Source organism: Plantibacter sp. RU18 (genome assembly GCF_050613355.1).
Classification (GTDB): domain Bacteria; phylum Actinomycetota; class Actinomycetes; order Actinomycetales; family Microbacteriaceae; genus Plantibacter.
Map to the genome: position 1 here is coordinate 3286124 of NZ_CP159618.1, position 922746 is coordinate 4208869.

Here is a 922746-nt window from a genome sequence, read left to right on the forward strand (position 1 = left end):
AGCAGGAAGACCGCGAGCAGGAGTACCGCCGGCAGGAGCGGGATCGAGCGGATGAGACTCCGCCTGGCCCCGCTGCGCCGCCGGTCCCTGCGATGCTGCTCCGGATCAGGAGTCCGACCCGGAGCAGCTGCGATGGCAGTGGCGGTCACGCTACTTCGCCTCGGTCGTGCCGTCTTCGCCCACGATGCCGATGACCGCCTTGTCGTAGGCCGCCGCGGCTTCCTTCGCCGTCTGCTGGCCGGTCATCACAGCCTCCATCGCGACGGTGATCTCGTTGGAGATCTTCGCGTAGTCGCTTGTCGCCGGACGGAAGTGGGTCACGTCGACGATCTCGGAGAAGAAGCCGAAGGTCGGGTTCGACGCCTGGTAGTCCGTGTCCTCGGAGACATCGCTCCGCACGGCGATCTGGCTGGCTGCGATGTCGTAGCTCTGCGAGTTGTCCTTGTTGAGCGCGAGTTCGATGAACTTCCACGCCGCGTCCTTGTTCTGGCTCTTCGAGCCCATGGCGAGCGTCCACCCGCCCGACATGCTCGTCGCTCCGGGCTCCTGGCCGTCCTGCGTCGGCATGGGCGTCTGGGCCATCACGTCGTTCCACTCGGGCCACGGTGCCGTTCCGGTCTCGAGCCATGTGCCGCTCAACCAGGAACCGTCGAGGCTGATGCCGAGTGTGCCCTGCGGCAGCCATTCGTTGGCGATCGAGGTGCCGACGTTCTTGTCGAGCGCCTGCTCGGGTGTCGGGCCGAGGCCGTCCTGGTAGATGTCGCCGATGAACTCGAGCGAGTCGACGAACCCCTGCGAGCCGACCACCCACTTCTGGCTGTCCGCGTCGTAGAGGGTGTCGTCGGTGCCGTAGAGGAACATCTCGAAGCCCTGCATCGTGGCGGCCTCGCCCTGCGCCTTGCCCGAGTAGATGTTCAGGGGGATGACGTCCGGGTCGGCGGCTTTCAGCGTCTCGGCCGCATCGCGAACGTCGGCCCAGGTCTTCGGCTCCCACGGCACCGGGAGGCCGGCGTCGGCGAAGAGGTCCTTGTTGTACCAGAGGGCCCGGGTGTCGGTCCCCATCGGAATGCCGTAGGTCTTCCCGTCGTCGCCGAGGCCTGCGGCTTTGGCGTTCTCGTAGAACTTGTCCCATTCGTCCCAGTCGCCGAGGTACTCGTCGAGCGGTGCGAGGTAGCCGGCGTCGGCGTCGGACTTCACCATGAAGGTGTCCTCGTACATGATGTCCGGCGCGGTCGAGGCTGACTTGTTCATGAGCGCGAGCTTTGTGAAGTAGTCGTTCTGCTGGGCTTCGATCGGGATGAGCTTGACCGTGACGCCTGGGTTCGCCTCCTCGTACGCCGCCTTGACCTGCTTCATATGGTCGTCCAGTTGGGTGAAGGTGCCGAACTTCTGGTACGCGACCTTGAGGGTGTTGGCGTCTCCCCCGCCTCCGGCACTACAACCAGCGAGGACCAGACCTGCCGTTGCAGCGATGGCGACGACTCCGAGTGTGCGCTTCATGGATGCTCCCTTGCTCCACGACCGTTCCTCCACGAGCGGCTCCGTCGCCGCTGTGCGTTGGTCAGGGATAACTCAATCGAATTGATTAAGTCCTGTCAAGAGGTTTCTCCATCGAAGTGAAGAACTCTGCCGCCACGTGCCCCAGGTGGCGGACAGCCGACGATCAGCGGGAGAGCAGCAGCGCCGACGGACGCGGAGAGAAGGTGTTGTCGAGGACGAGGCAAGCTGCCCCGACGGCCGTGACGTCGCTCTCGGCACCCGACTCGGCCAGGACGATCTCGTGACGTTGGACGAGCGCCGGGTGCGCCGCGAGGAGCTGCGGGACACGGCTCAGCAGCGCTTCACCGAGCGGCTGCCAGAACGGGCCACCGAAGACGATCCGGTCGACGTCGAGGAGGTTCACGACGGTCACGAGTGCATCGGCGATCCGCGACGCGGCCACATCGAGCAGCAGCACGGAGGCAGGCTCGCCACGTCGTCCCGCAGCGGCCAGCGCTTCGAGTCCGGCGAGCAGCTGCGCAGCGTCAGGCTCCCCGCCCACAGCCTCGATCGTCCCGGCGGACACGGCCTCGCGCACGAGCTGTGCCGGGGCGATGAGGACGCCGACGCACCCCGTCCGTCCGCACGGGCACAGCGCGCCACCCAGGCGCTCATCGACGATGATGTGACCGGCGTCACCCGCGTTGTGGCTCGACCCTCGCACCACCTCGTGACCGAGCACCAGTCCGATCCCGAAGCCGGTGCCGTAGTAGAAGAACGCGAAGTTGTCCCGCTGCTCCCCGCTCCGCAGCCAGAGCTCGGCGACCGCCGCTGCGGTCACGTCCTTCTCGAGGAGCACCGGTAGACCGGTCGCCTCCAGGAGCGCGTCGCGCAGTTCGACAAGCTCCCACCCGATGAGGAGCGGTGGGTCGATGAGGATCCCCCGCGCAGCGTCGATCGGCCCAGGGGCGGCGATTCCGACGCCGAGCACGTCTGCCCGCGCCACCCCGGTCTCGGTGATGAGCGCCTCGATGGACGCTGCGATCGTCGAGATCGCCACCGCAGGCGAGGTCGCGGAGGGTGTGAGGCTGCGCGAGTGGGCGATGACCCGCCCCTCCAGGTCGAGCATGACGTAGGTGATGACGCTGGGATCGAGGTGCACACCGATCGCCACGCGCGCTCTGGCCTCCAGCTGGAGGATCGTCCGCGGCTTGCCCTGGCCTCCACTCGACTTCCCCGTTTCGAGAACGACGCCGTCGGCGAGCAGACGCTTGGCGACGTTCGAGACGGTCTGCGCCGAGAGCCCGGTCTGACCGGCGAGTTCCACCCGGCTCAGTCCGGCCGGCGCCCGGCGGATCAGGTCGAGCACCACCGCCCGGTTGTACCCGCCGAGAGCCGGCAGATTGGTGCCTCGTTGCACGTGGCCTCCCTCGGACATCGGATGAATCGATCCATCACAGTATGCCCGTCACGAGCGTCGTCACCGCGCGACGCACCAATCGGCTACTTCACCGATCCTTCCGTGAGACCACCGCGCCAGAAGCGCTGGAGCACGATCATGGCGATCGCGAGCGGGATGATCGAGAGCAACGCGCCGCCGGTCGTCAGTTCGTAGAACTCGGGTAGTCGATCCACCTGGCTCCGCCAGTTGTTCAGGCCGAGCGTGATCGGATACAGCTCGCTGTCCGACAGCATCACCAACGGCAGGAAGTAGTTGTTCCAGATGCCCACGAGTTGGAACAGGAAGACGGTCACGAGCGCCGGAGTGAGGATCTTGAGACCCACGGTGTGGAAGATCCGCAGCTCGCTGGCCCCGTCGATCCGCGCTGCCTCGATGAGCGAGTCGTCGATCGTCGCGTCCGCGTAGATGCGGCAGAGGAACAACCCGAAGGGCGACACCAGCGACGGCAGCAGCACCGACCAGTAGGTGTTGGCGAGACCCATCTGGCTGAAGAGCAGGAACAGCGGCAGCGCGGTCGCCGTGCCGGGGACGAGCACACCGCCCAGGATCGCGCCGAACACGAGGTTCCGTCCGCGGAAGCGGTATTTGGCGAGCGCGTACCCTCCCGCAGCCGCGAGATAAGTGGCGACCAACGCGCCGACGCCTGCGTAGAGCACGGAGTTCCCGAACCACCGGACGAAGATGCCGCCGTCGTAGGTGAGCACCTCCTGCAGGTTCGACCAGAGAGAGAACTCGGAGCCGAGCAGGAATCCGTTGCTCCCGAAGAGGTCCTCGGTGCTCTTCGTGGCCGCGATGACCACCCAGTAGACCGGGACGAGGAAGTACACGGCGACGACCACGAGGATTCCGGTGACGAGGATGCGCATGCCGCGCGAGCCACCGGGTTTGCGCGGGTGATCCGTCAGCCGCCCGGCTCGCTTGGACGACGCGGCGGTCGTGATCGTGCGGGTCGCGGTCATGATGCCCTCCTCGAGGTCAGGCGCAGGAAGATGAACGACAGCGCGAACGCCACGAGAGCGATCAAGACCGCCTGCGCTGCCGCGACGTTGTAGTCGTTGTAGGCGAACGCCGTCGTGTACGCACTGAGGTTCGGCGTGTACTCGTTGTCGATCGCCGGTGAGACCGTCTGCAGCACTTGTGGTTCAGCGAAGAGCTGCAGCGTGCCGATGATCGAGAACACCGTCGTCAGGATGAGGGCCGGTCGGATGAGCGGGAGCTGGATGCTCAGCGCGACCCGCAACGGTCCTGCCCCGTCGACCTTCGCCGCTTCGTACACCTCGGTCGGGATCGCCTTCAGCTGGGCGACGATGATCATCATGTTGTAGCCCGTGTAGGTCCACGTCACGATGTTCGCGATCGACCACAGCACCGTCCCGGCTCCGAGGAAGTCGAGCTCGATGCCCATCGCTCCCGCGATGTCGATGATCGGGCTGAGGCCGGGCACGTAGAGGAACGACCACAGGATCGTCGCGATCACGCCGGGGATCCCGTACGGCAGGAAGTACACCGCGCGGAAGAAACCGGGCCACTTGACCGATGCCGATTCCAGGAGCAGCGCGAGCACGGTGCAGAGCGCGATCATGACGGTCACCTGCACGACGCCGAACAGCAGCATCCGCCCGATCGAGGCGATGAAGTTGCCGTTCTCGAGCGCCTGGGCGTAGTTCGCGAACCAGGCGAACTCCGTCGTGACACCCTCTTCGCCGAACACACCCTGCCTCGTGACCCTGACGAAGCTGCTGCCGATGGCCACGATGATCGGCAGGATGAAGGTGAGCAGGAACAGCGCGAGGAACGGACCGAGCAGGATCCAGGGCGCCGACGCTGAGGTGCGGCTCCGACGCTTCGGACCGACCCGCCGGGCATCGCCACCGGAGGCTTCCGAGCGACGCTCGGTCACCGCCGTCATGCTGCACCCTCGATCCGCAGGCCCTTGTTCCGGAAGGCTGCGATCACGTCACGCTGTCCCTGGACCACTGCATCGACGAGCGATCCGCCCGAGGCCTTCGTGCGGAATCCGTCGGCCAGGATGTTGAAGGTCTGTTGGGTCAACGGCCACCACTGCCACTCGTTGTTCTGCTCCTTCGCAGCGGGCACGAAGATCTCCTCGTTGTAGTTCTGGCCACCGAAGAACTCACTCGGCTCCTGCCGTGCGGCGCCGATGTAGGCGTCGTCCGGCGACCACCCGATCCCTGAGTTCTCGATCATCGCGTTGATCCCCGCCTCGCTCGTCGTCATCCAGACGGCGAATTCGAGCGCCTCGCGCGGATGCTTGCTGTTCGCGAGCACAGCGGCCGTCGAGCCGCCCTGGAACGTGGATCCGTACCCGGCGTCACCCCAGCGCGGCAACGGGGCGACGCGCCACTTGCCCTCAGCTCCCGAGACGCCCTGGAGGAGTGCGTCGCCCCAGCTCGCGCCTGCGAGCGAGACGATCTTGTCGTTCGCGGCAGCAGCGAACCACGCCGGAGAGAACTGGCCGTACGAGGTGGTCATCAGGCCCTCGTCGATGGCCCGGTCGAAGAACCGTGCGGTCTCCAGCGTGGCCTCGTCCGCCATGTTCACCGTCCAGCGGTCGCCGTCGATCTGGAACCAGGACGCTCCCGCCTGCGTCGCCATGGCAGCGAACCACGACGCGTCGTCGAGGGCGAAGCACTCGAGGTACATGTCGGCGTCCCGGACCGCGCCGGCCACCTGATACCACTCGTCCCACGTCGCCGGTGGTCTCGCGCCGACCTGGTCCAGCAGGTCCTGTCGGTAGTAGAGGGCCATCGGCCCGGAGTCCTGCGGGATGCCGTACACCCCATCGACGTAGGAGACCTGGTTCCAGAGGGTCTCGTTGTACCGGGGCGCGTACTCGTCGGCTCCGTATCGCCGGAGGTCGATGAGCCCGTTCACGAGGAGGAACTCGGGAAGCGTGCGCATCTCGACCTGGGCGAGGTCCGGACCACCGCCCGCCGCGAGAGCCGAGTACATCTTCTGATAGCCGCCGTCGTTGCCGCCGGGGATCCAGACGGCCTCGACCTGCACGTTCGGATGGTCGGCGTTCCAGATGTCCGCGACCTTCTGCAGGTCCTTCAGCCAGGCCCAGTAGGTGAGGGTGATCTTCTCCCCGCTCGCGGCCGGAGCGATCGTGGTGCCGGCGTTCGGTGAGACGGTGCCGGGGGTGGAACACCCTGCCAGCAGGGCCGTCGCTCCGCCCGCCGCAGCCCAGGAGAGCAGCTGTCTTCTCGTCATCGGTGACATTCCGTGGGTCCTCACTACGTCGTCGAGGTGGTGCAACGACGCTAACACGTCACCCGAACGGGTGCCGTGCAGTGCACGCGAAGCGGGGCCCGGGAGCTGTCGCTCCCGAGCCCCGCCCGGTTGGTGCTGGTGGTGACTACGCCAGGCGGGTCTTGAGGTTCGCCGAGATGGTCTCGAAGAACTCCTCGGTCGTCTGGTAGGCCTGTTCGGGCCCGACGAGGAGCGCGAGGTCCTTCGTCATGGCGCCGGACTCGACCGTCTTGATGACGACGTCCTCGAGGGTCGCAGCGAACTCGATGAGCTCCTGGTTGCCGTCGAGCACGCCACGGTGCTGCAGGCCACGGGTCCACGCGAAGATCGAGGCGATCGGGTTCGTGGATGTCGGCTTGCCCTGCTGGTGCTGGCGGTAGTGGCGCGTGACGGTGCCGTGGGCGGCCTCCGCCTCGACGATCTTGCCGTCCGGAGTAGCGAGCACGCTCGTCATGAGGCCGAGCGAACCGAAGCCCTGGGCGACGGTGTCGGACTGGACGTCGCCGTCGTAGTTCTTGCACGCCCAGACATAGCCGCCCTCCCACTTCATGGCCGAGGCGACCATGTCGTCGATGAGACGGTGCTCGTAGGTGATGCCTGCGGCTTCGAACTGCTCCTTGAACTCGGCGTCGAAGATCTCCTGGAAGATGTCCTTGAAGCGGCCGTCGTAGGCCTTCAGGATCGTGTTCTTCGTGGAGAGGTACACCGGGTAGTTGCGGTTGAGGCCGTAGTTGAGACTCGCCCGTGCGAAGTCACGGATCGACGAGTCCAGGTTGTACTGGACCTGTGCGATACCGTCGCCCGGCGACTGGAAGACCTCGAACTTCTGCGGTTCTGAGCCGTCATCCGGCGTGAACTCGACCGTGAGCTTGCCCTCGCCCTTGAACAGGAAGTCGGTGGCACGGTACTGGTCGCCGAAGGCGTGACGCCCGATGATGATCGGCTTGTTCCACCCGGGCACCAGGCGCGGGATGTTCGAGATGATGATCGGCTCGCGGAAGATGACGCCACCGAGGATGTTGCGGATGGTGCCGTTCGGGCTCCGCCACATCTTCTTCAGGCCGAACTCCTCGACACGCGCCTCGTCGGGCGTGATCGTGGCGCACTTGACGCCGACGCCGTGCTTCTGGATGGCATGCGCGGCGTCGATGGTGATCTGGTCATCGGTCTCGTCGCGCTTCTGGATGCCGAGGTCGTAGTACTCGAGGTTCACATCGAGGTAGGGGTGGATGAGCGAGTCCTTGATGAACTGCCAGATGATGCGAGTCATCTCATCGCCGTCGAGTTCGACGACGGTGCCTTCGACCTTGATCTTCGACACTGATTGTCCTTTCTGGTGCCGCCCTGAGCCGAGCGGCCTACGGAGGTGCGCACGCGGTGGAGTGCTCCGCATGGCATGGAGGAGACCGCATCCGAAAGGTGGGACGGCACGGCCGGGACCTAGCTTACAAGACCAGCCAGGTCTCTTGACATCGAGACAGTTCCTGAACGGCCGTCGGGCACGCGTCCCTCGTCGCCTGTGCGTCGGCCGTGGATGTCGGCGGGAGCCGCGTGTCGGCCGTTCGACGGGCTACCCGAGGTCGGCCGGACAGGTTAGCCTGAAGACATGGCTGAGCTGCGACTGGAAGAGCTGTCCGCGTCAACGATCGTGGCGGTCAACGCGCTCACCATGAAACCCGGTCAGGAGCAGTTCGTCGCGCCGGTGTCCTATGCGGTCGCGGCTGCGGTCGTGAACCCGGCCACCTCCTGGCAGCGCGTCGTGCTCGACGGCGACGAGGTCGTGGGGTTCGTGTCCGCGAACTTCGACCACGAGGCGATGCAGGACGAGTTCCGTTCCGCGCTCTGGCGCATCAACGTCGACGCCGACGACCAGGGCCGAGGCGTCGGTCGTTTCGCCGTCGCGTCCCTCATCGACGAAGCTCGCAAGCGCGGCTTCGACCACGTCAACGTCATCTACGAGCCCGGCGACCTCGGCCCTGAGGCGTTCTTCCTCCGCGTGGGCTTCAGCCCCGTCGGCGAGACCGCCTACGGCGAGACCATCGGCAGCATCAGCCTGTGAGCCTCTGAGAACCAGACGGCGCCCTCGTGACCCATGATCATGCCGCGATCGACACGGCGGACGGGTTCGCCGAAGCCGTCCTCGCCGTCGTCGCCGACATCCCGGAGGGCTGCGCCCTGAGCTACGGGCAGGTCGCGTCGATCATCGGTTCGAAGTCCGCTCGAGGAGTCGGCCGAGTGATGGCGCAGTACGGTCACTCCGTCCCCTGGTGGCGCGTCGTGCGTTCCGGAGGATTCCCTCCGAGCGGTCATGAGGACCGCGCGCTCGAGCACTACGAGGCCGAGGGCACGCCGGTCGTCGCACTGAACGGCGGGCGCTACCGGCTCGGCCGCGAAGCGCTGCTGCACTGACGCGACCGTCGCGGCATCACCGAGGACTCACGCCGGAAGCTCCATGGAGATCACGGTCCCCTGGCCGCTCTGGCTCTCGACCCGCATCGATCCGCCGACGGCGTCCACCCGGTCCGCGAGCCTGCGAAGTCCGCTTCCGGCTGCCGGGTCGGCGCCGCCGACACCGTTGTCGGCGACCATCACGAGCAGCGCGCCGTCGGCGTCTGCCGACACCACGACGTCGCACGCGGTCGCGAGGGAGTACTTCGTCACGTTCGCCAGGCACTCCGACACGAAGTAGTACACCGTCGACTCGATCAGTTGTTTCGGCCGCTCGCGCAGCTCCACGTTCACCCGCGTCACGACCGTGCAGCGACGCCCGAGCTCGGCGAGCGCCGGCCCGAGTCCTCCCTCGGCGAGGAGCGCGGGGTGCAGACCTCTCGCCAGCTCGCGCAACTCCTTGATCGCGCTGGCGAGCTGGTCGATCGTCGTCTCGAGGCCCTCCGCGAGGGCGAGCTGCCCATCGGCGCGCGCTTCGTCGCTCGCCATCCGCAGCCGCAGGGCGACGGAGAACAACTGCTGTTGGGACCCGTCGTGCAGGTCGCGTTCGGCACGACGGCGCGCCTCGTCAGCGGCCTGCACGATCCTGAGGCGCGAACGGTTGACCTCACGGAGCGTCTGCCTGAGCTCGGCAGTGAGGCGCTCGTTATCGATCATGATGCGGAGCGAAGCGGACACCGAACGGAGCAGCTGCGGGTTGTCGAGGAGCGCCGCATCGTGCTCGATGTAGACGAGCGGCGCGTCGGCGTCTCCGACGGTCGACATCGCCCGCCCGCGAGCGTCACGGTCCGTCGTGCGTTGGGACCCTGGCCAGACCAGTCGGGCCGTCCGATCGCCGAGCACCGTCTTCACCGAGCCGTCCCATCGGTCGTGACCCGTCTCCGTCGTCTCACCCGTCTGCACGAGATCGACCGCCCTCGCGCGGAGGGTGCGCATCCGGATCAGCCCCGTCGCGTAGGCGGCCGGGACGAACACGACCGAGAAGACGTTGAGGTCCTCGACCACGAGCCGGAGTTCCTGCGGCCAGTCGCTGAGCCTGGCGAGCGACCAGACGACGCCGATCACCAGCCAGATGACGAAGGCGACCGGCATGATGAAGGCCACCTGGCGGGCAGCTCCACTGCTCCGTGCCCATCGCAGGAGCACCACTCCAGCGACGACGACCGCGAACAGTCCCATCACGCCCGCGTGCACCTGTCCGAGCAGGCTCCCCAGTGCCGGGTTCGCGAGTCCCGCGTACACGCTCCGCTCATGCCCGGCGTCGAGCGGGTACTGGGGGTTCAGCAGCAGGGTCACCGTCGCGTAGCAGAGCAGATACGTGGATGCCATGATGACGAGGCGACGGTCGAACCCTCGCCGGAGTCGGCCTGCGGGGAACGCGAGAGCCAGCCAGACCAGCGCGACGCCTGGCAGGACCGAAATCCAGATGAGCAGCGGCCACGCCCAGCCGGCATCGACACCGAACGACCACATGTACGCGGACTCGGCCAGGGTGTATCCGATGACGACCCACCCCGGTGCGGCCGTCGGCGCGAGCCACCAGATGAGCCCGGCCGCGGCCAGTCCGGCCAGATGTCCGACCAGCCAGGGCAGTCCGTTGCCGTCGTCGGCCCCGGGCTGCCCGGTACCGACCGCTGCGGAGAGGAGGCAGACGAGGGCTGCAGCACCGAGGATGAGGAGGCGGAGCGGCCAGGGAAGACGCCCGGCGCCCGCTGGCGCAGGTCGAGGGAGTGAGGTGGCTCGTCCGGAGGAGCGGACGCTAGGCATCCGTGTGTTCCAGCCAGCGCACGACGGCGAGCACGCGGCGGTGATCCGCCGGGGAGTCCTCGAGTCCGAGCTTGGCCAGGATGCGGCTGATGTGGGCTTCGACGGTCTTGAGGCTCACGACGAGTGCCCTCGCGATGCCGGAGTTCGAGCGTCCCTCCGCCATGAGCGTGAGGACCTCGCGCTCGCGCTCGGTCAGGTGGTCGAGTCCGTCCGAGCGCGTGCGCTCGGCGACGAGCAGCGAAACGACCTCCGGATCCACGACGGACTCCCCCGCCGCGACACGTTCGACGGCGGCGACGAGTGTGCCGGAGTCGGAGACCCGATCCTTCAGGAGATAGCCGGTCCCGCTGCCGGAGCCGAGGGCGCGGACCGCATAGGCCGGCACGGCATAGGTGCTGAGGAGGAGGACGCCTGCGGTGAACCCGCCTGCCCGCAGCTGTTCGAGCGCGACGATCCCCTCGTCGGTGTGCGTCGGGGGCATCCGGATGTCCAGGACGACGGCATCGACCGCGAGGCCGCCCTCGATCTGCTCGACAAGTTCGGCTGCGGAACCGAGGGACGCGACGACCTGATGGCCGTTCGCCCTCAGGATCTGCACGACGCCTTCACGGAGGAGCACCGCGTCATCCGCGACGGCGACGCGCAGCACACGCGATTCGACACTGGCCATGCGCTCATTGTGGCAGGAATTTGGCCGACAGGTGTATCGCTCCCGGGCCCAGCCGCGCTGGCCGGACCCGGGAGCAGCCGATGACGGTCGACTCAGGCGATCGAGGACCGCCACGCGGCATGCATCGCCGCGAACCGCCCCTCGCCGCCGATCAGTTCGGCCGGTGCACCGTCCTCGATCACGCGACCGTACTCCATCACGAGCACGCGGTCCGCGATCGCGACGGTCGACAGACGGTGCGCGATGATGATGGCCGTACGATCCGCCAGCAGGGTCTGCAGGGCCTCCTGCACGAGCCGCTCACTCGGGATGTCGAGCGATGCCGTCGCCTCGTCGAGGATCAGCACCGCCGGATCCGCGAGGAAGGCGCGCGCGAACGACAGCAGCTGCCGCTGGCCCGCGGAGACGCGCCCACCTCGCTTGTTCACGTCGGTGTCGTAGCCGTTCGGCAACGCCTCGATGAAGGTGTCCGCACCGACGGCCTTCGCGGCCGCCTTGATCTCGTCGAGGCTCGCCTCCGGTTTGCCGAGCGCGATGTTGTCCGCGACGGAGCCGGAGAAGAGGTATGCCTCCTGGGTCACCATGACGATCGCGCGCCGAAGATCCTTCGGATGCAGATCGCGCAGGTCGACGCCGTCGAGGCGCACCGAACCCTCCGAGGGGTCGTAGAACCGGCTGATCAGCTTCGCGAGCGTCGACTTGCCGGCGCCCGTCGTCCCGACGAGCGCGATGGTCTGCCCGGCCGGGATCTCCAGATCGAAGCTCGGCAGGATCACACGGTCGGCGGCATACGCGAAGGTCACGTCGTCGAAGGTGATCCGGCCGCGCGAGGTCCAGAGGTCGACCGGCTTCACCGGGTCCGGCACGCTCGGCCGTTCCTCGAGGACACCCGAGATCTTCTCGAGGGCGGCAGCGGCCGACTGGTAGGAGTTGTAGAACATCGCCATCTCCTCCATCGGATCGAAGAACCGGCGGGTGTACAACAGGGCAGCGAGCAGCGCACCGATCGCGAGCTGTCCGTCGGCGACACGGAAGCCGCCGACGAGGAGCACGACCGCCACCGAGACGTTGCCGATGAAGACGAGCCCAGGATCGAACACGCCGAACAGCTGTATGACCTTCGCGTTGACGTCTCGGTAGTCCTCGACCAGCGAGCCGAACGCCCGCTCGTTGCGTCGCTCCTTGCGGAAAGCCTTCACCGCGCGGATGCCCGTCATCGCCTCGACGAAGAAGACGATGAGCTTCGCCGATGCCACGCGCGACTCGCGGAACAGCTTCTGCGACCGGATCTGGAACCAGCGGGTCAGCACGAACAGCGGGATCAGCGCACCGAGCAGCACAAGACCGCTGACCCAGTCGACGAGGACGAGTGCCACCGCCGTGAACCCCATGTAGAGCACGCCGGACACCAGCTGGTTGATCCCCGAGTCGAGCAGCTCGCGGATGGAGTCGAGGTCGCTCGTCTGGCGCGAGATGATCCGCCCCGAGGTGTAGCTCTCGTGGAAGTCGAGGCTGAGCTTCTGCGTCTGCAGGAACACGCGCTTGCGCAGGTCGATGAGGATGGCCTGGCTGATCCTCGCAGCCAACACGGTGTACCAGGAGATGAGCAGCGCGCCCACCGCCCCGGTCAGCACGTAGGCGCCGACGATGAGGAACGCCGGCATCCAGTCCGCGCGCTCCAGGATCGCCGGAAGCGCACGGTCGATGCCGAGCGCGATCAGCGCTGGCCCGGCCACTTGGGCCGCAGTCGACACCACGACGATGGTCATGGCGGCGATGACACGCAAGCGCAGCGGCTCGAGCAGCGAGCCGAGCAGCTTCAACGATCGGCGCCGGATGTGCGCCGACTCCTCCCGGGTGAGGTCGTTTCGCTCCTCACCCTCCACTCCCTGGACGGTTGTCGGCGGGGTCACAGGTTCACCTCCTGGCGTGCGTTCTCACGTTCATCGTCCTCGAGGCTCGAGATGACGTATCGGTAGTGCTCGTTCTCCTGCAGGAGGTCGGTGTGGCGGCCCACTGCAGTGATGCGGCCGTCCTCGAGGAGGGCGACGCGGTCGGCCAGCATGACCGTGCTCGGCCGGTGCGCGACGATCAACGCCGTCGTCGAGGCGAGGACCCGACGGAGCGCAGCCTCGACCAACGCTTCAGTGTCGACGTCGAGCGCGGACAGCGGGTCGTCGAGGACGAGTACCGCGGGGCGGGCCGCGACGGCCCTGGCCAGTGCGAGACGCTGACGCTGACCGCCGGACAGGCTGAGTCCTTCCTCACCGACCGTGGTGTCGACGCCGTCCGGCAATTCGTCCACGAAGCCCGCCTGGGCGATGTCGAGCGCTTCACGCAGCACTCGATCGGCTTCGGGCGAGTCGAGGTCGAGATCCTCGCGACCGAGCAGCACGTTCTCCTTCACGCTCGCCGAGAACAGCGTGGCGTCCTCGAACGCCATCGCGATGTGCCTCCGCAGCTCTTCGCGGCTGAGCGCCCGGATGTCGACCCCGTCGATCAGGATGCGTCCGCCGGTCACGTCATAGAGCCGTGTGGTGAGCGCCGTGATGGTCGACTTCCCAGAGCCGGTGAGCCCGACGAGGGCCATCGTCTCCCCTGGTTCGAGCCGCAACTGCACCCCGTTCACGAGGTCGGCGTAGCGCTCCGGCGAGTCCTGATACCGGAAGTGCACATCGTCGAAGACGAGCTCGCCTCTCGGCTGCGCGACGTGCTCGGGGTGCTCGGGATCGGTGATGGTGTTCACCGAGTCCATCACCTCGAAGTACCGGTCGGTCGCCGTACGGGTGTCGAAGGTCATCGCGAGCAGGAATCCGATCGACTCGATCGGGAACCGGAGCACGGTCGCCGTCGCGAAGAACGCGAACAGCTGCCCCACGGTCAGCTCGCCGATCGACGCCAACCAGACGCCCGCGAGCAGGCACAGCGCGAACGCGATGTCCGGGAGCAGCACGAGCCAGAACCAGATGCCCGCGATCGCCTTCGCCTTCTCGATCTCCGTTCCACGGAGGTCTTCGGCCTGCGTCGCGAAGTTCTTGAGCGCGTGCTTGCCGCGGCCGAACGCCTTCAGCACACGAATGCCGTGCACTGACTCCTCGACGGCCGTCGCGAGGTCACCGGCCTGGTCCTGGCTTCGCCTGGCGATCACCGAGTACTTGGCCTCGAAGGTGAATCCGAAGACCCACACCGGGATGGCCAGCGCGATGAAGATCAACCCGAGCAGCCAGTTCCAGGTGAACAGGATGACCGCGCCCACCCCGATCGTGACGCCGTTCACGATGAGGAGCACGAAGCCGAACGAGATCCACCTGCGGATGAGGCCGAGGTCGCTCACCGCACGGGACAGCAGCTGCCCGCTCTGCCAGCGGTCGTGGAAGTTGACCGGCAGGTCCTGCAGTTTGGCGAACAACGCGTTGCGCATGCGTGCCTCGACGTGGGTTCCGGGGGTGAGCACGAACCAGCGCCGTAGCGCGATCATGATCGCCTCGACGATGCCGAGCGCGAGCACGACGAACACCGCCGGCCAGATCTGCGAGGAGTCGCCGGAGGACAGCGGGCCGTCGACCAGCGACTGCAGCACGAGCGGGATGGCGAGCGCGACGAGGCCGGCGCCGAGCGCGGCGACCATGCCGAGCACGATGCGCGGCATCGCCGTCTTCGCATAGGGGTAGATCCGAAGCAGGGCACGGAACGTGCTCTGGCGCGGTTGGACAGGACGGCGGTCATCGCCGAGCGAGGTCATTGCAGGACATCCTTGCGAGAGAGTCGTCGACGACGTGCGCCGACGGAATGATGGTCGTGAAGCTGCCGGACGGCGAGGTCGCTGAGCGAGGTCGCAGCATCCGGTGACGGGTCCGGTCGATGGCCGGACGGATGGGGTGGTGGTGGTCGGCTAGTGCGGCGCGTCGGCGTCCGCGTTCGCGTCGGCCACGACGACACCGGGGGCGGAGGCGGAGCGTGCGCGCTTGACCGTCGGCGTGAGCACGGTGGGGTTCGAGAGCGTCATGACATCCTCCTCATCCTGTGGGGCGAGAGCCGCGGGACAGGGTGTACAGGTCGCACCCGATAGCGGACGGCAGCCGATCACGGTGAACGAGGCTCGGTGCAGCAGACCAGACTATGGCAGTTGTGCGATCGACTGCAAGCATTCCATGCAGCTGCACGGACCTCGGCGGGCGCGGAGGCTCAGCCGATCGGTTCGTCGACGATTCCGACGAAGGCTCCGATGCCGTCGACCTCACGACGTCGCTGCCCCACCGGAACAGCCGGGAGCTCGTCGGCACCGTGCCAGGAACAGCTCACCATCGAGAACTCCGGCCACCACTTCTTGGGTCGGAGCGTCTCACTCGTGCCGCAGATCGTGCAGCGCAGCTCCACCCACACCGGACGCTTGCCGGTGCGGTTGGCGCGTGACTGCACGTACCAGGCCGGCGGCTCGGCCAGGAAGGCGGCGAGCTGCTCCGCCGACCAGAACGGCGGGATCCCGTGGTGGCGCGCCATCTCGAGAGGGATGTCCAGTCGCTGCGCGATGGTCCTCCGGCTCAGATCCCGGCCCCCGCGTGATCCCGCTGTGTCGTTCACGGGCCGCTCAGCCGATTCGGACGGAGAGGCAGGTGACGCAGCCCTCGAGCTTCTCGAACTCACTGATGTCGACCTGCACGACCGCGTAGCCTCGGTCTTCGAGCAGCGCAGCGGTCTGCGGTGCAGCGGCGGAGATCAGCACGGTGTCGTCGGAGAGCGCGACGACCGCGACACCCTCGCGCTCGGGCACGACGAGGTGACGACCGAAGAACGATGCATCGTCGATGAGGTCGGGGTGCACGAGCACGGTGCCGTCGGGCAGCGCGGTGACCGTCGACTTCAGGTGCAGGGCCTTGGCGACCGGCACAGCCACGACATCGAAGCCGAGCGGCGCGAGGATGCCGCGCAGCTGGCGGACACCCTCAGCATTGGTCCGGCCGCTGCGGCCCACGTACACGGTGGTGCCGACCTGCAGGACGTCTCCGCCCTCGAGCGTGCCCTCGCCGTCGATGCGCTGGATGCTGAGGCCGAGGTCGCGAGCCGCGGTCTCGGCGGCGACGGTCTCCGCCCGGCGGCTGTCCGCGCCGGGACGCGTCACGACGGCGACATCGCCGAACACGACGACAGCGTCCTCGATGAACACCGAGTCGGCGAGCTGCTCGGCCCAGGTGACCTCAGTGGTCTCCCACCCGGCGGTGTCGAATGCGGCGACGTAGGCGTCCCACTGCTTGTCGGCGAGCTCGGAGTCGATCGGCGTGCGGTCGAGGTGGGTGACGATGCCCTCTGCGAGGTTCGAGGCCGGCATACGGACCAGCGCGATCCGACGGTCTTCGTCGAGCACGGTGGACTGCGTCCGGAGGACCAGGTGGTACACGAGGTAACCGATGAACGCGGTGGACAGCGCCATGATGACGACGAAGACGAGGTTGAGGCTGATCAGCGTGGCGAAGATGCTCCCGAGCACCGTGCTGTCGATCGGCTGGCCGCTCGTGGCCACCTGCACGATGAGGCCGAGGAGGGCTCCGATGATCGCGAGGGCGGCACCGCCGATCAGTGCCAGCAGACGATACCGGTAGAGACCGATGATGCCGAGGATCAGCACCAGGAAGAAGGTGATGATCGTGCTCTCGAAGAAGTACGGGCTCGCCTGGGCGAAGATCGTCCCTGCGAACTGATAGCCGATGAACGTGACGAACATGACCCCCAGGTAGCCGACGACGATCGTGGCGACGGCGGCAGCGGCGGATGCGATGAGCTTGCGGCTCCAGGTGGAAGTCATCCGACGAGCGTAGCGGAACCACGAAGCGGCGTCGGCCAGAAAGGGCCGACGCCGCTGGGAGATCACCACGAGCTTGCCCAGGACTCCCTCGGAGACCCGGGCGCACGCCCTAGTGGAAGAAGTGCCGCTCCCCCGTGAAGTACATCGTCACGCCTGCAGCCTGCGCCGCTGCGATGACCTCTTCGTCGCGGACGGAGCCGCCCGGCTGGACGACCGCGCGGACGCCGGCGTCGAGCAGGACCTGGAGGCCGTCGGCGAAGGGGAAGAAAGCGTCGGAGGCGGCAACGGAACCAGCGGCGCGGTCACCGGCGCGACTCACCGCGAGGTGACATGAGTCGACGCGGTTGACCTGCCCCATGCCGACCCCGACGCTCGCGCTGCCCTTGGCGAGCAGGATGCCGTTCGACTTCACGGATCGGCACGCCTTCCACGCGAAGATGAGGTCGAGGAGGGTGTCCGCGTCGGCCGGCTCACCCGTGACGAGGGTCCAATCCTTGGCGGTGTCCTGCGGGTCGTCGGCGAAGCGGTCGGAGTCCTGGTAGAGCAGGCCGCCGGAGATCTGACGGACCTCTCGATCCTCGCGGGCGAAGTTCTCGGGGAGCTGCAGCAGACGCAGGTTCTTCTTGGTCTTCAGCACTTCGAGTGCCGCCTCCTCGAAGCCTGGAGCGACGAGCACCTCGGTGAAGATCTCCTTCACCGTCTCGGCCATACCGAGGGTGACCACTCGGTTCGCGGCGATGACGCCGCCGAACGCCGAAACCGGGTCGCATTCATGGGCCCGACGGTGCGCCGAGGCGATGGCGTCGGGAGCCTTCGGGTTCGCGAATGCGATACCGCACGGGTTCGCGTGCTTGATGATCGCGACCGCGGGGTTGGCGAAGTCGTACGCGGCACGGACCGCGGCATCGGCGTCGACGTAGTTGTTGTAGGACATCTCCTTGCCGTGCAACTGCGTCGCCTGCGCGATGCCGGCACCACCCGGACGGACGTACAGCGCAGCCGCCTGGTGCGAGTTCTCGCCGTAGCGGAGCACGGATTCGCGACGGCCGGTGATGGTGAGCGTCGTCGGGAACGCGTCGGCCTCGTCCGTCGTCGTGCTCGCGAACCAGGCGGAGACTGCTGCGTCGTAGGAGGCGGTGTGCTCGAACGCCGCAGCCGCGAGCGCGCGACGCTGGGCGAGCGTGGTGCCGCCGGCAGCGACGGCCTCGACGATCGCGCCATAGCGCTCCGGCGAGACGACGATCGCGACGTTCGCGTGGTTCTTCGCCGAAGCACGCACCATCGCAGGGCCGCCGATGTCGATCTGCTCGACGACATCGTCGCCCGTCGCACCGCTCGCCACGGTCTCGACGAAGGGGTACAGGTTCACGACGACGAGCTGGAACGCCTCGATGCCGAGCTCGGCCAGCTGGGCTTCGTGCGACCCGAGGCGAAGGTCGGCGAGGAGACCGGCGTGCACCGAGGGGTGCAACGTCTTCACCCGGCCGTCGAGCGACTCAGGGAAGCCGGTGACGTCGGAGACGTCGGTGACCTCGTGCCCGGCGCTTCGGATGGTGGCTGCGGTGGAACCGGTGGAGACGATCTCGACGCCCGCGGAGGCGAGCGCGCCGGCGAGCTCGAGCAGACCGGTCTTGTCGCTGACGGAGATCAGTGCTCGTCGGACCGGGACGAGATCGCGCTCACGGTAGAGGCTGTGGTCGTGGCTGGGACCGCTCATGACTGTGGTGCTCCTTCTGCTGGCGGGCGGGACGCTGCGGAGAGCGCCTCCAGGTCGATGGTTCCGTTGGCGAGGTCGCGGACGGCCTGGACGAGCAGGCGACGTTCCACCGGCTTGATCCGTTCGTGCAGGCTGTACTCGGTGTCCTCCGGCAGCACGGGCACCCGCTCCTGCGCGATGATCGGTCCGGCGTCGACACCGTTGTCGACGACGATGATCGAGGCCCCGGTCTGCTCGGCGCCCGCGGCGAGTGCGTCCCGCACGCCATGGGCACCGGGGAACTCGGGGAGGTAGGCGGGGTGCGTGTTGATGATGCGAGGCGAGAGGGCGTCGACGATCACCGGGGGCAGCAGCCGCATGAGACCGCTGAGCACGAGGACGTCGGGATTCCAGACGCGGATCTGCTCGAGGAGGGCAGAGCCCCACTCGGCACGGGAGTCGAAGGAGGAGTAGGGCACCGTGAACGACGGGATCCCGAACTCCTCGGCATGAGCCAGACCGTCCGCCTCGCGATCAGCGCCGACAGCGATGACGCGAGCGGGGAAATCCGGGTCGCGTGAGGCTTCGAGGAGGGCGCGGAGATTGGATCCGCCACCGGAGATCAGCACGACGAGTGACAGCACCAGAGCATCCTATCGCTCGCGGGTGCTCCGGCCCGACGAGCGTTCGTGGAGGTCCGGCAGGCGGTCCTCCTCCGCGAGATGCACAGGACCGGCGGCCATGCCGAGGACGGCGGCGATCCCGACGACGACTGCCGTCCAGAGGGCGGTCGCCCACGCGTTCGGACCGACCTCGATGAGCCGACCGGGGCCGGCCGCACCCGCCGAGAGGGCGGCGAGCACGCCGAGCACCACACCAGCCGTGATCCCGATGCCGACGCCCGCCACCAGGAGCCTCGACAGCCCGCCCCGACCGTGGAGTTCGATCGCGAGACGTCGGCGGAGGACCACTGCCGAGGCGAATCCGATGACGACCGGGATGACGAGGACGGCGAATCCGAACGGGCTGTCGCCGGTGGGGAGCGCTCCGAGGACCGGCACGGCCGGGATCGGGCCGACGAGCGTCCCGATCGGCGAGATCGCGGTGCCGGTGCCGATCGCGAAGCCGCCGCCCGTGATCCAGCTCGCCGCCCAGATGACGAGGTTGGGCAGGTACAGCAGCTCGGCTCCCGTGACGACGGCTCCGCCGAGCGCGCCGAACTGCGCGCTCTCATGCAGCGAGATGATCGCACCGTACCCGGCGGCGATGACGATCGCCGTGGTGACCGCCGCGACCCCGAGGAGCGCGACAGCGGCGAGCATTCCACCCCGAAGGGCGGTGACGAGCACGGCCCACCAGTCGTCCGGGAACCGGTCGCGGAGCGCGCGCAGACCATCGAGGACGGGATCCGCGGCATCCTGCTCGCGGAACCGCACCCAGAGCGCTGCGACGACGGCACCGCCTGCGAATCGGAGGGTCGGCGCGAGCGTCCCCTGGACGATGGACGGTCTGACTGCCGGGTACAGCGCCGACAGCGCGACGAGCAGGGACAGCACCGCGAACACGCCCACGGACACGACCACGGCGCCCTGCCACCAGCTACTCCGCGCCGCACGTGACCCGGTGCGAACGCCGAACAGGACCGTGCCGACGGTGAAGGCGAGCGGAGCGAGCGAGACGAGGAACGGTTCCATCGACGACGGCAGGCCGAGCTGCGTGATCAGGGCGGTGTCGAGTGTCACGCGCATGCTCGAGCCGTTGCCGAGCGCCCAGATGTCGACAGCGCCCCGCCACAGTGCGGCCGGGTCGATGCCGAGTTGGAAGTGCAGGGCCCAGAGGGCGAGCAGGGGTACGAGGGCGACACCGATGCCGATGGCCACAGCGAGGGCGGCATCGAGAGCGGCGAGGAGGGCGACGGTCAGACGTTTCATGCGCCTCCGACCCTACCCGGAGGTTCCCGCCGAGCCGGACAGGCGCACGGCGCCCGGCACCGGAACGCGACGACGCGACGCCCGATGTGGGCGCCGCGTCGTGGCTGCTGCTGATGCTCTCCGGCGTTACAGTCCGGCGATGACCTCTCGCATGAGGTCGGCGGTCTCGCTCGGCGTCTTGCCGACCTTGACACCGGCGGCCTCGAGGGCCTCCTTCTTCGCCTGGGCGGTTCCGGCAGAACCCGAGACGATCGCGCCCGCGTGTCCCATGGTCTTGCCCTCAGGGGCCGTGAAGCCCGCGACATAGCCGACAACGGGCTTCGTCACGTTCGCCTTGATGAAGTCGGCAGCACGCTCCTCGGCGTCGCCACCGATCTCGCCGATCATGACGATCGCCTTGGTCTCGGGGTCGGCCTCGAACGCTGCGAGCGCATCGATGTGCGTCGTCCCGATGATCGGGTCGCCGCCGATGCCGATGGCGGTCGAGAAGCCGATCTCGCGGAGCTCGTACATCATCTGGTACGTCAGGGTGCCCGACTTCGACACCAGGCCGATCGGACCCTTGCCTGCGATGTTCGCGGGCGTGATGCCGACGAGCGACTCGCCGGGGGTGATGATGCCGGGGCAGTTCGGACCGATGATGCGCGTCTTGGAGCCCTTCGACTGCGCGTACGCCCAGAACTCTGCGGAGTCGCCGACGGGCACGCCCTCCGTGATGATGACGAGCAGCGGGATCTCGGCGTCGATGGCCTCGATCACGGCGTCCTTGGTGAACGCCGGCGGCACGAAGGCGATCGACACGTCGGCGCCGGTCTCCGAGATCGCCTCGGCGACCGTTCCGAACACGGGCAGCTCGACGCCGCCGTCGTGGGTGACGGTCGTGCCGGCCTTGCGGGCGTTGACGCCGCCGACGACCTGGGTGCCGGCCTTCAGCATGAGCGCCGTGTGCTTGGTGCCCTCACCGCCGGTGATGCCCTGGACGATGACCTTGGAGTCCTTGTTGAGGAAGATAGACATTCTTGTGGGATCCCTTTACTTCGAAGCCAGCTCGGCGGCCTTGTCGGCGCCTTCGTCCATGGTTGCGGCGAGCGTGATCAGGGGGTGGGCTGCTGCGCGGAGGATCTCGCGGCCCTCCTCGACCTTGTTGCCGTCGAGGCGCACCACGAGCGGCTTCGTCGCGGTGTCGCCGAGGATCTCGAGGGCCTTGACGATGCCGTTCGCGACCGCGTCGCAGGCGGTGATGCCACCGAAGACGTTCACGAACACGCTCTTGACCTGTGCGTCACCCAGGATGACGTCGAGGCCGTTCGCCATGACCTCGGCAGATGCGCCGCCGCCGATGTCGAGGAAGTTGGCAGGCTTGACGCCACCGTGGTTCTCGCCGGCGTATGCGACGACGTCGAGCGTCGACATGACGAGTCCTGCGCCGTTGCCGATGATGCCGACCTCGCCGTCGAGCTTCACGTAGTTGAGATCGTTCGCCTTGGCCTTGAGCTCCAGCGGGTCCTCGGCGGCCGTGTCCTCGAGCTCGGCGTGGTTCGGGTGACGGAACGAGGCGTTCTCGTCGAGCGAGACCTTGCCGTCGAGGGCGACGATGCGGCCCTCTTCGGTGAGGACGAGCGGGTTGACCTCGACGAGCGTCGCGTCCTCGCCCTTGTAGACGTCGTAGAGCTTCACGAAGACGTCCGAGACCTGGTCGATGAGGTCCTCGGGGAAGTTCGCAGCCTTCGCGATCTCGACCGCGGTCGCCTTGTCGACGCCGGTCAGCGGGTTCACCTCGATGCGCGCGAGCGCTTCGGGCTTCTCCACCGCGAGCTGCTCGATCTCCATGCCGCCCTCGACGCTCGTGAGCGACAGGTAGGAGCGGTTGGCGCGGTCGAGGAGCACGGAGAAGTAGAACTCCTGTGCGATCCGAGCGCCCGCTGCGACCATCACGCGCTTGACGACGTGGCCCTTGATGTCGAGGCCGAGGATGGACTCTGCAGCCGCATACGCCTCGTCGGGGGTCTTCGCGACCTTGACGCCGCCGGCCTTGCCTCGGCCACCGACCTTGACCTGCGCCTTGACGACGACGACGCCGCCGAGCTTCTCAGCCGCCGCACGCACCTCGTCGGGGGTGTCGGCGATGATGCCGGCGAGTACCGGCACCTCGTACTTCTCGAACAGGTCTCGTGCCTGATACTCGTAAAGATCCACGTGTCATTCCCATCCGCGCTTCGCGCGTTCTGCTGTGATTGTCGTGGCGATTTTCGGCCGCGCGTTATCTCGGCGGCGAGAGAAAAAGGGCCAGTGACGACTCTACCCCCAGCATCTGCCCGGAACCGGACGTTCGGGGTGGTCGACTAGGGTCGGACCATGGTCGGAATGGCGGATCTCGCACGCGAGGGCATCCTCGTCGCAGGCGCCGGACGCGCCATCCTGCTCCAGATCGCCGACCCCGCAGTGGCTGCCGGGGTGGCCCGGCACAGCGACTTCAGCGTCCGACCCCTCGACCGCCTCCACGCGACCCTGACCTTCGTGTACGCACTCGCGCTCGGCACCCCCGAGGAGCAGCAGCTGGCCGCCCGCAGAGTGGACCGGGCACATGTGCCGGTGCGCGCACACTCCGGTGAGGCGGCTCCGTCGTATTCGGCGTTCCACGCGGATGCGCAACTCTGGGTCGCGGCGACGCTCTACGACACCGCGGTGCAGGTCTACGAGCTCGTGTTCGGCCGACTCGACGAGACGTCGCGTGAGCGGTTGCACCGGGAGTACGCGATCGTCGGTACGAGCCTCCAGCTCCCACCCGATCGTTGGCCGGCCAGCCGCGCAGCCTTCGACGAGTACTTCTCTGCGCGTCTCGAGGAGCTCGATGTCACGGCGGAGGCGGTCGAGGTCTCGGTGCAGCTGCTCACCGCCCGCGCGGCACCGGCGCCCATCCGTGCCATGCTCCCGCTCGTCCGTCTCGTCACCGCCGGCCTGTTGCCGGAGCGGCTCCGCACCGCCTACGGCTTCCGATGGTCCGCCGCTCAGCAGCGGCGATTCGATCGTCGGGTCGCGATCGGGCGTGCGATCTGGCCGCGATTGCCGCGGTCCGTGCGCGCGGCGCCCTCAGCCTGGTACCTCCGAGCCATGCGCGCTCGGAACCGGGCCGAAGCGACGACCGTGGCGACCTGAGAGCCGCCTCTTGACCCTGCTCCACATGGGGACTCCACGACAGGGTTGTCCACATCGGGTCTCCAGCGCCCTCGGCAGGATGATCCGGCTTCCCACCATGGAGGCATGACACCTCGATCACTCCCCCTCCCCGGCTGCGCCCAGCGCGGCTTGTCCCTACAGCGCCTCGCCGCGGCCGTACCACTCGTACTCGCACTGTTGCTCGCGATCGTCCTCGGCGGCGCGGTCCCGGCATCTGCGCTGACCGCGACCGGAACGGCGTACGGCCACCGATCACCGCTCGACGGCCGGTGGCTCGGATCCTGGGCGTTCGACGACGGTTCCGTCGGCTTCTGCATCAACCTCGATCTGCCCATCCCACCCGGCCACCCGTACGAGCATGTCGACGGCGCCTCCCTCGGCTGGTTCACGCCGGAGGACGCCGCCAGACTCGCGTACCTGTCGAGGAAGTGGGGTGCGAGCACCGATGCCGACCAAGCCGCCGCCGGCCAACTCGCGACCTGGATGATCACCGGCCTGAACGGGCAGACCCCCGAACGCATCGCCGCCCGGGCAGGCGCGGCGGCCGACCGGGTCCTCGCCCTGGCACGGCAGATGCTCGCCGAAGCCGACGGTCCTGGCGGCGCCAGTCGTGGAGCCAGCGCGAGCGTCCACATCGTCCGCGGTGAGGACGGCTTCGACATCGTCCGCACCGAGCTCGCCGTCGATACGATCGCTTCCGGTCAGACGACACTGCCGCCGTCGGTCCATGACGCGACGGTCACCCTCGAGGGCGCGACCTTCGAAGACGGCGAGACGGTCAAGACCATCGGCAACGGCGAGGGCCATCGCATCCTCCCCGATTCCGACAGCGCGGTCGTGTCCTTCTCAGCGGCTGCCGTCTTCGGTGAGCTCCCCTACGGCGCAGGGCTCACGATCGCCACGAGCCCCGCCCACGTGCAGAGCGTGCTCGTCGCACGCCCGATCACGGTCGCGGCCGAGGCGGTCGCCGATCGGACCCGTCCCACTCCCCTCCCCTTCCAACCCGTCGTCGTCACGACCACCTCGCTCGCCACCGCGGAACCCGGTGCAGAGGTCGTCGACCACCTCGCGGTCGGCATCGCGACCGACGCCGGTCTCGCAACGGAATGGGGGGTCGTCGGTCCGGACGGCGGGCCGTACACCCCCATTCCCGTGACGGTCCGCAGCCAGCTCCTCGGTCCGTTCGCCGAAGCTCCGGTCGAAGCACCGGAGGTCCCCCTCGGAGCGCCCGTCGTGTGCGAGGTCGTGACGACGGTCGACACCGGACCCGGCGAGTACACGACTCCGTCCTGCATCCTCCCGGAGGCCGGCTACTTCGTCTGGGTCGAGCGCATCGAACCGGGCGACACTCCGCCGGAGGCCGGCGGATCGATGATCCGGCCGTGGCGTTCCGCCTTCGGAGTCGCTTCGGAGGTGACCCTCGTCGACGCTCCACCGGTCCCGGAAGTCTCAGAGGAACGGCTGGCCGAGACAGGCACGGACGATCGGGCTCTGTCGACTTCGGCCCTGATCGCCGGGCTCTCGCTCGCTGTCGGTGCCGCTGTGCTCGTGCAGAGCCGCGTCACCCCACCGCGAGCAGCGGGCCGAGCTGGGCGCGGTCGACGTCGAGCCACGGCGCTGCCGGGTTCACGATGATCCCGGTGATGCCCTCGTCGCTTCGCAGGGCAGCCGCGAGTTCCGCCGCAGTGACCGGGTATGCGTCGTCGCCGCGGCCGAGCGCGGCGATCTCGATCGGCGCGGTGAAGACCTCGAGCATGCGACGGTCGCCGAGGCGGGTCTCGGCGATCCCGATGCTCTTGCGGTTGCCGTCCTCGTCGACCTCGGCACGGCCGGCGACGAACCCTCCATGGGCGGCCAGTGCCTCCACGAGCCGTTGGAGCGCGTCCGCCTCCCGCGGCTGCGACAGCGCGTCCTTGGCGAGATCGTTGTTCCGTCCGTCGCCGAAGAGACGCGCGATCAGGGTCTTCGGGACGACGGCACTCGCGGTGCCGTCCGCGGGGTTCAGGACGATGCCCGCATAACCCTCGCCGCCGGCCTGACGGAGCGCCCACACCGCGGAGACCGAGACCCCGGTGACTGGGCCCTCGGCGGTCCGCGTCTTCTCGAGCTCCATGCGCGAGGTGAAGGCGAGGAGGTAGACGGCGCCCTCCGGGTCGCGGTGGACACCGAGCGGCACGCGTCCGGCCGCCTTGTCCTCCTCACTGACGCCGTCGAGACTGGTCGACAGCAGCAGCTTGCCCTGGATGCTCTGGCGCAGCACGTGGAGCATCGCCCGCTCGTCCGCACCCTCCGCCAAGGCCTTGAGCGCCTGCGCGAGATCCACGTTCGCGTCGGGCTCCGCCGGAAGGGCGGGCGCCTCAGCCGGGGCGGCCGGAGCCGCAGCGACCGATACCGGGGCGTCAGGGGTGCGGGCGGCGGAGCTCACCGTCGTCACCGAGATCGGCACGTGCGGAACCGCTTCGGCGGGTTCCGGGGTGGTCTCGGCGTCGGACACGGAGGGCGCTGCCTCCGCGGCTTCGGATCGGGCGTCGGGCGCGTTGCGCTTGGAGAACAGAGCCATGATTCCTCAGCCTAGAGGCTCACCGGCGCCTGCGGAACCCGAGCGGACGCGGCGCGATCAGGCCCTCAGGGTCAGTCGAGTTTCTCGATCGGGGCGATCTTGATGAGGAGCTTCTTCGCACCAGCACTGTCGAACTGCACATGGGCGATGCGCTTCGCGCCCTCCCCGGTGACTGCGTTGACCCGCCCGTGGCCGAAGTCTGCATGTGAGATACGGTCACCCGGGGCCAGCTCGAGGTCGCCGTTGTCCCGGACCTTCGCGGTGATGCGGTTCGCCCAGGCGGTCTCCGGCTTGTTCCCGCCGGAGAACCGCGTGTCGCCGGCCGAGGCACCCTCCGGCAGCGCCCTGACCGACCAGCGGTCGCTCGACGGAGCACGCCTGGCGTTGAGGGCGCGCGACTGCGTGCCTCCCCGGCCGTTCACGTTGCCCGGCGACTGCCGCCACTCGATGAGCTCGGCAGGGATCTCCTGCAGGTATCGGCTGGGCATCGCGACCGCTGTCTCGCCATACTGCGCGCGCGTCATCGCGAGTGACAGGTACAGCCGCTTGCGGGCGCGGGTGATACCCACGTAGAAGAGCCGGCGCTCCTCGGCCGGCCCTCCGGGCTCGTTCGCGGACATCCGGTGCGGGAGCAGGTCCTCCTCGATGCCGGTCAGGAACACGGCATCGTACTCGAGCCCCTTCGCCGTGTGCAGCGTCATGAGGGAGACGCTGCCGGTGGCGTCGTCGAGATCGTCTGCCGCAGCGACGAGAGAGACCTCCGTCAGGAAGTCGACGATGCCGCCGTCGGGGTTGTTCTTCGCGAACTCCTTGGTGACGGCGATGAGCTCGTCGACGTTCTCGGCGCGCGCTTCGTCCTGGGGGTCTCGGCTGGTACGGAGCGAGTCGAGGTAGCCGCTCTTCGTCATGAGGAGTGAGAGGACGTCACCGACGGCAGTGGCGGACGCAGTCGAGCGGTCGGCTGCCGCTGCTTCGTCGAGAGCCGCCTGCGCTTCGTCGAGCAACGCCGACAGCGTGAGGATCGCGCTCGTGACCTTCGGGCCCAGTCCGAGCGCGTCGGCGCGTCGCATGGCCTCGCGGTAGCTCACGCCGTTGTTCTCGGCGAAGCTCGCGAGCGCCGTCTCCGTCGCCGGGCCGATACCCCGCTTCGGTGTGTTCAGGATGCGTCGCAGCGCCATGATGTCGGCGGGGTTCGCGACCGACACGAGGTATGCGAGTGCGTCCTTGATCTCGGCCCGTTCATAGAACTTCGTGCCGCCCATGATGCGGTACGGCAACGCCGCACGGATGAAGATCTCCTCGAGCGCACGGGTCTGGGCGTTCGTGCGGTAGAAGACGGCGATGTCGCCGTAGGCGGTTCCGGCGCTTCGGAGCTTCTCGATCTCGTCGGCGATGAACTGCGCCTCGTCGTGGCCGGAGTACCCGGTGAAGCCGGTGATCTTCTCGCCGTCGCCGACGGCTGTCCAGAGCTTCTTGTCCTTGCGGTCGAAGTTGTTGGAGATGACGGCGTTCGCGGCCGACAGGATGTTCTGCGTCGAGCGGTAGTTCTGCTCGAGGAGCACGACCTTCGCTCCGGGGAAATCGCGCTCGAACTCGGTGATGTTCCGGATGTCGGCGCCCCGGAAGGCGTAGATCGACTGATCGGAGTCGCCGACGACCGTGAGCGACGCGCCCTCGGTCCGGGTCATGGACAGCTGATCGGTGCCGGTCTCGGGCGCACGGGTGAGTTCCCGGATGAGCGAGTACTGCGCGTGGTTGGTGTCCTGGTACTCGTCGACGAGGATGTGACGGAACCGCTGCTGATACTGCGCGGCGACATGCGGGAATGCCCGGAAGAGGAAGACCGTCTGGCTGATGAGGTCATCGAAGTCGAAGGCGTTGGCATCTGCCAGGGCCTTGGTGTACTTCCGGAAGATCTGCAGGAAGACGAGTTCCTGCGGGTCGTTCGTGTTGATGGTGCGGGAGTACGAGTCGACGTCGGAGAGCTCGTTCTTGAGCTTCGAGATCTTCGCCGAGGCGTTCGACGGCGTGAACCCGTAGGCGTCTGCCTCGAGCTCCTTGATGATCCGCTTCAGGAGGGCGCGCTGGTCGCCGCTGTCGTAGATCGTGAAGTTCTTCGTGAAGCCGAAGTGCTCGGCCTCGCGACGGAGGATACGGACGCACGCGGAGTGGAACGTGGAAATCCACATGCCCTTCGCCGCCTGGCCCACGAGCGCTTCGACACGCTCGCGCATCTCGGCGGCGGCCTTGTTCGTGAAGGTGATCGCGAGGATCTGGCTCGGCCATGCCTCGCGTTGCTCGAGCAGCAGCGCCACTCGACGGGTGAGGACGCTCGTCTTGCCGGAACCCGCACCCGCGACGATCAGGAGGGCTTGACCGCGGTACTCCACCGCGATCTTCTGCTGCGGGTTGAGACCCTCGAGCAGCCGGCTGCCGCCTGATTGCGCACCGGAGGCCCCGGGGACGGTCGCTGTGGGCCAGTCGACGATCACGGGCTGCGCGGCATCGGTGTTCGAAGGAGGAGTGGTCGCCATATCGCCTCCAAGTCTAGGCGCTGCCCCCGACATCAGCGGGCCCGCGAGCGCGCCTGGCCGGACGCGCCTCAGTCGTGTCGCCCGTGTTGCTCGCGGGCCGTCACTCCGAGATCGGGATGATCCACGAAGACCCCGTCGACCCCGGTCGACAGCACGAGCGAGAACTCCCCCGACCAGTCGCCGTGGGCCGCCGGATCGTCGCCGACTCGGAACGGCGGAGCGAGGAACCGGTTCTCCGGTCGGAGCGTCCAGGTGTAGACCTGCAATCCGGCGGCATGCGCGCGGCCCACGAGGTCAGGCGTCGTCACCCCTCGGCCGTCACCCAAGTCGAGGAGCATCGCCTTGTCGACACTGATTCCGTCGACCTCCTGGGCGAGCTGCGCGAGCCCCTCATCCGTCATGGCGTCGGCGTAGCCCGGCGCGGCGTCACCGAGGGCGGCGACGAGGTCGCTCGGCCTACCGGACCTCTCGATGAGGTAGACGTACTCCGCTTGGACGCCGCGCTCCTGCAGGCGCAGCAGTACCGACTTCTCGAACGCCTCGATGATGAGTGGCTCGGCAGCCGGATCGGCACCGAAGCCGGTGTCGGCGATCGCTGCTGCGAGGAGTCGGTCGAGCGGCAGGCCGATGGAGGCGAAGTACGTCGCGTGTTTGACCTCGGCGACGATGCCGAGCGGACGTCCGAGGTCAGCAGCGGAGGTCCGCACGAGCGACACCAGTTCGGAGAACCGCATGATGCCCGCGTGTCCGTCGAAGCTCGCGCTCGCCGGGCGGAGGGCCGCGATCCGTTCCCTCGCGGTGAGCGTCACGAGCTCCGCCCAGGTGAAATCCTCGGTGAACCATCCCGTCAGCTCATCGCCGTCGATCGTCTTCGTCGTCCGTCGGTCCGCGAACTCCGGGCGCGCCGCGACGTCCGTCGTGCCGGAGATCTCGTTCTCGTGGCGCACCACGAGGACACCGTCCTTCGAGGCGACGAGGTCGGGTTCGACCGCATCGGCCCCGAGCGCGAAGGCGAGCTCGTAGGAGGATGCCGTGTGCTCCGGACGGTACCCGGGTGCCCCTCGGTGACCGATGACGAGCGGATTGGGCAGTGAGTCGATGCGCACGCGATCAGCCTAGGGCTGCACCCCGGCGACCGACGGGGAATCCGGCAGTCAGCCTGCGGCGAACAGAGGATATCCCCGGCTGTTTCAAAGAGAACTCGGATACGCTTGGCACATCAGCGCCGCATGGCGCGACACAGCCTCCACGACTGAGAGTAGGAATCAGCCATGGCCCTCGACAATCCCGCGTTCTCGAAGAACCCGGCATTCGCGAAGCAGGGAGGCGGGACGCTGCAGGCAGCTCAGGCGGCGAACCCGTCGCTCACCGCCGGACAGCTCCACGCGATGTACAACCAGCCCACCGCACCGGCAGGCGTCGGCACCACCGGACGCATGACGATCGAGAACACCCTCGTCAAGACGCTCGGCTCGTTCGCCGTGCTCATCGTCTTCGCCGTCATCTCCTGGGTCTGGACGACGTCCCTGCTCCAGTCGGGCGGTGGCGGATACGCGCTCCCGATGATCATCGGCATGATCGGCGGGCTCGGCCTCGGGCTCGTCAACTCCTTCAAGAAGGAGCCCGTGCCGGCGCTCATCCTCGGATACGCGGTGTTCCAGGGTCTCTTCGTCGGTGGCATCTCCCGCGTGTTCGAAGCGAACGAGCAGTGGTCGGGCATCGTCGTCCAGGCGGTCCTCGCGACCCTCGCCGTCGTCGGTGTCACGCTCGCGCTCTTCGCGAGCGGCAAGGTCCGCGCCTCGAAGAAGACCACCAAGGTCTTCCTCATCGCGATCGTGGGCTACGGCGTCTTCCAGCTCCTCAACCTCGTCCTCATGTTCACGGGCGTCCTGCAGAACCCGTTCGGCCTGTACGGTGCGACGATCTTCGGAATCCCGCTCGGTATCGTCATCGGCATCTTCGCGGTGCTGATGGGCGCGTACTCGCTCGTGCTCGACTTCGACTTCATCCAGCGGGGCGTCCAGAACCGCGCACCCGAGAAGTACGGCTGGACCGGCGCCTTCGGCATCATGGTCACCGTCATCTGGATCTACGTCGAGATCCTGCGCATGCTCGCCATCTCACGCAACTAGTCCCACTCCCGACACCCTCGGGAACGACACCAGGCCCGTCCCGTTCGCGGGGCGGGCCTGTTGTCATCTCCCCGACACCGTTCCCTGAGCGGTACCCAGTTCCTTGAGCTTGGCGAAGGGCCCCTGCGCACGCTCAGGGAACGAGGCGGCTCAGCTCGACGACGAACGCCGGAAGGCCGCCCCGAGACGGGACGGCCTTCCAGTGCTCCCCGAGCTGGTCGGGGAGGGTGGTGGGATCACTCCCACTCGATGGTTCCCGGTGGCTTCGACGTGACGTCGAGTACGACGCGGTTCACGTCCTTCACCTCGTTCGTGATGCGGTTGCTGATCCGCGCCAGCACGTCGTACGGCAGGCGCGTCCAATCGGCCGTCATCGCGTCCTCGGAGGACACCGGACGCAGCACGATGGGGTGGCCGTAGGTTCGGCCGTCACCCTGGACACCGACCGAACGGACATCTGCGAGCAGCACCACCGGGCACTGCCAGATCTCCTGGTCGAGGCCGGCGGCGGTGAGTTCCTCGCGGACGATCGCGTCGGCGTCGCGCAGGAGGTCGAGACGCTCTGCCGTGACCTCTCCGACGATGCGGATACCGAGACCGGGGCCGGGGAACGGCTGACGACCCACGATGACCTCGGGCAGACCGAGCTCGCGACCGATGGCGCGAACCTCGTCCTTGAAGAGGGTGCGCAGCGGCTCGACGAGCTCGAACTGCAGATCTTCCGGGAGTCCACCGACGTTGTGGTGACTCTTGATGTTCGCCGTGCCGGAACCGCCACCAGACTCGACGACGTCGGGGTAGAGCGTGCCCTGGACGAGGAAGCGGATCGCTTCCCCTTCGTTCTGGGCTTCCTTCACGAGGTCGACCTCGGCCTGCTCGAAGGAACGGATGAACTCGCGACCGATGATCTTGCGCTTCTGCTCAGGGTCGCTGACGCCCGCGAGTGCCGACATGAACTGTTCGCGCGCATCGACCGTGACGAGACGGACACCGGTGGAGGCGACGAAGTCCTCCTCGACCTGACGGCGCTCGTCCTTCCGGAGGAGGCCGTGGTCGACGAAGATGCACACGAGCTGGTCGCCGACGGCTTTGTGCACCAGGGCTGCGGCGACCGCGGAGTCGACGCCACCGGAGAGTCCGCAGATGACCTTCGCGTCGCCGACCTGCGCACGGATACGGTCGACCTGTTCGGCGATGACGTTGCCGCTGTTCCAGTCGGCGGGGATGCCGGCGGCGCGGTGCAGGAAGTTCTCGAGTACCTGCTGGCCATAGGCCGAGTGCTTGACCTCGGGGTGCCACTGCACGCCGTACAGGCCGCGCTCCGCATTCGCGAACGCGGCGACCGGGGTGGAAGCAGTGGAGGCGAGGACGTCGAAGCCCTCGGGTGCCTTCGACACGGAGTCGCCGTGGCTCATCCAGACGTTCTGCTCGCTCGGGACACCGTGCAAGAGCGTCCCCGGAGCGTCGACGACGCTCGTCGCGTCGGTCGAGCCGTACTCGCGGAGACCCGTGTGGGCGACCTCGCCGCCGAGCTGCGTCGCCATGACCTGGAAGCCGTAGCAGATGCCGAGCGTCGGGACGCCGAGCTCGAGGATGCCCGAATCGAGTGAGGGCGCGCCAGGCTCGTAGACACTCGACGGGCCGCCGGAGAGCACGATACCGACGGGGTTCTTGGCAGCGACCTCGGCCGCGGTGACCGTGTGGGGCACGATCTCGGAGTACACGCCGGCCTCGCGGACACGACGGGCGATCAGTTGCGCATACTGTGCGCCGAAGTCGACGACCAGCACGGGCCGTGCCGCGGTCTGCTCCGCTTCGACGGGAGGGGTGGTTTCGCTCACTGCATGGACTCCACGGGTTCGGCGGCCGCCACTGCTTCGCGACCGGAGAGGTAGCCCTTCACTTCGCGCGGGATGCGGCTCTCGAAGAAGAAGGACAGGAAGGGGATGATGCCGCCGAGCGCGAGCCAGAGCAGGCGCAGGACGTTCCACCGCATGAGGCTCCAGAGTCGGAATGCGGCGAACAGGTACACGACGTAGAACCAGCCGTGGATGATGAGGATGCCGGTGCTCAGGTTCACCGCGGTGGCGGTCCCGGAGGGCACGAAGGCGAGGAACCCGTACGCACCGCCGAGTTCGAGCTCGAGACCGAACGCATACTTCATGAGCATCTCGGCGCAGAGCGACAACAGCAGCACACCGGTGATCGGGGCGGCCACCTGATAGAACTTCAGCGCGCCTCGGATCGCGGGAAACGTCGACGGTTTCGGCTGGAGGGGCATGGTTCCCATCTTACCCGCCGGTCACGGGCGGCCGGACATCACGCCGTCGCGCCCGAGCCCTCCGACTCGGCGTCCTCGATCTCTTCGATCTCGCGCTCCCATGCGTCCTTCGCGAGGCGGAACCAGAGGAACACCGCGAAGCCCGCGAAGACCACCCATTCGGCCGCGTAGAAGATGTTCAGCCAGTTGAGCTGGATCTCCTGGCTCGGCGCCGGCGATGAGATCACCTCGAGTCCGTCGACGGCCTCGTCGTCCACGAGGAACGCGGTGAAGACCCGCAGCCCGTCGGCATCGTTCCACCGGTTGAGCAGGGCGGCCACCGACATGTTGTTCAGGTCGCTCGGGGCAGCGTCGGACTCCGGCTCCTCCGGTCCCTCGGGCGGGTTCAACCGTCCCTCGAGCTCAGCGGGTGCACCGGGCTCCCGGGCGTTGAGCTCATCGGCCACGCGCTCGGCGACGTCCCGGTCCTCGGTCCAGCCGAGCGCGACGGCGAGGCCGGCGCCGTCTGGTCGGTCGGTCTGGAGATGACCGGTGACCCAGTAGCCAAGCACGCCGTCGTTCACGCGGTCGCCCACGACGATGTAGTCGTTCGCGATCCAGCTTCCGACGACGCTGACACGTTGTCCGGCATCCGCCTCACGGATGCCGGCGCTCGGCTCGAGGATGTCGGCGATCGGTCGCACCGATTCCGTGTCCGTCGTGACGACCTGTCCGGATTCGATCGCGCGTGCGAGCTGCCACTGGCTGAGCGCTGCGAACGCACCCGCGACAGCCAGGGCGAGCACGAGCATGCCGATCCAGCGGGGGCGGAGCATGACGGAGCGGAGCGTCGGGCGAGGTTGCCCGGGTGTCGGGGTGCCGGGCGTCGCCGGGGCGGTGCTAGTAATCGGGCTCTCGCTTTCGTGCTGGTGGTTCCGGATCGTTCATGGCCTGCTCGACCAGCCGGTCCACAGCCGACTGCTCGGACGCCGACGACGGCGCGTCCGGGTCGGCTCCCGTGCTCTCGACGAGTGCGATCTCCTCGGCGAGCATGGGGTCCGGCCGTGGAGCAGGCACGGCCCGCTTCTTCGGTCGTCGCAGGACGACGGCACCGATCTGCTCGGAACGTCCCGCGACGATCGGCCCCATGATCGCCATGATGAGCACGTAGAGGCCCGCGAACGGTTGGATGAGTGGATTCAACCCGGCACTGAGCGACAGGGTCGCCAGGATCAGCGCGAATTCCCCCCCGGTTCTGGAGGATCACCGCGGCGTTGATCCCGGCCTGTGGTCCCAGCCCGTTCAGCCATGCCACGAATTGGCCGGCACCGACGTTGAGCACCACGGTCATGAGCACTGCGAGCAGCACGGGGACGAGCACGCTGCCGAACTTGGAGGCATCGAGTGCGAGCCCGAAGTTCAGGAAGAAGAACGCGCCGAAGACGTCGCGGAGTGGGATCGCGATCTGTTCGATCTTGTTCCGGAAGCGGGTCGCACCGAGGACGAGCCCGATGAGGAAGGCGCCGATCGCGTCCGTGACACCGAGCAGTTCGCCGATGCCGCCGAACGCGACGGCCAGGCCGAAGAACAGGATCGTGAAGAGTTCGTCGTCCTTCGTCCGGAAGAGCCGCGAGACGAACCTGCCGCCGAACCGCGCGACGGCGAACATCACGAGGATGAAGGTGAAGGCGATCGCGAGTTTGCCGATCACCGGCCACACCGCGGTCTCGCCGCTGAGCACGACTCCGACGATCGCGAGGTAGATCGCGATGAAGATGTCCTCGACGACCGTGACGCCGAGGATCATCGGCGTCTCGTCGTTGGTCAGTCGCTTGAGCTCGATCAGCAGTTTCGTGACGATCGCGCTCGACGATGTCGCGGTGATACCGGCGATGATGAGCGCCTCACGGGTGCCCCAGCCGACGAGGAAGCCGAACACGAGCCCTGCGGCCATGTTGACGAGGATGTACGAACCGCCGGAGACGATGAATTTTCCGGCGTTGCCGAAGAACTCGTCCTGGTCGAACTCCAACCCGAGGTTGAACAACAGCAGGATGAGGCCGAACACGGCGATGAGTTCGATCTGGTCACTCGCGAAGTCGAGCGGGAACCAGCCCGTGTACGGGCTCGCGAGCAGGCCGACGAGCATGTAGACGGGGATCGACGGCAGGCCGATGAGCTTGCCGAGCCTGCCGAGGATGTAGGCGATGACGAACAGGACGCCGAGGATGATGAGATCCTGGCCGAGGTGGGAGCTTTCGGTCGCGGCGGCGTGCAGCATGCCTACCCTCCCGGCGGAGCGTCGACAGCGACCTTCTTGAGGGCGCCGGAACGGAAGTAGGCGAAGGCCTTCGCGACCTTCTCGGGGCTTCCGGCCACCACGAGGGTGTCACCGGGGAAGACGCGGAAGTCAGCTGCGGGGGCCGGGTTCGCGGACTCGCCGCGGACGACGGCGACGACCGTCAGGCCGACCATGCCCTTCTCGGCCGGGTTGCCGAGCGGCTGCCCGGCGATGTGGTCCTCGTAGTCGACGGTGAACCAGTCGATGCTGAGGCCGGGGATCTGGTCGAGTGCGCTGAGCGACTCGGTGATCTGCGTGCCGCCGAGGAGCTCGGCGAGCGTGTGCGCCTCATCCTCGTTGAGTCGGAGCGACACTTTGCCGGAGTCCGCACCGTCCTCGTGGTCGGCGAAGGTGATGAGGTCGCTGTGGCCGGAACGGTGCGCGATGACGCCGACCTTGCCCCCGTCGTCGGTGACGAAGGTGTGCAGCACCCCGACGCCGGGAAGTTTGACCCGCCGAACATCCACCATGGCTGTACTCCTCAGGCTTGTTGTGGCAGTCCTCCCAGTCTATCCGCCACTCCAGACGCTCTGACCCGTTTGGGCCCGGCCATGGCGGCCGGGCCCAAACGGCTATTGTTCCCGGCGGAGCCGACGTCCGATCGCCATGCCTACAGCGGACAGCAGCAGGAACGCGATGGTCCATCCCACGAAAGCCGGAACATACGCCGCGATCGCCCCCGCCCAGGTCCGCGCCCCGATTCCGATCTGGATGAGGAACGCTGTGGCGGTGCCGACCGCGGATAGGACATAGAGCAGAAGGAAGTACCGGAGCGTTCTGCGTGCATCACGGAGATCGAGACCACGGTTCGCCCTCGTCATGCTCGACACGCGATTGGATTCAGCACGACGAATCCCAATCGATTGCGGCATTCGCCGCGATTAGAGCGGCCGTGCATACGACACCACCGACGATCGTGCCAACCCCCAACATTGCGCACACCCCCGCCATGCCGATGTTCACAATGACGTTGCCCCAAGCAGACGAAGCACACATCGATCGGGTCCTTGCATCGGCCGGCGTGATGACGAGGTGCTGGCCCACTCTGACGATTTTCGCGGCAATAGCGGTATCGCCCTCTCCGAGCTCCGGCGCCGAGAGGGACAGAAGCACATCGCCCGCCGCGCTCACCACGGTAGCGCTCTGCCCATCTGCGCTGATAGCGATCGTGTCACTCGAAGCCGTGTCAAGTGTTCCGCTCATACCGGCAACGCCGGTCTCATTCAGGTCGTCCCTCGTGAACGATCGGATAACGCCGTCGGCGCCCGTCACGCTGACCATGCCCGGGCGCAAACTCGACGCCACGATCGGCGATGAGGTCGGAACCGCTTGCGCCGGCACGGCCGAGAGCATGGTCCCAAAGACAGCGGCGACCGCAGCAATCGTTGCGAGCATTCTGTGTTGCATTGGAAATTCCTTCGAGCCGCCTTGTGATCACCACAAGGTCCCCGATCTGGGGCGCGACTGAGACTACTGAGGTCGTCGATGTCGTGCGAAAGTTCTCCACAGGCCCAGCGGACCAGGGGGGAGATCAGGCCCCTGGCACGATATCCGGAGCCTCCAGACGCACACGGTCGGCGGCCTCGTCGTTCGGCTGCTCCTGCGAGGCGCGCTCGGCGGCGACCCTCGTCAGGTAGTAGCTGACCTCCTTCTCGATACGGGCCTCGTCCCATCCGAGGACGCCGCCCATGAGACGTGCGGCCACAGGGGCGGCGGACACACCACGGTCCCAGGCCTCGATCGAGATGCGGGTCCGGCGGGCCAGGACGTCGTCGAGGTGTAGGGCCCCCTCGTGCGATGCCGCGTAGACGACCTCGGCGCCGATGTAGTCGTCGGCTCCCGGCAGCGCGTCGGCGAGCGTCGGGTCGTCCTTGATGAGGTCGAGCAGCTCGTCCGTCAGCACCCCGTAGCGGTTCAGGAGGTGCTCGATGCGCGCCGTGTGCACGCCGAAGGCGCGGGCGATCTTCCCACGCTTGTTCCACGCGGCCTGGTAGCCCTCTGCTCCGACGAGCGCGATGTTCTCGGTCGCGCTCGCGGGGATCTTGCCGTCGAGGGCGTCGGCTGCGGCATCGATCGCATCCTTCGCCATGATCCGGTAGGTGGTCCACTTGCCGCCGGCGATCACGACCAGCCCCGGGACGGAGTGCGCGACGAGGTGTTCCCTCGACAGCTTCGAGGTCTGCTCCGACTCGCCGGCGAGCAGCGGGCGGAGACCGGCGTAGACGCCCTCGACGTCCTCGCGCGTCAGCGGCACGGCGAGGATCTTGTTGACGTGCTCGAGGAGGTAGTCGATGTCGGCTGCCGTCGCTGCCGGGTGCGCCTTGTCGAGATGCCAATCGGTGTCGGTCGTGCCGATCAACCAGTGTCGACCCCACGGGATGACGAACAGGACGCTCTTCTCGGTGCGGAGCAGGAGCCCCATGTTCGACTGGAAGCGGTCGCGCGGGACCACGAGGTGGATGCCCTTCGAGGCGCGTACCTTGAACTGACCGCGCTCCCCCACCATCGACTGGGTGTCGTCCGTCCACACACCTGTCGCGTTCACGACCTGCTTGGCACGGATCTCGAACCGTTCGTCGGTCTGGAGGTCGTGCGCCTTCACGCCGACGACACGCTGCCCGACCTTGATGAAGCCCTCGACGCGCACCCGGCTCGCGACATGCGCTCCGTACGACGATGCGGTCCGGGCGAGGGACGCGACGTACCGCGCGTCGTCGACCTGGGCGTCGTAATAGGTGAGGCCGCCGACGAAGGCGTCGGCCTTCAGACTCGGAATCGAGGTTAGGACCTGACGCTTCGACAGGTGACGGTGGTGCGGCACACCCGGAGGACGACCGCCCGTCCAACTGAAGAGGTCGTACAGCAGCATGCCGGCGCCGATGTACAGGCGCTCGATGACCGGCTTGTTCAGCGGGTAGAGGAACCGGACGGGCTTCACGAGGTGGGGCGCGATCCGCTGCAGCAGCAGGCCGCGCTCGATGAGGGCCTCTCGGACCAGACGGAAGTCGAGCTGCTCCAGGTACCGGATGCCACCGTGCACCAGCTTCGACGACCGGCTCGACGTGCCACTGGCCCAGTCGCGGGCTTCCACGAGTCCGGTGCTCAGTCCGCGCGTCACGGCGTCGAGAGCGCTGCCCGTCCCGACGATGCCGCCGCCCACCACGAGGATGTCGAGTTCTTTCGACTTGAGCGCCTCGATCGCGGCGTCACGTTCCTCCATCCCCAGCTTGGTGGATCGTGACACGTTGTTGGGTGTGGTGGCCATCGTCGCACTCCGCTCGCAGAAACCGCCCCCGCGACGTCCTGCACGTGGCAGGTGCTCGTCTGCGAGGCTCTGCCTCCGAGGCTAGTCCGCGGGCATCGAGGCGACAACCGCTTGCGGAACCGGTTCGATTCCGACAGTCGACGAAGCGCCCCGGTCATGATCGACCGAGGCGCTTCGTCATCGTGTCAGTTGCCCTGGTACGGAGCGACGACGACCTCGACCCGCTGGAACTCCTTGAGATCGGAGTACCCGGTCGTGGCCATCGAGCGGCGCAGCGCGCCGATGAGGTTCGCGGTGCCGTCCGACACCGGTGACGGGCCATAGAGGATCTCCTCGAGCGATGCGACGGTGCCGACCTCGACGCGACGACCGCGCGGCAGGTGCGGGTGGTGCGCCTCGGCGCCCCAGTGCCAGCCGCCGCCGGGAGCATCGCTCGCACGCGCGAGCGCGGTACCGAGCATGACCGCGTCAGCGCCCATCGCCACGGCCTTGACGATGTCGCCGGAGGTCCCGAGACCGCCGTCGGCGATGACGTGCACGTAGCGCCCGCCCGACTCGTCGAGGTAGTCGCGGCGAGCACCGGCGACATCCGCGACGGCCGTCGCCATCGGTGCGTGGATGCCGAGCGAGGCACGCGTCGTCGACGCAGCGCCGCCGCCGAAGCCGACGAGGACACCGGCTGCGCCGGTCCGCATGAGGTGCAGGGCCGCGGTATAGGTGGCCGCACCGCCGACGATCACCGGGACGTCGAGTTCGTAGATGAACTTCTTGAGGTTGAGCGGCTCCTGGTTCTTGGAGACGTGCTCGGCGGAGACGGTCGTGCCGCGGATGACGAAGAGGTCGACGCCGGCGGCGACCACGGTCTCGTAGAGCTCCTGTGTCCGCTGCGGCGACAGGGCACCGGCGACGGTGACTCCGGCCGCGCGGATCTCGGCGAGGCGCGCGGAGACGAGCTCAGGCTTGATCGGCTCGGAGTAGATCTCCTGCATGCGGGCGGTCGCTCGGCCGACGGGAAGCGAGCGGATCTCGGCGAGCAGCGGCTCAGGGTTCTCGTATCTCGTCCAGAGGCCTTCGAGGTCGAGCACGCCGACTCCGCCGAGCTGACCCATCATGATGGCCGTCGTCGGCGAGACCACGGAGTCCATGGGCGCCGCGAGGACGGGGATCTGGAACTGGTAGGCGTCGATCGCCCAGGAGACCGAGACGTCCTCGGGGTCGCGGGTCCTCCGCGACGGGACGACGGCGATGTCGTCGAACGCGAACGCACGCCTGGCGCGCTTTGACCGGCCGATCTCAATATCCATGCTCACCGGACCAGCCTACCGGTCACCTGATGCGAGGACGGTCCGGCAGGCCAAAGCCTGCCGGACCGTCCGGATGCTGTGATGCTTGCGGCTACTTGCGGTAGTTCGGCGCCTCGACGACGATCTGCACGTCGTGCGGGTGCGATTCCTTGAGGCCGGCGGCCGTGATCCGGACGAACTTTCCCTTGGACTTCAGCTCGCTGATGTTGCGGGCACCGACGTAGAACATCGACTGACGCAGACCACCGATGAGCTGGTAGGAGACGGCGGAGACGGGGCCGCGGTACGGGACCTGTCCCTCGATGCCCTCCGGGATGAGCTTGTCGTCGCTCGGGACGTCGGCCTGGAAGTAACGGTCCTTGGAGTAGGAGGTCTTCTCGCCGCGGGTCTGCATCGCGCCGAGCGAACCCATGCCACGGTACGCCTTGAACTGCTTGCCGCCGACGAAGACGAGGTCTCCGGGGCTCTCGTCGGTGCCGGCGAGGAGGGAACCGAGCATGACGGTGTCTGCTCCGGCGACGAGCGCCTTGGCGATGTCGCCCGAGTACTGCAGGCCACCGTCGGCGATGACCGGGATGTCGGCCTCGCGCGCGGCGAGGGAGGCCTCGTAGACCGCGGTGACCTGCGGCACGCCGACCCCGGCGACGACGCGCGTGGTGCAGATGGAGCCCGGTCCGACGCCGACCTTGATGGCGTCGGCTCCTGCGTCGACGAGTGCCTGTGCACCGGAACGGGTGGCCACGTTCCCGCCGATGACGTCGACACCGGCGAACGCCGGGTCGGCCTTGAGCTTGCGGATGATGTCGAGTACTCCCGCGCTCTCGCCGTTCGCGGTGTCGACGACGATGACGTCGACACCCGCCTCGAGGAGTTGACCGGCGCGCGACCAGGCGTCACCGAAGAAGCCGATGGCCGCGCCGACGCGCAGGCGTCCGCTCTCATCCTTGGTGGCGAGCGGATACTTCTCGCTCTTGTCGAAGTCCTTGACCGTGATGAGGCCCTTGAGCTTGCCTGCCTCGTCCACCAGGGGCAGCTTCTCGATGCGGTGCTGGGCGAGGAGCGCCATGACCGCGTTGCGGTCGGTGCCGACGGGTGCGGTGATGAGACCGGTGCTCGTCATGACCTCGCTGACGCGCGTGGTCGCCTTCTCGAACGGTGAGACGAAACGCATGTCGCGGTTCGTGATGATGCCGACGAGGATACCCTCGCCGTTGACGACCGGGAGGCCCGAGATCCGGAACTGGCCGCAGAGCGCGTCCACTTCGGCCACGGTGGCGTCCGCCGTCGTGGTGATCGGGTTCGTGATCATGCCGGATTCGCTGCGCTTCACGCGGTCGACCTGCTCGGCCTGATCCGAGATCGAGAGGTTGCGATGCAGGATGCCGATACCGCCCTCGCGCGCCATGGCGATGGCCATGCGAGCCTCGGTCACGGTGTCCATCGCGCTGGAGAGCAGCGGCGTGTTCAGCGTGATGCGCTTCGTCAGGCGGGAGGCCGTCTCGGCCTCGCTCGGGATGACGTCGGTGTGCCCGGGGAGCAGGAGCACATCGTCATACGTGAGTCCTACGAATCCGAACGGATCAGGCTGGTCCATGTGTCCCTCTCATTGTGCGAAAACCACCGCAGAAACGCAGGCCCTGCCGGTATCTCCATCGTAACGGAGCAGAGTGCACCCCTATTCCACGATCCCGACAAAACCGTGCGCAGAAATACGCACAGGCGAAACATGTAGGCAATAATCAGGTTCTATCGTCGAACAGCGTTGTCCGACGCAGGAGAACGGTTCACGGAAGTGGCCCGGCACTGGAGGTGCAGTGAAGTTCACTGGAACGACCCGAGACCCGAGACTGGCACGAAGATTCGTGCTCCTCATCGCCCTGCTGTTCGGGGCGATCACCCTCTCGTCTGTATTGAGCGCGGTCCCCGCGCACGCAGACGAAGTGGGCGAGGAGTACGACTTCTACTTCGCCGGCAACGTCAAGTACGACGACAAACCACTCCAGGGCGTCAACATCACGATCGACGGCAACGGCTACAAGGCCGACGTCGACACGGATGCGGACGGCAAGTGGAAGATCGGCGTCCCCGAGAAAGGCACCTACAAGGTCACCCTCGACGAGGAGACCCTCCCGAAGGGCGTCATCGTCGCCGAAGGCGGATCCACCATCGAGGCCGAGTTCGGCCTCACCCAATCGAAATCGGTCAACTTCTTCCTCGGCGAAGGCGTCCGCGTCACCGTCAGCTTCTGGGATCAGCTGGCCGAACGCCTCGTCAACGGCGTGAACTTCGGCTTGATGCTCGCTCTGGCGGCCATCGGAGCATCGCTCGTGTTCGGCACCACAGGACTCAGCAACTTCGCCCACGCGGAGATGGTCACCTTCGGCGCGATCATGGCGCTCGTGTTCGGGGTGTTCCTGCAATGGCCGATCTGGCTGTCCATCATCATCGCGCTCGGCTTGAGCGCCGCATTCGGCTTCGCGCTCGACGCCGGCATCTGGAGACCCTTGAGACGCAAGGGCGTCGGCATCGTGCAGGTCATGATCGTCTCGATCGGCCTGTCGCTGGCGCTCCGCTACGTCTTCCTCTACTTCATCGGCGGCGGCACGTTCCAGCTGCCCGGCGCGGGCGAGGAGAACATCAAGCTGTTCGGCTCGGTGTCGCTCAGCGTCACGGACATGATCAGCATGGCGGTCAGTGTCGTGGTGCTCCTCGGTGTCGCCTGGTGGCTCGTCAAGACGAAGACCGGCAAGGCGACGCGAGCGATCTCGGACAACCCGAGCCTCGCAGCGGCCAGCGGCATCGACGTCGACCGCGTGGTCCGCATCGTCTGGATCCTCGCGGCGACGCTCGCGGGACTCTCCGGCATCCTCTGGGCGTACTTCCGCCCCGGCATCAAATGGGACATGGGAGCGCAGCTACTGCTCCTCATCTTCGCGGCCATCACCCTCGGCGGTCTCGGTACCGCCTTCGGCGCCATGGTCGGTGCCCTCATCATCGGCATCCTCGTCGAGGTCTCGACGCTCTGGATCCCGTCTGACATCAAGTACGTCGGCGCCCTCGTGGTGCTCATCGCGGTCCTCCTCGTGAGACCGCAGGGCATCCTCGGTCGTCGCGAGAGAATCGGTTAGGGGCAAGCGCATGGACTGGGGAAGCATCCTCTCGAACACGCTCGCGTGGGTCATCAGCCCGGAGACGATCGCGTATGCGCTCGCAGCGCTCGGCCTCGCCGTGCACTTCGGTTACGGCGGCCTGCTGAACTTCGGCATGGCGGGCTTCATGGCCCTCGGCGCCTACGGGTACGCCATCTCGATCCTGAGCTTCAACCTCCCATGGTGGTTGGGCATCATCGTCGGCTGCCTGGCCTCGGTGGTGTTCGCCTTCATCCTCGGCATCCCGACACTCCGATTGCGAGCCGACTACCTGGCGATCGTGACCATCGCGGCCGCTGAGATCGTCCGACTCCTGTTCACGACGCAGGTGTTCGACGAGTTCACGAACTCGGCGGACGGCCTCGGCAACTACCACGAGGGGTTCCGCGCGGCCAACCCGATCCCGCCGGGCACCTACGGCTTCGGCCCGTGGGAGCTCAACGCGAACCAGTGGTGGGTCCGGATCTTCGGCATCCTCCTGCTGGCCGTCGCAGCCCTCCTCGTGTTCCTCCTCATGCGCAGCCCCTGGGGTCGGGTGCTGAAGGGCATCCGCGAGGACGAGGACGCGGTCCGTGCGCTCGGCAAGAACGTGTTCGCCTACAAGATGCAGGCGCTCGTCGTCGGCGGCATCTTCGGCGCCCTCGGCGGCGTCGTACTCGCGCTGCCCTCCGCGGTCGTGCCGAGTGTGTACGTCACGAGTCTCACCTTCTTCATCTGGACGATCCTGCTCCTCGGCGGGGCCGCGACAGTCTTCGGGCCGCTCCTCGGCTCGGTGATCTTCTGGGTGATCATGGCGTTCCTCTCGAACGTCCTCCCGGCGCTCGTGAAGGCGGACGTCCTGCCGTTCATGAGCTCGACGCAGGCCTCCACCCTCCGGTACGTCCTCGTGGGCGTCGCGCTCATGCTGATCGTCATCTTCAGGCCGCAAGGCATCCTCGGAAACAAGAAGGAGCTGACCTTTGTCAAGTAACAGCTCACCCACCTCGCGACCTGTCAAGACCACGGGTCTGCATGTCGGCGAGATCGTCCCAGGCGTCGCGAAGGTCGATCCGATCCTCATCGCCGACAAGGTCACACGCACCTTCGGTGGCCTGCAAGCCGTCAACGTCGAGCACCTCGAGGTCCCGAGGAACGCGATCACCGCGCTCATCGGGCCGAACGGCGCCGGCAAGACGACCCTGTTCAACCTCCTCACCGGTTTCGACAAGCCGAACACTGGGACCTGGAACTTCGACGGCAAGAGTCTCGGCGGTGTCCCGGCGTTCAAGGTGGCGCGCATGGGACAGGTCCGCACCTTCCAACTGACGAAGGCGCTCGGACTCCTCACGGTGCTCGAGAACATGAAGCTCGGTGCGACCGGTCAGACGGGCGAGGGGATCTTCTCGAGCCTCGTGAAGCCGCTCTGGCGCAAGCAGGAGGAGGACCTCGAGGTGAAGGCGATCGACCTGCTCCGGCGGTTCAAGCTCGACACGAAACGCGACGACTACGCGGCGAGCCTGTCCGGCGGACAGCGCAAGTTGCTCGAGATGGCACGGGCCCTCATGAGCGACCCGAAGCTCGTCATGCTCGACGAACCGATGGCCGGCGTCAACCCGGCGCTCACGCAGTCACTGCTCGACCACATCCTCGCGCTCAAGGACGAGGGCATGACCGTCCTCTTCGTGGAGCACGACATGCAGATGGTCCGTCACATCGCCGACTGGGTCGTCGTCATGGCCGAGGGCAGTGTCGTCGCTGAAGGGCCTCCTGACACCGTCATGGAGGATCCTGCGGTCATCGACGCCTACCTGGGCAGCCACCAGGACGTCGACCTCGGCGTCGTGACCGGTCGGATCGCCGGCGAGGACAGTGCCGAGGCCGAAGAACTGCTCGCCCAGATCCAGGAAGAGCGACTCGCGGCCGGAGCCGCACCCGAGGAGGACCAGAAATGAGCGATGCACAGAGTGCCCCGGTCGGCGGCACCGCGGTCAGCACGGCGGACATGGTCGTGGAGGTCACCGACCTCACGGCCGGTTACCTCCCGGGCGTCAACATCCTCAACAGCGCGAACCTGACGGCGCGCAAGGGTGAGCTCATCGGTATCATCGGCCCGAACGGTGCCGGCAAGTCGACGCTCCTCAAGGCGATCTTCGGACAGGTGAAGGTGCGCAGCGGCCAGGTGCTCTTGAACGGCGAGGACATCACCGGGTTGAAGGCGAACCGGCTCGTCGCACGAGGTGTCGGGTTCGTCCCGCAGACGAACAACGTGTTCCCGAGCCTCACGATCGAGGACAACCTGAAGATGGGACTCTTCCAGAAGCCGAAGCAGTACAACGAACGACTCGAGTTCGTGACGGGTATCTTCGGTGAGCTCGGCAAGCGCCTCAAGCAGCGGGCTGGCTCGCTGTCCGGTGGTGAGCGTCAGATGGTCGCGATGTCCCGTGCCCTCATGATGGATCCGCACGTGCTGCTGCTCGACGAGCCGTCAGCCGGACTCTCGCCGGTTCGACAGGACGACGCCTTCATCCGGGTCTCCGACATCAACAAGGCCGGTGTGACGACGATCATGGTCGAGCAGAACGCGCGGCGGTGTCTGCAGATCTGCGACCGCGGGTACGTCCTCGATCAGGGCCGGGACGCGTACACCGGAACAGGCCGCGAACTGCTGTCCGACGACAAGGTGATCGGCCTGTACCTCGGCACCCTCGGCCAGGACGAGGACTGATCAGGGCGAACGCCACTCGCCAAGGACCCGGGTGCTTCGGTACCCTCGAACAAGTCCGTCTCGGCAGTCCGCCGTGAGACGTTCCTGAGACCACCGGTTCCCGACCGGTCATCGAACCACAACTCCTCCCTCCCCCGAGGGGCACCGTCGCACCAAGACGGCCTCCTGAGACGGGGACGGAGGAGTTGTGCATCTCCTGCCCCCTGCCTGCTGCCAGCGCACCGCGCTGGACCAAGCGCGCCCCATTGGCGCGAGCGCACCCCTCCGGAGGTGTGTGATGTCTCAGGACTTCGTGGACACTTCTGTCTCAGGACTTCGTGGACACTTCTCTGTCTCAGGACTTCGTGGACACAACGCTGTTCTTGGTCGTTCGTGTTCGGCCGTGGGCGGGGCGGCCTTCGTTGCGTGATGGCATGGGTTGGGTGCGGATCATGGTGCCGTGGTGGTCGTAGAACGTGATCTGCTGAGCGTCCCAGATCGCGTGGACGGTGTGACCGATGAATGCTGTCCCGGGGCGGAACGTGCGACCGAGGAGGTAGGTTCTGCCGCCTGACGTGACAACACATTCAGCTTCGCCGGGTGGTAGGGCTGTGAGGGCGTTGCGGGCGGCGTGGATCTCGATCGCGGTGGGTTGCGGGGTCGGTGACGGGGCAGCCGGGGTGCGATCCCAGGCCTCTTTCGGGGTTTGCCGGTCGGTGAGCGATTGGTGTTCGCGGAGCGTGTTGTAGGACACGTCGAAGACGTTCACGAGGGTTTGCAGTTCCTCGATCGTCGCGGCTGGCGGTTTGGCGTTGAGGAAGCGGTGCAGTGTGCGGTGGAAGCGTTCGTTCTTGCCTTGCGTGGTGGGTTTGTAGGGCTTCCCCGTGATCGTCTCGACGCCGAGCGAGGCGAGGTAATCGATGAGCTGGTTGGAATGCCCCCGACGCGTGGGATTGAACGCGACACCATTGTCTGACAGGAACTTCTGTGGTGCTCCGTGATGGTTGATCGCCTGGGTCACGACACGCAATGCAGCCTCTCCGGTGGTCAAGCCCCGTGGAGTGGTGTAGCCGTGTGTCCTTCGATTCGTTGGGTTAGGCGCTGAGGGCGAGTTCTGGTTCGGGCACCTCGGTTCCGGTGTCGGGGACGATGGTGAGGCGGCTCTTGGCGAGGATGTCGAGTCCGAGGTAGCGGCGTCCCTCGGCCCATTCATCGGTCTGTTCGGCAAGGACGGCGCCGACGAGCCGGGTGATCGCGTCGCGATTGGGGAAGATGCCGACGGAGTCGGTGCGGCGACGGATTTCACGATTCAGGCGCTCGTTCGGGTTGTTCGACCAGATCTGCTGCCAGAGCCCCTCGGGGAACCCGGTGAACGCGAGGATGTCGGCGCGGGCAGCGTCGAGGTGTTCGTGAGCTGCGGGCAGTTTCCCGTCGACGTAGTCCAACAGCCGGTCGAACTGGGCGTGGACGGCGTCGGCGTCGGGCTGGTCGTAAACGGAGTGCAGCATAGCCTTGACCGCGGGCCAGAGACTCTTCGGGGTCACCGACATCAGGTTCGCGGCGTAGTGGGTGCGGCAGCGTTGCCAGGCCGCGCCGGGGAAGTTCGCGGCGATCGCCTCGACCAGACCGCGGTGCGCGTCGGAAGTGACCAGACGAACCCCGGTCAGACCGCGGGCGACGAGGTCGGCGAAGAACGTGTTCCACGCCGCCCCGGTCTCCGACGTGGCCACCCGCAGGCCCAGGACCTCGCGGCGCCCATCGGCGTTGACCCCGGTCGCGACGAGAACAACGGCGTTGATGACGCGTCCGCCTTCGCGGACTTTCATGGTGAGAGCGTCGGCGGCGACGAACGTGAATGGGCCGGCATCACCGAGCGGGCGGTGTCGGAATTGGTCAACGTGCTCGTCGAGGTCCGCAGCCATCCGGGACACTTGCGACTTCGACAACGAGTGAATCCCGAGGGTCTTCACGAGTTTGTCCATGCGGCGTGTGGAGACGCCGGCGAGGTAGCAGTCCGCGACGACGGTGATCAGGGCGGTCTCGGCGCGTTTGCGGCGCTCGAGGAGCCACTCCGGGAAGTAGGTGCCAGAGCGCAGCTTCGGGATCGCGACATCGATGGTCCCGGCGCGGGTATCGAGGTCGCGGTGCCGGTAGCCGTTGCGTTGGACGGTGCGACCCGGGGTGGGTTGGCCCCACTCGGCGCCGATCACCGCGTCAGCGTCGGCAGAGAGGAGCGCGTTGATCATGGTTTGCAGCAGCGACCGCATCAGATCGGGAGACGCGTCGGTCAGGGCTTCGCCAAGAAGGTGTGCAGGGTCGACAATATGTGGAGCGGTCATCGTGATGATGCCTTTCGAGTGGAGGTTAGAGACTTCTCGAAGGAGTCACACGGTGACCGCGCTCACGTCCAAGACCGAGCCGGCCACCGCAGGCTACACCACCTTATGGGGCACTACTTCTCCGGTCTCTGCCCGGGCGACCAACGACGCGAGCGCGAGACGGGAATGATCGTCGATGATCTGGAAGATCGTGCAGAGCGAACCGTCAGTAAGCGTCCACTCGGTTGCATCGATTTGCCACAAACAGTTCGGGGCTGGATAGACGAACCGACGAAACGCGCTCCGGGGCCGCTTCCGAGGCTCCGCCTCGACCACGCCCGCACGAACGAAGATCCGCGCCAAGGTGGCCCGTGAGGGCAACTCCTGGAAGCCCATCCGCCGCAACCTCGCGATCACACTCAACGGGCCGAAATCCCACCCCTCTGCACGCAATCGCGCCCGAACACTGATGGCGAGATCGACGATCTCGTCGCTCGTCCGAGCCGGACTCGACCGAGGCCTCGTGGATGTCGGAGCGACGACCTCGAACACACCATCTGCCGCAGCCCGGGCGCGGATCTTGTAGAACCAAGACCGCGAAACACCATGCTCCTCGCAGAACGCCGAGACCGCACCCCGGTTGCGTCCAATAGCGTGGTGTAACCCCGGCCCTGATGGGCGTGTTGCACCGATGTGAGGCGGCCACCGCGTGATTCTTGGAAAGACCGATCAAGTCTTTTCCGAAGGAGTACACGCGATGACCGCACCCCATTTTATTGACCCTGCCCGTTTCCTGTCCGAACAACTCGAGCAAGCCTCGCCGGACCTGATGCGGCAGATGCTGACCACGTTCATCAACGCGCTGATGAGCGCCGAGGCCGAAGCCGTCTGCGGGGCCGAATACGGCCAGATCTCCGCCGACCGGACCAACTCCCGCAACGGCTACCGGCACCGGGATTTCGACACCCGCACCGGCACTCTCGACGTCGCGATCCCGAAGCTGCGCACCGGAACGTACTTCCCGGACTGGCTCCTCGAGCGGCGCCGCCGTGCCGAGGCCGCCCTGACCAGCGTCGTGGCGACCTGCTACCTGCTCGGGGTCTCGACCAGGCGGATGGAGAAACTCGTCGAGTCCCTCGGCATCACTCGTCTGTCCAAGTCGCAGGTGTCGATCATGGCCACCGACCTCGACGAGCAGGTCGAGCAGTTCCGCACCCGGCCCCTCGACGCTGGCCCCTACACGTTCGTCGCCGCCGACGCCCTGGTGCTGAAGGTGCGCGAGGGCGGCCGTGTCGCTAACGTCCACGCGCTCCTCGCGACGGGCGTGAACAAGGACGGGCACCGTGAGATCCTGGGCTTGCAGGTCACCAGCGCCGAAGACGGCGCCGGCTGGCTGGGCTTTTTCCGCGACCTGACTGCCCGCGGCCTCACCGGGGTGAAGCTCGTCACCAGCGACGCTCACGCCGGCCTCGTCGCGGCGATCGGGGCGACGCTGCCCGGCGCGACCTGGCAGCGCTGTCGCACCCACTACGCCGCGAATCTGATGTCCGCGACCCCGAAGTCCAGCTGGCCGTGGGTGAAGACCCTGCTCCACTCGGTCTATGACCAGCCCGACAAGGACGCCGTCCACGCACAGTTCGACCGGGTCCTGAACGCCCTGGAAGAGAAGCTCCCCGCAGTCGCCACCCACCTCGAGACCGCCCGGGCGGACGTGCTCGCGTTCACCGGCTTCCCGAAGGAGATCTGGCGCCAGCTCTGGTCCAACAACCCGCAGGAGCGCCTCAATCGCGAGATCCGCCGCCGCACCGACGTCGTGGGTATCTTCCCCGACCGCGGCTCCCTGATCCGCCTCGTCGGAGCGGTCCTGGCCGAACAACACGACGAGTGGATCGAAGGCCGCCGCTATCTCGGCCTCGACGTCCTCAGCCGCTCACGCCTCACCCTCGTCCCGACCGACAAGGAGGAACAAACAACCGAACTCGGCGCCCTCAGCGCCTAGAAATCCAAGAATCACGCGGCAATCCCGTTACACCACGCGTTTGGACTTGACCCGCACCCCGGCCCGCATCATCAGGCCACGATGCCACGAGCAAACGAACCTTCGGAGATGGACGCTTCGGTATCGACATGCTCCACCGAACCGCGGAAGTGTCCACGAACTCCTGAGACACACTGTCCACGAAGTCCTGAGACAGAAGTGTCCACGATGTCCTGAGACTTCACAACCCTCCGGAGGCCCGCGTTCGCGCCAGCAGCCCGCGCCCGCGCCGATTGGGCGTCTCCGTCGCACAGCGGGGCGCGCTCGCGCCGATGACCAGCGCTCGGTCCAGCGCACCGCGCTGGCCGATCGAGCGTCCTCCACTGGAGTCGGGGAGGGCCACTTCTCCACATCCGGGCCAGAGTGCGGTAGCCGAGCGGCGCACTGCGCCCAGGCTGATGCCATGGAGACGTTCGACCTCGACCTGCTGATACGCCCGAACGGCCTGTTGCTCGTGCGAGATGCAAGGCGCATCGGCGCGGAGCGGCTTGTGAGCGCAGCCCACCGCGACGGTCACCTCGTGCGGCTGCGCAAGGGGATCTACATTCCTGAACCGGCATGGAGTGCACTCTCCCCGAACGGGCAGTACCGTGCTCGGATCGAGGCAGCTGGGATCGCGCTGCGCAAGGAGGCCGTCTTCAGCCACTATTCCGCTGCGTTGCTCTGGGGCATGCACATCGCCGGTTCGTGGCCACCCGAGGTGCACACCCTGACCGTCGGTGACCGGGGTGGGCGGTCGGCTCCCGGCATCATCCGCCACACCACGGAACGACCCGTCGGCACACGTCTGTGTCACGGCTTCCGCGTCACCGACCCTGCGCGCACGGTCATCGACATCGCGTCAGTCGCCCGCCTCGATGATGCCGTGGCAGTGGCGGACGCGGCGCTGCGGCTGCGACTCGCGGACCCCGCAGCGATGCAGGCCATCTCGCAGGGCGCCTCCCGGAGACGTGGTGCCGCGCAAGTACGGTTCACCGCGAACCTCGCCACCCCACTCGCGGCGAACGGCGGGGAGTCCAAGATGCGGGTCACCCTGATCCAGTTGGGCTTCCCTCCTCCGATCCTGCAGCACGCGTTCTTCGACGCCGACGGCCTCATCGGGAACGCAGATGCGGCCTGGCTCGATGAACGGATCATCCTCGAGTTCGATGGGCTCCAGAAGTACGTCCGAGAGGAGTTCACGGGCGGCCGGGCTGTCGCGGACATCGTCATCGCTGAGAAGGTCCGCGAAGACCGTCTGCGAGCACTCGGGTACACGGTTGTCCGGGCGACGTGGGACGACCTCCTCCACCCGGCGCGCCTCGCCGCGAAGCTCGAACGCGCGGGGCTGCGCCGCGCAGTGCGCTGAGCACAACCGAGCCGATTCCAACAGAGCCGAGCGCGACGTCCCCGCCGCCAGCGCGGTGCTGCCGACCGAGCGACGTCCGGACGCCGCCAGCGCGGTGCGCTGGACCGAGAGGGTCCGGTGCGCCTCGCGCGCTACCCATTGGCGCGAGCGCGGGTCTCCGGAGGGTAGCGCTCGCGCCAGTGGGTAGCGCTCGGTCCAGCGCACCGCGCTGGCACCAGGACGGCTGAGGAGGGGGATGTACGAAAAACAGGGGCCCCGGAGTGGATCCGGGGCCCCTGCAGTCGCCTGGACGACTAGTTGATACGTGCGTACTTGTTGTTCTCGTCGTACTGGTAGATGCCGATGGTGGCTTCGGTCGGGTCGCCGTTCTCATCGAACGTGATCGGACCGGAGTTGCCGTCGTAGTCGATCTTCTTGCCGTCGGCGATGGCCTTCGCAGCCTCTTCAAAGGTGGTCACCTTCTCGCCCTTGTCCTTGCCACCGGAGACGGACTGGAGTTCGGCCGCCATGTCGGCGCCCTCCGTCGAGCCAGCCTGGAGGGCAGCGAGCGCAAGCAGGATGACCGCATCGTAGGATTCAGCCGCGTAGCTGTAGTCCTTCAGCTCCTCGCCGCCCTCGTCCTTCACGAAGGCCTGGAGGCGGTCCGTGAAGTCACCGAGCTTCGCGGTGTCGAGACCCGGCAGCGTGCCCTTGGCTCCCGTGAGGGTGCCTGGAGCGAAGTCTGCGCTGTAGTCGGCGAGGTTTCCGTCGACGAAGTACATCTTGTCGGTCGGGAAGCCCGCGAGACCAGGAACGATCGTCTTCGTCTCCTCGAACGCGATCAACGCGATCGCGTCGGGGTTCTCGGCCTTGACCGCGCTGATCTGCGCATCGAACGAGGTGTCACCGGTGTTGTACGACTGCTCGGCGACCACTTCGCCGCCGGCGCTTTCGAACGCTTCCTTGGTGAACTTCGCGAGGCCGGTGCCGTACGAGTCGTTCAGGTAGATGATGCCGAGGGTGGCGTTGCCGTCCTCTGCGATCAGGTTGCCGAGCACCTCGCCCTGCAGCACGTCGGACGGCGCCGTCCGCCAGTACAGACCGTTGTCGTCCCACGTCGTGAAGTCGGCCGAGGTGTTGGCCGGCGAGAACTGGATGACGCCTGCGCCAGTGACCTCGTCGATGAACAGCTTCGACACACCGGACGATGCGGCACCGATGATGGCCGTGACACCTGCGGACAGCAGACGGGGCACCTCGGTCGCGTACGCCTTGTTGTCCGAGTCTCCGGAGTCGCCGAGCGTCAGGTCGATCTTGATCCCAAGGTCGGCATCGTTGACCTCCTTGACGGCCAGACCGACACCGGCCTCCTCGGGCGGGCCGAGGAACGCGAGGTTACCGGTCTGTGGCAACGCCGTGCCGAGCTTCAGTGTCAGGTCGCCCGCGGGCTTGCTGCTGCTGCCGCTGTCATCGCTACCGCCGGAGGCGCAACCGCTGAGGACCAGCGCGCTGGCCCCGAGCAGAGCGATGCCACCGAGAACGATGGCGCGAGGGCGTGATCGACCGGCCGTGGCCTTCGAAAAGACGCTCATGGTACTCCTTGCTTGTCAGAAGAGTGGCAGCTCCAGGGGCTGCCGTTGTGACAAGTTATCCGCTGCAGGTGCGCTGGACAATGACGTTGACGTTACAAGCGTGTAACACGACCAAATCGTTACCTCAGAAGCGAGTTTTTTGCACCTTTCCTGCTTTGGTCGCGCGATCAACGCTGGAATCACGCGTTCAGGCCGTCTGCGACCCGCTCTGGCGCGCAAGAGTGCTGCGTCGCGATCTCGCCCCTGCCACGAGCACGTCGACGGTGAGGATAGCGAGCGCAAGCCAGACGAGCCCGAAGCCCAACCACCGCTCCGGGGGCATCGCCTCGTGCAGGACGGCGACCCCGACGATGAACTGGATGATCGGGGCGAAGTATTGGATGAACCCCATCCAGGTGAGCGGCAGTCTGCGGGCCGCCGCCGCGAACAACAGGAGCGGTACGGCCGTGATGACGCCGGCGCCGACGAGCAACAGCGTGTGCCCCACCCCCTCGGTTCCGATCGTCAGGCCTCCGGTGACGCCGACGGCGATCAGTTGCGCCACCGCGACCGGAGCCAGCCACGCGGTCTCGAGCGTCAGGCCCGACACCGCGTCGACCGAAGCCCCCACCAACTTCTTGATGTACCCGTACAGGCCGAACGAGAACGCGAGGATCAGTGCGATGCACGGCACGCTTCCGTGTCCGACGGCGAGGACCAGCACGGCGATGACACTCACCGCGACCGCCACCCACTGCGCGGGCCGGAGGCGCTCCCGGAGGAAGAACACGCCGAGGAACACCGTGACGATCGGGTTGATGAAGTACCCGAGTGAGGCCTCGACCACCTGGCCGTTGAGCGCGCCGTAGACGTAGGTCTGCCAGTTCACATAGATGAGGGCCCCCGCGAGCCCCATCGTCAGGACGATGCGGCGCTGGCGCAGGATCCCCAGCAGTCGACGCCAGGACCGGGTGGCGATGATGAGGACGCCGCAGAAGACGAGTGAGAAGAGGATGCGCCAGGCGACGACCTCGAACGCTCCGGCGGGGGCGAGCGCGATGAAGTACAGGGGCAGGGCGCCCCACAGGCAGTAGGCGACGACGGCCGAGATGAGCCCAGACCGGCTGCCCTGACGCGGCACCGCGACCGCTGAGCGGATGTCATCAACACCAGCGACGGCTCCGGCGGACGGCTCGATGTCGACGGCGGCTGGATCACTGGGGTTCTGCACCCGTCCAGGCTAGACCCGCTGGAGATCGGGCATCCGCGTTAAACGGCCACAGCCCGAACGGCGAGTGCCATTCGGGCTGTGGGGCGGCGTGATGCCGCGGAATTCGTGCGCTGGTGACTAGCGGACGACGACGGCGAGGACGTCGCGCGCGGACAGGACCAGGAGGTCCTCACCGGCGTACTTGACCTCGGTGCCACCGTACTTGGAGTAGATCACCTTGTCGCCGACGGCGACGTCGAGAGGAACGCGGTTGCCGTTGTCGTCGATGCGACCCGGTCCGACCGCCACGACCTCGCCCTCCTGGGGCTTCTCCTTGGCGGTGTCGGGGATGACCAGACCTGATGCGGTGGTCTGCTCTGCCTCGACCTGCTTGATGACGATGCGATCCTCGAGCGGCTTGATGGAGACCGACACGGTTGACCTCTTTCCTGAAACGAAGACGTGGTTAGCACTCACACTGCGAGAGTGCTGATTCCAGTCTAGGCATGTTCTGGCACTCACGCAATGCGAGTGCCAATGAGCGGCTGCTACCGTTACCGGATGCACAGTGTTCCTGCAGAGACCCGCTGACCGTGGAACGTTCGGAACTCGTCGAGCTCCTCACCGCCGAGGGCCTTCGACTGCTCGACTCCCTCCCGCCGTACCCCACGAAGGACGAGGCGGTCCGCCTCGTCGGACGGCTGCGCAAGGAGGGCCACTCCCCCGAACTCGTCGCGGCGGTGCTCACGCAGTCGCGCCTCCGTCAGAAGGCGGTCGGCAAGTTCGGCCCCTTCGCCGGCCGGATGCTCTTCACCGAGGCCGGACTCGAGCAGGCGACGCGTCTCCCCGTCGCCGCGCTGCACGCCGGGCGCTTCGCGCGGGCAGGACTCCGACAGATCGCCGACCTCGGCAGCGGCATCGGCGCCGACTCGATGGCGATGGCGTCGCTCGACCTCGAGGTCACCGCAGTCGACGTCGACGAGGTGACCGCAGCGATCGCGAGCTACAACCTCGCCCCCTTCCCGACCGCCACCGTGCGCAACGAGGCCGCGGAGGACATCTCACTCGACGGCTTCGACGCCGCATGGTTCGATCCGGCGCGCCGCACTGTCGGGCACACCGACACCAGTCGTCTCGCGAGCGCGTCCGACTACACCCCGTCGCTCGACCTCGTGTTCGCAGCTGCCTCGCGGCTGCCGGTCGGCGTCAAACTGGGCCCGGGCTTCGATCGATCGCTCATCCCGCAGGACGCCGAGGCGCAGTGGGTCTCCGTCGACGGGCAGCTCGTCGAGATGACGCTGTGGTTCGGCCAGCTCGCCCGTCCCGGCATCCGGCGCTCCGCGCTCCTGGTCGCGGACGGTGCACACCACGAACTGCACGCCGACGAGGACGCCGACGACGCCCCGGTCAGAGAGCTGGGTGAGTACGTGCACGAGCCCGACGGCTCCGTCATCCGCGCGAGACTCATCGGCGATCTCGCCGTACAGCTCGAGGCCGGCATGCTCGGAGCAGGCATCGCCTATCTGACGTCCGACTCGGCCACGTCCTCGCCCTTCGCGACCACGTTCCGCGTGCTGGAACGACTCCCCATGGATGAGAAGGTGCTCCGACGCGCACTGCGCGAGCGCGGCATCGGCATCCTGGAGATCAAGAAGCGCGGAGTGGACGTCGATCCTGCCGCCTACCGCAAACGGCTCTCCCTGCGGGGTGAGCGGTCGGGCACGATCATCCTCACCCGCGTCGCCGGGAAACACGCAGCGCTGCTCATCGAACGGGTGCACCCGACCGACAGTGCCGCCGACGACTAGGTCGAGACGTATCCGATGATGACGACGATGCTGTAGGCGAACCAGCCCGCCGAGCAGAGCAGTCCGACGAACCCGGTCACGATTCCGGTGAGCGCACGCCCGCGTCCCAGCGGCTCGCGACGCCGTGCGACGAACCCCATGACGATCGCCGTGATCGACAGAGGGAACCCCCAGCCGACGAAGATCGAGATGACGAGACCGATGAGGCCGAGCACAAGCGACCAGGTGCTCCGGCCGGTGCCGGTGGCGGGCGCTGCGGCCTGCGCCTGCTGATAGCTCGGATACCCGCCTTGACTCGGTGCCTGATAGACGGCCGTCGGGACGGTCTGCAGATAGGTGGCGTGGTCACCCTGCCAGGCTGCAGGCGGAGCAGACGGCGATGTCCCGTACGGAGACTGCCTGGGCTGCGGCTGCGGCTGCGGCGAAGCGTGCTGTGGCGCGGGCTGCCACGCTGCTGGAGTCGGGAACGTCCCCTGCGTCTGCCCTGGCTGCGTCTGTCGGGCGGGCTCCGGCTGGACGTACGGCGTCTGCGGAGCCTGCTGCGGAGGACCCCGCAGCTCGGGAGGCACCGGGGGCTGCTGCGCTCGTCCGTCAGGCTGCTGCTGGTCCATCGCCGCTCCTCTGCTCATGGCCGGGTGTCGGCCCATCCTATGCGCTCCGGGTCGGAACGCTCGGGGCGCAGGCACGCCCGGTGGTGACCGATCGTGCTCAGTGCACCTGGATCTCGGTCACCGGCAGGGTGGAGTCGGCGCCGAAGTCGAGCGAGGACGGCTCACGCCCGGCCGAGATGAGTTGCGCGGCCAATGCTGCGATCATCGCGCCGTTGTCGGTGCACAGCTGGAGCGGCGGGATGCGCAGCTCGATGCCGGCCGCAGCCGTGCGCTCGAGCGCGACCTGACGCAGTCGGGCGTTCGCGATCACGCCGCCGCCGAGGAGCAGCCTCGGTACGCCGAGATCGGTGCATGCCTTGACCGCTTTCGTGACGAGCACGTCGACGACGGCCTCCCGGAAGCTCGCGGCCACGTCGGCGACGGGCACGTCCTCGCCCGCGTCCTGCTTGGCCTCGACCCAGCGCGCGACGGCGGTCTTGAGGCCGGAGAAGGAGAAATCGTACCGGTGGCGCTCCATGTCCTTCGGCAGGCTGAGACCTCGGGGGAAACGGATGGCCTTCGGGTCGCCGTCCGCGGCGACCCGATCGATCTGCGGACCTCCCGGGTACGGCAGGCCGAGCACGCGGGCCACTTTGTCGAACGCCTCCCCCGCAGCGTCGTCGATGGTCTCACCGAGGAGCTCGACGTCCGACACGAGGTCGCGCACGAGGAGTAGCGAGGTATGTCCGCCCGAGACGAGCAGGGCGATCGTCGGGTACTCGATCGTGCCGTCCTCCGAGTCGAGGACGTCGGCGCCGACGTGCCCGACGAGGTGATTCACGGCGTAGAGCGGTTTGCCGAGCGAGACGGCGAGCGCCTTCGCAGCACCGACGCCGACCATCAACGCCCCGGAGAGTCCGGGTCCGCTGGTGACCGCGACCGCGTCGAGGTCGGCGAGCTCGACACCGGCTTCGGCGAGCGCCGTCGTGATTGTCGGTTCGAGCGCCTCGAGGTGGGCGCGTGCGGCGACCTCCGGCACGACGCCGCCGTAGCGGGCATGCTCGTCCATGCTCGAGGCGATGGTGTTCGCGAGCAGCCGGTGCCCTCGGACGATGCCGACGCCCGTCTCGTCGCAGCTCGTCTCGATGCCGAGGACGAGCGGTTCGTCGCGGTTCATGCGGTGCTCCCGGTGGGCTGGTCGGTGTGATCCTCGTGCGGCCGTCCGTGGGCGAGCGACGGGGAGCTCGGTCGGACCGTGAGCCGCATCACGATGGCGTCGACGTCGTCGGGCTGGTAATACCCTGGCCGGACGCCCAACTCCTCGAACCCGAGGCTCCGGTACAGGGTGATGGCGACGGGGTTGTCCGCTCGGACCTCGAGGAACACCTGTGCGGTGTCCTGCTGCCGCGCCTGCTCGATGAGCGACTGCATGAGCAGGCGCCCCAGGCCTCGGCCCCTCGCACGCTCGGCGACCGCGATGGTCTGGATGTCGGCGTCGTCGGAGCGGGACGGGGCGAACAGGCCTGCGTAGCCGGCGAGCTCGGAGGGGTCGTCGATGCTGCCGTCGCTGTCGGCATCGGTGGCGACGAGGTAATAGCCGTGCGGCGATTCGAGCTCCGAACGCATCATGTCGGTCGACCACGCGTCGTTGACGAAGACGGTGCGCTCCATGGACATGATCGCGTCGACGTCGGCGGCACCGGCCCGACGGAGGAGCCAGGTCACGCGGTCACCCGCTTGCTCCCGGCGGAGAGGGTGACGTCGGGCGAGCGGAGGTAGAGCGGTTCGTCTCCTGCGAACCCACCACCGATGGCGAGCAGGAGGGCTGCCACTCGGCCGAGGGCGCCACCCGGGACGAGCGTGGCATCACGTCGGACGGCATCGTCTGTTGGAACGTCGTCAGGCTTCGCGAGTGCCGGGCCGTCGGTGCGGACGGGGAGACCGGCAGCGTCGAGCCCCGCGTATCGCGTCCAGTAACGCTCGCGACGGCGCGCGTCGGTGACGACGAGCAAGGCCGTGTCGGGTGGGACGGAGCCGTTGCTGTAGGCGTCGAGCGCGATCGCGTCGTGGCTCACGACGGGGTGCACGACGAGTCCCGCCCCGACCCCGAAGGTGCGTGCAGCCGCGATGCCGATGCGCAGGCCCGTGAACGGACCCGGCCCCATCCCTGCGACCACTCCGGTGAGGTCCGCGACCCGGACGCCTGCGTCTTCGAGACAGCCGACCATGAGGCTGCCGATGACCTCGGCGTGGCGCATCGGATCGTCGGAGGAGCGTTCGGCCAGGACCTCGCCGTTCGTGGTGACGACGGCGACGCTCGAACCCGCGGATGTATCGATCGCCAGCAGCACGTCGTCCAGCCTACCCGTGGTCGATGCCGGTGTGCCGCGTGAGCGTGAGCGTGCGGCGTTCGATCGGTTCCTCGCCCGTCTCGGGCGATACGGCAGGTCCGGTGGCGCCGGTCGGGCGCTCGATGATCAGCTCGAACCACTCGGGGACGACACCGTCCAGCATCCCGGCACCCCACTCCACGACGACGACGGAGCGGGCGAAGTCGATGTCGAGGTCGTCGAGTTCGAGGGCCGAACCGAGGCGGTAGGCGTCGACGTGGACGAGCGGCGGACCACCGACGAGGCTCGGGTGCGTCCTGGCGAGCACGAACGTGGGGCTCGTGACCGGTCCGCGGACGCCGAGTCCCTCGCCGATGCCACGAGTGAGCGTCGTCTTGCCCGCGCCGAGCGGCCCGGTCAGGACGAGCAGCTGCCCAGCGCGCAGCGCACCGCCGAGGCTGACGCCATACGCGTGCATCGCCTCAGGCGTCGCGGCTTCCGAGACCCCGTCCGTGAGCACGTCGTCCGTCATGCGCGCTCCTGAGGCGTGCGGACGACCCGATCGCCGATGCGGGTCACGAGCTCGTAGTTGATGGTGCCGGCCGCGTCCGCCCATTCCTCCACCCGGGGCGCTCCGGTCGACGGGTCGCCGAAGAGCACGACGTCGTCTCCGACGGCGATGGGGTCGTCACCGACGTCGACGACGAACTGGTCCATCGCGATGCGTCCGCACACGCGGTAGCGCCGACCGTTGATGAGCACCGGTCCGGTGTTCGAAGCGCTGCGCGGGATCCCGTCGGCGTAGCCGAGCGGCACGAGGGCGAGCGTCGTCGGCGCATCGGTGCGGTAGCTGTAGTCGTAGGAGACGCCCGCCCCCGGCTCGACGCGGCGGACCGCGGCGATCGAAGCTCTCAGGGTCATGACCGGGCGGAGGCCAAACGCCGCTGCGGTGCGGTCGGCCGACGCATCGGGCTCGAACGGTGAGAGGCCGTAGACCGCGAGCCCGAGCCGGACGGCGTCGTATCGGAGCGCTGGCTCGCCGAGCGCGGCGGCGGACGCCGCGAGGTGGATGGTGCGGGGGGCGAGTCCTGCCGCCTTCGCGAGCTCGACGCCCCGTTCGAAGCGGACGGCCGCTCGAGCGTCGTCCGCGGACGACGTGTTCGAGACGTGTGAGAACAGCCCGTCCACACGGACGAGCCCCGTGTGCTCCGCGGCGGCAGCGGCGGCGAAGAGCGCCGGCCAGTCCTCCTCGGCGGCGCCGTTGCGGCTGAGGCCGGTCTCCAGCTTGAACTGCACGACGGGCACGCCCGAATCCGTCACGGCGGCGGCAGCGAGCACCTGTTCGAGCTGCGCCTCGGACGAGAGCGCGAGTTCGAGCCCGGCGAGGAGGGCTGCCCCGAAGTCTGCGTCGGGCCCGTGCAACCAAGCCAGGACCGGCGCGGTGATCCCGGCTGCTCGGAGTGCGACGCCCTCCGAGATGTCGGCGACTCCCAGACGGTCTGCCCCGGCTTCGATCGCCGCACGAGCGACCGCCACGGCTCCGTGACCGTACGCGTTCGCCTTGACGACGACGATGAGTTCGGCGACGCCCGTCAGCTCGCGGAGTCGCCTGACGTTGTGGCGCAGGGCGTCGAGGTCGATGATGGCTTCGCGGGTGGGTCGGTTCCCGTCGGCCTGAGCGCGCATCATGCGTCGCGCTCCGCGACGACGAACGCCACTGCGACACCCGCGTCGTGCGTCATCGTCAGGTGCAAGCGTGTGATGCCGCGCTCGGCGACCACGCCGGCCGTGACGCCGGACAACGCGAAATCAGGCTTGCCCTCGGGGCCGTTCACGACCGCCATCTCCTGCCAGCGGATACCGTCGGACGAGCCGAGCGCCTTGATGAGCGCCTCCTTGGCGGCGAAGCGTCCGGCGAGCGACCGCAACGGCAGCTCGCGCTCGGACGGGACGAACAGTCGGGCGAGCAGGTTCGGGGTGCGGGCGATCGCCCGCTCGAACCTGGCGAGTTCCACGAGGTCCACGCCGATGCCGATGATCATCCCTCTACTCTACGGCCGAGGTGCGGCGCCCCGCCGACAGGCGAGCGGGCCACCTGACAGCTTGCGGACCGGCGACTATTCGACGGTCACGGACTTCGCGAGGTTGCGCGGCTGGTCGACGTCGAGCCCCTTCGCCGTCGCGAGTTCCATCGCGAAGATGTGCAGCGGGATGACGGCCAGGAGCGGCTCGAAGAGTGGTCCGGCGAGCGGGATCGGGATGACCTCGTCGGCCGACGGCAGCACGGCGGCGTCGCCCTGCTCGGCGATCGCGATGACCCGAGCACCTCGGGCGCGGATCTCCTCGATGGTCGAGATGACCTTCGGGTGGAGGACGGCTGAACCGCGCGGGCTCGGCACCACGACGAAGACCGGCTGACCGGGCTCGATGAGCGCGATCGGGCCGTGCTTGAGCTCGCCGCCGGCGAAGCCCTCCGCGTGGATGTACGCGAGTTCCTTGAGCTTCAGCGCGCCCTCCAGCGCGATCGGATACCCGACGTGGCGGCCGAGGAACAGGACCGCGCGGGAGTCGGCCATCCAGTGCGCGAGCTGCGCGATCTTCTCCGAGGCGCCGAGGATGCTGGCGATCTTGTCCGGGACGGCCTGGAGCTCCGCGACCTGCGAGGCGAGGAATGCCGGCGTCTGCGTCTTGCGCACCCGCGCGAGGTGGAGCCCGAAGAGGTACAGCGCGGTGATCTGCGCGGTGAACGCCTTGGTCGATGCGACTGCGACCTCGGGGCCGGCGTGCGTGTAGACGACGGCGTCGGACTCGCGCGCGATCGTCGCCCCCTGGGTGTTGCAGATGGAGAGTGTCTTCGCGCCGGCTTCGCTCGCGAACCTGACTGCCATGAGCGTGTCCATGGTCTCGCCGGACTGGCTGACCGAGATCACCAGCGTGCGCGCGTCGATCACCGGGTCGCGGTAGCGGAACTCGTGGCTGAGCTCGACGGTCACCGGGATGCCCGCCCAGCGTTCGATCGCGTAGGTGCCGACCGTGCCTGCGTACGCTGCCGTACCGCAGGCGATGATGACGATGCGGTTGATGTCGAGGAAGAGCTCGTCGAGTCCCTCGAGTTCGGGGATGACGACCTGGCCGCCGTCGACCCGGCCGCGGATGGTGTTCGCGACCGCGTCGGGCTCTTCACTGATCTCCTTCGCCATGAAGCTCGACCATCCACCCTTGTCGGCCGCTGACGCGTCCCACTGGATCTCGAACGGAGAGGTCTCGACGGGGCTGCCGAAGAAGTCGGTGACGGTCACGTCGTCGGGCGTGATGACGACCATCTGGTCCTGGCCGATCGCGACCGCGCGCTGCGTGTACTGCACGAACGCTGCGACGTCGGAGCCGAGGAAGTTCTCGCCCTCGCCGAGTCCGATCACGAGCGGCGAGTTGCGACGGGCGCCGATGACGACGCCGGGGAGGTCCTGGTGCATCGCGAGCAGGGTGAACGCGCCGTCGAGGCGACCGACGACGCGGCGGAAGGCCTCAGTCAGGTCGCCGGTCGAGCGGTACTCGCGACCGATCAGGACGGCGGCGATCTCGGTGTCCGTGTCGCTGTCGAACGTGAAGCCGTCGGCGAGGAGCTCGGCGCGCAGTTCGGCGAAGTTCTCGATGATGCCGTTGTGGATGAGCGCGAGCTTGCCGTCGTCGCCGAGGTGCGGGTGGGCGTTCCGGTCCGTCGGGCCGCCGTGCGTCGCCCAGCGGGTGTGGCCGATGCCGGTCGATCCAGGTGCGATCGGGTCAGCGGCGAGGTTCTCGGTGAGGACCGCGAGCTTGCCGGCGCGCTTGCGGGTGTTGAGGGAACCCGTCGCGTCGAGCACCGCGATGCCCGCGGAGTCGTACCCGCGGTACTCCAAACGCTTGAGTCCGCCCATCAGGACCTCGACCGTCTTGTCGTTGCCGACGTATCCCACGATTCCACACATGAGGATCAGCATAATCGGGCGATTTTGCGAGGATCGTGCACCAAACCATGCCAGCAGCGAACGGTCAGTGTTCGAGCGCTCGCAGCGCCAACCAGGCCGCCGCGCGATCGTCCGGATCCGCCATCGAGAGCCCGGTCAGCTCCTCGATCCGGCCCATCCGACTGCGCAAGGTCTGCCGATGGATGCCCAGTGCCTGGGCGGTGATCCCCCACGACCCGTCCTCCACGAGGTAGCGGCGGAGCGTCTCGGTCAGCTCTCCGTGGGCTCCGTCCTCCAACAGCGGGTCGAGCACTGATTGCAGCTCCGCGGTGGCCGCCTCATCGAGCCGGGCGAACACGAAACCCACCGTCGGCAGTGCGCGATAGTGCACGACGAACCGCCCGCCGCCGCTGGCCTGGTGCGCCTGCGCCGATTGCCGCGCCGAGCGCGCAAGCGTGTCGATCGATGCCGACTCGCCGACGCCCAGCCGCATCGGGACGGCAGCTGTGGCTGCGAACGCCTCGACGCGCTCGACGAGGTCCGGCACCCGATCCTCGCGGAGGAACCCGGTGAGCACGCCGTGCCGGACCGTCATGATCTGCGCGCAGCCGAGCTCGTCGAACCAGCGACTCGCGACACGCTCGACGTCGACCGTCTTGGAGCGCGAGGAGAGCGTGAAGGCGGCGAGCCGGACCTCACGGACCCCCCAGTGGGCGAGCAGCTCCGCGATCCGACCCGGGTCGCCACCCAACAACGTGTCGACCATGAGGTCACGGCCGAGGCGTTCCGCGACCGAGTGGTCGTGCGTGCGCAGGACGAGGTCGAGCAACGCCGCCGCCTGCGACGCGAGGGATCGCACTCGGCTGAGGCCACCCTCGCGTGAGGCGACGACGAGGTGCGCTGCCAGGTCCTCCCCGAGGCCGACGGGGTGCACCTGGAGGCCGGTATGCCGGATGCGCACGGGTCGGTTGAACGCCACGGCTGCGGCATCCTGGACATGCAGTGCGCCCGCGCCCGCGCTCGAGATCGTCTGGCCGTGGTCGTCGAGGAGGACGACCCAGCCGTCGATACGGCTCGCGAGTTCGGCGACGATCGCACCGACCCCGCCACGCCTGGCCACCTGTGTGAGCACGCGCGTGCCGGTCGCCACCAGACGGTCCTCCGCCGCCTGGTCGCCGGCGAGGATCGCATCGATCCGGAGCGCCGTGCGTTCGAGGTCGTCCTCGCACCACAGCACGGTCAGCCCGAGGCGTCCGAGCAGGGCCGTCTCCGACGGCGAGTGGGGCGCCGGCACGACGACCGCGGCAGCGCGCAGCGCTGCACGACGCTGGTCGTCGGCACCGAGCACTGCCTGGATCTCCGGAACCGTCGCTGTGACGATCGACGTGAACGCCGGATGCGAGCGCACCGCCAGATCAGCGATGGGGAGGAGCTGATCGATCGGTGCGGTACCAGCGATCGGCCCACCGAGGAGCGTCGCGCCGAGTGTGCGGACGATCGAGTCGAGGTCTCTGGCCATGAGGTGAGTGTACGAGATGTCGAATACTCATCGCCTGTCCACACTTCCGTACAGTGCACAGCCGCGCCCTGCTCCCTAGCATCGTCCCTGACCCACCACCGCCCAGGAGGCCCCCGATGAAAGCCGTCGTCTTCCGCTCCCCCGAGCAGCCGATCGAATACACGGATGTCGAGCTCGCGGCTCCGCGCGCCGGCGAGGTCCGCGTCCGCATCGCCGCCGCCGGCGTCTGCCACTCCGACCTGCACGTCAAGCGCGGCGAATGGGATGCCGCAGCACCACTCGTCATGGGGCATGAGGGCTCCGGCGTCGTCCTCGAACTCGGCGAAGGTGTCACCTCCCTGTCGGTCGGCGACCACGTCGTCCTGTCCTGGGTGCCTCCGTGCGGCGAATGCCGGTACTGCCGCTCCGGCCACGAGGCACGCTGTCAGAAGGTCGCGACGGTCGTCGCGCCGCTCGGCGTCCTCTTCGACGGCACCTCTCGCCTCTCGGCCGGCGAGGAGCCGCTGCACCACTACCTGGGCGTCTCCTCCTTCGCCGAGGAGGTCGTCGTGCCGGCCTCCGGAGCGATCAAGGTCCGCGACGACGCTCCGCTCGACGTCGTCGCACTGGTCGGCTGCGCTGTCGCCACCGGTGTCGGGGCGGTCCTCAACACGGCTGCCGTCGAGCCCGGCGCCACCGTCGTCGTCATCGGTTGCGGCGGGGTCGGTCTCAATGTCGTCCAGGGCGCGAAGCTCGCCGGTGCGGAGCGCATCATCGCGGTCGACGTCCGCGACGACAAGACCCTCCTCGCCGCCCAGTTCGGGGCCACCGACCGCATCAACGCCGCGGAGGTCGTCGCCGTGGACGCCCTCTTCGAACTCCTGCCCGACGGCGCCGACTACGCCTTCGACGCGATCGGGCGCACGACGACGACCGAGCAGGCCATCCGCATGCTCGGGCTCGGCGGTGCCGCCGTCATCGTCGGCCTCCCACCGACCGGGGCGAAGGCCTCGTTCGAGCCCCTCGTCCTCGCCGAGGCCGACCAACGAATCCTGGGTTCCAACTACGGCAGTGTCCGTCCGTCGATCGACATCCCCGCGCTCGTCGACCGGTACATGGACGGTCAGCTGATGCTCGATCCCCTCGTGTCGGCACGACGTCCGCTCTCCGAGGCCGCCGAGGCGTTCGACGACCTCGAATCGGGTGGCGCGCTCCGCACACTGCTCATCCCCTGAACCCGCCGCAGAGACCACCGGCACAGACCACCGGCACCGCCGGTCTCATACCGGCGGGGTCGACGCAGTCCCCCACAACGCGTCGGCTCCGCCGCTCCACCCCCACCCGCGAAACAGCACCGTCTCATTGGAGAGCCTGCCATGTCCTCTCGCACCGCCCCCTCGTCGCCGGACTCCCCCGCCGGCGCACCCGCCCGCCCGATCGACGCAGGCCTCCGCCGCGGCGTGATGAGCGGCCCGGAGCTCGCCGCCCAGGCGATCGCGAACATCGCACCGAGCGCCGTCATCGCCTTCACAGCGGCCGCCATCTACCTCGGCGCAGGCAACGGCACCGTGCTGTCGTTCGTCCTCGCGACGATCGTCATCCTGAGCGTCGGCTACTGCGTCGCCGTCTTCGCGAAGCGTCACGCCTCGGCAGGCTCGCTCTACACCTACGTGTCCAAGGGCCTCGGTCCGTTCGGCGCATACCTGGCCGGCATCACGCTCCTCATCGGGTGCTGGGGCATCGCCGCCGGCTCGCTCGGCGGCTCGATCTCCTACGTCGGCCAGTTCCTCGTGCTCATCGGGATCCCCTTCGAGGGACCGATCGCGTGGATCGCCCTGGCGATCATCCTCGGCGGCCTGGCGACGCTGTTCACGATCCGCGGCATCCGGCTCTCCGCCCGGGTCTCGCTCGTGCTCGAACTCGTGTCCATCTCGATCATCCTCGTGCTGCTCGTCCTCGCGCTCGTCTGGGCAGGTCCCCGCGCGTGGGATCCCGCACAGTTCTCCCTCGAGGGCGTGCCGTTCCAGGGCGTCGCCGCCGGAATGGTGCTCGGCATCCTCGGCTTCGTCGGCTTCTCCTCGGCCGACGCGCTCGGCCGTGAGGCACGCAACCCGTACGTCGCGATCCCCCGCGCGATCATGTGGAGCGCGGTGACCGTCGGCGTCCTGTACGTCTTCGCGGCATACACGCAGGTCATCATCCTCGGTGCAGGGCTCGGTGAGTCCGCGAACCCGCTCGAGGAGATCGCGACGACCATCGGCATGCCCGCCTGGTTCTCACCCGTCCTCACGCTCGGTGTCGGAGCGTCCTTCTTCGCCGTGGTCGTCGCGCCACTGAACGTCGTCGGCAGGATCGTCTACGTCATGGGCAAGGAGGGCGTCGTCCCCGAGCGGTTCGGGCGCACCCACGATCGTCATCTGACGCCGCATCGGGTCCTCCTGATCGCCGGCCCAGCAGCCATCCTCCTCGACATCGTGCTGCTCGCGACGGGCGTCGACCCCATGTCGATCGTCGTCTGGGTCGACACCTACGGCACCTACGGGTACATGGTCGCCTATGCTCTCGTCGCCATCGCCTGCGTCGTGTACACGAGGCGCGAGGGCATGCGGAACGGTCTCGTCTGGGTCTGCGCGGTCATCGCGGTGCTGAGCATGGTCTACGTCTTCTTCGCGAACGTCTACCCTGTGCCCGCGTTCCCGCTGAACGTCATCCCCTACCTGTTCCTCGCCACCCTCGCGGTGGCCATCGCCTGGTACGTCTTCCTCGCGAAGCGCCGTCCGGACGTCATCGGCAACATCGGGAACACCGAGACCGACCAGCTCGAAGGCGTCGGCTGAGCCGCGACGCGGGTCAGAGTTTGCGGAGCAGCACGGACGACACCGTGTGGTCGGAGTCTTTGCGGAGCACGAGCTTCGCACGCGACCTGGTGGGTCGGATGTTGTCGACCAGGTTCGGCTCGTTGATCGACCGCCAGAACCCCCGCGCCTGGTCGGCGGCCTCCTCGTCGGAGAGGTCGGCGAAGACGTTGAAGAAGGAGTTCGGGTTCGAGAACGCCCCGCGTTTCAGAGCCATGAAGCGGTCGACGTACCAGGACTCGATGTCTCGAGTACGGGCGTCCACGTAGATACTGAAGTCGAAGAGGTCGCTGATCGCGAGTCCGCTCGCGGTCGCTGCCGGCTGGAGCACGTTGAGGCCCTCGACGATGAGCACGTCCGGCCGTCGGACGACGACCTGCGCCGTCGGGATGATGTCGTAGCGCAGGTGCGAGTAGAAGGGTGCGCGGACCTCCGCGGCACCACTCTTGACCTCCGTGATGAAGCGCAGCAGCGATCGACGGTCGTAGGACTCCGGGAATCCTTTCCGGTCCATGATCCCGCGACGCTCGAGCTCCGCGTTCGGGTACAGGAAGCCGTCGGTCGTCACGAGCTCGACCCGCGGGGTGTCCGGCCAGCGCGACAGCAGTTCTCGCAACAACCGCGCGATCGTGGACTTGCCCACCGCCACCGAACCGGCGACGCCGATCACGAACGGTGTACGCACCGGCTGATCGCCGAGGAACTGGCTCGTCGCACGCCCGAGGTCCTGGGTGCCCTTCGCGTACAGGCTCAGCAGACGGCTGAGTGGCACGTACACCTCGGCCACCTCGCGCATGTCGAGGCGATCGCCGAGACCACGGATCTGCACGACCTCGGTCTCGCTCAACGGAGTGGCCGCGGGAGCGAGTCTGGCCCACTCCGCGCGGTCGATCTCCACGTAGGGTGTCGCCTGCCCTGAGGCGGCGCCCGTCGTCGTCGAAGTCATGCGATCACTCTTCCACAGGTGAGCGGTCTCGTCCGCCCCCTGGCGGCGTCTCAGATGGCGAGGCGTTCCCGCACGACGTCGGCGAGTCGATGCGCCAGGCGGTCTGCGGTCGGCTGGTCTGCAGCCTCCACCATGACACGCACGAGGGGCTCGGTTCCGGAGGGCCGCAGGAGCACCCGCCCGTCATCGCCCAACTCAGCCTCCGCAGCCCGCACTGCCTCGTCGACGACCTCGTCGCCGATGAGGCGCGTGCGGTCGACGCCGGTCACGTTCACGAGGATCTGCGGGTACACCTGCATGACCGAAGCGAGTTCGGCGAGGGTCTTTCCGGTGCGCGCCATCTCGCTGACGATGTGGAGCCCGGTGAGGATGCCGTCGCCGGTCGTCGCGTACGCCGCCATGATCACGTGGCCGGACTGTTCACCACCGAGCGAATAGCCGTGCTTGTTCATCGCTTCGAGGACGTAGCGGTCGCCGACGCCCGTCTGGATGACGGTGATGCCGTGCTCGCGCATCGCGACGTGCAGTCCGAGATTGCTCATGACCGTCGCGACGAGCGTGTCGTCCTTGAGTTTGCCGCGCTCCTGCATCGAGACGGCGAGGATGGCCATGATCTGGTCGCCGTCGACGATCTTGCCGTCGGCGTCGACCGCCAGGCAGCGGTCGGCGTCGCCGTCGTGCGCGATGCCGAGGTCCGCACCATGCTCGAGGACCGCCTTCGACAGCAGGTCGAGGTGGGTGGAACCGACACCGTCGTTGATGTTCATGCCGTCAGGGTCGTTGCCGATGATGGTGACCTGCGCTCCGGCGTCGCGGAAGGTCTCCGGAGAGACGCCCGCTGCTGCCCCATGGGCACAGTCGAGGACGACATGGATGCCGTCGAGACGGTGGGGGAGACTGCCGAGCAGGTGCACGACGTAGCGGTCCTCGGCGTCGGCGAAGCGGATGATGCGGCCGACATCGGCGCCCGTCGGGCTGAGTTTGGGACGATCGAGGTACTCCTCGATGCGCCGCTCCACGGCGTCGGGGAGCTTGGTGCCGCCGCGGGCGAAGATCTTGATGCCGTTGTCGGGAGCAGGGTTGTGCGAGGCGGAGATCATCACGCCGAAGTCGGCGTCGATGTCGGCGATGAGGAAGGCGGTCGCCGGGGTCGGCAGCACGCCGGCCTCGAGCACGTCGACGCCCGAGGACGCCAGGCCCGCCGCGACGGCGGCGGACAGGAACTCGCCGGAGATCCGTGGGTCGCGTGCGAGCACTGCGACCGGGCGCTTCCCGGCGGCACGGCGGGCCTCAGCACTACGGCCTTGCCCAAGCACCACTGCGGTGGCTTGGGCAAGGCCGAGAGCGAGGTCTGCCGTCAGGTCGGCGTTCGCGAGGCCGCGAACACCGTCGGTACCAAACAGCTGAGGCATGTAGCTTCGCTTGTTCCGGGCGCGATTAGCGCTTGGAGAACTGCGGAGCCTTACGGGCCTTCTTGAGTCCGGCCTTCTTGCGCTCCTTGACGCGAGCGTCGCGGGAGAGGAAGCCGGCCTTCTTCAGGGTGGCGCGGTTGTTCTCTTCGTCGATCTGGTTGAGCGAACGAGCGATGCCGAGGCGCAGCGCACCGGCCTGGCCCGAGGGGCCACCACCGGAGATGCGTGCGATGACGTCGTAGCCGCCGGCCAGGTCGAGGACCGTGAACGGGTCGTTGATCAGCTGCTGGTGCAGCTTGTTGGGGAAGTAGTCCTCGAGCGTACGGCCGTTGACCGTGATGGTGCCGCTGCCGGGGACGAGACGCACGCGGGCGATGGCCTGCTTGCGACGTCCGACTGCCGCGCCTGGGACGCTGAGCACTGCGCGGGGCGCGGTGACCGCTGCTTCAGCAGGCGACTCGGTGGAGTAGCTCTGCGGGGTCTCTTCGATGGAATCTGCGATGTTCGCCACTGTAAAATCCTTTTTTCTTGTCCGGTGCTTACTGGGCGACCTGGTCGAGCGTGAACGGCTTGGGCTGCTGAGCAGCGTGAGGGTGCTCGCTGCCCGTGTAGACCTTGAGCTTCTTCAGCTGGTCGCGACCGAGGGTGTTCTTCGGCAGCATGCCGCGGATCGCCTTCTCGACGGCGCGGATCGGGTTCTTCTCGAGGAGCTCGGCGTACGTGACGGCCGAGAGACCACCCGGGTAGCCGGAGTGGCGGTAAGCCTTCTTCTGCAGGAGCTTGGCGCCGGTGAGGGCGACCTTGTCCGCGTTGACGATGATGACGAAGTCGCCACCGTCGAGGTGGGGAGAGAACGTGGCCTTGTGCTTCCCGCGCAGGAGCGCGGCGGCGTGGCTGGCCAGGCGGCCGAGGACCACGTCGGTGGCGTCGATGACGACCCAGTCGTGCGTGATCTCACTGGCCTTCGGGGAATACGTGCGCGTCACAATAGTGCTGCTTTCTGGTCGGAGTTGGTTGTTCGTGAATCCCGCTCCTGTTGGGTGTTCCGATCGGAACACCCGAGGTGGAGGGCTCAACTTCGGGTACCGCACCGCAGAAGGCGCAGGCACCAACGAGAGAGTCTACGCGACGACTCTCCTCCGGTCAATTCAGTTCACGGACAGCTCAGTCGGCGGCTGCCGCGACATGTCCGTGGTGGCGACGCTGGCGGGTCTCGGTTGCACGGGCGTGGAGGAGGTCGATCTCGGGATAACCGATCTCCACGAGCGTGAGGCCGCGCGCGGGCATGACCCGGAAGTCGATCTGCCGCTTGCCGCCGTCGCGGAGCCGCACGACCTCGTCGAGGGACATGCGCCCCTCCCCCACTGCGACGCACGCGCCGACGAGCGCACGCACCATGCTGTGGCAGAACGCGTCCGCCGTGAGACGCGCCACGAGTACTCCGGCATCATCGCGCTCCCACGAGAACGCCTGCAATGCGCGGATCGTCGTGGCTCGAGGACGCGGCTTGCAGTATGCCTGGAAGTCGTGCAGACCGACGAGCGAGGACGCAGCCCGGTCGAGCAGCTCGACATCGAGGCCTGACGTCGTCCAGCTCGTCGTCCGTCGGAGCAGCGGGTCCTTTCGGACGCCGGCGTCCGCCAGCCGGTAGCGGTAGTGCCGCCAGACCGCGGAGAAGCGTGCATCGAAGCCGTGGGCCGCCGGCTCCGCGTGATGGATCACGACATCGCGGTCCATCCCGAGGACGCCGTTCAGGCGTCGTGCCAGGAGCGTACTGGGCGATTCCACGAGCCCGGACGGGTCGCCCGCCTCAGCGTGCCGTCCCTGCAATCGGGTGATCTTCGCGAGCTGCGGTTCCGTCAGATCGAGGTGCACGACCTGGCCCGTGGCGTGCACGCCCGCGTCGGTGCGGCCGGCGACGACGAATCGCGGCATCGGGGGGACGGACTTGCTGAGCACGAGGCGCAGCGCCGCCTCCAGCACGCCCTCGACGGTCCGCAGGCCCGGCTGCTTCGCCCAGCCCGCGAAATCCGTGCCGTCGTAGGCGATGTCCAGACGGAAACGCTGGGTCGGCAGCTCTCCGCCATCGTCGAGCACCTCCCCGCCTGCAACTGCCGCCGGCTCGTCGTCAGCGCTCACGGACGTAGGCCAGCTCACGCGTCGTCGCGACGAAACCCTGACGCTCGTACAGGCCGAGGGCACCGGTGGGGCTCGCGGTGTCCACCTCGAGCGTCGCGCGTTCCAGCCCGGCGGCGGCGATCCTGGTGAGAGCCGCCGCGAGGAGCGCCGGAGCGAGACGGCGTCCGCGCCAGTCACGGACGGTTCCGACGAGTGCGATGTAGGCGCTGGTGAAGCCCTGCGCGTCCCAGCTCGCCTCGTCGACTTCGGCGAGTGTGAAACCGACGACCCTTCCATCGGCTTCGACGCCGATCACCGACAGCTCGTCACGGAAGTGCGAGCCGCCGACGAACTGCTGCCACATGGGTGGGACCGTCTCGAGGCTGCCCCAGTGATCGCGGAACGAGTCGTTCCGAGCGACCCTGGTGCGATCCGCGTATTCCGGGCCGTACTGGACGAGCCGGACACCCTCCGGGACTGGGATCTCGTCGACGGGCAGCGACAGGTCGCGTTCCATGATGGTGAAGTACCGCGCGACCGAGAAACCGTGACGTTCGAACAGACGTGCCGCGGAAGGATTGTGCTCGTCGACGTAGGCGCGGGAGGACCTCGGGGCCGCATTCTCCACCGAGTCGAGCTGCTGCTCCGACCGCTCGAGCGACCAGGACAGCACGAGCCGCCCGATGCCACGGCCACGCCAGTCGGGGTGCACGCCGCCGAACACGTACGAGTACACGGAGACGTCTCGTGACGGCGCGAGGACGACCATCGCGAAGGCCACCACCTCGCCGTCCGGCGCGATCGCGAGCAGACTGTCGGTCTCCATGTCGATCCACTCGTGGTCGAACTCATCCGCGATCTCGTCACGGCTCGTCACCCGATGCGGGTTGTCGAACGGGTCCATCGCGCGGCTGAGCGCCACGAGCGCGTCGATGTCGGACTCCAGCGCGGGCCGCCACCGGGCGATCTCTGGGTGCTGCGGAAGCGCAGGCAGGCCGGCAGGAATATCAGGAGTGGTGCTCATGCCCTCAAGCCTAGAACACGCTCCAGTGCCGCCTGGAGACGACGGAACCCCGCCCTCCTGATTGGAGGACGGGGTTCCGTCGATACGGTGCTGAAGACTACTTCGCGTCCTCGGCCGGAGCCTCGGTCGCAGTGTCGCCGGCGTCGACCGACTCGCCGTGGGTCTCGGTCGCTTCGACCGCCTCAGCAGCCTCGACCTCTGCGGGCGCCTCGGGAGCCTCTTCGGCCGGAGCCGCAGCGTGCTTCGCAGCCTTGGTCGGCTTCGCCTTCGGCGTGACGGGCTCGAGGACGAGCTCGATCACTGCCATCGGGGCGTTGTCGCCCTTGCGGTAGCCGGTCTTGATGATGCGCGTGTAGCCACCCTGGCGGTCGGCGACGAGCGGCGCGATCTCCGTGAAGAGCTCGTGCACGACGCTCTTGTCGGTGATGGTCGCGAGGACACGACGACGAGCGTGCAGGTCGCCACGCTTCGCGAAGGTGATCAGGCGCTCAGCGAGCGGACGCAGGCGCTTCGCCTTGGTCTCGGTGGTCTGGATGCGCTTGTGGGTGAACAGCGCAGCAGCGAGGTTGGCGAGCAGCAGGCGCTCGTGTGCAGGGCCGCCTCCGAGGCGGGGTCCCTTGGTGGGAGTAGGCATTGTTGTCTCTCTTCAGGTTGGAAAGTCGTCAGGTGGGACGCGAGCTACTAGACGGTCTCGTCGTCGTAGCCGCTGTAGAAGTGGGCGCCGTCGAACCCGGGAACCGAGTCCTTCAACGAGAGGCCCATTTCGGTCAGCTTGTCGCGAACTTCATCCACCGACTTCTGTCCGAAGTTGCGGATGTTCATGAGCTGCGTCTCAGACAGCGCGACGAGCTCGCTGACGTTGTTGATGCCCTCACGCTTCAGGCAGTTGTACGAGCGCACGGAGAGGTCGAGGTCTTCGATCGGGATCGAGAGCTCGCCCGGCAGCACGGCGTCGACCGGCGCGGGGCCGATCTCGATGCCCTCTGCAGCGGTGTTGAGCTCGCGGGCCAGGCCGAACAGCTCGGTCAGCGTGCGACCGGCCGACGCGATGGCGTCGCGCGGCGTGATCGCCGGCTTCGACTCGACGTCGACGACCAGGCGGTCGAAGTCGGTGCGCTCACCGGCACGAGTCGCCTCGACGCGGTAGGTCACCTTGAGGACGGGCGAGTAGATCGAGTCGACGGGGATCTGGCCGGCTTCGCTGAACTCGTTGCGGTTCTGCGTGGCCGACACGTAGCCGCGGCCACGCTCGATCGTGAGCTCGAGCTCGAACTTCGCCTTGTCGTTCAGCGTGGCGATGACGAGATCCGGGTTGTGCACCTCGACACCGGCCGGAGCCGAGATGTCAGCCGCGGTGACCTGGCCTGCGCCGGTCTTGCGGAGGTACGCCGTGATCGGCTCGTCGTGCTCGCTGGAGACGACGAGGCCCTTGATGTTCAGGATGATCTCGGTGACATCTTCCTTGACACCGGGGATCGTGCTGAACTCGTGGAGGACGCCGTCGATGCGGATGCTGGTGACCGCTGCGCCCGGGATGGACGACAGCAGCGTGCGACGGAGCGAGTTCCCGAGCGTGTAACCGAAGCCTGGCTCGAGCGGCTCGATGATGAACCGGCTGCGGAACTCCGAGATCGATTCTTCGGTGAGCGTAGGGCGCTGTGCGATGAGCACTATGGATTCCTTTCGGCTAAGTGTCCGCTATATGACACTTGCGTTGGCGAGGTAGTGAATTGTGTTCGCTGGCCCTGATCACCAGGACCATGCCGTGATCCGTCCGCGATGATCTGACGATCGTCGCGGACGGATCACAGCCGGTGAACCGAAGGAATTAGACGCGGCGACGCTTCGGGGGGCGGCAACCGTTGTGTGCCTGAGGCGTGACGTCGTTGATCGAGCCGACCTCGAGGCCAGCGGCCTGCAGCGAACGGATCGCCGTCTCGCGACCGGAACCCGGTCCCTTGACGAAGACGTCGACCTTCTTCATGCCGTGCTCCTGCGCCTGACGCGCAGCGGACTCTGCGGCGAGCTGAGCGGCGAACGGGGTCGACTTACGCGATCCCTTGAAGCCGACGCCACCGGAGGATGCCCAGCTGATGACCGCGCCCGAGGGATCGGTGATCGAGACGATCGTGTTGTTGAACGTCGACTTGATGTGGGCCTGGCCCACGGCGATGTTCTTCTTTTCCTTCTTGCGCGGCTTCCGAACGGCCGACTTTGGTGCTGCCATGAATATCTCCTAAGTCCTATGACGAGGCGACTAGGCGAGGCCTAGCGGGCCTTCTTCTTGCCGGCGACGGTGCGCTTCGGGCCCTTGCGGGTGCGCGCGTTGGTCTTGGTGCGCTGTCCGCGGACCGGAAGGCCGCGACGGTGGCGGATGCCCTGGTAGGACCCGATCTCGACCTTGCGGCGGATGTCGGCTGCGACCTCACGGCGCAGGTCACCCTCGACCTTGTAGGTGCCCTCGATGTAATCGCGGAGGGCGACCAGCTGGTCGTCGGTGAGGTCCTTCACGCGGATGTCTCCGCTGATGCCGGTGTCGGCCAAGGTCTTGAGGGACCGAGTGCGGCCAACACCGTAGATGTACGTCAGTGCAACTTCCACGCGCTTGTCGCGTGGGATGTCTACGCCGGCGAGACGTGCCATGGTGGCTTCTCCTAGGAGTTGTGGAGGTGTGGAGCGGTTCCGGTGCCCGGGCCTCCGACCCGAGGTGTCACCCGGGGAGCGATGAACGCTCCCGCGGGATCTGGAACTGCCGTTAGAGGGGTGCTGCTGTGGCGCTCAGAGCTGCGTCGTGCAGGTCTTCCGTGATCAACCCTGGCGCTGCTTGTGACGCGGGTTCTCGCAGATGACCATGACGCGGCCGTTGCGACGGATGACCTTGCACTTGTCGCAGATCTTCTTGACGCTGGGCTTGACCTTCATGATTCTCTCTTTTCGCTGTCGTCGTGCCGGGGCCCGCCACCGGATGGTTGCGGCGCGTCCGGCCGTTACTTACAGCGCGACCTACTTGTAGCGGTAGACGATCCGACCACGGGTCAGGTCGTAGGGGGTCAGTTCCACGATCACGCGGTCCTCCGGGAGGATGCGGATGTAGTGCTGACGCATTTTGCCCGAAATGTGGGCAAGTACCTTGTGTCCGTTGGTCAGCTCAACGCGGAACATCGCGTTGGGCAGAGCCTCGACCACTTGGCCCTCGATCTCGATGACGCCGTCTTTTTTGGCCATAGCCTTACTGTCGCTCAGGTTGAGTCGCACTGGTCGTGCGGATGGATTCGTGGTGCGGATGTCGGCTCGCCGAAGGCATGCCGAAAGCACCAAAGATCAATCCTATGCTATGTTCTACGGTTTCGCCAACTCACGTGGCGAGGTCCTGGGGTCAATCGGTGCGAGCGAGGAGGGCGGCGTTGAACGACGTCGTCCGATCCGCGTCGACACCGACCGGCTGTCCGTCGATCGAACGCACCGGTGCGGCGAGCCGGACGCTCGAGAGCAGCCAGACGGCGTCGGCGCCGAGGAGTTCGGCCGGCGTCAACATCCGGTACTCGCCGGCCAACCCCTGCTCATCGAGATGCTCCCACAGCGCCAGCTGTGTCGTTCCAGCGAGGATTCCGCTCGATGCAGGAGGCGTCACGTAGGTGTCGCCGATCCGGGCGACGAGCGTGGAGGTCGGTCCCTCGAGCACGTAGCCGTCGCTGCTCACGAACAGCACGTCGTCGGCGCCGCGGCGATGAGCCTCACGCAGCGACGCCATGTTCACCGCGTACGACAGCGTCTTCGCACCTGCGAGCAACCAGGGCGAGCGCTCCTGCACATCGCTCGGGAGTCCTCGGTCGAGGAGGACGACTGAGATCCCCGTCTCCCGCTCGGGGAACCCGGATGTCGCGGGCGTCGCGGAGACCCACCCGGTCGGCGTCCCGGCCGCACTCCCCCGGGTCAGGACCAGCCGCACCGCGCTCTGGCGGGCCTCAGGGAGCGCCGCCACCGCTCGCCCGATCGCGAGCCGCCACTGCGGGAGGTTCGGAGCAGGCAGGTCGAGCGACGCGGCGGAGGCAGCGAGGCGTTCGAGGTGAGCCTCGACCGACTGCGGATGACGACCGACGACACCGATCGTCTCGAAGATGCCGTCACCCCGAGCAGGGCCGTGGTCGAAGACGCTCAACACGTGGCTGCCGTCACCGACGGGCTGGATCGTCCTGGCGATCGACTCGTCGTCGCACTCGGCCGTCGACGGCAGGACGTCCAGGAGGAAGACGATCGAGTCACTCATGCCGAGCACTCTACCGGCAGCACCGAGCAGTGCGGATCGATGAGCCGATCGGTCAGGCGGGACGGACAGGCGTGATGCCGTAGGCGGAGAGCGCTGCCGCCCCACCATCCTGTGCAGTGAGCACCCAGATCCCGTCGCGGTGCACCGCGACGCTGTGTTCCCAGTGCGCAGCTGCGCTCCCGTCGAGCGTCGCGACGGTCCACTCGTCGTCGCGGACGAAGGTGTCGGGGCTCCCGGCGACGACCATCGGTTCGATGGCGACGACCAGTCCGGGCTTGACCTCCGGCCCCCGCTGCCGCACCCGGTAGTTGAACACCGGGGGTGCCTCGTGCATCGTCCGACCGATGCCGTGTCCGACGTAGTCGGTGAGGATGCCGTACGGATGCCCGTCCGGCGAGTTGTCCTCGACGTACTCCTCGATCGCGGCACCGACCTGGTTGAGGTGACGTGCTGTCGCCAGCTCGGCGATCCCCGCCCAGAGCGAGCCCTCGGTCACCGCCGACAGCCGTTCGCGTTCGGTCACGAGTTCGGGTCGCGCGGCGTCCGGCAGCACGAGCGTCATCGCGGAGTCGCCGTTCCAACCGTCGATCTCAGCACCGCTGTCGATCGACACGATGTCGCCAGCCTCGAGGACACGGCTCCCGGGTATGCCGTGGACGACGTCTTCGTTCACCGAGGCGCAGACCGTGTGGCTGTACCCCGGGACGAGCTTGAAGTTCGAGTGGCCACCAGCGGCGATGATCGCCGCCTCGGCTGCCGCATCCAGCTGCAAGGTGGTCACGCCTGGAGCGACCAACGCCCGGACGGCGTCCAATGACGCGGCCGTGGCCAACCCGGGTGCGAGCATCGCGCGCAGCTGCTCAGGGGTCTTGTAGATCGACTTGCGGAACACCGTGGGACGCCCGGGGGTCAGACCGCGGGGACGACGATGCCGCGCTCTGCGAGCGCAGCGTCGATCCGTGCCGTGACGTCAGCGACATCACCGAGACCATCGACCGCGAGCACCAGTCCACGAGCGGTGAAGACCTCGATCAGCGGGGCGGTCTCCTGGGCGTACAGGTCGAGCCGATGACGGATGATCTCTTCGTTGTCGTCCGTTCGTCCCTGTTCCGCAGCGCGGTTCAGCAGGCGCGCAACGACCTCTTCGGTGTCGGCCTCCAGCTGCACGACAGCGTCCAGAGAGGAATCGCTTTCCGCGAGGAGTGCGTCGAGGGCCACCACCTGGTCCGGGGTCCGCGGGTATCCGTCGAGGAGGAAGCCGTCGAGAGCGTCCGGCTGGTGCAGACGGTCGCGGACGATCTCGTTCGTCAGCGAGTCCGGCACGTAGCCACCCTCGCTCACGATCGCCTGGACCTGCTTGCCGAGCTCCGTACCACCCTTGATGTTCGCCCGGAAGATGTCGCCGGTGGAGATGGCCGGAATGCCGAACCGTTCAGCGAGGAAGGCAGCCTGCGTGCCCTTGCCGGAACCCGGAGGACCGACGATGAGCAGACGGGGCTTGCGGCCCAGCGTGGTGCCGAGCTGACCGGCCGCGCTCAACGAAGGAGCCCCTCGTAGTGGCGCTGCTGGAGCTGCGAGTCGATCTGCTTCACCGTCTCGAGACCCACGCCGACGATGATCAGGATCGATGCTCCACCGAACGGGAAGTTCGCGTTCGCACCGACGAGCGCGAGCGCTATGAGCGGGAGCAGTGCGATCAGGCCGAGATAGATCGAGCCGGGCAGGGTCACGCGGGTGAGCACGTAGTCGAGGTATTCGGCAGTCGGACGCCCGGCACGGATACCGGGGATGAAGCCGCCGTACTTCTTCATGTTGTCGGCGACCTCTTCGGGGTTGAAGGTGATCGCGACGTAGAAGTAGGTGAACCCGACGATGAGCAGGAAGTACATCAGCATGTAGAGCGGGTGGTCGCCCTTGGTGAGGTACTGCTGGATCCAGAGGACCCACGGAGCCGGCGTCCCGGTCGTCGGCTGGTTGAACTGCGCGATGAGCGCGGGCAGGTACAGGATCGACGAGGCGAAGATCACAGGCACCACACCAGCCATGTTGACCTTGATGGGGATATAGGTGTTGTTGCCGCCGTACGTCCGGCGCCCGACCATGCGTTTCGCGTACTGCACGGGGATCCTGCGTTGCGACTGCTCGACGAACACGACGAGGCCGACGATCACGAGGCCGACCGCCAAGACGAGGATGAAGGTCTCAGGACCCTTCGCGGTCCAGATGGCGGCGAGCGAGCCGGGGAAGGTCGCGGCGATCGAGGTGAAGATGAGGAGGGACATGCCGTTGCCGACGCCACGCTCGGTGACGAGCTCGGCCATCCACATGACGAGGCCGGTGCCGGCGGTCATCGTGATGACCATCAGGAGCATGCCGTACCACGTGCCGCCCTGGGCGGTGATGAGGTCGGCGCAGACGCCGCCCTGGTTGCCGAAGAGCGCACCGCTCTTGGCCACGGTGATGAGGGTCGTCGACTGGAGGACGCCCAGGAAGATGGTGAGGTAACGCGTGTACTGCGTCAGCTTGCCCTGGCCGGACTGGCCTTCCTTGTGCAGCGTCTCGAAGTGCGGGATGACCACGCGGAGGAGCTGCACGATGATCGACGCCGTGATGTAGGGCATGATGCCCAGCGCGAAGATCGAGAGTTGGAGGAGCGCGCCACCGCTGAAGAGGTTGACGAGTTCATAGAGGCCGGAAGCGCCCTCAGCCTGCTGGTTCGCGAGGCACTGCTGCACGTTCGGGAAGTTCACGAACGGAGCTGGGATGAAGGACCCGAGCCGGTAGATGGCGATGATTCCGAGTGTGAACCCGATCTTCCGACGAAGATCCGGGGTCCGGAAGATCCGGCCGATGGCGCTGAACAAAAGGGGCCTCCTGTGAGATGTTGCGGGGTCGGCCCGGGTGACCGGCACAATGCCGGCCACCCGAGTGAGCTCCTGTGCGGAGCCGGCCGAGGGCTACTTGATGCTGCCCCCGGCTGCCACGATCTTCTGCTCTGCTGAGCTGGAGACCTTGTCAACCGCGACATTCAGCTTAACGGAGATGTCGCCGTTTCCGAGAACCTTGACCTTCTCGTTCTTCCGGACGGCACCCTTGGCGACGAGGTCGATCTTGGTGACGTCGCCACCCTTCGGGTACAGCTCGGCGAGCTTCTCCAGGTTCACGACCTGGTACTCGACGCGGAAGGGGTTCTTGAAGCCGCGGAGCTTCGGGGTGCGCATGTGCAGCGGCATCTGCCCACCCTCGAAGCCGACCTTGACCTGGTAACGAGCCTTCTGGCCCTTGGTACCACGACCGGCGGTCTTACCCTTGGACGCCTCACCGCGACCCACGCGCATCCGGGACTTCTTAGCACCGGCGGCGGGACGGAGGTGGTGCACCTTCAGGACCTGCTCGCGCTTGGGCGCGGGCTCTTCCTTGGCGACCTTCTTGGCTGCAGCAGCCTTGGGGGCCGCCTTCGCCTTGGGTTCGGCCTTGGCCGCAGCCGTCTTCGGAGCAGCCTTGGGGGCCTTCTCCTCAGTGGTTTCGTTCTTCTCAGCCATTAGTCGATCTCCTCAACCTTTACGAGGTGAGCAACAGTGTTCACGTAGCCGCGGTTCTGCGCGTCGTCCGGACGGACGACGACAGCACCGATGCGACGGAGGCCCAGGCTGCGAAGCGTGTCGCGCTGGTTCTGCTTCTCACTAATTCTGCCCTTGATCTGCGTGATCTTCAGCTGGCCCATCAGGCACCTACCTTTGCTGCAGCAGCGGCCTGGATGGCCTCTGCCTCGGCGCGGACGAGACGAGCCGGGGCGACCCGGTCGAACTCGAGGCCACGACGAGCTGCAACGGCGCGAGGTTCCTCGAGCTGCTTCAGCGCCGTGACGGTCGCGTGGACGATGTTGATCGTGTTCGAGGAACCGAGCGACTTGCTGAGCACGTCGTGGATACCGGCGCACTCGAGCACGGCGCGGACGGGACCACCGGCGATAACACCGGTACCAGCGGCGGCGGGGCGCAGGAGCACCACACCGGCAGCTGCCTCACCCTGGGTGGGGTGCGGGATCGTCGAGCCGACGCGCGGGACGCGGAAGAAGTTCTTCTTCGCCTCTTCGACGCCCTTGGAGATCGCGAGCGGAACCTCGCGAGCCTTGCCGTAGCCGACGCCGACCAGACCGTTGCCGTCGCCGACGACCACGAGAGCGGTGAAGCTGAAGCGACGACCACCCTTCACGACCTTCGAGACACGGTTGATGGTGACGACGCGCTCCAGGAACTGGCTCTTGTCGCTGTCACGGCTGCCGCGGTCACGGTTCGGGTTGCGCTCACGGCCACCACGACGCGCCTCGCGGGGCTCGCGGTCGCCGGTGGGCGCCGTCGATGCCGCGGTCTCGACCGGTGCCTCAGCCACGGTCGCGACAGCCTCTTGCTGCTTGTTGTCTTCGCTCACAGGTTCAATCCGCCCTCTCGAGCACCATCGGCAATTGCTGCCACGCGACCTGCGTAGCGGTTGCCTCCACGGTCAAATACGACATCCTCGATGCCGGCTGCCTTCGCGCGTTCGGCGATGAGTTCGCCGACCTTGCGCGACTTGGCGGTCTTGTCGCCGTCGAACGTCCGGAGGGTGTCCTCCATGGTCGAGGCGGAGACGAGGGTGTGACCCTTCGCGTCATCGACAACCTGCACGAACACGTGACGGGCTGAACGGTTGACGACGAGGCGCGGACGGACCGCGGTTCCCTCGACCTTCTTGCGCAGACGCAGGTGACGGCGGCCACGTGCGGCAGTCTTCGTTGGACGAGCCATGATTACTTACCAGCCTTTCCGGCCTTGCGACGCACGATCTCGCCGGCGTAGCGCACACCCTTGCCCTTGTACGGCTCGGGCTTGCGGATCTTACGGATGTTGGCAGCGACCTCGCCGACGGCCTGCTTGTCGATGCCGGCGACGGTGAGCTTGTTGTTGCCCTCGACGGTCAGCGTGATACCGACTGGCGGCTCGACGGTGACGGGGTGCGAGAAGCCGAGCGCGAACTCGACCGAGCTGCCCTTCTGTGCCACGCGGTAACCGGTACCGACGACCTCGAGGCCCTTGGAGTAGCCCTGGGTGACGCCGATGATCTGGTTCGCGATCAGCGTGCGGGTCAGGCCGTGGAGCGAGCGCGAGTTGCGCTCGTCGTCGGGACGCGTGACGAGCAGCTGTGCGTCCTCGAGCTTGACCTCGATGGGGCTGGCGACGGTGAGCGTGAGCTCACCCTTCGGGCCCTTGACGGAGACGATCTGGCCGGTGACGTCGATGGTCACGCCGGCCGGGATGTCGATGGGGAGTCTTCCAATACGAGACATGACTGGCTACCACACGTAGGCGAGGATCTCCCCACCCACGCCCTTCTTCTCGGCCTGGCGGTCCGTGAGGAGGCCGCTGGAGGTGGACAGGATGACGACACCGAGGCCGCCGAGGACCTTGGGGATCTCGTTCGACTTCGCGTAGACGCGGAGGCCGGGCTTCGAGACGCGCTTGATGCCGGCGATGGAACGCTCGCGGTTCGGGCCGAACTTGAGGCTCAGCGAGAGCGTCTGTCCGACGGTCGCATCCGCGACCTCCCAGCCGGAGATGTAGCCCTCGGACTTGAGGATCTCGGCGATGTTCACCTTGAGCTTGGAGTGCGGCATCGACACGGTGTCGTGGTGCGCCGAGTTCGCATTGCGCAGTCTGGTCAGCATGTCTGCGACCGGATCTGTCATGGTCATATCTGGTGTTTCCTTTGTTCACCAGGTTTCGACATCCTGTGCAAGGGTGCCGACCTGTGGTGGTTGAGCCGTTCTGGGCAGGGTTGCCCCGAACGGGCGGAAGCCCGGTCCTCGGTTTTGACACCGAGGACCGGGCGTTAGCTTACTTGGACTCCGCTGACTTGAACGGGAAGCCGAGCGCCTTGAGCAGCGCGCGACCCTCGTCGTCGGTCTTGGCCGTGGTCACGACAGTGATGTCGAAACCGCGGACGCGGTCGATCTTGTCCTGGTCGATCTCGTGGAACATCGACTGCTCCTGGAGACCGAACGTGTAGTTGCCGTTGCCGTCGAACTGCTTGTCCGAGAGGCCGCGGAAGTCGCGGATACGCGGAAGAGCAAGGCTCAGCAGGCGGTCGAGGAACTCCCAGGCGCGGTCGCCACGAAGCGTGACGTGAGCGCCGATGGGCTGACCCTCGCGCAGCTTGAACTGTGCGATGGACTTGCGAGCCTTGGTGACCTGCGGCTTCTGACCGGTGATCTTGGTGAGGTCCGAAACAGCGCCGTCGATAACCTTGCTGTCGCGGGCTGCCTCGCCCACACCGGTGTTGACGACGACCTTCACGAGTCCGGGCACCTGGTGCACGTTCGTGAAGCCGAAGTCCTTCTGCAGCTGCGGAAGGATCTCAGCGCGGTACTTCTGCTTGAGACGGGGCTGGATTTTGCCAGTCGCCACTTCAGTGTCAGTCATTACAGGTCCTTACCTGACTTCTTGGCGTAACGAACGCGGACCGTCTTGGTGACGCCGTCCTTCGTGACTTCCTCATTGCGGTGGCCGACCTTGGTCGGGCCCTTGGTCTCCGGGTCGACGAGTGCGACGTTGGAGATGTGGATCGAGGCCTCGACGGTCTCGACGCCGCCGGTCTTCGTTCCGCGCTGGGTCTGGCCGACGCGGGTGTGCTTCGTGACGTAGTTGACGCCCTCCACGATCACCCGGTTCTTGTCCGCCAGGACCTCGATGACGCGACCCTGCTTGCCGCGGTAACCACCACGGTCCTGCTTCGGGCCGGAGACGACCTGAACCAGGTCGCCCTTCTTGATCTTTGCCATGACTTAGATAACCTCCGGCGCCAACGAAACGATCTTCATGAACTTCTTGTCACGAAGCTCACGGCCGACCGGCCCGAAGATGCGGGTACCACGGGGGTCCCCATCAGCCTTCAGGATGACAGCGGCGTTCTCGTCGAACTTGATGTAGGAACCGTCGGGACGACGGGTCTGCTTGCGGGTACGGACGATGACCGCCTTGACGACGTCGCCCTTCTTGACGTTGCCACCGGGGATCGCGTCCTTGACGGTCGCGACGATGGTGTCGCCGAGGCCCGCGTAGCGGCGGCCGGAGCCACCGAGCACGCGAATGGTCAGGAGCTCCTTGGCGCCGGTGTTGTCGGCAACCTTGACTCGTGATTCTTGCTGAAGCATTGTTCGCTCTTCCTCTCAGTAAGCCGCGAGGCCTACTTGGCCTTCTCGAGAATCTCGACCAGGCGCCAGCGCTTGGTGGCGCTGGTCGGGCGGGTCTCGCTGATGAGGACGAGGTCGCCGATGCCGGCGGAGTTCGCCTCGTCGTGAGCCTTGACCTTGGAGGTGCGGCGGATGACCTTGCCGTAGAGCGGGTGCTTCACGCGGTCCTCGACCTCGACGACGATGGTCTTCTCCATCTTGTCGCTGGTCACCAGTCCACGGCGGGTCTTGCGGTAGCCGCGTGCAGCGGCGTCCTTGACGTCGTGCTCGGAGGACTCGTGACCCTCAGGGGCCTTGTCGGTAGCGGTAGCCATGTCTAGGCCTCCTTCGTGGTCTCGGCGTCGGCTGCAGCGGTGTCCTCGGACTTCGGTGCGGCCTTGGCCTTCTTGGTCTTCTTCTCAGCCTTGGCCTCGACGACCTCGACGGTCGGCGTGGCGCGAATGCCGAGCTCGCGCTCACGGACGACCGTGTAGATACGAGCGATGTCGCGCTTCACGGCGCGCAGGCGGCCGTGGTTCTCGAGCTGCCCCGTGGCCGACTGGAAGCGCAGGTTGAACAGCTCTTCCTTGGCCTTGCGGAGCTCCTCGACGAGGCGCTGGTCTTCAAAGGTGTCGAGCTCGACGGGGGTGAGCTCCTTGGATCCGATCGCCATTATGCGTCGCCCTCCTCGCGCTTGATGATGCGTGCCTTGAGGGGCAGCTTGTGGATTGCGCGGGTCAGCGCTTCGCGGGCCAGGGTCTCATCGACTCCGGCGACCTCGAACAGCACACGACCCGGCTTGACGTTCGCGACCCACCACTCGGGTGAACCCTTACCGGAACCCATGCGGGTTTCGGCGGGCTTCTTGGTCAGCGGACGGTCGGGGTAGATGTTGATCCACACCTTGCCGCCGCGCTTGATGTGACGCGTCATCGCGATACGAGCGGACTCGATCTGACGGTTGGTCACGTAAGCGGGCGTCAGGGCCTGGATGCCGTACTCACCGAACGACACCTTGGTGCCACCGGTGGCCTGGCCGGAACGACCGGGGTGGTGCTGCTTCCGGTGCTTGACTCTGCGTGGGATCAACATGGTTATGCCTCAACTCCTGCGGCGGCGGGCGCCTCGACAGCTGCCTTGGGGGCGCTGCTCGGACCAGCGTTACGACGGGGGCGGTCGCCACCATCGCGACGTTCCGGACGCGTCGACTTCTGGTTGGCCTGCTCGCGAGCAAGCTCCTTGTTGGTGATGTCGCCCTTGTAGATCCAGACCTTCACGCCGATGCGGCCGAACGTGGTCTTCGCCTCGTAGAAGCCGTAGTCGATGTTCGCGCGGAGCGTGTGCAGCGGCACACGGCCTTCGCGGTAGAACTCGGAACGGCTCATCTCGGCGCCGCCGAGGCGGCCGGACACCTGGATACGAACACCCTTGACGGTGGACGTGCGCTGAGCGCCCTGCAGGCCCTTACGCATCGCGCGGCGGAAGGCCACACGTGCGGAGAGCTGCTCGGCGATGCCCTGCGCGACGAGCTGAGCATCTGCCTCGGGGTTCTTGACCTCGAGGATGTTCAGCTGGATCTGCTTCTTCGTGAGCTTCTCGAGGTCGGCACGGATGCGCTCGGCCTCGGCGCCACGACGACCGATCACGATGCCCGGACGGGCGGTGTGGATGTCGACGCGGACGCGGTCACGGGTGCGCTCGATCTCGATGCGGCTGATGCCGGCACGGTCGAGCGAGGTCGCCAGCAGACGACGGATCTTGACGTCTTCCGCGACGAAGTCGCTGTAACGCTGACCCTTCTTCGTGCTGTCGGAGAACCAACGCGACACATGGTCGGTCGTGATTCCCAGACGGAAGCCGTATGGATTGACTTTCTGACCCATTACTTGCTCACCTTCTTGGCCTTGGCAGCGCCGACAGTCTCATCAGGCGTCGAGAGCTCGACGGTGATGTGGCTGGTGCGCTTGAGGATCTGGAACGCGCGGCCCTGAGCACGCGGACGGAAACGCTTGAGGGTTGCACCCTCATCGACGTATGCCTTCGCGATGTACAGGTCCTGCTCGTCCAGGAACACGTTCTCCTTGTCGGCCGTGACGCGAGCGTTCGCGATGGCCGAGGCAACGAGCTTGTAGATGGGCTCGCTGGCGCTCTGCGGCGCGAACTTCAGGATGGCCAAGGCCTCCTGAGCCTGCTTGCCACGGATGAGCGCGACGACACGACGGGCCTTCTGGGGGGTGACGCGGATGTGTCGCACGCGGGCGATCGACTCCACCATTTCTCTTCCTCCTTCACGTCACCGCGTTAGCGGCGACGGCCCTTCTTGTCGTCCTTCACGTGTCCACGGAAGGTGCGGGTGGGCGCGAACTCGCCGAGCTTGTGCCCGACCATCGTCTCGGTGACGAACACCGGGATGTGCTTGCGACCGTCGTGGACGGCGATGGTGTGACCCAGCATTGCCGGGATGATCATCGAGCGACGCGACCAGGTCTTGATCACGTTCTTGTTGTTGGCTTCGTTCGCCGTGACAACCTTGCGGAGCAGGTGGTCGTCGACGAAGGGGCCCTTCTTGAGACTGCGTGGCATCTTCTCTTACTCCTACTTACGCTTCTTGCTGGCGGTCCGACGACGAACGATGAGCTTGTCGCTTTCCTTGTTCGGGTGGCGCGTGCGGCCTTCCTTCTTGCCCCACGGGCTGACCGGGTGACGTCCACCGGAGGTCTTGCCCTCACCACCACCGTGCGGGTGGTCGACAGGGTTCATCGCAACACCACGGACGGTCGGGCGGACGCCCAGCCAGCGCTTACGGCCGGCCTTACCCCAGTTGATGTTGGACTGCTCGGCGTTGCCGACCTCGCCGATGGTTGCACGGCAGCGCAGGTCGACGTTGCGGATCTCGCCGGACGGCAGTCGGAGCTGCGCGTACGGGCCGTCCTTCGCGACGAGACGCACCGACGCACCCGCGGAGCGGGCCATCTTCGCGCCGCCGCCGGGACGGAGTTCGATCGCGTGGATGACCGTACCGGTGGGGATGTTCTTCAGCGGCAGGTTGTTCCCGGGCTTGATGTCAGCGCCGGCGCCGGACTCCACGATGTCGCCCTGGCTCAGCTTGTTCGGAGCCAGGATGTAACGCTTGGTCCCGTCCACGAAGTGCAGGAGCGCGATGCGAGCCGTGCGGTTGGGGTCGTACTCGATGTGAGCGACCTTGGCGTTGACGCCGTCCTTGTCGTTCCGACGGAAGTCGATCAGACGGTACTGGCGCTTGTGGCCACCACCGATGTGACGCGTCGTGATGCGACCCTGGTTGTTGCGACCACCGGTCTTCGACAGCGGACGAAGCAGCGACTTCTCCGGCGTGGTGCGCGTGATCTCCGCGAAGTCCGCGACAGACGAACCGCGACGACCAGGGGTCGTGGGCTTGTACTTACGAATAGCCATTTCTTATTCCTCTTCGTTCCCGGCCGTCTTAGCCAACAGCCGTGAAGATGTCGATGGAACCCGACTTGAGCGACACGATGGCGCGCTTGGTGTCCTTGCGCTTTCCCGTGCCGAACTTGGTGCGGCGGGTCTTGCCCTGACGGGTCAGGGTGTTGATCGAAGCGACCTCGACGCCGAAGATCTTCTCGATGGCGAGCTTGATCTCGGTCTTGTTCGAGCGCGGGTCGACGAGGAAGGTGTACTTACCCTCGTCGATCAGGCTGTAGCTCTTCTCGGAGACGACCGGCGCGAAGATGACGTCGCGGGGGTCCTTGTTGATCGCGGTCATGCCGAGACCTCCTCGGTTGCGGCCGTGGCGCCGGTCTTGCTGGCGACGAATGCCTCGAAGGCGGCCTTGGTGAAGACGATGTCGTCAGAGACGAGCACGTCGTATGCGTTCAGCTGGTCGTAGGACAGCACGTGCACGTTCTGCAGGTTGCGAACGCTGCGGAGGCTGAGCTCGTCGTCACGCTGGAGGACGATCAGGACGTGCTTCGAGGAAGCGACGTTCGTCAGGTACTCGGACACGACCTTCGTCGACGGCTTCTCGCCGAACGAGAGGGAGTCGACGACGTGGAGACGGCTGCCACGAGCGCGGTCGGAGATGGCACCGAGCAGGGCTGCGGCGATCATCTTCTTCGGGGTGCGCTGCGAGTAGTTGCGGGGCACGGGACCGTGGACGATGCCACCACCGGTCATCTGAGGAGCGCGGATGGAGCCCTGACGAGCGTTACCCGTGCCCTTCTGCTTGAACGGCTTGCGGCCTGCACCGGACACTTCGCCGCGGCGCTTGGTCTTGTGCGTCCCCTGGCGTGCGGCAGCGAGCTGCGCGACAACGACCTGGTGGATGAGCGGGATGTTGGTCTGAACGTCGAACACCTCGGCAGGAAGGTCGACGGTGCCGGCCTTCTTGAGCTTGGTGTCGAGCACGTCGAGAGTAGCGGTAGCCATGGAACTACGCTCCCTTCACTGCGGTGCGGACGAATACGATGCGGCCACGAGCGCCGGGAACGGCACCCTTGACGAGCAGCAGGCCCTTCTCGGCGTCGATCGCGTGAACCCGGAGGTTCAGCACGGTGACGCGCTCGCCACCCATACGACCGGCCATGCGCATGCCCTTGAAGACACGGCTCGGGGTCGAGGAGGCGCCGATGGAGCCCGGCTTGCGGTGGTTGCGGTGAGCACCGTGAGATGCGCCCGTTCCCTTGAAGTTGTGACGCTTCATGACACCGGCGAAACCCTTACCCTTCGAAGTGCCGACGACGTCGACCTTCTGGCCGGCCTCGAAGACACCGTCAACGGTGAGCTCCTGGCCGAGCGAGTATTCGGAGGCGTCGGCGGTGCGGACCTCGGTGAGGTGGCGGCGAGGCGTGACGCCGGCCTTGTCGAAGTGACCCGCGTCAGGCTTGCTGACCTTGCGGGGATCGATCTGGCCGTACGCGATCTGGACGGCGTCGTAGCCGTCGACCTCTGGGGTGCGAACCTGCGTGACCACGTTGGGCGTGATCTCGATGACGGTGACGGGAACGAGCTTGTTGTTCTCATCCCACACCTGGGTCATGCCGAGCTTGGTGCCGAGCAGACCCTTGCTGGTCTTCGTGTTAGACATGTCTTCCTTCCGTCTCTACCGAGCTCAGAGCTTGATCTCGATGTTGACGTCCGCCGGCAGGTCGAGACGCATGAGCGAGTCGACGGCCTTCGGGGTCGGGTCGATGATGTCGATCAGACGCTTGTGGGTGCGCATTTCGAAGTGCTCCCGGCTGTCCTTGTACTTGTGCGGCGAACGGATCACGCAGACCACGTTCTTCTCCGTCGGAAGCGGCACGGGGCCGACGACGGTTGCGCCTGCACGGGTGACCGTGTCGACGATCTTGCGAGCCGAAGTATCGATGACCTCGTGGTCATACGACTTCAGTCGGATGCGGATCTTCTGTCCCGCCATGTGTGACTCACTCTCTGTCTCGCGTCGTGCGGATCTCTCCGTATTGGACGCATATTGTGCGCTTTGCAACGTTCGGTTGCTCCACGCAATCTGGCATTGCTGGTGTCGCACCACTGTTCTGCTGTCAACGACCTCGGTGCCCTCTCGACCACCGTGGTCATCCACCGGTCTTCCGCCCCGGCTCGTGGCCGGCACTGGGCGCAGCGCTGCTGCGACCTGGATTGCGATGAAGTGATTGTGTCCTGCTACCCGCGGCCTAGGCCCGATCCCCTCCGCGTGAACGCTTCTGGGAGCTCCTATGCACTGCCTGGCAGTGATTCGCCGGAGCGCGCTCAAGGCACGCTCGTCCGAAATACTGAACTGGACTAGTTTGCCACGGATCGGCGGTACGTGCAACCCGGGCGTGTCGCGCCGCTGGGATGGTCAGGTGCCACTCAGTTTCAGCGGTATTCCGGGCGTCTCGCGCCGGTCATCGACAGGAGTCGACCGCATTCTGCACCGTCGTCGGGACGACCCCTGGCGTCCCCTCGAACGAGACCGTCCGCCCACCCATTCCGGGCACGAGAGCGTCCGCTTCCAGGCTTACCCGGGCTCCCGGGGCGACGGTGATCGTCGTGTACGCCACCGGCCTCCCGCTGTCACTGCCGACTGTGAAGGGCGTCTCCACGCCGTCGATCCGGAACGAACCGATCTGCGCCCCCTCAGGCAGGTAGACCATCGCGCGCAGGCGGATCTGGCCACGCGCGAGCCCCTCGCGCTCGTACAGCCCCGCGATGTAGTCGAACTCGCCGGTGTCGAGCGCTGGTTCGGCATCGATGGTGTTCGTGAACGCCGAGGCGATGGTCACCGTCCGACTGCCGTCAGCCGCGCAGGCACCCGCGGTGACGCTGACGTCCTGCCGCAGGTAGAACTCGAGCTTGGAGCCGACCGCGTCCGCCAGATAGAGACCGAACGGCACGTGCTCGCCGGTGGTCTCGGGCAGCACTCCCCCGACGCCGGCCAGGACGATCGCACGCTGCTCGACCCGGTCAGCGCTCCACGCGAGCAGGCGACGTTCGTCGACCGCTTGCACCCATGCACCGACCGCCTGCGGGAGGTCGAGCTCGCCACCCTGGAGGTCGGCCACGAGTGCCCGCACGACGGAGGTGAAGTAGGCGTCCTGCGCTCGGTTGGCCTCGTCGGAGAGAGCGCCGTCAACACGATAGACGCCGTTCAAGAGCTGCGGCACGACCGTGTCGGCGGTGAGGGTCGAACCGTCCTCGAGCGACACGGGACCGGTCGCTCGAAGCAGGTAGGACAGCGCGACAGGATCGACTGCGATCACGACGTCGGGTGCGATCCCATGGCTCTCCTGCCAGAGGGCGGACGCTGCTCGGGCGCCGTAGCTGAAGTCAGGCCGGGACGTCACCTCATGGATGGTCGTGCCGGCGAGTGCGAACCCGTCGCTCCGGTACAGCGCGTCCGCGTCGGACGGCAACGACACGACCGGTTCGCCGTGTGCGATGAAGTCGGCGGCGGCGAGGCTCCTCGTGACACTCAGGGCTCCGTCTTCGAGGTGGATCAGCACGGACGCTCCGGCGATGCCGCCGAGTGCACGACTCTCGGCGGAGTTCTGGAAGAGCACGACGACGTCGCGGGGTCCACCTTCTCCCAGGACCCCCGGAAGGGTGCGGAGCACGGGCGCCAGCGTCGTGCCGAGCGACGACGCCTCCTGCAGCGGCGCGGCAACCCGTTCGAGCGCCTCCGACACTTGCGGCAGCAGTGCGGAGCGGTTCAGGCGATCGAGTCTCGCGACCTGCTCCTGCAGCGTTTCGAGCGCATGGGCGGACGCCCGGGCCAGGGAACCGAGCTTCTCGGTGTCGAGGCGCCCTTCGGCCGTCAAGCCGTCGAGTGGGAGGGCGAGCACGGGCTCGAGGACGTCACGAACCACGACGTCTGCCGCCTCGGCCGCTGTGCGCACCGCTTCGAAGTTGGTCCCGATGACCGGGACGCGCTCTGCGATCCACCAGTCGAGTCGGTCGGTCGACCGCGCGGCCCGCCCCACCGAGTCTGCAGCACGTTCCAGTGCGGCAGCATCGACTCCGACCGGCGCGGCCGGATCGATCGACGAGCGCAGCGCGTCGATCTCCGGCACCGCGGCGACGAGCTCGTCTCGGACGACGAGCGCCTGGGCGGCGGCAGACGCCGTCGCGGCTGCACCACCCACCAGGAGCGCTCCCCCGATGAGGCAGGGAAGCAGGACGCTGATGCGGCGGCGCGACGGACGGTGGGCGGAAGCGGATCGGGACACGGGTACCTCGGGTGGAATCCAGCCTGCCCGAATGACAGGCATCTAACATATTAGACGCTGGTCCTGGGAATCTCCTGCCATTCCGGGTACGACGAAGGGCCCGGAGCAGAAGCTCCGGGCCCTTCGTGTGGAACCGAATCGGCCGCGAACGGCCGGTCAGGCACTCACATGGGTACTGAGACCTATGCGAGGACCTTCGTGACGGTGCCGGCGCCGACGGTGCGGCCACCCTCGCGGATGGCGTAGCCGAGGCCGACCTCCATGGCGATGGGCTGGATCAGCTCAACGGTCATGTCGGTGGTGTCGCCGGGCATGACCATCTCGGTGCCCTCGGGCAGCGTGATGACGCCGGTGACGTCGGTGGTGCGGAAGTAGAACTGCGGACGGTAGTTCGCGTAGAACGGGTTGTGACGCCCACCCTCATCCTTGGACAGGATGTACGCGGTGCCCTCGAAGTTCGTGTGCGGCGTGACCGAACCCGGCTTGACGACGACCTGACCGCGCTCGACATCCTCGCGCTTCGTGCCACGGAGCAGGAGACCACAGTTCTCGCCGGCCCATGCCTCGTCGAGCTGCTTGTGGAACATCTCGATACCCGTGACGATGGTCTTCTGCGTCGGGCGGATGCCGACGATCTCGACCTCGGAGTTGATCGCCAGCGTGCCACGCTCGGCGCGGCCCGTGACGACGGTTCCACGACCGGTGATCGTGAAGACGTCCTCGATCGGCATGAGGAAGGGCTTGTCCTTGTCGCGCACGGGGTCGGGGACGTTGGCGTCCACGGCGTCCATGAGGTCGAGGATGCTCTGCACCCACTTCTCGTCGCCCTCGAGAGCCTTGAGGCCCGAGACGCGAACGACCGGTGCGTCCTCAGCGAAGCCCTGCGAAGCGAGGAGCTCGGAGACCTCGAGCTCGACGAGCTCCAGGATCTCCTCGTCGTCGACCATGTCGGACTTGTTGAGGGCGACGAGCAGGTACGGAACGCCGACCTGCTTGGCGAGCAGCACGTGCTCACGCGTCTGTGCCATCGGGCCGTCAGTGGCGGCGACGACGAGGATCGCGCCGTCCATCTGCGCAGCACCGGTGATCATGTTCTTGATGTAGTCGGCGTGACCCGGTGCATCAACGTGCGCGTAGTGGCGCTTCGGGGTCTCGTACTCGACGTGCGAGATGTTGATCGTGATACCACGCTGACGCTCTTCCGGCGCAGAGTCGATCGACGCGAAGTCGCGCTGAACGTTGGTCGCCGACGGGAACTTGTCCGCCAGGACCTTCGAGATCGCTGCGGTGAGCGTGGTCTTGCCGTGGTCGACGTGACCGATCGTTCCGATGTTGACGTGCGGCTTGGTCCGCTCGAACTTGGCCTTGGCCACTGTGGGTCCTCCTCAGGACGTTGTGCAGAGCTCCAGGGCACCATTCGATGCCCGACGCACTGCAGGATGTGTATTCATGTTACGTGATCCGGCTGGGTGTTCGCACACCCGGCCGGATCACGGCAAAGACTGAGTGACTACTCGCCCTTGTTCTTCTGGATGATCTCGTCGGCAACAGCCTTCGGGACCTCCGCGTAGCTCTCGAACGTCATCGAGTACACGGCGCGGCCCGAGGTCTTGGACCGCAGGTCGCCGATGTAGCCGAACATCTCGGAGAGCGGCACGTTCGCTCGGATGACCTTGACGCCGGTGGCGTCGTCCATGGACTGGATCTGTCCACGGCGCGAGTTGAGGTCTCCGATGACGTCGCCCATGTACTCCTCGGGAGTACGCACCTCGACCGCCATGAGCGGCTCGAGGAGGACGGGGTTGGCGCGCGAGTAGGCCTCCTTGAGACCCATCGAGCCGGCGATCTTGAACGCCATCTCCGAGGAGTCGACGTCGTGCGCCGCACCATCGGTGATGATGGCCTTGACGCCCACCACGGGGTAGCCGGCGAGGCCACCCACCTGGAGTGCATCCTGGAAGCCGGCATCGATCGAGCCGATGTACTCGCGCGGGATGCGACCACCGGTCACGGCGTTCACGAACTCGTAGGTGGTCTCCGGAGTGACCTCCATCGGCTCCAGATCGAACTGGATCTTCGCGAACTGACCCGAACCACCGGTCTGCTTCTTGTGCGTGTAGCCGTACTTCTCGACCTTGCGCTTGATCGTCTCGCGGTACGCGACCTGGGGCTTGCCCACGTTGGCCTCGACGTTGAACTCGCGCTTCATGCGGTCGACCAGGATGTCGAGGTGGAGCTCACCCATGCCCTTGATGACCGTCTGGCCGGTCTCGGTGTTCTGCTCGGTGCGGAACGTCGGGTCCTCTTCGGCCAGCTTCTGGATCGCGGTGCCCAGCTTCTCCTGGTCGGCCTTGGTCTTCGGCTCGATCGCGACCTCGATGACGGGCTCCGGGAAGCTCATCGACTCGAGGACGACCTGGCTCTGCGGGTCGGACAGGGTGTCACCGGTGGTGGTGTCCTTCAGGCCGATGACCGCGTAGATGTGACCCGCGGTGACGAAGTCGACCGGGTTCTCCTTGTTGGCGTGCATCTGGAAGATCTTCCCGATGCGCTCCTTCTTGCCCTTGGTCGAGTTGATGATCTGCGCACCGGAGTCGAGACGACCCGAGTAGACGCGGACGTAGGTGAGACGACCGAAGAACGGGTGCACGGCGACCTTGAACGCGAGCGCGGTGAAAGGCTCGGTGGAGTCGGGGTGACGGACGACGATCTTCTCTTCGTCGCGAGCGTCGTGCGCCTCGATGGCGGGAACGTCGAGCGGCGAGGGGAGGTAGTCGATGACGGCGTCGAGCATGGGCTGCACGCCGCGGTTCTTGAACGCCGAGCCGCAGAGGACCGGGTAGATCTCGCTGCTGACGGTGAGCTTGCGGATCGCTGCCTTGATCTCGGCCACGGTCAGCTCTTCGCCGCCGAAGTACTTCTCCATGAGTGCGTCATCGGTCTCGGCGACGGCCTCGAGGAGTGCGGTGCGGTATTCCGCCGCCTTCTCCTTGAGGTCTTCCGGGATCTCCTCGATGGCGTACTTGGCGCCCATCTCGACGTCACCCTTGGCGTCTCCGCGCCAGGTGAGTGCGCGCATCTCGACCAGGTCGACGACACCCTCGAAGTTGGACTCGGCACCGATCGGGAGCTGGATGACCAGCGGCTTCGCACCGAGGCGGCTGATGATGGTGTCGACGGTGTAGTAGAAGTCGGCGCCCAGCTTGTCCATCTTGTTGACGAAGCAGATGCGCGGGACGTCGTACTTGTCGGCCTGGCGCCAGACGGTCTCGGACTGGGGCTCGACGCCCTCCTTGCCGTCGAACACCGCGACTGCGCCGTCGAGGACGCGGAGCGAACGCTCGACCTCGACCGTGAAGTCGACGTGGCCGGGGGTGTCGATGATGTTGATCTGGTTCTTGTCCCAGAAGCAGGTCGTCGCAGCAGAGGTGATCGTGATGCCACGCTCCTGCTCCTGTGCCATCCAGTCCATCGTCGAGGCGCCGTCGTGGGTCTCGCCGATCTTGTGGTTCACGCCCGTGTAGAACAGGATGCGCTCAGTGGTGGTGGTCTTGCCGGCATCGATGTGGGCCATGATGCCGATGTTGCGGACCTTGTTCAGGTCGGTGAGCACGTCTTGTGCCACGGGGTCCTCCGGGGATAGGTAAAGGTGAGCTTGTTCACTCGGTGGCACGAGGGCGGACGGATCGTCCGCCCTCGTTGCCCGGCGGCGACTACCAGCGGTAGTGCGCGAACGCCTTGTTCGACTCAGCCATCTTGTGCGTGTCTTCGCGACGCTTGACAGCTGCACCGAGACCGTTCGATGCGTCGAGGATCTCGTTCTGGAGACGCTCGGTCATCGTCTTCTCGCGACGACCCTTCGCGTAGCTCACGAGCCAGCGCAGGGCGAGGGTGTTGGCGCGGTGAGGCTTGACCTCGACCGGCACCTGGTAGGTGGAACCACCGACGCGGCGCGAACGCACCTCGAGGGTCGGACGGACGTTGTCGAGCGCCTTCTTCAGCGTGACGACGGCATCTGCCTGGTTCTTGGCGGTGACGCCTTCGAGTGCGTCGTAGACGATGCGCTCGGCGAGGCCCTTCTTGCCGTCCAGCAGGATCTTGTTGACGAGCTGGCTGACGATGGGGGCGCCGTATACGGGATCGGCGACAACGGGGCGCTTCGGAGCTGGACCCTTGCGAGGCATTACTTCTTCTCCATCTTCGCGCCGTAGCGGCTGCGAGCCTGCTTGCGGTTCTTGACGGCCTGCGTGTCCAGGGCGCCACGGACGATCTTGTAACGGACACCGGGGAGGTCCTTCACACGACCGCCACGGACCAGGACCAGCGAGTGCTCCTGGAGGTTGTGGCCCTCGCCGGGGATGTACGCGGTGACCTCGGTGCCGTTGCGCAGCTTCACGCGGGCGACCTTGCGCATTGCCGAGTTCGGCTTCTTGGGGGTGGTGGTGTACACGCGGGTGCACACGCCCGCCTGCTGCGGGTTGCTCTTCAGGGCGGGCGCCTTGGTCTTGGTGACCTTGGGGCTACGGCCCTTCCGAACCAACTGCTGAATGGTTGGCACTACTTGCTCCTTGATGATGACTGCACGGTGACAGTGGTACTGCAGCATTCGTGTACCGGTCTCCCGGACCACGAGGTCGTATGGACCCACCGACACCGCGCGAATGCGCGTCGTCTGAGTGGTGGGTATGCCGTGGGGGCGATCTGCTGCCGAGACAGGCTCGGCCGGGATCCACCCGATGGTGCTGGCGGTCGTTCGCTCCCCTGCGTCAGGATCCGGAGAACCTGGACAGCACGAGAGCACGCGACAGCGCGCACACCCAAACAAGAATAGCCGGTGGGCGCCCTGCGGTCAAACGTCGACGGCCCCTGGGAGCTGTGCTCCCAGGGGCCGTTCAGCTGGTGTGCTACGAGAGCGGGACGAAGGTCGCTCCGTCGTCCGTGAATCCGTCGATCGTGCCGCCGACGATGAAGTCCACGGGCGTGATGCTGTAGCCGGGGCCGGTCTGGCCGGTGGCGGGGTCGGTCAGCGTGCAGGTCATCGACATGCGACCGACGGTCTCCGAGTCGACGCTCCAACCGCTGCCCGAGAACTCGCCGATCGTGAAGGTCGGACGCGTGTCGAACTTCCACGCGACACCCGACGGCGTGTAGCCCGTGTCATTGCGGATCTCGAACGGGCAACCCTCTGGCGCGAGGTCGGTCGCGGCGCCGCAACCGTCGATGTAGGCGTTGACAGCCTCCTCGACGGCGGTCGTGCCGGCATCGGTGAGTGTGACCGCCAGGGTGGCCGCCTCCGCCGTCTGCCCGAAGCCCTGAGCCGTGGCCGTCGTCGCCTCCGCGGCGTACCAGTCGCTCTCGCTGAGGGCGACGTCGTAGGTGCCGGGGAGCGCGCGCAACTGGTACGAGCCCTCGGCGATGGGCTCGACATCGGTGAGCTCAACCCCGCCGACCGTCGCGACGGCATCGGACGGCGCGACCACATCCACCTGCACGGTGCTGAGCTCGGGTGCCTCCAGCTTCCACTTGTCGAAGAGTCGCTGACCGAGTACCGGAACGACGTCGTCCCTGCGACGAAGCCTTCGGCCGGGGTGAACTGCAGCGCCCGCCCGCCGTCGATGTACTCCAGGGTGCCCGACTCGGTGGCGACATCGCTGTGGTTCTGGATCGTGAGGACGTCTCCGTCGGGGTCGGAGTCGTTGTCGAGCAGCGGGAGCACGGTGGCGCGACCGGGTCGGACGCCGAAGGTGTCGTCGCGGGCGATCGGCGGACGGTTCTCCTCGGTGCGCTCGGCGAGCGTATCCTCGAACGACTGCTCGGAGGCCTTCTCGTCGCCCTCCTCGCCATCCTCCTCCTGCGGCGGGGTGACCTCGTCCCAGTTGTCCACGAGGCGCATGTTGGCCTGCACGAGCCAGGAGTTGCCGGTCTGGATGTTGTTGAGCGCGATGACCGACCGGTTCACCCGGAAGACGAGCTGCTGTCCGATCGTCTCGGGGTTGATGTCGGCGATGATGGGCTTCTTGTCGGCGCACTCGGCGGCGTACCGGCTCGAGGACGCCCAGGCGCCGTGCATGCAGCCGTCGAGGTAGACGGGCGCCGTGACCTCGGCCGCGCTGGTCGCCGCGGTGAGCACGTCGGCGTCCAGCACCACGGGATCCCCACCGCCGAGCGGGACGCGGACGAGCGAGTCTCCGGTCGCGATCACGGCCGAGTCGTCGGCGGCCGACGGTTCCTGGATCTTGAGCGGCTCCCCCGGGAGCTCGGTGGTGGAGCCGTCCTGCTTGACGAGTTCGCCGCGACTCAGGTCGAGGATGACGGCCTGCTCTCCGGCAGCGCTCAGCTGGTACTCGTCGAGCTTCGGGAGCTTCGACTCCGTCTTGGTGCCGTCGGGCATGATGCGGTAGAGGAGCTGCTTCGCCGGAGCGACGGCCAGGATGGTGCCGGTCGAGGTGACGACCGCTTGGCCGGCCTTCCCGATGGAGATGATCGGCTTCGTCTCGGTCGGATCGAAGCGCAGTTCACCCGCGGCGTCGACCGACCACAGCTTGCCGGTCTCACCTGCGACGACCGACAGCCGGTCACCGCCGTATCGCACCGTCGCGCCGGTCGGCAGCGAGACGCGCTGGATGAGGCTCGTGAAGGCGGGGTCGATGCGCTCGAGCGAGGACAGCGCCTTGTCCTGTAGGAAGACGTCGTCGCCGTTCTGCAGCACATCGGCGTTGTTAGAGGCCGTCGATACGGCCCCGTCCAGCTCGGAGATCTGGTCGTTCAGGCGTCCGGCCAGGAGGGACTCGCCGTTCGTCACCCAGACGTCGCGCGACTCGAGGTCCACCTCGGTGACCGGGAAACCCTGGTGGATGAGCGCAGCCGTCACCGGGACCGCCACGAGAACGGACAGTGCCGTGATCGACGCCGCGGTCTTGCGCTTGCGCAGCCAGCCGCTCCAGTTGCTCACGATCCCCCAAGACAGATTGTTCGGTCAGGCAGCGGTCCATGCTCCACGCTGCAAACGCGGAGTCACTCTAACAAACATGTGCGACAGAAAAACGTCATCCGAGGGGCAACCCTGACGTGGTTGCCCCCTGACGTCCGGCGGGCTGCAGCGGCGACTCAGGCCTGGGACGCCTGGCCGTCAACCGCCTGGTCGGCGTGGTCGAGCAGCGGGAGATCGCTCGTGTCGACGAGTCTGGTCGAGACGGCGTACTCGACGAGACGCGCGCGCCGTCCGGTCGCCAGCTTGCCGGGACCGCCCCTGAGTCCCTGCACACCGAACTTGTCGAGCTTGTCGCAGACGTTGTCGAGCTTGCGGTTGAAGGTCGTCTGGCTCCAGCCGAGCCGGGCTGCTGCCGCCGCGGACGCCGGGATCTCCCCCCGCCCGGGCGAGGCCTGCCGGAGCACGTCCTCGGCCAGCGCCACGATCAGCAGACGCTGGCTGCTCGTCAGATGGATCGGCCCCACGGTCGTCGTGCCGGCCGTCGTGGTCGACAACTGCGACGGGGTGAAGTACTCGAGGTCCGAGGTGATGGTGAAGTCGTAGGTGGTGGTGCCCGCACTGAACAGCACCTGCAGTTCGGGGAAGACGATCGGCAACCGCGCACCGGGTGCCAACCAGGCCTGTACGTTGCCGGTCGTGTCGGTGACCGTCGCGGACAGGGTGTTCCCGATGTTCGTCAGCCGCCACAGGCCGGCGTCGAACGTGATGCTCAGAAAGGTGCGGTGCAGGAACGGGTTCTCGTCAACGACGAGGTCTCCTTCGCGCCCGATGAGGAACGGAGTGCCCGCATCGACGGCGTACTCCTCGCCGCAGAACTCCACGCGGACCGCCGTCTTCGTCGCCGTCTCGTCGGTACTCATGGTGCTCTCCCCCTGCTGGTCGTGGTCGTGCTGTTCGTCGTCGACGGTTCGTGTGCGGTTCACAGCCCGGACGTCGCTGACGCGGCTATTGCTGCGAACACATCTCGAGTGGCTCCGGCGAGGTCACACCGCCGCGGACGATGACCACCTCGATGCAGAGCTGCGCCCCCGGCGAACTCGGCGCGAGGTCGACGGCGTACGTCGACGTCGGCACCTTGGGCGCGTTCTTCGAGCCGCTCGTGACCTGGTAGATGTACGAGTCGCCGTCCTGCGGATCCGGGTTGTCCCAGATGAACGTGACCATGCCACCGTCCTCGCTGATGTTCACGCCGAACGCCTTCGGCGAGGGGACGTCGCTCAGCTGGATCGGCGCCCCGGTCGCAGCGGTCGTCGGCTGCGGATCAGCGGAGGATCCCTGCCAGACGATTCCTGCTGCGATGCCACCCGCCGCCAGGACCACGACACCGCACACGACGAGCAGCCGGGTCCGACGGCGACGCCTGGCAGTCCGTACCTCGTCGGCCGCCTGGTCGTGGACCGGCGGCAGGTCCGTTCCCGTCGCCGAGGCCTCGAGCCGCTCGCGCCGGACCGTCTCGTCGGGGATCGTGAATCCAGCGCTCCCGGCGGGCTGCGCCGCCTGCCGGATCGGCTGGACGATCGGCCCGGCGCCGCGGACCACCGTCTCCTCGCCGATCCTGGGCTGCTCACCCGGACGCGGCTGGGCTTCCACCGTCGCCACCTGGCGGACACGGGTCTCCTCGGAGGAGCTCCCCTGCACGTCGTGACGCGTGCCCGGCGACTGCGGCTGCACGAGGTTGGGGATGTCGATCGGCGTCGGAGCGTATGCGAGCTCCATCTCGACGCGCTGCAGCGCCCGCGCGAAGTCGACGGCCGTCTCGAAGCGGTGCGCCCGGTCCTTCGCGAGGCCCTTTTGCAGCGTGGCCACGAGCGATGCGGGCGCGTCATCGCGACCGAGCGGGGTCACAGCACCGCGCTCGATGCGGCTGATCAGATCGGCTGCACCATTGGACTGCCCGGGAACCTCGAACGGTGTGCGGCCGGCGAGCAGGGTGTAGACCGTCGCAGCGAGGGAGAAGACATCGGAGCGGACATCGGGCCGCGGCTCGTCCTCGAACATCTCCGGAGGCGACCACGGGATCGAGAGCCCGACGGTCTGGGTGCCCGAAGCGCCGGTCGAACCGACGTCGTCGCCTCGTCCCTCGATCGCCGATGACGGCGTCTCGAGTTCGACCGCCTGCGAGATGCCGAAGTCGGTGAGCGCCGGCCACCCGTACGCGTTCGTGAGGACGTTGGCCGGCTTGATGTCGCGGTGCAGGATGCCTGCGGCGTGGGCCGTCGCCACCGCGCTCGCCAGACGGACACCGGTGCGGAGCGCATCCGCCACGGCGAACCGGCGCAGCTTCGCCTGCTCGGCGAGGCTCGGTCCGGCGCAGTACTCCATCGCGAGGTACGGGCGACCGTCCGGCGCGACGTCCGCCGTGTAGATGGTGACGATGTACGGGTGCGCCGACAGCTGCGCCATCAGGTTCGCCTCGGCGACGAAGGCCTCCCGCGTCTGCTCGCTCAGGTGTTCCGCGAGGAGCACCTTGACGGCGACCTGGCGCCTCGGCAGCTGCTGCTCGTAGAGGAAGACGTCGGAGAACCCACCGGCGCCGAGTTGGCGCTCGAAGCGCAACCCCGGGATCGCGGGTGGCTGGGAGGGGGAACGGCGCACGTCTAACCCTCTCGGACGCGGAGTGCCACGCCGCCACCGAGATCGATGACCGTCCCGACGATCACGGGCGTCGGCTCCCCCGGACGCAGTGACTGCGGTGCTTGACCGGGCAGGACCACCTGGGTGCCGTTGCGGGAATGCAGATCCGTGACGACGACGGTGCCGCCCTCGACGGCCACGCGGACGTGGCTGCGTGAGATGTCGTCGCCCGCGAGCGTCACGAGTGTCGGCACCACGGATGCCGGGACCTGCGAGACACTCGGCGCGCGACCGAGGATGACGGGCGAGGCGAGCGACTGCCGCGTTCCGCCGGGCAGCTCGATCCAGGTGAGCAGCGGGGCCTGCATCGCGACGGCAGGCGACGATTCCGCCTCGGCCGAGCGACGGGCGCGGAGTGCCGCGAGATCCTCCGCGAGGATCGTGTGGCCGTCATGGTCGCCGAGGTCGGAAGCCACAGGTTCGGGTGCGGCCGTCTCCGGCTGATCGGCGGCCGCGCGCTCGGCGTCGCCGGCCTCGTCGACCGCCGCGGCACCGACCGGCCGCAACACGGTCTGACCGAAGAGGAAGTCGTAGCCCTCGTCGACGGGCTCCTCGACAGCGGTCGGCGCCTCGACGACGTCGTCCTCGTCGTGGAAGAACTGCGTGTCGAGGACGGAGGGCACCGCCACCACGGGGGCGACGGGCGTCTCCGGCAGCTCGGGCCGGATGTCGGACCCTCCGGAGGCTAGCGCTGCCGGTGCGTCCGGCCGTGCGACAGGCGGGGCTGCGAGCTGCTCGGCGGCCGTCGGCTGGTTCGCCGGCGCCTCGACGATGTCCGGCGTGGTCGCGTCGGCGGATGCGAGCACCTCGTCGTCGAGCGCCGCCGTGATCGAGGTCGTCCACACGGCGCCGGAGCCGAGCGGCAGTCGCACTCCGGACGGGTTCGGCTGGTCACTGCGCAGGGTGACGCTGACCGCATCCGAGTGGTGTTCCTCCACCCAGGTCGTTGCGCGGCCACCGGCGACCGTCGTCGTGCCGGACGTGCCGGTGACGACAGCGGCGGCGAGTCCTCGCACGATGACCGTGACACCGGCATCGTCCCACACGGCGGCTGCGAAGGCCGGCGTGTTCGAGAGCCCGCCCGCCGCCAGGCGGTCGAGGACCACGGCGAGCGGTGCGTCTGCGGGCAGATCTGCGGCGAAAGATGCGGCCGCGGCGGCGTCCCCTTGGGCGTCGACGAGGACCAACCTGCCCGGTGCTGCGACCGCGAGCCAGCGTCGAACCTCGGCCGGTTCCATTTCGTACGAGTACACGGCCACCCCTCTAGCCTCGCGGCATCGTCTCTTCAAGATACCCGAGACCACCCGCGTCATCGTAGCCGGGACCTGCCGACATGAGCGAGGTCGACACGACATCCACGACGAGCGCCGTCACATTGTCGTGTCCGCCGGCCGCCAGCGCGAGCTCGACGAGTCGATCGGCGGCCCCTTCGAACCCCTGCGACAGGACCTCGGCGATGCCCTCGTCGGACAGCTCGCCGGTGAGCCCGTCCGAGCAGAGGAGGAACCGCTGGCGACCCACGACCGGCAGCAGCCAGACATCGGGGTCGATCCCCGCCTCGACGCCGATCGCCTTCGTCACGATGTTGCGATCAGGGTGTTCGCGGGCCTCGGCCTCCGTGATCGAGCCGGCGTCGACGAGTTCCTGCACGGCCGAGTGGTCGACCGTGATCCGTCGGAGGGCACCGTCGGCCCAGGTGTAGACGCGGGAGTCGCCCACGTTGAAGACCATCCAGTGGAGGTCGGTCTGCGGGGACAACGCGACGAGCGCGAGGCCCGCCACGGTCGTACCGATCACTCCACCGGGAGTCGGGATGCTGCGGATGACCGCATTGGCGGCGACGATGGTCGTCACGACCGCCTCGGTGGTGGTCGGGGTGCCGAGCGGGATACCCCGTTCGAGCGCAGCCGCCACTTCACGACTCGCGACCTCGCCGCGTTCGTGCCCACCCATGCCGTCCGCGACGACGAACGCCGGCGCACCCGCGTAGAACGCGTCCTCGTTCAGGCGGCGGACGCGGCCTGTGTCGGAACGTCCCTCGCTCCGGAGGGTGTGGGTCGAGCGGGCGGTCTCGATCGTCGTCAACTCAGCCGCCCATCCTCGACGAGGGGCCGGTGGTTCGGGTGTCGCCGTGCACTACTCACTCCTCGTCGTCTGCAGCAGGACCGGCCTGCCCGGTGCGCCCGGTACCGCCGCCGCACGATGATCGTGCGGTCGGGCGTCCGGGCGCGACCTGGGGAGGGGTGCTTACTGGCCGGCGCCGGCAGCGAGCGCTGCGTCGGTCTGCTCGAGCGTGGTGACCGCGTTGTTGAGGTAGCCCGACAGCTTGTCGAGGTGCTGGATGGTGACCGTCGCGCTCTGCGTGAAGGCCGTGTCGGTCTCGTTGAAGGTTCCGGACGCGGTGTCGGTCTGGAAACCCGAGGAGACGAGGTTGTTGATGAGCGTCTGCAGACGGTTCAGCGTGGTCTCGACCTCGCCCTTACCGGTCGTCAGGTTGACGGCTGCCTGCTTGATCTCGTTGTAGTTGACGTTGATGTTAGCCATGGGTCGTGCTCCTTCGTTGTCGTCACAGGCACCTTCGATGCCTTCATCATGTAACCACACGCCCGTGCAGGTGCCCATGGGGAGCACTCCCCATCTGCACCGGGCGCGATGCCCGATCGGTCAGTCGATGGGGAATTCGGGCGCGATGGGCAGCTGCACCCGAGCGAGGGCGCCGCGGTTCGCGTACATGCCACGCCCCGGCGGGAAGTCCTTGCGGGCCAGACGCGGGAAGGTCGTCCGCAACACGAGGTCGCCCTCCATCTGCTCCGGCTGCAGGAGGATGCCGCGATGAGCACTCTTGATCTCGCCCATGAGCGGCCAGGACGACGACCAGCCGGACACCTCGTTCTCGGCGATCACCAGGTGGTCGCTGCGTTTGATGGCCTTGATGAGTTCCACGAGCGGCGGGTCGGCAATGCCGTTGAGGTAGTCGGAAATGGTCTCGATGACGACCACCGTGCGGTTCGTGACCGTCTCGGCCGCGATGGCCGCCGACAACGCCTTGGCCTGCTCGGCGATCGTCTCCGGAGTGACCGCCGATTCGTCGAACCGGAGCTCGCGCAGCAGATCGGACCGCTTCGAGCCGAAGTACACGAACCTCGTCGCGGGGTCGAAGCGTCGCATCGCTCCGACAAGCGCCGCGACGGCGTTCGTCCGGCCGCTCCCGGGTGGGCCTCCGACGAGGAAGGCGCCGGTCGGGTCGAATCCGATCGGACCGAGGTCCGCGTCACCGATGCCGAGCGTCGGCCGGTCCCCCACGCGGTCGGGCAGCGACGCTGCCTCGATCTCCTTCGGCAGTGCACCGACAGGCGGTGCGACGATCGTCGCTCCGGCGCGTGACATCGCATCGGCGAGTCGAGTGGTCGCGAGCGACTGGTCGGACAGCACCGGCGACCCGCCGAGGATCGCGACCTGTACCTCGAGGCCGTCGACGATCGCTCGACCCGCGGGCGATTCCGGGCCGAGGATGTCCTTCGGCACCCCCAGGAGTTGGTAGCCCGTCTCGTCGGCGAGCCGCAGGACCACGCGTCGCTGCACCCCCGAACTGATGTTCGTCGGGACTGATCCCGGCCGATCGGCCGAGAAGGCGATGTTCACGCCGAGCTGCCGACCGTCGGTGATGAGCTGCTGGAAGAGCGTGTACCAGGATGACAACCCGAGCGTCGTCTCGTACTCCTGGCGGAACGCCTGGAAGCCGTCGACGAGCAGGAGGATCCGGCGTTCGTCGGTTGCGCCCGTCACCCGCCGGTAGTCCGTGATCGAGGACGCGTTCGCCTCGGCATAGCGCACGGAGCGCTCGTCGACGATGTCCTTGATCCGCCGGAGGAGGCGGATGACGCGCTCCTGGTCATCGCCCGGGATGATGGAACCGACGTGCGGCAGCGCCTCGAGCATGCGCAGGCTGCCCGCGCCGAAGTCGAGTCCGTACACCTCGACGGGGCCGCCCCGCGGGGTGATGCCCGCAGCCGTGGCGAGCGTCCGGAGGACAGTGCTCTTCCCTGAACCGCCGGTGCCGAAGACCGCGATGTGACCGTCGACATCGGGCCGGAAGTAGACCGGACGCTGCTCCTGGGAGTCCGGCAGGTCTGCCACGCCGATGAGGAGTTCCGCGTCGGAGCGCTGACGGAGCTTGCTCAGGTCGTAGACGGGCGCGAGTTCGTCGAGCCACGGTCGCCGAGGCGCGGGGATGGAAGCCCGGTCCGCTGCGGCGATGATGCTCGCGACGAGTCGTTGCTGATCCGTCGGACCGAGGTCGCGTTCCTCCTCCGCATCGGCTGGTCGCGGTTCCTCCCAACGGGTGTCCCCACCGAAGCGCAGCTCGCGGACCTCGATGTCGGACCGTTCCGGCTCGTCGCTCGTCCAGCCACCGGCGTAGCCCGACTGGAAGATGCTCAGCCGACCGGGCCCCGTCTTCGCGATGCCGCGGCCAGGCACGCCCGGGTCGAAGTGGGCGGCGTCCTTCACCCCGACGACGTCCTGACTGTCGGATTCGTCCGCCATGCGCAGCGCCACCCGGAGGTTCGTGTTCGCGCGCAGATTGTCCTTGATGACGCCAGCGGGCCGCTGCGTCGCCATGATCAGGTGGATGCCGAGCGAGCGACCGCGCTGGGCGATGTCGACGACGCCGTCCACGAACTCCGGCACCTCGCCGACGAGCGCCGCGAACTCGTCGATGACGAGGACCAGCGCCGGCGGGGAGTCCGGGTCGCCGCGCTTCTCGAGCTCCAGCAGGTCCTTCGCCTTCTTGCGGTTGAGCAGGTGCTCACGGAAGTGCAGCTCGGCGCGGAGGCTCGTAAGGGCGCGGCGCACGAGGTGCGGGCTCAGGTCGGTGACGAGACCGACGCAGTGCGGGAGCGTCACGCAGTCGGCGAAGGCCGAGCCGCCCTTGTAATCGACGAAGAGGAACGACACCCGGTCCGGGCTGTATTCGGCGGCCATACCGAGCACCCAGGCCTGGAGGAACTCGCTCTTGCCGGCGCCCGTCGTCCCACCGACGAGTGCATGCGGCCCCTGGGCGCGGAGGTCGAGGTGCATCGCATCGACACCTCCGGACCCGACGGTCGCGCGCAGCTGCCCGGCGCGGCGGGGTTTCGGAGGCCTGCCCGGCGTCCGGTCGTGGATCGAGGAGTTCTGACGCCAACGGTCGACCACGGCGTCACTGGACGTGGACAGCTCCGATCCCAACAGCGTGACCATCGAGACCGATCGAGGCAGATCGCTGGAGTCCTCGACGAGCGCACCGGCATCGATCACGGAGGCCATCCGGCGGGCGTAGTCGAGCGCGGTCACCGGGTCGACGAACTCGGGACGCGCGTCGTCGACGGCGTACCCGAGGCGCACCATGCCGACGGTCGCGGGCGCATCGACTCCGGAGCCGGACTCGGGCACCTGCAGGAAGGTGCGGCAGGCTGCCGGGAGCGACGCGACGTCGTCGCCGATCCAGATCGGGAACACCCCTGCGTCAGCGGCGATCTCAGCGAGCTGGACGAGCCGTGCCCGGTCCACGCTGACGTCGTCGGAGATGAGCAGCACGATCGCCGGGATCGGCGACTTGGTGCCGGTGTCGTTGGAGCTCTTCGTCCCGACGTCGGCTCCACGCTCCTGGGCCGCCTGCTTCTCCGAGATGGCACCGCGCCGAGCGTCGCCGGCACGAGCCGTCGCCAGTCGTGTCTGGACGAGCTCCTCGATCGCCGAGAGGAGGACGTTGCTGCTGGCGCCGCTGTCTGCGAGATGTCCGGCGTCGAGCGGGCTGTTCGGCGAGGACGCGTGCGGCAACCATTTCACCCACGAGAGCGCGTTCGACCAGGCTGGCGACACGATCGCGGCGACGACGAGCTCCGCAGGCGAGTGCAGGGCCGTCAACTGGACGAGGATGCCGTTGACCGCTCCGCCCGCGGTCTGCGGCGAGCCGGCGATGCCGAGCGCACCCGCGTCGTACAGGTTGTCGATGATGGGCACATCGGCGACCGTGGCGTACTGCTCCTGCAGCGCGTCGAGCCGCTCCTGGAACTCGGGCAGGAAGCCGTCGCGGGCCTTCGACGACACCTCATTGCGCGACGGCATGGTGCCGACCCCCAGACGCAGGTTGAGGAACGACCAGTGCTCAGGACGCCTCGTCCAGAGCAGGGGCCCTCTCGTCAGCGCCTGTTGGAGTGCCTCGGAGGTCGACGGCGCCTCGCGCATCCGGACGTCGTGTTCGGTCTCGCGTTCTGCGGCGAGCTGCTTGCCGAGCGACTCGAGCCGCTCGTCGAACAGCTTGATCTGCTTCTTGAGCTTGCGTTTGTTGCGGCCTCGCCCCGTGATGAAGTTGCCGATGAGCATCAGCGGCGTCATCGCGATGAAGAGCAGCGACATCGGGTTCCGCGTGATGAAGTACATCGCGCCACCGAGCATCACCGGCGTGAGCATCGCCAGCAGCGGGAACGGTTGGTCCTCGCGCTCCGACGGAGGCTCCGGCGCCGGGAAGGTCTCCCCCGCGTACCGCCGCTCGACGCGGGGTGAACGGTTGAAGTACACTGGTCCGGCCTTCGGGACGACGCCGGCCCGACCGACCGACCCCGCGAAACCGATCTCGACCTCGGTGTCGCCGATGAGGACCCGCTCGCGCTCGACCACCTTCACGCGCGGGACGATCCCGCCGTCGACGACGATGCCGTTCGCGGCCCCGAGGTCCACGAGCTCGATCTCGCCGCCGACCTCGAGTCTCGCGTGCCGTTTCGACACCAGGGGGTCGTCCAGGACGACGTCGCTGCCCGCCTCACGCCCGATGGTCCAGCTGCCGGCGGGAAGCGTGAACTCCCGGCCGGCCTCCGGGCCGGAGAGGACGCGCACCACCGCGACAGCCGGCGCCTGGCCCGTGCGGGCGGACGAGTAGTAGACGCCGGCGTCGGCGAGTTCGATGACCGCTCCGGAACCGACCCAGGCCTCGCCGATGGGCGCCTCCGGTGGCAGCGGCAGGGTCTCTGTCGAGCCCGGCAGGCGCGCATGCAGGGTGAAGTCGGCACTCGCCGAGTCCGGACCGAGCGGATCGACCCGGGCGATCGTCGACGCGACCTCGGCGATGCTCGCCGCGGCGTCCGTCGTCACGACGATGTCGGAGGACGCCCCGGACGGCCTCGTCAACGTCAGCTTGATGCGCATGCAGGATCCTTCATACGAGAGAGTCGAACGTCGTCCGGCCGGACCGGCTACGGTCCGCCCAGCCTAGCGACGACACCGGATCGAGGAGCGGCCCGGACCGGGCGTCAGCCCTTCGAGCTCTCGGGGCGGACGATCTCGGCCGGGTCCCCGACCTCGGACGGTTCGGGGGCCGGGACGAGGAGCGAGACGGGCAGCTCGACGCTGTCGCAGTCGAGGCTGTTGAGGGAGAGACTGTCGGTGAGCTGCGGGCCGTCGTCGCCTCGCTCGAGGCGGAACTCGACCCCGAGCGACTCGAGCTCGGCCGGCACCGCCCCATCAGGCGACGCCCAGTCACTCGCCAGGCACCCGCGCACCACGGCAGACTCCCCGTCGTCGGACGCCTCGACCTCGACCGCGCCGAACGGCGTCGGGCCGGGAAGGACGTCCGTGCGCTGCCCGTTGCCGATGCGATCCCGAGCAGCCTGGTACAGCCGGTCGCGGAGCACCGACCCGGTCGTCGCGGTCAGTGCCGGGAGCGAGAAGTCGTTGCGGTTGCGGGCGATCGCCTCCGCCTCCAGGGCTGCACGGGTCGCGACGACCCAAGGATCCCCATCGAGCTGCCCACTCGGCGTCGCACCGCTCCAACTCGCGGTCGGGAGCGGCTGCGGCGCGGTCGGCGAACACCCGGTGAGGACGGTCAGCACGACGGCGAGCCCTGCGAGGCCCGCCGCACCCTCAACCCTCAGCGGCATCACGGTACTGCCGGTAATACGCCTCATACTGTCCGCTCAACGCGCCGACGGTCTGGACGTTGCCGTTCGGCGAGTTCAACGCCGCGTCGAAGGCATCCTCGTTGTCCTCGACCCACGCAACGAGGTCCGCCGGATCGTTCGACGTCGGCGGCGGGACGTCGACGACGTCGAGGGCGACCAGCATCTGCGCAGCATGGACGCTCGCGGTCCAGGTCCTGGCGTCGTCGAAGTCCGCGAGGCCGGTCAGCAGATCCTCGTGACTCTGCCCCCAGGCCTCGGTCGCCGCCCCGGAGACAGCATCGGTGAGCTGTCCGCGGACATACCCGGCACCCTCGCTGACGATCTTCTCCGCGATGTCGTCGCCGATCGCACCGACGGGCTTGTCGAGCCCCGGGATCGGCAGGAAACCGACGCCGGTCTCGACGACGCCGATCGCCGAGGACACGGCCTCATCGTGCCGGTTCGCCGAACTGAGGTCGGCGCCGTCGGTGCTGCCGTCGAGCACGGCCTGCATCAGCGTCACACGGGTGATCGCGTCGGCAGGGTTGTACACGCCGAGCTCGGCCGCGCCGAGGACCGTCTCCTGGTAGCCCGAGATCACCCGTTGCAGGGTGTCCGCACCACCGTCGGTGCTGCCCGCGATCCCGAGGATGCGTGCAAGCGTCTCGGACGACAGGTTCGCATAGGTCCGCGGCGGGACCGGGTTGCCGTCGGCGTCGACCGTGATGCCGAACGCGTTGATCTGCGTGGTCGCCTGCGTCAGCGAAGTGGCATTCTCGCGCGGGTCGATGATCGGTTCCTCGACGAGCCCGGACAGTTGCGGCGCGAGCACCTGGGCGAGCTTCACGCTTCCGAGCTCACCGATGCTGTCCTCGGAGAAGAACCGGTTCCCTTCGACGTAGCCTTCGGCGTCGGTCGTGTCCCTCGGCTCCCCGACGAGCGCGTGGATGGCGTTGTGCGTGAGGGTCGCCGTGTCCAGCCAGGCCTGCTCGGAATACCGCTCGGGGTTCGGGTCCATGGGACCGCCGGGGACCGCCTCGGCGCCGGCGAGCATCGCGAGGACGCCTTCGAAGCCGTCGAGGCTCGAGTCCCGCCGACCGAACCAGTACTCGACACGGTTCGGACCGAGGTGCGACGAATCGTACGGTTCGTCCGGGTAGATCGGCGCATCGCGATACGCGATCGTCGCCCATGTCGGTGAGCCAGTCCATGGCGGCTTCGGGATACTCGCCCAGTGTGCTGAACACGCGCGAGGTCCAATCGCCCAGGCGGTTCACGTCGTACCCGGCCTGGTCCGCCTCAGCCATCGCGAGGAAGCCGTCAGGGCCGAGGATGCCCTGTCCGGGACCCGGATAGCCCTCGGTGGCGCCCGGCAGGCCGCGCTCATACTCGTCGGCGAGGTTCGCGAGGCCGACCGTCGTCGTGAGCCCGATCGTGTCGTCGCCCTCGTCGCCGAAGAGGAACGCGAGGCCGGTCCAACTCCCCGTCCCGTACTCCTTCGCGGCTCCGGCCCAGAGGTCGTCCGCGAAACCTTGGCCGACGGCGGAGGTCCAGCGCTGCGAACCGACCGAGAGTCCGCCACGCACCGACTGCGCGAGGAGGAGGGCTGCGCCGGGGGCCAACCACCCGTTCGCACCAGCGTCGTCGATCCGGCTGATGAGGGACATGAGGTCCTCGCCACCGAGCGCGAGGTTCATCTGCGCCATGACGGACGGGTCGTTGCCGTAGAGCGCATACAGCGACTGCAACTGCGTGGCGAGTTCGGGCTCGAAGGAGCCATGCCCGAGCTCGTGCGCCATGTCGGCCATACCCTGGGCGATGTTGGCCGGAGTGAGGTCCGCCGCCGAAGTGATCCCGATCGCAGCCAGCGCTGCCTGCTGAGCATCCCAGCTGTCGCCTCCCGGCGAGGACAGAGCGGAGACGAGGGCGGCGTCCGCTGTCTCCCGCTCCTCTGAGAGGGCTGCGAGCAGACGCTCGGCCGTCCCGCGTTCAGTGACGGCGGTCTGGTGCTCAAGATCGCGTCGTGCCTGCTCAGTCGGGTCCGGTCCGCCCATGGGGTCCATGAACTGTCGGAGCGCGACGAGGTTCGCCTGGACGATCTGTTCCGCGTAGGTGTTCGCTCGCGACTTGATGCCGTCGACGGTCGTCGTATAGGTCGCGATCGCATCGCGAACCGCCGCCATCTCAGGCACGACGGCGTCGATCTTGCCGATCGGCGTCGACAACGAGGAGACCCAGGCGACGGCTGCATCGCCGGTCCAGATGGCGTCCGAGACACCCGACTGCGCGGTCAGCGCCGCCGTACGTGCCTCCCCGAGGCTCGTCTCGGTCGTCTGGATGGTCGTCGCGGTCGTCCCGAGCGCGCCGGAGTCGATCCTGCCGGGGTCGTCCGCAGTCCAGTTCGCCATCAGCCCTGAGCTCCCATCTGCGCATCCGTGGCTTCCCAGGCGGTGACGATGTCACTCGCGGAGCGACCGGCTTCGACCATCGCGCTCCCGGCGAGCGACACGTGCACGGAGACCCACATCGCGAAGCTCTCCGCGGCGGCGGTCACCGAGCTGCTGCAGCTCCCCGAGAAGTCGAGGGTGATGTTCTGCGGCAGGCCGGACCCGCTCGGCGTCAGCGGTGCTGCGACGGCGAGGATCTGGTCCCCGTCGACCACGAGTGGTTGCTCGCTCATGATTCCCTTTCGTACCTCCGGCGCAGGACACCCGCACCATCGTGCCGCAGACGTCCGCGGCATGTTCGTCGCTCAGCGTATCCGAGCCGTCAGCGTCGGACGATGGGGAGCACTCCCCATGAGCCGGGCGACTGCGTGGTCAGACGGTGACGACGCGGATCGGGAACTCGCCGATCCCGATGATCGACCCCGGCTCGACGACATAGGCCTCGCCCGGCCGGCAGGCTGTGACCGAACCTCTGGCGTCCGTGATGGTCGTCCCGTTCGTCGAGTGCAGATCGGTCACGCGGATCGCTCGGCGCCCCGGGACCACGGCCGTGTGCGTCTTCGAGACCGACATGCGGGGATCCACGACGGCACGGAGTTCCGCGTCCGGATGCTCAGGACGCGCCCCAGGGTTCCGGCCGATGAGCATGGCGCGCCGGAGGGCGATCCGTTCGCCGTCCGGGAGTTCGAGCACGACGTCGCCGGCCAGGAGGGAGGCTGCAGCGACGGTCGCATCGAACTCGGCGGCCGACGTCGGCCCCTCCTGGCGAGGAGCATGATCCGACGCGCCTTCGGCAACAGATCGCACCGGATCCACGGGAGCACTTCCGATGAGGCCTGGGGGCACGGTGATCTGCAGTTCAGGCGCGACGGACGATGTCGACCCTGCCCGCGGGGGCTCAGGGGCGACGACCGTGGGTGCGGGTGGGCGGAACGGCGGCGGCGTAACGGGCGGCGACGAGACCTCCGGCGCGGGCAGCGCCGCCGGAACCTGCTGCGCCGCCGGCCTGCTCTCGAGTCCCGGGGGGACCGCCGGGGCGTCGGTCGTCGCGGGCCGGGAGACGGTCGCCTCCATCGGCTGCGGAGCCGCCTGCACGGTCGGTACCGGCGGTTCCGCTGCGAAACCCGGCGCAGGCACGAACCCGCCCGCCGGTGCAGGCGACGCCGAAGCATGGTTCGGCAGCGACGTCTGTGATGGAGACAGGACCGTCCGCGCTCCGTGCACGCGCAGCATGGTCGACGCGCCGTCGTCGGAGTCGGTGACGAGCGCCGCGAGTGAACGGAGGAACGACAGGAACGGTTCCTCGCCGTGCAGGGAACGCTGGCGCCGTCGCTTCTGGACGCTGTGCTGCATGATGAAGGTCGAGGCCGCCGTCCCTCGCGCAGACTTGGCCGTCGTGATCGCGAACGCGAGCAGCGGAGCCGGGTCGTCGACCGACACGACGCGCAAGCGGATGTCGGCACTCGTCCCGCCGTCGATCGTGACGTAGTGCCTGGTCGTCTGGGCTCCGTCGCCGGATGCGGCGACCGCCCGTTGGACCAGCGCGACGACATCGTCTGCGGTCCCCGCGACGTCGAAATCCAGACCGGTGTCGGTGAGTTCGGGCGATCTCATCGGTGGTTCCTCCCCCAGAGCCGTCGACCGAAGACGGCATCGCATCGATTATGGCGCACCGTCCAGATCCGCGAGCGTCGTTCGACCGCGACGCCCGAGGGCTGGCTGCGGACGATCGTCACAGTTCGTCCCGTTCCCACGGCCACCGCGGCGTCGACGGGCGCCCGGTGGACGAGGTGGCGACAGCGGAGGCGATCAGGACGATCACGACGGCGATGACCCCGACCGCGACCGAGAAGGGACCGACGAGCGTCGCGACGGCGAAGGTGACCGCTCCCGACGCGTCCCCGCTCGCGATCGCATCGAACACTCCGCCGCTCGCACCGTAGGCGAGCCAGGCGATGAGGCCGGTGACCACAGCGGTGCCGACCGAGACCCGCAACGGTGTCCTCCGTGTCTCCCCGATGATCGCCCACAGCACGACGACCGTCGCGACGAGCACCATCAGTGGCCCGGTCAGCGGGCCGGCATCCCGGTCGGTCACGACGTCGAGATCAGCGAGCAGGCTGATGAATCCGAACGCGCAGACGACGAGCGCGACGTAGGTGACCGCGGCGAACGGAGCGACCCACCAGGGGCCGCGAGCTCCGTCCGGCCGCTCGCTCACGGTCAGCGCGCGGTGGTCGGACCGGCTTCGAGCACGCGGTCGTACTCCTCCTGGGCCTCGATGTTCGCCGCTCGCACCTTGCGTCCGCGAGAGGCGATCCAGCCACCGAGCCACACCGGGATCTCCCGGGCGACGATGAAGGCGAGGACGGGACCGAAGGTGAACGCGACACCGGTCACCTCAGCGAGGATCTCGTCCACACTGAGCGTCCACGCGCGCTCCTGGATGAGGAAGCCGCCGACCCAGGCGAGGAACACGACGACACCGATGATGAAGCCACCGAGCACCCAGTGCACCCAACCGGATCGGTTCACGATCGCAGCCGTGACCGCCCAGGAGATGAAGAACGCTGCGACGGCCAGGAGGAAGGGCCAGCTCGTGGAGAGCTGGACGATGTTCTCGACGAAGGTGCCGTCGTCCTCGAACAGCAGCTGCAGGCCGGCGACGGCAGCAGCATACAGACCAGCGAAGATCACCGTGGCGAGCAGGCCGACGAGGATGCCGAAGCCACGGTTGCCGCGGATGTCCGGAGCGGACGGGGCCTGGATGTACAGCGGGAACGCCTGCGGCTGCTCCGTGGCAGGTGCGGCGTCAGTCGCGGTCGACAAGCCGACCGGGGCGTACGCAGCCGCGGGGTACGGGTGAGCGCCGGTGTCGGCCGGTTTGGCGGTCGTGGTCGCCGCAGTGTCGTCGTCGAGTTCGATGTTGGAGTATGCGCGTTGCGGAGCATGCGGCGCGTACGCGCGGGTCTCCTGTTCGGCGGATGCGGATTCGACGACCACGGGCTCGGACGCCCTGTGCTCGTGGACCACCGGGTCGGCACCGACACCGTCGGTGATCGTGTCCTGCTGCACCGTGTCCTCGGTGAGGATGTCCCGCTCGGGGGCGGTTCGTGCCGTGTCAGGGCCGGACTGGGCAGCAGCCGGGACACTCGGGTCGGTCGACGATCCGGGCTCGGGGTTCTGGGTGCTCATCGCGTACTCCTTCGGCGGGTGCCTGTTCAGGAGCGCCCTGCCGACACTCCGTTCGTCACGGTAGCAAGTCGCGAGCCATCTGCCGGTCAACCTCGCCGGGAACCGCCGACATGGATGCTCAGCGGGCGACTGTCGTGCCCCCTGCTCGCCGGCACGATTCTTATCCGATTCATAGACGAAGGAAACGGTCCCCTCAGCTCCGGACGATTGTCTAGGAGGTAATAACAGACACTTGTCGGATCACTGCCGATCCCGCGACGCCGACCCCCACGGCGGATCCCCCGGAAAGGCCCCATGCCAGAGCCCCTGCACGACCCGAGCCCGAACGACACCCCTCTCACACCGCGCACGCGAGCCCACCGCTCCGGCGCGCTCGGTGATGCCGCGCGCCGCTTCCGACGCCTGCCGCCCGCGCGCCGACGGCTGGTGGCCGGGGTCTCGGCCGGTGCCGCAGTCCTGCTCATCGCCGGTGTGGTCGCGCCGATCGTCGTGAGCGGCTCTGATGCGTCCGCCTCCGCGCCCACGGCCCAGTCGATGAGCGCCGCGGCAGAGGTGACCCCCACCTCGACCGTCAACGCCACGGCTGTGACGGCGATCTCCTCCGCGACTGGATCCGTCGCCGGTGGTACGACGCTCACCGTGAGCGGTGTCGACGTCGATGGCGTGACCCGCGTCGTGTTCGGCGACCAGGACGCGCAGATCCTCTCCGCCACGAGCACCGAGGTCACCGTCGCGGTCCCCGCCGCGACGAGCTTCTCCCCAACCGACGTCGGCGTCGCCGTCTACGCCGACGACCTCCGGGTCGACGGCGACGCGCTCAGCTACAGCTACGACATCGTGAGCCCGGTCGACGCACAGATGGCGTACGTGTTCCAGCACTGGGACGACTACAACCTCGCCGAGTACGGTTCCCTCGACGACACCGACTGCGCGAACTTCGCGAGCCAGAGCCTGCTCCAGCGGGGCTGGACGCAGACGTCCGACTGGTGGGCGGAGGGCACTGGCGACGACTTCGACTTCTCGAAGGCCTGGGTCAGCTCGACGTACTTCATGAACTACGCCGCCGACCACCCCGAACTCGCGACGGCGCTCGACGACGCCCAGCGCGACCAGGTGAAGGTCGGCGACATCGTCCAGTTCGACTGGGACAACAGCGGCGACCGCGACCACACGGGCATCGTGTCGAAGGTCGAGCAGACCGATGCCGGGGTCGTCATCTCCTACGCCGGTCACACCGACGACACCGACTACCGCACGGTCGACGAAGCCATCACCGTGATCCACCCCGGCGCTTCCGTCTACTACTGGAGCATCGCCTGACGACGTCGCTCCATTGACCTGTCTCAGGACGGTCTCGGCGTAGCGCGCCCGGGCAAGCCGCGCCCGGCGCGACACACCGACCCGATCCTGAGTTGGGGAAGAGGTTCTGATCAGGGGAAGGGGTCTGGACAGGCGGGAAGAGGGTCTGGTCAGGCAGGGAAGAGGGTCTGGACGATCGTCTGGGTCCAGCCGGTGATGGTGACGTTCGCCCAGCGGGTCGCGACCCAGGTGCCGTCACGCAGGAAGTGGCGCTCACCGGTTGTGTTCCCGGAGGGGTCGTCGTTCTCGGTGAAGCACATCGTCCCGCCCAACTCCTCCGAGCAGGTGAACCCGGCGTCGTTCATCCGCGTGATCGCCGCAGCCTGGGTGTCGGCCTCGACCCATGCAACGTTCGTCAGGATGAAGACCTCGCCGGCACCGCTGGCCTTGCTGAGGTCGCAGGTGAGCCGGTCCGTAGGCGTGAGCAGCGCGACGAGGGCATCGTCGTTCGAGCCGAACGACTCGTTCAGCGTCGGCTGCGCCCACGCCGGGTTGAGTTCGAGGAACCCATCCGCCGTGAGCGACTCGATGTAGCCGGCCGGGAAGAGCTGCGTGCACTCGGTCGGTCGCGCCGGCGCGGCAGGTGTCTCGGCGACGTCCGTCGGTGCCGTCGTCGGACTGACGGTGGACGACGAGCTCGGAGTGCTCGTCGAATCAGCGACGGGCGCTCCCATCGGGCCGACGGCCAGGAGACCGATGACCACGACGAGCGCGACCGCCAGGACACCGGCGAGCACGCTGAGCCAGATGACGACCGGGTTCCGCTTGCGTTTCGGAGCGGCAGCGCCGTACCTGACGTCGGCCTGCTCCGGAGTGCCGCCTGGTTGCAACGGCTGGAACTGGCCTGACGGCTGCTCGGGCTGATCACTCATCGCACCAGCATGTCGACTCGCGCCCCCGTCCACAACTCCGCAACCCCCGGTCTCATTCGCCCATTCTTGGGCGAGGGGGCTCCCGCTCGCCCAGAAATGGGTGACGGAAATGACGGAAGGCCCGTCCGGATCGCCATGCGATCCGGACGGGCCTTCCGGGTGAGACTCAGCCCTAGTTGTAGTTCCCAGGGGTGAAGTCGTCGGAGCTGAAGCTGTCGAAGTCGACGAAGCTCAGGTCTGACTCGTTGAACGCGCCGTCCTCGCCGAAGATACGGTTCGGGTAACGCTCCGCCTTCGCCTCCTCGGTCGCCTCGACAACGACATTGCGGTAGCGCGCCAGGCCGGTACCGGCCGGGATGAGCTTACCGATGATGACGTTCTCCTTCAGGCCGACCAGCGGGTCGCTCTTGCCTTCCATGGCGGCCTGCGTGAGCACACGCGTGGTCTCCTGGAACGAAGCGGCCGACAGCCAGGACTCGGTCGCAAGGGACGCCTTGGTGATACCCATGACCTCCTGGCGAGCCGATGCGGTCCGACGACCCTCCGACACGGCCGAGCGGTTGAGCTCGGCGTAGCGCAGGCGGTCGACGAGCTCACCAGGCAGCAGGTCGGTGTCGCCGTGGTCGACCACGGTCACCTTCCGCAGCATCTGGCGCACGATGACCTCGATGTGCTTGTCGTGGATCGGGACACCCTGCGAGCGGTACACGCCCTGGACGCCACCGACGAGGTGCTTCTGGACCTCACGGACACCCTGCACGCGCAGGACTTCCTTGGGGTCCACGGCACCGACGTGGATCTTCTGACCGAGCTCCACGTGCTGTCCGTCCTCGACGAGGAGGACCGCACGCTTCAGCACCGGGTAGATGACCGGCTCGTCGCCGTTGTCGGGCGTCAGGATGACCTTACGAGACTTGTCGTTCTCGTCGATCGTGATCCGACCGGCGGCCTCGGCGATCGGGGTCGCACCCTTGGGGGTACGAGCCTCGAACAGCTCCTGCACGCGGGGAAGACCCTGCGTGATGTCGTCTGCCGATGCCGAACCACCCGTGTGGAAGGTACGCATCGTCAGCTGGGTACCGGGCTCACCGATCGACTGGGCCGCGATGATGCCGACGGCCTCGCCGATGTCGACGAGCTTGCCCGTGGCGAGCGAACGGCCGTAGCAGGCAGCACACACACCGACGGCGGACTCGCAGGTCAGGACCGAGCGCACCTTGATGTTCTCGACGCCGGCGGAGACGAGCTTGTCGATGAGCACGTCACCGACGTCCTCACCGGCCTCGGCAACGACGGTGCCCTGCGGGTCGACCGCAGCAGCGGCGAGCGAACGGGCGAACACGGAGTTCTCCACGTTCGGGTCGCGGACGAGCGCGCCCGTGCTGTCGGCACTGGCGATCGCGAGCTCGAGACCCTTCGTCGTGCCGCAGTCGTCTTCGCGGATGATGACATCCTGCGAGACGTCGACGAGACGACGCGTGAGGTAACCCGAGTCGGCGGTACGAAGCGCCGTGTCCGCCAGACCCTTACGGGCACCGTGGGTCGCGATGAAGTACTCGGCGACCGACAGGCCCTCACGGTAGGAGGAGATGATCGGGCGAGGGATGATCTCACCCTTCGGGTTGTTCACCAGGCCTCGCATACCCGCGATGTTGCGGATCTGCAGCCAGTTACCACGAGCACCCGAGGACACCATGCGGTTGATGGTGTTGTCCGCCGGGAAGTTCGCACGCATGGCCTCTGCAACCTTCTCAGTGGCCTCCGTCCAGATCTTGATGAGCTCCTGGCGACGCTCGGCATCCGTGGTCAGACCCTTGTCGAACTGGCTCTGGACCTTGGCGGCCTGCTTCTCGTAGCCCTGGACGATCTCGCGCTTGTTCGGCGGGGTGAGGACGTCACTGAGTGCCACGGTCACACCGGAACGCGTCGCCCAGTGGAAACCGGCGTCCTTGATGTTGTCGAGCGTGGCAGCCACGACCGTCTTCGGGTACCGCTCCGCGAGGTCGTTGACGATCGAGGACAGCTTGCCCTTGTCCGCAACGTCTTCGACGTAGGGGTAGTCCGCCGGCAGCGCCTCGTTGAAGAGTGCGCGACCGAGCGTGGTCGAGACCAGCGCGACGCCGGAACCCTCGTAACCCTCGGGCCCCGTACCCTCGGCGAACGTCACGTCGTGGAGACGGATGCGCACCTTGGCGTTGAGGTCGAGCGAGCCCTGGTCCTTCGCGAGGATCGCCTCGGCGACCGACGAGAAGGCACGACCCTCACCCTCGACACCCTCCTTGAGGGTGGTGAGGTGGTGGAGGCCGATGATCATGTCCTGCGTGGGCAGGGTGACCGGGCGTCCATCGGACGGCTTCAGGATGTTGTTCGACGCGAGCATCAGGATGCGCGCCTCGGCCTGGGCCTCGACGGAGAGCGGGAGGTGGACAGCCATCTGGTCGCCGTCGAAGTCTGCGTTGAACGCAGCACACACGAGCGGGTGCAGCTGAATGGCCTTGCCCTCGACGAGCTGAGGCTCGAACGCCTGGATGCCGAGACGGTGCAGAGTTGGTGCACGGTTCAGCAGCACGGGGCGCTCGCGGATGATCTCCTCCAGCACGTCCCAGACCTCGGGACGGCTGCGCTCGACCATGCGCTTCGCGGCCTTGATGTTCTGAGCGTGGCTCAGGTCGATCAGGCGCTTGATGACGAACGGCTTGAAGAGCTCCAGAGCCATCTGCTTGGGCAGACCACACTGGTGCAGCTTCAGCTGCGGGCCGACGATGATGACCGAACGGCCAGAGTAGTCGACGCGCTTGCCGAGCAGGTTCTGGCGGAATCGACCCTGCTTCCCCTTCAGCATGTCGCTGAGGGACTTCAGGGCACGGTTGCCGGTACCGGTGACGGGGCGACCACGACGGCCGTTGTCGAACAGAGCGTCGACGGCCTCCTGCAGCATCCGCTTCTCGTTGTTGACGATGATCTCGGGAGCCCCGAGGTCGAGCAGACGACGCAGACGGTTGTTGCGGTTGATGACACGACGGTAGAGGTCGTTGAGGTCGGAGGTCGCGAAGCGGCCACCGTCGAGCTGCACCATCGGACGGAGCTCCGGCGGGATCACGGGGACCACGTCGAGCACCATCGCGGCCGGCGAGTTGCCGGTGATGAGGAACGAGTTGACCACGCGCAGACGCTTGATGGCACGGATCTTCTTCTGACCCTTGCCCTCCGCGATCTGGTGGTGGAGCAGCTCGGACTCGGCAGCGAGGTCGAAGGACAGCAGACGCTTCTTGACGGCTTCTGCACCCATGTAGGCCTCGAAGTACAGGCCGAAGCGGTCCTGCAGCTCGTGGAACACGGAGTCCTCGGGCTTGAGGTCGCCGACCTTGAGGTTGCGGAAGTCCTCCCAGACGCGCTCGAGGTGAGCGATCTGCTCGTCGTAGGACTTGCGGTTCTGGCTCATCTCCTTCTCGGCGGCGTCCTTGGTGCGGCGCTTCTGCTCGCTCTTGGCGCCTTCCTCCTCGAGAGCTGCGAGGTCGTCCTCGAGCTTCTTCAGGCGGTCGGCGATGCGCGAGTCGCGCTGGTCGCCGAGGGTCTTGATCTCGAGGCGGAGCTCGTTCTCAAGGCCCGGCATGTCCTGGTGGCGTGCGTCCTCGTCCACGTCGATGACCATGTAGGCCGCGAAGTAGATGACCTTCTCGAGGTCCTTGGGCGCCATGTCCAGCAGGTAACCGAGGCGCGAAGGCACGCCCTTGAAGTACCAGATGTGCGTGACCGGGGCGGCGAGTTCGATGTGGCCCATGCGCTCACGGCGCACCGACGACTTCGTGACCTCGACACCGCAGCGCTCGCACACGATGCCCTTGAAGCGGACCCGCTTGTACTTGCCGCAGGCGCACTCCCAGTCCCGCGAAGGACCGAAGATCTGTTCGCCGAACAGACCGTCCTTCTCGGGCTTGAGGGTGCGGTAGTTGATGGTCTCGGGCTTCTTGACCTCGCCGTGCGACCAGGCACGGATGTGATCGGCGGTGGCCAGACCAATGCGAAGCTCGTCAAAAGTTGTGACGTCGAGCAATGTATCTCCTATGAAAGGTGTCGTCAGTCTCTACAGTGGTCAGGCTTAGATCTCGTCGATCGACGAGGACTCGAACCTGGAGGAAATGTTGATGCCGAGCTCTTCGGCGGCGCGGAACGCGTCGTCGTCGGTGTCGCGCAGGCTCACCGCGGTGCCGTCGGCCGAGAGGACCTCGACGTTCAAGCACAGCGACTGCATTTCCTTGATGAGCACCTTGAAGCTCTCGGGGATACCGGGCTCCTGGATGTTCTCGCCCTTGACGATGGCCTCGTACACCTTGACGCGGCCGAGGATGTCGTCGGACTTGATCGTGAGGAGCTCCTGGAGGGCGTATGCCGCACCGTAGGCCTCGAGGGCCCACACCTCCATCTCACCGAAGCGCTGTCCACCGAACTGCGCCTTACCACCGAGTGGCTGCTGCGTGATCATCGAGTACGGACCCGTCGAACGCGCGTGGATCTTGTCGTCCACGAGGTGGTGCAGCTTGAGGATGTACATGTAGCCGACCGAGACGGGTGCCGGGAACGGCTCGCCGGAACGGCCGTCGAACAGACGGGCCTTTCCGGAGGAACCGATGAGGCGGTCGCCGTCGCGGGTGACGGTCGTCGAGTCGAGCAGACCGGCGATCTCCTCCTCGGAAGCGCCGTCGAACACCGGGGTCGCGACCTTGGTGTTCGGCTCCGCCGAGTGAGCAGCAGCCGGGAGCTTCTTGGCCCAGCTGGGCTTGCCCTCGACGTTCCAGCCCTGCTTGGCGATCCACCCGAGGTGGATTTCCAGGACCTGACCGAAGTTCATTCGACCGGGGATACCGAGCGGGTTGAGGATGACGTCGACCGGCGTGCCGTCCTCGAGGAACGGCATGTCCTCGACAGGCAGGATCTTCGCGATGACACCCTTGTTGCCGTGACGGCCGGCGAGCTTGTCGCCCTCGGTGATCTTGCGCTTCTGGGCGATGTAGACGACCACACGCTGGTTGACGCCCGAGCCGAGCTCGTCGTCGCCGTCCTGTGCGTCGAACACCTTGACGGCGATGATCGTGCCGGCTTCACCGTGGGGAACCTTCAGCGAGGTGTCGCGGACTTCGCGGCTCTTCTCGTTGAAGATCGCGCGGAGCAGGCGCTCCTCGGCGGAGAGCTCGGTCTCACCCTTCGGCGTGACCTTGCCGACGAGGATGTCGCCCGGGCGGACCTCGGCACCGATGCGGATGATGCCGCGCTCGTCGAGGTCCTTGAGCAGCTCCGGGCTGACGTTCGGGAGATCACGGGTGATCTCCTCCTTGCCGAGCTTGGTGTCGCGCGCGTCGACCTCGTACTCCTCGATGTGGATCGAGGAGAGGATGTCGTCCTTCACCAGGTTCTGGCTGAGGATGATCGCGTCCTCGAAGTTGTGACCCTCCCACGTCATGAAGGCGACGAGGAGGTTCTTGCCGAGCGCGAGCTCGCCGTTCTCCGTGGCGGGGCCGTCTGCGATGACCTCACCGGCCTCGAGGCGTGCACCCTCCGAGACGATGACACGGTTGTTGTAGCTCGTGCCCTGGTTGGAGCGGTCGAACTTGCGCAGGTAGTAGGTCTGCGTTCCGCCCTCGTCGAGCTGGATGGTGACGGACTCGGCCGACACCTCCTGCACGACACCGGACTTGTCGGCGGTGACGACATCGCCGGCGTCGATGGCTGCGTAGCCCTCCATACCGGTACCGACGAGCGGCGAGTCCGACATGAGGAGCGGGACGGCCTGACGCTGCATGTTGGCACCCATGAGTGCGCGGTTCGCGTCGTCGTGCTCGAGGAACGGGATGAGGGACGTTGCGACCGACACCATCTGGCGCGGGGAGACGTCCATGTAGCCGATCTCCTCGGACGGGATGAGGTCGACCTCGCCGCCCTTCTTCCGAGCGAGGACACGGTCCTCCTGGAAGTGACCGTCGCTCTTGAGCGGAGCGTTGGCCTGCGCGACGATGAAGTTGTCCTCTTCCATCGCGGTGAGGTAGTCGATGTCCTCGGTGACCCGGCCGTCGACGACGCGACGGTACGGGGTCTCGATGAAACCGAACGAGTTGATCCGCGCGAACGATGCGAGCGAACCGATCAGGCCGATGTTCGGGCCTTCCGGGGTCTCGATCGGGCACATGCGGCCGTAGTGCGACGGGTGGACGTCTCGCACCTCGACGCCTGCGCGCTCACGCGACAGACCGCCGGGGCCGAGCGCCGAGAGGCGACGCTTGTGGGTCAGACCCGCGAGCGGGTTGTTCTGGTCCATGAACTGCGACAGCTGCGAGGTTCCGAAGAACTCCTTGATCGCGGCGACGACGGGGCGCACGTTGATCAGGGTCTGCGGCGTGATCGCCTCGATGTCCTGCGTGGTCATGCGCTCGCGGACGACGCGCTCCATGCGGGACAGACCGGTGCGGACCTGGTTCTGGATGAGCTCGCCGACGGCGCGGATACGACGGTTGCCGAAGTTGTCGATGTCGTCCGTGTCGAGACGGAGGTCGACGGGCTTGCCGTTGCGGACGCCCGGGAGCGTCGCCGTGCCGCGGTGGAGTGCGACCAGGTACTTGATCGTGGCGACGATGTCGTCAGTGGTCAGGACGGAGTCGCTGAGCGGCTTGTCGAGACCGAGCTTGTTGTTGATCTTGTACCGGCCGACCTTCGCGAGGTCGTAGCGCTTCGAGTTGAAGTAGAAGTTGTCGAGGAGCGCACGCGCAGCCTCGGCAGCGACCTGCTCGCCCGGACGAAGCTTGCGGTAGATGTCGCGGAGCGCATCTTCCTTCGTGAGGATCGTGTCCTTCTCGAGGGTGAGCTCGATGGACTCGTAGCCCTTGAACTCCTCGAGGATCTCTTCGCTCGTCATGCCGAGCGCCTTGAGGAACACGGTGACGGACTGCTTGCGCTTGCGGTCGATGCGGACGCCGACCTGATCGCGCTTGTCGATCTCGAACTCGAGCCAGGCTCCACGGCTCGGGATGACACGAGCCGAGAAGATGTCCTTGTCGGAGGTCTTCTCCTGTGCCGACTCGAAGTACACGCCCGGGCTGCGGACGAGCTGCGAGACGACGACACGCTCGGTGCCGTTGATGATGAAGGTACCGCGCTCGGTCATGAGCGGGAAGTCGCCCATGAAGACCGTCTGCGTCTTGATCTCACCGGTGAGGTGGTTCATGAACTCGGCCTCGACGTAGAGCGGGGCCGCGTACGTCTTGCCGCGTTCCTTGCACTCGTCGATGGAGTACTTCTCGGGCTCGAGGTACGGGTTGGCGAAGGAGAGCTGCATCGTCTCGCCGAGGTCCTCGATCGGGGAGATCTCCTCGAAGATCTCGTCGAGGCCGCTCTTCGTGGGCAGGTCCTGTCGGCCGGCCTGGGTGGCTTCATCGACGCGTGCCTTCCACACGTCGTTGCCGACCAGCCAGTCGAAGCTTTCGGTCTGCAGAGCCAGCAGGTCTGGAACCGTCAGCGTGTCGGTGATCTTCGCGAACGAGAGGCGGGATGCTCCGCGGCCGTTCTTGGGTGAGTTGGTGGTTGCGTTGCGCGCAGCAGCCAAGGGGATAACCTCCGGAGGCCTGTTGGGGGCCGAGTTACTGGTCGTCAGTGGAGTTACTCACCAGAAAGGAACATGTGGCGGGATGGACCCGCGCACACCAGCCGACCGCAATATGAAGGCATAGAGATTCTGGGAGCGCAAAGAACAACTATAGGCCGGAAGTTCCGGCGTGTCCAGTCTTTCCTTGACGAGTTTTCAACTTTCCGGTATAACCGCCGGACGTGCCGCACTGTTCCCGTCACCCGTGACGGAATCGCAGGGTCTGGCCCGGCCGCAGCTGGGCGAGGTGGTCGCGGTCGGAGGATCGGACGACGGCGATGACCGGATAGCCGCCGGTGACGGGGTGGTCGGCGAGCAGGATCGTCGGGAGCCCGCTCGGCGGCACCTGCACCGCTCCAGCGACCAGCCCCTCGCTCGGCAGTTCGAGCCCTGCGTCGACCCGGCGCAGCGGCCTGCCGTCGAGCCGCATGCCGATGCGATCGGCGTCCCCGGTCACCGTCCAGGACTGCTCGAAGAACCGCCGCTGCGATTCGTCGTCGAACCAGTCGAGGCGAGGACCGGCGCCCGCGCTGATCAGTCGCGCATCCGCGCTCGGCGGCGTCCAGGGGAAGATGTCGAGCGCCGGGAGACGACGTCGCGGACTGGGCCGGACGGTGAGGCGCTCGCCGTCGCCGACGGCCTCCGGACCGAGACCTGCGAGGCTGTCGCTCGACCGGGATCCCAGCACATCGGGTGCATCGAGGCCGCCGCGGACGGCCAGGACATAGCGGAGCCCGTGGGTCGCCGGTCCGATCCGGAGCGTGGAACCCGCTGCGACCCGCGCCGCCCGGTGGCCGTCGATCGGGCGCCCGTCGACGCTGATCGGTCCCCAGGCTCCCGTGACCGCGACCCACAGGTCGACCTCGGGCACCGCGGAGAACCCGCCGAGGAGTATCTCGAGGCCGGCCCGTGTCTCCGGGTTGCCCACCAGACGGTTCGCGAGTCGGAGAGCGCCACGGTCGAGCGCACCGGAAGGGCTGACACCGAGCGCCCCATGGCCCGGGCGCCCGAGGTCCTGCACCGTCGTCGATGGTCCGGAGTGCTGCACGAGCAGCCGTCCGCCCATCATGCGCCCACCACCTCGAAGCGCACACGGTGCCCGGGGACGAGCAGCGCGGGGTGCGTGGCCCGGGAGTCCCAGAGCACCGCGTCCGTCGTTCCGATGATGCGCCAGCCGCCCGGCGAGGATCGCGGGTACACCCCGCTGAACGCATCGGCGAGTGCGACCGATCCGGCGGGGACGCTCGTCCGTGGCACGCTCAGGCGAGGGACGACGAGGCGGTCGTGATCGGTCACGAGGTACCCGAACCCTGGCGCGAAACCGCTGAACGCGACCGTCCAGTCGGAGCCGGTGTGGAGCGCGATCAGTCCGTCTGCGTCGAGGCCGAGGAGTGCCGCGGTGTCGTCGAGGTCGGGGCCGTCGTAGCGCACGGCGATCACGGTCTCCGGATCGCTCGGCGAGAGCTGCTGCGGCTCGTCGACGTCCGGCGACTGCAGGACGCGTGCGGCGGTCGCGAGTAGCCAGGAGCCCACCGCTGCCAGCGCCGGTCCACCGCGTCCGCTGACCGCGAGCACGGTGCGGGCGGCGGGCACGAGGTCGACGAGGCCGTCGGGACGGGATGCGGCGAGCGCCCGGTGCACGCGCAGCACGTCACCCAGGGAGGCCAGCTCAAGCAGCAGCGCATCCTCCCCCATCGGGCGGAGTGTCGGGCCGGCGGCGGGCCCGGTCACCATGGCGCGCGGAGCCGGACTCCGGCATCGAGGAGCGCGGTGCGGACGGCGAGCGCGAGCGCAACAGAGCCGGGCGTGTCGCCGTGGACGCAGAGCGATGCAGGCGCGAGGTCGATCACCGAGCCGTCGACGGCCGTGACCCGGCGGTCGACCACCATGTCGACGGCGCGCCGGACGGCGACGTCGTGGTCGGTCACCATGGCTCCGGCGGCAGCACGTGGGACGAGGGAGCCGTCGGCGCGGTACCCGCGGTCGACGAACGCCTCTGCGGCGAACGGGAGCCCTGCGGCCAGGGTTTCGCGCTCGATCACGGTGCCGGCGAGGCCGAGGATCGGCAGCGGACGGCCGAGCCACGCACCGAAGCGGACGACGGCCCGAACGACCGCTGCCGCCTGGTCCGCGTCGCGTGCGATCCGGTTGTACAGCGCGCCGTGTGGCTTGACGTAGGTGATGCCTGCCGCGGCGACTCCCGCGGTGGCATCGGTGCCGGCCGCGACGTCCACGGCAGCTTGGAGTCCATGCAGCTGCTCCAGGACGTCGGCCTCGAGCAGCGGTGCCGGCACGTCCGTGTCGCGACGCCCGAACCCCTCCTCATCACGGTACGACGGGTGGGCTCCGAGCGCGACGCCGTGCCGGGTCGCCCTCCGTACGGCTGCGAGCATCGACTCCTGGGTGCCCGCGTGGAAACCGCACGCGACGTTCGCGCTCGTGACGATCCGGAACATGGCCTCGTCGTCGGCCATCGGCGTCCCGCGCCAGAGCTCGCCGAGATCACTGTTGAGGTCGATCGGCATCACGGTCGAAGTCTAGGCTGGGGGCATGGACGAGGCACAGGTACGACTCGGCGTCAGCGGTTACCTGGCCAGGATCGAGGCGGACCGTTTCGTGCCGGGCACCTACCAGCTCGTGGTCGACGGCACCCCGCAGTCGCACGTGAACCTCGACCAGCCCGACGAGCTCTTCTTCGAGTACGTCCAGCGCATCGGGCACATCATCGACGAGATCGGCGATCCCGGACGCCCCATCACGGCCGTGCACCTCGGAGCCGGCGCCCTCACGCTCCCCCGCTACGTCGAGGCGACGCGGCCCGGTTCGCGTCAGCAGGTCGTCGAACTCGAACGGGAGCTCATCGACCTCGTGCGCGAACACCTCCCGTGGTCGAAACGCGCCCAGATCCGTGTCCGCTACGGCGACGCCCGCGAGATCGTCGCCAAGCTGCCGCCCGGACTGCGCGGCACGGTCGACCTCGTGGTCGTCGACATCTTCAGCGGCGCCAACACCCCGGCGCACGTGACGAGCACCGAGTTCTACTCCTCGGCTGTCGAGCTCCTGTCACCCACGGGCATCATCGTCGTGAACGTCGCCGACGGGCGGGGGCTCGCCTTCGCCCGCGGGCAGGCGGCCACGCTCGCCGACTCCGTCTCGCACGTCGCGGCGCTCGCGGAGACCCAGATCCTCAAGGGCCGTCGATTCGGCAACGTCGTGCTCGTCGGCTCGAACACCCCGCTGCCGCTCGACTTCCTGCCGCGGCTCCTCGCCGCAGGTCCGCACCCGGCGAAAGCCGTCGCCGGTCAGGAGCTCCGTGCCTTCATCGCCGGTGCGCAGGTCGTCACCGACGACACCGCGGTGCCGTCCCCGAACCCCGGCCAGGGCATCTTCCAGACGAAGGGCTGACCATGAGGACCACGCAGACTCCGCACCGACGGGGCCTGCGTGCGCGCGCCACAGCGGTCGTCCTCCTCACGGCCGGCGCGCTCCTGCTCGCGGCGTGCACCGACGCAGCACCCCGGACGCCCGGGACGGCTGCCCTCTCACCGTCGCCCACCCCGAGTCCATCGCCCACCCGCACTGCGGAGGCCGTCGGCCCCGTCGCGCCGACGGGGGCCTCGACCACGGTGGTCGGCGGGCTCGACGCCCCGTGGTCCATGGTGCGGCTCGCGTCCGGCAGCACGCTCGTGAGCCAACGCGACGCCGGCGACGTGCTCGAGATCGTCAGCGGCGGGGCCGTTCGTCAGATCGGTGTCGTCCCCGGAGTCGCTGCGGACGGGGAAGGAGGTCTCCTCGGACTCGCGGCGCTGATGCCGGACGAGGCCACGGTCTCAGAGGCCTGGCTGTACGCCTATCTGACGACCGCCTCCGACAACCGCATCGTGCGATTCCCCCTCACCGGAGGCGCCGGCTCCTACGGGCTGGGAGGCGGAGAGGAGATCCTCACCGGCATCCCGCGCGCCGGGAACCACAACGGCGGCCGCATCGCGTTCGGACCGGACGGGATGCTGTACGCGACGGCGGGTGACGCCGGCGACCGGAGCCTCGCTCAACGCGGCGACAGCCTCGGCGGGAAGATCCTGCGCGTGACGGCGGAGGGCGCGGTGCCGCCCGACAACCCGTTCCCCGGCTCCCCCGTGTACTCGCTCGGACACCGCAATCCGCAGGGCATCGCCTGGGACCGGGACGGCGGTCTCTGGGCGAGCGAGTTCGGCCAGAACACGTGGGACGAGCTCAACCGGATCGTGCCCGGCGGCAACTACGGCTGGCCGGTGACCGAAGGCGTCGCGGGCGCAGCGGGCATGATCGACCCGGTCGCGCAGTGGGCGACCGAAGACGCCAGTCCGAGCGGCCTCGCGATCGTCGACGACACGGTCTTCATGGCGGCACTCCGCGGCGAGCGCCTGTATGGGATCACCGACGGCGTGCACGTGCCAGCCGGGAGCAGCGCACTCGTCGGGGTCATCGACGCCGTCCCGTACCTGGTCGGTACCTTCGGCCGGATCCGCGACGTCATCGCCGGCCCGCCCGGCACCCTGTGGATCCTCACGAACAACACCGACGGCCGTGGTTCGCCAGGTGCCGACGACGACCGAATCGTCGAGTTGCCCCTCTCACCGCTCGCGCCGCGCTGACCGATGCGCCGATCAGTCGGCCGCGCGCAGGTGCCTACCGGGTGTTGTCGGCGGCCTGGAGTACCATCCATGCATGGCAGAACTCAGCCGGGTCACCGTGTGGGCACAGGCGCTCATCGCGCTGCACCTGGATCCGGCGGTGTGGAGCTTCGGCTTCGACAATGCCAAGCGGCGCGCCGGGCTCTGCAACTTCACGACGAAGCGCATCACGGTCTCGCGCTATCTCGCGGCCCGCTACGACGACGACGAGATCCACCAGATCCTCCTGCACGAGGTCGCGCACGCCCTCGCGGGGCCGCGTGCCGGGCACGGTCCGAAGTGGCGCCGCGTCGCCGAGGAGCTGGGATACGAGGGTTCGCGCCTGCACGACGGCCAGACGGCGGACGAACTGGCTCCGTGGGTCGGGACGTGCCCGTCCGGCCATGTGCTCTACCGCCATCGCCGGCCCAGCCGGGCGACGTCCTGCGGCAAGTGCTCGCGGTCCTACGATGAGCGCTTCCTCCTCAGCTGGCTGCACCGCGAGGTGACGCCGGCGATGCGTCGCCGCGCGGCAGCCTTCGACGGCAGCAGCCCGACGACCGGTCAGACCGACGACACCGCCCTCGGTGCATGACGGTCGCCGAGGCGGGCGAGGAACGCTGGGTCGCCCTGCTGCGCGGGGTGAACGTCGGCGGGGTCACCATCCGATCGGCGGACCTCGCCGAGACATTCCGGGGTGCGGGTTTCACCGAGGTGCAGACCGTGCTCGCGAGCGGGAACGTGTTGTTCACCTCCCCGACGGTCGCGCCGTCGAAGGCTTCTGCCGCGGCCCGTCGCGAGATCAAGGACACCATCGAAGCGGCACTCGGCACGGCCTTCGGGTACCAGGCGTGGATCGTGCTCACCACCCAGTCGTCACTCGCGGACACCGTCGACGCCTACCCGTGGCCCGAGACCACCGAGCTGCAGCCCTACGTGATGTTCTCCTCGGAGCAGTCCTCACTCGACGCGCTGCTGGCGTTCGCCGCCTCCACGGCTGATCAGCCGGACCAGGTCGCGGCAGGTGACGGCGTGCTCTACTGGGAGGTCCCGAAGGGTTCGAGCGTCGACACCGCGTTCGCGAAGGAGTCCTCGAAGGCCCGCTTCAAGCCCCACGTGACCACGCGCAACCTCCGAACGCTCCGGAAGCTCCTCCCCTGAGTCGTCTGGCGAGGTGTGACGCCGAGCGCAGCTCACTCGCCGGTTCGGCCGTCCAACTGCTCGCGGAGGATGTCGATGTGCCCGAGATGGCGGGCGGTCTCCTCCAGCATGTGGAGCTCGATCCAACGCAGGGTGAACCGCTGGCCGTTCTCGCGGCAGACGTCGTCGAGGTCGTAGCGGGCTGCGACCTCACGCGACTCCGCACACGCGGCCTCGTAGTCGTCGATGATCTCGTCGAGGCTGTCGGCCGCGGTGACCCGCCACTCTCCGTCGGGGTCCTCCTCGGTCCAGCGGGCGGGAACGCCCTGCTGACCGTCCATGTCCTCGCGGAACCAACTGCGTTCGACGTCGGCCAGATGCCGGACGAGCCCGGACACCGTCGTGAGGCTCGGCAGCAGGCGCTTCGCAGCGAGGTCGTCGCTCAGGCCACGGGCCTTCCACACGATGCTCGCGCGCTGGAAATCGAGGAAGCCTTCGATCGTCTCGCGTTCGCCGCCGCGTTCGGGCGGCTGCGGCCGATCACCCCAGTCCGCCATCACGCGACGACCTCGACCTGCTTCCAGAACGCGACGTACCCTGCGAAGTCCTTGCCGACGCGGTCGAACGCAGTCGGGTACGGGTTCGGGTAGGACCACGCCTGGTCGGGCAGGACCTCGTCGCCGTCCTTGATGCCGTAGTACTGGGCCTCGCCCTTCCACGGGCACGTGTACTGGGTGTCCGTCTCGACGAAGAGCTCCCGCTTCAGGCTGGACGGCGGGAAGTACCAGTTGCCCTCGATCTTGATCAGCTCTGATTCGGGGGCTTCGGCGAGGACGGTGGTTCCGAGGAGTGCGCGCATGGCCTGAGACTACGCGCGGAAGACGGCGCCGTCCAGGACGGGGACGACGGTTGACACATCGACCTCGCGTGCGGCCTGCACGTGCTCTGGACGACCATCCTGGGCGAGCTGCTGGGCCGTCGACGACGCCGACAGGAGATGCCCGACACCGTTGCGCAGCCCCTCGTACGCTGCCGCAGCGGCGGCGGCCTCCGGCGAGGTGAAGTCGATACCGCGGAGCCCCAGCGCCTCGATGACCGCGCCCGCTCCGAAGAGGTCCTCGACGGCGAACCGCGTCTCGGCGGCGTCGTCGAGTTCACCGACGGCGATGACGACGATGCTCGTGCGTCGGCCGAGCTCGGCCTGCTTCGCGATGATCCACTCGGCGACGGCTGAACGGTTCCGGAGGCAGCCGGCGATGACCTCGGCCCCCGTCCCGGCCAGAAGCTCGGCGATCTGCGCCGTCTCGCCGCGTTCGTCGAGGTCGGTGAGCGCGACCGTCTCTCCGACGCTGATGCGCTGCTCGAGCGAGGTCGTCGCGTGCAGCACGTCGACCACGACGGCGACGTCTGCGGCGTCGATCCGACCGGCTCCCGTGACGCCCCAGTCGAATCGGACCTGGTACTTCGTCTGGGCGAAGGGCGGGTGGACGGGCGGCTGCGCGGTGGAGGCGGTGGTCACCCGTTCATCGTATCGAGACGGCGTCGCCCGACCCGCTCGTGTTGCGTTGCGCGACAGGCGACGTGCAGGTCGGGACTGCTCGAGCGCGGTGCTGTGGCGCGAGCGCGGTGCTCCGGAGGGTTGTGAAGTCTCAGGACATCGTGGACACTTCTGTCTCAGGACTTCGTGGACAGTGTGTCTCAGGAGTTCGTGGACACTTCCGCGGTTCGGTGGAGCATGTCGATACCGAAGCGTCCATCTCCGAAGGTTCGTTTGCTCGTGGCATCGTGGCCTGATGATGCGGGCCGGGGTGCGGTCTCGGCGTTCTGCGAGGAGCATGGTGTTTCGCGGTCTTGGTTCTACAAGATCCGCGCCCGGGCTGCGGCAGATGGTGTGTTCGAGGTCGTCGCTCCGACATCCACGAGGCCTCGGTCGAGTCCGGCTCGGACGAGCGACGAGATCGTCGATCTCGCCATCAGTGTTCGGGCGCGATTGCGTGCAGAGGGGTGGGATTTCGGCCCGTTGAGTGTGATCGCGAGGTTGCGGCGGATGGGCTTCCAGGAGTTGCCCTCACGGGCCACCTTGGCGCGGATCTTCGTTCGTGCGGGCGTGGTCGAGGCGGAGCCTCGGAAGCGGCCCCGGAGCGCGTTTCGTCGGTTCGTCTATCCAGCCCCGAACTGTTTGTGGCAAATCGATGCAACCGAGTGGACGCTTACTGACGGTTCGCTCTGCACGATCTTCCAGATCATCGACGATCATTCCCGTCTCGCGCTCGCGTCGTTGGTCGCCCGGGCAGAGACCGGAGAGGCTGCATTGCGTGTCGTGACCCAGGCGATCAACCATCACGGAGCACCACAGAAGTTCCTGTCAGACAATGGTGTCGCGTTCAATCCCACGCGTCGGGGGCATTCCAACCAGCTCATCGATTACCTCGCCTCGCTCGGCGTCGAGACGATCACGGGGAAGCCCTACAAACCCACCACGCAAGGCAAGAACGAACGCTTCCACCGCACACTGCACCGCTTCCTCAACGCCAAACCGCCAGCCGCGACGATCGAGGAACTGCAAACCCTCGTGAACGTCTTCGACGTGTCCTACAACACGCTCCGCGAACACCAATCGCTCACCGACCGGCAAACCCCGAAAGAGGCCTGGGATCGCACCCCGGCTGCCCCGTCACCGACCCCGCAACCCACCGCGATCGAGATCCACGCCGCCCGCAACGCCCTCACAGCCCTACCACCCGGCGAAGCTGAATGTGTTGTCACGTCAGGCGGCAGAACCTACCTCCTCGGTCGCACGTTCCGCCCCGGGACAGCATTCATCGGTCACACCGTCCACGCGATCTGGGACGCTCAGCAGATCACGTTCTACGACCACCACGGCACCATGATCCGCACCCAACCCATGCCATCACGCAACGAAGGCCGCCCCGCCCACGGCCGAACACGAACGACCAAGAACAGCGTTGTGTCCACGAAGTCCTGAGACAGAGAAGTGTCCACGAAGTCCTGAGACAGAAGTGTCCACGAAGTCCTGAGACATCACAGTGCTCCGGAGGGGTGCATTCGCGCCAACGCACCGCGCTGGGTCCAGCGCACCGCGCTGGCAGTCGCTCAGCGGGAGGGGGTCGGGAAGCGGCGGTCGTCCGGGTGCCTGGGACGCATCTGCTCGCGGATCAGGTCGAAGTCGTGGCGACTCAGCTCGAGCAGCCCCCGACGGAGCTGTACACCCCAGTTGCGGGTGAAGCTCGTGAAGTCGAGCAGCGCGAGCATCGGACGGATCGGCGTCTCGACGGCGTCGGGGAACCAGTCGACACTCCGGCGCCAGGGACGCCAGTCAGCACCGTCCGGCCGGGGTACCGACGCCTGGTAGACCGTGTCGTCTGCGATGCGACCGATCGCGGTGAACGCCTTGAGTGGTTCACCGTCCGGCGTGCTCACCCGAGGTGAGTAGTACACGATGCCGTCGGACTCCCGCATGGTGTCGAGTCCGCCGCGCTGCCCGTGGTTCACCTGGACGAAGCCGTGCTGGACGCCCTGGAAGACGTGGTCGCGCTGGATCACCCCCAGCCAGTACCGAATCGCCATACGCACAGTCTGGTGCACCGGCGCGACCCCTGACCGGACCACGCCGTGCGTGCGACACTGAGGTCATGCGTGTGATGCTGAAACTCGTCCTGGACTGCGACGTCGATGTGGCCTGGCGGGCACTCCGCTCCCCAGCCGTCCTGCGGGAGCTCTACAGCCCCGTCATGGGCCTCGAGGCGCTCGACGCAGACGGCTTCCCCACCATCTGGGAGCCGGGAGCGCACCGCGTCCGGGTGAAGGCCGCCGGCGCGATCCCGGTCGGCGACCAGATCATCGACCTCGAGTTCATCGAGCGTCGCGACGGGACCCGCATCCTCCATGACCAGGGCGATCCCGTGAGCGGTCCGCTCAGCAAGCTCGCGGGCTGGGACCACCAGATGGCGGTGTCGCGGGACAAGCACGACCCGACGAAGACCCTGTACCGCGACCGACTCGTCATCAGCGGCGCTATCGCCCCGCTCTACTGGTATCCACTGTGGGCGACGTGGCAGTGGCGCGGTGCCCGCATCAAGGCACTCGCGCCGACGTGGGCGTACGACCTGCCCCTCCCCGGCGACGATGAGGATGACGCGGTCGAGAACACGATCTGACGCCTCGCCGGCCGGCGGTACGCCCGGCCGCGCGTCAGCGCTGAGCCGCCTCGCCCCAGTGCGTCGACTCGCCCGCCGGTGCGACCGTCCGCGGGACATCCGTGGTCGACGACCGCAGCACCTCCGGCAGGAACCGGTCCGGCATGTTCTGGAACGCGACCGGCCGCAGGAAGCGGGTGATCGCCGCCGTCCCCACCGAGGTGCTCGAGTCGTTCGTCGTCGCCGGCCACGGCCCTCCGTGCTGCATCGCGGGGGTCACGGCGACGCCGGTGGGCCAGCCGCCGAACAGCACCCGGCCCGCGTGCGCCGAGAGCAACCGGACGAGCTCCACGAGGTCGTCGCTCGTCTCCTCCGCCCCGGCGTGCAGGGTGGCTGTCAGGTTGCCCTCGCAGAACTCCGGCACGAGCGGTGCGAGCGCCGTGCCGACCGGGACCTCGACGATGATCGACAACGGACCGAACGCCTCGTCGAGCAGGGCGTCTCGACCGGCTCGGAGTGCGTCGAGTGAGACGGCGACGATCGTGGGGGTCGCCCAGCCGTCGCCGTCCTCGTCGACCCGCAGCGAACCCTCGGCGATGACCCGCACGCCGCCGGTGCCGAGGATCGTGTCCCGTCGGGCCTCGTACCCGGCCGTGATGCGGTCGTTCAGGAGTCGGTGCTCGGGGACGGCGGCAGCGGCCTCACGGATCGACTCGTCGAGCCCCGCACCGTCCGGCAGGTAGACGAAGCCGGGCTTCGTGCACAGCTGGCCGGCAGACCCGGCGACACTCGTGACGAACCCCGTCGCGATGGTGTCCGCGGACTCGTCGAGGGCCGTCTGCGTCACGAACACAGGGTTGACGCTGCCGAGCTCGCCGAAGAACGGGATCGGGACGGGTCGTGCTGCCGCGAGGTCGGCGAGGATCCGGCCGGCCCGGAGCGAGCCCGTGAAGGAGGCGGCCCGGACGCGCTCGTCCTGCAGGGCGTCAACGCCGGCCTCCTGGCCGATGATCGTCTGGAAGACGCCGTCAGGAGCCCCGGACGCCCGGAGCGCGGCTTCCACGACCGCCGCCGTCGCGAGCGAGAGCCGGGGATGGCCGTCGTGCACCTTGAGGATCACCGGGCATCCGGCCGCGAGGATCGACGCGGTGTCGCCACCGGCGACCGAGAAGGCGAACGGGAAGTTGCTCGCCGCGAAGTTCACGACCGGGCCGAGCGGCACGAGGACGCGGCGCAGATCCGGGCGCGAAGTCCGGGTCGGCCTCGTCGATCCGGACGTCGAGGTAGGAGCCGTCGACGACCGTCTCCGCGAAGAGCCGCAGCTGGACGGCCGTCCGAAGCAGCTCTCCACGGAGCCGGGCCTCGGCCAGACCCGTCTCGGGCAAGCCGATCGGGACGAGGTCGTCGGCGTTGGCGAGGAGCGCGTCGGCGACGGCCACGAGCGCTCGGGCCCGCGCACCGGCCGTCGCCGCGGCCCACGTGGGGCCGCCGCGGCGGCCCGCTGGAGCACCTGCTCGAGCTCGTCGGGGGTCGTCTCCGCGATGGTGGCGGCGGCGGGGGCTGGCGTGGTCGTCATGTGATCCTCCGGGATCGTGGTGTGGTTCAGAACTGGAAGCCGGTCGGGAACGGATCGGCGGGGTCGAGGAGATACGAGCCGATACCGGTGACCCAGGCTCGTCCCGAGATGGTCGGAATGACGGCCGGCCTGCCGGCGACCGTCGTCTCGGCGATCAGCCGGCCGGTGAAACGGCTGCCGATGAAGGACTCGTTGACGAAGTCCTGGTCGAGCGGCAGCTCACCGCGGGCCCAGAGCTCGGCCATACGTGCCGAGGTGCCGGTGCCACAGGGCGAGCGGTCGAACCAGCCCGGGAAGATGGCCATCGCGTGCCGGGACAGCGCGGCGTCCGACCCCGGCGCGATGAACTCGACGTGGTGGCAGTGGTCGAGGCCGGCGATCTCGGGGTGTACGGGCGGCGACTGCTCGTTGATCGCCGCCATGATGCGCAGACCCGCGTCGAGGATGTCCTGCTGGCGGTCGCGGTCGAAGGGTAGGCCGACGTCGTCGAGATCGACCATCGCGTAGAAGTTGCCGCCGAACGCGAGGCTGTAGGGCACAGCGCCAAGCCCGTGAACCTCGATCACGGCGTCCAGGCGGTCGACGTAGCTCGGGACGTTCTCGATCGTGACCCGGTCGGCATGGCCGTCGCTCACATCGACGCGAGCGATGACGAGCCCCGCCGGTGTGTCGAGTCGGATGGTCGTCACCGGCTCGACCACCTCCACCATCCCGGTCTCCACCAGCACCGTGGCGACACCGATGGTCCCGTGTCCGCACATGGGCAGGCAGCCCGACACCTCGATGTACACGACGCCCCAGTCGCAGTCGTCGCGGGTGGGCGGCTGCAGGATCGCTCCGCTCATCGCAGCGTGACCCCTCGGCTCGTTCATCAGGAACAGGCGCAGGTCGTCGAGGTGCGCCATGAAGTGCAGACGCTTCTCGTTCATGGTCGCGCCGGGGATCACGCCGACCCCGCCGGTGACGACGCGGGTCGGCATGCCCTCGGTGTGCGAGTCGACGGCGCTGATCATGCGGGACGACTTCATCGGATGCTCCTCGGTTTCAGTGACGTTCGATTCGGCCGTTCCGTCGACGGGTGGTTCAGCGGGCGGCGAGGTAGTCGAGTGCGCGGCGCGTCTGCGTCGTCACCTGCTCCGTCTGCAGCGGGTTGAGCGGACCGCGCGGCGGACGCGTCGGACCACCGTAGCTCTCGCCGGCGATGTCGATCGACAGCTTGATGGCCTGGACGAACTCCGTCTTCGAGTCCCACCCGAAGACGGGCACGAGCTCGCGGTAGAGGGTGCGGGCTTCGTCGACACGACCCGAGGTGACGAGCGTGTACAGCTCGACGGCCTCGCGCGGGAAGGCGTTCGGGTAGCCGGCGAACCAGCCGACCGCACCGGCGACGAGGGACTCGAACAGGAGGTCGTCCGCCCCCGCGATGACGTCGAGGTCGGTCTTGTCCTGGATCTCGAGCACCCGACGGATGTCGGTCGAGAACTCCTTCACGGCGACGACGTGCTCGAGCTTGGCGAGCTCGACGAGGAGGTCGGGCGTGAGGTCGACCTTGGTGTCGATCGGGTTGTTGTAGGCCATGATCGGCAGGCCGACCTCGTTCACGCGGCTGTAGTGCTCGATGACCTCGTCGTCGTTCGCCCGGTAGATGACGGGTGGCAGGAGCAGGACGCCGTCCGCGCCGTCCTCCTTCGCGTACTCGGCCCACCGCTGGGCCTGGTGCCAGCCGACGCCGTGCACCCCGGCGACGACGAGGCCACGGTCGCCGACGGTGTCGACCGCGACCTGGATGACCTTGCGACGCTCGGCGTCCGTCAGCGACGAGTACTCACCGAGCGAGCCGTTCGGGCCGACGCCACGGCAGCCGTTCTCGATGAGCCAGTTGCAGTGCTCGGCGAACCGGTCGTAGTCGACGGCGAGGCCTGCGGGCGCTGAGGCGTCCTCCTTGAACGCGAGGGTGGTCGCGACGATGACGCCGCCGAGGTCGAACTGCTTGGCCATGGGTGGTTCCTTTCCGAGGGAGTGATGCGGAGACCGGTCGGTCATCCTGGGTGTTCGGCCGTCGGGGTCGACGGCGGTTCTTGGGGCGGTGGTCCCTGCGCGTGAACGGCGAGTTCGCCGATGCGCAGCGGGGAGACGATGGGGCGGCGATCGCTCGAGACGCCGTCGATGAGGCCGTTGCCGCCGGACTCGGAGACGGTGCGGTGGAGGAGCTCCTCGACCGTGCGGCCGCACATCCGGCCCTGGCAGATCCCGAGCCCGGCGCGCGTGCTGAGCTTGAGCGAGCGCAGGCCGGTCGCGCAGGTGGCGGCCGCCGTCGCGCGCAGCGAGCCGTAGTCGACCTCCTCGCAGCGGCAGATCGTCGTGTCGTCGTCGAGCCAGTCGCTCCAGCCGGCCCGGATGCCGTGGGCGCGTTCGAGCCGGTCGGCGAAGGAGAGGAAGGTGTCGCGTCGGCTCACCGCTGAGCGGATCCCCGAAGCACCGGGGAGTCCACCCGCCGCAGCGTGCCCCGCGATCGCCCCCTCGGCGAGTGCGGCGTCGACACCCCCGATCCCGGTGATCTCCCCCGCCGCGAAGACGGTCGGGACGCTCGTGCGCTGCTCGGCGTCGACCTGGACGAACCGGGCGTCGGTGAGCGCGCAGCCGACCGCGACGGGCAGTTCGAGCCGGGGCGTGAACCCGTGGCTGACGCAGACCGCGTCCGCCTCGACGCTGCGCTCGGTCCCGGGGATCGGTGACCAGTCGGCGTCGACGGCGGCGATGGTCACGCGCTCGACCCGGTCGGTGCCGTGGGCGGCGACCACGGCGTGACCGACGCGGTACGGGATCCGGTGGCGGAGGTGGCCGCCGACGTATCCGAGCAGCTCACCGGCCTTCCCGGTGACGCCGAGCAGCTGCCAGGGCTTGGGGAGCCACCCCCTGGCGAGCCCGCCGGCGGTCGTGGCCTCGTAGACCCCGAGCACGCGTGATCCGGTCGCGGTCAGGGAGGCGGCCACGGGCAGCAGGAACGGTCCGGCGCCGGCAACGACGACCCGCCGACCGACGGCGACCCTCTCACCCTTCGCGAGCGCCTGCGCGGCACCGGCCGAGAAGACGCCCGGGAGGTCCCAGCCGGGGAACGGCAGGGTGCGGTCGTGTGCGCCGGTCGCGAGGACGAGCGCGTCGGGCCGGAGGGTGAGGGAGGCGCGATCGCTCCCGTCCGGCGGTCCGACGAGGACATGCAGACGCAGCCCGGTCGCCCCGGAGCCGACGTCTGACCCGTGGTCGGACGCGGTGTCGCGATCGACGTCGGCCGCCCACGCCTGCGCTTCGATGATCACCGTGCAGCCGTCATCGGCGTCGAGCGCCGCGCGCATGGAGACGAAGCGCTCGAACCCGTGGTGCAGCGAGGCCTCGGCCTCGGACGGCCTGCTGGCCGGCAGGTGCCGCCAGTACTGACCGCCGAGCTCGTCCGAGGCGTCGAGCAGCGTGACGGCCGCGCCGAGCGCCCGGGCGGCGAGCGCGGCCTGGAGCCCGGCGGGACCCGCACCGACGACGACGACCTCGCGCTGCCGGGCGCTCATGCCCGGTCCCTGTTGGGGTCGTGGTCCGCGGTCGGTTCGGGCAGGGCGTCGTGCTGCGTCTCGATGCGGTCACCGTCCGTGGCGCGACGCTGGCAGGCGCGGACGTCCCGCTGGCCGTTCACCGTGACGATGCAATCGAAGCAGACCCCGATGCCGCAGAAGACCCCGCGTGGGTTCCCGGACCCGCTGGTGCGGCGCCAGGCGAGCACACCGGACCCCAACAGGACACCAGCGATCGTCTGGCCGCGGAGTCCGTCGACGGGCGTCCCATCGAGGTCGATCCGCAGCGTGTCCTCCGCGCCTGGCACGATCCGGTCGCTCGTCGCCGGCAGTCGTCTCGAGACCATCAGGCCACCTCCGTCGGCCGGTCGGCGCGCAGGTGCGGGGCGAGCCCCGGGCGATCGAGTTGGAACGGGGTGTCGTCGAGGTCGGCCGATCCGCCGAGGAGGCGGGCGGCGATGAGCTCGGCCGTCGCGAGGGCCAGTCCGATGCCGGCGCCCTCGTGCCCCGTCGCATGCCACAGGCCGTCGACGCGGTGGTCGGGGCCGATGACCGGGAGGTGGTCGGGCATGTCGGAAGCCGCCGTAGCTTCGCATGACCGAGGCGTCGCGCAGGAACGGGAAGAGGCGCAACGACTTGGCCGCGACCTCGCGGAGCACGTCGACGTCGAGGCGCGCGTCGAACCCGATCTGCTGCCGGCTCGAACCGATGAGGACGGTGCCCGCAGCGGTCGACTCGACGACGCTGGAGGTCTGCAGCGAGGCGTCGCTCGACTGCGTGGCCCCGAAGTAGTCGCCGTCGTAGACCTTGTGGTGCACGCGATGCGGCATGCGGGTGGTGACGAGCACCATGCCGCGTCGGGGACGGACCGGGACGGGTGCCCCGAGCACCTCGCCGAGCTCGGCCGACCACGGTCCGGCGCAGACGAGGACCGCGTCACCCGACACGTCGCCCGCGGAGGTCCGGACACCCGTGAGGCGACCGGTCGTGCTCCGGACGCCGCCCGTCACGGCGACGCCGGTGCGCACGACCGCGCCAGCCAGCCGGGCCGAGGCGAGCAGGGCCTCGGTGGCGATGACGGGCTGGACCTGCGCGTCCTCGGGATAGTGGACGGCGGCCGTGGACGAGCGGGTGATCGACGGCTCCGCCGCCAGCAGCTCGTCCTCGGTCAGGGGTCGGGCGTCGACACCGGCGGCGCGCTGGGCGGCGGCGAAGCCGAGCAGGGGCTGTGCGCCGGCCTCGGTGGTGGCGACCACGATGCCTCCCTTGCGCTCGAACTCGATGCTCGGGAAGGTCGGTCCCAGTTCGGCCGCGAGTTCAGCGGTGACGACGGGCCACAGGCGTGAGGCGTACCGGGCGAGGTCGAGTTCGGGGCCGGGTCCCTTGTCCGAGACGAGGAGGTTCCCCTCCCCCGAGCCGCTCGTGCCACCGGCGGCCGCCGAACGGTCCAGCACGACGACCTCGGCACCGCGGCGCGCGAGGGTCAGCGCGCAGGCCGCACCGACGATACCGGCGCCGACGATGACGATGCGGGTCATGGGCGGTCCTCTCGGTCGGTGCGGGGAAGGGCTTTCAGTAATGTGTCACACATTCACTGAACAGGCAAGCGTGCACATTCGCGGATCCCGGTCGAGGTCCGCGCACGCACGCCCAGGGCTACTCGGCGTCGGATTCGGGCTTGCCGGCCCACCAGCCGGTGGTGTGCCCGATGTGTCGATGCATGAGCTCGCGAGCGGCGACACCTTCACCCCGCTCGAGGGCGTCGAGGAGCTCGTGATGCTCCACAGCCGAGCGGTCGAGCTGCCGCGAGTCGAGCATCGCGGCCAGCCCCACGAGCCGGGTGCGGCCGCGGAGGTCCGCGACCAGCTCGACGAGCAACGGGTTGCCGAGCTTCGCCGTGAGCGCGAGGTGGAACGCCTGATCGGCTTCGAGGTACCGGGTCAGGTCGCCGTCGCGGGCACCGGCCACGATGTCGTCCGCCTGCTGCCGCAGATCGGGGAGGGACTCGGTGTCGAAGACCTCGGCGAGCTCCTCCATCGCGGGCGGCTCGAGCAGCTGGCGGATCTGCGCCGTGTTGCGGAGCGAGGCCTCGCTGACGACCGTGACGCGGAACCCCTTGTTCCGGACCGCTTCCACGAAGTCGCGCTTCTCGAGGTCGAGCATGGCTTCGCGGACGGGGGTCGCGGAGACGTTGAACTGCACCGCGAGCGTCGGTACCGAGATCATCGTCCCCGGCGCGAGCTCACCCGAGATGATCGCCGCGGACACCGCCCGCTCCACCTGCGCCCGCAGGCTCAGGCGCTGCTCGGCCGGTCGGATCGCCGACATGCTCATCGCGACTCCCATCCTTCGTCTCCCACCACGGTCCGCTCAGGTTACTGGGCGCGCATCCAAGCTTCGATCCCCGACGCGTCGATGGGCAGCGCATCCGACAGCACCTCGGCGCCGCCGGCCGTCACGAGGAGGTCGTCCTCGAGCCGGACGCCGATGCCGCGGAGTTCCGGCGGCACCGTCTCGTCGAAGGCGTGGAAGTACAGTCCCGGCTCGACCGTGAGGACCATGCCGGGCGCCATCGACCCGCCCTGGTAGGCCTCGTAGGAGGACTTCGCGCAGTCATGCACGTCGAGGCCGAGGTGGTGACCGATGCCGCACACGAGATACCGACGGTGCTGTTGCCCGACCGGGCTGAGCGCCTCGTCGACGGACACCGGCAGGAGGCCCCAGTCGTGGAGTCCCTGCGCGATGACCTCCATGGCCGCGTGGTGGAAGTCGGTGAAGTCGCGGCCCGGGCGGACGGCGGCCATCCCGGCGCGGTGGGACGCCTCGACGAGGTCGTGGACGCGTCGCTGCTCCGGGCTGAAGGTGCCCGAGACGGGGAAGGTGCGGGTGACGTCCGCCGTGTAGAACGCACGCGTCTCCACGCCCATGTCGAGCAGGATCGCGTCTTCGGGACGGACCGGGCCGTCGCAGCGCACCCAGTGGAGCGTGGGCGCGTGCGCACCGCTGCCGACGATGGTCGAGTAGCCGGGGCCGTTTCCCGTGGTCCGCGCGTGCCGGTCGAAGGTCCCCTGCAGCCAGCGCTCACCTCCGCCGGCGACGGCCGTCGGCAGCTCCCGGATGACGGCGGAGAACCCGCCGACGGTCGCGTCGACCGCTCGCCGCAACTCCGCGATCTCCCACTCGTCCTTGATCATGCGCAGTTCCGAGAGCACGCGGCCGGCTTCCGGCACGACCTTCAGCGGAGCGAGCGCGTGATGCTGCGACGTCAGGCCCCCCGCAAGGAGCGGTCGTTCGACGCCGCGGACCGCGTCGGGCAGTGCGGCGAGCACCTCGACCCGGAGGCCGAGGGCCGCCGACCAGTCGGCCGGCCCCGGCGCGGAGCCGACCCAGAGCTCGCCGTGGTTCGCGTCGGCGAAGAACCCGGTCTCGCCCGGGTGCGCCGGCGCCGGGACGTACAGCGTCGCGTCGTGTCCGGCGCCGCTCGGACGCAGCACGAGGACCGCCTCCTCGGCGGAGCACCCGGTGAGCCAGAAGAAGTCGCTGTCGGGACGGAAGTCGTAGTTCGAGTCGTTGGCCCGGACGGGTGCGCGGCCGGAGGCGACGACGAGCGTCCGCCCGGCGAAGGCCTCGCTCAGCCGACGTCGGTGCGCGGCCGCGGCCTCGGCGATCCCGGGCTCGACCGGCGGCGTGCGGTCGGGGGTGCCCCAGCCGGTGCCGAGGAACTCGCGGAACGCCGGCACCTCGGCCAGGCGGGGCAGCTTCGGGTCCGGGTCCGCCGGTCGCGGCATGGAGGTCGCCGGCGCGTCCGCGGTGGCCGGGGCGAGCCCCACCGCCTGCTCGGTTGCGTGCTGCTGCGTGTCGGTCATGCCTGCTGCTCCTCATCCGCGCGACGGCCGCCGCGCTCGTCCACCATCGAGAACAGGCGGCGCACCACGGCGGCGTCCTGGATCCCGTCGTGCTCGTACTCGTTCGTGACCCAGGCGGTCGCCCCGCCGACGGCGTCGACCGTCTCCAACTGCAGCTGCGCGTCCACGTACATGTCGTCGAAGTACACGGCCGCTGCGAGCGGCACCGTGCTCGTCTGCAGGACCGCAGGGTCGTACAGCGGGTCCCAGTCGGTCTTGGCAGCCAGTCGATCCACAGCATCCCGGAAGGGTCGGAGGGCACGGATCTCGTCGAACATCCAGGGGTACACCATCTCGCCGGTGAACAACAGCGGCCTGCCCGTCTCGGCGAACACCGGCCGCGCATCGCGCTCGGCCTGCGCCGCCCACGCCGTAGCCCCCGTGCCGGCGGCACCGTAGATGGTCTCCTGCAGGGCGATGAAGAGGGGGTTGTCGACGTAGGCCGTCCTCCCCCAGACCTGCGCCAGGAAGGTGTCGCTCAGGTGGTCGCCGCTGTCGAACGCCTCGTCGAGCAGCCAGTGGAGCCGCTCGTAGCCCGGCTTCATCCCGAAGTCGATCCCGAGGTTCTGGAAGCGACGCACCGTGAGCCGGTCGCCGTCCGGCAAAAGCACCTCGTCGGCGGCGAGTCGGTCGGCGATCCGCGCGACGGTGCCGACGTCTTGCGGATACCGCTCGGCGAACGCCCGGTTCTTGCGCTCGGTGCGCGGATAGGTACGGCGGTAGACCTCCGCCGCCGACGGGCGGATGCCTGCCAGACCGCCCGTGACGTAGCAGGCAGCCAGTCCCTCCGGGGCTCGCGAGAGGTAGGTGAGGGTGAGGAACCCGCCGTAGCTCTGACCGAGCGTCGACCAGCGGCGGCCACCGAAGACGGTGCGGCGCAGGTACTCGGCGTCGTCGACGATCGAGTCGGCCCGGAAGCGTTCCAGATACTCGGCCTGTGCCGCAGCGTCACCGACCGCCGCGATGGACCGCCCGTCGATCCTGGTGCTCCGGCCGGTGCCGCGTTGGTCGAGCAGCACGACGCGGAAGGTGCGGAGGGCTTCGGCGATCCAGCCGTCCCGGGACACGGGACGCGGGCCCTTGCCACCCGGTCCCCCCTGGAGGAAGACGAGGACCGGGAGCTGTTCGTCGCGGCGCACGGGGTCGACGAGCTCGCGGGCGAACAGGCTGATCGTGCGACCGTCGTCGGACCGCCGCCAGTCGAGCGGGACGTCGACCGTGTGGTCGGTCACGTGGATCCCCGGGAGCAGGGAGGTGGTGGTGCGGTGGGTCATGACTCTGTCCTTCCGGCGGCCGGAGCGTCCGTCCGCTCCTGTTCGAGCATGGTGGCACGCGCGGCCTCCCAGCCCGGGTCGATCGTGGGCACGGCGGCGAGCAGGGTCTTCGTGTACTCGTCCTGCGGGTGGTCGAAGATCGCCTCGCGGTCACCCTGCTCGACCACCTTGCCCCGATGCATCACAGCGACGTCGTGGGCGATCTGCCGCACGACGGCGAGGTCGTGCGCGATGAACAGGTAGCTCAGTCCGCGCTCGGCCTGCAGGTCGCGCAGCAGGTCGATGATTCGCGCCTGCACCGACACGTCGAGCGCCGAGACCGCCTCGTCGCAGATCACGAGCTTCGGGGAGACGGCGAGCGCCCGGGCGATCCCGATGCGCTGGGCCTGGCCGCCGGAGAACTGCCGCGGGTAGCGCTGCAGGTGGTCGGGGTTCAGGCCCACGCGGTCGAGGAGGTCACGCACGAGGGCGCGCTTTCCCTGCTTCGGGGTGATGCCCTGGTAGTCGAGCGGTGCCGACACGATGCGCTCGACGGTGTGCCGCGGGTTCAAGGAGGAGAACGGGTCCTGGAAGACCACCTGCACCTTGGTCCGGAACGCGGCGAGCGCCGGTCCACGCGCGGCGGTGACGTCCTCCCCATCGAAGGTGATCGTGCCGGCGGTCGGTTCGATGAGCTTCGCGATCATCCGAGCGGTCGTCGACTTGCCGCTGCCGGACTCTCCGACGATGCCGAGCGTCTCGCCGGCGCGGACGACGAACCCGACGTCGTCGACGGCGCGGAACTGGGTGGTGCGCGCGCGGAACGCACCATCCCCCTTGGTCGTGAAGTCCTTCGTGAGCCCGGAGGCCTGCAGGAGCACTGGTGCGTCGTTCATGCCTGTCCCTCTCCGGTCGTGGCGGGTGCTGTCGGCCGCTCGGAGAACGGGTCGTCGATCCGCGGGAGGGCGTCGAGCAGTGAGCGGGTGTACGGCGCCTGCGGCCGGGAGAAGATCTGTTCGGCGGAGCCCATCTCGACGGGGTCGCCGCCGCGCATGACGAGCACGTCGTCGGCGACCTGGCTGACCACGGCGAGGTCGTGGGTGATGAAGATCATGCCGGTGCCGGTCTCCCGTTGCAGTTCGGAGAGGAGGTCGAGGATCTGGGCCTGGACGGTGACGTCGAGCGCCGTCGTCGGTTCGTCCGCGATGAGGAGGTCTGGTTCCAGGCAGAGCGCCATCGCGATCATGATGCGCTGCCGCATGCCTCCCGAGAACTGGTGCGGGTAGTGGTCGACGCGCCGGGAGGCGTCGGCGATGCGCACCCGTTCGAGGGCTTCGATCGTGACGGCTCTGGCGGTCTTCCGGGAACCGCCGCGATGGGCGCGGTAGGCCTCCTCGATCTGGAGCCCGACGGTGTAGTACGGGTTGAGCGAGGAGAGCGGGTCCTGGAAGACCATCGCGATCCGGTCGCCGCGCACGCGACGCATCTCGCGGTCGCTGCGACCGACGAGCTCGTGTCCGCTCAGTCGGACACTGCCGGTCGTGCGCCCACCGTTCGGGAGCAGGCCCATGATCGCGAGGGAGGTCATGGACTTGCCGGAGCCGGACTCGCCCACGATACCGAGCGTCTGGCCGTGCTGGACCGCGAACGACGCCTTCCGGACCACGTCGACGTCGCCGGCGGTGGTCGGGAAGGTGACCGTGAGGTCGTCGACCTCGAGCAGCGATGCACCGGGGACGGGCAGGGAGATGGTCCTGGTGACGGTGGGGCTCATGCGCTCTTCACTCTCACTCTCGGGTCGAGGAACGTGTACACGACGTCGACCACGACGTTGCCGATGACCACGAAGAACGCGGCCAGGAGGGTGACGCCCATGATGACGGGCTGGTCGTTCTTCGCGATCGAGTCGGCGGCGAGTTTGCCGACGCCGTTCAGTCCGAACACCGTCTCGGTGATGAGGGCACCACCGAGGAGTCCCGCGAAGTCCATGCCGAAGAGCGTGACGACGGGCGTGAGTGCCGGCCGCAGCGCGTGGCGGCGCAGGATGAGCGGCGCGGGCAGTCCCTTCGCCCGGGCGGTCCGCATGAAGTTCTCACCGAGGGTGTCGATGACGTTCGCCCGGACGAGCCTCGCGTACATGGACGCGTAGCCGAGCGCGAGCACGATCCACGGCATGAGGTAGTTCTGGAACCAGCGGACCGGGTCCTCGGCGAAGGGGACGGCCTGTGGGAACGGCAGGATCTGCAGCTGCACCACGAGGACGTACTGCAGCAGGAGCGCGAGGAAGTAGTTGGGCAGGCTGATGCCGGCGAGGGCGACCATCATCGCCCCGCGGTCCCAGCCGGTGCCCTGCTTGACGGCGCTGAGCAGGCCTCCGCTGACACCCACGAGCAGCCACAGCACCGCCGCACCGATCGCGACCGTCGCGGTCACGGGGAAGCGCGCGGTGATCATGTCCATCACGGACTCGTTGGTCTGGAAGCTGAAGCCGAGGCACGGCGCCGCGCAGGAGACCGCCGAGGCGCCCTCCCCGTAGCTCCGGCCCATGACGACCCCCCGGATGAACTCGAGGTACTGCTGCCAGAACGGCTGGTCGAGCCCGAGCTGCGCCCGGATCTGGTCGATGCGTTCGGGGGTGCAGGTCTTGCCGCAGATCTGCACCGCCGGGTCGGGCGACAGCAGGAAGAAGATGACGTAGGTGAAGAGGCTGATGAGCAGCAGGATGCCGATCGCCGACGCGATGCGGCGCAGGAGGTAGAGGGTCATGAGGCGGCGTCTCCCGAGTCGAGGGCCTTGCGCAGGCGGTCGCCGAGCACCGTGAAGGACAGCACCGTGAGGAACAGGAAGGTGCCGGGGATGAGGAAGTACATCGGGTCGACCGCGTACCAACCGACCGCGGTCGCGATCATCTGCCCCCAGCTCGGCGTGGGCGGGGTGACGCCGACGCCGAGGAAGGAGAGGCCCGCCTCCGTACCGATGTAGCCCGGCACGGCGAGGGTGGCCAGGACGATGATGGTGCCGCGGAGGTTCGGAAGGATCTCGCGGAAGACGATGCGGATGCCCCCGGCGCCCGAAGCGCGCGCCGACTCGACGAACTCGCTCGTCCGCAGCGACATCGCCTGACCGCGCACCACACGAGCGGTGTACGGCCAGCCGAAGAGGCTCAGCACGACGACGAGCAGGACCGGTCGGTTGCCGGCGGGCAGCGCGGACAGGAGCGCGATCATGAAGATGAGCGACGGGAACGCCATGAGGAAGTCCATGACGCGGGAGACGACCTGGTCGACCCACCCGCCGTAGAACCCGGCGAGCATGCCGAGGACGACCCCGAGCACGGTCGTGACGATCGTCGCCGAGACGGCGATCGACAGCGACACCTGCGCACCGAACGCGATGCGCGCGAAGATGTCGCGTCCGTTCCCGGGTTCGACCCCGAACCAGTGCTCGGCGGAGATCCCGCCGAGCGGACCGATCGGCACGCCGCCGAGGTCGGAGTCCACCGCCGACTTGTCGAAGGTGCACGGACCCCAGCCACTGATCGCGGTGATCAGCGGGGCGAGGATCGCGAGCAGCACGACGAGCACGATGAACGCGACGCTGAGCAGCACCGGCGGGCTGGAACGGAGGGTGGCGATCACCCGCCGCGCGGGGGTGGGCGCACCGACCGGCGCACCCGCCTCCTCGGCGACGGTGGTCAGCTCACTGGGAACGGACGACGACATCTGCGGCTACCAGCCTTCCGACTACTTGTCGGCCGAGGACAGGCCGACGGACACGTAGTCGATGCCACCGGAGTACCCGGCGTGCGAGTACGCTCCGGCGACGTTGGCTCCGACGACCATGACCGTCTTCTCGAACAGCAACGGCACCGTCGGCACGAGCTTCTGGATCTGCTCGTCGAGCGCTCCCCAGGCGGCGTTGGCCTCGTCGGCGTCGGTCATCGCGCGGATCTCGGCGATGCGCTCGTTGACGGCGGGGTCGTTCAGCTGGGCGATGTTCGAGTTGCCCTTGGGGAAGATCTGCGAGCCGTCGAAGAGCGGCGGCAGGAAGGTCGAGCCGGAGGCCCAGTCCGGGCACCAGCCGGTGATGGCGGCGTCGTTCTGCTGCGATGTCGTGCCGATGACCTCGTAGTACGTCGAGGTGTCGATGAGGTTGAAGTTCACCGTGATGCCGGCCTTCGCGAGCGCCTGCTGCACCGCCTCGGCCTGCGCCTGCATCTTGGGCTGGCTTCGGATGTCGAGCGTGAACGAGAAGCCGTCGGGAAGACCCGCCTCGGCGAGGAGTTCCTTGGCCTTCTCCGGGTCACCGGCGTTGTCCTTGCTCGGGTAGAGGTCGAAGTCGGTGTGACCGGCGACGGTGGGCGGCAGCATGGTGGTCGCGATGTCCGCGAGCTGCGATCCGCCCGAGGCGTCCTTCACCGACTCGCGGTCGATGGCGTACGCGATGGCCTGGCGGACCAACGGGTTGTCCATGTTGGGTTTCGTGGTGTTCAGCCCCAAGTAGGTGGTGCAGCCCTGGAGGCCCGCGACGGTCCGCGCCTTGAGCGCCGGCGTCTGGATCCGGGAGATGGAGGCCGCCTGGACGGACCCGGCGATCGCGTTCGCGTCGTCGCCCTGGCCGGCGATCATGCGCTCGTCGATGGTCGACGCGTCGAGGCCGAAGGTGAAGTCGAAGCCGTCAGGGTAGGCCTTGCGGACGTCGTCGGTCTTCGGGTCCCACGCGTCGTTGCGGACGAGCTCCAGCTGCGAACCGCGCTCGTAGCTGTCGACCTTGTAGGGGCCGGAGGCGATCGGCATCTTGTCGAGGCTCGTCGTCGTCACCCGCTCCGTGTCGGCGGGGAAGGGCGTGAAGCTGTTCTGTCCGACGACGCTCGCGAAGTCGGCGAACGGCTCCTTGAGGGTGAAGACGATGGTCTGGTCGTCCGGCGTCTGGATGGACGGCAGATCACCGGTGATGTACGGGCCCTGGTACCCGTCGGTACCGGCGATGGTGAGGCGGGCGTAGGGCGATCCGACGGCAATGGCCGGGTCGAAGGAGCGCTCGACGCCGAACTTGACGTCGGCGCTCGTGATCGGGCTGCCGTCTTCGAACTGCAGGTCGTCCTTGAGCGTGAACGTCCACTGGAGCCCGTCGTCGCTCACCGTACCGAGGTCGGTCGCGAGGTCGGGGACCATCTCAGTGCCCTTGGCGCCCTCGCCCGTGGACTGCGTCGTCAACGTGCGGTAGATGAGGCGGTAGAAGTTGTTCACGCCGCCGTCGAAGCCCTGGACCGGGTCGAGGTGCGAGAAGTCCGCGTTCAGGAGGACCTGGACGGTGCCGCCCTTCACGGGGGTGACGGACGGACCGTCACCTCCCGAGCCTGAGCCCGCGGAGGTACACCCCGCAAGGAGGAGGACGGCCGCCGCCGCGAGGGCGGGGATGGAGAATCGTTGCTTCATGACGCTCTGCTTTCGTGTCGATCGGGCGGGTCGCCCGAGGGTGGAGAGGGTGGAGCGGGGCGGTGACGGGAGGAGGTCAGCGGGCGCGGAACCAGACGCGCATGGCGCCCGGTTCGCGGTTGCCCCAGAGGGCGTAGGGGATGAGGGTCGCGGTGGTCGGTGTCGTCGTCCGTGTCGCGACGTCGGCGAGCGGTGTGGTGGTGGGCTCAGCCTCGGACCCACCGGAGAGGACCGGGTAGAGCACGGCTGGAGCGGGAGCGTCGACGGCCGCCGGGATGAGGAGCGCGACGGCGTCGACCGCCTCCGTGTCGAGGATCCGACGGTGCTCGGCGACCGCTCGGGCCGCGTCGGCCCCGGAGAACCGCAGGAGGTCGAGGTCCGCAGTCGTGTCCTGCTGTTCGGCGCAGGAGACGATCGGCCCTCGGGCGAAGGCGATCGAGCCGCGGAGGGCGTCGACGGAGGGGTGCGCGCCGTGCGCCCGGACGGGCATCGGGAGGTCGAGCTCCACGGTGTCGCCCGGCGCCCAGCGGCGGTTCAGCCGAACCCAGCCGTCGACCGGTCGGGCGTCGAGGGTCTCCCCCGCGATGCGGATCGTGGCGTTCCGGGCCCAGCCGGGGATCCGGAGGGCGAGCTCGAACATCGCGTCCTCAGCGTCGTCGACGGTGACGGTGACCGCACCGTCCCAGGGGTAGGCGGTGTCGACGGTGCAGGAGAGGCGGTCGGTGACGATGGTCGCCGCCGTGTACTGGGCGAGCTCGATCCCCGCCGGCGTGGCCACGGCGAGATGGTCCTGGAGTTCGGCGGTCCAACGCACGATGTTCGGTGGGCAACATGGGCAGCCGAACCAGCTGCGCCGGAGGAGTTCGCCGTCCGGCTCCGCCCCCGACCGCTGGAGGTGGTCGGGGCGGCGCTGCAGCGGGTTGTCGTAGAAGAAGGCGGTTCCGTCGGCCGAGAGACCGGCGGCATAGGCGTTGTAGAGGACGGTCTCGAAGGTGTCGAGGACGGTTGCCGACCCGGTCGCGAGGTACATGCGCCAGGCCCACTGCATCACGGCGATCGCGGCGCACGTCTCGCTGTAGGAGCGCTCGGACGGCAGCTCGTACCGGTCGCCGATCGCCTCGTCGGAGTGCCGACTGCCGAGGCCACCCGTGAGGTAGAGCTTCGTCTCGACCATGTCGTCCCAGAGACGCTGCAGCGACGCGAGGAGTCCCTCATCACCACGTTCGAGGGCGACGTCGGCGGCGCCCGCCGCCAGGTACGCCATGCGGACGGCGTGACCGGTCACCGAGTCGAGCTCCCGGAGGGGCGCCGAGTCCTGGAAGTACTCCGCCGGGAAGACCCGTAGGTCGACGCTGCCATGGCCACGGCGGTCGATGAACGCGGTCGCCAGCTCGAGGTAGGCGCGCTCCTCGGTCTCGCGGAAGAGTTCGACGAGCGCCATCTCCACCTCGGGGTGCCCGCAGACCTGCGCGTCGCCGTCGGGACCGAACCGGCGGACGGCGAGGTCGGCGAAGGCGCGGGCGACCTTCAGCAGCCGAGCGTCGCCGAGCCGACGGTTCGCCGCGACGGCCGCCTGGATGAGGTGCCCGAGGTTGTACAGCTCATGTCCCCAGGCGAGATCGTCCCAGGGCTGCTTGTCGATCTCGGGTGCCTGGAAGTATGAGTTGAGGTACCCGTCCTCGCGCTGCGCCGCCTGGATGACGCCGACGGCCTCCTCGTAGAAGGCGCGGACCTCGCCGGGTGCCGCCCCGACGACCTCGTCCTCGGCGAGCAGGTAGGCGAGGCCCTCGAGCGTCTTGAAGACGTCGGTGTCGAGGAACGGGTACCGCCCGCGGAAAGTGTCCGCACCGTGAGCGGGGTCGCCGATCCTCGCCAGATTGTCGAGGTTGCCGGCGAGACGGAGCTGCTCGATCGCGTGCGGGACGGTGGCGTCGCGGTTCCGACGCTGCCACGCACCGAGTTCGCCGTCTCCCAGCGCAACCTGTCCGGCGGCCAACGGGATACGGTGCCCGGCGATCGGGTGGACGGCGGCCGCCTGGCTCCCCGCGTGCACCGCGGTGCTCGCTGCTCGGGCGTCTTCGTCGAAGCTCATGGGCGACAGGCCTTTCTGTACCGTGTGACACAGTACACGGATCGGTGTTTGTGGTGGGTGACACATTACTCACCTGCTCCAGCGGACTGTCAAGCGCCCTCGACCGATTTCAAGAGATGGAAACACAGCCGTAACGCGCCACTCCCAGCAGACTCCTCGCCGGATGCGCTACGCTGGAGGAACTTGCGTGCGATCGCGCCATCCGGTGCGGTACTCGCTTGCGTCGTAGAACGCTCCCTCTCTCCCCTACGCGGCACCCAGCGGTGCATGCCAGGGTCGATGACACTTCATACGGCGAACGGATGCGCGACCAGCGCCTTCGCCACCTCCCACCAGCGACGACGCCGACGGAAGCACGCCGTACCATCCACGTGAATCATCACGTGCGTGGTCACCCCGGCAGTGCCCGCTACCGCACACGAGTGCGCCGGCAGCCGTCATCGAAGCTCGTGGCCGTGCCTGAAAGAGACACACACCCATGACCGAAGCAGCCCCCATCACGTTCGACGCCCTCGGCGTCCCTGCACCACTCGTCGCCTCCCTCGCGAAGGACGGCAAGACGAGCGCGTTCCCCATCCAGATCGACACGCTCCCCGACACCCTCGGCGGACGCGACGTCCTCGGCCGCGGCAAGACCGGCTCCGGCAAGACCCTGGCCTTCAGCATCCCGATGGTCGCGCGCCTCGGCGGCTCGCTCGCCGGCGGCAAGCGTCGCCCCGGCCGCCCGCTCGGCCTCGTCCTCGCCCCGACCCGCGAACTCGCCACGCAGATCGCCGCCGTCATACAGCCGCTCGCCGACGCATACTCGCTGAAGACCACCACGATCTTCGGCGGCGTCTCGCAGAAGCGTCAGGAAGAAGCCCTCCGCGCCGGCGTCGACATCGTCATCGCCTGCCCCGGCCGCCTCGAAGACCTCATGAAGCAGGGCTTCGTGAACCTCGACGCCGTGGAGATCACCGTCCTCGACGAGGCAGACCACATGGCCGACCTCGGCTTCCTCCCCGTCGTCACCCGCATCCTCGACAAGACCCCCCGTGGCGGACAGCGCCTGCTGTTCTCCGCGACGCTCGACAACGGCGTGGACAAGCTCGTCCGCAAGTTCCTGCAGAACGAAGTGCTCCACTCCGTCGACGAGGCGAACTCGCCCGTCGCCGCGATGACCCACCACGTCTTCACGACCGCCTCGGTCGAGTCGAAGAAGGACCTCATCCAGGCCCTCGCGTCCGGTTCCGGCCGTCGCATCCTGTTCATGCGGACCAAGCACCACGCGAAGAAGCTCGCAAAGCAGCTCACCGACTCCGGGATCCCCGCCGTCGACCTGCACGGCAACCTCTCGCAGGTGGCCCGCGACCGCAACCTCGCCGCGTTCAGCGCCGGTACCGCGAAGGTCCTCGTCGCCACCGACGTCGCCGCCCGCGGCGTGCACGTCGACGACGTCGAACTCGTCATCCACGTCGACCCGCCGACCGAGCACAAGGCCTACCTGCACCGCTCGGGCCGCACCGCTCGTGCAGGCAGCGCCGGTGACGTCGTCACCCTCGCGATCCCCGGCCAGATGGACGACCTCAAGAAGCTCCTCCGCAAGGCCGAGATCAACGTCACCCCGCAGGCGGTCACCGCGACCTCACCCGCGGTCCTCGAGCTCATCGGCGATGTCGCCGCCTACGTGAAGCCCGCGCCGCGTGCGGCCGTGCAGCAGCAGGGCGGTGGTGGCGGCGGTCGCTCGCAGGGCGCCAACGCCCAGCGCAAGCGCGCAGCCCGCGACGGCAACGGCCTCGGCAACGGTCACCGCGACCGCGACGGAGCCCGTGGCGGCAGCCGTGACGGCGCGCAGGGCGGACAGCGCGAAGGCGGACAGGCCGGCGGCGCTCGTCGTGGCGGCCGTCCAGCCGGCGCCGCCGGCGGCCAGGGCGGACAGCGCTCCGGAGCAGCTCGTTCCGGCGGCGGTCGCTCGGGTGGCGCAGGAGCGTCCACCGGCGGCAGCCGCACGCACTACAGCACGGGCTACGCAGCGAACTCCGGCGCTCCCGCCGAGTCCTCGCGCCCACGCACGAACCGTCGCGCGTCCAGCGGCAACTAGTCTGCGGCGAACACGGTGATCGAAGCGCCGTCCACCTCCGGGTGGGCGGCGCTTCGTCGTCCCATGAGCCACTCGATTTCGCGCGACGGGGTCCGGCGGGTTACGGTTCCAACATGAACGCCAACGCAGTTGTTCGCCCCATCCGCGACGTCGATGCCGAGTCCCTGGGGCGTGTCCACGCCACCTGCTGGCACGAGACGTACGACCACCTGATCAGCTCCGCAACCCTCGCGAAGCTCTCCCCGCGCCGCATGGCGGAACTGTGGACCCACTGGGCCGCCCAGGGCCCGGAGTACACGCACTTCGCCGCGCTGGTCGACGGTGAGATCGTCGGTTTCTCCGGCTCCGGCCCGGGCCGCGACGCGGACATGCCTCGCGAGCGCGAGCTGTACTTCGTCTATCTGCTCGACGCCTGGCACGGCACGGGTATCGGCCAGCAGCTGTTCGACGCCGCGATCAGCGACGGACAGCCCGCCTACCTCTGGGTTGCAGCGGACAATCCGCGCGCGCACCGCTTCTACGAGCGCAACGGCTTCCGCGCCGACGGCGAGGCTCGCACCGAGCCGTTCCTCGGTGAGACCATCGACGAGGTCCGCCTCACCCGCTGAGCTTCGCGGCCGAACGCCCCCGCGACGACTCGGCGGCCAGCGAGCGGCGAGCTGTACTGCTAGCGGAGACGGCCGACGGAGGCGAGGGCCGCGCGTAGCAGCGTGCCTCGGCCGCCCTCCATCTCGGCGGCGATGGCGTCGGAGGACGCTTCCTCCGGAGTCATCCAGGTGAGTTCCAGCGCGTCCTGGCGCGGCTCGCACGTCCCACTGACCGGCACGACGTACGCGAGCGCGACGGCGTGCTGGCGGTCGTCGGAGTACGGCGACAGCCCCGGCAGCGGGAAGTACTCGGCCACCTGGAACGGCACGGGAGACGCGGGAAGCAGGGGGAACGCCATCGGGCCGAGGTCCTTCTCGAGGTGACGGAAGAGCGCGTCGCGGATGGTCTCGCCGTACATGACACGACCGGAGACGAGGGTGCGGGTCATCTCTCCGAGGGCGGTGGCACGCAGCAGCACGCCGACCTCGGTCACGACACCGAACCCGTCGACGCGGACCGGCACGGCCTCCACGTAGAGCAGTGGGAGTCGGCGCCGGATCTCCTCGAGCTCCACGTCCGACAGCCAGCCCGGGTTGGAATTGCCGGGAAGATCGGGTTCCGGGTTGGGGTCAGGGGTGCGAACGCTCATAGGTCCTTCATACCGTATGGAACCGACCGGCGATTCAGGCGGAGAGGTGTGGCTGCTCCGTCACACCGCGAGGTACAGCTCGACGGTGACGACGTCGTCGATGTCGAGCTCCTCCGCCAGCTGCACCTGCTTCTTGACCGGCACGATGTAGCCGCCGTCCTTCGGCCAGAGCGATGTCGTCGTGGAGGTCGTACCGATCCGCGCCGTGACGGGGATCATGCCCCACCCGTAGCTGAGGATCCGGGCCATGGCGGCGATCTGCTCGCTCTCCTCGGGCGGCACCGTCACGAAGTGGAAGGGCGCCGGGCCACGCCAGTACCAGACCGCTCCGCTGAATCGCAGCTCCATGCGCCAACGGTAGCGGCGTGGCCCGACGATGTCAGCCCCTCCCTCGAGAGGGCCGCGGTGTCGGTGCCGTGCAGGATGATGGATCCCATGACCGAGGTGCTCGAGCGCTTCTCCCCCGCCACACGAGACTGGTTCACGGGGGCGTTCGCCGCGCCGACGCCCGCCCAGGCAGGCGCCTGGGATGCCATCTCACGAGGCGCCAACGCGCTCGTCGTCGCCCCCACTGGCTCGGGCAAGACCCTCTCCGCATTCCTGTGGTCGATCGACCGGCTGCTGTCCGAGGCCATCGCCGAGCACAGCGCTCATCCGCGCACCGGCGTTCCGCTCACCGGCCTCGAAGCCGACGAGGCAGAGGCCGCTGCAGCCCAACGGAAGCGCTCGCGTGGCACCCGGGTCCTGTACATCTCCCCCCTCAAGGCGCTCGGTGTCGACGTCGAGCGCAACCTCCGCACACCGCTCGTCGGCATCGCGCAGGCCGCCCGGCGCCTCGGCACGGAACCGCCAACGATCAGCGTCGGCGTGCGCTCCGGCGACACCCCGTCGGCCGACCGCCGCGCGCTCGTCAAGGAACCACCGGACATCCTCATCACGACACCGGAGTCGTTGTTCCTCATGTTGACGAGCGCCGCCCGCGAGACCCTGAGCACCGTCGACACCGTCATCATCGACGAGATCCACGCCGTCGCGTCGACGAAGCGCGGCGCGCACCTCGCCGTCTCGCTGGAACGCCTCGACGCGATGCTCGACAAGCCGGTGCAGCGCATCGGTCTCTCGGCGACGGTGCGCCCCGCCGAGGAGGTCGCGCGCTTCCTCGGCGGTCGCTCCCCCGTCGAGATCGTGTCGCCTCCCGCAGCGAAGACCTTCGACCTCCGGGTCGTCGTCCCCGTCGACGACATGACCGACCCTGACGCCGGTATGGCGAAGCCTGCCGATTCCGATGCCGACGGCAGTGGCGGCGGCTTCACCGGCTACACCCCGAACAGCGACGGCGGCGGCGAGGACCGCGTCGGCAGCATCTGGCCGCACGTCGAGGAGGCGATCGTCGATCGGGTGCTCGCCCACCGCTCCACGATCGTGTTCGCGAACTCGCGCCGGCTCGCCGAGCGCCTCACCGCGCGGCTCAACGAGATCAACGAGGCGCGCACGAGCGAGCAGGAGCTGGTGACCCCGGGCGCCGGACGCCCACCGGCGCAGCTGATGGCGCAGAGCGGGCAGACGCGGGGTTCGGCGAGCGCCGCAGCGGCGGGCTCCCGGGGCACGGCGTCCATATCCTCGGACGACGACGAGGTGCCGTTGCTCGCCCGCGCGCACCACGGGTCCGTCTCCAAAGAGCAGCGCGCCGGTATCGAGGAGGACCTGAAGTCCGGTCGGCTGCGATGCGTCGTCGCCACGTCGAGCCTCGAGCTCGGTATCGACATGGGCGAGGTCGACCTCGTCATCCAGGTGGAGTCACCACCGAGTGTCGCGAGCGGTCTGCAGCGCGTCGGTCGTGCCGGCCACCAGGTCGGCGAGGTGTCGCGGGGCGTGCTGTTCCCGAAGCACCGGGCAGACCTCGTGAGCACCACCGTCGCCACCGAGCGCATGGAGGCCGGGCTCATCGAAGCCATCGAGGTCCCGTCGAATCCGCTCGACATCCTGGCCCAGCAGACGGTCGCGGCGGTCGCACTCGACGAGCTCGGCGTCGAGGAGTGGTTCGAGACGGTCAAGCGCAGCGCCCCGTTCGCGTCCCTCCCCCGATCGGCGTTCGAAGCCACGCTCGACCTCCTGGCGGGCCGTTACCCGTCGGACGAGTTCGCCGAGCTTCGTCCTCGCATCGTGTGGGACCGCGACGCCGGCGTCCTCACCGGCCGTCCAGGAGCGCAACGCCTCGCCGTCACGAGCGGCGGCACCATCCCGGACCGCGGTTTGTTCGGTGTCTTCATGGTCGGCGAGTCCGGGGCGGGCGCCCGCGTCGGCGAGCTCGACGAGGAGATGGTCTACGAGTCCCGCGTCGGCGACGTGTTCGCGCTGGGCGCGACGAGTTGGCGCATCCAGGAGATCACTCACGACCGCGTGCTCGTGACACCCGCCTTCGGTCAGCCGGGCCGGCTGCCGTTCTGGAAGGGCGACGGCATCGGTCGTCCGGCGGAGCTCGGCCGGGCGATCGGTTCCTTCGTCCGCGAGCTCGACACGACCGGCACGACATCGACCGCCCGGTTGGAGGCGGCGGGCCTCGACGAGCGCGCGATCTCGAACCTGCTCGCCTACGTCCGCGAACAGCGGGAGGCGACGGGCATCGTCCCCAACGACACGACACTCGTGGTGGAACGGTCGCGCGATGAGCTCGGCGACTGGCGCGTCATCCTCCATTCCCCGCACGGCCTCCGGGTCCACGCGCCGTGGGCGCTGGCGGTCGGTGCACGCGTGCAGGAGCGCCTCGGCGTCGACGGGTCGGCGGTCGCGAGCGACGACGGCATCATCGTCCGTCTTCCCGACACCGAGTCCGAACCGCCGGGTGCCGAGCTGTTCGTGTTCGAACCGGAGGAACTGGACGCCCTCGTCACACAGGAGGTCGGTGGGTCCGCCCTGTTCGCATCGCGCTTCCGCGAGTGCGCCGCCCGTGCGCTCCTGCTCCCCAACTACTCCCCGCAGAAGCGTTCACCCCTGTGGCAGCAGCGGCAGCGGTCGGCACAGCTGCTGGACGTCGCGAAGCAGTACCCGACGTTCCCGATCATCCTCGAGACGCTGCGCGAGTGTCTCCAGGACGTCTACGACCTGCCCGCGCTCGATCAGCTCGCGCGCGAGCTCCAGTCGCGCAGCATCCGCATCGTCGAGACCACGACCGATCAGCCGTCGCCCTACGCGCGGTCGCTGCTCTTCGGGTACGTCGGGGCCTTCATGTACGAGGGCGACAGCCCGCTCGCAGAACGTCGCGCCGCAGCGCTCGCGGTCGACAGCACGATGCTCGGAGAACTCCTCGGACGAGTCGAACTGCGTGAGCTCCTCGACCCCGGCGTCATCGAGCAGACCGGTCTCGAGCTGCAGCGACTCGATCCCGAGCGTCGACTGAAGGGTGTCGAGGGCGTCGCCGACGCACTCCGCATGCTCGGTCCCCTCACCGTCACGGAGATCGCAGCGCGCTGCACCTTCGACGGCGTCACCGTGTCCGCGGTCGGTGAGGCCGGCCTCGACGACGACGCAGCATCCTGGGCACCGGACGCGGCGCGGGCGTCCGCCGCCGTCGCCGAACTCGAGCGCACCAAGCGGGTCATCCGTGTCCCGATCGCCGGCGAGGAGCGCTTCGCCGCCATCGAGGACGCCGGACGCCTGCGCGACGCCCTCGGCACCCCGCTGCCCATCGGCGTGCCGGTGGCCTTCACCGAGCCGGTCAGCGATCCGCTCGGCGACCTGCTCGCCCGCTATGCCCGCACCCACGGGCCCTTCACGACCGGGGAGGCAGCGAGGCGCTTCGGTCTCGGAGCCGCCGTCGTGCAGCACACCCTCGGGCGTCTCGCCGACGCCGGTCGGGTCGTCAAGGGCGAGTTCCTCCCCGCCGGACGCCAGCATGCCGGAGGTGCCTCTGCGGACGACACGGATCGCGGGCCCACGGATGCCACCGAGTGGTGCGACGCCGGTGTGCTCCGGAAGCTCCGCATCCGGTCGCTCGCCGCACTCCGCCACGAGGTCGAGCCCGTCGATCAGCAGGCGTTCGCCCGTTTCCTCCCCACCTGGCAGCACCTCGGCGGAACCCTCCGCGGCGTCGACGGCGTCGCCGCGGTCATCGACCAGCTCGCGGGTGCACCGATCCCGGCATCGGCCTGGGAATCACTCATCCTGCCGTCCCGCGTCGCCGACTACAGCCCGGCGATGCTGGACGAACTCACCGCGACCGGCGAGGTCGTCTGGTCAGGCAGCGGCTCCATCCCGGGAAACGACGGCTGGGTCGCACTCCATCTCGCCGACACGGCGCCGCTCACCCTGCCGCTCTCGCCGACGCCGCATACTCCGGACGCCCTCCAGACGGAACTCCTCACGACCCTCGGCAGCGGTGGCGCGTACTTCTTCCGACAGCTCGCCGAGTCGGTCGGCTCGACAGACGACACCCTCCTCGTCGCCGCGCTGTGGGAACTCGTCTGGGCGGGTCTCGTCACCAACGACACCTTCTCCCCGCTCCGCACCCTCGTCGGGACCGGCTCCGGTACCTCCGCGCATCGGGTGCAGCGCCAGACACCGCGGTCGAAGCTCTACCGGGGGCGCAACCTGCAACGCCCGCCGATGGCGACGCGGGCGAGCCAGACGCTCGGCGGTCGCTGGTCGATCCTCCCGCTGGCCGAACAGGACGCCACCGTCCGTGCCGTCGCGACCGGCGAGACGCTGCTCGAGCGGTACGGCGTCGTGACGCGCGGCTCGGTCGTCGCCGAAGGTGTCACCGGCGGATTCGCGCTCGCCTACCGTGTGCTCAAGCAGTTCGAGGAGAACGGTCGGTGCCGTCGCGGGTATTTCGTCGAGCGGCTCGGCGGAGCACAGTTCGCATCCTCGGGCACGGTCGACCGACTCCGCAGCTTCATCCAGACCGACGACGCACCAGCGCTCTCGGCCGTGACGCTTGCGGCGACGGACCCCGCGAACCCGTACGGGGCCGCACTCGGTTGGCCGAGCCAGGAGGTCACCGGGGTGAAGCACCGTCCTGGCCGGAAGGCAGGAGCACTCGTCGTCCTCGTCGACGGCGCTCCCGTCTGGTACCTCGAACGCGGCGGCAAGACGGCGCTCGTCTTCACCGAGGACGAGGAGCAGCTGCTCGCCGGCGCTCGTTCCCTGGCGGCGACGGTCACCGCAGGGCGCATCGAGAAGCTCGGCATCGAGCAGGTCAACGGCGCATTCGTGCTCGGCACGCCGACGGGACATGCACTGCGCGCGGCCGGCTTCGTGGAGACGCCGCGCGGTCTGCGGATGCGCCGTGGCTGAACCGGGCGACCGCGCAGCTGGCACACGAGGCGGGACGACCACCATGGGTTGCGCATCGCAGCACACGGGTGGCACCGTAGCGGCAAGGGACGGAGGAGTTCATGCCGGAAGGTGACACGGTGTTCCAGGCCGCGCATCGTCTGCGGCAGGCTCTCGCCGGCGAGATCGTGACGGGGTTCGACATGCGCGTCCCCGCCTTCGCGACCGTCGACCTCCGCGGAGACACGGTGCACGACGTCATCCCACGCGGCAAGCACCTCCTCCATCACATCGGCGACCACACGCTGCACACACACCTGAAGATGGAGGGGCTCTGGCACGTCTATCAGCCTGGTGAGCACTGGCGACGCCCCGCCTGGAAGGCGCGCGCCGTCGTGACCACGCAGCACTGGGTGACTGTGGGCTTCGACCTCGGTCTCGTCGAGGTGTTCCCGTCGAGCGAGGATGCGGAACGGTTCGGTTGGCTCGGCCCCGATCTGCTCGGTCCCGACTGGGATCCGGAACTCGCGGTCAGGAACCTCGAAGCCGACGGTCGGGCGATCCACGTCGCGCTCCTCGACCAGCGCAACCTCGCAGGCCTCGGCAACGAGTACGTGAACGAGCTGTGCTTCATCCGTGGTGTCCTCCCCACGACACCGACCGCCGAGGTGGACCTGCCCGCGGCGGTGCGGCTCGGCTCACGGCTCATCATCGCCAACCGCGACCGTCGCAACCGCGTCACCACCGGCGACACGAGGCCTGGTCGCACGAGCTGGGTCTTCTCACGCGACGGCCAGCGGTGTCTCCGGTGTGGCACACGCATCATGCGCGGCAAGCTCGGAGCAGATCCGACGGCCCTCCGCGACACCTACTGGTGCCCCAGCTGCCAGCACTGACGCGGGCCGCCTTCCGCCCGGTCACCGCGCCTGTCGAGGTGCGCGACGATGCGAGCGTCTCCACCCGACCAGCCAGGACAGCGGCAACGACAGGAGCAACAGCAACAGTGCCTTCGTCCCGAGACCTGGAACGACCGCAGCCAGCACGAACGCGAGCAGCATGAACGCGGTCGGCGCCCACATGAGCAGTCGCGAGCGCGGCCCCGACGCAGCCTGCTCGCTGAGGAGTCCGTCGCGGTCGATGACGAGCTGTTGCAGCCGGACGGCCACCATCGATACGAGCATCGTGCCGATGTAGAGCATCGCGGCGCCGCGATCCTCACCCGAGGCGTCGACGATGAGGACCGTCGGCAGCGGCAGGAACACGATGCCCGCGAGCCAGACGAAGTTGAGCGACACCAGTGCGCGGGAGTATCCCGTGGTGCGCTCGAAGAGGCGGTGGTGGTCGCGCCAGAAGCTGGCGATCACGACGAAGCTGAGCGCTGCGGCCGCGAGTCCGGTCGCGTTCGCGCCGAGAAACTCCGTGATGGGTTCACCGCCGTACTCCTGAGCGGTGTCGACCAGCGGGAGGATGATCAGCGTGATCGCGATGGCGACGACGGCATCGCTGAAGTTCACGAGCCGGTCGAGCCCGCGATCCGTGGTCGGTGCGACGTGTCGTGAGACGCGGTCGTCCCCGGTCTCGCGGTCGTCTGCACCGTCACGGTCGCTCGGCATGGTCAGCCGACGTCTGCGTCGTCGATGGCTTCGCCCCGGACCATCTCGACCCAACGCGCGAGGTAGGCTGCGCCGGCCTCGTCGTGGATGAGGGTCGAGTGGGTCAGCACCGGGTACGGCTTCTCCGGGACGCCGTCGGCCGGGCGGACGTCGACATGCTCGACCTCGTAGCCGTGCTCGAAGAGCCAGTCGGCCATGGCGTAGTCGCTCCGGGAATCGCCGACCGTGCGCCAGGCGATCGGCAGGGCACCTCCGTCCGCTTCCAGCAGCTCCAGCGCACGTTCGGCACCGAGGTCCTTTCCGAGCCGGACGGACTCGATGTCGGTGGAGATGATCGTCGGGTCGATCCGGTACTGCACGAGCCCGGCGTCGTCGGGGAACCGGTCCGGAGCGTGCTCCACGCCGAAGCCGCGACGCGCGAGTTCAGCACGGGCATCGGTGTCGAAGTGGCGTCGTACGACGGCGTAGTCGGCGGCAGGGACCTCGACATGCTGCTCGACCGACACCATCGCACGCTTCGTGTAGTCGAAGAACACGGTGTCGGCGTAGCGCTCGTTCACCAGTGCCTCGATCGTCCGACCGTAGCCGTCGGGCATGGCGACGTCCTCATCGAGGCTCAACTCGTCGACCCCGGCAGCAGAGAAGCCGAACCAGACGGCGCCCTTCTCGCAGATGCCGTACAGGCGGACGTCTGCGGCGAGCCCCGCCGCGAGCAGCGGCGGCACGACGACCTCGCGCAGGAACGCGTCGCTGCGTCCGGTGTTGAACGCGATCGGCACCCCCGCGTTCGCGAGCGCCACGAGGTCCTCCGCGATGCTCGGGATGTTGATCGTGCGGGTGATCGGGCTGGCGATGGGGCCGTCGACATCGAGGAGCAGGCCGAGGATGGGGCGGGATGCGTTCACGTGTCTCAGCCTAACGACCACCCGGCGTGGGTAGACTCGCTCCACCATCACCGGTGTTCGAAGGAGATCACTCGTGTTCACCAGCCCGCATCCCGATGTCGAGATCCCCGCCCTGAGCGTGTACGACTCCCTGTTCGGCAGTATCGCGCCGAGCGACCTGGATCGAATAGCGCTCCGCGACGGCACGACCGGTGCCGAGACGAGCTACCGGCAGCTCATCGGCCAGATCGACGCGCTCGCCGGGGCGCTGGCAGCCGCCGGCATCGGCATCGGCGACGTCGTGGCCCTGCACGCCCCGAACGTCCCTGCCTTCGCGACCGTGTTCCACGGCATCCTCCGCGCCGGCGCGACGGCCACGACGGTCAACGGCCTGTACACGGCCGAGGAGATCGAGGCGCAGTTGCGGGACTCCGGAGCGTCGATGCTCTTCACCGTCTCGCCACTGCTCCCGCAGGCGCTGACCGCGGCGAGTGCCTGTGACATCCCGACGGACCGCGTCGTGGTCCTCGACGGCGCCGAGGGGCACGCGTCACTCCGTGATCTGCTCGTCCGTCGGCTGCCGGCGCCGGACGTCTCGTTCGACCCTGCGACGCACATCGCCGTGCTGCCGTACTCGTCCGGTACCACGGGGCGGCCCAAGGGGGTGATGCTCTCGCATCGCAACCTCGTCGCGAACGTCCAGCAGTCGATCCCGCAGCTCGGCATGGTCGCCGACGACCGTATCCTCGCCGTCCTGCCGTTCTTCCACATCTACGGGATGACGGTCCTGCTGAACCTCGCGCTCTCGCGACGCGCGTCCCTCGTGACGATGCCTCGGTTCGACCTCGTCGAGTTCCTCCGGATCATCCAGGACTACCGCTGCAGCTACGTGTTCATCGCTCCGCCGATCGCCGTCGCGCTGGCGAAGCATCCGCTCGTCGACGACTACGACCTGTCGAGCGTGCACACCATCTTCTCCGGCGCTGCACCCCTGGATGCCACACTCGGCCACGCGGTCGAGGCCAGACTCGGCTGCCGGATGCGCCAGGGCTACGGCATGACCGAGCTGAGCCCGGTCAGCCACGCGATCGCGCTCGGAGCAGACGACGCTTCGCTCGACAGCGTCGGCACGACCCTGCCGAACATGCAGTGCAAGATCATCGATCCCGAGACGGGAGCGGAGGTCGAGTACCCGGCGGCCGGTAGCGATGGGGAGAGCGCCGCCGGTGAGCTGCTGTGCGCAGGCCCGAATGTCATGCTCGGCTACCTCAACAACGCGGAGGCGACGTCGGCGACCCTCGAGGCCGACGGTTTCCTGCATACCGGCGACATCGCGACCATCCGAGGCGATGGGACGGTACGGATCATCGAGCGGCTGAAGGAGCTCATCAAGTACCACGGCTACCAGGTGGCGCCCGCCGAGCTCGAAGCGCTCCTGCTCGGGCATCCCTCGATCGCCGATGCTGCCGTCATCGGCGTGCCCGACGACGAGGGTCAGGAGGTGCCCAAGGCGTTCATCGTGCTGCAGGCGGGAACCGAGCTCGCCGATGACGATCTGATGGCCTGGGTCGCCGAACGTGTCGCCCCGCACAAGAAGATCCGGCGCGTCGAGGTCGTGGACTCCATCCCGAAGTCGACCTCTGGCAAGATCCTCCGCAAGGACCTGCGCGCGGCCGAGGCGGCAGCGCGCGCCGACGCCTGAGCCCGCAGTGCCCCGCGCCGGTCACCGAGCCTGTTGCTCGGAGACCGGGACGAGGACGGCTCAACCGCGCCCGACAGCGGCGACCATACGGTCGAAGGCCGCGTCGAGGCCGGGGTCCGCAGGCTGCCAGTGCGGGTTCGCGTCGTGGAACTCGACCATCTCCGCCGCTCCGTCCCAGAACGGGATCCTCGGGTGGAACTCGGGGACGAGACTCCGGATGCGGGTGTTGTCGAAGACCATCGGGAACGCCTTGTCGCCGAGGAGCGTCGGTCCGAGCGGCGGGTGGATCTCGGCAATGAGGTCGGACGGCACATGCACGATGTCCGCTTCCACGCCGGCTGCATCCGCGATCCACCTGATGATGTCGTTCCAGGTGGGTGCGTGGTCGCCGGTGATGTGGAACGCCTCGCCGAGGACGTCGCGCCTCCCGAACAGCCCGACGAAGCCGACCGCGAAGTCATCGGAGTGGGTGATCGTCCAGACGGTCGTGCCGTCACCGTGCACGACGACAGGTTTTCCGGCGCGCATCCGTTCGAGGTCCGTGCGCTTGCCCATCGTCGGGAGGAGGGTGCGGTCGTAGGTGTGCGACGGGCGCACGATCGTCGCCGGGAAGCCGTGTTCACGGTAGGCGGCGACAAGCACGTCCTCGCAGGAGATCTTGTCGCGCGCGTATTCGGAGAACGGGTTGCGCAGTGGCGTCGACTCCACCACCGGCAGTCGGAGCGGTGGCTTCTGATACGCGGAGGCCGAGCTGATGAAGACGTACTGTCCGATGCGGCCGGCGAAGCGGTCGATGTCGGCCTGGACCTGTTGCGGTGTGAACGCCGTGAACTGCGCGACGACGTCGAACTCGCGCGAGCCGAGGGCCTCGGTCACGGCATCGGTGTCCCGCACGTCCGCACGGAGCAGCTCGACCTCCGCAGGGAGTGGCCGGACCTCGGAGAGACCGCGGTTGAGAACCGTCACATGGTGGCCGAGCGACACTGCGTGAGCGACGGACGCCGCTGAGATGATGCCGCTGCCGCCGATGAACAGGATGCGCTTCGTCGTCGTCATGGCTCCATCCTTCCGCACCACGCTCGGACTCACCCGAAAACGCGCGGGATCGGCGGGCGGATCGGACGATGGCAGATGGTCCGCGGCGTCAGCGCTCGCGCTTGACGTACGACATGACTGCGACGACGAGGGCGAGCAGTACACCGGAGACGAGCCCCCACACGACGGGGGCTTCAGGACCGAGCAGCAGGAGTGACACGGCCGCAGCGATGGCGAGGACACCGGCGATCGCGAGCGCGGTGTTCCACTCGTTCGCTCTCATCCCATCAGCCTAGGCCCGGAGTCCCGTGCGCGAGGGCGCGGTCTCCGCGAGGATGGAGCGGCTCCGGTTCGTTCAGCGGTGCTCGGCGAGGAGCTGCGAGGTACGGTCCCAGAGAGCGCTTGCAAGCGCCGGGTCGTTCGCTCGGCGGTTCGCCCGCGCCGGCTTCCGCTTCACGAAGTACCCACCGGACGTCCAGTCGAGACCCGGCTGGCTCTCTGCCAACCAGAAGAGGGTGTCCGCCCCTTCCTCAGGTGTGTTGAGGAGGCGGCGACCGAACCCTGTCCCGTAGAGCAGTCGCATGGCTGCTCCGGAGGCGTTCGAGAAGTTCGAGGCGATCACGCCGGGGTGGAAGGCGGCGGCCGAGAGACCTCGCGCTCCGTAGCGCCGCGCGAGTTCCTTCGTGAACAGGATCTGCGCGAGCTTCGCGTCGCCGTACGCTCGCGTCGGCGAGTACGACCGTGCGCCGTCGAGATCATCGAGCCCGGCGAGATCGAGCGTGCCGAACAACCGGTTCGCGACACTCGAGGTGTTGATGACCGTCGCCTCCGATTCGATGAGTCGGTCGAGCAGCAGCCGGGTCAGCAGCGCGGGCGCGAGGTAGTTGATCTGGAACGTCTGCTCGTGGCCGTCAGTGGTGATCTGGCGCTCCGCCCCGAAGATGCCGCCGGCGTTGTTCGCAAGCACGTCGATCCGGGGGTATCGCCCGAGCAGCTGCTCGGCCAGCAACCGCACCTGGGCGAGCTCGGCGAAGTCGCACACGAAGGCCGCAGCCCCGATCCGCTCAGCCACCGCGGCCGTCTTCTCCGGCGAGCGGCCCACGACGGCGACGTGTTCACCGGCGTCCGCGAACGATTTCGCTGCGGCCGCGCCGATACCGTCGCTCGCGCCGGTGAGGACGATCACCCGATCGCTCACGCGGAGGACTTCCGCGCGCGGGGCTCACTCGTGCGGACGGGCTTCGTCGGTGCCGCTTCGGGGACCTCGTGGCCGATGCGCAGATCGCCCGTCTTGTTCGCGTCCTGCATCATCGCCTCGAGCCAGGTGCGGTTGAGTTCCGGTCGGACCTCCTCCTCGAACTCGAACTGCAGCGAGATCGAGGGGTGCACCCAGATCGAGACCCGCCCGCCGCCTGTGTCGGGGTTCCGTTGCCAGGAGATGGTGAAGGATTCGTTGCGCCGCAGCTTCATGACGGCGATCGACTTCACGTGAGCGAGTGTCCGATCGTCGAGTTCGAGCTCACGTGACGAACTCCCGTAGATCAGTTTTCCCACCAGGACCACTCCCCTGTACAGCTCGTCTCACGTCGCCGCTGAACGGCGTCGCTCTGCACCCGGCACACCCGGGCGTTGCCCCCATCGTAGGCGACGGGATCGACGCCGCGGTGACGCGGGACCACCGTCGACACCGTGTCCCACGACGCTTCGCTGTTGCCCCCCACCGCCTCGCGAATAGATGGAGAATGGCGGAAAATCAAGGAGTTTCGGGCGTATTTCGTGAAGCTGGCAAGGACCTGGGCGACCTGGCATCCGTCCAAACCGATCTCGGAACGCCCCCGAACCGGCTGCATGACCGTGAAGCCCGAACCTTCCGTCGTGCAGTCGACCGAGTACCCCGTCCGTGAGCGATCCGCCGCGGTCGAGGCGCTCCGTCGGTCTGCCCGCCAGCCGCGACGAGTCCCGAAGCTCGTCTCGCAGCTCGCCGCCTTCGGCCTGGTCGGCGGCACCGCGTTCATCGTCGACGTCGGCGTCTACAACCTGCTCCGACTGACGCTGCTCGACGACAAGCCGATCGGCGCGAAGGTGATCTCCGTCGCCGTCGCGACGATCGTCGCCTGGCTCGGCAACCGTGCGCTGACTTTCCGCACGCAGCGCGGACGTGCCCTCTGGAAGGAGGGCGCCCTCTTCGCCCTCATGAACGTGGGAGGGCTCGGCATCGCCACAGCCTGCCTGTTCGTGTCGCACTACGTCCTCGGCTACACCTCGCCGCTCGCCGACAACATCGCGGGCAACGGCGTCGGCCTCGTGCTCGGCATGGTGTTCCGGTTCCTCGCCTACCGGTACCTCGTGTTCCGGGCTCCGGCGGACGAGACAGCACCGCAGCCGGAGACGCGGCCGCACACCGCGAGCACTGCTCCCGTCGCAGCTGCGCCAGCACCCGCCGCTTCGGCATCCAACGCACCAGCCCACGTTCTGTCCACCACCGGAGGCCTGTCCTGATGTCACCCGCACTCGCCCCACTCGCATCCAGCGCAGTCAGCGCGCTCGGCCGGCCGTTCGCCGCGGCGGACGAGCCGGCGCCGCTGCTCACCCCGCAGCCGTCGGCTCCCGTCGATCAGCTCCCGAACCGCGGGACGACGGTCGACCCGACCACTCTCGCCGACCCCGGCAGCTGGGGGTTCGGAGAATGGCTCGGCTACGGCACGATGCTGCTCTTCGCCGCCGCACTCACGATCATCGCCGTGACCACCCTCTACTGGATGCTCCACGCCTGGCGGTCCACCGGCCACCTGAAGAACACCGGGTTCGCCGCCGTACCGCTGCCCGCGAAGCACTCCTTCACCCTGCTCGTCCCCGGACGTCATGAGGAGGAGGTGATGGGTCAGACCCTCGACCGCCTCGCCCAGCAGGACCACCCCGACTTCGAGATCATCGCGATCGTCGGCCATGACGATCCCGGCACCGAGCGCGTCGTGCGAGAAGCCGCCGCGCGCCACCCGGACCTCATCAGGGTCGTCGTGGACGACAGCGTTCCGAAGAACAAGCCGAAGGCCCTCAACCGGGCGTTGCAGATCGCTCGCGGCGACGTCGTCGGGGTGTTCGACGCCGAGGACGAGGTGCATCCGCGCCTGCTGACGCTCGTGGACTCGCGCTTCACCGAGAGTGGCGCCGACGTCGTTCAGGGCGGCGTGCAGCTGATGAATTTCCAGACCAGCTGGTGGTCGCTCCGGAACGTGCTCGAATACTACTTCTGGTTCCGTTCGCGCCTCCACTTCCACGCGAACTCGCGTTTCATCCCCCTCGGCGGCAACACGGTGTTCGTGAAGAAGACCTGGCTCGACTGGTCGGAGGGCTGGGACGACGGCTGCCTCGCCGAAGACTGCGAGCTGGGTGTCCGGCTCTCGAGCGCCGGCGCGACCGTGGTCGTGGCTTACAGCCCGGAGGTGGTCACCCGAGAGGAGACCCCCGGCACGCTGAAGTCGCTCTACAAGCAGCGCACACGCTGGAACCAGGGTTTCCTGCAGGTGCTGAAGAAGGGCGAGTGGCGCAAGCTGCCGACTTTCCGACAGCGCATGTTCGCCCGGTACCTGCTGTCGATGCCGTTCCTGCAGGCGGCGACCGGACTCCTCATCCCCGTCTCCGTACTCCTCGTGCTCTTCGCGAAGGCGCCGGCGCCGATCGCCCTCCTCACCTTCATCCCACTCGCACCGACGATCGTGACACTCGCGGTCGAAGCATCGGGACTCGGCGAGTTCGGACGACTGTACGGCCAGAAGGTCCGCTTCCGCGACTACGCCCGCCTCATCCTCGGCACCTTCCCGTACCAGATCTTCCTCGGCCTGGCCGCTGTCCGCTCCGTCTTCCGCGAGTGGAAGGGCGACCACTCCTGGGAGAAGACCGAGCACACCGGCGCGCACCGGAGCGACGATGTCGCCGAGGCCACCGAGGCGCCGCCCGTCGCGGTCACCCTGCCCACCGCAACGCCCGAGCGGACGCCGGAGCTGCACCTCTCGACCGACCGTCTCGACTGGATCGCCTCCGGCCCGCCGCCGCAGCGCGGACCGGGAGCGTTCAGCCGCTGGATCGCGCGCCACGGCCGCACCCTCGCCTTCCTGCTCCCGGTCCTCGCCATCGCCGCGGTCGTGCAGGCGATGAACATGGGCGGCTCACCGCAGCGCATCGACGACGAGGGCACGTACACGGCCCAGGCCTGGAGCGTGCTGAAGCTCGGCGAACTCGCCCACTACACGTACTGGTACGACCACCCGCCGCTCGGCTGGCTGCAGATCGCGGCGTACACCGGTCTCACCGGCGCGTTCGACCGTTACGACATCGCCGTGATCGCCGCCCGTGAGGCGATGCTCGTGGCGACCCTGATCTCGGTCGTGCTCGTGTGGGTCCTCGCCCGACGCCTGCACCTCAGCCGGGCGATGGCGGCCGTCGCCGCCCTCGTGTTCGCGATCTCCCCGCTCGCCGTCCAGTTCCACCGCACGGTCTACCTCGACAACGTCGCCGTGCCGTGGCTCCTCGGCGCCTTCGTCCTCGCCACCTCGCGCAAGCACCAGCTCGTGGGGTTCGCCGGCTCCGCCGCGGCCTTCGCGATCGCCGTGCTCAGCAAGGAGACCTTCCTCCTCGCGCTGCCGTTCCTCGCGTGGACCATGTGGCGTGCCGCCCGGAAGGAGACCCGGCGCTACACGCTGCCGGTCGCCGCGACCATCGTCGTCGTCGTCGGGTTCGCCTACGTGCTGTTCGCAGCCATCAAGGGCGAGCTGGTCCCAGGCCCCGACCGGGTGAGTCTGCTCGGCGGCGTGTTCTTCCAGCTCGGTTCCCGGGTCACGAGTGGTTCGCTGTTCGACCCGGAGAGTCTGTCCGCGAAGACGCTCAGCATGTGGTGGCAGCTCGACGCCGTCGTACTCGTGGCCGGAGCGGTCGCAGCCGTCACAGCGCTCTTCATCAAGCGACTGCGCATCATCGCGGCGATGACCGTCTTCCTCGGCTTGTTCATGCTCCGTCCGGGCGGGTACCTGCCCGTCCCATACATCATCATGCTGCTGCCGTTCATGACGATCCTCATCGCCGGTGTGACGAGCGTCGCCGTGCGCCGCCTCCGCCGGAAGTCCGGCGCAGGTCGATCCGTCGGTGCCGGCCGGATGATCGGAGCCGCGTGGATCGCCGCAGCGCTTGCCGCCGTCGTCATCACGGTCCCGAACACGGCGACCCAGCTGCGCGGCTTCCTCCTCGCCGATCTCGACAAGCCCGTCCGGCAGGCCCAGCAGTGGGTCCAGGCGAACGTGCCGCAGGAGTCGCGGGTGATCGTCGACGACGCCATGTGGGTCGACCTCGTGGACAGCGGCTTCGATCGCGACAACATCATCTGGTACTACAAGATGGACACCGATTCCGCCGTGCAGGCCCAGTCTCCGAACGGCTGGCGCGACGCCGACTACATCGTCACGACCGACTCGATGCGGACCTTCCCGACGACCTTCCCGGAGGTGACCGGCGCGATCGACAACTCCGAGCTGGTCGCCACCTTCGGTTCCGGCACACAGGCCGTCGAGGTCCGACGCATCCAGGCGGCAGGGCTCGATGCGGCAGCCGAGCAGGAGGCTGGACGCGCGGCGAACCGTGCCGCGGTCGGCGCCCAGCTGCTCCTGAACCCCTCGCTGAGCGTGTCGGCGGAGGCCGCGCAGACCGTCACCGACGGCCAGTTGGACGCACGCGCACTGCTCGCACTCGGTCAGGTGCTCGCAACCACTCCGGTGCGGCTCGAGAGCACTCCCGTGCTGGACGGCGAGACCGGCGACGTCCGCCGCACCATGGTGCTCCGCACGGGAAGCGATGACGGCGACCGCAAGCTCGCCGAATCCGTCCGGTCGCTCCAGGGCGACTACGCCCCGGAGCGCGTCGAGCAGACGAGCGACGGCGTCCGCGTCGTCTACTCGGCCATCGAACCGGACGTCCTCCGCTGACCATCCCACCACCGACCGGCAGAACGACCACCCGTTCCATCGACCACCGGCCCGACCGGGTCATCCAGATCCACCCGACGAACAGGAGTTCCATCATGCGAACCACCACTACGAGGCGAATCGCCCTCACAGGGCTCGCCGCCGTCGCGACGGCAGCGCTCATCGGCTTCGGCACCACTGCGGCGAGCGCCGCCACCACAGAGGCGTCCGGCGCCGGCTGGATCCGCGTCGGCCACCTCTCCGCCGACACCAAGACCGTCGACGTGAAGCTCTCCGCCCTCGCCGGCGGCGCGACCGTCTTCGAACTCGACGACGTCGCCTACGGCCAGGTGTCCCCGTACACCGACCTCGCCGCAGGCACCTACGTGGTGTCGATGGTCCCCGCCGGCTCGCCCGAGAGCACGAAGCCCGTCATCAGCACCAACGTGACCATCACCGCCGGTGAGGCCGCGACCGTCGCAGCCTACGGCCCCAACAAGGACCTGCAGACGAAGGTGTTCGAGGACGACCTCACCGGGCCTGCCGAGGGTGCAGCGCGCATCCGACTCATCCAGGCGTCCACCGAGGTGAAGAGCGTCGACGTCAGCACCTCGACGGGCATGCCCATCGCGAAGGGCGCGACGACCGGCACCGCCACGGGTTACGCGAGTGTCCCCGCGGGTCCCTGGGACCTCGAGCTGACGGGTGGCAAGCAGGCGGCCGAGGCGTCCGTGAACCTCGCCCCCGGCACCGTCAGCACACTCTTCGTGCTCGACAACGCCTCCGGCGGCGTGACCCTCATGCCCGTCCTCGACAGTTCCGCTGCCGGTGACACCCCCGAGGGTCCCGTCGAGACCGGCGGCGGCGGACTCGCGAAGGAGGGGTCGTCCTTGCAGAGCACGTTCGACGGCCTCGACGCGAAGCTCGTCCAGCTCGTGCGCGAGATCGGGACGGCGGCTCGCTGATCATGACCGCCAAGAAGACGATCGGCATCGCCGCGACCGCGGTCGCCGCAGTCGCCGCGACCGCTGTGATCGCCTCGATGGCCACGGGGTTCCCCGCGAACCTCACCGCAGGCCCCGGCGACCCCTCGGTCGGATCCTCGGACACGGACGGCGCGACCCGCCCGTCCGCTGCCGAGCGCACCACCACCGAGGCCGCCGACGCCTTCCTCGCCGACTGGGTCGACGACGGCCGGGTCGTGCGCCGCGACCAGGGCGACGACACCGTAAGCGAGGGGCAGGCGTACGGCTTGCTCGTCGCGGCCGGTGTCGGCGACCAGCAGGCGTTCACCGAGATCTGGGACTGGACCGAAGAGAACCTGCAGCGCCCCGACGGTCTCCTCGCCTGGCGCTGGGCTGACGGCGAGGTCGTCGACGACGAACCCGCGAGCGACGGCGACCTCGATGCCGCCCGCGCGCTCGTCATCGCCGGCACCCGCTTCGACGAGCCACGCTTCACGGCGGCCGGCGTCACCTTGGCCGGTGTCATCGCAGACCGGATGACCGCCAAGACCGCTGTCGGCCGCATCCTGCTGCCAGGCGTCTGGGCCGCCGCGACCGAACCATACGCGTACAACCCGTCCTACGCCTCCCCCGTCGCGTTCTCGGTGCTCGGCGCCGCCACCGGCGATCCGCGATGGGCGGAACTGCAGGCCGGATCGGCTGCGGTCACCACGGCGTTGCTCGATGAGAGCCCGCTCCCGCCCGACTGGGCGCAGGTGCACGCCGACGGCAGTGTCGACGCGATGCCGGGGGCTGCCGGAACCGGCCAGAGCGTCCGCTACGGCTACGACGCCGCCCGACTGCCGCTCCGCTATGCCGAGTCCTGCGACGCCACGGACGTCGCTCTGGCAGCGCGCCTGGTCAGTACGCTGGCACGCTCGACCGAACTCCGCGCTGAGTCGGACCTCGGCGGCTCGCCGCTCACGTCCGACGAGCACCCGCTCGCGCTGCAGGCTCGAGCGGCCGCGCGCGCAGCGGTCGGCAACCTGCCGGAGTCGGCCGACGATCTCCGCGCAGCCGATGAACTCGCGCAGGAGGTGCCGACCTACTTCGGCGCTGCGTGGGCGGCTCTCGCGCCGCTGATGCTGACGACGAACGACCTCGACGGTTGCGCGCCCCTCGCCGAGGGAGCGACCTCGTGATCCGCGGCCGCCGCACACTCGGAACACTCGCCGCTGCCGGCGCCCTCATCGCCACACTCGCGCTCTCTGGATGCGCCACGGTGCACTCGGGGCAGACGCCGTCATCGCCGAACGCCGCCGACGGCCCCCTCTCGTCCGCGGAGGCGACGGACCGCGGGGCAGCCGGAGCGAAACAGGACCCTGCTGCTCAGGCTCCGGCCGCCGATGTCAGCGCCCTGAGCGTCAGCCGCGTCCAGATCCCGTCGATCGGGGTCGACGCGGCGGTCGAACCACTCGAACGGGACGACTCGGGTGTCCTGCTGCCTCCGGCCGAGTGGGAGGACGCCGGGTGGTACCGCGCCGGCGTCATGCCCGGGCAGGTCGGGCCGGCCGTCATCGCCGGTCATCTCGACACGACGCTCCGCGAAGCCGTGTTCGTGCACCTCAAGCAGCTCGTCGCGGGCGACCAGATCACGGTCACGCTGTCCGACGGGTCGAGCTCGACGTTCGCTGTCGACAACGCCATCGACGTCGAGAAGAAGACCTTCCCGACCCAGCAGGTGTACGGCCCCACACCGGACGCCCAACTCCGGTTGATCACCTGCAACGGCCCGTTCGACGACGCTGCGGACACCTATGCGAACAACTACATCGTCTTCGCGTCGCTCGTCAGCACGACCCCGTAACCACCGCCCCACTCCCGGAGCCCGCTCCGCTCCCCGAGCCCGCTCCGCTCCCCGAGCCTGTCGAGGGGCCGCTCCGCTCCGAACCACATCGACCGACCCGAAAGGTACCCTCGTGAACCGCTCACTCGTCGTCATCCCGACCTACAACGAACTCGACAACCTGCAAGCGATCGTGGACCGCACGCTGGCGAACCCCGGTGTCGACATCCTCATCGTCGACGACTCCTCCCCCGACGGTACCGGTGTCCTCGCCGACCGACTCGCCGATCGGCACCGCGAGGTCAACGTGTTCCACCGCGCCGTGAAGGACGGACTTGGTGGGGCCTACCTCGCCGGCTTCGCGTGGGCACTCGCTCGCCACTACGACGTCATCGTGGAGATGGATGCAGACGGGTCCCACCACCCGGAGGACCTGCCACGGCTCATCGGCCTGCTCGACGAGCACGACCTCGCCCTCGGGTCCCGCTGGGTTCCCGGTGGTGTCGTCGAGAACTGGCCGGCACACCGCCTCGCACTCAGCCGCGGCGGCAACCTGTACACGCGCGTCGCACTCGGCATCGCGGTCTCCAATGCGACCGGCGGTTTCCGCGCGTTCCGAGCGGACGCCCTGCGGCGCATCGACCTCGAGGACGTCGCCTCCCAGGGCTACTGCTTCCAGGTGGACCTGCTGTGGCGCGCACTGCAGCGGGGCCTCCGGGTCGTCGAGACGCCGATCGTCTTCACGGAGCGGGTGTCCGGTGAATCGAAGATGAGCGGCAACATCGTCTCCGAGTCGCTCAAGAAGGTCACCATGTGGGGCATCCGTCGCCGACTGCAGGAGGCCCGCGCGCTGCTGCACGGTCACCCGCTCCCCTCGGTCCGTGTGCTCTCCACTCGGTGACGATCGTGTCGGGGTGGGTGTGACCCGAACGCCTGCATGCCGTGCCGCCGAGGGGTTCGCGGCGAGACGGGGGTTCCCCTCCACTCAGGAGGCGTAGCGTGAGCACATGACGACTCCAACGCGCACCCCCCAGCATCCCATCGGTTCCGGCTTCGGCCACTCGAGTACCGCCGCGGAGGTGCTCGCGGGCATCGATCTGAACGGCAGACTCGCGGTCGTCACGGGCGGCTACTCCGGCATCGGCCGAGAGGCGGTCCGGGCGCTGAGCGATGCCGGAGCCACGGTCATCGTCCCGGCCCGCCGCCCCGAGACCGCCCGTGAGGAGTTGGGCGACATCGCGGGCGTCGAGGTCGACGAGCTCGATCTCGCGGACCTCGCGAGTGTCGAAGCGTTCGCCGACCGGTTCCTCGCCTCCGGCCGCCGGATCGACCTCATCATCACCAACGCCGGCGTCATGGCTGCACCGGAGACCCGCGTCGGGCCTGGTTGGGAGTTGCAGTTCGCGACGAACCACCTCGGGCACTTCGCCCTCGTGAACCGACTGTGGCCCGCGATCGTGAAGGGCGGCTCCTCCCGCGTGGTCGCCCTCTCCTCCAGTGGGCACAAGCGCTCCGGCATCCGCTTCGACGATGTGCAGTTCGAGCATGGCTATGACAAGTGGGAGGCCTACGGGCAAGCGAAGACTGCGAACGCCCTGTTCGCGGTTCAGCTCGACGCCCTCGGACGCGACCAGGGCGTCCGAGCGTTCTCCGTCCACCCCGGCGGCATCCTCACCCCGCTGCAGCGGCACCTTCCGCTCGAGGAGATGATGGCACTCGGCTGGGTCGACGCCGACGGCAAGCTGCTCGTCTCCGGGTTTAAGTCGACAGAGCAGGGCGCGGCGACCGAGGTCTGGGCGGCGACGTCTCCCGCGCTCGAGGGGCTCGGCGGGGTGTTCTGCGAGGACTGCGACATCGCCGGCCCCGCGTCCGAGGCCGTGTCACCTGCCTCGGGAGTCGCCGACCACGCGACCGATCCGGAGCAGGCCGCGCGCCTCTGGGCGCTCTCCGCAGAGCTCACCGGCGTCGATGCCTTCGCCTCGCGCGACTGAACCGCCCGGCAACACCACCCCTTGCATCGAGCGCTCCCCCGCACCTAGCGTGAGAGCGGATCAGCGCGACGATGCGCGAACGCAGAGGCCGCCCGCGGCGGTCCTCGGAAGGAGCACGACATGAGCGACCAGAACGCCGACATCAACAACCCTGGGCCGCACGACGAGCCGGCGGATGACGCCGGAGCGGAGGCCGTGGCCACGACGACGAACCCCGGACCGCACTCTGGCGGCGACGACCCGGCAGCGAGCGGCGAGGCCGACATCACCAACCCGGGTTCCGAGGCTGAGCGGGACGCCGCAGCCGAGCGCGAGGCCGAACGGATCGCGAACATCACCAACCCAGGCCCCCACGACTGATCCATTCTCCCCAACTCAGGAGACGGCCGGCGTGTCGCGCTCGTTGCTCGTGGGACAGCGGCGACACGCCGAGCCGCTCCTGAGAGAGGTCGAACGATCGATCGATCGAATGAACGGACGGACGAACGGGTTGGGGGTGACGCGTCAGTGCTCGGCCTTCGGCGGGCGCAGACGCGTCTCCTCGATGTCGAGCATCGTCTGCGCCTCGGCGAGGATCCGCGAGGGGTAGGCGCCCCTGGCACGGGCGTCGAGGAGGCGCTCACGCTCAGCCTGCACCACCGCGAGCCGCAGCTGCCGGTACAGCCGATGCGGGGTCTCCGCATGGGTCTCGCTCGGCGAGACCGACTCGCGCGACCGCTCCCAAGCGGCCTCCGCGCGAAGGTACGTCGACTGTCTGACCCGCTCGAGCAGGTCAGGGTCGATCTCCTCCTCGATGCCCACCGCCGACGCCGGGTCGTCGAGCACCACGATCCCGGCGTAGCTGATCTCGTCGAGCAGGGTGGCGAGCTGCCGCCGATCCTCGGACTCGTCGATCCCCTCGACCTTCAGCAGCCGGATGAGCCACGGCAAGGTACCGCCCTGCACGACCAGGGTGACGACGGCGACGGTGAATGCGATCAGCACGAGCTGCTCACGGTACGGGGTGGCCTGCGGCAGCGATTGCGCAGCGGCGAGCGTGACCACTCCACGCATACCCGACCAGCTCAGGATGACTCCGCCACGCCAGTCGATCTGCTCCTGCCGGAGCTGTTCGAGGTCCGTCCGTTGCCGCTCGTAGGCGCGTTCGGTGCGCCGCCGTCGCTTGTGCCACCAGCGACTCTCGCGGGGGAACCGTTCCGAGTACCCCATCGAGAGCCAGCGTTGGAGGGTCTGCCGCTCCGCCACCCGTTCGCGCGCGCGCAGACCGAGCACGAGCGGACCGACCCAGAGAAAGCGCAGCAGGATGAGCGCGACGGTTGCGACGAGGCCGATGCCGATCGACGCCTCGACCGAGAGGATCTCAGCGTCGACCGCACCGATGAGCGTCCGGATCTCGAGACCGATGAGCAGGAACACCGCATTCTCCAGCAGGAACTGGATGGTGCGCCAGTTGATGCGGTCGCTGATGCGTGCCTGAGCTGAGAAGGAGACCGAGCTCGCGTGGCCGGTGTAGAGGCCGGCGATGACGACCGCGAGCACTCCGGAGCCTCCGAGCGCCTCCGTGGGCATGAACGCCACGAACGGCACGGCGATGGAGATGGCGGTGTCGAGCACGGAGTCGTTCAGTTTCGATCGCAGCCACACCGTGACGTAGCCGGCGACGAAACCGATGACGATGGCGAGCACCACCGCATACAGGAAGTCGCCGATCGTCGCCCACGGGGTGAGGAGCCCACCGGCTGCCGCCGCGCTGGCCGATCGCAGGAGCACGAGCGCCGTCGCGTCGTTGACGAGCCCCTCGCCCTCGAGCACCGTCAGCAGCCGCGGGGGCAGCCCCAGGCGTCGGCCGATCGAGGTGGCGGCGACCGCGTCCGGCGGACTGATGATCGCGCCGAGGGCGATCGCCGCAGCGAGGTTGAGGTCGGGCAGCAGGGAGTAGAGGAGGAACCCGGCGCCGAACGCGGTGACGATGACGAGCACGACCGACAGGCTGGTGATCGTGGCGAGGTTCCGTCGGAAGTCCATGATGGGCACGCTGATCGCCGCCGCGTAGAGGATCGGCGGGAGCACCACGTCGAGCACGAGCTCCGGTTCGACCTCGATCTCCGGCACACCCGGCAGATACGAGAGTCCGACGCCGACGATGACGAGGATGATCGGCGCCGCGACGCCGAGCTTGCGGGAGAAGGCCGCGACAGCCACGATGACGGCAATGCCGACGACCGCATACACCCCGAGCTCCATACCCCCGAGGGTATCGGCTGGCCCTCGTTCAGCGCGCCCCGCTGCTGTCGGGATGACGCCGGAAGATCATTCGAGCAGGCCGCGGATGTCGTCGGCGGTGAGCGCCTGACTGAAGACGGCGTCGTCGTCGAGCACAGCGGCGAAGAGCTCCGACTTCTTCGCCTGCAACGCCATCACCTTCTCCTCGATGGTGTCTGCTGCCACGAGCCGGTAGACCATCACGTTCTGCGTCTGCCCGATCCGGTGTGTCCGGTCGATCGCCTGCGCTTCGGCCGCCGGGTTCCACCAGGGGTCGAGGAGGAAGACGTAGTCGGCCTCGGTGAGGTTCAGTCCGAAGCCACCGGCTTTCAGACTGATCAGGAACACGGGCGCGTCCCCGGTGCGGAAACTGTCGATGACCTCGCTGCGGCGTCTGGTCGAGCCGTCGAGGTACTCGTAGGCGATGCCCTCCTCCTCCAGGCGACGCGCGGCCGTGCCGAGGAAGCTCGTGAACTGGCTGAAGATGAGCGCGCGATGTCCTTCGGCCACGACGTCGTCGAGCTGCTCGAGGAGCGCGTCGAGCTTGCTGGACGGGATCCCGGCGTGCTCCTCTGCATCGATCAGGCTCGCGTCGAGACTCAGCATGCGCAGCAGCGTCAGCGACCGGAAGACGATGAACCGGTTGCGGTCGAGGTCGTCGACGAGGCCGAGTAGCTTCTGTCGTTCACGCTGCAGCACGAGGTCGTACAGCTTGCGGTGCGCCGGCGCGAGTTCGATGCGGAGGACCTGCTCCTGCTTCGGCGGCAGCTCCGGCGCGACCATCTCCTTGGTCCGCCGCATGAGGAGCGGCCGGATGCGCTTCCGGAGGGTCTGCAGTCTGCTCGAGTCGAGTCCCTTGCCGATCGGCTTCACGTAGTGCTCCGTGAAGCGGGGCGCGGAAGCGAACAAGCCGGGCGCCACGATCGACAACAGCGACCACAGTTCCATGAGGGTGTTCTCGATCGGGGTTCCGGTGATCGCGAGCTTGAACGGCGCCCGGAGGTCGACCGCGCACTCGTGCAGTTTCGCGCGGTGGTTCTTCACGAACTGCGCTTCGTCGAGGATGAGACCTGCCCACTCGGTCGACTGGTAAGCTGGCGCATCGAGGCGGAACAGGGCATAGCTCGTGACGACGACATCAGCGCCGGCGGCGAGCGCTGCGATGGAGGAGCTGCCCTTCGCCTCGGTCGTCGCGATACTGCGGACGACCAGCCCGGGGGTGAAGCGGGCGGCTTCCGCGACCCAGTTGGACACCACCGAGGTGGGCGCCACGACCAGGAACGGCGGCGCGCCGGGTCCCGTCGTCTGCCGCGCATGCGCGATGAGCGCGAGCGTCTGCAGTGTCTTGCCGAGACCCATGTCGTCGGCGAGGATACCGCCGAGACCCTGCTGCCAGAGGAACGCGAGCCAGCGGAAGCCCTCGAGCTGGTACGGCCGGAGTGCGGCGTCGAGACCATCGGGGAGGGGTGTGTCGGGGACCTCGTCGATCGCGTTCAGGCCGGCAGCGGCCGCACGCCAGGACACGGCCTGCTCGGTCTCGTCCGCGAGGTCCTCGAAGTCCTCCCACAGGCTCGCCTGGTAGCGGCTGATGCTCGGCTTCGTCTCCCACTCCTTCAGCGTTGCCGCCTCGGTGAGGAGCTCGCGCAGGCGGTCGAACGCCGGGTGGTCGAGCGACAGGTAGGTGTGGTCCACCATCAGCAGTTTCGTGCGGCCCTTCGAGAGCGCCTTGAACAGCGGTTCGAACGGGATGCTGTACTCACCGATGTGGATGACGATGCCGAGGTCGAACCAGTCGCGTTGCTCCGTCTCGACGGTGGTGACGGAGATGTGCGGGGTCCCGGTGAGCTCGCGGTACTCGGGGCGGTCTCCGTGGATCTCGACCAGGACGTCGTCGAGGCCTTCGAGGACCGGGATCGTCCGTTCGGTGATGAGCGCGGCGTCGAAACCGGCCAGCTGTTGCGGCCTCGGCGGCCAGATGCCCGGCGTCGTGAGCTCGTCGAGTGATCCCGCGGAGATCGCGCGGCGTTCCGGTTCGGCTGCTGCGGCGATCGCGGCGCCGACACGGTCGAGGATCGCGCGCTCGGTGCGTTCGTCGCGGAGGATGTCCGCCGTGGCGGCTCCGGCGAGCGCGGTGGGGGCGGGTGCGCCGTGCGGAACCGTTTGGGCGAGCGGTCTCCCGGCAGCGAGCGCGGGCGGCTCTCCGACGATGGGGACGCGCTGATCAGGGGCGTACTGCCACGCCCACGAGAGACGCAGGACCTGCTTGGGCTCGAACGACGCGGCGAGGACGAGGACGGGTGGCACGATCTCCGGGAGCGCGATCGCGCCGTCGTCGGAGCTGAGCGCGATGGTGCGGCGGAGGCGGGGCACGTAGTGCTGGAGGAACTCCGGCACCTCGGCCGCCGGCACGACGACCGGCTCCCCTGGTCCGAGGAGGCCCCGGGCTTCGTCCGAGAGCGGTTCGGCGAGCGGGGCGAGCATGATCGCCTGGTGGGGCTCGAGTGCATAGTGGTACAGACCGTGGTCGCCTATGGTGCCACTCGTGGTCGCGTCGACATCGCTTCCGGCTATCGAGACGACCGGCCGGAGCACGAGACCGTGGTCGTCGTGCGCCGCGTCGAGGCGGACGGCGCCCGCACCGCCGACGACGACAGTGCCCTTGCGGGTGCCCACGAGTTCGATCCCGAGGTGCGCCGCCTCCTCCAGCAGATGCCAGAGCACCGGACTGCCGAAGTCGTCGAGCACGAGCCAGTCGGTGTCGCCGACCCCTGCATACCCACCGGCCGGTGGGCGCGTCGCACGGAGGAGTGCTTGGAACTGTGTGAACCACTGCTGATGCGCGGGGTCGAGCGACAGGCGGTGGGCCTGGTGGGTGAAGGAGGTCCAGGAGATGGTCGACTTGACGAAGCCCCCGGTCGGCTTCCGGATGACGGGGCGGACGGCGATCCGGCGAGGGTGTGCGGACTCGGGCGGGCCGTCCGCCGTGCGTGACGTTGGTCCGCGCCAGCGCTCAGCCGTTCGGGGGATGCTCTCGCGGACCTCGAACTGCAGGCCCATCGCGGTCGGCGGGGTGTTGCGCCCACCGTCGCCGGCGAGCGAGTCGAGGCGTCTCCGCCAGCTCGGTGGTTCGGGTGGGGTGGGTGGACTCGGAGCCCAGCGAGCGGATCGACGCTCCGCCTCAGAACGCCACGCGGCCGGCAGCGCATCGAGCGCGGCTGGACTGCCGAACTCGTCGGACGCGTACATGGGCGGCTGCGTCCACGACTCGTCGAGCTCCGGATCGTCGCTCAGCGCGGACCAGCGCCCGGCCGGTGCGGGCGGAGCCGACTCGCGCGGCGCCGGCGCCACCCATCGCTCGGCGCGCCCCTCCGAGCGAAGGCGATCGGCGTTGCTCCGCAGCAAGGTGGCCGCGACGTGCTTGCAGTCCCCGCGGACGGGACAGGAGCAGGCGCTGCCCTCGATGCGGGCGAACCCGGTGGCATCGTCGCCGAGGTCGATGATGCATGCGTAGGGGACGTCCGTCGAACCCTCGACGATGCCGTGCACGCGTCGTTTGTCGTCGTGCCAGTCCGCCGCGGTGACCCTGCCGTCGCGCGCATAGTTGCGCCCGCGATCGAACGCGACCCGCCCGACGAGGCGGATGATGTCGGCCACGTCGACGAGCGGGGCGTGTTCGACGGTCATGGCCCAATCGTCTCACGCAGCTCGGACACGGTTCCCCGCCGTTTCCGTGCTGTGGAGCGCGCTCCCCGTCGCACACCCCGTGGAGGACGCTCAGCACCAGACGCCCGCGTACGGCTCGTAGAATGAAGCAATGACCTCCCTCCCCCACGACGAGCCGACGAACCACGCTCCCGGCGACGACGCGGGCATCGACCCCACCGACCTCGAGGTCACGCTCCGCGTCCTGCAGAGCATGGCCGTCATGGACGAGGAGCACCCCGACTACCTGCAGGTGCGGCGAGCGACCGCGAAGATGTTCAAGGCGGTCAAGAAGGAGCGTCGACTCGATCGTCGCGCCCGCATCGCCGATGCCGACCGCGCGGTCATCGCCGCCACCGCGACCGGCGCCCCCGACCGCATCGACGATGAGACCCGCGGGATCCCGCTCGCCACGACCACGTCGTCCCCCACCGCCGGCGAGCTCCTCGTCCCGCGCAACTGCTACATCTGCAAGCAGCCGTACACCACGGTCGACGCGTTCTACCACCAGCTGTGCCCGAACTGTGCAGCGATGAGTCATGCGAAGCGCGAAGCCCGCACCGACCTCACCGGAAAACGGGCACTGCTCACCGGAGGTCGCGCGAAGATCGGCATGTACATCGCGCTGCGTCTCCTACGCGACGGCGCCCACACCACGATCACGACGCGCTTCCCACGCGATGCCGTCCGTCGTTTCAGTGCCCTGCCGGACAGTGGCGACTGGCTGCACCGCCTGCGCGTCGTCGGAATCGACCTCCGCGACCCCGCCCAGGTCATCGCCCTGGCCGACTCCGTCGCCGAGCAGGGGCCACTCGACATCCTCATCAACAATGCGGCCCAGACGGTCCGCCGCACGAAGGGCGCGTACCAGCCGCTCGTCGACGCCGAGCTCGCTCCCCTACCGGACGGACCGCTGCCCGAACTCGTCACCTTCGGCCACACCAACGACGCCCACCCGCTGTCGCTCGCGGCATCGGTGTCGGCGCACCCGATCCTCGCTGCGGCCGCCGCGAAAGCCGACGCCCTCACCGAGGCCGCGATGACCGCAGGGTCGTCCTCGCTCGAACGACTCGCGGCGGGTACCGCGATCGACGCCGGCGGACTCGTCCCAGACGTCGATCACAGCAACAGCTGGGTGCAGAACGTCGACCAGGTCGAGCCCATCGAGATGCTGGAGGTGCAGCTCGCCAACGCGACCGCACCGTTCATCCTCATCAGCCGACTGCGCGCGTCGATGTCGGCGTCGGAGTTCGACCGCACCTACGTCGTCAACGTCTCCGCGATGGAGGGCGTCTTCGGTCGCGGCTACAAGGGACCAGGCCACCCGCACACGAACATGGCCAAGGCGGCTCTCAACATGTTGACCCGCACGAGTGCGCGCGAGATGTTCGAGACCGACGGCATCCTCATGACGAGCGTCGACACCGGCTGGATCACCGACGAGCGCCCGCACCCCACGAAGGTCCGACTGGCAGAGGAGGGCTTCCATGCCCCACTCGACCTCGTCGACGGCGCAGCCCGCGTCTACGACCCCATCGTGCGCGGCGAGGCGGGCGAGAACCTGTTCGGCGTCTTCCTGAAGGACTACCGCCCGAGCTCCTGGTGAGCAGATGATCGGCCCTCCCGCTGTCGCCTTCCTGCGCCAGGTCCCCGTCGGGGCCCGTGTGGTCGTCAGGTACGCGCTGCCCGCCGGCTCCGAAGCCGGCGCGAGCGATGCACTTGGCGAGCTCTCCGATCGTTCGGACGACTCCTGCACGATCTCCACGGAGCGCGGAGCGGTGACGGTCGCCTTCCGAGAGGTGATCGCCGCGAAGACGGTGCCTCCCGCCCCGGCGCCACGTCACCGTCGGCCGTCGCCCTAGGCTGGGCTGATGAGCAGCGAAGCCGCCCACCGAGTCGAGGTCACCCTCCGTCGCCCCTGGTACGGCGCCCTGCAGCGCCCGACGGTCGTGTTCGACGGCCGAGGGCAACCGGCGCAGTGGGGTACGGGCAGCTGGCAGGTGTCCGGCTCCCAGGTGGTGTTCGAAGTGTTCCTCTTCAACCGCGTGTGGCGCTTCGGGACGGCGCGGACGACGCTCACGGAGGGCGTCGAGACCTCGCTCGTCTACCGCGCGCCCTGGCTCCCGTTCCGGCCCGGTCGGATCACAACGGCCTGAGAGCGGGCTTCGAGAGGGGTCGGTGGCCGGCCGTAGGCTGAGCGAGCACCCCCGAGCACCGCATGACAGGAGCACCCCGCATGGCCAAGCGCGCCGGAACGACCGCCCCACGACTCGATGCAGTGCGTCTGCTGGGCCTGAGCGACGGTGAGGAGACGGCTCTTGAAGCGCACGAGGGTCTCGAGGGCCTGCGGTTCTCCGACCTCGACCTCTCGCACCGCGACCTGTCCGGCATCACCGTCTCGGAGTCGTCGTTCACGGAGATCACGGCCCACCAGACCGACTTCCGCGCGGCGTCCTTCCTCGACACCCGTCTCGAGCGGGTCAACGCGCCGATCTTCCTGGCGCCGCGCTCCCGCTTCCGCGACGTCGAGATCGATGGATCGCGCATCGGTTCCGCCGACTGCTACGACGCGAACTGGCAATCCGTGCACATCTCGAACTCGAAGCTCGGGTTCGTGAACCTGCGCGGCGCGGTGCTCCAGGACGTCCTGTTCACGAACTGCTCGATCGACGAATTGGACCTCGCCGACGCCAGCGCGACGCGGGTCTCGTTCGTCGATTGCACGCTCAACAGTCTCGACGTCACCCGCGCAAAGCTCATCGACGTCGATCTGCGCACCCTCGAGCTCCGTCGCATCGCGGGGCTCGAACACCTTCGTGGCGCCACGATGACGTCCTTCCAGGTCGCCGAACTCGCAGCGATGTTCGCCGAGCAGTTCGGCATCCGAGTCGAAGACTAGCCGTCCGACTGCCAGCGCGGTGCGCTGGTCCCACCGCACCCCACTGGCGCCAGCGCGCCCCTCCAGAGCCCTGTGAAGTCTCAGGACATCGTGGACACTTCTGTCTCAGGACTTCGTGGACAGTGTGTCTCAGGAGTTCGTGGACACTTCCGCGGTTCGGTGGAGCATGTCGATACCGAAGCGTCCATCTCCGAAGGTTCGTTTGCTCGTGGCATCGTGGCCTGATGATGCGGGCCGGGGTGCGGTCTCGGCGTTCTGCGAGGAGCATGGTGTTTCGCGGTCTTGGTTCTACAAGATCCGCGCCCGGGCTGCGGCAGATGGTGTGTTCGAGGTCGTCGCTCCGACATCCACGAGGCCTCGGTCGAGTCCGGCTCGGACGAGCGACGAGATCGTCGATCTCGCCATCAGTGTTCGGGCGCGATTGCGTGCAGAGGGGTGGGATTTCGGCCCGTTGAGTGTGATCGCGAGGTTGCGGCGGATGGGCTTCCAGGAGTTGCCCTCACGGGCCACCTTGGCGCGGATCTTCGTTCGTGCGGGCGTGGTCGAGGCGGAGCCTCGGAAGCGGCCCCGGAGCGCGTTTCGTCGGTTCGTCTATCCAGCCCCGAACTGTTTGTGGCAAATCGATGCAACCGAGTGGACGCTTACTGACGGTTCGCTCTGCACGATCTTCCAGATCATCGACGATCATTCCCGTCTCGCGCTCGCGTCGTTGGTCGCCCGGGCAGAGACCGGAGAGGCTGCATTGCGTGTCGTGACCCAGGCGATCAACCATCACGGAGCACCACAGAAGTTCCTGTCAGACAATGGTGTCGCGTTCAATCCCACGCGTCGGGGGCATTCCAACCAGCTCATCGATTACCTCGCCTCGCTCGGCGTCGAGACGATCACGGGGAAGCCCTACAAACCCACCACGCAAGGCAAGAACGAACGCTTCCACCGCACACTGCACCGCTTCCTCAACGCCAAACCGCCAGCCGCGACGATCGAGGAACTGCAAACCCTCGTGAACGTCTTCGACGTGTCCTACAACACGCTCCGCGAACACCAATCGCTCACCGACCGGCAAACCCCGAAAGAGGCCTGGGATCGCACCCCGGCTGCCCCGTCACCGACCCCGCAACCCACCGCGATCGAGATCCACGCCGCCCGCAACGCCCTCACAGCCCTACCACCCGGCGAAGCTGAATGTGTTGTCACGTCAGGCGGCAGAACCTACCTCCTCGGTCGCACGTTCCGCCCCGGGACAGCATTCATCGGTCACACCGTCCACGCGATCTGGGACGCTCAGCAGATCACGTTCTACGACCACCACGGCACCATGATCCGCACCCAACCCATGCCATCACGCAACGAAGGCCGCCCCGCCCACGGCCGAACACGAACGACCAAGAACAGCGTTGTGTCCACGAAGTCCTGAGACATCACACCCCTCCAGAGCCCCGCGCCCGCGCCAATACCCCGCGCTCGGTCCAGCGCACCGCGCTGGGACGGGGCGGACGATCAGCGCGGGAGACGGACTCCGATGCGCTCCAGGTGCGCGTTCGAGAAGGTGCCGGCCGGGTCGAGTTGCTCGAAGAGGTCGCGGGCGTCGGCGAGACGCGGGCTCACCTCGGCGATGCGCTCCGCGGTCAGCAGGTTGAGCTTGCCCCAGTGCGGACGGGCGTCGAACGGCGCGAGTACCTCCTCGATCGCCGGCAGGATGGCACGGACCTCCTCCGGCAGGTTCCGCCAGGTGAAGTGCACGGCGAGCATCTCGCGGTGATACGCCCCGCTGAGCCAGAGCTTGTCGGCGGCCGCCGTACGGAGTTCGGTCACGAGGAGCAACGGTGCGATGCGATCGCCGATCGCCCTGAGCGCTGCGATCGCCGCCGGCCCGTCCGCGCGGTCGATGAAGTACTCGGTCTGGATCTCGTCGCCGTTGCTGGGAGTCGACTCCAGCCGGAAGTGCGGGAGTCGCTCCCACCAGTCGCCCGGGACCCCGCCCTGCAGCGTGAGGTTGTTCGGGTCGGTCTCGACCAGGTTGCCGGCCGTCAGCGGGTCGCGTTCGGCGCCGAGCCACGAGGCCGGGACGAGGGGCAGGGCGTCGTCCCCGGGAGCAAGACGGGTCTTCCACCAGACCTGCTCGATCGTGTCGCCGAGCCAGTTGGTGAAGATGCTCACGCTGTAGGCGGCACCGGTCGACGCTTCGAAGTCGGCGAGCACCGCGTCCCACGGCACGTCGCGGTAGACGTCCTGGCGTACCCGGTAGGCGGGCTGGACGTCGAGCGTCACGCGCACGACGATGCCGTACGCACCGAGGCCCACGACGAGCCCGTCGAATCCGGGGTCGCCCCGGCGCACGCGCACCAGCTCCCCCTGCGCGTCGACGTACTCGAGGCCGCTCACCGCCGTCGACAACACACCGTTGCCGTTCCCGGACCCGTGCGTGCCCGTGGCGATCGCACCGCCGACGGAGATGTGCGGCAGCGATCCCATGTTGTGGAGCGCGAGCCCGCGCTCGGCGAGCCAGGCGGCTGCGATGCCGTAGCGGGTGCCTGCACCGATCGTCATGGTGCCTGCCGCCTCGTCGAGTACGGGGTCGGCCGGGATGTCGATCACCGTGACGAGGGTGCCGTCGGAGTCGGCGAGGTCGGTGAACGAATGCCTCGTCCCGAGCGCACGCACCCGGGTCCCGGCGCGGGCTGCGTCGCCCACGAGACGTCGGACCTCGTCGACCGACGTGGCGTTCACGATGCGTGGCGCGGCGAAGGTGTGCGTGCCGGCCCAGTTGCGTTCAAGCGTCATGTCGACAGCTTGCCAGAGCCGCGGACGCCGTCGTCGGAACCCGACCGAACCGGAAAACTTTCTCAGGCGCCGGTGGCGGTGTGCTTGTTCTGCAGCAGGATGCCGGTCGCCACCAACGCCACACCGGCCAGGAACTGCGCGACGATCCAGGGTATTCCGCTGAACGGCAGCGGCAGGACCGGGTTCCAGACGATGGCCACGAGGATGGTGGGGATCATCCACAGGGGCTGCTTCGCCTGCCACGCGAACACCGCCATGATGAGCGCCAGGATGCTGACGACGAAGCGCACGATCGTGAAGGCGTCGAGTTCGATCAGCGCGAGGCCGAGCATGAGCGCGACCGCACCGAGGATCCCGGGGATGAGCGCCGGACGGAGCGCGAAGGGTGCTGGTGCGGGGGTCGGACTGGGCATCCCACGAGTTTACGTGCCGCGGCCGGGGCGTCGCCGCGCCCCTCATGGGCGCTCGTGGGGCACAATCGGACCATGGGCGTACTCATCTACGGCACGAACAGTCACTACGACTTCGACGACCGCACGCTCGCGCACCTCAGAGCCGCAGTCGGCAACAAACTGCGCCGGCAGGAGTCGTTCTACCTGGAGTGGACGAAGGAGCCGGCGGATGGTGGCGGACGGGTGAGCCTCTGGATCGCGAGTTCCGTCCCGTTGCAGTTCCAGTTCGCCCAGGCGGAGCCGCGGATCAACCATGACTGGGTGAACGCGCTGCTCGACACCTCGTACACGCCTGGCGGCATGATCCTGGTGCCGGAGCCGGCCGCGTCGGGTACCGCTCAGGCTGAGCGGAAGTAGTCGGACGCCGCCTTCGTGTAGAGCAGTATCAGACCGATGACGGCGAGCAGTGCACTGATGATCTGCGTGGCCACGTTCCCGGTGGCGATCATCGCGTAGATCGCGCTGGCGATCGACAACACGAGGACGAGTGTGGTCAGCACCCGTGCGGTGCTGGAGCCACGGAGCAGGCCGACGCCGACGATGATCGTCACGATCCCGAGGACGAGTGAGATCAGCCCGATGAAGTTGAAGCCGGACATCGTGCCGTTCGGTGTGTTCGCGCCGACCATCAGGAGGAACCCGCCGAATGCGCTCAGGAACCCTTGGATCCACACGATCACTGCGACGAGTGTGACGCCTCCGGGTCGTTTCGCCATGGTGCCCGCCCTCTCCTCGGGCGTGCGATCCCACCGCTGCCGGATCGCGATGACCCGACTGTAGCGGTGCAGCGCATATCTGCGCCAGGTCCTTCGCGCGGCCGATTTCTTGTTGCGGCTCTCAGGCCGGTTCGACGAGTGCCGCGAGCTGCTCAGTGACGATGCCCCACCCGGCGTGGAAGCCCAGTTCGAGGTGCAGGTCCCGTTGTGCCAGGTCGCTGTGCAGCGCGGTCGCCCGGTACCGCGTCCCATCTGGATGATCGTCGAACTCGATGATCGCGGAGATGAACGGCTGCTCGGCCGGACGCCATCCCGCAACGAGCGCTGTGGTCCACACGAGCCGCTGCTCGGGGAGGACTTCGAGCACGCATCCGGTGATCTGAGGTCCGAACCCGCCGCCGTCCTCACTGAACTCGGTGCGGAACGAGCCACCGGGCCACAGCTCCAGTTCGAGGACGCGACACTCGGCGGGCGCTGGCACCCACCATCGTGCGAGCTGGACCGGGTCGGTCCACGCGGCCCACACGGCTGATCTCGGTGCTCGGATGATGCGCTCGACGAGCAGATCGCGGGCGTCGGTGGGGGTTGGCTGTTCGTCGATCGCAGACATGGCGCGGCTCTCTCAGTCGGTGATGCGAGTGAAGCGGGGGCCGTCGTAACCATCGCGGGAGACCGGCTCGACGAACATGGCGAGGGGGCGGACCCACGAGGTCGGCGGCGTGGTGGACGTCCGGTAGAAGACGTAGGGCTCTTCGGTCTCGCTGTGGCGGCCGACGCCGATCACCTCGTATCTGGCGCCCTTGAAGTGGCGATACCAGCCGGGTTCGACGCCGGACGTCCAGTCGTCGTCGGCGCCGGTCGTGTGCGGCTGCTCACTCATGTCGCGAGTCTAGCCAGTCCACGCGATCACCACTTGTGCAACTTCAAAGTTGCAGGTTACGATCTCTCATGCAACCGCAGGGTTGCCATTCATCGACGAGAGGAACATCATGGAGCACATGACGAGTAACCAGGAAGCCACCATCGACGAGGACGCGTTCACTGTCCGACGGACCATCCGTATCAGCGCACCCATCGAACGGGTCTGGGCCACCGTGACGGAGCCGGCGCTCATCTCGCAGTGGTTCGGCCAGGCCGAGTTGCGAGGCTCCGGCGTCGGCGCGGAAGGCACCCTGTCGTGGCCCGACCACGGATCGATCCCCTTCCGTATCGAGGCGATGGACGCCCCGCGCCTCGTCGCCTATCGCTGGTGCGGAGACGACGCACTCGATGTCGTCCCGGACACGGTCGATGACGCGCATTCGACGGTCTTCACCTTCACCCTCGAGTCCGTCGACGGCGGCACGCAGCTGCAGGTCGTCGAAACGGGCTTCGAGACGACGAGCGATCCGTCGGCGAACCTCACCAGCCATCAGGAGGGCTGGAACTCGGAGCTCGACGAGCTTGTACATCTGCTGGAGGGCAGCGCATGACCACTGCGACACTGATCCCCGTGTTCGCCGCCCTGGGTGACGAGACCCGCTGGAGCATCCTGGAGGCGCTCGGCGAGGGCGACGCCTCGGCATCCGCTCTCGCCGAGCGCCTCCCGGTCACCCGTCAGGCCATCGCGAAGCACCTCGCGGTCCTGCAGGCCGTCGGCCTCGTCGAGCCGTTGCGGGTAGGCCGCGAGGTCCGTTTCCGGGTCGTCGGCGCCCAGCTGAACGACACCGCCAAGCGCCTCGACGCGATCGGCGCCGGATGGGACCGTCGCCTGGCTGCGATCAAACACATCGCGGAGAGCCCGTAGAGGGCAACGGAGACACCGGAACGCGGGTGCACGCGCCGAGGACCACTCGACACGCACACCCGCGTCGGGTGCCGTCTGGCTCAGCTCACGATCGCCGTCCGCGGCGAACCGAACCGCGGTGCACCAGCAGCAGGAGGGATCCGACGCCGAGCAGGGCGGCCACGGCCAGCGTGCTCGCGAACACGTTGTCGGAACCGGTCCGCGCCAAGGTGCGGTCGAACGTGTTCGGAGCAGCCGCGCCCTGTCCGGGAGTGAGTGATCCGAGGTCGACGGAGCCGCCTGGTGTTCCCGTACCGCCACCTGCGCCCGGTTCTTGGCCGATGAACGCCGCGTTGCGGACGGTGTAGTCCCAGCGATCGCCGCCCGCGGGGAGGTCGGCACTGACATTCGGCATCTCGAAGTAGCGCGCGCCGTCGAACACGATGATCGAACCCTCCGTATGCACCATCGCAGGCGTCGCTTCAAGCCAGCCGCTGTGGTGTGCGGGGATCGGGATCACATAGGTGCTGACGGTGGACGTCGACTTCGCCGTCGACTTGCTCCAGCTCGCCTTGATGCTTCCGGTGACCTTGCCCCAGACGAACGTATCGTACTCGAACCCGAAGGCGTACTCCATACCGCCGGTGACGGTGATTGTTTCCGATGAACCGATCGCATAGGTGGAACTGGTCGCGACATCCGTCGCGTTGTTGTACCTCGCCGAGACCTCCCGGCCCTTGCCCCAGGTGTCTGTGACCGTTGCGAGGGCATAGCTGCAGTTCACGGCGTCTCCCGTGCAATGCGCGCTGAGCAGGGCCTTCTGCTGGAGCGGGTTGGTGACGATGGTCGTCTGGCGCCGCACGACTTCGAAGGTGAACTCGTGGTGGCCGTTCCAGTCGATGGTCCGGTCGGGGAAGCTCCGGCAATCGAACGCTGCTGCGGCCTCCGCCGTCTGCGCCGCGAGCGGGAGGCTCGAGGCGCGAGGATCACCGTCGTAGACCTTGCACGAGCTGTGTGGAGTGAATTTTCCTCCGCGGACGGTCTGGATGGAACCGGCGACGTAGAACTGCGACGGTGTACCGTTTTCCGCTATCCGGTAGATGAACACACCCGTCGCGGCGTTCTTCGTTCCCACAGGATCGTCACCTTGTCGGAGCACGACGTTGAACGACGTCGATGAGTTCGCGGGCACCTCGGCGGTACCGTCCTTGTGGTACGGCACCTCGGACTCGAAGGTTCCCGTCAGCAGCGAGACCTTGCCGACGGTCTTGACGATCCCGGTGGCCTCCGCGTCGCGGTTCATCGAGATGTTGAAGGTCACCTTCCCGTTCGGGAACGTCTGATGGTAGTCGGGCGTACACACGAACTGGGTGGCATACTCGCCCCCGGCATCCGGATCGCCGTTGGAGACGCCGCATTCCGCCCAGACGGAGCCGCGGGACTCGTACACGTGAGCGGAGACCCAGAACGTGGAGGCCTCGTCGAGCTGCTGGTCGATGCGGTAAGCCGTGGTGAGGTCGAGACCCTTCGATTCCGGTCCGTTGAACTGACCGGTCACGTTGTAGACGTCTGTCGCCGCGCCGGTGACAGTGCTGGGCACCGCGGAGGCCGTGCCCCTGGTCGTGTTGCGCACACGGCCATCGGCGAGCGAGAGTCGGTCGAGGTTGAAGCTCACGTAGATCCGCCCCTGACGCTCCTCCCCCGCCTCGACGTCAGAGGGATCGGGTTCGTCCGCTGCGGGTTCGTCCGCTGCCGGCTCCTCCTCCGCCGGCTCCTCGTCCGCAGCGCTCGGCACCGCAGCGGGGGACTCGGGTTCCTCCGCTACGGCGCTCGGCCCAGCGTCAGGCAGCACAGGGCCGGTCGCTCCGGCCGCCTCCGCCGGCTCGGCCGCGGGAGTCGTCGGCTCGGCAGGCACCGTGGCCTCGTCGCTCGGCGATTCGGTCGTCGCCGGATCGAGGCCTGCAGCCGTTGCCGCACCCCCACCACTCAGGATGAGCGTGCCAACCATCGCCGCCACCCCCACCGCCGTCACGAGCTTCTTCAACATGTCCTACCCCTGTTCGGTGCGACCACTCCCGGAGCCCCGCGTATCGGGGCTCGTTCGCGACTCGCGAAGACGAGGAGGTCGTCTCACTCATGCTCGGGGGTCCGTGGCGGCCGGACCATGGGCCTACGTCGCCTATCGGGGTGACGTACGTGCGTCGGGCACTGCGACCGAATCGTGGAGGCAATGGACCCAGGTCCATTGCCAAAACCGACATCCGCCGCCAAGGTGGAACCTGATCGCGTCCACCCGCTCGCCGTTCGAGAAGGACTCCCGTGTCCTCGCACCCCATCGCATCGCCACTCACCCATCCGACTCCCAGGCGCCTGCAGGGCGGTCGCGTCGGCTCGCTCGAACTCGCGCTGCTCTACATCGCCGTCCTCGCGCTGCTGATCGGCATCATCGACATCGGTCTGGGGGCCGGTCCGACCGGCAGACTTCCCGAGACGCTGCAGTTCGTCAGCCTGTTCTGGATCTGGGTCGCGGCAGGTGTCTGCGCATGGTGGAGACGGCCGACGAACGGGATCGGCGGGCTCCTCCTCATCGGCGCGCTCACGATGCTCCTCGCCAGCATCGGCTTCATCGGAGTCTCGTCTCTGGACGTGGTGTACGCGGTATTCGCGAGCACGCCCCTCGCCATCGCGGTGCACCTGCTGCTCGCGTTCCCCTCTGGTCGAGTTCGAGGTCGGTTCTCGATCATGACTGTCGTGCTCGGTTGGATCACCTGCATCGGGTTCGACTCCGTCCGCGCGTTGGCGAGTGGAACCGTGGCGTTCGAGGTCCTGTCCTTCGGTCAGAGTGCGCTCGGGCTGTCTGTCATGATCATGACGGCCATCGTGCTCGTGAGGCGACTCAGGGTTGCGGATGCCGAGCACCGACGAGTGCTGCTGCCGCTCTTCACCTACGGCATCGTCGCCGTGCTCGCACTGCCGATGATCCCGAACACGCTGCTGCCGATGGGAGTCGACCTGAGCGTGGTCATCTCACTGCAGGCGGTACTCCTGGCGGGTCTCCCTATCGCCTTCCTCCTCGGGGTGCTCCGCGGCGGGTTCACCCGGACGACCCCGCTGGAGGCGCTCAGCGAATGGTTGGCGATCCGAGGAGCCAGCCGCCCTGCCGTCGCCCAGGCGCTCGCGACGACCCTCGGCGACAGCACCCTCCGCGTCGTGTACTGGGACGCATCGCTGGATCGGTTCATCGACGAGGACGGCATCGAGGTTCAACGGGACCTCGAGGATACCGACCGAGGCTGGCTACAGGTGGTGGTGGACGACGAGCTCGTCGGCGCAGTCGAATACGACGTGAGGATGATCGCCGAGCCGTCGCCCGTGCGCCGCGCCGCCGGAGTGCTCGCCATCGCGCTCGACCGGGAGCGGCTGACGACGCAGCTGCTCACGAGCAATGAGGCGTTGCTGCTTTCGCGCATCCGGATCGTCGAAGCGGCGGACCGCGAGCGGTTCCGCATCGCGCGTGACCTGCACGACGGCCTGCAGATGCAGCTCGTGCTGCTCGGGATCGAAGCGCAGAGCATCGCGTACTCCACCGGCGGATCAGCCGTGACCGGTCCTCTCGAAGAGCTCCGACTGGGCATCGACCGGGCTGCAGCTGACCTCCGACGCCTCGTGCACGACGTGCTGCCTGCCGCCCTACTGGAGCAGGGCCTCGTCGCAGCGACGGAGGATCTCGTCGACCGCCTGGCCGTGTCCGCAACACTCCATGCCGACCTCGACGAGACGACGATCGCCACATCGACCGTGCACACGGCGTACTTCATCGTCGCCGAGGCGCTGTCGAACACCGTCAAGCACGCGCGCGCGACAAAGGTGCGCGTGACGATGACCCAGCGAGAGGACCTGCTGGTCCTCGAGGTCGAAGACGACGGCATCGGCGGGGCACGCATCGGCGCAGGGATCGGCCTCCGCGGCCTCGCCGATCGGGTGGACGCGCTCAAGGGGACCATCGCCATCCGGTCCGAGCACGGCCGCGGGACCACTGTGAGAGTCGAGCTGCCATGCGCGTCGTGATCGGAGAAGACGAAGTGTTGCTGCGCGAAGGAATCGCGCACATCCTCGCGATCGACGGCTTCGAGGTGGTCGCCAGTGTCAGCGATGCGGTGCAGCTCGAACGCGAAGTTGCGCGCCACTCGCCGGAGCTCGTCGTGACCGACATCCGGATGCCACCGAGCTACACCGACGAGGGGCTCGTGGCCGCACTGCGGATCCGTCGTACCCATCCCGGCATCGGCGTGGTCGTCGTGTCGCAACACGTACAGCGTCGCTACGCTCTCGAACTCCTCGAAGGAGAAGGGACTGGCGGATTCGGGTACCTGCTCAAGCAACGGATCACCGATGTGCGCACGTTCACCGCGGACATCCGCCGCGTCGCGGCCGACGGGACCGCGCTCAATCCCGAGGTGGTGTCGGTGCTGGTCGCTCGGGCGAGTCGCGGCACCTCGGCGGTCGGTCGCCTCACCCCGCGTCAGGTCGAAGTGCTCGGGCTGATGGCAGAGGGACGCAGCAATGCCGCGATCGCCGCGCGGCTGGTGCTCAGCGAGAAGGCGGTCGTCCAGCACGCCTCGAACATCTACGACGCACTCGAGCTGCCCGTGGACGCTGACGACCACCGTCGGGTGCTCGCCGTCGTCCGCCACCTGCAGGCAGCGGTTCCACCAGCGCGCTGAGCCTCACTCGGCGTACAGCATGTCGATCAGGAGCTTGGCGAGTCGTGCTGCTGGCGGGCTGCCGTCTGCGGCGGGCGCGAGGGTCGTCCACACGACCACCGTCACCTCGGTCTCGGGGTCGTAACCCATGAACGAGTTGTACCCCGGGAGTGAACCGATGTGCCCGAAGAAGGAGCCCATCCCCGCGATCCCCCACCCGTACGCGCCACCGTCCTCGGTCGCCTGCAGACTGGCGATCCGGTCCTCCTGCATGTCGTCGCTCAGCAGCCCTCCGCCGCCGAGGGCCTCGACCCAGGTCGCCAGATCTGCTGCGGTGGAGATGCCCATGCCCGCCGCCGACGTCCACGACGCGTTGTCGTTGGTGTGGTCGGTCGGGAGCAGTTCGCCCGAAGCCGCCGCCGCGAGGTCCTCCTCGGAGAGGGACGGCTCGGTCATCGTGTCCACGTTGTTCGAGAACATGTACCCGTGCGAGTAGGGCTCCGGGATCGACGTGTCCGTCAACGCGGGGTAGGACGTCTCGGTGAGGCCGAGTGGTTCGAACAGCCGCTCCTCGAAGATCTCGCCCAGCGGCTTGTCCTCGAGATCTTCGGCGATCAGGCCGAGCAGGACCGTGTTCGTGTTCGAATACATGTACCCCTCGCCTGGAGCGAAGTAGGGCGGCTCGGCGAGGCCGAGACGCACGAGCTCCTCCGGATCCCACACGCGCTCCGGCGTCACGTCCAGCGCGGTGTTCAGCTCGAGCGTCGTCGTGTAGTTGTGCAGTCCGCTCCGCATGGTCAGCAGCTGCTCGATCGTGATGTCGTCGCCGTTGGGTACGTCCGGACGATACGCCGACACCGGGTCGTCGAGGGCGATCACGCCGTCCTCGACGAGCTGCAGGATGACGGTGCCCGTCCAGGTCTTGGTGTTCGAACCGATCCGGATGTGGTCGCCCATCGTCACCGGTGTCGAACCGGCCCACTCGGTGACCCCGTACGCGAGCTCGACATCACCCTGAGGGGTGCGGATCAGCATCACCGCGCCCGGGACGAGCATGTCGGCGGCGGACTGCTCGAAAGCGGCCGTGAGCTGGCGCGCATCCAGGGTCACGGCCGGAGGCCTCTCCGCGGTGGCGCGGCCCGCCGCTGGTGTGGTGCCCGCGCAGCCAGCGAGCGTGAGCGTGGTGGCGACGACGAGAACCGCCGTGGTCGACAGACGTCGCGATGCGGCTCTCGCGGCTGCAGATGGGATGTTCGTCAAACCGACCATGTCAGCTCCTTCGTCGTCGCGGGCACCGGAATCCTGCTCAGCCGCGCGGGGTCCGTCCCAGTCTCACGACCGCTACGTCCCGCGACAATGGACGCAGGTCCCGTCTCGCATGCGACCACGCAGAATCACACCAGCTGCCTCCGCGCCTGGGCGGCAAAGGCCCCGTCATGCGACATCAGCTGGTCGAAGCTCCCCCACTCGACGATGCGCCCCCGCTCGAGGTAGTAGATGCAGTCGGCATCCATCACGGTACTCAGGCGGTGCGCGATCACGATCCTGGTCACGGAGAGCGCAGCCAGGCTCTCGGCCACGATCGCCTGTGTCACGTTGTCGAGGGCACTCGTGGCTTCGTCGAACAGCAGGATGCGGGGCTCACCAGCGAGTGCACGGGCGATGAGCAGTCGCTGGCGTTGTCCTCCCGACAGCGTCGACCCACCCTCGGTGATCGCGGTATGCATGCCCATCGGCATCGAGCGCACGTCGTCGGCGAACCCGGCCCGCTCCGCAGCTCGCCAGGCGGCATCGATCGTGAGGCCGACGGCATCTCCGAGGATGTTCGTCAGGATGGATCCAGGCAGCGGTTCGACCGTCTGCAGCACGACGCCGAACTGGCGCCGCACGGCACGAAGATCGAGCCCGGCGAGGTCTTGGTCGTCGAGATACACACCACCCTCCTCCGGCGTTTCGAACCCGAGCAGGAGACGCCCGAGAGTCGACTTGCCCGAACCGGAGGGTCCGACGAGCGCGACCGAGCTCCCGGCGGGATGTCGATCGACACGTCGTCGAGCACCGCCGGCCCGTCCTGCTCGTAGCGGAAGGTGACGCCGCTGAACTGCACTCCACCGTGAAGCTCACCCGGCTCGGCTTTGGAGGCGTCGTCTTCGGGGAGTTCGTCGAGCACCGGCAGTACACGCTTCATGCCTGGCGCAGCCTGCACCAGCTGCGTGACGATGGCTGTGATGGAGAGCACGGCACCGATCACCTGGCCGAACGCCGCGTTGATCGCCAGGAACTCGCCCGGTCCGGCGATCGGCGGATCGCTCAGTCCGACTGCGGCGAAGATCACGAGGGATGCCACGACGGGAAAGGTGGCGACGGTGACGGTCATGGCGTTCTGGGCACGGCGAACGTCGTTCTGTGCGGCGCGGCGCACACGGAAACGCTCGGCCCAGCGCTCGAACGCCTGCTCATGAGCCCCAGCCACGCGCAGCTTGCTGATGCCGGAGACGAACTCGACCACGAGTCCGCTCAGCTGCCCCGCCGTCTCCTCCACCGCCCTCGAACGCCGCAGCTGTGCCCTGCTCGAGATGACGACGACCACTGCGAGGACTGCGAGCAACACCGTCGCGATCGCTCCGAACGTCACGCTGTAGAACCAGATGAGCGCAAGGCTCAGCACGGTGGTCGCGACGCCGAGGAGTGCGACAACGGCACCACCGCCGACGAGCTGCACCATGGTCTCCACAGATTGCACCCGCACCGCGAGGTCACCGGAGGAGTATCGGCGGAAGAACGTCGTCGGAAGCGAGAGCAGCCGGTTCCACACCGCCGCCACCAGATACGTGCTGACCCGTCCCTGCACCCGCAGCACAGCGATCGCTGTCGCGAGCTGCAGTAAGGCCCCCGCCGCGGCGGCCACGACCAGCGCGAGCGCGAGCTGAGCGAGATCCGGCAGGTCGGCCTCCGGAATGACAGTGCCCACGATCCTGCCGGTCACGATCGGAACGGCGAGAGCAACCACGGCCGCCCCGAGGGCGAACACGACGAAGCGGGCGATGTCGCGACGCGAGTCGAGCAGGGCGTCCCGCAGCAGCGCCGAGACCGTCCGCGTCCCCTCGGGCAGTGAGCGATACACGACCACAGCATCCTCGGCGATGGTTGCTGCCACCGTCTCGTCGACGAGCACACGCGAGCGCGTCAGTGGATCGATCAGTTCGTACCGGGTCAGGCCGCGTGGCACCAGCGCGACGGGTGCGCCACCGTCGACCAGACTCGCGAGCAGAGGCCCGGTGGCGTGCATCCACCATCCGTCGCTCAGCCGCACGGTCCTGGTCCGCACCCGCGCGGCGCGCGCAAGCGTCGAGACCCGATCCGCGACGCCGACGTCCGACGGCAGTGGTGTGAACGTCACCCCGATGGAGCGCGCGAGCACGGTGAACGCCGCGTCGAGCGGGTCATCCGCCGTGGGCCCGACCCTGATGGGATCCGATCGACCGACGAGGGAGCGGAGCCCCTCGAGTCCATTCGCCATCGCCCTCGCCCGGCGCACCCGCTGCCCGCGCACGCGCGTCGAGCCGTCGACGGCGACTGCGTCCCAGCGGGCCCGGATCGACTCGTGCAGGCGGTCGAGGGCGCCACCCTCCATCCGCACTCGATCACCGAGTGCTTCGACGATCCCCTCGATCCACGCGTCGCGTTCGCCGGGTTCCGGTGCGCTCACCTCCCGCACGACGGTGCCTGCCGACCCGACAGCCAGCACGCGGATCCCGGGCGCATCCGGCCCCGAGACGCCGTGGACACGTTCGCCCGCACCGACAGTCGCGAGATGGATCCGAGGAAGGAACGTCTCGGGATCGGCGGTGGCGAACACCTCGAGCGCACCGCCCACGACTGTCCAGGACGTGTCAACGCCTGACAGCAGCAGCGGCCGGTTCGCCCTGACCGACGTCTCGTCCGCGGACTCGTCGCCGCTCACCGGACACCGCCGTCGGCTGCGAAGAGGCGAGTGTACGCACCACCGCTGCCGATCATCTCGTCGTGGGTCCCGCGCTCGACGATACGACCGCGGTCGAGGACGATGATCTCGTCGCAGTCGCGGATGGTGCTGACGGGCACGTCATACAGGCGGCCCGGTGCGAAACGGGACCAGAACGGCCGGAGCCCTGGCACCATCACCCGTGCGACCGGAAGACCGATGTCGGGTCGGGTCTGATCGAGGACGAGCATGGACAGCCCCGCGCGTTCGACCCGTTCTCGGCAGAGGCTCACGTCGTCGGCGAGGTCTGCGCCGACGAGACTCGGATGGTCCTCGAGCCGCCACGACGGTTCATCGAGGGCCGGCACGAAATGCGGCTGGTTCTCGATCGTGGCCGAACGCAACCACGCCACCAGCTCCTCATCGACATCCATGAACGCCGGATCAGCGAGGTGCTCGTCCGTCGTCGACATCTGCCCGATCTCGCCGAGCGCTCGCGCGATCGCGATCCGCGGGTCGAGGTGGGCCCCGAAACCCATGAGCAGCGACTCGGGCGACCCGACGGTGCGGCGTGCGAAGGCCGCGAACGTCGGGATGCCCAGATCGGTGGTGACGTCGATCGCCCACACCTCGCGCCCCTTCGAGGCGTACTCCTGCACCAGGTCGTCGATCCATGGGTCCGCGAAGCTCCCGAGGTCCACGGCGGGGCGGCGGACGCGGTTGTACCACCACATCGCGACACCGTCGCGTTCGACGAGTTCGAGGAACCCCTGCAGAACCGCTTCGGTGAGCGTGTTCCCCGCGGCGCATCCGTTGGAGTCCGACAAGGTCCCCGACTCCCTCGCCCCCGCCGAGCCGTAGTAGCAGAGGGCTGTGGGAAGCAGCACCTCGCGGTCTTCGGTGAGCGACCAGACCGCTGTCCAATCGAGGACCGCGTCTTCGTCGAAGCGGGCCGGCACACGGTTGAACCAGCCCGCTTGAGCATCATCGTCTCGTGCGTCGTCGAGTTGATCGTCGCTGAAGAGCATGAGGCGATTGGGATGCAGGGCGCGAGCGCCGAGCCCGCGCAGACTTCCGCGCACCACCGGCTCCTCACCGTGGCGCGCCGACGAGTACCGCTCGAGCGCTTCGGCGAGCGCACCGGTGCGCGCCTGCTCGCTCGTGGCGCCCTTCCCTGCCGACCTCGCCCGGACGCTGAGCTCGAGGTTGAGGAGGTCTTCGGGGTCGAGGCCGAGGTTCGCGCCCGACGACCAGACGTGAACGCCGTCATAGCCCGTCGGCCGCTCCTCGAGTTCGGCGACCGCACCGGAGATGGCGCTGACATGGTGCCGAAACCGGCGGTAGGTCTCCTCCGGCCGTGCCGTCCGCAGACCGCCCCTGTCGTCGGCGTAGGCGCGCTCAGGCCTCAACTGCACCCGTGCATTCCGCGTCGCCGTCGGGTCGCCGCACGCTGGGCACTGCGGTCGGCGCACGACGACGTGGTGGGAGACATCCCAGTCGGAGAGCGCCACGCGGAGGATGTGGGACGAACCAGGAGGGGCGTCCTCCGCCGGTGCGGGAATCAGGCCCCGCAGCACCTTCGCCACTTCGAGCGCCGCGATGCGCCCGATCAGCCCCGCCGACCGACCGGTGGAGAGCATCGGGACGGTGAGCGCGGAGCCATCGGTCTCGGCGAGCGCCAAATGGATCCGTCGTCGCGTGCGGCGCCGGTTCATCAAGCACTCCCAGCACGCCGTCACCCCCGGTCGAAAGAACGGGCCGACCCAGACGTCGCGCGCATCTGGACGCACGAGGAACCAGGCCACTCCCGCGTCCAGACTCGACCGGTTGATCTGTTCGAGCACGGGGTCGGTGTAGTCCGCGGCGACGACGAGCCGCAGATCGGCGCCGTCGGCGAGGAACGAGGAGAGTTCACGCGACACGTGCACGGAGTCGGCATCGTCCCGAAGACCGTCGGCGATGACGTCGAGGACGTCTCGGGGCACGCCAGCAGTTGCGAACACGGCGATCGTCCGATGCCTGACCGGTTGCGCGGCACTGCCGAGTTCCGCCCAGAACGCCTGCTCCAGGCTGGCGGCAGGGTCGGAGGATGGTGCGATCACCCCGCGCTTGTACAACTGGTGGATCGAGAAGAGCACACGTTCGGGCGCGTGTGCGCCGTCGAGCGTCTCGACGATCTCATCCGACGTCCGGGTGCCGTCGACCAGTTCGATGACCGATTTGAGCACCGCGCCTCGCAGGAGCGACGAGTCCTCACCCTGCAGCACGACGATGCCGGCCCCGTCGAGGACGCGCACCACGACCCGGGGGTCGATCGCCCAGGGTGATGCTTCGGTCGACGTGGCGGGCGCCGAGGATGCCGCGACGCGCATGGTCGTCATCCGATCTCCGTTCGAGCAGGCGATGGGACGGATCGATCGCCGTGCAGGACACGCTGAAGCGCATCACGACACGGCGATCGCGCCACCCGGGTGATACGGCTACTTACCGAGTGGCTTGTAGTCCTCGGGGCGGGACAACGTCGGGTACCAGAATCCACCGGCGACCGAATCGAGCGCCTCATCGGAGAGCTCGCTCGGACGAGCGGGCAGCGTGATGTTGATCAGGTCCGCGGTGTCTTCGTTGACCACGACGCGCTTGCCTGCCGGCAGCTCGACGCCCTCGCCTGCAAAGGCTGCTGTCGGGTCGGCGAGCAGCTGAGCGCGGAAGGCGTCGTCGCCCCACGCCTTCGCGATGATCTGGGCGTATGCGTTCTGTTCGGACATGAGAACCTCGTGTTCTGTCGAGTCGGTGTCCGAGTGAGGACGTCCCCCGCTCGGTGACCTCAACGATCCCGGTTCCGTGCGGTCACGACCATGGACCTAACTCCCCTGTCTCGTCGACCCCGAGCACTGCCGTGCGATGACCGTTCCGACAGGGTCGGCAGCCCTGTAACGGGGGACCTGTGTCCCTGGCGGGCAGTGCCGACACCCGCCGACCATTGAGCGAGAGTCCGCAGCACTCGCACGGCTCCTGACGAGAGGACCGAACGGTGCCCGACAAGAAAGACGAACCGGACGAACGGAGTGATGCCGCGCCGGACGGCCTCACCGACGCGCAGCTCGACGAGGTGGTCGGCGCAGGTGGTGACGAGGCCGAACAGACGCGCGATGCACGGTTGCCGAAGTCCTATCCGCCGTGGCCGGGGTCAGGCTGAGCCGCCGGACCCCCGACCTCCGCACAGGCCGATGGCCCCGGGATCCATCCCGAGGCCATCGTCACGCGTCGGTCCGGCTCACGCCACGCAGGACTTCAGCCCGTACACCGACGCGGCCGACCCGACGTAGGCGATCACGCCGGTGCCAGCGGTCTGGACGATGCCGTAAGCCGAGGCACCAGTGCCGACGATGGCCACGACGCAGTCCATGTCGATGGCGTTCGAGGGTACGCGCGCGTGCGCGGACCCGCGGGGAGCGCCTCCGACACCGCCGCACCAGGGCAGTGGAACGCCCCGGCGGCAGGCCCGAACATGCCGGTATATCTTCCTGTGGCGCGGATATCCTGCTGCGGCGGAAACAGAAAAGCCCCGCTCAGCGGGGCTTTTCATGGCGGTACCGGTGGGATTTGAACCCACGGTGCTCTTTCAAGCACACAACTTTTCGAGAGTTGCACCTTCGGCCGCTCGGACACGGTACCGGGATCGAGTGTAATCGGAATTCGAGTGCGACGCGAATTGGCCGATCCGGCTTCTCCACAGGCCGGACGCGAAGGCCTCGGGTGTCGGATGCCGCGCATAGGCTTGCCGCATGGCCAAGGCACCCTCCCCCGCTTTCCGCTGCACCGAGTGCGGCTGGACGACGGCGAAATGGGCCGGTCGGTGCGGCGAGTGCCAGCAGTGGGGGACGGTCGTCGAGGCCACGGCTCCCACGGGTGTCCTCGGCAAGCTGACCCCGATCCGCGCGTCCGACGACCGCGCAGCCCGGCCGATCACGCAGGCGCAGGCGAAGGAGACACCCCGCTGGTCGAGCGGTATCGCCGAGTTCGACCGTGTACTCGGCGGTGGCATCGTGCCGGGGGCGGCCATCCTCCTGTCCGGCGAGCCGGGCGTCGGCAAGTCCACGTTGCTGCTCGAGGTCGCGTCGCGCGCTGCGCAGACCGGCGCGCGCGTCCTCTACGTCAGCGCTGAGGAGTCCGTCGGCCAGGTGCGGCTCCGCGCAGAACGCACCGGTGCGCTCCACGACGACCTCTTCCTCGCCTCCGAGACGGACCTGGCGACGATCCTCGGCCACATCGACCAGGTCTCCCCACAGCTCCTCATCGTCGACTCCGTCCAGACGGTCTCCTCATCGCAGTCCGACGGTCTCGCGGGCCAGCCCGGTCAGGTCCGTGAGGTCTCGGCCGTCCTCACCCGCATCGCCAAGGAGCGCGACCTCCCCATCCTGCTCGTCGGGCACGTCACGAAGGACGGCTCCATCGCCGGCCCGCGGCTACTCGAGCACCTCGTCGACGTCGTGTGCCACTTCGAAGGCGACCGCTACACGGCGCTCAGGTTCCTGCGAGCCCTGAAGAACCGTTTCGGTGCGACCGACGAGGTCGGCTGCTTCGAGATGGCCGGCGACGGCATCGTCGAGGTTCCAGACCCGAGCGCCCTCTTCTTGAGCAAGAACGGCAGTGTCGCCGGTACTTGCGTCACCATCGTGATGGAGGGACGCAGGGCGCTTCCCGTCGAAGTCCAGGCGCTCATCGCCAAGAGTTCGACGCCGAACCCCCGCCGCGTCACCAATGGGGTCGACGCCGCCCGGGTCGCCATGATCCTCGCCGTACTCCACGGGCGCTACAAGTACGACCTCAGCGACTACGAGGTCTACGTCTCGACGGTCGGGGGCGTGAAGATCTCCGAACCGGCCGCAGACCTGGCGATCGCGCTCGCCATCGTCTCCGTCATCCGCGACCTCCCGATCCCCAACGATCTCGCCGCATACGGCGAGATCAGCCTGGGCGGCGAGGTGCGCCCCGTCAGTGTGTCGAAGCAACGGACGTCTGAGGCGACGCGCCTCGGGTACAAGACACTGCTGCATTCGGACGTGAGCTCCGAACTGAAGACCATGCTCGGCATCGCGAAGTCGGCAGCGGATGCCGCGCGACCGGCTCAGCGCGAGCGGGAACTCGACGCGGCGTTCTGAACCGCGTTCGACCGCGCGCTATTCCGCGGTGGGCGCCTCGGCCGCGGGCGCTTCGAGTTCCAGCACCCGCAGCAGTTCTTCCGGAGCGGCCTGCAGCGAGTTCGGCCCGGCGACGTCGAACAGCACGGTCTCGATGTCGTCGCCGTAGGTGCGCAGGAAGCTCGCGAGCCACGTGCCGTCGTGGAGACCGACGTACGGAGGCAACGCGGCAGGCTTGTTCTTCGCGTCGGAGAACAGCAGGAGGGCGAGGCGCGCGGTCTCCGGCTGGCGGAACATCCAGACCTCGCCCGTCTCAGTCGGTTTGTCCGGGTTGCCCGGCCTCATGAGCGGGACGACGAACCGCCCGTTCCGCAGCGCGTACGCCACGGCGACCATGTCGCCTGAGGCGAGGGCATCCGCCAGGGCCTGGGATCGGAACTCGGGACGCTTCTGCTTCGCCATGTCCCTATTCTCGCAGCAGCCTTCACCCCTCCGCGTGCGCACAACTCCTGCTCAGCGCGCACGCACCGAATCAGACGGTCCGCATTCAGCCGAATCGCCCCGGCAGACCCGGAGCCAGCAGGAGTTCCGCACAGGGACGAACGGCGAACGGATCAGTTGAGGAGGAACTGCGCGCTGTCGGCGGACGCGAAGCCACCGATCGAGGTGTTCAGGTGATACGAGGCGCCGCCCGCGGGAACCGGGTCGCGCGGCACGTCGCAGGTGTCCGTCGACGACCTCGTCCGGTCCCAGGTGATCGGCGGGTTCGATGAGACCGTCTTCCCCGGTTCGAGCAGCACCTGCTGGTCGCTCGGAGCGGTCTGGCAATCGGTGGACGTCCAGTAGGGCTCGTCGCCGCTCGAGACGGTGAACACCTGCTGGCTCGTCCCGGCGTTCATCGTGCAGGCGGCCGTCCCGGTGTTCGTGAGGCTCAATGACAGCTGCGGCAGCTGGTCGGCGGCGAAGCTCGTGGCGTTGACGACGGCGTCCACCTGGACCTGGTCCGCAGTGCACGCGGCGGCGCTGCCGGGGTCGGACGTCGCAGCATCGTCGATCGGTGCGGTGGTCCCCTGCGGTGTCTCCACCGGTGTCGAGGTCGCACTCGGCGACGGGGAGGACCCAGCGGCGGCCGGCTCGCCCCCTGATCTCGAGGTGATCGACACGATGAGGACGATGACGAGGATGATGACGGCGAGCAGGGCGCCGAACACGATCAACCGACGACGCCGGTAGACGGAGGCCGGCAGCGGTCCGCGGGGATTCGTGGGGCTCGACATGGTCACAGATTAAGCGCCGAACCGCGAAAACGCCCGATGCCCCGCCGTCGGTACGGACCGTGGTCCGATCGATGGCGGGGCATCGGATGCCACCGCGCAGTTGCGAGCGCGGCAGCTGTCGCGCTACAGCTCCTGCTGTGCCGAGCGACGGCGAGCGATCATGAGCGCCAGACCGCCGATCAGCAGGAGAGCGGCGAGGGAGGCGTTACCCCATGGCTCCGCACCCGTCTTGCTGAGGCTACCGTCCTGCGTCCCTCCGGCGGTGCCTGAACCGGCACCCGTTCCGCCACCCGCACCGGGCTGGGTGCCCGGGTCCGTGCCGGGGTCGACCGGCGCCGCCTGCACCACGATGTCCTGCCAGCCGATGACGTTGCCGTCGGCGTCCTGGACCACGAGGCGGTGGGCCCCGACCGGCGCATCCTCAGGGACCGTCACCTGGACGTTGCCGTCCGCGTCGACCTGGATGAGGCCGTCGCTGATGAGGATCGGCTCGGAGTGCAGCCAGACGCTCACCCACGTACCCGCGTACTCCTTACCGACGTGGATCGTGGCGAGCTTGCCGATGATGAAATCGGTGATCGCCTTGATGAGGTCCTTCAGCGCCTGGATGAGCGCGGATTCCGGAGCAGGCGTCGGCGGAGTGACCACCGGCGGCGTCGCGACCGTAAGCGGGACCGTGAGGTTGGTCCCTGATTCGAGCGCGGTGAGGCCGATCGTCGCCGCTCCGTCCGGCGTTCCCGCTGGAACGGTGAAGGAAACGGTGGCTGCACCGGCCGCGACGGGAACCGTGCCGACCGGGGAACCGTTCAGCTCGATCGCGAGCGTCGTGTTCACCGGGCTACCGGTCGAGGTCAGATCGAGCTTGGCGACGTCGAACGTGACCGTCTCCCCCGCCTTGACCGCTGCCGTCGGGACGCCCGAGACCTGCACGCTGCGACGCTCGAAGTTCGGCGAGACCGGGCTCGAGCTCGTCAGGTACGAGATCCACGCGTCGCGGTCGACCAGACCGGAATCGCGCGTGCCCGTGCCGTTCAGGAACTCACGGAAGTTGTCGCCGCCCTGCAGCAGGAAGCTGAAGGAGCCGATCCGGTAGCTTGCCGCAGGATCGATGGCGGCACCGTTGATGGTGATGCTCGTGATGCGGTCGCCCTCGGCCCTCGTCGGGTCGAAGGTGTACTGCACGTTCGAGGACAGACCGAGCTGCAGGTAGGGACGAGACGGGACGGCGCCAGCTGCATCGCGCTGCCACTGCTGTTCGAGCACCTTCTTGAACTGCGCCCCGGTGAGCGAGGTCGTCCACAGGTTGTTCAGGAAGGGCAGCACCGCGTTCGCCTCGGCGTAGGTGATGTCACCGGCCAGGATCTCCTCGCGCATGCCGCCCGGGTTGACGATGCCGATGTCGGCCCCGCCACGGTCGGCGCTGGACAGGGAGGCACGGAGCGAGTCGGCGACCAGGCCGCCGAGCGTCGACTCGGCGCCACGGTCGTCCTTCACGCCGTTGTTGAACGCACGCGTGATGTCGGCCGTCGCCGAACCGATCTTCTCGTTGCCGATCTCGGCTGCCTTCGCGAGTGCCGCATCGGTGATCGCCTTGACCGTCGCCACCGCGGGGAACTGCGTGACGAGGTCTGCTTCGGCGACGCTCGTGCGAGCGACGTTCTTCGCCGTGTAGGCCGTCACATCACCGGACGCCCGGTCGACCGTCAGCGTGATCTGGCCGATGAACTCGCCGTAGCTACCGGTCTGGAGCACCGGACGCGTCTTGCCGCTGACACCGGGGATCGGTGCGTCCCACGCATACTGCTTGTGCGTGTGACCGGTGAAGATCGCATCGACCTCCGCGCTCGTCGTGGTGACGATCTCGGTGAAGGCGCTCTCCCCGGCGAGTTCCTGTTCGAGGGTCGCGCCGTCCGGAGTACCGGCACCTGCACCCTCGTGGTATTCGGCGACGATGACGTCGGCCTCACCGTTGGAGTCGTCCCCGTCGGTGAGCTGCGCCGCGACGCGGTTGACGGCCTCGACCGGGTCTCCGAAGTCGAGGTCGACGATGCCGGCTGGTGACACGAGCGTCGGCGTCTCCTGCGTGATGGCACCGATGATGGCGACCTTCACCCCGTCGACCTCGATGATCGTGTACTCGTCGAGCGCCGGCGTCGTGGTGCCCTTCTGGTAGACGTTCGCGCCGAGGTATGGCCATGCCGCGTTGGCACCGTCCGCCATGACGCGGTTCACGAGGTCGTCGTAGCCCTGGTCGAACTCGTGGTTGCCGACGGCGGAAGCCGCGAGACCGAGCGCGTTCAGTACGTCGATCGTCGGCTGGTCCTGCTGCGACGCGGACGGGAACAGCGACGCACCGATGTTGTCGCCTGCGGAGATGAACGCCGTCTGGTCCGGGGCGAACATCGCCTTGAGCTGCTCGATGGTGCCGGCGAACTTCGTGGTGTTGGCATCGATCCGACCATGGAAGTCGTTGATGTTCAGCAGGTTGACGGTCGCGTTCTCAGCCGCGTCCGCGCTGATGCCGACGATCACGGGGTCGTGGTCGCTGGAGCGGAACATGTCGTCGACGTGGAAGTCGGTGACGTTCGCGTTGTAGCGCGAGTACTCCAGGGCGATCGACTCGACGGAGTTGATGTTCCACACGTCGGCGCCGGTGACGCTCTGGTCGGCATCGGCGGAGGCGAAGATGTGGTCGAGCGAGCCGACCGCACCACCGAACGCGTAGGTGTACTCGCCGGTCTTCGCGTCCTGGCTGAGGTAGCCGGCATCGCGGAGCACGTCCAGCGGGTCTTCGGCGTCGTAGGAGTTGAAGTCACCCACGAGGAAGACCTTCGTGGTGCCGATCTCCTTCGAGACCTTGTCCGCGAAAGCGACGAGGGCCGTCGCCTGACGCGTGCGGTCTCCTGTGAACGCTCCCTGGCCGGTGTCCGCGTTGTCGCCGGTGGCGGCCGATGACGTGCTCTTCGACTTGAAGTGGTTGGCGACGACGAGGAACGTCGCCGCGTCGTCCGCACCCTTGGGCTTGAAGCCTTGCGCGTCGGGCTCGCGAGCGTTGTCGAACGCCGGCGAGTCGAGCAGGATGTGCGACTCTCCGACGGTCTCGATCGCCGCGGGCTTGTAGATGAAGGCCGTCCGGATGACGTCCTCGTCGGCGGGCACCGCAGCGGGCGACGGCACGAACTTCCAGGTACCCTCACCGGCGGCGGCGTTGAGTGCCGCGGTCAGCGTCTCGAGGGCCACATCGCGGTCGAGACCGATCGACGCGGAGTTCTGGATCTCTTCGAGCGACACGACATCGGCATCGAGGGCGTTGATCGCGGAGACGATCTTCGCCTGCTGACGGGCGAGGCTCTCGGCCGTGGCGGCACCTCGCACGCCGCAACCGGACGCGTCGGAGTTGTTCACCGTGGTCTTGCCGCCCTGACGGTCGGTGTAGAAGGTGCACCCCGTGCGCGAGTCGCCCGTGGTGGCGAAGTAGTTGAGCACGTTGAAGGTCGCGAGCGACACATCGCCACCGACGTTGCGGGGCGAGGTCGTGCGCGTGTCCTCGAACGTCGCGGGCTGCACGCTCGACGCGTTGTCGCCGGTGAGCGGCTGGGTGGGCTGGAACTTCCAGTTGCTGTTGCGGAAGTCGAACACGACCGGGGCGGTGAAGTCGACGGCTGCCCCGATGCGGACCGGCGCGGTGGTGGAGAGGTACGGGAGCGCGATACCGGTGTTCTCGGCCTTCGAGAAGTCCGTGGTCGCACCGTCGTCGAGGACGACCTTCTCCGCCGCGACTCGCGCCTGGGCTGCGAGGAACTCAGCGGAACCCGGCTTGCCGAGGACCGTCGGAGTGACGAGCGGTGTCGCCGATGCCGTCAGGGCGATCTCGCCGTAACGGTTGGTGCTGTAGTTGTCCGTGACCGTGTAGTCGCCCGCAGGGGCGATGAGCATGCCCTCGAGGCGTTCGCGCTCCTCGTCATTGCTCGGGAACGCGACCGATGCGGCGGTCGGCGCTGCGATGCCGGCGGCGTCGAGCGCGGTGACTGCGGCGGCATCGGCGACCTTCAGCTGGGTGAGGCCGTAGTACTCGTCGACCACGCCGGTCACCTGGAGGTACTGGCCGACCGCCACGGAGCCGACCGTCGAGGGCGAGTAGACGAAGATGCCGTCCGACGCGAGGTGCGAGGCGGGATCGATCGCGCCGCCTGTGCCCTCGGTCTGCAGGTAGTAGCCGTTGAAGCCCCCGGTCGGGAAGCTCGCGGTGACGAAGCCCGTGGTCGTGACCGTCTGGCCGACCATCGTGCTCGCGGCGCCAGTGCCCTGGATCTCGGCGATCGTCGCGACACCGGGCTCGACCGGGTCCGTCGGTTCAGGGGTCGGTTCGGGGGTGGGCTCGGGATCGACCGGCGTCTCGCCCCCGCTGTTCTGCGGGGTGACCGAGTCACTCAGGGCGAAGTCGGCGGAGTTGACGTCGGTGTCGGTGAAGTTCGTCCGTGTGATCGATTTCGGCACGTTGTTGGCCGAGGGAGACGGCGCGACGGACGTCTCGAAGGTGTTGGAGGTGCCGTATCCCAGCAGGTCGACGACGGTGTTGTCGCCGACCGTCGAGCCGACGGGAAGGGTGACGGCTTCCGTGGACGCGACGAGCGCGAGCGTGCCGGTCGACCCCGACGGGTTGAAGGCGCCCGTCACATCGGGCGTGGGTAGCGGCTGCCCGTTGGAGCCGTTCGAGCTTCCGGAGACCAGGAGGTATCCGCCGGCCTCGATGGTGCCGGTCAGGGCGGTGACGCCTCCGAACGCTCCTGTGCTGGTGGCGGAGCGGTACTGGAGCGACCAGCCGCTGACGTCGACCGCGTCCGCGCCGGGGTTGTACAGCTCGACGAACTTGTTCAGGTAGGGCGCGTTCGCGCTCCCGCCCGAGAGGTAGGCCTCGTTGATGACGACGCCGGTGCCGTCGGTCGAGGCTGCTGCGGGCAGCGCCACCAACGGTGCGGCGACGAGCCCGGCAAGGGCGGCGAAGGCTGACAGCCTCCAGGTGCGTGTGAACGGCATGTGGCTCCGAATCCGGGGCTGTGCTCGCTACGGGCGCGCGGGAACGCACCCCCATTCGAGGCACAGGTGATGGGCAGTGCCTCACAAGCTAATGGAGATGCGTGACGGAAGACCACCGCGAATGTGAACGGGACGTAAATCCGCCCGTGCTCATATGAGCAAGCCGTCAGCGCCGATACTCAGCCGATTCCCTGGTCAGCGTGGCTTTGTGAACGGTCTCATCGTGGCTCGTCCGCGCGTCAACCTTCAAGCGGTGGTTCAGAGCAGCTTGAGCATGCGCGTGTTACCGAGCGTATTCGGCTTGACCCTGGCGAGGTCGAGGAACTCGGCGACACCCTCATCGGAGGAGCGCACGAGCTGTGCGTAGACCTCGGGTGGCACGATCTCCTCGCCGATCTCCTGGTAGCCGTGTCTGGTGAAGAAGCCGGTTTCGAAGGTCAGACAGAACAGGCGGCGGAGTCCGAGCTCGATCGCGTCACTCTCGAGACGCTCCACGAGGGCATGTCCGACACCCGTACCGAGGTGGTCTGCGGACACGGCAAGCGTGCGGACCTCGCCGAGGTCCTCCCAGATCACGTGGAGCGCGCCGCAGCCGATGAGTTCGCCGTCGGACGTCTCGGCGACACGGAACTCTTGGACGGCCTCGTAGAACACCACGTCGTCCTTGCCGAGGAGGATCCGCTGCTGCACGAGCGGTTCGACGAGGGCTTGGATGCGCTGGACGTCACTCGTGCGTGCACGACGGACGACGTAACCGCAGGAAGCCGCCGCCTCGATACCGTCCGGAGCGACTCCGTCACGTGCAGCACCCTCGACCATCGCGCCTCCCAGCATCACCAACTCCCGGAAGTCTACTGAGGCCAGCGCACCGCGCCGAACCGGGCGCTGGTTGACCGCCGCCGACGCGGTGCGCTGGCCCCAGCGCGGGTTGGGGGCCCGACGTGCGCCTCATTGACGCGAGCGCTACTCTCCGGGGACCCGCCCTCGCGCCAATGGGGTGCGCTCGGTCCAGCGCGGTGCGCTGGCAGCAGCACCGAGGCGGTACTGTGAGCGCATGCGCCTCGGAGTCCTCGACGTGGGATCGAACACCGTCCACCTCCTCATCGTCGACGCACACCCGGGCGCTCGCCCCATCCCGATGTCCTCGCACAAGTCCGTGCTGCGACTCATGCGGTACCTCACGCCCGACGGGTCGATCAGTGAGGAAGGCGTCGCGGTCATCCTCGACTCGATCGGTGCGGCGGCCGCGATCGCCCGCGACAGCGGCCTCGACGAGCTGCTGTCGATGGCGACCTCGGCGATCCGCGAGGCGACCAACGGCCCGGAGGTGCTGACGCTGATCGAGGAACACACGGGTATCGCCCTCCAGGTCCTGTCAGGCGACGACGAGGCGAAGCTCACCTTCCTCGCGGTCCGCCGCTGGTACGGCTGGTCGGCGGGCGAGATGCTCCTGCTCGACATCGGCGGCTCGCTGGAGATCGCGGCCGGCGGCGACGAATACCCCGACGTCGCGATCTCGCTCCCCCTCGGCGCCGGACGCTCCACCGTCGGGTTCCTCCACGACGACCCGCCGACGGCCGAACAGCAGGAGGCACTCCGTCTGCACGCCCGCCAGGTCCTGGCGGACGCTCTGCCGGCGTTCGCGGACGAGCCGGAAGCCCACCACATCGTCGGGTCGTCCAAGACGATCCGATCCCTCGCCCGCCTGGCCGGATCGGTCGCCGACGGCATCGGCGGCACGGAACGGTCGCTCCTTCGCCGCAGCCAACTCGACGACTGGATTCCGAGACTCGCGCGCATCCCCGCCGACGCGAGACCGGCGCTCCCCGGGATCACCGCGGATCGGACGTTCCAGATCGTCGCCGGCGGCATCGTGCTGTCCGAGGCGATGGCTGCGTTCCGCGTCCGTGAACTCGACGTCTCCCCGTGGGCGCTCCGCGAGGGCATCATCCTGCGCTACCTCGACCGCCTCGCCTGAGCCCCTCGACAAGCTCGGGGACCGGCGCCGCGCTCGGGGAGCGGCGACAAGCTCGGGGCAGGAGCACGCTCGGGGACCGGAGGGCACTCGGGCGACGCCCGGGCGCACGAAAGCCCTCCGACAAACCTGGGGAGCGAGGAGCGCTCCCTGAGCTTGTCGAAGGGCCGACGTGGTCTGACTAGTCTGCGGTGATCGCGAGGTCCGGCGTCGCGGAACCCGTACCGAGCGACGCCTGCGCGTTGACGCCCGCACCGACGGACTCGCCACGAGACGAGGTCGTGAACTTGAACGCACCGTCGAGGAAGTCGACGTGGACATGGTCGCCCGCGTTCAGCTCGCCGTGGAGGATCTGCTCGCTGAGCTGGTCTTCCACCTCGCGCTGCATCGCACGACGCAGCGGACGTGCACCGAGGGTCGGATCGAACCCGACCTCGATGAGACGCTCCTTCGCGGGCAGCGTGAGCTCGATCGTCATGTCGCGGTCGAGCAGACGCTCCGCGAGGCGCTTCGTGAACAGGTCCACGATCTGCAGGAGCTCCGGCTTCGACAGCTGCGGGAACACGATGATGTCGTCGACACGGTTCAGGAACTCGGGCTTGAAGTGCTTCTTCAGCTCCTCGTTCACCTTGCCGCGCATGATGTCGTACCCGGTCGAGGCGTTGCCCTCGATCTGGAAGCCGACCGGACCACCGGCGATGTCACGAGCACCCAGGTTGGTGGTCATGATGATGACGGTGTTCTTGAAGTCGACCACACGACCCTGGCCATCCGTCAGGCGTCCCTCCTCCAGGATCTGGAGGAGCGAGTTGAAGATGTCGGGGTGAGCCTTCTCGATCTCGTCGAAGAGGACGACGCTGAAGGGCTTGCGGCGGACCTTCTCGGTGAGCTGGCCACCCTCTTCGAAGCCGACGAACCCGGGAGGTGCACCGAACAGTCGCGAGACCGTGTGCTTCTCGCCGTATTCCGACATGTCGAGGGAGATCAGCGCGCCCTCGTCGTCGAAGAGGAACTCTGCGAGCGCCTTGGCCAGCTCGGTCTTTCCGACACCCGTGGGGCCGGCGAAGATGAACGAACCGGAAGGACGCTTCGGATCCTTCAAGCCGGCACGCGTGCGGCGGATGGTCTTGGAGAGTGCCGAGATGGCCTCCTCCTGACCGATGACCCGCTGGTGCAGTGCCTTCTCCATGAAGACGAGTCGCGAGGACTCTTCTTCGGTGAGCTTGAAGACGGGGATGCCGGTGGCCTGCGCGAGCACCTCGGCGATCAGGCCCTCGTCGACCTCAGCGGTGGTCTTGACGTCGCCACTCCTCCACTGCTTCTCCAGACGGAGACGCTCGCCGAGGAGGTTCTTCTCCTCATCGCGCAGGGAGGCTGCCTTCTCGAAGTCCTGCTCCTCGATCGCCGTCTCCTTGGCTTCACGGACGCCGGCGATCTTGTCGTCGAACTCGCGCAGCTCCGGAGGGCTGGAGAGGATCGACAGTCGCAGGCGGGCGCCGGCCTCATCGATCAGGTCGATGGCCTTGTCCGGGAGGAAGCGGTCGGAGATGTACCGGTCGGCGAGGTTCGCCGCCGAGACGAGCGCACCGTCGGTGATGGACACCTTGTGGTGCGCCTCGTAGCGGTCGCGCAGGCCCTTGAGGATGTTGATGGTGTGGGGCAGCGACGGCTCCATGACCTGGATCGGCTGGAAGCGGCGTTCGAGCGCTGCGTCCTTCTCGAAGTGCTTGCGGTACTCGTCGAGCGTGGTGGCACCGATGGTCTGGAGCTCACCGCGTGCGAGCAGCGGCTTGAGGATGGAGGCGGCGTCGATCGCGCCCTCTGCGGCACCGGCACCCACGAGGGTGTGGATCTCGTCGATGAAGACGATGATGTCGCCGCGGGTGCGGATCTCCTTCGTGACCTTCTTCAGGCGCTCCTCGAAGTCACCGCGGTAGCGGCTTCCGGCGATGAGCGAGCCGAGGTCGAGCGAGTAGAGCTGCTTGTCTTTCAGCGTCTCCGGGACATCGCCCTTGACGATCGCCTGGGCGAGGCCCTCGACGACGGCCGTCTTGCCGACGCCGGGCTCACCGATCAGGACCGGGTTGTTCTTCGAGCGGCGGGAGAGGATCTGCATGACCCGCTCCATCTCCTTGTCGCGACCGATGACCGGGTCGAGCTTGTTGTCGCGCGCGGCCTGCGTCAGGTTGCGACCGAACTGGTCGAGGATCTGGGATCCGCCCTGCGCCTGCTGCTCGCTCTGGTTGCCGCCCACCGGGGCGGCTTCCTTGCCCTGGTATCCGGACAGCAGCTGGATGACCTGCTGGCGCACCCGGTTGAGGTCGGCGCCGAGCTTCACGAGGACCTGGGCTGCGACGCCCTCGCCCTCGCGGATCAGGCCGAGCAGGATGTGCTCCGTGCCGATGTAGTTGTGGCCGAGCTGCAGCGCTTCGCGCAGGCTCAGTTCCAGCACCTTCTTGGCGCGCGGCGTGAACGGGATGTGTCCCGTCGGCTGCTGCTGGCCGGTGCCGATGATGTCGGTGACCTGCTCGCGCACGGCATCGAGGGAGATCCCGAGGGATTCGAGCGCCTTGGCGGCGACTCCTTCTCCCTCGTGGATGAGGCCGAGCAGGATGTGCTCGGTCCCGATGTAGTTGTGGTTGAGCATCTTGGCCTCTTCCTGGGCCAGGACGACGACACGACGCGCACGGTCGGTGAATCTCTCGAACATGATCACTCTCCTCCGGCACCGGGCAGGGTGGTGATGCCGTTACGTCGAGAATAACGACCGCTGAAGCACTCGTGGCCCCTGTTCGCCGTGGGCGTGATGCCGGAAGGCCGGGAACGCCGCAGCGCACGTGCCGTCGGCACGTGCGCTGCGGGTGGCGACGGATCGCCGTAAGGGTGCTCCGGCTCAGACGGGGAAGCGGACGGTCGCGGCGAGCGCGCCACCGCCCGGCACGTCTGCGGCTCGGACTGCGAGGATCCGGGCGTCGGACAGGAGCGCCCGGCGCAGGATCTCGTCGATGACGCCGTAGTTCGATGCGTCAGCATCATCGGAGAGGGTGACGACGCCGCTCTCCTCGTCCACGGTCCCCGGCACGTTCCGGTCGATGTCGACGAACAGGGTGTCGACCGCCTTCGCGGTGGCAGCTCTGGCGACGTCCCCGAGATCGGTGACCGCCCGCCCGTTCGACGCGCTCGTCCCGAACTCCTCGCAGAGCGCGCGCAGCTCAGCCGCGTACAGCTCGTCGAGGATGGGACGGGCTGCGGCTGCGAGCCGCTCGTCGGAGCGCTCCTGCTGGTTGCCCTCGATCTCCGGCTTCACGAGGTGCTTGTAGCTCGACACCGAACGGAAGATCCCCGTCATGGGCTCAGCACCAGCGAGGATGAGCGGCTCCTTCGATGCGGCGAGCACAGGGGCGAGTGCCTTGTTGATCGCCTGCGCATACTCCTGCATGCGCACCTTCTGTCCTTCAGAGCCCTGGATGCGCCCCTGCGGGCTCCGTCCGTCGGAGCCACGCCCGCGGATCGAGTCCACGCCTGCGGCTTCTGCGACGTCGGCCGGGACGCCCTCGAGTTCGATGCTCGTCGCTGGCAGGTCGCGGGAGACGGCGACGAGCCGGACCCCGCTCTGCGCGAGAGCGAGCACGTACGCCGACTGCGGGAAGGTGACTGCCCGCATGAGCGGCTTGATGTAGAAGCGGTCCGACACCTCCGTGCACGACTGCAGGAGGTTCGGCACCCGGAAGTAGCGGGTGAGGCTCGGACTGATGAAGATCGCAAGACTCGACGACAGGTATCGGAGGAAGTCCGGATCCTCCAGGAGCCCGTCCACCGCAGCGGTGAAGTCGGCGACGACGGTCCGGTCTGCTCCCGCGGCCGTCAGCTGCTCGACCGCCAGCTTCACCTGGTTCTTCAGATCGAGACGGATATGGCTCGTATCCGAGGGGTTCGTGCTGGTCGCGAGGGTGATCGACACACTCCAGGGTTCTCGAGCGGTGGCGAGCTCGACGATGTCGGAGCGGGTCGGAATATCGGTGTGGTGCACAGATGCCTCCTTCGATCGCGTCAGGCGAAGCATCGACCAGGAGCAGGCGACGCCGTCGTGGGCCTGACTTGCCCCCAGTATAGGGACGGCCCTCGGGTGCGTCTGTGGACGATTCTGGGGACATTCGGAGCGGCTGCCGGACGGCGGAGAGATACCCCCGCCGCCCGGCTCGGCTCACGACCCGATCAGCCGACGTGTCCGTCGAAGGGACACGGCGAGCAGACCGGCGAGGACGAGGAGCGCGCCGAGGAGCAGCGCACCGGTGACGAAGCCAGCACCGGTCACGGCCAGGGCTCCCGACCCGCCGTGGCCGGTCGAGGCCTCCGGCTCGCCCGGTGATCCAGGACCGGGGACCTCGTCAGGTTCGCTCGGAACCAGGCCACCGTTCCAGCGCAGGTCCTGTCCGTCGGCAGCTGTCGGGGACGGGTCCTCGATCACGATCCCCGACATCGCCATGCTCTCGGGGTCGATCGCGGAGTTCATCAGCGGGTCGTCGCCGACCCCCTGGACCGTCGGTTGTGCGCGCATACCGTCAGGCGGGCGGACGTCGATCTGGTAGTCACCAGAGATGAGGCGGGCGAACTCGTATCGGCCGTCGGCGTCGGTCGTCGTGCTGCGGGTCACCGCGGTGCCGTGCTTGTCCGTGCCGGAGAGCTCCAGCTCGACGCGCTCCACACCGGTACCCCGAGTGCCGTCGGGTCCGTCGTCGTCGAGGCCGTTCCCGTCGAGATCCCACCAGACACGCTCGCCGATCGCCGAACTCACGAGCTGCGCGGCGACGACTGGCGAGCGTGCGCCGAGGGCCTGCGTGGCCGAGTGGATGACCGCATCGTTCACGAAGCGGGCATCGGCTGCGGACTGATCCGTCACCAGCTCGTAGTCGATGGAGACCGGGCTGAAGGGTGGGAGTTCTCCGACCGTCGCCTCGATCGCGGTCACGTCTCCGAACGACTCCGGGCAGCCGACGCTCCCGAATGCGTCGGAGGCGCACCAGTCGAAGCCCTCGGGCAGCTGCCCGAAGTCGCTCGTCTCATCGGCACTCACATGCTCCGACACCTCGGAGCCTGGTGCAGCGGTGTAGCGGAGGACCGCCTCGCTCGCCGGTGCACCGGCGAGTGCACCCTGCGCGGTCGAGCCCCGAGCGTCACCCGGGAACGGCAGCACATCGATGAGACGGACGTCGTGTTGCAGCTGCTCGGCACTCATGTTCGCGAAGCTGACGTGGTACCCGACCGGATCGCCCGCTTCGACCACCGGACGATCGACCGTCTTGTCGAGCTGCAGGCCTGACGGGCTCGACACGAGGATGGTCTGATAGGCGTAGTGGGCGTTCTGGTGTTCCTGCTCCTCGGGGAAGGCCGTGAGCGAGGTCGGGTCGTCGGGGCTCGAGACAATCACGCGGTTGAGGAACTGCCCCACGGTGAACGGGCTCGCCGATGCGCGGTACGCGATGACCGGTTCGGCGCCGCGCCGGACCGTGCCGAGCTGCCACTCGATGAGCGTGCTGCCGTCGGCCTGCATCTCGACCGTCGCAGCCTCCGGCGTGGCCGACTCGGCGTCGAACGTGAAGCCGGCGGGGAGGAAATCGGTGACGACCACGCCCGCTGCAGCGTTCGCGGCGGCGTCCGGCGTGAGGATCTGCGGACGCAGCTCGAAGCCGATCTCCGACCCGGCGGCGATGGGCGTCGGGGCGCCCGGCTCGGTCGCCGGCGAGACGGCACGCTTCGCGACCGAGACAGCTGCCGTTGAGGCGATCAGCTGATCGCCGCGAGGGAAGGCGTTGTTGCCTGCAGCCGCCCGATAGACACCGTGCCACCAGCCGGACTCGACCCACTCGGTCGACGACGCACGATCCGGACCGTTGCCCGAGGACTTGATGCTGTAGGTCTGGGTGATGGGAGCGCCGACCTCGATGCCCTCCTTCGCCTGCAACTGTGCCCAGAGGCTGATCCCGGCGCGGGCCGGCAGCTGGTCGTTCACGGGGCGAACTCGCACCTTGGTGACGTTGTCGAGGCCGACGGTGGACGGTGGACGGGTCTTCGACCCAGGTGTCGTCACCGTCGTCGCACGTGGTCGCGTCCATCTGGCCGTACCGGGTCACGTCGTCCGCAGTGGGGTCGACGCTCGGCGTCGTGCCGTACTCGACGATGACCGCGCCGCCGGGGCTGTTGGTCTCGACGGGCGCTCCTCCCGACGGACGCTGCGCCATGCGCTGCATCTTGGGGTCGAACACCGCGCACATGATGGCACCGGTCAGAGGCACCGTGTTCGTGTTGCTCCAGGTGACGCTCTGCTCGAACAGCTGGCCGCCCGCCACCGGGCCGTCGCCTGAGCCGAGGGTGCTCTGCCCGGGAACGAGCTGGTTGTCGGTCCGACGGTCCAGATAGCGGGAGGTGTGCGAGCCGGCACCGGTGCGCTGCGCGAGCGTCGCGGTGGCGCGGTTGTCCGTGAGCGGCTCCGGGGCGTTGGCGAGCGGCGCCCCGTCGGCGTCCACTCCGACGACGTGGAGCGCCGTCAGGTCGAGCGACACCGGCAGCGAACCGTTCGCCGGCACCTCGGCGTCGGGTACGAAGACGCCGAACCGGCCGATCGCGAGGTACCCCTCCGTCGTGATGGACGACCCCGACACGGAGACGGTGGGAATGTGGTCTCCGCTCAGATCGGCACCGCGGACCCTCACGCTGACGATGCGCCCGTCGGCCGACGTCACGCAGCTCCAGGACCCCGAATCGGTCACACCGCCGGCACCCCCGCCGTTCGAACGCGGGAACGTTCCGGTGTCGAAGGCACCCACGAGGCAGCTCTGCGGGACGGGAGCGCTCTCGGGGTTGACAGTGGCCAGTCGGGCGCCCGCAGGGTACCCGCCGAGATCGATCTGGAAGGTGACGTCCTCGGCGACGTTCCCGGCTCCTCGCGTACCGCGACCCGCGTCGGTGCTGAAACCGGTGACCGAGAGGTACGCGTCGTGCGCGATGTACCAGCCGGGAGTGCCGTCCTGTTCCGTCACGCCCGTCACGATCGGCCCACGCTTGACGCCGACGTTGACCCGCGGCGTGCTACTCACGACGACGTTGGGCGCGGTGGTGTTCGCGACGATCTCGGAGCCGCCGGACGGGTCGGACGCCACCGCCGTGATCCCATCGCGCGGCGAGGTGATCACCGTGCCGTGCGGCGGCGCGGCGACGAGCAGCGCCGTGAGGTCCACGGCGCTCACCGAGTTCGGGAGGACGTTGGTGCGGACGCACTCGACCACCGAGCGGTCGTCACTCACGGTCGACCCGGCGGTGCAGTAGCCGGGGAGCTGGGCGACGGGGGGCCACTGCAGACCTTCCGGGAGCACCTGCCTGATGACGACCCGGCTGTCGGTGGCCGCACCGCTCAGCTGGAGCTCGACCGTATAGGTGACGGAATCATGGGAGCGGACGACCGAGTCGTCGGGAGAGGTGTCGAACCCGGGCCCTCCCGAGCTGTCGAAGGGAACGCTGCCGGTCACGGTCTTCTGGACCGAGGTCCTCATGCCGAGGGCGTCCGGGGTGAGGGCATCAGGGGCGGCCGCGGAAGCCGGTAATGCACCGCCGCCGAGGGCGGCTGCGAGCGACAAGACGAGGAACGTCTTGCCGGAGAGAACTGTGTTCACGAGACTCCGTCTGTCAGGAGGGGGAGGATTCGTGTTAAAACATACAAGCTCCTAGCATGTTGGGTGTACCACTTATATATTTATGACGAACCGAGTTCCCCGTCGGCACTCTGCCGTTCTCCGGTATCGTGCCGCCGGAGTTCAGGCGAGAGCGAAGCTCAACACGACCATGAGGACTCCACCGACGATCTTCAGCAGGCCGTCGATGGCCCAGAACACGCGCACGTCGGTGCTGCGCAGCCGAAGGCCGACGCCGGCGTTCGCCATGCACGCGACGGCGAGCAGGAAGCACACCGGACCGTGGCTCGGCCCGAGGATGAGGAAGTGTGCACCGACGATGAACAGGATCCAGAGCCAGAAGTCGCGGGAGTTCCAGTCGGGCACCTTGCGCAGCACCACGTTGACGAGCCCCATCTCGACGAGGAAGGCGGCACCGAGCACGATCCACTGCCATACGGCCGGTTGCGGCAACCCGGCGAAGATCGTCTTCGTCGCTCCACCGACCGCCATCATGACGACGCCGAGGGCTGCCCCGACGATCAGCCAGACGAGCCTGGTGCGGCGCTGCCGTGTGAGGGAACCACCGATGATGCCCAGGCCGATGAGCACGAGGAACGCACCACCGCCACGCATCAGGGGGAAGAGCTCGGGCATCCTCGCGAAGAGTTCCATGCCCCATGGTGGCAGTCGTCGTCGACGGCGTCGACCCCGCACCTCAGGGTGCTACTGCAGGGCGGAGGTGAGGCGCGCCAGGTTGTCCAGGACAGTGGACTTGAGTGGCTGCTTCAACCACTCGGCAAGGGTCAGCTCCTTGCTGATGTCGCGGTAGCCGTCTTCGACGGCCCGCATCTCCCTGACGAACTCGCGCCCACGCACCATGAGCGAGACCTCCAGGTTCAGGCCGAAGGAGCGCATGTCCATGTTGCTCGAACCGATCACGGCGACGTCGTCATCGATCGTGAAGTGCTTGGCGTGCAGGATGTACGGCGCCGGGTACTGGAAGATCCGCACTCCGGCGCGCAGGAGCGCCTCGTAGTACGAACGCTGCGCGTGCCAGACCATCGCCTGGTCACCGATCTCGGAGACGAAGAGATCGACCGGGACACCTCGCTGCACAGCGGTGGTCACGGCCGCGAGCAGTGACTCGTCCGGCACGAAGTACGGACTCGTGATGACGACGCGTCGCTGCGCGGAGTAGATGAGGGCCAGGAAGAGTTTGAGGTTGTTGTCGCCGTCGAAACCGGGCCCGCTCGGCACGACCTGGAGTTCGAGATCACCGACGGGGAGGGCCTCGAGCAGACCCACCTCCTGGCCGAGCACCTCGCCGGTCTCGCTGTACCAGTCGCTCAGGAAGATGGTGTTGATGCCCGCGACACCCGGCCCCTCCACCCGCGTCATGAGCTCCTGCCACTGCAGCCCGCGCTTGACGTTCGCCGGCTTGTTGTAGCTCCGGTCGATGACGTTCTGCGAGCCCATGTGCGCGACACTGCCGTCGACGATGAGCATCTTGCGGTGGTTCCGCAGGTCTGGTCGCTGGAACTTGCCCTTGAGCGGCTGCAACGGCAGCATCAGGGCCCAATGGGCCCCCATGTCGGTGAGGCGCTTCAGGGTGTGCTTGTAGTCGGGGGTCCGCCAGCTGGCGAAGTGGTCGAGCAGGACGCGGACGGTGACGCCGCGTTCGACGGCCCGCTCCAGCGCATCGAAGAACGGCTTCGTCGTCTGGTCGCAGGTGAGGATGTAGAACTCGACGTGCACGAAGGTCGTCGCCCGATCGATGTCGTCGGCCATCGCCGTGAGCGAACCCGTGTAGTCGCCGATCAGGTGGGCCGCGTTGCCGCCTTGTAACGGCATCGAGCCGAGGTTGCGGTTGAGCGTCACGACGGACCGGAACCAGGCCGGCGCGTTCGACGTCAGATTCGCTTTGACGAGGTCACGAGTGGTCTGGCGGATGTAGACGTTGATGTCGTACTGCTTCTTGCGGCGCTTCCGCGGCAGCTTCGGGTTGCCGATGAGCAGGAATGCCAACACACCCACGTACGGGATGAGGAAGATCGCGAGCAACCAGGCCATGCCGGCCGTGGGCCGACGGTTTCTCGGAACGACGATCACGGCGATGACACGGATGATGAAGTCGATGACGAGCGCCGTGATGCCCAGCCAGTTCCACGAGAACTCGATCGTCATGTCGCCCGTCCGCTCAGATGCCAGGTCCCCAGCCTAGTGACCCGGGGCGACGGCGCCGCGAACCTGGCCGTTCAGGCCTCGCGCGAGGAAGCGGACTCCACCGCGGCGGGAAGTCCGAGACGGGCTCGCTCCTCGGCCTCGATCTTCGCGTAGGTGGCACGCTCGTTGCGATCCGATCGGAGGATGGCGCGCATGACGATCCAGAAGATCGCGCCGACGACCACGGTGGGCAGCAGCGACCAGAGCGCATTGAGCCAGTAGTCCTCGATCATGAGGTCAATCGTACCCCGGGCACCCAGGTGGTGGGCACCTCGACAAGCTCGGCGACCGGGCGGCCACGCTCAGGACCCTGCGTGCAGTGCACCCCACAGCCCGCTGATCACGAAGTACAGCCCGACGGCGCTCACGACGATCCAGATCGTGATGCGGGTCGTCGACGGCCCCTTCTTCTGCGGGTCCTGGTGGTCGCCCGGGTCCATCATGCTCATCGTCGCGCCTGACTGTTCGTGGTCTTGTTGCCGGGATCGGCTACTTGACCAGGGGGAAGAGGATCGTCTCGCGGATGCCGAGACCGGTGAGGGCCATGAGCAGGCGGTCGATGCCCATGCCCATGCCGCCGGACGGTGGCATACCGAATTCGAGCGCTCGGAGGAACTCCTCGTCGAGGCGCATCGCCTCGACGTCGCCGTCGGCTGCGAGCTTCGCCTGCTCGACGAAGCGCTCGCGCTGGACGACCGGGTCCACGAGCTCGGAGTAGCCGGTCGCCAGCTCGAAACCACGGACGTAGAGGTCCCACTTCTCGACGGCACCCTCCATCGAGCGGTGCGCACGGACGAGCGGGCTCGTGTCGACCGGGAAGTCCATCACGAAGGTCGGGCGCACGAGGTCGCCCTTCACGAAGTGCTCCCACAACTCCTCGACGTACTTGCCGTGGATGGGGTGCGGGACCTCGACGCCCTCCTGGTCGGCGAGCGCCTTGAGGTCCTCGATCGGCGTCTGCGGCGTGATCTGCATGCCGGCGGCGGCGGACAGGCTCTCGAACATCGAGATGCGATCCCAATCGCCACCGAGATCGAACTCCGTGCCGTCGGCCCAGGTGACGACGTGGCTGCCGCTCGTGGCGAGCGCGGCGTTCTGGATCAGCGTCTGCGTGAGGTCGGCCATCGTGCCGTAGTCGCCATATGCCTCGTAGGCCTCGAGCATCGCGAACTCGGGGCTGTGCGTGGAGTCCGCGCCCTCGTTGCGGAAGTTGCGGTTGATCTCGTAGACGTGGTCGATGCCACCGACGACCGCACGCTTGAGGTACAGCTCCGGCGCGATACGCAGGTACAGCTCGGTGTCGAACGCATTGGAGTGGGTGACGAACGGACGGGCCGAGGCGCCGCCGTGCATGACCTGGAGCATCGGCGTCTCGACCTCGACGAAGTCGCGCTCGGTGAACGTCTGGCGCAGGCTCGCGACCGTCTTCGCGCGGTCGAGGACGTTCTTGCGTGCCTGGTCCCGCGCGATGAGGTCGAGGTAGCGGCTGCGGACGCGCGTCTCCTCGCTCAGCTCGTTGTGGAGGTTCGGCAGCGGCTGGATCGCCTTGGCTGCGATCGTCCACTCGGCCACCATGATCGACAGTTCGCCGCGACGGCTCGAGATGACCTCACCGGAGACGAACAGGTGGTCACCGAGGTCGACGAGCTCCTTCCACGCGACGAGCTGTTCCTCGCCGACGTTCGCGAGGCTCACCATCGCCTGGATGCGACTGCCGTCGCCGGACTGCAGGCTCGCGAAGCACAGCTTGCCGGTGTTGCGCAGGTGCACGACACGACCGGCGAGGCCGACCGTGACACCGGTGGCCTCGTCCGCCTGAAGCTCACCGAAGCGGGCACGGACGGCGGGGATGGTGTCGGTGATGGGGAGCGTGACGGGGTACGCACCGCCGGCGCCGCTCTGAGCTTCGTCGATGAGGCGCTGACGCTTGGCCAGACGGACGGCCTTCTGTTCAGAAAGTTCTGCCTGTTCTGCTGCGTCGTCGATCGGCTCTGGCGTCGTGTCAGTCATGCGGTGCGATTCTCCTCGTGCGGTCACTGGAGTTTACCGGGGACCGCGGCTGCCCGGGGACGGTGCGCCACCCCACCGGCGACGGAACATATGGGTGGGCTTTCAACCACCTGCAAAGGGCCTGGGAAGAACCATTCGGAGGACACCGCCGCACCAGGCGGGCGTGCTTGGCTCGAAGACCGGCAGCGCTCGATCGGGTGCACCGACGCCAGAAACGAACTCGAAAGGCTCGTCATGACGACACTCACCGACCACCAGCACACAGAGACCCGCGAGCCCGTGACGGTCCCACCGGCGCCGGTCTCCCCCGCCTCACCGATCCGCGCGGCCGGGCTGAACACGGGTCTCCTGCTGCTCCGCCTCGTCCTCGGAGTGATCCTCATCGCCCACGGCCTCCAGAAGGTCCTCGTCGACGGCATCCCGGGCGTCGCCGCCGGCTTCGGTGGGATGGGCATCCCGGCTCCCGAAGCCGCCGCGATCGTCGTCGTCGCGGTCGAACTCCTCGGGGGCGCGCTGCTCATCATCGGACTCGGAACGCGCGTCGTCGCAGTGCTCTCCGCGATCAACATGGTCGTCGCGCTGCTGCTCGTGCACCTCTCGGCGGGCTTCTTCGCCGCTGACGGCGGGTACGAGTTCGTGCTGCTCCTCGCGGTCGTCTCCCTCGCCCTGGCGCTCACCGGCCCCGGACGGATCTCCGTGGACACGCTCTTCCGCCGTCGCCGCTGAGGCACGATCCGACGACGACTCCTGCTGCTCGGGCCGGACGGCTGGCAGCAGGAGTCGTCGCCGTCGCGACGATTACAGGAGTTCGTCGATATCCGGCGTCGTGGCGCCTCGGAGCGCCTCGTCGACGGACGAGCGGACCAGCGAGGAGAGGAATCCGCCGGGGTTCTCCACGCCGATGTCCGAGAGCAGTGCCGTCGCCTGCTGCACCACCGCTCGTGAGAAGCTCGCAGCCGTCTCGACGGCTTCGGCGTAGGCTTCGCGGTCCCGCTCGGCGACGATGACGGGCTCAGCACCCATCTCCACGACGAGTGCCTGGCCGATCGGCTGCACGGGCGCCGGCGCGGTGACGGCGCAGTACGTCTCGTGCAGCCGGGAGAGGTCGAGGCTCGTCCCCGTGAACACCATGGCAGGGTGCAACGTGAGCGGGATGGCACCGGCGCGGGCCGCCGGAGCAAGCACGGACGCACCGAAACGTGCAGCCGTGTGCATGACCAGCTGGCCGGGCTGCCAGGCGCCGACGGCGGCGAGGCCCTCGACGAGCGACACGAGCTCGGCGTCCGGGACCGCGATCACCACGAGCTCGCTGCGTTCCACGACCTCGGTGGTCTCCAGGATCGGGACCCCCGGCAGCAGTGCGCCGGCACGGTCGAGGCTCTCCTCGGAGACTGCCGTGATGCCGACGATTGCGTGCCCGGCGCCGCCGAGGGCCGCACCGATGACCGGGCCGACGCGCCCACTGCCGATGATGCCGACGCCGAGACGGGCGCTGCGCATGTCCGCGCTCATCGGATGGTCCCCTCACCCTCTCGTGGTCCGGAACCCTGTTCAGCGGGCTCCCCGAGGTACGGCGCCGTTACCTGCGCCGACGAGGGCGAGTGCGCAGGGTCGAAACTCGCCCATCGATGACTGCGGTCGCTCGACTGAGCGACCACGATGGCCGCGGATGCCGCGTCGAACAATCGCACCGACTCGTCGCGTGCCATCGCCGGCAGCTTCGCGATCACCGGGCCCGGGACGGTGTGCGCCGTCGCCGATGCGAGGTCGAGGGCACGCAGGAGCGGACCCTGATCGATACGGATGCTCTGCAGCCGGGCGAGGGGCAGGATGTGGAGCTTCCGCCAGATCACGCCCTGCCGGAAGAGCAGCAACCCGTCCCGGAGCGCATACCCGGTGCGGCGCCAGGAGAACCAGTTGATCCACTTCGAGCGCCGCGGCGAGCCGACGAAGCCGATGCCGTCGCGCGTCGAGAGTGCCGATTGCAGCGGCGCCCACGCACTCCCGTCGATCCGCCCGGAGAGCATCAGCTCGACGACCTGGGCGGCGTCCACAAGCGAGCCGACGGGCAGGACGGTGTTGTTCGACGCACCTCGCGCGGCCTGTTCCAGCGAGAGACCAGCCTTGTTGATCCGGACCTTCCACCATCCGAACGGACGCCAGATGATCGGCTGGGACACCTCGATCGCGTGGATGCGGCCAGGCGGGATCGTGTCGTTCGTCGTCGAGAACAGCCCGAACCCGACCCGCACACCGGACGGCGTCGCGGCGATGCTGTACCGGAGGGACTTCGTGACGCTCGACCAGAGGAAGGCACCGAGGCTCAACACCATCGGGACGAGCCAGAACCACGCCCAGTCGATGCCGTTCGCGAGCAGGATGACTCCGGCGATCACGGACACGAGCACGATCCCGGTGAACGGACTGAGCACGGTCGAACCGATCAGGCGGCCGAGCGTCAGGCGCACCACGGACTCGGGCGGAGCGGCCTGCGGGTCGAGCTCGGGTGAGATGAAGTCGTCCACGCGGTCCGTGACGAATCTCGAGACATTGCTTCCCGCGTCGCGCCCGGCAGGCTCGACAGTCGACGAATCCCCCGGGTTCACAGCGGGAGCGGCCTGCTGACGCTCGGCCAGTTTGACGCCGCTGGCGAGCGTCAGGACGTCCTGGCGGAGACCGTCCGCGTCGACCGCGAAGAGGTATTCGAGCTTGACGTTCGCATCCTGCCCCGCGACACTCACGTTGATCCGTGAGGCGCCGATCAGCCGCGCCAGCAGCGGCTTCTCGATCGAGACGCCCTGGATACGGTCGAGCTTCGCCTTGCGGTTCGTCCGGAACAGGACACCGCTGCGCACCTCGACGGCCTCGTCGGTGACACGGAAGGTGTGCATCCGCCAGGACAGCCAGAAGATCGCGATGATCACGATGAGACCGCCGGCGATGGCGAGCAGCGCCCAGCCGACGAACCCGTGGTTGAGGATGTAGTCGATGGGGTCGCTCGGCGCCTCCATGCCCGGTGACGGGATGAAGAGCTCGATGAGACGTTCACGCAGGTTCGCGATCACGATGCCGAGGATCGCAACGAAGGCGATGCCGCCGCGGAGGAGCGGTGTCGCCGGGTGCAGACGGTGCCACTGGCCGTCGACGAGGCTCTGGCCGGCGACGCGCGGCACGATCGCCTCGGTCGGCGGTTGCGCCCGTGGACCGGCCGCCGGGATCTCGAACGCCGGCGGTACCGCACGCTGCGGCGCAACAGGCTCGGACGGGACGTGGGGCGGCTGAGCGCCGGGCGGCCCGGGCTGCTGATCGCTCACAGTCCGGTCCGTCGGCTCTCCGCGACCGCGACGAGGTGGTCCCGGAGACCCTCGGCCTCGGCTTCGGGAAGGCCGTTGATCACAACGCCGGTCGACGCGGACGCGGTCACGAACTTCAAGTCGGCGAGGCCGAACGCCCGCGAGAGCGGGCCACGGTTGATGTCCACGAGCTGCATCCGACCGTAGGGTACGGCGACGAAGCGCTGCCACATGATGCCGCGTCGGAACAGGAGGTCGTCGGCTCGCAGCTGGTACCCGATCGATCGGATCCGACGAGGGATGAACGCGGCCGAGATGATCGCGACGAGCGCGAAGGCGGCGAACGGCCACCAGATCCAGGTCCACTCCCAGACGAGCGCGGCGAACACCGCGGCTGCCGTGACGATGGCGATCATGGCGCCTTCGGAGATGAACTCGACGGCGATGAGCTTCCGGCTCACGCGGCGCCAATCGGCGTCAGGCAGGTCCAGCCGCTTCCTCGATCGTCCTGCTGGTTCGCCTTCCTGGGGCGGGAGTTGTGTCGTTGGAAGCTCCTGCAACGACGTCTCGATCAGCGGGTCAGGTGTGGGACGGGGCTCCCCCGGGTGCGGCGTCGTCATCTTCATCCTTCGGAACGGTGCAGAACCACTCGGCCACCAGAGCGGCGACGACGAGGGCGACGGATCCCACGATGGACGCGATCACCAGCCAGAACGAGCCTAGCGCGGGCACGATCGGTCGGGTCAGGAGGAAGAGCAGGATCCCGATGGCCGCGCCGGCCACGAGGGAGCCGGCATGGCTCGACGCCTTCGCGAGTGCTGCCACGCGCATCGCCCGGAACGGATCGATGCGACGCGTCGCCCGGCCGGTCGTGCTGCGGCGGATGGGCCAGGACAGTGCGACGAGGACGATGGCGATCGCGACGAGGAAGACGGCGAGTGTGACGGGCGGGATGATCGAGGCTCGGCCTGCGGACACCGTCGCGACCTCGAGCAGGTATCCGAAGACCACACCGACCGCTGCAAGGACGATGAGCGGCGTCGCCGAGGTTCGCTTCATGCCAGAGGTCCTTCGTCGGGCGCCGCCTGGTCGTCCGGCGTCACCGAGCCGTCCTGCGCGGCGGCGAGGCTGTCGAGCCGACCGATACCGGGCAGAGTCGCTTCGGGGTCGACCAGCAGCCAGGGCACGACGACGAAGGCGCGCTCAGCTGCACGCGGGTGGGGCACCGTCAGACGGTCGTCATGGATGACCGCGTCATCGTAGGCGATGAGGTCGAGGTCGAGGGTGCGATCGCCCCAGCGCTCCTCGCGGACGCGACCGTGGGCGAGTTCGATGCGCTGCAACTCGTCGAGCAGCGCGTGCGGGGCCAGCCGGGTCCGGAGGACGGCGATCCCGTTCAGGTAGGCGGGCGCCGCCTCGTCGACACCGCTGGGCTTCACGGCGGCACTCGTCACGAGCGGGGACCGCCGGAGTTCGAGGACGCCGTCGACCGCGGCGAGTTCCTCGCATGCCTCCGCGAGCGTCGCCCTGCGATCACCGAGGTTGCTGCCGAGTGCGACGACCGCCGTGACGGCGCGCGCCCGGGGCGGCCCGGGGCGCCGCGCTGGATCGTGGATCGGGGTACGGGAGACCATCAGCGGGAGCCTTCCACGACGGCCGCACGGTGCACGACGCGGTCGGCGGCCGTACGCTCGACGGTGACGGCGACATCGGCGAAGGGCACCGTGATCGGGGCGCTCGGCTTGTGGACGGTGACCCGCACGGCCTCGGCACGCTCGTTCTCGAGGACGACGGCCGCGATGCGTTCAGCGACCGTCTCGATGAGGTCGACCGGGTCGCGCTCGACGGCGGCGACGACCGCCTCGGCGAGTTCGCCGTAGTGCATCGTCGCGCCGAGCTCGTCACCATCGGCTGCGGGCCTCAGGTCGAGTGAGACCGTCACGTCGATGACGAACTCCTGTCCGTCGGCGCGCTCGAAGTCGAAGACGCCGTGGTGCGCGAACGCCCGAAGGCCGGTGAGGGTGATCGAATCAGTCATCGGCTCCACCTAACCATGCATCGAGGGTGTCGAGGGCGAGCTTCGTCGCGGCGACGTCGTGCACACGGACCCCCCACGCGCCGGCCTGCGCAGCGAGCACGCTGACGACGGCGGTCGGGGCGTCCCGCGACTCCATCGGCGCGGACTCGGGCAGGAGAGCGCCGATGAAGCGCTTGCGTGACGCACCGACGAGTACGGGATGGCCGAGCGCCAGCAGGAGGTCGAGCCTGGCCAGGATGCGCCAGTTGTGCTCGGCGTGCTTCGAGAACCCGAGGCCAGGATCGATGACGATCTGGCCGGGTTCGAGTCCCTGGGACAGCAGGGTCGACACGCGTTCGTCGAGTTCGCGAGCGACGTCGGTCGCGGCGTCGACGTAGGTGGCACGGCTGGCCATGTCGGCCGAATGACCGCGCCAGTGGCTGATGACCGACACGAGGCCGGATTCCGCCATGACCGCGGGCATCCGTTCGTCGGCGAGCCCGCCCGAGACGTCGTTGATGATCGACGCACCGGCCTCGGCCGCGGACAGTGCGGTCTCGGCACTCATCGTGTCGACACTCACCCGGACGCCTGCAGCGGCGAGCGCGGCCACCACGGGAGCGACCCGGTGTTGTTCCTCGCTCGTGTCGACCCGAGCAGCTCCGGGCCTCGTCGACTCGCCGCCGACGTCGATGATCGTCGCGCCGGCCGCGACGAGCTCGAGGCCGTGCGCGATCGCGTCGTCGACGTGGAGGTACCGCCCGCCGTCGCTGAAGGAGTCGGGGGTGACGTTCACCACGCCCATGATCTGGAACGGCTCCGCCTGGAGCGGCACGGCCAGGGACGATGCGGGCCGAGCGTGCGCTGACGGTGCGCCGGGTTCGGTGACCAAGCGCTTCACCGCTCCTGGTTGGTGGCGGCACCGATGAGCGCCATCAGCTCGGCGCGGGCGGCAGGATCCTCGAGCGCACCGCGACTCACGACCGTCACGGTGGTGCTCGTGAGCTGGCGCGGACCACGCATGGACACGCAGCCGTGAGCGGCGTCGAGGACGACGAGGACACCGCGCGGGGCGAGCCGGTCGACGATGGCATCCGCGATCTGCTCGGTCAGGCGTTCCTGCACCTGCGGACGCGCGGCCAGCGTCTCGACGAGTTTCGGCAGCGCACCCAGCCCGATGACGAGTTCGTTCGGCAGGTAGGCGATGTGCGCGGTGCCGAGGAACGGCAGCAGGTGGTGCTCGCACACGGACCTGAACGCGATGTCGCGGACCAGGACTGCGTCTCCCGTACCGTCGTCGCCGACGGGGATCGTGCGGGCGAGGTGCGAGCCTGCGTCCTGCCCGATGCCGCTGAAGAACTCGGCGTACGCGTCCGCCACGCGCTGCGGGGTGTCGATCAGGCCGTCGCGACGCGGGTCCTCTCCGATCGCCTCGAGGATCTCGAGTACGGCGTCCGCGATCCGCGCACGGTCGACGGACGGCCGCGAGGCCGGGTCCTCGGTGGACCCGGCCTGCACGATAGCGTCCGCTTCGTTCGCGGCGTGCTCGCCCCCGACCATGCCGGCTAGGCGGTAGCCGGACGCGGCTTCGTCGCGCGGGTGCGCTTCGGCTTCACCGGGGCCTCGGCCTCCGGTTCCGAGCTGACGCCACCGTCGGCTGCGCCGGCGTCGATCGGCGCGGTGAACGCGGCCGAGCCGACGGCGGAACCGGAGCCGACCGGGCGCTTCTTGCTGGACAACCAGACCGGGCGCGGCGGGAGCTTCTTGACGTCCTTGAAGATCTCGGCCAGCTGCAGGTGGTCGAGGGTCTCCTTCTCCATGAGCTCGGCTGCGAGGCGGTCGAGCACGGCGCGGTTGGCCGTGATGACCTGCCACGCTTCGTCGTGCGCCGCTTCGATGAGCTGTCGGACCTGGGCATCGACACGCTCCGCGATGCGCTCGGAGTAGTCGCGCTGGTGGCCCATGTCGCGACCGAGGAACATCTCACCCGAGGACTGGCCGAGTTTGACGGCGCCGACGTCCTCCGTCATGCCGTACTCCGTGACCATCTTGCGGGCGATACCGGTCGCCTTCTCGATGTCGTTCGACGCACCGGTGGTGGGGTCGTGGAACACGAGCTCCTCCGCGACGCGACCACCCATGGCGTATGCGAGCTGGTCGAGCAGTTCGTTGCGCGTGACCGAGTACTTGTCCTCGAGCGGAAGCACCATCGTGTAACCGAGAGCACGTCCGCGCGGAAGGATCGTCACCTTCGTGACGGGGTCGGTGTTGTTCATCGCCGCAGCCGCGAGTGCGTGACCGCCTTCGTGGTACGCGGTGATGAGCTTCTCCTGCTCCCGCATGACGCGGGTGCGTCGCTGCGGACCGGCGATGACGCGGTCGATCGCCTCGTCCAGGGCGCGGTTGTCGATGAGCTGCGCGTTCGAACGCGCGGTCAGCAGCGCGGCCTCGTTGAGGACGTTCGCGAGGTCTGCGCCCGTGAACCCGGGCGACTTGCGGGCGACGACCTCGAGGTCGACACTCGCGGCCAGCGGCTTGCCCTTCCCGTGCACTTCGAGGATCTTCTTGCGGCCGGCGAGGTCGGGTGCGTCGACACCGATCTGGCGGTCGAAGCGTCCGGGACGCAGCAGTGCCGGGTCGAGGATGTCGGGGCGGTTCGTCGCGGCGATCAGGATGACGTTCGTCTTGACGTCGAAGCCGTCCATCTCGACCAGGAGCTGGTTGAGGGTCTGCTCGCGCTCGTCGTGACCGCCACCCATGCCGGCGCCGCGGTGGCGGCCGACGGCATCGATCTCGTCGACGAAGATGATCGCCGGTGAGTTCTCCTTGGCCTGCTGGAACAGGTCGCGGACACGGCTCGCACCGACACCCACGAACATCTCGACGAAGTCGGAACCGGAGATGGAGTAGAAGGGCACACCGGCTTCACCCGCGACGGCGCGGGCGAGCAGCGTCTTGCCCGTCCCGGGAGGGCCGTACAGCAGCACGCCCTTCGGGATGCGGGCTCCGACGGCCTGGAACTTCGCGGGCTCCTTGAGGAAGTCCTTGATCTCCTCGAGTTCCTCGATCGCCTCATCCGCACCGGCGACGTCGTCGAAGGTGACCTTCGGCGACTCCTTCGAGACGAGTTTCGCCTTCGACTTACCGAACTGCATGACCTTGTTGCCGCCGCCCTGCATGCCCGAGAGCATCAGCCAGAAGAAGACACCGATGAGCAGCAGCGGGAGGAGCAGTCCGAGCATGGAGAGCAGCCAGTTCGGCTGCGGGACCTTGTCGTTGTATCCGCCGGACGGAGCCGCGGAGTCGACCGCTTCGATCACGTCTGCAGCACGAGCACCCACGTAGTAGAACTGCACCTGCTGCCCGAACTCGTCGTCGGCCTTGGTGAGCGTGAGGTCGACGCGCTGGTCGCCGTCCGTGATGACCGCTTCCTTCACCTGTCCCTTGCTCAGGAAGGCCAGGCCCTCCTGCGTGGAGACCTCGCGGAAGCCGTTCATGCTCATCAGGCTGATGCCGATCCAGAAGACCAGGGCGGCGATGATGAGGTACGGGATGGGACCCTTGAAGAGACGCTTGAAGTTCATAGTGAGAGGCCGGGACTGGCCCGTTCCCTTTCTGCAGGAGGGGTCGACGGGGCGATGCCGCGTCGGGGATCAGGCTACCCCCTCGCTGCTGGATGCCTCCCCCATGTTTGCCGTGGGCTTAACGAGTGTTCCAGGCGAGGCGTCCAGCGGTCGGGTGCGCTGCGGTGGGACGCGAATCAGGCGTAGACGTGCGGCGCGAGGACGCCGACGTCGCGCAGGTTGCGGTACTTCTCGTCGAAGTCGAGGCCATAGCCGACGACGAAGTCGTTGGGGATGTCGAAACCCACGTATTTGCACTCGACGTGCACCTTCGCGGCCTCGGGCTTCCGGAGCAGTGCGCAGACCTCGATCGACGCCGCGCCGCGCGAGGCGAAGTTCTCGAGCAACCAGGACAGGGTGAGGCCGGAATCGATGATGTCCTCGACGATCAGCACATGACGACCGGTGAGGTCGGCGTCGAGGTCTTTCCGGATCTGCACGACGCCGCTCGACTTCGTACCGGCACCATAGGAGCTGACCGCCATCCAGTCCATCGACAGCGGGATGCGCAGCTCACGGGCCAGATCGGCCATGACCATGACCGCGCCTTTCAGCACACCGACGAGGAGGACGTCCTTGCCTGCGTAGTCGACCTCGATCTGCCGGGCGAGTTCGGCGAGCTTGTCGCGGATCTCCTGCTCGGTGACGAGGATGGTCGTGAGGTCGTCCGCGATGTCGCTCTGCTCCATGTACCGAGTGTAACCGTCGGCGAAGGGGGTCCTGGGCGCCGGCCCTGGCAGGCGTCCGACGGTCAGTCTCGGGCGGTGAAGACGATCCGGCCGTCCCGACGGGTGGCGGAGCACGACGGCAACGAGACGGCGCCCTGTCCTGACCAGTCGGTCACGAGCCGCGCCACCTCGATCGTCTGCACCCTCGTGAGCGAGACGCCGAACTCGCTCTGAACGATGTACCGGATGATGCGTTGTCGGAGTGCTGCCGGGTTGGCCGCGAGCGCGGCCGCACTGACGGAGATCCCCGCCTCCGCGTGCTCGACGACCTCCTCGATGGTCTCCTCGATCATCTCCTCGAACGCCTCGGCATCCTCGCGAGCCGCATCGGCGGTCCGAGCGAGCGCCTCTGCGATACCCGGCCCGAGTTCGTCCTCCAGGACGGGCAGCACCCGCTCGCGCACACGCACGCGGGCGAAGGCGGGATCGGTGTTCTGCGGATCGGTCCATGGCTGCAGGCCCGCGGCCGCGCAGGCTTCCCGGGTGGTCGAACGACGGACGCCGAGCAGCGGGCGCACGAGCATGCCGGTGATGGGCGCCATCCCCTGCAGACTTCCTGCTCCGGATCCGCGAGCAAGGCCGAGGAGCACGGTCTCGGCCTGATCGTCGAGGGTGTGACCGAGCAGGATCGCGCGCGCGTCCACCCCCGCCCGCGCCAGGTCGAGGGCGATGTACCGGGCGTCGCGGGCTGCGGCCTCCGGCCCGCCGTCAGTGCCGACTTCGGCCGCGACGACGACCGGGGAGAGCCCAAGGTCCCTTGCCTGTTGCGCCGCACGCGCAGCGACCGCAGCCGAGTCGGGTTGTAGACCGTGGTCGACGATGACGGCGCAGGCGGCGAGGCCGAGCTTCGGCGCTTCGAAGGCGACGGCCGCGGCGAGCGCCAGCGAATCCGGCCCGCCGCTCAGGGCTACGACGACGTCGGCCCTGCCGTCGGGCCGATCGCTCGGCCCCGGTGCCCCGACCACGAGTGGGGCGAGCGCCGCTCGGACCGCCTTCCGGATCGCGGCGACGGCAGGGCTGAGCGGGGGGCGGACGTCGTTCACATCAGCAACGCTATTGCACCGGTGCGCATCCGGTGCAGCGCCGTCGCCGGACCTGACTGGTACGGAGACCGCCTGCACCGGGCTCCCGGGGGCCATCGGTTATGGTGAGTCGTCGGCGACCTCGCCGACTCCCACACGCATCCAACCTCCGAGGAGCAGGCTTATGGCCGAGTACGACGCCGTCATCGAGATCCCGCGGGGCAGCCGCAACAAGTACGAGATCGACCACGAGACCGGCCGGGTCTTCCTCGACCGCGTGCTGTTCACGAGCTTCGTCTACCCCGCCGACTACGGGTTCTTCGAGAACACGCTCGGCGAGGACGGCGACCCGGTGGACGTGCTGGCGCTGCTCGACTTCCCCACCTTCCCGGGAGTCGGCATCAAGGTCCGTCCGGTCGGCGTGCTCCACATGACCGACGACGGCGGCGGCGACGACAAGGTCATCGCGGTGCAGTACAAGGACCCGCGCTGGGCGCACATCCAGGACCTGACCGACATCCCGCAGGCCACACGCGACGAGATCGAGCACTTCTTCGTGCACTACAAGGACACCGAGCCGGACAAGTGGGCGCGTATCGACGGCTGGGGCGACGCAGCAGCAGCCGAGAAGATCATCATCGCGGGCTTCGAGAAGCTCAAGGCCGAGGGCCACTGACCTCTCGCGCACCGCACGACGAAGCGGCCGACACCCTCGGGTGTCGGCCGCTTCGTCGTGCGGTGTCGGGATCCTCGGATCAGCCGAGGGGCGCGCCGCGATCTGCCATGAACGGCTGGGCGTCGATCGCACTGCCGTTGATGCGGACCTCGAAGTGCAGGTGGCACCCGGTGGAGGCGCCCGTCGTTCCCGTGTAGGCGATGACCTGGCCGGCGGAGACGTTGTATCCGACGCCGACCTGGATGCCGCCGTTCACGATGTGCGCGTAGCCCGTCGAGACGCCCGAGCCGTGCTCGATGAGGATGAAGTTGCCGTAGGTGCCGTACCAGCCGGCATAGCTGACCGTCCCGGAGGTCGCAGCGTAGATCGGGATGCCGCAGCCGCCGGCGATGTCCGTGCCTCGGTGGAAGCTTCCTGAGTTGCCTCCACCGGTCGAGATCGGATCGCGGTAGCCGTACGTGCCGGAGATGCCACCGGAAGCGGGGATCGCCCAGCCCTGGCTGCTCAGCTGACCACCATCGGCGCTCTCACCGCGCGCGGCGGCAGCGGCGGCCTCGGCCGCCTTCCTGGCGGCTTCACCCGCTTCATACTCCGCGACGGTCTTCGCCGTCGAGTCCTGCAGCGCTTTCAGCTGAGCGCCGAGCGTGACGATGAGCTCCTGGTTGGTCTGCAGTTTGTCCGCGGCAGCGGTCGCCGCGGCCTGCGCGGCCTCCATCGCGACCTGCGCCGCCTGACGGAGGGACTCGCGCTCGTCGCGTGCGACGCCGGCCTGCTCGCCGAGGGCTGCAGCGGTGTTGCGCGCCGCGACGGCCTGTTCGTAGACGGTGTTGCTATGGTCGGCGACCTGGCTCATGTTGCCGAGCTTCGACAGCAGGTCGGACGCGCCCTTGCTCTCACCGTCGAGGAACAGGCTGAGACTGAGGTCGGCGCCGCCCGAGCGGTAGAGCTGCGAGGCGACACGACCAGCCTGCTTCGTCGCGGTGTCCGCCTCGGTGGTCTTCGCGTCGGCCTGGGACTGGATCGCTGTGGCGCGGGCGTCCGCCTCGAAGAAGGCTTCCTCTGCTACCTGGAACTCCGTGCCGCGTTTCTCCGCCTCGGCCTGGGCGGCCTCCAGCTCCGTCTTGAGCTGAGCGATGAAGTTCTGGATGTTCGTGACCTCGGCGGCCTTCGCCGCCTCGTTGCTCTTGGCGGCCTGCACGTCGTCCCAGGAGGGGTAGTCGGCGGCGACCGCTGGCCCCGCGATGCCGAAGGAGCCGATGATCGCGAGTGACATCACGATGGCGGCGGCGAGACGTCCGCGCCATCGGGCAGAGGGCACCGCCCCAGCGGTCGTCGCGCGGCTTCGGCGCGGGGCGCCGGGAAGTCTCTTGCTCATGAAGTACGGCCCATCTCGGTTCACTGCAGTCGCATCGGTCACATCGGGAACAGCCACCAGACTACCCCCGAACGGGGGCCATGGCGACAGGTGGAGAACCGCCAACGACGGGGCCGACCACGCTGCTCCACGCCCGAGGCTAACCCCGGCGACAGGCGCCGCCACGGTCATTCGAGGCCTGTCGTGAGATCCATCATCGTCTCTTCGGAGCGGCGCGCCCATCTCGATTTTGGTTTCTGGCGAATCATCCGTATGCTTGTCGCTCGGTAGTCATGAAGTCTTACAGCTTCACGGCCCTATCGTTTAGAGGCCTAGGACACCGCCCTTTCACGGCGGCAGCACGGGTTCGAATCCCGTTGGGGTCACCAATGACTACCGGTAAAACAGTCGCTCGGATTCAGGTATAGTAAATCTGCGCGACGGCGAAGTAGAGCAACAGCGTCACAGGAACACAGCATCATCGCAACACGAAAACTCAACAGTTTGGCCCTGTAGCGCAGTTGGTTAGCGTGCCGCCCTGTCACGGCGGAGGTCGCGGGTTCAAGTCCCGTCAGGGTCGCAAAAGGTCGGAAGCCCTCTCGCAAGGGAGGGCTTCTTCTTTTGAGACATCGTCGCCATCGTGCATCAGATGTACACGGCTCTGTAGCTCAGTTGGTAGAGCGCACGACTGAAAATCGTGAGGTCACGGGATCGACGCCCGTCGGAGCCACTTGCCCCACTCCCTAGCTTCTACATGGGAGTGGGGCATTTGTCATTATCCCCCGGTGAACCCGGAAAACACCAGGTGTACCCGCCGGTGGGTCCGAACCCGCGAAATGACACTATGCAGCTCCGACTGCAACTGCGCCGAGTTGCGTCCCAGACGCGAAGTCGCCCCTCACGATCCGTAGACCGTGAGGGGCTGTGTCGTTGATCGAGCTAGCAGGGTTACCCCTACACCTGCGGATGGGGGGTGTTAATTGGGTTCGGTGTTTAAATACGCTCCACCCATGACTTTCTGGAAATACGCTCTCGGTTCGATCCTGCTGATTGGTTCGACGGTCGGGGTGACGTTGGGTGTTGTTGAGGCGAACCGTGAACCTGCCGCTGTGGTGGAGACGGTGACGCCGGACATGCTCGAGGCTGAGTTCGATCGGGGCATGAAAGCTGGTGTGGAGTACCAGGAGTGGTTCTGCACGAACGAGGTAGTGCCGTTCGTGCCTGCGGTGTCGTAGGTTGCGCCTAGCTTTGCCCGCATGACCCGTCCTCGCCCGATCCGGTACGACGTCGACACGTGGTTCGTGATGCGCAACGATCCGGAGATCCCGAAGGCGATCATCGAACGCCGCCGTGATGCCGCGGGTGGGGACGTGTTCCTCGTCAGCCGGTGGTCCCTCGACGCGGCCGAGCGGGTGCTGATGAGCGTGCAACCGTCGCTCGAGAAGGCCGACCTGCTTGTCAGGTGTGTCTTGCCCTTGGTTTGATGGAGACTCTGATCGTCCTGAAAGGATGAGGAGTATGCCAGCTTTGAGGAAGTACCCGGCGGAATTGAGAGAGCGTGCAGTGCGCCTTGTGTTCGAGGCGCGTGATGCGGATGGGGGCCGCCGTGGTGTGTGTACCAGGATCGGCCGGCAGCTTGGTGTCCCGTCGGACACGTTGCGTGGCTGGGTCCAGCGCGCCGAGGTCGATGGGGGTCTGCGTTCGGGGACGTCCACTGATACTGCGGTTCGCCTGGTCGAGGTGGAGCGTGAGGTGAGGGAGTTGCGGCGGGCGAACGCGATTTTGCGGAGCGCGTCGGCTTTCTTCGCGGCGGAGCTCGACCGCCCACACAGCAGATGATCGCCTACATCGATGAACACAAGGAAGAGTTCGGGGTCGAGCCGATCTGCAGGGAACTGCCGATTGCCCCGCAGACGTACTATGCCGCGCGGTCTCGGCCGCCCTCGCAGCGGTCCGTCAGTGACGAGGACACCGTGGTGAAGGTCCGTGCCGTGCACCAAGCGAACTATGGCGTCTATGGCGTCCGGAAGGTCCATGCGCAGCTGCGTCGCGATGGCCACCGGGTGGCCAGGTGCACGATCGAGCGGCTCATGCGTCGGGAGGGTCTCCGCGGGATCTCGCGGGCCAAGGGGCCACGCACGACGATCCCTGGGCCATTCACGGATCGTCCGGGGGACCTCGTTGACCGACGGTTCACCGCACCGGCACCGGACTGCCTCTGGGTTGCGGACATCACCTACATTCGGACGTTCTCCGGCTGGGTGTATGCCGCGTTCGTATTGGACGTGTTCTCCCGCCGGATCGTGGGCTGGCAGCTCTCCACAACCATGCACACCGAGCTTGCCCTCGATGCTCTCGAGATGGGCATCTGGACGCGGCAGCGTGCCGGCCGGGACCTGTCACAACTTGTCCACCACTCGGATCGCGGAGTCCAATATCGTGCCGTGCGCTACACCGACCGCCTCGCTGAGGCAGAAGCAGTCGCCTCGGTTGGGTCCAAGGGCGACAGCTACGACAACGCGATGGCCGAGGCGCTGAACTCTCTATTCAAGGCCGAACTGATCCGCAACCTCGGCCCGTGGAAGGGGATCGACGAGCTCGAGATCGCGGTCGCGGAATACATCGACTGGTACAACCACCGCCGACTCCACGGCGAGATCGGACACATCCCACCCGTCGAAGCCGAGAACAACTTCTACACGCAACTACCCACCATCACCGTGATGGAACGGGTCTAACCGAGCCTCTACCAAACCCGGGGCTTGACAGTCCGTTCTAGCTCGGCGCTAACACCCCACGTCCATTCTGCGGGTTGACATCCACGGTTTGGTAACGGAGTTCTCACGCTCGGACAGAAGATTTCGTTCACTCATAACCGCTCATTTCATCAACCTCACCAAACACCGTGCGGGCGTCTGTGTCCAGGACGAAGCACCGGAGCGGTTCGACCCCAAGCCAGCCGATGGCGGACCTCGTGATGCTCAGCATGGGTCTGATGGCCGACGTTCAATGGACAACCGCAGGTGTCGGCGTTTCTCCCTCACGGATGTGCGGGCTTGGACGACCTTACGCAGCACCCCATCCGCCAGGTTCCGCGCTGACAGGTTCGCTTCCCTTCGATGACGACGCCCCTCCGATCAGTGCGGATCGATCGAGCTAGATCGTCGCCACAGAGCGAGGTGTGACGCTGCGCTCGGTGAAGGCTGGCCCAGTCGAAGCCCTCGAAGATGACAACACGTCAAGCTCATGTCCCTGCCCTGGGCGAGCCCAGCGTGCCGCTGCATATCGGTCAACGCCCGTACGCGAGATCTGCTGCGAACACGCGCGTGGAGTCCTGACTGCAGGGTCGACAATCTGCTGCAGTATGTGCGGGGCTCCTCCGGACAGCAGCCAGGCCGTGGGTGTCGCGGGGGAGGCTCCACCGAGGCGGGCATGGTGTTGCGGGGTGGTCATGTGCCTGAGAAGTGTTGCAGGGCGAATCTGTCCCGAACAATCCTGGTCTGGATATCGGCGAGCCCCTCTGCGGTGAACCCTCCCGACTCGATGAGAAGAATCGCGGTGCGGTCGCTTTCATGGCGGTGATGCCGCAGGGCTGGCCGATATTTGTCTCGACGTCGACGTTAGAGGGCGGGACGGAGAACAAACGCGAGAATCGTACCGCCGAGAGTGAGGATGGCGTTGTTCAGCGTGTGCATGAGGAGCACGTGCCACAGGTTCCGGGTCCACAGGTAGATGAGGTTGAAACAGAGTCCGGCCGCCATGTACGGAACGGTCCCGAGGAAGCTCCCAAAGTTGTGGAAGTGGATCGCCCCGAAGACGATGGCGTTCACTACCACCACGAGACAGGCCCGCGCGGGGTGGGACCAGACGGGAAGCTTCAGCAGCAAGGTGTGGCGAAAGACGGTGTCCTCGATGAACGCTGTCGCAATGGGGCCGAGGGTGAGGAACACGATCAACACCATCTGGGACGTGTTCGCGGTGAACGGGTCGATACCCGTCGATTCTGGAACGGCTTCTGCTGAGCTCCCGGGGATGAGCCGGCCGACGATGGAGATAACCGCTTGAGTACAGATCATGCCCACGATCACCAGGATCACCCCGCGAACTGGGGCCCTCCGAAACGCCGCCCAATGCCGTGACAGCAACGACCTGTAGGCGACTACGAGAACCAGCAGCAGTATGACGCGGACGCACGTGTCGGTGATCGCGGCCCGTCATCGGGTCAGCTCTGAGCAGAGTTACTCCCCACCCCGCGAGGAATATCACGGGGATGGTGGCGAACGCGAACGCATCTCGCTTGTTCCATTGCAGCGATGTGGGCAAGCTCTCCGCGCGCACCGAGGCCGTGAACGATGCCTTCGGTGGGTGTCCAGATGGCGCTCGCCTACTCATGCTGACAACGTACTCGCCGCCACCGTCTGGGCGGGCACCTCGATGATCACGTCTCCGAAGGTGCACTCCCGGATGCAGGCTTGTCACCGCGGTGGGACAGGGAGCGTCAACCCCCTGCCGCAGCCGCCACTTCCGGCCGGGCCGTTGTGAGGTCGAGGAACACATCCTACTCACCGTCCTGCGGAATCAGCCCGGCCGAAAGTGGCGGTCAGAGTGGGTGAACCTGTCACACCGCCGTGGCCGCCGAATGCGGGACCGGTCATTCACAAGCCGCCTGGGCAGCTAGGCGAGGTTCGGTTTTTGACGGTGGGGCAAATCTTTTCAGAGTGCGCCGCCTGTGGTCTCGTACCGTTGCAAGAGAGGGTGGCGGCCGCGACAGCGATCTCCTGGTTTCGTTCTGCTTCGACGTTCGTGATCCCTGTGCGAGCGTCGATCTCACCGATGCTCTTGGTGGCGCAGACGGTGTGCAGTCAGCCGTCTGCGGTCGCGGTGTTACTCCGGGCGCTCCGAGGGCGCCGTAGCGGACGGCGACCTCTCGTGTGTACGTGGTGCTGATCTCCCCAGAGGTGCTGCGGGAGATCCGTGTTGGTTCCGCGGGCGGCGAACCATCATTGAAGGGGCCCGTCTGCCTCGTCGCTTGGCGATGCACGGCTGTCACTTCGGAAACGGACTCGTCCATGTTCCCGGGCGATGGCCACCCTTGCGCACGTTCCAGGTCCGCGCCGGCGTTGCACCGCTGCCGAATCCGAGGCTCTTGTGTGCTGTTGCGAGAACAGAACAGGGTCCGCATGAGCGTCGACGACCCTGGCCACCCGCCCGAGTCCGGCATTCACCTGCGCGAGGAGAATCTGGTCGGTTCGTTTGAAGCGTTCGTAGCCGTGGTGGCATCGGTAGTGCCGAGTAGTCGAAATGCCAGGGGGCTGCAGCTTTGGTTGCATACAGGTGCCGCGCTAACGGTGCGAACGCAGCCGGCGCAGGCACCGAGAAAGCGCCGCGCGCAGGCGGCGACTGAACGTGAATCGCGCGTGAGTAAGGGCTTGAGCTGCGTTCATCTCCGTCGCCCACCGGGCGGTGAGCTTCACCGGGTCATGGTGGAGTGCGACAGATATGGCCGCACCCCGCAACTTCTCAATGCGGTCATCTTGATCACGTCTGTGATCGATGATCTGAGCGGCGAGGCCCGCGATGTCACCGCTATCGAGGAGATACCCGTTGCTGCCGTCGCGGATGAGGTCTGCTGGGCCGTAGAGGATGTCGTAGCTGATGGGGACGCACCCTGCGCCCATCGACTCCAGGAGCACGAGCGGGAGGCCCTCGCTCTGGGAGGTGAGTAGCGAGAAGTCAGCGGTGCGAAATGCCTCTGCTGCGTCTGGTTGCGCACCGCGTAGACACACTCGATCTGCGACGTCCAACTCGCTGATGAGCGCCTTGAGCCGTGGTCGTTCTGGGCCCTCTCCGTAGATGTCCAAGGTGACATCGTCGGTGCGCGAGGCGATGGCGATGGCGCGGATTGCGTGATCGACACGCTTGCGGGGTGTGAGTGATGCCAGCATTACCCCCTGCCCTCGCTGTCGTGGTTGATCGGATGAGGGGACCGGTTGAACGGCGTTCGGAATGACGGCGAGGTGCGACTGTTGTGCGGAGGGCAGCTCGCTGGCTTGTGCGCGTTGGCGTTCGGAGAGGAACACGATCCGATCGAATGCGTCGAGTTGTTGGAAGGTTTGCCTCCGGTCGGGGGTGAGCGCGCCCGTGGCGTCGAGGTGTGCGCCGTGGACGAGATGCAGAGTGGTGGCCCACGGCCGTCGGTACGCGGCGATGAAGCGAGCACTGGTCTTGGAGTCCACGACGTAGAAGGATGGCGCCTGCCGGCTCAACCGGTCCAACCAGTACCGATACAGTTCACCGCCGGTTCGGAACCAGAGATGCGGGGCTCCGTGGATGTCGTAGAGCAGGATCCCCTTGCGGTTTTCCGTGGCGGACTCCGGCGTGCGCCGCCGATCCGATGCCAGGAGGGTGCCGTTGCTGCGATAGCGGTCAGTCGCAACGATCCGGCCATCTTCTGCGAGGAGTTCTCGGATCATGAGCCGACCAGCATGATCGGTGTCGCGGATGCGGGGGCCTGTCTGCAACGGCACGTGTTGTTCTACTGTGTCGAGGCTGGACAGAACGGAATTCTCCCGGAACCAGTGCCACATATTCACCAGGCGGGCACCAGGGGCGAGCACGCCGGCCTGGATGAGACTCTCCTGTAATTGTGGGTAGTGCAGGTAGTCGTCGAAGGTGAGGATATCGACTGGTGTCCCCCAGCGTCTGACGAACATGCTCGAGCGGGCGAGGAGCGCAGCAGTCATACCTCCGTGAGTCTCTCGGACGGCCCAGGTCACCGCGTACTGCCGCCCTTTCGGTATCGGAGGATTCACGCTGCCCGCATCACCCGAAGCGTGATGCGCTCCGCTGCGCATCACATCCACCGGTGGACGCCGGCTGGTAATGGCGCGTCGCTGCGGTTCATATCGGTGCTCGCTCGTACAACGATTGGCTGGTCCGCCGACTGGGCTGCTCGCTCGTCGATGGCTAAGCCGATGGTTTGCGCTGCGATCCCGAGCACGGTCTGGACCTAGTCTTGGGGCGCCTTGTCTGCGGTCAGGGTGATGGTGGATCCGGGAGCCAGCAATTCACCTTCGCTGACTGACTGTTCTGTGACCATCAGGTCGGCATCTGCGATGGCTTCCTCGAAGACAGGATCGTTCACTTCGACGTCGAAGCCGAGGGCTTCGAGCTGGTCCTCGGCGAGGTCGACTTGCATCCCGACGACGTCAGGAACTGCGATCTGGGAACTCTCGGACACCAACGCGTCCTCGTCAGAGGTCAATGCTCCAGAACAACCAGCGAGAGCGAACATAGCGATGACGCCGGTGGCGATGAGGGTGATCTTGTGTGACATAGATCCGACGATAGAAGGCGCCGAGGCGGCCCCGACTTCCAATTAGGAGAACATCCCACAACGCATGACAAACCGCGGTGCGCAGTCTCGGCTTAGGAGGGGTCGGTGAACCCGCGGGCACTATGTGACATTCGCCCTCACCGTTCGACGGCTTCGCGAACCATGTATGCGGAAGCCGCGCGTCACTGCGCCAAGGAATATTCGAGACCACGCCGAGGCCGGAACATTGCGAGAGCAGTCGTCACGGCTGCGACGACTGCTCTCGGAGGTGTTGATGCAGGTGGCGGCTCCGGGTTCCCGTAGACCGCACCGAGGATGAGTACTGCACAGGCACGTGCCCCACCCCGATGAACCAGTTCGGGGTAGAACACGCGAACGTTGACGGAAATCCAGTTCCGTGATGCATCACGTTGTTCAATTTCACTGACCGCCAGCCTGTTCGCCAGTCCTGCGAGCAACGGTGTGTGGACGAATGCGTGAGCGCAGACGCCTCTGCTGCCCGCTCCCGGTTTGAGGTCTGCACACGATCGCCCTGGGACGCCCCTGGTGCTTGACGCTCCCCGGGTGAGGAGGGCCCGGAGCACACGCACTGGTCTGTTGTGCCAGTTGTGTAACGTCGACCGCATGAGTAGACCGCACGTTGATCCAGAGGTGCTTGCAGCGCTCGAGGGTGCATGGCTGAGCCGGTGGCCGTCGGCTCGCCCGATAGGTAGCGAATTGCGGACGGCGATTCCAGAGGCATGGGTGAGATTCCATAGTCTGCCGGACTCGAAGCGGTACCCCGAAACGGACGCTGAGCGGGCGGAAGTGCTCTCGCGTCATATGACCATATTGACGGAGTTGGGCGCAGCCGCTGATGCCGGGGTGGTGCTCGTGACGACGCTCGCGTGGTCGGATTCGCAGGAGCCCGTCGAGCGTGATGCGGCGCTCCAGTCCGCGTTCCCTGCAGCCCAATATTGGCAATCCGTGCTCTTTGACGCGAGCGAGGCTGACCAGCCGGTGTGGGCTCATCTGTACCTCGGATCCACCTATGTGGGCGCACCCGAACTGCGGGCGTTATTGCTCCTCGTGTCGGACGATCGGGCTCACGACTGTGTCATCTTCCCACCAAGCGTCGAGTGGCTGTACCACCCCTACGACGGCGGCGGGGATCTCATCGCTCCTGATCAGGTCACCCGCGAGAGCCTTCGACGGCGGCACCACACATGGCTGTCCGGCCACCCGGCAGGACTCTAGCGCGAGGAAGGCCGCGAACAGCCCCGGCGACAACAGTTGCCATGGCTCCCCGTATCTGCGTGCTGCGCTGGACCACGCCCGTGCGGCGCATCCCGGCGCGCCCTCCCCGACGTTTCCCGCGTGGTACGGGTCCCCGGCCGAAGCCGGTACACCCTCAAGACAGAACCATGACCCGCCCAGATGCAGGCTAGGGAGCGCGTCTGCCGCCCGTCTACACATTGGGGGGTCAAATATCTTCGGGCGCACGCCGCCCGTGACCCTTTCAGCAGGGTCATGTCGTCAGCGTAAAGCCGCCTGTCCTTTCTCGACGGCCCAGGCTGAGAACCCCTTGAAGGTTTGTTCGCCGGCCCCGTCGTGTTTCGCACGCCAGTGTTTGGTCGGTGAATCAGATGGTGAGTTCTTCGAACAAGTTCCCACGGGCCGAGGTGATGCTGTCGTGCCGCGCCTGTCGCCCTTGGGGTGCCCGGTGTCGGCCATGATTCGGCTAGAGGTCCGTCGACCGGGCGGGTTACCCGCGTCGGTGACGACGAATCGTCGACACGACAAGGAGCAACAGGCCGAAGAGACCGAGCACTCCGGCGACGATCCATAGCCAGGTCCCGTTGAACCCGGTCGATGTCAGCGCGCTGTCCTGCGACCCTGGACCGGGCGGAACGACGGGAACCGGGTCGAAGGTATTCACGACAGTGATCGTCGCCGTCTCACCCGACGCGACGGACACCACACCGATTGAGGCGTTGCCGTTGTTGGGCGTGATCGCCGTGGATGTTGCACCGCCGGCGTGGGTCTCGACGAGCTGACATTCGGCACGGACCGGTAGCTCGGCGTACTCCGCGGTGAGGCCGGTCGCGCGCCTCAGTGTGCGCTCGGCGCCGTCCGGCACGTCGACCTCGACGGATTCGCCGTCAACGTTGATCAGGCAGCTCAGCGCGACGGTGAAGGCCTTGTCGGCGTTCGCCTCCGCTTCTGCGCCCGCGAGCTGCTTCGTAACCGTGATCGCGCCGACCTCGAACACGTTCGTGACAGTGGCTCTGATCGCCGTGGCCGACTGAATAGTCATCTCGACGCCCTCGGTGCCACTTCCGGTCTCGGCGTCCGCACCGGAGCCGATCGTGATGGTGGACTGCGTCGCACCACCGACTGCCGACTCCACAAGTCGACAGTCTGCGCCGATGGGCAACTCGTTGTACGCCGCCGTGAGTCCGCCGCCGATGGAGACGTCGCGGGTTGCGCCTCCGGGGATCTCCACCGGCACGTTCTCTCCATCGACGTCATGGACGCAGCTGAGTTTCACTGTGAAGACGCCCTGGCCGTAGCGGTCGGCACCGGCACCCTCGAGCGTCTTCGTGACCTGCAGCGAGCCGATGAGGAACGTGTTCGTCACGGAGAACGGGACGGTCCCGTCAGCGACGATGGGGTCGGTCGCTGCGTTCAGCTCGACGAGGTCCGCTCCGCCGGTCTCCGTCTCCTCCATCGCGCACACGGCACCGGCGGCGAGGTGCCCGATCGTAGCGACGAGCGGCAGGTCGCCGCCCAGGACGATGTCGTCGTCCCACACCACGCGGATGCCAGACGGGTCGGTGAGCGTGCAGATCGCGCGGACTGTGAACGGCCCGGCTCCGTAGAGCGCCGCACCCGGCCCGGTGACGGTCTTCGTGACCTCGAGCGACCCGTCGGCGAACGCGTTGACGATGGCCGCGGAGTTCGTCGGCTCGTCGCCGTCGTCCGCGGTCAGCGTGACGGGCGCGGTCGTCGCGGCGACCGGGTCGGCCGAGCCGTCGGCCGTGACCACGGCGATGGTCGTACCGACCGCCCCCTTGGCGTCCGTCTCGGTCACGGTGCAGTCCGCACGTGCTGGCAGGCCGGTGAACGACGCGGAACCGTCCGCATCGAGGGTCGCGACCATCGGCGACGCCGCGGAGGAACCCTCGGCGTACACGTCCTTGCCGAGGTATGTGCAGGTGACGGCCACGTCGAACGGCCCGTACGACACCGCCGCACCGTCGTGGTCGACGGCGGCGGAGTCCACCGACTTCGTGACGACGAGGCCGGCAAGCTCGTACGTGTTTGTCGCGATGATCACGGGCACGGTCTGCCCGACCCGCATGATCGTCACCGTGTTGATTTCCTCGGAGGTTTGACCGTTGTCATCCTCAGCGATTGTGCAGTCAGCGCCCCACGGCAGGTCGGCGACGGAGACGGGTGTGCCGTCGGCTGCGAGTGTGATCGGCCGCGGCGGGACCGTCTCGCCTGCGGAGACACAGCTCACCGAACCGGTGAAGGTCGCTGGTGCGTACTCGGGGGCGCCGTCGCCGGCGAGCTTCTTGATCGCCGTGAGTGGTCCTGTCGCGAGCGCAACACCGACTTTGTTGCCCTCGGTTGCTGGTGTCGTGTCGATCGTCGGACCGCTGACGGTCCGTCCGGAGACCGCGATGGTGTTCCAGGCGATGGTGTCGGTTCCGGCAGTGGGTGAGTAACCGGGTGTCCGCGTCTGCACGTCGATCGAGACCGTGCCGGCCGGTGCGAGCGGCGTCGCGAAGTCCACGACGAATTTCAATGACGTGATCGTCGCCGGATCCACGCTCGCTGCTGCCACACTGTCCCAGATCGTCCATGAACCGGCCGCACAGCCGGGGCCGGTGGTGTTGAGGTCGGCGACGCACGGGTCCGCGGCGGTCGTGTAGTAGGTCGTCATTGACGCCGTGGGGCCAGCGAGTGCGAGCGAGGAGACGCCCGTCCACGTTGGACGCCATTGCGACCCGCGCGGGAGCGAACTGTTCGCCCCGGTGTCGCCGATCTCCGGGAGCCGGTCGATGGCTACCATGCGGTTCATCGGGAGGGTTCCGGTGTTGGTGAGGACGTTGCGCCACACCTCGGTGCCGCCGGGCTTGGTGACGGGCACGCAACCACCGCGGTAGAAGCCTGCCACATCCGGCTGGCAGGTCGTGGCACCGTTCACGGCGTTCACGCCGAGCTCGGTGTCCTCCGCGCGGACTGTTTTCACACCGCGGATGGCGCCCGCTAGTTGGACGGATACGCTCGTGTTCGTGCGACATTCGCCGGTGACCGGGTCGATCCCGCCGGAGGTGCCGCCGTTGCAGACATCCCATGAGCGGTCGCCCGCGACGCCCATCGTGTTTGTCACCACGGTGTCTGCGGTCAGGCCCGGTCGAAAGACGAGCTGGACCGTGATCCGGTACGTCTGCCCAACCTCAAGGACGCTGTCCTCGGGGAAGGTGAAGGTGATGACATCGGCGCCGGAGTTCACAGCAGTGGTGATGGCTGTGGGGTCGGTCGGGAGCGCTGGCCCGTTCGGGTCGGCGGGGGCGGCACCGGTGAGGGTGTAGCTGTAGGGCGAGGTGGTCGGATCTGCGGCGGGGTCGAAGATGAGCTGCACCCCGCCGGCGTCGCTCGGGAGGCGGTCGGTGATCACCGGGTTGACGATGGGCGTGTTGCCGGAGTTGGTGACCGTGAGGCCGTAGTTGATGACCCGTCCCGGGATGTGCACGCCGGTCGGTGTCTTGTGGACGGTCACGGCATTGTTCGAGCGCACGTAGGCGACGGTCGCGGCTGCGTCGTCGGTCGCAGTGAGCGCCGGGGACCCTGCGCCTCCGGTCAGCGCACCGGTGATGTCGGCGACAAGGATGTTGCTGAACACACCTGCAGCGGTTTCGCCGGGAGCGGGCTGGTTGCCGGCGAGGTCGGACGGGACCTCGCCACCTGAACGCAGTTCGACTCGGCGCTGGACCGCGACGGGCACCTGCTGGAGTGGTGTCGCCGGGTTCTCCCAGAAGCCGCCGTCGGCGCGGGTGAAGGTGTACCGGACACCCTCGACCTCGCCGGCGGCCACACCGGCGGGCAGGGGTGAGGCGTTGAACTGGGCTGCCGTCTGGGCGACACCGTCCACCCAGGTGCCGCCGGAGGCCTCGCAGTCGAGCGACACGTCGGCGAAGTCACGGTCGACGCAGACGTCAAGCTGCACACGGTTGATCGGCGCCGTGAGGGTGATCTGAGGTGCGAGTCCGACGTAGTCGAACGCGTTCCAGAAGGTGCCTGCGTCATCGGTAAGCACGAGCTCCACGGCGCGAACGCTGCCTCCTGGGCGCCCGGAGAGCGTCATGGTGATGGGTGCACGATCAGGTTCCTGTTGGGAGGTGATGTTGAAGGTCTTACCGGCCGTGACGGAGATGTTTGTGGCCTGCAACTCGATCGAGGCGTCGTCGGTCGCGGTGGGGTTGCTTCCTGGGCTGCCGCCGAGGTCGGTGACCTGCGCGATCGTGTCGTTGACGACACCCGAGTCGGCGGCCGTGACAGGAGCGTCCGTGCTGCGATGGGTGGCCCGGAGACGGGTCTCGAGGGAGAGCGTGGCTGTGGCGCCTGAGTTGATGCGCCCGGTGTGCAGCACCCGGACGGAGACGATGTCGGCGAGTTGGGCCTCGGTAAGGCCGAGCGCGGCGGTCCGCGTGATGGTCTGCACGTCGCCGTTCGCTGAGGTCAGCTCGACAATCGTCGCCGTTGTTCCAGCCGGTTGACTGATGCCGACGAATCCCTTCAGGTTGAACACGTCGAACGGGTCGGTCGGTGAGGCCGGGTCTGGCTCGGTGAGTGACAGGCTGTCGACTTTCGCGGCGGTGACGTTCGTCGCGGTGATGCTCGCCCGGCCGGAAGGGAAGGACGCCTGATCGGTGCCAACCGGCGGAATGCCCAATGGTCCACCGGTCCAGGTCTTGGTGACCTGGACGTTGAGCGGGACGTCGATGAGGGTCACGGTGTCGTCATCGGCGTCGGTGACGATGAGCTCACCGGCCGCGTCGAAACCCGAGGCGCGTGCGGTGTTGATGACCTCTCCGGGCCGTCCCGGTCCGGCGTTGTACTGACGTGAGCCGAGAGCCGGATCCGGGGAGGTGACCGGCACGCGCACAAGGTCGCGCACCCGGAAATTCAGGACGAACGAGCGGTCGTTGCCGCTCGAGCGGGAGACGCCGCTGCCGGGCTGCGGCGCGGTCGGGTCGTCGCCGATCGTCGCGGCGCGCGTCGGGCTCTCCGCGAAGACCAGTCGAACACCGGTCATGGACGCCTGTTCGGCGGTGGTGAGGTTGACGCCGGGGAAGGTGCCGTTACAGGCGCCGGGGCACGGGTCGTTCGATGCGGCGACCCAGCCGGTGCCGTTGAAAAGTTCGACGCGCAGGACTTGGTCGTATTGCAGCCATGGGTCCTGCTGTGTGGTGATCGCGGCGACGCCGGTCACGTCGAAAGCGTTGAAGACGGTGTTCTCGACAGGGGTTGTTGCGGCGTCTGCAGTGTCTGCGACGACGACGGTGTCGAGGTCCGCGTGGCCACCGGTTGACCAGTCGATGCGGGCCGGGATGCTATTGCTGGAGCGCGCGATCACGGTTTTGCCCGCACCCGGGGCGCTCTCGAGGAAGGTCTTCTCGATGAGGTCGCCCTCGCCGGGCAGGGTCGGGACGAGGGTGATCGTCGGGCATGGTGCCGGGGTGACGCCGGCGGCCGGGGTGATGCCCGCCGTCGAGGCGCCGGAGGATGCGCAGTTCTCGATGACGTCGTCACCGCCTGTAGCCGGGCCGGACGTGTCGCGCTTCTGGTCGCGCAGGGCGACGCCGAAGTTCGGTTGCAGCCGTGTCCCCGGGGCGAAGCCAATCTCGGAGTCGAACTGGAACCGAAGCCCCTGGATCTGATCGCGCAGGCTTGCCGGGATCGGTTGGGAGAGGATGCGCGGGCCGGCGACACCCACAGCGCCCGGGAGGTCGATGAACTGTGTGCCGTCCCAGTACTGGACGGTCAGGGTCGCGTTCGCCGGAATCGCCGTCTGTGTGATCGCGGTGGCGTCGAAGGAGTTCCACCATGGGTTCGGTGACGGGTCCGCGGGCAGCACCTGCGGATCCTGGACAACGATCTGCTCGGCGTCGATTGTGGACGCCGGGAACGGGAGGAGCTGGGCGGGTAGCAGCACGGTCGCGGGAGAGCCCGGCACCGAGAGGATGCTTGCGGGTGCGATGCGCTTCGCGACGTCGACCGCGAGGCGCTCGTCGTACACGGTGAGTTGGTCGGTGGCGGTCGTCGTGCCGACGGTGCCGTCGATCGCCGTCGCAGCGCCTTCGACCACGTTGTCCCAGACCAGCGGCGTCGGTTCGAGCGCCGGGTCCGTGGTCACCACGAATGGGACGGTGGCGGCGGCTCCCGCGACGATGGTGCCGGTGAACGAGACCGTGAAGCTCGCGACGTGCTCGCTTGCGTTGGGGGCGGGGAGGGTCCCTGGGCTGGTAGCGGTGATCATCTCGACTGTTCCGCTGCGGTAGGTCCAGGTGATCGACGCACCGGTCGCACCTGTGGGCCAGGCGATGCCGTCGGTGAAGGCGTCGAACTCGATGCCGTCCGGGATATCCGCGGCGCTCGGTTCAGTGATGGTCAGCGATGACACCGCTTCGGTGCTGTCGTTGGTGAGCGTTGTCGTGACGGTACTGGAGGCGCCGCGCACGATCGCGTCAGGGGCGAACGACTTGGTCGCCGCCACGTCAACGACGGTCGGGACGATGGCATAGACGCCCATCGCGTCGGCCGATACCGAGTCGGCGGCGAGTTCGACCGTCGCGGTAACCACGTTCTCGACAGAGGTCGGACCACCGATGCCTGCGACGTTCGCACGCTGCGCGAGGTTCAGGTCAATGACAGCGGTCGCGCCGAGTGGCAGCTGCATGCCCGCGCTGTTGTCGAAGGTGAAGCGCACCCCGCCGATGTTGGTTGTGTCGACACCTGCAGGCAGTACCGCGGTGGTGTCCGGCGTTCCGAGGACCCAGTCTGTGCCGTCCCAGACGTCGACCTGGACACGGTCCGCGCCCTCTGGCAGTGTGACCTGGCCAAGCCCGGTCACGCCAAGGTAGGTGAACGGGTTCGGCGCAGCCGTCGGGTCGATCGGGTCGGTGACGATGAGCCGGTCGATAGGACCGTTCGACGCGTTCCGCCCGGTCAACGTCGCGGTCGTCGCGGTGCCGGGGACGTTCGTGGCGGTGTCGGGCGAGAAGCTCTTTTCGGCGTCGGCGAGGAGCGTGTGCTCGACAGTCGGTGTGACGGTCGCGGTCGACAGCGCAGGCGCGATCGCGTTGCTCGCGTTGAGCGTGCCCGTGTTCGGAATCGGGATGCCGGACAGCTCGAACGGGAAGTCGCCAGGGACCCGCACCGTGACCGTGACAACACCGGTCGAGGAGGCTTCGAGGCCAACGGCACCGGCCGGGTCCTGCAGCGGGTCAGTGAATGTGACGGTGATGTTGTTACCGACGATCACTGGCGGTGCCGCCGACAGGCCGTTGCCCACATCGACCGAGATGATCTCGAGGCCTGCAGGGACCTGATCGGTGAGGACCGCGTTCGTGCAACCCGTACCCACCTCGATCGCCGAGCAACCGACAGTGAGGTCATAGGAGAAGGTCTCGCCAGGGGTGACGTCCGGCGTCGAAGCCTCCTTGAGCAGCGTCACCTCGCTCTGCCCCTCGGCAAACGCAGCGGTCGCGGGCAGGGACAGGAGCCCGGCCGCGACGACCATCGAGGTGAGCAGGGCGAGGGGGCGGGAACGACGTCGCATCGAGAACTCTCTAGCTGGGTCCGTCCGGGGATCGAGGCGACCCGTCAGGATTCTGGTGAATCAGGTGTGCGGGGTCATGCGCCCGGGCCGCGCCCGGGGGCCCGTTCCGGGTACGCCAGTGCGCTCCCCACCTGCATCCTAAGAGGATTCCCCGATTCACCACAGGTTCTACCCGACACCCGTTCGCTATCTCTGTCCGATCGGGCCGGCATCGAGCAGCCTCGCGCCACCAAGAACCAGATGACGGCACTGGCGGAGGCCATAGACGCCATCCGAGATCTCATCGGGGGTGCTACAGGGCTTGAAACCATTGTCATCCCCGCGCTGCTCGCGGCCCAGCGCAGCCTTCCGCAGCACCTACTCCCTCGCGATATGGATGCCATATTGGTGATGGCGGGACAGCAACTATTGGCTGGAGCCACGCCACTCGTTTCGCACCAGCCCGGAAAGCGCCTCTCGGGCGAGACCACATCTCGGGTCTGATCTCCGTCAGATGAATCGCGGACGGGCCGATCAATTCGAGTCTCACACCCATTTCAGTGGGCCGTTCTTCACGTCAGGGCGCCCCACGGTCAGGTGCGCCGGACACCAGTCACAACATCGCATCCACTCCGAGAGTGACAAGCGTGTCCCAGCTGCCCGCTGGGCTAGCCAGCTGTGGCCCGGGTTATGCCCCAACGCCCCCTCATCGCGGTCGCGCTGTCGGCGCTGAACGTACGCGCTCGGCGTCGATCATGGCTTGAGGGCCAACGATGTGACGGCGGAGCGCGGGCGCGACTGCAATCGCCGCGGCCGAGCGCTACTCCTCTGAGGCATTGGTGCACCGAGTAGGTTGCGGCGCACTGTCATCGCGTGATTGGCACGCACTGCCTGCCAAGGGCCACGCCGACGTTCGTTTAGGGCTGCCAGCGCGGGCTGCGTGGAGCGTCACGGAGAGCCAACCGGGCCATCGCAGATCCACTTATCGATTTGAAACAGTTTGTGCCAGATTGCTACAGTGTGTTCCATGATTGATGCACTGTCTGACTTCACCTCTTCGTTTGCGCCCGCGTGGCAGTGGCTTGCAGTGATGATCGTCGGAGCGATCCCTTTCGTGGAGTCCTATGGTGGATCAGCATTGGGCGTCATCGCTGGCGTTCAGCCGGTGATCGCAATCGCTGCGGCCATCGTCGGCAACATCATTTCTATGCTGGTGGTCGTGCTCGGCGCACACACGGCACGAGCGAAGATCGTCGGTGAGAAAGCTTCCGCCGAGCTGTCGCCTCGGCGGATGAGGCTGCGCGCTCGATTCGATAAGTATGGGGTTGCAGGGGTCAGCTTGTTGGGGCAAACGCTGCTCCCGAGCCAGATCACGTCTGCCGCAATGGTGTCATTCGGTGCTCCTAAGAACACCGTCATCGTGTGGCAAATCATCTCCATCATCCTGTGGGGCATTGCGTTCGGCGTGCTTGCAACCCTTGGGGTCTACCTGGTCAAGTGACAGCCCTTGGGGTCTACCTGGTCAAGTGACAGCCCTTGGGGTCTACCTGGTCAAGTGACAGCTCTGACGCGGCGACTACGCGCAACACCGGAAGTCTGCAGCGACTGCTTGACGCCAATCACCACGGCCCGCCTTCACGCTCAGGGGGCGTGGCCCCGCGCGCTCAACGCCGGGTCGACAGGCCACGCCGGGTTACCGGGCACCCCTGTAGTCAAGCACCGCAACGCGTTCCGGGGAGATAGGGGCGTTGCTTGCCGTTGCGCTCGTGTTGCGACACCGGTGGTCGATTCCCTAACCTTCAGGATCCAATCCGATCTCGCGATTCCGAATACGAGGTCGAACGTCAGGCACTGATGCCGCCTGCGGCAGGAAGCCTCGGTCTGATGGCGAGGCACCCCTGTGCATGCTCATCTCGACGCTTGCCCTTCAGCGTCAAGGCACGAGTGAGGCACTCCGGGTCAAGCCCCGTGGAGTGGTGTAGCCGTGTGTCCTTCGATTCGTTGGGTTAGGCGCTGAGGGCGAGTTCTGGTTCGGGCACCTCGGTTCCGGTGTCGGGGACGATGGTGAGGCGGCTCTTGGCGAGGATGTCGAGTCCGAGGTAGCGGCGTCCCTCGGCCCATTCATCGGTCTGTTCGGCAAGGACGGCGCCGACGAGCCGGGTGATCGCGTCGCGATTGGGGAAGATGCCGACGGAGTCGGTGCGGCGACGGATTTCACGATTCAGGCGCTCGTTCGGGTTGTTCGACCAGATCTGCTGCCAGAGCCCCTCGGGGAACCCGGTGAACGCGAGGATGTCGGCGCGGGCAGCGTCGAGGTGTTCGTGAGCTGCGGGCAGTTTCCCGTCGACGTAGTCCAACAGCCGGTCGAACTGGGCGTGGACGGCGTCGGCGTCGGGCTGGTCGTAAACGGAGTGCAGCATAGCCTTGACCGCGGGCCAGAGACTCTTCGGGGTCACCGACATCAGGTTCGCGGCGTAGTGGGTGCGGCAGCGTTGCCAGGCCGCGCCGGGGAAGTTCGCGGCGATCGCCTCGACCAGACCGCGGTGCGCGTCGGAAGTGACCAGACGAACCCCGGTCAGACCGCGGGCGACGAGGTCGGCGAAGAACGTGTTCCACGCCGCCCCGGTCTCCGACGTGGCCACCCGCAGGCCCAGGACCTCGCGGCGCCCATCGGCGTTGACCCCGGTCGCGACGAGAACAACGGCGTTGATGACGCGTCCGCCTTCGCGGACTTTCATGGTGAGAGCGTCGGCGGCGACGAACGTGAATGGGCCGGCATCACCGAGCGGGCGGTGTCGGAATTGGTCAACGTGCTCGTCGAGGTCCGCAGCCATCCGGGACACTTGCGACTTCGACAACGAGTGAATCCCGAGGGTCTTCACGAGTTTGTCCATGCGGCGTGTGGAGACGCCGGCGAGGTAGCAGTCCGCGACGACGGTGATCAGGGCGGTCTCGGCGCGTTTGCGGCGCTCGAGGAGCCACTCCGGGAAGTAGGTGCCAGAGCGCAGCTTCGGGATCGCGACATCGATGGTCCCGGCGCGGGTATCGAGGTCGCGGTGCCGGTAGCCGTTGCGTTGGACGGTGCGACCCGGGGTGGGTTGGCCCCACTCGGCGCCGATCACCGCGTCAGCGTCGGCAGAGAGGAGCGCGTTGATCATGGTTTGCAGCAGCGACCGCATCAGATCGGGAGACGCGTCGGTCAGGGCTTCGCCAAGAAGGTGTGCAGGGTCGACAATATGTGGAGCGGTCATCGTGATGATGCCTTTCGAGTGGAGGTTAGAGACTTCTCGAAGGAGTCACACGGTGACCGCGCTCACGTCCAAGACCGAGCCGGCCACCGCAGGCTACACCACCTTATGGGGCACTACTGCACTCCGCCCCGATGCGGGCTCCGTGGGAGTGTTGCGAGGTGGTAATCCGCGCCTTGGCAGCGTCTCACGGTGCCGGCTTCCTCTGGCAACGATCACGCCCAGTTATCGCAAACGATTGCCTGCGGATGGACCCACAAGTTCTCCATCGTCTGTGAGGAGTTCGGTGGAGAGAAAGCGACCTGCAAGAACTGCGATAGCTCCTGCGTCGCGAAGCCGCCAGCATGCGCGTGCGCACACGCACCCTCGAGGACGATGCAGTCTGGGTCCTAGGACCCGACTGGGGTCCCGCTCCTCAACAACGAGAATTGGATCTTCCAGGAACGGCGAACGAGCGCGAACGAATAGCACCTCGCACCGCCCGCCGCCCCGGCCGGCACCTCCGAGCGCTGAACTCGACGAACGCGGCCTCCCGGCAACGCTCATCAACGCACCATCTCGCACGCTCGCTTCATGCGCGAAGTCCGCCGAGCACCGGGCCGCCATCTGGGTTGGATTCTCGCGGAAATTCGCTGCCGTCGCGCCTCCTGCGGCGTCGCGGCGTCTGGACAATCGGGTGTGACCAGCCTTTTCCTGTAGACGCATACCCCCGTTCGTGTTACACATGACTCATCTGAGGCAGATGTGGACGGCACCGTGTTGATCCAACGCCCCTCCGTGTGAGGAGGCGACGTCATGTCACAGCTCCGCTCCCAATCCAACCGTCTGCTGCTCGTCGGCCTGACGCTCGGCTCCGTCTCAGTCGTGCTGCTCGGTGGCTCCGCGCAGGGGGCAACCACGATCGACGGCCCCATCGGGCTGGGGACCGCGGCGCCCTTCGGCGTGCTCGCCGGTAGCACGGTGACCAACACGAACCTCACCACGATCACAGGTGATGTGGGCCTCAGCCCGGGTTCGTCAGTGACCGGTTTCCCGCCGGGCATTATCGTCGGCACCACCTCCGTGAGCGACGGCGTCGCAGTGCAGGCAAAAAACGACCTCACCACCGCGTACACCACCGCAGCGAGCCTGACTCCCGGCACCACAGGACTCACCGAGCTCGCGGGACTCACCCTCACACCCGGCGTCTACTCAGGCGGTGCGCTGCTGCTCAGCGGCGACCTCACACTCGCAGGCACTGCGGAATCCGTGTGGGTGTTCCAAGCCGCCAGCACGCTAACCCTCGCTCCCGGCGCTCGGGTGTTGCTGGAAGACGGCGCCAGCGCCTGCAATATCTTCTGGCAGATCGGCACCTCAGCAACCCTTGACGCCGGTGCCGCTTTCTCCGGCACCATCATGGCCGACCAGTCGATCACCGCCGTCACCGGCGCGACCGTCGAAGGTCGCCTCCTCGCCAAGAATGCCGCGGTCACACTCGATAACAACACCATTACCACCCCAACTGGTTGCGACGCGGAAGGCGGAACTGTCACCACGAGCCCGACCATCACCTCCGAGGCGCCACCAGCCGCGACCGTCGGCGCCGCCTACAGCCACACCGTCACCGCGACCGGAACCCCGACCATCGGCTACATGGTCACCGCCGGCAGCTTGCCTCCGGGCCTTGTCCTCGACGAGACCACGGGCGCAATCTCCGGAACACCGACGATCGCGGGCACCTACACCTTCACCGTCACGGCCGATAACGGCACCGCGCCCACCGCTTCCGCTGACTACAGCCTCATCGTGAGTGTCCCCGTCTCGACCACCGCTGGCGGAGCCTCTGAAGCAACCGGGGCGCCCACGCTACCCGCGACGGGATTCGACCCGCCCGAGCTCGTCGGCTCAGCATTCTTGCTGCTACTCGCTGGCACCGCCCTTGTCGTCCGACGGAAGCACTCCGCCTAGTCATCACAGCGGAGGCTCAACCAGAGCTCAGACCGACGGGGTGCGCTTGCGTCGCCCCGTCCCGACGCAGCTACATCAGTTTTTACGAACATCGATCAGCTGGAATCCCGCCGACTGCATGGCGAAACCGTGCTGGACGACCGGCGATCATTGTCGGTGTATGGGGGTGGCATGCTCATCGATGTTCTCGAATACGGCGTGAACACGGGCGACCAGGTGAAGGGTTGCTAGGAAGCCGTCACCGCTCAGATGGCGCATCTGAAACACGGGCAGATCTAGCCTGGCATCGGAGGAAAGGTATCCGTGTCACGCGAGTGAGGTCGCATCAGTGACGATCATGGCTCGAGGTTCATCCTTCGACACCTGACAGGGGCAGCTATCGCCTCGGTCGTAACAGCGGGCGGGGTGCGCGTGCCGGGTAACTGCCGGGGAGCGCGAGCCTTATGGCCACTCAGCGGCTCGGAATGGACTCTAGCGATCAGGCCGCCACAAGCCTTGATTCAGGGGGCATCGGACAAACTGCCTACGATCACGTAAAGCCACCGAAGTCCCGGGCTGCCACAGGGTGCCGCGGCCAGCTTCGCGCACGAGTATAACGGACCGTAGGCAGCAGAGCTCGCAATGCGCGGGCGGTCGCGCCGCCCTGCGCGACAGTCGGACAGCTGCCCATCTGCGCGGCCGTGACAACGTATACAGGCACGATCCGGCGGCATAACAACCAGCAGCAGGATCGTGAATGCAGATCCAAGGGCGAGGAGGAGGGCGCTGCCCGCGACCCCGGGGAGAACATCGACACCGATGGTTGCCAAAGCGCCAGAATTGCTCCTGTCGGAACCCGTGGATGCAGCGTGGGTGGCCCCATCGGTGATGCGCAGCTCGTAGGCGGGACTTTCCGCAGTCAACCCTCCATCGCTTGTGGCGAGGACTGTGTAGGTGAAACTCACTTCTCGAGGGGATGACCCAGACCTCGTCCCTAGGGAAGGTCGACAACGATCCGTTCACCCCGGCGGCTTGAGACCGCAGACGGAAGAGCCGAAGGATATTGGTAGTCGGCTGATCCGTGCTGACGGAAGGATTACTCTTTCGGATCCCAGCTTGGGGTCACGCCTCCTCCTGTGGGCGGAGGTCGCGGTCCGTCTGCCGGGGGATGCGTGACAAGCCCGGAAGAGGCTGGGATAGTTGCATGATCAAGCGCCTCTCATCAATCGTCGCTGTAGCGGTCGCTGTCGCGCTCGGAGCGACCAGCTGCACGGCACCCCGTTCTGTTCCGAGCGCGTCAGCGAACCAGTTGGCCTCCGTCGTCGAGATCCCTGACTCGCCGTTGGGCGAGGTCACGACCTGGGCGCTGGCCATCATCCAGGGCGAGACTGACGTGACCGTCACCGACATCGAGGAGCGCTTCGCGCCCGAGGCGATCGCGCAGATCGGCACGCCGGCCGATCTCGTGGCGGCGTTCGAGTCACTGCAGACCCTGGCACCCTACAAGGTGCTCGAGTACCAGAAGAGGGGCGCCACCGCAGGCACGCGTGTCGAGGCAGGAGGCAACGCGTACATGCTCAGCGTGAGTCTCGACGATGCTGGCTTGCTCACGAGCTTCGCCGTGCAGGCGGCACCGGAAATCCCCGAGCCTGCCGCAAATTGGGATGAGCTCACGGAGCGCATCGAGGAGATCGGGGCACCCGTGGCAGTGTCGGTGTTCGACGTCACTAGCGGCGACGTCACTGACCCAACTTTCTCGGGTGGTGACCTCAAGGGAGCGCAACCGTCGGGCTCGATGTTCAAGCTCTTCGTGCTGCTCGCGGTCGTCGACGCCGTCGAGCAGGGCACGCTCACCTGGGACCACACGCTCATCCTGTCCGATGCCACGCGCAGCCTGCCAAGCGGGGTGCTGCAGAAGGAGCCAGATGGCACCGAGGTGACCGTCGAGGAGGCCGCGCTCGGCATGATCTCGATCAGTGACAACACCGCCGCCGATCTGCTGATCGAGGCGGTGGGCGCGGCTGCCGTCGACGCCCAGATCACCGAGCACGCGCCCGATGGCGCCGACCGCACGACGCCGCTGCTCTCGACGCGGGCCCTCTTCCAGATCGGATGGGGTGACGAGACCCTACGGGGGCAGTGGGCCGCCGCCGATGATGCGGGCCGCGAAGCACTACTGAAGCGGGTGGCGGCCGCGCCACTCACGACGTCGGTGACCGATGTGACCGTGCCTGTGTGGGAGGACGATCTCGACTGGTTCTTCTCGGCCGCCGATCTTGCCCGCGCGCATCTCGCGCTCGATCAGGCAGGAGACACTGAAGCCGGTGCTCCGCTCGCGAGAATCCTCACAGCGAACCCTGCACTCGAGACGGCCGACGACTGGGACTCCGTGGCGTTCAAGGGCGGTTCATCGATCGGTGTCATGGGTGGCAGCTGGCTGCTGAAGGATGCCGACGCAACGTACGTCGTGGTTGCACAGTCGGCAACCCACTCCGACGACGAATACCTCGCACAGTACAGCGTGCTGTACTTGGGCATGAATGCCGCGGTGCTGCTCGCGGACCACTGATACCGGACATTCCTGCCGGAACGGTGTCGTTCGCAGCACTCGCAGACGCTCATCATCACGTCGGTTCAGCCGACGCTCAAGGCCGAGCAGCCAGCCGAAGAGGAGCGGGCGTCGTTCGTCTACGGCCTAAAGCGCGAGGTTTACGACTACATGAAATTCTACCCTCTCGGCGCCGAACGCGGACACCCACAGGCGGGCTTACTTAGGCAGGATCGTGGGTGCGGCGCTGCCGCCGCTCGAACTCCCAAACGGTCGTAACTAAACGTTATCCGCGCATCGGCTGGCAATGGGCACAATCTGGTGTTGAAGGCTGATGGGTCCGTGATCGCTTGGGGTCAGAACGAGGGCAGGTGGGCCACTGTTCCGGCGGCTGCGATGAGTGATGTGACCGCGATCTCGGCCGGCACCTTTCATAATTTGGCCTTGAAGGCTGACGGGCCCGTAATCGCCTGGGGCTACGACGCGGTCGAGCTGACTGCTGTGCCGGCGGCCGCGATGAGTGATGTCACCGCCGTTGCTGCTGGCCTGCACAGTTTGGCGTTGAAGGCGGATGGGTCTGTGATCGCCTGGGGTGACAACTCGTACGGGCAAGCTACTGTTCCGGCGGCTGCGATGAGTGATGTGACCGCGATCTCAGCCGGCGGTGGACACAGTCTGGCCATAAGAAGCCAGCCTGCCCCCGCGCCGGTGTTCGGGGCGACTTCTCCACCAGCGTTGGCCACGGTCAGTGAGCCGTACTCGTACACGTTCACCGCATCCGAGAACCCCACGTTCACGGTTGGTTCCGGGACCCTCCCGGACGGTCTGACGCTGTCGCCTGAAGGCGTGCTCTCCGGGACTCCGACCCGCGAGGATGATTTCACGTTCACTGCTGTCGCGACTGGTTCCACGCGCACTACGGCAGAGACGGCACCGATCACGATCAAGGCCGATGAGGTGCCCGTGTTCGTGGAGGACAGCCCACCGGCGAGTACTTCCAAGGGTGTCGCCTACGCCTACACGTTCCAAGCCGTGGGCAACTCGGTGTCGTACTCGGTCACCGCTGGCACCCTTCCTGCAGGACTGAAGCGCCCTGAGTTTGTTGGAGACTCCTGACCTTGGAAACGAGGATGGAGTCATGGTGTCGAATCAGGGATCTGGGAAGCCGACGGCGCGTCGGTATTCACCGGAAGAAAAGGCCGCCGCGGTCCGGATGGTGCGGACGCTGCGGGCAGAGCTGGGGACCGAGCACGGGACGGTGCAGCGCGTCGCGACGCAGCTCGGTTACGGGATCGAGTCGGTGCGGACCTGGGTGAAGCAGGCCGACGTCGACGACGGGCACGTCGCGGGTGTGAGCACGGCGGAGGCGCGTCGGGTGCTGCGGGAGCTTGAGCAGGAGAACCGCGAGTTGCGGCGGGCGAACGAGATTCTGAAGCGGGCAGCGTCTTTCTTCGGGGCGGAGCTCGACCGCCAACACCGGAAGTAGTCGCGTTCATCGACGCGAACAAGAACGACGTCGTCGAAGGTCGCCCGCTCGGAGTCGAGCCCATCTGCGCACTCTTGCAGGTGGCTCCGAGCACGTATTACGCCGCGAAAGACCGCGCTCCGTCGGCGCGATCACTCAGCGATGCTGCCCTCACGCCCGAGCTTGTCACGCTCTGGGAAGACAACTATCGCGTTTATGGTGTCCGCAAGCTCTGGAAGAGCGCCCTCCGCGCGGGGCTCAGTATCGGGCGAGATCAGACGGGCCGGCTGATGCGTGCTGCGGGCATCGAGGGAGCGACGAGGTCGAAGCGAGTGAAGACGACCAGGACCGACCCGGCCTCGGCGAGGTATCCGGATTTGGTGAAACGAGAGTTCACCGCAACAGCCCCGAACCGGCTCTGGGTGACGGATCTGACGTTCGTGCCGACGTGGGCGGGCGTTGCCTACGTCTGTTTCATCATCGACGCGTTCAGCCGGATGGTCGTGGGGTGTTAGCGCCGAGCTAGAACGGACCCCTTTGCGCCGGTCTGGGGTGGACCCCTCTTCGTTGGTTGAGCTTAGTTCTTCTCTGTCTGCTTGATGAGGTCGCGGCGGCCGTGGGTGCGGTAGGAGTCGCCGGAGAGGGTAAGGACTTCGGAGTGGTGGACGAGGCGGTCGATCATCGCTGCCGCGACGACGTCGTCGCCGAACGTCTCACCCCAGCGGCTGAACGGGAGGTTCGAGGTGACCATGATCGAGCCTTGCTCGTAGCGAGATGCGACGAGTTGGAAGAACAGGTTCGCGGCGTCCTGGTCGAAGGGGATGTAGCCAATTTCGTCGATGATGATGAGTTTGTAGCGGCGGATCTTCTTCAGCTCGGCCTCGAGCTGCCCCTGGTGGTGGGTGGCCGCGAGTCTCGCGATCCAGTTGTTCGCGGTGTCGAAGAGGACGGAGTATCCGGCGTGGGTGGCTTTGACGCCGAGCCCGATCGCGAGGTGCGTCTTCCCGATCCCGGGCGGGCCGAGCAGGATCACGTTCTCTGCTTTCGCGACGAACGTCGACGTCGCGAGGTGCGCGAGGACGTCTTTACGCAGAGACGGGAGGTGATCGAGATTGAAGTCCTCGAGGGTCTTGACTGCGGGGAAGTGCGCGGTCCGGATCCGCATCGTCGTCCCGGCGGATTCACGGTCCGCGAGCTGGCGTTCAAGGACGGCTGCGAGATATTCCTCATGCGCCCAGTTCTCGACCCTGGCGCGGTCCGCGAGGTCTTCCCAGACCCGCCCGATCGTCGGGGTCTTGAGAGCTCTGGCGAGATAGGCGATCTTGGATGCAACCTGCTCGGTGGTCTTCGGAATAGGAGCGTCGATCGTGCTGCTCTTGGAGGTCATCGTGCTTCTTTCTCGTATTCGGTTTTGGTGGTGAAATCGACGCCGAATAAGGCGTCGTAGTCGGACAGCGCCCGAAGTTGGACCCGATGCCCGTCCGGGTGCTCACGAACCCCGGAGGGCTTGGGCCGTTGGTAGTGGGCGCGTAGCTTCGCCGCCGCGGTGACGTGCCCGGGATCGGTGATCGTCATCCCGTTGCGCAACGACCGGGCATGCCGTCCCGCGGCCTGTCCGGCGCAGGAGATCGTGACGTCATCAAGCGTCGCGCGAACATCGACGAATCGGCCGATGAACCGAGGATCGACGGAATAGTCGTTCCCATCGAGACGGACGTAATAATCCCGGGCCAGTCTGATCCGATGCGTGAGACCAGTGACAGGGGGCTTCGCCGGAAGTGGGAGCATCGCCGCCCGGTCAGGGACAGCGAGCTCGACGGGACGGGCAGCGATCGCACGGACCTTCCGCTGATTCGCTCTGGTCTCCAACCAGGTCGTCATCTGGGCGTTGAAGTCATCTCGGTCTTGGAAAATCCGGCCGGGCAGGAACGAGGTCTCCAGAAAGCGGTTCGCGCGCTCGACGATGCCCTTCGTCTCCGGGTCTCGTGGCGGGGCCAAACGCAGCCTGGTCGCCAGCGTCCCCACGAACGTCGCCGCGAGGACGGTGGGCTTGCCCAACCCGCCGATCGCAGCCTCTCGATCCCAGAGCAACGATTTCGGCACCCCGCCGAACCTCTGCAGCAGCGACCACATACCCGCAGTGAGATCACCGCCCTGCCGAGACGGCAGCATAATCGCCTCGATCCGCCTGGAGAAGCCGGACACCATCACCAACACCGGCAAGACACGATCCTGGCCCCCGCCGACGGGAACTCGCGCCTCAGGGAACCACAGATCACACTGGATCACCTCACCCGCCTGATACGAGAGCCGATCCGCGGGATCGATGCCTTGATACTCCGGCCGCAGCTCAGACACCCGCTCCCGAAACAACGACGGCGAGAACGTCCAACCGACACGCTCCGCGATCACCGTCGCCGGCATCTTCGGATACTCCATCAACAGCGCACGGATCTGCGGCACGAAGACATCGATCTTCGAACCCCGCGGACCCCGCGACCGATCCGGCGGATCCTCACCCCGCAACGCCCGACGGACCGTGTTCCGCCCGATCCCAAGATCCCTCGCGATCTGTTTGATCGGAACCTTCTCAGAACGATGCAACCGCCGAATCTCTGCCCACGTATCCACTGAAATCATCCTCCTAGCTTGAGCTAGGGGGTCCAATCCAACCTGGCGCTACAGGGTCCGTTCTACTTCGGCGTCAACACGACGTTAGCCGGATCGGAAAGGAGCTTCGTGAGTCGTCCAAAGACGCTGAGGTTCGCGCTCTCGCCGATGCCGTCGTCAAGCTCGCTGATAGCCTCCACAAGCACTCTCAGATGCGGTAGCAGCTCCTCCACCCGCTGCTGCGAATCCCTCGCAAGCAGCGCAACCTCACGGACGAAAACGGTCCGGGTCTTGTGCTCGAAACGCCAGAGCAGGTTGAGCTGTTCGCGGAGGTTGCCGAGTTCTCGTTCGAGATCGCTGATGAAGCGCCACAGCAGCTGGTCGGGGTCGTAGGGGAACTCGGGGTCGAAGTACTTCGCGGGCAAGGTGATGGATGTCACGGGCATCAGATATCTCCTAGGTGCAGTGTCGGTGTGTAGCTGGTGGGTGGAGGCGGGGCGGGTGTGGTGCGGGTGAAGCCGGGGGCGGGGTTCCGGATGGTTCGCCCTGCGGGGTTGATCACTCGTCCGTCATCTCGGTGCCCGCATCCGTGCACGCACCATCCGGAGTCGGCGTCGAACTCGTGCGGTGCATCGATGGGGCGGTAGAGGCGGCATCTGTCAGTGATCGTTCGCATTGGTTTCTGCCCTGCGGGATTGGTGAAGTTGAGAGGTGTGGCCCCCCCCCCGCGAGCGATTGGCGATCGCGAGAGAGGCCCCGTGTGTGCGTGATCGGAGCCAGCCGGTCGGATACAGGACTCAGCGCCGTTGAGCGCTGACAGTGTCGGTATGTGCGGTCGGAGGATTCATGAGAGAGTGCTGCCCGGACCTGCCTTTACCAGCGCCCCGACCACGCGGGAGCGCTTGTGGTGCGCGGGTTAGCTCCGCGGGTCTCGTCGATGACGTGGGGTGGCCCTGCTTCCGGCCTATCGAGTTATCTCGAAGGCCGGGCATGGTGGCGGGCGCGTCACGCATGTCGCAATTTTTGACATGCGCTTAGAGTTGCTGCACAAGTCGCAGACACGACGCATTGAATTCGGCGTGTCGCAATTTTTTACAGACGCGCGATACTATGAACCCATGACGATCATGAACGACGCCCCCACGTGGACGCTCGGGGATGCACTACGCAAAGCTCGCCTTGCCGCAGGCATGGATCAAATCGACATCGCGGTGAAGCTGAAGATCTCCCGCGTCACGGCAAGCAATTACGAGACGGGCCGGAGCGAACCACCGACCTCCGTCTTCGTCGCTTGGGCGCGTGCGACCGGCGTCTCGCTCGACTGGCTCGCAGAGGCCGTTAAGCCGAGAACGGCCCCGTCCGAAGACGGGGCCGTTGATGGGAGCCGCCCGAGGGAATCGAACCCTCGACCTTCTCATTACGAGTGAGATGCTCTGCCGACTGAGCTAGGGCGGCGTGTGCACAGGTTGCCCGGCGCACGAGTATCCATGTTAGCGCAGCTTTTGCACCGTCGTGTACAGCTCCGCGAAAGAACGGCGGATGCGCTCAGCGAGAGAGCCGGGTGCGGGTGATTCGGCCCAGCAGCGCCACGCGTGACGGAGGCCGGCGAAGCCCACCATCGTCACCATCCACGACCGGTCGAAGAGCGCTTCGGTGTCCGCCGCGAGCTCCGGCTGGTCGTTCAGGACTCGACGCTCGACCACTGCGAGCAGGCCTTCCTCGAAGCCGCGCATACTCGCGATCCGTGCGCCGAGCAGGTGGGGATGCTCACGCAACACGCTCTTGCGGAGGTGGTGGATCTCGATGTCGGACTCGGCATCACCGACGGTGACGGCGAGCAGCTCCCCCAGGTCGGACAGGATGTCGGACCCGGGTCCACCGGTCACGAAGTGCTCGAGCGCCTCGCCCTCCGGAATCAGCGGGATGTCGCCGATGAGCGCCTCCTCCTTCGTGCTGAAGTAGTTGAAGAAGGTGCGCGGGGAGACCTCCGCCAGCCGGCTCACCTCCTCGACCGTCACGTTCTCCAGACCCTGTTCGGCCGCGAGCGTGAGGACCGCATGCTGGATCGCCCGACGCGTCGCGAGCCGCTTGCGCTCCCTGAGTCCTGGTTCAGCGGGTACGGTCATCGTCATCGTCCGGCCGCGATCAGGTGCACATCGGATCGGTCGACGGCACCGTGCCATCGATCAGGTAGTCGTCGACCGCCTTGTTCACGCAGTCGCTGCCCTTGTTGTAACCGGTGTGACCCTCGCCCTTGTACGTGACCAGCTGACCCTCGTCGAGCTGCTCCGCGAGGTTCTGCGCCCACACGTACGGGGTGGCCGGGTCGTTCGTCGTACCCACCACGAGGATGGGTGCCGCGCCGGAGGCGTGGATCTCCGCGCGCTCGGTACGCGTCTGATACGGCCAGTTCGCGCAGAACGTGTCGCCGTACGCCATGTACTTGCCGATCACGGGTGCGGCCGCCTGCAGCTGCTTCGCCTCGTCGGCCATCTTCGTCTTGTCGTCGTCGTAGCTGTAGTCGAGGCAGTTGATCGCGTTGAACGCCTCGGTCTGGTTGTCCGCATACTTGCCGGCGTCGCTCCGACCGTTGTAGCCGTCTGCGAACTGGAAGGCGATGTCCGTTCCGCCCTGCATGACCTCGTCGAACATCTGGCTGAGGTACGGCCACGCATCCGCCTGGTAGAGGGGGTAGATGATCGCGGTGAGGAGGGTGTTCCCGCCGAGCTCACGCCCGTCATCGGCGGGGATCGGGTTCGCGTCGACCTCGTCGAGCAGCGTCTTGATCTCTGTCATCGCGTCGTCGACGGTGCCGGTGAACGGGCAGTCCTTGCCCGTCATGCAGTCCTCGAGATAGGCACGCAAGGCACTCTCGAAGCCCTTCGCCTGCTCCTCGACGACCTCGAAGTTCGTCGTGGACGGGTCGATCGCGCCGTCGAGCACGAGTCGCCCGACGTTCTTCGGGAACAGCTCCGCATAAACCGCACCGAGGAACGTGCCGTACGAGTACCCGAGGTAGTAGAGCTGCTTGTCACCGACGGCCGCACGCAGCATGTCGAGGTCTTTTGCCGCGCTCTGGGTGTCGACGAACTCGAGCATCTTGCCGCTCTCCTCCGAGCACGCATCGCCGAACGACTTTGCAGCGTCCTCGTTCGCTGAGATCCACTCGTCGGACCCGCGCTCGCCCGGCGTGATGTCGTACAGGTAGGAGTCCATCTCCGATGCCGTCAGGCACTTCACCGCGGTCGAGCGTCCGACACCACGCGGGTCGAATCCGACCACGTCGAAGTTCTCCTGCAACTTGTCGTCGACGGCGAAGTCGAGGCTGTCCGCGACGAGGCTGTACCCGGAGCCTCCGGGACCACCGGGGTTCATGAACAGGGAACCGATCGGCTTGCCGTTCGTGGCCTGGTGACGCACGAGCGCGAGCGAGAGGTCGCCGTCCTCTGGGTTGTCCCAGTCGATGGGCGCCTTCGCGGTGGCGCACTCGAAGTCCTCTGCGCAGCCGCTCGTCTTCCACGAGAGCTTCTGCTCGTAGTAGGGCTTCAGCGCGGCATCGACGTCGCTCTCCACCGGTGTCGACGACGACGATGGCTCGGCGGCCTTCGGCGGCAGGAACGCGGTGACGCATCCGCTCAGCGCGAGCGCGGCGACGGCGATGCCCGCGACGAGCGCGACCCGCCTCGCTCGGCGCGCGGCGGGTCCGCGACGACCGCGAGCACCTGCCGTTCCAATCGAGACCGACGGCTGCTGCCTGGGCGACGTCACAGAGGCTCCCTTACCGGACCGCCGACACGAGCATGGCCTCCAAGGCCAGTGCAGGAGCGACGTTCCCTTCGATTCGTATGCGGGCGATCGAGATCGCGTCCAAGGTTTCGATCGTAACCGTCGGCGTCGCTCGCCGAGCGGCTTCCTCGAGTTCCGGACGCAATTCACGGTTGATGATGGTGGCGTCGTGCCCGAGTTGGAGCAGGACGATGTCGCGGTACAACGACAACAGATCGACCATGATGCGGTCGAGTCCGTCGCGGAGACTGCGGGTCGCTCGACGCTTCTGGTCCTCCTCCATGGCCCGCACTTGCGAGCGGAGGGCCGGCGGGACGGACTGTCCGGGCTCGACACCGAGCGATCTGAGGGTGCTCTCGCGCTCCTCGTCGTCGCGCAGCGAGGTGTATGCCTTCGCGTCGTCTCCGGCGAGCTCCAGCAGTCGGCCGGCGGTGACGACGGCCTGCCCGGCGCTGCGGATGTCGAGGACCGCCCGCAGGGTGGACTCACGACGCTGACGGGCCCCTGGATCGGTTGCGAGACGGTGTGCCATGCCCACGTGGCTCTGCGCCTCGCGGGCTGCCCGTTCGGCGATGTCCTTCGCCACACCGTCGCGGCGTTGCAGGAGCTCAGCGACGTCCTCGATGGTGGGGACGCCGAGTCGGACCGAGCGGACGCGCGAACGGATCGTCGGCAGGAGATCTGCCTCGCTCGGCGCGCAGAGCACCCAGATGGTGCTGCTCGGCGGCTCCTCGAGTGACTTGAGCAGCAGGTTCGAGGTGCGCTCCGTCATGCGGTCCGCGTCTTCGACGACCATCACCCGGAATCGGCCGACGGACGGTGCACGGTAGGCATTGCGCACGAGATCGCGGACCTCGTCGATGGTGATGATGACCCGATCGGTGCTGAGCGCCGAGAGATCGGGGTGGGTCCGGGCCTGCACCTGGCGGCGGGTGACGTCGTCGCCACCGGGCTCGCGGCTGAGGAGCGCAGCGGCGAAGGCGTAGGCCAAGGTGGACCGGCCGGAACCGGGCGGACCGGTGATGAGCCAGGCGTGCGTGAGGCCCCTGGGCTCAGTCGGGTTCGACGCGGCTTGCAGGAGCTCGATCGCGTCGCGTTGACCCGTCAAGTCGGTCCAGGAAGCCATGTCTCTACGATACCTGGCAGCACCGACGCGGACCGCGAACGTCGGCTTCCGCGCCCGTTCGCCCATCTTTGGGCGAGCCAGCGTTCGTTTGCCCGAAGATGGGCGAACGAACCGGCGCGGAAGCTAGAGGAGCGGGCTGATGCGGGCACGGATGTCGGCGGCGAGGGCGTCCGGCGGGAGACCGGCGTCGACGACGAGGAAACGTTCGGGCTCTGCGGCTGCAAGCGCGAGGAACGACTCCCGGACCCTGATGTGGAAGTCCTGGGCCTCGGCTTCCAGCCGGTCGAAACGCTTGTTCGCGTTGTCGAGCCGACCCCGTGCGACGGCCACGTCGAGGTCGAGGAGCACGGTGACGTCCGGGAGGAGGTCTTCAGCCGCCCACAGTGAGATCCCGCGGATCTCGCCTGCGTCGAGCACTCGCCCGCTGCCCTGATAGGCGACGGAGGAATCGAGGTAGCGGTCCTGCAGGACGATCTCCCCGCGGGCGAGCGCAGGGCGCACGACGGTGGCGATGTGGTGTGCGCGGTCCGCTGCGTAAAGGAGCGCCTCAGCGCGGGGACTGATGTCTCCACGGTGATGCAACACGATCTCCCGGATCTCGACGCCGAGTTCGCTCCCGCCGGGTTCACGAGTGCGCAGGACCGTGCGACCCTGTTGCTCGAACCAGTCGCTCAGCAGGCTCACCTGGGTCGACTTGCCGACGCCATCGCCGCCCTCGAGCGTGATGAAGAGGCCTCGAGGGCCGCTCTCCTCGCTCACGTGGTGGCGTCCGCCTTCGCTGCGGCTGCTTTGTTGGCGGCTCTGGTCGCGGCAGCCTTCTTCGCCGCAGCGGAACGTGCTGCCGAAGCAGTGGTGCTGGCAGCGGAGGTCGCAGTCTTCGTGGTGGCCGTCTTCTTCGCTGGGGCCTTCTTAGCCGGAGCCTTCTTGGCCGGAGCCTTCTTGGCCTTCGGCTTCGCCGGGCCCTTCGCGCGCTTGTCGGCGAGGATCTGCACGGCGCGTTCGAAGTCGACGTCCTCGACCTGTTCGCCACGCGGGATGGTCGCGTTGGTGACGCCGTCGGTGACGTACGCGCCGAAGCGGCCGTCCTTGATCTTGATCGGCTTGCCGCTCTCGGGGTCCGCCTCGAACTCCTTGAGTGCACTCGACGCCTTGCGTGCACCGTACTTCGGCTGCGCGAACAGCTCGACGGCACCCGCGAGGTCGACGGAGAAGATGTCGTCCTCGGAAGTGAGCGAGCGGGTGTCCGTGCCCTTCTTGAGGTAGGGGCCGTACCGTCCGTTCTGCGCCAGGATCTCTTCGCCGGACTCCGGGTCGGCGCCGACGACCCGGGGCAGGTCGAGGAGCTTCAGCGCGGTGTCGAGGTCGATCGTCGCGAGGTCCATCGATTTGAAGATCGACGCTGTACGCGGCTTCTCCGCAGCAGCCTTCTTCTTCGCCGGCGCCTTCTTCGCAGGAGCCTTCTTCGAGCCGGCAGCCGGGTCGGTGACCTCGCCCGTCGCGGGGTCCGCGACGATGTCGGTCTCGGGCTCAGGGTCGACCTCGGTGATGTACGGGCCGAAGCGACCGTCCTTGGCGACGATCTCCTTGCCGGTCACGGGGTTCAACCCGATGACGCGATCACCGATGACGGGAGCGTCGATGAGTTCGTGCGCCTTCTCGGGCGTGAGCTCGTCCGGCGCGAGGTCTTCGGGCAGGTTCACACGACGAGGGGTCGGTGCTTCTTCGCCCTCTGCCGGCGGCGGACCGTCCGGGGTGACCTCGAGGTAGGGGCCGTACTTGCCGATCCGCAGCGTGATGCCGTCGTCGATGACGATGGAGTTGATCCGCCGGGCATCGATGTCGCCGAGGTTGTCGATGACCTGACGGAGCCCACGGCCGTTCTCGCCACCGAAGTAGAAGCCCTTCAGCCAGTCGACGCGGTCGACGGAACCTCCGGCGATGCGGTCGAGGTCGTTCTCCATCTCCGCGGTGAAGTCGTACTCGACGAGTTCTTCGAAGTACTCCTCGAGCAGACGGACCACGCTGAACGCGACCCAGCTGGGGATGAGTGCTTGACCGCGCTGCGTGACGTAGCCGCGATCGATGATGGTGGAGATGATCGACGCGAAGGTCGAGGGTCGGCCGATGCCGAGCTCCTCGAGCCGCTTGACGAGGCTCGCCTCCGTGTAACGCGGGGGTGGTGAGGTCTCGTGACCCTTGGCCTCAGGGTCCTCGATGCCGAGCTGCTGGCCTTCGGTCAGCGGAGGCAGCTTGGCCTCGGCCGCATCGTCCTGCGGCGAGTTGCGGTCCTCGTCCTGGCCCTCTTCATAGGCGGCGAGGAAGCCGCGGAAGGTGATGACTGTGCCGGACGCGGTGAACTCGGCGCGGCCGACCTCGGTCGCGGCTTCGAGCGTGATCGTCGCCGTCGAACCCTTGGCGTCCGCCATCTGACTGGCGACGGTGCGCTTCCAGATGAGGTCGTAGAGCTTGAAGTCGTTGCCGCGCAGCGTCGAGGACAGCGAGGACGGCGTGCGGAAGGTGTCGCCCGAGGGACGGATCGCTTCGTGTGCCTCTTGCGCGTTCTTGCTCTTGCCCGAGTACAGGCGGGGCTTGTCCGGGACGGTCTCCGCACCGTAGAGGTCTGCGGCCTGCTTGCGCGCCGCGTTGATCGCCTGCTGGCTGAGCGACGGCGAGTCGGTGCGCATATAGGTGATGTAGCCGTTCTCGTACAGCGACTGCGCGACGCTCATCGTCTGTCGTGCGGAGAAGCGCAGCTTACGGCCGGCCTCCTGCTGCAGCGTCGACGTGGTGAACGGCGCCGCCGGACGACGCGAGTAGGGCTTCGACTCGACCGAGAGGACGGTGGCCTTCGACTGCTCGAGGGCCGCGGCGAGTGCGGTGGCCCGCTGCTCATCGAGGGTGACGGCGCTGCCCTTGAGCTTGCCGAGGTCGTCGAAGTCGCGGCCGGTCGCGACGCGATCGCCGTCGAGTCGGACGAGACGAGCGGTGAAGGGCGATCCGGTGGCGTCGGCCCCCGGGAGGAAGCGCGCGATGACGTCCCAGTAGGAAGCTGCGCGGAAGGCGAGACGTTCGCGTTCGCGATCCACGACGAGGCGGGTCGCTGCGGACTGCACACGGCCGGCGCTGAGGCCGGGGCCGACCTTCCGCCAGAGGACTGGGGAGATCTCGTAGCCGTAGAGGCGGTCGAGGATGCGCCGGGTCTCCTGCGCGTCGACGAGGTCGGTGTCGAGGGGGCGAGTGTGGTCCTTCGCGGCCAGGATCGCGTCCTTCGTGATCTCGTGGAAGACCATTCGGCTGACGGGGACCTTGGGCTGCAGGACCTGCAGGAGGTGCCAGGCGATGGCCTCGCCTTCGCGGTCCTCATCAGTCGCGAGGAGGAGTTCATCGGCGTTCTTCAACGCACGCTTGAGGTCGGCGACCGTCTTCTTCTTCGCGTCGGAGACGACGTAGTAGGGCTCGAAGCCGTTGTCGACGTCGACGGAGAACTTGCCGAGCGAGCCCTTCTTGAGCTCGGGCGGAAGGTTCTTCGGCTCGATGAGGTCGCGGATGTGACCGACCGAGGACAGCACCTCATAGTCGTCACCGAGATATCCGGCGATCGACTTCATCTTGGTCGGTGACTCTACGATCACGAGTTTCTTGCCTGCCACGAGGCTCCTTCCATCAGCCACACCATACACACGTGCACAGCAGGGTTGTCCAATCGAGTGCTCGCTGGGAGGCGTGTCCATCCCCTTGCGTTCCGCGGGGTTCGGAGCAGAATGTCTGCCATGAGTACCCAGACGAGCAGTTACACCGTGAAGTTGACCGACGGTCCGCTGGAGGGCAAGACGATCGCCGCCCAGCTCACCGGCGAAGGATCTCCGACGCCCACCGTCGACGTCGCAAGTGGCACAGCGGGCAAGGTCTACCGCTACGCCCGCACCACCGGCCAGGAGTACGACGACTCGGGAGCACCGAGTGCTGTCGACTACCGTTTCCTGGAGGCCGTGTTCACCTCCAGCGACGCCAGCAGCTGAACCAGTCGGCGACTACCTCTTAATACGGAGCGGCTCCGGGCATGACAGACGTCCCGGCCGGCGTCGGCGTCGGGGGTCCTGCCCTCGCCGCGACCGTCACGGCTCCCCATGGGGTGTCGACCGATGCGTCGACGAGGACGGTGGAGCCGTCGAGTTCGCAGGTTCCGAGGGCCGCCTGATTGCGTTCGGCGACCCGTCGAGCAGTCTCGCAGGGGAATCCTGGGAGCCTGCCTGACGCGGTGTCCGCTGCGGCGAGCGCCGCAGCATCGGCAGCGTTGGCCGCCTGCTGATGCGCGGCGACGAGTGTGCCGATCGGCAGTGCCGCGAGCAGCAGCGCGACGAGTGCCCCGAGGATCCCGATGGCGAGCACCGAGCCCGCTCCGGTGTCGTCGTGCAGCCCGGGCAGCCTTCGCAGCCGCTCGCTCACCGACCGGCGTCCATCGCGCAGGAAGACGCCGACACCGGTATCCAGGCCGCGATCCCGGCCCCGGCGGTCGCCTCGACCTGCACGCAGACGAGGTCGCCGTCCGAACCGCTCGACATCGTCGCGCCGGGGAGCACGCGAGCCACTCTCGCTGCGGCCGTCCCGTGGCCGTCTCCCCTGCCGAGGCTTCGAGCGCCGTCTGCAGCGGCATCAGCGGCCCGCAGCTGGATGACGCCCACCTGCAGAGCCGAGAGCCCCATCGCGAGCACCAAGACGACGGCGGGCACCACCACCGCGAACTCCGCGGTGATCACGCCGTCCTCCGGACACGGCGACAATCGTCGGGGACGCACCGCTCAACCGTTCGCAGTGAGTGCACGACGGATGAGGTCGATGAGGATACCTCGCACCTCGTCTCCGCGGAGGATCGCGACGAGCAGGCCGGCGAATCCGACCGCCGCCATCGTCGCCACGGCGTACTCCGCCGTGGCCGAGCCCCGTTCGTCATGCATCAACTGACGGGCCTGCTGCCCGATGCCCTGCTGGATCCGTTCGCCGATCGTGTTCATGGTGGTCCTTCCTCGCACCGAAGTGCTGCGCTCGTGGCACGAACACCTCCATGGTCGACGCTCCGCCGCGCGGGAAGTCTGCGGAGAACGAGTCCGCGCGAACTGCAGCGCCGGATGCCACCTGTGGAGCGGGGTCGGAACTGGTGCGGAGCCGATCAGCTCGCGGCGTCGTGGCCGAACTCGCGCAGCTCTTGTGCGCACCGGCATCCCGCCGCGATCCTGGCGGCCCATTCCTCCGCTGCCGCCCGGTCCGGAAGCTCGAGCACCGTGAACCCACCGACGATCCTCGACCCGGGATAGATCTCGGTCGACACGGATCTGTCGGCAGCCACCAGGACCGGAGCGACCGATTCATCGATCCCGCCGCCGAACACCCACACACCTGCGGCCTTCGCCTCCTCGACGACGGCGTGGGAGGAGGCGACGACGTCCGCGAACTCATCGTCCGGAACCACCATCGCCTCGCTGGGGAACGAAATCAGGTACTTGGTCATGACTCCATCGTCGTCCGGTCGACCGGCGCCCGCAATCACCTGTTTCGGAGCGTTTCCGCGTTCAGAAGCCGAGGGCGGTGGAGGTGACGACGCTCAGGAGGAGCGGAGCGACGCCCACGAGCAGGAAGGCAGGCAGGATGCACACGCCGAGCGGGATCATGAGGCGCGTCGCGAGGACCGCAGCGGCCCGTTCTCCGTCGGAGCGCGCCTGATCACGACATTGATCGGCCTCGCTCCGGAGCAGCTCCCCAGCCGGGATTCCGGCGCTGGCGGAGAGCGCGAGTACGCGTCCGATCGACTGATCGTCGTGTGGGACGTCGAATCGTTCGCACGCCTCCTCGACGACCCGTCGCGCGACCGACGCCGCACCACCACCGGCCATCGCGACAGCGACGAGGTCGAGCGACAACCCGGGAGCCGGATCGCGGCGCGCGGCTCGCGCGGTCAACGCCGCGCTCCATCGTCCTCCTGCGACGAGGAACGCCGCACCGAGCACGAGGCAGCACAGCCCGGGGACCGTCGCAACGAGTGTCCGCACGGTGTCGAAGCCGAGGGCCATGCCGAGGACGACCGCGACGAGCGGCAGCCACAGCACGAGCCGGGCGGTCGCTGCAGGCCCCGCCAGCGCCGTGCCGACGTCTCGCCCGATGCGGTCCAACTCACGCAGGGAACCCGCCAGGTCACGGAGGCACACGCCGAGGGGTGCGCCGGTGAGCGAGGCGACCTGCCAGGCTGCGGCGAGCCCGGCCCACGCGGTCCTCACCCCGCGTCCGGACTCCTGGCGGGCGAGTTCGTCGATCGCCGCTGCGACATCGCCGCCGTGCACCGCGGCCGCCGCCACCTCCAGGAGCATCCCGACCTCTCGCTCGCCATCCACGTCCACTGCTCCGACCGGAACGGGAGCATCGCCCGCCAGAGCTCGGGTCCGGTCGGCGGAGGCCTCCTCAGCGAGATGCACCCAGGCGCTCGCTGGTGCGACCCCCGCACCCAGCAGCACCGCCAGGCGGCGCGTGGTCCGTGCGACACGCGCAGCGCCGTCGTCATCGCCCGGCGCGGCTCCCGGAAGCATCGCGCGAACTGCCGCCAGCGCCGCGCGGAGATTCACTGCAGCTCCTCCACGGCGAGGCGCTCACGCTCGTCGAGGACGAGCCTGCCGACCGCGACGACCTGCCGACCCGCGGTCTGGCGTTCGAGATGCACGATGAGCCCGATGGCGCTCGTGGCCTGGCGCGCGACGGCCTGCTGGCTCATCCCCGCGAGCGCGCCGAGCGCTTCGAGTCTCGCTGGCACATCGCCCAGGGAGTTCGCGTGCAGAGTGCCGGCCCCGCCGTCGTGCCCGGTGTTGAGCGCTGACAGGAGCTCGCGGACCTCCGGGCCTCGGCACTCCCCGAGCACCAGACGATCGGGGCGCATCCGGAGGGCCTCGCGGAGCAGCCTCTCGAGGTCGATGCCGCCCGCACCCTCGAGGTTCGCCTGCCTCGACTGCAATGCGACCACATGGGGGTGCAGGATGCGCAGCTCCGCCACGTCCTCGATCACGACCAGACGTTCCGACGGCGACGCCAGCCCGAGCAGCGCTCCGAGCAGGGTCGTCTTCCCGGATCCGCCCGCCCCCGTGATCAACACGTTGGTCCGCGCGGCCACGGCTTCACGCAGCAGCTCAGCGACGGCGGCCGGGAACATGCCGACGCGCTCCAGTGCGTCGAACCCGAGCGCTTCGTCCCGTGGCACACGGACGGACAGGAGCGTGCCCCGCGTGGATACCGGCGGCAGGACGACGTGCACACGCATGCCGTCCTGCAACCGGACGTCGACACAGGGTGTCGCCTCATCGACATGGCGCCCGCCGCGTGCCACGAGCCGGACGGCCAGCGCGCGGATCATCGCCTCATCGGACCGCCATCCGGCCTCGCGGACGAGTCCGGCACCGTGATCCAGCCACAGCCCCGATTCCCCGTTGACGAACAGGTCCGTGACGCCGGGATCAGCGAGGTAGGGAGCCAGCGCGCCGAAGTCGGCGAGGACCGCGCCCTCTCGCGCTCCGGCGCTCGACGGCATCCCTCCTCCGACGGATGCGTCCACCGGTGGATGCGCTGCAGGAGGGGATGGGACGGCGGCGACGAATCGATCTGGCATGGGGCGAGCGTAGGAGCGCGGGTGCGGCCGTCGGACCGCGATCGGTCGCGGTGGGGACAGCCGGGCGATGGAGTCTGCTTGTGGAGCGATCTCGATCCTGTCCGAGGCACATCGGTGGGCGGCACCTCGACAGGCTCGGTGACCGGGATCGCCCGGTGACCGGGGTCGCCCGACGAGCGGGGTCGCCCGACGAGCGAGTGTCAGCGACCGATCGTGGACGCCCGGACGATGAGGTCGGCGCCGATGACGGGCGCCGGCGGCACCTCACGGCCCTCGATCTGCGCCAGCAGCTGCGCAGCCCCTGCCCGGCCGAGCGCCTCGCCAGGCAGACGCACACTCGTGAGGGGCGGATCGCTGATGACCGACGACGCGAGGTCGTCGAATCCGGCGACAGCGAGTTCGCCCGGCACCGGCATCCCCATCATCCGCGCCGATTGCAGCACACCATAGGCATGGGTGTCGGTCGCGCACACGAGCGCCGTCACGCCGACGTCGCGCCATCGGGGCCAGCTGTCGACGAAGGCCGCGGCGGCCGCCTCGATGTCGATGAGGCTCTCCGCACGATCGTCCGAGTGGACCCGCATGCCGCGCACCGCTGCTTCCCGCTCGAGGAGCAGGCGGCGCAGGAGGAAGGTGTCCGTGGCCGTCCGTCCACCGAGGTAACCGATCTGGCGATGCCCGAGGACGTGCAGGTGGTCGAGCAGCTCGCGAACACCGCCGAGCAGGTCGAAGTCGACGGACACCGCGCGCCGCGGGGTTGCGGGTTCGTCGGATCGCGTCGTCGCGTCCGACATGCTGATCGGGAGGCGGGGCGCATCCAGGAGGACGAGTGCGGCATCGAGGCGAAGTTCTTCGAGGAACGCCTCGCTCGGCGCGTCGACGACGACTCCTGCCGGCCGGAGTGCGGCCAATCGGCTGAGCGCCGACACAGTCGGCACGTCGCCCTCCCCCGTGACCGAGACGAGCAGTTGGTAGGCGTCGCCGAGACCTGCCCGGAGGCCCCGGATCACCGCGCCGAAGTACGGGTTCGACGCATCGGGTGTGACGAAGACGACGAGGTTGCTGGAACCGCTCGCGAGCGCCCGCGCCGCGTGGTCGACTACGTAGCCGAGATCGGCGATCGCCTGCCGGACCCGCTCCGCGTTCTGCGCCGAGACGTGCCCTGCATCCTTGCCGTTCGCGACGAGGGAGACGGTCGCGAGCGAGGTCCCTGCGCGTTCGGCGACCATGGCGGCCGTCACGCGACGGCCACTGCGAGGACTGGACCCGTTCGACGCTTCTGGCACCCGTCGATCGTATCGGGACGGCCGCCGCGACCCGGCACGGAGCGTCGATTAGCGAACCTAAAGCGCTTGACGTATGCTGCTGCATGCGAACCTGAAGCGCTTTACGCGCGATGGCGAACGTCCCCCGCCACCCCAACGATGTGGAGAACCATGCCCCGCAAGATCATCCTCGACTGCGACCCAGGACACGACGACGCGATCGCCATCCTGCTCGCCCACGGCAATCCGGAGATCGAGCTGCTCGCCGTCACGACCGTGGTCGGCAACCAGACGCTCCCGAAGGTCACGAGGAACGCCCTCGCTGTCGCGCGCATCGCCGGAATCACCGACGTGCCCTTCGCCGCAGGCGCCGACCGCCCCCTGGTCCGCCCGCTGGAGAACGCCCCCGACATCCACGGCGAGTCCGGCATGGACGGCCCCGTCCTTCCCGAGCCCGCGATCGAGCTCGATGCGCGCCACGCCGTCGACCTGATCATCGACCTCGTCATGTCGCACGAGCCCGGCGAGATCACCCTCGTCCCCACCGGCGGTCTCACGAACATCGCCCTCGCGGCCCGCAAGGAGCCGCGCATCGTGGAGCGGGTCAAGGAGGTCGTCCTCATGGGCGGCGGCTACCACGTCGGCAACTGGTCGGCCGTGGCCGAGTTCAACATCAAGATCGATCCAGAGGCCGCGCACATCGTGTTCAACGAGAGCTGGCCCGTCGTGATGGTCGGCCTCGACCTCACGCACCAGGCGCTGGCGACCCCGGAGGTCGCTCAGCGCATCGCCGCGATCGGCACCGGTCCCGCACGCTTCGTCGGGGAGCTCCTCGAGTTCTTCGGCACCACCTACAAGGACGCCCAGGGCTTCGACAGCCCACCGGTCCACGACCCGTGCGCCGTCGCCTACGTCATCGACCCGACGATCGTGAAGACCGTCAAGGTCCCGATCGACATCGAGCTCACGGGCACCCTCACGCTCGGCATGACCGTCGCCGACTTCCGCAGCCCGGCCCCGGCCGACTGCACCACGTGGGCCGCGACCGAACTCGACCATGAAGGCTTCTGGAATCTCGTGACCGACGCGCTCGAGACCATCGGGGAGGTCGAACTGTGAGCGATCTCCTGAGCTCGACCAAGCCCGCCGTCCGCATCGGCGCCCTCATGACGGCGCTGCTCGCAGCGTGCGTCGCCTTCCAGCTGAACGCCAGCATGCTGAGCCCCGCGCTCGTCAGCATGGCCCGTGAACTGAACACCGACGACGCCACCATCGGCCTGTCGCAGACGATGTTCTTCACGACCGCAGCCCTGTTCTCAGTCTTCCTCCCGCGCCTCAGCGACATCATCGGGCGCAAACGCGTCCTCACCGGCATGCTCGTGATCATGCTCGTCGGCACCGTCGTCGCGGCCCTCGCCGTGAACGTCGAGATGCTGTTCGTCGGTCGCATCATCCAGGGCGTGTCCGGGCCGGTCGTCCCGATCACGCTGCTCATGCTGCGTGCCGAGGTCTCCGACCCGAAGCGGTACGGCGCGATGATGGGTCTGATCACCGCGGTCAACGGCGGTATCGCAGGCATCGACGCACTTGCGGGCGGCTGGCTCGTCACGAACCACGGCTTCCGCTCCGTGTTCTGGACCATGGCTGTCGTCGCAGCCGTCGCGATCGTGTTCGTCGTCCTGTGGGCTGCGAACTCGCAACCGTCCAAGGGCACGAAGATGGACTGGTGGGGGGTGCTCCCCCTCGTCGTCTCGATCGCGGCCCTTCTCACGGCCTTCAACGAGGCGGGCAAGCTCGCCGGCGCGAACTGGCTGCTCGTCGGCGGGTTCATCCTCGTGGCCCTCATCGCCTTCGGCATCTTCTGGAGCATCGAGAACCGCGTTGCGGAGCCCCTCGTCGCGACGAAGTACCTGCGTCAGCGCAGCACCTGGGCACTCCTCCTCACGACGCTGCTCACCATGACCGGGGTGTTCGCCGTCGTCAACGGTCTCGTGACCTCGATCGCGCAGAACGCGAACGCCGGGTTCAGCATGGAGGCGGACCTCGCGTCGCTCGCCTTCCTGACCCCGTACGCCCTCGTCGGCTGGCTCGTCGGTCCGTTCGCCGGGCGCCTGGCTCCGACGATCGGCTACCTCAACGTGCTGCGGATCGGCCTGATCGGATCCATCGTCTCGATCGTCGTCATGGCGCTCGTCGGCGTGCACTCGCTGCCGGTCCTCATCGCGACCACCGTGCTCATCGGCGCGACGTATGCAGGTATCGGCAACATCATGCTGAACGGCCTCGGCATCGTGCTGTCGCCGAAAGACAACCCCGGCTTCCTCCCGGGGCTGAACGCGGGTGCGTTCAACCTCGGCGCCGGTCTCAGCTTCGTGGTCCTTCCGGCAGTGCAGATCGCGGTCTCCCCCGCGGGTGGCACCTCAACGAACGGATACACGAGTGCCATGCTGGTGGGCGCGGGCATCACGGCCGTCGCGCTCGCGATCTCGTTCCTCATCCCGAAGCCCGCGAGCGCCGAGGTTCAGTCGGCCGACGCGGTCGCCGCAGCATAAGGAAGGTCGTCATGCAGAGCTCACGCATCGTCGTCGTCGGATCGTTGAACGCCGACCTCGTCGTCCGCACGGCGCGCTTCCCGCAACCGGGAGAGACCCTCACCGGGTCCGAGCTCGTCGTGATCCCCGGCGGCAAAGGGGCGAACCAGGCGGTCGCCGCCGGGCGTCTCGACGGCGACGTCACCATGGTCGGCGCGGTCGGCGACGATGCGAACGGCGGACTGCTGCTCGGGTCGCTGTCGGACGCAGGGGTCGACGTGACGCACGTCGCCACGCGCACCGACGTCGCGACCGGCACCGCGGTGATCACGGTCGATGACGCGGGCGAGAACACGATCATCGTCTCGCCCGGCGCCAACGGCACGCTCACCACGGAACGCATCGGCGACGCCTGGAACGCCCTCGATGACGCCGGTGTGCTCTGCCTCTGTCTGGAGGTGCCCATCGACACCGTGCTCGACGCGGCGCAGCGCGGGTCCGACGCCGGAGCACTCGTCCTCCTCAACCTCTCGCCGTATGGAGAGGTACCGGACGAACTGCTCAGGATGACCGGTGTGCTCCTCGTCAACGAGCACGAGGCCGCCGACCTCTCCGGCGTCGACCCCGAGCAGTCCGGCTGGGAGGCGACCGCATCGGCTCTTCGCGTTCGCGGCGTCGACCGCGCGGTCATCACGACCGGTGCCGCCGGCAGTGTCGTGCTCGACGGTGACGCACCGGTCGTCGCTGTACCGTCGCCGAAGGTCGACGCGGTCGACACCACCGGATGCGGCGACGCATTCATGGGCTCGCTCGCCCTGCGGCTCGCGGCGGGCGACGCCCTGGTGGACGCCGCACGCTTCGCCTCGACCGTGGGCAGCTACGCCGCGACGGGAGCCGGCGCGCAGGCGTCCTACCCGGACCGCGCGCAGCTCGAGGCCTTCCTCGAAGGACATCCGGTCAGCGCCGCCTAGCGGCAGAGCACTGCACGATCGAACGCCCGTGACCCCCGATGACAGGGGTTGCGGGCGTTCTGCACGCTCGCTTCCGGCGTGCCTGCGACGGCGTGTGCCGGAGACAGATGAAGGCGGCACCCATTGGGGGAATGGGTGCCGCCTCTGCGGTGCCGGATTGGGGGGAATCACTGGCACCGCACGCACGAATGTGTATTCGGCCGAATGCAAGTGTACGCCAGTCGACACCGATTGCAACATGAGAACTGCCCCCAGATCGAGTGGTTTCCCTACCATCCCCAGGGCGCTCCCAGCTTCACGCCGACCCAGTTTGTACGGAGGGGTGACAAACCTGCAACACAGAACGCGCTACGCTCGTGCTTGGCACGGACTCCGCCCGGTTTCGGGCGATCGGACCAGGACCGCGGATTCGCAAAGGAGCGAGAGACACACGATGAGCACTCAGATCGACAGCCTGCTGCACGAGGACCGACGTTTCCCACCGTCGGAGGAGTTCGCCGCGCAGGCGGTCGCGAACGCCGAGCTGTACGAGCAGGCAGCGGCCGACCGTGTCGGGTTCTGGGCCGAGCAGGCCCGCGACCTCCTGGACTGGAGCACGCCCTTCACGAAGACGCTCGACTGGACGAACCCGCCGTTCGCCACCTGGTTCGAGGACGGCGAGCTCAATGTCGCATACAACTGCCTCGACCGTCACGTCGAAGCCGGCAACGGCGACCGCGTCGCGCTGCACTGGGAGGGCGAGCCGGGCGATTCCCGTTCCGTCACCTACGCGGAGCTGACCGAAGAGGTCAAGCGGGCCGCGAACCTGTTCACAAGCCTCGGCGTCGAGGCCGGCGACCGGGTCGCCATCTACCTCCCGATGATCCCCGAGGCCATCGTCTCCATGCTCGCCGTGGCGCGCATCGGAGCCGTCCACTCGGTCGTGTTCGGTGGCTTCAGCGCCGACAGCCTGCGCTCCCGCATCGACGACGCCGAGGCGAAGCTCGTCATCACGGCGGACGGCGGCTACCGCAAGGGCAAGGTGTCCGCGCTGAAGCCTGCGGTGGACGCAGCCCTCGCCAGCCGCGGAGAGCTCGCCGCGCAGGCGACCGTCGACCACGTGCTCGTGGTGCGCCGCGGCGAGAACGAGATCGAGTGGAAAGAGGGCCGCGACCTCTGGTGGCACGAGGCCGTCGCGGCTGCGTCATCCGAGCACGAGGCGCAGCCCTTCCCAGCAGAGCACCCGCTCTTCATCCTGTACACCTCGGGCACGACCGGGAAGCCGAAGGGCATCCTGCACACCTCCGGCGGGTACCTGACGCAGACGGCGTTCACGCACAAGAACGTCTTCGACCTGCACCCCGAGACCGACGTCTACTGGTGCACGGCCGACATCGGCTGGATCACGGGCCACAGCTACGTCACCTACGGCCCGCTTGCGAACGGGGCGACCCAGGTGCTCTACGAGGGCACACCGGACGCTCCGCACCCCGGCCGCTGGTGGGAGATCATCGAGAAGTACGGCGTCAGCATCTTCTACACGGCGCCGACCGCGATCCGCTCCTTCATGAAGCTCGGCCGCAAGATCCCGAAGCAGTTCAACCTCTCCTCGCTCCGCCTGCTCGGCTCGGTCGGCGAACCCATCAACCCCGAGGCGTGGATGTGGTATCGGAAGATCATCGGGAACAAGCTCGCCCCGATCGTCGACACCTGGTGGCAGACGGAGACCGGCGCGATCATGGTCTCAGCGCTCCCCGGGGTCACATCGACGAAGCCCGGCAGCGCCCAGGTGCCGATCCCCGGCATCACGATCGACGTCGTCGACGATGCGGGTGAGGCCGTCGGCGCCGGCGGTGGCGGACTGCTCGTCGTGACCGAACCGTGGCCGTCGATGCTGCGCGGCATCTGGGGCGATCCTGAGCGCTTCAAGGAGACGTACTGGGAGAAGTTCTGGGACGTCCCGGGTGGCCCCTTCTACTTCGCCGGCGACGGCGCGCGACTCGACTCCGACCGCGACGTCTGGCTGCTCGGCCGCGTCGACGACGTCATGAACGTCTCGGGCCACCGCCTGTCGACCGCGGAGATCGAGTCGGCACTCGTCTCGAACGAGATGGTGGCGGAGTCGGCGGTCGTCGGCGCGGCCGATGAGACCACGGGTCAGGCCGTCGTGGCGTTCGTCATCATCAAGGAGTCGCACCTCGAGCAGGCTTCGGGCCTCGCGGACATCACCGGCGCGCTGCGGGCATGGGTCGGGGAGCAGATCGGCCCGATCGCACGCCCTCGCGAGGTCTACATCGTGAACGAGCTGCCCAAGACCCGGTCCGGCAAGATCATGCGTCGCCTCCTACGCGACGTGGCCGAGGGGCGCGAGGTCGGCGACACCACCACCCTCGCCGACACCACGGTCATGCAGATCATCACCGACAAGATGGTCAAGAACACGTAGCGCTGCGCGCCGCAGCAGGAGATCCGCCCCGCAGCAGGAGAAAGCGTGAGCTTGTGTCCTGCTGTGGGGCGGACCTCCTGTTCTCCCCATGGTGAATCAGTTTCCACAGATGAAACCTCACCCCCGCGCACGAGCTGGGCGAACCGACACGCTGGAGGGATGGACCTCACCGCGTGGATCGACGAACGGAACGGAATCGCGCATCGACTCTATGCGATCGATGCGATCGATGCCGGAGCAACCCGGAACAGCATCGAGCAGGCCGTCCGCGCACGCCAGCTCCGCGTGATCCGGAGGAACTGGCTGAGGACAGAGGCGTGTGATCCGCAGCTGCTGATGGCTGCGACCCGTGGTGGCAGACTGAGCTGCCTGACGGTGGCCGGCCGCCGCGGCTGGTGGAACATCTCCGACGGCTTCGTCCATCTCTCGGTCGCGCCGACGGCCTCCGCTGCGGCCGAATCCGGGGTGCGACTTCATTGGAGCGCGACGCCGTCGCCGGTCTCCACCAGGACGCTGGTCCAGCCGCCGGTGAACGCGTTGGTCCACATCGCGGAGTGCCAACCGTTCGAACGGGCACTGGCGGTGTTCGAGTCCGCGATCCGGATCGGTCATGCCGACCTCGCGCGCCTCCGGTTGATGCCCCTGCGGTCCCGCCGGTTCCGTCAGGTGGTGGATCGCGCGAGCGAACTCTCCGACTCGGGCATCGAATCGCTCCCGCGGGTACGCCTTGCTCGAATCGGCATTCACATGCAACAACAGGTGATCCTCGACGGACATCGAGTGGACGGGCTGATCGGCGAACGCCTCGTTCTCCAATTCGACGGGCACTCGCCACACCAAGATGCAGCACAGCGCAATCGCGACCTCGCCCAGGATCGCCGTCTGCTCTTGGCAGGTTGGACCGTGCTCCGGTTCAGCTATCGCCAGATCATGCACGACTGCGCTCGTCGAACGGGAGATCACCGATGCTGTCGCGCAAGGCCGCCACCGGTGAACGCAGGAGATCCGCGCCGGAGCAGGAGAAAACGTGACTTGGGTTCTAGGGATCAGTGCAACATCCTGATGTTTTGGAGTGTTGATGACGGTTCTGATGGCCCGTGTGGTGCAGCGAGTGTTCTGGTCGAGGATTCGTGACGGAGCGACGACTGTGGATGCGGCGAAGGCTGCTGGGATTTCGTCTCAGCAGGGTGACGTGTGGTTCCGGAATGCTGGCGGGATGGTGCCATTGTCGTTGTTTCCGCCGTCAGGTCGTTTCTTGAGTATCAGCGAGCGTGAGCAGATCCATGCCGGGATCAGTCAAGGGCGATCGATCCGCGCGATCGCGGCGTCGATCGGGCGCAGCCCGTCGACCGTGTTGCGAGAGCTCCGTCGCAATCTTGATCGTCAGCAGTACCGGTCCCGGTCCAAGCTCGGACGCCCGGTGACCGTCCCGTGGCGGTATTCGCCATCGCTTGCCCAGCGTCGAGCTGATCAGCGGTTGGCTCGTCCGAAGCCCTCGAAACTCGCTCTGAACGATCGGCTGCGTGATGCGGTCCAGGCGGGACTGTTGCGCAAGCTCAGTCCGGAACAGATCATGCGACGATTGCCGTTGGACTTCCCTGACGAGGCGGAGATGCGCGTGTCCCACGAGACGATCTACCAATCGTTGTATGTCCAGGGCCGCGGAGCGCTCAGACGCGAGCTCACGGACTGCTTGCGAACCGGTCGGGCGCTGCGCAAACCAGCCCGACGCGCGACGAGCCGTGGCAAACGCATCCCGGACATGGTCATGATCAGCGAGCGCCCCGCGGAGGTCGAGGACCGGGCAGTCCCGGGTCATTGGGAGGGTGATCTGATCGTCGGTAAGGACAACGGTTCCGCGATCGGGACCCTTGTCGAGCGGAGCACACGGTTCGTGATGCTGCTGCATCTGCCAGATCGACACGGCGCGATCGAGGTTCAGGGAGCGATGATCGAGCAGATGCGCAAACTCCCGCATTTCCTCCGCAAAACCCTCACCTGGGACCAAGGATCCGAGCTCGCCGGCCACCGGAACATCACCGCAGCGCTAGAGATGGGCGTCTATTTCTGCGACCCACACTCGCCTTGGCAGCGAGGGCGCAACGAGAACACGAACGGGCTCCTGCGGCAGTACTTCCCGAAAGGCACCGACCTCTCCGGCTACCACCGCGACTACCTCGACTTCGTCGCCAACGAACTCAACGAACGGCCGCGGAAAACCCTGCACTGGGCAACTCCAAAAGAAGCCCTCGACCAACTACTCTCGAACCCACCAGCCAATGGTGTTGCACTGACCGCCTGAATCCGCCTGAGCTTTCGTCCTGCTGCGGCGCGGATCTCCTGCTGTCGCGCTGGTGGGTTACGCGAATTCGACGATGAGCTCGACCTCGACGGGCGAGTCGAGCGGGAGCACTGCGACGCCGACGGCTGAACGGGCGTGCACGCCGAGGTCCCCGAAGATCTCGCCGAGGACCTCGGAGGCGCCGTTGATGACGCCCGGCTGGCCCGTGAAGGCCGGGTCGGAAGCGACGAAGCCGACGACCTTGACGATGCGGGTGACGCGGTCGAGCGAACCGATCTTGCTCTCCACCGCGGCGAGCGCGTTGAGCGCGCAGGTGCGGGCGTACCCCTTCGCGTCCTCGGCGGAGATGAGCCCGTCGCTGGCACCGACCTTGCCTGTCGCCGGCAGTTTGCCCTCCACCATGGGCAGCTGACCCGAGGTGTACACGTGGTCGCCGGAGACGACGGCCGGCACATAGGCCGCGACCGGCGGGACGACAGTGGGCAGGGTGATGCCGAGTTCAGCGAGACGAGCAGCGATCTGGGTCATGGGTTCCTCCGGGCTTGGTCTGGATCAGGAATCGGCGATGGGACGCTTGAGGTAGGCGACGAGCCCGCCCTCCGGCCCGGTGACGACCTGGACGAGTTCCCAGCCCTCCCCGCCCCAGTTGTTCAGGATTGCCGCCGTGTTGTGGATCATCAGCGGCGTGGTGAGGTACTCCCAGCGGGTCATGTCTCTCCTCGATCGGGCGCTCCGCACAGGGAGGCGGATGCGCAGGGGAAGTTCATGGTGAGCGCCAAGTGAAGCTCGCTCACAGTTTCCCCGCTTACCGTCGATCCTATGCCTGAACCTCGAACCTCCGCGAAGACGGTCGCCCAGGGCCTCCTCGGCTTCGTCGGCCTGAGCGTTGCCGCCGGTGTGCTCGCGACCGCCGCGGTGACGCCCGCCATCGCGATGACCGGTCTCGCGACCTCGACGAGCATCTCCGTCTTCGACGGCCTGCCCGACTACCTCCAGCTCGACTCGCTCGCCCAGAAGTCCAGCATCTACGCGAAGGACGGGGCGGGGAACCCCGTCCTGCTCGCGTCCTTCTACGACCAGAACCGCATCGAGGACAGCTGGGACCAGATCTCGCAGTTCGCGAAGGACGGGGCGGTCTCGGCCGAGGATCCGCGGTTCTTCGAGCACGGCGGCATCGATCTCGCCGGAACCGTCCGCGCTGTCGTGAACAATGCCGCCGGCGGCTCGACACAGGGTGGCTCGTCCATCACGCAGCAGTACGTCAAGAACGTGCTCGTGCAGAAGGCTGAGGCGATTCCCGACGCCAAGGAGAGCAAGGCCGCGTATGAGGAGGCGACCGCGACGACCCCCGAGCGCAAGCTCAAGGAGATGCGCCTCGCGATCGGCCTGGAGAAGACGTACGGCAAGGAGGACATCCTCCGCGGGTATCTGAACATCGCCGGCTTCGGCGGGCGGGTGTACGGCATCGAGGCCGCGTCAAACTACTACTTCAACACGACCGCTGCGAACCTGACCCTGGAGCAGGCCGCGACGCTCATCGCGATCGTGAACAACCCGGAGAACCTCCGCATCGACAAGCCCGACAGCGAGGACAACGGTGCCGCGAACGGCTACGCGCTCACGCAGACCCGGCGCGACTATGTGCTGAAGCAGATGCTCGCCGAGGAGAAGATCACCCAGGAGCAGTACGACGCTTCCGTGGCCATCCCGATCACGCCGACGATCGTCCCTCCCGTGACGGGGTGCACGGCCGCTGCCTCCGCCGCCTACTTCTGCGACTACGTCACGCAGGTGCTCCAGAACAACGAGATCTTCGGCTCCACGCAGGAGGAGCGCTGGACGAACTTCAAGCGCGGCGGCTACAGCGTGTTCACGACCCTCGACCTCGACCTCCAGGGAGCGTCGCAGGCCACGATCGACGAGTACGTCCCGAAAACGACCACCGAACTCGATCTGGGAGCGGTGTCGGTGAGCGTGCAGCCGGGTTCGGGCCGCATCCTCGCGATGGCACAGAACAAGGACTATTCGCAGGATCCTGACGTCATCGCGACCGGCGGGAACTACAGCGCCATCAACTACAACACCGATCAGGCGTACGGAGGATCAGGAGGGTTCCAGCCGGGCTCGACCTACAAGATCTTCACCCTCACCGACTGGCTGAAGTCCGGCAAGGGCGTCAACGAGTCGATCAACGCGAACCGCAGATCGAACTGGGGGACGTTCACCAACAGCTGCGTGGACGGCGGCACCGAGACGGCGGACGCGGGCTGGAACCCGCAGAACGACGAGGGCGAGTCCGGCTCTTACACCGTGCGACGCGCGACGCAACAGTCGATCAACACCGCGTTCGTGGCGATGGCACAGCAGCTCGACCTCTGCGACATCAGCAAGACCGCCGAGTCGATGGGTGTCCACCGTGCAGACGGCGATCCGCTCGCCAACTCCCCCGCGACCGTGCTCGGGACGAACGAGGTCGCGCCGCTCAGCATGGCGACGGCGTTCGCGACCCTCGCCTCGGGCGGCCTGACGTGCGATCCGATCGCGATCGACTCCATCACGAAGCCGGACGGCTCGGCCGCAGACGTCCCGTCCGCGAACTGCCGGCAGTCCGTCGACCCCAAGGTCGCCGCGGCGGTCGACGACGTGCTCCAGGGCGTCGTGTCGGGCGGCACGGCCTCCGCGTCAGGTGCTCGGACCGACGGCGTCGGTGAACTGATCGGCAAGACCGGCACCACGGACGATGCCGAGGCCACCTGGATGAGCGGCGCGAGCACCACCGTCGCGACGGTCGTCGGCACCTTCAACGTCTCCGGCCACGTGAACCTGCGGAACACCTACATCGACGGAACCCAGGTCGCGTCGATGCGCCACTACATCTGGCCGCAGATCATGACGGCAGCGCTCGCGAAGTACCCGGGCGGAGACTTCCCCGAGGCGGACCGGGCGACGCTCCAGGGCGACGGGAGCGGCGGAAGCGACGAGGACTCGTCGTCGACCCCCACACCGACGCCCGAGCCCACGCAGGTGCCGAGTGAGGCTCCGACGCAGACCCCCGGCGACGGTGGCGACACCGGCGACGGCACGGGCAACGATCCCGGAACCGGCGACAACGGCAACGGGACGGGCAACGGCAACGGCTCCGGCGGGAATTCCGGGAACGGGAACGGCGGGACGGGTTAGCCGGGTCCGTCGCCCGGATCGGCGTCGATCCGCGGGATATCCGGCTCCTGCCGACCCGCGGATCGACAACGATCGGATGTCAACGCGCTGCTGAGCGGGCCTTTTTCAGGAATGTCGCTTAGCATCGATCCATGCCTCAACAACATCGCACGGCCACAGGTGTGCTCGGTGGCTTTCTCGGCTTCCTCGGTTTGAGCGTCGCTGCCGGTGTGCTCGTCACTGCCACCGTCACGCCAGCGCTCGCCGTCACCGGCATCGCGACCAACAGCACGATCAACGTGTTCGACGATCTGCCCGACTACCTGGCCCTCGATGAGCTGGCTCAGAAGTCCAACATCTACGCGACCGACAGTGCCGGAACCCCGCAGCTGCTCGCGTCCTTCTACACGCAGAACCGCATCGAGGTCTCGTGGGATCAGATCAACCAGTTCGTGAAGGATGCGGCGGTCTCGGCTGAGGACCCGCGCTTCTATGAGCACGGCGGCGTCGACCTCACGGGTACCATCCGAGCCGTGGCGATCAGCGCGACCGGTCGCGATCTGCAGGGTGGCTCGTCGATCACGCAGCAGTACGTGAAGAACGTGCTCGTGCAGAAGGCCGAGGCCATCACCGACGAGGCCAAGATGCAGGCCGCGTATGAAGAGGCCACGAAGACCACTCCGGAGCGCAAGCTCAAGGAGATGCGCATGGCCATCGGCCTCGAGAAGCGCTACGGCAAGCAGGACATCCTCCGCGGCTATCTGAACATCGCCGGATTCGGCGGCCGTACGTACGGCATCGAGGCCGCCGCGAACTACTACTTCGCCACCTCGGCCGCGAACCTCAACCTGGAGCAGTCGGCCGCCCTCATGGCAATCGTCAACAACCCGGAGACGCTGCGCCTCGACCGCCCTGAGAGCGAGACGAACGGCGCCGCGAACGGCTACGCCCTGACCCTCGATCGCCGGAACTACGTCCTCGATCAGATGATCAAGGAGGGCAAGATCACGCAGGAGCAGTACGACGTTGCGATCGCCACCGCGATCACCCCGACGATCACCCCCTCGAGCACCGGCTGCCAGACGGCCGTCAACGTCAGCCCGGGGTCCGGCTTCTTCTGCGACTACGTGACGCGTGTCTTCCAGAACAACCCGATCTTCGGGGAGACCGAGGACGAGCGCTGGGCGGCCTTCAACCGAGGTGGATACAGCGTGTTCACCACGCTCGACCTCGATGTGCAGTACGCAGCACAGACCGCGCTCGACGACTACATCCCGCACTCGAGCGACCAGCTCGACATCGGGGCCGTCGCCGTGACCGTCGCGCCGAACACCGGGCGCATCCTCGCGATGGCGCAGAACAAGGACTACACGACGGACCCGGAGGTCGCCGCGACCGGCGCGAACTGGAGTGGCCTGAACTACAACACCGACTACGAGTACGGCGGTTCGAGCGGCTTCCAGCCTGGATCGACGTATAAGACCTTCACCCTGGCCGAATGGCTGAAGGAGGGGCACGGTCTGAACGAGGGCGTCGACGGACGGAAGCGTTCGCCATGGGGCACCTTCAAGGACTCCTGTGCCGACGGAGGTACCGTCTACGCCGGTTCCGACTGGAACCCGGGCAACGATGAAGGCGGCAACGGCGGGTTCTACACGGCGCTGCAGTCCACGAAAGCATCGATCAACACGGGCTTCATCGCCATGTCGAAGCAGCTCGACCTCTGCGGCATCCGCAAGACCGCTGAGTCCATGGGCGTGCACCGTGCAGACGGCGGTCCGCTCCTGCAGTCCCCCGCGACGGTCCTCGGCACCAACGAGGTCGCCCCGCTCAGCATGGCGACCGCCTTCGCGACGTTCGCCTCCGGCGGCATCACCTGCGACCCGATCGCGATCGACCGGGTCGTGAAGCCTGACGGCTCCGAGATCCCGGTTCCGTCCGCGAACTGCCGACAGGGCCTCGAGGCGAACGTCGCCTCAACGGCGAACGTCGCGCTGCAGGCGACCTTCAACGGCGGAACGACGAGCTCCTCCCGCGTCGGCGACGGCATCCCACTCATCGGGAAGACGGGCACCACCGATAACAACGAAGCCACCTGGATGAGCGGTTCGAGCACGCAGGCGGCGACCATTGTCGGCGTCTTCAACGCGACCGGCCACGTCAACCTCCGTCAGACCTACTTCGACGCCGGACAGGTGGCCACGATCCGCCACAAGATCTGGCCACGCATCATGGCGACCGCGAACGCCAAGTTCGGCGGTTCGGCCTTCGGCGACCCCGATCCCTCACTCATCAACGGCCAGTCCGTCCAGGTGCCCGACGTCGCCGGAAAGTCGATCGAGGAGGCCCAGAAGCTGATCGAGGACGCCGGCTTCGGCTTCGAGAACGGTGGAGCGGGCGACTCCGCGCTGCCCGCCGGGCAGGCCGCCAGCACGAACCCGTCCGGTACCGTCCCGAAGGGCTCGGTCGTCACCGTCTACACGAGCAACGGCCTGCTGGGCGTCGTCCCCGACGTGAGTGGGGCAGCCTCCTACGAGGATGCGAAGGCGGCCATCCAGGGTGCAGGATTCCCGAACGTCGGCCAGAAGTGCGTCGTCGATCCTGCGGCGACAGCTCCGAAGGTGACCGGCGTCGATCCCCCGGCGGGCACGCAGGCGAAGAAGGACGGCAAGATCACGGTGACGGTCTCGAAGACCAGCTGTTGACGTCCTGACGCCATCATGCGGGGCCCGGTCGTTCTCGACCGGGCCCCGCGTCGTTGCTCCCTACGGGGCCTTCCGAGGGTCTTCGGAGGACCCACCGGGTACGCTCGGGAGATGGCCGGAACCCGCTCGGCCACGGAGGAGGGCACTCGATGACGGCACGGATGAGCACTGGCGGCACGCTCGGTACTGCAGCAGCGGCGATCGCAGGGCTCGGGGCACTCACGTTCGCGTACGCCTCGCTCATCGAACGGAACGCCTTCACACTCCGCAGGGTGACGGCTCCCGTCCTCCCACCGGACGCGCAGCCCATCACCGTCCTGCACATCTCCGACCTCCACATGGCGCCATGGCAGCGTCGTAAGCAGGCATGGTTGCGCTCGCTCGCCGCTCTGCAGCCGGACGTCGTCATCAACACCGGCGACAACCTCGGTCACGAGGCCGGCATCGACGGCATCCGCGCCGGCCTCTCCGTCTTCGCAGGCATTCCTGGTGCATTCGTGCACGGCTCGAACGACTACTTCGGCCCGAGCTTCAAGAACCCGCTGAAGTACTTCATCCAGACCTCCTCGAAGCATGTGGCACCGACCACACTCGACACCGCAGGATTGGAACGCTTCTTCACGGACGAGCTCGGCTGGCTCGACCTCAACAACGCGGTGGGTGAGATCACCGTCCGCGGCACCCGCCTCGACCTGTTCGGAGTCGACGACCCGCACAAACACTTCGACCGCCTCGACACGCTCACCGCACTCATCGACGAGCGCCTGGACGCGGAGACGCTCGAGACCGACGACGCCTCACTGGCCCACACCGTCACGGTCGGCGTCATGCACGCACCCTACCGCCGTGTGCTGGACGCGTTCGTGACCCAGGGTGCCCAGTTCATCTTCGCCGGGCACACACACGGCGGCCAGGTGTGCGTACCGGGGTTCGGGGCTCTGGTCACCAACTGCGACATCCCCCGCAAGCAGGTGAAGGGGCTGAGCGTGTGGCGGCATGCGTTGCGCTCCGCGTATCTGAACGTCTCCGCCGGACTCGGCACGTCGATCTACGCCCCGGTGCGGTTCGCGTGCCGTCCGGAAGCCACCCTCGTGACGTTCCTGCCTCGTCGCTCCGCCGTCTGAGGTCCCGCGGCTCGGTTCGAGAACACTTCGACATGCTCAGTGAGCGGGACGGCGCCGCGTCCGGTCGTCGAGCGTGAGGCGCCGCGTCCGGTCCCTGAGCTTGTCGAAGGGCCCGAGAAACAGTGAAGCCCGGCCGGACAATCTCTTGTCTGACCGGGCTTTTCTGTCGGGGTAGCGGGATTTGAACCCACGACCTCTTCGTCCCGAACGAAGCGCGCTACCAAACTGCGCCACACCCCGATGGCCCGAAGGCCTTGTCTAGGATAGCCGATTTTTCAGCGACTGTTCGCCACTTCGATGAATCGGCCGATCCCTGACGTCTGTCGAGACCGGATCGGCCGGGCGGCGCCATTGCCGCCCGGCCGAGCGGTGGTCTCAGGCCTGCTGGCGGCGACGGGCCACGACGGTGCCGAGTGCTGCCGCACCGACGACGACGAGTCCGCCGGCGAGCCAGGGCAGCGTCGCGCCGGAGAAACCGGTGTCCGCGAGCGCCTTACCACCGGCGGCCGGGTCGGACGCCGAGGCTGCAGCAGCAGCGTCGGCCGGGTCCAGCACGGTGAAGTCTGACGAGTCGGAGACGGCTCCCTGGGTGGCCGTCAGCGTGTAGGTGCCTGCCGGGTCGGACTCGGTGTCGATCGAGACCTCGATGTCGCCGGCATCGTTCGCGACGGTCGAGAGCGTCCGTGTCGAGGCGTCAGCCGACTCGGATGCGATGGTGATGGAGACACGCTCACCTGCGGCCCAGAAGTCCGAGCACGAGTAGGTGACCGAGGCTCCACGGGCGACGCTCGCGGGCGTGATGGAGTTGCAGCTGCCCGGGCCGTAGGTCTCACTGCCCGCGGCGTTGGCGGCGGTCGGCAGTGCGACGACGGCGAGGAGGACGAGTGCGGCGGCGGAGAGAGTTCGTTTCATGGCAGACCCCTAAGAAGAATGGACAGAGGGCCCGGAGCCGAGCTCGGGTCGCTCGCAGCCTCCATGGCCGTGATCATGCTAGGGCAGAACACCAGTCTCCCCAGGGGTGAAAACCCCGGAATCATGCGGATGTGACCACCTTTGGGGGTACGCCGGCGGCACGAGGGATGAGGACAACGCCAAGTCCTTGTCCAGGAGGACTCAGCGCTGTCCCGCAGGGACGCGGTCACCGGCTGTCACCGGTGACCGCGAGTCGTGGTCGCGCTCAGGCAGCGTGACGGCGGCGGATGCCGACGGCCGCGAACGCGGCGATACCGGCGACGAGGAGTCCTCCACCGATCCAGGGCAGGGCTCCTCCGTCGAAGCCGGTCGAGGCGAACTCGCGCTCGGAGACCTGGAACGACGCGCTCTCGCTCTGCGCTCCCTGTGCGGCGGTCACCGTGCAGGTGCCGGACTCGGTCTTGCTCGTGTCGATGGTGACGGAGAAGGCACGGGCCGCGTCGGTGGTGAAGGTCGCGGAGGTGCGAGTAGCGCTCTGCTGGGCAGCCTGCGCGGTCTCACTCGCGGTCGTCGGTTCGGCGACCGGAATGCTGCAGCCGGGGCCTGCGACCGTGACGGTGACCGGGGTACCGGGGTCGAAGGTGCCATCGCAGCTGAAGACGGCGGATTCGCCCTGCGTGACGGCCACCGGCGTCATCGACGCGCAGCCGGCAGGGCCGTAGGTCTCGGAATCGGTCGCAGCATTGGCTGCTGTCGGGACGGCGAACACTGCGAGGAGGCACAGCGATGCCAGGGCTAGGGTGCGTTTCATGTTGTTTCCCCAAGGAACGATGAATACCCCTGCGATCGCCGATTTCGGGTGGGCGTCCGCCGAGGGCCTCGAGGGTCACGAATTCGGGTGCGTGGCTTCCTGAGGTGTTGTCATGCTACGTCAGGACCCGCACAGAGGGAAGGAAGAAATCGTCGTTTTCCCTATGATTCCGGGGGTTGTGACCAGCTTTGGGGGTACTTCGGTGGCTTTCGGTGCGAGGACGGTGAAGACGAGTTCGGAGGTCTGCCCCGGTTCGAGGGTCACGTCGGTCTGCGCGTAGAGACGACCCGTCGGATCGGTCACCGCCTTGACCGCGAGGTCCGAGCCGTCAGAGGCTCCGAGGAGCGCTGCGCCGAGCGGTCCGTGGACGACGACCCGAGTCGCGATGTTCCCAGGAGCGGTGCCGAAGCGACCACCGGCCGTCACGTAGTCGGGCAACGACGTGGCCGCATCCACCGGGGCTGTGGAGGTCAGCGTGACGACGACGACGTATTCGGCGCCGTCCTTCGTGCACCGTGCGTCCCGCAGCTCCACCTTCGTGTCCAGGTAGTAGTCCATCTTCGCGCGCGTGAGGTCTTCGAGGTAGACGCCCGTGTACACCGCCTCGTCGTCGGTGGCCGGTGGGATCCCGGCGAGGGTCGTCTGGGCGATGAGCTGCTGTTCGGACTCGTGCGCACTCCACACGTGGAGTCGGTTCTCCGCCCCCGATGCCGACAGGGCGTCGACGAGGGCGGCCGGCTTCGGTGCGCGCGTGGTCATCCCTTCGAAGACGGCTCCCGACACCGCTGCGAAGAACGGGTCCTGATCCTTGCGGTCGGGATAGCGGGCGTACACGTCGCTCAGCAGCGTCTGGACGGCGTTGTCGGCCGTCAGCTGGGTGCCGTCGGGGAGGTCGACCGGTCCTGTGGCCTGCAGCAGATGCGCGAGGACGTAGGGGTCGATCGCGACGACGGTGTCGATCGGGACACCGAAGACCTGGGTGCCCATCGCGGCGGCCAGTTCTCCCGTCCGCGCGAAGTCGACGGTCAGGTTCGTGTCCTGGATGTAGGTGCCGAGATTGTCGGTGTACACGTTCTGCTCAAACGGGGTCAACGGCAGCACCGGTACCGGGAAGCCGGTGAAGTCGTCGCTGCTGCGCGTGCCGCCGAAGCTGATGACGCCGTTCTCAGCATGGATGAGCGCCACAGCCCCAGCGATACCGCCGCTCGTCCGGACCTCGGCGTTGTTCTGGATCATCACCATCACATTGCGTGGCCCTGCACCACCCGCCATGTCCGGCAGGAGAGCCGTCGCCCTCGCGGCGGTGTCGAGCAGTTGGCTCGTCGAGGTCACCGTCCGCTTGAGCTTCTCGACCGCATCCGCGACGACCGGCAGCGCGCCGCCGGTCCCGATGGCGTCGACACGCTCGGCGATCGCTGTCGCGGCGACGGACGCGTCGGTGATGGTCGGGGCGGCTGCACGGAGGGGCTCTGTCGCGATCGATCCGTCACCGGGCAGGAGCGAGGAGAGATTGATCTGACCGGCGATCTCGACGACCTTCGGAACGACGTCGACGGCGACGTCGTTCGTCGCGGCGGCGGCCTCTCGCACGGCGGTGAGGTTGACTCCGAGAAACGGCACGAACTCGGCGGCACGCCAGACCGGGTCGCCGGTCAGCGACACGGCGCTCGCGGTGTGGGCGGCGAGGGAACGCTGCGTGGCATCGGTGTGGGTCGCGTCGCCGGCGAGCACCGCCGACTGCAGGACCTTCGCGTCCGCCTGCGCCGCTTCGAGCGCGTTCTTGGCGAGGTACGCCCGGATGCCGAGCCACGCGCCGATGGCGACGAGGATGACGACGACCGCGAGGACGACCCAGCGGAGTCGAGGTCTCCGACGACCGGTCGTGCGGATGCCGGCCGTCACCGGGCGTGGGTCAGCCAAGAGTGCTCCTTGTTCGGGTAGGCACATCCTAGCCGCCACATGACGGGCGCCGAGGGCCGATGCACGCCCCCTTTCGGGGGTGTGCGATGGGTCCGGGATCGGGGCTGAGCACCGCCGATGCCGTACGATGACGAGGCGCCGTCGGCGCTTGAACACCCCCGTGACGACCCTGGAGCCAACCCGCCGATGACCCGCGCATCCCGAATCATCATCGGGGTCATGCTGGCGGTCTGCCTCGCGGTCATGCTCGGTATCGCGTTCTGGCCGACACCCGTCGACGCGGGCGGACGGGTCGCCCTCCTGGCCGTCATCGATCGTCTGCAGGACGCAGGCGCCCCCAGGTGGTTCGACTACCGCTTCGTCGAATCCGCGGCCAACGTCGTCCTGTTCATCCCCCTCGGGGCGCTCCTCGCCCTCGAACTCCCCCTGCGGTCCTGGTGGATCGCCCCGCTCGCCACCACGGTCTTCTCGGTCGCGATCGAACTCGGACAGACGTTGCTTCCGGAACGCGTCGCGACGATCGCCGACGTCTACGCGAACGCCGCGGGCGGCCTATTCGGCGCGACCGTGGTGCTCGTCGTCAGGCTGCTCGTCCTGCGCTACGGACGCCCGAGCCCCACATAACGCCAGCCGGCACCCCGCCACGCGTCGACATCGAGGCAGTTGCGCCCATCGACCACGATGCGCCCGGCGACCAGCTCACCGATCGCGCCCGGGTCGAGGGCTCGGAACTCCTTCCACTCCGTCACCACCACGACGATGTCGGCGTCGGCGACGGCCTGCTGAACGGAGTCCGCGAACAGCAGCTGCGGGTGGAGGCGGCGTGCGTTGGCGACCGCTTCCGGATCGTAGGCGAGCACGTGCGCACCGAGACCGTTGAGTCCCACCGCGACGTCGAGGGCGGGAGAGTCACGGACATCGTCGCTGTCGGGCTTGAACGCGAGCCCGAGCACGGCGACGCGCTTCTGGTACGCGCTCCCGCCGAGTTCCTCGACGACGAGATCCACGACCCGCTGACGGCGACGCAGGTTGATGGCGTCGACCTCCTTGAGGAAGGCGACCGACTCGCCTCGTCCCAGTTCCTCGGCCCGAGCGGTGAACGCGCGGATGTCCTTCGGGAGGCAGCCACCGCCGAAGCCCACCCCGGCGTTCAGGAAGCGGCGTCCGATCCGGGCGTCGTACCCGATCGCGTCGGCAAGCTCGGTCACATCAGCGTCGGTGACCTCGGCGATCTCCGCCATCGCGTTGATGAACGAGATCTTCGTGGCGAGGAACGCGTTCGCGGCGACCTTCACGAGCTCGGCGGTGGCATAGCCGGTCGCGACGAGGGGCGTCCCGGTGGCGAGCGCTGCGGCATAGACCTCGTCGAACGCCGCGCGTGCGATCGCAGCGTCCTCAGGGGCCGGTGGCAAGCCGTAGACCAGACGGTCCGGGGCGATGGTGTCCTGGACGGCGAAGCCCTCGCGGAGGAACTCCGGGTTCCAGGCGAGCACCGCGCCCGTCGACGCGACGAGTTCCGCAAGGCGTGCCGCGGTCCCGACCGGGACGGTCGACTTCCCGACGACGACGTCGCCCTTCGACAGGTACGGCAGCAACGCTGTCACGGCCGCATCGACGAAGCGGAGATCGGCGGCGTTCGAGCCAGCCTTCTGCGGGGTGCCGACGGCGATGAAGTGCATCGTCGCGCCGGCAGCCTCGGCCATGTCCGCGCTGAAGCGCAGACGGCCGGACTCGACGCCCGCCAGCAGCAGGTCCGGCAGACCGGGCTCGAAGAACGGCGCGCGCCCGGCGGACAGCGACTCGATCTTGGCGGGGTCGACGTCGATGCCGATGACCTCGTGGCCGATCGACGCCATGGCGGCAGCGTGAACGGCCCCCAGGTAGCCGCAGCCGATGACGGAGAGTTTCATGCGGTTTCCTCGCTGTTGGGACGGATGTCTGGGATGGTGCTCGACAGGCGCCCGCCGGACTCCTGCAGGTAGCAGACGCCGCAGAGGGACTCGTAGGTGACCGTGGTGCCGTCGATCGCGACCTGGTCGCCGTCGAAGACGAAGACCCCGTCGAACAGCCGACCGTTGAAGATCGCTTTGCGCCCGCAACGGCAGATCGTCTTCAGCTCTTCGAGACTGTGCGCGACCTCCAGGAGGCGTCGGCTGCCGGGGAAGGCCGCCGTCTGGAAATCGGTGCGGATCCCGTAGGCCAGTACCGGGATGCCTTCCAACAGGGCGATGCGGAGCAGATCGTCCACCTGGGCGCCGTCGAGGAACTGCGCCTCATCGACGAGCAGGCAGCTGACGTCCTCGCCCGTCTCCTGTGCCACGCGTCGACGGTGCTCTGCGAACACGATCGCAGCGCTGTCGTCGGGTCCGAGCAGGAAGTCGGCGTCGCGCGTCACGCCGAGGCGACTGACGATCGCCGCGTCACCCTTCGTGTCGAGCGCGGGCTTCGCAAGGAGCACACGGTGACCGCGCTCCTCGTAGTTGAACGCCGCTTGGAGCAGCGCAGTGCTCTTACCGGAGTTCATCGCCCCGTATCGGAAGTACAGTTTCGCCACGAGGCAAGCTTAGGGTTCCTGCACCGCAGCTGTCGCATCGTGACTCGGGCGCATGCGTCCCGCTGTTCGCCCCCGTTCGGGGATAACCAGCGGTCGCTTACCGGAAACCGGGCGAGCGAATCGGGCTACTGCGAGATCTTCAGCGCCTCAGCCGTGTCCTCGAGGACCTCGGCTGCCTTCGACGGAGCGTCGTTCAGCGTCTTGCCGTAGGTCGGGATCATCTCGCGGAGCTTCGGCTCCCACTCGTCGATCTTCGTCGGGAAGCACCTCCGGAGGAGGCCGAGCATGATCGGCACAGCCGTCGAGGCACCCGGCGACGCGCCGAGGAGGCCGGCGATCGTGCCGTCAGCACCCGTGATGACCTCGGTGCCGAACTGCAGCACGCCACCCTTGTCCTTGTCCTTCTTCATGACCTGGGCACGCTGGCCGGCCTCGATGAGGTACCAGTCCTTGTCCTTCGCGGTCGGCAGGAACTCGCGCAGGCTGTCCATCTTCTGCTTGCGCGACTGCATGAGCTGACCGACGAGGTAGGTGATGAGGCTCGGGTTGTCCTTCGCGACGGCGAGCATCGGCACCAGGTTGCCGGGCCGGACCTGCGTGACGATGTCGAGCATGGAGCCGTGCTTCATGAACTTCGGCGAGAACGTCGCGTACGGACCGAACAGCAGGCTGGCCTTGCCGTCGACGACGCGGGTGTCGAGGTGCGGGACCGACATCGGCGGTGCACCGACAGATGCCTGGCTGTACACCTTGGCCTGATGCTTCGCGACGACGTCGGGGTTGTCGGTGCGGAGGAACTGACCGCCGATCGGGAAGACGCCGTACCCCTTGATCTCGGGGATGCCGGACTTCTGCAACAGCTTCAGCGCCCAGCCGCCTGCGCCCACGAAGACGAACCTCGCGTTGATCTCCATCGGAGAGCGTCCGAGGGTCTGGCGCCCGCGGATGCGCCACGTGCCGTCCTTCAGGCGCTTGAGCGAACGGACCTCGTGGTTCGTCCGCACGTGGGCCGACGGTGCGGCAGCGAACAGCTTGTGGGTGAGCGAACCGAAGTCGACGTCGGTGCCGCCGGTGATCCGCGTCGCGGCGATGCGCTCCCCCACTGCGCGGCGGTTGATGAGGAGCGGTGCCCACTCGGCGATGACCGCCGGGTCCTCGGAGAACTCGATACCCGCGAACAACGGCTGGTCCTTGAGCGCCTCGTAGCGCTTGCGGAGGTACTCGACGTCCTTGTCGCCACGGACGAAGGTCATGTGCGGCGTCGCGTTGATGAAGGTGTCGGGCTCGCCGATCAGACCCTCCTCGACAAGGTGCGACCAGAACTGACGGCTCAACTGGAACTGCTCGTTGATGCCGATGGCCTTCGCAGGGTCGACCTGACCGTTCGCATCCTGCGGCATGTAGTTCAGCTCGCAGAGCGCAGCGTGCCCCGTCCCGGCGTTGTTCCACGGGTTGGAGCTCTCGAGAGCGAGGTCACTCAGGCGCTCGTACACCTCCACCTTCCAGTCAGGCTGCACCTGGTGGATGAGGGCGGCGAGCGTGGCGCTCATGATGCCGCCACCGATGAGGGCTACGTCGATGGTTTCGGTCACCAGAGCAGTCTAGTCGCGCCTCGCGGCAAGCTCCCCATCCCCGGGCTTCCGCTGATCTGCGGGTGACCGATCGCTCGATGTCGAGACAGTTCGTCGCGGAAGCCGACCTGTCGGATCAGGAACGGGGCAACGTGGGTGAGAGCGCGTCGAGCTCCTCCAGCATGCGCTGCGCGAGGTGCGCGTAACCGGCGTCGCTGGGATGCAGGCCGTCCGCCGAGATCCACGCCGCCGGGTCCTCTTCCAGCCAGTGCGAGGCCCCCGAGATGTAGTCGGCGTCGATCGTGTCGGCTGCGTCGTGCACCCAGGCGATGATCTGGTCGACCGAGGCGGGGCGCTCAGCCGTGAACCACCAGGGCTCGACCACGATGATGCGCGTTCCGGGCAGCTCGTCGCGCAGGCGCTGGAACTCGGGCAGGATCGCGTCGTGGATCGCCTGCTCGTTGCCCGTCCACTCGAAGTTGTCGTTGATGCCGAGCGCCACGATGAGCACCTCGGGATGCTGGGCGATCACGTCTGCCGCGACGTCACCGACCTGGTCTCGCTTGCGGACGAAGCCGAGGCCCGGATAGCCGGCGTTGTACTCCGTCCAGCCCTCCGCCTTCGCGACGAGGGACGACCATCGGGCGGTCGGAGCTGAAGCGGCCGAACCCTTCGTGTACGAGTCGCCGTAGAACGCGACCAGCGGGCCGACGGCAACCTCGGTCCCGGCATCGGCCCGGGCCACCGTCGTCTGCTGCACGTCCGCACGCAGACCACTCACCGCGACGACGGCCGTGACCGCGACGGCTGCCGCGATGAACGCGGCGAACCACCGCTTGCGCAGACGCGGGCGTACCATGTCGCTCTCTGTCGTTACCCGGTCGGCCGCGTCAGACCGTGGCGGGCTGCGCGAGCAGCTCGGCGGCGACGAGTTCGGCGATCTGCACCGCGTTCAGGGCTGCACCCTTGCGGAGGTTGTCGTTCGAGATGAACAGCGCGAGACCCTTGCCGGCCGGTGCGCTCTGGTCGGGACGGATACGGCCGACGAACGACGGGTCTGCACCGGCCGCCTCGAGCGGCGTCGGTACGTCGGACAGCTGCACGCCGGGGGCGTCCCGCAGGAGTTCGATGGCGCGCTCCGGCGACAGGTCGCGCGAGAACTCGGCGTTGATCGCGAGCGAGTGGCCGGTGAAGACCGGGACGCGCACGCAGGTGCCGGAGACGAGCAGCTCGGGGAGCTCGAGGATCTTCCGGCTCTCGTTGCGGAGCTTCTTCTCCTCGTCGGTCTCGCCGAGGCCGTCCTCCACGATCGAGCCAGCGAGCGGGATGACGTCGAACGCGATGGGCGCGACGTACTTCTCGGGTGCCGGGAAGTCGATGGCCGAACCGTCGTGGACGAGACGCGTGAGGTCGCCCTGGGCGACGGCAGCCTCGATCTGACCGGCGAGCTCTGCAGCACCGGCGAGACCGGAACCGGAGACCGCCTGGTAGGTGTTCACGATGAGGCGCGACAGGCCGGCCTCGGCGTCCAGCACCTTGAGCACCGGCATCGCTGCCATCGTGGTGCAGTTCGGGTTCGCGACGATGCCCTTCACAGCGTCCTTGATGGCGTGGGGGTTCACCTCGCTGACCACGAGCGGGACCTCCGGGTCCATGCGCCAGGCGCTGGAGTTGTCGATGACGAGTGCGCCCGCCGCTGCGAAACGGGGAGCCTGCGCACGCGAGGGCGTCGCACCGGCCGAGAACAGGGCGATGTCGATGCCGCTCGGGTCGGCCGTCTCGACGTCCTCGACGACGATGTCCTGGCCGCGGAACGGCAGGGTCGTCCCGGCGGACCGTGCCGTCGCGAAGAAGCGGATCTCGCTGATCGGGAACTCGCGCTCCTCCAGCAGTCGACGCATGACCTTGCCGACCTGGCCGGTTGCTCCGACGACACCGACACGTACACCGTTGCTCATGGGGATTCCTCTGGATTCGGGGATGCTACGAACCATCTTGCATCAGGATTGCTGGGGTTGGGGCGGTGTCGCCGACGGACACCTCGATGCGCTCGATGACCGTCCGCTTTCTGAGCGTGTCGACGGGCACCGCACGCACGGTGACCCGGGCGGTCAGCGGCCAGTGCCGCCGTGGACGACAGCCTCGTCGTCGCCGTCGAGGCCGAACGCGGAGTGCACCACGTTGGCGGCCTTGTTCAGCGTGTCGGCGCGGGTGACGACGGAGATCCGGATCTCGCTCGTCGAGATCATCTCGATGTTGATCCCGGCCGCGCTCAGCGCCTCAAACAGCTTGGCCGAGACCCCGGTGTTGGTGCGCATGCCGGCGCCGACGAGCGCGAGCTTGCCGATCTGGTCGTCGTGCTGGATCGCGGAGAAACCGACACGCTCCTGCTCGGCTGCGAGCGCGCGGAGCACCTGCTGGGCCTCTGGCTTCGGCAGCGTGAACGAGATGTCGGTCACGCCTGAGACCGCCGTGGACACGTTCTGCACGATCATGTCGACGTTGCCGCCGGACTTCGCGACGATCGTGAAGATCCCGGCCGCCTTGCCTGGCAGGTCGGGGACGCCGACGACGGTGATCTTGGCTTCGCTGAGGTCGGTGGCGACTCCGGCGACGATGGGCTGCTCCATGGGTGCCTCACCCTCTCCTGGGTTGTTGAGGACCAGAGTGCCCTCGTTGTTGTTGAAGGACGAGCGCACGTGCAGGGTCACACCGTGGCGGCGTGCGTACTCGACGGCGCGGATGTAGAGCACCTTCGCGCCTGAGGCCGCGAGCTCCAGCATCTCCTCGCTGGAGATGCGGTCGATCTTCTTCGCCTTCGGTACGACGCGTGGGTCGGAGGTGAAGATGCCGTCGACGTCGGTGTAGATCTCGCAGACGTCGGCGTCGAGGGCTGCGGCGAGGGCGACGGCCGTGGTGTCGGAGCCGCCGCGGCCGAGCGTGGTGATGTCGCGGGTGTCGCGGTTGAAGCCCTGGAAACCGGCGACGATGACGATCGCGCCGTCGTCGAGTGCCTCGCGCAGTCGTACCGGCGTGACATCGACGATGCGGGCTGCGCCGTGCTGGGCGTCCGTGATCATGCCGGCCTGGCTGCCGGTGAAGGAGCGGGCCACGTAGCCCATGCTGCTGATGGCCATGGCGAGCAGCGCCATCGAGATGCGCTCGCCGCTGGAGAGCAGCATGTCGAGCTCGCGCGGGGCCGGAATGGGCGTCACCTCGTGGGCGAGGTCGAGCAGTTCGTCGGTCGTGTCGCCCATCGCAGAGACGGCGACGACGACCTCGTTGCCCGCCTTCCGGGTCTCGACGATACGTTTTGCGACGCGCTTGATGCTCTCCGCGTCGCTGACGGATGACCCGCCGAACTTCTGCACGATCAATGCCATCGGATCTCCTGGGGAAGTCGGTTCGGGCCTTACCGCCCCGGCCCATTCTAGCCAAGCCCGCATTCCGGTCCCGCCATGTGACGTGCGGCCCGGCCTGGCGGCAGGAGACCCGCTCCGCAGCAGGAGGTTCTGCCGGGCGGATTCAGGCGGTCAGTGCAACACCATTGGCTGGTGGGTTCGAGAGTAGTTGGTCGAGGGCTTCTTTTGGAGTTGCCCAGTGCAGGGTTTTCCGCGGCCGTTCGTTGAGTTCGTTGGCGACGAAGTCGAGGTAGTCGCGGTGGTAGCCGGAGAGGTCGGTGCCTTTCGGGAAGTACTGCCGCAGGAGCCCGTTCGTGTTCTCGTTGCTCCCTCGCTGCCAAGGCGAGTGTGGGTCGCAGAAATAGACGCCCATCTCTAGCGCTGCGGTGATGTTCCGGTGGCCGGCGAGCTCGGATCCTTGGTCCCAGGTGAGGGTTTTGCGGAGGAAATGCGGGAGTTTGCGCATCTGCTCGATCATCGCTCCCTGAACCTCGATCGCGCCGTGTCGATCTGGCAGATGCAGCAGCATCACGAACCGTGTGCTCCGCTCGACAAGGGTCCCGATCGCGGAATGTCTTGCCCTTGGTTTGATGGAGACTCTGATCGTCCTGAAAGGATGAGGAGTATGCCAGCTTTGAGGAAGTACCCGGCGGAATTGAGAGAGCGTGCAGTGCGCCTTGTGTTCGAGGCGCGTGATGCGGATGGGGGCCGCCGTGGTGTGTGTACCAGGATCGGCCGGCAGCTTGGTGTCCCGTCGGACACGTTGCGTGGCTGGGTCCAGCGCGCCGAGGTCGATGGGGGTCTGCGTTCGGGGACGTCCACTGATACTGCGGTTCGCCTGGTCGAGGTGGAGCGTGAGGTGAGGGAGTTGCGGCGGGCGAACGCGATTTTGCGGAGCGCGTCGGCTTTCTTCGCGGCGGAGCTCGACCGCCCACACAGCAGATGATCGCCTACATCGATGAACACAAGGAAGAGTTCGGGGTCGAGCCGATCTGCAGGGAACTGCCGATTGCCCCGCAGACGTACTATGCCGCGCGGTCTCGGCCGCCCTCGCAGCGGTCCGTCAGTGACGAGGACACCGTGGTGAAGGTCCGTGCCGTGCACCAAGCGAACTATGGCGTCTATGGCGTCCGGAAGGTCCATGCGCAGCTGCGTCGCGACGGCCACCGGGTGGCCAGGTGCACGATCGAGCGGCTCATGCGTCGGGAGGGTCTCCGCGGGATCTCGCGGGCCAAGGGGCCACGCACGACGATCCCTGGGCCATTCACGGATCGTCCGGGGGACCTCGTTGACCGACGGTTCACCGCACCGGCACCGGACTGCCTCTGGGTTGCGGACATCACCTACATTCGGACGTTCTCCGGCTGGGTGTATGCCGCGTTCGTATTGGACGTGTTCTCCCGCCGGATCGTGGGCTGGCAGCTCTCCACAACCATGCACACCGAGCTTGCCCTCGATGCTCTCGAGATGGGCATCTGGACGCGGCAGCGTGCCGGCCGGGACCTGTCACAACTTGTCCACCACTCGGATCGCGGAGTCCAATATCGTGCCGTGCGCTACACCGACCGCCTCGCTGAGGCAGAAGCAGTCGCCTCGGTTGGGTCCAAGGGCGACAGCTACGACAACGCGATGGCCGAGGCGCTGAACTCTCTATTCAAGGCCGAACTGATCCGCAACCTCGGCCCGTGGAAGGGGATCGACGAGCTCGAGATCGCGGTCGCGGAATACATCGACTGGTACAACCACCGCCGACTCCACGGCGAGATCGGACACATCCCACCCGTCGAAGCCGAGAACAACTTCTACACGCAACTACCCACCATCACCGTGATGGAACGGGTCTAACCGAGCCTCTACCAAACCCGGGGCTTGACAGAACCGTTGTCCTTACCGACGATCAGATCACCCTCCCAATGACCCGGGACTGCCCGGTCCTCGACCTCCGCGGGGCGCTCGCTGATCATGACCATGTCCGGGATGCGTTTGCCACGGCTCGTCGCGCGTCGGGCTGGTTTGCGCAGCGCCCGACCGGTTCGCAAGCAGTCCGTGAGCTCGCGTCTGAGCGCTCCGCGGCCCTGGACATACAACGATTGGTAGATCGTCTCGTGGGACACGCGCATCTCCGCCTCGTCAGGGAAGTCCAACGGCAATCGTCGCATGATCTGTTCCGGGCTGAGCTTGCGCAACAGTCCCGCCTGGACCGCATCACGCAGCCGATCGTTCAGAGCGAGTTTCGAGGGCTTCGGACGAGCCAACCGCTGATCAGCTCGACGCTGGGCAAGCGATGGCGAATACCGCCACGGGACGGTCACCGGGCGTCCGAGCTTGGACCGGGACCGGTACTGCTGACGATCAAGATTGCGACGGAGCTCTCGCAACACGGTCGACGGGCTGCGCCCGATCGACGCCGCGATCGCGCGGATCGATCGCCCTTGACTGATCCCGGCATGGATCTGCTCACGCTCGCTGATACTCAAGAAACGACCTGACGGCGGAAACAACGACAATGGCACCATCCCGCCAGCATTCCGGAACCACACGTCACCCTGCTGAGACGAAATCCCAGCAGCCTTCGCCGCATCCACAGACGTCGCTCCGTCACGAATCCTCGACCAGAACACTCGCTGCACCACACGGGCCATCAGAACCGTCATCAACACTCCAAAACATCAGGATGTTGCACTGATCCCTAGAACCCAAGCCGCGAATGCTCCTGCTGTGAGGCGGATCTCCTGCGATCTCCCTCGATAGGGTGAGCGTATGCAGCAAGCAGACGCGCGAGTGCTCGCGACGGTACGCCGTCTCTGGCAGGGCCTCGCCTCGCCGACGGCGCGGTTCGCGGCGGGACGCGTGGCCGTCGTCGTCAACGCCGGTTCGATGGCGTGCCCGCCCGGTTGGATCGGCGTCGTCGAGATCGACGGCAGCGCCCTCGCGATCGTGCCGGACGAGGACACCGCCCGGCGTCTCGCGATCGATGCGGAGCCTCCACGGACCGTCGGGACGCTCGACTTCCTGCGCTCGCGTATCCAGGTCGCCGAGGTCCTCGGTCCGGCCACCCTCGACTACCTGTTGCCGGGCCGGTTCACGCCCGCCGAGGAGATCGACGTCGTCGCGAGCAAGGCGAGCGACCCGGCGATCGAATCGCTGCTGTCCAAGGTGAGCGAGGACGAGGCGTCCGAGAGCGGGATTTTCGGGATCACCTCGCCGCTGTTCTCCGTCCGGCAGGGTGGGCGCGTGCTCGCCGTCGCAGGCTACCGTTCCTGGCCGCTGCACGTCGCGCACGTGACGGCGTTGACCGCTCCGGAGGCTCGGGGCACAGGACTCGCGACTCGGCTCGCCTCCACCGCGGTCGAGCACGCACTAGCCGCGGGGCTGCTCCCCCAGTGGCGTGCCGCGGACACGAACCCCGGTTCACGTGCGGTCGCCCGCAAACTCGGGTTCTCCGCCGTCGGCCGTCAGCTGTCGGCGCGGCCGTCCGCCGCCGAATGGCCGGCACCGTCCGCCGACGCCTGAGCGCTCTCCGCACCTCAGGCACGCAGCAGGCTGACCTGCCCGCCTCGCTTCTCCCCCCCACCGTCTCCGGCTCCGGCCTGCAGAACTCCTGCAGAACACCCCGAAACCCGTCCAATCTCCCCGAACAGCCGGCCACCCACCCGACGAGCAGGAGTTATGCCCGGGAAGCACGTGAGGGGGCACAGGGCACGGGGACCGGGGACCGGGGACCGTAGCGACTCAGTGGCCGAAGCGGGTCGGGACGGGCCCGGTACCTCAGTGCGCGACGACGGGCCAGCGGTGCGGCAGCGTGCCGCGTACCCCCGGCTCACAGCGGTACAGACGGCCGGCGGCCGGGTCTGCGTCCGCGGCATCGCTCGTGGCCGTGGTGATGTACAGCGTTGCGAGCGACTCTCCGCCGAAGGCGACACTGGTCACGAGCGGCGTCGGCAGCTCGATGGTCGTGATCAGCGTCCCGTCGAGCGCGAAACGTCGGACCGCGCCCCCGTTCCAGAACGCCGCCCACAACGTGCCATCGGCATCGAGCGTCAAGCCATCGGGGATGCCGTCGAACGCGGAGACGTCGATGGAGCCCGTCTCCTGCAGCAGCTCTCCGGTCGTGGGATCGACCGACCAGAGCGCGATGCGCCCGGTCAGCGAGTCGATGTACGCGAGCATCGACGGCGTCGGCCAGGCGAGTCCGTTCGGACATCCGAGACCCGTCAGCACCGGGACGGGCGGCCCATCACCGTCGATCCGGTAGAGCACGCCGTCGTGCGGCGGCTCTCCCGCGTCCCAGCGCATCGTCCCGGCCCACACCCGTCCTGCCGGGTCGACACCTGCATCGTTCATGCGCCGCTCGGGCGATCCGGCCTCGATCGGCGTGACGAACGTCGACGCGCCGGTCGCCGGGTCGAGGAGTTCGAGACCTGACGTCGTCGCGAGCAGCAGCCGCCCGTCGTCCGCGAGATTGACCGCGCCCGCATGCCGCTCGAGCGTTCGGCTCGTGGTCGACCCGTCAGGAGACAACCCATGCAGCACTGAACCGGTGATGTCGACCCACCAGAGGACTCCGCGGGCGGCGTCCCAGCGCGGAGATTCTCCGAGCTCGGACACGGTGCCGGACGCGAACTCGACCGGGACCGCCGGGATCATCTCCACGACAGCGCGGGTTCGCGAAAGCCGCCCGGCAGATCCTGGAACGTGACCGGCCGGAGGAAGCGATCCATCGCGTGGAGCCCGACCGACGTCGTCCCTGGCGCGCTCGTGGCAGGGTACGGTCCGCCGTGCGTCGTCGCCCTCCCGACGCGCACACCGGTCGGGAAGCCGCCGAAGAGCACCCGGCCGGCACGAAGCCGTAACCGGCGCAGCAGCGCGAGCGCGGTCTCCGGTTCGGTGTCGGACGCGTGGATGGTCGCGGTGAGACCGCCGGGAACGGTCGCCGTGAGATCGAGGAGGTCCTCGACACTCGAACACCGCACGACGACGAGAGCCGGACCGAAGAGCTCGTCGGCGATCGACGGATCTGCCCGGAGCGCGTCACTCGTCACCGTCGCGAGGAACGCCGGTACCGGAGCCTCCGGCACAGCGCGCTCGTCCGGACCGGCGAGCAGGACATCGACCGGGTTCTGCACTCGCAAGCGCTCCGCCCCGGAGACCAGCGCGTGCAGGATCCCCGGTGTCAGCAATGGTGGAGTCCTCACGGCGTCGAGCGCGGCGGACAGGCCGGCGATGACCGCCCGCCCAGCCGGATCGTCCACGAGCACGAGCAGACCCGGTTTGGTGCAGAACTGGCCACTGCCGCCCGTGACCGACTGCGACAGTCCGGAGACGAACGTCGAGCTCAGACCGTCGCCGTCGCAGGCGGCAGCGTCCTGAGCCGCCTCCGGAAGCAGGTAGAGCGCGTTGATGCCGCCAAGCTCCGCGAACACGGGGATCGGGACGGGGCGGGACGCGGCCGCCTCGACCAGCGCGAGCCCACCACGGGTCGAACCCGTGAATGCGACCGCCGCGATGCCCTCCGCGACGACGAGCGCACGCCCGATCGCGCTTCCACGGCCGTGCAGCAGGGAGAACCAACCGAGCGGCCACTGCAGATCGGCCAATACCTCGGTGACGATCTCGGCGAGCACCTGACTGGTCTCCGGGTGAGCCGGATGACCCTTCACCACCACCGGACAGCCTGCGGCGAGCGCCGCGGCCGTGTCCCCGCCGAGCACCCCGAAGGCGAACGGGAAGTTGCTGGCGCCGAACACGGCCACCGGCCCGAGCGGCACCCGGCCGAGGGCGAGCGACGGAGCTGTGGGGTCGCCCTGGTCCTCCTCCACGGCGACGCCGGACGCACCGGCCGCTGCCGCAGCGAGGAGCGCGAACTGCCCGGTCGTCCTGCTGAGCTCGGAGTGCAGGCGTTCAGGGCTGAGACCCGTCTCCGCTCCGGCGACCTCGACCAGGTGGTCCCGGTGCTCCTCGAGCGCGGCGATGACCGACCGGATGAGCGCGCCCGGGTCGAGGCGGCGCTCGCCGAGCTGTGCCAGGAGGAACGCCGATTCAGCGGCAGCGGCAGCGGACTCGGCTTCACTCGTGCTCGCGTCGGCGAAGGCTGCGGCGCGGTCCTCCCCGGTCGCGACGTCACGGCTGTGGAAGGTCGTTGCCGGCTCCGCGATGGCCGCGCGACCGGCCACGATCCCCGCGCTGACGGGCGCGTCGGCTGCGGCATCGGTCACGAGGTCACCGGGAGTGCCAGCGCAGAGCCGTCGACCGCAGCCGCTGCCCGGTCCAGCATGGCGAGACCGAGGGCTGCACGGCGCACGCGCTCCCGGGCTGTGGCGTCGAGCACGCCGGCGAGATGGCCGCCGCTCGGGTAGAGGCCGGGCGAGTTCCTCACGGCGAACTTCAAATGCACGGGAGCTGCGATCCGCACGATCTCGGGGATCTCGTAGTACCGCATCACGCCGCCGAAGTCGTCGGAGGACTCGATGTACAGGTCGAGTGGGATCGTGACCGCCGCACGGATGGCGGCGAGCGTCGGCAGGCTGAGGTCGACGGCGACGTTGAGGCTCGACGCGCCGAGCTCTTCGAGGAGCCGGGCGCCCGCGGGGTTCGAGACCGGCAACGACGCCGACACCTTGAGCACGAGGTCGGCGGGGAGGTCGCCGTTCGCCTTGAGCTTGCCGAGGACGGCGAGCTGGCCGAGGTCGGAGACGAGCACCGAGCGCAGGCCGAGCGCGCATCCGCGGACGACCTCCTCGACGCCGTACGCCAGCTGGTCGGCGCCACGAAGTGATCCGGAGACGACCGCGCCGCCCGGGCTACCGGCCTGTGCCCCGGTGTCCCATCCGGCCCGCGGTCCGACGAACAGGCACACCTCGATGTCGTGGATCCGTCCGAGCTCGACCATCCGGCTGATCTCGTCGTCGGTCAGCATCCAGATCCCGCTGCCCTGGCTGACACGGTGCACCGGTACGCCCAGCCGAGCGGCCTCGTCGATGACCGCCTCCATCGCGACCGGGCCCTCCACCGAGGGGATCTCGACGTGGAAGGCCGAGCCGTCTGCGAACCTCGTGCCGCTCGTCGGCAGGGAGTAGTCGTCTCCGCCCGGCAGGCCGAGGGATTCCAGGTAACGCTGTGCCTTCATCGGGATGACTCCTCGTCGGTTGTCGTGCGCACTGCTGGCACGGGTGTGTCTGTGTCGGATGGGTTGCTGTCGGACGGGGCCACCGTGGTACCGAGGCGATCCTCGAACGGACGCATGAACTGCATCCGTGGGACCTGATTGGCGAGCACGCCTCCGTCGACGACCAGGGACTGGCCGGTGACGTAGGACGCGGCATCCGACGCGAGGAACACGACGGGTCCGACGAGTTCCTCGGGGAGCGCGAAGCGGTTCTGGAGCGGGATGTGCTGCTGGTAGTAAGGGACGAACGCGTCCCAGTCGAGCGGGAAATCACCGGCCAGACCGGTGTCGACCATTCCCGGGCAGACCGTGTTGACGGTGATGCCGTGCACGCCGAGCTCCACCGACAGGCTGCGTGCGAGCAGCTCGAGGCCGCCCTTCGCCGCGTTGTAGGAGACGAGCCCTGGCTCTGCCTGGAGCCCGTTCTTCGAGGAGATCATGATGATCCGCCCGTGGATGCCATCGTGGACCATGTGCTCGGCGACACGCTGGCTGAGGAGGAACGGGGCGTCGAGATCGACCGCCATCGTCGCCCGCCAGGTGGCGTAGTCGATGCGGTTGAAGTGGTCCATCGTCGCAGAGCCCGCGTTGTTGACGAGGACGTCGATCGGACCGTCCGCTCGGATCTCATCGACGAAGTCTCCGAGCGACGCGGCGTCGGCCAGGTCGTGGAAGTACCAGCGCACCGCCCTCCCCGTCTCGGCGAGGGCGGTCTTGAGCTCGGCGGATGGGGTGACTCCGGGGCGTTCGGCGAGTGCCAGGTCGGCGCCGGCCCGCGCGAGGCCGAGTGCGAGCGCCCGACCGATGCCACCGGCGGCACCCGTGAGGAGCACCCGTCTGCCGAGCAGACCGAAGAGTGAGGCGGTCATCTCGGTGCTCCCATCCGGTGGGAGATCGCCTCGGCGGAGGTCATGACGAGCTCACCGACGCGCAGCACCCGTTCGAGCGGCAGGCTCATCTTGAGACCGGTGACGCTGATGCCCCCGGCACACGCACCCGTGTGGTCGATGAGCGGCGCTCCGATGCAGAGCACCCCCTCGGCATCCTCCTCGTCGTCGACCGAGAAGCCGCGGTCGCGCACCTTGGCGATGTCGCGGAGCAGTGCGTCGACCGACGTGATCGTGTACCCCGTCCGCTTCGGTAAGCCGGTCTGTTCGGCGAGATCGGTGATCTCCTCGTCCGAGTACTGACCGAGGATGGCCTTCCCGATACCCGTGCAGTGCAGTCGTTCACGACCGCCCATGTTCAGGTCGAAGCGTACGGAGTTCGGTCCGTCGACCTGGCCGAGCACGACGGCGATGCCCTGGGACATCGTCGCGACACGCGAGGACAGCCGGGTCGTCTTGGTCAGTCGCTCGAGGTGCGGCATGGCCGCGTCGAGCATCGACACGCTGCTGACCGCGCGGTGCCCGAGCCTCGCGAGACCGAGACCGAGCGTGTACCGGCGTTGGAACCCCTCGCCCGCGGATCCGACGAGGTTGCGTTCCTCGAGGGTCTGCAGGATGGCGAACGCCGTGCTCTTGGACGCTCCCAGCTCGCGGGCGACATCGCTCACCCCGAGCGGCGATTCAGCCGCTGCGAGGACCTCGAGTGCGTCGATGGCCCTCGAGATGCTGCGCAGGGTGTACTTGCCCGTGCTCGGCTCCCCCGCGGGATCCAGCAGTGCGGCCCCCGGAGCCGCTGCGTCGGTCGCGGTGATCTTCATGGTCGTCATGTCCCCCTACTTTCCCGTCCCTGCGGTGAGGCCGACCGCGATCTGCCGCTGGAAGATCAGGTACACGATGATGCAGGGGATCGCGCTGAGCAGTGATCCCGCCATCACCTGGCTGACATCGAACACACGAGTATCCTGCGCCCCGGCCATCACGACGCTGAGGGTACGCGCTCCCGGTGTCGGAAGGAACAGCAGTGCGATGAGCAGGTCGTTCCACACGCCGATGAAGGCGAGCACGCCGACCGTCACCATCGCCGGGCGGGCGAGCGGCAGGAAGATGCTCCAGAAGGCGCGAGGGTATGAGGCGCCGTCGATGATCGCCGCCTCGACGAGCTCGTCCGGGATTGCCCGGAAGAAGTTCGTGAGGATGAACGTCGCGAAGGGTATCTGGGTGGCACCGTAGAGGACTCCGACCGCCGGGATGTTCCCGATGAGACCGAGATTGCTGAAGTTGAAGTACTCGGTGATGATGAACGTCTGCCCCGGCACCAGCATGAGCACGATGATCAGCGCCATGATGGGCTGGGAACCGCGGAAGCTGAGCTTCGCGAAGCCGAAGGCCGCGAGTGTGCCGACCCCGAGGATCACGACGATCGCGATGACGCTCACCTGCAGCGAGATGAGCCCTGCCTGCGGCAACTTGCCGTTCAGCACCGCGGCCCACGCGTCAAAGGTCAGGGCGTTCGTGCCGTCCTGCTTCGTCAGGGACTTGAAGACCATGAAGCCGAGCGGAGCGATCGTCATGGCTGCGAGCGCCACGAGCACGATCCGCACGAGTCCCGTGGACAGCAGCGCCTTGAGCCGGTCGCCGACCCGTCGGGTGCCGACCTTCCGTGCTGCCGGCGAGGGTCCCGCCACGGGCGTCGGCCCGGTGGCGGTGATGGTGCTCTGGTGATCAGTCATCATCGGCTTTCACTCCGGCGCGCAAGCGCACTACTGCGAACACGAGGGACACGAGGAACAACAGGATGCCGAAGGCGGCGCCCTGGGAGAAGTGGCCGAGGCTGAACGATCGCGTGTACAGGGCGTACTCGAGCGTCGTCGTCGACACCCCCGGGCCACCGGAGGTCATCGTGTAGATGAGGGCGAAGATCTGTGTGATCGCCGCCGCCATCGTCACGATGAGGGACAACTCGATGTACCGGCGAACCTGCGGGATGACGATGTTGGTGAACATCTTCACGCCGTGGGCCCCATCCAGCCGCGCCGCCTCGGTGACCGACTGGTCGGCCGTCGTCATCCCGGTGAACAGGAGGACGACGTTGATGCCGAAGTAGGACCAGTTGAAGACGAGGATGATGCTGAGCAGCGCCGACGTCTCACCGCCCAGCCAGTCCTGACTGAGCAGCCCGAGCCCGACCACGTCGAGCAGCCCGTTGATCGGGCCGCGCCCGGACAGCAGGTAGGCGAAGGTGATGCCGATGACCACCCAGGAGAGCGCGATCGGCAGGAAGTAGATGCCGCGGAACCACGCGCGTCCCCAGGTGCTGTTGGCCAGGAGGTTCGCGACGACGACCGAGAGCGCCACTCCGAACGGAACTGAGATCACGACGCACAGGCTGTTGAACGTGATGCGCCCGAAGTCCGGCGACAGGAAGATGCCGTTGATGTAGTTGTCGAGACCGACCCAGGTGGCGCTGCGGCCGTTCCAGTCGGTGAAGCTGTAGTACAGGCCCTGGAGGCTCGGCAGGATAATGAGCAGCGCCACGAGCACGAGCGCCGGGAGGACGAAGATCCGTCCCCAGTACTGGCGTTGACGGATCACCGACTGGCGTCGATGGACACCGGGTGGGCGGCCTGCCCGCGACCGCCGCCGTGCCACGGTGGGCCCGGCCGTCGCACGGCGGAGGTCGAGAGACATGACCGGTGGCCTACTTTCCGGACAGGTTGTAGGTGACGCGGTCGCCGGCCGGCACCGCGGCCGTGGCCTCGTCGACCTTCTTGAGCGCCTCTTCGGCGGTGAGCTGGCCCGCCATGACCTGGTTGAGCGAGGAACGCAGTGCCGTGGTGACCGACGCGTCGAGGAAGTTGTCGATCATCGGGACGACGTCCCACTTGCCCGCGACCGAGTTCGCGAGGATCTCCTGGTTGACCGGGCTGTCCGACTCGATACCGGTGCGAGCGGGTACCCCGCCGGCGGCGGCGATGATCTTCTGACCGGCCTCCGAGATGGAGTACGCGGCGAAGGCTGCAGCGGTCGTCGCGTTCTTGGAGTCCTTGGAGACCGAGAGACCGGAGTCCTGCAGCCGGACGAGGAGGTCCATCGGGTCGTCGCTGAACGGGGTCGGAGCCGCGTGCACCGAGGTGCCGAGGCCGTCGGAGGCCCAGCTGGCATCCCAGCTACCCGTCATGTACATCGCCGTCTTCCCGGCGAGGAAGTCGGTCCGGACGTCACGCCAGGTGAGCACGTCCGGGTTGGTGAAGCCCTGCGTCTGCAACTCGCCCCACTTCGTGACCTGGCTGACGAGCGCCTTGCTGTCGTACTTCTTCGTTCCGTCGATCAGGCCGTCCCAACCGTCGAGACCGACCGCGGCACCCGACATGTAGCTGAAGTCCTGGTACGCGTCGAAACCACCGGCACCGGTGTCGCTGCCGTAGCCGATGCACAGGAAGCCGGCCGCCGTGATCTTCTTGCAGGCGTCGTCGACCTCGGCCCAGTCCGTCGGGAACTTCGTCACGCCGGCCTTGTCGAGGATGTCCTGGTTGTAGAGGGTGTAGTACATGTTGCTGACGAGCGGGACACCGTAGACCGGGTTGTCGAGGTTCGACTTCTCGGCGAAGAACTGACCCTGCACCGCTTCGAACTCGGAGCGTTCGATGTAGTCGCTCAGGTCGAGCGAGTAGTCGGAGAACTGGTGCTGGTAGCCGCCCGGGAACATCTGGAAGATGTCGGGGCCCTGACCGGACGTCAATGCGGCGCGGAGCAGGGCGAAGTACTGGTCGCCGGGCTCTTCGATCACGTTGACCTTCGTGCCTGCGTTCTCCTTCTCGAAGCCCTCGATGAGCTTCGTGATGCTGGGTTGGACCTTGCCGTAGCTCCAGAGCGTGACCTCCCCGGCCACTTTGCCGGAGTCTGCTGCTTGGGGTTCTGCGGAGGAGCAGCCTGCGAGGAGCAGGCCGGAAACGGCGACGACTGCGACTGCAGCCCCGAATCTGAACGTCATTGTGGTTCCTCTCGATGATGTGGCGCCCGTCGACAGGCTCAGGGACCTGGGTCCGGTCACGGAGCCTGTCGACGTGCGGGTGGTGGGGGAATGCGGGTGTTGTTCAAGCGGGTGGTGCGGTCAGGCGAATCTGGATTCCCGGGAGGGGTCGACCCCGATCCCCCCGGTGAAGAAGCGTGGGTTCGGTACGTGCACCCAGGCGCCGTTCTGTGCGATCGACAGCTCCGAGAGCATCCCGGGGAGGGTCATGTCGAGCGCCGCGTACACGTCGATCTCCGGAGTGCTCCCCGTCAGGATCGACTCGATGAAGTCGCGCACCGGCCAGGCGTCGGAACCCCAGTGGGTGTCCTTCGACCCCGGCTGGTTGTAGCGACTCGGCAGGTAGCGGTCCGCGAACTTCTCGAGCGGTTCCCAGACCCCGTTCGGCGAGCGACCGTTGAGGTACACGACTGCCTCCGAGTTCGGCGTCCTCGCCGCCTCGTAAGCCCCGTCGGTCCCTTGGAGGGCGTAGTACGCGTACAGTTCTGGGCGGTTGGAGAGCAGGTCGAAGCGGAGCCGCAGCAGTCGGCCCTTGAGCGTCCGCGCCAGGAGGATGGTGGTGTCCTGCAGTTCGTGCTCCGGATCGGTGTGTCGACCGGTGCCGACGCAGCTGACGGAGATCACACGATCGTCGAACCACTGGAGCAGCGGACCGAGGCTGTGCGTGGGGTAGGTGATGCCGTCGCGGCCCACCTGCCAGTAGTAGCGCCACGTCTTCTCCCCGGTGGGGGTCGTGTGCCAGGTCTTCATCTCGTGGAGGTACTCGCCCTCGCCGTAGTACAGATCGCCGAACGCACCTTCGCGCACCATCTCGCGGACGATGAGGTTCTCGCGGATGTAGCCGTAGTTCTCGGACATCATGTATTGCGCCTTCGAGCCACGGACCGCGGCGACGAGGGCGTTCGCCTGCTCCACGCTGACGGCCGCCGGCACCTCGCTGAGCACGTGGATGTCCCGCGCGAGCGCTGCAACAGCCTGCGGCGTGTGGTGCTGCTGCGGTGAGGCGAGGATCACGAGGTCGACACGGTCGAGCAGTTCGTCGAAGCTCTCGCAGATGTGCTCGACCTGGTTCGTCGCCGCGAACGCCTCACGCGCGGCGGGGATCGGGTCGTAGACGGCGACGAGCTCGGCGCGATGTGCTTCCTCGCGCAGGCCGGCGATGAACCCGCCTCCCCGGACGGCTCCGGCGATGCCGACTCTGAGTTTGGGCTGCTCTGACACGGAGGTGGTTCCTTTCGAGACGAGGTGGTCGGTCATCGCTTGGCGGCGAACAGGGTCGGCAGGAGCGCGGACCAGGCGCTGCGTTCGGTGTCCGAACGGTACGTCGGGACGAACCCGAGACGCAGGTACGTGATGACCGCGGGGATCCGGAAGTCATCGGTCTCGAGCACTGTCGTAGAGAGCCCGCGCTCGGCGAAGCCCTGCATGCAACGTGCGGTGAGGATCGCACCGATCCGCTTGCCGCGTGCCCGGTCGAGCACGCCCACGTAGTGCACGTAGCCCGCGTCCGGGTAGGTCTCCGGCATGATGCGCTCGGACGCGGTGCCGAAGATTCCCTGCTCGTCCTCGACGACCCACACGGCTGCGACGTCCTGCGCCTCGAAGAACTCCGATCGGACGCGCTGCGCGTCCCACGGTTCCTCGAAGCTCTCGCCGAGCACGACCGCGATGGCAGAGGCATCGGCGACAGTGGCGGCACGGAGCACCAGGCCGGTCGCCAGGGGCTCCGGCGTGACGGTGGCGGGCGGCCCCGGGTGGGTCATGAACAGCTGCGTCACTGGTGCCTCCTTCGGCGAGACCGATCGTGTGCGGTCGGTTGAGTGTATGAACGGATTCGGGAAAAGAAAACGCCGTTCTGCTGAGACGAACATCTCGCGGATCGTCGTCACGATCGTTCTGCACCCACGAACACATTTCGCCGTTTCGGAACCAGTGCTTAGTCTCTGACTGTGCCGACGACGCCTCCCCCCACCTCTGTCACTGCCACCTCGCCTCGCTATTCGCTCCCCGGATGGACAGGCTCGATCGGTGTTGCCCGCAGCGACATCACGGCGCCGATCGGCATCCGGATGCGGAACTGGGGCTACGGCGACGCCGATCTGAGCACCGGCGTGCACGGAGGGCTCACGCTCACTGCCCTCGCGTTGCGCGACTCGGAGTCCTCCGGCACATCCGACGCATCCCTCGTCATCACCGCCGACCTCGGCTGGTGGCGGACGATGGAGGACGAGGGACAGGTCCGCGGCGCCGTGCTCGATGCGACGGGGCTGGCGGCTGATCGGGTGCTCCTGCACCTGACGCATACGCACGCCGGCCCGTCGATCTGCCGCGAGGACGCCGATCTGCTGGGCGGCGAGCCCGTCCCCGGGTATCTCGACGCGCTCGCCGCCGCAGCGGCCGATGCCGCCGGGCGGGCGATCGCCGACCTCCAACGCGCCGACCTCGTCTGGAGCGCCGGCACACATGGCCTCGCTGCGGTGAGGGACCTCACGCACGACGGCCAGGCGCTCCTCGGCTTCGATCCGGAGCAGGATCCGGACCAGACGCTCATCGTCGGTCGCGCGAGCCGCTCGGACGGCACACTGCTCGCGACGATCGTCAACTACGCCTGCCACCCCACGACGCTCGGCTACGACAACAGTCACCTGTCTCCCGATTACGTCGGCCCGATGCGCGACGTGGTCGAATCCCACACCGGCGCACCATGCGTGTTCCTGCAGGGCGCCAGCGGTGAGCTCGGCCCGCGCCAGCAATACAGCGGCGAGCTCGAGCTCGCCGACCGACACGGAGCCTCGCTCGGGCACGCGGTCCTCGGCGTCCTCCTCGCGATGCCCGCCCCTGGAACCGACCTCGAACTCGACGACATCATCCAGTCCGGCGCTCCACTCGCCATCTGGGATCCGGTGCCCGCCTCCTGGGACGGGACCGCATCCCGGCTGCACCGAGAGGTCCCGGTCGAGGTCAAGGCCCTCCCGCCCATCGAGGACCTCGAACGGGACTGGGCGGACATCGATCCGCGCAGCCGCGCCGAGCGGTTGCGACGGGCGACCCGCCTGCGACGCACCTACGCGGACATGGGGAAGCCGGTCCATCCACTGTGGGTCTGGCGGTTCGGCGACGCCGTGTTCGTCGCCCACCCCGGCGAGGCGTACTCGGCGTTGCAGTCCACACTCCGGGCACGGTTCCCCGACACGACGATCGTCGTGATGAACCTGACCAACGGACCGGGCTGGGTCTACCTGCCACCGGAGCACGCCTACCACGAGGACCGCTACCAGGCCTGGCAGACAGTGCTGCAGGCGGGTTCACTCGAACGCCTCATCGCCGCGGCCGACGCGGCGATCGTCGAACTCGGCTTCACCGCGACGGCGGAGGTGGCCTCGTGAGCGACCTGCGATCACGCGCCTGGTTCGACGGCGACGACGAGGTCGCACTCGCCCACCGGGTCGCAGTGCGGATGGGCGGCGGCGAGATCGAGCGCGGCGAGCGCCGTCCCATCGTCGCGATCATCGACACCAGCAGCGACGCCAACCCGTGCAACCTCCCGCTGCGCGAGCTCGCCGAGCATGTGCGCCGGGGTGTGAGTGAGGCCGGGGGCACCGCGATGGTCATGCCGGCGATGTCGCTCGGCGAGGACCTCATGAAACCGAGCGCGATGCTGTACCGCAACCTGCTCTCGATCGAGGTCGAGGAGCTGCTGCGGGCCAACCCGATCGACGGCGTCGTCCTGCTCACCAACTGCGACAAGACCACACCCGGCGCACTCATGGGGGCGATCAGCTCCGATCTGCCGACCATCCAGATCGTCGGCGGCAACCGCCCGGCACCGATCTTCGACGGGCGGGAGCTCGGGACCGGCACCGACCTGTGGCGCGAGATGGACAGATACCGGAGCGGCGAGATCGACAGTGCAGAGTGGCGCAGGTTCGAAGCCTGCTACGCCTGCGGCACCGGCTCCTGCAACACCGCCGGGACCGCGTCGTCGATGGCGATGGTGGTCGAGGCCCTCGGGTTCACGCTCCCTGGTGCCGCGACCGTGCAGGCTGGGAAGGGCCCGAGTCGGGACCTCTCCCACGAGAGCGGCAAACGAATCGTCGGCATGATCGACGAGGGGCTGACGCCGTCGAAGATCCTCACGCCCGCATCGTTCCGGAACGCCGCGCGCGTCCTGCAATCGGTCGGCGGCTCGACCAACGCCGTCATCCATCTGGCAGCGATCGCCGGACGGGCGGGCATCACCTTCGGGCCGAGGGACGTCGCTGCAGCTGGCGACGGGATCCCGGTCATCGCCGACGTCCAGCCGTGCGGCAGCGGCCTCATGCGCGAGCTCGATCTGGCCGGCGGCGTGCCGTCGCTGGTGTTCGCGCTCGGCGACGCGATCGAGACCGAACCGCTCACCTGCACCGGGCTCCCGCTCGTCGCCGCTGCTCGACCGCCGCTCGCCGACAATGCACGCACACGAGCCATCCGCGAGCTCTCGGACCCCGTCGTCGCGGGACCGGCGATCCGTGCCGTCGCGGGCTCACTGGCGCCCGGGACCGCGGTGCTGAAGGCAGCGGCGTCCGACCCGGCGCTGTGGCGGCATCGCGGGCCGGCACTCGTCTTCCACGGCTACGAGGAGATGCGTGAGCGGACGCAGGACATCGACCTCGACGTCACCGCCGAGCACGTCCTCGTGCTGAGCGGGTGCGGGCCCGTCGGTGTCCCCGGGATGCCGGAGTGGGGCATGATCCCGATCCCCCGCCGGCTGCTGGAGGAGGGCGTGACCGACATGGTCCGCATCAGCGACGCACGCATGAGCGGCACGAGCTTCGGCACTGTGTTCCTCCACGCCTCTCCCGAAGGGGCTGTCGGCGGTCCGATCGCGCTCGTGCGCGACGGGGACATGATCAGTGTCGATGTGGAGGCAGGCACCCTGGAGCTGGAGGTGTCACCCGAGGAGCTGGACCGCCGACGCAGCGAGTGGCGACCACCGGTGTCCGAGCACGTGCGCGGCTGGCCGTTGCTCTATCAGCGACACGTCGAGCAGGCGGACGTCGGTGCAGATCTCGACTTCCTCACCGCGCCGACCGCCGCGCATCGCCGACGAGTGGACCCGGTCGTCGGTCGCTCCTGAGCGCCACGCCCCTCGACACGCTCGGGACCGGGACCAACCCGCTCGGGGACCGGAGGGATCTGGTCACTGAGCCTGTCGACGTGGTCAGCCGCTGACGACGGTCCGGCCCTCGAACGCGCGACCGAGGGTGACCTCGTCGGCGTACTCGAGGTCGCCGCCGACGGGGAGGCCGGAGGCGAGACGCGTGATGCGGATGCCCATGGGCACGAGGAGGCGGCTGAGGTAGGTCGCCGTCGCCTCGCCCTCCAGGTTCGGGTCGGTCGCGAGGATGACCTCGGTGACCGTGCCGTCCGCCAGGCGCTGCATGAGTCGGCGGATGTTGAGGTCGTCGGGGCCGATGCCGTCGATGGGGCTGATGGCGCCGCCGAGCACGTGGTAGAAGCCACGGAACTCGCGGGTGCGCTCGATCGCGACGACGTCCTTCGGCTCCTCGACGACGCAGATCGACGCCGGGTTGCGACGTGGGTCGCGGCACACGCTGCACAGGTTCTGCTCGGAGATGTTGCCGCAGATCTCGCAGAACTTCACCTTCTCGCGGACGACGGTGAGCAGCTCCGCCAGCTTCGAGACGTCGAAGGTCTCCGTCTGGAGGATGTGGAACGCGATGCGCTGCGCAGACTTCGGGCCGATGCCCGGCAAACGACCGAACTCGTCGATCAGGTCTTGGACGATTCCTTCGTACATGGCTTATCGCCCTCCGGAGCGCGGCTCGTGCGGCTGCTCCTCGATGAATGTCGCGCCGAGGAGCTCACGGACGACGCTCTCGCCGTACCGGTTGTCTCCTGCGGGGTGCGATGTCGGCACAGGCGGCGCCTGGCGCTGCTTCGTCGGCGGTTGCCGACGATCGGGGGCCGGACCCGCTGCGGGGGCTGCGCTCTGCGACGGTGAGGAAGCAGGCGCGGCTTGGCTCGGACGCCCTGCAGACGGAGCCGACTCGAACGGATCCGGGTAGGGCGGCTCGTCGTCCGGCGGCGGTGCGTCGTCGTCCGTGGGGATGCTGGCGACGTCCCACGTGACGGTGCGGGAGCCGAGGGCATCGCTGGCGGCCGGACCCCGCGCGGGCGCCTGCTGACGCGACGGCACGGACTGCGATCGGGATGGAACGGAGGGCGCGGCGGCGGGAGTCTGCGCCGGCGGCGCGGTGGGCCCGTCGACAGACTCGGGGACCGGGGCAGGCACCGGGGCCGACGCAGGCTCAGGGACCGGGGCAGGCTCGGGAGTCGGCGCTGGTGTGGAAGCCGCCGCGGGGGTGGCAGGCTCGGCGGTGGCAGGCTCGGGGACGGAAGCGGCTTCTGGCGTCGTCGGCGCCTGATGCGATGCCGGGGGCAGATCCTCGACCGGCGCGGAAACAGGTGCGCCTCTGGCCGGGGCGACGGTCGGCCATGACGCGCGACCGCCGGGGGCGGGCTGCTCCTCGACGGGCTCGAGGACTGCAGCAGCGGGCCCGGGAGCCGAAGACCCGGGAGCCGAGGACGCGGGAGCCGAGGACGACGGAGCCTGCGCGGGAGCCGGAACAGTCTGCGGCAGGCTCGGTGTCGACCACGCCGATGACTCGGCCGTCACCGACCCGACGGGAGGCGGCGCGCTGCGGCCCGAACCGTCGTCGGCTCCGGCCACCTTCGCGAGGTACTTCACGCGCACACCCAGGACGTCGAGGACCGCGGTGCGGAGCACCTCGGCGACACCGGTACCGGGTGCGTGCCTCGCCTTGAAATCGGCGAGGTCGCTGTTGTTCGCGAAGACGAGCGTGAGGACCTCGTCGTCGGAGTAGCCACCGACCTGCGTGTTCAGGACGATCATCCACGCCTTGCGGTCGGCCTTCTCCACGCGCGCCACGACCTCGGGCCAGGCGTCGCGCACGAGCTGCAACGTCACGGGGCCGACCCTCGGAGCCGGAGCGGGCAGTACCGCTGCTGCAGGAGCCGTAAGGGTCTGTGCCGCCTGGCCCGCGACAGGCTGTGGGGACGAGGAAGTGCGCCCCTCGACACGCTCGGGGACCGGATGCTCGGTGACCCGAGACGCAGGAGCCGATGACGCAGGAGCCGATGACGCGGGAGCCGATGAGGCAGGGGCCGACGACGACGGCACCGAAGGCGCAGCCGCTGACGCCCCGGCGGCAGATGGGCTCGCACCCTCGACCCCGATACGCCGTTCGAGTCGTTCGACGCGAGCGAGCGCTCCGCGCGCCGAGTCGTCGGCAGCCGGCACGAGGATGCGCGCCATCATGAGTTCGAGGTGCAGGCGGGGAGAGGTGGCGCCCGTCATCTGCGTGAGCGCCTCGTTCACGACGTCGGCCGTGCGGGAGAGCTCGGCGATCCCGAAGGCACGAGCCTGGGCCAGCATCTTGTCGAGTTCGTCCTGTGGGAGCCCGCGCAGCACCGCGGCGGCGTTCTCTCCGGTGGCCGCGACGACGATGAGGTCGCGCAGGCGTTCGAGCAGGTCGTCGACGAAGCGACGTGGGTCCTGGCCGGTCTGGATGACGCGGTCGACGGTGCTGAAGGCCGCTCCGGAATCACGAGCGGCGAGGGCTTCGACCACTTCGTCGAGGAGGGCCGTGTGGGTGTAGCCGAGCAGGGCGACGGCGCGCTCGTAGTCGACCGAGTCTCCCTCGGAACCTGCCATGAGCTGGTCGAGCAGGGAAAGGGTGTCGCGGGCGGAACCGCCGCCGGCACGGACGACGAGCGGCAGCACACCGGCCTCGACACCGACATGCTCGCTGTCGCACAGCTGCTGGACGTAGTCGAGCATCTGTGCCGGTGGGATGAGCCGGAACGGGTAGTGATGGGTACGCGAGCGGATCGTGCCGATCACCTTGTCGGGTTCGGTCGTCGCGAAGATGAACTTCACGTGCTCCGGTGGTTCCTCGACGATCTTCAGCAGGGCGTTGAAGCCCTGCGGTGTGACCATGTGCGCTTCGTCGAGGATGAAGATCTTGAAGCGGTCGCGGGCGGGGGCGAAGATGGCGCGCTCGCGGAGGTCGCGGGCGTCGTCGACGCCGTTGTGGCTCGCCGCGTCGATCTCGACGACGTCGAGCGAACCGGAGCCGTCCCGGGAGAGTTCGACACAGCTCGGGCACACACCGCACGGGGTGTCCGTCGGGCCCTCTGCGCAGTTGAGGCAACGTGCCAGGATGCGGGCAGACGTCGTCTTGCCGCAGCCGCGCGGACCGCTGAAGAGGTAGGCGTGATTGACCCGGTTGGTGCGCAAGGCCGTCATGAGGGGATCGGTCACCTGAGCCTGACCGATCAAGTCGGCGAACGTCTCGGGCCGATACCGGCGATACAGAGCAGTGACCACGGACCAATGGTAGCCGTCGCCCCTGACATCGGTGCCCTGCCCCTTCGCTCGCCCATTGTTGGGCGAACGAACGTTCCCTCGCCCGACAATGGGCGAGGGAACGATCGGCCCAGCGGGGCTGGTTCAGCGACGGACGATCATGATCCACGAGAGCTGCACGTCGGTGCCGCCACCCGAACCCACGGGGTCGAGCGTGATCGACAGCCGCCCGTCGGCATCCGGCGCGACACCGGCAAGCGTCGCGACGGTCGGTGTGCCGGTGATCGGTTGCGCGCCGAGCAACGTGGCGCCGTTCACGCCGATGTCCGCCCGACGGTTGTCCGCCCACTGCGACCAGGGGTCGTACAGCCCGACGTAGACGTCGTACTCCCCCGCTTCGAGCGAGTCGAACGCGTACTCCAGGGTGCGGTCGGCCGCCGTACTCGCCACGTAGCGCAGTGATTCGGCGAACGGGCCGTCGGTCGTGCCGGTCTCGGCACCGACGGCGCCCCAGCTCGCGCCGGTCGCGTCAGCACCGAGCGGCTGGTCGAACGTCGAGTTGAGCAGTGTGCCATCGGCTTCGGCGACCTCGCGGATCGCGTCGTACTGCGGCGAACCGGACCCACCGGCGTCCACGAGGTACACCAGGTCGTTCGGCACGACGACGACCTGACGCGTCACCGGGCGGGCCACACCGTCGATCGTGCCGGTGAGGGTGACCGGTCCCGGCACGGCGAGCGCGGAGGTGTCCCAGGTGATCGCCTTCGTCGTCGTCGCACCGCCCTGCGTGACCGAGGCCTCCGCCGGCAGGGTGCTCGCGTCGCCGAGACGCACGGTCTCGGGGACGTCGACGTCCACGGCGACCTTGCCCTTGCCGTCGAGGTCGGCGAGCGTCCACTCCTCGTACCATTTCAGGCTGAGGGAGCCGTCGTCACCGAACTCCAGCGGCAGCCACACCGCCGGGGCGTTCTTGAGGTCTGCTGGTGTCCACCGGTCGCCCATGTAGATGAACTTCCCGGCCGCCGCGTCGATCGTGATCACGGAGGTGCTCTGGCTGCCGTGGGTGGTCGACGCTCCGGAGCCGCTCACGGGGTTGCCGTGGTCCGTCCATTCGCCGAGCATCGAGTCCGCGGTGGCGTACTTCACCGGGTTGGGGTTCCATCCCGTGGCACCGGAGGTGATCAGGTAGTAGGAGCCGTCGTAGACGAAGACCGCCGGAGCCTCCCGCTGACCGCCGATGTAGGTGCGGGTGAAGTCCTCGCCCTTCACCGCGCGCTCCACCGGAGCCGACAGGAACATGAAGTCCTCCGACAGCTTCGAGATGAACAGGGTCAGGTTCTCCTCGCTCGCGTAGATGATGTAGCCCGTGCCGTCCACGTCCGTGAACAGGTTCATGTCGCGCGCCATTCCCGGGCTGTCCGGCTGGTAGTTCGGCTCCCCCTCCGGAGCGACGTTGAGGCGGTAGCTGTCCACGTAACGGAACGGGCCGGTCGGCGAGTCGGACACCGCGACCCCGGCGGTCGCCTTGGCGTACTGTGCGTTCGACGTCGCGCTCGGGCCGTCGGTGTGGATCCACATGACCCACTGGTCGGTGGCCGCGTTGTACATGACCTTCGGGCGCTCGAGGATCGCAGCGGGAACGTTCGGGTCGCTCTGGACGGTGACGAGGTCGCGGACGACGACGGCACGCTGCTGCGCCGTGTAGTCGGCGTAGAGTTCGGCGGCCGCCGGGTCGTTCGTGATCTGCTCTGCGGAGGCGAGCGCCTGGAGTGCGAGCCCTTCGTCCGTCCAGTTGTAGAGGTCGCGCGAGGAGTAGACGTGCACACCACGGCTGCCCGCGTACCCGTTCCAGCGGTCCTCGCCGTACCAGTAGTAGATCGGCTGACCGTCGGCGTCGGTCGAGGGCACCACCTGTCCGCCGTGCGCCTGGATGGGGTTGCCCTGGTCGTCGACCCACGCCTGCCCAGGGCGGAACGAGTCGTACTCGACGATCGGTCGGAGCGCCGTGTGCGCTGCGGAGAGCGCGTCGTAGGCCGCGGTGAGGGCTGCGGTGTCGGTCGAAGCCGCGTCCACCAGGGCCTGCGCATCCGCGATGGCGGCGTCGAGCACGGCGAGCGAGTCGGTGACGTACCCGGCGCGCTGACCCTCGTCGAGCGTGACCGCCCGGATCTTCGCCGCGAGTACCTCGGTCGTGGCCGTGTGCGGGGCGCGAACGACGATGTAGCTCACCGCCGGGTCGGTGTAGGTGTTGGTGCGACCGGCCGGGCTGTGGACCTCGAGGTCGAGCGTGCCGTCCTCGACGCGCACCGCGAGCTGCTGTTCGAGCAGCGCCCCGGACGGGGCGGTCACCTGCGCGAGCGTCTCCCCCTCTGCGCGCAGATCGAGCGGACGGGCCGCCCAACCACTCGGCAGGTTGAAGCCGAGCGTGATCTCGTAGTCACCGGCCGGGAGGTCGAAGGAGTAGTCGACGGAGCGGGTCGGGAGAGAGCTGCCGGCCGGCGGTGCGTCGTAGCGGAGCGAAGCGGTCTTCTCGGTTCCCGTGGAGGCGTTCGCGGTCGGCTTGGAGGTGTCGTCGGTCAGGTAGCCCCACGACGCACCGGTCGTCGCATCGACGCCGAACGGCTGATCGGTTCGTGCCTGATACAGCCCGATGTGGTCGCCCGGGGAGACGCTGTCGGTCACCGTGGCGCCCGCGTTGGCGAAGTAGAGGACGAAGTCGTTCGCGACGAGCTCGTCGACGGTCGGCGTCGGGTAGGCCGGCGCTGCCTGAGCCCGAGGCGCATCGGCACCGACGAGCGCTCCCGACAGCGCGAGCGCGAGCACGAGCACGACTCCGCCGGCGACGCCGGTGCGACCTGCACCGGTTCCGGTTCCGGTTCCGGTTCCGGTTCCGGTTCCGGTTCCGGTTCCGGTTCCGGTTCCGTCGACGGTCGAGTCTGCCTCGCCCCGCGCCGTTCCTGCTGCACGTCGGCGTCGGATGATGAGCAATGCGCCGGCGAGCAGGAGCACCGCCGCCACGATGACGCCACCAGCGATCGAGACGCCGGAGGTCGCGAGGGATCCGTCGGCCGCGGAACCGCCGGAACCGGCCTGTCCCGCTCCGCCACCCGTGCCCGGCGTGGTTCCGGGGTCGGTACCCGGATCCGTCCCCGGGTCCGTTCCGGGGAGCGAGTCGACCGTGTTGCCAGGCCCGCCGTTCGTCCCACCGGCGACCGGTACTGCTCCGGCAGCGGCGAGCGCACCGGACTCCCCGAGGGCGACACCGGAGGCGAGGAGACCGTCCGGAAGGGCTGCCCGTGCATCGGCCGCGCCCCACACGGTCACGGCTCCGTCGGCTGCGATCGCACCGGACAGGTACGGGCCAGCGAAGACCCGGACGACGTCGACGCCGTCGAGGGAGGTGGGCACGTCGGTCTGGCCGGAGCCGTCGGCCCCCCAGGCGACGACGGTCCCGTCGTCGGCGAGCGCGAGTGCGTGGTCAGTGCCGGCAGCGAGTTGCACGACGTCCTCGTCGGCGAGCGCCGCGGGGAGTTCGAGCTGTCCGGCATCGCTGCGACCCCAGGGGACGACGGTGCCGTCGTCCGTCAGCGCGACGGTGAAGCCCGAACCGACGACCACGTCGGTCACCTCGGCGCCGTCGAGCGCTGCCGGGAGTCGGTTCTGTCCGAACGCGTTGTCGCCCCAGACGACGAGCGAACCGTCGGCACGGAGCGCTGCCGAGTTCGGCCCGCCTGCGGCGATGCGGAGGACGCGGTCGAGGTCGGCGGGCGGAGCGGCCTGCCCGTCGGCATCGCGTCCCCAGCCGATGATGGTGCCGTCAGCGGTGAGTGCGAGCGAGTGGTTGGTGCCAGCCGCGACCTGCGTGACGCGGCCGTCGATGGACGGCACGGTCGCCTGGCCGAAGCCGTCTGCTCCCCAGGCGTGGACGGTGCCGTCGGTACCGAGGGCGAGCGCGTGGCCGAGGCCCGCCGCGACCCCCGACACCGGAGTGCCGACGAGCTCCGCCGGTGCGGCCGGGGCACCCCAGCTGAGGAGGGTGGCCGCCGGAGCATCGGTCGCCGCGTGGGCGCCGACTCCGGCGGTCAGCACGGTCGCACCCGTGATCGCGACAGCGAGCACCGCGGAGGCGATGCGGCCCCGCCGGACTCCCCCGGCGCCTCCGTCCGGCTCGTGTCGGTCGGTTCGTCTCGTCGCTCGTCGCATGATGCGGCGTCCTTTCACGTCATCGTGGGGTGCTGCGGTGGTGGTGCTGGTCGTCGTGGTGGTGGTGTGCCCCTCGACAGGCTCGGGGAGCAGGGGCAGGCGGGCCGGGGGCGGATGGCTCCCTGAGCCTGTCGAAGGGCGGACGAGGTGTTTCGGCTAGAACTCGACCGGGCCGAGGGACGGGCGGGCGAGGAACGACAGCTCCGGCACGGTGAGGGCGTGGAACTCGAGCACGGTGAAGCGGTTCGCCCCGGCGCGCAGCTGACCGCCCGGGACGTACAGCGTGTGCTGTGGCCCGCGCGACCAGTACCGGCCGAGGAGGAAGCCGTTCACCCAGACGAGCCCCTTCCCCCAGAACGTGGTGTCGAGGAAGAGATCGCTCGGTTCGTCGAGCTCGACGGTCGCCGTCAGGAAGACCGGGCCGGCGGCGCTGATGGCTCCGTCCGCTGCAACCCGATCAGCGACCGCCCCGTCGAGCACGTCGTCGAGACCGTCGAGCGACACGGGTGCGATGCCCCATGAGGTGAGCTCGACGCCGTCGAGCGTGACGGGCCCGATGATGCCCTTCGGCTCGCCGAGTCGCTTGCCGTAGTTCACCCGCCCCTGGTTCTCGAGCAGGAGGTCGAGAGTCTCCCCGGCCGGCAGCACGATCGCGCGATCACCGAACTCCCGAGCGAGCACCCCGACAGGCACACCGTCGACAGCGATGACGACCCGGTCGCGGACCTCCGTGAAGCGGAGCACGCCACCGCGGCCGCCGAGTGGTGCGCGGTATCGGGCGAGCCCGCTGAACGCACCGAGCGAGTCCATCGTCGGGATCTCCGAGAACTCGGCGAGCGGCGCGATCTCGTCTGCGACCTGAGCGAATCCCACCTCGTGCTCGAACGGCACGGCGAACGCCGGCGCATCGGTCGCGCCCGCCGGGATCTCCGTCGGGACGTCCGCGTACTTGGCGATGACGTCGCGGAAGGCGAAGAACTTCTCCGTCGGATGCCCGGCTTCGTCCAGCGGGGCGTCGTAGTCGTACGAGGTCACGTGGGAGCGGAACTGTCCCTTGTCGTTCGCGCCATTCGTGAAGCCGAAGTTCGTGCCGCCGTGGAACATGTAGATGTTCACGGAGGCCCCGGCGGCGAGCAGGGCGTCGAGGTCGGCCGCGGTCTCTGCGATCGGCGTCGTGTGGTGGTGCTCGCCCCAGTGGTCGAACCAGCCGTCCCAGAACTCGGAGCACATCAGCGGGCCGGTCGGCTGGTGTTCGCGGAGCGTCGCAAGGCGTTCGAGCGATCGGCTGCCGAAGGAACCCGTCTTGTGGAGCTCCGGGATGCTGCCGTCCTCGAGCATCTGCGCGGTGGGCTGGTCGACCGTCGTCAGCGGCACCGTGATGCCGAGTTCGCGCGTCCAGGCCGTCAGGGTTCGGAGGTAGTCGTGGTCGTTGCCGTATGCGCCGTACTCGTTCTCGACCTGCACGAGGATTACCGGTCCCCCGCGATCGATCTGCAGCGGCGCGACGATCGGGAGGAGTTGCTCGAAGTACTCACGGACGGCTGCGAGGTACCGGGGCTCGCTGCGGCGCAGGCCGAGCTCGGGGTCGTGGAGCAACCAGCCGGGCAGGCCACCGTTGTCCCACTCGGCGCAGATGTACGGGCCGGGGCGGACGATCGCGTAGAGACCGGCGTCCGCGACGAGACCGAGGAAGCGTTCGAGGTCGTTCACACCCGTGGTGTCGAACACACCGCGCTTCGGGCTGTGCTGGTTCCACGCGACGTACGTCTCGATGGTGTTGAGCCCCATGAGCTTCGCCTTGGCGATTCGGTCCGCCCACTGCTCGGGGTGCACCCGGAAGTAGTGGAGGGCTCCGGAGATGATCCGGAACGGCTGGCCGTCGACGAGGAAGTCGTCGGCGCCGATGGAGAACGTGGGCATGCTGGGGCTCCGTGATGAAGAGGTGCGGGTGGAGCGACCACGGCCGGCCGGAACGGGTCCGGAAGGACCCTCCGACCGGCCGCGGTCGATGGTGCTCAGGTGTGGTGGTACCGAGGAGTCCTCGGTGCCGACTACTTCTCGGTGACCGTGAAGCCCTGGGTGTTGCCGTACTCGACGAGCTGCTTCTGCCAGTCCGCGAGGCCGTCGTTCAAGTCGGCGTTGTTGGCATAGGACTGCCCGACGGTGTCACCGAAGATGCTGTTCGCGTAGACCTGGTACGGCAGGTACTGCCATCCGGTCGACACGTCCTTGGCACCCTGGACGAGCACTTCGTTGATCTTCTGTCCGCCGAAGTACTCAGGGGTGGCCGAGAGGAACGCGTCGGAGTTCAGGTCGGCGGTCGTCGCCGGGAACCCGCCCGCGTCGAGGAAGACCTTGACGCTGTCCTCGTCGTTGTTCAGCCACTTCAGGAAGCCGGCGGCGAGCGCCGGGTTCTTGCTCTGCTTCAGCACGACCTGGCCGCCGCCGCCGTTCTCAGCGTTCGCCGGGGTGCCGTCGTAGGTCGGGATCGGGGCGACGCGCCACTGGCCGGAGGCCTCGGCGACGGACGACTCGAGCACACCGGGCATCCAGGCACCGGTGATGAGCGTGGCGATGCTGCCGTTGCCGAGCGACTTGTACCACTCGTCGCTCCAGCCGGGGACGGTGGATAGCAGGTCACCCTCGACGAGCTGGTTCCACGAGTCGGCCCACTTCTTCGATCCCTCGTCGGCGAGGTTGATCGAGACGTCCGTGCCGGACGCTGAGAACGGACGACCGCCGGCCTGCCAGATCATGCTCGTCGCGAAGCCGGAGTCACCGGTGTCGTTGGTGATGTACTTCGACGGGTCTGCTGCGTGCAGCTTGGCCGCGGCGGCGATGTACTCGTCCCACGTGGTCGGCACGGCGATGCCGAACTGGTCGAAGACCGTCTTGTTGTAGAACATGGCCATGGGGCCGGAGTCCTGCGGGAGCGCGTAGAGGCCGTCGTTGACGTTGACGGAGCTCCACGGGCCCGGGCTGTAGTCGTCCTTGAGGTCGCCGAAACCGTAGTCGTCGAGGTTCACGAGCGAGTCGCTGAGAGCGAACTGCGGGATCGCGTAGTACTCGACCTGGGCGACGTCCGGGGCACCCTTGCCGGCTTTGATCGCGTTCTGGAGCTTCGTGTACTCGTCGGTGTTGGTGCCGGCGTTGACGAGGTTGACCTTCACCTTGGGGTAGGCCTTCTCGAACGCCGCGACCTGGGCCTCGGCGGACGGGGTCCAGGACCAGTAGGTGAGCTCGCCACCGGCTTCGAGTGCGGACTCGATGTCCTTGGCGTCGCCCGAGGCCGAGGAGCCGGTGCCGGACGAGCAGGCGACGAGCGAGGCTCCGATCATCGCGGTCGCGACGGCCGCCGTGGCCGTGCGGCGCAGAACCGTGCGAGACGGTGAGATGCGCTTCATGGTGTTTCCTTTCACTGCATTGGGAGGAGGAGGTGGTGCAGGTGGTGCGGTGTGATGCGGATGGTGCTGGTGGGAAAGGATCGGGGATCCGGGTTCAGCCCTTGACGCTGCCGGCGCTCAGGCCGGACTGCCAGAAGCGCTGCAGGAAGAGGAACGCGATGACGATCGGGACAATGGTCAGGAGCGCTCCGGTGATCACGAGGTTGAAGATCGGTTGGGCGGATACGCCGGTGGCTTGCGCGCTCCACTGACTGAGGCCGACGGTGAGCGGATACCAGGTCGGTTCGCTCAACATGATCAGCGGGAGGAAGTAGTTGTTCCAGGTGGCGACGATCGCGAAGAGGAGCACCGTGACGATGCCGGGACCGAGGAGACGGAGCGAGATCGTGAAGAAGGTGCGGAACTCGCCTGCACCGTCCATGCGGGCGGCCTCGAGCAGTTCCGTCGGGACAGCGTCGACCGCGTACGTCCAGATGAGGTACAGGCCGAACGGACTGACGAGCGTCGGCAGGATGACGGCCCAGGGCGTGTTCGTGAGGCCGAACTGACTGAACATGAGGAAGGTCGGGACGGCGAGGGCCGTTCCGGGCACCGCGATGGACCCGAGGATGATCGCGAACACCGCGCGCTTGCCCGGGAACCGGAACTTCGCGAGCCCGTAGCCGCCGATCGTCGCGAGGAGGGTCGCGCCACCGGCACCGACGATCACGTAGAGCAGCGTATTGCCGAACCAGCCGATGAACTGGCCGTCGCGGTAGGTGACGGTGTCGACGATGTTCTGCCAGAGGTTGATGCCGCCGTCGCCGAACCACAGGCCGAAGGAGGAGAAGAGGTCCGGCTGGGACTTCGTCGCGTTGATGACGAGCCAGAGGATCGGAACCACCGAGTAGATGAGGAAGATCGCCATGACGATGGTGAGGACGATCGAGCGGCGGCGGCGGGGGTCGCGGCCCTTGGAGGGACGATCGAAGGCACGCGCGTTGCGGGCGGTCCTCGTCGAGACCGTCTGCGGACGGACGGTCGGGTTCGAGACGGTGGCCATCAGCTGTTCTCCTGTCGGGAGCCGCGCACCTGCACGACGTAGGCGATGACGGCGGTGATGACGCCCATGACGATCGCGACCGTGGCCGCATAGTTGAACTGCTGCCCGGCGAACGACAGGTTGTACGCGTACATGTTCGGGGTGAAGTTGCTCGTGATGACGTTCGGGGCGAGGTTCTTCAGCAGGTTCGGCTCGTTGAACAGCTGGAAGGACCCGATGACCGAGAATATCGACGCGATCACGAGGGCTCCACGGAGCGCAGGGATCTTGATGTTGAAGATCGTGCGGAACTGGCCGGCTCCGTCCATCTCGGCGGCCTCGTAGATCTCGCCGGGGACGACGCGGAGGGCGGCGTAGAAGATGAGCATGTTGTAGCCCATGAACTCCCACGTGACGATGTTGCCGATCGAGGCGAGGATCGCCTGCGAACTGAACGGTTCGAGGATCTTGGCGCCGAGGAGGTCGTTGAAGCTGCCCGCGAGTCCGAACTGATCGCCGTAGATGAAGCCCCAGATGAGCGCCGCGACGACGCCGGGCACCGCATACGGGAGGAAGAGCGCGATGCGGAAGAATGCGGCGCCATGCAGGCGGGCGCTGTCGAGCGCGAGGGCCGCGGTGAGCGACAGCGCCAACATGATCGGCACCTGCACCACGAAGAACAGTGCGACGCGACCGAACGGCTCCCAGAACTTCGGGTCCTGGAAGACCCGGATGTAGTTGTCGAGACCGACGAAGGCGTTGCCGCCGATGAGCTTCTCCTGGAAGAGGCTGAGGTACATCGCGTACACGAGCGGAGCGATGATCATCAGCGCGAAGACGATCATGAAGGGGGCCAGGAACGCCCAACCCCTCCAATCCCGGCGGTCGCGACGGTGCACGCGGACCGCTGGTGGCCGGCCGGTTCGGGCGGTCGTGGTGGTCATGGGCAGCTTCCTTGCTGAGGTCGGGCGGCCGAGGTCCGGTGGGGACGTGCTCGGGGGGAATCGACGATGTTTACGTCAACATCTGCTCGGTACCATAGCATGTTCACGTCAACATGCAAGGATGGATGCGACGATAGGAAGACCATGACGGATACGACGCAGCAGGCCCCCGGGCGAGCCAGACGTGCGCCATCGATGGCCGACGTCGCCGCTCACGCCGGCGTCTCCTCCCAGACCGTGTCACGCGTCGCGAACGGCCTGACGAACGTCGACGACGGCACCCGCGACCGCGTCCTCGAGTCGATGACGGAGCTGGGTTACCGCCCGAACAAGGCCGCTCGCGCACTTCGCTCGGGCCGGACGCGCAGCATCGGCATCACGATGTTCACCCTCTCCTCGTACGGCAACATGCGCACGCTCGACGCCATCACCGTCCAGGCTGCTCGCGCCGGTTACTCGGTCACCGTGGTCCCGGTGGAGTACCCGACGCAGCGCGATGTCGCCGTCGCCCTCGACCGCCTGCGCGAACAGGACGTCGACGGACTCATCATCGTCATCGAGTCGCACATCGTCGACGGCGCCGACGTCGAGCTCCCGGTCGGCCTGCCGGTCGTCGTCATCGACTCCGCCACACGCACCGACTACCCGGTCGTCGACAACGACCAGGCCCAGGGTGCGGCGCTCGCCACGCAGCATCTGCTGGAGCTCGGACACTCGGGCGTCTGGCACATCGCCGGACCCCGCACCTCCTACTCCGCGGCGCGGCGTGAGCAGAGCTGGGGCGACACGCTCCGCGCTGCCGGCATCACGCCTCCGCCGGTGTTCCGCGGCGACTGGTCGACGGCGTCCGGCTACGAGATCGGCCTCCAGATCGCCGAGCGCCCCGAGATCACGGCGGTGTTCGCCTCGAACGACCAGATGGCACTCGGCCTGCTGCGCGCACTGCACGAACGCGGGCGCGCGGTCCCTGCGTCCATCAGCGTCGTCGGCTTCGACGACATGCCGGAATCGGACTCCTTCTGGCCGCCACTCACGACGGTGCACCAGGACTTCGACGAGATCGGCCATCGGGCCATCACCACACTCCTGCGCGAGATCGAGGAGGGCCCGTCGCTCTCGACGCAGCCGCTCACCCCGACGCGCCTCGTCGTCCGCGCGAGCACCGCGCCCCCACCCGCCCGCTGAGCGGAGACTCCGATCACTGAGCGTGTCGAAGTGCACCTCGACACGCTCAGCCGCGCCCGGACACTTGACACCCGGATGAGGGGGCCGACATACTCATCGGAATGTTGACGTGAACACCGTACGCGCATGTCGCGAAATGTTCACGTGAACATCGACCTGCAACACGGCCTCCAACGAAGGAACCACCGATGACACTGCCGTCACCAGTCCGCAGACGAACGATCGGAGCGACCGTCGCCGTCGCCCTCGGGATCGCGGCGATCGCACCAGCTCTCGCCACCGTGGAGGCCGCTCCGGCCGCAGCGGCGGAGAGCACTCCCCTCACGATCACTCCGAACCCGGCCTACCAGAACGAGGCGTTCGAGGGCTGGGGCACGAGCCTCGTCTGGTTCGCGAACGCGACCGGCGACTACCCGGAGGACGTCCGTCAGGACCTCTTCGACAAGGTCTTCGGTGAGGACGGCCTGAACCTCAACATCGCCAGGTACAACATCGGTGGTGGTAACGCGAGCAACGTGCCGTCCTACCTCCGCGCGGGTGGTGCCGTCGACGGTTGGTGGAACCCCGACCTCGGTGCGAGCGACGCCGACGGTGCGATCACCTCCGACTACGCCGACCGCGACCGCTATGACGCTGCCTGGGACGCCGAGGACCCCACCTCCTACGACTTCGATGCGGACGAGACCCAGCGCTGGTGGCTCTCCGCGCTGAAGGACAAGATCACCAAGTGGGAGGCGTTCAGCAACTCACCGCCCTACTTCATGACCGAGAGCGGCTACGTCTCGGGCAACTTCGACGCCGGCAGCGAGCAGCTGAAGCCCGAGAGCGTCGACGACTTCGTCACGTACCTCACGACGGTCGTCGACCACCTCGAGGCCGACACGGGCATCGACTTCGACACCATCGATCCCTTCAACGAGCCCAACACGAACTACTGGGGCACGACGATCGACCAGTCCACCGGCTGGCCATCGGGTGGCCGCCAGGAGGGCGCACACATCGGCCCGGCCATGCAGGACACGGTCATCAAGGCCCTCGCCGAGCGCCTCGCAGCGGAGGGCACCTCCACCGAGGCGGTCATCTCGGCGATGGACGAGACGAACCCCGGCATCTTCGCGACGAACTGGAACGGCTGGTCGCAGACCGCCAAGGACCTCGTCACGCAGCTCAACGTCCACAGCTACGGTCAGGGCGGCAGTGTCGTCGCGCGTGACATCGCGAAGACGGCCGACAAGCCATTGTGGATGAGCGAGGTCGAGGGCAACTGGGACTCCAGCGGCAAGCACAACCTCACGAACATCGACAACGGCATCGGCATGGCGACGCACCTCATCGACGACCTCCGCAACCTGGAGCCGACGGCGTGGGTGCTCTGGCAGCCCGTCGAGGACCTCTACAACATGGAGAAGGTCGAGAAGCTCAACTGGGGCAGCGTGCTCATCGACTTCGACTGCAACGCCGCGGGCGACTCCGAGCGACGGATCGCCGACGGTGACGCCGACCCGAGCTGCTCGGTGAAGACCAACGCGAAGTACAACACGCTCCGCAACTTCACGCACTATGTGCAGCCGGGCGACCACATCATCCCGTCCACCGACGCGCAGACCACCTCGGCGCTTCGTGCCGACGGCACCGGCGCGACCCTCGTGCACGCCAACCCGTCGACGACGGCCAGGACGATCACGATCGACCTGTCGAAGTTCGCCGACATCGCGGACGGCGCGACCGTCACGCCGATCGTCACGACCGAGTCCCCCGCGGACGACGTCACCGCGAACGCGCTCGTGCACGGGACGCCGGTCTCGATCGATCCCGTGACGAAGCAGGCCACGCTCACCGTCCCGGCGAAGTCGGTCACGACCTTCCTCGTCGACGGTGCGACCGGCGTCGCAGCCGATGCGGCACCGTTCCAGGACGGCCATGGCTACCAGGTCGTCGGCAAGCAGAGCGCGAAGGCGTTCACGGCGTCCGCGACCTCCGGAACCGTTCCGGCCGGCACGATCACGCCTCGCGCGTCCGATGCCACCACCGGCGCGGCACAGGTCTGGACGCCCGAGCTCCTCTCGGGTGGCGGTACCAGTGACGCCCGCTACGCCGTGCGCAGCAGCTCCGGTGCACTCCTGTCGGCAAACTCGGCGGGCACCTCGCTCGTGACCGCGAGCCGAGAGCAGGCCGGGATCGCCCCCTCGCTGCAGTGGATCCCGACGACGACCAACGGCGCCGACTGGAGCCTCGTGAACGTCGGCACCAGTCAGGCGCTCGAGGTCGGCGGGCAATCCACCACCACCGGCGCCGGCGTCGGCGTCTACCAGTCGAACAACGGCGCGAACCAGACCTGGAGCTTCGTCGACACGGCGTTGACCGGCGTCCAGCCGGTGCTCGTGCAGACCGTCGCAGGCGTGCCGGCCGCACTGCCGTCGACGGTCGTCCCGCTCTACGGCACGGTGCAGGGCGCAGCGGTCCCGGTCACCTGGGACACCGCGGCGGTCGACTGGAGCGCTCCGGGCACCATCGTCGTGAACGGCTCGGGTACCGACGGGTGGGGTGCACCGTTCACGGCGCAGGCCACCGTGGACATCGGAGGCTTCACCACCACCGAGCCCGTGTCGCTCACCGTCGCGGCTGGATCACCGGCGAGCGCCGTCATCGCGATCGCACCCGCCACGGTCCCGGCGCAGATCGGGGCGAGCACCAACCGCTTCGATGCTCCGGTCACGTGGGACTTCAGCTCGCTGAGCGACGCCGACCTCGCCGACCCCGGTGTGGTGCGGGTGAGTGGCGCAGCGGTCTCCAACGACGAGGCGGCGTCACCGATCGACGCGCTGCTGTCGATCATCGTGACGGCCCCGGGCGAACGCAACATCGCGCCGGACGCCACGACCATCGCGAGTGCGACGTCCACCGAGTCCGGCTACCCCGCCAGTAACACGAAGAACTCCGTGCGCACCGACAAGGGCTGGTCGAACTGGCGCTCGTCGAACAAGCCGGCGAGCGACACCCTGAGCTACGAACTCGGTGGTGAGCAGACCGTCGAACACGTCACGTTCTACGCCTACAAGGACGGTGGCACGAACAGCTGGCCGAGCGCGCTGACGCTGCAGTACCGTGACGCGCAGGGCACCTGGATCGACGCGCCCGGTGGCGCCGTCTCCGTTCCGGTTCCGGCCGACGGCACGGCTCCCATAGTCGACGTCGAACTCGGAGGAGTGACGACCACGGCCGTCCGCATCGTGATGACCGCGTATGCGAACACACACATGGTCGTGTCGGAGGTGGAGATCTACGCGCTCGCGCCGACGGTGTCGACCGAGACCAGCCTCGCCGCGTTGCGGGTGAACGGCACGCCGATCGACGGCTTCGATCCCGCCGTCCTGGCCTACGAGGCAGTGCTGTCGGGGTCCGGTGAACCGGTGATCGACGCGATCCCTGCCGACCGCGACGCGACGGTGACGATCGAACCGCTGACCGTGGCGTCCGCAGGGTCGGCCCGTGCTGCTGCCGACGCGAGCACCGGCGTCGTGGTGACGGTGACCGCCGCCGACGGCTCGACCACGCAGTCGACGACGATCACCTTCGCCCGCACGGCTGCGGCCACCGCGGTGCTGTCGGGCGTCGTTCGCGAGGGCGTAGCGACGACCGCGGGTGTGATCCTCGATCCTGAGGACGCGACGGTCGTCTACCGCTGGCTGCTCGACGACGAGGTGGTGGACGGTGCCGACGAGGCGGTGTTCACTCCCCCGACAGGGAGCGCCGGCGCAGCACTGACCGTGCGCGTGACGGTGTCCGCCGAGGGCTTCGCCGAAACCGAGGTCACGTCGGCTCCGGTGACGGTACTCGCGGCCGTCGTCGACCCCGGCACGGACCCGGGGACGGATCCTGGAACGGACCCGGGAACCGGCCCGGGCACGGGCGGCGGAGCGGTCGGCGGTGGTAACGGCACGAGTTCGCCCTCGGGCGGTTCCGCGTCCGGCACCGACTCGCTGTCCCGCACCGGTGTCGACGTCTCGACCGTCGGCGTCGTCGCCCTGCTGCTCGGTCTGGTCGGCTTCGCCTCGGTCCTCGTCGCGCGCCGTCGTCGCAGCAGCTAGTCCCTCCATCCGCCGATGATCGGGCGAACGAATGCCCGCTCGCCCGAACATGGGCGAGCGGGCATCGTCGTGTTGTGGACTACTCGGCGTCGTGGTCGGTCTCGAGGACGGCTGCGAGCTCAGCGAGCGCGGCGTCGGCACCGTCGCCCTCGGCACGCAGGGTGACGACGTCACCGTTCCCGGCACCGAGCGCCATGATCGTGAGGATACTCGAGGCGTCCATCGGCGCCGCGTCGCCGAGCGCGATCGTGACGGGCACGGACTGGCGCTTGACCGCCTCGATGAAGATCTTCGCTGGACGGGCGTGCAGTCCGACGCGGCTGGCGATGGTGGCTTGACGTTCGGCCATGATGTTGCTCCTTCTTCGGTTCGTTCCAGGGGATCAGCGAGACCAGTGGATCAGGTCAAGCTGTGACGCGGGGGTGGATCAGACGGTGACGGGCTCGGCCACGACAGCGGCGGCGGATGCCTCGCCACCGTCGGCGGCGTCAACGGGGCGGCGACGCGCGAAGCGCTTCAGCAGGACCACGGCGACGGCGGTGATGACGGTGCCGACGAGGATGGACAGCAGGAACATCCCGAAGTTGCCGATGGCGAAGAAGACGAACAGCCCGCCGTGCGGCGCCTGCGAGGTGACGCCCGTCGCCATGATGAGAGCACCGGTCGCCGCACCACCGAGGATCGAGGCCGGGATGACACGGAACAGGTCTGCGGCGGCGAACGGGATCGCCCCCTCGCTGATGAACGCGAGTCCGAGCAGCCAGGCCGCCTTGCCGTTCTCCCGCTCGACAGCGGTGAAGGAGCGACGGCTGAGGACGGTCGAGGCCAGTGCCATCGCGAGCGGCGGCACCATGCCGGCGGCCATGACCGCTGCCATGATCTGCCAGGGGGCCTGGTTGGCGAGTGTGCCCGCACCGAGACCGGCGACGGCGAACGAGTACGCGACCTTGTTGACGGGGCCACCGAGGTCGAATGCCATCATCGTGCCGAGGATCGCACCGAGCAGGATCGCGGAGACGCCGGTGAGGCCGGACAGCCATCCGTTGAGACCGTTCATGAGGGCTGCGATCGGTCCGCCGAGGACGAGGATCATGAGACCCGAGGCGACGATCGAACCGATGAGCGGGATGATCACCACGGGCATCAGACCTCGCAACCAGCGCGGAACGTTCAAGCGACCGAGGCCGTACGCGACACCACCGGCGAGCAGCCCGCCGACGAGGCCACCGAGGAAGCCGGCGCTCATGAGGAGGGCTACGGCACCGGCGACGAAGCCCGGTGCGATGCCCGGTCGGTCGGCGATGGCGAACGCGATGAAGCCAGCGAGTGCCGGCACGAGGAAGCCCATGGACGCGGCGCCGATCGAGAACGCGACCGCGCCGAGGTAGGCACCGAGGCCACCCGCCGGGAGGTTCACGAGGCTGTTCTCGACGATGATCTTGCCGGCGTTGTCGGTGATGTCGTAGCCGCCGAGCAGGAAGCCGAGCGCGATCAGCAGACCGCCGCCGGCGACGAACGGGATCATGTAGCTGACGCCGGTGAGGAGCCATCGCTTGATCGACTGGCCGACGTGGGCATCCTTCGTGGCCGTCGCACCCGTCGAGGATCCGCCGGCAGCTGCGACGCGTGGCGCGTTCGGGTTGGAGATCGCGGCGACGGCGTCGTTGATGAGCTGCTCGGGCGCGTCGATCCCGCGCTTGACCGGAGCCTTGATGACCGGCTTGCCCGCGAAGCGGCCGATGTCACGGACGTCGACGTCGACCGCGAAGATGACGGCCTGGGCTGCGGCCACCACGTCGGCTGCGAGCGGGGTCGCACCGGAGGCACCCTGTGTCTCGACGTGCAGCTCGACGCCGAGACGCTTGGCCGTGGCGGCGAGCGAGTCTGCCGCCATGTAGGTGTGGGCGATACCGGTGGCGCACGAGGTCACCGCGATGAGCACGGGCTTGGCAGCCGCACCGGCCTCGACCGGAGCGGTCGCTGCGCGTTCGCCGGCGGGGACCGCGACGGGTGCATCGCTGAGCGCGCCATCGACGAGAGCGACGACCGCAGGTGCGTCGGGCGCGGAACGGAGCGCCTCCACGAACTCGGGCTTGATGAGTGAACGGGCGAGCTTCGAGAGCAGCACGAGGTGCGCCTGGTCCGCGCCGTCCGGAGCCGCGATGAAGAAGATGAGGTCGGCCGGGCCGTCGTCGGAACCGAAGTCGACGAGCGGTGCGACGCGGGCCATCGCGAGCGTCGGCTCGGTCACGGCCGCAGAGCGGCAGTGCGGGATCGCGATGCCGCCGGGGATGCCGGTGTCGGTCTTGCTCTCGCGAGCCCAGGCGTCCGCGAAGAGTGCGTCGGTGCTCGTGGCACGACCTGCGACGACGACGAGCTCGGCGAGCGCGCGGATGACGCCCGCGCGGTCGGTGCCGAGATCGGCATCGAGGGCGACGAGCCCTGGGGTGATCAGTGGCGTGGACATCTGGGTTCTCCTTCGAAACGGATGCTGGTGCGGGTGAGTTGGGTGGTGTCGTGCGGGCGCTCGAGAGGCTCAGCGCCCGGTGGTCCTCAGTGGGCGGAGAGGATCCGCTTGTCGAGGTGCACGATCGGCAGGGAGACGACGTCGATGGTGTCGGCGTCGGTCTCGGCGAGTGGAGGCACATCGCTCCCGGGGAGTGCCGCGGCAGCGGCTCCGTGGGCGACGGCCTGCGCGAGGCGGGCGGCAGGTGCGAGGCCTGCGGTTCGGGCGATCAGGTAGCCTGCGAGCGAGGAGTCCCCCGCGCCGACGGTGCTGCGCGCGACGATCTTGGGAGCCTGGGCGAACCAGGCGTCGGGGCCTTCGACGATGACAGCTCCCCGGGCGCCGAGGGTGACGAGCACACCGAGGACCGGTCCGGGGACGTCGACGGTGCCGACGAGCTGGGCGGCGACCGATGCGGCGAGCGCGGGATCCGCCTCGATGTCGTCTCCCGTTGCGACTCCGGTGAGCTCGGCGAGTTCTGCACCGTTCGGCTTGATGAGGTCGATGCGCTCACCGCTGGCGGCGAAGGCTGCGAGGAGCGCGGCGAGCGGCTCCCCCGAGCTGTCGACCGCGACGAGCGGGCGGCCACCGCCGGCGACGGCACGAGCGGCTCGGACGACCCGGGCGTAGAAGTCGGGCGCGAGTCCCGGCGGCAAGGACCCCGCGATGACGAGCCACTCGGCGGCCGCGGCAGCTCGGGCGGTCGCCTCCACGAGACGCGAGGCGTCGTCGTCGGTCAGCAGCGGGCCGGGTTCGTTGATCTTGGTGGTGGTGCCGTCGGGCTCCGTCAGCGTGATGTTGCGTCGCACCTGCTGACCGGTCGCCACGGCGAGGACGTCGATCCCCTGCGCGCGGAGCGAGACGATCATCGGGTCCGACTCGTCGCCGGGCAGGACGGCGACGGTGCGAACGTCGGCCGCTGCAAGCGCCCGCGAGACGTTGACCCCCTTGCCGCCTGGCTGTTCGCGGCTCGCGATGGCGCGGAGGACCTCGCCGCGCCGGACGACGCCGGGGAGTTCCACCGTGTGGTCGAGGGACGGGTTGGCGGTCAGCGTGATGATCATGCGACGACCACCTCGACGCCCGCGTGCTCGAGGGCTGCGGCGAGTTCCGCCTCGGGCGCTTCATCGGTGATAACGGTGTCGATCGCGTCGAGCGCGGCGAACCGGATGAGCGCTTCCTCGCCGAGCTTGGCGGCGTCGGCCAGGACCACGGCTCGACGCGAGCCGCGGACGATCGCCGACTTGACCGCGCCCTCCAGCTCGTCGGGGGTACTCAGTCCGAAGTCTGCGCTGAGGCCGTTGGCACCGACGAAGGCGATGTCCGGCCGGAAGCGCCCCAACTCGTCGACGGTGGTGCTGCCGACCGCAGCGCTCGTGATGCCGCGGACACGACCACCGAGCAGGTGCAGTTCGATGTGCTCGCAGCGGTGCAGGGTGGCGGCGATCGGCACGGAGTTGGTGATGACGGTGAGCGTCTGGCCGGCGGATGCGGGCCGCCAGGTGACGAGGAGGTCGGCGAGGTGGGCCGTGGTGGTACCCGCGTCGATGACGATCGAACCGCTGAAGGTTTCGGGGATGAGCCGGAGGGCTGCTCGGGCGATGGTCGCCTTCGCGTCGCTGCGCTGGTCCTGACGTTCGGCGAGACTGGCCTCGGTGACGGATGCGCGAGCCGCCGAGACGGCGCCGCCGTGGACCCGGCGGAGGACGCCTGCGGTCTCGAGCTGGTCGAGGTCGCGGCGGATGGTCTCGGCCGTGACGCCCAGTTCCCGGGAGACGTCCGCGACGGACACCCGCCCGCTCGTCGTCACCCGGTTGGTGATGTGCTCGTGCCGCTCCGTCGCGTACATGCGTCGTCCTTGACCTTGGTTTCTGTGCTGCAGGTTCGCAGTGCGAAGAAACTATCACACAAACACAGATAAACACAGATGCACTTCGACAGGCTCAGTGACCGGACACGCCCCAACCGCTCCCCGAGCCTGTCGAGGGGCGCCCACCGACGAGCGCCGTGATGCCCTACGGCGCGAGGGACGGAACCGGGAGCCGGAAGGTGTTGCGGAGCGCGGACTGCGCTGCGAGGAACCCGGGCATGCCGTGCACGCCCATGCCGGGCGAGGCCGAGCCGGAGCACAGGTAGATGCCGTCCGCCGGTGTCCGCCACGGCTCGCGACTCACCACGGGGCGACGCAGCAGCTGTGCGAGCGACGGTTCACCTCCGGAGATGTCCCCACCGATGTCGTTCGGGTTCTCCTGCTCCACGACGTAGGTGTCTCGGCCGGCCTGCGCGATGATGGTGTCCCGGAAGCCGGGGGCGAATCGTTCGATCTGGTCGATGATCGCATCGGACATGTCCACACGCGAGCCGTTCGGCACGTGACAGTACGCCCACACCGTGTGCTTGCCCTCGGGCGCGCGCGAGGAGTCGAACAGCGACGGCTGGGCGAGCAGCACGTACGGCCGCTCAGCATGACGACCTGCCGCGACCTCGTTCTCGGCGGCGGCGATCTCCTGCGCGGTGCCACCGAGGTGCACGGTCGGCGCTTCGAGCAGCCCGCGGTTCTTCCACGGGATGGGCTCGGAAACGGCGAGGTCGATCTTGTAGACGGCGTTGCCGTACCGGAAACGTCCGAGCTTCCTCGCGTAGCCCACGGGCAAGCGGGAGCCGACCGCGGTGACGAGGTCGCGAGGGGAGGTGTCGAACAACACGGCCGCAGCGTCCGGGAGATCGGAGACGGCGGTGACACGATGCCCGGTGACCACCCGTCCGCCGTGGGCTTCGAGGTCGGCGACCATCGCGTCGGCGAGCGACTGCGCGCCGCCGATCGGGACCGGCCAGCCGCCGGCATGCGCGTTGGCTCCGAGCACGAGCCCGGCGCCTGCTGCAGAAAGCCCAGGCAGCCTGGTGATGGTGTGGGCCATGACGCCCGCGAGCATGCCGGGCGCGACCGTCCCCTCGAACCGGCTCAGCCACGCCGCGGACCCGGCATGGAGTGTGCGCAACCCGAACGGGATGACGTCGAACAGCCGTTTCGGGACGGGCAGCAGTGGGTTGAGCGTGAAGTCGGTGACGGCTTCCATGCGGTCGACGATCGGTTGGAACAGGTGCCGCCACTCCACTCCGTCGACGCCGAGTGTCCCGGCGGTGCGATCGAGGTCGCGATAGGCGATGCCGGCGCGCCCTCGGTCGAGCGGGTGGCCGTAGGAGGCGTCGGGGATCAGATAGTCGACGCGCTCCGTCGCCCGCCACGCACGGAAGAACGGCGAGGTGAGCACCATCGGATGGATCGCCGAGCAGATGTCGTGGAGGAAGCCCGGTTCGGTGAGTTCCTGTGTGCGCAGACCGCCCCCGACGGTGTCTGCAGCCTCGTGCACCTCGACCTCGAGGCCGGCTCGCGCCAGAGTCACTGCGGCCGCGAGCCCGTTGGGCCCGCTTCCGACCACCACTGCATCCACCATCGCTCCAGCCTAGGTCTCGGAGCCGGTACCCAGTTCACCCATTGCAGGGGTGGCGGCCTGTCCTGATGCGGAAAGGACGGCGGTCGGCGCAACCGTGGCGCCGACCGCCTGTTCGTCTCGCACCCGAACGTGCAAGACGTCTGTCGTCACGACGCAGGGCCTGCCGTCGTCGTGACTGGTCTCTCGGTCTCCGCCGGCGGCCCGGTCTCCGTGGTCCGCCCGGCTGGTGCGCGTTCGGGCAGCAGTTGTCTCAGCACTCCCCCCGCGTGCTTCGCCCACCGACCGACGGCCTCCCAGCTGCGGTCGCGGACGAACAGCAGGTCGAGTGCGATCATCGCGAGTGAGAACGGCCACAGGCCGAGGAACAGGCCGATGCCGAAGTGCATCATGATCGTGAACGCCAGCGCCAGGATGCGTGTCGGACGCCACAGGATCAGGACCGGGAACAGCAGCTGCACCCACACCGACAGGAACGTCGCGACCCACACGAACGCCCCGAACTGCCAGGTGAGGTCGTTGAGGGCTGGGAACGGACGGAACACGTCGAGCACCACGGAGTAGTAGAACGCCGTACCCTCGCGCCACTCGGGGCCCATGAGTTTGTAGATGCCCGAGTTCACGTACACGAGCATGATCTGGTACGCGCAGAGCATCACCGCAGTGTTGTTCGCTGCGTTCGCGAACCACCCCGGGATCGCGAGACGACCGCGCAGGATCGGGCGGAGCTCCCGACCGCGACGGCGGGTGAGCCACGCATCGACCGACCAGTGCTTCGACAGGTTCGCGAAGATCAGGAAGAACAGCGTGATGCGGAGGATCGTGTCGCCGCCGTTGGTCAGGACCGTGCTGTTCGTCGCGAGGCCCACCCAGAAGACGAGGAGCACCGGCGTGACGAAACGCGTCTGCCAGCCGACGAGGAACAGGAGCGCTAGGACGATCAGCACCCCGTAGGCGAGGTCGAAGGCGAACGCGCTGTCCTTCGTGAAGACCAGGTCGAACAGCGGGAACCAGGCACGGCGGTTCGCCTCCGGATCCACCCACTTCGACGCGACGCCCCAGAGGTAGTGCCGGTCGGCGAGGTTGGTGAAGAGGAAACTGACGATCGCGATGCCGTAGAGGATACGGAGCGCGGACAGGCTGCGGCCCGCGTGCATTGAGCCGGTCACCCACCCGGTGAAGCGGTCGAACTGCGTGCGGACGATGTTCATCGGGTGCCTCCGTACCGGCTGATGACGTCGCGGTAGACGGCGAGCGTCTCCGGGTCGATCACATCGTCCACCTGCCGCCAGCCGAACGTGACGGCGGTGTCGTCGAACTGCTGCTCACGGTCGAAACGGTGCTCGAAGTCGTTCGGCCTGGTGCGATCGATGCGCCATCTGACGCGCTCGACGTCCTCACCGAAGTAGGCGGTGGAGAACGCCGTCGCATACTCCTTCAGCATGTAGTCGTAGCGGAGGAAGCGGACGATGTCGCCCCGGCCGGATCCCGGCTGCGTCGCGACGGCGTCGAGGTCTGCGATGAGCGACGCAGCGGACTGAGCGGTGTACCCACCGCCGTCGGCTCGCTGGATGAAGGTGTCGCGGACGATCTCGCGCTGGGCGGCGTCGAGCGCGAGGTATCGGGCGTTGTACGCCAGCATCGCGTTCCACGACGACTTCTGGATGCGGGACGGCTCGGCACTGCCGGCGACCGCCTCCTGCTCGAGCGCGGTGACGTCGACCCAGTCCGACTTCACGAGGGCACCATCGGCGTCGCGCCACTGCGCCTGCACCGAGTAGGTGATGTTCGTCTTCATGATGCTCGGCGCGAAGACGTTCCACTTCTGCGTGAAGTACGGGCCGGCCGCGGCGACGACCGCGCCGCGGATCGGTGTCGTCGGCGAGACGATGATGAGGGTGCCGGCCACGTAGACGCCGACGAGGGCGATCGACACGGCGGCGGCGATGCGCGCAGCGCGTTTCGGCGGTGGCGACGACGACGCTGCGGGACTGCCGGGCCGTTTGCGTCCCGACCCGGTGTCACCCTGGGCGGTACCTGGTCCCTGAGCGGTGCCCGGTCCCTGAGCTTGTCGAAGGCCGTCCTCGACAGGTGTTGGTGTGATTGGAGTCACGGTTCCTCCTGGTGTCTGATGCGAGGTGGTGAGCCGCGACGGCGCCAGTTCGGTGGCGGTCATCGCGGAGAAGGAATGGGCCGTGCCGACCCGAATGCGGCACGGCCCAATCCGCCGGGGGCTTACTCCATACGCGCCCGTCGCGTAGCCACGAAGGCACCTCCGAGGAGGAGCATCATGGCGCCGAGTCCCCCGAGCCACAGCCCGTCGAATCCGGTGCTGGGCAACCTGGGCCGCGAGCCCGGGGCGGTGGCGGCCGCAGTGACCGTGAAGGCCGTGGCCTCACGATCCAGCGGCAGGTCGCCGGTCACAGATCCGGACAGCTCCACCCGGTGCGCACCCAGCTCGATCGAGGAGTTGATCGGGAAGGTGAAGGTGGCGTTGCCGGAGGCGTCTGCGACAGTGGGTGTCAGCGCGAACGGCGTCGAGAAGACGGTGGCCGTGATGGTCTCGCCGGGCTCGAAGCCGGTGGCGTAGACCTCCTGGGTCACTCCCGTGTCGCGGACGATCGTCGAGTACTTGACGGTCGCCTGACGGTCGTCGCCGGCGTCGGTGTCTCCATCGGCATCGGTCGCGGCGTCCGTGTCGGCGGCAGCGTCGGTGTCAGCAGCAGCATCCACATCGGCAGCGGCGTCCACGTCGGCAGCAGCGTCAACATCAGCAGCAGCGTCGGTGTCAGCAGCAGCATCCACATCGGCAGCAGCGTCAACATCAGCGGCGGCGTCTACGTCGGCAGCAGCGTCGGTGTCAGCAGCAGCATCCACATCAGCAGCAGCATCGGTGTCAGCAGCAGCATCCACATCAGCGGCAGCATCCACGTCAACATCAGCGGCAGCATCGACGTCAACAGCGGCGACGTCGGTGTCGGCGTCAACCGCGCCCTCCTCGACCGTCACCGTGGTGACAGCGGGGGTGGCGGAGACGGCACCGAGGGCCGTGATGACCACGGGGCCGACAGGGTAGTCAGCGGGAACCGGCAGGAGCACCGTGATCTCGCCGTCACCGTTGGCCGTCGTCGTCACCGACGGGGCATCCGGGATGGACACCTCGACGAGCTCGCCTGGGGCGAACCCGGTACCGGTGACCTCGGTGGAGGTCCCCGCATCCAGCGTCGACGGATCTGCAGCGATGGTCGGCGTGAAGACGACCGCTTCCACCGTGACCGTGTCGGTCGCGGGAGTGAGCGACACCTCGCCGGTCGCGGTGAGGACCACCGGACCGTCCGGGGCGTTCAGCGGGATGACGACCGGAGCCGTGAACTCGCCGGCGCCGTTGGTCGTCGTCGTCACATTCGATCCACCGGGAACGGTGATCGTGACCAGCTCGTTCGCCGCGAAGCCGGAGCCTGTGACGAGGGTCGAGCCACCGGGGACCACAGTGTCGGGGTCGGCGGTGATGGTCGTGACGTAGGCCAGGACGGTGACCGTCTCGGTCGCGGGGGTGTCGGAGACCTCACCGGTCGCGGTGATCACGAGCGGGCTGGCCGGGGTTCCAGGCGGGATCGGGAGGTCGACGGTGAAGCCGCCCTCATCGTCCGTCACCACGGTGACCGGGGTTCCGCCCGGGTACGAGACCGTGACCGTCTCGTTCGGTGCGTAACCGGTACCGGTCACCTCGACCGGGTTCCCGGGGAGCACCGACGTCGGGTCGACCGTGATGGCCGTTTCGTACGATGCGACCGTCAGGATCGCGTCGGCCGGGGTTGCGGAGACGTCTCCCGTAGCCGTGACCGTGAGGTCACCGGTGGGCGTTCCCGCCGGGACGGGGAGGTCGACGGTGAAAGCGCCGTCATCGTCCGTCGTCGTGGTGACTGGCGTGCCGCCCGGGTACGACACCGTGACGGTCTCGTTCGGCGCGAAGCCGGTACCGGTGACCTCCGTGGTGCCACCAGGGTTGACCGTGTCGGGGTCGAGGGTGATCGCCGTGTCGTATACGGTGGCCTCGACGTTCAGCGTGGTGGTCGCGGGCGTTGCGGAGACGACGCCGGTGGCCGTGATGGTCACCGCGCCGACGGCGTAGCCGGCGGGCACGTCGAGCGTGACGGTGATCTCACCGTCGTCGTTCGAGGTGGTCTCGATCGGCGTGACACCCGGGATGGAGACGGTGACGCTCTCGTTCGGGGCGAAGCCCGAGCCGGTCACCTCCGTGCTCTCACCGCCGGCGATAGTCGCCGGGTCGGCCACGATCGTCGTCGTGTACACCACGTCGACCGTGATGTTGGTGGTCGCCGGGGTCTCCGAGACGTCACCGACGGCCGTGACGACCGCGGGGCCTTCCGTGTAGTCGGCCGGGATCGGGAGCGCGACGTCGATGGTGCCCGTGCCACTCGCCGTGGTGGTCACCGCGGGAGCCCCGGGGACCGAGACCGTGACGGTCTCGTTCGGCGCGAAGCCGGTACCGCTGACCTGCGTCGACTCACCGGCGATGACCGTGGTCGGGTCGGCGGTGATCGCGGTCACGTATTCCAGCGCCTCGACGGTGACCGTCGTGGTGGCCGGCGTGTTCGACACCGCACCGGTCGCGGTGACCGTCGCGTCGCCCAGCGGGTAGTCCGCCGGGAACGGCAGGCTCACCGAGATCTCGCCGGCTCCGTTGGAGGTGGTGACGACCGGGTCGGCGCCGGGCACCGAGACGGTGACGCTCTCGTTGGGCGCGAAGCCGGTTCCGGAGATGACCGTCGAGCCGCCAGCGGCGACCGTCGTCGGGTCTGCGGTGATGGCCGTGTCGTAGACGATCGCCTCGACGACCAGCTCGGTCGTCGCGGGAGTCGCCGAGACGGCTCCAGTGGCGGTCACCGTGACGGTTGCGGGCGTGAACCCGACCGGAATGGTGACGACCTGACTGATGGTGCCCGTTGGGCTCGCCGTCGTGGTCACGGGGTCGATGCCCGGGATGGAGATGGTGACCGTCTCGTCCGGCGCGAAGCCGGTGCCGGAGATGGTGGTCGTGTCACCAGGGTTCACCGTGGACGGGTCCGCCGTGATGGCGGTCTCGAAGACGACCAGTGTGCCGCGCACCGTGGACGATGCGAGGTTCACCGTGGCGAGCGTCAACGCCGGCACAAGCGAGACCTGCACGGCACGAACCGTGGAGGATCCGGCGCCGAGGTCACCGGTCGCGGGCTGCACGTTCGCCGTGACGTCCGCGACGAGCGTCACGATGTCGAGCACCGGGCCGACGACGTTGGTCGCGAGGCCGCCGGTGACACCGTCGAGCGTCGTCTCCGTGGTCTCGAGGACGGTGAAGACACCGCCGACGACACCGAGCACCGAGTTGAGCAGGTTGGAGATGATCTCGTCGAGGCTCAGGCCGAGGACACCCAGGACCGTGTTCAACAGACCGCCGACGATGCCGGAGGCTTCGAAGGTGGCTGACCCGTCCTCGATGGCCGACAACGGAGCGTCGAGGGTGAGGGTCACGGCGTTCGCGCCGAGAACCTTCACCTGCACGACGGCGTTCACGTTGGTGGCTTCGACAGCGGTGCGGATGTTGCCGACGACCTCGGTGACCTGGTCGGTGATCGCCTGCGTGATGCCGTCGGCGATCGCGGCTCCGATCGGTCCGGAGAGCAGCGAGGTGTTCGGCGGCAGATCGTTGAGGTCGGGGAGGTCGGGATTTGCGGCCAGGAGGGCTTCGAGGTCGACCGTGACGGCACCGGTGGTGAGATCCACCGTGACGCCGCTCGTCGATCCGACGGGCCCGGTCGGCAACAGCGCGTTGAGGTTCGGCAGCGTGACGTTCACCGCGGTGGTCGAACTGACCACACCGAGGTTGATCTGCCCGCTGAGCGCGGAGTTCAGCGCCGCCTGCAGCCCGTTCAGCGATGTCTGGACGCCACCGACCGTGGTCTGCAGCTGCGTGTAGACGCCCTCGACGAGGGGGCTGGAGAGGTTCAGCGTCGCCCCGGCGATCTGGTAGTCGGAGACCGGCGTTCCGCCCCCCGTCTGCGAGATCGTCGTCGCGAGTGCACCGAGCGAGAGCGAGAGCTCGTCGAGGATTCCCGTGGTGGGGACACCGACGCGGGAGAGAAGGCCTGTGAGGTCGAGTTCAGCGTCAGCCGGCGGCGCACCGTCGCCACCGATGGAGATGCCGCCCTGGTCGGACACCGCGCCGGAGCCGGCGATCGCGTCACCGTTGTCGTTCGCCTGTGCGTACTGCGCAACGGCTCCGAGTTCGATGACCCCGTTGGAACCGAAGAGTTGGAGCGAGTCGCCGAGGTCGATGCCGAGGGCATTGAGCACGTCGGCGGCCAGCGGGTCCGAATCGGTCGGGTGGACGCCGCTCGGGTTCTCGGCGAAGGCTCCGTCGATCACTGCGATGGTGTCGAGGTTGATTCCGGCCGCTTGGCCGGAGAGGAAGCGCGCGAGCGCTTCCGAGTCATCTGACGGAGCCGCGTTCGCCGCGGTCGTCGATCCCATGGCGATGACGGTGCCGACCACGGCCATGGCCGCGACCTTCCACACTCGTCCTCGCCCGAGGATGCTGGGCTGTTGTTCCCGCACGGTGGAACCCTTTCGTCGGTGCGCGGGCGAACCCGCGGCTGGCGTCAATCCCGGCAAATCTAGAGCCGCGGAACGCTGTGCCCCACTCGGGGGAGGCAACACCCGTAGTGGAGCTCCGGAAATCGGTACTCGCGCCCGAGGGGCACCTCTCACTGTCTGAACGGCCGCATCGAAGCAGTGGAAGCTCGAGCGAAAGAGGCCGACCGCGAGACGTATGAAACGCCGCTGTAGCGAGACATCGATGACATGGCCGCGGCGGTACAGCGGAAACCCGTAGACCCCCTGTTCGAGGTACGTAGTTACTACTGAGAACGCACAGCGTAGTCACCTACAGCCCTCAGGAATTACCGATAATGGACACATCGCGTCCGCAGGGTCCAGCCGATTCATGGAGTGCGGTCGCGAAGGGCTGGCCGGAGGGGGCGTTGTCATGAACGGGCACACAGCAGCACCGCGGGAACGATTCACAGCACGAGCAGGCGGAGGATCCGGACCGGACACGGAGCCCCAGTGCAGCTCCGGCGGACGCGACGTTCAACCTGACAGGCCACGATCATGAGCGATGTCTCGCAGCCGCACCGGCGCTCGAGCGCAACCGAGGGATCCGTCGAGACCGATGAGCGACGGCAGGAACCCCCGCTTTCCGCCGACGCCCGGATCCGGCGGCGGACGGAACGCCTGAGCGGACGACAAGCCGCCATCGCACGCGCAGCCGAGCTGGTCGAACAGTCGATGAGTGCACTCCTCGTCGGCCCGAACGGTTCCGGGAAGTCGTACGCCGCCAGGCACATCGGCTCCAGACTCCGCGACGCCGGGCGCGCCGTTCAAAGCGTCAACGCCCGATCAAACGATTGCATCGACACGGTCAGTCGATGGCAGGACAGTCCGAGCGGTTCCGTCCTGATCATCGACGACGGCGCCGCACTCCCCGCAGAGGCGATGCCCGCCGTGATCGAACTGTCGCGCGCCTCGGAACACGCGGCACTCATCACACTCGAGCCAGGAGCACCCGCAGACGGAACCGCGGGCTACAACCGCGCGACCGCGCACCTACTCTCGGTCTGGCGTGACGGCTCCTTGAAACGCATCGACCTGCCTGGCCTCGACCGGGCGGAAGCCCGGGCTCTCGCGGAGATCACCGCCGACGACGGCGTGCTCGACGACATGGCGCGTGCCACCATCGTCCGGCTCAGCAACGGCTCGCCCTTGCTCGTCACCGAGCTCACGAAGGACGCCCTCGAGACTGGCGGCGGGTTCTACCGGCCGCGGAGCATCCTCTCCCTCGGGGACGCCGGCGTCTCGCCCCGCGTCCACGACCTGACCCTCCCCCTGCTCGAACGCCTGGACGACGAGGAGCGGTACTCCCTCGTCATGCTGGCGAAGCTCGGCCCCACGCCCTACGCTCGTGTGGCCAGACTCCTCGGGGAATCAGCCCTGCACGCGCTGCTGCGTCACGGTCTGGCCCGCAACGACGGTTCCTCACTGGACCGGGTGATGGCGGACGAGCTCCACGCCTGGTCGGCGCTGTCCGACTGGCGCCACTCCTGGCGGCTGCGCTCGCACGACCGCGTGCAGCGTCTCCTCATCACCGATCTGCAGCGTGGTTCCCGGTTGTCTCCGAACGAGAGCTTCATCGTCGGGCGGCACTGGGCCTACGCCACGGATCAGGACATCCTCGCGGACACGGGACGACAGACGGCGGCCGAGGTGCTGCTCACCGCCGCCCACGTCGCGAACGTCTCCGGGCTCCCAGGCGACGGACAGCTGCTCGCAGCCCGTGCAAACACCTTCGTCCCGTCGGTCGCGGCCGCATTGCAGCAGTCGCGGGCCCTCGCCATGCTCGGCGACGTGCGGGGAGCCGTCCGAACCCTTCACGTCGATGCCGCAGTCGAGGCGGAGACCGATGACGACGTTCGCAGCGAGCAGATCAGCTGGAGCAGTGTGCTCGCACGGTGGGACAGTCCGCAGGCCGAACTGGAGGCGGCGCAGCGGAGGACCGACGCGGCAGCGTCGTCGTGCCGTGCGCTCGCGCAACGGGCCGAGATGGTCGAGGTGTGGCGTGCTGCGACGAGCCCTGGCCCCTCGATCGCCGACGAGGTGTTCTCCCGGGTGCTCGGCGATCCGAATGCAGCGACGGCAACCCGCCTCTACGCCGGCGCCGGGCTCCTCACGCGCATCGCACCGTTCCGATCGATCGAGCAGGCTCGTCGGGTCCTCGATGCCTGCGACGCCGTGCACCGTTCAGTCCAGTACTCCTCGCTGCAGCCGATGACGCACTCACTCCGCGACGCGAACGCCCTGTACTTCCTCACGGCCGGCCTCGCCAGGTTGGAGGCCGGTTTCTCGTGGAGGATGGTCGAACAGTCGATCGACGACTTCGCCGCCCGGGCAGGTGTCGCGAGCGGCCAGTTGGCGACGGTCGACCAGTGCGTCGTCGGATTGCTCACCGGAACGCTCGCGCTCCTCGATCACGCCGCGGAGCGAGCTGTCGCCGACCTCGTCGTGGTCTCGGGCATCCTCGACAGCACCTTGCCTCCCGAGGTCCATGCTCAAGCCGACCTGACGCTTGCCCTCGGGCTGATCGCGATGGGCGATTTCGAGGGGGGCGCAGCGGCGTCGGGACGCTGTCGACAAGGACGTCCTCGCGGCATCCGGCCTGCTCATCGTGTTCGCAGACCTCGCCGATGCGGCACTTGTCGCCCATCGTGCCGATGTCGAGACGGCGACGCGCTTCTTCCGGGACCGGGTCACGGACCTGTCGCGGTCGCCGTCGGGACGGGTCATGCTCGCCCACTCCAGCCGGATCATCGGAACGAATGCGGCGACAGCCCTGGGCTGGGTCGACGACCTCCGCGGCTCGCTGCTGACACCGCTGCCGGCAGCGTTGCTGACCTTGATGGAAGCGGAGTCCACCGGCGACGCCACCGCCGCCGAGCGTGCCGGGCGGGCTCTCGAGCAGATCGGCGCCCGGCATCGCGCGGTCGCCGCCTACCGGCTCGCGGAGGATCTCCACCAGGCCGCGAACCGACCCAGCCACGCTCGATGGTGCGCGGAACGTGCCGCATCGCTGGTCACGGATGCGCCGCTCTCGGAGATCGACCGGATCGTCACGGGTCCGTCTGGGCCTGTCGTCCCGTCGATTCCGTCGCTTGCCGTCATGTCGCCGGATGCATCGCTGACGGCGACGGTCGAGCTCAGTGGCCTCACCAAGCGGGAGCTGGAGATCACACACCTCGTGGCCCAGGGGCTCAGCAACCAGGAGATCGCGATTCGGCTCTTCCTGAGCGTGCGCACCGTCGAATCGCACGTGCTCCAGGCCCGCACCAAGCTCGGTGCGGCCCGCCGTCGAGATCTCGGTCGCATGGTCGTCTCCCGCCCCGAGGAAGCGCGCCCCCCGATCGGGGGATACCAGTAGCCGGACGCGCATCTCAGTAGCGGACTACTGGTTACACGGCGTTTCCCTGCGCATAGCCTCCGATGACCGGCTGTCGCCGCTCGCGGGAACCCCTCGTGCGCCGTGCGCCGATCCACCGAGACGAGGGGCCTCACCATGACGATCGACGAGCGCACGACGCAACCCACCCAGCAGGCCAGCGCTCCGGAACGCGGGCTCAAGAGCAAGCGGGTCCGCGCGATCCTCGCCGGTGGACTCGTCCTCGGCGTCGGCGCGGCGATCACGCTCGCTGCCTGGAACGACTCGGAGTTCGCGACCGGCATCTTCGCCGGTGGTGCATTCAGCATCGAGGGAAGCACCGACGGTGCCGCCTTCACGGAGCACCCAACCGAAGCAGCAGCGGCCCCCCTCACCTTCGAGGTGGAAGCCGACAACCTCGCCCCCTCCGAACCGGTGTACGCAGGCTTCGCCGTGCAGCTCACCGCCGCATCGACCTATGCCGCGACAGTCGACATCACGGCGTCGAGTGCCGCCACCATCGCTGCGTCGCTCAGCTACTCGCTCGTCGAGACGGCGACGTTCGGCTGCGATGCGGCCGCATTCGCCGCCGGCACACCCCTCGTGACGGACGCCGCCACGACGACCAGCACGGCCGCCGACATCTTCACCCTCGACGCCGCGACAGCTCCCGTCTTCCTCTGCTTCGAGGTGACGCCCGCAGCAACGCTTCCGCCGGCATCGCCGACGGGCACCGTGGTCTGGGAGTTCGCGGCCGAGTCGACCACGCCGCTCCCGTAAGCAGCGGAACGGATCGGATCATGGGACGCCACACCCCCGCGGCGGCGAAGCACCACCGGCCCGAGGAGCGGCGCGCGGGCTGGTGGTACACCAGGGCCCGCGCGGCGCTCGCCGGCGCACTCGTGCTCGGCGTCGGCACGACCCTCACCCTCGCCGCGTGGAGCGACGACGAGTTCGGTACGGCGACGTTCGCGGCGAGCACCTTCGTCGTCGAGTCGCAGACCGCGTCGTCGACCTGGGCTGCGCACGAGGCGGGGAACCCTGCGACGCTCGCGTTCAACGCGACGGCGATGTCGCCGGGGACCTCGCAGTACGCCTACATCGACATCCGCACCACGACGGCGACGAACATCGGCGGCACGGCTGCGCTCTCGGCGGTCTCGGCGGCGACGGGCACGCTCCTCCCGCAGCTCGAGTACCGCGTGGTGACCACCACGGCCGGGACGACCTGTGCTGCCGCTGCGTTCACGTCGGCGACCGTGCCGGCGTACACGGCGTCGCTTGCCGTGGCGACCGCTCCCCCGACCGCGACCGGTGCGCTGTCGGCGGCCGGAGCGTCGACGGTGCGGTTCTGCTTCGACGTGCGGGTGAAGGCCGGCACCGCGACGACCTTCCAGGGTGGGACGGCGTCGGCGACGTGGCAGTTCACCAGCACCTCGAGTTCCTGATCGGAGCACCGTGACCCGAACCCACGTGGATGAGTTCGACGTCGCCGAGCGGCAGCGGCCCCGCCGCTCGGTGGCGTCGATCGTCGGGAGCACGCTGCTGAACATCGCGGCTGTCGGCGGCGTGATCTGCATCGTGCTCGTGATCCTCGCGTACTGCTTCAACATCACCCTGATCATGTTCAAGACGGGCTCGATGAGCCCCACCATCCCGACCGGGTCGCTTGCGCTCGTACGCGAGATCCCGGCGTCGGACATCGCGATCGGTGACGTGGTGACGGTGGATCGTGCCGGCAAGCTTCCGGTGACCCACCGGGTGACCTCGGTCTCTGCGTCCGCAGCTGGGGGGTCTGCCGAGCGGACCATCACGCTCAAGGGTGACGCGAACGTCGGCGAGGACCCCGAGCCCTACGTCGTGACGACGGTGCGGATCGTCCTCGCGTCCGTCCCAGGACTGGCCTACGTGGTGATCTGGTTCTCGAACCCCTGGGTCCTTGCCGGGCTCACGCTCAGTTGCTCCGTGCTCGTCATGTGGGCGTTCTGGCCGCGTTCAGGCAGGAACGGCCCGCCCGGCGGTTCGGGCGGCGATTCGGGCGGCGACACCGACGCTCGCTCCTCCCGTTCGCGTCCGGCCGCTGCCGAGGCGCGACCCGCTCGGCACGCGGCCCTGCACATGACTCCGGTCGCCCTGGTGCTCGGCGCCGGCCTTGCGCTCTCGGGTGCCGTCGCCCCGGCGTATGCGGCTCCCCAGGTGGACGTCGTGGCCGGTGACGCCCTGGTGCTCACCGCGATCGGCGACCCCTCGGCCATGCGTTCGCTCACGCCTGGCGCGTCAGCACCGTGGGAGGTGGGCATCACGACCAGGCCGGAAGCCGCGCCGGGCTCGATCGACGTCACCGTGACAGGCTCGGGGTCCGCCGCGCTCGGTCTGATCATGGTCGTGGACTCCTGCTCCGAGCGATGGACGGACGCCGGCTGCGGTGGCACGCTGACCCGCCTCATCGATGAGACGCCGGTGCCCGTCGACGGTGTGTCCCGCGCGCTCCTCTCGATGCCGAGCACCGAGGCACGCTGGGTGCGATTCGACGTGACGATGCCTGCCGACGCCGACGCCGTCGCCGCCTCGGTGGCGCTGACCGTCACCGCGAACGGCATCGGTGACGACGTCTCCGTCTCGCCCGGCCCCATCTCCTCGCTGCCGCGCACGGGCACACCGATCGAGTTCGCGATCTGGGCCGCCGCCTGCGCGATCGTGCTCGGACTCCTCGGCGCATGGCTCGGTTCGCTCCGTCAACGGGCACGGGCGGTCGGGAGCGGACGATGAGCAGCGCTGACGAAACCCGCGCCACCGGACATCGGACGAGTCGGCGACGACGCGTCGGTGCGGTGCTCGTCGTGCTCGCAGCCGTACTGGTCTTCGCCCGACCTGCGCCGATGCAGACGGAAGCCGTCTGGTCGGACACCGAGCAGGCCGCGGGAAGCTTCACCGCTCTGACCGTTCCATCCGTGGCGATCACCAGCTGTGTCTTCAACCCCAACATCGTCGGGCTGCTGTCCTCGTTCACGGTCGTGTACACGATTCCCGCGGGTTACACGATCAACTACGCCTACTCGCCGAACGCCTCGTTCACCCCGACCACCACCATCACACCGACGTCGACGAGCGGCACGACGACGGTGACGTCGACCTTCGGTCTGGGACTCCTCGGCGGCCTCCTGGGATCGAACGTCTATATCGGAGCACGCCTGACGCTGCCGTCGACGACGTGGTCGTCGCCTTACAGGCTGGTTCACGGTACGTCGAACGCTCTCGGCACCAACGGGACCTGCACGATCCTCTGACCGGCCGTCTCAGAGTCTGTCCGTCCAGGGAGCTGGTTCAGAGAGCCGAGGACTCCCGGACGACCAGCTCGAAACCGGCGCGGACCCGCCGCCCTGGCCCGTCGAGACCGGCGACCCGCTCCACGAGCATCTCGACGGCGTCCCTGGCGATCGCAGCCTTGTCCGGAGCGATCGTCGTGAGGGAGGTCTTCGCGTAGCGCCCGTCCTCGATGTCGTCGAAGCCGACGATCGCGAGGTCACCCGGGATGTCCACTCCTCGCGTCCAGGCGGCCCGCATCGCGCCGAGGGCCATGAGGTCGTTGAAGCAGAACACCCCGTCCGGAGGTTCGGTGGTGTCGAGCATCGAGCCCATCACTGCCGCACCACTCGCACGGTCGTATTCCCCTTCGGCCATATACCGGAACGCATCGAGGCCCGACTCCTCCATCGCGCGGACGAAACCCGCGGTGCGCTGCATCGCGGTGCCGATCGAGTGCTCCTGTCGACCGATCGCCGCGATCCGGGTGCACCCCCGCTCGATGAGGTGGCGAGTGGCCGCGTAGGCAGCCTCGGTGCCGTCGACCGCGACGTGATCGGCTCCGGTGCCGTAGTCGCGCTCGCCGAGGAGGACGATGGGTTGGGTCGCCGCAGCAGCCTCGACGTCGGCCGCTGTGAGGTTGAGCGCGTTGAGCAGGACACCGTCGAACGTCGAGGAGACGGCGCCGCCGGTGAGCACTGCCCGCTCGCGTTCCGGGTCTCCGTTCGTCTGGTCGACGACGAGTGTCAACGAGCGCTTCGAGAGTTCGGGGATGAGGCAGCGCGCCAAGTCGGAGAAGTACGGGACGTCGAGCTGCGGGACGACGAGCGCGATGAGTCCGCTCCGCCGATTGCGCAGGCTGCGGGCGTGCGGATTGGGCCGGTAGCCGAGCTCGTCGATGACCGCCTGGACACGGATCCGCGTCTCGGCTCCCACCCTGCCGGGAAGGTTCACGACGTCGGACACCGTGCGTTGGGAGACCCCGGCGGCCAGCGCCACATCCCGTGCTGTCACTGCCATCTGCGCCCCTCCGTCGTCTTCGTCATCCGCGGCCTGACGCAAGCGTAGCGACTCCGAGCTGTATGCCACACGTTGGCAACCGATTCCCAGAACGTTCTTGTGCTACGTAGCACAAGGGGCTAGCGTGTCTCCCTGTCAGCACCGTCGACGCACATCGAAGGAGATGCGCAGCATGCATGAGAATCCCCCACCGATCATCGAGACCGAGTCGTGAGCGCGCTCAACGAGCTCCGCGCGCTCCGAACGCCGAAGGGTGCGGTCAAACACCGCGACGCCTCGGAGTTCCGTGACAACAAGGCTGCGGCGCTGTTCCTCGCACCGTGGATCATCGGCTTCCTCGTCATCACGCTCGGGCCCGTCCTCGTCTCGCTCTACCTGTCGTTCACCGACTACAACCTGCTGCAGAACCCGAACTTCACCGGGCTGGAGAACGCACAGCGGATGATCGAGGACCCGCGCCTGCACCAGTCGCTCGGCGTCACGCTCACCTACGTGGTGGTGTCCGTGCCGTTGCAGCTGATCGTCGCCCTCGGCATCGCGGTCCTGCTCGACCGCGGGCTGCGCGGCCTCTCCTTCTACCGTTCCGTGTTGTACCTACCGTCGCTCCTCGGCGGCAGCGTGGCGATCGCGGTGCTGTGGCGGCTCGTCTTCGGGTCGAGCGGTCTGGTGAACGCCCTCCTCGCCGTCTTCGGCATCCAGGGACCCGGTTGGATCTCAGAACCGGACACGGCGCTGTCGACGCTGATCATCCTGCACGTGTGGACGTTCGGTGCCCCGATGGTCATCTTCCTCGCCGGGCTCCGGCAGATCCCGCGCCAGTACTACGAGGCCGCGTCCACCGACGGGGCCAGCCGGTGGCGGCAGTTCCGCTCGATCACGTTGCCGCTGCTCAGCCCGATCATCTTCTTCAACCTCGTGCTCGGCATCATCGGCGCGTTCCAGTCATTCACGCAGGCCTACGTCGTCTCGAACGGTTCAGGCGGCCCGTCCGACTCGACGCTGTTCATCACGCTGTACCTGTATCAGAAGGGGTTCGGCAGCTTCCAGATGGGGTACGCGTCGGCGATCGCGTGGCTCCTGCTCATCATCATCGCCGCCGCCACGGCCATCAACTTCTGGGCCTCGAAGTATTGGGTGTTCTACGATGACTGACCTTCAGACCCGTCCTGCGTCGAACGACGAGGACGGCCTCTCGCCCGACGCCGCAGCGCGTCGCGCCCGCGGTGATGCCGAGCGCGCCAAGCTCCTGCGCCGCCAACGGATCTCGAGTGTCGGCAAGCACGCGCTCCTCATCCTGCTCGGACTCCTGATGCTGTATCCGGTGCTGTGGATGGTGGTGTCGTCGCTCCGTCCCAACGGCTACATCTTCGACAACCCCGGGCTCGTTCTCGACACCTTCGAGGCGTCGAACTACACGAACGGGTGGAATGCACTGGCGCAGCCCTTCGGCACCTACCTCGCGAATTCGGCGATCATCGTCGTCGGCTCGATCGTCGGCAACCTGCTGACCTGCTCGCTCGCCGCGTATGCGTTCGCACGGCTGCGGTTCCGGTTCAAGCGGCTCGCGTTCGCGGCCATGCTCGTCACGATGATGCTGCCGATCCACGTGCTGATCATCCCGCAGTACGTGATCTTCGCCCAGCTCGACTGGATCAACACCTATCTGCCGCTCATCGTGCCGAAGTTCCTGGCGACCGACGCGTTCTTCATCTTCCTCATGGTGCAGTTCATCCGCGGTATCCCTCGGGAGCTCGACGAGGCCGCCCGGATCGACGGCGCAGGACACTTCCGGATCTTCGTGCAGATCATGCTGCCGCTCATGACGCCGGCCCTCGCGACGACGGCGATCTTCACCTTCATCTGGACCTGGAACGACTTCTTCGGCCAGCTGATCTTCGTGACCGATCCCGACAAGTACACGGCGTCCGTCGCGTTGCGCTCCTTCGTGGACACGCAATCGCAATCGGACTACGGGGCCCTCTTCGCGATGAGCGTCGTCACCCTGCTGCCGGTGTTCCTCGCCTTCCTCTTCGGCCAGCGGTTCCTCCTCCGAGGCATCGCCACCACCGGCGGCAAGTAGCGCCCCCGAGCCACCCCGGTCCCCGAGCCTGTCGAGGGGCACCAACCGAACACATCATTCGAAGGAGAATCATGCAACGCCACACACGATCCCGGTTCCGTTCCCGCGTCCTCGGGCTGGCCGCCGCCACTGCCGTCTCGGCGCTCGCGCTGAGCGGTTGCGCCGTCGGCGGAGGGTCGGGAGACGCCGCCCTCAGCGACGAGGACGTCACGATCTCGTTCAACTGGTGGGGCGCGGCCGCGCGAGACGAGCGGACGCGTGCCGCCATCGAGCTGTTCGAGAAGAAGTACCCGAACATCACCGTCAAAGCCCAGTCGACCGAGTGGGGTGGGTACTGGGACAAGCTCGCAACCACGGTCGCCGGCGGTGACGCACCCGACGTCATGCAGTTCGACCAGCTGTACCTTGCGTCCTACGCGCAGCGTGGTGCGCTCGCGAACCTCGGCGAGCTCGACGAGTTCCTCGACACCTCCGCGCTCAGTCCAGAGGTGCTCGACCAGGGCAAGGTGAAGGACGAGCTGTACGGCGTCCCGATCGGCGTCGGCACCGTCGGCCTCATGGTCAACCGGTCGATCTTCGAGCAGTACGGGATCGAACTGCCCGACGCGACCACGTGGACCTGGGATGAGCTGAACGAGGTCGCACTGCAGGTGACGGCGGCCTCCGGTGGAGCCGTGCACGGCCTCTCGCCGTTCGGTGGGGACATGCCGACGCTCACGCTGTGGGCGCGGCAGCATGGAAATGACGTCTATGACAAGGACGGCAAGGTCATCCTGAAGCCCGAGGTCGTGCAGAGTTACTGGGAGTTCGCGCTCGAACAGATCGAGAGCGGTGCCGCTCCGAGCGCGTCCCAGCTCGCCGAGGGCACGGGGGCCGCGATCGACCTGATGGACATGAGCACCGGCAAGGTCGCGATGACCTTCCAGCCGTCGTCCGTCCTCACCGCGTTCCAGGCGGCAGCGCCCGATCATGCGCTCGACCTGCTGCCCTTCCCGACGTCGGAGGACGCATCGGACGGCTTCCAGTACCTCAAGCCGTCCATGTACTGGTCGGTCTCGTCCAAGTCGGAGCACCCGGCTGAGGCGGCACTGCTTGTGAACTTCCTCACGACGGACACCGAGGTCGCGAAGCTGTTCAGCACCGAGCGCGGCATGCCGGCGAACCCGGCGTTCCAGGAGGCGATCGAGCCAGACCTCACCGCGGCAGACCGCATCGTGGCCGGTGTCGTAGACGCCGCCCGCGAGGAGTCCGGTCCTGCGCCCGCCATCACGCCCGTCGGCGGAGGCGACAGCGAGAAGATCCTCGGCCGCTACAACCAGGACATCCAGTTCGGGAAGACCACCCCGAAGGAAGCTGCCACGGCGTTCGTCGACGAGCTCACGAAGGCCGTGAACGACGCGCAGTAGCCTCCGCCCTCAACAGGCTCGGGGGCCGGTCGCCCGGTCCCCGAGCCCACGCCCCCGATCCCTGAGCCCCACACATCCGGTCCCTGAGCTTGTCGAAGGGCCACGACCCAACGGATTGACGATTCACATGACGCACCCTCTCCTCTTCCCCGCCCCGCTCCCGAACGGCAGGACCGAAGCGGCCCCACAGCCTCGCCCTGAGTACCCCAGACCGCAGCTCGTCCGCGATGGCTGGGTGAACCTCAACGGCCGGTGGGAGTTCGAGATCGACGCCGGCGACACGGGCCTCGAACGCGGGTTGCTGACGCGGGAACTCTCCGACAGCATCCTGGTGCCGTTCGCTCCGGAGTCGGAGGCGTCCGGCGTCCGGCACACCGACTTCATGGAAGCCGTCTGGTACCGCACGCGCTTCACCGTGCCGGAGGGCTGGGACGGCAAGCACGGCGTCCTGCATTTCGGTGCGGTGGACCACGACACGACGGTGTGGGTGGACGGCGTGGAGGCCATGCGTCACCGCGGCGGCTTCACGCCGATCCGTGTTCCGCTCGGTGCGGTCTCCCCCGGCCAGGTGCTCGAGCTCGTCGTTCGCGCGCGGGACACCCGCCATGAGCCTAAGGCCGGGGGCAAGCAGGCCACATGGTACGGCAACACGGACTGCTACTACACGCGCACGACCGGCATCTGGCAGACGGTGTGGGTGGAGGCCGTCGATGAACTGCACCTGCGTCGCTTCACGGTCGTGCCGGATGCGGAATCGAGCAGGTTCGACTGCACCCTCGTCCCCAGCAAGAACAGCGCCGGTGCGACCGCGACTGCGAGTCTGTTCGCTGGCGAGACGCTCGTCACGAGCGAGACCGCCCTCATCGGCTCGACGATGTCGCCCTCGGTGCGGCTCGAGGTCCCAGCGGAGCACGCACGGCTCTGGAGCCCGAGCGACCCGTTCCTCTACACCCTCGAGATCATCCTGCGAGACGGCGCCGGCGCCATCACCGACCGGGTCTCCAGCTATGCCGGCCTCCGCAGCATCGCGATCGACGGGACCGCCGTCCTCATCAACGGCGACCACGTCTTCCAACGACTCGTGCTGGACCAGGGCTACTGGCCGTCGTCGCTGATGACTGCCCCTGATGATGCCGCACTCGTGGCCGACATCACCCTCGGCATGGATGCAGGCTTCAACGGAGCGCGCCTCCACCAGAAGGTCTTCGAGGAGCGCTACCTCTACCACGCAGACCGCCTCGGCTATCTGGTGTGGGGCGAGTTCGGCGACTGGGGTGTGTCCGGTGCAGGTACGGTCGGCCACAACCAGGGACCGACGGCGTCGTTCATCACCCAGTGGGTCGAGGCGTTGGAGCGCGATGTGAACCATCCGTCGATCATCGGCTGGTGCCCGTTGAACGAGACGCACCAGACGTTGCACGACCGCGTGACGGTGCTCGACGATGTGACGCGGGGCATGTTCCTCGCGACGAAGCTCATCGATCCGAGCCGGCCCGTCATCGACGCGTCCGGGTACGCGCACCGGGTTCGCGAGACGGACGTGTGGGACGCACACTCCTACGAGCAGGATCCTGTGGTGTTCGCGATCGAGCAGGGCGGCATCGCCACGGGCGAGCCGTTCGCGAACCTCGAGGACGGTCGCGTCATCTCGCTGCCGTACGAGGGCCAGCCGTTCTTCGTCTCCGAGTTCGGCGGCATCTGGTGGAACGCCGAGCTCGCTGCTGCGGACGCCGGTGGTGACTCGTGGGGGTACGGTGCGCGCGTCGCGTCGGTGGAGGAGTTCCACGAGCGCTTCGCGGGTCTGGTGAAGGTGCTCACCGACGACGAGAACATGTTCGGCTACTGCTACACGCAGCTGACCGACACCTTCCAGGAGCAGAACGGCATCTACGACTTCGACCGCCAACCGAAGTTCGACCTCGCGCGGGTTCACGCGGTGCTCGCGGCCGACGCCGCCTACGAGCAGCGGGTCCGCGCAGGACGAGTGCTGGAGGGTGCTGCCGACGTGCGCTGAGGACTCGCTACGAGCACGAGGGCCGGACGGAATCGGGGATTCCGTCCGGCCCTCGTGTCTTCAGCGCGCGTCAGCACGCCACCCAGCTCCCTCACGCCACCCCGCTCCTGAGCCTGTCGAAGGGCACACGCCGATCACCTGCGCCTGCACTGTCAAGCCCTGAAACTCTCCAAGCCACTCCTCTTAACCTGTTGGGCATGACGAACGACACGGATCACACCGAGAACGACAGCGAGGGAACGCCGAAGCCGGGCGGCCTGGGCGAGAACCAGACCATCCCGAACACCGAGGACGGCATCGCCGTCGGCCACGACCCCGACGGGTCGAACTTCAACCAGGAAGAGGACACGGACCACCCGAGCGACGACGCGTAGGGCGTTCCAGGAACGACGAAACGGCGGCCGGTGCAGAAGCACCGACCGCCGTTTCGTGTGCGGCGTGAGCCGCGGAGAGACTAGGCCGAGAGCGAAGCGCGCTGGCGGCGAACCATCACGAGGACGGCGATGAGTGCCGCGCCGAGGGCGACTGCGCCGGCTGCACCCCAGACGACGAACGCCGGAGCGTCGAAGCCGGTGTCAGCGAGGTCGTTGTCGTTGCCGCCGCCGGAGCCCGAACCGGCTGCCGTGACCGTGAGGGTCGCGGTGCCGATGACCTGCGAGGTGAGGCCAGTGGCGGTGACGGTGTAGGAGCCGGTGGCGTTGCTCGGCAGCGTGACGTTGAGGTTCACAGCACCGGTGGACGATGCCGTCTTCTCGAGCGACTTGGAGTCGACCGCTGCGAGCGTGGCGCCGGAGGCGTTCTCACCGGTCAGGGTGAAGGACACGGTCTCGCCGGGCTGGAAGGCGCCGGCGCTGAATGCGACGGTGGCGGTTCCACCAGGGGTGACCGAGCCGCTCACCTCGATGGTGGCGTCGGGAACGTAGGAAGCGTTTGCTGCGACCGGCGCGATGAACAGGCCAGCGAGGGCCAGCGCGAAGACCGCGGTGATTTTCTTGATCATGTGTTGTCCCCTAGAAGGCTGTGCAAGTGGTGGTCGTGCAGATGACAGTGCTGTAGCCGACCGCTGCGTCGCTCTCGTCGCAATCGGAAGTAGATGGTGTCTCCGCCTTGACGCCCCCCGAAAACGGGTCAAGAGTGACAACAGTCATCACTGTAGAGCAAATTCACAGTTGACCGCCACTTGTTGTGTTTCGGGGAGGTGAATTTTGGGCGTGGCGATGATTTCAGGCCGTTTCACCACGTCATGAGCCGTCACACCGAGGTCGATCGTCGTGCTCTGACCTGGCGCGAGTTCGACGACGAACTGCGTCACCGGGAACTCGCCGTCGGAGGCGAGTTGCGAGGGGAGTGCGACGCCGTCGCGTTGTACCCCACCGGGCATGGACCCTGGGGGCGCGTACACGATGATGTTGAATCGGAAGTTGCCCGGCGTCACGCCGACCTGGGCGGCCCCGGTGACGTAGTCGCTGAGTGTGGTCGCAGCGTCTGCGGGCGCGGTGTTCGTGAGCGTCAGCTGCAGACCGAGCAGTGCACCGTCGGCTCCGCACTGGGCGATGCCGGTGGCGGTCTGCATGTCGAGGTAGTAGCCCATCTTGCTGCCGGTGCCGTCGTTGACGTAGACACCGAACGCGTCCGGCGCCTGCTCGGCCGTCGGCAGGAGATCGGTGAGCGATGTGCCGTCGAGCAGAGCCTGCTCGGCCTCCGCAGCGTTCCACAGCAGGACCCTGCGCTCAGAGCCCGCGTGTGCCAGGGCGCCGATGAGTTTCGTCGGACCGAAGGCGCCGGACGCGATGCGATCGAACACGGCACCTGATGCTGCCGCGAAGAACGCGTCCTGCTCGGGGCCGGCCGGATAGCGGTTGTAGACCTCGCTCAGCAGGAGGTCGGCAGCGTTGTCGGTGGTGAGCTGGTCTCCCGTCAGGAGGTCGATGGGACCGGTCGCCTCGAGGAGATATCCGAGCGCGACCGGGTCGATGCTGAGGACGCCGTCGACGCGGGTGCCGAAGCGCTGGAACCACATCTCGGACGCAAGCTCGGAGGACTGCTGGAACCGCGGCGTGAGCGTGACATCCTGCAGGAACCGTCCCGTGATGTTGCCGTAGATGCCGGCGGTTTCGACCGGCAGCGGGAGCACTGGCTCCGGGAATCTCGGGAAGTCAGCCGTGGAGGCCTGCTGCAGGAGCGTGATCCTGCCGCCGTCGGTCCCGATGAGTGCGAGGGCGCCTGGATTGCCACCGCTCGCCCGGGGCTCGGCCGGGTTCTGGAACATGACGAGGTAGGTGCGAGGACCGTCGGCGCCCAGCATGGCGGGCATCAGGTCGATAGCGCGTCTCGCAGCGTCCACGGTGTCGGCCGTCTCCGTGAGCACCGGTCGCAGCTGGTCGACCGCGGAACGCACCGGACCGATCAGCGGGTCGGCATCGATCGTGCGCACCCGGTGCGCGGCATCGTTCAGCGCGTCGTCGGCCTTGCGGACGTCTTCCTGCGCGTCGACGATCGGCTGGAGGGGAACCGCTCCATCGACCGGTTTGAAGAGCTCGGGGCGCAGCGATCCGGACAGGTTCACGAGGGGCGTGATGGCACCGACCGCCACGTCCTCGGTCGCGCCCGCCAGCTCGCGGACGGCGGCGAGGTTCGGTCCCGCCCACGGGATGACCTCCGCTGCGCGCCAGATCGGATCGCTCGTGAGTCCGGCGGCGGAGCGCGCATGCGTCGCCAGCTCGCGAGCGGTCTTGCCCGCTGCCGCCGGGTCGTCCGCCAGGACGTGCTCGCGCACGGACTGCGCGAGGGGCACGGCCGCTTCGAGTTCACCCTTCGCCAGGAAAGCACGGACGCCGATCCAAGCGACAGCGGCGACGACGACGAGGACGATCCCTCCGACGATGAGGAGCGTCGTCCGACGACGGACCCGCAGGCGCTCGTCGCGGGCGCCGTCACGCCGGCGAGCCCGTGATCGAGCACTGGACGCCCGTTGTGAACCGTGGGACCGGCCCGCACTCCCGGAGCGTCGAGCAGCTGGGCGATCGTCGGAGCGAGGGCGACGGTCGTCGGATTGGGACGGCATGCGCGCTATTCAATCATGACGCCGGTGCCGCCGGTCACCGCGGTGACGCCGAGCACCAGCAGCGAGGCGTTGAACACGACGTGGGTCACGATGGCCGGTCCGAGCCGACCGGTGAGCACCGCCGCGGTCCCTGTGCCGAGTCCGACGAGGAACGTTCCGACACCCGCGATGAGTGCTTCCGTGGGTCCGTTCGCGACCACCAGGTGGAGCGCGGCGAACAACGCCGCTGAGACGAGCACCGTCACCCAGGCGGCGCGGCCGGGAACGCTTCCCTGCACGGATCGAAGCAGGAGGCCGCGGAAGAAGAGCTCCTCGACGAGCGGCGCGAACAGGATCGCGGCGAGGACCGCGATCACGAACGACGCGACGATGACGACGCTGCCCGACGGCGCCGGCCCGTTCGCCATCGCGGGTGCGGAACCGGTGACGAGTACCTCCAGCACGCTCACGAGGATGCGCAGGATCAGACCTGCTGTCAGCCCCCACAGGAGGTCGATCGGGCGGAAGGCGAAGCCGAGGACCGTCGGTTCCCCGGGCGGCGGTCGAAGCGCGAAGCGCGCGACCACCACGGCCGCGAGCAGTGGAATCCAGACGAGCAGGTACCCGCCCAGCGCGTCGAACGGCTCCGGGACCCGCACCCCGGCGCGCATCGACGCGGCCAGCACGGCGGCAATGGCGAACCCTGCGAGCGCGACGATCAGCCGCTTCCGAGCGAGCTGTCCCCGGGTGCGCGAGGTGATGGTTGCATCGTCGGTCACGGCAGCAAAGCTACGCCACGCGTCGATCCTGTCGGCCTCGACGCTCGGGAACAGTTGACGGTTTATGGCACCATGGCTCACAACCCCCTCTTCGGGGTCCGCCTCGATCCGAGGCGCCATGCTCTCCCCCTCTGACCGATCGGATGCCACCGCGTGGAGCTTCGTGACTATCTCCGTGTCCTTCGCAAGTACTGGGTGCTGATCGTCGCGCTCGCCCTCCTGGGTGTGGCTGTCGCGGCCACGTACTCCCTCGTGAAGACGCCCGAATACAGCTCCTCTGCAAAGGTCTTCGTGTCGACGCAGTCGAGCGACAATGTGCAGGAACTCGCCCAAGGCAACACGTTCACGCAGCAGCGGGTGAAGACCTACGCGGACCTCGTCGGGACTCCGATCGTGCTCTTGCCCGTCATCGGCACCCTCGAGCTGAACATCACGGCGGGACAGCTCGCCCAGCAGGTGACCGCTTCTGCGCCGCTCGACACGACGCTCATCGAGATCACCGCGATGAGCGAGGACCCGGTGCTCGCCGCTGAGATCGCGAACACGACGGCTGAGAGCCTCACCGGCGTCGTCGCGAAGATCGAGACTCCGGAGAACGGCGAATCGAGCCCGGTCAAACTGACCCGCGTGCAGGAAGCCGATGTCCCGAACAAGCCGGTGAGCCCCAACGTGCCGCTCAACCTCGCACTCGGTCTCCTCGTCGGACTCGCGCTCGGGGTGGGCTTCGCCGTACTGCGGGAGACGCTCGACACCCGCATCCGCAACGAGCGTGATGTCGAGGGTGTCACCGACCTGCCGCTCATGGGCGGCATCGCGTTCGACCCCAAGGCGAAGCAGCGTCCGCTCATCGTCCAGGCCGATCCGAAGAGCCCGCGGGCGGAGTCGTTCCGAAGCCTGCGGACGAACCTGCAGTTCCTCGACGTGAGCGACCAGCCGCGCAGCTACGTGATCACCTCGTCGATCCAGAGCGAGGGCAAGAGCACCACTGCTGCGAACCTCGCGATCGCGCTGACCGATGCCGGCCACAAGGTCATCTTGATCGACGCCGACCTCCGCCGCCCGAAGCTCGCGAACTACTTCGACATCGAGGGTGCCGTCGGCCTGAGCGACGTGCTCATCCGCCGCGCGACCCTCGACGACACGATCCAACAGTGGGGTCGAGGTCTGCTGTCGATCCTTCCTGCCGGCGCCATTCCCCCGAACCCGAGCGAGCTGCTCGGGTCGACGGTCATGCAGCAGCTCATCACCGGTCTCGAGAAGCAGTTCGACTACGTGCTCATCGACGCACCACCGCTCCTGCCCGTGACCGACGGCGCCCTCCTCGCCCGCCACACGGGTGGCGCGCTCCTCGTGGTCGCGGCCGGCCGGACGCACAAGAACCAGCTGAAGGGCGCACTCGAGTCGCTGACCCACGTCAACGCTTCGGTCGCTGGCCTCGTCATGACCATGGTGCCGACGAAGGGCCCCGACGCGTACGGGTACGCCCGCTACGGGTACGGCGCCGGCTACGGCTACGCCGAGGACGTGAAGAAGTGACCGGTTCCTCGGCAACCACGGATCGACCGTTCACGGTGCTGTTCGTCTGCACGGGGAACATCTGCCGGTCCGCGCTCGGTGCGCAGATCCTGTCAGCGAGGCTTGCTGCCGCGGACGTCACCGGCGGTGGACACCCCATCGTGGTGTCCAGCGCCGGGACCGGCGTCGGTCAAGGTCTCACCATGCCGGACGAGGTCGTCGAACAGTCGATCCGCTTCGGCGGCTCACCCGAGGGCCACGTCCCGACGCCGCTCGACCGCGACCTCGTGGCCGGCGCCGACCTCATCCTCACGGCGACACGGGACCACCGCAGCGACGTCGCCCGGATGCTGCCGCGTGCGTCCCGCATCACGTTCACGATGCCGCAGTTCGCCCGCCTCGCGGCCGATGCACCCGCAGTGGACGACCCGTGGGAGCTCGTGAACGAGGTAGCCGCGCAGCGCGGTTCGGTGGCTCCTCCAGAGCAGGCCGAGGAGGACGACATCGAAGACCCCTACCGGCGCGGGACCGCCACCTACGCACGTGTCGGAGACCAGATCCACGAGCTCGTGAGCCTCATCGCGGATCGTCTGGCGCAGGCCGGCGACCGAGCATGACGACCAAGCGGGGTCGGTCGACGTATCGGCCGAGCAGTCAGCCGGTGAGCTGGCGGGAGCGCCTCGGTTCGCGTCGGCGCGTGTTCATCATCGTCGGTCTCGTGCTGTTCCTCGTCGCCGATGTGATCCTTGTGGGTCTGGCGCTGACGGCGAACGGCCGCAGCACCGGCAACGAGACGCAGCGGCCGTTGCCGACCTTCGGCACTTCGCCATCCGTGACGCCCACGCCCAGCGAGGAGCCCGTCGCGGCGGAAGCCGGTGACAGATTCCTCGTCGCCGGGAGCACCGATGTGCTCTGGCGCGCGACCGACGGAACCTGCGATGCGCCTGCCGTCGTGGAGCGGAGTTCCGATGCCGGAGCCACGTGGGCGGCACTGCCCACCGGGTCCGCCATCGATCTCCGCGTCGTGCACGCTCTGGCGGCCACCGGGCCGGAGGAGCTGCAGCTCGTCGGTGCAACTGGCGCGGACTGCGTCATCGGCGGTTTCACCTCGACGGACGCCGGCGAGACCTGGGAGTCGGCTCCCGAACTCTTGTCGACCGTCGCCTACGAGACGGCCGCGACACCCGAGGCGACTGCCGCAGTGACCCTGGGCGGAGCGGCTGTGGCCGCGCCGTGTCCGGCCGTCGACGTCCTGGCGTCGAACGGGGCCCGGACGGTCGTCGCATGCTCCGCGGTGCTCGCGGAATGGGATGCCGCCGTCGGCGCGTGGACGGCGTTGCCCTTCGCGGGCATCCATGCCGCCGATGTCCAGACGGATCAGATCCTCTTCGCCGCGCGAGGAGTGACCGGGTGCTCCGGGCTCGGCGTGCTGCGCATCTCCGGTGCTGCACTGTCGGCGACGTCGGGCGCCGAGACCATCGGCTGCGTGGCCGACGCCGACATCGCGGCGACGGCGTCGCTCTCGTCGATCGACGGCACGTCGTGGCTCTGGGTCGGCGACGCCATGCTGCGGTCGCTGGACGGCGGCGCGACCTGGAGCGCGGTCGCCTCCTGACCGAATCATCCGTCGTCGCTCGCCGCTTGACACACGAATCGTGCGTCGAATCGCAGAAAGTTCCGCTGGAACATAGGGCTATCCCTACAGTTGGCACCCATTCGGGTGACACCCGTCGAAAAGGGGACAGATGTTGCGTAGCCAGACCGCTAGTGTCAAAACCAACGCCGATACGCTCGCGTATCGAACCATCGACTTCACCTGTCGTCATCAGTAGTAATTACGTGTTTCACCACGGAGACCGCATGCTGCCGCAGCCTTCCGTGCCGCTGCCAACGATGCCTGCGAGCACTATCCCAGCCCCCAGTCCCGCCGTCGTGCGCGACTGGCGTCGGGTGTACGCCCGCCGACTGGCCTTCACCGACGCGTTGGTGCTCATCTGGGTGGTCTTCGGGACGCAGCTGATCTGGTTCGACTTCGATCAGGAGACCACGGCCGTCGACTTCGACATGGCGCGTGTGATCCTGAACTACACGACCATCTCTGTCGTCCTCATCGTCGCCTGGCTCATCGTGCTGCGGGTGTTCGGGACCCGCGAGGCTCGCCTGGTCGGCAACGGCAACACCGAGTACAAGCTCATCGCGGACGCGAGCATCCGACTCTTCGGACTCGTCGCCATCGTCGCATTCCTGTTCAAGCTCGACCTCGCTCGGGGATACTTCCTCGTCGCATTCCCTGCGGGTATCCTCGTCCTCCTGCTGTCGCGGTGGATGTGGCGGCAGTGGCTCTCCGTTCAGCGCGCGCGCGGTCGGTACTCGTCGCTCGTCCTACTGGTCGGTTCTGCGGACTCGGCCGAGCACATCGCATCGGAGCTCGGCAGGGCGACGGACTACGGTTTCCGTGTCGTCGGGGCCTGCGTTCCGACGGGCGAAGTCGGCGGAACGCTCGGCGCGACGTCGATCCCGGTGTCCGGCACCGTCGACACGGTTCTGCAAGCGCTTGAGACGACCGGTGCCGACACGGTCATCATCACGAGTTCGGACGAGCTCACCCCGGTCCGTGTCCGCCAGCTGAGCTGGAGCCTCGAGCCCGGCCGTCAGCACCTCATCGTCGCTCCGAGTCTCACGGACATCGGTGGTCCCCGCATCCACACGCGTCCGGTTGCCGGTCTGCCGCTCATCCATGTGGAGACGCCACGTTACGAGGGACGGAAACGCTTCTCGAAGCGCACGTTCGACATCCTCGGATCGGGCGCGATCCTGCTTGTCGCCTCGCCGATCCTGCTGGTCGTCGCTCTTCTGGTGAAGTTCACCAGCCCAGGCCCGGTGCTGTACCGGCAGGAGCGCGTCGGGCTCAACGGTGAGCCGTTCAACATGCTGAAGTTCCGCTCCATGCGGGTCAACGCGGATGCTGAACTCGCCGCACTCCTGGCCCAGCAGGGCACGCATGACCGTCCGCTGTTCAAGGTGCAGAACGACCCACGGCTCACCCGCGTCGGTGCGACGCTGCGGAAGTTCTCGCTGGACGAGTTCCCGCAGCTGATCAACGTCTTCCGCGGCGACATGAGCCTCGTCGGCCCACGTCCGCAGCGCGAGGGCGAGGTCGCGCTCTACGATTCCGCGGCCAAGCGTCGTCTCATCGTGCAGCCCGGCATGACCGGTCTCTGGCAGGTGAGCGGCCGTTCGGCGCTCAGCTGGGAGGACGCCATCCGGCTGGACCTCTACTACGTCGAGAACTGGTCGCTCATGGGCGACGTCGTCATCCTGTGGCGCACGATTCGGGCCGTTGTCGCGCCGGGTAAGGAAGCGCACTGATGGCCGGGTTGATCGTGCATGAGTGGATCGAACGTCACGGCGGATCCGAGAACGTCGTCGACGAGATGGCGGCGGCCTTTCCCGATGCCGACATCCACTGCCTGTGGAACAACGCTGAAGACCGCTACCCCGGGCGAACGGTGACCGAGTCCTGGTTGGCCAGGACTCCCCTGCGCAGGAGCAAAGCGGCGGCGCTTCCTTTCATGCCGGCGACCTGGGCGAACACGAAGGTGTCCCATGCGGATTTCGTCTTGATCAGCTCGCATGCGTTCGCGCACCACGCCGGTGGGCGGCAGCCGGCCGACGGACCGCAGCGGTTCGTCTACGTCCACACTCCGGCGCGGTACCTCTGGGCACCTGAGCTCGACGTGCGCGGCGGCAATCCCGTGGCTCGTGCGATCGCTCCTGTCCTCCGGCAGATCGACCGCAGGCGCGCGCAGGACGGCGCGACCTTCGCCGCGAACAGCGACTACATCCGACAACGGATGGAACGTGCCTGGGGTGTCGAGGCGACGGTGATCCACCCGCCGGTGCGCGTCGAGTACCTGCAGAGCGTCAGGTCCTGGGCTGACCAGCTCAACGACGCCGACGCATACCTCTTCTCTACGTTGCCGACGGAGTTCGTCCTCGGCGCTTCGCGCTTCGTCGATTACAAACGACTCGATGTCGCTATCCGCGCTGGCGAGTTGGCCGGCCTGCCGGTTGTCCTCGCGGGCGCCGGGCCACACTACGCCGAGCTCTCAGCGCTGGCCGACAAGGCATCCGTGCCGGTGATCTTCGTGACGCGCCCGAGCGACGAGCTGCTCTTCGCGCTCTACCAGGCCGCGTCGCTGCTCGTCTTCGCGGCGGTGGAGGACTTCGGCATCATGCCCGTGGAGGCGATGACACTCGGCACGCCTGTGCTTGTCGTCGCCGAAGGCGGCGCGTCGGAGAGCGTGAACGCCCTCGACGGCGGGGTCGTGCTCGAGTCGCTTGACGACGCGACGTTGCGCGAGGCGGTCGAGCTCGCACTGATGCTGGACATGACGCCTGCACAGGACCGAGTGAACGCACTGTTCGGCTCCGCAGCATTCGCCTTCAAACTCACCAACTGGGTCGGACATCCCGTCAACGCCAGTGGGACCGATCGGACCATCGCCTCATGATCCTTGCCGACACCAGGTGGAGCGGCGTCCACGGCATCGGTCGTTATGCGTCCGAAGTGCTCCCGCGGTTGAGCGTCGAGTGGTCGGCGCTCGATGTGAGCGGCAAACCGTCCGATCCACAGGATTTCCTTCGCCTGCGACGCACGCCGGCCGGTGAGACGATCTACTCCCCCGGCTACAACGGCTTCCTCGCACGCTCGCCACAGGTGGTCACGGTCCATGACCTGATCCACCTACACCCGACGACGAACCGCCGCGCCGTCTACCTCGCGCACTACTCGGCCGTCCTACGCCCGATCATCCGCCGAAACCGACTCGTGCTGACCGTGTCGGAGACGTCAAAGCGCGCGATCGAGGAGTGGGTCGACGACGACCGAGTCCGGGTCGTCAACGCCGGGAACGGGCTGTCGGAGGCGTTTTACCCGGGCGAGCCCTCGGCGGCTGAGGCCTCCGCTCCATATTTCCTCTATGTGGGCAACCTGCGCGCGCACAAGAACGTCGACGTGGTGTTCCGAGCCTTGGCTCGCGTTCCGGAAGCGAAGCTCGTCGTGGTCGTAAACGACCGCGAGGGCGCAGAGCGTCGTGCCGCCGAGCTCGGCGTAGTCGACCGCGTCGAGGTGCGGAGCGGGCTCTCCGACCCGGAGCTCGCCGACCTCTACCGGGGCGCGGTGGCCACCGTCTTCCCCTCGCTGGTCGAGGGCTTCGGGCTTCCGGCGGTCGAGAGCATCGCATGCGGTACCCCTGTGATCTTCTGGGAGGGTTGCGAGTCGATAGCCGAGATCTCGCGCGGGCAGGGGCTCCCGGTCGCCGATGCGCACGACGATCTGGCCTGGTCCGATGCCCTGCGCACAGCCCTCGCCGACCGACCCCGTGCCACGGCTCCGGCGGCGAGCTACAGCTGGGACCGGACGTCCGAGATCGTCTCGAACGTGCTGCGAGCGCGTTGATGTCTCACCCTGACGCGGCCTCCTCGGCGCAACCGTCGATTGCCGCGGTCGTCCTGAACTGGCGCGACGCCGAGAACACGAGCGCGTGCATCGCCTCGCTGGCACAGGACGGCGGTCTGGACCAGATCATCATCGTCGACAACGAGGCGGACGGCACGCTTCGGCAAGCGCTCGACACGTCCAACGCTCCGACTCACGTCCTGCTCGAACGGTCGGAGAACGGCGGCTTCTCGGCCGGAGTCAACGTTGGTCTGCGCTACGCCCTCGACGCTGGCGCAGACTTCGCGCTCGTCATCAACAATGACGCTCGACTGCACGAGGGAGCCTTGTCCGCGATGCTGGCGGCGTTCGAACGTGATGCGAGTGTGGGGATCGTCGGCCCGGCGGTCCTCAACGAGGACGGCTCCCTTCAGGCGCTCGGTCCGAGCATCGGTTTCCCCCTTCGGATCAACGAGACGGCGGGTTCGACGAGCCCAGACTTCGTGACCTGGGCGTGCGTCCTCGTCTCCCGACGGCTCCTGGAGGCAGCCGGTCTCCTGGACGAGACCTTCTTCATGTACTGGGAGGACGTAGAGTTCGGCTACCGAGCCCGGGCCGCGGGATTCGCGGTGACGATCACGCCCGACGCGACCGTCGCTCATGCGGTGTCGTCCTCGCACAGCATCGCCGGCGACCGAGTCCAGCTGTACTCGGCCTACGGCCTCGGTCGCATCGCCGCGCGTCAGCGCTCATTTCTCCTGGCGTCCGTCATCCGCGCGGTCTTGCGTGTGGGCAAGCGCGTCGCCGCACGGCGATTCCGCTTCGCTGGTGACATCTGGCTGGCTTATCGAGACGGCCTCCGCCAGACGGAACAGCCTGCATACGAACGTGTGACGAAGGACGCTTGGCCCCGATGACGCAGAAACCCATTGCCCGGTACTACCGCGGTGCGCGAACGACGCACCTTGAGCGGCTGCACGACTTCGCCCCGGGGGACTTCTTCTACCAGAAGCCGATGTACGACTTCGATGTGACCCGAGCTCCCGCAGGGGTTCGAGTCGAACAGACGTCCTTCGTGCACATCGCGGTGCTCATTCTCAAGGGCACCTACTCGAGGCTTGAAATCGTCGAACCGTACGCTCCGAGCGCACTGCCGCAGAACCTGATTCTCTCGGTGGCAGCGCGAATCAGCCGACTGTTCCATCGGCAGCCGACCCAGCTCGTGACCTACGCGATCGAGAACGCAGACCTGCCGCTGAAGGTCGCCGCGAGCACGCATCTGCCAGTTGCCGTCACCCGAGCGCTGCTGCGTCTGACGGTTGGATTCTGCTACCGATCGCTGACTCGCGTCGTCTTCGGCACCGCTGACGCGGAGACCAATTACGAAGCCCTACTCGGCGCCCGGATGAAGCGTCGTCCACCCCAGACGACCCTCATCTGGGGCCTGCCGACGGCCCACCCGTCCGCTCTCGCCGTCGACAGCGAGGAGCAAGCATCCAAGGTGCTGTTCGTCGGCGCGCTCGACGAGCGGAAGGGTATACGCCAGCTCATGGACAGCTGGTCGGAGGTGTTGGCTTCTTCGCCGAACGCCGAACTGCAGATCCTCGGTAAGGGGCCGCTCGAGACGGAGGTAGTCAGTTGGGCGCAGACAGCTCCGCGCACGACGGTCATCATCGACCCCACCCGTGACGTGATCTTTGAGGCGCAGCGTCATGCCGACGTGGCCGTCCTGCTGTCGCAGCCCTTCACGAACTGGAAAGAGCAGATCGGCCTTCCGATCGTCGAGGGCCTCAGCGTCGGCACCGAGATCGTAGCCAGCACGGAAACAGGCATTGCACAATGGCTCGAGAAGCACGGACATCGAGTGCTCTCCGCAAGTGCAGCGAAGGGCGAACTGGCCGATGCCATTATTGGAGCGCTCCGGACCCGACGTCCGCGGACTGGAGTCCTGCAAGCACTTCCAGCTGTCGATGGTCGAATGGCCGCTGATCGGTGGCTGTTCGCGTAAGGTCTAGCGGCGCGGGCCCGATATCACGGCCGTAACCCGGCTCGGGCTTGTCGCGATTGTGTCCTTAACAGGATTCAACTGACGGTCGCGACGTTCGGCGAATGCCATCCCGATCGTGAGCCAGAACAGCGTGGCGATCAGGTGCCACCAGACCGCGTCATACGAGAAGAAGAACACTCCGAAGACCGCGAGAACAGCGCGGGTAGGAGCTGACCCCGCGATGAAAGCCTTCGCGAAGAAGCCGATGAAGATGATGAAGCCCAGCAAGCCAGCACAGATGAACATCGTCAGGTAGGTGTTGTCGATCGCCCCGGTGACACCGTCCTGGAAGATCACGCCACCGAACAGAGACCCCTGTGAGTTGACGCCGGATCCGAACAACACATAGGCGACATCGCGGCCAAACAGCTGCTGGGCGGCCTGTATCACCCCGAACCGATGAGTGAACGAGGCGTCGTTCGACTCATCAGCTTGGGCCAGATAGTTTGCCAGCAGCCCGGCTCCCGCGAACGCTGCGACGGTAACGATGAAGACTGGAACCACTCGCTTACGCCTGCGAACGAGGATGGCCACGACCAGGCCGACCGCAACCGCGACCAACGCGGTGCGTGTCCCGGTAAGCAAGATCCCCAGCGTGAGCCAGAGAAGCAACACCCATCGCCAACGGCCTCGAATCGCATCTGAGACGGCTGTTAGGATCCAGGCAATCGACAAGAAGTGAGCCAACGGGATTGGGTATCCGAGAGTGCCCTGCGCGCGATTTGTCCAGTCCCCAAGAATTGTGTTTGCACGGACGATGTAAACATCGCTCGTCGTGCCGGCCACGCTTCCCCGGATCGCCTCCAATCCGACCAGCGTCTCGAGAACGGCAACACCCGTCTCAATCGTCGCCACGACAAGCAGGAATCTCACCAGGAAACGACGAACATTCGCGTCCATAGCCATGCCGCAGAGCAGGGCACTGCTCCACATCAGACCGATTCCGAGCGCTTTGACGGTGTCACCGGTTTCCTCGCGGGCACCGGTGGAGACAACCAGAATGATCATCAGCGCAAGCACCCCGAGCATGCTCAGGGGAATGCGGAGCCCACCCCCGAAGCTCAAGAGGGCGAGTATCAGAGCAACAGCGACGATCACCGGCGTGATGAATGCTATCGACTCAGGCATGAGCGATGAGCGCGCGATAATCAGAAAAAGGAGCGCCACTCCCAACAGCCAGACGAAAATGCGTGGCCGCTGTGGCTTCACTGTCACCGCGTGCACGAATCGGTCCCCATCCTGACGTCGGTCCAGGATACGTAACATCCAGGCGCGCAGACGTCGCGGAGTGTGAAATCTGCGTTACGCCGCCGATACAGGTGCCGCGCGATTGATACTATTTGATGACCCGCAAACGGAGCACAAGGAACGCTCGTGGCAATACCGCCAGTCCGATCGTTTGACCCCGTGCAGGAATGTGTTCTAGAGAGGCCTGGTCCATGCGTCGGCCTGACGACTTCGATCTCCGCAGCAGACGGGGGTCTTGCGGGTGAGAATCGCGATCTTCACCCCCGACATCACTTCGAACTCGCTTGGTCGCACGTACTGCCTCTGGCTGCTGATGCGCGCCAATGGCTGGGAGACGCAGGTGTTCGCACCACGCGGCGGCGAGATCTGGGGTCCGCTGCGCGGCGGGGACTTCGCCGCGAACTGCCGCACGGTCGACGAAGATGATACCGAGCTCCTCGCGGCTGTTGAGGCTGCCGATCTGGTCCTCGCAGTCAAGCCCGTCGAGACGTCATTCGGGCGCGCCAGACGGCTCGCGCAAACCGCACGACTGCCACTCCTCCTGGATGTCGACGATCCGGATCTCGAAGCCGCACTGTCCTGGCGGCGTCCGCTGCGCCGCTTTGCGAAGGGCATCCTGAAATTCAGCGCCGTGCGCAAGAACCAGGAGCTGAAACGGCTTGCTCTGCAGGCGGACACCATCGTGAGCAATCCGGTACTCCAAGCCATCTACGGCGGTCCCGTCGTTCCTCATGTCCGCGACGATCGGGGCTTCGGAGCACCGCACACCAGCTCCGAACCCTCCATCGCATTCGTCGGAACGAATCGGAAGCACAAGGGCGTCGACATCCTGCGGGAAGCGGTTTCAGCCCGTCAGGATCTCGGAATCACTCTCAAGCTCACGGACGAAGCGCCCGAGGACGCGCGACCCTGGGAGCAGTGGGTCGGAATGACCTCTTTCGATGAGGGCCTCGCGCTGGTCGAGAACGCGGACATCGTAGTGATCCCGAGCAAGGACGACGGATACGCACATGGTCAGCTCCCGGCGAAGTTGATGGACGCCATGCTCGCCGGGCGCGCGATCGTCGTCAGCGATATCGAACCCATGACCTGGGCAGTGGGATCCGGCGGCCTGGCTGTAAAACCTTCGTCGGTCTCCGCCCTCGCTTCGGCGCTCGGCGAGGTGGCGTCTCCGGCCACACGGACGTCGTTGGGAGAGCAGGCGCGCGAACGAGCCCTCGCACTGTTCACGGTCGAAGCACACCAAGACGCATTTCGGGCGATATGCGAGGGCGCCGTTCATCGGTTCTCGCAGGAGACGGGTACCAAGTGAACGCTGCTCTCAACCAGGTGCGGACCCTCGCGATGCGAGCAAAACGCAAGGCGAAACGAGACCGGGTCGAGCGGGGCTTCATCGAAGCATCCGCTCGGGTGCCGGGAGCCCACGCCTTCGCCGGCCTCAACCCGATGAGTCTCGCGATCGCATCGATCCGTCCGAGCGACCGCGTCGGGTCACGAGTGTCCTTGATCGTTCCCGAAATCAAGGCTGAAGCCATCTTCGCCGGGATCCGCACGGCAATGGAGGTCAGTGTCGGTGTGGCGAACTCGCTCGACCTGCCACTCCGCATCTTTGCCCTGTGGGATGAGCCCAACCCGCGGGCATCCGCAACCATCCGAGAGTTCCTCAGGGACGAGTTCGGCCTGTCACGTTGGGCCGAGGTTGAGGTCCTCCACGTGTCGGCGCTCACTGGTCTGGCCGTCAGCACGGACGAACTGTGGATCGGCACGCATTGGACCACGGTCCACCCACTTGACGTCGCTTCTCGGCTCAACGTGATCGGACCGGACCGCGTCATCTACCTCGCTCAAGACTATGAGCCTGGCTTCTATCCCTGGTCGACGGAATTCGCCATTGCTCGAGCCACCTACCACGCCGGGTTCCGCCTGCTTGTGAACTCAGCACCCCTCGCTGGTTACCTCCGAGACGCGGAGCAGCTCCATGTCGATCCTGCGCTCGTGTTCGCACCGAGTCTCGACCTCGGACGCCTCGAGGAATCGGCCGCGAATCGGCGGAAGTCCGCCCAGCCGTCCGTGATGTTCTACGGACGGCCGAACAAACCCCGCAACCTCTTCACGATCGGTATCTCCGCGCTAAGGCTCTCCGCCGCCTCGCCTGCAGGTAGCGGTGTTGCGTATTCGTCCGTCGGAGAATCGCACGCGACCATCGCGTTGTCGGATACCAAGGCCCTGGCGTCACGCGGGAAGCTCTCCTGGCAGGGGTACTTCGAGCTGCTCTCGACTACGGACGTGATGCTCTCATTGCAGCACAGCCCGCACCCGTCTCACCCACCGCTCGATTCAGTCGTTTCCGGTGGTATCACCGTGACGAACGAGCTGGCCGGCACCAGAGCTGCTCTGCACCCACGACTGCTCACTGCCGAGCCTGACCCGACACTTCTCGGACAGCGGCTGAACGACGCGATCGAGATGGCCCGGTCGAGCGAACCTGCCGCATTCGACTCCTCGTTCATCACGAAACTCGGCGCACCGCTGGCCGACGTCGTGAAGCACGCCAGCGCACTCGTCGCCTGATCAGGATGCGTGCCCACAGCTGATGAGAAGACTGCGCCAAGCTTCGAACCTCCTCCTGTACCTGCTCATCCCGGGCCTCGGAGCGGCCACTCCTCTGCTGGTCTACCCGGCGTTGACCGCGCAGTACGGGAGCACCGGCTTCGCCGCGGTCGCCGTCGCGCAGTCGCTCGGACTCGCTGGTGCGACCATCTGCGAGCTCGGGTGGAGCGTCCTCGGCCCACAGCGTGTTGCGCGAGCGCAGACAGCTGAGCGCGCATCGCTGTATCAATCGGCGTTGGCGACCAAGCTCCTTGCAACGCTGGTTGGAGCTCCTGTTGCAGCGGTCGCCGCCGCGGCCATCGCAACAGATTACAAGCCCGCCGCCGCTGTCCTGGCCGCGGCCTCCGTGGCAACTTGCCTCAGCCCGGGTTGGTTCCTCGTGGGGGCGAACCGGCCCCTCGCCATCCTCGCGTTCGAAGGCGTCCCCCGGTTGCTCATCATGGCTGGGGTGGCCGGGCTCCTACTCGCCGGTGCACCGTTGCTGGTCTACGGAATCGGCACCCTCGTCGCAGTCATCTTCACGCAGGTCGCGGTCGCGCTTCGGTTCGGTCAGCGGCTCCTGCCGCGGCTCTCAGCATTCACAAGCGGCGGAGCGATTATCAAGCAGCAGCTCCCACTCACCGGGGGCCGAGCCGTGAGCGTGGTCTACACCTCGCTGCCGATCGCGATCGTCGGTCTCGTCAATCCGTCTGCAGTGGCGGTGTTCGCTGCCGTCGACCGCCTCATGCGAATGGCCCTCTCGATCCTCGGCGGCGTTCCCAGCCGTCTGCAGAGTTGGGTCGGCAGCGCCCCCGAGGACGGACGCGTCAAACGAAGCCGACAGTCGCTCCTCATGAATGTCGCTCTCGGTGCCATCTCCGGCGTCGGGTTCGCGGTACTCGTCCCGTTCGTCGCGAGCCTCGTCTTCTCGGGAACTATCGACATCATCTGGCAGGTCGCCGTGCTCGGTGGCGCGATCCTGTTCGCGATCTGCGCGTCGCGAGGCTTCGGGCTATCGCTCGTAGCTGAGGGCCGGGCCAACTGGATCGCCCTTGCGAACGTACTCGCGGCCATCGCCGGTGTGGCGACCACGTTCGCGCTCACTGGCCCACTCGGCGCACCAGGCGCACAGCTCGGCGGTCTCTGCGCGGAGCTCGTCGGTATCGCGGTGCAGGCGTTCTGCCTCTTCCTCCTGAAACGACCGCCGCGGGACACACACCTCGGGTGAGTTCGGCACATTCATGGTCGTGAAACCCGACACGTTCAAAAGTCACGATGCGAGACGCCATCTCGGGTTGCGATGGGTGAACGTCGCAAGCCACGCCCCGGGACCGCAACCTGGCCGTACGCTAGTCAGCACGAGTAGCGGCCCTCAAATAGGTGAGCTGCAGATCGGGGGCTCGAGTGACACACGACGAGGAAGCACCTCCGGACCCTGAACTCGAGTCGGCGACCCCCAAACGCCCCGCATCCCGCCGCGACTTCTTCCGCGCAGCGGGCTTCGGCGTCGCGGGCCTCGCTGCCGGTGGTGCGGTCACCGGAGGCATCGCGGCCGTGAACGCCGCCAACACACAGGAGGAGTACGGCTTCACGCCGCTCCCGAAGCGCAGCGAACCGGGGTTCGACCACGTCGTCGTCGTGATGTTCGAGAACCGCTCATTCGACCACATGCTCGGCTGGCTGTACCGGGCCGGCGGTGAACCTGCGGGGCAGACGTTCGACGGCCTCGCCCAGGGCGACTACAGCAACCCTGGCGACTCCGGCGAAACAGTACCGGCGCACATCTACACGGGGCCCACCGACCAGATCATGGCGCAGCCCGACCCGGACCCCGGCGAGTTCTACCCCCACGTCAACACTCAGCTGTTCGGCACCATCGACCCAGAGAGCAACGGCGACCTCCGGAACCCGCTGCAGCCACCGTGGAACCTCCCAGCCGACAGCACCGCGCCCAAGAACGACGGCTTCGTGAAGGACTACATCGTCAACTCGACCCTCGCCCGCGGCCGCAAGCCGACGCCCGAGGAATACGCGGTCGTGATGGGTGGCTTCTCCCCCACGATGCTGCCCGTGCTGTCCACGCTCGCGAAGAACTTCGGCGTCTACGACCACTGGTACGCCGCAGTGCCATCGCAGACGTTCTGCAACCGTTCCTTCTTCCACGCCAGCACCTCACACGGCTACGTCACGAACGTCGAGGGCGGCGGCATCGGCAAGTGGTTGAGCGCACCGGCAGTCCCCACCGTGTTCACCAGGCTCGAGGACGCCGGCAAGACGTGGCGCGTCTACTACGACGCCCAGCAGGTCGTCTCACTCACGGGGCTCCTCAGCGCGCCCTCGATCGAGAAGTACTGGAAGACGAACTTCCGCAGCATGGAACAGTTCCACGACGACGCGAAGAACGGGAACCTGCCCGACTACGCCTTCATCGAACCGCGCATGGTGTTCGACCACAATGACATGCACCCGCCGGTGGTGCGACCGGTCGATCGCGCCGCCGATCCCGACACCCCGAACCTCGAGGAGACACCCGAGCGCGACTCCGCGTTCTCCGACATGCGCGCCGGCGAACAACTGCTGGGTGAGGTCTACACGGCGGTCAAGAACAGTGCGTCCGGCTCCGGGTCCAACGCGATGAACACGGTGCTCCTCGTCACCTTCGACGAACACGGCGGCATCTACGACCACGTCGCACCGCCCAAGGCGACCCCGCCCTCAGGGTCCGCGTCGTCGGGGAAGGCGGAGGCCGGGGAGATGGGTTTCACCTTCGACCGCCTCGGGCTGCGCGTTCCGTCGATCGTCATCTCCGCGTACACGAAGGCCGGCAGCGTGATCAACGAGGAGATGCACCACGGCTCCCTGATGAAGACCCTCGCCCAGCTGCACGGCCTCGACCCACTCACCGAACGCGACGACACGGCCACGAGCATCTTCAACGCCGTGAACCTGACGACGCCACGCCAACCAGCGCTCTGGCCGACGGTCACCCCCGCCTACGTGCCTCCGAATCCCGAGGCGAACCCACGGGCCGACACGGACAAGGACCGCACCCGACCACTCACACCCCCGGCCCTCGGCCTCATCGGGATCCTGCTCGCGAAGTACGAACCCGACGCGCCACTGCCGGACAACTACGCCGATGCCTACGCGGCGCTGATGAAGCACGGGGACGGGTTGTTCGGAACCACCGACTGACCCGGGCGGAGGCCTGCCCCTCGACAGGCTCGGGGATCGGGGGCGCTCGGGAGCGGGGTCCTCGGTGGGCGGAGTGCCTCGGAGAGCGGGGTGTGTGGCAAAGCGACCTTCGTCGCTCGCCGAGCCTGTCGAGGCGCACACGCGCAACCTCCTCAATGAAGCAACACATGTCGCGTAAAATCCCAGATCAGACCGCTTATCTACCCCAGCTCCAATGTCAGTGGCTCTTGAGATAGTTCCATGTCCAACACTCCTCCCACCGCAGGCCCGATCGCGAGCGATGCGCGCTCCGCGATCACCGCTGCGGTCGGAGAACTGCTGCAGGTGTGGTCCGGTGCACTCGATCCGATCCGCCCGGGCGACGACACCTTCCTCCAGTTGGAGGGCATGAACGACGCCGGCCTGCTTCGCGTGCTCGACGCCCTGGGCGGACTCCGGCATGTGGTCGACGGCGTCTCTGCACACGTCATGGGCTCCGTGACCCACCGCTCGACACCCGGCCCCGACAGCATCACCCGCCCCCACGGCCACGCCAACCCGATGACCCTGTTGGCCGACCGCTGGCGGATCTCACGTCCACAAGCGGCCTCCCTCGCGTCCGTCGGCGCCGCCATCACGCCGCAGCGGCGAATCCACGGCGACCTCGAACCCACGCCGTTTCCCGAAATCGCTGCCGCCATCGAACCGCGCGCGACGGAAGACGGCCGACACGCGCCGGCTGCCCTCAGCATCGAAGGCGCCTCGATCCTCCTCCGCGAGATGCGGATCGTCCCGAACACGGTGTGTCAAGCCCCGGGTTTGGTAGAGGCTCGGTTAGACCCGTTCCATCACGGTGATGGTGGGCAGTTGCGTGTAGAAGTTGTTCTCGGCTTCGACGGGTGGGATGTGTCCGATCTCGCCGTGGAGTCGGCGGTGGTTGTACCAGTCGATGTATTCCGCGACCGCGATCTCGAGCTCGTCGATCCCCTTCCACGGGCCGAGGTTGCGGATCAGTTCGGCCTTGAATAGAGAGTTCAGCGCCTCGGCCATCGCGTTGTCGTAGCTGTCGCCCTTGGACCCAACCGAGGCGACTGCTTCTGCCTCAGCGAGGCGGTCGGTGTAGCGCACGGCACGATATTGGACTCCGCGATCCGAGTGGTGGACAAGTTGTGACAGGTCCCGGTCGGCACGCTGCCGCGTCCAGATGCCCATCTCGAGAGCATCGAGGGCAAGCTCGGTGTGCATGGTTGTGGAGAGCTGCCAGCCCACGATCCGGCGGGAGAACACGTCCAATACGAACGCGGCATACACCCAGCCGGAGAACGTCCGAATGTAGGTGATGTCCGCAACCCAGAGGCAGTCCGGTGCCGGTGCGGTGAACCGTCGGTCAACGAGGTCCCCCGGACGATCCGTGAATGGCCCAGGGATCGTCGTGCGTGGCCCCTTGGCCCGCGAGATCCCGCGGAGACCCTCCCGACGCATGAGCCGCTCGATCGTGCACCTGGCCACCCGGTGGCCGTCGCGACGCAGCTGCGCATGGACCTTCCGGACGCCATAGACGCCATAGTTCGCTTGGTGCACGGCACGGACCTTCACCACGGTGTCCTCGTCACTGACGGACCGCTGCGAGGGCGGCCGAGACCGCGCGGCATAGTACGTCTGCGGGGCAATCGGCAGTTCCCTGCAGATCGGCTCGACCCCGAACTCTTCCTTGTGTTCATCGATGTAGGCGATCATCTGCTGTGTGGGCGGTCGAGCTCCGCCGCGAAGAAAGCCGACGCGCTCCGCAAAATCGCGTTCGCCCGCCGCAACTCCCTCACCTCACGCTCCACCTCGACCAGGCGAACCGCAGTATCAGTGGACGTCCCCGAACGCAGACCCCCATCGACCTCGGCGCGCTGGACCCAGCCACGCAATGTGTCCGACGGGACACCAAGCTGCCGGCCGATCCTGGTACACACACCACGGCGGCCCCCATCCGCATCACGCGCCTCGAACACAAGGCGCACTGCACGCTCTCTCAATTCCGCCGGGTACTTCCTCAAAGCTGGCATACTCCTCATCCTTTCAGGACGATCAGAGTCTCCATCAAACCAAGGGCAAGACAGTGCCGCTGGAGCAGCTGCACGCCGCGGTCGCCGCCGGCATCGAGCACGCCGCCCACGCACCGCTCGCCGAGGTCACGAGCATCGCGAAGCTGGTCCGCACCAGCCTCGACCAAGACGGCCGCATGCCCCGAGAAGATCGCATGCGTCACCAGCAGCGCTGCTCCCTCACCGAGCATCCGGACGGCATGACGGAACTGCGTGCGTTCCTCCAGCCCGAAGCCGCCGCCTCTGTCCGTGCCGGCATCGACGCGCTCGTGGGCAAGCAGCTCCGCCAGGTGCGTTTCGTCGACGCCTCGAACACCGGCGCGCCCGACGCCGGCGCACGTATGCCCTCGATCGACCCGTTCAACGACGACTACGTACCCCCGGCAGAACTCCCCGACACCCGCACCATGGAACAACGCCGGGCAGACGCCCTCGTCGACATCTTCCGCCACACCAGCGGCTGCGCAGGCGCCGCCCAGGAACTCGCCCCGGTGTCCATCGTCGTGCGCATGACCCTCGACGACCTCACCACTCCCGACAGCCTCACCAGCACCGGCTCGGCTACGATCGACGGCATCGACGAACCGATCACCGCCAGCGCCGCACGCCGCATGGCAGCCGACGCCCGCATCATCCCCGAAGTCCTCGGCGGGGCATCCCAAGTGCTCGACCTCGGCGTCGGCACCCGGCTCTTCACAAAAGCGCAGAAGCTCGCACTCGCGGAACGCGACGGAGGATGCGCCTGGACAGGCTGTAACCATCCACCGTCGTTCACCGAAGCGCATCATCTGCAGTGGTGGTCCCGCGGCGGGAGAACCGACCTCGGCAACGGCATCCTGCTCTGCAGCTTCCATCACCACCGGATACACAACGACCGCTGGGAGATCGAGGTGCGCGAGAACGTGCCCTGGTTCATTCCCCCTGCGAACATCGACCTCAGCCGCACACCCCGACGAGGCGGTCGGCCGCGCCTGGCCGCCTGATCGCCCTTCGACGAGCCCAAAGCACTTCGACAAGCCCAACGCACTTCGACAAGCCCAGTGACCGGATCACGCCCCCGGGTCGCCGAAGCTGTCGCGGCGCACACTCGACACTTCGGCGCGCGCCAGCCTCACCTGACCGCACGCCACGACCTTCCTCACAAACTGCTCCAATCCATTCGGTTCCATGCTCCGAACTCGAATTGCGCCACCTTGCGCATTCCAACGAAGGAGCACACAGAACAATGACGTCCATGCTCAAACGATCACTCGCAGCATTGGGCGTCGTCGCGCTCAGCGCGGCCGGAGTCGTCCTCACCGGCCTGCCCGCTCAGGCACTGCCATCGTCCGCCACCATCTCCGCACCCGACTGCACCGTTCCCGCAGCCGCCACTGTGAGCATCACCGTCACCAACGCAGCGGACGACGCCACCGACCTCACCTACAAGATCGTCCAGGACTACGGCACCGTCCTCTTCGACAACGTCACGCTCGCGCCCGGCGACAGCGACGACTACGTGCTCCCCGTCCTCGAGGACGCCTCCACCCCGCTCCAGGTGATCGACGTCACCGGCGGCGTCATCGCCGGAGCCGTCCAGACCGCGAACTGCACCCCGAACGCCAGCCCGGCCGCCGTCGCCACCATCGGTGAAGCCAGCTGCACGCTGCCGAGCGGCGGTATCGTCCCGCCGTCCCCCGGCTTCCTCTGGACCTTCGACAACACCGCGGGTATCGGGTCCGCCGACTACGAGTTCGTGAAGAACGACACCGTCGTCGAGAGCGGCACCCTCGCGGCCGGCGAGACGCGTACCTACGCCGCGTCGCTCACACCCAATGAGAGCGGCACCTCGGCCATCCGGTCCGTCGATGCCCTCGGCGACCCCGTCGTCCTGGCCACCGGCGCCTTCGACCTCGACTGCGAGCCCGGCCCCGCACCCACCGGCGCGGTCACCGATGCCTCCTGCGAGATCCCGACCGGCGGGGTCCTCGTGCCCACCATCCCGGGCGTCGAGTACACCTTCGACAACTCGCTCGGAACCTCTGACGCTCCCTACGCGTTCCTCGACGGCGACACCGTCATCGAGAACGGCACCGTCGCAGAGGGCGACACCCGCATCCGATCAGTCTCGCTCACGGAAGACGTCGAGACCGTGGTCCAGGTCGTCACTGAAGATGCAGACGGCAACCCCGTCGTCCTCGACAGCAAGACGGTCACGCTCGACTGCCTCGCCAACACCCCGACGGTGAGCGCTCCGGCAGACGGCGCCGTGGTCACCACGTCGACCACCACCATCAGCGGAACCGGTGATGCCGGTGAGACGATCACCATCGTCATCGCTCCGGCCACCGACGAGGCCGCTCCGGTCGAGGAAGCGCCGCTCGCAGCGGCGGCCGCCATCGAGGTCCCGGCAGCGCTGACGACCACCGTGCAGGAGGACGGCACGTTCGCACTCGACGTCGAACTCGCCGACGGCGACTACACCGTCACCGCGTCAGCCACCCGCGCAGCCAGCTCAAGCGGCATCACGCCGGAGAGCACGTCCGAGTTCTCCGACCCGGTCGACTTCTCCGTCGCCATCGCCGCGACACCGGTCACACCGGGTTCGGGTGGCGGTACCACGGTGACGCCAGCTGGCTCCGCCGGTAACGGCGGTTCGCTCGCGAACACCGGCGTCGAGACGGAGATGTTCATCGCATTGTCCGCGATGCTGCTGCTCATCGGTGCAGCCGCGACGATGTTCGCCCGCCGCCACAAGGCCTGATCCGCCAGCAAGCCTGATTCGCCAGCAAGCCTGATTCGCCAGAACGGCTTCGACACCGCATCGACAGAGACCCGCCCAGCGCACCGTGCGCTCGGCGGGTCTCTGCCGTTCGCACCGACGGCTTCACGGCGCGGTTTCGGCGCGGACGACGCCGACGTGAATCGGTGGGGCAACACCGACCAAACCGATTCGGCCGAGACTCCGAACCATCTGGTCCGGTCGTCGTGATCACCCGAAGGCACGACGACCGGACTTCATCACCCGGTGCGCCCGGATCGCGGTTGATGTCCCTTGGGGGGAGAGTGCAGCAATGGCGCTGTCACTTCTCCCGGGCATCGCACCTCGACAAGCTCGGCGACCGGTACGAGCCACAGCGAAGCCCCGCCCTCGACCGGAGTCGAGGACGGGGCTTCGTCAGGATTACCGCTACGCGGTGATCTGCGCGCCCTTGCGACGAGCAGCTGCGAACAGCATGCCCGCAGCGCCGAGGAGCAGCAGCGCGGCAGAGCCACCGACGAGCAGGCCAGCGTCGGAACCCGTGTCAGCGAGCGTCGGAACCGGAGCACCAGCAGCCACCGGGTCAGCGATCACGGCGATGGAGTCAGCAGCAGCGACACCTTCGCTGTCGGTCACGGTGAAGATGTACGTGCCGACCTGGATGCCTTCGCCCTCGAGCGTGAGGCCCTCAGCGGCGAAGCCACCGGTCTCATCTGCGACGACCGTGTTGCCACCTTCAGCAGCGCCGAAGATCTCGCCGTTGGGGTCGGTCACGGCGAACGACAGGGTGTCGCCCGGGGTGAAGCCCGTGACGGTCACCGCGAAGCCAGCGCCGCCGGGGCGGACGTCGGAGAAGAAGATCGTGTCGGGAGTGAGGACGACGGACGGGACGGAGGGAACGACGACCTCGGTGAAGAAGTTGTAGTTGTCACCGTTGAACGAGATCGTCTGGACGACGTCGTCGCCGTCTTCGATGACCAGCACGCCGAACGCGAGCAGATCGAAGTCGCCAACAGCGACGCTCAGGTCAGCGAGCGGGAGCGGGGTGTTGGCCGTGACACCGGGGATGTTGCTGCTGCTCGCTACCCAGTTGCCAGCGAGGCCGGCAGCACCAGGAACCTCTGGCCGCAGTGTCGCGAACTGACCGCCGGCGGCATCGCCGAAGACGGGGAGTTGGAAGTAAGTCGCGTCGTTCGTTGACGTGACAGCGATCGTGTCGACCAGCGACGCGAGGGTGACATCGACACCATCGACCGCGAGAGGCGCGTCGTAGCCGTTGATGATCTGCGAGGGACCGGTCAGCTCAAGACCGGCATCCGTGATCGCGGCCGGGGCGCCGACAGCATCAGCGGCGTACCCCTCGTGCCAGCCTGCGTAGGCACCAGGCTCGATGCTGCCCTGGAGTTCGGCCGGCGTGACCTGGAAGTCGTCGGCGGAAGCGGGTCCGGCGATGAGGAGAGTGGAACCGGCGACAACTGCGAGGCCGGTGGCGAGAGCCGCAGCGCGGCGTGACGTCTTCAAATTCACTGAGGTTGGCACTTTCGTCTAGGGGTCCGACACGTGACGTACATGACGGTTCCCTGAGACTAAGGGAATTCACAGAAAAAGTTAATAGGGGGAACCACTGATTCTTCTGTCCTCCAAGAAGGGGACAGCTCGCTGCGGGTCGGTTTTAGCCCCTTCGACAGGCTCAGGGAGCAGCGATTCGCATGATGGAGTGCCCTTCGACAGGCTCAGGGAGCGGGCCTACCTCTGGTCGCCGAGCTCGTCGCGGCCCACGCTTAGAGCGCAGCGACCGTCTGGCGCGCGATCTCGAGTTCTTCGTTCGTCGGAACGACGAGCACGGTGACCGGAGAGTCGTCCGTCGAGATGACCCGGATACCGGGCGCCCGGTGTGCATTTCGCTCCTCGTCCAGGATGATGCCGAGCCCCTCGAGCCCCTGCACCGCACCGGCGCGGATGAGCGGTGCGTTCTCGCCGACGCCGGCCGTGAAGACGACGACGTCGAGCCCGCCCAGCTCCACCAGGTACGCACCGAGGTAGTGCCGCAGACGGTGGATCGTCACGTCGAGCGCGAGCTGCGCCGCTTCGTCGCCATCGGCCACCGCATCGGTGACGTCGCGCATGTCGCCCGTGCCCGACAGCCCGAGCAGACCACTGCGACGGTTCAGCAGGGTGTCCAGCTCGTCGAACCCGAGCCCCGCCTTCCGGTGGAGGTGGAACAACACTGCGGGGTCGATGTCGCCCGAGCGGGTACCCATGACGAGCCCCTCCAGCGGCGTCATGCCCATGGAGGTGTCGATCGAGCGTCCACCGTCGATCGCGCACGCCGACGCACCGTTACCGAGGTGGAACACGATCTGCTTCAACTCACTGAGCGGGCGGTCGAGGAACGCCGCCGCAGCCTCCGACACGAACTTGTGGGACGTGCCATGGAACCCGTACCGCCGCACCCGGTGCTTCGCCGCAAGTTCGGCGTCGATCGCATAGGTGTACGCCGCGGCAGGGATGGTCTGGTGGAACGCGGTGTCGAAGACGGCCACATGCGGCACATCCGGGAACGCGGCCTGCGCGGCGGTGATGCCCTGCAGGTTCGCCGGATTGTGCAGCGGAGCCAGCTCGGAGATGTCCTCGATGTTGATCTTCACGAGGTCGGTGACGATCGTCGGTTCGAAGAATCGCTTCCCGCCGTGCACAACCCGATGCCCGACCGCGATCGGCGCATGCTCCTCGAGCGACGGCCCATGCTCGGCGAAGGCATCGAGCATGACGCGGAAGCCCGCCGTGTGATCGGCGATGGCTCGCTCGATCAGCCAGCGCTCCTCCATCGGCGGGTCGTCGGCCGCGGCTGTCGGGTCGATCGTGAACGCCCGGTGCTCAGCCGCGCCGATCGCATCACCGATGCGTTCGACGAGTCCGCTCGCGAGCGTCCGTTCCGTCTCGACATCGATGAGCTGGTACTTGAACGACGAGGAACCGGAGTTCACCACGAGGACGGTTGGCATGACGGCGGAGACCCTGTTCCTATTCCTGCTCTTGCGCCTGGATGGCGGTGATCGCGACGGTGTTGACGATGTCCTGCACGAGCGCGCCGCGCGACAGGTCGTTGATCGGTTTGTTGAGCCCCTGCAGCACCGGGCCGATGGCGACGGCGCCAGCCGAACGCTGCACGGCCTTGTAAGTGTTGTTGCCGGTGTTGAGGTCGGGGAAGATGAACACCGTCGCTCGTCCGGCGACCTGGGAGTTGGGCATCTTCGTCGCGGCGACGGCAGCGTCGGCGGCCGCGTCGTACTGGATCGGGCCCTCGACGAGGAGATCCGGTCGACGCTCGCGTACCTGTTGCGTCGCAGAGCGCACCTTCTCGACATCCGCGCCGGCACCGGAGTCACCCGTCGAGTACGACAGCATCGCGATGCGCTGTTCGATCCCGAACTGCTCGGCGGTCTCGGCCGAGGAGATCGCGATGTCGGCGAGTTGGGCGTCCGTCGGGTCAGGGTTGACCGCGCAGTCGCCGTAGACCAGCACCCGATCGGCGAGCGCCATGAGGAACACGCTCGACACGACCGAGACCCCCGGCTTCGTCTTGATGATCTCGAACGACGGCCTGATCGTGTGGGCGGTGGTGTGAGCGGCACCGGAGACCATGCCGTCGGCCAGGCCCAGGTGCACCATCATCGTGCCGAAGTACGAGACATCGGTCACGGCATCGCTCGCCATGTCGATGGTGACACCCTTGTGGGCTCGCAACCGTGCATATTCCTGCGCGAACTTCGTGCGCAGGACGGCGTCGAACGGGCTGACGATCGTGGCCTTGTTGAGGTCGATCCCGAGCTCGATGGCCCGCGACCGCACCTCGATCTCCTCGCCCAGGATGGTGAGGTCGGCGACCTCACGGGCCAGCAGCGTGCCGGCGGCGCGGAGGATACGGTCGTCGTCGCCCTCGGGCAGCACGATGTGCTTGCGGTTCGAGCGGGCGCGCTCCAGGAGGCCGTACTCGAACATGAGCGGCGTGACAACGTCTGCTCGCGCCACGTTCAGCAGCTCCAGCAGCAGCGGTGCATCGACGTTCTGCTCGAACAGGGCGAGCGCCGTGTCGTACTTGCGCTGCGAGTCGGCTGCGAGGCGACCACGTGTGTTCATGACGCGGACGGCAGTGTCGTAGGTGCCGAGGTCGGTGCTCACGATCGGCGGGATCTCACCGAGGCCCGAGATGAGTTGCTCGACGGGCTCGGGCAGCGGGAAGCCACCGTTCAGGACGATGCCCGCGATCGAGGGGAAGGTGTCGGAGGCGTTCGCCATGAGGGCCGCGAGCAGCACCTCCGTACGGTCGGCGGGGATCACGATGACGGAGCCCTCGGTGAGCCTCGGCAGCACGTTCACCATCGACATGCCGGCGACGACCACACCGAGCGCCTCGCGGGTGAGGAGTTCCTCGCTGCCCTTCACGAGCGTGCCGTCCACGGCTTCGAGGATGCTGTTCATCGTGGGGGCGATGAGGAAGGTGTCCTCGGGGATGGCCCACACGGGCACCATTGCGGCACCGGCGGCGTGGCCGGCCGGAACGACGACCGAGCCGTGCGCCGCGCCGTTCGGGTGGATCGCGTCGCTGATGGCCGCGGTGATGTCGAGCAGGTGGTCCGGGTCTGCGCGGTTCGCGATGACGGCGAGCAACTGCGCGTGGGCGTCGGCCAGCTCTCCGAGCGCGAGCTCCGCGATGTTCCGCATGTCGTCCGGGGTGCGGGCGACGGACTGGCCGAGCTGCTCGCCGGACCCCTGCCCGGCGCGACCGCCGAGGACGAGCAGCACCGGGGCGCCGAGGTTCGTGGCGATCCGCGCGTTGTACCCGAGCTCTGTCGGGCTGCCGACGTCGGTGTAGTCGGAACCGAGGATGACCACGGCGTCGCACTGCGCCTCGATGTACTTGTAACGCTGCACGATGCGCGACAGCGCAGCCTCGGGATCGGTGTGGACGTCGTCGTAACTGACCCCGATGCAGTCCTCGTAGGAGAGGTCGACACCGTCGTGCTCGAGCAGCAGCTGCAACACGTAGTCGGGTTTCGTGGTGGAACGCGCGATGGGCCGGAACACCCCGATCCGCTCGATCTGATGGCTCAGGGTGTCGAGGACCCCGAGGGCCACCGTCGACTTCCCGGAGTGTCCTTCGGCAGAGATGATGTAAATGCTTCGCGCCACGGCTTCCAGCCTACGGGGGTGGACTCCGCGCCCGCTGGGTAACCGCACAGTGTCGTGTCGCGCACCGGCCACCGCACACGCACCGCACACGGCACGCGCCGCACACAGAAAAGACTCCCCGCGCACCCGCCAGAGCCCGGTTACCCTTGCTGCGTTTCCGCCCTGGGGGAGTTGGCCTGGATGGCGCCACGCGGGGAGCCGTCAACCAGTGTACCTGAGCGCGGGCCGGGTTGCGCACGCCTGCGATCGGGCGTTGACTGGCGAACCTGGAACCCACTGGAACCAGGCAACCGAACGAACGCCGCACCCGCCATCCCGAGGCGCGGCGATGGAGAGGACACCTATGACGAACGTCGTTATCGCCGGAGGACACGGACAGATCGCCCTGCACCTGCAGCGACTCCTGGCCGAGGCGGGCCACTCCCCCGCCGGCATCATCCGCAACCCCGAGCAGGTCGGTGAACTGCAGGGCATCGGCTCCCGCGCCATCGTCCTCGACCTCGAGCACTCCTCGGCCAATGAACTCGCCGACGAGCTCGACGGCGTCGACGTGGTCGTGTTCGCGGTCGGCGACGGCGCAATCCTGCTCGCCGAGGCAGCACAGCTCGCGAAGGTCCCGCGCTACATCATGGTGTCCGCGATGGCCGCCGACGACTTCGACGCCGACTCGGACGACGTCTTCCAGGTCTACCTGCGGGCGAAGTCCGAAGCCGACGCCGACCTCCGCGGACGCGACCTCGACTGGACCATCGTGCGCCCGGGTGGACTCACCGACGATGCGGCGACCGGCCTCATCACCGCCGCGACGAGCACCGGCCGCGGCTCCATCCCGCGCGCGGACGTGGCCGGCGTGCTGTTCTCGCTGATCGAGTCCGGCGCTGCCTCACGCACCCAGTTCGAGGTCATCGAGGGAACGACCCCGATCCCCGAGGCTCTCGCCGCACTCTAAGGGCCCGCCGATCACGACCCTGTCGAAGCCCGCCCCCACCACCGCTCACCGAGCCTGTCGAGGTGTCCCCGCTGGGCACCTCGACACGCTCGGCGACCGGGTTGCGCGGTTGGCTGGCAGGCGCGTTCCGTCCTCGCCCCGCGTGCACCGCTCCCGTCCGCTCCCCATCCGCTTGCCGGGCAGGCTCCGAACTGGGAGTGTGTGCGGCTGATCAGCGGCACATATGAAGCTGCTGTGGCCGGACGTCCAGGGGTGTTACCAGTTCGTTATCAGCCATAGGATCAGCTGGAGGCACAGACCGCAGACCGCTCGACGAGGTGAGGCCGACGATGGACCAACGGTACGACCCCGCATTCCAACGCGGACACACCGCAGAGCGAGCCCGCCCCGTCGCCGTCGAAGGCGGCCACCGCAGTCACCTCGCGTCCCTCGAGGAGATCGCCCCGCAGCTCATCCAGGCGCCGACGGACGGCAACGCGGTCCGCCCACCCGTCGACGACCGCTTCGACGACGACGGACCCCGCACCCGCGTGCAGCCGTTCCAGCCCGGCGCTGGCGTACCTGGCGCAGCTCGGGAATCGAGCGTGCTCGGAACGTCTCCCTCCGCGGCCGCCCCGGGGCCGACTCCTGAAGAACTCCAGCGATGGGCGGATGAGGACGAGGAAGCCCGCGCCGCCCACCACACCCGGGCGAAGACCTGGGAGCGAGCGCTCTGGGCCATCGGCATCGTCCTCACCGTCGGCGGCTGCGTCGGGCTCTGGCAGTCGTTCACGATCCTGTACCGCGGCTTCGTCGGAGACAGCGGTCCGACCGACAACTACCTCTGGATGCAGTTCCTCGGAGCACTCGCACCGAGTCTGATCATCGTCGGTCTCGCCACCCTCGTCGCCCTGCTGTTCCGACGCATGCTCCACCACGACCGCAGGAGCCGACCATGACCGAGCAGTCCACCAGCGCCGCCCGCAGCAACCGCGACTCCGTCGCCGAACTGAAGCCGCCGCTCAGCGCACCCGAGTTCCAGCTCCTCGCCGAGCGCATCCTGAACAACGTGGAGCGTGTGCTCGACGGCAAGCCGTTCGCCGCACGCATGGCCCTCATCGTCATGCTCGCGGAGGGCCACCTCCTCATCGAGGACGTGCCGGGCGTCGGCAAGACCGTGCTCGCTAAAGCACTGGCCGCATCGGTCGGCAGCACTGTCCGGCGCATCCAGTTCACCCCCGACCTCCTCCCGTCCGACGTCACCGGGGTGTCGATCTTCAACCAGGTCGACCGTGAGTTCGAGTTCAAACCGGGCGCGGTGTTCGCGAACATCGTCATCGCGGACGAGATCAACCGTTCCTCACCGAAGACCCAGTCGGCCCTGCTCGAATCGATGGAGGAGCGTCAGGTGACCGTCGACGGCGAGACGCACGCGCTGCCGTCACCGTTCACCGTCGTCGCCACCCAGAACCCGCTCGAGATGGAGGGCACCTACGCGCTCCCCGAGGCTCAACGCGACCGCTTCATGGCCCGCATCTCGATGGGGTACCCGGACGCCGACGCCGAGCTCGCGATGCTTCGGCAGCGCGACACCGTGAACCCGCTCGAGACGATCGGCCCGGTGGCGTCCCGCAGTGACGTCGACCGCCTCATCGCCTGGGCGCGCAGTGTCTTCGTGTCGCCGATCGTCGAGCAGTACTGCGTCTCGCTCGTGCAGGCCACGCGCACGCACCCGGAACTCCGCCTCGGCGCCAGCCCGCGCGCAACCCTGCAGCTCGTGCGCGCCGCGAAGGTGCTCGCCGCACTGGACGGCCGCGAATTCGTCCTGCCGGATGACATCGACCAACTGCTCGCGCCGGTTCTCGCGCACCGACTGATCCCCACTCGTCGCGCGGTGAGCGCCCACGACCGCTCTGGCGTCCAAGCGGTCGCCGAGGTGCTCACGGAGCTGCTCGAGCGCACGCCCGTCCCGCACTCCGGCCGGACCGATCTGAGGTCCTGATCCCGATGACGCCCAGCAGCGATCACCGCACCCCGACAGCTCCGAGCCCATGAAACGCCGGGTGCCGCTCACCAGGCGCGCCGTCGGTGTGCTCGTCGCCGCCGCCGTCTGCCTGATCTTCGCCCGCGGGATCGGCTCGCCGGAGCTGTTGGCCGCCGCCGGCCTGTTGATCGCGCTCGTCGCCGCGAGCTTCGGCGCCGTGTACCTCGAACGCCCCTCCCTCCGGGTCGACCGGATCACCCGGCCCGACCTCGTGAGCGTCGGCGGACGAACCGAGGTCGAGGTGACGATCGCCGAGACGAGCGCGCTCCCCCACGTCCACACCGAATGGAAGGACCACATCCCGACGGCACTCCGCGGCAGTGCGTCCGGCACCCTCCCGAGCACCGGCGTGGCCGGCATCGGGTCACGCAGGCGCACCGCCAGATACACGGTGACCGCATTGCGGCGGGGCGAACACGACCTCGGCCCGTTGGCGCTCACCGTCAGCGACCCGTTCGGACTCGTCGTGCGGCGGCGCGACGTCGGCGGCACGCAGCCGGTGATCGTCCTGCCCGAGGTCCTGGCGCTGCCACCCATCCCGGCGCTGACCGCGAGCCGCGACGGATCGACCAGACCGTCGGCGCTGCACGTCGGCGTCGGCGAGGACGACATCATCACCCGCCCGTACCTGCCAGGAGACGCGGTCCGCCGCCTCCACTGGCGGGCGAGCGCGCACCGCGGAGAGCTCATGGTGCGTCAGGAGGAGCAACGCAACGACCCGGAGGCGACCGTCCTCCTCGACACGGCGGCGGCCCACTGGGCGTGGCCGGACGACGACCCCTCCTACCTACCGGCGTTCGAGGAGGCCGTCTCCCTCGCCGCATCGATCGCGAACCACCTCGTGGACGCCGACTACCGGGTCAACCTCTTCGGTGCAGGCGACGAGGAACTGGCGCGGGAGATCAGTGCCCGCTCATCCGCCGGCGGGCTGCGCTCGAGCCCGGTCGGCGGGATGGGCGACGCACTCGAGCGAGGCGGCCAGCACCTCGAGGAGGACGAACTCGACGCGGCCCTCCTCGACCTCGCCCTCCTGCGGCCCTCCTCGTCCCACAGCCGGTTCCTCGACCTCTCCCCGGTCATCGCGGCACGACGCGCCCAGCCCGTCATCGCGATCCTCGGCGACGTCGACGAGAGCGACCTCGGCGAACTCACGGCTGTCGCCCACCTGTCCCCGCTCCCCATCGCCATGCTCCCCGCCGGAGCACGCCGCCGCTCGATCGACCTCCTGGAGACGGCGGGATGGCGCTGCCACGTCGGCGAGCGCGGCGCTTCGCTGGCTGCCCTCTGGCTCGGGACGACAGGTCCGGCGACGACGACCAGCAGCTCGGCAGGCCGACAGTCACGTCGTCGGAGCGGTGCAGGAGGCGGTCGTGTCGGTCGCTGAAGGACGCCGCGCCGGGCCTGCGACCGCGACGGACAGGCCGGGCAGGACGAGCGGTCCGGGTCGCGGGAACGGCGGCGGGAGCAGCGGCGGATCATGGTCCGGCGGCTCGCCGACGACACTGCCACGTGACACCGCGAACGTCGGCGACCTCAGGCTCGCCCTCGCGGCCTACGCGCTCCTCATCACCGGCGGACTCGGGTTCGGCCGGGTGCTCGCGGGGCTCGACTGGTGGTTCGTCACGAACCTCGTCATCGCCATCGTGCTGGGCACCGCCGTGCTGCTCCGCCGCACACGCCTTCCGGCAGCGCTCGTCTGGCTCGGCACAGCGATCGCCTGGCTCCTCACGATCACGCTGTTCTTCGGCGGCGCGACGGCGCTCATCGGCATCATCCCGACGCCCGCGACGCTGAACGGCTTCACCCAGCTGCGGGACGCCGGGTTCCAGACGTTCCACGACGGCTCGGCGCCACTCGACACCGATGCCGGCGTCGTGTTCGTGATGGCCGCCGGCGGCGGGCTGGTCGCCCTGGCCATCGCGTGGCTCGTCCTCGGCAGACACTCCCCGGTGCTCGCAGGGGTGCTCGTCGTCGCCGTGTACGCCGGGCCGACGGTCGCGGTGGCGTTCCCCTTCGATCCCTGGGTGTTCGCGCTCGTCGCCGTCTCCTTCCTCTGGCTGCTGCGCGAGGACGTCCGTCGGAAGGAGCTGCTGCGTGCTGTCGCAGCAGCACAGGCAGCGGGAGGTGGCCGAGGGGCCTCGCCGTCCGCCGTCGCGGGCAGCGGACGGTTCGGCGGCGTCGGCCCGGCGATCATCGTCAGCACCGTCGCCGTCATCGTCGCCCTGCTCACCCCCGCGATCCTGCCGGACCTCGCCGAGCGCGACGCCTCCGCCGGTGCGCGTGGCAGCGGTCCGTTCGTCAACGGCATCAACCCGCTGATCTCGCTCGGACAGAGCCTGCGCCGTCCGGCGAACACGGTCGCGCTCGAATACACGACCACAGCCGATGCGCCGCCCTACCTCAAGGTGACCGATCTCAACGAGTTCACCGGAAGCGTATGGGGTCCGGACAACTCCGGTTATGACGACGACAACGGCGTCAATGCGTTCCCGGCGCCGCCCGGCCTCGGCGACACCATCCCGTTGGAGAGCTTCGAGACGACCGTCACGATCGACTCACTGTCCAGTCCCTGGCTCCCGCTGCCGTATCCGACGCAACAGGTGTCCGGTCTGCGCGGCGATTGGCGTTTCGAGGCGGCCGGACTCACGGCGATGGCACGGAACGGATCGACCCGAGGGCAGACGTACACGGCGACGAGCTCCGCGATCCTGCCGACGGCACAACAGATGCGCGACGTGCCACCCGTCGCCGACCCGGCCTCCGCCCAGCCCTACCTGGAACTGCCCGACGACCTGCCGGCCATCATCGGCGACACCGCACGCGAGGTCACAGCGACGGCGTCGACCGACTACGACCGGGCCATCGCCCTGCAACGGTTCTTCCGCAGCACCTTCGAGTACTCGGAGACGGCACCGGTCGAGGAGGGCTTCGACGGCAGCGGCACCGACGTCATCGCGACGTTCCTCGAGCGCAAGGCCGGCTACTGCATCCACTTCTCGTCGGCGATGGCCGTCATGGCCCGCATCCTCGACATCCCCTCGCGCATCGCCATCGGGTACCTGCCCGGCACGACGATCGACAACACCCCGTCGAACCGTGACAACTACATCGTCACCTCCGACCAGCTGCACGCGTGGCCGGAGCTGTACTTCGAGGGCGTGGGTTGGGTGCCGTTCGAACCGACCGCGAGCCGAGGCGTGGTCACCTCGTTCAGTGACGCGAGCACCGCGACGCCCGGGAGCGGCACGACGCTGCCGGACAGCCGGCCGGCCCCGGCCGCGGAGTCGACGCCGACACCGACGGCGGGCGCGCTCGGCGGCTCGTCGTCGACGCAGGCGAACAGCGCACTGTCGGCGGTGCTGGTCCCGCTCGTGATCGTCCTCGGCGTGCTGCTGCTGCTGGCGAGCCCGGCGATCGTTCGTGGGGTGACGCGGTCCGTGCGTCGCCGTCGCGCTCGGGCGGCAGGGAGACCAGCGGGCTGGGCGTGGGCCGAGTTCCTCGACACGGCACGTGACCTCGGGTTCGCCGTCACCGCGGCCGACTCACCCCGTGGTTTCGTGCGGAGGCTGCGCGGGCAGTTCCAGATCGACTCGTCGGCGATCGACCGGCTGCTCGCCGCAGTCGAGCGGGAGAGCTATGCGGAGGGTGGGGCTGGTTCGGCAGGTGGGGCTGGTGCGTCGCGCGTGTCCGGGGTGTCGTCGGCCGGGGTGTCGTCGGCTGGCGTGTCGTCGGCTGGGTTGTCGTCGGCTGGGGCCGCGTCGGCTGGCGCGTCGTCGGCTGGGGCCGCGTCGTCTGCGTCTACCGGCTCCGTGACGTCGATCGAGGTCGCGCTCACCGACGCGAAGGCGGCCCTGCGGGCCGCGAGCACGCGGTTGGAACGTTTCGTCGCGGCGGTCGCGCCTCGATCGCTCGTTCTCCGGGGCGACCAGCGCGTCGACTGGCGTCCGTCTGCCTCCGGCTGACGTCGACTGCTCCGGACGCACGAAAGCCCTGATCAGAAGACCAGGGCTTTCGTTCTTGGCGGTGACGGAGAGATTCGAACTCTCGAAGGCTTGCACCTTACACGCTTTCCAAGCGTGCCTCTTCGGCCGCTTGAGTACGTCACCAACGCCTACCAATGTTACACGACGAAGCCCCTCCCCCAGAACACCCACCCCTCCTGCCCCGCTGCCAGCGCGGTGCGCTGAACCGAGCGCGCCCCATTGGCGCGGGCGCGGGTCTCCGGAGGCGTGCGCCCGCGCCAACGGTTAGCGCTTGGGGTGGGTCACCCGCGGCCGGACCACCGCACCGCGCTGGCGGCCGGTAACCCGCGCTCGGACCAGCGCACCGCGCCGACCAACCGACACGCTTCGAAGGTTGACAGTTAGAAGGCTAAGAGTTAGAGTTCTGATCATGAACGACACGGCACCGACCTTCTCCAGCAGCCTCGAACTGGTCCGCTGGATCGGTTGGGCGCAACGCAAGGTCGGCGAAGACTGGATCCGCGCACGCGAACTCAGCCATGAGCAGGCCTTCGTCCTCGGCTACCTCGTCCAGAACCCCGGCGCCATCCAGCGCGACATCGCCGAGGTCAGCCGGACGAGCGCCGCGAGCGTCTCGAGCCTCCTGCAGGGGCTCGAACGACGCGGACTCATCGAACGCCGCGTGGAGGGCGACAACGCACGCAGCAAGCGCGTCGTCGCCACTCCGGCCGGCACCGAGCTCATCGCCGGCTTCGACACCGCGATGGCCGCCGCCGACGACGTCATCCTCGCCCCACTGGACCAGGACGAACGCGACACCCTGCACGCCCTGCTCACGAAGGTCACGGCCACGCTGCCGCAACCGACACGATGACAGCCGCCGCCCGAACCACTCGGGCGGCCTGACACCCGCGATCCCCACCGCCACCTCGGCGTTGTTCGTCGCGCCCGAATCCTGACCCGAGCCCCTGCGTGGGCTCCATCTCCTCATCTCCCGCCGCGCCGCCCCTCTTCGGCGCGCCTACGAACCTGCCCGGAAAGGAGCACGTTCATGAACTCCACGAACCCAGAGACCGTCCCAGAGCTTAACCCCACGAAAGCCAGCATCGGACCCAGCGTCGACACCACGCCTGGAACCAGCGCCGCCAACACCGATACCAAGAACACCAACAACAACAACAACAACAACGCCGTCGGCAGCAACCGCTGGTACCTCTCTTCGGCGCCGATCATCCGCGCACTGCTCCACCTGTGCGTCCCGATGGCCGCCGCAATGATCGTCGGTGCCGTCTACAACCTCATCAACGCGGGTGTCATCGGTTCACTGCACGACACCGCCCTGCTCGCAGCGATCACCCTCGGCGCGCCCGTCCTCGGACTCATCATGGCGATCGGCGACCTCTTCGGCGTCGGCGGCGGGGCGTTCATCTCCCGTCTGCTCGGCGCCGCGGAACACGACCCGGCACAGGCCGGCGACGTCAAGCGCGTCGCATCGTTCGCCGTCTGGGGCTCGCTCATCACCGGCGCCATCCTCGGCGGCATCGGACTGTTGTTCCTCGGACCGCTCGTATCGTTGCTCGGCGCGGATGCTGCGGCGGTCCCGGCGACCACTGCGTTCGTGGGAGTCATGCTCGCCTTCGTCCCGATCATGGCCGCGGCGTTCTGCCTCGAACAGCTCGTCCGGGCGGAGGGGGCCGCGCGTCAGGTGATGGTCGCTCTCATCGCCTCCACCGTCGTCAACCTCCTGCTCGACCTCCTCTTCATCCTCGGACTCGGCTGGGGCGTCGCAGGGGCAGCCCTCGCGGTCGGACTCGCGAACCTCGGTGTCGTCGTCTACTTCGTCACGTGGCTGCAGCGCAACAGCGAGCACATCAGTCTCGCGCCGCGCTGGTTCACCCTCGCCCCGGTGGTCGTGAAGCCCGTCCTCAGCGTCGGTGTCAGCACCATGCTGCAGTCCGCGTTCCTCATCGTCACCTCGCTCGTACTGAACAACCTCGCTGCGGCGTACGGGGACGGGCCGCTCGCGGCGATGGGCGTCGCGGTGCGGATCGCGCAGGTGCCGGAGTTCCTCCTCATGGGCGTGACGTTCGGGATCCTCCCCCTGCTCGCGTACTCCTTCGGCAAGGGCGACGGCGCCAGGCTCCGAGCAGCGCTCCGGGCTGCTGCAATGACCATCGGCGGCATCTCGATCCTGTTCGCGGGGATCGCGTTCATCTTCCGTGAGCAGCTCGTCTCCGCGTTCATCGCCGATCCGTCCGTGCTCGCGTTGGGCGTCACGATCCTCGTGGCGCAGCTCACCGCGATGATCGCGAACGGCTTCACCGGGCTGTTCACCTCCCTGTTCCAGGCGACCGGCCGCGCGCTCGCCGCGACCGTCATGGCGGTGACCCAGGGGGTACTGTTCATCCCGATCGTGCTGCTCGGCAACCTGTGGTTCGGGTTGGGCGGGATCATCTGGTCGCTCACCCTGACCGAGGTGATCGTCTTCCTCGTCGGCGGCGTCCTCTGGCTCGCCTCGCGCGGAGCGATCGACCGGGGTCTGGCCGAGGGCGACGAGCAGCGCGCAGAGGCCGCCCTCACCGAGGCCTGACTCCCGTGCCGCTGCCAGTGGGGTGCGCCCGCGGCCGACCACCCGCGACCGGACCACCGCACCGCGCTGGCGGCCGTCACAGCTCAGGCGGGCGCTGACGCAGCGGTGGTCACGGCCGGAATGTCGGCGAGGTCGACATACACGGGGATGCCACGCTCACGAGCGATCATCACATCCGTATCGGCCCCCGACGACTCGCCCGACAACCGGAGCACCGCGTCGCAGTGCTGCAGCAGGCGTCTCGCCGTCTCGTACATCACGTCACCGTCCGCCGCACCATCACTGCCGAGCGCAGCGTCGTCGGCGGCACCCCGCAGGATCGGGAGAGCGACCCATTCGCCGATCATCGGGACATGCCCCAAGCGGTAGATGGGCGCGGCGGCCGCTTCGAGTCGGGCCAGGTTGCGAGCGATCGCTGCTGGATCACCACCGGTCCCCGAGCGGTACGGTCCGGCGATCAGGATGAGGAGTGGAGTTGTCATGCAGAGCACTGTAGCGTTAACCACGCACGATCGTGTAACAACCGGAAGAAGTACGCATGCTGAGTTCACAACGTCGATCACATCTGCTCGAGATCCTCGCTCGGGAGGGCCGAATCGTCGCCAAGGAGGTGGCGCTCTCGCTCGACCTCTCCGAGGACTCGATCCGGCGAGACCTCCGAGAACTCGCCGAAGCGGGGCTCTGCGTCCGGGTGTACGGCGGCGCACTGCCCGTCCCCGCGGCCGATCGCCCGTTCGCCCAACGTGTCTCCCTCGGCACCGAGAGCAAGGATCGCGTTGCACGTGCCGCCGCCGAACGGATCCGCCCCGGCACCACGATCATCATCGATGCAGGCAGCACCGCCCTCGCGCTCGCCCGACACCTGCCGGACGACCCGACCCTCACCGTCATCACCCCGAGTCCCGCCGTGGCGATCGCCGTCGCCGAGCATTCCCCCGCGCGCGTGATCATGACCGGCGGAGAGCTCGGTCGACACTCGATGGTCGCGAACGGCGCACTCGCCGCCGAGGCGATCCGACGCCTGAACGCCGACGCCTGCTTCCTCGGCGTCACCGGCGTGCATCCCGAGCACGGGCTCACCACCGGCGAACTCGACGATGCCGCGACGAAGCGTGCGCTCGCCGAACGGAGTACCGATGTCTACGTCCTGGCGAGCGAGGAGAAGATCGGCGCCGTCTCCCGCTACCCCGTGCTCGATGTCGCGGAGGTCACCGAGATCATCGTCGACCCGCGCTCCACAGCGACCACGACCGTTCACCCTCCAGTGTCGGACTCCTGACCCCCGACGCGATGCGCTGGCCGGACCGCGTCGACAACCGTCTGCCGACAGGCGCACATCCGACGACCGTCCATCCGGTCGGCGCCCAGCCCACAGGCTCTCAGCCCGCAGGCTCTCAGCCGACCGGTTCGCGCCCGACGGCCGCGCATCCGAGGTGCGCGGTGACGGGATACTCCTTCGCGAGGAAGGCCGCGTAGCCCGCCGGCGTGCGCCCGTGTCGTCGACCAGACGTCGCGACCACTCCGTCGAGTGTGGGCACGACCAGCAGGCCGGCCGCTCGTGCCCGCTGGACGAGGTCGACGTCCTCATGCTCGGGGAGCGCGTTGAAGCCGCCGAGCTCCTGTAATCGATCGGCCCGGATGCCGAGGTTCGCCCCGTGGACGTTCCCGGGCAGCTGGCCCGCCGGGTGGGTCGTCAACCAATGCTGGACGTCGCGCTCCGAGAACTCGTCGAAGTCCGGCCGGACCGTCCCGAGCAGCACATCGCGCCCTGCATCCCAGGCGGCCGCATGGATCTCGAACCAGTCCGACGGGACCCGCGAGTCGGCATCGGTGCTTGCGATCCAGCGTTCATCGAGCCCGAAAGGGCTGCCAGCCAAGGCCGCCTCGACGCCGACCCTGCGCGCCGCACCGACACTCCGCTCCTCGATGGTCACGATGGACACGACGACGGCGTCCCGTCCTCCGCGGCCCCCTGCGCCGGTCCGCGTCTTCGCCGCTGCGATCCGCTCTGCGACGACCCGTTCTGACCCGTCTCGACAGTCGTCGAGCACGATCGTGATGCCCACGTCGAGCTCCGGCCGACTCCGTCGCACCGCGGCATGGGCGACGAGCAGCGCATCGATGCAGGCGCCGATCAGCTCCTCCTCGTCGTGCGCGGGCACCACCGCATCGATCCGTCGAAGCATCAGCCCGTCAGCCCCTCGCGTGCGGCGACACTCGGCTCATCACCCGCGACGAGGACGTCGAGCAGGAAGTCGTCCTCCACATGTTGCACGGCACGACGACCGGCCCATCGGTCGAGCAGCCGCCGGTGCACGTGTGCGGCCGACGTCGCAGCATGATCGTCCCGGTGGCGCCAGTGGCAGGCGACGATGCTGCCGCCTGGCGTGAGTGAACCGAGGATGCGCTCGATCACCCGCTCGAGATCAGCCTCGGACAGGTAGTAGCCGACCTCCGAGACGACCACGAGGTCGAACGCGCCGTCCGGCCACTCCTCGGGCACCGTCATCCGCTCGAACCGTGCCGACGGGACGTCGCGCCGGGCAGCTTCGAGCGGCGCTCCGGCGATGTCGATCCCGAGGACGTCGTCGCTCCGTTCGGTGAGGCGACCGGTGAGGACACCGGTCGCGCATCCGAGTTCGAGGATCGATGCATAACGCGCCCGGGGCAGCGCGGCGAGCAGCACCCGCCGCTTCCGCTCCTCATACCAGGACCCGAAGTCCCAGCCGTGCGGGTGATCGCGGTAGTGGTCGTCGAACGATGCCTGCGAACGCGAGTGGGAATGCTCGTCACCGTTCGTCGGAGATGCGTCGACGACGTCGGAGCTGCCCGGATCGGTCGAGGCGACCGGCGTTCCGAGCTGCAACGCCCGTTCATTGGGGAACAGCACCTCGAAGCGTCGCGCGTAGTGCTGTAGATGATGATGGTCGACGATCGCCTCGTCTCCAGGCGCATCCGACAGCGGCTCGGTCTGCGAGGGATAGGCGTCCATGGCGGCGATCTTCGCTCCGTGGGACGCGGCGTCCAAAGCGACCGCGCGAGCCTCGCCCCACGGCAGGGAGTCGTCGTCGGTGGTCGCCCAGTGCCAGAGCCAGATCGGGAACTCTGCGAGGGCGAGGTCGAGCTCGGTGGCCAATGCGGTGGCGAGCTCACCGGCGACGCGGTGGTCCCGATGCCCGTCACCACGCCACGGTGCGACGATCAACGGCTCGGCTCCCGCTCCGGCGACGGCGACGCGCAGGGCCGCGGCGATGCGCGGGCGCTCCGTGTCGAGTCCGCCGTCCGGGATGCGCAGCACCTGGTGACGCACCTCGGAGTGCAGTCGACCGAGCGCGTCGACGAACTCGGCCTCGCGGATCGGCGCGAGTGCTGCGGCGGTCGTCGTCGGTGAGTCGGGGTGCGAGCCCTCGCCGAGCGTCACCAGCAGCACGTGGACCGGGATGCCAGCGGCCGCGGCCGCGGCGATCAGCCCACCGACGCCGAGCGACTCGTCGTCGGGGTGCGGCGAGAGGACGACGATGCCGGTCGTGTGACGCCAGCCGTCCCACGCCTGCAGGTCGAGTTCGTGGAGGCGCGTCGCCCAGGCCGCGGCCGAGGTGCCGGGGTCGCGATGATCGAATGCGGGCATCAGTCGGCCTCCACCAGCATGCGGCCGTACCGCACGAGGTCGCGGTCGCCGTGATCCTGCTGCACATACAACTCGAGGTCGGAGAGTCGGCTCAGGTACGCGGGCTCGGTCGTGAGCGGAGCGGGTCCGAGCGCTGCAAGGACGCTGTTCCGGATCGCGTCGACGCGGAAGCGGACGGTCGAACGCACACGCTGCGCGAGCCGAGAGCCCGCCGCACCGTCGGCGTGTCCATGCTCGATCGCTCGGGCGGCCTCCGCGATGGCGTTCTCGGCGATGGCGAGATCGATCGCCGCGGTGCCCAGAGTCCGAAGGAGCAACTCTGCGTCCGGTCGCGTGCGGGCAGTGGCGAGCAGCCGGTCGACGAGCGGGATCACGCCGCCCCACCAGCAGGCGGCCACCCCGATGCCGCCCCACGCGAAACCGGGGCGACGCAGGTACCAACCGTCGTCGCCGACCGGTGTGGCTGGAACGGCGTCGAACGTGACGGGTGCACTGGGGACGAGCGGGAGACCCCGGGCAGCCCAGGCGTCGTCGTCGGTCGTGATGCCGTCGTCCGTCAGCCCGACGGCGAACAGGCGTCGCTCACCGGGCCCGGTGTGGGCGGTCACCAGCGCGTCGCTCAGTCGGGAGGCGAGCGAGCACCACGGCTTCGTGCCGGTGAGCTGCCAACCGTCGTCGGTCTGCACCGCATCGAGCCGGACGCCCGGGCCCTCGGCCGCGAAGACACCCCAGGTGGAGATGGTGGGTGGTTCGAGGCCGGCCTGCCCGAGGATCCCGATGGCGTCGAGGTGCGGTTCGACGACTCGCGCCAGCGTCACCTCGACTGCGGCGAGCGCGCCGAGGCCGGCGAAGCACAGGCCGGCAGTGTGCTGTTCGAGCGGACCGATGAGGCGGGCGGCGTGCGGCGCGAACGCGATCCGTGAGCCGATGTCGCGGAGCGCTCCCGCAGCGGCCTCGGTCAGCTGTGCCAGGTCGAGTTCGGCGGCGCTCGTCGGCCAAGCTGTCGACTGCAAACGCATCATGCGTGGAGCGGGATCAGTGTGGACTCCTGTGGTGCGCGCATACGGTCTCCTCGCGTCGTGGACTTCCAGCCTCCTCCCCCGCGGGCATTCCGGCTCGGGGGTGGACCGCACCCCACCCGCCTGGTAGGCCAGTGGCCAGCGCGGTGCGCCCGACCCAGCGCTACCCATTGGCGCGAGCGCGGGCCTCCAGAGGGTAGCGCTCGCGCCACAGGGGCGCGCAGTCGCGCGACACCCCGAACCCCCAGGCCGCGACGACGCGCAGCTCAGCCTCGGAAGAGTGCGCTGTACGCGTTGATCGCGGGCTGCCCGCCGAGGTGCGCGTAGAGCACGTTGCTCGACGCCGGGATGTCACCACTCGTGACGAGGTCGATGAGGCCGGCCATCGACTTCCCCTCGTAGACCGGGTCGATGATGACGCCCTCGAGACTGCCCGTCAGGCGGATCGCCTCCATCGTCGAATCCACGGGGATGCCGTACAGATCCCCGGCCCAGCCCTCGAGTACGGTGATCTCCTCGTCGCGAAGCTCACGGTCGAGGCCGATCAGCTGCGCCGTGTTGCGGGCGATCCGCGCCACCTGGTCACGGGTCTCCTGGATCTTCGCCGACGCATCGATCCCGATGACCCGACGCGGACGATCCTGTCCCGCGAAGCCTGCGATCATGCCGGCATGCGTGGATCCCGTCACGCTACAGACCACGATCGTGTCGAAGAACACCCCGAGCTCTCGCTCCTGCTGCTCGACCTCGGCCGCCCAGTTCGCGAAACCGAGATCGCCGAGGCGGTGGTCGGACGCGCCGGCCGGGATCGCGTACGGGGTGCCGCCACGCTCGCGGACGTCGTCGAGCGCGCGCTCCCAACTGGATTTGAACCCGATGCCGAACCCAGCCGGATCGAGCCGCACCTCTGCGCCCATGATGCGCGACAACATGATGTTGCCGACCCGGTCGTTGAGCGAGTCGGGCCAGTCCACCCAGTTCTCCTGCACGAGCACAGCCTGCATGCCGAGCTTCGCTGCGACAGCCGCGACCTGGCGCGTGTGGTTCGACTGGTAGCCGCCGATGGACACGAGTGTGTCCGCGCCCTGCGCGATGGCATCCGGGATGAGGTATTCGAGCTTGCGCGTCTTGTTGCCACCGTAGGCGAGGCCGCTGTTGACGTCTTCACGTTTCGCCCAGATCGTCGCACCGCCGAGGTGCGCGCTGAGACGGTTCAGCTCGTGGATCGGGCTCGGACCGAAGGTGAGCGGGTAGCGCGGGAAATCGCTGAGGGACACGGTGGCTCCAGAGTCTCGGTGGATGGGTGTTGGGTTGGTGGAGATCTTGTCCGGGTGCGAGTCGTGCGGGCGCAGTCCGGGGCGGCAGGGCAGGTGAGGCGCGCGTGCGGGTGGTGCGGCAGAGCAGGTGTGGTGCGGTAGAGCACATGTGGTGCCCGTCTGGGTGGTGCGGCAGAGCGCGCGTCGCCGCTCAGTCACCCGCCGGGTGCGCGAGCACGAGGTCTGCGAGCGTCGTCCAGTTGCCGCGCACGAGTGCTGCGGCTGCATCCGCGTCGCCGACGGCGCACCGGTCGATCACGGCGGCATGCTGGGCGATCGAGCCTCGCGCGGCGACCGAGGAGAAGCGCAGGCGTTCGACTCGCCGCAGCATCGGTGTGACGGCCTCGAGCGCATCGCGGATGAACGGGTTGCCGGCCACCTCGACGGCGACGCCATGGAATGCGTCGTCGGCGTCGAGGGCCGCATCGACGTCGTCCCGCCTGAGCGCCAGCCCGAACGCCTCGTTCGCGGCCCGCATCCGGTCGAGGTCGTCGTCCGTGAGATTCGGTACGGCCTCACGCACCGCCAGTTCGTGCATCGCGGCGGCGACCGTCTGCGCCTGCAGGGTGGCGCGCGTGTCGAGGGGCGCGACAACGGTGGACCTCCCGGGCTTCGCGACCACGAGGCCACTGCGGGCAAGGCGCAATACGGCCTCGCGGATGGGCGTGCGACTCACTCCGAGCCATCGTTCGAGTTCGGTGTCCGCGAGTTTCTCCCCCGGCGCGAAGGTGCCGTTGACGATCGCGTTCCGCAGGGATCGGTAGACGTCGTCGCGGAGCAGCGCACGAGCGTGCAGATTGGCTTCGGCGGGAGCAGGCATGCAATATATTGCACATCGCACCGCATGAAAGTCAAGCGAGTCGCCACAGCCACACGCGGCGGACGCGCCCAGGGACGGAGGTCGCGTCCTCCCGCCAAGTAGGTCGTACGTCCCACTTGTCCCCCACAGAGCGGATTGTCGGTCGCGGAGAAGCAGGCCACGATAGACGTCGGGGGTGGTCGGAAGTGATGCAGCGGGGCGACGTGCAGGTGACGGTGAGGCCGCACCGTCGAGTGTTCTGGAGCACCGTCATGAGTGCCGCGATCCTCATCCTCCCCGTCTGGGCCGTCTCGCTCTGGCTCGTCGGACCGACCCCGAGCGCCGAACGCACCTGGGTGATCGCCCTCGGAATCGTCGGCATGGTCGCCCTCCTCGGCCTCGCCGCACTGTCTCGCCGCCAGCGCATCGATGTTCGCACCGACGGCATCCTGGAGCAGCCGATCATCGGGCCGGCGACCTTCATCTCACGCGAGGAGATCGGCCGGAGCCTGCTGTTCGAGTTCACCGGACGCAGCCCCGAGCGGAGCACCCAACTGTTCATCTGCGACAGCGAGAGCCGTCCACTCCTCCGCATGCGCAGCAACCGTTGGAGCCGTGACAGCATCAACGCCGTCGTCGACGCCTACGACGGACCGGTCGAACGAGCGAAGCAGCCCGTCTCCCTCGATGACCTCCGTGAAGACCACCCGGCGCTGCTCACACCACTCGAACGCATCCGATGGGCGCGCGCCGAGGTGCTGTAGTGCGCTTCGAAGTCAGGCCAGTCGCGCCACCAACGCAAGCGCTCCGTTAGGACAAGCGCTCCATCAGAACAGTCGCTGCGTCAGCGCAGTCGCCCCGTTACAGCGCCTTCGCGTACCAGATCGCGCCATCCTCGCCCACACGGGTGAAGCCGGTCCGCTCGTAGAACCGGTGCGCTCCGGTGTTGCGGGCCCCGACACCGAGATGTACTCCGGGGACCCCGCGATCGGCCAGCAATCCGCAGAAGGCGTCGATCAATGTGCGCCCGACGCCCATCCCCTGGGTCACGGGCAGAAGGTCGATGTGCAGGTGCGCCGGGTACGCCGCCAGGAGCTCGGTGGGCAGGCCGCCACCCGCCACCGTCGCGGATCGCACGAACCTCGACTCCGCCTCCGACGCGGTACCTGCGGTTGCGGCTGCCGCGTATTTCCCCGCGACGGTCGGCCACCAGCTGTCGGTGAACCAGCGGTCGAACGCCGCGGTATCGGCCGTGCCGAGGATGTACCCGATCGCACCGGCACCGGCACCGGCATCGACCATCAGCGCCAGCTCCGGCTCCCGCTCCACATACGGCAGGGCGTAGATGTCGGGCAACAGATCGTCGGTGCTGAACTGTCCGGTCGCGTCGGCGCCCGAATCGCCCGTCCTCGTGCAGATCTCCGCGACAGCGTTTCGGTCGGACGGTCGGTACGCGCGGATCAGGGTCACCGCGCCAGCCTAACGGCCCGCCCTGCAGTGTCGGCGGGCTCCTGCGGCGGGCTGCCGCTGCGGACGGCTGCTGCGCGGAACTGCGTAGGCTTGCTGCCATGACGTGGCGAGCGGGATCGATCAGCGAGGCCGTCGAACACTGGTCCCTCGTGCCGGACGGGATCGTGTCGCAGACGCCCTCCAGCCGGCTGCTGCCCGTCCTGCACCGTGGCCGACCGGCGATGCTCAAGGTGCCCCTGGTCGAGGAGGAGGCGATCGGCGGTCGAGTGCTCGCGGCCTGGGACGGGATCGGCGCAGCGGCGGTCTTCGAGGTCGACGAACGGGCAATCGTCCTGGAGCGGGCGGTCGGTGGGCGCGACCTCGCCACGCTCACCCGCGACGGCGACGACCTCGGCGCCGTCGAGATCCTGTGCCGGGTCATGACCACCCTGCACACGGCCGTCGCCGAGCCGCGGGCGAACGACGATCCTCGGCGCACCCTGCCCGCAGGACTGCCCACGCTCGCGCGCTGGTTCCAGGATCTGACCCGGGGCGACCTGGCAACGTTCCGGCAGCTGGCCGATCCGGCGAGCGCCGCGTTCCTCACGCGTGCCGGCGAACTCGCGTCACGGCTGCTCGCCGCGACCACCATGTCCGACACTGTCGTCCTGCACGGCGACCTCCATCACCTGAACGTGCTCGAGTTCGTGCCGGGCGACTGGCGCGCGATCGATCCGAAGGGCATCGTCGGGCACCGGGCGTTCGATGCGTCGGCACTCTTCAGCAACCCGGATGCGACGACGGCGACGGATGCGGCATCGTTCCGGGATCGGGTCGACCTCGTCACTCGGCTCACCGGGCTCCGGCGGCCCCTGCTGCTCGACTGGCTCATCGCACGATCAGCACTGTCCGCGGTGTGGTCGCTCCAGGACGGTGACCACGCGAGCGCCGATCTCGTCATCACCGTGGGACGGCTCGCCGAGCAGGCGCGGCTCCGCGTGACCGGCCTCCCAAACCGACGGTAGCGGGCCGGCACGGTCGATGGCCCGTCCTGCCGCCGATCGAGCCCGTTCCTCGGCCAGTGTCGGGTCCGGGCGACACCACCGCCGGTCGAGTCGCCTGCGCTGACGACGCCAGGGCCGCGATCAGCGCCGACGACGCGTGCCGAAGATCCCCTCGACCACGCCCGTCAGGATGGATCGCGTCGCCTTGGAACCGAGCAGTTCCTCCAACGGACTCTTCGCCGAGGTGCTCGACGACTTCGTGGTGGAACGCCTCGTCGTCCCGGCGGTCTTGCGCAGCAGCCGCTCGTACTCGGCGTCGGCCTTCTTCTGCGCCGCTGCCTCCGCCTTGTCCGCTGCGGCCTGCTGCTTCGCGAGCTCCGCGGCGATACGCTGCCGTTCGAGTTCGGCCTCTGCTGCGACGGCGACCTGGTTCGCGGCCTCCAGCTTGGCGGTGAGGATCTCGCGTGCCGACTCGCGGTCGATGGGCGTTCCGTACGTCGCAAGCAACGGCGAGGCAGCGATCGTCGCATCGATGGCCGCGTCGGGCGACGGCGACATGAGCCCCTGCGGTGCGCGGAGCCTCGTCCAGGCGACGGGCGACGGCGCGCCCTTCTCGTTCATCACGGTCACGACGGCTTCCCCGGTACCGAGGGAGGTGAGCACCTCGCCGAGGTCGTAGCCGGACTTCGGATACGTCGACACGGTCGCCTTCAAGGCCTTCGCATCGTCCGGGGTGAACGCCCGGAGCGCGTGCTGAACGCGGGATCCGAGCTGGGCGAGGACCTCGCCGGGCACGTCCTTCGGGGTCTGGGTGACGAAGAAGATGCCGACACCCTTCGATCGGATCAGCCGCACGGTCTGCGTGATCTGGGACAGGAAGTCCTTCGAGGCGTCCTTGAAGAGCAGGTGCGCCTCGTCGAAGAAGAACACGAGCTTGGGTTTGTCGGGGTCTCCGACCTCCGGGAGCGTGTTGAACAGGTCGGCGAGCAGCCACATGAGGAAGGTGGAGTAGAGCGCCGGCTTGTCCTGGACGCCCGGGACCTCCAGCAGGCTCACGATCCCCCTGCCGCTCGGGTCGAGGCGGATGAACTCCGCCGTATCGATCTCCGGTTCGCCGAAGAACACGTCGGCGCCCTGATCGGCGAAGGTGATGAGTTCGCGCAGGATGACACCGACCGTCGCGCTCGACAGACCGCCGAGGTCCTTCAGCTCGTCCTTGCCTTCGTCGCTCGCGAGGTAGGTGAGCACCGCACGCAGGTCGCTGAGGTCGAGCAGCGGGAGTGCGGCCTTGTCCGCGTAGTGGAAGACGAGACCGAGGCTCGACTCCTGAGTGTCGTTGAGGCCGAGCACTTTGCTGAGCAGCAGCGGACCGAAGCCGGCGATCGTCGCGCGGATGGGCACGCCTTTGCCGAGACCCCCGAGCGCGAAGTACTCCGTGGGCGTTGCAGCGGGGGTCCAGTCCTGGCCGATGCCGCGCGTGCGGTCGAGGAGCTTCTCGTTGCCTTCTCCGGGGGTCGCGATGCCCGAGAGGTCGCCCTTGATGTCGGCGGCGAACACAGGGACGCCGTTGGCTGACAGCTGCTCGACGAGGCCCTGGAGCGTGCGGGTCTTGCCGGTGCCGGTCGCGCCCGCGACGAGGCCGTGACGGTTCATCATGCCCAGCGGGATGCGGACCTGCACACCGGGCAGCGGTTCGCCGTTGACGAGCGCACCCATCTCGAGCGCCGGGCCGGTCACGACGTAGCCGTCATGGATCTTCAGGACGTCGTCGAGGCCGAGAGGTCCGGGGCCGATCGTGTCGGCGGTGAGGGTGGCCGGCTCCGAAGTGGCGGCGGGTGCGGGTGCGGGTGCGTCAGCCTCGGGTGCGTCGGGAGTGGAGATGGGTGCAGTGCCCGTCGTGGCTCCCGTCGTCGCCGTGATGCCGGCTCCGGCGAGCGCCGATGCCGCCTCGGCAGCCTTCACCTTCGCTTCGGCGAGCGCGGCTTGGGCCTGAGCGGCCTCCAGTTCGGCTTGTGCCTGGGCGGCGGCAGCCTGGAGTGCGGCGATCTGCGGGTCGACTAGTGCATCACTCGGCGTCATGACCTGAGCCTAGCGACGCCCTCCCCCACAATCGAGGTTCCGCATCCTTTCGTGCCCGCCAGCGCGGTGCGCCCGACCGAGCGCACCCCATTGGCGCGAGCGCCACCCTCCGGAGACCCGCGCTCGCGCCACAAGCCGGCGCCCCCGGCGAGTGCGTCGGTCTCGGTCCAGCGCACCGCGCTGACCACCAACCGGACCAACGTCGTTCGCCGAGCCGACAGCTGCCGTCTCCTCGGCGACCATTGCCCAGCGCGCCACAGACTGGGAGACTGATCACGCCTGGGGGTCCGCTCGCCGTGCCGTCCGGCATGCGACGCCCGATCCGGTCGCCGCACTCGACACGAATCGGCCGGGCGGTCACGTCGCCTCGCCAGGACAGAGGAGCTCATGGGACTGTTCGATCGGGCGAAGAACGCACTCGGTGGCGGCAATGCAGCCGCCGGCGGAGCAGCTGGGACCGACTGGGCCGCGCAGGCCCAGGCCGCCCAGGAACTCGCGAACCAGCACCTCCGTGACGCCGGCTACACCGACGGAACCCCGGTCACGGCAGCCAACGTCGGCTCCCTCGGCACCGACCTGTACGCGGACCGCGAGGTGCTCACCGCCTACGGTCAGGAACTCAACCGCATCATCGCGGTCGGGACGCCGGGCACCTCGGTCATCCGCTCGGCCGTCGACACCGGTGAGCGCATCTCCGGGAACCCCTGGTACCAGCTCGAAGTCGACGTGACACTGCCAGGCGCAGCGAGCTACACGGTGAGCAAGCGTGAGATGGTCGCCCCGCAGTTCCTCGCGAACTATGCGATCGGCACCGAGCACGGCGTCGCCGTCGACCCGGCCGACCCGCAGAAGATCGCCTTCACGAGCTGATCATGGGTGTCTTCGGCGATGTGTTCCGGCTGATGAAGGCCGGAGCGAAGGAGACCGTGAACACGGACTATGCGGCGAACCTGAAGCAGTCGGCCGACCTCGCGGAGCAGTTCGGTGGCAGTGCACCGAACCAACCGCTCGGTACTCATGGGGCCGCAGCGGCGAACCCGTTCGCGAACATGACCGCCTCCGCGAACATGCTGCAGGGCTCCGGCACGGTCGTCTCGCTCGCTCCGACCGGCGGGGAGGTCACCGGGACACCGATCTATGCGGTCGAGCTCGACATGACCGTGCCCGGGCAGGAGACGTATCGCACGAGCTATCAGACGGTCATCGCCCAGGCCGCCCTCCCGAACTGGCAACCCGGCGCGATGTTCCCGTTCCGGGTCTCGCCCGACGATCCGCACGCCCTGATGCTCGGCTGACGTCCGCTCGCCAGCAACTGCTGGCCCTCCCCGCTGCACGCCGAACCTCCCCCTGCGGGCCCTCCACCTGCGAGACCAACCCGACGTGCAGCGACGGACGCTCCTCCCGAGCGCCTGCTACGCGCCGAGCGCCACCGCCGTCCAGGAGACGGGTGGCAGCGTGATCGTCAACGTCCCGTCCGACAGCTCTGCGCTTTCGTTCACCGTCAGTCCGACCCGCTCTCGGTCGTCGATCGTGTTCTTCGCGTACACATCCTCGTCGTGGATGCCGTTCGCCTCGGTGACGGTCGTGACGTCGAGCGCCGCGACATCCACGGTCACCGTGATCGCCTCGGACTGGCTGCGGTTCACGAGGAACACCGCAGCGGTTCCGGCCTCGGCGTCGTAGGTCGCGACGGAGTCGACGAGTGGCGCATCACCGTGCACCTTCGTCGAGTAACTCTCGACCTCGATGCGCGGCGCGATGACGACTCCAGCGGCGAGACGACTCGTCACTGAGAACGGGAAGAACGTCGTCTGACGCCAACTGCCACCACCCGGCTCGGTCATGATCGGGGCGATGACGTTGACGAGCTGCGCCAGGCTCGCCGAAGCGACACGGTCGCTGTGCTTCAGCAGGGTCAGCAGCAGGTTGCCGAAGACGACGGCGTCAGCGACCGAGTAGACGTCCTCGATGAGTCGCGGTGCGTACGCCCACTCGTCGATCGTGCCCTCGATCGCGTTCCACTCGTCCAGATACCAGACGTTCCACTCGTCGAACGACAGCTTGATCTGCTTGTCGGAGTGGAGGGTGTGCTGCACATGGTCGGCCGCCGCGACGACCGTGCGGATGAAGTACTCCATGTTGAGCGAGGATGCGAGGAAGGACCCGAGGTCTCCGTCACGCTCCTGGTAGTAGGCCAGGAGATGTAGTCGACCCATTGGAAGCTGTGCTCGAGGACAGTGCGCTCCCAGCTGCCGAAGGTCGGCATCGCCGAGCTCGAGGAACCGCACACGACGAGTTCCAGCTTCGGGTCCACCATCTTCATCGCCGAGGCCGTGCGGGCGGCGAGCTTGCCGTAGTCGTCGGCCGACATGGAGCCGATCTGCCAGGGACCGTCCATCTCGTTGCCGAGGCACCACATGCGGATGTCGTAGGGCTCGGTCGCACCGTTGGCGATGCGCTGATCGGCGAGCGCCGTACCGCCCGGGTGGTTGGTGTACTCCAGCAGATCGAGCGCTTCGAGCACGCCGCGCGTGCCGAGGTTGACGGCCATCATGAGCTCACTGTCGGTGAGCTTGCACCACTTCGCGAACTCGTCGACGCCCACCTGGTTGGTCTCGAGCGAGTGCCACGCGAGGTCGCGGCGCACCGGGCGGTCCTCCCGCGGACCGACACCGTCCTCCCAGCGGTAGCCGGAGACGAAGTTGCCGCCCGGGTAGCGGATCGTGCTGGTGCCGAGCTCTTTGACGAGGTCGACGACGTCCCCGCGGAAGCCGTCGGCATCGGCCGTGGGGTGGCCCGGTTCGTAGATGCCGTCGTAGACGCATCGGCCGAGGTGCTCGACGAACGAGCCGAAGATGCGGCGGTTGACGGGAGCGACCGCCTGGTTCGGGTCGATGGCAAGACGTGCGGTGACCATGGGGTGAGTCCTTCGTTTCTGGCCGGAAGGCCGTGGGTGGTGGATGTCGTGGAGGTGTGCGCGTGTCGGGCTTCGGGCGTCAGTCCGCCGGCCTCACTTGACGCTGCCGAGCGACAGGCCGCCTTGCCAGTAGCGCTGCAGCGAGAGGAAGGCGATGATGAGCGGCACGATGGATACGAAGGCTCCCGTGACGATCAGGTTCCAGACCTGCTCACCACCGGCACCGGCGTTCGACAGCGCGGTCCAGTTGTTCAGGCCGACGGTGACGGGCAGCAGGTTCGGGTCGCTCAAGACGGCCAGCGGGAGGAAGAAGTTGTTCCACGTCCCGACGATCGACAGCAGCAGCACCGTCACGATCGCTGGGCGCAGGAGCGGCAGCGCGACCTGGAAGAAGGTGCGCAATTCTCCTGCGCCGTCGACGCGTGCAGCGTCCAGGATCTCGTCCGGAATGGCGTCCTGCGTGTAGATCCGCATGAGGTAGACGCCGAACGGACTGAGGAGCGACGGCAGGATGACCGCCCAGATCGTGTTCACGAGGCCCACCTGGCTGAGGAGCACGAACGTCGGGATCACGAGCGCCGTCAGTGGCACCATGACTGCGCCGAGCAGCAGGTTGAAGAACAGCGAGCGACCCCGGAACCGGTACTTCGCGAAGCCGTAACCAGCGAGGACCGCGAGGATGGTCGCGCCGATGCCGCCCGCGAACGCGTACAGGAACGAGTTGGCGAGCCAGCGCCAGTAGATCCCACCCTGGTGGGTGGAGAGCTCGGCGAGGTTGTCGAAGAAGTTGAACTCGCTGTCGAACCACAGCGGTCCACCGGAACCGGTGAACAGGCCCGAGGTGTCCTTCGTGGCCGCGACGATCAACCACCACAGGGGCAGGATGAAGTAGATCACGAGAGCCAGCAGGAACAGGTGCGAGCCGACGCGGCGTCCGCCGGTTCGAGCCTCCGGACCGTGGCGTCGTCGTCCGGCCTTCGGATTGACGGCCGGGATGGCGGTGGTTGCGCTCATCATTTCAATCCGCTCTGCTTGCGCGTGAGGAAGAGGAACACGTACGAGCCGATGAACACGATGATCCCGAGCGCGAAGGAGATCGCGGAGGCGTAGTTGAACTGGCTGTACGAGAAGGCGAGGGAGTACGCGTACATATTGGGTGTGTACGAGATCGGTATCGCGCCCTGCGCGATGCCGCGGAGCACTTGTGGCTCGGTGAAGAACTGCAGCGTGCCGATCATCGCGAAGATGAGCACCATGACCATCGACGAGGAGATCATCGGCACTTTGATGCGCAGCGCCGTCTGGAACGAATTGGCTCCGTCGATGCGGGCGGCCTCGTAGATCGACGGGTCGATGCCGCGGAGCGCTGCGTAGATGATGATCATGTAGTACCCCGACCACTGCCAGGTGACGATGTTCACGAGGCTGCCGAAGATGCTGCTCTGGTCGAGGAACGACGGTGCCGTCGCGCCGAAGAGAGCGAAGAGGTCGGTCGCCGGTCCGAAGCGCGGGCTGTACAGGAACCCCCACATGAGTGCGCCGATGACCACCGGGATGGCGTACGGCACGAAGATCATGAGACGCGAGAACTTCGACAGCACGGTCGCGAGGTTGTCGAGCACGAGCGCCGCGACGAGGGCGACGAGCATCTGTGCCGGGATCATGACGAGCGCGAACATCGCGACGCGGCCGAGACCGCCGAGGAAGATCGGGTCAGTGAATGCCTTGACGTAGTTCGCGAGCCCGGTGAACTCGGTGCCCGCCGCGAGGGTCGACGTCTGCAGGCTCATCCAGAACGCGTAACAGAGTGGAAAGATGAGGAAGGCCGCGAAGACGACGGCGAACGGCGCGACGAAGAGCCAACCCCAGCGCTGCCGTTTGCGATCGATCGCGCCGATGCCGCCTCGCCGTGGACGGACGGTCCTGGCGGCCGACGCTGCCCGCGCGGCTCGCGTGGGTGGTTCGGTAGTGAGAGCCATGATGCTGCTTTCAAGTCGGAGGGTCGATCGGGGCGACTGCTTCGTCGCCCCGATCGATGGGACTGCTCGGGACTACTTGGAGGTGAAGCCCTGCTCCGCGGCGTACTTCGTGAGGCTCTCCTGGAGGTCGTCGAGCGCCTCATCGGCCGTCTTCTCGCCCTGCACCATCGCGTACTGCTGCTCGGTCAGCTGGTCGAACGCATAGTTCTGGAACGGACTGAAGGTGAAGCCGCTGTAGCCGGCTGCCGCGTCGAGGAAGACATCCTTGTTGATCTGCTGACCCCCGAAGAACGGGTACTCCAGGTTCGTGAAGTAGTCGGACTCGAGGATCGGCTTGTACGTCGGGAAGAGCGCGCCCTGTTCGATGCCGATCTTCCACGCCTCGTCGGTGCCGAAGATGTCCTTCGCCACCGTGGCGGCGAGCTGCTTGTCCTTCGCCTGCTCGGTCACGGCGAAGGTCGAACCGCCCCAGTGCACCTGGACGGGGTTCGCAGCGTCCCACTGTGGGAGTGGAGCCGCGCGCCAGACCGCAGTGTCATCGGCGTCCGACAGGCCCTGCAGGTAGCCGGGACCCCATGCGGCCGCGAGGTACACGGCGTAGGTGCCGTCGACGAGGCTCGTGTTGTAGTCGGCGGTGAAGGCGTCGTCGGTGGTGACGAGGTCGGCTTTCACGAGGCCGTCCCAGTAGTTCAGGACCTTCTTGGAGGCATCGTCGTTGACGTCGATCGAGACCTCGGTCGGCTTCGTCTTGTCGTACTCGAAGGGCACGGAGCCTGCCTGGGCGAAGAGCGCCTGGTTGAATGCGCGGCCGTTGGTCGGGAAGTTGGCGAGCACACCGCCGGTGCCGGCGTCCTTCAGCTGCTGCGCGGCGACCGCGAACTCGTCCCAGGTGGTGGGGACGGCGATGCCTGCTGCGTCGAAGAGGTCCTGGCGGTAGAGCATGCCCATGGGGCCGCTGTCGACCGGGATCGCGTAGACGGAGTCACCGCTCGTGACGTCGTTCCATGCACCTTCCGTGTACTTGTCTTTGACGTCGGCCGCGCCGAACTCGCCGATGTCGACGAGTGCCTGGCGGATGGTGAAGCTCGAGATGACTTCGGATTCCAACATGATGACGTCCGGGGCGCCGGACTTCGCCTCGATGGCGGTGGAGAACTTCGTGTACTCGTCGTTACCCTGGCCTGCGTTGGTCCAGCAGACCTGGACGTCGTCGTGCGTCTTGTTGAACAGGTCGACGACCTGCTCGAAGGCTGGGAACCATGCCCAGACGGTGACCTGTGGGACGTCGGTCTTCGTGATCTTGTTGGTGCAGGAGGCCTCGCCGCCCCCTGCGGCGCCGCCGCTGGAGCATGCGGTGAGGGCCATCGCTGCGACGGCGACTGTGCCGACTGCTGCGAGAACTCGTGACTTCATGATGGGTGCTGTCCTCTCGGAGATGGAACTTCATTGTCATCGTGCCGGGCTTTTACAACGTTGAAGGTAAACGTTGTAAAAGCATGATGCCGGGTGGCTCGGACGATGTCAAGACGCAAGAGGTGGGCGCGGTTCAGTCTGAGACGGATGCTGCGGGGGGCGCGGTCGACGCTCCAGTGGACTCACGTCGCACCAACTGGAAGTCGGCCAGGACCAGGCGTGGAGGGAACTCCTCACCGCGACGGTCGATCCGCTCGAGCAGCATGTCGACAGCGGTCTCGGCGATCTGGTCGCGGCCGGGGGCGATCGTCGTGAGCGACGGCAACGAGTACCGACCCTCGTCGATGTCGTCGAAGCCGATGATCGCGACCTCCTCAGGCATCCGGATGCCGCGTTCGCTCAGGACGCGCATGGCACCGAGCGCCAGTGCATCGTTGAATGCGACGATGCCGTCGAAGGGCTCTCCCTCGTCGAGCATCGCGCGCATGGCTACGGCTCCGTCGTAGCGATGCCAGACGCCGACAGCACGGACGAGCGCCTCGTCATACGGCAATCCGGCTGCCTCGAGCGCCTCCCGGTAGCCGACGAGGCGCAGCCCTGCGGAGCCGACCTGCTCCCCCGGGTGGGCACCGAACGCCACGATCCTGCGTCGACCGATCTCGATGAGGTGCTCCGTCGCGGCACGGGCCCCCGCCGTGTTCTGCATCGTGATGTGGTCGTTCGGTGCGTTGAAGATCCGCTCGCCGAGCAGCACCATGGGCGTCGTGACCTCCGCCAGGAGGTCGACGTCGTCCTCACCGAGCTCGAGCGCCGAGTACAGGAGGCCGTCGACGAGCTGCGTCCGCGGTCCCCGCACGAGGGCGGCCTCACGCTCACGGTCGCCGCCCGTCTGCTCGATCAGCACGTAGAGTCCGCGTTGGTCGGCGGCGTGCATGACGGCGTCGGCGAGTTCTGCGAAGTAGGAGTTGCGCAGATCGGGGATGATGAGGCTGATGACGCCGGATCGGCCGGAGCGCAGTCCCCGCGCGGAGAGGTTCGGGCGATAGCCCAGCTCAGCGATCGCCTGAAGCACTCGCTCCTTCGTCGACGCCTTGATGTGCGGGTAGTCGTTGACGACGTTCGAGACGGTCTTGGCGGACACACCCGCGAGCCTGGCGACATCGTGCAGCGTGGTCGCCATGGTCCTCCTCGGCGGCGGCTCCACGACCGCCCTGTACGCACTCTACAACGTTGAAGGGGCGCGCCCGATCGCTAGGCGACGCCTGCGGTCGTGACCGGAGCGACCTCCGGCGCAGCAGCCGACGCCGCGCCCGTCGACTCGCGCGGCACCACCCGGAAGCCGCTCACGATCTGGCGCGGGCCGGGCGCTGCGCCGGTTGCGGCGATCCGCTCGACGAGGAGTTCGACGGCACGCTCGGCGATCTCTTCCCGGCCGATGTCGACGGTGGACAGCGTCGGCAGTGCGTACCGGGTCTCGTCGAGATCGTCGAAGCCGATGATCGCGACATCATCCGGTATGCGGATGCCGGCGTCCTGCAGCACGCGCATCGCGCCGAGTGCCATCGCGTCGTTGAACGCGACGACACCGTCGAACGGGATGCCTGAGGCGATCACTTCCCGCATCGCGTTGGCGCCATCGCTACGATGCCAGCTGACCACTGTGCTGACGTAGGCCGGGTCGGCTTCGATGCCTGCGTCCGCCAGGGCCGCACGGTAGCCCTGGAGACGGAGCGCCGCCGGACCGAGCTCGTCGCGCGGATCGGTACCGAGGGCGACGATGCGGCGGCGGCCCTGGGCGAGGAGGTGCTCGGTCGCCGCACGCGCGCCCTCGACGTTCGCCATCGTGATGTGGTCTCGTGCGCCGTCGAACATGTGCTCGGCGAGGATCACCATGGGGCCGTCGGGCAGCAGGCCGGCGTCGTCCTGGTCGAGGCTGAGCGGGCTGTAGAGGATGCCGTCGACGAGCTGCATGCGCGGACCACGGAGGATCTCCAGCTCGACCTCGCGCCCTCCGGCCACCTGCTCGATGAGCACGGACAGCCCGCGCGCGCGGGCCTGACGCATGACGGCGTCTGCCAGTTCGGCGAAGTAGGCGTTCCGGAGGTCGGGGATGATGAGGCTGATCACGCCGGAGCGGCCGGAGCGCAAGCTGCGGGCGGAGAGGTTCGGACGGTAACCGAGCTCGGCGATCGCGGCCTCCACCCTCGCGCGCGTCTCGGCACTCACGTGGAGGTAGTCGTTGACGACGTTCGACACGGTCTTGATCGAGACGCCCGCTCGTGCCGCGACGTCATGCATCGTGATCGACACGTGTCTCCTCCCGAGCTGGCTCCCAGCTGTCAGCAGACTACCTGGCTCGCCCCGCCACGGGTGCTGACCCTCCTCGTGGTCGTGGTCGTGGTCGTGGTGGCCGCCAGCGCGGTGCGCTGGACCGAGCGCGCCCTATTGGCGCGACCGCGGGTCTCCGGAGGGGGCACTCGCGTCAGAGGGGCGCGGCAGGGGCGGCTCGTGCGGTGTCGGTCCAGCGCACCGCGCTGGCAGACGAGCGCCTCACCGAGCCGTTGCCCATCAGGCGTCGGCCAACGCGACCCGTCGTTTCGGCTCAGACGACATGCGCTGCAGCAACGGGACGGCGATGATCAGTGCGACACCCGCTCCGAGCAGGAGACCGCCGATCGTGTCGCTCACCCAGTGCGCCCCGAGATACGTCCGCGACAGCATCATGAGCAGTGTGTAAGCCGCACCGATCAGCCACACCCAGACGCGCGGGAAGATGATCCCGAACGCCACCGCGATCGTCGCCGCGTTCGCACTGTGCCCCGACGGGAACGACCCGAAATCCGCATGGACCAGGATGTCCTCCGGCCGAGACCGTCCGACGATGTTCTTGATGATCTGTACCGCACCGGCGCTCACCGCCGAGACGAGCGCGAAGTACAACGCGGCCCACGGCCTCCGGAGCAGCAGCAGGACCGCGATCCCGAGCAACGGCACGACGAGGATCGCGACGATGCCACCGCCCAACCAGTTCATGACCAGCGCCGCTTGGACGAGCCAGGGCGAGCGTTCCTCCAGCACCTCCTGCATCCACTCCTCGTCGAAGCCGAACGGCGCATCGGGCCCGCGCTGGAAGATCAGGACGCCGAGCAGCAGGACGAGGACGACGGCGATGGCACCACTGATGAGCGGCCAGCGACGCGAGACCTTGGCGGCGAGCTTCGGGTCCGGCCGGATCGAAGTGGGGTCCGGATCCATCGCGAGCACGCCGGCCTCGTCCAGAGCGGGAGGGACGGCATCGCTGCTCGCCGGGGTCGTTGCGGGGTCGTCGTGCTCGCCTGGTGCCGTCATCGTCCCATCATGCCGTGCCGCAGCCGCGGGGCACGGAGGCTTGCGCCGGGCGACGATACTGGAGGGATGACCGCCGCCGCCAACACAGCACCCCTCGCCGACGACGCCCGATGCCCCTGCCTGTCCGGCGAGAACTACGGCGCGTGCTGCGGGCGCCTGCACCGAGGCTCAGCGACGGCCCCGACTGCGGAGTCGCTCATGCGGTCGAGGTTCTCGGCCTTCGCCGTGGGTGATGCCCACTATCTGCTCCGCACCTGGCATCCGTCGACACGCCCGTCGGTGCTCGAGCTGGACGACTCACTGCGCTGGTACCGGCTCGACATCCTCGCGACCTCCGGCGGGGGCCTGTTCGACACGGAGGGCACGGTCGACTTCGTCGCCCATCACAAGGTGCCTGGCGTCCCCGGCTCGGCCGGACGTCAGCGCGAGCTCAGCCGATTCACGAAGGACACAGGCGCCTGGACCTACCTCGACGGCACTGAACTCGACGCCTGACTCCCCTGCTCCACGCTCGGCGCGGTGCGCTGGTCCGAGCGCAGGCCGTCGGCCGCCAGCGCGGTGCGCTGGTCCGGGCGACGCCGAACCGCCGCGCGCGACACCCTGCGGCGCGAGCGCTACCCGCCGGAGACCCGCGCTCGCGCCACAGGGGTGCGCTCGGTCCAGCGCACCGCACTGGCACCACCACTAGCCAGCGAGAGCCGGGACCTTCTTCGGCTGCACGATGAACCACAGCGCGAGGACCGACACGGCCGAGGTCGCCGCCATCACCGCCCCCATCGGGATCGCCGTGCCGATGCCGAAGACACCGACGATCGGCGAGATGATCCCGGCGAGACCGAAGTTGAGCGCGCCGAGCAACGATGCCGCTGTCCCCGCCTCGTGGCCGTGGTTCGCCAACGCGAGCACCTGGACGGCGGGGAACCCGAATCCGCACGCGAGGATGAAGAAGAACAGCGGCACGAGCACACCGAACAGCCCGACATCCGCCATGGTGAGGGCGACGATCGTGAGCGCGGAGATGAGCTGCACGATGGTGGTGCACGCGATGATCCACTGCGGCCCGTACCAGCGCATCAGGCGTGAGGAGATCTGCACACCAGCGACGATGCCCAGCGAGTTCACCGCGAACAGGAGCCCGTACTGCTGCGCGTCGAAGTCGTACACCTCCTGGAACAGGAACGACGAGCTCGACAGGTATGCGAACAGTCCGGAGAAGCTCATGCCGCCGATGAGGGCGACACCGACGAACACCCGGTCGCTGAAGACCGAGCGGTAGCGGTCGCGGACGGTGCTGTGGCCGGCGTCCTGACGCCTCGCCGGCGGCAGCGTCTCGACGATCCACAGCGACACCGCCAGCACGACGAATACGCCGTACGCGGCGAGCACCCAGAACAGCCCGCGCCAGTCGAAGACGAGGAGCAGCTGCGAACCGATGACCGGAGCAGCGATGGGTGCGAGGCCGTTCACGAGGGCGAGTCGCGACAGCATCCGCACGAGGGGCTTGCCGCCGAAGAGGTCGCGGACCATCGCCATCGCGACGACGCCACCAGCGGCCGCACCGGCGCCCTGCAGCACGCGGAACACCATGAGCCACGCGATGTCGGGAGCGAGGGCTGCACCGATCGAGGCCGCGATGTGGATGCTCGTCGCGAGGATGAGCGGGAGACGACGGCCGACCTTGTCACTCCAGGGCCCCATGAACAGCTGGCCGACGGCGAATCCCATCGTCGTTCCGGTGAGCGTCAATTGGATGAGGCTGACGGGGACGTCGAGGTCCTGTTCGAGGACGGGGAACGCCGGGAGGTAGAGGTCGATGGTGAACGGTCCGAGCGCGGTGAGCGCGCCGAGGACGAGGACGTAGACGAGCCGCTGGCGGCCGGAGAGGGAGTCGCCGGGATGGACGACGGTGATTCCTGCGGTGTGCACTGGTGAACGGTTTCCTAGCGAGATAGTGGGGCGTGTGCGGTTGGCCGCTCATCGAATCGATTCGAGAAGGACGGTCAAGGGTAGCAGCCGGGTGGTCCGCTTCGCGACGCCGGACGTCCGTCTTCCCGAGAGGCGAATCCGGCGACAGCGGGTCGACCGTCCTCCACAGCCCGTGCGAGCGGACGGTCCTCCGCACCGCGCGCGACACCGAATCCGTGTTTCCCCGCGCCCGATAGGCTGATCCGGCCGCAATCGATCCTCCATCCGCCCATCAACGTCGGCGGACCGTCGGAACCGGTGCGGTGCCAGTTTCACCTGCAGCACGCCGACGGAAGCGAGTACATGTCAGACCATCCCAGAGCCCCCTTGCCGTTCCAAGTGGACCTCCGCGGCGTGGTGGACCTGCTCAGTCGGCACATCTACTCCGGGCCCCGCGTCTACCTCCGTGAGTTGCTGCAGAACGGACGCGACGCGGTCGCTGCACGGCGAGCCGAACACGAGGACGCCCCGATCGGCCGTCTCGAGATCATCGCCCACTCGGCGAGCGCCGGGACGCCCTTCCGCTTCAGGGACAACGGCATCGGGCTGACGCACGACGAAGCCGCCGAACTCCTGGCGACGGTGGGGCGGAGCTCCAAACGCGGTGACCTCGACGAGCTGCAGCGTGGCGACTACCTGGGTCGCTTCGGCATCGGCCTGCTCAGCTGCTTCATGGTGGCGGACACCATCACCGTGCGGAGCCGTTCGGCTCGTGGCGGCCCGGCGATCGAGTGGGTGGGCACCACCGACGGCACGTTCACCATCCAGGAGCTCGACGCCCCCACGAGTGAGGCGACGCCGATCGGCTCCGAGGTCGTGCTGTCGCCACGAACCGGCGGGCCGCAACACGACGGCAGTCTCCTCGGCCATCGCTCGGTGTCGGCGTTGGCGGCGAGCTACGGTCGGTTCCTCGATCTCGACGTCGACGTCGTCGATCCGGAGCGCCCAGAGCTGCCGGCGCGCATCAACGTCGACCCGGTGTTCCGCACACCTGCTTCGACGCCGCACGATGAGCTGCTGGCGTTCGGTGAGGAACTCCTCGGCAGTCGGCCATTCGACGCCATCGAGATCGTCGTGCCAGGTACCGGTACCCGCGGCACCGCCTTCGTCCTGCCGACGCCGCCGCCGCCCGGAGCACGTCAGGCGAGCCGCGTGTATCTCGGTGGCATGCTGCTGAGCGAGCAGGTCGACGACCTCCTCCCCGACTGGGCGTTCTTCGTCCGCTGCATCGTCGACACCACCGGTCTCCGACCGACGGCGTCGCGCGAGCAGCTCGTCCAGGACGACACCCTCGAGTTCACCCGCGAAGCGATCGGTGCCTCGCTCCAGCGCTGGATCCTCGATCTCGCGAGGTCCCGTCCGCATCGCCTGCAGGAGTTCATCGGGATCCATCAGCTCGGCATCAAGGCGATCGCCGTCCACGACGACGACCTCGCTGGTGCAGTGATCCGCTGGCTGCCGATCGAGACCTCCGCCGGCACGACGACGATCGAGGAGCACCTGGCCACGACCCACACGGTCAGGTACACGGCGACCCGCGACGAGTTCCGTCAGATCGCCGCTGTCGTCGATCCAGCCGCACCGATCGTGAACGCCGGCTACCTCCACGACCAGGAGCTCCTCGAACGGCTCCCTGACCTCATCGACGGCGTCACCGTCGAACGGGTGACGGTCGCCGACGAACTCGACAACCTCGAGCCACCACACCTCGACGACCTCGCCACCACGGCCGCACTCGAAGACCGTGCGAGCCGGGTGCTCGACGAGGTCGAGTGCCGTGTGTCGGTGCGTCGATACCGCCCCGACGATCTGGCCGCCCTGTATGTCGCAGACCCGTCGGTCCTGCGCCGCATCGAACGCCACCGCGCCGCAGCCGTCGCCCCCGGGATCTGGTCGCAGGTGGTCGGTGCGGTCGACACCTTCCTCGCGGGCACGACCCCGGTCGAGGATGTCGGTGCGGGCGCCGCGAGACTCTGCCTCAACTGGAACGCTGCACTGGTGCGCCGTCTCGCCGCCCTCGACGACGACCTCGTCTTCGACCGCAGCATCCAACTGCTCTACGTGCAGGCCCTCCTCGCCGGCCACCGCCCGCTCCAGGCTCGCGATCGACGCATGCTCGACTCCGCCATGACAGATCTGATCGGCCTGAGTGTCGGTCTCGACGACAAGGAACTCCGATGACCGACACAGCGCCTGCCCGCGACGACATCGATCCAGACGCCAGCGTCCAGGATCTCCTCGACGAAGCGGACACGCTGCCGTGCGGCCCCGCCGAGCGCGCACTCCTCGACGAAGCCCTGCGTCGGGCGGAGAGCGCCGGCGACGAGGAGGCGGCGTACGCCACGCGGTTGCGCCTCACCCAGTCCGCACACATGACGGGCGACACCGACGCGATGTTCAGTTCGTTCGGCTGGTGCGTCGGCAAGCACGACGCAGACCCGCAGCGCTTCCCGACGACCGTCGACGGCTGCGATCTGCTCTTCCAGTACAAATGGATGGCTGGCCGCCTCTCGACGAACCCGACGTTCTCGCTCGAGCAGATCACCGCCATGCACGAGGACATGCAGGCGCGGTACCGCGCAGCCGGCGCGACGATGAGCGGTGTCGTGCAGTCGCAGTTCCACATCGCCTCGGTGACCGGCCGCCTCGACGAAGCCGCCGCGCTCCTCGAACGACGCGCGGCGATCGAGGACGACCGCTACAGCCACTGCGAGGCATGCGTCCGGAACGAGGACGCCTGGTTCCACCAACTGCGCGGCCAGGAGGACGAAGCGATCCGGATCTACGACGAGATGTTCGAGAACCGCATGAGCTGCGGTGAGGAGCCGGAGACGAGCGAGGCGCAGGCACTCCTCCCGTACCTGCGAGCCGGCCGACTCGACGACGCGAAGGCCGCGCACCAGCGCAGTTACCGTGCCGCGCGGAACAATGCAGACGGCTTCGGCATCATCGCCGATCACCTGGTGTTCTGCGCCGTCACCGGCAACGAGGCCCGCGGCCTCACGATGCTGGAGCGCCACCTCACGGCGCTCGTGAACGATCCGATCAACCTCTCCGGACACGCCGACGGGCTCACCGCGATCGGCGTCCTGCTCGACGCCGTCGCTCGGACTGGGCACGGCGGCCTGCCCGTGCGCGGTGCCGACGCCCCCGAACTCGCCCGGTACCTGGGCATCGATGCAGGTGCTGACGTCGCCGCGGATGCCAGCGGTTCCCCTGGTGTTCCGGCCTGGTCCGTGGAGGCCGTCGCCGCGCGAGCGTGGGCATCGGCAGAGCGCCTCGCGGCCGCCTTCGACGGACGCAACGGCAACTCGTTCCGCACCGAGCGCCTCGAACTCGCCCGGGCGCTCGCCGACGAGCACTGGGACCTCCCGCTGTCAGCTGAAGGCTTCGCCGCGCCGGTCGTCGAGCCGGCACCCGCCGCGACCCCCGCCGAATGGCGGGAACGCACGTCCGCGCTCCTGCAGAGCGCCGACACTCGCGGCGCGATCATCGCCGCCGAACACGGACTCGCGTTGCTCGCCGCACAGGCCGAGTCGGATCCGAAGCTCGCCGCAGCGTTCTTCGGCGTCATCGCGCAGGCGAGCGTCATCGACGGAGACGAGCCCCGGGCCGCAGCGGCCTGGGCGGACCGGGTCGCCGCCCTGCGCGACGCCGGACGCACAGCGGTCGCCGACCTCGAGGAGCAGCTCGGGCCGTCCGTGCTCGGTGCAGCGACAGCCGAGCGGCTCACCGCACTCCTCGCCTCCGTCGACGCGGCGCGGCTGGTGCCCGTCGACCCGGACCACCTCATCCACACGCTCGTCATCGCGGCCCGCCACGGGTTCGAGCTGGCCGGACAGCAGACCGAGCAGGAGCCGGCGGAGGAGTACCTGAACATCGCCGACCGGTTGGCGGGCGAAGCCGTGGTCGCCTCGGCCGTTGACGACCCGGGCGAGGCCGGCCCCTCAGCTCGACTCCTGCACGCCCACCTGTTCGCCGTCACCGGCCGCATCCAGGAGGCTGCGGAGCTGTTGGACCCGCTCGTCGCACCAGAGCACCGTGCCTCCGTCCGACTGCCGTCACTGACGCTCCGCGCCCGCATGCTCGGCGGATCGGGCGAGTTCGCCGAAGGCATCGCGCTCGCCGACGAACTCGTCGCGCTCCAGACCTCGCTCGGCAACCGCCTCGGCGTCATTCAGGCCTGCGCACTGTCGGCGGCGCTGCTGAGCGATGCCGACCGCGACCGCGAGGCCGCGTCCCGGATGCAGCTCGCGATCTCGCACGCGAACCGCGCGGAGTACCCGGAGCTCGATGCGCTCACCCTGCAGCTCGCGCGCTACCTCCAGTTCGCGGGCGACGCGGACGCAGCGCTCGAGCGCTACGACGAGGTCTATCAGGCGAAGCGAGAGCACGCAGCCCCCGGCGAACTGGCGGATCTGCTCGCCAACATGGGTGAGGCTGCACGCGCGATCGGCGAGCACGGCATGGCCTACGGCATCTGGCAGACGGCGCTGCAGGACGCAGCAGCCGTCGGCAACGACCAGGTGACCATCCGTACGGGCTTCGGTCTGAGCACGCTGCTCGTGCAGTTCGAGGACGAGGACGCGATCGAGGTCATCGACCAGGCGCTGGCCGCCGCCCGACGCCTCGGCGATCCCCAGCTGCTCATCCAGGCGCTGCAGCGGAAGGCGAGCGCGCAGGCCGGGTTCGGCGACGACACGGGGCTCCCGCTGTTCGCTGAGGCTCGGAACATCGCCGCGGCGCACGATGCCGAGTGGCTCGTCGCCGACATCACCGACTCTGAAGCTCGCGCGCTCGGTGCGTTGGGACGATCCGAGGAGGCGACCGCTGCGGCTCAGGTGGCCGTCGAGCGGTTCGTCGCGGTGGGTGATGAGAACGGTGCCGCGGTCGCCGAGGTGTTCGCTGCGCGCTCCCGCGCAGGAGCGGACGATCACGGTGCTGCGGTCGTGCTCTTCCGCTCTGCGCGGGCCCGCCTGCCGGAGGGCTCCCCCGATTGGACGACGGTCACCGCTGAGCTCGCCGACGCCCACGAGCGACTCGAACAGCACACCGACGCCGCCCTGCTCCGAGCACAGATCGAAGCCTGACCCGATCCCGCCGCTCAGCGACCCCGCCGCACGCCGAACGTCTCGTCGCACACGCTCCGACACGTGCGACGTTGACGGCGCAGTACGGCGCGGGGATCGAGCGACGGCTCGACTAGGGCAAGCGGGCGAAGGCGCGGACGGGGAACGTCGCGAAGTCCTCCACCAGCGGCGGCGTCGCCGTGAAGGTAGCCCCGCTCGCCGGCATCTGCTCGAGCCCGGTGAGGTGCTCCACGACCTGGATTCCGGCCTCGAGCAACAGCGAATGTGCGGGCCGTGCGCCCGCGGCTCCGGCTTCGGTGTCGTCGATGTTGATGGAATCGATCCCGACGAGCACGACGCCCTGCTCCACGAGGTACCGTGCACCGTCCTCGGCGAGGAACGGCGCATCCTTCGCGTATTCGGGCTTGGCGAAGTGACGGTCCCAACCGGTGTGGAGCAGGACTGCCGTGCCGCGGAGGTCCCGATCGAGCAGGGTGTTCGCACCGATCCCACGAGAGGTCGAGTCCTGCAGGTGGAACACCTCGGCAGGAAGGTCCACGAGCTGTTCGAGTGTCAGGCTCGCGAGGTCGCCGCCGCCGGCGTACCGGTGGAAGGGACTGTCGAGGTAGGTGCCCGTGTTGCCGATCATCTCGATGACGTCCATCGCGAACTCGGTACCCTCGGCGTACTTCGCCCGGGAGTCCTCGCGGGTGAGGAACGGACGGATGACCGGTTCCGGGAGTCCCGGGTAGGTGCGCAGCCCGGCACGGATCGGGTGGCTGAGCTCGACCAGCCGCCCCTCAGGTCTGGCACGCTGCACGACCTCGTCCGCAGGCAGTTCGGGCAGTTCGAGACCCGCGGCTGCAGCGGCGGCGAGGATCCCGCGGCTGCCCTTGTGCTGCTCGCGGATGATCTCGAGCTTCGTGATGCGGATCTCGCCGACCATCGCGAGACCGAGGTGGGTGACGAGCAGCCGCCCGACCTCGTGCTGCTGCGCCTTGCCCTTCGCTTCCGCGATGGCGGATGGCAGGTCGAGGCGGAAGTCCTCGACGGCGAGGCCGCCTCCATTGACGAAGCTGACGGTGGCATCGAGGACGGCGCGGAGTTCTGTCATGCTCTCATTCTGGCGCGCGCCGACCGTGGTGGTCACCGGATCCCCGCCAGAACGCACCAGGTTTCCGCCATCACCCACTCCTCAGGACGAGCTGCCCTGGGATCAGAGCGACCTAGAAGCCCTGGGCGAGGCGGTAGTACGCGTTGTTCCAGCGGACCTCGCGGGCGAAGTCACGCGTCGTCGTGCTCTCGTCGATCACGAGCAGCTCTGTCCGCGCGATCTCGGCGAAGTCTGCGAAGACCTCGACGCCGACAGCGGTCGACATGACCGTGTGATGCGCCGCACCCGCGGTGAGCCAGGCGGCAGCGGAGGTCGCGAAGTCGGGCGCGGGCTTCCAGACGGCACGACCGACGGGCAGCTTCGGCAGTGCCTCGATCGGCTGGACGACCTCGACGACGTTCGCCGTCAACCGGAAGCGGTCGCGCATGTCGCTCATCGCCACGACGACGGCGGGGCCCGAGTCAGCGGTGAAGACCAGACGCACCGGGTCCTCCTTGCCACCGATACCGAGCGGGTGCACCTCGAGGGTCGCACGCTCGGACGACAGCGTCGGGCTGACCTCGAGCATGTGCGCGCCGAGGATCAGTTCGTTGCCGGGCTCCATGTGGTAGGTGTAGTCCTCCATGAGCGAGGCGCCACCGGGCAGACCGGCTCCCATCACGGAAGCGGCGCGCACGAGCACCGCCGTCTTCCAATCGCCCTCTGCACCGAATCCGTAGCCGTCGGCCATGAGGCGCTGGACCGCGAGTCCCGGGAGCTGACGCAACTCGCCGAGGTCCTCGAAGCTCGTCGTGAACGCCGCGAAGTCGCCGGCTTCCAGGAAGGAGCGAAGACCGAGCTCGATCGCCGCGCCGTACCGGAGCGACTCGTGACGGTCGCCGCCCTTCCGCAGCTCAGGGACGACGTCGTACAACTCCTCGTACTCGGCGACCAGCGCATCGATGTCGGCATCGGTGGAGGCGTGCACGGCCTCCGCGAGCTCGTTGACGCTCCAGGTGTTCACCTGTACGCCGAACCGCAGCTCGGCCTCGGTCTTGTCGCCCTCGGTGACGGCGACGTAGCGCATGTTGTCACCGAAGCGGGCGAGTTTCAGCTCGTGGGTGGCCGCCCATCCGGCGGCGGCGCGCTGCCAGGTTCCGACTTCACGCTGCACGCGCGGGTCGGAGACGTGCCCGACGACCGTCTTGCGGGAGACGCCGAGACGGGTCTGGATGTAGCCGAACTCGCGGTCGCCGTGCGCTGCCTGGTTGAGGTTCATGAAGTCGAAGTCGATCTCCGACCACGGCAGCTCGACGTTCGCCTGCGTGTGCAGGTGCAGCAGCGGCTTCTGGAGCGCGTCGAGGCCCGCGATCCACATCTTCGCGGGACTGAAGGTGTGCATCCAGGTGACGAGTCCGATGACGCTGTCGTCGGCGTTCGCGTCGAGCATCGCGCGACGGATCGACTCGGAGTCCTTCAGGACGGGTTTCCATTCGATCTTCACCGGGACGTCGGCTGCAGCGCCGAGTTCGGCGGCGATCGCCTGCGACTGCTCGGCGACCTGGCGGAGGGTCTCCTCGCCGTACAGGTTCTGGCTGCCGGTGAGGAACCAGACGGTGTAGTGCTCGAGGGTGGTGGTGGGCTTCGGCATGATGATCGTTCTTTCTGGCCCTTCGACACGCTCAGGGACCGGGGTTCAGGTGGCCCTTCGACACGCTCAGGGACCGGGGTTCAGGTGGCCCTTCGACACGCTCAGGGACCGGGGTTCAGGTGGCCCTTCGACACGCTCAGGGACCGGGGTTCAGGTGGCCCTTCGAACAGCTCGGCGAACCGGGATCCGCTCGCCTGAGCGCGTCGAAGGGCGACAGAGGGACTGCTACAGCGCCCCCTGGGGAGCCTGGCCGTAGACGTTCTGATAGCGGTCGAAGAGTGCGTCGATCGCCTCTGTGGGAATCGGCTTGGGTTCTCCGAGCTGGCGGGAGATGTGGACGGTGCGAGCGACGTCCTCCACCATGACCGCGGCTTTCACGGCGTCGCGTGCGTCCTTGCCGATCGTGAACGGTCCGTGGTTCTGCATGAGCACCGCGCGTGAGCGATGACCGGTCAGCGTCTCGACGATCCCGCGGCCGATCGAGTCGTCGCCGATGATCGAGAACGGGCCGATGGGGATCTCGCCGCCGAACTCGTCCGCCATCGCGGTGATCACGCATGGGATGGGCTCGGCGCGGGCCGCCCACGCCACCGCATAGGTGGAGTGGGTGTGCACGACGCCGCCGACCTCGGGCATATGCCGATAGACGTATGCGTGTGCCGCGGTGTCGCTGGAGGGCGATCGGTCGGAGCCTGGCGTCTCGGGGATGACCTGGCCGTCGAGGTCACACAGGATCATGTTCTCCGGTGCCAGGTCGTCGTAGTCGACGCCCGATGGCTTGATGACGAAGAGGTCGGCGCCGGGCACCCGCCCGGAGACGTTTCCGCCGGTCCAGATGACGAGGCCAGAGCGGACGAGCTCCGAGTGGAGCTTCGCGACGTCGGCGCGGACGCGGGCGATCGCGACCTCGACCTCTGGTGAGTGGGTGTTCACGCGGTTGCTCCTTCGAGGGCGGTGGTCTCCGTGTCGGTCGGCGCACTGTCGGACGCCCCACCGAGCGCTTCCCGCCGGATGCGCTTCAGCCGCTTCATCACGTCGTTCGCACCGCGACCGAAGTAGTCGTGGAGGGCGTCGTACTCGGCGTAGAGCAGGTCGTAGGCGTCTGCAGCGGCCTCATCCGGCGTGTAGACGGCGCGGTTCACCTTGCCCATCGCGGCGCTCGCGGCCGGAACGTCCGCGTAGGCGCCGGCGGCCACGGCCGCATGGATGGCCGAACCGAGCGCAGGTCCCTGATTGCTCGCCGTGATGGAGATCGGCAGACGCAGGATGTCCGAGTAGGTCTGCATGAGGAACGGGTTCCGCTGCAGGCCCCCGGCGACGATGAACTCGGTGACGGGGACGCCCGAGGCGTTGAAGGTCTCGACGATCTTCCGGGTGCCGAACGCCGTCGCCTCGAACAGGGCACGGTAGACCTCCTCCGTGCGCGTCGTCAGCGTGAGACCGAGCACGGTACCGGACAGCTCGTGGTCGACGAGGACCGAACGGTTGCCGGAGTGCCAGTCGAGCGCGACGAGGCCGTGGGCGCCGACGGGCTGGTCCTTGATGAGCGACGTCAGGTACTCGTGGATGCTGAGGCCGCGCGCGGAAGCCTCCTCGGTGTACCGCGCGGGCACCTGGTTGTCGACGTACCAGGCGAAGATGTCGCCGACGCCCGACTGCCCGGCTTCGTAGCCGTAGAGCCCGGCGATGATGCCGCCGTCGACGACGCCGCACATGCCCGGGACCTCGCGCAGCACGTCACCGTTCATGACGTGGCAGATGGACGTGCCCATGATCGCGACCATCTGGCCGGGCGAGACGGCCTGGGCTGCGGGAGCTGAGACGTGGGCGTCGACGTTGCCGACTGCGACCGCGATGCCCTCGCGCAGTCCGGTCCAGCCGGCGGCCTCAGCGGACAGCGTGCCCGCCGCTGCACCGAGCTCACCGATCTGATGCTCGACCTTGTCTTCCGCGAAGCGCTCGAACGCCGGGTTGAGCGCTGCGAGGAACTCGTGGCTCGGGTAGGTGCCGTCCTGGTAGATCCCCTTGTACCCAGCCGTGCAGGCGTTGCGCACGTAGGTACCGGTCAGCTGCCAGATGATCCAGTCCGCGGCCTCGACCCAGTGGTCCATCCGCTCGTACAGCTCGGGGTCCTCCTCCAGCAGCTGCAGCCCTTTCGCGAACTCCCATTCGCTGGAGATGAGGCCACCGTAGCGCGGCAGCCATGACTCGCCCCGCGAGGCTGCGAGCGCGTTGATGCGGTCGGCCTGCGGCTGCGCGGAGTGGTGCTTCCACAGCTTCACGTACGCGTGCGGGCGGTCGGCGTACTCGGGAAGCTCGTTGAGCGGTGTTCCGGAGGCGGTGACCGGGACCATGGTGCAGGCCGTGAAGTCGGTGCCGATGCCGATGACCGCGGCAGGGTCGATCCCGGCGGCCTCGACGGCGCGCGGGATCGCGGACTGCAGGACGGCGACATAGTCGGCCGGAACCTGCAGCGCCCAGTCGGGCGGGAGGACGGCGCCCGTGGCCGCGAGTTCCCGATCCATCACGGCGTGCGGGTAGTCGAGGACGGCGGTGCCGAGCTCAGCACCGTCGGACACTCGGACGACGACGGCGCGTCCCGAGAGCGTGCCGAAGTCGACGCCGATCGTGTAGGTCTCATCCGCGTCGGTTCGCGCGGGAGAGGTTGATGCTGCCTGGTCGGTGTTCACCGGCTGGACTCCTTCGTCTGGTGGTGCTGGTTCGGGTTCATCAGATGTGGCGGATTCGGGGCGTCTGAAAGGGGCGGGATCGAGGGGCGGACTGGGGCGTCACGGACCGTCCGAGGACCAGTGTACAACGTTGTATATTGGCTTGACCAGCGCAGACATCAGGCGATCCCGCCCATGGTCTCCACGATCGCGAGCGCACTGATCGGTGGCCCTCCGCCACTGCGGTCCGCGCTCGTCTCCCCGACGATCCGGCCACCACGAACGGCGATCACCCGGTCGCAGACGGCCGCGAGCGCGCCCGGATCCTCGCTCGCGACCACGACCGACCGCCCGCCCTCGGCGAGCGAACCGATCACAGCGCGACGTCGGTCGCGAGCCCGGTCGTCGCCCTCGGACCCGAACGGTTCCGCGAGCAGCACGACCCGCGCGGTCGAGCCCACGAGCATGCTGAGCGACTCGCTGAACTGGTCCGCGCTCGGGCCCCGATGCGCTCCCGGGATGGCGGCGACCAACCCGGTGGGCACCGTCGTCGCCTGATAGTCGCGTCGAGCGTCGGCGACGCCCGTCGACACCATCCGCGTGAGCGACTCGGGCGAGACGCTCGACGGCAGCCCTCCGAGGAAGGACAGGTCGAATCGGATCGGGTGCTCTGTCGTGTAGAGGATGCCGGCTGCGCGGGCGAGATCCGTCGTCGAGACGTCGACGACCTCGCCGTCCACCCGGGCCGCCCCACTGATGTGCGCACCGTAGGAGCGACCGAAGACGCTGAGCAGCACCTCGCCTGCGCCCGAGTCCGGCGGGCCGAACAGACCGAGGACCTCGCCCGGTGCGCACGCGAAGCTCAGTCGATCGACGACGGTACGGGACGCGTCGGCGGGGTGGCTCGCGGTCCAGTCCTCGACCGCGAAGCCGGCGGAGGTTCCGAGGGCGAAGCCGGGGTCGGCGGGAAGCGGGTCCGTGGCGACACCTCCGTCACCGAACGACACCGCCAGCGCCCCGAGCACCGCGGCCTCATCTGCAGCGGACGCCAGCACGAGCATCCGGGTCGGCGGTGACGCCGCCGTCCCGGCGAGCACGGTCGCACGACTCGCCACGGACGCCAGCCCGGTCACGGTTCCGGTCACGAGGATCACAGCTGGAGCAGGTCCGTGAGGACGCGGCGTCGCGGCGACGGCCAGCAGCGCTCGGCGCCAGCGCGTCAGCTCAGTGCCGACCACTCCTGCACCCGTGTCGTCGACGACGACGACGGCCGCTTCCGCCGCCACGGCGCGCGCGAGCTCGAGCAGGCGTCTCTCCACGGTCGTCAGCGCCGACACCGGCTCGGCCTGGGCGCGCTCGAGGCCGACGATCCCGAGCGCACGGGAGGCACGCTCGGCGTCGTTCAGGTGGGTGCCGGGTTCCGGTCGACGACCGAACAGCCGGGCGAGCGCATCAAGGATCCCCGGAGCGCGCTCATTGCCGAGCAGCACGTTCTCACCGATGCTCTGCGGCCAGCTGATGGCATGGCCGCCACTCACGAGTGCGATCCCGGCAGCACTCGATGCGGCTCGCGACGACAACCGCGCAGCCTTCCCACCGACGAGCACCGTCTCGCCGGACCCCTCGCGCGCACCGCTCGTGCCGGACAGGCCGGCGATGAAGCGTCGTGTCGCGGCCGATGCGCCGAGCACCGCATGCACGTCACCGGCCGGCACCTCGAGCACCGGGTCGTCTCCGCGCAGGAGCTGCAGCGCGAACGACACGTCCCCACCGACGCCACCACCACGCACGGAGGCGAACGCCCCGGCCTGTTCGCCGGTGCGCTCGCCTCCGTGGTTCGCGGTCATCGCGTGCGGTGTCGTATCGATCTCAGAAGTCCGCGAGTGCGGGTCCGAGGATCAGCGTCCGCCGCTACGGCGCTTGTTGTAGACGTCGAATGCGACGGCCAGGAGCAGCACGAGGCCCTTGACGGCCTGCTGCCACTCGATGCCGAGGCCGATGATCGACATACCGTTGTTCAGCACACCGATGATGAGACCACCGATGATCGCGCCGCCGATGGTGCCGACACCACCCTGCACGGCTGCTCCACCGATGAAGGCCGCGGAGATCGCCTCGAGCTCGAACCCGTCACCGGCCTTCGGTCCCGCGAGGTTCAGTCGGGCCGTGAAGATCAGGCCGGCGAGCGCCGCGAGGAAGCCCATGTTGACGAACAGGAAGAAGTCGACCTTGCGGGTCTTGATACCGGACAGCTCAGCGGCGTGACGGTTTCCACCGATCGCGTAGATGTGACGGCCGAAGACCGAGCGGTTCATGACGATGCCGTAGACGAGGACGAGGACGGCGAGCACGATGAGCGTGACCGGGATGCCCTTGTACGCGGCGAGTGCGTAGACGAAGAAGCCGATGCCGGCGACGATGAGGACGAGTTTCGCGACGAACCACGGGAACGGCTCGGTGTCCTGCCCGTACTTCTGGCGGCCGAGGCGTGTGCGGACCTGCTGCACGATGAGGCCGACCACGGCGATGACGCCGATGCCGAGCGTCAACGGGTCGATCGGGAAGTCGCCGAACACGTCGTTGAGGAAGCCGTTGCCGAGCGCGCGGTACTCCGCCGGGAACGAACCGATGTTCGCGTTGCCGAGGACCACGAGCGCGAGGCCGCGGAAGATCAGCATGCCGGCCAGCGTCACGATGAAGGCCGGGATCCCGACGTACGCGATCCAGAAGCCCTGCCAGACGCCCACGAGCGCGCCGATCAGCAGCGACAGCACGATGGCGATCGGCCACGGCATCTGCATCTGCACGGCGAACACACCCGAGATCGCGCCGACGAAGGCCGCGACGGAACCGACCGAGAGGTCGATGTGGCCGGCGATGATGACCATCACCATGCCGATCGCCAGCACGAGGATGTACCCGTTCTGCACGATCAGGTTGGAGATGTTCTGCGGCCGCAGCAGGATGCCGTCGGTGATGACGGCGAAGAACACGACGACGAGCAGGAGGGCGATGAAGATGCCGTTCTTACCGAGGTCGCTGAGGATGTGCGTGAGCCAGCTCGTGAAGCGGTTCACGGTCGGGTTCACGAGGCCGCCTGCGGCCTCGCTGTCCCCGGCCGGGACGGTGGGTTTGGTGTCCAGATCGGACATTGCGGTTCTCCTTCGATCCGGTAGCTACCCGCCTAGCGGGGCTTCTCCATGGTCATGAGCTTGAGGAGCGCTTCAGGGTTCGCTTCCTCGATCGGCAGTTCGCCGGTGATGCGGCCCTCGCTGAGGGCGTAGATACGGTCGCAGATGCCGATGAGCTCGGGGAGCTCGGAGGAGATGACGATGACGCCCTTCCCCTCAGCGGCGAGGCGGTTGATGATCGTGTAGATCTCGTACTTCGCGCCGACGTCGATCCCGCGGGTGGGCTCATCGAGGATGAGGACGTCGGGGTCGGAGTAGATCCACTTCGACAGCACGACCTTCTGCTGGTTGCCGCCCGAGAGCTTCCCGGTCTTCGCCAGCACGTTCGGAGCCTTGATGTTCATGCTCCGCCGGTACTCCTCGGCGACCTTGTACTCCTCGTTGTCGTTCACGAGGCCACCACGGGACAGCTTCTTCAGCGACGCCATCGAGATGTTCCGCTTGATGTCCTCGATGAGGTTCAGCCCGTAGTACTTGCGGTCCTCGGTGGCGTACGCGAGACCGTTGTCGATCGCTTCGGACACCGTGCGGGTGCGGATCTCGCTGCCGTGTTTGAAGACCTTGCCGCTGATCCGGCTGCCGTAGGTCTGGCCGAACAGGCTCATCGCGAACTCGGTTCGTCCTGCACCCATGAGCCCGGCGATGCCGACGATCTCACCGGCGCGCACGTTCAGGTTGACGGCGTCCACCATCACCCGGGTCGGGTCCTGGGGGTGGTGGGCGGTCCAGTCCTCGACGCGCAGGATCTCCTCGCCGATGTTCGGCGTGTGATCCGGGTAGCGGTGCTCGAGGTCGCGACCGACCATGTCTTTGATGATGCGCTCTTCGGTGACGTCGTTCTTGACGATCGTCTCGATGGTCTTGCCGTCGCGGATGACCGTGACGGTGTCGGCGACCTTCTTGATCTCGTTGAGCTTGTGGCTGATGATGATCGACGTGATGCCCTGCTCCTTCAGGTGCAGGATCAGGTCGAGCAGGTGGTCGGAGTCCTCGTCGTTCAGCGCAGCGGTCGGCTCGTCCAGGATGAGGAGCTTCACGCGCTTCGACAGGGCCTTCGCGATCTCGACGAGCTGCTGCTTGCCGACACCGATCTCGAGGATCTTGGTCGTCGGGTTCTCGCGCAGGCCGACCCGGGCGAGCAGAGCTGCCGCCTCCTGATTGGTGCGGTTCCAGTCGATGAGGCCGAGCGGCCCCTTCAACTCGTTGTTGAGGAAGATGTTCTCCGCGATGGAGAGGTAGGGGCTGAGGGCCAGCTCCTGGTGGATGATGACGATGCCCTTGGACTCGGAGTCGCGGATGTCCTTGAACTCCACGACCTCGTCCTCGAACACGATGTCGCCCTCGTAGGTGCCGAACGGGTAGACGCCGGACAACACCTTCATGAGCGTCGACTTGCCGGCGCCGTTCTCACCGCAGATGGCGTGGACGGTGCCGCGCTGGACGTCGAGCGTGACGTTCGAGAGGGCTTTGACGCCGGGGAAGGTCTTGATGATGTTGCGCATCTCGAGGATGCTCGTGGTCTCGCCTGACACCGTGTCTCCTTACTGGTGGTCGTCGTTGAACCTGGGTGACCCCTCGACAGGCTCGGGAGCGGAGGAACCCGCTCACCGAGCCTGTCGAGGTGCCTGAGTGGAGCTGCTTAGCCCTTGATCTCGTCTTCGGTCCAGTACCCGGAGTCCACGAGGATCTCCTGGATGTTGTCCTTGACGACGATCTGCGACTCGAGGAGGAAGGACGGGACGACCTTCTTGCCGTTGTCGTAGTCCTCGGTGTTGTTCACCTCGGGCTCGTCGCCGTTGAGCACTGCGACAGCCATCTTGACGGCCTCGGCAGCGAGCTGACGGGTGTCCTTGAAGATGGTGGCGTACTGCTCGCCGGACTCGATGGCCTTGACCGAGTCGAGCTCGGCGTCCTGACCGGAGATGATCGGCCACTCAGCGCCGACCGAGTATCCTGCGTCGGTGAGAGCCGAGATGATGCCTCGCGAGATGCCGTCGTAGGGCGACAGGACCGCGTTCACCTTGGAACCGTCGGAGTAGGTCGACGTGAGGATGTTCTCCATGCGCTTCTGCGCGGTCTCACCATCCCAACGCAGCGTCGCCGCCTGCTCGAAGGACGTCTGGCCGCTCCCGACGACGAGCGTGCCCGCGTCGATGAAGGGCTTCAGGGTGTCCTGCGCGCCGTCCCAGAAGAAGGTTGCGTTGTTGTCGTCCGGTGAGCCGGCGAACATCTCGATGTTGAACGGACCAGCGGGGGCGCCCTCGGTGGGCTTGCCCTCGAGGTCGACGAGGCCGAGGCCGTTGAGGACCGAGTTGGCCTGCTGCACGCCGACCTTGTAGTTGTCGAACGACGCGTAGTAGTCGACGTTCTCGCTGTCGCGGATGAGGCGGTCGTAGGCGATGACGGGGATGTCGCCGTCAGCGGCCTCCTGCAGGACGCTCGTGAGCGTGGTGCCGTCGATCGACGCGATGATCAGGACGGAAGCGCCCTTGGTGATCATGTTCTCGATCTGCGAGACCTGGGTGGGGATGTCGTCCTCGGCGTACTGCAGGTCGACCTTGAAGCCCTCCTTCTCGAGCTGCTCCTTGACGGCGTTGCCGTCCTGGATCCACCGCTCGGAGCTCTTCGTGGGCATTGCGACGCCGACGAGCTTGCCGTCGCCTTCGCCTCCGGACGATCCGCTGCTTGCGCCGCCGGAGCAGCCGGCGAGCGACACGACCATCGTGCCTGCAGCCAGCGCGGCGAGGAGCATTCTCTTCTTCACTGTGGTTCCTTCCCTCAGGGGTTTGCTTGGACGTCGTTGTCGTGCGCAGGTCGAACAGCTCCGATGTGTCCAGCTCATCGGGGCCGCTCGCCGACTACGGGGCGTTCGCGGGTGCGGGTGCGGACGCCTCGTCGTGGTGCCGGCGAGGGTGCAGGGAGAAGCGGTCGGCTGGATGCCGGACCGTGAGGAGGTCGTGGTCGGATCGATCGGCGCGGCAGAAGAGGAGGAGGCTGATCGCCGACCTGCTCGCTTCGTTGCGCTTCGTTCCCACGTTGACTTCCTCGTCACTCCGAATGTGACCGTTCACATTGTGTGTCACACGATAGCCCCAGACAGCCCACCGATGTCAAGTCGGGATGTGTCTCAATTTCATAACCGGCGAAATACGGGAGATGGTCGCGCGGTCATGGAGGGCAGATCCCGCACATGCGTACGCGCGCCGCATGGGCAGCCGGGCGACGGGCCGCGAAGGACCGGAGTGGCTAGAACTCGGCGTCGATCGCGCGGATGACGTCCCAGGCGCCGTCCTCGGAGTTCGACAGCACGACGACGTCGACCGCGTCGGCTGCGGTCGGCCCGAAGTAGGTGCGGGCGATACCGCTCGCGCCCGGGTTCACGCCATCGAGGTACATCGAGCGCACTTGGCCGTCCTCGTCGATGTCGAACTCGAAGCCGAAGCCGTACGCGATCTCCTCGTCGACCTCGACCTGCGGAGAGGTGAACTCCTCGGTCAGCTCGGCGGTGAGGATCTTCGCGTCGCGGGCGGCACGCAGGAAGGTGACGAGGTCTGCCGCCGTCGACTGGGCGCCGGCATCCGGACCACCGAGCGGTGGGAACGCATCGACGTTCGAGTGCCACACACCGGCGTCGTCGACGTCGCCGCCCTCCGCGAGGCCCGACTGACCGGTTCGGCGGTCGACGAAGCCGGAGTCGGACATCCCGAGCAGCGCGAACACCTGCGTCTCGATGAGCTCCCGATACGGCAGACCCGTCACGCCCTCGAGTGCGAGGCCGAGCAGCACGTAGCCGGCGTTGACGTAGTTGGCCTCTTCGCCGGGAGCCGCGAGGCGAGGCTTCTGCCCGAACAGCGGCAGCAGATCGGCGGTCTGCTCGATCGACGACGCAGGGCGCTCTGCCCAGAGGTCCTCGTAGCTCTCACCCTCGGTCTCGTCGGCGTCGTCTGCGATACCGGAGGTGTGCGTGAGCAGATGCAGCAATTGCACACCGCGACCGATGGTGGTGCCGTCGAGGTCCACGTACTCGTGGATCGACTCGTCGAGATCGATGTGCCCCGCGTCGACCTGCTGCAGGACTGCGGCGGCGGTGAACAGCTTCGTGATGGACGCCGTGTCGAACCGGGTGGCCATCGTGATCGCCTCGTTCCGCTCCCGCGACGCGAGGCCACGAGCGGCCTGGAAGAGCGTCTCCTCACCACGGGTGACGAGCACGACGCCCGAGAAGTCGGTGTCTTCGATGACGCGGGTGATGCTGGCGGTGTCCATCCTCCAACGGTACCGCCGCGGCCATCTCCCGACCGCATCGACCGGCGACTTCGTCCGTCGCGCACCGGATCCGGCTGTTCCACCACCGACCGGACGCGTGTGCATAATGGGTGCAGCACGAAATGTGACCGTGCACATCGAGGTCCGAGGAATCCGTGAGCGACGACGCCGAACGGGGGCGTGCCCCCAATATCCGCGATGTCGCGCGCCTGGCCGGGGTCTCCCACCAGACCGTCTCCCGCGTGCTCAACAATCACCCGAGTATTCGCGATTCCACGCGTGACCGGGTACTCGCCGTCATGGACGAGGTCAACTACCGACCGAACCGGGCCGCCCGTGCCCTCGTCACGAGTCGTTCCCGCACCATCGGTGTGCTCGCCAGCCAGCGGTCCCAGTACGGCCCCGCGAGCATGATCCAGGCGATCGAGAACGCCAGCAAGGACGCCGGCTACCTCGTCAGCACCTCGAACCTGCCGGACACGAGCGAGGAGTCGATCGTCGCCGCCGTCGAGCATCTGCTCTCGCAGTCGGTCGACGGCATCGTCGTCATCGCGCCCCAGGTGCGTGTGTTCCGCGCCATCGAGGAGCTCGACGTGCGGGTGCCGTTCGTCACCGTGCAGTCGGGCGGCGACCTCGACGACCACTCCATCGGAGTCGACCAAGTGGCCGGCGGGCGACTTGCGACTCGGCACCTCATCGAACTCGGCCACCGGAACATCTACCACCTCGCGGGGCCGCAGGACTGGATCGAGGCCGAGGCGCGCATGCGTGGGTTCCTCGTCGAGATGAGCACCCAGGACGTACCGACGACCGCGCCGATCCTCGGCGACTGGACGGCCGACTTCGGCTATCGGGCGGGCATCGAGCTGATGCGGGTGCGTGATTTCACGGCGATCTTCTCGTCGAACGACCAGATGGCGCTCGGGCTGATCCACGCGATCCGTGATGAGGGCTACGACGTCCCGCGCGACGTGTCGATCGTCGGGTTCGACGACATCCCCGAGGCGCCGCACTTCTGGCCGCCGCTCACGACCGTCCGGCAGGACTTCGATGAGCTCGGCCGTCGCTGCGTCGCGCGTCTGCTCGGCAACCTCGAGGTCGACACCGTCGGCTACCGGGGCAGCATCGACCCCGAACTCATCATCCGGAAGTCCACCGGCCCGCCCGCCTTCTAGCCGCGGGTCGCTGCCAGCGCGGTGCGCTGGACCGAGCGCACCCCACTGGCGCGAGCGCGCCCCTCCGGAGACCCGCGCCCGCGCCAATACCTCGCGCCCACGGCTGTCCGTGCGGGTTCGGTCCAGCGCACCGCGCTGGACGAGAGGTCACCAGGCGGCGGGGTCGGCGATCAGGCGGTCGAAGGCGAGTTCGGCAGCACCGATGAGCAGCAGGTCCTGGCCGAGAGCTGCACGGACGATGGTGACGTCCTCGAACGGCGGGGCGAGTGCACGCTCACGGACTGCGTCATGCAGTTCGTCCGAGGCCAGTTCCAGGAGGATGCCCAGATGCCCACCCAGCACGACGAGCTGCGGATCGAGGATGTTCACCGTCCCGGCGAGCGCCCGCCCGAGCGTCCGTGCCTGGCGCACGACCTCATCGCCGACCGGGCCGACACCTGACGTCGCAGTCGAGTCGGGAGCCCCGACCATCGATCGCTCGGCAGCGATCCCCGCAGCGAGTGCCTGCTCCAGCGTGGCGTCGTCGCCGACAGTGAGGCCCGCCACCCGCAACAGCTCGCTCCGACGCACCGCATCCTCGAGCGCGTTGCCGGCGGCCGTCGCCGAGGTGTGTCCGAACTCGCCCGCATACCCACGTGCTCCCCCGATCGGACGCCCGCCCGCGACGATCCCGCCACCGATACCACTCGCGCCACCGTTCAGGTACACGAGGTCGTCGATGCCACGACCGGCGCCGAACGTCCGCTCCGCGCGGGCTCCGAGGCTCGCGTCGTTCGCCGCGAACACGGCTCGGCCGGTCGCTTCGCGCAGACGCTCGACGAGGGGTTCGTCGACCCAGCCGAGGTGCGGGGCGAGTCTGACGACACCGTCGACATCGCGGACGAGGCCCGGGATCGCGAGTCCGATCCCTCCCCCACCGTCGGCATCCACCGGGAGTTCGGCGGCCAGTCGGGCGACGAGCTCGGCGATGACGGCCGTCGCCTCTCCCGCTGTGGGCGTCGTCGTGACCTCGCGTCGTACGCGCCCGATCACCTCGCCGCCGAGGCGGACGGCGGCGACCGTGATCGCGTCGAGCTCGGGGTTCGCTGCGAACGCGACGGCGCGCGGACCCGCGGCGACCATCGGAGAGGGCCGGCCGACACCCTGAGGGCCGACCGGAACGGACTCGACGACGATGCCGGTCGAGGCGAGTTCGGTGACGAGCGCTGCGACGGTCGAGCGGTTGAGTCCGGTCGCCTTCGTGAGTGCCGAACGCGACTGCACGCCTCCCCGGTGCACGAGCTCGACGATCCTGCCGAGGTTGTGGCGGCGCACCGAATCCAGACCGCTCCCCATGCCAGCAGCTTCGCTCACGCGTCCACCCTCCACTCGATCCTCCTAGTGTTCCCTATGCGGCGGCGTTCCCTCCGCGCGGCGCGGGACCATGCGCCGGCGCCCCGGACAACCGCGGGGACGCCAGCGCGACGTGCTCCGAGAGCGCACATCACGAGTGGACCGTTCGCGACCGCCGAGATGGTTGACTGGTCGGATGTCCGCTGCCTGGTCCCTCCGCCCTGCCACTGCCGACGACGCGACCTGGATGGCCGAGTTGCGTGCCGTCGTCATGCGCCCCGACCTCGAACGCCTCGGCCGCTACGACGAGGCGCGCGTGCGCAGACGGTTCCTCGACGCCTATCAGCCCGAGCTGACGTCGGTGATCGAGATCGACGGCACGGCCGCCGGCCTCGTTGCGATCCGTCCGGAGACGGACGAGCGATGGCTCGAGCACTTCTACCTGTCGCCGGAGCACCAGGGGCAGGGACTCGGCACCAACATCCTCGCGGGACTCCTGCAGCGCGATGCCGACGCCCGCCCGTTCCGCCTCAACGTGCTGCAGGGCAGTCCGGCCCGTCGCTTGTACGAACGCCACGGTTTCACCCTCGAACGCGAGGACGACGTCGACGTCTGGATGGTGCGCACGGTCTGACCGCAGGAGACCCGCTCCGCTGCAGGACGTTCGGGCGCAGAACGTCCCGCCGTCGGGCGGATCTCGTGCGCTCACGTGGACGCAGCGGGCTGGAGCTACCGCGTGAGCTTGGCCACACCCGCAGTCGCCTCGACCGCCGCAGCCCCAGCGAGCCGAGCCGTGAACGCGATCCCGGTGGGCCCCGTCACGACAGCACCACTCGCCGAGCGTTCGACCGAGAACTCGATCGCCTCGCCCCCAGTCGGATCCGACACCCGCACCCGGGAAGAGCCTTCGGCGCCCGGGTACACCGTGACGAGCGGAGCGTCGGTGTAGTCGTAGTCCGGTCGGTCGTCGCGCGACCCGGTCACGAGCACGGCACCCTCCCGCACCCAGAGCGGGAGGGAGGCGAAGTCGTGCCGCTCGGTCCGCCAGACGGGCCCTGTCGCGACCTCGTCGGTCAGCAGGTCCGTCCAGGTACCCGAAGGGAGGAAGTACTGCACATCGCCGGCCTCGCTGAACACGGGCGCGACGAGCAGGTGCTCCCCCAGCAGGTACTGCCGGTCGAGGTGGTCGACGGCCGGATCACCGGGGAACTCGAGCTGCATCGGCCGCATGAACGGGATACCGCGCGACGCCGCTTCCAGACCGACCTCGTACAGGTACGGCATGAGCCGCAGCTTGAGGTTCGTGAAGCGCCGAGCGACGTCGACCGCGCTCTGGCCAGGCGCCTCGTCGCCCTCGTCGAACGCCCACGGCACTCGGTAGCTCGATGAGCCGTGCAGCCGGGAATGGCTCGACATGAGGCCGAACGCCAACCAACGTTTGAACACGGCCGGATCGGGGTTCCCCTCGAAGCCGCCGATGTCGTGACTCCAGTAGCCGAATCCGCTGGCAGCGAGCGAGAGCCCACCGCGCAGTGTCTCCGCCATCGACTCGTAACTGGAGGAGTTGTCGCCGCCCCAGTGCACGGGTTGCTGTTGGCCGCCGACCGTGGCCGAGCGTGCGAACAGCACGGCCTCGCCGATGCCCGACGACTCCTGTAGCGCCTCGAACACCGCCGCGTTGTAGAGCTGGGCGTACCAGTTGTGCATGACCTGCGGGTCGCTGCCGTCGTGCCAGACGACGTCCGTCGGGATCCGCTCACCGAAGTCGGTCTTGATGGCGTCGACACCCTGGCCGACGAGTGTGCGGATCTTGTCCTGGAACCAGGCGGTCGCATCGGGATTGGTGAAGTCGACGAGACCCATGCCCGCCTGCCACATGTCCCACTGCCACACGGCGCCGTCGGAACGGCGCACCAGGTACCCAGCGTCGGCCGCCTCGGCGAACAGTTTCGAGCGCTGTCCGATGTACGGGTTGATCCAGGCACTGACCTTGAGGTCTCGCTCGTGGAGCCGGGCCAGCATGCCCTCCGGGTCTGGGAAGACTCGGGCGTCCCATTCGAAGTCGGTCCAGTTGAACTCGCGCATCCAGAAGCAGTCGAAGTGGAACACGCTCAGCGGCAGCTGCCGTTCGGCCATGCCGTCGATGAAGCTGTTGATCGTCCCCTCGTCGTACTGGGTGGTGAACGAGGTCGAGAGCCACAGACCGTACGACCACGCCGGAACCTGCGCCGGACGACCGGTGAGAGCGGTGTAGCGCTCCAGCACGTCCTTCGGCGTCGGACCGGCGAACACCAGGTATTCGAGCGACTCCCCCGCGACCGAGAACTGCACCCGCTCCACGGCCTCGGTCCCGACCTCGAACGACACGTGCTCGGGGTGGTTGACGAGCACGCCGTAGCCACGGTTGGTGAGGTAGAACGGCACGTTCTTGTACGACTGCTCGCTCGAGGTACCGCCGTCGGCGTTCCAGATGTCGATCGTCTGGCCGTTCTTCACGAACGGTCCGAAGCGCTCGCCGAGGCCGTAGACGAGTTCGCCGACGCCGAGCGACAGCTGTGCGTGGACGTAGGAGCCGGGAGCTGCGAGCCCCGTGGTGGTGACGCCCGCGACACCGGCCGGCTCGGTCGTGACCGGCGCGCCGTCCTCCAGCTGCACGAGCGCGATGGACTTCGCCCCGCTCGTCGTGATCGGTTTGCCGTCCTCGAGGAACTCGAGCGACCACGGAGAACCCGCGGTGACCCGGGCGGTCAGCGGACCGCTCGTGAGCGTGCCTCCCGTCTCGTCGATCGAGACCTCGCCGACGCCTCCGTCGACCGCGCCGACGAGTTCGAAGCCCTGGCTGCGACGCGCGCCCGTGTGATGGTCGACGCGCACGGCGATGACCCCCTCCAGCGGCGACGACAGCGTGATCGTCAACAGGGTCCGGTTGAGGGTGTCGCCACGACTCGCGATGACCTTCGTGGGCGCACTGACCACGAGCGACCGTCCGTCTGGTGCGGCATCGAGGTCGTACGCCTCCTGTGCATAACGTGCGTCGACACGGGGGCGGGTGTGCCAGAATCCGTCGGTGAATTTCATCGTTACTTGACTGCTCCTGCGGTGATGCCCCTCGTGAGGGTGCGTTGGAAGATGAGGAAGAACACGAGCGTCGGGATGAGCCCGAGCAGTGCCGAGGCGCTCGTCGTCGTGACGTCCATGAGGCGGTCGCCCTGCAACACGCTGATTGCGACCGGGACTGTCTGGTTCGCGTTGCTCACCAGGAAGGTGAGCGGGATGAGGAACTCGTTCCAGGTCCAGATGAAGAAGAAGATCAGGAGCACGCTCAGCGTCGGGCGGGAGATCGGGAACACCACTCGCGTGAGGATCCGCCAGCGGCCGGCGCCGTCGAGCGACGCGGCCTCGAGGATCTCCTTCGGGAACGTGCCGTAGACACTCGACAGGAGGTACGTCCCGAAGGCGCACTGGATCACCGTGAAGATGATGATGACGCTCCACACGTTGTCGTACAGCCCCACCTGCTTGAACATGAAGTAGAGCGGGTAGAGGAGCACCTCCTGCGGCAGCATGTTCGCGAGCAGGATGAGCACGACGATCCACGTGCGGCCCTTCACCCGACCGATGCCGAGCGCGAAGGCGTTCAACATCGAGATGCCGACGGCGAGGATCGCCACGATGCCGGAGATGAAGACGCTGTTCCACAGCTTCTCCGGGAAGTTCACCCGGTTCCAGAAGTTCACGATGCCGTCCGTGTAGACCTGGGTCGGCAATGCGAGCGGACCGCTCGTCGAGTAGTCCGAGGGCGACTTGAACGAGTTGATGAGGATGAGCAGGAACGGCACGGCGATGAAGAGACCGATGAGGACGGCGATCGCGAGGATGAGCCAGTCTCCGGCGGTCTTCTTCTTGGCGCCCTTGCGACGCTTGGGCGGACGCTGCGGCGCACGACCCGACGGATTCTCGATCGGTTCGACCGTTCCTGGGGCGATGGTGGATGCCGACATGGTCAGTGCTCCTCTTCGCGTCGCTCGAGTCGCGTCTGCACGAGGATGAAGACGATCGACACGGCGGCGATGACGACGGTGAGCGCGGTCGCGATGGTCGCGCCGTAACCCACTTGCTGGGACTGGAAGAACTCGGTGTACGCGTAGTAGGCGGGGACGATCGTCGAGGTGCCCGGCCCACCGCCGGTGAGGGTGTAGACGGGGCCGAACACCTTGAGTGCCGCGATCGTGCAGGTGAGGGTCACGACGAAGATCTCGGGGCGGATGATGCCGACCGTGATCGCGCGGAACCGCTGGAACCAGCCGGCACCGTCGAGCTCGGCAGCTTCATACAGCTCGGGGTCGACGCGCTGGAGCGCCGCCATGAAGATGACGATCGGATAGCCGAGCTGCACCCAGACCATGATGACCATGATGCTCGGGAGAGCGGTGTCAGGGCTGCCGAGCCAGTTGTGCTGCAGCGCACCGAGGCCGACCGCATCGAGGATCTGGTTGAGCGCACCGTTCTGCGGCCGCAGGATCCAGCCGATGACGATGGCCGCGATGACGGCCGGGAGGATCTGCGGCAGGTAGTAGGTCGCACGCAGGAAGCTCGCGACCTTCCCGCCGAACTTCTTGCCGACGAGGTCGAAGAGCATGGCCGCGAGCACGAGACCGGCGAGGGTGGGGACGACGACCATCGCGACGATCATGGCGATGGAGTTGCCGAACGACACCCAGAAGGTCTCGTCGCCGGCGAGCTTCACCCAGTTGTCGAGGCCGATGAACTCCGGCGGTTTGATGCCCCGGTACTTCGTGAAGGTGAGGAAGATGTTCCAGCCGAGCGGCACGATGACGATGACCGTGATGAGCAGGAGGCCGGGGATGAGGTAGGGCCAGAACCGGTTCGGCTTGCTACCGGGGATGAGGCTCTGCGCCGGTCGCTTGCGCGCGGGCGGCGTGCCCGTGGTGACCACGGCTTTCGTGCTGGGGGCGGCGGGCATCGTGGTTCCTTTCTGCTGAGTGGTGCGGGTGGCGAGAGCCGACGCGGGCGCGTGCCGGGACCAGGACGCTGGTCCCGGCACGCGCCCGGAGTGCTAGCCGATGATGTCGTCGACGCCGGACTGGTACTGCTCGCCCAGCTGGTCCTGCACCTCGGCCGGCGTCTTCGTGCCGTTGATGAGCTCCTGCAGACCCGCGTTCAGCTGGTCGTAGAAGGTCGGCGTCGGCCAGTCAGGGTAGAAGGCGAGGCCGTCGTTGTCGTTGATCGTGTTGAAGTTCGCGATGAGCTCCTGGCTCTTCGGGTCGGTGATGTCGGCGGCGTCGGCGGCGACCGGGACACCACCGTTGTTCCCGATGAGGGCCTGGATCTCCGGGCGGAGCGTGATGTCGATGAACTGCTCGGCGAGGTCCTTGTTCTTCGCGTTCTCCGGGATGACCCACATGTTGCCGGCGGAGCCGGGGGTGAGCGTCGTGCCCGGGAAGAGGAAGGATCCCCAGTCGTAGCTCGTGATGTCGGTCGCGAAGCGGCCCTGCCACCAGCTGCCCGAGACGAAGATCGGGTAGGTGCCGTTGATGAACGCGGTTCCGGCGTCCTCGGCTTTGAATCCGCTGGCGTCCTGGTCGATGAAGCCCTTGTCGGTCCAGTCCTTCACCGTCTCGGTGCCGTAGGTGATCGCCTCGTCCTGCCAGTCGACCGGGTTCGTGTAGAGCTGGTAGTCGTCGACCCAGTCACGGTCGGCCTTGGTCAGCGCGAGCTGATACCACAGCTGGCCGAGCGGGTACTCCTGAGCGGACTGCGCGAGCGGCGTGATGCCCTTGTCGGCGAACGTCTGCAGAGCGGCTTCGAACTCGGGGAGCGTCGTCGGAACGGCGACTCCATTGGCCGCGAACATGTCCTTGTTGTAGTACACCTGGACGAATTCGCCGTAGTTCGGGACGCCGTACCAGTCGCCGGAGCCCATGATGCCGTCTTCGTCGTAGCGCGCCGTGGTCTGCAGCGACGGTGAGAGCTTGTCATCCCAGCCGTACTCCTTCACCGCGTCGTCGAGGCTCGACAGGAGGCCCTGGCTCGCGAGGAGGCCGGCGGTCGCGTTGCCCTTGTTGTACTCGAGGATGTCGGGCGCCTCGTTGGAGTTGAGCACCTGGCTCGCAGTGGAACGGATCTGCTCGAAGCTCTTCTCCTCGAACTCGACCTTCGCGCCGGTCTCCTCCTCGAAGACCTTGATGGCCTCGTCCCAGGCGATCCCCATCGCGCTGGTCTCGCTCTCGAAGTGCCAGAGCTTCAGGGTGTTGCCGTCTCCGGAGCTGTCGCCTCCGGCGGCGCAGCCGGAGAGCGTGAGAGCGCTCACACCGATGGCTGCGACGGCGGTCAGGATTCTGCTGGTTCGCATGGTCTACTTCCTCGTAGGGCGGCCTGGGGCCGCTGGTGACTGTGTGTTCGTGGTGCTGTGCCCGACCCGCTCACCGAGCTTGCCGAGGTACTGCTGGATGTCGAAACGTTTCGATGATGCACGTGCGGCCACCGAGGGCGACCTGGGCGGACAGGGTCAGTCGGCGGGCACTGCCGCGACGGAGCCGTACTCGACGAACCAGGGTTCGATGAGTTCGACGTGCGGCTGGACGAGTCCGTCCAGTTGCCGCATGGTGAGCGCGATCGCTCGCGCGCAGGACTGTTCGGCCGGGAGGGGGATCACATCGATCGCCGGCTCGAGGTGGGCGGTGTCGAAGCTCGAGCAGGCCGAGATGACCGAGAGGTCCTCGGGAATCCGGACGCCGCGGCGCGCGAGGAGGTCGAGCGCCATGGCCTGCACGGGTTCGTTGCTCTGGAACACGAGCGCCGTCGGCGCCGCTCCGAGCTGCGCCTCGATGTCATTGATCGCGCGCCCGACGCTCGTCGCATCCTCGTCGCACGGCCGGAAGACGGGGAGGACCCCGTTCGCTTCGCAAGCGGCGATGAAGGCGTCACGGAAACGCGGCGGGAAGTTCGAGCCTCGCTCGTAGATGGCCGGCGACTGCCCGAGGCAGGCGATGCGGCTGTGCCCGAGGGCGATGAGGCGCTCGACGGCGAGCCAGGCCGCTCGCTCGAAGTCGAGGTCGACGCAGGTGAGGCCGTCGGTATCGGCCGGGATGCCGACGAGCGTCGCCGGAACGCCGAGCTCGCGCACGAGATCGGCACGCTCGTCGACGGTCGACACGTCGAGGAGGACGATGCCGTCGACGAGGGATGACTGCGAGACGCGGCGGAGGCCGTCGGTCGCGTCGTCCTGCGTGAGGAGGACGACGTCGTAGTCGAATTCGCGGGCCGCGTTCACAACGGCGAGGACGAAGGTCATGTGGGCGGGAGCGTGGGTGCCGGCGTGCAGCGGAGCGCTCAGGGCGAGGAGGTTGGTACGGGCACCCTTGAGCATGCGGGCACCGGCGTTCGCTCGGTACCCGAGGGCGTTGGCCGCCTCCTCGACGCGCAACCGAGTACTCTCCGTGATCGATCGTTTGCCGGTGAGGGCGTACGAGACCGTGCTGATCGAGACACCTGCGGCCTGCGCCACATCGTGAATACTGACCATTCGGGACTCCATCGTCGATACGTTTCGATTGCTACGACCAGGAGCCTAAGCGACCTTCCCGCTCGATGCAAGTGTTTTGTGGTGAGCGCCAACAAATCAGGTCGGCCTGGCAGCAGGACATCCGCTCGAGGCAGGAGATTCGGCGGCGGAGTGTCCTCCGGCGAAGTGGATCTCCTGCTGCCGAGCGGCGGCCTGCCTCAGGCGGGTTCGCGGACCGTGGTGACGATGTCGACGATGTGCGGGTCGGCCGGAGCAGAACCGAAGCCGAAGCGCACCGGAGGGGCGAGCGGCGCGAGCGTGCCGAGGTCGGTGCCCGACCAACTCGCCGTCGCGGCGACGATGCGGCGAGCGCCCGTCACGCCGTAATACTCACGGCGACCGTGACCGGCCGAACCCGCTGTGCGGGCGCCGGGCTGCAACACCCTCGCGACAGGGTCGATGGCGCGCAGCCAGGCCGGATGCACGGCGAGCGGCTTCGGGACGACACGGAGGGCCCGGCCGAGCGGGGAACTACCACCGATGCGCAGGGTCGTGTCGAGTGGGCCGCCGACGAACCGGAGGCCCGCGGGCAACCGTGTCCAACCGACCGTCCCGACCTCGATGTCGTCGAAGGTGTACGTCGAGGAGATGAAGTCACCGATCTCCTGCGTCGGCGCGAGCAGGAGGCGCTTGCCGCGGGAGTCCTCGATCATCGCGTCGGCGAAGCTGCCGAACGGCGAATGCGACCACAGGCCGAGGACGATGCGAACGCCGCCCGTGGTGCCGTACCCGGCGATCCGTCCGGAGAAGCGGAGGTCGGTAGCGGGCATCCGCCCACTGTAGTCGCCCTGGCTGGAGGGTGGCCCTCGGTCACCGAATCGGTCACCGAGACGAGCCCCAGCACCGAGACGCCCCCGGCCACCGAGCCTGTCCCCGGTCACCGAGCCTGTCCCCGGTCACCGAGCCTGTCGAGGTGCCGCCCAGGGTCAGGGACAGGGTGACTCACGGACCGAGCACTCGAACGGTCGACGGGTTGACGGGTTGACGCGAGCGCGTCGATCCGCTTGCGTGGACGCATGCCCACTTCGCTGCTGCTCGTCTCCGACACCCACCTGCCGAAGCGGGCGAAGCTGCTGCCAGACGCGGTGTGGGCGGCGATCGACGCAGCCGACCTCGTCGTGCACGCCGGCGATTGGGTCGACGAGGCGACCCTCGATGCGTTCGAAGCGCGCGCCAGACGACTGGTCGGCGTGTTCGGTAACAACGACGGGCCAGAACTGCGCGAACGCCTCCCCGTCGTCGCCCGGTTCACCGTCGACGGGCTGCGCTTCGCGGTCGTCCATGAGACGGGCTCCGCGGCGGGACGGGAACAGCGCGCCGACACCGCCTACCCCGACACCGACGTCCTGATCTTCGGCCACAGCCACATCCCGTGGGACTCGGTCTCCCCCGGCGGAATGCGGCTCCTGAACCCCGGGTCGCCGACCGATCGGCGCCGGCAGCCGGAGTGCACGATCATGACGGCGCGGGTCGACGATGGCGTCCTCCGCGAAGTGCGCGTGGTGCCCGTCGCCCGGTGAGCAGCTGAGGGACACCCGTGCACAACTCCTGTGGCCCTTGGCCCCGGAGCGCCCACTCGTGCGGGACTCCGGGGGTCAGGACGCAGACGCAACCGTCGCAGCAGGAGTTGTGCACGATGGAGCGGCCATCCCCTGAGCAGGCTGCGAGGGGGCGGGCTCCGCAGGGTGGGCTCCCACGGGCGGGCTCCACAGGGTGGGCTCCGCAGTCGACCGTTCACAACTCCTGCATCCCGAACCTGAAATCAGGACCGGGGCCCGATCGAAGCGGCGGAACATCGAAACGAGCCGGGATCGCAGGAGTTGTGAACAGCCCGAGGGTGCTAGTTGCCGATGTGGACCGCCTGGGGCAGCGGCACGGGCGCGGGACGTTCGACGGTGCTCGTGAGCTCCACGACGCGGTGCTCACGGCCGGCGACGATGATCGACTCCATGATCTCCAGCACGTGGAACGCGAGGTCGCCCGAGGCACGATGCGGCCGCTCCTCCTCGATCGCCGACGCCAGGTCGGCCAGCCCGACACCGCGGCCGGCATCGACGAAGCCGGCTCCGTCGGGCACGGCACGCCAGGTGCGGTCGTCGGCAGTCGCGATCTCGACCGGGTCGGAGAAGCGGTTCGGATCAGGCACGGCGACCGTGCCGGCAGTCCCGTAGACCTCGAACAACGGCGTGCGGCTCGCCCACACCTCGAATGACACCGTGACGGTCGAGACGACCCCGTTCGCGTGCTCGAGGATCGCGGTCACGTGCGTGTCGACATCCTCGTGCACCGGGATCGGAGTGCCGGCGAGCAGCCCTGTCGCGACGGTCCGCTCTCGATCCGACCGCGCGACGGCGCCGGACACCCGCACCACCGGGCCGAAGAAGGACACGAGACTCGTCAGGTAGTACGGGCCCATGTCGAGCAGTGGGCCACCACCCGGCTGATAGTAGAAGGCGGGCGCCGGGTGCCACAGCTCATGGCCAGCTGCACTCCAGGCCACGGCTGCCGCGATGGGACGGCCGATGACACCGCTGTCCAGCACCGCGAGCGCCGTCTGGATCCCGGTCCCGAGCACGGTGTCCGGTGCGCTGCCGACGCGGAGACCCTTGGCGGCCGCGAGTTCCAGGATCGGCCGCGCTTCCTGTGTCGTCAGCGCGAGCGGTTTCTCGCCGTAGACATGCTTGCCCGCTTCGAGTGCGCGCAGCGCGATCGCCGCATGCGCCGCGGGGATCGTGAGGTTCAGCACCACGTCGACCTCGGGGTCGGCGAGCAGTTCATCGACGCTCGACGACCGCACCCCCTGTTCGGCAGCGACCTCCGCCGCGCGCGCGAGGTCGAGGTCCGCGACGACGACGAGCCGCAGATTCGGCAGTTTGGGGAACTCTGCGAAGTACTGCTTGGAGATGTTGCCGACGCCGATGATCCCGATGTTGAGCACGGTCCCGCTCTCCAGGGTCGACGGCCCGTTCAGCGTGCTGCCCACAGGAGGCCCCTCTCGATGATGGTGCGGACGTTCGGTTCCTCGACGATCTCGAGCCGGTGGCCGGGTGCCGAGACGAAGATGCGTCCCTCGCCCCACTGTCTGGTCCAGATCGCCGGAGCCGTGACCGGCCGGTTCCACGCGTCCCACGGCCGCACCTCCTGCGTCGTGGTCGCGAGGACGTCGTTGTACTCGTCACTCAGCACCCAGTACTGCTCGGTGACGAGGTCGAAGTCGTCGATCCCCTCCATGATCGGGTGCTGGCGACCGTACTCCGTGACGTGCACCGTGTACGGGATGTAGTTGTCGGACTGCTCTCCCGTACGCTCGACCGGGTCCTTGCCCGCGTGGTGCGCGAACTGTCCGCCGATCATGTGGAGGTAGTCGGCGTTGTTCCGGTACGAGTCAGCGATGCCGCCGTGCCAGCCGGCCATACCGGTGCCGTTCAGGACGGCGCGCTGGAGGCCCGCGAACTCCTCCGGCTCGATCGTGTTCATCGTGTTGATCTGCACGATGAGGTCGACGGTGTCGAGGTAGTCGGCGTCCGTGTAGATCGTGGTCCCGTCCTCCACGCGAACGGTGAACCCGTTCGCCTCGAGGAAGGGGATGAAGGCCGCGGTGGTCTCGACCGGCATGTGTCCGTCCCAGCCTCCGCGCACCACGAGGGCCCGCTTCTCGGTCGGCACTGTCTTGTCAGTCATGTATTCCTCTCAGGGGATATGTTGTCTCGGAGTGGGGCACGACGCGCCTACTTGCTGAAACCGGCGGTCATGCCGCTGATCAACTGACGTCGGCCGAACAGGTACAGGATGAAGATCGGAAGCGTGGACAGCACCACGGCGGCGAGGACGGCGGGGACGTTCACACTGAACGACCCTTGGAACGTCCACAGCGACAGCGGCAGCACCCGGTTGCTCGGCGACTGCGTGAGGACGAGTGGGAACAGGAACCCGTTCCACACATTGAGGGCGTTGTACAGGCCGACGGTGACGATCGCCGGACGGGCGAGCGGCAGGACGAGCGACACCAGCGTCCGCCAGCTCGACGCCCCGTCGACCGTCATCGACTCGAACAACTCCTTGGGGATGTCCCGGATGAAGTTCGACAGGATGAGCACCGTGACGGGAACCGCGAACCCGATCGACGGCAGGATGAGGGCCAGCAGTGTGTCGTAGAGGCCGGCCTTCGAGAGCATGTAGAACAGCGGGATGATCGTCGCCTGCAGCGGGATCGCGAGCCCGAGCAGGAAGAACGAGAACGCTCCACGCGTGAACCGCGAGTTCGTCCGGACGATCGCGTACGACGCCATGATGCAGACGAACACCGTGATGGCCACGCTCGCGATCGTGATGATCGCGCTGTTCGCGAGGTACAGGAAGAAGTCGCTCTGCAGGACGAGCGCGTAGCCGTCGAGCGTCGGATCGGTGGGTGGGATGAGCTGGTTGCTCGAGAAGAAGCCGGCCTGCGGACGGACACTCGTGATGAGGATGTAGTAGATCGGCAGCACGATGATGAGCAGCCAGATCCACGCCCCGAGTCCTCCGACGATGTTCGGCTTGCGGCGAGCGCCCCGTGGCCGCCTGCCCCGGGTCTGGTGGTCTGACGGTCGTCCGCGTTTGGAGCCGGCGGTCGAGACGCTGACGGTGTCGAGGCTCGCGGTGCCGAGGGCGCCGGGCTTCGTCAGTCTGTTGGTCGTGGACATCAGAGGCCTTCCTGCTGTGAGTCCATCTTCGCGAAGCCGCTCAGCTTGGTGAGCAGGAGCGCGATGACGAGCCCGATGGCGGCCAGGATGATCGCCATGACGCTCGCCTGACCGAACTGGCTGGCGGAGAAGCCCGTCACGTACATGAGGATCGGGAGGATGCGGGTGCCGGCGCTCGGCACACCGCCGGTGAGCACGAAGATCACGTCGAAGTAGGTGAGCGAACCGATGATCATGAGGGTCGACGACGTCACCAGCGTGTAGCGCAGCTGCGGCAGCGTGATGTTGAAGAACTGCTTGATCGTGCCGGCGCCGTCGATCTCCGCCGCCTCGTAGAGGGAGGCGGGGATCTGCCGCACCCCGCCTTGGAACAGGAGCGTGTGGAAGGGGACGAACTGCCACGCGATGATGAAGATCACCACGAAGAGCACGAGTTGCTGGTTGCCGAGCCAGTCCTGCTTGAGGAACGGGATGCCGAGCGACGCCGACAGCCCGAAGTTCGGGTCGAGGATCGCCTTGAACGCGATCGCGATCGCCGCGGAGGACAGCAGCAGTGGCAGGAAGAAGATCGCGCTGAGCACGGCCCGGTTCCGCTGCTTGCCTGCGGTCCAGGTACCGAGCAGCAGGCTGATCGGGGTCTGGACGATCCAGGAGATGACGATGACCTTGATGGTCAGGACGAGGGCGTCGATCGTGATCGGGTCGACGAGCACGGAGGCCCAGTTGTCGAGACCGACCCACGCCGGGTCGGTGATCGCGTCCCAGCGCGTGAAGCTCAGGTAGAGGGCGACGACGAGCGGGATGATCGCGAAGACGAGGAAGAAGCCCAGCGCCGGTGCGACCATCCAGCCGCTGGGGCCGGTGCGACGGTTCGTCGTCGCACCGGCCCTTCGGGCCCCGTTCAGTTGACGGGTTGCAGACATCTGGGAATCACTGACCGATCGTCTTGTTCATGTTGTCGGAGAACTCCTGCGGGGTGATCTGCAGGTTGAAGAGCTGGTCGAGGTTCGTGAGCAGCGCGGTCGCCTGTGCCGGCGGGAGCGCCTGGTCCCATGACATCTGGAAGTTCTTGGCGTTCTTCGACAAGTCGTAGACGGTCGTGCCGAAGTCGCCGCCGGCTTTCGCGATCTGGTCGTCGATGCCGGTGATCGGCGGCACCTGCCCGGCCTCGACCATGCGGTCGATGTACCCGTCGTCGAAGACGCCGTCGGTGAGGTACTTCACCGCGCTCGCCTGTTGCTCCTTGCTCGCCGCCGAGGAGATCGAGAAGTAGCCGGAGGGGTTTCCGACGATGTTCGACGGGTCGCCCTTGCCACCCTCGACCGCCGGGAAGGTCGTGTAGCCGAGGCCCTTCTCGGCGAACTCGGCCGCCTGCTGCTTGAACGTCGTCATGACCCAGGCACCCTGGAGCATCATCGCGGCCTTGCCCGTGTACAGGAGCGCGACATCGGCATTGCTGTCCGCTGTGACCGAGGCGAACCCGTCGACGAATGCGCCGGCCTTCACGAGGTCCTGGATCTTCGTGTTCGCCTCGATGATGCCGGGGTCGCTCCACGCGTCCGCTTCACCGGCCATCACCTTGTTGAAGGCCTCGGGCCCGGCGACGCGATCGACGAGGTACTCCTCCCACATGAGTGACGGCCACTTGGAGGCACCGGCGAGGGAGAACGGTGCGACACCCGCGGCCTTGAGCTTCGGGATGGCATCGACGATCTCGTCGAAGGTGGTGGGGACGTCGACGCCGGCAGCGTCGAGCACATCCTTGTTGTAGTAGAACATGATCGGTGTGGTGGCGTTCATCGGCACCGCGTACACCTTGTCGTCGACGACTCCCTGGTTCCAGACGGACTCGAGGAACTTACCCTTGGCGTCGGCCGTCTCGGCGGTGATGTCGGCGACCTTGCCGGCGTCGACATAGGAGTTCAGCGTGCCGCCCGCCCAGCTGTAGATGATGGTCGGGGCGCTGCCCGCGCCGACGGCGGTGCGGATCTTCGTCTTGTAGGCGTCGTTCTGGAAGTAGGTCGCGGCGACCTGCCCGTCGGCGTTGGCGCCGTTCCACTCCTTGAGCGACGGGCCGAGGACGGTGTCCTCGTCGGTGCCGATGAGGCCCCAGAGGGTGGCGCTGCCGGCGGCGGCGCCTCCGCCGCTCGAACATGCGGTGGCGCCCAGCATGAGGGCGGTGACGCCGAGCGCGACTGCTGCCAGTCTCGTGCGTCGGCGGGTAGAGGTACGAAGCGTCATTGCATTCTCTCCTTGGTGGGTGCTGCTGCTGGTGATGCGGGACATTCGTTCAGTGTGGGTGGCGCCGGACCGCTGGTTCGGCGGTCGGTCCCGGAGAGCTGCGCCGGGTGTCCGGGTGGCGCCTGTGGAGGACGGTCGGTCAGTCAGTGCGGGTCCAGGCGCTCCCGTGGGCGGCGCTCTGTTCGACGGCGCGCAGGACGCGCTGCACCTGGAGGCCCTCGGCGAAGGACGGCTCCGGGTCGCGCCCCGTGGTGATCGCCTCGACGAGGTCACGGACCTGGTGGGAGAACGGATGCTCATAACCGATCCCGTGACCCGTCGGCCACCACGCGGCCATGTACGGGTGCTCCGGCTCGGTCACGATGATGCGGGTGAAGCCCTGCTTACCGGCGGGTGCTGTCGCGTCGTACACCTCGAGCTCGTTCATCGATTCGAGGTCGAAGGCGATGGCCCCGCGCGAACCGCTCAGCTCGATCCGCAGCGCGTTCTTGCGGCCCGTCGCGTAGCGGGTGGCCTCGAAGGCGCCGATCGCCCCCTCCGCAGAGCCGCCGGTGAGCCTGGCCGTGAACCAGGCCGCGTCGTCGACCGTGACCTGGCCGCGCTCCTCGGACGCCGTGCCGCTCAGACCGACGGTCTCGCCGAGCAACGGACGCTCCGTCACGAAGGTCGCGAGTGTGCCGCTCACGGAATCGAGGTGCGAGCCGGTCAGGTGCTGCACGAGGTCGATGGCGTGCGCGCCGATGTCGCCGAGCGAACCGGAACCGGCCTGCTCCTTGTCGAGACGCCAGGTCATCGGCCCCTCGGAGTCGCTCAACCAATCCTGCAGGTAGAGCGCACGGACCTGGCGGACATCACCGAGCGCACCGTCGGCGATGAGCTGGCGGGCGTAGGCGATGGCCGGGACCCGTCGGTAGCTGAAGCCGACCATCGAGCGAACTCCCCTGCTCGTCGCCGCCTCCGCCGCGGCGACCATGAGCTCGGCCTCCTCGACGGTGTTCGCGAGCGGCTTCTCGCAGAGCACGTGCTTCCCGGCTTCGAGCGCGGCGATCGCGATCTCGACGTGGGAGGAGCCCGGCGTACAGATGTCGACGATGTCGATGGCCGGGTCGGCGATCACGGTGCGCCAGTCGGTGGAGGAGGCTGCCCAGCCGAACTTCACGCGGGCGGCTTCCAGCGCTTCGGGATTCCGGCCGACGATCGTCGCCATGACGGGTTCGGCGTCGAGCTCGAAGAAGCGCGGTGCCGTGCGCCACGCCTGCGAGTGCGCTGCGCCCATGAAGCCGTAGCCGATCATCGCGACCCGGAGTTCCGAACGCTGCCCTGCACTCATCTGCGATGCTCCTGAGGATGCTCGCGCAGTCGCGGTCCTCGGGGTTCCGAGTCGCTTCGCTGCGTGTGCCCCGAAGTTAGCCCCGCCTCGCTCGATCTCGCAAGTTCTCCCTCCCGCATTGGAAACTTTTCCACACTGACGTCGCCGATCACCGTCCCGCCGATGAGCCCGCCGCCGTCGATCCGATCGTGACGTCCGCGGACTCAGGCAGCGGGTCGGGCGGGTGGAGCGGTCGAGCCTCGGACGACGAGGGACGTGGCAAGGTCGAGGCGGACGTTGTCGACCGTCTCCGATCGGAGCTTCAGGACCAGGCGCGTCGCCTCCTCGGCCATCTCGATGAGCGGCTGCCGGATGGTCGTGAGGGCGGGCCCCACCCATCGGGCGGGCGGCACATCGTCGTATCCGACGACCGACAGCTGCTCCGGGATGGATATCCCGAGCGAACGAGCAGCCTCGTACACACCGAAGGCCTGCATGTCGTTCCCGGCGAAGATCGCCGTCGGCCGGTCCTCCAGCTGGAGCAGCTCGAGCGCGAGCACCCGTCCGGCCTCGGGGACGAACTCCCCGCGTCGCAGGATCGCCTCGTCGAGCGGTAGCCCGGCCTCCTCGAGCGCCGAGCGGTACCCGGACACCCTCGCCCGGGAGCACATGAGGTCCATCGGCCCCGCGATGACGCCGATCCGCCGATGCCCGAGCTCGATCAGGTGCCGCGTCGCCGCCATGCCGCCCGACCAGTTGGTGGAGCCGATCGCCGGCACCTCCGGCCCCGGATCCCCGGCTGGATCGACGACCACGACCGGGATGTTCCGGGTGTGCAGCTGCCGCCGGTACGCCGGGTCCAGATCGGAGAAGACGAGGATCACGCCGACCGGCTTCCGCGAGATGATGCTCTCGACCCAGCCTTCGCCGGTCGAGCCCCGCTTGCCCGTCTCGGTGAGGGTCACGCTCATGCCGTGCTGCCTGGCGACCTTCTCGACCCCGCGGATGATCTCGAGCGACCACGAACTGTCGATGTACTCGAAGACGAGCTCGATGAGAGAGCCCTGCGCGAGTTCGCCGCCGCGCCGACTGTAGCCGTGCCGGTCGAGGAGTTGCTCGACGATCTCGCGGGTGTCCGGGGAGACACCCGGCCGGCCGTTCAGCACCTTCGATGCAGTCGAGACGGAGACGGAGGCCTCGCGGGCGATACGGGAGAGGGTCGCGCGCCCGCCCGCGCCGGCCGCCTGCGCAGTCAGGTCGTCGCTTGTCGCCGTGTCGCCCATATCGACTCTCCGTTCGCCCGACACCACGGCCGGCAGCCGTCTCCGCGTCGAGAAGTTAAACACATCGTAGCGAAACATTTCGTGCCAGGAGGCCACGGCCGGACCCGTGACTGCGGCCGGGCTTTCTGCTACTCTCGACTATAAGTTGTGATTAACAACAAATCACTCACTCGCCAACGATGCTGAAGGACTGCACGCATGAGCCTCACCCCCACCAAAGCCGATCGGTTCTCCTTCGGCCTCTGGACCATCGGCTACAACGGAACCGACCCGTTCGGTGGGCCGACCCGCCCAGACCTCGACGTGGTCGAGGCCGTCACCCGCCTGAACGAGCTCGGCGCGTACGGCCTCACCTTCCACGACGACGACCTGTTCGCGTTCGGCTCCACGGACGCCGCCCGCCAGAAGCAGATCGACCGCCTCAAGCAGGCACTGGCCGACACCGGCATCATCGTGCCGATGGTCACCACCAACCTGTTCAGCGCTCCCGTCTTCAAGGACGGCGGCTTCACCTCGAACGACCGTGCCGTCCGTCGTTTCGCCCTCCGCAAGGTCCTGCGCAACCTCGATCTCGCCGCAGAACTCGGAGCCAAGACCTTCGTCATGTGGGGCGGCCGTGAGGGCGCCGAGTACGACTCCGCGAAGGACGTCCAGGCTGCGCTCGAGCGCTACCGCGAGGCCGTCAACTTCCTCGGCGACTATGTCACCGACAAGGGCTACGACATCCGCTTCGCGATCGAGCCGAAGCCCAACGAGCCGCGTGGCGACATCCTCCTGCCCACGCTCGGCCACGCGATGGCGTTCATCGAGACCCTGGAGCGTCCGGAACTCGTCGGCATCAACCCCGAGGTCGGGCACGAGCAGATGGCGGGCCTGAACTTCACCGCGGGTATCGCCCAGGCGCTGTACCAGGGCAAGCTGTTCCACATCGACCTCAACGGCCAGCGCGGTATCAAGTACGACCAGGACCTCGTCTTCGGGCACGGCGACCTGCAGAACGCGTTCTCCCTCGTCGACCTCCTCGAGCACGGTGGCGTGGGCGGTGGCCCCGCCTACGACGGCCCGCGTCACTTCGACTACAAGCCGAGCCGCACCGAGGACATCACGGGCGTGTGGGACTCCGCAGCCGCCAACATGCGCATGTACCTGCTGCTCAAGGAGCGCGCAGACGCGTTCCGCGCAGACCCCGAGGTACAGGAAGCCCTCGCAGCCGCCCGCGTGCCCGAGCTGCGAGCGCCGACGCTGCACCCGGGTGAGACGGTGGAGCAGCTACTCGCCGACCGCTCCTCCTACGAGGACTTCGACGCCGACGCCTACTTCGGCGGGAAGGGCTTCGGCTTCGTGCGTCTCCAGCAGCTCGCGGTCGACCACCTCATGGGCGCACGCTAGCCCTCACCCTCTGCAGAATTCAGGGAATATCGGCCAGGATGGCGTCCCGCGTCCGATTTCCGCGAGGATTCGGACCCGGGACGCCGTTCCGCGCGAACATTCCCTGAATTCTGCATCCGTACGTCAGCCAACATCACTCCGAAAGGGACAGCGATGACGCTCGTCGCCGGTATCGATTCGTCCACGCAGAGCTGCAAGGTCGTCATCCGTGACGCCGACACCGGCGCGCTCGTGCGAGAGGGGCGCGCATCGCACCCCGCGGGCACCGAGGTCGACCCCGCCGCCTGGTGGGAGGCGCTCCTCGAAGCGGCCGACGCCGCCGGTGGACTCGCCGACGTGGCTGCCGTCTCGGTCGCCGCGCAACAGCACGGCATGGTCGCGCTCGACGTCGACGGCCGCGTCATCCGGCCGGCTCTGCTGTGGAACGACACCCGCAGCGCCGGTGCTGCAGCGGACCTCATCGCCGAGTTCGGCGCTGCAGAGCTCGCAGCACGCACCGGCTGCGTCCCGGTCGCGTCCTTCACCATCACGAAGCTCCGCTGGCTGCGTGACGCCGAACCCGCGAACGCCGCCGAGGTCGCCGCCGTGGCGCTCCCCCACGACTGGTTGAGCTGGCGACTGCGCGGCTTCGGTCCTGCCGAAGACAGCCTGCACGGTGCCGACCTCGACGAGCTGACGACCGATCGCTCCGACGCCTCAGGCACGGGCTACTGGTCGCCCGCCGACGGCGACTACGACCGCGAACTGCTCGTCGCGGCTCTCGGCCACGACGCCATCCTCCCGAGAGTGCTCGGCCCCGGCGAGTCCGCCGGCTCCGGCGTCGTGGGCGGGCCCGTCGGCGCGGACACCATCATCGGACCAGGGGCCGGCGACAATGCGGGTGCGGCCCTCGGTCTGGGAGCGACCGCCGGCGACGTCGTCGTGTCGATCGGGACGAGCGGGACCGTGTTCGCCGTTACGCCGTCCCCGATCCGCGACGCCTCGGGCACGGTCGCCGGATTCGCCTCTGCAGACGGCGCGTTCCTCCCCCTCATCGCGACGCTCAACGCTGCCCGCATCCTCGACGCGGTGGCGGCTCTCCTGGGCGTCGACCACGCTGAGCTCGGCCGACTCGCGCTCTCGGCGCCGGCGGGCGCGCGCGGGCTGGTCCTGCAGCCGTACTTCGAGGGAGAGCGCACCCCGAACCTGCCCGACGCGACGGCGACCCTGTTCGGGATGACGCTCGAATCGACGACCCGTGTAGGTCTGGCCCGAGCTGCGATCGAAGGTCTGCTCTGCGGGCTCGCCGATGGTCTGGACGCAGTGCTGTCGCAGGGTGTGGTGGCCGAGCGGATCCTGCTCATCGGCGGAGCCGCACAGAACCCGGCCGTGCAGACCATCGCTCGCGACGTGTTCGCTGTACCCGTCGTCGTGCCGGCTCCCGGCGAGTACGTCGCCGACGGCGGTGCCGTGCAGGCTGCATGGGCGCTGACCGGGGAGCGCCCGAACTGGGCGGTCGAGGGCGTCGATGCCGCACCGTCCGCTGCCGCCGCGGCGACACCTCCCGGCATCGCTCGCGAGCAGTACGCCGCCCGCCACCGCTGACCGCACTTCAGAATTCAGGGAATCCTGGCCGGGTAGGCCCGGATCAGCCCGATTTCCGGCGGGAATCGGACATCTGAGGCTCACACGGCGCAGATTCCCTGAATTCTGATGAACACATCGGGTCAGTCTTGGAGGGATTCGGCGAGCACTGCGCCTGCGGTCTGCAGGTACACGAGCGGCTCCGCCATTGCTCTCTCGACGCCACCGGCCAGCTCGGTGAGTGAGGCAGCGGCGACGAAGGATTCATCGGTCGGCGCCTGGATCGCCCCGGCGACGAGCATCGCCCTGCCGGGCGCGAGCCCGGCGACGTAGGAGGCCACCTTGCCGTCGGCCGTCTGGTCGTCGTAGCGGCCCTCGCCGGTGATCACGATCGTCGCCGCCGCGGCAGCCCCCGGGAGGGAGATCGCATCGCCGACACCGCTCGCACCGGATGCCGTCGTCGCTCCCCACAGCAGGAGTCCGTAACCCGCGCCGCCGGCGGCACCCGAACCGCGCTCCGCCGCCGCGACAGCAGAACGGTCGACGGTGAGCGCCACACCCGCACGCTCGACGAGTCTCGCCAGGTTCGCATCGAGCATTGCGACGTCTGCACGTGATGCGCCCTTCTGCGGCCCGAACACGGCTGCAGCGCCGCGTCCGCCGAGCAACGGGTTGTTGACGTCGCTCAGGATGACGGCGCCGGCAGCAGGCAGCGGTCGAAGCCCGGAGAGGTCGATCGCGTCGAGCGCAGCCAGGCCGGCGTTGCCCGGTGCGATCTCCTGCCCGTCCGCGTCGAGCAGCCGGGCACCCAGCGCCGTCAGCAGCCCGGCGCCACCGTCCGTGCTCGAACTGCCGCCGATGGCGAGCAGCAGTCGATCGACACCGTGATCCAGCGCCGCGGCGATCGCCTGGCCGAATCCGGATGTCTGTGCCGCGAACGGCTGCAATGGATCGAGGAGCGTGAGGCCGCTGGTCTGGGCGAGCTCGACCACGGCCGTGCCATTCGGGAGTTCGAGCCAGGAGGCGTCGACCGGGTCGCCGACCGGACCCGTCACCGTCACCGAGTGGCGGACCGCCCCTGGGACGGCGACGGCGAACGCGTCGAGGGTCCCCTCGCCGCCGTCTGCCATGGGCAGCAGCCGCAGCTCGTCGTGGGGACGGACCGACCGCCAACCCTCGGCGATCGCTGCAGCCACCTCGGCGGCCTCGGCGGTTCCTTTGAACGAGTCTGGTGCGATGACGACGGTGTGCATCCGTTCAGCCTGCCACGGGAGCCTCGACATCCGCGGCCTTCGCCGCCGACGTCGTGAGGACCTCGAGCCCCGACGGCGTCACGAGCACGGTCTCCTCGACCTTGACGCCGGGTGCGGTGGGGTTCCAGGCGAACGCCTGCCAGAGCTGGACCTCATCCGTCGCACCCGGCGTGGCCCGCGGATCGCGGCCCGCATACCCGGCTGCTCCGCCCTGGTGGTGCTTCGTCCACTCGTCCGGTGCGAAGCCCTGCTCCGCGTACGCGGCACTACCGATCCGCAGGATACCGCCGAGCGACGCCCCCGGGACGGTGGCATCCAGGTAGGCGCGCTCCACGGCCCGGATCCTGCGCATGTCCGAGGCGAACGGCTCTGCCGGTGCCCCGCCGGCATCGAACCAGCGGGTCACGTTGACGATGAGCCCGTCGCGTCGCCCACAGACGACCACCATCGCACGGGCGCCGAGCTCCCCCTCGGTCGGAAGGGGGTGCCGGTGGGCGAGGCGCTCCGAACCCGCGACGAGGAGGACGAGGGGGTCGATCCCGGCAGCCACGAGTCCGGACGCCGCTTCTGCGGCGACCGCACGCTCGGTCCAGGACTCCTCGACACCCTCGACGAGCGCTTCGAGTGACGTCGTGGCCTCCCGTCCGAGCGATCGGAACCTGGCGATCTCCGCCGGCAACAGCGAAGCGCGCACCGCACGGATGCCCTCGGCGACCTCGGACTCCTCGAGCACCCCGTGTCCCGAGGGCAGCACGGAGCCGATCGGCGGGTGCCAGGGCACCGTCACGATGCGGATGTCCGGGAGCTCCTCCGTGCGGAGGCGATCGACCTCGTTCGACGTCGCGACGAGCCAGGCGTCGTCCAGGGAGACGACGACCGCGACGATCGGGTCTGCGGCGAGGCTGACGTGCACCCTCGAACCGTCGAGATACCAGCTGATGGCCGCGGCGGATCGCAGGATCAGCGAGTGAGCGCCACGAGACTCGAGGAGCGTGATGACCCGTTCGTGCTTGCGGCGTCGGTCGGCCTCATCAGGTGCCGGGCGTCCTCCGTGCTCGACGCGCGCGGTCGTGGTCACGGCCGCGCGCGCGGCTGGGGTCGAGGTCGAGGTCGAAGGCGTGGTCGAGGGTCTCATCTGCGGCTCCACGGGGTTCCGAGTTCGGCGAAGGTGCTCGCGGTCGACGCGGCGGCAGCCACGAACGCCTCGATGCCGGGGATCACGGGGCGTCGGTCGTCGCCGCTTCCCCGCCAGTCGACGAAGTGTTCGGCGATGACGGAGGGGGCCGGGGCCGACCGGACGGCGTCGAGGATGGCCGTGAATGCCGACGCATCCGCGAGGGAGCTCACGAGACGCGCCGCGTGCCCGGCCCGGAGGTCACGACGGGCACGCAGGAGGTCGTCCAGCAGACCGATCCGACCGGTGGCCGAACGACTCACCGTCTCGCCGTCCACCACCACCTCGACGAGGTCGCGGGTGTACAGGAACCTGATCGATCCGCGCTCTCCGCGGACCGTCACAACGGGATCGGTCGTCTCCTCGGCGCACAGGGTGAGCGCAGCCGTCATGATCGGACCGCTCCGTGGCGTGACACGGACGACCGAGGTGTCGTCGGCCTCGATGGTGTTCGCACGGTACTGGTCGAGCTCGATCGACGCGAGTGCCGCCCGATCCGTCGTCCCGCCGAGCCGGAGCATCGTCTGCACCGCGTGGGCGAGCGGATTCGTGACGACGCCGTCGACCACCGGGACGCCGTCGAGCAGGCGCCGACCGGACCAGGCCGCGCGGGTCCAGTACCCGACCGTCCTGACCCAGGTGCCGGTCGCTTCGATCGCCGTCACCGCTCCGATCTCGCCGGAGCCCACACGGGACTCGATCTCAGGGATCGCTCGGGAACCGAGGCTCTGGAAGCCGACCTGGACGAGCCCACCCGTGCGTTCGGCGACCGCGAGCAGCTGATCGAGTTCGTCGTTCGAGGTGACGGGAGGTTTCTCAAGGAGGAGGTCCGCGCCGTGTTCGAGAGCCGTCACGGCGAGCTCGAGGTGGGTGTGGATCGGTGTGGAGAGGATGACGACGTCGGCTTGGACAGCGGCGAGGCAGTCGTCGAGCGAGGTGAACAGCGGAGCATCACCCGCTGCGCGGTCGGCGTCGGTGAAGACACGGTCGACCAGCCCACCGAGGCTGATCGCGCCTGTGGCGACGAGCGCTCTCGCCGCTTCGACATGGGTGGCACCGTGTCCATGGATGCCGACCACCACGACGGCGGGGGCGGATTCGGCGGAGTGGGGGTTCATGCGGGGCTCCCTGCTGCGCTCGCCTCGGCCGCGAGCAGCGTCCGGTGGATCGTGTCGGCCTGTTCCGCGTCGAGCGGGCCGTCCACGACGACCGCGTCGAGTGCGGTGACGAGCGGAGAACCCGGCGAGACGATCGTGCGGGTGACGGACGCGAGTGACACCCCGACGCCCGGGTATTCCGCAGCGCGCACGAACCACGGGAACGTCGCCGCGGCGGGCTGGCGGAAGAGGACGCTGACCGGGTGAGCGCCGGCAGCGCCGGCGTCCAGGACGAAGACGAGCCATGCTGCGCGTGAGCCGTGAGCGGTCTCCTCCCCTGGTCCCGCTGCGCTGAAGACCCTCCGCGGCACCCCGGCAGGCATCCGCCAGAACCAGCCTCCGTAGCCGGCGCCCTCGCGACCGTTCGTGGCCGGTGAGCCGATGCTCACCGGGCCCGCGGAGCACTCCAGGGTGCTCGACACCGTGATCCGTACCGCGCGCGGGTCGCCATCCGCTGCCGCGGTGCTCGGCACGGCGATCTCCGACACCACGGTCGTGCGATCCTCCACGAGCTGGATGGCGCCGTCCGCCCCCACCCAGTCGAGTTCCTGGTGGAGGCTGTGCCCGTGGATGTCGGACTGACGGACGCGCTGGGTGCCGTGGTTGTCGAGCATCGTCGACCCCCGATCTGCCAGGTAGGTGCGGCCGCCCCAGTAGGAGGTGCCGTCGACGTCGGCGACGGCGACGGCGAACGAGAGTCCGAGGTGATGCGGGTGGTCGGCGGGAGCCCGCTCCGTGACGATCCGACCGGCGAGTGAGGTGATCGGGTGGGCGAAGGGACGTGGAGCGTCCTGCGGCGGGAGGTCGGTGCCGTCGTGCAGGGCCACGACGTCGTCGGCATCGATGCGAGCGAGCAGCGCGGGCCCGGCGGCACCGTCGGCAACGCCGGGTTCAGGCAGGACCGTCTCCCAACGCGTCCTGGCGGGAGCGACGGCGGCGGCGCTGTCCCGGGCCACGAACCGCGGGCGGAACACCAGCGGATGACCGCCCGTCGCTCCGCCGATCGTGTCGTGGAGCCTTGTCCACGCCTCGGCTCCGAGCTCCCGGCGGGGCACGGAGACCGTGCTGAGCGCTGGTACCGAGAACGCGGCGAACGGGATGTCGTCGAAGCCGACCACGCTGAGCTGCGCGGGGACGGCGACGCCCACGCGCCGCAGGGCGGAGACCAGCCCGAGGGCGACGAGGTCGTTGAACGCGACGACCGCGGTCGCCTGGCTCCGGCGGACCTCCTCGACCGAGGCGGCGCCATCGGCGAGAGCTGAGCCGGAACCGATGATCTCGACCTCGAGTCGGCCATGGGTTGCGCGAGCGCGGGTGATGCCGATGCGTCGGAGTCGGTCGCCCTGGCTCGCCGCCGGACCGGCGAGATACAGGACGCGGCGGTGGCCGAGCGTGTGGAGTTCGGTGAGCACGGCCTCCATGCCGCTCGCGTAGTCGATCGAGACGGAAGGGACCGGCGAACCGTCGAGTTCCCGGTTGACGAGGACCACGGGATGCAACTCCTCGACGAGCGCCCGGAGTTCGGCCTCGGCCAGCCGTGGCGAGCACAGGACGATGGCGTCGCACCGACGGCGCGCTTCCCTCGCCGCCGCTGCTTCGTCGGCGGCGTCCTCCTCGGTGTCGGTCACGAGCACGCGGTAGCCGTCCGCAGCGGCCGCACGTGTGACACCCCGCAGGATCTCCTGGAACATCGGGTTCTCGAGGTCGGGGACGACGACGCCGACCGTGTTCGTGCGGCCGAGCGAGAGACCGCGGGCGAGGGCACTCGGGCGGTAGCCGAGCTCGTCCACCGAGGCGATGACCCGGTCGGTGATGACGAGGTCGACCGTCGCCTTGCCGTTGAGCACGCGCGACACGGTGGCTTTGGACACGCCCGCGAGCGCCGCCACGTCGGAGATGGTCGGCGTGGCGCCATTTCTTGGTAACCGATTGCTCATGGGGCCTCGTTCATCTGCGCCGGGTGGTGCTGTGCCCTTTCATCCTATAGGGTCGATCACGAGAAACCGGTTTCCGGGGACACCGGAACCAGTCACCACTCTGGAGGATCGTGATGCGCATCATCGTCACCGGCGGGGCGGGGCGTCTCGGGCGGAGTGTCGCGACAGAACTCGCGTCGGCCGGCCATCACGTCGTCTCCGTCGACCGCACCGACCCAGGGCTCGCCGGCGTCGAGGGCCGCGTCGCCGACCTCCTCGACCACGACGCGACCCACGAACTGTTCGCGTCCCTGCGCCCGGAGGCGGTGGTGCACCTCGCCGCGATCGCCGTGCCGTTCAGCGCTCCGGAACCCGTCATCCTGTCGACCAACCAGTCGCTCGCTTTCACAGCCCTCACCGCCGGGATCGCCGCCGGGGCGAGCCGCCTGCTCGCCGCGAGCAGTCCGACGGTCATCGGCTACGGCGCACCGGGCGGTTGGACGCCCACCGCGCTCCCCATCACGGAGGAGCACCCGACGGCGCCGTGGAACGCGTATGCGTTGTCGAAGGTCGCGATCGAGTCGACGGTCTCGATGCTCGCCCGCGCTCACGGCGCCGACGTCGTCATCAGCGCCTTCCGCCCCTGCTTCGTGGTCTCGCCCGAGGAGTGGGAGGGCGCGCCGACGCAGCAGGGGCACACCATCGTCGACCGCCTCGCAGATCCGGCTCTCGCCGCCGTCTCGCTCTACAACTACCTCGACGCCCGGGACGCCGGCCGGTTCGTCACAGCCTGGCTCGACCACGCCGAGGCCCGCCACTCCGGCGAGGTCTACTTCGTCGGAGCCGACGACGCGCTGGCGCTCGCACCGCTGTCGGACCTCCTGCCGGCGCTCGTCCCGAGTACCGCCGGGTTCGCCGACGACCTCACCGACCACGAGGCCGCGTTCAGCAGCGCGAAGGCGAAGGACGCCTTCGGCTGGCAACCACTGCACCACTGGCCGTCGGCGCTCAGCCCGACGGAGTTCGCCCGACTCCGCGACGTGCTCGCCGCAAGCGACACCGCATCCATCTCCACTCCACGATGACGAGGACCACCACCATGCCAGCACCGCTCGCCTTCGACGGCGTCCTGTACTTCCCAATCACCCCGTTCGACAGTGCAGGCGAGGTCGAACTGGACCTCCTCACCACGCACCTCGAGACCCGCCTGGCGCATCGTCCGGGCGGCGTGTTCCCCGCCTGCGGCACGGGTGAGCTGCATGCCATGTCACCCGCCGAGGCAGCGCGGGTCGTGCGACGCACCGTCGAGGTCGTCGACGGCGCCGTGCCCGTCGTCGCAGGAGCGGGCGGCGGCATCGCGATCGCCAAGGAGCTCGCGGTCGCCGCCGAGGACGCCGGTGCCGACGCGATCCTGCTCATGCCGCCCTACCTCGTGACCGGCCCGGCGCACGGCTTGCAGGGCTACGTCGAGGAGGTGCTCTCGGCGACGTCCCTCCCGGCGATCGTCTACCACCGCAACAACGCGAAGTACACGACGGAGACGATGCGACGGCTCGCCCGGAATCCGCAGATCGTGGGATTCAAGGACGGCATCGGCGATGTCGCCGCCGCCCAGGACATCGTGCTCGCCGTGCGCGAGGAGGGTCGCGACGACTTCGCGTTCTTCAACGGCCTCCTGACGGCGGAACTGACGCAGGCCGCCTACCGGGGCATCGGCATCCCGCTCTACTCCTCGGCGGTGTTCGCCATGCTGCCCGAGCTCGCGACGCTCTTCTACCGCGCATACTCGGACGACGACGAGCCCCTCCGGGAGCGGCTGCTGCGGGAGTTCTACCGCCCGCTCGTCGCCCTGCGCGACGAGACGCCAGGCTTCGCCGTGTCGCTCATCAAGGCCGGCGTCCGGCTGGGTGGGCTACCGGTCGGCTCGGTGAGGTCGCCGTTCGTCGATCCGACTCACGAGCAGACCGAGCGACTGGAGGCGCTGCTCGCCCTCGGTTCGGACCTCGTGGCCGAGCACGCGGTCGTCGGCGCGGGAAGCCGCTGACGATGCCGCACATCACCTCGGTCCGCACCACGCTGTCGCAGTTCGTGATGCCCCGTCCGTGGGTTCCCGAGGCACCCTGGCTGCATCTCGTCCGGGTCGACGTGATCGACGACGAGGGTGCAGCGGGAGCCGGGTTCACCTGGACGCCGACGATCGGCGCGCACGCGGTGCAGGCGCTGCTCGACCACGACATCACCGAGGCCGCACTCGGCCGCACGACCGACGCCGAAGCCCTCTGGCCACAGCTCTGGGCACAGCTGCACGAGGCCGGAGGCGGCGGCATCACGACGATCGCCCTCGCAGGACTCGACACGGCCCTCTGGGATCTGCGTGGTCGTCGAGCCGGCCTCGGACTCGCCGACCTCATCGGCCGACGACGCTCGTCCGTCCGTGCGTACGGCAGTGGCGTCAACCTCCATCTGAGCGCCGACGAACTCGCAGCGCAGGTCGGTCGTTGGATCGCCGCCGGCTTCGATGCCGTCAAGGTCAAGGTCGGCAAACCCGACATCGCCGAGGATGTCGACCGCGTCACCATGGTGCGCGAGCTGCTCGGGCCGGACCGCCGACTCATGATCGACGCCAACCAGCGCTGGGATCTCATGCGCGCAGTCCCCGCGCTCGAACGTCTGAGTGTCGTCGCCCCCGCCTGGATCGAGGAGCTCTTGCGCTCAGACGACACAGCCGGCTACGAACGGCTCCGACAGCACACGTCCGTCCCGATCGCGATGGGCGAGAACGTGCACACCGTCCACCGCTTCCGCGACCTCATCGACCGCGGCGTGGCCGACGTGCTCCAGCCCAACGTCGTGCGGGTGGGTGGGATCACACCGTTCCTCGCCATCGCCGAACTCGTCGAGTCCGCCGGGCTCACGCTCGCACCTCACCTGCTCCCCGACCTCTCCGGGCAGCTCGCGCTCGCCCTGCCGCAGACGACGGAGATCGAGGATGTCGAAGACGCCGACTTCGTGTCGATCGGGGCGATCGACGCCCCCGGTCCGGTCACCATCTACAACGCCGAGCTCACCGTCGAGGAGCGTCCAGGCCTCGGCTTCGTCATCCGGGACGAAGCGACCGCCGCGAGGACTCCGGCAGACGGTGTAACCGAACCGACGCTCACCACCGCCCGGTGACCGAGCGCGCCACCACAGAACACGCCCAGCGTCACCGCCAGCCATCCGAGGAGTCAGCATGACCGGTACAGCCACCGAGACCAGCATCACGAGCACCGTGGACGAAGCCGCCGCAGCGGCCACGACCGCCGCACCGGTGCTCGCCCAAGCCTCGCCGACGACGCGCGCACGCTGGCTTGAGGCGGTGGCCGACGCCCTCGACTCCCGGGTCGCAGACCTCGTGCCGATCGCCGATGAGGAGTCCCACCTCGGCACGCCGCGACTCACCGGCGAGGTGGCGCGCACCACCGGTCAGCTCCGGCTGTTCGCGGCGGTGTTGCGCGAGGGCGCGTTCCTCGAGGCCGTCATCGACCACGCAGACCCGGCTGCCACCCCACCGAAGCCGGAGTTACGTCGTCTGCTGCGCCCGACGGGGCCGGTGGGCGTCTTCAGCGCCTCCAACTTCCCGTTCGCATTCTCGGTGGCGGGCGGCGACACCGCCTCTGCTCTCGCGGCCGGGTGCCCTGTCATCGTGAAGGCGCACTCCGCGCACCCGCGGCTCTCCCGCCTCACCGCGGCGATCGTCGTCGAGGCCCTGCGCGATGCCAGCGCCCCGGACGGTTCCTTCGCGCTCGTCGAGGGTCGCGAGCAGGGCACCGCTCTCGTGCAGCATCCCGCGATCACAGCGGTCGGCTTCACCGGTTCGCTCACCGGCGGGCGAGTGCTCTTCGACCTCGCATCGGGACGCCCGGCTCCCATCCCGTTCTACGGCGAGCTCGGGAGCACGAACCCGGTCGTCATCACCGCCGCGGCGCTCGAGGACGATGCAGCGAGCGGGCTCGCCAGTGGTCTCGCCGCATCCTTCACCCTCGGCGTCGGACAGTTCTGCACCAACCCGGGCATCGTCCTCGCGCCGCGTGGGAGTGGATTCGCCGAGCGCGTCGCGGCAGCGGCAGCAGATGCCGTGCCGGGTGTCATGCTGACGCCGGGGATCGCTGCGGCGTTCGCCGACGGCGCGGCGCGGGCAGCGGCACAGGACGGGGTGCGCACGCTCCTCGGCGGGGGCACGGCTCCCTCCGATTCCGGTGTGCCGACCGTCCTCGTGGCCCATGCTTCGACCGTGCTCGACGCCCCGGAGGTGCTGCTGGAGGAGGTCTTCGGACCAGCGACGCTGGTGATCGAGTACGACGACGACGCGCAGCTGCACGCTGTCCTGGCGGAGGTGGGCGGCGCGCTGACCGCGACCGTCCATGCGGCGCCCGGCGAGGACGTCACCGGGTTGGTCTCGCTGCTGGAGCCCATCGCCGGGCGTGTCCTGTTCGGCGGTTGGCCGACGGGTGTCGCAGTGGGCTGGGCGCAGCACCACGGCGGACCGTGGCCTGCGACGACCTCGCTGCACACCTCGGTCGGCGCGACGGCTGTCCGTCGTTTCCAGCGCCCGATCGTCTACCAGGACGCCCCGGAGCAGGTGCTGCCGGAGGCGCTGCACGAGTCGAACCCGTTGGACATCCCTCGGCGGGTCGACGGGGTGCTCCAGCTGCCCGCGCCAGAGCGCGCCTGACCGGTCCCGACGCGCACAACTCCTGCCATCCGTTCGTGAACACCGCCCAGGAGCCCGGCCTCACACGAGACGGTTCGTCGAGCAGGAGTTGTGTGCAGGGCAGGTGTCAGGGGGCCGTCGGTGTGAGTGCCGCAGCGAGCCACGCGGCGGCCTCGGCCTGCATCGGCACGGTGAATGCGTGCGGGGCATCGTGGAAGGCTCCGAGGTACGCCGACGCGAGCCCCGCGGCACGGTACCGGTGCGAGATGATCTCGTGAGCGGCCCGCATACCGTCCGGCGCGAACAGCTCGTCACGCTCCGCGTACTGCACGAGCAACGGCATCGACGGACGCAGGGCGGCGAGCTCCGGCCAGTCGCCCACCCGAGACAATCCGGGCGACAGGAACGACCACGAGTGCCGATCGGCGTGGCCGTCGAGGACCGCTGCGAAGGTCGACATCATCGCGATGACGACCGACGCCCTGACTCGATCCTCCATCGCGGCGAGCAGGACGGCTCGCGCTCCACCACCCGACAGTCCGAAGCATCCGATCGCATCGGCGGCCACGCCCGGCGATGCCGCCAGATGGTCGAGGGCGATGAGATCGTCGCGGAGGACGAGTCCAGCCAACGAGGTGCCGAGCACGCCGAGTTCCTTCGCGAGCTGCGGTTCGTTCGCTGCAGTGAGCAGCTCGGAGCGCTGCCCGGACGAGACGTCGACGCTCTCCGCGCCGCGGAGCTGGGCTTCCGCACGTCTGCCAGCGATCTGCAGGTCGACGCTGCGATGGAACCGCTCGGCGACAGCCGCATCCGGCGTGCGACGGGAACCCCACCCGAACGCGTCCGGCACGAGGACCGCGAACCCGGCTCGCGCGAGATCCGACGCGACGGCACGGCCGCCGTAGTAACGCCTGCGGAACGCCAGCAGCTCCGCACGGCTGACGTCCTCCGACGAGGGGACACCGTCCGGACCGTCGGCGAGCTTCTCTCGACCGAAGCGGGTGAAGCCGCCGTGGTCGTGCAGCGCGAGCACGCCGGGCAGCGTGCGCGGTTCATCTGCGGGCCGCAGCAGCCAGGCCACGGTCGGCGCGCCGTGGCCGGTCGACCAGCGCAGCTCCACGCCGTCGACACCGTCACGACTCCACGACGCGACGGGCTCGGCCACTTCGGCGAGCGCCGGGCGCGGCAGGAGTCCGAGGACGTCGGCCAGGCGGCCTCGTGTCGTGATGAGTGCCTCGCCGGGCGGGAGGGACGCCGAGGCGGCGGCGAGAGCGCGCAGCCCTGGATCGCGGCCGGGTGACGGCACCTCGACCAGCTCGGTGGGCGCGGCGGGCTCGATGAGTAGTGCCGGGCCGGCGAGCTGGGTCGGGCCGGTAGAGGGTGGGGTGGGCGAGGAGCCGCTGCTCATGGTGCGATCGTAGCCACCGGGCGTCCGGTGAGCAGCGATTCGTTGCCGGCGATGCCCACGGAGATTGCGCGGACCCCGTCGTCGTAGCCGGCCGGTCGCCCGAGCTCGTCCTCGGTCACGCGGTCGAACAGATGCTGGAGCAGGAAGGCGTCGCCGCCGCCGTGGCCTCCGACACCTGCCGGGATGGCGATCTCCGTCGCCTGCTCCCAGTGCCGCTGCAGGATCAGGCGTTCCCCGCGAGGGCGCACCACCGAAGCGGCATCGGCACCGTCCTCGGTGAGGCTCGGGTCCAGGACGACCCGCCCGTCACTGCCGACGAGCACGGCGGCACGCTCCACGACCTCGAGCTCGACCCGTCCCTCCGTGCCGTTGATCGACACGCGGTAGCCCTCCCACGGCGCGTGCGCGTTCAGTGAGTAGCTGAGGGTCGCACCCCCGTCGTAGTCGACGAGGACCGAGAGGTTGTCCTCGATGCTGATGCCAGGGGAGAACACGTCGCGGTCGCGCAGGTAGCCGTCGTGCTGCTCGGCCTTGAGGTAGAGCGATTCGAGGCGCGGATCGTCGCGGAGGTCGAGCGCGAACGGATCCGTGGAACGGCCGTGTTCGGCGGCCGTCGCGTCGTCCGGATCGGATCCACGTGCCGGCCGCGCGCCGAGGCCGCGCTCGGCCGCGTTCTCGTCACCGTAGAACCGCAGGCCGCCCGAGGCGTAGACGGACGCCGGCCGAGCATCGATCCACCAGTTCACGAGGTCGAAGTGGTGCGACGCCTTGTGGATCAGGAGGCCACCGGAATGTTCCTTCTCGCGGTGCCAGCGGCGGAAGTAGTCCGCGCCGTGCACGGTGTCGAGCACCCACTCGAAGTGGACGCTCGTCACCCGCCCGATCCGACCGTCCTGCACGATGCGCCGCACTTCGGAGTTGCGCGGGCTGTAGCGGTAGTTGAACGTCGTGATGACCCTGCGGCCGCTCCGTTCGACGGCGTCCGCGATCCGTTCGACACCCTCGCGATCGATGGTGAGCGGCTTCTCGACCACCACGTCGGCCCCGGCGAGGAGCGCCCGCGACACGATCTCGGCGTGGGTGAAGTCCGGCGTCGTGATGATGACGCGATCGACCCGCTGCTCCTCGATGAGCCGCTCGACATCGTCCGGTCCGTAGCGGGCCGGAAGTGGCAGGCCACGCTCGGTGAGCACTCCCTCGTAGTGGTCGAGGCGGCCTGGGTTGCTGTCGCTCCAGGCGACGAGCTCGGCCACGTCGGCGTGCGGCCCGGCGATGGCGTCGAGGTACATCTGCGACCGGTGTCCGGTGCCGATGAGGGCGTAGCGTTCACGGTTCGTGGTCATGGGACGGTGTCCTTCCTGGACGTCGTTGGCAGCTCGTCGTCGATCTCCCCGTGGTCCGGGTGCACGTCGTAGGCGCGGATGAGGCCGCACATGCCACGGCGGCGCTCGCCCGGGGCGGGGGCCGCGACCGCGACGGGGTGCGAGCCGATCCCCGAGGCGTCGCCGCGCTCGAGGAGGTCGAGCTGGGTCCGGGTGTCCTCGACGGTCGGGAGGACGGTGGCCTCCCAGTGGGCGCGCCAGTGTGCGATGCGTGGGCGCACGAGTGCCGCCGCTCGTGCTGCGAACCGGTCCCAGGCGACCGGCCCCTCGGTTGCGACGGCGGCGCGCAGTTCGAGGAAGCCGTGGACGGCGGCGTCACGTCGCTCGGTGATGCGGTCGGCGGCCTCTGCGTCATCGGCGTCGGCGGCGGGTGGCGAACCGACCTCGGCTTCGCGGGCAGGGTCGGCCAGGATCTCATCCGTGAACGTCATCACGGCGTCACCCGCCTCCGGTAGCCCCGAGTTCGACATCACGACGACGATCTCGAGTCCACCGTGGTTGATCGCCCGATGCACGGTTCCGGGCGGGAACCAGAGGACGGTGCCCACCTCGAGCGGTGTCTCGCGGAAACCGGCACGGTCGATCGTCTGGGCGACGCCCGAGCCCGCGGTGACGACGTATCCTTCCGTCGACACCGTGTGCAGGTGCGGAGTACCGCCGACGAGCCCGTCGACGGAGACGCCGTCCCATACGGCCAGTCGCGTGATGCCGGTGCCGCCTGGGAAACCTGGACGGGGTCGCTGCGGGCCCGCTGCGCTCATCGGACACCGACCGGCATCGGCACGGCGAGCGCCGCGCGTCCGAGTGCGGCGAGCTCCCCGGCGCGATCACCGCTCGCGGCGCCGTCCGCGACGACCACCGCGTAACGGAAGACGATCGTCTCACCGGCTGCGAACGGCAGTTCCTCGCTGAAGAACGGTGCCGGGCAGAGACCGGCGAACTGCTCGGTGCGTGCGAACCACTGCGGTGGGTGGTTCGGGTTCGAGTCGTCGTCGACGATCACGATGCTCGACGCATCGACGGTCTGATCGTGTAGACCGGTGAAGCCCATCCAGGCGTGGCGGGACCCGCGGAGCTCCTCGCCGCCGCTGCCGTCCGGCGAGTGCAGCGTACCGCCGGTGAACGATCGGGGGCCACGCCAGAAGAGTCCCCCGTAGCCGGCATTGTCACGTCCCTTCGTCGTCGGCGAGCCGATCGAGATGTCGGCGCCGGACACGTTGCGCATCCGCGTCTCGAAGGTGAGTGCCCAGTCCGCCCCGGCGCGCTGGGCGACGAGTGTGCGTTCCTCGGCGACGACGAGCCTGGCGTCCTGAGTGATCCAGTCGAGCGTGTGTGAGAAGCGCACGTGCGCGTCGTCGACCTCGATGGCGGTGACGGCCACGTGCTCGGCGCGCCCGTTGTTGGCGAGCTGCTCATAGTCGGTGCCCGTGAAGGTGGGTCCGCCCCAGAAGTTGTCGTCGCCGAGGTGCGGGAGGGACCAGGCGATGCCCTTGTGCCAGACGTGGTCGTGCGGGCGGAACAGGCTGACGAGCGCTCCGCCAGTCGTCCGGACCGGGTGCAGGTACGGCTTCGGCGACTCCAGCTGCACGGTGTCCGGGACATAGGTGTAGCGCACGAGCGCGACACCGTCGAGGTGCACCACGATCGCCGAACCGACCTCGTGGGTGAGCCCGAACCCTGGGCCGTCCGGGCGGGCGGTCGGCGCGCTCATCGTGTCACCGTCTCGAGCCACGGTGCACCGCTGCCGAGCATCGACGAGAAGAACGGGTCGGTCGGGGCGAGTTCACCACGGGTGATCCGACGCCCGGTGAAGGAGGACGCGTAGATCGCCGCGATGAGCTCCATCGTCGAACGGGCCTCGTCGAGGTCGACGGGCGGACGTTCGCCGCGGTCGAGGGCATCGAGGACGGCCGCGAACTGCGCGACATGACCGCTACGCACCTCCGGCTCGCCGTCGTCCCACGCGAGTTGGACCGACTGGTCGTCCGGGAGTCCGGTGACCCGCCAGTCGGCGTCCCCGTAGCCGTACAGATGGTCGAGTTCGACCGAGCCGTACTCGAAGTCGAAGCGCAGCGAACTGGTCTCGCGCGGGGACACGACCGAGTTGACGATCGTCGCGATGGTGCCGCTCTCGAAGGTGACGATGGCCGTCGAGACGTCCTCGGTCTCGGTGTCCCTCGACTGCCGCCCTGCCACGGCCACGAGTTCGCGCCACGGACCGAGCACCGACAGCAGCAGGTCGAACTGGTGGACGCCGTGCCCCATCGTCGGGCCGCCGCCCTCGGTGTCCCAGCGTCCGCGCCACGGGACGGCGAAGTAGTCGGCGTCGCGGTACCAGAGCGTGTGGCAGTGCGCGAGGAGCGGCCGGCCGAGGGTGCCCTCGGCGAGCAGGCGTCGCAGGCGCACTGCACCGGAACCGAAGCGCTGCTGGAAGACGGAGACGACCGGGACCCCGGTCGAACGTTCCAGTCGGGCGAGTTCCTCGAGTTCTTCGAGGGAGCGCACCGGCGGCTTCTCGACGATCGGGATGACGCCTGCGCCAAGCGCCGCGGCAGCGACGGCGAGGTGCGCGACCGGCGGTGTGCAGACGTGCACGAGGTCGAGCGACTCGGACGCGAGCGCCTCCTCGACGCTCGCGTAGACCGTGGGGATGCCCCAGCGTGACGCGAACGTCGCTGCACGATCCGGGTTGACATCGGCGCAGGCGACGACGGCGGCCCGACCACCCTGCGCGGCGATGGCCTCCGCGTGCGCGTCGGCGATGGCGCCGGTCCCGACGATCAGGGTCCGGTACTGACGGTGCTGCTCGGTGCTCACGGGTGTGTCCAATCGAGTGTGTCGGGTGTGCGCCCCTCGACAGGCTCGGGGCGGAACCCTGCTCGCCGAGCCTGTCGAGGTGCCTCAGTGCGGACCGGTCAGCCGGCGGCGACCGCTGCCTTCAGGTCCTTGATGAACCCGTCGGCGGCTTCGTCCGGCGTGTTCTTCGCGAAGAGCACCTGCTCCGTGTACTGCTTGACGAGCGCTTCGATCGCGCTCCCGCCCGGAGGGGTGACGGCGGGCGGGTCACCGATGTCGTCGGCGAGGCCGTCGAGGAACTCCACCACCGCCTGGTCCGTCTCCGCCAGCTTGGGCGTGATGTACTCGCGGATCTTCGTGTTCGCGGGGACGCCGCGCTCGGTGAGGAGCGAGTCGGCCGCGACCTCGCTGTTCGACAGGAAGTCGATGAACAGTGCGGCCTCGGCGGGGTGCGCGGTCCGAGCGGATGCCGACCAGTACATGGACGGCTTGTAGTACGCGGAGCCGTCCGCCCCGCCGTCCACGGTCGGGACGCGCAGCAGCTCGAGCGGAGAGCCGCTCGCCTCGGTGAGCGCCGTCAGCTGGCTGTTCCACCACGGTGCGAACGCTGCCGCGTTGGTGGCGGTGAACGACTCGGCCAGACCACCGGCCTGCTTCTCGATGATCGCGGAAGGCGACGGCGTCGCACCGTTGTTCACGAGTTCGAGGAGGTAGGTCCACCAGGACGCGAGCGTCTCGGGCTTGATGACCACCTCTCCCTTGTCGTTGTACAGCTGGTCGCCGTGCTGGCGGGCCCAGTTGTTGAGGCCGCCGTCCTCGAATCCGAACGGCTGGAAGCCGTAGACGGATCCGGCACCGGCCGCTGAGACCTGTTCGCTCAGCTCGGTGAAGTCGTCCCAGGTCCAGGTCTCGTCGTCCGGGATCTCGATGCCGGCCGCGGACAGGAGCTCGGGGTTCACGACGAACGAGTAGCTGGTGATGCCGGACGGCACACCGTAGAGGGAGTCGCCGACGGTGCCGGAGGCCAGCGTCTCCTTCGGGAAGTCGCCGAGGTCGAGCTGGTCGGTGACGGTGTTGAGGTCGAGCAGCGCGCCGCGGTCGCCGTAGGTGGCGATGTACTTCTCGTCCATCTGGATGATGTCGGGGGTGTCGTTCGCGGCCGTCTCGGTCGCGAGTTTGTCCCAATAGCCGGCCCAGTCCGTGAACTGCGGCTCGATGGTGATGTTCGGGTGTTCCTTCTCGAAGGCTGCGATGACCTCCTGCGTCGCTGCTGTGCGGGCGTCGTTGCCCCACCAGGTGAAGCGGAGTGTGACGGGTTCGTCGGACAGTTCCGTGGCGGCGTCTCCTCCGCCGCTGCAACCTGCGAGGAGGAGCGCTGCGACGGCCCCCATCGCGATGAAGCCGGCGCCTCTGCCGTGCTTGCTGATGCTCATGCTGTTCCCTTTCGAATCGATCGGTGTCGTGCTGATGCTGGTGGATCTGATGGTGCTGGAGCGGGGTGGGTCACTTGCCGCCGGTCGTCGCGATGCCCTTGAGGAGGAACCGTTGACCGAACAGGAAGACGAGGAAGATCGGGAGGAGCGAGACGACGCTCATCGCGAACATCGGCCCCCAGGAGGTGGACGATTGGGCATCCATGAAGGCTCGGAGCGCGAGCGGCACCGTGTACATCTCGGGTTTGGTGAGATACAGGAGCTGGCTGAAGAAGTCGTTCCAGGTCCAGATGAAGGTGAAGATCGCGGTGGTCGCGAGCGCCGGCACCATGAGCGGGAGGATGATGATGCCGAAGATGCGCGGGTGGCCGCAGCCGTCGATGCGAGCCGCCTCGTCGAGCTCCTTCGGGATGCCGCGGATGAACTGCACCATCAGGAAGACGAAGAACGCGTCGGTCGCGAGGATCTTCGGGAGGATGAGCGGCAGGTACGTGTTCACGAAGCCGAGCTGGGAGAACATGATGTACTGCGGCACGATGATGACGTGGATCGGCAGCATGAGCGTCATGAGCATCGCCGCGAACCACCACCGCTTCCCGCTGAACTTCAGCCGGGCGAAGGCGTAGGCCGCCATCGAGCAGGACACGAGGTTGCCGACGATGCAGCCGAGCACGATGAGCACCGAGTTGAGGAGGAACACCCCGAACGGCTCCGAGAGCGTGTTCCAGCCCTCGGTGTAGTTGCTCACCTCGAAGCTGTCGAGGATGAGCCCGGGGTTCCGGAAGATCTCCTCCGTGGGCCGGAGCGATGAGACGACCAGCCAGATCACCGGGTACAGCATGATGAAGCCGACGAGGATGAGGCCGATGTGCTTCAGCGCGGACTTCCATGGCGACCAGCCGCGAGCACGGCGGTACTGGCGCTCGGCCTGCTTGGCTTCGCGGCTGCGCGGGTTCGTGCCCTCGGTCGTGATGGACCGTGTGGTCAGCGTGTCAGTCATCGTAGTTCACCCAGTATTTCGAGGCCCAGAAGTTGATCGCGGTGAAGACTCCGATGATCAGGAGCAGGAACCAGGCCATCGCCGAGGCGTAGCCCATGTCGAAGTTCGAGAAACCGCGGTTGTAGAGGTACAGCGTGTAGAACAGCGTCGAGTCGGCCGGGCCGCCTGTTCCGCCGGACACGATGAAGGCCTGCGTGAAGGCCTGGAACGCGTGGATGATCTGCAGCACCAGGTTGAAGAAGATGATCGGCGTGAGCAGCGGCAGCGTGATCTTCGTGAAGCGCTGCCATTTCGTCGCCCCGTCCATCTGCGCGGCCTCCTGGTACATGACGGGGATCTGCCGGAGGCCGGCGAGGAAGATCACCATCGGCGCACCGAAGGTCCACACGTTGAGCGTGATGAGGGTGGACAGCGCGGTCGACGGGTCGGCGATCCAGCTGCGGCCCTCGATCCCGAAGATGGCGATGAACTGGTTCACGAGTCCCTCGCCACCGAACACCTGCTTCCACAGCACCGCGATGGCGACGGAGGAACCGAGGAGTGACGGCAGGTAGTACACGGACCGGTAGATGGCGAGCCCTCGGAGGCCCCGGTCGAGTAGCGCCGCGAGCGCCAGAGCGGCGGCCAGCTGCAACGGGACGGAGACGAACACGTAGACGAACGTCACGCCGAGCGAGGCGTGGAGCCGCTCGTCGCTCAACATGCGGATGAAGTTGTCGAATCCGATGAACGTGGGTGCCTGCAGGAGGTTGTACTTCGTGAAGGACAGGGCGAGCGAGGCGAGCATCGGGCCGACGGTGATGACGGCGAGGCCGATGAGCCATGGCAGGAGGAACAGGTAGGCCGCCTTGTTGTCGCGGCGGTTGTCCTTCTTGGTGAAGGCCTTCTCCGCCGCGGTCTGCGGGCGTTTGCCTGCGCTGAGCTTGCGGAGCTCTCCGAGGGCGCTCATCGAGTGCCTCTCGAGCGCTGCGTCCTGGGTACGGGTGGACCGGAATGGTACACGGCGGACCTCCTTGTCGATCTTCGTTGATGACGGTCCGGGAAAGCGTTTCCCGGATGAGCTGCATCAAGTTCTACCACGGTGCGGACAGACGATGCAACGATTCATTCGCGATTAATGCCCGATTCCTCTGGAGCCTCACCGGCGCCTCCGCGTGATGCTTGCCTTCGAGCAGAGGTCGGTCGTATGGTGATCGGGTAAACGCTTTCCTGGTCGCAACGCCGCGATCGGACAGAGAGAGCCAGCCGTCTCAGAGAAAGAGTCACCGTGCCAGAGCAGACCATCGGAATCATCGTCAACGGCGCCACCGGGCGCATGGGCTACCGCCAGCACCTCGTGCGCTCACTGCTCGCCATCCAGGAGCAGGGCGGGGTCCAGCTCTCCGACGGCACGCGACGCCAGATCGAGCTCATCCTGGTCGGCCGCAACCAGGTGACACTCGACGAGCTCGCGGCACGCCACGGCATCGAGCACACCTCGACCGACCTCGACGCCGTGCTGGCCGACCCCCGCTGGGAGATCTACGCGGACTTCCTCGTCACGAAGGCCCGCGCGGAGGCCCTGCGCAAAGCGATCGCCGCCGGCAAGACCATCTACACCGAGAAGCCCACTGCGGAATCCTTCGAGGAGGCGCTCGAACTCGCCCGTCTCGCCACCGACGCAGGCATCAAGAACGGCGTCGTCCACGACAAGCTCTACCTGCCTGGTCTCCGCAAGCTCAAGCGGCTCATCGACTCCGGATTCTTCGGCCGTATCCTCTCGGTGCGCGGCGAGTTCGGCTACTGGGTGTTCGAGGGCGACTGGCAGCCCGCGCAGCGACCCAGCTGGAACTACCGCTCCGAGGATGGCGGCGGCATCGTCGTCGACATGTTCCCGCACTGGAACTACGTCCTCGAGAACCTCTTCGGCAAAGTGGAGTCCGTGTACGCCAAGGCGACCACGCACATCCCCGAACGCTTCGACGAGCGCGGTGAGGCGTACGCCGCCACTGCCGACGACGCCGCCTACGCGGTCTTCGAACTGGAGGGCGGCATCGTCGCCCAGCTGAATTCGAGCTGGACGGTGCGCGTCGACCGCGACGAACTCGTACAGTTCCAGGTCGACGGCACGCACGGATCCGCCGTCGCCGGGCTCTTCGGCTGCAAGGTGCAGCCGCGCAACGTGACGCCGAAACCGGTCTGGAACCCCGACCTCGCAGACGACCACGACTACGAGGGCGACTGGCAGAGCGTTCCGACGAACGACGTGTTCGAGAACGGCTTCAAGACGCAGTGGGAGGAGTTCCTCCGCTACGTCGTCGAGGACGGACCGTACGAGTACGATCTCCTCGCCGGCGCTCGCGGCGTGCTGCTCGCGGAGCTCGGGCTCGAGAGCTCGCGCACCGGTCGCCGCCTCGACCTGCCCGAGGTGACGCTGGCCGGGACGAGCGAGGAGCTCGCGTCGCTCGAGGCCCAGGTGGCCCGATGAGCACCGTCCCCCTGCTCGCCGCCGATGGGTCCGTCTCGTCCATCGAGCTGCGCGAGCCTGTCGTCTCCGAGCGCCCGGCCGGCCCGCTCACCACTCGCACCGCCTACGCCGCTGCGCACGTGATCCCGAAGGCCTGGGCGGACAACGTGCCGGGCGCTCCCGCGGACCTCGACTGGGACGCGACGCTCGCATACCGCCACCACGTCTGGTCGTACGGGCTGGGTGTCGCAGACGCGATGGACACCGCTCAACGCAACATGGGACTCGACACGGTCGCCACGCGCGAACTCATCTCGCGGAGTGCTGCAGAAGCGGTGACCGTCGGCGGCGCACTCGTCGTCGGCGTCAACACCGACCACCTCACCGACGAGCAGGTGTCGATCGACGCCGTGACCTGTGCCTACCTGGAGCAGCTCGCCTTCGCCGAGGACGCTGGGGCCGGCACGGTGCTCATGGCCAGCCGGCATCTCGCCCGCGCAGCCACGGGTCCCGACGACTACCGACGGGTCTACGACCGCGTGCTCTCTGCCGCGCAGTCTCCGGTCGTCCTCCACTGGCTCGGTACCGCGTTCGACCCGAGCCTCGCAGGCTACTTCGGATCACCGCAGCTCGCCGACGCGTCCGACACGCTGCTGCGGATCATGGCCGACAACGTCGACCACGTCGCCGGCGTCAAGATGAGCCTGCTCGACGCGGACGCCGAGATCGCCGTCCGCCGCCGGCTGCCGGCCGGCACCACGATGTACACGGGGGACGACTTCAACTACGTCGACCTCATCGCTGGCGACGATCTCGGTCACTCGGACGCCCTGCTCGGAGCGTTCACGGCCATCGCACCGGCCGCTTCGGCGGCGATCCAGGCGCTCGATGCAGGCGACCGGGTCGGCTACGAGCGGATCCTCCGCCCGACGGAGGCACTCTCGCGTCAGATCTTCGCGGCTCCCACCTACTACTACAAGACCGGGATCGCTTTCCTCAGCTGGTTGAACGGCCACCAACCGGCGTTCTCGATGGTCGGCGGGCTACACGCGGCCCGCAGCCTCCCGCACCTGTCGGAGATCGTGCGGTTGGCCGACAACGCGGGCGCGCTCGAACGCCCTGACCTCGCGGCGGAGCGTTGGAGCGGTCTGCTCCGGAGTGCCGGCCTCGGGATCACGGCCGATCTCCGTTCCCCGAGCCTGTCCGGGAGCCACCGATGAACTCACCCACCTCCACCCGCATCCCGCACCCGGGCGCCGTCCCAACCCCGGTCCCGGTCGCCGAGCCGGTCGAGGGGCACCTGAGCGAACCCGACACCCGCCCCCACCAGCGTCTGTCGATCAACCAGGCGACCGTCAAGTACGCGACCCTGCCCGAGGCCGTGGACACCGTCGCCCGCGCCGGGATCACCTCGTTCGGCGCCTGGCGCGAGCCGGTCCAGGACTTCGGCGTCGCGGCATCGGCGAAGCTCATCGCCGAGGCCGGCCTGCGGGTCTCGAGCCTCTGCCGGGGTGGTTTCTTCACCATGCACGAGGGACCAGAGCGGCGGACCTCGATCGACGACAACCGAGCGGCGATCGACGAGGCCGCGGCGCTCGGCGCCCCCGCCCTCGTGCTCGTCGTCGGCGGTCTCCCGGACGGCTCCCGCGACCTCATCGGCGCCCGGGAACGCGTTCGCGACGCCATCGGCGAGCTCACCGACCATGCCCTCGAATCGGGTGTCCAGCTCGCGATCGAGCCGCTGCACCCGATGTACGCGTCCGATCGTGCCGTCGTCTCGACGCTCGGCCAAGCGCTCGACATCGCCGAGCAGTTCGCGCCAGAGGGCGTGGGTGTGGTCGTCGACACGTTCCACATCTGGTGGGATCCGCAGGTGCTCGAGCAGATCGCCCGCGCCGGCGCGACCGGACGCATCTCCAGCTACCAGGCCTGCGACTGGGCGACCCCGCTCGCAGCCGACGTCCTGCTCTCCCGCCACTACCCGGGCGACGGTGTCATCGACTTCGGCTCGCTCACCCACGCCGTCGAAGCCGCGGGCTACACCGGCGACATCGAGGTGGAACTGTTCAACCAGGACATCTGGGACGCCCCGTACGACACGGTCGTCGCACGCACCGTCAAGGCCTTCGCGTCATCCGTCGCCCCTCATCTGGACGACGACACCGCCACCTCGACCTCCTCCGCCTAGCCCACCACCGCAGCACCAGCCACCACTCATCACCGCGGCACTGCGTGGCATAGTCTGTCCCGCAGCAGCCGCACGTACGAAGGAGCTCCATGTCGGTCGACGAGCACCGCGCGACCCCGGTCCCTCCGACCCTGCACGATGTCGCGCGTGAAGCGGGCGTCTCGCTGGCCACCGCGTCGCGCGCGCTGAACGGCAGCACCCGGACGGTCAACGAGTCGTACCGTCGGCGTGTCCAGGACGCGGCCCTCCGCCTCAACTACACGCCGAACCTCTCGGCCCAGGCCGTCGCGCGCGGACTCTCGGCGACGATCTCGCTGCTCGTGAGCGACATCGCCGACCCGTACTTCTCGTCGATCGCCGCCGGAGCGATCCGGGCCGCGGACGAACAGCGCATCGCGACGACGATGGCCGTCACGCACCGCGACGCGGAACGTGAACTGGAACTCGTCCGGGTGCTGCGTGGGCAGCGTCCGCGTGCGATCATCCTCACCGGCAGTCGCTGGGACGGCGTCGTCTCGCAGCACCGCCTCGCCGAGGAACTCGCCGCCTACGAGTCGACCGGCGGACGCGTCGTGCTCGTCTCACAGCGCATGCTGCCGTTCGCGACGGTGCAGCTCGGGAACGCTGCGGGTGCGCGGGAGCTGGCACGGGCCCTCGTCGGAGCCGGGTACCGCGGCTTCGCCGTCATCGCGGGCGACGACCGCCTGCTCACCTCGCGCGAGCGCCTCAGCGGCTTCGCCGACGGACTCGCCGAACACGGCATCGCGATCCACCCGTCGAACATCGTGCGTGCAGAGTTCACGCGCGACGGCGGCCGCGACGGCGCCGAGCAGCTGCTGGCGCAGGGGCTGGACGGCATCGAGCTCGTCTTCGCGGTCAGCGACGTCATGGCCATCGGCGCCATGTCGGCCTTCCGTGCCGCGGGGCTCGCACTGCCGGAGGACATCGCCGTCGCCGGCTACGACGACATCGCGACCTCTCGCGATGTCACGCCGGCGCTCACGACCGTGGCCGTGCCGCTCGAGGCGGTCGGCGAACACGCGGTCCGCCTTGCGCTCGATCCGGCCACCGGCCCGGACACGACCGAGCACATCGGGGCGACCGTGCTGCTCCGCGAGAGCACCCCGCCCCGCAGCTGAGCCCGGTGCACCCCTGGCCGCCTTCCGCGCGTCCACAACTCCTGCTCGTCGGCCCGGTCCGTGCCGCTCCGCGACCCGGTCCTTGCCACTCCGCGACGGCTCGGCTTGCTGTGCGCCGTCCGGCAGGAGTTGTGCACGGCGGGACGATGGCACACACGATGACCACCGGACCCGCCACGGCCACGGTCAGCTCCCGGCCGCCCCCTTCGAGCGCCCTTCCGCACGTCCAGAACTCCTGCTCCGCGGCCGGAATCAGCCGGAGCCGGGCGCAGAGGCGGACGGGCAGCTGATCGAGCAGGAGTTGCGCGCAGCTCGACGACGGGTGTGCCTACTCGGCGAGGTCGGCCTGGAACCAGGGCGTGTACGCGGCGACCTTCGTGCGACGGCCGGACGCGGCGACAAGACGCTTGACGGTCTCGCGGACATTGACGGTGGCGACCCCGACCACGGTGATGCGGTCGAACGGCACGGCGTCCGCGACGAGCACCTCGGCACGACGCAGCGCCGACGGGTCCTCGTCGGTGGCGAACCGCTGCACCATGCGATCCGCGGTCATCGGATTGGCGCCGATGCTCGTGAGCACGTGGGAGGCATCGCCGTCGGCGACGACGACTCGGCCGCGGGACGGACGACCGGTGTCGGCATCGAACTCGCCGGGGTGCACGGAGGCGCCGTCGATCGTGGTGACGAGCACGACGTAGTCGTTCACCGCGGAACCCAGGGCGTCGGCGGACAGACGGACGTCGTCCTCGCCTGCGCGGATACCGGCCCAGAGGTCGGCGTCGGGGGTGAGGAAGAAGGGCACGAAGTCGGCGGGCGTCAGCTCGTCGGTGCCGGCGATGACGGCGGTGCGACGGGCTTCGCGATGGCTCGGGGCGGCGATGTCGACGGTCGGGCCGTCTGCCAACTCGGCGGAGGCCACCGGCAGGATGCTCCCGGTCTCGAGGATGCGTTCGAGGTTCCGGATGTGGGTCACGTGGTACAGCCGCTGGTCGCCGACGCGCACGACGGGCAGTGCGGCTGCAGCCTTCGCCGCGGTCTTCGTCGTGGCGGCCGTGCGGATCCGTGTCGGCGCCGGCTCGCGGAGCGATGGGGCGACCGTCGAACGGCGGACGCGTGGTGCCGGAGCCTCCTGAACCGGCACCTCACGTGGCGGCGGCGGGAAGCACGTCGCGCAGAGGCCGTTGTCGAAACCGTGTTTGCATTCGTCGCTCAAGAGTGTCCTTCTGCAGTCTCCAGGCTCCGAGACACGAGGTGCGGGTCACTGGGGGGACGAGCCGAGACGTACCCGTCAAGGGTACGCGGGTTCGGCGCCCCTCGCGCACACACCTGCCTCTCTCTTTCACCTTCCGCCCCGCCTCCTCCTCCTTCCCACTTCCCGGCCTCGCCTGAAGCAGCAGAGGGGGGTTCCGATCCTTCGATCGGTCCGCCCGGCACAGCAACGACTGACGCAATTTAACACTTGATGATCTGTAGTGAAACACTTGAATAAAACATCTTCTTGCGATTAGGTGGTGCCGGGCCGGATCTGGCTCAACACTCATCGTGGAGGTATCGGTATGAAAGCAAAGACCGTTTCGCTGGCGGTAGTTTTGGCAGTAGGGCTCGTTGCAAGCACAGGTGGCGCAGCCATGGCGGCGCCTTCGTCACATACGGCGATCGAGGCGTCGGCGCCGAGCGCCGTTGAGAGTGCCAGCACGGCTGATCTTGTCCGTGCCCTGTACTTCGGTCAGGGAGATACGGCCCGGGAACTCGAGTCCTTGCCGGGCTTCACCTACTTGTCCGATTTCACCTCTCAGACGCTCGATCAGGATCAGATCTCAGCTATCAACGACATCGTCGGACGCATGGAAGCAGTCGACCCTGGCCGTTTCCAGGCGGCGGCGGACAAGTTGCGCAGCGGCGACCCCGACGTTGTCGAGCAGCAGATTGCGGCGTTGAACGAGGTCTTCATGGCGGTCATGTCGGCAGCGGCGGACGACGACTCCGCACAGCGTGCCGACACCGGTGCGCGGAGCCCGGTCGTTGTCATCGCGGTCGTGTTCCATGCCGCGGTCGCTGTCACGGGCGTCGCCGTCGCAGCGATGGCAGTCGCGGTTGCTGGCGCGGTGCTCTGGCACGCAGAGGTGGCGGTCACCAATCGCGCAGATGTCCCAGGCGGCAAGGAACGATTCCTCGCCGACATGACTCGCGGCCTCTCTATCGAGCTGTGACGAAGGTACGTCGAACTGGCGGTCGCGATCATGTGGTGGAGTACATGCCGCCGGCGCTGATCGCGATCTGTCTGACCGCGCTGCTGGCCGTCGCTACATTCATCACCTGGACGGTCGTCACGACGCAACCGTCGGAATGGTTCGCCGTGCCAGGCATCTTCGTCGTGTGCGGCGGTGTTGGGGCGCTCATCCTCACGCCCCAACATCTCCGCATCTCCGAGGATGAGGCACTCCTGCGCGCGCTGTTCTTCGTGCGAGTTACCCTGGCCCGACGGGACCTGAACGTCGAAGTCCTCGACGACCGGTCGACACTCATGTACGGAGGGTGGGGCATTCGCTTCCTCCCCGGCGGCATGCTTGGGTTCGTCTCCGGACGAAAGCCCGCACTCCGCTTCACGACAGCAGATCATCGGCAGTACCTGTTCACAACCTCGCGAGCCATCGAGCTGCAAGATCGTCTGGGGAAGCGAAATGGATGAGCAGGCGTCGCCGAGCGATGGCCACGGCCAGAAATCTCGAGGCTCATGGAGCGTCGGCGCTGCTGTGGGCATCTACGGGTTGCTCGGAGTCCTGCTGTTGGGAACCTATTCCACACAACAAGTCGTTATTTGGCCCCCTCTCGCCGTGAGAGAAGCAGTCACAACTGTCCTACCGGAGGGCTGGAGCTTCTTCACGAAAAGCCCGACAGGCACCACTGCGATTCCCGTTTCCGAAGCCCACGAAGCCCCACGCGCGACATCTGATCCCGCAGCCCTCGCCAGTGTCTCAGGATCCGGACTCTCTCGCGAGCGGCGCAACACGCTCATTCAGTATGAACTGATCGAGCGTGCGCTCGCCGAGGCAAGCGACCGTGTCACGCCATGCGACCGCTCGGCGCAACGTTGCTCTCCGGACGAGCGGCTCGACAGAGTGCTCGTCGGGAACCCTCTCGGGGCGCCGACGATCTGCGGCGACCAGGATGTCGCTATCTATGAACCAACTCCTTGGCACTGGATCGGTCTGGTCGAGCATCGGTTCCAGCTGGTTGGCACCGCCAGAGTCAAGGTGGTGTGTAGTGAATCTGCCTCGTCTGAAACTCGGATCGGCATGGGCCGGTGCACGAGCAGCCATCGCCGCGGGCCAGCTGCTCACACTCCTGACGAACACGCCAGCGCAGATCCAATCCCTCGGTCTCGAACCACGGCAGTGCGACGCCTGGGGCAGTCTGCTACCTCATTGCATTCTGGACAACGGCGCGTATGAGTTGCCGACGCACATCATGCTCATCGCCGCCCTTCTCGTCGTCGCGAGTGGCGTGCTGCCAGCCGTAACCGGACCGCTCCACGTCTACGCCGCACTGACCATCCAAGCCGTTCTCCACACGAAGGACGGTGGCGACCAAGTGGCACTGGTGCTGAGCGTACTGATGCTGCCGATCTGCCTCGCTGACCGCAGAATCTGGAGCTGGCGTCATACCGCGACGATGCCGAGCTGGACCAACGTCTCTCTCCTTGCCGTGCGCATTCAAGTGGCCTACATATACGCCGAAGCCGCGATCTCGAAGATGAGTCAGCCGACATGGCAAGAAGGTACCGCGTACTACTACTGGGTCAACGGGTTTTACTTCTCCCCTGAACCGCTGATCCGGGAACCGGTGCTGTGGCTCGCAGCACTTCCTCCGGTCACCTTGGCGGGCTCGTACGGAGCGATCGCATTCGAGGCCATCCTGGCCTTGTCGATGTTCCTCAACGCCCGCCTGCAACGGCGCTTGTTCATACCCGCGGTGTTATTTCATGCGACGATCGGTGTCGTCTTCGGGATATGGAGCTTCTCCATCATCATGACGGGAGCGCTGTGCCTTCTTCTTCTCGCAGGGCACGAAGACCAGCACCCTGCTCGAGGTCCCCTTTCCCATCCTCAGCGCGTTCGGCTATGGCAGCGCACTCGCGGATCCGATGAGCCCGAACCAACCGTGCCCGTTCGCGTGTGAATCTCACGAGTCAGGCTCGCACGAAGGAAGCGGCCGATGAAGAAGAAGCCCCATGTCGCCGCAAATGAGCCCTCGTGAAAGAACCCGCCATAAATTGAGTCATGCGAAAGGTCACGGGAACAGACGACGGCCGCCTGGACACTGCAGCGATGCGCGGGCGACGCTAACCCCCACGCACCACAGCACTATCCAGGCGACCGGCTCGTCCGGCCTCAGCTCGACTCGGTCAGATCCGGCCCCGCGCCCACGGGCACCCCACTCCCCGACCGCGCGCTCACCCGCCTCGCGACGACCACGGCTGCGACACCGGCGACGAGCGCGACGGCGAAGCACCCCGCGAAGGCGATCCCGCCGGAGGCGACCCATCCGACCCCGGCCACCGCGCCCGACCCGTCGAGCGCTGCGAAGGCCAGTCCGGTGGCAGCGAGCGCGAGCGCACCGCCGATCGCGTCGCCGATCGACATGGCCGCACTGTTGAAGCCCTGCGACCGCTCGTCGGAGTACGCAAGCGTCATGACACTGAGCCGCGGGTACATGAGCCCCATGCCCCCACCGCTGATGACCCAGGCGATGATCGGCACAGCGGGTGGAAGGCCGGCGAGCGCCGAGAGCAGCGCGACGGCGACGGCGGCGGTCACGAGTGACGAACCGATCTGTACGGCGGTCGCATCGGGCAGCCGCTCTCCCAACCGTCCCTGCAACCAGGATGCGATGGACCACGCGATCGCACCGCCGGTGAGCGCGAGTCCGGCGAGCGCCGGGGTGAGACCGTGCTCCCGGGTGAGGAGGTACGGCACGTACACCTCGGCTCCGAAGAACGCGGCCGAGGCGAGGCCTCGCACGAGGATGACGGTCGGCAGTCCTCGCTTGGCCGTGAGGGTACCGCGCGGAACGAGTGGTCGGAGCGCGAGGATGGCGACGACCGCACCGATGACCGGCAGGAGCCAGGCTGTCCAGCCGGAGAACTCCGTCGACACGTTCACCGCCAGCACGGCCGCCGCGACGAGCGCCGCCCAGCCGAGTCGGCGAAGTTCCGCGGAGGTCCTCGTCGGCGACTGCTCGGGGTTCAGCGCCTCCCGGTCAGCGCGTTCGACGGCGACGGCGCGGAGCATCCGCAGGGCCGGCAGGAGCAACACGGTCGCGATGACGACGAGGCCGACCACGCCGAGGAACACCCAGTGCCAGGTGAACTGCTCGGCGACGACGCCGGCGAGGAACGGGCCGATCAGTGACGGGATCACCCAGGCCGCGGCGAACCCCGCGAAGATCCGCGGGTGCAGTGCCGGCGGGTAGATGCGCGCGACGAGCACGTACAGCGCCACCGTCATCGCGCCTGAACCGAGACTCTGCACGAGGCGCCCGGCGACGAGCGCCCACATCGTCGTGGCCGTCCCGGCGAGCAGGAGCCCGACGATGAACAGGGCGACCGAGGCGAGCAGCGGCTGGACCGGTCCCAGCCGGTCGGCGACGGAACCAGCCGCCACCATGCCGATGACGCTCACGGCGAGCGGCCCCGCGAACGCCAGGGCGTAGAGCTGCTGTCCGTCGAGTTCGAGGCTCACGAGCGGCATGATCGTCGTGACGGCGAGCGACTCGAACGCCCCGAGGAAGACGAGGGCGCAGGCCCCGATCGTGACGAGCACGAAGCGCGGACCGAAGATGCCGCGGTCGGTGACGGACCCCTGTCGGCTGGGTGAGGTCTGCTGCGTGGTCGAGGTCACAGGATCGAGCCTAGAACCTCAAGTATGGTTGAGGTCAAGCCGATGCTCGATCCCGTCTTCCGAGATCATCCGGGAGCGCGGCGGACCCGACCACGATCACGGAGGCGACGGATGGTGCAGCTGGACGGCGGGCGATCGCGGCTCCTGACGGTGGGTGAACTCTCGCAGCGCAGCGGGGTCGCGATCTCGGCGCTCCATTACTACGAACGTCAGCAGTTGCTCACGAGCGAGCGCACCGCAGGCAATCAGCGCCGCTACCGCAGGGAGGCGCTCCGCCGCATCGCGTTCATCCGGGTCTCGCAGCGCGTCGGGGTCCCGCTCGCGCGCATCGCCGAGGCACTCGCCACCCTGCCTGACGGCCGTCCGCCGACGAAGCGCGACTGGGCGAGGCTGTCGAACGTCTGGCGGGACGAGCTCGATGCACGGATCGCCGACCTGCAGCATCTCCGGAACGATCTCACGAGCTGCATCGGCTGCGGCTGTCTGAGTCTGCGCACCTGCAGCCTGCAGAATCCGGAGGACAGCCGTGGCGCCCGCGGCGACGGCCCGACCATCTGGACTGACCAGACGATCACTCCGCCTGACCCCGACCCGGGGAACTCCCTGATCGACGACCCTTCGCGACCGTGACACCGACCGCGACCACCGCGAAGGCGAAGGGGATCAGCAGGTGGATACCGGCGAGGAGGAGCAGTCCGATGACGAGCACTGCGGAGACCAGCGCCATCCACCAGCCGACGGACCACCGCTCGAGGATCCGGAGCGCCGCGACCACACCGAGCGCGTAGACGGCGACCATCGAGCTCGTGTGGATGAGCACGAACGGCTCGAGGTCGCCACCCGTGAGCCACACGGCCGACAGGTAGCTCAGCGCGAGGACCGCGACGAGCGCGAGGCTTCGGCGCGGGACTCCCCCGCTCTCCGCGCCCTTCGCGAACCAGCGCGGGAGATCACCGTCGCGGCCGAGCGAGGCACCCAACTTCGCGAAGGCTCCGGCATAGGCGTTGAGGACCCCGACGGCGACGATCACCGCGACGACCGCGACCGCTGTGCGTCCGGCTCCGGGCAGGGTCGCATCGACGAGGTCCAGGAGCGGCACGGTCGACGAGCTGGCACGTTCACCGAGCACCGTGACCGTCACGAACTGCAGCGACAGGTAGGCGAGGCCGACGACGGTGATCGCGATGGCCGTCGCCCACGGGATCGTGCGCTTCGGGTTCCGGAACTCGCCCGCGATGTGGGTCACCGCCTCCCAACCGGCGAACGCCCAGACGTACAGACTGATCGCGAGCCCCACGCCGGCCCACCCGTCCGGGAGGAACGGTTCGAGCCGTCGGACGTCGACGGCAGGAGCGGCGAAGCCCACGACGCCGACCACGAGGGCGACGAGCGCACCGGTGAGCGCGAGCTGCAGCGGTCCGGCGAGCCGGAGACCGAACGCGTTCGCGGTGAACGGCGGCGCGAGGATCACGAGCGCCAGGGGATACGCCGACCACGCCGGGCCGCCTGTGGCTGCGACGACGTACTGCGCGCCGAGCATCGCGACGACCGGGGACCCGACACAGACCCCGAAGAAGAACCAGTACCCGGTCATGCGGGCGGCGGTGGGGCCGAGGGCCATCCGCACGTATGTCGCGACGCCGCCTGCGTCGGGATGGCGGGACGCGAGCGCCGCGAAGGTCCCGGCGAGCGGGATCGACAGCAGCAGGACGGCTGCGACTGCGACGAGCGAAGCCGGACCCGCAGCCTGCACTGCGAGCGCAGGGAGCAGCAGGATCCCCGTCCCGAGCACCGCCGCCGTGTACAGGGCCGAACCGAGCAGGAGACCGATCGAGCCGTGACCGACGGGCGCGACGAGCTGCGGGTCCGCGACGGGGTGGGTGCGCTCGATGCTCATGACCTCATCCTGGCCGCAGCCGCCGACATCCGGCAGTGGCAGTCCAGTCGCTCACCGTCGATATCCCGCCACAGCGTCTCGCGCTCTCCAACCCGGTCTCGCCCGCCTGACCAGCACCGGATCTCCCCCTTACTCAGGAACGGTGCGGCGTGTCGGTCACCTGCAAGCCGGACATGAGGCGACACGCCGGGGCCGTCCTGAGCTGGGGAACCCGCCTGTGGCGTGCGGCGACTAGTGCTTGCGCTGCTTCTCGCGTTTCTCGGCCTGCTTCGCCGAGGCCTTCACGACCTTGGCGAGCGCCTGGTCGAGGTCGGCGATGAGATCGGCGACGTCTTCGATGCCGACCGACAGCCGGACGACGTTCTCGGGGACGGCGAGCTCGGTGCCCTTCACCGAGGCGTGCGTCATCTCGGCCGGCAAACCGATGAGCGACTCGACGCCGCCGAGCGACTCTGCGAGCGCGAACAGCTTCGTCTTCTCGACGAGGCGCTTCGCCGCCGCAGGGCCGCCGACGAGCGCGAGCGACAGCATGCCGCCGAAGCCTGACATCTGCTGCGCGGCGAGCTCGTGGCCGGGGTGGTTCGGCAGGCCGGGGTAGTAGACGCGCTCGATGGCGGGGTGAGCTTCGAGGTGCTCGGCGATGGACTGGGCGTTCGCACTGTGCTGACGCATGCGCACCGCGAGCGTCTTGATACCACGCGTGGTGAGCCACGCGTCGAGCGGAGCGGAGACCGCGCCGGCGGCGAACTGCACGAAGCCGAGCTGCTCGGCGAGCTCGTCGTCGTTGAGGATGACGGCACCACCGAGGACGTCGGAGTGCCCGCCGAGGTACTTCGTGGTGGAGTGCACGACGATGTCCGCACCGAGCGCGAGCGGCTGCTGCAGGGCCGGCGACGCGAAGGTGTTGTCGACGACCGAGAGCACGTTGTGGCGGTGGGCGAGCGCCGCGAGTGCCGCGATGTCGCTGATCTTCATGAGCGGGTTGCTCGGCGTCTCGACCCACAGGAGCTTCGTGCGGCCGGGGATGATCGCGGCCTCGACGGCAGCGAGGTCGCCGAGGTCGACGACGGTGTGCTCGATGCCCCAGGCGCCGTGCACACGGTTGATGAGCCGGTAGGTGCCTCCGTAGACGTCGTTGCCGATGACGATGTGATCGCCGGGCCGCAGTGCGGTGCGGATGAGCGCGTCCTCAGCCGCGAGGCCGGAGGCGAACGAGAAGCCGTGCTTCGCGCCCTCGAGTGCCGCGAGCTGGGTCTCGAGGGAGGTCCGCGTCGGGTTCGCGGAGCGGCTGTACTCGTATCCGCCGCGGAGTTCGCCGACGCCGTCCTGGACGAACGTGGACGTCTGGTAGATCGGCGGGATGATCGCGCCCGTGGTGGGGTCGGACTCCTGCCCGGCGTGGATGCTGCGGGTGGCGAAACCGTGGTCGTGCTTGCTCATGGTGTGCTGTTCTCGATTCGTGGGGACGTGCAGAATTCAGGGACGTTGCGGGGAGGTGGGCTCAGCCGAGCCGCGGACACGCGGAAATCGGACATCGGCCCCCGCGGACGGCCCGGATTCCCTGAATTCTGAACACCGCGCTCAGCTGGCCAGGTAGGTGAGCAGGTCGTGGCGGGTGATGACGCCGATCGGCTTGCCGCCGTCGGTGACGAGGAACGCCGGTGCCGAGCCGAGCGCCGCACGAGCCGCGGGGATCGACTCACCGAGGCCGATGAGGGGCAGTGGATCGCCGATGAACCCGCTCGCAGCGTCGTTCATCTTCGCAGCGCCACTGAACACGGCGTCCATGAGGCTCGCCTCGTCGATCGCGCCGACCACCTCGCCCATGACGACCGGGGGCTCTGCGCTGAGGACGGGCAGCTGCGAGACACCGTACTCGGTCATGACGTCGACGACCTCGCGGACGGTGTCGCTCGGGTGCACGTGCACGAGGTCGGGCATCGCTCCGCGCTTGCCGCGGAGGATGTCGCCGACGGTGCGGTCGTCCGCGACCTCGCTGAAGCCATAGGACTGCAGCCACGAGTCGTTGAAGATCTTGCCGAGGTAACCGCGCCCGCCGTCCGGCAGGAGCACGACGACGACTGCGGATGCCGGCAGCTCGCGGGCGGCGACGAGCGCAGCCTCCACGGCCATGCCGCTCGAACCACCGACGAGGAGACCCTCTTCCCGGGCGAGACGCCGCGTCATCGCGAACGACTCCGCATCGCTCACGGCGATGATCTCGTCCGGGATCGAGGGATCGTAGGCGGTCGGCCAGAAGTCCTCGCCGACGCCCTCCACGAGGTAGGGACGACCGGTGCCGCCCGAGTAGACCGAACCCTCGGGGTCTGCGCCGATGATGCGCACCCCGCCGCCGGACGCCTCCTTGAGGAATCGGCCAGTGCCGGTGATGGTGCCACCGGTGCCGACGCCCGCGACGAAGTGCGTGATCTCGCCCTCCGTGTCGCGCCAGATCTCGGGACCCGTGGTCTCGTAGTGACTGCGCGGCCCGTTCGGGTTCGCGTACTGGTTCGGCTTGAATGCTCCGGGGATCTCCGCGGCGAGACGGTCGGAGACGCTGTAGTAGGAGTCGGGGTCCTCGGGCGCGACGGACGTCGGGGTGACGACGATCTCGGCACCGTAGGCGGTCAGCACGTTGCGCTTGTCCTCGCCCACCTTGTCTGGCAGGACGAAGACGCAGCGGTAGCCGCGCTGCTGGGCGACGAGCGCAAGGCCCACACCGGTGTTCCCGGAGGTCGGTTCGACGATCGTGCCGCCGGGCCCGAGCTGCCCTGATGCCTCTGCGGCGTCGATGATGCGCGTCGCGATGCGGTCCTTCGACGATCCGCCCGGGTTCAAGTACTCGACTTTGACGAGCACCGTGGCCGCGATGCCCTCGGTCACCTTGTTGAGCTTGACGAGGGGCGTGTTCCCGATGAGATCGAGGATGGAGTCTGCGTAGTTCATGTCTGCAATCTGTTCCTGTGGTGCGTCACCGCACGACTCTCGCGTGCGTCACCGAATGGCTGGACCGGCTGAGGGGTGCCCGAGGGGCGGTTCAGCGGGGACAGCAGGAACACGACAGGCGGAGACGCATGACGTCCACCCTACCTGGCGCGATTGCGGACCGCAGCCCGATGAGGCAGACGCGGCGGAGGCGCTCAGCGGAGCGCGACGAGGTGCTGCCTGGAGCTCAGCGCTGAGACCGCGGTCGCGAGCAGGCGGGTGACGACCGCGAAGACGAACGCGACGCCGATCCCGACGAGCACGACGGCCGAGAGCAGGAGCACGACGATGATCGCGGGCAGGCGCCGCAGCCGGACTTCCGCAGCGCGGTGGCGCGACCCGGTGGACCGCTCAGCGGCATCGAGGTGTCCTTCGCCGGCCATGGCGGCAGCGACGAGCTCGAGCGTCGCGCGCGCACTGGATTCCAGTCGTGCGGTCGACGTGCTGAGCGCCTGAGGCATCGCGTCACCTTCGCGTCGGAGGGAGGACCGGATGATCCGCCTGATCGGAACCTCGACAGTAGCAGCCGGGTGCCCCGTTCGGGGGTGCTGCCGCCCATTCTGCCAGGGGGACCTGAACGGGCGGTGACAGGCGGATGACCGCGTGATGGAGGAGTGGTGCGCTCCGTAGACTGATGGGATGTCCGTCTCCGGCCTCTCCCCCGTCTCCCAGGACTATCTGAAGACCATCTGGACGACGTCCGAATGGGCCGACGAGTCAGCCACCGTCAAGCAGCTCGCGGAACGGATGGGCGTCCGACCGGCCACCGCCTCCGATGCGGTCAAACGGCTCGCCGCGCAGGATCTCGTCGTGCACGAGCCCTATGGCAGCATCGAGCTGACCGAGGCCGGCCGCGCGCACGCCGTCGCGATGGTCCGCAGGCACCGCCTCATCGAGACGTTCCTCGTCGAGATGCTCGGATACGGCTGGGACGAGGTGCACGACGAGGCGGAGATCCTCGAGCACGCTGCGAGCGACACGATGATCGAGCGCATCGACGCGGCGCTCGGGCACCCGATCCGCGACCCGCACGGTGACCCGATCCCCTCGGCCGACGGCACACCGCACCGGCCGGACGCGATGCAGCTGAGTCTTGCGCCCGCCGACACCGCACTCACGGTCTGCCGCATCTCGGATGCGGACCCCGAGACACTCCGCCACATGGGTTCCCTCGGCATCGTGCTCGACACCCGGCTCATGGTCGACGCCCACCGCGCCTTCGCCGGAGAGCTCGAACTGCTCCTCACCGACACCGGTTTGCGCCTCACGCTGGGACGCATCGCTGCCGACGCCGTCTGGGTCACCGTCACGGCCTGAGTCTGTGGCATTCGCTCTCGTCGGTCGGGTCGGTGCGATCGAGCAGATCGGACGGTTGTGCGGAGTGAGGGCTCTCAACCGGCGAGCGTCAGCACGATGAGTGCGACGTTCAAGGCGACGATCAGCGCGACGACGACCCACGCGAACACCCGGGTCACGGTCGCGTCGACATGGACGCCCATGATGCGACGGTCTCCCGTGTACTTCACGAGCGGGATGAGCGCGAATGGGATCCCGAGGCTCAGGAAGACCTGGCTGAGCACGAGCGCGGTCGTCGGATCGATCCCGGCCCCGAGGATCACCAGGGCGGGGATGAGCGTGACGACACGGCGCACGAGCAGCGGGATGCGCACCTTCAGCAACCCGCCCATGATCGATGCTCCGGCGTATGCCCCGACCGAGGTCGACGCGAGTCCCGACGCGAGCAGCCCGATCGCGAAGATCACGCCGATGACCGGCCCGAGCGCCACGGTGATCGCCGCATGAGCGCCCTCGATGGAGTCGGTGCCGTCGACGCCGCTGAGTGAGGCCGCGGCGAGCAGCAGCATCGCGATGTTGACCGCCCCTGCGAGCACGAGCGCCGCGGCGACATCCCAGCGCGTCGCGACGATGAGGCGCCGGATCGCACCGTCCGAGGTCTGCACGCCGTGCCGATCGCGGCTGAGTGACGAGTGCAGGTAGATCGCGTGCGGCATCACCGTCGCACCGAGCATGCTCGCGGCGAGCAGCACCGTCGCGGTCCCTTCGAATCGCGGGACGAGCCCACCGGCAGCAGCGCTCCAGTCGACCGGACTCACGAACAGTCCGGCGAGGAAGCCGACCGCGATGATGGCGAGCAACGCCAGGATCGCGAACTCGAAGTGTCGCTGGCCGTACCAGTTCTGGACGGCGAGCAGCACGATCGAGAAGACGCCGACGATGACGCCGCCGAGCACGAGCGGTATCCCGAAGAGCAGGTACAGCGCGACGGCGCCGCCGATCACCTCGGCGAGGTCGGTTGCGGCTGCGACGAGTTCCGCCTGGGCCCAGTAGAGGCGGCGCGGGCCGTTGCGGAGCCTCGTGCCGAGCAGTTCCGGCAGGCTCTGCCCGGTGACGAGGCCGAGCTTCGCGGAGAGGTACTGCACGAGCACGGCCATCGCATTCGCTGCGACGAGCACCCAGACGAGGAGGTAGCCGTACTGCGCACCGGCCGTGAGGTTCGCGGCGACATTCCCTGGGTCCACGTAGGCGATGGCGGCGACGAAGGCGGGTCCCAGCAGGAAGAGGAGGCGGGGGCCACGACGGGGCGCGATAGGTGGAGCGGCGGTCTCAGTGGTCACGTCCGCAACGTTAGCGCAAGCTATGCGCATTTGTTAGATGGCCCTAACACTTGCTTTTACCCGGTTCCTGCTTGGATGAGGCTGAGAATCCTCTGCACATCGCAGACGCCTGGAAAGCGCCCCGATTCCTCTCTGCTTCGATAGTTACGCATACAACTTTTCGAGAGGCCCAACGTGACCCCCGCATCAGACCGCCCGAAGGGCACCCCCGTCCCGCCGGCAGTGAAGCAGCAGAGCGTCAAGCAGGAGCGCGAAGCGCAGCGCCAGGCCAAGGTCGCCGCGTTCAAGCAGGCGCAGAAGCGGAAGAACCGCAACAAGCGGATCGGCGTCTGGGCAGCTGTCGTCGGCGGCGTCGCGGTCATCGCCGTCCTCGTGACGAGCGTCGTCCTCACGCTCCCGAAGAACGCCACCTACTCAGGCGGTGGCACCGGCACCGGCACCGACATCGCCGGTGTGGCGCTGTTCGAGAACACCTCCGAGCACGTCGAGGGCACCGTCGACTACCCGCAGAACCCGCCCGCCGGTGGACCGCACAACCAGTACTGGTTGAACTGCGGCATCTACACCGAGGAGCAGGTCGACGAGAACGCCGTGCACTCGCTCGAGCACGGCGCGATCTGGGTCACCTACGACCCGTCCATCTCCGACGCCGAACTGACGAAGCTCAAGGAGCTGCTGCCGAAGACGTACGTCGTCCTCTCCCCTCAGTCCGATCTGCCGTCGCCGATCGTCCTGAGCGGGTGGAACTCGCAGCTCCAGGTCAACAATGCGAGCGATGCGCGCATCGCGGACTTCTTCGAGGAGTTCTGGAAGAGCAACAACGTCCCGGAGCCCGGAGCAGCCTGCACCGGCGCGATCGACGGACCAGGCAAGGTCTGATCGATGACCGCCAACTCCTCGATCGGTGATGCCGGCGTCGATCCCGTCGACGACGACGTCACCGACGAGGAGTTGGCGGCCTTCGACGCCGAGCGTTCCTCGGACGGCTCCAGCCGCACCAGGGTCGTCATCGCGGCCATGGCCGTCGTGGCGATCGTCGTCGCTGCGGTCATCGGCTTCTCCGTCGGCCGATTGAGCACGCTCGACCATCCGACCCCGACGACCGAGAGCGCCGAAGCCGGCTTCTCACGCGACATGCAGGTGCACCACAACCAGGGTGTCGAACTCGCGATGCTCATCCGTGATCGCACCGACAGCGTCGACGTACGCACCCTCGCATACGACATCGCGACAACTCAGGCCCAGCAGTCCGGCCAACTCTACGACTGGCTCGTCCAATGGGGCCTGCCGCAGAACTCCCGCCAGCCCGACATGACCTGGATGACCCTGCCGACACTCGCCGGCGCCACCGGGCACGCACACGGCGGAGGCGACCCCGCGTCCACCGGCTCGCACACCCCCGGCGATCCGATGCCGGGCCTGGCGACGCCCGGCCAGATCGCCTGGCTCACGGCGGCGGACGGCCCCGAGGCGGAACGCGTCTTCCTCACCCTCATGATCGCGCACCATCAGGGTGCCATCGAGATGGCCGAAGCGTTGGAACCGCGCACCACGAACGCCGCAGCGCTGTCCTTCGCGAAGGCCGTCATCGCCAGCCAGGAGGCCGAGATCGACCTCATGACGGGCATGCTCGACGACCGCGGTGGCCCGGTCGCCCTCGCCGACTGATCGGTGCCGATCGCGCCAGGGTGCAATCGGACATTCGCCCAACTGGGTCTAGCGAGAACGGTCGCCGAGGCTCAAGAATGAGCCATATGCCCAAATGGGGCTGATGAAGAGGAGCAGGATATGGCACTCGAAGACATCACCAAGAAGGCTCAGGATTTCCTGAACGACAACAAGGTCAAGGACGCGCTCAAGAGCGAGCAGGCCGAGGACATCAGCGACAAGCTGCTCGGCGGTGTCGCCGACGCCGCCAAGAAGGTCACCGGGGGCAAGTTCGACGAGCAGATCGACGGCGCACGCGACGCCGCCGACAAGGCCGTCGGCACCGAGTAGTCCTGACCCACCGACGAGGGAACGGTCGGTCCAGCGTTCAGCGCTCGATCGGCCGTTCCTCGTGCGCCCTCAGCGGGTCGGACGGCTGACGCAAGGCCCGGACGTCGGAGGCACTGCCCGGATCAGGCTTCGTCGGCCGGTGATTCGCCGGTCGCGGTCCGGAAACGGTCGAGTGCGATCGCGACGAGTTCCGGCGCCGACAGATGGGTGTCGTTCATGAGGTCGGAGAGGACTTCCGACGCCCGGCCGCTGAGGGTGAGCTGCACGTTCGCGGAACGGTCCTCGTCGACACCGCTCAGGCTCCTCCGACGGTCGCCGAGGCTCAGGATCGCCGAGCGCAGGTAGGTTCGGCTGGCGACCGTGTCGATCTCCCACCGCCCCGCCTGACGCGTCGCCGTGACGTTCCCCCGTCGGATGTTCGTCATGAGGGAGGCTCGGCTCACATGCAGCCTGGCAGCGAGCTCAGCAGTACGCACCGGCTTCGGCAGATCATCGATGAAGTCCTGCACGAGTGCTTCGCGCAGGAGTTCCCATGCCACCTCCTGCGGGAGGGGCGCGTCGGATCCGGCACGGTCCGGGTACGGCCGCGCGTCCCCTGCGTTCGCGGGGGCGTCGGGTTCGGTCATCGTCATCGCCCCTCCAAGGATGTGGCGTTCGAACTCCCAGCTTGCTCGGTCGGCGAAGAAATCGCGTCCCCCAATGCGGGTTGCCCGCGTTCGCGGGGTGCGCAGCCTGCTGGGAACGCAGAACACCCCGCCTGCCTGAGCAGACGGGGTGTCGAGCAGCGACGGGTCAGCGGTTCGCGACCGGCCTCGCCGCGGCAGGCCTCGTACCGTCGAACAGCAGCTTGTAGCTGAAGCCGGCGATGAGGGCGCCGATGATCGGGAAAACGATGAAGACCCACACCTGCGCAAGCCAGTCGCCCCCGCCGAAGATCGCGGTCGCGATGGAGCGCGCCGGGTTGATCGAGGCGTTGTCGATCGGGATCGCGATGAGCAGCAGGAGCGTCAGCGTGCCACCGATGGCGATGGGTGCGAAGCCCGCAGCGGCGCGTGTGTGGGTGACCCCGAGGATGACGAACAGGAAGACGGCGGTGATGATGACCTCGACCACGATCGCCGAGACGAGACCGAACCCGCCTGGCGAGAGCTCACCGAAACCGTTGGAGACGAATCCACCGGCGACGGCCGCGTCGAGGAAGCCGTCCGGCCCACCAGCGGCCAGGCCGAAGACCGCGAGCGCCCCGAGGAATGCACCGACCAGCTGGGCGACGATGAACGTCCAGGTCGCGCGCCACGGGAATCGACCGGCAGCCGCGAGTCCGAGCGTCACAGCAGGGTTGAAGTGTCCACCGGAGATGGGGCCGAAGGCGTAGGCGCCGATCGTGACCGTGAGGCCGAGCGCGATCGCGACACCGAGGAAACCGACACCGAGCGGGTTGGACGTCTCGGCCCCGAAGAACGCGGAGAACGTCGCAGTGCCGACGAGCCCGAAGACCAACAGGAAGGTTCCGGCGACTTCGGCGAGGAGCTGCGCCGCAGTCGTCGGTTCGACGGAGGGTGGGACTTCGGGTGAAGACATCTGGACTCATCTCGTTCAGGCGGGAAACAGGGACGCGGTCGTCTGGTGACGACCGCGTCCCGGCCAGACTATTCCCGGGGAATGCGGTGTGAACAGAGCTTCGAGCAGCGTTTCGCCGTGTGTCCGGTCGATCGAGGCTATTCCAGCGGCGTCTGCAGGCGGAAGATGTGCTCGACAGCGAGCTCTGCTCCCACCGCGTCACCCGAGGCGATCGCCTCGCGCAGATGCGGGTACCCGACGCGCAGATCCTCCCAGGCGGTCGTCTCCACGTTCCGCGTGACAGACAGCCGGTACACGAGTGCGCCGATGACGTCCTTCGTCGCGCTCACGAGGATCGGGTTCTGGCAGTGCTTCAGGAGACGGTCGACGAGTCCCCAGACGCTCCGCCCGTGGCCATCGGCATCCTCGGCCTCGACCGTGGCCATCGTGTGCTCGACGAAGGCGATGAGCTCGGCGCGCTGTCCAGGACTGAGCGTCGGCACCGTGACCCTGACCACGCCGCCCACCAGGGCTCCGACGGTCTGCAGCACCGCGGTGCGGTCCTCCGGTCGCGGCTGCGCGACCCGCGTGTAGCGCTGTGGGACCATCTCGACGAGGCCGACGCGCTCGAGTTCGTGCAGCGCCTCGCGGACCGGCGCGCGGGAGACACCGAGCCAGTCCTGCAACTCCTGGTCGATCAACAGCTCACCGGACTGGAGCGTGCCGTCGTAGATCGCGGCCCGGATCCGATCGGCCGTCGTCTGCCGCAGGGGGACTCGAGGCGTCAGCGGCTCACCGTCGGGGATCGGCATGCGTCTCGCTCTCACTCACGTCGCCCGTCGGCGTCCGGGCTATCGGCTGATCGTACCGCGCACGATGCCGGCCTCCGCGAGGGCGGCCTGCGCCTGCTTGTGCTTGTTGTCGATCGACGCACCGATCTCCTGGGCGAGGCGTGGCCGGGTGCGGACGAGCTGATCGATCGTCGCGAGCGGCATCCGCATGACGAGGGTCGTGCCGTCCGCGATCGCAGCAGCCATGGCGACCTCCCGTGTGAGCGCGGTCTGGCCGATGAAGTCTCCCGCATCGAGACGTTGGAAGGTGATGAGTCCGTCCTTCGTCGGGACCGCGAGATGGACACCGCCCCGAATGAGGAACCTCATCTCGTCGGGGATGACGCCGGCCTGCTGCACCGTCTCCCCCGGGCCGTACCGCTCGAGCGTGCACGAGGCGGCGAGCGTGTCGTAGTCGGCCTCCTTCGCGTGCAACGTCGGCGCGATGGAGATGATCGCCTCGCGGAGTCGCTCCGGGGTGGAGATCGGATCGGAGTCGTCGCCGTCGAGCGCGAGTCCGCGTCGCCGGGCTGCGTACCAGAGCCAGGACCGGAAGAGCGCGACGGCCGCGTCGGAACTGGACGGACCGGACACGGGAAGCGTCACCGAATAGGCCGCAGCTCCGAGGTACGAGGCCGACGGCCGCTCTCCCTGTTCGAGCGTCGGCATGCTCTCCGCGACGTCGCGGAGCAGTCGGAGGACGTCGTCGGGCGGATCATCGGTGGAGAACTTCACCTCCACGTCGGCCGTGTAGGCACCGACCGGCTGACTGAGGTTGCGGAACGACGACGTCGCGAGCGCGGCGTTCGGCACGATCTGAATGCCGTTGCCGGTGTCGAGGTGCACGGCTCGCCAGTTCACCTCGACGACCCGGCCCCGCGCACTCCCGGTGTCGAGCCAGTCGCCGAGTTTGAACGGCTGCTCGAAGAGCAGGAGCAGCCCGGAGATCACGCCGCCGACCGCGTTCTGCAGCGCGAGGCCGATGACGATGGACGTGACGCCGAGGGCGGTGATGAGCCCGCCGATGTCGGCGCCCCACACCCAGGAGAACAGGATCGCGAGACCGACGAGGATGAGCGCGAGACGTGCGAGATCGACGAAGATCGACGGGATCCGACTGCGCCAGGTGCCCTCCTCGGCGTTGCTGAACAGGGCGACGTTGAACGCCGACAGGATCAGCAGGATGACGAGGAAGCCGAGCAGCGTCCCGATGATGCGCACCCACGTCGAGTCGTCGGAGCGGGCGGTCGCGAGCACGATGAGTCCGAAGATCGCACCGACGGGGACGACGTAGTTGCGCAGCAGCCTGACCGGCTTGGCGGCGGCGCTCCGGCGCCTGACGAGGGCGCCGAGCAGTTCGGTGAGCACGATGAGTAGGACCGGGATGCCGATCGCGAGCCCGAGCGCCCACGGGAACCACGGTTCCTGCCACACCTCGGTCATGCGTTCGTCCCCGAGGTGACCCGCCACACGGTCTGCTCGCCGTCGCGGGTCTCGATGGTGCCTGCGGATTCGAAGGTCACCGTGTCTTGCATGCGGTCCCGGACCCGCTGACTGACGAAGATGCCTGGCTGGCCCGACACCGTCTGCACCCGGTTGGCGAGGCTCACCGCGTCGCCCCACATGTCGTACGCCATGCTCGTCCGGCCGACGAGACCACTCGTCACGATACCGGCGTCGACTCCCACCCGCAGGGTCAGGCTCGCCTTGTGCTGCGCATTGAAGCGGTCGACGATCGCGCGCATCTCGAGCGCGAAGTCGAGTGTCCGGCGGACGTTGTCGACCCGCGGCACGATCAACCCGCAGCTCGCGAGGTAGCCCTCCCGAAGCGTCCTGACCTGTTCGATGCCGAGCCGCTCGGCGGCTTCGTCGAAGGACCGCACGAGCCCGTTCAGGAGGGACAGCTCGTGCTCGGAGTCGAGTCCTCTGGTGAGGTCGTCGAAGCCGACCAGGTCCGCGAAGATGACCGACACGTCCTGGTGGACCTCGGAGATGGTCTCCTCACCCTCCTTGTACCGCTTGGCGACCGAGGCCGGCATCAGGGTCAGGAGCAGCTTCTCGTTCTCCGCCCGCTGCTCGTCGATCAGCTCCTGCTTCAGCCGGAGGCTCCGGCTCATGTCGTTGAACGCCATACCCAGATCGCCGAACTCATCGCGCCTCGTGTTCGGCACCTCGGTCGAGTAGTCACCGGCCGCGACTCTCCGCACGGCGCCCACCAGTGCCCGCACCGGCCGCGCGAACACCTGCGCGAGCACGAGCGACAGCAGTGAGACGACCACGATGATCGCCAGCACCGAGATGATCAGGTTACGTGTGAAGTCGGTGACGGGGGCGAACGCCTCGGCCGAGTCGATCCGGGCGACGAGCACCCATTGGAGCCCGTCGATCTCGAGCGGCATGTACGCGGTGAGGTTCTCCCCACCCAGATAGCCCGGCCCGATCAAGGTGCCCGTCTCGCCGGCCAACGCTCGTTCCACGGAGGTCGTGCGCGTCGGCTGGATCTCGATCGTGCCGGCGACGTCGACGGCCCGCTGCGCGTCCTGCGGCGGGGTGCCAGCGGCGACCGACTGCTTCAGGTACGCCTCGGGGTCCTCGATCAGCAGCCTCGAGGTCGAGCGCATCAGCTCGTCGGGGCCTGCGAGGTACGTCTCGCCGGTGTCACCGAGGCCATCCGTCTTCCAGTCGCCGTCGCTCGTCATGATCGTGTTGATCTGTTCGATCGGCACCTGCAGCGCCATCACGCCGTCCACGCGGCCACCCTGACCGACTGGTGAGAAGATCCACTGCGTCGGCACGTTCAGCGACGGCTGGTACCGCTCGAAGTCGGTGATGCCGGTGTAGTCCACGGCATTCGAGCGGAGCGCCGCGTTGAACCCGTCTTCCAGCACACCGCCCTTGTATGGACCCGTCAGGACGTTGGTGCCGAGGTCGGGTCCCTTGTAGGCGCTGTAGACCACGTCGCCCTCGTCATCGATCAGCAGTGCGTCCTCGTAGCCGAAGCGGTTGATGATCTCACGGAAGTAGTCGTTGTAGGTCGCGTGCACGGCCGACCAGGTGCTGCCGTCACCGGCATCGTCGACCTGGATCGCCGCGTCGTAGTCGAAGTCTTGAGGGGTGTACACCGACTGCAGGTACGTCTGCGCCGGGGTCTTCGGGATGAAGGCTGCGGGTTCGATCGCGTCGCCGGTGCGCTCCGCGAGGGCGGGAGCGAAGGTGTCCGTGTAGAACGACTCGACCGTTGCCGCGCGTGCGGGATCGACCGGCTGTTCCTCGAGCTCGTGGAAGGCGTTGTGGAAGCCGTTCATCGCGTCGACGACGGTGGTGCCACGGGTGTAGACCACGAGTGAGTCCGCGGTCTGCTGGTAATAGTTCGTGATCTCCCGCGCCCGGGACTCGCGGAGCTCGGTGAGCCGCTCGAACGACGCCTGGCGCAACGATTCGCTCCCGGAGAGATAACCGACGATCCCGGTTACGACGGACGCACCGACGCTGACGAGCAGCAGCATGACCAACAGCTTCGACTGGATGCTGAAGCCGGGGCGACCGATTCGTCCGCGGCCGAGTCCTCGCGACGGGACAGTGGACGACGGTGCAGACGGGATGGGCGGAGCGGTCGGTTCTGCAGTCATCGGCGAATCCCCTATTCGGTGCAGCAACAACCGTCACCCCCGTCGGAGGGGCACGATGGCTGTCACTCTAGCCACACCGTTCACAAGCCCACAATGGTTGGACAATGCGAATTCATGAGACCGAAACCTTGCCTCGGGCTCGGCACGCTCGTCGGATCAGACGGTGACGGCCTGCTGCGCGTAGAGCGTCGCGTACACACCACCGCCCGCGAGCAGCTCCTGGTGGGTGCCGCGTTCGACGATCCGTCCGCCGTCGAGGACGAAGATGACGTCCGCGTGGACGACCGTCGAGAGTCGGTGGGCGATGGAGACGGTCGTCCGGCCGCGGGTCGCGTCGTCGAGCGCCACCTGCACGACCCGTTCCGAGATGGTGTCGAGCGCGCTCGTCGCTTCGTCGAGGATCAGCACCTCGGGGTCCTTCAGGAGAACCCGGGCGATGGCGATGCGCTGCTTCTCGCCACCCGACAATCGGTAGCCCCGCTCGCCGACGATCGTGTCGTACCCGTCTTCGAACCGCATCACGGAGTCGTGGATGTTGGCTGCGCGGCAGGCCGCCTCCAGTTCCTCGAGCGTCGCGTCGGGCTTCGCGTACCGGAGGTTCTCCGCGATCGTCGCGTGGAACAGGTAGGTCTCCTGACTGACGATGCCGATGCGGGAGACGAGCGAGGCCTGCGTGACGTCCCGGACGTCGGCTCCTGCAACCGTGACCCGGCCGCCCGACACCTCTTGGAATCGCGGGATGAGGTACGAGATCGTCGTCTTGCCGGCCCCTGACGGGCCGACGAACGCCGCGAACTGGCCCGGTTCGATGGTGAAGGAGACACCGTCCAGGGTCGGCGTCGAGTCGGCCGGGGCATCGGCGTAGCGGAACGTGACGTCGTCGAAGCGGATCTCGGGTGTGGCGGGCGGCAGCGGCATGGCGCCCGGCCGGTCGGCGATGGCGGGCTTCAGGTCGAGGTACTCGAAGATGCGGGCGAACAGTGCGCCGGAGGTCTGCAGGTCGAGTGCGACACGCATGACGCCCATGAGTGGGAAGAGGAGTCGGGCCTGAATGGTCGTGAACGCGACGATCGACCCGGCCGTCACGTCGACCGCACCGCCGGTGATCAGGTACCCGGCGACGAGGTAGACGATCGCTGGGATCGAGGACAGGAAGATGTTCACCATCGCGAAGAACCACTGACCGCTCATCGCCTGGCTGACCTGCAGGCGGATCTGGGTCCGGTTCTCGGCGCTGTAGCGCTCGACCTCGGTCTCCTGTCGGTTGAAGCTCTTGGCGAGCAGGACACCGGAGACGCTCAGCGCCTCCTGCGTGATCGCGGTCATCTCCGACAACGACTCCTGCGTCTTCGTCGCGATGCGTGCGCGGACCTGACCGACGCGGCGCTGGGCGATCACGAGGATCGGCATGAGGATGAGCGCGACGATCGTCAGCTGCCAGTTGAGGATGAGCATCGCGACGAGTGCGGAGATGACGGTGACGGTGTTGCCGAGCACGCTCGACACCGTGTTGGTCAGCACGTTGGCGACACCGCCGACGTCGTTCTGCAGCCGCGACTGGATGATGCCCGTCTTCGTCTTCGTGAAGAAGCTCAGTTCCATCGCCTGCAGCTGCGAGAACAGCTTGATGCGCAGTGCACCCATGACGCTGTTGCCGACGGTCGCCGTGAGGTAGGTCTGCCACACGCCGAGCAATGCAGCGATGACGAACAGTGCGACCATGGCGCCGACGATCTCGGCGAGTGCGAGGAGGTTCGGGGCTCCGCCGTCGGTCGGGAACAGCCCGACGTCGAACGCCTGCTTCACGAGCAGCGGCGGGATGACGGCGAGGGCCGCACCGGCGACGACGAGCACCATCGTGAGGATGATCTTCGCTTTGAACGGGACGAACAGCGCGACGATGCGTTTGCCGAGATCGGGGATCTTGGGGGCTTCAGCGTTGAGTGCCTTCTGCGCGTCGGCGTCGCCGCCGCTGACCCGTCCGCCACCTCGGGGTCCGCCCCCGCCGCCGGTTGCCCCGCCCCGCGGACCTGGATGCATGCTCATTCCGCCACCCTATCCCCGCCCACCGTCCTCCCCGTCCTCCGCCCCCGTCGTCCAACCCATTGACCTTTCTCAGGACGGGGTCGGCGCGTCCGTCCCATTGCAGGAGCCAGCGACTCGACACGCCGGGAGCATCCTGCAAGAGGTCGAATTGAGATGGGTCCTCCACAGCGACGAGGCGCGGTGGAGGTGTCCACAGGTCGGCGTCCGGCTCCGCGCCTCCGACCGAATGCGCCGAGGATCGGAGGATGACCGGTCACACGCTCGCGCTCCGCCCCGCACACGGCATCGCGACGGTCCACCAGTTGCGGATGCGGGGCTACTCCAAGCATGCGCTTCGACACGCCGTCGAAGTCGGCACGCTCATCCGCGTGAAGCGCGCCTGGTATGCCGAACCGACCGCACCACCACCCATCGTCGAAGCGGTGCGCGTCGGTGGCCGGCTGAGCTGTGTGTCGGCGGCGGCCTGGTTCGGATGGGCGACCCCGACGTCGTCCCGGCTGCATGTCGCCGTGCCGCCGAACGCCGGCCGGCTCCGTGCTCGCGACGACCGGCGCGACCACCCGCCAGCGCAGGACCGAGACGACACCATCCTGCATTGGGATGATGTGGTCGTCATTCCCGGACGCGGCGACCTCACGCCGCTCCTCATCGCGAGCCGGCAGGTGGTCGTCGCGCATGTCGTCGGGTGCCAGCCTCCCGAGGTCGTAGGTGCGGTGCTCGATTCATTCATGCGTCGGGAGCCGACGATGAGCGCAAGCCTCACCGATTGGCTGGCGTCCTTGCCGGTCGAACGGACACGCGCGCTGCCCCGATTGGAACCAGGGTGTGAGAGCTTCCTCGAGAGCATCGGCCGGATCAGATTGGAGCAGGCCGGTATCAGCGGCGTGCATCAGGTCGAGGTCCCGGGCGTCGGCAGAGTCGACGAGATCATCGACGATTGGCTGGTCGTCGAGTGGGACGGACGGGAGTTCCATGACACTGCGGACGCGCATGAACAGGATCGATGGCGTGACGCCATGCTGGCGATCCGTGGGTACCGGGTGCTGCGATTCACCTATCGGATGGTAATGAACGACTGGTACGCAGTCCTCGGCGCTGTCCGTGCCGCGCTGGAACTCGGTCCTCCGACCGTTCGCTAACCACCCGAGCCGACCTGCTCCTTCCCCGCCCTCCTGCGCTTCCACCCATTCCCTCCACCCATTGACCTGTCTCAGGACACCGGCGGCGTGTCGATCCGTTCTCAGGAGCCAGTGGCCCGACACACCGAGGCCATCCTGAGAAAGATCAACACAGAACCGGGGGGTTGCGCAGGCCCGGACGCAGGACTGCCCGGGAGCATGTGCTCCCGGGCAGTCCTGCACCGACGACGCTGTCGATCGACCGGCCGCGCGTCAGCCCTTCGTCGAACCGGCCAGCAGGCCGCGGACGAAGTAGCGCTGCAGGGCGAAGAACACCACGAGCGGCACGAGGATCGAGACGAACGCACCGGCGGTCAGCAGGTGCCACTCGTTGCCGCGGGTACCCGTGATCTCGGCCAGCAGCTTCGTGATCGGCGCGACCTCACCGTCCGCGAAGATGAGGGCGACCAGCAGGTCGTTCCACACCCACAGGAACTGGAAGATCGCGAACGACGCGATAGCCGGCATCGTCAGCGGAAGCACGATCCGGAAGAAGATCTGCCCGTGACCGGCACCGTCGACGCGGGCGGCCTCGATGACCTCCGCAGGGATCTCCGCGACGAAGTTGTGCAGCAGGAAGATCGCGAGCGGCAACGCGAACATCGTGTGGGCGATCCACACCTGCGCGAACGTCCCGCTCGCGTCCAGGCCCTCGCCGACCTGGAGTCCGAAGACGTTCAGCCCACGGGAGAACGTCGACAGCAACGGCACGAGCGCCATCTGGATCGGCACGACCTGCAGCGCGAACACCATGATGAACAGGAAGTTCTTGCCACGGAAGTCGATCCACGCGAAGGCGTACGCGGCGAGGCTCGCGACCACCAACGGGATCAGGGTCGCCGGGATGGCGATCGCGATCGAGTTGATCCACGAACCCGCGAGGTTCAGCGTCGAGTTACCCGCCTGCAGCACCTGCACGTAGTTGTCGATGGTGACCTGGAAGTCGGAGAAGAGCGTCCACCAACCGGTGGTCTTCACCTGCTGCTCGGGTCGGAACGACGAGACGAACAGCCCGAAGGTCGGCACTGTCCACAGCACCGCGATGATCACCGCGGCGATCGTCGCCCCGCGGCTGGTGAGCCGCTTCTTCGTGCGCTTGCTTGCGGCTTCGATGCCGCGTTCGCCCTTCTCCAGTTGCTGCTTGGTCGCATCGTCGAGCGGTAGCTCGATCGGGGTCACGGCACTCATCGTATCTCCCTCTGCTTCTTGATCTGCCGGGCGTTGTAGATGACGATCGGCAGCACGAGGATGAACAGGATCACGGCGAACGCCGCGCTCCGGCCGTTCTCGAAGTTCTTGAACTGGGTGTACATCTCGTTCGCGATGACCGAGGTGCCGTTGTTGCCGGCGGTCATGGTGCGGACGATGTCGAAGACCTTAAGCGAGGCGATCGAGATGGTGGTCACGACGACGACGAGCGAGGAACGGATCCCGGGGACGATGACGTTCGTGAACCGCTGCCACCCGTTGGTGCCGTCGAGCTCGGCGGCTTCGATCTGCTCGGTGGGCACACCCTTGATGGCCGCGGACAATACGACCATCGCGAAACCGGTCTGGACCCAGATGAGCACCACGATCAGGAACAGGGTGTTCCACGGCTCGTTCTGCAACCACTGCACCGGGGTGCCGCCGAACCACACGACGATCTGGTTGAGCAGACCGATCTGCGTGGCGCCCGCCTCACGGTAGGCGTAGATGAAGCGCCAGATGATGGACGCACCGACGAAGGAGATCGCCATCGGCATGAACACGAGGATCTTGAAGTACTTCTCGCCACGGGACTTGTCGATGAACACCGCGTAGGCGAGTCCGAATGCCGTCGACAGTGTCGGCACGAGGAGCACCCAGATGATGGTGTTGACGATGGTGCGGATGGCGCTCGGCTGGGTGAACAGCCACACGAAGTTGTTCAGACCGACGAAGTTCTTGCCCGACGCGGACATGAACGCGGCGATCGTCGTGTTGATCGTCGGCAGGATGAGGCCGATGAGCAGCAGCAGGAAGGCCGGCGCGAGGAAGCCGACGAGCTGCACGAGGTAGCCGACACCCTTCTTCGAGCGATAGTCGAGGAGGAAGAGGACGCCACCGAGGACGGCGGCGACGGCGGCGGCCCACAGGAACGAGCCGAAGAAGAGGACGACCACGACGGGCACCACGACGCAGAAGGCGAGGCGGATGACCGTGTAGACGGTGCCCTTGCGTGGAGCGATGTCCACGAAGAACAGCAGCAGTGCCACCACGAGCCCGAAGGCGATGACGACGATCGGAATCTGGGCGAGCGGCGGGAGTGCGCCCAACCAGTTGAGGAAACCAGACATAGCTAGCCTTTCGAGTACGACAGTGGACCCTGGGTGACGGGTGACCGGCGACACGACCGAGGCGGAAGCGCCGGGGTGGTTGTCCACTCCCGGCGCTCCCGCGCTCGGTTCAGTCGGTGCGGTTCACGATCACTCTTCGGACGGCCAACCGGCTTCGATGTCCTTGAGGACCTGGTCGGTCTCGTCGCCGTTGATCCAGTTGACCACGCCCTTCCAGAAGGTTCCGGCGCCGACGGCACCGGGCATCAGGTCGGAGGCGTCGAAGCGGAACGTGGTGTTCTTGTCCTGCAGGATCTCGATCGCCTGGCTGAGGATCGGCGTGGAGGCGTTCGCCGGGTCGAGGCCGTTGTTGGCGGAGATGACGCCGCCCAGCTTGACTCGGTTGTTCGCCCACTCGGGGCTCGACAGGTACTCCTGGACCTTGACGGTGCTCTCGTCGTCGCTGAACGCGCCGACGATCTCGCCACCGCCGGTGACCGCGGTGTCGCCCTCGGTGATGCCGGGGGTCACGAAGGCCCACACGTCACCATCGGGTGCGACGGTCGCGCCGGCGTCCTCGAGGAAGCCGGAGAAGAACGAGGCCTGGTGGTGCAGTGCGCAGGCACCCGAGGCGAGCGCCGGAGCGGCATCGCCGAACTCGGTCGAGTTGATCGAGGTCACGTCACCGAAGCTGGCGTTGACGTATTCCGGGTTCTTGAGGATCTCGCCGACCGAGTCGAACGCTTCAGCGATCTTCGGGTCGGTGAACTTCACCTTGTTGGCCACCCAGTCGTCGTAGACGTCAGGGCCCTGCTGGCGCAGGACGAGGTCTTCGACCCAGTCGGTGCCGGGCCAGCCGGACGCGTCGCCGGAGCCGAAGCCGGCGCACCAGGGAGCTGCGCCCGTCTTCTCCTGGATGGTCTTGGTCACGGCGAGCAGTTCGTCCCAGGTCTTGGGAACCTCGACACCCCACTCGGCGAACTTCTTCGGCTGGTACCAGACGAAGCCCTTGACGCTCGCCATGAGCGGTGCGCCGTAGACGGTGTCGTTGACGGTGCCGTAGGCCGCCCAGTCCTTGGACCAGTACTTCTCGATGTTCGCCTTGACGGCGTCCGGTGCCGGCTTCAGGTAGTCGCGCTTGGCGAGGTCGGCCAGGAGGCCGGGCTGCGGGAAGATCGCGAGGTCGGGCGGGTTGCCGCCCTGGGCGCGGATACCGATCTGCGACTCGAACTCCTTGGAGGACTCGTACTTGATCGTGATGCCGCTTTCCTTCTCGAAGTCGGCCCAGCTCTGCTCGAGCAGCTCCGCCTCGGTGTCGGCGATCGTGCCGTAGATGGTGACGGTTTTGTCGTCGTCGCCACCGCCACTGCCCGAACCGCCTGAACAGGCGGTGAGCGCGACGCCCGCGACGGCAAGGACGGCCAACGGCAGGGCCGTCCGGCGGGTCCGAATGAAACTCATCTGTGTCCTCCTCATTGAGTGCTGCAGGTGGACGCCCGTCAGGGTTGGGCGTTCCGTGATGCTCTGGTGCGGAACCGGACCATGATGCGGAACCGTTTCCATGCGTCAAAGTACTTCACCCGGGCGAAGGATGCAAGCCTGAGAACATAACGAAATAGACAGTGAGAGCGCTCCCACGAGATTTCCGCCAAGCGCGGCGGAATCGTGTTCCAGCCGTGACGTGTCTCTCACAGGTTTTGGTTCCAGGTCCGTTCCAGATTCGCTATGGTGGTGCTACCCAACGGAGGGAGACACCATGAGCGGCGCAATCAGCGATGTCGCAGCCCTCGCGGGCGTCTCCAAAGCGACCGCGTCACGCGCCCTGACGGGTCGGGGTTACGTGTCCGCCGAGACGCGCGAACGGGTGGTCCAGGTCGCGACCACGATCGGCTACGTGGCCTCCCCCATCGCGTCGAGCCTCTCGACGGGACGGACGCTCGCCATCGGGGTCATCACGTCGTTCCTCAACCGCTGGTACTTCGGCGAAGTGCTCGAGGGTGCCGAGAGCGCACTTCGCGCACGTGGCTACGACCTGACGCTCTACCATCTGCCGCCGGACTCCTCCGAGCGGAGCCGCATCTTCGACTCCTACCTCGCGAACAAGCGGTTCGACGGCATGATCTCGATCGGCATCGAGGCATCGCAGGACGAGATCGCCCGATTGGTCACGAGTCCGCGGCCGCTCGTCGCGATCGGTGGCAACATCCGCGGCGCACACGCGATCAACATCGACGACCAGGCACTCGGACGCGAGGCGACCGAGCACCTCATCACGCTCGGCCACACGCGGATCGCCCATATCACGGGGCATGACGCCGAGCTCCAGACCGACACCGTCCACGGCAGACGGCTCGCCGGCTATCTGGCCGCCATGGAGGAAGCCGGACTCACCTCGTCGCTGCATGTGCTGCCTGCCGTGCACTCGCTCCCCGGGGGCTATGAGGCGGCAGCGCAGTTGCTCCGCGACGCCCGGATCAGGCCGACCGCGGTCTTCGCATCGACGGACGAGGTCGCGATCGGCATCATCATCGCCGCGAGACGCCTCGGTATCACGGTGCCCGCCGAGCTGTCGGTGATCGGCATCGACGGCCATTCCTATGCGGAGATGTTCGCCCTCACGACCTTCGAGCAGCAGCCGCGTGCCCAGGGCGCCAGAGCCGTCGAGATCCTGCTCGAACAGCTCGAGGACACCCCTCGCAGCCACGGAACCCTGACCGACGACTCGCGACGCGAGCTCGCCGAGGTGCAGTGGCCGACGCGTCTCGTCATCCGTCAGACGACGACCCGCCCCGACCCCATCGAATGAGCGGTGCTGCCGGCGTGGTGCGCTGGACCGAGCGCGGGTCATTGGCGCGAGCGCACCCCTCTGGAGGTGTGTGATGTCTCAGGACTTCGTGGACACTTCTGTCTCAGGACTTCGTGGACACTTCTCTGTCTCAGGACTTCGTGGACACAACGCTGTTCTTGGTCGTTCGTGTTCGGCCGTGGGCGGGGCGGCCTTCGTTGCGTGATGGCATGGGTTGGGTGCGGATCATGGTGCCGTGGTGGTCGTAGAACGTGATCTGCTGAGCGTCCCAGATCGCGTGGACGGTGTGACCGATGAATGCTGTCCCGGGGCGGAACGTGCGACCGAGGAGGTAGGTTCTGCCGCCTGACGTGACAACACATTCAGCTTCGCCGGGTGGTAGGGCTGTGAGGGCGTTGCGGGCGGCGTGGATCTCGATCGCGGTGGGTTGCGGGGTCGGTGACGGGGCAGCCGGGGTGCGATCCCAGGCCTCTTTCGGGGTTTGCCGGTCGGTGAGCGATTGGTGTTCGCGGAGCGTGTTGTAGGACACGTCGAAGACGTTCACGAGGGTTTGCAGTTCCTCGATCGTCGCGGCTGGCGGTTTGGCGTTGAGGAAGCGGTGCAGTGTGCGGTGGAAGCGTTCGTTCTTGCCTTGCGTGGTGGGTTTGTAGGGCTTCCCCGTGATCGTCTCGACGCCGAGCGAGGCGAGGTAATCGATGAGCTGGTTGGAATGCCCCCGACGCGTGGGATTGAACGCGACACCATTGTCTGACAGGAACTTCTGTGGTGCTCCGTGATGGTTGATCGCCTGGGTCACGACACGCAATGCAGCCTCTCCGGTCTCTGCCCGGGCGACCAACGACGCGAGCGCGAGACGGGAATGATCGTCGATGATCTGGAAGATCGTGCAGAGCGAACCGTCAGTAAGCGTCCACTCGGTTGCATCGATTTGCCACAAACAGTTCGGGGCTGGATAGACGAACCGACGAAACGCGCTCCGGGGCCGCTTCCGAGGCTCCGCCTCGACCACGCCCGCACGAACGAAGATCCGCGCCAAGGTGGCCCGTGAGGGCAACTCCTGGAAGCCCATCCGCCGCAACCTCGCGATCACACTCAACGGGCCGAAATCCCACCCCTCTGCACGCAATCGCGCCCGAACACTGATGGCGAGATCGACGATCTCGTCGCTCGTCCGAGCCGGACTCGACCGAGGCCTCGTGGATGTCGGAGCGACGACCTCGAACACACCATCTGCCGCAGCCCGGGCGCGGATCTTGTAGAACCAAGACCGCGAAACACCATGCTCCTCGCAGAACGCCGAGACCGCACCCCGGCCCGCATCATCAGGCCACGATGCCACGAGCAAACGAACCTTCGGAGATGGACGCTTCGGTATCGACATGCTCCACCGAACCGCGGAAGTGTCCACGAACTCCTGAGACACACTGTCCACGAAGTCCTGAGACAGAAGTGTCCACGATGTCCTGAGACTTCACAACCCTCCGGAGGGCAGCGCTCGCGCCAATGGGGCGCGGCGATGGGGCGCCGGTCACTGGGAGAACGTCACCTCGAGCGAGAGCGCGCCGCGCTGGCGGCTACACGACCGCGGTCTGCCCGGACGTGATCAGGAGGCGTCGGCCGCAGTGATCGCGATCGCCTCGTCGAGATCGCTCTCGACCGGTCCGTCGACACGGGCGAGGTGCTTGCGACCGATGACGACGATGAGCAGCGCGATCACGATGGACCCCGCGGCGACGTAGTACGGGGCTGCCGGAGAGATGAGCTTCGCGATCTCGGCTGCGGCGGGCGGGGCGATGGCACCACCGAGGAACCGCACCGAGGAGTACGCCGACGACGCGACGTTGCTCGGCAGGTCGGTGGCCTCCATGACCGACTCGGTCAGCACGGTGTTCATCACGCCGAGCAGGAGTCCGCCGACGACGATGCAGACAATGAGCCCGACGGTCGACTGGACGACGAGTCCGGCGGCAACGAGGTCGAGAGCGAGCAGCGGCAGGACGAGCTTCAGCACCGTGGTGCGACGCATCCGTGCGGTCAGCAGCGGTGCGACGAACACACTGGTCACTGCGAGGGCGATTCCCCAGCCGAAGAAGGTGAATCCCAGACCCATCGCATCGAGCCCGAGCGGGAACGGCGAGTAGGCGAGCAGCGTGAAGAAACCGATGTTGTAGAACAGCGCGGCTGCAGCCAGGATGCCGAGGGACGGGATCGTCAGCGCCTTGAACGGTGCCGACAGCTTGAGCGGCGCGGGCTTCGGCCCCTCGGTCTTCAGGAGCGTGACGATCGCGATGAAGCCGACGGCCATGAGCGTGGCCGTGCCGAAGAACGGCCACTTCCAACCGATACCCCCGAGCAGGCCGCCGAGCAGTGGCCCGATGGCGATGCCCAGGCCGAGCGCCGCCTCGTAGAGGATGATCGCGTTGGCGCGCCCACCCGCTGCTGCTCCGACGATCGTCGCGAGCGCAGTGGAGATGAAGAGCGCGTTGCCGAGGCCCCAGCCGGCGCGGAAGCCGATGACGGCACCGACGGAGTCGGAGAGGCCAGCGAGGAGGGCGAACACGACCACGAGGGCGAGGCCGATCAGCAGGGTGCGCTTGGCACCGATGCGGCTCGACAGCCAGCTGGTGAAGAGCATGGCGACGCCCGTGACCAGGAGGTAGCTCGTGAAGAGCATCTCCGCCTGCGTCGGTGTCGCCTGGAGGTCGGCCGCGATGGCCGGAAGGATCGGGTCGACGAGGCCGATGCCCATGAAGGCGATGACGCTCGCGAACGCCACGGCCCAGACGGCCTTCGGCTGGTGCAGGATGCTGCCGAATCCGCCGCCGTGGCCATGACTGTTCGTTGCAGGTGCGGCAGCGGAGGCGGGCGTGGTCGGAGCTGCAGTGGCCGTCGAGCGGGTGTCAGCGCTCATGCGGACAGCTCCTCGGACACCTCGACGGCGACACGAGCCTGGATGATCTCGACCGTGCGGGAGAGCGCTGCGAGATCGGCCTCACCGAGGTCGGTGAACGCGGGCTCGAGGGCGTCGGTCAGTTCGTCGCGCCACGAGACGAGCGCTGCGGCGCCCTTCGGAGCGATGGCGATCAGCCAGGCGCGGTGGTCGGCCACGTCGGCGATGCGCTTGATCCAGTCCCGCTCGTCGAGACTCTGGACGAGTTTCGTCATCGTGGGCTGGGAGACGCGGCTCTGGCGGGCCAGTTCGCCGATGCGGACGGGGCCGAGCGTGGTGAGCACGGAGAGCGTGCGCCAGACGGCTGGGGATTCGGAGGATCCGGTGGCCTGGGCGGCGAGTCGCGTGAGCCGATGCGATGCCGTGATGAGGTCGCCGAGGATCGTGTGCAGGGAGGAGTGCGTGTTGTTCTCGGTCATGATGGAACCAGTATACATAGCCAAGCTATGCATATCGCCCGTACCGCTTCCCAACTCAGGAAGCCTCCGGCGCGTCGTCGTGCTCTCGCGATCACGGGAGCCGACACGCCGGCGCACTCCTGAGTTGGGGAGGTTTTGGGGCCGAGGGGTGGTGGCGGGTCAGCGCATCCAGGTGGACTGGCTGAACCGGATGTCCGGCGGGTGGGCGTCGGTCGCCCGCGTCGGCTCGGAGAGGATGGACGCGAGTTCGGCTCGGATCAAGCGGACGATCGCTCGCCAGCGACTCGTGGTGTTCGGACTGGTGTTCATGGTGATGGGGTCTCCCGATTCGGGCACCGCACCGACCATCGACACTCACGGGGAGCGCGACGAGGACGCGGATGCCTGCGTGGACCGTCGACGAACGTCGTCGACGGGTGCAGAGCATCCGCATCCGTCCAGGGCACGGCCTCGCGAGGCCAGCCCCTCCGCTTAACAGACGGAGGGCACCGCTCCCGAACGAATCGGGGGCGATGCCCTCCGATCACGGATGTCTCTGCCGAGTGCGCGAGGCACTCGTACTCAGGAAATCCGCGATCGTCAGCGATGATCGACCGGGGTCGAGCACCAGCTCAGTGGTTGTCCCCCGCAGGGGACCGACTACTTGAGCGTGACGGTGGCGCCGGCAGCCTCGAGGGCTTCCTTCGCCTTGTCAGCGGCTTCCTTGTTTGCGCCTTCGAGGACGGCAGCCGGAGCGCCGTCGACGAGAGCCTTGGCCTCGCCGAGGCCGAGCGAGGTGAGCTCGCGGACCGTCTTGATGACCTGGATCTTCTTGTCGCCAGCAGCCTCGAGGATGACGTCGAAGTCGGTCTTCTCTTCAACCTCTTCAGCAGCAGCGCCAGCAGCAGCCGGGCCGGCAACGGCGACGGGAGCAGCAGCGGTGACCTCGAAGGTCTCCTCGAACAGCTTGACGAACTCGCTGAGTTCGATGAGCGTGAGCTCCTTGAACGCGTTGATCAGTTCTTCGTTTGACAGCTTTGCCATGATTGTTCTCCTTGTTTCATGCCCTGCGGCAGCCGTTGGCGGCGCGCAGGTACGGGGTTGATTGTTCGCGGAACCGAATTACTCGGCCGCGGACTCCTGCTTCTCGCGCAGCGCCTCGACCGTGCGAACGGCCTTGGAGAGCGGTGCGTTGAAGAGGTAGGCAGCTCCGAACAGCGAGGCCTTGACGGCGCCGGCAAGCTTTGCCAGCAGCACTTCACGGGACTCGAGGTCGGCGAGCTTGCCGACTTCTTCAGCGGTCAGCGGGTTACCGTCGAAGTAACCGCCCTTGACCACGAGGAGAGGGTTTGCCTTGGCGAAGTCACGAAGAGCCTTCGCGACGGTGACCGGGTCACCGTGCACGAATGCGATTGCGGACGGACCGGCGAGCTCGTCGTCGAACGACGAGATGCCGGCGTTGTTCGCCGCAATCTTGGTCAGCGTGTTCTTCACCACGGCGTAGGTTGCGTCCGCACTGATGCTCTTGCGCAGGTTCTTGAGCTGAGCAACAGTGAGGCCGCGGTACTCGGTCAGCAGAACGGCGGTCGAGCTCTGGAACTTCTCCGTGAGTTCGGCAACCGAGGCTTCCTTGTTCGCCATGGCCACTCCTTTTCGAATCTTGAATGCACGCGGCGGAAGCCACATGCACCGACCACCGGGCTCGTGATGACGAAGGGCATGAAAAAAGCTCCGGCGCAAGCGCACGGAGCTGGGGAGAGGCGAGCCTCGATCAGTTCTTCATACACCTGCGCAGGACGTCTCATCATGAGAACCTTCGATCAGGGAGTGTTTGCACACACGCTGATAACCGGCGGTCTTTGGTTTCCCCAACCATAACACAAGCCGCGAGGGGTCCCAAATGGCCAACGCGGGTGTGCGCGCGCTGACCATATGGCATCCATCGCAGGCTGCGGCGGGTCTCAGGGGGCGGCGATCGAGCGACAGAGCCGATTGACTCGCGGATTGGCATGGCAGCCGATCCAGAGCATGGCGTTCGACCGGCCGTCGGGCTCGACCCGCACCCACTCGTCGAGCCAGGCCTCGATCGCCCGGACGAGCGCCTCCCCCTTCGAGGCACCGGCTCCGATGCGCTCGTCACTGCGGCGGGTGTCACGGCACAGCCAGGTGACGTTCATCCCGCTCGGGACATCGAGCCGTTCCAGCTGGATGGGACCGAAGATCTCGACGAACACCTGCCCGTAGGCGTCCGATGGAAGCTCGGCGAGGAGCGCACGGATGGCGGGGAGGTCTCCGGCGTCGCCTGCGATGAGCCGCGGGCCGTCCTGGCCGTCCCAGTGGACGTGCATGAAACGATCGTGCATGACTCCATGTTAGGTAAGGCTTGCCTGATCCGGCAAGCCCGTGCGACCAGATCACGGATGTCGCCGGTGCCGGGTACGATGGACGCATGCTGCAGACACTCGCCATCGCCGGCTACCGCTCCATCCGCGACCTCGTCGTGCCCCTGCACGGACTCGACATCGTCACCGGAGCGAACGGCAGCGGGAAGTCGAACCTGTACCGCGCACTGCGCCTGCTGGCGAGCGCCGGCGACGGCAGCATCATCGGATCCCTCGCCAGGGACGGCGGGCTCGCGTCGACACTCTGGGCAGGTCCGGAGAACATCAGCCGAGCCATGCGGAACGGCGACGTCCCCGTGCAAGGCACCCGGCGCAGCGGCCCGATCAGCCTGCGTCTCGGCTTCGCGACGGATTCACTCGGGTATCTGCTCGACCTCGGACGCTCCTTCGAGGGCGAGACGCTCTTCGGCAATGATCCCGGCATCAAGCTCGAGCAGATCTTCGCGGGAGGCTTCGCCAAGCCCAGCAGTCTGCTCGTGGACCGTCGCGGACCGTCCGTGCGGGTGCGTGACGGGGCGTGGCGCCCGATCGGGCGGGCGCTCGCGGAACATGAGAGCCTCCTGACGGAGTTCTCCGATGCCGACACGACGCCGGAGGTCCTCCGCATCCGCAGCCAGGTGCGCGGCTGGCGCTTCTACGACCACTTCCGCACCGACCCGACAGCTCCCGTCCGCTCGCCGCAGGTCGGAACGAGGACTCCGGTGCTCGATCACAGCGGCGTCGACCTCGCGGCCGCCCTCGAGACCATCATCGAGTCCGGCGGACGGGATCGGCTGGACACGGCCATCGACGACGCCTTCCCCGGCAGTACGCTCCGGGTCCGCGAGGACGCCGGCGTGTTCCGCATCGAGCTGACGCAGCCAGGCATGCTCCGCCCGCTCGGCGCCGGTGAACTCTCGGACGGTACGCTCCGCTACCTGCTCCTGGTCGCGGCCCTCCTGACGCCGCGTCCACCGGAACTCATGATCCTGAACGAGCCGGAGACGAGCCTCCACGCCGATCTCCTCCCGCGTCTCGCGCGGCTGATCCTCGCCGCCAACCAGGACACCCAGATCCTCGTGGTCTCACACGCGGGAGGCCTCATCGAAGCGCTGCACGAGCACGGTGAGGCGCACGAGCACGAACTGGTGAAAGACCTCGGTGAGACCTCGCTCGTCGGCCAGGGGCTCCTCTCGACGCCGGCCTGGTCCTGGCCGGCCCGCTGACGACGTGACGCGCGGCCCGGTGCTGGTGCTGCGTGCTGCTCAGTCTTGCGAGGCCTGCTTGCCCTGGTATCGGTCGGAACCGTAGCTCAGGATGAAGAACCCGATGAGCTGGAAGAGGATGAGCCCGAAGATCCTGAACACGGTGCTCTTGCCGTACTGCTTGCCGATGTTCCAACCGACGAACCAGCCGAAGACGATGTTCACAAGCGGGAGGCAGTAGAGGATCGTGGTGGCCCCGGGGAAGCCGGCGATCTTCACGACGACGTACCAGTTGTAGATCGGGATGAGCGACGTCCAGCCGGCGCGCCCGGACTTCACGAACATGCCCCAGACCGAAGCGGCGAACAGGAGGTAGGCGACGAAGCCGCCGAAGACGTTGCTCGGGGCGTTCATGAACTCGAGGCCCGAGTTCTGGTTGTCGTTCGCCGCGAGGAGGATGGTTTCGAACACGGTGATGGCACTCCTTGTCGTGGTCGCGGTCGATCGACCGCGTTACCGACGAATGTAGCGCGAACGGGACCCGTGCCCGAGGGGTTTCGGCCGCCGAGTCGGCTGCCGTGCCGCCTGCTCAGCGTGCACGGAGCCGATTCGAGCGAGGTGGCGGGTCAGGCGGCGCGCCGGTCAGACTGCTCGCGCAGCGGCGACGAACGCTCGGATGAGCTCCGGTGACTTCACGCCGCGGGAGGACTCGACACCGCTCGAGACGTCGACGCCCCACGGTGACAGCTCAGCGACGAGCCCCTGGACGTTCTGGGGCGTGAGCCCACCGGCGAGGATCCACTCACGCGTCGGCGGGTTCGCGACGAGCGCGATCGTGTCGAAGGTCTCGCCCGCACCCGGGTCCGGGGCGTCGAGGAGCAACAACTCCTCGTCGAAGGCGGCACGCTGCGCGACGTTCTCGGAGGCGTAGCGCACGGCCGACGTCGCGCGGAGCGTCCGCCAGCCCATCGCCTGCAGTTCGTGGAACATCTCGGCGGGCTCGTCACCGTGCAGCTGGACCGCCTGCACGCCTGCTTCGCCAGCCAGACGCGACACCTCCTCGACGGACTGCCGACGGAACACCCCGACGGTCAGCACAGAGTCGGGGACGTCGGCGACGAGTGATGCGACAAGTCGGGGGTCGACCGTGCGCGGCGAACCCGGTGCGAACACGAAGCCGATCGCGTCGACCCCGGCCTCCACCGCCGCGGCGACGCTCGACACCTCGGACAGTCCGCACACCTTGACCCACATGTCCTCCACGCTACCCGCCCAGGACGGGGTCGCTCGCCGGAAGCGGTGTCTGCACCGCAGCACTGTCCGGTACCGCAGGCAGTTCCACGCGGAACTCCGTCCGGCCGGGGACACTGTCGACCGTCACCACGCCGTGGTGCGCTGCGACGACGGCGTGCACGATCGCGAGGCCGAGGCCCGTACTCCCGGTGGCCCGAGAGCGGGAGTCATCGCCGCGCACGAACCGCTCGAAGAGGTTCGGCTGCAGCGCCCGATCGATGCCCGGGCCGTCGTCGACGACCGTCAGCACCGCGATCTCACCCGCAGGTCCGCTCTCCACGGCGAGTCCCGTCCGCACGATCGTGCCGGCCGGCGTGTGCGTCCGTGCGTTCGCCAGGAGGTTCACGATCACCTGTTGGAGTCTCGATGCATCGCCGGTGACCAGCACGGGCTCCTCCGGGAAATCGAGCTCGAACACGTGGTCGCGGCCCGCCACGTGAGCGTCGCCGACCGTGTGGATGACGAGCTCGGTGAGGTCGACGGGTCGTTTTGCGAGCTCTCGACCTTCGTCGAGTCGGGCGAGCAGGAGGAGGTCCTCGACGATCGTCGTCATGCGCCCGGCCTCCGAACGGATGCGGCCGAGCGAGTGCGTCACATCGTCAGGCAGGACGTCGGACTTCCGCGCTGCCAGCTCCGAGTACCCGGCGATCGACGCGAGCGGCGTCCGCAGCTCGTGACTCGCGTCGGAGACGAAGCGCCGCACCTTGTTCTCGCTCGCCTGGCGGGCGTTGAGCGCTGACGAGACGTGTCCGAGCATCCGGTTGATCGCGGCGCCGACACGCCCCACCTCGGTCCGTGGGTCCGTGTCCGACTCCGGGACGCGGACGGCGAGCGCCACCTCTCCGCGGTCGAGTGGGAGTTCCGCCACGATGGCGGCCGTCGCGACGACCCGATCGAGCGGTCGCAGCGAGTAGCGGACGATGGAGAACGCGGCGAGGCCGGCGAGGAGCAGGACGACGACACTGATGACGGCGATGAGGGTGACCAGTTGGGTGACCGTCGAGGTCACCTCGTCGAGCGGCAGACCGACCACGCGGGTCGCGCCCTTGTCGTCCGTGACGGCGACGACGCGGTACTCGCCGAGGCCCTCACCGAGATCGACGGTCGTGGGGTCCTGGTCGGCCGCGACCGTGAGGATGACGGCGTCCTGACTCGCGGTGCACGGGACGGTGCCTCCGTCTGGATCGAGGTACCCGGCGGCCACCACGGTGTCACCGACGACGATGGCGCCGAGCGATCCACGGCCGAGGCCGGGCAGGGCGATGAAGGACGGCGGCGTGCGGTCGGAGTCGTCGCCGTAGCCTCCCGAACCGCCCGTTCCGCCGGTCCCGCTGCTCGGCGACGAACCGGGGATCGGAAGTGGAGAATTGGGCCCGTAGTCGACAGCGCGTTCCGCTGCCTTCGTCAGTTGCCGATCGACGCCCTCGGTGAGGAGGCCCCCGACCGAGACGGCGCTCGCGAAACCGACGAAGAGACTGCCGAGCGCGAGCAGGCCGACGACGACGACCATGAGGCGTCGGCGCAGTGTCCAGGGCGCACGCGTGGAGCGAGCCGGGGCCGCCGGGCCGCTGGCGGGTCCCGGCGCAGAGGTACTCGTGGTCACGGACCGACCGTCGGGATCTTCAACATGTACCCGGCGCCGCGCACGGTGTGGATCATGGGCTCGCGACCGGCGTCGACCTTCTTCCGCAGGTAGGAGATGTAGATCTCGACGACGCTCGCGCGGCCCCCGAAGTCGTAGCTCCACACCCGGTCGAGGATCTGCGCCTTGCTCAGCACACGCCGCGGGTTGCGCATGAGGAAGCGCAGCAGCTCGAACTCGGTGGCGGTCAGTTCGATCGCCTCGCCGTCGCGCGACACCTCGTGGCTGTCTTCGTTGAGGACGAGGTCGCCGACGATGATGTCCGGGCCCGACTCGTCGGCGGCGAGCAGCGTCGAACGTCGGATGAGACCGCGCAGACGTGCGACGACCTCTTCAAGGCTGAACGGCTTCGTGACGTAGTCGTCGCCGCCGGCGGTGAGGCCGGAGATACGGTCGTCGAGCGAGTCCTTCGCCGTGAGGAAGAGGACAGGGACGTCGCTGCCGGAGGTGCGGAGGCGACTCAGTACCTGCAGTCCGTCGAGGTCGGGCAGCATGATGTCGAGCACGATGGCGTCCGGTCGGAAGTCGCGTGCGATCGTGAGCGCCTCATGGCCGTCCGCAGCGGTGCGGATCTCCCAGCCCTCGTAGCGCAGAGCCATCTGCAGGAGATCGGTGAGCGTCGCCTCGTCGTCGACGACGAGCACACGCACGGGGCTGCCGTCCGCTCGTTTGAGGGCACTTCGTGCGGCGCCGGCCGCCTGCATCTGGTTGTTCACGAGATCAGTATTCGCCTCGTCGCTATGAGCTGTCTATGAACAGTCTCGGCGACTCCTGAGCCTTCCGCGGCGGCATCACCCCTGGGCTGATTCATAGGATCACGAAGGCCTGACCATAGCGAGCCTGCCTACCGTCGCCTCCGTGCCACCCGCAACTGTGCGGGTCGCCGCACGGCGCACGAGCGGGCACATGAAGATGGAAGCGGCAGGAACACAGACATGTTCGGAACCTATCTCCGGCGGGAGCTCGTCGGTCGACGCAAGCAGACCGTCATCATCGCGATCGGCATGGCCCTCGCCATCGCCCTCGTCATCATCGTCAACTCGGTCGCCGCCGGTGTGAAGAGCGCGCAGGCGGAGGTGCTCGAGTCCGTCTACGGCGTCGGGACGGACATCACCGTCAGCGAAGCCGCGACCGCGCCCACGGACGGCGGCGGCCCCGGTCAGGATTTCGCGTTCGGGTCCGGTGACGGGACGACGACCGACGGCACGACGACGGTCAACCAGGCCACACTCGCAGCGGGCCGCGGCACCACCACCTTCGATGCCACGGCGCTCGACACGATCACGGGTGTCGACAACGTGGCTGCGGCCGCCGTCACCCTGTCACTGTCGAACACCACCTTCACCGGCGAGCTCCCCGACTTCTCGCAGAACCAGTCCTCGGGCGACGGCGCAGCGGCCGGTGGGACCGGTGGCGACGCGGCTTCAGGCGGCACTCCCCCGCAGGGTGGCCCGGACGGCGCCGGCGGCAGTTCGTTCGGCGTCGACTCGTTCACCGTCGTCGGTCTCGATCCCGCCGGCGACGCCGTCGGACCGCTCTCCGCAGTGACCCTCAGCGACGGACGCACGCTGACGGCCGACGACGCCGGGACGGACGTCGCGATCCTCGACAGCTCGTACGCGACCGAGGCCGGTATCGCCACGGGTGACACGATCGACATCGCCAGCACGACCTTCACCGTCGTCGGCACGGTCACGGCATCGGGATCCGAAGCGACCACCGCGTCGAACGTCTACATCCCGCTCGACGTCGCGCAGACCCTCTCCGGCCTCGACGGCAAGATCAGCAACGTGTACGTCCAAGCCGCATCGTCGACCGACATCACCCAGATCCAGTCGGACATCGAGACCGCACTGCCCGATGCGACGGTCAGCACCCAGGAGGACCTCGCGTCCACCGTCTCCGGTTCGCTCGCCTCGGCGTCGACCCTCGTATCGAACCTCGGTACCTGGCTGTCGATCATCGTGCTCGTCGCCGCATTCCTCATCGCGATCCTCTTCACGATCTCCGGCGTCACGCGGCGCACCCGTGAGTTCGGCACGCTGAAGGCGATCGGTTGGAGCAACAAGCGCATCGTCGGCCAGGTCGCCGGCGAGTCCGTCGTGCAGTCGCTCATCGGTGGTGTCGTCGGTGTTGCCGTCGGCCTCATCGGAGTCCTCGCGGTGAACCTCGTCGCTCCGACCCTCAGCGCTGCGTCGACGACGACCTCCGCAGGCGGCGGGTTCGGCGGCTCCGGCGGAGGCGGTGGCGCGGGAAGCACGACCGATGCGGCCGTCGGTGCGGCGAGCGGCGGCGCCCAGGCGATGGCCGGTGGCGGCTTCGGCGGTGGAGGACAGGCCGCTGCGACGACCGAGATCGTGCTCCAGGCCCCGATCACCGGGTGGATCATCGTCATCGCGGTCGGCATCGCGATCCTCGGCGGGCTGCTGGCCGGTGCGATCGGCGGGTGGCGGGCATCGCGCCTCCGCCCGGCCGAGGCGCTCCGCTCGGTCGCCTAGGCGACACTCAGACACCGCCGGGCGGCTGCGCTCCCCTCGCAGCCCCCGACGGTCCCCACCCAGCGCCGACACCACGCGACATACGACTTGTAGAAGGACACCCCATGTACACGATCACCGGCCTCTCGAAGCAGTACAAGCAGTCGAAGCGGACCATCGATGCGCTCGACGGCGTCGATCTCGTCATCCCCGACGGCCAGCTCGTCGCCATCCAGGGTCCGACGGGCGGCGGCAAGTCGACGTTGTTGCAGATGCTCGGCGCCCTCGACCGCCCGACGCACGGCACCATCTCCCTCGGTGACGACGACCTCTCGAAGCTCAGCGAGTCGAAGCTCGGCACGATCCGGGCCAAGGAGATCGGCTTCGTCTTCCAGGGCTTCAACCTCATCCCGACCCTCTCAGCGCAGGAGAACGTCGAGATGGCACTCGTCCCGCTCGGCACCCCGCAAGCGGAGCGCCAGACGAGGGCTCGTGCGGCTCTCGCCTCGGTGGGTCTGGCCGAGCGTGGCGCACACCTCCCGTCGGAATTGTCGGGCGGGCAGCAGCAGCGCGTCGCCATCGCCCGAGCGCTCGTCAAGGAGCCCGAGGTGCTGCTCGCGGACGAGCCGACCGGCAATCTCGACGAGGAGACACGCGACGAGATCATGGACGTCCTCGAGGGACTGTGGCGCGACCGCGGTCTCACGGTCGTCATCGTGACGCACGACACCGCGGTGGCGAGGCGCGCCGAGCGCCGACTGCACATCAAGAACGGCAAGCTCACGGACATCACGAACGGCCGATGAGGCGCCCGTCGGGGTGGACGGCCCCGCGATCGATTGGTTGACGCTTGTCAACTACTTGTCATATAATTAACGCATATCAACTATCTGAGACAACCACGATCGCGGAGCCCATGTCATCCCCCAACACCCCATCAGCCACCCCCGCCCGCGCGGAGAACGGCATGACACACCGCCAGGTGCTCGAAGCCCTCTCCGGCCTCCTCCTCGGCATGTTCGTGTCGATCCTCGCGGGCACCGTCGTGTCCACCTCGCTGCCCCGGATCATCTCCGACCTGAACGGTGACCAGACGGCGTTCACCTGGGTCGTCACGGCGACCCTCCTCGCGACGACGGTCTCCACGCCCATCTGGGGCAAGTTCGCAGACCTCTTCAACCGCAAACTGCTCATCCAGCTCGCCCTCGGCATCTTCGTCCTGGGTTCGGCGCTCGCCGGCTTCTCGCAGGACACCGGGACACTCATCGGCTTCCGGGTCCTCCAGGGCCTCGGTGCCGGTGGTCTCACCGCCCTCAGCCAGATCATCATGGCCGACATCATCAGCCCGCGTGAGCGCGGCCGCTACATGGGCCTCTTCGGCGCGGTGATGGCCGTCGGCACGGTCGGCGGACCGCTCTTCGGCGGTCTCCTCACCGACTCGCTCGGATGGCGCTGGAACTTCTTCGTCGGAGTCCCCTTCGCCATCGCCGCGATCTTCCTCCTGCAGCGCACGCTCCACCTCCCGAAGCGGAACGTCGGCAAGGTCAAAGTCGACTACCTCGGCGCGGCGCTCATCGCGGGTGGTGTCTCGCTGTTGCTCATCTGGGTCACCCTGGCCGGCAGCCAGTTCGAGTGGGCGAGCTTCACGACCCTCGTCATGGTCGGCATCGCCGTGCTGCTGCTCGTCGCGGCCATCATCGTCGAGATCAAGGTCGACGAGCCGATCATCCCGATGACGCTGTTCAAGAACCGCACCTTCACCCTCGCGGTCGTCGCCAGCATCTCGGTCGGTGTGGCCATGTTCGGCACCTCGGTGTTCCTCAGCCAGTACATGCAGTTGGCGCGCGGAGCGACCCCGACGGAGTCCGGCCTGCTCACCCTGCCGATGATCGGTGGCCTCCTGATCGCCTCGATCGTCGTCGGACAGTTCATCTCTCGGTTCGGACACTGGAAGCCGTACCTCATCGTCGGTTCGGTCCTCCTCACCGCGGGTCTGTTCCTCATGAGCACGATCCACTACGACACGAACTACGTCCTCGTCTCGGTCTTCATGTTCATCCTCGGTGCGGGCGTCGGCATGGTCATGCAGAACCTCGTGCTCGTCGTCCAGAACGACGTGCTCCCGCAGCAGCTCGGCACCGCGAGTGCCGGCGTCGCGTTCTTCCGGAGCCTCGGCGGCACCATCGGCGTCTCCGTGATGGGCTCCGTGCTCGCAACGAAGGTCGCCGACATGCTCGCTGACCGCCAGGCCGATCTGCAGGCAGCGATCATCGCCCTGGGCGCTCCCGGCGCGAAGATCGCCGAGCAGCTCCAGAGCGGCACCATCCCGAAGGTGAGCACCCTGCCGGAGTCCGTGCGGATCATCGTCGAGTCGGTGTACGGCGATGCTGTCGCGGACATCTTCCTCGTCGCCGCCCCGCTCGCGATTCTGACGATCCTCGCCGTCATCTTTTTGCCGAACAAGAAGCTCGGTTCGAAGAACGCCGTCGAGCGGATGGCCGAGCAACAGGCCGGAGAGCCGGTACTCGTCGGTGCGACCACCGGCTCGGTCGCCACGGCGTCGATCGCGACAGGAGCCTTCGATGTGGCCGAAGCGATGATCGGCGGCGAGGTCGATCCCCGGTTCGAAGCAGCAGCGGAGCCAGGTCGAGACGGCGAGGTCCAGCTCGATCCCGACGCCGAGGAACGTTTCCCCCGGCACGGCCGCTAGTCCGCCATACTGCAGATGATGTCCACTCATGCAGCCCGGTCCGCCGCCGACGCCGAGGTCACCCTCGGCGCGGCCGGCGGGACCTCCACCCCTTCAGAGCATGACGTGGCCATTGGTGCGGTCGAGGAGCAGTTCGGTCTGCTGATCAATCGCATCCGCAACGGGATCCGCGAGCGCGCCGAGCGGATCGCGCCCGGCCTGCAGCCGGCGGGTTACAAGCTGCTCAGCATGGTGACGCGGTGCGGTTCGATCCGTGCCGGCGCCCTCGCCGAGATGCTTGCGACGGACAAGAGTGCGGTGTCACGGCTCATCCATCAGCTCGAGGAGATGGGGCTGCTCGCTCGAACCCCCGACCCCGAGGACGGACGCGCGAGTCTCATCGTCGCGACCCCCGAGGGCGTGGCCCGGATGGAGTCGACGAGGGCGAGCGACCAGGCGATGCTCTACCAGCAGCTGTCCTCCTGGGACGAGCACGAGGTCCGGCGTCTTGCCGAGCTCCTCGCGAAGCTCAACGACACCCTCTGACCCACCCTCCCCAAACCCCAAACCCCTCTCCCTAACTCAGGAAGGTGTCGGCGTGTCGCCCCTGGCCCACGAGGAGCACCCGCGACACGCCGGGGCCTTCCTGAGTTAGGGAGGTTCAGCCCGAGTGAGGGAGGTTCAGTCCGAGTCGGGGAGGTTCAGCCCGAGTCGAGGAGGTCAGCGCCAGCTGTGCTGCGGGTCGAAGCCGAGGACGGTCCGCGCCTTGTCGATCGACAGCAGCGTCCCGTTGCCCGCGATGTCCCCGTTGACGGGCACGTCCGGGAACACCTCCGCGACGAGCTCCGCGTTGTCACGCGACATGACCGTGTCGGCCGCGGCGATGATGAACCGGTCGAACCCGGTCGCCTGGTGTTCGAGCGCCAGACGGACCGCTTCCGCTCCGTCCCGGCCGTCGATGTATCCCCAGAGGTTCCACTTACGAAGGAGCGCATCGGCGTCGAACGACGGGAAGACCTCGTAGTCGGCTTCGTCCATGACGTTCGAGAAGCGCAGCGCGATGATCTTCAATTCAGGGTGCCACCGGGTGAGCTCGATCGCGAGCTGCTCCTCGAGATGCTTCGACAGCGAGTAGGTCGACTCCGGCCGGGCCGCGTAGTCCTCGTCGACCGGGATGTACGGCGGCGGGGTGTCGAACGGCAGCCCGAGCACCGTCTCACTGGATGCCGTGACGATGTTCGTGATACCGGCCTTGATGGCGGCGTTGAACACGTTGTAGGTGCCGAGGATGTTGTTCTGGAACGTCGCGTTGTTGGTCGCGAGACCGGGCGCGGGGATGGCCCCGAGGTGCACGACTGCGTCGAAACCGTCGGGGGCCTGTTCGTCGATGCCGGTGAGCGCATCGAGCACCTGCCCGGCGTCGCGGAGGTCGATGCGCACGAATCCCGCACCTCGCTCCCCCGATTGATCGAGATTGATCACCAGATGACCGTGATCCCGGAGATGCCGGACCACCGTTCGTCCGAGTTTTCCCGAGCCACCCGTCACTGCGATTCTCATGCGCCTATCCTCGCCCATCGACCCGGCTTCGGACGACCGGTTGACTTCTCGCCTGCAGATGGGCGATCGGCAGGAATGTCGGATGGGCGCGCGACGTTGGGCTCAGGTGTGAAGCTGACTCTCTACACCTCCGCGTTCTGTGCCCCCTGCATGCAGGCGCGCGCCGTGCTCGCGGAGGTCCCGACACTGGTCGCGGGCGCAGTGGTCGAGGAACGCGACGTCGCCTTCCGGTCGGCTGAGGCGGAGGCGGACGGCATCCGTTCGACCCCGACGGTCATCATCACGAGCGACGACGGCACCGAAGTGTTCCGGGCGACCGGGGCTCCCACGCTCAACCAGGTCCTCGTCGCCGCAGCGAAAGCACTCTGAGGAGCACCTCGACAGGCTCGGCGACCGGAACAGGCTCGGCGATCTGAAGCCGCGCCCTGAGCCACGCCGGCGTCCCGCGAAACGTCCGCTCACCGAGCTTGTCGAGGCGCCTACTGCGTGGTGAACGCGGCGTCGAACGACTGCTCGGGCAATGTCCAGAGCAGATCGCGGATGTATCCGACCGCCTCCTCGGCGCCGTGCAGGCGGTCCATGCCGGCGTCCTCCCACTCGATCGAGATGGGGCCCGCGTAGCCGATACCCGACAGGGCTCGGAACGCGTCCTCCCACGGGACGTCTCCGTGGCCGGTGGACACGAAGTCCCAGCCGCGCCGAGGGTCGCCCCAGGGCAGGTGCGAGCCGACGATGCCGGCACGCCCGGAGGCGGGACGGACACGCGTGTCCTTGCAGTCCACGTGGTAGATGCGGTCGGCGAAGTCGACGATGAAGCCGATCGGGTCCACACCCTGCCACATCATGTGCGACGGGTCCCAGTTGAAGCCGAAGGCCGGACGACGGTCGATGGCCTCGAGCGTCCGGACGCTCGTCCAGTAGTCGTAGGCGATCTCCGACGGGTGCACCTCGTGCGCGAACCGCACGCCCTCGGCGTCGAACACGTCGAGGATCGGGTTCCACCGTGTCGCGAAGTCCTCGTACCCGGCGTCGATGACGGAGGCCGGGACGGGCGGGAACATCGCCGAGTACTGCCAGATCTTCGACCCGGTGAAACCCACGACCGTGTCGACGCCGAGCTTCCGTGCCACGCGCGCCGAACGCTTCATGTCCTCGGCGGCACGCTGTCGCACGCCCTCAGCCTCACCGTCGCCCCAGGTGTAGTCGCGGACGATCGCCTGGTGTCGGAAGTCGATCGGATCGTCGCACACGGCCTGGCCGGTGAGGTGGTTGGAGATCGCGAAGACCTCGAGACCATGCCGGTCGAGGGTGTCGAGCCGCGACTGCAGGTAGCTGTCGTCCTCGTCCGCGCGCCGCAGGTCGAGATGGTCCCCGGACGCCGCGATCTCGAGACCGTCGTACCCCCAGGACGCTGCGAGACGTGCCACCTCGTCGAACGGGAGGTCCGCCCATTGTCCGGTGAACAGCGTCACCGGCAGGCGACTGGCGTACTGCTTCGCGACCGGTTCGGTCATGCGGTAGTCCTGCTCTCTTCGGCGGGGGAAGGGATCCGCACCCAGGTGCCGTCGGCTGCGGCGTCGAGCACGGCTTCGGTAATGCGGACGGCACGGAGGCCGTCGGCGAACACGGGGAGCCCCTCGGGTGACTGCCCTGCCATGGCAGCGTAGCTGTCGGCGATGAAACCGTTGAATGCGTCCTGGTAGCCCATGGGGTGCCCGGACGGGACGATCGAGAGTCGTGCGGCGTCCGGATGCAGCTGATCGGCGTCGCGCGGGATGATCTGGCTGCCGGCGCGTTTGCCGAGCCACAGCGTCTCCGGTGCTTCCTGGTCGAAACCGATGCTGAGTTCGGTGCCGGCGACCTCGATGTGGAGCCGGTTCTTGCGACCGGGGGCGACCTGCGACACCAGCAGCGTCCCGATGGCGCCGCCCGCGAGACGGATGACCACCGCCGCGGCGTCCTCGGTCGTGACCGATGCGGTGTTGGCGCGCTCGGCGAAGACGGTGCGAAGTGTCGAACTGAGTTCCGTGATGCGGGCGCCGGTGACGAACTCGATGAGGTCGACGAGATGAGACCCGATGTCGGCGAACGCGCGTGAGCGGCCTCCGGAGGCGGCGTCGACGCGCCAGTTGTCGTCCGTCTGTGAGAGCAGCCAGTCCTGGAGGTAGGAGCCGCTGATCGTCACGAGCGTACCGAGGTCTCCGGCGGCGACACGCGCGCGCGCTTCTCGGACGAGCGGGTGGAAGCGATAGACGAAGGGCACCGTCGCGACGATGCCTGCCTCCTCCGCTGCCTCGACCAGACGGGCTGCGGTCTCCGCGTCGGTCGCGAGCGGCTTCTCGCAGACGACGTGCTTGCCGGCGGCGATGGCCGCGAGCGCCTGCTCCGCGTGGAGCGCGTTGGGTGTGCACACGTGCACGACGTCGACGGCCGGGTCCTGGAGCAGTTCGTCGAGCGAGGCGTAGCCGCGCTCGAAGCCGAGACTCGATGCGACTTCGGCCGAGCGCTCAGGGGTGGAGGCGACGACGCCGAGCAACCGTCCTCCGGCTGCTCGGGCCGCGCGGCTGTGGACGGCGGCCATGAAGCCACCGCCCACCACTGCGATGCCGGGTGAGGCTGGCGTCATACGCCGAACGACTTGTCGCTCGGGTCCCAGCCCTCGGGCAGGGCCGGAGCGAGCACGACCGTGCTCCGCACCTCGACGGGCGAGCCGCTCTCCGTGGACTCCGCGGTCGACACCATGATGTCCAGGACGTGGAACGCGAGCTCGCCCGAGGCACGCTCGGGACGACCCGCGCGGATCGCCTGCGCGAGCTCCACGACGCCGGTCCCGCGCCCCTCGGTCGGGCCGGTCGACGGGATGGTCTCCTCGCCGTCCTCGCCGCCGCGGTGCACGATGAGGTCACCCTCGAAGGTGTTCGGGTCCGGGACGACGAGCGTGCCGGTGGAGCCGGCGACCTCGAACTGTGTGCGGCCGAGCTTCGAGTCGAAGCTGAAGACGGCCTGCGCGGATCGCCCGCTCTCGAACTCGAGCAGCGCGCCGACGTGCGTCGGGACCGTCACGTCGAAGGACTCACCGGCACGCGGACCGGAGCCGATGGTGCGCTGCGGGAACGCCTTCGAGGCGAGCGCGGTCACCTTGCGGACCGGGCCGAAGAGCTGCACGAGCGCGGTGAGGTAGTAAGGGCCGATGTCGAACAACGGGCCGGCGCCCTCCTGGAACAGGAAGTCGGGGTTCGGGTGCCACGACTCCGGGCCGGGGCTCTGCATGAGGGTGAGGGCCGTGAGCGGCTCGCCGATCCCACCGGCCTCGACGAGGCGATGCGCGGACTGGATGCCGGCACCCAGGAAGGTGTCCGGAGCGGTCGCGACCCGGAGGCCGGCTGCGTTCGCCGCGTCGAGCAACTGCTGTCCGCTCTCGCGGTCGAGCGCGAACGGCTTCTCGCTCCAGACGTGCTTGCCCGCGGCGATGACCTGCAGGGCGACCTCGACGTGGACCTTCGGGATCGTGAGGTTCACGACGATCTCGATCTGGTCGTCCGCCAGCAGCTCCGCGACGGTGCCGTATGCCGGGACGCCGTACTTCTCGGCCTGCGCCTTGGCGCGGTCGAGGTCGAGGTCGGCGACGAATCGGACGTCGAGGTCGGGGAAGGTGACCATGTTGCCGAGGTACTGGTCGCTGATGACGCCCGCGCCGATGAGTCCGACGCCGATGGGCCCTGTGGTGTTGCTCATGCCTGAACTCCGTTCGTGGTGAGGTACGAGAAGCTCTGCTCGAGCCCCTGGAAGATGTCGCCGTCGAAGGCGTCGAACTCGATGACGCGCAGCGCCTGCGGTGCCGCAGCGAGGATGTCGAGCACGGGCACGACGCCTGCACCGGCCGGCAGCTGCTTGAGCGTGTCGCGTGAGGCGTCGCCGTCCTTGACATGGATGAACTGCACGCGCTCACCGATGGAGGCGAGCACGTCGACGGCGCGACGGCCGCCGACCTCGACCCAGTAGGTGTCGACCTCGAAGAGGACCGACGGGTCGGTGATGGATGCGAGGTGCTCCAGCGGGCTCGTACCGGCGACGTCGCCCTCGAGCTCCCACCAGTGGTTGTGGTACCCGAGCTGCACGCCATGGCCCGCGGCGATCCGGGCAGCTGCGTTGAGGTCGTCGGCGATGGAGGCGACGCTCTCAGCGGTCGCGAAGCGCTCCGCGGCGATCGCGGGGTCGATGAGCACCTGGACACCGGCCTCGGCGGCTGCACCGAAGTAGGCGGACACGTCGGTGCCCTCCTTGATGAAGTTGGCGTGCGCGCTGGGCGTGGCGAGGCCCGCGTCGTGGATGTCCTGGAGGCTCGTGCCCGGACCGAAGCCGAACGGCTCCGCCTGGCGGAATCCGATCTCGGTCAGTCGCTGCAGGGCTGCGGAGCGGTCCGCCGCGAGCGGCTCCCGCACCGAGTAGAGCTGGACTGAGAGTTGTGATGTCGACACGATGCTCCTCGCTGATGAATGGTGTCAGGCAGCCGCTGCTGCGTGAACCAGGCTAACGACACTTCTGTCGGTGGTCAAACAAAAGTCCCGTGTCGCTCGTCATTTGCCGAATACCGCCGGAGCGCTCCGGGTGCGGGACAATGGACGGGTGAACCCCGCCCTGCTGTCCCGGATCGTCGCCGATTCGAGCGACCGCATCTCCTGGCTGCGCGCTCGCTCCCGGGGGATCACGGCCACCGACGTCGCGACGCTGTCGACGCCCGCCTCCATTCAGCGGGCAGCGGACGCGAAGCTCGGCGGCACGGGGTTCTCCGGGAACGCGTTCACCGACCACGGACGCGCCCGCGAGCCGGAGATCGCCGCGTGGGTCGCCGCGACCCACGGCATCAATCCGTCGTCAGCGCTCTTCCGCGCCGAGGTCGAGCACCGCCACCTCGCCACACCCGATGGGATCGCCGTCACCGAGCGCGGTTCCGTCGTCCTCGCCGAGATCAAGACGACGACGAAGTCCTGGCGCTCCATCCCCCGCAACTACCTCCGCCAGGTGTGGTGGCAGCAATACGTCATCGGCGCAGAGCGCACACTCGTCGTCTGGGAGGAGCATAAGGACTTCGTCCCGATCGACGACGAGCCCCTCTGCCGATGGGTCGAGCGTGACGACCGCGAGATCGCGAAGCTCGTCGGCCTCGCGAACTCCCTCATCGACGAGCTCTATCACCGCACCAACCCTGCTGCGCGACGCCCAGCCCTGATCGCCGCCGACTTCTGACAACAAGTCGACAGAAGTCGCCCGAGATGATTGACTGTGCGCATGACCGAGCTGCCGCGCCCCTCCACCCCGGGAGCCCCCGGCGCCGGCGACCTCTTCCAGCTCTTCCGCGGCGGCATCGCACGGACCAAGTCCGAACTCTGCGCCCTCACCGGTCTTGCCCGTTCGACCGTCTCGCTCCGCGTCGATGCACTGCTCGCCGCCGGCCTCCTGCGCCCCGCCGGTGAAGCTGCCTCGTCCGGCGGCCGCCCACCCGCCCGCATCGCGTTCAACCCGCTCGCCCGGGTCGTCGTGGCCGTGGACCTCGGCGCGACGCACGGAACGGTCGCCATCACCGACCTCGGCGGACGGATTCTCGCCTCGACCGGAGCGCAGCTCGACATCGCCGACGGACCGGAGCGGGTGCTCCACTGGGTCGTCGAGACGGCGACCGCGCTCCTCGCGTCACCCGCGGACTGGTCGGCTCCGCAGCCGTCGTCCCCCGCGGTGGTCGGCATCGGTATCGGTCTTCCTGGCCCCGTCGAGCATTCGACCGGCCGACCGACGAACCCGCCCATCATGCCCGGCTGGGACCGTTTCGACGTCCCCGCCTACATCCGACGCACCATCGACGTGCCCGTCCTCGTGGACAACGACGTCAACGTGCTCGCCCTCGGGGAGCACGCGATCTCGTGGCCGGACACCGCCGATCTCGTCTACATCAAGGTCTCGACGGGTATCGGTGCCGGCATCATCGCCGGCGGCGAACTGCAGCGTGGGGCGCTCGGCGCCGCCGGCGACATCGGCCACGTCCAGGTACCCGCCGGTCGTGATTCGCCGCGTCCCGCGGACGACGAACGTGACCTCGAGGCGATCGCGAGCGGCCCGGCCATCGCTGCGGCGCTCCGCGAGCACGGACTCGACGCCTCCAGCAGTCGTGACGTCGCCCAGCTGATCCGCGGCGGTGACAAGGCCGCCATCGAGGCGACCAGACAGGCAGGTCGGGAGATCGGCGAAGTCCTCAGCGTCGTCGTCAACCTGCTCAACCCGTCGCTGATCGTGCTGGGTGGCACCATGGCCCGTGCCGGCGAACACCTGCTGACGGGCGTGCGTGAGATCGTCTACCGCCGCTCCATGCCCCTCGCGACCGGGCATCTCGGCATCGTGACCTCGACGGCAGGCGAGGAAGCGGGCGTGCTCGGCGCCGCCATCATGGTCCTCCGCGAGGCGCTCTCAGCAGCAGCGGTCGATGCGATGGCTCAGCCGAGGACGGCGCCGGACGCCGAATCGAGCTGACGCCGTCTGGCCTCAGTCGAGATCCGTGGCTCCGGTTCCGGCACGGCACCGATCGCGAGCACCTCGGCGAGCCCGTAACCGACCAGCCAGAGGAGCGCGATCGTCGTCGCCACGAACTCGAGCCAGCTGCCGACGCTCTGCCCGACCTCGGCGAGTGACAGCAGTCCGCCGGCCCCGGCGATCAGCGCGACAGCCGACCCCGCGAACCATGACATCCGTCGCACCGTCCTGACGCGTGATTCCAGGGCGGAACCGATCATCGCGAGACAGGCGAGGGCGAACCCGAGCACGGCGAACGAGATGTGCACGGCATCCTGGACGGTGAACCTCGGGCTCGCGGGGATCGGGCACTCATAGGTACAGGTGACCTGCGACGCGGCGAAGAAACACAGGCTCGACGCCGCGATCAGCAGCCACGGCACCAGGAGCAGCGACACGCGCGGACCGCGCTGCACCCCGGGGGTTCGGCGGCCGGCGCGACGCAGCGCGACGGCGATGCTCAGACCGCCGACGGCGACCATGAGGAGCGCTGCATTGAAGACGGGCGCCGTCACCTCTCCGGTCGCGCCGAGTCCGCTGACGTAGCTGTTCTTCGCGAGGCTGAGGCGCGATGCCCAGATCATGACCGTCGCGACAACGACGAGGGTGCCGCCGACACCGGCGAACACGAGTGCGATCGAGCGACGCCGGTGTGTTTCCGTCATCCTGGTCCGCCGGGTCTCGCGCGTCACCCGCGGAGGATCCGGGTCCGGCTGAGGGCGGTCACCGCACAGCCCATGAGACCGATGAATCCCGCGATCGCGATCATGTAGACGATGACCGCCCCGATGCCGCCCGGCTGGGCAGGGTTCAGGAACGGGTACGGGTACCAACCGACGGCCGCTCCCCGGATCATCGTGTACACCGTCCAGACCAGCGGGAATGCGATGATCGCCCAGACCTGGCGCCACTCCAGACGGGACTTACCAGGGGTCACGATCCACACGGCCACCATGTAGATCGGGGCGACGAGGTGCAGGACCTCGTTCGACCATGGCAGCGTATGCCCCTGGTCCAGAGTGATGCCACGGAGGAGCAGGTTGTAGACGACGCCCGTCGTCGCCATATACGTGACCGCGCAGGCGAGGACGAGGTTGTACCAGGCCGGATCGCGTCGGACACGGAAGCAGTACCAGGCACCGATCAGCAGCACGATGGCACTCAGCGCGTTCGACAGGATCGTGAAGTAGCTGAAGAAGTTCACGAGGAAGTCCGCGGGCGCATCCCCGAAGGAGAGCGTGTACATCAGCTGTCCGACGATCGCCGCGAGGATGACCCCGGCCGCGATGATCCTGATGATTCCGAACAGTGCACGCATGGCGCAACTGTATCGGACCAGCCGTGCCCCGGCCCGGCGAACGCCTCGCCTCGCGGATGGAGTACCACAGGATGCGGCCCCGGCACGAGCCGGTGTCCCCCAAAGTGCGGTAATCGTTATCACCCAATTGACACCGCCGTAACAGGCCCGACTCATTCGGGAGCTTTGATGAGACCAGAGCCGGACCACGTGCCGGAGCGAGACTCGTAGCCGAGCCGACCTCCGCCGGGTGGAGCTCCGGGGGTGAACGACGAAGGAGTACTCGATGCGTCAAGGAGTCGGACACTCCTGGTCTCTGGCGACAACCGCGGATGCGGTGGAGCCGGCACCGGAGAGCATGCGGGCCGCGGTCATCGACACGGTGGGGAGTCCTGAGGTGTTCCGCATGGAGACCGTCCCGACCCCGAAACCGGTGATGGCGGAGTTCCTCGTCAAGGTCGTCGCCGCCGGCGTGAACCCGATCGATGCCAAGACGCGTTCCGGGCGCGGTGTCTCCGCCGCGATCGGCTCGATGCCCGCCATCCTCGGTCACGACTTCAGCGGAATCGTCGTCGAATCGCCGTTCGCGGCAGCAGGCCTCCTCCCCGGCGACGAGGTCTACGGCATGACAGCGTTCCCACGGACGGGTGGCAGCTACGCCGAGTACGTCGCGGTGTCCTCGCTGAGCCTCACCCGGAAGCCGACGACGCTCTCCCACGTCGAAGCGGCAGGGGTCCCACTCGCCGCGCTCACCGCATGGGGCATGGTCGTCGATGTCGCGAAGGCCCACGAAGGGCAGCGCATCCTCATCCATGCCGGGAGCGGCGGTGTCGGTCACTTCGCCGTGCAGTTCGCCGCCTACTTCGGCGCGCAGGTGTACGCCACGGGTTCCAGCCGCAACCTCAGCTGGTTGCACGAGCTGGGCGCACACCGCGCGGTCGACCATGAGGCCGAGCGCTTCGAAGACGTCATCCCGCAGGTCGACGTCGTCATCGATCTCATCGGGAACACCGTCGATGACACGGGGACGCGTTCGTTCAGTGTGCTGAGACCCGGTGGACTCATCATCAACGCGCCCACCGGATCATGGCCGACGCTCGCCGAGGATGCGCGTGCGGCGGGCGTGCGTGCGACGACGTTCAAGGTGGCACCCGACGGATCGACGCTCGACACGATCAGCAGGCTCCTGGAGTCCGGGGACGTGAAGGTCTTCGTCGACCAGGTCGTCGAGCTGTGCGATGTCCATCAGGCTCACGGCCTGCTCGAGGGCGGCCATTCCCGCGGCAAGATCGTGCTCAAGGTCGCCAACGGCTGACGCCCACACGCGGTCGGTTCCCGGGCACCATGCGCCCTCAGCCGGTCGACGGGCATCGCTGGCCAGGTGACCGCCCGTCGACACGCTCAGGGCGCGATCTCGAAGCTCAGGGGGCGACTGTCGGGAACACCCGCTCCATGACGAAGTCGTCGTGGCGCTCCGTGCCGACGAAGAACGTCTTCGGGCCGACCACCCCGAATCCGCTCTTCTCGTAGAACCGGATCGCCTTGGCGTTCTGCTGGTTCACGCCGAGCCAGACGGCGGCGACGCCTCGGGAGCGTGCGTGTTCGAGCGTCGATGCCATCAGCGCCGACGCGACGCCACCTCCATGGCTGGCCGGCAGCACGTACACCTTGCTGAGCTCGACCGTCGGACGACGCGAGATCGCCGCCAGCACGTCGGCGTCTGTCGGTTCGCCGAACACGAGCATCGTGTATCCGGCGGCCGTGCCGTCGTCGTCGTGCATGACCAGGAGCGCCCTCGCCGGATCGCTCAGATAGCCCTCGAACCGCTGCAGCGTGAAGTGCTCGGCGATGAACGCATCGATGTGCTCCTGCGCAGTTCCAGGAGGGCAGGCGAGCGCGAACGTCGCGGCGGCGAGGGTCACGAGCGCGGGTGCGTCGTCGGGCGTGGCGATACGGATGGAGACCATCCCTGCATCGTACGACGCGGCAGGGTATCCCGCGAACGACGAAGGCCCGGTCGTCTCGGACGACCGGGCCTTCGTGCGGTGAACCTAGATGGAGTTGACGTCCAGCGGGATACCGGGGCCGAACGTGGTCGACACGGCGCCCTTCTGGATGTAACGGCCCTTCGAGGAGGACGGCTTGAGGCGGACGATCTCCTCGAGCGCGGTGTTGATGTTCTCCTCGAGCTGCGCGGCGTCGAACGAGGCCTTGCCGACGACGAAGTGCACGTTGGAGTGCTTGTCGACGCGGAACTCGATCTTTCCGCCCTTGATGTCGGAGACGGCCTTGGCCACGTCCGGCGTCACGGTGCCGGTCTTCGGGTTCGGCATGAGGCCACGGGGACCGAGGACCTTACCGAGACGACCGACCTTACCCATGAGCTCCGGGGTCGAGACCGCGGAGTCGAAGGACGTGTAGCCCTCTGCGACCTTGGCGATGAGCTCGTCGCCACCGACCTCGTCAGCGCCGGCCGCGAGAGCGGCCTCTGCTGCCGGGCCCGTCGCGAAGACGATGACGCGGGCGGTCTTGCCCGTGCCGTGCGGGAGGATGACCGTGCCGCGGACCATCTGGTCAGCCTTGCGCGGGTCGACACCGAGCTTGAGGGCGACCTCGACGGTGCTGTTGAACTTGGCGGAACCGGTCTCCTTGGCGAGGGCGACTGCCTCGTTGGGGGTGTAGAACTTGTCAGCCTCGATCTTCTCGACTGCGGCCCGGTAGGCCTTCGACTTCTGTGCCATGTGCGTTCTCCTATGAGAGATGTGGTCATCTGCGCCTGGCCGGCGCTGCCACGAAAGTGAAAAAGAGTGAAGGGGCGAACCCCGTACCGGAAGGGCTGCTTAGCCCTCGACGGTGATGCCCATGGAGCGGGCGGTGCCGGCGATGATCTTCGACGCGGCCTCGATGTCGTTCGAGTTCAGGTCGGGAGCCTTCTGCTCGGCGATCTGACGGACCTGCTCCTTGGTGAGCTTCGCAACCTTGACGGTGTGCGGGGTACCGGAGCCCTTGGCGACGCCGGCTGCCTTCTTGATGAGCTCCGCGGCGGGCGGGGTCTTCAGGATGAAGGTGAACGAACGGTCCTCGTAGACGGTGATCTCGACGGGGATGACGTTGCCGCGCTGCGACTCGGTGGCCGCGTTGTACGCCTTGCAGAACTCCATGATGTTGACGCCGTGCTGACCGAGGGCGGGGCCGATCGGAGGAGCGGGGTTTGCGGCGCCGGCCTGGATCTGCAGCTTGATGAGACCCGTGACCTTCTTCTTCGGTGCCATGTTTCTTCCTTCTTCTGGGGTTCGAACGCCATCGGATGATGTGCGCTCTCCCGCGCGCCCGTCGGGCGGCGGTGGACTGTGGGCGCTGTTAGAGCTTCGTGACCTGGTCGAAGCTGAGCTCGACGGGGGTCTCGCGCTCGAACAGGGAGACGAGGACCGTGAGCTTGCCGCTCTCCGGCTTGATCTCGCTGATCGATCCGGGCAAACCCGCGAACGAGCCTTCCTTGATCGTGATGGTCTCGCCGATCTCGAAGTCGACCTCGGCGGGGATGACACGCTGCTGCGTGGCGCTGCCCTTGACGCCGGAACCCTTGGCGGGCGCGGTCTCCTTGACCTCGACGAGCGACTTCAGCATGTTGAAGGACTCTTCGAAGCGGAGCGGGGTGGGGTTGTGCGCATTGCCGACGAAGCCCGTGACACCAGGGGTGTGGCGGACGACGGACCAGCTGTCCTCGTTCAGGTCCATGCGGACCAGGACGTAGCCGGGGATGCGGACGCGGGTGACCATCTTGCGCTGGCCGTTCTTGATCTCGACCACGTCTTCCATGGGGACCTCGACCTGGTAGATGTAGTCGGCGACCTCGAGCGTCGACTTGCGCTGCTCGATGTTGGCCTTCACCTTGCGCTCGAACCCGGCGTAGGAGTGGATGACGTACCACTTGCCCGGCAGGAATCGGAGTTCCTTGCGGAATGCGTCGTACGGGTCTTCCTCTGCTGCCTCAGCAGACTCCTCGTCGACCGGTTCGGCCTCTTCTTCGGAGATGGCCTCTGCGGCGGCTTCGACCTCGGACGCCTCATCGATCTCGAGGGCGTCGTCGACGACGGCGTCGGCTTCGGGGTCGACGGCCTCGGCCATCGCGTCGAGCATGGCGTCGAGGTCGACCTCGGTGTCGCCGGTCTCTTCGACGTGGACGGCGTTGTGCTCAGCGGGGTCGACGGAGTGCTCGTCGGCCGAGAGCACGTTGCCCTCCTGGGCCTCGTCGTCCTCCGAGGACTGCTCGGCAGCGGTTGCCCAGTCGACGTCGTTCGAGTTTCGCTCAGACACTGATTTCCATTCCGTTTCTGTTGTGCGGTTCGCGGGTGAACCCCGGCCGCGGCGCCAGACCATGGCGCGTGGCGACATGCGTCGCCGTCTTCGATTGTGGAGCCTGAGCGCCCGACCATGCTGCCGGAACGCTCGGAGGAACTAGCTCGCGGTGCCGAACACCAGCGTGACGACCCAGGCGAAGACCAGGTCGATGCCGTAGACGAGCGCCATCATGATGCAGACGAACACGAGCACGACAGCCGTGTAGCTGAGGAGTTCCTTGCGTGTCGGCGTGACGACCTTCTTGAGTTCGGCGACCACCTGCTTCAGGAACAGGATGATGCCCGCGAAGAAGCCGCGCCGTTCGGCACGGTCCGCCTTCGCCTTGACGACGACGTCCTCACCGGGCGTGTCGGTACTCTTCGGGGCCACTCGTTACACCTTTCGTGTGCCGGTGCATACGCACCGACTCGCAGGGCGGACAGGACTTGAACCTGCAACCTGCGGTTTTGGAGACCGCTGCTCTACCAATTGAGCCACCGCCCTTCAATGCCACACCCGGTCGGGCTTCGCATCGGAGGGGCCGAAATCGTCCGTGCTCTTCGGCATTCTATTCTCACCCGAAAGGCTGAAAACAGGCGCAGAAAAGCATGGCAGATTTCAACTACCTCCTTCAAGTGTACGGCACACTGGACCCGCTGTAAAACGCAGGCCGCTCCCCGACACCCGAGGGGTTCCCAACGGAGACCGCAGCTGGTTGGGTGGAGGGCCGAACGAGATGGGGAATCGTGAGCGAATCAGTACCAGGGCTGTCGACGACACCGCCCGTGACCGACGACCGGCCGCTGTACGGTGCGACCTTCCAGCAGGCGTTCGTCCGCTTCTGGCAGCGTTACGGCCTCTTCACCGGCCGCGCGAGCAGGAGTGAGTTCTGGTGGTGGGCGCTGGCGAACGCGATCGCCGTGGTCGTCCTGAACGTCGGCGGCAGACTCATCGACGCCGGCATCGACGGACCGGCGTGGACGGGTTTCTGGAGCGGCAATGTGACCGAGGGCGCGGCCTGGAGCGTCCAGAATGTGGCTGCCGGCGCCTGGGGGCTCGCCACGCTGATCCCGAGCTTCTCGATCGCGGCACGACGTCTCCACGACACCGATCACAGCGGCTGGTGGCAGCTCATCGTCCTGGTCCCGCTCTTCGGCTGGGCATTCTTCATCTTCCTGGCAGCACAGCCGTCGGATCGGGTCGGCGAGCGCTTCGACCAGTGGCGGACCGTCACCTGAGCCGTCGCTCGTCCGTCATGCCGCGTCGCGCTCAGCACGCCGCGTCGGGAGGAGCGTGTCCGCGAGAGCGGCGATGACGAGCACGAGCGTGCACAGGCAGCCGAGAGCGAGTTCACCGATGGCGGGCACGAGCGCCGCGACGACGACACACCCGGCGAGAGCGGTGAGACCGATGAGGTGGGCGGAGGACACACGCCGGTCGGCGACGAAACGGAAGAGCAGCAGTCCGAGCAGATACAGCGTCGGACCACCGATGATGACGATCGCACCCGACGGCTCGACGGAGGCGGCAGGCTTGTCCAGGATCTCCTTGTCCCCGACCGACACGAGCACGATGCCTGCGACGATGACGACGTGAGCGTAGCTGTACCCGTATCTCGCGAGTCGGCCGAGGCGACCGCCCTCGTCACTGGCAGCCTCGACCGCCCGACGCCCAGCGGCCTCCGTCCGGTGGAAGTACAACCACCAGAGCGCGGCCGCGGAGACGAAGGCGCTGAGGAGGGCGATGACGGCGTCCGGGGTCGCTTCGAGCTCGACGAAGGCGAACCCGGTCACGAGCAGCGACTCCCCGATCGCGATGATGATGAACAGCGCCGCCCGCTCTGAGAGGTGGACCCCCGAGACCTCCCAGCTCTCGACCCGGGAGCGCGGGACGCCCGGCAGCCGGAACCCGATCGCGCCCGCTCCGTACTCGACCACCACTGCACACACCCAGAATGCGAGCTGCCACGTCGGGTCGAGTGCGGCGCCGACGATCCAGAAGACACCGGCCACCACACCCCAGACGAGGACGCGCACGAAGCTCAGCGCCACGTCGCGGTCGTGGCGCCAGGTCGCCGCCACCATGAACACGGTCCGCAGCAGTTGGAGCACCACGTACGCGATCGCGAAAGCGAGCGCACGGTCACCGAAGGACTCGGCGACCGACACGGCCGCGACGAACGCCAGGAGCGCGAAACCGATGAGTGAGAGTCGTACCGCGAGACGTTCAGGGTCGAGCCAGTTGGTGACCCAGCTCGTCGACACCCAGACCCACCAGAGCGCCAGGACGAGGACGAGCGACTCGACAGCGCCGATCAGGGTCTGGTCGTCACCGATCAGGCGACTCAACTGCGTGAGGGCGAACACGAAGACGAGGTCGAAGAAGAGCTCGACGAAGGTGACCCGCTCGGCGCGCTCCCCGGACTCGGGGCGGCGGAGGTCTGACCGGAAGCCGAAGGGGAAGGACGCCATCTGGACATCGTGACATCCGGCAGGCGGAACGGTGGGTGGACACGATGAGGCCTGCCCGAGATCGGTGCCGACGCCTCCCCCTCGGAAGCGCCGGCACCACTCGGTGCCCACCGTGGCTGCGGGGACAAGGCCCGACGAGCACGCTCCGACTCTAGTCGATGAAGTGTCTGAACCACAAGTGACAGAAGCATTATGGAATACCGACGAGGCGAGGAGGGTTACCGTCGTGGTCCGCGTGCACCGGCGCCGACGACCGTCTTCCGAAAGGCCCACCACATGGATCTCTTCTCCCCCGTCCGACTCGGCGACCTCGAGCTCGCCAACCGCGTCGTCATGGCACCGCTCACCCGCATGCGGTCCGGAGGAGCAGGGATCCCCGGCGACCTCGTCGCCGAGCACTACAGCCAGCGCGCCGGCCTCGGCCTGATCATCACCGAGGGCACGTACCCGAGCGCGGAGTCGCGCTCCTACCCCGGGCAGCCGGGCATCGTCACGCCCGAGCAGGTCGAGGGCTGGCGGGCTGTCGCGACCGCAGTGCACGCCGCCGGCGGACGCATCGTCATGCAGCTCATGAACGGTGGGCGTGTCTCGCACACGGACATCACCGGCACCGACCGCATCGTGGCTCCCAGCGCCATCGCCATCGCCGGAGAGGTCCGCACCCCGGGCGGTGCGCGTCCGTACCCGGTCCCGCACGCGCTCAGCACCGATGAGCTCGACACCGTCCGCGAGGAATTCGTCCAGGCGGCACGCAACGCGATCGAAGCCGGTCTCGACGGCGTCGAGCTGCACGCGGCGAACGGCTACCTCCTCCACCAGTTCCTGTCGCCCGTCTCCAATGTGCGCGAGGACCGCGCCGGGGGCAGTCCGGAGACTCGTGCGGCGTACGTGGCCGAGGTCGTCACGGCCGTGGCCGAAGCCGTCGGCGCAGCACGCGTCGGTATCCGCATCTCGCCGATGAACGGCGCCGGGGACACCGCCGAGACCGACGAAGCCGACGTCCGCGCCACCTACGAGGCGCTGCTCGACGCACTCGCGCCGCTCGGTCTCGCCTACCTGAGCGTGCTCCACGAGGACCCGGCCGGCGCCCTGGTGCAGGACCTCCGCGACCACTTCGGCGGCAAGCTCATCGCCAACAGCGGCTTCGGCACCGTGACGACCCGCGAGGAGGCGATCAGGCTGGTCGACGCATCCCACGCAGACGCCGTCGCCGTCGGCCGCCTGGCCATCGCCAACCCCGACCTGATCGAGCGGTGGGCCGGAGAGCACGAGGAGAACACGCCGAACCCGGCGACCTTCTACGGCCCCGGAGCCGAGGGCTACACGGACTACCCGCGCCTCGCGGGCTGAGCAGGAGGCTGCTCGTCGTCCTCCGGGAGGGCGACGAGCAGCCGGCCCACCCCGGAACAGCCCGCCGGAATGGACCTGGTCACATGGCGGGTGCGTGCGCCTCGAGGAACTCGAAGACCTCGACCTGGTCGACCCCCGGGAACGATCCGGTCGGCAACGCGGCGAGCAGGCTCGTCGGCGTCCTCGCCGCCGGCCAGGCGCGTCCTTCCCAGCGTTCGGCGAGCGCCGGCGACGCACGACGGCAGCAGCGTTCGTCCGGGCAGTTCGAGGTGGCACGGTGCGGAGTGTCGCGGCCACGGAACCACTTCACGTGCGCGAACGGGACGCCGACGCTCACGGAGTACTCCCCCTCCTTCGCCTTCTCGATGCATGAAGTGCACCAGAAGGTGCCCGTCGCCATGTCCGTGTACTGATACCACGGGCTGAAACGGTCCTCCACGTCGAACACCGACCGCGCCGTCCAGTTGCGGCAGACCAGCGAACCCTCCACCGCACCGAGCGCATCAGACGGGAACTTCACGCCGTCGTTCTCGTACGCCTTGATGATCGTGCCGGACTCGTGCACCTTCATGAAGTGCACCGGGAGGCCGAGGTGTCTCGTCGCCAGGTTGGTGAAGCGGTGCGCGGCCGTCTCGTACGACACGGCGAACGCGTCGCGGAGATCCTCCATCGAGATCCGACGCGAGAGCTTCGCCTCGGTGAGCACGCGGACCGCGTCACGCTCCGGCAGGAGGATCGCTGCGGTCAGGTAGTTGGTCTCGACCCGCTGCCGCAGAAAATCCGCGTAGTTTCTCGGCTCCTCGTGACCGCAGAGATGACTGGCGAACGCCTGCAGGATCGGCGAGCGGGAGTCTCGGGAGGCCGATTGCTCGGTCGGCAGGTAGATCCGGCCGTTCCGTCGATCGGTGACCGAGCGGGTCGAGTGCGGCAGATCACCGACGTAGTGGAGCGAGAACCCGAGGTGCTGCGCCATCTCCCCGACGGTCTGCTGCGACACCGGCCCGCCCGCGTACCCCACGGCGTCGAGAAGCCCCTTCGCAACAGCCTCGAGCTCGGGGAAGAAGTTGTCCGCCGCGCGCATGTCCGCTCGGAGCACCGCGTTCGCCCGCCTCGCCTCCTCGGGCGTCGCGGCTCGTTCACGGTGCAGCCGGGCGACCTCGTCGTGGAGGGCGAGCACGGTGCGGAGCGTCTCGTCGGCGGTGCCCTTGGAGACGCGGATCGGGTCGATGCCGAGCGCACTGAACACCGGCCCGCGCTGCGCCCGCTCGACGGCGATCTCGAGCGCGGCGCGCTCGCTCGGCGCCTCATCGCGAAGCAGTTCGTCGACGGTGGTCCGAAGCGCCGCAGCGATCGTGCGGAGCATCGCGAGACTCGGCTCGCGGTGCCCGTTCTCGATCGCGGACGCCTGGGAGGACGCGCGGTCGATCGCGCGACCGAGCTCTTCGAGGGTGAGGCCGGCGGCGACGCGGGCGTCTCGGATTCGTCGGCCCAAGACGAGCGCATCGGCCTGCGCCACAGGCTCGTGGGCGGAAGGCGCGGTCAATGGTGAAGCAGCGGCGATGCTGGTCATACGGTTCATGCTCACACGGGCCGCTTGTTCTGGCAAACAGAAGAACCGAACTATTTCTGCAGACCGATCCGCGCCGCCGACCGCGCAACGAGCGCACCATCGTTCTCACAGCTGCACCGACCAGCAGCGATCGAGACCGACAGGAGCCATCGTGAGCAACGACGCCACCACCCCCGACACCCAGCAGGCCGACCACCGTGCCCCGCTCCGCGCGGGCGACCAGACGCAGACCGCCGCAGAGCTGCAGGAGGAGTGGGACGCCGACCCTCGCTGGGACGGTATCCGCCGCGACTACACCGCGGAGGACGTCATCCGACTGCGCGGCGGCATCCGCGAGGAGCCGACGCTCGCACGCCGCGGCGCGGAGAACCTCTGGAACCTGATCCACACGGAGGAGTGGGTGCCGGCGCTCGGCGCGCTCACCGGGAACCAGGCCGTCCAGCAGGTGCGCGCAGGGCTCAAGGCCATCTACCTCTCCGGCTGGCAGGTCGCCGCCGACGCGAACCTGTCCGGCCAGACCTACCCCGACCAGAGCCTCTACCCCGCCAACTCGGTTCCCGCGGTCGTCCGGCGCATCAACAACGCGCTGCTGCGCGCGGAGCAGATCGAGTTCGCCGAGGACGGCTCGGACACGGTCGACTGGCTTGCCCCCATCGTCGCCGACGCCGAGGCAGGCTTCGGCGGACCGCTCAACGCCTACGAGCTCATGTCCGGGATGATCCAGGCCGGAGCTGCAGGCGTGCACTGGGAGGACCAGCTCGCGAGCGAGAAGAAGTGCGGCCACATGGGCGGCAAGGTCCTCGTCCCGACGAGTCAGCACATCCGGACGCTCAACGCCGCCCGGCTCGCGGCCGACGTGGCCGGCGTGCCGACGATCGTGATCGCCAGAACCGACGCCCTCGCCGCGACGCTCCTCACGAGCGACATCGACGAGCGCGATCAGCCTTTCCTGAACGGCACGCGGACGCCCGAGGGATTCTACGAGGTCGAGAACGGCATCGGCCCGGTGCTCGCCCGCGGGCTCGCCTACGCGGAGTACGCGGACCTCCTCTGGGTCGAGTCCGCTGAGCCCGACCTCGAACTCGCCCGTCGCTTCGCCGAGGCGATCCACGAACGTTTCCCGGGGAAGAAGCTCGCCTACAACTGCTCTCCGTCGTTCAACTGGAAGTCGCACCTCGACGACGCCCAGATCGCCTCTTTCCAGCGAGAACTGGCTGCGATGGGGTACGCGTTCCAGTTCATCACCCTTGCGGGCTTCCACGCCCTCAACCACTCGATGTTCACCCTCGCCTCCGACTACAAGAAGCGGGCGATGAGCGCCTACGTCGAACTCCAGGAGGCTGAGTTCGCATCAGAAACCAGCGGCTACACCGCGACCAGGCACCAGAGGGAAGTCGGTACCGGCTACTTCGATCTGGTCGCCACCGCCCTCAACCCCGGCAGCGCCACCCTCGCCCTCGCCGGCTCGACCGAGGAACAGCAGTTCCACTGATCAGTCCCGAGCCCATCGATCGGTTCCTGAGCTTGTCAATCGGTCCCTGAGCTTGTCGAAGGGCACCTCGACAGGTTCGGCGACCGACAACCGCACACCACCGCTCTTCTCGAAACGGAGTCACACCATGAACACCCTGCTCGCCTCACCACCCAGTCCCGACACGACGCCGACGCGCAAGCCGACGCAGCTCAGCGGACCGGCGATCGAGGTCGTCGGGCGGCTCGCCGACCGCTACGACGAGATCCTCACGCCCGGGGCCCTCGCCTTCCTCACCGAGTTGCACCAGCGCTTCGCGGGTCTCCGCCACGACCGCCTCGCCGATCGCATGCGGCGTCGCTTCGAGATCGGCAACGGCCGGGACCCCCGGTTCCGTGACGACACCGCGGCGATCCGCGCGGACGACTCCTGGCGGGTCGCCGGCGCCGGCCCGGGCCTTGAGGACCGACGCGTGGAGATCACCGGACCCACCGATCCGAAGATGACGATCAACGCGCTGAACTCCGGAGCGAAGGTCTGGCTCGCCGACCAGGAGGACGCCACGAGCCCCACCTGGAAGAACGTCATCGAGGGTCAACTGGCGCTCCGTGACGCGATCCGGGGTGAGCTCACCCACACCAACGAGGCGGGCAAGGAGTACCACGTCACGGCGACGGAGACGCCCACCATCGTCATGCGGCCGCGCGGCTGGCACCTGGTGGAGAAGCACCTGCGTTTCATCGACCGTTCCGGTGCTGCGATGGCGGCCTCCGGCAGTCTCGTCGACTACGGGCTGTACGTCTTCCACAACGCGCAGTCGCTCATCGATGGCGGCCGTGGGCCCTACTTCTACCTCGCGAAGCTGGAGTCGAGCGAGGAGGCGAAGCTCTGGGACGACGTCTTCACCTTCACGGAGGCACAGCTCGGGCTGCCGCACGGCACCATCCGCGCGACGGTCCTCATCGAGACCCTGCCAGCGGCGTTCGAGATGGAGGAGATCCTCTACGTGCTCCGAGACCACTGTGCAGGGCTCAACGCCGGACGCTGGGACTACATCTTCTCCATCATCAAGAACTACCGCGGTCGCGGAGCGCGCTTCGTCCTCCCGGACCGTAGTGAGGTCACGATGACTGTGCCGTTCATGCGGGCGTACACCGAGCTGCTCGTGCAGACCTGCCACAAGCGGGGCGCACATGCCATCGGCGGCATGTCCGCGTTCATCCCGAACCGGCGTGACCCGGAGATGACCGCTCGCGCCATCGACAAGGTGTCGGCCGACAAGCGTCGGGAGGCGGGCGACGGCTTCGACGGCACCTGGGTCGCTCACCCCGACCTCATCGCCACCGCGCAGGCCGAGTTCGACGCAGTCCTCGGTGAGCGCCCCAACCAGCTCGACTGCCTGCGTGAGGATGTGTCGGTGACCCCGGCTCAGCTCCTCGACGTCCACATCGGCCGTGCGGTCACGGACACCGGACTCCGGGACAACGTGTCGATCGCGGTCCGATACCTCGATTCCTGGCTGCGCGGGATCGGCGCCGCCGCGATCGACGGCCTCATGGAGGATGCGGCGACGGCGGAGATCAGTCGCTCGCAGATCTGGCAGTGGATCCACCAGGATGTCGCCACCGACGACGGACAGCGGATCACCCGTGAGCGCGTCGAGGGCATCCTGGAGGATCTGCTCCACTCACTCCCCCGCACTCCGGAGGACCGCTTCGACGACGCAGCCGAGCTGTTCCGCGAGGTCGCCCTGCGCGACGAGTTCCCGACGTTCCTCACCGTCCCGGCCTACACCAGGTATCTCGTCGACCTCCCGTGAACTCGCTTGCCGCCCACAACTCCTGCTGGTCGCCCGATGGAGGGGCACCGACCCCGTTTTCCAGGCTCGGTAGCCATCCGTCGCTTACGGCCGCAGGAGTTGTGGGCTGCTGCGACGTTCACAGCAGCCCGAACGACGATGCGGCTCATCTCGCGCGGCGGGACGGCTCCCGCGTAGAGTCGGTCGTATGACCAACATCGCGCCGCAGGCCACATCCCCCGAGTCGATCGTCGTCTCAGGAGGCATCGCGGCGTCGGCAGGTGCACCGCGTTTCTGGAGTGCGTCAGGCCGATACGGGGCATCGCTGATCGCCGTCCTGCTCGGCGGGTATCTGCTCATGCGGACACAGCTTCCCATCGCCATGCTGCAACCCGCCGAAGCGACCGAGATCATCTTGTCGCTCGTCCTGCAATTCGTCACTGCGGCCGCCGTCCTCCTCGCCGGCGCACTGCTCGCACCTGCGACTCTCGCTCGGCGCCTCACCGCCATCATCGTGATCGTCGCGGCATTGGGCGCCCACATCATCGGTTCGGCCACGGTCAACATCGCGACGCCGACGCTGCTCGTCTACACGGCGCTCCCGATCACTACCGGGGCCTTCATCGCCACCGCCGTCTGGTTGATCGTTCGGGGGCGCTCCTGGCCGACACTCAGCCTGCTCGTCGCCTTCGCGGCAGTCCCCTTCCTGATCGAGCGGCTGAGCTACACCGGATGGACCGGTATCGTCCGAGACGAGGTGGTCCTCGCGACCACAGCAGTCATCGGGATCGGTCTGGCCTGGGGAGCCGCCGCGGTGGACGGCAGACGAGCGCGATAGGCAGCTGACCGTCGTCAACACATACTGTGCAGGCGATGCCGTGTTCGGTACGCTCGGAGTCGTGCCTGAATCGACTCCCACGCCCCGTCTGTCCACGAAGATCGCCGCGATCGCCGAGTCCGCCACCCTGAAGGTCGACGCGAAAGCGAAGGCGCTCCAGGCTCAGGGCCGACCGGTCATCTCCTATGCCGCCGGCGAACCCGACTTCCCCACCCCCGAGCACATCGTCGAGGCCGCGCTCGTCGCCGCCCGCGACCCGAAGGCGCACCGGTACACGCCGGCCGCGGGGCTCCCCGACCTCCGGGCCGCCATCGCCGAGAAGACGCTGCGGGACTCCGGGCTGGCCGTCGACCCGAGCCGCATCATCGTCACCAACGGTGGCAAGCAGTCGGTCTACGAAGCGTTCCAGGTGTTGCTCAACCCGGGCGACGAGGTCATCGTGCCGACGCCGTTCTGGACGACCTACCCCGAGGTGATCGCACTGGCAGACGGCGTCGCGGTCGACGTCTTCGCCGATGCCTCGCAGAACTACCAGGTCACCGTCGAGCAGCTCGAGGCCGCGCGCACGCCGCGCACGAAGGTCCTCCTGTTCGTCTCCCCGTCGAACCCCACCGGCTCCGTCTACTCGCCCGAACAGACGAAGGCCATCGGCGAGTGGGCCCTCGAACACGGCATCTGGGTCATCTCCGACGAGATCTACCAGAACCTCACGTACTCCGAGGGTGAATCCGGCGAGGCGGTCAAGGCGCTCTCCATCGTCGAGGCCGTGCCAGAACTCGCCGAGCAGACCCTGCTCGTCAACGGCGTCGCGAAGACCTACGCGATGACCGGTTGGCGTGTCGGTTGGACGGTGGGCCCGGCCGACGCGATCAAGGCGATCGGCAACCTGCAGTCCCACCTGTCCGGCAACGTCAACAACATCGCCCAGCGTGCGGCGATCGCGGCGCTCACCGGCCCGCAGGACGCCGCCGAGACGATGTGTGAGGCGTTCGACCGCCGCCGCAAGCTGATCGTCAGCGAGCTCAACAAGATCGACGGGCTCCAGACGCCCACACCGCAGGGTGCGTTCTACGTCTACCCCGACGTCTCCGCGCTCCTCGGGCGCACGTTCGGGGGCGTCACCCCGACCACCTCGCTCGAACTCGCGGACCTCATGCTCGACCAGGCCGAAGTCGCAGCCGTCCCGGGCGAGGCTTTCGGGCCGTCCGGCTACCTCCGCTTCAGCTACGCGCTCGGCGACGACCAGCTCCTCGAGGGCGTCCAGCGCCTGCAACGCCTCTTCGCGTCCTGACCCGCGCGTTCGTTCGCCCAGGTATGGGCGAACGAACGCCCGCTCGCACCGACATGGGCGAATGGAACGCGGCGTCGCGTCAGATGGCGACGCCGACGACCACCGGCTCCGGCTGCAGCAGGATCCCGAACTCGGCGTGCACCCGCGCCTGCACGAAACGCGCGAGCTCGGCGATCTCCGCAGCCGTCGCACCGCCACGGTTGGTGAGCGCGAGCGTGTGCTTCGCGGAGACGGCAGCCCGCGAGTGCGGGAGCGCGTACCCGCGACGGATTCCGGCTCGCTCGATCAGCCACGCGGCGGAGAGCTTCGCCAATCGGATCTGCGGAGCGGGACGTGGCGGGTTCACCACGTCGCCGAGCGCGAAGACGTACTCGGTGTCGTCGTCCGACGGTGGGTCGACCGGCCACCACGGCGGATTGCCTGGCAACGTGCGCGCAACGTGCTCGGAGACGATGGGGTTCGTGAAGAACGACCCCGCGCTCGCGGTGTCGGGGTCTGCTGCGTCCAGCACCATGCCCTTCGACGCGCGAAGAGCGAGGACGGTCGTCCGTACCTGAGCCAGAGCGACACGTTCGCCGAGCTCGACGCCGAGCGCGAAGGCGAGCTGTTGGTATGCGATCGGGGCGGCCAGCCCGTCGACGCCCACGTCGTCGAGGTCCAGCACGATCGCGACGACGACGCCGGTGCGTTCAGGCTCCCCACCGCCGTGGCGCTTCAGCACCGATGTGCGGTACCCGAGGCCGAGCTCCGAGGCCGACACTCGCACGAGCTCATGGGTCTCCTCGTCGAGAAGGTCGACGGCGACGAGGGAGGAGACGACCTCCTGGCCATACGCGCCGATGTTCTGGACGGGTGCGGCCCCCGACGACCCGGGGATTCCCGACAGCGCCTCGATCCCCGACCATCCGTGCTCGACCGTGTACGCGACGAGGTCGTCCCAGCCCTCGCCTGCCTGGACCCGGATCCGGACCCGGCCGGGCGCCGCACCGTCGAGCCGCTCGATGCCACGGTTCGCCACGTGGATGACGGTCACGTCGAGGTCTTCGTCGCCGATGAGGAGGTTCGACCCTCCGCCGAGCAGCAGCCACGGCTCTTCCGCGCGCCACACGTCGAGCACTGCTGCGACGAGTTCGTCCTCGCTCGTGCACTCGACGAAGGCTGCGGCAGCGCCACCGACCCCGAAGGTCGTGTGGTCGCTGAGACGGATGGCGTCGGTCATGGTCCTCCGGGCGTCAGGCGAAGCTGACGACGAGCTGCGCCTTGCCGAGCACTGTCTGCTCGGCGAACGTCACCGTGAGATCGATGCGAACGGTGCGGGCCTCATCGTCGACCTTGCCGGCCTTGGCGATGATCTGCAGCGCAGCGCCGTGCTCCGGGTCGACGGCGACCGGACGGGTGAAGCGCACCTGGTAGTCGAGGACACGCGCTGGGTCACCGATCCAGTCGATGACCGGTTGCGCTGCGATGCCCATCGTCAGCATGCCGTGTGCGAGGACGCCGGGGAGGCCGACGGACGCTGCGACGTCGTCGCGATAGTGGATCGGGTTGAAGTCGCCCGAGGCGCCTGCGTAACGCACCAGGGCGTCGCGGTTCAGCTGCACGGTGCGTTCGGCGACGACATCGCCGACGGCGGGCAGGGCGGGAACCGTGGTCGGCTGCAGTGTGCTCATTTTTCGTCCCCTCGCACCACGAGCGTCGACGTCGCTGTGACGACCGGCTCACCGGCGGCATCGGTCATGACCGAGTCGCAGGTGACCATCGAGTGACCGCCGAGCGACTTCACTGAGGTGACGGTGAGCTGCGCGGTGAGCTCGTCGCCCGCGACGATCGGGCGGTGGTGCACGAACCGTTGGTCGCCGTGCACGACCCTGCTGAAGTCGATGCCGGCATCGGGAGCTGCGAGCAGCTGCTCCAGCGTGCGCTCCTGCACGACCACGGCGAAGGTGGGTGGCGCGACCACGTCCGCGTGGCCGGCCGCACGAGCGGCTTCGGGATCGAGGTTGATGGGGTTCGTCGCGAAGACGGCCCGCGAGAACTCGCGGATCTTCTCGCGTCCGACCAGGTACGGGGCGACGGGCGGGAAGACCTGGCCCGCCAGTTCTGGGTTCACTGACACGCCCTCCAGCCTACCCGCCGCCGCCGGAGCCCGTCAGGGTCCGCACGCGTACCGCATCCGGCCCGGCTCTTCTCCAACGAGTTCCCTCCACTGACCTGTCTCAGGACGGCGTCGGCGAGTCTGGACGGGAGGCGCCGCGCAGGCGACAACACGCCGCAGCCATCCTGAGAAAGGTCGATGAAGAGGACGGAGAAGGTCAGCGCTTCCCGCCGCCGAGGAGTCCGCCGAGTCCGCCCAGCAGGTCCCCGAGTCCGCCACCACCGGAACCGGAGCCGCCTCCGCCGAGCAGTCCACCGAGCAGGTCCCCGATGCCTCCGCCACCCGTCGCCGCCTTCGAAGCGGACTCGGTCGCCTCGCCGGTGGTCTTCGGCGTGAACTGCTTCGCGAGGAAACTCAACACGATGGGTGCGAGGATCGGCAGGACCTTGCCGATGAGCTCGGGGCTGATGCCGCCGGCTGCAGCGGGCTTCGTTGAACCGAGCGCTGCGACGACCTCAGGCTTCTTCGCGCCGAAGACGTTGTCGACGATCTTCTCGCCGTCGTCCGTGTCCACGTCGTCGAGCGAGACGCCGCCTTCCACGAGCGAGGAGCCGTGCCGTTCGACGGCCTTCGTGATCGAGTCGGCACCGCCGTCCTTCGCGTTGGCTGCAAGGCCGCCGACGAGAGCGGGCAGCGCCTGCTTCACAGCTGCTTCCGCCGTCGCACTGTCGACGCCGAGCTTCTTCGCGATGTCGCCGATCGGCAACGTTCCCAGGATGTCGTCCAGGCTGGTCATGGCACTCCCCTCACGGGCCGCCCCGGTGGCGGACTCCCACGGCCCGAGGGTAGTGCCGGGCGTGCGTGGACCGCCAGGGGTGGCGCGCGTGACATCCGCGCGCAACGCGGGTCATGGTCGCTTGAGCGCCTGCAGGACCATGCGGATCGCGATGACGATGAGGAAGGCGGCGAAGAGCAGGTTGCCGACGGACGGCGGGACGATCGAGGCGACGATCGCGCCGAGCGCCGTGGTCGTGCACGCTGCGACGCCGATGATCGCCGCGGCCTTCAGATCGACATTGCCGCGACGGACGTTGCCGATCGTTCCGGAGATCGCTGTCGGCACCATCATGAGCAGCGACGTGCCCTTCGCGATGAGGTCGCTCGCGCCGAACAGCAGGATGAGCATCGGGACGACGACGACGCCACCTCCGATGCCGAGGAGGCCCGAGAGCACGCCGGTGAGGAAACCCAGGAGGATGAGACCGATGATCGTGCCGACGCTCAGGTCGATCTCCGCAGCGCGCGACGGGACGATGAGGAACAGCGACACCACGACGACGAGGATGAACCCGATGAATCCCCACTGCAGCGCGCGCTTCGGCAGTTTCGCCAGGAGGTAACTGCCGAGCTGGGCTCCTGCGATGGCGCCGATCGCCAGCAGGATCGCAGACACCCAGTCGACCGACCCGTTCACGGCATACGAGATGACACCGACGAGAGAGGTGGGGACGATCGCTGCGAGCGAGGTCCCAGCGGCGATGCGCTGCCCGAAGCCGAGCAGGAACACGACGGCCGGCACGATGAGGATGCCACCACCGACGCCGAACAGACCCGAGAGGAAGCCTGCGATCAGGCCGATGCCGATGAGCCAGGCGATACTGACCGCCGGGCGGAGGGACTTGCCGGTGAGGTCGTCGCCACTCACCGGGCGCTGGACCCGTTGAGCGCGGTCTCCAACGACGGCGTCGTGCGGGACAGGCCTGCCTCCACGAGCGACCAACCGTCGGCGGCGAGCGCGATGGTGGAGATCGAGCAGTTCTCGAGCGGAGCGATCGCCGATCCGGACAGGTGGCTCAGCGTGAGACGGATGAGTGTTCCATGGCTGACCACGAGGACGTTCTGGTCCGGGTAGTCGCGCGCGATCGCCTCGATGCCGCGGAGCCCACGCTCGATGACCGACTCCTCGGATTCGAGGTTCGGGTACTGGTTGTCCGGCCAGTTCTCGCGCACGATCTCCGCGGTCGCGCCCTCCGCGTCGCCGTAGTGGCGCTCGACGACATCCGGGTACACCGGGCCGAGCTCGAGGCCGAGCTCGTCGGCGATGATCTGAGCGTTCTCGCGGGCACGGCCGAGGGGCGAGGAGACGATGACGTCCCAGTCGCCGACGAGCCGCGGAGCGACCGTCGCCGCCTGCTCACGGCCGGTGTCGTTCAGGGGGATGTCCGTTGTTCCCTGCAGCCGTCGTTCGAAGTTCCAGGCGGTCTGTCCGTGACGGATGAGGGCGATGGTCATGCCTCAAGCCTAACTGCCATCCATGGCGGGGTTCCCGGCGCGAGAGGATACTGAGGGCGAACGGCCGGTGTCGGTCGGGCACGGGACGACGAAGGAGCACATCATGGTCGACGGAACCGGTACGAAGGAGTCGCCGTGGGAACTCATCACGGCGCCCGGCAGCTCTGCGTACACGATGTACCGCGATGACGAGGCGACTCCGCCCGCCTTCGTCTGCCAAGTCGGTTCAACCACGCTGAAGTACCATGCGAGCGCCGTCGACGACCTCCACGCCTGGCTGCTCGAACAGGGTGATTGGGTGCCGCTCGGAGCCGCCGACGAGAAGAAGTCGGCCGCCGATGGCACCGTGGAGGCCTGGGGCCGCGCGGAGGACAACCCGGTCGGCGGCTGGTACGGCCTTCGCAACGGCTACCGCGGACGCTTCGGCATGTATCTGCCCCCGCTGCTCGAGGCCCTCGGACTGGCTGAGCTCACCCACGACGCCCGGAACAACCGTGTCAAGGGCATCGCCGGCTGAGGCCGGTGTCCGCCCGAGCGGTGATCCTCCAGCGTTCAGTCCTCCAGCATTCAGTCCTCCCGCGTCCAGCGGATCCTGATCGGGCCTCGCACTACGAACGGATCGACGACCTCGCCGCCCTGCGTGATCTGTACTCGTCCGTCGCCGACGAGCCGACGTGCCACGCGACGGGTGTCCTTCATCAGGTCGCGCCAATCGTCGCCGCCGATCGCCCGAGCGACGTCGGAGGGGCAGATGGACGACGTGACGGCCCGTTCGCCGAGCAGTCGGAGCATCGTCGACTCGATGGCCGCGTCGTCAACGTCGGCGACCGGCGGAGTGCGCTGAGACGCTTGGTCGTCCATGCGTCCAGTATGCGCCGAGGCAGGCTCTGAGCACGCGCGAGGCCCACTGTTCGTGACCGGCCGACGCGAAAAAGAGATGTTCGGCCCCTCGACGAATCAGGCGAGCAATTCGTCCGTCAGTCGGAGCAGCGCAGGAACTCTGACGCTGGCCGCTGCCCAGACGACGCTGTCGTCGACCACGGCATACCGGTGTGCGAGGACGTTTCGAAGCCCGGCGATGCGCGGGAGTTCAGGAATCCCTGCCGCCGTCTCACCATCGGACTTCCGGAGGTTGTTCAACGCCTCGCCGATGATCTCCAGCTGCCGCTCGACCGCGGAGCGGCGAAGATCGTCACTGAGATAGGACGACTCGTCCGGCCCGCGGTGAATTCGATCACATGATGGCATGCGTTTCGCACGTCTCACAGGAGGGACGCTGACTCAGGCCGCATACGATTCCTCAGCACCCGCGACGGCCGAGGCTTCGAAATACGGATTCTGCACGGCAGAGGTCATCACCAAGTCGACTCTCCGTCCGAAGAGGGCCTCCAGCTCCTCGCGCCGGCCGAAGTACGCCTCGAAAGGATCGCTCATGCCTGAAACGAACTCGCACGACAGATCTCTCCGAGCGCTTTCACGTCGATGGGGATCCGGACCGTCAGAGGTGTTCGAGGAGGCGACGACGGACTACGCACTTCCTCTCCCGGCGGGTATCGCCTGGCCTGAAGCTCTCCCCGACGAGATGCTCGCGAAGAACGTCAAGATGGAGGAGGGCGTGCCCAAGACGACCGCCCTGTTCTATTGGCTCTGCGCGTGGGAGGACAACTACCTGACGGCCGAGAAGGGCGGCGACGAGGCGCAGCAGGCACAGGCGTTGAAGATGATTCAGCAGATTTCCCGACGCTCCCCGACTACATGACGTACGTCGAGGATCCGGAGAAGGGATGGATCAGCGACGTCGTCGAGCCGGCGCTGAAGGGTGACTCGAGCGGCATCGTGAATGATGCGAAGAACTGTGGGTATTTCTACGAACCAGTAGCCTCGAATGACATCCCTCGCCGTGCGGGCGGGTGGTTCACTACCCGCCCGCACGGCGAGGCCGCATCACAGCAGGGGGAAATCGTGAGCAACCCGCCCGTTCGGCGCCTCGCCGTCGTGTCCGCAGGAGTCGTCCTCGGCGTCAGCCTCGCCGGCTGTACCCCAGCGTCGTCGCCTGAGCAGACGACCACGCCAGGCGGATCCAGTTCGGCAGTCGCGACCGCCACGACCTGCGGCGCTGTATCCGTCATCTTTGCGAACCTCCAGAGCGCCGACTCGGACTTCAGGGCTGGCCGCATCACGGAGGCAGAGTGGGTTTCCATGACCAACCTAGCCAAGACAGATTTGGACGGCATTCACATGTTCCGCGACTGGGGCCTCCAAGACGAACTCAGTGGGCTGACTGACTACATGACGACTAGTGAGGCGCTGCCGTCTGGCGCACAGTTCGACTCGACAACCGATGAGTTCGGTGGGCTCCAGAACGACGTGCGAGACGCCTGCGAAGCTAACGGCTCGCCGGTCACAACCTTCGCGACGTCGGGCGGTTGAAGACTCTGACGCTGCCGACGATGTGATTCTGTTGGTAGCGGCGCCAACAGGAGCATGCCCATGAGAACGCGCATCTGGCTGTTGTCGTCGGTAGCCATGGCCCTCGCGCTAACGAGCTGCAGTACCCAACCATCCGCAGACGATGCGGCTCACCGCGACCTCGCCCGGGCCGCATCCGAACTGCGAGACGGAATGGCCGAGCTGTCGAAGTCATACGACACTGCCGAACTCGCCGTGGCAGCGGTGAAGGCCGGCGAGACCTCCTTCGGCTCGACACTCATCGGCCAGGAAGGTCAAACTCCCCGCGCCCAGCGAGGTGCCATCGTCTACGCAGTGAAGTTTCAATCGGACGAAATTGAGATCAAGGCGATCTTGCAGGGTATTGGGGTGACTTCAGACTGGACTGGCGAGGACCGCTCGCAGGTATACATCTGCGTTGTCGCGACTCAGGCGACAGGCGCTGATCAAGTCAAGGTCGAGGAGACCGATTGTCCTGACGACGTTGTCTCCGTTACGGCAGGAGGTGCAGCCTCGACCAAGGCGGCCTCCATCGACGACCTCGGCTTCGAGCGCCCCTGAACGAGTTGCTCTGAATCGCCTAGTTGACGGTCAACGACTCAGGTCGCGGTTCTAAGCCGCAGAAGGCTGGTTTCGGACGTGCGACCCGCCTCGACCCATCTCCGCCGAACTTCTGAGTCCGCGTGAAAGTTGTCCAGCCAGGCATGCGCCACAACACAAGTGCTCCCGAAAAGGTATGCGGTCTGTTCCTCGGCAATCTGATTGGGCAGGATGAACCGCTCGGCGTCCGGCCCAACGTACATTCCGAGAGCCGACATCACTGCGTGTGCTCGACCGGACAGCTGCGAGTAGATCTCAGGTGTTACGCCACTTTCATCGTGTGTCGCGGGGCGCAGGAGGTCTTGCACCATCGTCTGCACGGTCGGCATTTCCAGCCCCCCCCCCCCCGAGACCCTGTCCATCGCGAGAACGGAGGTACTCGCGGCGCTTGAGCAGCTCCTCTCATCTCAAGCGGAACAACTCAAGCGGCTGCGCAAGGAACTGAAGCAGCTCGACGCTCAGGAGGAACGTTTGGTCGATCTTGCCGTAGATGGTTCTATCGCAACTGGCAAGCTACGCGATCGTCTCAAAGACGTTCAGATCCGGAAGAACCGAATCCGCGACCAGCTCGGCTCCACCGACGAGGAACTTCGCACACGGACCGACACTGTACTGGCCTACCTCGATGTCCTTGAGCGCCCCGAGGCGCTGTACGTTGGCGCCTTGGACTCCATCAAGCGACAACTGCTCACCGCGTTCTTCAGGCGAATCTGGGTTGACGACGATGATCACCAAGCAGGGGTTGCTGTCGAGCTCCAACCGCTTCTCGCGGTCGTGCGCGATTCAGCCATCGCCACGGCGCAACAGAAAAGCACCGGAGAAATCTCCGGTGCTCATTCTGTTGAACAGCTGAACCGTTATCTTCAGGTCATTTGTTCGAGTAACGCAAATTTGGTAGACCCTACGGGCTCACATTCGAAACAATTCGTTCACCCTGGCACCAAGGCTGGATCGCCTGCAGTTCCTGCTGAAACAGCGAACTTCGAGCCTCTCAGTGCCTGGTCACGTCGTGCAGCCTACGCGTTTGAGTCGCCGTCTCTCCCCCGAGCTTGTGACTGAGATCGTGGACAATTACGAGGCAGGAATCACGACGACCGCGCTCTGCGCCGAGTACTCGCTCTCGAAGGGCGGCCTGCTGAAGATACTTGGAGAGAGAGGCGTCGAGATGCGCCGCCAGTCGCTCGATGCTGAACAACTGAACGAAGCGATTCGGCTCTACGAGACCGGGCTCTCGCTGCAAGCCGTGGCGACTCGGCTCGGCGTCAGTTACAACTGCGTTCGGCAGCGGTTCGTGAAGGAGTTGGTGCCTCGCCGGCCACGAGGTGGAAGCTATACGCGCTAGGGAGACTTGTTCCGTTTTTCGTCGAGCAGCGCCATCTGGTAGAGCGCGTCGGTCTCGGGTCGCCCTTCTTCCGCAGTGGCAGAGACGCTGGCATCGTCGCCAGCCGCGCATCGTTCGCGGCCACCTCGCTGAGTGGCCGTGCGTAAGCCTTGCCTGCTCAGTTGGCCGGCGACGGGTCCTCAGCGGTCACTTCGCGTCGATGGGCAAGAGCTTGCTCGTCGGTCAGAGGTTCAGCGAGACGGAAGAACCCGTGCAGCTCCCACTGCTCTGTCGCTCGTATCAGCGTGAGCTCGTACCCATCTCGCTCCCACAGTCCGACGAGGTAAGCCCGTTGCTTCAAGTACGTGGAATCGGTGAGTCGTAGCATGTGTGCGGTTGACTATGCACTCCTGAAAGATTGCGGTCGAGAGGATTGTGCTTGTGGAAAGATCGACACCGTAACCACGGTTCGAGTCCCTCGCGGTGATCCGTCACTGGCGCATTGTCTATACATCGACTGTCCGAGAGGCCACGATACCGAATGTGGAGTTTCTGCGATACCTTGATGTGACGGAAGCTCCGGTCATTATCAGGCGCGGAAAGCGAGGAGCACCGTCAATGGCAGCTTCAGAAACCAAGCAAATGCGATGGGAAACCCATGCCTCGAATTAGCGACGACGACGCTCTCGAGCAGCGTTACATGGCAAAACTTCGAGGCAACCTTGCCGAGAGAGGAGTGGCGGTTGAATATCCACTTGATCGGGCTGCGATTGACGTTGGCGTGCATCTCTGGGTAGACGTTGACGGTGCCAAGCAGGTCGTCGGCGCTCGTGTCTGGTTTCAGGTGAAGGGCTTCCACGATACGACCGTGGCAAGGGTCGACTACGACGAGGCTGATGCAATAACGACGCCATCGATGGAGATGGATCATGTTCGCTACTGGTACAACGCGCCCGAGCCGGTCTACCTTGTGCTCTACATCGAGTCCGCTGATGCGTTCTTAGCAGCTGACGTTCGTGACCTCGTGGACAGGCGCGGAGGCTTGGCCAAGGTTGCGACATCAGACCAGAAAACGACCACCTTCAAGATTCCCAAGACGAACACACTGGAGCATGCAATCGCCGGCATGCCGCGGCATCGATCCATGCGTATTGACGGACCGGCTTGGAGAGGGAGGCCGCTAGGTCATGGTATCGATCCACTCCGCAGTGCTCTTGCACCCATGCCGCGAGAACTTTTCATTGACATTGTGAACGGAATCCTCTCAGCACAGGACTTTCGTCTCACGCCACCGGTCGAAACGGTAAAGAGCCACCTGTCGGCGAACAGCCCGACCGTTCTTCGCGGGCGGATGTACCTCACGTATGAGTGGGTGCTGCCTATGACCACGGAGTTTGGCTTCGACGCGGGGACTGACTTTCGAATCGAGGGCGCGCCGCTTCATGCCCAGGGTGACGTGCTAGTAGTAGTCGATCCGGTAGGAGATGCAACACTGGAGTCAATTGACATCGACGCGTTCGCGAAGGCGGCTGCCACCGACCGCGTGATCGTGATGTCCAACACTCTGTTCACCCCTGCGCAATTCGGACAGTGGTTCGCAGGCCTTCGAGAGAAGGGTCTGCGGTGCGAGCCGCAAGATCTGAGTAGCTTGACATTCAACGTGCTGACCACAACGAACGTCTTCTTGGATTTCCACGACCGTCTCGCATTCGACCACGTAAATTATCTCTGATCCGATAGAGAAACGAGCCTTCTGGACGCCTAGGGCAATTCGCGATGCCTGGCTTTCTGCTCTCCAGTGGCATACGCCCTAGCGACCTCGCAGCATGGGAGCTGGCCGACCTGTGGATGAGTTTTCGCACCGGTACATCCGACAGAGGTAGGCCGTCTATCAGCTGAGAGGCAGCCGGGTCGTCAGCTGGAAGTCGCTCCGAATGGAGTTGGGCTGGCCTCGTCTGGATCGACTCTCGGCAGGGCTTAAACGGAAACCAACGCCCACCGTCACTGAGGCGGCGTGACGAGCACGAGCGTGTCAGGGTCGAGGTCATCCCGGGTACGCAGCTGGGGAAGATCCGAGCCATCCAGCGCGGCCGCGATCATCCGGACCTTAGCCTGTTCAATTGCCATCGACAACGACTGCGCGGATGCAATGGCCGAGTAGAACGCGGACGCGAAGACGATCGCGGACGTATCGTCGATGCTGTCCGACATTCCGATTACGGCGGGGACCGTCCGCAGTACGTCATCGGCGCCCGCCAGACTTTCGCAGGCGTTCATCACGAGCAGGCGGGGCGGGTCATCGGTCGCGCCGAGTACTCGGGCGAGCAGAGCAAACGCGACGTCAGCGCCGTCTTCGTCGCCGGCCTCGTTCTCCATCAGCAATCCGTCAGGACCTGCGTGGCCGGAGAAGTGAATGATGTGAGGTCGATGGTCGTTCAAGCCATCGAGCAGATCATTTATGGTCGCGGCGGGTGCGTGATCGACCTGCACGAGATCACGGTACTTGGATCTGCGCAAGGCCTGACGGACCTGGCGAACCTCCTGGTCAACCCGAAGCCAGGTGCCGTAGCGCTGTTCACTGCCATCCGGAGCGGCGATCGTCTGCTCGGTGGCTTCCGGGTTGGCAGTCAAGTAGAGAACCCGCAGAATCTCGGGCTGCGGTGGACGGACCTCTACGTACCGGACCTCCGCAACGGGCGAGCTGAGCCGTGAGATCTCTCGTGCATGGGCTCGCTCGTCTTGCCGCCGTCGTGAGTCTGTCTGCTTCTGCTTACTTTCGGCGCTCCGGCGCTCGCTATCCTCAGCTGAGCGCAATGAAGTCGTCTTCGTCGCGATCGACTTGTCGACCGCAGCCAGATCCTTGCGGGCTTTGGCAACCTTGCCTTCGGCGGCGACCACCTTCTTGTCTTCGCGTTCAGCACCTGAGAGCGCCGATCGGATGGTCGAGGCACTCTTCGAGCGTTGCGCCTGATCTCGCTTCTTTCGAGCTGCTTCTCGCGACGATGCCGCATCCTTTTCGGCTTTGGCAACGTCGGAGGTCAGTGTTGCCTTACGGGCCTGTGCCCGCGCGATTTCCGAACGCAGTGTGTCACTTCGCGCCATCGGGTGGACTCCTTACAACTGGTCGGATGCGTGGGTCCGCCACACTCACCTGAAGCGGACCCACACGAATCGCAGGCTACCAGCGGACCTTGTCGGGCTTGAGCTCGATCCGAGTGCCGTCGGAGATGAGCTGCGCCCATTCGCTGAGCTCGGGATCAGTGATCTTGCCGTCGTAGCGAGCGAACAGCCGCTGAAGCGCAGGCTTGATCTCCTCGACGGGGCGGCCCGTGTACTGCTGCCGGAGCCGGTCGAGATCCCTGGTTCGCTCGCGCGCCACCTTGTCGATGCCAGACTGCACGGCGGACTGCATCTGGCGTTTGAACGCGTGTTCATCGAAGTTGATGTTCATGATTTCGTAGGCTTCTTCCTCACCCGTCGGGTGGGCGATAGTCGCGAAGCAGAAGGTGACCGGAGCGTCGACGTCACGTCATGCACTGGCAAGGAGGGCCAGCCGATACGAGATCTGGCTGGCCCTCCCCTGAGCTTCAGCCCTTGCCGAGCGTGGAGCCCGCCTTCCCCTTCGCCGGCTTGCTCGAGGAGTTGGACGCGAGCGTCTTTCCCGCCTTGCTCAGCGTCGGTTTCGAGGGCTTACTCGATCGTGACGATTTCGCCATGATGTGCTTCCTTTCCGCGGACGATAGAAGCAGATCCCCTCCGGTCAGTCGAAGCGCCTGGCGTTTGATCGAGGCCATGTGGACCTCTAGAGTCGAGGGGTCTCCCCAGACACCTCAGCCCCGATCTGCTGCAAGCTCCGAGCTCCGCTCGCGTGGTCAGCGATCGGGGCTCTTCGTTGCCTCTCAACTGTAAGCACACCCGCCGACACCGACCTAATGGGCCTGTGGATAACTCTGTGGACGACGCCGGTGTGAATGTCGCTCAGACCGCCTGCTAGTCAAGATCGTTAGGGGCAGGAATACCGTCCTGTGCCTAGCGGCATTCTTCGAGGACCGCTCGTGCGAAAATCTGTCCGATCGTGGATCATTCCTCGTTTAGCCGACTCAAGAGGGAGTCGACGTGGCGGGTCGCGATCTCGGCAGCCATCGCACGCGAGAGCTGTCCAGGCTCTGCCAGAAGGGTGACAGTCAGGCCGTCGAGCAGCGACACCAGTTCCTGAGACATCTCCCGGCACTTGTCCAGAGAGGCAAGGGGCACCGCAGCGAGGAAGAGGATTGCAAATTCCTGTCGGGTTAACCCTCTGAGCTCGTGATACTTGGCACCGACGACTTCGTCTGCAGTTGAATGCGCCGCAAAAGCAAGCCAGACTCTATCGATCCTGCTGGAAGGGTCGGCAGGCAGAGTTTGATTCACCGCGTCGCGCAGCCGCTGGTCAGCTGGGGATCTCGCTACCACCTCGACATGAGTACCTGTCAGGTTTGGCCGAATCACGTCCATCGCGGCAAGCAGCATCGCCGTCTTGGATGGGTAGTAGTGCTGAACAGCACCGACTGCAACTCCCGCCGAAGAGGCAACCGCGCGCACGGTCAGCCCGCTCAACCCCCTGTCGGCGATCACGTCGACGATGTGATCCAGGATGAGCGCGCGCGACATCTTCCGAGCGTATCAACTCTCGCCCAACCGTCGGGGTCCACCGCTGGATGCAGTGCGCCGTTCTATTCACGCTTGACGTCGATGCAATGGACCGAAATCGATTATGAGTGTCGTCACACACCGGAGCTCTGCACATGGTCTCTGGAACCATTAGTCCTGCGGGGTGTTCGAGTCCGCCTCGTCTCGTTTAACCGTTGGAAGCTCAGTATGACGCCAATAGGTTCGAATGTACGGGATAAGAGGAGCCGCGATCAGCAGCCCGATAACCACCCCGGCTGCGATAAGCGTGTCCTCGTGCACGATTGCCGCCCCCATGAGTGAGCCCACCACGCCGGCTGCCGACGTCAGGGGTACGAAAATCGAGAAAAAACGTCCGATGGCGTGCGGATTCATCCTCAGCTGAATGTCCGAGAAGAAGGCGGTCGTCGCCAGAGACTCAAGGACACCACCGATTGCGAGGATAATACAGCCGATAATCAGGTGCGGAGCGAAGCCCATAGATATCCACACGACGCCCTCAAGGATGTTTGTGAGCAGATAGATCGGGCCTAGAACGCGAGGCGAGAACCCTGAGCCAATCAGCCCTCCCAGCACCGCGCCCACTGCCATACTCGCGAGGAACCAGCCGAGGACCTGGCTGTTTCCTTCGTAGCTGACGGCAGCCAGCGTTGCGAGGAACACCCGTCCAGCGTTCATCGCAGCCGTATAGAAGAGGCCGGTCACCAGGTAGCCCTGCGTTCGGGCGTCACCGCCGGCCATCGACCACAGAAGCTTCACATTGAAAATAGCGACGAGGCTGAACTTCTCGGAGCCCTGTTCCTCGTCGTCCGCGGGACGCGGGAACCCAAGGATCAGGACTCCCGCGATGAGAGTAGTAGCCGCCTCGGCGAAGAGGAGGAGGTTGACGTCCCACAGCACCAGGATGCCAGCCGAAGCGGCCGGACCAATGATCATCGGAAGACGTTCCGCCGATACGATCAGACCGTTGGCGCGAACAGCATTCTCGGGCGCAATGAGAGAAGCGCGAAGCTTCATCACTGCGGGCGTGGCGAACAGGCCCGTGAAGCCGCCGATAACCGATAGGACGTAAAGCTGCACCACATCGCCAGTCAGTGGAATTGCGGCGGTGGCGGCCGCTGTCGCGAGTGTCGACACGACAGCAACGACACGCGCGTCGATCCGATCCAGCGCCCAGGCCGCCATTCCACCGGCTAGCACGGCCGGGATAAGCCTTAAGCCTAGCGCAATGCCCAATTCGCTACCCACACCGTAGTTTTTGAGCACGAAGACAGGAAGCGCTACCGCCGTGACTGCTGCTCCCAGCTGGAGCAGAAACAGGCTCGAGAACAGGATTACAAGTCGAGAGGACTGTCCTTCTCGTTTCTCAGTGGAGTGTGCCATATCATTCGCCCTCGGGCTGGGCTCCTTCGAGTAGTACTTCGTTATCGTTTTGGTTTGAATAGCCGCCCATGTAGTAGCGAACGGTTGCATGTGGCGAGGTCGCGACGCAAACTGCGTCAGATATCAGCCGGCGGGACAGCAGCACATCTTCGGTGAATTGCAACCGACGCTCAGCACGGGAAGCTTGATGGGGGGCCGCATATTCCTCAAATAGGGCGCGGGATAGCAACCACTCGTTGCTATCCACTCGACCGGGCTTCCCTGCATAGCTCAGCGAATCCCGCACGATATTGCTACCCGTTTTCAGGACGCCGAGCGCGGAAAGCGCCCGGAATGAAATCTTGGAGAGACGCTGATCTGGCACCCACGGATCTTCATCCTGAATGAGCCAGGGGCGTCCATCGGCAGCCCACAAAGATCTCCAGCTGTGCGCCGCGTCGCTTCCCGCCTCATCCATGGAGTGCAATAGGCGCGAGAGGTGGTCGAACTCATATTCATTGTCGTCGTCGAGAACGGCGACGACATCTGCCGTTGCTTGTCGAGATGCGTTGAATCGCAAACGCGCCAGATGGGTTGGCAGATAATCGTCTACTCTGGCCGTGTTGCGACTGAATACCGCGTCAGGAAATTCTTCTTGTAGCGCACGCAGATTGAGGTCACTGCTCAGAAATTCACATCGATCGCCGATTACATACTGCGTCACGTTCTGGTGATTCTGTCGCTTGACAGAGGCAAGGTTGCGACGCAACGCATGGGGCCTGTTTCTGGTAAGCGTAACCACTGCGACCGATATTGGGCTGGTCACGTTAGTCCTCATTCCAGTCCGAAGCCCCGGGGATTGCATCCCGTCCCGCGATGTCAACTTCGATGAGCCGTGGCCCACTTGACCGGAGCAGCTGCTCCAGTGCAGGCAGAAGCGCTTCCACCGACGTGACTCGCTGTGCAACGAATCCCATACTTTGCGCGAAGCTAACAAGATCGCAGTCGCTCGTCAGCTTGGTCAGACCGTCATCCTCCTGTCTGGCGAGCGACGGCCAACCAAGGCGCTTGTTACGAAGGACCACGAGTGCGACGTTGGCGTGACGCTCCGATGCCGTCAGGAGCCAAGAAAGATTGGCCTCCACGGCGCCGTCTCCAGCGACAGCGAGCACTTCGGCACCGCTCGCCTCTGCGCCTAGCGCTGCACCTAGTCCGAAGCCCATCGCTGTCTGTTCGCCCGGGACAACTGTGCGAACCCAGTCCGGAATCGTGAACGTGTCAGCGAAGTAGCCCCACAAATCAGCCAGTCCATTCTCCTGGCACAACATGAAGGGGCGCGGAGAGGCACGTTCGAGTGCGTCCCGCAGAGCCATCCAGAATGCCGGAGCTGAGACCAAACCTGCTGCGAGCAGCGGACGTGGGGACCGAAGAGAGTCAAGCGGATCGCGACGGTTCCGGCGCTCCGGAATCAGCTGAAGGATTGCCTTCACGGTCGCGATTGCGTCGCCGACAACGGGCATGGTGGAGACGCTGCTCCGCTCGAACACCGCTGCGCTTCGATCGATGCGAACGACAGGTGCCTGTCGTTCCTCCGCCCACCCCCACCGAGCGGTCTCCTCGAGTGCCGAACCAACCACCACAACAAGATCTGCAGTACGTAGAAGGTCGCGGGCATGGCTCGACGCATAGAGTCCTGCCAAACCTCCGAAGCGAGGCGACGCTTCCGAGAACGCTCCACGTCCAGACGCAGTCACGAGGACGTGGGCGTCGGTAGCTTCGGCTAGATCCCGGTAGACCTCCGGAGCACCATGCGCCTTACTTCCGCCACCGAGCAACAAAACAACGCGCTCCGCATCGCGCATCTGTTCGGCCACCCGCGCGACGGTGTCCGGATCGGGAGACAATGCAGTCGGCCCAGGGAACTTCGGGCCGGGCTCGTACGGCAGCTCCGGTACTAGGTCGCCAGGAATCGAGAGCAATACGGGCCCTGGCTGCGAACCTTCCGCTGAAGCGATGGCACTTCGCAAGGCCCACCGGAGTTCGCTTGCCTCCGCGACTGCGTGCTGCCAAACGAACAGCTCAGAGCGCCGCACGGTCAGGTCATACTCTTGAAAGCCTCCTCGGCCGATGCCTTCCTTGGGATTGCTCGTTGCGACCACCACCAGCGGCTGATGCAACGACGCCCCCTCGAGCAAGCCGACCTGGGAATTTGCAAAGCCGGGCCCAGCCTGAAGAGCGAGCACACCGGCACGACCGGTCGTCATGCCCCACCCGACAGCAGCATAGGCAGCGAGACGCTGATCGCGCGTAGTGAGCGTCGGTGCGCCGGCCTTCTTGGCAACGTCCAGCAGCTCCGGGGTGTCGGCTGGTACGCCGGCGAAGAGCCTAGGTCCTTCCTCGAGCAACGCAGAGGCGACGAACTCCCACAGCGCCAGGTCTTGCGGCGCGTTCACGCTTGGGCCGATTGAGAAAGGAGAGAGAGCAAGCTGTTGACGTCGACGGCCTCAAAAACGTCGGCATCGTCAATGACAACCCCAAACGTCGATTCAAGTTCCATTGTCAACTCGACGGTCGCGAGCGAGTCGATGTCGAGATCATCTCGCAGCGTTGATGTGGGCAGCACCTCAACCTTGTCCTCGTCAACGCCGCGGTCGGCGGCGAGGTGAGTCTTCAAGAACTGAACGAGGTTCTCCAATGAAATTTCCATAATGTCGTCTTCCTGGATCGTTAGTTGATGTTGTCTTGCAGAAACAGAGAGTAGTTACTACCCCCGAAGCCGAACCCGTTGACAAGGAACGAGTCTCCAGGCTGGAGGTTTACAGTCTTGCCATGTCGGGGAAGCCTCACGGCGGGCGGTGCCTCTAAGGGATCTTCCAGCCCATATGAGCCATGCAGGTATCCGCGTTGGACTGCTTCGTTCGTCGAAACGATGGCAGCAAGCCCTGCTGCGTGGACGGTATGCCCAAGGCCGCCCTTCTGCGAGACGACCTCTACCGGTCCAGACCACACATTCTCGGCGAGTTCGCCAATTGCTCGGAGCTCCACCTCATCGCCCTGCACTGTGCCTGTTCCGTGAGCGATGATTACATCGGGTCCCTGGGGGGCGTCACTCGTCGCCGCCGCCATGACACTGACCTGGTCGCCCACCTTGGAAGCCGCCCCCGCGCCGGTGAGGCGAGATCCGTGTCCAGCAACACGCAGCGAACGCTTCAATGTCCGGCTGGGCTGTCGCGAGAGGAGGATTGCGCCGGCGAATGCGCCGAGACGCACCCCGGTCGTACGGGAATCGAAGGGCGCAGCTGGCCCCGACGCAAGCGCTCCGACACCCGAAAAGGAACTATGGTCGCCTCGGCTGGGGGCAGATGAGCCTACGACCAGGACTGTACTGACCTGGCCAGAATCAAGAATACGAGCGCCGAGAATCGCCGCTGCGACCCCGGAAGCGCACGCGCTCGAGAGCATGAGCGAGCGACCACGGAGACTGACAGCGGAGAGAGGGGCGGTACCGAAAACACGGGTCGATGGACCCCGGGTTTGGTTCACCTGGATTGTGACCGTGTCACCATCTAACTCTGCACCATTCTCTATCAAGGTGGCCATAGTCTCCTGCATCAGGGCGACCCGAAGATCGTCTGAATGCGCCTCGACGCGACGGACTCGTCGACCATAAGGGAGGCCCACCAGATCAGCGACGCTGTCGGTGAGCGTATGCGTTGCTGCGTACTCTGAAACGAAAACGCTCACGGTAGCTCCTTTATCCAGCGCCGACATGCAAGAGCTGCACGATCGACCTTTCCTAGTGTCGATACTGTGATGTCAGTATCGCTGACGGCGGCGAAACGATTTACTCGGAATGGAGTGCGGAGACCTCGCGCATTAGACCTGGCGCGCGCAACTGCCGTTTCGGCGAGCCCAGTGGGCGCAGTTACAAGAGCGATAAGGTCATCGCCGCGGCTCGTGGTCCCGACCGAGGTCACGTATACCGCGGCTCCCTCCGGCATGCCCTCTCGAAGAACAGATTCAACAGCTTCGGGAGCGATCTTCTCTCCGGCTTGCTGCAGCAAAAAGTCGAACCTACCCCTGATTGTCAGGACATTGTCAAGCTCCGCAGCATCGCCAGTTTTCAGCCAACCCTGCGAATCGACCTGCGGATTATTGCATACACGCCCATTTTGCCATAGCAACCGAGAGACCGACGGGCTTCTCACTAAGCAGCTCGCCTTCTACAACTCGCAGTTCGGTTCCTGGTAGTGGTCGTCCGACACTGCCACTTTCATACGACGCGCTGACATTGATCGCTACATTTGGCCCAGCCTCAGTCAGTCCGTACCCATCGTTCAAAGGGGCGTCCGCTTGCTCGAAAGCAAGGGCCAAGTTCGGCGCGAGCAGCTGACCGCCAACCCCCCTTAACAAGAGCCCGCGCAGCCCACGCATCACTGCTGGATCTCGTCTCGCGAGATCCAGGATGAACTTCCACATGCGCGGGATGGTGTCCAGTGTGTCGAGCTCGCCGGCAGCGAGGGACCGAGCGAGCTTCTTCGTGCTGGTCGGGCTGAACCAGTGCAATTCAGACCCGAAGGTCCTCGCCAGGTTGGCCACGCTGTATCCGTAGGCGTGATCGAGCGGCAGCGAGACTCCCCACCTGACAGACGAAAATCTAAGCAGGGACGCCGTTGCCTCAGCTTGGTAGGACAGAGCCTGGTACGTATGCAAGACAAGGCGGGGGTTGCCAGTAGTGCCACTCGTCCAGAACCCTGCCCCTATGCCAAACACGGGGTCCAGAAGAGGTCCCGGATCAGCAGGCATGGGGGCTTCGGCGCCCAATGCTAACTCGACGGCGACGGGCTCATCCGCGGTGCCACTTCCGACAAGAACCGCCCGACCGGCAGCCTCGGCAGCCGAGATCAATGGGACGTACTCGGGCGCAGACGGACCCACCCGTACCGCATAACCTACTGGAAGACGTTCCAAGCTATCTGCAAAGGTCGCAGCCAGCTCGCGCCCGCGGTCGCGTGGAAGGGATATGTCGCCGTTCACAAATATGTCGCAGCGATACGTGATCATCGATGCGACCTAACCGACACAGCCCAAGATGATTCCTCGGCCTGCACAGGGTCGCCTTCAACGGAGATACCAATCACTGTGGAGGACGTCGCGATGAGTGAGTGGCATATCCAGTGATGCACCTGCTCGTCGCAGTTGACTACGAATCCAGCACCGACCCAGCCAGCGCCAGTCAGGAACCGCGCCAAACGCGCCCCCTCGATGTTCAAGTATTCGGACGGCGCCAGAGGCGTTGTATCGTCGAGCCTGTCCCCGTATCTCGACGTGGCCCATTCGACAAGATCTCCGCAGCGAAAAACGATAGCTGTGTCGTTGTCGAAGTGCGGCTCCGCTAGACAGAGGTCGCGAACCATTTTGCCGAGTACAACGTCCCAGTTCTTCAATGAGACGCGAGCGGCGTGGTCTTCACTCGCGGCGGGCGCGTCCGCCTCAGGCGACACGGCTGGAGTCTCGCTGCTCAAGCCGCGAGTACCTGGCGGTCTCGCGTGACAGCAGTATTGGAGTTCCCCACGACTCACCCCGATGGCTAATCCAAGACGCGTTGATGCCGTAGCCGCCAAATGCAGCATTGCCGTCCTCGCTGTCCAGGGCGGACTGGTCTGCGCAATTGACAGCGTTCCCAATGACCGGGGCCGCAAGTGAGGGTTCACCGTAAACACTCAGGTAGAAGCCGTTCGCACTCTGCTCAGGTGCCTCCAGCCAATCTCTCACCTCGCTAGGCCTGTCGTATGCGACGAGATTGAAGATCGGCGAGAAGAACTCGCGGACATCCGCTGTGGCGATGGTCTCATTTCGAACCACGCTTGAAGGAACAAACAGCGGTTCATCGATGGATGAACTCTGCCACCGTAGTTTGCTCGACGATTCCGCCAGCCAGGCAGAAGCAGCATCGAAGGCATCTTGATAGACAAGTGGGCTATTGATCAACCCTGCAGTCGCGCGGGTGGCCGCCGGCACGCGCTCGAGCGTTGCCACGAGACGTTGTTCGAAGTCGTCCATTTTATCGCGCTGAACGAAGATGACATCGGAGCAGAGACAGTCCTGCCCCCCGTTATAGAGCCTCGCAACCACTGCATCATGGACCGCTTTTCCCACGGAAGCGTCCGGACCCACCACGGTCGGATTCGGACCGGATCCCATCCCTAGCAGGGTCTGCTCACTGCTGAGCGCCCGAGCGATTGACTGGCCATTCGTTGGAGACCCCGTGAAAACAACGATATCGCTGGAGCAGGCGGCGGACACGAAGTCCTTCTGCGTCTCATCAACGAGACGAACCGAAGGATCGACGTCAGCGCGAAAGATATCGCGGAGGTTGAAGTAGGTCTGTTTCACCCTGGACGACGGGCGCAGGCGGACGTTAGCTCCCCAGGTAGAGGGGACTAGCGCGTACAGCACATAGCTGTAGAGCAGATTGTTCGAAGGCAGAAATACCGAGAGGTCTACACCAGGCGCGATAGCCGAAGACCACACCGACTCAGTATCCAATCCCCCCCAGCACGTGCAACGCCGCATCAACTTCAGCTTCCGCCGACGCCTTCGTAGCCACTTCAGACAGCACTTCTAAAATGTCAGATTTATTTGCTTCTATAGTCTGCGACAACGCGCCAGCCAACACCATTACGGTCTACTCCCCCAGATCGTTTGACGCACGAATCGCGTCTCCCTTGACACTCCCTCGGGCCGCATCACAATGCGTCCGTTCGGGCAACTCGGCCCATGGTAGCGTAAACATCGATCGGTGCTGAAACCGCTCGATCGTGGTGACTTGTCCGGAGCATGGATGCTCCATAGGGGGGACGTAGTGGACGTTAGTGGTGCATCGACACGGGTAGAACCGGCCGGGGAGGGTCCAACCGAGGTACTGAAACTTCAATCTGCGTCCGGAACCCGTCTTTGGTTTCGTCGCACCGATTTCGAGTCCGTTCGGGGGACGTCAGCGCTCACTAAAGCTCTAGAACGTCGCGGAATTGCTCTCGATACGAGCGTTTACAGTTCGACAGATGACACTGACCTGTACGGAGAAGGTGTTTCAGGGATCGCGGCCGTTGCGTCGGTGAACCTGCCCATTCTTCGCATAACGCACATCGGAAGCTGCCTGACTCAGTTCGCCGAAGATGCCGTTCATGCAGAGGGCGTGACGCATGGATTTGACGCAATATCGTCCCATCAGTGGCTCAACTCAGCCGCCCTTACGGGCGGAAGTGACTCACATGCGGATTTCGTTGTGCTGCAGGCAGGAACGCAAGCACTCCTCGAACCGCTCTTCCACCAATCCACCGTAGCGGGGGCGGAGCGAGCGGCCACCAGAATCGGATCACTAATTGGCCGGATGGTCCGTGACGCATCCGACGGCCTGCCCGACCAAGCGAGGCTCATTGTCCACAACGTGGCTCGACCGTCGTTCTGGCCACCCATTGGATCGAGCCAGGATTGGCGACACATTTGGGAGAACCTCAACAGGCCCATCGAAGAGGCTGTGAGGGAGCATGGCGCACTACTCTTCGACGAGATTGAGTTGGCAGCCAGGCACGGTGCAAGCAACCTCTTCGACGATGTGCACTTTCCCTGGTCTCACCACGGCGGCGCCACGGATCTTCAAAATGATGCACCCAATCAACGGGCCGAGGTCCACATCGCATTGGCGCGTGAACTCTGGCAAGTCATCCTGAGCGTCAAAGCCCCAAGCGTAAAGGTGATCGTGGCGGATCTTGATGGGACGCTCTGGCCTGGTGTGTTGGCTGAACTCGGTCCAGGGGTGCTCGACGCCGACACCAATAGTGTCTGGGTTCACCAAGGTATTCAGGAGGCGTTGAAGACCTATGAGCGGCAAGGCATCGTACTTGCCTCTCTGAGTAAGGGAGACGAGGCAGTCACTCTCGACCTGTGGCAGGCGGCCGGTTCACGGTCACGTCTCAGGCCAGAGGACTTTGCCGCGCACTCGATAGATTGGACGCCCAAGCCCCAGCGGATGGCGAGTCTCCTGGACTCTTTACAAACCACCGAGGACAGGGTGATCTTCATCGATGATCACCCTGCGGAACGTGCCCTCATGCAACGCGCTTTCCCGCAGATGCTTGTACTGGGAGAGTCGATCGAGTCTGTTCGATCGATGCTTCTCGGGTCATTCCCGCTCCGGCGCGGAGCAAGCGGGGTGACTGGGTCTCGGACGTCTACCACGAGAGCGGCCTTGGACCGCGAGAAGGACCGCATGCTCGTGCCGGAGGACGACTTTGAGGAGTTCTTGCAGATACGCAGAACAGTACGATCCGCCACCACGGATGACTATCCGCGCATCATCGAGCTTCTCGATCGGACCACGCAATTCTCCCTGGCCAATCCCAACTCGACCCTGAGGTCCAACGAGGTCTTCGCAGACGGAGCATCCGTCATGGTTCTCGAAGTCGAAGACCGGTACACAGACTATGGACTGGTTGGTGTATCGATCATCGAGAACGGGGCGCTTCCGACGTTGCGCGCTTACTCGGTGAGCTGCCGCGTCCTGGGCCTCGACGTATCAGATTCGCTTCTCCGTGAACACATGGATGCGCTGGGCGCCTCGACACTCCGGGTGGCGCTGGTCGAGACCGACAGAAACCGAGTGATCCGACAGGCCCTGACCGCTTGGAACCTCGTCCGTGACCCAGCCGGACACTTCACTATTAATCGAAAGGACCAGATCGTTGAGATGGACAACGCTTCTTGACGCCCCCGCAGACCTGACGACATCGACCCAGGTGTTTGGGCACGGCGACTCGGTGATCGCATCGCGACCGACAGCGGACACGCTGTTCGAGACTTGGGAGAGGAATCACTGGAACCCGTACGAGATTACCTTCGAGCAAGACCACGACGAGTGGGCCGCTCTTCCGGGCTGGTTCCGAGAGAAGCTGACCGGGGTGCTCCAGACCTTCGTTATCGGTGAACACACCGGACTCGACCTACTGTCGCCGGTTCTGGCCGGCGCTACGAGCGAGGTGGGGCTCCGTTTCCTTGGTACGCAGGTTGCGGACGAAGCGCGTCACTCGGTGTTCATGTTCCTGTTAGCGCCGAGCTAGAACGGACCCCTTTGCGCCGGTCTGGGGTGGACCCCTCTTCGTTGGTTGAGCTTAGTTCTTCTCTGTCTGCTTGATGAGGTCGCGGCGGCCGTGGGTGCGGTAGGAGTCGCCGGAGAGGGTAAGGACTTCGGAGTGGTGGACGAGGCGGTCGATCATCGCTGCCGCGACGACGTCGTCGCCGAACGTCTCACCCCAGCGGCTGAACGGGAGGTTCGAGGTGACCATGATCGAGCCTTGCTCGTAGCGAGATGCGACGAGTTGGAAGAACAGGTTCGCGGCGTCCTGGTCGAAGGGGATGTAGCCAATTTCGTCGATGATGATGAGTTTGTAGCGGCGGATCTTCTTCAGCTCGGCCTCGAGCTGCCCCTGGTGGTGGGCGGCCGCGAGTCTCGCGATCCAGTTGTTCGCGGTGTCGAAGAGGACGGAGTATCCGGCGTGGGTGGCTTTGACGCCGAGCCCGATCGCGAGGTGCGTCTTCCCGATCCCGGGCGGGCCGAGCAGGATCACGTTCTCTGCTTTCGCGACGAACGTCGACGTCGCGAGGTGCGCGAGGACGTCTTTACGCAGAGACGGGAGGTGATCGAGATTGAAGTCCTCGAGGGTCTTGACTGCGGGGAAGTGCGCGGTCCGGATCCGCATCGTCGTCCCGGCGGATTCACGGTCCGCGAGCTGGCGTTCAAGGACGGCTGCGAGATATTCCTCATGCGCCCAGTTCTCGACCCTGGCGCGGTCCGCGAGGTCTTCCCAGACCCGCCCGATCGTCGGGGTCTTGAGAGCTCTGGCGAGATAGGCGATCTTGGATGCAACCTGCTCGGTGGTCTTCGGAATAGGAGCATCGATCGTGCTGCTCTTGGAGGTCATCGTGCTTCTTTCTCGTATTCGGTTTTGGTGGTGAAATCGACGCCGAATAAGGCGTCGTAGTCGGACAGCGCCCGAAGTTGGACCCGATGCCCGTCCGGGTGCTCACGAACCCCGGAGGGCTTGGGCCGTTGGTAGTGGGCGCGTAGCTTCGCCGCCGCGGTGACGTGCCCGGGATCGGTGATCGTCATCCCGTTGCGCAACGACCGGGCATGCCGTCCCGCGGCCTGTCCGGCGCAGGAGATCGTGACGTCATCAAGCGTCGCGCGAACATCGACGAATCGGCCGATGAACCGAGGATCGACGGAATAGTCGTTCCCATCGAGACGGACGTAATAATCCCGGGCCAGTCTGATCCGATGCGTGAGACCAGTGACAGGGGGCTTCGCCGGAAGTGGGAGCATCGCCGCCCGGTCAGGGACAGCGAGCTCGACGGGACGGGCAGCGATCGCACGGACCTTCCGCTGATTCGCTCTGGTCTCCAACCAGGTCGTCATCTGGGCGTTGAAGTCATCTCGGTCTTGGAAAATCCGGCCGGGCAGGAACGAGGTCTCCAGAAAGCGGTTCGCGCGCTCGACGATGCCCTTCGTCTCCGGGTCTCGTGGCGGGGCCAAACGCAGCCTGGTCGCCAGCGTCCCCACGAACGTCGCCGCGAGGACGGTGGGCTTGCCCAACCCGCCGATCGCAGCCTCTCGATCCCAGAGCAACGATTTCGGCACCCCGCCGAACCTCTGCAGCAGCGACCACATACCCGCAGTGAGATCACCGCCCTGCCGAGACGGCAGCATAATCGCCTCGATCCGCCTGGAGAAGCCGGACACCATCACCAACACCGGCAAGACACGATCCTGGCCCCCGCCGACGGGAACTCGCGCCTCAGGGAACCACAGATCACACTGGATCACCTCACCCGCCTGATACGAGAGCCGATCCGCGGGATCGATGCCTTGATACTCCGGCCGCAGCTCAGACACCCGCTCCCGAAACAACGACGGCGAGAACGTCCAACCGACACGCTCCGCGATCACCGTCGCCGGCATCTTCGGATACTCCATCAACAGCGCACGGATCTGCGGCACGAAGACATCGATCTTCGAACCCCGCGGACCCCGCGACCGATCCGGCGGATCCTCACCCCGCAACGCCCGACGGACCGTGTTCCGCCCGATCCCAAGATCCCTCGCGATCTGCTTGATCGGAACCTTCTCAGAACGATGCAACCGCCGAATCTCTGCCCACGTATCCACTGAAATCATCCTCCTAGCTTGAGCTAGGGGGTCCAATCCAACCTGGCGCTACAGGGTCCGTTCTACTTCGGCGTCAACATTGGGCTTGGACGCGCAGTCCTCGTTCGCCCCAAGAATGCCCGCTAGCCTCGCTAGCGGGCATTCTTGGGGCGGTCGAAGTGACCGCTGTATTTGAGTCGTGAGGCATCGACGTTCGTCACGCGCACGTGGTAGCGCTCACACTGCCATGGCCGCTCGCGTGGTTGCGCAGGGGGGAGAGCTTGAACGCTCCGCCCAGGGCGTCCACTCCAAACTTTTCGAGGTTCCAAGAATCAGGCTTGAAGCGGCGTAAAACACATGGAAGTAGTACTGCTGATCTACCGACGCCTTCGATGGGAGCGCTGGCAGGAGGCCGACGGCCTCGGCCTGGCGGGGTGCTGGGAGCACCGTGATGGGCTGCTTCGTAGGGCAGTCCACTGGTTCTGTCGCTCGAAGGAGTGCAACTGCCTTCGACTCGGTCTGGTGTCGGGTTGTCGAATGCAACCTGGATGCTCCACAAGTCGCAGCCGAATACCTCGTGCGCGAGTTGGTTGCGCATGGCAGATCGAAGGAGATGGGTATGTCCTGGAAGAAACAGGTAGCTGGTTTGGGTACCGCTGCAGTTCTGGCGGTTTCTGTTGTTCTCGGTGGAGGACTTTCAGCGACTGCTGCTGAAGCACCCGAGTTGTCGCTCGCAGGCACTGAGGCCACAGAGAATCGAATCATCGAACTCGTTGCTGCATACGATCGGTCTACGAAGCAGCTCGACCTCAGCGAAGTGTCGACCGAGACATTGGCTAGTGACGAGGGGAACGCATTCGTCGCCGCTGTCTCTCCAGCCCGATCGGACCCCGCTTCTGCCTCAGCTGCGGTCGAAGCAGGTTTCGTTGCGCTTCGCCAGGCCCTGATCGCGTCGGGTGAGCCGATGACGAGAGGCACGGATGACGACCCGTCTGCTCTTAGCTTTGCGTTGGCTTCCGGCGTTACGATCACCTACCCCAGCGCAACGGGGGCACGCGTTTCAGGTGGAGCGGACCCGTGGCCCTACGTCCAGCTGACTGGAGCAGAACAGCAGGCCATGGTCACCGGCGCATCCGCCACTCTTGTCGCGGCAATCTGCGCCCTTCTCGGCCCGGAAACGGCGGGAATCGGATGTGGCGTCGGTGCCGCCGTGATTGGGACGATCGTCGGCATCATCGTCGCAAACGGCGTCTGCCCAAATGACAAGGAGATGCGCATCTATCCCTTGGCCGGAACAACCGGCTTCAGCTGCCAGTAACATATCAAGGCACTCTCATGGCAAAGAAAAAGATTTATCCAGCACTCTTCGCAACGCTCGTAATGACCCCCGCCATCGTGCTGCAGTTCCTGCTCCCACTAGTGGGGATCGGGTCGATGTCCACCTCAGATATCGGTGGCGTCCTCGCCATCGATGTCATCTTCTGGCTCTTGATTTTCTTCATTTCGTACCTCATGGGCCGCAAGAGAGCCACCTAGGAGCTGCACGAGGACATGACGTTGGGCAGGGCAAGCACCCTGCCCAACGTCATCTCCGCAGTTTGCAGATCTGGATACTCTCGCGGGTACGGTTTGTGAAGGTGGAGAGAACAGCCCGCTTCGGCGTGTCTCCCATATGCGGGGTGAGGCGCACAGCACTCTGTGGCGAGGTCGTTGAGTTCGCGGCATCAGATGTTCGCTGATGAGCAGTGGGCGCGGATCGAGCCGCTGCCGCCTTCAAATACTGGCCTTCGGGGCCATCCAGGCGTCGCGTACTGGTTTCGCGCTGGGAATCCCCGCCGGGATATCTCCGGTGCGACGAGTTCGCCGCGGCAGACGGTCTGGAAGTCGCATTGCCGTTGCACCGGTGACGGCATCGCGAGCGTCATGCCAGCGAGGACGATACCGATGGCGCCGGCGGCTGTTCCCGCGGGCAGCTTGCCTTGCCTGCTCACACCAGATTCTCCGTTCTCGACGTAGCAAGCGGTGACGACGTGGAAGGTCGCTGCTGCAACTATTGGTTGACGCTTTGAAGTCAGAGCTGGTCGAGGCGAAGGTCGACGAAGGCTGCTCCGTGAGGGTGACCGGTATGGGGCGACTCACGATCGACCCTCGCAGGCCCCTGCCGCTCACAGCGCTGGCACCCGCGCAGTCGCAAACCAATTCATCGAACGTTACGATGACACCACTGCGCCAATCAGCGGCTCTTGCATATATGCGGCATTGAGCCGCCGCCGACGATGTCGCGCATCTCCAACCTGCCACTCGTTCTGCCTAATCAGACGGGTCGACTCGTGTCGCTTCATTCAGCGTTCGCTTCGCAGCGACCGCGCCTTCACCAATATGGCTGCGAGCAGTGCTGCGAGCAGGATCAGCGAGCCGCCGAGGTAACCCCAGATGGGTTGACCGGTCAGCGCGGTCGCGGTCATGGCGGCCACACCACCGACGAGGGCTACGCCGTAGAAGACCCCCGACGTTCGTTGCGTGACAACTGACCGCAAGCCGGTTCCCGAAGGCATGATGACTCGAGGGAACGTGGCGAGCGTGGCGACGATCAGGAGGAACAAGACCGACCCGGACCACCACTGAGTCACCTGCTGAATACTCGCGATAACGCTCACCACACCGATACCTGTGCAGCCGAGCAGCAGGCCCGCCCAGCTTGAAGGAAAGAAGGGGTGTTTGCTCACCAGGCGCCTCCGAATATCAGGATCGGCAAGTGTCGATGACCGGCCAGGCGAGCGGCGAGGGGTGTGCTTTCCGGACCCCAACACACATGCCCTTGTTGTTCGCTTGGTTCGCGGAGTCGAGGAAGATTCCAGCGCCGATCGCGCACGCCCACGCGGCCGGTCCACAGGCCACTGCAACCGCGGCAGCAGCTGCATTCATGCCTGACGCCGCAGTCCGCGTCTCCGCCTTACTCAACATCGCCGTGCAGAAGAGAGCGTCGCACACGAGCTGCGGATCCGCGACCACCGGATAGGCACTCCCGCCGTGGGAGACGTTCTGCGTGATAGTCGATCCACTGACGCTATAGCTCGTCGCGACTGGACTTCCATTTGCGTCAGTCGCCCAGGGTGCGGCGAAATGGTTCACCAGGCTACCGTCGGCATCGAGGACATCGACGCCTCCGTCACCCGCATTCAAAAGCCGAGCATCGCCGCCATCGACCTGAACGTGAAATTGGAAATCGGTGGGCGCCGCCTCATTCGCCACAACGACGTATCCGGCGTTAGCGATCGCATCGGCCCCAGTGAGAACGAACTGATAGCTCGCCGAGTCTGCGTACTGCAGAGCCCTGCCGTCGGCCTCAAGGGAAGGATCCACCGTCGATACGGGCGTCAACACGACGCGCGATCCGTTCAGACCGTCCACAACCAGACCGTTCTCGAGATCGAGCGATGAGGTGACAGTCCTTGCGTTCTGCGACTCGAGCAACCCAAGCGCGTCGAGCGCGTCGAGCGCGTCCGTAGGCATTGACGGCGGAGAAACGACCGTAGACAGTGGCAGCGCCATCGCACTCGTCGAACCCGCGACTGTTACGGCGGACAGGATGGCCGTAGCCGCGACCGCGGTACGTCGAATCCAGCGTTTCCTGAGCATCATTGCTCCTTTCGATCGTGACCGGGCTAGGGAAAGCCCGATCTGAGTTGCGCTCATACTCCGGGAGAACACAGCTCAGTCGTCGGCCTCTCGCCTGTTCGCCAACTTTCGAGTGATCGTCTCCCGCGCGGCTCATCGGGTGCATCAGCAGACCGGGCGGTTTCGTTGATGAAATCGCCACCTGCTCAATGTGCGACAGTTCCGGTCTGTGGATAGTGCTTCCCAAAGGTCGCGTTCACGCCGCGGCACCTTGCGCTCACGTTGGTTCATCGCAGGTCAAACGCGACATGCGACGAATATGACTTCGAGCACCAGTGGTGGTGTAGACGCTTGGATCAGCTGGGGCCTCTGGACTATGCGGATTGCTACATCCACGCTTGGCAGGACGCCAAGCCCCGCATCAACAGCGCCTTCGAGGCCAGGGAGGCTCCGCACGGAGACGAAACGGCCACCGCCCGGCCGAACGCATTGCAGAGCGATAGGGTTGCGCTAGCTGATATTCTGAATGTAAGGAACGCTCCACGCCAGTCCCGACGTCCACAGCGAAGGTTGAACGCCGTTCGCTCAGCAAGATCGCCACTGAATCTATTCGTTCCGCGATCCTCGACGGCACGCTCCAGCCCGGTGAGTGCCTGAACGATAAGGAGCTCCAAGACTGGCTCGGCTGCTCCCGCACCCCGATCCGCGAAGCTCTCAACGAACTCGCCCGCGTCGGCCTCGTCGAAATGGCAGCCCAGCGATACACGCGCGTAGCCGACCCCGCCGCGCTCGACCGCACCGAACTCATCCAGGCATGGACGGTACTCATCGGAGGTCTCGCCCGAGTCGCGCTGCCCTTATTCAGCAACGCGAAGCGCTCCGCTATGGCGGACACACTGCAGAGCAGCTCCTGGGCCGGTGTCGTACAGCTCGTCGACGACACGTGCGCGGCGTTCTCAAACAAGCAGTTGCGTGGGACCTGCGACCAGGCCACCGCGCTTACACACCTTCTCGTCACTGGCACCCCTGTCGCCCCTACCCAGCTCGCCGCTCTACACAGTGCGGTGGCCGAGGGCACCACCGCGGAGATCCTGGACGCACTGGACAAGCTCTTCACCACATGAGAGTCGCGTTAGCTGCATAGCATGGCGGCAGCGCTGCCCCAAAGCTGATCTCAAGATGCAGAAGACCAGCGGCGCAACCGACACCTGCAGCATCGTCTACGACGTCTCATCCAGGGCGCCACAGACACACCCACGAAAGGCCCCGTCCGATACCAGCGTTGCCTAGATTGGGAGCGCAACGCAGCCACTGAGTGGCCTGCTGTGGGTTCAGAAAACTGCTGCCGACCTATCCTGAGGCGCTGAGAAGGGCAGCCACGGGTGGCCGGGTGGGGATCATCCGCAGTTGGGGCCGGGGCAGAGCTTCGCCGGCATCGGCCGCGGCGGCACTCTCGTCCGGCCCGGACCCGTCACCCTCGACGGGGGTTTCGACAGGAGCGACGTGCTCCTCAGTGGACTCCGCATCGGCGGCGCCCCTCGCCGCTACAGCCAAGGTAGGGCCGACGGTGCCGCACACAGGCGATGGACGGAGCCATCTCCCTCTTTGTTGACGCTGTGAAATCCGAGCGTGGTCGAGCCGGAGATCGACGAAGGCTGCCCCGTGAAGGTGACTAACGTTGGCGCCCGACGATAGAGCCTCGCCGGTCTGAAAGGTGACAAACAACGCGCGACTCCTCCGACCGTCTCCCACCAACCGGATAGTGGTCCACGACCCATCCCTCATCTCCGATGGAACAGCCAAGGGAGATTTTCATGAAGTTCACGAACCGTACGACGCAGATGCGACCGGCGGCGTACTGGCTGCAGCGGGACTTGCTCCCGCGGCAACGCTTAGCGCGGCGATCGGCGGACTGGCCGAAATGAGCGCAGGCTTCCTGAAGGTCTGCCAGACGGCGAGCAATGGCGCACACGCAATCTACCTGAATGCGTATGTCACCGGTAACGTCGGTTGCTGGGGGCATTAACTCATGCGAGCCAGAGGCCTGCGGAGCAACATCAGTGATCCGAACACTCGGTGGCCAACCATCGCATGCCTCCTCGGCGCGATTGGTGCGCTGACGGCGACCGCGTTCATCATCCTTTCCTCGGCATGTGACGAAATTGCTGGCACCGCAGGAGTCTTCGCACTGCTCCTCCTGATCGCGAGTGGCTCTGTTGTCACTTTCGGTGCTGTGCTGTTGGGGAAGCGCGGCGACCGCTAGTTGCAGAGGTTGATACCCGAGCGTATTGGGCGAGAGGAGCTGGTCCTCTCGCCCATTCTCCAGTCCGGTCCCAGCCCCTCATCTGGGACTCGACGCTCGCCGAACTGAAATCTGCGCTCTTGAGAGCAGTCGGGTATTGGTGGTGATCATCTCGTACTTACCGCGGCGGTTCGGCAGTGGTATGGCGGGCTGCAGCGAGCCAACGTTCAGGTAGCGCCCACACCGTCCAAGCGGATTGCCGCACCCTACAGGACCCGCGTTGGTCCACGGATTCGGGGTGCGTTCGGGGTTTGCTTGTGGTGACAGTGCAGCAGTAGTGCCCCATAAGGTGGTGTAGCCTGCGGTGGCCGGCTCGGTCTTGGACGTGAGCGCGGTCACCGTGTGACTCCTTCGAGAAGTCTCTAACCTCCACTCGAAAGGCATCATCACGATGACCGCTCCACATATTGTCGACCCTGCACACCTTCTTGGCGAAGCCCTGACCGACGCGTCTCCCGATCTGATGCGGTCGCTGCTGCAAACCATGATCAACGCGCTCCTCTCTGCCGACGCTGACGCGGTGATCGGCGCCGAGTGGGGCCAACCCACCCCGGGTCGCACCGTCCAACGCAACGGCTACCGGCACCGCGACCTCGATACCCGCGCCGGGACCATCGATGTCGCGATCCCGAAGCTGCGCTCTGGCACCTACTTCCCGGAGTGGCTCCTCGAGCGCCGCAAACGCGCCGAGACCGCCCTGATCACCGTCGTCGCGGACTGCTACCTCGCCGGCGTCTCCACACGCCGCATGGACAAACTCGTGAAGACCCTCGGGATTCACTCGTTGTCGAAGTCGCAAGTGTCCCGGATGGCTGCGGACCTCGACGAGCACGTTGACCAATTCCGACACCGCCCGCTCGGTGATGCCGGCCCATTCACGTTCGTCGCCGCCGACGCTCTCACCATGAAAGTCCGCGAAGGCGGACGCGTCATCAACGCCGTTGTTCTCGTCGCGACCGGGGTCAACGCCGATGGGCGCCGCGAGGTCCTGGGCCTGCGGGTGGCCACGTCGGAGACCGGGGCGGCGTGGAACACGTTCTTCGCCGACCTCGTCGCCCGCGGTCTGACCGGGGTTCGTCTGGTCACTTCCGACGCGCACCGCGGTCTGGTCGAGGCGATCGCCGCGAACTTCCCCGGCGCGGCCTGGCAACGCTGCCGCACCCCCTACGCCGCGAACCTGATGTCGGTGACCCCGAAGAGTCTCTGGCCCGCGGTCAAGGCTATGCTGCACTCCGTTTACGACCAGCCCGACGCCGACGCCGTCCACGCCCAGTTCGACCGGCTGTTGGACTACGTCGACGGGAAACTGCCCGCAGCTCACGAACACCTCGACGCTGCCCGCGCCGACATCCTCGCGTTCACCGGGTTCCCCGAGGGGCTCTGGCAGCAGATCTGGTCGAACAACCCGAACGAGCGCCTGAATCGTGAAATCCGTCGCCGCACCGACTCCGTCGGCATCTTCCCCAATCGCGACGCGATCACCCGGCTCGTCGGCGCCGTCCTTGCCGAACAGACCGATGAATGGGCCGAGGGACGCCGCTACCTCGGACTCGACATCCTCGCCAAGAGCCGCCTCACCATCGTCCCCGACACCGGAACCGAGGTGCCCGAACCAGAACTCGCCCTCAGCGCCTAACCCAACGAATCGAAGGACACACGGCTACACCACTCCACGGGGCTTGACCAGTGCAGCCCGTCCATGATTACCTGCTGACGCGAGCGCCACTGGCCTACCCCCTGTTGTGGTGCACTCGAGGCGCGCTGTCGAGGTGTCCCGATCGAAAACGTCAGGATCGCCAGTACGGTCTTCACCAGGGGGCAGCTGCGTTCCAAGCCCGATGGAGGGCGTCGCCAGCTGATCACATGACCGATATTCATGATGGTTCCAGTCACGCGCGTCTGAGTGCGGAGGATCTGGTTCCCGATGAACCTCTTCGCGGCGCGGGAAAGAACCCTATTGCTGACAGTGACGACCTCCTTCATCACAGGGTCATCGCTCGGAAAGTCGCCGAACTCGCAACATCCGCAAACGGCAAGGTCAACATTGCTCTGTTTGGGCCGTGGGGCGCCGGGAAGAGCAGCTTCAATGAACTACTGAAAGAGGAACTGCAGGCCATCGACCCGAAGGTGCGCCACATCACCTTCGACGCGTGGAAGAACGCCGGAGAGGGCTTCCGCACCAACTTCCTCAGCGAACTCGCACGCCAGATCCCGAACGCTGACCGCAAGGTCTCCGACCAGCTGTTCCAGGCCACAACGAAAGTCACCCTCCCGTTCGTCAGCGCGTTCAGAACCGGCCACGGCGGCAAAGGACTCTTCGCGCTCATCGCGTCACTCCTGATCACACTGTTCATCCTGTTCCCACTCGGATGGACAGTCCTTGGAAACGTGTTCGACCCGGTCGACGACTTCATGGCGCAATGGTGGAAGAACATCACCGGTTGGGCCGGGATCGCGGTCAGCTCAACACTCCTGCTCGTCGTGAGCGCCGGGCTGGTGGAGCTGTCGAAGGTGACGGTCTCGAGATCCACACCGAGCCACGTCGCGCAGTTCGGCGTTCTGTTCAACAAGCTGCTCAACACGGATGCGAAGCGCCGGTACGTCATCTTCATTGACGAACTGGATCGGTGCGGGAAGAACGATGTGATGGCGACCCTTGAGGGTCTCCGAACGTTCCTCGGTCACGACCGGTGTGTGTTTGTCGTCGCTTTCCACCGTGACGCCATTGCGACGACCATTGCGGAGCAGATGCAGCACTCTGTCCCGAGTCAATCGGTTTCACCGTATTACCGGACAAGCGGTGAGTATCTCGACAAGATCTTTCAGTTCCAGCTGGCGCTGCCGCCTCAGCCGGCCCACACATTTCGCCGCTATGCGCTGTCGCTCGTGCGAGAACGCGGCGGGGTGTGGGCCCCGCTGGGAGCCCACCAGGATGGCCTTCTGGACCGGGTCGTCACTGTTCTTTCGCCCATGCATCTCGCCAGCCCTCGCCGAACCAAGGTGCTCCTCAACGACTTTGCAGTCAACGCGCGGGTCTTTGAGAGCCTCGATTTCGATTGGCTGAACAGGGCGGAAGAAATTGCCGTCCTCACGGTCATCCAGACCGAATTTCCGAACCTCATGGCCGACATCGAACGCGCCCCGTCCCTCATGCGACTGTTCTATCGCCAGGAGACGCCTGCACGTCCGGAGATCGTGGCACTGCTCAACCGGTATCGGATCCCGGATGCGGCAGCCGATGAGGGAGATGGCGACCAGGCGGAACTTGACCGGGTGGTGCGAACCGATGGAAGCGACAATGTCGCACGCGAGCTGCAGATCAACCTCGAACGCTATCTCCGTCGACTCCGTGAAATGGGCGCACCCGAGCCTCGGGCCGATCTCATCATGATGCATTCCGATGGGAATCTGCTTCACTTCGACGACCCAGGCGTGTATCACGATGTGTTGCTGGCTGCCGACACCCCGCGGCAGGATGTGGTCGAGGCCCTGTCCCTGGCTTCTCCCGGCGACCGTGCCCTCGCCATTGACCACATTCTGGAACAAGCGGAGCCCGAGTCCACCCAGATCGCGTTGAGCCTCCGGGTGCTGGCTGGCGAGCTTGCGGCAGCACTTCCGACGATGTCCCAGCTCACAGCATCCAACCTCCGCTCGGGGATGTTCGCCGGGCTGGCGGGCCATACCCAATTGAGCATGGAGGTGTCTTGCCCTTGGTTTGATGGAGACTCTGATCGTCCTGAAAGGATGAGGAGTATGCCAGCTTTGAGGAAGTACCCGGCGGAATTGAGAGAGCGTGCAGTGCGCCTTGTGTTCGAGGCGCGTGATGCGGATGGGGGCCGCCGTGGTGTGTGTACCAGGATCGGCCGGCAGCTTGGTGTCCCGTCGGACACGTTGCGTGGCTGGGTCCAGCGCGCCGAGGTCGATGGGGGTCTGCGTTCGGGGACGTCCACTGATACTGCGGTTCGCCTGGTCGAGGTGGAGCGTGAGGTGAGGGAGTTGCGGCGGGCGAACGCGATTTTGCGGAGCGCGTCGGTTTTCTTCGCGGCGGAGCTCGACCGCCCACACAGCAGATGATCGCCTACATCGATGAACACAAGGAAGAGTTCGGGGTCGAGCCGATCTGCAGGGAACTGCCGATTGCCCCGCAGACGTACTATGCCGCGCGGTCTCGGCCGCCCTCGCAGCGGTCCGTCAGTGACGAGGACACCGTGGTGAAGGTCCGTGCCGTGCACCAAGCGAACTATGGCGTCTATGGCGTCCGGAAGGTCCATGCGCAGCTGCGTCGCGATGGCCACCGGGTGGCCAGGTGCACGATCGAGCGGCTCATGCGTCGGGAGGGTCTCCGCGGGATCTCGCGGGCCAAGGGGCCACGCACGACGATCCCTGGGCCATTCACGGATCGTCCGGGGGACCTCGTTGACCGACGGTTCACCGCACCTGCACCGGACTGCCTCTGGGTTGCGGACATCACCTACATTCGGACGTTCTCCGGCTGGGTGTATGCCGCGTTCGTATTGGACGTGTTCTCCCGCCGGATCGTGGGCTGGCAGCTCTCCACAACCATGCACACCGAGCTTGCCCTCGATGCTCTCGAGATGGGCGTCTGGACGCGGCAGCGTGCCGGCCGGGACCTGTCACAACTTGTCCACCACTCGGATCGTGGAGTCCAATATCGTGCCGTGCGCTACACCGACCGCCTCGCTGAGGCAGAAGCAGTCGCCTCGGTTGGGTCCAAGGGCGACAGCTACGACAACGCGATGGCCGAGGCGCTGAACTCTCTATTCAAGGCCGAACTGATCCGCAACCTCGGCCCGTGGAAGGGGATCGACGAGCTCGAGATCGCGGTCGCGGAATACATCGACTGGTACAACCACCGCCGACTCCACGGCGAGATCGGACACATCCCACCCGTCGAAGCCGAGAACAACTTCTACACGCAACTACCCACCATCACCGTGATGGAACGGGTCTAACCGAGCCTCTACCAAACCCGGGGCTTGACAAGGGGTACGCGCGCGCCGTCGCCGTGTCGTACACGGAGGTCTCCTCCTCGCGGGTCCTGGAGGCGGCCGCCAAGCACTCCGATGCAGCCCTCGGTGTCGTGATTGGCCGGTTCGCTGATGAGCTCACACCCGCCGACTGGTTATCGGCGCGGCCAGGGATCTTGTCGAAGGTCCTGGACAACGCTGCTCAGCTGCCGGGCGCGACTGCCGCCGTGCTTCGACGTATGGGAGATGAACTCGATGCCGGACTGAACACGGACCAGATTGCGGTCCTCGCAGACAGCCTGTCCGCGGTGAAGCCAGAGGAGGTGGAGCCGGCTGCCACCACTGTTGCCGCACGGCAGGAAGCGGAAGAGCAGAACGCACAACTGCTGGCGGAGTTTGAGGAGGAACGCGACAGGGTTCGTGCGGCAGCGGAGATCATCGTCGAGATCTGGCCGCAGCTTCCCGCCGATGGAGGTGTCCGTCGCAGTGTTCTCCGGGTCTTGCGCGCAACCGATGACGACAGCACCTGGCATGTGGACCGGCACGACCAGCTCATCACCGACGATATCGACGCCGGCAACATCCACGCGGCGAACGCGCATCTGCTCACCGCAATTGCGGAGCAGCCGCACCTCGCTGCATCCCGATGGCGCAAGCTCCTCTCAAACGAAGCGCACGTTGACCCACAGCAGAAAGCGCGCGCGCTGGATGCGGTAGTGAATCGCGCAACCGAAGCGACGGACGTGGCCGTGCGCACGAACGGTGCGCACAACGCGTTCCGGATCGCCTCGCTCCCCTCCACGCCTGTCCCGGCGACAGAGCTCCTTGCCAAGGTCGCAGCGTCGATCGCAGCGGACTGGAATGAGTACACCGATGACCGCTTCGAGTACCAGTCGAAACTCCTCGACACCATCGACCTACTTGACGATGCGGACGCCAGCACCACCGCGTACCGCGCCCGTCTCCACGTGGGCGCGGTCACGTCTGCCCAGCTGGAGGACGCATCGGTCGACCAGATCGTCTCGTCCGTGAAGCGACTCTCCCCCGTCGAGGCAGGTTCAGTGGCGAACGGCCTGATGGGTGCGCGGCTCTGGGAAGACGATTATCCCGAGCACTCCACCCGGGTTCTCCTCGAAGCGCAAGAGGTAGCGATCTCCGGCGGACAACCCATCGACACGCTTCCCGCCAGCGCCATCACACAGGTGACGAGTCCGGCCACCAAGCAGCAGCTCGCGGATGCCTGGCTTCGAACTGCGCCGCCACTAGTGGAGGTGAAGCTGCTGCTCACAACAACCGCCTTCTCAGCCGCCGCCTGGCAGGCGTTCGGTGCGCGTGTGACGGCCGAGCAACGAGCGGAGGCATGGGAGATCCTGACCAGAGCGGGTACGGCAGTCGGTGCGCTCCGAGGCTTGAGCATGACGGGTCAACCACTCCATGTGTACGAAACCGCGGCCGTCACGGTGCGCGACGCCACGTCGAAGACGAAACGCGAAGCCGCGATCGATCGATTCCTTGCACTGCCACGCACCATCGACGCAGCGGGAATTGCGCAGGCGCTCGTGAAAACGATGTCGGACGAGGAAAAGCGCACCGAACTCCCCCTCGGGCTACGACTCATCAAGGCCTACGACCCGCACTGGTTCAAGGCCACCATCTCCGGCCTGAAACCACAGTTCACACGATGGGCAGAGGTGGGCGAGGCGTACGTTGCCAGGCGCGACCTCGACTGGCTGGCCGACGCTGGCTACATCGTCCGCAAGTCATCGATCTGGGACACGATCTTCGGCGGCCGTAACCGGTAGAACGATGCCCGTCCCCCACGAAAACCCGCGACAGCTTCGTCTGACACTCGAGAGCGCAGCCCACCGAAGCGACACACTCGTCAGCGTTGCCTGGCAAGGCTGGGATCGAATGCTCTGACATCTTGAGAGTCCGCGCCGATGGGTACACGCATGCGTGTTGGACCGTCCAATGGCCCTTCGGCCTGGTCTCCGTCAGATGCCTGCTGGTGGCCACAGGCCGATGATGATCGCCATGACCAGGACGGTGACGAGTTCGTGTGCGATGTTCAGGACAGTGAGCGTTGCTGGGCGGCTCTCGAATGCGTCATGGGTGATGAAGCGGGCAGCGGTGAACCCTGCCCACAGCAGGACGGCGACGATGAGCGCGGTGATGAAGAAGGGAGCGCCGGTAGACGTCCACGTGACGAACACTGCTCCGGCGAGGACCCAGGCGGTGATGAAGCTCACCGCGACCGTGATGCTGATCGCCCGCACCGCGCCACCAGTGTGGGACGGGTCGATTCGAGCAAGCGTCATCCAGCGTCTCCCGAATACCTTCGGGGCATACCAAACTGACCCCACCACCATGCTGGAGAGCATCGCGGCGAGCACCGACCAGTAGTTCACAAGTGGTAGCACCCGCACAGTATGCGTCAACCTGCACCAGAATGACGAATCGTGGCCGAAAATGCTCCAATCCCCACGAGTGGCGGAAGCCCGGCCGGCGTGCTCACCGGGCGAGGTTCCGCCGAGACGGGGATGCCGCCACCGCGTGACTCGGCGTCGGCTCCAAGGCTGGACGAGACGTTTGCCTGTTAGTTCAGTGCGCGGAGATGTCGGCCTCGCGCGGGTACGTCGGCCGCTGCGGGTTGCGAGCGGGCAGGGCTCCGCTCCCAGTGGATCGCTTCTCGCTCTCCCTGGGCGGGGTTCCAATCGGGGTCGTATACCCACACGGCGTCGTCTTCGTAGACGCGTCTGTGCACACGCATGCTGGCAGCTTTCGCGGCACGCCGTAGCAGCCGTCGCAGCTCCGCCAGGTCACGCTCATCCCCGCCGAACTCGTCATAGACGATGTAGAACTCATGCTCTGTTCGGAGGTAGTCAATCTGCTCGTCGATGTATTCCGGCGTGATCGTTGCCATGCCAAGACGATAGCGGCCCCGGGCGTCTGGGTTGGCCGTGACGTGTCTTCTTTCGGGTGGAAGAGAAGTTCCGTTTGGAGGCGCGGAGCGAGCGGACAGGGCTAACAATTCGTGCAGTCAGTGGCTGGCCGTGCGGAGTGTGCCGGTCGGTGCCACGCAAGGAGGTCAGGGGCGACGTGACAGTACAGCCCCACTGCTAGCTGGGTCGGAGGAATGAGACTCCGGCGATGACTGCGTCGTCCGCGATGGTGCCGAGTCGTCGGACGAACTCTCCGACGGCGAGGCTGAAGGCCTCGAGGCCAAAATGCACCATGTTGTGTCATTATTGGCCCTTGGTGTCGGGAGAGGGTCTGGGATGGTTGGGTTTAGTGCAGTTGTTGGGGTCCTTGCGCTGGTCGCGGTTGTGCCGCCCGTGGTGGCTCTTGTCCTGGGCCTCGTCTGGGCGCGAAGCAGGCAAGCGTCGAGGGAGGTGTCGCTCGTGTTCGCGGCGCTGGGCGCGGCGACGTTATCCGGGTATGTGGGAGTGGTGGGGAGTTTCGTCGTGCTCAGTGTTGCGCTGAACGGCATGGGCTAGTGTCGCGTAGCTGTAGCAAGTCCGTCTGCTCTGATGCGTGTGCTCGAGTGGTTCGTCGGGGTCGTGGGATGTGTGCGTTCGTGAGGTGGGGTGAGCGTGGCTGAGGATTTGGTCCGGTTTGGGGCAGCCGCCGCTGCCGCTCTGGAGCTGTATCTCGCGGGCACATTCGACGCGGAGACTGCGGTGGAGTACCTCATCGAGCAGGCGGAGAAGCAGCGAATCGACCTCAAAGGGCCAGTAGCGAGGCCGGAATTTTGCGCTTGGTCGAGCGAGAGGGCGTTAGCCGATGCCCGACGCGACGGTTGTTGACTGCGCGACTGCGGCGGCTTTTCTCCGTCTTCCAGTCTGCGATAGTAGATGACTCCGAGGATTGTCGGCCGCCCGGGATCAGGTAGCAGATCTGCTTCTACGACCCGCGCTCATCCGGGCAACGCGGCTCGAACGAGAACGCAAGCAAGTTCATCAGGCAGCGCTTGCCCGCAAGCTGACGTGTGTGTAGTCCTTCGGACACAGCTGACGGCCAGAGGATCCCTGGGCAGGACCTGCCATATAGGCTCATTTCAAATGACGAAGTGTGCACAGTCCCCCGTTACCCACGCCATGGGTGCGGCCATCAATTTGACTGCCCGCGTCAGCGTGGGCTTGATGTTCTTGTTGGGCGCGGTTGTGAAGGTCCAGGAACCGGCCCGGCTCATCGGAACTCTCTCCGATGCGGGGATCGTGTTCCCCGCCCAAGTCGCCGGGTTCGTCGGATGGATGGAGTTGCTCTGTGGGGTTGCACTCGTGGCCGGCCTCTTCACCCGAGTGTCAGCGACGCTGCTGGCTGGGACCATGACGGTAGCGCTCGTTACCGTTACCGGCCCGCCACTGGTGGCTTCCTCGACTTCAGTGTGGGAATTGCTCTCACACCTGTTCTATAGCCCCGAATGGCTGCTCCTGATTATCTTGATTGCAGTCGCAATCCACGGCCCGGTGAAGTTCAGCGTTGACCATTTGCTTGCGCCTGCGTATGCGCACCTCAGGGGCGCTATTCACCCGCTGTCCTCGACAGCGTTCCTGCGCATGCGGTCGTCTCCGACGCCAGACCAGCCTCTGCAGTAACACCACGCTTCTTGCCACGTGGCCTTCACTGACAGTGCCGCCTCGGATTCTGCCGTGGACATCGGCACCGTTCTGCACGTCCACCAAGTCAGAATCTCCACACCATCACCATCGGCAGGTTCCTGATCATCGCCGCGATCCTGCCGACCAATGACCGTCAGCGCCGTCGCAGACGCGACCGGCAGACTTGCACTGGGCGCTTCCCAGCCCCGACAGGGACCCGTCCCCCGCGCTAAGTGCACCTGGCGGAGCGTTGTTCGACGCTGACACTGATTCGGCCCTGTCGCCGAGAAATCCGCGAGAGCACTATCTGCTTCGGAGGTGTGTGTCCGCCCGGTAGAGGCGGATGACGATCTCAGCGCTTTCGCGCTCTGGAGGACAGCAATGAGCCAGCGCAACCTCGCGTGGTCTTCAGTACTCACCTTGGGTACCAGCGGAGTGGCGGGCTCCCGCATCTAGCTCTGCACTAGCGGCTACAGTGCTCAAACCTGACAGTCCCATGGCCACACCCGATGCACCTGTCATGTCGTGATGGCCGGTGAATTGTTGGAGCGCTAGCTGCATCCTTGCGCGTTCAGCCAGTCGATAGCTGCCTGGGGAGCTTGCTCGGGAGCGATCTCAACTCCTGGCTGGACGGGCTGCTCCTTTAGATTCGTTCCATCACGGTCGACGTACATGCTGCTCGTCAGCACGAGTACCGCACCATCATGGAGCCGGTGGAAAATGTTTGCAGAGGTATACCCTGCGCTGGCTGTCCCGAAGAACTCCACGCCGCTGAGCCCTCGGAACGCCGTAAGGATCGCCTCTCCGCTGGATGCGGTCCGCGCGTCCTGCAGCACAGCGATCGGCCGTTCAGCAACCTTCTGCATTTTGGGGATAGTAAGCAACGTACTGCCCTCGATCCCCGCGCCGTCGTCCTGGATAGTGACGACTGTTTTGGTCCCGGTGTTCGTCACGAACGACAATGCTTGACCGTTGGGCAGGAGCGGCGAGACGCCCGAGAGCATCGGAAACATGTTGCCGCCGATGTTGCCGCGTACATCAATAATCCAGCCGCAGGTTCTTGCGTCCGCGCTGCTGATTCCGCTTACTGCCGCCTCCGCGTACTCTGCTTGTTGGTCAGTCGAGACGTCACCGAGTTCGGGCACGGTGATCGTCGTGACGCCGGCCTCAGCGCTAACCGTCGGCGCTATGAACTTGGCGCTCCCGTTCTCTGCGAGTGCTTCTGCTTCGGTGGGAGTGAAAAAGAACGAATGCTTGCCGCCCGCAACTGATGCCGCCTGCGCCAGCGGCGCATGTAACTCTTGGTAATTCGTCGCCTGGATGGCGGCCTGCTTCACCTCAGCACGTGCCGCGTCCCACTCGGCCCCCTTGGCGTAGTAGCCCTCTTCCATCATCTCGAGGGCGATGTCGGCGTATCGTTCCGGCGAGGGCGGCACGATGTAGACGCCAAATTTCGGGCCGAAGGTGTGCACAGCATATGCACCCCCGGCCACGAGCAGAGCCAGCACGCCACCACCAATACCCAGCCTCCAGCGCCACCGGTTGTGAGCCGTCGAGGATGAATGCCTCATGCCGCGTCTCGGCAGACATGCCCCAGCGCCGTGGTGTTGCACGAGCATGTCCGAGCGGCCACTCGACTCAGTGCGCAACCAAGAGGCCCCCTCAGGCGCATCCCGGATCTACGCACGCTCATGCGTGCGCGCGAGGAACACAAACTACTGGACATGATATTCCGATCAGCACAAGTGAGGCGGTCGCGAGCGAGCTGGTGGGTTCGTGCCCGACGCGATGGATGGGGGTGCGCGTTCGGCCGGGGACCCGAACCGTTACCCCTGCCCCACACGGCAACCAGGACGACGAACCCGAACGCCATGTCGACCAAAGCAAAGTCACCGTTCAGCGATGTCCGACCCACCAGAATTGTAGAGAGCCAGAATATGGATCATCAAGTCTCAAAAAGATGAATTCGGTCCCACAATGACCGACAGGGCGTCGCCGTCAAGTCTCTGGACACCCAACGGGGCCCTGATGCTTTCGCAGACACGCGCGTACGCATTCTGGCGGCGTTCGCTGCACGCCGCAGGAGACATCACAGCTCACCAAAGTCGCATTTGTTCAGGCCGAACTCGTTACAGATGATGTGGAACTCATGCTCTGAGGTAGCTGATCTGATCGTCGATGCGTTCGGGCACGATCGCTGCCATACCAAGGCGAGGGCGACCCCCACCTGCCTGCGCTGCCAGCACGACGACTCTCGGATACCTTGAGCCAGGGCACGGCCGAGCGCTGCCGCCTGAAGGCAGTCAGCACCGTTCGAACCAGAACGGGCCGGTACCGTATCCCCCGATACGCTACCGACCCCACCATCGCGCTCCCGCGTCTGGCTCAAGCACGAGCGTCGTGCACGTCGGACAGAATCCGCCGCGCACGGGACCCCTCCAGCGTGCTCAATCAACGCTAACCACCCTCAGCGGCCGCCGGTATCCTCCAAAAAGAGGACAACGCGTCCTGAAATGGCGCACGCCCGCGCAAATCATGCTGACCCTTGAGTGCCGAGGATCGATCGTCCCCTTCGTGCGACACAGGCAGGACCTGGCCCGGCCGGGTCTTTTCGGGGACAGTCCGTCCCGATAACGATCGAGTGTCGTGGATCGCTGAACGTTGACTATGTCAAGGCTGGTTGGCCCCTCTGCGGCGATTGATTCTGGCCCCACCTGCCCCACCTGACTAGGTATTGCGAGTCAGTTGTGGGTGAGTTGCTGATTGGTGCGGGCGAGGCGGTAGGAGTCGGTGCCGGTCTCGATGAAGACGGACGCGGACACTGGGCCACCCCCGTCGATGGCCTCCTCGCCGCCGGCCTCCACCCAGGCAAGCCCCGCGACACCCCCGATGCACCAGATGCAGGGGGTGCAAGCACCAGAGGCATGCACCAGCCGTTACCTCGTTCATCAGCTTTGCCCGAGGTGTGTCGTTCACCGAGGCAACCCCTTGACACAGTTTGTCTCATAGAGGGATGCTGTGTCTCACAACACATCTATGTTGACGGCCTTGTGCGAGGCGTTTGACACCTCGTTGGAGCAAGGCTCATCCGATCTCATCACTGAGGGAAGGAAGTACCGAATGAAGCTCTACACACTCGTGACCGCCGTAGCAGTTACAACATTGCTCACTGCGGCGGTAGTTGCGCCGAGCAGCGCAGCGCATGCCACAACGGAGGTGTCGCCTGCAGCGTCAACCTCGGACGCGGGGTTCTCCGTTCAAGGGCCTGACGGAGCCATCCGATCGATTACTCCTGACGCAGTGAACACCACGTCCCTCAGCGGCCTCAGCGCCACCATTTCGATGAAATCCACGGATCAAATCGTGTTGAGCGCAGACGCACGCACCCTCCTGCTGCAAGACGAAAACGGGGGCGTGCTCCTGAACTCAGCAAATCCCACCCTCGAAAACGGGGGCGATATGGTGCCTGCCAAATTCGTTGTTGAAGGGGATCACCTGATTGTCACCCCAGTTGAGCACACACCCAACCTGGCACGCGCCGATTGCCCCTCCGCATTTTGGGGTGAACTCATTTTCAACATCGGAATGGCTGGAGTGTGCGCGATGCTCGGCATCGCGACTGCTGGGCCCGGTGGGGTTGCCTGCACGATGGCTGTAATCGGAGCGAACCTGGGCATCGATTGGGACGCACCCTGCTAGGTAAGGAGCCACAATGTCTTCATCATTTCTGACAACACGAATCGACTGGAAAAACCCACGACAGTTCGGCAAGTTCGTCGGCCTCCTGTGGGCACTGACCGTCTTCGGCACGCTGGTCGGCTTCCTCATCCAAGCCGCCGTAGGCGCTCGCGCTTGGTCAGGCGTCACTGGGGACATGCTCCCTGTCCTGCTCGGCGCATCTATTGGGTATGGGCTGCTCTGGGCCGCAAGCGCTCTATACGCCAAGCGCCACCCCACAGGTGACTGAATAGACTCACACGCTGTCCTCGAAGGGCGTCCGTGGAAAATCCACGGACGCCCTTCGTCTGTCTCCAGCCGGCGCTGTGCTACTCCGCGCTGGCCTCGGCACCGATCCACCTCGCCAGCTACCTCAGCACACCAGTCCTACACCGCTTTCACCCAGATCCACAGCCCAGCAAATCTCCCCAACTAGCAACCCCACTAGCTCACTCATCACCACACCCGCCTTCCCCCTGGTCCGGCCTCTCCCTCCTTACTTCCCAATCTTCCGCGCTCAAGACACGCAGGGTGCGGGAGATTGGGAAGTAAGGCCACGCGGGGTGACTATGTCAAGGCTGGTTGGCGTCACCGCGGCGGTTGATTCTGGCCTCACCTGATGAGGTATTGCGGTTCAGTTGTGGGTGAGTTGCTATTTGGTGTGGGCGAGGCGGTAGGAGTCGGTGCCGGTCTCGATGATGTTGCCGCCGAAGGTGAGACGGTCGACGATCGCGGCGCAGAGCCTGGGGTCGGTGAAGGTCTTGGTCCAGCCCGAAAACGACTCATTCGATGCGATCGCGACGGAGTTCTTCTCTTCGCGTTCGGTGAGAACTTGGAAGAGGAGCTCGGCGCCGCGCCGGTCGAGCTCCATGTAGCCGAGCTCGTCGATCACGGTGAGCGGCGCGGCGTAGCGAGCGATGGTGCGGGCGAGGACTTTCTCGTCAGCGGCCTCGACGAGCTCGTTCACGAGCCGGGTTGCGAGGGTGTATTTGACCCGGTATCCCTTCTCCGCGGCCGCGGCCGCGGTGCCGAGGCCGATGGGGAGGTGAGATTTCCCCGTGCCGGAGTCACCGATGAGGCAGAGCGGTTGGCCTTTGCGGATCCATTCGCCTGAGGCGAGCTGGTGGATCGTCGCCGGGTTAATGTTGGGGTTCGCGTCGTAGTCGAAGTCCCCGAGCCACTTCTCGCGCGGGAAGTTCGCGGCCGAGACCCTGCGAACGGACGAGCGCCGGTCCCGGTCATCACACTCGGCCAGGAGCAACTCGGCGAGGAACCCCTGATAGGTGAGCTGTTCCTTCTCGGCGATCTTCGTTGCCTCACCGACGACCGCGCGGATCGTGGGCAGGCGCAACCGCCGACAGGCTTGATCAACGGCCGCGTTCGCGGCTTGCTCGGTCATACCTCGTCTGCGTCTCAGGGCGGTGGTGATGCTGGTTGTAATGGGGCTCATGTGCCGGTCTCTTCCTTCTCGGTGGGTGCAGATGTAAACATCGGGCTTCGAGAGGTGAGGAGTTCGTCGTAGCCGGCAACCGATGGCAGCGGGCGCCGGTCCGCGGGCAGTCCCGCGATGACCGCGGCCGCATCGGTGAGACGGCGCTGCGTGAGACTGACAACCCGTCGCTCGGGCTCGGGCGCATGTGCGACACGATGACGGCTTGAACTGGACCCACCTGCAGTTGCTGCGGGCCGGCGGGCCTCGACCGAGACGACGTCCGCGGTCACCGCCCCAACGCTCAGCGCTGGAGCGATCCCGGCAACAACATCAGCAGAGTCCATTGAACTGTGCAGCAACAGCACGTCGATCAATGCCCGCGTTCCTCCAGCTTCATCGTCCGTTCGCCGAGCCGCAGCCCAGAACGCTTCGTGCTCGCTGGTGAACGTGCCGGCGGCCCGTGCCTGGGCCAGCGCGGCGGAGCCAGGCATCGCTCCAGGTTTGCCGTGCAGGACCTCCAGATAGTGGTCGAGGTCGACGCTCTGCCCATGCATCGCGACCACCCGTTGATGCCTGGCGACCACGGTCCGCCCATCAGAGACGATGACCTCTGACGCGCGTAACGACACCCGGATCTTGCGACCGATGAACCGGGCCGGGACGGAGTACTTCGCCATCCGAACCGTGATCAAGCTCGACCGGTCAACGCGTGGTGTCAGTGCCAGCCCCCGACTCGAACCGCTCAAACGGGAGCGGCGACAACAACGACTGCTCGAGCCCGAAGTCCTGCCCGACAGTGCGGATCCGTTCGCCGATGCGTCGACGGTTGTCCGCCTCGTGCCAAGCCTCGATGCGCGCGTTCAACTCGTCCAACGAATCGACGACCGGCATCGGCGAGAGCCGGTTGCGGAGGAACCGACCCACCTCGCCTTCGATCCCGTCCTTCTCGGGAGCGCCCCTGATCCAGCGTTGACAGTAGAACGCATCGAACCCGTAGTGGGAACGAAACAACACCCACCGCGGATTCTCGGTCCGGCGCCGGCCCGCGCCATTGATCACCGTCGTGACAGCCGCCGTGAGGTTGTCATAGCGGATGTGTCGGGACGGGATCCCGCCGATCGTTTCAAACGCTGCGATGTGTCCCTCGAGGAACGCTTCCTGCCCTTGAGTCGAGTAGATCCGATGGACGGCCTTGCCGGAGTGCGAGAGCCGGAACGCGAACATATGGCACTTCGTTTTCACCCCGGTCAGCACCACCCAGACCTCACCGAAATCAACCTCTGCCTCAGCACCAGGTGCGTGTTGCTGCGGGACGAACACCTCCAGGTAACGGCCTGCTTCCACGTCGATCTCGGGCCGGCGCCGACGAACGTAGTCACGGACCGTCGAGTACGACAGAACAACAGCACCGTGCTCCTCTGCCAGACGGGCAAGGATCCGCACCGCGGTGTGGCGCTGCTTGCGCGGACCAGTCACATCCTCGGTCAAGCCCCGTGGAGTGGTGTAGCCGTGTGTCCTTCGATTCGTTGGGTTAGGCGCTGAGGGCGAGTTCTGGTTCGGGCACCTCGGTTCCGGTGTCGGGGACGATGGTGAGGCGGCTCTTGGCGAGGATGTCGAGTCCGAGGTAGCGGCGTCCCTCGGCCCATTCATCGGTCTGTTCGGCAAGGACGGCGCCGACGAGCCGGGTGATCGCGTCGCGATTGGGGAAGATGCCGACGGAGTCGGTGCGGCGACGGATTTCACGATTCAGGCGCTCGTTCGGGTTGTTCGACCAGATCTGCTGCCAGAGCCCCTCGGGGAACCCGGTGAACGCGAGGATGTCGGCGCGGGCAGCGTCGAGGTGTTCGTGAGCTGCGGGCAGTTTCCCGTCGACGTAGTCCAACAGCCGGTCGAACTGGGCGTGGACGGCGTCGGCGTCGGGCTGGTCGTAAACGGAGTGCAGCATAGCCTTGACCGCGGGCCAGAGACTCTTCGGGGTCACCGACATCAGGTTCGCGGCGTAGTGGGTGCGGCAGCGTTGCCAGGCCGCGCCGGGGAAGTTCGCGGCGATCGCCTCGACCAGACCGCGGTGCGCGTCGGAAGTGACCAGACGAACCCCGGTCAGACCGCGGGCGACGAGGTCGGCGAAGAACGTGTTCCACGCCGCCCCGGTCTCCGACGTGGCCACCCGCAGGCCCAGGACCTCGCGGCGCCCATCGGCGTTGACCCCGGTCGCGACGAGAACAACGGCGTTGATGACGCGTCCGCCTTCGCGGACTTTCATGGTGAGAGCGTCGGCGGCGACGAACGTGAATGGGCCGGCATCACCGAGCGGGCGGTGTCGGAATTGGTCAACGTGCTCGTCGAGGTCCGCAGCCATCCGGGACACTTGCGACTTCGACAACGAGTGAATCCCGAGGGTCTTCACGAGTTTGTCCATGCGGCGTGTGGAGACGCCGGCGAGGTAGCAGTCCGCGACGACGGTGATCAGGGCGGTCTCGGCGCGTTTGCGGCGCTCGAGGAGCCACTCCGGGAAGTAGGTGCCAGAGCGCAGCTTCGGGATCGCGACATCGATGGTCCCGGCGCGGGTATCGAGGTCGCGGTGCCGGTAGCCGTTGCGTTGGACGGTGCGACCCGGGGTGGGTTGGCCCCACTCGGCGCCGATCACCGCGTCAGCGTCGGCAGAGAGGAGCGCGTTGATCATGGTTTGCAGCAGCGACCGCATCAGATCGGGAGACGCGTCGGTCAGGGCTTCGCCAAGAAGGTGTGCAGGGTCGACAATATGTGGAGCGGTCATCGTGATGATGCCTTTCGAGTGGAGGTTAGAGACTTCTCGAAGGAGTCACACGGTGACCGCGCTCACGTCCAAGACCGAGCCGGCCACCGCAGGCTACACCACCTTATGGGGCACTACTGAGCTGGGTCAGCAGACAGTGCCGCGTGGGAACGCGCTCGGCGCCCTAAGCCGTCTCGACTCGCATCTCACGCCGAGCTATTGACCCTGGTTCGTGATCGCCTGGAACTCGATTGGTCACCGACGCAGATTGCGCAATGGCTTAAGCGCACCCATCCAGACGACCAGATGCTGCGGCTATCGCACGAATCGATCTATCGCACGATCTACGTATCAAGCCGTGACGAACTCGGTCCCCGTGCCGGGAGGCACCTCCGGTCGGGGCGCTCCGTGAGGCACGCAAGGAAATCCAAACAGTCGCACGGGAGAGGCGTCCTCCGGAACATGACTCCCATACGGGACCGACCAGCCATAGTGAACGAGCGCGTAGAAGTCGGACACTGGGAGGGAGATCTCGTGATGGGGAAACGACCTTCGACGGTCGCGACGCTCGTCGAACGAGCCACACGCTACGTCCGAGTGGTGCCCCTGCACGACGGCTACAAAGCCGACGCGGTCCGCCTCGCAATCGCCAGAGACCTCCGCGAGCTACCCCCAGATCTGCGAAAGTCACTGACCTGGGATCGCGGGCGCGAGATGGCCGAACATCAACAACTCTCGACAGATCTCGAGCTAGACATCTATTTCTGCGACCCGCGATCGCCCTGGCAGCGCGGGTCGAACGAGAACACGAATCGACTCTTGCGCCAATACCTGGCCAAGGGCGCAGATCTGCGCGATTTCTCCAGGCGGGACCTTGACGAGATTGCCCTGCGAATCAACACCCGGCCGCGCCATGTCCTCAACTGGGCCACGTCAGCGGAGTTGTTCCAGCAACACATGCCGGGGCAAACGTCGCGTCGAGGCACGGTTGAAGAGACGTGACAGGCCGCTGACTCAGCTACGCTCGCGGGGTGATTACTGAAGATGAGACTGTCCTTCACGTGACACCGGACGCCGCGTGGCTTCCTCTCCATGGCCGGGCCGAAGTGATCCGCCGAAGCAGCTCGCCCACGCCCATGTGCGTCGTCAGGCTCCTGCTCCGACAGGCAGACCGGGTCTTCTGCGTGCCTCGGCCGGAAACCGGACGACTCGACCTACCAATGCGGCTAGTCGGGCCCAACGATCCGAGTGGAGTGTTCGGAATCGCCAGCCTCACCGAGCAGATAACCGGCTACGGAACTCAACTCAAGTTTGCGGGCGCTGTGCGAAATGTCGTCGAATCACCGCAAGATGACTATGCCTGGCCGACGCCCCACGCACACTTCGGGGTATGGACTTCGGAGAACGCCCCAATCGTTGAAGGCACCTGGGTGAGCATCCGCGATGACTCCCAACTGCGCGACCGACACTGGTTCCCGCTCGTGCTGTGATACCGAACTGCTGGATAAAATCATCAGACTGGGTGGTGCGTTGACCGGTTGAGACCGCCATCGATTTCGGCGGCTGAGGGATAATCAACCCAATGGCTATAGATCTACTCGTCACTGCACATCAGGACCTCTCGGGTGCGGACCTCGATCGTCTACGGGAGCTCTTCGACGACGAGTACCTGCACGATTTCGGGGACTGGAATCCGGAGCGCCCCTATGGGTACGCCCCAGCGGACTTCCATGTGACTGCGACCCGCGCCGGGAAGCTGCTCGGTCACGTGGGATTCCAGATGCGCACCATTGGTGTCGGCGACCGTGACGTGCGCGTGGCCGGAGTCGGCGGAGTCCTCGTGAGCGATGCAGCCAGAGGTTCGGGGCTCGGTAGCCATCTGATGCACCGAGCACAGAAGAGTATGCGAGGCGATGCGGCCGTCTCGTTCGGATACCTCGGCTGCCGCCCCGAAGTTGTACCGTTCTATGAGTCAGTGGGCTGGACGCTCGTTCACGCGCGCGAACGCCACACAGCCCGACTGAATCCGGCGGAGATCATCGAGTCCGACTCCGCGCCGATCCTCATCTGCTCTGCAGTTCAACCTGTCCACGCGTGGCCCGAGGGCGATGTCGATCTGCGCGGCGGCGCCTGGTAGGAGCCGAAAGCTCGTACCGGTGGCTCGCAACCTGCACCTGGGAACGTGAACGGCGGCGTCGGTGGAGTGAGAGCCACTGCACACCGCGCTGGCAAATGATCCGAGCTCGCGCCGGTCGAGCGAGGTGGGGCTCGGCTTTCCGAGCCCCACCATGCTCACGTTATCGGCCGAGGTCCTTCAGGAATCGGTTCGTGTACGCGAGCGCCGGGGTGCCACTCATCGAACTGCAGGTCGCAGAGACCGCAGTCTGTCCGGCCGGGCAAGGGGTGTCGCGGTCGAGCGACCAGTAGTGGAGCCCAGCGAGCTTGTTCGCAACGACGTACGAGGTGACGGTGTCGACGTCGGCCAGCGTGAAGACGTTGCTGACGACGTCGTTGACCCCGAGCATCGGGGTCAGCTCGATCTTGGTCAGCGGCGTTCCATAGCTGTGCTGCAGGTTCACGGCTGCCTGAATCGCAGACGCGCCCATGTCGCAGGCCCCGTTCACGACGACGCATGCGTTGGGAGCCGCGGTGCCGTAGTCCATCGTCATGAGGTTGATGGTGTAGTTCGAGAGCGTCGACGCGTGAATCGCCTTCATCACAGTGTCACCGGTGCCGTTCAGGCCTCCGTAGGAGCCATCCGACGCTGCCAGCGTGGCAAGCGTGAATGAGAACCGGAGCTTCGGGTACTGCGTCTGGGCAGCCGCCGCAGCATTCACCAGGCTGCTGATCTGTGCGGGCGACTGTCCCGTCTCGATGTCGAAGTCGATGCCGACAAGGTGAGGGGACGCGTAGCGGTTGATGAAACCGTTCAGTCCCGCCCCGGAGGAGCAGTTGAAGGCGCCTGCGGCGCCTCCTGTGGAGACGACGTAGTCGATACCGGCGGCGTCGAGGGCCGGCACGTTCGCCTGCGCGAAGGCGCTTCCGGAGACGCCTGCCCACGTCTCGCTCTCGCACGTGCCGGTCGCGAAGGCGAGCGAGATTCCGCCCAGCTTGGGTACGGCCGTGGAGACGAGACTGTTACTGCCGCCGACGACAGGAATGGTCGTTCCGGTGATGGCGGTCTGGATCACGTTCGTGTTCCAGTTCAGATTCACCGTGACGTCTTTGTACGGGCTGAACAGGATTCCTGTCGCGGCCCCGGTTCCACCACCGTTGTTGCCGCCGCCATTGCCGCCACCGCCGTCGGTGATGCAGCTCCCGGTGGACGTCCACGGCTGCCCCGTCCCAGTTCCGCCTGAATGAGCACTCGGTTCATCCCCTGCGGTCCACCAATTGGCGGTGTAGTTCACCTGGTTCACGCTGACGCTGGCGCCGCCGGTGTACGCGGTCGATGCGCTCCACGCCGCTGCGCAGGCCGGTGCAGCCGCCTCGGCGGAAGCCGATCCCATCACCGTGCTGCCGACCACCGTGCCAGCGGCGAGGAATGCGATCGCAACCGCGCGACCTGCCCTTCTGAATCCCGTGTTGACCCTCATCTGATACCTCCAGTTTCAGCCTGCTCGGACATCGCCCCTCACCATCCGGGCATCATTGCCCGAATTTGTAAAAGGAGCTAACTAACTTTGTGAGATGAGCATATGGCGCGAAGTCGGCGCCCTACAAGGGGCCTTTTGGCGGACATGCGACGGCGGCGAGCCAGCCAAGGGACGGGTGGCGGGGCACGGCCGTTCCGTGCACCGGTGCGCAACCTGTTGACACCCATAGCGCCGTGCGGGTGGCACCGATTCGCTCGTCAGCAGCCACGACCGAGTGCCCCGGACTACGGTCGTTCAGACGCTATGCGGAGCGCGCAGCCTAGGTGGACACGGCGACGAGGGCGCATACGAGGCTGAGAAATCCGGAGTGCAACGCGAATGAAGAGCCCTGCCTGCCGGCGGTTCTGCCGATTCGAGAAGTGCGCGGAGTGCTCCCCAACGGGCCGAGGTAGGCATCGCGTCCGTCGAACAGTTCGGTGAACCTGCCGCCGACCGCTGCGGTGAGCACGTCGGAAATCCCGCTGGCGGTGCCTCCGTCATATGAGCCGCTCCAGGATTTCGCCCTCCCCTGCACCGGGACGATCCGTCCCTTCCGCCGGTGAGCCGTTCGCAGTGGAAGAAAGCCCCTACCATCAACAGCGTGGCCTCATGAGGAGAAGGAACTGATGCGACGCACGAAGAATGCTGCCAGACAAGATAGCGAGAGCTTGGAAGATTGGTTGCGGCGTCGTGTCGCCGAGCCTGGGAACGGAATCCCCATCGATCCGCGCATGACCCTTGATCTCTACGATCGGCTCGCGGCACTCGAGTCGCGTGTGCGGGACCTCGAGTCGCGCGGAACCGCTGACACCGATAGACAGCGCTGATGTCGATGGCCTCGACGCGAGCAGTGCGGTCCGCGAGGTGCGTGCCGTCTTGAGTGCAACCCGTAGCGCCCACAGTGCATTCTTCGCTCAGGGTCGCTCAATGCCATCGAAGGTGTTCAGGACCTTCGCTGCGTGGGCGGTGGGGTCGTAGGGCGGGTTGCCGATGCCCATGGTGGTGGGCTCTGTCGTGACCGCCTCCCACAGGGCGTCGGTGTTGCCTTCGGCGAGGGTGAGGAGGCTGTCGCGGACGAAAGTGTCGCGCACGATTTGTTCCTCGCCGGCACCGGGCTTTGTCTGCCCGACGATGCCATACATCTCCGTGCCATGAACGGCGGGGTCGCCGTCGGCGGGGCCGACGCACAGCAGGTACGCGTTCCCGCCTGCTGCAGCGTGCGCGAGAGCACCGCGGGCTTGGGGCAGGGTGAAGGAGAAGTTCGTGAGCAACACCCCGCGGACCTGCACGGGGGTGCGACCGTCGACGTCGAACGCGGCGACGATCTCCCGGGCACGGGAGAGGGTGATCCGGTTCCGGTACGCGAATTCTCCAACGAGGCCGTCGATGCTGCCGGGATCGAAATCTTCGGTCCTGTTGAGGACCCACCAATCGGTCTCCCCGGTGGTGCTGCTGAAGAGGATGTCGATGTCTCGGTGCCGACCAGACTCGAGGACCCGCATGGGGTGATCGGTGAGGATGCCGTTGGGCTGGTTACGGTCGTCAACGACCGCGATCACCTCGTTGTCGACACCGTGTGCTGCCCCAGGGTCTGATGATTGGGTGTTGCTCATGGCTTCGGCGAGGACGTGCGCGTCAACGGTCAGGAGCTGCTCGGGATCGTCCTGCACACCGAGCGCGGTCAGGACCTTGAGGGCTCGTGCTTCGGCGCCCCAGGCCGGGACCTGACGTGCAGGCATACCCGAGAACGTGGCGAGGCGGTGGTAGAGCCCGTCGGCTGAGGGTGCGGCGAGCAGTTCGAGGGTATTGAACGCGCCGGCGCTGTGGCCGGTGACCGTGACGTTGTCAGGGTCACCGCCGAAGCGGGCGATGTTCTCCCGCACCCACCGCAGTGCGGTGATGACGTCCTGCAGGCCGAGGTTCGACGCCTCGGCGAGTGCGCCGCCGTACTGGGAGAGGGAGAGCCATCCGAACGCGCCGAGCCGGTAGTTGATGGAGACGCCGACGGCCCGTCCGGTCGCGGCGAGGCCGGATGCGTTCGAGGTGGTCTGCGTGTTCGAGCCGAGCATCCACCCGCCGCCGAAGATGTAGACGACCACGGGCAACGGCTTGCCGCTGGCGTCTTCGGGGGCCCAGACGTTGAGGTTCAGGCAGTCCTCGCTGAACCCGTTGTCGGCCTCCAGCCACGAAGTGTCCCCGGCCTGGAGCGGCGCGGGGCCTTTCCGGTCGTACGGCAGGTCAGGGTCGAACCGCAACGGCACGGGCTTGCGGAAGCGTTCCGCGGTGGCGTAGGGGATGCCAAGCCAAGAGCGGATGGGGTGCGATTCAGACATGGGGTGAGCCTTTCGAGCGGTGGTCAATTGTCTTCAGGTGTTGCCGCCGTGGACCCGGATTGGTTGTCGCGGAGCTGTGCCCAGTGACGGAGTCGTTCGCTGATGGCGCGTTCATAGCCACCGGTGGTGGGTTCGTAGAACGTCTCCCGGGGCAGCCCCTCGGGGAAGTAGTCAGCGCCGGAGAACCCGGTGTCGGTGTCTGGGTCGTACTGGTACCCCTCGCCGTAGCCGAGGTCCTTCATCAACCGGGTCGGGGCGTTGAGGATGTGAGGTGGCGGCATGAGGGAACCGGTGCGTTTCGCGGCTGCCCAGGCCTTGTTGAACCCGCGGTACACGCCGATCGATTTCGGCGCGGTCGCGAGGTAGAGCACGGCCTGTGCGATGGCGAGCTCGCCTTCGGGAGAGCCGAGGCGTTCGTAGACGTCCCACGCCGCAAGAGCTTGCTGCACGGCGTTCGGGTCGGCGAGGCCGATGTCTTCGGTTGCGAATCGGGTGATCCGCCGCGCGATGAACAATGGGTCTTCTCCCCCGTCGAGCATCCGCGCCAGCCAGTACAGGGCCGCATCCGGATCGGAACCCCGCATGGATTTATGCAGCGCCGAGATGAGGTTGTAGTGCCCCTCCTGCGACTTGTCGTAGAGCGGCGCCCGCTTCTGCACGGCAGCGGCCAGCGTGGCGGTGTCGACAGGGCTGGGAAGGTTCTGGACCTGTTCGATCATGTTCAAGAGGAAACGGCCGTCGCCGTCAGCCATGGCGATGAGTGATTGCCGGGCGTCCGCGTCGAGCGGGAGCAGTACGCCGGCGAGCGCTTCCGCTCGGCTGATGAGGGTGTCGAGCGCAGCCTCGTCGAGGCGTTTCAGGACGAACACCTGCGTACGAGACAGGAGTGCCCCGTTGAGCTCGAAGCTGGGGTTCTCTGTCGTCGCGCCGACGAGGATGATGGTGCCGTCTTCGACGTAGGGCAGGAACGAGTCCTGCTGGGCACGGTTGAACCGGTGGATCTCGTCCACGAACAACAACGTGCCTTGTCCGATCTCTCGCCGTTGCTTCGCCGCCTGGAAGATCTTCCGGAGGTCCGCGACGCCGGAGAACGTCGCCGAGAGTGGCTCGAACGCCAGATCGGTCTGCTCGGCGAGGAGCCGGGCGATGGTCGTCTTCCCACACCCGGGTGGCCCCCACAACACCATCGACACCAGGCGCTGCCCCGCAACCATCCGTCCGATCGGGGCGTCGGCGGCGAGGAGGTGGCCCTGGCCCACGACGTCCTGCAGGGTGCGAGGCCAGAGCCGGTCGGCCAAAGGACGAGAGGCGTCATCGACGTCGAAGAGAGATGTGGTGTCGTTCACGACCGCTCCGAGTGACGAGCGTCCGCAAGGTCGTAAGAGGTGTGGACGAGGTTCTCGATGACCTCAGCCGAGATTCCCGCACCCGGCCCGACCGAGATCCAATGCCGCTTGTCGAGATAGTGCCCGACGGTGATCGCCTCGTGGTCGCGGCGGAGCGCATCGCCGTGGTGCGGGTCGACCTTCACGGTGATGATCTGCAGCTCAGGGTCATCGTCGGTGACGATCAGGAACACCTTGTCTCCCACTTTCCACACGTCCAAGTGCGGGGTGAACGGATGCCCGTGGGACACATCAGGCAGAGACGCCGCCGTGTCGCGGGCGAGCCGCTGCAACCGCACCCCGGAGAGCGTCACCGCGCATCCTGACCGAACGTCGAAGGATCGACCGGTCGCTTCGCATGCGGGAGGTTCTCCACGACGAGCAGATACGACTCCGTGACCAGATCCTCGATCAGCTGCCTCTGCAGCCCACCTGAGGGGTGCAGGGTGATCCAGTGCTTCTTGTTCATGTGATACCCGGGAGTGATGTCGTCGTACTGTTCCTGCAGCGCCTTCCCCTCCCCCGGTTCTGCCTTCAGGATCACGATCGGCTCACCGGTGACATCCGTCATCAGCATGAAGACCTTGTCCCGCACTTTGAAGACGTCCCAGCCGGGTCCGAACGGGTGCTCCAGGTTCGCGCCGGGAAGTTCCTGCACTCGTGCCCGAGCATGTTGCTGCAATTCCTCGCCGTCCATGCGGTCTCCTCCGTCGTGAGCTAGATTGGAAGCTAATACGTACGAGTGTACGCACTCGCTCAGACAATGGAGAAGATGTGCGCCGAGGAAAACCCAACGACCCGGGACGCCGTGACCGGATCCTGCAGGCCACCCTCGAGGTGATCACCGCCGACGGTGTGGCCGGGGCGTCGTATCGGGGTATCGCCGCGCACGCCGGGGTGCCGCTAGGGTCGATGACCTACTACTTCCCGACCCTCGAGGGCCTCATCGTGAGCGCGTTCGACTCGACCCGCCGCCACCTCGAACCCCGCTACGAGGCGCCGCTGCGCGATGCCCGCACCCCGGCCGACCTCGTCGACATGCTCGTCGAGGCGACGATCGGTGCGACGAGTCCGACGCTCGACGACATCCGCCTGTACGCGGAGATACGCCACTACGGCGCCCGGAACCCCGAAGTGGCAGCAGTCCTGCAAGCAGTCGAGGACGACTCGCTCGTCATGCTCCACGGATTGGTTGCGAACAGCACCGCGCTCACCATCAATGCTCTCCTGTGGGGCTTGTGGAGCCACCGGCTGGCACACCCCGACACGGCGCTCGACGAGGGAGCCGTCCGCCGGGCCTTCGCAGCCCTCGTCACCGTCCCCGCCTCCGATCACCCGTTCCACACGAAGGAGCAGTCATGACCGACACCATGCGCGCGATCCGCCTCACCGGCCCCGCCGACATCGACAGCTTGACCGTCAGTCACGTGCCGATCCCCGAAGTACGCCCCGGCTGGGTGCGCATCCAGGTGAAAGCGTTCGGTGTCAACGAGTCCGAGGTCACGAGCCGCAAGGGAGAATCCGATTCCGCCTTCACCTTCCCCCGCATCCTCGGTATCGAAGCAGTCGGTGTCGTGGATGCCGTCGGTGAAGGTGTCACTCTTGCCGCTGGCCAGAAGGTCGCCACGATGATGGGCGGCCTCGGCCGAACCATCGACGGCAGCTACGCCGAGTACACCGTCGTCGACGCAGCGAACGCGATCCCCTTCGACACCGAGCTGGGATGGGATGTCGTCGGCGGCCTCCCCGAGATGCTGCAGACCGCGCACGGCGCACTCACCACGGGCCTCGCCCTACAGCCGGGACAGAGCGTCCTCATCCACGGTGCGACCTCCACCGTCGGACTCACCGCTGTTGCGATCGCGCACCAGACCGGCGCCACCGTCTTCGCCACCACCCGAAATCCCACGAGTGCCGACTTGCTCACCGAGGTCGGCGCCAACCATGTCCTCGTCGATGACGAGACGCTCATCGACGCGATCAGCACGCTCGCGCCTGATGGCCTCGACGCCGCCCTGGAACTCGTCAGCGCGGCAGCCCTTCCCGCGACCCTGTCCATGATCCGCCCCGGCGGCACCGTCTGCTTCGTCGGAGCACTCGACGGCACCTGGACCATCCCGGACTTCAACCCGTTCACCATCCCTACCGGCGTTCGCCTCACCAGCTACGCCGGCGGAGCAACCGACCTCCCCGCCGACGCGCTCCGACGCTACCTGACAGCCATCGAAGCAGGCACACTGCACACCGTCATCGCGGGCACATTTGCGGGGCTGGACAAGGTCGCCGACGCACACCGCAGCCTCGAGTCCCGCCCCCAGCCCGGCAAGTTCGTCGTGGTCATACCTGCCTCGTGATCATCAGCGCGGGTGCCGTGCTGCGTCTCAGAGATGCACCCCTCGCTGGGACACTCGGGTTGAACGTCCCCTGTTGTTCCGTCAAGCGGCATTTCGGGTCTCAAGCCGACCGGCTGCGTCACTGTCATCCGCTCCCTGGGAACGGACGAGCGGTCGACATCTCCAAGGTGCTGCTCGTTGGCACGCGCTGTACGCCCATTCCTGCGACGCATACCCTCCGGGGCCAAGCCCCGACTGCGACAGTGGTCGCATCACTGCGTGTGCAACACATGCGGCCGATGGAGGATCGCCGGCCCGCGGCGCGACACACCTGGACGAGGCGCTACGTGCGGACGCCGCCTGTCGGCCCGGTCTCCCCAGACTGCGCGTTGACGTGGGCGACGAATTTCTCGAGCTGTGCGCGGCGTTCGACGTCGTAGAAGAAGGCGTACTGTCCGCCGTGCTCCGGGCGGATGGTCAGCATCTTCTTACCGATCAGAATCACCGGTCTCATCGCGACGTGGAAGCGCTGGACGTCGGCGAAACCGAAGACCTCCAGGACTCGCCCGTCGAAGCTCAGCAGCGCAGAAGAACTCGCCCACACCTCAAGGCAACGTGTTGGTTCCACACGACCACCATAGACTCCGCAAGGAGCGCCTGACGGTCCGGATCTGCCCGCGGATGAGCCGACGGCCGGCCATCGGCGGGGCGAGAACGAGCACGCACAGGTTACGAACGGGCACCCGGACTCATCGGCGAGTCGGGGTGCCCGTCGTACTCGGCGGTGTGCCGCTCGGGAAACGACATGGCCCACTGCATGCCAGCCACGAGACCCGAAACGGGCCCGACACGAACCCCGCCCACTGGCCCATCCTGGCATCAGCAGGGTCCGGGCCGAGTGGTCCCGACCATACGCCGCATCACCGAGCACCGCCAGTACCGAACCCGGCACGCACAAACACACACGCAGCGTTCGTGGATTGCCGCTGCCGCTCGAGCAGTGGAGTCGGCGCCTTGCACGGGGTCTTCGGCATGCCTCCCAGGACGTCGAGCTCGTGCATCTCACCCGCCCGTCGCGCACTCTCCCCCTCACGGCGGACGTGGACGAGCGCACCGTTTGGAAGACTGGTCACGTGCGAGAGAGCACAGTGCTTCAGGAAGGGAAACGCCATGAGCGCGATATTGAACGGATGTCTACCAGACACGGATTACTTCGAGATCGCCGCCAAGTCAGGGCATCGTTACGGCGTCTGGGTGACCACACCTCCCGGCTATGCAGACTCGAATGACCCACTGCCACTGATCTACGTCGTGGATGGCAACTGGGCTGTCGGCCTCACCGCACCTCTCATCGTCACCCAGGCGGACCCCTTCCTCCAGATCGCCCCGTACATCCAGGTCAGCGTCGGCTATGCCGGTGACGAGGCGGCAGCCTGGGCACACCGACGCAACCGCGACCTCGTGCCGCCGGGTGAGCCCGTCAGCGACGAGATGGTAGCCACCGTCGCCTCTGCCCGTGAGACGGGCGCGATGACAACCGAACAGGCGGATGCCTACCTCGCGGAGCTCGCCGACACCCATGCAGACACCTTCCTCGACTTCCTGAGCGCCGAACTCCATCCCCACCTGCAATCGCGGTGGCGGGTCAGCGGTTCCGGACACGGTCTCTTCGGCTACTCCTACGGAGGGCTGTTCACTCTCTACGCATGGCTACGCGCGGCAGTCCCCTTCACCTCCTTCGGCGCGGGCACCCCGGGAGTTGCGAGCGCGGACAGCCAGATCTTCAAACTCATCGACGCCATGCCCGAGCACCGCACCGACGCCACCGCGCAACGGCTGCACGTCACCGTGAACGAACTGGAAGTCCTCGGCGACATGCCGATCTACCGCCGGATCGCGCAGAACGTCCTCACCGTCTTGGATGAGTTACACGCGACGGGACGATCAGCGGAGCTCTCAAGCTCCATCCTGCACGAGACACACGTCACAGGGCTGCAGGCGTCGTTCCTCAGCTACCTCAAGGCGTGCCATACCCGTTGAACGCTCGAGCTACGGGGGCTTCGTCACGTCGGCCCGATACGGGCTCAGCCGGGTCCGTCGCTCGCGGCTGCGAGCAGCGGCACGAGGATGTCGCTGATCGGCGTCGGGATACCGTGTGCGCTCCCCCGGCGCTGGATCACCGCGTTGCGGACATCCCACTCGAGCGGTTGCCGCCGTTCGCGGTCGCTGAGGATCGACGTCCCCCGGTCAGTGGGAGCAGCTCGAAACTGCTCGAGGACACGGACGGCTTCATCATCGTCGAGGTTCGCGCCCTCGGCCCGCGCGACGGCGGCGCATTCCTGCAGGTAGCCGAGAGCCAACCGACCGATGTCCTCGCGGCGATACATGCCCGATCGTCGCCCCGTCAACGCCATGAGGCCGGCGGCCGCGTTTTGGAGAAGCTTCCGCCAAGCCAGGGTCGTGAACTCGAGCGAGACGTCAACGACGCAGCGTGAACCGCGCATCGCGTTCACAATCACCTCTGATCCGGGCACATCCGGCAAGGACAGGCGCGGCAGACTCAGCAGGGTGACCGAACCGCCCGGCTGACGCGCCGCCGGGAACCAGACGACCGCCGGCACGACCGAACCACCCAGAACCAGGGGTTCGACTGCTTCACGTTGTTCCACTCCGTTCTGCAACACGCAGACGACAGTGCCCTGACCGCATAGCGTGGCGAGCCAGCTTGCGGCGGCGGCCGTCTGCGTGGCCTTCACCGCGAGGAAGACGAGGTCTGCGGTTCCCTGGAACTCGCCCGGATCCGTGTGGATCGGCCCCGGAACGACCACGGTCTCGTGCTCGTACTCAAGCCGGAGTTCCGGCCTGCTCGAGCGCCCAGCGATGAATGGCGTGCGTCCCTGTTCGTGAAGCGCCGCAGCGACCACTGTTCCGATCGCACCCGGCCCGATCACGGCGATGAACGGCGTGCGTCGCTGAGCAAGCATTGCGTCCGGCCGATCTTCGCGGGCTCCGCTTGGGAGGGAGCACTGGTTGATGGAGAGACGGTCGAGTCCGAGCACGTCATCGCCGGGGCTGATGGCTGACATGAGACGACGATAGCGGCGGGAACTGGATGCCACCGGCCGACAGCTGCCTCTGCGGTCGGCGCGCACGTGATCATCGCGGACACGATGGCTCTGTCACGCCCATGCTGCTGGAGCAGCGCCACCCCGGCGTGGTGCGAGGCTGCGACGTGAGCCGTCACGGTCTGCTCCGCCGGGACTGCGGCCAGGAGGAGTTGCGTCGGTGGTCGAGGAAGGGGATGTTGTGATCGGGGTGGGTGAGAACGATCTGTTCTCACCCACCCCGATCAGGTGGTGGTTGTTCGGCCGTTGCGACTAGCTCTGTCGACGCAGGCGTCGAGTGAGCAACGCGGCTCCGCCGAGCAGCATCAGCATGATCGCTCCCGTTGCCAACGGCAGCGCGTCAGCACCCGTCGACGCAAGCACCGGTCCGGGGGTTGCGACCTTCACGGTCGACGGGTCGGAGGTGAACGGGTCGCCTCCTGGCGTGGTGCCGGTGCCGAGCGCGGTGTTGCTGATCGATCCGGCGTTCAGATCGGCCTGCGTCACCTTGTAGGTGGCGGTGCAGATGATCTGCAGCCCGGGGGCGAGGGACGCGGCGCCGTTCGGGCAGACGATCGCGGAGAGCGTGCCCGTTCCGGTGAACGTGCCCTCGTTGACCATGACGTCCGTCAGCGTCACGTTGCCGGTGTTGGTCACCTGGAACGAGTACGTGATGACCTGACCGACCGTGGTGACCTTCTGAACGTCAGCCGTCTTGATGACCGACATGCCGGGGACCGGCGGTGACGGGACGGTCACCTCGGACGGCGGCGACTCCGGCGGGGTGCCACCGTTCGGCGGGGTGCCGGTAGCGGTCGCCGAGTTCGTGATCGTTCCGGCGTCGACATCAGCCTGGAGCACCGTGTACGTGGCGGTGCAGGTGATCTGCACGCCCGGCGCCAGAGCTGCCGGCTCGGCCGGGCAGACGACCTCGGAGAGCTCACCAGCGCCGGAGAACTCGCCCTCGTCCACAGCGACCTCGCTCAGCGAGACGTTGCCGGTGTTGGTGACGAGGAAGGAGTACGTGATGACCTGGCCCACGACGAAGTTGTCCTGAGCGTCGGCGTCAGCGGACTTCACGACCGTGATCGCCGGGGTCGGCGGGATCTCGACGATGGTCTCCGACGGCGGCGACTCAGACGGCGTGCCGCCATTGGGCGGGGTGCCCGTCGCGGTCGCCGTGTTCGCGATCGACCCGGCGTCAGCGTCCGCCTGGGTCACCGTGTAACTGGCGGTGCAGGTCACGGTCCCGGCAGGAGCGAGCGCACCAGCGGCGGGCGGGCAGACCACGTCGGAGAGTTCGCCGGTTCCGGAGAACTCACCCTCGATGATCGAGACGCCCGAGAGTGTGACGTTTCCGGTGTTGGTGACGAGGAACGAGTACGTCACCGTTTCACCTGCAGCCGCGATCGTCGCCGGGTTCGCGGACTTCTCGACCGTGATGGACGGGTCAGCGGGGATCTCGACGATGGTCTCGGACGGCGGCGACTCCGGCGGGGTGCCACCGTTCGGCGGGGTGCCTGTCGCGGTGGCCGAGTTCGTGAGCGAACCCGCGTCCACGTCGGCCTGCGTCACCGTGTAGTCGGCTTCACAGGTGACCGTCGCGGCAGGCACCAGCGAACCGGCTGCCGGAGGGCAGACGACATCGGAGAGTTCGCCGGTTCCGGAGAACTCACCCTCGATGATCGAGACGCCCGAGAGTGTGACGTTTCCGGTGTTGGTGACGAGGAACGAGTACGTCACCGTTTCACCTGCAGCCGCGATCGTCGCCGGGTTCGCGGACTTCACGACGGTGATGGCCGGAGCCGGGTCGTCGGCCGGGATCGTGACCTCGGACGGCGGTGACTCCGGTGCGGGGCCACGGGGCGGTGTGCCGGTCGCGGTGGCCGAGTTCGTGACCGAACCCGCATCCACGTCGGCCTGCGTCACCGTGTAGGTCGCGGTGCACGTGATCGAAGCCTGCTTCGCGAGGGAGGCGGCGCCTGCGGGGCAGGTGATCGCCGACAGGTCTCCCGAGCCCGAGAAGTCGACCTCGTCGACCTCGACGTCGGCGAGTGCAACGTTGCCGGTGTTGGTGACGAGGAAGGAGTAGGTGACCTCCTGGCCGACGGTGAAGGTGTCACCGGAGCCGAGCGATGCGGACTTCACGACCGAGATCGCAGGGGCCTGCTCGACGAACTCGACGGTCGTGTCCGCGGGCGGGTTCAGACCGACGCTCGTGATGTTGTCCGGGCCGTTCGTGAACGAGCCGGCGTCGGGCGAGGTGACGTTGACGGTGACCTCGCAGGAGGCGAGGCCAGCGGTCAGGTTACCGGTCACGTCGATCGACGTGCCACCGACGGGTGCGGTCACGACGCCTGCGGGGCAGTTCGTCGTCGCGGTGTCATCGGCGATGGTGAGCCCAGCGGGAAGTGCGTCGGTGAACGACCAACCGTTCTTCGCTGCCAACTCGTCGGTGTTCGTGATCGTGAGCGTCAGCGTGGACGTCTCACCGGCCACGACCGAGGCCGGACTGAACGACTTGTCGAGCTGCGGGGTCACGTCGAGGATGCGGATGTTGTCGAACGCAGCATCGTTACCGACACCGGAACCGTTCGCGTTCTGCATGCGGATACCGAGAGAGGAGCCGTTGAAGAGCACCGAGCCGTCGGAGGTGTACGTACCCACGTTGAGCGAGCGGGCAGGCAGCGCACCGACCGCAGGCACCGCAGCCGTAGCCGTGGACGTGCAGGCGTTGAGGAGACCACCGACGTTCGTTGCGGTGCCGGCCTCGTTCAGGAAAGCGAACTGGTACTCCGGTGCCGAAACCTGACAGTTGACCGCAGCGGTATCGACGCTGAACGTCAGGTAGCGTCCGCTCGAGGTCGCGAGGGGGATGTTGCCCACCGTCTGGAACTCGGTCGCGTTCGCGCCCGGGTTGTTCTCCGTGTATGCGGCGACGACATCGTTCGCGCTCGGGTTTGCAGCGCCGCTGTGCACGCCCAGTGCGTAGGCGAGCTGGCGGAGCTGTGACGAATCCCCTGGGCCGTTGCAGTTTCCGATATTCGTGTACGGGATGTTGAAGTTCACGATCGATCCATTGCACGCGATGAGCCAGGAAGGGTCCGCGGTGTACTTCTGGCCGCCAAGGCCGGTGTAGTCCGCCAGTCCCTGCGGCGCCGTGCCGGGGCCGTTTTCGAAGTCTTCAGCGAACACGACCGAGTTGGGCTGCGGCTCGTTGGGTGTGCCGGGCGCTGCTTGCGCGACCGAGCCCATGCCGACAATAGACAGGGCTGCCAGAGCGGTCACCCCGATGGCACCGAACAGAGTGCGGCTCGCGGATCGTTCTGCCGCCCAGGCGTGCCACCTCCTCCGGTGACGTTGCTGTGTGTGTACGGACATGAAGATGCCTCCCCTTAGGCCACAGACGCGCCCCTCATGGACGCGAACGAAGATCGCCACGTGGTCCAGCGGCTCGGCGCAGTCCAGCACGTGTCGATACTCAGTGAACTGCCAGAAAGCGCCAGAACCTACCCGAACGAGTAAGTGCACCCCCGAAATGCACCCCTCTGGGGGCGGGGTTAACCCGCTGCGATCTCGGGCGCGGACCCGGTCACACAACTGGCGGCTGCGACCGCCTCTGTCCGGTTCTGCACGCCGAGTTTTCGGTAGATGCGCCCGAGGTGGCTCTTCATCGTGTTCGGGGAGATGAACAACTCCTCCGCGATCTGTCTGACCGGTAGGCCCTCCGCGAGCAGGCCGACGATCTCGGTCTCGCGCCGGGTCAGGTCCACGTCCGGGCGAACAGCGCTCGCTGGGGACTCCAGAACGGCCGAGATCGCAGCGCGGACAGCGGAGTCAGCGTCGAACATCGCGTCGTAGGCCCCGGTGTGTTGGACTCGCTGCGCTGCCACGCGCAGTACCGTCTCCTGATCTCGAGCGGAGTCCGCAGCGATGATGTTCGCCCGGAGGACCTCCCATCGGGCGGGCGGGTGCGCGGAGAGCAACGGTGGTCTCGCAGCTGCGATCAGCAATCGCTCGGCAGCGTCCAGGTTTCCGCGGAGCATGAGCTGGCGCGTCATGGTGCTCACAGCAGGAAGACAGGGGCTGCCCTGGTCGAGCTGGTCGAGGAGGTGCTGGGCAGCATCGAAATCGAGGTCGGCTTGGTACAGGTCTGCGAGGTCGCAGCGGAGGACGATGCCTGCCAAAGACGACGGGCCGGTGAGTGACGGGTAGGCGTGGAGCTCTGCGCTGATCTCTCGGCTGACCTGGGATCGGTCGCCCCAGTACAACGCGATGCGGCTGCGCGCATGGACCGCGACCCACCACAGCTCACCGCGTTCGATGCCATGGTCGAGTTCTCGCGCTTTTCGCTGCGCAGCCTCGGCGTCTGCCGCGCCGATCGCGAGCAGTACGTCCGCGAGTTCGCCAGCGGCATGGAACGAGTACGCCATGGTGTTCGGCACCGCGGTCGGCATATCCATACTGCGGTCCCGCCACATCTGCGCATGGACATAGTCGCCAGCCAGAGCGTAAGCGAGTGCGCAGTGCGCCGCCGCGAACGGCGCGAACGGATGCGGATAGGTGGCCTGACTCCACCGCCATGACTCGGCGAACGAGCTGATTGCTCGACCCAGCGCACCGGAGAGCAATCGGACCATACCGAGCCGAATAAACACGCTCGGCAGTACATCTTCGAAACCCTCGTGGTCGGGGGCCTCGCGGAGCAACTCCTGGATCTCATCGGCGATCGCGGTGGCGCGCTCGATCCGACCAGACGCCATGTGTCGGCGCACCAAGGCGAGTCTTGCTCCCATGACATCCCGCGTGGCCGGCGACTCTTGACCATCGACCCACTCCGCGAAGGTCCGGTCGGCGGGCGCAGCGATCAGTTGGAACGGCTTCGTGCTCGCTTCGGTGACCGCCGCCGCCATGACGTATCGCGGGTGCGTCTGTAACCACTCATCCGGCAGGTGCTGCCACACCCGGTCGATGACATCCGGCGCAGAGATCGACAACGCGAAGAAGTAATCATCCAAGAGCGAGCCGACCGCATCCCATCGCTCATCGGCGAGAGCCGCATCAATCTCAACGACGAGGGCAGGGATTCTTCTATGCCAATCGTCCACTCCCGAGACCCTACCGAGGACAGAAGAGACAACCGGCGCAAGCGTGTTCTGAACACGCGCAGCCTGCACGATTTGGTCAATACCATGCAGAAAATGTCCTCAGTCTTTGGTCAACCGGTTACATGGCGGCGCTGTAGAGGCCGGTTAGCATGGCTCCTGGAGGCGGTTCGGATGACGATGGGCACGGAAGCGGCGGAGCGATGCGACGACTTCGGATGGCAGCCTCGGGGGGCCATCGACCCCCGACTGGTCGCGGAGACCACACAGCACCCGAGGTTCGGGATCGGACGGGCCTGGTCGAGCTCCGCCGGCTACCAGCTCTCCGCCGCGCCGAAGCTCACGTACCTGGTCTACACAGTCGAGGGAGGATTCGACTTCACGGTCGACGGCAGCAGCGTGCACGCGGACGCCGGGTCGATGATCCTGCTCGATGGCGAAGCACCCACAACGGCGCAGACGACCTCTGAGACCGCCCGATTCGTCTGGTACTTCGAGCCATCCTTGTTGCGTCCGGGCTCGTCGCGGTTCCGCTTCCACGAACCGATCCCGATGCGCAACGCCTCCCTCCGGGCACTCATCGCGATGACCCACTCCGTGCTCGACTCGCCCGCACCCCGAAGCGACTCGGCTCGTTGGCACCTCGGCATCTCCTTGGAACATCTCGTCTCCGGCGCGCTCGATGAGGCTGGCAGCGACGAAGTCGGCGCGGATTCGCGACACCAGGACGGTCTCTTCATGGCAGCTCAACTCGCAGTCGAGACGCACTTCCGAGATCCCGCGTTCAGCGTGACCAGGCTCGCAAGAGAACTCTCCGTCAGCGTCCGAACCATTCACGGCACCTTCAGTCGTCTCGGCACCACACCGCGGCGCGAGATCGAGCGGCGTCGGATCACCGAGGTCGGCCGCCTCTCGGCCGCCGGTACCGCACCCGCGGCCGAGATCGCTGACCGGGTGGGGTTCTCATCATCGAAGCAGCTGAAGCGGGCCCTTGCGAGGTCTCTGCATCAACCGGGGTCACCAGCTCAGAGCGGTTCGCCCTCACGGCGAGATGACGAGACCTGCGAACGATGAGCCCATCGTCTCAATGCATGTGACGACGTCCGATCCTCTGGCCCGCACTGTTCGTTGCGCCCCGACGACGGCTGATTTACGGTCGTTCGGAAACATGCCGCCGGCGGCATAGGCAGGACCGACGAAGAGCGGTTGACTCTCCTCCACGGGGAGAGTGGATGCTTGTCTCATGCTGAAAATCGGTGAATTCGCTGGCGTGACCGGATTGAGCGTGAAAGCGCTCAGACACTACGACGAGAGGGGAGTGCTCGCACCGGCGGAGATCGATGTGCACTCCGGCTACCGGAAATACAGTGAGGGACAGGTCCGCTCGGCCGTGGTCGCTCGAGCGCTCCGGGAAGCGGGCGTTCCACTGCCCCTGGTCGCAACGGCTGTGATGTCCGAATCTGGCCGCGAGGCGCTCGCCGCGCATCGCGCTCGGGTACTGGAAGCGCGGGCGCGGGAGGACCGCGCGTTCCACGACGCCGACGCCGAGCTCCGCGCACTGACCGCTCCTGTGACGGTGACGGAACGACGGCTGGATGCACAACCGTTCGTCGGCAGGGTCCTCGACATCGGCAACAGCGACGACGACTCATGGTCCGACGACGACGGGAACGTCTTGTTCGGAGAATTGTTCGCCCGACTACAACGCGATGGTGCAGGTCCGAGCGGCACCTTCTGGACGTCCATCCGCGCTGACGATCGTGGCACTGTCCAACTCGCCCTGTGTTGGCCCACAACCGTCGAGCTCAGCCCCGACTGGGGCGGCGATCACACCCTCGTCGACATCCTCCCCGCCCGCACAGAGCTCGTTGCGACCTGGTTGCCGCAGAACGGTGAGGCACTTCCCGAGGGAGCTGTCAGCCCGGCAGTCGTCGCGCTGTTCGACGCGCTGCACCAGCGAGGCCTCACGTTCGACAGCACAGAGGTCCGACAGGCAGCGCTCGGCACGAATGAAGGCGACCAAGGCGTGGAAGTCTGCATTTCCATCTGATTCGCTCGGAGCACGCAAGCGGATGAATGCCCGGCAGCGCAGATCGGAAGTCAGGCTCACAGGCGGAACGCGCCGGGGCGCCGGGGTCTTGCGGATAGGCCGCGATCCGGTGGCGCTCCGCCCGATCGCCCGAAGAACGGGAGTGCCGGTCGGACGAGACGTGTGGCTATACGGTCAGCGCGAGTCGACAGATGTGGTCGCAGAGTTCTTCATAGTCGATGCCGACTGCAGCTGCGGACTGCGGGAGCAGGCTGGTCGCGGTCAACCCGGGCAGGCTGTTCGTCTCGATGATCCAGAGCCGCCCGTCGTCGTCGAGCCGAAAGTCCGAACGGCTGTAACCGCTCAGGTGCAGCGCTTGATGGGCGCGGACGGCGGCGGCACGGGCCGTCTCCCCGACGGCCGTCGAGACATCGGCGGGGAACTGCTCTTGGACCACGTCAGGCTGGTATTTCTCCTCGTAGGAGAACGCGCTGTCCGGCGGCAGCATGATCTCGCCGACTGCGAGGGGCCGTCCGTCAAGGACACCGACCGTCAGCTCGCGCCCACGGACGAAGCGCTCGATCAGTACAGGACCGTACTGCGACGCGAGGTCGACAGCGCCCTGCAGCTCGTCTGGTGCTCGCACGACGGAGAGTCCTACGGTCGAGCCTTGAGCAGTCGGTTTGACGACCACCGGGAAGCCGAGCGCCTGAGCGACCGCGTCGGAGGTCTGCGGAGCCAGCAGCCAGTCCGGAGTGTCCACCCCCGCCGCTCGAAGCAGCGTTTTCGCGACACCCTTGTCCATGGCCAGTCCGCTGCCCAACGGGCCGGAACCGGTGTAGCGGAGGCCCGCAAGATCGAGCAGCGCCTGGATGCGCCCGTCCTCCCCGGAACCGCCATGCAGCGCGAGGAACACGAGCTCACTGTCGCCGATCGCGGCAGGGAGCTGTAATGATGAGGCCTTCGTGGTCGGGAGCGCGTCAAGCTCCGTCCCGGACGGCGGCGCGACGGCGACCGATGCAGTGAGCACGCGCTGCTCGTCCGCGGCAGAGAGGGCACCGAAGGCCGTGTCGACTGCCAGGACGTCGTGTCCGCGTGCCCGGAGCGCGACGATGACTTGAGCTGCGCTGGCGATCGAAACATCCCGTTCCTCGCTCGCACCCCCGAACAGGACTGAGATCCGCATGCCTCGATGCTATCGGCGGGCGATAGAATCGTCGCGATGACCGACGTAGCCGCCCAGACGCTCCGCCCGAAGTTCTCCCGTCAGCGAGTCATCGTGGGGGCCGCTGAATTCGCGGACGCCCATGGCGCAGACGCTCTGACGTTGGCTGCCCTCGCGCGCTCGCTCGGCACCTCGGCACCCGCACTCCTCAAGCATGTCCGGAGCACCGACGACCTCCGGGCGGCAGTCGCGGTGCTCGCACTCGCCCAGCTCAGCAGCGAACTGGACATCGCCACCACAGGTCTGCACGGCACACCTGCGCTCGCCGCAGCAGCAGTGAGCTATCAACGCTTCGCCCTCGCCCAACCGGGCCGCTACGCCCTCGGGTTCTCGACCGTGGACGCGCGGACCGCATCCGGCGAGCCGGCGGACCGCGAGCTGGTCATCCTCATCGAACGGGTGCTCGCCGGGCGCGGACTCGACAGTGTCGCGATGACCGATGCCGGGCGCATCGTGCGGGCCGCCCTGCACGGGTACGTCTCGCTCGAACTCACCGGAGGCTTCGCCCGCGGGGCTGAACCGAGCTCCACCTACGACGCCATGATCCACATGCTCGACCGCTCCCCCGCGCTCGGCTCACCCGATCCCCGGAGGACCGCATGACCGCCACCCCGTCCGTCATCCCCACCGTCCTCTTCGTCTGCGTCCACAACGCCGGGCGCTCGCAGATGGCCGCCGGATTCCTGCGTGCGCTCGCGGGCGATCGGGTCGAGGTCCTCTCGGCAGGCAGCGAGCCGAAGGATCGCATCAACCCGGTCGCGGTCCAGGCGATGGCCGAGCGCGGCATCGACATCACCGCCGCGATCCCGAGCATCCTCACGACGGAAGCCGTCCGCGCCTCGGATGTCGTCATCACGATGGGCTGCGGCGATGCCTGCCCGGTCTTCCCCGGCAAGCGCTATGAGGACTGGGAACTCGACGACCCGGCGGGCCAGGGCATCGAGGCCGTCCGCCTGATCCGGGACGACATCGAACAGCGGATCATCGCCCTCTCCAGCGGTCTGCTCCCGGACTAGCCCAGCCGCGCAGCACCACCGCAGCACCACCGATGCTCCGTCGAGCACAAGCCCCGCCCGCCGCTGGTCCAGCGCCGTATCGTGGAGGCATGAGCAAACATGCAGCGGACGACGCACCCATTCCCGAAGACCGCGAGACCACCGAGGACTCCATCGAGCAGGAGGTCGACGGCGTCGACGAGTTCCTCCCCGTCGCCGAACCCACCACGGGGCCTGCTCCCGCACCCTGACAGCTCCCGAAAGGTCCTCAACGACCGACGAGCGCTCGCAACTCCTCGCGGGATCCGCGGTACACGTTGACGTCGATGAACTCCTCTTTCCCGACATAGCCGTCGAGGCGCTCCCGGCTGGTGAACTGCCAGATGTCCCACGCGCGGCCGTCTGACAGCACCGGCGGTGTGATCACCGAACGGATCCAGATCGGGTTGGCCGCATACCCGCCCGTGAGGAAAGCGTCGTAGTAGCGCATGGTCGCGTAGATGATCGGCGGCTGCCCGTAGTGCTCCTCGAGCGCCGCGAGCAGCGGGTCGAGCACACTCGCGACCCGTTCAGCGCTCGGCGGCGTCCGGCAGTAGTCGGCGTAGCACTCCAGGTCGATCGTGATAGGCAGCGCACCGTCCGTGACCGGCACGGTGTCGAAGATGTTCTGCGCCTGCGTCTCGGCCGGGCTGTCGAAGCTCAGGAAGTGGTAAGCCCCGACGAGCAGACCCGTCTGCTCCGCGGTTCGCGTCGCGCCGGCCCAGTTCGCGGCGAACCGCTCATCCTGGTCTCCTGAACCTTCGGTCGCCTTGATGATCGCGAAGTCGACCCCCTCGCCCCCGAGGACGTCCCAGTCGATCTCCCCCTGGTATGACGAGACGTCGACACCCCGTACGGGGTAGCCGGCGGCCACGATCGTGTTCGGTCGGACGAGACCCATGGCGATGAGCGCTGCGCAGATCGCGGCAATCGCGAGCGTGCCACCGATGCCGACGAGCACAGGCCACGAGGTCATCCAGAATCGGCGCATCAGCTCACTCTGTCATGATTCCGCCGTCGTGATCGCCGGTCGAGGCCCTCGCGATGCCCGTCAGAGCGGATACAGGACTGCTGCCTGCGGATCGACGACGAAATCGACGACGTCCCCGGTCGACCACCCCGCGGCGGCGAGCTGCTGGACACTGACATCGGCCGCGAGCCGCGCAGACCGCACCCGGACGAGGTCGCCTCGTGGTTCCAGGTCGGTGATCGTCCCGCGGACAGCGTTGTACGCCGACCCCTCACCGGCCGCCCGGACGTCGACGCTCGCCGGACGGAAGGCGCATGCGACCTCGACATCGAGCGCCACCCCGGCGCCGTCGAGGAGGTGTCCGGACGAACCCGTCCCGATGTCGATCAGGGTGCCGTCGTCGAGGCGCAGTCCCGTCGGGGTGCGCACACCGGTCAACAGGTCGAGTCCGGCGAGGTCTGCGGTGAACGCGGTCCGGGGGCGCTCGAGCACCGATGCTGTCGGCCCGGACTCGACGACCCGGCCGCCTCGCAGCACGATCACCCGGTCGGCGAGCGTGTACGCGTCGAGGACCTCATGCGTCACGAGCAGCGTGGTCCTCCCCCGGAGCTGGTCTCGAAGCATGCGGCGCAGCTGCGGCGCGACCGTCACGTCGAGGGCCGCCATCGGCTCGTCGAGCAGGAGCAGCGACGGGTCCGGGGCGAGGGCTCGGGCAAGGGCCACCCGCTGCGCCTGGCCGCCCGAGAGTTCGGCCGGGCGACGATCGGCGAGCTCGGAGACCTCGACGTCGGCGAGGCGGCGGCGGGCGATCTCGTGCGCTTCGGCCCGCGACGCCCCCGCGCTCAACGGGCCGTAGGCGACGTTGTCGAGCACCGATCGATGCGGGAACAGGAGCGCCTCCTGCGCGAGCAGCGAGATCCCACGTCGATGGGGTGCGAGACAGCTACCACCACCTCGCTCGTCGATGCGGAACAGCTCGCGACCGGCGAGCGTGGCCTGTCCGCTGTCGGGGCGGAGCAGGCCGGAGAGCAGCGCGAGCAGCGTGGACTTCCCGGCACCGTTCGGTCCGAGCACCGCGACCGTCTCGCCGGCGGCGACCTCGAGCGCGACGTGCCAGTCACGGCCACGATGGCTCGCTGCGAACTCGAGCGCGGCCCCGCTCGTCACCCCGGCGGTCATCGAGCGCCGCCGGCCGGGACTGGCCGTCCTGTCGCGTCGGTCGTCGCCGTCCGCCTGGATCGGCGAGTCCGTCCGCTGCGCCGACCGGGCGTCCCCTGCGCGCCAGCGACGCCGACGACGAGCACGGCGACCACCACGAGCACGAGCGAGAGCGCGACAGCGGCGTCCGGGTCTGTCTCCCGCTGGAGATAGATCTCGAGCGGGAGCGTCCTGGTGACACCCTGGAGGCTCCCGGCGAAGGTGAGTGTCGCGCCGAACTCGCCGAGCGCGCGCGCGAACGACAGGATCGCACCCGACACGATCGCCGGAGCGAGCAACGGCAGAGTCATGGTGCGGAAGACGGTCGTCGGGCTCGCACCGAGCGTCGCCGCGACCGCCTCATAGCGGGATCCGCTCGTTCGGATGGCGCCCTCGAGACTCAGCACGATGAAGGGCAGCGCGACGAAGGTCTGCGCGAGCACGACCGCCGTGGTCGAGAAGGCGATGTTGATCCCAGCCCCGGTGAGCGACGGTCCGAGGAGGCCCAGCCTGCCGAAGGTGTAGAGCAAGGCGATGCCCCCGACGACCGGGGGCAGGACGAGCGGGAGCAGTACGAGCGACCGCAGCACGCGCTGGCCGGGGAAGTGCGTCCTCGCCAGGACGAGCGCGAGCGGTACGCCGAAGAGGATGCACAGGGCCGTCGCGATGAGGGAGGTCCGAAGGCTCAGCCCCAACGCCGCGAGCGACGACTCAGAGGTGACGAGGCCGCCGAAGTTGGACCAGTCGACGCGCAGCACCACCGCGACGAGCGGGAGCAGCACGAATGCCGCTCCCACCGCCGCGATGGCGATCACCCAGCGAGGGACGCCGGACACTGCGCTCGACATCGGCGGACTACGGTGCGCCGAAGCCGGCGTCGGCGAGCACCTGCTGGCCGGCCTTGCTCACGACGAACGCGGCGAACGCCGCCGCCACCTCAGGATTCGTGCTGGCAGCGAGCGGTGCGATCGGATAAGTGTTGACGGCCTCGGACGACTCGTCGAAGGCGATGCCCTTCACCGCATCGCCGGCAGCGATGACATCCGTCACGTAGACGAGACCGGCGTCGGCCTCACCCGAGCTCACCCTGCCGAGGACATCGGTCACCGAGGACTCCTCGCTCACCGGGGTGAGCGTCACGCCCGTCGCCGTCTCGATCGTCGCCGTGGCCGCTCCGCAGGGCACCTGAGGAGCACAGACGACCGTCTTCACGTCCGGCTTCGCGAGGTCGGCGAACGTCTTGACACCGGCCGGGTTGGACGACGGCACGGCGATCTGCAGGACGTTCGTCGCGAAGTCGACCGGGTCGCCCTCGATGAGATTCGCGTCCACGAGCTTCGTCATGTTCTTCTCGTCGGCGGAGGCGAAGACGTCGCCTGGGGCACCGTTCGTGAGCTGGGTGACGAGGTCGGAAGAACCTGCGAACGTCAGCTCGACGGCCGTGCCCGGGTGCTCCTCCTCGAAGGCGCTCGCGAGCTGGGTGAAGGTCGTCTTGAGCGACGCCGCCGCGTACACGGTGATCGAACCACTGAGGGTGTCGGCGGGGGCGGTCGTGCTCGGCTCCGTCGCCGGGGTGCCGGAGGAGCACGCCGCGGTACCGAGCAGCACGGCGACACCGAGCGCGAGGCCGGCGAGCAGTCGCCTGGAGGGTGAGCGGCGGTACGAGGTCATGTCGAGGCCTTCGGAGTTTCGATGAGCACCGTCGTGGCCTTCACGACGGCGATTGCAGTGGAGCCGAGTTCGAGACCGAGCTCGCGCACGGCCTCGCTGCTCATGAGCGACACGACCCGGTGCGGGCCGCACTGCAGCTCGACCTGGGCCATGACGGTGTCCATGGTGATGTCCGTGACGATGCCGACGAAACGGTTGCGGGCCGAGCGGCCGATCTCCGAGGGGTCGACGGGGAGGACGGCGTTCCGACGTGCGAGCTGCGCGAGGCTCAGACCGTCGACGACGCCTCTGCCGGAGTCGTCCTTCGAGCTCGCGAGGACGCCCTGTTCAATCCATCGGCGCACGGTGTCGTCGCTGACCCCGAGGAACAGGGCCGCGTCCTTGATTCGGATCTGCGGCATGAACACAGGCTAATCCACGAAGATGCGGAACCGCACCTCTTGTCGTAACGCGTTTACGAGATGGCACGCACGACATCCATCGCTCGACGGGCACATCGGAATCGATGACGGCTCCGAAGTTGATGCATGAGATCACGACTCCTCGCTGCCGCAGCGGTGCTCGCCCTGACCGCCGGATTGACCGCGTGCGGGTCGGCCGGCAGCGCATCCTCGGGCGCGATTCCCGGCGACGGCCCGCTCGTCGCCTTCTACGGCGACTCGTACACCCTCGGCACGGGGGCGAGTGATCCGACCGAACGCTGGTCCACCGTGATCAGCGAGGACCGTGGATGGCGCGAGTTCAACCCGAGCGTCAACGGACTCGGGTTCATCAACCACCGGGACCGGTTCGGTGAGGACAGCGGCGATCTCCCCTCGCTCATCATCGCGGAGCGGCCGGACATCGTGTTCGTCACGATGGGCTTGAACGACGCCTTCAGCTACGACCGTGAAGCCGAGCGGATCCGCACGCAGATCGACACGGACCTCCACCGGCTGAAGGATGCGCTGCCGGACGCACGCTTCATCGTCGTCGAGCCGTTCTGGTACACCGACGAACAGCCGCAGGCCATCGAGACGATCATCGACTGGGTGGCCGACGCCGCAGCAGATATCGGCGCGGACACGATTCCCGGTGCATCGCACTGGATCGAAGGACATCCTGAGTGGATGGCCTCGGACGGTCTGCACCCGAACGACGACGGCTACCGCGAGATGGCGAGGCGGATGGACACCGAACTGGAGCGCCTGGGCCTCTGACGGAGCCCGGTCGACTCAGCCGATCCAGACGCCGCGGTCCGCCATGAACGGCACGGCGTCGACGCGGGAACCGCCGATGCGCACCTCGAAGTGCACGTGGCAGCCCGTGGAGGCGCCGGTGGTCCCCACCAGGGAGATGTTCTCGCCTGCCGAGACGTTCTGGCCTTCGCCGACGAGGATCCGACTGTTGTGGGCGTAGCCGGTCTGCACCCCGTTGCCGTGGTCGATGAGCACCCAGTTGCCGTAGGTGCCGAGCCAGCCCGCGTAGACGACCCTGCCCGAGTTCGCAGCGTAGACGGCGCGACCGCAGCCGGCGCCGATGTCGGTCCCCGAGTGGAAGGGGTTGACGCCGGGCACGGGCCGTCCAGGGCGCGGCCCGTAGCTGTCGGTGATCGGCCCGGAGATCGGGAGCGCCCAGCCCTGACCGCCGACGGCTCCGGAACCGCCGCCGCCTCCACCGCCGCCGCCTGCCGCCGCCTCCGCGGCCGCGCGCTCTGCGGCTGCCGCAGCCGCCGCGGCCGCCGCAGCAGCAGCAGCTGCGGCCTTGACCTCTTCGCCCTTGCGGTAGTCGGCCTCGGTGGCCGCGCGGTTCTCCCGCAGGACCACGAGCTGCGCCTCGAGCGTCGCGAGGTATTGCTGTTGCTCTGCGACGGCCGCCTGCGCATCCGCGCGAGCCGACACCGCATCCGCGAGTGCCGTCTCCGCCGCGACCGCGAGTTCGCCGAGCGCGGCCTCGGCCAGGGTCGCCTGTTCGGTGAGCAATGAAGCGGTGTTCGCGTCGGTCCTGGCGCGATCGTAGGTGCCGTCAGTGGACTCGCTGAGCTTCGTGATCGTACTGAGTCGGCCGAGGAGCGTCTCCGGCTCCTTGCCGTCGAGGAATGCGGCCGTGCTGAGGTCGACGTTCCCCGTGCGGAGCCAGGCGGCGACGAGCGCACCGGCCTGGCGCTTGGAGGACTCCGCCGCTGTCGCGGCCGCGGCCGCCTGCTCGCGGAGCGAGATCGCGCGGTAACTGGCCTCGTCGACCGCGAGCTGGGCTGCTTCGTACTCCTCGGCGCGCTGCACGGCTGCGGCCTCAGCTTGCGCGGCGGCCGTCTGGAGCGACTGCACGAGTCCTTCGATCTGCCCGATCGTCGACTGCTTCGACGACTCGTTCGTCCGAGCCGCCTCGACGTCCTCCCAGCTCGGGTAGTCGGCGGCTGCCGCCGACTGCGTGACGCCCATGGTGAGGACGATGACCCCGACGAGGGCGGCTGCGATCGAGGCGCGACGGCGGGCAGGGCGAGGTCGGGGCATGTTGCCATGGTCGCAGTGTGGAGCCCCGTTCGGGGGGAGCCACGCCAGGACCGCCGTCGGATCGGCACGTCCCGTGGGTGCGGTCGAGGGCCAGGGAGGTGTCAGCGGCGCTCGACGACCACGTCGAGCAGCGCTTCGGCGATGGCCCGTTTCGAACCGGCGGCCTCGGCCAACACGACCCCGTCGCGGTCGATCACGACGACCTCGTTGTCGGCGGCGCCGAACCCGGATTCCCACCCGACGCGGTTGAGCACGAGCAGGTCCGCTCCCTTGCGAGCGGCCTTCGCCCGGCCGAGCTGCAACAGTTCCTCGCGGTCGGTCGCGGTCTCCGCGGCGAATCCGACGACGAGGCGTCCCGGAATCGGCTCCGCAGCCAGCCCCGCGAGGATGTCGGGGTTCCGGACGAGTCGCAGGGTCAGCTCATCGCCCGTGTCGTCCTTCTTGATCTTCCGTTCGGCCACCTCGGACGCACGGTAGTCGGCGACGGCAGCCGCCATGACGACGACGCTCGCGTCGGCCGCGTTGCGCCCGACCGCTGCCGCGAGCTCCGCGGCGGTGCCGACCGGGACGATCTCGAGTCCGGTGGTCGAGGCGGCTTCGGCGGCGACATCGGCGTCGAGATGCGCGGCGACGAGCACGACGCGCGCGCCGCGCGCGACGGCCGCCTGCGCGATCGCGAGCCCCTGTCGGCCACTCGACCGGTTGCCGAGGAAGCGCACGGGGTCGAGCGGTTCCCTGGTGCCGCCGGCCGAGACGACGACGCGCTCCTGCCGGAGGTCCTGGACCACCGCACCCGAGCCGGCGAGGAGTGCGAGGCCCGCGGCCACGATGTCGTCGGGCTCGCTCATCCGCCCCGGTCCGTCGTCGCCACCCGTCAGTGCACCGGAGGCCGGCCCGATGAACGCGACTCCGCGCGATCGCAGCACCGCGGTGTTCGTCGTGGTCGAGGCGTGCTGCCACATCTCCGTATGCATGGCCGGTGCGAGGAGGACGGGTGCGCGACTCGCGAGGATCGTCGTGCCGAGGAGATCGTCGGAGAGGCCTGCGGCGAGCTTCGCCAAGGTGTTCGCCGTGGTCGGCGCGACGACGATGAGATCGGCGCGCTGTCCGAGCGCGACATGTCGGACCTCGGCGACACCGTCGTACAGCGAGGTCGTGACGGGGTTGCGGCTGATCGCCTCCAGGGTCGGGAGTCCGACGAACCGCAGTGCGCTCTCCGTCGGGACCACGTGCACGTCGTGCCCGGCCTTCACGAAGGCGCGCACCACCGCGACGGCCTTGTAGGCGGCGATACCGCCCGTGATGCCCACGACGATCGTGCGACGTGTCTCGATGCTCGGTGGGCCGTCGGTCGTCATACTGCCTCCTCGTGCGACGGAACCCCTGGCTCCGCTCCTCGTCTAGTCTGTCCTAGTCGAGCCCGACGAGGAGGAACCACCGTGTGCACCGTCATCATCGACTTCCAGCCGGGGCGCGCCTGGCCGATCAACCTGCTCGGCCTGCGCGACGAGCAACCCGGCCGCGCCTGGGACCCGCCCGGGTCGTGGTGGCCGCAGCTCGGTGAGAGCGTGCACGGGATCCACGACCGCGAGGCCGGTGGTGCGTGGCTCGCATCGAACGACGCCGCAGACGGTGGACCGAGAGCGGCGGTGGTGCTCAATCGCCGCGAGGACCTCCCCGCACCGCGCGACGGCTGGACCTCACGAGGAGTGCTCCCGCTGCAGGCGGTGACGACCGGTGTCGACGAAGCAAGCGGCCGCAGCGCGCGCTCCTGGAACCTGGTCGAGTTGCGCGCCGATCGCGTGCGCGTCACGAGCTGGGACGGCGACACGATCCGCACCGTCGAGGTGCCACCGGGACTCCACCTGGTGACCCACGAGGGGCCGGACCACTTCGAGGTGCCGCGGGTGCATCGATGGCGACCGGACTTCGCCGCCGCCCCGGCACCGACCGGACCCCTCGCCGACGACACCGCCTCCTCCTGGGATCCCTGGCTGCAGGTCCTCCGCGCGACAACGAGCGTCCAGGCCTCCGCGGACGAGGCCATCGTCCGCGTCGACGAGCACGACGGCATCCGCCTCGCATCGCTCTCCGTGACAGCCCTGTCGCTCGGCGCGGAGCGCGCTGTGTTGCGGAATGCCAGGCTCGAGGAACCAGGGCGGCTCCCCGACGTCTTCCGCTGGGAGTAGGCGGGGGCCACGAGCCTCCGATCGGACTGCGACACCTGGCGGATCCGACTCGGCGCGCTCAGTACTGTTGGATCATGGCCCTGAACCCCGTTCGACTGCGACTGCTCGAGGCCTTCGACCGGCTCGGCACGATCCGCGCCGTCGGCCGCGAACTCGACCTCAGCCCCTCGACGGTCTCCCAACAGCTCTCCGTGCTCGAATCGGAGACCGGAGCGGCTCTCCTCGAACGCCGCGGTCGCACCCTCGCGCTCACCCCGACCGGTGCACTCCTCGTCGAACGGGCGAGGGCCCTGCTCGCGCAGATGGACGCCATCGAGGTGGAGCTCGCCGAAGTGGAGTCCGAACCGTCCGGGCGGCTCCGCATCGCCGGGTTCGCCAGTGTCATCGCACCGATCCTCATCCCTGCGGCGAGAGCGCTGTCCCTCGCCCATCCGCGGCTCGACGTGGAGCTCATCGAAGTCGAACCGCATGAGAGCACCACCGCCGTACAACGGGGCACCTGCGACGTCGTCGTGACCGTCGACCAGGAGGACGGTTTCCTGCTCGACCCCTCCGTGCACAGCGTGCCCCTCACGACCGACCCGCTCCTGCTGATCGCGCCGCTCGGCCACCGGATCGCCGAACTGGACGAGGTCGCCTTCAGCGAACTCCCCGAGGAGTCCTGGGCGCTCGACGCACCCGGCACCTACCTCGGCGAACTCATCCCGCTGCTCTGTCGCCGATCGGGTTTCGAACCCCGAGTGGTCGGCCGCTTCACGAGCTACGAGGTCGTCATCGACCACGTCGCCGCGGGATTGTCCGTCGCGGTGCTCCCGGAACTCGCGATCGCCTCCCGGACCGACGTCGTCAGACGACGTCTGACCGGCATGGGTGAACGGAAGATCGTGGCCACCGCTCGCAAGGGCTCGCTCGGCCGTTCAGCGGTGTCCGCTGCGCTCGCCGCCGTGCAGCGCGCGACGGACGAGGCCATCAGGAGCTGAGCACCGGAGGCGCGGCCTGAGCCTGTCGGAGGCGCCAGCCCTCGACATGCTCGACGACCTGACGGGTCAGCCGCGATAGCCGGACTTGCTCATGACGATGAGTCCACCGACCATGCCGATGCCACCGAAGATGCAGATGAGGGCGATCAAGCCGATGAGGATGTCGTTGACGGTCATGTCCACCATCGTACTGAACGTTCGAGCTCGCGCGACTAGGGTTGGTCCGTCCCCGACCCACCCCGGAGCCGCATCTTGATCACATCACTGAGCGAGTCGCAAGCGACAGCATTCCGTGAGGGCAGAACTGCCGCCACGGAGCACCTCGACGCCGACACCGTCGTCATCGCCGTCCCGACCGACGATCCGGCGAACCCCTCCACCCTCTGCTCCGTCCTCTTCGGGACCGACGGCCGGGCGATCGTCATCGACCCGGGAACCGACACCCCTCCCGGCCGCGACCATCTGCTGCAGGAGCTGCGCGGGATCGGCGTCACGACGCTCACGGGCGTGGTCGTGACGCACCTGCACCCCGACCACCTCGGGCTCGCGGGCGTCCTGCGGAACGAGCTCGCGGCCCCTGTCCTCATGCACCGGTTGGAGGACGAAGCCGCGGCGGCGACACCACCTGGCCCAGCAGATCTCGCCGAGGCACTCGACACGTGGGGCGTTCCCGCCGACGACACGAGCGTCCGCCCGTGGAGCGCCGGTGACCGCGCCCCGTCAGGGCATCTCGGCAGTACACGAGCCGACCGGACCATCGAGGACGGCGAACTCCTCGACCTCCCCGGCCGCACGATCCGCGTGCTGCACACGCCAGGCCACACGACAGGGCACATCACGCTCCGCGACGAGGAACGCGGGTTCCTGTTCACCGGTGATCACGTCCTGCCGACGATCTTCTCGGGCCTCGGACTCGGAGCGTCGACCGTTGAGAACCCCGTGACCGCCTACCTCGCGTCGCTCGACCGCGTCCGTGGATTCCACGACGACCAGGTCGTCCCGGGCCACGGCTTCCGCTTCACCGGGCTCGCCGAACGCTGCGACGAACTGGCCGCGCACCACCTGCGGCGTGCCGACGAGGTCGCGGCGATACTGGTCGACGACCCGGACGCGACTGTCTGGAGCGTCGCATCGCGCATCGGATGGTCCGCAGGATGGGACGGGCTGACGGGGCTCCTGCGCATCTCGGCGCTCACCCAGACCGCCTGGCATCGCGAGCGGATCCTGCAGCACGCCTGAGATCAGGAGGCCTCAGTGGCCGACGTCCATCCAGCCGACGCGACGCCGCGACAGCGCCCGTTCGAAGGCGTAGAGCCCGCCGCCCGCGGCACCACCGACGCCGATGACGGCGAAGGCGACCACGCCGATCGTCGAAGCGAATCCGATCGGTGCCGCGATCAAGCCAGCGACGATCAGGACGAGGAACGCGGCTCCGCCACCGGCGATCCACGCTCGGCGCCCTGAACCCCGCTCGCCCCAGTGGTCGAGCACGCTGAGGGCGATCAGCGCTCCGACGGCGCCGACCGCCGCGAGCATGCCGCCCACGAGGCCGCCGACGAGCACAGCGATCATTCCGGCGTCGAAGGGGTGCGTGCCCAGGCGGCCGACGGTTTCGAGGAATGCGAAGCCGGCGGCGACCACAGCCCCCACGAGCGCACCCCCGGTGACAGCCACACCGAAGAGGGAGACGACCCGCAGGAGTGACCAGCCCGGGTCAGATGCTTCATCGAAGGCGTCCATCGTCTCGCCCTGCTCTCTGTGCGCACGCGCCTCGTCGTCGAAGGCGTCCTGCGGCTCAGCCTTGCACGACGCGCGATCCACCCCCAGGCGTTGCGTGCGCGTGAACGGCAGGTGTATGGCGGGCCGTGCGAAACCAGGCGCGGGGTGGGATCACCAGCCGAAGGTGCCGGCGGCTCCCTTGAACGGGCCGATGATGCCGCGGGTGATCCACCCACCGTAGAAGTCGCCCTCCTGCGCTTGGACGCGCTCGCCGTCGACCTCGCAGGCGTCCATCCGTCCCGGATACACGGCGATCATGCCGAAGAGCGGAGCGAAGCCCGGTCGGGGGTCCGGGTACGTCCAGGCTGCGGCTTCGGCGACGTGGTCACCCACCCGGACGTCGAGATAGTGCGCCTCGCCCTTGAACTCGCACATGCTGGTGCCGTCGACGGGCACGAGCACCCCGGTCCTGAAGTCGGCTGCCGGGACGTAGTAGACCGGCGGATGACTCGTCTCGAGCACCCGCACCGCGGACGTCGACTCGGCGATGACCTCGTCGCCGAAGCGGATGACGATCCGCTCGTCGCGCGGTTCGACGCGGGGTGGGCGGGGATACTCCCACACCGACTCCTCGCCGGGTCCTGGTGGGATCGGGACGGGTCGACGGAATCGTGAGGAGCTGGGCATCGCCCCACTCTGCCCGGTCCACCTGGGCAGCGCCCGCGAACCACGGGAGGACGATCCGTCCGCTTCAGGACCCGTCGACCGGCACGGAGGCCGCTGCCGGGCGGAGCGCGCTCCAGAGCAACCAGGCGCCGGCGATCACGTAGGACACCATCAGCAGGATCGTCGTCGTCCAGCCGAGGTCGAACACCACCGGGATCACCGGGGATCCCCCGAGCCCGGCGTCGGTCGTGCTCCAGTTCGACGACAACAGCGCGAGCACGATGAAGACGACAGCGGTCGCCGCGATCGGGGCGAGGGTGGCGGTCCACTTCTGCCGGTTCGTCCACGCTCGGGAACGCCACAGCATGACCATGCCGGCGACCCAGCCGACGAAGGGCACGACGATGCCGCCGAGCATCACGAACAGTGCGGCGGTGACGGCGAAGCCACGTCGTTCGAGGATCTGGTCCGCGAACGGGCGGTCGTCCGCGGGTTGCTGCGGTTGCGCGTCATCGTCCGGCCCGGTCATCGGCTCCCCCACGTCGGTCGTGGTCGACCGGTCGCCCCAGCCTGGCATGCGATGCCTCGGACGGGAAGCGTCAACGGCCACCGGTCGTCTTCGCGCGCACATGCATCCGCTCGCCCTGCTTGCCGAACAGGCTGAGGAATTCGACGGGCGAGGCGTCTGCGCGCCCGAACCAGTGCGACACCCTCGTGTCGAACTCGGCGACTTCGCCCGGTGGCAGCACGATGTCCTGATCACCGAGCATGAGACGCAGCCGCCCGTTCAGGACGTACAGCCACTCGTACCCCTCATGGACCTTCTGCTCGCCTGGCGCCTGGGGCCCGTCGCCGCCGTGGATGACGTGCTTGTACGCCTGGAGGCCGCCGGCTCGGCGCGTCAACGGCAGCATGGTCTGCCCGTAGCGCTGGATCGGTTTGAGGTGCACTCGAGGGTCGCCGGCCTGCGGGGCACCGACGAGGTCGTCGAGCGGGACCTGGTGCGCTCGAGCGAGCGGAAGCAACAGTTCGAGGTTGGGACGGCGCTGACCGGACTCGAGTCGGGAGAGCGTCGAGACGGAGATGCCGGTGTCGACTGAGAGTGCTGCGAGGGTCGTGCCGCGATGCTGCCGGATCGCACGGAGTCGTGGGCCGACGGCGTCCAGGACGCCGTCGATGGTCGGCTCCACGTCGTGTCGATGCGTCATGGGACGATTCTCGCCGTTCGTTGCCGGTTCGGCAACTCTCCTTGCCGTTTCAGCACAATGCGGCGCACGCTGGATCCACACGTAGCGAACGACCGATGGGACGAACCATGACCAGCACCACACCCACTCCAGCACCCGCCGACGCCCTCGTCGATGCGATCATCGTCGGAGGCGGTGCAGCAGGGCTCAGCGCCGCGATCATGCTCGGCCGCTCGCGCCGGTCCGTCGTCGTCATCGACGGTGGGGATCCCCGCAACGCTCCAGCGGCCGGCGTCCACGGTTTCCTGACGCGCGACGGCATCCCGCCGAGAGAGCTGCTCCGGCTGGGACGTGCCGAGGTCGCCGGCTACGGCGTCCACGTCATCGACGGTCAGGTCACCGGCGCGACACGCGTCGACGGCGGCTTCGCTGTGACGATCACCGACGGCACCGTCGTCCGCAGCCGCCGTCTCCTCATCGCGACCGGCACCGGCGACGAACTGCCGGACATCCCCGGTCTCCACGAACGGTTCGGCCGCGACGCCCTGCATTGCCCGTACTGCCACGGCTGGGAGGTGCAGGATCAGGTGATCGGCATCCTCGGCACGAATGCGGAAGCCGCAGCCCATCAGGCGCAGCTCTTCCGCCAGTTGAGCGACCGCATCGTGATCCTGCGGAACACCGCCGGCGCCTTCACCGTCGAACAGGAGGAGGCGTTCGCCGCGCGGGGCATCGAGATCGTCGACGGCATCGTCGAGCGGCTCGACGTCACGGACGACCGACTCACCGGCGTCGTCCTGGCCGACGGCCGGACATTGGCGGTCGACGCGCTGGCCGTCGCTCCTGTCGCCCGCGTCCGCGTCGCACCGTTCGCCGGGCTCGGTCTGCTGCCCGCACCACATCCTCGGGGCGCTGAGTTCGGTGATGCGCTCCCCGTCGACGCGATGGGTGCGACCGCCGTCCCTGGTGTGTGGGCGGCCGGAGATGTGACGAACCTCCGACCCCAGGTCCTGCAGGCTGCTGCGGCCGGATCGATGGCCGGTGTCGCGATCAACGCCGACCTCGTCGAGGACGACGTCCGACGCGCCCTCGCAGATCGGTAGCACCACCCCTGTCGCCTGCCGGGTCGACGTGGGACGATGGCGTCACGGGTGCAGCTGCGCCCGACGCCATCGTTCCACCGGGGGTCCACCATGGCAGGCGCACCGACCACGATCGACGACTACCTGGCGACACAGCCGAGCGACGCGGCCGACGCCATCGAAGAGATCCGCCTCCGGGTGCACCGGGTCGTCCCCGAGATCACCGAGGCCATCCGCTACGGCATGCCGACGTTCATGCTCGACGACCGGTACCTCCTCTACCTCGGCGCGTGGAAGCACCACATCGCGCTGTATTCGATCCCGCCGTTCGACGAACCGCTGCAGAGCGCCGTCGCCGACTACCGAGCGGCGAAGGACACACTGCAGTTCCCGTTCAGTCGTCCGATCCCGTTCGACCTCGTCGAGCGCATCGTCTCCGAGTTGCTCGCGAGGCGCCGTGCCGCCGACGCCCGGCACGAGCACTGATCCCGGTCCGCACGGCGCTCGGACAGCCGGGACAGTGCGGTCACTGGGCGAGCCAGAGACCGACCGTCGATGCGGCGACCGTGAGCGGTGCGACCAGGAGTCCGAGCAGCATGAACCGGCCCCAGCCGAAGCGGACGTCGGCGGCGACCAGGCGGCTGTGCCAGAGCAGGGTGGCGAGTGAGGCCCACGGGGTGATGAGCGCACCGGCGTTCACCCCGATCAGCAGCGCGGCGAACCGCACCGGGTCGCCGGCGACCGGTTCGAGCGCGAGATAGGCGGGCAGGTTGTCGACGAGGTTCGCGCTCAGGAGGCCGACGCCGGCGAGCTGCAGCAACGCGGGCAGCGAGTCGCCCGCCCCGGCCACCGATGCGAGCAGCGTGCCCAGGCCGAGCGAGTGGGCGGCCTCGACGACGAGGAACAGGCCGGAGGCGAGCAGCACCAGCTGCCAGGGGATGAGCGCCACCCGAAGCGCATGTCGACGACGCACGAGGAAGCAGCCGGCGAGCACCAGTGCAGCGGCCGACGCCGGCATCCACACGGGGAGACCCGAGACGAGCAACGGCAGCAGCACGACGACGACCACTCCGGAGGTGACGAGCAGCACACGGTCGTGTTCCGCGGGCTCGAGTTCCACGATGTACGGCTCGGACAGCTGGCGCCGGTAGACGATCGCGAGGACGACGCACGGCACGACGACCGCGATGATCGCTGGCACCAGCATCAGGGCGGCGAACCCGCTAGGCCCGAGGGCATCGCCGCCCGCCGACGCGGACGCCTCGTCGATGGCGTGCTCTGCGAGCAGGTTAGTCAGGTTCGACACCGGCAGGAGGAGCGATGCGGTGCACGCGAGCCAGACGGTCGTGAGCGCGAACGGGATCGGAGAGAGTCCGGCGTGTCTGGCGAGGGTGATCACGACCGGGGTCAGCAGCACCGCGGTGGTGTCGAGTGAGAGGAACACCGTGCTGAGGGTGGCGAGCGCGACGACGAGCAGCCAGAGCAGCCAGGTGCTTCCCCGGCCCCATCGCACGAGCCGGGAGGCGACGACCGCGAAGAGTCCGGCCTCCGCCGCGAGTTCTGCGACGACCGTGATGGCGACGACGAACAGCAGGATCGGCCAGACGCGCTGCGCGATCCCGACGGCCTCCGGGCCGGGCAGGACGCCGGTGAGGATCGCGACGGAACCGAGGACGAGCAGGACGAGCCCGAGCAGGGCACTGCGCACGGCGACTCCTTCGATACCAGCCCGGCCGCGAGTGCACGCCCGCTCGGCAGTCGATCATACGACGGCGGCCGCATGACGCACGTCGATCACTCGTCGAGCGAGGTGTTGTCAGGCGCGCACCCACCGGCCGATCAGCGCGACGAGCGTCGGCTCGTGCTCCGCGGCCTCGTCGACGCTCGCGAAGGTCACGACGCCGCGGTCCGGTGCCGCCCAGACGACGAGCCCTGACGGATCATCGAAGACGAATGCCTCGGTGTCGTCACGCGAGCGAGCACCCCGGTGCAGGATGATGCGGATGCGGTTGGCCGGGTGCAGCGCGAACGTCACCCGGTCCTCGCCGTCGAAGACGAAGCTCGGCGCCTTCCACTTCAGGTGTTCCGTCAGGCCGTCGTCAGAGGCCATGATCGCGCTCCGCAATCGCACGACAGCCGGCTTCAGCTGATGCGTGAGCGCGTCGAGGTACGCGTCCACCTCCGGGGCCCCCATGGGATCAGCCCGTCGGACGACCGACGTATGCAGCCACGTCGCCGGAGCCCCAGATGATGCCGACACGGGTGCCGGCACGCTCGTTCGCGGCTTCGACGATCTGCCCGTTCCCGAGGTAGATGGCCACGTGGTAGTAGTCGTAACCGCTCGACCAGAAGATGAGGTCGCCGCGCTGCTTCTGACCGTATGGCACCAGCCGGCCCTGCGACTGCATCGTGTAGTACTGGTTGGTCGCGGAGTGCGTCCCGATGCCGCTGCCGTAGGCCGCGCGGGTCAGGCCGGAGCAGTCCCAGACGTTCGGGCCGGAGCCGCCGAGCTGGTATCCCTTGCCGACCTGGGCGAGCGCGAACGCGATCGCCGATTCGACACCTGCGGAGTTCGGAGGCGGCACGGCGCCGCCACCACCGCCGCCACCTGATGAACCGCCGCCGCCACTACTCGATCCTCCGCCGGACGAACCGCCACCGGAGGCGGGAGGCTGGTTGGCCGCTGCTGCCGCTGCCGCCTCGGCGGCCTGGCGAGCCGACTCACCGGTGGCGTAGCCGCGTTCGGTCTCAGCGGTCGTGTTCTTCAACGATGCGAGCTGCGCGTACAGCTCGTCGGCCTGCTGCTCCTGGATGGCCACCGCCGCAGACGCTGCTGCAGACGCCGCCTCCGCCTCGTCGTACTTGGTCTGCGCCTCGCCCTCGAGACGCTCGCGCTCGGTCGTGGCCAGCTCTGCCTGCTCGGTCAGGCCGCTCGCGGCGTTGCGGTCGGTGACCGCCTCCGCGTAGCTGGCCGCGTTGCGCTCGCCGAGCTTGTCCATGACCGACAGACGGGCGAGGAGATCATCGGACTTGCCCGCGCCGAGCATGAGGTCGAGGGAGACGTCGCTGCCGCCGCTGCCCCTGGTGAGTTGCGCGACGAGCGCGCCCGCACGCTGCTTCGAGGTCTTCGCGGCGGCAGCAGCGGTGTCTGCCTGCTCGCGCAGAGCGGCTTCACGAGCGGTCGCCTCGGTGACCGAGTCCTGCGCCTGACGATAGGCCTCCGCGGCGATCTGCGCGGTACGGAACGCGGCGTCGGAGGTCGCCTGCAACGAGGGCGATGAGCGAGGTGATGTTCGTGATCTCAGCGGCCTTCGCGCTCTCGCTCGACTTCGCTGCCTCGACGTCCGCCCAGCTCGGGTAGTCGTCGGCCTGAGCGGGAAGCGCCCCGAAGGTCAGAGATGCGGTGACGACGCCGAACGACACGGCCATCGCCAGCCAGGGGCGCCGGAAGCCGTGCTGCCCACCGGGCGTTCGTGCGGGGGTCATCATTCTCCAGTCCGGCGACACGATCTGAGTGTTCACGGCGGGTCGCTGCCGAGTTCAAGTCACAAGAGTCACAATAGAAACTTTGATCACACTAGTCACTCTTGCCTCTGAGCGCCAGCTCGGATACCCCCGAACGGGGCACGGAGTCGCTCGGCGCGGGCGCACTCGTCCCCGGACAGTGTCGACGGACGGCACCTCGACACACTCGGTGACCGGATCGACTCAGGCTGAGTCGACGTCTTCGGGAGACCAGCGCGCGGACTCACCGGAACGGATGATGGCGAGCAGTTGATCCCTGAGCGCCGACTCGTCCGGCAGCTCCGGGAAGACGTCTGCTTCCAGCCGATGAGCAGCGTTCCAGGCATCGTCCCCGGCAGGCGTTCGGCTGACGACATGGCGTCGACGATCGTCCACCGCCGCGATCCGTTCGATGTGGCCCGCTCGCTGCAGACGATCGAGCGTGCGGGACATCGTCTGGTTCTGCACCCGGGCCCGCCGTGCAAGTTCCTTCTGGCTGGCCGGTCCGCTGTCGAGCAGGTGCAGCACGATGAGGCCGGCGTGCGTGACGCCGATGCCGTCCAACGCCTGCTGCCAGGTGTGCTCGATGAGCCGCGACGCCGTCGAGAGGAGTCGACCGGTCGGCCAATCGGCCATCGGATCACGGGTCGCTTCGGCGGGCGCACCACCTGTCGCCCGCACTCCATCCATGGCACCAATGTACTCCCCGTACCAGGGCACGAGCCCCAGACGACGGTTCGCGGCCGCCACCCGCACGGTGGTGTCCCCCGTCAGCAGCGCCACATCCTGCGCGACGGACTCCGTCGCCGACAGCGCGGAACACAACGGAATCGTGTGTCTTGCACCCGCCACACCCCCAGAACTGGGGTCCGTAACCCCCCTGGAGTGGGGGAACCGTCGATGACCCCCGCTCCATACAGTGGAGGGATATCCAAGGGGGACGCTCATCTGGGTCGACATCGTCGATCGGTCGTGGGCAACACGAGTGACGTCGCGTTCTCCGCGAGTGACCCGAATCGCTCGTGCGCACCGCATACCCGAACCACACACCCGAATCTTCTCAAGTGGATAGCAGCCTCATGACGACGCACCCGAATCGCCGTCGGAATTTCCGATGGACCCCTCGAACCCTCTCCCCCTCGTTCAACGCAGCGCAGCTGGTCTGCGCATGACCGCCGAACTGAACGAGAACCCGTTCCCGATCGCAGCTCCCTTGTCGAGTCCGATCAGCTTGGGACGCAGACGTCGGGCGAGTCTCGCCACGGAGACATCCACCGCGACGGTCAAGTCGCTGTCGCAACGGGAGTGGTCCAGACGTTATCGCCACCGAGTCGTCCTGACGGACAGCGCCATCGCTGTGTTCGCCGTCGCTGCCGCGTTCGTCGCGCGCTTCGGTGATGAGCCCGCCGGTGCGGACGCACAACAGTTGTACGTTCCGATCTCCGCTGCGATCGCATTGGTCTGGATCGCATTCCTGGCATTCGTGCGCACCCGTGACAGTCGCATCATCGGCTCGGGGGTCACCGAGTACAAGCGCGTGGTCAACGCGAGCGCGTTCGCCTTCGGCCTTCTCGCGATCGTCTTCCTCGTCACCAAGATCGACATCGCCCGCGGGTACTTCATCCTGGCGTTCCCGATCGGCACGATAGCGCTTCTCGCCTCACGATGGCTCTGGCGCAAGTGGCTCATCAGCCGCCGTCAGGTGGGCGAGTACACCGCCCGCACAGTCGTGGTCGGGAAGCGCGACGACGTCGAGTACGTTCTCGGGCAGATCGCGAAGCAGCACAGCCTGAGCTACACCGTCGTCGGTGCCGCCGTCGTCGACGAGGACACCGCGGAGCCGTTCGAGAGCCACGGGCGCACGGTACCCGTCGTCTCGCACATCGAAGGCGTCGCCCAGGCGGCGTCGAACCTCACCGCCGACGCCGTCATCATCGCCGGTCCCGTCGACGGCGGCAGCGACTACGTCCGCCGACTCGGTTGGGATCTCGAGGGGACGGCCACCGAGCTCGTGCTCGCCGCGCGCCTCACCGACGTCGCCGGACCACGGATCCACTTCCGTCCCGTCGAGGAGCTGCCGCTCATCCACGTGGAGATCCCGCAGTTCGAAGGCGGACACCACATCATGAAGCGCGCGCTCGACGTCGGCCTCACGAGCGTCGGCCTGTTGCTGATCTCCCCGTTCCTTGCGCTGATCGCCCTCGCGATCAAGCTCGACGGGCCGGGCCCGGTGCTGTTCCGCCAGGAGCGCGTCGGCCGCAACGGCGAGCGGTTCACGATGTTCAAGTTCCGCTCGATGATCACCGATGCCGAGGCAGCACTGCCCGAACTGATGGCGCAGAGCGAAGGCAACGGCGTGCTCTTCAAGATGAAGAACGATCCTCGTGTCACCCGCGTCGGCCGCATCCTGCGGAAGTTCTCGCTCGACGAGTTCCCGCAGCTGTGGAACATCCTCACGGGCGACATGAGCCTCGTGGGTCCGCGCCCCCCGCTCGCCAGCGAGGTCGCGGAGTACGAGAAGGACGTCCACCGCCGCCTGCACATCAAGCCGGGCCTCACCGGCATGTGGCAGGTCTCCGGCCGCTCGGACCTCAGCTGGGACGAGAGTGTCCGCCTCGACCTCTACTACGTCGAGAACTGGTCCATCACCGGCGATCTGATGATCATGTGGCAGACGGTGAAAGTGGTGCTGAAGCCCGTCGGCGCATACTGATGCACGTCGCGCCCACCCCCTGTCGTCCTGCACATCGTGTGTTGCCCCCAAAGCGAGGGGTGTCCTGCAAAAAGAGGACAAATACCCTTCCAGAGGGGGCAACACTTCGATACAGTCGTCTTCACCACCGCGAACTGGTGACACCCTCGGCACCCGAAACACCCGAACCCGCCGGGGCGATCCACCTGGTCAATGACGTCACTCGCACGCATGAACCCGATCCTGCGACGAGACCCGCAACGCTTACCCGAGCCGACCGCGCCTCCACCCCGCCTTCACCCGACGGCGGTTGCAGCCGGCGCATGCTCGCGAGCGGGGCCATCGTCGTCGTGCACCGGAACACCACCGGACACCCGATACCCGAACACCGGCACCCGAAACGCCGGCAAGCAGCACCATCGCGCAGACCCGAAATCACTGCGATGGTCGCTCAACCATGAGAGACCCGAACTCAGCTATGTCCAGTACCCTGCAGTTCTTCCCGCGACCCGCATCGGCGAAGACCCGATGAGCGCCCGCTCCGGAGACGTCCGCCCACGCAAGAGCGTCGCGCACGGCCGACAGGCCGATGGCACCCTCCGCATCGCCATGGTCGGCACGCGCGGCGTCCCTGCCGCCTACGGCGGTTTCGAGACCGCAGTCGAGGAGATCGGTAGCAGGCTCGCCGCCCGCGGCCACGACGTCACCGTCTACTGCCGTCGCACCGCCACCGAGCAGCCCGCAGAGCACCTCGGCATGCGTCTCGTGCACCTGCCTGCGCTCCACATGAAGGTCGCGGAGACGCTCAGTCACACGGCGCTGTCCGTCCTCAACATGGCGTTCACCCGTCGCCACGACGCCGCGTTCGTGTTCAACGCGGCGAACGCCCCCTTCGTCCCCTTCATCCGCGCGAAAGGCGTTCCGACGGCCGTGCACGTCGACGGGCTCGAGTGGAAGCGTGCGAAGTGGAGCGGTTCCGGCAAGCGCTACTACCGTTGGGCCGAGGAGCGCTCCGTCCGCACCGCTGATGCGCTCATCGCCGACGCGGCGGGCATCGCCGACTACTACGAGCAGCAGTTCGGGGTTCCGACCGAGCTCCTCACGTACGGCGCGAAGATCCTCGAGCAGCCGCGAACCGATCTGCTGGCCACCGCCGGTGTCGAGGCAGATGCGTTCCACCTCGTCGTCGCCCGGTTCGAGCCGGAGAACCACGTCGACCTGGTCGTCGAGGGCTTCATCCGCAGCACTGCCACGCACCCGCTGGTCGTCGTCGGCTCCGCGCCCTACGGCGCCGAGCACAGCGACCGCATCGCGGCCCTCGCCGCGAGCGACCCCCGCGTGCACCTGCTCGGCGGCGTCTGGGACCAGGACCTCCTCGACCAGCTGTACGCCGGAGCACTCACCTACATCCACGGCCACTCGGTCGGCGGGACGAACCCCTCGCTCCTCCGCGCCATGGGTGCGGGCACCGCCGTCATCGGCTTCGACTCCGTGTTCAACCACGAGGTCGTGGGCGCCACCGGCACCTTCTTCTCCACCGCGGACGACGTCGCCACGCTCGTCGAGCAGGCGGAGCAGGACCCCGCGGCGACGGCGGCCCTCGGCGCAGCGCTCCAGACCCGTGCCGCAGCGAACTACCGCTGGGACGACATCGCCGACGGCTACGAGTCGCTCGCACTCCGTCTCGCGGACGGTGCGACCATCCGCGGCACGGGCCGCTTCCCCCGCCTCCCCATCGACTGGAACCCGAAACCGGTCGAGCACACCCACCCGACACGCATCATCGAGACCACCGGAGGCTTGGCATGACCCGAATCACTGCCGACACCCGTTCGACCACCAAACCGATCGACGAGTCCTACGCCGACATCGTCGCCCGCCTGGCAGGCGCGCAGAAGAAGCGCGCAGCAGGCGCCCCGGCGTACTCCATCTACGTGAACCGCAAAGCGGGCCGATACCTCGCCGCCGGCGCCTACAAGGCGGGGCTCACACCGAACATGGTCACCGGGATCTCCGCCGTGTTCACGTTCTCCGGCATCGCAATGCTCATCCTGCTGCCCATCGAGTGGTGGTCGGGCGTCGCCGTCTGGCTCGCGCTCGCCATCGGCTATGCGCTCGATTCCGCGGACGGCCAGGTCGCGCGGCTCCGCGGCGGCGGGTCCGCCAGTGGCGAATGGCTCGACCACGTCGTCGATTCCGCCAAGACGTCGACGCTCCACCTGGCGGTACTGATCACAGCGTTCCGCAGCTTCGATCTGCCGGATGTCTCCCTGCTCCTGATTCCGATCGGCTACTGCATCGTCGGGGCCGTCTCGTTTTTCGCGATGATCCTCAACGACCAGCTCAAGCAGGCTTACGGGTACCCGACGTCGACCGCGGAGGGGAAGAGCACGCCATTGCGTGCGCTTCTCGTCATCCCGACCGACTACGGCTTCCTCTGCCTCACCTTCCTCCTGCTCGGCGCCCCCTACGTGTTCTTCGCCGTGTACACGCTGATGTTCATCGCCAACGCGGGGCACCTGTTCCTCGCTTCCATCAAGTGGTTCCGCGACATGTCGAAGCTCGACGACGCTCGCGTCTCTGCCTGACCAGCCCCGAACGGGCGGCACCCGAAGGTGGACTCTCCGCCGACCCATCTCATCCCTAGGCTCGCAACAGGCTCATGGATGCGCCGAAGACGTCCACACGCACCCACGAGGGGAACTTCATCATGATTGAACGCAGCGGCCGCGTCGGCTACGCAGCCGGCGCCTTCGACCTCTTCCACGTCGGCCACCTGAACATCCTGCGGCACGCGAAGAGCGCGTGCGACTACCTGATCGCCGGCGTCGTCTCGGATGAGCTTCTCCGCACTCGCAAGCGCATCGAGCCCGTCGTGCCCCTCACCGAGCGCCTCGAGATCGTCCGGCACATCGGCTTCGTCGACGAGGCCGTGGAGGAAACCTGGGACGACAAGCTCCAGGCCTGGGAAGCGCTCCGTTTCGACATCTTCTTCAAGGGCGACGACTGGCGCGGCACCGCCGAGGGACTCCGCCTCGAGGAGGAGTTCGCCAAGGTCGGCGTCGAAGTCGTGTACTTCCCGTACACGATGAGCACGTCGAGCACCGCTCTGCGGCGCGCACTCGCCCAGCTCGAGGAGCAGCGAGAACTCGACTCCACGCTCGCCGTCCAGGCCTGATCCGCACGTCGCACCCGCGATCGATCACACCGCATCCCCATCGGCTCCACGGGGAGGTACTGTTGGACGGATCGACACACAGGGTGGTGCAGAACATGACGAAGGCTCGGCAAGCGCTGCTGGCACGCCTCACCGGTTCGCTGCCCGTCCACGGCTCGATCGTGGGTGTCGCGACCGACGAACGCGCGGTCGTCATCACCTACGGCGACGGCCCCAGCCCCGACGGCACCCCAGGCGTCCTCGACGCCCTCGCCGAGGCCGGAGCGACGGCGACCTTCTTCGTCCTGGTGGGGCGCGCGCGGCAGCACCCCGACCTCCTCGCCCGCATCGTCGCTGAAGGTCACGAGATCGCGTTGCACGGCGGCGACCACGTCCGTCTCACGGACTTCTCCGAAGAGGACGCCTACCGCCGGACGCTCGAGGCGAAGCGGGAGCTCGAGCAGTTGAGCGGCGAGCGGATCGAGTGGTTCCGGCCACCCTACGGCGCGCAGAGCATCGAGACCTGGATGGCCGTGAAACGTGCAGGCCTGCAGACCGTGCTTTGGACCGCCACCGCCTGGGACGTGAAGGACGTCGGCGAGCATGAGCGCGTCGCCCACGCCGTCCGCCACTGCCACCAGGGATCGATCCTGCTCGCACACGACGGCTTCGCCGGCCCCGCCGACGGCGTCGACGACGGCCCGGAACCCGAGGTCGATCGCGGAGCCCTCGCGGCGGAACTGCTCAGCGGCTTCGCCCGCGAGGGCCTGGTCGGGCGCTCCCTCCGGGACGCCCTGGCCGCCGGAAAAGCCGTCCGCAGGGCTCGCTTCTCCGAGTAGTACGTAGGTCATGGGGCTGCTCCCCCCGAGGCTGTCGAAGAGCCTCCACACCGGGACGTGCGCCCTTCGGCACGCTCACGGACCGGGACGGCCATCCAGGACGGGGCCGCGCCGCCTCAGCCTTTCGCGAACCGGTCCGTCGCGTCGATGAGCGCTGCGAGGATGCCCGGCTCGTCGAAGGCGTGCCCGGCGTCGGGGACGAGCGTGAAGTCGGCTTCCGGCCACGCCTGGTGGAGGTCCCACGCGGTGAACGCCGGGGTGCACATGTCGTAGCGGCCCTGCACGATCACGCCGGGGACGTCCGCGAGCTTTCCGGCGTCGCGGATGAGCTGGCCGGGCTCGAGCCAGCCCTTGTTCGTGAAGAAGTGGTTCTCGATGCGAGCGAACGCGACCGCGAAACGCGGGTCGGTGAACCGGGCGACGGTCTGCTCCTGCGGGAGGAGCGTGATGGTCGACGACTCCCAGCGCGCCCAGGCGACCGCGGCCGGTCCGTGGACCGCCGGATCCTCGTCGAACAGGCGTCGGTGGTACGCCTCGATGAGGTGGCGTCGTTCCTGCTCAGGGATCGGCTCCAGATATCCCTCCCACAGGTCGGGGAAGACCGCGGATGCGCCGCCCTCGTAGAACCAGTCGAGCTCGGCGTCGCGCAGGGTGAAGATGCCACGGAGGATCAGCTCCGAGACGCGCTTCGTGTGCTTCTGGGCGTACGCGAGGGCGAGCGTCGACCCCCAGGAGCCGCCGAACACCATCCAGCGCTTGATCTTCAAGGCCTTCCGCAGCACCTCGAGGTCGGCGACGAGGTGCCAGGTCGTATTGGTCGTGAGATCTGCCGCGGGGTCGCTTGCATGCGGGGTGCTCTTGCCGCAGCCGCGCTGGTCCACGAGGACGATCCGGTAGCGCTCCGGATCGAAGAGGCGCCGGTGGGTCGGGCTGGTCGCGCCACCCGGGCCGCCGTGCAGGAAGACGACGGGCTTACCGTCCGGGTTGCCGGAGGTCTCCCAGTACAGGGAATGGCCGTCGCCGACGTCGAGCATGCCGGTCTCGTACGGCTCGATCTCGGGATACATCTCACCCATGGTGTTCACGTCCTTCCGCGCGGCTCCCGGCATTGTCGGGGCAGTCGCTCCTCTAGCATGGCGTGGATCGGCACCGCCCGGCGCCACCACACCGATTCCGGTGTCGTCAGAGCTGCCCGGCGGGCACTGAGAACGTGTCGCAGGCACTGGGCCCGCTTTGATAGCCGGTCATGAACCAACGCTGCCGCTGCTCCGCTGAACCGTGGGTCCAGGCCTCGGGGTTCACCTGTCCGGTCGACGCCTCCTGGATGCGGTCGTCGCCGACCGCGGCCGCCGCGCTCAGCGCGTCGTCGATCTCCTGCTGGGTGACGGGCTTCAGGAATGCCACGCCCTTCGCGTCCTCGGTGTCGGACGCCGCAGCCACCCAGGCACCGGCGAAGCAGTCGGCCTGGATCTCGATCCGCACGGAGTCGGACGAAGGTCCGGTGCCACTGCGGTCTGCGCGGTCCATGATGCCGGTGAGTGACTGGATGTGGTGACCCCACTCGTGCGCGACGACGTACATCTCAGCGAGCGGGCCGCCAGACGCGCCGAAGCGGTCGCGGAGCTCGGCGTAGAAGCTGGTGTCGATGTAGATGGTCGCGTCCGGCGGGCAATAGAACGGTCCGGTCGCGCTGGACGCCGCCCCGCAGCCCGTGTTCGTCTGCTGGTCGAAGATGATGAAGTCGGCCGGGGACGTGTACTGGACCCCGAGCGCGGGCAGCTCTTCACTCCAATAGGCGTCGAGGGACGAGTAGGCACCGCCCATGCGACAGTCGACGTTGGCGTTCGCATCGGCGCCCGTCTGGCACTCCTCCGAGAGCAACGTCTCCTCACCGTTCTGACCGCCGGCCGTGCCACCACCGAGGATCCCCGTGAGATCGACGCCGAGGAACTGCGAGATCAACGCGATCGCGATGACGCCGATCGCGCCACCACCCACCGCGATGCCGGTCGTCCGACTACGTCGCTTGACCTTGTTCCCGCTGATGTCCGCGTTGTCGTTGAACGTCATGATCGCACCCTACCGCGCCGTCGAGCACAGGCAAGGAACAGCACTCCGAGGCGAACGATTCAGCACGGTGACGCCCCCCGCATGTTGTCCCCCCTGATCTGGGGCTACAGGGCGCTCGCGTCGCGCCATACGCTGGAACCTGTTCAACAGCCGCTGTTTCGCTCGCCCGACCCGAATCCGGTGGGCGAGACAGGGCCGAACCATCATCTCGCCGCTCAGACGGCCATCATTCCGGAGCGAACGGACGCAGTGGACACGAACACCTCACCGGTCGCCGTGACGTTCGTGACGGTCGTCTTCGAACCGGAACTCGAGCTTCTGCGACTGCAGGCGCGGTCGATCGCGCGGTACGTCGCTCCCGAGATCGTTGACTCGATCGTCGTCATCGACAACACCGTCGCCGGGCTCCGCCCTCGCGCCCGGCGCAGGCTGACGGAGGCATACGGCAGCCTCGCGCTCAAGCTCGACATCGTCCGCCCATCAGAACTCCTCGCAGACCCCGTCGCAGCGAGTGGCTGGCGAGTGCAACAGGCCTTGAAGCTGTTGATCGCCGACCGTATCGCCACCGACTGGTACCTCGTCCTCGATGCGAAGACCGTCTTCATCTCTCCCACGGCGATCCGGGAGCTTTTCACGGATGATGGTCGACCGCTCGGCGGAGTGCACTCCTACGAACACCACCCACTCCTGCCGCAACTGCGCACCGTCATCGCATACGCCGGACTCGACCCTGACCCGCTCGTCGGCGGATTCACGTCGACCGCGACGCCTTTCCTCTTGTCGACGGAAGCCGTGCGGTCCCTCGTCGGAACCGTGGGGTCACGTCATCCACAGGGCTTCTCCGCAGAGTTCGAGAGCGCCGGACTCACCGAGTTCTTCCTCTACACCGCCTCGCGCCTCGCCGACGGTGAAGCCCTCGGGGATGTCGTGTCCGGGGATCCGCTCGAAAGCCCGACGGTGTGGCCACGCCATCGTTCCGGCCGACAGGTCCAGGCGGTCCTCGACGACGCTCGCACCGGGTCCGCGACCACGATGGCCGTCCATCGCACTGCACTGGCACGGATGGACCGGGCCGGCGTGGCCGCCGTCTCGCAGTTCTGGGTCGAACGCGGACTCTTCCCATCGACGGCCGCGGCGAAACGCTTCATCGCCACCTATCGAGCGAGGTACTTCCCGGCGATGGCCGTGCGTCGGCTCCGCATCCGCTTCGGACGGAAGTCGTGATGCCTTCAGCGAGCGGCGAGCGACACGAGCCGTTCGATGTGTCCCACGAGCACGGCGGTGTATTCGTCGACGGCTTGGAGCACGTCGCCGTGTCGTGCCCCGCGATCGGTGTGGGCGTCGAGGATGGCCAGCCCGGCGGTCGCCCGGCGCGTCGAGCGACTCGCCTTCGGGCCTCCGTCCGACATGAGGCCGCGACGGCTGTTCAAGACTCCTGCGACGGCGGCGACACGATCGTCGGATGCGGCGATCGCGTCCAGTTCCGGCACCGACGGCTGCAGTTCGAGCAGACCGACTGCTTCGACGAGCGTGAAGGTCTTCGCTCTGGCGGATGGCGTGATCGCGCCGACACTGCCGCGAGCGGTCGCCGTCATCGTCAGGATCAACTGAGCCTTTGCGATCGCCTCCTCGTCGAGCTGCGACGCGACATGCTGTGCGGCGAAGGCAGCGCCGCCCGCAGGCATCAGCCGCCGGTACACCTCAGCGCAGATCTTCGCGCCGTCGACCGTCTCGGTGCCGGCGCTCGCGACGGACAGAGATTCCAGCCTGAAGGCGGCAGGCAGCTCGCCCTGCAGACGGAAACCGGCGAGCGGCGAACGGCAGACGTTCGCGCGGCAGACGGCGAGAACGCCGGGTGAAACATTCGTCACTCTGGCCTCCTGAGAACCGCCTAGAGTATACCAACGCAGCGGGACGGTCCCATCGACCCGACCGTTCATCCTTGACCACGGGGGACCCGAAATGACACTGCACGAGTATGTCCAGACCCTTCGCAAGTACTGGGTAGTCATCGCCGTCCTGGTCCTTGTCGGGTTCGCGTCGGGCTACGTCGTCGCGAAGACCCAGGTGCCGCTCTTCCGCTCCACGAGCAGCGTGCTGCTGTCGGCCGAGCGCGGTGAGAGCACCTCTGAACTCGCCCAGGGCTCGAACTACATCCAGAGCCTCGTCCAGACGTACGCGCTGCTCGCCGAGTCCAACCTCGTCCTTCAGCCGGTCGTCGACGAACTGGACCTCGACACCACGGTGGCGCGACTCAGCAAGTCCGTCTCCGCGGACTCCCCGCTGAACACGGCCATCATCGAGATCTCGGTCGTCGACTCCGAGCCGGAGCGCGCCCAGCAGATCAACGACGCGGTCGTCGCGTCGCTGTCGAGCGCCGTCGCCGGGGTGTCGCCTCAGGACGATCAGGACAACCCCACGGTGCGGCTGACGAGCATCAACTCAGCAGCCTTGCCCACCGTCCAGTTCTCACCGAGTTCGACGCTCTACGCCGCGGTCGGCGGGGCCATCGCCCTACTACTCGGAATCGTGTTCGCCTTCGTCCGGCGAGCCCTGTCCACACGCATCACCGACGCGTCCGACGTCGCACACGACACCACCGCCCCCATCCTCGGCGAGATCTCGGAGGCCCGGCGGGGCGCCCCGGTCCTCGTGTCGTTGCGCACCAACCCCCAGGGTCTCGTCGCCGAATCCTTCCGCACCCTTTCGGCGAACCTCAGATTCGCCAGCATCGACCGTCCGATCCGATCGGTCGTCGTGACCTCCGCGCAACCCGACGAGGGGAAGAGCTCCGTTGCCATCGGTCTGGCCCAGCAGCACGCCGAGGCCGGCCAACGGGTGCTGCTCATCGACGCCGACCTCCGCCACCCGACCGTCGCCTCATACACGCAGCTCGACGGCACCGTGGGCCTGACCTCGGTGCTTCTCGGCCAGTACGACCTCCAGGACGCCGTGCAGTCGTGGGGTTCCGAGACCCTCGACGTGCTCACGGCAGGGACGACTCCGCCCAATCCCAGCCAGCTGCTGAGCTCGTCCAGCATGCGCCTGCTCCTGGAGCAAGCCTCCTCCGGGTACGACCTGGTCGTCATCGACTCCGCACCGATCATCACCGTGACGGACTCGCTCTGGCTCGGGAACATGGCCGACGGCATGCTCATCGTCGTGCGCGAGCGGTTCACGCGGCACCGTCACCTCGCGAAAGCCGTCGCTGCGGTGGAAGGCGCACGTGCCGAGCTCGTCGGCGTCGTGCTCAACCGGGTGAAGCGCGGGGACCGGAACAGCAAGTACTACACCTCGGAGGTCGAATCAGCATCGAGCGTCCGCCGGGCCGTCGCCGAGCGCCTCGGCCGCTGATCGATGGTCATCATCCCAACGACGCTCCGGGGACGACCGCGCCCCGCGTGGGCGAGCCGCCCCGCGGCCGACCCGGATCGGGGTCGCAAGGCAGTTGAGTGGGCTGTGGCCGCCGCCCTGTGCGTCGCCATCGGAATGCGGTACCCCCGTTACGACGACATTCTGTTCGCTGCTGCGGCGAGTGCGATCATCGCTCCGCTCTGGCTGGGCAACGTCCGGCGTTACCAGGGCGCTGCCGCCGTCCTCATCCTCGGAGTGCTGGCCATCCTGTCCGGCCTACTCCTCACCGGTTTCGCTGCCGGGGGCCATGAGGTGTCGAGCTACCTCAGCACAATGAACTCTGCCCGGATCGCCGGCGTGCTCCTGTTCGTCGGGGCGTTACTCTGGGCGCGGACCATTCTCGGCACACCTTTGGTCGCCTCGTTCTACGGAGCGGGCATGATCTTCGCGCTCCCGTTCGGGGCGTCCTTCGCCACGAATCCGTGGAAGTTCGGACTGTCGGTGCCGATCGCCATCTTCGTCCTCGGTCTCGCATGGGCCTTCGGGCACCGTTGGGTGGACATCGCACTGCTCACGGCGCTCAGCCTGGTCAGCGCTGCGAACGACTCCAGATCTGCGGCAGCCATGTTCCTCATGGCCGCAGCGATCGTGACGATGCAGCGCATTCCGGTCGCCCGCGGTCGAGCGCACGCCTGGTGGGCGCTGGGCCGAATGGCGATCGTCGGCTACCTCGTGTTCCTCCTCGCGCAGGCGGCCATTCTGGAGGGCTACCTCGGGACGAGCACGGAGCAGCGCTCGGAGGCGCAGATCGAGGCGTCCGGCTCGCTCATCCTCGGAGGCCGTCCAGAGCTCGGTGCAACGGTGTCGCTCCTCCTCCATCAGCCCAGCGGATATGGCTCCGGGACCGCGCCGTCGATGACCGACGTGCTGGTCGCCAAGTCGGGTATGAGCTCGCTCGGGTACGACCCCAACAACGGATACGTCGAGCGCTACATGTTCTCCCCGGGCTTCGAGGTCCACTCGATCATCGGTGACGTCTGGATCCTGTTCGGTGTCGTCGGGCTCATCTGGCTGCTCATCACAGTCGGTTTCGCCTTGTTCGGCGTCTCGACACGGCTGACTGACCGTCGGATCAGCGGCTTGGAGCTGTTCCTTGGCATCCGCACGGTGTGGGACCTGTTCTTCAGCCCTCTCCCCAGCTCCCTGGTCACGATGACCCTGTTCATCGCGGTCATCCTGATCAGTCGAGTGCCGGCCGCCCGCCCGACGTCACCACCTGAGGACCTCGATCCATCGCGCCCTCCCCGACCTCACGCCATGCTTGGACCTGTTTCTTGAACACCTTCAAATCAGTCGGCGCCAAAGCCGTCACCATGCTCATCGCGCTCATCTGTGGGCTTACGACGACGCGCCTGATCATCGCCGATGCCGGCGTGCACGAATACGCGCTCTACACGCTCGTCGTCGCCCTTCCCGGACTCGTCGCCTTCGCCGACCTCGGCTCCGGCGCCGTCCTCGTGAACCGCATCGCCACGACCGATCATCCACGGAACGATCCAGGACTCACCGCGCAGGTGACGACCGTGGGCAGGATCATGCTCTCGTTCGCGGCCGTTCTGATGACGGTGAACACGGTCTTCCTCTTGGCTGGCGTGTGGCCGGCGTTCCTCGGCGACGCCGGCGACATCCCGGGTTCATCACTCGCGGCATTCCTCGCCATCGCCGTCTTCTGCTGCAGCATCCCGCTCGGCATCTGGACGCGGATCCTGCTCGGTCTGCAGCGGAACCACATCATCATCATGATCCAGGGCGTCCAGTCCCCGCTGACCCTCCTCCTGATCTGGCTGATGCTCACCATCGGTCCCGACACGCTGCATCCGTACCTTGCCGTGGGGTCGCTGCTCGCGGCCGCCGGCGTCGCGCTGACGGGCTTCCTCCTCGCTCGCCGATTCACCAGCCCGCTCCTCGGGACGGCAGCCCGACGGATCCCGTTCGTCCGCAGGTACCCTGGAGTCCGAGTGATGGACATGGGCTGGCCGATGTTGGCACAGCTCCTCGCGACGCCTCTTTCGATGCAGTCGCAGCGGTTCGTCCTCGCGCAGTTCGTCTCCGCAGCCTCCCTGGCTCAGTACGCGATGGCCGGACAATTCTTCTTCGCCCTGCAGGGGCTTGTCAGTGCTGCCGGACTCACGCTGTGGCCGCGGTACGCGAAAGCTCGAGCGAGCGGCCACCGGACCACAGGACCGTTCATCATGGCGGCGTGCTTCGCGGGCGGGGTACTCCTCTTCACCGCCGGCATGCTGATTGTCGGACCATGGGTGTTCGGCTTCATCTCTGGCGGCAAGATCGAGGTCCCCGTCGAGATCATCCTCGCGTTCGGCGCGATGGTCGCCGCGCAGGCGGCTCTCTATCCGCTGGGCATGTTCATGATGGACACGGCGGGCGTCCGATTCCAGGTGGCTCCGACGCTCCTCATGGCAGCGAACTCGGTGGCGCTCGCCTTCCTCCTGACGCCGACGCTCGGCGCCGTCGGTCCGATGCTCGGCAACGCGGCCGCCGTCACGGCCTGCCAGATCGTGCCCTACGCGCTCCGGATCAGGCGTCTCGGAACCGGGACGGCAACTGTTCGAGAGCCTCGGTGACACGCCTCCAGTAGGCGGCAGTGGTGTACTGCCGGTCGTGGAACGCGGCTGCGAGTCGCTCCGACCGCTCTCGGCGTTCGACGGGGTCGTCCAGCAGCGCGGAGATCGCGGTTGCGAGCGCCTCAGGATCGCTGGGCGAGACGAACACTACCTCGTCGTCGGTGAAATACTCGTCGAGTCCGCCGGCCCGGGTCGCTACCGCGGCGCCACCGGCTGCAGCGAGTTCGAGCAGGGTCGTGATCCCGCTCGCGTGGAGGTTCGGAGACACGCTCACCACGGTGACCTCGGCGGCGCGGTACAGGGCTACGAGTTCGGTCACCGTCGTGGTAGGGCGCGTCTCGACTGCAGCGTCGCCGGACATGACGTTCTTGTTGGACGCGATCCGCAGTGACGGCCCACCGAGGATCCGGTGTGCGGCTTCGAGCGTGCGCCAGTCCCGGGCCCGGTCGTTGCCGACCGAGAGCAACCGAGGCACCTGATCGAGTGTCTCCACCTCCGGCCCCGCAGCAAACACGGTGGACACACCGAACGGCACGTACCGATGCTGCCCGCGAGGCACGAGCGCGCGGCCGGCCTCCGCATTGGGTTTGGCGTTGGCGACGAACAGGTCCACCCTCCCCAACGCGAACCTCATGAGACGCTGCAACCAACGCGGATGCTTCGGCCACTCGGCGAACAACCAGATCGTCTGGCCGACCAGGATCGGTCGCGTGATGCGCAGGAGGCGAAAGACGAGGCCGGCGCCGAGGTACTCGACCTCACTGTGGCAGTACACGTACTCGGACCGCCTCAGGTCGCGAAGGTGGAGGAGCGTCTGCCCGACGTCGAACACGAGGACGCGCTTCGAGAGTCTCTAGATACGAGCCGCGAAGCCGTCAGGACGCCCTCCCCCGAGGACGCTGAAGTGCCAGCCCCCTGGAACGTGGTTGGCACCGTACGGTGCACGATCGGGCGCCGCTCCGGCTTCGTACCGAGATGCATATTCCTCGGTACGAAGCTCGGAGGCGACAAGGATGCTCAAGTGGGGGAGGGTCACCCTACCTATTCTCCCGTGACCTTGAACGAATCCACGGACAGGGTCGTCGCCCCGTTCGTGTTGGCGCCGCTGACGTACGTGATCACGCCGACAGCGCCTGGTGCCTGCATCGGCACCGTCGCGTCCGTCGCGCTCAGCTGCCACGTCGCCGGCTCCGCCTCGGCATCACGCCACACCTTGGTCTGCACCGTCGTCGGACCGACGCCCGACACGGACAGCGTGACGTGGATCTTCTGGCCGGCCACGTAGGCGCCTCCCGGCAGCACGAGGCTGTCGGCGAGGGGCGTTTCGTCACGGAGGATGTAGACCCGGATGAGTCCCGCAGCATCCAGACGCACACGCGCGGAGTAGACCGAATTGCCGATCTTCCGCCCGGCGATCGTCACCGTGTTCGCACCGCCCACCGGTGCCTTGTCGACGGAGAACGTCGTCTCCACGAGTGCGTCCTGGACAGAAACTCCGGCAAGCACCGCGCTGCGTGTCTCCGTTGCCCCAGCAGTGATCTTTCCGACTCCGTCAGCGACACTGTAGCTCGAAGCAGGACCCGTCGTCGTCCATGCCCCGCCTTCCTCGGCAGTGCCCCAGCCGTTGGTCGTCTGACGGTTGTCGAAGTCGTCGACCGCAACGGGCTCGTCGACCACTGGAGGCTCTACCGGAGGCTCCACGGGCGGGTCCACCGGCGGATCGACCGGCGGCAAGACGGGCGGCAGTGGTGCGGCCACAGTCGCTGTCTGCTGACTGGTGTGCGTCCCGCCGCTGTTGTCCGTGACGGTGAGCGTCACCGGGTAGGCGCCTGGTGCGGCGTAGGGGTGCGTCGTGATCGCCCCCGTCGCCGTCGCACCGTCGCCGAAGTTCCAGGCGTACGACGCGATCGTGCCATCGCTGTCCGTACTCGACGAACCGTCGAAGGTGACCGTCAGGTCCGCCGCCGACATCGTGAACGTAGAGATCGGGTTCACGTTGGCCGGAGGCGCCGGCGGCGTGACCGGAGTAACCGGCGCACCGGCCGATGCCACAGACGTGAACTGCTCGATCCGGAGCTTCGCAGTGGCCGAAGCCGACGAGTTCGACAGGTAGGAGATCAGACCGATCTGGCCGGTCGCCTGCATCAACGGGTCAGCGTCGGTCCCGCTCAACTGCCAAGCGATCGGCTCCGTCGTGCCAGTCTTCCAGACCTTCGCGCCCAGCGTCGTTGGACTCGTCCCGGAGGCCTTGATCGAGATCGTCAGACGATCTCCCGGTGCGTACACGATGTCGAGCAGCTTCGAGTCGACGATCTGCGTCTCGTTCTTGAGCAGGAACAGACGGACCTGCCCGTTCGCCTCCCATCGGACGCGAGCGGTGTACGCGTTAGAACCGACCTGGCGGCCGATCACCGCCACGTAGTAGCCCGGCCCGGTGCGGTCCACCGAGAAGGAGGCTGTCGTGATCGCGTCATCGAACTTAGCGCCGAGGCGAGCCGCACGAGTGTCGAGCTTCGCGAAGTTCACGATCCCTGAGCCGTCGCCGACGCTGTAGGTGGTCGCGGCACCCTGCAGGGACCAGGCGCCGCCCACCGGAGCAGAGCCCCAACCACTCGCTGCGGTGCGCTCGAAGTCGTCCTGTGCGAGCACGGTCGAGGTTGGTGCTGATGCGACTGTGATCGTGCGGGTGGTGGTCGCGGTCGCGCCGCGATTGTCGGTGACGGTCAGTACCACAGAGAACGTACCGGCAGCGGCATACGTGTGCTGCGCGGTGACTCCGGTTCCGGCGGTGCCGTCTCCGAACACCCACCCGTAGGACACGACCGTGCCATCGGGGTCGGTCGAGGCCGAACCGTCGAACGAGCCGACGAGCTGGTTCACCGAGGAGGTGAACGAGGCGGTCGGTGCAATGTTGGGCGCGGGAGCGACCGTGACCTGGCGCGAGACGATCGCGGTGCCACCGCGGTTGTCCGTCACCGTGAGGGTGATGGTGTACGTGCCGGCGGCGGTGTAGGTGTGCGATGCCGTCCGACCGGTGCCGGACGTGGAGTCTCCGAAGTCCCAGGCATACCCGGTGATCGAGCCGTCGGAGTCTGCCGATCCGGAGGCGTCGAGGGACACGACCAACTGGTTCACCGACTGCGTGAAGGCAGCTGTGGGGAGCTGGTTCGGCGGCAGAGCCGACGTCACCTGCTGCGACGTGGTCGACGACCCGCCGCGGTTGTCCGTGACCGTCAGCGTCACGTCGAACGTGCCGGCGGCGGCGTACATGTGCGTCGCCGTAGCGCCGATCCCGCTCGTGCCGTCACCGAAGTTCCACGCGTAGCTCGCGATCGTCCCGTCCGGGTCCGTCGACGATGATGCGTCGACGGAGAGCGTCAGGTTGGCGATGACGGCCGAGAAGATGGCGGTCGGCAACACATTGGGAGCCACGACCGTCAGCTGCTCGCTCCGGGTCGCGGTCGCGCCCAGGTCGTCGGTCACGGTGAGCTTCACCGTGTAGCTGCCCGCAGCCGAGTAGGTGTGGGTAGCCGTGGCGCCGGAGCCGGACGTGTTGTCTCCGAAGTCCCAGGCGTAGCTCGCGATCGTACCGTCGCTGTCGGACGACGTGGACGCGTCGAACGCAGCACTGAGGCCGTTCGGCGTCGCGGTGAACGCGGCCGTCGGCACGACGTTCACGCGGCCGATTGAGCCGAGGGAGAAGTGCTCGCTCACCTGCGCGGCGGTCAGCGTCCGCGGGTAGACGGCGACCTCGTCCATGGAGCCGCGGAACCAGTTGTCGCCGCCCCACGTGCTGTCGCCACCGATGCGCCAGTAGCCGGAGTAGTCCTGAGCGTTCGTCTCGGTACCGGAACCCACGAGGGCGCCGTCCACGTAGAGCTGCATGCCCGAGCTCGACTGTTCAGCCACGACGTGGTGCCAGGCGTTGTCGTTGTAGGCCGCTGAGGAGGACACGATGATGGTGTTCCCCGTGTACACGCCGAAGTTCAGCTTGCCGTCCGGCGTCATGTAGACGTGCCGGTCGTAGTTGTTGGACGTTCCATTGATCGACTGGTTTCCGAAACCGATGAGCTTTCCGCCGCTCGTCGTGTCCGTTTTGAACCAGGTCTCCAGGGCATAGGTCCGTGGGTTGCTGAAGGGCTGGTTGCTGCCGACTCCGGAGTTGCCGTTCTGTGAGAACGTCGCAGCCTTGTCGGTCACGCCGGAGAGCGCACCCGCCGTCTGCTTGGCGACATCGCCCCAGTAGGTTCCGTTGTTGCCGAAGGGACCGGAGTCGGCCGCCGCCTGTCCGTTCGACTCATTGAGTCGCCAGTAGATGTCGGGATCGAGGCCGAACACGGCCTGGCCGTAAGTGTCCGCGGGCGCAGTGGGAACGGTCGACGTGCGACCGGAGGCCACCCAGTGGCTGTTGATGGTGTCCCGGTTCAGCACGGTGGGGTACACCGCGACGTCCGAGATGCTGCCGTTGAGGTACGAGGATCCGACATTCGGCCAGCCGCCGAGGTTGTCGCCGCCGACACGCCAGTAGCCGCTGTAGTCCTGCCCTGATGTCGTGTCGGTGCGCGTCGCCACCTTCTTCCCGTCGAGCGAGAGGGTCATGCCGTCCGCGCCGAGCGAGGCGACCACATAGTGCCACTGCCCGTCGTTGAGACCAGCGGCAGACTGCACCGTCCGAACTCCGCCCGGGTGGACACCGAACACCACACGACCGGAGTTGTCGAGATAGACCTGACGGTCATAGCTGCCGGAGTTCCCCGTCTTCGAGTTACCGAAGCCGATGATCTTGCCGCCCTGCGAGCTAGTCGTCTTGAACCACGCTTCGACCGTGAAGGTGTTGGGAGCGGTCTGCGACGGGGACGTGGCTGCGAACGACGACGAGGTGCCTGCGAAGGAGGTCGCCGTGTTGGCCTGAGCCACGTTCGGGCCGACCACTGCGCGTGCGGACGGCGAGTTCACCGTGAGGTCGCTCCCGGAGGCCCAGTCGTATGCGCTGGTGCCCGAGGATTCGCCGAGGGGCCAATAGTTCGTCGGCGAAGCGTCGAGAACGCTGCCGTTGTACGAACTGAAGGTGTTGCCACCGGTCGCCGTCGCCGGAACCCAGGTACTCGTCTGCGTCGAGTTCCCCCACGGGTCGATCGCCTTGACCCGGTAATTGTACGTCTGTCCGGCAGTTACGTTCGTATCGGTGAACGTCATGGCCGGCTGCGTCCAGAAGTTGGACGTCTCGGTCGTCGTGTAGATCGGGACGGAGGTGCCCTTGTCCTGACGGAAGATCTGGTAGGTCAGCGTCGCATCGTCAGGATCGTAGTTGGCGGGCCAGCTGAGACGGACCTGGCCGGCCCGGAAGGACAGTGCGTTGAGCTTCCAGGTGTCCCCCCAGACCTCTGGAGCGCGCTTGTTCGGAGCCTTGTCGCGCGTTGCGAATCGGACGAGGCCCTGCTGCTTGGCGCCGGACACGCCGAGGAACTCTCCCGCGTACAGGACGTAGTCGCCTGCGCCGACCACGCTCCAGCCGGCCTGATACAGCTGCGTCTTCGTGCCTGTCTGCCACGTGGGGTACCACTGGAGCAGCGACGGCGAGGGGTTGCCCGCGAAGCTGCGGTATCCGTAGATGTCGGGGGTGATCGTGCCGGTCGCGTTCGGGCTGAAGGCCAGCGAGTGGTGGAACACCCACGGGTCCGGCTGCGGGAAAGCGCCGATGTTGCCGCAGTAGTGCGCGTGGCTCGCGGTGTAGACGATGTCCTTCACCACGTCGACCGAGTAGGTGTCGCCGTGGCAGTCCGCCAACCACTGCAGAGATCCGTCCGCCCAGGACGCCTTGAAGGTGCCCTCGAAGTCATCGAGCGTCTTGTCGCCGCCGAAGTCGTAGCCGGTGCCGTACACCGACGTGCCGTCGGACGCCAGCGAGTAGATAGCGGAGTTCTCGCCGCCGTTGTGCACCACGCTGTTGACACCGAACGGCAGAGTGGCTCCGGAGGAAGCATCGACCGCTGACAGGCCGCGGCCGGGGCTCGTCGAGCCGTTGGTGGACGTGAACGAACCGCCGATGACGACCTTGCCGCCGTCCGGGGACACGACGAGCGCGCGGACGCCCCAGCCACCCTGGAGGTCGACGGTGAAGGGCAGCAGCGCTCCCGTCCCTGCGCTGACTGCGGCGACCTTCGTGCGGGTCGCCCCGCCGACGCTCGTGAACTCACCGCCGATGTAGACCGTCGAGTTCGTCGCCTTGACGGACATCACCTTGCCGTTGACGACCGGAGCGAAGGTCGTGATCAACGCTCCGGTGGCCGTGTCGAACGCTGCGACACGGTTGCGGGTCACTCCGTTGATCGAGGTGAAGTTCCCGCCGACGTAGAGGCGTGAGCCGTCAGGAGACACGGCCATGCTGTTGACAGGCGCGTTCGCCGTGGGGTTCCACGACGTCATGACTCCGGTCGAGATCGTGTACGCCATGAGGTTCTTGCGGTCGACCGTGTTGACGCCGGCCGCGGCCCCGGCGGGACGGGCCTTCGCGAAGTCACCGCCGACGAAGACGGTGTTACCTGCGACGGCCTGGCCCCAGGCCACACCGTCCATCTGCGCGGTCGGAAGTGCGTCCGCAGCCACCGTGGTCGGGAGCGGGGTCGCAGCTGCGGCCGGCTCCGCTGCGACGGCGGCGGTCTGGAGCGAGACGAGTGTCCCTGCGATGACGGCGGCCGTCGCGAGCGCGGTCAGGACGACTCGACCGAGTCGCCGGAAGGCGGGAGCAGCAACGTCTTCGGACGCACCGCGGAAGGCAGGCAGGCTGGACAATGTGGTTCCTCGTAATCCGTAACAATGCACGACTCGTTAGCGGAAACACAACAACCCGAACTGCGTGTACCCAAGGTGGATACTATGGCTCGCTCGGGGGCCGGGCCAAGAGACAGTTCACCCCCAAAGAGGGTGCCACCGGAACAGGTGGCAACATCAGACGAGCACGGGTACAGGCCCCTGGAAGGCTACGAGGAGCTCAGAACGGTGTTGTCGCGTCGCCTTGGAACACGAACGCGGGCTGTCCGGCCTGGTAGTCCACCGTGATGGTCACATCGCCCCGGGCGTCTTCGGGGATGGTGAAGAGGAACACCGCGTCCTGGGATGCACCCGGGTCGATGCTGCCACTGAACGGCTTCCCTCCGGGTTTCGCCAGTGTGCCGGCGGGATTTCGTTCGGCGCCGGAGTAGCCGTTGACGACGGTCAGGGACGTGTCGAACGCTTCCTGGGTGCCGTTGGTCAGGCGCACGGTGACTCGGATGGCCGGGCCCCCGACATCACCCGCGCCGATCGCTTCACCCTCGACGCTCTCCAGCGAGACGATCGATGCGGTGAGGCCGTTAGGAGCCGCGGCCGGCTGGTCGAGCGCGGTCGCCGGGAACTCCGGGAGGACTGCTCCGGCACCCGCATCGGTGGGGCTCGAGGTCGGCGACGGGGCAATGGTCGGCGTGACCGTGGCGGTGGCGCTTCCGCCCGCGACAGGGGAACCTCCTGGACGGACGACGAACAGGACCACGACGACGATCGCGATGGCCGCGAGTGCGGCGATCACTCCGATGATCCATCTGCGGCGTACCACGGGGGTCATGCGTGCTCCTCTTCGGCCCTCGACGGGTCAGTCCCGGTGTTGTGCCCACCATACGGCTCTGGCGGCGCCGCTGCGTGCTTCACCAGCGCGCATCCGTCACGATGCCCTCGCCAGGCCGCTCCGAGCGGCGCGACGGGGTGGACGAACTGGCGACGACCGCCGCGTAGGAGGATCTGCCAGGAGGCGCGCGGCGAGGTGCGCACCCAGTGCCGGCGTCGAACGACATCGAGATGGATCGCTGCGAAGCGTAGGCGGTTGAGGATGTTGTAGTAGTAATAGGTCGGCGACTTCGCCCGGCTCCCGCCTGAGCCGTCGTCATGAGTGCCGCCCTCGTCGTGGACGGCGAGCGCGTCGGCCACGAAGACGATAGACCCGCCGGCGTCGAGTACCCGTTTGCTGAGGTCGACGTCCTCCCAGTACAGAAAGTACTGGTGGTCGAAACCGGCGACGCGCCGCCACAGCTCGGTGCTCAGCACCAGACAGGCACCGCTCAACCAGGGCATCCACGGACCGGCGTCATCGGCCGGCTCAGGGCTGGACAGGGAGCGCATCACTCCGGAGCCGAGCGAGAGCAGGTGACCGCTCGACCAGGGGCGTCCGTCCGGTCGCCGGATCATCGGCCCGACCAGCGCGGCATTGTCGTTGCGCACGCGCTCGACGAGGAGCGTGGTCGACGGTGCATCGATGGTCGCATCCGGGTTCAACAGCATGATCTCGGTGATCGCTGAGTCGGCGAGCACCTTCCCGACACCGAGGTTCACTCCCCCACCGAACCCCAGGTTGTGGTCGGGATGCACGAGGGTCCACCCGCGCTGCGCGCCCAGTTCATCGACGGCAAGGCGCTCAGCGGTGGTCGTGGGATTGTGGACGACGACGAACACCGCTTCAGGCAGCTCCACCTCGACGGCGACGAGGTTCTCTGCGAGCAACGCCGACGATCCGTAGTCGACCACAACGATCGCCAACCCCGCGCCGCGGTAGTTCCGGTTCACGCACACACCTCCGCGTCGGCGACTCGGGAGGACGGCCGACTGGCGGTAGTATATGGCGACCGACGGGAAGGCGAAGCTGTGAAAGTCCTTTTCGACGGCTACTGGTGGGTGGACGGTCCAGCTGCGAACCGAACCGTGCAGCGCGAGATGATCACGGCCTGGCGGGCGGTCCACCCCGAGGACGAACTCGTCGTGGCCATCCGGCGCAAGCACACCGACACGGCCCCTGCCGACCTTCCCGACGGCGTCTCGGTAGTGGAAACGCGCCTGTGGCCACAGGCGATCTCCAACGCGATCGAACTGCCGAGGCTCGCCCGGAGGATCGACGCCGACGTGACCGTCGCCCACAATTACGCGCCGTTGCGTCGCCGCAACCTAACGTTCATCCACGACGTGATGTTCCAAGAGCATCCCGAATGGTTCAGCCGCGCGGAACGCCTGTACTTCTCCCTCATGCCGGTGCTCGCTCGCCGCGCGACACAGCTCGCGACGTCGACCACCACGGAAGCCGACCGCATGCGGCGCCTGAACCCGCGGCTCGGAGATGCGGCAGCAGTCGGGCTGTCGGTCGGCAACGACCTGGATTCGCTCGAGCAGCATCGTCCGAGCGGCGCGGAAGGTCTCGATGCCTTCGCGGTGACCGTTGGGCGCCTGAACATCCGCAAGAACCTGACCGCCTCGATCGAAGGTGCGGCGTTCGCCGAGTCCATCACCCCCGAACGTCCGTTGCTCGTCGTGGGCGGCACGCTCCACTCCGGTGTCGAGACCGCGCTCACCGCGGCTGCGACCGCGGCCGTCGAACGCGGAGAGGCCCGCTTCCTGGGGCACGTCACGGACGCCGAGCTCGCCTGGTTGTACGCGCACGCGTCCCTCGTCACAAACCTCTCGCTCGACGAAGGCTTCGGGCTGCCCCCCATCGAGGCTGCGCGGTTCGGCGCGCCGTTGCTGGTGAGCGACATCCCGGTGTTCCGTGAGACGGTCGGCACGGTCGCCCATTTCGTCAACCCGCTCGCGACGCCAGCGGACCTCGGCATCGCCATCGACGATGCCTGGGAACGGCCGGGAGATCCCCATGCGTATCGTGATCTCGAGGATCGATACTCCTGGCCGAACGTCGCGCGGTCGCTCCGCAATCTACTGGCCTGACGACCCCCAGTTCAGGGCAAAAGCCCGGAACGATGGGTGTCATCACGCTAGGCTGGCGAGCAATCGCGCGCCACCCGAATGGCACTCCGATTTCAGCAGGCCGGCCCAGTCGGTCCCGACCCGTTTCCACCCGTAGGGAGACCCGTTGCCCAGCCGACTCCGCGTCATGCAGGCGTTTCGCGCGCCGCGGTCCACGAGCAATCCGTACATCGTGATGCTCGACCGTACGCTCGCCTCGACCCCGGGCATGGAGCACCTCCACTTCGACTGGCGCCGGTCCATCCTCGGTCGGTACGACGCGATCCACTTCCACTGGCCTGAGGCCAAGCTCGGCGGTTCGACGAGGCTGAAGGCCTTCGGGAAGCAGGCACTGTTCGCCGCGCTCCTCGTCCGGCTGCGTCTCTCGCGGATCGCCGTCGTTCGGACCGTCCACAACATCGAACTGCCGCAGGACATCAGCCGCATCGAACGCGCTCTCATCGAAGCGCTCGACCGGAGGACCACCCTCCGAATCGCGATCAACGAGACGACGCCACTCCCACCCGGAGCACCGTCCTCGACGATCCTCCACGGCCACTACCGCGACTGGTTCGAGGAGTATCCGAAAGCGGCGGCGACGCCAGGGCGGTTCGGTTACGTCGGCCTCATCCGGAGGTACAAGGGCGTCGAGCAGCTGGTCGCGGCCTACGCCGAGGCCGCGACTGCCGATCCCGACCTCAGCCTCACGGTCGGCGGGAAGCCGTCGAGCTCGGAGCTCGCATCCACCATCGTGGCACTCGCGACACAGACGCGGGGCGCCGAACTGAGGCTCCACTTCTTGAGCGATGCCGAACTCGTCACGATCGTCTCGGAAGCGGAACTGATCGTCCTGCCGTACCGGTTCATGCATAACTCGGGCGGTACGCTCGCCGCCCTGTCGCTCGACCGCCCAGTGCTCATCCCCCGAAACGATGCCAACGCAGCACTCGCCGCTGAGGTCGGCCCCGGCTGGGTGCACACCTACTCCGGTGAGCTTGACGCCGATGACCTGCGCCGCACCATCATCGCCGTACACGACGACGATCGTTCGGCACGACCCGATCTCTCGAAGCGCGATTGGACCGACGCCGGCATCCGACACCGTGACGCGTTCGCACGAGCCGTCGCGATCGAACGGCGACGACCGGTCCACCCTGACGCTGGCACCACGACCCATGCACTGGAGGACTGATGTTGCAGCGCGCAGCGTTCATCGCCAAGACCCGACTCGGCGCCAGGAGCAGCGTCTCTGCGCTCCGTGAGTACGTGCGGAACGACCGGCTCGACCCAGCCGAACTCGCTGCGCTGCAGGCGCGCCGGTCGATCGACCACGCACGTTTCGCGTTCGAGCACTCCCTTTTCTACCGCGAGCTGTACTCGTCGTCGGGCGTCACCAGAAAGGACCTCACCGATCCCGCCGCGTTCTCCTCGTTGCCCCTCGTCGATAAGGAGACCGTCCGCGAGCACTTCGACACGATCACCTCGGACGAGGCCACCCCTGCCAACAGCAAGGTCTCCACGACGGGCGGCAGCACCGGCCGTCCGCTGCGGATCCTTCGAGACCTCCGGTTCCCGGCCAGGGCGTTGGAATGGAGGCTCCTTCGCTGGTGGGGTGTCGCCCCGTGGGAGGACCGCGGCATCGTGACGCGGCACGTGCTGACGGGTGACGAGGCAGCGAAACACGATCGACAGTGGTGGCCGTCGCGACGGATCCAGTTGGACGCGTTCCGCATGGATTCCGACACGATGAACGGGTTCATCGCGGAGTGGAACCGGCTCCGACCACCATTCCTCCTCGGGTACGTCGGTGGTGCGCTCGAACTCAGTCGACACATCGAACGGACGGGCAAAGCCTTCGCCCCACCGACGGCGATCGCGCTGACGGCCGCTCCGCTCGGACCATCTGCACGTACCGAGATCGAGAGGACGCTCGGCGCTCCCGCCTTCGATCACTACCGGTCAGCAGAGGTGCCGTGGATCGCGGGTGAAGCGGCCTCCCAGGACGGCCTCTACGTCTTCGACGACGTCCGACGCGTCGAGATCCTGCGAGAGGACGGAACGCTCGCGGCAGACGACGAACTCGGCGAAATCGTCGCGACCGATCTCACGAACCGTGTCTTCCCGCTCATCCGCTACCGCCTCGGCGACACGTCCAAGCGCCTTTCGGGCCCTGGTCAGGACGGCCTCAGTCTCAGTCGCATCGCGACCGTCGCGGGTCGGACTTCGGATGCACTCCGGCTCCCGAGCGGCAGCGTCATCACAGGCGCCCTCGGCCACATCTTCGATGAAACCCCCTGGGCCATCCGCCAGTTCGAACTCGAGCAGTACGAGGACTACTCGGTCGTGCTTCGCTGCATCCCGAATGACCATCCTGACGCTCCAGCGGCAATCGAGCGGGCGACCGGGAAGCTCCGAGACGCCACGCGAGGCGAAGTCGACGTCCGGGTGGATGTTGTCCAGACGATCCCCCACGTCGGCGGCAAGATGCGGTTCATCCGCAGCAGCGCGCCACAACGGTGAGATGGAGACCTGATGGATGCGAGCCACGACACGAGCCAGACGAGAGGAACGCGATGACGATCGACGTGACCATCGCGATCCCGACGTTCCATCGTCCGATTGAGCTCGCACGACTCCTCGCCGCGCTCGAGCCCCAGGTCTCCGATCCCGCCTCGCTCCGCCGTCTCGACATCTCGTGTCGCATCCTCGTGATCGACAACGACCCCGCGGGCGGCGCCAGCGCGACCGTGCGCGCGAGCGCGAGCCCGTTCGTCGAATACGTCGCCGAGCCGTCGCCCGGACTCGCCGCGGTCCGCAACCGCGCGATCGATGAGTCCCGAGCAGATCGACTCCTGATCTTCCTCGACGACGACGAATCACCGGATGAGGAGTGGCTGGAGGCGATGATCGGGTTCTGGAATGCGCGGCGCCCGGCTGCGATCCTCGGACGCGTCGTCTCCGTCTTCGGAGTTGAGCGTGACCCGTGGCTCGTCGGCGCGCGCGCGTTCCTGCGGCCGTCCCATCGGACGGGCGACCGACTCCCTGCCGCTGCCACGAACAATCTCCTCCTCGACCTGGATGTCGTGCGCGCGCGCGGCCTGTATTTCGATCCGCGGATGGGCATGAGCGGCGGAGAGGACAGTCTGTTCACCCAACAACTCGTCCGCTCAGGGGGTTCCCTCCTCTGGTGCGACGAAGCGGTCGTGTTCGACCACATCCCCGACGAACGGCTCAGACGCGCGTGGGTGCTGAAGCGGGCGTACCGCGGAGGCACTGTGGCGGTCACCGTCGATCGATTCCTCGACCCCGGATTCGGCTCAGAGATCCTGACGCGAGGGCGACATGCCGTCGGCGGCTTCGGCAGAGTACTCCTGGGTGCGCTCCGTGTCGCGTGGGGAGCGATCCGAAACGACATGCGGCATCGTGCGCGCGGGGAACGCGGTCTCGCCCGCGGCGCGGGAATGCTCGCTGGGGCATTCGGCTACACATATCAGGAATACGCGAAACGCTCCAACCGGGCGTCCTCCTCGAGTCGCTGAGTTCGAGCCGAGCACGGCGCATCTCGCGAAGACCTGCGCCGTTCGGTGCGGACGGCCGCCGCCGGCTACGGGCGGATCGCCGACTCCCGGAGCCGCGACTCAAGCTGGTTGTCGAACATCGTGAGCGCCGAGGCGATCGCCATGTGCATGTCGAGGTACTTGTACGTGCCGAGGCGCCCGCCGAAGAAGACGTCGGTCTCGAGCGCCTGGGCCTCACGATACCTGCCCAGCTGCTCCCGGTCGTCGGGAGTGTTCACGGGGTAGTACGGCTCATCACCTTCCTCGGCCATCCGGGAGAACTCCCGCACGATGACGGTCTTGTCCGTCGGATAGGAGGTCCGCTCGGGGTGGAAGTGGCGGAACTCCAGGATCCGCGTGAATTCGTCCTCTGCGTCCGCATAGTTCATGACGGACGTGCCCTGGTAGTCGCCGACCGGGTGCACCTCCTGTTCGAAGTCGAGCGTGCGCCAACCCAGGCGTCCGTGCTCATAGTCGAAATACCGGTCGACCGGGCCGGTGTAGACGACCGGAACGCCTGCCGGGGTGTTGCCGCGGCTGATCGGCTGTGATTCGTCGAAGAAGTCCGTGTCGAGGCGGACCTCGATGTTCGGGTGATCCACCATCTTCGTCAGCCATGCCGTGTACCCGTCGGTCGGCAGCCCCTCATAGGTGTCGTTGAAGTACCGGTTGTCGTAGCTGTATCGGACGGGCAGGCGCGAGATGATCTCTGCGGGCAACTCCCGCGGATCCGTCTGCCACTGCTTCTGCGTGTAGCCGGCGATGAACGCCTCGTACAACGGGCGACCGATGAGCGAGACGCCGCGCTCCTCGAGGTTCGTCGCTTCCTCGCCAGCTTCTGCATCGGCCTGGCTGCGGATGAGCGCTTTCGCCTCCGTCGGCGAGTAGGCGGCCTGGAAGAACTGGTTGATCGTGCCAAGGTTGATGGGCATGGGGAAAACGACACCGTCGTGCTTCGTGAACACGCGATGCACGTACGGCGTGAATGACGTGAACCGGTTCACGTACTCCCACACCCGCTCGTTGGAGGTGTGGAAGAGGTGCGCCCCGTAGCGGTGCACCTCGATCCCTGTTTCGGGCTCGGTCTCGCTGTAGGCGTTGCCTCCGATGTGAGATCGCCGGTCAATGACCAGCACCTGCAGACCGAGTTCGTTCGCAGCTCGCTCAGCGATCGTCAGGCCGAACAGACCTGCCCCCACCACAATCAGATCAGCCGTCATCCCCATGCCTTCCCTCGGCGCACCATCGGGTCGGTGAGCGCTCCGCCCAGAGTATCGGAAGGGCCTGTCCCTGCTTCGGGGGTGATCAGCCTCAGCGGGACTTCTTGTTCAGGGTCTTCTCGGGGGTGGGGGCCTCACCTGAGGCACGAAGGGCAGCGAAGTAGTCGGCGGCCTCCTGCTGGCGCTGAGCCTCCTGGCCTGAGGCGATCGGTGCCCGCACATGCTCGGGAGCGAAACCGAAGGCCTCCACGAGGTCGAGGGCGTGCGGCCGCAACCGCGCGATGAGACGGTCGACGTAGGCGCTGACGGCCTGACCGCGCTGGGGGGACAGGCGACCGTTGATGAGGTACCAGGCGAGGTGCTTCTCGATGAGCGACAGTCCGAAGAGGTCGTGCACCCACGTCATCACCTGCTTCGTACCGGCGTCCTCGATCGCCTCGACGCCGTCGGTGAAGGCCTCCCACTGCAGCAGCTCGCCGTGCGCGCGAGCGGCTTCGATGAGCTCGTTCTGGTGGGCGTTGAAGAGGTCGGCAGCAGCCTGCTTCGACAGCTTGTTCGCGCCGCGCAGCTTGGTGGCCACATCGGCGATCATCGACTCCACACGCTCCGTCAACAGCTCGCGCTGGACGTTCGTGTCGCGCAGCTGGCTCACCGAGCGCGCGGTCGAACCGAAGTCCTTGACCGTCTGCGCCAGACTGCGAAGACCACTGCTGTGCACGGCGCGGTCGGTCGCCTGCTCGACGACGTACCGGGCGAGCGCGCCGGCGTCGACCTTCGCGAACTTACGGCTGTAGTCGGTGAGCAGACGCTTGGCGACGAGCTGCAGCAGCACGTTGTTGTCGCCCTCGAACGTCGCGTAGACGTCGAGGTCGGCGCGGAGTCCGGTGAGGCGGTTCTCCGCGAGGAAGCCGGCACCGCCGCAGGCCTCGCGGGCCTCCTGGAGGGTGTCGAGGGAGTGCCACGTGGAGAGCGGTTTGAGCGCTGCAGCGAGGGTCTCGAGGTCCTGACGGTCGTCGTCGGAATCGGCCTTGCCGCTGAACACCTCGTCGAACTTCACGAGCAACCGGTCGTGCGCGAAGATCTGCGCGTACGTCGTGGCCAGGCGCGGCAGCAGCCTGCGCTGGTGCCGCTGGTAGTCGAGGATGACCTCTTCCTCGGTGTCGCTCGCCGCGTTGAACTGGCGGCGCTGACTGCCGTAGGTGATCGCGATCTGCAACGCCAGGGCGGACGCGGAGGTTGCAGCACCGTCGAGCGAGACGCGTCCCTGCACCAGCGTGCCGAGCATCGTGAAGAAGCGACGCCCAGGGCTCGCGATCGGCGAGGAGTAGGTGCCGTCCTCGGCGACGTCGCCGTAGCGGTTCAACAGGTTGGTGCGCGGGATACGGACGTCCGTGAAGTGCAGACGACCGTTGTCGATCCCGTTGAGACCGCCCTTCAGGCCGTCGTCCTCGCCACCGATGCCGGGGAGGAACGCTCCCTCGTCGTCGCGGATCGGCACGTAGAAGCAGTGGACGCCATGGTTCACGCCGTTCGTGATGAGCTGCGCGAACAACGTGGCCGCCTTGCCGTGCACCGCCGCGTTGCCGAGGTAGTCCTTCCACGCCGCACGGAACGGGGTGTCGATGACGAACTCCTGCGTCTCGGTGTCGTAGGTCGCCGTCGTCGCGATGGAGGCGACGTCGGACCCGTGACCCGACTCGGTCATCGCGAAGGCACCCGGGATGTCGAGGTTCATCGCGCCGGGGAGGAACGCATCGTGGTGCGGAGCAGTGCCGAGGTGGAGGATCGCCGCACCGAACAGGCCCCACTGCACACCGGACTTGATCTGCAGCGACGGGTCGGCGAGCACGAGCTCCTCGAAGCCGGCGATGTTGCCGCCGTGGTCGTCGCCGCCACCGAGCCGCTTGGGGAACGCCTTCAGGACCTGACCGTTCTCGACGAGCAGCTTCAGCTGGTGGAAGACGCGATCGCGGTGGTCGTCCATCGACTGACCCTCGATGCGCTGCATCTCCGCTTTCGCCGCGAGCGCGCGGGATGCGAGACGGGCCTCCGGCCACGTTCCGAGCAGCTGGTGCGCGAGCGCCTGGACGTCGATCCGGGCGTCGGACGGCGCCACCTCGACCGTCGAAGCCTTCGTGCCCGCGCTGCTCGTCCTGATCGCCGTATCGACCATCCTTGTGCCCTGCCTTTCGCCCATGAAATCTCCCACAATGGTAGGACTGTCATAACGATGACGGAAAGCACCTGTGGGATGCGCACAACCGTCGCGTGCTCGTCGCCGATCGACTTGGTCCTCCCCCACAGCTGTCGCAGCAGGCTCTCAGCGACAACCGTCAGGCGTTGGCCGTGACGACCTCGACGAGCGCCAGACCGTAGGCGTCGAGCTTCTTCGCGCCGATGCCGCTGATGCCGTCGAGCTCCGCGAGCGAGGTGGGCTTCGTCGTCGCGACCTCACGCAGTGTCGCATCACCGAAGACGATGTACGCGGGCACGCCCTGCTCCTTGGCGACGCCGGCACGCCAGGTGCGCAGCACCTGGAACAGTTCCGCTGCAGCCGGCTCGAGTTCGGCATTCGCGGTCGACGATCGGGACGATGAACGCGAGGACGAACGGGCGGTGCGTTCCGGCTCACGCCTCATCGCGACAGGGCGTCCACCGGCGAGCACCTCGGCACTTGCTTCGGTCAGGCCGAGCGTGCCGTACTCGCCGACGGTGGCGAGGAGGTCTCGGGCGAGCAGCTGCCGCACGACGCCGCGCCACTCCTGATCGCTGAGGTCTTCGCCGATACCGAAGGTCGCGAGTTCGTCGTGTCGCTGCTGCGCGACTCGGTCGGTGCGCTTGCCGCGGAGGATGTCGATGATCTGACCGGCTCCGAACGACTGGTTGCGTTCCCGCTTGAGCCGGACGATCGTCGAGAGGAGCTTCTGCGCCGGGACGGTACCGTCCCAGGTGACGGGCGGCTCCAGGCAGGTGTCGCAGTTGCCGCAGGGCGTCGAAGGCTGACCGAAGTAGCGCAACAGGTTCATGCGGCGGCAGTCGACCGTCTCGCAGAGCGCGAGCATGGCGTCGAGGTGCGAGCTGAGGTTCCTCTGGTGCGCGATGTCCCCGGGGGATTCCGAGATCATGCGCCGCTGCTGCACGACGTCCTGGAGGCCGTACGCGAGCCAGGCGATGGAGGGCTCGCCGTCGCGGCCGGCTCGGCCCGTCTCCTGGTAGTAGCCCTCGACACTCTTCGGGAGGTCGACGTGCGCCACGAAGCGGACGTCGGGTTTGTCGATGCCCATGCCGAAGGCGATCGTCGCCACGACGACGACACCGTCCTCGCGGAGGAAGCGCGACTGCGCCGCCGCACGCACCGAGGCGTCGAGGCCGGCGTGATAGGCGACCGCGTCGATGCCGTTGTCGCGCAGCAGCTGCGCCGTCTGCTCGACCGTCTTCCGGCTGAGGCAGTAGACGATGCCTGCAGTGCCCGCCGGCTGCTCCTTCACGAAGGCGACGAGCTGCTTGCGGACCTCGTTCTTGCCGACGATCCGGTACTGGATGTTGGGGCGATCGAAGCTCGAGACGAAGTGCTTGGCCTCGCCGAGGTGCAGCCGCTCGGTGATCTCCTTGTGCGTCGCGTCGGTCGCGGTGGCGGTGAGCGCGATGCGAGGGACGTCGGGCCAGCGTTCTGCCAGCTCGCCGAGCATCAGGTAGTCGGGGCGGAAGTCGTGTCCCCACTGGGACACGCAGTGCGCTTCGTCGATCGCGAACAGGGCGATCGTCCCTTGAGCGAGGAACCGACGGGTCGCTTCGGAGCTCAGGCGCTCCGGTGCGACGTAGAGGAGGTCGAGCTCGCCCGCGAGGTAGGCGTCCTCGACGCGGGCACGCTCGGCGGCGTCCTGGGTGGAGTTGAGGAAGGCGGCCCGCACGCCGACGGCGAGGAGCGCATCGACCTGATCCTGCATGAGGGCGATGAGGGGCGAGACGACGACACCGGTACCCGGGCGGAGCAGCGCCGGGATCTGGTAGCAGAGGCTCTTGCCGCCACCGGTCGGCATGAGGACGACGGCGTCGCCACCACCGGCGAGCTGCTCGATGATCTGCTGCTGCTCGCCCCGGAAGTGGTCGTACCCGAAGACCGTGTGCAGGGCTTCCTGCGCAGTCGTGAACTTCTGGCCAGCGGCGCGCACCTGAGCCGGCGCCGCGCTGCGAGGCGCGACCGGGGGTGCGGCTGCGCGACTCCCCCACGCGATCCCGCCGCCGCCGTATGCTGCGTCGTCCGGGGGCGGCGCACCCGCTCCGTCGGGGAAGTACAGGTCGTCCGGGGCATCCGAGTCGTCCGGGATCCAGTCGGGTTCGGTGCTCCAGCTCATCCATGAATCGTAGCCGTCGCAGCCGACACCGCGTCGCCGTCGTCCACACCACCACGCTCGAGGAATCTCATCCCTCTTAAAGCACCGAGCGACGCGACACGGAATCGAAGCTTTTTCCAAACCACTGATGTGGGGGCTCCGAAGTGTCATCGAGGGCCGGTTCTGAGAGGCACTCGAACACCGGTCCAAACCTCATCTAAGGAGAATCACATGCGTACCATCAAGCGCCACCACATGGCAGCCCTCGCACTCGCCGCCGTCGCGACCTTCGGTCTCGCAGCATGTTCGAGCGGCACCTCGGACAGCGGTTCCTCCATGGAGCCGAGCTCAACCCCCTCCGAGTCCAGCATGGCTGCTGACCCGGCAGCGGACCTCGTCGGCTCGGGCTGCGCCGCCTACGCCGATGCTGTCCCGGATGGTGCAGGCTCCGTCGCCGGCATGTCGGCCGACCCGGTCGCCGTCGCCGCCTCGAACAACCCGCTCCTCACCACGCTCACCGCTGCGGTCTCCGGCCAGCTGAACCCCGACGTCAACCTCGTCGACACGCTGAACGGTTCCGAGTTCACCGTCTTCGCTCCGGTCGACGACGCCTTCAAGAAGATCGACGCTGCGACGATCGACCTCCTCAAGACGCCTGAAGGCGCTGCGACGCTGACCTCGGTCCTCACGTACCACGTGATCCCCGGCCAGATCGCGCCGTCGGACATCGATGGTGAGCAGACCACCGTCGAGGGCTCGACCGTCAAGGTCGAGGGCTCGGGAGACAACATCACCGTCAACGGTGCGAAGGTCATCTGCGGTGGCGTCAAGACCGCCAACGCGACCGTGTACCTCATCGACACGGTGCTGATGCCGCCGGCAAAGTAGCCGGACGCGGGTTCGCCCGCACCAGCAACACCTGAAACAGCAGCGGCCCCGCCATCCTCTCGAGGATGGCGGGGCTGCTGCGTTGCGGTGGTGCGGCTCCCTGAGCCGAACCCGGTCACCGAGCCTGTCGAGGTGCCCTTCGACACCCGGGACCGGACCGACTCAGGGAGTCTGGTCCTCGTCCTGCTGCTCGGGCTTCCGACGGGTGACGATGAGCACGCCGGCGCCCGCGAGGATGACGACGACGATCGCGCCGACCACCCACCACACGTCGCCACTCACACCGCCGGACGTCGGCGCCGCGTCGGCGTCGTCGTTCGCGGCCCCGGACGACGGCTCGACCGTGGAGGCGCCACCGGTCCCGCAGATCGGTGCAGTGCTCCCCGCCGCCAGCTCCTGGCCTTCGGCAGGAGCCCAGTCGAAGGTGTACGTGCCGGACAACGGGTGCCCGTCGGTTGAGACGAGCTGCCACACGACGGTGTACTCGCCGGCCTCGCCGAGCTGCAGAGGCATGACGAGTGCCGGGCCGTTGACCGCCGCGCACGCCGTGCCGTAGTAGAGCTGCTCGTCGCCCGGGCCGGTGACCTGGATCTGATTGGACTGGCCGGCCTCGCCGAGGTCGAGCAGATTGTCGTTCGTCGTGATGACGAGCTGCTCGGGCTGTTCCGTGATGGTCGAGCCCTCGGCGGGCGTCGTCGACACGATCGAGTTGTGCGCGGAGGCAGGGGTCGCGAGGGTGAGCACCGCCGCGACCGCGAGGAACGCGGTCGCGGCAGTGCCGACGAAGCGACGACGAGCGGTCGTCATCAGGCCTGGCGCTTCGCGTCGGCTGCCGCACGCCGGGCGGAAGCGGCGATCACGATCCCTGCAGCACCCACGACGAGACCGGCGATGCCGAGCACGCGTCCGAGGACGTCGGTGGTGCCGGCCGAGCTCGCAGCCGCCTCGGTGTGATCCGCGTCCTCGTCGGTCGCAGCCGCGCCGTGGTGGTCGCCCGCCTCGGCAGCCGTCACGACGACGACCGGAGCCGGGGCCTCGAGGTCGTCCTCGGTCTGACCATCCTTCGCGACATCGGTCCAGTCCGTCTGGCCGACCTCGCAGGTCTGCGTGACGGGGAAGACGAGGGTCTCACCCGCTGCGTCCGCCGGCAGCTGGACCTGGAACGAGACCGTGTCGCGGTACCCGTCCGCGAGCGGGGTCTTCGCCGTGTATACGACGCTGCCGACGCGTTCGGCGAGCTGCTCGCCGTGACTGTCGGTGATCGGGTCGGCGAGCGGGGTCATGGTCTTCGTGACGTCCCAGTTCGGGTTGATCGTCGGCGTGACCGCATTGATCGACTCGGGGATCTCGAATGAGAGGCTCGTGGTGGGCGAGCCGTCGCAGCCGTGACCGACCGCGAAGCTCAGCACCGTGTAGGAACCGGCGGCGGTCGAGGTGGGAGTGACGCTCACGTGGGCGCTCGCGGCGAGCGGCGCACCGATGGCGAGCAGCGCGCCTGCGCCGATGGCGACGGCGCCGAGCAGGGCCGGCTTGCGGAAGGCGGGGCGGGTGGTGGTTGCGTTCATGGGGTGTCCTGTCGACTGCTCCGCGACGCTGTGCGCGCGGAGACGGATGAGGCGACGCCTGTTGGCTGCGCCGATGGGTGCTGCTGCGACGGCCGGGCAGACCACGCGCTGCACCCATCCAGGTCGGAGGGCGACGCGTCGGTCAGGCGGCGGCGAACACCGGCGGCCCGCGGTGGCGCAGGTGGAGGAGGATGACCCCGAGATTCCGCGGACGGTGGTTGACGCGCACCCACTGGACACGACGAGGAGACGGAACGAGGTGCCGGACAGCGGCACGACGAGCGAGGATCCGGACGGTGAGCGCCGCGATGGCGGCCCGGGTGGCGCGTTCGGCGAAGAGGATCGCGGCGATCGTGGCGAACGCGGCGACGAGGTGCGCGGCCCACATGGCGGTGTCACCGTGGGCGTGCACGGCGGTCGTCGCGCCACCCGAAGCGAGTTCGACCGTGTCGTGGTGGTGCCAGCTGCCCGTCGCGGCGCTGCCGCGCGAAGCGACGGAAGCCGTCATCGTGCTGGGAGCCAGCGTGAAGAGCGCGTGGTAGCCGAGCTGGCTCACGAGCACCGACGCGATCACTCCGAGGGCGGTGACCCGGCGGCCGGCGAGCAGGACGCAGACGAGCACGGCGAACGTGCCACCCACGAGGAGCACGAACATCGAGGGGGCTGCTGCTCCACCGATCGTGTGCGAGAGCGCTGCGGCGAAGGTGGCGAACAGAGCGGCGGCGGTACCGCGGACGACGCGTGCCCACCGTTCCGTCATGCCGCGCCTCCGGGAGAGCGAGCCGACCGGGTGCCGACACTCGCCACCACAGACTACCGGAGCGGTCACGGCCCTTCGACAGGCGCAGGGAACGACGTCCTCAGGGAACGGGGTTCGGGATGAACAGCAGCACGATCGAGGCGACGGAGCACAGGACGCCGATACCGAACGTCACGCCGAACAGGAGCCGCAGCGCCCGCGTGTGATCGGCGGTTCGGCGGAAACGCGCCCGTGACGGTTCCCGGCGGGAGTAGAAGACGATCGGTTCGTCCGGGTTCCGCAGTGCGGCGAACTCGGCGTCGTCGACCGGCCGGGAGAACAACTCCGCCGACTCCGTCATCCACCGGACCTCACGGTCGGTCAGGCCGTCCGGGCCGTCGACGATCACCCCGTGCGTTTCGACCCAGCTGCCGTCGGCAGCCCGCGCGATGAGCATGACGAGCAGCACGACGACGGAGAATCCGAAGCCGATCCAGGTGAAGACCTCGAAGACGAGGCCGAGCAGGTCGTGGGTGTCCACGCTCACATGTTATCGGCGCGTACCGGTGCGCCGAGCGACCGACCGGTCGGCGCGCTCAGACGGCCTCGGGTCCTTTCCAAGGCGTCGGGTCCGTGGGACGCGCTCAGACGGTCTCCGGCCGTTTCTGACGCATCGGTTCCGCCGGCTGGTCCGGTCCGTTCCAGACGCTGATGATGCCCCAGGCGACTGCGGCGATCGGAACCGCGAGGACCGCGCCGACGATGCCGCCGAGGATCGTGCCCGCCGTCAGGGCCAGCAGGACGACGAGTGCGTGCAGCTTGAGCGATCGCGCCATGACGACCGGCTGGAGGAAGTTGCCCTCGAGCTGGTTGACCGCGATCACGACGATGATCACGATGAGCGCGGCGACCGGGCCGTTGGCCACGAGAGCCACGAGGGCTGCGAGGATGCCCGCGGCAGTCGCTCCCACGAGCGGGATGAAGGCGGTGAGGAAGACGATGACGCCGAGCGGGAGTGCGAGCGGAACACCGATGATCGCGAGCGCGACGCCGATGCCGACCGCGTCCACCGCGGCGACCGTCGCCGTGCCTCGAACGTACCCGCCGAGCGTGTCGACCGTCTTCGCACCGACGCGCTTCGCCCGATCGTATGCGGCGCCGGCGAACGGACGCAGCAGGAACTCCCAGATGCGCGAGCCGTCCTTGAGGAAGAAGAACAGGACGACGACCATGAGGAACAGCCCGGTGACGAAGCTCGCGGTGGCAGAGACCCCGGCGAGCGCCCCGCTGCCGAACTGGCTGGACGTGAGGAAGTCGACGGCCGTCTGCTTGGCGTCCTCGATCTGCTTGTGGTCGATGTCGAACGGCAGGGTGGCCACCCAGTCCTGCAGCTGCTGGAACCCCCGCGACGCCGAGTCGACCAGGTCGTCCCACTGGCTGCGCACGGCCCAGACGATGAGCCAGCCGATGCCGCCGAGGATGGCGATGATGGCGATGAGGGCGATCCAGGTGGCGATGATCGAGGGGAGGCCCTTCGAACGCATCCAGCGCGTGAGCGGGTGGATCGCGGAGGCGAGGATGAGGGCGATGACCACCGGGATCATCACGAGCGAGAGCTGCGTCATCGCGAAGACGATCAGCGCCGCGACCGCGACGATCGCGAGCGTCTGGACGCTCCGGGTCGCGAGCGTGCCGATGCGGTCGTGCCAGAGGCCGCGGGCGAGCGGCTCGGGGGCGGTGTCGTCGTGTCGGTCGAACAGACCCATCGGATTCCCAATCTGCAGGTGGTGCGGCGTCGATCGACCGCTGAGCTCCACCAGTCAACCACGGCACCTGTCCGACGCGGCAGGGCAGGCGGGAGTACCGTTGGCCGTGATAAGGAGGCGCTCATGACGAGGCTCGACGCCGACGCCCCACCCAGCCTGTGCCACGCGCCGGACGCTTCCGGGACGGTCCTGCTGCAGGCACGCGAGGTGCCGCTCGGCGGTGTCCGCGGGCTGAGCGTCCATCGCACCCTCCCCCAGCGCGAACTACCGATGATCGGCGCCTGGTGCTTCCTCGACCGATTCGACGAGGAGCACGCGATGATGCGGGTGCTGCCGCATCCGCATACCGGTCTGCAGACCGTGACCTGGCCGCTCGACGGCGACATCCGGCATCGCGACAGTGTCGGGAGCGACGTCGTCGTCAGGCCGGGCGAGCTCAACATCATGACGAGCGGTCGCGGGGTCTCGCACTCCGAGTTCTCACTCGGCGACGAGGCGTCGTCGATGCACGGTCTCCAGCTCTGGGTGGCGCTGCCAGGGTCGGCGATGTCGACCCCTGCGGCGTTCGAGCAGCACACGACCCTGCCGGTCCATACCGCGCCGGGGCTCCGTGCGACCGTCCTCGTCGGCAGCCTGGGTGACGCGGTGTCGACGGCGACGGTGCACTCACCGCTCCTCGGCGCCGACCTCGTGATCGACGCCGGGACGGATCTCGCGCTACCGGTCGACCCCTCCTTCGAGCACGGCGTCCTCGTGATCGCCGGCGAGGTCGAGGTCGACGGCGTCGCCCTCGCCTCAGGTCCGCTGCTGTACCTCTCGACGGGCCGATCGGCGTTGACGTTCCGCAGCAGTGCGGGTGCCCGTCTCGTCCTCCTCGGTGGAACGCCGTTCCCCGAGGAGCTCGTCATGTGGTGGAACTTCGTCGGCCGGAGTCACGAGGACATCGTCGAGGCGCGAGCGGACTGGGAGGCGGGCGCGCCGCGCTTCGGTTCGGTCGCCGGGCACGGCACCGATCGGATCCCCGCACCGCCGCTGCCGAACGTCCGCCTCACGCCGCGGCGCCGGACGTTCTGAGCGGCTCCGAGGCGTCGTCCGACCGGCTGTCAGCCCCACAACCGTCGGCGCCATCGCCTCAGGTGGAGAGGATAGGCTGTCCTCAGGAAACCGGCTGCTCGTGAAGGTGGGCCCATGCAACGTCTGAGTACGCGACTGCTGCTGACCTGCGCCGCGATCGGCGTCGGCGGCGGCCTCGTCTTCGTCGTCTCCGGCTACATCGGCGGGACCATCTCCGCGACCGCTCCCGTGCTCTACGGCCTCATCATCGGTGTGTACTTCCTGCCGGGTGTCGTCGCCCAGGCACTGCTCCGCCGCGGTGGGACAGCGCTCATGACCGGACTGACCGCTGGTCTCGTCTCAGCGGCGTTCAGCCCGCAGTGGTTCTTCCGGTACTTCGGCACCGGCCTCGCGATCGGGCTCCTGCAGGAACTCCCGTTCGCGCTGTCGCGGTATCGCGTGTGGAAGTCGTGGGTGTTCTTCCTTGCAGCGGGGGTCGCCGGTGTGCTCTTCGGCGCATCCGTGCTCGTCGCCCTGGGGCTCGAACATTTCGCACCGCTCGCGCAGATCGTGTACATCGCCCTGTTCGTCCTCAGCCCCGTCGCGTTCACTGCGATCGGACGCGGTGTCGCTGCGGCGCTCGCGCGAGCCGGCGTCGGGCGCTCCATCTCACTGCCGGTCGATCGCAGAAGCACCCGGGCCGACTCGAACGCCTGATCGCCGGATACCTGTGATCGACGACGCATCGTGCCCGACGGGCGCACCGGGCACGCCGGCCTCGACGGCCGCCACGATCGTCGACCAGGTACGCATCCAGCACGACGAACGCACCGAGTGGACCCCGGACGGCGTCTCCTTCGACGTCGGACGAGGTGAGGTCGTCCTGCTGCTCGGACCGAGCGGTTCGGGCAAGTCGACGCTCGCACTCGCGATCAACGGCCTCGTTCCCCAAGCCGTCCCGGCGCGTCTGGAAGGATCGGTCGTCACCGCCGGGCTGGACACGAGCACGTCGACCGTGGCAGCGCTGAGCGCCCACGTCTCGATGGTCTTCCAGGATCCGGATGCACAGATCGTCACGGGGTCCGTGCTGGACGAGGTCTGCTTCGGACCCGAGAACCTGCTGCTGGCGCCCGGAGAAGTTCTCGAACGCGCCGAGCGGGCACTTCGGCAGGTGGGGCTGTGGGGCCGTCGCGCCGAGAACCCGGACCGGCTCTCCGGCGGTGGTCGTCAGCGGCTGGCCATCGCCTGCGCGCTCGCGATGGGCAGTGAACTCCTCGTCCTCGACGAACCGACGGCGAACCTCGACCCCGCGGGGATCGAGGAGGTCTACAGCGCACTGCGCGACCTCGTCGGATCTGGCACGCACGCCGTGCTCCTCGTCGAGCACAACCTCGACGCCGCCATCGACCTCGTCGACCGCGTCGTCGTCATCGACGGACACGGTCGACTCGCCTTCGACGGGCCGACCCGCGAGATCCTCCTCGGGCACCTCGAGGAACTCATCGCGATGGGCGTCTGGCTGCCGGTCGCGACGCTCGCGGCACTGCGGCTCCGCGACGCCGGCATCGCCCTGCCGATCATCCCCCTGACACCGGCGGAGCTCGCGACGGCACTCGACCCGCTCGAGCTGCCCGAGCGACCCGCCGTCCACCCGCCGGATGCCATGGCACGCACCGTCGCCGTGACCGTGGACCGGCTGAGCGTCGCACGCGGGAGGGGCAAGCAACGGTCGACCATCCTGCACGAGGTGAGTCTCGAGATCGGTCGCGGCGACTTCCTCGCCGTCGTCGGTACCAACGGCGCGGGGAAGACGACGCTCGTGCAGGCCATCGCGGGCGTCGTCCCACCACCGCGCGGCCGCGTCGACATCGGTGGAGTCGACCCCGGCCGCAGCGACGTACGGACGCTCGCGGCGACCATCGGCTTCGTCTTCCAGAACCCCGAGCACCAGTTCATCACCCACACCGTCCACGATGAGCTGGCCCACGGGCTGCGGATCCGTGGCGCGGACGACGCGGAGACCGAGCGTCGCGTTTCGCACATGCTCGACCGGTTCGGCCTCGGGTCGATGCGCGAGGTGCACCCGTTCCTGCTGTCCGGCGGACAGAAACGCCGCCTGTCGGTCGGCACCGCCCTCATCGCCGGGGCGCCCGTCATCGTCCTCGACGAACCGACCTTCGGTCAGGACCGCGAGCGAGCGAACGAGCTCCTCGACCTCCTCTCGGCGCTGAACGCCCAGGGCACGACCGTGATCGTCGTCACGCACGACATGCAACTCGTCGCCGAGCACGCGAGCCACGTCGCCGTGATGGCCGCCGGACGACTCCTCGCTCACGACACCGCCGCGACGATCCTCGCCGACGATGCACTGATCGAACGCGCCGGGCTCAGGCAACCGCCGCTTGCCCGCGCCATGCGGGCACTCGAGCGTCACCCCGAGTGGCGGACGATCGCGCGCCTCGCCGACCTGCCGTCCGTGGCGGCACTCGATGACCCGCCTGCCCGGTCCACGGACACGGACTCGCGATGAGTGCCGCGAGGATCGACCCCTATGCGGCGAGCGCCGAGCACCCGGGCATCCGCTTCCTGTACCGCCTCAATCCGCTCGCGAAGCTCGGTGCGCCCCTGCCGGCGATGGTGCTCCTCATCTTCACCCGCGACCTCGCGATCCCGCTGTCGTTCATCGTGCTCGCCCTCCTGATCGTGCTCGTCGGCGCGCAGCTGACGCGTCCCATCGCGCTGTTGCTCCTCCTCGGCCTCCCGACCGTGGTTGCGGTCATGTCGTTCAGTTTCGGGCTGTGGAGCGACGCGAGCCGCGTCGACCACTCGGTCCTGCTGTTCCAGATCGGCGACTACCGTTTCTTCCTGGGCGCCTTGCTGCTCGGCTTCGCCACGGCGCTCCGACTCGCGAGTCTGCTCGTGCTCGCCCTCATCGGCGGCCTCACCTCGACCGGGCCCGAACTCGTGCGGGCGATGATCCAACAGCTGCACGTGCCCTATCGGATCGGCTACACGGCGCTCGCGGCGTATCGGTTCGTGCCGAGGTTCGGCCATGAGCTCGACGTGATCCGCTCGGCGCACCGTGTGCGCGGCATGGCCCAGGGACGCGGTCCCGTCGCGTCGGTCAGACGCAGCCTCGGCTACGTCGTCCCGCTGCTCGCGGGGGCGATCCGGCATGCGGAGCGCGTCGCCCTCGCCATGGACTCACGGGCGTTCGGCGCCCATCCGCAACGCACCGAGCGGACGATCATCCCGTTCCGCACCCGCGACTGGGTGTTCATGATCCTGTTCTGGCTCGTGAGCGCCAGCATCGTCTGGTGGGGGCTCACCGCCGGCCCCGGCCCGGTCGGCGGTGCGGCGATCGGCTGACCCCCACAGTTCCGCGGTCCGCCATGTTGACGGCGTACACAACGGGACTATGGTGGGGCGATGACGATGCTCCGAGTCCACAACTTCGCCGTCTCGCTCGACGGGTTCGCCACCGGTGAAGGCCTCACCGTCGATGCGCCGTTCGGACACGCGGGGCACCGGCTGATGCAGTGGTTCTTCCCGACGCACGCCTTCGCGAACATGAGCGGTCACGACGACGAGGCGGTCGGCACGGGCACGAGGGGTGTCGACGACAGCTTCGCCGCGGCGACCTCGGTCGGCATCGGCGCGGAGATCATGGGACGGGGCAAGTTCGGCCCGCAGACCGGCCCATGGACCGACGAGACGTGGCGCGGCTGGTGGGGCGAGGAGCCACCGTTCCACTCACCGGTCGTGGTGTTGACGCACCACCCGAGGCCGGACCTCGTCGTCGGCGAGACCACGTTCCTGTTCCGTGATCTGAGCCCTCGCGAAGCGCTCGACCTGGCCGTCGAGCAAGCCGGCGGTCTCGATGTCCGGCTCGGCGGAGGCCCGACGGTCGTCCGAGACTTCTTGGCGGCCGACCTCGTCGACCACCTGCACATCGTCGTCAGTCCGATCCTGCTGGGTCGCGGCGTCCGCCTGTGGGACGGTCTGGAGGGACTCGAGGATCGCTTCGACATAGAGACGACGGCGTCTCCATCGGGCGTCGTCCATTACGTCTTCGCCCGCACACCTCGCTGAAACCCGACGACGGGTCGTCCCGCAAAATGTTCGAACGTATGTTCTAATGGGTGCATGCGGTGGAGCGGTCAAGAACTCGGGGTCGAAGAGCCGTCAGCGCTGCCCGGCCTCGCGCGGCTGAACAACCTGGTCCGCAGTGTCCAGACCCCGGAGTTCGCCGGAATCACCTTCCACGAGGTGCTCGCGAAGTCGGCGCTCAACCGTGTGCCCGGTCAGTCCGCCATGCCGTTCGGGTGGACGATCAACCCGTATCGGGGCTGCTCCCATGCCTGCACGTACTGCTTCGCGCGGCCGACGCACACCTATCTGGACCTCGACGCCGGGAAGGACTTCGACTCGCAGCTCATCGTGAAGGTCAACGTCGCCGAGGTCCTGACGAAGGAGCTCGCAAAGCCCTCTTGGGGGAAGCACCCGGTCGCCCTCGGGACCAACACCGATCCGTATCAGCGGGCGGAGGGCAAGTACCGGCTCATGCCCGGCATCATCACCGCGCTGGCCGATGCGGGCACACCGTTCTCGATCCTCACGAAGGGCACGCTGCTCCGGCGCGACCTGCCGTTGCTCGCCGAGGTGGCCCAGCAGGTGCCCGTCGACCTCGCCATGTCCATCGCGATCTTCGACGACGAGCTGCAGCAGTCCGTCGAGCCCGGGACGCCGACGGCGGCGGCGCGCCTCGCCACCGTCCGTGCAGCGAGCGACCTCGGCTTCGACGTCGGGGTGTTCATGATGCCGCTCCTCCCCTATCTCACCGACACCGTCGAACACCTCGACCTCGCACTCACCCGCATCCGCGAATCCGGCGCGAGCACCGTGCTGTACTCGGCCCTGTACCTGAAGGCGGGCGTCAAACCCTGGTTCATGCAATGGCTCGCTCGCGAGCACCCTGAACTCGTCGAGAAGTACATCGCGATGTACGCGGACGGCGCCTACGCGCCCAAGGAGTACCGCCGCTGGCTCGCCGACCGCATCCGGCCGATGATCCGCGCCCACGGGCTCGAGCGCGGCACGGAGGACCCGGCCACCGGCGGGCTCCGTTCCTCGGCGCTCGGCATGATGCGCAACGACGAGGGCGCGCGTGTCCGGTTCCAGCGACTCGCCCCGGACCTCGCGACGACAGCCCTGCAGGCGCAACCGACGCTCTTCTGACACGTTCATCCGCCCACGTTTGGGCGAATCAGCGCCCATTCGCCCAAAGATGGGTAAACGAACGGAAGGGCGGTCAGGCGTCGGGGATGAGGCGTTTGCTCAGCAGCGCGACCTCGTCGGTGGCGTAGCCGAGGGCCTCGTAGAACCCGATCACCCGATCGTTGCCGGTGCGCACCATGAGGTTGATCTTCGGGCAGTCGAGCGCGATGAGCAGTCGCTCCGCCTCCGCCATGAGGTCTCGGCCGAGTCCCGTCCCCTGCAGCGACGAGGAGACCGCCAGGTAGTGCGCCCACCCCCGGTGCCCGTCGTACCCGACCATCGCCGTCCCGACGACGTCGTCGCCCTGCTCCGCCACCAGGAAGAGCTCCGGCTGCGTGGTCGACTTGCGCTCGATGTCCTTCGCCGGATCGTTCCACGGTCGGGTGAGCCCGACCTCGTGCCACAACGTGATGACTGCCTCAGTGTCGGACGAGTGGAAGGGACGGATCTGCATCGCCCCAGTCTCGCTCATGCACAGGACCCCTCACGAATCCACCGGGACTCAGGACCCTCGATCGGCCGACGTCGATACAGTGGTGGCACCCGAGCTGCAGAGGACGGCCCAGTATGAGCACCGAACCCGGACTGGACATGACCAGCGACGCCGCGACCCCCGGCGGCGCACCGACGCCCGTGACCGTCACCACGGGCAGTGGCCCGGTCACCGGTGTCAGCGAAGGCGGCGTCTCCCGCTTCCTCGGCATCCCGTACGCGGCGGCCCCGTTCGGCGACGATCGATTCCGCCTCCCGCAACCCGTGGAGCCGTGGGAGGAACCGCGGGACGCGACCACCCTCGGAGCGACAGCGCCGCAGGCCCCCTACGCCGGAGCCATCGGCGAGCTGCTCACCACGGTGACCGTCCCCGGCAACGAGATCCTCAACGTCAACATCTGGACGCCGGCCGACCGCTCGGGGGCAAAGCTCCCCGTCATGGTCTGGATCCACGGCGGCTCGTTCGTGCACGGGTCGAACGCGCTCGACGCCTACGACGGCACCGCCTTCGCGCGCGACGGTGTCGTCCTCGTCGCGGTCAACTACCGGCTCGGTTCGGAGGGCTTCTCCGTCCTTGCCGACACCCCGCTCAACCTCGGCATCGCCGATCAGTTGGCCGCGCTCACGTGGGTGCAGGACGAGATCGGGCACTTCGGCGGAGACGCACGGAATGTGACCGTGTTCGGCGAATCCGCCGGCGGGGCGGCCGTCGCGACCCTGCTGGCACACCCGGACGCGGCTGCGGTCATGGCGCGGGCGATCATCCAGAGCGGTCCGCTGGAATCACAGCCTCGCGAGCGCGCCGGTCGCATCTCGAAACTCATGGCGAAGGATCTCGGTGTGCCAGCGACGCGCGCGGGCTTCAAACGCATCCCACCCGAGGGACTCGTCGCGTCGCAGGAGCGGGTCATGTCCGGCGGCAACCCGATCAGTGGTGGCCCAGGGTTCACCGTCGCGACCGGGGCGCCGCTCGTACCGAAGAGTCCCTTCGACGCGCTCCTCACCGGGCAGGCGTCCGGTATCCCGCTCCTCATCGGCAGCACGACCGAGGAGTACCGCTTGTGGTTCGTGCCGACCGGGCTCATCCCGACCTTCAAACGGATCCACCTGTTCGGCGCGCGCGTGAAGCTCGGGATATCGGCGGCGACCGTGCGGACCTTCCGCCGGAACCGGCCGAAGGCACCGACCGGTGAGATCCTGGGCGCGATCGCGACCGATCTCCTGCTGCGGGTCCCGCTCAACCGAGTGGCAGACGCCCGCAGCACCGCCGGTGCCGCGACGTGGGCCTACGAGTTCGCGTGGCGGAGCCCCGTCGGTTCGGACGGTCTGGGGGCGCTCGGTGCGGCCCACGCCCTCGAACTGGGGTTCGTGTTCGACCACCTCGCCTCACCCGAAGCGGTCCGGATGGCCGGGACCGAGGCGCCTCAGTCGCTCGCGACGGCGATGCACGATGCCTGGGTCGCGTTCGCGACGACCGGGGACCCCGGATGGTCCCGCTGGGACACCACCCGCCCTGTCCGTACCTTCGACGGTGTCGACGACGCTGTCGTGCTGGCTCCTCGGGATGACGAGCGCGCAGCGCTCACCCCGTAGCTCCGGCCCACATCGTCTGCATGCGCAGCGTCCGCCGCCGCACGTGCAGCGAGCCGCCCGACCAGACGAACCGACCGCTCGGTGGACGCAGGAACGCCCGCCGAGCCAGAGCTCGACGGGCGTTCCTGTGCAACGGAGTGACTACGCGGTGGCAGCGATGTCCTCGATGAGCTGATCGCCGGGAGCAGCGTCATCGAATGCGGCATCGATCTCGGCGCGATCGAGCAGCTCGGTCATCCGACGGCGACGCGCCTTCGGGATGATCGTGACGACACGACCGACCTTGCCGGCGCGACCGGTACGACCGGCACGGTGCAGGTACGTCTTGTACTCGTCCGGGGCGTCGGCCTGCACGACGAGCGTGATGTCGTCGACGTGGATGCCGCGAGCGGCGACGTCGGTGGCGACGAGGACGTTGACACGACCCGAGGTGAGCTTCTCCAGGTTCCGCGTGCGGCGGCTCTGGTTCAGGTCACCGTGGAGTGACACGGCCGGGATGCCGGCCATGCCGAGCTGCTCCGCGAGGCGCTCGGCATACGCGCGGGTGCGTGCGAACACGAGGGTCTTCTCGCTGCGGTTGACCAGCTCCTCGATCAGGCGGTCCTTGCCCTTGTGCTCCACCACGAGCACGCGGTGGTCGATGGTCGAGGACGCCTGGTCCTCGCCTGCGACCTCGTGCACCGCGGGGTTCGGGAGGAACTCGTTGACGAGGGCTGCAACACCCTTGTCGAGGGTGGCGGAGAAGAGGAGCTTCTGGCCGTCGGGCGCGGTGCGACGCAGGATGCGCTGCACCGGCTCGAGGAAGCCGAGGTCGCACATGTGGTCTGCCTCGTCGAGGACGGTCACAGTGACCTGCGACAGGTCGAGACGACCCTGCTCGATGAGGTCCTCGATGCGGCCAGGCGTACCGACGATGATGTCGACGCCACGCTGCAGCGCACCGACCTGGCGCCCCTGCGGGACACCGCCGTAGATCTGCGTGGTGAAGAGGCCGACGGCGCGCGCGATGGGCTGCACGGTGCGGTCGATCTGGAGCGCGAGCTCACGCGTCGGCGCGAGGATCAGCGCACGGGGCTTGCGGCCCGGCTTGCGGTTCTTGCCGCCGCCGTTCTCCATGAGCTTCTCGACGAGCGGTGCGCCGAACGCGATGGTCTTGCCGGAGCCGGTGCGGCCGCGGCCGAGGACGTCCTTGCCGGCGATGACGTCGGGGATGGTCGCCGCCTGGATCGGGAACGGGCTGGCAGCTCCGAGCTCTTCGAGGGCACGCACGATGTTGCCACCGAGGCCGAGCTGGCCGAAGGTCATGCCGTCGACGTCTCCTGCCTGGATGGCGTCGGCCTCGAGGCGCTCGAGCACCACGTCGTCCTGCGGCGTGTAGGAGCCGGTGTCGCGCTTCGGGTAGAAGTCGCTGCCGCGGCTCGCGTCGGAGCCGCCGTCGAAGGAGCGCTTCGGGCGGTCATCGAAGGAACGCGCGGGGCGGTCCTCGAACGATCGCTTCGGGCGGTCCTCGAAGGAGCGTGCCGGACGGTCGGTACGGTTCGCCTGACGAGGGTCGCTCTGACGTGCCGGACGGTCGCCGTAGGAGGGACGCTCAGTCCGCTCGCCACGGTTGTACGACGGACGCTCGTTCCGGTCACCGTACGACGGACGCTCAGTCCGCTCGCCACGGTTGTACGACGGACGCTCGTTCCGGTCACCGTACGACGGACGCTCAGTCCGCTCGCCACGGTTGTACGACGGACGCTCGGTGCGGTCGCCACCGCGGTTGTTGTACGACGGACGCTCGTTCCGGTCACCGTACGACGGACGCTCAGTCCGCTCACCACGGTTGTACGACGGACGCTCGGTGCGGTCGCCACCGCGGTTGTATGCGGGACGGTCGCCGCCACGGGTGTTCGCGGGGCGGTCGCCCCGGTCGCCGTACGACGGACGCTCGGAACGCTCACCGCGGTTGTACGCGGGACGCTCGGTGCGGTCGCCACCACGGTTGTACGCGGGACGCTCGCCACGGTCGTTGCGGTCGCCGTACGAGGGGCGTTCGTTGCGGTCGCCACCACGGTTGTAGGCGGGACGGTCGTTGCGCTCGCCACGGTTGTAGGCCGGGCGCTCGTTGCGGTCATTCGAGCGGGGACCGCGGTCGCCGCGCTCAGCGGACTCGAACCGGGCCGCACGCTCGGCACGCTCGTCGGCGTTCCAGCGCGACTTCTGCGGTGCTGCGCCGTCGTCGGGACGGTAGCCTCGGTGGCCTTCGCTCTTGCTGCCGGACTTCGCGCCGGGGCGCGAGCCGAACGGCCGCTTGTTCTCACCGTACTTCGACTTCGGGTCGAAGCTCTTGGCCAGACGTCCGCCGGCCGGTTTGTTGTTCTTAGGCATAGAAAAATGCTTTCCGGGTTATAACTCGTTCGCATGAACAACCTGCATGACTCACACAGCGCCATCCGAGACCTCGGCTGCGCTGCGGCATGCTCATACCCGGGCTGACAATGGCCGGGACCGTTCACATCGTGTGTGTGTTCGTGGAGTTCTCTCCAACGAAACCGGCCCACCAGACTGACATAACCCTCCGCGGTACAAACGCGGTGTCTAGAGCCGACTTCGCTACATTACCTGATCCACCCTGAGAAGTCACGGTGCATCGTTCCAGAGCGTTTGCAGCGCCACGTGACAGCATGGGGGAATGCCCAGCCCCACCGAGCCAAGCGCCATCGAGGACTACGCCCTGATCGGCGATTGCCACACCGCCGCACTCGTGTCGATGGAGGGCAGCATCGACTGGCTGTGCCTGCCGCGCTTCGACTCACCGTCGATGTTCGGCGCGCTGCTCGGCACCCCGGATCACGGCTCCTGGTCCGTCCGACCGACCGACGAGCGCGCGAGCGCGACGAGGCGCTACCTGGACGACACCTTCGTCCTCGAGACCACGTGGACGACGGCTGACGGCACGGCCCGCGTCACCGACGTGATGCCGCACGGCGACCGGCGCGCAGACGTCCTGCGCCGGATCGAGGGCCTCAGCGGCACCGTCTCCGTCGAGGTCGAGCTGCGTATCCGGTTCGGCTACGCGGACGCCATCCCCTGGGTGCGACAGCTCGCGGACGGCACCGGCATCGTCGCCATCGCCGGCCCCGACGCCGTCGTCGTGCGGGGTGTGCACCTCACGGCCTCCGATCACGCCCACTCGGCCACCGTCGAGGTGTCGGCGGGCGAGACCGTCGACCTCACCCTCACCTGGTACCCGTCGCATCGCGACGTCCCTGAGGCCATCGAGGTCGGCCCGCGCATCGACCACACGGTGCAGTGGTGGCAGGACTGGGCGACGCGTTGCGACCCGCCCGTCGAGTACGAGGATGCGGTCGTCCGGTCGCTGCTCGTGCTGCGTGCGCTCACCCACGAGGACACCGGCGGCATCGTCGCCGCTGCGACGACGAGTCTGCCGGAGTCGTTCGGCGGCGTGCGCAACTGGGACTACCGCTACGTCTGGCTGCGCGACGCGTCATTGACGCTCGAAGCACTGATGCAACACGGCTTCACCGACGAGGCGCACGATTGGCGCGGCTGGTTGTTGCGCGCGATCGCCGGCGATCCCAACGACCTGCAGATCATGTACGGCCTCGCGGGCGAACGCCATCTCGTCGAGGAGGAACTCGACAGCCTGCCCGGCTACCGGGGCGCAGCGCCCGTGCGCATCGGCAACGGCGCGTACACGCAGTACCAGGGCGACGTCTTCGGTTCCGTGATGATCGCGCTCGACGAGGCCCGCGGGATCGGGCTCGCCGAGGACGACTTCTCGTGGAGTCTGCAGCGCGCACTCCTCGGCGTGCTCGAGGAGCACTGGAACCGGCCCGATCGCGGGATCTGGGAGGTTCGCGGCGACGAGCAGCATTTCACGCACTCACGTGCCATGATCTGGGCGGCGCTCGACCGCGGTGTCCGGGCGGTGCGCGAGCACGGTCTCGACGGTCCGGTGGAGCGTTGGGAGGCGTTGCGAGAGACGCTGCGCGAGACGATCGAGCGGGAGAATGTCGACCACGATCGCGGTTGCTACGTGCAGCACTCGGGGACGACCGAGGTGGACGCGTCATTGCTCGTGCTCGCGCAGATCGGCTACGTCGCGGCGGACGACCCGCGGATGCTCGCGACGGTCGCGGCCATCGAGGATGACCTCCTGCAGGACGGGTTGCTCCTGCGCTACCGCACCGAGAGCGGCGTCGACGGGCTCCCGGGTGAGGAGCACCCGTTCCTCGCGTGCTCGTTCTGGCTCGTCCAGCAGTATGCGGCGTCCGGCAGACTCGACGACGCCCGCGAGCTGATGGACCGGCTGCTGTCGTTCCGGAACGATGTCGGTCTGCTCTCGGAGGAGTACGACGTCCAGAACGCCCGCCAGGCCGGCAACACCCCGCAGGCCCTCTCCCACCTCGGCCTGGTCCGGGCCGCGGACGCCATCGCCGCTGCCTCCTCCCGAACATCCACATCACAGAATTCAGGGAATCCGAGCTGAGACGGGGCGAGATGTCCGATTCCCGCCAGTGGTCTGCCGCGTTTCGCCCGCGGCCTGCAGGATTCCCTGAATTCTGCAGATGATGTCGGGGTGGGTCAGCGGGTGAAGTGGGCCTCGGGAGCATCGGAGGCGGCCAGGGCGATCCGAGTTCGGAAGTTCTGAGAGACCTCCGGCGGGAGCGCGTCGAGACGGAACCAGCCCGCCTCCGAGTTCTCACCGTCGGCCGGATACGGCTCGCCCGACTCGTACCGGCAGCGGAACACGAGGTCGATGTACTGCGTGATGTCACCGTTGCCGTAGACGTTCTGCGGCAACACCTGCACCTGCGAGAGCCGTTCGGCGACCGCGACCACCGCAGCCTCCTCGAGCACCTCCCGCTCGGCCGCGACAGCGGGTTCCTCGCCCGGATCGATGATCCCCGTCACCGGCGTCCATGCCCCGTTGTCGGTCCGGCGCACCAATAGCACCTCGGAGTCAGGCGTTCCAGTCGCCCGCAACACCACCGCCGTCACCCCCGTCAACCACAGCGGCGCGTGGCCGATCTTCTCGCGGAGGGCCAGTACGAAGTCAGGGGTCGCCATGATCCGACTCTACGGGTGGAGCTTCCGGGCGCCCTGGGACACGCGATGGAAACACGAGTGCGCTCTACTTGGGGCATGGAACACGATCCCATCACCGTCTCGATCGAGCGACGCGTCAACCCGGCGTCGATCTCCGAGGCCACCATCTGGGTCCAGGCGGGCATCAACCTGGCCAACCGCTATCCCGGCTTCCTCGGCTCCGGCTGGGTTCGCGCCGGTGCCGAGAGCGACGTCTGGTACATGCTGTACCGCTTCGCCGACGAGCAGACCCTCACCGACTGGGAGGGCTCGAAGGAGCGCGCCTGGTGGTTGTCGAGTGGGCGGGAGTTCATGGAGCAGTCGCGGGTGGAGAAACGGAGTGGCATCGAAGGCTGGTTCGACGCACCCGACGGCATCCTCCGCATCGACGAGGCGATCGAGGACGGCGACCCGGATCCGATCCCGCCCGCGCCGCCGCGCTGGAAGCAGGCGGTCAGCATCTGGCTCGGGTTCTTCCCGCTCAACCTCCTGTTCACCTTCATCGTGACATTCTTCGTGCCCTGGTGGGAGCCGCTCGGCGTCTTCCTGCACGTGCTCGTCTCGACACTGGTGCTCACGCCGATCATGACCTACTGGCTGCTGCCGCTCGTCACGCGCTTGCTGCGGCCGTGGCTCACGAAGCCCCGGCGTGCCGGCCCGGGAACCGCCTGAAGCGCAGTGGGCCAGCCGGTCGGTCCGCGCCCTCCGACGGCGTCGGTCTCAGCTCGCGTCGCCGGCGCCGCGCTCCCGCACCTGGCTCGGGCTGAGCCCCGTGGCTGCGACGACAGCGCGGCGCAGGTGAGCCTGCGAGTGGTAGCCGCAGCGGGTGGCGACCTCGGCGATCGACAGCCCACGATGGTCCGGATCCGACAGCAGCGCGAGCGCGAGCTCCAAGCGCCGTTCCGCGATCTCGCCGGCAGCACTCGTCCCGGAGCCCTCGAACACCCGCTGCAACGAACGCGTCGACATGTTGAACCGCCGCGCGAGCGTCTCCGGTCGAAGCTCCCGTTCGGTGAAGGATGCGGCGATGTGCTCGATGATCCGCAGTCGCGTCGGTACCCGGCCGCCTTCGCCGTCTGCGCGGAACAGGTCGTTCTCGAGGTACAGGCTCGCGAGCATGGTGTCGATCACGCGGCACAGGCGCAGTTGGGCAGCACCGCCGATGGGTTCGAAACTCGAGATGACCTCGACGAGGAACGCCGCGCTGCCGCGCAGGAGCGGAGACGGCGCGAGCGGTCCGAGCGGTGTCGTTGGAGTGATCCCCATCCGACGGAGCGCACGGACCGGCACGAAGACGTACAGGTAGGTCGCGTGGTCCTCGATCGTCGTGCGGTACGACTCGGCGCCGATCGTGAGCGTCCCAGTGCCTGGAAGGAGGTCGAGCTGCTGCTGTCCGTGCGTGAGACTCGCCGCTCCGTCGAGCAGCACCACGATCGTCGCGACGGGCTCGTCGAGGCCGTAGGCATCGCCGACGACGTCGAACGTCCCTTGTCCGACCTCGTTCCGGTGCACGATGTAGTCGCCGAGCATCAGCGTGTCGACGGTCATGGTGAACCGATCCGGATCCACGTCGACGAAGCGGATCGCGGTCGATGCGTCGCGCATCCCGGCGGCGCCCTGGAACCGCAGGGTGGTCACCCGCCCGCGTGCGGGGAATCGGACGGGCTGACGGGCATCGTGTTGGGGCATCGGCTGACCCTTCGGAACAGGGTCTCCACCCTGTCACAGCGAATCCGGGAGGTCGAGGGGTTGCCAGGCGCATTCAAGCTTGTCCGCGATACTTGTCGGATGATCACCGCTGAACTCGCCCGAGCCCTCCGCACCGCCGGACTGCGCTGGACCCCCGAACCCGGCGACCGCTTCACCATCGACGGCGGTGAACTCGCCGGCGAGGTCTTCACGGTGAGCGAGATGACCGTCGAGGTCCACGAGCACCCGGGCGGCCGGAGCTTCGGCTTCAACGGCACCACCGAGTGGGCGCTCGACTCCGTCGATCAGGAGGAGACGCTCTGGCTACCGTCGGAGCACCAGCTGCGCGAGCTGCTCCGCGGCGCGTTCCGTTCGCTGGAGCGCAGCGTCGCGGCCCCGGCCGGGCCGGATGCCGCCGCCACGACGGACGGCGCCGCCGCGGCCGGCTCGGAGCAGACCCTCGACGACGAGCTGGACGTCCTCCTGTCCCTCGGGGACGCTGAGGCGTACACCGTCGTCGTCGAGCTCAGCGGGGAACCTCGTCGATACAGCGCCGCGACTGCCGCCGACGCCTACGCGACCGCGCTGCTCGAACTCATCCTGCGCTCCGTGGTCTGAGACGCTGGCTCTGCACCTGGATCTGCCGGCTCAGCGACCGCGGATCCGGCGTGACAGCTCCTTCGCAGCCGTCCCGATCTCCTGGGCGAGCGACGTCGGCTCGAGGTCCGAATCGGCGTCGAAGGTCACCGCGATCGCGGCGGCCGGCCAACCCGTGTGGTCACGCACGACGACGCCGACGCTGGCAAGGCCGAGGGTGACACCACCCTCCTCCAGGGCGTAGCCGTCCTGCTCGGCCTGCGCGAGCACCTGACGCAGCTCGCGATACCGCTTCGGTCCGCGCCCGGTGCGGTCGACAAACGCCGCCTGGTCGGGGAACAGCGCTCGAAGCTGCCCCGCCGGGAGCGCGGCGAGGATCGCGCACCCACTCGCCGTCAGATGGGCGGGGAGGCGCACACCGACGTCGGTGACGAGGTGTGCTCGTCGCGGTGCGCGCTCCTCCACGATGTACAGCACGTCCCGACCGTGGAGGACCGCGAGGTGCGCGCTCTCCCCCACCCGGTCGACGAGTTCCGCGAGCAGGGGGCGCCCGAGCATGCTGAGCGGTTCCTGCCTGGCGTACCCACCGGACAGCTCGAACGCGGCGACACCCAGCCCGTAGCGCCTGGCTTCGGGGAGGTGCACCACGAAGCCGTGCTCCTGCAGCACGGCGAGCAAGTGGTAGACCGTCGAGCGCGGGAGGTCGAGCGCCGATGCGATCGTCGCGGCCGGGAGCGGCCCGCGGGCGGCCGCGAGGTGGCTCAGCACCCGCAGGGTCGCATCTGCGGCTGGGACTTGACTCATGGGCGGCGCTCCTCGATCACGCTGGCGGTGCGTCTGGCATCCCAGACAAGGACAACTCTACGCGGCGACCACGGCGCACCGCCCGGGTGTTCCATCGGAACATGGACACGCACGCAGAACACCGGAGCCCGATCACCACAGCGTCTCACCCCCAGGAGGGGTCGTCGGCTGATCGACCGGTGGTGCATCTCGGTGCGGGCGCACTGTCCGTCGAGGACGTCGTCGCCATCGCACGTCACGATGGGACGATCGTGCTGGACCCGGCAGCGCTCGAAGCCGTGGCCACCTCCCGTCGCATCGTCGAGGCGCTCGCCTCCGACCCGGAACCCCACTACGGTGTCTCGACCGGCTTCGGTGCGTTGGCGACCACCTTCATCACGCCAGATCGACGAGCACAGCTGCAGGCGAGCCTCGTGCGGTCCCACGCCGCCGGGAGCGGCGCACCCGTCGAGCGGGAGGTCGCGCGAGCGCTGATGGCGTTGCGACTCTCGACCCTGATGACCGGCCGTACGGGCGTCCGACCGTCGACGGTCCAGGCCTACGCCGACGTGCTGAACGCCGGCATCACCCCGATCGTCCGCGAGTACGGTTCGCTCGGCTGCTCCGGCGACCTCGCGCCGCTCGCGCACTGCGCCCTCGCGGTCATGGGCGAAGGCGAGGTGTCGGACCACGACGGTGTCCTGCGGCCAGCCTCCGAGGCGCTCGCCGCAGCGGGGATCGCCCCGGTGCAGCTCGCTGAGAAGGAGGGGCTCGCCCTGATCAACGGCACCGACGGGATGCTGGGGATGCTCGCATTGGCTCTGCACGATCTTCGCCTGCTCCTGACCACCGCCGATGTCGCGGCGAGCATGAGCGTCGAGGGACTCCTCGGAACCGACGCGGTGTTCGCCGCCGACCTGCAGGCCCTGCGGCCGCAGGCGGGCCAGGCCGACAGCGCGGAGAACGTCCGGACGATGCTCGCCGGATCACCGGTCGTCGCGAGCCACCGCGGGCCGGACTGCACACGCGTGCAGGACGCGTACTCGCTGCGATGCGCGCCGCAGGTGCATGGTGCGGCTCGCGACACGGTCGCCCACTCGGCGATGGTCGCCGACCGTGAGCTCGCAAGCGCGGTCGACAACCCGGTGCTCACGTTGGACGGTCGCGTCGAGTCGAACGGCAACTTCCACGGCGCTCCGGTCGCGTACGTGCTGGACTTCCTCGCCATCGCCGTCGCTGACGTCGCATCGATGTCCGAACGGCGCACCGACCGTTTCCTGGACCGTTCTCGCAACAACGGGCTCCCGCCGTTCCTCGCTCATGAGGTGGGGGTGGACTCGGGGCTGATGATCGCCCAGTACACGGCGGCCGGGATCGTGAGCGAACTGAAGCGGCTCGCACACCCCGCATCCGTCGACTCGATCCCGTCGTCGGCCATGCAGGAGGATCACGTCTCGATGGGCTGGGCTGCTGCGCGCAAACTGCGCCGCGCGATCGACGGCCTCGGGCGCGTCCTCGCGATCGAGGTCATGACGGCTGCACGTGGCCTGGAGCTGCGTGCGCCACTGCAGCCCGGCGTCGGCACTGGCGCGGTGCAGCGGCTCGTCCATTCGCGTATCCCCGGCGCAGGTCCCGACCGGTTCCTCTCCCCCGAGATCGAGGCCGTGGCCGAGCTGGTGCAGTCGGGCGCTGTGGTCGAGGCCGCATCGGGAGCGGTCGGTCCGCTGCGCTGAACCAGCGCACGTGCAGTGACCTCAGCGACTGATCAGGGCCATTGCGCGCGACGACGCTTGGGTCGCGTCGAGTCATCTGACGGGGACGGTGCCGACGCAACATCACCGGTCGACGCCGACTCACCTGCAGATGCGGGCTCGTCGACAGCGGCCTCATCGACGGCAGCGGAGGACCCGGCGGGTTCGGCGACGGACCCACTGCCCGTCAGCGGCTCGTGGCTCGGTGCCGCGGGTTCGCGGCCCGGCTCCGCCTGCTCGCTCGGCGGTGCGTCCGCCCGCTCACTGATGGTGTCGATCGGCACGGTCGCCGTCGGGATCTGGACGGACGGCTCGGCATCGATGACCGACGCGGCTCCGGATTCGGTGTCCGCTGGCACCCCCGTGGCCTCCGCAGAGGCATCGGTCGCTCCAGCGACATGCTCGCCGTGATGCTCGGCAGCGACTGACTCACCCGCGGAGAGCGCCTCGGGCAAGGTGATCGCCTCGGTCCGCGGCTGGTCGGCCCCGGCCGCGACGTGAGCTCCGTGCACGTCGTGCGCCGGATCCGTGTCAGGTTCCGCGGCCGCGTCAGGCGTCGCGTCAACCGCAGGCGCCGCGTCAACCGCAGGCGCCGCGTCAACCGCAGGCGCCGCGTCAACCGCAGGCGCCGCGTCAACCGCAGGCGTCGCGTCAACCGCAGGCGTCGCGTCCAGCCCAATCGTTCCGCGGCCGTCGGGCGCAGCATCGCCAGACGGCGCGGCCTCCGCAGCGTCAGAACGCTGTGCATCGGCGTCGGCAACCGGAGGCGCCGCATCAGGCTCTGCGACGAGACCGCCGCCATCCACGATCGGCGCATCCGGGCCGACGATCGGGCTGCCTCCTGCCCCGTCGTCGTCTGCCCCGTCATCGCCGTCCGTGCCGTCCGCATCGCTGTCTGTGACGTCAGCATCGGCGTCCGCCTGGGAAAGCCCGGCGGCACCGAAGACACCGGCCGTCGTCCCGGCACCAGCACCCGATGCGGCACCGACGAGCGCAGGCTCCTCGGCCACGACCGTGGTCGCCCGCGGTCCTTCGATCGCCGCCACCTGCCGTGCCGCCGGCTTCGCCTTGGCTGCTCGGCGCGACTCACGACGTTCGCGGAAGCCCTCGACGAGGTTGTACAGCGTCGGCAGGACGACGAGCGTCAGGACGGTCGACGATACGAGACCGCCGATGACGACGATGGCGAGCGGTTGGGAGATGAACCCCCCGTGACCGGTCACGCCGAGCGCCATCGGGGTGAGGGCGAAGATCGTCGCGAGGGCCGTCATGAGGATCGGCCGGAGTCTGCGCGCAGCACCGTGCTCGACCGCCTGGATGACAGTCATGCCGCGGCGGCGGTACTGGTTGACGAGGTCGACGAGCACGATCGCGTTCGTCACGACGATGCCGATCAGCATCAACACACCGATGAGCGAGGGGACCCCGAGCGGCACACCGGTGATGATCTGCAGACCGATCGCTCCGGTGGCCGCGAACGGCACCGAGACCAGCAGGAGCAATGGCTGGCGCAGCGAGCGGAAGGTCGCGACCATCACCACGTACACGATGAGGATCGCCGCGAGGAGCGCGAGGCCGAGCTGACCGAACGCGTCGCTCTGCGAGGCCGTGACGCCGCCGAGGGTCGCCGTGGTGCCCGCCGGGAGCTTCACGTCGTCGATCGCGGTCTGGACCTCGGAACTCGCGGTTCCGAGGTTGTCGCTGCCCGGGGTCGCGCTGACGGTCGCGGAACGGAGTCCCTTGACCGTGGTGATCGTCGCCGGGCCGTCGACCTGCGACACCGTCGCGAGCGCATCGAGGCGCTGCGGGCCGGCGGCCGTCGGGATCTCGGCCGAGGCCAGTGCATCGAGTGTCGTCGGCGGGTCTTCGGCGTCGACGTAGATCGAGAGCGTCGTGTCGTCGATGACGATCGTGCCCACTGTCGTCGGCTGCATGAGCTGCGAGATGTAGGAGCCGAGCGCCACCTCGCTGAAGCCCGCGGCAGCAGCGGCGTCGCGGTCGACCGCCACCTGGATGAACGGGCGCGATTCGCTGAGGTTGCTCGTCACCTGGTCGATGCCGTCGAGGCCGGTGACGGCCTTCTGGATGGCATCCGCAGCATCGGCGAGGTCGCTCTGGCGTGCAGAGGTGATGTCGATCTCGATGTCGCTCGAGCCGCCGAAACCGGCCGAGGCGGCGACCTCGACCTCGCCGACGCCGTCGAGCGCGGCGAGATCGCTGCGGACCGTCTTCTGCAGCGCCGTCTGGTCGGCGTCCTCGTCCGTGGTGATGGAGTACGTGATGGAGCCGGACCCACCGCCGGAGAAGGCATCGCGCAGAGAGCTGCCGCTCGACCCGATGGACAGCTGCACCGTGTCGATGCCGTCGATGTCGCGGAGCTTCGTCTCGACCTGCTTGGCAGCAGCGTCCTGGGCGTCGAGGCTCGTGCCGACAGGCAACGTCTGGGTCACGGTGAGCGTGTTCTGCCCCGAATCACCGAGGAAGTTGGTCTTCATGAACGGGGTGAGTGCGAAGGTGCCGACGAGCACGAGCACAGCGAGCAGCAGGGTGGTGACGGAGTGCTTCAGCGTCCAGTGGATGATCGGCAGGTAGCCCTTCTGGAGCCTCGACGGCGACTCGAGGTCGTCTTCGTCTTGCACGCTGACCCGGCGCTCGCGCCGGCTGCGCGTGGCGCCGACGACAGCGTGGTCGGCTGGGTTCGACGCAGCAGCGGCCTCGGCCGCGAGCCGCTGGGCCTTCGGCGCACGCAGGAACCAGTAGGCGAGGACCGGGACGATCGTGAGCGCGACGAGCAGCGAGGCCAGCAGCGCGATCGTGACGGTGAGGGCGAACGGCCGGAACAGCTCACCGGTGACGTCGCCGACGAAGGCGATCGGGAGGAACACGGCGACCGTCGTGACGGTGGACGCGGTGATCGCGCCGGCCACCTCCTGGACCGCGCTGAGGATCGAGCCTGCACGTTGCAGGCCCGTCCGGTTGTCGCCGAAGGACAGGTGCCGCTTGATGTTCTCGATGACGACGATGGAGTCGTCGACCACGCGCCCGATCGCGATCGTGAGCGCGCCGAGGGTGAGGATGTTGAGCGAGTACTCGGCGACCTGGAGCCCGATGAAGGTGATGAGCACCGAGGTGGGGATCGAGATCGCCGTGACGATCGTGGCCCGGACGTCGAGCAGGAACACCAGGATGATCAGCACCGCGAAGGCCAGCCCGAGGAGTCCCTCGGTCGTCAGAGACTCGATCGACTGCTCGATGTACGGCGCCTGGTCGAACACGACCGTCAGCTTCGCGTCGGAGCCGATCGTGCGCTCGAGCTCCGGCAGGATGTCGCGAACGCCCTGCGACACCTCGACCGTGTTCGCGGCGGGGAGCTTTGTGACGGCGATCGTGAGCGCCGGTTGGCCGTCGACCCGCGAGATCGACGTGACCGGGTCGGAATCGAGTGCGACGGTTGCGAGGTCGCCGATGGTCAGTACGGAACCGTCCGGCGCGAACGCACCGGTGATGGGGAGCGCCGCGATGTCGTCGACCGAGGTGAGCTTCGTGCCCGTCTGGACGGAGAAGGTCTTGTCGTCCTCGGTGATGTCGCCCGCGGGCTGGAGGACGCCGTTCTGCTGCAGTGCGGTGCCGATGACACGACTCGTCTGGCCCGCGAGGGCGAGCTTCGTGTCGTCGGGGGTGATGGACACGCGCTTGCCGACCTCGCCGACGATGGCCGCGTCACGGACGCCTTCGACGTCCTTGATGTCGGGGACGACGGAGCTCGACAGCACCTCGGCGAGGCTGTCCTGGTCGGCATCGCCGGAGACCGCGATCTGGATGACGGGGAGGTCGTCGATGCTGCCGCTGACCACCTGTGGGTCGACGGCGTCCGGCAGGGTCGACTTGATGCGGTTGATCGCCTGGGTGATCTTCTGCTCGGCCGTCGCGAGGTCGGTTCCGTACGTGAAGGTCGCGCTGATCAGGCTCGTGTTCGTGCTCGACGTCGCCGAGGTGGACTCGATTCCCGGCACACCCTGGATCGCCGTCTCGATGGGCGTCGAGACGTCGTCGTTGACGACCTCGGGTGCCGCACCGGGATAGCTCGTGATGATCGCGAGCTGTGGGAACTGCACCGAGGGGATGAGCTCCTGCTTGAGACCGCCCACCGCGAGGGCACCGAACACGGCGACCACGATCGTGACGAGCGCGATCAACGCGCGGTTCTTCATGCTGAGGACGGAGAGCAGATGCACGGGGCCGCTTTCGGTTGGTGCGAGAGGTGCGGACGCTGCAATTATGTCACCGACCGCCTGCTCAGCAGCAGATTCCGACGGTCGTCGGGCGACGTCCACCGCGGGATCGCCTGTGGAGGAACGTCACCCGAGTTCAGGGTCGCTCAGACGACGTCCTCGAGGTAGTCGAGCGCGGGCACATGCCCGAACATCGCGGAGTTCCAGGTCTGGGTCAGCAGCTCGACGGCCCGCTCCGTCTCGGCCCACGGGTAGCTGATCGGGATGCGCAGGTAGCGCTCGAACGCCCCGTCGATGCCGAAACGCGGACCGGCGACGATCACGAGCCCGTTGCTGCGTGCGGCGAGCGAGAGCTGCGAGGAGGCCGCCTCCCCGAGGTTGACCCAGGTCGCGATGCCGCCGTCCACGCGCGGCACCGTCCAATCCGGAAGCCGCTCGGCGAGGAGGTCGACGAGACGGTCACGGGTCTCACCGAGCGCGACACCTCGACGCGCGACGATGCCGTCCATCGCGGGCATGAGCTGCTGCACCGTCAGTTGGTCGAGGATCGGGGTACCGAGGTCGCCGAGCGATCGCGCAGAGACGAGCTTGCGGATCGTGCCGCGCTCTGCCCGGATCCAGCCGATGCGGAGTCCGCCCCAGATGGTCTTGCCGACCGAGCCGATGGTGATGATCGAGCTCGGCGCACCGTCGAGCGCCGCGAACGGCGTGCCGTCGAGCCCGTCCCCGCTCGGCCGGTCGATGTCGAGCTCCGCCGTCGTCTCGTCGATGACGAGGACCGTCCCGTGACGCTCGGCGGCTGCGGCGACACGCGCGCGGGTCTCGAGCGGCATCGACGCCCCGGTCGGGTTGTGGAAGTCCGGCATGAGGTACGCGAGCGCCGGGCTCGTCCGCTCGAACCACTGCTCGAGCTCTCGGACGTCCCACCCGGTCTCGGAGGAGACCGTCGCAGCCCCCAAGCGGGCTCCGGCCGCGCGCAGCGCCTCGTAGGCGTGGGGGTAGCTCGGCATCTCGACGAGGACCCGGTCCCCCCGGCTGAGCATGGTGCGGGCGATGAGCGCGATCGCGTGCTGCGCGCCGACCGTCACCATGATCTCGTCGGGGTGGGTCGGCAGGCCGCGCGCGGTGTAGCGGTCGGCGATCGCCTGGCGGAGCTCCGGCATGCCGACGAGGTCGTAGTCGAAGTCGTGCATGTATCGCGGGAGTTCGGCGGCGGCGGTGGCGACGGCGTCGATGATCTCCGGGCACGGCGGGACGGCCGCCTTGCTGAAGTCAAGGAAGCCGCCCTGTGGCACGGGCGCGAGGGAGGTCGGCGCGGATGGCAGCAGCGTGACGCTGCCGGAGCCGCGGATGCTCCGCAGGTAGCCGGCATCGCGCAGCTCGCGGTATGCGGCGGTCACGGTCGTGCGGCTGAGGTCGAGGCGGTCGGCGAGTTCGCGCTCGGCGGGCAGGCGCGTGCCGACGGGGATGCGGCCGTCCAGTACGAGGAGACGGATACGGTCGGCGAGACCGCGGTACGCGGGTGCGCCGCTCTTCCATTGTCCGAGCAGGGCTGCGAGCGATCTGGCGCTCAGGGAGATCGAAGCCATGGAACCACGATACCCAGATTGGCCTCTGGCGCCAAAGCCAATCATGGAATTGGATTGTTCACTATGACCCGTCGCGTACTGCAACTCCTGATCGGCCTCTTCCTCTACGGCATCGCCATCGCGATGATCGTGCGCGGGGCCGTCGGCGTCGCCCCGTGGGACGTCCTCACGCAGGGCCTCAACCTCCGCACCGGCATCACCTTCGGGCTCATCACGATCGTCGTCGGCGCGATCGTGCTCCTCGCCTGGATCCCGCTCAAGCAGCGTCCCGGCGTCGGCACCATCCTGAACGTGCTCCTCGTCGGACCCTCGGCAGACATCGGACTCGCGTTCATCCCGGCCGATCTCGACCTGTGGGCGCGCATCCTGCTGTTCGCCGGCGGGCTGCTCCTGCTCGGCGTCGCCTCAGGGCTGTATATCGGCGCGAACTTCGGACCGGGCCCCCGCGACGGCCTCATGACCGGCATCCACCGCGTCACCGGTTGGCCCATCTGGGTGGGTCGAACGGGCGTCGAACTGGTCGTGCTCGGTATCGGCTGGCTGCTCGGCGGGAACGTCGGCGTCGGTACCGTGCTGTTCGCGGTGTTGATCGGCCCGATCTGCGGGGTCACGATCCCGCTGTTCCGGATCGCTCCGACCGCAGGCAAAGCCCAGGCACCCGAGGTCGAGGCCGCTCTTGAGGGCGACGTCCAGCCATCGCCGCCCGTCGTGGACTCACCCGCGAACTGAGGCTTCATCTCGACGCGATCGGCGACCAGGTCAGGCGACGGCAGCGCTCGGGTTCTACAACCAACCCGAGCAACTTCATCGACCGACCATTCCTCAGGTCCGGCGGATACAGACGCCGGGCGCAACCTGATTCCGAATGACCTTCTCGTCCAGTTGCGATACACGTCGATAACCTGAAATGAGAAGACAGGCCATACCCGATCGCCCCGCTGCTCTCGGTTCGGCGTACATGCCGACAGCGCCCGCCTTGTGCCCTTCACTGGAGCCTGATAGCGTCGAGCAGACATATTCGGTCCACCTTCGATAGGAGAACACATATGTCGATTTCAGCTCTGAACGATGCCCTCAAGCTTGCAAAGGATTCCTCGTCGCGAGTCATCGAACCGGCGGGAACCAAATCGCTTGACGAGGTACTCGTGAGCGATCTCTACGCCGAAGGGTTCGAGAGTTCAGCCACGACGTCGTTCATCACGATTATCGACGCACCCGGGGTGCCGTCGACTCTGGCCGGTAACACCTGCGTCGCGAATACGGTCTGCCTCTGTGCTTCGGCAGAGACTGAAGACCTCCTTCCTGCCCGGTTCGAGTGACCAGTCTCCCAGCATGGCCCGCGTCCTCACCCCCGACGCATATCTAAGAGCAGTACAAACAGGAGCGCTTGAGAATTGGCCAGCGCTCCCATTCTGGGAGGAAGTCTCCCAGCTGGATTCTCGGCTGTCTGCATTGATGGGCGACACCGATACCACTGCGGTGCGCAGTGCGTTCGTCTCCCAGTTCGTCGTCTCTGTCGCGAGAATTGCGCGCTCTTCAGTCACATCCGCGATGATCAGACGGGGTCATTCATGTGAATCCGCTGAAACCGCCTGGAGAACCGTCGACAATCCGCTTGTCACGAGCGAACTACGGCGTGAGCAATCCGTCATACAGTCTCGGATTCACCTTCTCGCGGAGATTTATTTCGAGGCAGCGGTACTCCTTGCGTCCAGGATCGCGGACTCTGTCGTCCTTGATCCGGAACGCGTTACTCACGTTCGCCTTCTCGGGGACATGCACATACGCGGCGCAGTAGCGTTGCTGTACATCGATGACCAACCTGCATGGGTGTACAAACCGCGTTCACTCGCCCTGGACAACCTGCTCTCGGAGATATTCGCGCTCCTTGGTCCGAGACTCGGAACCGTGGCCACGCCCCGGCACCCTCAATCAATCGAACAAGACGGCTATGGTCTGCAGGAGTATGTGCGGTATTCGTCTCCGACCCCCGGGCCGCAGCGTGCTGCTTTCTACGAACAGTTCGGAGTGCTGACAGCACTGTCGTATGCGCTCAGGTTCAACTGTTAGCGCCGAGCTAGAACGGACCCCTTTGCGCCGGTCTGGGGTGGACCCCTCTTCGTTGGTTGAGCTTAGTTCTTCTCTGTCTGCTTGATGAGGTCGCGGCGGCCGTGGGTGCGGTAGGAGTCGCCGGAGAGGGTAAGGACTTCGGAGTGGTGGACGAGGCGGTCGATCATCGCTGCCGCGACGACGTCGTCGCCGAACGTCTCACCCCAGCGGCTGAACGGGAGGTTCGAGGTGACCATGATCGAGCCTTGCTCGTAGCGAGATGCGACGAGTTGGAAGAACAGGTTCGCGGCGTCCTGGTCGAAGGGGATGTAGCCAATTTCGTCGATGATGATGAGTTTGTAGCGGCGGATCTTCTTCAGCTCGGCCTCGAGCTGCCCCTGGTGGTGGGCGGCCGCGAGTCTCGCGATCCAGTTGTTCGCGGTGTCGAAGAGGACGGAGTATCCGGCGTGGGTGGCTTTGACGCCGAGCCCGATCGCGAGGTGCGTCTTCCCGATCCCGGGCGGGCCGAGCAGGATCACGTTCTCTGCTTTCGCGACGAACGTCGACGTCGCGAGGTGCGCGAGGACGTCTTTACGCAGAGACGGGAGGTGATCGAGATTGAAGTCCTCGAGGGTCTTGACTGCGGGGAAGTGCGCGGTCCGGATCCGCATCGTCGTCCCGGCGGATTCACGGTCCGCGAGCTGGCGTTCAAGGACGGCTGCGAGATATTCCTCATGCGCCCAGTTCTCGACCCTGGCGCGGTCCGCGAGGTCTTCCCAGACCCGCCCGATCGTCGGGGTCTTGAGAGCTCTGGCGAGATAGGCGATCTTGGATGCAACCTGCTCGGTGGTCTTCGGAATAGGAGCGTCGATCGTGCTGCTCTTGGAGGTCATCGTGCTTCTTTCTCGTATTCGGTTTTGGTGGTGAAATCGACGCCGAATAAGGCGTCGTAGTCGGACAGCGCCCGAAGTTGGACCCGATGCCCGTCCGGGTGCTCACGAACCCCGGAGGGCTTGGGCCGTTGGTAGTGGGCGCGTAGCTTCGCCGCCGCGGTGACGTGCCCGGGATCGGTGATCGTCATCCCGTTGCGCAACGACCGGGCATGCCGTCCCGCGGCCTGTCCGGCGCAGGAGATCGTGACGTCATCAAGCGTCGCGCGAACATCGACGAATCGGCCGATGAACCGAGGATCGACGGAATAGTCGTTCCCATCGAGACGGACGTAATAATCCCGGGCCAGTCTGATCCGATGCGTGAGACCAGTGACAGGGGGCTTCGCCGGAAGTGGGAGCATCGCCGCCCGGTCAGGGACAGCGAGCTCGACGGGACGGGCAGCGATCGCACGGACCTTCCGCTGATTCGCTCTGGTCTCCAACCAGGTCGTCATCTGGGCGTTGAAGTCATCTCGGTCTTGGAAAATCCGGCCGGGCAGGAACGAGGTCTCCAGAAAGCGGTTCGCGCGCTCGACGATGCCCTTCGTCTCCGGGTCTCGTGGCGGGGCCAAACGCAGCCTGGTCGCCAGCGTCCCCACGAACGTCGCCGCGAGGACGGTGGGCTTGCCCAACCCGCCGATCGCAGCCTCTCGATCCCAGAGCAACGATTTCGGCACCCCGCCGAACCTCTGCAGCAGCGACCACATACCCGCAGTGAGATCACCGCCCTGCCGAGACGGCAGCATAATCGCCTCGATCCGCCTGGAGAAGCCGGACACCATCACCAACACCGGCAAGACACGATCCTGGCCCCCGCCGACGGGAACTCGCGCCTCAGGGAACCACAGATCACACTGGATCACCTCACCCGCCTGATACGAGAGCCGATCCGCGGGATCGATGCCTTGATACTCCGGCCGCAGCTCAGACACCCGCTCCCGAAACAACGACGGCGAGAACGTCCAACCGACACGCTCCGCGATCACCGTCGCCGGCATCTTCGGATACTCCATCAACAGCGCACGGATCTGCGGCACGAAGACATCGATCTTCGAACCCCGCGGACCCCGCGACCGATCCGGCGGATCCTCACCCCGCAACGCCCGACGGACCGTGTTCCGCCCGATCCCAAGATCCCTCGCGATCTGCTTGATCGGAACCTTCTCAGAACGATGCAACCGCCGAATCTCTGCCCACGTATCCACTGAAATCATCCTCCTAGCTTGAGCTAGGGGGTCCAATCCAACCTGGCGCTACAGGGTCCGTTCTACTTCGGCGTCAACACCGAGTGCAGCGTCGTTCCCACGGGCTCCCGCAGAGCGGCCGCGTTGCGCAGCGCCGCGACAGCGAGCTGCGCGGTCATCCGTGAGTCGAGTGAGTAGCCCACGATCCGGTTCGAGTGAACGTCTTTGATCGCGCAGAGATACAGCTTGCCTTCATCGGTCCAATGCTCGGTGATATCCGTCAACCACAACTGATCCGGCCGGGTCGCGGTGAACTCACGAAGCACGAGATCGTCATGCACGGGCGGCCCGGCTTTGCGGTTCAGGCCACGCTTCTTCGAGAACACGGACCAAAGCCGCTGCTCGGAACACAGCCGCCACACACGACGCTCCGAGGCGACGAGGCCACGCTCGGCTTCGATCTCGTCCGAGATAAACCGATACCCGAACGCTGGATCGTCGCGATGCAGATCGACGGCAGCGTTCGTGAGGTGAGCGTTGTCCCAGTCACGTTGCGACACCGGGTTCGCGCGCCATTTGAAGAACGCTTGCTTCGAAAGCCCAGCACCCGGCAGGTCACCGTGATCGGAATCCGATCAGCGGCAAGGTCAAGGACCAGCGGGAACATCATTTGGGGAGTGAAGCCTGCGACAGATACGCCGCCGCCCGCCGCAGGATCTCGTTCTCCTGCTCGAGCAACCGGATGCGTTTCCGCGCCTCGCGCAGCTCGGCCGCGTCAGCCTGCGTGACACCGGGCTTAACGCCGTCTTCGACGTCCGCGATCTTCAGCCATCGTTGCAGGCACGACTCGGACACACCGAAGTCTTTCGCGATTCGGCTGATCGGGGCTTCGCCCCGACGCGCGACCGCGACGACATCGTTCCGGAACTCTCTGGGAAATGCTTTCGGCACGTTGACCATCCTTCCGTGAGAACCGAAATCCTCACAGCGTTGGAGTCAACCAAACCGACAGCAGTCCCTATGGCTCAGATCCGGACGTGGGGTCGCTGCGGCGAATGGATCAGCGGAGGAAGGGCGGCACCTTCCGGCGCAGCAACGCGACAAGTTCGGGCGCCATGTAGTCATACTGGTCTGGGATACCCAGAACTGCCACGCGTGTGTGCGCAAGGGAGGGGCCGAAACGGCGCGTGAGTTCCTGCTTATGTGTGCGCTCCATCACAAGAATGAGATCAGCCCACTCAACGTCCTCGGACGTCAGGACTTCGTCAGCATCACGTTTGAGGCCTGCCGACGCTACTTCAATCCCGGGCACCTGCCGGAAGAGCACTTCAGCTGTCGGACTCCGTAAGCGATTCCGACTACACACAAACAACACACGCATCATCCTGCTCCCACCCTCAGGGCACCCTGCCACGCTCATCGTCCTGGACGACGGTAGACCCCAACCAGCCCTAGTGTCACCACTGCTGAGAGGCCGACTCTCCAGATCGTTACTTGGATGCGCGCTGATTGGTGACGTCCCGGACCCGGGCGAGAACGTTGGTGAGTTGCGGGAGAATCCGTTCGAGATGCGCGGCTGAGGCCTGGATCACGAGCAACGACTGTCCGCATGGGATCGTCAGGGCTCCCCCCGACGCGCGGACCAAGGCACCATGGCAGTTGCCGCACCGACGGCGGCGACCGCGAAGCAGATCTGGGACAGAGTGGGTGGTTTCTCAGGCGCCGCTAGCACTCGGGTACCGAGATGACCGTCTGGTGCCTTGGCTCGTAGCTACAGCCTGCCGGTATGGTGATGCGGATGAGCATCAGTAGTGGCGTACGGCCCGGGGATCATCAAGCGTGCAGGCTTGTCCGGCGGCCGCGTCGCAGCCAGGGCACGGGTGCTGCGAGAACGCAGCGGTGTAAATCGCTTGCACTGACTGGTGCTCGTCGGTGTTCAAGTGGCGGCTGCATCCCAGGCCGTTTGCGCCCCGCCCGGTCACGGCACAGCCGATCTGACGGAGCGAGCTCGGCCCATGCGGGGGCCGAACCGGACTGTGTGGCGCGCTTGATCTCGCCGGTTACGGTGCAACTGCCGACGGTGTTACCGCAGCGCTTTTCGCGCATGTCGCGCACCTTTGCTGCGCCAGCAGAACTCGTCTGGTAGTCGATCACGAACGAAGCGAAGCTGACGATGTCTCGGATCTCCGGCTTGCAGTTCACGTTCCATCCAGCAGAGGCAGAGCAGCCGGAGAGTCCCGATCGCTCAGCCTCGGCCGCAGTAGCTTCGGTAGGTTTCTGGAGATCAATCCACTGGCGGGAACCGTCGGCGTAGATCTTCGTCGTGCGCTCTGACCCGCCAGTGGATCGCCGAAGGTGATGGTGTCACGTTTCCGGCATGGTTGCGCAGGACTCGCACCTTCAGTCAGTGCTGCTGCAGGGCGAGCTTCAGGAAAGCCTCAGTGGCGGGAGCCCTTGGATCTCCCGTGCGGGTGAGGAGTCCAATCTGGCGGGTCACGGGAAAAGGGAAATCGCGGATAATTGCACCATGCATAGCGGCCCAAACGGCGAGACGTTCGGGAACAACAGTGACGCCGACGCCGGCCATTGCGAAACGGGTGAGCGCCTCGCGCTCGGTGATCACCACGAGGCGCGGGGGGGCGGACGCCGAGCTTGAGGTACGCACGATCCGTAAGCGATCGCACTGACGTCCCACGGGGAAGCGTGACCAGTGTATGTTTAGCCAGCTCAGCAGCCAAGGTCTCGGCACTCACAACACCGAGCTGGGCGGAAGACTCGACAGAAGGCGCTTCAAATGAGACGGCCGTCGAGGGCGGGAAGACCATCGTAAAAGGCTGCTCCTCGAGTACCCGGACGTCCACGCCTGCTCCGGCCTCAACTGTCTCTGTGATGCCAACGTCGACCCGACCAAGTTCGATCGCGTCCAGTAGTTCATGGGATCCATCTGCTCCGATCACTTCGATACGGACCTCTGGGTGGGCTTGGTGAAAGCGAGCGACAAGGTCGGGGACATGTGTCGTGAAGCGCCCTGGGTCTGATGGAGACTCGCGCTATTTGATTCCCGCCAGCTGGTCGACGGCGGTTTGGCCAGCATAGAAGGCCTGCTCGAACTCGGTGGGTGGGACGTCGCCGAGGTAGCCGTGCAGGCGCTGCGTGTTGTGCCAGTGCACCCATCCGAGCGTCGCGAGCTCGAGGTCCTCGACTGTTCGCCAGGGTCCGGGGCGTGCGGGCCCGCGGACGAGTTCCGTCTTGTAGTAGCCGTTCACCGTCTCGGCCAGGGCATTGTCGTAGCTGTCGCCGACGGTTCCGATCGATGGTGTTGCACCGATCTCGGCGAGACGTTCCCCGTAGCGAATCGACGTAAATTGAGACCCTGCGTCGCTGTGGCAGCGGAGATCGGCGTGGTGAGCGCCGCGCCCCCACCTCGCCATCTCGATCGCATCGAGGACCATCTCCGTACGCATGTGCGACGCGCACCGCCACCCCACGACCATCCGGCTGAACGCGTCGATGATGAAACAGACGTAGGCAACGCCCGCCCACGTCGGCACGAACGTCAGATCCGTCACCCAGAGCCGGTTCGGGGCTGTTGCGGTGAACTCTCGTTTCACCAAATCCGGATACCTCGCCGAGGCCGGGTCGGTCCTGGTCGTCTTCACTCGCTTCGACCTCGTCGCTCCCTCGATGCCCGCAGCACGCATCAGCCGGCCCGTCTGATCTCGCCCGATACTGAGCCCCGCGCGGAGGGCGCTCTTCCAGAGCTTGCGGACACCATAAACGCGATAGTTGTCTTCCCAGAGCGTGACAAGCTCGGGCGTGAGGGCAGCATCGCTGAGTGATCGCGCCGACGGAGCGCGGTCTTTCGCGGCGTAATACGTGCTCGGAGCCACCTGCAAGAGTGCGCAGATGGGCTCGACTCCGAGCGGGCGACCTTCGACGACGTCGTTCTTGTTCGCGTCGATGAACGCGACTACTTCCGGTGTTGGCGGTCGAGCTCCGCCCCGAAGAAAGACGCTGCCCGCTTCAGAATCTCGTTCGCCCGCCGCAACTCGCGGTTCTCCTGCTCAAGCTCCCGCAGCACCCGACGCGCCTCCGCCGTGCTCACACCCGCGACGTGCCCGTCGTCGACGTCGGCCTGCTTCACCCAGGTCCGCACCGACTCGATCCCGTAACCGAGCTGCGTCGCGACGCGCTGCACCGTCCCGTGCTCGGTCCCCAGCTCTGCCCGCAGCGTCCGCACCATCCGGACCGCGGCGGCCTTTTCTTCCGGTGAATACCGACGCGCCGTCGGCTTCCCAGATCCCTGATTCGACACCATGACTCCATCCTCGTTTCCAAGGTCAGGAGTCTCCAACAAACTCAGGGCGCTTCAGTCGCGACAAGAGACGGCAATGCGCCGATTCGTAGCGTGCCCGCTGTCAGGTTTTGCTGTGCGGCGGCTAAAGCACGGAGCTCATGAGCCTCGCGAAGCATTCGACGAGCAGGCCCAAGCATAGATCGACCTGCTTCGGTGACTCGCATAACGCGGCCTAACCTCATGAACAGAGCAACGCCAAGTTCCGCCTCGCACGCCTGTAGACGCCTAGTGATGGAGGGTTGAGAAATCCGCAACACATCGGCAGCCGCCGCGTAGGAACCATAGTCCACGACCGCTATGAGAGCCTCTACTTGGCCAAGATTCATGTGACACACGCTAATCGCTCGAGGCTGCACAACTACTCACGAGAAGGTGTCGAGGCGGTCCTCGTCCTGGCAGGTGTAGATGTTAGATAGCACGAGCTAGCGATGTTCACCGGAGGAGAGTTGGGGGGCTTTCGTGAAAGTGGAGCATCGGCCAACCGGTCTTGGACATCTTTGGTACCGCGTCCGGGAGAACGCCCTGGTGGCGAATTTGGTCCTTGTGAAGGAGGGCCGGGAGTCTGATATGTCCCAGTAACGACTTCTAAGCTAGAAGAGATATTCTAGGTAAGCGCCTTTAAGGCCAATGATTTTGAGCCCTTTTTGAACGTTGAATGTCCTCAATTTCTGCGCGGATGGCGGGGTCTTCTTGGTTCGGGTGATGACTTCGCACCTGTTACATGTAACAATTGGTGTATGGGTGTTCGAGATCGCGTGAGTGACTACCGGCAACGGATGCGTGAGCGTGGGTATCGTCCGGTCCAGGTGTGGGTGCCTGATGTGCGCACCGAGATGTTCGCGGCGGAGGCACACCGCCAGTCGGTTGCGGTGGCGCTTGCGGATCGACGTGGCGATGATCAGGCGTTCATCGAGGCTCTCTCGGCTCCGTGGGATGACGAGTGAATCGCGGTGATCTCTGGACAGTCGCGGGGGGTGTGTACGCGTCGAAGCCTCGGCCGGCGCTGATTATTCAAGACGATCGCTTTGACGCGACGGATTCGGTGACGGTACTGCCTCTGACGAGTACCACTGTCGATGCGCCGTTGTTGCGCATTTCGATCGCGGGTACTGAGCTGTCTGGTCTTCGTCAGGACAGCCACGTGATGATCGACAAGCTCACCACGGTGCGGCGCAGCAACGTTCAAGAGCGTGTCGGACGACTTACTGCGGGGCAACTGGTTGAAGTCGAACGAGCGATGCTGGCCTTCCTCGGCCTGGCTCAGTAGCCGGGACTATCTCAGTAACGGTGTTTCCGGCGGTTTTCATTTAGTAGGTCTCCGCGGCCGGCCAGCGGTCGGCGAAGGTGATGGCGACGGCGTTGAGAGCGGGCTTCCATCTCATCGTCCACTGGTGTTGCTCCTTCCGACCAACCGTCACACTGTCAGGTATTGGAGCACCTGGCTGGACGGCGGTTCAATGGTTATACGAGGGCGTCGGCTCGTCGGTAGAAGGTGGCTCTGGACATGCCGGAGTCCAGGTCACTTGAGAAAGCGGAGCCGACTACTTGACGCGAGACAAGGTCGGCGCCGAGGGATGTCTCGTCCAAGCTTCATCGTTGATGCCCGGGGGCTGTCCGGGATTCGGCGCCGACCAGCACAGCCTAGCCAGTAGTGCCCCATAAGGTGGTGTAGCCTGCGGTGGCCGGCTCGGTCTTGGACGTGAGCGCGGTCACCGTGTGACTCCTTCGAGAAGTCTCTAACCTCCACTCGAAAGGCATCATCACGATGACCGCTCCACATATTGTCGACCCTGCACACCTTCTTGGCGAAGCCCTGACCGACGCGTCTCCCGATCTGATGCGGTCGCTGCTGCAAACCATGATCAACGCGCTCCTCTCTGCCGACGCTGACGCGGTGATCGGCGCCGAGTGGGGCCAACCCACCCCGGGTCGCACCGTCCAACGCAACGGCTACCGGCACCGCGACCTCGATACCCGCGCCGGGACCATCGATGTCGCGATCCCGAAGCTGCGCTCTGGCACCTACTTCCCGGAGTGGCTCCTCGAGCGCCGCAAACGCGCCGAGACCGCCCTGATCACCGTCGTCGCGGACTGCTACCTCGCCGGCGTCTCCACACGCCGCATGGACAAACTCGTGAAGACCCTCGGGATTCACTCGTTGTCGAAGTCGCAAGTGTCCCGGATGGCTGCGGACCTCGACGAGCACGTTGACCAATTCCGACACCGCCCGCTCGGTGATGCCGGCCCATTCACGTTCGTCGCCGCCGACGCTCTCACCATGAAAGTCCGCGAAGGCGGACGCGTCATCAACGCCGTTGTTCTCGTCGCGACCGGGGTCAACGCCGATGGGCGCCGCGAGGTCCTGGGCCTGCGGGTGGCCACGTCGGAGACCGGGGCGGCGTGGAACACGTTCTTCGCCGACCTCGTCGCCCGCGGTCTGACCGGGGTTCGTCTGGTCACTTCCGACGCGCACCGCGGTCTGGTCGAGGCGATCGCCGCGAACTTCCCCGGCGCGGCCTGGCAACGCTGCCGCACCCACTACGCCGCGAACCTGATGTCGGTGACCCCGAAGAGTCTCTGGCCCGCGGTCAAGGCTATGCTGCACTCCGTTTACGACCAGCCCGACGCCGACGCCGTCCACGCCCAGTTCGACCGGCTGTTGGACTACGTCGACGGGAAACTGCCCGCAGCTCACGAACACCTCGACGCTGCCCGCGCCGACATCCTCGCGTTCACCGGGTTCCCCGAGGGGCTCTGGCAGCAGATCTGGTCGAACAACCCGAACGAGCGCCTGAATCGTGAAATCCGTCGCCGCACCGACTCCGTCGGCATCTTCCCCAATCGCGACGCGATCACCCGGCTCGTCGGCGCCGTCCTTGCCGAACAGACCGATGAATGGGCCGAGGGACGCCGCTACCTCGGACTCGACATCCTCGCCAAGAGCCGCCTCACCATCGTCCCCGACACCGGAACCGAGGTGCCCGAACCAGAACTCGCCCTCAGCGCCTAACCCAACGAATCGAAGGACACACGGCTACACCACTCCACGGGGCTTGACCCAGGGTTGCTCCGATGGCATGCGTCGGCCGGTGAACTCTTCCAATATGGGGCCGGGTGGTATCGGCAGCCAGGATGATGACGGATCACAGCAGAGGAAATCATGGAGTCGATGTCGCAGGTGCTCAAGTGTTGGGCGGGCCGGATTAGTAGGTTCAACGCGGGACCGATGGAGGTCCTCGTCATTCTTGGCGGTGCGGTCGGGCGCGGGTTCTCCATCCTGGCTGGCACGGCCGTGCTGTGGTTCTGCGCGCCATTCCTGCTCTGTGGGCTCAGCCCGCATGTCCGTACGCGCGAGGTTGTGTGAGGAGTTCAGTGCGGCAGAAGTGCTGGTTCTGGATGCAGGATGTGCGTGCCGCAGCGACGTGGGGTTTGTTCGTCGCGTTCGCTGGAACGACTTGGACCAATGTCGCCACGATCTGGGGTTATGCGGTTGTCGCGTTCGCTTCGACGGCTTACCTGATCGCGGTTGCTGCACGTCGTGGTGTGCGGGGGAGGCTCGGAGCGGTGCCTTGGGCGTTGCTCGCCTATATCGGCTTGGCGGTGGTGTCGTTGTTCTGGTCGGCGTACCGGGTAGGTACGGCGGTGACGCTCCTGGGGATGCTGCTCTGCACCACACTGGGAGTGATCGTGGCGTTGTGTTTGTCATGGGATGAAATCTTCGCAGCAGTGCGCCGCTCGGCGTTCGCGGTCATCATGTTGTCACTCGTGTTCGAGCTGGTGGTTGCGTTGTTCATTCGACAACCAGTGCTCCCCTTCTTCACAGCCTTTGGCACTGCGAAACCGCCGGTGCTGGCGTACTGGTCTCGGGGGTTGCTGTTTGACGGTGGGCGTATTCAGGGGATCGTTGGGAACGCGAATCTGCTGGCGTTCGTCGCAGCGGTAGCGCTCATTCTGTTTCTGGTTCGGCTCGTGGCTGCTCGTCGCAAGGTCGTGCCGCTTGCGGGTGTAATCGTCACGCTCACAACCCTGTGGGTGACCTTCTCTACAACTGTTCTGCTGGGTCTGCTCGCGGCTGCAGTCGTCGTTGCTGCAGTCGTGTCGGCGCGGATGATTCGGCCCCGCGGGCTACGCTACGGGTTTGCTGTGGTGGTCGTTGGTGTCGCGACGGTTGTCGCACTCGGTGCGTTGCGTTGGTCCGAGGAAGTCCTCGCTGTACTTGGGAAGAGCTCGGACCTGACCGGCCGAACCGAAATCTGGGGGGTTGTCTGGCAGCTGGTGCAAGAAAGTCCGGTCGTGGGGTGGGGATTCGCGAGCCCGTGGGCCGGCTGGGAGCCAGTCTTCTCTGACCTTGCCGTCCGCAATGGGGTACGCCAGCTGCAGGCGCACAACGCCTGGCTTGACGTTTGGCTCCAGCTCGGCGTCTTCGGCTTGATCGTCTTCGTCGCGCTCATCGGTGGAACACTTTACCGAGCAATACGACTGCTCCCGCACGCGTACGACCGCTCGGGCGTAGGAGCGATAGTGGTTGCGGCGGTACCGCTCACGCTCACGGTCTTTCTGATTTCACAAACCATCACCGAGAGTCGCATCCTCTTCGAATCCGGGTGGGTTCTCCTGACGATGCTTGCCACGAAGACGGCATTGGATCAGCCGGCTCGGAAGCCAATCAAGGGTGCCCGGCGCCCGGCCTCGGGCGCCCCCGCATCACATCAGCAGGCGGCGTAGCCGTTGGGCACGCGGCCGTTCGTGAACGTGTTCAAGATTGCCGAGCCCGGCTGGATGGTGCGGCAGTCCGTGCTACTCCCGCCTGTTGGAGACGCCATCTTGAACTTCCCCGCGATCGGGTAGCTGCAAGCGTTCCGCAGGATCTGCGTGAAGGTTGGGCCACGAATGACTCACCTGAACGCGCCGCTCGCGCCGGGAGGCCGCCATCGATGAGCAACCCCGAACAGGCGGGCTCGGGGCGAGGCGGGAGCAGCGCACGACCGCCCAGCACTCGAATAAGCGAGGGACGTCCGAGTGGAAAAATCCGCGCGCACGCCCCTCGAAGCCAGAGTGGAGAACCTATTCAGTTGCTTGAGGTCCCTTGGCTAACGCGTGAGCGCTTCTGTGATCCCGCCAAACGGCGCCTACAACCCCGGGTCGCGAGATCATGCATCGAATGCAACCCACGATCTTAATGCGCTGATAATCTAGATTATGACAGTCTGGGTGTTTCCTCTGTGGATAACTACGCCTTCGGAGCCCAGAACAGCGGCGGCAGCGCCGCGTCCACGACGCCACCCAAATAGGCCCGCTCGTCGGTGTCCGCACCCGGTCCAGAGACGTCGAACTTCGCGTAGTCGTAGACCTCGCGCACCAGGTCGTAGATGAACTGCGACCGCTCCGCCTCGTTCGGCTGCGCGTCCCTCAGTGCTGGTCGAACGGATTTGATGAGCGCTTCGAGTTGCGGATTCGGATGCGTCACGGTTCCCCCTACGGTGTGGACCGGCCCCCGGCCCGTCCTGGCACTCTACCGGCGACGCCTGTACGTGGTGGCTGGCGGTCTGCGTTGCGGAGCTAACCGAGCCGGATGATCCAGGTGCCGGCCACCTGTACGGCGGCGAAGATGTAGACGATGCGCAGCCACCAGTAGGGTTCACCGAATCGGTAGGAGGCGGCCCCGGTCAGCACAACGGCGAGGGCTGCGCTGACCAGCACGAGCCCAAGTGCTGAGTCAACGCCACTGAGGAGGCTGCAGGCGAGGACCAACGCGGCGCTCGCGAACGCGAGGCTGAGACGCATCCACGCGAGACGGTTTCGTCTGATCGCTTCGATGTAGTCGCGCTCCTGCCGCTCGGCCGCGTCGCGCTGCGTCGTGGTGGTGACCATGTGGTTCTCCTTGTGGTCGCTAGGAAAACGGAGCTTCGAGCACTCCCACCCCCACCTATCCACAACTTCACGAACACTGTCAGAGTTGGCCAAATACACCCTCACGCCCGTCTCAACAATCAACAGATTTCTGAGACATGGCCGTGGTGGCATTATCACGCGCGTTTCCACTGCAGGGCAATACTCGTGCGAGAGTTGCATGATGAGTATCAGAATGCTGCGGGACATCTTTGCGGTCATGGTCGTAGAGAAAGACGCAAGCGCCATCGAACGGTTCTACGATCCCGAATTCGCGATGTTCTCCAACGGGGTCACGCAGGGATATGAATCGTTCCGACTCGAACATGAGAAGGTCTACGACACCGAAATCCAATACGCGGTCGAAGTTGCCGAAGACGCATGGGTGGATGCTGGTGATCGTGTCGCTGCACGAGTTTGGATCACTACGAAACGACCGGACGAATCCGAAACTCGGATCGAGGTCATCCTGATCGCAACGTTCAGGGACGGGCGAATCTATCGCGTCTGGGAAACAACGTGGCCCAGCTGGACCGACCTGGAAGCGTTCAAGAACTATCGAACCTAGCGACACACCCGGCACGATGACGCTCGCCATGGCGAGCGTCGGAACGAACGACCCCACCATGACGACGACCGCACCACCCGACAACAATGCAGTGGACCCATACCGCGTCCGGGCGGGTGTCTCGGCGGCGAAGGGGTGCGGGTTCATCCGCAGCCCTGCACCAGCCATGCCAGACCAATCAGCACGAACACGATAGACGGCACAATCGCCGGGATAGAGCCGATCATCAGTACCTCCGTTTCGGTGTTTGAGGTGATTCTCGCAGGACGTTGGCTGCGCCGCCAGAGGACGGGACGCGTCTACTTGAGCGGCGGCAGTGCCGCGAGCTCCCTTTACCCAAACACCCCCAACGGGCTTAAGCTCGACCGTAAGCGACTTGTCCGGGACGCTCTGCTGACGCTCACGCGCCAGTCGGGCGTCCCGCTGCTGTTGCCGCTCGGGGCCGCGCTGCCGCGCCCCAAAGGCGACGTCCCTCGCCTTCTCCTGTGCAGGCGTGCCGGGCCGTGGTGCAGCCGGCTGCTTCGCGGCCGGGTCACGACGCAGCTCGTTGTGGTGCGCGATCGCGCGCTGCTCTGCCGCCCGCGCGGCACCCAGCTTCCCCCCTGCGCCGGCAGCGACCGCAGCGCGCGCCCACGCCTGCCGCTGCGCCTCGGACGGCCGCGGTGCCGGCGCCACCCGGTGCCGGTCCTCGAACGCACTGCGCGCCGCCTCGGCCTCCTTCTGCGCGGCCGCGCGCCGGAACACCGACGCGGACGCTGCGGCGCTCTCTGCCCGCTCTACAGCCGCGTAATCGGTCTTCCATTGCTGCTCACCGGCTGCGACGGCCTCGCTCGAGGCAGCCACTTCGAGCTGCGCACGGTGCTGCGTGGCGGCGTCCGCCTCGTGGCCGGCGGACTGCACCGCGGCGGCGTAGGCGTCCACGGGCGTCTCCGGGTGGCGGCTCTGCCACTGCTCGCGGGCGCTCTCCCACGTCGTAACCATGTGGTCCTCCTTGGTGAGCTACCGGCGGCGGCGAGAGCCGAGCGGGACAACCCGCCGTCCGGCTTCGGCGTAGCGGCGCAGCGTCTCGCGCAGCTCGGCCGCGTGCTCGTCGCTGAGGTCGATTTCATGGTGTCGGCCGTCAATGCCGAAGCGGATCGTCTCGCCAGATCCTCGCTCAAGTTCTGTGCCGTCGAGGTCGTCCACGAGCGTTGTCACGGTGCGCTTGGCCATACGGCTACTCTCCCAGTTCTGCGGCGGCGGCGATCATCCCCGTGCCATCCTGCGCACGAATCGGACGCGGCGTTCGACGCGGTCAATGGTGTGAATCCACGACAACCCGGGGAGCCGTTTCTCGAACTCGTGGAGCGCGATTTCGAGAAGCTGTTCGTCATCGAGTCGCTGGCCACGCCAGGTGACGGTCACCGTGGCGAGCTTGTCCTCGTCTCGGGTGAACTCCACCCGTGCACCGCGGCCGAAGAGGCGCACAGCGGCGGACCGAAGAGCGGCCTCTCGGGCGCGAGCGGCGTGACGTGCTGCTCGTTGTTCAGTGGTGCCAATGCCGATCATGGCCTCATGCCCCTTCCATCGTGTTCCGTCAGTCGTGCCGGTCACCGGCTGAGTAGTCGTGCCACTAGCTCGGCGTCGGGTTCGCTGTTTCGGTGGACAAATGTTGCGACGTGATCGATGTGTGGGTCGATCGCAAGCGACAGCCGGTGCACCGCTGCGGCGAGTGTCGCGAACGCCGGGTTCCATGCTTCAGGTCATCCATCTGATAAGCGGCGCGACGCTAAATCGGAACATGCGTCGATTATCTGAGATGATCGCGATGGTGGCGAGGATCAGGGTCCCTCCCAGCGGCAGGATCGCGAGCCATGTCGGCACACCGAAGTTCAGCAGCGGCACCACATGCATCGCGAGCAAGAGCAGCAAGCGGCCGCGCGAGAGTGCTCGCACGGCCGCTTCAAAAGCGCCCTCAGCTATCCGCTGCGTCTATTCGACTTCGTTTCCCGGGATTGGTGAGATCCAGCTTGGATGACGATCCATAGGATGACTGCGATGAACGCTACAGCTGTGACGATCGGAGAGACTGCTCCCACGATCGCCAATGGTGTCATCATGAGGCAGAGTGCCCCCAGGACAATCAGCCCACTTCTGTAGATTCGAACGCTCATGTTCTCTCCTTACGGGCAGTGGCTTGAGCCCTTGTTCTCGATGAACGGGTTCCACCCACCATATGGCGTGCCCGGGAAGCCGTATCCGACGCCCCCAACGCAGTTGTCGTTCGTCTTCGCGGCGAGTGCTACCGCGGCGATTGCTCCGCTCACAATGGCGCAGCCTGCACCAACTACAGGATTCAGAAGCGCGCAACCGGCGGTGAGCGCGCCTGCACCAGTGGGCCCGCCAGCCGCGATGGCATTGGTTTCAGCGTGGTCGAAGTACACCGAGCACCATCCGGTACCACACCCGGTGGTTGGGTCTGCGACGACCGGGAACACCGCTCCCGTCGTGTTCACGTGTTGCGTCACGATATTGTCCGCCACGGTGTAGTGCGTTGCCAGCTCGACACCGTTGGCATCACGCGCCCAAGGTGCCATGAGGTAGTTGACGGCTTGCCCACTGGCGTCGGTCACGATGGCGCTGCCGTCCTCGACAAGAGACAACGTGGTTCCGGGATCACCGATCTCGAAGTCGTACGAGGTGGGCGCGCTAGCATTCCTCAAGACCACGAAACTCGCGTTCGTGTTCTCACGCCCAGTACCCGTCACGATTCCGTACGATGCCTCGGTGATCACCGTCGCCTCAGCGTCTACCTCGTACACTCCTGCCGTCTTGGAGATTGGCGAGATTGCAACAGGGGCTGGAAGCGTTTCCTCTCCCCGAAGCTGATCTTGCACAGGCTTCTGCGGGCCCGACGCGTTGTCCTCTGAAGCGAGTAGTTCTCGATCCTGGACTATTGCGAGCGGGTCGAAATCATCATGTTCGGAAGCTTGGGCACCGCTCCCTGCGCCGAGCGCCAGAACTGCCGTCATCGCCGCTCCGAGCAACGATGCTCGACTGGTTCTAATCATAATAAATACTCACATTCATCAGTTTCGTATGTATGTTCACGCAGGACGCTTGATTTCCTCAAATGAGAACGCATCATTGCGTTTAGTGCGGAACTAATATGGGCAAGGCGAGCAGGATCTAGCGATCCTCAGGATCGTCCACTCCATGCGACACGCGCTTCAAGTGATCATCGATCGCGACGGAGCCGGCTCCCATGCTTCGAGGTCATCCACCTGACAAGCGGCGCGACGCTGAAGAGGAACGGGCGCCACCCGTGCCCCGGAGAGGCATCCAGGAGGGACGCGGAGCGCGGTTGACTCCCGTGGATCGCAGACCAAAGTGGAGTACTCAGATGGACGACCGGAACCGTCTAGACCCTCGGAGACAAGGTCTCCTTTGGTTGGCAATGGCCGCGGGATCGCGACGCAGGATGCAGGGTTCTCGTACCTTGGGAAGGTTCACCGAAGCCTGCCGGTATGATGATGCAGATGAGCATCTCGCCATTGAGGTCCCGCGTCGACGCGTCACCGAACCGGGTTCCTCTTCCGATGGGGCCAATTGATGTGACCTGGCGTCCACTGACCGTCGCCGATGCGTCCCAGGTGCATGCGCTGCGCGGCAGAGCGGGGATCATCGATCACCCGAGTGTGGTGATCTCGATCGACGAAACGAACAATGATCTGACCCGCGAAGAACTCGACATCGAACAAGACACGCTGGGCGCTGTCGCCCCACATGGAACACTCGTCGCATATGGGATCGTCGTTCGCCCCTCAACGGCGGAAACGGTCGTCCGAGTCGGACTCGATGGTCAGGTCGATCCGCGGTGGCGCAACATGGGTCTCGGGCGCCGACTCCTTGCGTGGCAACAAGCTCGTGGCGAACAGATCCTCGCCACACACGACGAACCCCTACCCGGATGGCTCACCTCCACCGCTAACGAGACCTCAACACAGACCATCCGACTTCTGCAGCACGGCGGGTTCAACGTTCGTCGCTGGTGGCTCGAGCTCCGTCGCGGCCTTCGTCATCCGATCAACGCCACCGTCCTGGACCCAGCCTTTCGAATCACTCCATACGCGAAAACGCACGCGGACCAAGTGAGAGATGCATCGAATGAAGCGTTTCGCGACCATTGGGGCAGCCAACCTGCGTCCCGAACAGACTGGAACACCTACGATAACCTCACGATCGCCAGACACGACCTCTCATTCATCGCCTGGGAGGCGAATGAAGTCGCAGCATTTCTCACCACCACGGTCAACCCTGAAGAGTTCGAACAGCTCGGATTCACCTTCGGATACATCGAACTGTTAGGCACGCGACCTCACTACCGCGGCCATGGAATCGCCCGAGCCCTACTCACACACGCCCTCACCGCCTATCGCGCAGCTGGCCTGACCCACGCAATGCTCGACGTCGACTCAGACAGCCCCACCGGCGCCGTCGCACTCTACGAATCCGTCGGGTTCCACACCCACAACCGTTCGCTCACCCTCGTCCGACAGTACTGACCACCTCACCGGCAGCTACACCTGCCCGCACACTCGCCATGGCGGATTGTTTGGACCGGACGGCCATGGCGTCCGCTTGCAACCATTCACGGCGGTTCAGGAGACCACACTCCTGTGTCGCTCTTCCGAGCAAGATCCGCCTCGCGTTGTGCATGTAGCATGCGGGAACCATGAGAGACCAAGTAGATGGGTGGACGTGTCAGTTAGACGTACCTGACCGGCTGACGCGATCTTCAGGTGGCTTTGACGGATCCTGGGACAAGGTCCATCCCGCAAACCTCCACGCATATCGCGGCATGGCGCAACTCATGGAGGAGGCAAGACCGAGCGGCGACCAACATGCCCCCGTGTGGGCCTGGGCCGGACCCGCCACACCCCTGGTGGTGGAGCAACGGCTCACATCCCTGCTCTCCTACGCCGAACAGGGCCTCGATCAATACATCGTCGAGTTCGCAGCACCGTCCGAGCATCTGTTCCGCACAGACTACGGCGAGTGGTGCGACTATTACTTCGAGGTTTTCGGCCAGGACGCTTCGGGGGAAATACCCGAGCCAGCGGTAAGTCGGCGTCCAACGGGAGACCAGATCACTTGCTGGCTGCTATCAACACAATGGATCACGAACATTGCCCGCTTAGACCGTTCGAATTGGACAGAGGCAGGGCCCGCCTCCGTTCCTCGCCAATGACTTCCGTCATACGCTCGCACAGGATCACGTCAATGCGGCCCCTCAGCCGCGCCTCTCGAAGCACCTTCGGGCACCCCAAACGACACGAAGCTGGTCTATCCCACCGCCTGAGCGATCGCAAGACTCGTTGCCATTATCCGATCAAGCTCAGCTTGACACCGGAATTGCCAAGGATCGGGGTCGTGGCATGAGCATCGTCACGGATGCGGCACTGAGCGGGCAGCGAGATCACCCGAACGAATGCTTAACGAGGTTGCTGGGAATATCAACATGATCGCGCTCCTAGCGTGCCTATGCGACCGCGCACCCATGTGGTCGCGAGAGGAGACAAAGATGTTGAGTTTCATGAAGCCGCTGGCAGTCGCTGCCGCGATCGGTGTGGTCTTTGCCGTCAGCACCCCATCGAGCGGACACGCTGTGACTCCCACGATCTCGCTCACGGCAGTTGCTGTCGAGACGCCGGCCCCAGACCAGGCAATGGACGGGCAGGAAATGCTCGACGGACTCAAAGCTGCCGGAGTCCCGCACACATCGACCGTCGTCGATGGCGACGAAAGAGTAACCTTCACTCTCGATGATGGGCTTACTCTGACGTTCGTCGAACCGGCTGAAGATGGGCGCATCGGAGGCGGAGAAGACGCTGGCGGGATCTACATCCTCTTCAACGCCTGGGAGCAAGGGGCGATCATCAACGGCGGTATGGCTGCCGGGGGCGCGGCGCTCTGTTTACTCCCCGGGGTGGGCGCGGCGCTCTGCGCTGCGTTCGAGGTGCTGATATTGGTTGCCGCTAACACTCTGGCAACGAACGGTGTGTGCCAGAACGGCCAAGAAATGAAACTCTACATCGGCGGCAACCAAGGAAAGTGCGTCACCGTATGAGGAACGACGCGTCGAAAATGCGAAGGCCGTTGAAGGTCCGTCAGGCAGTTATCGCAGGGTTCTGTACGATTCCGGTGTACTGCGTGATCTTCGCGACAACTGCTCAAGCTAGTTTCGGTGAGGTCCTGGGCATGGCTGCCTTTCTCGTCGCGCTCATGCTTCTCTTCTGGGGTGGCGTCGTGATGCTCAACCGTTGGTGGATGAGGGATCAGTGAGGCTTCATGATGAGCATTAGATCCACGCCCAATCAGATGCGCTGGACATTGACCTTGGTGTGCGCGGGTGCCGCGATTTACGTCCTCATCAAGGAACTCAATGGTGGAGCTGTCGCTTGGGGTATCGCCATGGCCGCGGCTCTTGTAGCTATGTCAGTCAGCGCTTTCTTGTCGACACCCGGTACGGCTGCTGAGTCCCGGGCATCCGACCTATCCGAGTAGGCAGGAGTTACTATGGATTCGTTCTTCTGGTGGCACGTGTGGGCCGTGGCCGCCGTAGCAGCGATAGTCGGTCTCGGTACCGTTGGGGCAAGCTGGGCTCGGCGGCGCAAGAGGTCGACAAGTAGTCAACGAGCGGGGACGAGCAAGCTCTAGACCTCGCGACACATGGCAGAGGGGCGTCCGATCAAGAGATCAGACGCCCCTCTGCATGTCACCGTTTGGCGTGTCGGCCTCGGTCGGTGGTGGTGTTGGCGGCTGCGATGCCGAGTCCGAGGATCGCGGTTGCGAGGCCGAGCCAGAGTCCTGCTTGTTCGTGGGTGAGGAGTCCGTATCCAGTCATGGTCAGCCCGTGAGGTCGTCGATGAGCGTGACGATCGCGCGCTGCGCCAAATGGTCATTCTCCCGGCTCGGTGACGTCGACGGCGGGGTCGAGTAGCCGAAGAAGCAGCCGCAGAAGGCGTGGGGTTTCGTGTAGGTGTCGGGGTCATCCCGGAGTCTGAGGTCAAGCCCCGTGGAGTGGTGTAGCCGTGTGTCCTTCGATTCGTTGGGTTAGGCGCTGAGGGCGAGTTCTGGTTCGGGCACCTCGGTTCCGGTGTCGGGGACGATGGTGAGGCGGCTCTTGGCGAGGATGTCGAGTCCGAGGTAGCGGCGTCCCTCGGCCCATTCATCGGTCTGTTCGGCAAGGACGGCGCCGACGAGCCGGGTGATCGCGTCGCGATTGGGGAAGATGCCGACGGAGTCGGTGCGGCGACGGATTTCACGATTCAGGCGCTCGTTCGGGTTGTTCGACCAGATCTGCTGCCAGAGCCCCTCGGGGAACCCGGTGAACGCGAGGATGTCGGCGCGGGCAGCGTCGAGGTGTTCGTGAGCTGCGGGCAGTTTCCCGTCGACGTAGTCCAACAGCCGGTCGAACTGGGCGTGGACGGCGTCGGCGTCGGGCTGGTCGTAAACGGAGTGCAGCATAGCCTTGACCGCGGGCCAGAGACTCTTCGGGGTCACCGACATCAGGTTCGCGGCGTAGTGGGTGCGGCAGCGTTGCCAGGCCGCGCCGGGGAAGTTCGCGGCGATCGCCTCGACCAGACCGCGGTGCGCGTCGGAAGTGACCAGACGAACCCCGGTCAGACCGCGGGCGACGAGGTCGGCGAAGAACGTGTTCCACGCCGCCCCGGTCTCCGACGTGGCCACCCGCAGGCCCAGGACCTCGCGGCGCCCATCGGCGTTGACCCCGGTCGCGACGAGAACAACGGCGTTGATGACGCGTCCGCCTTCGCGGACTTTCATGGTGAGAGCGTCGGCGGCGACGAACGTGAATGGGCCGGCATCACCGAGCGGGCGGTGTCGGAATTGGTCAACGTGCTCGTCGAGGTCCGCAGCCATCCGGGACACTTGCGACTTCGACAACGAGTGAATCCCGAGGGTCTTCACGAGTTTGTCCATGCGGCGTGTGGAGACGCCGGCGAGGTAGCAGTCCGCGACGACGGTGATCAGGGCGGTCTCGGCGCGTTTGCGGCGCTCGAGGAGCCACTCCGGGAAGTAGGTGCCAGAGCGCAGCTTCGGGATCGCGACATCGATGGTCCCGGCGCGGGTATCGAGGTCGCGGTGCCGGTAGCCGTTGCGTTGGACGGTGCGACCCGGGGTGGGTTGGCCCCACTCGGCGCCGATCACCGCGTCAGCGTCGGCAGAGAGGAGCGCGTTGATCATGGTTTGCAGCAGCGACCGCATCAGATCGGGAGACGCGTCGGTCAGGGCTTCGCCAAGAAGGTGTGCAGGGTCGACAATATGTGGAGCGGTCATCGTGATGATGCCTTTCGAGTGGAGGTTAGAGACTTCTCGAAGGAGTCACACGGTGACCGCGCTCACGTCCAAGACCGAGCCGGCCACCGCAGGCTACACCACCTTATGGGGCACTACTCAGCGATGATGACGAGCTCGTTGTCTCGGATCTCGGCGAGAAGACGATAGTCACCAACGCGATACCGCCAGTATCCGGAACGGTTCGCGGTGAGTCCTTTGCCGCGTTGACGTGGATCTTCGAGGGAGAGAATCGAAATCGACCAGGCCGCACGCGACGTTGCCGCCCTCTAGCTCGCGACTTCGAAACGCTTGTGCCTGGGATATTCATGTGTGGGTGGCCGAATCGGGGGGACCCGCCACCCACACCGCAGCGCATCTTCCTCAGGAGGACACATCTACGAACCGAGATCTCTCGGCCGAAACATTCTAGGTCTTTCTGAGATGAACTGTCCTCTTTTTAGAGGGTAGTGCCGGGTTAGCTGGGTGGCTAGGTTGAGGTGGGCACGGTGGGAGGTTCCGTGCGCGTGGAGCGTGCTCCGTGTGCACGATGGTCGTGTCCAAGGCCAGGCGCGAAAGCGTGACGGTCGGGGTCGGCAGCGTATCGGGGGATGGGCTGCCGGCCCATTGCTTAGCGCTCAGAAACGCGCGGCCAGATGAGTCGGAGCGATCGCAGTTCATCTTCGACCTCATGCGCGAGGTCCGCGCACAGTTCGACATCTTCTGAAACGTTCAAACTGGTGACATCACAACTCCTGAAGCTACTCAAGTGTTGCGACGAGTATTAGAAACCGCCCCGACCTAGTGGACTTGGTTCAGGTTGACATACTCAAACCTGCGAGTCATTCCGTCCGCTCGTAGCGTGTCCAATCGTGAGTCCAACCCGATTCGAGGGCTCAGCCTGTGCTTTCGATGAGGTGCCGGCCGTCGCCGGTGACCCCCCCCACGGGGTACCAGTCGAGGTCGTCCGCGATGGGCAGTGCCTTCCGGATGACTTCGTCGATGAGGAATTGGTCGCCGGGGATGGTGGGGTTGAGCCAGAAGTCCGCGGGGGAGTCGGACGGGGTTTCGGTCGTGGGGCAGCCCGTGCGGCGGCGAGATCTGGATCGCGCTCGCCTGGCTCGCCGGGATCCTCGCCGCGTACGTGGTGGAGCTCGCTATCTACCGCCGCAAGGCGAGCTGAGCGCAGGCCCGGCCGGCTCAGCGCGAGCTAGCCAGAAGGGCCTCGTCGTCGGTGCTCTTCGGTAGCAGCCATCCGCGGTCTGCCGCGATGCTCACCCGAACGCAGTCCATCGGGTGCAGGATGTCGGCGACAGACGGGTCGGAGACGCTCGCGACGATCGCGCCCGAGTCGGTCTCAATCTCGTATTCGACGCTGTCTCCGTGGAAGATCGTGTTGAGAACTCGACCGACATCGCCGTGCACCTCTTCGACGTCGACTCGCTCCGAGAGGCGTACCGATTCCGGCCTGATCATGAGCAGCACATCGCTGTCGATGGTAACGCCGTCTTTGCAGGCCGTCTCGAACTCCCGGCCCAGCGCAACCACGCGCGCCCGCCCGTCGACGGGCGGGGTGACGATCGTCGCATCCAGAAATGTGGCTCGACCGATGAAGTCGGCGACGAACACCGAGGACGGCTGACGGTAGACGGTGTCGGGCACGTCGACCTGCTCGATGCGGCCGCGGTTCATCACGACGATGCGATCGGAGAGTGTCATCGCCTCGTCCTGGTCGTGGGTGACGAAGATGCTCGTTATGCCGAGCCGGCGCTGCAGGCGTCGGATCTCGTTGCGCATCTGCACTCGCAGCTTGGCGTCGAGGTTCGACAGGGGCTCGTCGAACAGCAGCACCTTGGGGCGCATGACCAGCGCGCGGGCCAGGGCGACGCGCTGTTGCTGGCCGCCCGAGAGCTGGTGCGGCGCGCGATCGGCGTAGTTCGTAAGGTTCATGATCGTGAGAACGGTGTCGACCTCCTCGCGAAGGCGAGCGGGAGGAACCTTCTTGAGCTTGAGGCCGTAGGAGACGTTCTCGCGCACCGACAGGTGGGGGAAGAGGGCGTACGACTGGAACACCATTGACATGGGCCGCTGATTGGGCGCGACCCGGATGACGTCGCTGCCGTCGAGCTCGAGGGCACCGGAAGTCGGATCCTCGAACCCGGCGATCATGCGCAGGGTTGATGTCTTGCCGCAGCCGGACGGCCCGAGGAGCGTGATGAATTCGCCCGGCTCGATGTCGAGGGTGATCGAGTCGACGGCCAGGGGGCCGTCCGCGTTCTTGCCGTAGCGTTTGGTGAGCGCCGTGAGGGTGATCCGCCCCGACTCGATGGCGGGATCGAGGCCGACGGCTTCGGCGAGCGCGTCTGTGTCGTCAACGACGGTGTGTGCGACCACGGAAGATCACCTTTCGAACGAGGAGGTTGATAATGAGGATGAGTGTCAGCACGATCAGGATGAGGACCGTGCAGTAGGCGAACGCATTGCCGAACCGACCGGAGTCGACCTCGGCGAGAATCTGCGACGTCATGATCTTGATGCCGGGTGTCGTCAGGAAGACGATCGGCGAGAGGGTTGTCATCGACCGGGCGAACGCGAATGTCAGCCCCGAGATGAGCGCCGACTGGATGAGGGGCAGGGTGACCTTGCGGAACGTCGTTCCCGAGCCCGCCCCGAGCGAGGTGGATGCCTCTTCGATCGCCGGGTGAATCTGGTTAAGGGCCGCGACTCCCGCTCGTTGGCCCGACGGGAGCGATCGGGTGATGTATACCATCACGATCGCGATGCCGCCGGAGAACGCTGCCGTTCCGCCAGCCAGGGCCGGAAGGATCTGCACGCCGAAGATGATCGTCGGGTTGATGTAACTGAGCGCGTAGCCGATGCCGAGCACGGTTCCGGGTACCGCGAGCCCCAGCATCCCGACGAAATCGAGCAGGCCGGATGCCCGCCGCAGCTTTCGTACGACCAGCCACGCGATGAGCATTCCCAGCACTCCGGCGATCGGCGCGGCGATCAGGGCGAGCGTTGCAGTGTCTGTCATGGCCTTTGAACCGAGGCCCGTGAGCACGAACGTGAAGTGGTCGAGGGTGAATTCGTTGTTCACCCCGGGCACCTTCATGAATCCGCCGGTGAGGACGGTCAGGTAGATCGTGACGATCAGTGCGCTGATCGTACCCACGATGACCAGCACCGGGGTGCGGATGCTGCGGGCGGTGATCTGCTCGGAGTGACCGGTTGGCTTGCCGGTGATGGTCACGACGCTGCGCTTCGAGACCCAGTAGCGCTGCACCAGGAACACGAGCAGGGCGGGGAGCAGGATCGTGAGCGAATACGCGGCGCCGGCGCTGGTGTTGTAGTCGCCAGTGACCGCGAGGTAAGCCCGACTCGCGAGCACCGTGTAGTCGCCGCCCAGCACGAGCGGGTTGGCAAGGTCGGCGATCGCCTCGACGAACAGCAGCAGGAACGATCCGGCAAAGCCGGGCACGAGCATCGGGATGGTCACCGAGAAGAAGATGCGGAGCTTGCCCGCACCGAGGCCGGAGGCGGCCTCGTCGAGACTCGGGTCAAGGCTCTCGAGCATGCCTCGGAAGTTCATGTATGCCACGGGGAAGAACGAGAGCGAGAGAACGATTACGAGGCCGGTGAGCCCGTAAATGTCTCCCTTGATTCCGAAGATGCCGTTGCTGATCGATCCGTTGCGCCCGAAGAGGGTGATCATCGCGGTGGCGACGGCGAACGGCGGGGCCACGATCGGAACCATGGCGAGCAGGTGCAGCACGCGCTTGCCGCGGAACGCGATCCGCACCTGGGCGAAGGCGAAGAGGAAGCCCACGAGGGTTCCCACGACACCGACGATCAGGCCGAGCACAAGGGTGTTCAGCACGATCCGATGGTTGGCGGGTTCTGTGACGATGCGGCCGAGAACGGCCAGGCCGTCGGGAGCGAGTGCGGCGGAGAGCAGGCTCACGACCGGGTAGCCGATGAGCAGCAGAAGCACGATCGCCACGGCGACGCCGAGAACGATCACGCTGCGGTCGGTGCGTGCCCGCGAGCGATATCTACCGGATGAGGGCGGCGGTGTTGCGGGCGGCGCCTGGCCGCTCGCAGCTGCGACGAGTGTTGCGGTCATGTTCGTGTGTCGGCGACTACTCCTTCGGAGCGGGCGCCACCTCCGTGTCGAATCGGGTGGTGAGCTCGTTGCGGGCGGCTCCCGCGGCATCGATGTCGGCGTGCACCAAATTCAGGTCGTCGAAGTCGACCATGTCGTCGGTGATCTTCGCATTGGGGTTCGTCGGCACGCTGTAGCTGCCGACGGTTGCGGCCAGGTCCTGCGCTTCAGCGGTGAGGCTCCAGTCGATGAACGCCTTGGCTCCCTCGGGGTTGCGCGCGTTTTTGATCAGCGACACGGCTCCGACCTCGTATCCGGTGCCCTCTTCGGGGAACGTGGTGGTGAGGTTAGTGAAGCCCTCGTTGATGAACTTCTGGCAGTCCTGGGCAAAGATGATGCCGGTCGCGACCTCGCCGCGACCCGCCATCTGGCCCGGGGCGCTGCCACTCTTCGAGTACTGCAGGATGTTCGAGTGCAACTTGCCGAAGTAGGCGAGTGCCTCGTCCTGGTCGCCGTCGTCTATCTCGACCTGGGTCCAGAGCGCCTGGTAGGCGGTTCCGGATGTTCCGGGATGCGCCATGGCGATGTTGGATTTGTACTTCAAGTCGAGCAGATCATTCCAGGAGGTGGGCGCGTCGGCACCGATCTCGTCGAGCACGTCGGTGTTGGAGCAGAAGCTGAGGGCCCCGACGTAGACGCCGGTCCAGCGTCCGTCTGCATCCTTGTACTCATCGGCGATCACATCGGCGTTGGGCGAGACATAGGGCTCGACGTAGCCCCCCTCGTCTGCCGCGAGGTGCCCTTCGGCGCCTCCGCCGAACCAGGCGTCGAATTCGGGGGTCTCGCCTGTGGCGCTCAGACGGGCAACGGCCTCGCCGCCGCTCAGGCGAACGTAGTTGGCGGGGATCCCGGAGACCTTGGTGAACTCGGCAGCGATCAGCTGGCACCATTCCTCCTGCGGGCTGCAGATGAAGGTCACGGGCTCGGATGACGCACTGTCGGCGCCGAATCCGGTTCCTGCGGATGTCGAGCATCCGGCCAGCAAGGCCATGCCGGCCACCGCTGCAATCGTGAGGGGGAAGGTGGTGCGTCGCATGAGATGAACTCCTTCGTTCGGAATGATGCGTCGTGCGGTTGTGGGGCGCCGGCGGATGAGTCCGGGGCGTATGGCCGCGGTCGTCCTCGACGACTTCAACGTTAGGCGGGGGGTCAGATGCCGGCGGTGACAGCTGGGTGACGGACGGTGACAGCCCTGTCACCAAGTGGAGCGGCTATTCGGTGCGCAGAAGGTAGCCGGTGCCGCGCACGCTCTCGATCACGGTAGAGCTGCCGGGCGACGCTTTGTCGAGCTTGTGCCTCATGCGGTAGATCGCCGCCTTGATCATCTCGCGCTCGCCGATGCGATCGGATTCGCCCCAGCCGAGAAGAAGCAGCTGCGCGAAGTCGAGGGTCGTATTCGGTCGAGAGACCAGGGCCGACAGGATCTTGAACTCGTTGACGGTGAGTGGCACCCGTTCGGAGTTCACGATGACGTCATGGTTCGCTGGGTCGAGTTCGAGCCCGCCGGCGCTCGTGACGATGACCTTGCCCGTCTCGGCACGACGCATAAGGCGCTGCGCCCGCAAGGCGAGCTCGCGAGGGTGGAACGGTTTGGCGATGTAGTCGTCGGCCTCGGCCTCGAGCCCGGCGATGCGGTCGGACACGTCGCCCTTGGCGGTGACGAGGACCACCGGGATGTCCCACTTGGCCTTGATCTTCTGGCACAACGACATCCCCGACATCCCCGGGAGCATCACGTCGAGCACGATGAGGTCGGGTCGCGTGCGGCCGAGCGCGGTCCACGTGGTCTCGGCGGCGCGGAAGGACTCGGTCTCGAACCCCTGCGTCTCGAGTGCGAAGGTGATGATGTCAAGCATGGCAGGTTCGTCGTCGACGACGAAGGCGAGAGGCATCGCGTCAGTCATCGGCGCTGCTCCACCAACGGAAGCGTGAACATCATCGTGGTTCCTTTTCCGGTGATTGTGTCGACGTAGATTCTGCCATCGTGCAGCTCCACGAACTGCTGCGAGATGAAGAGTCCGATCCCTGTTCCGTTGCCGAGCGGGCGCCCGCTCGAGAAGCGCCGGAACAGGCGCTCCCGCTGCGCATCCGTCATGCCGGTGCCTCCGTCGCTCACCGAGATCATCACCTCGTCTTCACCGGGAACGATGCGCACCTCGACGCGGCCCGGGGCGGATTCGCTGCTCGCCGCGTTGTTAACAAGATTCGTCAGCACCTGGCGGATCATTTGAGCGTCGACCATCGCGCGGACGGGCGCACCCGGAGCATCTAGAACGATCGTGGCCGTGGAGATCTGTGACAGCTCTTCGACGACGTTGCGAAAAAGGATGCGGAGGTCGACGAGGGCGCGGTCGATCGAGAACAGGCCGGCCTCGAGCCTCGCGCGGGTCAGCAGCTGTTCGGAGAAGGTGTGCATATGCACCGCGTTGTCAACGATGCGGTTGACGAAGATCGACTGCTTCGCGGTGAGTGGCCCCGCACTCTGCTCGGCGAGAAGCTCGGCGGCACCCTGGATCACGGCGAGCGGAGTGCGGATCTCGTGACTCAGCACGGCGGCTTGGTCGGCCCTTCGGGTGTCGAGCTCATCGAGTTTCAGCAGACGCGCGCGGTCGGCGCGGTAGGTGCGCCAGAGCCGGTCGAGCGCAACGCCGGCGAGCATGAGTGCTGCCGCGCAGGCCAGATAGGCCCCTACGGGGAGGCCTATCGCGATCAGGGCGATCGACGCGGCCGCGGCCATTGCGTATGCAAAGAGCGCGACTGTGAAGAATCGTGCCCCGTCGCCCATACCGACCACCCTAACCGGGGACGTTCTGACGTGTCGACTCAGGGCGGAACGGTAACCGAGCTGCACACTTGGAATTGACACACTCTGTCGCGAAGACGAATGTGGGCGTGTGTGGACTGCGTTGATCGGAGTGCGCAAGGAGCCGCGGGTGGATCGAGTCAGCAGACCCTTCCTCACGGTCTGAATGTGGGGTCTTGGAAGTAACGGCGGGAAATTGCACGCTAAGCAGGAGAACGGTCGCCCGTTTGAGCTGACTGTTAGCGTGGGCGCATGCATGAATCTGAAGTGGTGCCCGCGCGGTTTGTTTCGGTCGTCGAAGCGCTGAAGGAGGCTCTGGGGTCAATCGATACACGTGCGGATCGCGCGGAGCTTATGTTCGCTCTGATGCGCTCGTTTGAGCTTTGGACCAAAGCCAATGTCGTAGAGGAGCCACGCACACAGGTGGGCACGATGGCCACGGAGCACGAGACGGCTGAGACGTTGGCTGAGGCGACGCGGAGCTATTGGTTGAAGTGCCTGGGTGTCGACGGCGCGCGTGAGCGCGGTGCGTTCGGGCAGCGTGTGGGTTAGCGATGGTCGTCTGCGTTGACTGAGGCGGTCGGTCGATTGAGATAGCCGTAGATCGTTGATCTGGGGACTTTTGCGCGTGGGCGGCTTGTTCCGGGGTGAGTCGAGGCCGTCGCGGGTGTTGGCGATGATGAGTTCGCGTTGAAACTCGGCCAGCACCGAGAGCATCCGAGACTGATGTCGATTCGGTTGACTCGTCTTGTTTGGGGTTGTCAGGCCGCGTGAGCGGCCTGTGGGTTATCTCGAACTCGATCGTGAGGCGACCGAGCCGGCGTTGTCGGCGTCTGCGGTGGTAGGTTCGCTCGATCCAGATCACGATCTCCAACCGGAGCTCTTGTCTGGACTGCCATCGCCTGGATGTTTCTGTAGATCCGCTGAGGCTGCCGCGTGTTTTATGTGGGCGTCGGTCCTCCGCGATCGGTCGGTCTTGGTAAGAAATTCTGTCGCGGAGCATGGCGTGGAGGACGTCGCAGCGTCGATGGGCGAGGGCGACGAGAAACCCCGTTCAGTTGCCCGCCGCGCAGGTGTTCTGCGCTGCGGTCTGGCCGGTGACGGAGGTCGGCAGGTCGATGACCGATCCAGGGCCCGTCGCCGGGTTGACCGGTGCCTCGAATGGGGTCGGCGTAGGCGCGGCTGGATCGGGGAGGGTCGGATCGGGAATGACCGGTTGGTTCGGATCAGTGACCACGTATTGGCCGGCGGCGTTCAGGTTGATCGGGAGGTCGTCCCGGATCGCCTGCCACACGAGTTCGGCCTCCGGGGTCGGATCGACGCCGCCGCCCGGAACGTTCTGTGACAGGGTGGGGAGCTGGACGAAGTTCACCCGGTCGAACGGGATGTCTTTCAATGCGGCGGCGATCGACACCAGACGGTCGGGCGTGGCGAGGGTGTCGGACAGCGTGACGTTGCTGAGGGCTGCCTTCGCCAGGGCGTAGAGCTTCGCCGGATTCGAGAGCGTCTCCGAGCTCTTCAACGTGCGGACGAGCGACGAGAGAAAGATCTGCTGGTTGCTGATCCGTGACCAGTCGCTGCCGTCGCCGACGCCGTAACGCGTGCGCAGGAAGGCGAGGGCATCGGTGCCCTGCAGGGTGTTGATGCCGGCCACCAGATGGGCTCCGCTGTTGTCGTCGTCGATGGGCTCGGTGATACAGACGGGGACGCCTCCGACCGCGTCCGACATGGCGATGACCCCGCCGAAGCCGATCTGCGCGGCGAAGGGGATCGAGACCCCGCTCATCTGCTCGACCGTCGCCACCACGCAGGCGAGGCCGCCGCCGTCACCGCCGGCCGCGAAGGCGGCGTTGATGCGGTTGTAGGAACCTCCGCCGGCGGCGCATTCCGGAATGTCGACGAAGGTGTCGCGCGGGATGCTGACGACCGTGGCGTTGGAGTGGTCGTCGGCGATATGCATCAGGATGTTCACGTCGTTCAACTTGCCGCCGTCGCGCTCATAGGCGGTGTTGCCGTCGCCGGAGTCCTCTCCGATGAGGAGGAGATTCACGCCGCCCTCGATCGCTCCGATGTCCGGCGGAAGCTGCGCCGAGGCCTCATTGCCGAGGTGGGCGGTCGGCTTCACATCGCGTTGCAGATCGTAAGCCGTTATGGCGACCAGGCTCGTCGCGGTCGCCGCGATGACCGCTACGGCGCCACCGGTGAACTTCAAGAGCGTGCGCCGCACGGTCGATCGCGGAAGCCTGGCATGTCGAAGGGGCTGATGTACACCGGGCATGGTCAATGGGCCTCGTCCATACCCGTAACGTGGACGGCGTGGCCGTGACACCCTGCCAGCCGCCAGTCGTATGGCTGATCGGACGGGTTCGTGCCCCACCTGGCCAGCCATGCATCCTCGGAGGATTCGGTCATGACGATGTCCGCCATCTGATCAGCGGCGTAGTCGTTGGCCCACGCGTACCAGAAGCCCTGATCGGCCATGCACCTCGCGATGATTTGCTGTTGCGCCGCCCAGATCCCATCGCTGAAGTTCGGGTCAGCGCTGGGCGCGATGTCCGCCGGATCGGTCGTCGCGTCGTACCACCCCTCGGGCGTCTGGGAGTAGTCGACGCCGGCCGCTGGCGATACGGGTGCATCAGCGTCAGTGGTCGCAGCGGGATCCGCCGGCACCACGGGTTCGACGGGTGGGAGCTCGTCCAGCGATGCGGCTGCATCTGCGACCGCTTCGAGGGATCGGGCGTCGTCAGCGGCCGCCTGCGCGTTCGCCACGCCGACGAAGACGCCGCCGGCGGCCACCGCGAGCACCCCGCTCATCGCGATACCGAGCCCGGCCCGTCGCCGGAGCGTTCCGTGGCTCCGGCGGACGGGTGCTACCTCCTGGACCACTCTGGGTTCCATTCCGATCTCGTTCCCGCTCATGCTTGCTCTCCGTGCATGGCCGCTACTGCGGCCTCTCCGATTGCTTGCGGGCCTCCGGGCCACCACCACACTGCCGCTCCGATGAATCCCAGTGCCGCACCCACCCCGATGGACACACTCACCACCCACCATGGTTCGAGCCCGGCGACGTGTGAGCTCAGGCGTGACACGATGAGCCCGCCGGTCGCGCTGACGTGGTACACGATGTCGCCGGCGAACACACCGATCAGGACCGACGCGGGGGCCAGAAGCGCCGCGCCGAGCCATCGGACGCGCCGTCGCAGCGACAGCACGAGCCCCGCGCCGCCGAAGATCGCGGCAATCACAACGCTGACCGCGCCCGCAGGCACCTCGAGGACGTCGCCGATGACGAGGGCGCGGAGGACCCGGATGAGCAGGAATAGCGCCGCTCCTGCGACCAAAACGCCGCCAGTCACCACGAGGGCTGCGAGGACATCGCCGGCCCGCCGCATGCCGAGTGGCATCGGATCGGCGCCGTGGCCCGCGCGCAACTGTCCAGAGCGCCACGAGAGGTCGTGCGGGATCCCGCGGATGGCACGCAGGATGATGTCGTACCGCAGCCGTTGCGGCGTGACGCCTGTCTTCTCGGCCCAGACGGCGTGCTCGTGCAGGTCGGATGCGATCTCGTCACGTCGCTCGCCGGCGACGTCGGGCGAGAGGTCGCGTGTGTACCACCCGCACCAGTTCAGCACCCGGTGGGAAGCCGCGCGGTACGCGGGCGTACGGATAGCGGTCATGCGATCACCCCCTGCGTCCACGCCGCACCCGCCGGCCTCGCCGAGGCGGCCTGCTCACCGGCGATCCTCGCATGCTCCCGACCCCGAGCCGTCGCGCCTTCACCCGTGATCCTGTACAACCGTCGACGGGGGCGCCCCTCCGCCTCCGCGACCTCCGGGTCCTCCCACGTCGCCTCGATCAGCCCGGCGTCCGACATCCGCGACAGGGCCTTGTAGAGCGTGCCGTGCGCGGTGAGAGCGGCGTCCCCGGCTTCGGCGAGCTGCTTGGCGAGGGCGAACCCGTAGAAGCTCCCCTCGGCCGCCTGCAACACGGTGCCGACGTCGAGGATGTCGAGCTCGAGCGGGAAGAGCGTGCCGGGTCGTCTGCGTGCCATGCGATCATTATAAGAAGATATATTCCGATGTGTCAATTCTGGACTTGCAGACGCGTCGATCGACGATGCTCAAGCGGAGCGGGCTTCTCGGATATCGATCGAACAGGTATCCATGGCCCCGTACTCCTGAACGTGTCATGGACCAACAAGTAGGCCTGGCGCTCTTGAGGATGGTCCGGCCCGGCAAGTAGGGAGGCGATCGAGTTCGGGTCAAAAAGCAGCAGACCAAGATCGAGCGGGGGCTGACGCCGATCCCGAGGACGTATGACGCCGAGCATGTGCGCGCATTCACTGGCAGCTCTTCGACTTCTTCCGCGACTGACCGATGCACTCGGTAGCGCACCATGGGTCCAACCTTTCGCCCGATATGAGTATTGGCGTGTAGTGAGCGCAGAGGGGCGGTACCGAGTGCCGGGCCAGTATCGGATCGGCAAGACCTATGTTGTGACCTGCGTTGGTTTCAGCTTCGCTGGATGAGGTCGCCGGGGGTGCAGTTGAGGGCCTCGCATATGGCTTCAAGGGTGGTGAATCGGATCGCTCGGGCTCGCCCATTTTTCAAAATGGAGAGATTTGCGACGCTGATACCAGTGCGGCGCGAGAGTTCGGCTAAGCGCATGCTGCGCTCGTCAAGCAAGTGCGCGAGTTGGATTGAGATCTGAGACATGTCACACCACGGCGTCGGCGTCGCGGGCGCTCCGACCAGCGACCCCGAAGAGGATAGCGGTTGACATGACAACGACCCCAATGACGGGCTGTGACAGATCGATCCCTACACCGACGCCGGGTTCAGTCCACGTGGGGAGATCGCTCTGTGCGAGTGCGCTGAAGCTCTCCGCCGCGGACTTGGCCAACACCTGGGAAGCGAACGAGCCAAGGGCGAAGGCTAGGCCCGCAACGAAGACGGTGGGTGCCATGAATTTCCATCTCAGCCGCCCAGTGAGGAGCGGCACCGCCGTTGCAATGCCGATCAGTGACGTCAGCAGATAGGTTCCTGCGGACACGACCACTGCTGCAGCCATCTCCCCGGCGATGTCGCCCGGAGCGTCCGTGACCCAGACAGGAACAACTGCGGTTCCCGCAAGGGTGGCATGCACATCCGCGGACCAACGATCAACGATGGGCGAGGTGATGCTCGGGTCCAAGGGGACAGAGAGGAAGCCTTCCCCGGGGCTTGTGGCGACCACAACGATCATCAGAATAGAGAAGGCCGCAGCTATGACAGAGCCCACCCCGACCACAATGGCGACGACAACCAGGATGGGCGTGCGGACAACGCGGACAGACTCGGCGGGTGGCAGGTTGATCATCATCACATCATGATAATCGATATGGTTATACAACACCAACCAGGGGGTCGAAGAACGGTGGCGAGGTCACGGAGAGTGAGCATCGCGGTTTTCTGAGGCATTTGCGGCGGTGACAGGGTGATCGTGATGACGGCGGGCCCCGTTGATCACCCGGTCGGCACTGCAGTACCCATGTTCTTCGGAACGCGAGGCCAGGTGCGTGAGGTCGCGGCTGAGCGGTGGCGGGCGGGTGTTTGTGGCCCGGTGAACGCGAGCCACGGTTTTACGATATGCGTGAAGTTCTGTAGTATCAGTGATGACGATCTGAACTCTCGTCGATCCGTGGGCTCGAACTGATCTTTGGGTCCGCTGGGTGGAGGGTGTGTGGCTGGTGATGGAATGCGCCGGGTGCGCACCCTCCATTTTGTTGATGTGGACGGAGGGTCTTTGCTCGGGGAGGGGCGCGATGAAGGTTGGAGCTGCTTGGTTGTTGCGTCTTGCGCGATGGGCCGCGGAGTATGACATCGGTTTCCATGCAGCCCATGGGTTTCAGTCGCGGTCTGGTGCGCGAGTGTTCGTCTTCGTGTTGCGGATCAGCACGATGCATGAAGTGTCGGTGCATGCCGCTGAGTGGTCTGTGCCGACGCGGGTTCGGCGCCAGCTCGCGGCGAGTTCAGTGTTCCGTTCAGCGTTGACGGCGGTGCGGTTGCTGCCTTGGGGTGAGACGTATACGTGTTCGATCGAGGTAGATGGGAAGTCTCATTTGGTGACGATGCAGAATGCTCGTACTGCTACCGATGACACGTTGGATGAGTTGGTCTATGTCCTGATCCAGCCGTGAAGAGGTTGATGCCGCGCCCGGGGGCGTTATGAATCACCAGGGCTGCTGCGCTCATGCGTTGCGGCTACCCGCCTGGTCGTCTGCTGTGATCGTGCCGTGTTAGTTACGATTGTGGTTACGGGTGACAGTGCGCGGTGAGGAGTGGTGTGATGCCGATACCGGTTGAGGCTGTTGATGCGGGCAGGAAATCGTTGCGGGCGGTCGCGGGGGAGCGGATTCGCGCTGCGATCTTCGACGGGACGTTGGAGCCTGGGGAGCATCTGAATGATGCTGATCTGCAGGGTTGGTTAGGGATTTCCCGGACGCCGATCCGTGAGGCGTTGAACGATCTCGCGAGGGTGGGATTGATCGAGATGGCTGCACAGAAGTACACGAGGGTTGCTGTCGCGTTGCCGGAAGCGCGGATTGAGATTCTGCAGACGATGAGTGCGTTGGTCGGGGGAGTGGTGCGCGTGACGGTCCCTACTCTCACTACGGAGCGCCAGCAGGCGTTGGTAGCGAGTCTCGAGGACCTTTTGGGGGCCACGGCTGCGCGACGCTGCCGCGAAGGGTTGGGCGGTGGTGGATATGTTCGTGGAGGCTTGTCCGAACCAGACGCTCGTGACACGATCGGCGCTCTCGCATACAAGCTGTCGACTACCCGCACTGACGAGACCACCGATTGGGGTGTTCTCGATGACGGGTATCCGCGGCTGTTGGCAGGAGTCCGGGACGGGGATGCGATCGCGGCCGAGCTCGCGATCGAGACCATCTTCCGTCTTTGAACCCGGCAAGCCTTGACCGGCGGTTCGTCAAGACGCCACGGGGTGCGGGCCGGTTCTGCCGACAGATCAAAAATGCCGGGGTGACGCGCTACCTGCGCTTCACCCCGGCTACGGTTCTTCGCTGGTGCCATGGCTCCCGAAGCGTAGGCAAGCAGCTCCCCGCGTGCTGTGACCACCCAACCTAGGCCTCACAAGCAGGCAGGGCAAGACCTATCGGTTCGCGTTGGCATCTATGGTGACACTTCGCGTTCACTCCAGGAGTGTGGGCGGCAAGTCCCCCTCGCCACCCACACCACGCCTACCAGCAACAAACCGGGGGGAATGTTTGCTGGTAGGCGGAGACGGCTGAACCGTCTTTGGCTAATACTACAGAACTCAAGGTGGTAGTGCGGGGAGTGGTTACCATGCGCCCATTTCGAGATGCCGTAGGGACCACTCCCGTGTGTGAATCGGCGAGGGGCCCTTGGTTGATTTGCTCGGGGCAGTGGGTTGCAAAACAGTTAGTTACTTGACGCTGCCGAGGACTCCGCCGAGCAAGTCACCTAACCAGCCACCGCTGCTGGATCCCGAGCTGCCGCCGAGACGTGCACCGAGCGGATTACCGATGCCGCTTCCTGTCGGTGGTAAAGGTTCCACCTCGGGGTGGAAAGGTGCTGCGGTAGCAAATCGAGCGATCGCCCGCAGGAGCGACCTAACGTTGACATAAGATAGATTATCAGCGTTTCTGTGCCTAGTGTTTTTGTCCCTCGCGCCACGGGCAGCTACGAGCCCGGCGTCTTGGAACCCTTGCCTTTACGAGACGCCTCGAGTGAAGGCGCGCGCAAACCGCCTGTACTACAAAGCTCATCTATTCTGTAGTACAACAGATACAGGGCAATCGAGTGGACGGATAGCGCGGAGAAGCATTACCCGATCGCGGACGCTCAGCATGCCTTGCGCAATCGTGTGGCGTTTCTTGCAGGGTTTGATGTTGCACCTGATGGTTCTGGAGAAATTGTTGATCTTGTGATCGGCCCGGCGCGCGATGGGGGCATGTTGGAGTTGTTCCTGCACCGTCGAGAGCCGAGAACGACGTACCTGTTCCACGTGCTGCATTTACGTCCGAAGACGTGGCGTCGTGTGCAGGACATCTTGATGACACGGAAGATGGAGGAAACGAAATGAGTAAGGACATCACTGCCGCCGAGCAGGCGCGGTACGCCGAACTCGCCGAGCGGATGGAGGCCGGAACATTCGGCCCGATCCCGATCGGGCCTGCTTCGCTGGGCGCGGAGGCTGAACTGGACGAGTTGCTGGACCAGATGGACGACGACCTGATCGATCACCGCGTACTGACGCCAGCGATGCCGGCCTCGTCCGAGACGGTCGACGCAGCAGAGGTGCGTGCTGTGCTCGGGCGGCCGAGTCTGCATGGAACTGGCGTGTCACCGAAGCGCCAGGTGCGGCTGCCTGCGGACTTGAATGCTCTGCTGGATGAACGTGCAGCGCTCGAGCACCGCAACGCCAGCGAGATCATGCGCGAGGCGTTGGCTGCGTACTTGCAGGCATCCTGATCGCTGATGAGGCCACGGTGTGGGCTGATCGTTGCCGGGTGGACGGTATTGTGCCCACCGGAACTCGTGCGTGGATGATTGACGCGCGTTTCGAACTCCAGGAGGATCATTTGCCACCTGTGGTGGCATGGACTGAGCGTGTGATGCCGGTGCTAGGCCGTGTTGCTGAACACCTTCGGGTGCCGCGTGGGCGAGTCTTGTCCTCGTGTCGCGTGATGTGATCTCTGATGAAGCGTGGGCGGTGATCGGCCCGCTGTTCCCGGCTGCGAAGTCGACGGGGCGGCCTCCGGTGGATCGGCGCACGGTGGTCGAGGCGACGGCGTGGCGGTTCCGGACCGGGGCGCCGTGGCGGGACGTGCCGGAGCGGTTCGGGAACTGGAACACGATCTACAAGAACTTCAACCGATGGTCCGAGCAGGGCGTGTGGGTGCGGGTGCTGGAGAAGACGCAGTCGCTTGCGCAGCAGTCCGGGGACCTGGATTGGGTTGCGTCGATCGACTCCACAATCGTTCGCGTGCACCAGCACGGCGCGATATTTCCGCGCACCACAGGGGGCTTCATCGAACTACAAGAAGTTCGGTGACGAGCCGCCCGATCATGCGATCGGCCGCTCCCGCGGCGGTTTGACGACGAAGAACCACCTGGTCTGCGACGGGAAGGGCAGGGCCCTCGCGTTCATCCTCACCCCCGGTCAAGCAGCGGACACCAGCATGCTGACCGCGACGCTGAACGAGATCCGCGTCCCGGGCGCGCGAGGCAGACCGAGGTCGAGGCCAGACCGGCTGCTGGCGGACAAGGGCTACCCGTCCAAGGCGAACCGTGCTTGGCTGCGCGAGCGCGGGATCGCCGCGACGATCCCAGAACGCGACGATCAGATAGCCCACCGACGCAAGCGCCGCGGACGCCCGATCGACTTCGGTGGCCAGCAGCAGGCCCGCTACCGCGGCCGCAACGTCGTCGAGCGGTGCTTCAACAAGCTCAAGCAATGGCGCGGGATCGCGATGCGCTCCGACAAGACCGCCCGCAACTACCACGCCGGACTCTGCCTCGCCGCGACCCTCCACTGGCTCACCAGCACGACCCGAGCTCAGAACTCTTGAAACGCGGACGTTTGAGCGCGTTGCGTGATCGTGGCCTGGGCATTCAAGCCCCCGCACCAGCTCGGATATACCCGGAACCCACGTTTGCCTGGCCGCCTTCCTGACGTGATGCCGAGCGCTGTGAGGTGCGCGCTGGTGAACCGAAACACCCCGCGCCGATCATGCTGCTCCATAAAAACAAGCAGCCCCGCAGCGGGATCGTCATCACTGAACGGCGCTGTGTTCCCCTTCGCATCCCGTTGCCAGAACGCAACGAGGGCCCCCGGCTTGGTCGGAGTGTTCCGCGCAGTCCGGATATGCCAAGCTTCTTCGCCTATCTGGACAATCCCGGACTCGTAGTCGCTGTTCTGGGTCTCGGGGATGACTTCAGCGGTCACGCCAACCCCCGCCGAGTAGACCGCGAACGCGTTGAACTGCATGCAGCCACGCTATCTTGCCGAGCTATCAGCTCAGGGCGAAGGCGCCAACCACCTTTAGCAACGCGGCCTAGTCGCCCACCGGAAGCACTCCGCCTAGTCATCGCAGTGGGCGCTCAGTCCAGAGCTTCGAACAGACGGGGCGCGCATCCCCCGCAAAGCAGCTACACGTAGTCGTCTACGCACATGGGACTGTCTGAATATCGGTGTGTGAGGTTCGGTCTGAGCCGAGTGGGTGCGATGATCAGGCGATCTTGCCGTGATGATGCGGCATAGCTGTCTTCTCTCAGTTTTTCCTATGATTTGAGACATAGCGTATTCTTATGGGACGGTCTGCTCGTGCGTCCTCGACGGGGTGCAGAGCCTGCTCGGGTCGTTGGGGAAGGGAAACGCCATGACGCATGTAGAGGTAGGACGCAGGAAGCGAGTGCTGTTTACCGTCGGAATTCTTGCTGCAACCGCGGGGCTAGCGGCCGCGGGTACGACCCTTGTGCTGGGGCCGGTGCGGGAAGCCACGTCGGCGCCGCCTGAAAGCTTCTCGGCCGCGGGTGTCGATGGCGACCACATCGAGGTCGTCGTTGATGTGCTTGACGTATCCCCAGTCAGTTCGACTCTTGATGCTCAGGTGTGGGTCATTCCGCACGGTAAGTACGCCGCAACCGATGAGAGTTTGGCTCGGGAGATCGATTTGCAGACGAACACTTCGAGCGCACAAGTATTGACCTTCGCTCCAGGTTTGCTGTATGAGACCAAGAATCAAACTATTGCGCTCGAGGGTGATGCCACCAAATATCCATTTGATGCGTACGAGTCCACGTTCTCGGCCTCCGCGGTCGCCGAGGGCAGCGACGTACCCATCGTCATGACCGTTCGAGATATGTCTCACAGCTGGTCGACCGTAGCCGTGCTGCAATCTGCGGCTACCTCGGCCGTGACTGTGGAATTCACCGCCACGCGTTCCCCTGCTGTCATCGCGTTCGCGCTGTTCCAACTCCTGATTATCATCGCGCTAGCTGCGATTGTGGCCATCGTCACACTGCTGCACGTCACCAGTCATCTCGCTCCAGAGTTCGGGCTTCTCGGTTGGTTCGCAGCCCTCATGTTTGCGCTGCCGGCCATTCGGAACACGCTCCCCGGGACTCCGAGCGTCGGAGTGGACGCCGACTTCTACGTCTACTTCTGGGCGCTCTTCATCGTCGCCGGATGCACCATCATCACCGCGGTCAGATGGACCAGCAGCAAGTTCGCCGCTGAGCGAACAGCAGAGAATGCGCAAGCAAAGACCTAGGTCATGTCTGACAATGGTTTGCGGTGGAACCTGGGAGGCTTGATGAGTGTCGAGGTTTGAGTTGTTGTCAGATGCCCAGTGGTCGTTGAGCGAGGGGCTGCTGCCTGCCCGGACGGGGAAGCAGGGGCGTCCGTTCTCGGACGCGCGGATCATGGTCGAGGGCATCATCTACCGGTATCGGTGCGGGATCGCGTGGCGTGACCTGCCGCCGGTATTCGGGCCGTGGCAGACGGTGTGGACGTGGCATCGCCGGCTTGCCGGGGATGGCACCTTGGATCGTGTTCTGGGCGTGTTGCTGAGTCAGGCCGACGCAGTGGGGCGCGTTGATTGGTCGGTGTCGGTGGATTCCACGATCGCTCGCGCACATCAGCACGCGACGAACATCACGCGCCTCACGGGGGGCTTCGTCGAATTACACGAATCCGGCCGTCGAGCCGCTTGATCATGCGGTCGGCCGTTCCAGGGGTGGCCTGACGACGAAAGTTCATCATCTCGTCGATGGTGGTGGGCGTCCGTTGGTCATCGCGCTGACGGCCGGGCAGGCGGGTGATTCGCCGATGCTGCTCCCGCTTTTGGGGCAGTTGCGGGTGGAACGGATCGGGCGAGGCCGGCCTAGGACCCGCCCAGACGCCGTCCGTGGTGATAAGGCGTATTCATCGCGTGCGATCCGGGCACACTTGCGTGGTCGGAGGATCCGCGCCGTGATCTCCGAGCCCGCCGACCAGGCCGGTCACCGGCAACGACGCGGATCACGTGGCGGACGCCCACCCGGCTTCGACGCTGTCGACTACCGCAATCGGAATGTCGTTGAGTGTTGACGCCGAAGTAGAACGGACCCTGTAGCGCCAGGTTGGATTGGACCCCCTAGCTCAAGCTAGGAGGATGATTTCAGTGGATACGTGGGCAGAGATTCGGCGGTTGCATCGTTCTGAGAAGGTTCCGATCAAGCAGATCGCGAGGGATCTTGGGATCGGGCGGAACACGGTCCGTCGGGCGTTGCGGGGTGAGGATCCGCCGGATCGGTCGCGGGGTCCGCGGGGTTCGAAGATCGATGTCTTCGTGCCGCAGATCCGTGCGCTGTTGATGGAGTATCCGAAGATGCCGGCGACGGTGATCGCGGAGCGTGTCGGTTGGACGTTCTCGCCGTCGTTGTTTCGGGAGCGGGTGTCTGAGCTGCGGCCGGAGTATCAAGGCATCGATCCCGCGGATCGGCTCTCGTATCAGGCGGGTGAGGTGATCCAGTGTGATCTGTGGTTCCCTGAGGCGCGAGTTCCCGTCGGCGGGGGCCAGGATCGTGTCTTGCCGGTGTTGGTGATGGTGTCCGGCTTCTCCAGGCGGATCGAGGCGATTATGCTGCCGTCTCGGCAGGGCGGTGATCTCACTGCGGGTATGTGGTCGCTGCTGCAGAGGTTCGGCGGGGTGCCGAAATCGTTGCTCTGGGATCGAGAGGCTGCGATCGGCGGGTTGGGCAAGCCCACCGTCCTCGCGGCGACGTTCGTGGGGACGCTGGCGACCAGGCTGCGTTTGGCCCCGCCACGAGACCCGGAGACGAAGGGCATCGTCGAGCGCGCGAACCGCTTTCTGGAGACCTCGTTCCTGCCCGGCCGGATTTTCCAAGACCGAGATGACTTCAACGCCCAGATGACGACCTGGTTGGAGACCAGAGCGAATCAGCGGAAGGTCCGTGCGATCGCTGCCCGTCCCGTCGAGCTCGCTGTCCCTGACCGGGCGGCGATGCTCCCACTTCCGGCGAAGCCCCCTGTCACTGGTCTCACGCATCGGATCAGACTGGCCCGGGATTATTACGTCCGTCTCGATGGGAACGACTATTCCGTCGATCCTCGGTTCATCGGCCGATTCGTCGATGTTCGCGCGACGCTTGATGACGTCACGATCTCCTGCGCCGGACAGGCCGCGGGACGGCATGCCCGGTCGTTGCGCAACGGGATGACGATCACCGATCCCGGGCACGTCACCGCGGCGGCGAAGCTACGCGCCCACTACCAACGGCCCAAGCCCTCCGGGGTTCGTGAGCACCCGGACGGGCATCGGGTCCAACTTCGGGCGCTGTCCGACTACGACGCCTTATTCGGCGTCGATTTCACCACCAAAACCGAATACGAGAAAGAAGCACGATGACCTCCAAGAGCAGCACGATCGACGCTCCTATTCCGAAGACCACCGAGCAGGTTGCATCCAAGATCGCCTATCTCGCCAGAGCTCTCAAGACCCCGACGATCGGGCGGGTCTGGGAAGACCTCGCGGACCGCGCCAGGGTCGAGAACTGGGCGCATGAGGAATATCTCGCAGCCGTCCTTGAACGCCAGCTCGCGGACCGTGAATCCGCCGGGACGACGATGCGGATCCGGACCGCGCACTTCCCCGCAGTCAAGACCCTCGAGGACTTCAATCTCGATCACCTCCCGTCTCTGCGTAAAGACGTCCTCGCGCACCTCGCGACGTCGACGTTCGTCGCGAAAGCAGAGAACGTGATCCTGCTCGGCCCGCCCGGGATCGGGAAGACGCACCTCGCGATCGGGCTCGGCGTCAAAGCCACCCACGCCGGATACTCCGTCCTCTTCGACACCGCGAACAACTGGATCGCGAGACTCGCGGCCGCCCACCACCAGGGGCAGCTCGAGGCCGAGCTGAAGAAGATCCGCCGCTACAAACTCATCATCATCGACGAAATTGGCTACATCCCCTTCGACCAGGACGCCGCGAACCTGTTCTTCCAACTCGTCGCATCTCGCTACGAGCAAGGCTCGATCATGGTCACCTCGAACCTCCCGTTCAGCCGCTGGGGTGAGACGTTCGGCGACGACGTCGTCGCGGCAGCGATGATCGACCGCCTCGTCCACCACTCCGAAGTCCTTACCCTCTCCGGCGACTCCTACCGCACCCACGGCCGCCGCGACCTCATCAAGCAGACAGAGAAGAACTAAGCTCAACCAACGAAGAGGGGTCCACCCCAGACCGGCGCAAAGGGGTCCGTTCTAGCTCGGCGCTAACACAACGCCTTGGCCTTGCCGCAACACTGATTGGAAGTCCACAGGTACTCATCCTCGATGAGCCGTCCAACGGCCTTGACCCCGAAGGAATGCGTTGGCTCAGAGCCTTCCTCCGACAGTTCGCGTCCGACGGAGGCACTGTCCTGGTCACCAGCCATCAACTCGCTGAAGTCGCGCGATACGCCGACGAAGCCGTGATCATTCACAACGGCACCGTCGCCGGGCACCACAACCTAGCCCAACGCGGCGCCGACGAGCTCGAAGCGCTCTACCTACGCGCAGTCCAGAAGCACCCATCCGAACAGAGCGACTCCCATGCTTCGGAGTGAACTCCTCCGTCTGCGCTTTTCACGCATCAACATCGTCCTCTTGACGGCAGTACTTCTTGAGGGCCTACTTGGGGGGCTCACGGCTGCGCACTTCCCACTTCTCATCGATGGACTCATCTCCTTGAATGAGGTTATTCCAAATGCGACAAATGCCGACCAGATGCCCAAGGGAATGCTGGATTCGTTCGCATTGCAGCAGCAGTCGATGCAATTTGTCGTGGCTGACCTCAGCGCAGGCACCGGCATGGGGGTATCGCTGGCCGCGCTCGGAGCAATCGTCTTCGGGGCGCTGAGCGCATCAACCGAGTACCGTCGTGGCTCCATGGCATTCAGTTCCCTGGCAGAGCCACGCCGCCTCACCCTGATCGCCACAAAGGTTGCTGCGGTCACGATCGCCGCGGCACTGACCGCAGTTCCGCTCGCGCTCTGCAAAGGACTGGCACTCGCGCTCGGACTTACCAGCCAAGGAATCAGTTCACTCATCGATCCAGTCGAGCTAGTGAGTCTGTGGGGACGAGGCGCGATCGCTCTGATCCTTCTCGCCCTCCTCGGTTTCGGTATCGGCCTCATCACACGGAGCCAGGTGGCCTGTTTCGCGATCGCCTTCGGTGGGCTTCTTGCCGAGTCCACCGCCCGCACACTCGGAGCGCTCATCTCCGGCGGCCAAACCTCCGCCGCATCCTTCCTGCCATTCGGACTCGTCGCCGACGCGGTCCGAGGAACCTCGTTCGGAGGCCTCAACCTTGCATCAATCGGCATGGCGGCAGGTCTACTGACCCTCGCGGCATGGGCGATCGCGCTGCTGAGCGGCGGGGTAGTCCGATTCATCCGCTCCGACGTCCCGACCTCCGGCTGAGCTCACGCATACCTCGGGACCGGCGTCTGTTGGGTCAGCGCTCATCTCCGCGGCGCATGCGTACGGACACCGCCACTGGAACCACTGTGCACACCACGACGGCGCAGACTCCGACGACGCCAATCTGCACGACCTCGGGCATCTTCAAGGCCGCCGACAGCAGCGCAACAACACCCACGACGGCGAGCCCAAGCCCAAGTGGCCGCAGAGCATCACGCACCGCGCCCTCGAGCGCAGACCCAAGCACCGCGAGAACGCCACCGAGTGTGAGGAAAATGACCCCGGTGACGAGGCTCGCCGGCATGGCATTGGGTTCGCGAACAAGGTGCCGGGCGACCAGGGTGACGTGCATGACCACACAGGCGCCGCAGATGGCGATCAGCACCCCATTCATCACGAACTCACCGGCTCCGCCCTGATGTGAGAGTGGGAATCCAAGCAGCCGGCGCACCACACGGTCGACTCGCGGGCTGCCCCAGAAGACCCCAACCACCCCGAGGAGTAGCGACGGCATCAGCACCGCACTCAGCAGTCTCGACACCACGAGCTCACCCCGTCGCCCCGCCGCACCGCGGACGGCCGCCTCTGGCAACATCTCAAACCAATGTGTTGCGCTCCAGCACACCATCCACCCCACAGCAAGAACCACAACCACGACCGCGACCGCCGTGAGGCGAGGAAGTGGCGGAGTACTCCTGGTCATGGGTGCATCCTCTCGCACCACACGTAACGTCCGTGTAAGCGCCCGATGGGCGGAGGGGTTCGACGAAGTTCACTGGACGCCAAGCGGCGACACCTGTTCATCTGCGTGGTGGATGGAACAGCCGGCGGCCAAGCAGCGGGCTACCACCGCGAGTCGAAGTGCCACACCTCGAGCAAGCGCAGCGTGCTCCTCGGGCATCCCGTTGCACTCGGCCGTGACGTCGGTGTCTGGTGGATCAGCCGCGGAGGAAGCGTTCGATGTCGGCTGCGATCCGCACGGATTGCGTGTGGTGGAGGTAGTGACCACCGTCGAGCGGCACGACCTCGCCTCGATCGACCCCGGCGGCCTGCTCCTCATGGAGTTGCTGCCAGTCGGCGAGTTCCGGGTCGTTCGCGACGACGAACAGGAGCAGTGGGAGGTCCACCGGGAACGATTGCGTCCGCGCGGCTGCGAAGTTGTCCGGTGTGCGGTCGATCTCGTCGAGGAGCGTCGGTGACATCGCGTTGCGGTTGCTGAGGATGGTGAGCTGCCGTTTGGTCGACTCGTCGAAAGGCAGTCCGTCGTTCGGGTCGGGCGCGAGCGAATTGAGGAGACGGAGGATCCCGAGATCCTTCAGTGCCGCCAGACCGTCGGTCGGTGTCGACTCGTCGCTTCCCGGCTGGGTCGGCACGCTGGTATCGATGCCGACGAAGGCGGTGACCTCGTCGCGGAAGCGGTTGACGTAGTCGAGGGCGTAGATCCCGGCGATCGAGTGCCCTGCGAGCACGTACTGGTCGATCTCGAGGTCCTGCAGGGCCTCGTGGACCTCCCCGGCGATGTTCTCCGAGGTGCGCGGCGAGTCGGCCTGGTCGCTCAGGCCGTACCCGAACGGTTCGACGACGACGACCCGGAAGTCGTCGCGGAGTTCGGCGATGAGCGGCTCGAAGTCGAGACCGGGCGCCGCCGTGCCGAGGCCGGGCAGGAGCACGATCGTCTCCGAGGCGTCCCCTGAGATGACGACGTTCATCTGCTTGCCGTCGACCTCCACCAGTTGGCTGTAGGACTGCAACTCGGCGGCTTCCGAGGAGTTCGCCACCGCATTCGTGATGCTCGTCGCACTCAACCCGATCACGACGATGCCGGCGAGCGCCGAGATCGAGATCAGTGGAACCTTCAGAAGCTTGCGCATTGTCACCCATCGCGTGGAGCTGGCGCCCGGGCGGACGCACCGGGCCGATCCCAGTCTTGCCGTGGGAGATCGTCGGCGCGTCCGCCCGAGGGCGAGCCTTCACGCGTGACGCCTACGCAGTTGTGCGCAGGCTCGACTACTGTGCGGGCGGCGGCGGTGCCTGCTGATCGGGAGCCGGGGTCGGCGCGGGAACGGTCGGCTGCGGCGGCTGCGGCTGCTGGGCATCCTGCTGGGAGGGCTGCGCGTACGGCTGCTGCGGGCGGGGCATACCCGGGCGGCACCGGCTGCTGCTGACCCGGTTGCCACTGCCACTGCTGCTGGGCACCGGGCTGAGCGGGGGCCTGCTGGCCGTAGGGCTGCTGCGGGTTCCCCTGCTGGCCGTAAGGCTGCTGGCCGTAGGGCGGTTGCTGACCGTACGGCTGCTGAACATGGTTCGGCTGCTGACCGTACGGCTGCTGCTGGCCATAGGGCGCCTGCTGACCGTAGGGCTGTTGGCCAGTCACCTGCTGGCCATACGGCACCTGCCCGTACACTGCCTGCTCCCGCTGCGGCTTCGGCTCGAACGCGCGGACGATCACCGGGATGCAGGCCGAGATCGCAGCCGCGAGCGTCGTCGCTGCGGCGATACGCCACCACCACTCGGCCCAGACCGCCTCGGGGAACGCCATCGGGAGCACCAGGACGATGACCGTTGCGGCGACGAGGACGATCGTCACGATCGCCATGGACCTGACGACGGGCGTCTTGCCTCGGGTCACGAAGTGGAGGAAGTACACCTGGACCAGGAAGAGGCCGAGCCGGACGAGGATGAGGATGCCGAGGAAGAGGCCGATCTGGCCGGTCCAGACGAAGGCGCTCGATGTGTTCGGTGGCTGCAACCATCCGTTCCAGAGCTTCAGGAGGCCCACGGCGACGAGGAAGATGTTGACGAGCGTCGAGACGGCCAAGTACCACTTGTTGGGACCGTGACCGATTGCGGCGTCGAGCGACACACCGCCGACGAAACCGGCGAGCAGGAAGAGCGTCAGCCAGACACGACCCGCGATGTCGGCCTGATCGCCGACGATGATGAAGTACCCGCCGATGACCGCCGCGGCGACGAGTGTCGCGATCGTCAGGGTCATGGCGACCACGGCAGACCGTGATCGGCGCGGATTGGTCTCGACCATTCGAAATCCCCTCGTCTCTGGCGAGTGCCGCCCTCATGGGCGTCGCCTTCGTGACTGCAACAGTACCGGGGCAGGACTCGGGGACCAGAGAGCGGTCCCTACGTCTGAGGACGAGCGAGCGTGGCGGGCCCTGTGGAGGACGCTCGCGGAGGACGGTCGCGGAGGACCGCCGGGATGGACGTGCGACATCGGCGCAGCCGACGTCGACGGGACGGTGCCTCGCGCGAGAGAGTGCCATTACTCTGGACAGCGTCCCTGCCGAGCGACGGCAGCACGACGCCCACCCAAGGAGACGCACATGTCGGTCGGCCTACTCGCCGTTGTCGATGACATCCTCACTGCAGCCCTGAAGGCGAGTGCGAAGACCGCCGGTGTCGTCATCGACGATGCCGCCGTGACCCCGCAGTACGTGCAGGGGCTCACTCCGGCCCGGGAACTACCCGTCGTCTGGCGGATCGCGCGGGGCAGCCTCTTCAACAAGTTCATCATCATCATCCCGATCGCGCTGTTGCTCACCGCGTTCGCACCCTGGGTGCTGCCCTTCTTCCTCATCATCGGCGGCACGTACCTCTGCTTCGAGGGCGCCGAGAAGGTCATGGAATGGTTCGGTCTGCACCACGAGTCGGCCGAGGAAGAGGTCCGAGACGAGAAGAAACTCGTGTCCGGTGCCGTCCGCACCGACCTCATCCTCAGCACCGAGATCATGCTCATCGCCCTCGCGAGTCTGGACGCAGGTCTCGGCATCTGGATGACCCTCGGCGCGCTCGCGATCATCGCCCTCGTCATGACGCTGATCGTCTACGGAGCCGTCGCCCTCCTCGTGAAGATCGACGACATCGGTCTACGACTCATGAAGAACCCGACGCGGCGTGTCCGACGCATCGGGGCGCGCATCGTGGCGTCGATGCCGGCGGTGTTCCGCGTCATCAGCGTCATCGGCACCGTCGCGATGCTCTGGGTCGGCGGCCACCTCGTCATCCAGAACCTCGCCGAGACCTTCTGGCACGGCCCGTTGGACGTCCTCCACCTCGTGACACATGCGATCGAGGCTGCCGGCCCGGTCGTCGTGTGGATCGCCGACACCGCGATGTCCGCCGTGTTCGGCTTGGTACTCGGTCTGATCGTCGTCGCTATCGTGCTGGGCGTCTCGCGTCTGCGTCACGGCAAGCAGCCGACGACGACCCACTGAACCGCCGGGCACCGCACCGGATCGCGCAGCAGGTGCCACGCCGATCCGACACATCGGCCCCGTGGGTTACAGCGCCTTGGAGTAGCAGAGCGACATCGGGATGACCTCGTAGGGCGAGTAGATCGGGATCTGCTCGTACCCGAGCCATTCGTAGAGGCGCACGGCGTCCGGTTGGCGGTCTCCCGTCTGCAGGATGAGCCGCGACGCGCCCGCCGTGCGAGCCGTCTCCTCGACGGCCGCGATGAGCGCTTTGGAGATGCCCTGACCGCGGTGCGTGGCGAGGGTGACGACCCGCTTCAGCTCCCAATCGCCACCCAGCCGACGGAGGGCGGCATGGCCGACGGGAACGCCGTCGACGATCGCCAGGAATGTCGCCGCGATGTCTGCAGGATCGACTGCGAACGCGAGTTGCGCGCGCTGAGCGGCCTGCGGGTCCCAGTGTTCCCAGGCGGAGGCGTACCGAGCGTTCATCTCCTCGTCCATGGCCGAGCGCAGTGCGACGGCGCGCGCGTCATCCCATGCGACGGTCTCGATGGTGAGGGTGCTGGGCACGGACATGCTGATCCTTCGGCTGACGCGCTGATGGTGGGAGGCGGCCGACGAGGCCGTCTCAATGCTACGGCTCGGAGAGACACCGACTCCCGTTTGCAGTGAGTGGATGTCCGGCCCCGGCTCATCGCAGCGGCGGCGCACCGACCGATCCTCGTTCGACGATCGACTGGGCGAGGATCAGCTCGCCCGGCACCCTCGGCGTTCCACCGATCTGGGCGATGAGCCTGCGAGCCGACTCGGCTCCGAGCTCGTAGATCGGCTGGGAGACCACCGTGATGGGCGGCGTGGTGAGCGTCGTCCAGTCGGCGTCGTCGAAGGCGACCAGCGACACGTCGTCCGGGATCCGGAGCCCCAGTTCCCGGATCGTCCTGAACACGGCCGACCCGACGAGGCTGTCCGATGCGATGATCGCGGTGACACGTCCGGGGCCGGTGAGCACGTCCCGGGCGACCTGCTCGATGCCGAGCACTCGGGCGTCGAGTCGGACGAAGGATGCCGGGTCCGCGATTCCGGCCTGACGGAGCGCCGTGGTGAAGCCGTCGATGCGGTCGCCGACGGACGACGAGACGACGTCGTCACCGAGCACGTACGGCGTCGCATGCGCGACGGTGGAGATGAACGCGATCCTCTCGTGACCGGTCTCGAGGAGTCGCCTCGTGGCGGCAGCGGCCCCCGCGGCGTTGTCCGCGGTCACCGTCTCCGCGTCGAGGCCCTCCGCACGTCGATCGAGCAGGACCATCGGGCGGCCCGCGGCGAGCACCGTTTGTAAACTTCTTGTTTCGATCGACGATGCCGGTGTCACGATGAACCCGTCCACCCGCTTGTCCAGCAGGAGCTCGATCGCCGCGGTCTCGGCCTCGAGCTCCTCGTCGGAATTCGCCAGGATGAGGTCGAATCCTGCGGCCCGTGCGACGTCGGAGATGCCCCGGGTGGCGCGAGCGAAGAAGGGGTTCTCGATGTCGCCGATGACGACGCCGATGGTGTTCGACTTCCCCGTGTTCATGCTCTTCGCGAGGGCGTTCGGTCGGTAGCCGAGCCGTTCGGCGGCAGCCTGCACGCGGTCCCGGACATCGTCGCTGACCGCCCCGTAGTCGCCGAGCGCTCGCGCGGCCGTCGCCTTCGAGACGCGGGCCGCCCGGGCGACGTCGGAGACGGTCGTCTCGCGTCTGTTCGAACCGTGCTCGGCTGTCATGTGCCCTCCGGCTGGGATCGATGAGTCGTTGACGTTGCTCAGGAACCAGGGTACTGTCCTGGACATCCCGTTGAGACCGGTCTCAACATACGACATTGAGACCGGTCTCACCAGATGTAGGACAGCAATGAGGCTGGCGGCGTCCACAAGACACGAGCCGACGGTTTCGACCAGCACCACGATCTCCTCCCCTCCCTGATTGGACTCGCAGTGACGAATCGTTTCACCCTCCGCCGGACGGCGCTCCTCGCAGCGGCCGCCGCAACCGCCCTCATCCTCTCCGCCTGCTCGGGCGGAGCCACCGTCGGCAGTAGCGCCGACGAGAACCCGTACGGCCTCATCACTCCCGGCCAGATCCGCGTCGCCAGCCTCGGAGACGCCAAGCCGTACACCTTCACCGATGCCGACGGGACGTTCACCGGCTTCGACGTCGAGCTCTTCACCGACGTGGCCAAGCGCATCGGCATCGATGACGTCGTCTTCACCGGCCAGGACTTCTCCGGACTGCTCGCAGCCGTCTCGAACGGTCAGTTCGACGTCGGCGTTGCGGCGATCGGTATCACGCAGGAACGCGAGCAGACCGTCGACTTCTCGGACGGCTACCTCGCCGGCTACCTGACGGTCATGGCGAGCAAGGATTCCGACATCACCGATGCCGACAGCCTCGCGGGCAAGCGCCTCGGCGTCGTGCAGGGGACGCTGCAGGAGGCGTACGCGGTGAAGCACTTCACCGACACGGAACTCGTGCGGTTCCCCGACAACAACTCCGCGATCTCGGCCGTCAACAGTGGGAGCATCGACGCCCACTTCCTCGACTACGAGGCCGCGAAAGAGTACGCCGCTCAGTACGGCCTCGTGAACGCGATCGACATCCCGTCGTTCGACGCTCCGGCGGGCTTCGCGATCGCGAAGGACAAGCCCGAGTTCAAGAAGGCCCTCGACGAGGCCCTCGCAGCTGCGATGGAGGACGGCACCTGGAAGACGCTCTACGAGAAGTGGTTCCCGGGCTCACCGATGCCGGAACAGTACCTGCCGAAGGCCGAGCAGACCTCCACCCCCGCTCCGACCGACTAGCCCGCCTGTGGTGCGGGTAGTGAAGCTGCCCGCACCACACGAACCCCCTCAGGAGCGAACAGCATGGACTGGCTCGACAGCATCATCAAGACCTTCTTCGACTTCGACGCGATGTGGCAGGTGTTCCCGCAGCTGCTCGGCGTCGGGCTCGTCAACACACTCGTCATCTCCTTCGCCGCGACCGTCATCGGCGTCGTCCTCGGCATGATCATCGCCATCATGGGCATCTCGCCGTCCCGCTGGTTGCGGATCCCGGCACGGATCTACACGGACATCTTCCGAGGCCTGCCCACGATCCTCACCATCCTCCTGATCGGCCAGGGCTTCGCCCGGCTCAGCCAGCAGATCTTCGGCCCGTCGCCGTACCCCCTCGGCATCCTCGCGCTCAGCCTGATCGCGTCCGCCTACATCGGCGAGATCTTCCGCGCAGGCATCCAGAGCGTCGACCGCGGACAACTCGAGGCCTGCCGGGCACTCGGCATGAGCTACGGCAAGGCGATGCGCCTGGTCGTCGTCCCGCAGGGCATCCGCCGAGTACTCCCAGCCCTCGTCAACCAGTTCATCGCGATCGTGAAGGACTCGAGCCTCGTCTACTTCCTCGGTCTCCTCGTCTCCGAGCGCGAGCTGTTCCGTGTCGGGCAGGACGCCGCCGTCCTCACCGGCAACCTCTCCCCGCTGGTCATGGCCGGACTCTTCTACCTCGTCATCACCGTCCCACTCACCCACCTCGTCAACTACTTCGACAATCGGTTCCGCCTCGGTCGACGCAAGCCGACCCCGCCGAAGAGCGGCCTCGACGAACTCGACGACGTCCAGCCGCCGATGCCCATCACCACCGGGAGCAACACATGACCTACACCTCGCCCCTGCCCGTCACGGACGGTCAGTTCTATCGCGGAGCGAGCCTCGAGCTGCGCGACGTGACCATGGCCTACGGCGACATCGACGTCATCCGCGGCGTCAGTCTGACCGTCGAGCCCGGCACCACGACGTGCATCATCGGCCCGTCGGGCTCCGGCAAGTCGACACTGTTGCGCGGGGTCAACCGGCTGCATGACCCCAAGGGCGGCGACGTCCTCCTCGCCGGCGAGAGCGCCCTGCGGATGAAGCCCGAACGGCTGCGCACCCGCGTCGGCCTCGTGTTCCAGCACTTCAACCTCTTCCCGGACCACACCGCGTTGGAGAACGTCGCGCTCGCCCTGCGCAACGTCAAGGGCATGTCGAAGCGGGAGTCGCTGAGCGTCGCGGCCGATCGCCTGGCGGACGTCGGTCTCGCGGAACGTTCCGACCACCGTCCGCGGGACCTCTCCGGAGGCCAGCAGCAGCGCGTCGCAATCGCCAGGGCACTGGCGATGGAACCGGAGGTGATGCTCTTCGACGAAGCGACGAGCGCTCTCGACCCGGAGCTCGTCAAGGGCGTCCTCAACCTGATGGCGGGCCTCGCGCAGCGCGGTATGACGATGCTCGTCGTCACCCACGAGATGGGCTTCGCCCGCAAGGTGGCGGATCAGGTCGTCTTCATGGATGAGGGACTCGTCGTCGAGGCGGGAACGCCCGAGCAGCTGTTCGACCACCCCGCCAGCCCCCGGCTCCAGCGTTTCCTGTCGGAGGTGCTGTGATGACGACGCCCGTCGACGGTGGGGCCCGCACGATCCGTACTGCGATCATCGGGTTCGGCACCTCGGGTGCGGTCTTCCATGCGCCGTTCATCCACGCCGACCCAGCGTATTCGCTCGACGTCATCGTGACGGCCGACGCAGGACGACGAGCGGCGGCGCTGCAGCGGTACCCGGGCGTGCGCGTGGTCGAGAGCGTCGACGAGTTGTTCGCGAATGCTGGCGACCTCGACCTCGTGATCATCGGCTCACCGTCCGGCACACACACGTCGCTCGCGTCGGCAGCACTCGACGCCGGTCTGCACGTGGTGGTCGACAAGCCGTTCGCCGTGACCGCAGCCGAGGGCCGGGCCGTCCTCGATCGGGCGAGAGCGGTCGGCCGCTCCGTCACCGTGTTCCAGAACCGTCGGTGGGATGGAGACTTCCTGACCGTGAAGGCCCTGATCGACTCAGGGGCGCTCGGCAGTATCCACCGCTTCGAGTCACGCTTCGAGTGGTGGAAGCCGAGCCCTCCGGAGTCGTGGAAGACCGCGGCCACAGCGGCACAGGGCGGCGGGATCCTGTACGACCTCGGGACGCATGTCATCGACCAGGCGATCCTGCTGTTCGGCGAGGTCGACGAGGTGTCGTCCGAGCTTGGGACCGTCCGCCCCGGCGCAACGGCCGACGATGACGCGTTCGTCGCCCTGCATCACCGGTCAGGCGTCCGATCACACCTCTGGATGGGGTCGATGGTGGCGCAGGCAGGCCCGAGGTTCCGAGTGCTCGGCGACACCGGCGCCTACACCTCCTGGGGCCTCGACGGGCAGGAGCCCGCGCTCAAGGGAGGTGCGGACCCTCGCGACGACGGTTTCGGTCGCACGCCCGAAGACCAGTGGGGATCGATCGGCGTCGACGGGCGCAGCGAGCGCCATCCGACGGCCGACGGGGACTACGCGGCCTTCGCACGGCTGCTGGCCCGATCCATCCGCGAGGGCGAACCGCTGCCCGTCGATCCAGCGGACGCCCTGCGGGTCCTGGAGATCATCGAGTCCATCCACGCCTCCTCATCACCGAATGCACCATCAGAGCAGAAAGAGCAGACAGCATGAGCAGCAGCAGCCCGAACCGTCAGCGCGTCATCGTCATCGGCGGCGGCATCCTCGGCACGTCGAGCGCGGTGGCGCTCGCCAGACGCGGGGCCGATGTCACCCTCGTGACCGAGCAGGCCCTCGCGAGCGGAGCCTCGGGTCGATCCCTCGCCTGGCTCAACTCCGCGGCGAAGCGGTCGAGCGAATACCACGCGATCCGCGTGCTCGGCATCGACCGGTGGCGGACCTTCGCCGCACGGATCCCGAGCAGCGACTTCCTCCGCTTCGACGGTGCTCTCATGTGGGCGCCGGAGGGCGAGTCGTTCCGTGACATCTACGCATACGAACGAGCCATCGGGTACGACGCACGCTGGCTCGCGGTGGACGAGATCGCCCAGGCGACGCCGGGCGTCGATCCGAGTGCCGTCGCCTCGGAAGGGGCCATCTTCAACCCGGGCGAGGGGTGGGTGGATCTCCCGGCGGTGATCGATGTCCTGTCGCACGAACTCGTCGCTCTCGGTGGCTCGATCGTGTCCGGCACACGTGCCGAAGTGGTCTCGGTCGGCGGGCGTGCGATCGGCGCGGTCCTCTCGAACGGCGAACGCCTGTCCGCGGACGTCGTCCTCCTCGCCACGGGACCGGACGTTCCAGCGCAGCTCTCCGCCCTCGGGATCCCTGTCGGGGACGGGAGCCCGGCCGCATTCGTCGCGTTCACCAAGCCGGTCGACACGGAGCTCGTCGCCGTCCTGAACACACCGGACGTCGCAGTGCGTCGGACGCGTGACGGCGGGTTCGCCCTCGACTCGGCATGGTCGGAAGAGGAGATCGTCGTGCGCGACGACGGGTCGCTCCACATCGAGGAGTCGACCGTCGAGCGGCTCCTCGCCGAGGGATCGCGCGTCTTGGCCGGGCACCCCGTGCTCGAACTCGACCACATCGGTGCCGGCTACAAGCCGATCCCAGGCGACGGGGAGCCCGTCTTCGGCGAGGTGTCCCAGCTGCCCGGCCTGTTCGTCGCGTTCAGCCACAGCGGCGCGACCCTCGGGCTGATCGCCGGCGAGCTGCTCGCCGACGAGATCGTCGACGGCGAGCGTTCCGCGCTCCTCGAGACGTTCCGTCCCGGGCGGTTCGAAGCGGTCTCCGTCTCGGCGTGACCCCGAGTCACCCGAGACCGCGCGGGATCCGACGCAGGACCCCGTGCGGTCTCGGGTGGCTCAGGAGATGGCATGGCCACGGACTCGTGCTCGTGCTCGTGCTCGTGCTCGTGCTCGTGCTCGACGAGTGTCGCTACGCGGTGCGGCGCTTGCGGACCTCGCGCAGCACCATCTGCTCGGGGCAGACGGTCGAGAGGAAGTCACCCACGGAGAGCGCGAGGCGCTCACCGACGAGTGAATAGAGGATGCGATTGGCATCGCGTCGCTCGGAGACGAGGCCGGCCTGGCGCAGAACGCTCAGGTGGCGCGAGATGGTCGGGCCAGTCGCGTCGAACCGCGCTGCGATCTCCCCGGCGGCGAGTTCACCGTCCTTGAGGTCCTGAAGGATCTGCCGCCTCGTCGGGTGCGCGAGTGCAGCGAAGATGTCCGACGCCGTATCTGCCATGGAAGCAATTTAGCACGATTGCAAACTAGCTCCTCAGCAATATAGAGTTTAGCTACATTGCTAACAAGCGAAGGAGCGATCATGCGAGTGGCCATCACCGGCGGTACCGGATTCGTGGGGCGGCATCTGGCCGAGCGACTCCAGGCGGCAGGTCACGAGACGGTCCTGGTCTCGCGTCGAACCGGTGCGCCGATCACCGACGTCGACGCACTCACCGAGGCCTTCTCGGGCTGCCACGCGATCGCGCACTGCGCCGGCATCAACCGCGAGATCGGCGACCAGACCTTCGGCCTCGTGCACATCGAGGGCACCCGCGCCGTGGTCGAGGCCGCCCGCCGGGCCGCAGTGGGCCGGCTCGTGATGGTGAGCTTCCTCCGTGCCCGTCCGGACTGCGGCTCCGGCTATCACGAGACCAAGTGGGCTGCGGAGGAGATCATCCGTGGGTCAGGCATCCCGCACACCGTCCTGAAGTTCGGCATGATGTACGGCGCAGGGGACCACATGGTGGATCACGTCACCAAGGCGGTACGCACCTTCCCGATCTTCGCCACGGTCGGCTACTCCGAACGCCTCGTGCGTCCGGTTCCCGTCGCGGATGCGGTCGACGCGCTCGTCGCGGCCATCGAGGGGCGGGTCGAGGAATCGACGGTCGCGGTGATGGGTGCGGAGACGCTTCCGCTCGCTGCCGCAGTCCGTCGCATCGCACACGTCGCCGACCGTCGACCGCTCTACGTGCCGGTGCCGGTATGGTCGATCCGCATCCTCGCGCAACTGACGGAGTGGCTGATGCGGACACCGCTCGTCGCGAAGGCGCAGGCGCAGATGCTCGCGGAGGGGGTCAGCGAGGCAGCGCCACCGACGCCCGAGCTCCCGGAAGAGCTCCGGCCGGCGCGGCAGTTCACCGAGGATCGCATCCGCGCGGCACTGCCGGAGGGCCGATTCACGCTCGCCGACCTGCGGTTCATCGGCGGCGCACCCCGCTGAGGACAGTGTGTGGGCTCCGCCGCCCGCTTCCGGGCGGTCTCGGGCGGCTCAGCGCCCCGGCGGAGCCGTCGACTCGCGCTCGACGAGGGTCGTGGCGAGTTCGAGGTGGTGGGAGAACGGCCGCTCGCCGGCGTGGATGCGCAAGAGTGTCTCGACCGCCGCCCGACCGATGTCGTGCATCGAGGTGTGCACGGTGGTCAGCCGGGGCACCGTCTGCATCGCCGAGTAGGTGTCGTCGTACCCCACGACGCTGACGTCCTCCGGTACACGGAGCCCGGCGTCGACGACGGCTCGGACGACCGCGAACGCGTCGGCGTCGTTCGTGGCGAACACGGCCGTGGGCCGGTCGGGGAGCGTGAGGAACCGCTGAACGGCCGCTCCCGCCGTCCCCATGCCCTCCTCGGACACGAGGGCGGGATCATCCGGGATGCCCGCCGCGAGCAGTGCATCGCGATACCCGCCGAAGCGGGCGCGCAAGCCAGGATTCGCCGGATCGCCGCCCACGAAGCCGATGCGCCGGTGCCCCAGCCCGATGAGGTGTTCGGCCGCCTGCCGCCCGCCGGTCGAGTGGTTGGACCCGATGCTGGCGACCGAGCGGTCGAGCGGGTTCGGCGAGTCGACGGCGACGATCGTGATGCCGGCGTCGAGGCTCGCGTCGACCACGTCGGCGTCGATCACGGTGGTCACGACGATCATCCCGACATGCCCTCGCTCGGCGACCTCCTCGACGAACGCCCGGTCGAGGACGGTCCCACCAGCGACGGCGTCGAGGTCGACTGCCGCACCGGAGCGTCCGCCCGGAGAGGCACCCGGCGACAGGACGCGCGTCGCGAGGTCGATGCCGGCGATCTGCGCGGCGGCGACCATCCCGTCGAGCACGCGCAACGAGTACACGCTGACGAGGGTGTCGAACACGGCGGTGAGGCTGCGCGGTCGCACGGGTGGACTACGCCTGGTCGGGACGTACCCGAGCTCGCGGATGACGCGCTCGACGCGCACCCTGGTGGCCGCAGACATCCCCGGGCGACCATTGACCACCTTCGAGACCGTCGCCTTGGACACGCCCGCCCGCTCCGCGACGGAGGTGATGGTCGGGCCGGCGCTCGGCGTGCGTGCCATGGTGACCTCCGGGTGCGTCGTCGTGTGATGCCCATGGTAGCGAAACAGTTTCGTATCCGAGCGTTTGACCGTCGGGAAAGCCAGGTTCTAACCTCGACTGATTCTCGCCTCCCAGAGAAACAGTTTCGCGTCATCGCCTGCATCGGAGCACCCATGACCATCTCCCCGTTCACCAGCGACTGGATCGTGCGCGCACCGCGTGGCCCGTTCGCCGCCGTCCAGGGCGGAGCAGACGACTCGCTCGCGGTCACGCTGCCGCACGACGCCCTCCGCGACGCCGAACGGTCCCCCGACGCCCCCGCGAAGGGTGGCGCCGCCTATTACCCCGCCGGCGCCTTCAGCTATGTGAAGACATTCCAGGTACCCCAGGAGTGGGCCGGTCGCGTCGTCCGACTCGAGGTCCAGGGCGCGTTCCGGCACGCGATGGTCTCCGTGAACGACGAGTTCGCCGGCAATCGGGCCGATGGTTTCGCGCGCTTCTTCATCGAGCTGACGCCCTTCCTGCGCTTCGGCGAGACGAACACCCTGCGTATCGAGGTCCGGTCGGGGCAGGACACGCGCTGGTACGCGGGCGCGGGCCTCCATCGGCCGGTCCTCCTGCACGTGGACGAGCCGACCCACATCGAGCCGGACGGGGTCCGCATCACCACCGTCCGGATCGAGGAGGACCAGGCCGTCCTCGAGGTCGCGACGAACATCGCCAACCGTGGGCTCACCACCTCATCCCTGATGCTCGCCACCGAGCTCACCGGCCCCGACGGTTCCGTGGTCGAGGGCGACAGCACGCCTGTCACCGTCGCGCCGGGCCGCACGGCGCTCATCCGACAGCGCTTGTACGTGCAGGACCCCGCGCTCTGGAGTGTCGATTCGCCGGCGTTGTACTCCGCCCGTTCGGCGCTCAGCAGTCGCGACGCGGGAACCGGCACGGGCGACGCCGTCCACACGGTCCACGGCATCCGCACCGTCACCGTCGACCCGCGGAAGGGCCTGCTCATCAACGGCGAGCCGGTGCTCCTGCGCGGCGCCTGCATCCACAGCGACAACGGCCCCCTCGGCGCAGCGTCCATTGCTCGCGCGGAGGAACGCCGAATCCACCTCCTCAAGGAGGCCGGTTTCAACGCCATCCGTGCCGCCCACAACCCCGCGTCGCCCGCCATGCTCGACGTCTGCGACCGACTCGGCATGCTCGTCATGGACGAGGCCTTCGACATGTGGGGCCGGGGCAAGACGACGTACGACTACTCCCTCGACTTCGCCCAGTGGTGGCGGGCCGACCTCGAGTCGATGGTCGCGAAGGACGCGAACCACCCGAGTGTGATCATGTACTCGATCGGCAACGAGATCGTCGAGGTCGGCACGCCGCACGGTGCGGTCCAGGCACGCGACCTCGCCGAGCACGTGCGGTCGCTCGACCCGACCCGGCCGGTGACGAACGGCGTGAACGCGACCCTGTCGGTCCTCGACGACCTCGAGGCGATCATCGCCTCGGAGAAGGGCCTCAACGAGCTGATGGGTGAGGCCGGCGCCGGGATGATGAGTCTCATCGGCTCCTCCGATGCCGTCACGGAGCGCACGGCCGAGTCGAGCGCGGCGCTCGACGTCCTCGGCCTCAACTACGCCGACGGTCGGTATGCGAGCGACGCCGAGCTGTTCCCGCACCGCGTGATCGTCGGCTCCGAGACGTTCCCGACGCAGATCGGCGAGCTCTGACCACTGGTCGAGGCGAACCCGAATATCATCGGCGACTTCACCTGGACGGGCTGGGACTATCTCGGCGAGGTCGGCATCGGCGCGACCTCGTACGAGGAGGACCCGGAGGCGAACGGTGCGCTCGAACGAGAGTTCCCGTATCTCACGGCGTGGTGCGGCGACCTCGACATCACCGGCTGGCGTCGCCCGGTCTCGTACTACCGCGAGATCGTCTTCGGTCTCCGTACCGAGCCCGCGATCGCCGTGGTGCGCCCCGAGCGCCACGGTCAGACGGTGACGATGCAGTCGCCCTGGGCCTGGAGCGACTCGGTCGGCTCGTGGACCTGGCCGGGCTTCGAGGGTGCGCCGGTCACCGTCGAGGTCGCGGCGGATGCGGACGAGGTGGTGCTCCTGCTCGACGGTGTCGAGCTCGCGCGCGGCCCGGTCGGCGAACGGCGGCCCAAGCTCGCGAGCCTCGAGACCGTGTACCAGCCCGGGAGCCTCGAGGCGGTCGCGTACCGCGCGGGTGCCGAGGTCGGGCGGACGTCGCTCGCCTCGGCGGCAGGGCCGACGACGCTCGTCGTCACCGCAGACCGCACCGGGCTGCGCGCCGACGACACCGACCTCTCATTCCTCACGATCGAGCTTCGTGACGCGGCAGGCGTACTGATGACAGGTGCCGACCGGGAGGTCTCGGTTGCCGTGGACGGCGCCGGAGTGCTTGCGGGATACGGCACCGGTGCACCGAAGACGAGCGAGCGCTTCGACGCGACGACCCGGACGACCTTCGACGGACGAGCACTCGCGATCGTCCGTCCGACCGGAGTCGGCGCCGTCACGGTGACGATCACCTCCCCCGGCCTGTCCGACGTGGTCGTCCCCCTCGAGGTCCTGCCCGCCTGAACCGACGGTCAGGAGCGCATCGGGCCTCGGGACATCCCGTCGAAACCTGCGGCTCCGGGAGAGCGGACGCCCGAGACACGCCAGACTGGGGTTCCCATGGCATCCTCTCCTTCGCCGCGCAGTGACACCACATCGCTCCCGCCGCTCGCACCCGGCCCGCACAACAGCCGTCTCGGCGTCATCTCGATCATCGCCTGCTTCGGCGGGCTGCTCTTCGGCTACGACACCGGCGTGATCAACGGCGCGCTCCGCCCGATGACCGCCGAACTCGGCCTCACACCGTTCACGGAAGGGATCGTGACCAGCTCGCTCGTGTTCGCCGCTGCATTCGGCGCACTCGTCGCGGGGCGGCTCTCCGACAGCCGCGGTCGTCGTCCGACGCTCGTCCTGCTCGCCGTCCTGTTCTTCGTCGGCACGCTCGTCGTGGTCTGCACGCCCGGCTTCGAGATGCTCGTGGTCGGTCGAGTGCTCCTCGGCCTCGCCGTCGGTGGAGCCTCGACGGTCGTACCCGTCTACCTGGCGGAGCTGGCACCGCACGAGGTCCGCGGATCGATCACGGGCCGGAACGAGGTCGCGATCGTCATCGGCCAGCTTGCAGCCTTCATCGTCAACGCCGTCATCGGCAACGTGTTCAGCGAGGTCGACGGTGTCTGGCGCATCATGTTCGCGGTCTGCGCGCTGCCTGCCATCGCACTGTTCGTCGGCATGCTCCGGATGCCGGAATCGCCGCGCTGGCTCGTCGAGGAGGGCCGGCGTGACGACGCCCTCGCGGTTCTCCTGACAGTCCGCACCGACGATCGCGCCCGCGCCGAGCTCGATGACATCGTCTCCGTCGCCGCGACCCGGAGCGATGAGCCTCGGCTCGGCATCCTGGCCGTCCTGCGCAACCCCTGGCTCGTCCGCATCCTGCTGATCGGCATCGGCGTCGGCATCGCACAGCAGCTCACCGGCATCAACTCGATCATGTACTACGGCCAGACCGTGCTCGTCGAGTCGGGCTTCGAGGCGAGCACGGCGCTCATCGCGAACATCGCGCCTGGAGTCATCGCTGTTGTCGGCGGATTCATCGCGCTCACATACATGGACCGGCTCGATCGGAGGAAGACGTTCATCATCGGCTTCTCGCTCACGACGGCCTGCCACCTGCTGATCGGCGTCTGCTCGATGGCGCTCGACGTCGACGATCCGCTCCGTCCGTGGGTGATCCTGCTCCTCGTCGTCGCATTCGTCGGCTCGATGCAGACGTTCCTCAACATCGCCGTCTGGGTGTACCTCTCCGAGATCTTCCCCCTCCACATGCGAGGCATCGGCATGGGCGTGTCGATCTTCATGCTCTGGACCGCGAACGGCTTCCTGTCGCTGTACTTCCCGTCGATGGTCGCCGGTCTCGGTATCACCGGAACGTTCTTCGCGTTCGCCGGGGTCGGCCTACTGGCGCTGGTCTTCGTCGCGACGCAGCTTCCGGAGACCCGCGGCCGGACGCTCGAGGCGCTCGGAGCGGATGTGTCCTCCGGGGCGGTCTTCACCCGCGGTCATGATGCCGCCGCCGGCGAAGCCGAAAGCGATCGGCGCCCACAATAGGGACCGACACGAGGTGCGGCGGAGTTGGCACGTGCGGGCCGAGACGGTCTCGATGCCGAGCTGCGCCTGGCCGGAGTCGCGCGAATCGTGATCGCCGGGGTCGCGACGAGCTTCGTCGTCGAGTCGACCGCGCGTCAGGCCTTCGAGCTCGCGTTCGAGATGAGGGGCAGATTATCCCGGAGCGCATGTTGCACTAAAATATGTACAACCAACCTTGTGAATTCCACTGACACTCGGTGGCGGTAACGCTAGCGTTACCTGGTACGAGGACAGGGAGCCGACCATGGATTCGTTCTTCTGGTGGAACCTGTTGTTCATCGTTATGGTTGCCGGAATCATCGGTGTGATCATCGCGGGGGCACGCTGGTGGCGGCGGCGCAACCGGCCGACGGGCCAGCAACCTGCAGCTCAGGACGAACTGTAAGACCACGATTGCCCTCGGCGATTGAGGCCAGATAGCTGTCTGCGACAATCTCGTCAGAGACGGGCATCGGGCATGGCAATCAATTGGCCGCCGCCGCGGTCTTCGTGAGCGCGCGCCAGGTGAGCAGCATGAAGACGAGAGCGATCGCTGTCAACGCCGAGGCGACCCAGACCGGCGCGAGCAACCCCGACCCGGTCGAGAGCCCGAGCGCACCAAGCACCGGCCCAGCGGCAGCTCCGATGTTCAGCGCCGCAGTCGCGTAGGAACCGCCCATCGTCGGCGCACCCGACGATGCATACAGCACACGCGTGATCAGTGTGCTGCCGACGCCGAACGACAGGAAGCCCTGAACGAGGACGAGGACGATGAGCGCGACGGGATGGGATGCGACCATTGCCAACACGATCCACCCGGTCAGCAAGAGCGGTCCGCCGACTGCGAGCACGAGACCAGGTCGTTGATCTGAAATTCGTCCTGCGACCGTGACGCCCAGGAACGATCCGATGCCGAACACCACCAACGCGATAGACACCCACCCATCGGCCAAGCCTGCGGTCGTGGTCACGACGGGTGCCAGGAAGGTGAATGCCGCGAAGGTCCCTCCGTTGATCAGCGCCCCGAGCGCCATGGCCAGGAAGAGCCGCGGCTTCGCCAACTGACTGAGCTCGGAACGGAGCCGTGGTGGCGTCCCGCTGGCCGCGCTCCGACCAACGCTGTTCGTGACTCCGCGAATGACCCCGAAGGCCGCTGGAATGCAGAGGATGGCGATTGCCCAGAACGTCGTCCGCCAACCCAGCGCCGTGCCGAGCAGCGCTCCAGCGGGGACGCCCACGACGGTTGCGATCGTCGTGCCGGAGAGCAGGACCGACAGTGCGCGTCCCCTCTGGTTCGCTGGTACCAGGGCAGTGGCCGTGCTGAGTGCGACGGCGAGGAACCCTGCGTTTGCGAGCGCACTGAGCACCCGGGTGATGAGCAGGAGCGAGAACACGGGTGTCATCGCTCCGACGACGTGGCTTCCCGCGAACACGAGCAGGCAGACCGTCAATGTGCGTCGCGCTGGCCAGCGGCGGGCGAATGCCGCCATCACTGGTGCGCCGATGACCATCCCGACCGCGAATGCGGAGGTCAGCAGGCCCGCCGTGCCGACAGAGACGTCGAGTTCGGTCGCGATCGCGGGGAGCAATCCGGCGAGCATGAATTCTGATGTGCCCATGACGAAGACCGCCAGGGCAAGCATGTAGAGAGCGAAAGGCATCGAAGTACTCCGAGGTGTGAGATCAAGAAACGGTTCTTGTTGTCACAACGGCCAGCGCCCGGGTACGCCGAATGTACGCCCACAGATCGTGGGTGGCGTACCTAGTGGTTCACGGGGCTGGCGGTGTGACCGACAACCCCTGACCGGTCTGATTCGGGACTCGACATGCCCAAGACCCTACATGCCCTCGAAGTCAGTGCACGCTCCGCCTCAGTGCACGCTCCGCCTCAGTGCATGCTCCGCCTCAGCGACCGCTGCGGCTCAGTGGGGGTCGAGCTGGTTCAGGCGCGCCACGGTCTGGGCGTACGCGCCGCGGACCTCTGCATACCGGAGGAACTTCACGTTCTCGACCTGGATCTCGGTGGCATCGGGCTCGGCTTCGATGAGACCCATGACCTCGTCGACGAAGTCGTCGAGCGGCATCGCGAACGCGCTCTCCTCTTGGCCCGGCATGAGCGTGGTGCGCACGGCCGGCGGCACGAGTTCCAAGACGCCGACGCTCGTCCCGGCGTACTGCAGGCGCAGCGACTCGCTCAGCATGTGGATCGCCGCCTTCGACGCGTTGTAGGTGGGCGTGACCTGCAACGGGGTGAAGGCGAGACCCGAGGAGACGGTGACGATCGTCGAGTCCGGCCGCCCACGGAGCTGCTCGATGAATGCTCCGATGAGACGGATCGGCCCGAGGATGTTCGTTGTGACGATCTGCTCGGCGGAGTCGAGGAAGCCGTCGGGGGTGCTCCAGTCCTCGGCGCGCATGATGCCCGCCATCGTGACGAGCACGTTGAGCTCGGGATACTCGGCGATGACCTCGCGGGCCGCCGCCTCGATGCTCGCCGGGTCCGCCGTGTCGATGCGCACGGTCCCGACACCGGGGTTGTCTGCGGCGATCCGTTCGAGGAGTTCCGTCCGGCGTCCGCCGACGATGACGGTGTTGCCCGCCGCGTGGAGTCGCTGAGCGAGAGCCAGCCCGATGCCGCTTGTCGCACCGGGGATGAAGATGGTGTTTCCGTTGATCTGCATGTCGCAAGTCTTCGTCCGATGCGGAGTCGGTACCAGGCCGCGCCAATCCATGGATCCGCGATCCCTGGTTCGGCTCGCCGATCAGGCGGATACTCGTGGGATGGACCGTCCAGCGCTCGCCGATTTCCTCCTCAAGCACCGCTCGGCGCTCCAACCCGCCGATGTCGGCCTCAGCACGGGCGCACGGCGACGGACAGCGGGGCTCCGACGCGAGGAGGTCGCGCAGCTCGCGGCGATGTCGACCGACTACTACGCGAGGCTGGAGCAGCAGCGCGGTCCTCAGCCGAGCACCCAGATGCTCGGCGCGCTCGCCCGCGCGTTACGGCTGACCGCGGAGGAACGCGACTACCTGTATCGGATCGCAGGGCAGAACGCACCGACGCGACTCGCAGCGACCGATTTCGTCGCCCCGCCCCTGTTGCGCGTGCTCGACCGGCTGACGGACTCCCCCGCCCTCATCCTGTCGGCGCTCGGCGAGACGCTCGTGCAGAACGACGCGGCCCGCGCACTGTTCGGCGAGGCCGACCACCTCACGGGCTTCGAACGAAGCGCGATCTATCGCTGGTTCGTGCTGCCGGAGCAGGAGCGGCGCATGTATCCGCCGGATGACCGCGAGCGGCACAGTCGCGCGCAGGTCGCCTCCTTGCGGGCGGCGTATGGCTCGATGGGGGCGGAATCGCAGGCGGGCGAGATGGTCGCCGAGCTGTCCCGGCGCAGCGAGGAGTTCGTCCAACTGTGGGCGTCACACGAGGTCGGACGACGCTTCGAAGCCCACAAGGTGCTGATCCACCCGGAGATCGGGCCGCTCGAGCTCGACTGCCAGGCGCTGTTCACCGAGGACCAGTCGCAGGCGTTGCTCGTCCTGACCGCGGCCCCTCACAGCGATGCCGAGGGGAAGCTGAAGCTCCTCACCGTGCTCGGGACGCAGGCGTTCTCAAGCCGAACGGCTCACTGAGGACAGCAACACGTAGGTCCCTTCCATCGACACCAGGACGATGGGCTCCGATGTGATCATGGACGCCAGGCACGACATCAGAGTCTTGTATTCTTGATGGAGATGCGCTTTGCTGTACGACGAAACCCACATCCAACAGGCGTCCACAACAGTTCACACCGCAATCGAGAGGTCGCCATGACCAGCGCCCGCGTCCTGCATTCAAACCCATGGTTCTCGGTCATCGCGACCCAGGTCGGAACACAGTCCTGGTATCGCGTGCATCGAGCCGACAGCGCCATGGTCGTGGGGACCACACCCGGCGGCGGACTTCTGATGCTCCGCGGACGACGGGACACCACAGGGGAGCACCCACTCCTCGAGTTCCCGTGCGGAGGCATCGAAGCCGACGAGTCGTCCGAGGACGCGGCAGCGCGGGAAACGCTCGAAGAATCCGGGTACCGGACGAAGCACCTGCGTCTGATCGGGTCATGCGTCGAGAGTCCCGGCATCAGTCCCGCCGTCTGCTACTTCTTTCAGGCCGACGTCGAACTCGAGCGCTCCGCGGCCCTCGAAGCTGGCGAAGAATGGATACCTGAGATCATCAGCCCCGGCAGCCTGCGAGACCGCATTCACAACGGAGAGATCCGCGACGGCGGCTCACTCGCCGCAGCCGCTCTCCTGCTGAGTCAGAATGGCTGATCCTCAAACGCGCTACTTGGACCCAGAGACCGGTCTCGGCATACCGATGCCGGACGGTATCCGAATACGTCTCTTCACATGGATGGGGACCTCTGCCCTCGGCCTATCGCCCACTGTTCGGTAGCGTCGACAGCATGAATCGCCGAACCAGAGCCTCGATCCTCGCCGTCCTCATCTCCGCGACAGCACTCCTCTCGGGGTGCTCCAGCACCCAGCCAGCCCCGGAAGATGCACTTGCGATCGGCACCGGCATCCCTGTCGAGGTCGGCGCTGGTGTCGAGATGTCGTTCGCGATCGACGACGTCCGCCAGGGCGAGGTGAGCGACCTCTCGGCGATGGGCGTGCAGACACCATCGTCCGTCGAGGGCAAGACACCGTACTTCGTCACGTACTCGATCACGCTCACCGACGGCGACATCGCGGACGCCGACCGCGACGCCCTGCCGGTGCCCGCGGCCGAGGATTGGACACTGCACGGTGATGGAGCGTACGAGCCGATGAAGGTCTACGGGCAGTTCGACTGCACGAAGGACGGCAGCGGGTCGAACGCCGTCTCGCCAGATGCGCCGCTCGTCGGCTGCCAGGTGTTCCTCGGCAAGGCCGATGCGCTGCCGACGGCGGTCGAGGTCAAGGATCGTGGCGTCTGGACGACGAAGGACTAGCCGCCCACCCCTGAGCTGGCCAAGAATGCACGTTTTCGCGTCGAAAGCGTGCATTTTCGGGTAACTCCGGGGTAGTGTCTGCTGTGCGATAAACGAACGGCATGTTCTTATATCGAATTCCGACAAAAAAGTGAGGAATCGATGCAGTTCCACCACCATGGCTACGTCTCCGGCGACCCGCGCGTCCTCCCGGCGGCCGGCGTCGGCATCGACCGCCCGGACGAGCTTCCCGACGAGGTCGACGTCCTCATCGTCGGCAGCGGCCCGGCCGGCATGATCGCCGCCGCCCAACTCTCACGGTTCCCGGGCATCACCACCCGCATCGTCGAGCGCCGTCCGGGTCGACTCGCGATCGGCCAGGCCGACGGCATCCAGGCCCGCAGCGTCGAGACCTTCGACGCCTTCGGGTTCGCCGAGCGCATCACGGCCGAGGCCTACCGGATCAGCGAGATGGCGTTCTGGAAGCCCGACGTCGAGGACCCCGGTCGTATCGTCCGGACCGGGCGACCGCTCGACGACACCACGGGCGTCAGCGAATACCCGCACCTCATCGTGAATCAGGCGCGCGTGCTCGACTACTTCGCGGAGTACATGGCCAACGCACCGACCCGGATGCGCCCCGACTACGGGTACGACTTCCGCGGGCTGGCGGTCGAACAGGACACCGAGTACCCGGTCGTCGTGACGCTCCGCCACACCGACGGCGAGCGCGCTGGCCAGGAGCGCACCGTCCGCGCGAAGTACGTCATCGGTGCAGACGGGGCGCGAAGCGCGGTCCGTCAGTCGATCGGTTGTACGCTCGCCGGCGACCAGGCGAACCACGCGTGGGGCGTGATGGACGCCCTCGCGGTCACCGACTTCCCCGACATCCGCACCAAGTGCGCGATCCAGTCCGGTTCTGGCGGCAGCATCCTGCTCATCCCGCGCGAGGGCGGTCACCTGTTCCGCATGTACGTCGACCTCGGTGAGGTGCCGGAGGGTGGAGGCGGGGCGGTCCGCGCGACCACGATCGAACAGATCATCGAGCACGCGAACGCGATCCTGAGCCCGTACACCCTCGATGTGAAGGATGTGGCGTGGCACAGCGTCTACGAGGTCGGCCATCGACTCACCGATCGCTTCGACGACATCCCACTGGACGAGATCGGCACGCGCACCCCTCGCGTGTTCATCACCGGCGACGCTTGCCACACGCACAGCGCGAAGGCGGGCCAGGGCATGAACGTCTCCATGCAGGATGGATTCAACCTCGCCTGGAAACTCGGTCACGTCCTGGAGGGACGCAGCCCGGAGAGCCTGCTCGCGACGTATTCGGCGGAGCGTCAGGTGGTCGCTCAGAACCTCATCGACTTCGACCGCGAATGGTCGGGGCTCATGGCGAAGCGACCAGAGGATTTCGCCGACCCGTCCGAGCTCGAGGACTTCTACGTGCGGACCGCCGAGTTCCCCGCTGGATTCATGACGGAGTACACACCCTCTGCGATCGTCGGTGACGGCCGCCACCAGGCGCTCGCGACCGGGTTCCCGATCGGGAAACGCTTCAAGTCGGCGCTGACGACGAGGGTCGCGGACGGCAACGTCACGCACCTTGGCCACCATGCGACGGCCGATGGCCGCTGGCGGATCTACGTCTTCGCCGATGAGGCCCTCCCGGGCGACGGGGAGGCAGCCGAGCTCGCTGCCTGGCTGCATGGATCGCCGGAGTCACCGCTGCAGGCGGTCCCGGCCGGCGTTCTCGCCGACGACTGGTTCGACGTGAAGGTCGTGCACCAGCAGCGGCACACCGAGATCGACCTCGGCACTGTGCCGCCGGTGTTCCTGCCCCATGTCGGCCCGTTCGAGCTGATCGACTACGAGAAGGTCTACGCGCGCCACCACGAGGTCGACATCTTCGCGGAGCGAGGCATCGACCGCGCTGGTGCCATCGTCGTCGTCCGGCCGGACCAGTACGTGGCGCACGTGCTGCCGCTCACGTCGACGGCCGAGCTCGCGGCGTTCTTCGACGGCGTGATGGGCCGGCAGGCGACAACGGCGACCGTCTGATCGTCAGCCGAGCTCGGCGTCGATGTCAGCGAGGTCCAACACGAAGCGGTACCGGACGTCGTTTCTGGCCAGCCGGTCAAGCGCGACGTCCACTTCGTCAGCACGGACGAGCTCGACGTCGGCCGTCACACCATGGGTGCCGCAGAAGTCGAGGAGGTCCTGCGTCCACCGGTGACCGCCGCTCCCAGCCGAAGTCAGTCGCTTCCGGCCCAGGAGCAGATCCAGGGTCTGGATATTGATCGGGCCGAGGTAACCGAGCGAGCAGAGCGTCCCGTCGAGGTCGAGGATGCGGAGGTACGGCGTGAGATCGTGCTCGACCGAGACCGTGTCGATGACGAGGTCGAGGCTGCCGGCCACCGCAGCCATGGCGTCGGCGTCGGTCGAAACGACCACACGTGATGCCCCGAGCCGCAGCGCATCGGTCGCCTTGCCCTCGGACGTCGTGAAGACGGTGACGTCCGCACCGAGCGCAGAGCCAAGCCGGACCGCCAGGTGACCGAGACCACCGAGGCCGACGACTCCGAGCCGCGTCCCCTCCCCGACATCGTTGGTGCGGAGCGGCTCCCACACGGTGATGCCCGCGCACATCAGGGGTGCGACGCCGGCCGGGTCCAGGGAGAGCGGGCGATGGTAGACGAAGGTGTCGCGCACAACGTAGCGTCCGGAGTAGCCACCGATCGTCATGCTGCCATCGACGCGGTCCTTGCCGCCGTAGGTGAGCGTGGGGAACTCCGCGCAGAAGTTCTCCTGGCCGCGCAGACACATCGGGCAGGTGCCGCACGAGTCGACGATGTTGCCGACGGCGACCGCATCGCCGGGAGCGAAGGTCGTCACGTCGGAGCCGACCGCGACGACCTCGCCGACGAACTCGTGGCCGGGGACGAGTCCGGCTTCCGGTCCCGCGGTGGCGAGCGCGTGCAGGTCGCTGTGGCAGACGCCGCAGTGTGTGGCCCGGACGTCGACATCGTTCGGTCGGAGATCGCGGCGCTCGATGACGGTCTGCTGGAGCGACCGGGGAGAGGCGGTGGACATGAGGGCGGTTGTGCGCATGGATCCGATACTACCTACTAGTTGGTAGTATCGATACACTCGATCAATGAACACCGCGGAACAGACTCGTCAGCGCATCCTCGACGCCGCGACCGAGGAGTTCGCCACCCATGGCATCGCCGGCGCGCGGGTGGACCGCATAGCCCAGCGGTCGGGTATGAGCAAACCGATGATCTATGCCTATTACGGCGCGAAGGAGCAGCTCTTCGACACCGTCTTCCACGCACATGTCATCGCCAACAGCGACCGTGTCCCGTTCACCGCGGCCGAGCTACCCGACTACGCGGCCCGACTCTACGACGACTACCTTGCCGACCCGGCGCTCGCCCGCCTCGTGATGTGGAAGCGGCTCGAGCGCGAGAGCACCGGCTACCTCTTCGCCGGCCTCGAGGACCACGACCTCCGCCACCTCAGAGACATCGAGACGGAGCAGCGAGCCGGAACGATCCGCGCCGACCTCGACCCGGCCGACATCTGGGCGCTGCTCATCTCGACGGCGGCGACCTGGGCGCAGGGGTCCATGACGGTTGTCGCCACGTCCGCAGATGCGACCGAGTTGCACCGACGACGGCGCACAGCGCTGGCCGAGATGATCCGCGCAGGCCTCTGCTCCCACTGATGCAGCGCCACCGCCATCTTGTAGACGGGACCACGCTGAGGTCTTCGACTGACCATCTCGAATGTCAGTGGTCCGTGATGGACTGGAGTCATGTCGAGCACTGCCCACGATCACCCCCGAGACACCGTCGCGGCGCGCTTCGCCGCGTTCTCAGAGCGCCTCGTCGGGATCGAGCGACGACAGGCGGCGCTCGACGCCGAGACAGCGCAGCTTCTGGCCGAGGCTGCTGCCTACGCAGACCTGACGGTCGAGTCCGTCGTCCCCGTCGGAACACCCCCGGCTGAGGCGCGCGCGTTGGCACGGCGGTCGATCTGCGCGATGCTCGCCATGGCCGTCCGCACACCCGAGCAGACGATGCAACGACGCATCACGGACGCCGAGGCGCTCATCGACCAGGCCCCCGCCGCGCTCGACTCGCTCATGAGCGGACGGATCTCCGCCGCGCACACGCGGGTCATCACCGATCAGCTGCGCGACCTTCCCGTCGAAGCCCGCGCGTCGCTGCTGGCACAGCTGCTCCCGGTCGCAGAGCGCACGACGGCTGCCCGGTTGAAGCAACGCGCCAGAACGCTCCGTGAGCGCGTGCATCCCACGTCGATCCAGGTCAGGGTGGCACGCGCGGAGACCGGCCGCCGGGTCGAGATGGAGCCCGCGACCGACGGCATGGCGTGGCTGCACCTGTTCACCACAGCGACCATCGCGCAGGGCGTCAGCGAACGGCTGGATGCCATCGCGACTGCGGCGCAGGTACTCGGCGACGACCGCACGCTCGCCCAGTTGCGCGCTGATGCACTCTCGGAGCTCGCCGTCAGCGGCACCACCGCGCCCGCCGCGTCGACGACGTCAGGCGCCGGCACGACCGAGTCGGGCACGCCGCTCGCAGCCGAACTGGTCGCACGCCACGTCGCCGTCGAGGCGAGCATGCACGCGACCGTGCAGGTCACGGTTCCCGCCCTCACCCTCCTGGGTGTCGAGGACGCACCCGGCAGCCTCGACGGCTACGGCCCGATCGACCCCGACACCGCGGCCCGCCTCGCAGTCAGTGCGCCGACGATGATCCGTGTGCTCACCCATCCGGAAACCGGCGCGGTGCTCTCGGTCGGCCGTGACCGCTATCGGGTTCCGGCCGATCTCCAACGAGTCGTGCGCCTGCGAGACGCCACCTGTCGGGCTCCGGGTTGCAACCGCCGCGCGCGAGCCTGCGACCTCGACCATTCGGTCGCCTGGGATGCGGGCGGCACAACGAGTGTCGGTAACCTTGCCTGCCTCTGCAGACATCACCACCGCATGAAGCATCTCACCGGCTGGGACCTCGACCACGAAGCAGGCGGCTCACTCACCTGGACGAGCCCCGACGGCCGGACGCATCACACCGAACCCGACCCGGGCTCATGGCCGCCTCCCGTCGGACCGATGACGAGGCAGTTCGCAGCGCCACGAGGATGAGCACGACGGCCGCCCCAGCAGTGAGCGCGGATGTCCCGACGACGAGCAGCAGCACCACCGCGAGCAGTGCGACGATCGTCGCGCCGACGATGCGGCGAGGTGACGCGGTGGCTGTCGGCATCGGCACCGCCTCGATCCGCGAGAACACCATGGCGACCGCCGCGGTCAGGCCGAGCGCGGCCACCACCCAGAGTGGTCGCCCGAGCCACCAGACCGCACTGTCGGGCGCCGGGAGCACGAACCCGGTCGCCAACGCGAACACCGCGGATGCCCCGGCCATCGCGAGCAGCACCGGCATGTGCCAGAGGTAGATGGTCATCGTGCGTCGCGTGACGAACGCGGTGAAGCTCGCAACGCGCGGACGCTCACTGACCCGAGCCAGGCGGGCCCGGAACAGCGACAGCGCGGCAGTGTGCGCGATGCCGACGAGGAACAGTGCGGTCGTCGGTGGGTTGATGTTCGCGACGAGATCGGCGGAGTACACGCCGGCGGCGCAGGCGACCGCGAGAACGACCACGGCACCGACCCCGACGAGCACCCGGGTTCTGCGGCTCGAGCCATCGATCGTTCCGTCGGCGAGGGAGAACCCGAGCTGCTGCAGCGCCGCCCAGACGAACAGCAGGTTGATGAAGCCGAATCCGTCGACCCCCGTCGCAGCGCGCAGTACGTCGACGAGCACCGCGGTCGTGGCCAGCGCACCGATCGTCATCAGTGGAGCCCGGTCGTGCGCTGCGGCGAGCGCCGGGAGCAGCGCCTGACAGCACAGGAACACTCCGAGGAACCACAGCGGCTGGCCGTACCGGAAGCCGGCCATGGTGACGAGGTCCGCCGGCACCCCGGCAGCCGCGAGGAGCACGAGTCCCGCGCCGACGACGCCGATCGTGACGACGGCCGGCAGCATGAGCCGATGGAGGCGCCCTGCGACGAACGCGATCGCGGACCAGCCCTGCGCCCGTTGGCGCCGGTAGGCGAGCAGGCCCGCGAATCCGCCGATCACGAAGAACAGGGGCATCACCTGCAGCACCCAGCTGACGGGCGCGATCCAGGCCGTCCTGTCACTCACGTTCTCGAACAGCGGGCGCCCGTCGACCACCGTGACGCCGACCATCATGGCGTGGAGGACGACGACGCCGATGACGCAGCACGCACGCACGAGGTCGATGCCGGTGTCGCGGCCGCTCTGACGCCGCTGATTCGGTTCGACGCGGGTGAGCGGCGCTGGTGCTGGCGCTGGTGCTAGTGCTGGTGCGGTGATGGCCATGACGGTCCTCCTCGGTGGTGTCCGAGGAGGTTATGGAGGCGGTGTGGCGCGGTACATCACCCGGTGGTGCCGCAGCGCCCCCTACGGCGGAGGGAGGGCGCCGTCGAGCAGGAGTGGTCCGGGCAGGAGTGGTCCGGGCAGGAGTGGTCCGGGCGGGGTGGTCAAGCCGGCTCGACGAGTCCGGTGTCGTAGGCGAAGATCACGGCCTGCACGCGGTCGCGCGCGCCGAGCTTCGCAAGCACCTTGCCGACGTGCGTCTTCACCGTCTGCTCGGCGATGAACAGCGTCGTGGCGATCTCGCTGTTGGACTGACCGGCACCGATAAGTACGAGCACCTCGCGTTCGCGCTCGGTGAGGTCTGCGAGGCGTGCGGACCCGCCCGCGGCCCGCGGCTTCTGTGCCGCGAACTGCGCGATCATGCGACGGGTGACGCTCGGCGCGAGGAGGGCGTCACCCGCCGCCACCACTCGGACCGCGTGGACGAGGTCCTCCGGGAGCGCATCCTTCAACAGGAAGCCGCTGGCGCCCGCCTGCAGTGCGTCGTAGACGTAGTCGTCGATGTCGAAGGTGGTCAGCATGATGATCCGCGGGAGCTTCGCCGCGGGGTACGAGGGGCCGAGGATGCGCTTCGTCGCCTCGATGCCGTCGAGCTCGGGCATGCGCACGTCCATGAGGATGACATCGGGGTCGAGTCTGGCGGACAGCGTCAACGCCTCCGCGCCGTTCGCCGCCTGCCCGGTCACCCGGATCCCCTCGTGGGCGTCGAGCAGGGCGGCGAACCCGGCGCGCACCATGGCCTGGTCGTCGGCGATGAGGACTTCGATGGTCACAGTCTGGACTCCGTCACTGCTTGGGTTCGGGCACAGGCACCACCGCGCACGGCAGCTCGGCGATGACGAGCCAGCCGCCGTCCGGGGTCGGTCCCGCTTGGAGAGACCCCCTCAGGAGTTCGGCCCGCTCGAGCATGCCACGCAACCCGTGGCCCGCGCCGTGCTCACCGGAGGCTGGAGCCTCGCCGTTGCCGATGCGCAGGTGGACGGCGACCGCGTCGACTCGGACGTGGACGGTGATCGGCGCCTCGGCCGCGTGCCGCACGGCATTGCTCATCGCCTCCTGCACGATTCGGAACGCGGCGATCTGCACGGTGGGCGGAACGGCCGAGTGGTCACCCGCGCTCAGCTCGAGCGTGATGTCCGCGCCCACCCGGCGGAGGCTCTCGACGAGTGCCGGGATGTCGTCGATGCCCTGCTGCGGCGCGAGCTCGGCCGCCTGGTCCTCGGTGCGCAGGACGCCGAGCAGCCGACGCATCTCGATGAGCGAGCCGCGCGCGGTCGCGGCGATGTCGTCGAACTCGGCCGCGGCGTCCTCGGCCAGACCGGGCACCCGGTACTTCGCGGTCGACGCCTGTACCTGGATGACCGACATGCTGTGGGCGACGACGTCATGCAGCTCGCGGGCGATCCGGGTGCGTTCTTCGATGAGGACGCGGCGGGACTGCTCAGCCGCAGAGACCTCCCGCTCGCGCGTGAGCTCCTCCCCCAGCCGCACCCGACCCGAGAGCAGCAGTGCGACGAGGTAGGCGACACCCACGATGGCCGCCGTGACGATGAGGTCGGCTGCGGCAGCGCCTGCGTCAGCGGCGTCGGGCATGAGCAGCGGGGCGACGAGCGACCCGGCCATGCCGACGATCAGCGGGATCAGGCCCAGCAGCCAGCCGTGCAGATACGTCGTGACACCGACGAACACCGCGAACACGATGAGCGCTGGCACCGCCCACGGCCAGGGCCAGAAGGGGTCGCGATCCGGCGAGACGACGAGCGGCAGTACGAACGAGGCGGCACAGAACAGTACGACGCCGACGCGCGGGAAGGAGATGCCCACGAGCGGAGCAGCGCAGAGGGCCGCGGCCAACAGGAACGCGACGGGCAGCGCCGTGCCGTACAAGCTGCTCTGGATCGGTACGAGGATGGCGAACAGGATGATGGAAACAGCGCCGAGCGACACGAGGACGATCGTGCGGCGCGGGATCCGCGCGGCTGCCGGCACACCCTCCCCAATCACGGTCCGCTCCATGATGGTCATTCTCCCACCAGTGTCATCGCCGGACGATGCTCGTCGGAGTCGTCGGCGGCATCGCCGTCCGATTCCGTGTCAGCATGCCGATGCGCACCGGCGCGGCGTCGCCGCAGTGCGGCGATCCGATCGATCACCACGCCGATCACGAGCGCGACGCCGATGCCGAGCACCGAGCTGAGGAACGGCTGGTCCTCCAGGAGCCGACCGGCGACGATCCCGATGATCGCGCTGTAGGCGGCCCAGGTCGTCCCGCCGATGATGCTGAGCGGCAGGAACCGCTTCCACGAGTACCCGAGCGCCCCGGCGGACATGTTCACGACGACGCGACCGACGGGGATGTACCTGGCGCCGAGGATGAGCGGCGCACCTCGATGGCCGAGTGTTCGACCGGCGCGGTCGAACGCGGCGGCGATGCGTGGACGCCGCATCCACGCGAAGCGCGTCGTCCCGACCCCGCGGCCGATCGCATAGGCGACGTTGTCGCCGATCGCCGCTCCGATCGCAGCGACCGCGCAGAGCAGCACGAGGTTCGATCCCCCGGTCGACACCGAGACCGCGGCAGCGGCCACGAGCACCGTCTCACTCGGGATCGGCGGGAAGAATCCGTCGATCACGGCCGTCAGGAACATCACCAGGTACAGCCATGGCGAGGTCACCGCTTGGAGGATGAGTTCGTTGATGACGTCCATGCCTCGACGCTACGAACCGCGCATCCCATCGGGCATCACCCTGCGGTCTCGACCACCCCCTACTGGAGAGGTGTTCTGCGTGGCACCCGCAGACCGTTCAGAAGCCACGCCCGGAGTGATGCGCTCAGGAGTTCGGTGTCTGTTGGTGGTTCGTCGAGCCCGAGGTGAAGACGCGCCCGCGCTGCGACTGACGCCCTCCCGCGTGCCGGGCATCCGGACCCCCGAACCGCTCCTGCCGCTGTCTGGCATGGCGGCGTCCGACCCGGTGGTTCACCAGCAGCACCACACCGGACGCGACCACGAGCACCACGCCGATGACGATCACCGCGATCCAGGAATCCATGCGCCCCATGCTACGTCGCCACCAGCCAGGTTCGCGGCGGCGGTTGTAAACCCCCTGACACGAACGCGCGGAGCCGCTTGACTAGGGCGACCTGGTCAACGCGCTCATCCGAGCGCGCCGACCGAGAAGGAGGAGAGCCCCATGGGTATCGGAAGCGGCATTGCACTGATCGTCATCGGAGCGGTTCTGGCGTTCGCGATCAACGTCGACCTCGGCGGCTACGTCGACCTGCACTTGATCGGCTACATCCTGATGGGCGCGGGCGTCGTCGTCTTCCTCATCAGCCTCATCCTGACCCTTCGTCGCCGACAGTCGGTCGCGACGACGCGCACCGCGGTCGACCCGGCGAGCGGCGAGCAGGTCACGCGGCGCACCCGCGACTCCGACGGCCCCGCGATCTGAGCACGCGGGAGGTCTGAGCACGCGGGAGATCTGAGCACGCGGGAGACCGGACACCACCTGCGCGCGTCCGGTCACCGCGGACGGGCTCAGGCGGGGACGATGACCGCGCGACCGCGGATCGTGCCCGCGTGGAGGTCCTCGTAGGCCTGCGGGGCGTCGTCGAGGGAGTACGGCTGGATCTCGACGTCGACCTTGCCGGCCTTGGCCAGTTCGAACACCTCGATGAGTTCGCTGCGCGAGCCCCAGTACGGCACGCGGACGGCTGCGTCGTAGGCGATCGACCCGAACCCGATCGTGGCCGAACCGCCGCCGATGCCGACGATGGTGACGTCGGAGTCGATGCCCGCGACGGAGGTGGCCGTCGCGATCGTCGGGTTCGCACCGACGAAGTCGAACACGGCGTCGGCACCGAGCCCACCGGTCAGTTCCATGATCTTGCCCGCGGCGGACTCATCACTGATGAGTGTGACGTCTGCACCGACATGCTTCGCCAGCTCGAGCTTCTCGTCGCTGACGTCGAGCACGATCACCGTCGCGCCCGAGAGGGCCTTCAGCATCTGGATGCCGACGTGACCGAGGCCACCGGAGCCGATCACGACCGCGAAGGTGCCGGCACCGAGCTTCGGGAGGCTGCGCTTGATCGCGTGGTACGGCGTGAGGCCGGCGTCCGTGAGGGAGACGTTCTTCACCGGGTCGAGATCGCCGATCGGCACCAGGTGGCGCACGTCGTCGACGATCATGTACTCGGCCATCGAACCCTGGCTGCCGAGACCGGGCGGACGGATGCCTTCCGCGACGGCGTTCGTGCAGTAGTTCTCCTTGCCCTGCGAGCAGTTGAGGCAGTGCCCGCACCCCCATGGACCGTAGACCGCCACGGACTCGCCGATCGACAGGCTCGTCTCGACACCGGGACCGAACTCCTCGATGATGCCGGCCCCCTCGTGGCCGAGCGTCAGCGGGAGCGGGTACTGCTGCGCGAGGTAGTCCTCCTCGGGCAGGCTCATGACGTAGTCGTCCGAGTGGCAGACACCGGCGGCGGTGACCTTCAGCAGGATCTCGCCGGGCCCGGGGGTCGGCTTCTCGATCTCGACGACCTCGGGAGCCGAACCGATCTTCGTGTACCGCAGTGCCTTCATGGCAGGTGTCCTCCTCGAGCGTCGAGCTGCACGCCGCTGCCGCTCACTAAGCGACGTGTGTCAGATAGATCCGACGAGTCCAGTATGGCCTCGCCGGATGGGAGCCGCCTCACAACGCGGACGCGACGGCAGGCAGGTCGCCTGGCAGCTCAGCAGCTCAGAACGAGAACAGCGTGGGCTCGACGGTCGCTGCAGGCTGGAGGCCCGTCAGCGTGACCCGGATGGTCGTGAGCGGCGGCGTGCGCCGCGCCGTCAACAGCTCCCGACCGACGGCGAGCCAGGCGTCGACGTCGGCCGTCGGGTCGGGGATGCGCCGCCTGAGGACGATCGGAGCCTCATCAGTCTCGGGCGTGAGCGAAACCGTGATGCCCGCGCCGACGAGCCCTGCGCGATCCGCCCGCTTGCAGAGACGGCGGATGCAGCTCTCGACGAGTTCCAGGGGTGTCCAGTCGAGCCGCGCCCAGCCGGCGATGGATCCTTCCGAGGCCAGCGTCGTCCGGACCTCGACCGGACGCACCTCGGCATCGTCTGTTCCCGCACGGATACCGAGCAGGCGCCTCGCCATCGTCGTGCCGCAGGCCGCCGACAACCGGTCCTCCGACAGTCGATCGATGTCGGCCAGGCGCTGCACGCCGAGGTCACGAAGACGCTGCACCGTCTTGCCGCCGACACCCCATACCTCGGTGATCGGCAGCGTCTCGCGCAATCGGGCCTCCTCGGACGCGCCGATCACGTGCAGTCCATCGGGCTTCGCCGCTCGTGAGGCGACCTTCGCCATGAGTTTCGTCCGTCCGATCCCGACACTCACCGGGATGCCGAGCTCGCGTGCCGCGCGTTCCCGCAGCGAGCGCGCGGCGGCCACCGCTCGACTCCGGTCGCCGGTTCCGACGTCGAGGAACGCCTCCTCGATCGACCCGGGTTCGACGGCGTCGGCGCACTCGTGGAACAGGTCGAACAGGGCGTCCCCCACTTCCTCGATCTCGGCGCGTGGCACCTCGACGAGCGCGAGGTGAGGGCAGATCCGCAGGGCGTCCTGCGTCGACATGCCCCCTCGGATGCCGAGCGCCCTGGCCGGATAGTTCGCGCTGGCGATGAAGACGTGGGCGACGGCGGCCATCGGCACCTCGCGCAACTCAGGCCGCGCTCGCAGCGCGACCGATGCGAAGAACGAGTCGGCGTCGGCGTGCAGCACCAGCCGAGCTGTCGCTCCGGGCATCGGACCCCGCCCTTCCTCGTCACCCTGACTCTCGCATCACCCTCCGACAGCCACTGGGATCAGAGCGACGCGATGAGGGATCGGAGGAGGCGACGGGTCTCGGACCGGTCCTCGGGAGTGAGTGCGGCGAGCATCTGGCGCTCCACCTCACGCACGGCCGCAGAGGCCAGCGCATGACGCTCGCGTCCGAGGTCGGTCAGCCGGGTCGGCAGCACCTTGCCGACCGGCGCCTCGGTCGGCCTCGTCACCTCGCCGGCGCGCTCCAACGACTGCAGCAGGACGTTCATCGACTGTCGGGACACGAAGGTGCCGCGCGCCAGCTCGGAGTTCGACAACCCCGGCCTCTGGGCGAGTAGTTCGAGGCAGGAGTAGTGGGTGACCGTCATCCCGAGCGGCCGCAGCGTCGCCTCCATCGCCGTCCGCAGCGCGCTCGACGCCTCCTTCAGCAGGTACCCCACGGAAGTCTCCAGATCAACGCCTTCTTGACTCATGTCAGTATTCTGACATAGAGTCACCCGTGTCAGCTAACTGACACAATCTCAAGGAGTGCACCATGGCCGCCATCGGACCCGACTTCATCTCGCTGCAGGCCAGCGACCTCGACGCGTCAGCCGCGTTCTACGAGCAGTACCTCGGACTCGTCCGAGCCGAGCAGGGCCCGCCGCACGCCGTCGTCTTCGACACGAAGCCCGTCGCGTTCGCCCTCCGCGACACACTCCCGGGTGTCGACCTCACCACGATCCCGCAACCCGGCGTGGGTGCTGCGCTCTGGTTCCACGCACCCGACGCCCAGGAGATCCACGACGCCCTCGCGGCCGACGGCAAGCAGATCGTCGCCGCACCGGTCGACGGCCCGTTCGGCCGCACCTTCACCTTCGCGGACCCCGACGGCTACCACATCACCGTCCACGACCGCGCCTGAGAGACCGAGCCGAGAGAGCGAGCCCGGGAGGCCGCGCATCACGCGTTCCCCCAGTGCGCGGGCAGCTCGAGGTCCGCCGGCACAGTAGTGTCGATGTCGCCAGTGGCCGCGTTGAGTTGCGGCTGCGTGACGTACAGCGCGCGGGACAGATCGGCCCCGTCCAGGCGGGCGTCTCGCAGGTCAGCACCCAAGAGGTCGGCCCCCGACAGATCGCTCCCCCGCAGATCTGCGGTGATCAGGTAGGCACCTCGGAGATCCGCCCCACACAGGCGACGCCCCCGCAGGGTCTTGCCCATCAGGTCGGCACCGGGGCACAACTCGGCATCGAGCTGATCATCACCGAGCGCACGGTAGCCGGCGCGCACCTCGTCGCTGACGTCGATCAACGTCTCACGCACCCGGGCGTGTAGATGCTGCAGATCCAGCGCCAGCACCTGGGCCGCCGTATCGCCGATGGCACGCTCGATCGCCAGCCGGAGCTGCCGTGCACGGTTCGAATTGTCGGGGTCGAACGTCCTGACCTGCGCCTCAGCCAGGTACCACAGCATCTCATGGAGTTGTCTCACCGCGGCGAAAGTGGAGAACATCTCGGCCTTCGTGCCGGGATCGTCAGCCCAGCTCGTTCCACCGAACAGGTTCTGGGAGACGTTCTGTCCAGCACCGAAGCAGTCGAAGACCGTGCAGCCACGGAAGCCCCTGGGGCGCAGTCGGTCGTGGATGGTGCACGAGAAATCGTCCGCCAGGTTCCGGCAGGGTGAGCCTGCAGGTTTGTCGATCGGGAAGTCCGCTGAACGGGAGAACCCGAAGGCGGTACAGCAGAGCGCGAAGCATGTGCCGCAGTCGGCCCGCAGCGACTGCCGCTCGTAGCGGGGCGAAGCAGGCTCGACGGAATGCGTTGAGGTCATGAGGGTGTGATCTTCCAGGGATGAGTTCGAGAGGTGGCCGGGATGCTGGGGATCTCCACACGGAGGTCCCTCCTCGGCCACACGAAATCACCGCTCCTCGACTCAGGAGCGAACGCATGTCGCTATGGGGTCTCTGGTTCACAGAGCAGGAAGAGTATTCACTGCAAGCAGCGTACAACGGCGTCCGTCGCTCGTCGAGGACACCTGACTCCGGCGAACCGGCACCCGCTCAACCGCGGTAGTGGGCCGCCAGGCGTTCGAGACCCTCGTCGATCGAGACGGCGGGCGTCCACTGGAGCGCAGCGTGGGTGTCACGCTGGTCGAACCAGTGGGCGGTCGACAGCTGCTCCGCGAGGAACTGCGTCATCGGCGGCTCGTCGGTTCCCGGGCGGACCGCCCAGATGCGCTCGACGACGGCACCGGCCGCACGCGCGACACCGGCCGGGACACTCAACGTCGGGGGCTTCACGCCCGCCGCGCGACAGATTCCGGCGAGGAGCTCTCCCACCGGACGCGGCTCACCGTTCGTGACGACGAACGGCCGGCCATGAGCGGTCTCCGCGTGCTCCAGCGCCGCCGCGATCGCCGACGCGGCGTTCGCGACATAGGTGCTGTCGATGAGCGCCGTGCCGTCGTCGAGGAGCGGCAGACGCCCGCGACGGGCACGGTCGACGATGCGCTCGACGAGCTGCGGATCGCCAGGACCCCAGACGAGGTGGGGCCGCACGACGACCACAGCGAAGCCCGGACGATCACGAGACAGGGCCAGCAGCTCGCCCTGCGCCTTCGTGCGCGCGTACTCGCCACGCGCGGCTGCGGGGTCCGCATCCTCGGCACTGACACCGATGAGCGCCGACCCGCCGTGCGCGACCGACGGCGAGGAGATGTGGACGAACCGCGTGACCCCTGCAGCCTCGGCGGCATCGAGCAGCACTCGCGTCCCGTCGACGTTCACCCGCTGGAATTCGGCCGGATCACCCGCCAGCGACACCTTGGCTGCCAGGTGGACGACCGCGTCGACGCCCTGCACCGCCGCTGCGACGACCTCGGGATCGGTGATGGACCCTCGGGTCTCGTCGACCCCGGTGAGCGCGGACGGACCACGCTGCAGCACCCGCACCTCGTGACCCGCACGGAGCAGCTCCAGCGCGACCTCGCGGCCGAGCATCCCGCTCGCGCCGGTGACGAGCACGGTCACGGCGTGCTCAGCCGTTCGCCCGCGAGCACGCGTTCGGCCCAAGCGGACAGTCGCGCACGGTCGATCTTCGAGTTGTGGCGGATGTCGGTCGGCAGGTCCGGGATCGCGAAGACCGCGACGAGCGGCTGGGACGACGCCGCACGGACAGCAGCGGCGAGTGCGGCATCCGCGAGACCGACCCGCTTGGACGCGGGATCCGTCTCCACGATCGCGACGCACTGACGCAGACCTGCTGGCCCGACACCGACCACGGCGGCACGACGAACGGCCCGCACCGTCTCGATGTCCTGCTCCGGGCCGACCGGCGCGAGGGGACCGTCCTGCGTCGTGATCACGTGCGGCAGGCGCCCCTCGATCCACAGCCGGCCGTCCTCGTCGAGGTGGCCGACATCGCCCGTCCGATGCCATCGACCACCCTCGGCGACGTCGCGGACGGCAGCCCGGTCGGTCAGCCAGAGGCGGTCGTACTGCGACTTCAGGTGGTCTGCCGAGATGATGACCTCACCGAGCACGTCGGCGTCCTCGGACGGAGCGCCGGTCGCGTCTCCCGCGGCGTCGAGGGCGCTGATCCGCACACTCACGCCACCGATCGGGGTGCCGACGCAGACGCCAGTGTGCGCACGGACGCCAGCGTGCGCACGGGTGCCCGCGGCACCGTCGGAGTCCGCTGCGGCGCTCGCATCGTCGGGCATCGTGTCGAGGGTGATGTCGGAGACGAGCAGGCACTCCGTCATGCCGTAGACGGCGTGTGCGGAGGCGTTCGGGAGGACCCCGATGAGCGCGGTCAGCAGCTGACGACTGACGGGAGCACCGGTCGACAGCACCGTCCGGACACCCTGGAGTGCCGCGTGGTCCGCCGCGTCGAGTGCATCGGCGGTCGCGACGACGTTGAGGATCGCGGCCGGTGACAGGAACACGATGTCTGCGGACGTCTCGGCCACGGCGGCGGCGACGGCTCGGGCGGTGAGCGTCCGGGGTGCGGAGATGTCCATCTCGGGTGTCGACGAGCGGGCGCCGAGGGCGGGGCCGAGGAGGGCGAACGGCGCGAAGCCCGTGACGAGTCCCGAGGCGGAGGTGATCCCGAAGTGCTCGGACAGCACGTCGCGCAGGGAGGACAGTTGCGCGTGCGTGTAGGCGACACCCTTCGCCGGGCCGGTCGAGCCCGAGGTGTACAGGATCGCCGCGGGGTCGCTGGGTCCCGGCTCCGCAGGGAGGACCGGTGCGACGCTGTCGTCGAGGAGCTCCTTGAGACTGTGCGAGACACCGAGCGCTGCCGCGGTGGCGCGGGGCAGTCGCGCAGCAGAGATCTTCACTCCGGGCCACCCGAGTGCGCGGGCCGCTGTGAGTCCGCGCGTCTCTCCGATGATGTAGCTCGGCCAGGCACCACGGACTGCTCGATGCAGACCGCTGACGCCCAGACCTGCGTCGGCGACGACCACGACGGCACCGATGCGCAAGCAGGCGTAGATCACGGCGGTGAGGGTCGCTCCGGGGGTGACGAGCAGGGACACGCGGTCGCCGCGGCGCACGCCGATGCGGTGGAGGCCGGCAGCCAGGCGCGTGACCCGGTCGTCGAGCTGACGCCAGCTGACACGACGGGCCGCGCCCGTGCCGCGTTGCTCGACGATCGCGTCGCCGTCGTCCGTGCTGCGATCGTCGAGCCGGCGCCACAGCGGTTCGAAGTCGGCGACGCGGTCGACGGGCGACGCAGGATCGGCAGTCGTCACATGCTCATCGAGCCACGACAGCAGGGATGCCGCGACGGGGGCGTCGTCGATCACGAGGTGACCGGCTTCGGAGAAACGATGCACCTGGGCGTGCGGCAGCCGCCAGGCGAGGTCGTCGAGATAGCGGTCGCTGAAGATCGGGTCGCGTGGACCCCACAGCATCACCGCGGGGACGCGCAGTGCTGCGACGTCCGCTGCGAGACGTTCGAGGCGTGGAAAGCTGCGGTGCCCGGGCGTCGCGGGGATGTCGGCGACGAAGGCACCGATCCCGCGGCGGCGGGTGTGCGAGGCGTACGGGCTGCGATAGGCGTCGCGCACCTCATGCGTCAGCTTCGGCGAGGCGAGCGAGAGCGTGGTGTCGAGGAACGCCGTCGTCCGGACGGATCCGGCGCTCAGCATGCCCCGTGCGCCCGCGAGGCGGAGCGGCGCGGGGATCGGGGTGCCCTCCGGATGGTGCACAGCCGTGTTCAGGAGCATGGACGCGACGAGGAGGTCCGGGTGCTCGGTCGCCCAGCCGAGGGAGATGACGCCGCCCCAGTCGTGGCCGAGGGTGACGACCGGGCCGTCGAGTCCGATGGCGTCGGTGAACGCTGCGAGGTCGGCGATGCGCTGTTCGAGCCCGCGCGTGAGGTCGGTGCGCTCCGACCAGCCCATCTCCAGCTGGTCGACGGCGACGATCCGCCAGGCGGTGCCGCCGCTGCGCGCCTGCTCGACCGACTGCGTGACGACCGACCGCCACAGGTACGACCAGGTCGGGTTGCCGTGGACGGCGAGGATGGTGCCGACAGGCGTCGCCCCCGCTTCGGCGAGCGCCGCCACCGTGTCGAGGTAGTGCCAGCTGCGCGAGGTGCCGGCGTCGGCCAGGACGCCTGCGACGTCGATGCGTCGCGAGTACTCCGCGGGCAGCTCAGGCAGCCCGGCGGTCGGGAAGTCGTCGTGCACGAATCCGGCCCCCACTACCACGCGAGTTCCATGAGGCCCGTGTTCAAGCCCGAACCGACGCCCATGAGCAGCACACGATCGCCCTTGACGAGGGTCTTCTGCTGGTCGGCGAGCGTGATCGGGATCGACGCGGGGCCGACGTTGCCGAGGTACGGGTAGGTGACGGGCACGCGGCTGCGGTCGAGTGATGCGGCCTTCACCATCGAGTCGGTGTGCACGGAGGAGACCTGGTGCGTGATGTACCGGTCCATCTTCGACCAGCGCCATTCGGCTCCAGCGGCTTCCTTCCACGCGGACACGACGAGTTCGAGGCCGCCCTTGAGCAGCGCTCGGGCGTCGGTGAACATGCCGTCGACGCTACCGACGCACAGGTGGTTGAACTCGGTGGCCGCACGGGTGACACCGCCGAGGATCCGGTGGCCTTCCGGGTGGCGGTCCGCTCGTCCGATGACGGCGGCAGCCGCTCCCGAGCCGAGGGTGAGGGAGGCGAACTCGCTCATGAAGTCGTCGCGGTCGATGCCACCACCGTTCAGACGCTCGATGGTGTTGGCGTGCACCTCGCTCGCGTCCTCGCCGTTCACGATCAGCGCGTATTCGATCTGGCCGGACTCGATCATGGCCGCGGCCATCGTCATGCCGGTCACGAAACCGAGGCACGCGTTCGCGATGTCGAAGTTGATGGCGGAGCTCGGCAGCCCGATGCCGTCGTGGATGCGGACCGCGACCGACGGTTCGAGGTGCTGGCGCGTGACGGAGGTGTTGATCATGAGGCCGATCTGCGACGGGTGTCCGCCGGCCTCCTGCAGTGCCCGGAGGCCAGCGGACACCGTGGCGTCGTCCGAGTTCTCACCGGGGCCCCAGTGCCGTCGCTCGATCACGCCGGCGACCCGCTTCAGGATGCCCTTCGGGAGCCTGGCGCGCTTCATCGCGGCCGCAAGGCCGTCTTCGATCTCGATCGAGGTCACCACCGTCGACGGCAGCGTGCTCGCCACCGACAGCATTGCCACATTGTCGAATCGGGTTGTTGCGTTTCCGGTCACGATTCCTCCGTGCCTCTGACCCGGTGGTCAAGACCACCAGCGATTGACGGTACTCCTCTTCCCTGAGGGTGGACGAATCGTGTCCTCAGTGTTGACAGACGGGAATTCCCTGACAAGTGCCCTCCAGCCCGTCTGCACGAGCCGCTGAAGATCGAATCCACGCCGCATCTGCCTGATCATGACGATCTTTGCCATCGGGCGGACACCCGAAGAGCCACGGACCCGCTGGCGGCACTGCCGCGCGCACACCGGGTCGCAGTACCCTGACAGGGTGAATCCGCGCCGCACCCTCGACCAGTCTTCGAAGCTGAAGAGCGTCCTCTACGAGATCCGCGGAAAGGCGCTCGTCGAAGCCGTCCGCCTCGAGGCCGACGGCCATCGCATCCTCAAGCTCAACACCGGCAACCCGGCCATCTTCGACTTCGAGGCTCCGCACCAGATCGTGCGCGACATGATCGCGGCGCTCCCCCACTCCCACGGATACAGCGACAGCCGGGGGATCCTCTCCGCGCGCCAAGCCGTCGCCTACCGGTACGAGGAGCTCGAGGGCTTCCCGCCCGTCGACCCCGAGCACGTGTTCCTCGGCAACGGCGTCTCCGAACTCATCACCATGACGATGCAGGCGCTCCTCGACGACGGCGACGAGGTCCTGATCCCGGCCCCCGACTACCCGTTGTGGACCGCGATGACGAGCCTCGCCGGCGGCACCGCCGTGCATTACCGCTGCGCGGAGGAGAGCGACTGGGCTCCCGACATTGAGGACATCCGCTCGAAGATCACACCGCGCACCAAGGCCATCGTCGTCATCAACCCCAACAATCCGACCGGCGCCGTCTACTCGCGCGAGGTCCTGGATCAGATCGCCGAGGTCGCACGCGAGCACGGGCTGCTGCTGCTCGCGGACGAGATCTACGACCGCATCCTCTACGAGGACGCTGTTCACATCCCCCTCGCGACGGTCGCCCCCGACCTCCTCGTCCTCACCTTCAACGGGCTGTCGAAGACGTACCGTGTCGCCGGCTACCGCTCGGGTTGGCTCGTCATCACCGGGCCTCGCGATCACGCGGCCGGGTTCCTCGAGGGCATCACGCTGCTCGCGTCCACGAGACTCTGTCCGAACGTCCCCGCGCAGCACGCCGTGCAGGCGGCGCTCTCCGGGGTGCAGTCGATCGATGCGCTCATCGCCCCGAACGGCCGGCTCCTCGAACAGCGCGACGCGACCTGGCAGGGCCTCAACTCGATCCCGGGCGTCTCCTGCACGAAGCCGATGGGTGCCCTGTATGCGTTCCCCCGGCTCGACCCTGAGGTGCATGAGATCCGCGACGACGAGAAGCTCGTCTACGACCTCCTGATGGCCGAGCACATCCTCCTCGTGCAGGGCACCGGCTTCAACTGGCCGGATCCCGACCACCTGCGCGTCGTCACCCTGCCGGAGGAGCGCGTCCTCACCGACGCCATCGAGCGACTCGGCAACTTCCTGTCCTCCTACCGACAGTAGGCGATCCCGGCGTCACCTGGGCCGATCGCTACGCCTCGATCTCGTCGACGGCCTCACGCATGCGGTCGAGGAACGAGACGATCCCTGCGGCGATCTCGGGCTCGATCCCGGCCGTCGCGCCGATCATCCGCGAGTGCATGTCGGTGAGCGTCTTGCGCACCTCTGCATCGGCGTACTCGGTCGTCTCGACGACGATGCGCCGTCGGTCCACCGGGCTCGGTCGGCGGACGACGTGTCCGGCATCCTCGAGACGATCGATCATCACCGTGACCGATGACGTCTTGATGCCGAGGTAGGCGCCGAGTTCGGTCGGGCTCACCACCCCGTGCTCCTGCTTCGCGCGGAGGAGGAACCGGAGCGCCAGCAGGTCGTTCTCGCCCATGTGCATCTGGTCGCGGGTGCGACGGCGCATCGCGGCCTCGGCCGCCCGGTAGAGGCGCATCGCCTCCAGGATGCGGCGCCCACGCTCCTGCTCGTCCTGGTCTTACCAGTAGTGCTGCGCATCCACGGCGTATGCGGTCATGGAGGACAACCCTAGTCACTCTGATAACAAGATCGTCTAGTAGATCGGCGAGCGCCCTGTCAACGTCACTGCTCCGCGCCGCTTCAGCCGCCGAAGCCCTGCTGGACCCATCCCGACACCGTCGGCAGCAGCTGCCCCACCGCCTCCGCCCCTGCGCCGATCACGGCGAACACCGGGTAGACCGAGATGATCGTCGCCGCGACGACGGCAGCGACAGCCAGGATCCAGGCGATCGGGCCGTTGCGGACCCGCAGGATGAGCGCCAGGAGGCCGGCGGTGAGCAGGCAACCCGCGATCGTCACGACGGTGATCGTCCCGATGCCGAGGTTCACGAACCAGGCTGCGCCCGCAGCGGTCCCGATGAGCGTCAGCAGTGGGACGAGCACGCCGGCCACGAGCAGCAGACACACCACGAGGCCGGTGCCGAGCGCGAACCAGACGCTGCGCGGGCGTGCGGGCCGCCGGCCGTACGACCGCTCGTGCGCGCCGAAGATCCTGTGGCTCATCGTGGACTCCTTGTGTGACCTCGTCTCCTCAATGAGACGGTCGAGAACACGCGTTCGTCACGCTTCCGGTCGATTCCGGTCCGGCTTCGGTCCGGCTTCGGGCGATCCAGCGGGTCGGAGCGTGCAAGGATTCAGCCATGAGGCAGTCGCGACGGACCACCGGCTCCCTCGTGCTCCTCAGCGTGACGATCATCGTCGCCGTGATGTACGAGCTGCTACCCGTCGGACTGCTCGGGTCGATCGCGTCCGAGTTCGAGGTGAGCGAGCAGCAGGCGGGACTCCTCGTCAGCGCGTTCAGCGTGATCGTCGTCATCGGTTCGATCCCGCTCAGCGCGATGACCGCCCGGTTCGACGCCCGGGTCACCCTCGCGGTCGTCCTCGGCATCTTCTGCCTGAGCGCGGCCGTCATGGCGGTGAGTCCGTCGCTCGACCTCGCCATCGTCGCTCGCGCACTCGGCGGTGCGGCGCACGCCGTCATCTTCACGCCCGTCTACCGGATCGCGCTGTCGCTCGTCCCGCACCGTCACTCGGTCGCGGCGACGACCGTGAGCGCCGGGAACGCACTCGCACTCGCACTCGGGGTCCCGTTCGCCACCGCCCTCGGCGTCGCCTGGGGGTGGCGGGTCCCGTTCCTCGTCATCGCGGTGACGTTCGCGGCCCTGATCGTCGCGGTGGTCCTCTTCGTCCCGTCGCACGCCGGTGCGACCGAGGAACGCTTCACGACACGGACCGTCCTCACGGCCGCGGTGGAGCCGGCACTCCTACGCGTCGCGTCGACGGTCGTCGTCATCCTGCTCGCCCAGTTCCTGACCTACACCTACGTCGAGCCGCTACTCCGCGGAGCGGGCGTCCTCGAGGAGCAGGTCGGGCCGGTGCTGCTCGGCTACGGCATCGCGAGTGTCGCGGGTCTGCTCATCGCATCGCGCACGGCGGCCAGCCGTCCTGCCGCCACCCTGCGGATCGCCGTCGGCTTCATCATCGCCGCGCTGCTGCTCGTGTCGACGATGCGCGATTCCGCGATCGGCGTGACGGTCGCCGTCATCCTCTGGGGTCTCGGTTTCGGCATGCTGCCCGTCCTCCTCCAGGTGCTCGCGCTCAAGGCATCGCACAGACTCCCCGCTGCGGCGGCTCCCGTCAGCAACACCGCGTTCAACATCGGCATCACCCTCGGTGCGATCATCGGTGGCCAGGTCATCGCCCTGCTCAGCTTCGGCGGCCTGGGCTTCGTGAGCGCGGGCATCCTCGTCGTCGTCCTCGGTGTGGCATCGGTCCCGGGTTGGCTCCCGCGCGATCGGCCGGCCCCGCTCCCGTGACCCGCATCAGTCAGTGGTGACCCGCATCAGTCGGTGGCCCTCACCAGTCGGTGGCCCGCGTCAGTCACTGGCCCTCCGCTCGCGTCACCAGTCGGAGGGTCCTGCGCTTCCAGCCTCGTACGATTCCAGGGGGTTCTCGCCGGCGGCCCACGCCGTGACGACGGGGGTCACGATGCGCCAGCACTGCTCAGCCACGTCGCCGCGGACGGAGAGCAGCGTGTTCTCCTGCAGCAGCCCCGCGAGCACCTGCGCGTAGGCATCGAGCGTCGCGGTGCCCGGGCTCGCCTCGAGGTCGATGCGGCGCAGGCCGTCGACGTCCTCGGCGCCGGTGACGATGAGGTCGAGGTTCACGTCGCCACCCTTGAGCGACATGCGCAGAACAGTGTCGGCACCGTCGGCGGGTGCGTCCAGCCCAGTCGGTGCGGTCGAACGACGGAAGTGCACCGCGACCTCGCGTCGTGGGTCACCGATGCCCTTCCCGGAGCGCAGCACGAACGGAACGCCCGCCCAGCGCGGGGTGTCGACCTGCAGGATCACCTGCGCGAGCGTCTCGGTGTCGCGCGACGCGTCCACATCCGGTTCGTCGACGTAGGACGGGAACAGGCGATCGCCGACGCGTCCCTCCGTGTAGCGGGCTCGGCGCGCCGTGGACGGATCGTCCTTCCAGAGCCGCACCGACCCGAGCACCTCGGCGATACGGTCGTGGACCTCGGCCGGTGTCACCGCGTCCGGACGTTCCATCGTCGTGAGGGCGAGCACCATCAGCAGATGGCTCTGCAGCATGTCGCGCAGCGCGCCCGTCTGGTCGTAGAACGCCGCCCGGCCCTCGATCCCGAGCTCCTCGTCGTACAGGATCTCGACCTTCTCGATCTGCTCGGCGTTCCAACCTGCCTCGAGCAGCCGGTTGCTGAACCGGAGGCCGAGCATGCCGAGGACGGTTGCGTTGCCGAGGAAGTGGTCGATGCGCCAGAGTCGGCTCTCCGGGACCACCTCGGCGAGCGCAGCGTTGAGCTCCTTCGCATCGGCGAGATCGTCTCCGAACGGCTTCTCGATGGCGATGAGCAGGTCATCCGGCAGGTCGAGCTGCGCGAGCGCCTCGGCCACCTTGCGTCCGGCCGAGGGCGGCAGGGCGATGTAGAGGATGGGCGAGCCGGTGCACGCGTCGAGCAGCGCACGGAGCTCCTCGGGATCCGAGGCATCCGTCGGGATGAACTCGGTCGTGGAGGTGAGGGCGTCGACCGTGGCGGCCGAGACACCCGCATCCTCGAGGCTGCTGCGCACCGTGGCCCGCCACTCCTCGCTCGGTTGCGGTGTGCGGGCGGCGCCGATGATCTGCAGCGTCACGTCCCTCGCGGCGTCGACCACCTGCCCGAGACCCGGGATCAGCAATCGCTTCGCCAGGTCGCCGTTCGCGCCGAGGATCGCGATGGTGCGCTTCGTCGGTTCGATCGATGCGGCATCCGGGATGCCGGGTTCGGTCGCGGCGTTCGTCTCGGTCGCGGAGTCGGGGTGGACGGTGGGATCGGACTGGTCGGTCATGCATCCATCCTCACCCCGACAGCGGGTCAGCGGGGCGGGGTTGCGCGGACGACACGGGCGCGGCAGGTGTTCACGCCGCTGCCTGCAGCACGCTCGCCGTCGTCCACATGTCCACCAGATCGCCACGACCCGCTGCGCGGAAGGCGAGCACCGCGGCCCCGATGCGACCGCCCGAGGTCCCGAGCATGGAGAGCCGGATCTCGGGAGCCGCACGCCAGACGAGCGAGTCCTGCAACGCTGCCACCACCGGTTCGACGAGCGTGGCCCCCGCACGGGAGACGCCGCCGGCGAGGACGACGACCTCGGGATCGATCAGCAGCGTGACGGACTTCAAGCCGAGCGCGAGGGCGTGCACGCCGTCCGCCCAGACACGATCCGCGATGTCGTCCTGGCCGAGTCGCGTCGAGATCGCCGCCGCGTCCATCGTGGGGTCGCCACCGAGCGCCGCGTACCTGCGCGCGAGCCCGGCGCCCGAGAGATACACCTCGAGACAGCCGCGTTGACCGCACGTGCAGTCCTCACCGTCGGGGATGGCCGGGATGTGGCCGAGTTCGCCAGCCGTGGTGACGGCTCCGACGACCGCATTGCCGCTGCTGATGATCGACGCGGCGACTCCGGTCCCGATCGCCACGAGCACCGAGTCGGCGACGCCGGCCGACGCGCCGAACAGGCTCTCGGCGAGACCGGCCGACCTGACGTCGTGGCCCACTTCGACGGGCACACCGAGCTCGGCGGAGAGGATGGGTCCGAGCGGCACGTCGGTCCAGTCCAACGTCGACGCGTACCGGACGATGCCCTGCGCCGCGTCCACCATGCCGGGCGTCACCACGCCGACACCGACGACCGTCTGCCCGGCGGACTCCGTCTGCCCGCGGAGGGTCTTCAGGAGTTCGATGATGCGCTGGATCGACTCCTCGCCCGTGCGCCCGACGCCGACGGAGCGCGAGGCGAGGGCACGACCCGTGCTGTCGATGATCGCACCCTTGAGGTTCGTTCCGCCGATGTCGACCGCGATGACGACGACATCGGACGCGAGGGACACGGGTGATGCGGCTGCGCGACCGGTCGCATCGTCGACCGCCGCACGCATCGCACGGACGATCGTCGGATCGGTGGCGAGCGTGCCGTCGCCGCGGGGCGCTGGCACCTGGGCGCGGAGGTGCACCTCCCGGGCGTCAGTTGCATCGAGGATCTGCCGGACGTTCGACGGACGCACGGAGCCCCCGACGAGGATCGACGGACGCGCGACCCCTGCCGGCGAGGGCTCAGACAACGAGGGCTCGGACAGCGAACGGCGGACGAGCTCGGCGAGCACCTCGACCCCGTCGAGCGCAGATCCAGGGCCACCCGCGGTGAGCACGCGTTCCACACCGAGCCCCGCGAGCGTGTCATAGGCGGCGAACAGGTCGGGCGTGGCGTCGAAGGCCTTGTGGAAGGTGACGGGGAGTCCGCCCGCTGCATCCGACAGCCGCCGCATCGCCGACACGTCGACTGAGCCGCCGGTGGTCAGCGCGCCGAGGACGACGCCGACGCGGAGCGTCGACCGGCGGGCGACGTCGGCGATGGCGGCGAGGTCGGCGCACATGACGTCGAGTTCGCCGTCGTCGTAGACGAAGTCACCGCCGCGCGGCCGGACGATGACCTGGACGTCCACGTCGCGGACGGCAGCCAGCACGGTACCGATCAGACCCAGACTCGGCGTGGTCCCGCCTTCGAGCAGGTCTGCGCACAGTTCGATGCGGTCGGCTCCCGCACGGTCGGCGGAGATCGCTCCCGCGAGGTCGTCGACGCAGACCTCGACGACTGTCCTCCGCTGCGGCACCGGCTCCGCGATCGGGTCGGCGACCCGAGGCGCTCCCGTGTCGTCGCTCATCGGATGTCGCCGCGCTCGCGCACCCACGATGCAGCGTCCGCACCGAGCACGATCTCACCGACGGGGACTCCGCCGCCGAGCACGGGCAGCTCGACGAGCGACCCGGCGTCGGTGATGTCGACGCCGAGCGCCGCGAGCACCTCGAGGGCGATGAGCGTCGTGGCGCGTGGGTTGCCGTCCACGATCTTCATCGCGACCGCTTCCCCGGTCGCCGCGGCCATGCCGATCACGCCCTCGGCACCACCTTTCGCGAGCACACCGGGGACGCGGGCCATCGTGTCGCTGTTCGCGTGGTGGTCGCCGCCGACGAAGAACGGGTGGGCGCGCATGGCGTCCGCGATCCGGCGTTCGGGCGTACCGTCCTGCGCGGTGACCAGCGCCCGGAAGGAGCGGGCGAGCCCCTCGACCGTCGTGCTGAACAGCGGAGCGCCGCAGCCGTCGGTCGCCGTGTGCACGACGGGGACACCGGTCGTGTGTGCGACCGTCTCCTGCACGAGCACCTGCAGCGGGTGGTCCGGCTCGAGGTACGTCGCGGTGTCCCAGCCGTTGGCGACGCAGGCCAGGAGCATCGCGGCGTGCTTGCCGGAACAGTTCATCCGGATCCGCGATCGGGTCTCCCCCGCACGGATCAGGCGTTCGCGGGTCGGTTCGTCCTCCGGCCAGTCGACGGGACAGCCGAGCGCCGACTCGTCGAGCCCGGCCCGCTCCAGGATCCGGCGCACCGCATCGACGTGCGCGTCCTCGCCGGTGTGACTTCCGGCCGCGATGGCGAGCTCCTCCCCCGACAACTCGGCTCCGGCGACGAGACAGGCGAGCGCCTGCAGCGGCTTCGTCGTCGAGCGAGGCAGCACCTGGCCGGCCCCGCTGCCCAACTCGGCGACGATGCGGCCGTCGGCGTCGAGGGCGACCAACCAGCCGAAGTGACGGCTCTCCGACACACCCGAGCGGCGGACGACGGCGAGTTCCGCGAGCGATTCGGCTGCAGAGAGCCGGTCGACGTGCGGATCGGCGACGGGGTTCTGGGGGTGCTGCAGTGCCACGGGGAGCTCCTTGTGGTGGTGGACGGTCAGTCGAGGACGGGGGTGGTGGGCACCGGTGCCGGAGCGGCCGGTCGCCGCAGGCTGCGCGCGGACGGCCGGGTGCGCAGTCGAGCGGCGACGGTCGACAGCGCACCGTTGAACACGAGGTAGACGAGCGTCACGACGAGGAAGGTCTGGATCAGCAGATGGTTGAACGACGACAGCACCTGCCCCCGGTACAGCAGTTCGGTGAACGCGACGATATAGCCGAGTGAGGTGTCCTTGACGAGGCTCACCAGCTGCGTCACGAGTGACGGTGTGACGAAGCGCAACGCCTGCGGGAGCACGATCAGCCGGCTCGTCTGGGCCTCGGACAGGCCGAGGCTGAGACCTGCCTCGCGCTGGCCACGCGGCAGACCGAGGATGCCCGCGCGGATGATCTCGGCGAAGGCCGCCGAGTTCGCGACGGTGAGCGGGATGACGAGCTTCCAGATGAGCGGGAAGTTCAATCCCAGCTGCGGCAGACCGAAGAGCATGAGGTAGATGAGGAGCAGGACGGGGATGGTCCGCGCGATCTCGATGTAGGCGGTGCACAGCCAACGGACCGGGCGCACCCTGCTGAGACGTCCGAGGGCCAGGAACAGGCCGAGGACGCCACCGAGGACGGCGACGAGTGCGGCGGCCTGGATCGTGCCCCACAGACCGACGAGGAGGTACTGCCACACCGGCCAGGACAGGAACGGAGTCCACTTGTCGGCGTCGAGTTGCCCCTTCGCACCGAACTGCACGAGGCCTGCGGTGATGAGACCGAGCAGGACGACGACCACGACGACCGACCAGATGCGGATGTTCCGCCGGGCGACGGGTCCGGGCTCGTCGTACAGCGAGACGGTCGGTCGGGCGGCGGTCCGCCTCGTCGTCAGGGAGGACTGTGCGGTTGTGGGTGAGGCGCTCATCGGACGATCGCCACCTTTCGCTCGATGCGTCCGGCACTCAGGCCGATGACGAGGGCCAGCAGCATGTAGACGAGACCGGCTGCGGTGAAGATCAGGATGGGCTGCGCCTCGACGAGGTTCAGTTTGTTGGCCGCCGAGGTGAGTTCGACGACGCCGACCGCTGCAGCGAGCGCCGTGTTCATCGTGAGTGCGATCATGACGTTGCCGATCGGTTGCACGGCGGCACGAAGCGACTGCGGGATGACCACGAGCCGGAGGGTCTGCCCGAGGGTGAACCCGAGCGCCCGACTCGCCTCGATCTGGCCGTTCCCGACGGTGTTCACCCCGCTGCGCACCGCCTCGGCGACGTATGCCGCCTCGTAGAGGGTCAGGACGACGACCGTCGTGGGCGCGAGCGGCATGATGATGCCGGCGTCCGGGAGCGCGAAGACCGCGAGGATGAGCAGCGCGAGGAGCGGGACGTTCACGAAGAACTGCACGTAGGCGAACGCCGCACCACGCAGGACGGGGAGCGGGCTGATGCGTGCGGCGGCGATGAGCGTGCCGAGGATCAGCGATCCGATGCCCGCGACGACCGCCATCGTGATCGTCGTGCCCAGTGCGGCGAGGAGCGGGCCGGCGCTGTCGATGAAGATGTCCATGTGGTCCTTCGGGCGGTCGTGGCTGGTGTCGGAGCGGGATGGCGGGTCCGGTCCCCGAGCGTGGACCGGTCCCCGAGCTTGTCGAGGGGCGGTGATGCTCCGGGGCCGACCGCCGATGCGACGGCCGACCCGGGAGCGGGTGCTCAGGAACCGGGGACGGAACCGATCTTCGGTGCGTCGGGAGTGTCCGACTCGACGGCTTCGCCGAGCGTCGCGTCCCAGACCTTGGCCCACGTGCCATCGGCCTGGATCTTCAGCAGCCAGTCGTTGATGAACTGCTTGAACTCGGTGTCGTCGTGCTTCAGACCGATGCCGTACGCCTCGGTGGTGAAGGGCTGACCGACGACCTTGATCGAGCTGTCGGAGGCGGCGTTCGACGCGAGCAGGGTGAAGTCCTGCACGTACGCGTCGCCGCGTCCTTGCTTGAGCGCCTGCATCGCCTGCGGGTCGCTCGCGAACGACACGACCGTCGCGGTCGGCTGCTCCTCGGGGACGGCCGTCACGGCTGGCGTGTTGGCGCCGACGATGACGGTCTTGCCGCCGAGGTCGTCGATGCCCGAGATGTCGTCGTTGTCGGCCTTCACCGCGACGGCGAGGCCGGACTCCAGGTACGGGCCGGCGAAGGAGACCTGCTCGGCGCGCTCCTCGGTGATCGTGTACGTGTTGAACACGACGTCGACGGTGCCGTTCTGCAGCAGTGCTTCGCGCGTCTCCGATGCGGGCGGGATGATCTCGACGTTCGGCTCGCCCAGGATGTAGATGGCGAGCAGCTTCGCGAGGTCGGCGTCGAAGCCCTCGACGGAATCGGGGTTGCTCGGGTCCTGCTGCGAGAGCAGGGGCGCGTCGAGTGCTTCGCCGACGATGAGCTTCCCACGCTCCTTGATCTTGGCCATGGTCGAGTCGGGCAGGATGTCTGCTGCTTCGGCGACGACGGCGTTCTTGTAGACGTCGGCGAGGCTCGAGCCTGCCGCACCGGTGGAGTCGGCGCCGGGGACCGCCTCGTCGCCGGAGGAGCAGGCCGAGAGGGCGAGGGTCGCGGTGAGCGCGACTGCTGCGAACGGGAGGACCCGACGGAAGGGTGACGTGGTGCTGCGCAAGGTGGTGCCTTTCTCGTGACTGGGTGACGGGTGATGCGGGTGGGTGGGGCGGATCGATTCGTGGGGCGGATCGATTCGTGGGGCGGATCTTCGACAGGAAGGCCCGAGCACGCTCGGATTCGGGGTGCGCGAAGAACGCTTCGGGTGAGTTCTGCTCGACGATGCGTCCGTCGTCCATGAAGACGACGCGATCGGCCGCACGCCGGGCGAAGCCCATCTCATGGGTGACCACGACCATCGTCATGCCGTCACGGGCGAGCGCGACCATGACGTCGAGCACCTCGGTGACCATCTCCGGATCGAGGGCGGAGGTCGGTTCGTCGAACAGCATCACCTTCGGGCGCATGGCGAGGGCTCGCGCGATGGCAGCACGCTGCTGCTGGCCTCCGGAGAGCTGAGCGGGCACGCTGTCCGCCTTGTCGGCGATGCCCACGCGGTCGAGCAGTTCGAGGCCGTGCTTCCTGGCCTCGCGCTTCGATTCCCCCCGGACGGTGATGGGTGCGAGCGTGACGTTCTCGAGGATGGTCCGGTGCGCGAAGAGGTTGAAGGACTGGAAGACCATGCCGACGTCGGCGCGCAGGTTCGCGAGTGCTCTGCCTTCCTCGGGGAGGACGGATCCGTCGATCCGGATCTCGCCGCTCGAAATGCTCTCGAGGCGGTTGATGCAGCGGCAGAGCGTCGACTTGCCGGAGCCTGACGGACCCACGACGACGACGACCTCGCCTTCGGCGATCGTGAGGTCGACGTCCTTCAGCACGTGGTGGTCGCCGAAGTACTTCTGCACGCCGGCCATGACGACCATGTCCCTGAGGGTCTCGACCGTCTGGGGGACGGCGGCGGGACCATGCGGGTGGTGCGGGATGTCGGAGGCCATCGGGTCGCCTTTCTGCTCTGCAGTACTGCTGCTCTGCAGTCCTGCTGCTCTGCAGTCCTGCTGCTCTGCTGCGACCCTGTCGGCCGCGTCGCCTTCATGGTTCGATCTGGCACCTTGATGATAGAATCAACCTAATATCCGATTGTTACACGTAAGTTTCGATGAAGTTTATGTAATAATGGAGGAAGTTGACCGCCGTGAAACACGCCGATGGGAGCACCCGATGAGTGTGCAGCAGCAGTCACACGCCCCGCAGAACATCGCGATCATCGGGCATCTGCGCTCCGGTCGAGCATCCTCCCGGGCCGCCCTCGCCAAGATCACAGGGCTGTCGGCATCGACGGTCGCGGCACGCGTCGACGACCTCCTGCAGCACGGGCACATCGTCGAGACCGGCCAGGGGATGTCGGCTGGTGGCCGCCGTCCGAGGAACCTCGAGATCCGCGGCGCTGCAGGCACGGTCGGCTGCGTCGATCTCGGCGTCGACCGCGCGTCCTTCGGCCTCGTCGATTTCGCAGGCGCCCTGGTCGCCGAGCGGCACGTCGAGCTCGACATCGCGGCGGGTCCGGAGGAGGTACTCGCGAGCGCCGTGGAGCAGCTCACCGACATGGCCCAGGCCGCCGGGCTCGGAGCGACACAGTTGCGCGGCATCTCCGTCGGCGTGCCAGGACCGGTGTCCACCACCACCTCGCGCGTGATCTCACCCTCCCGGATGCCCGGATGGAACGGCGTGTCCGTCGCCGACGTCCTCAGGCGTCACCTGCCTGTCCCCGTCATCGTCAACAACGACGCCAACCTCATGGCGGTCGGCGAACTCCTCACCGGCCACGATGCCCACGAGTTCGAGAACCAGATCTTCGTCAAGGTGGGCTCGGGGATCGGCTGCGGCATCGTGTCCGGCGGGCAACTGTATCGGGGCAGCAACGGCTGGGCCGGAGACATCAGCCATGTCTCCGTGCCCGGTGCAACCGCCGTGCCCTGCTCCTGCGGTCGCATCGGCTGCCTCGACGCGCTCGCTTCGGGCAACGCCCTCGTCGGCGAGATGCAGGCGGCAGGTCACGACGTACCGTCGACCGAGGCGATGATCTCGCTCGCTCGCGACTCCCACCCGCTCGCCACACGACTGCTGCGTTCGTCCGGCGTGATGACGGGCGGCGTCCTCGCGAGCATCGTCAACTTCTTCAACCCCGACCGCATCGTCCTCGGCGGCGTCCTCGCCGACTCCGACGTGTTCGTCGCGGGCGTCCGGTCGACGCTCTACGCGGACTGCCTGCCGATGGCGACGGAGCAGCTGACCGTCGAGGTCTGCAGGCACCAGGGCACGAGTGGCCTCCTCGGCGCCGGCCACATGATCCTCGACGAGATCTTCTCCGTCGACGGCCTCGCGCCGAGCCACTGAGCCGCTGAGCCGCTGAGCCGCTCGGTCAGTGCAGGCCTGGTCAGGCCGAGGCGCGGACCACGAGTTCCGTCGGCAGGGTGATCGCCGCCGGACGCTCGCCGTCGATCACCTGGAGGAGGAGCCGGACCATCTCCGCGCTGATGCGTTCAAACGGCTGACGCATAGTCGTCAGCGCGGGGTCGGTGCCGAGAGCGATGCTGGAGTCGTCGAAACCACCCACGGCGACGTCCTCGGGCACCCGACGACCCGCCGCCTTGAGCGCATCGATGGCACCTGCCGCCATGCGGTCGTTCGCGACGAACACCGCGTCGACCGTCGGCTCCGCCGCGAGCAACTCCCGCATCGCCGTCTCACCGCTCGCGCGGCCGTAGTCGCCGTGCCGCACCAGTCGCTCGTCGAACGCGTCGCCCAGCTCGAGCCGATACCCCTCGAGCCGGGTGACGCCACCCGGCGTGTCCAGCGGCCCTGCGATGGTCGCGACCCGGGTCCTGCCGAGTCCGCGGAGGTGCGCCACCATCTCGCGCGCTCCCTCGAGGTCGTCGGCCGCGACGTACCCGAGGCGTTTCTGGAACCCGAGTGGGATGCCGCAGGCGATCGCCGGCACCTTCGAGTCCACGATGTCGCTGATCAACCGCTGGCCGCTGTGCGCCGACACGAGCAGCACGCCGTCGACGTGACCGGCCTCGACGTACGCGAGCGCCCGCTCCTGTTCTGCGGCGCTGCCGGCCATGATGAGCACGAGCGACAGCTGCTTCTCGGCGAGCGCCTGCGCGGCGCCCGTCAGCAGCATCGAGAAGTTCGGGTCCTCGAAGAGCAGCTGGTGATCCTCGGTGAGCAGGAACGCGACCGAGCCGGTGCGGTTCGTCGCAAGGCTGCGCGCGTGCGGGTTGACCCGGTAACCGGTCTTCCGGATCGCCGCGTCGACCGCCGCCTTGGCGTCGGCACTGACCCAACGTCCGCCGTTCAACACCCGCGATACGGTGCCACGGGAGACCCCGGCCGCCTCCGCGACGTCGTCGATCGTCGGGCGCCGACGGGGCGGGACGGTGGTCATCCCGTCAGCCTAGTGCTCGCCTTGCGACCGAGACCGGGACCAGGACCGAGAGCGCTCACGCCTTCACAGCACCGGCCGCGAGGTCCACCCGCCAGAAGCGCTGCAGGATCAGGAAGATCAAGATCAGCGGGATGACGGCGAGCAACGCTCCGGTGATCACGAGCGTGTAGAGCGCCGGAGCCGAGGCACCCTGGTTGAGGAGACCGTTGAGGCCGACGGTGATCGGGAACAGTGAGTCGTCCCCGAGCATGATGTACGGCAGCATGAAGTTGTTCCAGATGGCGACGAACTGGAACAGGAAGATCGTCACGAGACCTGGAAGCATCATCGGCATCGCGATGCGGGCGAAGATCCGGAACTCGCCGGAGCCCTCGGTCCGGGCCGCCTCGATGACGTCGGTCGGTACGGCGGCCGCGGCATAGATGCGCGCCAGGTAGATGCCGTACGGGCTGATGATCTGCGGCAGCAGCACACCCCAGAAGGTGTTCGTCAGGCCGACGTTGGCCAGCAGGAAGTACTGCGGGATCGCAAGGATGACGCCCGGCACCAGCACCCCCATGAGGAGGATGCTGAAGACGGTTCGTTTCCCGGGGAAGTCGAACTTCGCGAGCACGTAGCCCGAGATCGCGGACACCCACGTCGACGCGATCGCACCGATGCCCGCGTACAGGGCCGTGTTGAGCATCCAACGCCAGAACAGGCCGTCGCGGTACTGCGTCAGCTCGACGATGTTGTCGAACAGGTGGGTGCTCGGCGCGAGGGTGAAGGTGGAGAACAGCTCGCCACCGCTCTTCGTCGCGGCCATCAGCACCCAGAAGACGGGGAACAGGCAGTAGATCGCGCCGATGATGAGGATGCCGGTGGAGATCGCGCTGGGTCGATCCGACCGCATGGTCGTGCTGCCGGCGCGCTCGCGGCGGCTGGGGCGGCGGCCCGCAGACGTGGTGGGTCGGGAGAGAAGTGTGGTCATGGTGTCAGTCCTCCTGACCGAAGGCTCGCTTCTGCACGACCCGGAGGAAGACGAAGGAGACGATGAAGGTTGCGACGGCGATGACGATCGAGGTGGCCGCCGCCGAGTAGATGTCGTCGCGGGTGAACGCGTCCCGGTAGACGAGCATGAGCGGCGACCAGCTCGTCGACAGGCTGTTGGTGAGCGGCCGGAGCGTCGTCGGCTCGGCGAAGACCTGCAGCGTCGCGACCATGGAGAACAGACCGGTCATGACGAGGGCAGGGGCGACGATCGGGATCTTGATGCGCAGCGCGATCTGCACCTCGCTCGCTCCGTCGATGCGGGCGGCCTCGTAGATCTCGCTCGGCACCGCCTTGAGCGAGGTGTAGATGACGATCATGTTGAAGCCGACGCCACCCCAGAGCGCGATGTTCGCGATGCCGAAGATGATGGTGCCGGAGGACAGGATCTCGGGGGCGTTCCAGCCGAGGGCGTCGAAGACCGCGTAGAACGGGCTCACCGCCGGCAGGTAGAGGAAGCCCCAGAGGACGGAGCTGATCACGGCGGGCACGGCGTACGGCAGGAAGATCGAGATGCGGGTGACGGACACGGCCCGCGTCCGGCGCGAGTCGAGGAGGAGCGCGAAGAGAAGCGCGAGTCCGAGCATGCACGGGATGAGGATGAGGCCGTAGAGCAGCACCCGCCCGACACTCGCCGCGAACTCCGGATCGCTGAAGGTGCCGAGGTAGTTCTCGAAACCGGCGAACGCGGTCGTCCGGCTGCCGGATCCGAGCCCGAGCCCCGAGACCTGCTTCTTCTGGAAGCTCAGGAACAGCGTGTAGACGATGGGCGCCGCCATGAACACGAGGAACAGGATGATGCCGGGGGCGAGCATCGCATACGGGATGAGCACCCGACTCTTCAGGTTCTTCCGGGACCTGGCCGGCGGTCGCTTCACTCGCGGTGCTTCTGGGGTGGGCCGGATCGTGTCCAGCGCGGATGGTGCAGCCATGCCGAGTCCTTGGGTCGATGTGCGGGAGCGGTGGGAGCCGGGCCGACTCGGGAAGCCGGCCCGGCGGGGATCACTTGACCGAGAAGCCGCTCTTCTTCAGGTCGTCGATCGTGATGGACTGCATGGCCGCGACGGCGTTGGTGAACGCCTGCGCCGTCTTCGACTCGGCCGCCTTCGCGAACTCGTCGTTGTACGCGCTGAACGCGACGTTGACGTTCGGGCCGTAGGTGAACGGCGCGACCGACTCGGAGGCCTTCGCGGCGACGTCGTAGAAGTCGCTCTGCTGGCTGAAGAAGTCCGGCGGGGTCTGCAGGGCATCGGCCGCGACCTTCGTCGCGGCCGGGTAGACGCAGGCGACGTCGGCCAGGGCGGCGACGGCCTTCGGGTCGGTGTTCAGCCAGGTCGCGAACTCGACCGCGGCGGCGGCGTGCTTCGACTGCGACGTGACCGCGGTGGACGAGCCGCCCCAGTTGCCGTTGGACGGCTTCGATGCGTCCCACTGCGGGAGCTCTGCCGCAGTCCACTTCCCTGCCGTGTCGGGTGCGTTGCCACCGAGGACACCGGGCGCCCAGACCGACGAGATCCAGCCGACTTGTGAGCCGTCGTTCAGACCGGCGTTCCACTCGGGCGTGTACATCGGCTTGTTGTCGATGGCGCCCTCCTCTACGAGTCCGCCCCAGTAGGCGGCGACCTTCTCGGTCGGGCCGGCGTCGATGTCGACACCCCAGCTGTCGCCTTCGATGGACCACCAGGACGCTTCGGCCTGCTGCGAGAGCCCGGCGAACCAGCCGGCGTCGTTCGCGGAGAATGTGCCCAGGTACTTCGTGGGGTCGGCCTGGTGCACGGCACGGGCGACGTCGGCGTACTCATCCCAGGTCGTCGGCACGCTGAGGCCGAGGCTCTGGAGGATGTCGGTGCGGTAGTAGGCCATCATCGGGCCGGAGTCCTGCGGGACCGCGTAGACCGCGTCGCCGCCGAGGGTGACGGAGTTCCAGACGCCGTCGGAGAAGTCGTCCTCGAGGCCTCCCGCGCCCTGCTCGGAGATGTCGGCGAGCGCATCGGACGCGACGAGCGTCGGGATCTTCTGGTACTCGGCCTGAATGAGGTCTGGTGCGCCGCTGCCGGCCTTGATCGCCGTGAGCAGCTTCGTGATGGCCGGGTCTCCGCCGTCCTGCTTCTGGACGACGACCTGGATGTCGGGGTGGTCCTCGTTCCACAGTTCGACGACCTGCTCGAGGTTGGGCGCCCAGGCCCAGTAGGTGAGTTTGACGGGGCCGGACTCCGTGCCGCCCGAGGATGCCGAGCATCCGGTGAGCAGTAGGGCCGTCGTGGCGACCGTGGCGATGCCGATGTGGCGAAGCGTGCTGCGCATTCGTCCTCCTTGTCGAAAGCTGGGGCGCTCTGATGCGGGACAGCGACGCTTCGACGGGGAAACGACGTTGTACCTGTGAGCGGTTACAGTTATTCACACACGTATCGTGTTGTCAACACCGAGATGCCTCCGAACGCTTGCGGCTGACTCTGTGATAGAACTGGGAGCGCACACAGTCTGGCGCTCATTCGGATCGCGCAAGGCCAACTGAGTCACAGGAGACGCAGCATGACGATCGAGCTCGACCCGCTCACCGCCCAGGCCACCTGGATCCCCGGAACGACAGGCCTCCGCTACGGGGGCGACTACAACCCCGAGCAGTGGCCTCGCGAGACCTGGCTCGAGGACATCGCCCTCATGACGAGCGCCGGCGTCGACCTCGTCAGCGTCGGTATCTTCTCGTGGGCAGTCCTCGAACCGCGAGAAGGCGAATACGACTTCACCTTCCTCGACGAGATCATCGAGCTGCTCCACGCCGCCGGCATCTCCGTCGACCTCGCGACGCCGACGACCGTCCCGCCGGCCTGGTTCTGGAAGCAGTACCCCGAGGCGCATCCCGTGACCCGAGACGGGATGCGCCTCGGTCACGGCTCCCGCGGCATCGCGAGCCCCAGCTCACCCGTCTACCGGCGTGCAGCAGCCGCGATCACCGAACAGCTCGCGGTCCGATACGGCTCACACCCCGCGGTCGTCCTCTGGCACGTGCACAACGAGTACGGCGCCCCGATCAGCGAGGACTACTCGGACGCCTCCGTGCACGCGTTCCGCGAGTGGCTCCAGCGCCGGTACGGCTCGGTCGACGCCCTGAACGCCGCTTGGGGCACCCGCTTCTGGGGCCAGGACTACGGCGAGTGGGACGAGATCGACGCACCGCGGGTCTCGGCGTCGGTCGTGAACCAGACGCAGCGACTCGACTTCGCCCGCTTCACCTCCGACGCGCTGCTCCAGTGCTACATCGCCGAGCGCGACATCATCAAGCGGTACGCCCCCGAGATCCCGGTGACCACGAACTTCATGGCCACCAACTGCCGCTCGATCGACTACTGGGCGTGGAGCCGCGAGGTGGACATCGTCGCGAACGACTACTACCTCGTCGCCGAGCGCGAGGACAACCACATTCTGCTCGCGCTCGACTCCGACCTGACCCGGTCGCTCGCCGGCGGCCGGCCATGGATCCTGATGGAGCACTCCACCTCGGCCGTGAACTGGCAGCCGCGGAACATCGCGAAGCGTGCCGGAGAGCTCGCGAGGAACAGCGCGAGCCACCTGGCGCGCGGAGCCGACGCGATCCTCTACTTCCAGTTCCGCGCCTCACGCTCCGGCGCGGAGAAGTTCCACTCGGCGATGCTCCCGCACGCCGGCACCGACAGCCGCATCTGGCGAGAGGTCGTGGCGTTCGGGCAGGATCTCGGTCGACTGGACGAACTGCTCGGATCACGCGTGCGCAGTGAGGTCGCGATCCTGTGGGACGTCGAGTCGTTCTGGGCTCAAGACCTCGAATGGCGTCCATCGGTCGAGCTCGACCACCGCGAACGCATCGAGGCCTACTACGCCGCCCTCTGGCGCGCGGGTGTCACGGTCGACTTCGTCCACCCGCACGACGACCTGAGCGGCTACCGCCTGGTCCTCGCGCCATCGCTGTACCTGGCCGATCGCGAGACCTCGGAGAACCTCACACGCTACGTCGCAGACGGCGGGAGCTTCGTCGTGTCGTACTTCTCAGGCGTCGTCGACGAACACGACGCCGTCTGGGAGGGTGGCGCACCCGGGGCGTTCCGGGAGGTGCTCGGCATCTCGGTGCCCGAGTTCCTGCCGCTCCACGAGCAGGAGAGGGTGCAGCTGGACGGCGGTCGGACGGGCAGCAGCTGGAGCGACGACATCGTCCTCGAAGGCGCCGAGACCGTCACCTCCTACCTCACGGGCCCAGCAGCAGGACAGCCGGCGGTGACCCGCAACCGCTTCGGGGCGGGCGCCGCCTGGTACGTGTCGACGAAGCTCGACGAGGCCGGGCTCTCGGAGCTGCTGTCCGGAGCGCTCGACCATGCCGGAGTCGAGCTGCAGCCGGTGCCGCCGGTCGGCCTCGAGGTCGTCACCCGCCGGGGCGACGGGGTCTCGTTCACGATCGCGATCAACCATGCGGACACCGATGCCGTGCTTGCCAGCCCGGGCACGGTCGAGCTCCTCACGGGCGAGTCGGTCGACGGTCTCGTCGTCGTCCCGGCCGGAGGCGTCCGGGTGATCCGCTCGTCCTGACCTCACGGAGGACCCCCTCGGCGAGCGTCGGCGCGTCATCCGGAAGCATGATGCCCCGGCGGGGTCCCCGGGACTATATTCGCTCCAGGCGACCATGTGAGTCGCGCTTCCGGGGGGTCGCATGTCTGCAGGATCGATACCGTTGTCGAGGCCGTATCGAGCGCCAGGGGAACTCGACAGCCTCGAGCAGGTGCTGCAGTCCGAGCACTCCCACGGCGACGGACGGTTCACGGCCGCGGCCAGCGAACGACTCCGGGAGATCACCGGCGCGGCAGATGTCCTGCTGACCACCTCGGGCACCCACGCGCTGGAGATGTCCACCCGGTTGATCGGCGCAGCCCCGGGCGACGAGATCATCATGCCGAGCTTCACCTTCCCGTCGGCGGCCAACGCCATCGTCCTCGCCGGCGCGACGCCGGTGTTCGTGGACATCGACGAGGCGACCGGCAACCTCGACCCCGGCCGGGTGCAGGAGGCGATCGGCCCGCGGACGAAGGCCATCTCGGTGATGCACTACGGCGGCGTTCCGGCAGACGTCACCGCCCTCGAGTGCATTGCGCGTGACGCCGGGATCCTGCTGCTCGAGGACAACGCCCACGGCCTCGGGGTCGAAGGGCCGGGCGTCAGGCTCGGATCCGTCGGCGTCACCGCCGCCCAGAGCTTCCACGACACGAAGAACATCCACTGCGGCGAGGGCGGCGCACTGCTCATCAACGACCCGACGATGGTGCTCTCCGCCGAGATCATGCGAGAGAAGGGCACCAACCGGTCACAGTTCCTCCGCGGGCAGGTCGACAAGTACAGCTGGGCGCAGATCGGGTCCAGCTATCTGTTGAGCGAGTTGAACGCGGCGGTCCTCGACTGCCAACTCGCCGAGTTCGACACCATCCAGCGCCTGCGTCACCGCATCTGGGACCGCTACGCCGCCGAGCTCGCCGACTGGGCGGATCGCGAGGGCGTCGCGCTCATGGACCCGCCCGGTGGACTCCATGCCGCACATCTGTTCTTCATGCTCCTGCCGTCGCACGAGGCGCAACGCGCGCTCCTCGACCACCTGCACCGCTCCGGAGTCGGCGCCGCCTTCCATTACGTCCCGCTGCACACCAGCGCGGCGGGCATGCTCTACGGCCGGGCGGCGGGCTCCCTCGACCGCAGCGAGCGGTTCTCGGAGCGGCTCGTCCGGCTGCCGCTCTGGCCGTCGATGAGCGACGACGACGTCGACCGGGTGATCTCAGCGGTCGACAGGTTCCACGTCCGCACCCTGGTCGGCACGACTTCGGCCACCCGCTGACGCCTGCCGGGCGGGAGGATGCGCTGAGCCCCGGGGCACAGGAGACGAGAACACGGAATATCGACCGTCAGTGACATTCCCCTGAAACATCAGATGTGATCATGGGGTTGCCGCAGCGGCGCACGGCGTGTAAGTTCATGGACGCAGCACCTTGTTAGGCGAGGTTCCTGCACGAATACAGGCCACTGATCTGACGACGTCGAGAGACGCCCAAGATCAGGACAGGTTTCCCCGGCTTAAGGGGTCACCCCAAGTGGCTTCCCGACGGACTGGCTCCCGAAGGATCACGTCGTGCAGAGTCGAAGCTCTTACGTGGAGGTGTCGCGATTCCAGTGTCGGTTGCACCGCCCGCTTCCAGCGGACTCTGCCGCTGTACCGGAATCGTGGCGAGCTGTGCGCGGCGTCCGCCGTGCGAATTCGGAATATGAGCCGAGGAGGTGACCTGCAATGGGAGACGGGCATTCACGATTGCCGCGTCGCCACGACAGCACCGGTTCCACTCCTCGTCCCGCCGTCTGAACCGCCATTGACAGAGCGCTCCTGAAGCGCTCCAGCAGGTGGAGTCGGCAGGTTTCGTAGCGTTGACCGGGCACGTCTGTGGCGCGCGGCCGCATCCAGCACTTGCAGCCGATCCGGCGTTCCGCGCACGGGCGAACCCTCCGTCATGACGACAGTCGTCAAGACCGACATCGAGACGGGGTCGTTCGCTGTGCCTCCGGCGCGCCCGAATCACAGTTTCGGAGACGACCATGAACACCATCCGCCACCTGACGGGCCCTGAGACGGACCTGTCCACGAACCAGATCGCGCCACCAGGCAAGATCCCTCGCCAGGGAAAGGGCCGTGGCTCGAAGCAGCGCGCCGACACCCGGAGGACCCTCCTCGACACGACGCAGCGGAGCGTCCTCCGCACCGCAGCGAGCTCTCCCGTCGCCGACACCGTCCGGCGCTTGGGCGTCGGACGGGACGGAACCGAGCTCATCGGGCTCAGCCGGGAGACCGTCGAGCGGCGGTTCGACGAGGTCGGTGCGAACATCGTCGATCACAGCAAGCCGGCACCCGCCATCGTGCAGCTGCTCGCGACGTTCGCGAACCCGTTCATCCTCATCCTGCTGTTCCTCGTGACGATCATCTCCATCACCGACATCGTCCTCGCGGACCCGGCCGAAGGACCGTCGTACGAGGGCGTCATCACGATCGGCACGATGGTGCTCGTGAGCGTGCTCCTGCGCTTCTGGCAGGAGTACAGCACGAGCCGTTCCGCGGAGGCGCTGCTCGCAATGGTCCGCACGACGACTGCCGTCACCCGCTCACACGGCGGTGTCCCTGTCACACGGGAGATCCCGATCGAGCAGGTCGTGCCCGGCGACGTCGTCCAGCTCGCAGCAGGCGACATGGTCCCGGCAGACGTCCTCATCGTCCGCGCGAAGGACCTGCAGATCAACCAGTCGATGCTCACAGGAGAGTCCCTGCCGTCGGAGAAGTGCGCCGAGCAGTCCACCGGTCTCGAGGACACCGCGCTCCTCGAAGCGTCCAACCTCGGCTTCATGGGCACATCGGTGATCAGCGGATCGGGCACGGCCATCGTGCTCGCAACCGGCCAGCGGACCTACTTCGGGTCGATGTCGTCGTCGATCGTCGGGAAGCGTCCGGAGACGAGCTTCGACAGCGGCATCCGCAAGGTGAGCATCGTGCTCATCCAGTTCATGGTCGTGATGGTCTCGATCGTGTTCATCGTGAACGGGCTGACGAAGGACTGGGGCTCGGCATTCCTCTTCGCCGTGTCTGTCGCCGTGGGTCTCACTCCGGAGATGCTGCCGCTCATCGTCACCGCGAACCTCGCGAAGGGCGCGCGGTTCATGGCGAAGCGGAAGGTCGTGGTGAAGCGGCTGAACTCCATCCAGAACTTCGGGGCGATGGACGTGCTCTGCACCGACAAGACGGGCACGCTCACTGAGGACCGCATCGTGTTGGCGCGGCACATGAATGTCTTCGGCCGATCGAGCGAGACCACGCTCGGCCTCGCCGCAGCGAACGCGCACTTCCAGACGGGGCTGCGGAACCTGCTCGACGGGGCGATCCTCGACGTCGCAGGCCCGAATGAACTGGACCGGATCAGGGCCGAGTACACGCTCGTCGACGAGATGCCGTTCGACTTCGCGCGCCGCCGGATGTCGGTCGTGCTCGATGACGGACTGTCCCACCTCATCGTGACGAAGGGCGCCGTCGAAGAGGTGCTCGCCCTCTGCACGACAGAGCAGGTGAAGCTCGGCGCCGCGGGACGCACCGCGTCTCTCACCCTGGAGCGGTTGGCGGAGATCGCCGATCTCGTCGCCGAGGAGAACCGGATGGGACTCCGCGTGCTCGCGGTCGCGACCAAGTCCATCGCCGCCGACATGCAGGAGGGCGGAGCGGACGGCGTCGACCCGAACGTCTACAGCACGGGCGATGAGACGGAGATGACGCTCGTCGGGTTCCTCTCCTTCCTCGACCCGCCCAAGGCGTCGGCGAAGGACGCGATCGCCTCCCTCGAACGCCGCGGCACGCAGGTGAAAGTCATCACTGGTGACAACGAACTCGTCGCGGCGACCGTCTGCAGGACTGTCGGCATCGACGTCGGCGAGATCGTCCTCGGATCTCAGATCGACGCCCTCGACCAGGACGAGCTCACCGAGCTCGCCGTGCGCAGCACCGTCTTCGCGAAGATGGATCCGCTGCAGAAAGCACGGATCGTGGAAGCGATGCGCGACGGGGGCCAGACCGTCGGCTTCCTCGGCGACGGGATCAACGACGCTGCGGCGCTTCGTGCGGCCGACGTCGGCATCTCCGTGGACACGGCGGTCGACATCGCCAAGGAATCCGCCGACATCATCCTGCTGGAGAAGGACCTCACCGTCCTCGAAGGCGGCGTCGTCGAAGGACGGCGCACCTTCGCCAACACGATGAAATACATCAAGATGACGGCGTCGTCGAACTTCGGCAACATGTTCTCCGTCCTCGTCGCGAGCGCGATGCTGCCGTTCCTCCCGATGATCCCGATCGTCCTGCTCGTGCAGAACCTGACGTACGACCTCTCCATGCTCACGCTCCCGTGGGACCGAGTCGACAAGGACTACCTGAAGAAGCCGCGCAGGTGGGAAGCGAAGTCGCTTGCCCGGTTCATGATCTTCATCGGACCGATCTCGTCCATCTTCGACATCTCCACCTACGCGCTCATGTGGTTCCTGTTCGCCGCGAACTCGCCAGAGCACGCGGCACTGTTCCAGTCGGGCTGGTTCGTGGAGTCGATCATCTCCCAGACGCTCATCGTGCACATGCTGCGAACCGAGAAGATCCCGTTCATCCAGTCGCGGGCGAGCCTGCCCGTGCTCCTGGCAACGGGCGCTGTATGCGTCTTCGGGCTCGTACTGCCGTTCACCGGTTTCGGGCAGGCGCTCGGCCTCGTGCCGCTGCCGTGGACGTACTTCCCGTTCCTGGTCGCCACGCTCGCCGCGTACTGCGTGCTGACGCAGCTCGTGAAGAACGCCTTCATCAAGAAGTTCGGCAGCTGGCTGTAGCAGCCCCACCGCACTCCACGGGTGGGGCGCCCTTGTCGTGGCTCCCCACCCGTGTTCCACCCCACCTCGATCCGATCCTGATGGATTGCAGATCTCGACCCAGGAAGGACATCATCATGGACGTCCTCGACATGATCCTCCGCATCGGCCTCGGCGTGCTCCTCGGAGCAGCGATCGGGTTCGAGCGACAGTGGCGGGCGCGCACCGCCGGCCTCCGCACGAACGCGCTCGTGAGCCTCGGTGCGACACTGTTCGTCCTCCTCGGCGCCTACAGCTTCGGCGGTGGCGATCCAACCCGCGTCGCCGCGCAGGTGGTGTCGGGCATCGGGTTCCTGGGCGCCGGTGTGATCATGAAGCGCGGTTCCTCGATCTCCGGGCTCAACACGGCCGCGACCCTGTGGGCATCCGCCGCCGTCGGCTGCCTTGCGGGCACCGGGTCCTACCTCATCGCCATCATCGGGACCACCGCAATCGTCCTCGCGAACACCTTCCTCCGACCCATGGGACGACTCCTGGATCGAGGATCATCGAACGTCGGCCGCGAGATACCGCCTGCCGCCTACGAGTTCACGGTGCGATGCCCGGAAGACGCCGAAGCGACCGTCCGTGCACTCGTGTTCGACGCCGTGCACCGAGACGAGTTCACCGTGCAGTCAGTGACATCCACCGACACCCCTGCTGGCGTCGTCATCGTGGCGACGCTCACCTCGTCGAGCCGCGATGACCGTGCGCTCGAACGCGCCATCGAACGGGTCGTGCACGAGCCGGCTGTGACGGCGGTGCAGTGGTCCGCGACGAACCTCGAGTTCGTCGACTGACGGTCCGTCGTCCCGCACCGCCGCCGCGCTCTTGCGCCGACAGACTGATGTTTGAGAATCTAGAACTCCTCTGTTCCATACTGACGAGCATTCGGAAGGCCCCTCATGCCCACGTTTCTCCCATCGCTCGCGGCCAGGTGGGCCGCAATCGGAACCGACGTCAGGGAGATCGACGATCCCAGCCGATCCCGCTGAAGCGCAGGAATCATGAATACTCCATCGAGGCCGGACGGGCCCGTCTCGCTGACCGCGCTTGCGTTCGCACGCGTTCAAGAAGCCATCGTCACCGGCGTCTTCCGGCCCGGGCAGATGCTCACCGAGTCGGACCTCCATGAACTCACCGGCGCGTCTCGCACTCCGCTGCGCGCTGCACTGCGTGGCCTCGCGAAAGTCGGACTCGTCGAAGTTCTGCCGCAGTACGGCACCCGAGTGCGCCAACGCGACACCCTCGCTTACCTCGAGCTCACAGACATGGCCTCGGCGCTCTACGCGAAACTCGCCGGCGACGCCGCCCAGCGCATGACCGAGCACGACCTCGCCAACCTCTCGGACTTGGTGACCCAGGCGGCGGCGTACCGGCCGGATCTCGCGCCATCGGCGCCGGATCCCCTCTCGTTCGTCACTGATCTGTTCCTCGATGTCGTCGACAATGCGGTTCTGCGGCGGATTCTCCACACCGTTCAGATCCATGTCCGATGGATGTACACCCTGCTTGAAATCGATGCTGGAGACCGGGACGCCCGCGTGGACGTCATCGCCGAGCTGCACGCCGCGTGCGCCGCTCGCGACCGGGGGAAGGCGGAGACGCTGGTCGTCGACTACTTCAACATGTACAGTCGACGAAACGTTCTGACCGAATCGCTGAGCAGCATGCCGCGCACTCAAGCGCCGCTCACCCGCCCGCCGCGCGGCCTGGCACACTCGACCTTCGAGCAGCTTCTCGCGGCAATCCTTGATGGTCGCCTGCGCCCCGGGCAGAGGCTTCACGACGATCAGCTCACCGCGGCCCTCGCTGTGTCACGAACACCAATACGTGAAGCGATCGAGGCCCTTGAGGATGTCGGGCTGATCGAAGTGAAACCGAAGTCGTACACGCGGGTCGCGCCCGTGAACCATCGCCGCGTCGACGAAACCCATGAGATCGTCGCGAATATCGTCCAACACCTGTTCCGCCAGTTGAGCGATCGGAGCGATGGGACGATCAAACGGGAACTCTCGACCGCGGCCCACCGACTGCACGACGACGTCGAGCACCTGGCCGAGCCCGACAGGGCACGCGTCGTCGATGACCTCGTTCTGCGGCTGGCCGAGGCCGCCGGCAACCGGCCCATCCTCGAGATACTGCCAGGAATGCTGCACCTCCTCACCTACGCCAGGGTGCTCGAACCTCAACCTGGCACAGTTCGAGAACGCACGGCACGCGCGCTGCTCGCAGCCGTCAACGCAGGCGACGCAGCCGCAGCCGCCTCCGCACTGACCACACTCCTGGCCGCCCACTCCGGCGCCTCCGGCGACGTCCGCTGGGGCCTGAATCCGCTCTACCCGACTCCAGGGACAGATTTCGAATACCGACACGCACGCTCCGGTGAAACGGTGGTGTTCCACGGGGACGAAGCGGGTTGGGAGCTGCACCCACCGCACACGCCCGGCCGACTCCACGTCGGCGTCGCTTACGGTGGTGGCATCCGCTGGGGCTACTCCACCCAGAGCGCCCCCGTGACCCCTGCCCCCGACCCGAGCGACTGGACGACCGCGGCAGAGGCGCTGCTCGCCGCTACCGCCCAGCCTGATCTGACAACGGATCCCAATCGCACGACATTGTGATCCCGATGCCATCGGGGACCGGGAGGTACCCGATCACCGACTCGTCGAACGCGCACCTCACACGAATGCGTCCCATCCCGTTCACACGCACGAGGCTCGCAGTAACTGCAAGCCAGCATCAACGGCCCTCCACACCCCGGACTGTCTCAGACCAGGTTGGTCCGATCCGACCGGTCATCGGGCAGCGTGAGCCCGGCAGCGGAGAAGGTCTCCGTGATCATCTGGCTGATCCGAGACCGGTCGATGGTGACGGGTTCGGCAGCAGCGAATCGAAACCGGAGCGGTACACCGTTGGCGATCCAGATCGAACGACGACCAGACCCCGACGAGTTCGGCACGGTCCAGGTCAGCATGAAGGGTTCATCGCGCCGAAGCTTGTGCGCAACGACGGCTTGGAGATGCGCGAGCGTTCGGTCGCCCATCGGCACTTGACCCGAGTCGTAGTGCAGAAACCCCACTCGCCCTCACCCTTCACCTCGACGTCTCCCACGTGCACCAGTACACGACGCCGGCTGGGCCGGATGACGAGACGTGCGGCAGCGGAAGACACTGTCGGGTCGCCATGCCTTGCGCCCCGTGGACCCAGTATCGAGCAGAACGCGGAACCGACGTCGACGTTCTCCACAGGCTTCAGCACACGTGGCCGTGGGACGGTCAGGACGACCCGGCGGCTCTCACAGGTCGAAGACGGTCTCAATCGCGAGTTCGGCCGCGACCGCATCCCCGCTCTTCACTGCTTCCAACAGCCGCGGATATCCGTCCTCGAGCCGATCCCAGTGCGTTGACCCCTCGGTTCTCGTCACCGACAGCTGGAATGCAAGCGCGTCGATCTGCCCCTGCGCTGCGCGCACCAGAAAAGGGTTCGGGCAGTCCTCGACGATCTGATCGACCATCGCCCACACCTTCGCACCATGATCGAACGTGTCTCGGGCCTCCACCGATGCGATCAGACCCTCGACCACCTGCACCGCACGGCTTCGCTGCTCATCGGTGAGTGTTGGCAGCGTCACGCGCACCACTCCCCCGACCAACGCACCGAGGGTCTGCAACACCTGCGTGCGATCCTCTGCAGTCGGCAACGCCACCCGCGTGTACTTCTGCGCCGCCATCTCGACCAACCCCACCTGGGCGAGATCGTTCAACGCTTCACGGATCGGCGTCCGAGAGATTCCGAGCCACGTCTGCAGCTCCTGATCGTTCAGGTGCTCCCCCGGCTCCAAGGTCCCGTCGAAGATCGCCGCTCGAATCTGCTCCATCGCGCTTTCACGCAACGACTTCCGCTCAACCTCAGGCAACTGCGTGGGCACCGGCATGCTCGACTCCTTCACTCTGACCAACACCTGGTCAGCAGATCTGATTGACAGCGTATCTACCCCCCGGCGCATTTCCCACACCAACCCAATGGGACACGGCCAGCGGCAGCGGAGCGGACGGGCGTCGTCAGCTCGCGAGGGACGTCCGCATCGCCCGCTCGAACTGCTCGACGAACTGGGTGCCGGGGTCGGACCAGTCCACCGCAGTGATCGACGCAGCGATCGCCCGCGAGTGCTCAACGGCATCCGCCCGCTCGACGATCTCGACGAGCCGCTGTGCGATCGCGGCAGGCGACAGCGGAACGTATTCGATGTGCTCGCTGTCGAGCACACCGGTCGTGTTCGGGCTGTCGTTGACCACCGGTACCACTCCGGCCGCCATGATCTCGAGCGGGAGCAGCGACATGTCCGTCAGCGACAGCACGAGACCGGCAGCGCATCGGTTGTACACGGCGTTCAGCTCCGAGATGTCCATCGCCGAGCGGTTGACGAACGGGAATCCGGTCTCGTAACCTGCCATGTTCCAGCCGACGAGGTTGATCGTGATGTCCGGACGAAGCCGGTGGAACTCCGTGAGGGCCAGCTCCCCGAGCTCCCAGCCACGTCTCGGTGTGGGCGGTCGGGCGTAGAACAGGATCTCGGTGCGCGGTGCGTCGTTGACATGGGAGTAGTGCTGTTTGTCCACCGAATAGTCGAAGTGGTCGCAGCTCATGCCGTAGTCGTCAGCGACCTTGCGGGCCAGCCACGGACCCGCTGAGAAGCCGTGGAACCCGAAGCGGTAGGTGTTCTCGGCGAGCACGTACTCGCTGCTGGCCGGGTAGAACCATGGCTCGAAGTCCTGCACGAACGAGAAACGTTTCGCCGGCCCGTCATACCGGAACGCCGGGTAGGCGGTCTGCCAGTCGGACGACACGATGACGTCGACGCCCGGCGCGATGCCCACAGCCGGGTCGTAGCGCACAATGTCCGCGTGGAGTCCGGGGTAGGCGCTGCTCGCGGCCATCATCGCGCGGATGCCGGCGATGTCGACGGCCGGCTGCGGAGACGCCTGGTAGAGGTAGATGGTGAGGCGGTGCCCCGCCTGCTCGAGGAACTCCATGAACCGGAACGCGTTCTGGTGTCCGCCGGAGGTTCTGCTGGGCGGCGAGATGAGCCAGGCGATCTCGTACGCCCGCTCAGGGAAGGCGACGGCGTTGAACTCGCGCTTGTTCGTCCAGTCCGCGGCGATCGCGTCGCTCGGGTACAGGTCCGTCGGCTTCCGCCGCATCGGATTGAACCGCCCGTCGGCGAAATGGGCCGCACGCCACAACGTCGATCGAATGCCCTCGCCGCGTACGGCCTGAATCCCCTGCCCGATGATCCCCACGGCTTGAGTATAGGGACGGGCGGCGATCACCCGGCAAGGACGCCTCGACAAGCTCGCTGACCGGGGCCCGATGTCCGAGCGGACCGAACCCGGTCACGGAGCGGACCAGACCCGGTCACCGAGCTTGTCGAGGTGCGTGCTACTTGTCGTTCGCGGCGAGCCAGGCATAGGACTCGGCGACGCCGGCGAAGATCTCGCCGCTGTAGCCGTCGAACTCCACGACGCGCGTCGCGTGCGGTGCTGCCGCGAGGATGGCCGGGATGTCGACCTGGCCCTTGCCGGCCGGCTGCTGGTTCGCGAAAGCCTGCGCGAGCGCGTCGGGTACGACGAGCGCGCTCTCGCTGCTCGGAAGCGCGGTGGCGATGTCACCGGAGATGATGCCGTCCTTGATGTGCAGGAACTGCACGCGGTCGCCGAGCGACGTGAGGAAGGCGGGCGTGTCAGCGCCGCCGACGGTCGACCAGAAGGTATCGATCTCGAGGACGACGTCGGCCGACAGCTGCTCGACGAAGAGCTCGAAGATCGGACGGCCGTCGACGTGGGTCGAGAACTCCCAGTTGTGGTTGTGGTAGCCGAACTTCAAGCCAGAGGCCGCAGCCTGGACGGCGAGCTCGTTGACGCGCTCGGCAAGACGGGCGGCGTCGTCGGCGGTCTGCCAGCGGTCGGTCGGGATGAACGGGTCGATGACCGTGCCGATGCCGAGACGCGATGCTACGTCGAAGGCGATGGCCGGGTCTGCCGCATCGATGACGGGTGCGTGGCCAGATGGAGCGGTGACACCTGCGGCGGCGAATGCGCTCTCGAACTCGGCTGCGCGCTCGACGAACGCGTAGGGCTCGACCTTCGTGAAGCCGATCTCGGCGATACGGGCGACGGCGCCCTGCAGGTCCTCGGCGATGGCGTCGCGGACGGTGTACAGCTGCACGGATGGTGCGCTCATGGGTACTCCTTCGTAGCTTCGGACGGGCACCGTCGGGCGGATCGTCAGGCTTGCGACACCGATCGAACCGCTTCTGTCGATGAATCGACAAAAGTGCCCGATGCGAGTGTATCGAGTCTCTCTGAGTGGCGCACCCGCCTCGTTCGCAGCCTCGGACGCACAGCATCTCGAAGCCACACTGCCGCACCCGGTCGACGTCCAGGAGCACATTCGCGCGACCGTCCAGGTCACGGTGCCGGTCCTGTCGCTCCTCGGCATCACGGAGACCCCGTCCACGCTCGACGGCTACGGGCCGATCGATGCCGACACCGCGGCTCGCCTCACGATCACGGCTCCGTCGATGACACGGCTGCTCACACACCCGGCTGCGGGCGGCGGGCCCGGGCATGTGATCTCGATCATTCGGTGGCCTGGGAACATTCCGGCACCACATCTGTCGGCAATCTCGCCTGCTTGTGCCGACACCACCACCGAATGAAGCATATGCCCGGATGAAAGCTCGACCACCGACCGGGTGGCGTTCTCGACTGGACGACACCTGACGGCAGACATCACCGCACGACGCCGGAGCCCGCGCCCTTCTGACGCACGCGGAGCGGTCCTTCCCAGGGCGCTACTTCTCGGAGCGCTTGAGGGACTTCTTCACGGCGCGCTCCGCGAGCACGGTCACGTAGTCCTGCACCGGGCGCTCGGCCAGCGCACTGACCTCTTCGCGCACAAGCGCACCGATGCGATCGGAATCGACCCCCGAGTACTTCACGCTCAACTTCTCGGTGAGCTGACGGATGATCTCTTCATGGTCGATCTCAGTTGCCATGAGCCCAGTATCGAGGCGTTCGCATATGCCCCGGCTGGGAATCCGGATGCGGCACCCGAAGTTCGCCTGCCGGACACCCGCCAGACACCCCTCCGCCAAGCCCACCGCTCAAGCGGATTCCTGGACCTTCGGCTTCGGGATGAACGCCGCGATCGCCGCACACGCGATCGCCGCGACGAGTCCGAAGACGAATGCCAGCTGGAACCCGTCGCCACTCGGGACGAACGTGTCTCCGAGAGGCACGGCCGAGTCGGCGAGGATCGCGGCGATCACGGCCGCCGCGACCGAGGTGCCGAGCGCACGCATGAGGGTGTTCAGGCCGTTCGCCGCGCCGGTCTCCGTGGCCGGGACCGCCTGCATGATGAGGGTCGGCATCGCCGCGTAACCGAGACCGATCCCGACGCCGATCAAGATGTTGAAGACGAGCACGTGCCAGACCTCGAGGTCGACGAGCACAGCGCCGACGTAACTGACCGCGATGATCGTCGCCCCGGCGACGAGCAGGGGCTTCGCGCCGAGCGTCCGCCCGAGACGGCCGGCGAGCGGCGACATCGCGAGCATCGCGAGGCCCGAGGGCATCAGGATGAAGCTCGCCTGCAGCAGCGTCAGCCCGAGCCCTCCGGTCTCGGTCGGCAGTTCGAGCAGCTGCGGGAAGACGATGCTCGACGAGAACAGCGCGAAGCCCATGGCGATCGACGACAGGTTCGTGAGGAGGACCGAGGGGCGGGCGCTCACTCGGAGGTCGACCAGCGGGTTCTTGACCCACAGCTCGTAGACGCCCCAGATGAGGAGGACGACGCCGCCGCCGATGAGGCAGAGGAGCGTCTGCGGTGCACCCCAGCCCCACTCGTTGCCCTTCGACACCCCGAGCAGGACACCGACGAGGCCGAGCGCAAGCCCGAATGCACCGACGAGATCGATCCGGCCACCCGTGCGGAGGGTGCTCGCGGGGACGACGGTCGCGAAGAGGACCAGGGAGACGGTGCTGATGGCGGCGGCGACCCAGAACAGCGCGTGCCAGTCGAAGTGCTCCGTCACGAAGGCACTGAGCGGGAGGCCGAGTGCGCCCCCGACGCCGAGGGTCGCGCTGACGAGCGCGATCGCGGAGCCGAGACGCTCCGGCGGCAGGACGTCGCGCAGGATCGCGATGCCCAATGGGATCACGCCCATGCCCGTGCCCTGGAGCCCGCGGCCGATGATGAGCGGGACGACCGTCGGCGACAGCGCTGCGATGACCGAACCCGCGACGAGGAGGGCGAGCAGGACGATCGCGACGCGGCGCTTGCCGAACATGTCGCCGAGCTTGCCCGAGATGGGGACGCAGATCGCCGAGACGAGCAGTGTGACGGTGATCACCCAGGCGGTGTCCTCGCGTGCCGCGCCGAGGAGTTCGGGGAGCTTCGCCTGGATCGGGATGAGGATCGTCTGCATGAACGACGCGCCCATGCCTGCGAAGGCGAGGACGGCGATGATGAGGCCGGGGCGCGGCTGCGCGGGCGTCGAGCGTGTGGGTACCGGGGCGGTGATGGTCATCGGGTTCTCCTGCGAAGGCCGGGCGGACGAGCCGCACGGCGGGCGGTGACGACACTGTCAGTTTGTGAGACTCAGTCTCACCAATGCATCACCATATCATCTCGTAGACTGTCCGTATGTCGACCAGCGTGCGCGAACGGTCCCGCGAGGTCTTCCGCGTCGAGTTGGCGCGCGAGGCCGTGCGCCTCTTCGTCGATCACGGCTTCGACGGCATCACGGTCGAGGAGCTCGCGAAGCAGTTGGGGATCTCGCGCGCGACGTTCTTCCGCTACTTCGGCTCCAAGGAGGACGTGGTCGTGGTCTCGACCGAGCGCTCCGGAGCGGACTATGCCGAAGCGCTGTCGCAGGCGGACGTTGCGGACGGCGCCTCCGCCTGGACCCTGCTCCGAGCTGCGTTCCAGCCGGCCGCCCACACGGCCGACAGCGACCCGGACCGCCTCCGTGCCCGCCTGCGGATGATCACCGCCAATCCTGTTCTCAAGGCGCGCATCGCCGAGAAGCGCGCCCTGCAGGTCGACGAGGTGGCTGCCGCGCTGGCTGCCCGGATCGGAGACGCGACCGCGGCACGTGTGTTCACGGTGGCCGCGTACGCGGTGGTCGACCTCACCTGGGAGCGCTGGGCCGCCGCCGGCACGGCATCGTTCACAGCAGCGCTCGATGAAGCGTTCGCGACCCTCGCCGCAGCACGCTGATCCACCCCATCGTCAAGCCGCTCGTGGGGCCGGAGTCGCGATCGACGCCGTGTCGACGGGCGGTTCGCCGTGCAGCCCGTGTGTCATCCGCGCGCACTCCAGGCGTGCGCTACTGCGTCAACGCCAGGTGGGCATCTCGGCCGGACGGTCGAAACGCTGCCCCTCGGGCTTCGACGGCAGCAGCATGAGGACGAGGATGATGATGCTGCCGACCGACGGTACAAGGGTCAGGAAGTAGAACGGGCCGGGGAAATTGGCGTCGTGCAGTCGTCGCCACGTGATCGAGAGACTCGGCACGAGGAGGCCCAGCCAGGCGACGAGCAACAGGACCACTCCGAGGATGAGGAGCACGCCGGCGCCGCTCTGGGCGAGGTCCGGCTGTGTGTAGCCGGCACCGCCGTCGGACAGGCCCGTCTCCTGCGCGGACGCGGTCGCTGCGGTGACGGCGACGACGATGGCGCCGGCCATGACCAGCGCCGTCGGGACGAACATGAGCACACTCGTCAGCAGCGCACTCCACCAGTACTCGCTGAGCGACGCCCGACCCGAGAAGTTCGCGTACTGCGCGAAGAACCGCTTGGTCGCCTGGGCGAGCGTCGCCCCGTACAGCGGCAGGGACAGGTCCTCCGGCGAGCTCGCGCCGCGGGGCGGTGGGGACTGGTACGCCGGCAGGCCGTACTGCTGCGATCCGTAGGGGGCCTGGGGGTTCGGAGGATAGCTCATGGCCACTTTCGGATCGGGTGTCGACGAGACACCAGTATGACGGCCACCCGGTGCACACCGGTGGCATGGTGGCCGCTACACCACCGATGTGCACCAACCCGCCGTCACACTCGCGCGGTCGGGATCCAGACACGCATGGTGGACGGACCACGCTCGGCCCATGAATGGTACGGCGCGATCGTCGTGGTGAACGTCTCGCCGTCGACAGCAGCATCGAAGACCTCACGGTAGGGCCACGTACCACCGGCCATGCTTCGAGCGCGGAGCTCGATCGACAGGCGTCCGTCCTCCGTTTCGACGGGCACCACGCCGGTGGCGATCTCGATGCGTCCAAGCGTCTCTGTGCCTCCCGGCAAATCCACCGATTCGACGCAGAAGACCTCCGGCCCTCGCTCGATCGCGACGCTGCCACGGATCGCGTCGATGCGCGGGTCAGGGCTCGTGATGCGCGGACGGACACCGAAGGAGAGCTCGACCACGTCACCTGCGGTGAAGGCCTGCACGACATCGGCGTAGCCCGGCTCGACCGCTCGCTCCTCCACCTGCTCGCCGGCGCTCGTGCGGACACCGAGCCGGGCGTCGTCAGCCCAGGACGGCACACGGATCGACAGGGTCGACGGCCCGGTCGGCGCACCGAGCACCCGGATCGTGACGAGGCCCGACCGCGGGTAGTCGGTGGTCATCTCAGCCAGGAACCGTCCGCCACCGTCGGCGGACGCACCACCCCCGACCGTCACGTCGATCGTTGCGGTCGCGAACTGGTGGATCTGCACACCGACGTCGTCCGTCGTGGCCACGAGAGAAGCCAGGCTCGCGAGTGTCCGCGCCACGTTCGGAGGGCAGCAGGCGACGTCGAACCACGGTGCACGCTCCGAGGAGGATGCACGCGGGGACACCTCGTCATCCGGGCTCGACTCCCCCGGCGTCCGCTGGTGGAGGGTGTTCGCGTAGAAGAACGCCTCACCGTCCGCGGACGGGGAGGTCGCGACGACGTTGTAGAGCACGCGTTCGATGTGGTCGGCGTACCGCACGTCGCGGTCCTCCAGCAGCAGGCGCCAGCTGAACATGATCGACGCGATCCCGGCACAGGTCTCGGAGTACGCGCGATCGGAGGGCAGCTCGAAGTCCTCGCCGAACGCCTCGTCCTGGTGATGTGAACCCTGCCCGCCGGTGATGTAGGTGCGGCGGGCGATCGTGCGGTCCCACTGACCGCGGAGGGCGTCGAGCAGCGTCGAGTCTCCATGCTCCACAGCGATGTCGACGGCGCCGGCCGCGAGGTAGTTGGCGCGCACGGCGTGCCCCCGGAGCGCCTCCGCGTCGCGGATCGGCACGTCGTCCTGGAAGTAGCCACGACCCCACTCGATGTCGGCGAGCACGCCCGTCCCACGCCGCTCGATGAAGAGCGAGGCGAGTTCGAGATAGCGAGACTCACCGGTGACCCGCGCGAGCTCCGCCAGACCGACTTCGACCTCCGCGTGCCCGCAGACCGACTGTATGCCGTCGACACCGAAGACCTCGCAGATGAGGTCGGCTGCTCGGGTCGCGACCGCGAGCAGACCGTCGCCGGCCCCAGGGTTCGTGCGCTCCCGGGCGACGGCTGCCTGGAACAGGTGTCCGAGGCAGTAGAGTTCGTGACCCCACTCGAGGTCTGACCACCGAGGCCCCTGCCCGGCCCGTCCGAACCGGGTGTTCAGGTAGCCGTCCGCCTCCTGCGCGGCTGCGACGCGTGCGACCACCGCACGGAACCGTGCGTCGAGTGCGTCATCGCCACCGAGTCGCCCGATCTCCCAGGCGAGGGCCTCGAGGTACTTGTAGACCTCTGAGTCGGAGAACTCGCGCCCGCGACGGCCCTCGGGAAGCGAGCCGGCGACGGCGAGGTCGAAGTTGCCGAGCCAACCCTCGCGTTCGAGCCAGTGCTCGACGTGTGGCAGCGTCGCCGCCCCGTTCACGCGTTGGCGCTCGGCCCAGAAGCCCTCCGTGATGTGGACCTCGTCGACACCGGACGGACGCAGGGCGCTCATCGTCGGGACGACCGGGGTCATGCTGATGCCCGTCTGGGCGGGCGTGATTCTCGTCGTGGTGGTCATGGTTACCCCTTGAAAGCGCCGGACATGAAGCCGCGCACGTAGTGACGTTGGAGGATGAGGAACAGGAGGATGCACGGCAGCGCGAGCACGACGACGCCCGCCTCGGTCGCGCCGTAGTCGACGACGCCCTGCACCTGCCCGCGAAGGTTGGAGACCGCGAGCGGCAGGGTCATCTTCGACGAGTCGTTGATGAGGATGAGCGGCGCCATGAAATCGTTCCAGGCAGCCAGGAAGGCGAACAGACCGACGGTGATGAGGCCGGGCTTCACCGCAGGGACGAGCACCTTCCAGAGCACGGTCCAGGCGTTGCATCCGTCGACCATCGCGGCCTCGTCCAGCTCCTTCGGAATCGACTCGAACGCGATGCGCATCATGAAGGTGGAGAACGGCAGCTGGAACATCGTCAGGACGAGCGCGACACCGACGAGCGAGTTCGAGAGGCCGACGAGGTTGAGCAGCACGTAGAGCGGGATGAGCAGCGTCGCATACGGGACCATGAGGATCGCGATCGTCGCCAGGAACAGCGCGTTCTTGCCGCGGAACTGGAAGCGCGCGAACGCGTATCCTCCGAAGAGCGAGATCACGAGCGTGAGCAGCACGGTCAGCAGCGAGACGAACAACGAGTTGCCGATGTACTGCAGGATGCCGTCCTGATACCCGGCGAGGGTGATGTAGTTGCCGAGACCCCACCCTTCCGTCTGGTTCGTGCCGGCGAGCGGTGACACCGATCGCACGGCCGTCCACACGAGCGGGTAGAGGAAAATCACGGCGAGCGCTGCAGTGAAGATCCAGAACGGCGTCCGGATGACGATGCCGAAGAAGTTCGTCGGCTTGGCCTCGCGCCCTCGTCCGTGTCCGCGGACATCGGGCATCGTCGAGGTGACGGTGGCCGGTTCGTTTCGGGTGATGGGCATGCTCAGTCCTCGGCCTTCTTGCTGAACGCGCGGATCTGCACGATGTTGATGACGATGAGCGCGGCGAGCACGATGACGGACAGCGCGCCGGCGACACCCAGGTTGTTCTGCCCTTGGAAGGCCACGTTGTAGATGAGCTGCACGACAGTGATGGTGCTGTTGTCGGGACCACCCTTGGTGAGGATGTAGAACTGCTCGAAGGCGAGCAGGGAGCCCGTGACACACATCACGGTCGTCAGCGCGAGTGTCGGTTTCAACAGCGGCACCGTGATGTCGCGGAAGATCTGCCAGCGTGAGGCGCCGTCGATCCGTGCCGCCTCGTACACGTCCTCAGGGATGCCCTGAAGCCCGACGAGCATGAGCAGCATGTAGAAGCCCGCGAAACGCCACACGATGAGGAACACCGTCGACCACAGTGCGGCGTCAGGGGTGCCGAGGAAGGTGAAGCCGAGCGCCTTCGTGAGGTCCGCGAACGGACCGGCGATCGGCGAGTACAGCACATAGAAGAGCAGCGACGCCGAGGCCAGACCGAGGGCACTCGGAATGAGGAACGCGGTCCGGAGGAAGCCCTTCCAGCGGCTCGACTCCTGCACGAGGAGTGCGAGTCCGAGCCCGAGTCCGATGAGGAGCACCGTCGCGATGGCCGTGTACTTCAGCGTGAAGACGACGGAGTCGAGGAAGAAGCGGTTGTCGATCGCCTTCGGGAAGTTGTCGGGGAAGTTCCAGCCCTGGTTGCCGCCGAGCAGCGGCCAGTCGGAGCCCGCCATCTGGAAGACGAGGACGAGCGGGACAAGGAACAGGAAGACGACGAAGACCGCGGTCGGGAGCGCGAACAGCCAACCGGTGCGGGCGTTGCCCGCTCTCCGCCTGCGGGCACCGACGGAGTCCGTCGTGTGCCGTCTCGCGAGGGTGGTACTCATGGGTGGGACCTTTCGAAACGGGAGGTGGGGTGCGCCGCCGAGACCGATGAGGACCGGACGGCGCACCCGTACTGCTGGCTACTGCGAGAGCACGTCCGTGATCGCGTCGTCGTCCGCGTCCACCGTGTCCGTCCCCTCGAGGACGGCGTTGCGCACGAGGGTCAGCCACGGGCTGGTCGGCGAGTTGAAGGCCTCCTGGAAGTTCAGCGAGAAGGGCGTGTCGCCCTTCGCTGCGACTTCGTTGATCGTCACGAGACGCGGGTCCTTGCTCGAGTACTCGTTCTCGGCGAAGTCCGCACGCGAGACGACGTCGCTGTTCTTCGCGAGCACGCCGACCTGGGCGTCCTCGGACATCAGCCAGCTGAGGAAGTTCCACGACTGAGCGGCCTTCTTGCTGTCCTTCGAGTCGCCGATGCCGTCGCCACCGACGAACGTCGAGTCGCCGCCCTTCGGTCCGGGGATGCCGGAGACGCCGACGTCGAACGGGGTGGAGGAGAGCAGCGTCGCGGGGTACGGCATGACGCCGACCTTGCCCTCGGTGAAGCCTGCCGTCCAGGTGGGACCGGCCTCATCCTTCGAGGACGGGAGCACGGCACCGGACTTCCAGAGGTCGGCCCAGGTGCTGTAGACCTCCTTCGCGCCGTCCTCGGCGAGGAGCGACTCGGTACCGTCCTCGTTCATGACCTGCTCGCCGTCGGCCCACACGCTCGGGAACCAGGTGAAGACGAGGCAGCCGCCGCAGTTGAGGCCGGTGGCGGTGCCATAGGTGTCCGGCTTGTTCAACGCCTGCACGGCCTTGGCGTCCTGAGCGAACTCGGCGAGCGTCGTCGGGCCGACCTCCGGGTCGAGGCCGGCCTCCTTGTACAGCTCCTTGTTCCAGAAGAGCATCGAGAGGTCGAGGACGAACGGGAGCACGTGCTCCTTGTTGTCGGAGGTACCCGCCGCGAGGTGGCCCGGGTTGATCTCGTCCTTGAACGACAGCTGGTCGATGTTGGCGGTGAGGTCCTGGAACAGGCCCTGCTCGACCCAGTTCGGGACGTAGACGATGTCGGCCGCGAAGAGGTCGGGGAGGCTGTCGGAACCGGCAGCAGCTCCCACCTTCGCGACGTAGTCGTCGTTCGGGACGACAGTGAGCTTCACCTGGTTCTCGTGCGAGGCGTTGTACGCCTCGACGAGGAGCTTCGCTTGCTTCTCCAGTGGGGCGCGGGTCCAGAGCGTGAGTTCGCTGCCCTCGTCCACACCTTCGGGGCCGGCACTCGCGAGCGGCGTGCTCGAGCCGCCACCGGAGGAACAGGCTGCCAGACCGACGAGCAGCGCGCTCGCCGCCAACACCCCTCCGATCCGCTGCATTCGTCTCGTGTGCGTGCTGCGCATGGTGAACTCCTCTGACTCGTCATTGAGCGGACCGGACCGGTCCGGTCGCGGCGGCGCATGGTAAGATTTCGAAAGCTTCGAAAACCCTTTCGGTAAAGCTAGCCTGCGATCGGGGTAGCGTCAAGATCGAAATCCGGTAACGTTTCCGAAACACGAGGGGGACCATGTCAGACGACGATGTCGCGGGTTCGACCGGAACGACGCCCGGCCGCGCTGCGACGCTGAGCGACGTCGCGCGCATCGCCGGCGTCTCCATCGCCACCGCGTCGAAAGCCGTGAACGGACGGAGCGAGGTCGCCCCGAAGACCCGCCAACGTGTGCTCGACGCCGCGAAGACCCTCTCGTTCACGCCGAACGAGCTCGCCCGCAGCCTGATCAACGGCCGCACCGGCACGGTCGGCCTCCTCACGAGCGACCTCGAGGGTCGCTTCGTCATCCCGATCCTCATGGGCGCCGAGGACGCGTTCGGCGCCGGCCAGGTGAACGTCTTCCTCTGCGATGCGCGCGGCGATGCGATCCGCGAACAGCACCACCTGAACGCGCTGCTCACCCGCCGAGTCGACGGCATCATCGTTGTCGGGCGCACCACCGATCCGAGGCCCTCGCTGGGTCACAAGCTGCCGGTGCCCGTCGTCTACGCCTACGCCCCTTCCGACGATCCCACCGACGTCTCGATCGCGCCCGACAACCGAGACGGTGGGCGGCTCGCCGTCGAACACCTGCTTGCATGCGGACGCAGCCGCATCGCGATGATCACCGGCGAACCGCAGTATGCAGCCGCTCAGGACCGCGCGGCCGGCGTGCAGACCGCGCTGGCGACAGCCGGACTGCAGCTCGTCGGCGCCCCGATGTTCTCGGAGTGGACCGAGCACTGGGGTCGTGACGCCTCCGCGATGCTGCTCGCCCAGTACCCGGAGGTCGACGGCATCATCGCCGGTTCCGATCAGATCGCCCGCGGGGTCCTCGACACCGTGCGCGACCTCGGGCGCGATGTACCGTCCGACGTCGCAGTCGTGAGTTTCGACAACTGGGAGATCCTCGCCACCAACTCCCGACCCGAGCTGTCGACGATCGACGCGAACCTCCAGCAGCTGGGTCGCCTCGCCGCCACCCGCATCTTCGAAGCGATCGAGGGCGTCGAGCCCAAGCGCGGGATCGAGTACCTCCCAGGTCGCCTCGTGATCCGGGGCTCCACCATCCCCCGTCGCTGAACCGCATCGGTCGAGTGACACGACAGCCGCCGACCATCGTCCGGTCGAGCCGTGGACAGCTCAGCAGAACCTTCGGACGACTCAGGGGCGACGCGACGGGGCGACCGGCGGGATGACGACACCGGTCACGACCGCCGCGGTCTTGATGCCGACGCAGAGGCTGATGAAGACCGTCAACGCTGCGGTCACGGCCGAGCCTTCCAACGTCGCGAGGGAGACGAGCCCGACCGTGCCCGGCACGAGCATGAGGAACGCCGGCTGGAAGGTGACATTGGACGGCACCGCAGCCGAGTACCGCTCGACGATCCGGGCGACGACGAAGACGACACCGGCCGTGAGCCCCGTCGCCACCGCGTTCCCGGCGAGCGGCGCGAGCATCACGATGCCCGCATAGGTCAGCGCCATCACGCAGATCGCCAGCAGCGTCAGGGACCGACCTGAGCCGAACGCCATCCCGATCCCGGCCGCGAGCATGACGACCCCGATCCAGGTGAACCAGAGCGGCGGGACCGCCTCCCACCCGACGAGATCCGTGCTGCCACGGACGACCTGACCGACGAGGGCCGTCGAATCCGGGTCGATCGACAAGCCGGTGAGCATCGCCCCGGCCGAGATACCTGCCGCCATGAACGCGAGCACGATGAGCCCGTACATCAGGCGTGCCGAGCCCGTCACGATGTCGGTCGCCGTCAACTCCAGCAGGGCGTTGGTGATGAGCGCGCCGGGCACGAGGATCGCGATCGGGGCGCAGACCGCGAACAGCGGCACCGGACCGAGGTCGATCGCCGACGCGAGCGTCCCCACGAGCGTCGTCGACACGAACGCCGTCACGAAGGGGGCGATGGCGATCGCTCCCCGCCAGCGCCCGAGCAGGGTGATGACGAGGCCGACGACGGCGCCGACGAGCATGGACGCGACGATCGCCCACCAGGGGCAGCGGAACAGCAACGCGAGCCCGCCCGCGAGCAGCAGGTTTCCGAACACCCAGTGCATCGACGCGTGCGGGCGCGGCGTCTCGCGGATCGACTGGACACGGGCCGGCAGGTCGCCGACCGGCCAGTGCCCGAGTTCGAGCTCGCGCATCAGCCGGTTCGCACGGGCCGCCCCGCGGAACGACAACTCGCCGTGCGTGTTACCGACCGCGAGCACCGCCCCCGCGTGCACGTCGTTCACGATGATGAGCTGCGGCAGCACCGAGAAGGCGAGGCCCTCGTCGCCCGATGCGACCGAGGCGCGCTCCAGGGAGTCGCGGACGTCGGTGACGGAGGTGCCGGCGTCGAGCAGCAGGCACCCGAGCGCACTGTACGCGTGCGCAGCGGTCCTGCGGTGCTCCTCGATCGCGGCGTCATCACTCACCCCGCCAACCGTACGCGGTCCGGCTCCCCCCTCCCCAATCACGGGTTCGGGCGCGCCTCTCGCCGGAAGATATCACCGGCGGCGCACCGAGCAGCCCGCTGGGCGTAGCGTTGGCGCATGACCGTCGTCATCGCCTTCCTGGCCAACATCATCGTCGCCATCGCGAAGTCCATCGTCGCCGCCCTCACCGGCTCGGCCTCGATGCTCGCCGAGGCTGCGCACTCCTGGGCCGACGCGGGCAACGAGGTCTTCCTGCTCATCGCCGACAAACGCGCGGACAAGAGCCGCGACACCGCGCACCCGCTCGGCTACGGCCGAGACGCGTACATCTTCTCGCTGTTCGCGGCGTTCGGGGTCTTCACCGTCGGCGCCGTCGTGTCGATCATGCACGGCATCCAGAGCCTGACCGCCCCGGAATCGATGGAGAACTACCCGCTCAGCTATCTGGTGCTCGCCGTCGCGTTCCTGCTCGAGGGGTTCTCCCTGGGCCAGTCGATCCGGGAGGGCAGGCGAACGGCCAAGAAGTACGGTCGCGGCTTCTTCGACTTCGTCCTCAACGGATCGAACACGACCCTCCGATCGGTGTTCTTCGAGGACTCGGCCGCGCTGCTCGGCCTCATCATCGCCGCCGTCGGCATCGGCCTGCACCAGGTGACAGGTGATCCGGCGTGGGACGCGATCGGTTCCATCGCCATCGGCGTCCTGCTCGCGGGCGTCGCGCTGCTGCTGATCAGTCGCAACCGGCGGTACCTGCTGGGCGAGGGGCCCAGGCCCGAGTACCGCGCGCAGACCATCAGGACCTTGCTCGGCCACCCGGAGATCGAGCGCGTCACGGCCCTGTACCTCGAGTTCAGCGGACCGGAGCAGCTCTTCCTCGTGGCATCGGTCGACCTCGTCGGTGACGACCACGAAGACGGCGTGGCCCGCCAACTCCGACGGCTCGAACAGGACCTGGAGCAGGACGAACTCATCGGCAAGGCCGTACTCACCCTGTCGGTGAGCGACGAACCGTCGCTGGCGAGCTGACCTCAGGACCGGAGCCGTGCCAGCGCAGACTCCGACAACGGCGTGCCGGTCTGCTTCGCCGCGTACAGTGCCGCTCCGACGGCCGGCCCGAACATCGGGCTCCGCAGCTCGTACCCGCACGGCCGCGCCAGGAGGGCGTCCTCGAAGCCGGACCGGATCGGGTCGGCCGTGAACATGCCGCCCGAGTACGACACCGGGACCCGGCCGTCGTCCGGGAAACCGAGTTCGATCCGCGTCGCGTCGACGATGCCGACCAGCTCGTCGCACGCGTCCCTCAGGATCTGCGCTGCGACGAGGTCGCCGGCGGCCGAAGCCTCGACCACGGTCTTCGAGAGGTCCGCGATCGCCCCCCGGCGACCCTGCCAGCCGTTCATGACGACATCGATCACGTCGAGGTCGCTCGTGACCCCCGTCCGTGTTCGGATGCTGTCGTAGAGCGGGCCGCGAGCGAGGCGACCGTCACTCATCCGGGTGAAGGCGTTCAGGCCTCTGGCGGCGATCCAGTATGCCGAGCCCTCATCGCCGAACAACTCGCTCCAACCGCCGACCCGGTGGCCACGACCGTCAAGCTCGCCATAGGTCATCGACCCGGTGCCGCTGATGACGTTGATCCCGTCCTCGGCCCCCAATGAACCGGCCCACCCGCACACCATGTCGTTGTCGCAGGAGTACCTCCCGTGGCCGTGCACCTCGCCCGGTACGGCGTCGAGGCGGCCCATGTCTGCACTCACCTCGCCGTACCCGGGCAGCCCGAAGAACGCCCGGTCGATGTCGCTCGGGCTGATGCCCGCTCGCGCGCCGACCTCGGCGACCCCCTGCGTCAGGATGCGCCCGACGAGTTCGATACCGGTCGTGAAGTAGTAGCAACTGGCGGTCTGCGCCTCCGCGATGATGCGGCCGGTGTCGTCGAGCAGGAGGAATGCGGTCTTGGATCCTCCGCCGTCCACCCCGAGGTAGAGACTCACCGCGAGCGCCCCGGACCGCCGACCGGCGGGGAGGCGACGGGGTGGATCCGGACGCCCTGCACCACACGGTTCACGGTGCCTCCGGGGAACGGGTTGTCGGGGGTAGCGCCGAGACCGAGCGAGAACGACAGCCCCAGGAGCTGCGCCACGACCACGTACGCCGCGGCGAGGAAGGCGTCGTCGACGCCCGCCAGTTCGGACAGGACCCAGGACTCGTCGGCGTCGGGCAGCGGCTCCGGGGAGATCACGACGACGCGCTCCGGCGGCAGGGTCGCCCGCAGTTCTGTGACGATGTCGAGGTCGTACAGCTTCGTGTAGGGGTCCGCGGAGACGTACACGACGACCAGGGTGCTGTCGTCGAGGGCAGCCTTCGGCCCGTGTCTGAACCCCAGCGCGGAGTCGTAATAGGTGACCACCGCGCCGGCGGTGAGTTCGAGGAGCTTGAGCGCGGATTCGCGGGCCAAGCCCGTGAGCGAGCCGCTCCCGATGTACACCACCCGTTCGCACCCGGCGCCGGCGAGCGCCCGGATCGAGTCCTGTCGCTCGTCGAGGATCCGTGAAGCAGCTGTGGCGACGGCTTCGACGGCGGTATCGTCCGGGCCGCCGAGGATCAGCAGCGCCGAGAGGAGCATGGACGTGAAGCTCGACGTCATCGCGAACCCCTCGTCGTTCGAGCGCGCCGGCATCAGGACGGTCCTGGACCCCGGACGACCGTGGTGCTGTGCGAACAGGGCACCGCTCGCGTCGCAGGTGAGGATGAGATGACCGACACTCGTGAGCGACTGGTCGGCCAGAGCGGTCGCGGCGGTGCTCTCGGGGCTGTTGCCGGACCGCGCGAACGACACGAGCAGGGTGGGGATGTCCTCGGCGAAGGCGTCCCGCGGGTTGGAGACGATGTCCGTCGTGGCGACGGCTTCGACCCGCCGACCGAGCAGCCGGGACAGGGCCGGGGCGGCGATCTCACCGATGAACGCCGAGGTTCCAGCGCCGGTCAGGACGATCCTCAGATCGTCGAGCGCGAGGAGGGGCTCGAGGAACGCGTCGATCGCAGCCTGCTCGGCCGCGATGTTGGACGCTGCCTCCCGCCAGACATCCGGCTGTTGGGAGATCTCGCGGACAGTGGCTTCCGAACCGACGAACGTGGCATCGGACAAGGTGACCTCCAGGGGTCGAGATCGGGATGGTGATGCGGTCGATGACCGTGGGACGAGTGGAGGGCCTGAGCGCTCCGTGTCGAGACGCGTCATCCCTCAGCCCTTCAGGCCGGAGAAGGACATCGTCGCGACGAACTGCTTCTGTGCGAACAGGAAGAACACGATGAGCGGGAGCGTGGCGACGACGTTGCCTGCCATGAGCAGCGCCCAGTCCGTGCGCCTGGCGCCCTGGAAGTTCGTGATGCCGAGCTGGAGCGTGAACACCTGGTCGTTGTTGATCGCGATGAGCGGCCAGACGAGGTCGTTCCAGGAGCCGAGCAGCGTGAAGATCGCGAGCGTCGCGAGCGCCGGTTTCGCCAGCGGGAGGATGACGCGGAAGAACACCTGCAGCCGGGTGCACCCGTCGATGAGCGCCGCCTCCTCGAGCTCCGCGGGCAGCGACAGGAAGAACTGCCGCATGAGGAAGATCCCGAACGCCGAGGCGAGCCAGGGCACGATAGCCGCACCCAGGCTGTCGATGAGACCGAGCCGGGAGAACAGGATGTAGGTCGGGATCATCAGGAGCTGCGTCGGGATCATGATCGTCGCGACGATCATGAGGAAGCCCATCGTCCTGCCGCGGAACTTCAGCCGGGCGAAGCCGTAGCCGGCGAGCGAACAGAGTACGAGGTGGGAGGCGATCGCGACGGTCGAGACGATGACCGTGTTGCCGAGCCACAACAGGATGTCCGATTCCGCGAACAGCTTGGCGAACCCGTCGAAGGTGATGTGGGTCGGCAGGATCCTCGGCGGGAAGGTGTTGATCTCCGATTCCGGCGTGACCGAGGTGACGAACATCTGCACGAACGGGATGACGAAGACGACCGCGATGGGTACGAGGACGAGATGCCACAGACTGAACCTGCGTCGCGGCCGACGACTGAGCGGCTGTCGCCGCGGGACGGCCGCGCCGGACAGCGGGGAGTCCGGTGCGTCCCGGTGGGCTGGGGTCTGGATCGTGGTCATCAGAATGCCTCCACATTGGAACGGCGGGAGTAGAGGACGACACCGATCGTGCAGAGCAGGGTCACGGCGAACAGGCCGTAGGCGACCGCTGAACCGTAACCGAACTGGAGTTGCTTGAACGCCGCGTCCCACAGGTAGTAGACGATGGTCTGCGTCGCCCCGAGCGGCCCGCCCCTGGTGGTCGTGTAGACGAGGTCGAACAGCTGGATCGCCTGGATGAACTGCCAGATCGCCACGAACACCGTCACCGGGGCCAGGTGGGGGAAGGTCACCTTCCAGAAGGACTGCCAGGCGTTCGCGCCGTCGATCCTGGCCGCTTCGAGGAGTTCGGACGGGATGTCCTGCAAGGCCGCGAGGTAGATCACCGTCGTGAAGGCCGCCTGTCCCCACAACGACATGATCGTGATGACGACCATCGCCTGCCCCTGATCCTCCAGCCACCCCTGAGCCGGGATGCCGAGGAACCGGAGGATGGTGTTGAGGAGACCGAACTGCGGGTTGAAGAGGTACGTCGTGAGGATGCCGGTGGCGGCCGCGGAGGCGACGAACGGGACGAAGATCGCGGTGCGATAGATCCCGATGAAACGGATGCGCCGGTTGAGAGCGACGGCGAGGAACAGTCCGAGACCGAGCGAGGCGGGCACGAAGAGCAGCGTGTAGACGACGGTGTGCATCACGGCGGCCTGCAACTCGTCGTTGCCGATCATGTCCGCGTAGTTCGCCAGCCCGACCTGCTCGGCTTCCCCGAATCCGTCCCACTTCTGCAGCGAGAGGAAGAACGCCCAGATGGCGGGGAAGATCGAGAGGCCGAGCACGACGACCATCGCCGGCGCGACGAAGCCCCAGCCGGTGATCGTGTCCCGCAGCCTCACCGGTCGGCGGCGCTCCTGGGACCCGTCGGTCCGGGGAGCGCGACGCGGGGCGACGGTGGTCATCAGTCGTCTGCCAATGCGGCGTCTGCCGCTTTCGCCGCATCTTCGAGCGCCTGCTTCGGATCGCCCTGCCCCTGCAACACCTCGGAGATCGCCTTGCCGATCGCCTCGGACAGCCCGACGTACCCGGGGAGCGTCGGCCTCGCCTGCTTGGCGTTGGCCCCGTTCTCCGCCATGACGTCGAGACCGGGCAGCTCGACCGCAACGGGAGGTTGCCGTAGGCGACGTTCCAGCGGAGGTCCTGCTCGGGTTCCGTCAGCCACTTCGTGAACTCGTACGCCCAGTACTCCCGGTTCTTGTCCTTGTGGTCGAACAAGGCCCACACGTCGGGTCCCGACACGGTCTGGTGGTCGCCATCGGTCCCCGGCAGCGTCGTGACCCCGTACTTCGTGCCCTTGGTCTTCAGATCCGACAGCTGCCACGGTCCGGAGGTGATCATGCCGATGCGGTCACTCGCGAAGAGGGCGCCGAACTTGGTGTCGGTCTGATCGAGGTAGACGCTCTTGTCCTCGACGGCGAGGTCGCGCAGGTACGTCAGCGCGTCGACGCCGGCGGAGGATGCGAACTCGGCCTTCGTGCCGTCATCCGAGATGATCGAGCCGCCGTTCTGCCAGAGGTGCGGCCAGAACTGCCAGGTGGTCTCCTCGCTCCCGGAGACCGAGTAGGCGTAGCCGTACGTGTTCGTCGCCGGGTCGGTCAGCTGCTTGGCCGCGGCACGGAAGTCGTCCCAGTCCCAGTCGGCCGTCGGGTACTCGACGCCGGCCGCGTCGAACACCGTCGTGTTGTACAGGAGGGAGATGTTGTCGACGACGGCCGGGAACCCGATCGTCTTCTTCCCTGAGGGCTGCACCGTCTCGCGCGCGGCCTCGGAGAACTCGTCCCACTTCACGTCCGGTTCGGCCACCTGATCGGTGATGTCGAGAGTGCGATCGGACCCTTCGAGCCGGCTGGCCCAGGAGCCGAACGCGTAGGAGATGTCGGGGTAGTTGCCGCCGGCGAAGCTCGCGGAGAGCTTCTGCAGCAGGTCCTCGGTGGACGGAGCCCCCGAGGACACGTCGATCGTCACGTTCGGGTGCAGCTCCTCGAACTCGTCGACGAGCCCCGTGAGGATCTTCTGGGCGGCATCGGCCTGGCCGGTCCAGAAGGTGAGTTTCACCGGCGCATCCTCATCGAGTGTCGTCGCGCCGCTCGGGCTTCCGGCGCAACCAGAGAGGACGAGGGCACCGGCGGCGATCACGGCGGCCGCCGCGGCGACACGGTTCCGTCGGGTCCGGCCGCTGCCGGCGTGGCGGACGGATGGGCTGATCGTGGAACTGGGCGAGAACATCGGTGGTCTTCTCCTGAAGTCGATCGGTCGTGGATGGTGGCTGGTGCAGGCGACGGCTCAGAGCTCGTCGACGGGGATGATGCGACGCAGTGGTTCCGGGAGCAGCTCGCCGTGGGCTTCGACGAGTTCGTTGCACAGCTGCCAGATCTCGGCCGGCGTCAGCGTCGATGAGGCGTTCGGATCCATCAGGACCGCCTGGCGGATGAGACGGGGGTCTCCCGTCCGCGCCGCCTCGACGGTGAGTTCCGCGACCGAGACGTACGGGCGGTTGAGCGCCGCGCACTGCACAGGGAGCGCGCCGACCGGGAGCGGGGTGATCCCGTCAGCGTCGACGCGGACCGGCACCTCGACCACCGCGCCCTGCGGGAGGTTGTCGATGAGGCCGCGGTTCACGACGTTGCCGTGGATGACACGGGATTGGCCGGTCACGAGGGAGTGGATGAGCTGCGGGGCATACTCGCTCGCCTCGTCTTCGAGGGCCAAGGGGGTCCCGGCAGCCAGGGCGGCCTTGGTCGCTGCGAACTCGGCGACGTTCGCCTCGCTGATGCCGAGGTATTCCAGGGGCTGCAGACGGAAGCGCTCCACCTGCTCGGGAGACCGGAGGAACCAGGAGAGGTACTCCGAGGAGTGCTCGCTCGTCTCGGTCGGGTAGAAGCCGATACGCCGGAACATCTCGACTCGGACGCGACGCGACAGTTCGGGGTCGTTCCGGATTCGCTCGCGCAGCAGGGGGTAGAGGTCCTGCCCGTTGTGGCTCCATTCGAGGAGCCACGACTGGTGGTTGACGCCGGCCGCCCGGTAGTGGGTCTCCTCGACCGGGACACCGAGCAGCGCGCACAGGTCGTTGACGGTCCAGTAGACGCTGTGGCACAGACCGATCGTGCTGATGTCCGGGGCGACGACGGACGCCCACCACACGTTCATCGCCATCGGGTTGGTGTAGTTGAGGAGGTGGGCGTTCGGGCAGATCTCGCGCATGTCGGCGGTGAGGGCTGTCAGCAGCGGGAAGGTGCGCAGCGCGCGGAACACGCCTCCGATGCCGGTCGTGTCGCCGATGGTCTGGAGGAGGCCGTGCCGTGCCGGGATCTCGAGGTCGTCGATGGTGGAGCGGATCCCGCCCACCTGCACCATGTTGATGACGAAGTCGGCGCCCTCGAGCGCGCGGCGGCGGTCACGCTGAGCGGAGACGACCGCTTGCGCTCCCAGGCGTTCGTTCACCTGGCGTGCGGTGCCCTCGGCGACATCGAGTCGTTCCTGTTCGATGTCGTGCAGCACGATCTCGAGCCCGCCCAGTTCGGGAAAGCGGAGCAGGTCGGCGATGAGTTGGCGGGTGAAGACGACGCTGCCTGCACCGATGAAAGTCACTCGTGTCATGCCGCAATACTCGACTACAGTGATCGAATCGACCAAGGAAACGATCAGTAATCGCTTCAGACGCGCAGTTCTTCTGAGCGTTTGAGGCGAGCAGTGTTCGGAGAGGATTGACGACATGCGCGGAACCGCATCGACCGAGCGGCCAGGACACGCGTCGTCCGGCAAGCGGAGCCAACGCATGCGCGGCATCCTCGCGCTCCTGTCCGCAGACGACGGCGTGGTGTCCATCGCCGAGTTCACCGATCGACTCGGGGTCTCGGCACCGACCGTGCGCCGCGACCTCGCGGACCTCGAGGACCTCGGACTCCTGCTGCGCACCCACGGCGGCGCCCGATCGAACGATCAACGGGCCGAGATCCCCGTGCGGTTCCGGGACATGCAGTTCCGTGAGGCGAAGCGGCGCATCGCGGTCAAGGTCGCCGAGATGATCCCGGCTGGCCCCTATGCGATCGCGCTGAGCGGCGGGACGACCACCGGGGCGGTGGCGAGGGAACTGGCCGGGCGGCCTCAGCTCACCATCGTGACGAACTCCCTGACGACCGCGACCGAGATCGCGTCCCGGCCGAACCTCCAGGTCATCATGACCGGAGGTCTCGTGCGCTCATCGTCGTTCGAGGCGGTCGGCGTGCTGGCGGAGAACACCTTCGGTGCCATCAACGTCGGTACGGCGGTCCTCGGCACCGACGGCATCAGTGCGCTCGGCGGTGCCACCACCCACGATGAGCGCGAAGCGCGGACCAACCTCGCGATGGTCTCGCATGCGCAGCGCGTCATCGTCGTCGCTGACGGCTCGAAGGTCGGTCGGGTCACGCTGGCCCGCATGGCCGAGCTCGGTCAGATCCACGACCTCGTGACCGACTCCTCAGCCGACCCGCTGGAGCTCGAACGACTGGCAGCAGCCGACATCGCAGTGCACGTCGTCGAACACGATCACCCCTGAACCAACCGGGATCGAGCCGGCCGGGATCGCCCGGCTTCGACGGAGGGTGCGACGGCGTTCACGCCATGCAGGGCGCCCATTCCTGATTCGACAGCTCGCGCTGCTCCTGCTCGGTCTCGACGAGCCAGCCCGTCTTCGTGGCACCGCGGTACTGACCGCTCACGAGGTCGGCGCACCAGGAGCGGCCGTCGAACGCCCAGCGGACGAAACTCGCTTCGCTTCCCTTGCGGAGGAGTGGGCGTTCGCGTTCTGCCTGAATCATGGATTCCGTCTCGACTCGTGCTGACATATCTTTCCACCGTACCGAGGAATGACACCGCTGGCCAGGGATCTTGTGATTCCCAGCCGTTTGCCCGACAATGCGCGGATTGTCCCGCCGCACCGACACCGAGCCCGTCAAGGTGCCCTCCAAGCCGCTGGGACGTCGCATGTGCAGAGTGCTGATTCCGGCGTTTGATTCCGACATCATGCACATTCTGCCGCCCGCGGCGGCTGAGTAGGGTTGCCGCAACCCGCACCTCTCCCGCCTCATCCCCCACCTCTGGAGACCACCATGGCTCGCATGGCACACGCAGACGACTTCGCCCTGTCCCGCGTCCGTCCCGACGCACAGAAACCCTGGTTCGGAATCGCCGTCCAGCGATTCGGTCAGGTGTCGGCACTGTCCCAGTTCCTCCTCGGCGCCACCCTCGGCTACAGCATGACCTTCGGCGAGGCCTTCCTCGCCCTCCTCCTCGGCTCGATCATCCTCGAGGTGATCATGTGCATCGTCGGCATCATCGGCCAGAAGGAAGGGCTCAACACCGCCCTCCTCGCCAGGTGGACCGGTTTCGGCGAGGTCGGCGCATCCCTCGTCGGCCTCGCGATCGGCATCAGCCTCATCGGCTGGTTCGGCATCCAGAGCGCGATCTCCGCAGAGTCGCTCGACGCCCTGCTGCCCGGGTTCATGCCGATCTGGGCGTGGAGCCTCATCTTCGGCCTGGCCGTCACGGCGATCGTCGCGTTCGGCTTCAAGGGCATGCAGTGGCTCGCGAACATCACCGTGCCCCTGTTCCTCATCCTCGTCGGCTGGTCGATCATCAGCGAACTCGGCAAACACGACTTCGTGGAGCTCGTCACCGGCCCGGCACCCGGCCCGACCATGAGCGTCTGGGCCGGCACCGGCATCGTCGCGGGTGGTCTGATCGTGGGGGCGATCATCACGGCCGACATGACCCGCTTCAACCGTTCGCGCGCAGACGTCATCAAGCAGACGGTCGTCGGTGTCTCCCTCGGGGAGTTCGTCATCGGGCTCTCGGGTGTGCTCCTCGCCCACGCCGCCGCGTCGGGCAACGTCGTCGCGATCGTCACCTCCTCGGTCGGCCTCATCGGGCTCATCATCGTCATCACCGGCACCCTGAAGATCAACGACTGGAACCTGTACTCCTCCTCGCTCGGCCTCGTGAACTTCATCTCCACCGCCTTCGGGAAGAACCTCAACCGGGTGACCACGACCATCGTCCTCGGCGTCGTCGGCTCGATCCTCGCCGCCGTCGGTATCCTCGGCCAGTTCTCCGCCTTCCTGATCATCCTCGGCGTCGCGTTCCCGCCCATCGCGGGCATCATGGTCGCCGAGTACTTCATCGTGCGGCGCTGGCGCGGTGAACTGGACGCGACTCGGGCCTCGGGGCGGCTCCCGGCGACGGCGCCCCGTATCGTCCCCGCGACCATCATCATCTGGGCCGTCTCCGCGATCACCGGCTACTTCGTCACCTGGGGCATCCCCGCCATCCTGTCGCTGGTCCTCTCGATGGTGCTGTACATCGCCGCCGGCAAGCTCGGCTGGGTGCGCGGTGTCGGAGTCGCCCACACGACGCAGGCGGCGGTCGACGAGCCGACCGAAGCCGCGACCCGCTCCTCGAACTGATCCACTGCTCCAACAGAAAGCGAACCCTCATATGCACATCGGTATCGATGTCGGCGGCACCAACACCGACGCCGTGCTCATGGACGGCACCAGCACACTGGCTGCCGTGAAGCACGCGACCACGCCTGACGTGACGGACGGGATCGTCCAGGCGATCGGTGAGCTGCGGGGCGGCCACCATTTCGACGGTGAACAGATCACCGCCGTCATGATCGGCACGACGCACTTCATCAACGCACTCGTCCAGGCGAAGCGACTCGCCCCGACCGCGGCACTGCGCCTCGGCCTCCCTGCGACGCGAGCCCTCCCCCCGCTCGTCGACTGGCCGGCAGAGCTCGTCGAGGCGATCAGTGCACGCAGCTACCTCGCGCACGGCGGCTACGAGTTCGACGGCCGCCCGATCTCCCCGCTCGATCCTGAGGAGCTGCGGGCACACGCCGAGGACATGCGGGCGAACGGGATCCGATCCGTCGCGATCTCCTCCGTCTTCAGCCCGGTGAACCACGACCTCGAGGTCGAAGCCGCGCGCATCGTCGGCGAGGTGCTCGGGCCGGACGTCGCGATCTCGCTGTCGCATGAGATCGGCCGGATCGGCCTGCTGGAGCGCGAGAACGCGACGATCATCAATGCGGCACTGCGTGAGCTCGCCTCGGAGATCGTCGACGGCCTCACTGCGGCGGTCAGGAAGCAGGGGATCGAGGCGCCCATCTTCCTCAGCCAGAACGACGGCACACTCATGGACGAGGACTACGTCCGCCTGTACCCCGTCGCGACCTTCGCCTCAGGACCGACGAACTCGATGCGCGGCGCCGCCCTCACGAGCGGCTTGGCCACCTGCGCCGTCATCGACATCGGCGGCACCACGGCGGACATCGGCCTCCTCATCAACGGCTTCCCGCGCGAGACGTCGAACGAGGTCAAGGTCGCCGGTATCCGCACGAACTTCCGGATGCCCGACGTGCTCTCGATCGGCATCGGCGGCGGCAGCATCGTCGACGACGAGACCGCAGAGGTCGGACCAGCGTCCGTGGGCTACCGCCTCATGACCGAGGCGCTCGTGTTCGGCGGCTCCACCCTCACCGCGACCGACATCGCTGTGGCGGCCGGGCGGGCGTCGATCGGCGACGCGTCGAAGGTCGCGCACCTGGACCCTGCGTTCGTCGCCCGCGTCCTCGCACGGATCAGCGAGCGCATCGCCGAAGCGGTCGACCGCATGCGCACCTCGCCGGAACCCATCCCTGTGGTCGCGGTCGGGGGTGGGTCGATCCTCCTCTCGGACGAACTCCCCATCTTCGGAGCGGTGCACCGACCGGACAACTACGCGGTCGCGAACGCGATCGGTGCGTCCATCGCCCAGGTCGGCGGCGAGATCGACAAGGTCTACGCGATCGAGCCCGGACGCCGTGAAGAGGCGATCGCCGCTGTACGGGCCGAGGCGGTCGACAAGGCCATCGCGGCGGGCGCATCACCGGCATCCGTCGCGATCGTCGACTTCGACGAGGTCCCCATCCCCTACCTGCCGGGGAATGCGACGCGCATCCGGGTGAAGGCCGTCGGCGACCTCGACATGGGAGGCCTCCGATGAGCTGGACGATCACCGCCGACCTCATCCCGGGGCTCGCCCGTGGCGCTGCCGTCCTCGGTACCGGTGGAGGCGGCGACCCCTACATCGGCGCGCTCCTCGCCACCCAGGCGCTCCGTGAGCACGGCGACGTCACCGTCGTCACGCTCGACGAGGTGCCGGACGATGCCCTCGTGCTCACCGTCGCGATGATGGGCGCCCCGACCGTCATGGTCGAGAAGCTCCCGAGCCTCACCGAGGTCGTCGCGCCGGTCCATGCGCTCAGTGCGTCACTCGGCCGCCCGGTCACGCACGTGGCCTGCGCGGAGGTCGGCGGCGTGAACTCGACCATCCCCATCGCCGCGGCCGCAGCGCTCGGGTTGCCGCTCATCGACGCCGACGGCATGGGACGCGCCTTCCCCGAGCTCCAGATGGTGCTGCCCACGCTCTACGGCATCGACGCGTCCCCGCTCGCGTTCAGCGACGAGAAGGGGAACACGGGCGTCCTCACGACCGTCGACAACAGCTGGACCGAGCGCATCGCCCGGGTCGCCTGTGTCGAGATGGGGTGCTCGGTGATGATCTCCGGCTTCCCGATGTCCGGCGCCCAGGCCCGAGAGGCGCTCGTCGCCGACTCGTTGTCGCTGTGCCGGGAGATCGGCGACGGCATCGTCACCGCCCGCGCGGAGAAGACCGACCCCGTCGAACGCACCGTCCGACTCCTCGGCGGTCGTGAGCTGTTCTCCGGCAAGGTCGTCGACGTCGAACGCGCGACCACGACCGGGTTCGCCCGTGGTCGTGCGCGCATCGACGGGACCGGCCGGACGCTTGAACTGTCGTTCCAGAACGAGCACCTCATCGCAGCCCTCGACGGAGCCACCCTCGTGACGACGCCCGACCTGATCATGGTCCTCGACCACGATTCCGGCGAGCCGATCACGACCGAGGGATTGCGGTACGGGCAGCGCGTCCGCGTCATCGCGGCTCCGAGCGACGAGCGCTGGCACAGTCCGGAAGCCCTCGCGATGGTCGGTCCCGGCTACTTCGGCTACGACGTGCCGTCGCACCGCTTCGACGGCACGGTGGACGCATGAGCTGGGAACTGACCGGCGCCGACCTCCCGGACCTCGCCCGCGGTGCGACCCTCCTCGGCACGGGCGGCGGCGGCGACCCATACATCGGCATGATGCTCGTGCAGCAGGTGCTCGGCGACCGTTCCATCACGATCCTCGACCCCGACGAGCTGGACGACGACCTCTTCGTCATCCCGACCGCCCAGATGGGCGCGCCGACCGTCATGATCGAGAAGATCCCGGCGGGATTCGAGCCGACGCTGGCCCTGCGAACCCTGGAGGAGCACCTCGGTCGCACCGCGGATGCGACCATGCCCATCGAGTGCGGCGGCATCAACTCGATGATCCCCCTGATCGTCGCTGCCGAGACCGGGCTGCCGGTGGTCGATGCGGACGGCATGGGGCGCGCGTTCCCCGAACTCTCGATGGAGACCTTCGCCGTCTACGGTGTGCACGGCTCGCCACTCGCCCTCGCCGGTGAACGCGGCGAGCGCGTGATCATCGACACCGGCGACGACGACCGGCAGATGGAATGGCTGGCTCGCGGCATCACGATCCGCCTCGGTGGCGTCGGGCACATCGCCGAGTACGCGATGAGCGGCGCCGATGTGAAGCGCACCGCCGTACCACGCACGATCTCGATGGCGCTCGCCCTCGGCCGCGCCATCCGGGTCGCCCGAGAGGAGCACCGCTCGCCGTTCGACGCCATCGCGCACACCCTGTCGACGACGCTCTACTCCCATGTCCGCGAGTTGTTCGTCGGGAAGGTGACCGACGTCGAACGCCGCACGACCGACGGCTTCGCGAAGGGGAACGCGGTGATCTCCGCGCTGGATCCGGCCAGCACCGATCGACTCGACATCGCTTTCCAGAACGAGAACCTCATCGCGCGGCGCAACGGCGAGGTCGTGGCGATCGTGCCGGACCTCGTCTGCGTCGTCGACCATGAGAGCGCCGAACCCATCACCACCGAGCGCCTCCGCTACGGCCAACGGGTGCGCGTGCTCGGCATCTCCACGCCGGCCATGATGCGCACGGCCGGCGCGCTTCGGGCATTCGGTCCGACAGCCTTCGGACTGACGGAGCCGTTCGTCCCGGTGGAGGGCGAGGCCGCAGCAGCCGCGGCAGCGGAGGCCTTCGCCGCGACGGCCGTCTAGAATATTAGGATGACGGGCGAGCTTGCGCCTGAGGAATACGTGGCGACGCTCGAGGACGTGAAACGGCATGTCGAGGCTTGGGGCACGAACGTACTGTCGCGGCTTGCAACGGATCTGCGCGCTGAGTTCCCTTCGATGAAGGGGTTCTCTCCGGCGAACATGCGCTACATGCGTCGCTTCTCTGAAGCATGGCCCGACCCGTCTGCGATTCGCCAACGACCCGTTGGCGAATTGCCCCGGGGCCACGTGATCGAACTCCTCGACAAGCTCGACGACCAGGTCTTGCGTGACTGGTATGCCGCAAAGGACGTCCAGCACGGTTGGAGCCGGTCTGTGTTGGCTCACCAGATCACCACACGCCTACACGAGCGGGAAGCCGCAGCACCGACAAACTTCTTGGGTACGCTTGCGCGGCCCGATTCCGACCACGCACAGGAGATCACGAAAGACCCGTATGCCCTGCAGTAATGAGCTCGCTCGCGACGCCAAGGCGGTGCGAGCCTAGGCTGGTGCCATGCCGACCACCCTCGAGCCAGCCTCGCTCCCCGCGCTCGCGACGGGGTTCTCGCTGCTGGGATCGGGTGGTGGTGGCGCGACCACGATGCTCGAGCTCGCCCTGCGCGACTCCCACGACTGGCCGTTCACGGTCCACGGCATCGACGAGCTCGACCCGACCTTGCCGTGTCTCGGTGCCGCGTTCGTCGGGTCGACCATGCTCCTCAGCGAGCGCTTGCCCGGCACCGACCCGTTCGCGCATCTGATCGCTGCCGCCGAACGCTGGCTCGGCCACCGGGTCCCCGTCGTGTGCTCACTGGAGGGCGGTGGACTCAACGGTCTCGCCCCGTTCACGCTCGCCCGCGATCGTTCCATCGTCGACGCGGACCTGACAGGACGGGCATTGCCGGCGCTCGACCAGATGTCCCTCTTCGTCGACCGGGTACCCGGCGTCATCGTCACCTGCGACACGGGTGCGGGGGGCGTGGTGCTCGTCGACACGGCGCGCGCCCGCGACGTCGAGCGCGTGGTCAGGGCGGCGACCGTGCAGGCCGGTGGCGTCGGTGGGATGGTCTTCGCGGGCTTCACCGTCGGCGACCTCCGCGAACATGCGATCGTCGACAACACCGCGAGGGCCCTCAGCCTCGGCGAAGCATTCCTCGCAGCAGCCTCCGGTCCACTCGACCGTCTCGCCGAAGCGCTCGGCGGCAGCCTCCTCGCCGAGGGCCGCATCAGCGCGGTGGAGAGCGACGCGCGCGACCCCCACGTCATGACCTTCGGCATCGACGGCGGCGGGGGCCAGGTGCACCGCCTCGTCGCGCGGTCGGAGACGCTCGCGTTCATGACCGACGGCCGGTTGGACGCCACCTCGCCCGACCTCATCGTGGTGGTCGACGCGATCACGCGGGACATCCTCGAGGTCCCGGCACTCTCCATGTCGCGGCACGTCGCGGTGATCCACCTCGACGGCCCCGAGTGGTGGTTCGGTTCGGAGGATCGACTCCGGCACGTCCGCCCCTCGGCGTACGGTGTCGACGAGCTCGACGGCGTCACCTCCGGCGAGGGTGCGGACGCATGAGCGACGTCCTGCAGTTGAGTGCGCTGCTCGCCCACCCCGAGAACGGAGGCGTCCGACTCGTCGCCGGACCGGAGACGGCCGACTGGTCCGGCGTCGTCGTGGAGACCGGCGAAGCAGCGCTGCCGGCAGACGGCGCCGGTCGTCTGGCGGTGCTCACGGCGCTGCCGCCGACCCGCCCGTGGCAGCAGGACGCGCTGGTGCGTCGCATCCGAGACCGAGGATTCCGGGCGCTCGCGATCCCGGACGCCGACGCCTTCGGCCAGGGCACACGCGCGCTCGCCGACCGCCTCGGTTTCTCCCTCCTCCATGTCGACCGGCCGATGCTGCTCGCGAAGGCGTGTTGGCAGCTCGTCGAGGCCCGCGACGCGCTGACGCTCGGCTACGTCCGCAAGGTCGCGCAGTCGATCGAGTACCACGCCGACGGGCTCCCCGACCTGCTGCGCCACCTGTCGTCGAGCGTCGGCCATGGGATCGCGCTCATCGACGCGGAGGGAGTCCTGCTCGAAGCCGGAGGACGGCTCGCGCCCGAGGTGCACGCCGCGATCGACTTCGCCCCCTGGATGGACCTCACGCGGGCAGGCGCCGGAACGGCCGCATCGGTCCGGGTCGACAGCCCGAGTCGTGAAGGACTGCGGCTCGCGTTCTTCGGCGACGGACTCGATGAACGTCAGATCAGCGCGCTCGCTGTCGCCGCGGAGGTCGCGATGCCGGCCGTCGCGGCGCGCATCCTGATCGACGAGGTCGCGGAGGTGAGCGACGCCTCGGTGTCGTCCGGGGTGCTGCGCGACTTCGTGGACCTCCGGGGCCGCGCGGATCCCGACGTCGAACGTCGCATGCTCGAACGAGGCTGGCGCACGACGGGCTTCCACCTGGCGTTCAGGATCGTCGGGCGCAGCCGCGTGGACGCCCTCCAACTGCTGCGCTTCGTCACGGGAGGGCTTGGACGGATCGCCGTCGATTCGCACGCGACGACGAGCGGGCGAGGGGTGAGCGGCTGGCTGACCTTCGCCGAACCCCCACCACCGTCCCAGGTGGAGCACTACGTCGGGGCACTGCGGGATCTGCACGTCGACGCACGACGTTCCTTCAACGTCGCGACCGCGGTCGGTTCGCTGGCGAGTGGATCCGCCGGTCTCACGACGTCGCTGAGCGAAGCGGCCGACGCAGCCCGGATCGCCGTCAACCGATCGACGACCTCCTGGTTCGTCCGTGTCGACGGACTCGGGCTCGAACAGCTCCTCCTCGCGTGGACCGGCAACGACACCTTCGTACCGGCGGCCCGGTCGTTGCTGGCACCGCTACAGACGGGCAACGGTGAGCTGCTGACGACGCTGTCCGCGTACCTCGACCACGAGTCCGCGGTGGCGCCGACGGCTGCCGCACTGGGTCTCCATCGGAACACCGTCGCGACCCGGATCGCCCGGGCGCAACAACTGCTCGGTGTCGACATGGCCGACCCCGAGGTGCGTCTCGCACTGCACCTCGCCTGCCGCGCCGTGCGCTGAGGCGCTGCCCTTCGACACGCTCAAGGAACGGAGCGACCCAGCTCGCTCACCGAGCCAGCCGAGGTACCTGCCGACGAGCCGGCTCAGACCGCCGTCGCCGTGAACTGCAAGCGCGGGTTCGCGTAGAACTCCTGCGCCTCGACGAGCTGCAGCTCGCGCTGGCCGGAGCGGTAGGTGAGCTCGATGAGGTCGAAGACACTCGATGCCGTCCGCTCGAGGGCCAGCTTCGCGTCACGCGTCGCGCCGTAGTGCGCGGCGAACAGTGCCGCCGTCACGTCGCCCGAGCCGTTCGCCTTGAACGGCAGCAGTGGCGTCTGGACGATCCAGCGACCCGCATCGTCGACGACGAGCATCTCCACGGTCTCGGGCTCGCGGTCAGGACGCTCGACGCTCGTGACCAGCACGACGGACGGCCCCATCGCACGCGCGAGGTCCACCGATTCCAGCGTGGACTCGAGCGATGCCGGCTCGGTACCGGTGAGGTAGCCGAGTTCGAACTGGTTCGGCGTGATGATGTCGGCGTTGGGGACCACGCGGTCGCGCAGCAGTTCGGGGATCTCGGGGGCGACGAAGCAGCCGGATTTCGCATTGCCCATCACCGGGTCGCACGCGTACAACGCCGCGGGGTTCGCTGCCTTGACGCGCTGGACGGCGTCGACGATGACATCGCCGATGCCCACGCCACCCTGGTACCCGGACAGGACGACGTCGACCTGCGGGAACGCACCGCGCTCCTCGACACCGGTGATGACCTCGGCGACCTGCTCAGGTGAGATGAGCGGCCCGCGCCAGGCGCCATAACCAGTGTGGTTCGAGAAGTTCACCGTGTTGACGGGGATCACCTCGACACCGATGCGCTGGAGCGGGAACACTGCCGCAGAGTTGCCGACGTGACCGTAGGCCACTGCTGACTGGATGGAGAGGATCTTCACGATGTCGCAATCACGATGGGGATGCCGCCGCGGACGGTGCGTTCGTGGCGGGCATGGACAGAGCCTGCAAGGTGTCAACGATACTCTTCCGGCTGCTGCAGAACCGACTCGTCACGTCAACCCACGCTGTGGATCGGCGCCGCGGCGTCATCCACTCCTAGGCTGATCGGATGACGACCTCCCACGCCCCGTCCGCGCAGGCACGAATCGCCGCAGTCATCTACAACCCCGTGAAGGTGGACGTCGACGTGCTCCGCGAAGCCGTCGAGCGTTCGGCCTCGGATGCGGGCTGGGGCGAGTCGCTCTGGTTCGAGACGACACCCGAGGACGTCGGCCAGGGTGTCACCGCAGAGGCGATCGCCGCCGGCGTCGATCTGGTGCTCGCGGCGGGCGGCGATGGTACCGTCCGGGCCGTGTCCGAAGCACTGCGCGGCAGCGGCGTCCCGCTCGCACTCCTCCCGTCCGGTACCGGCAACCTCCTGGCGCGCAACCTCGACCTCACGCTGAACGACCTGCCCGGCTCGGTCGTCACGGCGTTCACGGGCGAGGACAAGCTCATCGACCTCGGCGTCATCGACATCGAACGGGCCGACCGCACCCGTGACCGACACGTCTTCGTCGTCATGGCCGGCATGGGTATCGACGCGAAGATGATCAAGAACACCGACGACGACCTCAAGGCCAAAGCCGGCTGGGCCGCCTACGTGGACGCCATCGTGAAATCGCTGCGCGATCCCGACGAGCTGCACATGCGGTTCCGGATCGATGACGAGGAGGCGACGCGTGCCACCGTCCACACCGTCATCATCGGGAACTGCGGTTCACTCCCCGCCAACATCCTGCTGCTGCCGGATGCAGTCGTCGACGACGGCCTGTTCGACCTCATGTTCATGCGCCCGGGCGGACTGCTCGGCTGGATCCGCATCTGGGCGAAGGTCACCTGGGTCAACGGCGTCCTCCGCCGCACGAAGGCCGGCCAAGCGCTCGCCGGCCGGTCGAAGGACGACAAGGAGCTGCAGTACGGGACGGCGAAGCGCTTCGTCGCCCGCCTGTCGAAGCCCGAGGAGATCGAGCTCGACGGCGACGGCTTCGGCAAGGCGACCGCGATCAACGCCTGGATCGAGCCGGGAGCCCTCACCGTACGAGTGCCGGCTGCCGCGGAGTAGACCGCCGCCGGACGACTGGCCCCCGACGGCTGTCAGCCACGCTCGCGGAATGCGTTGGCGGCCTGCATCAACCGCTCGACCCGACGCGGGTCGACAGGCTTCCACCACCGTCCGTCCTCCTTGAGCCACTGTCCGACGATCGCACCGTCGGCGACCGCGAACAGGGCCGGGAGCTGCTCCGGGTCGAGACCAGACCCGACGATGACCGGTAGATTGGTTCCGGCCCGCACCTCGTCGACCTCGGCCGGCTGGGTCGGCGAGCCGGTGCGGGTCCCCGTCGCGATCAGGACGTCGGCGAGGTGCCACTCCGCGTCGGTCGCCTGCTCCGCGATGGAACGGTCCGCCGTGATCGCGTGCGCCCCGAACTTCACGTGGACGTCTGCGAGAATCCGGACGTCTCGAGCACCGATCGCGTTCCGGTATCGAAGCGCCTTCGCCGCCTCGCCGTTCAGGAAGCCCTCATTCGCGACATACGCGTTCGCCCACTGATTGACCCGAACCCAGCGCGCGCCGATCGCCTTCGCGACGGCGAGCCCCGGGATGGCCCCGTTGGCCACGCAGGTGACGCCGAGCGGCACATCGACCGCGTTGCGGATCTCGAGGCCGGCGGCGGTGAGCGCCGCGACGGTCTCGTGCCCGATGTCATCAGGCCTGAGGAACGGCTGGTCGGAAGCGTTCTCGATCATGACCGCGTCGATGCCGCCCTTCACAAGGGTGAGGGCGTCCCGGACACCGGCGGCGGCGATATCCCGCACGGATTCCCCGTCGTACGACGGGGCTCCGGGCAACGGTCGCAGGTGCACGACTCCGATGATCGGGTGGCTGACGTCGAATTCGTCGCGGAGGGCGCTGGCGCGCGGGGGCATGACAACTGGAGCACTCATGGGAGTTCGCTTTCTCTCGAGGTGATGGTCAACGGCTGACGAGCGCGAAGAGCTCGTCAGCGACGGTTCGGATGTCGATGGGGTTGGCGTCGAGCACCTGCTCGTACTTGTCCTGCGGCACCTTCACGAAGCCCGCGAAAGCGCCGGCGATGGAACCCGCCATGCAGGCGACCGTGTCCGTGTCGTCGCCGGCATTGGCTGCGCCGACGACGGTGAGCCACGGATCCCCTGCTGCTGCGACGAAGAACCCGATGGCGGCAGGCACTGCCTCCGAGGCCGGGAGTCCGGTGCCGATCTCGCTCGAGATCATGCGTGCCGCCTCATCGAGACTGCGTGCTCCGATCCCGATCTCGACCGCCCGGCGTCCGCGAGCACTGATCGAGGCACCGGGGACGTCCCGTCCGAGCTGGGCTCCGAGGCGATCGCCCTCCTCCGCGCTCCACAGGAAAGCCTGGACGACGTCGTTGATGGTCGCTCCATCGGTGAGCGCGGCCGCGACGGCTCCGGCGATGGCGGCAGCTCCCGAGACACCCTGTGAGGTGAAGTGGCTCGGCCGGCAGGTGATGAGCGCGTCGTCGACGGCTGCCCGGACATCACCGGGGTGGGCGAGGCCGACGACGCCGACACGCATCGCGCTGCCGTTGCTCGCACCCGTCGTCGCCTCATTGCCACCGGCTCCGACCTGTTCCGGATCGCCGCCGGCGCGCAGCAGCTCGATGGCTCGTCGTGTGGACGGTCCGGCGAAGTGCGGGAAGTAGTCGCCGTCCTCCGACCATTCGAGCAGCATGTCCGCCACGCCACGGGCGGTCAGGTGGTTGCCGCTGTCGATGATCACCCGAGCGAGCAACAGGAGTTGACTGCTGTCGTCCGTGATCTGAGCGGCCTTGCGCCCGCGCGAATAGGGTGAGTCGGCGAGCGGTGCGAAGAACTCCTCGACCCGTCCGCCGAAGAGCTCGCGAATCTGACGGATGCTTCGCGTCTCGGTCGGCGCTCCGAGGGCGTCTCCGATGACCGCGGTCGCGATCGATCCCAGGATCTTGTCCTGCAGACGCTCGTACGTCGCTCCGGAAGTGGTCGGCTGGTGCGGGGTGATGATGGTCATCAGTGTTCCTTCGTGTTCATGGTGGTCCAGTCCGGCAAGCCGCCTTGGCGTGCACCGAAATGGGAGATGGTGTGAGCGGCGCTCCGCGCGGCCACAGTGAGCGCCTCAGTCAGGCCGTCGCCGGCGAGCGCCCGCCCGACCCAGGCTCCGGCGAAGGAGTCGCCGGCGCCTGTGGTGTCGAGGACGCGCGCGACGGGTTCGGCCGCCTGCCTGATCGTCTGGAGCACGCCGTCGTCGGATCGCCAGGCGAAGAGGCTGCCCGCCGTCCCGAGCGTCAGCAGGATCGCGGAACGGTCCCCACGATCGATCAGTTCGGTGAGCGCGGCGAGGGGATCGTCCCGTCCGGCGAGGGAGAGGAGCGCCTCCTCATTCAGGACGCTCAGTCTGGCGGACCGTACGAGTTCGTCTGCGCGACCACGGTCGGTGCGCACGAAGCTCCCCTCGATGTCGACACTCGCGAGCACTCCGGCCTCCGCCGCGTGATGGAGGATGTCCTCGGAACCCGGCACGTCGCCGAGGACGTGCAGCCATCGCGCGTCGGCGAGCACGGTGGGGTCCAGCTGCCCGACGTCCGGCAGGCTCGCCGGGGTACGACCCCCGAGGAGCGACTTCTCTCCGTCAGCTGCGATCGCGACCGCGCACCACCACGTGAGCTCATCCGACATCGTCTCGACGAGCCTGGTGTCGATCCGCTGATGTTCGAGATCGAGCAGGCATGCCCGACCGAACGGGTCGCTGCCGACCCTGGATACGAGCGCGATGTGGATGTCGTCGGCCGCCCGCCTGGCGGAGACGGCGAAGTTCGCGCCCATCCCGCCCGCGAAGATGCCCAGGCTCGTGCCGATCGACTTGCTGTCGCGCTTCGGCAGCTCATCGACCTGCACGAGCATGTCGATCCCGGTGTCACCGAAGACGATCAGGTCGATCGGTCGGTCTTCGCTGCGAGCGAGATCCGGGAACACCTCGGTCAGTGTGCTCATCGCGTCCGCCTCCGTCCCACGATGTTGTTCAGGACGACGCTCCCGACGAGAACCGCCCCAAGAAGCCCGATCTGCCAGGTGTTGCCGACCCCGGCCAGCTGGAGGCCGGAATTGAGGACGATGACGACCGTGAGGCCGAGGAAGGTTCCGAGGACCGTCCCGACACCGCCGGTGATCACCACTCCGCCGAGCACCGCGATGGTGATGGCTTGCAGCTCCATCCCGGCACCGGCGGTCGGCTTGGCGTTCAGGAGCCAGGAGGCGTTGACGACCGCCGCGAGCCCTGCGAGCATCCCGGAGTACACGTAGAGGGACGTGCGCACACGTCTGACGTGCACGCCGGCCAGCGCCGCGGTGATCGACCCGTTGCCGACCTCGTAGATCTGACGGCCCTGCCTCGTGCGAACCATGTAGAGGGCGGCGAGGATGAAGACGGGCACCAGCACGAAGAGCACTTGGAACGGGATACCGGCGACCTTGCTCTGACCGAGATACGCGAATCCCGAGCGGTCGAACCCGTTGATGTCCACGCCGCCGGAGAGCACGAGTGCCAGAGAGGAATAGAGGTAGAGCGTGCCGAGCGTCGCGATGAGCGGCGGCAGCCTGAGCACGTTGATGAGGAACGCGTTCGCGGCGCCGAGCACGGCACCGGCTGCGATCGCGACGACCGCAGCAAGCCACGGGTCCAGGCCGAGGTTCACGGCGGTCAGCCCGAAGGCGACCGTGGACAGGCTCATCGTCGATCCGATCGAGAGGTCGATGCCTCCGCCGCCACCGAGGATGACGAAGGCCTGACCGAGCGCAAGCAGGCCGAGCACCGCCCCGTACTGCGTCATCGACAGGAGGTTCTCGGCACGCAGGAAGTACGGCGAGAGGAACGACATGACCACGCCGAGCAGCACGATGAGGACGACGAGGAACAGACGACGATCGGTGAGCGAGAGACGGTTCATGCGAGCCTCCTGAAGAGTTTGCGGCTGTCGCCCCGCTTGGCGAGGACGTCGACGCTGACGGCGAGCAGGATGGTGAGCCCGATGATGAGGCCGTTCCAGAGCGGCGGCACCCCGGCGAGCACGATGCCGTTCTGGAGCACCACGATGAAGGCGAGCCCGCCCAGCGTTCGGAGGACACTGCCCTCACCGCCGAGGATCGAGGTTCCGCCGACCACCACCACCGCGGCGATCGCGAGCAAGGTGAGCTCGTTCCCGGTCGATGCCTGTACGACACCCACACGACCGATGTAGATCGTTGCGGCCAGGCCGACGAGCAGCCCGAGGATCGCGTAGCAGGCGAAGACGACGAGACGGGACCGGATCCCCGAGAGTGACGCCGCCTCCGGGTTCGACCCGATCGCGTACACGTTGCGACCGAAGCGGCGCTTGCGCGACAACCACCACAGGAGCGCGTAGACCACGATCACGATCGCGAGCACCATCGGGACGCCGAGGAACCGTTGCCCGGACAGGAGCGGCGCCACCGGGGTCGCAAAGAGATCGTTGCTGTTCCAGAGGCCGAAGAGCACTGTCTGGAAGACCGCTGCCATGCCGAGTGTCGCGATGATCGGAGGCACTTTCGCGACGGTCGTCAACAGGCCGTTGATCGAGCCGAGTAGGGCACCCGCCACCAGCGAAACGAGGACGACGACGATCGCGGGTTGGCCGGCACTCATGAGCTTCGCGGCGATCCAGGCGACCACACCTACGGCATAACCGGTGGAGACGTCGATACCCCCGAGGATGATCACGAGCGTGAGCCCGGCCGCGATGAGGGCGAGGTCGGATGCGTTGATGACGATGTTCGCGAAGTTGTCCGCCGTGAGGAATCTGGGCGACAGGCTCGCGAAGACGATGATCTCCGCGATCAGGAGCGCGGGGAGGAGGAAGAGACGGGCGCGGCTGAGCGCGGACTCAGGCATCTGGGGCCGTCCCGTCGCCGATGCCGACCGCTGCGCGCAGCACGGCTTCCTCAGTCGCTTCGGAGGTGCTGAGTGATCTGATCATTCTTCCTTCTCGGAGGACGTGCACGCGGTCGGCAAGTCCAAGGAGTTCGGGCAGTTCGCTGCTGATGAGCAGGATCGCCGTCCCTCCGCGGGCGAGCGCACCGATGTCCGTGTGGATGTCGGTCTTCGTCGCGACGTCGATGCCGCGGGTCGGTTCGTCGAGGATGAGCAGGGTCGGTTCCGTTGCAACCGCTCTGGCCAGCAGCACCTTCTGTTGGTTGCCGCCGGACAACGAGGTGATGGCTGCACTCGCGCTCGCCGCCTTCACCGCGAGGGTCCGCATCCAGCGCGTGGTGACCTCGCGTTCCCGTCTGCGCGAGATGAAGCCCGACGAGGTGAGTTCGGGGAGTGTTGCGGCGACGAGGTTCTCGCGGATGGGCGGATTCAGGCGGTCAGTGCAACACCATTGGCTGGTGGGTTCGAGAGTAGTTGGTCGAGGGCTTCTTTTGGAGTTGCCCAGTGCAGGGTTTTCCGCGGCCGTTCGTTGAGTTCGTTGGCGACGAAGTCGAGGTAGTCGCGGTGGTAGCCGGAGAGGTCGGTGCCTTTCGGGAAGTACTGCCGCAGGAGCCCGTTCGTGTTCTCGTTGCTCCCTCGCTGCCAAGGCGAGTGTGGGTCGCAGAAATAGACGCCCATCTCTAGCGCTGCGGTGATGTTCCGGTGGCCGGCGAGCTCGGATCCTTGGTCCCAGGTGAGGGTTTTGCGGAGGAAATGCGGGAGTTTGCGCATCTGCTCGATCATCGCTCCCTGAACCTCGATCGCGCCGTGTCGATCTGGCAGATGCAGCAGCATCACGAACCGTGTGCTCCGCTCGACAAGGGTCCCGATCGCGGAACCGTTGTCCTTACCGACGATCAGATCACCCTCCCAATGACCCGGGACTGCCCGGTCCTCGACCTCCGCGGGGCGCTCGCTGATCATGACCATGTCCGGGATGCGTTTGCCACGGCTCGTCGCGCGTCGGGCTGGTTTGCGCAGCGCCCGACCGGTTCGCAAGCAGTCCGTGAGCTCGCGTCTGAGCGCTCCGCGGCCCTGGACATACAACGATTGGTAGATCGTCTCGTGGGACACGCGCATCTCCGCCTCGTCAGGGAAGTCCAACGGCAATCGTCGCATGATCTGTTCCGGGCTGAGCTTGCGCAACAGTCCCGCCTGGACCGCATCACGCAGCCGATCGTTCAGAGCGAGTTTCGAGGGCTTCGGACGAGCCAACCGCTGATCAGCTCGACGCTGGGCAAGCGATGGCGAATACCGCCACGGGACGGTCACCGGGCGTCCGAGCTTGGACCGGGACCGGTACTGCTGACGATCAAGATTGCGACGGAGCTCTCGCAACACGGTCGACGGGCTGCGCCCGATCGACGCCGCGATCGCGCGGATCGATCGCCCTTGACTGATCCCGGCATGGATCTGCTCACGCTCGCTGATACTCAAGAAACGACCTGACGGCGGAAACAACGACAATGGCACCATCCCGCCAGCATTCCGGAACCACACGTCACCCTGCTGAGACGAAATCCCAGCAGCCTTCGCCGCATCCACAGACGTCGCTCCGTCACGAATCCTCGACCAGAACACTCGCTGCACCACACGGGCCATCAGAACCGTCATCAACACTCCAAAACATCAGGATGTTGCACTGATCCCTAGAACCCAAGGCGCCGCATCTCCTGCTCCGGAGCTGGTCTCCTGCCCTCAGGCGCGCGTCCGCGCGGCTCCCGTCGCCCCTCTCGAGGATGACCCTGGGTCCGTCGCGCAGGTGATGACACGTGCGCGGCGGGCCGCGTAGCGTTGTCGGAATGAGCGGATGGACATGGCAGGCCTGGGTCGGACTCGTCGGTGGCACGCTGGTGTTCTTCGCCGTGCTCGGGCCGGTCCTCCTCGTGCAACTCCGCAGGTACGGCCAGATGTCCCTCCCCAGAGTCCTCGGTGCCGCGGCAGTCAGCATCTACGCGGTGGCACTCGTCGCCTACACCCTGCTGCCGCTGCCGGACGTGCGACAGAACTGCGGCTCGAACGGCGGTGCACTCGAACTCATCCCCGGGCATTCGATCGGCGACATCGCCCGCGAGACCGCCGGACTCTCGGTCGTCAGCACCCTCACGAGTCACGCGATGCTGCAAGTGGTCATGAACGTGATCCTGTTCATCCCGTTCGGCGCGATTGCGAGACGCTACTGGAACCGGAGCCTCGGCGTCTCCATCGCCCTCGGCGCCCTGGTGTCGCTCCTCGTCGAAACGACGCAGTGGACCGGCATCTGGGGTGTCTACGAGTGCGCGTACCGCGTGGCGGACGTCGACGACCTGATCGCCAACACGGCCGGAGCGGCGATCGGCGCACTGCTCGCCCCCATCGTCCTCGCCTGGATGCCGAGTGCGCGCGCACTGCGGGAGACCCGTGACGCAGCCCGTCCGGTGACGGTGTGGCGGCGATGGTTCGGCATGGTGCTGGATGCCGTGGCCGTGCAGATCGCGATCACGGTGCTGTCGATGCTGTTCCTCCTGCCCCGGTTGGTCGCGAACGGCGGCAGAGGGCCGGGGTTCGACCCGACCCTGGTCGAGGCGCTCGGCATCGGCGGGGGCACCGTCATCCTCGTCATCGTCCTGCCGGCGCTCCTCGGGAGCGGCGCGTCGATCGGGCAGCGACTCGTCTGGTTGACCCCGGCGTGGCCCGACCATCGGGGGTCGATCCCCCGACGCCTGTACCGCTCATCCGTCGTCACCCTGCCGTACATCGCCGCGACGACCGCCGGTCAGCTTCCGGACACCGGAGCCGGCGTCTCGCAGACCATTGCCGGCGTGGTCGCCCTCGTCAGCCTGCTCGTCGTGACCATCGCGGTGGTCTCCGTCCCCTTCTCGAGGAACCGGCGGGGACTCTCCTGCGCTGTGTCCGGAGCGGAACTGCGCGACGCGCGCTCGTAGCAGGCGGAATCTCCTGCTCCCGTGCGGATCGCCTACAGCTCGCGACCGAGAAGCCCCGTGAGGAACCGCTGCAGTTCCTCGGCCATGTCGACCGACTCCGGAGCGAGGAGCCACTGCACCTGCAGGCCGTCCATGAGTGCGATCGTCATGGACGCGGCACTCGTCGGCGAGAAGTCGGGGCCGACCTCGCCCGCCTCGTGCAACAGCCCGAAGGTGCGCTCGAGGCGTCCCCGGGTGGAGGCGTAACGCTGCACGAAGTAGTCGTGAGCCGGGTGGTCCGGCGATGTCCCCTCCGCCGACAGGGTGCAGTAGAGCGCGACCACGCCAGGGATCGAGGCGTTGTACCTGGCGAGCGCGACCAACCCCTGGAGGGTCGCGATCGGGTCGTCGCCGTCCATCGGCACGAGCTTGCCGGCGTGGTCGTCGCGATGACTGAGGACCGCGGCCAGCAACGCGCTCTTGTTCGGGAAGTGGTGCAACAGCCCGGCCTCACTCATGCCCACCTGTTCGGCGACCTCGCGCAGCGATCCGGCACGGTACCCGCCGTGCGCGAACACGGCGAGGGCAGCATCGAGGATGGCGAGCCGCTTCATGCCGGTCTTCGCATATGAGCCGCGAGGCTTCCCCTGCGCCTTGCTCGCGGTCTTGGCCGATGTCATCGGACGACCTCCCCCTTCGGACGGCTTCACGATAGCGCGTTCTTCATCGAACGCCGCGGCCTGGTCGTGATCCAACTGTGACAGACGGAAAAACAAAAAGCTAGTAGGCACTCGGGTTTCGTGCTAGCGTCCTCAATCACCAGCGATCCGATGAGGGATTGCTCACAGCGAATAGGACAATGATGTTCCGATGGAAGACGACAGCAGCCGTCGCGGTCACCGCAGCTGCACTCGTGCTCACCGGGTGCTCCGGGAGCGATTCAGGTTCTGAGGGCGGCTCCGGCGGCACCTTGATCCTCGGTGCGATCACCGCCCCGACCACCTTCGACCCGGCAGGTTCCGAGTGGGGCAACCGCTCCTCGTACTACCAGGCCGTCTTCGACACGCTGCTCGTCGCGACGAGCGACGGGAAGATCGAGCCGTCACTCGCGACCGAATGGTCGTACAACGACGACAACACCGTCCTCACGCTGAAGATCCGTGACGACGTCACCTTCACCGACACGTCCAAACTCACCGCCGACGTCGTCAAGCAGAACCTCGAACGCTTCAAGACCGGCACCTCCCCCGACGCCGGCTACTTCGCCGGTGTCGCCTCGGTCGAGGCCCCCGACGAGACCACCGTCGTCATCACGCTCTCGGCTCCCGACCCGGCCATGCTCAACTACCTGACGCGTGACCCGGGACTCATCGGCAGCGCCGAGAACTTCGACAGCCCGGACCTCGCGACCACGCCGGTCGGCTCCGGTCCGTACATCATCGACACGGCCGCGACGGTCACCGGCACGAGCTACTCCTTCACGAAGAACCCCGACTACTGGAACAAGGACTGGCAGCACTACGACAAGCTGACGATCAACGTCCTCGCCGACGCGACCGCAGGACTCAACGCCATCAAGGCCGGCGAGGCCAACGGCGTCAAGCTCGCCAGCAACGACAACCTCGCCGAGGTCGAAGGAGCCGGCTGGACCATCAACGCCAACGAGCTCGACTTCCAGGGCATGCTGCTCCTCGACCGCGCAGGAACCATGAACCCGGCCCTCGCCGATGTGAAGGTCCGCCAGGCGATCAACTACGCGTTCGACCGCCCCGCCCTCCTCAAGGCGCTGCAGAACGACAACGGCACCGTGACCGGGCAGGTCTTCCCGGAGAACTCGCCGGCGTACGACAAGGCGCTCGACGACCGCTACGGCTACGACCCCGAGAAGGCGAAGGAACTCCTCGCCGAGGCCGGCTACGCAGACGGTTTCACGCTCGCCATGCCGTCGTCCCCGGTGCTGGGCGCGACCACCTACACGCTCATCTCGCAGCAGCTCGCCGACATCGGCATCACCGCCGAGTACACCGACCCCGGCAACAACTTCATCGCCGACCTCCTTGCACCGAAGTACCCGGCCTCGTTCATGGCACTGGAGCAGAACCCCGACTGGCAGCTCATCCAGTTCATGATCGCGCCGAACGCCGTGTTCAACCCCTTCAAGTACGACGACCCGAAGGTGGACGAGCTCATCAAGCAGATCCAGTACGGCGATGAGGAGACGCAGGGCAAGGTCGCCAAGGAGCTCAACACGTACATCGTCGAGCAGGCCTGGTTCGCACCCTTCTACCGGGTGCAGGGCAGCTTCGCGACCGACGCCAACACGACGGTCAAGACGATGCCGACGAACGCGTTCCCGTCGCTCTACGACTTCCAGCCCAAGTAGCGCGCTGGTCCTGAGCATGTCGAGGGGCACTCCCTTCGACAAGCTCAGGGACCGGGACCGTCCGGCCCGGAACGTCGCACCACAAGCCCGGCCCGCCCGAGTACAGCACTGCACTCGGGCGGGCTGCCCCACCTCTCCTCGTTCACCCACTTCCTGGAGTGACCCATGCTCGGCTTCATCCTGAGGCGCCTGGTTTCCGGCGTCGTCCTCATCTTCGTGATCTCCGTGATCGCGTACACCCTCCTCTACCTCGGCGGCGGCGACATCGCCCGCCGCATCCTCGGCCAGAGCGCCACCACCGAGACCGTCGCGAAGAAGGCTGCGGAACTCGGTCTCGACCGCCCGCTCCCCGTGCAGTACCTCGACTGGCTGACCTCGGCCTTCCAGGGCGACCTCGGCCGCTCCTGGTTCACCGGCCAGCTCGTCTCCACCGGCGTCACCAGCCGTCTCGCCGTCACCCTCTCGATCGTGATCGGTGCGACGATCATCGCCGCGATCGTCTCGGTCATCCTCGGTGTCCTCGCCGCCCGCCGCGGTGGATGGATCGACAACGTCGTCCAGTTCATCTCCGTCATCGGCTTCGCGATCCCCAGCTTCCTGATCGCCCTCGTGCTCGTCATCACCTTCGCGATCAACCTCCGACTGTTCAAGGCGACCGGGTACATCCCGATCACGACCTCGTTCTCCGGATGGGTGGCGTCGGTGACGCTGCCGATCATCGCGTTGGCCATCGGCGCCATCGCGACGGTGGCACAGCAGGTGCGCGGCTCCGTCGTGGACGCCATGTCGAAGGACTACGTGCGGACGCTCCGCAGCCGCGGCCTCGGCACCAACCGGGTCATCTACAAGCACGTGCTGCGGAACGCCGGCGGCCCGGCCCTCGCGGTCCTCGCCGTGCAGTTCATCGGCCTCCTCGGTGGCGCCGTCATCATCGAGCAGATCTTCGCCCTCCCCGGCATCGGTCAGCTCGCCGTGCAGGCGACGACCTCGGGGGATATCCCGATCGTCATGGGCGTGGTCATCGCGACCGCGATCATCGTCGTCATCGTCAACCTGCTCATCGACCTCGCGCAGGCTGCGCTCAACCCGAAGGTGCGACTCTCATGACCGCCGTCGAAACCCCGATCACCGTCCCGACGCCGCAGGTCCGCATAGGCCTCCTCCGGCGTCTCCTGAAGCGCCCCATCGGCGCAGCGGCACTCGTCTTCCTCGCGATCGTCGCCGTGGTCGCTGCGATCGGGCCGCTCATCGCCCCGCAGAACCCGAACCTGGCATCGCTGCAGCTCGTGCTCGCTTCGCCGAGCGCCGACCACCTCCTCGGTGCCGACAGCGCCGGCCGGGACGTGTTCTCCCGGCTGCTCGCCGCGACCCAGATCAGCGTCGCCGCTGCGCTCGTCGCCCTCGTGGTCGCGATCCTCATCGGCGTCGTCGCCGGTCTGATCGCCGGCTACTACCAGGGCTGGTTCGACGCCGTGTCCTCCTGGTTCACGGGCCTCATCATGGCGCTGCCGGGCATCGTCGTCCTCCTCGCGGCCCGCGCCGTCCTCGGGCCGTCCGTGTGGATCTCGATGGCGATCTTCGGCATCCTGCTCTCCCCGGCGTACTTCCGCCTCGTGTACGCGGCCGTCACCGCCGTCCGCTCGGAGCTGTACGTCGATGCCGCACGCGTCTCGGGTCTCAGCGATCCGCGCATCATCGGCAAGCACATCCTCTCGGTCGTCCGAGCACCGATCATCATCCAGTCGGCGATCATCGCCGGTATCGCCATCGCGATCCAGTCGGGTCTCGAGTTCCTCGGGCTCGGCGACCTCTCGGTCCCGACCTGGGGTTCGATGCTGAACGACGGGTTCGTCAACATCTACAAGGCCCCGCTGCTCATGGTCTGGCCGTCGCTCGCGATCGCCCTCACCTGCATCGCGTTGACGCTCCTCGCCAACGCCATGCGCGACGAACTGGAGCGCACCGTCAGCGTCCGCCGGCGTCGCCGCAAGATCGTGACGACATCGAAGACGGGTTCCAACACGATCGTCACGCAGTCGATCAGTACCTCGGGTGTCTCCGAGGATGAGGTCGTCGGCGTCCCACCGATCCGACACGATGACGACGCCCGCGCAGCAGTCCGTGCAGACGACCTCGTGCTCAGCGTCCGCGACCTCCGTGTCGGCTACGACAAGGAGGGCGGCACGGTCACTGAGGTCGTCCACGGTGTCGACCTCGACATCCGTCGCGGCGAGGTCCACGGTCTCATCGGCGAATCCGGCTCGGGCAAGACCCAGACCGCCTGGGGTGTGCTCGGCCTGCTCCCCCGCGGTGGCAGGGTCGTCGACGGCACGATCCGGTACGAGGGCACACGCCTCGACACGCTCGGCGAACGCGAATACACGGCCATCCGGGGCCGTCGCATCGGCTACATCCCGCAGGAGCCCATGTCGAACCTCGACCCGGCGTTCACGATCGGCAGCCAGCTGGTCGAACCGCTCCGCGTCGCTCTCGGCCTCAGCAAGAAGGAGGCGACGGCGAAGGCCCTCGCCCTGCTCGACCGGGTCGGCATCCCCAACCCCAAGCGCACCTTCGACGCCTACCGGCACGAGGTCTCCGGCGGCATGGCCCAGCGCGTCCTCATCGCCGGTGCCGTGTCGACCGACCCGGACCTCATCATCGCCGACGAGCCCACCACCGCGCTCGATGTCACGGTGCAGGCGGAGGTCCTCGACCTCCTGCGCGACCTGCAGGCGGAACGCCACATGGCGATGCTGCTCGTGACGCACAACTTCGGTGTCGTCGCCGACCTCTGCGACCGCGTCTCCGTCATGCAGAACGGCCTCATCGTGGAGACCGGGCCGGTGCGCTCCATCTTCAATCACGCCGAGCACCCGTACACGAAGTCGCTGCTCGGCGCCATCCTCGACGAGGGACCGGCGCGTCCGGCTCTCGCCACCACGACCACGACGGGAGAGAACCGATGACGACGTCACTGCTCGAGGTCGACAACCTCGAAGTCGAGTACCCGGGTAAGGGATTCCGCGCCCAACCGTTCAAGGCGCTCAAGGGTGTCTCGATCGACATCAAGGCAGGCGAGACCGTCGGCCTCGTCGGCGAGTCGGGCTCCGGTAAGACCACACTCGGTCGTGCCGTGCTGGGCCTCGCCCCCGTCACGGGCGGCAGTATCCGCTACCGGGACCAGGAGATCGGCCACCTGAAGCGCAAGGAGCGCCGAGCCCTCAGCTCGGAGATCCAGGTCGTCTTCCAGGACCCCTACTCCTCGCTCAACCCGTCGCTCACGATCGAGCAGATCCTCACCGAACCGCTCACCGTCCGCGGCGTCTCCGGCGCCGACGCCCGGAAGCGGGTTGGCACGCTGCTCGACCAGGTGCAGCTCCCGACCGGTGCCGCCTCCCGTCTCCCGCGCGAGTTCTCCGGCGGCCAGCGTCAACGCATCGCCATCGCCCGGGCACTCGCGCTCGACCCGAAGCTCATCGTCTGCGACGAACCCGTCTCGGCACTCGACCTGTCGACCCAGGCGCGCGTGCTCGACCTGTTCATCGACATCCAGGAGCAGACGGGCGTCGCCTACCTCTTCATCTCTCACGACCTCGCGGTCGTCCGGCACATCAGCCACCGTGTGGCCGTGATGTACCGCGGCGAGATCGTGGAGTCCGGCGACGGCGACCAGGTCACCGCACGCCCGCAGCACCCGTACACGCAACGGTTGTTCATGGCGGCGCCCATCCCGGATCCGGACCGCCAGGAGGAGCGTCGCGTCGAGCGTCGACGGCTGATCGACGAGCAACGCGCCGCAGAGACCGCCGTCTGATCCGCCCGGATCCCCAACGACTGCCCGGCCGGGGCGGGCCAGGAACTTCCCCGGCCGGGCACACCACGACGGTCCTCGAGCCTCGAAAGGCACCTCGACAGGCTCGGTGACCGGACCTTCACGCACCCCCGCAGATCGGATCTCCCGCATGACCCTCACCACCCCGAAGCACGCCGCTCCAGCACAGGCCGTCGACGTCGACGCGATCAACGCGCTCGTCGCCCGCCTCGACCTCGAGGAGAAGGTCGCGCTCGTCTCGGGCGCCGACTTCTGGACGACGGTCCCGCTGGAGAAGATCGGCCTGCGGGCGATGGTCCTGTCCGACGGCCCCGCCGGCGTCCGCGGCCCGGTCTGGGACGAACGCTCGCCCTCGCTCAACCTGCCGTCCGCCACGGCGCTCGCCTCCTCCTGGGATCCGTCGTTCGCGTACCGCTACGGTGCGGCTGCAGCAGCCGAGGCCCGCCGTAAGGACGTCGACGTCGTCCTCGGCCCCACCATCAACCTGCACCGCTCCCCGCTCGGCGGCCGTCACTTCGAGGCCTTCAGCGAGGACCCCGAGCTCACCGGTTCGCTCGCGGCCGCGTACATCAGCGGCCTCCAGGACAACGGCGTCGCCGCGACACCGAAGCACTACGTCGCGAACGACTCCGAGACCGACCGCTTCACCGTGGACGTGCACGCGAGCCGACGAGCCCTCCGCGAGCTGTACCTCGCTCCCTTCGAACGCGCCGTCACCGAGGCGCACGCCTGGGCCATCATGAGCGCGTACAACTCCGTCGACGGCGTCACGATGAGCGAGAACGACCTCCTCGAGACGCCACTCAACTCCGAATGGGGCTTCGACGGCGTCGTCGTCAGCGACTGGACGGGTGTCCGCAGCCTCGGCTCGGCGACAGCCTCGCAGGACCTCGCGATGCCCGGCCCTGCACCGGCCTGGAGCGGACAACTCGTCGCCGCAGTGCGGGACGGCCGCGTCCCCGAGTCCGATGTCGACCGCAAGGTCGCGCGTCTGCTCACGCTCGCGGTCCGCGTCGGTGCCATCGGTGAGGAGGCCCTCCCACCGACACCGGTCGACGGCATCGCCTTCGCCCGCGAGGCCGAGACCGAGGGCATCGTGCTCCTCTCCAACGACGGCACCCTCCCGCTCGACGCCGCAGCCCTCAGCCGCGTCGCCGTCATCGGCCACAACGCCCGCGACTCGCGGACCCAGGGCGGCGGCAGCGCGACCGTGCTGCCCGAACACACCGTCAGCCCGCTGGAGGGACTGCGTGTCGCCCTGCCCGACTCGATCATCGACTACGCCGTCGGCGCGATCGTGCAGGAGGGTGTCGCCGAGCTGCCCCTCGACCGGCTCACCAATCCGCGCACGGGCGAGCCCGGCCTCGTGTCGACCTTCCTCGACGCCGACGGCACGGAACTCCTCACCGAGGACCGCCGCTCCACCGCGCTCGTCTGGTTCGGTGGCGACGCCCCGGTCGGCACCGCCTCGCAACTCGTGCTCACCACCTCGTACACACCGGACACGACGGAGCAGCTGCGGCTCGGTTTCGCCACCGGACTCCACGGGCGCCTGTTCGTCGACGGCATCCTCCTGGTGGACGAGCAGCCCGTCATCGTCGGATCCGATCTCGGCGCTGCGCTCCTCGCCCCACCGTCGGCGACCGGAACCTTCGCCGCCCAGGCCGAGGTCCCCGTCGAGATCCGTGCCGAGTTCGACCTGGTAGCCACTGAGAACGGCATCAACGCCATCAGCGTCACCGTCGGCCGCGCTCCGGACGATTCGGACCCCGACGCGCTCATCGCGCAGGCTGTCGAGGCAGCGCGGGCGGCGGATGTCGCCGTGGTCGTCGTCGGCACCAACTCGCAGGTCGAGTCGGAAGGCTGGGACCGGGGCGACCTCACGCTGCCGGGCCGCCAGGACGAGCTCGTCCGGGCCGTCGTCGCGGCGAACCCGCGCACGGTCGTCGTCGTCAACTCCGGCGCACCCGTCCTCCTGCCGTGGAGCGACGACGTCGCAGCCGTCCTGCTCGGCTGGTTCGGCGGCCAGGAGATGGGCAACGCGATCGCGGACGTCCTGCTCGGAGCCTCCGAACCAGGCGGGCGCCTCACCACGACTTGGGCGGCAGCGCTCGACGATGTCCCGGTGCTCGACGTGACGCCGGTGGACGGTGTCCTCGCGTACGAGGAGGGCATCCACATCGGATACCGCGCGTGGCTCCGTTCCGGCACACAGCCCGCCTTCTGGTTCGGGCACGGCCTCGGATACACGACGTGGGTCATCGACGGCGCGGCCCTCGACGGCGACGTCGCCGCAGGCACCGCCCGTCTCTCGGGGACTGCCACGAACACCGGCTCGCGCGTCGGCAAGCACGTCGTGCAGGTCTATGCCGAGCGCGGCGATTCCGCGGTGGACCGCCCGGTGCGTTGGCTCGTGGGTTCCGCCGTCGTCCACGCCGGCGCTGGCACGTCAAGCGACTGGGAGGTCGAGCTCCCGGCCCGTGTGTTCGCGCACTGGGCCGACACATGGGAGGTCGAGGCAGGCGACTTCACGCTCCGCGTCGGCAGCTCCGTCGTCGACCTGGAGCACGACATCGTCGTCACCATCGGCGCAGGGACGGCCCGATAGGGCTTGTCGCGACCGGCCTCACCAGCACCACCCGTTTCACGTGCAACACTCGCACCACCTCGCATCACGACCAGAGGAGTCCCATGTTCGACCGCAGCTCAGCCTTCGGTGAGGTCATCGAGAGCCCCGCGGGGCGCATCGTCCTCGAGACCTTCCTCCCCGGCATCGCCGCGTCGCCGATGGCCAAGCAGTTCCGCAGCATCCGCCTCGGTCAGCTCACCGCGATCGTGCCGGAACTCCAGGACGAACAGGCCCGCGAGCAACTCTGGGCGGCGCTCGCGGAGGTGGATGACGGGCCCGACGCACGTGCCGCCTACGGCGCGGCGATCGAACCCTCGTCGGACTACGAAGCCGACGACGTCGTCCGCGGTTCGGCAGGCGTCGTGGTCACGGCCACCGTCCCCCGGTATGGCGTGATCGAGGTTCGCCTCGACGGGCCGTCGCACGGCAACCCGTTCGTCGACGTGGAACTCGGTGCGACGTTCGTGTGCGGTCCGCGGGTACTCACGGTCGGCGGCTTCTACGACGGCGACGGCCGCTACATCGTGCGCCTCCTCGCCGAGGAGGAGGGCGAGTGGACGTTCACGACGACGTCAACCGCACGTTCGCTGGACGGCATCGCCGGGAGCATCACGGTCACCGCGGCTGCACCCGGAAACCACGGTCCCGTGCGGGTCGACGGCTTCCACTTCGCCCATGCCGACGGCACCCGCCATCGCCCACTCGGGACCACCGCCTACGCCTGGACGCACCAACCGGCCGAGCTGCAGGAGCAGACGCTGCGGACGCTCGAGACAGGGCCGTTCACGAAGATGCGCATGTGCGTGTTCCCGAAGTCGTACCTGTACAACGCGAACGAGCCCGAGGTCTTCCCCTTCCCAGGATCGCTCGCCGACGGCTTCGATCACGAGCGCTTCGATCCCGCGTACTGGGCGAACCTCGAACAGCGCATCGTGCAGCTCGGTGCACTCGGCATCGAAGCCGACCTCATCCTCTTCCACGCCTACGACCGCTGGGGCTTCGCCGACCTCGGTCCCGCCGTGGACGAGCGCTTCCTCCGCTACGCCGTCCGCCGCCTCGCCGCCTACGCGAACGTGTGGTGGTCGATGGCGAACGAGTACGACCTGTTGTGGGCCAAGACGAACGAGGACTGGGAGCGCCTCGCGGCCGTCGTCAGCTCCGAGGACCCGCACGACCACCTCAACTCGATCCACAACTGCCAGGGGTTCTACGACTACTCGAAGCCGTGGATCACCCACTGCAGCGTGCAGCGCGTCGACGTGTACAGGACCGCCGAGAACACCGACGCGTGGCGTGAGCAGTGGGGCAAGCCGATCGTCATCGACGAGTGCGCCTACGAGGGCGACATCGACCAGGGCTGGGGCAACATCACCGGCGACGAGATGGTCCGTCGCTTCTGGGAGGGCGCCATCCGCGGCGGCTACGTCGGCCACGGCGAGACGTACCTCAACGACATCGAGCAGCTCTGGTGGTCGAAGGGCGGCGAGCTCGTGGGGTCGAGCCCCGACCGCATCGCGTTCCTCGAGCGCATCTCCGCCGAATCGCCCACCGGTGTCCTCGACCCGCTTCCGGGCGACTGGGACGTGCCGTGGGGTGGAGTCGAGGGGCGCTACGTCATCGGCTACTTCGGGTTCAACCGGCCCCGGTTCCGCAACGTGTTCCTGCCCGAGGGCGAGTTCCACGTCGACGTCCTCGACACCTGGAACATGACCGTCGAGACGATGCCCGGGACGTACACCGGAACGGTCCGGGTCGACCTCCCCGGTCGGCAGTTCATGGCCGTTCGTCTGCGCCGCGTCGAGTAGCGCCCCACCGCACCTCGACACGCTCGGCGACCAGTCCTCGCGAGGTTCCTTCCCGCCGGCCCCCGAGCTTGTCGAGGGGCACCGCCTTGTCCTCGTTGACAGGGTTTGCACGGACGGCTTACTGTGGGTGCGCATTCATGCAACATGCGTTGCATGATGCGCAACCTCGCTGAACTGCATCCTCTGACTGGAGCGCGACCATGGACGACGGCACCCGCACCACCCTCCTGCGCGACATCCTGCGGGGGACCGCACTCACCGCCCTCCTGCCGTCCTGGGTGACCGGTGGGGGCGGCGATGCGGTCCTCGACCGCCTGCGCGACGACGCGGTCGTCGCGGAACTCGAACGTGCCTTCGCCGAGCCGCCTGCGGTCGAACGCATCGACTGGTCCTCCGTGCGGATCGCCCAGGTCTCGCACCCCGATCTCGCCGAACTCGTCGGTCGCAGCGTCGCAGAACTCGCCGCCGAAGCCGGCCAGTCGCCGGCCATGCTCATCTCCGACACGCTCATCGCCGATCGCCTCACCACCCTCGTCGAGTCCACCGGCCTGCACGCCTGACCCAGATCCCACACCATCGTCCTTTCTCAGGAACGTTCCGGCGTGTCGTCGCTGGCCCGGGGAAGCCGCCCGCGACACGCCGAGGCCCTCCTGAGTTGGGGAAAACCGTCGACAAGGAAGAGTGAGCTGATGCTCCCACTGCCCGCATCCATCCAGACCCACGACGGCGCCTTCACGCTCCGCAGCACGACCGGACTCGGCGGTGACCGCCGGTTCACCGCCGCGAGCCGATGGTTGCGCGGAGTCCTCCAGGCCTCGACGGGCTTCGACCTCGACGCCCGCATCGACCTGCGCACCGACAGCATCGCCTTCATCCAGGACGACGCCGTCCCAGCCGGCGGGTACCGCCTCTCGGTCGAAGACGACGGCGTCCGCATCACCGCCTCCGATGCCTCAGGCGCGTTCTCGGGGGCGGTCACGCTGACCCAGCTGCTCCCGGCCGCCGTGAACCGGCAGGGACTCGTCGACGGCATCGAGTGGAGGATCCCCGCCACGACGATCGACGACGCCCCGCGTTTCGGCTGGCGCGGCGTCATGCTCGACGTCGCCCGGCACTTCCTCCCGAAAGCCGACGTGTTGCGCTTCATCGACGTCGCTGCCCGCCACAAGCTGAACGTGCTGCACTTCCACCTCACCGACGACCAGGGCTGGCGCGTCCAGATCGATGCCTACCCGCGTCTCACCGAAGTCGGCGCCTGGCGGTCGGAGAGCGCTCACGGAGCCGCGCGCCAAGCACCCGGCGACGGTCGTCCACACGGCGGCTTCTACACGAAGGACGACCTGCGCGAGATCGTCGCGTACGCTGCGGCTCGCTGCGTCACCGTCGTCCCGGAGATCAATGCCCCGGGCCACGCCCGCGCCGTCATCGCCGCCTACCCCGAGCTCGGCGTGTCGGACGTCCCGCAGGAGCCGGACGAGCCGTCCGTCTGGACACGCTGGGGCATCAACGAGGCGATCCTCGACATGGGTCAGCACACGGTCGACTTCTTCCGCACGGTCTTCGACGAGGTCATGGAGATCTTCCCGTCCGAGTACATCGGCATCGGCGGAGACGAAGCCAAGAAGGGCCGGTGGGCAGCCAGCCCCAGCACGCAGTCCCTCATGGTGGAGCGCGGGATCGGGACGGTCGAGGAGCTGCAGGCCTGGTTCGTCTCGCAGCTCGATGCGCACCTCAGCGCCGCCGGACGTCGGGCGTTCGGATGGGACGAGATCCTCGAGGGCGGTCTGGCCTCGGGCGCGACCGTCGCTTCCTGGCGTGGCGAGTTCGGTGCTGTCGCCGCCGCGAGATCGGGTCACGACGTCGTCGCCTGCCCGGATGACCGCGTGTACCTCGACTACCGGGAGTCCGAGCTCCCGGGTGAGCCGATCCCGGTGGGCCCACCACTGACCGTGGCGGAGGTCTACGCGCTCGAACCGGTCCCGGCGGAACTCACGGAAGCCGAGGCCACGCATGTGATCGGCGTACAGGCGAACATCTGGACCGAGCACATCGACTCCGCCCGCGTCATCGACTACATGGCCTACCCGCGCCTCTGCGCCCTCGCCGAGGTCGCCTGGGTGGGCCGCGAGCGCCACTTCGCCGGGTTCGAGACTCGGCTCGAGGAGCACCTCGCCCGGCTCGACGCGCTCGGGGTCGAGTATCGTCGCGCGACCGGCCCGCTGCCGTGGCAGGAGCGTCCGGACGCCGAGGGCCGTCCGTCGACCCGCGAGCAGCGCGCCGCACTCGTCGCCGAACTCACGAAGGACATCCGGGCGTAGCGGCTCCCGCGCCCCCGGAAGGCGTCGCTCGGGCGCCCCGGTCCCTGGTCTCGTCGAAGGGCAACCCCCAGGGCGCACGGAGGGTCGGCTGGAAGACTGGCTGCATGACGACCATCACGCTGACCAAGGGCCTCGAGGCCTACCGGGCCGACCCGCCGCAGGGCGTGGAGCTGCGCGGCGGGCTCGTCCTCATCCACGAGATCTGGGGCCTCGTCCCGCACATCACCGACGTCGCCGACCGCTTCGCAGCTGAGGGCTACATCGTGATCGCACCGGACATCCTGAGCGGAGCAGGCGTCACCCCCGAGGTCGGCGAGGAGCTCCAGCAGCTCGTCTTCAACAGTGACGAGGCCACGAGGACCGCCGCGCAACCGAAGCTCCGCGAGAAGCTGTCGACCACCAAGTCGCCCGAGTTCGCGGAGGAGGCCGTCGCGTCGCTCACGAAGGCCGTCGACCGGCTGTTCGATGAGGACGGCATCGACGGCCGGATCGCGGTCGTGGGCTTCTGCTTCGGCGGCACGTACAGCTTCGCGCTGGCGGGTGCCGACCGCCGCATCCGTGCAGCCGTCCCGTTCTACGGCGCCCCGCCGGAACTCGAGTCCGCCGGCTCCATCGCGTGCCCGGTGCTCGCCTTCTACGGCGACCAGGACGAGGGCCTCATGAAGACGCTTCCCGAGGTGACGGCCGCACTGGAGGACGCCCGTGTCGAGTTCACGGCGACCGTGTATCCCGAAGCCGGCCACGCCTTCTTCAACGACACCAACACGATCACCTATCGCGAGGACGCAGCCCTCGACGCCTGGGCGAAGACGCTCACGTTCCTCGACACCTCGCTCGGCAACGCGTAGCCCGCGCCCGCGGTTCGCCCGCTCCCCGTCCACAACTCGTGCAGTAGCCGGGATCCAGCCCCGGAACCAGCCTGTTCAGCCGGTCTGTGGCCCGGAAGCAGGAGGTGTGGACCGGAGCCGGATCGAAACCCAGGAGCGGTACTCCGTCCACAACTCCTGCAGTAGCCGTGTGGAGTTGATCGCTATGTGGCGGCGTTCTGTGATCGCTTATTGGCGGTCAGCGTGCCCAGATGGCGATGTATGAGCGGGCATGAATGCCGTGTCGTATTTCCGCCAGCATTTTGCCTTCGGGTCGCTGATACTTTCTTTTAGCCCGCAATCGCGAGCTGGTCATAGAAAGCGTACTTTGTCGAACCACACCATCATCGATCCGGCCATTCTGTATTTCGGCACACCCGTAGCTCTACTCAGCAGCATCGACCACACAGGTAAATCCAACACAGCGCCCATGTCGTCCATTTTCTGGCTGGGACAAACAGCACTCCTTGGAATGGGAGCCCGATCTCTGACCGCACAGAATCTTCTCGACACGGGTGAGTGCGTCATCAATCTCCCCACAGTCGATCTGGTCACCGCCGTCGACACACTCGCCCTCACCACCGGTCGGTCGCCGGTCCCCCCCAAACAAGGAGCAAGTCGGTTATCGGCATGAATTCGACAAGATCGGCCTCGCGGGGCTCCACTCCCGTCCCAGTGACACCGTTCGAGCTGAACGCATCGACGAGTGCCCCGTCAACCTCGAAGCCCGCATCGTGCACTCACGTCCCCTCGTCAAGGACGACCCCAACGACGGCGACACATTCATATTCGAAGCCAAGATCACCAGAGTGCATGTTCACGAGACGATTCGACTAAAAGGAACGAAGAACCGGATCGACCCAGACCGGTGGCGGCCGCTCATCATGAATTTCCAACGCTTCTACGGGCTCGGCGCCGAAGTTCACCCCTCTCGACTCGCTCGCACCGACGAGGAGTGGTACCGCTAGATGTACTGCCAGGGTGCTATTTCTCGGGGTCGACCAGGTGAAGCGGGCGGAGTTGTCTCGAGCCGTTGAGTCTGTTGCGAGCCCACGAAAGCCGATGGGTTACCGGCGCATCTGAGCTGTCGAGTAGCCGGTGGCCGCGTACGTCCCGCCTTGCGGCGTGTCTGCGTCGACGTGTTCTGCGGGGTTTCCTGCGGTGGCATCGTCTTCGGGGACGAAGCCCACCGCGATTCCCGCGTCGAGATCCCACCACCGATCAGTGTTTGCGGACACGGCGTAGAACACGGCTGTGTCTGCCGACGTCGTCATTGCGGCGAGAAAGGCCCGCACTGCGTCGGCTGGGCTCAGCCACGTCCGCTGTTCACGTGGCGACTCCGCTTGCTGTTCGTAGCTGCCGATGCGGAGGGAGATGGTGCTGAGCCCGAACTTGTCCGCGTAGAGGCGGCACAGTGCCTCTCCCGCGACCTTGGACACGCCGTAGAACCCGTCGGGCCGGGGAGGCATGTCGGGCGAGACGTGCTCGCTGGCGGAGTACATACCCGTCAGCCGGTTGCTGCTGGCGTAGACCACCCGCGGCACCTTGGCCCGCCGTGCTGCCTCGAGGACGTGGTAGGTGCCGATGATGTTCACCTGAGCCAGGTCGTGGAAGTCCGCCTCGTCAGCAATCCCCCCGAGGTGGATCACACCATCCGCCCCCGCGAACAGTTCCACGAGCGACTCCAGCTCAGCAAGATCCGCGATGACGACAGTGTCCTGCAAGCCGATCGGAGGTGTCGAGCGGATATCCATCGAGACGAGGTCCACCTGCCGATCAGCTAGAGCAGAGCGTAGCTCTCGCCCGATGTTTCCGGCCGCACCCGTAATGACCCAACGACTCCCAGCAATCTTCGACATCCTCCTGATTGTACGGACCGGGGACAAAGTGCGGTTGTCCGATAGCGGGTCGACCACCGCTCCCCACCACCCCGATTTCCGGCTCCAGGAAAAGACTGGTCGGGGTTGTGGAGCGCCAGCTGTTCGATGAACGCGACCGTCTCGACCGAAGTTCGGCGGACACCTTTGTCTATGCGCGCATGAGGGTCGAGGGCTGCGATGCCGCCTGCGCGGTAGACATGGTTCCAACGCTGCAAAGTCCGAGCGGAGATCCCCGTCCCACGGGCGAGGACCGCGAGTGGGATCTGGTCTTCGACATGCAGCCGAAGAACACGCCACCGCCCCGCCGCATCCACGAGTCACCTACACGGTGGTGCTCTCGCGTGCCGCGAGGGCCTGCTGATGCCGATACAGGGTGGCCCGGCTCCATCCGACGAGCTTTGCCGCATCCTCTGCAGTGCGGCCCTTCGCGCGCGCTTCCGTGACGAGCTTGAGTTTGTCGGCGAGGACGACGGGATCCGACAGGGGCCGACCGAACCTGGTGCCACCCTTTCGAGCGGCTGTGATCCCCGCGTTTACCCGTTCTGTAATCAGTTCGCGTTCGTACTCGGCCAAGGTGGCGAGCATGTTCAGCATCAGCCGGCCCGAGGTCGTCGACGGGTCGATGCCATCCGAGATGCTCTTCACCTGTATGTCCTGCTCTCGGAGCAGCTTCACCGTGTTCAGCACATCGATGAGGGACCGGCCGAGTCGATCGACTCGCCAGACGACGACGGTGTCGCCGGGCTGGGCGTACTCGAGCCCCTTCTTCATGCCGGGGCGGGAGATCGCGGTTCGGCTGCCCGAGGTGACGTCAGCGAAAGTGTCTCGCTCTTGCAGGCCGGATTTGATCAGGGCGTCGACCTGCAACTTCGCGTCTTGGCTTCTGGTGCTGACCCGTGTGTATCCGAGATGTCTCACGGGTCCACTCTGCCTTGGAAACTGCTAGAAGCGTTGGAACAAAGACACTTTGCGGTATGACATGTTTTCAAGACAACCAGCGTCCCGGAAAGCCGCCACTTTTCCATGCCCCTCCAGAGAGACTTCGCGTGTCGTAAAGCTTTAGTTTTCCGAGGCGGGGCAGCAATGATTGACGTCTGGCTTTGCGGATGGAAAATCGTCTAACAGGCAGTCGCAGGGCGCGTTTTCTGCGGTGATGTCCCCGTCGTTCTAGATCCCGTTTTTGGGAAAGCCGTAACGGTTGGCAACTATTGTCACGATGAGGGCTGGGACGAGGAGTGCAAGTGCCGCCCAGGGTAGGCCGGTCGGGCCAATTGCGGTGAGCAGAAGGCCCCCAGCGACTGCGCCGCCCGCGATGCCAATGTTCCAGCACGTCACGACGAGCGATTGCGCTACGTCACCGGCGTCTCCCGCTGTCTCGGCAGACGCGGTCTGAAGCAGAGTCGCTGCACCGCCGAACGCGAGCCCCCAAATTCCAACGCTGACGAGCACCAACCACGGGACATCCGCGAATAGACCCAGAGTGAGTGCGGCGCCAGCAAACAAGGTGCAGCTTGCAATCATCAGTGGACGCAGGTGACGGTCGATGAGCACACCGGTGATCCAGATACTCAGTAGCGATGTGGTGCCAAAGACGAGCAAGACAATCTCGACATGGTCAGCGAGGCCGAATGGGGCAAGGTACGGCGCTATGTAGGTATACATAACGTTGTGCGCCAGCACGAAGGCAAGCGTGACATACAGCACGGCGGCTATCCCCGGGATGGCGAGGGTTCGGCGAAGTGGCAGACGGGCGCCTTTGGCTTGGCCCGGGAAGCTGGGAACGCTGGCCAGCACCCAACCGATCAGGATCAAAGCGAGCAGCGTCATAATCCCGAACGCGAATCGCCAGCCAATGAGGCCCGATAGGAGAGTACCCGCGGGAACGCCGACCGAGAGCGCGACCGGGGTGCCGGCCATCGCGATCGCCATCGCCTTGCCGCGCTGTTGGGGTGTGACCATGCGGCGTGCATATCCCGCAAGTAATGCCCACAGGAGCCCAGCAACCACCCCCGCCAGGAATCGCGAAGCCATCGTTAGGACGTAATTGTCAGATACGGCGGTAATCGTGTTTGCGACGGCGAATCCTGCGATGGCCATCAACAGGAGGCGCCGGCGGGGCCAGCCAATCGTCGCGGCGGTCAGCGGAATGGCGGCGAGGGCGGAGCCGATTGCATACACCGTCACGGTTTGCCCGGCCGCAGCTTCAGTGACGCCGAGGTCGCTACTCATCGCCGGCAATATTCCGGCCGGCAGCGCCTCGGTCATGATCGTGACAAACCCTGCGGTCCCTAACGCCACGAGGCCGGCCAGAGGTAGGCGATCAGGTCGGGCCACACCCGGCGAAGTCTGTTGTGGTTGCGTCATACCTATATCGTCGAAGATTGACGTTAGCGTTAAGGTCAAGCCGAGGACGCAAGAAGGATGAGAAGTACATGAAGATAGGCGAACTTGCCCGGCTTACGGGCGCGTCGACGCGAGCGCTGCGGTACTACGAAGACGAGCAACTGGTCGTACCCCGGCGGAGGCCGAACGGATACCGGGAGTACGACGATTACCTCGTGGACCGCGTTATTCAGATTCGCGGGCTGCTCGACACCGGTTTGCCGACCCGGATCATCCGGCAGATACTGCCGTGCCTCGACAAACCCCGCACGATCCACTTCACCGACGCCACTCCAGAGATGCTTGCCACACTCGAGCACGAGCGCGACCGGATGGACGAACGCATCGAGTTCCTTTCCCGAAACCGCGCCGCGATTACTGAATATCTCGATGAGGTCAGAGCACTCGCCTGAGCCTCCGTCCGCCGTCATTTGACATTGACGTTAGCGTGAACGTTCTACGGTGGCGGGATGAGTATCGACAGCATCTCGCACACCATCCACGGCGATGGATTGCCCATCGTCATGATTCACGGCTACACGGTTGATCACCGTGTCCTTCTGCCATTGGAGGTCAAGCCCCGTGGAGTGGTGTAGCCGTGTGTCCTTCGATTCGTTGGGTTAGGCGCTGAGGGCGAGTTCTGGTTCGGGCACCTCGGTTCCGGTGTCGGGGACGATGGTGAGGCGGCTCTTGGCGAGGATGTCGAGTCCGAGGTAGCGGCGTCCCTCGGCCCATTCATCGGTCTGTTCGGCAAGGACGGCGCCGACGAGCCGGGTGATCGCGTCGCGATTGGGGAAGATGCCGACGGAGTCGGTGCGGCGACGGATTTCACGATTCAGGCGCTCGTTCGGGTTGTTCGACCAGATCTGCTGCCAGAGCCCCTCGGGGAACCCGGTGAACGCGAGGATGTCGGCGCGGGCAGCGTCGAGGTGTTCGTGAGCTGCGGGCAGTTTCCCGTCGACGTAGTCCAACAGCCGGTCGAACTGGGCGTGGACGGCGTCGGCGTCGGGCTGGTCGTAAACGGAGTGCAGCATAGCCTTGACCGCGGGCCAGAGACTCTTCGGGGTCACCGACATCAGGTTCGCGGCGTAGTGGGTGCGGCAGCGTTGCCAGGCCGCGCCGGGGAAGTTCGCGGCGATCGCCTCGACCAGACCGCGGTGCGCGTCGGAAGTGACCAGACGAACCCCGGTCAGACCGCGGGCGACGAGGTCGGCGAAGAACGTGTTCCACGCCGCCCCGGTCTCCGACGTGGCCACCCGCAGGCCCAGGACCTCGCGGCGCCCATCGGCGTTGACCCCGGTCGCGACGAGAACAACGGCGTTGATGACGCGTCCGCCTTCGCGGACTTTCATGGTGAGAGCGTCGGCGGCGACGAACGTGAATGGGCCGGCATCACCGAGCGGGCGGTGTCGGAATTGGTCAACGTGCTCGTCGAGGTCCGCAGCCATCCGGGACACTTGCGACTTCGACAACGAGTGAATCCCGAGGGTCTTCACGAGTTTGTCCATGCGGCGTGTGGAGACGCCGGCGAGGTAGCAGTCCGCGACGACGGTGATCAGGGCGGTCTCGGCGCGTTTGCGGCGCTCGAGGAGCCACTCCGGGAAGTAGGTGCCAGAGCGCAGCTTCGGGATCGCGACATCGATGGTCCCGGCGCGGGTATCGAGGTCGCGGTGCCGGTAGCCGTTGCGTTGGACGGTGCGACCCGGGGTGGGTTGGCCCCACTCGGCGCCGATCACCGCGTCAGCGTCGGCAGAGAGGAGCGCGTTGATCATGGTTTGCAGCAGCGACCGCATCAGATCGGGAGACGCGTCGGTCAGGGCTTCGCCAAGAAGGTGTGCAGGGTCGACAATATGTGGAGCGGTCATCGTGATGATGCCTTTCGAGTGGAGGTTAGAGACTTCTCGAAGGAGTCACACGGTGACCGCGCTCACGTCCAAGACCGAGCCGGCCACCGCAGGCTACACCACCTTATGGGGCACTACTGCGCATCTTCATTCTTGTTCTCCGTTCCCATGGGTTTGTTAGGTGCATCAGAGGGCGGACGCACTGCGGCCCACCCTCAGTCTCTTCGGGCGGCGTCTCGAACCGGCACCCCGAACGACAAGACAATAGACCCCCCCGCTCCCCAACTAGCTCGAAAAACACATTGTCAACTTCAGAGGATTATCGGCATGGACGCCAGCAGCGATGCCTCGGTTCAGCGTTGCTCCTCGCGGCCGCTTGTTAGGTTGGCCACGAGGACTGGTAGGGAGTACTTACCCAGTTGAGTTCCCAGAACACGTCTAGCTACCGATCGCACCTTCAACACGACGCAGAGTGCGATCTTCGGGCTGAATGTGTCCGGCAACGAGACCGGGGGGCACTGATCAGGGCAAGTTAGACGGGCCCGGCTTCCTCACAGGCGCCGCCATGGGCGGCGAATGGTCTCTTGTGGTCCTCGCTCTGACCTTCGCCACCGGCGCTGCAATGACCCTCATCGCCATCCGGCGCGGCCGCATGACTCCCCGCGAGCAACCTCATACTTTGACGTAACGCTCACACAAAGGAGCGGCGTTCTGCTGTTCAGAAAGTCAGCGAAGGACCGTCGGGTCGTGGTGAGGTGCAGCGGGTCGGCTGACCCTGATGGTCGGTGCGCCGTGCCAGCTGCAAGCTTCAGCTGGACACGCCCCGTCCTCGTGGGTAATCACTGACGCGGAGGCGCAGGTGGCAACACAGCAGGAGACGCTGCCGCTCACCGAGCATTCATGGTGTGAGTTGAATGATCGCGCTTACGTTGACGTGAGAGCACCCCACCCAGCATCACGAGCGTGAGAGCGCCGACAAGATATACGGATGGGTCGAAGCCGGTCGAGGCGAGTTCGTTGGCTGAACCCTCCGGCTTGACTGTGGGAAGTGTTGATGGGCCAGGAGTTGCGGGGGCTGTGACGATCAGCTTGAGTGTGGCTGATGAGGTTCCGATGACGTTGGTTGCTTCAACTGAAACCTCGGATGTCATCTCCTGCTCGGCGTTCCCGGAAAGCACGCCAGTGGGGCTGAGTTCGAGGCCAGGAGGCAGCTCGCCATCAACGACCCGAAAGCGAGTGGACTGATGCAACACAGAATCTGTTAGTGCGACCGACCATGAAGCACCATAGGTTGGGTGGAGGACAGCATCACGTAACTCGATGGGGGCAACGTATTCGTACCGTTGCGGCATGAGGATTGGGTTCACTACGTGCGTATTGAACGTGTCGAGCACGAGGACAATATCAACGAATCCAGGCCCGTGTGGGGGCGGGGTCACCAAGGTCTGGCGGCTACTGAGTGGCTGGAGATTCGTCGCAGCGATTCCGTCGAACGAAACTTCGGCAACACGATACGGACTCTCCACGGACCGTGCAGCACTCACGATGGGTTCAGAGATACTGCCCGATTCGAGAGATTGGTTCGCACCCCACGTAAACGCGTTGCCTTGCTCGTCGAGGACGATATTATGTTGATATCCCGCGTCGATCTGAGTTATCAACTCATCAGTGGGAATGTGCACGGGCTGTGGGTTGTCCGCGGGTGATGTGGTGCCATCGCCGAGCACGCCGTGCTCGTTACCGCCCCATGCCCACACCTGCCCATCGCTATCAAGCGCAAGGACGTGGACCCCACCAGCACTCACTTGAGTCACGGCCCCAAGCGTCGGCACGGAGATCGCTTCTCCAAGGCCGGTCGACGGCGCCCCAAGGCCCGTCATGGGATAGATATTTCCACTCTTCCCGAGTGCGACGCCCCGAAACAAATTGGCACTAATCGCGGTGAGCGGTTCAGCGATGTCGACTCTCGTTGGCACCGGGAAAGCTTGGCCGAGTCCCCACATGTAGAGGTCGCCATCCGCAGTCAGCGCGGCGTTCGTATTGTCCGTCGAAGCGACTTCACGGAAGTCCACGTGGTCCGGCAACGGAATACGAGCTGGGAGGGAAGCCACGTCCCCAAAGCCCCCCAACCCAAGACTCCGACTTCCCCACGCGTAGAGATCCCCATCAGCGGAAACAGCAAAGGCTGACCGGGAACTCGCCTCAACATGGATGACCACGACCCCAGGAGGAAAGGGGACCTGTTGGAATGTCTCCGAAGGAGGACCGCCAGCGGGGTCGTTTCCTAGCCGAAACAACTCACCGCTTTCGGTGATAGCGAACGTCGTCCCCACATCTGAGGTGAGCCGGCGCACTGGAGAGGTCGTGGGAAGCGGAACCTGCCCTGGGTGCCCTTGCTCACCAAGAGGCACCCCCGTCTCAGCTCCCATGACACGCCCACTGCCCCACCCGAACACGCGCCCGGACAGATCGAGGGCGAACGACTGCCAGTGTCCAGCGACAACTTCGCCGTATAGCTCCTCAGGTGTATCGATAGTCAGTGTCGTGTCCCCGGCAGCGGATCCGATGAACTCCCCCATCGCTTCCGGTGCGTCGACGATGCCGCCTCCAGGAGTCCCCGCAGCCATCGAAGCGGCTGGCGGGAAAGCGGGAGTCGCAGCGACCGCAGCGCCACCGCCGAGAGAGGCCAGCACGATGCTCGCGCCAGCAACAAAGCCGCGGAAGCCTCTCCAGCTGCGCTGAGGCGAGAAAAGAATCGCGGGCATGAAATGGTCCTCACGGAAGGCGGGTTTGGTGTGTGCTTGTCAAGCCCCGGGTTTGGTAGAGGCTCGGTTAGACCCGTTCCATCACGGTGATGGTGGGCAGTTGCGTGTAGAAGTTGTTCTCGGCTTCGACGGGTGGGATGTGTCCGATCTCGCCGTGGAGTCGGCGGTGGTTGTACCAGTCGATGTATTCCGCGACCGCGATCTCGAGCTCGTCGATCCCCTTCCACGGGCCGAGGTTGCGGATCAGTTCGGCCTTGAATAGAGAGTTCAGCGCCTCGGCCATCGCGTTGTCGTAGCTGTCGCCCTTGGACCCAACCGAGGCGACTGCTTCTGCCTCAGCGAGGCGGTCGGTGTAGCGCACGGCACGATATTGGACTCCGCGATCCGAGTGGTGGACAAGTTGTGACAGGTCCCGGCCGGCACGCTGCCGCGTCCAGATGCCCATCTCGAGAGCATCGAGGGCAAGCTCGGTGTGCATGGTTGTGGAGAGCTGCCAGCCCACGATCCGGCGGGAGAACACGTCCAATACGAACGCGGCATACACCCAGCCGGAGAACGTCCGAATGTAGGTGATGTCCGCAACCCAGAGGCAGTCCGGTGCCGGTGCGGTGAACCGTCGGTCAACGAGGTCCCCCGGACGATCCGTGAATGGCCCAGGGATCGTCGTGCGTGGCCCCTTGGCCCGCGAGATCCCGCGGAGACCCTCCCGACGCATGAGCCGCTCGATCGTGCACCTGGCCACCCGGTGGCCGTCGCGACGCAGCTGCGCATGGACCTTCCGGACGCCATAGACGCCATAGTTCGCTTGGTGCACGGCACGGACCTTCACCACGGTGTCCTCGTCACTGACGGACCGCTGCGAGGGCGGCCGAGACCGCGCGGCATAGTACGTCTGCGGGGCAATCGGCAGTTCCCTGCAGATCGGCTCGACCCCGAACTCTTCCTTGTGTTCATCGATGTAGGCGATCATCTGCTGTGTGGGCGGTCGAGCTCCGCCGCGAAGAAAGCCGACGCGCTCCGCAAAATCGCGTTCGCCCGCCGCAACTCCCTCACCTCACGCTCCACCTCGACCAGGCGAACCGCAGTATCAGTGGACGTCCCCGAACGCAGACCCCCATCGACCTCGGCGCGCTGGACCCAGCCACGCAACGTGTCCGACGGGACACCAAGCTGCCGGCCGATCCTGGTACACACACCACGGCGGCCCCCATCCGCATCACGCGCCTCGAACACAAGGCGCACTGCACGCTCTCTCAATTCCGCCGGGTACTTCCTCAAAGCTGGCATACTCCTCATCCTTTCAGGACGATCAGAGTCTCCATCAAACCAAGGGCAAGACAGCTCGTATCAAGCCAAGCTCCTACCGGGACTGGCGAGCATGCACCCCAAAGGGCCTATGGTACCAGATCCTCCAATTTGAGTCAGGTTGTTTCAGCTCTGGAGATTGAGGGGCTTCGGCCAATCCAGAAGACGACAGAGCTACGCTGTACGGCCCCTCGACCCGGGAGCTTCGACCGGCGCGGCAGCCTGGAATGAGACAGCTGTCCACATGCGATCGTAGGCGCCACCCTGAGGGCGGACCGACTGGGGACGTCGGCACGTCGCTGACGGCTGGCTCGAACGAGGCCGATACACGTCACCCGCCGCACCGCTCCTCGTTGCGGCGGTTCGGCGGGCTGCTCGACGAGTCGGGTTGAGGGCCGGCGAGCTGCGGATGGGCAGCACATCCCCCGATATGCCGCCAACCCCTCCCCATCACGCGTACACGAATGGCCTCAGACACGAGCATCGTGCGCACTATCGCCAGTCCCCACACATGCACACCCAGCGATAGCTACTCCCCATCGGTCGACCCTGGGCCAGCTCCCGCTCCGAACGCGGGAACGGCCGGCTGCCCTTGCCCGTCCCGTCGAGAGGCGGCGCTCCCCACATCACGGCCCCTTTCGACAGCGGCGAGTGCCGGCGTGCCGCCTCCGTTCGACATGCCGATCAGAAATGCTTGGCCGACTCAATGCTTAGAAGTGTCGGCCGTGAGATTCTTCCTGCTTTGTATCATGTCGTCGATCAGCTGAACCATTTGAGGCAGCAGTTTGCGAAGTCGCGAAGTCGCGCTACGAAGGCCGTTGACCACATCGGGATTCATCATGGGGTCATAGGCGGGATCCAGAACCCGGTACGACGCGATGTGAGTATGCCGCGCGACGGCCCAAACGGTTCCCGTTTGGGTGGCCTGTTCGGATGTTCCGTGAAGTACAGCGCTGACGCGGCCGATCAAGGGCATACGTTCATCCAGCGTGGCCGTCGGGAATGCCTGTCCGATCGTCGGATCCAACACACGCCCCTGCCTCGGCAGATAGAGCACGGCGTGCCCACTCCATCGCGAAACCCCATCTGACCAGGACGGCGTGTCGGACCCGACCACGGCAAGCTCACGCTGAGATACCTTGTCGAGGACCGTCAACGACACGGGAACCATTCGGCTCTCCACGCCAACGGCTTCGAGGACCATTTGTAACTGGTAGCACGCGCTGACGCACTGATTGAGGCCGAGGCGGCCGGGGTCCCCAGACCCCACCCACCCGATAAGGGCTGCCGCAAGAGTTGCTTGGTCGTCGTCGCCTGCCGACAGAATGCGTTCACTCCACTGAAGGATCGCTTTGCCGAGCAAGGTACCCTCTCGGTGCGCTCGATGAGCGGGGTTCCCGCCTGATCGTTTTCTCTTCTTACTCATGTCCCAGTCCTCTTCAACACGCGACGCTCGCAGACCATCTGCCGACGCCGTTCAACGCACCCTGCATCCGGGTCCGCGTGTGCGCACACGCGTGTACCAAGATGACGCCGTTCGGGTATACGACCCGACGAAAACCCTGCTCCGGAGGAACAGGATTGTTTTACTAGGAGCGGCGAACGGCAGCGACCCAGCAACAACTATGCGCTGCCCGGCGAACCCCACGCGGCCGACATCTCCGAGCGCTGAACTAAACGACGACAGATCGCCGACAGCTTCGCCCTTCGTCATGACTGCAGCGCCTCGAGGCCGGAACGCACCCCGCTCCGCTTGGAGGTCGTGGCCGCGCCACACTTGCCGTTACCCGGCACACGATTGGCCGGCCCGGTGAACACCGAACCGACCAATCCCCTAGTACTGACGCCTGAAACTACTCCGAGCCGACCGCCTTGTCGGCCGCATCACGAGCGCCGTCGATCTGCTCGTCGAACTTTCCACCGGTGACTTTCTTGGCCGCATCGGCGACACCGCCAAGCAGCTTGTCACTGATGTCCTCGGCCTGCTCGCTCTTCAGCGCGTCCTTGACCTTATTGTCCTTCAGGAACTCCTGAGCCTTCTTCGTGACATCTTCGAGTGCCATGCGTTGATCCCCCTTCACCGACCCCATCTGGGCCCTCCGCCCATTCTCGGTCCGCCACCGCCACTCCGGCTAGCCCCAAACCCCAAACGTCTCACCAGGAATGGCCACAACAAAAATGAGCTCGCTCACAGCTGCGCAGCCAGTATCCGGGTGTTCTGATAATCAATCCCGCACCTGCCGCCGTCTGCCGCGACCGTGCGTACCGTGTCGGCAGGTGCGTACACAGTTGACCGGCCCTGCCCTCGAACGCACCTCCAGCCTGGATTGGAGCGATCGCCGCGGCACACGGTGTGATCGTCGTCGTGGCGGTAGCCCTGACTTATCTCCAAGTGCGGCTCACCTCACGGCAGATCCGCGAGAGAGCGCGGGGTGAAGCCCGGAACAGCAAAGACCAAACGCGGCCCTATATCGGTTTAGACGTCGTACCAAGCCCCGGTCCTGCGCCAGCCTTCGATCGGCTGATTTCAAGCTTCGGCAAGACCACTGCGCGGGACGTAGGGCTGCGGCTTGATGGTGAGGGATTCGGTCCACAGTCCGCGAACGATGAGACCGGACTCGCACTCGGTCGGCTTTTCGCCGAGCCCATGGACACCGGAACAACGCTGTATGTCGTAAACAACCTCGAACTCGATACAAAAATACAGGTCGGCGCCCTTCGACCTGACTGCCCGCATTGTCCAACGAAACCTGAATGTCGATCCGGACATGGACCACAACCTTGAGCTGATTCGTATGACTGTGACCGACTGGGACTCTCCCCGTGTCGAATAACCCGTCCAGCTCACCGTCGGCTGTGAGTCACTGCTCGTCGATGCCCGGAACCCGTTCGATGGAAAGACTCAGCTGATTCGAGGCCCCCGGCCGCACGACGAAGACGGGATGACCTGCCGGGTCATCCTCGCGAGCTGGCGCTAGAGCAACCAGCTCGGACCAGGTACGAGCAGACAATCCCAACGAAAAGAGCTCACCGTTCGGCAACGCAATCGTGAGTTCATCGACACGGTGGGTAGTCGTGCGGTCGCCAGAAGTAATCGCCACGACAAGCTTCGACTGTTCCCCCATACGCCCGAGCATAGCGACGTGCGGTACGCAAGACGTCGAAGAGAGCCGAGCGGCATCTCCCGCCGTCCGGCATCGGTGTAGGAAGTAGTGCCCCATAAGGTGGTGTAGCCTGCGGTGGCCGGCTCGGTCTTGGACGTGAGCGCGGTCACCGTGTGACTCCTTCGAGAAGTCTCTAACCTCCACTCGAAAGGCATCATCACGATGACCGCTCCACATATTGTCGACCCTGCACACCTTCTTGGCGAAGCCCTGACCGACGCGTCTCCCGATCTGATGCGGTCGCTGCTGCAAACCATGATCAACGCGCTCCTCTCTGCCGACGCTGACGCGGTGATCGGCGCCGAGTGGGGCCAACCCACCCCGGGTCGCACCGTCCAACGCAACGGCTACCGGCACCGCGACCTCGATACCCGCGCCGGGACCATCGATGTCGCGATCCCGAAGCTGCGCTCTGGCACCTACTTCCCGGAGTGGCTCCTCGAGCGCCGCAAACGCGCCGAGACCGCCCTGATCACCGTCGTCGCGGACTGCTACCTCGCCGGCGTCTCCACACGCCGCATGGACAAACTCGTGAAGACCCTCGGGATTCACTCGTTGTCGAAGTCGCAAGTGTCCCGGATGGCTGCGGACCTCGACGAGCACGTTGACCAATTCCGACACCGCCCGCTCGGTGATGCCGGCCCATTCACGTTCGTCGCCGCCGACGCTCTCACCATGAAAGTCCGCGAAGGCGGACGCGTCATCAACGCCGTTGTTCTCGTCGCGACCGGGGTCAACGCCGATGGGCGCCGCGAGGTCCTGGGCCTGCGGGTGGCCACGTCGGAGACCGGGGCGGCGTGGAACACGTTCTTCGCCGACCTCGTCGCCCGCGGTCTGACCGGGGTTCGTCTGGTCACTTCCGACGCGCACCGCGGTCTGGTCGAGGCGATCGCCGCGAACTTCCCCGGCGCGGCCTGGCAACGCTGCCGCACCCACTACGCCGCGAACCTGATGTCGGTGACCCCGAAGAGTCTCTGGCCCGCGGTCAAGGCTATGCTGCACTCCGTTTACGACCAGCCCGACGCCGACGCCGTCCACGCCCAGTTCGACCGGCTGTTGGACTACGTCGACGGGAAACTGCCCGCAGCTCACGAACACCTCGACGCTGCCCGCGCCGACATCCTCGCGTTCACCGGGTTCCCCGAGGGGCTCTGGCAGCAGATCTGGTCGAACAACCCGAACGAGCGCCTGAATCGTGAAATCCGTCGCCGCACCGACTCCGTCGGCATCTTCCCCAATCGCGACGCGATCACCCGGCTCGTCGGCGCCGTCCTTGCCGAACAGACCGATGAATGGGCCGAGGGACGCCGCTACCTCGGACTCGACATCCTCGCCAAGAGCCGCCTCACCATCGTCCCCGACACCGGAACCGAGGTGCCCGAACCAGAACTCGCCCTCAGCGCCTAACCCAACGAATCGAAGGACACACGGCTACACCACTCCACGGGGCTTGACCACACTTCGTTCCTTGGCGGTGGACCTGGTAGGAGTGGATGACGCGCACCAGGTGTAGACGGTGAGCTTGGGCGGTCGCTACCGCGCTGTCGAACTCGGCTATGCGTTGCCGCCGCCGAACCAATGGTCGGAACCGGTCCCACCTGCCTGGTCCGATCATCCACCACGCCACCACAGCTGAAATGACCCAGGACAGGGCGGTGACTGCGGTGAAGGCCGCTGCCAGGTTTCCGATCAGATGTAACACCGTGACGGCATTGGTGTCGCCGAAACTCCTGGCTGAACCTTCTGCGTGATGCGTTCACTGCGGATCTCATTCCAGTAGATCCCTCACTTTAGGAGGGCCCGCTGTCCGAGATCACCGTGGCAGCCCAGTGCGCAAGATCATGCTCGATCAGGGCCTGGTGGCGTGTCAGCCGCGTCCGTTCCGGGTCACCACAGACGCGGATGCCGAGGCTGCTGCGGGCATGCCTGATCTGGTGGAGCGGGACTTCACCGCCGACCGGCCAGGGGTGCGCTTCGTCGGCGATATCACCTACGTTCACACCTGGCAGGGATTCGTCTACCTCGCCACGGTGATCGACTGCTACTCGAAGAAGGTCGTCGGGTGGCAGATCGCCGATCACATGCGGACCGAGCTCGTCGAAGACGCCCTCCGGCATGCCGCAGCCACGGTCGTGATCGAGCAGGGCGCGATCTTTCACAGCGATCGCGGAAGCGTCTACACCTCGAGCGACTACCGGGCCCTGATCGGCCGCCTCGGCATGCGCTCCTCGATGGGCAGGACAGGGGTGTGTTGGGACAACTCAATGGCGGAAAGCTTCTTCTCCGCCTTGAAGAACGAGCGCGTGCACCGCACCGTCTACGCCACCAAGAGCCAGGCTCGCCGCGACCTGATCCGTTACATCGAAGGGTTCTACAACAGTCGCCGCCGCCACTCCGCGCTCGGCTACAAGTTCCCCAACGACGTCCACTACGCTTACCAACAGCCGGCCACGGCAGCGTAAGAATTCAATCGAATCCGCTGTCCGAAATCCGCGAAGCAGGTCAGAGAGCCCGGGCCATCCCGGCGATGACGGCCGCGCCCTCGGGCGGCCCGGAGGCCTCTATTGATCCAGGTCGTTTCCCAAAGCCGACATATGCGACCATCCTTGAATACTGTGATGAGGGCCACTTCGATCCGGGTTGCCGACTCACCCGGCCGTCTGGTGATGTCGGCGCTGAGCACATCGTCGACAGTCTTCCAAGAGGGTATGATCCCGGCATGGTTGCGCACGATGATGAATCAGAAGATGATCTCGACGAACTCGCAGCGGTTAAGGGCACTTGGTTCGCTCACGATGACACGGTAGCGACAACAAATTTCGGAACGATGGTGCTGCGGATCCCGCGTATCTTCTCTGCCGTCCTCCGCGATTGCTGGTCAGTCTCCCGCTGGGCGACAGCCGTCATGATCGTGCTCACGCTCGGCACTGAGCTGGCGGTCGCTGTTGGGCTGTTCGCGACGACCGATGTCCTCGCGAACCTGTTCGCTAGTGGTCCGACTCCGGAGCGAGTGACTCAAGCCCTGCCGTCCCTCGCGATCATCGTTGTCGCTCTGGTGGCTCGCGAGGCGATGCGTCAGGGCGCGTCACTCGCACGACAACGCCTCGGAGCGCGACTGAATCAGCAGGTTGAGGAGCGCATTCTCGAACTGGTGAGTCGGGTCGAGGTCATCGCGTTCGACGATTCTGCGTTTAACGATGCTGTACACCGGGTCAAGGAAAGTGCGCCTCGCCTTCCGGAGAGTCTTCTGTCTGCTCTTCTCGACATTGTGGGCAGCGTGATCCAGTTCGTCACGATCGCTGGTGTCCTTCTCGTGCTGAATCCACTCCTGGCTCCGCTGCTTCTGCTGGCCGTGATCCCCACCTGGCTCGCCTCAGTGCGCGCGTCTCGCTTGGCATATGGAACCTATTTCCACACCGGTGGGCCAGGGCGTCGCAAGGAGAAGATCATCGACCTCCTCACCTCGCGTCAGGCAGCGCCCGAAGTGCGAGCAAACACAATGCGTCCGTTCCTGATGGGACAATTTCGGGTCAGCGCCACATGGGTTCGCGACGCCCAGCTGCGTCTGGCGAACGACCAGGCCAAGACAAACAGTATTGGCGAAGCGGTCGGAGGAGCTGGCGCTGCCGTTGTCTATGTCGTACTCACCGTGCTGCTGATGACAGGGGTGATGAGCTTCGCAGTCGCCGGAACAGCGTTCTTTGCCATCCGTACCGCTCTGGGCTCTCTCCGCGGTATCGGCTGGCAAACCAACATGTTCTACGAACAGTCGCTGTTCTATGACGACTACATCGCACTGCTGGAGGATGCTCGTAGTCGCCTGGAACGCACCGGAGGAGTCCCGCCGTCCGCAGACGCCGACCACATTGAAGTGAAGGATGTATCGTTCAGCTATCCTGGCTCAGAGAAGCTAGCTCTACACGATGTCAGCGTGACAATTCGTCAAGGAGAAGCGATTGCCCTTGTCGGCGAGAACGGTTCAGGGAAGACAACACTGTCGAAACTCCTGGCCGGCCTCTACCAGCCAGCGACCGGCGAAGTCTCCTTCGGCGGGGTTCCGTCAACGAGCATCGACCTGGAAGAGCTGCGTCACACCATCTCGGTTATTAGTCAGGACTACTCACACTGGCCGTTCAGCGCGCGACGAAACATCACTCTCGGCAACGACAGGGAACCATCAGCAGCCGAACGATTCGAGGCTGCTGTGCAGGCGTCATCGGCTGACAGCGTACTCAATCAACTCCCCGATGGGGCGGAGACTCTGCTCGACGCCTCCTTCCTCGGCGGCGTCGACCTCTCCGGCGGCCAGTGGCAGCGGATCGCGATCGCGCGCGGGCTCTATCGTGACGCCCGCATCCTGATCTGCGACGAACCAACAGCCGCTCTCGACGCGAGAGCCGAACATGCCGTCTTTGAAGCGATTCGTCATTACGCCGAAAATCGCACCGTTGTGCTCATCACCCACCGGATGGCGAGTGTCCAGTTCGCCGACCGAATCTACGTACTCGACAACGGTCGTATCGCCGAACACGGAACCCACCGCGAGCTCTTCGCCGCTAGAGGCCTCTACCATGACCTCTATAGCCTGCAAGCTTCAGCATACGAAGCCGCGGAGAAACCCCCACCAGAGACCACGTTCACTCAGCCCTGATCACCGGATAACGAAACTTGTCCCAGAGAATCAGCGAATATTGATTTCGTCTTGAGGTGTTTGACACGGAGCACGGAAGATTCAACCGATCAATGCACCGGTGAGTCCCGTGTTGTGCCCCGACTGGCCGGTGACCAGGACAAGACGGACTATCCGCAACCTCGCCGGCCGAAGAACGGCCGCGTGGGGAGAATTCAGAACATGGTGTCGTTCCGTGAAAGCCCAGGCGAAGCGGACGGCCGGATGGTTCTCGGTCACCTTGAGGGCGATCTGATCATCGGCAAGAACAACCGCGGTGCGATCGGGGCGCTCGTTGACCGTGCCACTGGGAAGTGCTTCCTGTTCCGCGTTGCAGACGATCAACCACGCTGGATCGTTGTCCGTGATCAGCTGGGATCAGGGTGTCAAGCTCCACCGTCACCTGGAGATCGTCGCGGCCACGGAAACGCTGCCGCTGCGCCACCCCGAATGAGAGACTTGCAGAACTCACCGGTGCACCGACCGGTTAAACCTCCCTGCTTGGTCGAGTGACTGTTGAATAATGCCCGCCGCGTGCCACGCACCGATCTCGTCCAATGCACTGATCGCTCACAGATCTCGAGATCCAGCTCTGCCACCCGGATCTCTGCCTGATCTCGTTCGACAATCGCGTCAAGGTCTGACGTGGTTTGGAACTTTTCGGTGATCTCCGCAGCGAACCGCCGCTGCTCCGTGAGGTGCAGCAACGGGCGCAGCATCGCCGCGATTTCCGCATCTGTCAGTACCCGGACCCTGCCCGCTCTCCATTCCCGTCGATGCGAGAAAGCAGCTGCCGCATCGCACGCAGTTACGCCGTTGTGGCGCGTGCGAAGACGCTCCTTGAGCATGTCCGCACGCCCCACAACGCCGGCGCCGATTCTCCGCGCCCGAAGCTACGGATCGATCGGGCATCCTGCTGGTGATGCTCGCTATTCAGTGCCGACCGCTTTGTCCGCGGCATCACGCGCAGAACCGATTTGCTCCTCGGCTTTGTCTCCGGTGACCTTGTTCGCGACATCCGCGACACCATCGAGCACTTTGTCGCCGGTGTGTTCAGCTTGCTCGCTATTCAACGCGTCCTTGACGCGGTTGTCGCCGAGAAACTCCTTGGCTTTCGCGGTGACGTCTTCGATACCCATAACCAACTCCAACCTCTCACACACGCCAGAAATGACGCGATACGCCTCAGCATGACCCCCGAAGGGGGGCATGTCAATGAGCGCATCAACGATGCTGGGCCTTGACCCCGGATCGTGGACACGGGGACTGTCAAATTAACGGTGTATCTCGGTTGTTGTTTTACTGGTTGGCGCCGCTGAGGCGGCCGTTGAATCGGATGTCGAACGCGTTCAATGCTTGCTTCCATCGTTGGGTCCAGCGGGCTCGTCCTTTGCCCGTTGGGTCGAGGGCCATGACCGCGAGGTAGACACATTTCAACGCCGACTGCTCGTTCGGGAAGTGGCCCCTGGCCCTGACCGCTTTTCGGATCCTGGCATTGACGGACTCGATCGCGTTCGTCGTACAGACGATCCGGCGAATCTCTCGATCGAATCCAAGGAAGGGCACGAACTCCGCCCACGCGTTCTCCCACAACCGGATGATCGCGGGGTATTTCTTCCCCCAAGCCTCCCCGAACTCGAGGAAGCGCTCTTCCGCCTCCGCGACGGTCGACGCCTGGTAGACGGGCTTCAAAGCTTTCGCGATCTTGTCCCAGTCCTGCCGGGCGGAGTACTTGAAACTGTTCTGCATCAAATGCACGATGCAGGCCTGCACCAACGTCTCGGGCCAGACGGCGTTGACGGCGTCGGGCAGACCGGTGAGACCGTCGCAGACAAGCATCAACACGTCAAGGACACCGCGGTTCTTGATCTCGGTCAGCACATGCTGCCAGTACTTCGCCCCCTCCCCACCATCGCCGGCCCAGAGACCGAGAATGTCCCGATTCCCCTCTGCCGTGACCGCGAGGACCACATAGATGGGACGGTTAGCGACTTGCCCGTCACGGATCTTGACGTGAATCGCGTCGATGAACACCACCGGATATACCGTATCCAGCGGGCGCCCCTGCCACTCCGCCATCCCGTCGAGGACCTTGTCCGTGATGGTGGAAATCGTCGTCTTGGACACCTCGGTCCCATACACGTCGGCGAGGTGCGCGGCAATGTCCCCATGCGTCAGCCCCCGCGCCGAGAGCGACAAAACGATGTCCTCGATCGAGCCCAGGCGCCGCTGCCGCTTCTTCACGACCACGGGCTCGAACGTCCCTGCCCGATCTCGGGGAACGTCGATCTCCACCGGGCCAGCCTTTGTCAGCACCGTCTTCGCTCGTGTGCCGTTGCGGGCGTTCCCGGGCCCGTCGTCGCCGACGCGCTCATGTTTTTCGTAACCGAGATGCGCCGTCAGCTCACCCTCAAGAGCTGACTCGACAACCAGCCGGGTCAGCTGCGCGAGCAGCCCGCCCTCACCATCGATCGCGACGCCCTCTCGCTGGGCGTCACCGACCAGCCGTGCCACCACACCACCAGGGGCGGCTCCAGCGGGCCCTGCGCAGCCAGCGCCTCGACATACTCAGGGGCGGGCACCATCACTTCTTCGACCTGCGGTTCCATAGGGTTCCTCCTTCATCGGAGTTACACCGTTTAACGTACAGACCCGGTGAAGCTCGGGAACGCTCCGGGGATCCCGATCAGGACGCGCATGACCGCGATCGAAAAGCGCCTCGGGAACACGAACCTTCGGTGGGACATGGCCGAGCAGCGAGTGGCGAGCTGATGGGCAGGCAGCGGCAAGCGACGGGCAGTGCCGCCGGCCCGATCGCGCTGCTCGCGGCTATCGTGCTCGCCCTGGCGGTGCCCATCGTCGGGATCTACGGCGGTTCGCTGCTCAGCCGTGACGGCCAGCAGCTCCCGGCGAATCCGCTCTCGGCCCCGTTCCTGCTGATCGGGAACCGGGTCACCTGGTCGGTGACGTCCACGGTCGCTGCCGTGGCGTTCGTACTGCTGCTGGTGGGCGGTGTGGTGGCCGTGGTGCTGCTGCGCTCCCGCGGGCGCGGCTCCAAGTCGCGGGTGGACCACAAGGCCGCGCTGATGGGGCGCGGGGCGGACATTCAGCAGCTCAGCGAGCAAGCCGCCGGCAAGGCGGCTGCTCGTTTCGGCATCACGGGCAGCATCGGCGTGTTCCTGGGCGTCAGTGTGGCCGGCGGGCGACGGTTGATCGCTGACTTCGAATCCGTCGTGCTGCAGATCTGGGGACCACGACAGGGCAAGTCGTCCACTCAGGTCATCCCGGCGGTGCTCGACGCACCTGGTGCGGTGCTCAACACCTCGAACAAGCCCGACGTGATCGACGCGACGCGCGAGAGCCGGAGCAAGCTCGGCACGGTGTGGTCCTTCGACCCGCAGCAGATCTCCGGCGACGCACCCACCTGGTGGTGGAACCCGCTCAGCTACGTCACGGACGACGCCAAAGCGCGCACGCTCGCGAGCCTGTTCTCTGCGGCCGGCCGTGATCCGTCCGCGAAGCGCGACCCGTATTTCGATCCAGCTGGTGAGGATCTGATCGCGGATCTCATTCTCGCGGCCGCGATCGGCGGCAAAGAGATCGTGGACGTCTACGCCTGGCTGCAGCACGGCAAGCCGAGCGAACCGCTTGAGATCCTGCGCGCACACCACGGCGGGATCTTCTCGCTGAATGCCGGTTCGTTGGAGGAGAAGTTCAACATGGAGGCGGGGCAGAAATCCGGCGTGTTCGGTACGGCCACCAACATGATGCAGTCGTTGAAGCTGCAGAGCATCCGCCAGTGGGTGAACCCCGCCCCTGGCGAGCGCCGGCCACACTTCGACGTGCACGCTTTCGTGCGTAGCAGCGACACGCTCTATGTGCTCTCCAAGGAGGGTGAGGGGTCCGCGGCCGCGCTGACCACAGCGCTCACGGTAGCGGTGGCCGCAGCGGCGGAAGAGTACGCGATGCAGTGCAAGGGCCGGCGTCTGCCGGTGCCGCTGCTGATGCTGCTCGATGAGGTCGCGAACGTGTGCCCGTGGCCGGATCTGCCGAAGAAGTACTCGCACTACGGCTCCAAGGGCATCATCCCGGTGGCGTTCCTGCAGTCGTGGTCACAGGGCGTTGGCCTGTGGGGAACGGAGGGCATGGACATGATCTGGTCGGCCGCGACAGTCAAGGTCGTGGGGTCCGGTATCAGCGAGGAGGGATTCTTGCGGAAGGTCGCGAACCTCATCGGTGAGTACACCTTCGACACCGTTTCGGAGTCGCGCAGCAAGGGCGGCACGACGCGATCGTTCAACAAGGAGGGCGGGAAAGAGAACATCATGACGATCTCAGACCTGCAGGAACTGCCGATCGGCCGCGTCGTCGTGTTCCGTGCCGGCGCTCGCTCAACGCTCGCGCGCACAGTCCCGTGGCAGAACGGCCCACACAAGGACGAGATCCTCGCGTCGCTGGCGTTGCACGAGCCAGACGGCAGCGCACCCAGCGTTGCCGCTACGGCGCTCACAGCGCCGCTGGTGGCTGCTGAGCGGCCCCGGAGCCGGTGGCTGGATCTCGATACGACCACCAACAGGAGGGACGACGCATGAGCGACGAGACAGCAGGACCAGACAGCATCGATGCGGTACTCGAGCGAGCTGTAGCGTTCGAGCTCGACGGACTCGACCTGAGCCAGATCGTCGGAGCGGCAACGCGTGCCGTGGTCAAGAAGCAGGTCGCGGCGATCGCCAAAGAGACCGTCACCACGGCCATGACGCCGGAACGGCTCGGGGATCTCCGCGAACGAACCGCCGATGCCGTCCGCGAAGCGTTCGAGGCCGGACCGGCCGAGGAGGACGATGACGACGAGCCCGAGGCGGTACTTGTTTATGGGTCTACCGAGCAGTGGTTAAGCGAATGGCTGGTGCCGGCGTATCGGCGCTACCTGACCCCGAACGGCTCGCAAACGACCTGGTGCGCGTCCTGGTGGAAGCACGCCGAAGCCGTGATGCGGTTGGAAGCACTGTGGCGGGCGTGGGAGCACCTGCGTTTGGACGGGCAGACGGGCATGTCGGTGTGGTGGAAGGACCACGCCGATTACCATCTGGCCGTGATGCTCTCCGAGGAGGGGCCGTTCAGGGGCTGCACGACCACCGAGCACACGGAGCTGCTGCCGGCGTTCCCGCTGGTGGAAGCCCCCGAGGGCTTCTTCCCCGATGAACGGCCTGCAACTGAGGACACGACGAGCGACGACGACACGGACGGACAGGTGAGTGGCGATGAGTGATTCAGACGGCATGAACGAACTCTTCGACGACACGTTGCGTCAGGCGGTGATGATCGCGGCTCGGCTCGGTGAGCAGGCCGCGCGGCACCGTCAGGAGCAGCTGCGTCAGGCGAGGCTGATCAGCGAGCAGGCCGGCCGACAGGCGCAAGCCCGTTTCGACGCTGAACGACTCAGCGCCCGTGCGGGGCTCTCTGAGGTGACCGAACGCGACTGGTGGAAGGTGGCCTCACCGGAGCAGATCGGTGCCGCCTACCAAACGGCCACGGCCTGGGGTGAGCATGATCCGCAGATCGCGGCTGTGCGTTCGTATCTCGATGAGCGGTTGAGCAGTCGCGGGATCGACACGTCCGGTCAGCCGGAGACGATCACCGAGCTGATCCGGGCCAGGGAGTGGGCGGCGCAGTTTGAGCCACAGCTCAGCGACGCCTACAGCCGCGACATGATCAAGCACACAACCCCGGACGATCGCGAGCGGATGAACAACGTCCTCGTGGCGTCCTACCTCGCCCGGCCCGAATCGCAGTACGCCTCCGCGGCCGACGACGAGCGCGCTGCAGCTCGGGGCGACCGACGCGAGGCCGACCGGCAGCGGGCGGCTGGCGACGGGAACACTCGGACCGGTGCAGCGTTGGAAGCCACCGCCGAGCAGCACCAGGCCGATGCGAAGTTTCCAGTATGGGAGTTTCAGAACGAAGCTGACGTCACGATCGAGATCAGCAAAGAACGCGCCCTCGCGCGGCTCGCGAACCTCGACCCGGATGCGGCACCAGCGCCCGGAGCGCGTGGCGGCGTCAGCGACCTTCCTGGGTGGCTGGGTATCGACCCAGACGTGGATGCTGCGATCAAAGAGAAATTCCCCAACCTGGACGCGCGCGAGGAACGCAAGGCACGGGTGCGGTTCGTCGACGCCGGGGTCGAATACGACAGCGCAGGCCGTCGTACTGCCTTCGCTGATCGGCTCGACGGGACCGCGAATCAGAGCGACAAGCGAGCGCGGATGCTGGCCGATATCAGCCAGGGGACGCCGGCCGTCGCCGCGGTGAACGGTCCCCGTCCGAACGCTCCGAAGGCGCGGAAGAACACGGCCGCGCCGAACCGCCAGATGCGGAAGGGAAGCCGCTAACGCTGCCGGCCATTCTTCTCCTCCGGAGCCCTCGACCCTGTTGCGGTCGGGGGCTTCGTCGTGGGTGCCGGCTTGTTCTTGTTCACGCCGGCCGCAGCACCGTTTGCCGCTGCCCGGAGTCGCTGTAGCTCCACCAACTCGGGGTCCATCGGTGTGGACCTGTTGCCGGCGGGCTGCTTCGATGCTTCATTGGTTGACCCCGTTGTCGCTGACGCACGGGTGCTGCGTAATGGCCCACCGTGCTGCTCTCGAACGAGATCCTTCTCCCAGGAACCGGGTGCTCTCCTTGTTGCACTCGCTTCGTCAATTGTTCGATACACCCGGTAGCGCGCGACTGCCGGACAGTCGGCGGCAAGCTCCCTCGCAGCCGCTTCGGGCCTCGACATCCCTCCTGGACCGTCATAGACGTCGTGTGCATATTCGCTGGGTACCCAACGTCCACCAAGCTGGTCGCTGCCGTTGAGAGCAGCTTCATAGGACTGCTGCCACCGTTGGGTGATTCTGGCGGCGGAGATCTCGAACGGCACCTCGACGTCGATGACCTCGATGCGGTACCCGGCGGCATCCAGCTGTCGACCGAGCGCCTGCGCTGCGGCGCTGGACGACAGCACGGTGTCAATCACGACGTTGCTGCCTTCGCTGACCGCTTCGGTGCGGAGCCGGCCTGCCAGTATCGACGACTCCTCGTGGACCAGTGAGGCGAGTTCGAGCGGGAAGAAACGTTCCCCGACCACTTCGCGTGCGCGGATCTCGGGCGGCTTGATCATCGATTCGTAGCTGCCGTCACGCTGCGCCTCGCGCAGTAGCGACTGCTTGAACTCATCGGCATCGATCACGAGGTATTGATTTCGGCTGTCGCCCAAGATGTCGGCGAGAACGGTGCTTTTACCCGCGCCCGGCGGACCCGCAAGCACGATCGCCCGGCGGTCGTTCCGGACATCTGACGCGGAGTCTCGCTGTTCCGCGATGAGTCGATCGTGTAGCTGTGCCCGAGCATTCTTCGGTTCGAACCGGTCGGGTCCACGCTGTACAAACCATGCACGATTTCGTACCGTGGCGTGCGGCGCACCAGCCGCCAGTGCTTCACCCGGCTTCGACAGGGCAATGACTGAGCGACGATGTTGTTCGGTCAGGTCCTGATCTGCCACTACCGCGGCTCGTATGCGGTGGCTTCGAGGACGAGATCGTAGGCATCACCGTCGATCAAGCCCTCGTTCCGCGCTTGTCCGACATCGGAGAATGAACCCGGCGTCGAGAAACGGAGGTCATCGAAGAAGTCATGCTCGCGGGCTTCGGGAATGACGTAGTCCCAGCGGGTTAGCTCGTCGATGAGCTGATCCCGGGTCAGCTCGCCCACCGAGTAGCGGAGGCAGATCTCATACGGGTCGGCCCCGGAGAAGCCAGGCCGGGCCGGCGACACCTTCTCCGCTGTCTTGAGCGCTGTGGACAGGCTCGGTTGACTAATCCCCAGTTCCTTCGAGAGCTGCCGTTGAGGGATGCCCAGTGAGGCCAGTCGGGTCAGCTCGCGTCGGTAGTCGAGCTGGTCCAGATTCACTCGTCGCCGCAGCGTCCGGGCTCGGCCCGCTTCCATCGTGTAATCGATCGTGGTCATGTGAATCACCTCCTATAGGACACCCTATCATTGATGCGATAGGTGTACCTATAGGCCGCGGCGGCGGTCCTTCTTCTCTTCCCTAGCCTTAGCCCCTGTTGCGACGGGGGGCTTCGGCGTGCGTACCGGCTTGTTCTTGTTCACGCCCGCTGCAGCACCGTTCGCCGCTGCTCGGAGCCGCTGCAGCTCGCGCAGCTCCAACTGCTCGGCCGTGAGCGGAACGACCGGCGCGGGAGTGCTCGGCGGCGCGGGTGCTGGCGTCGTCGCGATCTTCGTCGCGGGGGCGGTTGCGACCGCTCCCCCTGCCTGAGCCCAACGGCCCGCGGGCGCGGTCGGGGCGACGGCCGCGAGGTGTGCGTGAACGCTCTGCAGCGCGCCTTCGTGGGTGCGGCGCAACCGTTCGGCCTGGTGCAGCAACCCGGACTCCTGCTGCATCCCGGACACCGCGGAGACAGTGTTCATCATCTGCCGGAGCAACAGTGCTTGGCCGGCCGCGGTGGACGGTCCAACGGCTGCTTGCATCAGCAGCATGCCGGCCCCCTTGGGCGACGGCATCGGTGCGTACTTGCCAACGGGAATGTGCTCGGACACCTGCGCCGAACGGCGCAGCGCCCGCGCAGCATCCGCCAACGGGCCAGGTATTGCCTCGGTGCGGATCGACCACGCCGACAACGCACCCGATGTCTCGCGGGCGACCTGAGCCCATGCAGCCTTGTCCGTGATCGGGAGCGTCCGCAGACGCTCATTGATGCTCACGACGTCGGCCGTCACCGCAGCCCACTGATCGATCCCCGGCGTGACGGTCTCGCGGCCGGGAGCGCTGATCCGCTTGTTCTTCGCCGCAGCGCTCCACTCCGCAGACGCGGCAAGTGCGCTCTCGGCGTTGTCCGGCCAGTCGGCGCGGAGCTTCGGCAACGTGAGATCGCGGGCGAGCCTGCCACCGCCGAACCACACGGGCCGCTCGCCCCGGTTCGTTGGCCGCACGGCGACGCTGAAACCCTCGATGACGTCGGTCGTTCCGGCTGCGAATCGCGGCCGCACGAGCACGCCCGTTCCGCGGAGCCGGCGCACGAACTCGGCCTCGTCGACGGAGGCCGAAGCAGCTGCGCGGACACGGCGCTGCAGCGTCTCCCGGGGCAGCTCTGCGAGCCCGCGCTTGTCCGCAATCTGCTTCTCGGCCTGGTGGTACCCGCGCTCAGCGTTGAGCGTGCCGAGCTGCCGATAACCGAACTTCTCCTCGATCTCGCGCGCAGCCTTCTGCACCCGCGGACGGTCGTTGTAGTCCGACCACTTCGTACCGTCCTCGCGCACGATCGACGCCACGATGTGCACGTGATCGTTGCCGGCCGACGAGAGCCCGTGCCGGACCGCAACCCACCGAAGCGGCGCCTTCCCGGAGGTCTCAGTGAAACCCATCTTGTCCGCGAACTCGGCCGCGATCTCGGCCCACCGTTCGTCAGTCTGAATGCCCTCCTCAGCGCTGAGACTCAGGGAGCAATGGAACACGTGCCCCTTGGGCACGGTGACGTTGAACACGTCGTGCGGGACGTCCATCTCACGGGCAACCCTGACGGCATCCTCCTGGCTGAGCGCGACGCCGGCAGGGTGCGCGAACACCAACGGCGACGACGCCACAATGTGAATGTCCTCGTGCTCGTTCTTCTTGCCCGGACCAGCGAGGTAGTTCATCAAACCGGCCATGCGGTCACCGCGCGACAGCTTTGGAATCATCGCCGCTACACCCGCCGGGCGATCTCGTCGATACGGCCGGACAAGTCGTCCACCGCACGCAGCGTGGCCGCAGTCGTTCCCGGCAACTCCCCCGTAGTGTTCGCGTGCTTCGCGATCTGATTCACGTTGTTGGAGACAGCCCGCAACAGCCCGCGAATCGCCAACAACTCAGCCGCGAGGTTGCGACGATCGGCGGGAGTCTCGCGCCCGTCCGACAACGCCGCCTCGACCAACAGCCGCGGCACGGTCACGTGCGCCGCAGCGGCTCGGGCAACCAACATGCCCTCTTCCTCGGGCGACACCTTCACCCGGTGCGAGTGCTGACGGCCACCCCGAACATTGTCACGGCGCTGCTTGCCGAGCCGACCGGACGTCTCAACGTTCGACACGGGATCACCGCCCTTCTCTTCTGCCAGCGCCGCGCCTCCGACACCTCGGAGCCACACGTCCAGTGTGCCAAATCCCGGCGGACAAGTCGAGGATTTCAAGCAGTTAGGGCACCTAACTGAATAACTGGCTCTGCAAGATGCTCTGAACGTGGTTTTTCGCAGTCTGAGCCCTTCCGTGCAGCAATGCGGCTGAGGACAGGGAGGGTTTGCCGAGAGGCGGCGCGTTTGCGACCTCGGAACGATCCTGGATGCTCGGGTGACGTTCCTCGCCCCGTAGCGCCCCCGGTTCGCGCGTGGATCTCGTCTCATCAGGTGGCTGGGTCAGGCCAGAGGGGCACCCAGCATCCGGCGTTTTGCATCGCCCCGGCGAGTCACCTCGTGCGCCGCGAGGGCTCCGAAATCGAGACCTGAGCGGTTAGCATTGCAGAATGGATATCGAACAGATTGCACAGGCCGCAGCGGCCGAACTCGACCGGGCACGTGACGCAAAGGTGCAGACGATCCGCGACCTCGCGTCCGCCGCTCAGGCGGTCGCTGACGCTCGCGCCGCGGTGAGCGAAGCAGAGCGCGAGCACGCGAAATCGTTCCAGGCCGCGGAGCGTGCCGGATGGGACGAAAAGACCGTGCGGAAGCTGAACATCGAGGTGCCAAGCCGTCGATCTGGCGGACGGCCGCGCAAGGCCCAGCCCTCGGCAGAGATGAAGGAAAACTCATGACGCCGCTGCTGGAAGCAGCTAGCTGGTCCGCATGGTGGGCGCAGCTCGTCGTGCTGCTGCTGGCTATCGGCGTTGTCGGCTCCCAGATCCCGTCCGTGCTGCAGCACGCGGATCGGCCGGTGCTGCGCGCGGCGCTTCGCTCGACCGCGCTGAGCCTCCCGGCCGCGCTCCTCGCGTTGATCATCCTGGCGGGTCCAACGGTGCTCTTCATGCTGTCCATGGGCGCGAGTCAGTCGGAGATCGGCGGCGCACTACTCGCGCGCGGCTGGTGGCTCCTTCCGGTCATGATCGCCGGAGCATTCGGGATCTACGCAGCAATGGCGTCCGCCGCGAAACTGCAACGCAGACTCCGGCCTGCAGCCTCGACCGCGTAGCACGCGAACCAACACGCAAGAGGGCCGCGCTCACCGAGCGCGGCCCTCTGTGTTGCGGTTGCTACTTCGCGAACGCGTTATCGACGTGAAGGTGGTTGCAGCTGTCCGGGAACTGCGACAGATTGGCGAGCGTCACCGACGTGCCGGCGTTGGTTCGGCAGTCTGACTGACCAACCCGAGAGCCCTTCGGCATCATCGGGTCGATCAGCCCAATGAGCCGGAGCGAGTCGGAATCCGCCCCGCTGATCGCGGCACCGTTGAGGGAGTAGAAATCAACTGCGTGCCCTCCCCCATCCACGTTGTGCGAGGACGTGGCACCGGCCCCGAGCGACTGCCCCGTGCACAGCCGGTTGATGTCCGAGACGCCGACCGATGAGAAGTTGTTCAGCGCCACCACCATCACCTGCAGAATGCCCACGTCAATGCCGCAGTCCGGCAAGCTCTGCCCGTTTGCAATGGCCTGGATCTCCGGCAGGTGGTCCGGCTGGTCGCTGCCGACCAAGGTGGTGAACCGGCCCTCGGCGTGCGCGGTCATGATCTGCTGCGCGAGCGTCATCGCATCGGCACTGACGCTGCATCCGCCACCGGGTGCCGCTCCCCCACTGAGCGCTGCGACGATCGCCGTAGCCGCGTCAAAATACTCCGTGTAGTGATCCGGGTCTGTATTGTTCTGCACGGCGTGCGCGGCCGCGCTCGGCGTCATCTGCTCCCAACCGGCGACGGCCTGCAAGCGGGTGAAGAACAGGATCGCGCTGGCTGTCGGGTCCATGCGCTGCGCGAGGGTCCCCCATGACGTGCGCTGCTGGAACAGGCCGCGGGAATCGGGGCCGGCCTCGTCGCCGTAGTCGAGCACGCGCAGACCCGACTCACCGAGCGCGGTCATCACGCCAACGGTTTGCGCCTGGGCGCTCATGCCGAGCGACGCTGCGGCATTCATGATCGCGGCCGCGTTCCCGACCTGCGCGGGCGTGTACCCCTCGACCGCCGGCAGCTGCGAGACGTCGACCACGCGCCGGCACCCGGCAGACATGACGCTGCCGCCGGCTTCGCTAGCAGCAGCGGCACCATCAGCAGCCCGCCGATTGCCAGCGCCGGCACCAGCAGGATCGCAAGGACCACCAACAGTCCTGATTTTTGTTCCACGTTCAGCCCCTCACCCCGAGCCCGACCAACCACCGAACCCCTCAAACATCTTAACTTGGATTGCAGTCAAGAATGCATTGTAACTGGGTGCCAGGCGGTTGATCTGGGGAGGTCAGCTCCCCCAACGGGTGAGCACGGCGGCTTCGATCACCTGGCGCAACGTAATGTCATGCTCTTTCGCTGCAGCTCGGGCGAGCGCTGCGACACTGGCCGCGACGCGCGTGTTCAGGGGCTCCGTGGCCTCCTTCGCCTGCGGGGTGACGGCGACAACCAGCGTGGCATCCGGCGCGGCCGGGGTCGGTGCGGGTGCCGGGGTAGCCGGCGCGAGGTCGATGGGGTCACGCAGGTTCGGTGCCGGCTGCGGCGCAGTGCGCGGTGGCAGTATGGCCGGCCGCTCGGGGCGCTCGTCGTTCATCGGATCACCTTTCCTGCGATCTCTGCGTATGCGGACATGACAGGCGCTCCCTTGCGGTAGTCGCCGTACCACTCGTGGCTGTAGCGCACCTCGTCGACGATGCTGCGATTGGGCACCAAGGGCTCGAGCAACAGGCCCGTCGCGCGGAACTGATCAATCGAGTGCGTCGCTGCGCGGCTCATCACGGTTTCCTTGACCGCGCCCACGACGATGCCAAGCTCCTCCGGGTAGGCGTCAGGCGCGCCGATCGCCCGCCTGGCGTCCTTGAACCGCTGGACGCTCTGCTGTGCCCCGAGGAACCCCGAAACGCCGTCAGAGGACGCTGCAGCCGCGTACACGACCGAATCGGAGGCCGTGAGGGCATTCAGGGTGAGCGGTCCGCCCTGCCGGTTGGGGCAATCGATGACAACCACGTCGGCGTCGAGGCCGTCGAGGGAGGCACGGAGGCGCAGCTCAGAGTGGTCAGCGCGGTCGGCTTCCTGCGAGCTGACACCGCGGCCGCTCGGGATGACGCGCAGCAGCTCATGGAACCCGCTCGGCACAGCCAGAGACTCAGCCCAACCGCGCGGATCTGCGTTACCAAGGATCGCACTGACGTCGAGGCCGGCCTCCTTGGGCTCGACGCCGAGCCACTGAGTCGTGGCAGCTCGGGGATCGAGATCCACGAGCACCACACGTTTGCCCATGAAGGCGGCGCAGTAGGCGACCGAGACGGCAGTGACGGTCTTGGTCACTCCCCCGCTCTCGGAATACACCATGAGAGTTTGCATGCTCTAAACCTAGCACAGCTGCTATCAAGAGTGCTAGCAATCAAGCAAGTGATGTGTAATGCAGACATACATGCAATCTGCTAGCAATAGCGCTTGCTGCCTACCTAGGGAAACTGTGTGTTGTTCTGCTGGCGGATTCGCAAGAGTTTTGAGGAGGAAAATTGCTAGCGAGGATCGCCGCGGTAGCTCTCGATAGTTTCGATGCGTTCGTGGATTTCGGCGTCATTGATGGGGCCTTCAGTATCGTTCCAGGGTGTGCCCGCGAGCCCGACCGTGAGGATTCGTTCGACGTCGAGTGTCTGCGGCGACTCGAACGAGATCGACGTAGCTTCCCAGGCCTCTTCGGGAACCGTTGAGAGTCGTGACGGGTTCCAGTTCCATTCGACGCAATCGCGGATCTCATCTCGGTTGAGGCTCCAGCCGCGGTCAGTGAGGTAGCGGTGGATTGAGAGCACACGATCGTGCAGCTCTCGCACGTCGGCGTCGAAGTCTTTGGGGCGTTTACCGGGACCAAGAAGGTTCTGAGTGATCGCCGCTGAATCGGTCTGCATGCGGTCATCCTTCCACCGGCTCAGCGTCTGGTGCTGGTACTCCTCGGCTTGTTCGGCGCGCATGGCTTCGGTGATGCGCTCGAACTCGGTGGGATCGTCGGCCGCGAGCCGTGCGCGCACGCGCTCGTTCTCCCGCTGGAACTGTTCGCGCTCGACAGCCCGTCTGCGAGCCTGCGCGCCCAGTTCGACGCGCACCGGCCGATCGCCAGGGGCGACCGTGCGCCCGAGCATCCAGGCGAAATAGCGCAAAGGCTCTTTCGCGCTGTGTAAGCGATCGTGGGCGCTTGGGAACTTGTTCTCGACCGCTGTTGCGAGATCCTGCACGGTCCACAGCTGCAGGTCAACACCGGCACGGCGGAGCACTCGTTCCAGATGACCAATGTGCTGGTCCTGGCCGAGTCGGTGCCCGAAGTGAAAATCAAGCTCAGCAAGGTAACGATGGATCGCAAGCGGTCGCACCTCAGGGGCAGACGGCTGAGCAGCTGCCGGAGGTCGCTGCCTCTGTCGTCGCCCGAGCTGCGCAGCAGCTTCCGTGTGCGCGCTTGCGCGCCTTTGTTGTTCTAAGGAGTCGTGAGAGGTTTCGTCAGCGGGGGGGTAAGTGGGTAGGTGGACATTTGTGTCACGTGAGGGAATGTCCTCCACAGGCGGCAGGGTCAGCGCGACGACGCTCGCGGCCCGGGTCTGGCGGTGTCCGTGCGTCTGGAAGGCCTCTGCCTTCTCGTCAGCGCTCAGGATCGACCGGCCGAACGTGAGTGTCGTTGCGAGGCCCAGCGCCTCCAGGATGCGTGTGGCACGCTGTACGGTCCTTGCGCAGATGCCGAGGGTCTTGGCGATGGTGCCGTGGGCGACGTGCACGTTGTGACCGGTGGCCCAGTCGGCATAGTTCCGGTACTCGTCCGCGATTCTCAGCAGCGTGGCGTCAGCCATTGAATACTGGTCTCGCAGCGCCTCGCGGGCGGGGGAGGCCACCAGGTCCATCACGGTGTCGAACCAGTGCGACGAGCCCCGCCAGATCCCGATGGTGTCGTAGATGCCTTCCGGCACGGGCAGCGACCAGCTCTTCGGGCCGTCCTCCGGCACCTCCCGCTCAGGCGCCCGCGCTGAACCGGAGCCCGCGGCTGGCGCACCCTGCGCGTGGGCTGGCGTCCAGGCGGTCAGCTCGGCCACAGTCGGCACTGCCAACCACGCCGACGGCTTTGACCGGCCGGGACCACTCGCGTTCGGCGTCCTCATAAAGGAGGACACGCCGACACGCTCTAGTGATGTGCTTATGCCTGTATCTGGGGTTGGGGTTTGACCAGTACTGGAACGGTGGTTGGCGCTAAGGGGTGAGGTGCCGGTAGATGGTTGCTCGTGAGATGCCGAGCGCTTTGGCGATTTGGGTGGGTGTTTCGCCTCGTTCTCGTCGTGCTTGCGCTGCGGTGAGGGTGTCGGGGTTCATGACCGTGGGGCGGCCTCCGACCCGGCCGTCAGCTCTCGCGGTCGCGAGTCCGGCGAGGGTCCGTTCCCGGATCATGTCGCGCTCGAGTTCGGCGAACGCGGCCATCATCGTGAAGAAGAACTTCCCCTCTCCTGTCGGCTGGTAGGTGCCGGAGAGGGTGCCCGTCAGGATCTGGAGCCCGATCTGCTCGTCGTGGAGGCTGTCGGCGATTGTCAGGACTTCTTTCACGGAGCGGCCGAGGCGATCCAATTTCCATACGACGAGGGTGTCGCCGGGGCGGGTGTGGTCGATCGCGTCTGCAAGTCCGGGGTCGAGGAGCATTGGTGCAGTAATTAGCGCTAACGGTTCTCGGAGGCTTGGGCGATACCGTCGGGACTTATGGGTTCAACTGCGTCTGCTGACGTTTTCTCGGGTGCGCACGGTCGGTTTGATGAGGTGCCGTCGCGGTCTGATTTGGAGCGTTTCTTCGTTCTGGATGAGACGGATCTGTCGTATGTATTGAACGGCGCGGTGGCCACAATCGTCTGGGATTCGCTGTGCAGCTGGCGACGGTCCGATATTTGGGCGCGTTCCTGGCGGACCCGCTTGCGGTGCCGCCGGCTGTTGTCGAGTATCTCGGTCGCCAGTTGGGTATGTCGGACTTCACGGGTCTGGGCCGGTATGTCGAGCGGCCGATGACTGCGTACGAGCACACGTGGGAGATTCGTGAGGCGTACGGTTTCCGCGCCTTCGAGGATTCCGCCGTGAGGGTGGAGTTCGACCGATTTCTCACGGGCCGGGCGTGGACGCACGCGGAGGGCCCGGCGGCGTTGGTGGATCAGGCGGTCGGATGGTTGCGCCGCCATCGGGTGCTGTTGCCGGGCGTGAGCGTGTTGACTCGTTTAGTGGCATCGACCCGGGAGCGCACGGCGGATCGGTTGCACGAGGTCCTCGCTGAGGCGGCCGCGGCAGTGGACCCAGCGCTGCCGGGACGGTTGTGTGGGGCGTTGAGTGTGCCGGAGGGGTCGCGGTTCTCGCGGCTGCAGGAGTGGCAGCGGTCACCGACCCGGGTCTCCGGGCCGGCGTTGGTTTCGGCGTTGGACCGCGCGGCGGATCTGGAAGGGCTGCGGGTGCGGGAGGTGGATTGCTCGGCGGTTCCTGCGAACCGGTTGGCGGCGTTGGCCCGCTACGGGATGGCGTTGAAAGCACCGACGCTGCATGCGCTGGCTGAGCCGCGGCGCACGGCGACGTTGGTGGCGTTGGTTCGGCATCTGGATGCGGTTGCTGTGGACGACGTGTTGGATCTGTTCGTGCTGCTGATGACGACGAAGTTGTTGAATCCGGCGCGGAGGGCGACGAGCGCGGATCGGTTAGCGTGGTTGCCACGGTTGGAGAAAGCGTCGCGGGTTTTGGCGTCAGTCAACGACGAGTTGTTGACCCTGCTCAGTGCTGCCGCGCGGGATGGTGGCAGCCTGGATGTCGCGGGGGTGCGGGCGCGGATCGAGCCGATCGCGTCGCGGGAGCTGATCGCTGGAGCAGTGGCGACAGTTGCGGAGCTGGTCCCAGACGATGACGCCAACCAGGAGGCGGCGTTCCGGGTGGCGTTGGCGGACCGGTACCGGACGGTGCGCCCGTTCGTGCTGCTGCTGTGCGAGTCGTCGTCGTTGGCCGCGTCACCGGCTGGCAGGCCGGTGCTGGCGGCGGTGCGGAGCCTGCCAGCTTTGGTGTCCCGGCGGGTGTCGATCAAACCGTTGCTCGCAGCGGAGATCGACGAGG

The 922746-nt window shown here is 67.3% G+C and carries 810 protein-coding genes, 8 tRNA genes, 1 other RNA gene, 23 pseudogenes, 1 riboswitch and 5 other annotated features (2 of these 848 only partly in view); of the genes and pseudogenes, 307 read left to right on the top strand and 535 right to left on the bottom strand.

Features of this window, described 5'->3' with window-relative positions; translation table 11 throughout:
• From ABMA10_RS15800 to ABMA10_RS15830, 7 genes are all read right to left on the bottom strand, one after another.
• Window positions 1-149: the start of a carbohydrate ABC transporter permease gene (locus ABMA10_RS15800; RefSeq protein WP_414693665.1), read on the bottom strand. Its footprint begins 799 nt before the window's first position; only the first 149 of its 948 coding nucleotides appear in the window; it begins with the start codon at window positions 147-149; its stop codon lies off the left edge, out of view.
• A gap of 1 nt (window position 150) precedes the next feature.
• Entirely contained in the window at window positions 151-1500 is a 1350-nt protein-coding gene (locus tag ABMA10_RS15805; protein WP_347868635.1) for an extracellular solute-binding protein, read from the bottom strand.
• A 163-nt stretch (window positions 1501-1663) separates the two neighbouring features.
• The gene (locus ABMA10_RS15810; RefSeq protein WP_347868636.1) at window positions 1664-2899 is read right to left on the bottom strand and encodes an ROK family transcriptional regulator; all 1236 of its coding nucleotides are present in this window, start codon (window positions 2897-2899) and stop codon (window positions 1664-1666) included.
• A gap of 83 nt (window positions 2900-2982) precedes the next feature.
• Window positions 2983-3900, bottom strand: a complete 918-nt coding sequence (locus tag ABMA10_RS15815; protein WP_414693666.1) for a carbohydrate ABC transporter permease — start codon at window positions 3898-3900, stop codon at window positions 2983-2985.
• A complete protein-coding gene (locus ABMA10_RS15820) occupies window positions 3897-4850 on the bottom strand; it encodes a carbohydrate ABC transporter permease (RefSeq protein WP_347868637.1) in 954 nt (317 codons plus the stop codon). Before ABMA10_RS15820 ends, ABMA10_RS15815 begins: the two co-directional genes overlap by 4 nt.
• Window positions 4847-6184: an extracellular solute-binding protein gene (locus tag ABMA10_RS15825; RefSeq protein ID WP_347868638.1), complete on the bottom strand. Its 1338-nt coding sequence runs from the start codon at window positions 6182-6184 to the stop codon at window positions 4847-4849. The genes ABMA10_RS15820 and ABMA10_RS15825 overlap by 4 nt, the downstream gene beginning before the upstream one ends.
• 136 nt (window positions 6185-6320) lie before the next feature.
• Entirely contained in the window at window positions 6321-7535 is a 1215-nt protein-coding gene (locus ABMA10_RS15830) for an NADP-dependent isocitrate dehydrogenase (protein WP_347868639.1), read from the bottom strand.
• A 285-nt stretch (window positions 7536-7820) separates the two neighbouring features.
• Here ABMA10_RS15830 and ABMA10_RS15835 point away from each other — a divergent pair, with 285 nt between their 5' ends.
• Together ABMA10_RS15835 and ABMA10_RS15840 are read left to right on the top strand one after the other, a co-directional pair.
• Window positions 7821-8273, top strand: a complete 453-nt coding sequence (locus tag ABMA10_RS15835) for a GNAT family N-acetyltransferase (protein ID WP_347868640.1) — start codon at window positions 7821-7823, stop codon at window positions 8271-8273.
• Between the two features lie 26 nt (window positions 8274-8299).
• Complete coding sequence (locus tag ABMA10_RS15840) at window positions 8300-8623, top strand: MGMT family protein (protein WP_347868641.1); 324 nt, start codon at window positions 8300-8302, stop codon at window positions 8621-8623.
• Window positions 8624-8650: 27 nt separating this feature from the next.
• Here ABMA10_RS15840 and ABMA10_RS15845 read toward each other — a convergent pair whose 3' ends face one another.
• The 11 genes from ABMA10_RS15845 to sucC form a co-directional block, all read right to left on the bottom strand.
• Window positions 8651-10429, bottom strand: coding sequence for a sensor histidine kinase (locus ABMA10_RS15845; RefSeq protein WP_347868642.1), 1779 nt, complete (start codon window positions 10427-10429; stop codon window positions 8651-8653).
• Window positions 10422-11099 carry a response regulator transcription factor gene (locus ABMA10_RS15850; protein WP_347868643.1) on the bottom strand — a complete coding sequence of 226 codons (678 nt, stop codon included), beginning with the start codon at window positions 11097-11099 and terminating at the stop codon, window positions 10422-10424. The genes ABMA10_RS15845 and ABMA10_RS15850 overlap by 8 nt, the downstream gene beginning before the upstream one ends.
• 92 nt (window positions 11100-11191) lie before the next feature.
• Entirely contained in the window at window positions 11192-13012 is a 1821-nt protein-coding gene (locus tag ABMA10_RS15855; RefSeq protein ID WP_347868644.1) for an ABC transporter ATP-binding protein, read from the bottom strand.
• A complete protein-coding gene (locus ABMA10_RS15860; RefSeq protein ID WP_347868645.1) occupies window positions 13009-14841 on the bottom strand; it encodes an ABC transporter ATP-binding protein in 1833 nt (610 codons plus the stop codon). The genes ABMA10_RS15855 and ABMA10_RS15860 overlap by 4 nt, the downstream gene beginning before the upstream one ends.
• A 443-nt stretch (window positions 14842-15284) precedes the next feature.
• Complete coding sequence (locus tag ABMA10_RS15865; RefSeq protein WP_347868646.1) at window positions 15285-15599, bottom strand: hypothetical protein; 315 nt, start codon at window positions 15597-15599, stop codon at window positions 15285-15287.
• 88 nt (window positions 15600-15687) lie between these two features.
• Window positions 15688-16899 (bottom strand): dimethylargininase, encoded by a 1212-nt coding sequence (gene ddaH / locus ABMA10_RS15870; RefSeq protein ID WP_431030678.1) that lies wholly within the window; start codon window positions 16897-16899, stop codon window positions 15688-15690.
• A 109-nt stretch (window positions 16900-17008) separates the two neighbouring features.
• On the bottom strand, window positions 17009-18616 hold the full coding sequence (gene purH / locus ABMA10_RS15875; protein ID WP_347868648.1) for a bifunctional phosphoribosylaminoimidazolecarboxamide formyltransferase/IMP cyclohydrolase: 1608 nt from the start codon (window positions 18614-18616) through the stop codon (window positions 17009-17011).
• Window positions 18613-19239: a phosphoribosylglycinamide formyltransferase gene (purN, locus tag ABMA10_RS15880; RefSeq protein WP_347868649.1), complete on the bottom strand. Its 627-nt coding sequence runs from the start codon at window positions 19237-19239 to the stop codon at window positions 18613-18615. Before purN ends, purH begins: the two co-directional genes overlap by 4 nt.
• Before the next feature lie 9 nt (window positions 19240-19248).
• Window positions 19249-20526: a cell division protein PerM gene (locus tag ABMA10_RS15885; RefSeq protein WP_431030679.1), complete on the bottom strand. Its 1278-nt coding sequence runs from the start codon at window positions 20524-20526 to the stop codon at window positions 19249-19251.
• 126 nt (window positions 20527-20652) lie between these two features.
• Window positions 20653-21543, bottom strand: coding sequence for a succinate--CoA ligase subunit alpha (sucD, locus tag ABMA10_RS15890; RefSeq protein ID WP_347868651.1), 891 nt, complete (start codon window positions 21541-21543; stop codon window positions 20653-20655).
• 15 nt (window positions 21544-21558) lie between these two features.
• Complete coding sequence (sucC, locus tag ABMA10_RS15895; RefSeq protein WP_347868652.1) at window positions 21559-22722, bottom strand: ADP-forming succinate--CoA ligase subunit beta; 1164 nt, start codon at window positions 22720-22722, stop codon at window positions 21559-21561.
• Between the two features lie 159 nt (window positions 22723-22881).
• Between sucC and ABMA10_RS15900 the strand changes: the two genes are divergently transcribed.
• Both ABMA10_RS15900 and ABMA10_RS15905 read left to right on the top strand, forming a co-directional pair.
• Window positions 22882-23682 (top strand): oxygenase MpaB family protein, encoded by an 801-nt coding sequence (locus ABMA10_RS15900; RefSeq protein ID WP_347868653.1) that lies wholly within the window; start codon window positions 22882-22884, stop codon window positions 23680-23682.
• Between the two features lie 105 nt (window positions 23683-23787).
• Window positions 23788-25338: a hypothetical protein gene (locus ABMA10_RS15905; RefSeq protein WP_347868654.1), complete on the top strand. Its 1551-nt coding sequence runs from the start codon at window positions 23788-23790 to the stop codon at window positions 25336-25338.
• On the opposite strand, the gene ABMA10_RS15910 is transcribed toward ABMA10_RS15905, so the two are convergent.
• From ABMA10_RS15910 to ABMA10_RS15920, 3 genes are all read right to left on the bottom strand, one after another.
• The gene (locus tag ABMA10_RS15910; protein WP_347868655.1) at window positions 25265-26263 is read right to left on the bottom strand and encodes an SseB family protein; all 999 of its coding nucleotides are present in this window, start codon (window positions 26261-26263) and stop codon (window positions 25265-25267) included. The genes ABMA10_RS15905 and ABMA10_RS15910 overlap by 74 nt on opposite strands.
• 71 nt (window positions 26264-26334) lie before the next feature.
• Window positions 26335-28797, bottom strand: coding sequence for an ATP-dependent helicase (locus tag ABMA10_RS15915; RefSeq protein WP_347868656.1), 2463 nt, complete (start codon window positions 28795-28797; stop codon window positions 26335-26337).
• Between the two features lie 68 nt (window positions 28798-28865).
• On the bottom strand, window positions 28866-29903 hold the full coding sequence (locus ABMA10_RS15920; RefSeq protein ID WP_414693667.1) for a glycerophosphodiester phosphodiesterase family protein: 1038 nt from the start codon (window positions 29901-29903) through the stop codon (window positions 28866-28868).
• A 165-nt stretch (window positions 29904-30068) separates the two neighbouring features.
• On the opposite strand from ABMA10_RS15920, the gene ABMA10_RS15925 reads away from it, so the two are divergent.
• Complete coding sequence (locus tag ABMA10_RS15925) at window positions 30069-30929, top strand: Bax inhibitor-1/YccA family protein (RefSeq protein WP_431030680.1); 861 nt, start codon at window positions 30069-30071, stop codon at window positions 30927-30929.
• 236 nt (window positions 30930-31165) lie between these two features.
• Here the strand turns inward: ABMA10_RS15925 and guaA are convergent, their stop codons facing one another.
• The 11 genes and pseudogenes from guaA to guaB form a co-directional block, all read right to left on the bottom strand.
• A complete protein-coding gene (guaA, locus tag ABMA10_RS15930) occupies window positions 31166-32770 on the bottom strand; it encodes a glutamine-hydrolyzing GMP synthase (RefSeq protein WP_347868658.1) in 1605 nt (534 codons plus the stop codon).
• Entirely contained in the window at window positions 32767-33210 is a 444-nt protein-coding gene (locus tag ABMA10_RS15935) for a DUF3817 domain-containing protein (RefSeq protein ID WP_347868659.1), read from the bottom strand. Before ABMA10_RS15935 ends, guaA begins: the two co-directional genes overlap by 4 nt.
• 38 nt (window positions 33211-33248) lie before the next feature.
• Entirely contained in the window at window positions 33249-34025 is a 777-nt protein-coding gene (locus ABMA10_RS15940) for an SURF1 family cytochrome oxidase biogenesis protein (protein WP_347868660.1), read from the bottom strand.
• 64 nt (window positions 34026-34089) lie between these two features.
• Entirely contained in the window at window positions 34090-34392 is a 303-nt protein-coding gene (locus tag ABMA10_RS15945) for a hypothetical protein (protein WP_431031542.1), read from the bottom strand.
• A 103-nt stretch (window positions 34393-34495) separates the two neighbouring features.
• Window positions 34496-35470 (bottom strand): annotated as a pseudogene (locus ABMA10_RS15950) (cation:proton antiporter); the annotation flags it as partial.
• Between the two features lie 2 nt (window positions 35471-35472).
• Window positions 35473-36000 (bottom strand): cation:proton antiporter regulatory subunit, encoded by a 528-nt coding sequence (locus tag ABMA10_RS15955; protein WP_347868662.1) that lies wholly within the window; start codon window positions 35998-36000, stop codon window positions 35473-35475.
• 102 nt (window positions 36001-36102) lie between these two features.
• Window positions 36103-36351, bottom strand: a complete 249-nt coding sequence (locus ABMA10_RS15960; RefSeq protein ID WP_347868663.1) for a hypothetical protein — start codon at window positions 36349-36351, stop codon at window positions 36103-36105.
• A gap of 19 nt (window positions 36352-36370) precedes the next feature.
• Window positions 36371-36937: a hypothetical protein gene (locus ABMA10_RS15965; RefSeq protein ID WP_347868664.1), complete on the bottom strand. Its 567-nt coding sequence runs from the start codon at window positions 36935-36937 to the stop codon at window positions 36371-36373.
• A 124-nt stretch (window positions 36938-37061) separates the two neighbouring features.
• Window positions 37062-38795 (bottom strand): glycerol-3-phosphate dehydrogenase/oxidase, encoded by a 1734-nt coding sequence (locus ABMA10_RS15970; RefSeq protein ID WP_347868665.1) that lies wholly within the window; start codon window positions 38793-38795, stop codon window positions 37062-37064.
• A 185-nt stretch (window positions 38796-38980) separates the two neighbouring features.
• Window positions 38981-40099, bottom strand: coding sequence for a GuaB3 family IMP dehydrogenase-related protein (locus tag ABMA10_RS15975; RefSeq protein ID WP_347868675.1), 1119 nt, complete (start codon window positions 40097-40099; stop codon window positions 38981-38983).
• A 91-nt stretch (window positions 40100-40190) separates the two neighbouring features.
• Window positions 40191-41693, bottom strand: coding sequence for an IMP dehydrogenase (guaB, locus tag ABMA10_RS15980; RefSeq protein WP_347868666.1), 1503 nt, complete (start codon window positions 41691-41693; stop codon window positions 40191-40193).
• A 220-nt stretch (window positions 41694-41913) separates the two neighbouring features.
• On the opposite strand from guaB, the gene ABMA10_RS15985 reads away from it, so the two are divergent.
• From ABMA10_RS15985 to ABMA10_RS16000, 4 genes are read left to right on the top strand one after another with little or no spacing between them, the layout of a single operon-like run.
• Window positions 41914-43227: an ABC transporter permease subunit gene (locus ABMA10_RS15985; protein ID WP_347868667.1), complete on the top strand. Its 1314-nt coding sequence runs from the start codon at window positions 41914-41916 to the stop codon at window positions 43225-43227.
• Between the two features lie 10 nt (window positions 43228-43237).
• Window positions 43238-44218 (top strand): branched-chain amino acid ABC transporter permease, encoded by a 981-nt coding sequence (locus tag ABMA10_RS15990; RefSeq protein WP_347868668.1) that lies wholly within the window; start codon window positions 43238-43240, stop codon window positions 44216-44218.
• Window positions 44208-45179 carry an ABC transporter ATP-binding protein gene (locus ABMA10_RS15995; protein ID WP_347868669.1) on the top strand — a complete coding sequence of 324 codons (972 nt, stop codon included), beginning with the start codon at window positions 44208-44210 and terminating at the stop codon, window positions 45177-45179. Before ABMA10_RS15990 ends, ABMA10_RS15995 begins: the two co-directional genes overlap by 11 nt.
• Window positions 45176-45952, top strand: a complete 777-nt coding sequence (locus ABMA10_RS16000; RefSeq protein ID WP_347868670.1) for an ABC transporter ATP-binding protein — start codon at window positions 45176-45178, stop codon at window positions 45950-45952. The genes ABMA10_RS15995 and ABMA10_RS16000 overlap by 4 nt, the downstream gene beginning before the upstream one ends.
• 334 nt (window positions 45953-46286) lie before the next feature.
• Here ABMA10_RS16000 and ABMA10_RS16005 read toward each other — a convergent pair whose 3' ends face one another.
• The 3 genes from ABMA10_RS16005 to ABMA10_RS16015 all read right to left on the bottom strand — a co-directional run bounded on the left by ABMA10_RS16005 (window position 46287) and on the right by ABMA10_RS16015 (window position 48801).
• Window positions 46287-46982, bottom strand: coding sequence for an integrase core domain-containing protein (locus tag ABMA10_RS16005; protein WP_431030681.1), 696 nt, complete (start codon window positions 46980-46982; stop codon window positions 46287-46289).
• 43 nt (window positions 46983-47025) lie between these two features.
• Window positions 47026-48270: an IS256 family transposase gene (locus tag ABMA10_RS16010; protein WP_431030682.1), complete on the bottom strand. Its 1245-nt coding sequence runs from the start codon at window positions 48268-48270 to the stop codon at window positions 47026-47028.
• A 93-nt stretch (window positions 48271-48363) separates the two neighbouring features.
• The gene (locus ABMA10_RS16015; protein ID WP_431030683.1) at window positions 48364-48801 is read right to left on the bottom strand and encodes a hypothetical protein; all 438 of its coding nucleotides are present in this window, start codon (window positions 48799-48801) and stop codon (window positions 48364-48366) included.
• Window positions 48802-49006: 205 nt separating this feature from the next.
• On the opposite strand from ABMA10_RS16015, the gene ABMA10_RS16020 reads away from it, so the two are divergent.
• The gene (locus tag ABMA10_RS16020; protein WP_431030684.1) at window positions 49007-50248 is read left to right on the top strand and encodes an IS256 family transposase; all 1242 of its coding nucleotides are present in this window, start codon (window positions 49007-49009) and stop codon (window positions 50246-50248) included.
• A 442-nt stretch (window positions 50249-50690) separates the two neighbouring features.
• Complete coding sequence (locus ABMA10_RS16025) at window positions 50691-51635, top strand: type IV toxin-antitoxin system AbiEi family antitoxin domain-containing protein (RefSeq protein ID WP_347867161.1); 945 nt, start codon at window positions 50691-50693, stop codon at window positions 51633-51635.
• A gap of 293 nt (window positions 51636-51928) precedes the next feature.
• Here the strand turns inward: ABMA10_RS16025 and ABMA10_RS16030 are convergent, their stop codons facing one another.
• The 3 genes from ABMA10_RS16030 to groES form a co-directional block, all read right to left on the bottom strand.
• Window positions 51929-53206: an ABC transporter substrate-binding protein gene (locus tag ABMA10_RS16030; protein ID WP_431030685.1), complete on the bottom strand. Its 1278-nt coding sequence runs from the start codon at window positions 53204-53206 to the stop codon at window positions 51929-51931.
• Between the two features lie 187 nt (window positions 53207-53393).
• A complete protein-coding gene (gene rarD / locus ABMA10_RS16035; protein ID WP_431031526.1) occupies window positions 53394-54344 on the bottom strand; it encodes an EamA family transporter RarD in 951 nt (316 codons plus the stop codon).
• A gap of 189 nt (window positions 54345-54533) precedes the next feature.
• Window positions 54534-54830 carry a co-chaperone GroES gene (groES, locus tag ABMA10_RS16040; RefSeq protein ID WP_259507004.1) on the bottom strand — a complete coding sequence of 99 codons (297 nt, stop codon included), beginning with the start codon at window positions 54828-54830 and terminating at the stop codon, window positions 54534-54536.
• 158 nt (window positions 54831-54988) lie between these two features.
• On the opposite strand from groES, the gene ABMA10_RS16045 reads away from it, so the two are divergent.
• On the top strand, window positions 54989-56203 hold the full coding sequence (locus ABMA10_RS16045) for a class I SAM-dependent methyltransferase (RefSeq protein WP_347867159.1): 1215 nt from the start codon (window positions 54989-54991) through the stop codon (window positions 56201-56203).
• Here the strand turns inward: ABMA10_RS16045 and ABMA10_RS16050 are convergent.
• The 9 genes from ABMA10_RS16050 to ABMA10_RS16090 all read right to left on the bottom strand — a co-directional run bounded on the left by ABMA10_RS16050 (window position 56200) and on the right by ABMA10_RS16090 (window position 64586).
• Window positions 56200-56814, bottom strand: coding sequence for a DUF4190 domain-containing protein (locus tag ABMA10_RS16050; protein WP_347867158.1), 615 nt, complete (start codon window positions 56812-56814; stop codon window positions 56200-56202). The genes ABMA10_RS16045 and ABMA10_RS16050 overlap by 4 nt on opposite strands.
• A 97-nt stretch (window positions 56815-56911) precedes the next feature.
• Complete coding sequence (gene tsaD, locus ABMA10_RS16055; RefSeq protein ID WP_347867157.1) at window positions 56912-57970, bottom strand: tRNA (adenosine(37)-N6)-threonylcarbamoyltransferase complex transferase subunit TsaD; 1059 nt, start codon at window positions 57968-57970, stop codon at window positions 56912-56914.
• Window positions 57967-58518, bottom strand: coding sequence for a ribosomal protein S18-alanine N-acetyltransferase (gene rimI / locus ABMA10_RS16060; protein WP_347867156.1), 552 nt, complete (start codon window positions 58516-58518; stop codon window positions 57967-57969). The genes tsaD and rimI overlap by 4 nt, the downstream gene beginning before the upstream one ends.
• Window positions 58515-59144 (bottom strand): tRNA (adenosine(37)-N6)-threonylcarbamoyltransferase complex dimerization subunit type 1 TsaB, encoded by a 630-nt coding sequence (gene tsaB, locus ABMA10_RS16065; RefSeq protein WP_347867155.1) that lies wholly within the window; start codon window positions 59142-59144, stop codon window positions 58515-58517. Before tsaB ends, rimI begins: the two co-directional genes overlap by 4 nt.
• Before the next feature lie 10 nt (window positions 59145-59154).
• Window positions 59155-59655, bottom strand: a complete 501-nt coding sequence (tsaE, locus tag ABMA10_RS16070) for a tRNA (adenosine(37)-N6)-threonylcarbamoyltransferase complex ATPase subunit type 1 TsaE (RefSeq protein ID WP_414693615.1) — start codon at window positions 59653-59655, stop codon at window positions 59155-59157.
• A complete protein-coding gene (alr, locus tag ABMA10_RS16075; protein WP_347867154.1) occupies window positions 59652-60812 on the bottom strand; it encodes an alanine racemase in 1161 nt (386 codons plus the stop codon). The genes tsaE and alr overlap by 4 nt, the downstream gene beginning before the upstream one ends.
• Window positions 60809-61165: a holo-ACP synthase gene (locus ABMA10_RS16080; protein ID WP_347867153.1), complete on the bottom strand. Its 357-nt coding sequence runs from the start codon at window positions 61163-61165 to the stop codon at window positions 60809-60811. The genes alr and ABMA10_RS16080 overlap by 4 nt, the downstream gene beginning before the upstream one ends.
• Before the next feature lie 75 nt (window positions 61166-61240).
• Entirely contained in the window at window positions 61241-63088 is a 1848-nt protein-coding gene (glmS, locus tag ABMA10_RS16085) for a glutamine--fructose-6-phosphate transaminase (isomerizing) (RefSeq protein ID WP_347867152.1), read from the bottom strand.
• 64 nt (window positions 63089-63152) lie between these two features.
• Entirely contained in the window at window positions 63153-64586 is a 1434-nt protein-coding gene (locus ABMA10_RS16090) for a PucR family transcriptional regulator (RefSeq protein WP_347867151.1), read from the bottom strand.
• A gap of 116 nt (window positions 64587-64702) precedes the next feature.
• Between ABMA10_RS16090 and ABMA10_RS16095 the strand changes: the two genes are divergently transcribed.
• Together ABMA10_RS16095 and ABMA10_RS16100 are read left to right on the top strand one after the other, a co-directional pair.
• Window positions 64703-65800, top strand: a complete 1098-nt coding sequence (locus tag ABMA10_RS16095) for a Zn-dependent alcohol dehydrogenase (protein WP_347867150.1) — start codon at window positions 64703-64705, stop codon at window positions 65798-65800.
• Window positions 65801-66028: 228 nt separating this feature from the next.
• The gene (locus ABMA10_RS16100) at window positions 66029-67402 is read left to right on the top strand and encodes an APC family permease (RefSeq protein ID WP_431031527.1); all 1374 of its coding nucleotides are present in this window, start codon (window positions 66029-66031) and stop codon (window positions 67400-67402) included.
• Between the two features lie 13 nt (window positions 67403-67415).
• Here the strand turns inward: ABMA10_RS16100 and coaA are convergent, their stop codons facing one another.
• From coaA to ABMA10_RS16375, 55 genes are all read right to left on the bottom strand, one after another.
• The gene (gene coaA, locus ABMA10_RS16105) at window positions 67416-68366 is read right to left on the bottom strand and encodes a type I pantothenate kinase (RefSeq protein ID WP_347867149.1); all 951 of its coding nucleotides are present in this window, start codon (window positions 68364-68366) and stop codon (window positions 67416-67418) included.
• Window positions 68367-68416: 50 nt separating this feature from the next.
• The gene (gene glmM / locus ABMA10_RS16110; RefSeq protein WP_347867148.1) at window positions 68417-69778 is read right to left on the bottom strand and encodes a phosphoglucosamine mutase; all 1362 of its coding nucleotides are present in this window, start codon (window positions 69776-69778) and stop codon (window positions 68417-68419) included.
• Between the two features lie 25 nt (window positions 69779-69803).
• Window positions 69804-70289, bottom strand: a complete 486-nt coding sequence (gene rpsI / locus ABMA10_RS16115; RefSeq protein ID WP_347867147.1) for a 30S ribosomal protein S9 — start codon at window positions 70287-70289, stop codon at window positions 69804-69806.
• 28 nt (window positions 70290-70317) lie between these two features.
• Window positions 70318-70764, bottom strand: coding sequence for a 50S ribosomal protein L13 (gene rplM, locus ABMA10_RS16120; RefSeq protein WP_347867146.1), 447 nt, complete (start codon window positions 70762-70764; stop codon window positions 70318-70320).
• Window positions 70765-70942: 178 nt separating this feature from the next.
• Window positions 70943-71875: a tRNA pseudouridine(38-40) synthase TruA gene (gene truA / locus ABMA10_RS16125; RefSeq protein ID WP_431031528.1), complete on the bottom strand. Its 933-nt coding sequence runs from the start codon at window positions 71873-71875 to the stop codon at window positions 70943-70945.
• Window positions 71876-71906: 31 nt separating this feature from the next.
• The gene (locus ABMA10_RS16130; RefSeq protein ID WP_347867145.1) at window positions 71907-72920 is read right to left on the bottom strand and encodes a GNAT family N-acetyltransferase; all 1014 of its coding nucleotides are present in this window, start codon (window positions 72918-72920) and stop codon (window positions 71907-71909) included.
• Between the two features lie 97 nt (window positions 72921-73017).
• A complete protein-coding gene (rplQ, locus tag ABMA10_RS16135; protein ID WP_431030686.1) occupies window positions 73018-73554 on the bottom strand; it encodes a 50S ribosomal protein L17 in 537 nt (178 codons plus the stop codon).
• Window positions 73555-73601: 47 nt separating this feature from the next.
• Window positions 73602-74591 (bottom strand): DNA-directed RNA polymerase subunit alpha, encoded by a 990-nt coding sequence (locus ABMA10_RS16140; RefSeq protein ID WP_347867143.1) that lies wholly within the window; start codon window positions 74589-74591, stop codon window positions 73602-73604.
• A gap of 157 nt (window positions 74592-74748) precedes the next feature.
• Window positions 74749-75147, bottom strand: a complete 399-nt coding sequence (rpsK, locus tag ABMA10_RS16145; RefSeq protein WP_056008094.1) for a 30S ribosomal protein S11 — start codon at window positions 75145-75147, stop codon at window positions 74749-74751.
• A 41-nt stretch (window positions 75148-75188) separates the two neighbouring features.
• Window positions 75189-75563 carry a 30S ribosomal protein S13 gene (gene rpsM / locus ABMA10_RS16150; protein WP_347867142.1) on the bottom strand — a complete coding sequence of 125 codons (375 nt, stop codon included), beginning with the start codon at window positions 75561-75563 and terminating at the stop codon, window positions 75189-75191.
• A gap of 165 nt (window positions 75564-75728) precedes the next feature.
• Window positions 75729-75842, bottom strand: a complete 114-nt coding sequence (gene rpmJ, locus ABMA10_RS16155; protein ID WP_021759549.1) for a 50S ribosomal protein L36 — start codon at window positions 75840-75842, stop codon at window positions 75729-75731.
• Between the two features lie 81 nt (window positions 75843-75923).
• Entirely contained in the window at window positions 75924-76145 is a 222-nt protein-coding gene (gene infA / locus ABMA10_RS16160; protein WP_017885304.1) for a translation initiation factor IF-1, read from the bottom strand.
• A 151-nt stretch (window positions 76146-76296) separates the two neighbouring features.
• A complete protein-coding gene (locus ABMA10_RS16165) occupies window positions 76297-77187 on the bottom strand; it encodes an aminodeoxychorismate lyase (RefSeq protein WP_347867141.1) in 891 nt (296 codons plus the stop codon).
• Window positions 77188-77239: 52 nt separating this feature from the next.
• Window positions 77240-78079: a type I methionyl aminopeptidase gene (gene map, locus ABMA10_RS16170; protein WP_347867140.1), complete on the bottom strand. Its 840-nt coding sequence runs from the start codon at window positions 78077-78079 to the stop codon at window positions 77240-77242.
• Window positions 78080-78096: 17 nt separating this feature from the next.
• On the bottom strand, window positions 78097-78726 hold the full coding sequence (locus ABMA10_RS16175) for an adenylate kinase (RefSeq protein WP_347867139.1): 630 nt from the start codon (window positions 78724-78726) through the stop codon (window positions 78097-78099).
• The gene (secY, locus tag ABMA10_RS16180; RefSeq protein ID WP_347867138.1) at window positions 78723-80051 is read right to left on the bottom strand and encodes a preprotein translocase subunit SecY; all 1329 of its coding nucleotides are present in this window, start codon (window positions 80049-80051) and stop codon (window positions 78723-78725) included. Before secY ends, ABMA10_RS16175 begins: the two co-directional genes overlap by 4 nt.
• A 93-nt stretch (window positions 80052-80144) precedes the next feature.
• Complete coding sequence (rplO, locus tag ABMA10_RS16185; RefSeq protein ID WP_347867137.1) at window positions 80145-80729, bottom strand: 50S ribosomal protein L15; 585 nt, start codon at window positions 80727-80729, stop codon at window positions 80145-80147.
• A complete protein-coding gene (gene rpmD / locus ABMA10_RS16190; RefSeq protein WP_347867136.1) occupies window positions 80729-80911 on the bottom strand; it encodes a 50S ribosomal protein L30 in 183 nt (60 codons plus the stop codon). The genes rplO and rpmD overlap by 1 nt, the downstream gene beginning before the upstream one ends.
• Window positions 80911-81618: a 30S ribosomal protein S5 gene (gene rpsE / locus ABMA10_RS16195; RefSeq protein ID WP_414693613.1), complete on the bottom strand. Its 708-nt coding sequence runs from the start codon at window positions 81616-81618 to the stop codon at window positions 80911-80913. The genes rpmD and rpsE overlap by 1 nt, the downstream gene beginning before the upstream one ends.
• Window positions 81615-81974 (bottom strand): 50S ribosomal protein L18, encoded by a 360-nt coding sequence (gene rplR, locus ABMA10_RS16200; protein WP_347867135.1) that lies wholly within the window; start codon window positions 81972-81974, stop codon window positions 81615-81617. Before rplR ends, rpsE begins: the two co-directional genes overlap by 4 nt.
• Window positions 81975-81976: 2 nt before the next feature.
• A complete protein-coding gene (gene rplF, locus ABMA10_RS16205) occupies window positions 81977-82513 on the bottom strand; it encodes a 50S ribosomal protein L6 (protein ID WP_347867134.1) in 537 nt (178 codons plus the stop codon).
• A 6-nt stretch (window positions 82514-82519) separates the two neighbouring features.
• Window positions 82520-82918 carry a 30S ribosomal protein S8 gene (gene rpsH, locus ABMA10_RS16210; RefSeq protein ID WP_347867133.1) on the bottom strand — a complete coding sequence of 133 codons (399 nt, stop codon included), beginning with the start codon at window positions 82916-82918 and terminating at the stop codon, window positions 82520-82522.
• Window positions 82919-83060: 142 nt separating this feature from the next.
• Window positions 83061-83645, bottom strand: a complete 585-nt coding sequence (gene rplE, locus ABMA10_RS16215) for a 50S ribosomal protein L5 (protein ID WP_347867132.1) — start codon at window positions 83643-83645, stop codon at window positions 83061-83063.
• Window positions 83645-84004, bottom strand: a complete 360-nt coding sequence (gene rplX / locus ABMA10_RS16220; RefSeq protein ID WP_347867131.1) for a 50S ribosomal protein L24 — start codon at window positions 84002-84004, stop codon at window positions 83645-83647. Before rplX ends, rplE begins: the two co-directional genes overlap by 1 nt.
• 3 nt (window positions 84005-84007) lie before the next feature.
• Window positions 84008-84376 carry a 50S ribosomal protein L14 gene (gene rplN, locus ABMA10_RS16225; protein WP_056008123.1) on the bottom strand — a complete coding sequence of 123 codons (369 nt, stop codon included), beginning with the start codon at window positions 84374-84376 and terminating at the stop codon, window positions 84008-84010.
• 32 nt (window positions 84377-84408) lie between these two features.
• A complete protein-coding gene (gene rpsQ, locus ABMA10_RS16230) occupies window positions 84409-84729 on the bottom strand; it encodes a 30S ribosomal protein S17 (RefSeq protein ID WP_347867130.1) in 321 nt (106 codons plus the stop codon).
• A gap of 2 nt (window positions 84730-84731) precedes the next feature.
• On the bottom strand, window positions 84732-85067 hold the full coding sequence (gene rpmC, locus ABMA10_RS16235) for a 50S ribosomal protein L29 (RefSeq protein WP_347867129.1): 336 nt from the start codon (window positions 85065-85067) through the stop codon (window positions 84732-84734).
• Window positions 85067-85486 carry a 50S ribosomal protein L16 gene (gene rplP / locus ABMA10_RS16240; RefSeq protein WP_347867128.1) on the bottom strand — a complete coding sequence of 140 codons (420 nt, stop codon included), beginning with the start codon at window positions 85484-85486 and terminating at the stop codon, window positions 85067-85069. Before rplP ends, rpmC begins: the two co-directional genes overlap by 1 nt.
• A 2-nt stretch (window positions 85487-85488) precedes the next feature.
• Window positions 85489-86277, bottom strand: coding sequence for a 30S ribosomal protein S3 (rpsC, locus tag ABMA10_RS16245; RefSeq protein WP_431030687.1), 789 nt, complete (start codon window positions 86275-86277; stop codon window positions 85489-85491).
• Window positions 86277-86669: a 50S ribosomal protein L22 gene (gene rplV, locus ABMA10_RS16250; protein ID WP_347867127.1), complete on the bottom strand. Its 393-nt coding sequence runs from the start codon at window positions 86667-86669 to the stop codon at window positions 86277-86279. Before rplV ends, rpsC begins: the two co-directional genes overlap by 1 nt.
• A gap of 26 nt (window positions 86670-86695) precedes the next feature.
• On the bottom strand, window positions 86696-86977 hold the full coding sequence (gene rpsS / locus ABMA10_RS16255) for a 30S ribosomal protein S19 (RefSeq protein WP_064296700.1): 282 nt from the start codon (window positions 86975-86977) through the stop codon (window positions 86696-86698).
• Between the two features lie 12 nt (window positions 86978-86989).
• Entirely contained in the window at window positions 86990-87829 is an 840-nt protein-coding gene (gene rplB / locus ABMA10_RS16260; protein ID WP_347867126.1) for a 50S ribosomal protein L2, read from the bottom strand.
• A gap of 28 nt (window positions 87830-87857) precedes the next feature.
• Window positions 87858-88157, bottom strand: a complete 300-nt coding sequence (rplW, locus tag ABMA10_RS16265; RefSeq protein ID WP_056008147.1) for a 50S ribosomal protein L23 — start codon at window positions 88155-88157, stop codon at window positions 87858-87860.
• Window positions 88154-88819 carry a 50S ribosomal protein L4 gene (gene rplD / locus ABMA10_RS16270; RefSeq protein WP_347867125.1) on the bottom strand — a complete coding sequence of 222 codons (666 nt, stop codon included), beginning with the start codon at window positions 88817-88819 and terminating at the stop codon, window positions 88154-88156. Before rplD ends, rplW begins: the two co-directional genes overlap by 4 nt.
• A gap of 4 nt (window positions 88820-88823) precedes the next feature.
• The gene (rplC, locus tag ABMA10_RS16275) at window positions 88824-89477 is read right to left on the bottom strand and encodes a 50S ribosomal protein L3 (RefSeq protein ID WP_056008154.1); all 654 of its coding nucleotides are present in this window, start codon (window positions 89475-89477) and stop codon (window positions 88824-88826) included.
• A gap of 24 nt (window positions 89478-89501) precedes the next feature.
• Window positions 89502-89810, bottom strand: coding sequence for a 30S ribosomal protein S10 (gene rpsJ / locus ABMA10_RS16280; RefSeq protein WP_005050520.1), 309 nt, complete (start codon window positions 89808-89810; stop codon window positions 89502-89504).
• A gap of 469 nt (window positions 89811-90279) precedes the next feature.
• Complete coding sequence (locus ABMA10_RS16285; protein ID WP_431030688.1) at window positions 90280-92142, bottom strand: DUF4012 domain-containing protein; 1863 nt, start codon at window positions 92140-92142, stop codon at window positions 90280-90282.
• 140 nt (window positions 92143-92282) lie between these two features.
• A complete protein-coding gene (gene tuf / locus ABMA10_RS16290; RefSeq protein WP_064296705.1) occupies window positions 92283-93473 on the bottom strand; it encodes an elongation factor Tu in 1191 nt (396 codons plus the stop codon).
• 137 nt (window positions 93474-93610) lie between these two features.
• Entirely contained in the window at window positions 93611-95725 is a 2115-nt protein-coding gene (gene fusA, locus ABMA10_RS16295) for an elongation factor G (protein WP_347867123.1), read from the bottom strand.
• Window positions 95726-95813: 88 nt separating this feature from the next.
• Entirely contained in the window at window positions 95814-96284 is a 471-nt protein-coding gene (rpsG, locus tag ABMA10_RS16300) for a 30S ribosomal protein S7 (protein WP_347867122.1), read from the bottom strand.
• Entirely contained in the window at window positions 96284-96658 is a 375-nt protein-coding gene (rpsL, locus tag ABMA10_RS16305; RefSeq protein WP_347867121.1) for a 30S ribosomal protein S12, read from the bottom strand. Before rpsL ends, rpsG begins: the two co-directional genes overlap by 1 nt.
• 346 nt (window positions 96659-97004) lie before the next feature.
• Window positions 97005-97145: a hypothetical protein gene (locus ABMA10_RS16310; protein WP_431030689.1), complete on the bottom strand. Its 141-nt coding sequence runs from the start codon at window positions 97143-97145 to the stop codon at window positions 97005-97007.
• The gene (locus ABMA10_RS16315) at window positions 97136-99052 is read right to left on the bottom strand and encodes an Ig-like domain-containing protein (protein WP_431030690.1); all 1917 of its coding nucleotides are present in this window, start codon (window positions 99050-99052) and stop codon (window positions 97136-97138) included. The genes ABMA10_RS16310 and ABMA10_RS16315 overlap by 10 nt, the downstream gene beginning before the upstream one ends.
• 155 nt (window positions 99053-99207) lie before the next feature.
• Entirely contained in the window at window positions 99208-100014 is an 807-nt protein-coding gene (locus tag ABMA10_RS16320) for a hypothetical protein (protein ID WP_414693611.1), read from the bottom strand.
• A gap of 22 nt (window positions 100015-100036) precedes the next feature.
• Window positions 100037-101686, bottom strand: coding sequence for a serine/threonine-protein kinase (locus ABMA10_RS16325; RefSeq protein WP_347867114.1), 1650 nt, complete (start codon window positions 101684-101686; stop codon window positions 100037-100039).
• A 2-nt stretch (window positions 101687-101688) separates the two neighbouring features.
• Window positions 101689-102978 carry an FHA domain-containing protein gene (locus ABMA10_RS16330; RefSeq protein ID WP_347867113.1) on the bottom strand — a complete coding sequence of 430 codons (1290 nt, stop codon included), beginning with the start codon at window positions 102976-102978 and terminating at the stop codon, window positions 101689-101691.
• A 10-nt stretch (window positions 102979-102988) separates the two neighbouring features.
• Window positions 102989-103810, bottom strand: a complete 822-nt coding sequence (locus tag ABMA10_RS16335) for a PP2C family protein-serine/threonine phosphatase (protein ID WP_347867112.1) — start codon at window positions 103808-103810, stop codon at window positions 102989-102991.
• Window positions 103811-103972: 162 nt separating this feature from the next.
• Window positions 103973-104269 (bottom strand): WXG100 family type VII secretion target, encoded by a 297-nt coding sequence (locus ABMA10_RS16340; protein ID WP_347867111.1) that lies wholly within the window; start codon window positions 104267-104269, stop codon window positions 103973-103975.
• A 120-nt stretch (window positions 104270-104389) separates the two neighbouring features.
• Window positions 104390-108910: an FtsK/SpoIIIE domain-containing protein gene (locus ABMA10_RS16345; RefSeq protein WP_431030691.1), complete on the bottom strand. Its 4521-nt coding sequence runs from the start codon at window positions 108908-108910 to the stop codon at window positions 104390-104392.
• 104 nt (window positions 108911-109014) lie between these two features.
• Complete coding sequence (locus ABMA10_RS16350; protein ID WP_347867109.1) at window positions 109015-109641, bottom strand: hypothetical protein; 627 nt, start codon at window positions 109639-109641, stop codon at window positions 109015-109017.
• A gap of 857 nt (window positions 109642-110498) precedes the next feature.
• Window positions 110499-112049, bottom strand: a complete 1551-nt coding sequence (locus ABMA10_RS16355) for a hypothetical protein (RefSeq protein WP_347867107.1) — start codon at window positions 112047-112049, stop codon at window positions 110499-110501.
• Complete coding sequence (locus ABMA10_RS16360; protein WP_347867106.1) at window positions 112049-112321, bottom strand: hypothetical protein; 273 nt, start codon at window positions 112319-112321, stop codon at window positions 112049-112051. The genes ABMA10_RS16355 and ABMA10_RS16360 overlap by 1 nt, the downstream gene beginning before the upstream one ends.
• 139 nt (window positions 112322-112460) lie before the next feature.
• The gene (locus tag ABMA10_RS16365; protein WP_347867105.1) at window positions 112461-113702 is read right to left on the bottom strand and encodes an FHA domain-containing protein; all 1242 of its coding nucleotides are present in this window, start codon (window positions 113700-113702) and stop codon (window positions 112461-112463) included.
• Between the two features lie 118 nt (window positions 113703-113820).
• Window positions 113821-114309, bottom strand: coding sequence for a DUF6121 family protein (locus tag ABMA10_RS16370; RefSeq protein ID WP_347867104.1), 489 nt, complete (start codon window positions 114307-114309; stop codon window positions 113821-113823).
• Window positions 114310-114311: 2 nt separating this feature from the next.
• A complete protein-coding gene (locus tag ABMA10_RS16375; RefSeq protein WP_347867103.1) occupies window positions 114312-115283 on the bottom strand; it encodes a hypothetical protein in 972 nt (323 codons plus the stop codon).
• A 294-nt stretch (window positions 115284-115577) separates the two neighbouring features.
• Between ABMA10_RS16375 and ABMA10_RS16380 the strand changes: the two genes are divergently transcribed.
• Complete coding sequence (locus ABMA10_RS16380; protein WP_347867102.1) at window positions 115578-116603, top strand: amidase domain-containing protein; 1026 nt, start codon at window positions 115578-115580, stop codon at window positions 116601-116603.
• Window positions 116604-116752: 149 nt separating this feature from the next.
• Here the strand turns inward: ABMA10_RS16380 and ABMA10_RS16385 are convergent, their stop codons facing one another.
• The 6 genes from ABMA10_RS16385 to ABMA10_RS16410 all read right to left on the bottom strand — a co-directional run bounded on the left by ABMA10_RS16385 (window position 116753) and on the right by ABMA10_RS16410 (window position 127669).
• Window positions 116753-117514, bottom strand: a complete 762-nt coding sequence (locus ABMA10_RS16385; RefSeq protein ID WP_347867101.1) for a hypothetical protein — start codon at window positions 117512-117514, stop codon at window positions 116753-116755.
• A 172-nt stretch (window positions 117515-117686) separates the two neighbouring features.
• On the bottom strand, window positions 117687-121568 hold the full coding sequence (locus ABMA10_RS16390; protein ID WP_347867100.1) for a DNA-directed RNA polymerase subunit beta': 3882 nt from the start codon (window positions 121566-121568) through the stop codon (window positions 117687-117689).
• Window positions 121569-121613: 45 nt separating this feature from the next.
• Complete coding sequence (gene rpoB / locus ABMA10_RS16395; protein ID WP_347867099.1) at window positions 121614-125105, bottom strand: DNA-directed RNA polymerase subunit beta; 3492 nt, start codon at window positions 125103-125105, stop codon at window positions 121614-121616.
• A gap of 238 nt (window positions 125106-125343) precedes the next feature.
• Window positions 125344-126213, bottom strand: a complete 870-nt coding sequence (locus ABMA10_RS16400) for a biotin-dependent carboxyltransferase family protein (protein WP_347867098.1) — start codon at window positions 126211-126213, stop codon at window positions 125344-125346.
• Window positions 126210-126878 (bottom strand): 5-oxoprolinase subunit B family protein, encoded by a 669-nt coding sequence (locus ABMA10_RS16405; protein ID WP_347867097.1) that lies wholly within the window; start codon window positions 126876-126878, stop codon window positions 126210-126212. Before ABMA10_RS16405 ends, ABMA10_RS16400 begins: the two co-directional genes overlap by 4 nt.
• Entirely contained in the window at window positions 126872-127669 is a 798-nt protein-coding gene (locus ABMA10_RS16410) for a LamB/YcsF family protein (RefSeq protein ID WP_347867163.1), read from the bottom strand. Before ABMA10_RS16410 ends, ABMA10_RS16405 begins: the two co-directional genes overlap by 7 nt.
• A 25-nt stretch (window positions 127670-127694) precedes the next feature.
• Between ABMA10_RS16410 and ABMA10_RS16415 the strand changes: the two genes are divergently transcribed.
• The 4 genes from ABMA10_RS16415 to ABMA10_RS16430 all read left to right on the top strand — a co-directional run bounded on the left by ABMA10_RS16415 (window position 127695) and on the right by ABMA10_RS16430 (window position 130957).
• Window positions 127695-128549 carry a spermidine synthase gene (locus ABMA10_RS16415; RefSeq protein ID WP_347867096.1) on the top strand — a complete coding sequence of 285 codons (855 nt, stop codon included), beginning with the start codon at window positions 127695-127697 and terminating at the stop codon, window positions 128547-128549.
• Window positions 128550-128551: 2 nt separating this feature from the next.
• Window positions 128552-129778 (top strand): PQQ-dependent sugar dehydrogenase, encoded by a 1227-nt coding sequence (locus ABMA10_RS16420; RefSeq protein ID WP_347867095.1) that lies wholly within the window; start codon window positions 128552-128554, stop codon window positions 129776-129778.
• Between the two features lie 73 nt (window positions 129779-129851).
• Complete coding sequence (locus ABMA10_RS16425; protein ID WP_347867094.1) at window positions 129852-130391, top strand: SprT-like domain-containing protein; 540 nt, start codon at window positions 129852-129854, stop codon at window positions 130389-130391.
• Window positions 130388-130957: a DUF1697 domain-containing protein gene (locus ABMA10_RS16430; protein WP_347867093.1), complete on the top strand. Its 570-nt coding sequence runs from the start codon at window positions 130388-130390 to the stop codon at window positions 130955-130957. The genes ABMA10_RS16425 and ABMA10_RS16430 overlap by 4 nt, the downstream gene beginning before the upstream one ends.
• Before the next feature lie 32 nt (window positions 130958-130989).
• Here ABMA10_RS16430 and ABMA10_RS16435 read toward each other — a convergent pair whose 3' ends face one another.
• Genes ABMA10_RS16435 through ABMA10_RS16445 form a run of 3 tightly spaced genes read right to left on the bottom strand, consistent with a single transcriptional unit; the run spans window position 130990 to window position 132455 of the window.
• A complete protein-coding gene (locus tag ABMA10_RS16435) occupies window positions 130990-131493 on the bottom strand; it encodes a DinB family protein (protein WP_347867162.1) in 504 nt (167 codons plus the stop codon).
• Window positions 131493-131795 (bottom strand): DUF427 domain-containing protein, encoded by a 303-nt coding sequence (locus tag ABMA10_RS16440; RefSeq protein WP_347867092.1) that lies wholly within the window; start codon window positions 131793-131795, stop codon window positions 131493-131495. Before ABMA10_RS16440 ends, ABMA10_RS16435 begins: the two co-directional genes overlap by 1 nt.
• Before the next feature lie 9 nt (window positions 131796-131804).
• Window positions 131805-132455 carry a 2-phosphosulfolactate phosphatase gene (locus ABMA10_RS16445; protein WP_347867091.1) on the bottom strand — a complete coding sequence of 217 codons (651 nt, stop codon included), beginning with the start codon at window positions 132453-132455 and terminating at the stop codon, window positions 131805-131807.
• 216 nt (window positions 132456-132671) lie between these two features.
• On the opposite strand from ABMA10_RS16445, the gene ABMA10_RS16450 reads away from it, so the two are divergent.
• A complete protein-coding gene (locus ABMA10_RS16450; protein ID WP_431030692.1) occupies window positions 132672-133922 on the top strand; it encodes a DDE-type integrase/transposase/recombinase in 1251 nt (416 codons plus the stop codon).
• Between the two features lie 128 nt (window positions 133923-134050).
• Here ABMA10_RS16450 and ABMA10_RS16455 read toward each other — a convergent pair whose 3' ends face one another.
• Complete coding sequence (locus ABMA10_RS16455; protein ID WP_347867918.1) at window positions 134051-134524, bottom strand: EVE domain-containing protein; 474 nt, start codon at window positions 134522-134524, stop codon at window positions 134051-134053.
• Between the two features lie 65 nt (window positions 134525-134589).
• Here ABMA10_RS16455 and ABMA10_RS16460 point away from each other — a divergent pair, with 65 nt between their 5' ends.
• The gene (locus ABMA10_RS16460; RefSeq protein ID WP_347867919.1) at window positions 134590-135114 is read left to right on the top strand and encodes a hypothetical protein; all 525 of its coding nucleotides are present in this window, start codon (window positions 134590-134592) and stop codon (window positions 135112-135114) included.
• A 34-nt stretch (window positions 135115-135148) separates the two neighbouring features.
• On the opposite strand, the gene ABMA10_RS16465 is transcribed toward ABMA10_RS16460, so the two are convergent.
• A complete protein-coding gene (locus tag ABMA10_RS16465) occupies window positions 135149-136315 on the bottom strand; it encodes an aldehyde dehydrogenase family protein (protein WP_431030693.1) in 1167 nt (388 codons plus the stop codon).
• On the opposite strand from ABMA10_RS16465, the gene ABMA10_RS16470 reads away from it, so the two are divergent.
• Window positions 136278-136673: a hypothetical protein gene (locus ABMA10_RS16470; RefSeq protein WP_431030694.1), complete on the top strand. Its 396-nt coding sequence runs from the start codon at window positions 136278-136280 to the stop codon at window positions 136671-136673. The genes ABMA10_RS16465 and ABMA10_RS16470 overlap by 38 nt on opposite strands.
• Window positions 136674-136695: 22 nt before the next feature.
• Here ABMA10_RS16470 and ABMA10_RS16475 read toward each other — a convergent pair whose 3' ends face one another.
• From ABMA10_RS16475 to ABMA10_RS16540, 14 genes and pseudogenes are all read right to left on the bottom strand, one after another.
• Window positions 136696-137697: a proline racemase family protein gene (locus ABMA10_RS16475; RefSeq protein ID WP_347867921.1), complete on the bottom strand. Its 1002-nt coding sequence runs from the start codon at window positions 137695-137697 to the stop codon at window positions 136696-136698.
• A 55-nt stretch (window positions 137698-137752) separates the two neighbouring features.
• On the bottom strand, window positions 137753-138667 hold the full coding sequence (locus ABMA10_RS16480) for a dihydrodipicolinate synthase family protein (protein ID WP_347867922.1): 915 nt from the start codon (window positions 138665-138667) through the stop codon (window positions 137753-137755).
• A 41-nt stretch (window positions 138668-138708) separates the two neighbouring features.
• Entirely contained in the window at window positions 138709-140229 is a 1521-nt protein-coding gene (locus tag ABMA10_RS16485; protein ID WP_347867923.1) for an FAD-dependent oxidoreductase, read from the bottom strand.
• The gene (locus ABMA10_RS16490; RefSeq protein ID WP_347867924.1) at window positions 140226-140576 is read right to left on the bottom strand and encodes a (2Fe-2S)-binding protein; all 351 of its coding nucleotides are present in this window, start codon (window positions 140574-140576) and stop codon (window positions 140226-140228) included. The genes ABMA10_RS16485 and ABMA10_RS16490 overlap by 4 nt, the downstream gene beginning before the upstream one ends.
• Window positions 140576-141767, bottom strand: a pseudogene (locus tag ABMA10_RS16495) (NAD(P)/FAD-dependent oxidoreductase). The gene ABMA10_RS16490 and the pseudogene ABMA10_RS16495 overlap by 1 nt, the downstream one beginning before the upstream one ends.
• Before the next feature lie 118 nt (window positions 141768-141885).
• Window positions 141886-142563, bottom strand: a complete 678-nt coding sequence (locus tag ABMA10_RS16500; protein WP_347867926.1) for a GntR family transcriptional regulator — start codon at window positions 142561-142563, stop codon at window positions 141886-141888.
• Window positions 142564-142604: 41 nt separating this feature from the next.
• The gene (locus ABMA10_RS16505) at window positions 142605-144095 is read right to left on the bottom strand and encodes an aminopeptidase P family protein (RefSeq protein WP_347867927.1); all 1491 of its coding nucleotides are present in this window, start codon (window positions 144093-144095) and stop codon (window positions 142605-142607) included.
• Window positions 144092-145408: an alpha/beta fold hydrolase gene (locus ABMA10_RS16510; protein ID WP_347867928.1), complete on the bottom strand. Its 1317-nt coding sequence runs from the start codon at window positions 145406-145408 to the stop codon at window positions 144092-144094. The genes ABMA10_RS16505 and ABMA10_RS16510 overlap by 4 nt, the downstream gene beginning before the upstream one ends.
• Window positions 145405-146283, bottom strand: a complete 879-nt coding sequence (locus tag ABMA10_RS16515) for an ABC transporter ATP-binding protein (RefSeq protein WP_347867929.1) — start codon at window positions 146281-146283, stop codon at window positions 145405-145407. Before ABMA10_RS16515 ends, ABMA10_RS16510 begins: the two co-directional genes overlap by 4 nt.
• Complete coding sequence (locus ABMA10_RS16520; RefSeq protein WP_347867930.1) at window positions 146280-147161, bottom strand: ABC transporter ATP-binding protein; 882 nt, start codon at window positions 147159-147161, stop codon at window positions 146280-146282. The genes ABMA10_RS16515 and ABMA10_RS16520 overlap by 4 nt, the downstream gene beginning before the upstream one ends.
• Entirely contained in the window at window positions 147158-148153 is a 996-nt protein-coding gene (locus ABMA10_RS16525; RefSeq protein ID WP_431030695.1) for an ABC transporter permease, read from the bottom strand. The genes ABMA10_RS16520 and ABMA10_RS16525 overlap by 4 nt, the downstream gene beginning before the upstream one ends.
• Entirely contained in the window at window positions 148150-149109 is a 960-nt protein-coding gene (locus tag ABMA10_RS16530; RefSeq protein ID WP_347867931.1) for an ABC transporter permease, read from the bottom strand. The genes ABMA10_RS16525 and ABMA10_RS16530 overlap by 4 nt, the downstream gene beginning before the upstream one ends.
• Before the next feature lie 21 nt (window positions 149110-149130).
• Window positions 149131-150825: an ABC transporter substrate-binding protein gene (locus ABMA10_RS16535; protein WP_347867932.1), complete on the bottom strand. Its 1695-nt coding sequence runs from the start codon at window positions 150823-150825 to the stop codon at window positions 149131-149133.
• Window positions 150826-150901: 76 nt separating this feature from the next.
• Window positions 150902-152917, bottom strand: a complete 2016-nt coding sequence (locus ABMA10_RS16540; protein ID WP_347867933.1) for a glycoside hydrolase family 127 protein — start codon at window positions 152915-152917, stop codon at window positions 150902-150904.
• 478 nt (window positions 152918-153395) lie between these two features.
• Here ABMA10_RS16540 and ABMA10_RS16545 point away from each other — a divergent pair, with 478 nt between their 5' ends.
• Together ABMA10_RS16545 and ABMA10_RS16550 are read left to right on the top strand one after the other, a co-directional pair.
• Window positions 153396-154997 carry a DEAD/DEAH box helicase gene (locus tag ABMA10_RS16545; RefSeq protein ID WP_431030696.1) on the top strand — a complete coding sequence of 534 codons (1602 nt, stop codon included), beginning with the start codon at window positions 153396-153398 and terminating at the stop codon, window positions 154995-154997.
• Between the two features lie 113 nt (window positions 154998-155110).
• Entirely contained in the window at window positions 155111-155605 is a 495-nt protein-coding gene (locus ABMA10_RS16550) for a GNAT family N-acetyltransferase (RefSeq protein WP_347867935.1), read from the top strand.
• A gap of 59 nt (window positions 155606-155664) precedes the next feature.
• On the opposite strand, the gene ABMA10_RS16555 is transcribed toward ABMA10_RS16550, so the two are convergent.
• Entirely contained in the window at window positions 155665-156234 is a 570-nt protein-coding gene (locus tag ABMA10_RS16555) for an NUDIX hydrolase family protein (RefSeq protein WP_347867936.1), read from the bottom strand.
• A gap of 60 nt (window positions 156235-156294) precedes the next feature.
• Window positions 156295-156582 (bottom strand): DUF1905 domain-containing protein, encoded by a 288-nt coding sequence (locus ABMA10_RS16560; protein WP_431030697.1) that lies wholly within the window; start codon window positions 156580-156582, stop codon window positions 156295-156297.
• 87 nt (window positions 156583-156669) lie between these two features.
• Between ABMA10_RS16560 and ABMA10_RS16565 the strand changes: the two genes are divergently transcribed.
• The gene (locus ABMA10_RS16565; RefSeq protein WP_347867938.1) at window positions 156670-161526 is read left to right on the top strand and encodes an ATP-dependent helicase; all 4857 of its coding nucleotides are present in this window, start codon (window positions 156670-156672) and stop codon (window positions 161524-161526) included.
• 101 nt (window positions 161527-161627) lie between these two features.
• A complete protein-coding gene (locus ABMA10_RS16570; RefSeq protein ID WP_347867939.1) occupies window positions 161628-162401 on the top strand; it encodes a DNA-formamidopyrimidine glycosylase family protein in 774 nt (257 codons plus the stop codon).
• A 21-nt stretch (window positions 162402-162422) separates the two neighbouring features.
• Here ABMA10_RS16570 and ABMA10_RS16575 read toward each other — a convergent pair whose 3' ends face one another.
• Both ABMA10_RS16575 and ABMA10_RS16580 read right to left on the bottom strand, forming a co-directional pair.
• The gene (locus ABMA10_RS16575) at window positions 162423-163118 is read right to left on the bottom strand and encodes a TMEM175 family protein (protein WP_347867940.1); all 696 of its coding nucleotides are present in this window, start codon (window positions 163116-163118) and stop codon (window positions 162423-162425) included.
• Between the two features lie 2 nt (window positions 163119-163120).
• Entirely contained in the window at window positions 163121-164023 is a 903-nt protein-coding gene (locus tag ABMA10_RS16580) for a hypothetical protein (RefSeq protein WP_347867941.1), read from the bottom strand.
• A 73-nt stretch (window positions 164024-164096) separates the two neighbouring features.
• On the opposite strand from ABMA10_RS16580, the gene ABMA10_RS16585 reads away from it, so the two are divergent.
• Window positions 164097-165704 (top strand): AMP-binding protein, encoded by a 1608-nt coding sequence (locus tag ABMA10_RS16585; RefSeq protein WP_431030698.1) that lies wholly within the window; start codon window positions 164097-164099, stop codon window positions 165702-165704.
• Between the two features lie 60 nt (window positions 165705-165764).
• Here ABMA10_RS16585 and ABMA10_RS16590 read toward each other — a convergent pair whose 3' ends face one another.
• The 4 genes from ABMA10_RS16590 to ABMA10_RS16605 form a co-directional block, all read right to left on the bottom strand.
• Complete coding sequence (locus tag ABMA10_RS16590) at window positions 165765-166760, bottom strand: SDR family oxidoreductase (RefSeq protein WP_347867943.1); 996 nt, start codon at window positions 166758-166760, stop codon at window positions 165765-165767.
• Between the two features lie 88 nt (window positions 166761-166848).
• The gene (locus tag ABMA10_RS16595; RefSeq protein WP_347867944.1) at window positions 166849-167022 is read right to left on the bottom strand and encodes a hypothetical protein; all 174 of its coding nucleotides are present in this window, start codon (window positions 167020-167022) and stop codon (window positions 166849-166851) included.
• Window positions 167023-167094: 72 nt separating this feature from the next.
• Entirely contained in the window at window positions 167095-167937 is an 843-nt protein-coding gene (locus ABMA10_RS16600) for an SDR family NAD(P)-dependent oxidoreductase (protein WP_347867945.1), read from the bottom strand.
• Entirely contained in the window at window positions 167934-168293 is a 360-nt protein-coding gene (locus ABMA10_RS16605; RefSeq protein WP_347867946.1) for a hypothetical protein, read from the bottom strand. Before ABMA10_RS16605 ends, ABMA10_RS16600 begins: the two co-directional genes overlap by 4 nt.
• A gap of 294 nt (window positions 168294-168587) precedes the next feature.
• Between ABMA10_RS16605 and ABMA10_RS16610 the strand changes: the two genes are divergently transcribed.
• The 8 genes from ABMA10_RS16610 to ABMA10_RS16645 all read left to right on the top strand — a co-directional run bounded on the left by ABMA10_RS16610 (window position 168588) and on the right by ABMA10_RS16645 (window position 177831).
• Window positions 168588-169238 carry a GtrA family protein gene (locus ABMA10_RS16610; RefSeq protein WP_347867947.1) on the top strand — a complete coding sequence of 217 codons (651 nt, stop codon included), beginning with the start codon at window positions 168588-168590 and terminating at the stop codon, window positions 169236-169238.
• Window positions 169238-172711: a glycosyltransferase gene (locus tag ABMA10_RS16615; RefSeq protein ID WP_431030699.1), complete on the top strand. Its 3474-nt coding sequence runs from the start codon at window positions 169238-169240 to the stop codon at window positions 172709-172711. The genes ABMA10_RS16610 and ABMA10_RS16615 overlap by 1 nt, the downstream gene beginning before the upstream one ends.
• A 95-nt stretch (window positions 172712-172806) precedes the next feature.
• Window positions 172807-173655 carry a DUF4397 domain-containing protein gene (locus tag ABMA10_RS16620; RefSeq protein ID WP_347867949.1) on the top strand — a complete coding sequence of 283 codons (849 nt, stop codon included), beginning with the start codon at window positions 172807-172809 and terminating at the stop codon, window positions 173653-173655.
• A 2-nt stretch (window positions 173656-173657) separates the two neighbouring features.
• Window positions 173658-174836: a glycosyl hydrolase family 8 gene (locus ABMA10_RS16625; protein WP_347867950.1), complete on the top strand. Its 1179-nt coding sequence runs from the start codon at window positions 173658-173660 to the stop codon at window positions 174834-174836.
• Window positions 174833-175501 carry a class F sortase gene (locus ABMA10_RS16630; RefSeq protein WP_347867951.1) on the top strand — a complete coding sequence of 223 codons (669 nt, stop codon included), beginning with the start codon at window positions 174833-174835 and terminating at the stop codon, window positions 175499-175501. Before ABMA10_RS16625 ends, ABMA10_RS16630 begins: the two co-directional genes overlap by 4 nt.
• Window positions 175502-175613: 112 nt before the next feature.
• Window positions 175614-176381: a polyprenol monophosphomannose synthase gene (locus tag ABMA10_RS16635; RefSeq protein WP_347867952.1), complete on the top strand. Its 768-nt coding sequence runs from the start codon at window positions 175614-175616 to the stop codon at window positions 176379-176381.
• Window positions 176382-176487: 106 nt separating this feature from the next.
• Window positions 176488-177471 (top strand): SDR family NAD(P)-dependent oxidoreductase, encoded by a 984-nt coding sequence (locus tag ABMA10_RS16640; protein WP_347867953.1) that lies wholly within the window; start codon window positions 176488-176490, stop codon window positions 177469-177471.
• Between the two features lie 120 nt (window positions 177472-177591).
• A complete protein-coding gene (locus tag ABMA10_RS16645) occupies window positions 177592-177831 on the top strand; it encodes a hypothetical protein (protein ID WP_347867954.1) in 240 nt (79 codons plus the stop codon).
• Window positions 177832-177975: 144 nt separating this feature from the next.
• Here the strand turns inward: ABMA10_RS16645 and ABMA10_RS16650 are convergent, their stop codons facing one another.
• Window positions 177976-179715 carry a cation:proton antiporter gene (locus ABMA10_RS16650; protein WP_431030700.1) on the bottom strand — a complete coding sequence of 580 codons (1740 nt, stop codon included), beginning with the start codon at window positions 179713-179715 and terminating at the stop codon, window positions 177976-177978.
• Between the two features lie 66 nt (window positions 179716-179781).
• Window positions 179782-183417 (bottom strand): DEAD/DEAH box helicase, encoded by a 3636-nt coding sequence (locus ABMA10_RS16655; protein ID WP_347867956.1) that lies wholly within the window; start codon window positions 183415-183417, stop codon window positions 179782-179784.
• A 130-nt stretch (window positions 183418-183547) separates the two neighbouring features.
• Here ABMA10_RS16655 and ABMA10_RS16660 point away from each other — a divergent pair, with 130 nt between their 5' ends.
• The 5 genes from ABMA10_RS16660 (at window position 183548) to ABMA10_RS16680 (ending at window position 187751) form a co-directional block, all read left to right on the top strand.
• A complete protein-coding gene (locus ABMA10_RS16660) occupies window positions 183548-185041 on the top strand; it encodes an SDR family NAD(P)-dependent oxidoreductase (protein ID WP_347867957.1) in 1494 nt (497 codons plus the stop codon).
• A 4-nt stretch (window positions 185042-185045) separates the two neighbouring features.
• Window positions 185046-185297: a hypothetical protein gene (locus tag ABMA10_RS16665; RefSeq protein WP_347867958.1), complete on the top strand. Its 252-nt coding sequence runs from the start codon at window positions 185046-185048 to the stop codon at window positions 185295-185297.
• Between the two features lie 9 nt (window positions 185298-185306).
• Window positions 185307-185591, top strand: coding sequence for a hypothetical protein (locus tag ABMA10_RS16670; RefSeq protein WP_347867959.1), 285 nt, complete (start codon window positions 185307-185309; stop codon window positions 185589-185591).
• 80 nt (window positions 185592-185671) lie between these two features.
• Window positions 185672-186334, top strand: a complete 663-nt coding sequence (locus tag ABMA10_RS16675) for a pentapeptide repeat-containing protein (RefSeq protein WP_347867960.1) — start codon at window positions 185672-185674, stop codon at window positions 186332-186334.
• Between the two features lie 166 nt (window positions 186335-186500).
• Window positions 186501-187751 carry a DDE-type integrase/transposase/recombinase gene (locus tag ABMA10_RS16680; RefSeq protein WP_431030692.1) on the top strand — a complete coding sequence of 417 codons (1251 nt, stop codon included), beginning with the start codon at window positions 186501-186503 and terminating at the stop codon, window positions 187749-187751.
• An 83-nt stretch (window positions 187752-187834) separates the two neighbouring features.
• Here the strand turns inward: ABMA10_RS16680 and ABMA10_RS16685 are convergent, their stop codons facing one another.
• Together ABMA10_RS16685 and ABMA10_RS16690 are read right to left on the bottom strand one after the other, a co-directional pair.
• Window positions 187835-189118 (bottom strand): FAD-binding protein, encoded by a 1284-nt coding sequence (locus tag ABMA10_RS16685; protein WP_347867961.1) that lies wholly within the window; start codon window positions 189116-189118, stop codon window positions 187835-187837.
• 62 nt (window positions 189119-189180) lie between these two features.
• A complete protein-coding gene (locus ABMA10_RS16690) occupies window positions 189181-189531 on the bottom strand; it encodes a DUF6804 family protein (protein WP_347867962.1) in 351 nt (116 codons plus the stop codon).
• Between the two features lie 72 nt (window positions 189532-189603).
• On the opposite strand from ABMA10_RS16690, the gene ABMA10_RS16695 reads away from it, so the two are divergent.
• A complete protein-coding gene (locus ABMA10_RS16695; protein ID WP_347867963.1) occupies window positions 189604-189927 on the top strand; it encodes a hypothetical protein in 324 nt (107 codons plus the stop codon).
• On the opposite strand, the gene ABMA10_RS16700 is transcribed toward ABMA10_RS16695, so the two are convergent.
• The 3 genes from ABMA10_RS16700 to ABMA10_RS16710 form a co-directional block, all read right to left on the bottom strand.
• Window positions 189909-190286 carry a DUF7144 family membrane protein gene (locus ABMA10_RS16700; RefSeq protein WP_347867964.1) on the bottom strand — a complete coding sequence of 126 codons (378 nt, stop codon included), beginning with the start codon at window positions 190284-190286 and terminating at the stop codon, window positions 189909-189911. The genes ABMA10_RS16695 and ABMA10_RS16700 overlap by 19 nt on opposite strands.
• 121 nt (window positions 190287-190407) lie before the next feature.
• A complete protein-coding gene (locus ABMA10_RS16705; protein ID WP_347867965.1) occupies window positions 190408-190896 on the bottom strand; it encodes an SRPBCC family protein in 489 nt (162 codons plus the stop codon).
• Window positions 190897-190908: 12 nt separating this feature from the next.
• Window positions 190909-191166, bottom strand: coding sequence for a DUF1653 domain-containing protein (locus ABMA10_RS16710; RefSeq protein WP_347867966.1), 258 nt, complete (start codon window positions 191164-191166; stop codon window positions 190909-190911).
• 118 nt (window positions 191167-191284) lie between these two features.
• Here ABMA10_RS16710 and ABMA10_RS16715 point away from each other — a divergent pair, with 118 nt between their 5' ends.
• Together ABMA10_RS16715 and ABMA10_RS16720 are read left to right on the top strand one after the other, a co-directional pair.
• Entirely contained in the window at window positions 191285-191758 is a 474-nt protein-coding gene (locus ABMA10_RS16715; RefSeq protein WP_347867967.1) for an SRPBCC domain-containing protein, read from the top strand.
• Window positions 191755-192072, top strand: coding sequence for an ArsR/SmtB family transcription factor (locus tag ABMA10_RS16720; RefSeq protein WP_347867968.1), 318 nt, complete (start codon window positions 191755-191757; stop codon window positions 192070-192072). Before ABMA10_RS16715 ends, ABMA10_RS16720 begins: the two co-directional genes overlap by 4 nt.
• 85 nt (window positions 192073-192157) lie before the next feature.
• Here the strand turns inward: ABMA10_RS16720 and ABMA10_RS16725 are convergent, their stop codons facing one another.
• Window positions 192158-194098 (bottom strand): hypothetical protein, encoded by a 1941-nt coding sequence (locus ABMA10_RS16725; RefSeq protein WP_347867969.1) that lies wholly within the window; start codon window positions 194096-194098, stop codon window positions 192158-192160.
• Between the two features lie 272 nt (window positions 194099-194370).
• Here ABMA10_RS16725 and ABMA10_RS16730 point away from each other — a divergent pair, with 272 nt between their 5' ends.
• Both ABMA10_RS16730 and ABMA10_RS16735 read left to right on the top strand, forming a co-directional pair.
• Window positions 194371-196119, top strand: coding sequence for a sensor histidine kinase (locus ABMA10_RS16730; RefSeq protein ID WP_431030701.1), 1749 nt, complete (start codon window positions 194371-194373; stop codon window positions 196117-196119).
• A complete protein-coding gene (locus tag ABMA10_RS16735) occupies window positions 196107-196775 on the top strand; it encodes a response regulator transcription factor (protein WP_431030702.1) in 669 nt (222 codons plus the stop codon). The genes ABMA10_RS16730 and ABMA10_RS16735 overlap by 13 nt, the downstream gene beginning before the upstream one ends.
• A 3-nt stretch (window positions 196776-196778) precedes the next feature.
• Here the strand turns inward: ABMA10_RS16735 and ABMA10_RS16740 are convergent, their stop codons facing one another.
• The 5 genes and pseudogenes from ABMA10_RS16740 to ABMA10_RS16760 form a co-directional block, all read right to left on the bottom strand.
• Window positions 196779-198023 carry a serine hydrolase domain-containing protein gene (locus ABMA10_RS16740; RefSeq protein ID WP_347867972.1) on the bottom strand — a complete coding sequence of 415 codons (1245 nt, stop codon included), beginning with the start codon at window positions 198021-198023 and terminating at the stop codon, window positions 196779-196781.
• Between the two features lie 125 nt (window positions 198024-198148).
• A pseudogene (locus ABMA10_RS16745) lies at window positions 198149-198724 on the bottom strand (ATP-binding cassette domain-containing protein); the annotation flags it as partial.
• A gap of 278 nt (window positions 198725-199002) precedes the next feature.
• Window positions 199003-200388 (bottom strand): annotated as a pseudogene (locus ABMA10_RS16750) (ABC transporter transmembrane domain-containing protein); the annotation flags it as partial.
• A gap of 326 nt (window positions 200389-200714) precedes the next feature.
• Window positions 200715-203099: a TOMM precursor leader peptide-binding protein gene (locus ABMA10_RS16755; protein ID WP_431030703.1), complete on the bottom strand. Its 2385-nt coding sequence runs from the start codon at window positions 203097-203099 to the stop codon at window positions 200715-200717.
• A gap of 99 nt (window positions 203100-203198) precedes the next feature.
• Entirely contained in the window at window positions 203199-203483 is a 285-nt protein-coding gene (locus ABMA10_RS16760; RefSeq protein WP_347867978.1) for an NHLP leader peptide family RiPP precursor, read from the bottom strand.
• Window positions 203484-203749: 266 nt separating this feature from the next.
• Here ABMA10_RS16760 and ABMA10_RS16765 point away from each other — a divergent pair, with 266 nt between their 5' ends.
• Window positions 203750-203914: a hypothetical protein gene (locus ABMA10_RS16765; RefSeq protein ID WP_347867979.1), complete on the top strand. Its 165-nt coding sequence runs from the start codon at window positions 203750-203752 to the stop codon at window positions 203912-203914.
• A 389-nt stretch (window positions 203915-204303) separates the two neighbouring features.
• On the opposite strand, the gene ABMA10_RS16770 is transcribed toward ABMA10_RS16765, so the two are convergent.
• Window positions 204304-204393: transfer RNA gene (locus tag ABMA10_RS16770), tRNA-Ser, on the bottom strand.
• A gap of 110 nt (window positions 204394-204503) precedes the next feature.
• On the opposite strand from ABMA10_RS16770, the gene radA reads away from it, so the two are divergent.
• Window positions 204504-205880: a DNA repair protein RadA gene (gene radA / locus ABMA10_RS16775; RefSeq protein WP_431030704.1), complete on the top strand. Its 1377-nt coding sequence runs from the start codon at window positions 204504-204506 to the stop codon at window positions 205878-205880.
• An 18-nt stretch (window positions 205881-205898) separates the two neighbouring features.
• Here radA and ABMA10_RS16780 read toward each other — a convergent pair whose 3' ends face one another.
• From ABMA10_RS16780 to ABMA10_RS16795, 4 genes are all read right to left on the bottom strand, one after another.
• On the bottom strand, window positions 205899-206321 hold the full coding sequence (locus ABMA10_RS16780) for an SseB family protein (protein ID WP_347867982.1): 423 nt from the start codon (window positions 206319-206321) through the stop codon (window positions 205899-205901).
• A 152-nt stretch (window positions 206322-206473) separates the two neighbouring features.
• Complete coding sequence (locus ABMA10_RS16785) at window positions 206474-207136, bottom strand: hypothetical protein (RefSeq protein WP_347867983.1); 663 nt, start codon at window positions 207134-207136, stop codon at window positions 206474-206476.
• Window positions 207137-207259: 123 nt separating this feature from the next.
• Window positions 207260-212173, bottom strand: coding sequence for an ExeM/NucH family extracellular endonuclease (locus ABMA10_RS16790; RefSeq protein ID WP_431030705.1), 4914 nt, complete (start codon window positions 212171-212173; stop codon window positions 207260-207262).
• Window positions 212174-212431: 258 nt separating this feature from the next.
• On the bottom strand, window positions 212432-213007 hold the full coding sequence (locus ABMA10_RS16795) for an amino-acid N-acetyltransferase (RefSeq protein ID WP_347868037.1): 576 nt from the start codon (window positions 213005-213007) through the stop codon (window positions 212432-212434).
• Window positions 213008-213227: 220 nt separating this feature from the next.
• On the opposite strand from ABMA10_RS16795, the gene ABMA10_RS16800 reads away from it, so the two are divergent.
• Entirely contained in the window at window positions 213228-214151 is a 924-nt protein-coding gene (locus tag ABMA10_RS16800) for a Ppx/GppA family phosphatase (RefSeq protein WP_347867985.1), read from the top strand.
• Window positions 214152-214329: 178 nt separating this feature from the next.
• On the opposite strand, the gene ABMA10_RS16805 is transcribed toward ABMA10_RS16800, so the two are convergent.
• The 3 genes from ABMA10_RS16805 to ABMA10_RS16815 all read right to left on the bottom strand — a co-directional run bounded on the left by ABMA10_RS16805 (window position 214330) and on the right by ABMA10_RS16815 (window position 220236).
• Window positions 214330-216858 carry an ATP-dependent Clp protease ATP-binding subunit gene (locus ABMA10_RS16805; RefSeq protein ID WP_347867986.1) on the bottom strand — a complete coding sequence of 843 codons (2529 nt, stop codon included), beginning with the start codon at window positions 216856-216858 and terminating at the stop codon, window positions 214330-214332.
• Between the two features lie 183 nt (window positions 216859-217041).
• Window positions 217042-218178 carry a hypothetical protein gene (locus ABMA10_RS16810; RefSeq protein ID WP_431030706.1) on the bottom strand — a complete coding sequence of 379 codons (1137 nt, stop codon included), beginning with the start codon at window positions 218176-218178 and terminating at the stop codon, window positions 217042-217044.
• Window positions 218179-218352: 174 nt separating this feature from the next.
• Window positions 218353-220236, bottom strand: a complete 1884-nt coding sequence (locus tag ABMA10_RS16815; RefSeq protein WP_431030707.1) for an SdrD B-like domain-containing protein — start codon at window positions 220234-220236, stop codon at window positions 218353-218355.
• Between the two features lie 389 nt (window positions 220237-220625).
• Here ABMA10_RS16815 and ABMA10_RS16820 point away from each other — a divergent pair, with 389 nt between their 5' ends.
• The gene (locus ABMA10_RS16820; RefSeq protein WP_347867989.1) at window positions 220626-221471 is read left to right on the top strand and encodes a hypothetical protein; all 846 of its coding nucleotides are present in this window, start codon (window positions 220626-220628) and stop codon (window positions 221469-221471) included.
• A gap of 485 nt (window positions 221472-221956) precedes the next feature.
• Here the strand turns inward: ABMA10_RS16820 and ABMA10_RS16825 are convergent, their stop codons facing one another.
• The 5 genes from ABMA10_RS16825 to lysS all read right to left on the bottom strand — a co-directional run bounded on the left by ABMA10_RS16825 (window position 221957) and on the right by lysS (window position 226048).
• A complete protein-coding gene (locus ABMA10_RS16825; RefSeq protein ID WP_347867990.1) occupies window positions 221957-222487 on the bottom strand; it encodes a DUF6609 family protein in 531 nt (176 codons plus the stop codon).
• A gap of 51 nt (window positions 222488-222538) precedes the next feature.
• Window positions 222539-223999 (bottom strand): cardiolipin synthase, encoded by a 1461-nt coding sequence (cls, locus tag ABMA10_RS16830; protein WP_347867991.1) that lies wholly within the window; start codon window positions 223997-223999, stop codon window positions 222539-222541.
• Window positions 224000-224070: 71 nt separating this feature from the next.
• Window positions 224071-224271: a hypothetical protein gene (locus ABMA10_RS16835; protein ID WP_347867992.1), complete on the bottom strand. Its 201-nt coding sequence runs from the start codon at window positions 224269-224271 to the stop codon at window positions 224071-224073.
• Between the two features lie 69 nt (window positions 224272-224340).
• The gene (locus ABMA10_RS16840; RefSeq protein ID WP_347867993.1) at window positions 224341-224487 is read right to left on the bottom strand and encodes a hypothetical protein; all 147 of its coding nucleotides are present in this window, start codon (window positions 224485-224487) and stop codon (window positions 224341-224343) included.
• A 40-nt stretch (window positions 224488-224527) separates the two neighbouring features.
• The gene (lysS, locus tag ABMA10_RS16845; RefSeq protein WP_347867994.1) at window positions 224528-226048 is read right to left on the bottom strand and encodes a lysine--tRNA ligase; all 1521 of its coding nucleotides are present in this window, start codon (window positions 226046-226048) and stop codon (window positions 224528-224530) included.
• A gap of 234 nt (window positions 226049-226282) precedes the next feature.
• On the opposite strand from lysS, the gene ABMA10_RS16850 reads away from it, so the two are divergent.
• On the top strand, window positions 226283-226774 hold the full coding sequence (locus ABMA10_RS16850) for a DoxX family protein (RefSeq protein ID WP_347867995.1): 492 nt from the start codon (window positions 226283-226285) through the stop codon (window positions 226772-226774).
• Window positions 226775-226846: 72 nt separating this feature from the next.
• Here ABMA10_RS16850 and ABMA10_RS16855 read toward each other — a convergent pair whose 3' ends face one another.
• The 11 genes from ABMA10_RS16855 to tilS all read right to left on the bottom strand — a co-directional run bounded on the left by ABMA10_RS16855 (window position 226847) and on the right by tilS (window position 236752).
• A complete protein-coding gene (locus tag ABMA10_RS16855) occupies window positions 226847-227560 on the bottom strand; it encodes a Rossmann-like and DUF2520 domain-containing protein (protein WP_347867996.1) in 714 nt (237 codons plus the stop codon).
• On the bottom strand, window positions 227557-229362 hold the full coding sequence (locus ABMA10_RS16860) for a PH domain-containing protein (protein ID WP_347867997.1): 1806 nt from the start codon (window positions 229360-229362) through the stop codon (window positions 227557-227559). Before ABMA10_RS16860 ends, ABMA10_RS16855 begins: the two co-directional genes overlap by 4 nt.
• Window positions 229359-229802: a PH domain-containing protein gene (locus ABMA10_RS16865; protein ID WP_347867998.1), complete on the bottom strand. Its 444-nt coding sequence runs from the start codon at window positions 229800-229802 to the stop codon at window positions 229359-229361. Before ABMA10_RS16865 ends, ABMA10_RS16860 begins: the two co-directional genes overlap by 4 nt.
• 118 nt (window positions 229803-229920) lie before the next feature.
• Window positions 229921-230400, bottom strand: a complete 480-nt coding sequence (locus ABMA10_RS16870) for a DUF3180 domain-containing protein (protein ID WP_347867999.1) — start codon at window positions 230398-230400, stop codon at window positions 229921-229923.
• On the bottom strand, window positions 230397-230975 hold the full coding sequence (folK, locus tag ABMA10_RS16875; protein WP_347868000.1) for a 2-amino-4-hydroxy-6-hydroxymethyldihydropteridine diphosphokinase: 579 nt from the start codon (window positions 230973-230975) through the stop codon (window positions 230397-230399). The genes ABMA10_RS16870 and folK overlap by 4 nt, the downstream gene beginning before the upstream one ends.
• Window positions 230975-231379 (bottom strand): dihydroneopterin aldolase, encoded by a 405-nt coding sequence (folB, locus tag ABMA10_RS16880; protein ID WP_347868001.1) that lies wholly within the window; start codon window positions 231377-231379, stop codon window positions 230975-230977. Before folB ends, folK begins: the two co-directional genes overlap by 1 nt.
• Complete coding sequence (gene folP, locus ABMA10_RS16885) at window positions 231372-232163, bottom strand: dihydropteroate synthase (RefSeq protein ID WP_347868038.1); 792 nt, start codon at window positions 232161-232163, stop codon at window positions 231372-231374. The genes folB and folP overlap by 8 nt, the downstream gene beginning before the upstream one ends.
• Window positions 232164-232255: 92 nt before the next feature.
• Window positions 232256-232918, bottom strand: coding sequence for a GTP cyclohydrolase I FolE (folE, locus tag ABMA10_RS16890; protein ID WP_347868002.1), 663 nt, complete (start codon window positions 232916-232918; stop codon window positions 232256-232258).
• Window positions 232919-232923: 5 nt separating this feature from the next.
• A complete protein-coding gene (gene ftsH, locus ABMA10_RS16895; RefSeq protein ID WP_347868003.1) occupies window positions 232924-234942 on the bottom strand; it encodes an ATP-dependent zinc metalloprotease FtsH in 2019 nt (672 codons plus the stop codon).
• 176 nt (window positions 234943-235118) lie between these two features.
• Complete coding sequence (gene hpt, locus ABMA10_RS16900) at window positions 235119-235670, bottom strand: hypoxanthine phosphoribosyltransferase (RefSeq protein ID WP_347868004.1); 552 nt, start codon at window positions 235668-235670, stop codon at window positions 235119-235121.
• Between the two features lie 62 nt (window positions 235671-235732).
• On the bottom strand, window positions 235733-236752 hold the full coding sequence (gene tilS, locus ABMA10_RS16905; protein WP_347868005.1) for a tRNA lysidine(34) synthetase TilS: 1020 nt from the start codon (window positions 236750-236752) through the stop codon (window positions 235733-235735).
• A 163-nt stretch (window positions 236753-236915) separates the two neighbouring features.
• Between tilS and ABMA10_RS16910 the strand changes: the two genes are divergently transcribed.
• On the top strand, window positions 236916-237407 hold the full coding sequence (locus ABMA10_RS16910) for an inorganic diphosphatase (protein WP_431030708.1): 492 nt from the start codon (window positions 236916-236918) through the stop codon (window positions 237405-237407).
• Window positions 237408-237486: 79 nt separating this feature from the next.
• On the opposite strand, the gene ABMA10_RS16915 is transcribed toward ABMA10_RS16910, so the two are convergent.
• The gene (locus ABMA10_RS16915) at window positions 237487-238725 is read right to left on the bottom strand and encodes a M23 family metallopeptidase (protein ID WP_347868007.1); all 1239 of its coding nucleotides are present in this window, start codon (window positions 238723-238725) and stop codon (window positions 237487-237489) included.
• A gap of 349 nt (window positions 238726-239074) precedes the next feature.
• On the opposite strand from ABMA10_RS16915, the gene ABMA10_RS16920 reads away from it, so the two are divergent.
• From ABMA10_RS16920 to ABMA10_RS16945, 6 genes are all read left to right on the top strand, one after another.
• Window positions 239075-239150, top strand: a tRNA-Glu gene (locus ABMA10_RS16920).
• A 117-nt stretch (window positions 239151-239267) separates the two neighbouring features.
• Window positions 239268-239341: transfer RNA gene (locus tag ABMA10_RS16925), tRNA-Asp, on the top strand.
• A gap of 77 nt (window positions 239342-239418) precedes the next feature.
• Window positions 239419-239491: transfer RNA gene (locus ABMA10_RS16930), tRNA-Phe, on the top strand.
• Window positions 239492-239771: 280 nt separating this feature from the next.
• On the top strand, window positions 239772-239996 hold the full coding sequence (locus ABMA10_RS16935; protein WP_347868008.1) for a hypothetical protein: 225 nt from the start codon (window positions 239772-239774) through the stop codon (window positions 239994-239996).
• Window positions 239997-240017: 21 nt separating this feature from the next.
• Complete coding sequence (locus ABMA10_RS16940) at window positions 240018-240245, top strand: hypothetical protein (RefSeq protein WP_431030709.1); 228 nt, start codon at window positions 240018-240020, stop codon at window positions 240243-240245.
• A gap of 34 nt (window positions 240246-240279) precedes the next feature.
• Window positions 240280-241499, top strand: a protein-coding gene (locus tag ABMA10_RS16945) for an IS3 family transposase (protein WP_431030710.1) whose coding sequence is annotated in 2 segments (ribosomal slippage) — window positions 240280-240559 and window positions 240559-241499 — 1221 coding nt in all. Because the reading frame shifts where the segments join, the coding sequence is not laid out codon by codon here.
• Window positions 240558-240671: a sequence feature (AL1L pseudoknot), on the top strand. Its footprint overlaps the gene before it by 114 nt.
• 882 nt (window positions 241500-242381) lie before the next feature.
• Here ABMA10_RS16945 and ABMA10_RS16950 read toward each other — a convergent pair.
• The 3 genes from ABMA10_RS16950 to ABMA10_RS16960 form a co-directional block, all read right to left on the bottom strand.
• A complete protein-coding gene (locus ABMA10_RS16950) occupies window positions 242382-242858 on the bottom strand; it encodes a lysostaphin resistance A-like protein (protein ID WP_431030711.1) in 477 nt (158 codons plus the stop codon).
• Between the two features lie 1245 nt (window positions 242859-244103).
• Window positions 244104-245504 (bottom strand): glycosyltransferase, encoded by a 1401-nt coding sequence (locus ABMA10_RS16955; protein ID WP_431030712.1) that lies wholly within the window; start codon window positions 245502-245504, stop codon window positions 244104-244106.
• Window positions 245505-245770: 266 nt separating this feature from the next.
• Window positions 245771-246097, bottom strand: a complete 327-nt coding sequence (locus tag ABMA10_RS16960; protein WP_431030713.1) for a PASTA domain-containing protein — start codon at window positions 246095-246097, stop codon at window positions 245771-245773.
• A gap of 624 nt (window positions 246098-246721) precedes the next feature.
• Between ABMA10_RS16960 and ABMA10_RS16965 the strand changes: the two genes are divergently transcribed.
• Entirely contained in the window at window positions 246722-247333 is a 612-nt protein-coding gene (locus ABMA10_RS16965; RefSeq protein WP_431030714.1) for a DUF3885 domain-containing protein, read from the top strand.
• A 508-nt stretch (window positions 247334-247841) separates the two neighbouring features.
• Here the strand turns inward: ABMA10_RS16965 and ABMA10_RS16970 are convergent.
• The gene (locus tag ABMA10_RS16970) at window positions 247842-254930 is read right to left on the bottom strand and encodes a DUF5979 domain-containing protein (protein ID WP_431030715.1); all 7089 of its coding nucleotides are present in this window, start codon (window positions 254928-254930) and stop codon (window positions 247842-247844) included.
• A 1006-nt stretch (window positions 254931-255936) separates the two neighbouring features.
• On the opposite strand from ABMA10_RS16970, the gene ABMA10_RS16975 reads away from it, so the two are divergent.
• Window positions 255937-256410, top strand: coding sequence for a hypothetical protein (locus ABMA10_RS16975; RefSeq protein WP_431030716.1), 474 nt, complete (start codon window positions 255937-255939; stop codon window positions 256408-256410).
• Between the two features lie 505 nt (window positions 256411-256915).
• On the opposite strand, the gene ABMA10_RS16980 is transcribed toward ABMA10_RS16975, so the two are convergent.
• Window positions 256916-258160 carry an IS256 family transposase gene (locus tag ABMA10_RS16980; protein ID WP_431030682.1) on the bottom strand — a complete coding sequence of 415 codons (1245 nt, stop codon included), beginning with the start codon at window positions 258158-258160 and terminating at the stop codon, window positions 256916-256918.
• A gap of 792 nt (window positions 258161-258952) precedes the next feature.
• Between ABMA10_RS16980 and ABMA10_RS16985 the strand changes: the two genes are divergently transcribed.
• From ABMA10_RS16985 to ABMA10_RS17005, 5 genes and pseudogenes are all read left to right on the top strand, one after another.
• Entirely contained in the window at window positions 258953-260104 is a 1152-nt protein-coding gene (locus ABMA10_RS16985) for an ice-binding family protein (protein WP_431030717.1), read from the top strand.
• Between the two features lie 1183 nt (window positions 260105-261287).
• Entirely contained in the window at window positions 261288-262652 is a 1365-nt protein-coding gene (locus ABMA10_RS16990) for a serine hydrolase (RefSeq protein WP_431030718.1), read from the top strand.
• A 267-nt stretch (window positions 262653-262919) separates the two neighbouring features.
• Window positions 262920-262988 (top strand): annotated as a pseudogene (locus ABMA10_RS16995) (hypothetical protein); the annotation flags it as partial.
• A gap of 39 nt (window positions 262989-263027) precedes the next feature.
• Window positions 263028-263747, top strand: coding sequence for a putative Ig domain-containing protein (locus tag ABMA10_RS17000; protein WP_431030719.1), 720 nt, complete (start codon window positions 263028-263030; stop codon window positions 263745-263747).
• A 22-nt stretch (window positions 263748-263769) separates the two neighbouring features.
• Window positions 263770-264605: pseudogene (locus tag ABMA10_RS17005) on the top strand (IS3 family transposase); the annotation flags it as partial.
• 68 nt (window positions 264606-264673) lie between these two features.
• Here the strand turns inward: ABMA10_RS17005 and istB (ABMA10_RS17010) are convergent.
• From istB (ABMA10_RS17010) to ABMA10_RS17020, 3 genes are read right to left on the bottom strand one after another with little or no spacing between them, the layout of a single operon-like run.
• On the bottom strand, window positions 264674-265483 hold the full coding sequence (gene istB / locus ABMA10_RS17010) for an IS21-like element helper ATPase IstB (protein WP_431030720.1): 810 nt from the start codon (window positions 265481-265483) through the stop codon (window positions 264674-264676).
• The gene (gene istA / locus ABMA10_RS17015) at window positions 265480-266736 is read right to left on the bottom strand and encodes an IS21 family transposase (protein WP_347868913.1); all 1257 of its coding nucleotides are present in this window, start codon (window positions 266734-266736) and stop codon (window positions 265480-265482) included. Before istA (ABMA10_RS17015) ends, istB (ABMA10_RS17010) begins: the two co-directional genes overlap by 4 nt.
• A 53-nt stretch (window positions 266737-266789) precedes the next feature.
• A complete protein-coding gene (locus ABMA10_RS17020; RefSeq protein ID WP_347867356.1) occupies window positions 266790-267152 on the bottom strand; it encodes a hypothetical protein in 363 nt (120 codons plus the stop codon).
• Between the two features lie 681 nt (window positions 267153-267833).
• Between ABMA10_RS17020 and ABMA10_RS17025 the strand changes: the two genes are divergently transcribed.
• Window positions 267834-268133 (top strand): helix-turn-helix domain-containing protein, encoded by a 300-nt coding sequence (locus tag ABMA10_RS17025; protein ID WP_431031529.1) that lies wholly within the window; start codon window positions 267834-267836, stop codon window positions 268131-268133.
• Here ABMA10_RS17025 and ABMA10_RS17030 read toward each other — a convergent pair.
• The 6 genes from ABMA10_RS17030 to topA form a co-directional block, all read right to left on the bottom strand.
• A tRNA-Thr gene (locus ABMA10_RS17030) sits at window positions 268089-268161 on the bottom strand. The genes ABMA10_RS17025 and ABMA10_RS17030 overlap by 45 nt on opposite strands.
• Before the next feature lie 35 nt (window positions 268162-268196).
• Window positions 268197-268832, bottom strand: a complete 636-nt coding sequence (locus ABMA10_RS17035; RefSeq protein WP_347867355.1) for a TetR/AcrR family transcriptional regulator — start codon at window positions 268830-268832, stop codon at window positions 268197-268199.
• Window positions 268833-268851: 19 nt separating this feature from the next.
• Window positions 268852-270474, bottom strand: coding sequence for an alpha/beta hydrolase (locus tag ABMA10_RS17040; RefSeq protein ID WP_347867354.1), 1623 nt, complete (start codon window positions 270472-270474; stop codon window positions 268852-268854).
• A gap of 10 nt (window positions 270475-270484) precedes the next feature.
• Window positions 270485-271618: a DNA polymerase III subunit delta' gene (locus tag ABMA10_RS17045; protein ID WP_347867353.1), complete on the bottom strand. Its 1134-nt coding sequence runs from the start codon at window positions 271616-271618 to the stop codon at window positions 270485-270487.
• Window positions 271619-271741: 123 nt separating this feature from the next.
• The gene (tmk, locus tag ABMA10_RS17050) at window positions 271742-272377 is read right to left on the bottom strand and encodes a dTMP kinase (protein ID WP_347867352.1); all 636 of its coding nucleotides are present in this window, start codon (window positions 272375-272377) and stop codon (window positions 271742-271744) included.
• Window positions 272374-275226, bottom strand: a complete 2853-nt coding sequence (topA, locus tag ABMA10_RS17055; protein ID WP_414693627.1) for a type I DNA topoisomerase — start codon at window positions 275224-275226, stop codon at window positions 272374-272376. The genes tmk and topA overlap by 4 nt, the downstream gene beginning before the upstream one ends.
• 162 nt (window positions 275227-275388) lie before the next feature.
• On the opposite strand from topA, the gene ABMA10_RS17060 reads away from it, so the two are divergent.
• Entirely contained in the window at window positions 275389-275637 is a 249-nt protein-coding gene (locus tag ABMA10_RS17060; protein WP_347867350.1) for a hypothetical protein, read from the top strand.
• Window positions 275638-275656: 19 nt separating this feature from the next.
• On the opposite strand, the gene ABMA10_RS17065 is transcribed toward ABMA10_RS17060, so the two are convergent.
• From ABMA10_RS17065 to ABMA10_RS17095, 7 genes are all read right to left on the bottom strand, one after another.
• Window positions 275657-276064, bottom strand: coding sequence for an Rv3654c family TadE-like protein (locus tag ABMA10_RS17065; protein ID WP_347867349.1), 408 nt, complete (start codon window positions 276062-276064; stop codon window positions 275657-275659).
• A complete protein-coding gene (locus tag ABMA10_RS17070) occupies window positions 276061-276375 on the bottom strand; it encodes a TadE family type IV pilus minor pilin (protein ID WP_347867348.1) in 315 nt (104 codons plus the stop codon). Before ABMA10_RS17070 ends, ABMA10_RS17065 begins: the two co-directional genes overlap by 4 nt.
• A 42-nt stretch (window positions 276376-276417) precedes the next feature.
• The gene (locus tag ABMA10_RS17075; protein WP_347867347.1) at window positions 276418-276630 is read right to left on the bottom strand and encodes a DUF4244 domain-containing protein; all 213 of its coding nucleotides are present in this window, start codon (window positions 276628-276630) and stop codon (window positions 276418-276420) included.
• A gap of 155 nt (window positions 276631-276785) precedes the next feature.
• Window positions 276786-277124, bottom strand: coding sequence for a transcription initiation protein (locus ABMA10_RS17080; RefSeq protein WP_347867346.1), 339 nt, complete (start codon window positions 277122-277124; stop codon window positions 276786-276788).
• A gap of 61 nt (window positions 277125-277185) precedes the next feature.
• Window positions 277186-278229, bottom strand: a complete 1044-nt coding sequence (locus ABMA10_RS17085; RefSeq protein WP_347867345.1) for a type II secretion system F family protein — start codon at window positions 278227-278229, stop codon at window positions 277186-277188.
• Entirely contained in the window at window positions 278226-279260 is a 1035-nt protein-coding gene (locus ABMA10_RS17090) for a TadA family conjugal transfer-associated ATPase (protein WP_347867344.1), read from the bottom strand. The genes ABMA10_RS17085 and ABMA10_RS17090 overlap by 4 nt, the downstream gene beginning before the upstream one ends.
• A gap of 200 nt (window positions 279261-279460) precedes the next feature.
• The gene (locus ABMA10_RS17095; RefSeq protein WP_347867343.1) at window positions 279461-280546 is read right to left on the bottom strand and encodes a LacI family DNA-binding transcriptional regulator; all 1086 of its coding nucleotides are present in this window, start codon (window positions 280544-280546) and stop codon (window positions 279461-279463) included.
• Between the two features lie 150 nt (window positions 280547-280696).
• Here ABMA10_RS17095 and ABMA10_RS17100 point away from each other — a divergent pair, with 150 nt between their 5' ends.
• The 6 genes from ABMA10_RS17100 (at window position 280697) to ABMA10_RS17125 (ending at window position 288754) form a co-directional block, all read left to right on the top strand.
• On the top strand, window positions 280697-281644 hold the full coding sequence (locus tag ABMA10_RS17100; protein ID WP_347867342.1) for a nucleoside hydrolase: 948 nt from the start codon (window positions 280697-280699) through the stop codon (window positions 281642-281644).
• A complete protein-coding gene (locus ABMA10_RS17105) occupies window positions 281641-283077 on the top strand; it encodes an MFS transporter (RefSeq protein WP_414693626.1) in 1437 nt (478 codons plus the stop codon). The genes ABMA10_RS17100 and ABMA10_RS17105 overlap by 4 nt, the downstream gene beginning before the upstream one ends.
• 11 nt (window positions 283078-283088) lie before the next feature.
• Window positions 283089-284027, top strand: coding sequence for a ribokinase (locus ABMA10_RS17110; RefSeq protein ID WP_347867341.1), 939 nt, complete (start codon window positions 283089-283091; stop codon window positions 284025-284027).
• Window positions 284028-284460: 433 nt separating this feature from the next.
• On the top strand, window positions 284461-286452 hold the full coding sequence (gene acs / locus ABMA10_RS17115) for an acetate--CoA ligase (RefSeq protein WP_347867340.1): 1992 nt from the start codon (window positions 284461-284463) through the stop codon (window positions 286450-286452).
• Window positions 286453-286788: 336 nt separating this feature from the next.
• Window positions 286789-287586: an endonuclease domain-containing protein gene (locus ABMA10_RS17120; protein WP_431030721.1), complete on the top strand. Its 798-nt coding sequence runs from the start codon at window positions 286789-286791 to the stop codon at window positions 287584-287586.
• The gene (locus ABMA10_RS17125; RefSeq protein ID WP_431030722.1) at window positions 287531-288754 is read left to right on the top strand and encodes an IS30 family transposase; all 1224 of its coding nucleotides are present in this window, start codon (window positions 287531-287533) and stop codon (window positions 288752-288754) included. Before ABMA10_RS17120 ends, ABMA10_RS17125 begins: the two co-directional genes overlap by 56 nt.
• A gap of 57 nt (window positions 288755-288811) precedes the next feature.
• Here ABMA10_RS17125 and ABMA10_RS17130 read toward each other — a convergent pair whose 3' ends face one another.
• On the bottom strand, window positions 288812-289282 hold the full coding sequence (locus ABMA10_RS17130; RefSeq protein WP_347868112.1) for a RidA family protein: 471 nt from the start codon (window positions 289280-289282) through the stop codon (window positions 288812-288814).
• A 24-nt stretch (window positions 289283-289306) separates the two neighbouring features.
• Window positions 289307-289465, bottom strand: a complete 159-nt coding sequence (locus ABMA10_RS17135; RefSeq protein ID WP_347868113.1) for a hypothetical protein — start codon at window positions 289463-289465, stop codon at window positions 289307-289309.
• A 108-nt stretch (window positions 289466-289573) separates the two neighbouring features.
• Between ABMA10_RS17135 and ABMA10_RS17140 the strand changes: the two genes are divergently transcribed.
• From ABMA10_RS17140 to ABMA10_RS17150, 3 genes are all read left to right on the top strand, one after another.
• Window positions 289574-291934 carry a transglycosylase domain-containing protein gene (locus ABMA10_RS17140; RefSeq protein WP_347868114.1) on the top strand — a complete coding sequence of 787 codons (2361 nt, stop codon included), beginning with the start codon at window positions 289574-289576 and terminating at the stop codon, window positions 291932-291934.
• A 131-nt stretch (window positions 291935-292065) separates the two neighbouring features.
• On the top strand, window positions 292066-294618 hold the full coding sequence (locus ABMA10_RS17145; RefSeq protein ID WP_431030723.1) for a transglycosylase domain-containing protein: 2553 nt from the start codon (window positions 292066-292068) through the stop codon (window positions 294616-294618).
• A gap of 149 nt (window positions 294619-294767) precedes the next feature.
• Entirely contained in the window at window positions 294768-295742 is a 975-nt protein-coding gene (locus ABMA10_RS17150; RefSeq protein WP_347868116.1) for a metallophosphoesterase, read from the top strand.
• A 166-nt stretch (window positions 295743-295908) separates the two neighbouring features.
• Here ABMA10_RS17150 and ABMA10_RS17155 read toward each other — a convergent pair.
• The 4 genes from ABMA10_RS17155 to ABMA10_RS17170 all read right to left on the bottom strand — a co-directional run bounded on the left by ABMA10_RS17155 (window position 295909) and on the right by ABMA10_RS17170 (window position 299385).
• Window positions 295909-295982 (bottom strand) — tRNA-Pro (locus ABMA10_RS17155).
• A 135-nt stretch (window positions 295983-296117) separates the two neighbouring features.
• Window positions 296118-296654, bottom strand: a complete 537-nt coding sequence (locus ABMA10_RS17160) for a hypothetical protein (protein WP_347868117.1) — start codon at window positions 296652-296654, stop codon at window positions 296118-296120.
• Between the two features lie 265 nt (window positions 296655-296919).
• A complete protein-coding gene (locus ABMA10_RS17165) occupies window positions 296920-297465 on the bottom strand; it encodes a hypothetical protein (RefSeq protein WP_347868118.1) in 546 nt (181 codons plus the stop codon).
• Window positions 297466-297585: 120 nt separating this feature from the next.
• On the bottom strand, window positions 297586-299385 hold the full coding sequence (locus ABMA10_RS17170) for a DUF4012 domain-containing protein (protein WP_431030724.1): 1800 nt from the start codon (window positions 299383-299385) through the stop codon (window positions 297586-297588).
• Window positions 299386-299502: 117 nt separating this feature from the next.
• Here ABMA10_RS17170 and ABMA10_RS17175 point away from each other — a divergent pair, with 117 nt between their 5' ends.
• On the top strand, window positions 299503-300009 hold the full coding sequence (locus ABMA10_RS17175; RefSeq protein WP_431030725.1) for a VanZ family protein: 507 nt from the start codon (window positions 299503-299505) through the stop codon (window positions 300007-300009).
• Here the strand turns inward: ABMA10_RS17175 and ABMA10_RS17180 are convergent.
• The 7 genes and pseudogenes from ABMA10_RS17180 to ABMA10_RS17210 form a co-directional block, all read right to left on the bottom strand.
• Window positions 299985-301295 (bottom strand): UDP-glucose dehydrogenase family protein, encoded by a 1311-nt coding sequence (locus ABMA10_RS17180; protein WP_347868121.1) that lies wholly within the window; start codon window positions 301293-301295, stop codon window positions 299985-299987. The genes ABMA10_RS17175 and ABMA10_RS17180 overlap by 25 nt on opposite strands.
• On the bottom strand, window positions 301292-301939 hold the full coding sequence (locus ABMA10_RS17185) for a thymidine kinase (RefSeq protein ID WP_347868122.1): 648 nt from the start codon (window positions 301937-301939) through the stop codon (window positions 301292-301294). The genes ABMA10_RS17180 and ABMA10_RS17185 overlap by 4 nt, the downstream gene beginning before the upstream one ends.
• A 125-nt stretch (window positions 301940-302064) precedes the next feature.
• Window positions 302065-303489, bottom strand: a complete 1425-nt coding sequence (gene mqo / locus ABMA10_RS17190; RefSeq protein ID WP_414693653.1) for a malate dehydrogenase (quinone) — start codon at window positions 303487-303489, stop codon at window positions 302065-302067.
• 157 nt (window positions 303490-303646) lie between these two features.
• Window positions 303647-304369 (bottom strand): SGNH/GDSL hydrolase family protein, encoded by a 723-nt coding sequence (locus ABMA10_RS17195; protein WP_347868124.1) that lies wholly within the window; start codon window positions 304367-304369, stop codon window positions 303647-303649.
• A 31-nt stretch (window positions 304370-304400) separates the two neighbouring features.
• A complete protein-coding gene (locus ABMA10_RS17200; RefSeq protein WP_347868125.1) occupies window positions 304401-305468 on the bottom strand; it encodes an aspartate-semialdehyde dehydrogenase in 1068 nt (355 codons plus the stop codon).
• A gap of 153 nt (window positions 305469-305621) precedes the next feature.
• Complete coding sequence (locus tag ABMA10_RS17205) at window positions 305622-306893, bottom strand: aspartate kinase (protein WP_347868126.1); 1272 nt, start codon at window positions 306891-306893, stop codon at window positions 305622-305624.
• Window positions 306894-307035: 142 nt separating this feature from the next.
• Window positions 307036-307482 (bottom strand): annotated as a pseudogene (locus tag ABMA10_RS17210) (IS30 family transposase); the annotation flags it as partial.
• Between the two features lie 54 nt (window positions 307483-307536).
• Between ABMA10_RS17210 and ABMA10_RS17215 the strand changes: the two are divergent.
• Window positions 307537-308756, top strand: a protein-coding gene (locus ABMA10_RS17215) for an IS3 family transposase (RefSeq protein WP_431030710.1) whose coding sequence is annotated in 2 segments (ribosomal slippage) — window positions 307537-307816 and window positions 307816-308756 — 1221 coding nt in all. Because the reading frame shifts where the segments join, the coding sequence is not laid out codon by codon here.
• Window positions 307815-307928, top strand: a sequence feature (AL1L pseudoknot). Its footprint overlaps the gene before it by 114 nt.
• A 29-nt stretch (window positions 308757-308785) precedes the next feature.
• Here the strand turns inward: ABMA10_RS17215 and ABMA10_RS17220 are convergent.
• Window positions 308786-309397: pseudogene (locus tag ABMA10_RS17220) on the bottom strand (IS30 family transposase); the annotation flags it as partial.
• Window positions 309398-309671: 274 nt separating this feature from the next.
• On the opposite strand from ABMA10_RS17220, the gene ABMA10_RS17225 reads away from it, so the two are divergent.
• On the top strand, window positions 309672-310424 hold the full coding sequence (locus ABMA10_RS17225; protein WP_347869378.1) for a GNAT family N-acetyltransferase: 753 nt from the start codon (window positions 309672-309674) through the stop codon (window positions 310422-310424).
• A 255-nt stretch (window positions 310425-310679) separates the two neighbouring features.
• On the opposite strand, the gene ABMA10_RS17230 is transcribed toward ABMA10_RS17225, so the two are convergent.
• From ABMA10_RS17230 to ABMA10_RS17275, 10 genes are all read right to left on the bottom strand, one after another.
• Window positions 310680-311558 (bottom strand): SMP-30/gluconolactonase/LRE family protein, encoded by an 879-nt coding sequence (locus ABMA10_RS17230; protein WP_347869384.1) that lies wholly within the window; start codon window positions 311556-311558, stop codon window positions 310680-310682.
• Window positions 311555-313126 (bottom strand): aldehyde dehydrogenase family protein, encoded by a 1572-nt coding sequence (locus tag ABMA10_RS17235; protein WP_347869377.1) that lies wholly within the window; start codon window positions 313124-313126, stop codon window positions 311555-311557. Before ABMA10_RS17235 ends, ABMA10_RS17230 begins: the two co-directional genes overlap by 4 nt.
• Window positions 313123-314037 (bottom strand): hypothetical protein, encoded by a 915-nt coding sequence (locus tag ABMA10_RS17240; protein ID WP_347869376.1) that lies wholly within the window; start codon window positions 314035-314037, stop codon window positions 313123-313125. Before ABMA10_RS17240 ends, ABMA10_RS17235 begins: the two co-directional genes overlap by 4 nt.
• The gene (locus ABMA10_RS17245; RefSeq protein ID WP_347869375.1) at window positions 314034-314945 is read right to left on the bottom strand and encodes an SDR family NAD(P)-dependent oxidoreductase; all 912 of its coding nucleotides are present in this window, start codon (window positions 314943-314945) and stop codon (window positions 314034-314036) included. Before ABMA10_RS17245 ends, ABMA10_RS17240 begins: the two co-directional genes overlap by 4 nt.
• Window positions 314942-315790, bottom strand: a complete 849-nt coding sequence (locus ABMA10_RS17250) for an IclR family transcriptional regulator (RefSeq protein ID WP_347869374.1) — start codon at window positions 315788-315790, stop codon at window positions 314942-314944. Before ABMA10_RS17250 ends, ABMA10_RS17245 begins: the two co-directional genes overlap by 4 nt.
• A gap of 6 nt (window positions 315791-315796) precedes the next feature.
• Window positions 315797-316696 (bottom strand): carbohydrate ABC transporter permease, encoded by a 900-nt coding sequence (locus ABMA10_RS17255; RefSeq protein ID WP_347869373.1) that lies wholly within the window; start codon window positions 316694-316696, stop codon window positions 315797-315799.
• Window positions 316686-317651, bottom strand: coding sequence for a carbohydrate ABC transporter permease (locus ABMA10_RS17260; RefSeq protein WP_347869372.1), 966 nt, complete (start codon window positions 317649-317651; stop codon window positions 316686-316688). The genes ABMA10_RS17255 and ABMA10_RS17260 overlap by 11 nt, the downstream gene beginning before the upstream one ends.
• A gap of 10 nt (window positions 317652-317661) precedes the next feature.
• Window positions 317662-318954: an ABC transporter substrate-binding protein gene (locus ABMA10_RS17265; RefSeq protein ID WP_347869371.1), complete on the bottom strand. Its 1293-nt coding sequence runs from the start codon at window positions 318952-318954 to the stop codon at window positions 317662-317664.
• A gap of 120 nt (window positions 318955-319074) precedes the next feature.
• Complete coding sequence (locus ABMA10_RS17270) at window positions 319075-320214, bottom strand: Gfo/Idh/MocA family protein (RefSeq protein WP_347869370.1); 1140 nt, start codon at window positions 320212-320214, stop codon at window positions 319075-319077.
• Window positions 320215-320246: 32 nt separating this feature from the next.
• A complete protein-coding gene (locus tag ABMA10_RS17275) occupies window positions 320247-320771 on the bottom strand; it encodes a GNAT family N-acetyltransferase (RefSeq protein WP_347869369.1) in 525 nt (174 codons plus the stop codon).
• Window positions 320772-320942: 171 nt separating this feature from the next.
• On the opposite strand from ABMA10_RS17275, the gene ABMA10_RS17280 reads away from it, so the two are divergent.
• Window positions 320943-322379, top strand: a complete 1437-nt coding sequence (locus ABMA10_RS17280; RefSeq protein ID WP_347869368.1) for a hypothetical protein — start codon at window positions 320943-320945, stop codon at window positions 322377-322379.
• On the top strand, window positions 322376-324109 hold the full coding sequence (locus ABMA10_RS17285) for a dihydroxy-acid dehydratase (RefSeq protein ID WP_347869367.1): 1734 nt from the start codon (window positions 322376-322378) through the stop codon (window positions 324107-324109). The genes ABMA10_RS17280 and ABMA10_RS17285 overlap by 4 nt, the downstream gene beginning before the upstream one ends.
• A gap of 84 nt (window positions 324110-324193) precedes the next feature.
• On the opposite strand, the gene recR is transcribed toward ABMA10_RS17285, so the two are convergent.
• From recR to ABMA10_RS17320, 7 genes are all read right to left on the bottom strand, one after another.
• Entirely contained in the window at window positions 324194-324793 is a 600-nt protein-coding gene (recR, locus tag ABMA10_RS17290) for a recombination mediator RecR (protein ID WP_347869366.1), read from the bottom strand.
• Window positions 324794-324796: 3 nt separating this feature from the next.
• Window positions 324797-327406, bottom strand: coding sequence for a DNA polymerase III subunit gamma and tau (locus tag ABMA10_RS17295; RefSeq protein ID WP_347869365.1), 2610 nt, complete (start codon window positions 327404-327406; stop codon window positions 324797-324799).
• Window positions 327407-327529: 123 nt separating this feature from the next.
• Entirely contained in the window at window positions 327530-331588 is a 4059-nt protein-coding gene (locus ABMA10_RS17300; protein WP_431030726.1) for a family 43 glycosylhydrolase, read from the bottom strand.
• Window positions 331589-331744: 156 nt separating this feature from the next.
• Window positions 331745-333508, bottom strand: a complete 1764-nt coding sequence (locus ABMA10_RS17305) for a glycoside hydrolase family 35 protein (RefSeq protein WP_347869363.1) — start codon at window positions 333506-333508, stop codon at window positions 331745-331747.
• A 131-nt stretch (window positions 333509-333639) separates the two neighbouring features.
• Entirely contained in the window at window positions 333640-334992 is a 1353-nt protein-coding gene (locus tag ABMA10_RS17310) for an ABC transporter substrate-binding protein (protein WP_347869362.1), read from the bottom strand.
• 94 nt (window positions 334993-335086) lie between these two features.
• Window positions 335087-336034, bottom strand: coding sequence for a carbohydrate ABC transporter permease (locus ABMA10_RS17315; protein ID WP_347869361.1), 948 nt, complete (start codon window positions 336032-336034; stop codon window positions 335087-335089).
• The gene (locus ABMA10_RS17320) at window positions 336034-336957 is read right to left on the bottom strand and encodes a carbohydrate ABC transporter permease (RefSeq protein WP_347869360.1); all 924 of its coding nucleotides are present in this window, start codon (window positions 336955-336957) and stop codon (window positions 336034-336036) included. The genes ABMA10_RS17315 and ABMA10_RS17320 overlap by 1 nt, the downstream gene beginning before the upstream one ends.
• Before the next feature lie 144 nt (window positions 336958-337101).
• Here ABMA10_RS17320 and ABMA10_RS17325 point away from each other — a divergent pair, with 144 nt between their 5' ends.
• Together ABMA10_RS17325 and ABMA10_RS17330 are read left to right on the top strand one after the other, a co-directional pair.
• Entirely contained in the window at window positions 337102-338142 is a 1041-nt protein-coding gene (locus ABMA10_RS17325; protein WP_431030727.1) for a LacI family DNA-binding transcriptional regulator, read from the top strand.
• Between the two features lie 188 nt (window positions 338143-338330).
• Entirely contained in the window at window positions 338331-342230 is a 3900-nt protein-coding gene (locus ABMA10_RS17330; protein WP_347869358.1) for a glycoside hydrolase, read from the top strand.
• Window positions 342231-342309: 79 nt separating this feature from the next.
• On the opposite strand, the gene ABMA10_RS17335 is transcribed toward ABMA10_RS17330, so the two are convergent.
• The 11 genes from ABMA10_RS17335 to ABMA10_RS17385 form a co-directional block, all read right to left on the bottom strand.
• A complete protein-coding gene (locus ABMA10_RS17335) occupies window positions 342310-342579 on the bottom strand; it encodes an HPr family phosphocarrier protein (protein ID WP_347869357.1) in 270 nt (89 codons plus the stop codon).
• A gap of 78 nt (window positions 342580-342657) precedes the next feature.
• Window positions 342658-344697: a PTS fructose transporter subunit IIABC gene (locus tag ABMA10_RS17340; RefSeq protein ID WP_431030728.1), complete on the bottom strand. Its 2040-nt coding sequence runs from the start codon at window positions 344695-344697 to the stop codon at window positions 342658-342660.
• An 86-nt stretch (window positions 344698-344783) separates the two neighbouring features.
• Window positions 344784-345800: a 1-phosphofructokinase family hexose kinase gene (locus ABMA10_RS17345; RefSeq protein ID WP_347869355.1), complete on the bottom strand. Its 1017-nt coding sequence runs from the start codon at window positions 345798-345800 to the stop codon at window positions 344784-344786.
• Window positions 345797-346585, bottom strand: a complete 789-nt coding sequence (locus ABMA10_RS17350) for a DeoR/GlpR family DNA-binding transcription regulator (protein ID WP_347869354.1) — start codon at window positions 346583-346585, stop codon at window positions 345797-345799. Before ABMA10_RS17350 ends, ABMA10_RS17345 begins: the two co-directional genes overlap by 4 nt.
• 166 nt (window positions 346586-346751) lie before the next feature.
• Complete coding sequence (locus ABMA10_RS17355; protein WP_347869353.1) at window positions 346752-348191, bottom strand: phytoene desaturase family protein; 1440 nt, start codon at window positions 348189-348191, stop codon at window positions 346752-346754.
• A gap of 146 nt (window positions 348192-348337) precedes the next feature.
• Window positions 348338-349399, bottom strand: coding sequence for an HTTM domain-containing protein (locus tag ABMA10_RS17360; RefSeq protein ID WP_347869352.1), 1062 nt, complete (start codon window positions 349397-349399; stop codon window positions 348338-348340).
• Window positions 349396-350301, bottom strand: a complete 906-nt coding sequence (locus tag ABMA10_RS17365; RefSeq protein ID WP_431030729.1) for a DUF5819 family protein — start codon at window positions 350299-350301, stop codon at window positions 349396-349398. The genes ABMA10_RS17360 and ABMA10_RS17365 overlap by 4 nt, the downstream gene beginning before the upstream one ends.
• 122 nt (window positions 350302-350423) lie before the next feature.
• Window positions 350424-354803, bottom strand: a complete 4380-nt coding sequence (locus tag ABMA10_RS17370) for a choice-of-anchor G family protein (protein ID WP_431030730.1) — start codon at window positions 354801-354803, stop codon at window positions 350424-350426.
• 1050 nt (window positions 354804-355853) lie between these two features.
• Complete coding sequence (locus ABMA10_RS17375; protein WP_347869349.1) at window positions 355854-356117, bottom strand: hypothetical protein; 264 nt, start codon at window positions 356115-356117, stop codon at window positions 355854-355856.
• A 165-nt stretch (window positions 356118-356282) separates the two neighbouring features.
• Entirely contained in the window at window positions 356283-357041 is a 759-nt protein-coding gene (locus ABMA10_RS17380; protein ID WP_347869348.1) for a hypothetical protein, read from the bottom strand.
• A 39-nt stretch (window positions 357042-357080) separates the two neighbouring features.
• On the bottom strand, window positions 357081-357275 hold the full coding sequence (locus tag ABMA10_RS17385; protein WP_347869347.1) for a hypothetical protein: 195 nt from the start codon (window positions 357273-357275) through the stop codon (window positions 357081-357083).
• Between the two features lie 193 nt (window positions 357276-357468).
• Between ABMA10_RS17385 and ABMA10_RS17390 the strand changes: the two genes are divergently transcribed.
• The 5 genes from ABMA10_RS17390 (at window position 357469) to ABMA10_RS17410 (ending at window position 361502) form a co-directional block, all read left to right on the top strand.
• On the top strand, window positions 357469-358218 hold the full coding sequence (locus tag ABMA10_RS17390) for a helix-turn-helix transcriptional regulator (protein ID WP_431030731.1): 750 nt from the start codon (window positions 357469-357471) through the stop codon (window positions 358216-358218).
• 135 nt (window positions 358219-358353) lie between these two features.
• Window positions 358354-358995: a SipW-dependent-type signal peptide-containing protein gene (locus ABMA10_RS17395; RefSeq protein WP_347869345.1), complete on the top strand. Its 642-nt coding sequence runs from the start codon at window positions 358354-358356 to the stop codon at window positions 358993-358995.
• A gap of 20 nt (window positions 358996-359015) precedes the next feature.
• On the top strand, window positions 359016-359663 hold the full coding sequence (locus ABMA10_RS17400) for a hypothetical protein (RefSeq protein ID WP_347869344.1): 648 nt from the start codon (window positions 359016-359018) through the stop codon (window positions 359661-359663).
• Between the two features lie 10 nt (window positions 359664-359673).
• Window positions 359674-360984, top strand: a complete 1311-nt coding sequence (locus ABMA10_RS17405; protein WP_347869343.1) for a signal peptidase I — start codon at window positions 359674-359676, stop codon at window positions 360982-360984.
• Window positions 360981-361502 (top strand): hypothetical protein, encoded by a 522-nt coding sequence (locus ABMA10_RS17410; protein WP_347869342.1) that lies wholly within the window; start codon window positions 360981-360983, stop codon window positions 361500-361502. Before ABMA10_RS17405 ends, ABMA10_RS17410 begins: the two co-directional genes overlap by 4 nt.
• A gap of 37 nt (window positions 361503-361539) precedes the next feature.
• Here ABMA10_RS17410 and ABMA10_RS17415 read toward each other — a convergent pair whose 3' ends face one another.
• Window positions 361540-362538, bottom strand: a complete 999-nt coding sequence (locus tag ABMA10_RS17415) for a LacI family DNA-binding transcriptional regulator (protein WP_347869341.1) — start codon at window positions 362536-362538, stop codon at window positions 361540-361542.
• A 210-nt stretch (window positions 362539-362748) separates the two neighbouring features.
• Between ABMA10_RS17415 and ABMA10_RS17420 the strand changes: the two genes are divergently transcribed.
• The 5 genes from ABMA10_RS17420 to ABMA10_RS17440 all read left to right on the top strand — a co-directional run bounded on the left by ABMA10_RS17420 (window position 362749) and on the right by ABMA10_RS17440 (window position 368412).
• A complete protein-coding gene (locus ABMA10_RS17420; protein WP_347869340.1) occupies window positions 362749-363690 on the top strand; it encodes a carbohydrate ABC transporter permease in 942 nt (313 codons plus the stop codon).
• On the top strand, window positions 363683-364618 hold the full coding sequence (locus ABMA10_RS17425) for a carbohydrate ABC transporter permease (RefSeq protein WP_347869339.1): 936 nt from the start codon (window positions 363683-363685) through the stop codon (window positions 364616-364618). Before ABMA10_RS17420 ends, ABMA10_RS17425 begins: the two co-directional genes overlap by 8 nt.
• 71 nt (window positions 364619-364689) lie before the next feature.
• Window positions 364690-366024, top strand: coding sequence for an ABC transporter substrate-binding protein (locus ABMA10_RS17430; RefSeq protein WP_347869338.1), 1335 nt, complete (start codon window positions 364690-364692; stop codon window positions 366022-366024).
• 127 nt (window positions 366025-366151) lie between these two features.
• Window positions 366152-368038, top strand: coding sequence for a glycoside hydrolase family 2 protein (locus ABMA10_RS17435; RefSeq protein ID WP_431030732.1), 1887 nt, complete (start codon window positions 366152-366154; stop codon window positions 368036-368038).
• A 197-nt stretch (window positions 368039-368235) separates the two neighbouring features.
• Entirely contained in the window at window positions 368236-368412 is a 177-nt protein-coding gene (locus ABMA10_RS17440) for a hypothetical protein (protein ID WP_347869336.1), read from the top strand.
• Between the two features lie 80 nt (window positions 368413-368492).
• On the opposite strand, the gene ABMA10_RS17445 is transcribed toward ABMA10_RS17440, so the two are convergent.
• From ABMA10_RS17445 to ABMA10_RS17455, 3 genes are all read right to left on the bottom strand, one after another.
• The gene (locus ABMA10_RS17445; RefSeq protein WP_347869335.1) at window positions 368493-369038 is read right to left on the bottom strand and encodes a hypothetical protein; all 546 of its coding nucleotides are present in this window, start codon (window positions 369036-369038) and stop codon (window positions 368493-368495) included.
• Window positions 369039-369185: 147 nt separating this feature from the next.
• Window positions 369186-371102, bottom strand: coding sequence for a DUF4012 domain-containing protein (locus ABMA10_RS17450; RefSeq protein ID WP_347869334.1), 1917 nt, complete (start codon window positions 371100-371102; stop codon window positions 369186-369188).
• Between the two features lie 5 nt (window positions 371103-371107).
• Complete coding sequence (locus ABMA10_RS17455) at window positions 371108-371860, bottom strand: lysostaphin resistance A-like protein (RefSeq protein ID WP_431030733.1); 753 nt, start codon at window positions 371858-371860, stop codon at window positions 371108-371110.
• Between the two features lie 153 nt (window positions 371861-372013).
• On the opposite strand from ABMA10_RS17455, the gene ABMA10_RS17460 reads away from it, so the two are divergent.
• From ABMA10_RS17460 to ABMA10_RS17495, 8 genes are all read left to right on the top strand, one after another.
• Window positions 372014-373396, top strand: a complete 1383-nt coding sequence (locus ABMA10_RS17460) for a polysaccharide biosynthesis tyrosine autokinase (protein WP_431030734.1) — start codon at window positions 372014-372016, stop codon at window positions 373394-373396.
• On the top strand, window positions 373393-373992 hold the full coding sequence (locus ABMA10_RS17465; RefSeq protein WP_431030735.1) for a low molecular weight phosphatase family protein: 600 nt from the start codon (window positions 373393-373395) through the stop codon (window positions 373990-373992). Before ABMA10_RS17460 ends, ABMA10_RS17465 begins: the two co-directional genes overlap by 4 nt.
• Entirely contained in the window at window positions 373989-374990 is a 1002-nt protein-coding gene (locus ABMA10_RS17470; protein ID WP_431030736.1) for a hypothetical protein, read from the top strand. Before ABMA10_RS17465 ends, ABMA10_RS17470 begins: the two co-directional genes overlap by 4 nt.
• A 278-nt stretch (window positions 374991-375268) precedes the next feature.
• Entirely contained in the window at window positions 375269-376744 is a 1476-nt protein-coding gene (locus ABMA10_RS17475) for a sugar transferase (RefSeq protein WP_431030737.1), read from the top strand.
• A complete protein-coding gene (locus ABMA10_RS17480) occupies window positions 376744-377889 on the top strand; it encodes a glycosyltransferase (RefSeq protein ID WP_431030738.1) in 1146 nt (381 codons plus the stop codon). Before ABMA10_RS17475 ends, ABMA10_RS17480 begins: the two co-directional genes overlap by 1 nt.
• Window positions 377886-378836, top strand: coding sequence for a glycosyltransferase family 4 protein (locus ABMA10_RS17485; protein ID WP_431030739.1), 951 nt, complete (start codon window positions 377886-377888; stop codon window positions 378834-378836). Before ABMA10_RS17480 ends, ABMA10_RS17485 begins: the two co-directional genes overlap by 4 nt.
• On the top strand, window positions 378836-379732 hold the full coding sequence (locus ABMA10_RS17490) for a glycosyltransferase family 2 protein (protein WP_431030740.1): 897 nt from the start codon (window positions 378836-378838) through the stop codon (window positions 379730-379732). The genes ABMA10_RS17485 and ABMA10_RS17490 overlap by 1 nt, the downstream gene beginning before the upstream one ends.
• Window positions 379729-380823, top strand: coding sequence for a glycosyltransferase (locus ABMA10_RS17495; protein ID WP_431030741.1), 1095 nt, complete (start codon window positions 379729-379731; stop codon window positions 380821-380823). The genes ABMA10_RS17490 and ABMA10_RS17495 overlap by 4 nt, the downstream gene beginning before the upstream one ends.
• A 3-nt stretch (window positions 380824-380826) precedes the next feature.
• On the opposite strand, the gene ABMA10_RS17500 is transcribed toward ABMA10_RS17495, so the two are convergent.
• Complete coding sequence (locus tag ABMA10_RS17500; RefSeq protein ID WP_431030742.1) at window positions 380827-382086, bottom strand: O-antigen ligase family protein; 1260 nt, start codon at window positions 382084-382086, stop codon at window positions 380827-380829.
• A 265-nt stretch (window positions 382087-382351) separates the two neighbouring features.
• Here ABMA10_RS17500 and ABMA10_RS17505 point away from each other — a divergent pair, with 265 nt between their 5' ends.
• The 4 genes from ABMA10_RS17505 (at window position 382352) to ABMA10_RS17520 (ending at window position 387894) form a co-directional block, all read left to right on the top strand.
• A complete protein-coding gene (locus ABMA10_RS17505) occupies window positions 382352-383422 on the top strand; it encodes a glycosyltransferase family 4 protein (RefSeq protein ID WP_431030743.1) in 1071 nt (356 codons plus the stop codon).
• The gene (locus ABMA10_RS17510) at window positions 383419-384681 is read left to right on the top strand and encodes a hypothetical protein (protein WP_431030744.1); all 1263 of its coding nucleotides are present in this window, start codon (window positions 383419-383421) and stop codon (window positions 384679-384681) included. The genes ABMA10_RS17505 and ABMA10_RS17510 overlap by 4 nt, the downstream gene beginning before the upstream one ends.
• A 22-nt stretch (window positions 384682-384703) precedes the next feature.
• Window positions 384704-385927 (top strand): lipopolysaccharide biosynthesis protein, encoded by a 1224-nt coding sequence (locus tag ABMA10_RS17515; protein WP_431030745.1) that lies wholly within the window; start codon window positions 384704-384706, stop codon window positions 385925-385927.
• 176 nt (window positions 385928-386103) lie between these two features.
• Window positions 386104-387894: an alkaline phosphatase family protein gene (locus ABMA10_RS17520; protein WP_431030746.1), complete on the top strand. Its 1791-nt coding sequence runs from the start codon at window positions 386104-386106 to the stop codon at window positions 387892-387894.
• 813 nt (window positions 387895-388707) lie between these two features.
• Here ABMA10_RS17520 and ABMA10_RS17525 read toward each other — a convergent pair.
• Window positions 388708-389927, bottom strand: a protein-coding gene (locus tag ABMA10_RS17525; protein ID WP_431030747.1) for an IS3 family transposase whose coding sequence is annotated in 2 segments (ribosomal slippage) — window positions 388708-389648 and window positions 389648-389927 — 1221 coding nt in all. Because the reading frame shifts where the segments join, the coding sequence is not laid out codon by codon here.
• Window positions 389536-389649 (bottom strand) — a sequence feature (AL1L pseudoknot). It overlaps the preceding gene by 114 nt.
• Window positions 389928-389980: 53 nt before the next feature.
• Here ABMA10_RS17525 and ABMA10_RS17530 point away from each other — a divergent pair.
• Both ABMA10_RS17530 and ABMA10_RS17535 read left to right on the top strand, forming a co-directional pair.
• Entirely contained in the window at window positions 389981-390949 is a 969-nt protein-coding gene (locus ABMA10_RS17530; RefSeq protein ID WP_431030748.1) for a DUF222 domain-containing protein, read from the top strand.
• 251 nt (window positions 390950-391200) lie between these two features.
• Window positions 391201-392709: an LPXTG cell wall anchor domain-containing protein gene (locus tag ABMA10_RS17535; RefSeq protein WP_431030749.1), complete on the top strand. Its 1509-nt coding sequence runs from the start codon at window positions 391201-391203 to the stop codon at window positions 392707-392709.
• 426 nt (window positions 392710-393135) lie between these two features.
• On the opposite strand, the gene ABMA10_RS17540 is transcribed toward ABMA10_RS17535, so the two are convergent.
• The 4 genes from ABMA10_RS17540 to ffs form a co-directional block, all read right to left on the bottom strand.
• Entirely contained in the window at window positions 393136-394227 is a 1092-nt protein-coding gene (locus ABMA10_RS17540; protein ID WP_431030750.1) for a hypothetical protein, read from the bottom strand.
• Between the two features lie 260 nt (window positions 394228-394487).
• Window positions 394488-395711 carry an acetate/propionate family kinase gene (locus tag ABMA10_RS17545; RefSeq protein WP_431030751.1) on the bottom strand — a complete coding sequence of 408 codons (1224 nt, stop codon included), beginning with the start codon at window positions 395709-395711 and terminating at the stop codon, window positions 394488-394490.
• A 19-nt stretch (window positions 395712-395730) separates the two neighbouring features.
• A complete protein-coding gene (gene pta / locus ABMA10_RS17550) occupies window positions 395731-397899 on the bottom strand; it encodes a phosphate acetyltransferase (protein ID WP_347869333.1) in 2169 nt (722 codons plus the stop codon).
• A gap of 106 nt (window positions 397900-398005) precedes the next feature.
• Window positions 398006-398102: signal recognition particle sRNA small type (ffs, locus tag ABMA10_RS17555), an RNA gene on the bottom strand.
• A gap of 140 nt (window positions 398103-398242) precedes the next feature.
• On the opposite strand from ffs, the gene ABMA10_RS17560 reads away from it, so the two are divergent.
• The 5 genes from ABMA10_RS17560 to ABMA10_RS17580 all read left to right on the top strand — a co-directional run bounded on the left by ABMA10_RS17560 (window position 398243) and on the right by ABMA10_RS17580 (window position 404833).
• Window positions 398243-398848, top strand: coding sequence for an NAD(P)-binding oxidoreductase (locus tag ABMA10_RS17560; RefSeq protein ID WP_431030752.1), 606 nt, complete (start codon window positions 398243-398245; stop codon window positions 398846-398848).
• Between the two features lie 329 nt (window positions 398849-399177).
• Window positions 399178-399786, top strand: a complete 609-nt coding sequence (locus tag ABMA10_RS17565; RefSeq protein ID WP_347869331.1) for a hypothetical protein — start codon at window positions 399178-399180, stop codon at window positions 399784-399786.
• Window positions 399783-400829 carry an AAA family ATPase gene (locus tag ABMA10_RS17570; RefSeq protein ID WP_347869330.1) on the top strand — a complete coding sequence of 349 codons (1047 nt, stop codon included), beginning with the start codon at window positions 399783-399785 and terminating at the stop codon, window positions 400827-400829. Before ABMA10_RS17565 ends, ABMA10_RS17570 begins: the two co-directional genes overlap by 4 nt.
• 61 nt (window positions 400830-400890) lie before the next feature.
• Entirely contained in the window at window positions 400891-402255 is a 1365-nt protein-coding gene (locus ABMA10_RS17575) for a DUF58 domain-containing protein (protein WP_431030753.1), read from the top strand.
• Window positions 402242-404833 (top strand): transglutaminaseTgpA domain-containing protein, encoded by a 2592-nt coding sequence (locus ABMA10_RS17580; protein ID WP_431030754.1) that lies wholly within the window; start codon window positions 402242-402244, stop codon window positions 404831-404833. The genes ABMA10_RS17575 and ABMA10_RS17580 overlap by 14 nt, the downstream gene beginning before the upstream one ends.
• 56 nt (window positions 404834-404889) lie before the next feature.
• Here the strand turns inward: ABMA10_RS17580 and ABMA10_RS17585 are convergent.
• A tRNA-Ser gene (locus ABMA10_RS17585) sits at window positions 404890-404977 on the bottom strand.
• A 286-nt stretch (window positions 404978-405263) separates the two neighbouring features.
• Here ABMA10_RS17585 and ABMA10_RS17590 point away from each other — a divergent pair.
• Window positions 405264-405707: a MarR family winged helix-turn-helix transcriptional regulator gene (locus ABMA10_RS17590; RefSeq protein ID WP_347869327.1), complete on the top strand. Its 444-nt coding sequence runs from the start codon at window positions 405264-405266 to the stop codon at window positions 405705-405707.
• A gap of 177 nt (window positions 405708-405884) precedes the next feature.
• Window positions 405885-407423, top strand: coding sequence for an MATE family efflux transporter (locus ABMA10_RS17595; protein WP_431030755.1), 1539 nt, complete (start codon window positions 405885-405887; stop codon window positions 407421-407423).
• A gap of 83 nt (window positions 407424-407506) precedes the next feature.
• Here the strand turns inward: ABMA10_RS17595 and ABMA10_RS17600 are convergent, their stop codons facing one another.
• The gene (locus ABMA10_RS17600; RefSeq protein WP_347869325.1) at window positions 407507-407905 is read right to left on the bottom strand and encodes a DUF4406 domain-containing protein; all 399 of its coding nucleotides are present in this window, start codon (window positions 407903-407905) and stop codon (window positions 407507-407509) included.
• Between the two features lie 56 nt (window positions 407906-407961).
• Between ABMA10_RS17600 and ABMA10_RS17605 the strand changes: the two genes are divergently transcribed.
• The gene (locus ABMA10_RS17605) at window positions 407962-408702 is read left to right on the top strand and encodes a DeoR/GlpR family DNA-binding transcription regulator (protein WP_347869324.1); all 741 of its coding nucleotides are present in this window, start codon (window positions 407962-407964) and stop codon (window positions 408700-408702) included.
• 115 nt (window positions 408703-408817) lie between these two features.
• Here ABMA10_RS17605 and ABMA10_RS17610 read toward each other — a convergent pair whose 3' ends face one another.
• The 5 genes from ABMA10_RS17610 to ABMA10_RS17630 form a co-directional block, all read right to left on the bottom strand.
• Window positions 408818-409609: a glycosyltransferase gene (locus ABMA10_RS17610; RefSeq protein ID WP_347869323.1), complete on the bottom strand. Its 792-nt coding sequence runs from the start codon at window positions 409607-409609 to the stop codon at window positions 408818-408820.
• Window positions 409609-411051: a bifunctional PIG-L family deacetylase/class I SAM-dependent methyltransferase gene (locus tag ABMA10_RS17615; RefSeq protein WP_347869322.1), complete on the bottom strand. Its 1443-nt coding sequence runs from the start codon at window positions 411049-411051 to the stop codon at window positions 409609-409611. Before ABMA10_RS17615 ends, ABMA10_RS17610 begins: the two co-directional genes overlap by 1 nt.
• Window positions 411051-412073, bottom strand: coding sequence for an acyl-CoA dehydrogenase (locus ABMA10_RS17620; RefSeq protein WP_347869321.1), 1023 nt, complete (start codon window positions 412071-412073; stop codon window positions 411051-411053). Before ABMA10_RS17620 ends, ABMA10_RS17615 begins: the two co-directional genes overlap by 1 nt.
• 263 nt (window positions 412074-412336) lie before the next feature.
• A complete protein-coding gene (locus ABMA10_RS17625) occupies window positions 412337-413347 on the bottom strand; it encodes a 1-aminocyclopropane-1-carboxylate deaminase (RefSeq protein WP_347869320.1) in 1011 nt (336 codons plus the stop codon).
• Window positions 413348-413537: 190 nt separating this feature from the next.
• Complete coding sequence (locus tag ABMA10_RS17630) at window positions 413538-414206, bottom strand: GntR family transcriptional regulator (RefSeq protein WP_347869319.1); 669 nt, start codon at window positions 414204-414206, stop codon at window positions 413538-413540.
• A 251-nt stretch (window positions 414207-414457) separates the two neighbouring features.
• Here ABMA10_RS17630 and ABMA10_RS17635 point away from each other — a divergent pair, with 251 nt between their 5' ends.
• Window positions 414458-414949 carry a hypothetical protein gene (locus ABMA10_RS17635; RefSeq protein WP_347869318.1) on the top strand — a complete coding sequence of 164 codons (492 nt, stop codon included), beginning with the start codon at window positions 414458-414460 and terminating at the stop codon, window positions 414947-414949.
• Window positions 414950-415046: 97 nt separating this feature from the next.
• Here ABMA10_RS17635 and ABMA10_RS17640 read toward each other — a convergent pair whose 3' ends face one another.
• Complete coding sequence (locus ABMA10_RS17640; RefSeq protein ID WP_431030756.1) at window positions 415047-415655, bottom strand: GNAT family N-acetyltransferase; 609 nt, start codon at window positions 415653-415655, stop codon at window positions 415047-415049.
• Window positions 415656-415753: 98 nt separating this feature from the next.
• Here ABMA10_RS17640 and ABMA10_RS17645 point away from each other — a divergent pair, with 98 nt between their 5' ends.
• Window positions 415754-416659: an aminoglycoside phosphotransferase family protein gene (locus tag ABMA10_RS17645; protein WP_347869316.1), complete on the top strand. Its 906-nt coding sequence runs from the start codon at window positions 415754-415756 to the stop codon at window positions 416657-416659.
• A 120-nt stretch (window positions 416660-416779) separates the two neighbouring features.
• On the opposite strand, the gene ABMA10_RS17650 is transcribed toward ABMA10_RS17645, so the two are convergent.
• Window positions 416780-418717, bottom strand: coding sequence for a helicase HerA-like domain-containing protein (locus tag ABMA10_RS17650; RefSeq protein WP_431030757.1), 1938 nt, complete (start codon window positions 418715-418717; stop codon window positions 416780-416782).
• A gap of 387 nt (window positions 418718-419104) precedes the next feature.
• On the opposite strand from ABMA10_RS17650, the gene ABMA10_RS17655 reads away from it, so the two are divergent.
• A complete protein-coding gene (locus ABMA10_RS17655) occupies window positions 419105-419587 on the top strand; it encodes a hypothetical protein (RefSeq protein ID WP_347869314.1) in 483 nt (160 codons plus the stop codon).
• Window positions 419588-419589: 2 nt separating this feature from the next.
• Entirely contained in the window at window positions 419590-420012 is a 423-nt protein-coding gene (locus tag ABMA10_RS17660; protein ID WP_347869313.1) for a hypothetical protein, read from the top strand.
• Window positions 420013-420129: 117 nt separating this feature from the next.
• On the opposite strand, the pseudogene ABMA10_RS17665 reads toward ABMA10_RS17660, so the two are convergent.
• The 7 genes and pseudogenes from ABMA10_RS17665 to ABMA10_RS17695 all read right to left on the bottom strand — a co-directional run bounded on the left by ABMA10_RS17665 (window position 420130) and on the right by ABMA10_RS17695 (window position 428374).
• A pseudogene (locus ABMA10_RS17665) lies at window positions 420130-421634 on the bottom strand (alpha-N-arabinofuranosidase).
• A gap of 93 nt (window positions 421635-421727) precedes the next feature.
• Entirely contained in the window at window positions 421728-422648 is a 921-nt protein-coding gene (locus tag ABMA10_RS17670; RefSeq protein WP_347869312.1) for a carbohydrate ABC transporter permease, read from the bottom strand.
• Window positions 422648-423613, bottom strand: a complete 966-nt coding sequence (locus tag ABMA10_RS17675) for a carbohydrate ABC transporter permease (RefSeq protein ID WP_347869311.1) — start codon at window positions 423611-423613, stop codon at window positions 422648-422650. Before ABMA10_RS17675 ends, ABMA10_RS17670 begins: the two co-directional genes overlap by 1 nt.
• A gap of 72 nt (window positions 423614-423685) precedes the next feature.
• Window positions 423686-425026, bottom strand: a complete 1341-nt coding sequence (locus ABMA10_RS17680; RefSeq protein WP_347869310.1) for an extracellular solute-binding protein — start codon at window positions 425024-425026, stop codon at window positions 423686-423688.
• Window positions 425027-425159: 133 nt separating this feature from the next.
• Window positions 425160-426206, bottom strand: coding sequence for a LacI family DNA-binding transcriptional regulator (locus tag ABMA10_RS17685; RefSeq protein WP_347869309.1), 1047 nt, complete (start codon window positions 426204-426206; stop codon window positions 425160-425162).
• A gap of 71 nt (window positions 426207-426277) precedes the next feature.
• Window positions 426278-427336 carry a LacI family DNA-binding transcriptional regulator gene (locus ABMA10_RS17690; RefSeq protein WP_347869308.1) on the bottom strand — a complete coding sequence of 353 codons (1059 nt, stop codon included), beginning with the start codon at window positions 427334-427336 and terminating at the stop codon, window positions 426278-426280.
• A gap of 258 nt (window positions 427337-427594) precedes the next feature.
• On the bottom strand, window positions 427595-428374 hold the full coding sequence (locus tag ABMA10_RS17695) for a phosphatase PAP2 family protein (protein ID WP_347869307.1): 780 nt from the start codon (window positions 428372-428374) through the stop codon (window positions 427595-427597).
• A gap of 66 nt (window positions 428375-428440) precedes the next feature.
• On the opposite strand from ABMA10_RS17695, the gene ABMA10_RS17700 reads away from it, so the two are divergent.
• Entirely contained in the window at window positions 428441-428869 is a 429-nt protein-coding gene (locus ABMA10_RS17700; RefSeq protein WP_347869306.1) for a YchJ family protein, read from the top strand.
• 189 nt (window positions 428870-429058) lie between these two features.
• On the opposite strand, the gene ABMA10_RS17705 is transcribed toward ABMA10_RS17700, so the two are convergent.
• A complete protein-coding gene (locus tag ABMA10_RS17705; protein WP_347869305.1) occupies window positions 429059-430300 on the bottom strand; it encodes a multidrug effflux MFS transporter in 1242 nt (413 codons plus the stop codon).
• Window positions 430301-430642: 342 nt separating this feature from the next.
• Here ABMA10_RS17705 and ABMA10_RS17710 point away from each other — a divergent pair, with 342 nt between their 5' ends.
• Both ABMA10_RS17710 and ABMA10_RS17715 read left to right on the top strand, forming a co-directional pair.
• Window positions 430643-432520, top strand: a complete 1878-nt coding sequence (locus ABMA10_RS17710; RefSeq protein WP_347869304.1) for an HSP90 family protein — start codon at window positions 430643-430645, stop codon at window positions 432518-432520.
• Entirely contained in the window at window positions 432517-435429 is a 2913-nt protein-coding gene (locus ABMA10_RS17715; protein WP_347869303.1) for a hypothetical protein, read from the top strand. The genes ABMA10_RS17710 and ABMA10_RS17715 overlap by 4 nt, the downstream gene beginning before the upstream one ends.
• A 112-nt stretch (window positions 435430-435541) precedes the next feature.
• Here the strand turns inward: ABMA10_RS17715 and ABMA10_RS17720 are convergent, their stop codons facing one another.
• The 10 genes from ABMA10_RS17720 to ABMA10_RS17765 form a co-directional block, all read right to left on the bottom strand.
• A complete protein-coding gene (locus tag ABMA10_RS17720) occupies window positions 435542-436522 on the bottom strand; it encodes a cyclase family protein (RefSeq protein WP_347869302.1) in 981 nt (326 codons plus the stop codon).
• Window positions 436523-436634: 112 nt separating this feature from the next.
• Complete coding sequence (araA, locus tag ABMA10_RS17725) at window positions 436635-438152, bottom strand: L-arabinose isomerase (protein ID WP_347869301.1); 1518 nt, start codon at window positions 438150-438152, stop codon at window positions 436635-436637.
• A 225-nt stretch (window positions 438153-438377) separates the two neighbouring features.
• Entirely contained in the window at window positions 438378-439085 is a 708-nt protein-coding gene (locus tag ABMA10_RS17730; protein ID WP_347869300.1) for an L-ribulose-5-phosphate 4-epimerase, read from the bottom strand.
• Window positions 439082-440842 carry a ribulokinase gene (araB, locus tag ABMA10_RS17735; RefSeq protein ID WP_431030758.1) on the bottom strand — a complete coding sequence of 587 codons (1761 nt, stop codon included), beginning with the start codon at window positions 440840-440842 and terminating at the stop codon, window positions 439082-439084. Before araB ends, ABMA10_RS17730 begins: the two co-directional genes overlap by 4 nt.
• A gap of 158 nt (window positions 440843-441000) precedes the next feature.
• Window positions 441001-442668 (bottom strand): hypothetical protein, encoded by a 1668-nt coding sequence (locus ABMA10_RS17740; protein ID WP_431030759.1) that lies wholly within the window; start codon window positions 442666-442668, stop codon window positions 441001-441003.
• A gap of 51 nt (window positions 442669-442719) precedes the next feature.
• On the bottom strand, window positions 442720-443898 hold the full coding sequence (gene mmsB / locus ABMA10_RS17745; RefSeq protein ID WP_414693684.1) for a multiple monosaccharide ABC transporter permease: 1179 nt from the start codon (window positions 443896-443898) through the stop codon (window positions 442720-442722).
• Between the two features lie 107 nt (window positions 443899-444005).
• Entirely contained in the window at window positions 444006-445514 is a 1509-nt protein-coding gene (gene mmsA, locus ABMA10_RS17750; RefSeq protein ID WP_347869382.1) for a multiple monosaccharide ABC transporter ATP-binding protein, read from the bottom strand.
• A gap of 137 nt (window positions 445515-445651) precedes the next feature.
• Window positions 445652-446776, bottom strand: a complete 1125-nt coding sequence (gene chvE, locus ABMA10_RS17755; RefSeq protein WP_431030760.1) for a multiple monosaccharide ABC transporter substrate-binding protein — start codon at window positions 446774-446776, stop codon at window positions 445652-445654.
• Window positions 446777-446870: 94 nt separating this feature from the next.
• Entirely contained in the window at window positions 446871-447047 is a 177-nt protein-coding gene (locus tag ABMA10_RS17760) for a hypothetical protein (protein WP_347869295.1), read from the bottom strand.
• 211 nt (window positions 447048-447258) lie between these two features.
• Window positions 447259-448278: a serine hydrolase domain-containing protein gene (locus tag ABMA10_RS17765; protein ID WP_347869294.1), complete on the bottom strand. Its 1020-nt coding sequence runs from the start codon at window positions 448276-448278 to the stop codon at window positions 447259-447261.
• Between the two features lie 155 nt (window positions 448279-448433).
• Here ABMA10_RS17765 and ABMA10_RS17770 point away from each other — a divergent pair, with 155 nt between their 5' ends.
• Complete coding sequence (locus ABMA10_RS17770; protein ID WP_347869293.1) at window positions 448434-449453, top strand: LacI family DNA-binding transcriptional regulator; 1020 nt, start codon at window positions 448434-448436, stop codon at window positions 449451-449453.
• Window positions 449454-449600: 147 nt separating this feature from the next.
• Here ABMA10_RS17770 and ABMA10_RS17775 read toward each other — a convergent pair whose 3' ends face one another.
• Complete coding sequence (locus tag ABMA10_RS17775) at window positions 449601-450806, bottom strand: ROK family protein (protein WP_347869292.1); 1206 nt, start codon at window positions 450804-450806, stop codon at window positions 449601-449603.
• 175 nt (window positions 450807-450981) lie between these two features.
• On the opposite strand from ABMA10_RS17775, the gene ABMA10_RS17780 reads away from it, so the two are divergent.
• The gene (locus tag ABMA10_RS17780; RefSeq protein WP_347869291.1) at window positions 450982-451419 is read left to right on the top strand and encodes a GNAT family N-acetyltransferase; all 438 of its coding nucleotides are present in this window, start codon (window positions 450982-450984) and stop codon (window positions 451417-451419) included.
• A gap of 95 nt (window positions 451420-451514) precedes the next feature.
• Here ABMA10_RS17780 and yicI read toward each other — a convergent pair whose 3' ends face one another.
• The 6 genes from yicI to ABMA10_RS17810 form a co-directional block, all read right to left on the bottom strand.
• Window positions 451515-453863, bottom strand: a complete 2349-nt coding sequence (yicI, locus tag ABMA10_RS17785) for an alpha-xylosidase (RefSeq protein WP_431030761.1) — start codon at window positions 453861-453863, stop codon at window positions 451515-451517.
• Window positions 453864-453865: 2 nt separating this feature from the next.
• Window positions 453866-454786, bottom strand: a complete 921-nt coding sequence (locus ABMA10_RS17790; protein WP_347869289.1) for a carbohydrate ABC transporter permease — start codon at window positions 454784-454786, stop codon at window positions 453866-453868.
• Window positions 454787-454788: 2 nt separating this feature from the next.
• The gene (locus ABMA10_RS17795) at window positions 454789-455769 is read right to left on the bottom strand and encodes a carbohydrate ABC transporter permease (RefSeq protein WP_347869288.1); all 981 of its coding nucleotides are present in this window, start codon (window positions 455767-455769) and stop codon (window positions 454789-454791) included.
• Window positions 455770-455862: 93 nt separating this feature from the next.
• Window positions 455863-457158 (bottom strand): ABC transporter substrate-binding protein, encoded by a 1296-nt coding sequence (locus ABMA10_RS17800; RefSeq protein ID WP_347869287.1) that lies wholly within the window; start codon window positions 457156-457158, stop codon window positions 455863-455865.
• Window positions 457159-457314: 156 nt separating this feature from the next.
• Window positions 457315-458331, bottom strand: a complete 1017-nt coding sequence (locus ABMA10_RS17805; protein WP_347869286.1) for a LacI family DNA-binding transcriptional regulator — start codon at window positions 458329-458331, stop codon at window positions 457315-457317.
• 197 nt (window positions 458332-458528) lie between these two features.
• Window positions 458529-459140 (bottom strand): hypothetical protein, encoded by a 612-nt coding sequence (locus ABMA10_RS17810; protein WP_347869285.1) that lies wholly within the window; start codon window positions 459138-459140, stop codon window positions 458529-458531.
• Window positions 459141-459386: 246 nt separating this feature from the next.
• Here ABMA10_RS17810 and ABMA10_RS17815 point away from each other — a divergent pair, with 246 nt between their 5' ends.
• Window positions 459387-459890, top strand: coding sequence for a metallophosphoesterase family protein (locus ABMA10_RS17815; protein ID WP_347869284.1), 504 nt, complete (start codon window positions 459387-459389; stop codon window positions 459888-459890).
• 320 nt (window positions 459891-460210) lie between these two features.
• Here the strand turns inward: ABMA10_RS17815 and ABMA10_RS17820 are convergent, their stop codons facing one another.
• The 7 genes from ABMA10_RS17820 to ABMA10_RS17850 form a co-directional block, all read right to left on the bottom strand.
• Window positions 460211-461353 carry a Gfo/Idh/MocA family protein gene (locus ABMA10_RS17820; RefSeq protein ID WP_347869283.1) on the bottom strand — a complete coding sequence of 381 codons (1143 nt, stop codon included), beginning with the start codon at window positions 461351-461353 and terminating at the stop codon, window positions 460211-460213.
• Window positions 461338-462051 (bottom strand): ThuA domain-containing protein, encoded by a 714-nt coding sequence (locus ABMA10_RS17825; protein ID WP_347869282.1) that lies wholly within the window; start codon window positions 462049-462051, stop codon window positions 461338-461340. Before ABMA10_RS17825 ends, ABMA10_RS17820 begins: the two co-directional genes overlap by 16 nt.
• A gap of 47 nt (window positions 462052-462098) precedes the next feature.
• Complete coding sequence (locus tag ABMA10_RS17830) at window positions 462099-463052, bottom strand: carbohydrate ABC transporter permease (RefSeq protein ID WP_347869281.1); 954 nt, start codon at window positions 463050-463052, stop codon at window positions 462099-462101.
• Window positions 463052-463975, bottom strand: a complete 924-nt coding sequence (locus tag ABMA10_RS17835; RefSeq protein ID WP_347869280.1) for a carbohydrate ABC transporter permease — start codon at window positions 463973-463975, stop codon at window positions 463052-463054. Before ABMA10_RS17835 ends, ABMA10_RS17830 begins: the two co-directional genes overlap by 1 nt.
• A gap of 7 nt (window positions 463976-463982) precedes the next feature.
• Window positions 463983-465293 carry an extracellular solute-binding protein gene (locus ABMA10_RS17840; protein ID WP_431030762.1) on the bottom strand — a complete coding sequence of 437 codons (1311 nt, stop codon included), beginning with the start codon at window positions 465291-465293 and terminating at the stop codon, window positions 463983-463985.
• Window positions 465294-465432: 139 nt separating this feature from the next.
• Window positions 465433-466623, bottom strand: a complete 1191-nt coding sequence (locus tag ABMA10_RS17845; protein WP_347869278.1) for a Gfo/Idh/MocA family protein — start codon at window positions 466621-466623, stop codon at window positions 465433-465435.
• Window positions 466624-466826: 203 nt separating this feature from the next.
• Window positions 466827-467885, bottom strand: a complete 1059-nt coding sequence (locus tag ABMA10_RS17850; protein ID WP_431030763.1) for a LacI family DNA-binding transcriptional regulator — start codon at window positions 467883-467885, stop codon at window positions 466827-466829.
• A gap of 198 nt (window positions 467886-468083) precedes the next feature.
• On the opposite strand from ABMA10_RS17850, the gene xylA reads away from it, so the two are divergent.
• Both xylA and ABMA10_RS17860 read left to right on the top strand, forming a co-directional pair.
• Window positions 468084-469274 carry a xylose isomerase gene (gene xylA / locus ABMA10_RS17855; RefSeq protein WP_347869276.1) on the top strand — a complete coding sequence of 397 codons (1191 nt, stop codon included), beginning with the start codon at window positions 468084-468086 and terminating at the stop codon, window positions 469272-469274.
• A 153-nt stretch (window positions 469275-469427) separates the two neighbouring features.
• On the top strand, window positions 469428-470858 hold the full coding sequence (locus ABMA10_RS17860; protein WP_347869275.1) for an FGGY family carbohydrate kinase: 1431 nt from the start codon (window positions 469428-469430) through the stop codon (window positions 470856-470858).
• Between the two features lie 122 nt (window positions 470859-470980).
• On the opposite strand, the gene ABMA10_RS17865 is transcribed toward ABMA10_RS17860, so the two are convergent.
• Genes ABMA10_RS17865 through ABMA10_RS17880 form a run of 4 tightly spaced genes read right to left on the bottom strand, consistent with a single transcriptional unit; the run spans window position 470981 to window position 476358 of the window.
• Window positions 470981-472090 carry a glycerate kinase gene (locus ABMA10_RS17865; protein WP_347869274.1) on the bottom strand — a complete coding sequence of 370 codons (1110 nt, stop codon included), beginning with the start codon at window positions 472088-472090 and terminating at the stop codon, window positions 470981-470983.
• A 4-nt stretch (window positions 472091-472094) separates the two neighbouring features.
• Complete coding sequence (locus ABMA10_RS17870; protein ID WP_431030764.1) at window positions 472095-473225, bottom strand: M24 family metallopeptidase; 1131 nt, start codon at window positions 473223-473225, stop codon at window positions 472095-472097.
• Complete coding sequence (locus tag ABMA10_RS17875) at window positions 473222-474382, bottom strand: Gfo/Idh/MocA family protein (protein ID WP_431030765.1); 1161 nt, start codon at window positions 474380-474382, stop codon at window positions 473222-473224. Before ABMA10_RS17875 ends, ABMA10_RS17870 begins: the two co-directional genes overlap by 4 nt.
• Window positions 474379-476358 (bottom strand): DUF6807 family protein, encoded by a 1980-nt coding sequence (locus ABMA10_RS17880; protein ID WP_431030766.1) that lies wholly within the window; start codon window positions 476356-476358, stop codon window positions 474379-474381. Before ABMA10_RS17880 ends, ABMA10_RS17875 begins: the two co-directional genes overlap by 4 nt.
• 113 nt (window positions 476359-476471) lie before the next feature.
• Between ABMA10_RS17880 and ABMA10_RS17885 the strand changes: the two genes are divergently transcribed.
• From ABMA10_RS17885 to ABMA10_RS17900, 4 genes are read left to right on the top strand one after another with little or no spacing between them, the layout of a single operon-like run.
• Window positions 476472-477422 (top strand): NAD-dependent epimerase/dehydratase family protein, encoded by a 951-nt coding sequence (locus ABMA10_RS17885; protein ID WP_347869270.1) that lies wholly within the window; start codon window positions 476472-476474, stop codon window positions 477420-477422.
• A 14-nt stretch (window positions 477423-477436) separates the two neighbouring features.
• A complete protein-coding gene (locus ABMA10_RS17890; RefSeq protein WP_347869269.1) occupies window positions 477437-478381 on the top strand; it encodes a 5-dehydro-4-deoxyglucarate dehydratase in 945 nt (314 codons plus the stop codon).
• Between the two features lie 2 nt (window positions 478382-478383).
• Window positions 478384-479511 carry a mandelate racemase/muconate lactonizing enzyme family protein gene (locus ABMA10_RS17895; protein ID WP_347869268.1) on the top strand — a complete coding sequence of 376 codons (1128 nt, stop codon included), beginning with the start codon at window positions 478384-478386 and terminating at the stop codon, window positions 479509-479511.
• Window positions 479512-479569: 58 nt separating this feature from the next.
• Window positions 479570-481051: an aldehyde dehydrogenase (NADP(+)) gene (locus ABMA10_RS17900; RefSeq protein ID WP_347869267.1), complete on the top strand. Its 1482-nt coding sequence runs from the start codon at window positions 479570-479572 to the stop codon at window positions 481049-481051.
• A gap of 106 nt (window positions 481052-481157) precedes the next feature.
• Here ABMA10_RS17900 and ABMA10_RS17905 read toward each other — a convergent pair whose 3' ends face one another.
• The 8 genes from ABMA10_RS17905 to ABMA10_RS17940 form a co-directional block, all read right to left on the bottom strand.
• Window positions 481158-482438, bottom strand: a complete 1281-nt coding sequence (locus ABMA10_RS17905) for a dienelactone hydrolase family protein (RefSeq protein WP_347869266.1) — start codon at window positions 482436-482438, stop codon at window positions 481158-481160.
• Entirely contained in the window at window positions 482435-483781 is a 1347-nt protein-coding gene (locus tag ABMA10_RS17910) for a Gfo/Idh/MocA family protein (protein WP_347869265.1), read from the bottom strand. The genes ABMA10_RS17905 and ABMA10_RS17910 overlap by 4 nt, the downstream gene beginning before the upstream one ends.
• Entirely contained in the window at window positions 483778-484581 is an 804-nt protein-coding gene (locus ABMA10_RS17915; RefSeq protein WP_347869264.1) for a cupin domain-containing protein, read from the bottom strand. The genes ABMA10_RS17910 and ABMA10_RS17915 overlap by 4 nt, the downstream gene beginning before the upstream one ends.
• Complete coding sequence (locus tag ABMA10_RS17920; RefSeq protein ID WP_347869263.1) at window positions 484578-485531, bottom strand: PmoA family protein; 954 nt, start codon at window positions 485529-485531, stop codon at window positions 484578-484580. The genes ABMA10_RS17915 and ABMA10_RS17920 overlap by 4 nt, the downstream gene beginning before the upstream one ends.
• Window positions 485528-486637: a Gfo/Idh/MocA family protein gene (locus tag ABMA10_RS17925; RefSeq protein ID WP_347869262.1), complete on the bottom strand. Its 1110-nt coding sequence runs from the start codon at window positions 486635-486637 to the stop codon at window positions 485528-485530. The genes ABMA10_RS17920 and ABMA10_RS17925 overlap by 4 nt, the downstream gene beginning before the upstream one ends.
• 98 nt (window positions 486638-486735) lie before the next feature.
• Entirely contained in the window at window positions 486736-488049 is a 1314-nt protein-coding gene (locus ABMA10_RS17930; protein WP_347869261.1) for an ABC transporter substrate-binding protein, read from the bottom strand.
• Between the two features lie 70 nt (window positions 488050-488119).
• Window positions 488120-489049: a carbohydrate ABC transporter permease gene (locus tag ABMA10_RS17935; RefSeq protein WP_347869260.1), complete on the bottom strand. Its 930-nt coding sequence runs from the start codon at window positions 489047-489049 to the stop codon at window positions 488120-488122.
• Entirely contained in the window at window positions 489042-489998 is a 957-nt protein-coding gene (locus ABMA10_RS17940; protein WP_347869259.1) for a carbohydrate ABC transporter permease, read from the bottom strand. The genes ABMA10_RS17935 and ABMA10_RS17940 overlap by 8 nt, the downstream gene beginning before the upstream one ends.
• A gap of 366 nt (window positions 489999-490364) precedes the next feature.
• Here ABMA10_RS17940 and ABMA10_RS17945 point away from each other — a divergent pair, with 366 nt between their 5' ends.
• The 4 genes from ABMA10_RS17945 (at window position 490365) to ABMA10_RS17960 (ending at window position 494822) form a co-directional block, all read left to right on the top strand.
• Window positions 490365-491516 (top strand): Gfo/Idh/MocA family protein, encoded by a 1152-nt coding sequence (locus ABMA10_RS17945; protein WP_347869381.1) that lies wholly within the window; start codon window positions 490365-490367, stop codon window positions 491514-491516.
• Complete coding sequence (locus tag ABMA10_RS17950) at window positions 491513-492715, top strand: dihydrodipicolinate synthase family protein (protein WP_347869258.1); 1203 nt, start codon at window positions 491513-491515, stop codon at window positions 492713-492715. The genes ABMA10_RS17945 and ABMA10_RS17950 overlap by 4 nt, the downstream gene beginning before the upstream one ends.
• Entirely contained in the window at window positions 492712-493683 is a 972-nt protein-coding gene (locus ABMA10_RS17955) for a sugar phosphate isomerase/epimerase family protein (RefSeq protein WP_347869257.1), read from the top strand. Before ABMA10_RS17950 ends, ABMA10_RS17955 begins: the two co-directional genes overlap by 4 nt.
• Window positions 493684-493772: 89 nt before the next feature.
• Entirely contained in the window at window positions 493773-494822 is a 1050-nt protein-coding gene (locus ABMA10_RS17960; RefSeq protein ID WP_347869256.1) for a LacI family DNA-binding transcriptional regulator, read from the top strand.
• A gap of 328 nt (window positions 494823-495150) precedes the next feature.
• Here the strand turns inward: ABMA10_RS17960 and ABMA10_RS17965 are convergent, their stop codons facing one another.
• Entirely contained in the window at window positions 495151-496038 is an 888-nt protein-coding gene (locus tag ABMA10_RS17965; RefSeq protein WP_347869255.1) for a DarT ssDNA thymidine ADP-ribosyltransferase family protein, read from the bottom strand.
• A 343-nt stretch (window positions 496039-496381) separates the two neighbouring features.
• Between ABMA10_RS17965 and ABMA10_RS17970 the strand changes: the two genes are divergently transcribed.
• The 4 genes and pseudogenes from ABMA10_RS17970 (at window position 496382) to ABMA10_RS17985 (ending at window position 499004) form a co-directional block, all read left to right on the top strand.
• Entirely contained in the window at window positions 496382-497035 is a 654-nt protein-coding gene (locus ABMA10_RS17970) for a hypothetical protein (protein ID WP_347869254.1), read from the top strand.
• Window positions 497036-497079: 44 nt separating this feature from the next.
• Entirely contained in the window at window positions 497080-497514 is a 435-nt protein-coding gene (locus ABMA10_RS17975; protein WP_431030767.1) for a hypothetical protein, read from the top strand.
• Window positions 497507-498049: pseudogene (locus tag ABMA10_RS17980) on the top strand (hypothetical protein); the annotation flags it as partial. The gene ABMA10_RS17975 and the pseudogene ABMA10_RS17980, both read left to right, overlap by 8 nt.
• Before the next feature lie 40 nt (window positions 498050-498089).
• On the top strand, window positions 498090-499004 hold the full coding sequence (locus tag ABMA10_RS17985) for a hypothetical protein (RefSeq protein WP_347869252.1): 915 nt from the start codon (window positions 498090-498092) through the stop codon (window positions 499002-499004).
• Between the two features lie 212 nt (window positions 499005-499216).
• On the opposite strand, the gene ABMA10_RS17990 is transcribed toward ABMA10_RS17985, so the two are convergent.
• On the bottom strand, window positions 499217-500725 hold the full coding sequence (locus tag ABMA10_RS17990) for an MFS transporter (RefSeq protein WP_414693683.1): 1509 nt from the start codon (window positions 500723-500725) through the stop codon (window positions 499217-499219).
• Window positions 500726-500836: 111 nt separating this feature from the next.
• Between ABMA10_RS17990 and soxR the strand changes: the two genes are divergently transcribed.
• Window positions 500837-501355 (top strand): redox-sensitive transcriptional activator SoxR, encoded by a 519-nt coding sequence (soxR, locus tag ABMA10_RS17995; protein ID WP_431030768.1) that lies wholly within the window; start codon window positions 500837-500839, stop codon window positions 501353-501355.
• Here soxR and ABMA10_RS18000 read toward each other — a convergent pair.
• The 4 genes from ABMA10_RS18000 to ABMA10_RS18015 all read right to left on the bottom strand — a co-directional run bounded on the left by ABMA10_RS18000 (window position 501297) and on the right by ABMA10_RS18015 (window position 506068).
• Window positions 501297-502622: an APC family permease gene (locus tag ABMA10_RS18000; protein WP_347869250.1), complete on the bottom strand. Its 1326-nt coding sequence runs from the start codon at window positions 502620-502622 to the stop codon at window positions 501297-501299. The two genes, soxR and ABMA10_RS18000, sit on opposite strands and share 59 nt — an antisense overlap.
• Before the next feature lie 231 nt (window positions 502623-502853).
• Window positions 502854-504062 carry a cystathionine gamma-synthase gene (locus ABMA10_RS18005; protein WP_347869249.1) on the bottom strand — a complete coding sequence of 403 codons (1209 nt, stop codon included), beginning with the start codon at window positions 504060-504062 and terminating at the stop codon, window positions 502854-502856.
• A 141-nt stretch (window positions 504063-504203) separates the two neighbouring features.
• Window positions 504204-505568 carry a cystathionine beta-synthase gene (locus ABMA10_RS18010; protein WP_347869248.1) on the bottom strand — a complete coding sequence of 455 codons (1365 nt, stop codon included), beginning with the start codon at window positions 505566-505568 and terminating at the stop codon, window positions 504204-504206.
• A gap of 194 nt (window positions 505569-505762) precedes the next feature.
• Window positions 505763-506068: a hypothetical protein gene (locus ABMA10_RS18015; RefSeq protein WP_347869247.1), complete on the bottom strand. Its 306-nt coding sequence runs from the start codon at window positions 506066-506068 to the stop codon at window positions 505763-505765.
• Window positions 506069-506246: 178 nt separating this feature from the next.
• On the opposite strand from ABMA10_RS18015, the gene ABMA10_RS18020 reads away from it, so the two are divergent.
• Window positions 506247-506924 carry a metal-dependent transcriptional regulator gene (locus ABMA10_RS18020; RefSeq protein ID WP_347869246.1) on the top strand — a complete coding sequence of 226 codons (678 nt, stop codon included), beginning with the start codon at window positions 506247-506249 and terminating at the stop codon, window positions 506922-506924.
• A gap of 74 nt (window positions 506925-506998) precedes the next feature.
• Here ABMA10_RS18020 and ABMA10_RS18025 read toward each other — a convergent pair whose 3' ends face one another.
• On the bottom strand, window positions 506999-508273 hold the full coding sequence (locus tag ABMA10_RS18025; protein ID WP_431030769.1) for an Nramp family divalent metal transporter: 1275 nt from the start codon (window positions 508271-508273) through the stop codon (window positions 506999-507001).
• Between the two features lie 144 nt (window positions 508274-508417).
• On the opposite strand from ABMA10_RS18025, the gene ABMA10_RS18030 reads away from it, so the two are divergent.
• The 3 genes from ABMA10_RS18030 to ABMA10_RS18040 all read left to right on the top strand — a co-directional run bounded on the left by ABMA10_RS18030 (window position 508418) and on the right by ABMA10_RS18040 (window position 510241).
• A complete protein-coding gene (locus ABMA10_RS18030; protein WP_347869244.1) occupies window positions 508418-509122 on the top strand; it encodes a DUF3105 domain-containing protein in 705 nt (234 codons plus the stop codon).
• Between the two features lie 3 nt (window positions 509123-509125).
• Window positions 509126-509911, top strand: coding sequence for a DUF305 domain-containing protein (locus ABMA10_RS18035; protein WP_431030770.1), 786 nt, complete (start codon window positions 509126-509128; stop codon window positions 509909-509911).
• A 120-nt stretch (window positions 509912-510031) separates the two neighbouring features.
• Window positions 510032-510241 carry an antitoxin gene (locus tag ABMA10_RS18040; protein ID WP_347869242.1) on the top strand — a complete coding sequence of 70 codons (210 nt, stop codon included), beginning with the start codon at window positions 510032-510034 and terminating at the stop codon, window positions 510239-510241.
• Between the two features lie 122 nt (window positions 510242-510363).
• Here ABMA10_RS18040 and ABMA10_RS18045 read toward each other — a convergent pair whose 3' ends face one another.
• The 6 genes from ABMA10_RS18045 to ABMA10_RS18070 all read right to left on the bottom strand — a co-directional run bounded on the left by ABMA10_RS18045 (window position 510364) and on the right by ABMA10_RS18070 (window position 518300).
• Complete coding sequence (locus ABMA10_RS18045; RefSeq protein WP_347869241.1) at window positions 510364-510873, bottom strand: hypothetical protein; 510 nt, start codon at window positions 510871-510873, stop codon at window positions 510364-510366.
• A gap of 160 nt (window positions 510874-511033) precedes the next feature.
• A complete protein-coding gene (locus tag ABMA10_RS18050; protein ID WP_347869240.1) occupies window positions 511034-511822 on the bottom strand; it encodes an aquaporin in 789 nt (262 codons plus the stop codon).
• 137 nt (window positions 511823-511959) lie between these two features.
• The gene (locus tag ABMA10_RS18055; RefSeq protein ID WP_347869239.1) at window positions 511960-512613 is read right to left on the bottom strand and encodes a GntR family transcriptional regulator; all 654 of its coding nucleotides are present in this window, start codon (window positions 512611-512613) and stop codon (window positions 511960-511962) included.
• Window positions 512614-512652: 39 nt separating this feature from the next.
• Complete coding sequence (locus tag ABMA10_RS18060) at window positions 512653-514074, bottom strand: mechanosensitive ion channel domain-containing protein (protein ID WP_347869238.1); 1422 nt, start codon at window positions 514072-514074, stop codon at window positions 512653-512655.
• The gene (locus ABMA10_RS18065) at window positions 514071-516260 is read right to left on the bottom strand and encodes an adenylate/guanylate cyclase domain-containing protein (RefSeq protein ID WP_347869237.1); all 2190 of its coding nucleotides are present in this window, start codon (window positions 516258-516260) and stop codon (window positions 514071-514073) included. The genes ABMA10_RS18060 and ABMA10_RS18065 overlap by 4 nt, the downstream gene beginning before the upstream one ends.
• A 156-nt stretch (window positions 516261-516416) precedes the next feature.
• Window positions 516417-518300, bottom strand: a complete 1884-nt coding sequence (locus ABMA10_RS18070; RefSeq protein WP_347869379.1) for an ABC transporter ATP-binding protein — start codon at window positions 518298-518300, stop codon at window positions 516417-516419.
• Window positions 518301-518551: 251 nt separating this feature from the next.
• Between ABMA10_RS18070 and ABMA10_RS18075 the strand changes: the two genes are divergently transcribed.
• Complete coding sequence (locus ABMA10_RS18075; protein ID WP_347869236.1) at window positions 518552-519445, top strand: DUF559 domain-containing protein; 894 nt, start codon at window positions 518552-518554, stop codon at window positions 519443-519445.
• A 252-nt stretch (window positions 519446-519697) separates the two neighbouring features.
• Here the strand turns inward: ABMA10_RS18075 and ABMA10_RS18080 are convergent, their stop codons facing one another.
• From ABMA10_RS18080 to ABMA10_RS18090, 3 genes are all read right to left on the bottom strand, one after another.
• The gene (locus tag ABMA10_RS18080) at window positions 519698-520672 is read right to left on the bottom strand and encodes a carbohydrate ABC transporter permease (protein ID WP_347869235.1); all 975 of its coding nucleotides are present in this window, start codon (window positions 520670-520672) and stop codon (window positions 519698-519700) included.
• Entirely contained in the window at window positions 520669-521802 is a 1134-nt protein-coding gene (locus ABMA10_RS18085; RefSeq protein ID WP_347869234.1) for a carbohydrate ABC transporter permease, read from the bottom strand. Before ABMA10_RS18085 ends, ABMA10_RS18080 begins: the two co-directional genes overlap by 4 nt.
• A gap of 129 nt (window positions 521803-521931) precedes the next feature.
• Window positions 521932-523242, bottom strand: coding sequence for an ABC transporter substrate-binding protein (locus ABMA10_RS18090; RefSeq protein WP_347869233.1), 1311 nt, complete (start codon window positions 523240-523242; stop codon window positions 521932-521934).
• A gap of 295 nt (window positions 523243-523537) precedes the next feature.
• Here ABMA10_RS18090 and ABMA10_RS18095 point away from each other — a divergent pair, with 295 nt between their 5' ends.
• On the top strand, window positions 523538-524587 hold the full coding sequence (locus ABMA10_RS18095) for a LacI family DNA-binding transcriptional regulator (protein WP_431030771.1): 1050 nt from the start codon (window positions 523538-523540) through the stop codon (window positions 524585-524587).
• Window positions 524588-524717: 130 nt separating this feature from the next.
• Here the strand turns inward: ABMA10_RS18095 and ABMA10_RS18100 are convergent, their stop codons facing one another.
• The 7 genes from ABMA10_RS18100 to ABMA10_RS18130 form a co-directional block, all read right to left on the bottom strand.
• Window positions 524718-525968 (bottom strand): DDE-type integrase/transposase/recombinase, encoded by a 1251-nt coding sequence (locus ABMA10_RS18100; RefSeq protein ID WP_431030692.1) that lies wholly within the window; start codon window positions 525966-525968, stop codon window positions 524718-524720.
• 222 nt (window positions 525969-526190) lie between these two features.
• Window positions 526191-527498 carry an MFS transporter gene (locus ABMA10_RS18105; RefSeq protein WP_347870587.1) on the bottom strand — a complete coding sequence of 436 codons (1308 nt, stop codon included), beginning with the start codon at window positions 527496-527498 and terminating at the stop codon, window positions 526191-526193.
• On the bottom strand, window positions 527495-527956 hold the full coding sequence (locus tag ABMA10_RS18110) for a MarR family winged helix-turn-helix transcriptional regulator (RefSeq protein WP_347870588.1): 462 nt from the start codon (window positions 527954-527956) through the stop codon (window positions 527495-527497). The genes ABMA10_RS18105 and ABMA10_RS18110 overlap by 4 nt, the downstream gene beginning before the upstream one ends.
• 159 nt (window positions 527957-528115) lie before the next feature.
• Window positions 528116-528265, bottom strand: coding sequence for a hypothetical protein (locus ABMA10_RS18115; RefSeq protein WP_347870589.1), 150 nt, complete (start codon window positions 528263-528265; stop codon window positions 528116-528118).
• Window positions 528266-528595: 330 nt separating this feature from the next.
• Entirely contained in the window at window positions 528596-528979 is a 384-nt protein-coding gene (gene rplL, locus ABMA10_RS18120; protein WP_347870590.1) for a 50S ribosomal protein L7/L12, read from the bottom strand.
• A gap of 78 nt (window positions 528980-529057) precedes the next feature.
• Window positions 529058-529576: a 50S ribosomal protein L10 gene (rplJ, locus tag ABMA10_RS18125; protein ID WP_079706724.1), complete on the bottom strand. Its 519-nt coding sequence runs from the start codon at window positions 529574-529576 to the stop codon at window positions 529058-529060.
• A 320-nt stretch (window positions 529577-529896) separates the two neighbouring features.
• The gene (locus ABMA10_RS18130; protein ID WP_347870591.1) at window positions 529897-530298 is read right to left on the bottom strand and encodes an SIP domain-containing protein; all 402 of its coding nucleotides are present in this window, start codon (window positions 530296-530298) and stop codon (window positions 529897-529899) included.
• A gap of 86 nt (window positions 530299-530384) precedes the next feature.
• Here ABMA10_RS18130 and ABMA10_RS18135 point away from each other — a divergent pair, with 86 nt between their 5' ends.
• The gene (locus tag ABMA10_RS18135; protein WP_347870592.1) at window positions 530385-531542 is read left to right on the top strand and encodes an AAA family ATPase; all 1158 of its coding nucleotides are present in this window, start codon (window positions 530385-530387) and stop codon (window positions 531540-531542) included.
• A gap of 39 nt (window positions 531543-531581) precedes the next feature.
• Here the strand turns inward: ABMA10_RS18135 and ABMA10_RS18140 are convergent, their stop codons facing one another.
• The 4 genes from ABMA10_RS18140 to ABMA10_RS18155 all read right to left on the bottom strand — a co-directional run bounded on the left by ABMA10_RS18140 (window position 531582) and on the right by ABMA10_RS18155 (window position 535160).
• Window positions 531582-531992, bottom strand: coding sequence for a DUF5684 domain-containing protein (locus tag ABMA10_RS18140; RefSeq protein ID WP_431030772.1), 411 nt, complete (start codon window positions 531990-531992; stop codon window positions 531582-531584).
• Between the two features lie 171 nt (window positions 531993-532163).
• Complete coding sequence (locus ABMA10_RS18145) at window positions 532164-532775, bottom strand: phosphoribosylanthranilate isomerase (RefSeq protein WP_347870594.1); 612 nt, start codon at window positions 532773-532775, stop codon at window positions 532164-532166.
• Between the two features lie 10 nt (window positions 532776-532785).
• A complete protein-coding gene (locus tag ABMA10_RS18150) occupies window positions 532786-534417 on the bottom strand; it encodes a sensor histidine kinase (protein ID WP_347870595.1) in 1632 nt (543 codons plus the stop codon).
• The gene (locus ABMA10_RS18155; protein ID WP_347870645.1) at window positions 534414-535160 is read right to left on the bottom strand and encodes a response regulator transcription factor; all 747 of its coding nucleotides are present in this window, start codon (window positions 535158-535160) and stop codon (window positions 534414-534416) included. The genes ABMA10_RS18150 and ABMA10_RS18155 overlap by 4 nt, the downstream gene beginning before the upstream one ends.
• A 231-nt stretch (window positions 535161-535391) precedes the next feature.
• Here ABMA10_RS18155 and ABMA10_RS18160 point away from each other — a divergent pair, with 231 nt between their 5' ends.
• The 4 genes from ABMA10_RS18160 (at window position 535392) to ABMA10_RS18175 (ending at window position 540168) form a co-directional block, all read left to right on the top strand.
• Window positions 535392-536954 (top strand): ABC transporter permease, encoded by a 1563-nt coding sequence (locus ABMA10_RS18160; protein ID WP_347870596.1) that lies wholly within the window; start codon window positions 535392-535394, stop codon window positions 536952-536954.
• Between the two features lie 104 nt (window positions 536955-537058).
• A complete protein-coding gene (locus tag ABMA10_RS18165; protein WP_347870597.1) occupies window positions 537059-537739 on the top strand; it encodes an ABC transporter ATP-binding protein in 681 nt (226 codons plus the stop codon).
• A 161-nt stretch (window positions 537740-537900) separates the two neighbouring features.
• The gene (locus ABMA10_RS18170; protein WP_347870598.1) at window positions 537901-539643 is read left to right on the top strand and encodes an MDR family MFS transporter; all 1743 of its coding nucleotides are present in this window, start codon (window positions 537901-537903) and stop codon (window positions 539641-539643) included.
• 15 nt (window positions 539644-539658) lie between these two features.
• Window positions 539659-540168, top strand: a complete 510-nt coding sequence (locus ABMA10_RS18175; RefSeq protein WP_431030773.1) for a MarR family winged helix-turn-helix transcriptional regulator — start codon at window positions 539659-539661, stop codon at window positions 540166-540168.
• 174 nt (window positions 540169-540342) lie between these two features.
• Here the strand turns inward: ABMA10_RS18175 and ABMA10_RS18180 are convergent, their stop codons facing one another.
• Entirely contained in the window at window positions 540343-541182 is an 840-nt protein-coding gene (locus tag ABMA10_RS18180) for an NAD-dependent epimerase/dehydratase family protein (RefSeq protein ID WP_347870600.1), read from the bottom strand.
• Between the two features lie 108 nt (window positions 541183-541290).
• On the opposite strand from ABMA10_RS18180, the gene ABMA10_RS18185 reads away from it, so the two are divergent.
• Window positions 541291-541551, top strand: a complete 261-nt coding sequence (locus tag ABMA10_RS18185; RefSeq protein ID WP_347870601.1) for a thioredoxin — start codon at window positions 541291-541293, stop codon at window positions 541549-541551.
• 110 nt (window positions 541552-541661) lie between these two features.
• Here the strand turns inward: ABMA10_RS18185 and ABMA10_RS18190 are convergent, their stop codons facing one another.
• The 4 genes from ABMA10_RS18190 to ABMA10_RS18205 are packed head-to-tail and all read right to left on the bottom strand — an operon-like array spanning window position 541662 to window position 545660.
• The gene (locus tag ABMA10_RS18190) at window positions 541662-542696 is read right to left on the bottom strand and encodes a sugar phosphate isomerase/epimerase family protein (RefSeq protein ID WP_347870602.1); all 1035 of its coding nucleotides are present in this window, start codon (window positions 542694-542696) and stop codon (window positions 541662-541664) included.
• On the bottom strand, window positions 542693-543808 hold the full coding sequence (locus tag ABMA10_RS18195) for a Gfo/Idh/MocA family protein (RefSeq protein WP_347870603.1): 1116 nt from the start codon (window positions 543806-543808) through the stop codon (window positions 542693-542695). The genes ABMA10_RS18190 and ABMA10_RS18195 overlap by 4 nt, the downstream gene beginning before the upstream one ends.
• Window positions 543805-544917, bottom strand: coding sequence for a Gfo/Idh/MocA family protein (locus tag ABMA10_RS18200; RefSeq protein ID WP_431030774.1), 1113 nt, complete (start codon window positions 544915-544917; stop codon window positions 543805-543807). The genes ABMA10_RS18195 and ABMA10_RS18200 overlap by 4 nt, the downstream gene beginning before the upstream one ends.
• Entirely contained in the window at window positions 544914-545660 is a 747-nt protein-coding gene (locus ABMA10_RS18205) for a sugar phosphate isomerase/epimerase family protein (RefSeq protein ID WP_347870605.1), read from the bottom strand. Before ABMA10_RS18205 ends, ABMA10_RS18200 begins: the two co-directional genes overlap by 4 nt.
• A gap of 148 nt (window positions 545661-545808) precedes the next feature.
• On the opposite strand from ABMA10_RS18205, the gene ABMA10_RS18210 reads away from it, so the two are divergent.
• Window positions 545809-546429 carry a YqaJ viral recombinase family protein gene (locus ABMA10_RS18210; protein ID WP_347870606.1) on the top strand — a complete coding sequence of 207 codons (621 nt, stop codon included), beginning with the start codon at window positions 545809-545811 and terminating at the stop codon, window positions 546427-546429.
• 42 nt (window positions 546430-546471) lie between these two features.
• A complete protein-coding gene (locus tag ABMA10_RS18215) occupies window positions 546472-547704 on the top strand; it encodes an ROK family protein (protein WP_347870607.1) in 1233 nt (410 codons plus the stop codon).
• On the opposite strand, the gene ABMA10_RS18220 is transcribed toward ABMA10_RS18215, so the two are convergent.
• A complete protein-coding gene (locus ABMA10_RS18220) occupies window positions 547668-548408 on the bottom strand; it encodes a DUF998 domain-containing protein (RefSeq protein ID WP_431030775.1) in 741 nt (246 codons plus the stop codon). The two genes, ABMA10_RS18215 and ABMA10_RS18220, sit on opposite strands and share 37 nt — an antisense overlap.
• A gap of 23 nt (window positions 548409-548431) precedes the next feature.
• Window positions 548432-549061 (bottom strand): Pr6Pr family membrane protein, encoded by a 630-nt coding sequence (locus ABMA10_RS18225; protein ID WP_347870609.1) that lies wholly within the window; start codon window positions 549059-549061, stop codon window positions 548432-548434.
• A 337-nt stretch (window positions 549062-549398) separates the two neighbouring features.
• Here ABMA10_RS18225 and ABMA10_RS18230 point away from each other — a divergent pair, with 337 nt between their 5' ends.
• Window positions 549399-550355 (top strand): NADP-dependent oxidoreductase, encoded by a 957-nt coding sequence (locus tag ABMA10_RS18230; protein ID WP_347870646.1) that lies wholly within the window; start codon window positions 549399-549401, stop codon window positions 550353-550355.
• 106 nt (window positions 550356-550461) lie between these two features.
• On the opposite strand, the gene ABMA10_RS18235 is transcribed toward ABMA10_RS18230, so the two are convergent.
• The 6 genes from ABMA10_RS18235 to ABMA10_RS18260 form a co-directional block, all read right to left on the bottom strand.
• Window positions 550462-551007, bottom strand: a complete 546-nt coding sequence (locus ABMA10_RS18235; protein WP_347870610.1) for a GNAT family N-acetyltransferase — start codon at window positions 551005-551007, stop codon at window positions 550462-550464.
• Window positions 551008-551091: 84 nt separating this feature from the next.
• Window positions 551092-551781 carry a 50S ribosomal protein L1 gene (gene rplA / locus ABMA10_RS18240; RefSeq protein ID WP_347870611.1) on the bottom strand — a complete coding sequence of 230 codons (690 nt, stop codon included), beginning with the start codon at window positions 551779-551781 and terminating at the stop codon, window positions 551092-551094.
• A gap of 99 nt (window positions 551782-551880) precedes the next feature.
• On the bottom strand, window positions 551881-552312 hold the full coding sequence (gene rplK, locus ABMA10_RS18245; RefSeq protein ID WP_347870612.1) for a 50S ribosomal protein L11: 432 nt from the start codon (window positions 552310-552312) through the stop codon (window positions 551881-551883).
• A gap of 88 nt (window positions 552313-552400) precedes the next feature.
• On the bottom strand, window positions 552401-553357 hold the full coding sequence (nusG, locus tag ABMA10_RS18250) for a transcription termination/antitermination protein NusG (protein WP_347870613.1): 957 nt from the start codon (window positions 553355-553357) through the stop codon (window positions 552401-552403).
• A gap of 141 nt (window positions 553358-553498) precedes the next feature.
• Window positions 553499-553771 carry a preprotein translocase subunit SecE gene (secE, locus tag ABMA10_RS18255; RefSeq protein ID WP_347870614.1) on the bottom strand — a complete coding sequence of 91 codons (273 nt, stop codon included), beginning with the start codon at window positions 553769-553771 and terminating at the stop codon, window positions 553499-553501.
• Between the two features lie 41 nt (window positions 553772-553812).
• A tRNA-Trp gene (locus tag ABMA10_RS18260) sits at window positions 553813-553885 on the bottom strand.
• Between the two features lie 242 nt (window positions 553886-554127).
• On the opposite strand from ABMA10_RS18260, the gene ABMA10_RS18265 reads away from it, so the two are divergent.
• Complete coding sequence (locus ABMA10_RS18265; RefSeq protein ID WP_347870615.1) at window positions 554128-554619, top strand: DUF805 domain-containing protein; 492 nt, start codon at window positions 554128-554130, stop codon at window positions 554617-554619.
• A 15-nt stretch (window positions 554620-554634) separates the two neighbouring features.
• On the opposite strand, the gene ABMA10_RS18270 is transcribed toward ABMA10_RS18265, so the two are convergent.
• Window positions 554635-555852, bottom strand: a complete 1218-nt coding sequence (locus tag ABMA10_RS18270) for a low temperature requirement protein A (protein WP_347870616.1) — start codon at window positions 555850-555852, stop codon at window positions 554635-554637.
• 276 nt (window positions 555853-556128) lie between these two features.
• Here ABMA10_RS18270 and ABMA10_RS18275 point away from each other — a divergent pair, with 276 nt between their 5' ends.
• Window positions 556129-557202 (top strand): alkene reductase, encoded by a 1074-nt coding sequence (locus tag ABMA10_RS18275; RefSeq protein WP_431030776.1) that lies wholly within the window; start codon window positions 556129-556131, stop codon window positions 557200-557202.
• Between the two features lie 79 nt (window positions 557203-557281).
• Here the strand turns inward: ABMA10_RS18275 and ABMA10_RS18280 are convergent, their stop codons facing one another.
• The gene (locus tag ABMA10_RS18280; RefSeq protein WP_347870618.1) at window positions 557282-558772 is read right to left on the bottom strand and encodes a helix-turn-helix domain-containing protein; all 1491 of its coding nucleotides are present in this window, start codon (window positions 558770-558772) and stop codon (window positions 557282-557284) included.
• A 151-nt stretch (window positions 558773-558923) separates the two neighbouring features.
• Between ABMA10_RS18280 and aceA the strand changes: the two genes are divergently transcribed.
• The 4 genes from aceA to ABMA10_RS18300 all read left to right on the top strand — a co-directional run bounded on the left by aceA (window position 558924) and on the right by ABMA10_RS18300 (window position 564170).
• Window positions 558924-560264 carry an isocitrate lyase gene (gene aceA / locus ABMA10_RS18285; RefSeq protein ID WP_347870619.1) on the top strand — a complete coding sequence of 447 codons (1341 nt, stop codon included), beginning with the start codon at window positions 558924-558926 and terminating at the stop codon, window positions 560262-560264.
• A gap of 127 nt (window positions 560265-560391) precedes the next feature.
• Window positions 560392-562062: a malate synthase A gene (gene aceB / locus ABMA10_RS18290; protein ID WP_347870620.1), complete on the top strand. Its 1671-nt coding sequence runs from the start codon at window positions 560392-560394 to the stop codon at window positions 562060-562062.
• Between the two features lie 187 nt (window positions 562063-562249).
• The gene (locus ABMA10_RS18295; protein WP_347870621.1) at window positions 562250-562879 is read left to right on the top strand and encodes a hypothetical protein; all 630 of its coding nucleotides are present in this window, start codon (window positions 562250-562252) and stop codon (window positions 562877-562879) included.
• A 61-nt stretch (window positions 562880-562940) separates the two neighbouring features.
• On the top strand, window positions 562941-564170 hold the full coding sequence (locus ABMA10_RS18300; RefSeq protein WP_431030777.1) for a pyridoxal phosphate-dependent aminotransferase: 1230 nt from the start codon (window positions 562941-562943) through the stop codon (window positions 564168-564170).
• Between the two features lie 79 nt (window positions 564171-564249).
• On the opposite strand, the gene ABMA10_RS18305 is transcribed toward ABMA10_RS18300, so the two are convergent.
• The 6 genes from ABMA10_RS18305 to ABMA10_RS18330 all read right to left on the bottom strand — a co-directional run bounded on the left by ABMA10_RS18305 (window position 564250) and on the right by ABMA10_RS18330 (window position 568557).
• The gene (locus tag ABMA10_RS18305; protein ID WP_347870623.1) at window positions 564250-565389 is read right to left on the bottom strand and encodes a UDP-N-acetylmuramate dehydrogenase; all 1140 of its coding nucleotides are present in this window, start codon (window positions 565387-565389) and stop codon (window positions 564250-564252) included.
• Window positions 565390-565402: 13 nt separating this feature from the next.
• Window positions 565403-565840 carry a MaoC family dehydratase gene (locus ABMA10_RS18310; protein WP_431030778.1) on the bottom strand — a complete coding sequence of 146 codons (438 nt, stop codon included), beginning with the start codon at window positions 565838-565840 and terminating at the stop codon, window positions 565403-565405.
• Window positions 565837-566286 (bottom strand): MaoC family dehydratase N-terminal domain-containing protein, encoded by a 450-nt coding sequence (locus ABMA10_RS18315; protein WP_347870625.1) that lies wholly within the window; start codon window positions 566284-566286, stop codon window positions 565837-565839. Before ABMA10_RS18315 ends, ABMA10_RS18310 begins: the two co-directional genes overlap by 4 nt.
• A gap of 196 nt (window positions 566287-566482) precedes the next feature.
• Entirely contained in the window at window positions 566483-567061 is a 579-nt protein-coding gene (locus ABMA10_RS18320; protein WP_347870626.1) for a DUF937 domain-containing protein, read from the bottom strand.
• Window positions 567062-567172: 111 nt separating this feature from the next.
• Window positions 567173-567970: a sulfite exporter TauE/SafE family protein gene (locus ABMA10_RS18325; RefSeq protein ID WP_347870627.1), complete on the bottom strand. Its 798-nt coding sequence runs from the start codon at window positions 567968-567970 to the stop codon at window positions 567173-567175.
• Window positions 567967-568557, bottom strand: a complete 591-nt coding sequence (locus ABMA10_RS18330) for a histidine phosphatase family protein (RefSeq protein WP_347870628.1) — start codon at window positions 568555-568557, stop codon at window positions 567967-567969. The genes ABMA10_RS18325 and ABMA10_RS18330 overlap by 4 nt, the downstream gene beginning before the upstream one ends.
• A gap of 103 nt (window positions 568558-568660) precedes the next feature.
• Between ABMA10_RS18330 and ABMA10_RS18335 the strand changes: the two genes are divergently transcribed.
• On the top strand, window positions 568661-569074 hold the full coding sequence (locus tag ABMA10_RS18335; protein ID WP_347870629.1) for a DUF6855 family protein: 414 nt from the start codon (window positions 568661-568663) through the stop codon (window positions 569072-569074).
• A gap of 50 nt (window positions 569075-569124) precedes the next feature.
• Here ABMA10_RS18335 and ABMA10_RS18340 read toward each other — a convergent pair whose 3' ends face one another.
• From ABMA10_RS18340 to ABMA10_RS18350, 3 genes are all read right to left on the bottom strand, one after another.
• Window positions 569125-569418: a DUF3253 domain-containing protein gene (locus ABMA10_RS18340; protein ID WP_347870630.1), complete on the bottom strand. Its 294-nt coding sequence runs from the start codon at window positions 569416-569418 to the stop codon at window positions 569125-569127.
• A gap of 96 nt (window positions 569419-569514) precedes the next feature.
• Window positions 569515-569805, bottom strand: a complete 291-nt coding sequence (locus tag ABMA10_RS18345; RefSeq protein ID WP_347870631.1) for a HepT-like ribonuclease domain-containing protein — start codon at window positions 569803-569805, stop codon at window positions 569515-569517.
• 33 nt (window positions 569806-569838) lie between these two features.
• Window positions 569839-569991 (bottom strand): hypothetical protein, encoded by a 153-nt coding sequence (locus ABMA10_RS18350; protein WP_347870632.1) that lies wholly within the window; start codon window positions 569989-569991, stop codon window positions 569839-569841.
• Between ABMA10_RS18350 and ABMA10_RS18355 the strand changes: the two genes are divergently transcribed.
• The 6 genes from ABMA10_RS18355 (at window position 569990) to ABMA10_RS18380 (ending at window position 574658) form a co-directional block, all read left to right on the top strand.
• The gene (locus ABMA10_RS18355) at window positions 569990-570316 is read left to right on the top strand and encodes a hypothetical protein (protein ID WP_347870633.1); all 327 of its coding nucleotides are present in this window, start codon (window positions 569990-569992) and stop codon (window positions 570314-570316) included. The genes ABMA10_RS18350 and ABMA10_RS18355 overlap by 2 nt on opposite strands.
• Complete coding sequence (locus tag ABMA10_RS18360) at window positions 570313-570987, top strand: hypothetical protein (RefSeq protein WP_347870634.1); 675 nt, start codon at window positions 570313-570315, stop codon at window positions 570985-570987. The genes ABMA10_RS18355 and ABMA10_RS18360 overlap by 4 nt, the downstream gene beginning before the upstream one ends.
• A gap of 60 nt (window positions 570988-571047) precedes the next feature.
• The gene (locus ABMA10_RS18365) at window positions 571048-571566 is read left to right on the top strand and encodes a hypothetical protein (RefSeq protein ID WP_347870635.1); all 519 of its coding nucleotides are present in this window, start codon (window positions 571048-571050) and stop codon (window positions 571564-571566) included.
• Window positions 571567-572076: 510 nt separating this feature from the next.
• Complete coding sequence (locus ABMA10_RS18370) at window positions 572077-572664, top strand: hypothetical protein (RefSeq protein ID WP_431030779.1); 588 nt, start codon at window positions 572077-572079, stop codon at window positions 572662-572664.
• Between the two features lie 4 nt (window positions 572665-572668).
• Window positions 572669-572947: a helix-turn-helix domain-containing protein gene (locus ABMA10_RS18375; RefSeq protein WP_431030780.1), complete on the top strand. Its 279-nt coding sequence runs from the start codon at window positions 572669-572671 to the stop codon at window positions 572945-572947.
• A gap of 679 nt (window positions 572948-573626) precedes the next feature.
• On the top strand, window positions 573627-574658 hold the full coding sequence (locus ABMA10_RS18380; protein ID WP_347870637.1) for a DUF4365 domain-containing protein: 1032 nt from the start codon (window positions 573627-573629) through the stop codon (window positions 574656-574658).
• A gap of 269 nt (window positions 574659-574927) precedes the next feature.
• Here the strand turns inward: ABMA10_RS18380 and ABMA10_RS18385 are convergent, their stop codons facing one another.
• From ABMA10_RS18385 to ABMA10_RS18435, 11 genes are all read right to left on the bottom strand, one after another.
• Entirely contained in the window at window positions 574928-576028 is a 1101-nt protein-coding gene (locus ABMA10_RS18385) for a CHAT domain-containing protein (protein WP_347870638.1), read from the bottom strand.
• 76 nt (window positions 576029-576104) lie between these two features.
• A complete protein-coding gene (locus ABMA10_RS18390) occupies window positions 576105-576377 on the bottom strand; it encodes a hypothetical protein (RefSeq protein ID WP_347870639.1) in 273 nt (90 codons plus the stop codon).
• Between the two features lie 136 nt (window positions 576378-576513).
• Window positions 576514-576642: a hypothetical protein gene (locus ABMA10_RS18395; RefSeq protein ID WP_347870640.1), complete on the bottom strand. Its 129-nt coding sequence runs from the start codon at window positions 576640-576642 to the stop codon at window positions 576514-576516.
• A 364-nt stretch (window positions 576643-577006) separates the two neighbouring features.
• Window positions 577007-577576: a TetR/AcrR family transcriptional regulator gene (locus ABMA10_RS18400; protein ID WP_347870641.1), complete on the bottom strand. Its 570-nt coding sequence runs from the start codon at window positions 577574-577576 to the stop codon at window positions 577007-577009.
• A gap of 150 nt (window positions 577577-577726) precedes the next feature.
• Entirely contained in the window at window positions 577727-578977 is a 1251-nt protein-coding gene (locus ABMA10_RS18405; RefSeq protein ID WP_431030781.1) for an MFS transporter, read from the bottom strand.
• Window position 578978: 1 nt separating this feature from the next.
• Window positions 578979-579821 carry a glycosyltransferase gene (locus tag ABMA10_RS18410; protein WP_347870643.1) on the bottom strand — a complete coding sequence of 281 codons (843 nt, stop codon included), beginning with the start codon at window positions 579819-579821 and terminating at the stop codon, window positions 578979-578981.
• Window positions 579784-581409, bottom strand: a complete 1626-nt coding sequence (locus ABMA10_RS18415) for a thiamine pyrophosphate-binding protein (protein ID WP_431030782.1) — start codon at window positions 581407-581409, stop codon at window positions 579784-579786. The genes ABMA10_RS18410 and ABMA10_RS18415 overlap by 38 nt, the downstream gene beginning before the upstream one ends.
• Window positions 581406-581651 (bottom strand): acyl carrier protein, encoded by a 246-nt coding sequence (locus tag ABMA10_RS18420; protein ID WP_431030783.1) that lies wholly within the window; start codon window positions 581649-581651, stop codon window positions 581406-581408. The genes ABMA10_RS18415 and ABMA10_RS18420 overlap by 4 nt, the downstream gene beginning before the upstream one ends.
• Window positions 581652-581683: 32 nt before the next feature.
• Entirely contained in the window at window positions 581684-582727 is a 1044-nt protein-coding gene (locus tag ABMA10_RS18425) for a beta-ketoacyl synthase N-terminal-like domain-containing protein (protein WP_431030784.1), read from the bottom strand.
• A gap of 381 nt (window positions 582728-583108) precedes the next feature.
• Window positions 583109-584020: an AMP-binding protein gene (locus ABMA10_RS18430; RefSeq protein ID WP_431030785.1), complete on the bottom strand. Its 912-nt coding sequence runs from the start codon at window positions 584018-584020 to the stop codon at window positions 583109-583111.
• Between the two features lie 429 nt (window positions 584021-584449).
• Window positions 584450-585532, bottom strand: coding sequence for an aldehyde dehydrogenase family protein (locus ABMA10_RS18435; protein ID WP_431030786.1), 1083 nt, complete (start codon window positions 585530-585532; stop codon window positions 584450-584452).
• An 817-nt stretch (window positions 585533-586349) separates the two neighbouring features.
• Between ABMA10_RS18435 and ABMA10_RS18440 the strand changes: the two genes are divergently transcribed.
• Together ABMA10_RS18440 and ABMA10_RS18445 are read left to right on the top strand one after the other, a co-directional pair.
• Window positions 586350-587723, top strand: coding sequence for an HAD-IIIC family phosphatase (locus ABMA10_RS18440; protein WP_431030787.1), 1374 nt, complete (start codon window positions 586350-586352; stop codon window positions 587721-587723).
• Window positions 587724-587775: 52 nt separating this feature from the next.
• The gene (locus tag ABMA10_RS18445; protein ID WP_431030788.1) at window positions 587776-588075 is read left to right on the top strand and encodes a hypothetical protein; all 300 of its coding nucleotides are present in this window, start codon (window positions 587776-587778) and stop codon (window positions 588073-588075) included.
• 51 nt (window positions 588076-588126) lie between these two features.
• On the opposite strand, the gene istB (ABMA10_RS18450) is transcribed toward ABMA10_RS18445, so the two are convergent.
• On the bottom strand, window positions 588127-588936 hold the full coding sequence (gene istB / locus ABMA10_RS18450; RefSeq protein ID WP_347868871.1) for an IS21-like element helper ATPase IstB: 810 nt from the start codon (window positions 588934-588936) through the stop codon (window positions 588127-588129).
• A complete protein-coding gene (gene istA / locus ABMA10_RS18455) occupies window positions 588933-590189 on the bottom strand; it encodes an IS21 family transposase (RefSeq protein WP_347868913.1) in 1257 nt (418 codons plus the stop codon). Before istA (ABMA10_RS18455) ends, istB (ABMA10_RS18450) begins: the two co-directional genes overlap by 4 nt.
• A gap of 589 nt (window positions 590190-590778) precedes the next feature.
• Between istA (ABMA10_RS18455) and ABMA10_RS18460 the strand changes: the two genes are divergently transcribed.
• A complete protein-coding gene (locus ABMA10_RS18460) occupies window positions 590779-591477 on the top strand; it encodes a hypothetical protein (protein ID WP_431030789.1) in 699 nt (232 codons plus the stop codon).
• A 17-nt stretch (window positions 591478-591494) separates the two neighbouring features.
• Window positions 591495-591695 carry a hypothetical protein gene (locus tag ABMA10_RS18465; protein WP_431030790.1) on the top strand — a complete coding sequence of 67 codons (201 nt, stop codon included), beginning with the start codon at window positions 591495-591497 and terminating at the stop codon, window positions 591693-591695.
• Window positions 591696-592501: 806 nt separating this feature from the next.
• Here ABMA10_RS18465 and ABMA10_RS18470 read toward each other — a convergent pair.
• Complete coding sequence (locus tag ABMA10_RS18470) at window positions 592502-592885, bottom strand: hypothetical protein (RefSeq protein WP_431030791.1); 384 nt, start codon at window positions 592883-592885, stop codon at window positions 592502-592504.
• 16 nt (window positions 592886-592901) lie between these two features.
• The gene (locus ABMA10_RS18475; RefSeq protein WP_431030792.1) at window positions 592902-593801 is read right to left on the bottom strand and encodes a hypothetical protein; all 900 of its coding nucleotides are present in this window, start codon (window positions 593799-593801) and stop codon (window positions 592902-592904) included.
• Between the two features lie 584 nt (window positions 593802-594385).
• Here ABMA10_RS18475 and ABMA10_RS18480 point away from each other — a divergent pair.
• The 6 genes and pseudogenes from ABMA10_RS18480 to ABMA10_RS18505 all read left to right on the top strand — a co-directional run bounded on the left by ABMA10_RS18480 (window position 594386) and on the right by ABMA10_RS18505 (window position 602869).
• Window positions 594386-594901: a GntR family transcriptional regulator gene (locus ABMA10_RS18480; protein ID WP_431031530.1), complete on the top strand. Its 516-nt coding sequence runs from the start codon at window positions 594386-594388 to the stop codon at window positions 594899-594901.
• A gap of 638 nt (window positions 594902-595539) precedes the next feature.
• Window positions 595540-595803 (top strand): hypothetical protein, encoded by a 264-nt coding sequence (locus ABMA10_RS18485; protein WP_431030793.1) that lies wholly within the window; start codon window positions 595540-595542, stop codon window positions 595801-595803.
• Between the two features lie 667 nt (window positions 595804-596470).
• On the top strand, window positions 596471-597715 hold the full coding sequence (locus ABMA10_RS18490; protein ID WP_431030794.1) for an IS256 family transposase: 1245 nt from the start codon (window positions 596471-596473) through the stop codon (window positions 597713-597715).
• A 227-nt stretch (window positions 597716-597942) separates the two neighbouring features.
• Window positions 597943-599100, top strand: a pseudogene (locus tag ABMA10_RS18495) (KAP family P-loop NTPase fold protein); the annotation flags it as partial.
• Window positions 599101-599832: 732 nt separating this feature from the next.
• A protein-coding gene (locus tag ABMA10_RS18500) for an IS3 family transposase (RefSeq protein WP_431031001.1) occupies window positions 599833-601052 on the top strand; the annotation gives its coding sequence in 2 pieces (ribosomal slippage) (window positions 599833-600112 and window positions 600112-601052; 1221 coding nt in all).
• Window positions 600111-600224 (top strand) — a sequence feature (AL1L pseudoknot). It overlaps the preceding gene by 114 nt.
• Window positions 601053-601105: 53 nt before the next feature.
• Window positions 601106-602869: a hypothetical protein gene (locus ABMA10_RS18505; protein ID WP_431030795.1), complete on the top strand. Its 1764-nt coding sequence runs from the start codon at window positions 601106-601108 to the stop codon at window positions 602867-602869.
• Window positions 602870-603061: 192 nt separating this feature from the next.
• Here the strand turns inward: ABMA10_RS18505 and ABMA10_RS18510 are convergent, their stop codons facing one another.
• Together ABMA10_RS18510 and ABMA10_RS18515 are read right to left on the bottom strand one after the other, a co-directional pair.
• The gene (locus ABMA10_RS18510; RefSeq protein ID WP_431030796.1) at window positions 603062-603487 is read right to left on the bottom strand and encodes a DUF1761 domain-containing protein; all 426 of its coding nucleotides are present in this window, start codon (window positions 603485-603487) and stop codon (window positions 603062-603064) included.
• A gap of 176 nt (window positions 603488-603663) precedes the next feature.
• A complete protein-coding gene (locus ABMA10_RS18515) occupies window positions 603664-603990 on the bottom strand; it encodes a hypothetical protein (RefSeq protein ID WP_431030797.1) in 327 nt (108 codons plus the stop codon).
• A 1174-nt stretch (window positions 603991-605164) separates the two neighbouring features.
• On the opposite strand from ABMA10_RS18515, the gene ABMA10_RS18520 reads away from it, so the two are divergent.
• Window positions 605165-605665, top strand: coding sequence for a DoxX family protein (locus ABMA10_RS18520; protein WP_431030798.1), 501 nt, complete (start codon window positions 605165-605167; stop codon window positions 605663-605665).
• Window positions 605666-606219: 554 nt separating this feature from the next.
• Here the strand turns inward: ABMA10_RS18520 and ABMA10_RS18525 are convergent.
• Both ABMA10_RS18525 and ABMA10_RS18530 read right to left on the bottom strand, forming a co-directional pair.
• Complete coding sequence (locus ABMA10_RS18525) at window positions 606220-607176, bottom strand: S41 family peptidase (RefSeq protein ID WP_431030799.1); 957 nt, start codon at window positions 607174-607176, stop codon at window positions 606220-606222.
• A gap of 1233 nt (window positions 607177-608409) precedes the next feature.
• Window positions 608410-608532 (bottom strand): hypothetical protein, encoded by a 123-nt coding sequence (locus ABMA10_RS18530; RefSeq protein ID WP_431030800.1) that lies wholly within the window; start codon window positions 608530-608532, stop codon window positions 608410-608412.
• A gap of 256 nt (window positions 608533-608788) precedes the next feature.
• On the opposite strand from ABMA10_RS18530, the gene ABMA10_RS18535 reads away from it, so the two are divergent.
• Complete coding sequence (locus ABMA10_RS18535) at window positions 608789-609367, top strand: hypothetical protein (RefSeq protein ID WP_431030801.1); 579 nt, start codon at window positions 608789-608791, stop codon at window positions 609365-609367.
• A 13-nt stretch (window positions 609368-609380) separates the two neighbouring features.
• Entirely contained in the window at window positions 609381-609635 is a 255-nt protein-coding gene (locus ABMA10_RS18540) for a hypothetical protein (RefSeq protein ID WP_431030802.1), read from the top strand.
• 402 nt (window positions 609636-610037) lie between these two features.
• Here ABMA10_RS18540 and istB (ABMA10_RS18545) read toward each other — a convergent pair whose 3' ends face one another.
• The 3 genes and pseudogenes from istB (ABMA10_RS18545) to ABMA10_RS18555 all read right to left on the bottom strand — a co-directional run bounded on the left by istB (ABMA10_RS18545) (window position 610038) and on the right by ABMA10_RS18555 (window position 613593).
• Window positions 610038-610835, bottom strand: coding sequence for an IS21-like element helper ATPase IstB (istB, locus tag ABMA10_RS18545; RefSeq protein WP_431030803.1), 798 nt, complete (start codon window positions 610833-610835; stop codon window positions 610038-610040).
• Window positions 610832-612467 (bottom strand): annotated as a pseudogene (gene istA, locus ABMA10_RS18550) (IS21 family transposase). Before istA (ABMA10_RS18550) ends, istB (ABMA10_RS18545) begins: the two are co-directional and overlap by 4 nt.
• On the bottom strand, window positions 612349-613593 hold the full coding sequence (locus ABMA10_RS18555) for an IS256 family transposase (protein WP_431030682.1): 1245 nt from the start codon (window positions 613591-613593) through the stop codon (window positions 612349-612351). Before ABMA10_RS18555 ends, istA (ABMA10_RS18550) begins: the two are co-directional and overlap by 119 nt.
• 120 nt (window positions 613594-613713) lie before the next feature.
• On the opposite strand from ABMA10_RS18555, the pseudogene ABMA10_RS18560 reads away from it, so the two are divergent.
• The 3 genes and pseudogenes from ABMA10_RS18560 to ABMA10_RS18570 all read left to right on the top strand — a co-directional run.
• Window positions 613714-614574: pseudogene (locus tag ABMA10_RS18560) on the top strand (IS30 family transposase); the annotation flags it as partial.
• 251 nt (window positions 614575-614825) lie between these two features.
• Entirely contained in the window at window positions 614826-615062 is a 237-nt protein-coding gene (locus ABMA10_RS18565; protein WP_431030804.1) for a hypothetical protein, read from the top strand.
• Window positions 615063-615154: 92 nt separating this feature from the next.
• A complete protein-coding gene (locus tag ABMA10_RS18570) occupies window positions 615155-615709 on the top strand; it encodes a GNAT family N-acetyltransferase (RefSeq protein ID WP_431030805.1) in 555 nt (184 codons plus the stop codon).
• Between the two features lie 160 nt (window positions 615710-615869).
• On the opposite strand, the gene ABMA10_RS18575 is transcribed toward ABMA10_RS18570, so the two are convergent.
• The 5 genes from ABMA10_RS18575 to ABMA10_RS18595 all read right to left on the bottom strand — a co-directional run bounded on the left by ABMA10_RS18575 (window position 615870) and on the right by ABMA10_RS18595 (window position 621622).
• Window positions 615870-617168 carry a carbohydrate-binding protein gene (locus ABMA10_RS18575; RefSeq protein WP_431030806.1) on the bottom strand — a complete coding sequence of 433 codons (1299 nt, stop codon included), beginning with the start codon at window positions 617166-617168 and terminating at the stop codon, window positions 615870-615872.
• Window positions 617169-618121: 953 nt separating this feature from the next.
• Window positions 618122-619540: a carboxylesterase family protein gene (locus tag ABMA10_RS18580; protein WP_431030807.1), complete on the bottom strand. Its 1419-nt coding sequence runs from the start codon at window positions 619538-619540 to the stop codon at window positions 618122-618124.
• A gap of 23 nt (window positions 619541-619563) precedes the next feature.
• On the bottom strand, window positions 619564-620886 hold the full coding sequence (locus ABMA10_RS18585; protein ID WP_431030808.1) for a replication-associated recombination protein A: 1323 nt from the start codon (window positions 620884-620886) through the stop codon (window positions 619564-619566).
• Window positions 620883-621239: an MmcQ/YjbR family DNA-binding protein gene (locus tag ABMA10_RS18590; protein WP_431030809.1), complete on the bottom strand. Its 357-nt coding sequence runs from the start codon at window positions 621237-621239 to the stop codon at window positions 620883-620885. Before ABMA10_RS18590 ends, ABMA10_RS18585 begins: the two co-directional genes overlap by 4 nt.
• Entirely contained in the window at window positions 621236-621622 is a 387-nt protein-coding gene (locus ABMA10_RS18595) for an MmcQ/YjbR family DNA-binding protein (RefSeq protein ID WP_431030810.1), read from the bottom strand. Before ABMA10_RS18595 ends, ABMA10_RS18590 begins: the two co-directional genes overlap by 4 nt.
• Window positions 621623-621699: 77 nt before the next feature.
• On the opposite strand from ABMA10_RS18595, the gene ABMA10_RS18600 reads away from it, so the two are divergent.
• Window positions 621700-622287 (top strand): TetR/AcrR family transcriptional regulator, encoded by a 588-nt coding sequence (locus ABMA10_RS18600; RefSeq protein ID WP_431030811.1) that lies wholly within the window; start codon window positions 621700-621702, stop codon window positions 622285-622287.
• On the top strand, window positions 622284-623279 hold the full coding sequence (locus tag ABMA10_RS18605; protein WP_431030812.1) for a zinc-binding dehydrogenase: 996 nt from the start codon (window positions 622284-622286) through the stop codon (window positions 623277-623279). The genes ABMA10_RS18600 and ABMA10_RS18605 overlap by 4 nt, the downstream gene beginning before the upstream one ends.
• Window positions 623280-623601: 322 nt before the next feature.
• Here the strand turns inward: ABMA10_RS18605 and ABMA10_RS18610 are convergent, their stop codons facing one another.
• Window positions 623602-623886: a hypothetical protein gene (locus ABMA10_RS18610; RefSeq protein ID WP_431030813.1), complete on the bottom strand. Its 285-nt coding sequence runs from the start codon at window positions 623884-623886 to the stop codon at window positions 623602-623604.
• Between the two features lie 542 nt (window positions 623887-624428).
• Between ABMA10_RS18610 and ABMA10_RS18615 the strand changes: the two genes are divergently transcribed.
• Complete coding sequence (locus tag ABMA10_RS18615) at window positions 624429-625298, top strand: alpha/beta hydrolase (protein ID WP_431030814.1); 870 nt, start codon at window positions 624429-624431, stop codon at window positions 625296-625298.
• Window positions 625299-625342: 44 nt separating this feature from the next.
• On the opposite strand, the gene ABMA10_RS18620 is transcribed toward ABMA10_RS18615, so the two are convergent.
• The 3 genes from ABMA10_RS18620 to ABMA10_RS18630 form a co-directional block, all read right to left on the bottom strand.
• Window positions 625343-626344, bottom strand: a complete 1002-nt coding sequence (locus tag ABMA10_RS18620; protein ID WP_431030815.1) for an oxidoreductase — start codon at window positions 626342-626344, stop codon at window positions 625343-625345.
• 291 nt (window positions 626345-626635) lie between these two features.
• On the bottom strand, window positions 626636-629650 hold the full coding sequence (locus tag ABMA10_RS18625) for a DUF7507 domain-containing protein (RefSeq protein WP_431030816.1): 3015 nt from the start codon (window positions 629648-629650) through the stop codon (window positions 626636-626638).
• Window positions 629651-629922: 272 nt separating this feature from the next.
• A complete protein-coding gene (locus tag ABMA10_RS18630; protein ID WP_431030817.1) occupies window positions 629923-631539 on the bottom strand; it encodes a helix-turn-helix transcriptional regulator in 1617 nt (538 codons plus the stop codon).
• A gap of 102 nt (window positions 631540-631641) precedes the next feature.
• On the opposite strand from ABMA10_RS18630, the gene ABMA10_RS18635 reads away from it, so the two are divergent.
• Window positions 631642-632541 (top strand): helix-turn-helix domain-containing protein, encoded by a 900-nt coding sequence (locus tag ABMA10_RS18635; RefSeq protein ID WP_431030818.1) that lies wholly within the window; start codon window positions 631642-631644, stop codon window positions 632539-632541.
• A 169-nt stretch (window positions 632542-632710) separates the two neighbouring features.
• Window positions 632711-633517, top strand: coding sequence for a MerR family transcriptional regulator (locus tag ABMA10_RS18640; protein ID WP_431030819.1), 807 nt, complete (start codon window positions 632711-632713; stop codon window positions 633515-633517).
• Between the two features lie 166 nt (window positions 633518-633683).
• Here the strand turns inward: ABMA10_RS18640 and ABMA10_RS18645 are convergent, their stop codons facing one another.
• Window positions 633684-634682, bottom strand: a complete 999-nt coding sequence (locus ABMA10_RS18645; protein ID WP_431030820.1) for a D-alanine--D-alanine ligase family protein — start codon at window positions 634680-634682, stop codon at window positions 633684-633686.
• 36 nt (window positions 634683-634718) lie between these two features.
• Between ABMA10_RS18645 and ABMA10_RS18650 the strand changes: the two genes are divergently transcribed.
• The 3 genes from ABMA10_RS18650 (at window position 634719) to ABMA10_RS18660 (ending at window position 635967) form a co-directional block, all read left to right on the top strand.
• Window positions 634719-635324: a WHG domain-containing protein gene (locus tag ABMA10_RS18650; RefSeq protein WP_431030821.1), complete on the top strand. Its 606-nt coding sequence runs from the start codon at window positions 634719-634721 to the stop codon at window positions 635322-635324.
• Entirely contained in the window at window positions 635321-635737 is a 417-nt protein-coding gene (locus ABMA10_RS18655) for an arsenate reductase ArsC (protein WP_431030822.1), read from the top strand. The genes ABMA10_RS18650 and ABMA10_RS18655 overlap by 4 nt, the downstream gene beginning before the upstream one ends.
• A gap of 89 nt (window positions 635738-635826) precedes the next feature.
• A complete protein-coding gene (locus ABMA10_RS18660) occupies window positions 635827-635967 on the top strand; it encodes a hypothetical protein (protein WP_431030823.1) in 141 nt (46 codons plus the stop codon).
• Between the two features lie 17 nt (window positions 635968-635984).
• Here ABMA10_RS18660 and ABMA10_RS18665 read toward each other — a convergent pair whose 3' ends face one another.
• The 5 genes from ABMA10_RS18665 to ABMA10_RS18685 all read right to left on the bottom strand — a co-directional run bounded on the left by ABMA10_RS18665 (window position 635985) and on the right by ABMA10_RS18685 (window position 639994).
• Entirely contained in the window at window positions 635985-636731 is a 747-nt protein-coding gene (locus ABMA10_RS18665; protein WP_431030824.1) for a GH25 family lysozyme, read from the bottom strand.
• Window positions 636732-636806: 75 nt separating this feature from the next.
• Complete coding sequence (locus ABMA10_RS18670; RefSeq protein WP_347869600.1) at window positions 636807-637904, bottom strand: sulfate/molybdate ABC transporter ATP-binding protein; 1098 nt, start codon at window positions 637902-637904, stop codon at window positions 636807-636809.
• Window positions 637901-638770 carry an ABC transporter permease gene (locus tag ABMA10_RS18675; RefSeq protein WP_347869599.1) on the bottom strand — a complete coding sequence of 290 codons (870 nt, stop codon included), beginning with the start codon at window positions 638768-638770 and terminating at the stop codon, window positions 637901-637903. Before ABMA10_RS18675 ends, ABMA10_RS18670 begins: the two co-directional genes overlap by 4 nt.
• 7 nt (window positions 638771-638777) lie before the next feature.
• Window positions 638778-639593: a molybdate ABC transporter substrate-binding protein gene (gene modA, locus ABMA10_RS18680; protein ID WP_347869598.1), complete on the bottom strand. Its 816-nt coding sequence runs from the start codon at window positions 639591-639593 to the stop codon at window positions 638778-638780.
• A complete protein-coding gene (locus ABMA10_RS18685) occupies window positions 639590-639994 on the bottom strand; it encodes a TOBE domain-containing protein (RefSeq protein ID WP_347869597.1) in 405 nt (134 codons plus the stop codon). The genes modA and ABMA10_RS18685 overlap by 4 nt, the downstream gene beginning before the upstream one ends.
• Window positions 639995-640120: 126 nt before the next feature.
• Here ABMA10_RS18685 and ABMA10_RS18690 point away from each other — a divergent pair, with 126 nt between their 5' ends.
• A complete protein-coding gene (locus ABMA10_RS18690; RefSeq protein ID WP_347869596.1) occupies window positions 640121-640792 on the top strand; it encodes an SGNH/GDSL hydrolase family protein in 672 nt (223 codons plus the stop codon).
• Between the two features lie 15 nt (window positions 640793-640807).
• Here ABMA10_RS18690 and ABMA10_RS18695 read toward each other — a convergent pair whose 3' ends face one another.
• The gene (locus ABMA10_RS18695) at window positions 640808-642085 is read right to left on the bottom strand and encodes a M23 family metallopeptidase (RefSeq protein WP_347869595.1); all 1278 of its coding nucleotides are present in this window, start codon (window positions 642083-642085) and stop codon (window positions 640808-640810) included.
• Between the two features lie 101 nt (window positions 642086-642186).
• Window positions 642187-643443, bottom strand: a complete 1257-nt coding sequence (gene coaBC / locus ABMA10_RS18700) for a bifunctional phosphopantothenoylcysteine decarboxylase/phosphopantothenate--cysteine ligase CoaBC (RefSeq protein WP_347869594.1) — start codon at window positions 643441-643443, stop codon at window positions 642187-642189.
• Between the two features lie 81 nt (window positions 643444-643524).
• Between coaBC and ABMA10_RS18705 the strand changes: the two genes are divergently transcribed.
• The 3 genes from ABMA10_RS18705 (at window position 643525) to ABMA10_RS18715 (ending at window position 646493) form a co-directional block, all read left to right on the top strand.
• Window positions 643525-644274 (top strand): NRDE family protein, encoded by a 750-nt coding sequence (locus ABMA10_RS18705; protein WP_347869593.1) that lies wholly within the window; start codon window positions 643525-643527, stop codon window positions 644272-644274.
• 74 nt (window positions 644275-644348) lie between these two features.
• Complete coding sequence (locus tag ABMA10_RS18710; RefSeq protein ID WP_347869592.1) at window positions 644349-645254, top strand: LysR family transcriptional regulator; 906 nt, start codon at window positions 644349-644351, stop codon at window positions 645252-645254.
• A 252-nt stretch (window positions 645255-645506) separates the two neighbouring features.
• Window positions 645507-646493, top strand: coding sequence for an MBL fold metallo-hydrolase (locus ABMA10_RS18715; protein WP_347869591.1), 987 nt, complete (start codon window positions 645507-645509; stop codon window positions 646491-646493).
• Window positions 646494-646505: 12 nt separating this feature from the next.
• On the opposite strand, the gene ABMA10_RS18720 is transcribed toward ABMA10_RS18715, so the two are convergent.
• The 4 genes from ABMA10_RS18720 to ABMA10_RS18735 all read right to left on the bottom strand — a co-directional run bounded on the left by ABMA10_RS18720 (window position 646506) and on the right by ABMA10_RS18735 (window position 648847).
• On the bottom strand, window positions 646506-647075 hold the full coding sequence (locus tag ABMA10_RS18720) for a hypothetical protein (RefSeq protein WP_347869590.1): 570 nt from the start codon (window positions 647073-647075) through the stop codon (window positions 646506-646508).
• Window positions 647076-647144: 69 nt separating this feature from the next.
• A complete protein-coding gene (locus tag ABMA10_RS18725) occupies window positions 647145-647660 on the bottom strand; it encodes a DUF427 domain-containing protein (protein WP_347869589.1) in 516 nt (171 codons plus the stop codon).
• A 64-nt stretch (window positions 647661-647724) separates the two neighbouring features.
• On the bottom strand, window positions 647725-648216 hold the full coding sequence (locus ABMA10_RS18730) for a hypothetical protein (RefSeq protein ID WP_347869588.1): 492 nt from the start codon (window positions 648214-648216) through the stop codon (window positions 647725-647727).
• A gap of 22 nt (window positions 648217-648238) precedes the next feature.
• Window positions 648239-648847, bottom strand: coding sequence for a helix-turn-helix domain-containing protein (locus tag ABMA10_RS18735; RefSeq protein ID WP_347869587.1), 609 nt, complete (start codon window positions 648845-648847; stop codon window positions 648239-648241).
• A gap of 107 nt (window positions 648848-648954) precedes the next feature.
• Here ABMA10_RS18735 and ABMA10_RS18740 point away from each other — a divergent pair, with 107 nt between their 5' ends.
• Both ABMA10_RS18740 and ABMA10_RS18745 read left to right on the top strand, forming a co-directional pair.
• Entirely contained in the window at window positions 648955-649929 is a 975-nt protein-coding gene (locus ABMA10_RS18740; RefSeq protein WP_347869586.1) for an NAD(P)/FAD-dependent oxidoreductase, read from the top strand.
• A 90-nt stretch (window positions 649930-650019) separates the two neighbouring features.
• Complete coding sequence (locus ABMA10_RS18745; protein WP_347869585.1) at window positions 650020-650394, top strand: iron chaperone; 375 nt, start codon at window positions 650020-650022, stop codon at window positions 650392-650394.
• 40 nt (window positions 650395-650434) lie between these two features.
• Here ABMA10_RS18745 and ABMA10_RS18750 read toward each other — a convergent pair whose 3' ends face one another.
• From ABMA10_RS18750 to ABMA10_RS18770, 5 genes are all read right to left on the bottom strand, one after another.
• Window positions 650435-651616 (bottom strand): SLC13 family permease, encoded by a 1182-nt coding sequence (locus tag ABMA10_RS18750; protein WP_347869584.1) that lies wholly within the window; start codon window positions 651614-651616, stop codon window positions 650435-650437.
• A 108-nt stretch (window positions 651617-651724) separates the two neighbouring features.
• Complete coding sequence (locus ABMA10_RS18755; RefSeq protein WP_347869583.1) at window positions 651725-652102, bottom strand: DUF1801 domain-containing protein; 378 nt, start codon at window positions 652100-652102, stop codon at window positions 651725-651727.
• Between the two features lie 4 nt (window positions 652103-652106).
• Window positions 652107-653177, bottom strand: coding sequence for a C40 family peptidase (locus tag ABMA10_RS18760; protein ID WP_431030825.1), 1071 nt, complete (start codon window positions 653175-653177; stop codon window positions 652107-652109).
• Entirely contained in the window at window positions 653080-653430 is a 351-nt protein-coding gene (locus ABMA10_RS18765) for a hypothetical protein (RefSeq protein ID WP_431030826.1), read from the bottom strand. Before ABMA10_RS18765 ends, ABMA10_RS18760 begins: the two co-directional genes overlap by 98 nt.
• A 186-nt stretch (window positions 653431-653616) precedes the next feature.
• Window positions 653617-654237, bottom strand: coding sequence for a MarR family winged helix-turn-helix transcriptional regulator (locus tag ABMA10_RS18770; RefSeq protein ID WP_347869581.1), 621 nt, complete (start codon window positions 654235-654237; stop codon window positions 653617-653619).
• Window positions 654238-654580: 343 nt separating this feature from the next.
• Between ABMA10_RS18770 and ABMA10_RS18775 the strand changes: the two genes are divergently transcribed.
• The 5 genes from ABMA10_RS18775 (at window position 654581) to ABMA10_RS18795 (ending at window position 660100) form a co-directional block, all read left to right on the top strand.
• Window positions 654581-656125 carry a sugar transferase gene (locus ABMA10_RS18775; RefSeq protein WP_347869580.1) on the top strand — a complete coding sequence of 515 codons (1545 nt, stop codon included), beginning with the start codon at window positions 654581-654583 and terminating at the stop codon, window positions 656123-656125.
• A 507-nt stretch (window positions 656126-656632) separates the two neighbouring features.
• The gene (locus ABMA10_RS18780; protein ID WP_431030827.1) at window positions 656633-657913 is read left to right on the top strand and encodes a DUF1972 domain-containing protein; all 1281 of its coding nucleotides are present in this window, start codon (window positions 656633-656635) and stop codon (window positions 657911-657913) included.
• A complete protein-coding gene (locus tag ABMA10_RS18785) occupies window positions 657910-658692 on the top strand; it encodes a CDP-alcohol phosphatidyltransferase family protein (RefSeq protein WP_347869579.1) in 783 nt (260 codons plus the stop codon). The genes ABMA10_RS18780 and ABMA10_RS18785 overlap by 4 nt, the downstream gene beginning before the upstream one ends.
• 122 nt (window positions 658693-658814) lie before the next feature.
• Window positions 658815-659282 (top strand): adenylyltransferase/cytidyltransferase family protein, encoded by a 468-nt coding sequence (locus ABMA10_RS18790; protein ID WP_347869578.1) that lies wholly within the window; start codon window positions 658815-658817, stop codon window positions 659280-659282.
• A 95-nt stretch (window positions 659283-659377) separates the two neighbouring features.
• A complete protein-coding gene (locus ABMA10_RS18795) occupies window positions 659378-660100 on the top strand; it encodes a polysaccharide deacetylase family protein (RefSeq protein WP_347869577.1) in 723 nt (240 codons plus the stop codon).
• Between the two features lie 116 nt (window positions 660101-660216).
• Here ABMA10_RS18795 and pip read toward each other — a convergent pair whose 3' ends face one another.
• Both pip and ypfJ read right to left on the bottom strand, forming a co-directional pair.
• A complete protein-coding gene (pip, locus tag ABMA10_RS18800) occupies window positions 660217-661176 on the bottom strand; it encodes a prolyl aminopeptidase (protein ID WP_347869576.1) in 960 nt (319 codons plus the stop codon).
• A 106-nt stretch (window positions 661177-661282) separates the two neighbouring features.
• Complete coding sequence (gene ypfJ / locus ABMA10_RS18805) at window positions 661283-662170, bottom strand: KPN_02809 family neutral zinc metallopeptidase (protein ID WP_431030828.1); 888 nt, start codon at window positions 662168-662170, stop codon at window positions 661283-661285.
• Window positions 662171-662419: 249 nt separating this feature from the next.
• Between ypfJ and ABMA10_RS18810 the strand changes: the two genes are divergently transcribed.
• Window positions 662420-663394, top strand: coding sequence for a DUF6492 family protein (locus ABMA10_RS18810; protein ID WP_347869574.1), 975 nt, complete (start codon window positions 662420-662422; stop codon window positions 663392-663394).
• Window positions 663395-663399: 5 nt separating this feature from the next.
• On the opposite strand, the gene ABMA10_RS18815 is transcribed toward ABMA10_RS18810, so the two are convergent.
• Entirely contained in the window at window positions 663400-664041 is a 642-nt protein-coding gene (locus ABMA10_RS18815) for a hypothetical protein (RefSeq protein WP_347869573.1), read from the bottom strand.
• 91 nt (window positions 664042-664132) lie between these two features.
• Here ABMA10_RS18815 and ABMA10_RS18820 point away from each other — a divergent pair, with 91 nt between their 5' ends.
• The 3 genes from ABMA10_RS18820 to ABMA10_RS18830 all read left to right on the top strand — a co-directional run bounded on the left by ABMA10_RS18820 (window position 664133) and on the right by ABMA10_RS18830 (window position 668166).
• On the top strand, window positions 664133-665524 hold the full coding sequence (locus ABMA10_RS18820; RefSeq protein WP_347869572.1) for a polysaccharide biosynthesis tyrosine autokinase: 1392 nt from the start codon (window positions 664133-664135) through the stop codon (window positions 665522-665524).
• A 105-nt stretch (window positions 665525-665629) separates the two neighbouring features.
• Window positions 665630-666862 carry a hypothetical protein gene (locus ABMA10_RS18825; protein ID WP_347869571.1) on the top strand — a complete coding sequence of 411 codons (1233 nt, stop codon included), beginning with the start codon at window positions 665630-665632 and terminating at the stop codon, window positions 666860-666862.
• Complete coding sequence (locus ABMA10_RS18830) at window positions 666859-668166, top strand: lipopolysaccharide biosynthesis protein (RefSeq protein WP_347869570.1); 1308 nt, start codon at window positions 666859-666861, stop codon at window positions 668164-668166. Before ABMA10_RS18825 ends, ABMA10_RS18830 begins: the two co-directional genes overlap by 4 nt.
• Here ABMA10_RS18830 and ABMA10_RS18835 read toward each other — a convergent pair.
• The 4 genes from ABMA10_RS18835 to ABMA10_RS18850 form a co-directional block, all read right to left on the bottom strand.
• The gene (locus ABMA10_RS18835; RefSeq protein ID WP_431030829.1) at window positions 668120-668998 is read right to left on the bottom strand and encodes a glycosyltransferase family protein; all 879 of its coding nucleotides are present in this window, start codon (window positions 668996-668998) and stop codon (window positions 668120-668122) included. The two genes, ABMA10_RS18830 and ABMA10_RS18835, sit on opposite strands and share 47 nt — an antisense overlap.
• A 209-nt stretch (window positions 668999-669207) precedes the next feature.
• Entirely contained in the window at window positions 669208-674958 is a 5751-nt protein-coding gene (locus ABMA10_RS18840) for a PKD domain-containing protein (RefSeq protein ID WP_431030830.1), read from the bottom strand.
• Between the two features lie 199 nt (window positions 674959-675157).
• A complete protein-coding gene (locus ABMA10_RS18845) occupies window positions 675158-675766 on the bottom strand; it encodes a hypothetical protein (RefSeq protein ID WP_431030831.1) in 609 nt (202 codons plus the stop codon).
• Window positions 675763-676695 carry a glycosyltransferase family 2 protein gene (locus ABMA10_RS18850; RefSeq protein WP_431030832.1) on the bottom strand — a complete coding sequence of 311 codons (933 nt, stop codon included), beginning with the start codon at window positions 676693-676695 and terminating at the stop codon, window positions 675763-675765. The genes ABMA10_RS18845 and ABMA10_RS18850 overlap by 4 nt, the downstream gene beginning before the upstream one ends.
• On the opposite strand from ABMA10_RS18850, the gene ABMA10_RS18855 reads away from it, so the two are divergent.
• The 4 genes from ABMA10_RS18855 (at window position 676630) to ABMA10_RS18870 (ending at window position 681461) form a co-directional block, all read left to right on the top strand.
• Window positions 676630-677904, top strand: a complete 1275-nt coding sequence (locus ABMA10_RS18855) for a glycosyltransferase (protein ID WP_431030833.1) — start codon at window positions 676630-676632, stop codon at window positions 677902-677904. The two genes, ABMA10_RS18850 and ABMA10_RS18855, sit on opposite strands and share 66 nt — an antisense overlap.
• Before the next feature lie 166 nt (window positions 677905-678070).
• Entirely contained in the window at window positions 678071-679114 is a 1044-nt protein-coding gene (locus ABMA10_RS18860; RefSeq protein ID WP_431030834.1) for a glycosyl transferase, read from the top strand.
• Window positions 679114-680442, top strand: a complete 1329-nt coding sequence (locus tag ABMA10_RS18865) for a phenylacetate--CoA ligase family protein (RefSeq protein ID WP_347869563.1) — start codon at window positions 679114-679116, stop codon at window positions 680440-680442. The genes ABMA10_RS18860 and ABMA10_RS18865 overlap by 1 nt, the downstream gene beginning before the upstream one ends.
• Window positions 680443-680495: 53 nt before the next feature.
• Window positions 680496-681461, top strand: coding sequence for a glycosyltransferase family 2 protein (locus ABMA10_RS18870; RefSeq protein ID WP_347869562.1), 966 nt, complete (start codon window positions 680496-680498; stop codon window positions 681459-681461).
• A gap of 65 nt (window positions 681462-681526) precedes the next feature.
• Here ABMA10_RS18870 and glf read toward each other — a convergent pair whose 3' ends face one another.
• From glf to recQ, 3 genes are all read right to left on the bottom strand, one after another.
• Window positions 681527-682699 carry a UDP-galactopyranose mutase gene (glf, locus tag ABMA10_RS18875; RefSeq protein WP_347869561.1) on the bottom strand — a complete coding sequence of 391 codons (1173 nt, stop codon included), beginning with the start codon at window positions 682697-682699 and terminating at the stop codon, window positions 681527-681529.
• Between the two features lie 91 nt (window positions 682700-682790).
• Entirely contained in the window at window positions 682791-684872 is a 2082-nt protein-coding gene (locus ABMA10_RS18880) for an acyl-CoA dehydrogenase (RefSeq protein WP_347869603.1), read from the bottom strand.
• Between the two features lie 160 nt (window positions 684873-685032).
• Window positions 685033-687054: a DNA helicase RecQ gene (recQ, locus tag ABMA10_RS18885; protein WP_347869560.1), complete on the bottom strand. Its 2022-nt coding sequence runs from the start codon at window positions 687052-687054 to the stop codon at window positions 685033-685035.
• A 210-nt stretch (window positions 687055-687264) separates the two neighbouring features.
• Between recQ and ABMA10_RS18890 the strand changes: the two genes are divergently transcribed.
• Window positions 687265-687921 (top strand): fasciclin domain-containing protein, encoded by a 657-nt coding sequence (locus ABMA10_RS18890; RefSeq protein ID WP_347869559.1) that lies wholly within the window; start codon window positions 687265-687267, stop codon window positions 687919-687921.
• Window positions 687922-688083: 162 nt separating this feature from the next.
• Here the strand turns inward: ABMA10_RS18890 and ABMA10_RS18895 are convergent, their stop codons facing one another.
• From ABMA10_RS18895 to ABMA10_RS18915, 5 genes are all read right to left on the bottom strand, one after another.
• Window positions 688084-688728 carry a copper resistance CopC family protein gene (locus tag ABMA10_RS18895; protein WP_347869558.1) on the bottom strand — a complete coding sequence of 215 codons (645 nt, stop codon included), beginning with the start codon at window positions 688726-688728 and terminating at the stop codon, window positions 688084-688086.
• Entirely contained in the window at window positions 688728-689486 is a 759-nt protein-coding gene (locus ABMA10_RS18900; RefSeq protein ID WP_347869557.1) for a YcnI family copper-binding membrane protein, read from the bottom strand. The genes ABMA10_RS18895 and ABMA10_RS18900 overlap by 1 nt, the downstream gene beginning before the upstream one ends.
• A 142-nt stretch (window positions 689487-689628) precedes the next feature.
• Complete coding sequence (locus tag ABMA10_RS18905; RefSeq protein WP_347869556.1) at window positions 689629-690246, bottom strand: hypothetical protein; 618 nt, start codon at window positions 690244-690246, stop codon at window positions 689629-689631.
• Between the two features lie 100 nt (window positions 690247-690346).
• The gene (locus ABMA10_RS18910; RefSeq protein ID WP_347869555.1) at window positions 690347-690766 is read right to left on the bottom strand and encodes a hypothetical protein; all 420 of its coding nucleotides are present in this window, start codon (window positions 690764-690766) and stop codon (window positions 690347-690349) included.
• Between the two features lie 103 nt (window positions 690767-690869).
• Window positions 690870-691991 carry an AI-2E family transporter gene (locus tag ABMA10_RS18915; protein ID WP_347869554.1) on the bottom strand — a complete coding sequence of 374 codons (1122 nt, stop codon included), beginning with the start codon at window positions 691989-691991 and terminating at the stop codon, window positions 690870-690872.
• 123 nt (window positions 691992-692114) lie between these two features.
• On the opposite strand from ABMA10_RS18915, the gene ABMA10_RS18920 reads away from it, so the two are divergent.
• The 6 genes from ABMA10_RS18920 (at window position 692115) to ABMA10_RS18945 (ending at window position 698282) form a co-directional block, all read left to right on the top strand.
• Window positions 692115-693065: a pirin family protein gene (locus ABMA10_RS18920; protein WP_347869553.1), complete on the top strand. Its 951-nt coding sequence runs from the start codon at window positions 692115-692117 to the stop codon at window positions 693063-693065.
• A 114-nt stretch (window positions 693066-693179) separates the two neighbouring features.
• Complete coding sequence (locus ABMA10_RS18925; RefSeq protein ID WP_347869552.1) at window positions 693180-693761, top strand: ECF transporter S component; 582 nt, start codon at window positions 693180-693182, stop codon at window positions 693759-693761.
• 13 nt (window positions 693762-693774) lie between these two features.
• Complete coding sequence (locus tag ABMA10_RS18930; RefSeq protein ID WP_414693690.1) at window positions 693775-695574, top strand: ABC transporter ATP-binding protein; 1800 nt, start codon at window positions 693775-693777, stop codon at window positions 695572-695574.
• Window positions 695571-696413 (top strand): energy-coupling factor transporter transmembrane component T, encoded by an 843-nt coding sequence (locus ABMA10_RS18935; RefSeq protein ID WP_347869551.1) that lies wholly within the window; start codon window positions 695571-695573, stop codon window positions 696411-696413. Before ABMA10_RS18930 ends, ABMA10_RS18935 begins: the two co-directional genes overlap by 4 nt.
• A gap of 60 nt (window positions 696414-696473) precedes the next feature.
• Window positions 696474-697136, top strand: a complete 663-nt coding sequence (locus ABMA10_RS18940) for a dihydrofolate reductase family protein (RefSeq protein WP_347869550.1) — start codon at window positions 696474-696476, stop codon at window positions 697134-697136.
• Between the two features lie 54 nt (window positions 697137-697190).
• The gene (locus ABMA10_RS18945) at window positions 697191-698282 is read left to right on the top strand and encodes an Rv2578c family radical SAM protein (protein WP_347869549.1); all 1092 of its coding nucleotides are present in this window, start codon (window positions 697191-697193) and stop codon (window positions 698280-698282) included.
• Between the two features lie 73 nt (window positions 698283-698355).
• On the opposite strand, the gene ABMA10_RS18950 is transcribed toward ABMA10_RS18945, so the two are convergent.
• Window positions 698356-698793, bottom strand: coding sequence for a GNAT family acetyltransferase (locus tag ABMA10_RS18950; protein ID WP_347869548.1), 438 nt, complete (start codon window positions 698791-698793; stop codon window positions 698356-698358).
• A 95-nt stretch (window positions 698794-698888) separates the two neighbouring features.
• On the opposite strand from ABMA10_RS18950, the gene ABMA10_RS18955 reads away from it, so the two are divergent.
• Window positions 698889-700406, top strand: a complete 1518-nt coding sequence (locus ABMA10_RS18955) for a carboxylesterase/lipase family protein (protein ID WP_347869547.1) — start codon at window positions 698889-698891, stop codon at window positions 700404-700406.
• Between the two features lie 141 nt (window positions 700407-700547).
• On the opposite strand, the gene ABMA10_RS18960 is transcribed toward ABMA10_RS18955, so the two are convergent.
• Window positions 700548-702779 (bottom strand): DEAD/DEAH box helicase, encoded by a 2232-nt coding sequence (locus tag ABMA10_RS18960; protein WP_431030835.1) that lies wholly within the window; start codon window positions 702777-702779, stop codon window positions 700548-700550.
• Window positions 702780-703083: 304 nt separating this feature from the next.
• Between ABMA10_RS18960 and ABMA10_RS18965 the strand changes: the two genes are divergently transcribed.
• Entirely contained in the window at window positions 703084-704904 is a 1821-nt protein-coding gene (locus ABMA10_RS18965) for a glycoside hydrolase family 15 protein (RefSeq protein WP_347869545.1), read from the top strand.
• Between the two features lie 95 nt (window positions 704905-704999).
• On the opposite strand, the gene ABMA10_RS18970 is transcribed toward ABMA10_RS18965, so the two are convergent.
• Window positions 705000-705485: an NUDIX hydrolase gene (locus ABMA10_RS18970; RefSeq protein WP_347869544.1), complete on the bottom strand. Its 486-nt coding sequence runs from the start codon at window positions 705483-705485 to the stop codon at window positions 705000-705002.
• A 75-nt stretch (window positions 705486-705560) separates the two neighbouring features.
• Between ABMA10_RS18970 and ABMA10_RS18975 the strand changes: the two genes are divergently transcribed.
• Window positions 705561-706175, top strand: a complete 615-nt coding sequence (locus ABMA10_RS18975; protein ID WP_347869543.1) for an antibiotic biosynthesis monooxygenase — start codon at window positions 705561-705563, stop codon at window positions 706173-706175.
• Window positions 706176-706223: 48 nt separating this feature from the next.
• Here the strand turns inward: ABMA10_RS18975 and ABMA10_RS18980 are convergent, their stop codons facing one another.
• The gene (locus ABMA10_RS18980) at window positions 706224-707192 is read right to left on the bottom strand and encodes an AraC family transcriptional regulator (protein ID WP_347869542.1); all 969 of its coding nucleotides are present in this window, start codon (window positions 707190-707192) and stop codon (window positions 706224-706226) included.
• Between the two features lie 99 nt (window positions 707193-707291).
• On the opposite strand from ABMA10_RS18980, the gene ABMA10_RS18985 reads away from it, so the two are divergent.
• The gene (locus ABMA10_RS18985; RefSeq protein ID WP_347869541.1) at window positions 707292-707810 is read left to right on the top strand and encodes a pilus assembly protein CpaE; all 519 of its coding nucleotides are present in this window, start codon (window positions 707292-707294) and stop codon (window positions 707808-707810) included.
• Between the two features lie 30 nt (window positions 707811-707840).
• Here the strand turns inward: ABMA10_RS18985 and ABMA10_RS18990 are convergent, their stop codons facing one another.
• Window positions 707841-708593, bottom strand: a complete 753-nt coding sequence (locus ABMA10_RS18990; RefSeq protein WP_347869540.1) for an IclR family transcriptional regulator — start codon at window positions 708591-708593, stop codon at window positions 707841-707843.
• Window positions 708594-708694: 101 nt separating this feature from the next.
• On the opposite strand from ABMA10_RS18990, the gene hutH reads away from it, so the two are divergent.
• A complete protein-coding gene (gene hutH / locus ABMA10_RS18995; protein WP_347869539.1) occupies window positions 708695-710305 on the top strand; it encodes a histidine ammonia-lyase in 1611 nt (536 codons plus the stop codon).
• A gap of 32 nt (window positions 710306-710337) precedes the next feature.
• Here the strand turns inward: hutH and ABMA10_RS19000 are convergent, their stop codons facing one another.
• Window positions 710338-714558 (bottom strand): efflux RND transporter permease subunit, encoded by a 4221-nt coding sequence (locus ABMA10_RS19000; RefSeq protein WP_431030836.1) that lies wholly within the window; start codon window positions 714556-714558, stop codon window positions 710338-710340.
• A gap of 143 nt (window positions 714559-714701) precedes the next feature.
• Window positions 714702-716144, bottom strand: a complete 1443-nt coding sequence (locus ABMA10_RS19005; RefSeq protein WP_347869538.1) for a PLP-dependent aminotransferase family protein — start codon at window positions 716142-716144, stop codon at window positions 714702-714704.
• A 63-nt stretch (window positions 716145-716207) separates the two neighbouring features.
• On the opposite strand from ABMA10_RS19005, the gene ABMA10_RS19010 reads away from it, so the two are divergent.
• From ABMA10_RS19010 to ABMA10_RS19020, 3 genes are all read left to right on the top strand, one after another.
• Complete coding sequence (locus ABMA10_RS19010) at window positions 716208-716873, top strand: YczE/YyaS/YitT family protein (RefSeq protein ID WP_431030837.1); 666 nt, start codon at window positions 716208-716210, stop codon at window positions 716871-716873.
• 317 nt (window positions 716874-717190) lie between these two features.
• Complete coding sequence (locus ABMA10_RS19015) at window positions 717191-717463, top strand: hypothetical protein (protein ID WP_347869536.1); 273 nt, start codon at window positions 717191-717193, stop codon at window positions 717461-717463.
• Between the two features lie 13 nt (window positions 717464-717476).
• Complete coding sequence (locus tag ABMA10_RS19020) at window positions 717477-718214, top strand: DUF4135 domain-containing protein (protein WP_347869535.1); 738 nt, start codon at window positions 717477-717479, stop codon at window positions 718212-718214.
• 62 nt (window positions 718215-718276) lie between these two features.
• Here the strand turns inward: ABMA10_RS19020 and istB (ABMA10_RS19025) are convergent, their stop codons facing one another.
• From istB (ABMA10_RS19025) to ABMA10_RS19055, 7 genes and pseudogenes are all read right to left on the bottom strand, one after another.
• Window positions 718277-719086, bottom strand: coding sequence for an IS21-like element helper ATPase IstB (gene istB / locus ABMA10_RS19025; protein ID WP_347868871.1), 810 nt, complete (start codon window positions 719084-719086; stop codon window positions 718277-718279).
• Window positions 719083-720339: an IS21 family transposase gene (gene istA / locus ABMA10_RS19030; protein ID WP_347868913.1), complete on the bottom strand. Its 1257-nt coding sequence runs from the start codon at window positions 720337-720339 to the stop codon at window positions 719083-719085. Before istA (ABMA10_RS19030) ends, istB (ABMA10_RS19025) begins: the two co-directional genes overlap by 4 nt.
• A 71-nt stretch (window positions 720340-720410) precedes the next feature.
• A pseudogene (locus ABMA10_RS19035) lies at window positions 720411-721260 on the bottom strand (IS3 family transposase); the annotation flags it as partial.
• 1453 nt (window positions 721261-722713) lie between these two features.
• Entirely contained in the window at window positions 722714-722935 is a 222-nt protein-coding gene (locus tag ABMA10_RS19040; protein WP_431030838.1) for a LysR substrate-binding domain-containing protein, read from the bottom strand.
• Window positions 722936-722954: 19 nt separating this feature from the next.
• Window positions 722955-723314 (bottom strand): annotated as a pseudogene (locus ABMA10_RS19045) (LysR family transcriptional regulator substrate-binding protein); the annotation flags it as partial.
• A 45-nt stretch (window positions 723315-723359) separates the two neighbouring features.
• Window positions 723360-724627, bottom strand: a protein-coding gene (locus ABMA10_RS19050; protein WP_431030839.1) for an IS3 family transposase whose coding sequence is annotated in 2 segments (ribosomal slippage) — window positions 723360-724321 and window positions 724321-724627 — 1269 coding nt in all. Because the reading frame shifts where the segments join, the coding sequence is not laid out codon by codon here.
• A gap of 41 nt (window positions 724628-724668) precedes the next feature.
• Complete coding sequence (locus tag ABMA10_RS19055; protein WP_431030840.1) at window positions 724669-724992, bottom strand: LysR family transcriptional regulator; 324 nt, start codon at window positions 724990-724992, stop codon at window positions 724669-724671.
• Window positions 724993-725403: 411 nt separating this feature from the next.
• On the opposite strand from ABMA10_RS19055, the gene ABMA10_RS19060 reads away from it, so the two are divergent.
• The 4 genes from ABMA10_RS19060 (at window position 725404) to ABMA10_RS19075 (ending at window position 729391) form a co-directional block, all read left to right on the top strand.
• Window positions 725404-725610 carry an antitoxin MazE family protein gene (locus ABMA10_RS19060; RefSeq protein ID WP_431030841.1) on the top strand — a complete coding sequence of 69 codons (207 nt, stop codon included), beginning with the start codon at window positions 725404-725406 and terminating at the stop codon, window positions 725608-725610.
• Entirely contained in the window at window positions 725607-725933 is a 327-nt protein-coding gene (locus tag ABMA10_RS19065; RefSeq protein WP_431030842.1) for a type II toxin-antitoxin system PemK/MazF family toxin, read from the top strand. The genes ABMA10_RS19060 and ABMA10_RS19065 overlap by 4 nt, the downstream gene beginning before the upstream one ends.
• A 498-nt stretch (window positions 725934-726431) precedes the next feature.
• Window positions 726432-727676 (top strand): IS256 family transposase, encoded by a 1245-nt coding sequence (locus tag ABMA10_RS19070; RefSeq protein WP_431030682.1) that lies wholly within the window; start codon window positions 726432-726434, stop codon window positions 727674-727676.
• Between the two features lie 362 nt (window positions 727677-728038).
• A complete protein-coding gene (locus ABMA10_RS19075) occupies window positions 728039-729391 on the top strand; it encodes an O-antigen ligase family protein (protein ID WP_431030843.1) in 1353 nt (450 codons plus the stop codon).
• A gap of 505 nt (window positions 729392-729896) precedes the next feature.
• On the opposite strand, the gene ABMA10_RS19080 is transcribed toward ABMA10_RS19075, so the two are convergent.
• Entirely contained in the window at window positions 729897-730133 is a 237-nt protein-coding gene (locus ABMA10_RS19080) for a hypothetical protein (RefSeq protein ID WP_431030844.1), read from the bottom strand.
• A gap of 92 nt (window positions 730134-730225) precedes the next feature.
• Entirely contained in the window at window positions 730226-730537 is a 312-nt protein-coding gene (locus tag ABMA10_RS19085) for a DUF202 domain-containing protein (RefSeq protein ID WP_431030845.1), read from the bottom strand.
• 238 nt (window positions 730538-730775) lie between these two features.
• Between ABMA10_RS19085 and ABMA10_RS19090 the strand changes: the two genes are divergently transcribed.
• Window positions 730776-731123 carry a nuclear transport factor 2 family protein gene (locus ABMA10_RS19090; protein ID WP_431031531.1) on the top strand — a complete coding sequence of 116 codons (348 nt, stop codon included), beginning with the start codon at window positions 730776-730778 and terminating at the stop codon, window positions 731121-731123.
• Between the two features lie 999 nt (window positions 731124-732122).
• Here the strand turns inward: ABMA10_RS19090 and ABMA10_RS19095 are convergent.
• The 4 genes from ABMA10_RS19095 to ABMA10_RS19110 form a co-directional block, all read right to left on the bottom strand.
• On the bottom strand, window positions 732123-732335 hold the full coding sequence (locus ABMA10_RS19095; RefSeq protein WP_431030846.1) for a histone-like nucleoid-structuring protein Lsr2: 213 nt from the start codon (window positions 732333-732335) through the stop codon (window positions 732123-732125).
• A 33-nt stretch (window positions 732336-732368) separates the two neighbouring features.
• A complete protein-coding gene (locus ABMA10_RS19100; protein ID WP_431030847.1) occupies window positions 732369-732716 on the bottom strand; it encodes a hypothetical protein in 348 nt (115 codons plus the stop codon).
• A 144-nt stretch (window positions 732717-732860) separates the two neighbouring features.
• Window positions 732861-733058 carry a hypothetical protein gene (locus ABMA10_RS19105; RefSeq protein ID WP_431030848.1) on the bottom strand — a complete coding sequence of 66 codons (198 nt, stop codon included), beginning with the start codon at window positions 733056-733058 and terminating at the stop codon, window positions 732861-732863.
• Between the two features lie 227 nt (window positions 733059-733285).
• Window positions 733286-734134, bottom strand: coding sequence for a hypothetical protein (locus tag ABMA10_RS19110; RefSeq protein ID WP_431030849.1), 849 nt, complete (start codon window positions 734132-734134; stop codon window positions 733286-733288).
• Between the two features lie 495 nt (window positions 734135-734629).
• Here ABMA10_RS19110 and ABMA10_RS19115 point away from each other — a divergent pair, with 495 nt between their 5' ends.
• Both ABMA10_RS19115 and ABMA10_RS19120 read left to right on the top strand, forming a co-directional pair.
• A complete protein-coding gene (locus ABMA10_RS19115; protein ID WP_431030850.1) occupies window positions 734630-735667 on the top strand; it encodes a GNAT family N-acetyltransferase in 1038 nt (345 codons plus the stop codon).
• A 1019-nt stretch (window positions 735668-736686) separates the two neighbouring features.
• A complete protein-coding gene (locus ABMA10_RS19120) occupies window positions 736687-737232 on the top strand; it encodes a hypothetical protein (protein WP_431030851.1) in 546 nt (181 codons plus the stop codon).
• Window positions 737233-737880: 648 nt separating this feature from the next.
• On the opposite strand, the gene ABMA10_RS19125 is transcribed toward ABMA10_RS19120, so the two are convergent.
• From ABMA10_RS19125 to ABMA10_RS19160, 8 genes are all read right to left on the bottom strand, one after another.
• Complete coding sequence (locus tag ABMA10_RS19125; protein ID WP_431030852.1) at window positions 737881-738009, bottom strand: hypothetical protein; 129 nt, start codon at window positions 738007-738009, stop codon at window positions 737881-737883.
• Between the two features lie 209 nt (window positions 738010-738218).
• Window positions 738219-739463, bottom strand: a complete 1245-nt coding sequence (locus ABMA10_RS19130) for an IS256 family transposase (protein WP_431030682.1) — start codon at window positions 739461-739463, stop codon at window positions 738219-738221.
• A 113-nt stretch (window positions 739464-739576) separates the two neighbouring features.
• Window positions 739577-739720 carry a type II toxin-antitoxin system RelE family toxin gene (locus tag ABMA10_RS19135; protein WP_431031532.1) on the bottom strand — a complete coding sequence of 48 codons (144 nt, stop codon included), beginning with the start codon at window positions 739718-739720 and terminating at the stop codon, window positions 739577-739579.
• A gap of 940 nt (window positions 739721-740660) precedes the next feature.
• Entirely contained in the window at window positions 740661-741854 is a 1194-nt protein-coding gene (locus ABMA10_RS19140; protein ID WP_431030853.1) for an ABC transporter ATP-binding protein, read from the bottom strand.
• Complete coding sequence (locus ABMA10_RS19145; RefSeq protein ID WP_431030854.1) at window positions 741832-743586, bottom strand: ABC transporter permease; 1755 nt, start codon at window positions 743584-743586, stop codon at window positions 741832-741834. Before ABMA10_RS19145 ends, ABMA10_RS19140 begins: the two co-directional genes overlap by 23 nt.
• A 16-nt stretch (window positions 743587-743602) precedes the next feature.
• Entirely contained in the window at window positions 743603-744661 is a 1059-nt protein-coding gene (locus tag ABMA10_RS19150; RefSeq protein ID WP_431030855.1) for an ABC transporter substrate-binding protein, read from the bottom strand.
• Window positions 744662-744836: 175 nt separating this feature from the next.
• Window positions 744837-745529 (bottom strand): response regulator transcription factor, encoded by a 693-nt coding sequence (locus tag ABMA10_RS19155; protein ID WP_431030856.1) that lies wholly within the window; start codon window positions 745527-745529, stop codon window positions 744837-744839.
• Complete coding sequence (locus ABMA10_RS19160) at window positions 745526-746410, bottom strand: sensor histidine kinase (protein WP_431030857.1); 885 nt, start codon at window positions 746408-746410, stop codon at window positions 745526-745528. Before ABMA10_RS19160 ends, ABMA10_RS19155 begins: the two co-directional genes overlap by 4 nt.
• Window positions 746411-746680: 270 nt before the next feature.
• Between ABMA10_RS19160 and ABMA10_RS19165 the strand changes: the two genes are divergently transcribed.
• Window positions 746681-746980 (top strand): hypothetical protein, encoded by a 300-nt coding sequence (locus ABMA10_RS19165; RefSeq protein ID WP_431031543.1) that lies wholly within the window; start codon window positions 746681-746683, stop codon window positions 746978-746980.
• Window positions 746981-747206: 226 nt separating this feature from the next.
• On the opposite strand, the pseudogene ABMA10_RS19170 reads toward ABMA10_RS19165, so the two are convergent.
• From ABMA10_RS19170 to ABMA10_RS19200, 7 genes and pseudogenes are all read right to left on the bottom strand, one after another.
• A pseudogene (locus tag ABMA10_RS19170) lies at window positions 747207-747332 on the bottom strand (IS3 family transposase); the annotation flags it as partial.
• Between the two features lie 150 nt (window positions 747333-747482).
• The gene (locus ABMA10_RS19175) at window positions 747483-748655 is read right to left on the bottom strand and encodes an LCP family protein (RefSeq protein WP_431030858.1); all 1173 of its coding nucleotides are present in this window, start codon (window positions 748653-748655) and stop codon (window positions 747483-747485) included.
• 53 nt (window positions 748656-748708) lie between these two features.
• Window positions 748709-749347 carry a hypothetical protein gene (locus tag ABMA10_RS19180; protein ID WP_431030859.1) on the bottom strand — a complete coding sequence of 213 codons (639 nt, stop codon included), beginning with the start codon at window positions 749345-749347 and terminating at the stop codon, window positions 748709-748711.
• Entirely contained in the window at window positions 749344-750105 is a 762-nt protein-coding gene (locus ABMA10_RS19185) for a hypothetical protein (RefSeq protein WP_431030860.1), read from the bottom strand. The genes ABMA10_RS19180 and ABMA10_RS19185 overlap by 4 nt, the downstream gene beginning before the upstream one ends.
• Window positions 750102-750479 (bottom strand): PadR family transcriptional regulator, encoded by a 378-nt coding sequence (locus ABMA10_RS19190; protein ID WP_431030861.1) that lies wholly within the window; start codon window positions 750477-750479, stop codon window positions 750102-750104. Before ABMA10_RS19190 ends, ABMA10_RS19185 begins: the two co-directional genes overlap by 4 nt.
• 460 nt (window positions 750480-750939) lie before the next feature.
• A complete protein-coding gene (locus tag ABMA10_RS19195; RefSeq protein WP_431030862.1) occupies window positions 750940-751143 on the bottom strand; it encodes a helix-turn-helix domain-containing protein in 204 nt (67 codons plus the stop codon).
• A gap of 1 nt (window position 751144) precedes the next feature.
• A complete protein-coding gene (locus ABMA10_RS19200) occupies window positions 751145-751789 on the bottom strand; it encodes a hypothetical protein (RefSeq protein WP_431030863.1) in 645 nt (214 codons plus the stop codon).
• A 547-nt stretch (window positions 751790-752336) separates the two neighbouring features.
• On the opposite strand from ABMA10_RS19200, the gene ABMA10_RS19205 reads away from it, so the two are divergent.
• The 4 genes and pseudogenes from ABMA10_RS19205 (at window position 752337) to ABMA10_RS19220 (ending at window position 756023) form a co-directional block, all read left to right on the top strand.
• Window positions 752337-752606, top strand: a complete 270-nt coding sequence (locus ABMA10_RS19205) for a hypothetical protein (protein ID WP_431030864.1) — start codon at window positions 752337-752339, stop codon at window positions 752604-752606.
• 149 nt (window positions 752607-752755) lie between these two features.
• On the top strand, window positions 752756-753370 hold the full coding sequence (locus ABMA10_RS19210; protein ID WP_431030865.1) for a GntR family transcriptional regulator: 615 nt from the start codon (window positions 752756-752758) through the stop codon (window positions 753368-753370).
• Between the two features lie 1160 nt (window positions 753371-754530).
• Window positions 754531-754923, top strand: a complete 393-nt coding sequence (locus ABMA10_RS19215; protein ID WP_431030866.1) for a ribbon-helix-helix protein, CopG family — start codon at window positions 754531-754533, stop codon at window positions 754921-754923.
• A gap of 205 nt (window positions 754924-755128) precedes the next feature.
• Window positions 755129-756023, top strand: a pseudogene (locus ABMA10_RS19220) (IS5 family transposase).
• On the opposite strand, the gene ABMA10_RS19225 reads toward ABMA10_RS19220, so the two are convergent.
• Window positions 756011-756442 (bottom strand): MepB family protein, encoded by a 432-nt coding sequence (locus ABMA10_RS19225; protein ID WP_431030867.1) that lies wholly within the window; start codon window positions 756440-756442, stop codon window positions 756011-756013. The pseudogene ABMA10_RS19220 and the gene ABMA10_RS19225 sit on opposite strands and share 13 nt — an antisense overlap.
• A 391-nt stretch (window positions 756443-756833) precedes the next feature.
• Between ABMA10_RS19225 and ABMA10_RS19230 the strand changes: the two genes are divergently transcribed.
• The 6 genes and pseudogenes from ABMA10_RS19230 to ABMA10_RS19255 all read left to right on the top strand — a co-directional run bounded on the left by ABMA10_RS19230 (window position 756834) and on the right by ABMA10_RS19255 (window position 761923).
• Window positions 756834-757727, top strand: coding sequence for a DUF4436 family protein (locus tag ABMA10_RS19230; protein ID WP_431030868.1), 894 nt, complete (start codon window positions 756834-756836; stop codon window positions 757725-757727).
• A gap of 46 nt (window positions 757728-757773) precedes the next feature.
• Window positions 757774-758539 (top strand): annotated as a pseudogene (locus ABMA10_RS19235) (IS5 family transposase); the annotation flags it as partial.
• 70 nt (window positions 758540-758609) lie between these two features.
• A complete protein-coding gene (gene istA / locus ABMA10_RS19240) occupies window positions 758610-759866 on the top strand; it encodes an IS21 family transposase (RefSeq protein ID WP_347868913.1) in 1257 nt (418 codons plus the stop codon).
• Complete coding sequence (gene istB, locus ABMA10_RS19245) at window positions 759863-760672, top strand: IS21-like element helper ATPase IstB (protein ID WP_347868871.1); 810 nt, start codon at window positions 759863-759865, stop codon at window positions 760670-760672. Before istA (ABMA10_RS19240) ends, istB (ABMA10_RS19245) begins: the two co-directional genes overlap by 4 nt.
• Before the next feature lie 116 nt (window positions 760673-760788).
• Complete coding sequence (locus ABMA10_RS19250; protein WP_347867761.1) at window positions 760789-761067, top strand: hypothetical protein; 279 nt, start codon at window positions 760789-760791, stop codon at window positions 761065-761067.
• A gap of 217 nt (window positions 761068-761284) precedes the next feature.
• On the top strand, window positions 761285-761923 hold the full coding sequence (locus ABMA10_RS19255; RefSeq protein WP_431030869.1) for a hypothetical protein: 639 nt from the start codon (window positions 761285-761287) through the stop codon (window positions 761921-761923).
• A gap of 34 nt (window positions 761924-761957) precedes the next feature.
• On the opposite strand, the gene ABMA10_RS19260 is transcribed toward ABMA10_RS19255, so the two are convergent.
• The 3 genes from ABMA10_RS19260 to ABMA10_RS19270 form a co-directional block, all read right to left on the bottom strand.
• On the bottom strand, window positions 761958-762626 hold the full coding sequence (locus ABMA10_RS19260) for a hypothetical protein (RefSeq protein WP_347867667.1): 669 nt from the start codon (window positions 762624-762626) through the stop codon (window positions 761958-761960).
• Between the two features lie 235 nt (window positions 762627-762861).
• Window positions 762862-763794, bottom strand: coding sequence for an alpha/beta fold hydrolase (locus tag ABMA10_RS19265; RefSeq protein WP_431030870.1), 933 nt, complete (start codon window positions 763792-763794; stop codon window positions 762862-762864).
• 2 nt (window positions 763795-763796) lie between these two features.
• Window positions 763797-764918: a hypothetical protein gene (locus tag ABMA10_RS19270; protein ID WP_431030871.1), complete on the bottom strand. Its 1122-nt coding sequence runs from the start codon at window positions 764916-764918 to the stop codon at window positions 763797-763799.
• Window positions 764919-765261: 343 nt separating this feature from the next.
• On the opposite strand from ABMA10_RS19270, the gene ABMA10_RS19275 reads away from it, so the two are divergent.
• On the top strand, window positions 765262-766152 hold the full coding sequence (locus ABMA10_RS19275; RefSeq protein ID WP_347867670.1) for a DUF808 domain-containing protein: 891 nt from the start codon (window positions 765262-765264) through the stop codon (window positions 766150-766152).
• Window positions 766153-766218: 66 nt separating this feature from the next.
• On the opposite strand, the gene ABMA10_RS19280 is transcribed toward ABMA10_RS19275, so the two are convergent.
• Complete coding sequence (locus tag ABMA10_RS19280) at window positions 766219-766710, bottom strand: GNAT family N-acetyltransferase (RefSeq protein ID WP_347867671.1); 492 nt, start codon at window positions 766708-766710, stop codon at window positions 766219-766221.
• A gap of 115 nt (window positions 766711-766825) precedes the next feature.
• Entirely contained in the window at window positions 766826-767896 is a 1071-nt protein-coding gene (locus ABMA10_RS19285; RefSeq protein WP_347867672.1) for a LacI family DNA-binding transcriptional regulator, read from the bottom strand.
• A 210-nt stretch (window positions 767897-768106) separates the two neighbouring features.
• Here ABMA10_RS19285 and ABMA10_RS19290 point away from each other — a divergent pair, with 210 nt between their 5' ends.
• The 5 genes from ABMA10_RS19290 to ABMA10_RS19310 all read left to right on the top strand — a co-directional run bounded on the left by ABMA10_RS19290 (window position 768107) and on the right by ABMA10_RS19310 (window position 772810).
• Complete coding sequence (locus ABMA10_RS19290; RefSeq protein WP_347867673.1) at window positions 768107-768970, top strand: ABC transporter substrate-binding protein; 864 nt, start codon at window positions 768107-768109, stop codon at window positions 768968-768970.
• 63 nt (window positions 768971-769033) lie between these two features.
• Window positions 769034-769822, top strand: coding sequence for an amino acid ABC transporter permease (locus ABMA10_RS19295; protein ID WP_431030872.1), 789 nt, complete (start codon window positions 769034-769036; stop codon window positions 769820-769822).
• On the top strand, window positions 769819-770589 hold the full coding sequence (locus ABMA10_RS19300) for an amino acid ABC transporter ATP-binding protein (protein WP_347867675.1): 771 nt from the start codon (window positions 769819-769821) through the stop codon (window positions 770587-770589). Before ABMA10_RS19295 ends, ABMA10_RS19300 begins: the two co-directional genes overlap by 4 nt.
• A complete protein-coding gene (locus tag ABMA10_RS19305) occupies window positions 770589-771677 on the top strand; it encodes a Gfo/Idh/MocA family protein (protein WP_347867676.1) in 1089 nt (362 codons plus the stop codon). The genes ABMA10_RS19300 and ABMA10_RS19305 overlap by 1 nt, the downstream gene beginning before the upstream one ends.
• A complete protein-coding gene (locus ABMA10_RS19310; RefSeq protein ID WP_347867677.1) occupies window positions 771674-772810 on the top strand; it encodes an NAD(P)/FAD-dependent oxidoreductase in 1137 nt (378 codons plus the stop codon). The genes ABMA10_RS19305 and ABMA10_RS19310 overlap by 4 nt, the downstream gene beginning before the upstream one ends.
• Before the next feature lie 133 nt (window positions 772811-772943).
• Here the strand turns inward: ABMA10_RS19310 and ABMA10_RS19315 are convergent, their stop codons facing one another.
• Entirely contained in the window at window positions 772944-773255 is a 312-nt protein-coding gene (locus ABMA10_RS19315; RefSeq protein WP_064295846.1) for a metalloregulator ArsR/SmtB family transcription factor, read from the bottom strand.
• Between the two features lie 81 nt (window positions 773256-773336).
• Here ABMA10_RS19315 and ABMA10_RS19320 point away from each other — a divergent pair, with 81 nt between their 5' ends.
• Window positions 773337-774239 (top strand): NAD-dependent epimerase/dehydratase family protein, encoded by a 903-nt coding sequence (locus ABMA10_RS19320; protein ID WP_347867678.1) that lies wholly within the window; start codon window positions 773337-773339, stop codon window positions 774237-774239.
• Between the two features lie 48 nt (window positions 774240-774287).
• Here ABMA10_RS19320 and ABMA10_RS19325 read toward each other — a convergent pair whose 3' ends face one another.
• Window positions 774288-775358: a LacI family DNA-binding transcriptional regulator gene (locus ABMA10_RS19325; protein ID WP_347867679.1), complete on the bottom strand. Its 1071-nt coding sequence runs from the start codon at window positions 775356-775358 to the stop codon at window positions 774288-774290.
• A 153-nt stretch (window positions 775359-775511) separates the two neighbouring features.
• On the opposite strand from ABMA10_RS19325, the gene ABMA10_RS19330 reads away from it, so the two are divergent.
• From ABMA10_RS19330 to ABMA10_RS19350, 5 genes are all read left to right on the top strand, one after another.
• Entirely contained in the window at window positions 775512-777068 is a 1557-nt protein-coding gene (locus ABMA10_RS19330; protein WP_347867680.1) for a glycoside hydrolase family 2 protein, read from the top strand.
• Window positions 777069-777347: 279 nt separating this feature from the next.
• Window positions 777348-777950: a DUF4982 domain-containing protein gene (locus ABMA10_RS19335; protein WP_347867762.1), complete on the top strand. Its 603-nt coding sequence runs from the start codon at window positions 777348-777350 to the stop codon at window positions 777948-777950.
• A gap of 96 nt (window positions 777951-778046) precedes the next feature.
• Window positions 778047-779531 carry a sugar porter family MFS transporter gene (locus ABMA10_RS19340; RefSeq protein WP_347867681.1) on the top strand — a complete coding sequence of 495 codons (1485 nt, stop codon included), beginning with the start codon at window positions 778047-778049 and terminating at the stop codon, window positions 779529-779531.
• 24 nt (window positions 779532-779555) lie between these two features.
• Window positions 779556-779777 carry an isochorismatase family protein gene (locus tag ABMA10_RS19345; protein ID WP_414693643.1) on the top strand — a complete coding sequence of 74 codons (222 nt, stop codon included), beginning with the start codon at window positions 779556-779558 and terminating at the stop codon, window positions 779775-779777.
• A 37-nt stretch (window positions 779778-779814) separates the two neighbouring features.
• A complete protein-coding gene (locus tag ABMA10_RS19350) occupies window positions 779815-779955 on the top strand; it encodes a hypothetical protein (RefSeq protein ID WP_347867682.1) in 141 nt (46 codons plus the stop codon).
• Between the two features lie 79 nt (window positions 779956-780034).
• Here the strand turns inward: ABMA10_RS19350 and ABMA10_RS19355 are convergent, their stop codons facing one another.
• Both ABMA10_RS19355 and ABMA10_RS19360 read right to left on the bottom strand, forming a co-directional pair.
• Window positions 780035-781210, bottom strand: a complete 1176-nt coding sequence (locus tag ABMA10_RS19355; protein WP_347867683.1) for a Cmx/CmrA family chloramphenicol efflux MFS transporter — start codon at window positions 781208-781210, stop codon at window positions 780035-780037.
• 261 nt (window positions 781211-781471) lie between these two features.
• Window positions 781472-782230, bottom strand: coding sequence for an SDR family oxidoreductase (locus ABMA10_RS19360; protein WP_347867684.1), 759 nt, complete (start codon window positions 782228-782230; stop codon window positions 781472-781474).
• Window positions 782231-782330: 100 nt separating this feature from the next.
• Between ABMA10_RS19360 and ABMA10_RS19365 the strand changes: the two genes are divergently transcribed.
• From ABMA10_RS19365 to ABMA10_RS19380, 4 genes are all read left to right on the top strand, one after another.
• Entirely contained in the window at window positions 782331-783185 is an 855-nt protein-coding gene (locus tag ABMA10_RS19365) for a helix-turn-helix transcriptional regulator (RefSeq protein ID WP_431030873.1), read from the top strand.
• Window positions 783186-783362: 177 nt separating this feature from the next.
• Window positions 783363-783866 carry an NUDIX hydrolase gene (locus tag ABMA10_RS19370; protein ID WP_347867686.1) on the top strand — a complete coding sequence of 168 codons (504 nt, stop codon included), beginning with the start codon at window positions 783363-783365 and terminating at the stop codon, window positions 783864-783866.
• Between the two features lie 134 nt (window positions 783867-784000).
• Window positions 784001-784528, top strand: coding sequence for a hypothetical protein (locus ABMA10_RS19375; RefSeq protein WP_347867687.1), 528 nt, complete (start codon window positions 784001-784003; stop codon window positions 784526-784528).
• A gap of 141 nt (window positions 784529-784669) precedes the next feature.
• Window positions 784670-786571, top strand: coding sequence for an FAD-binding monooxygenase (locus tag ABMA10_RS19380; RefSeq protein WP_347867688.1), 1902 nt, complete (start codon window positions 784670-784672; stop codon window positions 786569-786571).
• Window positions 786572-786574: 3 nt separating this feature from the next.
• Here ABMA10_RS19380 and ABMA10_RS19385 read toward each other — a convergent pair whose 3' ends face one another.
• The gene (locus ABMA10_RS19385) at window positions 786575-787621 is read right to left on the bottom strand and encodes an NAD(P)-dependent alcohol dehydrogenase (RefSeq protein ID WP_347867689.1); all 1047 of its coding nucleotides are present in this window, start codon (window positions 787619-787621) and stop codon (window positions 786575-786577) included.
• A gap of 46 nt (window positions 787622-787667) precedes the next feature.
• Here ABMA10_RS19385 and ABMA10_RS19390 point away from each other — a divergent pair, with 46 nt between their 5' ends.
• Together ABMA10_RS19390 and ABMA10_RS19395 are read left to right on the top strand one after the other, a co-directional pair.
• Entirely contained in the window at window positions 787668-788240 is a 573-nt protein-coding gene (locus ABMA10_RS19390; protein WP_347867690.1) for a TetR family transcriptional regulator, read from the top strand.
• Window positions 788241-788330: 90 nt separating this feature from the next.
• Entirely contained in the window at window positions 788331-789686 is a 1356-nt protein-coding gene (locus ABMA10_RS19395; protein WP_347867691.1) for an HNH endonuclease signature motif containing protein, read from the top strand.
• Here the strand turns inward: ABMA10_RS19395 and ABMA10_RS19400 are convergent.
• From ABMA10_RS19400 to ABMA10_RS19420, 5 genes are all read right to left on the bottom strand, one after another.
• Entirely contained in the window at window positions 789577-790947 is a 1371-nt protein-coding gene (locus ABMA10_RS19400; protein WP_431030874.1) for an acyltransferase family protein, read from the bottom strand. The two genes, ABMA10_RS19395 and ABMA10_RS19400, sit on opposite strands and share 110 nt — an antisense overlap.
• A gap of 161 nt (window positions 790948-791108) precedes the next feature.
• Complete coding sequence (locus tag ABMA10_RS19405; protein WP_347867693.1) at window positions 791109-791777, bottom strand: response regulator transcription factor; 669 nt, start codon at window positions 791775-791777, stop codon at window positions 791109-791111.
• Between the two features lie 13 nt (window positions 791778-791790).
• Window positions 791791-793020, bottom strand: coding sequence for a sensor histidine kinase (locus ABMA10_RS19410; protein ID WP_347867694.1), 1230 nt, complete (start codon window positions 793018-793020; stop codon window positions 791791-791793).
• Window positions 793021-793025: 5 nt separating this feature from the next.
• Window positions 793026-793712, bottom strand: coding sequence for a DedA family protein (locus ABMA10_RS19415; protein WP_347867695.1), 687 nt, complete (start codon window positions 793710-793712; stop codon window positions 793026-793028).
• A gap of 124 nt (window positions 793713-793836) precedes the next feature.
• Window positions 793837-794055 carry a hypothetical protein gene (locus ABMA10_RS19420; protein WP_347867696.1) on the bottom strand — a complete coding sequence of 73 codons (219 nt, stop codon included), beginning with the start codon at window positions 794053-794055 and terminating at the stop codon, window positions 793837-793839.
• 141 nt (window positions 794056-794196) lie between these two features.
• On the opposite strand from ABMA10_RS19420, the gene ABMA10_RS19425 reads away from it, so the two are divergent.
• Window positions 794197-794457 (top strand): DUF6458 family protein, encoded by a 261-nt coding sequence (locus ABMA10_RS19425; RefSeq protein ID WP_347867697.1) that lies wholly within the window; start codon window positions 794197-794199, stop codon window positions 794455-794457.
• Window positions 794458-794543: 86 nt separating this feature from the next.
• On the opposite strand, the gene ABMA10_RS19430 is transcribed toward ABMA10_RS19425, so the two are convergent.
• The 3 genes from ABMA10_RS19430 to ABMA10_RS19440 form a co-directional block, all read right to left on the bottom strand.
• A complete protein-coding gene (locus ABMA10_RS19430; RefSeq protein WP_347867698.1) occupies window positions 794544-795593 on the bottom strand; it encodes an NAD(P)-dependent alcohol dehydrogenase in 1050 nt (349 codons plus the stop codon).
• 157 nt (window positions 795594-795750) lie between these two features.
• Window positions 795751-796809 (bottom strand): Y-family DNA polymerase, encoded by a 1059-nt coding sequence (locus tag ABMA10_RS19435; RefSeq protein WP_347867699.1) that lies wholly within the window; start codon window positions 796807-796809, stop codon window positions 795751-795753.
• 59 nt (window positions 796810-796868) lie between these two features.
• Window positions 796869-797300, bottom strand: a complete 432-nt coding sequence (locus ABMA10_RS19440; RefSeq protein WP_347867700.1) for a MarR family winged helix-turn-helix transcriptional regulator — start codon at window positions 797298-797300, stop codon at window positions 796869-796871.
• Between the two features lie 62 nt (window positions 797301-797362).
• Between ABMA10_RS19440 and ABMA10_RS19445 the strand changes: the two genes are divergently transcribed.
• Window positions 797363-797731, top strand: a complete 369-nt coding sequence (locus tag ABMA10_RS19445) for a VOC family protein (RefSeq protein WP_347867701.1) — start codon at window positions 797363-797365, stop codon at window positions 797729-797731.
• 38 nt (window positions 797732-797769) lie between these two features.
• On the opposite strand, the gene ABMA10_RS19450 is transcribed toward ABMA10_RS19445, so the two are convergent.
• The 4 genes from ABMA10_RS19450 to ABMA10_RS19465 all read right to left on the bottom strand — a co-directional run bounded on the left by ABMA10_RS19450 (window position 797770) and on the right by ABMA10_RS19465 (window position 803543).
• Window positions 797770-798318: a pentapeptide repeat-containing protein gene (locus ABMA10_RS19450; RefSeq protein WP_431030875.1), complete on the bottom strand. Its 549-nt coding sequence runs from the start codon at window positions 798316-798318 to the stop codon at window positions 797770-797772.
• A 547-nt stretch (window positions 798319-798865) separates the two neighbouring features.
• Entirely contained in the window at window positions 798866-799834 is a 969-nt protein-coding gene (locus ABMA10_RS19455) for an NAD-dependent epimerase/dehydratase family protein (protein WP_347867703.1), read from the bottom strand.
• On the bottom strand, window positions 799831-802524 hold the full coding sequence (locus ABMA10_RS19460) for an alpha/beta fold hydrolase (protein ID WP_347867704.1): 2694 nt from the start codon (window positions 802522-802524) through the stop codon (window positions 799831-799833). The genes ABMA10_RS19455 and ABMA10_RS19460 overlap by 4 nt, the downstream gene beginning before the upstream one ends.
• On the bottom strand, window positions 802518-803543 hold the full coding sequence (locus ABMA10_RS19465; RefSeq protein WP_347867705.1) for a 3-oxoacyl-ACP synthase III: 1026 nt from the start codon (window positions 803541-803543) through the stop codon (window positions 802518-802520). The genes ABMA10_RS19460 and ABMA10_RS19465 overlap by 7 nt, the downstream gene beginning before the upstream one ends.
• A gap of 271 nt (window positions 803544-803814) precedes the next feature.
• Between ABMA10_RS19465 and ABMA10_RS19470 the strand changes: the two genes are divergently transcribed.
• Window positions 803815-805041, top strand: coding sequence for a pyridoxal phosphate-dependent aminotransferase (locus tag ABMA10_RS19470; RefSeq protein ID WP_347867706.1), 1227 nt, complete (start codon window positions 803815-803817; stop codon window positions 805039-805041).
• Between the two features lie 28 nt (window positions 805042-805069).
• On the opposite strand, the gene ABMA10_RS19475 is transcribed toward ABMA10_RS19470, so the two are convergent.
• Window positions 805070-805483, bottom strand: a complete 414-nt coding sequence (locus ABMA10_RS19475; RefSeq protein WP_431030876.1) for a MarR family winged helix-turn-helix transcriptional regulator — start codon at window positions 805481-805483, stop codon at window positions 805070-805072.
• A gap of 164 nt (window positions 805484-805647) precedes the next feature.
• Complete coding sequence (locus ABMA10_RS19480) at window positions 805648-806070, bottom strand: hypothetical protein (RefSeq protein WP_347867708.1); 423 nt, start codon at window positions 806068-806070, stop codon at window positions 805648-805650.
• Window positions 806071-806207: 137 nt separating this feature from the next.
• Here ABMA10_RS19480 and ABMA10_RS19485 point away from each other — a divergent pair, with 137 nt between their 5' ends.
• Entirely contained in the window at window positions 806208-807383 is a 1176-nt protein-coding gene (locus ABMA10_RS19485) for an MFS transporter (RefSeq protein ID WP_347867709.1), read from the top strand.
• Window positions 807384-807467: 84 nt separating this feature from the next.
• Here the strand turns inward: ABMA10_RS19485 and ABMA10_RS19490 are convergent, their stop codons facing one another.
• The 7 genes and pseudogenes from ABMA10_RS19490 to ABMA10_RS19520 form a co-directional block, all read right to left on the bottom strand.
• Window positions 807468-808922, bottom strand: a complete 1455-nt coding sequence (locus ABMA10_RS19490) for a glucose-6-phosphate dehydrogenase (RefSeq protein ID WP_347867710.1) — start codon at window positions 808920-808922, stop codon at window positions 807468-807470.
• A gap of 70 nt (window positions 808923-808992) precedes the next feature.
• Entirely contained in the window at window positions 808993-810795 is a 1803-nt protein-coding gene (locus ABMA10_RS19495; RefSeq protein ID WP_431030877.1) for a copper homeostasis protein CutC, read from the bottom strand.
• Window positions 810792-811835 (bottom strand): asparaginase, encoded by a 1044-nt coding sequence (locus ABMA10_RS19500; protein ID WP_347867712.1) that lies wholly within the window; start codon window positions 811833-811835, stop codon window positions 810792-810794. The genes ABMA10_RS19495 and ABMA10_RS19500 overlap by 4 nt, the downstream gene beginning before the upstream one ends.
• A 26-nt stretch (window positions 811836-811861) precedes the next feature.
• Complete coding sequence (locus tag ABMA10_RS19505) at window positions 811862-812770, bottom strand: amino acid ABC transporter permease (RefSeq protein WP_347867713.1); 909 nt, start codon at window positions 812768-812770, stop codon at window positions 811862-811864.
• Entirely contained in the window at window positions 812767-813411 is a 645-nt protein-coding gene (locus tag ABMA10_RS19510; protein ID WP_347867714.1) for an amino acid ABC transporter permease, read from the bottom strand. Before ABMA10_RS19510 ends, ABMA10_RS19505 begins: the two co-directional genes overlap by 4 nt.
• A gap of 143 nt (window positions 813412-813554) precedes the next feature.
• Window positions 813555-814508 carry a glutamate ABC transporter substrate-binding protein gene (locus ABMA10_RS19515; protein WP_347867715.1) on the bottom strand — a complete coding sequence of 318 codons (954 nt, stop codon included), beginning with the start codon at window positions 814506-814508 and terminating at the stop codon, window positions 813555-813557.
• Window positions 814509-814593: 85 nt separating this feature from the next.
• Window positions 814594-815310: pseudogene (locus ABMA10_RS19520) on the bottom strand (amino acid ABC transporter ATP-binding protein); the annotation flags it as partial.
• A gap of 295 nt (window positions 815311-815605) precedes the next feature.
• On the opposite strand from ABMA10_RS19520, the gene ABMA10_RS19525 reads away from it, so the two are divergent.
• Window positions 815606-816781 carry an ROK family transcriptional regulator gene (locus tag ABMA10_RS19525; RefSeq protein WP_347867716.1) on the top strand — a complete coding sequence of 392 codons (1176 nt, stop codon included), beginning with the start codon at window positions 815606-815608 and terminating at the stop codon, window positions 816779-816781.
• A 40-nt stretch (window positions 816782-816821) separates the two neighbouring features.
• On the opposite strand, the gene ABMA10_RS19530 is transcribed toward ABMA10_RS19525, so the two are convergent.
• From ABMA10_RS19530 to ABMA10_RS19545, 4 genes are all read right to left on the bottom strand, one after another.
• Window positions 816822-817835 (bottom strand): LacI family DNA-binding transcriptional regulator, encoded by a 1014-nt coding sequence (locus ABMA10_RS19530; protein ID WP_347867717.1) that lies wholly within the window; start codon window positions 817833-817835, stop codon window positions 816822-816824.
• Between the two features lie 55 nt (window positions 817836-817890).
• On the bottom strand, window positions 817891-818805 hold the full coding sequence (locus ABMA10_RS19535; RefSeq protein WP_414693644.1) for a carbohydrate ABC transporter permease: 915 nt from the start codon (window positions 818803-818805) through the stop codon (window positions 817891-817893).
• Between the two features lie 4 nt (window positions 818806-818809).
• On the bottom strand, window positions 818810-819796 hold the full coding sequence (locus ABMA10_RS19540) for a carbohydrate ABC transporter permease (protein WP_414693645.1): 987 nt from the start codon (window positions 819794-819796) through the stop codon (window positions 818810-818812).
• A 70-nt stretch (window positions 819797-819866) separates the two neighbouring features.
• A complete protein-coding gene (locus tag ABMA10_RS19545; RefSeq protein WP_347867718.1) occupies window positions 819867-821168 on the bottom strand; it encodes an ABC transporter substrate-binding protein in 1302 nt (433 codons plus the stop codon).
• Between the two features lie 228 nt (window positions 821169-821396).
• Between ABMA10_RS19545 and ABMA10_RS19550 the strand changes: the two genes are divergently transcribed.
• The 6 genes and pseudogenes from ABMA10_RS19550 to ABMA10_RS19575 all read left to right on the top strand — a co-directional run bounded on the left by ABMA10_RS19550 (window position 821397) and on the right by ABMA10_RS19575 (window position 830911).
• Complete coding sequence (locus ABMA10_RS19550; protein WP_347867719.1) at window positions 821397-823421, top strand: beta-galactosidase; 2025 nt, start codon at window positions 821397-821399, stop codon at window positions 823419-823421.
• 142 nt (window positions 823422-823563) lie between these two features.
• On the top strand, window positions 823564-824712 hold the full coding sequence (gene rffA, locus ABMA10_RS19555; RefSeq protein ID WP_431030878.1) for a dTDP-4-amino-4,6-dideoxygalactose transaminase: 1149 nt from the start codon (window positions 823564-823566) through the stop codon (window positions 824710-824712).
• A 143-nt stretch (window positions 824713-824855) separates the two neighbouring features.
• Window positions 824856-825037: riboswitch (M-box (ykoK) riboswitch) on the top strand.
• 424 nt (window positions 825038-825461) lie between these two features.
• Entirely contained in the window at window positions 825462-828269 is a 2808-nt protein-coding gene (mgtA, locus tag ABMA10_RS19560; protein ID WP_347867721.1) for a magnesium-translocating P-type ATPase, read from the top strand.
• Between the two features lie 116 nt (window positions 828270-828385).
• A complete protein-coding gene (locus ABMA10_RS19565; protein ID WP_347867722.1) occupies window positions 828386-829087 on the top strand; it encodes an MgtC/SapB family protein in 702 nt (233 codons plus the stop codon).
• 207 nt (window positions 829088-829294) lie between these two features.
• Window positions 829295-829507: pseudogene (locus ABMA10_RS19570) on the top strand (GntR family transcriptional regulator); the annotation flags it as partial.
• A gap of 51 nt (window positions 829508-829558) precedes the next feature.
• Window positions 829559-830911 (top strand): GntR family transcriptional regulator, encoded by a 1353-nt coding sequence (locus ABMA10_RS19575; protein WP_431031533.1) that lies wholly within the window; start codon window positions 829559-829561, stop codon window positions 830909-830911.
• Between the two features lie 146 nt (window positions 830912-831057).
• Here the strand turns inward: ABMA10_RS19575 and ABMA10_RS19580 are convergent, their stop codons facing one another.
• From ABMA10_RS19580 to ABMA10_RS19595, 4 genes are all read right to left on the bottom strand, one after another.
• A complete protein-coding gene (locus ABMA10_RS19580; RefSeq protein ID WP_347867724.1) occupies window positions 831058-831264 on the bottom strand; it encodes a hypothetical protein in 207 nt (68 codons plus the stop codon).
• 321 nt (window positions 831265-831585) lie between these two features.
• Entirely contained in the window at window positions 831586-832296 is a 711-nt protein-coding gene (locus tag ABMA10_RS19585; RefSeq protein WP_431031534.1) for a GntR family transcriptional regulator, read from the bottom strand.
• Window positions 832297-832351: 55 nt separating this feature from the next.
• The gene (locus ABMA10_RS19590) at window positions 832352-833590 is read right to left on the bottom strand and encodes a glycosyltransferase family 1 protein (protein WP_347867726.1); all 1239 of its coding nucleotides are present in this window, start codon (window positions 833588-833590) and stop codon (window positions 832352-832354) included.
• A 139-nt stretch (window positions 833591-833729) separates the two neighbouring features.
• Window positions 833730-834530, bottom strand: a complete 801-nt coding sequence (locus ABMA10_RS19595; RefSeq protein WP_431030879.1) for a sugar phosphate isomerase/epimerase family protein — start codon at window positions 834528-834530, stop codon at window positions 833730-833732.
• A gap of 100 nt (window positions 834531-834630) precedes the next feature.
• On the opposite strand from ABMA10_RS19595, the gene ABMA10_RS19600 reads away from it, so the two are divergent.
• Window positions 834631-835008, top strand: coding sequence for a hypothetical protein (locus ABMA10_RS19600; protein WP_347867728.1), 378 nt, complete (start codon window positions 834631-834633; stop codon window positions 835006-835008).
• Window positions 835009-835143: 135 nt separating this feature from the next.
• Here ABMA10_RS19600 and ABMA10_RS19605 read toward each other — a convergent pair whose 3' ends face one another.
• Together ABMA10_RS19605 and ABMA10_RS19610 are read right to left on the bottom strand one after the other, a co-directional pair.
• Window positions 835144-835347 (bottom strand): three-helix bundle dimerization domain-containing protein, encoded by a 204-nt coding sequence (locus tag ABMA10_RS19605; protein WP_347867729.1) that lies wholly within the window; start codon window positions 835345-835347, stop codon window positions 835144-835146.
• Between the two features lie 108 nt (window positions 835348-835455).
• Entirely contained in the window at window positions 835456-836880 is a 1425-nt protein-coding gene (locus tag ABMA10_RS19610; RefSeq protein ID WP_347867730.1) for an MFS transporter, read from the bottom strand.
• A 116-nt stretch (window positions 836881-836996) separates the two neighbouring features.
• On the opposite strand from ABMA10_RS19610, the gene ABMA10_RS19615 reads away from it, so the two are divergent.
• A complete protein-coding gene (locus ABMA10_RS19615; RefSeq protein ID WP_347867731.1) occupies window positions 836997-837572 on the top strand; it encodes a TetR family transcriptional regulator in 576 nt (191 codons plus the stop codon).
• 117 nt (window positions 837573-837689) lie between these two features.
• Here the strand turns inward: ABMA10_RS19615 and ABMA10_RS19620 are convergent, their stop codons facing one another.
• The 5 genes from ABMA10_RS19620 to ABMA10_RS19640 form a co-directional block, all read right to left on the bottom strand.
• Window positions 837690-838295, bottom strand: a complete 606-nt coding sequence (locus tag ABMA10_RS19620; RefSeq protein ID WP_347867732.1) for a DUF805 domain-containing protein — start codon at window positions 838293-838295, stop codon at window positions 837690-837692.
• A 104-nt stretch (window positions 838296-838399) separates the two neighbouring features.
• Complete coding sequence (locus ABMA10_RS19625; RefSeq protein WP_431030880.1) at window positions 838400-840382, bottom strand: glycoside hydrolase family 127 protein; 1983 nt, start codon at window positions 840380-840382, stop codon at window positions 838400-838402.
• Between the two features lie 2 nt (window positions 840383-840384).
• The gene (locus ABMA10_RS19630; protein ID WP_347867734.1) at window positions 840385-841296 is read right to left on the bottom strand and encodes a carbohydrate ABC transporter permease; all 912 of its coding nucleotides are present in this window, start codon (window positions 841294-841296) and stop codon (window positions 840385-840387) included.
• A gap of 2 nt (window positions 841297-841298) precedes the next feature.
• Entirely contained in the window at window positions 841299-842216 is a 918-nt protein-coding gene (locus ABMA10_RS19635) for a carbohydrate ABC transporter permease (protein WP_347867735.1), read from the bottom strand.
• Window positions 842217-842294: 78 nt separating this feature from the next.
• A complete protein-coding gene (locus ABMA10_RS19640) occupies window positions 842295-843590 on the bottom strand; it encodes an ABC transporter substrate-binding protein (RefSeq protein WP_431030881.1) in 1296 nt (431 codons plus the stop codon).
• Window positions 843591-843754: 164 nt separating this feature from the next.
• Here ABMA10_RS19640 and ABMA10_RS19645 point away from each other — a divergent pair, with 164 nt between their 5' ends.
• The gene (locus ABMA10_RS19645) at window positions 843755-844801 is read left to right on the top strand and encodes a LacI family DNA-binding transcriptional regulator (protein WP_347867737.1); all 1047 of its coding nucleotides are present in this window, start codon (window positions 843755-843757) and stop codon (window positions 844799-844801) included.
• Window positions 844802-844882: 81 nt separating this feature from the next.
• Here the strand turns inward: ABMA10_RS19645 and ABMA10_RS19650 are convergent, their stop codons facing one another.
• The gene (locus ABMA10_RS19650; protein ID WP_347867738.1) at window positions 844883-846157 is read right to left on the bottom strand and encodes a threonine/serine ThrE exporter family protein; all 1275 of its coding nucleotides are present in this window, start codon (window positions 846155-846157) and stop codon (window positions 844883-844885) included.
• 117 nt (window positions 846158-846274) lie between these two features.
• Between ABMA10_RS19650 and ABMA10_RS19655 the strand changes: the two genes are divergently transcribed.
• Window positions 846275-847183 carry a cation diffusion facilitator family transporter gene (locus ABMA10_RS19655; RefSeq protein WP_347867739.1) on the top strand — a complete coding sequence of 303 codons (909 nt, stop codon included), beginning with the start codon at window positions 846275-846277 and terminating at the stop codon, window positions 847181-847183.
• A gap of 2 nt (window positions 847184-847185) precedes the next feature.
• On the opposite strand, the gene ABMA10_RS19660 is transcribed toward ABMA10_RS19655, so the two are convergent.
• From ABMA10_RS19660 to ABMA10_RS19690, 7 genes and pseudogenes are all read right to left on the bottom strand, one after another.
• A complete protein-coding gene (locus ABMA10_RS19660; protein WP_347867740.1) occupies window positions 847186-848148 on the bottom strand; it encodes an N-acetylglucosamine kinase in 963 nt (320 codons plus the stop codon).
• Entirely contained in the window at window positions 848145-849302 is a 1158-nt protein-coding gene (locus tag ABMA10_RS19665; protein WP_431030882.1) for an SIS domain-containing protein, read from the bottom strand. The genes ABMA10_RS19660 and ABMA10_RS19665 overlap by 4 nt, the downstream gene beginning before the upstream one ends.
• Before the next feature lie 96 nt (window positions 849303-849398).
• Window positions 849399-850307, bottom strand: a complete 909-nt coding sequence (locus ABMA10_RS19670; RefSeq protein ID WP_347867766.1) for a carbohydrate ABC transporter permease — start codon at window positions 850305-850307, stop codon at window positions 849399-849401.
• Complete coding sequence (locus ABMA10_RS19675; RefSeq protein WP_347867742.1) at window positions 850307-851242, bottom strand: carbohydrate ABC transporter permease; 936 nt, start codon at window positions 851240-851242, stop codon at window positions 850307-850309. Before ABMA10_RS19675 ends, ABMA10_RS19670 begins: the two co-directional genes overlap by 1 nt.
• Complete coding sequence (locus ABMA10_RS19680) at window positions 851242-851502, bottom strand: hypothetical protein (RefSeq protein ID WP_347867743.1); 261 nt, start codon at window positions 851500-851502, stop codon at window positions 851242-851244. The genes ABMA10_RS19675 and ABMA10_RS19680 overlap by 1 nt, the downstream gene beginning before the upstream one ends.
• Window positions 851481-852566: pseudogene (locus tag ABMA10_RS19685) on the bottom strand (extracellular solute-binding protein); the annotation flags it as partial. The pseudogene ABMA10_RS19685 and the gene ABMA10_RS19680, both read right to left, overlap by 22 nt.
• Before the next feature lie 57 nt (window positions 852567-852623).
• Window positions 852624-853940, bottom strand: a complete 1317-nt coding sequence (locus tag ABMA10_RS19690) for an alpha-glucosidase/alpha-galactosidase (RefSeq protein ID WP_347867744.1) — start codon at window positions 853938-853940, stop codon at window positions 852624-852626.
• A gap of 115 nt (window positions 853941-854055) precedes the next feature.
• On the opposite strand from ABMA10_RS19690, the gene ABMA10_RS19695 reads away from it, so the two are divergent.
• Window positions 854056-854880: a DeoR/GlpR family DNA-binding transcription regulator gene (locus tag ABMA10_RS19695; RefSeq protein WP_431030883.1), complete on the top strand. Its 825-nt coding sequence runs from the start codon at window positions 854056-854058 to the stop codon at window positions 854878-854880.
• A gap of 58 nt (window positions 854881-854938) precedes the next feature.
• Here the strand turns inward: ABMA10_RS19695 and ABMA10_RS19700 are convergent, their stop codons facing one another.
• The gene (locus tag ABMA10_RS19700; protein WP_431030884.1) at window positions 854939-855169 is read right to left on the bottom strand and encodes a hypothetical protein; all 231 of its coding nucleotides are present in this window, start codon (window positions 855167-855169) and stop codon (window positions 854939-854941) included.
• A gap of 264 nt (window positions 855170-855433) precedes the next feature.
• Here ABMA10_RS19700 and ABMA10_RS19705 point away from each other — a divergent pair, with 264 nt between their 5' ends.
• Genes ABMA10_RS19705 through ABMA10_RS19735 form a run of 7 tightly spaced genes read left to right on the top strand, consistent with a single transcriptional unit; the run spans window position 855434 to window position 863655 of the window.
• On the top strand, window positions 855434-856786 hold the full coding sequence (locus ABMA10_RS19705; protein WP_347867747.1) for a purine-cytosine permease family protein: 1353 nt from the start codon (window positions 855434-855436) through the stop codon (window positions 856784-856786).
• A gap of 31 nt (window positions 856787-856817) precedes the next feature.
• Window positions 856818-858371: a hydantoinase/oxoprolinase family protein gene (locus ABMA10_RS19710; protein ID WP_347867748.1), complete on the top strand. Its 1554-nt coding sequence runs from the start codon at window positions 856818-856820 to the stop codon at window positions 858369-858371.
• A complete protein-coding gene (locus ABMA10_RS19715) occupies window positions 858368-859441 on the top strand; it encodes a DUF917 domain-containing protein (RefSeq protein ID WP_347867749.1) in 1074 nt (357 codons plus the stop codon). The genes ABMA10_RS19710 and ABMA10_RS19715 overlap by 4 nt, the downstream gene beginning before the upstream one ends.
• Window positions 859438-860577 carry a DUF917 domain-containing protein gene (locus ABMA10_RS19720; RefSeq protein WP_347867750.1) on the top strand — a complete coding sequence of 380 codons (1140 nt, stop codon included), beginning with the start codon at window positions 859438-859440 and terminating at the stop codon, window positions 860575-860577. The genes ABMA10_RS19715 and ABMA10_RS19720 overlap by 4 nt, the downstream gene beginning before the upstream one ends.
• 9 nt (window positions 860578-860586) lie before the next feature.
• A complete protein-coding gene (locus ABMA10_RS19725; RefSeq protein ID WP_347867751.1) occupies window positions 860587-861045 on the top strand; it encodes a DUF1016 N-terminal domain-containing protein in 459 nt (152 codons plus the stop codon).
• A gap of 46 nt (window positions 861046-861091) precedes the next feature.
• Window positions 861092-862150, top strand: coding sequence for a DUF917 domain-containing protein (locus ABMA10_RS19730; protein ID WP_347867752.1), 1059 nt, complete (start codon window positions 861092-861094; stop codon window positions 862148-862150).
• Entirely contained in the window at window positions 862147-863655 is a 1509-nt protein-coding gene (locus tag ABMA10_RS19735) for a PucR family transcriptional regulator (protein ID WP_347867753.1), read from the top strand. Before ABMA10_RS19730 ends, ABMA10_RS19735 begins: the two co-directional genes overlap by 4 nt.
• Before the next feature lie 83 nt (window positions 863656-863738).
• On the opposite strand, the gene pdxY is transcribed toward ABMA10_RS19735, so the two are convergent.
• Complete coding sequence (gene pdxY / locus ABMA10_RS19740) at window positions 863739-864587, bottom strand: pyridoxal kinase PdxY (RefSeq protein WP_347867754.1); 849 nt, start codon at window positions 864585-864587, stop codon at window positions 863739-863741.
• Between the two features lie 170 nt (window positions 864588-864757).
• Between pdxY and ABMA10_RS19745 the strand changes: the two genes are divergently transcribed.
• A complete protein-coding gene (locus ABMA10_RS19745) occupies window positions 864758-865753 on the top strand; it encodes a diacylglycerol/lipid kinase family protein (RefSeq protein ID WP_347867755.1) in 996 nt (331 codons plus the stop codon).
• Window positions 865754-865785: 32 nt separating this feature from the next.
• Here ABMA10_RS19745 and ABMA10_RS19750 read toward each other — a convergent pair whose 3' ends face one another.
• From ABMA10_RS19750 to ABMA10_RS19780, 7 genes are read right to left on the bottom strand one after another with little or no spacing between them, the layout of a single operon-like run.
• Window positions 865786-866637, bottom strand: coding sequence for a BtpA/SgcQ family protein (locus ABMA10_RS19750; protein WP_347867756.1), 852 nt, complete (start codon window positions 866635-866637; stop codon window positions 865786-865788).
• 28 nt (window positions 866638-866665) lie between these two features.
• Window positions 866666-867739: an ADP-ribosylglycohydrolase family protein gene (locus ABMA10_RS19755; protein WP_347867757.1), complete on the bottom strand. Its 1074-nt coding sequence runs from the start codon at window positions 867737-867739 to the stop codon at window positions 866666-866668.
• Entirely contained in the window at window positions 867739-868719 is a 981-nt protein-coding gene (locus tag ABMA10_RS19760; RefSeq protein ID WP_431030885.1) for a carbohydrate kinase family protein, read from the bottom strand. The genes ABMA10_RS19755 and ABMA10_RS19760 overlap by 1 nt, the downstream gene beginning before the upstream one ends.
• Window positions 868716-869672 carry an ABC transporter permease gene (locus ABMA10_RS19765; protein ID WP_347867759.1) on the bottom strand — a complete coding sequence of 319 codons (957 nt, stop codon included), beginning with the start codon at window positions 869670-869672 and terminating at the stop codon, window positions 868716-868718. The genes ABMA10_RS19760 and ABMA10_RS19765 overlap by 4 nt, the downstream gene beginning before the upstream one ends.
• A complete protein-coding gene (locus ABMA10_RS19770) occupies window positions 869669-870634 on the bottom strand; it encodes an ABC transporter permease (protein WP_431030886.1) in 966 nt (321 codons plus the stop codon). Before ABMA10_RS19770 ends, ABMA10_RS19765 begins: the two co-directional genes overlap by 4 nt.
• Entirely contained in the window at window positions 870627-871178 is a 552-nt protein-coding gene (locus tag ABMA10_RS19775; RefSeq protein WP_414693646.1) for an ATP-binding cassette domain-containing protein, read from the bottom strand. Before ABMA10_RS19775 ends, ABMA10_RS19770 begins: the two co-directional genes overlap by 8 nt.
• The gene (locus ABMA10_RS19780) at window positions 871103-872326 is read right to left on the bottom strand and encodes an IS30 family transposase (protein ID WP_431030660.1); all 1224 of its coding nucleotides are present in this window, start codon (window positions 872324-872326) and stop codon (window positions 871103-871105) included. Before ABMA10_RS19780 ends, ABMA10_RS19775 begins: the two co-directional genes overlap by 76 nt.
• Window positions 872327-872514: 188 nt before the next feature.
• On the opposite strand from ABMA10_RS19780, the gene ABMA10_RS19785 reads away from it, so the two are divergent.
• Window positions 872515-873636: a VanZ family protein gene (locus ABMA10_RS19785; RefSeq protein WP_347870167.1), complete on the top strand. Its 1122-nt coding sequence runs from the start codon at window positions 872515-872517 to the stop codon at window positions 873634-873636.
• Window positions 873637-873668: 32 nt separating this feature from the next.
• On the opposite strand, the gene ABMA10_RS19790 is transcribed toward ABMA10_RS19785, so the two are convergent.
• Window positions 873669-874295, bottom strand: a complete 627-nt coding sequence (locus tag ABMA10_RS19790) for a TetR/AcrR family transcriptional regulator (RefSeq protein WP_347870166.1) — start codon at window positions 874293-874295, stop codon at window positions 873669-873671.
• Between the two features lie 179 nt (window positions 874296-874474).
• Here ABMA10_RS19790 and ABMA10_RS19795 point away from each other — a divergent pair, with 179 nt between their 5' ends.
• The 10 genes from ABMA10_RS19795 (at window position 874475) to ABMA10_RS19840 (ending at window position 888082) form a co-directional block, all read left to right on the top strand.
• Entirely contained in the window at window positions 874475-875998 is a 1524-nt protein-coding gene (locus ABMA10_RS19795; RefSeq protein WP_347870165.1) for an ABC transporter substrate-binding protein, read from the top strand.
• Between the two features lie 165 nt (window positions 875999-876163).
• Window positions 876164-877105, top strand: coding sequence for an ABC transporter permease (locus ABMA10_RS19800; protein WP_347870164.1), 942 nt, complete (start codon window positions 876164-876166; stop codon window positions 877103-877105).
• On the top strand, window positions 877102-878964 hold the full coding sequence (locus ABMA10_RS19805) for a dipeptide/oligopeptide/nickel ABC transporter permease/ATP-binding protein (protein WP_347870163.1): 1863 nt from the start codon (window positions 877102-877104) through the stop codon (window positions 878962-878964). The genes ABMA10_RS19800 and ABMA10_RS19805 overlap by 4 nt, the downstream gene beginning before the upstream one ends.
• Window positions 878961-879812, top strand: a complete 852-nt coding sequence (locus tag ABMA10_RS19810; RefSeq protein WP_347870162.1) for an ATP-binding cassette domain-containing protein — start codon at window positions 878961-878963, stop codon at window positions 879810-879812. The genes ABMA10_RS19805 and ABMA10_RS19810 overlap by 4 nt, the downstream gene beginning before the upstream one ends.
• Before the next feature lie 148 nt (window positions 879813-879960).
• The gene (locus ABMA10_RS19815; protein WP_347870161.1) at window positions 879961-882438 is read left to right on the top strand and encodes a beta-glucosidase family protein; all 2478 of its coding nucleotides are present in this window, start codon (window positions 879961-879963) and stop codon (window positions 882436-882438) included.
• A gap of 83 nt (window positions 882439-882521) precedes the next feature.
• Window positions 882522-884264 (top strand): DUF5605 domain-containing protein, encoded by a 1743-nt coding sequence (locus tag ABMA10_RS19820; protein WP_347870160.1) that lies wholly within the window; start codon window positions 882522-882524, stop codon window positions 884262-884264.
• A 200-nt stretch (window positions 884265-884464) separates the two neighbouring features.
• Window positions 884465-884824, top strand: coding sequence for a hypothetical protein (locus ABMA10_RS19825; protein WP_347870159.1), 360 nt, complete (start codon window positions 884465-884467; stop codon window positions 884822-884824).
• Between the two features lie 129 nt (window positions 884825-884953).
• Complete coding sequence (locus ABMA10_RS19830; RefSeq protein WP_431030887.1) at window positions 884954-886582, top strand: beta-N-acetylhexosaminidase; 1629 nt, start codon at window positions 884954-884956, stop codon at window positions 886580-886582.
• 104 nt (window positions 886583-886686) lie between these two features.
• Entirely contained in the window at window positions 886687-887430 is a 744-nt protein-coding gene (locus ABMA10_RS19835; RefSeq protein ID WP_347870157.1) for a dienelactone hydrolase family protein, read from the top strand.
• Window positions 887431-887680: 250 nt separating this feature from the next.
• Window positions 887681-888082, top strand: coding sequence for a flavin reductase (locus tag ABMA10_RS19840; RefSeq protein ID WP_431030888.1), 402 nt, complete (start codon window positions 887681-887683; stop codon window positions 888080-888082).
• A gap of 433 nt (window positions 888083-888515) precedes the next feature.
• On the opposite strand, the gene ABMA10_RS19845 is transcribed toward ABMA10_RS19840, so the two are convergent.
• The 4 genes from ABMA10_RS19845 to ABMA10_RS19860 all read right to left on the bottom strand — a co-directional run bounded on the left by ABMA10_RS19845 (window position 888516) and on the right by ABMA10_RS19860 (window position 891692).
• Complete coding sequence (locus ABMA10_RS19845; protein ID WP_431030889.1) at window positions 888516-889307, bottom strand: NAD-dependent epimerase/dehydratase family protein; 792 nt, start codon at window positions 889305-889307, stop codon at window positions 888516-888518.
• Window positions 889229-889642: a helix-turn-helix domain-containing protein gene (locus ABMA10_RS19850; RefSeq protein ID WP_431030890.1), complete on the bottom strand. Its 414-nt coding sequence runs from the start codon at window positions 889640-889642 to the stop codon at window positions 889229-889231. The genes ABMA10_RS19845 and ABMA10_RS19850 overlap by 79 nt, the downstream gene beginning before the upstream one ends.
• Window positions 889643-889649: 7 nt before the next feature.
• Window positions 889650-890246 (bottom strand): recombinase family protein, encoded by a 597-nt coding sequence (locus ABMA10_RS19855; protein WP_431030891.1) that lies wholly within the window; start codon window positions 890244-890246, stop codon window positions 889650-889652.
• A gap of 249 nt (window positions 890247-890495) precedes the next feature.
• Window positions 890496-891692 (bottom strand): MFS transporter, encoded by a 1197-nt coding sequence (locus tag ABMA10_RS19860; protein ID WP_431030892.1) that lies wholly within the window; start codon window positions 891690-891692, stop codon window positions 890496-890498.
• A gap of 68 nt (window positions 891693-891760) precedes the next feature.
• Here ABMA10_RS19860 and ABMA10_RS19865 point away from each other — a divergent pair, with 68 nt between their 5' ends.
• Window positions 891761-892123: a MerR family transcriptional regulator gene (locus ABMA10_RS19865; protein WP_431030893.1), complete on the top strand. Its 363-nt coding sequence runs from the start codon at window positions 891761-891763 to the stop codon at window positions 892121-892123.
• A 57-nt stretch (window positions 892124-892180) separates the two neighbouring features.
• Window positions 892181-892306 carry a hypothetical protein gene (locus ABMA10_RS19870; RefSeq protein ID WP_431030894.1) on the top strand — a complete coding sequence of 42 codons (126 nt, stop codon included), beginning with the start codon at window positions 892181-892183 and terminating at the stop codon, window positions 892304-892306.
• A 24-nt stretch (window positions 892307-892330) separates the two neighbouring features.
• Here the strand turns inward: ABMA10_RS19870 and ABMA10_RS19875 are convergent, their stop codons facing one another.
• From ABMA10_RS19875 to ABMA10_RS19900, 6 genes are all read right to left on the bottom strand, one after another.
• Window positions 892331-893575, bottom strand: coding sequence for an IS256 family transposase (locus ABMA10_RS19875; RefSeq protein WP_431030682.1), 1245 nt, complete (start codon window positions 893573-893575; stop codon window positions 892331-892333).
• Window positions 893576-894441: 866 nt separating this feature from the next.
• Window positions 894442-896319 (bottom strand): RCC1 domain-containing protein, encoded by a 1878-nt coding sequence (locus ABMA10_RS19880; RefSeq protein ID WP_431030895.1) that lies wholly within the window; start codon window positions 896317-896319, stop codon window positions 894442-894444.
• Between the two features lie 67 nt (window positions 896320-896386).
• Window positions 896387-897606 (bottom strand): IS3 family transposase gene (locus ABMA10_RS19885; RefSeq protein WP_431030710.1). Its coding sequence is split into 2 segments (ribosomal slippage): window positions 896387-897327 and window positions 897327-897606, totalling 1221 coding nucleotides; the frame shifts between segments, so codons are not numbered across the junction.
• Window positions 897215-897328: a sequence feature (AL1L pseudoknot), on the bottom strand. (Overlaps the previous gene by 114 nt.)
• A gap of 721 nt (window positions 897607-898327) precedes the next feature.
• Entirely contained in the window at window positions 898328-899050 is a 723-nt protein-coding gene (locus ABMA10_RS19890; protein ID WP_431030896.1) for a hypothetical protein, read from the bottom strand.
• Between the two features lie 427 nt (window positions 899051-899477).
• Window positions 899478-899687, bottom strand: a complete 210-nt coding sequence (locus ABMA10_RS19895; RefSeq protein ID WP_431030897.1) for an antitoxin — start codon at window positions 899685-899687, stop codon at window positions 899478-899480.
• Between the two features lie 798 nt (window positions 899688-900485).
• Window positions 900486-900749 carry a hypothetical protein gene (locus ABMA10_RS19900; protein ID WP_431030898.1) on the bottom strand — a complete coding sequence of 88 codons (264 nt, stop codon included), beginning with the start codon at window positions 900747-900749 and terminating at the stop codon, window positions 900486-900488.
• 201 nt (window positions 900750-900950) lie between these two features.
• Between ABMA10_RS19900 and ABMA10_RS19905 the strand changes: the two genes are divergently transcribed.
• From ABMA10_RS19905 to ABMA10_RS19915, 3 genes and pseudogenes are all read left to right on the top strand, one after another.
• The gene (locus tag ABMA10_RS19905) at window positions 900951-902195 is read left to right on the top strand and encodes an IS256 family transposase (protein WP_431030682.1); all 1245 of its coding nucleotides are present in this window, start codon (window positions 900951-900953) and stop codon (window positions 902193-902195) included.
• A 422-nt stretch (window positions 902196-902617) separates the two neighbouring features.
• Window positions 902618-903250, top strand: a pseudogene (locus ABMA10_RS19910) (IS3 family transposase); the annotation flags it as partial.
• Between the two features lie 257 nt (window positions 903251-903507).
• Complete coding sequence (locus ABMA10_RS19915; RefSeq protein WP_431030899.1) at window positions 903508-905439, top strand: ABC transporter ATP-binding protein; 1932 nt, start codon at window positions 903508-903510, stop codon at window positions 905437-905439.
• 81 nt (window positions 905440-905520) lie between these two features.
• Here ABMA10_RS19915 and ABMA10_RS19920 read toward each other — a convergent pair whose 3' ends face one another.
• The 3 genes from ABMA10_RS19920 to ABMA10_RS19930 form a co-directional block, all read right to left on the bottom strand.
• A complete protein-coding gene (locus ABMA10_RS19920; RefSeq protein WP_431030900.1) occupies window positions 905521-905802 on the bottom strand; it encodes a hypothetical protein in 282 nt (93 codons plus the stop codon).
• Window positions 905803-906386: 584 nt separating this feature from the next.
• Window positions 906387-906596, bottom strand: coding sequence for an antitoxin (locus ABMA10_RS19925; RefSeq protein WP_431030901.1), 210 nt, complete (start codon window positions 906594-906596; stop codon window positions 906387-906389).
• A gap of 160 nt (window positions 906597-906756) precedes the next feature.
• Entirely contained in the window at window positions 906757-907974 is a 1218-nt protein-coding gene (locus ABMA10_RS19930; protein ID WP_431030902.1) for an IS256 family transposase, read from the bottom strand.
• Between ABMA10_RS19930 and ABMA10_RS19935 the strand changes: the two genes are divergently transcribed.
• Genes ABMA10_RS19935 through ABMA10_RS19945 form a run of 3 tightly spaced genes read left to right on the top strand, consistent with a single transcriptional unit; the run spans window position 907965 to window position 911849 of the window.
• Complete coding sequence (locus ABMA10_RS19935; protein WP_431030903.1) at window positions 907965-910049, top strand: type IV secretory system conjugative DNA transfer family protein; 2085 nt, start codon at window positions 907965-907967, stop codon at window positions 910047-910049. The genes ABMA10_RS19930 and ABMA10_RS19935 overlap by 10 nt on opposite strands.
• On the top strand, window positions 910046-910726 hold the full coding sequence (locus tag ABMA10_RS19940; RefSeq protein ID WP_431030904.1) for a DUF4913 domain-containing protein: 681 nt from the start codon (window positions 910046-910048) through the stop codon (window positions 910724-910726). Before ABMA10_RS19935 ends, ABMA10_RS19940 begins: the two co-directional genes overlap by 4 nt.
• Entirely contained in the window at window positions 910719-911849 is a 1131-nt protein-coding gene (locus tag ABMA10_RS19945) for a hypothetical protein (protein WP_431030905.1), read from the top strand. The genes ABMA10_RS19940 and ABMA10_RS19945 overlap by 8 nt, the downstream gene beginning before the upstream one ends.
• Here ABMA10_RS19945 and ABMA10_RS19950 read toward each other — a convergent pair.
• From ABMA10_RS19950 to ABMA10_RS19965, 4 genes are read right to left on the bottom strand one after another with little or no spacing between them, the layout of a single operon-like run.
• Window positions 911846-912997, bottom strand: coding sequence for a zeta toxin family protein (locus ABMA10_RS19950; protein ID WP_431030906.1), 1152 nt, complete (start codon window positions 912995-912997; stop codon window positions 911846-911848). The genes ABMA10_RS19945 and ABMA10_RS19950 overlap by 4 nt on opposite strands.
• Window positions 912997-913461, bottom strand: a complete 465-nt coding sequence (locus ABMA10_RS19955; RefSeq protein ID WP_431030907.1) for a hypothetical protein — start codon at window positions 913459-913461, stop codon at window positions 912997-912999. The genes ABMA10_RS19950 and ABMA10_RS19955 overlap by 1 nt, the downstream gene beginning before the upstream one ends.
• Before the next feature lie 48 nt (window positions 913462-913509).
• The gene (locus ABMA10_RS19960) at window positions 913510-915162 is read right to left on the bottom strand and encodes a relaxase/mobilization nuclease domain-containing protein (RefSeq protein WP_431030908.1); all 1653 of its coding nucleotides are present in this window, start codon (window positions 915160-915162) and stop codon (window positions 913510-913512) included.
• A 35-nt stretch (window positions 915163-915197) separates the two neighbouring features.
• Complete coding sequence (locus ABMA10_RS19965; protein WP_431030909.1) at window positions 915198-915581, bottom strand: plasmid mobilization protein; 384 nt, start codon at window positions 915579-915581, stop codon at window positions 915198-915200.
• 428 nt (window positions 915582-916009) lie between these two features.
• Between ABMA10_RS19965 and ABMA10_RS19970 the strand changes: the two genes are divergently transcribed.
• Complete coding sequence (locus ABMA10_RS19970; RefSeq protein ID WP_431030910.1) at window positions 916010-916297, top strand: hypothetical protein; 288 nt, start codon at window positions 916010-916012, stop codon at window positions 916295-916297.
• On the top strand, window positions 916294-916671 hold the full coding sequence (locus ABMA10_RS19975) for a hypothetical protein (protein ID WP_431030911.1): 378 nt from the start codon (window positions 916294-916296) through the stop codon (window positions 916669-916671). Before ABMA10_RS19970 ends, ABMA10_RS19975 begins: the two co-directional genes overlap by 4 nt.
• A 61-nt stretch (window positions 916672-916732) precedes the next feature.
• Here ABMA10_RS19975 and ABMA10_RS19980 read toward each other — a convergent pair whose 3' ends face one another.
• The 5 genes from ABMA10_RS19980 to ABMA10_RS20000 form a co-directional block, all read right to left on the bottom strand.
• Complete coding sequence (locus ABMA10_RS19980; RefSeq protein ID WP_431030912.1) at window positions 916733-917608, bottom strand: hypothetical protein; 876 nt, start codon at window positions 917606-917608, stop codon at window positions 916733-916735.
• Window positions 917609-917926: 318 nt separating this feature from the next.
• Window positions 917927-918229, bottom strand: a complete 303-nt coding sequence (locus ABMA10_RS19985; RefSeq protein ID WP_431030913.1) for a hypothetical protein — start codon at window positions 918227-918229, stop codon at window positions 917927-917929.
• Window positions 918226-918999, bottom strand: a complete 774-nt coding sequence (locus ABMA10_RS19990; RefSeq protein WP_431030914.1) for a ParA family protein — start codon at window positions 918997-918999, stop codon at window positions 918226-918228. Before ABMA10_RS19990 ends, ABMA10_RS19985 begins: the two co-directional genes overlap by 4 nt.
• A 164-nt stretch (window positions 919000-919163) precedes the next feature.
• Entirely contained in the window at window positions 919164-920717 is a 1554-nt protein-coding gene (locus tag ABMA10_RS19995) for a hypothetical protein (RefSeq protein WP_431030915.1), read from the bottom strand.
• A 154-nt stretch (window positions 920718-920871) separates the two neighbouring features.
• A complete protein-coding gene (locus ABMA10_RS20000) occupies window positions 920872-921312 on the bottom strand; it encodes a recombinase family protein (RefSeq protein WP_431030916.1) in 441 nt (146 codons plus the stop codon).
• A gap of 215 nt (window positions 921313-921527) precedes the next feature.
• Between ABMA10_RS20000 and ABMA10_RS20005 the strand changes: the two are divergent.
• Window positions 921528-922746, top strand: a pseudogene (locus tag ABMA10_RS20005) (Tn3 family transposase) (its annotated part continues 1574 nt past the right edge of the window); the annotation flags it as partial.

Excerpts from the sequence above, each read along its gene's own strand:
- ABMA10_RS17060 (WP_347867350.1), top strand. The coding sequence starts at position 275,389 with ATGAGTACCCAGACGAGCAGTTACACCGTGAAGTTGACCGACGGTCCG.
- ABMA10_RS18535 (WP_431030801.1), top strand. The coding sequence starts at position 608,789 with ATGAAGCTCTACACACTCGTGACCGCCGTAGCAGTTACAACATTGCTC.
- ABMA10_RS16360 (WP_347867106.1), bottom strand. The coding sequence starts at position 112,321 with ATGAGCGAGCAACCACTCGTGGTCGACGGGGACCAGATCCTCGCCGTC.
- ABMA10_RS16990 (WP_431030718.1), top strand. The coding sequence starts at position 261,288 with ATGATCAAGCGCCTCTCATCAATCGTCGCTGTAGCGGTCGCTGTCGCG.
- ABMA10_RS17880 (WP_431030766.1), bottom strand. The coding sequence starts at position 476,358 with ATGAGCAATCGGTTACCAAGAAATGGCGCCACGCCGACCATCTCCGAC.
- ABMA10_RS18275 (WP_431030776.1), top strand. The coding sequence starts at position 556,129 with ATGGATCTCTTCTCCCCCGTCCGACTCGGCGACCTCGAGCTCGCCAAC.
- ypfJ (WP_431030828.1), bottom strand. The coding sequence starts at position 662,170 with ATGACGTTCAACGACAACGCGGACATCAGCGGGAACAAGGTCAAGCGA.
- ABMA10_RS16440 (WP_347867092.1), bottom strand. The coding sequence starts at position 131,795 with ATGCGCGCACTCCTCGGAACCACCGTCCTCGCCGAAGCCCCCGAATCA.
- coaA (WP_347867149.1), bottom strand. The coding sequence starts at position 68,366 with ATGACTTCGACGACGACGGGCGCCGCCTCAGGGCAGGCGACACCCTAC.
- ABMA10_RS16025 (WP_347867161.1), top strand. The coding sequence starts at position 50,691 with ATGGAGACGTTCGACCTCGACCTGCTGATACGCCCGAACGGCCTGTTG.
- glmM (WP_347867148.1), bottom strand. The coding sequence starts at position 69,778 with ATGCCTCAGCTGTTTGGTACCGACGGTGTTCGCGGCCTCGCGAACGCC.
- ABMA10_RS16090 (WP_347867151.1), bottom strand. The coding sequence starts at position 64,586 with ATGGCCAGAGACCTCGACTCGATCGTCCGCACACTCGGCGCGACGCTC.
- ABMA10_RS18615 (WP_431030814.1), top strand. The coding sequence starts at position 624,429 with ATGAGCGCGATATTGAACGGATGTCTACCAGACACGGATTACTTCGAG.
- ABMA10_RS19185 (WP_431030860.1), bottom strand. The coding sequence starts at position 750,105 with ATGACCGCTATCCGTACGCCCGCGTACCGCGCGGCTTCCCACCGGGTG.
- ABMA10_RS19605 (WP_347867729.1), bottom strand. The coding sequence starts at position 835,347 with ATGGCAACTGAGATCGACCATGAAGAGATCATCCGTCAGCTCACCGAG.
- ABMA10_RS19715 (WP_347867749.1), top strand. The coding sequence starts at position 858,368 with ATGAGCTGGACGATCACCGCCGACCTCATCCCGGGGCTCGCCCGTGGC.
- ABMA10_RS18730 (WP_347869588.1), bottom strand. The coding sequence starts at position 648,216 with ATGCCAGGCTGGGGCGACCGGTCGACCACGACCGACGTGGGGGAGCCG.
- ABMA10_RS17195 (WP_347868124.1), bottom strand. The coding sequence starts at position 304,369 with ATGGTACGCCCGCGTCTGCGCAAGCGGTGGTTCGCCGCGTTCATCGCG.
- ABMA10_RS16940 (WP_431030709.1), top strand. The coding sequence starts at position 240,018 with ATGACCCGTCCTCGCCCGATCCGGTACGACGTCGACACGTGGTTCGTG.
- ABMA10_RS18135 (WP_347870592.1), top strand. The coding sequence starts at position 530,385 with ATGCTGCAGACACTCGCCATCGCCGGCTACCGCTCCATCCGCGACCTC.
- ABMA10_RS17800 (WP_347869287.1), bottom strand. The coding sequence starts at position 457,158 with ATGCGAACCAGCAGAATCCTGACCGCCGTCGCAGCCATCGGTGTGAGC.
- ABMA10_RS16980 (WP_431030682.1), bottom strand. The coding sequence starts at position 258,160 with ATGACCGCTCCACATATTGTCGACCCTGCACACCTTCTTGGCGAAGCC.
- rpsJ (WP_005050520.1), bottom strand. The coding sequence starts at position 89,810 with ATGGCGGGACAGAAGATCCGCATCCGACTGAAGTCGTATGACCACGAG.
- ABMA10_RS18985 (WP_347869541.1), top strand. The coding sequence starts at position 707,292 with ATGATCACCGCTGAACTCGCCCGAGCCCTCCGCACCGCCGGACTGCGC.
- ABMA10_RS17175 (WP_431030725.1), top strand. The coding sequence starts at position 299,503 with ATGCCGTACGATGACGAGGCGCCGTCGGCGCTTGAACACCCCCGTGAC.
- ABMA10_RS18200 (WP_431030774.1), bottom strand. The coding sequence starts at position 544,917 with ATGAGCAACACCACAGGGCCCATCGGCGTCGGACTCATCGGCGCGGGC.
- ABMA10_RS17545 (WP_431030751.1), bottom strand. The coding sequence starts at position 395,711 with ATGCCAACCGTCCTCGTGGTGAACTCCGGTTCCTCGTCGTTCAAGTAC.
- ABMA10_RS16795 (WP_347868037.1), bottom strand. The coding sequence starts at position 213,007 with ATGCTGGGAGGCGCGATGGTCGAGGGTGCTGCACGTGACGGAGTCGCT.
- ABMA10_RS16840 (WP_347867993.1), bottom strand. The coding sequence starts at position 224,487 with ATGAGCATGATGGACCCGGGCGACCACCAGGACCCGCAGAAGAAGGGG.
- ABMA10_RS17120 (WP_431030721.1), top strand. The coding sequence starts at position 286,789 with ATGGCTGCGACCCGTGGTGGCAGACTGAGCTGCCTGACGGTGGCCGGC.
- ABMA10_RS16870 (WP_347867999.1), bottom strand. The coding sequence starts at position 230,400 with ATGAAGCGAACCTCGGCGACGCCGCTCATCGTCCTTGCAGCGGTCGGT.
- ABMA10_RS19620 (WP_347867732.1), bottom strand. The coding sequence starts at position 838,295 with ATGAGCTATCCTCCGAACCCCCAGGCCCCCTACGGATCGCAGCAGTAC.
- ABMA10_RS16975 (WP_431030716.1), top strand. The coding sequence starts at position 255,937 with ATGATTGATGCACTGTCTGACTTCACCTCTTCGTTTGCGCCCGCGTGG.
- ABMA10_RS16560 (WP_431030697.1), bottom strand. The coding sequence starts at position 156,582 with ATGGAGCTGCGATTCAGCGGAGCGGTCTGGTACTGGCGTGGCCCGGCG.
- ABMA10_RS19265 (WP_431030870.1), bottom strand. The coding sequence starts at position 763,794 with ATGCGCAAGCTTCTGAAGGTTCCACTGATCTCGATCTCGGCGCTCGCC.
- ABMA10_RS19700 (WP_431030884.1), bottom strand. The coding sequence starts at position 855,169 with ATGTCAGCACGAGTCGAGACGGAATCCATGATTCAGGCAGAACGCGAA.
- ABMA10_RS16405 (WP_347867097.1), bottom strand. The coding sequence starts at position 126,878 with ATGGTGACCGGGCCCGCCGCCGGCCCGACACTCCGCCCGATGGGGGAG.
- ABMA10_RS16505 (WP_347867927.1), bottom strand. The coding sequence starts at position 144,095 with ATGACCGACACGCAGCAGCACGCAACCGAGCAGGCGGTGGGGCTCGCC.
- ABMA10_RS19215 (WP_431030866.1), top strand. The coding sequence starts at position 754,531 with ATGAGTAAGGACATCACTGCCGCCGAGCAGGCGCGGTACGCCGAACTC.
- ABMA10_RS19915 (WP_431030899.1), top strand. The coding sequence starts at position 903,508 with ATGGTTGCGCACGATGATGAATCAGAAGATGATCTCGACGAACTCGCA.
- ABMA10_RS16780 (WP_347867982.1), bottom strand. The coding sequence starts at position 206,321 with ATGGCGAAGCAGAAGCGTCCCGAGTTCCGATCCCAGGCCCTGGCGGAT.
- ABMA10_RS17475 (WP_431030737.1), top strand. The coding sequence starts at position 375,269 with ATGCCTGCGAGCACTATCCCAGCCCCCAGTCCCGCCGTCGTGCGCGAC.
- ABMA10_RS19675 (WP_347867742.1), bottom strand. The coding sequence starts at position 851,242 with ATGACCACCGTCGCCCCGCGTCGCGCTCCCCGGACCGACGGGTCCCAG.
- ABMA10_RS18105 (WP_347870587.1), bottom strand. The coding sequence starts at position 527,498 with ATGAGCGCTGACACCCGCTCGACGGCCACTGCAGCTCCGACCACGCCC.
- ABMA10_RS19750 (WP_347867756.1), bottom strand. The coding sequence starts at position 866,637 with ATGAGTGCTCCAGTTGTCATGCCCCCGCGCGCCAGCGCCCTCCGCGAC.
- ABMA10_RS18220 (WP_431030775.1), bottom strand. The coding sequence starts at position 548,408 with ATGACGGAAACACACCGGCGTCGCTCGATCGCACTCGTGTTCGCCGGT.
- ABMA10_RS17715 (WP_347869303.1), top strand. The coding sequence starts at position 432,517 with ATGACCGACACAGCGCCTGCCCGCGACGACATCGATCCAGACGCCAGC.
- ABMA10_RS19970 (WP_431030910.1), top strand. The coding sequence starts at position 916,010 with ATGGATATCGAACAGATTGCACAGGCCGCAGCGGCCGAACTCGACCGG.
- ABMA10_RS17135 (WP_347868113.1), bottom strand. The coding sequence starts at position 289,465 with ATGACCCGCTGGGAGTACCTCACCACGCCGCTGATGATCCACAACACG.
- ABMA10_RS17410 (WP_347869342.1), top strand. The coding sequence starts at position 360,981 with ATGAGCAGCGCTGACGAAACCCGCGCCACCGGACATCGGACGAGTCGG.
- ABMA10_RS18905 (WP_347869556.1), bottom strand. The coding sequence starts at position 690,246 with ATGACGGAACGGTGGGCACGCGTCGTCCGCGGTACCGCCGCCGCTCTG.
- ABMA10_RS16645 (WP_347867954.1), top strand. The coding sequence starts at position 177,592 with ATGAGCGACCAGAACGCCGACATCAACAACCCTGGGCCGCACGACGAG.
- ABMA10_RS19835 (WP_347870157.1), top strand. The coding sequence starts at position 886,687 with ATGACGACCATCACGCTGACCAAGGGCCTCGAGGCCTACCGGGCCGAC.
- ABMA10_RS17630 (WP_347869319.1), bottom strand. The coding sequence starts at position 414,206 with ATGCCTGCTCCCGCCGAAGCCAATCTGCACGCTCGTGCGCTGCTCCGC.
- ddaH (WP_431030678.1), bottom strand. The coding sequence starts at position 16,899 with ATGACTTCCACCTGGAGCCGCAAGCTCATCGCATCCGCCGCTGCCGCC.
- ABMA10_RS16800 (WP_347867985.1), top strand. The coding sequence starts at position 213,228 with ATGCGCCTCGGAGTCCTCGACGTGGGATCGAACACCGTCCACCTCCTC.
- ABMA10_RS18055 (WP_347869239.1), bottom strand. The coding sequence starts at position 512,613 with ATGCCGATCCCCGACGGTGAGCCGCTGACGCCTCGAGTCCCCCTGCGG.
- ABMA10_RS18645 (WP_431030820.1), bottom strand. The coding sequence starts at position 634,682 with ATGCGGATCTCAGTCCTGTTCGGGGGTGCGAGCGAGGAACGGGATGTT.
- soxR (WP_431030768.1), top strand. The coding sequence starts at position 500,837 with ATGGTGCAGCTGGACGGCGGGCGATCGCGGCTCCTGACGGTGGGTGAA.
- ABMA10_RS18960 (WP_431030835.1), bottom strand. The coding sequence starts at position 702,779 with ATGCCTAAGAACAACAAACCGGCCGGCGGACGTCTGGCCAAGAGCTTC.
- ABMA10_RS15865 (WP_347868646.1), bottom strand. The coding sequence starts at position 15,599 with ATGGCGCGCCACCACGGGATCCCGCCGTTCTGGTCGGCGGAGCAGCTC.
- ABMA10_RS18155 (WP_347870645.1), bottom strand. The coding sequence starts at position 535,160 with ATGCAGGCGGCCGGCGCCGCACGAAGTGCCCTCAAACGAGCGGACGGC.
- ABMA10_RS19645 (WP_347867737.1), top strand. The coding sequence starts at position 843,755 with ATGTCAGACGACGATGTCGCGGGTTCGACCGGAACGACGCCCGGCCGC.
- ABMA10_RS18080 (WP_347869235.1), bottom strand. The coding sequence starts at position 520,672 with ATGAGTGCCGTGACCCCGATCGAGCTACCGCTCGACGATGCGACCAAG.
- ABMA10_RS18975 (WP_347869543.1), top strand. The coding sequence starts at position 705,561 with ATGGAACACGATCCCATCACCGTCTCGATCGAGCGACGCGTCAACCCG.
- ABMA10_RS16700 (WP_347867964.1), bottom strand. The coding sequence starts at position 190,286 with ATGGCGAAACGACCCGGAGGCGTCACACTCGTCGCAGTGATCGTGTGG.
- ABMA10_RS19525 (WP_347867716.1), top strand. The coding sequence starts at position 815,606 with ATGAGTGTGCAGCAGCAGTCACACGCCCCGCAGAACATCGCGATCATC.
- ABMA10_RS17890 (WP_347869269.1), top strand. The coding sequence starts at position 477,437 with ATGCCAGCACCGCTCGCCTTCGACGGCGTCCTGTACTTCCCAATCACC.
- ABMA10_RS18100 (WP_431030692.1), bottom strand. The coding sequence starts at position 525,968 with ATGTCGATACCGAAGCGTCCATCTCCGAAGGTTCGTTTGCTCGTGGCA.
- ABMA10_RS19640 (WP_431030881.1), bottom strand. The coding sequence starts at position 843,590 with ATGCGCAGCACGCACACGAGACGAATGCAGCGGATCGGAGGGGTGTTG.
- ABMA10_RS18130 (WP_347870591.1), bottom strand. The coding sequence starts at position 530,298 with ATGCACGATCGTTTCATGCACGTCCACTGGGACGGCCAGGACGGCCCG.
- ABMA10_RS18890 (WP_347869559.1), top strand. The coding sequence starts at position 687,265 with ATGCGTACCATCAAGCGCCACCACATGGCAGCCCTCGCACTCGCCGCC.
- ABMA10_RS19725 (WP_347867751.1), top strand. The coding sequence starts at position 860,587 with ATGACGGGCGAGCTTGCGCCTGAGGAATACGTGGCGACGCTCGAGGAC.
- ABMA10_RS18040 (WP_347869242.1), top strand. The coding sequence starts at position 510,032 with ATGGCACTCGAAGACATCACCAAGAAGGCTCAGGATTTCCTGAACGAC.
- ABMA10_RS17960 (WP_347869256.1), top strand. The coding sequence starts at position 493,773 with ATGTCGGTCGACGAGCACCGCGCGACCCCGGTCCCTCCGACCCTGCAC.
- ABMA10_RS17955 (WP_347869257.1), top strand. The coding sequence starts at position 492,712 with ATGAACTCACCCACCTCCACCCGCATCCCGCACCCGGGCGCCGTCCCA.
- rplJ (WP_079706724.1), bottom strand. The coding sequence starts at position 529,576 with ATGGCGAACAAGGAAGCCTCGGTTGCCGAACTCACGGAGAAGTTCCAG.
- ABMA10_RS18235 (WP_347870610.1), bottom strand. The coding sequence starts at position 551,007 with ATGGTCTCCATCCGTATCGCCACGCCCGACGACGCACCCGCGCTCGTG.
- ABMA10_RS17590 (WP_347869327.1), top strand. The coding sequence starts at position 405,264 with ATGAACGACACGGCACCGACCTTCTCCAGCAGCCTCGAACTGGTCCGC.
- ABMA10_RS19190 (WP_431030861.1), bottom strand. The coding sequence starts at position 750,479 with ATGGCACGCAGACGACCCGGCACGCTCTTCCCGCTCGAGCTCGACATC.
- ABMA10_RS17020 (WP_347867356.1), bottom strand. The coding sequence starts at position 267,152 with ATGCCCGTGACATCCATCACCTTGCCCGCGAAGTACTTCGACCCCGAG.
- ABMA10_RS17260 (WP_347869372.1), bottom strand. The coding sequence starts at position 317,651 with ATGTCTCTCGACCTCCGCCGTGCGACGGCCGGGCCCACCGTGGCACGG.
- ABMA10_RS16755 (WP_431030703.1), bottom strand. The coding sequence starts at position 203,099 with ATGACGACCATGCGCGTCGCGGCATCCTCGGCGCCCGCCACGTCGACC.
- ABMA10_RS16475 (WP_347867921.1), bottom strand. The coding sequence starts at position 137,697 with ATGAAGTCGTCCCGCATGATCAGCGCCGTCGACTCGCACACCGAGGGC.
- ABMA10_RS17350 (WP_347869354.1), bottom strand. The coding sequence starts at position 346,585 with ATGTACGCGACGGAGCGGCACGAGCACATCACCAACCGGGTGACGACG.
- ABMA10_RS17535 (WP_431030749.1), top strand. The coding sequence starts at position 391,201 with ATGCTCAAACGATCACTCGCAGCATTGGGCGTCGTCGCGCTCAGCGCG.
- ABMA10_RS16095 (WP_347867150.1), top strand. The coding sequence starts at position 64,703 with ATGAAAGCCGTCGTCTTCCGCTCCCCCGAGCAGCCGATCGAATACACG.
- ABMA10_RS17930 (WP_347869261.1), bottom strand. The coding sequence starts at position 488,049 with ATGAGCATCAGCAAGCACGGCAGAGGCGCCGGCTTCATCGCGATGGGG.
- rpsG (WP_347867122.1), bottom strand. The coding sequence starts at position 96,284 with ATGCCTCGCAAGGGTCCAGCTCCGAAGCGCCCCGTTGTCGCCGATCCC.
- ABMA10_RS17895 (WP_347869268.1), top strand. The coding sequence starts at position 478,384 with ATGCCGCACATCACCTCGGTCCGCACCACGCTGTCGCAGTTCGTGATG.
- ABMA10_RS18280 (WP_347870618.1), bottom strand. The coding sequence starts at position 558,772 with ATGACCAGCATCGCCGCTGCTTCACCATTGACCGCGCCTTCCGCCCAC.
- ABMA10_RS17315 (WP_347869361.1), bottom strand. The coding sequence starts at position 336,034 with ATGGCCACCGTCTCGAACCCGACCGTCCGTCCGCAGACGGTCTCGACG.
- araA (WP_347869301.1), bottom strand. The coding sequence starts at position 438,152 with ATGCCGAAGCCCACCACCACCCTCGAGCACTACACCGTCTGGTTCCTC.
- ABMA10_RS19815 (WP_347870161.1), top strand. The coding sequence starts at position 879,961 with ATGACCCTCACCACCCCGAAGCACGCCGCTCCAGCACAGGCCGTCGAC.
- ABMA10_RS18620 (WP_431030815.1), bottom strand. The coding sequence starts at position 626,344 with ATGTCAGCCATCAGCCCCGGCGATGACGTGCTCGGACTCGACCGTCTC.
- ABMA10_RS18775 (WP_347869580.1), top strand. The coding sequence starts at position 654,581 with ATGACCGCCGAACTGAACGAGAACCCGTTCCCGATCGCAGCTCCCTTG.
- ABMA10_RS18980 (WP_347869542.1), bottom strand. The coding sequence starts at position 707,192 with ATGCCCCAACACGATGCCCGTCAGCCCGTCCGATTCCCCGCACGCGGG.
- ABMA10_RS16100 (WP_431031527.1), top strand. The coding sequence starts at position 66,029 with ATGAGCGGCCCGGAGCTCGCCGCCCAGGCGATCGCGAACATCGCACCG.
- ABMA10_RS18990 (WP_347869540.1), bottom strand. The coding sequence starts at position 708,593 with ATGAGTCAAGTCCCAGCCGCAGATGCGACCCTGCGGGTGCTGAGCCAC.
- aceB (WP_347870620.1), top strand. The coding sequence starts at position 560,392 with ATGAACACCCTGCTCGCCTCACCACCCAGTCCCGACACGACGCCGACG.
- ABMA10_RS19810 (WP_347870162.1), top strand. The coding sequence starts at position 878,961 with ATGACGACGTCACTGCTCGAGGTCGACAACCTCGAAGTCGAGTACCCG.
- ABMA10_RS19545 (WP_347867718.1), bottom strand. The coding sequence starts at position 821,168 with ATGCGCAGCACGCTTCGCCACATCGGCATCGCCACGGTCGCCACGACG.
- ABMA10_RS18225 (WP_347870609.1), bottom strand. The coding sequence starts at position 549,061 with ATGCGTGCACTGTTCGGAATCATCAGGATCATCGCGGCCGGGGTCATC.
- ABMA10_RS19350 (WP_347867682.1), top strand. The coding sequence starts at position 779,815 with ATGGATTCGTTCTTCTGGTGGAACCTGTTGTTCATCGTTATGGTTGCC.
- ABMA10_RS19010 (WP_431030837.1), top strand. The coding sequence starts at position 716,208 with ATGACCCGTCGCGTACTGCAACTCCTGATCGGCCTCTTCCTCTACGGC.
- ABMA10_RS19540 (WP_414693645.1), bottom strand. The coding sequence starts at position 819,796 with ATGGCTGCACCATCCGCGCTGGACACGATCCGGCCCACCCCAGAAGCA.
- ABMA10_RS17915 (WP_347869264.1), bottom strand. The coding sequence starts at position 484,581 with ATGAGCGCAGCGGGCCCGCAGCGACCCCGTCCAGGTTTCCCAGGCGGC.
- ABMA10_RS17780 (WP_347869291.1), top strand. The coding sequence starts at position 450,982 with ATGTCCGCTGCCTGGTCCCTCCGCCCTGCCACTGCCGACGACGCGACC.
- ABMA10_RS18580 (WP_431030807.1), bottom strand. The coding sequence starts at position 619,540 with ATGTCTGAATCGCACCCCATCCGCTCTTGGCTTGGCATCCCCTACGCC.
- ABMA10_RS17695 (WP_347869307.1), bottom strand. The coding sequence starts at position 428,374 with ATGACGGCACCAGGCGAGCACGACGACCCCGCAACGACCCCGGCGAGC.
- ABMA10_RS17045 (WP_347867353.1), bottom strand. The coding sequence starts at position 271,618 with ATGGCTTCCTGGACCGACTTGACGGGTCAACGCGACGCGATCGAGCTC.
- ABMA10_RS18320 (WP_347870626.1), bottom strand. The coding sequence starts at position 567,061 with ATGACCAGCCTGGACGACATCCTGGGAACGTTGCCGATCGGCGACATC.
- ABMA10_RS16460 (WP_347867919.1), top strand. The coding sequence starts at position 134,590 with ATGCGTGTGATGCTGAAACTCGTCCTGGACTGCGACGTCGATGTGGCC.
- ABMA10_RS19435 (WP_347867699.1), bottom strand. The coding sequence starts at position 796,809 with ATGCCCGGAGCGACAGCTCGGCTGGTGCTGCACGCCGACGCCGACTCG.
- ABMA10_RS18020 (WP_347869246.1), top strand. The coding sequence starts at position 506,247 with ATGTCCGTCTCCGGCCTCTCCCCCGTCTCCCAGGACTATCTGAAGACC.
- ABMA10_RS17670 (WP_347869312.1), bottom strand. The coding sequence starts at position 422,648 with ATGAGCGCAACCACCGCCATCCCGGCCGTCAATCCGAAGGCCGGACGA.
- ABMA10_RS19320 (WP_347867678.1), top strand. The coding sequence starts at position 773,337 with ATGCGAGTGGCCATCACCGGCGGTACCGGATTCGTGGGGCGGCATCTG.
- ABMA10_RS16130 (WP_347867145.1), bottom strand. The coding sequence starts at position 72,920 with ATGAGCACCACTCCTGATATTCCTGCCGGCCTGCCTGCGCTTCCGCAG.
- ABMA10_RS19945 (WP_431030905.1), top strand. The coding sequence starts at position 910,719 with ATGAGTGATTCAGACGGCATGAACGAACTCTTCGACGACACGTTGCGT.
- rpmJ (WP_021759549.1), bottom strand. The coding sequence starts at position 75,842 with ATGAAGGTCAAGCCCAGCGTCAAGAAGATCTGCGACAAGTGCAAGGTC.
- ABMA10_RS17160 (WP_347868117.1), bottom strand. The coding sequence starts at position 296,654 with ATGAAACGAACTCTCTCCGCCGCCGCACTCGTCCTCCTCGCCGTCGTC.
- rplP (WP_347867128.1), bottom strand. The coding sequence starts at position 85,486 with ATGTTGATCCCACGCAGAGTCAAGCACCGGAAGCAGCACCACCCCGGT.
- ABMA10_RS16400 (WP_347867098.1), bottom strand. The coding sequence starts at position 126,213 with ATGATGGGCGGACGGCTGCTCGTGCAGCACTCCGGACCATCGACGACG.
- ABMA10_RS16550 (WP_347867935.1), top strand. The coding sequence starts at position 155,111 with ATGAACGCCAACGCAGTTGTTCGCCCCATCCGCGACGTCGATGCCGAG.
- ABMA10_RS18520 (WP_431030798.1), top strand. The coding sequence starts at position 605,165 with ATGGGTGCGGCCATCAATTTGACTGCCCGCGTCAGCGTGGGCTTGATG.
- ABMA10_RS18950 (WP_347869548.1), bottom strand. The coding sequence starts at position 698,793 with ATGAGCGAGACTGGGGCGATGCAGATCCGTCCCTTCCACTCGTCCGAC.
- ABMA10_RS15975 (WP_347868675.1), bottom strand. The coding sequence starts at position 40,099 with ATGGATATTGAGATCGGCCGGTCAAAGCGCGCCAGGCGTGCGTTCGCG.
- ABMA10_RS16735 (WP_431030702.1), top strand. The coding sequence starts at position 196,107 with ATGCGCGTCGTGATCGGAGAAGACGAAGTGTTGCTGCGCGAAGGAATC.
- guaB (WP_347868666.1), bottom strand. The coding sequence starts at position 41,693 with ATGGACCAGCCTGATCCGTTCGGATTCGTAGGACTCACGTATGACGAT.
- ABMA10_RS18940 (WP_347869550.1), top strand. The coding sequence starts at position 696,474 with ATGACGATGCTCCGAGTCCACAACTTCGCCGTCTCGCTCGACGGGTTC.
- ABMA10_RS18400 (WP_347870641.1), bottom strand. The coding sequence starts at position 577,576 with ATGTCGCGCGCGCTCATCCTGGATCACATCGTCGACGTGATCGCCGAC.
- istB (WP_347868871.1), bottom strand. The coding sequence starts at position 719,086 with ATGACCTCCAAGAGCAGCACGATCGACGCTCCTATTCCGAAGACCACC.
- ABMA10_RS18065 (WP_347869237.1), bottom strand. The coding sequence starts at position 516,260 with ATGACTGCAGAACCGACCGCTCCGCCCATCCCGTCTGCACCGTCGTCC.
- ABMA10_RS17435 (WP_431030732.1), top strand. The coding sequence starts at position 366,152 with ATGACGCACCCTCTCCTCTTCCCCGCCCCGCTCCCGAACGGCAGGACC.
- ABMA10_RS17595 (WP_431030755.1), top strand. The coding sequence starts at position 405,885 with ATGAACTCCACGAACCCAGAGACCGTCCCAGAGCTTAACCCCACGAAA.
- ABMA10_RS18365 (WP_347870635.1), top strand. The coding sequence starts at position 571,048 with ATGAGAACGCGCATCTGGCTGTTGTCGTCGGTAGCCATGGCCCTCGCG.
- rpmC (WP_347867129.1), bottom strand. The coding sequence starts at position 85,067 with ATGGCGATCGGATCCAAGGAGCTCACCCCCGTCGAGCTCGACACCTTT.
- ABMA10_RS15910 (WP_347868655.1), bottom strand. The coding sequence starts at position 26,263 with ATGGCTCTGTTCTCCAAGCGCAACGCGCCCGACGCCCGATCCGAAGCC.
- ABMA10_RS17300 (WP_431030726.1), bottom strand. The coding sequence starts at position 331,588 with ATGCGACGAGCGACGAGACGAACCGACCGACACGAGCCGGACGGAGGC.
- ABMA10_RS18405 (WP_431030781.1), bottom strand. The coding sequence starts at position 578,977 with ATGGCACACTCCACTGAGAAACGAGAAGGACAGTCCTCTCGACTTGTA.
- istB (WP_347868871.1), bottom strand. The coding sequence starts at position 588,936 with ATGACCTCCAAGAGCAGCACGATCGATGCTCCTATTCCGAAGACCACC.
- ABMA10_RS17830 (WP_347869281.1), bottom strand. The coding sequence starts at position 463,052 with ATGTCCACGACCAACAGACTGACGAAGCCCGGCGCCCTCGGCACCGCG.
- ABMA10_RS19095 (WP_431030846.1), bottom strand. The coding sequence starts at position 732,335 with ATGGCCAAGCGCACCGTGACAACGCTCGTGGACGACCTCGACGGCACA.
- ABMA10_RS15905 (WP_347868654.1), top strand. The coding sequence starts at position 23,788 with ATGACACCTCGATCACTCCCCCTCCCCGGCTGCGCCCAGCGCGGCTTG.
- ABMA10_RS17720 (WP_347869302.1), bottom strand. The coding sequence starts at position 436,522 with ATGACAGAACTCCGCGCCGTCCTCGATGCCACCGTCAGCTTCGTCAAT.
- mmsA (WP_347869382.1), bottom strand. The coding sequence starts at position 445,514 with ATGCGCAACATCATCAAGACCTTCCCCGGCGTCAAAGCCCTCTCGAAC.
- ABMA10_RS16715 (WP_347867967.1), top strand. The coding sequence starts at position 191,285 with ATGACGAGTAACCAGGAAGCCACCATCGACGAGGACGCGTTCACTGTC.
- ABMA10_RS18895 (WP_347869558.1), bottom strand. The coding sequence starts at position 688,728 with ATGACGACCGCTCGTCGTCGCTTCGTCGGCACTGCCGCGACCGCGTTC.
- ABMA10_RS17805 (WP_347869286.1), bottom strand. The coding sequence starts at position 458,331 with ATGGTCAGTATTCACGATGTGGCGCAGGCCGCAGGTGTCTCGATCAGC.
- ABMA10_RS18795 (WP_347869577.1), top strand. The coding sequence starts at position 659,378 with ATGACGAAGGCTCGGCAAGCGCTGCTGGCACGCCTCACCGGTTCGCTG.
- rplB (WP_347867126.1), bottom strand. The coding sequence starts at position 87,829 with ATGGCTATTCGTAAGTACAAGCCCACGACCCCTGGTCGTCGCGGTTCG.
- ABMA10_RS17910 (WP_347869265.1), bottom strand. The coding sequence starts at position 483,781 with ATGACCACGAACCGTGAACGCTACGCCCTCATCGGCACCGGACACCGG.
- istA (WP_347868913.1), bottom strand. The coding sequence starts at position 266,736 with ATGATTTCAGTGGATACGTGGGCAGAGATTCGGCGGTTGCATCGTTCT.
- ABMA10_RS19845 (WP_431030889.1), bottom strand. The coding sequence starts at position 889,307 with ATGTCGAAGATTGCTGGGAGTCGTTGGGTCATTACGGGTGCGGCCGGA.
- ABMA10_RS18360 (WP_347870634.1), top strand. The coding sequence starts at position 570,313 with ATGACGTACGTCGAGGATCCGGAGAAGGGATGGATCAGCGACGTCGTC.
- ABMA10_RS19410 (WP_347867694.1), bottom strand. The coding sequence starts at position 793,020 with ATGGAGCGGACCGTGATTGGGGAGGGTGTGCCGGCAGCCGCGCGGATC.
- ABMA10_RS16680 (WP_431030692.1), top strand. The coding sequence starts at position 186,501 with ATGTCGATACCGAAGCGTCCATCTCCGAAGGTTCGTTTGCTCGTGGCA.
- ABMA10_RS18330 (WP_347870628.1), bottom strand. The coding sequence starts at position 568,557 with ATGACCATCGCCCTCATCCGTCACGGACAGACCGCCTGGAACTTCGAA.
- ABMA10_RS18665 (WP_431030824.1), bottom strand. The coding sequence starts at position 636,731 with ATGACCTCGTGGCCTGTGCTCGTCGGCATCGGTGGCACGCTCGCGATT.
- ABMA10_RS18095 (WP_431030771.1), top strand. The coding sequence starts at position 523,538 with ATGAGCGGCGCAATCAGCGATGTCGCAGCCCTCGCGGGCGTCTCCAAA.
- rpsQ (WP_347867130.1), bottom strand. The coding sequence starts at position 84,729 with ATGGCTACCGCTACCGACAAGGCCCCTGAGGGTCACGAGTCCTCCGAG.
- recQ (WP_347869560.1), bottom strand. The coding sequence starts at position 687,054 with ATGAGCTGGAGCACCGAACCCGACTGGATCCCGGACGACTCGGATGCC.
- ABMA10_RS18230 (WP_347870646.1), top strand. The coding sequence starts at position 549,399 with ATGCGGGCCGCGGTCATCGACACGGTGGGGAGTCCTGAGGTGTTCCGC.
- ABMA10_RS16545 (WP_431030696.1), top strand. The coding sequence starts at position 153,396 with ATGACCGAAGCAGCCCCCATCACGTTCGACGCCCTCGGCGTCCCTGCA.
- purH (WP_347868648.1), bottom strand. The coding sequence starts at position 18,616 with ATGAGCGGTCCCAGCCACGACCACAGCCTCTACCGTGAGCGCGATCTC.
- ABMA10_RS19795 (WP_347870165.1), top strand. The coding sequence starts at position 874,475 with ATGATGTTCCGATGGAAGACGACAGCAGCCGTCGCGGTCACCGCAGCT.
- ABMA10_RS19295 (WP_431030872.1), top strand. The coding sequence starts at position 769,034 with ATGGACTGGCTCGACAGCATCATCAAGACCTTCTTCGACTTCGACGCG.
- hpt (WP_347868004.1), bottom strand. The coding sequence starts at position 235,670 with ATGGAGCAGAGCGACATCGCGGACGACCTCACGACCATCCTCGTCACC.
- ABMA10_RS18060 (WP_347869238.1), bottom strand. The coding sequence starts at position 514,074 with ATGACCGAGGTGTGGCAGGAACCGTGGTTCCCGTGGGCGCTCGGGCTC.
- ABMA10_RS18460 (WP_431030789.1), top strand. The coding sequence starts at position 590,779 with ATGTCCTGGAAGAAACAGGTAGCTGGTTTGGGTACCGCTGCAGTTCTG.
- ABMA10_RS19905 (WP_431030682.1), top strand. The coding sequence starts at position 900,951 with ATGACCGCTCCACATATTGTCGACCCTGCACACCTTCTTGGCGAAGCC.
- ABMA10_RS17655 (WP_347869314.1), top strand. The coding sequence starts at position 419,105 with ATGGGACTGTTCGATCGGGCGAAGAACGCACTCGGTGGCGGCAATGCA.
- ABMA10_RS18880 (WP_347869603.1), bottom strand. The coding sequence starts at position 684,872 with ATGGTCGATACGGCGATCAGGACGAGCAGCGCGGGCACGAAGGCTTCG.
- ABMA10_RS19090 (WP_431031531.1), top strand. The coding sequence starts at position 730,776 with ATGGTCGTAGAGAAAGACGCAAGCGCCATCGAACGGTTCTACGATCCC.
- ABMA10_RS19900 (WP_431030898.1), bottom strand. The coding sequence starts at position 900,749 with ATGGGGGAACAGTCGAAGCTTGTCGTGGCGATTACTTCTGGCGACCGC.
- ABMA10_RS16565 (WP_347867938.1), top strand. The coding sequence starts at position 156,670 with ATGACCGAGGTGCTCGAGCGCTTCTCCCCCGCCACACGAGACTGGTTC.
- istB (WP_431030720.1), bottom strand. The coding sequence starts at position 265,483 with ATGACCTCCAAGAGCAGCACGATCGACGCTCCTATTCCGAAGACCACC.
- ABMA10_RS16285 (WP_431030688.1), bottom strand. The coding sequence starts at position 92,142 with ATGCCTGTCATTCGGGCAGGCTGGATTCCACCCGAGGTACCCGTGTCC.
- ABMA10_RS18425 (WP_431030784.1), bottom strand. The coding sequence starts at position 582,727 with ATGTCGGCGCTGGATAAAGGAGCTACCGTGAGCGTTTTCGTTTCAGAG.
- ABMA10_RS19765 (WP_347867759.1), bottom strand. The coding sequence starts at position 869,672 with ATGAACCGTCTCTCGCTCACCGATCGTCGTCTGTTCCTCGTCGTCCTC.
- ABMA10_RS15835 (WP_347868640.1), top strand. The coding sequence starts at position 7,821 with ATGGCTGAGCTGCGACTGGAAGAGCTGTCCGCGTCAACGATCGTGGCG.
- ABMA10_RS15970 (WP_347868665.1), bottom strand. The coding sequence starts at position 38,795 with ATGGCCACCACACCCAACAACGTGTCACGATCCACCAAGCTGGGGATG.
- xylA (WP_347869276.1), top strand. The coding sequence starts at position 468,084 with ATGAGCCTCACCCCCACCAAAGCCGATCGGTTCTCCTTCGGCCTCTGG.
- ABMA10_RS16910 (WP_431030708.1), top strand. The coding sequence starts at position 236,916 with ATGGCCGAGTACGACGCCGTCATCGAGATCCCGCGGGGCAGCCGCAAC.
- ABMA10_RS19445 (WP_347867701.1), top strand. The coding sequence starts at position 797,363 with ATGGCCGCCATCGGACCCGACTTCATCTCGCTGCAGGCCAGCGACCTC.
- ABMA10_RS15955 (WP_347868662.1), bottom strand. The coding sequence starts at position 36,000 with ATGGTGGATGTTCGGCGGGTCAAACTTCCCGGCGTCGGGGTGCTGCAC.
- coaBC (WP_347869594.1), bottom strand. The coding sequence starts at position 643,443 with ATGACGACCGACGGCCCACCGAGCATCGAGACACGTCGCACGATCGTC.
- ABMA10_RS19610 (WP_347867730.1), bottom strand. The coding sequence starts at position 836,880 with ATGACCATCACCGCCCCGGTACCCACACGCTCGACGCCCGCGCAGCCG.
- rplQ (WP_431030686.1), bottom strand. The coding sequence starts at position 73,554 with ATGCCTACTCCCACCAAGGGACCCCGCCTCGGAGGCGGCCCTGCACAC.
- ABMA10_RS18015 (WP_347869247.1), bottom strand. The coding sequence starts at position 506,068 with ATGCCTCAGGCGCTCAGCACGTCGACCGCACGACTGGAATCCAGTGCG.
- ABMA10_RS16420 (WP_347867095.1), top strand. The coding sequence starts at position 128,552 with ATGAGGACCACGCAGACTCCGCACCGACGGGGCCTGCGTGCGCGCGCC.
- ABMA10_RS19755 (WP_347867757.1), bottom strand. The coding sequence starts at position 867,739 with ATGACCATCATCACCCCGCACCAGCCGACCACTTCCGGAGCGACGTAC.
- tsaD (WP_347867157.1), bottom strand. The coding sequence starts at position 57,970 with ATGAACCGCGACGAACCGCTCGTCCTCGGCATCGAGACGAGCTGCGAC.
- ABMA10_RS19585 (WP_431031534.1), bottom strand. The coding sequence starts at position 832,296 with ATGCGCCGGGGGGTAGATACGCTGTCAATCAGATCTGCTGACCAGGTG.
- recR (WP_347869366.1), bottom strand. The coding sequence starts at position 324,793 with ATGTACGAAGGAATCGTCCAAGACCTGATCGACGAGTTCGGTCGTTTG.
- ABMA10_RS19530 (WP_347867717.1), bottom strand. The coding sequence starts at position 817,835 with ATGACCACCGTCCCGCCCCGTCGGCGCCCGACGATCGACGACGTCGCG.
- ABMA10_RS19395 (WP_347867691.1), top strand. The coding sequence starts at position 788,331 with ATGTCGAGCACTGCCCACGATCACCCCCGAGACACCGTCGCGGCGCGC.
- ABMA10_RS18035 (WP_431030770.1), top strand. The coding sequence starts at position 509,126 with ATGACCGCCAACTCCTCGATCGGTGATGCCGGCGTCGATCCCGTCGAC.
- ABMA10_RS17000 (WP_431030719.1), top strand. The coding sequence starts at position 263,028 with ATGAGTGATGTGACCGCGATCTCGGCCGGCACCTTTCATAATTTGGCC.
- ABMA10_RS16675 (WP_347867960.1), top strand. The coding sequence starts at position 185,672 with ATGGCCAAGCGCGCCGGAACGACCGCCCCACGACTCGATGCAGTGCGT.
- ABMA10_RS17815 (WP_347869284.1), top strand. The coding sequence starts at position 459,387 with ATGCCCACTTCGCTGCTGCTCGTCTCCGACACCCACCTGCCGAAGCGG.
- ABMA10_RS16575 (WP_347867940.1), bottom strand. The coding sequence starts at position 163,118 with ATGCCGAGCGACCGTGACGGTGCAGACGACCGCGAGACCGGGGACGAC.
- ABMA10_RS16540 (WP_347867933.1), bottom strand. The coding sequence starts at position 152,917 with ATGAGCTTCGACGAAGACGCCCGAGCAGCGAGCACCGCGGTGCACGCG.
- ABMA10_RS16650 (WP_431030700.1), bottom strand. The coding sequence starts at position 179,715 with ATGGAGCTCGGGGTGTATGCGGTCGTCGGCATTGCCGTCATCGTGGCT.
- ABMA10_RS16935 (WP_347868008.1), top strand. The coding sequence starts at position 239,772 with ATGACTTTCTGGAAATACGCTCTCGGTTCGATCCTGCTGATTGGTTCG.
- ABMA10_RS17360 (WP_347869352.1), bottom strand. The coding sequence starts at position 349,399 with ATGAACATCGTCCGCACGCAGTTCGACCGCTTCACCGGGTGGGTGACC.
- ABMA10_RS18870 (WP_347869562.1), top strand. The coding sequence starts at position 680,496 with ATGACGATCGACGTGACCATCGCGATCCCGACGTTCCATCGTCCGATT.
- ABMA10_RS17740 (WP_431030759.1), bottom strand. The coding sequence starts at position 442,668 with ATGACCGCGAACCACGGAGGCGAGCGCACCGGCGAACAGGCCGGGGCG.
- rpsS (WP_064296700.1), bottom strand. The coding sequence starts at position 86,977 with ATGCCACGCAGTCTCAAGAAGGGCCCCTTCGTCGACGACCACCTGCTC.
- ABMA10_RS17330 (WP_347869358.1), top strand. The coding sequence starts at position 338,331 with ATGACACTGCCGTCACCAGTCCGCAGACGAACGATCGGAGCGACCGTC.
- ABMA10_RS17165 (WP_347868118.1), bottom strand. The coding sequence starts at position 297,465 with ATGAAACGCACCCTAGCCCTGGCATCGCTGTGCCTCCTCGCAGTGTTC.
- ABMA10_RS18655 (WP_431030822.1), top strand. The coding sequence starts at position 635,321 with ATGACCGCCACCCCGTCCGTCATCCCCACCGTCCTCTTCGTCTGCGTC.
- ABMA10_RS19990 (WP_431030914.1), bottom strand. The coding sequence starts at position 918,999 with ATGCAAACTCTCATGGTGTATTCCGAGAGCGGGGGAGTGACCAAGACC.
- ABMA10_RS19440 (WP_347867700.1), bottom strand. The coding sequence starts at position 797,300 with ATGAGTCAAGAAGGCGTTGATCTGGAGACTTCCGTGGGGTACCTGCTG.
- ABMA10_RS16965 (WP_431030714.1), top strand. The coding sequence starts at position 246,722 with ATGAGTAGACCGCACGTTGATCCAGAGGTGCTTGCAGCGCTCGAGGGT.
- rpsM (WP_347867142.1), bottom strand. The coding sequence starts at position 75,563 with ATGGCACGTCTCGCCGGCGTAGACATCCCACGCGACAAGCGCGTGGAA.
- ABMA10_RS17225 (WP_347869378.1), top strand. The coding sequence starts at position 309,672 with ATGCAGCAAGCAGACGCGCGAGTGCTCGCGACGGTACGCCGTCTCTGG.
- ABMA10_RS16030 (WP_431030685.1), bottom strand. The coding sequence starts at position 53,206 with ATGAGCGTCTTTTCGAAGGCCACGGCCGGTCGATCACGCCCTCGCGCC.
- ABMA10_RS19365 (WP_431030873.1), top strand. The coding sequence starts at position 782,331 with ATGGACCGTCCAGCGCTCGCCGATTTCCTCCTCAAGCACCGCTCGGCG.
- ABMA10_RS16790 (WP_431030705.1), bottom strand. The coding sequence starts at position 212,173 with ATGCCGTTCACACGCACCTGGAGGCTGTCAGCCTTCGCCGCCCTTGCC.
- hutH (WP_347869539.1), top strand. The coding sequence starts at position 708,695 with ATGGACACGCACGCAGAACACCGGAGCCCGATCACCACAGCGTCTCAC.
- ABMA10_RS16785 (WP_347867983.1), bottom strand. The coding sequence starts at position 207,136 with ATGTCGAGCCCCACGAATCCCCGCGGACCGCTGCCGGCCTCCGTCTAC.
- ABMA10_RS17265 (WP_347869371.1), bottom strand. The coding sequence starts at position 318,954 with ATGACGTTCAGATTCGGGGCTGCAGTCGCAGTCGTCGCCGTTTCCGGC.
- ABMA10_RS18310 (WP_431030778.1), bottom strand. The coding sequence starts at position 565,840 with ATGAGCACACTGCAGCCGACCACGGTTCCCGCCCTGCCCGCCGTCGGC.
- ABMA10_RS17860 (WP_347869275.1), top strand. The coding sequence starts at position 469,428 with ATGACGCTCGTCGCCGGTATCGATTCGTCCACGCAGAGCTGCAAGGTC.
- ABMA10_RS19805 (WP_347870163.1), top strand. The coding sequence starts at position 877,102 with ATGACCGCCGTCGAAACCCCGATCACCGTCCCGACGCCGCAGGTCCGC.
- ABMA10_RS15825 (WP_347868638.1), bottom strand. The coding sequence starts at position 6,184 with ATGTCACCGATGACGAGAAGACAGCTGCTCTCCTGGGCTGCGGCGGGC.
- ABMA10_RS17205 (WP_347868126.1), bottom strand. The coding sequence starts at position 306,893 with ATGGCATTGATCGTGCAGAAGTTCGGCGGGTCATCCGTCAGCGACGCG.
- ABMA10_RS19860 (WP_431030892.1), bottom strand. The coding sequence starts at position 891,692 with ATGACGCAACCACAACAGACTTCGCCGGGTGTGGCCCGACCTGATCGC.
- ABMA10_RS16740 (WP_347867972.1), bottom strand. The coding sequence starts at position 198,023 with ATGGTCGGTTTGACGAACATCCCATCTGCAGCCGCGAGAGCCGCATCG.
- ABMA10_RS17490 (WP_431030740.1), top strand. The coding sequence starts at position 378,836 with ATGTCTCACCCTGACGCGGCCTCCTCGGCGCAACCGTCGATTGCCGCG.
- ABMA10_RS16855 (WP_347867996.1), bottom strand. The coding sequence starts at position 227,560 with ATGAGCGCGGACATGCGCAGCGCCCGTCTCGGCGTCGGCATCATCGGC.
- ABMA10_RS18395 (WP_347870640.1), bottom strand. The coding sequence starts at position 576,642 with ATGGCGAAATCGTCACGATCGAGTAAGCCCTCGAAACCGACGCTGAGC.
- ABMA10_RS15845 (WP_347868642.1), bottom strand. The coding sequence starts at position 10,429 with ATGCCTAGCGTCCGCTCCTCCGGACGAGCCACCTCACTCCCTCGACCT.
- ABMA10_RS17445 (WP_347869335.1), bottom strand. The coding sequence starts at position 369,038 with ATGATCAAGAAAATCACCGCGGTCTTCGCGCTGGCCCTCGCTGGCCTG.
- ABMA10_RS17035 (WP_347867355.1), bottom strand. The coding sequence starts at position 268,832 with ATGACCGTACCCGCTGAACCAGGACTCAGGGAGCGCAAGCGGCTCGCG.
- ABMA10_RS16690 (WP_347867962.1), bottom strand. The coding sequence starts at position 189,531 with ATGCCCAGTCCGACCCCCGCACCAGCACCCTTCGCGCTCCGTCCGGCG.
- ABMA10_RS16660 (WP_347867957.1), top strand. The coding sequence starts at position 183,548 with ATGACCTCCCTCCCCCACGACGAGCCGACGAACCACGCTCCCGGCGAC.
- ABMA10_RS16350 (WP_347867109.1), bottom strand. The coding sequence starts at position 109,641 with ATGCCGCTGAGGGTTGAGGGTGCGGCGGGCCTCGCAGGGCTCGCCGTC.
- ABMA10_RS16720 (WP_347867968.1), top strand. The coding sequence starts at position 191,755 with ATGACCACTGCGACACTGATCCCCGTGTTCGCCGCCCTGGGTGACGAG.
- ABMA10_RS16970 (WP_431030715.1), bottom strand. The coding sequence starts at position 254,930 with ATGCGACGTCGTTCCCGCCCCCTCGCCCTGCTCACCTCGATGGTCGTC.
- ABMA10_RS18605 (WP_431030812.1), top strand. The coding sequence starts at position 622,284 with ATGACCGACACCATGCGCGCGATCCGCCTCACCGGCCCCGCCGACATC.
- ABMA10_RS19415 (WP_347867695.1), bottom strand. The coding sequence starts at position 793,712 with ATGGACGTCATCAACGAACTCATCCTCCAAGCGGTGACCTCGCCATGG.
- ABMA10_RS17325 (WP_431030727.1), top strand. The coding sequence starts at position 337,102 with ATGACGGATACGACGCAGCAGGCCCCCGGGCGAGCCAGACGTGCGCCA.
- ABMA10_RS16615 (WP_431030699.1), top strand. The coding sequence starts at position 169,238 with ATGTCACCCGCACTCGCCCCACTCGCATCCAGCGCAGTCAGCGCGCTC.
- ABMA10_RS17110 (WP_347867341.1), top strand. The coding sequence starts at position 283,089 with ATGCAGAGCTCACGCATCGTCGTCGTCGGATCGTTGAACGCCGACCTC.
- ABMA10_RS19375 (WP_347867687.1), top strand. The coding sequence starts at position 784,001 with ATGAATCGCCGAACCAGAGCCTCGATCCTCGCCGTCCTCATCTCCGCG.
- ABMA10_RS17200 (WP_347868125.1), bottom strand. The coding sequence starts at position 305,468 with ATGAGCAACGGTGTACGTGTCGGTGTCGTCGGAGCAACCGGCCAGGTC.
- ABMA10_RS19110 (WP_431030849.1), bottom strand. The coding sequence starts at position 734,134 with ATGACGGCAGTTCTGGCGCTCGGCGCAGGGAGCGGTGCCCAAGCTTCC.
- ABMA10_RS15990 (WP_347868668.1), top strand. The coding sequence starts at position 43,238 with ATGGACTGGGGAAGCATCCTCTCGAACACGCTCGCGTGGGTCATCAGC.
- ABMA10_RS19595 (WP_431030879.1), bottom strand. The coding sequence starts at position 834,530 with ATGAGCGCACCATCCGTGCAGCTGTACACCGTCCGCGACGCCATCGCC.
- ABMA10_RS17970 (WP_347869254.1), top strand. The coding sequence starts at position 496,382 with ATGAAAGCAAAGACCGTTTCGCTGGCGGTAGTTTTGGCAGTAGGGCTC.
- ABMA10_RS15805 (WP_347868635.1), bottom strand. The coding sequence starts at position 1,500 with ATGAAGCGCACACTCGGAGTCGTCGCCATCGCTGCAACGGCAGGTCTG.
- ABMA10_RS19925 (WP_431030901.1), bottom strand. The coding sequence starts at position 906,596 with ATGGGTATCGAAGACGTCACCGCGAAAGCCAAGGAGTTTCTCGGCGAC.
- ABMA10_RS19055 (WP_431030840.1), bottom strand. The coding sequence starts at position 724,992 with ATGAATCTTGGCCAAGTAGAGGCTCTCATAGCGGTCGTGGACTATGGT.
- ABMA10_RS16515 (WP_347867929.1), bottom strand. The coding sequence starts at position 146,283 with ATGAACGACGCACCAGTGCTCCTGCAGGCCTCCGGGCTCACGAAGGAC.
- ABMA10_RS19705 (WP_347867747.1), top strand. The coding sequence starts at position 855,434 with ATGGCTCGCATGGCACACGCAGACGACTTCGCCCTGTCCCGCGTCCGT.
- rplD (WP_347867125.1), bottom strand. The coding sequence starts at position 88,819 with ATGGCTACCGCTACTCTCGACGTGCTCGACACCAAGCTCAAGAAGGCC.
- ABMA10_RS18675 (WP_347869599.1), bottom strand. The coding sequence starts at position 638,770 with ATGTCGAGCGCAGTGTCCGGCGTCCCTCGCTGGGTGATCGCCATCGCG.
- ABMA10_RS17570 (WP_347869330.1), top strand. The coding sequence starts at position 399,783 with ATGACCGAGCAGTCCACCAGCGCCGCCCGCAGCAACCGCGACTCCGTC.
- ABMA10_RS15850 (WP_347868643.1), bottom strand. The coding sequence starts at position 11,099 with ATGGCCAGTGTCGAATCGCGTGTGCTGCGCGTCGCCGTCGCGGATGAC.
- ABMA10_RS16050 (WP_347867158.1), bottom strand. The coding sequence starts at position 56,814 with ATGGACCAGCAGCAGCCTGACGGACGAGCGCAGCAGCCCCCGGTGCCT.
- ABMA10_RS18640 (WP_431030819.1), top strand. The coding sequence starts at position 632,711 with ATGCTGAAAATCGGTGAATTCGCTGGCGTGACCGGATTGAGCGTGAAA.
- ABMA10_RS17645 (WP_347869316.1), top strand. The coding sequence starts at position 415,754 with ATGACGTGGCGAGCGGGATCGATCAGCGAGGCCGTCGAACACTGGTCC.
- ABMA10_RS18710 (WP_347869592.1), top strand. The coding sequence starts at position 644,349 with ATGGCCCTGAACCCCGTTCGACTGCGACTGCTCGAGGCCTTCGACCGG.
- ABMA10_RS15965 (WP_347868664.1), bottom strand. The coding sequence starts at position 36,937 with ATGCAACACAGAATGCTCGCAACGATTGCTGCGGTCGCCGCTGTCTTT.
- ABMA10_RS15900 (WP_347868653.1), top strand. The coding sequence starts at position 22,882 with ATGGTCGGAATGGCGGATCTCGCACGCGAGGGCATCCTCGTCGCAGGC.
- ABMA10_RS16385 (WP_347867101.1), bottom strand. The coding sequence starts at position 117,514 with ATGAGTGATCAGCCCGAGCAGCCGTCAGGCCAGTTCCAGCCGTTGCAA.
- ABMA10_RS19690 (WP_347867744.1), bottom strand. The coding sequence starts at position 853,940 with ATGACACGAGTGACTTTCATCGGTGCAGGCAGCGTCGTCTTCACCCGC.
- ABMA10_RS19060 (WP_431030841.1), top strand. The coding sequence starts at position 725,404 with ATGGGTGTTCGAGATCGCGTGAGTGACTACCGGCAACGGATGCGTGAG.
- rplA (WP_347870611.1), bottom strand. The coding sequence starts at position 551,781 with ATGGCACAGAAGTCGAAGGCCTACCGGGCCGCAGTCGAGAAGATCGAG.
- ABMA10_RS17495 (WP_431030741.1), top strand. The coding sequence starts at position 379,729 with ATGACGCAGAAACCCATTGCCCGGTACTACCGCGGTGCGCGAACGACG.
- ABMA10_RS15925 (WP_431030680.1), top strand. The coding sequence starts at position 30,069 with ATGGCCCTCGACAATCCCGCGTTCTCGAAGAACCCGGCATTCGCGAAG.
- ABMA10_RS18740 (WP_347869586.1), top strand. The coding sequence starts at position 648,955 with ATGACCAGCACCACACCCACTCCAGCACCCGCCGACGCCCTCGTCGAT.
- ABMA10_RS18390 (WP_347870639.1), bottom strand. The coding sequence starts at position 576,377 with ATGAACATCAACTTCGATGAACACGCGTTCAAACGCCAGATGCAGTCC.
- ABMA10_RS17180 (WP_347868121.1), bottom strand. The coding sequence starts at position 301,295 with ATGAAACTCTCCGTCATCGGCTGCGGCTACCTGGGGGCCGTTCACGCT.
- ABMA10_RS18435 (WP_431030786.1), bottom strand. The coding sequence starts at position 585,532 with ATGCGGCGTTGCACGTGCTGGGGGGGATTGGATACTGAGTCGGTGTGG.
- ABMA10_RS19600 (WP_347867728.1), top strand. The coding sequence starts at position 834,631 with ATGCGAGTGTATCGAGTCTCTCTGAGTGGCGCACCCGCCTCGTTCGCA.
- ABMA10_RS16985 (WP_431030717.1), top strand. The coding sequence starts at position 258,953 with ATGTCACAGCTCCGCTCCCAATCCAACCGTCTGCTGCTCGTCGGCCTG.
- ABMA10_RS17255 (WP_347869373.1), bottom strand. The coding sequence starts at position 316,696 with ATGATGACTGATCACCAGAGCACCATCACCGCCACCGGGCCGACGCCC.
- ABMA10_RS17835 (WP_347869280.1), bottom strand. The coding sequence starts at position 463,975 with ATGTCTGCAACCCGTCAACTGAACGGGGCCCGAAGGGCCGGTGCGACG.
- ABMA10_RS19420 (WP_347867696.1), bottom strand. The coding sequence starts at position 794,055 with ATGGATTCCTGGATCGCGGTGATCGTCATCGGCGTGGTGCTCGTGGTC.
- ABMA10_RS16710 (WP_347867966.1), bottom strand. The coding sequence starts at position 191,166 with ATGAGTGAGCAGCCGCACACGACCGGCGCCGACGACGACTGGACGTCC.
- ABMA10_RS17150 (WP_347868116.1), top strand. The coding sequence starts at position 294,768 with ATGACGGCACGGATGAGCACTGGCGGCACGCTCGGTACTGCAGCAGCG.
- ABMA10_RS18490 (WP_431030794.1), top strand. The coding sequence starts at position 596,471 with ATGACCGCTCCACATATTGTCGACCCTGCACACCTTCTTGGCGAAGCC.
- ABMA10_RS18780 (WP_431030827.1), top strand. The coding sequence starts at position 656,633 with ATGAGCGCCCGCTCCGGAGACGTCCGCCCACGCAAGAGCGTCGCGCAC.
- radA (WP_431030704.1), top strand. The coding sequence starts at position 204,504 with ATGGCCAAGGCACCCTCCCCCGCTTTCCGCTGCACCGAGTGCGGCTGG.
- ABMA10_RS18345 (WP_347870631.1), bottom strand. The coding sequence starts at position 569,805 with ATGCCATCATGTGATCGAATTCACCGCGGGCCGGACGAGTCGTCCTAT.
- ABMA10_RS18025 (WP_431030769.1), bottom strand. The coding sequence starts at position 508,273 with ATGCGCATAGCTTGCGCTAACGTTGCGGACGTGACCACTGAGACCGCC.
- ABMA10_RS18175 (WP_431030773.1), top strand. The coding sequence starts at position 539,659 with ATGATGTCCACTCATGCAGCCCGGTCCGCCGCCGACGCCGAGGTCACC.
- ABMA10_RS18440 (WP_431030787.1), top strand. The coding sequence starts at position 586,350 with ATGGTCCGTGACGCATCCGACGGCCTGCCCGACCAAGCGAGGCTCATT.
- ABMA10_RS19325 (WP_347867679.1), bottom strand. The coding sequence starts at position 775,358 with ATGGCACGCACGCCGAGCGCCGGCCCGACCATCACCTCCGTCGCGGAG.
- ABMA10_RS17245 (WP_347869375.1), bottom strand. The coding sequence starts at position 314,945 with ATGACCGCCTCACTCTTCGGTCTGCTCGGCAGACGGGTGCTCCTCACG.
- ABMA10_RS16000 (WP_347868670.1), top strand. The coding sequence starts at position 45,176 with ATGAGCGATGCACAGAGTGCCCCGGTCGGCGGCACCGCGGTCAGCACG.
- ABMA10_RS18430 (WP_431030785.1), bottom strand. The coding sequence starts at position 584,020 with ATGATCACGTATCGCTGCGACATATTTGTGAACGGCGACATATCCCTT.
- ABMA10_RS19710 (WP_347867748.1), top strand. The coding sequence starts at position 856,818 with ATGCACATCGGTATCGATGTCGGCGGCACCAACACCGACGCCGTGCTC.
- ABMA10_RS18005 (WP_347869249.1), bottom strand. The coding sequence starts at position 504,062 with ATGAGCAAGCACGACCACGGTTTCGCCACCCGCAGCATCCACGCCGGG.
- ABMA10_RS19510 (WP_347867714.1), bottom strand. The coding sequence starts at position 813,411 with ATGGACATCTTCATCGACAGCGCCGGCCCGCTCCTCGCCGCACTGGGC.
- ABMA10_RS17355 (WP_347869353.1), bottom strand. The coding sequence starts at position 348,191 with ATGGTGGATGCAGTGGTGGTCGGAAGCGGGCCCAACGGGCTCGCGGCC.
- ABMA10_RS16620 (WP_347867949.1), top strand. The coding sequence starts at position 172,807 with ATGCGAACCACCACTACGAGGCGAATCGCCCTCACAGGGCTCGCCGCC.
- ABMA10_RS17560 (WP_431030752.1), top strand. The coding sequence starts at position 398,243 with ATGACGAACGTCGTTATCGCCGGAGGACACGGACAGATCGCCCTGCAC.
- ABMA10_RS17485 (WP_431030739.1), top strand. The coding sequence starts at position 377,886 with ATGATCCTTGCCGACACCAGGTGGAGCGGCGTCCACGGCATCGGTCGT.
- ABMA10_RS17975 (WP_431030767.1), top strand. The coding sequence starts at position 497,080 with ATGCCGCCGGCGCTGATCGCGATCTGTCTGACCGCGCTGCTGGCCGTC.
- lysS (WP_347867994.1), bottom strand. The coding sequence starts at position 226,048 with ATGACTGACACGACGCCAGAGCCGATCGACGACGCAGCAGAACAGGCA.
- ABMA10_RS18670 (WP_347869600.1), bottom strand. The coding sequence starts at position 637,904 with ATGACCGCCGGGGTGACGAGCGGGGCCGCGCTCGAGTTCGCAGCGAGC.
- ABMA10_RS19310 (WP_347867677.1), top strand. The coding sequence starts at position 771,674 with ATGAGCAGCAGCAGCCCGAACCGTCAGCGCGTCATCGTCATCGGCGGC.
- ABMA10_RS16625 (WP_347867950.1), top strand. The coding sequence starts at position 173,658 with ATGACCGCCAAGAAGACGATCGGCATCGCCGCGACCGCGGTCGCCGCA.
- ABMA10_RS19745 (WP_347867755.1), top strand. The coding sequence starts at position 864,758 with ATGACGACCTCCCACGCCCCGTCCGCGCAGGCACGAATCGCCGCAGTC.
- ABMA10_RS18270 (WP_347870616.1), bottom strand. The coding sequence starts at position 555,852 with ATGGCGTCCTTCCCCTTCGGCTTCCGGTCAGACCTCCGCCGCCCCGAG.
- ABMA10_RS15960 (WP_347868663.1), bottom strand. The coding sequence starts at position 36,351 with ATGACGAGGGCGAACCGTGGTCTCGATCTCCGTGATGCACGCAGAACG.
- ABMA10_RS17075 (WP_347867347.1), bottom strand. The coding sequence starts at position 276,630 with ATGAACACGATCGGCGAACGGATCCAGCAGGGCATCGGGCAGCAGGCC.
- ABMA10_RS19430 (WP_347867698.1), bottom strand. The coding sequence starts at position 795,593 with ATGAAGGCACTGCGGTACACGAAGATCGGTTCGGCTCCCGAGGTCGTC.
- ABMA10_RS17425 (WP_347869339.1), top strand. The coding sequence starts at position 363,683 with ATGACTGACCTTCAGACCCGTCCTGCGTCGAACGACGAGGACGGCCTC.
- ABMA10_RS19580 (WP_347867724.1), bottom strand. The coding sequence starts at position 831,264 with ATGCTGACCTGGACCGTGCCGAACTCGTCGGGGTCTGGTCGTCGTTCG.
- ABMA10_RS18685 (WP_347869597.1), bottom strand. The coding sequence starts at position 639,994 with ATGCCGCAGATCCGAATCAAGGACGCGGCCCTGTTCCTCGGGGTCAGC.
- ABMA10_RS19760 (WP_431030885.1), bottom strand. The coding sequence starts at position 868,719 with ATGAGCACACTGACCGAGGTGTTCCCGGATCTCGCTCGCAGCGAAGAC.
- ABMA10_RS17470 (WP_431030736.1), top strand. The coding sequence starts at position 373,989 with ATGACGACCAAGCGGGGTCGGTCGACGTATCGGCCGAGCAGTCAGCCG.
- ABMA10_RS17870 (WP_431030764.1), bottom strand. The coding sequence starts at position 473,225 with ATGAGACCCTCGACCACGCCTTCGACCTCGACCTCGACCCCAGCCGCG.
- ABMA10_RS19635 (WP_347867735.1), bottom strand. The coding sequence starts at position 842,216 with ATGAGTACCACCCTCGCGAGACGGCACACGACGGACTCCGTCGGTGCC.
- infA (WP_017885304.1), bottom strand. The coding sequence starts at position 76,145 with ATGGCCAAAAAAGACGGCGTCATCGAGATCGAGGGCCAAGTGGTCGAG.
- ABMA10_RS17305 (WP_347869363.1), bottom strand. The coding sequence starts at position 333,508 with ATGCCCACGTTCTCCATCGGCGCCGACGACTTCCTCGTCGACGGCCAG.
- ABMA10_RS19450 (WP_431030875.1), bottom strand. The coding sequence starts at position 798,318 with ATGTTCTCCACTTTCGCCGCGGTGAGACAACTCCATGAGATGCTGTGG.
- ABMA10_RS17765 (WP_347869294.1), bottom strand. The coding sequence starts at position 448,278 with ATGGACACCGCCAGCATCACCCGCGTCATCGAAGACACCGACTTCTCG.
- ABMA10_RS18050 (WP_347869240.1), bottom strand. The coding sequence starts at position 511,822 with ATGTCTTCACCCGAAGTCCCACCCTCCGTCGAACCGACGACTGCGGCG.
- ABMA10_RS19975 (WP_431030911.1), top strand. The coding sequence starts at position 916,294 with ATGACGCCGCTGCTGGAAGCAGCTAGCTGGTCCGCATGGTGGGCGCAG.
- ABMA10_RS17610 (WP_347869323.1), bottom strand. The coding sequence starts at position 409,609 with ATGCTTCGACGGATCGATGCGGTGGTGCCCGCGCACGACGAGGAGGAG.
- ABMA10_RS19400 (WP_431030874.1), bottom strand. The coding sequence starts at position 790,947 with ATGGCCATCACCGCACCAGCACTAGCACCAGCGCCAGCACCAGCGCCG.
- ABMA10_RS19335 (WP_347867762.1), top strand. The coding sequence starts at position 777,348 with ATGCAGTCGCCCTGGGCCTGGAGCGACTCGGTCGGCTCGTGGACCTGG.
- ABMA10_RS17935 (WP_347869260.1), bottom strand. The coding sequence starts at position 489,049 with ATGACTGACACGCTGACCACACGGTCCATCACGACCGAGGGCACGAAC.
- glf (WP_347869561.1), bottom strand. The coding sequence starts at position 682,699 with ATGACGGCTGATCTGATTGTGGTGGGGGCAGGTCTGTTCGGCCTGACG.
- folK (WP_347868000.1), bottom strand. The coding sequence starts at position 230,975 with ATGGTCTCCCGTACCCCGATCCACGATCCAGCGCGGCGCCCCGGGCCG.
- ABMA10_RS18970 (WP_347869544.1), bottom strand. The coding sequence starts at position 705,485 with ATGGCGACCCCTGACTTCGTACTGGCCCTCCGCGAGAAGATCGGCCAC.
- ABMA10_RS18305 (WP_347870623.1), bottom strand. The coding sequence starts at position 565,389 with ATGACCGACGCCATCCGTCTCAGCGACCACACGACCTTCGGGGTCGGT.
- ABMA10_RS15915 (WP_347868656.1), bottom strand. The coding sequence starts at position 28,797 with ATGGCGACCACTCCTCCTTCGAACACCGATGCCGCGCAGCCCGTGATC.
- ABMA10_RS18115 (WP_347870589.1), bottom strand. The coding sequence starts at position 528,265 with ATGAACACCAGTCCGAACACCACGAGTCGCTGGCGAGCGATCGTCCGC.
- ABMA10_RS17100 (WP_347867342.1), top strand. The coding sequence starts at position 280,697 with ATGCCCCGCAAGATCATCCTCGACTGCGACCCAGGACACGACGACGCG.
- ABMA10_RS18380 (WP_347870637.1), top strand. The coding sequence starts at position 573,627 with ATGGCAAAACTTCGAGGCAACCTTGCCGAGAGAGGAGTGGCGGTTGAA.
- glmS (WP_347867152.1), bottom strand. The coding sequence starts at position 63,088 with ATGTGTGGAATCGTGGGATACGTCGGCAACGACAAGACGGTCGAGGTC.
- ABMA10_RS19790 (WP_347870166.1), bottom strand. The coding sequence starts at position 874,295 with ATGACATCGGCCAAGACCGCGAGCAAGGCGCAGGGGAAGCCTCGCGGC.
- ABMA10_RS17900 (WP_347869267.1), top strand. The coding sequence starts at position 479,570 with ATGACCGGTACAGCCACCGAGACCAGCATCACGAGCACCGTGGACGAA.
- ABMA10_RS17875 (WP_431030765.1), bottom strand. The coding sequence starts at position 474,382 with ATGAACCCCCACTCCGCCGAATCCGCCCCCGCCGTCGTGGTGGTCGGC.
- ABMA10_RS16835 (WP_347867992.1), bottom strand. The coding sequence starts at position 224,271 with ATGATCGAGGACTACTGGCTCAATGCGCTCTGGTCGCTGCTGCCCACC.
- sucD (WP_347868651.1), bottom strand. The coding sequence starts at position 21,543 with ATGTCTATCTTCCTCAACAAGGACTCCAAGGTCATCGTCCAGGGCATC.
- ABMA10_RS16955 (WP_431030712.1), bottom strand. The coding sequence starts at position 245,504 with ATGACTGCTGCGCTCCTCGCCCGCTCGAGCATGTTCGTCAGACGCTGG.
- ABMA10_RS19005 (WP_347869538.1), bottom strand. The coding sequence starts at position 716,144 with ATGGCTTCGATCTCCCTGAGCGCCAGATCGCTCGCAGCCCTGCTCGGA.
- ABMA10_RS15885 (WP_431030679.1), bottom strand. The coding sequence starts at position 20,526 with ATGAAACGTCTGACCGTCGCCCTCCTCGCCGCTCTCGATGCCGCCCTC.
- ABMA10_RS19280 (WP_347867671.1), bottom strand. The coding sequence starts at position 766,710 with ATGTCCGTGCCCAGCACCCTCACCATCGAGACCGTCGCATGGGATGAC.
- ABMA10_RS16425 (WP_347867094.1), top strand. The coding sequence starts at position 129,852 with ATGGCAGAACTCAGCCGGGTCACCGTGTGGGCACAGGCGCTCATCGCG.
- ABMA10_RS16490 (WP_347867924.1), bottom strand. The coding sequence starts at position 140,576 with ATGGTCTCGAGACGACTGCCGGCGACGAGCGACCGGATCGTGCCAGGC.
- ABMA10_RS17230 (WP_347869384.1), bottom strand. The coding sequence starts at position 311,558 with ATGATCCCGGCGGTCCCGGTCGAGTTCGCGTCCGGCACCGTGTCCGAG.
- ABMA10_RS16485 (WP_347867923.1), bottom strand. The coding sequence starts at position 140,229 with ATGAGCGCCCGGCAGCGCGAGGTCGTCGTCGTCGGTGCGGGTCCCGCC.
- ABMA10_RS19160 (WP_431030857.1), bottom strand. The coding sequence starts at position 746,410 with ATGGGCGACGGGGCACGATTCTTCACAGTCGCGCTCTTTGCATACGCA.
- rpmD (WP_347867136.1), bottom strand. The coding sequence starts at position 80,911 with ATGGGCCAGCTGAAGATCACGCAGATCAAGGGCAGAATTAGTGAGAAG.
- ABMA10_RS18965 (WP_347869545.1), top strand. The coding sequence starts at position 703,084 with ATGCCCAGCCCCACCGAGCCAAGCGCCATCGAGGACTACGCCCTGATC.
- folB (WP_347868001.1), bottom strand. The coding sequence starts at position 231,379 with ATGACTGATTCGATCACCCTCACCGGCCTTCGGGCGTTCGCGCACCAC.
- rplR (WP_347867135.1), bottom strand. The coding sequence starts at position 81,974 with ATGGCTCGTCCAACGAAGACTGCCGCACGTGGCCGCCGTCACCTGCGT.
- ABMA10_RS16365 (WP_347867105.1), bottom strand. The coding sequence starts at position 113,702 with ATGAGATCGCCCGAACTCACCGACACCGGTCTGGATTTCGACGTCGCG.
- ABMA10_RS19770 (WP_431030886.1), bottom strand. The coding sequence starts at position 870,634 with ATGCCTGAGTCCGCGCTCAGCCGCGCCCGTCTCTTCCTCCTCCCCGCG.
- ABMA10_RS16455 (WP_347867918.1), bottom strand. The coding sequence starts at position 134,524 with ATGGCGATTCGGTACTGGCTGGGGGTGATCCAGCGCGACCACGTCTTC.
- ABMA10_RS16510 (WP_347867928.1), bottom strand. The coding sequence starts at position 145,408 with ATGACCCACCGCACCACCACCTCCCTGCTCCCGGGGATCCACGTGACC.
- ABMA10_RS19145 (WP_431030854.1), bottom strand. The coding sequence starts at position 743,586 with ATGACCGCAACACTCGTCGCAGCTGCGAGCGGCCAGGCGCCGCCCGCA.
- ABMA10_RS19830 (WP_431030887.1), top strand. The coding sequence starts at position 884,954 with ATGCTCCCACTGCCCGCATCCATCCAGACCCACGACGGCGCCTTCACG.
- ABMA10_RS16805 (WP_347867986.1), bottom strand. The coding sequence starts at position 216,858 with ATGTTCGAGAGATTCACCGACCGTGCGCGTCGTGTCGTCGTCCTGGCC.
- ABMA10_RS17080 (WP_347867346.1), bottom strand. The coding sequence starts at position 277,124 with ATGACCAAGTACCTGATTTCGTTCCCCAGCGAGGCGATGGTGGTTCCG.
- ABMA10_RS17025 (WP_431031529.1), top strand. The coding sequence starts at position 267,834 with ATGAACGACGCCCCCACGTGGACGCTCGGGGATGCACTACGCAAAGCT.
- modA (WP_347869598.1), bottom strand. The coding sequence starts at position 639,593 with ATGACCTCGTACCGCCGCTCACCCTCCAGGCGACTGCTCGCCGGCCTC.
- ftsH (WP_347868003.1), bottom strand. The coding sequence starts at position 234,942 with ATGAACTTCAAGCGTCTCTTCAAGGGTCCCATCCCGTACCTCATCATC.
- ABMA10_RS17140 (WP_347868114.1), top strand. The coding sequence starts at position 289,574 with ATGCCTGAACCTCGAACCTCCGCGAAGACGGTCGCCCAGGGCCTCCTC.
- ABMA10_RS19130 (WP_431030682.1), bottom strand. The coding sequence starts at position 739,463 with ATGACCGCTCCACATATTGTCGACCCTGCACACCTTCTTGGCGAAGCC.
- folE (WP_347868002.1), bottom strand. The coding sequence starts at position 232,918 with ATGGTCGGGGGCGAGCACGCCGCGAACGAAGCGGACGCTATCGTGCAG.
- ABMA10_RS19015 (WP_347869536.1), top strand. The coding sequence starts at position 717,191 with ATGTCGATTTCAGCTCTGAACGATGCCCTCAAGCTTGCAAAGGATTCC.
- ABMA10_RS18190 (WP_347870602.1), bottom strand. The coding sequence starts at position 542,696 with ATGACCGAACCGGTCGCGAAGCAGTACGCCAGTCGCCTGCCGGTGACG.
- ABMA10_RS17795 (WP_347869288.1), bottom strand. The coding sequence starts at position 455,769 with ATGCCCGCCGCCCCCAGCACGAAAGCCGTGGTCACCACGGGCACGCCG.
- ABMA10_RS18695 (WP_347869595.1), bottom strand. The coding sequence starts at position 642,085 with ATGCCCCGACCTCGCCCTGCCCGCCGTCGCGCCTCGATCGCAGCCGCC.
- ABMA10_RS18955 (WP_347869547.1), top strand. The coding sequence starts at position 698,889 with ATGAGCACCGAACCCGGACTGGACATGACCAGCGACGCCGCGACCCCC.
- ABMA10_RS18755 (WP_347869583.1), bottom strand. The coding sequence starts at position 652,102 with ATGGGGGCCCCGGAGGTGGACGCGTACCTCGACGCGCTCACGCATCAG.
- ABMA10_RS18540 (WP_431030802.1), top strand. The coding sequence starts at position 609,381 with ATGTCTTCATCATTTCTGACAACACGAATCGACTGGAAAAACCCACGA.
- ABMA10_RS19485 (WP_347867709.1), top strand. The coding sequence starts at position 806,208 with ATGAGGCAGTCGCGACGGACCACCGGCTCCCTCGTGCTCCTCAGCGTG.
- ABMA10_RS19360 (WP_347867684.1), bottom strand. The coding sequence starts at position 782,230 with ATGCAGATCAACGGAAACACCATCTTCATCCCCGGTGCGACAAGCGGC.
- ABMA10_RS16525 (WP_431030695.1), bottom strand. The coding sequence starts at position 148,153 with ATGACCCTCTACCTCCTGCGCCGCATCGCGTCGGCGATCGGCATCCTG.
- ABMA10_RS18160 (WP_347870596.1), top strand. The coding sequence starts at position 535,392 with ATGTTCGGAACCTATCTCCGGCGGGAGCTCGTCGGTCGACGCAAGCAG.
- ABMA10_RS17810 (WP_347869285.1), bottom strand. The coding sequence starts at position 459,140 with ATGCCCGCTACCGACCTCCGCTTCTCCGGACGGATCGCCGGGTACGGC.
- ABMA10_RS16555 (WP_347867936.1), bottom strand. The coding sequence starts at position 156,234 with ATGAGCGTTCGCACCCCTGACCCCAACCCGGAACCCGATCTTCCCGGC.
- ABMA10_RS16590 (WP_347867943.1), bottom strand. The coding sequence starts at position 166,760 with ATGACGACGACGAAGCGCATCCTGTTCATCGGCGGCAGCGGCATCATC.
- ABMA10_RS19425 (WP_347867697.1), top strand. The coding sequence starts at position 794,197 with ATGGGTATCGGAAGCGGCATTGCACTGATCGTCATCGGAGCGGTTCTG.
- ABMA10_RS16500 (WP_347867926.1), bottom strand. The coding sequence starts at position 142,563 with ATGAGCATGTCGGCGATCCGACCGGCCGAGCAGCGCCTGAGCCTGCGG.
- ABMA10_RS15935 (WP_347868659.1), bottom strand. The coding sequence starts at position 33,210 with ATGCCCCTCCAGCCGAAACCGTCGACGTTTCCCGCGATCCGAGGCGCG.
- ABMA10_RS19695 (WP_431030883.1), top strand. The coding sequence starts at position 854,056 with ATGCGCGGAACCGCATCGACCGAGCGGCCAGGACACGCGTCGTCCGGC.
- ABMA10_RS18180 (WP_347870600.1), bottom strand. The coding sequence starts at position 541,182 with ATGAGAATCGCAGTGACGGGTGGCTCGGGAAAACTCGGACGAACGGTG.
- ABMA10_RS19490 (WP_347867710.1), bottom strand. The coding sequence starts at position 808,922 with ATGACCGACCAGTCCGATCCCACCGTCCACCCCGACTCCGCGACCGAG.
- ABMA10_RS19195 (WP_431030862.1), bottom strand. The coding sequence starts at position 751,143 with ATGTCTCAGATCTCAATCCAACTCGCGCACTTGCTTGACGAGCGCAGC.
- ABMA10_RS17840 (WP_431030762.1), bottom strand. The coding sequence starts at position 465,293 with ATGACGCTTCGTACCTCTACCCGCCGACGCACGAGACTGGCAGCAGTC.
- ABMA10_RS19225 (WP_431030867.1), bottom strand. The coding sequence starts at position 756,442 with ATGCAGTTCAACGCGTTCGCGGTCTACTCGGCGGGGGTTGGCGTGACC.
- ABMA10_RS16610 (WP_347867947.1), top strand. The coding sequence starts at position 168,588 with ATGACCGTGAAGCCCGAACCTTCCGTCGTGCAGTCGACCGAGTACCCC.
- rpsH (WP_347867133.1), bottom strand. The coding sequence starts at position 82,918 with ATGACCATGACAGATCCGGTCGCAGACATGCTGACCAGACTGCGCAAT.
- ABMA10_RS17950 (WP_347869258.1), top strand. The coding sequence starts at position 491,513 with ATGAGCACCGTCCCCCTGCTCGCCGCCGATGGGTCCGTCTCGTCCATC.
- ABMA10_RS18385 (WP_347870638.1), bottom strand. The coding sequence starts at position 576,028 with ATGGCGCGAAGTGACACACTGCGTTCGGAAATCGCGCGGGCACAGGCC.
- ABMA10_RS18865 (WP_347869563.1), top strand. The coding sequence starts at position 679,114 with ATGTTGCAGCGCGCAGCGTTCATCGCCAAGACCCGACTCGGCGCCAGG.
- ABMA10_RS18295 (WP_347870621.1), top strand. The coding sequence starts at position 562,250 with ATGACCAACATCGCGCCGCAGGCCACATCCCCCGAGTCGATCGTCGTC.
- ABMA10_RS17565 (WP_347869331.1), top strand. The coding sequence starts at position 399,178 with ATGGACCAACGGTACGACCCCGCATTCCAACGCGGACACACCGCAGAG.
- ABMA10_RS16520 (WP_347867930.1), bottom strand. The coding sequence starts at position 147,161 with ATGAGCCCCACCGTCACCAGGACCATCTCCCTGCCCGTCCCCGGTGCA.
- ABMA10_RS16340 (WP_347867111.1), bottom strand. The coding sequence starts at position 104,269 with ATGGCTAACATCAACGTCAACTACAACGAGATCAAGCAGGCAGCCGTC.
- ABMA10_RS19200 (WP_431030863.1), bottom strand. The coding sequence starts at position 751,789 with ATGATGATCAACCTGCCACCCGCCGAGTCTGTCCGCGTTGTCCGCACG.
- rplN (WP_056008123.1), bottom strand. The coding sequence starts at position 84,376 with ATGCTTCAGCAAGAATCACGAGTCAAGGTTGCCGACAACACCGGCGCC.
- ABMA10_RS16080 (WP_347867153.1), bottom strand. The coding sequence starts at position 61,165 with ATGATCATCGGCATCGGCGTGGACCTCGTGGAACTCGCCAGGTTCGAG.
- ABMA10_RS17480 (WP_431030738.1), top strand. The coding sequence starts at position 376,744 with ATGGCCGGGTTGATCGTGCATGAGTGGATCGAACGTCACGGCGGATCC.
- ABMA10_RS19800 (WP_347870164.1), top strand. The coding sequence starts at position 876,164 with ATGCTCGGCTTCATCCTGAGGCGCCTGGTTTCCGGCGTCGTCCTCATC.
- ABMA10_RS18595 (WP_431030810.1), bottom strand. The coding sequence starts at position 621,622 with ATGGACGGCGAGGAATTGCAGCAACATGCTCGGGCACGAGTGCAGGAA.
- ABMA10_RS19960 (WP_431030908.1), bottom strand. The coding sequence starts at position 915,162 with ATGGCCGGTTTGATGAACTACCTCGCTGGTCCGGGCAAGAAGAACGAG.
- cls (WP_347867991.1), bottom strand. The coding sequence starts at position 223,999 with ATGACGATCGAGTTCTCGTGGAACTGGCTGGGCATCACGGCGCTCGTC.
- ABMA10_RS16595 (WP_347867944.1), bottom strand. The coding sequence starts at position 167,022 with ATGAGAGCGAACGAGTGGAACACCGCGCTCGCGATCGCCGGTGTCCTC.
- tsaE (WP_414693615.1), bottom strand. The coding sequence starts at position 59,655 with ATGACGGACGACGTGCTCACGGACGGGGTCTCGGAAGCCGCGACGCCT.
- ABMA10_RS19870 (WP_431030894.1), top strand. The coding sequence starts at position 892,181 with ATGAGTATCGACAGCATCTCGCACACCATCCACGGCGATGGATTGCCC.
- ABMA10_RS19150 (WP_431030855.1), bottom strand. The coding sequence starts at position 744,661 with ATGCGACGCACCACCTTCCCCCTCACGATTGCAGCGGTGGCCGGCATG.
- rplW (WP_056008147.1), bottom strand. The coding sequence starts at position 88,157 with ATGACCGCGATCAACAAGGACCCCCGCGACGTCATCTTCGCGCCGGTC.
- ABMA10_RS17240 (WP_347869376.1), bottom strand. The coding sequence starts at position 314,037 with ATGAAGGCACAGCGTTACCTGGAATCCCTCGGCCTGCCGGGCGGAGAC.
- ABMA10_RS18000 (WP_347869250.1), bottom strand. The coding sequence starts at position 502,622 with ATGAGCATCGAGCGCACCCACCCCGTCGCGGACCCGCAGCTCGTCGCG.
- ABMA10_RS18745 (WP_347869585.1), top strand. The coding sequence starts at position 650,020 with ATGGCAGGCGCACCGACCACGATCGACGACTACCTGGCGACACAGCCG.
- ABMA10_RS19735 (WP_347867753.1), top strand. The coding sequence starts at position 862,147 with ATGAGCGACGTCCTGCAGTTGAGTGCGCTGCTCGCCCACCCCGAGAAC.
- ABMA10_RS19785 (WP_347870167.1), top strand. The coding sequence starts at position 872,515 with ATGAGCGGATGGACATGGCAGGCCTGGGTCGGACTCGTCGGTGGCACG.
- ABMA10_RS19480 (WP_347867708.1), bottom strand. The coding sequence starts at position 806,070 with ATGAGCCACAGGATCTTCGGCGCGCACGAGCGGTCGTACGGCCGGCGG.
- ABMA10_RS16695 (WP_347867963.1), top strand. The coding sequence starts at position 189,604 with ATGGGCGTACTCATCTACGGCACGAACAGTCACTACGACTTCGACGAC.
- ABMA10_RS19270 (WP_431030871.1), bottom strand. The coding sequence starts at position 764,918 with ATGACCCTGACGATCGCGACACTCGTCGCCGCGGCGGTCATCGGCGGG.
- ABMA10_RS18935 (WP_347869551.1), top strand. The coding sequence starts at position 695,571 with ATGAGTGCCGCGAGGATCGACCCCTATGCGGCGAGCGCCGAGCACCCG.
- ABMA10_RS17615 (WP_347869322.1), bottom strand. The coding sequence starts at position 411,051 with ATGCCCGCATTCGATCATCGCGACCCCGGCACCTCGGCCGCGGCCTGG.
- ABMA10_RS19085 (WP_431030845.1), bottom strand. The coding sequence starts at position 730,537 with ATGGTCACCACCACGACGCAGCGCGACGCGGCCGAGCGGCAGGAGCGC.
- ABMA10_RS18790 (WP_347869578.1), top strand. The coding sequence starts at position 658,815 with ATGATTGAACGCAGCGGCCGCGTCGGCTACGCAGCCGGCGCCTTCGAC.
- ABMA10_RS18735 (WP_347869587.1), bottom strand. The coding sequence starts at position 648,847 with ATGACGCATCGACACGACGTGGAGCCGACCATCGACGGCGTCCTGGAC.
- ABMA10_RS18110 (WP_347870588.1), bottom strand. The coding sequence starts at position 527,956 with ATGACCGAGAACAACACGCACTCCTCCCTGCACACGATCCTCGGCGAC.
- ABMA10_RS18090 (WP_347869233.1), bottom strand. The coding sequence starts at position 523,242 with ATGAGTTTCATTCGGACCCGCCGGACGGCCCTGCCGTTGGCCGTCCTT.
- ABMA10_RS19895 (WP_431030897.1), bottom strand. The coding sequence starts at position 899,687 with ATGGCACTCGAAGATGTCACGAAGAAGGCTCAGGAGTTCCTGAAGGAC.
- ABMA10_RS19180 (WP_431030859.1), bottom strand. The coding sequence starts at position 749,347 with ATGAGCGGGAACGAGATCGGAATGGAACCCAGAGTGGTCCAGGAGGTA.
- rplV (WP_347867127.1), bottom strand. The coding sequence starts at position 86,669 with ATGGTGGAGTCGATCGCCCGCGTGCGACACATCCGCGTCACCCCCCAG.
- ABMA10_RS17790 (WP_347869289.1), bottom strand. The coding sequence starts at position 454,786 with ATGTCGGCATCCACCATCGCCCCAGGAACGGTCGAACCGATCGAGAAT.
- ABMA10_RS19535 (WP_414693644.1), bottom strand. The coding sequence starts at position 818,805 with ATGACCACACTTCTCTCCCGACCCACCACGTCTGCGGGCCGCCGCCCC.
- alr (WP_347867154.1), bottom strand. The coding sequence starts at position 60,812 with ATGATGCGCGCTCAGGCCGACGGGAACCGACCCACCCGCGAAGCCATC.
- istA (WP_347868913.1), bottom strand. The coding sequence starts at position 720,339 with ATGATTTCAGTGGATACGTGGGCAGAGATTCGGCGGTTGCATCGTTCT.
- ABMA10_RS17130 (WP_347868112.1), bottom strand. The coding sequence starts at position 289,282 with ATGACCCAGATCGCTGCTCGTCTCGCTGAACTCGGCATCACCCTGCCC.
- ABMA10_RS18170 (WP_347870598.1), top strand. The coding sequence starts at position 537,901 with ATGACACACCGCCAGGTGCTCGAAGCCCTCTCCGGCCTCCTCCTCGGC.
- ABMA10_RS19390 (WP_347867690.1), top strand. The coding sequence starts at position 787,668 with ATGAACACCGCGGAACAGACTCGTCAGCGCATCCTCGACGCCGCGACC.
- ABMA10_RS16530 (WP_347867931.1), bottom strand. The coding sequence starts at position 149,109 with ATGTCGTCGTCCGTTCCCAGTGAGCTGACCACCGTCGCCGAGGAGGCG.
- pip (WP_347869576.1), bottom strand. The coding sequence starts at position 661,176 with ATGGGTGAGATGTATCCCGAGATCGAGCCGTACGAGACCGGCATGCTC.
- ABMA10_RS19655 (WP_347867739.1), top strand. The coding sequence starts at position 846,275 with ATGACCGTCGTCATCGCCTTCCTGGCCAACATCATCGTCGCCATCGCG.
- ABMA10_RS17685 (WP_347869309.1), bottom strand. The coding sequence starts at position 426,206 with ATGGCGACCACGCTGCACGATGTCGCCAGGCTCGCGGGTGTGTCCGCC.
- ABMA10_RS16960 (WP_431030713.1), bottom strand. The coding sequence starts at position 246,097 with ATGTCACACAAGATCACCCTCATCGCCACCGGCGTCATCGCTATGTTC.
- ABMA10_RS18075 (WP_347869236.1), top strand. The coding sequence starts at position 518,552 with ATGACCGGTCACACGCTCGCGCTCCGCCCCGCACACGGCATCGCGACG.
- ABMA10_RS19120 (WP_431030851.1), top strand. The coding sequence starts at position 736,687 with ATGTTGAGTTTCATGAAGCCGCTGGCAGTCGCTGCCGCGATCGGTGTG.
- ABMA10_RS17865 (WP_347869274.1), bottom strand. The coding sequence starts at position 472,090 with ATGCACACCGTCGTCATCGCACCAGACTCGTTCAAAGGAACCGCCGAG.
- ABMA10_RS19625 (WP_431030880.1), bottom strand. The coding sequence starts at position 840,382 with ATGACCACCACGACGAGAATCACGCCCGCCCAGACGGGCATCAGCATG.
- ABMA10_RS19630 (WP_347867734.1), bottom strand. The coding sequence starts at position 841,296 with ATGCCCATCACCCGAAACGAACCGGCCACCGTCACCTCGACGATGCCC.
- rpsK (WP_056008094.1), bottom strand. The coding sequence starts at position 75,147 with ATGGCAGCACCAAAGTCGGCCGTTCGGAAGCCGCGCAAGAAGGAAAAG.
- ABMA10_RS17395 (WP_347869345.1), top strand. The coding sequence starts at position 358,354 with ATGACGATCGACGAGCGCACGACGCAACCCACCCAGCAGGCCAGCGCT.
- ABMA10_RS19505 (WP_347867713.1), bottom strand. The coding sequence starts at position 812,770 with ATGAGCGCCTCACCCACAACCGCACAGTCCTCCCTGACGACGAGGCGG.
- ABMA10_RS16010 (WP_431030682.1), bottom strand. The coding sequence starts at position 48,270 with ATGACCGCTCCACATATTGTCGACCCTGCACACCTTCTTGGCGAAGCC.
- ABMA10_RS19165 (WP_431031543.1), top strand. The coding sequence starts at position 746,681 with ATGCATGAATCTGAAGTGGTGCCCGCGCGGTTTGTTTCGGTCGTCGAA.
- rplK (WP_347870612.1), bottom strand. The coding sequence starts at position 552,312 with ATGGCACCGAAGAAGAAGGTCACGGGTCTCATCAAGCTGCAGATCCAG.
- ABMA10_RS16825 (WP_347867990.1), bottom strand. The coding sequence starts at position 222,487 with ATGGAACTCTTCGCGAGGATGCCCGAGCTCTTCCCCCTGATGCGTGGC.
- ABMA10_RS18195 (WP_347870603.1), bottom strand. The coding sequence starts at position 543,808 with ATGACGCCAGCCTCACCCGGCATCGCAGTGGTGGGCGGTGGCTTCATG.
- ABMA10_RS19865 (WP_431030893.1), top strand. The coding sequence starts at position 891,761 with ATGAAGATAGGCGAACTTGCCCGGCTTACGGGCGCGTCGACGCGAGCG.
- ABMA10_RS15940 (WP_347868660.1), bottom strand. The coding sequence starts at position 34,025 with ATGCTCCGCCCCCGCTGGATCGGCATGCTCGTGCTCGCCCTGGCTGTC.
- ABMA10_RS17920 (WP_347869263.1), bottom strand. The coding sequence starts at position 485,531 with ATGAGCGCGCCGACCGCCCGCCCGGACGGCCCAGGGTTCGGGCTCACC.
- ABMA10_RS17430 (WP_347869338.1), top strand. The coding sequence starts at position 364,690 with ATGCAACGCCACACACGATCCCGGTTCCGTTCCCGCGTCCTCGGGCTG.
- ABMA10_RS17620 (WP_347869321.1), bottom strand. The coding sequence starts at position 412,073 with ATGATGCGTTTGCAGTCGACAGCTTGGCCGACGAGCGCCGCCGAACTC.
- ABMA10_RS18340 (WP_347870630.1), bottom strand. The coding sequence starts at position 569,418 with ATGGACGACCAAGCGTCTCAGCGCACTCCGCCGGTCGCCGACGTTGAC.
- ABMA10_RS18350 (WP_347870632.1), bottom strand. The coding sequence starts at position 569,991 with ATGAGCGATCCTTTCGAGGCGTACTTCGGCCGGCGCGAGGAGCTGGAG.
- rplF (WP_347867134.1), bottom strand. The coding sequence starts at position 82,513 with ATGTCTCGTATTGGAAGACTCCCCATCGACATCCCGGCCGGCGTGACC.
- ABMA10_RS16375 (WP_347867103.1), bottom strand. The coding sequence starts at position 115,283 with ATGAGCACCCAGAACCCCGAGCCCGGATCGTCGACCGACCCGAGTGTC.
- ABMA10_RS16665 (WP_347867958.1), top strand. The coding sequence starts at position 185,046 with ATGATCGGCCCTCCCGCTGTCGCCTTCCTGCGCCAGGTCCCCGTCGGG.
- ABMA10_RS17660 (WP_347869313.1), top strand. The coding sequence starts at position 419,590 with ATGGGTGTCTTCGGCGATGTGTTCCGGCTGATGAAGGCCGGAGCGAAG.
- ABMA10_RS17710 (WP_347869304.1), top strand. The coding sequence starts at position 430,643 with ATGTCAGACCATCCCAGAGCCCCCTTGCCGTTCCAAGTGGACCTCCGC.
- ABMA10_RS19940 (WP_431030904.1), top strand. The coding sequence starts at position 910,046 with ATGAGCGACGAGACAGCAGGACCAGACAGCATCGATGCGGTACTCGAG.
- ABMA10_RS18575 (WP_431030806.1), bottom strand. The coding sequence starts at position 617,168 with ATGAGGGTCAACACGGGATTCAGAAGGGCAGGTCGCGCGGTTGCGATC.
- ABMA10_RS15815 (WP_414693666.1), bottom strand. The coding sequence starts at position 3,900 with ATGACCGCGACCCGCACGATCACGACCGCCGCGTCGTCCAAGCGAGCC.
- ABMA10_RS18570 (WP_431030805.1), top strand. The coding sequence starts at position 615,155 with ATGGCTATAGATCTACTCGTCACTGCACATCAGGACCTCTCGGGTGCG.
- rplO (WP_347867137.1), bottom strand. The coding sequence starts at position 80,729 with ATGGCTGAGAAGAACGAAACCACTGAGGAGAAGGCCCCCAAGGCTGCT.
- ABMA10_RS17700 (WP_347869306.1), top strand. The coding sequence starts at position 428,441 with ATGACCGCCGCCGCCAACACAGCACCCCTCGCCGACGACGCCCGATGC.
- ABMA10_RS19380 (WP_347867688.1), top strand. The coding sequence starts at position 784,670 with ATGCAGTTCCACCACCATGGCTACGTCTCCGGCGACCCGCGCGTCCTC.
- ABMA10_RS18045 (WP_347869241.1), bottom strand. The coding sequence starts at position 510,873 with ATGACGATGACCGAACCCGACGCCCCCGCGAACGCAGGGGACGCGCGG.
- ABMA10_RS16480 (WP_347867922.1), bottom strand. The coding sequence starts at position 138,667 with ATGGCCAAGCAGTTCGACCTCGGCGGCGTCATCGTCGCGACCACCCTC.
- ABMA10_RS16380 (WP_347867102.1), top strand. The coding sequence starts at position 115,578 with ATGCCAGAGCCCCTGCACGACCCGAGCCCGAACGACACCCCTCTCACA.
- ABMA10_RS19880 (WP_431030895.1), bottom strand. The coding sequence starts at position 896,319 with ATGCCCGCGATTCTTTTCTCGCCTCAGCGCAGCTGGAGAGGCTTCCGC.
- ABMA10_RS19615 (WP_347867731.1), top strand. The coding sequence starts at position 836,997 with ATGTCGACCAGCGTGCGCGAACGGTCCCGCGAGGTCTTCCGCGTCGAG.
- ABMA10_RS19550 (WP_347867719.1), top strand. The coding sequence starts at position 821,397 with ATGACGATCGAGCTCGACCCGCTCACCGCCCAGGCCACCTGGATCCCC.
- ABMA10_RS17650 (WP_431030757.1), bottom strand. The coding sequence starts at position 418,717 with ATGACGCCGAGTGATGCACTAGTCGACCCGCAGATCGCCGCACTCCAG.
- ABMA10_RS19070 (WP_431030682.1), top strand. The coding sequence starts at position 726,432 with ATGACCGCTCCACATATTGTCGACCCTGCACACCTTCTTGGCGAAGCC.
- ABMA10_RS19355 (WP_347867683.1), bottom strand. The coding sequence starts at position 781,210 with ATGCCTTTCGCTCTCTACATGCTTGCCCTGGCGGTCTTCGTCATGGGC.
- ABMA10_RS19720 (WP_347867750.1), top strand. The coding sequence starts at position 859,438 with ATGAGCTGGGAACTGACCGGCGCCGACCTCCCGGACCTCGCCCGCGGT.
- ABMA10_RS19370 (WP_347867686.1), top strand. The coding sequence starts at position 783,363 with ATGACCAGCGCCCGCGTCCTGCATTCAAACCCATGGTTCTCGGTCATC.
- ABMA10_RS19260 (WP_347867667.1), bottom strand. The coding sequence starts at position 762,626 with ATGACCAGGAGTACTCCGCCACTTCCTCGCCTCACGGCGGTCGCGGTC.
- ABMA10_RS16310 (WP_431030689.1), bottom strand. The coding sequence starts at position 97,145 with ATGTCGATGACCTGCACGCTGACCGACCCCGCCACCGGCCAGACCGGC.
- ABMA10_RS17250 (WP_347869374.1), bottom strand. The coding sequence starts at position 315,790 with ATGACGACCATGAAGATCACCGCGACCGACGCAGCGGCTCCGGGGGCC.
- ABMA10_RS19980 (WP_431030912.1), bottom strand. The coding sequence starts at position 917,608 with ATGAATGCCGCAGCGTCGCTCGGCATGAGCGCCCAGGCGCAAACCGTT.
- ABMA10_RS15820 (WP_347868637.1), bottom strand. The coding sequence starts at position 4,850 with ATGACGGCGGTGACCGAGCGTCGCTCGGAAGCCTCCGGTGGCGATGCC.
- ABMA10_RS17680 (WP_347869310.1), bottom strand. The coding sequence starts at position 425,026 with ATGAAGTCACGAGTTCTCGCAGCAGTCGGCACAGTCGCCGTCGCAGCG.
- rplX (WP_347867131.1), bottom strand. The coding sequence starts at position 84,004 with ATGGCAAAGATCAAGAAGGGCGACCTGGTTCAGGTCGTCTCCGGCCCG.
- folP (WP_347868038.1), bottom strand. The coding sequence starts at position 232,163 with ATGGGCGTGGTGAACGTCACCCCCGACTCCTTCAGCGACGGCGGGCGG.
- mgtA (WP_347867721.1), top strand. The coding sequence starts at position 825,462 with ATGAACACCATCCGCCACCTGACGGGCCCTGAGACGGACCTGTCCACG.
- istB (WP_347868871.1), top strand. The coding sequence starts at position 759,863 with ATGACCTCCAAGAGCAGCACGATCGACGCTCCTATTCCGAAGACCACC.
- ABMA10_RS18650 (WP_431030821.1), top strand. The coding sequence starts at position 634,719 with ATGACCGACGTAGCCGCCCAGACGCTCCGCCCGAAGTTCTCCCGTCAG.
- ABMA10_RS18690 (WP_347869596.1), top strand. The coding sequence starts at position 640,121 with ATGAGATCACGACTCCTCGCTGCCGCAGCGGTGCTCGCCCTGACCGCC.
- rpsC (WP_431030687.1), bottom strand. The coding sequence starts at position 86,277 with ATGGGTCAGAAAGTCAATCCATACGGCTTCCGTCTGGGAATCACGACC.
- ABMA10_RS17310 (WP_347869362.1), bottom strand. The coding sequence starts at position 334,992 with ATGAAGCGCATCTCACCGTCTCGCACGGTTCTGCGCCGCACGGCCACG.
- ABMA10_RS18725 (WP_347869589.1), bottom strand. The coding sequence starts at position 647,660 with ATGCCCAGCTCCTCACGATTCCGTCGACCCGTCCCGATCCCACCAGGA.
- ABMA10_RS16670 (WP_347867959.1), top strand. The coding sequence starts at position 185,307 with ATGAGCAGCGAAGCCGCCCACCGAGTCGAGGTCACCCTCCGTCGCCCC.
- ABMA10_RS17400 (WP_347869344.1), top strand. The coding sequence starts at position 359,016 with ATGGGACGCCACACCCCCGCGGCGGCGAAGCACCACCGGCCCGAGGAG.
- ABMA10_RS18555 (WP_431030682.1), bottom strand. The coding sequence starts at position 613,593 with ATGACCGCTCCACATATTGTCGACCCTGCACACCTTCTTGGCGAAGCC.
- ABMA10_RS18475 (WP_431030792.1), bottom strand. The coding sequence starts at position 593,801 with ATGATGCTCAGGAAACGCTGGATTCGACGTACCGCGGTCGCGGCTACG.
- yicI (WP_431030761.1), bottom strand. The coding sequence starts at position 453,863 with ATGAAATTCACCGACGGATTCTGGCACACCCGCCCCCGTGTCGACGCA.
- istB (WP_431030803.1), bottom strand. The coding sequence starts at position 610,835 with ATGAGCCCCATTACAACCAGCATCACCACCGCCCTGAGACGCAGACGA.
- ABMA10_RS19985 (WP_431030913.1), bottom strand. The coding sequence starts at position 918,229 with ATGAACGACGAGCGCCCCGAGCGGCCGGCCATACTGCCACCGCGCACT.
- ABMA10_RS19670 (WP_347867766.1), bottom strand. The coding sequence starts at position 850,307 with ATGACCACGATCCAGACCCCAGCCCACCGGGACGCACCGGACTCCCCG.
- ABMA10_RS16345 (WP_431030691.1), bottom strand. The coding sequence starts at position 108,910 with ATGCGCATCAAGCTGACGTTGACGAGGCCGTCCGGGGCGTCCTCCGAC.
- ABMA10_RS17945 (WP_347869381.1), top strand. The coding sequence starts at position 490,365 with ATGGGCTACCGCCAGCACCTCGTGCGCTCACTGCTCGCCATCCAGGAG.
- ABMA10_RS19840 (WP_431030888.1), top strand. The coding sequence starts at position 887,681 with ATGAATGCCGTGTCGTATTTCCGCCAGCATTTTGCCTTCGGGTCGCTG.
- ABMA10_RS15860 (WP_347868645.1), bottom strand. The coding sequence starts at position 14,841 with ATGACCTCGCTCGGCGATGACCGCCGTCCTGTCCAACCGCGCCAGAGC.
- ABMA10_RS17450 (WP_347869334.1), bottom strand. The coding sequence starts at position 371,102 with ATGCCGTCCCAATCCGACGACCGTCGCCCTCGCTCCGACGATCGCCCA.
- ABMA10_RS17340 (WP_431030728.1), bottom strand. The coding sequence starts at position 344,697 with ATGTCCACGCCACTGATCACCCCAGGGCTCGTCGCCCTCGATGCCGAT.
- ABMA10_RS18860 (WP_431030834.1), top strand. The coding sequence starts at position 678,071 with ATGCAGGCGTTTCGCGCGCCGCGGTCCACGAGCAATCCGTACATCGTG.
- ABMA10_RS18465 (WP_431030790.1), top strand. The coding sequence starts at position 591,495 with ATGGCAAAGAAAAAGATTTATCCAGCACTCTTCGCAACGCTCGTAATG.
- ABMA10_RS18845 (WP_431030831.1), bottom strand. The coding sequence starts at position 675,766 with ATGACCCCCGTGGTACGCCGCAGATGGATCATCGGAGTGATCGCCGCA.
- ABMA10_RS18215 (WP_347870607.1), top strand. The coding sequence starts at position 546,472 with ATGACCGAGCTGCCGCGCCCCTCCACCCCGGGAGCCCCCGGCGCCGGC.
- topA (WP_414693627.1), bottom strand. The coding sequence starts at position 275,226 with ATGAAGTCGATCGCCGGATATCTCGGTGACGACTATGAGGTGCTGTCC.
- ABMA10_RS17145 (WP_431030723.1), top strand. The coding sequence starts at position 292,066 with ATGCCTCAACAACATCGCACGGCCACAGGTGTGCTCGGTGGCTTTCTC.
- istA (WP_347868913.1), bottom strand. The coding sequence starts at position 590,189 with ATGATTTCAGTGGATACGTGGGCAGAGATTCGGCGGTTGCATCGTTCT.
- ABMA10_RS19340 (WP_347867681.1), top strand. The coding sequence starts at position 778,047 with ATGGCATCCTCTCCTTCGCCGCGCAGTGACACCACATCGCTCCCGCCG.
- ABMA10_RS19305 (WP_347867676.1), top strand. The coding sequence starts at position 770,589 with ATGACGACGCCCGTCGACGGTGGGGCCCGCACGATCCGTACTGCGATC.
- ABMA10_RS19210 (WP_431030865.1), top strand. The coding sequence starts at position 752,756 with ATGCCGATACCGGTTGAGGCTGTTGATGCGGGCAGGAAATCGTTGCGG.
- ABMA10_RS19875 (WP_431030682.1), bottom strand. The coding sequence starts at position 893,575 with ATGACCGCTCCACATATTGTCGACCCTGCACACCTTCTTGGCGAAGCC.
- istA (WP_347868913.1), top strand. The coding sequence starts at position 758,610 with ATGATTTCAGTGGATACGTGGGCAGAGATTCGGCGGTTGCATCGTTCT.
- ABMA10_RS18925 (WP_347869552.1), top strand. The coding sequence starts at position 693,180 with ATGCAACGTCTGAGTACGCGACTGCTGCTGACCTGCGCCGCGATCGGC.
- ABMA10_RS17335 (WP_347869357.1), bottom strand. The coding sequence starts at position 342,579 with ATGGCCGAACGTCAAGCCACCATCGCCAGCCGCGTCGGACTGCACGCC.
- ABMA10_RS17845 (WP_347869278.1), bottom strand. The coding sequence starts at position 466,623 with ATGAGTGCAGGGCAGCGTTCGGAACTCCGGGTCGCGATGATCGGCTAC.
- ABMA10_RS16415 (WP_347867096.1), top strand. The coding sequence starts at position 127,695 with ATGGACGAGGCACAGGTACGACTCGGCGTCAGCGGTTACCTGGCCAGG.
- ABMA10_RS18010 (WP_347869248.1), bottom strand. The coding sequence starts at position 505,568 with ATGAACTACGCAGACTCCATCCTCGATCTCATCGGGAACACGCCCCTC.
- ABMA10_RS17440 (WP_347869336.1), top strand. The coding sequence starts at position 368,236 with ATGACGAACGACACGGATCACACCGAGAACGACAGCGAGGGAACGCCG.
- ABMA10_RS18900 (WP_347869557.1), bottom strand. The coding sequence starts at position 689,486 with ATGAACGCAACCACCACCCGCCCCGCCTTCCGCAAGCCGGCCCTGCTC.
- mqo (WP_414693653.1), bottom strand. The coding sequence starts at position 303,489 with ATGAGCGCCACGCTCGCCGCCCTCATCCACCAGGTGCAGCCTGACTGG.
- ABMA10_RS17090 (WP_347867344.1), bottom strand. The coding sequence starts at position 279,260 with ATGCCAGATCGATTCGTCGCCGCCGTCCCATCCCCTCCTGCAGCGCAT.
- ABMA10_RS16705 (WP_347867965.1), bottom strand. The coding sequence starts at position 190,896 with ATGTCTGCGATCGACGAACAGCCAACCCCCACCGACGCCCGCGATCTG.
- ABMA10_RS16450 (WP_431030692.1), top strand. The coding sequence starts at position 132,672 with ATGTCGATACCGAAGCGTCCATCTCCGAAGGTTCGTTTGCTCGTGGCA.
- ABMA10_RS17905 (WP_347869266.1), bottom strand. The coding sequence starts at position 482,438 with ATGAGCAGCGGCTCCTCGCCCACCCCACCCTCTACCGGCCCGACCCAG.
- ABMA10_RS16685 (WP_347867961.1), bottom strand. The coding sequence starts at position 189,118 with ATGACGCTTGAACGCAACTGGGCCGGCACGCACACCTTCGCCGCGCCA.
- ABMA10_RS19820 (WP_347870160.1), top strand. The coding sequence starts at position 882,522 with ATGTTCGACCGCAGCTCAGCCTTCGGTGAGGTCATCGAGAGCCCCGCG.
- ABMA10_RS19385 (WP_347867689.1), bottom strand. The coding sequence starts at position 787,621 with ATGCGCACAACCGCCCTCATGTCCACCGCCTCTCCCCGGTCGCTCCAG.
- ABMA10_RS18165 (WP_347870597.1), top strand. The coding sequence starts at position 537,059 with ATGTACACGATCACCGGCCTCTCGAAGCAGTACAAGCAGTCGAAGCGG.
- ABMA10_RS17635 (WP_347869318.1), top strand. The coding sequence starts at position 414,458 with ATGAGTGCCGCGATCCTCATCCTCCCCGTCTGGGCCGTCTCGCTCTGG.
- ABMA10_RS19275 (WP_347867670.1), top strand. The coding sequence starts at position 765,262 with ATGTCGGTCGGCCTACTCGCCGTTGTCGATGACATCCTCACTGCAGCC.
- ABMA10_RS16430 (WP_347867093.1), top strand. The coding sequence starts at position 130,388 with ATGACGGTCGCCGAGGCGGGCGAGGAACGCTGGGTCGCCCTGCTGCGC.
- ABMA10_RS18785 (WP_347869579.1), top strand. The coding sequence starts at position 657,910 with ATGACCCGAATCACTGCCGACACCCGTTCGACCACCAAACCGATCGAC.
- ABMA10_RS18920 (WP_347869553.1), top strand. The coding sequence starts at position 692,115 with ATGACGAGGCTCGACGCCGACGCCCCACCCAGCCTGTGCCACGCGCCG.
- ABMA10_RS16760 (WP_347867978.1), bottom strand. The coding sequence starts at position 203,483 with ATGTCCGAACAGAACGCATACGCCCAGATCATCGCGAAGGCGTGGGGC.
- ABMA10_RS19115 (WP_431030850.1), top strand. The coding sequence starts at position 734,630 with ATGATGATGCAGATGAGCATCTCGCCATTGAGGTCCCGCGTCGACGCG.
- ABMA10_RS18515 (WP_431030797.1), bottom strand. The coding sequence starts at position 603,990 with ATGGCAACGATCACGCCGGAATACATCGACGAGCAGATTGACTACCTC.
- ABMA10_RS18070 (WP_347869379.1), bottom strand. The coding sequence starts at position 518,300 with ATGCATCCAGGTCCGCGGGGCGGGGCAACCGGCGGCGGGGGCGGACCC.
- ABMA10_RS19330 (WP_347867680.1), top strand. The coding sequence starts at position 775,512 with ATGACCATCTCCCCGTTCACCAGCGACTGGATCGTGCGCGCACCGCGT.
- ABMA10_RS17125 (WP_431030722.1), top strand. The coding sequence starts at position 287,531 with ATGACGGTTCTGATGGCCCGTGTGGTGCAGCGAGTGTTCTGGTCGAGG.
- ABMA10_RS19575 (WP_431031533.1), top strand. The coding sequence starts at position 829,559 with ATGGCCTCGGCGCTCTACGCGAAACTCGCCGGCGACGCCGCCCAGCGC.
- ABMA10_RS17320 (WP_347869360.1), bottom strand. The coding sequence starts at position 336,957 with ATGACCACCACGACCGCCCGAACCGGCCGGCCACCAGCGGTCCGCGTG.
- ABMA10_RS18660 (WP_431030823.1), top strand. The coding sequence starts at position 635,827 with ATGAGCAAACATGCAGCGGACGACGCACCCATTCCCGAAGACCGCGAG.
- ABMA10_RS17825 (WP_347869282.1), bottom strand. The coding sequence starts at position 462,051 with ATGACTGACAAGACAGTGCCGACCGAGAAGCGGGCCCTCGTGGTGCGC.
- rplE (WP_347867132.1), bottom strand. The coding sequence starts at position 83,645 with ATGACTGACACTGAAGTGGCGACTGGCAAAATCCAGCCCCGTCTCAAG.
- rplL (WP_347870590.1), bottom strand. The coding sequence starts at position 528,979 with ATGGCAAAGCTGTCAAACGAAGAACTGATCAACGCGTTCAAGGAGCTC.
- ABMA10_RS19780 (WP_431030660.1), bottom strand. The coding sequence starts at position 872,326 with ATGACGGTTCTGATGGCCCGTGTGGTGCAGCGAGTGTTCTGGTCGAGG.
- ABMA10_RS19300 (WP_347867675.1), top strand. The coding sequence starts at position 769,819 with ATGACCTACACCTCGCCCCTGCCCGTCACGGACGGTCAGTTCTATCGC.
- ABMA10_RS17850 (WP_431030763.1), bottom strand. The coding sequence starts at position 467,885 with ATGGGCGACACGGCGACAAGCGACGACCTGACTGCGCAGGCGGCCGGC.
- acs (WP_347867340.1), top strand. The coding sequence starts at position 284,461 with ATGAGCACTCAGATCGACAGCCTGCTGCACGAGGACCGACGTTTCCCA.
- ABMA10_RS19230 (WP_431030868.1), top strand. The coding sequence starts at position 756,834 with ATGACGCATGTAGAGGTAGGACGCAGGAAGCGAGTGCTGTTTACCGTC.
- ABMA10_RS19155 (WP_431030856.1), bottom strand. The coding sequence starts at position 745,529 with ATGACTGACGCGATGCCTCTCGCCTTCGTCGTCGACGACGAACCTGCC.
- ABMA10_RS18355 (WP_347870633.1), top strand. The coding sequence starts at position 569,990 with ATGCCTGAAACGAACTCGCACGACAGATCTCTCCGAGCGCTTTCACGT.
- ABMA10_RS19495 (WP_431030877.1), bottom strand. The coding sequence starts at position 810,795 with ATGAGCGACGACACGGGAGCGCCTCGGGTCGCCGACCCGATCGCGGAG.
- ABMA10_RS19565 (WP_347867722.1), top strand. The coding sequence starts at position 828,386 with ATGGACGTCCTCGACATGATCCTCCGCATCGGCCTCGGCGTGCTCCTC.
- ABMA10_RS19020 (WP_347869535.1), top strand. The coding sequence starts at position 717,477 with ATGGCCCGCGTCCTCACCCCCGACGCATATCTAAGAGCAGTACAAACA.
- ABMA10_RS18915 (WP_347869554.1), bottom strand. The coding sequence starts at position 691,991 with ATGGGTCTGTTCGACCGACACGACGACACCGCCCCCGAGCCGCTCGCC.
- ABMA10_RS16850 (WP_347867995.1), top strand. The coding sequence starts at position 226,283 with ATGACGACACTCACCGACCACCAGCACACAGAGACCCGCGAGCCCGTG.
- ABMA10_RS17940 (WP_347869259.1), bottom strand. The coding sequence starts at position 489,998 with ATGAGCGCCCTCGGAGAGCTCCGCAAGCTCAGCGCAGGCAAACGCCCG.
- ABMA10_RS17605 (WP_347869324.1), top strand. The coding sequence starts at position 407,962 with ATGCTGAGTTCACAACGTCGATCACATCTGCTCGAGATCCTCGCTCGG.
- ABMA10_RS19730 (WP_347867752.1), top strand. The coding sequence starts at position 861,092 with ATGCCGACCACCCTCGAGCCAGCCTCGCTCCCCGCGCTCGCGACGGGG.
- ABMA10_RS16355 (WP_347867107.1), bottom strand. The coding sequence starts at position 112,049 with ATGGCGAACTGGACTGCGGACGACCCCGGCAGGATCGACTCCGGCGCG.
- ABMA10_RS19285 (WP_347867672.1), bottom strand. The coding sequence starts at position 767,896 with ATGACAGCCGAGCACGGTTCGAACAGACGCGAGACGACCGTCTCCGAC.
- ABMA10_RS18145 (WP_347870594.1), bottom strand. The coding sequence starts at position 532,775 with ATGTGGGTCAAGGTGTGCGGACTGTCCGAGGTGTCGAGCGTCGCCGCG.
- ABMA10_RS17885 (WP_347869270.1), top strand. The coding sequence starts at position 476,472 with ATGCGCATCATCGTCACCGGCGGGGCGGGGCGTCTCGGGCGGAGTGTC.
- ABMA10_RS19475 (WP_431030876.1), bottom strand. The coding sequence starts at position 805,483 with ATGCGCCTCTACCGGGCGGCCGAGGCCGCGATGCGCCGTCGCACCCGC.
- ABMA10_RS18635 (WP_431030818.1), top strand. The coding sequence starts at position 631,642 with ATGACGATGGGCACGGAAGCGGCGGAGCGATGCGACGACTTCGGATGG.
- ABMA10_RS17345 (WP_347869355.1), bottom strand. The coding sequence starts at position 345,800 with ATGATCATCACGCTGACCGCCAACCCGTCCCTCGACCACACGGTGGAA.
- ABMA10_RS18085 (WP_347869234.1), bottom strand. The coding sequence starts at position 521,802 with ATGTCTGGTTTCCTCAACTGGTTGGGCGCACTCCCGCCGCTCGCCCAG.
- ABMA10_RS18335 (WP_347870629.1), top strand. The coding sequence starts at position 568,661 with ATGGTCGACGGAACCGGTACGAAGGAGTCGCCGTGGGAACTCATCACG.
- ABMA10_RS17600 (WP_347869325.1), bottom strand. The coding sequence starts at position 407,905 with ATGACAACTCCACTCCTCATCCTGATCGCCGGACCGTACCGCTCGGGG.
- ABMA10_RS19825 (WP_347870159.1), top strand. The coding sequence starts at position 884,465 with ATGGACGACGGCACCCGCACCACCCTCCTGCGCGACATCCTGCGGGGG.
- ABMA10_RS18820 (WP_347869572.1), top strand. The coding sequence starts at position 664,133 with ATGACACTGCACGAGTATGTCCAGACCCTTCGCAAGTACTGGGTAGTC.
- ABMA10_RS16640 (WP_347867953.1), top strand. The coding sequence starts at position 176,488 with ATGACGACTCCAACGCGCACCCCCCAGCATCCCATCGGTTCCGGCTTC.
- ABMA10_RS16165 (WP_347867141.1), bottom strand. The coding sequence starts at position 77,187 with ATGAGTGACTCGATCGTCTTCCTCCTGGACGTCCTGCCGTCGACGGCC.
- ABMA10_RS18945 (WP_347869549.1), top strand. The coding sequence starts at position 697,191 with ATGCGGTGGAGCGGTCAAGAACTCGGGGTCGAAGAGCCGTCAGCGCTG.
- ABMA10_RS17415 (WP_347869341.1), bottom strand. The coding sequence starts at position 362,538 with ATGGCAGTGACAGCACGGGATGTGGCGCTGGCCGCCGGGGTCTCCCAA.
- ABMA10_RS19890 (WP_431030896.1), bottom strand. The coding sequence starts at position 899,050 with ATGAGTAAGAAGAGAAAACGATCAGGCGGGAACCCCGCTCATCGAGCG.
- ABMA10_RS19125 (WP_431030852.1), bottom strand. The coding sequence starts at position 738,009 with ATGACTGGATACGGACTCCTCACCCACGAACAAGCAGGACTCTGGCTC.
- ABMA10_RS16570 (WP_347867939.1), top strand. The coding sequence starts at position 161,628 with ATGCCGGAAGGTGACACGGTGTTCCAGGCCGCGCATCGTCTGCGGCAG.
- ABMA10_RS19315 (WP_064295846.1), bottom strand. The coding sequence starts at position 773,255 with ATGGCAGATACGGCGTCGGACATCTTCGCTGCACTCGCGCACCCGACG.
- ABMA10_RS16410 (WP_347867163.1), bottom strand. The coding sequence starts at position 127,669 with ATGCCGATCGACCTCAACAGTGATCTCGGCGAGCTCTGGCGCGGGACG.
- ABMA10_RS20000 (WP_431030916.1), bottom strand. The coding sequence starts at position 921,312 with ATGCTCCTCGACCCCGGACTTGCAGACGCGATCGACCACACCCGCCCC.
- rplC (WP_056008154.1), bottom strand. The coding sequence starts at position 89,477 with ATGTCTAACACGAAGACCAGCAAGGGTCTGCTCGGCACCAAGCTCGGC.
- ABMA10_RS17675 (WP_347869311.1), bottom strand. The coding sequence starts at position 423,613 with ATGGCTCTCACTACCGAACCACCCACGCGAGCCGCGCGGGCAGCGTCG.
- ABMA10_RS17515 (WP_431030745.1), top strand. The coding sequence starts at position 384,704 with ATGAGAAGACTGCGCCAAGCTTCGAACCTCCTCCTGTACCTGCTCATC.
- ABMA10_RS16725 (WP_347867969.1), bottom strand. The coding sequence starts at position 194,098 with ATGTTGAAGAAGCTCGTGACGGCGGTGGGGGTGGCGGCGATGGTTGGC.
- ABMA10_RS18410 (WP_347870643.1), bottom strand. The coding sequence starts at position 579,821 with ATGCAATCCCCGGGGCTTCGGACTGGAATGAGGACTAACGTGACCAGC.
- ABMA10_RS16435 (WP_347867162.1), bottom strand. The coding sequence starts at position 131,493 with ATGGCGGACTGGGGTGATCGGCCGCAGCCGCCCGAACGCGGCGGCGAA.
- ABMA10_RS16655 (WP_347867956.1), bottom strand. The coding sequence starts at position 183,417 with ATGACCGTCGAACACGCCCCGCTCGTCGACGTGGCCGACATCATCCGC.
- ABMA10_RS16020 (WP_431030684.1), top strand. The coding sequence starts at position 49,007 with ATGACCGCACCCCATTTTATTGACCCTGCCCGTTTCCTGTCCGAACAA.
- ABMA10_RS16535 (WP_347867932.1), bottom strand. The coding sequence starts at position 150,825 with ATGAAGCAACGATTCTCCATCCCCGCCCTCGCGGCGGCGGCCGTCCTC.
- ABMA10_RS19955 (WP_431030907.1), bottom strand. The coding sequence starts at position 913,461 with ATGACCACGATCGATTACACGATGGAAGCGGGCCGAGCCCGGACGCTG.